General features: G+C 57.4%; 812 protein-coding genes, 9 tRNA genes, 1 other RNA gene, 6 pseudogenes and 4 riboswitches (2 of these 832 running past the window's edge). Of the genes and pseudogenes, 377 read left to right on the top strand and 451 right to left on the bottom strand.

Going from position 1 to position 922746, the window contains the following annotated elements; genetic code table 11:
• The 5 genes from aceE to YBN1229_RS09945 all read right to left on the bottom strand — a co-directional run.
• On the bottom strand, nucleotides 1-2 hold a 2-nt sliver of the coding sequence (aceE, locus tag YBN1229_RS09965; protein WP_046478196.1) for a pyruvate dehydrogenase (acetyl-transferring), homodimeric type. 2668 nt of this gene lie to the left of the window's left edge; only 2 of the gene's 2670 nt are visible here; only part of the start codon is in view: it crosses the left edge, with 2 bases visible at nucleotides 1-2; the stop codon falls past the left edge of the window.
• A gap of 214 nt (nucleotides 3-216) precedes the next feature.
• The gene (locus YBN1229_RS09960; RefSeq protein WP_046480234.1) at nucleotides 217-585 is read right to left on the bottom strand and encodes a Crp/Fnr family transcriptional regulator; all 369 of its coding nucleotides are present in this window, start codon (nucleotides 583-585) and stop codon (nucleotides 217-219) included.
• A gap of 282 nt (nucleotides 586-867) precedes the next feature.
• Nucleotides 868-1092 carry a hypothetical protein gene (locus YBN1229_RS09955; RefSeq protein ID WP_139165272.1) on the bottom strand — a complete coding sequence of 75 codons (225 nt, stop codon included), beginning with the start codon at nucleotides 1090-1092 and terminating at the stop codon, nucleotides 868-870.
• A gap of 196 nt (nucleotides 1093-1288) precedes the next feature.
• Nucleotides 1289-2455 carry an ABC transporter ATP-binding protein gene (locus YBN1229_RS09950; RefSeq protein ID WP_052743843.1) on the bottom strand — a complete coding sequence of 389 codons (1167 nt, stop codon included), beginning with the start codon at nucleotides 2453-2455 and terminating at the stop codon, nucleotides 1289-1291.
• Nucleotides 2456-2467: 12 nt separating this feature from the next.
• Entirely contained in the window at nucleotides 2468-3274 is an 807-nt protein-coding gene (locus YBN1229_RS09945; protein ID WP_046478194.1) for an ABC transporter permease, read from the bottom strand.
• A gap of 313 nt (nucleotides 3275-3587) precedes the next feature.
• On the opposite strand from YBN1229_RS09945, the gene YBN1229_RS09940 reads away from it, so the two are divergent.
• Complete coding sequence (locus YBN1229_RS09940; protein ID WP_046478193.1) at nucleotides 3588-4478, top strand: TIGR01459 family HAD-type hydrolase; 891 nt, start codon at nucleotides 3588-3590, stop codon at nucleotides 4476-4478.
• A 24-nt stretch (nucleotides 4479-4502) separates the two neighbouring features.
• Here the strand turns inward: YBN1229_RS09940 and YBN1229_RS09935 are convergent, their stop codons facing one another.
• Genes YBN1229_RS09935 through mdoH (YBN1229_RS09925) form a run of 3 tightly spaced genes read right to left on the bottom strand, consistent with a single transcriptional unit; the run spans nucleotide 4503 to nucleotide 8153 of the window.
• Nucleotides 4503-5552 (bottom strand): hypothetical protein, encoded by a 1050-nt coding sequence (locus tag YBN1229_RS09935; protein WP_052743842.1) that lies wholly within the window; start codon nucleotides 5550-5552, stop codon nucleotides 4503-4505.
• Nucleotides 5533-6282 carry an FkbM family methyltransferase gene (locus YBN1229_RS09930; protein WP_046478192.1) on the bottom strand — a complete coding sequence of 250 codons (750 nt, stop codon included), beginning with the start codon at nucleotides 6280-6282 and terminating at the stop codon, nucleotides 5533-5535. Before YBN1229_RS09930 ends, YBN1229_RS09935 begins: the two co-directional genes overlap by 20 nt.
• 17 nt (nucleotides 6283-6299) lie before the next feature.
• The gene (gene mdoH / locus YBN1229_RS09925) at nucleotides 6300-8153 is read right to left on the bottom strand and encodes a glucans biosynthesis glucosyltransferase MdoH (RefSeq protein ID WP_046478191.1); all 1854 of its coding nucleotides are present in this window, start codon (nucleotides 8151-8153) and stop codon (nucleotides 6300-6302) included.
• A gap of 60 nt (nucleotides 8154-8213) precedes the next feature.
• On the opposite strand from mdoH (YBN1229_RS09925), the gene YBN1229_RS09920 reads away from it, so the two are divergent.
• Genes YBN1229_RS09920 through YBN1229_RS09905 form a run of 4 tightly spaced genes read left to right on the top strand, consistent with a single transcriptional unit; the run spans nucleotide 8214 to nucleotide 11516 of the window.
• Nucleotides 8214-9212, top strand: coding sequence for a zinc-dependent alcohol dehydrogenase (locus YBN1229_RS09920; protein ID WP_052743841.1), 999 nt, complete (start codon nucleotides 8214-8216; stop codon nucleotides 9210-9212).
• 30 nt (nucleotides 9213-9242) lie between these two features.
• Complete coding sequence (locus tag YBN1229_RS09915; RefSeq protein ID WP_046478190.1) at nucleotides 9243-9647, top strand: 6-pyruvoyl trahydropterin synthase family protein; 405 nt, start codon at nucleotides 9243-9245, stop codon at nucleotides 9645-9647.
• On the top strand, nucleotides 9640-10686 hold the full coding sequence (locus tag YBN1229_RS09910; RefSeq protein ID WP_046478189.1) for a glycosyltransferase family 4 protein: 1047 nt from the start codon (nucleotides 9640-9642) through the stop codon (nucleotides 10684-10686). The genes YBN1229_RS09915 and YBN1229_RS09910 overlap by 8 nt, the downstream gene beginning before the upstream one ends.
• Complete coding sequence (locus YBN1229_RS09905; protein ID WP_046478188.1) at nucleotides 10683-11516, top strand: hypothetical protein; 834 nt, start codon at nucleotides 10683-10685, stop codon at nucleotides 11514-11516. Before YBN1229_RS09910 ends, YBN1229_RS09905 begins: the two co-directional genes overlap by 4 nt.
• A gap of 587 nt (nucleotides 11517-12103) precedes the next feature.
• Here YBN1229_RS09905 and YBN1229_RS09900 read toward each other — a convergent pair.
• A complete protein-coding gene (locus YBN1229_RS09900) occupies nucleotides 12104-12337 on the bottom strand; it encodes a DUF378 domain-containing protein (protein WP_046478187.1) in 234 nt (77 codons plus the stop codon).
• Between the two features lie 74 nt (nucleotides 12338-12411).
• On the bottom strand, nucleotides 12412-12885 hold the full coding sequence (locus YBN1229_RS09895; RefSeq protein WP_244465064.1) for a fasciclin domain-containing protein: 474 nt from the start codon (nucleotides 12883-12885) through the stop codon (nucleotides 12412-12414).
• A gap of 237 nt (nucleotides 12886-13122) precedes the next feature.
• Between YBN1229_RS09895 and YBN1229_RS09890 the strand changes: the two genes are divergently transcribed.
• Nucleotides 13123-13707, top strand: coding sequence for a cupin domain-containing protein (locus YBN1229_RS09890; protein ID WP_046480229.1), 585 nt, complete (start codon nucleotides 13123-13125; stop codon nucleotides 13705-13707).
• Nucleotides 13708-13776: 69 nt separating this feature from the next.
• On the opposite strand, the gene YBN1229_RS09885 is transcribed toward YBN1229_RS09890, so the two are convergent.
• From YBN1229_RS09885 to YBN1229_RS09875, 3 genes are all read right to left on the bottom strand, one after another.
• Nucleotides 13777-14289: a phosphate-starvation-inducible PsiE family protein gene (locus YBN1229_RS09885; protein WP_046478186.1), complete on the bottom strand. Its 513-nt coding sequence runs from the start codon at nucleotides 14287-14289 to the stop codon at nucleotides 13777-13779.
• Between the two features lie 129 nt (nucleotides 14290-14418).
• A complete protein-coding gene (locus tag YBN1229_RS09880; RefSeq protein WP_432264122.1) occupies nucleotides 14419-14685 on the bottom strand; it encodes an acylphosphatase in 267 nt (88 codons plus the stop codon).
• A gap of 47 nt (nucleotides 14686-14732) precedes the next feature.
• Complete coding sequence (locus YBN1229_RS09875) at nucleotides 14733-15101, bottom strand: hypothetical protein (protein ID WP_046478184.1); 369 nt, start codon at nucleotides 15099-15101, stop codon at nucleotides 14733-14735.
• Nucleotides 15102-15406: 305 nt separating this feature from the next.
• Here YBN1229_RS09875 and YBN1229_RS09870 point away from each other — a divergent pair, with 305 nt between their 5' ends.
• Nucleotides 15407-15808 carry a hypothetical protein gene (locus tag YBN1229_RS09870; protein ID WP_046478183.1) on the top strand — a complete coding sequence of 134 codons (402 nt, stop codon included), beginning with the start codon at nucleotides 15407-15409 and terminating at the stop codon, nucleotides 15806-15808.
• Between the two features lie 40 nt (nucleotides 15809-15848).
• On the opposite strand, the gene YBN1229_RS09865 is transcribed toward YBN1229_RS09870, so the two are convergent.
• Both YBN1229_RS09865 and YBN1229_RS09860 read right to left on the bottom strand, forming a co-directional pair.
• Nucleotides 15849-16340: a hypothetical protein gene (locus YBN1229_RS09865; RefSeq protein WP_046478182.1), complete on the bottom strand. Its 492-nt coding sequence runs from the start codon at nucleotides 16338-16340 to the stop codon at nucleotides 15849-15851.
• 81 nt (nucleotides 16341-16421) lie between these two features.
• Nucleotides 16422-17225: an AraC family transcriptional regulator gene (locus YBN1229_RS09860; RefSeq protein ID WP_046478181.1), complete on the bottom strand. Its 804-nt coding sequence runs from the start codon at nucleotides 17223-17225 to the stop codon at nucleotides 16422-16424.
• Between the two features lie 38 nt (nucleotides 17226-17263).
• On the opposite strand from YBN1229_RS09860, the gene YBN1229_RS09855 reads away from it, so the two are divergent.
• Nucleotides 17264-18601 carry an MFS transporter gene (locus tag YBN1229_RS09855; protein ID WP_244464891.1) on the top strand — a complete coding sequence of 446 codons (1338 nt, stop codon included), beginning with the start codon at nucleotides 17264-17266 and terminating at the stop codon, nucleotides 18599-18601.
• Between the two features lie 19 nt (nucleotides 18602-18620).
• Here YBN1229_RS09855 and YBN1229_RS09850 read toward each other — a convergent pair whose 3' ends face one another.
• Nucleotides 18621-19040: a hypothetical protein gene (locus tag YBN1229_RS09850; RefSeq protein WP_046478180.1), complete on the bottom strand. Its 420-nt coding sequence runs from the start codon at nucleotides 19038-19040 to the stop codon at nucleotides 18621-18623.
• A 229-nt stretch (nucleotides 19041-19269) separates the two neighbouring features.
• Between YBN1229_RS09850 and YBN1229_RS09845 the strand changes: the two genes are divergently transcribed.
• The gene (locus YBN1229_RS09845; protein ID WP_046478179.1) at nucleotides 19270-20193 is read left to right on the top strand and encodes a sodium:calcium antiporter; all 924 of its coding nucleotides are present in this window, start codon (nucleotides 19270-19272) and stop codon (nucleotides 20191-20193) included.
• 33 nt (nucleotides 20194-20226) lie between these two features.
• Here YBN1229_RS09845 and YBN1229_RS09840 read toward each other — a convergent pair whose 3' ends face one another.
• From YBN1229_RS09840 to YBN1229_RS09830, 3 genes are all read right to left on the bottom strand, one after another.
• Nucleotides 20227-20955 carry a hypothetical protein gene (locus YBN1229_RS09840; RefSeq protein ID WP_046478178.1) on the bottom strand — a complete coding sequence of 243 codons (729 nt, stop codon included), beginning with the start codon at nucleotides 20953-20955 and terminating at the stop codon, nucleotides 20227-20229.
• A 158-nt stretch (nucleotides 20956-21113) separates the two neighbouring features.
• A complete protein-coding gene (locus tag YBN1229_RS09835; RefSeq protein WP_052743839.1) occupies nucleotides 21114-21707 on the bottom strand; it encodes a cytochrome b in 594 nt (197 codons plus the stop codon).
• Nucleotides 21708-21755: 48 nt separating this feature from the next.
• Nucleotides 21756-22487 (bottom strand): RibD family protein, encoded by a 732-nt coding sequence (locus tag YBN1229_RS09830; RefSeq protein WP_244464890.1) that lies wholly within the window; start codon nucleotides 22485-22487, stop codon nucleotides 21756-21758.
• Between the two features lie 190 nt (nucleotides 22488-22677).
• Between YBN1229_RS09830 and YBN1229_RS09825 the strand changes: the two genes are divergently transcribed.
• Both YBN1229_RS09825 and YBN1229_RS09820 read left to right on the top strand, forming a co-directional pair.
• Nucleotides 22678-24990, top strand: a complete 2313-nt coding sequence (locus YBN1229_RS09825) for a hypothetical protein (protein ID WP_152024978.1) — start codon at nucleotides 22678-22680, stop codon at nucleotides 24988-24990.
• Nucleotides 24987-26729 carry a glucan ABC transporter ATP-binding protein/ permease gene (locus tag YBN1229_RS09820; RefSeq protein WP_046480224.1) on the top strand — a complete coding sequence of 581 codons (1743 nt, stop codon included), beginning with the start codon at nucleotides 24987-24989 and terminating at the stop codon, nucleotides 26727-26729. The genes YBN1229_RS09825 and YBN1229_RS09820 overlap by 4 nt, the downstream gene beginning before the upstream one ends.
• 81 nt (nucleotides 26730-26810) lie before the next feature.
• Here the strand turns inward: YBN1229_RS09820 and YBN1229_RS09815 are convergent, their stop codons facing one another.
• Complete coding sequence (locus tag YBN1229_RS09815; protein ID WP_046478177.1) at nucleotides 26811-27446, bottom strand: GTP cyclohydrolase II; 636 nt, start codon at nucleotides 27444-27446, stop codon at nucleotides 26811-26813.
• A gap of 380 nt (nucleotides 27447-27826) precedes the next feature.
• On the opposite strand from YBN1229_RS09815, the gene YBN1229_RS09810 reads away from it, so the two are divergent.
• The 5 genes from YBN1229_RS09810 (at nucleotide 27827) to YBN1229_RS09795 (ending at nucleotide 30794) form a co-directional block, all read left to right on the top strand.
• Nucleotides 27827-28513 (top strand): hypothetical protein, encoded by a 687-nt coding sequence (locus tag YBN1229_RS09810; protein ID WP_052743837.1) that lies wholly within the window; start codon nucleotides 27827-27829, stop codon nucleotides 28511-28513.
• Nucleotides 28402-28800: a glycosyltransferase 87 family protein gene (locus tag YBN1229_RS19355; RefSeq protein ID WP_076605308.1), complete on the top strand. Its 399-nt coding sequence runs from the start codon at nucleotides 28402-28404 to the stop codon at nucleotides 28798-28800. The genes YBN1229_RS09810 and YBN1229_RS19355 overlap by 112 nt, the downstream gene beginning before the upstream one ends.
• Nucleotides 28731-29156 carry a hypothetical protein gene (locus YBN1229_RS18965; protein WP_052743836.1) on the top strand — a complete coding sequence of 142 codons (426 nt, stop codon included), beginning with the start codon at nucleotides 28731-28733 and terminating at the stop codon, nucleotides 29154-29156. Before YBN1229_RS19355 ends, YBN1229_RS18965 begins: the two co-directional genes overlap by 70 nt.
• A gap of 88 nt (nucleotides 29157-29244) precedes the next feature.
• Complete coding sequence (locus YBN1229_RS09800) at nucleotides 29245-30252, top strand: MraY family glycosyltransferase (protein WP_052743835.1); 1008 nt, start codon at nucleotides 29245-29247, stop codon at nucleotides 30250-30252.
• A 5-nt stretch (nucleotides 30253-30257) separates the two neighbouring features.
• Nucleotides 30258-30794 (top strand): DedA family protein, encoded by a 537-nt coding sequence (locus YBN1229_RS09795; protein ID WP_046478176.1) that lies wholly within the window; start codon nucleotides 30258-30260, stop codon nucleotides 30792-30794.
• Between the two features lie 25 nt (nucleotides 30795-30819).
• Here YBN1229_RS09795 and YBN1229_RS09790 read toward each other — a convergent pair whose 3' ends face one another.
• Together YBN1229_RS09790 and YBN1229_RS09785 are read right to left on the bottom strand one after the other, a co-directional pair.
• Entirely contained in the window at nucleotides 30820-31479 is a 660-nt protein-coding gene (locus YBN1229_RS09790) for a class I SAM-dependent methyltransferase (protein WP_342027527.1), read from the bottom strand.
• 12 nt (nucleotides 31480-31491) lie between these two features.
• Entirely contained in the window at nucleotides 31492-32754 is a 1263-nt protein-coding gene (locus YBN1229_RS09785; protein WP_046478174.1) for a DUF3419 family protein, read from the bottom strand.
• Nucleotides 32755-33104: 350 nt separating this feature from the next.
• Here YBN1229_RS09785 and YBN1229_RS09780 point away from each other — a divergent pair, with 350 nt between their 5' ends.
• The 3 genes from YBN1229_RS09780 to YBN1229_RS09775 all read left to right on the top strand — a co-directional run bounded on the left by YBN1229_RS09780 (nucleotide 33105) and on the right by YBN1229_RS09775 (nucleotide 35465).
• On the top strand, nucleotides 33105-33620 hold the full coding sequence (locus YBN1229_RS09780; protein WP_052743834.1) for a DedA family protein: 516 nt from the start codon (nucleotides 33105-33107) through the stop codon (nucleotides 33618-33620).
• Between the two features lie 148 nt (nucleotides 33621-33768).
• Complete coding sequence (locus YBN1229_RS18995; protein WP_170832383.1) at nucleotides 33769-33939, top strand: hypothetical protein; 171 nt, start codon at nucleotides 33769-33771, stop codon at nucleotides 33937-33939.
• 107 nt (nucleotides 33940-34046) lie between these two features.
• The gene (locus YBN1229_RS09775; RefSeq protein ID WP_082101094.1) at nucleotides 34047-35465 is read left to right on the top strand and encodes a cytochrome P450; all 1419 of its coding nucleotides are present in this window, start codon (nucleotides 34047-34049) and stop codon (nucleotides 35463-35465) included.
• A gap of 30 nt (nucleotides 35466-35495) precedes the next feature.
• Here the strand turns inward: YBN1229_RS09775 and YBN1229_RS09770 are convergent, their stop codons facing one another.
• Nucleotides 35496-37013 carry a di-heme oxidoredictase family protein gene (locus YBN1229_RS09770; protein WP_046478173.1) on the bottom strand — a complete coding sequence of 506 codons (1518 nt, stop codon included), beginning with the start codon at nucleotides 37011-37013 and terminating at the stop codon, nucleotides 35496-35498.
• Between the two features lie 22 nt (nucleotides 37014-37035).
• The gene (locus YBN1229_RS09765) at nucleotides 37036-38325 is read right to left on the bottom strand and encodes an imelysin family protein (protein WP_244464889.1); all 1290 of its coding nucleotides are present in this window, start codon (nucleotides 38323-38325) and stop codon (nucleotides 37036-37038) included.
• A 355-nt stretch (nucleotides 38326-38680) separates the two neighbouring features.
• Here YBN1229_RS09765 and YBN1229_RS09760 point away from each other — a divergent pair, with 355 nt between their 5' ends.
• The 6 genes from YBN1229_RS09760 to YBN1229_RS09735 all read left to right on the top strand — a co-directional run bounded on the left by YBN1229_RS09760 (nucleotide 38681) and on the right by YBN1229_RS09735 (nucleotide 43216).
• Nucleotides 38681-39154 carry an RrF2 family transcriptional regulator gene (locus YBN1229_RS09760; RefSeq protein WP_052743833.1) on the top strand — a complete coding sequence of 158 codons (474 nt, stop codon included), beginning with the start codon at nucleotides 38681-38683 and terminating at the stop codon, nucleotides 39152-39154.
• Between the two features lie 258 nt (nucleotides 39155-39412).
• Complete coding sequence (locus YBN1229_RS09755) at nucleotides 39413-39949, top strand: hypothetical protein (protein WP_052743832.1); 537 nt, start codon at nucleotides 39413-39415, stop codon at nucleotides 39947-39949.
• A 13-nt stretch (nucleotides 39950-39962) separates the two neighbouring features.
• Nucleotides 39963-40310, top strand: a complete 348-nt coding sequence (locus YBN1229_RS09750) for a (2Fe-2S)-binding protein (protein WP_046478172.1) — start codon at nucleotides 39963-39965, stop codon at nucleotides 40308-40310.
• Nucleotides 40311-40477: 167 nt separating this feature from the next.
• Nucleotides 40478-40963: a bacterioferritin gene (gene bfr / locus YBN1229_RS09745; protein WP_090225985.1), complete on the top strand. Its 486-nt coding sequence runs from the start codon at nucleotides 40478-40480 to the stop codon at nucleotides 40961-40963.
• Nucleotides 40964-40998: 35 nt separating this feature from the next.
• Nucleotides 40999-42111 carry an imelysin family protein gene (locus tag YBN1229_RS09740; protein ID WP_046478170.1) on the top strand — a complete coding sequence of 371 codons (1113 nt, stop codon included), beginning with the start codon at nucleotides 40999-41001 and terminating at the stop codon, nucleotides 42109-42111.
• Complete coding sequence (locus tag YBN1229_RS09735; protein WP_046478169.1) at nucleotides 42101-43216, top strand: DUF1513 domain-containing protein; 1116 nt, start codon at nucleotides 42101-42103, stop codon at nucleotides 43214-43216. Before YBN1229_RS09740 ends, YBN1229_RS09735 begins: the two co-directional genes overlap by 11 nt.
• Nucleotides 43217-43234: 18 nt before the next feature.
• On the opposite strand, the gene YBN1229_RS09730 is transcribed toward YBN1229_RS09735, so the two are convergent.
• From YBN1229_RS09730 to YBN1229_RS09710, 4 genes are all read right to left on the bottom strand, one after another.
• The gene (locus tag YBN1229_RS09730) at nucleotides 43235-44101 is read right to left on the bottom strand and encodes a cell envelope integrity protein TolA (protein WP_052743831.1); all 867 of its coding nucleotides are present in this window, start codon (nucleotides 44099-44101) and stop codon (nucleotides 43235-43237) included.
• A gap of 469 nt (nucleotides 44102-44570) precedes the next feature.
• Nucleotides 44571-45107: a heme utilization cystosolic carrier protein HutX gene (gene hutX / locus YBN1229_RS09720; protein WP_046478167.1), complete on the bottom strand. Its 537-nt coding sequence runs from the start codon at nucleotides 45105-45107 to the stop codon at nucleotides 44571-44573.
• Between the two features lie 135 nt (nucleotides 45108-45242).
• Complete coding sequence (locus YBN1229_RS09715; RefSeq protein ID WP_046478166.1) at nucleotides 45243-45587, bottom strand: antibiotic biosynthesis monooxygenase family protein; 345 nt, start codon at nucleotides 45585-45587, stop codon at nucleotides 45243-45245.
• Between the two features lie 92 nt (nucleotides 45588-45679).
• Complete coding sequence (locus YBN1229_RS09710; protein ID WP_046478165.1) at nucleotides 45680-47782, bottom strand: TonB-dependent hemoglobin/transferrin/lactoferrin family receptor; 2103 nt, start codon at nucleotides 47780-47782, stop codon at nucleotides 45680-45682.
• 273 nt (nucleotides 47783-48055) lie between these two features.
• Here YBN1229_RS09710 and hemP point away from each other — a divergent pair, with 273 nt between their 5' ends.
• From hemP to YBN1229_RS09690, 4 genes are all read left to right on the top strand, one after another.
• Nucleotides 48056-48238 (top strand): hemin uptake protein HemP, encoded by a 183-nt coding sequence (hemP, locus tag YBN1229_RS09705; RefSeq protein WP_046478164.1) that lies wholly within the window; start codon nucleotides 48056-48058, stop codon nucleotides 48236-48238.
• Nucleotides 48239-48247: 9 nt separating this feature from the next.
• A complete protein-coding gene (locus YBN1229_RS09700) occupies nucleotides 48248-49201 on the top strand; it encodes a heme/hemin ABC transporter substrate-binding protein (RefSeq protein ID WP_046478163.1) in 954 nt (317 codons plus the stop codon).
• Between the two features lie 65 nt (nucleotides 49202-49266).
• Nucleotides 49267-50295: a FecCD family ABC transporter permease gene (locus tag YBN1229_RS09695; protein ID WP_244466765.1), complete on the top strand. Its 1029-nt coding sequence runs from the start codon at nucleotides 49267-49269 to the stop codon at nucleotides 50293-50295.
• 5 nt (nucleotides 50296-50300) lie between these two features.
• Nucleotides 50301-51098: a heme ABC transporter ATP-binding protein gene (locus YBN1229_RS09690; RefSeq protein WP_046478162.1), complete on the top strand. Its 798-nt coding sequence runs from the start codon at nucleotides 50301-50303 to the stop codon at nucleotides 51096-51098.
• 26 nt (nucleotides 51099-51124) lie between these two features.
• On the opposite strand, the gene YBN1229_RS09685 is transcribed toward YBN1229_RS09690, so the two are convergent.
• The 8 genes from YBN1229_RS09685 to YBN1229_RS09650 all read right to left on the bottom strand — a co-directional run bounded on the left by YBN1229_RS09685 (nucleotide 51125) and on the right by YBN1229_RS09650 (nucleotide 58251).
• Complete coding sequence (locus YBN1229_RS09685) at nucleotides 51125-51697, bottom strand: DUF3299 domain-containing protein (protein WP_046478161.1); 573 nt, start codon at nucleotides 51695-51697, stop codon at nucleotides 51125-51127.
• 15 nt (nucleotides 51698-51712) lie between these two features.
• Nucleotides 51713-52972, bottom strand: a complete 1260-nt coding sequence (locus YBN1229_RS09680) for an ABC transporter permease (protein WP_046478160.1) — start codon at nucleotides 52970-52972, stop codon at nucleotides 51713-51715.
• Complete coding sequence (locus tag YBN1229_RS09675; protein ID WP_046478159.1) at nucleotides 52969-53700, bottom strand: ABC transporter ATP-binding protein; 732 nt, start codon at nucleotides 53698-53700, stop codon at nucleotides 52969-52971. The genes YBN1229_RS09680 and YBN1229_RS09675 overlap by 4 nt, the downstream gene beginning before the upstream one ends.
• 42 nt (nucleotides 53701-53742) lie before the next feature.
• On the bottom strand, nucleotides 53743-54396 hold the full coding sequence (zrgA, locus tag YBN1229_RS09670; RefSeq protein WP_052743829.1) for a zinc uptake protein ZrgA: 654 nt from the start codon (nucleotides 54394-54396) through the stop codon (nucleotides 53743-53745).
• 333 nt (nucleotides 54397-54729) lie between these two features.
• Nucleotides 54730-55074, bottom strand: coding sequence for a ferredoxin FdxA (gene fdxA / locus YBN1229_RS09665; protein WP_046478158.1), 345 nt, complete (start codon nucleotides 55072-55074; stop codon nucleotides 54730-54732).
• A 120-nt stretch (nucleotides 55075-55194) separates the two neighbouring features.
• Nucleotides 55195-56364: a pyridoxal-phosphate-dependent aminotransferase family protein gene (locus tag YBN1229_RS09660; RefSeq protein WP_090226003.1), complete on the bottom strand. Its 1170-nt coding sequence runs from the start codon at nucleotides 56362-56364 to the stop codon at nucleotides 55195-55197.
• Between the two features lie 422 nt (nucleotides 56365-56786).
• Nucleotides 56787-57773, bottom strand: a complete 987-nt coding sequence (locus tag YBN1229_RS09655; RefSeq protein ID WP_046478156.1) for an NAD(P)H-dependent flavin oxidoreductase — start codon at nucleotides 57771-57773, stop codon at nucleotides 56787-56789.
• A gap of 16 nt (nucleotides 57774-57789) precedes the next feature.
• On the bottom strand, nucleotides 57790-58251 hold the full coding sequence (locus YBN1229_RS09650) for an RrF2 family transcriptional regulator (RefSeq protein ID WP_046478155.1): 462 nt from the start codon (nucleotides 58249-58251) through the stop codon (nucleotides 57790-57792).
• A gap of 95 nt (nucleotides 58252-58346) precedes the next feature.
• Between YBN1229_RS09650 and YBN1229_RS09645 the strand changes: the two genes are divergently transcribed.
• From YBN1229_RS09645 to YBN1229_RS09635, 3 genes are read left to right on the top strand one after another with little or no spacing between them, the layout of a single operon-like run.
• Entirely contained in the window at nucleotides 58347-58802 is a 456-nt protein-coding gene (locus YBN1229_RS09645) for a group III truncated hemoglobin (RefSeq protein ID WP_046478154.1), read from the top strand.
• 8 nt (nucleotides 58803-58810) lie between these two features.
• Nucleotides 58811-59419, top strand: a complete 609-nt coding sequence (locus YBN1229_RS09640; protein ID WP_046478153.1) for a 5-formyltetrahydrofolate cyclo-ligase — start codon at nucleotides 58811-58813, stop codon at nucleotides 59417-59419.
• Nucleotides 59416-59865, top strand: a complete 450-nt coding sequence (locus tag YBN1229_RS09635) for a PAS domain-containing protein (protein WP_046478152.1) — start codon at nucleotides 59416-59418, stop codon at nucleotides 59863-59865. The genes YBN1229_RS09640 and YBN1229_RS09635 overlap by 4 nt, the downstream gene beginning before the upstream one ends.
• A gap of 25 nt (nucleotides 59866-59890) precedes the next feature.
• Here YBN1229_RS09635 and YBN1229_RS09630 read toward each other — a convergent pair whose 3' ends face one another.
• The 3 genes from YBN1229_RS09630 to pxpB form a co-directional block, all read right to left on the bottom strand.
• Nucleotides 59891-60802 (bottom strand): formylglycine-generating enzyme family protein, encoded by a 912-nt coding sequence (locus tag YBN1229_RS09630; RefSeq protein ID WP_076605395.1) that lies wholly within the window; start codon nucleotides 60800-60802, stop codon nucleotides 59891-59893.
• Between the two features lie 322 nt (nucleotides 60803-61124).
• Complete coding sequence (locus YBN1229_RS09625) at nucleotides 61125-62147, bottom strand: biotin-dependent carboxyltransferase family protein (protein ID WP_046478151.1); 1023 nt, start codon at nucleotides 62145-62147, stop codon at nucleotides 61125-61127.
• On the bottom strand, nucleotides 62144-62863 hold the full coding sequence (gene pxpB / locus YBN1229_RS09620; protein ID WP_046478150.1) for a 5-oxoprolinase subunit PxpB: 720 nt from the start codon (nucleotides 62861-62863) through the stop codon (nucleotides 62144-62146). Before pxpB ends, YBN1229_RS09625 begins: the two co-directional genes overlap by 4 nt.
• A 400-nt stretch (nucleotides 62864-63263) precedes the next feature.
• Between pxpB and YBN1229_RS09615 the strand changes: the two genes are divergently transcribed.
• On the top strand, nucleotides 63264-63950 hold the full coding sequence (locus YBN1229_RS09615; protein WP_139165273.1) for a hypothetical protein: 687 nt from the start codon (nucleotides 63264-63266) through the stop codon (nucleotides 63948-63950).
• Between the two features lie 23 nt (nucleotides 63951-63973).
• Here the strand turns inward: YBN1229_RS09615 and YBN1229_RS09610 are convergent, their stop codons facing one another.
• On the bottom strand, nucleotides 63974-64708 hold the full coding sequence (locus YBN1229_RS09610) for a sulfite exporter TauE/SafE family protein (protein ID WP_046478148.1): 735 nt from the start codon (nucleotides 64706-64708) through the stop codon (nucleotides 63974-63976).
• Between the two features lie 362 nt (nucleotides 64709-65070).
• On the opposite strand from YBN1229_RS09610, the gene YBN1229_RS09605 reads away from it, so the two are divergent.
• Nucleotides 65071-67470: a bifunctional diguanylate cyclase/phosphodiesterase gene (locus YBN1229_RS09605; protein ID WP_052743827.1), complete on the top strand. Its 2400-nt coding sequence runs from the start codon at nucleotides 65071-65073 to the stop codon at nucleotides 67468-67470.
• A 146-nt stretch (nucleotides 67471-67616) separates the two neighbouring features.
• On the top strand, nucleotides 67617-67820 hold the full coding sequence (locus tag YBN1229_RS09600) for a hypothetical protein (protein WP_046478147.1): 204 nt from the start codon (nucleotides 67617-67619) through the stop codon (nucleotides 67818-67820).
• Between the two features lie 14 nt (nucleotides 67821-67834).
• On the opposite strand, the gene YBN1229_RS09595 is transcribed toward YBN1229_RS09600, so the two are convergent.
• The 12 genes from YBN1229_RS09595 to YBN1229_RS18885 form a co-directional block, all read right to left on the bottom strand.
• A complete protein-coding gene (locus tag YBN1229_RS09595; RefSeq protein WP_197540855.1) occupies nucleotides 67835-68863 on the bottom strand; it encodes an alpha/beta fold hydrolase in 1029 nt (342 codons plus the stop codon).
• Between the two features lie 26 nt (nucleotides 68864-68889).
• A complete protein-coding gene (locus tag YBN1229_RS09590; protein ID WP_046478145.1) occupies nucleotides 68890-69684 on the bottom strand; it encodes an SDR family NAD(P)-dependent oxidoreductase in 795 nt (264 codons plus the stop codon).
• A gap of 212 nt (nucleotides 69685-69896) precedes the next feature.
• On the bottom strand, nucleotides 69897-71531 hold the full coding sequence (locus YBN1229_RS09585; protein ID WP_052743826.1) for a complex I subunit 5 family protein: 1635 nt from the start codon (nucleotides 71529-71531) through the stop codon (nucleotides 69897-69899).
• The gene (locus YBN1229_RS09580; RefSeq protein WP_046478144.1) at nucleotides 71528-73042 is read right to left on the bottom strand and encodes a complex I subunit 5 family protein; all 1515 of its coding nucleotides are present in this window, start codon (nucleotides 73040-73042) and stop codon (nucleotides 71528-71530) included. The genes YBN1229_RS09585 and YBN1229_RS09580 overlap by 4 nt, the downstream gene beginning before the upstream one ends.
• A complete protein-coding gene (locus YBN1229_RS09575) occupies nucleotides 73042-73383 on the bottom strand; it encodes an NADH-quinone oxidoreductase subunit K (protein ID WP_348270686.1) in 342 nt (113 codons plus the stop codon). The genes YBN1229_RS09580 and YBN1229_RS09575 overlap by 1 nt, the downstream gene beginning before the upstream one ends.
• On the bottom strand, nucleotides 73371-74306 hold the full coding sequence (locus tag YBN1229_RS09570) for a hydrogenase subunit MbhD domain-containing protein (RefSeq protein WP_244464888.1): 936 nt from the start codon (nucleotides 74304-74306) through the stop codon (nucleotides 73371-73373). The genes YBN1229_RS09575 and YBN1229_RS09570 overlap by 13 nt, the downstream gene beginning before the upstream one ends.
• Nucleotides 74307-74308: 2 nt before the next feature.
• Nucleotides 74309-74602: a cation:proton antiporter gene (locus YBN1229_RS09565; protein WP_046478142.1), complete on the bottom strand. Its 294-nt coding sequence runs from the start codon at nucleotides 74600-74602 to the stop codon at nucleotides 74309-74311.
• Nucleotides 74586-74885, bottom strand: coding sequence for a monovalent cation/H+ antiporter complex subunit F (locus YBN1229_RS09560; protein ID WP_046478141.1), 300 nt, complete (start codon nucleotides 74883-74885; stop codon nucleotides 74586-74588). Before YBN1229_RS09560 ends, YBN1229_RS09565 begins: the two co-directional genes overlap by 17 nt.
• Nucleotides 74878-75390 (bottom strand): Na+/H+ antiporter subunit E, encoded by a 513-nt coding sequence (locus tag YBN1229_RS09555; RefSeq protein ID WP_046478140.1) that lies wholly within the window; start codon nucleotides 75388-75390, stop codon nucleotides 74878-74880. The genes YBN1229_RS09560 and YBN1229_RS09555 overlap by 8 nt, the downstream gene beginning before the upstream one ends.
• Before the next feature lie 75 nt (nucleotides 75391-75465).
• Entirely contained in the window at nucleotides 75466-78528 is a 3063-nt protein-coding gene (locus YBN1229_RS09550; RefSeq protein WP_046478139.1) for an efflux RND transporter permease subunit, read from the bottom strand.
• Entirely contained in the window at nucleotides 78525-79637 is a 1113-nt protein-coding gene (locus YBN1229_RS09545) for an efflux RND transporter periplasmic adaptor subunit (protein ID WP_046478138.1), read from the bottom strand. Before YBN1229_RS09545 ends, YBN1229_RS09550 begins: the two co-directional genes overlap by 4 nt.
• 4 nt (nucleotides 79638-79641) lie before the next feature.
• Nucleotides 79642-79881: a hypothetical protein gene (locus YBN1229_RS18885; protein WP_152024977.1), complete on the bottom strand. Its 240-nt coding sequence runs from the start codon at nucleotides 79879-79881 to the stop codon at nucleotides 79642-79644.
• 127 nt (nucleotides 79882-80008) lie between these two features.
• Here YBN1229_RS18885 and YBN1229_RS09535 point away from each other — a divergent pair, with 127 nt between their 5' ends.
• Entirely contained in the window at nucleotides 80009-81082 is a 1074-nt protein-coding gene (locus YBN1229_RS09535; RefSeq protein ID WP_046478136.1) for an AI-2E family transporter, read from the top strand.
• A gap of 26 nt (nucleotides 81083-81108) precedes the next feature.
• Here the strand turns inward: YBN1229_RS09535 and YBN1229_RS09530 are convergent, their stop codons facing one another.
• From YBN1229_RS09530 to YBN1229_RS09510, 5 genes are all read right to left on the bottom strand, one after another.
• Entirely contained in the window at nucleotides 81109-82848 is a 1740-nt protein-coding gene (locus YBN1229_RS09530) for a metallophosphoesterase family protein (protein WP_046478135.1), read from the bottom strand.
• Nucleotides 82849-83057: 209 nt separating this feature from the next.
• The gene (locus tag YBN1229_RS09525; RefSeq protein WP_052743825.1) at nucleotides 83058-84524 is read right to left on the bottom strand and encodes an ammonium transporter; all 1467 of its coding nucleotides are present in this window, start codon (nucleotides 84522-84524) and stop codon (nucleotides 83058-83060) included.
• A 59-nt stretch (nucleotides 84525-84583) separates the two neighbouring features.
• A complete protein-coding gene (locus YBN1229_RS09520) occupies nucleotides 84584-84922 on the bottom strand; it encodes a P-II family nitrogen regulator (protein ID WP_046478134.1) in 339 nt (112 codons plus the stop codon).
• Between the two features lie 292 nt (nucleotides 84923-85214).
• Entirely contained in the window at nucleotides 85215-85820 is a 606-nt protein-coding gene (locus tag YBN1229_RS09515; protein ID WP_046478133.1) for a Dps family protein, read from the bottom strand.
• 129 nt (nucleotides 85821-85949) lie between these two features.
• Nucleotides 85950-86438, bottom strand: a complete 489-nt coding sequence (locus YBN1229_RS09510) for an Hsp20/alpha crystallin family protein (RefSeq protein ID WP_046480209.1) — start codon at nucleotides 86436-86438, stop codon at nucleotides 85950-85952.
• A 341-nt stretch (nucleotides 86439-86779) separates the two neighbouring features.
• Here YBN1229_RS09510 and YBN1229_RS09505 point away from each other — a divergent pair, with 341 nt between their 5' ends.
• Nucleotides 86780-87724 carry a metallophosphoesterase family protein gene (locus tag YBN1229_RS09505; RefSeq protein ID WP_076605307.1) on the top strand — a complete coding sequence of 315 codons (945 nt, stop codon included), beginning with the start codon at nucleotides 86780-86782 and terminating at the stop codon, nucleotides 87722-87724.
• A gap of 3 nt (nucleotides 87725-87727) precedes the next feature.
• On the opposite strand, the gene YBN1229_RS09500 is transcribed toward YBN1229_RS09505, so the two are convergent.
• A complete protein-coding gene (locus YBN1229_RS09500) occupies nucleotides 87728-88597 on the bottom strand; it encodes a GntR family transcriptional regulator (protein WP_160298698.1) in 870 nt (289 codons plus the stop codon).
• A 204-nt stretch (nucleotides 88598-88801) separates the two neighbouring features.
• Between YBN1229_RS09500 and YBN1229_RS09495 the strand changes: the two genes are divergently transcribed.
• The 11 genes from YBN1229_RS09495 (at nucleotide 88802) to YBN1229_RS09440 (ending at nucleotide 104546) form a co-directional block, all read left to right on the top strand.
• Nucleotides 88802-89794, top strand: coding sequence for a TRAP transporter substrate-binding protein (locus YBN1229_RS09495; protein ID WP_046478132.1), 993 nt, complete (start codon nucleotides 88802-88804; stop codon nucleotides 89792-89794).
• Nucleotides 89795-89898: 104 nt separating this feature from the next.
• Nucleotides 89899-90396: a TRAP transporter small permease gene (locus YBN1229_RS09490; protein ID WP_052743823.1), complete on the top strand. Its 498-nt coding sequence runs from the start codon at nucleotides 89899-89901 to the stop codon at nucleotides 90394-90396.
• Nucleotides 90397-90402: 6 nt separating this feature from the next.
• Complete coding sequence (locus YBN1229_RS09485) at nucleotides 90403-91689, top strand: TRAP transporter large permease (RefSeq protein ID WP_046478131.1); 1287 nt, start codon at nucleotides 90403-90405, stop codon at nucleotides 91687-91689.
• 39 nt (nucleotides 91690-91728) lie between these two features.
• A complete protein-coding gene (locus YBN1229_RS09480) occupies nucleotides 91729-92982 on the top strand; it encodes an aconitase X (RefSeq protein WP_244464887.1) in 1254 nt (417 codons plus the stop codon).
• On the top strand, nucleotides 92979-93386 hold the full coding sequence (locus YBN1229_RS09475; protein ID WP_046478130.1) for an aconitase X swivel domain-containing protein: 408 nt from the start codon (nucleotides 92979-92981) through the stop codon (nucleotides 93384-93386). Before YBN1229_RS09480 ends, YBN1229_RS09475 begins: the two co-directional genes overlap by 4 nt.
• Nucleotides 93387-94250: 864 nt before the next feature.
• Nucleotides 94251-94937, top strand: coding sequence for a CBS domain-containing protein (locus tag YBN1229_RS09465; protein WP_046478128.1), 687 nt, complete (start codon nucleotides 94251-94253; stop codon nucleotides 94935-94937).
• A gap of 546 nt (nucleotides 94938-95483) precedes the next feature.
• The gene (gene modA / locus YBN1229_RS09460) at nucleotides 95484-96260 is read left to right on the top strand and encodes a molybdate ABC transporter substrate-binding protein (protein WP_425284133.1); all 777 of its coding nucleotides are present in this window, start codon (nucleotides 95484-95486) and stop codon (nucleotides 96258-96260) included.
• 14 nt (nucleotides 96261-96274) lie between these two features.
• The gene (gene modB / locus YBN1229_RS09455) at nucleotides 96275-96958 is read left to right on the top strand and encodes a molybdate ABC transporter permease subunit (RefSeq protein ID WP_046478127.1); all 684 of its coding nucleotides are present in this window, start codon (nucleotides 96275-96277) and stop codon (nucleotides 96956-96958) included.
• The gene (gene modC / locus YBN1229_RS09450; protein ID WP_046478126.1) at nucleotides 96955-98112 is read left to right on the top strand and encodes a molybdenum ABC transporter ATP-binding protein; all 1158 of its coding nucleotides are present in this window, start codon (nucleotides 96955-96957) and stop codon (nucleotides 98110-98112) included. Before modB ends, modC begins: the two co-directional genes overlap by 4 nt.
• Before the next feature lie 291 nt (nucleotides 98113-98403).
• Nucleotides 98404-100245: an autotransporter assembly complex protein TamA gene (locus tag YBN1229_RS09445; RefSeq protein ID WP_152024976.1), complete on the top strand. Its 1842-nt coding sequence runs from the start codon at nucleotides 98404-98406 to the stop codon at nucleotides 100243-100245.
• A complete protein-coding gene (locus YBN1229_RS09440) occupies nucleotides 100245-104546 on the top strand; it encodes a translocation/assembly module TamB domain-containing protein (RefSeq protein WP_046478124.1) in 4302 nt (1433 codons plus the stop codon). Before YBN1229_RS09445 ends, YBN1229_RS09440 begins: the two co-directional genes overlap by 1 nt.
• On the opposite strand, the gene YBN1229_RS09435 is transcribed toward YBN1229_RS09440, so the two are convergent.
• Both YBN1229_RS09435 and YBN1229_RS09430 read right to left on the bottom strand, forming a co-directional pair.
• Nucleotides 104540-105220 carry a DUF6064 family protein gene (locus tag YBN1229_RS09435; protein WP_046478123.1) on the bottom strand — a complete coding sequence of 227 codons (681 nt, stop codon included), beginning with the start codon at nucleotides 105218-105220 and terminating at the stop codon, nucleotides 104540-104542. The two genes, YBN1229_RS09440 and YBN1229_RS09435, sit on opposite strands and share 7 nt — an antisense overlap.
• 1 nt (nucleotide 105221) lies before the next feature.
• Entirely contained in the window at nucleotides 105222-106151 is a 930-nt protein-coding gene (locus tag YBN1229_RS09430; RefSeq protein WP_046478122.1) for an aldo/keto reductase, read from the bottom strand.
• A 259-nt stretch (nucleotides 106152-106410) separates the two neighbouring features.
• On the opposite strand from YBN1229_RS09430, the gene YBN1229_RS09425 reads away from it, so the two are divergent.
• Nucleotides 106411-107760, top strand: coding sequence for a hypothetical protein (locus YBN1229_RS09425; protein WP_152024975.1), 1350 nt, complete (start codon nucleotides 106411-106413; stop codon nucleotides 107758-107760).
• Here the strand turns inward: YBN1229_RS09425 and YBN1229_RS09420 are convergent.
• From YBN1229_RS09420 to YBN1229_RS09400, 5 genes are all read right to left on the bottom strand, one after another.
• Complete coding sequence (locus tag YBN1229_RS09420; protein ID WP_046478120.1) at nucleotides 107757-109130, bottom strand: polysaccharide biosynthesis/export family protein; 1374 nt, start codon at nucleotides 109128-109130, stop codon at nucleotides 107757-107759. The genes YBN1229_RS09425 and YBN1229_RS09420 overlap by 4 nt on opposite strands.
• A gap of 48 nt (nucleotides 109131-109178) precedes the next feature.
• A complete protein-coding gene (locus YBN1229_RS09415; protein ID WP_052743821.1) occupies nucleotides 109179-112574 on the bottom strand; it encodes a glycosyltransferase in 3396 nt (1131 codons plus the stop codon).
• A gap of 280 nt (nucleotides 112575-112854) precedes the next feature.
• Nucleotides 112855-114492, bottom strand: coding sequence for an ABC transporter ATP-binding protein/permease (locus tag YBN1229_RS09410; protein ID WP_052743820.1), 1638 nt, complete (start codon nucleotides 114490-114492; stop codon nucleotides 112855-112857).
• On the bottom strand, nucleotides 114489-115271 hold the full coding sequence (gene fhuF / locus YBN1229_RS09405) for a siderophore-iron reductase FhuF (protein WP_046478119.1): 783 nt from the start codon (nucleotides 115269-115271) through the stop codon (nucleotides 114489-114491). The genes YBN1229_RS09410 and fhuF overlap by 4 nt, the downstream gene beginning before the upstream one ends.
• 62 nt (nucleotides 115272-115333) lie before the next feature.
• Nucleotides 115334-117664 (bottom strand): TonB-dependent siderophore receptor, encoded by a 2331-nt coding sequence (locus YBN1229_RS09400; protein WP_052743819.1) that lies wholly within the window; start codon nucleotides 117662-117664, stop codon nucleotides 115334-115336.
• Nucleotides 117665-117775: 111 nt separating this feature from the next.
• Nucleotides 117776-117968, bottom strand: a riboswitch (cobalamin riboswitch).
• Nucleotides 117969-119070: 1102 nt separating this feature from the next.
• On the opposite strand from YBN1229_RS09400, the gene YBN1229_RS09395 reads away from it, so the two are divergent.
• The 4 genes from YBN1229_RS09395 to YBN1229_RS09375 all read left to right on the top strand — a co-directional run bounded on the left by YBN1229_RS09395 (nucleotide 119071) and on the right by YBN1229_RS09375 (nucleotide 129488).
• Entirely contained in the window at nucleotides 119071-120963 is a 1893-nt protein-coding gene (locus tag YBN1229_RS09395; protein WP_046478118.1) for an ATP-dependent nuclease, read from the top strand.
• On the top strand, nucleotides 120941-122878 hold the full coding sequence (locus tag YBN1229_RS09390) for a UvrD-helicase domain-containing protein (protein ID WP_046478117.1): 1938 nt from the start codon (nucleotides 120941-120943) through the stop codon (nucleotides 122876-122878). The genes YBN1229_RS09395 and YBN1229_RS09390 overlap by 23 nt, the downstream gene beginning before the upstream one ends.
• A 150-nt stretch (nucleotides 122879-123028) precedes the next feature.
• Complete coding sequence (locus YBN1229_RS09385) at nucleotides 123029-128251, top strand: NACHT domain-containing protein (protein ID WP_046500745.1); 5223 nt, start codon at nucleotides 123029-123031, stop codon at nucleotides 128249-128251.
• Between the two features lie 733 nt (nucleotides 128252-128984).
• Nucleotides 128985-129488, top strand: coding sequence for a hypothetical protein (locus YBN1229_RS09375; protein WP_046478115.1), 504 nt, complete (start codon nucleotides 128985-128987; stop codon nucleotides 129486-129488).
• Between the two features lie 102 nt (nucleotides 129489-129590).
• Here YBN1229_RS09375 and YBN1229_RS19350 read toward each other — a convergent pair whose 3' ends face one another.
• From YBN1229_RS19350 to YBN1229_RS09290, 17 genes are all read right to left on the bottom strand, one after another.
• Nucleotides 129591-129791, bottom strand: coding sequence for an HGGxSTG domain-containing protein (locus YBN1229_RS19350; protein ID WP_046478114.1), 201 nt, complete (start codon nucleotides 129789-129791; stop codon nucleotides 129591-129593).
• A 13-nt stretch (nucleotides 129792-129804) separates the two neighbouring features.
• Complete coding sequence (locus YBN1229_RS09365) at nucleotides 129805-130719, bottom strand: tyrosine-type recombinase/integrase (protein ID WP_052743816.1); 915 nt, start codon at nucleotides 130717-130719, stop codon at nucleotides 129805-129807.
• A gap of 93 nt (nucleotides 130720-130812) precedes the next feature.
• A complete protein-coding gene (locus YBN1229_RS09360) occupies nucleotides 130813-131127 on the bottom strand; it encodes a hypothetical protein (RefSeq protein ID WP_160298697.1) in 315 nt (104 codons plus the stop codon).
• 303 nt (nucleotides 131128-131430) lie between these two features.
• A complete protein-coding gene (locus YBN1229_RS09350) occupies nucleotides 131431-131721 on the bottom strand; it encodes a hypothetical protein (protein WP_046478111.1) in 291 nt (96 codons plus the stop codon).
• 10 nt (nucleotides 131722-131731) lie between these two features.
• Nucleotides 131732-132220, bottom strand: a complete 489-nt coding sequence (locus YBN1229_RS09345; protein ID WP_046478110.1) for a hypothetical protein — start codon at nucleotides 132218-132220, stop codon at nucleotides 131732-131734.
• 13 nt (nucleotides 132221-132233) lie between these two features.
• A complete protein-coding gene (locus tag YBN1229_RS09340) occupies nucleotides 132234-134399 on the bottom strand; it encodes a phage tail tape measure protein (RefSeq protein WP_046478109.1) in 2166 nt (721 codons plus the stop codon).
• Between the two features lie 228 nt (nucleotides 134400-134627).
• Nucleotides 134628-134867 carry a hypothetical protein gene (locus YBN1229_RS09335; protein WP_152024974.1) on the bottom strand — a complete coding sequence of 80 codons (240 nt, stop codon included), beginning with the start codon at nucleotides 134865-134867 and terminating at the stop codon, nucleotides 134628-134630.
• 116 nt (nucleotides 134868-134983) lie between these two features.
• Nucleotides 134984-135556, bottom strand: coding sequence for a hypothetical protein (locus YBN1229_RS18665; protein ID WP_152024973.1), 573 nt, complete (start codon nucleotides 135554-135556; stop codon nucleotides 134984-134986).
• A 1038-nt stretch (nucleotides 135557-136594) separates the two neighbouring features.
• Nucleotides 136595-136801 (bottom strand): hypothetical protein, encoded by a 207-nt coding sequence (locus YBN1229_RS09325; RefSeq protein WP_046478107.1) that lies wholly within the window; start codon nucleotides 136799-136801, stop codon nucleotides 136595-136597.
• 209 nt (nucleotides 136802-137010) lie between these two features.
• Complete coding sequence (locus YBN1229_RS09320) at nucleotides 137011-137331, bottom strand: hypothetical protein (protein ID WP_046478106.1); 321 nt, start codon at nucleotides 137329-137331, stop codon at nucleotides 137011-137013.
• A gap of 204 nt (nucleotides 137332-137535) precedes the next feature.
• Nucleotides 137536-137943 carry a DUF2442 domain-containing protein gene (locus tag YBN1229_RS09315; RefSeq protein WP_046478105.1) on the bottom strand — a complete coding sequence of 136 codons (408 nt, stop codon included), beginning with the start codon at nucleotides 137941-137943 and terminating at the stop codon, nucleotides 137536-137538.
• The gene (locus tag YBN1229_RS09310) at nucleotides 137936-138175 is read right to left on the bottom strand and encodes a DUF4160 domain-containing protein (RefSeq protein ID WP_046478104.1); all 240 of its coding nucleotides are present in this window, start codon (nucleotides 138173-138175) and stop codon (nucleotides 137936-137938) included. The genes YBN1229_RS09315 and YBN1229_RS09310 overlap by 8 nt, the downstream gene beginning before the upstream one ends.
• Before the next feature lie 132 nt (nucleotides 138176-138307).
• The gene (locus YBN1229_RS09305) at nucleotides 138308-138736 is read right to left on the bottom strand and encodes a hypothetical protein (RefSeq protein WP_046478103.1); all 429 of its coding nucleotides are present in this window, start codon (nucleotides 138734-138736) and stop codon (nucleotides 138308-138310) included.
• Nucleotides 138733-139002, bottom strand: a complete 270-nt coding sequence (locus YBN1229_RS09300) for a helix-turn-helix domain-containing protein (protein ID WP_046478102.1) — start codon at nucleotides 139000-139002, stop codon at nucleotides 138733-138735. Before YBN1229_RS09300 ends, YBN1229_RS09305 begins: the two co-directional genes overlap by 4 nt.
• Before the next feature lie 40 nt (nucleotides 139003-139042).
• A complete protein-coding gene (locus tag YBN1229_RS19140; RefSeq protein ID WP_244465063.1) occupies nucleotides 139043-139126 on the bottom strand; it encodes a hypothetical protein in 84 nt (27 codons plus the stop codon).
• A complete protein-coding gene (locus tag YBN1229_RS09295; RefSeq protein ID WP_052743814.1) occupies nucleotides 139119-139448 on the bottom strand; it encodes a type II toxin-antitoxin system HicB family antitoxin in 330 nt (109 codons plus the stop codon). Before YBN1229_RS09295 ends, YBN1229_RS19140 begins: the two co-directional genes overlap by 8 nt.
• Before the next feature lie 240 nt (nucleotides 139449-139688).
• Entirely contained in the window at nucleotides 139689-140072 is a 384-nt protein-coding gene (locus YBN1229_RS09290; protein ID WP_046478101.1) for a hypothetical protein, read from the bottom strand.
• Nucleotides 140073-140906: 834 nt separating this feature from the next.
• Here YBN1229_RS09290 and YBN1229_RS18880 point away from each other — a divergent pair.
• The 3 genes from YBN1229_RS18880 (at nucleotide 140907) to YBN1229_RS09275 (ending at nucleotide 143365) form a co-directional block, all read left to right on the top strand.
• The gene (locus YBN1229_RS18880; protein WP_160298696.1) at nucleotides 140907-141080 is read left to right on the top strand and encodes a hypothetical protein; all 174 of its coding nucleotides are present in this window, start codon (nucleotides 140907-140909) and stop codon (nucleotides 141078-141080) included.
• Between the two features lie 554 nt (nucleotides 141081-141634).
• Nucleotides 141635-142036 carry a hypothetical protein gene (locus YBN1229_RS09280; protein ID WP_046478099.1) on the top strand — a complete coding sequence of 134 codons (402 nt, stop codon included), beginning with the start codon at nucleotides 141635-141637 and terminating at the stop codon, nucleotides 142034-142036.
• Nucleotides 142037-142042: 6 nt separating this feature from the next.
• The gene (locus YBN1229_RS09275) at nucleotides 142043-143365 is read left to right on the top strand and encodes a relaxase/mobilization nuclease domain-containing protein (protein ID WP_046478098.1); all 1323 of its coding nucleotides are present in this window, start codon (nucleotides 142043-142045) and stop codon (nucleotides 143363-143365) included.
• Here the strand turns inward: YBN1229_RS09275 and YBN1229_RS09270 are convergent, their stop codons facing one another.
• Nucleotides 143366-144412, bottom strand: a complete 1047-nt coding sequence (locus YBN1229_RS09270; protein ID WP_046478097.1) for a hypothetical protein — start codon at nucleotides 144410-144412, stop codon at nucleotides 143366-143368.
• Between the two features lie 158 nt (nucleotides 144413-144570).
• Here YBN1229_RS09270 and YBN1229_RS09265 point away from each other — a divergent pair, with 158 nt between their 5' ends.
• Nucleotides 144571-145002, top strand: a complete 432-nt coding sequence (locus YBN1229_RS09265) for a hypothetical protein (RefSeq protein ID WP_046478096.1) — start codon at nucleotides 144571-144573, stop codon at nucleotides 145000-145002.
• Here the strand turns inward: YBN1229_RS09265 and YBN1229_RS09260 are convergent.
• The 7 genes from YBN1229_RS09260 to YBN1229_RS09230 all read right to left on the bottom strand — a co-directional run bounded on the left by YBN1229_RS09260 (nucleotide 144999) and on the right by YBN1229_RS09230 (nucleotide 148686).
• Entirely contained in the window at nucleotides 144999-145250 is a 252-nt protein-coding gene (locus YBN1229_RS09260) for a hypothetical protein (protein WP_046478095.1), read from the bottom strand. The genes YBN1229_RS09265 and YBN1229_RS09260 overlap by 4 nt on opposite strands.
• Nucleotides 145251-145288: 38 nt before the next feature.
• Entirely contained in the window at nucleotides 145289-145564 is a 276-nt protein-coding gene (locus tag YBN1229_RS09255; RefSeq protein WP_046478094.1) for a hypothetical protein, read from the bottom strand.
• The gene (locus YBN1229_RS09250) at nucleotides 145561-145872 is read right to left on the bottom strand and encodes a hypothetical protein (RefSeq protein WP_076605306.1); all 312 of its coding nucleotides are present in this window, start codon (nucleotides 145870-145872) and stop codon (nucleotides 145561-145563) included. The genes YBN1229_RS09255 and YBN1229_RS09250 overlap by 4 nt, the downstream gene beginning before the upstream one ends.
• Before the next feature lie 19 nt (nucleotides 145873-145891).
• Nucleotides 145892-147508 (bottom strand): type IV secretory system conjugative DNA transfer family protein, encoded by a 1617-nt coding sequence (locus YBN1229_RS09245; protein ID WP_046478093.1) that lies wholly within the window; start codon nucleotides 147506-147508, stop codon nucleotides 145892-145894.
• A 68-nt stretch (nucleotides 147509-147576) separates the two neighbouring features.
• Nucleotides 147577-147801: a hypothetical protein gene (locus YBN1229_RS09240; protein ID WP_046478092.1), complete on the bottom strand. Its 225-nt coding sequence runs from the start codon at nucleotides 147799-147801 to the stop codon at nucleotides 147577-147579.
• 26 nt (nucleotides 147802-147827) lie between these two features.
• Nucleotides 147828-148127, bottom strand: a complete 300-nt coding sequence (locus tag YBN1229_RS09235) for a hypothetical protein (RefSeq protein WP_046478091.1) — start codon at nucleotides 148125-148127, stop codon at nucleotides 147828-147830.
• A gap of 124 nt (nucleotides 148128-148251) precedes the next feature.
• The gene (locus tag YBN1229_RS09230) at nucleotides 148252-148686 is read right to left on the bottom strand and encodes a hypothetical protein (RefSeq protein WP_052743813.1); all 435 of its coding nucleotides are present in this window, start codon (nucleotides 148684-148686) and stop codon (nucleotides 148252-148254) included.
• Nucleotides 148687-148951: 265 nt separating this feature from the next.
• Here YBN1229_RS09230 and YBN1229_RS09225 point away from each other — a divergent pair, with 265 nt between their 5' ends.
• Nucleotides 148952-149602: a hypothetical protein gene (locus tag YBN1229_RS09225; RefSeq protein WP_046478090.1), complete on the top strand. Its 651-nt coding sequence runs from the start codon at nucleotides 148952-148954 to the stop codon at nucleotides 149600-149602.
• Here the strand turns inward: YBN1229_RS09225 and YBN1229_RS09220 are convergent.
• Nucleotides 149589-151127, bottom strand: coding sequence for a hypothetical protein (locus YBN1229_RS09220; protein WP_046478089.1), 1539 nt, complete (start codon nucleotides 151125-151127; stop codon nucleotides 149589-149591). The two genes, YBN1229_RS09225 and YBN1229_RS09220, sit on opposite strands and share 14 nt — an antisense overlap.
• A gap of 699 nt (nucleotides 151128-151826) precedes the next feature.
• Here YBN1229_RS09220 and YBN1229_RS09215 point away from each other — a divergent pair.
• A complete protein-coding gene (locus YBN1229_RS09215; protein WP_046478088.1) occupies nucleotides 151827-152333 on the top strand; it encodes an antirestriction protein ArdA in 507 nt (168 codons plus the stop codon).
• Nucleotides 152334-152693: 360 nt separating this feature from the next.
• Here YBN1229_RS09215 and YBN1229_RS09210 read toward each other — a convergent pair whose 3' ends face one another.
• Both YBN1229_RS09210 and YBN1229_RS09205 read right to left on the bottom strand, forming a co-directional pair.
• Nucleotides 152694-153152 (bottom strand): hypothetical protein, encoded by a 459-nt coding sequence (locus YBN1229_RS09210; protein ID WP_046478087.1) that lies wholly within the window; start codon nucleotides 153150-153152, stop codon nucleotides 152694-152696.
• Between the two features lie 220 nt (nucleotides 153153-153372).
• Nucleotides 153373-153795, bottom strand: a complete 423-nt coding sequence (locus YBN1229_RS09205) for a hypothetical protein (protein WP_046478086.1) — start codon at nucleotides 153793-153795, stop codon at nucleotides 153373-153375.
• Nucleotides 153796-153936: 141 nt separating this feature from the next.
• Between YBN1229_RS09205 and YBN1229_RS19075 the strand changes: the two genes are divergently transcribed.
• Complete coding sequence (locus tag YBN1229_RS19075) at nucleotides 153937-155337, top strand: ankyrin repeat domain-containing protein (protein WP_046478085.1); 1401 nt, start codon at nucleotides 153937-153939, stop codon at nucleotides 155335-155337.
• Nucleotides 155338-155399: 62 nt separating this feature from the next.
• The gene (locus YBN1229_RS09195; RefSeq protein WP_046478084.1) at nucleotides 155400-156167 is read left to right on the top strand and encodes a hypothetical protein; all 768 of its coding nucleotides are present in this window, start codon (nucleotides 155400-155402) and stop codon (nucleotides 156165-156167) included.
• Here YBN1229_RS09195 and YBN1229_RS09190 read toward each other — a convergent pair whose 3' ends face one another.
• Nucleotides 156168-156509: a hypothetical protein gene (locus tag YBN1229_RS09190; RefSeq protein ID WP_046478083.1), complete on the bottom strand. Its 342-nt coding sequence runs from the start codon at nucleotides 156507-156509 to the stop codon at nucleotides 156168-156170.
• Between the two features lie 147 nt (nucleotides 156510-156656).
• Between YBN1229_RS09190 and YBN1229_RS09185 the strand changes: the two genes are divergently transcribed.
• Nucleotides 156657-157268 (top strand): recombinase family protein, encoded by a 612-nt coding sequence (locus tag YBN1229_RS09185; protein WP_046478082.1) that lies wholly within the window; start codon nucleotides 156657-156659, stop codon nucleotides 157266-157268.
• A 252-nt stretch (nucleotides 157269-157520) separates the two neighbouring features.
• Here the strand turns inward: YBN1229_RS09185 and YBN1229_RS09180 are convergent, their stop codons facing one another.
• The 5 genes from YBN1229_RS09180 to YBN1229_RS09160 all read right to left on the bottom strand — a co-directional run bounded on the left by YBN1229_RS09180 (nucleotide 157521) and on the right by YBN1229_RS09160 (nucleotide 164966).
• Nucleotides 157521-159182: a DUF262 domain-containing protein gene (locus YBN1229_RS09180; protein WP_152024972.1), complete on the bottom strand. Its 1662-nt coding sequence runs from the start codon at nucleotides 159180-159182 to the stop codon at nucleotides 157521-157523.
• A gap of 451 nt (nucleotides 159183-159633) precedes the next feature.
• The gene (locus YBN1229_RS09175) at nucleotides 159634-160137 is read right to left on the bottom strand and encodes a nucleoside 2-deoxyribosyltransferase (RefSeq protein WP_052743812.1); all 504 of its coding nucleotides are present in this window, start codon (nucleotides 160135-160137) and stop codon (nucleotides 159634-159636) included.
• The gene (locus YBN1229_RS09170; RefSeq protein WP_082101089.1) at nucleotides 160134-161744 is read right to left on the bottom strand and encodes an SIR2 family protein; all 1611 of its coding nucleotides are present in this window, start codon (nucleotides 161742-161744) and stop codon (nucleotides 160134-160136) included. The genes YBN1229_RS09175 and YBN1229_RS09170 overlap by 4 nt, the downstream gene beginning before the upstream one ends.
• Nucleotides 161745-162959: a DUF6884 domain-containing protein gene (locus tag YBN1229_RS18540; RefSeq protein ID WP_052743811.1), complete on the bottom strand. Its 1215-nt coding sequence runs from the start codon at nucleotides 162957-162959 to the stop codon at nucleotides 161745-161747.
• Between the two features lie 246 nt (nucleotides 162960-163205).
• Nucleotides 163206-164966, bottom strand: a complete 1761-nt coding sequence (locus YBN1229_RS09160; RefSeq protein WP_046478079.1) for an ATP-binding protein — start codon at nucleotides 164964-164966, stop codon at nucleotides 163206-163208.
• A 1396-nt stretch (nucleotides 164967-166362) separates the two neighbouring features.
• Here YBN1229_RS09160 and YBN1229_RS09155 point away from each other — a divergent pair.
• Together YBN1229_RS09155 and YBN1229_RS09150 are read left to right on the top strand one after the other, a co-directional pair.
• Nucleotides 166363-167091, top strand: coding sequence for a response regulator (locus tag YBN1229_RS09155; RefSeq protein WP_046478078.1), 729 nt, complete (start codon nucleotides 166363-166365; stop codon nucleotides 167089-167091).
• A complete protein-coding gene (locus tag YBN1229_RS09150; RefSeq protein WP_046478077.1) occupies nucleotides 167088-168509 on the top strand; it encodes an ATP-binding protein in 1422 nt (473 codons plus the stop codon). The genes YBN1229_RS09155 and YBN1229_RS09150 overlap by 4 nt, the downstream gene beginning before the upstream one ends.
• Before the next feature lie 521 nt (nucleotides 168510-169030).
• On the opposite strand, the gene YBN1229_RS09145 is transcribed toward YBN1229_RS09150, so the two are convergent.
• From YBN1229_RS09145 to YBN1229_RS09125, 5 genes are all read right to left on the bottom strand, one after another.
• Complete coding sequence (locus tag YBN1229_RS09145; protein WP_046478076.1) at nucleotides 169031-172174, bottom strand: efflux RND transporter permease subunit; 3144 nt, start codon at nucleotides 172172-172174, stop codon at nucleotides 169031-169033.
• Between the two features lie 16 nt (nucleotides 172175-172190).
• Nucleotides 172191-173798 (bottom strand): efflux RND transporter periplasmic adaptor subunit, encoded by a 1608-nt coding sequence (locus tag YBN1229_RS09140; RefSeq protein WP_160298695.1) that lies wholly within the window; start codon nucleotides 173796-173798, stop codon nucleotides 172191-172193.
• Nucleotides 173799-173904: 106 nt separating this feature from the next.
• Nucleotides 173905-174150 carry a hypothetical protein gene (locus YBN1229_RS09135; protein WP_046478075.1) on the bottom strand — a complete coding sequence of 82 codons (246 nt, stop codon included), beginning with the start codon at nucleotides 174148-174150 and terminating at the stop codon, nucleotides 173905-173907.
• A gap of 19 nt (nucleotides 174151-174169) precedes the next feature.
• Nucleotides 174170-175519, bottom strand: coding sequence for a TolC family protein (locus tag YBN1229_RS09130; protein ID WP_082101087.1), 1350 nt, complete (start codon nucleotides 175517-175519; stop codon nucleotides 174170-174172).
• A 110-nt stretch (nucleotides 175520-175629) separates the two neighbouring features.
• Nucleotides 175630-176076, bottom strand: a complete 447-nt coding sequence (locus YBN1229_RS09125; RefSeq protein WP_152024970.1) for a hypothetical protein — start codon at nucleotides 176074-176076, stop codon at nucleotides 175630-175632.
• A gap of 362 nt (nucleotides 176077-176438) precedes the next feature.
• Between YBN1229_RS09125 and YBN1229_RS09120 the strand changes: the two genes are divergently transcribed.
• Entirely contained in the window at nucleotides 176439-176714 is a 276-nt protein-coding gene (locus tag YBN1229_RS09120; RefSeq protein WP_046478072.1) for a hypothetical protein, read from the top strand.
• Nucleotides 176715-176717: 3 nt separating this feature from the next.
• A complete protein-coding gene (locus YBN1229_RS19345) occupies nucleotides 176718-178289 on the top strand; it encodes a recombinase family protein (protein ID WP_076605394.1) in 1572 nt (523 codons plus the stop codon).
• Here the strand turns inward: YBN1229_RS19345 and YBN1229_RS09110 are convergent.
• The 3 genes from YBN1229_RS09110 to YBN1229_RS09100 all read right to left on the bottom strand — a co-directional run bounded on the left by YBN1229_RS09110 (nucleotide 178252) and on the right by YBN1229_RS09100 (nucleotide 179602).
• Nucleotides 178252-178327, bottom strand: a tRNA-Phe gene (locus tag YBN1229_RS09110). The two genes, YBN1229_RS19345 and YBN1229_RS09110, sit on opposite strands and share 38 nt — an antisense overlap.
• Before the next feature lie 202 nt (nucleotides 178328-178529).
• Nucleotides 178530-178745 (bottom strand): DNA gyrase inhibitor YacG, encoded by a 216-nt coding sequence (locus tag YBN1229_RS09105; RefSeq protein ID WP_046478069.1) that lies wholly within the window; start codon nucleotides 178743-178745, stop codon nucleotides 178530-178532.
• Between the two features lie 104 nt (nucleotides 178746-178849).
• Nucleotides 178850-179602 carry a Maf-like protein gene (locus YBN1229_RS09100; RefSeq protein WP_076605305.1) on the bottom strand — a complete coding sequence of 251 codons (753 nt, stop codon included), beginning with the start codon at nucleotides 179600-179602 and terminating at the stop codon, nucleotides 178850-178852.
• Nucleotides 179603-179785: 183 nt separating this feature from the next.
• Here YBN1229_RS09100 and YBN1229_RS09095 point away from each other — a divergent pair, with 183 nt between their 5' ends.
• Together YBN1229_RS09095 and YBN1229_RS09090 are read left to right on the top strand one after the other, a co-directional pair.
• A complete protein-coding gene (locus tag YBN1229_RS09095; protein WP_046478068.1) occupies nucleotides 179786-180484 on the top strand; it encodes a Crp/Fnr family transcriptional regulator in 699 nt (232 codons plus the stop codon).
• Between the two features lie 102 nt (nucleotides 180485-180586).
• On the top strand, nucleotides 180587-181924 hold the full coding sequence (locus YBN1229_RS09090; protein WP_082101086.1) for an adenylate/guanylate cyclase domain-containing protein: 1338 nt from the start codon (nucleotides 180587-180589) through the stop codon (nucleotides 181922-181924).
• On the opposite strand, the gene YBN1229_RS09085 is transcribed toward YBN1229_RS09090, so the two are convergent.
• The 5 genes from YBN1229_RS09085 to murA form a co-directional block, all read right to left on the bottom strand.
• Complete coding sequence (locus YBN1229_RS09085) at nucleotides 181921-182382, bottom strand: low molecular weight phosphatase family protein (RefSeq protein WP_046478067.1); 462 nt, start codon at nucleotides 182380-182382, stop codon at nucleotides 181921-181923. The two genes, YBN1229_RS09090 and YBN1229_RS09085, sit on opposite strands and share 4 nt — an antisense overlap.
• 4 nt (nucleotides 182383-182386) lie before the next feature.
• Nucleotides 182387-182881 (bottom strand): UPF0262 family protein, encoded by a 495-nt coding sequence (locus YBN1229_RS09080; protein WP_046478066.1) that lies wholly within the window; start codon nucleotides 182879-182881, stop codon nucleotides 182387-182389.
• A 12-nt stretch (nucleotides 182882-182893) separates the two neighbouring features.
• Nucleotides 182894-184201, bottom strand: coding sequence for a histidinol dehydrogenase (gene hisD, locus YBN1229_RS09075; protein ID WP_046478065.1), 1308 nt, complete (start codon nucleotides 184199-184201; stop codon nucleotides 182894-182896).
• A gap of 46 nt (nucleotides 184202-184247) precedes the next feature.
• Nucleotides 184248-184712, bottom strand: a complete 465-nt coding sequence (locus YBN1229_RS09070) for a DUF2948 family protein (RefSeq protein ID WP_046480190.1) — start codon at nucleotides 184710-184712, stop codon at nucleotides 184248-184250.
• Between the two features lie 198 nt (nucleotides 184713-184910).
• Nucleotides 184911-186203 (bottom strand): UDP-N-acetylglucosamine 1-carboxyvinyltransferase, encoded by a 1293-nt coding sequence (gene murA, locus YBN1229_RS09065; RefSeq protein WP_046478064.1) that lies wholly within the window; start codon nucleotides 186201-186203, stop codon nucleotides 184911-184913.
• A 558-nt stretch (nucleotides 186204-186761) separates the two neighbouring features.
• Here murA and YBN1229_RS09055 point away from each other — a divergent pair.
• Together YBN1229_RS09055 and YBN1229_RS09050 are read left to right on the top strand one after the other, a co-directional pair.
• On the top strand, nucleotides 186762-187214 hold the full coding sequence (locus tag YBN1229_RS09055; RefSeq protein ID WP_244465046.1) for a TadE/TadG family type IV pilus assembly protein: 453 nt from the start codon (nucleotides 186762-186764) through the stop codon (nucleotides 187212-187214).
• A gap of 31 nt (nucleotides 187215-187245) precedes the next feature.
• Nucleotides 187246-188895 carry a TadG family pilus assembly protein gene (locus tag YBN1229_RS09050; protein ID WP_052743809.1) on the top strand — a complete coding sequence of 550 codons (1650 nt, stop codon included), beginning with the start codon at nucleotides 187246-187248 and terminating at the stop codon, nucleotides 188893-188895.
• A 96-nt stretch (nucleotides 188896-188991) separates the two neighbouring features.
• Here YBN1229_RS09050 and YBN1229_RS09045 read toward each other — a convergent pair.
• The 5 genes from YBN1229_RS09045 to YBN1229_RS09025 form a co-directional block, all read right to left on the bottom strand.
• Nucleotides 188992-189066, bottom strand: a tRNA-Thr gene (locus YBN1229_RS09045).
• Between the two features lie 245 nt (nucleotides 189067-189311).
• A complete protein-coding gene (locus tag YBN1229_RS09040) occupies nucleotides 189312-189743 on the bottom strand; it encodes a hypothetical protein (protein ID WP_046478062.1) in 432 nt (143 codons plus the stop codon).
• Nucleotides 189706-190953, bottom strand: a complete 1248-nt coding sequence (locus YBN1229_RS09035; RefSeq protein ID WP_046478061.1) for a ParA family protein — start codon at nucleotides 190951-190953, stop codon at nucleotides 189706-189708. The genes YBN1229_RS09040 and YBN1229_RS09035 overlap by 38 nt, the downstream gene beginning before the upstream one ends.
• A gap of 160 nt (nucleotides 190954-191113) precedes the next feature.
• A complete protein-coding gene (locus YBN1229_RS09030; protein WP_046478060.1) occupies nucleotides 191114-191548 on the bottom strand; it encodes a hypothetical protein in 435 nt (144 codons plus the stop codon).
• Nucleotides 191549-191670: 122 nt separating this feature from the next.
• Nucleotides 191671-193014, bottom strand: a complete 1344-nt coding sequence (locus tag YBN1229_RS09025; RefSeq protein WP_052743808.1) for an O-antigen ligase family protein — start codon at nucleotides 193012-193014, stop codon at nucleotides 191671-191673.
• A gap of 248 nt (nucleotides 193015-193262) precedes the next feature.
• Here YBN1229_RS09025 and folE (YBN1229_RS09020) point away from each other — a divergent pair, with 248 nt between their 5' ends.
• Nucleotides 193263-193868, top strand: a complete 606-nt coding sequence (gene folE, locus YBN1229_RS09020; RefSeq protein WP_046478059.1) for a GTP cyclohydrolase I FolE — start codon at nucleotides 193263-193265, stop codon at nucleotides 193866-193868.
• Here folE (YBN1229_RS09020) and truA read toward each other — a convergent pair.
• The 13 genes from truA to YBN1229_RS08955 all read right to left on the bottom strand — a co-directional run bounded on the left by truA (nucleotide 193854) and on the right by YBN1229_RS08955 (nucleotide 206709).
• The gene (truA, locus tag YBN1229_RS09015) at nucleotides 193854-194627 is read right to left on the bottom strand and encodes a tRNA pseudouridine(38-40) synthase TruA (protein ID WP_046478058.1); all 774 of its coding nucleotides are present in this window, start codon (nucleotides 194625-194627) and stop codon (nucleotides 193854-193856) included. The genes folE (YBN1229_RS09020) and truA overlap by 15 nt on opposite strands.
• A gap of 87 nt (nucleotides 194628-194714) precedes the next feature.
• Nucleotides 194715-194999, bottom strand: coding sequence for a hypothetical protein (locus tag YBN1229_RS09010; RefSeq protein WP_046478057.1), 285 nt, complete (start codon nucleotides 194997-194999; stop codon nucleotides 194715-194717).
• 92 nt (nucleotides 195000-195091) lie between these two features.
• On the bottom strand, nucleotides 195092-196018 hold the full coding sequence (gene fmt, locus YBN1229_RS09005; protein WP_432264129.1) for a methionyl-tRNA formyltransferase: 927 nt from the start codon (nucleotides 196016-196018) through the stop codon (nucleotides 195092-195094).
• A 68-nt stretch (nucleotides 196019-196086) separates the two neighbouring features.
• Nucleotides 196087-196602 carry a peptide deformylase gene (gene def / locus YBN1229_RS09000; protein ID WP_046478056.1) on the bottom strand — a complete coding sequence of 172 codons (516 nt, stop codon included), beginning with the start codon at nucleotides 196600-196602 and terminating at the stop codon, nucleotides 196087-196089.
• 101 nt (nucleotides 196603-196703) lie between these two features.
• Nucleotides 196704-197426, bottom strand: a complete 723-nt coding sequence (locus YBN1229_RS08995; RefSeq protein ID WP_046478055.1) for a glycosyltransferase family 2 protein — start codon at nucleotides 197424-197426, stop codon at nucleotides 196704-196706.
• Between the two features lie 133 nt (nucleotides 197427-197559).
• Complete coding sequence (locus tag YBN1229_RS08990; RefSeq protein WP_244466797.1) at nucleotides 197560-198513, bottom strand: NAD-dependent epimerase/dehydratase family protein; 954 nt, start codon at nucleotides 198511-198513, stop codon at nucleotides 197560-197562.
• Nucleotides 198514-198555: 42 nt separating this feature from the next.
• Nucleotides 198556-200559: a polysaccharide biosynthesis protein gene (locus tag YBN1229_RS08985; protein WP_152024969.1), complete on the bottom strand. Its 2004-nt coding sequence runs from the start codon at nucleotides 200557-200559 to the stop codon at nucleotides 198556-198558.
• A 230-nt stretch (nucleotides 200560-200789) separates the two neighbouring features.
• Entirely contained in the window at nucleotides 200790-202256 is a 1467-nt protein-coding gene (locus YBN1229_RS08980; RefSeq protein WP_076605304.1) for an MATE family efflux transporter, read from the bottom strand.
• 86 nt (nucleotides 202257-202342) lie between these two features.
• Entirely contained in the window at nucleotides 202343-202948 is a 606-nt protein-coding gene (gene recR, locus YBN1229_RS08975; protein ID WP_046478054.1) for a recombination mediator RecR, read from the bottom strand.
• Nucleotides 202949-203136: 188 nt separating this feature from the next.
• Nucleotides 203137-204027 (bottom strand): MBL fold metallo-hydrolase, encoded by an 891-nt coding sequence (locus tag YBN1229_RS08970; RefSeq protein ID WP_046478053.1) that lies wholly within the window; start codon nucleotides 204025-204027, stop codon nucleotides 203137-203139.
• A 120-nt stretch (nucleotides 204028-204147) separates the two neighbouring features.
• Nucleotides 204148-204579 (bottom strand): DUF6691 family protein, encoded by a 432-nt coding sequence (locus tag YBN1229_RS08965; RefSeq protein ID WP_046478052.1) that lies wholly within the window; start codon nucleotides 204577-204579, stop codon nucleotides 204148-204150.
• 3 nt (nucleotides 204580-204582) lie between these two features.
• Nucleotides 204583-205011, bottom strand: a complete 429-nt coding sequence (locus YBN1229_RS08960) for a YeeE/YedE family protein (protein ID WP_046478051.1) — start codon at nucleotides 205009-205011, stop codon at nucleotides 204583-204585.
• Nucleotides 205012-205245: 234 nt separating this feature from the next.
• A complete protein-coding gene (locus tag YBN1229_RS08955; protein ID WP_052743807.1) occupies nucleotides 205246-206709 on the bottom strand; it encodes an undecaprenyl-phosphate glucose phosphotransferase in 1464 nt (487 codons plus the stop codon).
• A 349-nt stretch (nucleotides 206710-207058) separates the two neighbouring features.
• Here YBN1229_RS08955 and YBN1229_RS08950 point away from each other — a divergent pair, with 349 nt between their 5' ends.
• Nucleotides 207059-209323 carry a GumC family protein gene (locus YBN1229_RS08950; RefSeq protein WP_046478050.1) on the top strand — a complete coding sequence of 755 codons (2265 nt, stop codon included), beginning with the start codon at nucleotides 207059-207061 and terminating at the stop codon, nucleotides 209321-209323.
• Between the two features lie 36 nt (nucleotides 209324-209359).
• Complete coding sequence (locus YBN1229_RS08945) at nucleotides 209360-210502, top strand: hypothetical protein (RefSeq protein WP_046478049.1); 1143 nt, start codon at nucleotides 209360-209362, stop codon at nucleotides 210500-210502.
• Nucleotides 210503-210511: 9 nt separating this feature from the next.
• Here the strand turns inward: YBN1229_RS08945 and YBN1229_RS08940 are convergent, their stop codons facing one another.
• Nucleotides 210512-211315 carry a WecB/TagA/CpsF family glycosyltransferase gene (locus tag YBN1229_RS08940; RefSeq protein WP_197540900.1) on the bottom strand — a complete coding sequence of 268 codons (804 nt, stop codon included), beginning with the start codon at nucleotides 211313-211315 and terminating at the stop codon, nucleotides 210512-210514.
• A 211-nt stretch (nucleotides 211316-211526) separates the two neighbouring features.
• Between YBN1229_RS08940 and YBN1229_RS08935 the strand changes: the two genes are divergently transcribed.
• From YBN1229_RS08935 to YBN1229_RS08920, 4 genes are all read left to right on the top strand, one after another.
• Nucleotides 211527-212807 carry a lipopolysaccharide biosynthesis protein gene (locus tag YBN1229_RS08935; protein WP_046478048.1) on the top strand — a complete coding sequence of 427 codons (1281 nt, stop codon included), beginning with the start codon at nucleotides 211527-211529 and terminating at the stop codon, nucleotides 212805-212807.
• A gap of 344 nt (nucleotides 212808-213151) precedes the next feature.
• Nucleotides 213152-214213: a lipid II:glycine glycyltransferase FemX gene (locus YBN1229_RS08930; RefSeq protein ID WP_046478047.1), complete on the top strand. Its 1062-nt coding sequence runs from the start codon at nucleotides 213152-213154 to the stop codon at nucleotides 214211-214213.
• Between the two features lie 17 nt (nucleotides 214214-214230).
• Nucleotides 214231-215421, top strand: coding sequence for a glycosyltransferase (locus YBN1229_RS08925; protein ID WP_046478046.1), 1191 nt, complete (start codon nucleotides 214231-214233; stop codon nucleotides 215419-215421).
• Entirely contained in the window at nucleotides 215418-216386 is a 969-nt protein-coding gene (locus YBN1229_RS08920) for a polysaccharide deacetylase family protein (RefSeq protein ID WP_046478045.1), read from the top strand. The genes YBN1229_RS08925 and YBN1229_RS08920 overlap by 4 nt, the downstream gene beginning before the upstream one ends.
• Here the strand turns inward: YBN1229_RS08920 and YBN1229_RS19055 are convergent.
• The 5 genes from YBN1229_RS19055 to ffs all read right to left on the bottom strand — a co-directional run bounded on the left by YBN1229_RS19055 (nucleotide 216319) and on the right by ffs (nucleotide 222220).
• On the bottom strand, nucleotides 216319-217449 hold the full coding sequence (locus YBN1229_RS19055; protein ID WP_046478044.1) for a glycosyltransferase family 4 protein: 1131 nt from the start codon (nucleotides 217447-217449) through the stop codon (nucleotides 216319-216321). The two genes, YBN1229_RS08920 and YBN1229_RS19055, sit on opposite strands and share 68 nt — an antisense overlap.
• A gap of 141 nt (nucleotides 217450-217590) precedes the next feature.
• Entirely contained in the window at nucleotides 217591-219717 is a 2127-nt protein-coding gene (locus YBN1229_RS08910) for a right-handed parallel beta-helix repeat-containing protein (RefSeq protein ID WP_052743806.1), read from the bottom strand.
• Between the two features lie 56 nt (nucleotides 219718-219773).
• Complete coding sequence (locus tag YBN1229_RS08905) at nucleotides 219774-220094, bottom strand: YbaB/EbfC family nucleoid-associated protein (RefSeq protein WP_046478043.1); 321 nt, start codon at nucleotides 220092-220094, stop codon at nucleotides 219774-219776.
• Nucleotides 220095-220119: 25 nt separating this feature from the next.
• On the bottom strand, nucleotides 220120-222018 hold the full coding sequence (locus tag YBN1229_RS08900) for a DNA polymerase III subunit gamma/tau (protein ID WP_046478042.1): 1899 nt from the start codon (nucleotides 222016-222018) through the stop codon (nucleotides 220120-220122).
• 106 nt (nucleotides 222019-222124) lie between these two features.
• Nucleotides 222125-222220, bottom strand: an RNA gene (ffs, locus tag YBN1229_RS08895) — signal recognition particle sRNA small type.
• A gap of 238 nt (nucleotides 222221-222458) precedes the next feature.
• On the opposite strand from ffs, the gene nudC reads away from it, so the two are divergent.
• Nucleotides 222459-223397 (top strand): NAD(+) diphosphatase, encoded by a 939-nt coding sequence (nudC, locus tag YBN1229_RS08890; RefSeq protein WP_046478041.1) that lies wholly within the window; start codon nucleotides 222459-222461, stop codon nucleotides 223395-223397.
• A 55-nt stretch (nucleotides 223398-223452) separates the two neighbouring features.
• Nucleotides 223453-224079 (top strand): SCO family protein, encoded by a 627-nt coding sequence (locus tag YBN1229_RS08885; protein WP_046478040.1) that lies wholly within the window; start codon nucleotides 223453-223455, stop codon nucleotides 224077-224079.
• Nucleotides 224080-224222: 143 nt separating this feature from the next.
• Here the strand turns inward: YBN1229_RS08885 and YBN1229_RS08880 are convergent, their stop codons facing one another.
• From YBN1229_RS08880 to YBN1229_RS08870, 3 genes are read right to left on the bottom strand one after another with little or no spacing between them, the layout of a single operon-like run.
• Nucleotides 224223-224975, bottom strand: coding sequence for an SDR family oxidoreductase (locus tag YBN1229_RS08880; RefSeq protein WP_046478039.1), 753 nt, complete (start codon nucleotides 224973-224975; stop codon nucleotides 224223-224225).
• Nucleotides 224976-225014: 39 nt separating this feature from the next.
• A complete protein-coding gene (locus tag YBN1229_RS08875) occupies nucleotides 225015-225947 on the bottom strand; it encodes a prephenate dehydratase (protein WP_046478038.1) in 933 nt (310 codons plus the stop codon).
• 57 nt (nucleotides 225948-226004) lie between these two features.
• Nucleotides 226005-226772: a 3-deoxy-manno-octulosonate cytidylyltransferase gene (locus tag YBN1229_RS08870; RefSeq protein ID WP_046478037.1), complete on the bottom strand. Its 768-nt coding sequence runs from the start codon at nucleotides 226770-226772 to the stop codon at nucleotides 226005-226007.
• Between the two features lie 193 nt (nucleotides 226773-226965).
• On the opposite strand from YBN1229_RS08870, the gene YBN1229_RS08865 reads away from it, so the two are divergent.
• The 7 genes from YBN1229_RS08865 to YBN1229_RS08835 all read left to right on the top strand — a co-directional run bounded on the left by YBN1229_RS08865 (nucleotide 226966) and on the right by YBN1229_RS08835 (nucleotide 236257).
• On the top strand, nucleotides 226966-227505 hold the full coding sequence (locus YBN1229_RS08865) for a c-type cytochrome (RefSeq protein WP_046478036.1): 540 nt from the start codon (nucleotides 226966-226968) through the stop codon (nucleotides 227503-227505).
• 282 nt (nucleotides 227506-227787) lie between these two features.
• The gene (locus YBN1229_RS08860; RefSeq protein ID WP_244466796.1) at nucleotides 227788-229659 is read left to right on the top strand and encodes an extracellular solute-binding protein; all 1872 of its coding nucleotides are present in this window, start codon (nucleotides 227788-227790) and stop codon (nucleotides 229657-229659) included.
• 48 nt (nucleotides 229660-229707) lie between these two features.
• Nucleotides 229708-231564, top strand: a complete 1857-nt coding sequence (locus YBN1229_RS08855; RefSeq protein ID WP_082101082.1) for an extracellular solute-binding protein — start codon at nucleotides 229708-229710, stop codon at nucleotides 231562-231564.
• Nucleotides 231565-231599: 35 nt separating this feature from the next.
• Nucleotides 231600-232718, top strand: coding sequence for a microcin C ABC transporter permease YejB (locus tag YBN1229_RS08850; RefSeq protein ID WP_046478035.1), 1119 nt, complete (start codon nucleotides 231600-231602; stop codon nucleotides 232716-232718).
• A 69-nt stretch (nucleotides 232719-232787) separates the two neighbouring features.
• A complete protein-coding gene (locus YBN1229_RS08845) occupies nucleotides 232788-233927 on the top strand; it encodes an ABC transporter permease (protein WP_046480177.1) in 1140 nt (379 codons plus the stop codon).
• 11 nt (nucleotides 233928-233938) lie between these two features.
• Complete coding sequence (locus tag YBN1229_RS08840) at nucleotides 233939-235576, top strand: ABC transporter ATP-binding protein (RefSeq protein ID WP_046480176.1); 1638 nt, start codon at nucleotides 233939-233941, stop codon at nucleotides 235574-235576.
• A gap of 42 nt (nucleotides 235577-235618) precedes the next feature.
• Entirely contained in the window at nucleotides 235619-236257 is a 639-nt protein-coding gene (locus tag YBN1229_RS08835; RefSeq protein WP_046478034.1) for a glutathione S-transferase family protein, read from the top strand.
• Between the two features lie 4 nt (nucleotides 236258-236261).
• Here YBN1229_RS08835 and YBN1229_RS08830 read toward each other — a convergent pair whose 3' ends face one another.
• Together YBN1229_RS08830 and YBN1229_RS08825 are read right to left on the bottom strand one after the other, a co-directional pair.
• Nucleotides 236262-237188, bottom strand: coding sequence for a C40 family peptidase (locus tag YBN1229_RS08830; RefSeq protein ID WP_342027528.1), 927 nt, complete (start codon nucleotides 237186-237188; stop codon nucleotides 236262-236264).
• Nucleotides 237185-238645 (bottom strand): leucyl aminopeptidase family protein, encoded by a 1461-nt coding sequence (locus YBN1229_RS08825; protein WP_052743805.1) that lies wholly within the window; start codon nucleotides 238643-238645, stop codon nucleotides 237185-237187. The genes YBN1229_RS08830 and YBN1229_RS08825 overlap by 4 nt, the downstream gene beginning before the upstream one ends.
• Before the next feature lie 346 nt (nucleotides 238646-238991).
• On the opposite strand from YBN1229_RS08825, the gene YBN1229_RS08820 reads away from it, so the two are divergent.
• Entirely contained in the window at nucleotides 238992-239810 is an 819-nt protein-coding gene (locus YBN1229_RS08820) for a tetratricopeptide repeat protein (RefSeq protein WP_052743804.1), read from the top strand.
• Nucleotides 239811-239933: 123 nt separating this feature from the next.
• Here the strand turns inward: YBN1229_RS08820 and YBN1229_RS08815 are convergent, their stop codons facing one another.
• The 10 genes from YBN1229_RS08815 to YBN1229_RS08770 all read right to left on the bottom strand — a co-directional run bounded on the left by YBN1229_RS08815 (nucleotide 239934) and on the right by YBN1229_RS08770 (nucleotide 249195).
• Entirely contained in the window at nucleotides 239934-240911 is a 978-nt protein-coding gene (locus YBN1229_RS08815) for a type II secretion system F family protein (protein WP_046478033.1), read from the bottom strand.
• A gap of 45 nt (nucleotides 240912-240956) precedes the next feature.
• Nucleotides 240957-241952 carry a type II secretion system F family protein gene (locus tag YBN1229_RS08810; protein WP_046478032.1) on the bottom strand — a complete coding sequence of 332 codons (996 nt, stop codon included), beginning with the start codon at nucleotides 241950-241952 and terminating at the stop codon, nucleotides 240957-240959.
• Nucleotides 241945-243438: a CpaF family protein gene (locus YBN1229_RS08805; protein ID WP_046478031.1), complete on the bottom strand. Its 1494-nt coding sequence runs from the start codon at nucleotides 243436-243438 to the stop codon at nucleotides 241945-241947. Before YBN1229_RS08805 ends, YBN1229_RS08810 begins: the two co-directional genes overlap by 8 nt.
• Before the next feature lie 40 nt (nucleotides 243439-243478).
• The gene (locus YBN1229_RS08800; protein ID WP_052743803.1) at nucleotides 243479-244786 is read right to left on the bottom strand and encodes an AAA family ATPase; all 1308 of its coding nucleotides are present in this window, start codon (nucleotides 244784-244786) and stop codon (nucleotides 243479-243481) included.
• A 12-nt stretch (nucleotides 244787-244798) separates the two neighbouring features.
• Nucleotides 244799-245521, bottom strand: coding sequence for a CpaD family pilus assembly protein (locus tag YBN1229_RS08795; RefSeq protein ID WP_046478030.1), 723 nt, complete (start codon nucleotides 245519-245521; stop codon nucleotides 244799-244801).
• 22 nt (nucleotides 245522-245543) lie between these two features.
• Nucleotides 245544-247178: a type II and III secretion system protein family protein gene (locus YBN1229_RS08790; protein WP_046478029.1), complete on the bottom strand. Its 1635-nt coding sequence runs from the start codon at nucleotides 247176-247178 to the stop codon at nucleotides 245544-245546.
• Between the two features lie 40 nt (nucleotides 247179-247218).
• Nucleotides 247219-248022 (bottom strand): Flp pilus assembly protein CpaB, encoded by an 804-nt coding sequence (gene cpaB / locus YBN1229_RS08785; protein WP_046478028.1) that lies wholly within the window; start codon nucleotides 248020-248022, stop codon nucleotides 247219-247221.
• Nucleotides 248023-248177: 155 nt separating this feature from the next.
• Complete coding sequence (locus YBN1229_RS08780) at nucleotides 248178-248687, bottom strand: A24 family peptidase (RefSeq protein ID WP_046478027.1); 510 nt, start codon at nucleotides 248685-248687, stop codon at nucleotides 248178-248180.
• Nucleotides 248688-248744: 57 nt separating this feature from the next.
• The gene (locus YBN1229_RS18535) at nucleotides 248745-248915 is read right to left on the bottom strand and encodes a Flp family type IVb pilin (RefSeq protein ID WP_082101079.1); all 171 of its coding nucleotides are present in this window, start codon (nucleotides 248913-248915) and stop codon (nucleotides 248745-248747) included.
• 106 nt (nucleotides 248916-249021) lie between these two features.
• A complete protein-coding gene (locus tag YBN1229_RS08770) occupies nucleotides 249022-249195 on the bottom strand; it encodes a Flp family type IVb pilin (protein ID WP_076605303.1) in 174 nt (57 codons plus the stop codon).
• A 564-nt stretch (nucleotides 249196-249759) separates the two neighbouring features.
• Between YBN1229_RS08770 and YBN1229_RS08765 the strand changes: the two genes are divergently transcribed.
• The 3 genes from YBN1229_RS08765 to YBN1229_RS08755 all read left to right on the top strand — a co-directional run bounded on the left by YBN1229_RS08765 (nucleotide 249760) and on the right by YBN1229_RS08755 (nucleotide 251689).
• Nucleotides 249760-250266, top strand: coding sequence for a pilus assembly protein N-terminal domain-containing protein (locus tag YBN1229_RS08765; RefSeq protein ID WP_046478026.1), 507 nt, complete (start codon nucleotides 249760-249762; stop codon nucleotides 250264-250266).
• 191 nt (nucleotides 250267-250457) lie between these two features.
• Nucleotides 250458-251033 carry a TadE/TadG family type IV pilus assembly protein gene (locus YBN1229_RS08760; protein ID WP_052743802.1) on the top strand — a complete coding sequence of 192 codons (576 nt, stop codon included), beginning with the start codon at nucleotides 250458-250460 and terminating at the stop codon, nucleotides 251031-251033.
• The gene (locus YBN1229_RS08755) at nucleotides 251030-251689 is read left to right on the top strand and encodes a TadE/TadG family type IV pilus assembly protein (protein ID WP_046478025.1); all 660 of its coding nucleotides are present in this window, start codon (nucleotides 251030-251032) and stop codon (nucleotides 251687-251689) included. Before YBN1229_RS08760 ends, YBN1229_RS08755 begins: the two co-directional genes overlap by 4 nt.
• A gap of 17 nt (nucleotides 251690-251706) precedes the next feature.
• Here YBN1229_RS08755 and YBN1229_RS08750 read toward each other — a convergent pair whose 3' ends face one another.
• Nucleotides 251707-252567, bottom strand: coding sequence for a metal-dependent hydrolase (locus tag YBN1229_RS08750; RefSeq protein WP_076605302.1), 861 nt, complete (start codon nucleotides 252565-252567; stop codon nucleotides 251707-251709).
• 232 nt (nucleotides 252568-252799) lie between these two features.
• Here YBN1229_RS08750 and YBN1229_RS08745 point away from each other — a divergent pair, with 232 nt between their 5' ends.
• Nucleotides 252800-253150 (top strand): hypothetical protein, encoded by a 351-nt coding sequence (locus YBN1229_RS08745; RefSeq protein ID WP_046478024.1) that lies wholly within the window; start codon nucleotides 252800-252802, stop codon nucleotides 253148-253150.
• Between the two features lie 20 nt (nucleotides 253151-253170).
• Here the strand turns inward: YBN1229_RS08745 and YBN1229_RS08740 are convergent, their stop codons facing one another.
• The 4 genes from YBN1229_RS08740 to rimO all read right to left on the bottom strand — a co-directional run bounded on the left by YBN1229_RS08740 (nucleotide 253171) and on the right by rimO (nucleotide 260009).
• Nucleotides 253171-254115, bottom strand: a complete 945-nt coding sequence (locus tag YBN1229_RS08740; RefSeq protein WP_046478023.1) for a dynamin family protein — start codon at nucleotides 254113-254115, stop codon at nucleotides 253171-253173.
• A 6-nt stretch (nucleotides 254116-254121) separates the two neighbouring features.
• Nucleotides 254122-256392, bottom strand: a complete 2271-nt coding sequence (locus YBN1229_RS08735; RefSeq protein ID WP_052743801.1) for a dynamin family protein — start codon at nucleotides 256390-256392, stop codon at nucleotides 254122-254124.
• A 460-nt stretch (nucleotides 256393-256852) separates the two neighbouring features.
• Nucleotides 256853-258361, bottom strand: a complete 1509-nt coding sequence (locus YBN1229_RS08730; protein WP_052743800.1) for a hypothetical protein — start codon at nucleotides 258359-258361, stop codon at nucleotides 256853-256855.
• Nucleotides 258362-258680: 319 nt separating this feature from the next.
• Nucleotides 258681-260009 carry a 30S ribosomal protein S12 methylthiotransferase RimO gene (gene rimO / locus YBN1229_RS08725; protein WP_046480167.1) on the bottom strand — a complete coding sequence of 443 codons (1329 nt, stop codon included), beginning with the start codon at nucleotides 260007-260009 and terminating at the stop codon, nucleotides 258681-258683.
• Nucleotides 260010-260348: 339 nt separating this feature from the next.
• Here rimO and YBN1229_RS08720 point away from each other — a divergent pair, with 339 nt between their 5' ends.
• From YBN1229_RS08720 to YBN1229_RS08705, 4 genes are all read left to right on the top strand, one after another.
• Nucleotides 260349-260957 carry a YceI family protein gene (locus YBN1229_RS08720; protein ID WP_046478022.1) on the top strand — a complete coding sequence of 203 codons (609 nt, stop codon included), beginning with the start codon at nucleotides 260349-260351 and terminating at the stop codon, nucleotides 260955-260957.
• A gap of 13 nt (nucleotides 260958-260970) precedes the next feature.
• The gene (locus YBN1229_RS08715; RefSeq protein WP_046478021.1) at nucleotides 260971-261591 is read left to right on the top strand and encodes a cytochrome b; all 621 of its coding nucleotides are present in this window, start codon (nucleotides 260971-260973) and stop codon (nucleotides 261589-261591) included.
• Nucleotides 261588-262181 carry a YceI family protein gene (locus YBN1229_RS08710; RefSeq protein WP_046478020.1) on the top strand — a complete coding sequence of 198 codons (594 nt, stop codon included), beginning with the start codon at nucleotides 261588-261590 and terminating at the stop codon, nucleotides 262179-262181. The genes YBN1229_RS08715 and YBN1229_RS08710 overlap by 4 nt, the downstream gene beginning before the upstream one ends.
• 146 nt (nucleotides 262182-262327) lie before the next feature.
• Nucleotides 262328-262840, top strand: coding sequence for a DUF992 domain-containing protein (locus tag YBN1229_RS08705; RefSeq protein WP_052743799.1), 513 nt, complete (start codon nucleotides 262328-262330; stop codon nucleotides 262838-262840).
• Nucleotides 262841-262845: 5 nt separating this feature from the next.
• Here YBN1229_RS08705 and YBN1229_RS08700 read toward each other — a convergent pair whose 3' ends face one another.
• From YBN1229_RS08700 to YBN1229_RS08650, 11 genes are all read right to left on the bottom strand, one after another.
• The gene (locus YBN1229_RS08700) at nucleotides 262846-263532 is read right to left on the bottom strand and encodes a zinc metallopeptidase (protein WP_046478019.1); all 687 of its coding nucleotides are present in this window, start codon (nucleotides 263530-263532) and stop codon (nucleotides 262846-262848) included.
• Between the two features lie 296 nt (nucleotides 263533-263828).
• A complete protein-coding gene (locus tag YBN1229_RS08695) occupies nucleotides 263829-264425 on the bottom strand; it encodes a hypothetical protein (protein WP_046478018.1) in 597 nt (198 codons plus the stop codon).
• A 20-nt stretch (nucleotides 264426-264445) separates the two neighbouring features.
• On the bottom strand, nucleotides 264446-266638 hold the full coding sequence (locus tag YBN1229_RS08690) for a xanthine dehydrogenase family protein molybdopterin-binding subunit (RefSeq protein WP_046478017.1): 2193 nt from the start codon (nucleotides 266636-266638) through the stop codon (nucleotides 264446-264448).
• A gap of 14 nt (nucleotides 266639-266652) precedes the next feature.
• Nucleotides 266653-267114 carry a (2Fe-2S)-binding protein gene (locus tag YBN1229_RS08685; protein WP_046478016.1) on the bottom strand — a complete coding sequence of 154 codons (462 nt, stop codon included), beginning with the start codon at nucleotides 267112-267114 and terminating at the stop codon, nucleotides 266653-266655.
• A gap of 153 nt (nucleotides 267115-267267) precedes the next feature.
• The gene (locus YBN1229_RS08680; protein ID WP_046478015.1) at nucleotides 267268-268050 is read right to left on the bottom strand and encodes an ABC transporter ATP-binding protein; all 783 of its coding nucleotides are present in this window, start codon (nucleotides 268048-268050) and stop codon (nucleotides 267268-267270) included.
• Entirely contained in the window at nucleotides 268047-269051 is a 1005-nt protein-coding gene (locus tag YBN1229_RS08675) for a FecCD family ABC transporter permease (protein WP_046478014.1), read from the bottom strand. The genes YBN1229_RS08680 and YBN1229_RS08675 overlap by 4 nt, the downstream gene beginning before the upstream one ends.
• A complete protein-coding gene (locus YBN1229_RS08670; protein ID WP_046480165.1) occupies nucleotides 269048-269950 on the bottom strand; it encodes an ABC transporter substrate-binding protein in 903 nt (300 codons plus the stop codon). The genes YBN1229_RS08675 and YBN1229_RS08670 overlap by 4 nt, the downstream gene beginning before the upstream one ends.
• Before the next feature lie 16 nt (nucleotides 269951-269966).
• Complete coding sequence (locus YBN1229_RS08665; protein WP_082101078.1) at nucleotides 269967-271877, bottom strand: TonB-dependent receptor plug domain-containing protein; 1911 nt, start codon at nucleotides 271875-271877, stop codon at nucleotides 269967-269969.
• Between the two features lie 270 nt (nucleotides 271878-272147).
• Nucleotides 272148-272372: riboswitch (cobalamin riboswitch) on the bottom strand.
• Between the two features lie 177 nt (nucleotides 272373-272549).
• Nucleotides 272550-274238, bottom strand: coding sequence for a methyl-accepting chemotaxis protein (locus tag YBN1229_RS08660; RefSeq protein ID WP_046478013.1), 1689 nt, complete (start codon nucleotides 274236-274238; stop codon nucleotides 272550-272552).
• An 11-nt stretch (nucleotides 274239-274249) separates the two neighbouring features.
• Nucleotides 274250-274855 (bottom strand): hypothetical protein, encoded by a 606-nt coding sequence (locus tag YBN1229_RS08655; protein ID WP_076605301.1) that lies wholly within the window; start codon nucleotides 274853-274855, stop codon nucleotides 274250-274252.
• A gap of 472 nt (nucleotides 274856-275327) precedes the next feature.
• Nucleotides 275328-276101 carry a GntR family transcriptional regulator gene (locus YBN1229_RS08650; RefSeq protein ID WP_046478012.1) on the bottom strand — a complete coding sequence of 258 codons (774 nt, stop codon included), beginning with the start codon at nucleotides 276099-276101 and terminating at the stop codon, nucleotides 275328-275330.
• Between the two features lie 69 nt (nucleotides 276102-276170).
• Here YBN1229_RS08650 and YBN1229_RS08645 point away from each other — a divergent pair, with 69 nt between their 5' ends.
• The 8 genes from YBN1229_RS08645 to YBN1229_RS08610 all read left to right on the top strand — a co-directional run bounded on the left by YBN1229_RS08645 (nucleotide 276171) and on the right by YBN1229_RS08610 (nucleotide 283951).
• On the top strand, nucleotides 276171-276461 hold the full coding sequence (locus YBN1229_RS08645; protein ID WP_046478011.1) for a UxaA family hydrolase: 291 nt from the start codon (nucleotides 276171-276173) through the stop codon (nucleotides 276459-276461).
• 11 nt (nucleotides 276462-276472) lie between these two features.
• A complete protein-coding gene (locus YBN1229_RS08640; RefSeq protein WP_046478010.1) occupies nucleotides 276473-277654 on the top strand; it encodes a UxaA family hydrolase in 1182 nt (393 codons plus the stop codon).
• Nucleotides 277655-277834: 180 nt separating this feature from the next.
• Nucleotides 277835-278803: a tripartite tricarboxylate transporter substrate binding protein gene (locus tag YBN1229_RS08635; protein ID WP_046478009.1), complete on the top strand. Its 969-nt coding sequence runs from the start codon at nucleotides 277835-277837 to the stop codon at nucleotides 278801-278803.
• A gap of 40 nt (nucleotides 278804-278843) precedes the next feature.
• Nucleotides 278844-280352 carry a tripartite tricarboxylate transporter permease gene (locus tag YBN1229_RS08630; protein ID WP_046478008.1) on the top strand — a complete coding sequence of 503 codons (1509 nt, stop codon included), beginning with the start codon at nucleotides 278844-278846 and terminating at the stop codon, nucleotides 280350-280352.
• The gene (locus tag YBN1229_RS08625; RefSeq protein WP_046478007.1) at nucleotides 280342-280818 is read left to right on the top strand and encodes a tripartite tricarboxylate transporter TctB family protein; all 477 of its coding nucleotides are present in this window, start codon (nucleotides 280342-280344) and stop codon (nucleotides 280816-280818) included. Before YBN1229_RS08630 ends, YBN1229_RS08625 begins: the two co-directional genes overlap by 11 nt.
• A 5-nt stretch (nucleotides 280819-280823) precedes the next feature.
• Nucleotides 280824-281993: a mandelate racemase/muconate lactonizing enzyme family protein gene (locus YBN1229_RS08620; protein ID WP_046478006.1), complete on the top strand. Its 1170-nt coding sequence runs from the start codon at nucleotides 280824-280826 to the stop codon at nucleotides 281991-281993.
• Between the two features lie 3 nt (nucleotides 281994-281996).
• Nucleotides 281997-282941, top strand: a complete 945-nt coding sequence (locus tag YBN1229_RS08615) for a hydroxyacid dehydrogenase (protein WP_046478005.1) — start codon at nucleotides 281997-281999, stop codon at nucleotides 282939-282941.
• Nucleotides 282938-283951 (top strand): Ldh family oxidoreductase, encoded by a 1014-nt coding sequence (locus YBN1229_RS08610; protein WP_046478004.1) that lies wholly within the window; start codon nucleotides 282938-282940, stop codon nucleotides 283949-283951. The genes YBN1229_RS08615 and YBN1229_RS08610 overlap by 4 nt, the downstream gene beginning before the upstream one ends.
• Before the next feature lie 52 nt (nucleotides 283952-284003).
• Here YBN1229_RS08610 and YBN1229_RS08605 read toward each other — a convergent pair whose 3' ends face one another.
• Both YBN1229_RS08605 and YBN1229_RS08600 read right to left on the bottom strand, forming a co-directional pair.
• A complete protein-coding gene (locus YBN1229_RS08605; RefSeq protein WP_046478003.1) occupies nucleotides 284004-285665 on the bottom strand; it encodes a formylmethanofuran dehydrogenase subunit A in 1662 nt (553 codons plus the stop codon).
• An 18-nt stretch (nucleotides 285666-285683) separates the two neighbouring features.
• Entirely contained in the window at nucleotides 285684-286961 is a 1278-nt protein-coding gene (locus YBN1229_RS08600; RefSeq protein WP_046478002.1) for a formylmethanofuran dehydrogenase, read from the bottom strand.
• 1126 nt (nucleotides 286962-288087) lie between these two features.
• Here YBN1229_RS08600 and mdoH (YBN1229_RS08595) point away from each other — a divergent pair.
• The gene (gene mdoH / locus YBN1229_RS08595; protein ID WP_052743796.1) at nucleotides 288088-289884 is read left to right on the top strand and encodes a glucans biosynthesis glucosyltransferase MdoH; all 1797 of its coding nucleotides are present in this window, start codon (nucleotides 288088-288090) and stop codon (nucleotides 289882-289884) included.
• Between the two features lie 105 nt (nucleotides 289885-289989).
• On the opposite strand, the gene YBN1229_RS08590 is transcribed toward mdoH (YBN1229_RS08595), so the two are convergent.
• The 7 genes from YBN1229_RS08590 to YBN1229_RS08560 all read right to left on the bottom strand — a co-directional run bounded on the left by YBN1229_RS08590 (nucleotide 289990) and on the right by YBN1229_RS08560 (nucleotide 294283).
• Nucleotides 289990-290265, bottom strand: coding sequence for a hypothetical protein (locus tag YBN1229_RS08590; protein ID WP_046478001.1), 276 nt, complete (start codon nucleotides 290263-290265; stop codon nucleotides 289990-289992).
• Complete coding sequence (locus tag YBN1229_RS08585; RefSeq protein WP_046478000.1) at nucleotides 290262-290642, bottom strand: hypothetical protein; 381 nt, start codon at nucleotides 290640-290642, stop codon at nucleotides 290262-290264. The genes YBN1229_RS08590 and YBN1229_RS08585 overlap by 4 nt, the downstream gene beginning before the upstream one ends.
• A 144-nt stretch (nucleotides 290643-290786) precedes the next feature.
• Nucleotides 290787-291161: a hypothetical protein gene (locus tag YBN1229_RS08580; RefSeq protein ID WP_139165278.1), complete on the bottom strand. Its 375-nt coding sequence runs from the start codon at nucleotides 291159-291161 to the stop codon at nucleotides 290787-290789.
• 108 nt (nucleotides 291162-291269) lie between these two features.
• Nucleotides 291270-291617, bottom strand: coding sequence for a hypothetical protein (locus YBN1229_RS08575; protein ID WP_046477998.1), 348 nt, complete (start codon nucleotides 291615-291617; stop codon nucleotides 291270-291272).
• A 5-nt stretch (nucleotides 291618-291622) separates the two neighbouring features.
• Nucleotides 291623-291934, bottom strand: a complete 312-nt coding sequence (locus tag YBN1229_RS08570; protein WP_046477997.1) for a hypothetical protein — start codon at nucleotides 291932-291934, stop codon at nucleotides 291623-291625.
• 94 nt (nucleotides 291935-292028) lie between these two features.
• Nucleotides 292029-294020 carry a sodium:solute symporter family protein gene (locus tag YBN1229_RS08565; protein ID WP_046477996.1) on the bottom strand — a complete coding sequence of 664 codons (1992 nt, stop codon included), beginning with the start codon at nucleotides 294018-294020 and terminating at the stop codon, nucleotides 292029-292031.
• A gap of 11 nt (nucleotides 294021-294031) precedes the next feature.
• On the bottom strand, nucleotides 294032-294283 hold the full coding sequence (locus tag YBN1229_RS08560; protein ID WP_046477995.1) for a DUF4212 domain-containing protein: 252 nt from the start codon (nucleotides 294281-294283) through the stop codon (nucleotides 294032-294034).
• 346 nt (nucleotides 294284-294629) lie between these two features.
• Here YBN1229_RS08560 and YBN1229_RS08555 point away from each other — a divergent pair, with 346 nt between their 5' ends.
• The 5 genes from YBN1229_RS08555 to YBN1229_RS08535 all read left to right on the top strand — a co-directional run bounded on the left by YBN1229_RS08555 (nucleotide 294630) and on the right by YBN1229_RS08535 (nucleotide 298629).
• Nucleotides 294630-296762 carry a DUF294 nucleotidyltransferase-like domain-containing protein gene (locus YBN1229_RS08555; protein WP_046477994.1) on the top strand — a complete coding sequence of 711 codons (2133 nt, stop codon included), beginning with the start codon at nucleotides 294630-294632 and terminating at the stop codon, nucleotides 296760-296762.
• A gap of 111 nt (nucleotides 296763-296873) precedes the next feature.
• Nucleotides 296874-297155, top strand: coding sequence for a DUF6455 family protein (locus YBN1229_RS08550; protein WP_046477993.1), 282 nt, complete (start codon nucleotides 296874-296876; stop codon nucleotides 297153-297155).
• Nucleotides 297156-297306: 151 nt separating this feature from the next.
• A complete protein-coding gene (locus tag YBN1229_RS08545) occupies nucleotides 297307-297738 on the top strand; it encodes a host attachment protein (protein ID WP_046477992.1) in 432 nt (143 codons plus the stop codon).
• 68 nt (nucleotides 297739-297806) lie between these two features.
• Complete coding sequence (locus YBN1229_RS08540) at nucleotides 297807-298178, top strand: hypothetical protein (RefSeq protein ID WP_046477991.1); 372 nt, start codon at nucleotides 297807-297809, stop codon at nucleotides 298176-298178.
• Nucleotides 298179-298209: 31 nt separating this feature from the next.
• Nucleotides 298210-298629, top strand: a complete 420-nt coding sequence (locus tag YBN1229_RS08535; RefSeq protein WP_160298694.1) for a c-type cytochrome — start codon at nucleotides 298210-298212, stop codon at nucleotides 298627-298629.
• Nucleotides 298630-298658: 29 nt separating this feature from the next.
• Here YBN1229_RS08535 and YBN1229_RS08530 read toward each other — a convergent pair whose 3' ends face one another.
• The 4 genes from YBN1229_RS08530 to YBN1229_RS08515 all read right to left on the bottom strand — a co-directional run bounded on the left by YBN1229_RS08530 (nucleotide 298659) and on the right by YBN1229_RS08515 (nucleotide 304991).
• Nucleotides 298659-300530: a PHA/PHB synthase family protein gene (locus tag YBN1229_RS08530; protein WP_244465045.1), complete on the bottom strand. Its 1872-nt coding sequence runs from the start codon at nucleotides 300528-300530 to the stop codon at nucleotides 298659-298661.
• A gap of 61 nt (nucleotides 300531-300591) precedes the next feature.
• Nucleotides 300592-300951, bottom strand: a complete 360-nt coding sequence (locus YBN1229_RS08525; RefSeq protein WP_046480159.1) for a phasin family protein — start codon at nucleotides 300949-300951, stop codon at nucleotides 300592-300594.
• Nucleotides 300952-301244: 293 nt separating this feature from the next.
• Nucleotides 301245-303926, bottom strand: a complete 2682-nt coding sequence (locus YBN1229_RS08520) for a bifunctional acetate--CoA ligase family protein/GNAT family N-acetyltransferase (RefSeq protein ID WP_046477990.1) — start codon at nucleotides 303924-303926, stop codon at nucleotides 301245-301247.
• Between the two features lie 81 nt (nucleotides 303927-304007).
• Nucleotides 304008-304991, bottom strand: a complete 984-nt coding sequence (locus YBN1229_RS08515) for a zinc-dependent alcohol dehydrogenase family protein (protein ID WP_046477989.1) — start codon at nucleotides 304989-304991, stop codon at nucleotides 304008-304010.
• 206 nt (nucleotides 304992-305197) lie between these two features.
• Between YBN1229_RS08515 and YBN1229_RS08510 the strand changes: the two genes are divergently transcribed.
• The 5 genes from YBN1229_RS08510 (at nucleotide 305198) to YBN1229_RS08490 (ending at nucleotide 309531) form a co-directional block, all read left to right on the top strand.
• Complete coding sequence (locus YBN1229_RS08510; RefSeq protein WP_052743792.1) at nucleotides 305198-305527, top strand: HPF/RaiA family ribosome-associated protein; 330 nt, start codon at nucleotides 305198-305200, stop codon at nucleotides 305525-305527.
• Nucleotides 305528-305994: 467 nt separating this feature from the next.
• On the top strand, nucleotides 305995-306309 hold the full coding sequence (locus YBN1229_RS08505) for a hypothetical protein (RefSeq protein ID WP_046477988.1): 315 nt from the start codon (nucleotides 305995-305997) through the stop codon (nucleotides 306307-306309).
• A gap of 79 nt (nucleotides 306310-306388) precedes the next feature.
• Nucleotides 306389-306952, top strand: a complete 564-nt coding sequence (locus YBN1229_RS08500) for an HdeD family acid-resistance protein (RefSeq protein WP_046477987.1) — start codon at nucleotides 306389-306391, stop codon at nucleotides 306950-306952.
• Between the two features lie 56 nt (nucleotides 306953-307008).
• Nucleotides 307009-308073, top strand: coding sequence for a patatin-like phospholipase family protein (locus YBN1229_RS08495; RefSeq protein ID WP_046477986.1), 1065 nt, complete (start codon nucleotides 307009-307011; stop codon nucleotides 308071-308073).
• A 3-nt stretch (nucleotides 308074-308076) separates the two neighbouring features.
• Complete coding sequence (locus YBN1229_RS08490) at nucleotides 308077-309531, top strand: GntP family permease (protein ID WP_046477985.1); 1455 nt, start codon at nucleotides 308077-308079, stop codon at nucleotides 309529-309531.
• Nucleotides 309532-309570: 39 nt separating this feature from the next.
• Here YBN1229_RS08490 and YBN1229_RS08485 read toward each other — a convergent pair whose 3' ends face one another.
• Nucleotides 309571-310284, bottom strand: a complete 714-nt coding sequence (locus YBN1229_RS08485) for an MOSC domain-containing protein (protein WP_046477984.1) — start codon at nucleotides 310282-310284, stop codon at nucleotides 309571-309573.
• Between the two features lie 399 nt (nucleotides 310285-310683).
• On the opposite strand from YBN1229_RS08485, the gene bcsS reads away from it, so the two are divergent.
• The gene (bcsS, locus tag YBN1229_RS08480) at nucleotides 310684-311526 is read left to right on the top strand and encodes a cellulose biosynthesis protein BcsS (protein ID WP_046477983.1); all 843 of its coding nucleotides are present in this window, start codon (nucleotides 310684-310686) and stop codon (nucleotides 311524-311526) included.
• A gap of 96 nt (nucleotides 311527-311622) precedes the next feature.
• Here bcsS and YBN1229_RS08475 read toward each other — a convergent pair whose 3' ends face one another.
• Nucleotides 311623-311826: a hypothetical protein gene (locus YBN1229_RS08475; RefSeq protein WP_046477982.1), complete on the bottom strand. Its 204-nt coding sequence runs from the start codon at nucleotides 311824-311826 to the stop codon at nucleotides 311623-311625.
• A gap of 39 nt (nucleotides 311827-311865) precedes the next feature.
• Nucleotides 311866-312456 carry a VOC family protein gene (locus tag YBN1229_RS08470; protein ID WP_046477981.1) on the bottom strand — a complete coding sequence of 197 codons (591 nt, stop codon included), beginning with the start codon at nucleotides 312454-312456 and terminating at the stop codon, nucleotides 311866-311868.
• Between the two features lie 263 nt (nucleotides 312457-312719).
• Here YBN1229_RS08470 and YBN1229_RS08465 point away from each other — a divergent pair, with 263 nt between their 5' ends.
• Complete coding sequence (locus YBN1229_RS08465; RefSeq protein WP_046477980.1) at nucleotides 312720-313736, top strand: C45 family autoproteolytic acyltransferase/hydolase; 1017 nt, start codon at nucleotides 312720-312722, stop codon at nucleotides 313734-313736.
• The gene (locus YBN1229_RS08460; protein ID WP_046477979.1) at nucleotides 313733-314785 is read left to right on the top strand and encodes a dienelactone hydrolase family protein; all 1053 of its coding nucleotides are present in this window, start codon (nucleotides 313733-313735) and stop codon (nucleotides 314783-314785) included. Before YBN1229_RS08465 ends, YBN1229_RS08460 begins: the two co-directional genes overlap by 4 nt.
• A gap of 19 nt (nucleotides 314786-314804) precedes the next feature.
• Here YBN1229_RS08460 and YBN1229_RS08455 read toward each other — a convergent pair whose 3' ends face one another.
• On the bottom strand, nucleotides 314805-315485 hold the full coding sequence (locus tag YBN1229_RS08455; RefSeq protein ID WP_052743791.1) for a 4'-phosphopantetheinyl transferase family protein: 681 nt from the start codon (nucleotides 315483-315485) through the stop codon (nucleotides 314805-314807).
• 51 nt (nucleotides 315486-315536) lie between these two features.
• Nucleotides 315537-316859 carry a KamA family radical SAM protein gene (locus tag YBN1229_RS08450; protein WP_046477978.1) on the bottom strand — a complete coding sequence of 441 codons (1323 nt, stop codon included), beginning with the start codon at nucleotides 316857-316859 and terminating at the stop codon, nucleotides 315537-315539.
• Between the two features lie 212 nt (nucleotides 316860-317071).
• Between YBN1229_RS08450 and YBN1229_RS08445 the strand changes: the two genes are divergently transcribed.
• A complete protein-coding gene (locus YBN1229_RS08445) occupies nucleotides 317072-321202 on the top strand; it encodes a Pls/PosA family non-ribosomal peptide synthetase (RefSeq protein ID WP_197540899.1) in 4131 nt (1376 codons plus the stop codon).
• Between the two features lie 16 nt (nucleotides 321203-321218).
• Here the strand turns inward: YBN1229_RS08445 and YBN1229_RS08440 are convergent, their stop codons facing one another.
• Nucleotides 321219-322199 carry a DUF808 domain-containing protein gene (locus YBN1229_RS08440; RefSeq protein WP_046477977.1) on the bottom strand — a complete coding sequence of 327 codons (981 nt, stop codon included), beginning with the start codon at nucleotides 322197-322199 and terminating at the stop codon, nucleotides 321219-321221.
• Between the two features lie 101 nt (nucleotides 322200-322300).
• The gene (locus YBN1229_RS08435; protein WP_046477976.1) at nucleotides 322301-323236 is read right to left on the bottom strand and encodes a LysR family transcriptional regulator; all 936 of its coding nucleotides are present in this window, start codon (nucleotides 323234-323236) and stop codon (nucleotides 322301-322303) included.
• Nucleotides 323237-323499: 263 nt separating this feature from the next.
• Between YBN1229_RS08435 and YBN1229_RS08430 the strand changes: the two genes are divergently transcribed.
• The 5 genes from YBN1229_RS08430 (at nucleotide 323500) to YBN1229_RS08410 (ending at nucleotide 328701) form a co-directional block, all read left to right on the top strand.
• A complete protein-coding gene (locus YBN1229_RS08430) occupies nucleotides 323500-324519 on the top strand; it encodes a C4-dicarboxylate TRAP transporter substrate-binding protein (protein WP_052743790.1) in 1020 nt (339 codons plus the stop codon).
• An 80-nt stretch (nucleotides 324520-324599) separates the two neighbouring features.
• Nucleotides 324600-325148 carry a TRAP transporter small permease gene (locus tag YBN1229_RS08425; protein ID WP_046477974.1) on the top strand — a complete coding sequence of 183 codons (549 nt, stop codon included), beginning with the start codon at nucleotides 324600-324602 and terminating at the stop codon, nucleotides 325146-325148.
• On the top strand, nucleotides 325148-326476 hold the full coding sequence (locus tag YBN1229_RS08420; protein WP_046477973.1) for a TRAP transporter large permease: 1329 nt from the start codon (nucleotides 325148-325150) through the stop codon (nucleotides 326474-326476). The genes YBN1229_RS08425 and YBN1229_RS08420 overlap by 1 nt, the downstream gene beginning before the upstream one ends.
• Nucleotides 326477-326523: 47 nt before the next feature.
• On the top strand, nucleotides 326524-327228 hold the full coding sequence (locus tag YBN1229_RS08415; RefSeq protein WP_046477972.1) for a cyclase family protein: 705 nt from the start codon (nucleotides 326524-326526) through the stop codon (nucleotides 327226-327228).
• 69 nt (nucleotides 327229-327297) lie between these two features.
• Nucleotides 327298-328701: an amidase family protein gene (locus YBN1229_RS08410; protein ID WP_046477971.1), complete on the top strand. Its 1404-nt coding sequence runs from the start codon at nucleotides 327298-327300 to the stop codon at nucleotides 328699-328701.
• Between the two features lie 21 nt (nucleotides 328702-328722).
• Here the strand turns inward: YBN1229_RS08410 and YBN1229_RS08405 are convergent, their stop codons facing one another.
• From YBN1229_RS08405 to YBN1229_RS08385, 5 genes are all read right to left on the bottom strand, one after another.
• Nucleotides 328723-330051 carry an HlyD family type I secretion periplasmic adaptor subunit gene (locus YBN1229_RS08405; RefSeq protein ID WP_046477970.1) on the bottom strand — a complete coding sequence of 443 codons (1329 nt, stop codon included), beginning with the start codon at nucleotides 330049-330051 and terminating at the stop codon, nucleotides 328723-328725.
• Nucleotides 330052-330069: 18 nt separating this feature from the next.
• Nucleotides 330070-332067, bottom strand: a complete 1998-nt coding sequence (locus YBN1229_RS08400) for a cadherin-like domain-containing protein (protein WP_052743789.1) — start codon at nucleotides 332065-332067, stop codon at nucleotides 330070-330072.
• On the bottom strand, nucleotides 332064-333830 hold the full coding sequence (locus YBN1229_RS08395; RefSeq protein ID WP_046477969.1) for a type I secretion system permease/ATPase: 1767 nt from the start codon (nucleotides 333828-333830) through the stop codon (nucleotides 332064-332066). Before YBN1229_RS08395 ends, YBN1229_RS08400 begins: the two co-directional genes overlap by 4 nt.
• Nucleotides 333831-333911: 81 nt before the next feature.
• Nucleotides 333912-342791: a peroxidase family protein gene (locus YBN1229_RS08390; protein ID WP_046477968.1), complete on the bottom strand. Its 8880-nt coding sequence runs from the start codon at nucleotides 342789-342791 to the stop codon at nucleotides 333912-333914.
• A 459-nt stretch (nucleotides 342792-343250) separates the two neighbouring features.
• Nucleotides 343251-343922, bottom strand: a complete 672-nt coding sequence (locus tag YBN1229_RS08385; RefSeq protein WP_076605300.1) for a LuxR C-terminal-related transcriptional regulator — start codon at nucleotides 343920-343922, stop codon at nucleotides 343251-343253.
• A 455-nt stretch (nucleotides 343923-344377) separates the two neighbouring features.
• Between YBN1229_RS08385 and YBN1229_RS08380 the strand changes: the two genes are divergently transcribed.
• From YBN1229_RS08380 to YBN1229_RS08355, 6 genes are all read left to right on the top strand, one after another.
• A complete protein-coding gene (locus YBN1229_RS08380) occupies nucleotides 344378-346606 on the top strand; it encodes a TonB-dependent receptor plug domain-containing protein (RefSeq protein ID WP_160298693.1) in 2229 nt (742 codons plus the stop codon).
• 72 nt (nucleotides 346607-346678) lie between these two features.
• The gene (locus tag YBN1229_RS08375; RefSeq protein WP_244466795.1) at nucleotides 346679-347194 is read left to right on the top strand and encodes a winged helix-turn-helix domain-containing protein; all 516 of its coding nucleotides are present in this window, start codon (nucleotides 346679-346681) and stop codon (nucleotides 347192-347194) included.
• Nucleotides 347195-347254: 60 nt separating this feature from the next.
• Complete coding sequence (locus YBN1229_RS08370) at nucleotides 347255-347716, top strand: Rrf2 family transcriptional regulator (RefSeq protein WP_046477967.1); 462 nt, start codon at nucleotides 347255-347257, stop codon at nucleotides 347714-347716.
• Nucleotides 347717-348009: 293 nt separating this feature from the next.
• The gene (locus YBN1229_RS08365; protein WP_046477966.1) at nucleotides 348010-348693 is read left to right on the top strand and encodes a hydrolase; all 684 of its coding nucleotides are present in this window, start codon (nucleotides 348010-348012) and stop codon (nucleotides 348691-348693) included.
• Between the two features lie 158 nt (nucleotides 348694-348851).
• A complete protein-coding gene (locus tag YBN1229_RS08360) occupies nucleotides 348852-350717 on the top strand; it encodes an amidohydrolase (RefSeq protein WP_046477965.1) in 1866 nt (621 codons plus the stop codon).
• A 36-nt stretch (nucleotides 350718-350753) separates the two neighbouring features.
• The gene (locus YBN1229_RS08355) at nucleotides 350754-352355 is read left to right on the top strand and encodes an MFS transporter (protein ID WP_046477964.1); all 1602 of its coding nucleotides are present in this window, start codon (nucleotides 350754-350756) and stop codon (nucleotides 352353-352355) included.
• A gap of 606 nt (nucleotides 352356-352961) precedes the next feature.
• Here the strand turns inward: YBN1229_RS08355 and YBN1229_RS08345 are convergent.
• Nucleotides 352962-353666, bottom strand: a complete 705-nt coding sequence (locus YBN1229_RS08345; protein ID WP_046477962.1) for an FMN-dependent NADH-azoreductase — start codon at nucleotides 353664-353666, stop codon at nucleotides 352962-352964.
• A gap of 133 nt (nucleotides 353667-353799) precedes the next feature.
• Between YBN1229_RS08345 and YBN1229_RS08340 the strand changes: the two genes are divergently transcribed.
• The gene (locus tag YBN1229_RS08340; RefSeq protein WP_046477961.1) at nucleotides 353800-354693 is read left to right on the top strand and encodes a LysR substrate-binding domain-containing protein; all 894 of its coding nucleotides are present in this window, start codon (nucleotides 353800-353802) and stop codon (nucleotides 354691-354693) included.
• Nucleotides 354694-354779: 86 nt separating this feature from the next.
• Here the strand turns inward: YBN1229_RS08340 and YBN1229_RS08335 are convergent, their stop codons facing one another.
• From YBN1229_RS08335 to YBN1229_RS08315, 5 genes are all read right to left on the bottom strand, one after another.
• Complete coding sequence (locus tag YBN1229_RS08335) at nucleotides 354780-355721, bottom strand: SRPBCC family protein (protein WP_046477960.1); 942 nt, start codon at nucleotides 355719-355721, stop codon at nucleotides 354780-354782.
• A complete protein-coding gene (locus YBN1229_RS08330) occupies nucleotides 355718-356059 on the bottom strand; it encodes an ArsR/SmtB family transcription factor (protein WP_170832390.1) in 342 nt (113 codons plus the stop codon). The genes YBN1229_RS08335 and YBN1229_RS08330 overlap by 4 nt, the downstream gene beginning before the upstream one ends.
• Before the next feature lie 378 nt (nucleotides 356060-356437).
• Nucleotides 356438-356905 (bottom strand): hypothetical protein, encoded by a 468-nt coding sequence (locus YBN1229_RS08325; RefSeq protein WP_046477958.1) that lies wholly within the window; start codon nucleotides 356903-356905, stop codon nucleotides 356438-356440.
• Between the two features lie 59 nt (nucleotides 356906-356964).
• On the bottom strand, nucleotides 356965-357354 hold the full coding sequence (locus YBN1229_RS08320; RefSeq protein ID WP_046477957.1) for a hypothetical protein: 390 nt from the start codon (nucleotides 357352-357354) through the stop codon (nucleotides 356965-356967).
• 329 nt (nucleotides 357355-357683) lie between these two features.
• On the bottom strand, nucleotides 357684-358088 hold the full coding sequence (locus tag YBN1229_RS08315) for a MerR family transcriptional regulator (protein ID WP_046477956.1): 405 nt from the start codon (nucleotides 358086-358088) through the stop codon (nucleotides 357684-357686).
• 134 nt (nucleotides 358089-358222) lie between these two features.
• Here YBN1229_RS08315 and YBN1229_RS08310 point away from each other — a divergent pair, with 134 nt between their 5' ends.
• The 3 genes and pseudogenes from YBN1229_RS08310 to YBN1229_RS19130 all read left to right on the top strand — a co-directional run.
• Nucleotides 358223-358798, top strand: coding sequence for a cation transporter (locus YBN1229_RS08310; protein WP_152025062.1), 576 nt, complete (start codon nucleotides 358223-358225; stop codon nucleotides 358796-358798).
• Between the two features lie 438 nt (nucleotides 358799-359236).
• Nucleotides 359237-359506, top strand: coding sequence for a hypothetical protein (locus tag YBN1229_RS08305; protein WP_046477954.1), 270 nt, complete (start codon nucleotides 359237-359239; stop codon nucleotides 359504-359506).
• A pseudogene (locus YBN1229_RS19130) lies at nucleotides 359503-360501 on the top strand (recombinase family protein); the annotation flags it as partial. The gene YBN1229_RS08305 and the pseudogene YBN1229_RS19130, both read left to right, overlap by 4 nt.
• Nucleotides 360502-361042: 541 nt before the next feature.
• Here the strand turns inward: YBN1229_RS19130 and YBN1229_RS08290 are convergent.
• Nucleotides 361043-361132: transfer RNA gene (locus tag YBN1229_RS08290), tRNA-Ser, on the bottom strand.
• A gap of 240 nt (nucleotides 361133-361372) precedes the next feature.
• Between YBN1229_RS08290 and YBN1229_RS08285 the strand changes: the two genes are divergently transcribed.
• Complete coding sequence (locus tag YBN1229_RS08285; protein ID WP_046477952.1) at nucleotides 361373-361819, top strand: hypothetical protein; 447 nt, start codon at nucleotides 361373-361375, stop codon at nucleotides 361817-361819.
• Nucleotides 361820-361837: 18 nt separating this feature from the next.
• On the opposite strand, the gene YBN1229_RS08280 is transcribed toward YBN1229_RS08285, so the two are convergent.
• Nucleotides 361838-362710, bottom strand: a complete 873-nt coding sequence (locus YBN1229_RS08280; RefSeq protein ID WP_046477951.1) for a hypothetical protein — start codon at nucleotides 362708-362710, stop codon at nucleotides 361838-361840.
• Between the two features lie 189 nt (nucleotides 362711-362899).
• Here YBN1229_RS08280 and msrA point away from each other — a divergent pair, with 189 nt between their 5' ends.
• Nucleotides 362900-363562 (top strand): peptide-methionine (S)-S-oxide reductase MsrA, encoded by a 663-nt coding sequence (gene msrA, locus YBN1229_RS08275; RefSeq protein ID WP_046477950.1) that lies wholly within the window; start codon nucleotides 362900-362902, stop codon nucleotides 363560-363562.
• 31 nt (nucleotides 363563-363593) lie between these two features.
• Here msrA and mepA read toward each other — a convergent pair whose 3' ends face one another.
• Both mepA and YBN1229_RS08265 read right to left on the bottom strand, forming a co-directional pair.
• Nucleotides 363594-364655, bottom strand: a complete 1062-nt coding sequence (gene mepA, locus YBN1229_RS08270) for a penicillin-insensitive murein endopeptidase (RefSeq protein ID WP_076605298.1) — start codon at nucleotides 364653-364655, stop codon at nucleotides 363594-363596.
• Between the two features lie 92 nt (nucleotides 364656-364747).
• The gene (locus YBN1229_RS08265) at nucleotides 364748-365617 is read right to left on the bottom strand and encodes a sterol desaturase family protein (RefSeq protein ID WP_046477949.1); all 870 of its coding nucleotides are present in this window, start codon (nucleotides 365615-365617) and stop codon (nucleotides 364748-364750) included.
• Between the two features lie 93 nt (nucleotides 365618-365710).
• Between YBN1229_RS08265 and YBN1229_RS08260 the strand changes: the two genes are divergently transcribed.
• Entirely contained in the window at nucleotides 365711-366412 is a 702-nt protein-coding gene (locus tag YBN1229_RS08260; protein WP_348519230.1) for an alpha/beta hydrolase family protein, read from the top strand.
• A gap of 42 nt (nucleotides 366413-366454) precedes the next feature.
• Here YBN1229_RS08260 and YBN1229_RS08255 read toward each other — a convergent pair whose 3' ends face one another.
• On the bottom strand, nucleotides 366455-366865 hold the full coding sequence (locus YBN1229_RS08255) for a tellurite resistance TerB family protein (RefSeq protein ID WP_046477948.1): 411 nt from the start codon (nucleotides 366863-366865) through the stop codon (nucleotides 366455-366457).
• A 353-nt stretch (nucleotides 366866-367218) separates the two neighbouring features.
• On the opposite strand from YBN1229_RS08255, the gene YBN1229_RS08250 reads away from it, so the two are divergent.
• Nucleotides 367219-368835 carry a lysine--tRNA ligase gene (locus tag YBN1229_RS08250; RefSeq protein WP_046477947.1) on the top strand — a complete coding sequence of 539 codons (1617 nt, stop codon included), beginning with the start codon at nucleotides 367219-367221 and terminating at the stop codon, nucleotides 368833-368835.
• Nucleotides 368836-368864: 29 nt separating this feature from the next.
• On the opposite strand, the gene YBN1229_RS08245 is transcribed toward YBN1229_RS08250, so the two are convergent.
• Entirely contained in the window at nucleotides 368865-370784 is a 1920-nt protein-coding gene (locus YBN1229_RS08245) for a DUF262 domain-containing protein (RefSeq protein ID WP_046477946.1), read from the bottom strand.
• Nucleotides 370785-370861: 77 nt separating this feature from the next.
• The gene (locus YBN1229_RS08240; RefSeq protein ID WP_046500720.1) at nucleotides 370862-372595 is read right to left on the bottom strand and encodes a DUF262 domain-containing protein; all 1734 of its coding nucleotides are present in this window, start codon (nucleotides 372593-372595) and stop codon (nucleotides 370862-370864) included.
• Nucleotides 372596-372981: 386 nt separating this feature from the next.
• On the opposite strand from YBN1229_RS08240, the gene YBN1229_RS08235 reads away from it, so the two are divergent.
• On the top strand, nucleotides 372982-373353 hold the full coding sequence (locus YBN1229_RS08235) for a DUF952 domain-containing protein (RefSeq protein ID WP_046477944.1): 372 nt from the start codon (nucleotides 372982-372984) through the stop codon (nucleotides 373351-373353).
• Nucleotides 373350-374441, top strand: coding sequence for a quinone-dependent dihydroorotate dehydrogenase (locus YBN1229_RS08230; RefSeq protein ID WP_090226287.1), 1092 nt, complete (start codon nucleotides 373350-373352; stop codon nucleotides 374439-374441). The genes YBN1229_RS08235 and YBN1229_RS08230 overlap by 4 nt, the downstream gene beginning before the upstream one ends.
• Here YBN1229_RS08230 and YBN1229_RS08225 read toward each other — a convergent pair.
• Nucleotides 374438-375811: an MATE family efflux transporter gene (locus YBN1229_RS08225; RefSeq protein ID WP_046477943.1), complete on the bottom strand. Its 1374-nt coding sequence runs from the start codon at nucleotides 375809-375811 to the stop codon at nucleotides 374438-374440. The genes YBN1229_RS08230 and YBN1229_RS08225 overlap by 4 nt on opposite strands.
• Nucleotides 375795-376082, bottom strand: coding sequence for a DUF6460 domain-containing protein (locus tag YBN1229_RS08220; protein ID WP_046477942.1), 288 nt, complete (start codon nucleotides 376080-376082; stop codon nucleotides 375795-375797). The genes YBN1229_RS08225 and YBN1229_RS08220 overlap by 17 nt, the downstream gene beginning before the upstream one ends.
• A 147-nt stretch (nucleotides 376083-376229) precedes the next feature.
• Here YBN1229_RS08220 and YBN1229_RS08215 point away from each other — a divergent pair, with 147 nt between their 5' ends.
• Both YBN1229_RS08215 and pdeM read left to right on the top strand, forming a co-directional pair.
• Nucleotides 376230-378842 (top strand): ligase-associated DNA damage response DEXH box helicase, encoded by a 2613-nt coding sequence (locus tag YBN1229_RS08215; RefSeq protein ID WP_046477941.1) that lies wholly within the window; start codon nucleotides 376230-376232, stop codon nucleotides 378840-378842.
• Nucleotides 378843-378938: 96 nt separating this feature from the next.
• Nucleotides 378939-379667 (top strand): ligase-associated DNA damage response endonuclease PdeM, encoded by a 729-nt coding sequence (gene pdeM / locus YBN1229_RS08210; protein ID WP_046477940.1) that lies wholly within the window; start codon nucleotides 378939-378941, stop codon nucleotides 379665-379667.
• 25 nt (nucleotides 379668-379692) lie between these two features.
• Here pdeM and YBN1229_RS08205 read toward each other — a convergent pair whose 3' ends face one another.
• The 3 genes from YBN1229_RS08205 to YBN1229_RS08195 all read right to left on the bottom strand — a co-directional run bounded on the left by YBN1229_RS08205 (nucleotide 379693) and on the right by YBN1229_RS08195 (nucleotide 384742).
• On the bottom strand, nucleotides 379693-380739 hold the full coding sequence (locus YBN1229_RS08205; protein WP_082101074.1) for a TIGR02186 family protein: 1047 nt from the start codon (nucleotides 380737-380739) through the stop codon (nucleotides 379693-379695).
• Nucleotides 380739-381671, bottom strand: a complete 933-nt coding sequence (locus tag YBN1229_RS08200; RefSeq protein WP_046477939.1) for a sulfite exporter TauE/SafE family protein — start codon at nucleotides 381669-381671, stop codon at nucleotides 380739-380741. The genes YBN1229_RS08205 and YBN1229_RS08200 overlap by 1 nt, the downstream gene beginning before the upstream one ends.
• 233 nt (nucleotides 381672-381904) lie before the next feature.
• Nucleotides 381905-384742 carry an SEL1-like repeat protein gene (locus YBN1229_RS08195; RefSeq protein ID WP_160298692.1) on the bottom strand — a complete coding sequence of 946 codons (2838 nt, stop codon included), beginning with the start codon at nucleotides 384740-384742 and terminating at the stop codon, nucleotides 381905-381907.
• Between the two features lie 412 nt (nucleotides 384743-385154).
• Here YBN1229_RS08195 and YBN1229_RS08190 point away from each other — a divergent pair, with 412 nt between their 5' ends.
• Complete coding sequence (locus YBN1229_RS08190) at nucleotides 385155-385703, top strand: hypothetical protein (RefSeq protein WP_139165279.1); 549 nt, start codon at nucleotides 385155-385157, stop codon at nucleotides 385701-385703.
• Nucleotides 385704-385725: 22 nt separating this feature from the next.
• Nucleotides 385726-386196, top strand: coding sequence for a secondary thiamine-phosphate synthase enzyme YjbQ (locus tag YBN1229_RS08185; RefSeq protein WP_046477936.1), 471 nt, complete (start codon nucleotides 385726-385728; stop codon nucleotides 386194-386196).
• Here YBN1229_RS08185 and YBN1229_RS08180 read toward each other — a convergent pair.
• Both YBN1229_RS08180 and YBN1229_RS08175 read right to left on the bottom strand, forming a co-directional pair.
• The gene (locus YBN1229_RS08180; RefSeq protein WP_046477935.1) at nucleotides 386190-388022 is read right to left on the bottom strand and encodes a solute symporter family protein; all 1833 of its coding nucleotides are present in this window, start codon (nucleotides 388020-388022) and stop codon (nucleotides 386190-386192) included. The two genes, YBN1229_RS08185 and YBN1229_RS08180, sit on opposite strands and share 7 nt — an antisense overlap.
• Before the next feature lie 66 nt (nucleotides 388023-388088).
• Nucleotides 388089-388349 carry a DUF4212 domain-containing protein gene (locus YBN1229_RS08175; protein WP_046477934.1) on the bottom strand — a complete coding sequence of 87 codons (261 nt, stop codon included), beginning with the start codon at nucleotides 388347-388349 and terminating at the stop codon, nucleotides 388089-388091.
• A gap of 274 nt (nucleotides 388350-388623) precedes the next feature.
• Between YBN1229_RS08175 and YBN1229_RS08170 the strand changes: the two genes are divergently transcribed.
• Nucleotides 388624-389280 carry a response regulator gene (locus YBN1229_RS08170; protein ID WP_046480147.1) on the top strand — a complete coding sequence of 219 codons (657 nt, stop codon included), beginning with the start codon at nucleotides 388624-388626 and terminating at the stop codon, nucleotides 389278-389280.
• 23 nt (nucleotides 389281-389303) lie between these two features.
• Here YBN1229_RS08170 and YBN1229_RS08165 read toward each other — a convergent pair whose 3' ends face one another.
• On the bottom strand, nucleotides 389304-392843 hold the full coding sequence (locus YBN1229_RS08165) for a hybrid sensor histidine kinase/response regulator (RefSeq protein WP_046477933.1): 3540 nt from the start codon (nucleotides 392841-392843) through the stop codon (nucleotides 389304-389306).
• A 393-nt stretch (nucleotides 392844-393236) separates the two neighbouring features.
• On the opposite strand from YBN1229_RS08165, the gene mscL reads away from it, so the two are divergent.
• Nucleotides 393237-393641, top strand: a complete 405-nt coding sequence (mscL, locus tag YBN1229_RS08160) for a large-conductance mechanosensitive channel protein MscL (RefSeq protein WP_432264132.1) — start codon at nucleotides 393237-393239, stop codon at nucleotides 393639-393641.
• 3 nt (nucleotides 393642-393644) lie between these two features.
• Here the strand turns inward: mscL and YBN1229_RS08155 are convergent, their stop codons facing one another.
• On the bottom strand, nucleotides 393645-394646 hold the full coding sequence (locus YBN1229_RS08155; RefSeq protein WP_046477931.1) for a radical SAM protein: 1002 nt from the start codon (nucleotides 394644-394646) through the stop codon (nucleotides 393645-393647).
• A gap of 187 nt (nucleotides 394647-394833) precedes the next feature.
• Between YBN1229_RS08155 and YBN1229_RS08150 the strand changes: the two genes are divergently transcribed.
• A tRNA-Gly gene (locus YBN1229_RS08150) sits at nucleotides 394834-394908 on the top strand.
• A gap of 224 nt (nucleotides 394909-395132) precedes the next feature.
• Here YBN1229_RS08150 and YBN1229_RS08145 read toward each other — a convergent pair.
• Complete coding sequence (locus YBN1229_RS08145) at nucleotides 395133-396482, bottom strand: globin-coupled sensor protein (RefSeq protein ID WP_046477930.1); 1350 nt, start codon at nucleotides 396480-396482, stop codon at nucleotides 395133-395135.
• Between the two features lie 637 nt (nucleotides 396483-397119).
• On the opposite strand from YBN1229_RS08145, the gene exbB reads away from it, so the two are divergent.
• Genes exbB through YBN1229_RS08125 form a run of 3 tightly spaced genes read left to right on the top strand, consistent with a single transcriptional unit; the run spans nucleotide 397120 to nucleotide 399610 of the window.
• On the top strand, nucleotides 397120-398325 hold the full coding sequence (gene exbB, locus YBN1229_RS08135) for a tonB-system energizer ExbB (protein ID WP_090227323.1): 1206 nt from the start codon (nucleotides 397120-397122) through the stop codon (nucleotides 398323-398325).
• Nucleotides 398326-398328: 3 nt separating this feature from the next.
• On the top strand, nucleotides 398329-398787 hold the full coding sequence (gene exbD / locus YBN1229_RS08130; protein ID WP_046477927.1) for a TonB system transport protein ExbD: 459 nt from the start codon (nucleotides 398329-398331) through the stop codon (nucleotides 398785-398787).
• Nucleotides 398788-398791: 4 nt separating this feature from the next.
• The gene (locus tag YBN1229_RS08125; protein WP_046477926.1) at nucleotides 398792-399610 is read left to right on the top strand and encodes an energy transducer TonB; all 819 of its coding nucleotides are present in this window, start codon (nucleotides 398792-398794) and stop codon (nucleotides 399608-399610) included.
• Here the strand turns inward: YBN1229_RS08125 and YBN1229_RS08120 are convergent.
• Both YBN1229_RS08120 and YBN1229_RS08115 read right to left on the bottom strand, forming a co-directional pair.
• Nucleotides 399603-401138 (bottom strand): glycosyltransferase, encoded by a 1536-nt coding sequence (locus tag YBN1229_RS08120; RefSeq protein WP_052743788.1) that lies wholly within the window; start codon nucleotides 401136-401138, stop codon nucleotides 399603-399605. The genes YBN1229_RS08125 and YBN1229_RS08120 overlap by 8 nt on opposite strands.
• Nucleotides 401139-401348: 210 nt before the next feature.
• A complete protein-coding gene (locus YBN1229_RS08115) occupies nucleotides 401349-403376 on the bottom strand; it encodes a putative bifunctional diguanylate cyclase/phosphodiesterase (protein WP_046477925.1) in 2028 nt (675 codons plus the stop codon).
• Nucleotides 403377-403676: 300 nt separating this feature from the next.
• On the opposite strand from YBN1229_RS08115, the gene YBN1229_RS08110 reads away from it, so the two are divergent.
• The 3 genes from YBN1229_RS08110 (at nucleotide 403677) to YBN1229_RS08100 (ending at nucleotide 406563) form a co-directional block, all read left to right on the top strand.
• On the top strand, nucleotides 403677-404534 hold the full coding sequence (locus tag YBN1229_RS08110) for a transporter substrate-binding domain-containing protein (RefSeq protein WP_082101071.1): 858 nt from the start codon (nucleotides 403677-403679) through the stop codon (nucleotides 404532-404534).
• Between the two features lie 172 nt (nucleotides 404535-404706).
• The gene (locus YBN1229_RS08105; RefSeq protein ID WP_046477924.1) at nucleotides 404707-405501 is read left to right on the top strand and encodes a UDP-2,3-diacylglucosamine diphosphatase; all 795 of its coding nucleotides are present in this window, start codon (nucleotides 404707-404709) and stop codon (nucleotides 405499-405501) included.
• Nucleotides 405502-406563 (top strand): glycosyltransferase family 4 protein, encoded by a 1062-nt coding sequence (locus YBN1229_RS08100; protein ID WP_046477923.1) that lies wholly within the window; start codon nucleotides 405502-405504, stop codon nucleotides 406561-406563. It begins immediately after the preceding gene.
• Between the two features lie 28 nt (nucleotides 406564-406591).
• Here the strand turns inward: YBN1229_RS08100 and YBN1229_RS08095 are convergent, their stop codons facing one another.
• Both YBN1229_RS08095 and YBN1229_RS08090 read right to left on the bottom strand, forming a co-directional pair.
• Nucleotides 406592-407518 (bottom strand): diacylglycerol/lipid kinase family protein, encoded by a 927-nt coding sequence (locus YBN1229_RS08095; protein ID WP_046477922.1) that lies wholly within the window; start codon nucleotides 407516-407518, stop codon nucleotides 406592-406594.
• Nucleotides 407519-407534: 16 nt separating this feature from the next.
• Nucleotides 407535-409127 (bottom strand): BCCT family transporter, encoded by a 1593-nt coding sequence (locus tag YBN1229_RS08090; protein ID WP_046477921.1) that lies wholly within the window; start codon nucleotides 409125-409127, stop codon nucleotides 407535-407537.
• Nucleotides 409128-409865: 738 nt separating this feature from the next.
• Here YBN1229_RS08090 and YBN1229_RS08085 point away from each other — a divergent pair.
• Nucleotides 409866-411752, top strand: a complete 1887-nt coding sequence (locus tag YBN1229_RS08085; RefSeq protein ID WP_046477920.1) for a hypothetical protein — start codon at nucleotides 409866-409868, stop codon at nucleotides 411750-411752.
• Nucleotides 411753-411789: 37 nt separating this feature from the next.
• On the opposite strand, the gene YBN1229_RS08080 is transcribed toward YBN1229_RS08085, so the two are convergent.
• From YBN1229_RS08080 to YBN1229_RS08055, 6 genes are all read right to left on the bottom strand, one after another.
• Nucleotides 411790-412755 carry an HAD family hydrolase gene (locus YBN1229_RS08080; protein WP_082101069.1) on the bottom strand — a complete coding sequence of 322 codons (966 nt, stop codon included), beginning with the start codon at nucleotides 412753-412755 and terminating at the stop codon, nucleotides 411790-411792.
• 99 nt (nucleotides 412756-412854) lie between these two features.
• Entirely contained in the window at nucleotides 412855-413514 is a 660-nt protein-coding gene (locus YBN1229_RS08075) for a peroxiredoxin family protein (protein ID WP_046477919.1), read from the bottom strand.
• Nucleotides 413515-413659: 145 nt separating this feature from the next.
• Nucleotides 413660-414820, bottom strand: a complete 1161-nt coding sequence (locus YBN1229_RS08070) for an osmoprotectant NAGGN system M42 family peptidase (RefSeq protein WP_046477918.1) — start codon at nucleotides 414818-414820, stop codon at nucleotides 413660-413662.
• Nucleotides 414807-416549, bottom strand: a complete 1743-nt coding sequence (gene ngg / locus YBN1229_RS08065) for an N-acetylglutaminylglutamine synthetase (protein ID WP_082101245.1) — start codon at nucleotides 416547-416549, stop codon at nucleotides 414807-414809. The genes YBN1229_RS08070 and ngg overlap by 14 nt, the downstream gene beginning before the upstream one ends.
• A gap of 109 nt (nucleotides 416550-416658) precedes the next feature.
• Nucleotides 416659-418434, bottom strand: a complete 1776-nt coding sequence (locus tag YBN1229_RS08060; RefSeq protein ID WP_046477917.1) for an N-acetylglutaminylglutamine amidotransferase — start codon at nucleotides 418432-418434, stop codon at nucleotides 416659-416661.
• A gap of 231 nt (nucleotides 418435-418665) precedes the next feature.
• The gene (locus YBN1229_RS08055) at nucleotides 418666-420255 is read right to left on the bottom strand and encodes a phosphoenolpyruvate carboxykinase (RefSeq protein ID WP_046480142.1); all 1590 of its coding nucleotides are present in this window, start codon (nucleotides 420253-420255) and stop codon (nucleotides 418666-418668) included.
• A gap of 523 nt (nucleotides 420256-420778) precedes the next feature.
• Here YBN1229_RS08055 and YBN1229_RS08050 point away from each other — a divergent pair.
• From YBN1229_RS08050 to trxA, 12 genes are all read left to right on the top strand, one after another.
• Nucleotides 420779-421486: a response regulator transcription factor gene (locus YBN1229_RS08050; protein ID WP_046477916.1), complete on the top strand. Its 708-nt coding sequence runs from the start codon at nucleotides 420779-420781 to the stop codon at nucleotides 421484-421486.
• An 85-nt stretch (nucleotides 421487-421571) separates the two neighbouring features.
• Complete coding sequence (locus YBN1229_RS08045) at nucleotides 421572-423524, top strand: stimulus-sensing domain-containing protein (protein ID WP_052743786.1); 1953 nt, start codon at nucleotides 421572-421574, stop codon at nucleotides 423522-423524.
• Nucleotides 423508-423993 (top strand): HPr kinase/phosphorylase, encoded by a 486-nt coding sequence (locus tag YBN1229_RS08040; RefSeq protein ID WP_046477915.1) that lies wholly within the window; start codon nucleotides 423508-423510, stop codon nucleotides 423991-423993. Before YBN1229_RS08045 ends, YBN1229_RS08040 begins: the two co-directional genes overlap by 17 nt.
• A 156-nt stretch (nucleotides 423994-424149) precedes the next feature.
• A complete protein-coding gene (locus tag YBN1229_RS08035; RefSeq protein WP_046477914.1) occupies nucleotides 424150-424554 on the top strand; it encodes a PTS sugar transporter subunit IIA in 405 nt (134 codons plus the stop codon).
• A gap of 57 nt (nucleotides 424555-424611) precedes the next feature.
• On the top strand, nucleotides 424612-424917 hold the full coding sequence (locus tag YBN1229_RS08030) for an HPr family phosphocarrier protein (protein WP_046477913.1): 306 nt from the start codon (nucleotides 424612-424614) through the stop codon (nucleotides 424915-424917).
• Between the two features lie 313 nt (nucleotides 424918-425230).
• Complete coding sequence (gene ahcY, locus YBN1229_RS08025; RefSeq protein WP_046477912.1) at nucleotides 425231-426640, top strand: adenosylhomocysteinase; 1410 nt, start codon at nucleotides 425231-425233, stop codon at nucleotides 426638-426640.
• A gap of 236 nt (nucleotides 426641-426876) precedes the next feature.
• Entirely contained in the window at nucleotides 426877-429411 is a 2535-nt protein-coding gene (locus tag YBN1229_RS08020; RefSeq protein ID WP_046477911.1) for a sensor histidine kinase, read from the top strand.
• Between the two features lie 144 nt (nucleotides 429412-429555).
• On the top strand, nucleotides 429556-431112 hold the full coding sequence (tsaE, locus tag YBN1229_RS08015) for a tRNA (adenosine(37)-N6)-threonylcarbamoyltransferase complex ATPase subunit type 1 TsaE (protein ID WP_244465042.1): 1557 nt from the start codon (nucleotides 429556-429558) through the stop codon (nucleotides 431110-431112).
• 60 nt (nucleotides 431113-431172) lie between these two features.
• Nucleotides 431173-431901, top strand: a complete 729-nt coding sequence (locus YBN1229_RS08010) for a nucleotidyltransferase family protein (protein WP_046477909.1) — start codon at nucleotides 431173-431175, stop codon at nucleotides 431899-431901.
• A 16-nt stretch (nucleotides 431902-431917) separates the two neighbouring features.
• Nucleotides 431918-435067 carry a double-strand break repair protein AddB gene (gene addB / locus YBN1229_RS08005; RefSeq protein ID WP_046477908.1) on the top strand — a complete coding sequence of 1050 codons (3150 nt, stop codon included), beginning with the start codon at nucleotides 431918-431920 and terminating at the stop codon, nucleotides 435065-435067.
• A complete protein-coding gene (gene addA / locus YBN1229_RS08000; protein ID WP_046477907.1) occupies nucleotides 435067-438642 on the top strand; it encodes a double-strand break repair helicase AddA in 3576 nt (1191 codons plus the stop codon). The genes addB and addA overlap by 1 nt, the downstream gene beginning before the upstream one ends.
• Nucleotides 438643-438752: 110 nt before the next feature.
• On the top strand, nucleotides 438753-439079 hold the full coding sequence (gene trxA, locus YBN1229_RS07995) for a thioredoxin (RefSeq protein ID WP_046477906.1): 327 nt from the start codon (nucleotides 438753-438755) through the stop codon (nucleotides 439077-439079).
• Between the two features lie 64 nt (nucleotides 439080-439143).
• Here the strand turns inward: trxA and YBN1229_RS07990 are convergent, their stop codons facing one another.
• The 13 genes from YBN1229_RS07990 to aroA form a co-directional block, all read right to left on the bottom strand.
• Nucleotides 439144-440487, bottom strand: coding sequence for a bifunctional folylpolyglutamate synthase/dihydrofolate synthase (locus tag YBN1229_RS07990; RefSeq protein WP_046477905.1), 1344 nt, complete (start codon nucleotides 440485-440487; stop codon nucleotides 439144-439146).
• 216 nt (nucleotides 440488-440703) lie between these two features.
• Complete coding sequence (accD, locus tag YBN1229_RS07985) at nucleotides 440704-441816, bottom strand: acetyl-CoA carboxylase, carboxyltransferase subunit beta (RefSeq protein WP_046477904.1); 1113 nt, start codon at nucleotides 441814-441816, stop codon at nucleotides 440704-440706.
• A 184-nt stretch (nucleotides 441817-442000) separates the two neighbouring features.
• Nucleotides 442001-442822 (bottom strand): tryptophan synthase subunit alpha, encoded by an 822-nt coding sequence (gene trpA / locus YBN1229_RS07980; protein ID WP_046477903.1) that lies wholly within the window; start codon nucleotides 442820-442822, stop codon nucleotides 442001-442003.
• A gap of 188 nt (nucleotides 442823-443010) precedes the next feature.
• The gene (locus tag YBN1229_RS07975) at nucleotides 443011-445524 is read right to left on the bottom strand and encodes a putative bifunctional diguanylate cyclase/phosphodiesterase (RefSeq protein WP_052743785.1); all 2514 of its coding nucleotides are present in this window, start codon (nucleotides 445522-445524) and stop codon (nucleotides 443011-443013) included.
• A gap of 132 nt (nucleotides 445525-445656) precedes the next feature.
• Nucleotides 445657-446808: a TRAP transporter substrate-binding protein DctP gene (gene dctP, locus YBN1229_RS07970; protein ID WP_082101067.1), complete on the bottom strand. Its 1152-nt coding sequence runs from the start codon at nucleotides 446806-446808 to the stop codon at nucleotides 445657-445659.
• A 246-nt stretch (nucleotides 446809-447054) separates the two neighbouring features.
• Nucleotides 447055-448308 carry a tryptophan synthase subunit beta gene (gene trpB / locus YBN1229_RS07965; RefSeq protein WP_046477902.1) on the bottom strand — a complete coding sequence of 418 codons (1254 nt, stop codon included), beginning with the start codon at nucleotides 448306-448308 and terminating at the stop codon, nucleotides 447055-447057.
• A 153-nt stretch (nucleotides 448309-448461) separates the two neighbouring features.
• Entirely contained in the window at nucleotides 448462-449130 is a 669-nt protein-coding gene (locus YBN1229_RS07960; protein WP_046480138.1) for a phosphoribosylanthranilate isomerase, read from the bottom strand.
• 48 nt (nucleotides 449131-449178) lie between these two features.
• On the bottom strand, nucleotides 449179-449529 hold the full coding sequence (locus YBN1229_RS07955; protein ID WP_052743784.1) for a hypothetical protein: 351 nt from the start codon (nucleotides 449527-449529) through the stop codon (nucleotides 449179-449181).
• Between the two features lie 171 nt (nucleotides 449530-449700).
• The gene (ihfB, locus tag YBN1229_RS07950) at nucleotides 449701-449997 is read right to left on the bottom strand and encodes an integration host factor subunit beta (protein WP_046477900.1); all 297 of its coding nucleotides are present in this window, start codon (nucleotides 449995-449997) and stop codon (nucleotides 449701-449703) included.
• Nucleotides 449998-450032: 35 nt separating this feature from the next.
• Nucleotides 450033-451001: a signal peptide peptidase SppA gene (gene sppA, locus YBN1229_RS07945; RefSeq protein WP_046477899.1), complete on the bottom strand. Its 969-nt coding sequence runs from the start codon at nucleotides 450999-451001 to the stop codon at nucleotides 450033-450035.
• A gap of 246 nt (nucleotides 451002-451247) precedes the next feature.
• Entirely contained in the window at nucleotides 451248-452981 is a 1734-nt protein-coding gene (rpsA, locus tag YBN1229_RS07940; RefSeq protein ID WP_046477898.1) for a 30S ribosomal protein S1, read from the bottom strand.
• Between the two features lie 236 nt (nucleotides 452982-453217).
• Nucleotides 453218-453844 carry a (d)CMP kinase gene (gene cmk / locus YBN1229_RS07935; RefSeq protein ID WP_046477897.1) on the bottom strand — a complete coding sequence of 209 codons (627 nt, stop codon included), beginning with the start codon at nucleotides 453842-453844 and terminating at the stop codon, nucleotides 453218-453220.
• Between the two features lie 5 nt (nucleotides 453845-453849).
• Nucleotides 453850-455187 carry a 3-phosphoshikimate 1-carboxyvinyltransferase gene (gene aroA, locus YBN1229_RS07930; RefSeq protein WP_046477896.1) on the bottom strand — a complete coding sequence of 446 codons (1338 nt, stop codon included), beginning with the start codon at nucleotides 455185-455187 and terminating at the stop codon, nucleotides 453850-453852.
• Nucleotides 455188-455427: 240 nt separating this feature from the next.
• Here aroA and YBN1229_RS07925 point away from each other — a divergent pair, with 240 nt between their 5' ends.
• Together YBN1229_RS07925 and YBN1229_RS07920 are read left to right on the top strand one after the other, a co-directional pair.
• Nucleotides 455428-455850, top strand: a complete 423-nt coding sequence (locus tag YBN1229_RS07925; RefSeq protein WP_244465041.1) for a TIGR02300 family protein — start codon at nucleotides 455428-455430, stop codon at nucleotides 455848-455850.
• A gap of 198 nt (nucleotides 455851-456048) precedes the next feature.
• Nucleotides 456049-456124, top strand: a tRNA-Ala gene (locus YBN1229_RS07920).
• A gap of 37 nt (nucleotides 456125-456161) precedes the next feature.
• Here the strand turns inward: YBN1229_RS07920 and YBN1229_RS07915 are convergent.
• Nucleotides 456162-456386, bottom strand: a complete 225-nt coding sequence (locus YBN1229_RS07915) for a hypothetical protein (RefSeq protein WP_046477895.1) — start codon at nucleotides 456384-456386, stop codon at nucleotides 456162-456164.
• Between the two features lie 547 nt (nucleotides 456387-456933).
• Between YBN1229_RS07915 and YBN1229_RS07910 the strand changes: the two genes are divergently transcribed.
• Genes YBN1229_RS07910 through YBN1229_RS07900 form a run of 3 tightly spaced genes read left to right on the top strand, consistent with a single transcriptional unit; the run spans nucleotide 456934 to nucleotide 461829 of the window.
• A complete protein-coding gene (locus YBN1229_RS07910; protein ID WP_046480136.1) occupies nucleotides 456934-457938 on the top strand; it encodes an HlyD family secretion protein in 1005 nt (334 codons plus the stop codon).
• A 2-nt stretch (nucleotides 457939-457940) separates the two neighbouring features.
• Complete coding sequence (rbbA, locus tag YBN1229_RS07905; protein ID WP_046477894.1) at nucleotides 457941-460700, top strand: ribosome-associated ATPase/putative transporter RbbA; 2760 nt, start codon at nucleotides 457941-457943, stop codon at nucleotides 460698-460700.
• Nucleotides 460701-460710: 10 nt separating this feature from the next.
• Nucleotides 460711-461829, top strand: a complete 1119-nt coding sequence (locus YBN1229_RS07900; protein ID WP_244465062.1) for an ABC transporter permease — start codon at nucleotides 460711-460713, stop codon at nucleotides 461827-461829.
• Nucleotides 461830-461835: 6 nt separating this feature from the next.
• Here YBN1229_RS07900 and YBN1229_RS07895 read toward each other — a convergent pair whose 3' ends face one another.
• Complete coding sequence (locus tag YBN1229_RS07895) at nucleotides 461836-462753, bottom strand: LysR family transcriptional regulator (protein ID WP_046477892.1); 918 nt, start codon at nucleotides 462751-462753, stop codon at nucleotides 461836-461838.
• A gap of 176 nt (nucleotides 462754-462929) precedes the next feature.
• On the opposite strand from YBN1229_RS07895, the gene YBN1229_RS07890 reads away from it, so the two are divergent.
• The 3 genes from YBN1229_RS07890 to YBN1229_RS07880 all read left to right on the top strand — a co-directional run bounded on the left by YBN1229_RS07890 (nucleotide 462930) and on the right by YBN1229_RS07880 (nucleotide 467152).
• The gene (locus YBN1229_RS07890) at nucleotides 462930-463949 is read left to right on the top strand and encodes a TAXI family TRAP transporter solute-binding subunit (protein ID WP_046477891.1); all 1020 of its coding nucleotides are present in this window, start codon (nucleotides 462930-462932) and stop codon (nucleotides 463947-463949) included.
• A 159-nt stretch (nucleotides 463950-464108) separates the two neighbouring features.
• The gene (locus tag YBN1229_RS07885; RefSeq protein ID WP_046477890.1) at nucleotides 464109-466034 is read left to right on the top strand and encodes a TRAP transporter permease; all 1926 of its coding nucleotides are present in this window, start codon (nucleotides 464109-464111) and stop codon (nucleotides 466032-466034) included.
• 41 nt (nucleotides 466035-466075) lie between these two features.
• Nucleotides 466076-467152, top strand: coding sequence for a carbon-nitrogen hydrolase family protein (locus tag YBN1229_RS07880; RefSeq protein WP_076605297.1), 1077 nt, complete (start codon nucleotides 466076-466078; stop codon nucleotides 467150-467152).
• A gap of 98 nt (nucleotides 467153-467250) precedes the next feature.
• Here the strand turns inward: YBN1229_RS07880 and YBN1229_RS07875 are convergent, their stop codons facing one another.
• From YBN1229_RS07875 to YBN1229_RS07805, 15 genes are all read right to left on the bottom strand, one after another.
• Nucleotides 467251-467847, bottom strand: a complete 597-nt coding sequence (locus tag YBN1229_RS07875) for a HupE/UreJ family protein (RefSeq protein WP_046477889.1) — start codon at nucleotides 467845-467847, stop codon at nucleotides 467251-467253.
• A gap of 36 nt (nucleotides 467848-467883) precedes the next feature.
• Nucleotides 467884-468507: an urease accessory protein UreG gene (ureG, locus tag YBN1229_RS07870; protein WP_046477888.1), complete on the bottom strand. Its 624-nt coding sequence runs from the start codon at nucleotides 468505-468507 to the stop codon at nucleotides 467884-467886.
• Nucleotides 468504-469310, bottom strand: a complete 807-nt coding sequence (locus YBN1229_RS07865; RefSeq protein WP_244465040.1) for an urease accessory protein UreF — start codon at nucleotides 469308-469310, stop codon at nucleotides 468504-468506. The genes ureG and YBN1229_RS07865 overlap by 4 nt, the downstream gene beginning before the upstream one ends.
• The gene (gene ureE, locus YBN1229_RS07860) at nucleotides 469258-469746 is read right to left on the bottom strand and encodes an urease accessory protein UreE (RefSeq protein WP_046477887.1); all 489 of its coding nucleotides are present in this window, start codon (nucleotides 469744-469746) and stop codon (nucleotides 469258-469260) included. Before ureE ends, YBN1229_RS07865 begins: the two co-directional genes overlap by 53 nt.
• A gap of 7 nt (nucleotides 469747-469753) precedes the next feature.
• Nucleotides 469754-471463: an urease subunit alpha gene (gene ureC, locus YBN1229_RS07855; protein WP_046477886.1), complete on the bottom strand. Its 1710-nt coding sequence runs from the start codon at nucleotides 471461-471463 to the stop codon at nucleotides 469754-469756.
• Complete coding sequence (locus tag YBN1229_RS07850; protein WP_046477885.1) at nucleotides 471463-472089, bottom strand: urease subunit gamma; 627 nt, start codon at nucleotides 472087-472089, stop codon at nucleotides 471463-471465. Before YBN1229_RS07850 ends, ureC begins: the two co-directional genes overlap by 1 nt.
• A gap of 29 nt (nucleotides 472090-472118) precedes the next feature.
• Nucleotides 472119-472973, bottom strand: a complete 855-nt coding sequence (locus YBN1229_RS07845; RefSeq protein ID WP_052743783.1) for an urease accessory protein UreD — start codon at nucleotides 472971-472973, stop codon at nucleotides 472119-472121.
• Nucleotides 472948-473643 (bottom strand): urea ABC transporter ATP-binding subunit UrtE, encoded by a 696-nt coding sequence (urtE, locus tag YBN1229_RS07840; protein WP_046477884.1) that lies wholly within the window; start codon nucleotides 473641-473643, stop codon nucleotides 472948-472950. The genes YBN1229_RS07845 and urtE overlap by 26 nt, the downstream gene beginning before the upstream one ends.
• A 22-nt stretch (nucleotides 473644-473665) precedes the next feature.
• Nucleotides 473666-474433 carry an urea ABC transporter ATP-binding protein UrtD gene (urtD, locus tag YBN1229_RS07835; RefSeq protein ID WP_046477881.1) on the bottom strand — a complete coding sequence of 256 codons (768 nt, stop codon included), beginning with the start codon at nucleotides 474431-474433 and terminating at the stop codon, nucleotides 473666-473668.
• 12 nt (nucleotides 474434-474445) lie between these two features.
• Entirely contained in the window at nucleotides 474446-475579 is a 1134-nt protein-coding gene (gene urtC, locus YBN1229_RS07830) for an urea ABC transporter permease subunit UrtC (protein ID WP_046477878.1), read from the bottom strand.
• Nucleotides 475576-477180: an urea ABC transporter permease subunit UrtB gene (gene urtB, locus YBN1229_RS07825; RefSeq protein ID WP_052743782.1), complete on the bottom strand. Its 1605-nt coding sequence runs from the start codon at nucleotides 477178-477180 to the stop codon at nucleotides 475576-475578. Before urtB ends, urtC begins: the two co-directional genes overlap by 4 nt.
• 60 nt (nucleotides 477181-477240) lie before the next feature.
• Nucleotides 477241-478500 (bottom strand): urea ABC transporter substrate-binding protein, encoded by a 1260-nt coding sequence (gene urtA / locus YBN1229_RS07820; RefSeq protein WP_197540911.1) that lies wholly within the window; start codon nucleotides 478498-478500, stop codon nucleotides 477241-477243.
• Between the two features lie 745 nt (nucleotides 478501-479245).
• The gene (locus YBN1229_RS07815; RefSeq protein WP_046477873.1) at nucleotides 479246-481564 is read right to left on the bottom strand and encodes a xanthine dehydrogenase family protein molybdopterin-binding subunit; all 2319 of its coding nucleotides are present in this window, start codon (nucleotides 481562-481564) and stop codon (nucleotides 479246-479248) included.
• Nucleotides 481561-482052, bottom strand: a complete 492-nt coding sequence (locus YBN1229_RS07810; protein WP_432264131.1) for a (2Fe-2S)-binding protein — start codon at nucleotides 482050-482052, stop codon at nucleotides 481561-481563. The genes YBN1229_RS07815 and YBN1229_RS07810 overlap by 4 nt, the downstream gene beginning before the upstream one ends.
• Before the next feature lie 46 nt (nucleotides 482053-482098).
• Entirely contained in the window at nucleotides 482099-483070 is a 972-nt protein-coding gene (locus YBN1229_RS07805; protein WP_046480131.1) for an aldo/keto reductase, read from the bottom strand.
• Between the two features lie 169 nt (nucleotides 483071-483239).
• On the opposite strand from YBN1229_RS07805, the gene YBN1229_RS07800 reads away from it, so the two are divergent.
• The gene (locus tag YBN1229_RS07800) at nucleotides 483240-484166 is read left to right on the top strand and encodes a LysR family transcriptional regulator (protein WP_046480130.1); all 927 of its coding nucleotides are present in this window, start codon (nucleotides 483240-483242) and stop codon (nucleotides 484164-484166) included.
• 2 nt (nucleotides 484167-484168) lie between these two features.
• On the opposite strand, the gene YBN1229_RS07795 is transcribed toward YBN1229_RS07800, so the two are convergent.
• From YBN1229_RS07795 to YBN1229_RS07780, 4 genes are all read right to left on the bottom strand, one after another.
• The gene (locus tag YBN1229_RS07795; RefSeq protein WP_046477870.1) at nucleotides 484169-485257 is read right to left on the bottom strand and encodes a linear amide C-N hydrolase; all 1089 of its coding nucleotides are present in this window, start codon (nucleotides 485255-485257) and stop codon (nucleotides 484169-484171) included.
• 141 nt (nucleotides 485258-485398) lie between these two features.
• Nucleotides 485399-486463 carry an ACR3 family arsenite efflux transporter gene (arsB, locus tag YBN1229_RS07790; RefSeq protein WP_046477867.1) on the bottom strand — a complete coding sequence of 355 codons (1065 nt, stop codon included), beginning with the start codon at nucleotides 486461-486463 and terminating at the stop codon, nucleotides 485399-485401.
• Nucleotides 486464-486475: 12 nt separating this feature from the next.
• Complete coding sequence (locus YBN1229_RS07785) at nucleotides 486476-486976, bottom strand: arsenate reductase ArsC (RefSeq protein ID WP_046477866.1); 501 nt, start codon at nucleotides 486974-486976, stop codon at nucleotides 486476-486478.
• Nucleotides 486966-487325 (bottom strand): ArsR/SmtB family transcription factor, encoded by a 360-nt coding sequence (locus YBN1229_RS07780; protein WP_046477863.1) that lies wholly within the window; start codon nucleotides 487323-487325, stop codon nucleotides 486966-486968. The genes YBN1229_RS07785 and YBN1229_RS07780 overlap by 11 nt, the downstream gene beginning before the upstream one ends.
• A gap of 207 nt (nucleotides 487326-487532) precedes the next feature.
• Between YBN1229_RS07780 and YBN1229_RS07775 the strand changes: the two genes are divergently transcribed.
• The 10 genes from YBN1229_RS07775 (at nucleotide 487533) to YBN1229_RS07730 (ending at nucleotide 499232) form a co-directional block, all read left to right on the top strand.
• Complete coding sequence (locus YBN1229_RS07775) at nucleotides 487533-488339, top strand: GntR family transcriptional regulator (protein ID WP_082101066.1); 807 nt, start codon at nucleotides 487533-487535, stop codon at nucleotides 488337-488339.
• A 178-nt stretch (nucleotides 488340-488517) separates the two neighbouring features.
• Nucleotides 488518-489555: a TRAP transporter substrate-binding protein gene (locus YBN1229_RS07770; protein ID WP_046477859.1), complete on the top strand. Its 1038-nt coding sequence runs from the start codon at nucleotides 488518-488520 to the stop codon at nucleotides 489553-489555.
• A gap of 41 nt (nucleotides 489556-489596) precedes the next feature.
• Nucleotides 489597-490097, top strand: coding sequence for a TRAP transporter small permease (locus tag YBN1229_RS07765; protein WP_046477858.1), 501 nt, complete (start codon nucleotides 489597-489599; stop codon nucleotides 490095-490097).
• Nucleotides 490098-490156: 59 nt separating this feature from the next.
• Complete coding sequence (locus YBN1229_RS07760) at nucleotides 490157-491428, top strand: TRAP transporter large permease (RefSeq protein ID WP_046477856.1); 1272 nt, start codon at nucleotides 490157-490159, stop codon at nucleotides 491426-491428.
• Between the two features lie 90 nt (nucleotides 491429-491518).
• Nucleotides 491519-493840 carry a DUF3604 domain-containing protein gene (locus YBN1229_RS07755; RefSeq protein ID WP_082101065.1) on the top strand — a complete coding sequence of 774 codons (2322 nt, stop codon included), beginning with the start codon at nucleotides 491519-491521 and terminating at the stop codon, nucleotides 493838-493840.
• 122 nt (nucleotides 493841-493962) lie between these two features.
• Nucleotides 493963-494700 carry a sulfite exporter TauE/SafE family protein gene (locus YBN1229_RS07750; RefSeq protein WP_046477853.1) on the top strand — a complete coding sequence of 246 codons (738 nt, stop codon included), beginning with the start codon at nucleotides 493963-493965 and terminating at the stop codon, nucleotides 494698-494700.
• 129 nt (nucleotides 494701-494829) lie between these two features.
• Complete coding sequence (locus tag YBN1229_RS07745; RefSeq protein WP_052743781.1) at nucleotides 494830-496023, top strand: glycosyltransferase family 4 protein; 1194 nt, start codon at nucleotides 494830-494832, stop codon at nucleotides 496021-496023.
• Nucleotides 496024-496031: 8 nt separating this feature from the next.
• Entirely contained in the window at nucleotides 496032-497858 is a 1827-nt protein-coding gene (locus YBN1229_RS07740; protein ID WP_046477851.1) for an ABC-F family ATP-binding cassette domain-containing protein, read from the top strand.
• Nucleotides 497859-498350: 492 nt separating this feature from the next.
• The gene (locus tag YBN1229_RS07735) at nucleotides 498351-498785 is read left to right on the top strand and encodes an Hsp20 family protein (protein WP_046477848.1); all 435 of its coding nucleotides are present in this window, start codon (nucleotides 498351-498353) and stop codon (nucleotides 498783-498785) included.
• A 183-nt stretch (nucleotides 498786-498968) separates the two neighbouring features.
• The gene (locus YBN1229_RS07730) at nucleotides 498969-499232 is read left to right on the top strand and encodes a DUF1150 domain-containing protein (protein ID WP_046477846.1); all 264 of its coding nucleotides are present in this window, start codon (nucleotides 498969-498971) and stop codon (nucleotides 499230-499232) included.
• 74 nt (nucleotides 499233-499306) lie between these two features.
• Here the strand turns inward: YBN1229_RS07730 and YBN1229_RS07725 are convergent, their stop codons facing one another.
• Nucleotides 499307-500284, bottom strand: coding sequence for a complex I NDUFA9 subunit family protein (locus YBN1229_RS07725; protein ID WP_046477844.1), 978 nt, complete (start codon nucleotides 500282-500284; stop codon nucleotides 499307-499309).
• Between the two features lie 178 nt (nucleotides 500285-500462).
• Between YBN1229_RS07725 and YBN1229_RS07720 the strand changes: the two genes are divergently transcribed.
• Together YBN1229_RS07720 and YBN1229_RS07715 are read left to right on the top strand one after the other, a co-directional pair.
• Nucleotides 500463-500547: transfer RNA gene (locus tag YBN1229_RS07720), tRNA-Leu, on the top strand.
• A gap of 98 nt (nucleotides 500548-500645) precedes the next feature.
• Nucleotides 500646-501569 carry a hypothetical protein gene (locus YBN1229_RS07715; RefSeq protein ID WP_152024968.1) on the top strand — a complete coding sequence of 308 codons (924 nt, stop codon included), beginning with the start codon at nucleotides 500646-500648 and terminating at the stop codon, nucleotides 501567-501569.
• A gap of 237 nt (nucleotides 501570-501806) precedes the next feature.
• On the opposite strand, the gene YBN1229_RS07710 is transcribed toward YBN1229_RS07715, so the two are convergent.
• The 9 genes from YBN1229_RS07710 to YBN1229_RS19265 all read right to left on the bottom strand — a co-directional run bounded on the left by YBN1229_RS07710 (nucleotide 501807) and on the right by YBN1229_RS19265 (nucleotide 510453).
• Nucleotides 501807-502118, bottom strand: coding sequence for a hypothetical protein (locus YBN1229_RS07710; protein ID WP_152024967.1), 312 nt, complete (start codon nucleotides 502116-502118; stop codon nucleotides 501807-501809).
• Between the two features lie 369 nt (nucleotides 502119-502487).
• Nucleotides 502488-502883: a hypothetical protein gene (locus YBN1229_RS18655; RefSeq protein ID WP_152024966.1), complete on the bottom strand. Its 396-nt coding sequence runs from the start codon at nucleotides 502881-502883 to the stop codon at nucleotides 502488-502490.
• Between the two features lie 299 nt (nucleotides 502884-503182).
• Nucleotides 503183-504442: a type I restriction enzyme subunit R domain-containing protein gene (locus YBN1229_RS19050; RefSeq protein ID WP_197540897.1), complete on the bottom strand. Its 1260-nt coding sequence runs from the start codon at nucleotides 504440-504442 to the stop codon at nucleotides 503183-503185.
• 19 nt (nucleotides 504443-504461) lie between these two features.
• Nucleotides 504462-506315 carry a type I restriction endonuclease gene (locus YBN1229_RS19045; RefSeq protein ID WP_197540896.1) on the bottom strand — a complete coding sequence of 618 codons (1854 nt, stop codon included), beginning with the start codon at nucleotides 506313-506315 and terminating at the stop codon, nucleotides 504462-504464.
• Nucleotides 506312-506647, bottom strand: a complete 336-nt coding sequence (locus YBN1229_RS07695) for a hypothetical protein (RefSeq protein ID WP_046477838.1) — start codon at nucleotides 506645-506647, stop codon at nucleotides 506312-506314. Before YBN1229_RS07695 ends, YBN1229_RS19045 begins: the two co-directional genes overlap by 4 nt.
• Nucleotides 506644-507546: a GIY-YIG nuclease family protein gene (locus YBN1229_RS07690; RefSeq protein WP_046477835.1), complete on the bottom strand. Its 903-nt coding sequence runs from the start codon at nucleotides 507544-507546 to the stop codon at nucleotides 506644-506646. The genes YBN1229_RS07695 and YBN1229_RS07690 overlap by 4 nt, the downstream gene beginning before the upstream one ends.
• On the bottom strand, nucleotides 507543-508871 hold the full coding sequence (locus YBN1229_RS07685; protein WP_046477833.1) for a restriction endonuclease subunit S: 1329 nt from the start codon (nucleotides 508869-508871) through the stop codon (nucleotides 507543-507545). Before YBN1229_RS07685 ends, YBN1229_RS07690 begins: the two co-directional genes overlap by 4 nt.
• The gene (locus YBN1229_RS19270) at nucleotides 508868-509602 is read right to left on the bottom strand and encodes an N-6 DNA methylase (RefSeq protein ID WP_197540895.1); all 735 of its coding nucleotides are present in this window, start codon (nucleotides 509600-509602) and stop codon (nucleotides 508868-508870) included. Before YBN1229_RS19270 ends, YBN1229_RS07685 begins: the two co-directional genes overlap by 4 nt.
• Nucleotides 509512-510453 (bottom strand): HsdM family class I SAM-dependent methyltransferase, encoded by a 942-nt coding sequence (locus tag YBN1229_RS19265; RefSeq protein WP_197540926.1) that lies wholly within the window; start codon nucleotides 510451-510453, stop codon nucleotides 509512-509514. The genes YBN1229_RS19270 and YBN1229_RS19265 overlap by 91 nt, the downstream gene beginning before the upstream one ends.
• A 184-nt stretch (nucleotides 510454-510637) precedes the next feature.
• On the opposite strand from YBN1229_RS19265, the gene YBN1229_RS07675 reads away from it, so the two are divergent.
• Nucleotides 510638-511954 (top strand): tyrosine-type recombinase/integrase, encoded by a 1317-nt coding sequence (locus YBN1229_RS07675; RefSeq protein ID WP_046477831.1) that lies wholly within the window; start codon nucleotides 510638-510640, stop codon nucleotides 511952-511954.
• 80 nt (nucleotides 511955-512034) lie between these two features.
• Here the strand turns inward: YBN1229_RS07675 and YBN1229_RS07670 are convergent, their stop codons facing one another.
• Genes YBN1229_RS07670 through YBN1229_RS07660 form a run of 3 tightly spaced genes read right to left on the bottom strand, consistent with a single transcriptional unit; the run spans nucleotide 512035 to nucleotide 518245 of the window.
• Nucleotides 512035-515448, bottom strand: a complete 3414-nt coding sequence (locus YBN1229_RS07670; RefSeq protein ID WP_046477829.1) for a DEAD/DEAH box helicase family protein — start codon at nucleotides 515446-515448, stop codon at nucleotides 512035-512037.
• Nucleotides 515445-517343, bottom strand: coding sequence for a site-specific DNA-methyltransferase (locus YBN1229_RS07665; RefSeq protein WP_046477827.1), 1899 nt, complete (start codon nucleotides 517341-517343; stop codon nucleotides 515445-515447). Before YBN1229_RS07665 ends, YBN1229_RS07670 begins: the two co-directional genes overlap by 4 nt.
• 8 nt (nucleotides 517344-517351) lie before the next feature.
• Nucleotides 517352-518245: a helix-turn-helix transcriptional regulator gene (locus YBN1229_RS07660; RefSeq protein ID WP_046477825.1), complete on the bottom strand. Its 894-nt coding sequence runs from the start codon at nucleotides 518243-518245 to the stop codon at nucleotides 517352-517354.
• A gap of 129 nt (nucleotides 518246-518374) precedes the next feature.
• On the opposite strand from YBN1229_RS07660, the gene YBN1229_RS07655 reads away from it, so the two are divergent.
• The 4 genes from YBN1229_RS07655 (at nucleotide 518375) to YBN1229_RS07645 (ending at nucleotide 519421) form a co-directional block, all read left to right on the top strand.
• Complete coding sequence (locus YBN1229_RS07655; protein ID WP_046477823.1) at nucleotides 518375-518620, top strand: hypothetical protein; 246 nt, start codon at nucleotides 518375-518377, stop codon at nucleotides 518618-518620.
• Nucleotides 518621-518657: 37 nt separating this feature from the next.
• Complete coding sequence (locus tag YBN1229_RS18990; RefSeq protein ID WP_172655229.1) at nucleotides 518658-518795, top strand: hypothetical protein; 138 nt, start codon at nucleotides 518658-518660, stop codon at nucleotides 518793-518795.
• Between the two features lie 77 nt (nucleotides 518796-518872).
• On the top strand, nucleotides 518873-519151 hold the full coding sequence (locus YBN1229_RS07650; RefSeq protein ID WP_046477821.1) for a hypothetical protein: 279 nt from the start codon (nucleotides 518873-518875) through the stop codon (nucleotides 519149-519151).
• A 9-nt stretch (nucleotides 519152-519160) separates the two neighbouring features.
• Nucleotides 519161-519421 (top strand): hypothetical protein, encoded by a 261-nt coding sequence (locus YBN1229_RS07645; protein WP_046477819.1) that lies wholly within the window; start codon nucleotides 519161-519163, stop codon nucleotides 519419-519421.
• Nucleotides 519422-519579: 158 nt separating this feature from the next.
• Here YBN1229_RS07645 and YBN1229_RS07640 read toward each other — a convergent pair whose 3' ends face one another.
• From YBN1229_RS07640 to YBN1229_RS07625, 4 genes are all read right to left on the bottom strand, one after another.
• On the bottom strand, nucleotides 519580-520803 hold the full coding sequence (locus YBN1229_RS07640; protein WP_046477817.1) for a type II toxin-antitoxin system HipA family toxin: 1224 nt from the start codon (nucleotides 520801-520803) through the stop codon (nucleotides 519580-519582).
• Nucleotides 520803-521183 carry a helix-turn-helix domain-containing protein gene (locus tag YBN1229_RS07635; protein ID WP_046477813.1) on the bottom strand — a complete coding sequence of 127 codons (381 nt, stop codon included), beginning with the start codon at nucleotides 521181-521183 and terminating at the stop codon, nucleotides 520803-520805. The genes YBN1229_RS07640 and YBN1229_RS07635 overlap by 1 nt, the downstream gene beginning before the upstream one ends.
• Nucleotides 521184-521302: 119 nt before the next feature.
• On the bottom strand, nucleotides 521303-523042 hold the full coding sequence (locus YBN1229_RS07630) for a UvrD-helicase domain-containing protein (RefSeq protein ID WP_046477810.1): 1740 nt from the start codon (nucleotides 523040-523042) through the stop codon (nucleotides 521303-521305).
• Entirely contained in the window at nucleotides 523039-524868 is a 1830-nt protein-coding gene (locus tag YBN1229_RS07625; RefSeq protein WP_046477808.1) for an ATP-dependent nuclease, read from the bottom strand. Before YBN1229_RS07625 ends, YBN1229_RS07630 begins: the two co-directional genes overlap by 4 nt.
• Nucleotides 524869-525326: 458 nt before the next feature.
• Here YBN1229_RS07625 and YBN1229_RS07620 point away from each other — a divergent pair, with 458 nt between their 5' ends.
• The 3 genes and pseudogenes from YBN1229_RS07620 to YBN1229_RS07610 all read left to right on the top strand — a co-directional run.
• The gene (locus YBN1229_RS07620; protein ID WP_046477805.1) at nucleotides 525327-526292 is read left to right on the top strand and encodes an ArdC family protein; all 966 of its coding nucleotides are present in this window, start codon (nucleotides 525327-525329) and stop codon (nucleotides 526290-526292) included.
• Nucleotides 526289-526675, top strand: a complete 387-nt coding sequence (locus YBN1229_RS07615) for a DUF2958 domain-containing protein (protein ID WP_046477803.1) — start codon at nucleotides 526289-526291, stop codon at nucleotides 526673-526675. The genes YBN1229_RS07620 and YBN1229_RS07615 overlap by 4 nt, the downstream gene beginning before the upstream one ends.
• Nucleotides 526676-526815: 140 nt before the next feature.
• A pseudogene (locus YBN1229_RS07610) lies at nucleotides 526816-528603 on the top strand (ParB/RepB/Spo0J family partition protein); the annotation flags it as partial.
• Nucleotides 528604-528635: 32 nt separating this feature from the next.
• On the opposite strand, the pseudogene YBN1229_RS19120 reads toward YBN1229_RS07610, so the two are convergent.
• The 21 genes and pseudogenes from YBN1229_RS19120 to YBN1229_RS07500 form a co-directional block, all read right to left on the bottom strand.
• Nucleotides 528636-528965: pseudogene (locus YBN1229_RS19120) on the bottom strand (type I restriction-modification system subunit M N-terminal domain-containing protein); the annotation flags it as partial.
• A 25-nt stretch (nucleotides 528966-528990) separates the two neighbouring features.
• On the bottom strand, nucleotides 528991-529557 hold the full coding sequence (locus YBN1229_RS07600) for a recombinase family protein (RefSeq protein WP_046477800.1): 567 nt from the start codon (nucleotides 529555-529557) through the stop codon (nucleotides 528991-528993).
• Between the two features lie 189 nt (nucleotides 529558-529746).
• Nucleotides 529747-530940, bottom strand: a complete 1194-nt coding sequence (locus tag YBN1229_RS07595) for a PIN domain-containing protein (protein WP_152024965.1) — start codon at nucleotides 530938-530940, stop codon at nucleotides 529747-529749.
• A gap of 403 nt (nucleotides 530941-531343) precedes the next feature.
• On the bottom strand, nucleotides 531344-532411 hold the full coding sequence (locus tag YBN1229_RS07590) for an AAA family ATPase (RefSeq protein WP_076605296.1): 1068 nt from the start codon (nucleotides 532409-532411) through the stop codon (nucleotides 531344-531346).
• A gap of 1254 nt (nucleotides 532412-533665) precedes the next feature.
• Nucleotides 533666-534136: a methylated-DNA--[protein]-cysteine S-methyltransferase gene (locus tag YBN1229_RS07580; RefSeq protein WP_244465038.1), complete on the bottom strand. Its 471-nt coding sequence runs from the start codon at nucleotides 534134-534136 to the stop codon at nucleotides 533666-533668.
• A 118-nt stretch (nucleotides 534137-534254) separates the two neighbouring features.
• The gene (locus tag YBN1229_RS07575) at nucleotides 534255-535790 is read right to left on the bottom strand and encodes an amidase (RefSeq protein ID WP_046477791.1); all 1536 of its coding nucleotides are present in this window, start codon (nucleotides 535788-535790) and stop codon (nucleotides 534255-534257) included.
• Between the two features lie 158 nt (nucleotides 535791-535948).
• The gene (locus tag YBN1229_RS07570; protein WP_046477788.1) at nucleotides 535949-536218 is read right to left on the bottom strand and encodes a DUF2849 domain-containing protein; all 270 of its coding nucleotides are present in this window, start codon (nucleotides 536216-536218) and stop codon (nucleotides 535949-535951) included.
• A 14-nt stretch (nucleotides 536219-536232) separates the two neighbouring features.
• Nucleotides 536233-536556: a nitrate/nitrite transporter NrtS gene (nrtS, locus tag YBN1229_RS07565; protein WP_152024964.1), complete on the bottom strand. Its 324-nt coding sequence runs from the start codon at nucleotides 536554-536556 to the stop codon at nucleotides 536233-536235.
• A gap of 29 nt (nucleotides 536557-536585) precedes the next feature.
• Nucleotides 536586-537611: a TAXI family TRAP transporter solute-binding subunit gene (locus YBN1229_RS07560; protein WP_046477786.1), complete on the bottom strand. Its 1026-nt coding sequence runs from the start codon at nucleotides 537609-537611 to the stop codon at nucleotides 536586-536588.
• An 83-nt stretch (nucleotides 537612-537694) separates the two neighbouring features.
• Entirely contained in the window at nucleotides 537695-538390 is a 696-nt protein-coding gene (locus YBN1229_RS07555; RefSeq protein WP_046477784.1) for a haloacid dehalogenase type II, read from the bottom strand.
• 9 nt (nucleotides 538391-538399) lie between these two features.
• Complete coding sequence (locus YBN1229_RS07550; protein ID WP_046477781.1) at nucleotides 538400-540346, bottom strand: TRAP transporter permease; 1947 nt, start codon at nucleotides 540344-540346, stop codon at nucleotides 538400-538402.
• A gap of 138 nt (nucleotides 540347-540484) precedes the next feature.
• Nucleotides 540485-541204 (bottom strand): Crp/Fnr family transcriptional regulator, encoded by a 720-nt coding sequence (locus YBN1229_RS07545; RefSeq protein ID WP_046477780.1) that lies wholly within the window; start codon nucleotides 541202-541204, stop codon nucleotides 540485-540487.
• 204 nt (nucleotides 541205-541408) lie between these two features.
• Nucleotides 541409-541759, bottom strand: coding sequence for a copper-binding protein (locus tag YBN1229_RS07540; protein ID WP_052743777.1), 351 nt, complete (start codon nucleotides 541757-541759; stop codon nucleotides 541409-541411).
• Between the two features lie 46 nt (nucleotides 541760-541805).
• Nucleotides 541806-545015: an efflux RND transporter permease subunit gene (locus tag YBN1229_RS07535; protein ID WP_046477777.1), complete on the bottom strand. Its 3210-nt coding sequence runs from the start codon at nucleotides 545013-545015 to the stop codon at nucleotides 541806-541808.
• Between the two features lie 29 nt (nucleotides 545016-545044).
• Nucleotides 545045-546796, bottom strand: a complete 1752-nt coding sequence (locus tag YBN1229_RS07530; protein WP_052743776.1) for an efflux RND transporter periplasmic adaptor subunit — start codon at nucleotides 546794-546796, stop codon at nucleotides 545045-545047.
• 102 nt (nucleotides 546797-546898) lie between these two features.
• On the bottom strand, nucleotides 546899-547363 hold the full coding sequence (locus YBN1229_RS07525) for a hypothetical protein (RefSeq protein ID WP_046477775.1): 465 nt from the start codon (nucleotides 547361-547363) through the stop codon (nucleotides 546899-546901).
• Between the two features lie 216 nt (nucleotides 547364-547579).
• On the bottom strand, nucleotides 547580-548914 hold the full coding sequence (locus YBN1229_RS07520; RefSeq protein ID WP_082101064.1) for an ABC transporter substrate-binding protein: 1335 nt from the start codon (nucleotides 548912-548914) through the stop codon (nucleotides 547580-547582).
• 25 nt (nucleotides 548915-548939) lie between these two features.
• Nucleotides 548940-549644, bottom strand: a complete 705-nt coding sequence (locus YBN1229_RS07515; RefSeq protein ID WP_046477773.1) for an ABC transporter ATP-binding protein — start codon at nucleotides 549642-549644, stop codon at nucleotides 548940-548942.
• Nucleotides 549641-550414 (bottom strand): ABC transporter ATP-binding protein, encoded by a 774-nt coding sequence (locus tag YBN1229_RS07510; RefSeq protein ID WP_244465037.1) that lies wholly within the window; start codon nucleotides 550412-550414, stop codon nucleotides 549641-549643. Before YBN1229_RS07510 ends, YBN1229_RS07515 begins: the two co-directional genes overlap by 4 nt.
• A gap of 1 nt (nucleotide 550415) precedes the next feature.
• Nucleotides 550416-551453: a branched-chain amino acid ABC transporter permease gene (locus YBN1229_RS07505; RefSeq protein WP_046477771.1), complete on the bottom strand. Its 1038-nt coding sequence runs from the start codon at nucleotides 551451-551453 to the stop codon at nucleotides 550416-550418.
• Nucleotides 551450-552400 carry a branched-chain amino acid ABC transporter permease gene (locus YBN1229_RS07500; RefSeq protein WP_244465036.1) on the bottom strand — a complete coding sequence of 317 codons (951 nt, stop codon included), beginning with the start codon at nucleotides 552398-552400 and terminating at the stop codon, nucleotides 551450-551452. The genes YBN1229_RS07505 and YBN1229_RS07500 overlap by 4 nt, the downstream gene beginning before the upstream one ends.
• Before the next feature lie 160 nt (nucleotides 552401-552560).
• On the opposite strand from YBN1229_RS07500, the gene YBN1229_RS07495 reads away from it, so the two are divergent.
• Genes YBN1229_RS07495 through YBN1229_RS07485 form a run of 3 tightly spaced genes read left to right on the top strand, consistent with a single transcriptional unit; the run spans nucleotide 552561 to nucleotide 555172 of the window.
• A complete protein-coding gene (locus YBN1229_RS07495) occupies nucleotides 552561-553361 on the top strand; it encodes a TrmB family transcriptional regulator (protein ID WP_046477769.1) in 801 nt (266 codons plus the stop codon).
• A gap of 22 nt (nucleotides 553362-553383) precedes the next feature.
• Nucleotides 553384-554418 (top strand): carbon-nitrogen hydrolase family protein, encoded by a 1035-nt coding sequence (locus YBN1229_RS07490; RefSeq protein ID WP_046477767.1) that lies wholly within the window; start codon nucleotides 553384-553386, stop codon nucleotides 554416-554418.
• Nucleotides 554419-554437: 19 nt separating this feature from the next.
• Entirely contained in the window at nucleotides 554438-555172 is a 735-nt protein-coding gene (locus tag YBN1229_RS07485; protein WP_046477765.1) for a DJ-1/PfpI family protein, read from the top strand.
• On the opposite strand, the gene YBN1229_RS07480 is transcribed toward YBN1229_RS07485, so the two are convergent.
• The gene (locus YBN1229_RS07480; protein ID WP_152024963.1) at nucleotides 555161-555898 is read right to left on the bottom strand and encodes a hypothetical protein; all 738 of its coding nucleotides are present in this window, start codon (nucleotides 555896-555898) and stop codon (nucleotides 555161-555163) included. The two genes, YBN1229_RS07485 and YBN1229_RS07480, sit on opposite strands and share 12 nt — an antisense overlap.
• Before the next feature lie 431 nt (nucleotides 555899-556329).
• Between YBN1229_RS07480 and YBN1229_RS07475 the strand changes: the two genes are divergently transcribed.
• From YBN1229_RS07475 to ptsN, 6 genes are all read left to right on the top strand, one after another.
• A complete protein-coding gene (locus tag YBN1229_RS07475) occupies nucleotides 556330-556950 on the top strand; it encodes a ribonuclease D (protein ID WP_046477761.1) in 621 nt (206 codons plus the stop codon).
• A gap of 328 nt (nucleotides 556951-557278) precedes the next feature.
• Nucleotides 557279-559288, top strand: coding sequence for an LPS export ABC transporter periplasmic protein LptC (gene lptC, locus YBN1229_RS07470; protein WP_082101063.1), 2010 nt, complete (start codon nucleotides 557279-557281; stop codon nucleotides 559286-559288).
• Between the two features lie 211 nt (nucleotides 559289-559499).
• Nucleotides 559500-560309 (top strand): LPS export ABC transporter ATP-binding protein, encoded by an 810-nt coding sequence (lptB, locus tag YBN1229_RS07465; protein WP_046477759.1) that lies wholly within the window; start codon nucleotides 559500-559502, stop codon nucleotides 560307-560309.
• Between the two features lie 37 nt (nucleotides 560310-560346).
• Entirely contained in the window at nucleotides 560347-561879 is a 1533-nt protein-coding gene (gene rpoN, locus YBN1229_RS07460; protein ID WP_046477757.1) for an RNA polymerase factor sigma-54, read from the top strand.
• A 306-nt stretch (nucleotides 561880-562185) separates the two neighbouring features.
• Entirely contained in the window at nucleotides 562186-562812 is a 627-nt protein-coding gene (gene hpf / locus YBN1229_RS07455; protein ID WP_046477755.1) for a ribosome hibernation-promoting factor, HPF/YfiA family, read from the top strand.
• Nucleotides 562813-562918: 106 nt separating this feature from the next.
• A complete protein-coding gene (ptsN, locus tag YBN1229_RS07450; protein ID WP_046477753.1) occupies nucleotides 562919-563383 on the top strand; it encodes a PTS IIA-like nitrogen regulatory protein PtsN in 465 nt (154 codons plus the stop codon).
• Nucleotides 563384-563482: 99 nt separating this feature from the next.
• Here the strand turns inward: ptsN and YBN1229_RS07445 are convergent, their stop codons facing one another.
• Complete coding sequence (locus tag YBN1229_RS07445) at nucleotides 563483-564280, bottom strand: undecaprenyl-diphosphate phosphatase (RefSeq protein WP_046477750.1); 798 nt, start codon at nucleotides 564278-564280, stop codon at nucleotides 563483-563485.
• Between the two features lie 393 nt (nucleotides 564281-564673).
• Between YBN1229_RS07445 and YBN1229_RS07440 the strand changes: the two genes are divergently transcribed.
• From YBN1229_RS07440 to YBN1229_RS07405, 8 genes are all read left to right on the top strand, one after another.
• Nucleotides 564674-565369: a glutathione S-transferase family protein gene (locus YBN1229_RS07440; RefSeq protein ID WP_046477749.1), complete on the top strand. Its 696-nt coding sequence runs from the start codon at nucleotides 564674-564676 to the stop codon at nucleotides 565367-565369.
• Nucleotides 565362-566513 (top strand): tRNA epoxyqueuosine(34) reductase QueG, encoded by a 1152-nt coding sequence (gene queG / locus YBN1229_RS07435; protein ID WP_076605387.1) that lies wholly within the window; start codon nucleotides 565362-565364, stop codon nucleotides 566511-566513. Before YBN1229_RS07440 ends, queG begins: the two co-directional genes overlap by 8 nt.
• A complete protein-coding gene (locus tag YBN1229_RS07430) occupies nucleotides 566510-567397 on the top strand; it encodes an SDR family oxidoreductase (RefSeq protein ID WP_046477746.1) in 888 nt (295 codons plus the stop codon). Before queG ends, YBN1229_RS07430 begins: the two co-directional genes overlap by 4 nt.
• Before the next feature lie 182 nt (nucleotides 567398-567579).
• Entirely contained in the window at nucleotides 567580-569052 is a 1473-nt protein-coding gene (locus tag YBN1229_RS07425; RefSeq protein ID WP_052743774.1) for a hypothetical protein, read from the top strand.
• Nucleotides 569049-569717, top strand: coding sequence for a molybdenum cofactor guanylyltransferase MobA (mobA, locus tag YBN1229_RS07420; RefSeq protein ID WP_244465035.1), 669 nt, complete (start codon nucleotides 569049-569051; stop codon nucleotides 569715-569717). The genes YBN1229_RS07425 and mobA overlap by 4 nt, the downstream gene beginning before the upstream one ends.
• A 35-nt stretch (nucleotides 569718-569752) precedes the next feature.
• Nucleotides 569753-570328, top strand: coding sequence for a molybdopterin-guanine dinucleotide biosynthesis protein B (mobB, locus tag YBN1229_RS07415; protein ID WP_046477744.1), 576 nt, complete (start codon nucleotides 569753-569755; stop codon nucleotides 570326-570328).
• Nucleotides 570325-571206, top strand: a complete 882-nt coding sequence (locus tag YBN1229_RS07410; protein WP_046477743.1) for a hypothetical protein — start codon at nucleotides 570325-570327, stop codon at nucleotides 571204-571206. Before mobB ends, YBN1229_RS07410 begins: the two co-directional genes overlap by 4 nt.
• 37 nt (nucleotides 571207-571243) lie before the next feature.
• Complete coding sequence (locus YBN1229_RS07405) at nucleotides 571244-571552, top strand: DUF3144 domain-containing protein (protein ID WP_052743773.1); 309 nt, start codon at nucleotides 571244-571246, stop codon at nucleotides 571550-571552.
• Between the two features lie 26 nt (nucleotides 571553-571578).
• Here the strand turns inward: YBN1229_RS07405 and YBN1229_RS07400 are convergent, their stop codons facing one another.
• Nucleotides 571579-572286 carry a DUF3306 domain-containing protein gene (locus YBN1229_RS07400; RefSeq protein WP_052743772.1) on the bottom strand — a complete coding sequence of 236 codons (708 nt, stop codon included), beginning with the start codon at nucleotides 572284-572286 and terminating at the stop codon, nucleotides 571579-571581.
• Nucleotides 572283-572870: a DUF3305 domain-containing protein gene (locus tag YBN1229_RS07395; RefSeq protein ID WP_052743771.1), complete on the bottom strand. Its 588-nt coding sequence runs from the start codon at nucleotides 572868-572870 to the stop codon at nucleotides 572283-572285. The genes YBN1229_RS07400 and YBN1229_RS07395 overlap by 4 nt, the downstream gene beginning before the upstream one ends.
• Nucleotides 572871-573004: 134 nt before the next feature.
• On the opposite strand from YBN1229_RS07395, the gene YBN1229_RS07390 reads away from it, so the two are divergent.
• Nucleotides 573005-575059, top strand: coding sequence for a 4Fe-4S dicluster domain-containing protein (locus YBN1229_RS07390; protein ID WP_046477741.1), 2055 nt, complete (start codon nucleotides 573005-573007; stop codon nucleotides 575057-575059).
• Between the two features lie 136 nt (nucleotides 575060-575195).
• Nucleotides 575196-575318 carry a hypothetical protein gene (locus tag YBN1229_RS19260; RefSeq protein WP_280136729.1) on the top strand — a complete coding sequence of 41 codons (123 nt, stop codon included), beginning with the start codon at nucleotides 575196-575198 and terminating at the stop codon, nucleotides 575316-575318.
• Between the two features lie 155 nt (nucleotides 575319-575473).
• Here the strand turns inward: YBN1229_RS19260 and YBN1229_RS07385 are convergent, their stop codons facing one another.
• The 12 genes from YBN1229_RS07385 to YBN1229_RS07335 all read right to left on the bottom strand — a co-directional run bounded on the left by YBN1229_RS07385 (nucleotide 575474) and on the right by YBN1229_RS07335 (nucleotide 586021).
• Nucleotides 575474-576490: a DUF6352 family protein gene (locus tag YBN1229_RS07385; protein WP_046477739.1), complete on the bottom strand. Its 1017-nt coding sequence runs from the start codon at nucleotides 576488-576490 to the stop codon at nucleotides 575474-575476.
• Nucleotides 576480-576977 (bottom strand): DUF6505 family protein, encoded by a 498-nt coding sequence (locus YBN1229_RS07380; protein ID WP_046477737.1) that lies wholly within the window; start codon nucleotides 576975-576977, stop codon nucleotides 576480-576482. Before YBN1229_RS07380 ends, YBN1229_RS07385 begins: the two co-directional genes overlap by 11 nt.
• Nucleotides 576974-577726: a biotin/lipoate--protein ligase family protein gene (locus YBN1229_RS07375; RefSeq protein ID WP_046477735.1), complete on the bottom strand. Its 753-nt coding sequence runs from the start codon at nucleotides 577724-577726 to the stop codon at nucleotides 576974-576976. Before YBN1229_RS07375 ends, YBN1229_RS07380 begins: the two co-directional genes overlap by 4 nt.
• Before the next feature lie 44 nt (nucleotides 577727-577770).
• Nucleotides 577771-577962 carry a DUF6494 family protein gene (locus YBN1229_RS07370; protein WP_046477733.1) on the bottom strand — a complete coding sequence of 64 codons (192 nt, stop codon included), beginning with the start codon at nucleotides 577960-577962 and terminating at the stop codon, nucleotides 577771-577773.
• Between the two features lie 196 nt (nucleotides 577963-578158).
• The gene (locus YBN1229_RS19255; RefSeq protein WP_280136728.1) at nucleotides 578159-578281 is read right to left on the bottom strand and encodes a hypothetical protein; all 123 of its coding nucleotides are present in this window, start codon (nucleotides 578279-578281) and stop codon (nucleotides 578159-578161) included.
• On the bottom strand, nucleotides 578278-579843 hold the full coding sequence (locus YBN1229_RS07365) for a c-type cytochrome (RefSeq protein WP_052743770.1): 1566 nt from the start codon (nucleotides 579841-579843) through the stop codon (nucleotides 578278-578280). The genes YBN1229_RS19255 and YBN1229_RS07365 overlap by 4 nt, the downstream gene beginning before the upstream one ends.
• Nucleotides 579844-579849: 6 nt before the next feature.
• Entirely contained in the window at nucleotides 579850-581007 is a 1158-nt protein-coding gene (locus YBN1229_RS07360) for a formate dehydrogenase subunit gamma (RefSeq protein ID WP_046477730.1), read from the bottom strand.
• Nucleotides 581008-581115: 108 nt separating this feature from the next.
• The gene (locus YBN1229_RS07355; protein WP_046477728.1) at nucleotides 581116-581310 is read right to left on the bottom strand and encodes a hypothetical protein; all 195 of its coding nucleotides are present in this window, start codon (nucleotides 581308-581310) and stop codon (nucleotides 581116-581118) included.
• A gap of 243 nt (nucleotides 581311-581553) precedes the next feature.
• The gene (gene fdh3B, locus YBN1229_RS07350) at nucleotides 581554-582147 is read right to left on the bottom strand and encodes a formate dehydrogenase FDH3 subunit beta (RefSeq protein ID WP_046477725.1); all 594 of its coding nucleotides are present in this window, start codon (nucleotides 582145-582147) and stop codon (nucleotides 581554-581556) included.
• A gap of 3 nt (nucleotides 582148-582150) precedes the next feature.
• Complete coding sequence (locus tag YBN1229_RS07345; protein ID WP_046477723.1) at nucleotides 582151-585087, bottom strand: formate dehydrogenase subunit alpha; 2937 nt, start codon at nucleotides 585085-585087, stop codon at nucleotides 582151-582153.
• 75 nt (nucleotides 585088-585162) lie between these two features.
• Nucleotides 585163-585369, bottom strand: a complete 207-nt coding sequence (locus tag YBN1229_RS07340) for a twin-arginine translocation signal domain-containing protein (protein WP_046477721.1) — start codon at nucleotides 585367-585369, stop codon at nucleotides 585163-585165.
• Between the two features lie 130 nt (nucleotides 585370-585499).
• Complete coding sequence (locus YBN1229_RS07335) at nucleotides 585500-586021, bottom strand: TorD/DmsD family molecular chaperone (RefSeq protein WP_197540893.1); 522 nt, start codon at nucleotides 586019-586021, stop codon at nucleotides 585500-585502.
• A 549-nt stretch (nucleotides 586022-586570) separates the two neighbouring features.
• On the opposite strand from YBN1229_RS07335, the gene moaA reads away from it, so the two are divergent.
• Nucleotides 586571-587614, top strand: coding sequence for a GTP 3',8-cyclase MoaA (moaA, locus tag YBN1229_RS07330; protein ID WP_046477718.1), 1044 nt, complete (start codon nucleotides 586571-586573; stop codon nucleotides 587612-587614).
• 46 nt (nucleotides 587615-587660) lie between these two features.
• On the opposite strand, the gene YBN1229_RS07325 is transcribed toward moaA, so the two are convergent.
• Nucleotides 587661-588020 carry a response regulator transcription factor gene (locus tag YBN1229_RS07325; RefSeq protein ID WP_046477717.1) on the bottom strand — a complete coding sequence of 120 codons (360 nt, stop codon included), beginning with the start codon at nucleotides 588018-588020 and terminating at the stop codon, nucleotides 587661-587663.
• A gap of 64 nt (nucleotides 588021-588084) precedes the next feature.
• Nucleotides 588085-588648 (bottom strand): hypoxanthine phosphoribosyltransferase, encoded by a 564-nt coding sequence (gene hpt / locus YBN1229_RS07320; RefSeq protein WP_046477715.1) that lies wholly within the window; start codon nucleotides 588646-588648, stop codon nucleotides 588085-588087.
• A gap of 255 nt (nucleotides 588649-588903) precedes the next feature.
• Between hpt and ftsE the strand changes: the two genes are divergently transcribed.
• The 6 genes from ftsE (at nucleotide 588904) to YBN1229_RS07285 (ending at nucleotide 595582) form a co-directional block, all read left to right on the top strand.
• Entirely contained in the window at nucleotides 588904-589560 is a 657-nt protein-coding gene (gene ftsE, locus YBN1229_RS07315; RefSeq protein WP_046477713.1) for a cell division ATP-binding protein FtsE, read from the top strand.
• Nucleotides 589544-590626 (top strand): cell division protein FtsX, encoded by a 1083-nt coding sequence (locus YBN1229_RS07310; protein ID WP_052743769.1) that lies wholly within the window; start codon nucleotides 589544-589546, stop codon nucleotides 590624-590626. Before ftsE ends, YBN1229_RS07310 begins: the two co-directional genes overlap by 17 nt.
• 227 nt (nucleotides 590627-590853) lie before the next feature.
• Entirely contained in the window at nucleotides 590854-591501 is a 648-nt protein-coding gene (locus tag YBN1229_RS07300; protein ID WP_046477710.1) for a YdcF family protein, read from the top strand.
• Between the two features lie 12 nt (nucleotides 591502-591513).
• Nucleotides 591514-592281 carry a lysophospholipid acyltransferase family protein gene (locus tag YBN1229_RS07295; protein ID WP_046477708.1) on the top strand — a complete coding sequence of 256 codons (768 nt, stop codon included), beginning with the start codon at nucleotides 591514-591516 and terminating at the stop codon, nucleotides 592279-592281.
• Nucleotides 592282-592385: 104 nt separating this feature from the next.
• Nucleotides 592386-594806, top strand: a complete 2421-nt coding sequence (locus YBN1229_RS07290; RefSeq protein ID WP_046477703.1) for an adenosylcobalamin-dependent ribonucleoside-diphosphate reductase — start codon at nucleotides 592386-592388, stop codon at nucleotides 594804-594806.
• A gap of 344 nt (nucleotides 594807-595150) precedes the next feature.
• The gene (locus tag YBN1229_RS07285) at nucleotides 595151-595582 is read left to right on the top strand and encodes a hypothetical protein (RefSeq protein WP_046477700.1); all 432 of its coding nucleotides are present in this window, start codon (nucleotides 595151-595153) and stop codon (nucleotides 595580-595582) included.
• A 117-nt stretch (nucleotides 595583-595699) separates the two neighbouring features.
• On the opposite strand, the gene lepA is transcribed toward YBN1229_RS07285, so the two are convergent.
• Nucleotides 595700-597502 (bottom strand): translation elongation factor 4, encoded by a 1803-nt coding sequence (gene lepA / locus YBN1229_RS07280; RefSeq protein ID WP_046477698.1) that lies wholly within the window; start codon nucleotides 597500-597502, stop codon nucleotides 595700-595702.
• 316 nt (nucleotides 597503-597818) lie between these two features.
• Between lepA and YBN1229_RS07275 the strand changes: the two genes are divergently transcribed.
• The 4 genes from YBN1229_RS07275 (at nucleotide 597819) to YBN1229_RS07260 (ending at nucleotide 602546) form a co-directional block, all read left to right on the top strand.
• Nucleotides 597819-598343 carry a hypothetical protein gene (locus tag YBN1229_RS07275; RefSeq protein WP_046477696.1) on the top strand — a complete coding sequence of 175 codons (525 nt, stop codon included), beginning with the start codon at nucleotides 597819-597821 and terminating at the stop codon, nucleotides 598341-598343.
• A gap of 245 nt (nucleotides 598344-598588) precedes the next feature.
• Complete coding sequence (locus tag YBN1229_RS07270) at nucleotides 598589-599800, top strand: lytic murein transglycosylase (RefSeq protein ID WP_046477694.1); 1212 nt, start codon at nucleotides 598589-598591, stop codon at nucleotides 599798-599800.
• A 413-nt stretch (nucleotides 599801-600213) separates the two neighbouring features.
• Nucleotides 600214-601956 (top strand): carbamoyltransferase family protein, encoded by a 1743-nt coding sequence (locus YBN1229_RS07265; protein WP_046477692.1) that lies wholly within the window; start codon nucleotides 600214-600216, stop codon nucleotides 601954-601956.
• A 110-nt stretch (nucleotides 601957-602066) separates the two neighbouring features.
• Nucleotides 602067-602546: a copper chaperone PCu(A)C gene (locus YBN1229_RS07260; RefSeq protein ID WP_046477690.1), complete on the top strand. Its 480-nt coding sequence runs from the start codon at nucleotides 602067-602069 to the stop codon at nucleotides 602544-602546.
• A gap of 58 nt (nucleotides 602547-602604) precedes the next feature.
• On the opposite strand, the gene YBN1229_RS07255 is transcribed toward YBN1229_RS07260, so the two are convergent.
• The 7 genes from YBN1229_RS07255 to YBN1229_RS07225 form a co-directional block, all read right to left on the bottom strand.
• Complete coding sequence (locus YBN1229_RS07255) at nucleotides 602605-603933, bottom strand: NAD(P)/FAD-dependent oxidoreductase (RefSeq protein WP_046480109.1); 1329 nt, start codon at nucleotides 603931-603933, stop codon at nucleotides 602605-602607.
• A gap of 59 nt (nucleotides 603934-603992) precedes the next feature.
• On the bottom strand, nucleotides 603993-606428 hold the full coding sequence (gene pheT / locus YBN1229_RS07250) for a phenylalanine--tRNA ligase subunit beta (RefSeq protein ID WP_046477688.1): 2436 nt from the start codon (nucleotides 606426-606428) through the stop codon (nucleotides 603993-603995).
• 43 nt (nucleotides 606429-606471) lie between these two features.
• Nucleotides 606472-607080: a hypothetical protein gene (locus YBN1229_RS07245; RefSeq protein WP_139165281.1), complete on the bottom strand. Its 609-nt coding sequence runs from the start codon at nucleotides 607078-607080 to the stop codon at nucleotides 606472-606474.
• Nucleotides 607081-607154: 74 nt separating this feature from the next.
• Nucleotides 607155-608228, bottom strand: a complete 1074-nt coding sequence (gene pheS, locus YBN1229_RS07240; RefSeq protein WP_046477684.1) for a phenylalanine--tRNA ligase subunit alpha — start codon at nucleotides 608226-608228, stop codon at nucleotides 607155-607157.
• A 177-nt stretch (nucleotides 608229-608405) separates the two neighbouring features.
• Nucleotides 608406-608786 carry a 50S ribosomal protein L20 gene (gene rplT, locus YBN1229_RS07235; RefSeq protein ID WP_046477682.1) on the bottom strand — a complete coding sequence of 127 codons (381 nt, stop codon included), beginning with the start codon at nucleotides 608784-608786 and terminating at the stop codon, nucleotides 608406-608408.
• A gap of 57 nt (nucleotides 608787-608843) precedes the next feature.
• Entirely contained in the window at nucleotides 608844-609044 is a 201-nt protein-coding gene (gene rpmI, locus YBN1229_RS07230) for a 50S ribosomal protein L35 (RefSeq protein WP_046477681.1), read from the bottom strand.
• A gap of 337 nt (nucleotides 609045-609381) precedes the next feature.
• The gene (locus tag YBN1229_RS07225) at nucleotides 609382-609852 is read right to left on the bottom strand and encodes an aminoacyl-tRNA deacylase (RefSeq protein ID WP_046477679.1); all 471 of its coding nucleotides are present in this window, start codon (nucleotides 609850-609852) and stop codon (nucleotides 609382-609384) included.
• Between the two features lie 407 nt (nucleotides 609853-610259).
• Here YBN1229_RS07225 and YBN1229_RS07215 point away from each other — a divergent pair, with 407 nt between their 5' ends.
• Nucleotides 610260-610697: a CBS domain-containing protein gene (locus YBN1229_RS07215; protein WP_046477677.1), complete on the top strand. Its 438-nt coding sequence runs from the start codon at nucleotides 610260-610262 to the stop codon at nucleotides 610695-610697.
• Nucleotides 610698-610854: 157 nt separating this feature from the next.
• Here the strand turns inward: YBN1229_RS07215 and infC are convergent, their stop codons facing one another.
• On the bottom strand, nucleotides 610855-611394 hold the full coding sequence (infC, locus tag YBN1229_RS07210; protein ID WP_046477675.1) for a translation initiation factor IF-3: 540 nt from the start codon (nucleotides 611392-611394) through the stop codon (nucleotides 610855-610857).
• A gap of 166 nt (nucleotides 611395-611560) precedes the next feature.
• Nucleotides 611561-612769, bottom strand: coding sequence for a glycosyltransferase family 4 protein (locus tag YBN1229_RS07205; RefSeq protein ID WP_046477673.1), 1209 nt, complete (start codon nucleotides 612767-612769; stop codon nucleotides 611561-611563).
• Nucleotides 612770-612825: 56 nt separating this feature from the next.
• Here YBN1229_RS07205 and YBN1229_RS07200 point away from each other — a divergent pair, with 56 nt between their 5' ends.
• Both YBN1229_RS07200 and YBN1229_RS07195 read left to right on the top strand, forming a co-directional pair.
• Nucleotides 612826-613623 carry an alpha/beta hydrolase gene (locus tag YBN1229_RS07200; protein ID WP_046477671.1) on the top strand — a complete coding sequence of 266 codons (798 nt, stop codon included), beginning with the start codon at nucleotides 612826-612828 and terminating at the stop codon, nucleotides 613621-613623.
• Between the two features lie 25 nt (nucleotides 613624-613648).
• Complete coding sequence (locus tag YBN1229_RS07195; protein ID WP_046477669.1) at nucleotides 613649-614002, top strand: VOC family protein; 354 nt, start codon at nucleotides 613649-613651, stop codon at nucleotides 614000-614002.
• 3 nt (nucleotides 614003-614005) lie between these two features.
• Here the strand turns inward: YBN1229_RS07195 and YBN1229_RS07190 are convergent, their stop codons facing one another.
• Entirely contained in the window at nucleotides 614006-614800 is a 795-nt protein-coding gene (locus YBN1229_RS07190) for an aminoglycoside phosphotransferase family protein (protein WP_046480108.1), read from the bottom strand.
• A gap of 155 nt (nucleotides 614801-614955) precedes the next feature.
• Between YBN1229_RS07190 and YBN1229_RS07185 the strand changes: the two genes are divergently transcribed.
• Nucleotides 614956-615234 (top strand): hypothetical protein, encoded by a 279-nt coding sequence (locus YBN1229_RS07185; protein WP_139165282.1) that lies wholly within the window; start codon nucleotides 614956-614958, stop codon nucleotides 615232-615234.
• A gap of 97 nt (nucleotides 615235-615331) precedes the next feature.
• On the opposite strand, the gene fdhD is transcribed toward YBN1229_RS07185, so the two are convergent.
• Nucleotides 615332-616210 (bottom strand): formate dehydrogenase accessory sulfurtransferase FdhD, encoded by an 879-nt coding sequence (fdhD, locus tag YBN1229_RS07180; RefSeq protein ID WP_046480107.1) that lies wholly within the window; start codon nucleotides 616208-616210, stop codon nucleotides 615332-615334.
• A gap of 429 nt (nucleotides 616211-616639) precedes the next feature.
• Between fdhD and YBN1229_RS07175 the strand changes: the two are divergent.
• The 3 genes and pseudogenes from YBN1229_RS07175 to YBN1229_RS07170 form a co-directional block, all read left to right on the top strand.
• Nucleotides 616640-617836, top strand: a pseudogene (locus tag YBN1229_RS07175) (Mrp/NBP35 family ATP-binding protein); the annotation flags it as partial.
• A 3-nt stretch (nucleotides 617837-617839) separates the two neighbouring features.
• Nucleotides 617840-618166, top strand: coding sequence for a DUF971 domain-containing protein (locus tag YBN1229_RS19295; protein ID WP_348270700.1), 327 nt, complete (start codon nucleotides 617840-617842; stop codon nucleotides 618164-618166).
• Nucleotides 618167-618169: 3 nt separating this feature from the next.
• Nucleotides 618170-618787, top strand: a complete 618-nt coding sequence (locus YBN1229_RS07170) for a pyridoxamine 5'-phosphate oxidase family protein (protein ID WP_046477662.1) — start codon at nucleotides 618170-618172, stop codon at nucleotides 618785-618787.
• Between the two features lie 80 nt (nucleotides 618788-618867).
• Here the strand turns inward: YBN1229_RS07170 and speE are convergent, their stop codons facing one another.
• The 3 genes from speE to YBN1229_RS07155 form a co-directional block, all read right to left on the bottom strand.
• The gene (gene speE / locus YBN1229_RS07165) at nucleotides 618868-619875 is read right to left on the bottom strand and encodes a polyamine aminopropyltransferase (protein ID WP_076605294.1); all 1008 of its coding nucleotides are present in this window, start codon (nucleotides 619873-619875) and stop codon (nucleotides 618868-618870) included.
• 283 nt (nucleotides 619876-620158) lie between these two features.
• Complete coding sequence (speD, locus tag YBN1229_RS07160; RefSeq protein WP_076605293.1) at nucleotides 620159-620716, bottom strand: adenosylmethionine decarboxylase; 558 nt, start codon at nucleotides 620714-620716, stop codon at nucleotides 620159-620161.
• Between the two features lie 323 nt (nucleotides 620717-621039).
• Nucleotides 621040-623352: an AsmA family protein gene (locus YBN1229_RS07155; protein ID WP_046477660.1), complete on the bottom strand. Its 2313-nt coding sequence runs from the start codon at nucleotides 623350-623352 to the stop codon at nucleotides 621040-621042.
• 323 nt (nucleotides 623353-623675) lie between these two features.
• On the opposite strand from YBN1229_RS07155, the gene YBN1229_RS07150 reads away from it, so the two are divergent.
• The 5 genes from YBN1229_RS07150 (at nucleotide 623676) to YBN1229_RS07130 (ending at nucleotide 627916) form a co-directional block, all read left to right on the top strand.
• Nucleotides 623676-624410 (top strand): thermonuclease family protein, encoded by a 735-nt coding sequence (locus tag YBN1229_RS07150; protein ID WP_082101057.1) that lies wholly within the window; start codon nucleotides 623676-623678, stop codon nucleotides 624408-624410.
• Nucleotides 624411-624498: 88 nt separating this feature from the next.
• Nucleotides 624499-625338, top strand: coding sequence for a quinoprotein dehydrogenase-associated SoxYZ-like carrier (locus YBN1229_RS07145; protein WP_052743767.1), 840 nt, complete (start codon nucleotides 624499-624501; stop codon nucleotides 625336-625338).
• 228 nt (nucleotides 625339-625566) lie between these two features.
• Entirely contained in the window at nucleotides 625567-626274 is a 708-nt protein-coding gene (locus YBN1229_RS07140) for an ABC transporter permease (protein ID WP_046477658.1), read from the top strand.
• A complete protein-coding gene (locus YBN1229_RS07135; RefSeq protein WP_046477656.1) occupies nucleotides 626267-627037 on the top strand; it encodes an ATP-binding cassette domain-containing protein in 771 nt (256 codons plus the stop codon). The genes YBN1229_RS07140 and YBN1229_RS07135 overlap by 8 nt, the downstream gene beginning before the upstream one ends.
• Before the next feature lie 27 nt (nucleotides 627038-627064).
• Nucleotides 627065-627916: a substrate-binding domain-containing protein gene (locus YBN1229_RS07130; protein ID WP_052743766.1), complete on the top strand. Its 852-nt coding sequence runs from the start codon at nucleotides 627065-627067 to the stop codon at nucleotides 627914-627916.
• Nucleotides 627917-628011: 95 nt separating this feature from the next.
• On the opposite strand, the gene YBN1229_RS07125 is transcribed toward YBN1229_RS07130, so the two are convergent.
• Nucleotides 628012-628893 (bottom strand): helix-turn-helix transcriptional regulator, encoded by an 882-nt coding sequence (locus tag YBN1229_RS07125; RefSeq protein WP_046477653.1) that lies wholly within the window; start codon nucleotides 628891-628893, stop codon nucleotides 628012-628014.
• A 161-nt stretch (nucleotides 628894-629054) separates the two neighbouring features.
• Nucleotides 629055-630089, bottom strand: a complete 1035-nt coding sequence (locus tag YBN1229_RS07120; RefSeq protein ID WP_046477652.1) for a GlxA family transcriptional regulator — start codon at nucleotides 630087-630089, stop codon at nucleotides 629055-629057.
• Nucleotides 630090-630239: 150 nt separating this feature from the next.
• Between YBN1229_RS07120 and YBN1229_RS07110 the strand changes: the two genes are divergently transcribed.
• On the top strand, nucleotides 630240-630824 hold the full coding sequence (locus tag YBN1229_RS07110; protein ID WP_197540891.1) for an OsmC family protein: 585 nt from the start codon (nucleotides 630240-630242) through the stop codon (nucleotides 630822-630824).
• Between the two features lie 132 nt (nucleotides 630825-630956).
• The gene (locus YBN1229_RS07105) at nucleotides 630957-631937 is read left to right on the top strand and encodes an MBL fold metallo-hydrolase (protein WP_076605292.1); all 981 of its coding nucleotides are present in this window, start codon (nucleotides 630957-630959) and stop codon (nucleotides 631935-631937) included.
• Nucleotides 631938-632022: 85 nt separating this feature from the next.
• On the opposite strand, the gene YBN1229_RS07100 is transcribed toward YBN1229_RS07105, so the two are convergent.
• The 4 genes from YBN1229_RS07100 to YBN1229_RS07085 form a co-directional block, all read right to left on the bottom strand.
• The gene (locus YBN1229_RS07100) at nucleotides 632023-633219 is read right to left on the bottom strand and encodes a CaiB/BaiF CoA transferase family protein (protein ID WP_046480099.1); all 1197 of its coding nucleotides are present in this window, start codon (nucleotides 633217-633219) and stop codon (nucleotides 632023-632025) included.
• A 126-nt stretch (nucleotides 633220-633345) separates the two neighbouring features.
• Nucleotides 633346-634320, bottom strand: a complete 975-nt coding sequence (locus YBN1229_RS07095) for a Bug family tripartite tricarboxylate transporter substrate binding protein (RefSeq protein ID WP_046477649.1) — start codon at nucleotides 634318-634320, stop codon at nucleotides 633346-633348.
• A 35-nt stretch (nucleotides 634321-634355) separates the two neighbouring features.
• Nucleotides 634356-634808 carry a tripartite tricarboxylate transporter TctB family protein gene (locus YBN1229_RS07090; RefSeq protein ID WP_052743765.1) on the bottom strand — a complete coding sequence of 151 codons (453 nt, stop codon included), beginning with the start codon at nucleotides 634806-634808 and terminating at the stop codon, nucleotides 634356-634358.
• Nucleotides 634808-636316, bottom strand: a complete 1509-nt coding sequence (locus tag YBN1229_RS07085; RefSeq protein WP_046477642.1) for a tripartite tricarboxylate transporter permease — start codon at nucleotides 636314-636316, stop codon at nucleotides 634808-634810. Before YBN1229_RS07085 ends, YBN1229_RS07090 begins: the two co-directional genes overlap by 1 nt.
• Before the next feature lie 117 nt (nucleotides 636317-636433).
• Here YBN1229_RS07085 and YBN1229_RS07080 point away from each other — a divergent pair, with 117 nt between their 5' ends.
• A complete protein-coding gene (locus tag YBN1229_RS07080) occupies nucleotides 636434-637447 on the top strand; it encodes a LacI family DNA-binding transcriptional regulator (RefSeq protein ID WP_046477641.1) in 1014 nt (337 codons plus the stop codon).
• A gap of 292 nt (nucleotides 637448-637739) precedes the next feature.
• On the opposite strand, the gene YBN1229_RS07075 is transcribed toward YBN1229_RS07080, so the two are convergent.
• From YBN1229_RS07075 to YBN1229_RS07060, 3 genes are all read right to left on the bottom strand, one after another.
• On the bottom strand, nucleotides 637740-638417 hold the full coding sequence (locus YBN1229_RS07075) for a GNAT family N-acetyltransferase (RefSeq protein ID WP_052743764.1): 678 nt from the start codon (nucleotides 638415-638417) through the stop codon (nucleotides 637740-637742).
• A 185-nt stretch (nucleotides 638418-638602) separates the two neighbouring features.
• Nucleotides 638603-639358 carry an outer membrane protein gene (locus tag YBN1229_RS07070; protein ID WP_160298691.1) on the bottom strand — a complete coding sequence of 252 codons (756 nt, stop codon included), beginning with the start codon at nucleotides 639356-639358 and terminating at the stop codon, nucleotides 638603-638605.
• Between the two features lie 572 nt (nucleotides 639359-639930).
• A tRNA-Arg gene (locus YBN1229_RS07060) sits at nucleotides 639931-640007 on the bottom strand.
• A 120-nt stretch (nucleotides 640008-640127) separates the two neighbouring features.
• Here YBN1229_RS07060 and tsaA point away from each other — a divergent pair.
• The gene (gene tsaA, locus YBN1229_RS07055; protein WP_046477635.1) at nucleotides 640128-640607 is read left to right on the top strand and encodes a tRNA (N6-threonylcarbamoyladenosine(37)-N6)-methyltransferase TrmO; all 480 of its coding nucleotides are present in this window, start codon (nucleotides 640128-640130) and stop codon (nucleotides 640605-640607) included.
• Between the two features lie 39 nt (nucleotides 640608-640646).
• Here the strand turns inward: tsaA and YBN1229_RS07050 are convergent, their stop codons facing one another.
• Nucleotides 640647-641294 (bottom strand): cation transporter, encoded by a 648-nt coding sequence (locus YBN1229_RS07050; protein ID WP_046477633.1) that lies wholly within the window; start codon nucleotides 641292-641294, stop codon nucleotides 640647-640649.
• Nucleotides 641295-641536: 242 nt separating this feature from the next.
• Here YBN1229_RS07050 and YBN1229_RS07045 point away from each other — a divergent pair, with 242 nt between their 5' ends.
• The 3 genes from YBN1229_RS07045 to YBN1229_RS07035 all read left to right on the top strand — a co-directional run bounded on the left by YBN1229_RS07045 (nucleotide 641537) and on the right by YBN1229_RS07035 (nucleotide 645244).
• The gene (locus YBN1229_RS07045) at nucleotides 641537-641746 is read left to right on the top strand and encodes a hypothetical protein (RefSeq protein WP_046477631.1); all 210 of its coding nucleotides are present in this window, start codon (nucleotides 641537-641539) and stop codon (nucleotides 641744-641746) included.
• Nucleotides 641747-641873: 127 nt separating this feature from the next.
• Nucleotides 641874-644870 carry a DNA polymerase I gene (polA, locus tag YBN1229_RS07040; protein WP_082101052.1) on the top strand — a complete coding sequence of 999 codons (2997 nt, stop codon included), beginning with the start codon at nucleotides 641874-641876 and terminating at the stop codon, nucleotides 644868-644870.
• A gap of 179 nt (nucleotides 644871-645049) precedes the next feature.
• On the top strand, nucleotides 645050-645244 hold the full coding sequence (locus YBN1229_RS07035) for a hypothetical protein (protein ID WP_244465033.1): 195 nt from the start codon (nucleotides 645050-645052) through the stop codon (nucleotides 645242-645244).
• 76 nt (nucleotides 645245-645320) lie between these two features.
• Here YBN1229_RS07035 and YBN1229_RS07030 read toward each other — a convergent pair whose 3' ends face one another.
• Both YBN1229_RS07030 and YBN1229_RS07025 read right to left on the bottom strand, forming a co-directional pair.
• Nucleotides 645321-646046, bottom strand: coding sequence for a beta-ketoacyl-ACP reductase (locus tag YBN1229_RS07030; RefSeq protein WP_046477629.1), 726 nt, complete (start codon nucleotides 646044-646046; stop codon nucleotides 645321-645323).
• 103 nt (nucleotides 646047-646149) lie between these two features.
• The gene (locus tag YBN1229_RS07025) at nucleotides 646150-647340 is read right to left on the bottom strand and encodes an acetyl-CoA C-acetyltransferase (RefSeq protein WP_046477628.1); all 1191 of its coding nucleotides are present in this window, start codon (nucleotides 647338-647340) and stop codon (nucleotides 646150-646152) included.
• Between the two features lie 268 nt (nucleotides 647341-647608).
• Here YBN1229_RS07025 and phaR point away from each other — a divergent pair, with 268 nt between their 5' ends.
• Entirely contained in the window at nucleotides 647609-648259 is a 651-nt protein-coding gene (gene phaR / locus YBN1229_RS07020; protein WP_046477627.1) for a polyhydroxyalkanoate synthesis repressor PhaR, read from the top strand.
• Nucleotides 648260-648432: 173 nt separating this feature from the next.
• Here phaR and YBN1229_RS07015 read toward each other — a convergent pair whose 3' ends face one another.
• The 3 genes from YBN1229_RS07015 to mtgA form a co-directional block, all read right to left on the bottom strand.
• Nucleotides 648433-648858 carry a hypothetical protein gene (locus YBN1229_RS07015; RefSeq protein ID WP_046477626.1) on the bottom strand — a complete coding sequence of 142 codons (426 nt, stop codon included), beginning with the start codon at nucleotides 648856-648858 and terminating at the stop codon, nucleotides 648433-648435.
• 180 nt (nucleotides 648859-649038) lie between these two features.
• On the bottom strand, nucleotides 649039-649224 hold the full coding sequence (gene rpmF, locus YBN1229_RS07010) for a 50S ribosomal protein L32 (protein ID WP_046477624.1): 186 nt from the start codon (nucleotides 649222-649224) through the stop codon (nucleotides 649039-649041).
• A gap of 187 nt (nucleotides 649225-649411) precedes the next feature.
• The gene (mtgA, locus tag YBN1229_RS18645) at nucleotides 649412-650797 is read right to left on the bottom strand and encodes a monofunctional biosynthetic peptidoglycan transglycosylase (RefSeq protein WP_152024961.1); all 1386 of its coding nucleotides are present in this window, start codon (nucleotides 650795-650797) and stop codon (nucleotides 649412-649414) included.
• 113 nt (nucleotides 650798-650910) lie between these two features.
• On the opposite strand from mtgA, the gene YBN1229_RS07000 reads away from it, so the two are divergent.
• Together YBN1229_RS07000 and YBN1229_RS06995 are read left to right on the top strand one after the other, a co-directional pair.
• On the top strand, nucleotides 650911-651819 hold the full coding sequence (locus YBN1229_RS07000) for a polyprenyl synthetase family protein (protein WP_046477622.1): 909 nt from the start codon (nucleotides 650911-650913) through the stop codon (nucleotides 651817-651819).
• Between the two features lie 203 nt (nucleotides 651820-652022).
• Nucleotides 652023-652499 carry a hypothetical protein gene (locus tag YBN1229_RS06995; RefSeq protein ID WP_046477616.1) on the top strand — a complete coding sequence of 159 codons (477 nt, stop codon included), beginning with the start codon at nucleotides 652023-652025 and terminating at the stop codon, nucleotides 652497-652499.
• A 154-nt stretch (nucleotides 652500-652653) separates the two neighbouring features.
• Here YBN1229_RS06995 and YBN1229_RS06990 read toward each other — a convergent pair whose 3' ends face one another.
• The 5 genes from YBN1229_RS06990 to YBN1229_RS06970 all read right to left on the bottom strand — a co-directional run bounded on the left by YBN1229_RS06990 (nucleotide 652654) and on the right by YBN1229_RS06970 (nucleotide 657156).
• Nucleotides 652654-653235, bottom strand: a complete 582-nt coding sequence (locus tag YBN1229_RS06990) for a bactofilin family protein (RefSeq protein ID WP_046477613.1) — start codon at nucleotides 653233-653235, stop codon at nucleotides 652654-652656.
• Nucleotides 653236-653560: 325 nt separating this feature from the next.
• Nucleotides 653561-654793: a flavodoxin-dependent (E)-4-hydroxy-3-methylbut-2-enyl-diphosphate synthase gene (gene ispG / locus YBN1229_RS06985; RefSeq protein WP_046480095.1), complete on the bottom strand. Its 1233-nt coding sequence runs from the start codon at nucleotides 654791-654793 to the stop codon at nucleotides 653561-653563.
• 113 nt (nucleotides 654794-654906) lie between these two features.
• On the bottom strand, nucleotides 654907-655704 hold the full coding sequence (locus YBN1229_RS06980) for a metal ABC transporter permease (protein ID WP_046477610.1): 798 nt from the start codon (nucleotides 655702-655704) through the stop codon (nucleotides 654907-654909).
• A complete protein-coding gene (locus YBN1229_RS06975) occupies nucleotides 655701-656576 on the bottom strand; it encodes an ATP-binding cassette domain-containing protein (protein ID WP_076605291.1) in 876 nt (291 codons plus the stop codon). Before YBN1229_RS06975 ends, YBN1229_RS06980 begins: the two co-directional genes overlap by 4 nt.
• Before the next feature lie 67 nt (nucleotides 656577-656643).
• A complete protein-coding gene (locus YBN1229_RS06970) occupies nucleotides 656644-657156 on the bottom strand; it encodes a Fur family transcriptional regulator (protein WP_244466793.1) in 513 nt (170 codons plus the stop codon).
• Nucleotides 657157-657382: 226 nt separating this feature from the next.
• Here YBN1229_RS06970 and YBN1229_RS06965 point away from each other — a divergent pair, with 226 nt between their 5' ends.
• Nucleotides 657383-658549, top strand: a complete 1167-nt coding sequence (locus YBN1229_RS06965; protein ID WP_160298690.1) for a thiolase family protein — start codon at nucleotides 657383-657385, stop codon at nucleotides 658547-658549.
• A 254-nt stretch (nucleotides 658550-658803) separates the two neighbouring features.
• Nucleotides 658804-662049, top strand: coding sequence for a hypothetical protein (locus YBN1229_RS06960; RefSeq protein WP_052743762.1), 3246 nt, complete (start codon nucleotides 658804-658806; stop codon nucleotides 662047-662049).
• Between the two features lie 13 nt (nucleotides 662050-662062).
• Here YBN1229_RS06960 and YBN1229_RS06955 read toward each other — a convergent pair whose 3' ends face one another.
• Nucleotides 662063-662686: a LysE family translocator gene (locus YBN1229_RS06955; protein ID WP_197540890.1), complete on the bottom strand. Its 624-nt coding sequence runs from the start codon at nucleotides 662684-662686 to the stop codon at nucleotides 662063-662065.
• 310 nt (nucleotides 662687-662996) lie between these two features.
• Between YBN1229_RS06955 and YBN1229_RS06950 the strand changes: the two genes are divergently transcribed.
• Nucleotides 662997-664391 carry a vWA domain-containing protein gene (locus tag YBN1229_RS06950; RefSeq protein ID WP_046480091.1) on the top strand — a complete coding sequence of 465 codons (1395 nt, stop codon included), beginning with the start codon at nucleotides 662997-662999 and terminating at the stop codon, nucleotides 664389-664391.
• A gap of 189 nt (nucleotides 664392-664580) precedes the next feature.
• On the opposite strand, the gene YBN1229_RS06945 is transcribed toward YBN1229_RS06950, so the two are convergent.
• On the bottom strand, nucleotides 664581-665426 hold the full coding sequence (locus YBN1229_RS06945) for a fumarylacetoacetate hydrolase family protein (protein ID WP_046477604.1): 846 nt from the start codon (nucleotides 665424-665426) through the stop codon (nucleotides 664581-664583).
• Between the two features lie 289 nt (nucleotides 665427-665715).
• Here YBN1229_RS06945 and YBN1229_RS18525 point away from each other — a divergent pair, with 289 nt between their 5' ends.
• A complete protein-coding gene (locus tag YBN1229_RS18525; RefSeq protein ID WP_160298689.1) occupies nucleotides 665716-667953 on the top strand; it encodes an SUMF1/EgtB/PvdO family nonheme iron enzyme in 2238 nt (745 codons plus the stop codon).
• Between the two features lie 17 nt (nucleotides 667954-667970).
• On the opposite strand, the gene YBN1229_RS06930 is transcribed toward YBN1229_RS18525, so the two are convergent.
• Nucleotides 667971-668468, bottom strand: coding sequence for a DUF2244 domain-containing protein (locus tag YBN1229_RS06930; RefSeq protein WP_046477602.1), 498 nt, complete (start codon nucleotides 668466-668468; stop codon nucleotides 667971-667973).
• A 56-nt stretch (nucleotides 668469-668524) separates the two neighbouring features.
• On the opposite strand from YBN1229_RS06930, the gene nth reads away from it, so the two are divergent.
• A complete protein-coding gene (gene nth, locus YBN1229_RS06925) occupies nucleotides 668525-669295 on the top strand; it encodes an endonuclease III (RefSeq protein WP_046477601.1) in 771 nt (256 codons plus the stop codon).
• Between the two features lie 102 nt (nucleotides 669296-669397).
• On the opposite strand, the gene YBN1229_RS06920 is transcribed toward nth, so the two are convergent.
• The 5 genes from YBN1229_RS06920 to hisA form a co-directional block, all read right to left on the bottom strand.
• Nucleotides 669398-669841, bottom strand: coding sequence for a hypothetical protein (locus YBN1229_RS06920; protein WP_046477599.1), 444 nt, complete (start codon nucleotides 669839-669841; stop codon nucleotides 669398-669400).
• A 347-nt stretch (nucleotides 669842-670188) separates the two neighbouring features.
• Nucleotides 670189-670971 (bottom strand): imidazole glycerol phosphate synthase subunit HisF, encoded by a 783-nt coding sequence (gene hisF, locus YBN1229_RS06915; protein ID WP_046477597.1) that lies wholly within the window; start codon nucleotides 670969-670971, stop codon nucleotides 670189-670191.
• A 15-nt stretch (nucleotides 670972-670986) separates the two neighbouring features.
• Nucleotides 670987-671349 carry a DMT family protein gene (locus tag YBN1229_RS06910; RefSeq protein WP_172655254.1) on the bottom strand — a complete coding sequence of 121 codons (363 nt, stop codon included), beginning with the start codon at nucleotides 671347-671349 and terminating at the stop codon, nucleotides 670987-670989.
• A gap of 232 nt (nucleotides 671350-671581) precedes the next feature.
• The gene (locus YBN1229_RS06905) at nucleotides 671582-671929 is read right to left on the bottom strand and encodes a hypothetical protein (protein ID WP_046477595.1); all 348 of its coding nucleotides are present in this window, start codon (nucleotides 671927-671929) and stop codon (nucleotides 671582-671584) included.
• 123 nt (nucleotides 671930-672052) lie between these two features.
• Nucleotides 672053-672781 carry a 1-(5-phosphoribosyl)-5-[(5-phosphoribosylamino)methylideneamino]imidazole-4-carboxamide isomerase gene (gene hisA / locus YBN1229_RS06900; RefSeq protein ID WP_046477593.1) on the bottom strand — a complete coding sequence of 243 codons (729 nt, stop codon included), beginning with the start codon at nucleotides 672779-672781 and terminating at the stop codon, nucleotides 672053-672055.
• 163 nt (nucleotides 672782-672944) lie between these two features.
• Here hisA and YBN1229_RS06895 point away from each other — a divergent pair, with 163 nt between their 5' ends.
• Both YBN1229_RS06895 and YBN1229_RS06890 read left to right on the top strand, forming a co-directional pair.
• Nucleotides 672945-673262, top strand: a complete 318-nt coding sequence (locus YBN1229_RS06895) for a hypothetical protein (protein ID WP_046477590.1) — start codon at nucleotides 672945-672947, stop codon at nucleotides 673260-673262.
• Nucleotides 673263-673423: 161 nt separating this feature from the next.
• Nucleotides 673424-673822 (top strand): hypothetical protein, encoded by a 399-nt coding sequence (locus YBN1229_RS06890; RefSeq protein WP_052743759.1) that lies wholly within the window; start codon nucleotides 673424-673426, stop codon nucleotides 673820-673822.
• On the opposite strand, the gene hisH is transcribed toward YBN1229_RS06890, so the two are convergent.
• From hisH to hisB, 3 genes are read right to left on the bottom strand one after another with little or no spacing between them, the layout of a single operon-like run.
• On the bottom strand, nucleotides 673806-674459 hold the full coding sequence (gene hisH / locus YBN1229_RS06885; RefSeq protein ID WP_046477587.1) for an imidazole glycerol phosphate synthase subunit HisH: 654 nt from the start codon (nucleotides 674457-674459) through the stop codon (nucleotides 673806-673808). The genes YBN1229_RS06890 and hisH overlap by 17 nt on opposite strands.
• Before the next feature lie 8 nt (nucleotides 674460-674467).
• A complete protein-coding gene (locus YBN1229_RS06880) occupies nucleotides 674468-675073 on the bottom strand; it encodes a DUF2628 domain-containing protein (RefSeq protein WP_052743758.1) in 606 nt (201 codons plus the stop codon).
• Complete coding sequence (hisB, locus tag YBN1229_RS06875; protein WP_046477585.1) at nucleotides 675070-675678, bottom strand: imidazoleglycerol-phosphate dehydratase HisB; 609 nt, start codon at nucleotides 675676-675678, stop codon at nucleotides 675070-675072. The genes YBN1229_RS06880 and hisB overlap by 4 nt, the downstream gene beginning before the upstream one ends.
• 185 nt (nucleotides 675679-675863) lie before the next feature.
• On the opposite strand from hisB, the gene hslV reads away from it, so the two are divergent.
• From hslV to YBN1229_RS06855, 4 genes are all read left to right on the top strand, one after another.
• Nucleotides 675864-676403 (top strand): ATP-dependent protease subunit HslV, encoded by a 540-nt coding sequence (hslV, locus tag YBN1229_RS06870; RefSeq protein WP_152025058.1) that lies wholly within the window; start codon nucleotides 675864-675866, stop codon nucleotides 676401-676403.
• 34 nt (nucleotides 676404-676437) lie between these two features.
• A complete protein-coding gene (locus YBN1229_RS06865; protein WP_046477581.1) occupies nucleotides 676438-676767 on the top strand; it encodes a DMT family transporter in 330 nt (109 codons plus the stop codon).
• A 39-nt stretch (nucleotides 676768-676806) separates the two neighbouring features.
• Entirely contained in the window at nucleotides 676807-678120 is a 1314-nt protein-coding gene (gene hslU, locus YBN1229_RS06860; protein WP_046477580.1) for an ATP-dependent protease ATPase subunit HslU, read from the top strand.
• A 76-nt stretch (nucleotides 678121-678196) separates the two neighbouring features.
• Nucleotides 678197-679132, top strand: a complete 936-nt coding sequence (locus YBN1229_RS06855; RefSeq protein WP_046477578.1) for an AEC family transporter — start codon at nucleotides 678197-678199, stop codon at nucleotides 679130-679132.
• A gap of 9 nt (nucleotides 679133-679141) precedes the next feature.
• Here YBN1229_RS06855 and YBN1229_RS06850 read toward each other — a convergent pair whose 3' ends face one another.
• Entirely contained in the window at nucleotides 679142-679468 is a 327-nt protein-coding gene (locus tag YBN1229_RS06850) for a c-type cytochrome (protein WP_046477576.1), read from the bottom strand.
• 112 nt (nucleotides 679469-679580) lie between these two features.
• Between YBN1229_RS06850 and YBN1229_RS06845 the strand changes: the two genes are divergently transcribed.
• The gene (locus tag YBN1229_RS06845; protein WP_046477574.1) at nucleotides 679581-679952 is read left to right on the top strand and encodes a Crp/Fnr family transcriptional regulator; all 372 of its coding nucleotides are present in this window, start codon (nucleotides 679581-679583) and stop codon (nucleotides 679950-679952) included.
• A gap of 38 nt (nucleotides 679953-679990) precedes the next feature.
• Here YBN1229_RS06845 and YBN1229_RS06840 read toward each other — a convergent pair.
• Nucleotides 679991-680634: pseudogene (locus YBN1229_RS06840) on the bottom strand (LysE family translocator).
• A 12-nt stretch (nucleotides 680635-680646) separates the two neighbouring features.
• Nucleotides 680647-681933, bottom strand: coding sequence for a glycosyltransferase (locus YBN1229_RS06835; protein WP_046480086.1), 1287 nt, complete (start codon nucleotides 681931-681933; stop codon nucleotides 680647-680649).
• Nucleotides 681934-682237: 304 nt separating this feature from the next.
• On the opposite strand from YBN1229_RS06835, the gene YBN1229_RS06830 reads away from it, so the two are divergent.
• Together YBN1229_RS06830 and YBN1229_RS06825 are read left to right on the top strand one after the other, a co-directional pair.
• On the top strand, nucleotides 682238-683482 hold the full coding sequence (locus YBN1229_RS06830; protein ID WP_046477572.1) for an exonuclease SbcCD subunit D: 1245 nt from the start codon (nucleotides 682238-682240) through the stop codon (nucleotides 683480-683482).
• Between the two features lie 3 nt (nucleotides 683483-683485).
• Nucleotides 683486-687277 carry an AAA family ATPase gene (locus tag YBN1229_RS06825; RefSeq protein WP_046477568.1) on the top strand — a complete coding sequence of 1264 codons (3792 nt, stop codon included), beginning with the start codon at nucleotides 683486-683488 and terminating at the stop codon, nucleotides 687275-687277.
• A 9-nt stretch (nucleotides 687278-687286) separates the two neighbouring features.
• On the opposite strand, the gene YBN1229_RS06820 is transcribed toward YBN1229_RS06825, so the two are convergent.
• Together YBN1229_RS06820 and lpxD are read right to left on the bottom strand one after the other, a co-directional pair.
• Complete coding sequence (locus YBN1229_RS06820) at nucleotides 687287-689032, bottom strand: L,D-transpeptidase family protein (protein ID WP_052743756.1); 1746 nt, start codon at nucleotides 689030-689032, stop codon at nucleotides 687287-687289.
• 166 nt (nucleotides 689033-689198) lie between these two features.
• A complete protein-coding gene (gene lpxD, locus YBN1229_RS06815; RefSeq protein ID WP_046477567.1) occupies nucleotides 689199-690248 on the bottom strand; it encodes a UDP-3-O-(3-hydroxymyristoyl)glucosamine N-acyltransferase in 1050 nt (349 codons plus the stop codon).
• Nucleotides 690249-690602: 354 nt separating this feature from the next.
• Between lpxD and trhA the strand changes: the two genes are divergently transcribed.
• The 17 genes from trhA (at nucleotide 690603) to YBN1229_RS06730 (ending at nucleotide 710874) form a co-directional block, all read left to right on the top strand.
• Nucleotides 690603-691238: a PAQR family membrane homeostasis protein TrhA gene (trhA, locus tag YBN1229_RS06810; RefSeq protein WP_046477564.1), complete on the top strand. Its 636-nt coding sequence runs from the start codon at nucleotides 690603-690605 to the stop codon at nucleotides 691236-691238.
• A gap of 922 nt (nucleotides 691239-692160) precedes the next feature.
• Nucleotides 692161-692421, top strand: coding sequence for a hypothetical protein (locus YBN1229_RS06800; RefSeq protein ID WP_046477556.1), 261 nt, complete (start codon nucleotides 692161-692163; stop codon nucleotides 692419-692421).
• Between the two features lie 193 nt (nucleotides 692422-692614).
• Complete coding sequence (locus tag YBN1229_RS06795) at nucleotides 692615-692824, top strand: cold-shock protein (RefSeq protein WP_046480084.1); 210 nt, start codon at nucleotides 692615-692617, stop codon at nucleotides 692822-692824.
• A gap of 203 nt (nucleotides 692825-693027) precedes the next feature.
• Entirely contained in the window at nucleotides 693028-693633 is a 606-nt protein-coding gene (locus tag YBN1229_RS06790; protein WP_046477552.1) for an ANTAR domain-containing response regulator, read from the top strand.
• Nucleotides 693634-693641: 8 nt separating this feature from the next.
• Nucleotides 693642-694916, top strand: a complete 1275-nt coding sequence (locus YBN1229_RS06785) for a CmpA/NrtA family ABC transporter substrate-binding protein (RefSeq protein ID WP_046477549.1) — start codon at nucleotides 693642-693644, stop codon at nucleotides 694914-694916.
• Nucleotides 694917-695353: 437 nt separating this feature from the next.
• The gene (locus tag YBN1229_RS06780; RefSeq protein ID WP_046480083.1) at nucleotides 695354-696706 is read left to right on the top strand and encodes a CmpA/NrtA family ABC transporter substrate-binding protein; all 1353 of its coding nucleotides are present in this window, start codon (nucleotides 695354-695356) and stop codon (nucleotides 696704-696706) included.
• A 51-nt stretch (nucleotides 696707-696757) separates the two neighbouring features.
• On the top strand, nucleotides 696758-697849 hold the full coding sequence (locus YBN1229_RS06775; protein ID WP_046477546.1) for an ABC transporter permease: 1092 nt from the start codon (nucleotides 696758-696760) through the stop codon (nucleotides 697847-697849).
• Nucleotides 697850-697868: 19 nt separating this feature from the next.
• Nucleotides 697869-699596, top strand: coding sequence for an ABC transporter ATP-binding protein (locus tag YBN1229_RS06770; RefSeq protein WP_046477544.1), 1728 nt, complete (start codon nucleotides 697869-697871; stop codon nucleotides 699594-699596).
• Nucleotides 699593-700807, top strand: coding sequence for an NAD(P)/FAD-dependent oxidoreductase (locus tag YBN1229_RS06765; protein ID WP_052744692.1), 1215 nt, complete (start codon nucleotides 699593-699595; stop codon nucleotides 700805-700807). Before YBN1229_RS06770 ends, YBN1229_RS06765 begins: the two co-directional genes overlap by 4 nt.
• Nucleotides 700807-702585 (top strand): NirA family protein, encoded by a 1779-nt coding sequence (locus YBN1229_RS06760; protein ID WP_046477542.1) that lies wholly within the window; start codon nucleotides 700807-700809, stop codon nucleotides 702583-702585. Before YBN1229_RS06765 ends, YBN1229_RS06760 begins: the two co-directional genes overlap by 1 nt.
• Entirely contained in the window at nucleotides 702582-704210 is a 1629-nt protein-coding gene (locus YBN1229_RS06755; protein ID WP_046477540.1) for a sulfite reductase subunit alpha, read from the top strand. The genes YBN1229_RS06760 and YBN1229_RS06755 overlap by 4 nt, the downstream gene beginning before the upstream one ends.
• On the top strand, nucleotides 704210-706885 hold the full coding sequence (locus YBN1229_RS06750) for a nitrate reductase (protein WP_046477538.1): 2676 nt from the start codon (nucleotides 704210-704212) through the stop codon (nucleotides 706883-706885). Before YBN1229_RS06755 ends, YBN1229_RS06750 begins: the two co-directional genes overlap by 1 nt.
• 4 nt (nucleotides 706886-706889) lie before the next feature.
• The gene (gene cysG, locus YBN1229_RS06745; protein WP_046477536.1) at nucleotides 706890-708341 is read left to right on the top strand and encodes a siroheme synthase CysG; all 1452 of its coding nucleotides are present in this window, start codon (nucleotides 706890-706892) and stop codon (nucleotides 708339-708341) included.
• An 85-nt stretch (nucleotides 708342-708426) separates the two neighbouring features.
• Nucleotides 708427-708552, top strand: coding sequence for a hypothetical protein (locus YBN1229_RS19250; protein WP_280136727.1), 126 nt, complete (start codon nucleotides 708427-708429; stop codon nucleotides 708550-708552).
• A gap of 343 nt (nucleotides 708553-708895) precedes the next feature.
• A complete protein-coding gene (locus YBN1229_RS06740) occupies nucleotides 708896-709081 on the top strand; it encodes an RSP_7527 family protein (protein WP_046477534.1) in 186 nt (61 codons plus the stop codon).
• A 285-nt stretch (nucleotides 709082-709366) separates the two neighbouring features.
• Nucleotides 709367-710194: an SDH family Clp fold serine proteinase gene (locus YBN1229_RS06735; protein WP_046477532.1), complete on the top strand. Its 828-nt coding sequence runs from the start codon at nucleotides 709367-709369 to the stop codon at nucleotides 710192-710194.
• Nucleotides 710195-710325: 131 nt separating this feature from the next.
• The gene (locus YBN1229_RS06730) at nucleotides 710326-710874 is read left to right on the top strand and encodes a DUF1003 domain-containing protein (protein WP_046477530.1); all 549 of its coding nucleotides are present in this window, start codon (nucleotides 710326-710328) and stop codon (nucleotides 710872-710874) included.
• A gap of 80 nt (nucleotides 710875-710954) precedes the next feature.
• Here YBN1229_RS06730 and YBN1229_RS06725 read toward each other — a convergent pair whose 3' ends face one another.
• Entirely contained in the window at nucleotides 710955-711740 is a 786-nt protein-coding gene (locus tag YBN1229_RS06725; protein WP_046480081.1) for a DUF4394 domain-containing protein, read from the bottom strand.
• A 243-nt stretch (nucleotides 711741-711983) separates the two neighbouring features.
• On the opposite strand from YBN1229_RS06725, the gene YBN1229_RS06720 reads away from it, so the two are divergent.
• Both YBN1229_RS06720 and YBN1229_RS06715 read left to right on the top strand, forming a co-directional pair.
• The gene (locus YBN1229_RS06720; protein WP_046477527.1) at nucleotides 711984-712517 is read left to right on the top strand and encodes a sigma-70 family RNA polymerase sigma factor; all 534 of its coding nucleotides are present in this window, start codon (nucleotides 711984-711986) and stop codon (nucleotides 712515-712517) included.
• Complete coding sequence (locus tag YBN1229_RS06715; protein ID WP_046477524.1) at nucleotides 712514-713257, top strand: anti-sigma factor; 744 nt, start codon at nucleotides 712514-712516, stop codon at nucleotides 713255-713257. Before YBN1229_RS06720 ends, YBN1229_RS06715 begins: the two co-directional genes overlap by 4 nt.
• A gap of 130 nt (nucleotides 713258-713387) precedes the next feature.
• On the opposite strand, the gene YBN1229_RS06710 is transcribed toward YBN1229_RS06715, so the two are convergent.
• Together YBN1229_RS06710 and panE are read right to left on the bottom strand one after the other, a co-directional pair.
• Nucleotides 713388-713864: a YybH family protein gene (locus YBN1229_RS06710; RefSeq protein ID WP_052743754.1), complete on the bottom strand. Its 477-nt coding sequence runs from the start codon at nucleotides 713862-713864 to the stop codon at nucleotides 713388-713390.
• A 122-nt stretch (nucleotides 713865-713986) separates the two neighbouring features.
• Nucleotides 713987-714910: a 2-dehydropantoate 2-reductase gene (gene panE / locus YBN1229_RS06705; protein WP_046477522.1), complete on the bottom strand. Its 924-nt coding sequence runs from the start codon at nucleotides 714908-714910 to the stop codon at nucleotides 713987-713989.
• 259 nt (nucleotides 714911-715169) lie between these two features.
• Between panE and YBN1229_RS06700 the strand changes: the two genes are divergently transcribed.
• Nucleotides 715170-715625 (top strand): MaoC family dehydratase, encoded by a 456-nt coding sequence (locus tag YBN1229_RS06700; RefSeq protein WP_244465031.1) that lies wholly within the window; start codon nucleotides 715170-715172, stop codon nucleotides 715623-715625.
• On the opposite strand, the gene YBN1229_RS06695 is transcribed toward YBN1229_RS06700, so the two are convergent.
• Nucleotides 715588-716160, bottom strand: coding sequence for a TetR/AcrR family transcriptional regulator (locus tag YBN1229_RS06695; protein WP_244465030.1), 573 nt, complete (start codon nucleotides 716158-716160; stop codon nucleotides 715588-715590). The two genes, YBN1229_RS06700 and YBN1229_RS06695, sit on opposite strands and share 38 nt — an antisense overlap.
• Nucleotides 716161-716416: 256 nt before the next feature.
• Here YBN1229_RS06695 and YBN1229_RS06690 point away from each other — a divergent pair, with 256 nt between their 5' ends.
• Both YBN1229_RS06690 and YBN1229_RS06685 read left to right on the top strand, forming a co-directional pair.
• Entirely contained in the window at nucleotides 716417-717607 is a 1191-nt protein-coding gene (locus YBN1229_RS06690; protein ID WP_046477518.1) for an efflux RND transporter periplasmic adaptor subunit, read from the top strand.
• 12 nt (nucleotides 717608-717619) lie between these two features.
• On the top strand, nucleotides 717620-720787 hold the full coding sequence (locus tag YBN1229_RS06685) for an efflux RND transporter permease subunit (RefSeq protein WP_046477517.1): 3168 nt from the start codon (nucleotides 717620-717622) through the stop codon (nucleotides 720785-720787).
• Between the two features lie 230 nt (nucleotides 720788-721017).
• Here YBN1229_RS06685 and YBN1229_RS06680 read toward each other — a convergent pair whose 3' ends face one another.
• Both YBN1229_RS06680 and YBN1229_RS18960 read right to left on the bottom strand, forming a co-directional pair.
• Nucleotides 721018-721347 carry a c-type cytochrome gene (locus YBN1229_RS06680; protein ID WP_046477515.1) on the bottom strand — a complete coding sequence of 110 codons (330 nt, stop codon included), beginning with the start codon at nucleotides 721345-721347 and terminating at the stop codon, nucleotides 721018-721020.
• A 258-nt stretch (nucleotides 721348-721605) separates the two neighbouring features.
• Nucleotides 721606-721782, bottom strand: coding sequence for a hypothetical protein (locus YBN1229_RS18960; RefSeq protein ID WP_162488587.1), 177 nt, complete (start codon nucleotides 721780-721782; stop codon nucleotides 721606-721608).
• Nucleotides 721783-721819: 37 nt separating this feature from the next.
• On the opposite strand from YBN1229_RS18960, the gene YBN1229_RS06675 reads away from it, so the two are divergent.
• The 4 genes from YBN1229_RS06675 (at nucleotide 721820) to folE (YBN1229_RS06660) (ending at nucleotide 724111) form a co-directional block, all read left to right on the top strand.
• Nucleotides 721820-722509, top strand: coding sequence for an RNA polymerase sigma factor (locus YBN1229_RS06675; protein ID WP_244465029.1), 690 nt, complete (start codon nucleotides 721820-721822; stop codon nucleotides 722507-722509).
• A 133-nt stretch (nucleotides 722510-722642) separates the two neighbouring features.
• Nucleotides 722643-723128 carry a DUF4142 domain-containing protein gene (locus tag YBN1229_RS06670; RefSeq protein ID WP_425284145.1) on the top strand — a complete coding sequence of 162 codons (486 nt, stop codon included), beginning with the start codon at nucleotides 722643-722645 and terminating at the stop codon, nucleotides 723126-723128.
• Nucleotides 723129-723138: 10 nt separating this feature from the next.
• On the top strand, nucleotides 723139-723465 hold the full coding sequence (locus YBN1229_RS06665; RefSeq protein ID WP_046477513.1) for a cupredoxin domain-containing protein: 327 nt from the start codon (nucleotides 723139-723141) through the stop codon (nucleotides 723463-723465).
• A gap of 40 nt (nucleotides 723466-723505) precedes the next feature.
• Nucleotides 723506-724111 carry a GTP cyclohydrolase I FolE gene (folE, locus tag YBN1229_RS06660; RefSeq protein ID WP_046480077.1) on the top strand — a complete coding sequence of 202 codons (606 nt, stop codon included), beginning with the start codon at nucleotides 723506-723508 and terminating at the stop codon, nucleotides 724109-724111.
• A 175-nt stretch (nucleotides 724112-724286) separates the two neighbouring features.
• Here folE (YBN1229_RS06660) and YBN1229_RS06655 read toward each other — a convergent pair whose 3' ends face one another.
• Complete coding sequence (locus tag YBN1229_RS06655) at nucleotides 724287-725540, bottom strand: porin (RefSeq protein ID WP_046477511.1); 1254 nt, start codon at nucleotides 725538-725540, stop codon at nucleotides 724287-724289.
• Nucleotides 725541-725812: 272 nt separating this feature from the next.
• Here YBN1229_RS06655 and YBN1229_RS06650 point away from each other — a divergent pair, with 272 nt between their 5' ends.
• Complete coding sequence (locus tag YBN1229_RS06650; RefSeq protein WP_046477510.1) at nucleotides 725813-726493, top strand: response regulator transcription factor; 681 nt, start codon at nucleotides 725813-725815, stop codon at nucleotides 726491-726493.
• Nucleotides 726494-726530: 37 nt separating this feature from the next.
• Here YBN1229_RS06650 and YBN1229_RS06645 read toward each other — a convergent pair whose 3' ends face one another.
• A complete protein-coding gene (locus YBN1229_RS06645) occupies nucleotides 726531-726812 on the bottom strand; it encodes a PsiF family protein (protein ID WP_046477509.1) in 282 nt (93 codons plus the stop codon).
• A 206-nt stretch (nucleotides 726813-727018) separates the two neighbouring features.
• Between YBN1229_RS06645 and YBN1229_RS06640 the strand changes: the two genes are divergently transcribed.
• Complete coding sequence (locus tag YBN1229_RS06640) at nucleotides 727019-727648, top strand: DUF2076 domain-containing protein (RefSeq protein WP_046477507.1); 630 nt, start codon at nucleotides 727019-727021, stop codon at nucleotides 727646-727648.
• Between the two features lie 82 nt (nucleotides 727649-727730).
• Here the strand turns inward: YBN1229_RS06640 and YBN1229_RS06635 are convergent, their stop codons facing one another.
• On the bottom strand, nucleotides 727731-728750 hold the full coding sequence (locus YBN1229_RS06635) for a SphA family protein (RefSeq protein ID WP_046477505.1): 1020 nt from the start codon (nucleotides 728748-728750) through the stop codon (nucleotides 727731-727733).
• A gap of 622 nt (nucleotides 728751-729372) precedes the next feature.
• Between YBN1229_RS06635 and YBN1229_RS06630 the strand changes: the two are divergent.
• From YBN1229_RS06630 to YBN1229_RS06610, 5 genes and pseudogenes are all read left to right on the top strand, one after another.
• A pseudogene (locus YBN1229_RS06630) lies at nucleotides 729373-730286 on the top strand (formylglycine-generating enzyme family protein).
• Between the two features lie 135 nt (nucleotides 730287-730421).
• A complete protein-coding gene (locus tag YBN1229_RS06625; RefSeq protein ID WP_197540888.1) occupies nucleotides 730422-732854 on the top strand; it encodes an arylsulfatase in 2433 nt (810 codons plus the stop codon).
• A gap of 168 nt (nucleotides 732855-733022) precedes the next feature.
• Nucleotides 733023-734675: an arylsulfatase gene (locus YBN1229_RS06620; RefSeq protein ID WP_046477503.1), complete on the top strand. Its 1653-nt coding sequence runs from the start codon at nucleotides 733023-733025 to the stop codon at nucleotides 734673-734675.
• Nucleotides 734676-734795: 120 nt separating this feature from the next.
• Nucleotides 734796-735041 carry a DUF3302 domain-containing protein gene (locus YBN1229_RS06615; protein WP_046477501.1) on the top strand — a complete coding sequence of 82 codons (246 nt, stop codon included), beginning with the start codon at nucleotides 734796-734798 and terminating at the stop codon, nucleotides 735039-735041.
• Nucleotides 735038-735979, top strand: a complete 942-nt coding sequence (locus YBN1229_RS06610) for an HlyD family secretion protein (RefSeq protein ID WP_046477499.1) — start codon at nucleotides 735038-735040, stop codon at nucleotides 735977-735979. The genes YBN1229_RS06615 and YBN1229_RS06610 overlap by 4 nt, the downstream gene beginning before the upstream one ends.
• Here YBN1229_RS06610 and cbiB read toward each other — a convergent pair whose 3' ends face one another.
• The gene (cbiB, locus tag YBN1229_RS06605) at nucleotides 735980-736957 is read right to left on the bottom strand and encodes an adenosylcobinamide-phosphate synthase CbiB (protein ID WP_046477497.1); all 978 of its coding nucleotides are present in this window, start codon (nucleotides 736955-736957) and stop codon (nucleotides 735980-735982) included.
• A gap of 4 nt (nucleotides 736958-736961) precedes the next feature.
• Here cbiB and cobD point away from each other — a divergent pair, with 4 nt between their 5' ends.
• Nucleotides 736962-738023, top strand: coding sequence for a threonine-phosphate decarboxylase CobD (gene cobD, locus YBN1229_RS06600; protein ID WP_348270698.1), 1062 nt, complete (start codon nucleotides 736962-736964; stop codon nucleotides 738021-738023).
• Here cobD and cobS read toward each other — a convergent pair.
• Genes cobS through cobT form a run of 3 tightly spaced genes read right to left on the bottom strand, consistent with a single transcriptional unit; the run spans nucleotide 738020 to nucleotide 740408 of the window.
• Complete coding sequence (cobS, locus tag YBN1229_RS06595; protein WP_046477495.1) at nucleotides 738020-738760, bottom strand: adenosylcobinamide-GDP ribazoletransferase; 741 nt, start codon at nucleotides 738758-738760, stop codon at nucleotides 738020-738022. The two genes, cobD and cobS, sit on opposite strands and share 4 nt — an antisense overlap.
• Nucleotides 738757-739353 carry a histidine phosphatase family protein gene (locus tag YBN1229_RS06590; RefSeq protein WP_046477492.1) on the bottom strand — a complete coding sequence of 199 codons (597 nt, stop codon included), beginning with the start codon at nucleotides 739351-739353 and terminating at the stop codon, nucleotides 738757-738759. Before YBN1229_RS06590 ends, cobS begins: the two co-directional genes overlap by 4 nt.
• Nucleotides 739353-740408, bottom strand: coding sequence for a nicotinate-nucleotide--dimethylbenzimidazole phosphoribosyltransferase (gene cobT, locus YBN1229_RS06585; RefSeq protein ID WP_046477490.1), 1056 nt, complete (start codon nucleotides 740406-740408; stop codon nucleotides 739353-739355). Before cobT ends, YBN1229_RS06590 begins: the two co-directional genes overlap by 1 nt.
• A gap of 118 nt (nucleotides 740409-740526) precedes the next feature.
• On the opposite strand from cobT, the gene YBN1229_RS06580 reads away from it, so the two are divergent.
• Together YBN1229_RS06580 and cobU are read left to right on the top strand one after the other, a co-directional pair.
• Nucleotides 740527-741213 carry an adenosylcobinamide amidohydrolase gene (locus YBN1229_RS06580; RefSeq protein ID WP_046480075.1) on the top strand — a complete coding sequence of 229 codons (687 nt, stop codon included), beginning with the start codon at nucleotides 740527-740529 and terminating at the stop codon, nucleotides 741211-741213.
• Nucleotides 741214-741279: 66 nt separating this feature from the next.
• A complete protein-coding gene (cobU, locus tag YBN1229_RS06575; RefSeq protein WP_046480074.1) occupies nucleotides 741280-741804 on the top strand; it encodes a bifunctional adenosylcobinamide kinase/adenosylcobinamide-phosphate guanylyltransferase in 525 nt (174 codons plus the stop codon).
• A gap of 67 nt (nucleotides 741805-741871) precedes the next feature.
• On the opposite strand, the gene YBN1229_RS06570 is transcribed toward cobU, so the two are convergent.
• From YBN1229_RS06570 to YBN1229_RS06555, 4 genes are all read right to left on the bottom strand, one after another.
• Nucleotides 741872-743017: a transglycosylase domain-containing protein gene (locus tag YBN1229_RS06570; protein ID WP_046477488.1), complete on the bottom strand. Its 1146-nt coding sequence runs from the start codon at nucleotides 743015-743017 to the stop codon at nucleotides 741872-741874.
• The gene (locus YBN1229_RS06565) at nucleotides 743014-743295 is read right to left on the bottom strand and encodes a hypothetical protein (protein WP_046477486.1); all 282 of its coding nucleotides are present in this window, start codon (nucleotides 743293-743295) and stop codon (nucleotides 743014-743016) included. The genes YBN1229_RS06570 and YBN1229_RS06565 overlap by 4 nt, the downstream gene beginning before the upstream one ends.
• A gap of 105 nt (nucleotides 743296-743400) precedes the next feature.
• The gene (locus tag YBN1229_RS06560) at nucleotides 743401-744459 is read right to left on the bottom strand and encodes a sensor histidine kinase (protein ID WP_046477485.1); all 1059 of its coding nucleotides are present in this window, start codon (nucleotides 744457-744459) and stop codon (nucleotides 743401-743403) included.
• Nucleotides 744446-745963: an ATPase domain-containing protein gene (locus YBN1229_RS06555; protein WP_046477483.1), complete on the bottom strand. Its 1518-nt coding sequence runs from the start codon at nucleotides 745961-745963 to the stop codon at nucleotides 744446-744448. Before YBN1229_RS06555 ends, YBN1229_RS06560 begins: the two co-directional genes overlap by 14 nt.
• A gap of 347 nt (nucleotides 745964-746310) precedes the next feature.
• Here YBN1229_RS06555 and YBN1229_RS06550 point away from each other — a divergent pair, with 347 nt between their 5' ends.
• Nucleotides 746311-747132 carry a Crp/Fnr family transcriptional regulator gene (locus YBN1229_RS06550; protein WP_046477482.1) on the top strand — a complete coding sequence of 274 codons (822 nt, stop codon included), beginning with the start codon at nucleotides 746311-746313 and terminating at the stop codon, nucleotides 747130-747132.
• 17 nt (nucleotides 747133-747149) lie between these two features.
• On the opposite strand, the gene YBN1229_RS06545 is transcribed toward YBN1229_RS06550, so the two are convergent.
• On the bottom strand, nucleotides 747150-748043 hold the full coding sequence (locus tag YBN1229_RS06545; protein ID WP_046480073.1) for a LysR family transcriptional regulator: 894 nt from the start codon (nucleotides 748041-748043) through the stop codon (nucleotides 747150-747152).
• 98 nt (nucleotides 748044-748141) lie between these two features.
• Between YBN1229_RS06545 and YBN1229_RS06540 the strand changes: the two genes are divergently transcribed.
• Entirely contained in the window at nucleotides 748142-748891 is a 750-nt protein-coding gene (locus tag YBN1229_RS06540) for a sulfite exporter TauE/SafE family protein (protein ID WP_046477481.1), read from the top strand.
• A gap of 120 nt (nucleotides 748892-749011) precedes the next feature.
• Nucleotides 749012-749305, top strand: coding sequence for a GYD domain-containing protein (locus YBN1229_RS06535; protein ID WP_046480072.1), 294 nt, complete (start codon nucleotides 749012-749014; stop codon nucleotides 749303-749305).
• Between the two features lie 67 nt (nucleotides 749306-749372).
• On the opposite strand, the gene gcvP is transcribed toward YBN1229_RS06535, so the two are convergent.
• The 4 genes from gcvP to YBN1229_RS06515 form a co-directional block, all read right to left on the bottom strand.
• Nucleotides 749373-752231: an aminomethyl-transferring glycine dehydrogenase gene (gene gcvP, locus YBN1229_RS06530; RefSeq protein WP_046477479.1), complete on the bottom strand. Its 2859-nt coding sequence runs from the start codon at nucleotides 752229-752231 to the stop codon at nucleotides 749373-749375.
• Between the two features lie 11 nt (nucleotides 752232-752242).
• Nucleotides 752243-752602 (bottom strand): glycine cleavage system protein GcvH, encoded by a 360-nt coding sequence (gcvH, locus tag YBN1229_RS06525; RefSeq protein ID WP_046477477.1) that lies wholly within the window; start codon nucleotides 752600-752602, stop codon nucleotides 752243-752245.
• A gap of 28 nt (nucleotides 752603-752630) precedes the next feature.
• On the bottom strand, nucleotides 752631-753788 hold the full coding sequence (gene gcvT / locus YBN1229_RS06520) for a glycine cleavage system aminomethyltransferase GcvT (RefSeq protein ID WP_046477476.1): 1158 nt from the start codon (nucleotides 753786-753788) through the stop codon (nucleotides 752631-752633).
• A 150-nt stretch (nucleotides 753789-753938) separates the two neighbouring features.
• Nucleotides 753939-754028, bottom strand: a riboswitch (glycine riboswitch).
• Between the two features lie 134 nt (nucleotides 754029-754162).
• The gene (locus tag YBN1229_RS06515; protein ID WP_342027532.1) at nucleotides 754163-754876 is read right to left on the bottom strand and encodes a class I SAM-dependent methyltransferase; all 714 of its coding nucleotides are present in this window, start codon (nucleotides 754874-754876) and stop codon (nucleotides 754163-754165) included.
• Nucleotides 754877-755159: 283 nt separating this feature from the next.
• Between YBN1229_RS06515 and YBN1229_RS06510 the strand changes: the two genes are divergently transcribed.
• The 5 genes from YBN1229_RS06510 (at nucleotide 755160) to YBN1229_RS06490 (ending at nucleotide 758944) form a co-directional block, all read left to right on the top strand.
• Complete coding sequence (locus tag YBN1229_RS06510; protein WP_046477472.1) at nucleotides 755160-756746, top strand: ABC-F family ATP-binding cassette domain-containing protein; 1587 nt, start codon at nucleotides 755160-755162, stop codon at nucleotides 756744-756746.
• Between the two features lie 216 nt (nucleotides 756747-756962).
• Entirely contained in the window at nucleotides 756963-757577 is a 615-nt protein-coding gene (locus YBN1229_RS06505) for a TetR/AcrR family transcriptional regulator (protein ID WP_046480071.1), read from the top strand.
• A 24-nt stretch (nucleotides 757578-757601) separates the two neighbouring features.
• Nucleotides 757602-758045 (top strand): SRPBCC family protein, encoded by a 444-nt coding sequence (locus tag YBN1229_RS06500; protein WP_046477471.1) that lies wholly within the window; start codon nucleotides 757602-757604, stop codon nucleotides 758043-758045.
• Nucleotides 758046-758161: 116 nt separating this feature from the next.
• Nucleotides 758162-758398, top strand: a complete 237-nt coding sequence (locus YBN1229_RS06495) for a hypothetical protein (protein ID WP_046477469.1) — start codon at nucleotides 758162-758164, stop codon at nucleotides 758396-758398.
• 66 nt (nucleotides 758399-758464) lie between these two features.
• A complete protein-coding gene (locus YBN1229_RS06490) occupies nucleotides 758465-758944 on the top strand; it encodes a VOC family protein (protein ID WP_046477468.1) in 480 nt (159 codons plus the stop codon).
• Between the two features lie 130 nt (nucleotides 758945-759074).
• Here YBN1229_RS06490 and YBN1229_RS06485 read toward each other — a convergent pair whose 3' ends face one another.
• Together YBN1229_RS06485 and YBN1229_RS06480 are read right to left on the bottom strand one after the other, a co-directional pair.
• Nucleotides 759075-760433, bottom strand: coding sequence for an ATP-binding protein (locus YBN1229_RS06485; RefSeq protein ID WP_046477467.1), 1359 nt, complete (start codon nucleotides 760431-760433; stop codon nucleotides 759075-759077).
• The gene (locus YBN1229_RS06480) at nucleotides 760430-761092 is read right to left on the bottom strand and encodes a response regulator transcription factor (RefSeq protein ID WP_046477464.1); all 663 of its coding nucleotides are present in this window, start codon (nucleotides 761090-761092) and stop codon (nucleotides 760430-760432) included. The genes YBN1229_RS06485 and YBN1229_RS06480 overlap by 4 nt, the downstream gene beginning before the upstream one ends.
• Nucleotides 761093-761247: 155 nt before the next feature.
• Here YBN1229_RS06480 and YBN1229_RS06475 point away from each other — a divergent pair, with 155 nt between their 5' ends.
• The 4 genes from YBN1229_RS06475 to YBN1229_RS06460 are packed head-to-tail and all read left to right on the top strand — an operon-like array spanning nucleotide 761248 to nucleotide 765981.
• Complete coding sequence (locus YBN1229_RS06475; protein ID WP_046480070.1) at nucleotides 761248-762303, top strand: efflux RND transporter periplasmic adaptor subunit; 1056 nt, start codon at nucleotides 761248-761250, stop codon at nucleotides 762301-762303.
• 2 nt (nucleotides 762304-762305) lie between these two features.
• Complete coding sequence (locus YBN1229_RS06470; protein ID WP_046477462.1) at nucleotides 762306-765428, top strand: efflux RND transporter permease subunit; 3123 nt, start codon at nucleotides 762306-762308, stop codon at nucleotides 765426-765428.
• On the top strand, nucleotides 765404-765781 hold the full coding sequence (locus tag YBN1229_RS06465; protein ID WP_046477460.1) for a DUF3240 family protein: 378 nt from the start codon (nucleotides 765404-765406) through the stop codon (nucleotides 765779-765781). The genes YBN1229_RS06470 and YBN1229_RS06465 overlap by 25 nt, the downstream gene beginning before the upstream one ends.
• Nucleotides 765778-765981 carry a hypothetical protein gene (locus tag YBN1229_RS06460; RefSeq protein ID WP_046477457.1) on the top strand — a complete coding sequence of 68 codons (204 nt, stop codon included), beginning with the start codon at nucleotides 765778-765780 and terminating at the stop codon, nucleotides 765979-765981. The genes YBN1229_RS06465 and YBN1229_RS06460 overlap by 4 nt, the downstream gene beginning before the upstream one ends.
• 261 nt (nucleotides 765982-766242) lie before the next feature.
• Here YBN1229_RS06460 and YBN1229_RS06455 read toward each other — a convergent pair whose 3' ends face one another.
• The 6 genes from YBN1229_RS06455 to YBN1229_RS06425 form a co-directional block, all read right to left on the bottom strand.
• Nucleotides 766243-768771 (bottom strand): autotransporter domain-containing protein, encoded by a 2529-nt coding sequence (locus YBN1229_RS06455; protein ID WP_244465027.1) that lies wholly within the window; start codon nucleotides 768769-768771, stop codon nucleotides 766243-766245.
• Between the two features lie 145 nt (nucleotides 768772-768916).
• Entirely contained in the window at nucleotides 768917-769975 is a 1059-nt protein-coding gene (locus YBN1229_RS06450; RefSeq protein WP_052743751.1) for a helix-turn-helix domain-containing protein, read from the bottom strand.
• Between the two features lie 260 nt (nucleotides 769976-770235).
• Nucleotides 770236-770586 (bottom strand): zinc ribbon domain-containing protein YjdM, encoded by a 351-nt coding sequence (locus YBN1229_RS06445; RefSeq protein WP_046477452.1) that lies wholly within the window; start codon nucleotides 770584-770586, stop codon nucleotides 770236-770238.
• Between the two features lie 122 nt (nucleotides 770587-770708).
• Entirely contained in the window at nucleotides 770709-770921 is a 213-nt protein-coding gene (locus YBN1229_RS06440) for a DEAD/DEAH box helicase family protein (RefSeq protein ID WP_046477450.1), read from the bottom strand.
• An 836-nt stretch (nucleotides 770922-771757) separates the two neighbouring features.
• Nucleotides 771758-771949 carry a hypothetical protein gene (locus YBN1229_RS06430; protein WP_046477444.1) on the bottom strand — a complete coding sequence of 64 codons (192 nt, stop codon included), beginning with the start codon at nucleotides 771947-771949 and terminating at the stop codon, nucleotides 771758-771760.
• Between the two features lie 6 nt (nucleotides 771950-771955).
• Nucleotides 771956-772189 carry a hypothetical protein gene (locus YBN1229_RS06425; RefSeq protein WP_046477442.1) on the bottom strand — a complete coding sequence of 78 codons (234 nt, stop codon included), beginning with the start codon at nucleotides 772187-772189 and terminating at the stop codon, nucleotides 771956-771958.
• A 510-nt stretch (nucleotides 772190-772699) separates the two neighbouring features.
• On the opposite strand from YBN1229_RS06425, the gene YBN1229_RS06420 reads away from it, so the two are divergent.
• The gene (locus YBN1229_RS06420) at nucleotides 772700-773503 is read left to right on the top strand and encodes a TylF/MycF/NovP-related O-methyltransferase (RefSeq protein WP_046477441.1); all 804 of its coding nucleotides are present in this window, start codon (nucleotides 772700-772702) and stop codon (nucleotides 773501-773503) included.
• A 68-nt stretch (nucleotides 773504-773571) separates the two neighbouring features.
• Here the strand turns inward: YBN1229_RS06420 and YBN1229_RS06415 are convergent, their stop codons facing one another.
• Together YBN1229_RS06415 and YBN1229_RS06410 are read right to left on the bottom strand one after the other, a co-directional pair.
• Nucleotides 773572-774633, bottom strand: coding sequence for a UDP-glucuronic acid decarboxylase family protein (locus tag YBN1229_RS06415; RefSeq protein ID WP_082101042.1), 1062 nt, complete (start codon nucleotides 774631-774633; stop codon nucleotides 773572-773574).
• A gap of 94 nt (nucleotides 774634-774727) precedes the next feature.
• On the bottom strand, nucleotides 774728-775762 hold the full coding sequence (locus YBN1229_RS06410; protein WP_046477440.1) for a GDP-mannose 4,6-dehydratase: 1035 nt from the start codon (nucleotides 775760-775762) through the stop codon (nucleotides 774728-774730).
• 264 nt (nucleotides 775763-776026) lie between these two features.
• On the opposite strand from YBN1229_RS06410, the gene YBN1229_RS06405 reads away from it, so the two are divergent.
• The 6 genes from YBN1229_RS06405 (at nucleotide 776027) to YBN1229_RS06380 (ending at nucleotide 782364) form a co-directional block, all read left to right on the top strand.
• Nucleotides 776027-777037: an NAD-dependent epimerase/dehydratase family protein gene (locus tag YBN1229_RS06405; protein ID WP_052743750.1), complete on the top strand. Its 1011-nt coding sequence runs from the start codon at nucleotides 776027-776029 to the stop codon at nucleotides 777035-777037.
• Nucleotides 777034-778152, top strand: coding sequence for a hypothetical protein (locus YBN1229_RS06400; RefSeq protein WP_046477439.1), 1119 nt, complete (start codon nucleotides 777034-777036; stop codon nucleotides 778150-778152). The genes YBN1229_RS06405 and YBN1229_RS06400 overlap by 4 nt, the downstream gene beginning before the upstream one ends.
• Complete coding sequence (locus tag YBN1229_RS06395; RefSeq protein ID WP_046477438.1) at nucleotides 778149-779216, top strand: glycosyltransferase family protein; 1068 nt, start codon at nucleotides 778149-778151, stop codon at nucleotides 779214-779216. Before YBN1229_RS06400 ends, YBN1229_RS06395 begins: the two co-directional genes overlap by 4 nt.
• A gap of 43 nt (nucleotides 779217-779259) precedes the next feature.
• Entirely contained in the window at nucleotides 779260-780312 is a 1053-nt protein-coding gene (locus YBN1229_RS06390; protein WP_046477437.1) for a glycosyltransferase family protein, read from the top strand.
• 7 nt (nucleotides 780313-780319) lie between these two features.
• The gene (locus YBN1229_RS06385; protein ID WP_046477436.1) at nucleotides 780320-781717 is read left to right on the top strand and encodes a GH39 family glycosyl hydrolase; all 1398 of its coding nucleotides are present in this window, start codon (nucleotides 780320-780322) and stop codon (nucleotides 781715-781717) included.
• A gap of 86 nt (nucleotides 781718-781803) precedes the next feature.
• A complete protein-coding gene (locus YBN1229_RS06380) occupies nucleotides 781804-782364 on the top strand; it encodes an SPFH domain-containing protein (RefSeq protein WP_046477435.1) in 561 nt (186 codons plus the stop codon).
• Here the strand turns inward: YBN1229_RS06380 and YBN1229_RS06375 are convergent.
• The 3 genes from YBN1229_RS06375 to YBN1229_RS06365 all read right to left on the bottom strand — a co-directional run bounded on the left by YBN1229_RS06375 (nucleotide 782315) and on the right by YBN1229_RS06365 (nucleotide 784690).
• Nucleotides 782315-782773: a DUF4102 domain-containing protein gene (locus tag YBN1229_RS06375; RefSeq protein ID WP_244465059.1), complete on the bottom strand. Its 459-nt coding sequence runs from the start codon at nucleotides 782771-782773 to the stop codon at nucleotides 782315-782317. The two genes, YBN1229_RS06380 and YBN1229_RS06375, sit on opposite strands and share 50 nt — an antisense overlap.
• A gap of 253 nt (nucleotides 782774-783026) precedes the next feature.
• A tRNA-Ser gene (locus YBN1229_RS06370) sits at nucleotides 783027-783116 on the bottom strand.
• Between the two features lie 578 nt (nucleotides 783117-783694).
• The gene (locus YBN1229_RS06365; RefSeq protein WP_046477431.1) at nucleotides 783695-784690 is read right to left on the bottom strand and encodes a hypothetical protein; all 996 of its coding nucleotides are present in this window, start codon (nucleotides 784688-784690) and stop codon (nucleotides 783695-783697) included.
• A gap of 346 nt (nucleotides 784691-785036) precedes the next feature.
• Between YBN1229_RS06365 and rplU the strand changes: the two genes are divergently transcribed.
• The 4 genes from rplU (at nucleotide 785037) to obgE (ending at nucleotide 787604) form a co-directional block, all read left to right on the top strand.
• Complete coding sequence (rplU, locus tag YBN1229_RS06360) at nucleotides 785037-785351, top strand: 50S ribosomal protein L21 (protein WP_046477429.1); 315 nt, start codon at nucleotides 785037-785039, stop codon at nucleotides 785349-785351.
• 54 nt (nucleotides 785352-785405) lie between these two features.
• Nucleotides 785406-785681, top strand: a complete 276-nt coding sequence (rpmA, locus tag YBN1229_RS06355; protein ID WP_046477427.1) for a 50S ribosomal protein L27 — start codon at nucleotides 785406-785408, stop codon at nucleotides 785679-785681.
• Between the two features lie 153 nt (nucleotides 785682-785834).
• Nucleotides 785835-786422, top strand: a complete 588-nt coding sequence (locus YBN1229_RS06350) for a GNAT family N-acetyltransferase (protein WP_244465026.1) — start codon at nucleotides 785835-785837, stop codon at nucleotides 786420-786422.
• A 150-nt stretch (nucleotides 786423-786572) separates the two neighbouring features.
• The gene (gene obgE / locus YBN1229_RS06345; protein ID WP_046477426.1) at nucleotides 786573-787604 is read left to right on the top strand and encodes a GTPase ObgE; all 1032 of its coding nucleotides are present in this window, start codon (nucleotides 786573-786575) and stop codon (nucleotides 787602-787604) included.
• 157 nt (nucleotides 787605-787761) lie between these two features.
• Here obgE and YBN1229_RS06340 read toward each other — a convergent pair whose 3' ends face one another.
• The gene (locus tag YBN1229_RS06340) at nucleotides 787762-788127 is read right to left on the bottom strand and encodes a PRC-barrel domain-containing protein (RefSeq protein WP_046477424.1); all 366 of its coding nucleotides are present in this window, start codon (nucleotides 788125-788127) and stop codon (nucleotides 787762-787764) included.
• Nucleotides 788128-788304: 177 nt separating this feature from the next.
• Here YBN1229_RS06340 and proB point away from each other — a divergent pair, with 177 nt between their 5' ends.
• The 5 genes from proB to rlmH all read left to right on the top strand — a co-directional run bounded on the left by proB (nucleotide 788305) and on the right by rlmH (nucleotide 792891).
• On the top strand, nucleotides 788305-789495 hold the full coding sequence (gene proB / locus YBN1229_RS06335; RefSeq protein ID WP_046477422.1) for a glutamate 5-kinase: 1191 nt from the start codon (nucleotides 788305-788307) through the stop codon (nucleotides 789493-789495).
• Between the two features lie 187 nt (nucleotides 789496-789682).
• Nucleotides 789683-790978 carry a glutamate-5-semialdehyde dehydrogenase gene (locus tag YBN1229_RS06330; protein WP_046477421.1) on the top strand — a complete coding sequence of 432 codons (1296 nt, stop codon included), beginning with the start codon at nucleotides 789683-789685 and terminating at the stop codon, nucleotides 790976-790978.
• 1 nt (nucleotide 790979) lies between these two features.
• Entirely contained in the window at nucleotides 790980-791669 is a 690-nt protein-coding gene (locus YBN1229_RS06325; RefSeq protein WP_244465025.1) for a nicotinate-nucleotide adenylyltransferase, read from the top strand.
• A 169-nt stretch (nucleotides 791670-791838) separates the two neighbouring features.
• Nucleotides 791839-792249 carry a ribosome silencing factor gene (gene rsfS, locus YBN1229_RS06320; protein ID WP_046477419.1) on the top strand — a complete coding sequence of 137 codons (411 nt, stop codon included), beginning with the start codon at nucleotides 791839-791841 and terminating at the stop codon, nucleotides 792247-792249.
• Nucleotides 792250-792408: 159 nt separating this feature from the next.
• Nucleotides 792409-792891: a 23S rRNA (pseudouridine(1915)-N(3))-methyltransferase RlmH gene (gene rlmH / locus YBN1229_RS06315; RefSeq protein ID WP_046477416.1), complete on the top strand. Its 483-nt coding sequence runs from the start codon at nucleotides 792409-792411 to the stop codon at nucleotides 792889-792891.
• A 10-nt stretch (nucleotides 792892-792901) separates the two neighbouring features.
• On the opposite strand, the gene YBN1229_RS06310 is transcribed toward rlmH, so the two are convergent.
• From YBN1229_RS06310 to YBN1229_RS06295, 4 genes are all read right to left on the bottom strand, one after another.
• A complete protein-coding gene (locus tag YBN1229_RS06310; protein WP_244465058.1) occupies nucleotides 792902-793732 on the bottom strand; it encodes an SDR family NAD(P)-dependent oxidoreductase in 831 nt (276 codons plus the stop codon).
• The gene (locus YBN1229_RS06305) at nucleotides 793729-794691 is read right to left on the bottom strand and encodes a cobalamin-binding protein (RefSeq protein WP_046477414.1); all 963 of its coding nucleotides are present in this window, start codon (nucleotides 794689-794691) and stop codon (nucleotides 793729-793731) included. Before YBN1229_RS06305 ends, YBN1229_RS06310 begins: the two co-directional genes overlap by 4 nt.
• Before the next feature lie 89 nt (nucleotides 794692-794780).
• The gene (locus tag YBN1229_RS06300; RefSeq protein ID WP_046477413.1) at nucleotides 794781-796460 is read right to left on the bottom strand and encodes an acyl-CoA dehydrogenase family protein; all 1680 of its coding nucleotides are present in this window, start codon (nucleotides 796458-796460) and stop codon (nucleotides 794781-794783) included.
• Nucleotides 796461-796705: 245 nt separating this feature from the next.
• Entirely contained in the window at nucleotides 796706-798238 is a 1533-nt protein-coding gene (locus YBN1229_RS06295) for a hypothetical protein (RefSeq protein ID WP_052743749.1), read from the bottom strand.
• A 349-nt stretch (nucleotides 798239-798587) separates the two neighbouring features.
• Between YBN1229_RS06295 and YBN1229_RS06290 the strand changes: the two genes are divergently transcribed.
• Entirely contained in the window at nucleotides 798588-799436 is an 849-nt protein-coding gene (locus YBN1229_RS06290) for a YihY/virulence factor BrkB family protein (RefSeq protein ID WP_046477412.1), read from the top strand.
• A 90-nt stretch (nucleotides 799437-799526) separates the two neighbouring features.
• Here the strand turns inward: YBN1229_RS06290 and ccrA are convergent, their stop codons facing one another.
• A complete protein-coding gene (gene ccrA, locus YBN1229_RS06285; RefSeq protein ID WP_082101240.1) occupies nucleotides 799527-800852 on the bottom strand; it encodes a crotonyl-CoA carboxylase/reductase in 1326 nt (441 codons plus the stop codon).
• Nucleotides 800853-801156: 304 nt separating this feature from the next.
• Between ccrA and YBN1229_RS06280 the strand changes: the two genes are divergently transcribed.
• From YBN1229_RS06280 to YBN1229_RS06260, 5 genes are all read left to right on the top strand, one after another.
• Nucleotides 801157-803181, top strand: coding sequence for a protein meaA (locus YBN1229_RS06280; RefSeq protein WP_046477411.1), 2025 nt, complete (start codon nucleotides 801157-801159; stop codon nucleotides 803179-803181).
• Between the two features lie 87 nt (nucleotides 803182-803268).
• Nucleotides 803269-803355: transfer RNA gene (locus YBN1229_RS06275), tRNA-Leu, on the top strand.
• A 466-nt stretch (nucleotides 803356-803821) separates the two neighbouring features.
• The gene (locus YBN1229_RS06270) at nucleotides 803822-804364 is read left to right on the top strand and encodes a peroxiredoxin (RefSeq protein WP_046477410.1); all 543 of its coding nucleotides are present in this window, start codon (nucleotides 803822-803824) and stop codon (nucleotides 804362-804364) included.
• 487 nt (nucleotides 804365-804851) lie between these two features.
• The gene (locus YBN1229_RS06265; protein WP_052743748.1) at nucleotides 804852-805616 is read left to right on the top strand and encodes a hypothetical protein; all 765 of its coding nucleotides are present in this window, start codon (nucleotides 804852-804854) and stop codon (nucleotides 805614-805616) included.
• Complete coding sequence (locus YBN1229_RS06260) at nucleotides 805564-806157, top strand: hypothetical protein (protein ID WP_139165286.1); 594 nt, start codon at nucleotides 805564-805566, stop codon at nucleotides 806155-806157. Before YBN1229_RS06265 ends, YBN1229_RS06260 begins: the two co-directional genes overlap by 53 nt.
• 77 nt (nucleotides 806158-806234) lie before the next feature.
• On the opposite strand, the gene YBN1229_RS06255 is transcribed toward YBN1229_RS06260, so the two are convergent.
• Nucleotides 806235-808433, bottom strand: a complete 2199-nt coding sequence (locus YBN1229_RS06255; RefSeq protein WP_046477408.1) for a TonB-dependent receptor plug domain-containing protein — start codon at nucleotides 808431-808433, stop codon at nucleotides 806235-806237.
• Nucleotides 808434-808739: 306 nt separating this feature from the next.
• Here YBN1229_RS06255 and YBN1229_RS06245 point away from each other — a divergent pair, with 306 nt between their 5' ends.
• From YBN1229_RS06245 to YBN1229_RS06230, 4 genes are all read left to right on the top strand, one after another.
• A complete protein-coding gene (locus YBN1229_RS06245) occupies nucleotides 808740-810029 on the top strand; it encodes an SDR family oxidoreductase (RefSeq protein WP_046477406.1) in 1290 nt (429 codons plus the stop codon).
• On the top strand, nucleotides 810029-810502 hold the full coding sequence (locus YBN1229_RS06240; protein WP_046477405.1) for a DUF2269 family protein: 474 nt from the start codon (nucleotides 810029-810031) through the stop codon (nucleotides 810500-810502). Before YBN1229_RS06245 ends, YBN1229_RS06240 begins: the two co-directional genes overlap by 1 nt.
• 58 nt (nucleotides 810503-810560) lie before the next feature.
• A complete protein-coding gene (locus tag YBN1229_RS06235; RefSeq protein WP_046477404.1) occupies nucleotides 810561-811304 on the top strand; it encodes a type 1 glutamine amidotransferase in 744 nt (247 codons plus the stop codon).
• A gap of 166 nt (nucleotides 811305-811470) precedes the next feature.
• Entirely contained in the window at nucleotides 811471-812493 is a 1023-nt protein-coding gene (locus YBN1229_RS06230; RefSeq protein ID WP_046480060.1) for a D-alanyl-D-alanine carboxypeptidase family protein, read from the top strand.
• A gap of 42 nt (nucleotides 812494-812535) precedes the next feature.
• Here YBN1229_RS06230 and YBN1229_RS06225 read toward each other — a convergent pair whose 3' ends face one another.
• Nucleotides 812536-812871 (bottom strand): hypothetical protein, encoded by a 336-nt coding sequence (locus YBN1229_RS06225; protein WP_046477403.1) that lies wholly within the window; start codon nucleotides 812869-812871, stop codon nucleotides 812536-812538.
• Between the two features lie 279 nt (nucleotides 812872-813150).
• On the opposite strand from YBN1229_RS06225, the gene YBN1229_RS06220 reads away from it, so the two are divergent.
• Nucleotides 813151-813402: a hypothetical protein gene (locus tag YBN1229_RS06220; RefSeq protein WP_046477402.1), complete on the top strand. Its 252-nt coding sequence runs from the start codon at nucleotides 813151-813153 to the stop codon at nucleotides 813400-813402.
• 15 nt (nucleotides 813403-813417) lie between these two features.
• Nucleotides 813418-814863 carry a lipopolysaccharide biosynthesis protein gene (locus YBN1229_RS06215; protein WP_052743746.1) on the top strand — a complete coding sequence of 482 codons (1446 nt, stop codon included), beginning with the start codon at nucleotides 813418-813420 and terminating at the stop codon, nucleotides 814861-814863.
• A gap of 172 nt (nucleotides 814864-815035) precedes the next feature.
• Here the strand turns inward: YBN1229_RS06215 and YBN1229_RS06210 are convergent, their stop codons facing one another.
• Nucleotides 815036-815695: a CAP domain-containing protein gene (locus tag YBN1229_RS06210; protein ID WP_046477401.1), complete on the bottom strand. Its 660-nt coding sequence runs from the start codon at nucleotides 815693-815695 to the stop codon at nucleotides 815036-815038.
• 553 nt (nucleotides 815696-816248) lie between these two features.
• On the opposite strand from YBN1229_RS06210, the gene YBN1229_RS06200 reads away from it, so the two are divergent.
• The 10 genes from YBN1229_RS06200 (at nucleotide 816249) to YBN1229_RS06155 (ending at nucleotide 839698) form a co-directional block, all read left to right on the top strand.
• Nucleotides 816249-817379 (top strand): hypothetical protein, encoded by a 1131-nt coding sequence (locus YBN1229_RS06200; RefSeq protein ID WP_046477399.1) that lies wholly within the window; start codon nucleotides 816249-816251, stop codon nucleotides 817377-817379.
• Nucleotides 817380-817417: 38 nt separating this feature from the next.
• Nucleotides 817418-820813 (top strand): helicase HerA-like domain-containing protein, encoded by a 3396-nt coding sequence (locus YBN1229_RS06195; protein WP_046477398.1) that lies wholly within the window; start codon nucleotides 817418-817420, stop codon nucleotides 820811-820813.
• An 872-nt stretch (nucleotides 820814-821685) separates the two neighbouring features.
• Nucleotides 821686-822918 (top strand): molybdopterin molybdotransferase MoeA, encoded by a 1233-nt coding sequence (locus YBN1229_RS06190; RefSeq protein WP_197540925.1) that lies wholly within the window; start codon nucleotides 821686-821688, stop codon nucleotides 822916-822918.
• Nucleotides 822919-823072: 154 nt separating this feature from the next.
• A complete protein-coding gene (locus YBN1229_RS06185) occupies nucleotides 823073-825574 on the top strand; it encodes a transglycosylase domain-containing protein (RefSeq protein WP_046477396.1) in 2502 nt (833 codons plus the stop codon).
• A 257-nt stretch (nucleotides 825575-825831) separates the two neighbouring features.
• Nucleotides 825832-828585 (top strand): DMT family transporter, encoded by a 2754-nt coding sequence (locus tag YBN1229_RS06180; RefSeq protein ID WP_052743745.1) that lies wholly within the window; start codon nucleotides 825832-825834, stop codon nucleotides 828583-828585.
• Between the two features lie 154 nt (nucleotides 828586-828739).
• Nucleotides 828740-829354: a hypothetical protein gene (locus YBN1229_RS06175; protein ID WP_046477395.1), complete on the top strand. Its 615-nt coding sequence runs from the start codon at nucleotides 828740-828742 to the stop codon at nucleotides 829352-829354.
• A gap of 517 nt (nucleotides 829355-829871) precedes the next feature.
• Nucleotides 829872-835163 carry an alpha-2-macroglobulin family protein gene (locus tag YBN1229_RS06170; RefSeq protein ID WP_046477394.1) on the top strand — a complete coding sequence of 1764 codons (5292 nt, stop codon included), beginning with the start codon at nucleotides 829872-829874 and terminating at the stop codon, nucleotides 835161-835163.
• Between the two features lie 22 nt (nucleotides 835164-835185).
• Nucleotides 835186-837306 carry a penicillin-binding protein 1C gene (gene pbpC, locus YBN1229_RS06165; protein WP_046477393.1) on the top strand — a complete coding sequence of 707 codons (2121 nt, stop codon included), beginning with the start codon at nucleotides 835186-835188 and terminating at the stop codon, nucleotides 837304-837306.
• A 155-nt stretch (nucleotides 837307-837461) separates the two neighbouring features.
• Nucleotides 837462-838577 (top strand): extracellular catalytic domain type 2 short-chain-length polyhydroxyalkanoate depolymerase, encoded by a 1116-nt coding sequence (locus tag YBN1229_RS06160; protein WP_244465023.1) that lies wholly within the window; start codon nucleotides 837462-837464, stop codon nucleotides 838575-838577.
• A gap of 140 nt (nucleotides 838578-838717) precedes the next feature.
• Complete coding sequence (locus tag YBN1229_RS06155) at nucleotides 838718-839698, top strand: hypothetical protein (protein WP_160298688.1); 981 nt, start codon at nucleotides 838718-838720, stop codon at nucleotides 839696-839698.
• A gap of 20 nt (nucleotides 839699-839718) precedes the next feature.
• Here YBN1229_RS06155 and YBN1229_RS06150 read toward each other — a convergent pair whose 3' ends face one another.
• The 5 genes from YBN1229_RS06150 to argH form a co-directional block, all read right to left on the bottom strand.
• Nucleotides 839719-840768, bottom strand: coding sequence for a LysR family transcriptional regulator (locus YBN1229_RS06150; protein ID WP_052743743.1), 1050 nt, complete (start codon nucleotides 840766-840768; stop codon nucleotides 839719-839721).
• A 368-nt stretch (nucleotides 840769-841136) separates the two neighbouring features.
• Complete coding sequence (locus tag YBN1229_RS06145) at nucleotides 841137-843791, bottom strand: TIGR02302 family protein (RefSeq protein WP_244465022.1); 2655 nt, start codon at nucleotides 843789-843791, stop codon at nucleotides 841137-841139.
• A gap of 130 nt (nucleotides 843792-843921) precedes the next feature.
• Nucleotides 843922-845196, bottom strand: coding sequence for a diaminopimelate decarboxylase (lysA, locus tag YBN1229_RS06140; RefSeq protein ID WP_046477392.1), 1275 nt, complete (start codon nucleotides 845194-845196; stop codon nucleotides 843922-843924).
• A gap of 84 nt (nucleotides 845197-845280) precedes the next feature.
• Nucleotides 845281-845487, bottom strand: a complete 207-nt coding sequence (gene lptM / locus YBN1229_RS06135) for an LPS translocon maturation chaperone LptM (protein WP_082101239.1) — start codon at nucleotides 845485-845487, stop codon at nucleotides 845281-845283.
• A gap of 117 nt (nucleotides 845488-845604) precedes the next feature.
• Nucleotides 845605-846990 carry an argininosuccinate lyase gene (gene argH / locus YBN1229_RS06130; RefSeq protein ID WP_046477391.1) on the bottom strand — a complete coding sequence of 462 codons (1386 nt, stop codon included), beginning with the start codon at nucleotides 846988-846990 and terminating at the stop codon, nucleotides 845605-845607.
• A 72-nt stretch (nucleotides 846991-847062) separates the two neighbouring features.
• Here argH and YBN1229_RS06125 point away from each other — a divergent pair, with 72 nt between their 5' ends.
• Nucleotides 847063-847767 (top strand): TlpA family protein disulfide reductase, encoded by a 705-nt coding sequence (locus tag YBN1229_RS06125; protein ID WP_046477390.1) that lies wholly within the window; start codon nucleotides 847063-847065, stop codon nucleotides 847765-847767.
• Nucleotides 847768-847782: 15 nt separating this feature from the next.
• Here the strand turns inward: YBN1229_RS06125 and YBN1229_RS06120 are convergent, their stop codons facing one another.
• Complete coding sequence (locus YBN1229_RS06120) at nucleotides 847783-848151, bottom strand: hypothetical protein (protein ID WP_046477389.1); 369 nt, start codon at nucleotides 848149-848151, stop codon at nucleotides 847783-847785.
• A 220-nt stretch (nucleotides 848152-848371) separates the two neighbouring features.
• Here YBN1229_RS06120 and dapD point away from each other — a divergent pair, with 220 nt between their 5' ends.
• From dapD to YBN1229_RS06100, 4 genes are all read left to right on the top strand, one after another.
• Nucleotides 848372-849217 (top strand): 2,3,4,5-tetrahydropyridine-2,6-dicarboxylate N-succinyltransferase, encoded by an 846-nt coding sequence (dapD, locus tag YBN1229_RS06115; RefSeq protein WP_046477388.1) that lies wholly within the window; start codon nucleotides 848372-848374, stop codon nucleotides 849215-849217.
• A gap of 111 nt (nucleotides 849218-849328) precedes the next feature.
• The gene (locus tag YBN1229_RS06110) at nucleotides 849329-850108 is read left to right on the top strand and encodes a hypothetical protein (protein ID WP_046477387.1); all 780 of its coding nucleotides are present in this window, start codon (nucleotides 849329-849331) and stop codon (nucleotides 850106-850108) included.
• A 111-nt stretch (nucleotides 850109-850219) separates the two neighbouring features.
• Nucleotides 850220-851395: a succinyl-diaminopimelate desuccinylase gene (dapE, locus tag YBN1229_RS06105; RefSeq protein WP_046477386.1), complete on the top strand. Its 1176-nt coding sequence runs from the start codon at nucleotides 850220-850222 to the stop codon at nucleotides 851393-851395.
• An 87-nt stretch (nucleotides 851396-851482) separates the two neighbouring features.
• The gene (locus YBN1229_RS06100; RefSeq protein WP_046477385.1) at nucleotides 851483-851794 is read left to right on the top strand and encodes an ArsR/SmtB family transcription factor; all 312 of its coding nucleotides are present in this window, start codon (nucleotides 851483-851485) and stop codon (nucleotides 851792-851794) included.
• A gap of 14 nt (nucleotides 851795-851808) precedes the next feature.
• Here the strand turns inward: YBN1229_RS06100 and YBN1229_RS06095 are convergent, their stop codons facing one another.
• Nucleotides 851809-852660, bottom strand: a complete 852-nt coding sequence (locus YBN1229_RS06095; RefSeq protein WP_046477384.1) for a LysR family transcriptional regulator — start codon at nucleotides 852658-852660, stop codon at nucleotides 851809-851811.
• Between the two features lie 307 nt (nucleotides 852661-852967).
• Here YBN1229_RS06095 and YBN1229_RS06090 point away from each other — a divergent pair, with 307 nt between their 5' ends.
• Both YBN1229_RS06090 and YBN1229_RS06085 read left to right on the top strand, forming a co-directional pair.
• Entirely contained in the window at nucleotides 852968-853315 is a 348-nt protein-coding gene (locus YBN1229_RS06090; RefSeq protein ID WP_046477383.1) for a hypothetical protein, read from the top strand.
• 243 nt (nucleotides 853316-853558) lie between these two features.
• Entirely contained in the window at nucleotides 853559-854347 is a 789-nt protein-coding gene (locus tag YBN1229_RS06085) for a DUF2147 domain-containing protein (RefSeq protein WP_046477382.1), read from the top strand.
• Nucleotides 854348-854412: 65 nt separating this feature from the next.
• On the opposite strand, the gene YBN1229_RS06080 is transcribed toward YBN1229_RS06085, so the two are convergent.
• Nucleotides 854413-855513, bottom strand: a complete 1101-nt coding sequence (locus YBN1229_RS06080; protein ID WP_432264130.1) for a 2'-deoxycytidine 5'-triphosphate deaminase — start codon at nucleotides 855511-855513, stop codon at nucleotides 854413-854415.
• Between the two features lie 110 nt (nucleotides 855514-855623).
• Nucleotides 855624-855702: riboswitch (SAM riboswitch) on the top strand.
• 191 nt (nucleotides 855703-855893) lie between these two features.
• On the opposite strand from YBN1229_RS06080, the gene metZ reads away from it, so the two are divergent.
• The 3 genes from metZ to argE all read left to right on the top strand — a co-directional run bounded on the left by metZ (nucleotide 855894) and on the right by argE (nucleotide 858819).
• Nucleotides 855894-857060 (top strand): O-succinylhomoserine sulfhydrylase, encoded by a 1167-nt coding sequence (gene metZ, locus YBN1229_RS06075; RefSeq protein ID WP_082101238.1) that lies wholly within the window; start codon nucleotides 855894-855896, stop codon nucleotides 857058-857060.
• 122 nt (nucleotides 857061-857182) lie between these two features.
• Complete coding sequence (apaG, locus tag YBN1229_RS06070) at nucleotides 857183-857575, top strand: Co2+/Mg2+ efflux protein ApaG (protein ID WP_046477380.1); 393 nt, start codon at nucleotides 857183-857185, stop codon at nucleotides 857573-857575.
• An 86-nt stretch (nucleotides 857576-857661) separates the two neighbouring features.
• Nucleotides 857662-858819: an acetylornithine deacetylase gene (gene argE, locus YBN1229_RS06065; RefSeq protein ID WP_046477379.1), complete on the top strand. Its 1158-nt coding sequence runs from the start codon at nucleotides 857662-857664 to the stop codon at nucleotides 858817-858819.
• 79 nt (nucleotides 858820-858898) lie between these two features.
• Here the strand turns inward: argE and YBN1229_RS06060 are convergent, their stop codons facing one another.
• From YBN1229_RS06060 to YBN1229_RS06050, 3 genes are read right to left on the bottom strand one after another with little or no spacing between them, the layout of a single operon-like run.
• Entirely contained in the window at nucleotides 858899-859915 is a 1017-nt protein-coding gene (locus tag YBN1229_RS06060; RefSeq protein ID WP_244465020.1) for an Hsp33 family molecular chaperone, read from the bottom strand.
• 5 nt (nucleotides 859916-859920) lie between these two features.
• The gene (gene argF, locus YBN1229_RS06055; protein ID WP_046477378.1) at nucleotides 859921-860841 is read right to left on the bottom strand and encodes an ornithine carbamoyltransferase; all 921 of its coding nucleotides are present in this window, start codon (nucleotides 860839-860841) and stop codon (nucleotides 859921-859923) included.
• Between the two features lie 41 nt (nucleotides 860842-860882).
• Complete coding sequence (locus YBN1229_RS06050; protein WP_432264128.1) at nucleotides 860883-862115, bottom strand: aspartate aminotransferase family protein; 1233 nt, start codon at nucleotides 862113-862115, stop codon at nucleotides 860883-860885.
• Nucleotides 862116-862658: 543 nt separating this feature from the next.
• Between YBN1229_RS06050 and YBN1229_RS06045 the strand changes: the two genes are divergently transcribed.
• Entirely contained in the window at nucleotides 862659-863225 is a 567-nt protein-coding gene (locus tag YBN1229_RS06045) for a GcrA family cell cycle regulator (protein ID WP_046480050.1), read from the top strand.
• A 111-nt stretch (nucleotides 863226-863336) separates the two neighbouring features.
• On the opposite strand, the gene YBN1229_RS06040 is transcribed toward YBN1229_RS06045, so the two are convergent.
• From YBN1229_RS06040 to YBN1229_RS06000, 9 genes are all read right to left on the bottom strand, one after another.
• Nucleotides 863337-866540: an efflux RND transporter permease subunit gene (locus YBN1229_RS06040; protein ID WP_197540887.1), complete on the bottom strand. Its 3204-nt coding sequence runs from the start codon at nucleotides 866538-866540 to the stop codon at nucleotides 863337-863339.
• Nucleotides 866537-868033 carry an efflux RND transporter periplasmic adaptor subunit gene (locus YBN1229_RS06035; RefSeq protein ID WP_046480048.1) on the bottom strand — a complete coding sequence of 499 codons (1497 nt, stop codon included), beginning with the start codon at nucleotides 868031-868033 and terminating at the stop codon, nucleotides 866537-866539. Before YBN1229_RS06035 ends, YBN1229_RS06040 begins: the two co-directional genes overlap by 4 nt.
• Before the next feature lie 349 nt (nucleotides 868034-868382).
• Nucleotides 868383-869093 carry a phosphate regulon transcriptional regulator PhoB gene (gene phoB / locus YBN1229_RS06030; protein ID WP_046477376.1) on the bottom strand — a complete coding sequence of 237 codons (711 nt, stop codon included), beginning with the start codon at nucleotides 869091-869093 and terminating at the stop codon, nucleotides 868383-868385.
• Between the two features lie 26 nt (nucleotides 869094-869119).
• Nucleotides 869120-869863, bottom strand: a complete 744-nt coding sequence (gene phoU, locus YBN1229_RS06025; protein WP_046477375.1) for a phosphate signaling complex protein PhoU — start codon at nucleotides 869861-869863, stop codon at nucleotides 869120-869122.
• A gap of 81 nt (nucleotides 869864-869944) precedes the next feature.
• Nucleotides 869945-870724 carry a phosphate ABC transporter ATP-binding protein PstB gene (pstB, locus tag YBN1229_RS06020; protein ID WP_046480047.1) on the bottom strand — a complete coding sequence of 260 codons (780 nt, stop codon included), beginning with the start codon at nucleotides 870722-870724 and terminating at the stop codon, nucleotides 869945-869947.
• A 60-nt stretch (nucleotides 870725-870784) separates the two neighbouring features.
• Entirely contained in the window at nucleotides 870785-872038 is a 1254-nt protein-coding gene (gene pstA, locus YBN1229_RS06015) for a phosphate ABC transporter permease PstA (protein ID WP_244465056.1), read from the bottom strand.
• A gap of 62 nt (nucleotides 872039-872100) precedes the next feature.
• Nucleotides 872101-873585 (bottom strand): phosphate ABC transporter permease subunit PstC, encoded by a 1485-nt coding sequence (pstC, locus tag YBN1229_RS06010; RefSeq protein WP_046477374.1) that lies wholly within the window; start codon nucleotides 873583-873585, stop codon nucleotides 872101-872103.
• Between the two features lie 181 nt (nucleotides 873586-873766).
• Complete coding sequence (locus tag YBN1229_RS06005; RefSeq protein ID WP_046480045.1) at nucleotides 873767-874804, bottom strand: PstS family phosphate ABC transporter substrate-binding protein; 1038 nt, start codon at nucleotides 874802-874804, stop codon at nucleotides 873767-873769.
• 191 nt (nucleotides 874805-874995) lie between these two features.
• Nucleotides 874996-876237: an ATP-binding protein gene (locus tag YBN1229_RS06000; RefSeq protein WP_052743740.1), complete on the bottom strand. Its 1242-nt coding sequence runs from the start codon at nucleotides 876235-876237 to the stop codon at nucleotides 874996-874998.
• 275 nt (nucleotides 876238-876512) lie between these two features.
• On the opposite strand from YBN1229_RS06000, the gene ppk2 reads away from it, so the two are divergent.
• Complete coding sequence (ppk2, locus tag YBN1229_RS05995) at nucleotides 876513-877391, top strand: polyphosphate kinase 2 (RefSeq protein WP_046480043.1); 879 nt, start codon at nucleotides 876513-876515, stop codon at nucleotides 877389-877391.
• Here ppk2 and YBN1229_RS05990 read toward each other — a convergent pair.
• Together YBN1229_RS05990 and YBN1229_RS05985 are read right to left on the bottom strand one after the other, a co-directional pair.
• Nucleotides 877384-878247, bottom strand: coding sequence for a hypothetical protein (locus YBN1229_RS05990; RefSeq protein ID WP_046477373.1), 864 nt, complete (start codon nucleotides 878245-878247; stop codon nucleotides 877384-877386). The genes ppk2 and YBN1229_RS05990 overlap by 8 nt on opposite strands.
• Nucleotides 878244-880721, bottom strand: a complete 2478-nt coding sequence (locus tag YBN1229_RS05985; RefSeq protein WP_046477372.1) for an AAA family ATPase — start codon at nucleotides 880719-880721, stop codon at nucleotides 878244-878246. Before YBN1229_RS05985 ends, YBN1229_RS05990 begins: the two co-directional genes overlap by 4 nt.
• Nucleotides 880722-880892: 171 nt before the next feature.
• Here YBN1229_RS05985 and YBN1229_RS05980 point away from each other — a divergent pair, with 171 nt between their 5' ends.
• The gene (locus YBN1229_RS05980; protein WP_046477371.1) at nucleotides 880893-881402 is read left to right on the top strand and encodes an MmcB family DNA repair protein; all 510 of its coding nucleotides are present in this window, start codon (nucleotides 880893-880895) and stop codon (nucleotides 881400-881402) included.
• Nucleotides 881403-881412: 10 nt separating this feature from the next.
• Here the strand turns inward: YBN1229_RS05980 and YBN1229_RS05975 are convergent, their stop codons facing one another.
• On the bottom strand, nucleotides 881413-881982 hold the full coding sequence (locus YBN1229_RS05975; RefSeq protein WP_046477370.1) for an ActR/PrrA/RegA family redox response regulator transcription factor: 570 nt from the start codon (nucleotides 881980-881982) through the stop codon (nucleotides 881413-881415).
• 132 nt (nucleotides 881983-882114) lie between these two features.
• Nucleotides 882115-883485 carry an ActS/PrrB/RegB family redox-sensitive histidine kinase gene (locus YBN1229_RS05970; RefSeq protein ID WP_244465019.1) on the bottom strand — a complete coding sequence of 457 codons (1371 nt, stop codon included), beginning with the start codon at nucleotides 883483-883485 and terminating at the stop codon, nucleotides 882115-882117.
• A gap of 471 nt (nucleotides 883486-883956) precedes the next feature.
• Here YBN1229_RS05970 and YBN1229_RS05960 point away from each other — a divergent pair, with 471 nt between their 5' ends.
• Together YBN1229_RS05960 and YBN1229_RS05955 are read left to right on the top strand one after the other, a co-directional pair.
• Nucleotides 883957-885552, top strand: coding sequence for a polyhydroxyalkanoate depolymerase (locus YBN1229_RS05960; RefSeq protein WP_076605289.1), 1596 nt, complete (start codon nucleotides 883957-883959; stop codon nucleotides 885550-885552).
• A gap of 292 nt (nucleotides 885553-885844) precedes the next feature.
• Nucleotides 885845-886606: a M48 family metallopeptidase gene (locus tag YBN1229_RS05955; protein ID WP_052743739.1), complete on the top strand. Its 762-nt coding sequence runs from the start codon at nucleotides 885845-885847 to the stop codon at nucleotides 886604-886606.
• 16 nt (nucleotides 886607-886622) lie between these two features.
• On the opposite strand, the gene mbfA is transcribed toward YBN1229_RS05955, so the two are convergent.
• On the bottom strand, nucleotides 886623-887603 hold the full coding sequence (gene mbfA / locus YBN1229_RS05950) for an iron exporter MbfA (protein WP_046477368.1): 981 nt from the start codon (nucleotides 887601-887603) through the stop codon (nucleotides 886623-886625).
• 291 nt (nucleotides 887604-887894) lie between these two features.
• Between mbfA and YBN1229_RS05945 the strand changes: the two genes are divergently transcribed.
• Together YBN1229_RS05945 and YBN1229_RS05940 are read left to right on the top strand one after the other, a co-directional pair.
• Nucleotides 887895-889745, top strand: coding sequence for a PAS domain S-box protein (locus YBN1229_RS05945; protein ID WP_046477367.1), 1851 nt, complete (start codon nucleotides 887895-887897; stop codon nucleotides 889743-889745).
• Between the two features lie 192 nt (nucleotides 889746-889937).
• The gene (locus tag YBN1229_RS05940) at nucleotides 889938-890417 is read left to right on the top strand and encodes a GyrI-like domain-containing protein (protein ID WP_052743738.1); all 480 of its coding nucleotides are present in this window, start codon (nucleotides 889938-889940) and stop codon (nucleotides 890415-890417) included.
• 29 nt (nucleotides 890418-890446) lie between these two features.
• Here the strand turns inward: YBN1229_RS05940 and YBN1229_RS05935 are convergent, their stop codons facing one another.
• Complete coding sequence (locus tag YBN1229_RS05935; protein WP_046477366.1) at nucleotides 890447-890920, bottom strand: TerB family tellurite resistance protein; 474 nt, start codon at nucleotides 890918-890920, stop codon at nucleotides 890447-890449.
• A 122-nt stretch (nucleotides 890921-891042) separates the two neighbouring features.
• Between YBN1229_RS05935 and YBN1229_RS05930 the strand changes: the two genes are divergently transcribed.
• Entirely contained in the window at nucleotides 891043-891402 is a 360-nt protein-coding gene (locus YBN1229_RS05930) for a GFA family protein (RefSeq protein ID WP_046477365.1), read from the top strand.
• Between the two features lie 62 nt (nucleotides 891403-891464).
• Here the strand turns inward: YBN1229_RS05930 and gyrB are convergent, their stop codons facing one another.
• From gyrB to rpsT, 6 genes are all read right to left on the bottom strand, one after another.
• Nucleotides 891465-893909, bottom strand: coding sequence for a DNA topoisomerase (ATP-hydrolyzing) subunit B (gyrB, locus tag YBN1229_RS05925; protein WP_046477364.1), 2445 nt, complete (start codon nucleotides 893907-893909; stop codon nucleotides 891465-891467).
• Nucleotides 893910-894076: 167 nt separating this feature from the next.
• Complete coding sequence (gene recF, locus YBN1229_RS05920; RefSeq protein ID WP_046477363.1) at nucleotides 894077-895240, bottom strand: DNA replication/repair protein RecF; 1164 nt, start codon at nucleotides 895238-895240, stop codon at nucleotides 894077-894079.
• An 84-nt stretch (nucleotides 895241-895324) separates the two neighbouring features.
• Nucleotides 895325-896443, bottom strand: a complete 1119-nt coding sequence (dnaN, locus tag YBN1229_RS05915; protein WP_046477362.1) for a DNA polymerase III subunit beta — start codon at nucleotides 896441-896443, stop codon at nucleotides 895325-895327.
• 368 nt (nucleotides 896444-896811) lie between these two features.
• Complete coding sequence (dnaA, locus tag YBN1229_RS05910) at nucleotides 896812-898356, bottom strand: chromosomal replication initiator protein DnaA (protein ID WP_046477361.1); 1545 nt, start codon at nucleotides 898354-898356, stop codon at nucleotides 896812-896814.
• A 137-nt stretch (nucleotides 898357-898493) separates the two neighbouring features.
• A complete protein-coding gene (locus YBN1229_RS05905) occupies nucleotides 898494-898937 on the bottom strand; it encodes a rhodanese-like domain-containing protein (protein WP_046477360.1) in 444 nt (147 codons plus the stop codon).
• A 678-nt stretch (nucleotides 898938-899615) separates the two neighbouring features.
• Nucleotides 899616-899888 carry a 30S ribosomal protein S20 gene (gene rpsT, locus YBN1229_RS05900; RefSeq protein WP_046477359.1) on the bottom strand — a complete coding sequence of 91 codons (273 nt, stop codon included), beginning with the start codon at nucleotides 899886-899888 and terminating at the stop codon, nucleotides 899616-899618.
• Between the two features lie 313 nt (nucleotides 899889-900201).
• Between rpsT and YBN1229_RS05895 the strand changes: the two genes are divergently transcribed.
• The 3 genes from YBN1229_RS05895 to YBN1229_RS05885 all read left to right on the top strand — a co-directional run bounded on the left by YBN1229_RS05895 (nucleotide 900202) and on the right by YBN1229_RS05885 (nucleotide 903026).
• Nucleotides 900202-901584, top strand: coding sequence for an MBOAT family O-acyltransferase (locus YBN1229_RS05895; RefSeq protein WP_046477358.1), 1383 nt, complete (start codon nucleotides 900202-900204; stop codon nucleotides 901582-901584).
• Nucleotides 901585-901681: 97 nt separating this feature from the next.
• Nucleotides 901682-902302, top strand: a complete 621-nt coding sequence (locus YBN1229_RS05890; RefSeq protein ID WP_046477357.1) for a hypothetical protein — start codon at nucleotides 901682-901684, stop codon at nucleotides 902300-902302.
• Nucleotide 902303: 1 nt separating this feature from the next.
• Nucleotides 902304-903026 carry a hypothetical protein gene (locus YBN1229_RS05885; protein ID WP_052743737.1) on the top strand — a complete coding sequence of 241 codons (723 nt, stop codon included), beginning with the start codon at nucleotides 902304-902306 and terminating at the stop codon, nucleotides 903024-903026.
• 24 nt (nucleotides 903027-903050) lie between these two features.
• Here YBN1229_RS05885 and YBN1229_RS05880 read toward each other — a convergent pair whose 3' ends face one another.
• Nucleotides 903051-903824: an enoyl-CoA hydratase gene (locus YBN1229_RS05880; RefSeq protein ID WP_046477356.1), complete on the bottom strand. Its 774-nt coding sequence runs from the start codon at nucleotides 903822-903824 to the stop codon at nucleotides 903051-903053.
• Between the two features lie 41 nt (nucleotides 903825-903865).
• Nucleotides 903866-904756 (bottom strand): bifunctional DNA-formamidopyrimidine glycosylase/DNA-(apurinic or apyrimidinic site) lyase, encoded by an 891-nt coding sequence (gene mutM / locus YBN1229_RS05875; RefSeq protein WP_046477355.1) that lies wholly within the window; start codon nucleotides 904754-904756, stop codon nucleotides 903866-903868.
• Between the two features lie 126 nt (nucleotides 904757-904882).
• On the opposite strand from mutM, the gene ubiE reads away from it, so the two are divergent.
• From ubiE to ubiB, 3 genes are all read left to right on the top strand, one after another.
• Nucleotides 904883-905662: a bifunctional demethylmenaquinone methyltransferase/2-methoxy-6-polyprenyl-1,4-benzoquinol methylase UbiE gene (ubiE, locus tag YBN1229_RS05870; RefSeq protein WP_046477354.1), complete on the top strand. Its 780-nt coding sequence runs from the start codon at nucleotides 904883-904885 to the stop codon at nucleotides 905660-905662.
• A gap of 229 nt (nucleotides 905663-905891) precedes the next feature.
• Nucleotides 905892-906437 carry a hypothetical protein gene (locus YBN1229_RS05860; protein ID WP_046477352.1) on the top strand — a complete coding sequence of 182 codons (546 nt, stop codon included), beginning with the start codon at nucleotides 905892-905894 and terminating at the stop codon, nucleotides 906435-906437.
• Between the two features lie 226 nt (nucleotides 906438-906663).
• Complete coding sequence (gene ubiB, locus YBN1229_RS05855; RefSeq protein WP_046477351.1) at nucleotides 906664-908256, top strand: 2-polyprenylphenol 6-hydroxylase; 1593 nt, start codon at nucleotides 906664-906666, stop codon at nucleotides 908254-908256.
• 50 nt (nucleotides 908257-908306) lie between these two features.
• Here ubiB and YBN1229_RS05850 read toward each other — a convergent pair whose 3' ends face one another.
• Nucleotides 908307-909230 (bottom strand): DUF2189 domain-containing protein, encoded by a 924-nt coding sequence (locus tag YBN1229_RS05850; RefSeq protein ID WP_076605288.1) that lies wholly within the window; start codon nucleotides 909228-909230, stop codon nucleotides 908307-908309.
• 305 nt (nucleotides 909231-909535) lie between these two features.
• Between YBN1229_RS05850 and YBN1229_RS05845 the strand changes: the two genes are divergently transcribed.
• Nucleotides 909536-910798 carry a DUF2254 domain-containing protein gene (locus YBN1229_RS05845; protein ID WP_170832404.1) on the top strand — a complete coding sequence of 421 codons (1263 nt, stop codon included), beginning with the start codon at nucleotides 909536-909538 and terminating at the stop codon, nucleotides 910796-910798.
• A gap of 52 nt (nucleotides 910799-910850) precedes the next feature.
• On the opposite strand, the gene YBN1229_RS05840 is transcribed toward YBN1229_RS05845, so the two are convergent.
• The 3 genes from YBN1229_RS05840 to YBN1229_RS05830 form a co-directional block, all read right to left on the bottom strand.
• Complete coding sequence (locus YBN1229_RS05840) at nucleotides 910851-911882, bottom strand: DUF1775 domain-containing protein (RefSeq protein WP_082101039.1); 1032 nt, start codon at nucleotides 911880-911882, stop codon at nucleotides 910851-910853.
• On the bottom strand, nucleotides 911876-914107 hold the full coding sequence (locus YBN1229_RS05835) for a TonB-dependent receptor family protein (protein ID WP_046477350.1): 2232 nt from the start codon (nucleotides 914105-914107) through the stop codon (nucleotides 911876-911878). The genes YBN1229_RS05840 and YBN1229_RS05835 overlap by 7 nt, the downstream gene beginning before the upstream one ends.
• A 76-nt stretch (nucleotides 914108-914183) precedes the next feature.
• Nucleotides 914184-914558, bottom strand: a complete 375-nt coding sequence (locus tag YBN1229_RS05830; RefSeq protein ID WP_046477349.1) for a DUF2946 family protein — start codon at nucleotides 914556-914558, stop codon at nucleotides 914184-914186.
• A 308-nt stretch (nucleotides 914559-914866) separates the two neighbouring features.
• Here YBN1229_RS05830 and YBN1229_RS05825 point away from each other — a divergent pair, with 308 nt between their 5' ends.
• Nucleotides 914867-915256: a bactofilin family protein gene (locus YBN1229_RS05825; RefSeq protein WP_160298687.1), complete on the top strand. Its 390-nt coding sequence runs from the start codon at nucleotides 914867-914869 to the stop codon at nucleotides 915254-915256.
• A gap of 52 nt (nucleotides 915257-915308) precedes the next feature.
• The gene (locus YBN1229_RS05820; RefSeq protein ID WP_046477348.1) at nucleotides 915309-915698 is read left to right on the top strand and encodes a bactofilin family protein; all 390 of its coding nucleotides are present in this window, start codon (nucleotides 915309-915311) and stop codon (nucleotides 915696-915698) included.
• Nucleotides 915699-915882: 184 nt separating this feature from the next.
• Here YBN1229_RS05820 and YBN1229_RS05815 read toward each other — a convergent pair whose 3' ends face one another.
• Nucleotides 915883-916431 (bottom strand): formaldehyde-activating enzyme, encoded by a 549-nt coding sequence (locus tag YBN1229_RS05815; protein WP_046477347.1) that lies wholly within the window; start codon nucleotides 916429-916431, stop codon nucleotides 915883-915885.
• Between the two features lie 128 nt (nucleotides 916432-916559).
• The gene (locus YBN1229_RS05810) at nucleotides 916560-917915 is read right to left on the bottom strand and encodes an NAD(P)H-dependent oxidoreductase (RefSeq protein ID WP_046477346.1); all 1356 of its coding nucleotides are present in this window, start codon (nucleotides 917913-917915) and stop codon (nucleotides 916560-916562) included.
• A gap of 189 nt (nucleotides 917916-918104) precedes the next feature.
• Here YBN1229_RS05810 and YBN1229_RS05805 point away from each other — a divergent pair, with 189 nt between their 5' ends.
• The 4 genes from YBN1229_RS05805 (at nucleotide 918105) to YBN1229_RS05790 (ending at nucleotide 922613) form a co-directional block, all read left to right on the top strand.
• Nucleotides 918105-919097 (top strand): aldo/keto reductase, encoded by a 993-nt coding sequence (locus YBN1229_RS05805; protein WP_046477345.1) that lies wholly within the window; start codon nucleotides 918105-918107, stop codon nucleotides 919095-919097.
• Between the two features lie 136 nt (nucleotides 919098-919233).
• Nucleotides 919234-920484, top strand: coding sequence for a chromate efflux transporter (gene chrA, locus YBN1229_RS05800; protein ID WP_046477344.1), 1251 nt, complete (start codon nucleotides 919234-919236; stop codon nucleotides 920482-920484).
• A gap of 142 nt (nucleotides 920485-920626) precedes the next feature.
• Nucleotides 920627-921154 carry a hypothetical protein gene (locus tag YBN1229_RS05795; RefSeq protein ID WP_046477343.1) on the top strand — a complete coding sequence of 176 codons (528 nt, stop codon included), beginning with the start codon at nucleotides 920627-920629 and terminating at the stop codon, nucleotides 921152-921154.
• Nucleotides 921155-921275: 121 nt separating this feature from the next.
• Nucleotides 921276-922613 carry a hypothetical protein gene (locus YBN1229_RS05790; protein ID WP_046477342.1) on the top strand — a complete coding sequence of 446 codons (1338 nt, stop codon included), beginning with the start codon at nucleotides 921276-921278 and terminating at the stop codon, nucleotides 922611-922613.
• 15 nt (nucleotides 922614-922628) lie between these two features.
• On the opposite strand, the gene YBN1229_RS05785 is transcribed toward YBN1229_RS05790, so the two are convergent.
• Nucleotides 922629-922746, bottom strand: partial view of a YqaE/Pmp3 family membrane protein gene (locus YBN1229_RS05785; protein ID WP_046480033.1) — the 3' portion only. 44 nt of this gene lie beyond the right edge of the window; 118 of the gene's 162 nt are visible here — the last part of the coding sequence; the start codon falls outside the window, past its right edge — the gene reads right to left on this strand; its stop codon occupies nucleotides 922629-922631.

Below are 922746 nucleotides of genomic sequence, written 5' to 3'. Positions count from 1 at the left end.
ATTCAAATTCTCCAAACGGCAATCGGCACGAACGCGCGCCAGCACATTGCGGCTGCAGGGGCCCTCCGACATCTAACGAACGGCGGCTCGTGATGTGATCATACTATAGGCTTGTGCTGGCCTTATATACAGAGGCGGCGAGCCGGAAACATATCTTCTCGCGCAACCCTGCTGTGCAGGTCGCGTTACGGCACGTGGCGCGGTGTTGTGTAGACATTAGTGATGCCCAACCAGGTTAAGGCGGCGCAATCTCTCAGCCATCACGCGCATGACATGAAGCGCGAAATCCGGATCTTCGCGGATGATCGCGGAAAAGGCATCCTTGTCGAGAACCATGACGTCGGTTTTCTCAGACGCCAGCGCCGCGGCGCTGCGCGGTCCACCATCGACAAACGCGATCTCGCCGACGATGCCGTTTGCGCCAACTTTTTCGAGAACTTTGCCAAACGTGATGACTTCGACCCGGCCGGTGCGCACAACGTATAAGACGTTGCCGTGCTCATTCTGTAGGAAGATTTTCTCACCGGCATCGAACGAGTGGGAACGGGCTCCGAGCCGCTCCATATGATCAAAATCGAAATACATGGCGGTATTGTCCGACATGGCTGGCGATGAATGCAAGACCAGCCGATCGTGAACTTTAGTGCTGCCCCGATAACGCGGCCAGCAAAAAAGGCCGCACGTCTGGAGAGCGGAACGTGCGGCAGTTTACAGGCATGCTAAAAAATCGTTCGCGCCGGCCACTTATCCCAGCCTGCGCAACCGTAGTCGCAGATGCGGTTACCCTCATCGACCCATCTGGCGAGCGTGCTGCGCTGACTGATCAGAATCATCTTCTGACCGCCCCAACAACGCAGCACGCAACGCTCAGTGGGAGCTGCGTGAATTTCCTTCGGACGTGGATGTCTCGCCGAGAAGGCGCATGACATCGTTGATCGCCGAAACATAGCCGTAGTGCCAGTAGGCCTGCTCAGCTGTGCCGGATTCGAGATGTTTCTGATCGAACATCGTGTAGGGCGACTCGTTCTCGAGCCACTCGCTAACCTCGCCCTGGCGCTTGGCCAGGAGACGCATTACTGAACCGTTACTCATTTGACGTGCCCTGTATTTTTTTATGTCTGCTATGCTGCCTTTGTAACAGTGCCAAATTGCGATCACGCTAGCTAAGCCGTGCAAGTTTCGCTCGAATTTTATCTATCTCTCCGAAATGCCCGTAATTCGGGCTTTTTGGTATGAATTGAGGGCCAAAAAAAATTATATTGGCCGACAGAAAACTCTGGAAGTAGGCTCAAAGCCCTTTGAGTTGCCCCTGCAGGCCGGCTAAGTGCTCGCGCAAATCGGCCAACTGCATGTCCAAGCGCTGTTCCTCAGCGAGGGCTTCCCGCCGTTGGGCCTTGGTGTCGTGCAGTTTTCTGTAAACTTTCTCATCGGTCTGAGTAGCATGCGCTACTCCAGATGACGGAGGCGCAACGTCGCGGCCTCGCTCTGTCCTCTTTTTCTCAAACTGGATGACCTCCTCGAGCGCTGCGACGTAGCCTTCGGTAGACTCACGAACCGCTTGCGCCTGCATCATCGCTTTTGTTTGCAATGCACCTAACTGTTTTTGAAGTGCCAATAGCTCTTGAGTGACTTTGCTAGCTTGAGAACATCCGCCCCTAATCGCAAGCGACGGTGTCTCGCGTTGCAATGAGATGGATTGGCTGGTTTCAATGGCTTCGCTAATATCGCAAACAGCGATCTGACGACCCCGATCCAGAACCACCCCTTTCGTACACAGACCGCGCAGGGTATCGGCATTGTGCGAAACAATAAGAACGGTACGTTCACTCGATATCAGCTGTTCGATCAACTCCTTCGCTCTAGCCCGGAACGCAGTGTCTCCGGCAGAGAGTGTCTCGTCGATCATCAAAACATCCGGCGGAAGATGAAGCGCGAGGCTGAACCCAAGGCGAAGCCGCATCCCAGCCGAATAGGTTGCAACGGGTTGGTCCACCCACGCACCAATGCCAGCGAACTCCACGATTTCCTGAAACTTTGAAACCACCGTCTTGGGGAGATGCCCTTGATAGAGCGACGAATTGTAAACATTTTCCCGGCCGGTCAGGTGGGGTTGGAAGCCAGCCCCGGGTGAGAGTATGGCGGCCGACAGATCCGGCGCCACGCCGATCTCTCCTTCGTCCGGAGAAATGATGCCTGCGATGGCGCGGAGAAGACTCGATTTCCCGCTGCCGTTGTTGCCGAGAACGCCGATCGCTTCGCCGCGCTGAACTTCGAAGTTGATGTCACGCAACGCCCAGTGGCGCCGCCCCCACAAACGCGACGCGCCCCGTCCTAACGGTAACTTCACGCCCATACGCGTCACGCGTACGGCTAGGCCTTGAGCGATATCGTTTGCGCTAAGTTCGCGCGGTCTCCCGGACGTCACTTCTTCTTTCTTCGGCTTTCCCCCCCTCACGTTATTTCCCCCTCAAATCACATATTTCGGCAGCACGCGGTCATAACGGATGAGTATCCACTGACCGAACGCTAGCAGAATGAGTGAAACCGCCATCAACAAGCCGAGGAACGCGTAGTTCAATTGTTCCGGCAGCATCAGCGCCACCCGGTATTCCTGGATCAACAGCGCAAAGGGGTTCAGCAGAAATGTGGTTTGCCACTCTGTCGGAACCTGTTCGAGACTAAAGAAAGTACCGGAAACAAAAAACAGCAGCCGAAACGCGTACTGGATGGCGACCTGGACATCACGGACCAGACCGGCGGCAACAGAGACCAACGACGCACATGCGAGGCTAAACAGGAACGCGACTGCGGTTACGATAAGAACCTGCGGGGCCGAAACATCCCCGCGGCCTAAAAGCCAAAGGAGAGCGATGACAAAGGTCGTGCCAATAACAAACTTAAACGCCTCCGCCAAAACATCGCTGATAACGAAAACATACTTGGGCACATAGAGCCGCTCCGAGAGCTTGAATGCCGGACGCAAGGAGCCCGCCCCCTTTGTGATCGCCGACTGCAGGAAGCGAAAAACGAGCAGGCCGATGAGAATATTGAGTGCCATATCCTCATTGCGCATTTGGAGAATTACGGCCGTGACCACATAGAGGATCGCGGTATTGATCAACGGATCAAGAAACCACCAGAGAAACCCGAGACTGTAGTTTCTGATCTCGCTGTGAATGCGCAATGCCGTCAGATGATAGATGTAGCGCAGGCGATCCAAGCCGACGGAACGTCGTACCCTGCCCAATCGGTCATGCTCGTGCATCTTCGTCATGGGTCGCACCCTTTGGCATTATTGGTGCCCATCTCTCATGCCCGCTAAGCGAAGTGCCGGCTTTTCTCTGGAAGCGCTTCGAGAGAAACGTTGCACAGCGAAAGATCAGCATGCAGAAATTCTCGTTAACGGCTAGAGCGAAATCAACCGTTCGCGAAGTTTAGGCAGTTTAGGTCTCCACTTGCGTGGAGGTGCCTAAATGGCGCTAGTGCTGCGGCAAGGTGAAACAGGCCACGCCGCCGCGGGTGGCCTATTTAAAAGCTATCCGGGCAGGCGCTCACATTGCAGTTCTAGGAAAGGCCTTATTCCACTCATGCAAAACGGTACCGCTGCGGAGCGTGCTCCCGTCCCCGTGCTCAATCGTGCGGAAGATCTTCTCGCGCGTTATGACGTCCTCTTCTGCGACGTGTGGGGGGTCGTGCATGACGGCTTCAAGGCTTTGCCGGCGGCCGACGACGCGCTCAACAAGTTTCGCCGCGCCGGCGGCACCGTCATTCTGGTTTCCAACGCGCCCGTCCCCAATCATCAGGTTGCGGCGATGCTCGACTCCCGGAAGCTCTCGCGGACAGCATGGGACGCGATCGTATCTTCCGGTGATATCGCGCTCACACATCTGCGGGATCAGTCTTATCGGCAGGTTTATACGATTGGCCCGCGCGATCGAGACGCAGCACTGTTCGAGGCCGTACCGGCACGATTCTCATCGCTCGAAGATGCAGACGCCATTTTGTGCTCCGGCCTTGACGACGACATTCACGAGACGGCCGAAAGCTATTTGCCCATACTCGAGCAAGCCCGGGCACGGGACCTACCATTTGTGTGTGCGAATCCGGATCTCGTCGTCGATGTCGGGGGGCGGCTGTACCTATGCGCAGGTGCTATTGCTGATCTTTACGCGCACCTTGGCGGAGACGTTTACTGGGCGGGCAAACCTTACATCTCTGCCTACGGCTCAGCGCATGGCCTCGCGGAAAAGCTACGTGACGCGTCGATCGCGAAGGAGCGGATTTTAGGGATCGGCGATGCCGTGCGCACGGATTTAAAAGCCGCAGAGATTTTCGGCGTCGACGCGCTGTTTATTGCTGGCGGCATACACCGCGAAGATACCATGTCGGATGGTGTGATTTGCCGCGACCGGCTGGACGGCTTGCTTCACGGTGCGTCGCCCAGCGCCGTCGCCGCGATGCCGTTTTTAGCTTGGTAAAGCCGTCCCAAAATGCAGCGCGCGCTACTCGACGGGAGGATGCTCTCGGCGAGATATTTCGGAATGGGTGACTGACCGTTCCCAATCCTTTGGCTGCTTCGTACCGTCAGAGAACGCTTCCAACACCATATCTGGCGCAGACGTATTGTGACGCGAAAAGTCATTGCGGCCGAGCCAGACGTCTGTTGCGCTCTTCGCGCCCGAGAAGGACATGACAGGTTCTTCCAGCCAGGATTTTGCCCCCTTCTCCAGAACCGCGACGTCGGCGGCGTCATTATTGAAGCGGGTCACGTACATGGAGCGTAACGCGGCAAAGGGATGATCCGTTATCGGCTTATCGAAAGTCACATCAATGACCTGTGCGTTGTTGTCCAGACGGCTGATCTTCAACCTAGCGCTGCCGCCTCCCGAGAACTTTAGATTGAACGTCAGCGTTTCCGGGTCGAACGTCACTTCATCGAGATCTACGACCGGCCGGCCGTCTTGTTTGACCGGCCCGACGAGGAACGATGAACCATAGGCGCTCCAGCCAAGATGCTTCGGAGGCAAAGGGCGTGCTCGCCAGTATCCGTCCGGCGGATAAAGCACGAGAACCTCCTCTGAGCGCTCATTGCGGCGTACCCACACCTGGATCAGGTGAAAGCCATCATCAACCTTGTCACCAACCCGGACCGGAACCTTACGGTCCCGCCAAAAATTCGGAAACGTGTATCCGGTAATCCAAACATCAATGCCCTCATAGAGTGTCACCTTGCGTGGTGGCGGCGGCTGGCTCAACGCCTCCTCTGCAAAGTCGCACGCAGTCCAATCCGGCTGAAAGCTGTCGCTCTGCAGAGCGTTGATGTAGGCCGGATGCGCTGCTTCGATGCGGAACTGCTTCACGTCGGGCGAAGCAAAGGTCAGCGTGACGTTATCCTTTTCGGCGCATAGGACCGGCTCGCTCAGGTTCTCGACCTTTACCCCGAGCATGTCTAGCGAAGCGGCTTTAACCGCAACAGCTCCGGAGATCAGCGCGGTCGCCAGGAGGAACATAAACCTCACCGGCGCCTCGATCTTAATTTGCGAGCCTGGCATAGATGTCTCCGGAATTAACCTCGTGGGGCAATGCACGCACGTGAGCAGCCATGGTTCGCGCATCCAGCTCACGGCCCTCGCCAAACGTCAGTTGCTGCGTCTCACCTAGGGCTATGTCGTAGCGGTAAGGTCCAAGGGCCGCGAGCCGTTCCAAGCCGCGGCAAGCAACGTCACGATCGATGGTCGTGAATTCAAACGAAAGCGCGGGCACAGGCTCCGACAGTCCCGCCAGAACACGGTCCTCAAAACCTTCGACGTCAATCTTTATGAAGGCTGGGTGTCCATACCGGGCGATCAGGTGATCAAGCGTCACTGCACGAACCTCAATGACCTGATCCCATGTCTGTCCCTCCCAGCCTGCTGCTCCCTCGGCCTGGGCGAGAAAATCACCTGAGGCGGTCGAAACCGTCGGGTTCGCCGTATTGACGTGCATGCGAACGGTTCCGTCGTGGTCGGCGGCTGCGGCGGAGACAATGGTTACGTCCGGATCGCGGGCATAGATCAACCGCAGGGCGCGACCGGGGAGGGGCTGGGGTTCCAGCGCGACGACATGAGCTCCAAGGCTCCGAAAGACGCCTGTGCGGTCCCCAACATGCGCACCCACATCAAAGGCCAAGTCTCCTTCAGAGATGAACGTGGCATAGAGCTCCCGCATCGCTCGCTGGCGCTTCTGGTCCCCGTAATAAACACGCAAGGATCGGGACAAGCCATGCAGAGCGCTGGAAACCATCGACGGTGTTTGCCTTCCTAGACGGTCTCAAGTTCGCGACGAGGAGAAGCGCTTTTTCCCAACGGGAACACACTTTCCTGCTGTACCGTTGCGATCTCGGGTGGTGTGACGAGGTCTTCAGGAATAGCACACAGCCGATTGCGCTGCAGCCAAGCGCCCAATCGCGGCGACGCCGTAAACACAGCAAACGGTATCGCCAAGAGATAACCGGCCGTCAGTGGTAAACTCCACATGAGCGTCTCAGGTGAGATGACCGCCAGAGCGCCGCACACAAGAAGGCCGAATATCGTTTGCGGCCACAAATCAAGGGCGGCTGTTGTCCATGAAAGCCCATATGCATCACGCGACTGCCCGCCCCACACCACTGAACGGCCCAATAGGAGGCCAAACATGAAGACGCTGGTGCGGATCGCGGAAACTGCGCCCTGCAGAAACGAGAAGACGAGTTCCGTGGTCGCGCTGAAGGTGAAGCGAAGCGGCCCGCCGAAACTCGCGACTCCGCCCTTGGTCAACATGGCATCGACAAGCCCTGCGAGCTTTGGCGTCAAATGCATAAGCATAAATGCCAGATAGAGCGTAATCGCGAGGCCTGCGGGATAATCCGGGATCGTGCGCGCCTCTAACGCTAATGCCGGCAGCAACGCGATGATGACGGTCAATGCCGGTACACCAAGGAACATCAGGACAGCCCACAGAAGCTGAAAGCGGCTTAGGGGCAAGAGGCCGGGAAGGTTCAGCAGCTTGATGTACTGCAAATTGCCCTGGCACCAGCGCACTTCGCGCTTGGCGAAATCGAGCATCGTGGGCGGATTTTCTTCCCACGATCCGATCTCGAAAGGCAGCACTCGAACTTCATAGCCTGCCCGTCTCATCAAGGTCGCTTCGACCTGATCGTGTGACAGGACATGGCCACCGAGGGGAGGCTTACCTGGAAGCACCGGTAGCTCGCAATCGTTGTAGAAGGGATGAACGCGTACCATCGCGTTGTGCCCCCAGAAGGGACCGCAATCGGCGACCCACCAGGCTTGGCCCATGGTGTAGGAACGCATCCCATGGCGCATACCGAACTGGAAGATGCGCGCAAAGGCGCTCGATGACGGCATGCCGACCACCAGGCTCTGCAGAATGCCTAGTCGCGGATGCGCCTGCATCATACGAGCCATTTTAACGATGGCGTCGCCGGACATCAGGCTATCAGCATCAAGCGGAAGCATCAGCTCGAACTGGTCGCCCCAGCGCGCACAGAAATCGCGAACGTTTCCAGCCTTGAAGCCAACGTTATCGGCGCGACGGCGATAGACGATGCGCTCACCGTCGGGGTCGGAGGCCTGCCATTCGGCCGCAAGTTTCTCCTCAAGCTCAGCCACTTCGGTGACGTTGGTGTCGCTCAAGAGGAAATAGCTGAATGTGGCACCTTCACCGGTGGCATCCAGACTGCGCTTGATCGTCTGCAGCCGCGCAACGGCGCGTTTGGGGTCTTCGTTGCGCAACGTCATGAACACCGCCGTCTTGACGTAGAGCGGCGTCAGATCATCCGCAGCGCGCGCAAATGGGGCGACGGCGGCCATGGGAGCCTTGTGACCGTGCAGCAGCCATAAGCCGATAACCGCATTCCAGAAGCCGAGTATGGCCCAAGGCGTACCGATCATCAGGCACAGGAATACGACCAGATCGACCGTGGTCCAACCTCCCGCACTCAGCAAGAATGCGGCCGCCGCCATCATTACGGCGTATGTGACAACGTTCAGTGCCGCTACGATTGTTCTGCGGCGCTGAAGTTCAGGCATGGACTGGAGGCCACTGGGTACGCTAAGCGTCGGCTTTCCCGCGCTAAATCGCGGCTCGTTCGCCTGGTCTAACGTCTCGCTCATGATCACATCTCATTTTCGTGGCGCTGGCTCCAGGCCGCGCCAACTTCAAAGGCTCTCGATATGACGGTACGCAAATCGACTGGCAAGCGACACATTGGCCGCGCCGTTTGGTTTACCAATCCTGGCGTCGCAGAGATCCGTGTTGAAACTTTGAAAGCTCCGGCCCCGAATGAAGCGGTGGTGCGCGCGTTGTACAGCGGAATAAGCCGTGGCACGGAACGCCTCGTTCTGAATGGAGCCGTCCCTGAAAGCGAGTGGCCCCGAATGCGGGCTCCTTTTCAGTCGGGCGATTTTCCTTTCCCAGTTAAATACGGCTATTGCGCGACCGGGATCGTCGAGGACGGCCCGGAAGACCTCGTAGGTAAAACGGTTTTTTGCCTTCATCCGCACCAGGACATCTTTGTCGCACCCATCGCCGCATTGGCGGTGGTCCCGGACGATGTGCCGGCCAAGCGGGCGACGCTGGCGGCCAATATGGAAACGGCACTGAACGCCCATTGGGATGCGGCAACCGGGCCGGGGGATCGTATCGTGGTCGTGGGTGCGGGGGTTGTCGGACTGCTGGTCGCACGGATCGCGGCGCAATTGCCGCATGCTGAGGTTACCGTGATCGACATTGATCCGAGCCGGCGCGCGCTCGTTCAGGACTTTGGTGGCGATTTCGCGTTGCCTGATCAGGCCCCGCAGGACGCCGACGTCGTTTTTCACACAAGCGCGAGTTCGGAAGGACTGACGACTGCGATCAATTGCGCCGGGTTTGAAGCGCGTGTGATTGAATTGTCATGGTACGGTGCGAGTCAGCAACAGGTCTCGCTGGGCGGGGCGTTTCATAGCCGCCGTTTAACGTTGCAATCGTCGCAAGTCGGCCAAGTCTCCGCCTCTCGGCGCGCGCGCTGGTCTTATAGCCGCCGTCTCGCAACGGCCTTGAAACTTTTACGCGATCCCGTGCTTGATCAACTTGTTTACGATGAGATCGCCTTTCGCGACGCCGCCGACCTGATCCCTGCCATTCTCAACGGACCGGCGAGTAAACTCGCGCCTGTCCTCAATTATGCGTGAGCTTGAAAACCCAATAGGAGCAAATAGCCCATGTTTTCCGTTGAAGTGCGCGACCGCATCATGATCGCTCACAGCCTTCCCGACCCGTTCTTCGGTCCAGCGCAAAAAATGCACGGCGCGACATTCGTTGTCGATGTCGCCTTCTTCCGCGCTGAGCTGACGCGGCACAACGTCGTTGTCGACATTGGCGCGGCGCTGCAAGTTTTGAACGACACGCTGAAACCACTTGCCTATCAGAACCTCGACGAATTGACGCAATTTACCGGCAAGCTCACGACGACGGAGTTCCTGGCGAAGCACATTTTCGACGAGATCGCGCGGGCTGCGCGCAGCGGCGGTCTCGGCGAAGGGTCCAGCGGCCTCGCCAAGATCCGGGTAACGTTGAGTGAAACGGACCTTGCGCGGGCATCCTATGAGGGGCCTATCGGTGACTGAAACCTGCTTTGCCATTCCCGGCGATATCGACAGTCCGACGGGCGGCTATGGCTACGATCGGCGGCTCCTGACAATGCTGCCGTCGTTCGGTGTCAATGTGCGTCACCTGGAACTTCCAGGGACATATCCAGCGCCGTCCCAGGGTGATCTCGCGGCGACTGTCGATACTCTCAACTCGGCACCTCCGAATTCGACGCTTCTCATCGACGGCTTGGCATATGGAGCCATGCCGTCTTCGGTGATCGAAAAGATCAACCGGCGCATCATTGCTCTCGTCCATCACCCTTTGGCGCTCGAAACGGGTCTGTCGGAACGCCGCCGCGCGGAATTGGAAGCGAGCGAGCGCGCGGCTCTCGCCTTGGCCGACAAAGTCGTCGTCACGAGTCCGGCGACACAACGCATTCTGGAAGCCGATTATGGGGTGGCGAAGGACCGCGTGACGGTCGCCTTACCCGGCACGGATCCAGCTCTGCGGGCGACCGGCACCGGAACACCACTGCAATTGCTCTGCGTCGGGACCGTGACGCCGCGAAAGGCGTACGATGTTTTGATCGAGGCCCTGCTGCCGCTGAAGCATCTCGATTGGCGGGTGAACATCGCGGGTGCGTTGGACCGTGACCGCGAGACGGTGGCGGCGCTCAACGCGCAGATTGCCGCCGCCAAGCTGGAAGATCGCGTGAGCCTGCCCGGCGTCGTCGTTCCTGCGACCCTCGACCGCTTTTATGAGAGCACCGACCTTTTCGTTATGCCGTCTCGTTTCGAGGGATATGGCATGGCGCTCGCGGAAGCGATGGCGCGCGGGTTGCCGATCATTTGCTCGACGGGTGGCGCAGCCGCCGAAACGGTTCCCGATGGCGCAGCCCTGAAAGTGCCGCCGGGAGACGTCGCTGCACTGACGAAGGCGCTGGAGTCGGCGCTTACCGACAAACGGCTGAGGGTGCGGCTCGCCGATGCGTCGTGGGAGCATGGGCGTTCGCTGCCGACTTGGAACGAAACTGCGAGACGCGTCGCTGCGGCGATCCTGGATATTCCGACATGAGTGGTTTTTCGGCCGAGTGGCTCGGGCTGCGAGAGCCTGCCGATCACCGTGCGCGCAATCGGGAAATCGCCAGCGCGCTTTCGGCGCGGCTTGCCCAGCGCGAAGCTGTCTCGATCGTCGATATCGGCTGCGGGGCGGCCTCCAATCTCAAGGCCACCGCCCTACTTCTGCCAGACCGGCAGACATGGCGGCTTGTCGATTATGACGCCAATCTCCTGACGGCCGCACGCGAGCGGCTCATGGACTGGGCCGATGCGTCAAAGTCCGAGGACGCGCAGCTCGTCTTGGAAAAGGACGGCAAACACATCGACGTCACGTTCCATCAGTTCGACCTCAATGCCGATCTTGAAGGCGCGCTCGGGGAACATCCCGATCTGGTGACCTCAGCCGCATTTTTCGATCTGACGTCGGTCGCCTTCATGCAGCGCTTTGCTGCGGCGGTCGTCGCGCGCAAGGCAGCGTTTTATACTGTTCTGACTTATAACGGCCGACAGCGCTGGAGCCCGCACCATCCGAGCGACAACGCGATTGTTGCGGCGTTCCACCGGCATCAGATGCGGGACAAGGGTTTTGGGTCGGCTGCCGGTCCGACCTCCGCGCTTGAACTCGGCGAACAATTCCGGCTGCACGGCTATAGCGTTCTGGAGGGCGATAGCCCCTGGGACCTCGGGCCCTCGGACGCGGCGTTGATTGCTGAACTTCAGGCGGGCCACGCCGCCGCTGTGGCCGAAACCGGGGCCGTGGATGCGAAAACGCTGGAGCGTTGGGTGGGACTGAAACGCACCGGCGCCATCATCGGCCATACCGATACGCTTGCGTTGCCGGGGTAGGTTGGGGTGCGCTCAAGCTCGTTGGGAGTGACGGGCGCGTTCTGCTCCAGGCGCACGAGCTGACCTCGATCTCTTTTGGAGCCTGCGATGCTCTCACCTTGTGCGTAAAGGGAATCCAGGTGGCCGAGCGACATACCGGCACGGGGGGCTTGGCTCGTAGTCTGCTCTGGCCACCTGGTCGACGGAGGCAAGAGGCGGGGGGACCTCTCGCGTCCGACGAATGCTAATCTCTAAGGCTCATTGACGTGGATCGCGGAGCGTTCGACCGCGATCTTCATCTGCTTCAGGACTGTTCCCCTTGAAGTTTGATATCTGCAGGATGCGATATCGGGGCTTTGCCATCGCCTGAGCAAATAGCTGTGACGCAAACCGTCGTCGCGACTAAGAGCCAAGAGTGCTCGATTGAGAGAGCATACAATACAGCGGTGTGTCATACGTCAGGCACCTCGAGCTTCCAATCAGATGGGAACAGCAGACAACTCGTGAGCCGAGTTCTTGAAGGCGACAACGTCGCCAGTTCCAGCCTCATCGATACAACGAAGTTAGCCTGCTGCGGCCGAAAGGGCGGCAGCAGCGGAGATCCTTGGTCAGTTCGGCGACCGTCCGCGCATGGCGGAAACTTCGTCCGTCCTCAATGCGGTAACGAGTGGGATCAACTGCCACAGTGCGGACAATCCAACGAGGGCATAGACGAGACGCGCCAGGGACGAACCTTCACCAAAAATGGCGGCGACGAGGTTGAAGTTGAATAATCCAACGAGGCCCCAGTTCAGGGCGCCGACGATTACGAGTACCAGCGTAATCAGGTTCAACGATTTCATGCGTATCACTCCTTCGAAATGGAGCCAGGCAACCGCAAGCGTCCGCCCGGCAAGTTTTCGTTTCAGCCGGCGGCCTAGATCTTCGGCGGCATGATCACAGTGTCGATCACGTGGATTATGCCGTTCGACGCGGCGATGTCGGTCGTGATGACGTTGGCGCCGTTAATCATCACGGTGTCGCCGCTCGTCTTCACAGCAACCTTCTGGCCGTTCACCGTTTTCGCTTCGTCGAGTTTCACGACGTCTGCCGCCGTAACGGCGCCTGGCACCACGTGATAGGTGAGGATCGCCATCAGTTGTTCTTTGTTCTCAGGCGCCAGCAGAGACTCCAAGGTTCCCGCTTGCAGTTTGGCAAACGCCTCGTCTGTAGGCGCGAAGACTGTGAACGGACCTTTACCCTTCAGCGTATCGACCAGCCCGGCGGCGCCGAGCGCCTCGGTTAGTGTGGCGAATTTACCGGCGCCGACCGCCGTCTCGACGATGTCTTTCTCTATCGCGCGCGCGTCCTCTGTAGCGCGCGCGACTGGTGCGCCGAGGGCGAGGCCCATGCCCGCCACGGCGGCGATCATGACTGTCTTCAGGTGCGACTTCATAACTACCTCCTTCGACTCTTACTTCGACGGGTTGGTTATCCCGCGCACCGCCAATTGCGGCGGCCAACGAGTTTTTCATACAAAGAAAATCAATTTGAATGCGAGTCATATTTTCGTGAAATGAAATACTGTTTTACTTATAATAAAAATATGTTGGAACGATTTGAGCGAGACGAAAAAATGAGCGCAGAAATGTTGAGTGACACGCTTGCTGAAGGACTTGAGCAGTACGCCATAGGCCCCAAGATTCGAGCATTGAGGCAGAGAAAGAAGCTCGGCCTAGTGCAGCTTGGGACGCACACTGGCCTTTCGCCCGCCATGCTATCGAAGATCGAGCGTGGCCAGGTTTTTCCGACGCTACCCACCCTCTTGCGCATAGCGCTGGTGTTCGGCGTCGGGTTGGAGCATTTCTTTGCAGATAGCTCGGAGAGGCCCGTTGCAGCCATCGTGCGGGCAGGGGATCGCCTGCGTCTACCCAACCGGCCAGGCCAAAAGAACTCGGTGTATTTCTTTGAGAGCCTCGATTTTCCCGTCAAAGATCGCAAGCTGGAAGGCTACCTTGCCGAGTTTCCAGCCGGGGCAGGCCCGTCCGAGCCGCATGACCACCCCGGCGCTGAACTCGTTTACGTGCTCAAAGGCAGGCTCGTAATCACCATCGACGGCGAGGACCACACGCTCGATGCATCCGACTCCATTTATTTTGACCCATCCGCGCCCCACAGCTACCGCTGCGCCGGGCGCACGGACGCCGCAGCCGTCGTGGTGGTAACGGCTTAGGGTCAATGCGAAGTTACTTACGTCCGTACTATGTTAGCTTCCGAACGAGAGCCGGACACCACATGCCCCCTATTCCCCTTCAGGTTGTCGGCTGCGCATGGTGTGATCCTGCTGGCGGATGGCCCAATAGACGGCGCCCAGCGCAATGGTCGACGCTGACAGGGCAAACAGCAGGTCTGCGTCCGCTTCGCCGATCTCGGTCACAATGAATTTTCGAAGAACGGCCAGCAGCGCAATCAGCACCACCGCGCGGACGTGGACCACGCCGAGCCCTCGCTCCAATTGGCCAAGGATGGTGTGATTGAATTCGAGGGCGATGATGACAATCATGATCATCCCGAAAACGGCTTGAAATGCTGCGGGGTGTGACGCGTCGAGAATGCTAAAGCGCAACATGTTGTACAACGTGAGCACCAAGTTGAGCACCGCCACGAGAATGACGATGGCAACGATAATGCTGAGGACGACGACAATGATCTCCTCGAAGCGCTGATACCAATTTTGCTGGGCCCAATGCTTCCGCGTTTCGCTAAATATCCGAACTGCCATCTGCCGCCTCGCTTTGTTCGCCGTATCGGCCATACTGCGCCTCCCGGAAGATTTAATTCCCGTACGGCACGAATTGTTCAAAGCACGGATGGAGCGATCAAAACGCCAAAGTGATGGGCCGCTCCTTGCACAGATCTGGGCACCGTCAGCGGCACCCACGAGTTACTCAGTCCGGCGCACCTCGAAACCACTGTAGGCCTCACCGCTTTCTTCTCTCACGTCCACGCGGGTGACGCGCGAGGCACGCGGCCCCTCCTCGCAGGCGCGCAGCATGTCGGCCACTTGCCGGGGCGGACCGTGCAGCACGGCTTCTACCGCGCCGTCATATCGGTTTCTCACCCATCCGCTGAGGCCCAGCGTCAGGGCTCTTCTCTCGACACAAGCGCGAAAGCCCACTCCCTGCACGCGGCCCTCAATGCGAACATGCACGGTGCGGGTTTCGCTTATGGTTCACGCTCCTTGCGTTTGTCGCACCGTCACCAGCGATGCCAGCCTGGGCGGAAGGCAGGGCCACTGTAGAACCGCGATCCCTTATAAAAACTGCCGCGGCCGTTCGACCACCAGCCGGCGCCTCTGGGAGGCGCCTCGATCACGCCGTAGCTCGGATATATCGGAACGTCCCGCCGCGAGGCTCGCGCGCGATACCCCGGCCAGGGATCATCCAGGTATCGGCCTCTGTCATACGCCCTGCCAGAGCCGATCAGCGTCAGCGTCCCGGCATTGAGATCGTGTGTTGATGGTTTCCATCCGGCAGGATTGAGGGGCGATGACCACGCTGTGCCTGCTGCGGCCGCAAAATATGCGGCAACACAAACGATGGGGATGAGGAAAGCTCTTGTACCCATTGCGACGTCCTCAGTTCATAAAACATCGGAATGGAACCTTAGCACGATAGGCTCAAAGGGTCCTGCAGGTGCCGGACGACTGGTTACCAGTTCTGGATGCCCTCAAGACTGACCGAACTGGATGGCACCATACTAAGCTCGTCGGAGAGTAAAGGGCGAGTTCGGCTCTAGTCGCTAAAGCGGGCATCCGATCACCGTTAACCGAACTCATGGAGGGGTTGTAGCCAACAACAACGTAATTGCTTGGCCCTGAGCTCGAGCTTACCCTGATTAAGCCGTCCCAATTTGGATCGAGGGAGAGCACCGTGATCAGACAGGTTTTGCAGCCAAAGTTTGATGTGGCTGAACCGATCGGCTGGCTCTCAGTCGACGTTGCGAGAGTTGCTGAACGTTTCTCGCTGCAATTCGAACGGTACCATGAGTCAGGGTTGGGAGGTGGTCGTGCGTGCGTAGTTCAGACCGATTCTGGTCGTAGTTTTGGACTCGATGCACGAGACTACCACCAAGAATTACATGGGCTGCATGTCGAAGTAATCGCGGAAGGACAAGATATCATCGATTTCGGCGTCGATGCGCTTCTTGATGAATTGCTCTCCTCTCTTTCCCTGTCTCCTCAGCAAATCATAGGGCGCAACTACCATGCTTATGAGGTAGCAGTTCGGTTGGTTGAATGGCAGAAGTCAAAGTCCACAATCCATCGTGACTAGCGCATGAAAATATTCAAACGCCGAGAGTGGCGGACGGTCATTAGAACTCAGGCTTAAATCTATTTACGAACGAAACACCGTTGAACGTGTGCGTGCAGCAGGCACAGCTCGGCTGTAAGTCCTCGTTGCGCAGGTCCGGCGCGACTTTTGCGAGCTTGCCGTTCTCATCGATATATAGGCCGCTGAAATAGCTGCTTTCACCAATTCTGACGTATGGCTTTTGCTCATCTTCGTTGCGGGCGACGAGCCAGAAAATCGGCTCCTCCCGGTCAATCCGGCTTATGGCTTCGGCATGCACCGCCTGCCAATCCTCTCCGACCTTGGAGAGCAGAAACCTGAAGAGCGGTGTGTAATCGAGCCCGCGCTGCGTCCGGCCGTGCATTGAGCCTCGCGAGACCTGATCGGCCTCGTTCCGCTTTTCCTGCTTGGTGTTGCGTTCGTGGCGATAATCTCCGCCGGTGTGGTGGCGAACCCCGCGCGTGCGCGTATTCACCTTGCGGAAGAGCGGCTTCTTGCGCGGATCAATATTCATCGTCTCGCTCGACTGGCGAAGAAAGCCATCAGTCTAACGACGTTTGGGCGATCTGGCGACGGCTCGACAGACGGAACTCTGTCACGCCCCCTCCAAACCACTCACCTCCGACAGATGCTCCAAGATCCGGGTTGGGGGGTGGCCGAGGCTTTTGCGGAAGGCTGCCGTAAAGGCGCTGACGCTGGCATAGCCGCAGGCGTGGGCGACTTTGCCGACCGGCGTACCGCGGGCCAGATCTTCCAGCGCATAATGAAACCGGATGTGCTGACGCCACGCCGCAAAGCCCATGCCGAGTTCATCCTGGCTGAGGCGCGCCAGTGTCCGTTCAGATGCTCCGGCCAAATCGGCATAGCTGCCGAGGCTGCCGTGATCTCCAGGGTTCCCGAGCACGTGCTCACAGACGCGCATCAGACGTGGATCCGAAGGCATTGGAATGCTCAGGTCCAACGACCGGCCACGGCAAACCTCCTCAAGGATCAACTGGCTGAGGCATAGGCCCCGGCTACTATCGCTGTAGTCGACCGGCTCATCCAGAAGGGCGTTGATCAACTCCTTCAGGAGGGCACTCGGCGAGATGACGACGCACGCGCTCGGAAGATCCCGGTGCGCCTTCGGCTCGATGTAGAGCGTGCGCATCTCCACGGGATCACGCATCGCGACCGTATGCTCAAAGCCGCCCGGCATGTAGACGGCGCGTTGTGGAGGCACGATCCAGCTATGGGTTTGCGTGCGCACGCGCATGGTTCCCGAAGAGGCGAGAAGAAGCTGGTCTCTGCGATGACTGTGAAAGGGTGTGACCCAATCGGCGGGAAAATGCTTGCGCATGACGGCCACCGCGACGGGCAGCTCCTGGTAGTCGGCGGCATCGGTAGATCGCTGCATCATGGCAGATTGCGCAAACCCATACTGGCAAGAATTCGACAATGATTGTCATAACATCGATCATTCGCCACGGCTATGGTGCCTGCGATCATCTCGGATACGCGCATCACGTGAGAGCCATGCAGGACCGCACGCACTTCCTCTTTCTCAACGTCGGCCACTTTCTCGATCACCTGTTCATGCTCATCTTCGCGACGGTTGCCGCGCTTGTTTTGAGCCAGGAGTGGGGCCTCTCGTATGCAGAGCTGATCCCGTATGCCACGCCGGGCTTTATCGCCTTTGGCCTGTTCGCCCTGCCGGCGGGCTGGCTTGCGGACCGCTGGAGCCGCGAAGGCATGATGGCGGTGTTTTTCATCGGCGTGGGCCTCGCTGCGATCGCGACCTCACTGGCGCAGACCCCGCTTGAGATTGCCGTGGGTCTGTTTGTCGTCGGCGTGTTCGGAGCGATCTACCATCCCGTTGGGCTCGCCATGGTTGCGCGCGGCGGCAAAAGGATGGGCATGGACATCGCTATCAACGGCGTGTGGGGCAACATGGGTGTTGGCAGCGCGGCGTTGATCACCGGCTTCCTGATCGACCAAACCGGCTGGCGCGCCGCATTCTGGTTGCCGGGTGTTTTTTCCATTCTTGTCGGGCTGGCTTATTTGGGCACGTTTCGCGACAGGGTTGGCCTGAGGAATGGGGCGGTCACGTCGATGGCGAAATCGACGTCGTCCGCAGGGCGCGAGGACGCAGACTGGCGCCGGCTGCTCCTTCGCATTTCGGTCATTGTCTTCTTCACGACCGCCGTCTCCAGCATTGTCTTTCAAGGGACGACGTTTGCCCTGCCGAAGGTCTTTGAGGAACGTCTTAGCGGTATTGCAGCGTCAGCTACAGCAGTGGGTTGGCTAGCCTTTCTCGTTTTTGGCATTGCATCGTTCGCGCAGCTTGTCGTTGGCAGCTTGCTTGACCGCTATGGCGCCCGGCTGGTGTTCTCAGGCCTCGCGCTTTTGCAGATCGCCTTCTTCCTGATGATGCCGGGGCTATCGGACTGGCCGGCGCTGATCGTTGCGCTCGGGTTTATGCTGGGGGCCTTCGGGCAGATTCCGATCAACGATTATATGATCGGCAGGCTCGCGAAGTCGGAGCTTCGTGCCTCGATTTACGGTACGCGTTTTATCGTGAGTTTCAGCGTGCTGGCAGCGGTGCTTCCGCTGATCGCGTGGGTACACCACTCATGGGGTTTCGACGCGCTGTTTTATATTTTGGCCGCGTCGGCAGCCGCTATCCTGTGCGCTGTATCGCTCTTGCCGGCCAAGTTGCCCGAAGCGCCGGGCTCGCCCGCCGCACTCCCCACCAACCTGTCGGTGGCAGCGGATCAGAGTGCTAAAGCGACGTAAATCGTCTCAATTAGACGAGTTACTCGCACGGCACGGTGATGGTTACGCCAGCGGTGGCGGAGAACCGCTTGCAATTGACGCTCGTCTCTCCGGAAGCCGCGGTCTGCGTGCCGTTGTCCTCATTCGGCGCATTCGCGGGAGCCGTAGACGTTTTGGTCTCAGCCGTGTTTGTCTCTGTCTGTGCAGGCTCAGATTTGGCCGTATCGGCCTTCTTGGGGCTGGGCTTTGCCGTGACGGTGCGCTTTTGCGGACGCGCCTTCCGACGCTCGACCGATTTGTTGTAAGCGCGCTTCTGCTTGTAGGCTTTCGGCTGATAGGGCGAGGGTGTGTTCACGACCTCGGGCACGTAACTGCATGAGATACACGCCTGGGCTGCAGAAGCAAAAAGCATCGAAATGCCAAGCAAGCTCGTAGCAATCGCGAGAATTGTCCGGGTCATTGTTTGCTTCCGCCTTGTGAATTTTCCACACTCCATTCCCTGAGCTTTTATCATGGAGGGCATACAGGCAAAAGGATGTCCCCCAAGGAACATGGAGCTTTTCGTTGAACGTGCTTATCGCGCGGCACTGTCATGTCCGGTAGGAAATTCATGAGCAAAGACGCGCCTAGTTATTGACGGATTGCGCCTAGTAACCATTTTCAATGCCTAGTCATATTGGGGGGCCGCCGTGAACGACTATCTTCTACTGCTACTCGGCGTGGTTCTGGCGGGTGGGGGCGGCGAGCTCTTCGTGCGGGGCACGGTCGGTATTGCAGGCGCCTTGCGGATTTCCCCTGGGATCATCGCCGCTACGATCGCCGCGTTTGCAACATCCAGCCCCGAATTAACGGTTGCGATCAGTTCCGGGCTCAACGGCACTCCTACGATTGCACTCGGGGATGCGCTTGGCAGCAATGTGGTGAATGTTGCCTTGATCCTCGCGGCCGCCCTGCTGATCATGCCCATCCGGGTGCCCCGCGACAGCATCCGCCGCGATTTCCCAGCGGCGCTCATCGTTCCGCTCATCATCGCCGCCCTTCTTGCGGACGGAGAGCTTTCCAGAGTCGATGGCTTGCTACTGTTGGCGCTCTTTGCCGGCTGGTTCATAGCCGTACTGAACGAGGCCCGGCGGCAACGCAGCGCCGCCGCCGCAGTGCTCGGCGAACATAAACCTGTTTACGCCGTTCTCGCAGGATTAGCAGGTTTGGGGCTTCTGATCCTCGCAGGCAATCTCATCGTCGTAAGCGCGTCCGCGATCGGCGAGGCTCACGGCATCGACGCCTTCATAATTGGCGCGACAGTTGTGGCCCTCGGCACGTCCGTGCCTGAACTGGCAACAGCAATCATCGCAGGGATTAAAGGACACGAAGAGGTCGGGCTGGGAACCATCCTTGGCAGCAACATCTTCAACGGCTTGCTTGTCGTCGGCGTTGCGGCCGGCCTTTCCCCGATTAGCATTTCTGTGAGTGAAGTCGCGCCGGCCTTGATCCTTGGGTTTGCGTCGGTTGTTCTGACATATCCGCCCGCATCGGGCGTCATTGGCCGCTGGCGCGGGCTCCTTCTGCTTGGCGTCTATGCGGCGTACATCGTCGTGGTTTCTCAATGGCGCTGAGGGGGCGTGGACAGCTGAGCGTCCGCAAGGCGTTCATGTGTAAAGGTTTTCGATCGCCAGTCCTACGCCCGCGATGACCATCAAAATAATCGCGAAACTCGCGGCTTGCTTCCAGTAAGCGATGCCTGTCGCGTGCTTGATCAGCATCACGACGGGAACGAGAAAAATCAGATTGATCAGAAGAATGAAATCTCCCGTCCAAGCCGTTTCGGGGGCGACGCTGCCGAAGCTATTCAGGCACATGAGCGAACTGAAGTCTGGCGCGCAAAGACTCAGCGCCTCCGCGCCCGGCTGATTGAGGATGCCCTGTATAGCGGGATCATTGGCATTCGGATGACCGTAAATGCCAACAACCAGGAAAGCGGGCAGCAAAATGAATGGCTGCTGAAACAGGCCCGGCCCCATACTCATGGCGGCCGCCTGGAAATATTCGGAGAACTTCAGGCGGGTCCACCGCAATATCCGCATGGGCAGATACAAAAGCAGGAACATGCTTCCGGCTAATATGGGCTGGAGATACTGCCAGAAGGTATCGATGCGAGCCGGCATCACGTCCACATCGAGGTACGCGGCGGCGAACGTCTGCAGCGAAATCCACAAAGCGCAGATCGCAAGAAAGAACGTTAAGCGGTACTTGAAATCCTCTCGGTCTCCCAGATTTATCTGATGGGCCACCTTGATCGGGCGGAACGTGGTGTCGACGGCTAACTTCAAATAATCAAAGAATGGGCGCGCCTGTTCGGCAATGAACTCTGCAAACATGAAGTCCCCCAAAAGCGCATTTAAAAATCACTCCATCAATCGCGAGTCCTGGTGCCGCGGCAAGCGCGCTTAGACGTGCATCCACAATGCTGCGAGCGTTGCAGTGGAGAACACGCGATTTCATAACATCCGAGTGTGCGGGCGGGGTGTTGTACCGATCAGACTCGCCGTAACAGGCCGGGCAACATGCGCCCCAATACGTTGTCGCCGCGGATAATGTAGTGAAAGAGCGCGGCGCCGATGTGCATGGCGATCAACGTGAGAAGCGCAAAGGCACCAACCATGTGCCAGAAGAACACCGTTTCGGACATCGCTTTGTCCGGAGCCACGAGTGCCGGGATCTTGAAGCCGAATGCGTCTAGTGCCGGAAAATAAGCAACTCCCAAGTATCCGAGGACCGGCACAACCAAGAGTAGCAGATAAAGCCCCCAATGGTTAAGCTCACTCACTACGCACTGCCACCCCTCAAGGCTGGGCTCGTGGCGCGGCGCGCCGGCCGTCAGCCGGTACAACAGACGTAATATGACGACCGCCAGAATAGCCAGCCCGCCGAGCTTGTGCAGGCTGTAAAGATTGTTCGTCAGCGCGTCCCAAATGTTCAGGTCGTTGCCGCGGTAGGCCATGTAAAAGCCCACGGGTATCTGCACGGCGAGAAGTACGACGACAAGCCAGTGCAAGGTCCTGGCCGTCAGCGAGTAAATCTCGACATCACCCGACGTGGTCGCGATGGTCTCATTGCTCGGCTTATCCATCGATACCCACCTTTCAATCCATGAAGATTGGTCACACCAAGATACGGCTTATACTGCCTTTCGCATGCGCAAGTCACAATCGAAAATAACGTCACCTCCGGGCAACGGATAGACGGTTACCTGGGGGCGAATGGCGTTATCAAGCTCAGTTATAGGGCGCAATTGGAGACCAAGCTTGCCAGAGCCTATAATCATTGGCCCCACGATCAAATGCAGCCGATCGAGCACACCAGCATCAAGAAACGATGACACGGTGGTCGCCCCACCCTCGATCAAAATCCTTCTCAAGCCTAGCGCGAAGAGCGCAGCGACGATTTCTCCGGGCCGGAATGTGCCGTCCTGTCGCTCAAGGCGAATCACTTCCAGGTCATCGGCTTCAACAACCTCTGCCGAGGCCGTCACAACGATGCGCCGGGTGCCGTCGTTCGCGAGGCAGCTGAGGCCGGCCGGCATCCGTCCGTTTGGATCGATCACGACACGGGCCGGCTGTGCCTTGCCCGGGGGGAGCGCGACGCGGCGCACGTTAAGCCTTGGATCGTCCGCCAACACTGTGCCGACGCCTACAACCACGGCATCAACGGCGGCGCGCAGGCGATGCAGATGATCCAGAGCTTCCGCGTTGTTGATCCACCGACTTTCGCCGGTAACCGTTGCGATGCGCCCGTCGAGAGACTGGCCAAGCTGAGCCACAACGAACGGCCGGTCGTCGCTCGCAGCGAGGATCGGGGCGAGGGGATCACTCATCTGGCGCACACGCGGTGGAACAGCGGGGTCGCTCACCTGGCTCGGCTCCTTAATCGTGGTTCTGTTAGGTTTCTCGGTGACTTGTGTTTACCGCGCGTCGAAGTGATGCACAGCACGAGACAGCGTGATGCTATAGGAGGCATAACTGACCAGGATTGCTTGAGAGTAGCGGCCGAACGTGTCTCCTCCAAAGGCTGAAATTGCAGACCTCCGAGAGGGGGTAAAATTGCGGCACGCTGGGCTCCTTTTCCTGCTCTGCTGGTTCGTACTCGCTTGGCCGTGGTTGTCGGGACACGTCACCATTCCCTACGATGCCAAGGCGCATTTTCTACCGCAGGTGCAATTTTTTGCCCATGCCTTATGGCAAGGGGAAAGTCCATTCTGGACGCCTTTTGTGTTTTCCGGCCATCCGCAGGTCGCCGACCCTCAATCCCTGATTTTTTCTCCGCCGTTTGCGCTTCTGGCACTTTTCGATCCCGCGCCGGGTCTTTGGTCCGCCGACGTCACAACGCTCATTACAATTGCTGCGGGAGGTCTGGCGCTCGTCATATGGGCTCGCGATCAGGGGTGGGAGACGGGTGCAGCAATCTTCACTGCTCTGGCGTTTTGCTTCGGCGCGGCTATGAGCTGGCGTATTCAACATATCGGGCAGGTGGTCAGCCTGTCGATGCTGGCGATCACGTTTATGCTCCTGTCACGCGCCCTTTCTCGTGGGTCATGGCTGTGCGGTCTAGCTGCGGGAATTACCGCCAGCTTCATGGTTTTAGAGCGGGATCAGGTGGCGCTGATCAGCGTCTATTTTCTGACCGGTTACGTGGTCTGGCATTGGTTCAGCGCAGGCGTGCACCATAGCGGTCGACGGATTTCGTCGAGCCTGCCGCCGCTCATCGCTGGCAGCATCGCGGGAACTGTCCTTGTAGCAATCCCCATCCTGCTCACATGGCTCCTGGCGCAAATGTCCAATCGTCCGGAGATCGACTTTATTGGAGCAGGACGCGGCTCGCTTCACCCCGCCTTGATGGTGACCTGGCTGGGGCCTGATCTTTTCGGCGCTTCGGGCGATATGGAAGATTACTGGGGTCCGCCGAGTTTCGTTTGGCACGATACTGGGTTGTACATCGCGCAAAACATGGGCGTGCTCTACATCGGCGCGGTATCATTTTGGCTGATGCTTGCGGGACTATTCAGCGGCAGTCTTTGGCACCGCGAAATCCGTTTCTACACTATCGCGATGCTCATCATGCTCATCTATGCGCTCGGTTGGTACACGCCTGTGTTCCGGCTCATGCATATGTGGCTGCCGGGTATCGATCTTTTTCGCCGCCCCGCTGATGCTGTGTTCCTGATCGGGTTTTTAACCGCGATCCTTGCGGGACATGGCGCCAACCGCCTTTTGCGTTCTGCAACGGCGCCGTTTTCACGCGATGCGTGGCTATCGGCAGGGGTGGTCATCACATTGGGGTTTGCCTACGCCGCTTATCTCGCAACGCATTTCCATCAATGGCATGAGGCCTTGGAGCCCTTCGTGATTTCGGTGGCGTTCATCTTGTGCGCTGCTGCAGTCATCGCCCTCGTTCGGTGGCTCCAGCCCATTCGCCCACACCTTGCAGCAGCGCTTCTCGTTGCTTTTGCCGTGCTCGACCTGGGGTTTCAAAACGGGCACGGTGGCGCTGTAGGCTTACCGCCATCTACGTATGAGGTTCTCGCACACGGCAGTGTTAACGAGACCATGGTGGATCTCAAACGCCGTGTGCAAAGTGGCCAAACGGCAACGCAGCGCGATCGCGTCGAACTGATCGGTCTCGGCTTTCACTGGCCAAACGCGAGCTTGACCTATGGGTTGGAGAATACATTGGGTTACAATCCAGTCCGGCTGGCGCTTTACAGCGCAGCGACTGGTGCGGGTGATACTTCCGGAATGCACGAGCGCAAATTTTCCCCTCTTATGCCCTCTTATGCGTCGCCGCTCGCGAACCTGCTAGGGCTGCGGTACATAGCGTCCGGCGTACCGCTCGAAAAAATCGATCCTTCCGTAACCCCAGGTGCGTTTCCTCTCGTTGCACGCACAGTCGACGGATACATTTATGAGAATCCGAAAGCGCTCCCGCGGGTCCTCTTCGCGACGCGTGTTCAACAAGCGGACTTCGATAAACTCCTGAGCTGCGGCGGCATGCCCGACATCAACTATCGCAATACTGTTCTGCTTGAAGGCCCGACCACCCCATCGCTGCCCTCAAACGCGACTGGGTCGGCGGCCATTCGCGAATACCACAACAGTGAGATCGTTATCGACACAACGTCCAGCGACGGAGGCTGGCTCATTCTCAACGATGTTTGGCACCCCTGGTGGTTCGTTGAAATCGATGGAAAGCCTGCTCCGATGCTGCGGTCCAACGTTCTGTTCCGTGCGGTCGCCGTGCCAGCGGGAACGCACTCGGTACGCTTCAATTTCCGGCCGCTTCGTGGCGCTATCGAGCAGTTGACGCATGGGTCTTGGGGCCCAGGCTTCCAGCCCGTAGGGTGCGCGCCAAGCCGATGAGTCCATTCAAGATATATTGCCGTGCCCTCAGGCTTCTTGCACCGGAATGGCGCCTCGCATCGGCTCTGGCCGTGGCCAGCGTTGCCATTGCGACTGTGCAGCTTGCGGAACCCGTGTTGTTTGGTGCCGTAGTCGATGCTTTGTCCAAACAGGAGCCCGCGGCCTGGATCATCGGCTTATGGGCCCTACTTGGCCTCGGTGGGATCGCAGCCAGTGTCACCGTCGCGGTGATTGCGGACCGCCTAGCGCACCGGCGCCGATTGATCGCTCTATCCCAGGCGTTTGAGCAGGCGATCACCTTACCGCTCAGCTACCACGCCGCAAGCGGTTCCGGCACCGTTATCGGAACCGTCCAGCGCGGTTCGGACGAGTTGTTCTGGCTGTGGCTGAGTTCCTTGCGCGAACAGCTTTCGGCGCTGATCGGTATCGTGTTTCTCGTTCCGCTTGCGATTTCCATCGATTGGCGGATGGCCACCATCCTCGGTGTTCTGGCGGTGTGCTTCACGGCGCTCAATTTCTTCGTTATCTCGAAGACGTCGGGCGGCCAGATGCGGGTCGACCGCTACCACAGTAACGTCTTAGGACGTGTCGGAGACGTCATCGGCAATGTAACGATTGTGCAAAGCTACGCGCGTCTCGTGGCCGAAGCGGATGCGCTACGCGCCATGATCGGACAACTCCTCAACGAGCAATACCCGCTTCTCACTTGGTGGGGCATTCTCACGGTCTTGCAGCGGGGCGCGGCGACGATCGCCATGATCGCGATCTTCGCGATGGGGGCTTATCTCTCTTCGCGCGGAGAACTCACCGTCGGTGAAATCGTGTCTTTTGTCGCTTTCGCGAACCTTCTGATCGGCAAGCTTGACCAGCTCTCTGCGTTTGCCGTTCGGATGATACAAGCGGCCCCAAAGATCGCGGCGCTCTTTGAACTGTTGGACGAGAAATCGGCGATTGTTGAGCGTCCGGATGCCAAGCCCCTTGTCGATGTGAAGGGACACGTCGTCTTCGATGACGTTTCCCTTAAATTTCCCGGGAGCTCGCAGGGTGTCTTCGACTTAACCTTTGAGGTCAACCCGGGCCAAACAATCGCTCTCGTTGGCCCTACCGGTTCGGGAAAAACGACGACGCTGGCGCTCCTGCAACGGCTGCGCGATCCTGACCGCGGCCGTATTTTGATCGACGGCCACGACATTGGCGATGTGACGCTATCCTCCCTACGGCACTCTATTGCGGTCGTCTTCCAGGACGCGGGACTCTTCAATCGGTCGATTGGCGAGAACATCCGGATCGGCCGGCCTGGCGCGGACGATGCTGCCGTTTTCCATGCGGCGCAACTCGCCGAAGCCGAGTCGTTTATTTCGACCAAGCCTGGAGGATACGACTACGTCATTGGCGAACGGGGGGCATCGCTGTCGGGCGGTGAACGTCAGCGTATTGCCATCGCGCGGGCCATCCTGAAGGACGCCCCGATCCTCGTTCTGGATGAAGCTACCAGTGCGCTCGACGCCGAGACAGAGAGCCGTATCAAGCGGGCCATCGACACCCTCCGATCCGGGCGAACCACATTCATCATCGCCCATCGTCTCTCGACTGTAACTCAGGCGGATCAAATCCTTGTGCTCGAACATGGAAAGATCGTTGAGCGCGGATCGTATGAAGAACTCGCCAACGCCAACGGGCTTTTTGCGCGCATGGTGGCTGCCGGCGGCTTCACGGTCCCGAAGGCGACACTTGATTAGCTTTGAAAAAAATGGGCCGCGGATCACCTAATGGGAACCGCGGCCATCGCTGCCGAGCATTAGTTCTGGACCAACGGCACGCTATAGCTTGTGGGCCATGCGTACACGTTTGGTTTCAAGATAACGCTGATTATAGATGCTGGGTTCCGTCACAACCGGAATTTGTTCTGCGACCGTAATCCCCTCCTGGCGCAAGGCTTCCACCTTGGCGGGGTTGTTGGTCAGCAGCCGGATTTCGTTAAAGCCCAGATCAAAAAGGATCGCAGCCGTCAGGTCGTACTCACGCGCGTCGATCGGCTCGCCGATTTCTACGTTGGCATCAACGGTATCGAGTCCTTTATCCTGAAGTGCGTAGGCCCGGATTTTGTTGACGAGACCGATGCCCCGACCCTCGTGATAAGGCAGGTAAATCAGTACGCCGTTGGGGGTATCTACGATGGTCTCCAGCGCCGCTTGAAGCTGCTGGTAACAATCGCAGCGCAAGGAGTGGAAGATGTCGCCGGTCACGCAGCCTGAATGAACTCGAACCACCGGGATTTTCACATCTTCGCCCGGTTTCGGGCGATTGATCAGTACGAGAGCTTGATAGGTGGGATCGCAACCCTGGTAAGCGCGCGCTTCCAACTGAATTTCGCGTCCGCGAAATTCTATGGGGAGGACAGTCTGTGTAGACCAATCAACGTCCAACACTGTGGACTTGACGGCAGTGACGCTCATGCGGATCTCCAAGAGTACATCCAGGCATATGCGTCTTTCGAACACGTTAGTAATGTGTCGCAGTGCCGCATCAGCCAATGTCGATAAGGGCTAAACGCTCCAACCGCCATTTCGTTTTTTTCTTGCTCCCAAAATAGGTCCGTACCGTGACGCACCTCCTCAGGCTCCCTTTGCGTAGCACCCGCAAATTGCGACTTTTTCCGGGTCACAATACGTAATTTACGTAGAGATTCTTACGATTTGTGTCGCGCGGTGGCGAAAATCCGACGGACCACAGAGTACTGACATATGATTGTAGCAGCAGTTAGCCAATCGATTATGATCCGCTGCCAGATGAAGTTAACCGGCGCTTGTAGCCAGTCGCCACCGAATCCCGCGACGTGTGGTTTCTTCCGCCCAATGCCCTGGTCCTCGTCGCCATCGGCATCGGCATCGCGATGGTGGTGGCCCAGGGTGCTGTCAATATCGATCACCGTGATGTCGAGGGTTTTGTCCTCAACGCACTGATCCACGGGGCAATCTATCTCATCGGCGTGTGGTGGGTGCTGAGCCGACCGACATCTACGCGGGATCTCATCCTCATCCTCGTTGTCGCCTTATGTTTGCGCGGGCTCGCCATGACGGCGCTGCCCTACCTGACGACGGATGCCTTCCGCTATGTCTGGGATGGACGTATCCAATGGGAGGGCTTCAGTCCCTATGCCGCTGCACCAGCAGATTCATCGCTCGCGCATTTGCGCAACGAACAGATTTATCCGTACATCAACCAAAAGGAGGTCGCCGTAAGCCTCTATCCGCCACTGGCGGAGATGATCTTTATGGCGGCTACCGGCCTTCGCGATGGCATTGCGGGACTAAAGCTCACGATGCTTCTGTTCGAAGCCGTCACGATCATCGCCCTTCTGGGTTGGCTTAAAGCAGAGCGGCTACCTACGTCGCGCGTCTTAATCTACGCATGGCACCCGCTTCCGATTGGGAGTTTGCCAGTCAAGCTCATATCGACGCTGCCGCCACGGCTTTCCTCTCTCTTGGCATATTGGCTGCCGTGCACCGGCGCCAAGGTTTGACGGGAGCCCTCTTCGCCTGTGCCGCGATGGTCAAATACTTCCCGCTTGTCCTCCTTCCCACGCTCTTGCGACGATGGGACTGGCGATTGCCTACGGCTCTCATCGTCACTGCCGGCCTTCTTTTTATTCCGTATGCCGGCAGCGGGCACATGTTCGGATTTCTCGGAACTCACCTTGGCAATGAAGGCTATCGGGACGGCTGGGGCTTTCAGATTGTTTGGTTTTTCGCGATTTTTCGATCGCTGATCCGAGCCTGGTCGCATATCTCCTCTTCGCTGGCGGGCTGATCGGACTCCTTGCAGTCTGGGCTGTTTTTGCGCGCGGCCCGGATGAATTTCTACCCAACCGGATGGCTCTGCTCGGAGCGGCGTTCCTTTTTCTGACTTCGCCCCACTATCCCTGGTACTTCGCATTTTTGTGCGCCTTGTGCGTACGGACACCTCACCCGGCTTTGCTGGCCATGACGCCTGGATGCCTGACGCTTTACCTGCCGCGTCCTCCGGGCTGCCTCACCTGGACCGAGCCTTATGCCGTCACCTATGTTCTTCCGCTCGTTATATGGATCGGGATGGAAATTTGGCGGGCTTTTGGCGTTGCCCGAACGAACATCTGCCATCAGGGAAATAGGTCCCTAAAACTCTAGAACTTCACATTACCTTGGTGCCGTGCAGCGCATCTGGTAAGGGAGTTGCCCTCGACGTCAGCAGCAGTTCGTTTTTCCCGGGGGCCCCGTGACTGCGATTTTCACGCTCTTTCTCGCATTCATCGGCGGCGTGACGCTGACGCATTTCTACATCCAGGCGGCTGACGGCCGCGGCCCCGTCGCCCTACCCAACCACAGAACCATGCATAAAGGCCGTGTTGTGGTCGGCGGAGGCATCCCGCTTCTGGTCTCGGCACTGATCACAACCTTGATATTCTGGCCGCTCGACCCTCGGCTGGGCGCATTGATCGCCACCGGCCTGGTTCTTGCCGTCGTCTCGTTCCTCGACGACATGCAGCCTATCTCAAGACGTCTGCGGTTCGCCGTTCATCTAGGCGCCGCGGTTGCCTGCGTCGTGAGCGTTCACTACAGCGCCAGCATTTTTGGCGATATCTTGCCGTTCTGGCTGGACCGCCTCCTCGCGGTTCTCGCGCTCGTCTGGTACATCAATCTGTACAATTTTATGGACGGCATAGACGGAATCGCGAGCGTCGAAACGGCAACCGTCGCAGGCGGATACGCGATCGTGGTGATGTCGTTAGGCGATTGGAACTCCGTCTACCTCGGCCTGGCACTTGCCGTGGCTGGCGCGGCCCTCGGGTTTTTGTTCTGGAACTGGCATCCGGCTCGGATATTTCTGGGTGATGTGGGCTCTATTCCGCTGGGGCTCATCACCGGCTGGCTCATGGTCGATCTTGCGGTCAGAGTCTCTCTCGCGGCAGCGCTCATACTCCCACTCTATTTCGCGGCCGATGCCAGCCTGACGATCCTCAATCGCTTACGGAAGGGTGAGCGCATCTGGGAGCCGCACCGGAGCCATTTCTACCAGCGCTCAGCCCGTGCGGCAGGATCTCACTCCGTTGTCGTCAAATGCGTCATTGCAGCCAATTGCGTGCTCGTCGGACTTGCGGTGCTTGCCCTCACGAAGCCTTTCGTCGCATTCGCACTTGCCGTCCTGACAGTTGCCGTACTTCTGAGTTGGATGCAGTTCCTCGCTACGCGCCCCATACCTCAACAGTCCGACGAGAAAGCTTAACTACGATGGAACTTGCCAGCCTGATGGACAGCACTATTGCGTTTATCGAGGCCAATAGAGGGTGGGCTGGGCTTGTTGTTTTCATTCTGGCTTTTGGGGAGAGTCTCGCGTTCATATCGCTTGTCCTCCCGTTCTGGGCGATGCTCGTCGGTATCGGGACTCTCATCGGTGCGAGCGGGACGACAACCGATCTGATTGTGATCTGGGTCTGTGCGAGTCTTGGGGCTGCCTTCGGTGATTGGCTGTCGTATTGGCTCGGCAAGCACTTTCACGAGCCTATTGGACGTATGTGGCCGCTGTCCCGATATCCGGATTTGCTCCCGCGCGGTCACGTTTTCTTTGAAAAGTACGGAATCTGGGCGATTTTTATCGGCCGGTTCTTTGGGCCGCTGCGTGCTGCCGTGCCGCTGGTCGCTGGCATTACGGAAATGCCGATGGTGCCATTTCAGATCGCCAACTTCCTGTCGGCGTTTCTATGGGCGGGCGTGTTGCTCGCACCGGGCTCACTAGGGCTGGCGTGGCTGGTCCACGGCGGCGGATAAACTGCTTTCGGCGCGGAATGAGCGGCTAGCGTTTGATCACCACCGCCAGATGCGCGTAATCGCCAAAGAGCCGCTCGAACGTCACCGTACAGCCCTTCTCTTCGGCCACACGGCGCAACTCCGCTTCAAGCTCAGCGCGCGGCTCGACAGAGAACTTTTTCAGCCAGGCGCGCAACGCGCTCTTGAACCACCGCGGCAAACCCGTCTGTTCGCTGAAGTCTACAATGTGGAGCGAACCACCCGGCTTCAGCGCATCTATGGCTTGAGGCAGAACCTGCTGCCAGGGCGGAATCATCGATAGTGAGTAGGAAATGAAAATGCGATCAAATGCTGGGACACCAAACAATTCCTGAGCGGAAAAGTTCGTCGCATCGCCTTCAACGACCTTGATACGCTTCTCGAAGCCTGCGCGCGCGATATTCGCTTCTGCGGTTTCGAGCATCATCCGCGAAATATCGAACCCGTAGAAGTGAGCGTCGGGATAGCGCCGCGCCGCCAAGATGAGATTGCGCCCCGTCCCGCAGCCGACCTCAAGCACGCTCGCACTCGGCGGTGGCTTCAGACCGTCGAGCATCGTATCGCGACCGAACAGAAAGTACTTGCGCGATAGGTCGTAGATATAGCGCTGATAGCGATAGATGCCGTCCATATGATGGGCAGCATCCTCGTGGGGCGCGGCAGACAATGCAGCTCTCCGTCAGTTGGTCAGGACATAGCGGTGGAAGCCACCGTAGATAGACGAGCGGTCCTTGACCGTCAGGGCCCGACAGGCCTCTTCGTCGTATGAGAAGCGATTCAGGATTTCATCCGGGATCTGGCCGGGCAAGATTGTATCCTCGCCTGCGGTGCGGAAGATCACACGCGCGCCGGGTTTAGCCGTACGGGCGATTTGTGTCCAAAGCGCCGTAAGCATTTCAGATGTCATCCAGTCCTGCGCGTCCAGTAGTACGTACGCATCGCGCGAAGCTTCCGGCAGCGAGGCCAAGTGCTCGGTGAAGGATGCGTGGACCACTTCGATGTTATCGGCGCGGGCCCGCAACGTGTCGTAGTTCTCGCGCTGAAGGTACGGCGGCAATGGTCCGGAACCACCACTGGCATAGCGACGTCCGAATGCCTGCCAGGCGAAGTAGTTGTCCTGTAGATCGAATTCGCAAGCTAGGCGCTCCAAACGCTGGCGAAGAACCTCTGCCATGTGGTTCTCATTGCCCTTCAGCGCCTCATATTGCGACGGCGGAATGCCAAGACCGAACAGGGCTGACGGCTTGCTTATCAGCCAGCGAATATGCCGCTTTTCGAACAAAGGTGCGAGTTCGCGTTCAAAAATCTGGCGCTGCTCTTCGCGAGACTTCGCTTTTAGGAGAAGCCGCGGGTTTCGCCCATGCATGCGGGCAAGGAGGTGGCTGGCTCCAATAAAGGTGCCCAGCAGTCCGTGCCGATAAAGGTTTTTGCCAAAGTAGCCGACGCGGCGGCGTCCCAGGCGATCGCGCGATTCCCAATATTTACGCGTCGGCGCATCGAGATGTTCCTGCAAATAGGAGAAATAAGCGCGGACGTTTTCGGAGGCATCAGCCTCCGCAAAGAAGCGATGGAACGCGGCATAGCTCGGCAAATAGCGCGCGGCCGCCAGCTTCAGTTTGTTCAGGGCAATATGTGCTGGATTGAGGTCGATAGCGGTGATGTTGACATTCGCGGCCGTCAAGTAGCTCAAGATGTTGCAGCCACCAGAGGCTATGGCGATAACGTGCTCACCGTCCTTGAGGTTGAGCGCTTCAATGTCGACAACCGGATCTTCCCAGATTTGCGGATACACGAGGCCGGAGAATGCAAGCGTGAACAGTCGTTCCTGGACGCCTTGGCGGGATATCGCCTTGTGGCGGTGAACAGCTTGGCGCAAACGCTGATTGCGTGTGCGGGGTCGTGCGGTTTCACCTGCTTCGCCTGCGTTAGGAAGTGGGGGCATGTGTTCTCCAAGATCAAGCTTGTTCCGGCGGCGCCATTTGACGGACTGGCGGCCAATCGCCCGGCTCAATAGACATCGGGTATGACTTTAGTGCGGTCAGACCTTAAGGTCGCGCGTGTGTGTTCGGCCCGCTTGTTTGCCATCAAATTAGCGCACAACCAACAGGCAATGTGTAGCACTGAAGGTCGTAAAAAGCGTCATTCATTTACTCTACCTTAGATCCACGTTGCCGCTGAGCGTAAATTTGCCCGCTTTTGCAATGAGCTCAAACATGGTGTGCTCATCGCGGTGCCGCCATTCCCGGTCACGGTACGCCGCTGCGGCCCGACGCCGCAATCTGATTGGTCCCCATGCTCACTGAATTTGCGGATAGTGTCGTCACACTGATCAATGAGAACATCGCGCTCGTCGAGCCAATTGTTTTTGCGCTTGGTTTTGCAGAAAGCACGATGGTTGTCTCACTGCTGGTCCCGTCCTCGGCGCTGCTCGTGGCGATCGGCGGTGTGCATAGCGCAGCGGGGGGCGAATTCTGGAGCGTTGTATTAGCCGGTGGGGCAGGTGCCTTTATTGGTGACGTCATTACCTTCGCTATTGGCCGGTACTTCAAGGATGACATCAGAAAATGGTGGCCCCTTAGCCGCCATCCGGAATGGTATGCCGGTACTCGCATCTACGTTGCCCGCTGGGGTGCACCGGGCGTTATTTTCAGCAAATTCTTCGGAGTTTTGCGCCCTTTTGTGCCGGCTATCGCCGGAGCCGCAGGCATGAAATGGGCGGTATTTCTTACGGCAAGCCCGGTATCCTGCCTCCTTTGGGCAGGTGCGTTCCTGGCCCCCGGTTACGGTATCGGCCTGCTTTTCACATAAGACGGCTTATGGGATAGATGCATCCCAACGCCTTGCAGAACCCAACAAGTTCGCCTATTGCGGAGGGCTTAGTCAGATATTTCGGCAGGTACGCGCCGGGTTGCTGCAGAAACTGCCTGAAAAAAGCACCAGATAAGGAACAACGTCCATGTCGAGCCGCAGCGATCGCAATATTGAAACGCGCAAGAAAAAGAAGCGTCGTACCCTGGCGCGTCCCAAGCAGACACGCGTTCAGGGCAATACATCCGGCGTGCGCGCGCGCCTACGGAAGCAGTCCTTACTGCGTGCCGGCCGCGGCGAAGCTGCCGCCGCCCAATAACTCGTTACCTTCGCTATATTGCGAACTGTCACGTCGGTGACGGCATCTGTTCCGGCAAGGTGGTGCCTAGGGGGTCTGCAAAAGAGTAGACAGCCAGGAGAATGCCTATGCCGACGCGACTGACGCCGAACACCGACGTTCAGTTTGTGCCCGCTACCTCCGACGGTAACGGGCTTTACCCTCCTTCGATCACACCGCCCGACCAGCCACTCGGTTTTTTCGATTTTCTTCGACAGTTCATTGCCAATCCGCTCCGCGGGCTGCCGCGCCAAGTCTACGAAGAAGACCTCACCTTATATCGCCCGACGAAAAAACTAACGGTGCTCTGGGTCAGCGGCCCCGCAATTGTCGAGGAACTTCTCGTCGGGAAAGCGAATCTGCTCGTCAAATCCCCGCTGGAGAAGCAAGTATTCGCGGCGACCCTCGGTGACGGCGTGTTGACCTCGGACGGCGCGCTGTGGCGGTGGCAGCGCCGCGTTATGGCACCTCTCTTCCGACACAACGAAATTCTTTCGTACGTGCCAACCATGGCACAGGTCGCGGAAGAACAAGTCACGGAATGGCGGCGCGCCTTTGCCGGCTCTCAAGCCATAGACGAACAGATGATGACCTCAACCTTCAAGGTCATTATGCGTACCATGCTGGTGGGTGGGGATCGCTCTGAGGGCGAGGCCATCATGCGCGGTGGCTCTGAGTATCTCGCGCGCGTTTCCTGGGAGATGGCACATGCGTTGTTGCACTTACCCACATGGCTCCCACACCCGGCGTCGCGGCAAATGCGACGCGCATCACAGACGGTGCGTTCCGCGCTTTCCGACATCATAACCCGGCGGCGCCAATCTGCTGTTGAAGGCACAGACCTTCTCGCCCGACTCTTGAATGCACGCGACCCGGACGGGGGTGAGCCTATGACGCAGGATCAGCTCGTCAACAATTTGTCGACGCTGCTGGAGGCTGGCCACGAAACGACCGCGAAGGCTCTCACCTGGACATTGTATCTGCTGGCGCGTGCGCCTGAGTGGCAGCAATCCGTGCGTGATGAAGTCAATCGCATTGTTGGGCCTACGTCGATCAGAGCAGAACACATCGACAAACTGGTACTTACGACGCGTGTGCTGAAAGAAGCCATGCGGCTTTACCCACCTGTGCCGGTTGTTGCACGTCAACCTAAGGAAGCGTTTGAACTTGCCGGCACTCCCGTTCCAGCCAACGCGCAAATCGTAGTGCCGATCTTCGCCATTCACCGACATCGCAAGCTTTGGAAGGATCCGGACCGTTTCGATCCTGATCGGTTCCTGCCCGATCGCGAGACGGAAATGGCGCGCACGCAATTCATGCCTTTTGGGGCGGGTCCCCGCATCTGTATCGGCCAGAGCTTTGCGATGATCGAGGCGGTCACCCTTCTTGCAACGTTCGTGCGGGGCGCACGCTTCGACTGGGACGGCGAGCATTTGCCCGAGCCCATTTCGCGGATCACGTTGCGACCCAAAGGCGGCATGCCGCTCACCGTCACACCGATCCTGTGAGGAGTTGGGTCGCGCGCATTGCGGGCCATCTCAAAGCGAGTTTACGAACGCCAACAGCGCGTCTCGCTGATCCTTGCTCAATTGAGTGTACGCGTCTCGTGCGGCTTGCGCCTCGCCACCATGCCAGAGGATTGCCTCTTCCACGTTACGTGCCCGACCGTCATGCAGGAAATTGGTGTGGCCGCTCACGACCTCAGTCGCGCCGATGCCCCAAAGGGGAGGCGTTCGCCACTCTTGGCCGCTCGCCAAACCTTCGGGACGGCCGTCCGCCAACCCTTCACCCATGTCGTGCAAAAGCAGATCGGTGTAGGGCCATATGCGGTGGCCGCTGAGATGCGGTTGGCCGGATACCTCGCCTGTTGTGAAACTGGGGATGTGACACGCGGCACACCCCAGTTCGTGGAATTTCACCTTGCCCTCAAGCACGAGCGGTTCCGATGCATTGGGACGCCCCGGCACGGCGAGGTTCTGGGAGTAAAACACCAGAAGATCGAACAACTGATCGCCGACCTCGGGGTCGCTCGGTTTGGGCGAATTGCCATTAGGTGCATCTAGGCAGACGGCCTGAGCCGCCGTGCAATCACCAGAGGATTTCGGCACGAGTGATGTCGACAGGCCCATGTCTCCGGCAAAGGCCTCGGCACTCTGCTGAGCGACACTTGGTGTTCCGCCCTTCCACCCGAAGCGCCCAAGCCGCACATCACGATCTCGAAGCGACCATACTTCCTGCGCGCGCCCGGAGATACCATCTCCATTGGCATCGTCAGGATCGGCGTTCGCGCGAATAACCTCCTCCGGGATGGCTTCAAGGAGACCCAAACCAATCATGGGCGGCGCGATCCGCGGAGACGTCATGACATCGGGCTGCAACGGGCCGTAGGCCAGATCCGTAATTTCGTAACTCGGCTTTCGCAGCGTAACACTCGTGCCATCAGCGAACGGAACAGGCACATCTTCATAAGTGATCTTCATGTGCCCTTCGGCTGCATGCCCCTTGATAGCGATGTCCTGCAGCTGCCCGCCATAGGTGGGTTCGGCAATGACATTCACACGCCTCTCCTTGAGCAGTTGGCGCTCTTGGTCAGTTGAAGGTGAGACGGACAGGCGAAGGAACATTGAGATGGCATCGTCATCCGGCCAATTGGCGGCCGGGGGATGCCCGCGCCCATCCTTCAAGTGGCAACTCTGGCAACCCCGGGCATTGTAGAGCGGGCCAAGGCCATCCGAAGCCTTGGTCGAGGCGGGGGAAGATACCCACTCCTTACGGAATATGGCGTTACCTAACTTGAAGCGCGCCTCGCCCTCGAAGCCGATCCCGTTCGAAAAATGAGAAAACGCATTGACGTGATCCCGGGACTGTCGCGTGGTGGCTGTCCCGCCAGGAAATTCTTCACCGGGCTCAAACTTACCGATGGAAGCCTTGTCATCCACGGGGGCTGCAAGGGATGCCGCCGCCAGAACGACAGCGGCACCGGTGAGCGCGATACCAAAGGGCCAAAATCTTGATCTGCGAAGCGAGGGGATGTCGGACGTGTCGATCTTGGCCATTTCGTTTTCGCAACCCCTGCCCTTATTTCACCGACGATGGATTATCGAGGCTATCGGAGCCTTCGAACTTCGCTGCTTCCAGCTTCAGAACGGCCATGGCCCGCTCAAGCTCCCGGGCCTGTGCGATTAGCGCATCGATGGCCGCCTGCACCACGGCGTTCCCCTCCGTGTTACCCTGCCCGATCATCTGATCGTAGCGCTCGATGGTGTCACCGCGCTTTTTGAGTTCGGTCATTTTGGCCACGGTGTTCTCAATAGCCGCGCGGACGCGCTCGTCAATTTCAGGTGCGGCAGCGCGAATAAGATCAGATGCGCTTGGTCCGGACACGGTCGATCCATCGGTACGTTTATAGCTGGCCAGATAAACGTTCCGGATGCCTATAACATCGTAATAGTGCGAGTTGTGCGTGTTGTCGGAGAAGCAGTCATGCTCCTCTTCCGGATCATGGATCAGAAGGCCGAGTTTCATGCGCTCGCCCGCCAGCTCGCCGTAAGAGAGACTTCCAAGACCGATGAAGAGAGACAACAGCCCTTTCTTCTCGTCCGTCTCGGTCAACGCAGCGCGGGCAGCACCGCCTTTCGCCCACTGCTTTGCCATCCAATCGAGGTCCTCAATCAGAAGGTCGGTTACAACCCGCAGATATTCGGCCCGGCGGTCACAATTTCCGTTGGTGCAGTTCTTGAGATCGTAATCTGTGGCAGGGCGATCGCCAGCACCGGCTTCCGTTCCATTGAGGTCTTGCCCCCAAAGAAGGAACTCTATGGCGTGGTAGCCTGTCGCGACGTTGGCCTCGACGCCGCCCGCCTCTTGGAGCTTATCGCGCAAAAGCTCCTTCGTGATTTTCGACGTATCGACATCCGTCCCACCGATCTTCAGCGATTTATTGGCGATGACGTTGGCGACGTAGAGGTCGTTCTCGAAATTTTCAGTGCCGTAGAACTCGGTTTCGACATAGTCGATCAAGCCCTCATCGAGCGGCCAGGAGTTTACCCGCCCCTCCCAATCGTCCACGATGAGGTTGCCAAACCGGAAGGCTTCGGTCTGCTGGTAAGGAACTCGCGCGGCAATCCAAGCAGCCCGAGCCGTTGCCAAACTTTCAGGCGTCGGCTCCTTGAGGAGATCGTCAATCGCCTCCTTGAGGCGGTGTGCGGTCGTTACGGAGTCTGTGTATCCGGCTTCTGCGATGTTCGCGTACGTGTCCAGCACGGCTTTAACGTCGGGGTTCTCAGCTGTCTTCGCGGAATTAGCGCCGACGAGCGATGTGACCAAGAGTGCGAACGCAAATAAGAAGCTGATGCCATTCCTCGACACGAGGCTGCCTCCCCAAGAATTGAGAATCCGGATACCGCTCATTGAACTGGGCTGATTTGCTCGGACAAATCGCGATCTGATGGATAGCATCACTGACATTCGCGACAAGCTCTTGTCACGCCAAATTGTTGACTTTTTTTATAATGAAACATAAAGTTGCATGGGTAAGCAAGAATTGACGCTCGGCTTGTCGGGGAAGCAGGCGCTGTCCGCTTGGTGATCCTGAGAGTGTCCGGGGTTGATTTATGTGAGCGAGACCCCATACAGCCCGTAGAATAGGGGTTTGGGCTGCTTGCATTGTGCCCGGTCCGGTGAATAATGGGTCCTTCAACCTCTGATCCAGCAAGGTCAATCAATGCGCCTCAACAAAACTACCAATCACGCCATCCGGATATTGGTGGACTGCGCTCAGTCTGGCGATGAACTTGTCAAGGTCGCCGAGATTTCCGAGCGCCTGGACATCACGCAGCAAAACACCTTTAAGATCGTGCACTTGCTGTCCCGCGGCGGATTTGTGAAGGCCGTGCGCGGCCGCCACGGTGGCGTAAAGCTCGCGCGTCCTGCCAGTGAGATTCGCGTTGGAGAGGTCGTCGGCGTTATCGAAGCGTCCAATCTCGACGCACGCAGCGACGAGAAGCAGAGCGCGCAGGCCATTTTTGACGATGCGCTTGACGCCTTTATCAGCGTCCTCAACCAGCACACCATTGCCGATATGGCGAGCGCTCAGGCACCGCGGCCTAACGCGAGCGCCAAGAAGCCGCGAACACGCGCCGTCCGCTCCATTCCCGAAGCCTCCATACGTTCTGCGAAAGGCAGTGCGCGCTGCTGATCCGCACTCTAGGCTGCACTGATTATAGTTCATCTCAAATGTATAATCGTCATCATATAATTTGAATGGTTCTAATCTTAAGACGACTTAGATTGGAACCATTCTAACCTTTTATATCTTTGACTAGTTTGTTTGGCGCATTCTTCAATTACTGCTTGACTTCGACGCCTGATCGCATGTTTTCTTGACGACGAGCGTCGACAACATGACGCGATCCGATACTGGGGCCTTGAACCCCGTTTATTGGAGAGAGCAGGGATGACAGCGAATTTCGGACTGCCGGGCGGTGCGCTGCGAGCGCTGCCTTCAGAAGCAGGCCTTGAAGCCGGGGGCGATGGTTGGCGCGCCCCAGAACAACTTGTAGGTTTTGGTTTTCGCGGATGGATCGCCGGTTATCAGACCGGCAATATCGGCTGTTGGGAGCGGGTTTGGCAGGTTTACTCCAACGCCCTCGGCCCACGCGCTGCGAAAGTCGTCGTCGGGGAACTGTCCGTCTGGGCAAAGGCGGTTAAGGCGGGTGCGCGCCGCAAGGTTGAAGTTGGGCCCATTGAGGCCTGCAACTTCTGCCGGGATGAATGTTTGGCCATTTCAATGATCGCGGCCTCTCAACACAGGACTTGTCCTGCGATGCGCGCATGCGCATTTGCACTTATTGAGAGCTCCTTGATCGAGGAAGTCGTGCATCACAGTGATAGCTTTGCGATCACGATGCGCAGCCTTGATCAGGTGATTTCGCCAAATTGGATCGTGAATGCCAACGCACTCGTCGATCCGTGCGCGCAGCATCCCCACTGACAGGAAACCTCCCGTGCTTATCTGTTCCTGTGCGGTCATCAGTGATCAAGATATCGAGCTTGCGGTATTGGAGATCATGTCCCAACCCGGCGCCCCGCTTCCTACGCCGGGCGTCGTGTGGCGGCATTTGTCTAAAAAGATGAACTGCTGCGGCTGCGCGCCGCTCGCGGTCTCGGTTATTTATGAAAAAATGGAAAGCCTTCAGGCCAAAGGACTCATCTCTCCTTGTGCCTGTGCTCAAGCGCTGGAACGGCTCGTTCGTCTGGACCGCGCCAATAAGGCCAAGCAGCGCCGAAGCTCGACGACACGTCAGGCTCCGCCTAGCGTCGACGAAGAATTCCCGTTGCTAGCCGCTGAATAGTTCGTGCCTATTTCATATCCGCGCGTACTCAGCGTGGGACGAAATTTATAATCATTGATGTCGGGGAGAGCCGATTTGCGCCTCGACAAACACTCTCCTTTGCTCTTGAATCCGACCCCTCATCTAGAAAGTTTGTGTGCTCACGCTTGGAACGAAGGGGTAAGACGATGAAGGGCGACGCTAGCGTCATCGAAATTTTGAATGAAGCACTTAAGCTGGAGCTGGGCGCCGTCAACCAATATTGGCTGCACTATCGCCTTCTTGAGGATTGGGGCTTCGGAAAGCTCGCAAAGAAGGAGCGCGAAGAATCGATTGAAGAGATGCATCACGCAGACAAGATCATCTCTCGAATCATTTTCCTTGAGGGACATCCGAACCTGCAGCATGTCGCTCCTTTGATGATCGGGGAAAACGTCAAGGAAGTCCTCGAGTGCGATCTCCGCGGCGAATACATTGCCCGGGAACACTACATGAAGGGCCGTGAGCTGTGCCGCGACAAGGAAGACTATGTCACCATGGCGCTGTTCGAAGAGCTGCTGAAGGACGAAGAAGGTCACATCGACTTCCTCGAAACGCAGCTTGGCCTGTACGATACGATCGGCAAAGACAACTACGGCCAGTTGAATGCCGAATCGGCGGACGACGCAGAATAAATTCCGACACATCAGACTTGGGAACGGTCACTCAGATGATGAGGCGATGGGGCTTCATTATCCTTGTGTTTGTTTGGAGCAACGCGACCGCTCCATCGCCGTCACAAGCCAATCAACGTCCTGAGCTTGCGGCCATTGTGGCCGCAAGCATCGATCAACACATCATTCCCAGCTACAAAACGCTGCAATCAGCGAGTGAAAAACTCAACGCCAACATCGCCGCCTGGTGCGAGGATGGTGGCGGCGGTGCAGAAAGCCCTGCGCGTGCGACAGTTGAAGACAGTTTTCGAAAGAGCGTAAGCGCATGGGGAGGCGTGGCGTTCCTTCGCTTTGGGCCTGCTCGCAAGGACAGCCGACAACAGCATCTCGCCTTTTTCCCTGACCCGCGCGGTGTCGCTTCCCGGCAATTAAGTGCTGCTTTAAAGCGCAAAGACCCTGCCTTGCTGGAACCTGGCGCGTTGAGCCAACAGTCCGCTGCGATCCAAGGACTGCCTGCCCTTGAGGTGTTGCTTTTTCCGAAGGGGCCGGAGACGAAATCCGGGCTCGATGATTACGGATGCGGGCTTGCGATGGCTATCAGTGCCAATGTGGCTCGACTTTCCCGTGAACTCACCGAGGAGTGGACGCGCCCGGACGGCTGGCGGACACGCATGGTTGAAACGGGGCCGGATAATCCCGTGTACAAAAGTGATGCTGAGGCTGCTGGCGAACTCGTCAAAGCACTGCTGACCGGCCTCCAGATCGTCCGCGATCTTGGCTTTGAAGCTATGCTGCAGGCGGAACAGAGAGGACGTACGCGGGCAGGCCTCGCGTTTGAACGATCGGGGGTAGCGCGAGACTTCATGCTCGCTTCCATCCGCTCATGTGGGGCGTTAGCTCAGACGCTTCGCTTGGGAGATTTCGTAGCAGGCGACTCAAAAGTCGGCTGGATTAGCGGCTGGATCGGCAACGCCTTCCGAAGCCTCGCAAGTGACGCCGAAGAAATGCCGATGCCAGGATCGGCACGGCCGACACTTGGCAACACAGAGGGGCTCAACAGAGTTCGGCGCGGCAAATTCTATGCTAATGGTTTACGCCAGATCATCGGTCGGCAAATAGCGCCGACAGCAGGGCTGACATTGGGGTTCAATGAGTTAGATGGCGATTGATCGTAGAGCTTTTGTCGCCGGTACAGCAGCGATGCTGGCGCTTCCACGGCCACTGCACGCGGCGGATGGGAAAGCCTTTCATTCGGGATCGGCAGAATTTATCTCGGCCTGCAAACGTGGTGATGGCCACTACGCGCTCGCGTTCGTCACGGCCGATGGAAAAATCTTGCGCGAGATCCCACTGGACGGTCGTGGTCACGATGTGGCGCTCAGCCCCGATGGGACTCGTGGTGTCGCTTTCGCCCGGCGGCCAGGCCGATTTGCCATAGCCTTCGACCTCAAAAACGAAACGCCTCCTGTTGCCTTTGACAGCCCAGAGGATCGGCATTTTTACGGCCACGGCGTTTTCTCGCGCGATGGCCGTCTGCTGTACGTTACCGAGAACGACTTCGACGCCGGCCGCGGTGTGCTTGGTATCTATGACGTCGGCGCGAACTACCGGCGTATCGGTGAGTTCGATGCGCACGGTGTAGGACCGCACGAGGTCATCCTGCTTGAAGACGGTGTGACGCTGGCTGTCGCGAACGGAGGTATTGATACCCATCCCGCAAGCGGACGGGAAAAGCTCAATCTTTCGACGATGCAGCCATCGCTCGTTTTCATCAATAGCCGCACGGGCGATCTCGTTACCCGACAGGAAATTGATCCAGCCCTTCACAAGCTTTCGATCCGGCACATCTGTGCGGATGCCCGCGGGCGCGTGTGGTTTGGCGGACAGTGGGAAGATGCTATCGAGACGGCGCCGGAACTTGTCGGGTACACCAGCCGCGATAAACCAATCAGGTTTGTGTCGTCAGCTCAGCACATGGGTCCCGCCTTGAAAGGCTACATTGGGTCCGTATCAGCGACGAACGGCGGCGAGATTGTGAGTGTGTCGGCCCCACGCGCCGGCCGCATTCTTCATTTCGATGCCAATCGCGCAGAACTGATGGGAGAAGTTCTCCTGAAGGACGCTTGCGGGATCGCAGAGGCGTCTGACAAGACCGTCGCGATCAGCTCTGGCGAGGGCATCCTGGAAGTCGCAGCTCCGGGCAAAGAGCCACAGTCTCGGATTTCGTTTAACGATATCGCCTTTGACAACCACATGCGGCGTCTCCGCGTCTAACAGATGCAGCAAAGCTGCCTAGCGGAAATGGAACGGGACAGAGAAACGCAATTGGCTCGCGCGAGCGCCTGCTGGTGGCTGGGGAAAAGGCGAAGCGCCGCGCACGCTGGCCAGAGCTCTTTGATCAAGCGCTTTGTTTCCACTTGACCGCGACACACGCGCATAGCTCAAGCCCCCCGATGTCGTAACCCCAAAACTCACAACGGTCGTTCCGCGATGACCAGCGTTGGCCGGACTGCGCGATAGTATCCTTGAGCGTACCCGCGACGCATATCCCGCGATAGCGCCAGCGCTAGCTTGCGATTTACCGCCTCCGCCACCCGATCCCGCACCGCCTTGTCTTTCTGAGTTTCCGCGCCGTTGGGCTCGGACGACACGTTTGTCCTTTCCCTTATTCTCGTTGGTTTTCTTTTTTTCTCTTGGTCTCGGGTTCCGTTCCGGTTCGACAATCTCGTTGACATCGAGGGTCTTCGGCTCGCGGGGCTTTTCAGCTTTTGACGTTGGCTCCTTAGCATCCAACGTCTCAGCCGGCTTGAGCGCTTTGACTTCCATCACAGCTTCGGCCTCGACGGGCGCTGCCAACGGAGCCGACATTGCGACATTGACCTCAGAGGTTGCTTCTGCGACCTCGGCCGTCTCGGATGTCGGCTCAATTACCTCATGCGGGTTGGTCTCCCGGATCGACTCCAGCATTTCAATTTCAACGTCATCGGGAGCTGTGCCGACTAATCCGCCGCTTGAGTTCCGCGTTGCCGCGACGGGGCCGGCCGCAGGCGATACATCACCCGCCTGTTTAGGGTTGCGATTGAGCCCAATGAAGACGGCAGCATGCAACGCGACAGCGGCTGTTCCGGCGTAAAACCAGTGAACCTTTTTAAGTTGCATACCTAGCTCAATGGAATCCGTCTTCTGCGCACTGAGCCTCGGCTTACACGGCTCGGATTGACGGTCTCCATTCCCCGTTCAAAATATGAATAAGAGTACGTACGCGTGTTTTTACCGCAAACAACCAGACTATTGGTCGCCGCTGATGCCAGCTCCTCCGAACTCTGTGTTGATGGGGCCGCGCACCTTCAGTGCAACGGGCCCTCGCGCGGCGAAAAAAGTAATGCCACGATCCGGTTTAAAACGGCGTTCCATTCCTGCGCCGCGTTATTATCTCCGCGACAGCGACAGCAATAGGCCCTCGAATAGGCGACGGAAGCACTATCCTCACCAAACTTGCGGATCAAGAAGACTGCGGCCTTATCGATATCCAGAGGTTTGGTTGGCTGTTCGCCCAATTCCTTTCCGTGCATACGGAAGGTCATAAGTGGACAGGGTTTCTTAGACATTTCTCGCGTCTTGTCACGGCCTATTGCTCTGCGCCGGAATTCGTCACGCGTCGGCGTAGCGCTTCGAACTTCTCAGCCTGTTCCGGCAACAGATTGCGGTCCTTATCCCGCCGCACGAAGATCTTGAACATCGCTTCACCGGCTTCGTTGAAAAATTGAACGGAACGTGATTCCCGGCCCATGAAGGGGCGCGAAACGAATGCAATGCGTGCGCAATTTTCGACGCGAATATGGCCTCCGATAGGACTATCGCCATGGAGATTGTAGTAACCCCGACCAAATGTGCCTGGCGGTAGCATTCCTGCGCATTCGCACACGATATCATTGGTGTGGACAATGAAGAGAATTTCACCCCACGCTGTGATGTCTTGCATCACAGCGGTGAACTTATCTGCGCCGACAATTGTGCAACGATCTGGAGATAGATGGCGGACTACGTCGAGCGTACTTACGGCATACGACTTCGCAATCTGCTCCAGGATGCCATCTGGATTTTTAGCCAAACGCTCCGCCAACGGCAGTTCGTTGACGGAGTCTTGCGGTGCAGCTTCTGTCATTGCTCTTTTAAAATCCTGCAACGTCGTTCACCCGGGGCGCCGGGTCTTCAAAATGTTCAAGCAGGCCTACTGCCCGGAGGTGCACTCGAAAGTCCCGAGCGGGGGAGGACCATAGCACTCTCCGGGCAGCAGTCCTTATTCCGCGGCCGTCGGAGTTGCCGCGGAACCCGGTTTGACTTCCTGAATAACCTGGAAGCCTTCAAATTCTGGATGGCCCATGTAGAGCGGCTTGCTCTCTGGGGCTCGGGAATGAACTTTTCGGAACTGCTCCGACTTCGTCCACGCCTCGAAATCTTCATAGCTGCGCCAGACTGTGTGCGAGGAATAGAGAGTGTGGTCCTCGCGCTCTGGGCCCTTCAACATGTGGAACGCGATAAAGCCGGGCATTTCTTCAAGATATGTCTCGCGATTGAGCCATATGTTCTCGAAGCCCTCTTCATTGCCTTTTGCGACTTTAAAGCGGTTCATCGCGATATACATTTTCCGACGCCTCCAATTTTCGTTTGAATTTCGTGCGAGGCAGGAAAAACCTATTTTGGCTTTGCCTGCCTCGCCGACAGAGCGAACTTCCCTCAATCCGCTCCAAGTCTCATGGTCAAGCCAACGCGCGCGCTAAAACCGGGACTATTGTACTGATCTGTGTGTTGGCGATAAGTCTCATCGAACACGTTATCGATATTGAGATTCAGCGTCGCAATTTCATTGACTTCGTATTGCGCGAAAAGATCCAGGGTTTGATAGGCGTCGGCGTGCGCGGACGCAGCGGTCTCTCCTTCTACGAAGCGGTCCTGCTTACCGACGAAACGTGCCCTGGCACCAGCTGTCAGCTTTTCGTCAAAGGCCCGGAATCCGACAGTCAGGATGATCTGGTCGGCCGGAACGCTGTATAGCCCCTCGCCAGTGTCGTCGTTGGTTCCCCGGATGTGGTGAGCTGAAAGCCCCAGGAACCAGGATCTTGCGTCGTAGGCGGCTTCGAACTCCACGCCTTCCAACGTCGCGTTGCGAACGTTCTGATACTGTAGCGTGTCATCAAGGAAGACCGGCGCAGGGTTAGGTCCTTCCACGTAAACTTGGTCAATGTAATCATCGACCTTATTGCGAAAGGCAGTGAATTTAGCGCGGAATGCGTCGTCCTGCTTTAAGACACCGTTGTATTTCAAGTTCACACCACCCTCCACATTGTGCGCCACTTCGGGACGCAAATTCGGATTCGGTATGAGGTTGAAGTTTGCCGGAGGGGCATGCAGTCCACTAATCAGTGTTTCAGTGACGGCAGGCGCTCGAAACCCCTCAGCATACGTTGCGAATAGCGTAAATCCTTCGACAGGCGTTACACCTGCCGTAATTTTTGGGGACACACGATCATCTGAAAGGTTGGTCGTTCCACCTTTGATTTCATAATTGTCGTAGCGCAGAGCGCCTATGAGATCGATTCGATCAAAGAATGTCCAATGGCTTTGGATGAACGACCCGTATACTGTACGTTTTCCGCTGGGGGTCAGTTCGTCCCCACCCTCATATAAATCGTAGTTCGACACTTCGTCTCTAAACGCATCCGCGCCATACGTCAGAGCCATTCTGGCACTACCGAATTCGAAACGTGACGTGTTGAACACGTCGACACCTTCCGTATCGACAGTAAAATTACGCGAAGCCCCAGCAGGAAAAGTGTCAAAGCCAATAATAGTGAAGGGTGGAGGAACCGGTGGGAACGCGGGGTTAGGCCCAAATATGGGAACCGTCGACGAAGTCAATCTCGTCTGCTCCATATTTGTACGGTTCTTGTAGACCTTTGCGCTGAAATCCAAGAGCGGCGTGTCGGGGCGGGAGAAGGTATAGCCAAGCGTGAATTGGGTATTATCGACGTCCGTATCGCGGAGCGAGCCACCCGCCTCCGCTTGGTCTACGAACTTGGAATTAAAGTCGACAATGGTTCCAGTGATCTCATGGCCCTCAGCCGGGCGCCAGCGCGCCTTGACCATTCCAGACCCAGTTTCGTCATTGGAGCCTGGGACTACGACACCGTCACCGTCTTCATAATCCCTGTTCCAGCGGCCGTTAATCTGTCCAACGATATCGAAGTTTCCGACGCGGATCGCACCGGTGCCGCTTGCCAGCTTGCCATCGCCATTCGACGCGTAGCGGGTGCGGGATTGAATGGCCGCGTATTCGCCAGGCTTAAGAATGGAATCCGCATCAAGCAGTTCGAAGGCGACAACACCACCGATCGCGCCGGATCCGTAGATCGTCGCCGTAGGGCCGCGGGTTACCTCAACGCGCTGAAGCATTTCCGGCTCAACGTAGAATGTGCCGTTGGCGCTGTGACCACTGCGCTGGAAGTTCTGGCGTGCGCCCTCAATCAGGACGTTGACGCGGCCAAAATCTTGTAGACCTCGAATGTTGACCGCTTGGGCAGTATCGCGCGCCGTTTCCTGTGTTGCGACGCCGGGAATGGTGTTCAGAATTTTGGAAACGCTATCTGCCTGGAATTGCGTATCGAGTGTCTCTTTCGAGACGGTGCTGGCACCGGCCAGAGCATCAATGGCGCTTTCGTCGATTTTCGATACGGTCACGACGATTCCATCCAACTGAATTTCCTGCGCACGCACGACACCTGAACTCAACACTACAATTGACGCCGCACTTAGCAGCGTCGGAATTAACAGCCACACCATTCCCCAAGCCCCCCAAAAGCCGATTTACAATCTTTGTCGGATTTAGCTGGCTGGCACCTATGTTCACCGAACATTGGCAGGCGGGCTGGCCGTTTTACGCACGATGACGACTTCATCACCGTTGGCGAATGTCCCTACGCTACGTATCTTGACTTAATGCGTCAACAATTTATTCATTGGTGACGACGCGTCCACTTAGCGCGGCAAAGTTGGGCTCACCAGAACGCGCAGTCGTTCCGGCTGCCACGTGAACCAAACATCAGTGAGTTGGGGATGAACGAAGAGACTGAAAAGCCCCGCGCTGAGAACTCCGATGAGCAGCGCGCGCCAATCCAGCGCCGTCGGGTCAAGGTGACGGACATTTTATCAGATCAGCGGGAAGCGATCATAGAGCACAACGGTCAGGACTATCTGCTGCGCATCACCGCAAACGGCCGGCTTATACTAACAAAATAGGAGACTTCGATGACGGCGCGAACAACTCTTAACGGCCGGTATTCGCGGGCTATCGTGGCGACTGTCTCAGCGTTTCTGCTCGCTGCTCCAATGCTTGGCGGACAAATCCACGCCGCTGCAGACGCAAAAGACGCGAAGTCGTCCCTTGATACATCCCAGATCGTTTCAATCGGCGGGGATGTAACGGAAATCCTTTACGCGCTCGGCCGGGGTGACAAAATCGTAGCCGTCGATACGACGAGTCAGTTCCCACCTTCTGTACTGCAGGAAAAGAAGAAGGTCGGCTATATGCGCGCGCTTTCTTCTGAAGGGGTTCTAGCCCTCAATCCTTCAACCATCATCGCATCGGCCTCTGCCGGACCAGCTGAGGTTGTCCAGGCGCTCAAGTCGTCGTCGGTCCCCTACGTTGAAATTTCCGATGAGAACAGCACGGATGGCATTAATCAGAAGATTACCTCCATCGCGGCTGCCGTGTCCGCGGAGAGTGAAGGCAAGGCGCTTGTCGCGCGCATAAACGAAGACTTTGCTTCGCTGGCCAAGGATCGTGAAAAGGTCGACAAGCCCATGCGCGTCCTTTTCATTTTATCAGCACAGAACGGCCGCGCCCTCGTCGGCGGTTCCGGAACGAGCGCGGATGCGATCATTAAACTGGCAGGGGGTGAGAATGCCGCGGCGTCGGTTACGGGTTTCAAGCCGCTCGTTGATGAAGCGATCATCGAACTGGCCCCTGACGTAATCCTCATGATGCTGCGTGGTGACGGCCACGATGCGCACAAAGACATTCTCGATCTAAAGGGCGTTCGCGCAACCCCGGCCGGCAAGGCCAACCGCGTCATCGTCATGGACGGATCCTATCTGCTCGGGTTTGGTCTTCGTACGCCGGCCGCAGCGCGGGACCTCATGACGAAGCTTTATGACAAGGCCGAAGGCGGCACCGGATCTCCCCGCGTACAGGCCAATTAATGAGCGCCCCAGCTACCCCGATGGAAAGATCCGTGCCGCGCGATGCACGAACATCGACGGCACGAATGCTTATGATCTGCGCGTGGCTCTCGCTTGCCATCGTTGTCGTGCTCTCGCTCTCAATCGGCGCTACGGGAATTACTCTCGCTGCACTTCCTGATGCGATCCAGCACTGGCTTGCAGGCTCAGATGACGACGCGACTGCGGCTCGGCACAGCCTAGTGCTGCTTGAGATCCGCCTTCCTCGTACGCTTTTGGGTCTGTTCGTGGGAGCAGCACTGGCCGTTGCGGGCGCAATGATGCAGGGACTATTTCGTAATCCGCTTGCCGATCCGGGCCTGATCGGTGTGTCATCAGGCGCCGCCCTCGCTGCGGTGGCAACGATCGCTCTGGGTAACGAATTTGCGGCACCCTGGATTGGCACGTTTGGTCCCTACGCGCTCCCCATCTCCGCGTTTTTCGGTGGTGTGATCACGACCTGGATGTTGGTCGCAGTTGCCGGCCGGCATGGACAATTGATGATCGGCACCCTGCTGTTGGCCGGCATTGCAATTGGCGCTTTAGCAGGGGCCATGAGTGGGCTTATCGCCTACGTCAGCGATGATCGCGAGTTGCGCGATTTGACCTTGTGGACGCTGGGCAGTCTCTCCGGAGCGAGCTGGCCTAAGGTCATCGCTGTCACGCCCTTCGCTATCCTCATCGCCTTCGCGATTCCCAGGCTTATTCGTGGTCTCAACGGTTTTCTTCTCGGCGAAGCGGAAGCGTTTCACCTCGGAATCAACGTCGAGGCGACCAAAAAATTTGTGGTCGTCACGACCGCGGCCTGCGTCGGCGCGGCGGTCGCGGTCGCTGGCGTTATTGGGTTCATCGGGATTGTTGTGCCTCATTTCGTCCGGCTTATCGCAGGTCCCGATCATCGTATTGTTCTGCCTGCCAGCGCACTTGTCGGCGGTACGCTGATGGTGTTTGCCGATATTCTCGCGCGGATGCTCGTGCGCCCAGCCGAACTCCCCATCGGCATCGTAATGGCTGCTATCGGCGCGCCCGTCTTTTTGCATCTCGTGCTCAAACGCGGCATCGGTGGTGTGGAGTAGGCCAGATGCTCGAGTGCCGGAACGTCAGCTACGATATTAAGGGCCGTACTATCGTTGAGGAGGTCAACGTGGCTCTCGCCCCAGGTCGTCTCAACGTGGTTATCGGGCCAAACGGAGCGGGCAAATCGACCCTGTTGAAGCTGCTCACCGGCGAGCTTAAACCCAGCTTCGGGCAAATCTTGTTGGATGGCGTGGAGCTCGGCTCAATTAGCGCAGCGTCTCTTGCAGCGCGCAGGGCCGTTGTCGCGCAGTCCACGCATCTGTCGTTCCCGTTCTCAGTCATCGAGGTCGTATTGCTTGGCGCTACGGTGCCCGGCTTTGGGCAACCGTCCGCCGTCAGGCTTGTAGCTGCCTATCGCGCACTTGAAGACGTTGGCCTGTCGGGCTTTGAGGATCGGATTTATACGCAGCTGTCTGGTGGAGAACGTCAGCGGGTGCATGTAGCGCGTGCGCTATGTCAGTTGTCGTCGGCTGAAAACAACCGAACAGAAGCTCCGATTTTATTGCTGGATGAGCCCACATCAAATCTCGACCTTATGCATCAAGTGAAGGTCTTGAACGAGGTGCGCCGGCGCGTGGCACAGGGCTGGGTTGCGCTGGCGGTTCTGCATGACCTCAACTTAGCCGCCGCCTTCGCTGACACGATGATCCTGATGTCTCAAGGACGCATCACTGCGGCAGGGAATACCGACGAGGTCTTTCGCGACGACCTCCTGTCGGCGGTGTACCGCTGCCCGGTTACGACCAACGTCGTGGGGAAGACGGGTCAACGCTTCGTGCTGCCACCGACTGCCCGGATGTAGGAAACGCACGGTTTCCTCAGGGGACGTTATTCCGTACGCATGACGACGGAGTCCGCATCTATCGTGTAGCCGGCTTCGGCAAGTCCCGTAGAAGCAATCTTCGCTTCCATCTTGCCGGTGACGTAAACCGGATCGAACAAATCCGTAACTTTGAAGCCCTCTGTCGTCTTCACGTAGATGATCTGGTTGGCAGGCGGGGGAGGCACATGAATACAGGCCCCGACAAACGGAACCAGCAAAAACTCGGTGACGCTGGTTGCTTCGAAATCCAAGGGCACGACATAGCCGCCGATACGGACACGCTGACCGTCAAATTCCGTGACAAGTGCCGGTGGACCACCGCGCTGTTTGCGGGCGCGCGACATCCATTTGCCCTCGGGAATGTAAGCAGGTGGGGGAGCATCATCGGCGAGCGATTGCGTGTCGGCCGCATCATCACGCTGTCCAAAGAAGGGCTTTAGCTCCTTGGGCTTCTTCACGGCCTGGGGTGGGACTAATTGGGCCCACTTAAGATCACGCGGGGATTGCGCAGCCTGTGGCTCCGCCACTGCCATGAGCGCCAATCCGACGGCGAGTAACGCTGCCGTTAAACGTGCCATGCTCTCTAGTCCTCTTCAAATCCGAACCGTCATGCCGTCCGCGAGTGAGCGTCGATACGCCAGCATGGCGGGAACCAATCCAGCGATAAAACCCGCCAAAACAATAACAGCGAGCGTTAGCCCTTCGCTTGTCGTCGGCGGTGCGATTGACAGGTTCAAACCATACTCGCGGTCCAAGATGGGGCGCAGAATAAACAAAGCTGCGTAAAGCAACACGGTCCCTGTCGCCACACCGGCAGCCGTCAACATACCGGCTTCTGCGGCCAGCAATCCAAGAATGGTGACCGGGCGCGCGCCAGCTGCGCGCAGGATGGCCATCTCCCGGCGACGCTCATTCAGCGCGGTCAAGATCATGGTCAGCATTCCCAGTAGCGCCGTCGCGACGACCATGGCGGATACCGCGGCCAATGCTGTCTCGGCAATTGCAACAAGGCCCCAGAGTTCCTGAAGCGCGGCTCCAGGCAGAATGGCCGAGAGGGGCTCGTCGGGATATTCGTTGATCTCGCGTTGAACACGGAAGATGGCGAGCTTTGACTTCAATCCCACAAGAGCTGCGGTAATGGCCTTCGGCTTGAGATCCATCGCACGCACTTGATCTGCTGAGACGGTTTGGCCTGGAACCGGTGCACCACTCTGCCAATCAACATGAATGGCTTCGATCGCCTCAAGGCTAACGTGCACCGTACGGTCGACGGGTGTACCTGTTTTCGCGAGTATCCCAGCAACGCGGAATGGTTTGTCTTCATGCTCCAAGAACGACACCGAGCCGAGGCCGTGGCCAATCACGATTTTGTCGCCGACCTTGTATCCTAACTGGGCTGCCACGTCCGCCCCGATCACCGTGTCAAAGAGGTCTTCTCCCAGTTTGCCGCTGGCGACTTCGATGCGATTTCCTCCACGGAAGCGATAGTGTTCGTAATAGTCTTTCGTGGTGCCGAGCACGCGAAAACCGCGATGACTGTCGCCAAGGGAAATGGGCACGATCCAGGCGACATCCGGGTGGCTCGCGATGTCAGAATAGCTCTGCAAGGTGATGTTGTTGGTGGCATTGCCGATCCGGAAAACCGAATACAGCAGCAACTGCAGGCTGCCGCTGCGAGCGCCAACGATGAGCTCCGTGCCGGAAATCGTATTGGCGAAACTGTCGCGTGCGCCGTTGCGAATTTTCTCAACGCCAAGGAGTAGCATGACGCTGAAGGCGATCGCGAGAACCGTCAGCGTTGCCGTGAGCCACCGGTTTCTGAGGGACTGAAATGCGAGACGCGCGATGATCATGCCGCCTCCCGCATTGTCTGGGCGATGTCATCCAAACGCACGACACGCGAAAAGTGGGGACTCAAGCTTTCGTCGTGTGTAACCATGATGAGCGTGGAACCGGAGGCCTCGGCATTGGCGAAAAGCAATTTGAGGAAATCGGTTTGCCGGCTTCGGTCTAACGCCGACGTCGGCTCATCCGCGATGACCACCTCCGGCATGCCAATCAGCGCACGCGCCGCCGCGACGCGCTGCTGTTGACCTACACTGAGGCTCGCGGCCGACGTTCCACTGATGAGCGCCGGCTCCAGTCCAAGGTGCTCGAGGAGACGTCGCGCTTCCACTTCCGGTTTGCCGGTACGACGCACGCGCTCACGGCGACTCTTCGAGAAGTGCAGGGGTAGGAGGACGTTGTCGATCACCGACCCATATGGGAGCAAGTTGAACATCTGAAAAATTATGCCGAAGTGCTCCGAGCGAAAACGATCACGCGCCGGTCCAGACAGACGCGTGATATCCGTTCCTAAAATTTCGATGCTGCCGCGCTGCGGCGTCAGTATCCCGGCAAGCAGGCTGAGAAATGTCGACTTCCCACCTCCCGACGGCCCAATCAACATGAGGCGTTCGCCGCGCGAAACCGAGAAATTTTCTATCGTAAGGGAGAATGAATGACGCCCTGGCCACGTGAAGTGCAGCCCTGAAATCCGGACAACGTCCGGCTCGGCGGGCTGGCGCGTCGCATTGCTCAACGTCGTTCTCCTTTTTTGGAAGTCGCAAACGCTCAATTTCGCCTACATCAGACCGCTCAAGCTAACTTCCGGCTTTTCGCGTGTCGCCTGCAATGATGTTTGCCCCTTATCGGTCACGACATTCACTTTGAGGCGTTGTGCATTCTTGAACATGTCGAAATAGCCAAAAGCAATGCCGGTTAGAGCCGCAGGGGTTTCGCACTTAATATCGTATGTGGCGCGAAATTCCGCGTGGTGTGCGTGCTTGTCGTTGTGATCCGCGTGATCGTGGTCGTGTTCCTTGGCATGGGCCTCATGCTTGTGCGCATCATCATGCCCTGCGGCAGCTTCACTTGCGTGCTCATGATGGTCCTTGTGATCACCGTCTTCTTCCGTCTGGAAGGTGACTTCCGTCTCGGCGACTTTGCACCCGGCCTTCCCGCTCAGACGGAACAATGACAGTGCTTCAGATAGCTTTTCTTTTGCCGTCTTGAGTGCTGCCTTTTGGTCGTCCGTCGTGGCGTCATGCTCGAACCCTACGATATCGGCACCGGGGGCAGACAATTCCATGCTTACGCGCTGGCCTTCGACTGCGATGTTCAAGATGCCTTGTCCGTGCTCATGCGCGCCCAACTCACGGTGCTGTGCGTGCACGTTGCTCACCATTACGGCCATTGCCGATAAGATCGTGGCGCCGTAGATCGTCGAAGTGCGCATAAAGGTATTCCTCCTGGCTCAAGGCGTTTGAAGACTAAGACGAGGAATGCGACAGGGGTATGCCGGCCTTTGGAAACCCGGTGAACCTCTTCAAACCGACATCGGAAGCCAATCCGCCCACCGCTGACTTGCCTGCTTTTTCGCAGTGCTTTGCCCTGTCGCTCAACTCACAACGGATGTTATATCATCCATTTATGGAGAGACAACGCCGAAAGGGCCAAGTGTGCTTGTATGCGGGCCACTAAAGGCGACAACGAATAAGCGAAAGCCGCGATGCCCAAATAGGGGTCGCTTCGCGGCCTCACGTTTTCCGAAATTGGTAAGATTTTATCGTCAAGCTTCGACGGTTTGACCACCTTCGGGTGACAGGTCCGCCGCTTTGTCGGGCTGGCCATTCTGGGCATCAGCATCCGGCATGGGGTCTTTTTTGGCCGTGATGTTTGGCCAGACTTCGGAGTACTTCTGATTGACGTTGAGCCAGTGCTCCGTGGCGGCTGGATCGTTGTCTGGAAAGATTGCTTCAGCGGGGCACTCGGGGACACAGACGCCGCAATCTATGCACTCGTCGGGATTGATGACGAGCATGTTCTTGCCCTCGTAGAAGCAATCGACGGGACAGACCTCTACGCAATCCGTGTACTTACACTTGATGCAATTTTCGGTGACGACATAGGTCATCTGATCCTGCCTCCACGTATGGGCCGACGCGTTTGCGCACAAACCGGCCCATTAAAGATGCCCATTAGATACATCTTTTGCTAGAGGACGCACAAGAAAAAGTCTGTGCGCGTGATTGTCTCAGCCGAGATAATCCATCGCGGCGGCAACACCACCAGAACTGTGGGGAACCTTTGCGATCGCCAAAGCACGCTCGATAGCTGTCAAGCCGCCGAGCAACGTTACGTCGTTGACGGACCCAAGGTGGCCAATCCGGAAGACCTTGCCCGCGAGTTTGCCGAGGCCCATCGCCAAGGCGACATCGAAGCGCTCGTAGACAAGCTTGCGGAACGCTGTCGCGTCGTGCCCTTCCGGCATGCCTACTGCTGTGACGGCTGGTGAATAGCTTTCCGGATCGAGACACCAGACATCGAGACCCCATGCACACACGGCACGGCGCACGGCTTCCGCGTTCCGTTCATGACGCGCAAAGACGTTATCAAAGCCCTCTTCCTTGAGCATCGCGATGCTCTCGGCGAGGCCGTGGAGCAGGCCGGTGGCGGGGGTGAAGGGGAAATAGCCCTCCTTGTTCTGTGCAAGCATCTTCGTCCACGACCAGTAGTACCGCGGCATCTTCGCGGTTTCTGTGGCCGCGCGTGCGCGCTCGCTGATTGCGGTGAAGGCGAGCCCTGGCGGAAGCATAAGCCCCTTCTGTGATCCGCTTACGGAAACGTCCACGCCCCATTCATCATGCCGGTAGTCCATACCTGCAAGCGAGGAGACCGCATCGACCATGAGCAACGCGGGGTGCCCTACGGCATCCATCGCTTCCCGTACCTTGGCGATCGCGCCACGAACACCGGTCGATGTTTCATTGTGCACGACAAAGACCGCCTTGATGGCGTGCTCTTTATCCTTCGCGAGATGTTCGGCAATCTTTTGCGGGTCTGGCCCCGTTCGCCAGTCTGTCGGGATTACGTCTGGGATCAGGCCGAAATCCCTCGCCATTCCGGTCCACATCGCAGCAAAGTGGCCGCCCTCGATAGTCAGAACCCGATCACCGGGAGACAGCGTGTTTACGATTGCTGCTTCCCAAGCGCCCGTTCCTGACGAGGCATAGATGATGACTGGGTCTTTCGTGCGAAAGACAGTCTGCATCTCCTTGAGAACACTCAACCCGAGTTCCTGGAATACCGGACCTCGGTGGTCGAGAACATCACGGCACATCGCTGCCAAAATGCGTTCAGGCACGGGTGTTGGGCCGGGCAGTAACTGAATGGAACGGCCGGGATGGGGCATTAAGTTCGACATTCGCCAGAATTCCGTGTTTTGCAGTCCAGGACGTTCGGACAAGGTGGGGAGGAGGTCGAGCGGCGATTAGCGCTCGGAAAGCTTGTCATTAAGGGTGCGGAAATTTTGAGGACATGCCCCGGCCTGAAAGCGACGCACGGCGGCCAAGCCGGGGCTAGAGGCCCGCGGCGGCGGAACCTTCGGCAGGAAGCTTCAAATGGAAAGCAGCTGGACAGAACATTTTGTGAGCATGGGCGAAGTGCGGTTGCACTGTCAATGGGCGTCCTTAGGGTAATTCCGCTTCTCGTTGAAACGTGGAAACACCCTAACTCTCTGTTTAGCCGTGATTCTTGTCGGAAAACCGGTTCCCACTTTTCCGGAAGCACTCTAAGGCCGCGCTGATTTGTCAGCATGGCCCGCATCGAAGGGCCGCCTGTTAAAACTTAGGCGGCCTGACCGCCGATATGCTGCACCGCCGAAGCCAATCGAGCCTCCGCGCCTGCCACTAAATCTTGGATAATCTCTCCAGCCGTGGCGACCCGATCGATCAATCCGACGACTTCACCGACGAAGGTGTTGGCGTTATCGGGATCGTCGTTGGACCAGGCCGCTCGATAGCGGTCGGCTTCCTCTTCGGCGACCGCCATCAGTTCATCTTCGCGCCCCTGCCAACGTTCGATGAACGTGTTTTTGAGAACACGTGCTGTATAGCGGCTTGGCCATTCAAGGCGACGCGCCATATCCATGAGCTGGGAGCGTACGGTGTCATCACCACCTGCGGCAAGCGCTGCCTCGTGCATACGTGGGCCGACGTCAGCCTCGGACGATGCCCAAAGCCGGGACCCGATCAAAACACCATCGGCGCCAAGCATCAACGCAGCTGCCAAGCCACGCCCGTCGGCAATCCCGCCTGCCGCGCACAACAGGGTTTCCGGCGATCTCGCCGCGATCAGGTCCGCAACCTCGGGGACAAGGGTGAAAGTTGCTCGTAGTTGGCCGTGTCCTCCCGCTTCCGAACCCTGAGCGATCACGACATCAGCCTGGCACTCTATGGCATGTTCGGCATCGCGACGCGTCTGTACTTGGGATATCAGAAGCGCGCCCGCCTTCTTGATATGCTCGGCGAATGGCGCCGGATCTCCAAAGGACAAGCAGATCGCCTTCGGCTTGTGATCCAGCACGAGATCCAACAAGTGTGGCTGCTTTTGCAACGACCACGTTATAAAACCGCAGCCGATGCTGTTGGGCCGCACACATGCGAGCTGCTTGCGCAGCCATGCCTCGTCCCCATAACCTCCACCGATAAGCCCCAATCCACCTGCGGCGCTGACTGCAGCGGCCAACCGACCGCCCGCGGCAAATGCCATCGGCGCGGAAATGATCGGAACTTCCAAAGACAGGCTACGGGTCAACCGTGTTTCAAGCGTCATGGCGCGTCGCCCCCCGTCATCGGCGTGTCGCAGGTTCCGAAGACGATGGCAGATCACTTAACAATGCGAACAAATTCGTTGGTGTTGTCACGAGATCTGCAACGGTCCAATCATCGAGCACCCGAAAATACGCTTCGAGTGCGAGCCTGAGTACGCCTCGAAGGCGGCAGACGTTCGATATGCGGCAAACATTTTCGTCGCGGAAGCACTCGACTAATGCGAAGTCATCTTCGACGGCTTTTATCACGTCTCCGATTTTAATCTTGTCCGCCGGCCTTGCTAGGCGCAGGCCGCCGCCACGCCCACGAACTGTTTCAACGAACCCTTGTCGCCCAAGTCCATGCACGACCTTCATCAGGTGGTTTTCGGAAATTCCGTAGGCCGACGCGATCTCTTGGATCGTTGCCCGATGCTCCGGCTTCGCGCCGAGGTACATCAGAACCCGCAATGAATAGTCCGACATGACCGTTAGTCGCATGGGGAGATCCGTAAATGTTGTCGTAGAGCGATTGCTTTGGCTGGCTCACGCTATAAGATGCATCTCACATATATCTTATTGTGGACGTTAAAGCCATGCAGAAATCACCGAATCCGATGGCTCCTGGCGTTGCGGTGGGTATTACCGAGACAATGATAGAGGCACTTGTGTCGCACTTCTACGCAAGAGTGCGGCGCGATGAAATGCTCGGTCCCATCTTCAACAAGGCCATCGACGACTGGCCCGAGCATTTGCGCAAGCTTAGCGCATTTTGGTCCTCGGTCACCTTGATGAGCGGAAAGTACAAAGGGCAACCGATGGTTGTCCACACGGGCATTCCTGAAATTACAGGAGCCCACTTTGCGCGTTGGCTTGAGCTCTTCAAGAGCTCAGCGGAAATGATCTGCCCGCCAGCGGCGGCTGCATTGTTCGTGGATCGCTCCGAACGCATCGCGCAATCGCTTCAACTCGGCATAGCCATGCATCGCGGTGAAAGCGTTATACCTCCACTTCGGGCACCGTTAGCGCCTGCCTCCCAACAACCTGAGTAACAGGACCGATGATGACAACAGATCCAACTCGGGCATGGCGACGCGAAACGAGGGAACGGATTCTCGCCCAGCGCAATGCACTTTCCGTGGCTGAGCGTGAGCGACTGTCCGAGCACGTTATCGCAAATCTTGACTGTGAGTTCCGCACGCTCGATTGTCGTGTTCTCGGCCTTTATTGGCCCATCAAGTGCGAGATAGATGTCCGTCACTGGGCCAACCAGCTCTCGAAAATCTCCGGGATCAAACTCGCTTTACCGGTCGTCGTCGAGAAGAAAGCACCGCTGGAATATTGGGAGTGGGCCATGGGAGATCCGATGGTGCGCGGTGTTTGGAACATACCGGTGCCTGCAATCAAGAAACAGATAACGCCAGACGTTGTCATCTCTCCGCTCGTGGGATTCAGCGGTTCCTACCGACTGGGTTATGGTGGCGGTTTCTTTGACCGCACGCTCGCCAGCTTGAAGCCGCGACCCTACGCGATCGGTATCGGCTTTGACATGTTCGCGTGTCCAGACTTTGTCGCGCAACCACACGATATAGCCATGGACACCATAATAACGGAGACGCGTAGCACGAACGATTGCGACACCCCTCAACTAGGGCGGATCTCCTCATGACCGATCAATCGCTCGACAGCTTCGACCTCGACCACTTTTCACGTGCGCTCGTCGAAAATATTCCGGATGCGGTCCTTTATGCTGGGAAAGACGGCCGCATTGTCTATTGGAACGCTGGCGCGGAGCGCATATTCGGCTTCACTGCATCTGAAGCGTTGGGACAATCTCTCGATATTATCATTCCGGAAAACCTGCGGCAACGGCATTGGGATGGTTATGAAAAAACGGTGGCTACCGGGCATACTCGCTACGGGTCGGGTGATCTACTCTCGGTTCCCGCCTTACGGAAGGATGGTTCGCGTATTTCCGTTGAATTTTCGATGTTGCCGTACTTCGATGACCAAGGAAGAATGATCGGCATCGCTGCAATCCTGCGCGACGCTACGAAGCAATTCGAAACAGTTAAAGCTCTGAGGCGGGAGCTCGCCGCGCGATCAAAGACATGAAATAACTTGCCACCTTCAAGCAATCCTAGTCGTTCTCTGTGGAAATCGTCCGGGCCACACGGAAGCCTACGGTGTTCAACTGATCGCCCGGGTGGTAGCAGTCCCGAGCGGCTGACCGCAAATACATGGGCCGAAGGTTCCAAGCGCCGCCGCGCACGACGCGCAACAAACATTTGTCCTTTGTGCGCGCGGAACCATCGCTCGGGAGAGATTCGTAGCTATCCTCCCAGCAGTCTTCGACCCATTCTGCGACATTTCCATGCATGTCATAGATGCCGAAATCGTTCGGGGGAAACTCGCCGACTTCAGCAGTCTGGTGATTATCCCATTTACTACCACAACCGTTGCAGTTCGCCTTAGCGCGATCAACCTTCTCACCCCACGAAAAGTTCGTCTGACTTTTCGCGCGCGCCGCATATTCCCACTCCGCTTCTGTCAGCAAGCGGTACTTGTAACCGGTCTTTTCCGATAACCAAGCAGTATAGGTTTTCGCGTGATGCCAGGAGACCTCGATTACAGGGTGTTTTCCCTTACCCCAGCCGTTATCGCCGCCGGTTGCCTCTGGCGCGGCGCCATTACAGGCACCTTCAGCCACGCACTCTCCCCACTGGGCCCATGTCACTTCAAAGACGCCCACGGCAAACGGCTTTGCGATAGTTACAACTTTGCGAGGGCCTTCGTTGGCGAAGAACTCACCTAGTTCGCTGTTCAAGGCTTCTCGTTTTTTTGCGGGAGAGCCCATCGCAAAACTACCCTGAGGAACCACGACCATTTCAGGACAGGCATCCGGACAATCACGGAAGGTCACCTGTCCGATCGATGCGACAGCATCAGCCATCGAAACACCTGGGTTCGTCGTCAATATTCCGAGTTTGGTTCCAGAGCTTTCGGCAAATAAGGACACAGGGAATAGGACGAGCGAGCAAGCAACGGCCACGCCCTTCTTCCAGCAGACGGGCCCTTCACGTTTCGCACGTCGGTTCTGACATAGTGTAGAAATCATAGCAGTCTTTGAGCGGACATATCGCACATGTCTCCTGTCGCTCTTAAGCGACTCAGCATTCAGGTTCTTACACTAGTTCAAATTGACCGCCAGCAACAGGCAGCCTGTTGAAACACGGGCCCCAAACGCAATCTAAGAAAATGAAAATACCGGGGTATGTCTCAATTTTGAGTGTCCCCTGTAACGCCAAGGACTCACATGTCTCAGCACGACATTGTCTGTAAGATAAAGGAGGCTGTTCCGTCCCGTCGTGCGATTATTGCTCGGCAGCGTCAGCTAAGGCATCAACAGCATCACCAGCCAGATTCAGCCTCAACAGGAGTTTTGAATCGCTGATTGTTGCGTTTTGCGTACGAACCCGGCTTGGCAGCGCCTGCATTTCGCGACTGAACTCCCGCGCGACACGTTGTGCCTCGTCAACCGAAACCTTTTCAAAAGTGACGCCCCCGCCGATAGGAATTTGCGCGAAGCGGCCAAGATCCGCAGTGATGATCGTTGCGATTTTAGGGTAGCCGCCGGTGGTGCCTCGGTCCGCGAGCATGACCAACGGCTGACCGGCGCCTGATACCTGGATGTGCCCCATAACAATGCCATCAGAGACGATGTTATAACCCTTGGCATGTGCCAAAGCTTCGCCGTCCAAACGATAGCTCATGCGGTTTGACGTTGGAGAGACGGTCCATCTGCATCGTAGGAAACTTTCTATGGTCTCCTTGTAAAAGTAGTCGTCTTGCGGCCCAAGGACGACGCGAATCGGCGCGTGGGGCGGAGCCTCGAGCGCAATGTACTGCTCAGCGTGCGCTAGGCTCGCAGCGTGCAACGGAATGAAGTCCCCTTCACGTAACGGGCGAGGATATGGGCTTCCAAAAGACGCGCGCACCTCTACCGAGAGGCTCCCGAGTTGTGCAGGCGCATCGATCCCGCCCTCTGAGGCGAGGTAAGAAAACATACCTAAGCGCGTCGCCCCAAGGCTGACTTTGGTCCCCTCCTGAACCAAAAGTGTCGTGTTGAGTTTTGCCTCATCACCATCGATGAGAATCTTGCGGTCAGCTCCGGCAAGCGCGAGCCGAACGGGGCCTCCCACAACCGACAGAGTTGCTGGAAAGGGACCAATCTCGACTGCCGCGGATGCTGCCTTCTGGCGCAGCAAGGCATTCGCTACCGCCAACGAAAAAAGATCCATTGCTCCAGCTGGAGACAGACCGTACCGCTGCGCTCCGAACCTTCCAGCATCCTGCACGGACATGTAGCCGGGATCGATTACACGAAGACCGATCATGCGACTTCGTACTCTACGAACTGCTCACACCGGCCAGCGTATGTGTCCCATTCCTCGGCGCTAATGGCGAAGAATTGCACATGATCACCCGGCTCCAAGAGGCACATGGGCTCACGGTCACGTGCATAAACCCGAAGCGGAGTTCGGCCAATCCAGTGCCAGCCGCTCGGACCAGGGACAGATTGCACAGCGGCCTGTATGCCGCCAATCGAAACCGTGCCAGGGGGGGCGTTCTGACGTGGCTCTCGCCGTCGCGGCATTGCGATTAGAGGATCGAGACCACCCAGGTATGCGAAGCCCGGCATGAAACCGAGCATGAACACTCGATATGTCCCGGCACAATGAAAGGCGACCACTTCGTCTACAGAAAGTCCGACGTTATTGGCGATGAATTCGAGATCGATGCCATATTCTGCACCGTAGACCACTGGTATACGCCATCTACGTGTGGGTCGGTTCGACCGACGCCTCTCACCAGCGAGTGCGAGGGCGCGCGCCTTCAACTCATCGAACCCAATGACTATAGGATCGTAATGAACGAGCAGCGACCTATAGGTCGGTACTGTCTCCGTCACACCGGGAAGTCGGACCTCGGATAGCGCTACGTCCAATGCTAATACACGTGCATTCACCTCATCGTCGATGATGTCGCCGAATTCTACGGTGATTGCGGCATCGCCGCATGGCAGGACACGGGGATATTTGGGCACGCTCATCGATGGCCTTTAGCCGCACCAAGACCTTTATGCTTCAGTCATGAACCGATGTGTACATAAGTTCCTGCGGCAGCGACCGTAGTCGCTTGGCCCACGGTGTCAAGCAAGCCTGAGTTTTTCTTTATCCTATTGCTCAGCACACGTGCGGTGATTAGGATCATTGACCGACGACGCTCACTTAAGGGCGAGAAAACTCGACAATAGCTCGCATCTTACTCCATCAACATCACATAAGTGAGTGATCCAATCCCTCAATCGATAATTTAGACAAATAGCGCCTCCCAGCGCGCTCTTGCAATACACACCTCTATGGTCTTGCAATTGGGGTAACCATTGTTTACGCGTGCCAATCGATTGGGAAACACTTCTGAGCACCCTATCAAACGTAATGAGTACAATCGTGAATGCCGAAAAAATTTTAAAGACTTTCAACACGTGGTCATTCAAACGGGAACAACCGTCGAATACCGATCTTATGTTGAACTTCATCGCTCTTGCGGTGGAAAAACGTCGGCCAATACCTTTCGTTCTATATTGGGGCAAAGGTTTACGGAATCACATAACGGACTCGGAGCGAGAGTGCCTCGATTTCCTCGATCGTATGAGTCAAAGAATTTCTGCGGTTTATGCGCCAGGAGGGCGGATCCACCTGCTATTTACGGACACGCACGCTACACTGAATGGCCATGATCCGGACGCGATCGATGCATATTTTCTCGAAGTCGAAGACGCAGCCTTATCGTCATTCCAAACCTTTACAACCAGCAGACTGAGCGACGCTGTCGCAAAATTCGGACTTGAGCCGCCGATAGAAACGCCACCCGTTTCTGATGATCTTCTTATGAAACTCGAAAGAAGTGCTAGAAAGTGGTATAAGGGTGAGGCCTCCGTCCGGGAAGGCGCGGAAGAATACTATTGGCAGAATATGATCGAGCGACAAGCCGTCGAACAGGAATTTGGATCTTCTATTTTTGTTACGTTTAACGGCAGTGATGTAAGGGATCTTTTCCCTTCAAATCTACCCATTTTCTATATGTATTCAGTCCGCAAAGGGACGAGCACCAAGCCGTGGTTCATGAATTGTTAACTACCTCAGATGCCGAAATGAGTTCAACCTCGCAAAATAAACATAATCCCTATTGCGAGCAAAACCAGAAGCATCAACCTTCGGAAGAAAAGCACGGGCAGAAGATTGCGCGCGCGGTTACCCAGCGAAACTCCGACTAAAGCGGGAATTACGGCAAACAGCGAAAGAGCCAAAGTTGGAATGTCCATAAGGCCGGACAGCATAAGACCGGCTCCGAGAAAGATGGACGTAATCGTGACGGCGAGATTAATCGCCTGTATCAATCGATTTGGCTCCAGATGCAGTGCCATCATGTAAGGAAGCAGCGGCATGACCTGGGACCCCGTCAAGCCTGTGAGCAGGCCTGTGAAGAAACCAACAGGCGCGTTGAGAATGCGATCCCAAGGTTCTCTCAGCGAGAGGTTGGGTTGAGCGAGAGAGATGACCGCATACGCGACGATAACTGAGCCGAGCACCGCGATCGCAAGACGCTGATCTATGGACGATAGGAAGGCGATCCCAACAACTATACCGATTGGTGTTGCGAGGTAGAGCGGCCAGAAGCGCGCGGCAATCTCGCGAAAGTGACCTGCGTTGAGCGCGACGAACACGTTGCTCAAAATGGCCGGCATCACGATCAAAACAATCGCTGTCTGCAGACCCACCACCGGGACAAGAAACGGCAAGGCGCAAGACGAATAGCCGATCCCCGTTGTGCCTTTTACGACCCCTGCAAAGAACAACCCGAACGCGGCTACGGCCAACAAGACCGGATCCATTCCGCTTCATTCCCCCCAACGCAACCCACGTCATACGAGTTGAGACGTGATGGCGGACCTCTGCATAAAAACCGACCTCATTACAAGAGGGAGTATTTATTTCGGAGCGAGAGAGGCATTGTATTGTAGATGCTCACTTGTTCTAGTGAAGCTATACAGCGCCCCACTCGAACTTATCATCAAATCATACAAAACCCCGAATAATCGAATATATCCTGGCCGTTCGCCATGGCGTTCAACCAGACTGACGCGTTTGTAAATTCAATATTAACTATAATTCCGATAGCAACACAGTATTCACTACTTTCAAATCCTTGAGACCTACTTTTGTGAGTTGGAAGTAATTTGAACGTGGCAGTCTTATGTCTGAACAGCAAAATCCCACGGGGAGAAAGCCGGAGGAGCCGATCAATATTGGCCCTGCCGACGATCGCAGCGCGGTGAGTGCTGATCTGTCACGCCCAGACCCCTCGACATCAGGCGGAGTGGCTCGCTCGCGGAGCAAATCAAATCTCGCGAGCAATTTCGTTAAGGCAGCTTGGCGCGGGCCAACCTTTCTCGGTCTTGCAATGGTGGCTGTGATTTGGGGCGGCCTCGTCATGCGCGACTACGAGGCGTCCTCAAGCGCCTACGCAGAAACGCGAAGGATCCAGGACAACATCATCCGACTGTTCGAGGAGAACGTCCTACGCTCGATCAAGGAAGTCGACAAATCTGTGCTGTATATGCGCCGCGTGATCGAGAACAACTACAGTTCGGTCGACTTGCACAATCTTGTAGCCAGTAAAGACATCCTGAGCGACCTCATCGTGCAGGTCGCAATCATGGATGAAAACGGCATCATGCATGCTTCAAGCGCAGGGCCACAGCCAGCACCGAAGCAGGATCTGAGCGATCGCGCGCATTATCGCGCGCACGTCAATAACCTGAATGACGAGCTTTATATCAGCGCACCAGTCGTTGGACGCGTTAGTAAAAAATGGTCTGTTCAGATCACCCGGAAGTTTCTGAAGCCGGACGGCTCCTTTGGGGGCGTTGTTGTGGCCTCGCTCAACCCAGAGCACTTCACGGAATTCTATCGGTCTATCAAATTCGGAAACACGACTTTCATCTCGATCGTGGGCATGGATGGGATTGTACGTGCGAGCGGCGGGCCGGTATCAGACCTCTACGAACTCGGAGAAAACCTCTCGCATTCCGAGCTCCTTCGGAATCTGCATCAACGCAGCGCGGGAGATTTCATCGATCGCGAGGCCGGCAGGCTCGTGACCTTCCGCAAAGTTCGTGGATATCCCCTCGCTGTCACAATGAGCATCGAAGAGAATGAAATCTATGCCGACATTCGGAACGGTCGTGTGGGCAACTTCCTGCTCGGCCTCATCCTAACGCTGGGCATTGGCGTCGCTGTCGCACGAAACGTGCGTAATCAGCTCGAGGTATCGCGGCTGGCCGTTCAAGACACTCTGACAACGCTTCCCAATCGTCGTGTTTTCAGAGACGAACTCGAACGCCTTACGTCACTGTTTGGCAGATCCGACAACGGCACCGACCATTCATTCGCAATCTTTACCCTCGACGTGGATCACTTCAAGACGGTCAACGACACGTTGGGGCATCCGGTAGGTGACGCGCTTCTCATTGAAGTTGGCCACCGTATTCGCTCCGTCGTAAACGAGGCTGATCTCGTTTGCCGACTTGGCGGTGACGAATTTGCTATTCTCGTACCTTCAGTCAAAGACCGCTCCTCCGCAGAAGCGTTGGCGCAGACCTTAATCAAGGTTATCACGCAGCCCTTCGAGGTTGAGGGCCATACGATCGTTGTCACTGCTAGTGTGGGCATCGCGATTGGCTCTGAGAGCGGACTAGATCCTGACGAATTAATGATCGCATCCGACCTTGCGCTGTATGCCGCAAAGACGGGTGGTCGCCGGACATATCGCTTCTTCCACAAAGAGATGGCGGATGAGATTGAGGTGCGGCGTCGGCTCGAGTTGGAGCTTCGCAGTGTGCTGGAGCAAGACCAGCTTGAACTCCATTATCAACCGATCGTCGATCTCCGTCAGAACAAGATCTGCGGCTTCGAAGCGCTGATGCGGTGGCGCCATCCTAAGAAGGGGCTAATTCCACCGGATCAGTTCATCAGCGTTGCCGAAGAAACGGGACTAATCGTTCCGATGGGTGCCTGGGCATTGCGCGAGGCATGCAAGCAAGCGGCGCAGTGGCCAAACGATATCAAGATTGCCGTCAATCTTTCCGCTGAGCAGTTCAAAGATCCTAATCTCTTTGAGACGGTCCTTGATGCTGTTTTCGAGGCTGGCATCAGCCCGGGACGACTGGAACTCGAGATCACCGAGTCTCTGCTTTTGGATGACAGTACCGATACTTTGGCAATCCTGCACAAGCTCCGCAAAGCAGGCATTCGGACAGCAATGGATGATTTCGGAACGGGATACTCGTCGTTGGCTTACTTGATGAGTTTTCCCTTCGACAAGATCAAGATCGACCGTTCCTTTGTCTCTGAACTCAACAAGCGTCCAGAACACAACGTCATTGTCCGCGCGATCATCAAGATCGGTCGAGTGTTCAATATGACGGTGACGGGCGAGGGAGTCGAAACCGCGCAGCAGTTCAAATACTTGCGCACGCTCGGCTGTCTGGAAGCTCAGGGTTATCACATCAGCCGTCCGTTGCCAGCAGGCGAACTCGAACCGCTCTTCGCCAAATGGAACAGCAAGACATCGAGCACTTCGAGCGTCGCCTGAGAGGTCTACCTCAAGCCACGCTTCATTCAGCCCGAACGGCGCATTTTGAAAAATTAATAGTTTGGTAACCCGCAGGCGGGAAGGTTGCCTAGCGCACTTAAGCCGTCAGGCATCTGGCGGGACAATTCACGGAGTTACTCGTACCCATGTTTAGCAAAGCCTCCTTCGCGAACGAAACGGCCACAATCGATCGGCAGGGTGTGCTTGCTGCCGTCTTGGTCGCCATCGCCGTCGCTGGACTCATGTTGCTTTGGCCTATCGACCGCGAAGCAAGGCTTTCACAGCAAATTGGTTCTGAACTCTCACGTCAGGATGCTCAACGCGTCCAGACACTCATGCGCGCATTCTAATCTGATCGTGCGAGCTACTTTGCAGTCTTCGACTTTTCTTTTTGAGCTAGAATCTTTTCCAGGTTCTCGATGAGCGTCTGATTAAACTTTTCAGGCTCTTGTACCTGAGGGGAATGCCCAAGGTCGTCGAACATGACGAGCGTTGAGTTGGGTATTGCTTCTGCTGTACGCGGCCCCAGCTTTTCGTACTTGCCGAGCTCGGCCTTCACGGCTTCCGACGCACGCGCTTTCCCGATTGCTGTGTTGTCTTTGGCGCCCATGAGCAGCAACGTCGGGACCCGGATATTCGGGAACTCGTAAACAACCGGCTGATTGAAAACCATGTCGGAGGTCAGGGCCTGGTTCCACGCGACAGCTGCGCCCTCCTCGCCCTGATACATGCCTGCCAACATGTCCACCCAGCGATCGAACTCAGGCCGCCATTGCCCATCGTAGTAGGTTGTCCGCTGGTATTCCTTGATCTGAGCGTCCGTCTTTTTCAATTCGCCGGCGTAGAGTTCGTCGATTGATACGAACGGAACGCCTTTAGCTTTCCAGTCCTCAAGGCCAATGGGATTGACCGTGACGAGTGCGCTCATTTCGTCGCGGTACATAAGCGCGTAGCGGAATGCGAGCATTCCGCCCATCGAATGACCGATAATGATGGGATTGGTCACACCGATTGCCTCTAACAACCTGTGTGTATTCTTTGCAAGCTCATGGAGGCCGTACTGATATCTCTGCGGCTTTGTGGATTTGCAAAATCCCACCTGATCGGGAGCAACGACGCGGAAGCCGGCTTCGCGCAACGCGCGGATGGTGGATTCCCACGTCGCAGCACAGAAGTTCTTTCCGTGCAACAGGACGGCCGTGTGACCATTGCCGATCCCTGATGGCGCCACGTCCATGTAGGCCATGGAGAGTTCTTGCTTTTGAGATTCAAACGTAAATCGCTTGACCGGGAAGGGATACGCGAAACCCGTTAGCATTGGATCAGCGGCGGCAGGCGATACCGCTCCCAACGCCAGACATGCAAGCAGAATTTTTAGACCGCGCATTTTCATCTCTTTTATCGTTCTCTACGTCGTGATCAGGCAATCGTCTCGACGGTTCCCCCGTCAACGCGGAGGGCCGCACCGGTGGTCGCGGAGGCTTGTGGGGAAGCGGTATAGACGACCAAATTGGCAACTTCTTCGACGGTCGCCGCGCGCTGGATGATTGAGCTGGGGCGATGCTCCATTACGAATTCTGCCGCTTGCTCTTCGATAGGTTTTCCAGAGCCCGTGCCCGCCTTCTTCAGCATTTCCTCCAGCCCATCCGAAAGTGTCGGGCCCGGCAGAATCGCGTTCACCGTTACGCCCGTGCCCGCCATGCGTTTGGCAAGGCCTCTGGATAGAGAGAGGTTTGCCGTTTTCGTGAAACCGTAGTGGATCATATCGGCGGGAATATTGAGGGCGGATTCAGACGATATGAAGATCACGCGCCCCCATTTGCGGTCGGACATTCCGGGGAGATAAGCGCGTGACATGCGTACGCCTGACATCACGTTCACATCGAAGAAGCGTTGCCATTGGCTATCTGGAGTCTCGAAGAAATCCTGAGGGCCGAAGATGCCGACGTTGTTTACAAGGATGTCACACGACGGTTCTGCTGCGATGAGCTTTTCGCAACCTTCCTGCGTGCCCAGGTCGGCTGCGACTCCGCGGATCTGCGCACCTTCTCCAAGCCCGGCAAGACGTTTAACTGCTGCGTCGACAACCTCCTGTTTCCGACCATTTAGCACCACCGTAGCGCCGGCCTTCGCAAGCCCTTCGGCTATGGCGAAACCAATGCCCGCAGTAGACCCTGTGATGACCGCAGTTTTTCCGGAAAGATCAATTTTCATAAGAATACCTCGACATGCATTGGAGCCGCTTGGCAGCTGTTATTCAGCATGAGGCACGTGGGGAACGTATCGGCATCTTCAAGTGCGAAAATTCGAACCTGCACAATGCTTCTGCAAATGAGTTCACATTTTCGTGCTGCACACGGATTTATGCGTTGAGAACGGTCCCCGTCTCTCAATTCAAACGTTACACTTTGATGGCGTTTCGCTCGTTAGCGACCGACGTAGAACGAGCCGATGAGAGCTAGTGTCACGACGAGCAGTAAGCTCCCAGCTATGGACCATCGCCGCAAATACTCGTCAATGCGCTCCGTAGCATCACCCAGCGCTTTAGCGCCGCTCCAAGCCCAGCTTTGAAGTACGATTATATCTCCGGGTGGGATCATCGGAAGAATGCCTGGCGCGCGACCAAGAACTCCAAAAAGTAACACGCCGATTAATACGGGCCACGTGGCCTTCCACAGCGCATCAAATGATAACGCATCATGCGCGGACGCCTGTATCACGGCGGGATAGAGCACCCACGGTAGCGCTACGACGGCGACCGCGATCGCAAGCCAGATAAAGGATTTCTCCGCGGCCGAAGTCGTTCGCGTTTCGTGTGACCTGCTGGCTCGCAGACACCGCAGGAAGTGCAGCATTAACAGCGTACTGGCGGCAGCCGACACCATAGCAAGCATCGCTACGCCGCCATCACCCAGCGGGGATTTGATCGCGTATTTCGCGATGGCACCGCCTGTCATTGGAAAGCCGCCAAACCCCAGCGCAACTACGGCGGCAGGCAACAGCACCGTCCATTCGGTGCGATGCCTCGTCTTTTGGGCCACGCCGATCGCGAGGAAGAGGCCGCCCTTGGCGAGAATATGAAACATCGCGTAGAAGGCGGCGGCCGCTGGCGTGATGGAATTTCCTGTGGCGAGACCCATGCCGAGCACGGCTGCAATGAGCCCCATCTGGCTCACACTTGAATAGGCTAAAATTGTTCTTGGATTAGTTTGTGTGATGCCGATGAGGACGCCGTAAAACGCTGACACGAATCCGAGGGCCGTCAATGTCTCACCCCACCCCGGCAGCGGCACGCCGAATGGTAGAAAACGGATCAGGCCGATCACTCCTGCCTTCACAGTCGCGCCGCTCAGGACCGCAGCGACCGGAATAGACGCAGACGCGTAGGTCAATGGCATCCAAACGTGGAATGGGACGAGCCCGATCTTTATTCCGAAGCCGAGAACTAAAAACGCCATCGCGGGGTCACGGAGCGGTGACGTGGAAATCGCCGCCACGGCATCACGGATGAGGAAGCTGTCGTTTCGCGTCGCGACGGCTAGGAGCACGAACGCCAAGAGCAGAAAGGCTTCGCTGAGGAGGGCGAAAGACACATACACCGCGCCTGCGCGTTTTGCCGGTGGTGCTCCGTCATCGACCACCAGCCAATATGCGGACAGGCTAACGAGGGTGAAGAACAGGTAGAAGCCGACCAGATCGGCAACGATGAAGACGCCGAAGCTGCCTGTCATCGTCGCCAGCCACCAGATGGGGAACGGGTTGTCGTTCTCCCGTCCCCGGCGGGACAGTACAGCATATGCGCCCGTCGCGATCCAAAGCAGGGCAGCGGCGCCCAATAGCAATCGTCCGGGGAGGTCGAGCGACAGCACCAAGCTAAGCAAAGCTTGGGGAAGAACAACGGTTGTGCCGCTCTCCGCAAAAAGCGCAGTGAGCAGAGCGGGGATGGCAGCCAGCACCAGAAGAATCGTCGTGCGGCGATGAGATCCGGATGACAAGGCGAGGACGAGCGTCACCAGCGGGACGGCGAGCGTTGCGACAAGCAGGACTTCGCCCAGTGTCATGGCACGGTGCTCCCTAAAATTTCAGGGCGGCCAATCTGGAGAATTTCAGCCGGCTCCAACGGAAAGAAGCCAAGCAGAACCGCGCCTACCGCAAGGCTGAAGGCCACAACCTCGCGCGATAGTGACACGGGTGTGACGATCACAGGAGCATCGCTGCCCGCCGTGAACGCTCTACCTAGAACTTTGAAAATGTAACCTCCCGCCAGCAAACCACCGACGACAATCACCGCCGCCCAAATCCATTGTCCTTCTGCGACAGATGCAGAGAGCAGCAGCCACTTGGCGACGAAACCACCACTTGGTGGAACGCCGATCAGCGACAGACCCGCCAATCCAAACGTGCAGAACGTCAATGGTCGCAAGCGACCGGCACCACCCAGATCATTAATTCGATCATGACCCAGTGCGTCGGCAATCAGCCCTGCGGCCAGAAACATCGCCGCTTTGGCGAACGCGTGAGAAAACAACTGAAGCCATCCACCGGTCCAAGCCAGACTCGTCCACGATTGCTCCGCTGCCATAGCGAGTGGAAACATCAGGAAGAGGTAGCCGATCTGAGCCACGGTCGAGTACGCGACAAGAAGCTTTAGTCGCTGCTGCCGCAATGCCATGACGCTGCCGAACAGGATTGCGGCAGCGCCCAGGCTGGCGAGCAGTTGCGGACCGGCGGTATGTCCCAATCCGGGCATCGCATCGAACCACAGGCGAACGATGAGGAAGAATGAGCCTTTGACCACTAACGCCGACAGCACGGCGCTTCCCGCAGCGGGCGCGCCAGCGTGGGCTGGAGGAAGCCATAGATGCAGTGGGAAGAGCGCCGTCTTGGTCAGGAGCCCTACCGTCATCAATGCTGCTGCGATCCAGGTTACGCGTTCAGGGTGAACCCGCTGCGCCAGCAATATTATGTCCAAGGTGCCATAGGCGCCGTACAGCAACGCGGTTCCCATGAGGTAGAGCATCGACCCGAGCAGCGCGAAAAGAAGATATCGAAGTGCTGCTTTGACCGTCGCCTCTCCGCCCTTGAGGCATACGAGGGGTACAGCGGCGAAAGTCAGCAATTCCAACGCGACATAGAGATTAAACAGATCGCAGCCGAGGAAAAGGGCGTTGAGCGCACTCCAGAGCGCAAGGATAAGTGCCCAGAATACGAATGGCGCGCGCGCCTCGGGGGCTCCACTTGGCTGCGTAAACTCCACTCGTGCAAATATGGCTACGGCGCAAATAATGATGGCGGTGACAAGCATCATTGCCGCCGAAATTCCATCGGCGCGCAGTGCAATTCCAAGCGGCGGCTGCCAGCCGCCGACGATGTAGATCAGCGGTTCGCCATGGGACCAGACAACGGCGCATGTCGCTGCGGACACACCGAAGCTCGCTGGGAAAACAGCAAGGCAAATCCAATTAAGAAAACGGCCGCCGAGCGCAAGCTGAGCCAGTATCCCTACCACCGGCAAAATCAGGACTGAAACGAGCAGGAGGCCGGCGATGGAAGAAGTCTCCGCGGCCGCCATCACCTGCCGTCCTTCTCGCTGGGTTCAGCTTCGGCCTCAAGAGTGGCTGCACCCGACACCAGAACCAACCGGAGCAAGAGTGCGACGGCCAATGCAGTCGCGGAGAAGGCTACGACAATTCCCGTGATGACCATGGCTTGTGGCACCGGATCACCTCCCAAACCGGCTGCGGCACCACGCCGGGCAATCACTCCGAACATCAGAAACACGCCGGACCCGAGAATATTGATCGCTAGGATCTTGCGCAGCGGTTGCGGATTCACGATCAGGCCGAATATCCCCAAGCCTACGAGAGCTGCAGCGCAGAGCCCGAATATCGTAATCGCGTTCATGATCGCCATTCCCTCTCCGGCGGACCGACCACGTGCATCGCAAGTGTGACGCCGATGGAGAAGGTGAGCGTCGCTTCGATGGCAATGATGAGAGGCTTGGCGTAGCCCTCTGGATAGGCAAGGAAAGTCCCCGTCAGGAAAATTCCGAGTATGCCGATCGCAAGGAAGACGACCGGCCCCACGATCAAAGCCAAACGTAACGCATGCGAACTCGTGGGTGGCACCGCAGCGAGCCCAGCGATCATCACAAGTATCCACATCGCAGCAAGAACGGCTCCGCCTTGGAAAGCTCCGCCGGGCTCATCCGCACCGACCCAAAACATGTAGATGCCGATCATGATGCCGATGGGCGGGACGGTTCGCGCAAGAAAGATAAGAACACTATCGCGTTGCGGGAACGGCCGAAGGGCAGGCTTGCCTCCCCAGAGGCCGTCCGGCGCAAGCGACCAAACAGCAATCAATGCGAGGACCAGCACGACCTTTTCGAGCAGCGTATCAAGCGAGCGGTAGACGAACAGTACGCCTGCAACCGGATTGCCGAGGCCGCTTTGTCCAAGGGACTCCATCACGGACGGAGCCAATGATACTGGCACCTGTGGCGGGACCAGGACCAATCCGGCAAGGCTGGCGGTGATCAATGTGCAAAAGACGCCTGCGGCGATATTTACAGACGATCTGGACGGGGTAGGCGCAGCATCAGTTGATCGCAATCTGGCAACGGCGTTGAGCAGCAGCATGCCTGTTACGCCACTACCGATGGCCGCCTCGGTAAGGGCAACATCTACAGCGGCCAGTCGTACCCAGGCCAGCGACAGGAGCAGGCCATAGACGATGAAGATCACGATAGCGGAGAAGGTGAGCCGCGCGAACGTGCTCCAGGCTCCGACGGCGAGGATCAAGCAGACAAGCGTCACGTCAAAGACGGAAGCCATCGTCATGCCTCCTGCCCTTCGCGTCGTGTTGATCGGGCGATCAGTTGCGTCACGATCGCGCCAGAGAACTGGACCAGCAGCCACACACAGATCAGCTTCAAAGCTCCCATCACGCTTCCGGCTTGAGGCAACAGGCCAAAGACAATGAGTCCCAGTCCTACGTTGTCGACTTTGGTCAACGCATGCAGCCGCGTCAGCCCATCTGGAAAACGCAAAAACGCCAGCGCGGCGATCACGAAGAAGAAAACGCCTACTGTGACAGCGGCGATGGTGAAGACATCAAGAATCAGGGTCATCGCCGGCCTCACTCTCGGATACAGATGCTCGGAGTTCTTCGGCCGTCGATACAAAGGCGACGGATGCGAATGCGGCCAACAGAGCAAGCAGAAGCGCGACGTCGACGATTGCCGAACTGGCCATTGTCACGGAAAGCAGAAGCAGCACGGCCACGCCACCCGATCCGATGAGCTGTGCCGACATCAGACGATCGGCTTCTCCGGCCCCATACAGAATTCGGAACAGCCCCAACGCAACCATCGCAAGAACCACGGTCGCCGCCAGATAGAGAAATTCATTCATCGCGGTTCACACCTCCCGCAACTTGATGAAAGAGATGCTCTTCGATCGCGAGTTGTTCGGCCACAGGCTGTTCGACGTCCAGACAATGAACGAGGACGTCCTCGCCCCGGCCAGGCCCCGAAGGAAGTGTGCCGGGCAACAAGCTCGTCATGGTGAAGAACGCATCACGCTCAGGGCCACGTGGAAGCTTGGATTTGTACGACACGAAGCCCGGACGCAAAGGCAAGAGCGGATCAAGCGTGCGCCGGGCGACGTCAATTCCTGCGACGATCGATTGCCGGAGGAAACGCACTCCCAATTTGACTGCTTCGGAAAGACGCCACGCGCGCCGTCGCGGCGGCAGCAGTTTTAGACTTGCGACCGCTGCAATGAGTGACGCAATCACGCCAATCAACATGTCGCCCGTTGCTGCTCCGGTGATGATCAGCCAGAGAATGAAGAACAACGCAGCTCGCACACTCCCGCTTCGTAGGGTTTCACTTAGACCATCGCTCTTGTCTTGCATGACGCTTACTCACACCTCGTGGGCTTCACACGACTTGCAGCAAACTCGGACGTGGCTTCTTTCTCTCGTATCTTCTCAAACTGGATTTTCAGCGGGACCTGCCCGCGACTCGCGCCAACCGAACCACGTCACGTAGAGTGTCGGCAGGAAAACGAGCGTCAGGATCGTTGCAACCAAGAGACCGCCCATGATGGCGAACGCCATGGGGCCCCAGAACACTGTCGGTGCGATCGGGATCATGCCGAGAACAGTGGAAACGGCCGTCAGCATAATGGGCCGGAAACGGGCGCTGCTGGCATCGATCGCGGCTTGCGTTACGTCTTTGCCTTGGGCCCGCTCGGCATCGATCTGGCCGACCAGTATGACAGCGTTTTTCGTGATTATGCCCAGCAAAGCGAGAATACCCAGGATCGCAACGAAGCCCATCGGCTTGCCCGACAAGACCAAAGCCGCAACCACGCCGATTAGTCCGAGCGGTCCGACGCTCAGCACAATGAGCAACTTTTCGAAACTCCGAAGCTGGATCATCAACACCGTCAGCATGATCAACAGCATTGCCGGAATGACAGCAGCGACGGAGGCCTGTGATTTTGCGCTTTCTTCAACTGTGCCACCAACGTCGATGCTGTAAGATGGAGGAAGCGATGCGGAGAGATCCGCGATCGGCTGTGCAAGTGCTGCGACTACGGTTTCGGGCAAAACGCCTGGCGTGATATCGGACTGCACCGTGAGTGTGGGCACGCGATCGCGGCGCCAGACAAGAGGATATTCCTGAGCGTATTCGAAGGTTGCAAACTGACTTAATGGAACTGTGCTGCCGTTGGGCAGCGGCACTTGAAGCGTGCGTAGATTGTTCAATGAGACACGTTGATCTTCGGTCGCGCGCACGACGACGTCCACCAGATAGATATTGTCGCGCACCTGGGTGATCGGGATCCCCGAGACGACCGTATTCAGAGTACTGGCGAGGGATTCAGAACTTAAGCCCAGAAGACGAGCCTCATCCTGATCGATGCGAATGCGTACTTGTCTGGCTGGCTCCATCCAATCGAAGTTGACGTTGGCCGTCTGCGGATTCTTCGCAAGAACTTCTGCGAGTTGGAGTGAAACCTCGCGCACTCTGGAGACATCTGGGCCGCTGACCCGGTACTGAATTGGCCAACCGACGGGCGGCCCCAACTCAAGCGGATAAACCCGGCTTACGACGCTGGGAAAATCGTTTGCGAGAGCCTTTTCTAATTTGTCTCTGAGCCGTTCTCGCGCGGCGACATCTTTGGCGACGATCACGGACTGCGCGAAGAAGTCATTCGGTAGCTGCACATTGAGCGGAAGATAAAACCGGATCGCCCCACGGCCCACATATGTACTCCAGCGCGCGACATCCTCGTCCTTTGCGAGGAGGTCATCAAAGCGCTTGGCAACGTCTTCGCTGGCGTAGATTGAGGCGTTTTGCGGCAAGCTCAGGTCCACCAGAAGCTCAGGGCGATCGGAGGAGGGGAAGAATTGGCGAGGTATGAGCGGCAAAGCTAAGACCGCGCCGACAAAGAGCGCTGCTGTCGCCGCCAACGTGAGCCACTTCGCGCGCATAGCTTGCGTGAGAAAACTCCGGTAGGTGCGGAACACAAATCCGGGTTCTTTGTCTTGCTCAGCCTTCGGCGGCTTGAGGATCGCCACGCCCAACAGCGGAGCAAAAATGACCGCAACGAACCAAGAGGCGATCAGCGCGATCGCAACGACAGCGAAGAGCGAAAACGTGTATTCACCTGCGGAGCTCGCAGCAAAGCCAACGGGCACAAAACCAGCGATCGTTACCAGCGTTCCAGCCAGCATCGCGAACGCGTAAGTGCGATACGCAACCGCCGCCGCCTCCGTTTTGGTATCGCCCACTGCCAAACGGCTGAGCGTCGCGTCCGTCGTTGTCATCGCATCGTCGACCAACAACGCAAGGGCTATAATCAGCGCACCGAGCGAGATGCGCTGCATATCTATGTTGGCGAGGTCCATCACGGAAAACACAATGGTCAACGTCAACGGAATGGCGGTCGCGATCACAAGACCGGGGCGCACGCCAAGACTGATGAAGCTGACTGCTAGTATGATGGCGACCGCCTGCCAGAGCGAGGTCATGAATTCCGAGATAGCGCTCTCGACCGTCACTGCCTGATCCGCGACGAGCTTAGGTTCGATCCCTATCGGCAGATTAGCGGTTATCTCCGCCATGGACTTCTCTATGTTCTTGCCCAACGCAAGAATGTCGCCGCCGTCGCGCATCGCAATGGCCAGTCCGATAGCCGGTGTGCCGTTGACGCGAAACAGGGGTTGCGGCGGATCTGAGAAGCCACGGCGCACGCGTGCGATATCGCTCAGTCGGAGCATCCGCCCACCTATGGCGAAGTTGATATTGCGGACGTCCTCTTCAGTCTCGAAGGACCCGGATACGCGCAGGGAAAGCGCCTCATGGTCTGTTTGTATTGTGCCGGCGGGCTGTACGATATTTTGTGCTTGCAGCGCCGCGATCAGAGCCGAGCGATCGATCCCCAGGCTCGCCAGATCTCGCATCGAAAATTCGACGAAGATCTTCTCATCCTGTGCACCGAGGATCTCGATCTTGGAGACATCCGGCACGTGAAGAAGCCTTGAGCGAACGTCCTCGACGTAGTCGCGCAGTTCCCGATGTGTGAAGCCGTCCGCTGTGAAGCCGTAAATCGTTCCGAAGGTATCGCCGAAGTCGTCGTTGAAGCCGGGACCAACGATCCCATCGGGCAGCGTATGGCGGATGTCTCCGATGCTTTTGCGGACTTCATACCAAATGTCCGGAACTTCATCGGCTGTCGTGCTGCCTTTCAGATTGACGAAAATCGTCGTCACGCCTGCGCGTGTAAAGCTGCGTAGAAAATCGAGGTTTGGAATTTCCTGAAGTTTTCGCTCCAGACGCTCGGTGACCTGTTTGAGCGTGTCCTCAACACTTGCACCGGGCCACGCGGCCTGCACCACCATCGTCTTGATGACGAAGGTCGGATCTTCGCTGCGACCCAGGCGGTGATAGGCCAACAGACCGGCGACGATTGCGACGATCATGAAATACATCGTGAGCGAACGTTGTTTCAGTGCCCACTCTGAAAGATTGAACCCTGTCATGGCTCCAATCCAGGAACGCGTACCTTTTGACCGGGATGCAATGCCTGCACCCCGCCCGTGACGACGATGTCACCTGACACCAGCCCGTAGGCGACGGCGACTTGTGACTGGTCATAGCGAAGCACTTCGACATTGCGTATCGAAACGGTCTGGCTTTTCGGATCAACAACCCAAACCGCCGGCTGCTGATTGAAACGGGTTAGGGCAGACGCCGGGATCTCGATCATCGATACCGCTGCCGTCTGCATCGTGCCCGTCACGGTGGCACCAAGACGCATGGCCTCAGGTGGGCTCGTCAAACCGACCTTCACCTCAAATGTCCGCGTGACTGGATCGGCTTGCGGTGCAACCTCGCGCACCCTGCCCACGGCTTTGACAGAAGGGTCTTCCGTCAAGGTGACGGTGATCTCCGGATTGCTTGGCGCGGATCGGATCAATTGCGCGGGCACGTTGAAGACCGCGTCACGTCCGTCCTGGCGCGCGAGCCGAACAATCATCTGGCCCGTCTGGACAACTTCCCCCGCTCTTGGGCCGGTCGCTGTCACAACGCCTGGCGCGTCTGCCTTGAGCTCCGTAAAGCTCAGCATATCTCGTGCTTTCTTGAGTTGGGCGTCGGCCGCCTCAACTTGCGATTCCGCCGTCTGCAGTGCTTGCTGCGCTTGATCGTGATTGACGCGTGTGGTCCAGCCTTGCTTGAGGAGCGTATCCTGGCGTTCGAAGGTGTTGCGCGCTTGGGTCAACTGACCTTGTGCCGCCACTAGGTTGGCCTGGGCCGTTCGCAGAGCATTCGTCTCATTCTGAGGCTCAAGGCGCGCCACGACCTGACCAGGCTTGACGCGATCCCCTAGGTTCACGTCATTTTTCAGGAGTCTTCCTGAAATACGGAAGCCAAGCGTGACCTCGTCTTCGGCTTCAATGCGTCCCGTGAACGAGACGGGCATGCCTGTCTCACGCATCTCAACTGTGACTGTACGAACGGGACGCACTTTTGGGGTCGCGGTTTCGGCTTCCTGGCCGCATCCGGAAAGCAAAATGGTCGTAGCTAAGGCAATTAGTCCGCACGAACCCAAGCCAAGTTCTACCTTCCTGCGACGGGCGCAAGCGTTCATCAGGTCACCCTCTATTGAAACCCCGCACACGAAATTCCATCAACGCGTCTTTCCAACTCTCCATTAATACCCCAGAGAGGATGGCTGGAGAAACTTTCGAACCGCACCCGACTTGAAATCCTGCTTCATGATTAATCGCACCTAGAAACACTTCTAAAATTTCTGCTCTTATTAAATTCGGCGACGCTATCATTGACGCCATGCGGTCAAATTTCATCAACTGTCGAAACCGTTCTCCAGCCATCAAAATCTCTTGGGTATATTTCTATATTACTACAGTTTTTATTGGTGTTCCGCGCAAAAGGAATACAATTTAATTATGGCCGCGGATTAGAATAGTGAAGTTTGCCCCCAATCAACGAATCTGAGCGATGAGTTCTAATATTGACCAGCCGTCCGCGGCTCCTTCATCAACAACCCAGCCTCACTTTGGCGTTGCCACGTGGCTCATCGCAGCGATTTTGATCTTCGCCGCGCTATACTACGCCAACGCGATATTTGCGCCGGTGGTCTGCGCGTTATTTATTATCGCGCTGGTATGGCCTCTCCAGAAGCGGCTTCAGGCGACCATGCCGAAGCTTCTCGCGCTCGCAATCGTGCTCCTTGCCACGATTATCGTTTTCCTCGTTTTTGGGTCTCTCATTTCCTGGGGGTTCGGACGCGTGGGCCGATCGCTGATCGCGGAAGCCGACCGTTTTCAAGCAATTTACGAACAGACCGCCACATGGCTTGAAGGTCACGGGATCATGATTGCCGGCCTATGGGCTGAAAATCTCGATGTCCGATGGCTGATGCGTGTCTTGCAGGGGATCACAACGCACCTCAATACGACTGTTACCTTTTGGCTTGTCGTACTGATCTACCTGCTTCTCGGCCTGCTTGAAGTTGATGAATTGACGGAAAAGATCCGGCATTTAAAAAATCAGGAAGCTGCTCGCGTCCTGATAGAAGGCAGCCGTTCCATTGCCGAAAAATTCCGGCATTACATGCTAATCCGAACGGCGATGAGCATCGCGACCGGCGCTTTTGTCTGGGCTCTGGCAGCCGCGGCTGGCCTTCAGTTCGCGAAGGAGTGGGGCGTCATTGCGTTTGCCCTGAATTTCATACCGTTTATCGGCCCGTTCATCGCAACGATGTTTCCAACATTATTTGCACTGGCGCAATTCGAATGGTGGCAGTCTGCGGTCCTCGTATTTATCTGCCTCAACATTATCCAGTTTGTTATCGGCAGCTACATCGAACCTCGGGTTGCCGGTCGCGCACTCGCCATCTCGCCTTTCCTTGTCCTGTTCTCTGTCTTCTTCTGGACCTATCTGTGGGGCTTTTTTGGCGCCTTCATCGGCGTGCCGATTACAATAGCGCTGCTAACGCTATGCGCGCAGCATCCTTCCACCGTCTGGGTATCAGATCTCTTCGGCGCACCGGTTGAAACTCCCGAAGGCTGAGCGCCGCACTCACCGACAAGGCTCGATTAAGTCTTCATCCCCGGAAGTTCCACACGCTCGGGCTTTAGCAGGCTAAGCCGGCCGGCCATCCCCCTCCCGAAGCGATGGACATAGAAATGGACGGTATTGTTACCCGTCGAAGCCATGACCGCTGAAGGTGCCGATATGATCCGTACACCACCACATTCTCCGACCCAATCCATGTGCCGGTGGCCATGCATGGCGACAATCCTGCTCGCCAAAGGTTGGATCTGTCGCACAAACCAAGTGCCATTAATCAATGCGGTCCCAATTCGCTTCGAGAAATCAGTGACCGGCTCGGGGTACTCCACAATGTGATGGTGCAGGGCGACGATCCAATGCGCATGCGGGAATTGACGGGTCACAGCGGCTAGATCGCTTGCCTGTTCGGCGGACATGAAGCCAAGCGCGTTGGTGAACGAGAAATGCGTTTCGGCATTGGAGTTCAGCAGGATAACGCCCAAGCCGTCCTCGTCGTCAGGCGGGAGGACCATCGGAAAGACATCCGTCCAAATCCTCGACAGGACTGACGAATGGCGAAGCGCCCCGGAGTTAGCGAAGTCAGCGATGGACATGGCGTGGGGAGCGAGCGTCGCGGATAACGTTTGGCCAATCCGGCCCATCGCGGAATCCACCACGTGAACCTTTTCGCCTTGAACAGCGGCAATCGCCGATAAGGCTCGTATCTGGCGCAGGCGTAGCCCAGGACTTGTTGGAAGGTCGAGACGCGCCGGATTGGCGCGGTCGACAACGTTGACGTCGTGATTGCCTGGAAGCACAAGCGTGCGCGCCTCCAGTTCCGGGTATTGAGCCAGTGCCGCGAAAAACTCCGCCCATTCGGCGGAGCGACCAGCGTCGGTCATGTCACCTGTAATGAGCACATGATCAAGCGGCTCTTGAGAATGGATCTTGGCGAGTTCTTCGAGGATCTGTTCCAGTCTGTCATTGCCGCGCGGCCCAGACCGTCCGCTTTCGATCCGGAACCCAAATCGTTCCCCAACCACATGCAAATCCGAGAGATGTGCAACGCGCCATATCCGGCCCTTCTCAGGCATCTCATCGAAGGCTGGCAAGTCACGGGGTTGGGCCATGACAGCGTCGGCAATTCCCCACGCCAGCGCGCTCACCGCCAAATATGAGCCCAGCACGACGACCGTGTTGGCAAGTGCCGGGACGATGAGGCGATGTGGCGAGGTGAGGTCGGCGACGCCGCCGACCCAACGGGAAGATGGCCAGGCAAGCATAACAATCCATATGCCCAGTCCACATAGGACAATTCCAGCACCTGCGGCCGTGGTTGCGCGGAGGCGCGCCCGGCTCTCGGCGTCAGCGTCGCGCATCAGCATGTGCTCGACCAAGTGGCGGAGTCCTTCACGGCAGAGCGCATAGCCGGGCTGAACGACCAAAGAATTCAGTGACCAAAACCCTCGTTCCGCGATCCGAAAAAGAGGCCGCCAGCCGAACCAACCCAGCGCGATGACGAGCACAATCAGAAAAAGCGGCCAGATACCGTCAAGGGGCGTGATGATCTTTCGAGAAAGAAGTGCCACCCATCCGGAGGCAACGAGTGGGGCAAGGCCTAGCAGCACGCCAGGCACGACAATCAGAAGTAACCAAGCGGCAAGAAGCTTGGGTAAACTGATCTCCGCCAACAGGCTTCCCGCGATAGCAAAGAGCGAGCGACGCTTTGGACTGGATGCGTCGTCCTCGATATCACCAAGGCGCGGATCGAAGAGTGGGGGCATGAAAAATGAGCTCCTTTGCTCCCTGGAGCTGCAGGGACCCTATCGTCGGCTCGCGTCTCTTTATTTATCGCAAATGCTGGCAGAAACGTTATTGGGGAGGCGAAAATTTGCGAGAAGGGCGAAATTCCGTCCTTCCCGCAATTTGGTCCCTCACCTTGCTAATGGCATTCCCAGCGGGCTAGGCGTGCGCGCCCAATCCAGAGCCCTCGTCAGTAGTTGTATGCGCGCTCGCCGTGCTCCGAAACGTCGAGCCCTTCGCGCTCTTTATCCTGAGATGGGCGCAAGCCGACAATGAGGTCTACGATTTTGTAGAGGATCAGCGAGCCAAGGCCGGTCCACAAGACCACAAGACCTACCGCAGACAACTGCGCCATCACCTGGGCGCTCATAGAATATGCGGCCACAACGACCTCGCCAGGCTTCGCGACGTAATCACCGATACCCGTTCCGCCAAAGTCCGGATTCACCAAGATGCCAGTGAGGATCGCGCCGAGGATGCCGCCAACGGCATGGATCCCAAAAACGTCGAGGCTATCGTCGTAGCCAAGCGTGTTCTTGATCGCTGTCGAGAAGATGAAACAGACGATGCCTGCCGCGATCCCGAGCAGGATGGAGCCCATTGGTCCGGCGAAACCCGCCGCCGGCGTGACGGCAACAAGTCCGGCAACCAGACCCGACGCAGCACCCAGCAGGGAGGGCTTACCCTTCGTGATCCATTCCACGAACATCCACGACAACGCGGCGGCGGCTGGCGCGACGATGGTGTTGACCATCGCAAGGAGCGCGACGCCCGTCGCCTCCAGGTTCGAGCCGCAGTTGAAGCCAAACCAGCCGAACCACAAAAGCGCAGCACCGATCATCGTCATGGTGAGCGAATGCGGAGCCATCGTCTCCTTGCCGTAACCGGTACGCTTTCCGATCATGATGGCGCCAACGAGACCGGCAATACCCGCGTTGATGTGAACAACCGTGCCGCCAGCGAAGTCAATCGCTCCCCACTGGAAGATCTTCCCGGAGTCCGCCAGCACCGCCTCGAGTGCGGCATCGGCCTGCGCTTTCGCATCGCCTGTGGCCTGGGCTGCAGCCCGCGCCGCGTCAGCCACGGCATCTGGGCCAGCCCAATACCAGACCATGTGCGCGACGGGGAAATAGACAAACGTTACCCAGAGGACGACAAACAGGATGACTGCAGAGAACTTAACGCGTTCGGCGATTGCTCCTACGATCAGAGCCGGCGTGATACATGCGAACATCATCTGGAACGCCATGTAGACGTATTCCGGGATGACAACACCGTTGGAGAACGTGCCCGCCACCGACTCCGGGGTGACGCCTGACAGGAAGGCCTTCGAGAGCCCTCCGACCCAGTCATTCCAAACGCCGCCGCTAGTAAACGACAGACTGTATCCATAGGTGACGTAGATAAGGGCAACGATACAGACGATCGTGAAGACCTGCATCAGAACAGACAGCATGTTCTTGGTGCGGACAAGGCCACCATAAAACAATGCCAAACCCGGCACGGTCATGAGTAGGACGGCGATCGTGGAGATGAACATAAAGGCGGTGTCCCCTTTGTTCGGGGTCTCCGCAGCCCATGCCGGCTCACTCACGAGAGCGAGCGCAGCCGCACACGTTAGAGCCGGAATAATCCGGCCAAAGGAAGCGAATCGCATCTTCTAATATTCCTTAATCTTGGAATAGCGCTGGATTGGTGGGAGTCCTAAACGGGCTCTCAGAGGGCGCTGTCGTCCGTCTCTCCGGTGCGGATGCGGACGGCGTGCTCAATGCTCGACACAAAAATTTTGCCATCGCCAATCTGGCCCGTTTTCGCAGCGTCAATGATCGCTTCGACGGCCTTATCGACATCGGGAGATTGGACGACAATTTCAATTTTGAGCTTGGGTAGAAAGTCCACGGCATATTCCGCGCCGCGGTAGATTTCGGTATGGCCTTTCTGGCGGCCATAGCCTTTGACCTCTGTCACCGTCATGCCCTGAATGCCGAGGTCTGAAAGTGCAGTACGCACCTCTTCGAGCTTGAACGGCTTGATTATCGCGGACACCAATTTCATTCCGCACCACCCTTTCAGGGCCAAACGGACAATGCTCGGGGCCTACCGAATTCTCAGCCGAGAACATCAAGAATGCTTCAAGAGCGACGCACTCCATCCGACAAGAAACAAAACTTATGCCATCTCGATATAGGGCTTCTCAAGCTGTTGAAACTGGCCCAGTTTCGTCATCTTGCACGCGTAGGTGTGTAGCCACGCAGATGAATTTTTGAACAAAAAATATGCAGCTTTCATTTTTTGCATATTTTCCATTCAAAAGCTCGACTATTTCGTGTGCACACTGATGAGCAATTTACGCTCGTACGAGGGGGGTGTCCACGAGATGCTCGGCTAAAAACCAGGCTTGCAACTCGTTCGTGCGGATGAGACTGGACACGATCAGATCGTTGCTGCCGTCATCCCCCATATCCGCCAGCTTCGCGGCTGCCTCGTGCGCGTCGATCAAGATTATTTCGTGCGCCTCAAGCAATCGCGAGAGCATTGCTGGGACCTCTTCGCAGCCATCGGGAGGGCGAGGAATGTGCGTGATCTCCGCAGCATGACGAGGATCGCCGACAGCAATGCCACCGAGGGTTTGGACACGTTCAGCGATTGCGTCAATGAGTGCCGCCTGCTCACCTGCGTGCTTATCGAAAAGCAGGTGTAGCTGGTAGAAGGTGGGACCCCTCACCAACCAATGATGCTTCTTATACAGCGCGTACAGAATCGCCGTGTCGCAGAGCAGCTGGTTCAAACGCTGGCACGCGTAGCCGCGGGCATCAAAAGAGAGCCCTAACGGGAATTGCCTGACGTCCCCAAATTTTTGAATTTCCCGACCGTGTTGGTGCAGCCACGGCTGACTGCTCATTTCCCGGCGCGCATCGCCACGCTTCACGGATTTCACCATGGTCTTTGTCATCGTCGACCTCATTGGAAGCTAAGTCGGATCCGGAGGGCGCGGGAGGCAGAAAATGACGGCTTATAATGCACCGAGCGCTATGCGTTACCGCTCCTCCGGACACGAAAATTAGTTCAGATAACGGAAACGTCAGTGTTTGCTTCCCTCGATCTGAATATGGCGCACCCGCTCCTGCTCTGCATTCTTGGGCATCGTGATCGTCAGTACACCGTTTTCGACTTGCGCCTTAACTTGATCCGGGTTCACGGAATGGGGAATGCGTAACGAACGTTGGAAGCGCCCAAATGACCGTTCGACGAAATGGTAGTTTTCCTTTTCCTCTTTCTTTTCGAGCCTTTTCTCGCCGCTGATTGTCAGCATGTCATCGTCAAGCGTTACGTCGACGTCCTTTTCCGCGACGCCGGGCAATTCTGCGGTGATCATAATTTCCTTGTCGGTCTCGGAGACATTAATCTGGGGCATCAATACACCGCCGTTCTGCTCCAGATCGCCGCCTACCGACATCGGCACACCTTGGAAGACGTCCTCGAAAAGCCTATTCATGCCACGCTGGAACGACTGGAAGGGGTCGTTGCTCATCGCTCCACTACGCAAAGGCGTGAGAGAATAACGTGCCATCTCTTTCTCCTGATTGACGCAGTACATTACTGTCGCGCAACGGGCTTCCTTCGTGTCAGGAACCCGATGTGACGGCCGGAGACTCCCGTTCACATGGCCAGACAATAAAATCATGAGTGGCTAACGCAGAGTCATCCTCCGCGCGGCTGCAACGCAAATAGAGGGAAAAAGTTCCGCTTATCGGGGGTGAGCATGTGAAAGTAATACGGCTCGAAGCTCGGCGCGTGTCGCGCCAGTCTCTGCGCTAGAGCGATTCAGCTCACTGAGTGTTTCATATAATTGAACTGGCGCATGTGCAGTGACGCGCACGTTGAGCCCCGTCTCGCTGGGATTAAAACAAAATGCAAAATACGCCCCCGGAGATTAAAGCTGATGGCCCAGCTCTCATTTTTGGCGGCCCATACAGTAATTTGCAGGCTACGCGAGCCCTGCTGGCTGAAGCCAAACGCCTTAGCATTCCGGCTGAACATATCGTTTGCACGGGCGACTTGGCGGCTTATTGCGCTGAGCCTGCCGCGACGATCGCCCTTATGCGCGAGAGCGGTATCGTAGTTGTGCAAGGAAACTGCGATGAGCAGTTAGGTGAGGGCGCGGACACATGCGGCTGTGGCTTTGCTGAGGGCAGCGCCTGTGAACGCCTTTCCGACACTTGGTATTCGTATGCAAACCGTCACATAAGCACGACAGACCGGCACTGGCTTCGTGATCTGCCATACAGGATTGACTTGTTGATCGGCGGTCGCCGCCTCGCCGTAGTCCACGGCACTCCCAGCACCATCAATCAATTTATTTTCGCGACATCGCCGAGCGATCTTAAGCGCCAGGAACTGGATCTCGTCGGATGCGATGGCATTTTGGGTGGGCACTGCGGTTTGCCGTTTACAGAACTGATCGGTGGGCGGCTCTGGCATAATCCTGGCGTGATTGGCATGCCCGCCAACGACGGCACGGCGCGTGTGTGGTACAGCCTGCTTATTCCAGAGACTTCCGGGCTGCGGATCGAACACCGCGCGCTCGACTATGACCATCAGACTGCGGCTCGCATGATGGAACTGGAAAACCTACCGCAGGGCTATGCCGATGCGCTGAGTTCCGGTGTCTGGCCTAACTGCGATATTCTTCCTGTGCGCGAGAGGAGGACCCAAGGCTTCGCGTTATCACCCTCCAGCGTCGCGTGGACCAACGTTGCCGTAGGCCGCTCCCCGTCGCACCACACATCGTCAACGTTGCTGTGGCCTGACGTGTACTCCGAAACTCTCACGTCGACTGCACCGTCTAACGCTTGAATTCTAAAATTTAAAAAATTCTCCCGAGTGCGGAAGAGTGCTCGGCTTGCCCTCGATCCACAGGTCGCTGGCAGACTGCGGGATGGTTACGTCATGGACGTAAATGATCTGATCTGCATCGCCGTACACCGTCGCACGGAGCAACAACGCAGTCTCCCCTGGCTTTGTTTTGATATGCTTTGCGACGCGACGCTCAGGCTGGACTAAGCGAAGGCGTTGTGTGATCCGCCGAAACGGCGTTTCGCTCTGCATGAGCTTTTTGAGGTTTACGCCCTCAAGCTCCGCATCCGTGCGATCTAGAAATATCGGAAAGCGATCGGCGTCGACATAGAACAGACTGTGGACGTTGAACTGGTCAGCGATGTTGATCTTACGCTCAAGGCAAATCGGGCTCGTACATTCACCAAGCAACTCGTAAATGGCCGGGCCGGGTTCAACCGGCTTTCGGCTTAACAAATGCGGATAGACGGGTTGCCATTGTCCGTCGAAATCGCCAAAGCGAAAATGGAGTGGGTCCTCCAGACGGCCGCGCCAGGACTGCACCTCAGTGCCCAGAGCCTTTCGCCGACGCACGAGGCCTTGATCCACGAGCGTGGCTAAAGCCTTCTGGACAGTACCCAAGCTGTAAGGCGTCATCGTGGTGAGATCCGCCTCAGCAGGCAGGCGCTCGCCCTCCGCCAAAATGCCTTTAGCTATGGCTGAAGCCAGCACTTCTGACAGCAACTTATGCTTGGGAAGTTTAGCAGTAGCGGCCCTGTTGAGTTCACTCTGCAAAAACTTTTCAAGACGACTCCGACCACGCTTCTTGCGGCCGCTCGGTTGCTTAAAAGTCGCAGATTCCGTGTCGTCCGGCTGGCACTTCACTGTTGACATCTTTGGCCTGTGGTCATCTATCATGGGGCAAACTATACAGTTTCTCATTTGGAGCGGCTAGTGAGCGTGAACGGCCTCAGCGGAACGAACAGGCCGGAGATCTCTCATCAGCAAGAAACTCAATAAGGCGATTCCGACGTGGGCCGGTCGCGGCTCTCGCAAAGAGACGTCTTCATAAAACTATAAAGGAGGAGGAGACAAAAAATGCGTATATTTCCTTTAGCTGCCGCTGCAATCGGCCTGACATTGGCAGCTGGGCCCGCAGCTGCGGACTCATATCGCCTTTCGCTGTCCACTTGGGGCAGCCCCAAACATCCACAAGTTAGCCACTTCGTTCCTGAATTTACCAAACTCGTCGGAGAGCGTTCGGATGGACGGATTAAGTTCCGCACGTTCGAAGGCGGCGAGATGGTCAAGCAGCAGTTCGTGCCAACGGCCGTGCCTCAAGGAACCGTCGACATCTCCTTGACGACGCTGGATAATTGGTCGGGCCGCATTTCCGATGTGACGATCCTGACGACCCCTCTATGGACTCGGTCCATGAAGGACACGCTGGGGGCTTTGAAGCCGGGCCAACCGATCTTTGACTACTTCGACAAGAAACTCCGCGAACAAGGCGCGATATTGCTCTGCGCCTTTGATATCGGTCCTCCGGTTTTATCGACGAGCTTCCCGATCGAGCATCCCTCCGACCTCGCGGGCAAAAAGATCCGCGTGTACTCGAAGGGCGCTGGCCAAATGATGCAGGCACTCAAGGCCGCCCCGACGACCATGAGCGTGGGCGAAGTCTATTCGGCTCTGCAGCGCGGCACGGTTGACGGTGCTATTGGCGGTCTCCAGGGCGCTGTCGGCCTTAAGCACTTCGAAGTAACAAAGTACATGCTCGCTCCCATGGGTGCTCTGGGAACGCTGATCCACGCGTATGTCATGAACAAAGACAAGTTCGAAAGCATGCCGGAGGATTTGCAGAAGATCGTTATGGAGTCTGCCGCGGAAGCTCGGGACGCCATGCAGGGTTACATCATCGATAAGTATGGTGACTTTGTTGACCAGGTGCGCAAGCACGGCAACACCGTGACGGTGCTCGAGGCGGGGACACCAGGTTATGACGAGTGGCGCAACGCCCTTCAGGGCGTGAACGACGAAGCGCGCCGCACGTATCCCAAAGAACTCGTCGAGCTTATCGAGACGAAATAATCGTCCGATTCCACCGATGACTGTGACGGGCACCGGCGCCCATACGAGGTGTATGGCCCAGTGCCCGTCCGCGTCTACCAATCCAGGAATCAAGCAGGTCTAGCATGCGCGGACTGATCCAGGTGCTTCAACCGATGTGCCGCTTTATGTCAATTGTCTCGATAATTTTGCTCGGGCTTTTGGCTTTTCCAATTGCTTACGACGCAACGATGCGCGCTTTCGGAAAACCCACAATCTGGGTGTTCGAAACAACGCTCTATCTCTTCATCGCAGGCGGCTTTCTGGCGAATACGCTGGCCATGAGTTCGGGTGCGCACTTCCGAGTCATGATCCTCGCTCAGGCTTTCCCCTCCTTGAAGCCCGCACTCGATTGGCTCGCATTGATCCTCACTCTTCTGTTCTCGATCCTACTGATCGGAACCGGCTCATATTTCGTCTGGTATAGTTGGTCGAACGACATCCTGTCGGCCACTTTGCTCGAAGTTCCACTTTGGATTCCGCAACTTGCCATTCCAATTGGCGGCGTCGGCCTGTTCCTGCAGACGCTGATTCACATCTGTGAAGGCAAGATGCCGGAAGGCAAAGAAGTGATTATGGAGTAGCCCCCCATGGATCTTATCGACTGGGCGGGTTACATCTCGATCGCCCTTCTCTTCCTCATGATGCTCCTGGCTGTGCCCATCTTTGTTTCGATGGGCCTCGCGGCCTTTGCTGCAGCACTACTCATCGATGACTTCCAGCTTGTGGCGCGGACGTTCATCCAGACCGTGTGGCAGGGCGCTTCAATTTTCGAACTGGTTGCGTTGCCCCTGTTCATCCTCACGGGCACGATCATGCAGCAAACGGATGCCGGGCGAGACTTGTTTGCCGTGACCAAAGCATGGGCCGGCTCGATCTCGAACTCGCTCGGCGTCGCAACGATCGTCGCTTGCGGTATCTTTGCTGCGATTTCCGGTTCCAGTATCGCAACAGCCGCGACGGTTGGCTTGGTCGCTATCCCGCTTCTGCTCGAAGAAGGCTACGGGAAAACCCGTGCGGGCGGTTTTGTGGCTGGCGGGGGAACGCTCGGCATTGTGATTCCGCCGTCGATCCCGCTCATCCTCTACGGCGTACTAACCGAAACTTCTATCGGTCAGTTGTTCATTGCGGGCGTGGTTCCCGGGATCATCATGCTCACGGCATTTACGCTCGTGGTCTACTTCTCCCGCCCCCAGATCAAAGGAACGCAGGACGTTTCATGGAGCGAATGTCTTTCATTGACGTTGCGTTGCAGCGGTGTCTTGGCACTGCCCATCATTATTATCGTCGCAATTTATACTGGCATCTTCACGCCGACAGAGGTCGGCGCGCTCTCGGTAATCTACTTGTTGATCCTTGGTCTCGCTCAGCAACGACTAACGTTTGGCAAGTTCGTCGCTGCGTTGCGTACCGCCACAGCAACGACAGGCATGTTGTTCATGCTCATCGTTTTTGGTCAGTACTTCGCGCACTTCCTGACGTTCGAGCAGGTGCCACAGTCGATCGCTCACGCGATTACCGATAACGCCACTGGCGTTTGGGCGATCACGCTGATGATCCTAGCCTATCTGGTACTCGGTACGTTTTTGGAGAGCGCGGCAATGCTGCTCATCTCCATTCCGATTTTCGCACCTGTCGCTGCAGCAGCCGGCATGGATCCGCTCGTATTCGGTATCTTTGCCGTCATCGCCATGGAGATCGCGCAGATATCGCCTCCTGTCGGCGTCAATCTTTTCACCATCCATGGCATCTCGGGAATAGGTCTCTGGACGCTTGCACGCGGGGTGATCCCTTTCATCCTCATTCAGATCTGCATGCTGTACATCGTCTACTTCTTCCCCGAGATCGTCCTTTGGCTCCCCCACTCCATGAAATGAACAGCTCAATCCTGGCAATAACGAAGAAGGTGACCAGAAATGACAATGCGCCTCACGGAGCATGAGCAGGAAATGGCCGCAGGGCTCCACGGACCACCGCGCAAGTGGGCTATGGAAATGCTCATGAAGGTCGGGACCGTGTTCGACGCGGAAGACCTGGTAGAGATTTCCCAAGTCCATCTCATGGCGGACACGGAAGCCACCGGCGAAGAGGGCGTACGCTTCGTCGAATGGATCGGCACACATGAGCCTTCGCAATCCATGGTGCGCGTTCCGGCCGTAACGGATCCCCGCGGTGCCGACTTCACCGGATATAAGCGGATCAAACAGCCGGAAAAGTTCATCGAACTCGAACGGCGGGCTGACGCCGCGTTTCGTGCGCTCGGCTTTATGATGACAGACACCTGCATCAACTATCAGACGATTAATCCGCCTGTTCAGGGAGAGCACCTCGCATTCGGCGATACAGGCTCTTCGATCTATGCGAATTCCGTCTTGGGCGCGCGCACGAACTTTGAAGGCGGCCCTTCGGCACTCGCCGCGGCGCTCACAGGCCGTGTCCCGCGCTACGGTTTCCATTTGGACTCCTGCCGCCGCGGCTCGACACGGTTCGTCATCGACGTTCAGCCTAATGGCCTTAGCGACTGGGGTGCATTAGGTGGTATTATCGGCCGGCAGATGAAGTCCTATTGGGAAGTCCCTGTCATTGAGGGCGTTACCTCTGCACCTACCTCTGACGAGATCAAACACTTCGGCGCAGCGCTCGCAAGCTTTGGTTCGACACCGCTCTTCCACATGATTGGGGTGACGCCGGAAGCTCCCGATCTCGGCGCAGTCTTCGATGGTCCGGCGCCTGAACCGCGCCGCATTGGCGATAGTGACCTCGCGCAATTCTACAAAGACTTCGGCCCCAAAGACGACAAGCTCGATGTCGTGGTGTTTGCAGCACCGCAGCTATCATTGTTCGAGCTTGAGTCTCTCGCGCGGCTACTTCAGGGCCGCAAGGTTAATGACAAAGTTACGCTCATTGCCACGACATCGCCCGAGATGAAGTCTGCGGCGGACCGCATGGGCCTCACCTCCATGATTGAAGGCGCCGGCGGCATCGTTCTGCAGGGCGTGTGCTTCTATCAGATGCATGCGCGTGAGATCGGCGAAGCCAACGGCTGGCGCAATTTGCTTTCGAACTCAGCAAAGCTCGTCAACATTCTTGGCGGATACGGATATCAAACTCACCTGGCGGATATGGCCGCCTGCGTGGATGCTGCTGTTGCGGGGAGGATCGGCGCATGAGCACTCGGGTTTACAAAGGTCACGTCGGCACCGGCGCGCCCGTTACGGGCGAAGCGCTCGTAGCAAGCGACAACTTTTCGGCACGTTACGATCTGGATCTCGTTGCCGGAATTTTCTCGCGCCCAACACATGCTCTGCATGGGCAAAGTTATGTAGGCAAGATCCTGATCCTGAACGCCGCCAAGGGTGGCGTTGCGACGGCGTGGATGTTGAGAGATATGAAGGCCTGTGGCCGCGCACCGGCGGCCCTCATCCTGAACTTCGCGAATACGATCATGGTTCAGGGCGCGGCTTTCGCCGACCTGGCTCTAATCGACCGGTTCGATGTTGACATCACGACCGCTATCAAAAACGGCGAACCTGTCGCCGTAGACCCAGCCGCCGGCACGCTCACAGTCGGCTAATGGCTTCATTGTCGGGCAGGCGCGCAGACCTGAAGAGGTCTTCGGAGCCTGCCCACAATTCAGCAGGGCTAACTTATTTTTTTCAACATCACTTTCCCAAATTCATACTCTTCTTTGAAACTTGTCTTGGATGTTGCCTAAGCGCGCTGTGCCTTTTCGGAAATCGCGCCTTTAAGGCCCATAGCCTCCGTATTCACCACCAACCGACCATTTATGGCAAAATCCGAAATCGCACATGATGTTTGAGTAAAGGAGACCTCGCGATGGAGCGCCCCCCGAAAAGAAACCGGCTTACTCCCTGGTATATTGGGCTGGTTATAACTCTCGCCGCTGTTGCCTTTGTCGGCGGACGAATGTACGCGGGCGAGTGTTCTGCACCACTTTTTGTAGAGCTCGGCGTACTTCTTGTTATTCCAGCGGTCTACCTCACACTTATGTACTTGACTTTTATCAGTCAGGACTGAGCTGAAATTGTCTTAGCTTGAGAAACGAGCGGGACGCTGGCCCGGGGGGAAAGCCAGCGTCCACTTTTGCTACAGGCCCCGGGGGGTGAGGGCTCGCCGCCGAGGGTGGGCGGCTTTGGTAGCCTTCACAACTTAAAGTATTGTTGGCGGACGAGATTTGACACGCATCAAAACTTGATGCGGCATGTTGGATTCGCGCTGCCGCATGATTAGTCTCCTGCGGCATCTGCGAGTCAGGCATTCTTCTTTCTTTTTGTAATTGCTTGTTTTTCTCCTGAAGCATCCCCTTCACCACCGCGTTTCCGTCCCCCGATAATCACGCCTCCATCTTGATGCGGATCAAGGCCAGACCCACGTCTTTTGGTAGGTACTATAGGGCATATAGCGACAGGAGGACGCCATGAAAGCTGCCGATATCATGACCACGCAGGTGGTTACTGCGAATGACGAGAGCCGCATCGCGGATGTCGCCAATTTGCTCCTGCAAAACCACATCAGCGCCGTGCCTGTCGTCGACGGCTCAGGCAAGTTGGTGGGTATCGTGAGCGAGGGCGATCTCGTCCGTCGCGCCGAAATCGGCACGCAAAGCCGCCATTCCTGGTGGCTGGAGATGTTTTCGAGCCCAGAGGCTTTGGCGCGGGAATATATCAAGGAGCACGGACAGCGCGCTCGTGACATTATGACGAAGAACGTCGTTACCGTCGGCCCTGACGCATCACTTGATGTGATTGCAAACCTTCTTGAAAGCCACCGGATCAAACGAGTTCCGGTCGTCGAAAACGACAAGCTCGTCGGCATCGTCAGCCGGTCTAATCTTGTCCGCGCTCTTGCGGCGGGAGCCAAAGACCTGCTCGCTACGGGCAATCCCGATGACGCCAATATTCGCGAGCGCGTGCTCTCCGGCCTCAAATCTGAACCGTGGTGCCCCTTCATGCTCAATGTCGTCGTACACAAAGGCCAGGTCGACCTTTGGGGTATCGTCAAAAATGAAGATGAGAAGAGGGCTGCGCGCATTGCCGCGGAAGTCACGCCCGGCGTTGTTGCGGTTCAAGACAAGCTTGTGATCAGCCCGCCGAGCTACGTCTGAAACCTAACTTACTCTTCCAGCCCGTCTTCGAGTCATCCGGAGCGTCACAGATGGGCTGGAAGTGGTCTGACGCTTTTCGTTAGACTTGAGCGGTCCCCACTCTTTTTCTTACCGTTTCCAAAAATCGGTCCACGCTGACTGTGACTTCTGCGCGAGATCGTCAGGCAGGCTACTCCGGGTTCTCGGCAGGGACCGATTGCGCCGACGCCTTCGTGGCAACGAGTTTGGTCTGGCGGGGACAGATGGTCGTGTCGATGCCGTATCGACGGTAACGCTTGAGAGAGCGACCTACGCCAGCTGAGACAACGCCGCTTCTCGTTCACACTCCTTGTTAGGCATCCTCCTCCTTTGTGCCGCTGGAGCATCCTGTGATGCGACAGCTTTCTTGGGCACGTCGATGATATGACGATTGCCGATGAATTTGTCCTGCCGATAGACGGCCACACTATCAATCGATATTTCCCGTTGAAAATAAAGCTTGCACCAACGGGGCCCAGACGGATATGAGCGGTATGTCTGATTGAAAATAACGGAGGGAGACTCTCGATGCCCCAATCACCACTTCGTACGCGCATATGGTCTGCGGCCACGTGGTTCCCCGCAGTCCTGTTTGCCGTCATGCTTTCAACGGTTGCGAAGGCTGCGGACGTGAAGGTCGCAGTGGCGGCCAATTTCACCGAAGCCGCCAAGGAGATTGGGTATCTATTCGAGAAGGAGACCGGGCACAAAGCGGTCTTCAGCTTCGGCTCCACCGGTCAGCTCTACACGCAGATCACTCAGCAGGCTCCCTTTGAAGTCTTCATTGCCGCCGACCAAGCGCGTCCTGAAAAGGCGGTGAAGGAGGGCTTTGCCGTTCCGGACAGCCGCTTCACCTATGCGACCGGGAAAATCGTCCTATTCAGCAAAAACCCGGATTTTGTGAAGGGCGAAGCGACACTCAAGGACGGGAAGTTCAACAAAATTGCCATCGCCAATCCTAAAACCGCACCTTACGGCGCTGCCGCAGTCGAAGCGATGAAAGCTCTTGGTGTCTACGATGATCTTTCCGATAAGATCGTACAGGGCAATAATATCGCCCAGACGTATCAGTTCGTAGACAGCGATAACGCCGAACTCGGCTTTGTTGCGCTCTCACAGGTGGCTGCCAAGACGGAAGGATCCCGCTGGATTGTTCCAGAAGATCTGTACGCCACGATCGCGCAGGACGCCGTCCTGCTAAGAGGTGGTGAAAAGAACGAAGCAGCTGTTGCTTTCGTGAAATTCCTGAAAGGCCCCAAGGCGCTCGAAGTTAAGGAGAAATTCGGGTACGGCGCGGGTAAGTAAAGGCGCTCTAACGCATGCTCGATCTTGGGGAACTGTGGTCTCCCATCCGGCTCACGCTCGAACTCGCGGCTATCACGACGGTGATGCTGCTCATCATCGGAACACCCATCGCGTGGTGGCTTGCTCGTTCGAAGGCGCGGTGGAAGGAGGCGGTGGCGACTGTTGTCGCTATGCCGCTCGTTCTTCCGCCGACTGTGCTGGGTTTCTATCTTCTCGTTACGCTGGGGCCCAACGGCCCCGGCGGTTGGCTGGCCGGGTTGGCAGGGGGGCGGTCTCTAGCCTTTACCTTCGAGGGGTTGGTAATCGGATCGGTGATCTACTCCATGCCTTTCGTTGTTCAGCCGATCCGCAACGCGTTCGAAGCATTCGGAGAGCGGCCGCTCGAGGTTGCAGCGACCTTGAGAGCGACACCATGGGATACGTTCTGGTCGGTGGCCGTTCCGCTTGCTCGCCCCGGCTTTATGACGGGCGCCGTTTTGGGATTTGCCCACACGGTGGGGGAGTTCGGCGTGATACTTATGATCGGTGGCAATATTCCAGGAGAAACCAAAGTCCTGTCGGTCGCGATCTATGATTATGTCGAGACCTTGCAATGGACGGAGGCCCACATCCTTGCGGGGGGCATGCTGGTCTTTTCCTTCAGCGTGATCCTGACCATGATGGTGCTGGAAAAAAGGATGGGGCGGCCGGGATTGTGAACGCTGGTGAAGCTCGCATAGACGTCGCCTTCGCGGGCACGCTCGGAGCATTCTCTCTCGATGTCTCCTTCCAAGCCCCCACGAAGGGCATCACCGCGTTATTCGGACCCTCGGGGTGCGGAAAGACAAGCGTTCTGAGGTGTATGGCCGGGCTTAATCGGCTGACGGGAAAACTCACGGTCGGCGACGATGTCTGGCAAGATGACGCGACGAATACCTTCCGCAAACCCTATGACCGACCGATCGGGTATGTATTCCAGGAAGCAAGCTTATTTCCACATTTGTCCGTCCGCTCCAACCTTCTTTTCGGAGCGCGGCGCGCCTCAAAAAAAGCCGCCGCAAACGCATTGAAGTTCGACGACATTGTCGCTCTGCTTGGCATCTCGCATCTGCTTGAGCGGGCGCCATTGGCTCTTTCTGGCGGTGAACGTCAGCGCGTTGCCATCGGCCGCGCGCTTCTCTCCCAACCCCAACTTCTGCTCATGGATGAGCCGTTGGCGGCGCTGGACCGCATGACGAAGGAAGAAATCCTTCCTTACCTCGAAGCTTTGCACGAAAGCCTGCTCATCCCGATCGTGTATGTCAGTCACGATATCACGGAGGTGGAGCGCCTAGCCGATACACTCGTCCTCTTGCAAGACGGCCGCGTTGTTGCGGCTGGGCCGCTTTACACGCTTCAGTCCGATCCCGAGTTGCCTCTCCTACAAGCTCCGGAGGCATCGGTTACCATCGAGGGGCAGGTTATGCGGTTTGATGAAACCTACACCCTCACGACCTTAGCCGTTGCGGGCGGAGAATTGGTGGTGCCCGGCCATCAGGGCGCGGCCGGCGGTCTTCGGCGCCTGCGTATCAGCGCGTCAGATGTAAGTTTCACTCGAGTTATCCCGCGCGAGACGACAATTTTGAATTGCTTGCCCGCCCGCATTCTCTCGATCACAAGCCATGGTGGTGGCAACGCCGCACAAGTCAACGTCATTGCCGGACTCGGGGAGGATGGCAACGGCGCGCGTATCGTCGGCCGCATTACCCGCAAATCCAAAGAAGCCCTCGAAATGGTCGAAGGCGCGCAGGTATTCGCGCAAATCAAGAGCGTCGCGTTGATCGCTGCGAAATCTGGCAGTGCTCTGGCCGCTCCGAATTCTCCCTCTCGCTAGAATTCGGCAAGGTTGATGGCTCTTCGACCACCCCACGCAGGACAACCTTGCGCCGCTTATGCTCAACCTAAAACTTGTGGTCTGTGGATCGGTACCGCGCAGCAGGGCCTGTGCACAGTCAACAAGCTCAAAACATTGATAGAATCAGTTCCCCTTGTATAGTGGCTGTGCACAGAGTCGTTGTGCAGGTGTATTTGCGTAAAGACCTGAAAACAAACGCAAATCGGATCACTATTGTTCTCTTCCTTTTTCAGATTGACCCGCGTTTTGGGGGCAGTAGCGCTGCTGCTGATGTTGTCTACGGTTTATGCACATGCCGTGGACCTTTTTGGTGTGTCACTTATCGGTGAACAGAATGCTGTACCGGAGGGGGCGCTGGCTTATACGGCGGCCATCGGAATCGATGGAGAAGACCGCAGCCTCAAGGACAAACTCTCGCAGATTTCCCTGCTCGTAACGAACGCCAAACAAGGCGCGGCTGATACCGGCGCTCTTGCCGCACGTGCCCAGGCTGATATCGAACAGCTAACCGCAGCGCTCTACGCCGAAGCGCACTACGGCGCGAAAATTGATGTTCGCATCGCTGGCATTCCTCTCGGCACCTTCAACGCGGACGCAATCGAAGCAACACCGTCAGCTCCCATCGTTGTCCAGATAAGCATCGCGCCGGGGCCGGTTTTCCACTTTGGGCAGGTGGCTTTCACACAAACCGCCCCGACCCGCGCTCAACCTCCGACAGAGCCCGAGTTCTACAAACTTGTGCGTGGCGCGCCTGCACGGTCGGATATCATCATCACTGCAATTGACCGGCTTGCAGAAGAGTGGCGCAGGGCCGGATATCCTTTCGCCCGCGTGGCTCAGAAGGACATTCGCGCCGACCACGCCCGCGCTATGGTCGATGTCCAGGTTGCTGTTGATCCCGGCACACCGGCTGTCTACGGCTGGATTAGTGTTGTCGGTACGAAGGACATGAGTAGCGACACCATCGCAGACCAAAGCGCGCTGAGGCCCGGACAACGCTTCGACCCGAAGGATCTCAAGACAACGCGGGAGCGCTTGCGCAAGCTTGAAGCCGTCGAGAGCGTCCGCATTGTTGAGGGTGAAAACGTCGACGCAAGCGGGGGCATTCCGATCACGCTCGATGTCACCGAGCGCAAACCTCGTTTTTTTGGCGCGACCGCTTTCGTTTCCACGCTCGATGGCGCGGAAGTTGGAGCCTTCTGGGGACACAGAAACCTATTCGGCGAGGGTGAGCGACTGCGCGTGGATGGGTCAGTCTCACGGCTCGGTGCCGATTCTATTGATCAGCTCCAGTACAACGCCGGCGCTGTGTTCTCGAAGCCGGGCATTCTCGATATCGACACGGATCTCTTTCTCGAATTTCGCTTTGAGCGGGAAGCCCCCGATACGTACGACAGTTATTCCGGACGCATTAAGGGAGGGCTGTCTCGCCGGTTTGACGACCACTTGTCTGGAACGATCGCTTTGGAAGGACGTCAGGCCTACGTTGAGGATGCGTTCGGCGACCGGGACTTCACCCTTATCTCCCTGCCAACAGAGATTGATTACGATACACGCGACAACAAACTCGACCCGGCAAGCGGCGTGCACATCTTCTTACGCGGTGCACCTACGGTCGACGTGGCCGGGGGAAATGCGTTTGTCGAGAGCCGTGCCCAACTCGCCAGCTATCTTGCGCTTACCGAAGAACGCCGCGCTATTCTTGCAGGTCGGGTTGTCGTCGGCAGCGTTGCTGGCGCCTCCCTGATCGATGTCCCGGCAACGTCGCGATTTTTTGCAGGTGGCGGCGGCTCGGCTCGCGGTTACGAATATCGCAGTCTCGGACCAGAATACCGCGGCGAAGTTACTGGCGGCCTCGCGCTTGCCGAGGCTTCGGCTGAGTTGCGGCTCCGCGTGACAGAAACAATTGGGCTCGTGCCGTTCATCGACGTTGCAGCGGTTTCTTCCGAAAGCACGTTCGACTTTTCGGATCCCCTTTATGTCGGCGCGGGGATTGGACTGCGCTATTTCTCGGCTATCGGGCCGATCAGGCTCGATGCTGCCGTGCCCCTGACCGAACGCGATGACCGTCCGGGCTTTGGCCTGTATGTCGGTCTCGGGCAGGCGTTCTGATGCGCCGTGCCGCCATATGGGCCGGCCGGATCCTCGCCGGATTCATTGTTGTCGCTCTGGTGACATTTCTGACGCTGATGACCACCACGGGGCAGCGTTTTGCGCTACGCATTGCCGAATACGCCATCGCTTCGGCGGACGGCGGCGTTACTTTCGGCACGCTTGAGGGATCGCTGCTGTCGGAAGGCCGCATCGACCGTATCGGCGTTCAGGACCGGGATGGAACTTGGCTCGACGTTCGCAATGTCGAATTCTCCTGGCGCCCCTTGGCTCTGATCCACGGACGCTTGGAAATCCTCAATCTCACGGTTGGGATGGTCGATATTCAACGCACTCCGTTACCCGCGTCTCAACACTCAACCAATTCGACCTCATCGGATTCTTCGCTCGTCGCGCTTACCGCACAGCGATTAGAAATCAAGGAGATCGTGCTCCGCGAGGCTACAGATGTTCCGGCTCGCCTTCATGTGTCCGGCCGCGCAGACCTCGTTGATCTTGAGCGTGGGCTCTCTGCTCAGATCAAGATCAGACGGCTCGATGTACCCGGCGGCAAATTAGAGGCGCACTTATCCTACCGTCCCGACAAGCGCTCTCTTGATCTGGTCGCGCAGGCTTCCGAACCGGGGCGAGGGCTCGTGGCGACGCTGCTCGACATCCCTGGCGCACCACCGCTCAGCTTTGTTTTCAATGGCACTGGTTTGTTGGACGCATGGCGTGCGCAGTGGTCAATGGCGGCGACGGACCAGCCGTTTGCGGCGGGTACGGTTCAGATCGATCGAGACGGCGAACGCCATCATCTCGATGCGCGCTTTGAGGGATATCTGCAAGCTTTCGTCCCGCCAGCGCTTTCCAGCTTACTTGCCGGAAAAACTACAGGCACGATCAAGGGAGCCTGGGCCGGGATTAAGCGATTTGATGCTGAAAGTGTTCTGCTCGCGAGCGACGCGTTGCGCGTGACGGCTGCTGGTGGATTTGAACCGGACGAAGGTTATGCGTTTGGGCGTCTTGATGCGCGTGTGACGCGGGCTGACGGTCAAAACGTTCAGATCGCGCTCGGCCCGGACGCTCCGCTCTCTTTTCGTGATCTCGAAGTTCATCTCTTGCTGCCCGAGACGAAGTCAGAGCGCCGCGTCGAGACCTCGCTCATTGCCAAAGATCTGGCTGGCGATTGGGGGAGCCTTGAACGCCTGGACGTTACAGGCCAAGGCATCCAGCAACACCCGGCTGGCGAGTCCGAACTCGCGCTAGGGCGTATCGACGTACGCATAGTTCCGCAGGGCCTTCAGCCGCTCACGCCGGGTCTTTCAGATGTAATCGGCCCAACTCCAGAAGCGCAATTGACGGGCAGCTTATCCTCAACTGAAGGAAAGATTGACGGTTTACGTATCGTCACATCCGCTGGTGTTGTTCGGGGACGCGGCACGTTTAAACGAGGCATCCTGTCGGCCTCCGCTGAATTGGAGGCCCAAGATCTCTCCAAAACGTCCGCACTTGCCGGGCAACCACTTGGTGGGCAGATCACCGTACAATCCGAGATATCATTTACGCCGAGCACCGGTTCCTTTTCCGTTGCGCTCGATGCAACGGGCCAGGACCTTGCGGCCGTCAATCCAAGTTTCGCCAAGGCACTAAAAGGAACGACGCGCCTTTCAGGAAAAATCGACGGTGCGACGTCGGGCAAACTTACCATCAACCATGTGTCACTCACCGCTGCGGGTTTGAACGGCCGAGCAAGCGGCGCAATCGACGACACCAAGGTCGACGTGAATTTCGAGGCCCAGGTCGCAGATTTGTCTTCGCTCGACAACGCACTCAAAGGACAAGCGCGGCTCATCGCACAGTTGAAGGGGCCGCGAAACGGCTTCACCACGAATATCTCACTTGATGGGCAAGGGGTCACACTGCATGGACAGCCAGTGACCAGCCCGACCGCTAAGTTCGCGGGGCAGGGTTCATTTGCGGCACATGCCGGTACATTCACCATTGGTGCGCAAATTGCGAAGCGCGCTTTATCCGGGCATAGCAGGCTCGCCTTTTCGGCGGACGGTGCTACGGCTGTCGACGATTTGAGGATCTCGTTTGGGGCGATACAGGCGCAAGGCAACATCCTCACGACAGCAAGTGGCGTACCCATCGGCAAGCTGTCGGTTACCGCACCGTCACTTTCCGACCTGTCGGTGATTATGGGCAAGCCCGTTGAAGGTGGGCTTGCCGCGCACCTGGAGCTTTCTGAAAACTCCGGCACCCCCGCCGTTGTCTTGCGGGCGGAAGCTGATCGTGTCCGTTACGAGGGCATGCAGCTGCGCGGCTTCAAAGCCGTTGGTAGTGCGCAGAACTATCTGGCAGCACTGCAGGTCAATGCTGAACTCCGGCTGCAGGACCTTACGACCGATGGACTGAACGTGAGTGACGTGCGCGTTGATGCGCACAACACAGAGAACGCTTCAGTTCGTGTGACCGGAGCGGGCAACATCAATGGCGGAACCTTCCGTCTTGTCAGCGGACTTACCCAGCGCGACACGGCTTTTGATGTCGCGATTAGCGAGGCTGAGTTAAGGAAGGGCGCGCGCTCACTCCGCCTCAAGACTCCTACGCAAATCTCTATAGCTGATGGCGCAACCAAACTTCAGAAGATCGCGATCTCGGCAGGAGACGGCCTCATTGAGATCGCGGGAGGCACGGGGCCAGACGCTCTCGCTTTAGACGTTGTTCTCAAGGCTGTTCCCGCGAATATTTCCGATGCCTTCACTGAGGACCTCGAACTTGAGGGCGTCATTGACGGGAGGGTTGCTGTACGCGGCTCATCGGCTTCACCCGTCGCAGAAACGAAGCTTACTTGGCGCAATGCCTCGGCAGGCCGCAGCCGAACGCAGCACCTGCCTCCCGTTAACATCGACCTGACGGGCCGGTTTGCCGGCCAGAAGGCGAGTGGTGTCGTTACGGTTCGTGGACCCGATCACCTTCAGGTCAACGTTGATGGATCCGCCATAACCAATGACCGGGGAGAGGTTAAGGCTCAGATCACGGGCGACCTTCCACTAGCTTTAGCGAACGGTATTTTAGGAGCGCGGGCGACACGCGTTGGTGGCCGCGCAACCCTTGCGGCTGAGGTTGGTGGCACCATCGCAGCGCCAGCAATTGCAGGCTCGCTTAGTCTCGCCAACGTTACGGTGGATGATCCCGGAACGGGCCTGAAACTAACGGATACCAAGGGGATCGTCCGCTTCACCCAAAGCAAGATCTCCATAGAAAAGCTCGAAGCCACGAGCGCCAAGGGCGGCACCCTAAACGCCAACGGTAATGTTGTGATCGACGGTAGCGCTCCTGTCGACATTCAACTTGCCCTCGGCTTGTCGGGCTTCAAGTTTGACGATCGCCAGCTCATGGCTGGAGAGGTGGACGGGGCTCTGGATATTCGCGGCACGCCCTCGGCCCTCACGGCAGGCGGAACGATCTACATCAAGCGTCTCGATGTCACCGTGCCGAACCAATTACCACGTTCCGTTTCCGAACTTGAGCTGAAGCATGTCAACGCGCCCACCCATATTCAAAAGCGTGAAAAGGCGCGCTCGGGAGAGGGTAGCGAAGGCGAACCCATGCACGTGGCGCTCGACATCCGGATCGAGGCCGCAAACAGGATATTCGTTCGCGGCCGCGGGCTGGATGCGCAGCTTGGCGGCGATTTGCGATTGCAGGGAACCGCGGCCCGCCCCATGGCTGTCGGTGCGTTCGCCATGGAGCGGGGGCGCTTGGCCATTCTCGGCCGGCAGCTTGACTTCAAACGTGGCAACCTCGACTTCAACGGCTCTGTCGAGCCGCAGCTCGATATGGAGGCGTCCGGACCAGCCGGAGATGTGACGGTCATCGTTTCTGTGACGGGCGCGGCGTCCAAACCGACTTTCAAATTTTCGTCCATTCCGGAGCTTCCCGAAGACGAAGTCGTGGCGCGCTTCCTTTTCAACAAAGAACTGGCGGGCCTTTCGCCGCTGCAGCTCGCACAACTCGCAAGCGAAATCGACAAAATCGGTGGGTTATCGAGTGGCCCCAGCGTCCTCGATCAACTCAAGAGTTCGGTTGGTATTGATGTACTCGACGTTGGGACCGATCAAAATGGCGGAGCAACGGTATCGGCTGGCAGCTATGTCGACGAGAAGACCTATATCGGCGTGCGCGGGGGCACATCGATGGATTCAAGCCGCGTCGTTATCGACCATGATTTAACGAAGTCGCTTAAAGCACGCGGCGAGGTCGGCGCCGACGGGAACAGCAAGGTCGGCATTGGGTTCGAGTGGGACTACTGAGATTGGTCAGTGCTTCTCGGCAGAAAGATTGCCATGAGCGCTATGATCAAAAGTCCCGGCGCGAGAAAGAAATCTGCCCGCTCGAGGGTCCATAACGTCAGCGCTGTAAAGATACACCAAGCGGCAGGAATGACGGCTGCCAGAAACCGTAATCTACCGCTCAGCAGCGCTACGCCTCCAAGTGTTGCGACCGCTGTTGGATCCGGAGTGAGCCCGAAGACCTGCGCACCTTCGAAGCTCAAACCGAAGGCTGCCTCGAATAACGGATACAAGAAAAGGCCGCACACGAGGACGGCCAAGCCAATGCTAAAGGCCAATCTGTTCTTGCGCGGATCGACCAGACCAACCCGGTCGGTAAACGAGAGCAGGATCAACATTGCTCCCTCTAGTCCGGCCACAGGGGCGATGTACGCGCCCAGCCAATTGATTGTTTCGTAGCGTCCGAGGAAGAATATGGACGCCACTGAGATCCACGCTGCTCCGAGAATTGCAAAAGCTGCGCGTGAACCCGATAGTGTCCCACGAAGCGTCAGTGCCAAAACGGCAACGCTACCCACCAGCGCGGCAAGCTGCCAGGGCCACATATCTCGATTGAGCAAAACGAATAGCCGCTCGTAGACCTGCGGTGAGAACAGCAGGAAATCGGAGAGCGAATAGCTGGACCAATCCGCCACCTCATAGCTCCGCTACGTAATCGGTTATGGCTTTGCGCATACCCTCATCCGGCAAGCGTCCTGCTGCGGCCGCGAGGTTTTCTTGGACGTGCGGGACACGTGTGGTTGCAGGAATCGCACATGTGATCGCGGGATGAGAAATGATGAATTTCAATAGAAGCTGCGGCCACGTACCGGCATCGATCTCGGCAGCGAAGGGCGGCAACGGCTTACCGGAAAAGCGCTGGATCAGGGTTCCCCGCTGGTATGGCCTGTTCACAATCACAGCAATTCCGCGTTCGCGCGCCAGCGGCAGAATACGTTGCTCAGGTTCACGGTCGAGCACGTTATAGGTCAATTGTACGAAGTCGATATCATGATTGGCCATGATATCTTCGAGGTCCTCGTGCCGGCGGCCATGGGATGTTGTGACCCCAACGTAGCGGATTTCTCCGGACGCCTTCTTCTTTTGCAGCATGTCGAGATGCGCGCGCCAACTAAGCAGGTTGTGCACTTGCATGAGATCCATCGTTTTGAGCCCCCACAGGGCGCGCGTTTCCGCGAACTGTGATGCCCCTTCGGAGTCATAAGACGTCCAGATTTTATCCGCAGAGAAGATGGGATTTGGGAGGCTGAGTTTCTTGAGGGCGTAACCTATGGTCGCTTGGGACGAGCCATACATCGGCGACGAATCGATAAGCCGTCCCCCGCTTTCATAAAAAGCGGCGACTACGTCCGCGCATGTATCCAGAAGTACGGGATCGTTGCCGACATTGAAGGTGATCCAACTGCCAAGTCCGACCACCGGGATGTCTTCCCCTGTTGAGGGGATGGTCCTCGTAAGTGGCTTGGAAATCGGATCCGCGGACACTCGCGACGAACTCAACCCAGTGACGCTAGCTACCGCGGCCGCCCCAACACCTTGGAGGACAGTTCTGCGTCCGATCAACATCGTACCTTGCCCCCTCTCAATACTCCTATTCGCCTCATGCCCACAGGATTATGGCGATGACCTGAAATGCTTGAGCGAGCGATTGCTTGGGATATGGGCCCCAAACCTACGTTCAACAATCCCGTAATGGAGGTTTGGTGAGCGTCCCAAACCGTCCGTTTAGAAAGTCGGCAAAGATGCTCCGAGGCCACCCGTAATCCGCTATATTGCATGAATGTACGCGCGAAAGTTCCTGTGTCAGACGGTTCGGTGGCTTCCGTTGGTTGGCGCCATCTTTTTATTCGTTTCGCCCATCGCATTAGCCGAGCAGTCTGATCCCATAATTTTACACGTCGATCGCACGCCAGTTCGTGTCGGTGCGTACTCGACGTTTGCTGAGTTGCGTGAACCACTACGACAAGCCCTGATCGATTGTCACCGCAAAGAGGCCGTTCAGGAGCTTGATCGGGAGGAGAAAGGTATTTTCAGCCTTAGAACCGCTCATGCCATTCGGACGCTCGCCGCATGTCCGAACTTCAAACAACTGCAGATGTCCCGCGAAGCAGTCAAAGGCACGTTGACGGTTTCCGTTTGGAACGCCCTTCTTAAAAGCACGCCCGTGCCGAACCTCGAAGACAAGATCGAGGCTATGACGCTCACATTCGAAGCAACCGACTTCGGGCGGAAACCAGAATGGAACTTTTGCCAGGATAGCCCAAACCCGTTAGCGGTTGCGGCCTCCCCCGAAGACACATCTCTTGCGTGCCGCAACTCGACAGATCCGTGCTCGATGTTGACCTGGGGCCCCCGCGGGGCGACGGCGGGGCAGGGCCGGGAGTTGCAGTGGATCGTCGGTAATGCGACAAGGCGAAACACAAGACTGACCCAGCAAGCTTTCGGAACTGAGTTCCCAAATGTCTTACGGTTTCTAGAGCTTGTCCCCCCGCCGATTGAATCCTGCGACGGGACCTCTCCGCTCGAACACTTTATGTGCGCGGTGTGGGTCGATCCCATGCGCAGAAAGATTTGGGAGGATGGCCTAACCGAGCTCGGGCGTCATCAATCGGTTCGCGATACCTATCGTCAAGTGTACGCGCGCGAAGATTTCGATGGCTATAAGATCAAATCCTATATCGATCTCTGGAGGTCGGTCGGACTTGAGCCCACCGAGGTGGACTACGCGTTCTTTCATGATCGGGCGACGTTTATCGGCGCCCCGCCAGACAGCGCAGATATAATGCCGAGCCTTTTAAGCTGCATCGAGACGCAGGACAAAGCCGCCACCCGCAACGCTGCAACGCGCCGATGTCTCGCCCAGCTTCATCCCCATCCAACGATGCCACAGGATCGGCTTGCGAGAGACGTGGCCTTTTATATCGATGCCTTTCCCAGCGGCGCGCGATCCGCCAAAGAGGTCCGGAGTTGGAACCATCACATTCCGATAACGGCCGTTCGTACCTTTGGCCTTTCGGATACTGAGTTGGCCGATCTCGCAGGCCTCCTTACGACCGAAGCAAACGATATCGAGGCTCCCAAGTTTCACAGCGACGCATTGACTGATTTCGAGCTGGAATGCCCAGCCCGAATTCGGCAGCCGGATCGCTCACCTGCCAATACTCGCGGCGACTAGCGAACCACTCGCCCCAACATTGCGGTACCAGGGCGAGCCAGAAGCTGAACCTTCAAGAGATCTCCAGGCCTGAGTTCTGTGAGTTCACCGCCGACGATTTCGTGCGTTCCGTCAACACTCCGGCGCAGGATGGAAAATTGGGTTACCTGCTTTTCCGTGTAACTTGATACTCCTCCATCAAATAGCCCGAGAATTCGCATGCTTGCGGATGCATTGGCGCTTTCCTCGACGAGTTGATCCTCTGCCGACTGGATCTCCCGCTCTAGATTGATTTGCTCTTCCGTTTCGATCTTGGATTTTTCATTGATGGATTGCGCGCGCCGGTCTTCGATCTGAGCGATCAGCGCGTTAACCTCCGTAAGCCGTTCTTGCACGTCGCTGAATTCGCTCTTTGCCTGAAGATACTGATAGGCATTGCCAGAGCCTCGCTTGGCGAGATCCTTGAGCATATTGGCTCGTTCGAACTTGCTATCCGAGTTGGATCGGATGTGCGTGATACGTTCGCGCTGTGCGGCGAGCTCTCGTTCGGCGGACTCGATCGTGGTGTCCAAGCTCGAAAGCCGCAATTTTCGCTCTGCAACAGCCAGCTCACGGATATGTTCCACTTCGGCAACGAGCTTTTCAGCGTCGCTTCCCGCCAGCCGCACAAGTCGGTCGGAAGGCTTTGGTTTTGTTTCAGCCCGCTCAGCCCTCAACACGTCAAGTCGCGCAAGTAGTTTTCTTTGTTTCTGAAGAGAAAGTTCAAGCCTCTGATTTTCGCGCACGAGATCGTAAATGTCGGATCTGTTGCCTATGTTGATTCCGCCGGCTTGCGCGATCGCGTGAAGCACGGTCATGCCGGAAGAAAAATCGTAGGTGCCCGGCTTCGCAACACTACCCAGAATGTAAATCGGCTCATGGTTGAGTATCGTGAGGCTTACCCGTGCGTTCTTGGCGAACAGCGTTTTGTAAGCCTCCTGGAGCTGCTGCTGCGCGGCAAGGTAAGTCTTTCCAGCGATCTTCTGCGGCCCCATGATTGGGAGCATGATGTCGCCGTCCAATTGGACAGTATATTCGCCTGAAAGTTCTGTTCGTTCCACCAGGTTCAAAGAGCCTAGGTCTTGGTCGGCGGCGACGCCGCCAATCTGCTCCAAAAACAGGAGCTTCAAGTTGTCCCCGAATGAAACCTTATCTCCACTAAGTTCGACAGCATCTGACGGCGTCCCATCAATGGGCGGCCCCGCGGCTTTCGCGTAAGGGCTTGCGATGGATCCCAGAACCAGAATCGTTGTGAGTAAGGATAGCCCGCGGCTCAAGCGTGAGAAATGATCAAATCTAGCGCGCAGTGTTGAGCGAGAGCCGCAGTGCGTGCAATACTTACGTGAATACATTTGCAACTCCTGCAATCAATCAAAAACGGACACAGCTTGCGCAGGGCGTCAGGCCGGCGCTGCCGCTTCAGACATGGGGACCGGTCGGCGCGCAATTTCCTGCACGTTTCCGGTCCTCAGCAATTTACCCCATCCCACAAACTGCCCCTTTATAGCGGCGAGCAGCGTGCGAATGGCGACGGCATAAAGAAGTTGCCGATAACAGAACCGCTGAATGAATATCAGCGGAAAGAGCGACCATGCCCGCCTCTCCCCGTTGAGGCGAATGGCCAACGCCGCAAGGACGGCATCGATGCTTTGGAACACCGCCCAATAAACTGACACCTTGATCAGGCTGTCAGAAACGATCAAACCTCCAGTTAGAACCCACTCTCGTAGCCCTACGAGCAGCGTCATCACCAACAGTAAGTCCATGATTGGCGCCAAGAGCGTAAATAGGAATTGGAAGATGATAATATTTGGAATGGTGATGAATCTTACGCCGGGCGCTGAGCGGTCCTTCAATGCTCCGCGATGCTTGAAAGCCACTTGAAGCGTTCCGTACATCCAGCGAAAGCGTTGCTTCAGAAATGCCCGAACCGTCTCCGGTGCTTCCGTCATCGCCACGGCTGCGGGCTCGTAGAGAACCTTCCAACCTCTGCGTTCCAGCGCGACCGTAGCGTCAGCGTCTTCGGCAAGTGTATCGTGCGGGAACCCGCCAGCCTCGATGAGCCCCTCACGTCGCCAAGCCCCGATGGCACCAGGAACCACGCCGATGGCATTGAACCGCTCGAAAGCCCTTCGGTCGAGGTTCTGACTCGAGACATACTCCAGCGACTGGAACCGGGCCATTAACGATACCTCGTTACCGACTACGGCGCGGCCTGCTACCGCCCCGACATTGGGATCAACGAAATGGCGAACGAGCTTCTCGATAGCGCCCGGTTCGAAGATCGTGTCGGCGTCAAGTGCGATAACAATCTCAGCATTGGTCTGGCGCAGTCCGAAATTCAACGCCGCCGATTTCCCGCCGTTTTCTTTTTTGAAGACCTTGACGCGCCGCGTTTTCCAAAACATCCGGCGCACGACTTCCGCCGTTTCGTCGCTCGAGCCGTCGTCGATGACGATGATGTCGAACTTTCTCCATCTCGAGACGAGCAAAGAACGGATCGTCTTGCAGATCACCTTGTCTTCATTGAAAGCGGGAACGAGGATCGACAAGCTTTTCGGTCGCCACTTCAAGGCACGCCTATCTCTTTCGCGCACGCAATGATGAAGTGCGAAGACGATAATTACGGCCAGGCGCAAAATCCCGATCACTGCGGTAACAATCGCCAGGACCGGCATGCTCCGCACAAAAAAGGAGACCCAGCCCAGCCCTGTTCCGGTTAATTCTGCAAGGGCAACCGACATGATTCCCTTCGCATGGATGGACTGCATCACCTCGTCTCGCGAAACACCCAGAAGGTCGCTGACCAAGGCGAACTTGTAATTCCGTTTGTGAAGCTCATCGATAATCATCGGCAGCGCCGTGATCGTGCTTCGCCTACTACCGCCCGAGTCGTGCAGGAGCACGACCAGGCTTTCGTCGTCCTCCTTGCTCGCGATCTGTTTCAAGATCCGGTTTACGATTTGCTTTGACGTCGGATTGGCCCAATCATTGGGGTCCACAGTCACCCTTACATTGACGTACCCAAGCTTTGAAACAACATCGAGGACATCAAGCCCGTCCTGGTTGGTAAGCACATCGTCGATATTGTACGGGGCACGGAAAAGCGCTGTACGAATTCTCAGCTGGGATTCGATCACGTGTTGCGTGGCGTTGAGCTCAAATTCCGCTTCCGACGTGCTGCGGCCCGCAAGGTTTGGGTGTGTGAAGGTATGGTTGCCGATCTCGTGGCCCTCGGCATAGAGCCTCCACATCAGGTTTGGGTTTTGCAACGCGTTCTGCCCGATGATGAAAAACGTTGCGGGGACCTTCTTTTCCTTGAGGATATCCAGTACTTCAGGCGTATAGACGGCGTCCGGTCCGTCATCAAATGTCAGGGCGACGCGGCGTTGGTTTTTCTGGCCCCAGCTTTCGACCTTTCTGGATTTCGGAATATCGATAAGCTTTTCATCGACAATCAGATTCCGCCTGGGATCAACCGTGATGTTACGCTTCCCGGGCTTGCGTTCATCGGAGATCGAGAACACAGCTCCCTTATCGTGATCGACGACGTCATTGGCTGGTTGAGGGACTTTGATGGGATCTAGGAGCTGCTCTTTCGGCAAATTCGAGCGACCAATTACATCCCAAACGCTTGGCTCCTCGAGGCCAAGGCGCCACAGTGAAATGCCTGCCGGATGGATGGATAGCGCAACCCGCCCCTGATTATACCCCGTCACGGCATCGAGAAGCCAAACAGTGTGCTTGGTCCTTCTGCCGTCTTCAAACATAAGATGCGGGTTGAGCGAGTTGGCATCAAACAACAGTTCCGCCCCGGACCTGGCCATTAAATCCCAGGCTGTTTGAATGGATATGCTTTGAGCAATCCCGGCGTCACTCGTGTCCTTTGCGTATGCGCCAATACCGACGATCAGCTTTGTGCGATCCAGCCTCCGGATCGCGGCATGCAGCTTGGCTTCAAACCATGATTGGGGCGCGAGAGGCTGCGCTGCTGGTGTAGCGTAAGTATCCTCATAAAGGGTCAGGAGCGCATAGTCGGCAATATTTGCAAGTTCCACATCGTGTGAGGAAACATCCGCGTTCGGCAGCTGAATGATAACCTTCCCCCCGGAGGTTCGCATCTCAGCGCGAAGGTCCGAGAGAAACGATGCGATCGCGTAGTGGCTTGAGCTCGGCATTTGGCCCGGTGCGAATGTGACACCCGAAAGATCGTGCGACCTTACAAACTCGCCGATCTGTCCCACGAGCCTGCGGCGCAGATCTGCCGACGCCAGGACCGCCGCCAACTTCCGGCCGACGAACTCCTCACTGATCAGTGGAAAAATTGCGAGATGAGGCGTGGTTTGGCGCATCCATTCTCTGAGAGTCGCAATGGAGGCAGAATTGCGCAATGCAATTTTACCATCTGGTGAGACAGCTCCTAGCCAGTCAACGATGATCGCGTCGAGATGAGATGCGTTCTCCTTCAATGAGCCAATACTGCGCGAATCGCCGGACTGGACAAATGCAAATCGCAGTGCGTTTTGAGAGAGAGAAGACGCCACAAACAGCGTCGGCAGTTGGGAGGTTACGTTCAGGCCGCCCGTCGTAGCCGGAGCTTTTGCGCTTAGTACATCTTCGACGACAGCTGCCGCGTGCTCTAATGACGGTAGAACCGGACTGTGGATCAGTGCGACAAGCAAACCAATAAGCGCCATCGTGGCCGCAATGATCAGCATGCCTCCAAACAGGTTCGTTACGCGTTTCCGTCGCCCTGTCGGGTCTGTGAAGATAGGGGTCGCCTGCTCGTTCATCATTTGCCACACACCAACAAGCCCCACGGGCAAATTGTTAGTACGCTCTTTATCGATGCGAGCTTTTACATTTTATTAAGCTTAACGGAGACCTCCGTCGTCATATTGGCGGGTTGCCTGTTCGCCGCCGAGCCAAGATGGTGACAGATGGAGCAACAGCGTTTCCGCAGTTCAACCCTAGAGTTCTCCAAGGCAAGACCCGCTTACGCATCCGCATCGCGGCGCATATCCGTCATGGTCTCAGGATGACTGCTTCTCCGAATCTCAATCAGCGGGAATTCTTTTATTCAGCGTGAGACGTTTCGATGATGATCGTATCTGGCAAACGCTCGCGGACAAGGTTGCCTAGTTGACACTGAGCCGTCCATTCAAGGGCAGATGTTGCTTCATCGAGTATGAGTAGATCCGGCTTGTAGAGCAGGGCACGTGCGACGCTCAAGCGTTGGAGTTCGCCGCCGGAAAGCCGCTCCACAATCGTCTTATCGTGCAAGTTATCCACTAGAGCAGCCAACCCAACATCGCGCAGTGCCGCTTGCGCAATGTCGTCGTCAACTTCGTCACGCGTCATCGGGTAAGAGACGGCATCCTTCAATGTTCCGAGAGGCATGTATGCACGCTGTGGAAGGACCAAAGTGCGCTCTAAATTCGAGGCAACGTCTCCGCGTGCATATGGCCAGATCCCTGCAATCCCCTTCACGAGGCTCGTCTTTCCACTGCCGGACGGCCCCGCGATCTTGAATTCTTCTCCCCTTGCCAGATTTAGGCTCTCAAGCTGGCCGAGGGTGTCTCGTTCTGTTGGATCCAGCACACGCAGTTGAGCGATATGCAGACGAGGGACATCCCCCTCGCGATTCTCCGATGGTATGCAAGGCTCTATTTCCTGGGCCGTTCCGAGATCATTTTCTAGTCGGCTCAACCGTTGTGTCACGGCAATCAGCTCGCTCAATTCCTCATAGGCGGTTACGAAAAATGACAGCGCACCGCGAACTTGAGCAAACGCCGAGCCTGCCTGCATGAAGGCTCCGAATTGAATTCCCCCAGAGAAATACAATGGTGCGAGCAACAGGTATGGAATATAAAGAGAGGAATGTTTGTAGGCTTCGGTGAAAAAATTCAGCATCTTCTGGCGCGCCATGAGCGCATACCAATTTTCAGCTAGCATTTTAAATCTGCTATTGAGCTCTCCCCTTTCAGGGGCTCCTCCGTTTAGCAGTGCAATCTCTTCCGCATTATCGCGTACGCGCATCAATCCGAACCGGAAATCCCCTTCTCTTCTATCTTGTTCAAAGTTCAATGGGATCAGTCGTCGACCAATCATATGCGCCAGTAGCGTCCCGGCAGCGGAGTACAAAACCAATATCCAGACGAGAAGTCCCGGGATTACACGTTCTTCACCAAACAATGTGACAGGCACTGACTGTGATATGATCCACAATATGGTGACGAACGACCCAAGAGTGACGGTCGCGCCGACCAGACCGACGCTGATCGAAATCACATGCGATACAAACTTGTAGGTATCCTCTGCGATCCTCTGATCTGGGTTGTCTTCAGATTTTGGTTTCAATCTCGCGCGATAGAAGTTTGCATTCGCCAGCCAGAGATCAAGGAAACGTTGTGTAAGCCAGTCGCGCCAATGAATGGTCAACCATTGCGCAAAATACTTCTGATAAACGGTTGCTGTAATCAGCGCTGCGGCAATCAGAATGTAAACCCAAAACTGCCGAACGAATTCCGTCCAATTTTTGTCCTGTAGAGATTGAAAGAAATCGTTTCGCCAATAGTTCATCGCAACTTGCGCGGCGACAACGCCAAGCTGGCAGGCAATGACCGCTGCTAGCAAGATGAGCGGTACGAGTTTCCACGTTTCCAAAAAATATGAGGAGGCGTATCGCAACCCTGCGCGTGAAACCGATCTCACCCCTTCACGTCCTCCACGTCGGGCACGGAGCTACTTTCAACGCGTTCTTCTTGCTTGGGGCACGCGCAACAGAGCTTTCCGTCTGGAAGCTGAAACCTCAAGCAACATACACGGCGGCGTCTTGCGGGAACCTCGTCAAGCAACACGTATGCGACCGGTTGGAACAGGGGATTTCGCTTGCCGTTCGGAAGATTAGGTAGTTGGAGGAAGTCGCTACACTCGTCTCGGGCCGCTCCCCCGATCTGCACCCGCTCCAAATACGTCAGAAGACCTTCCACGAGAGTTCCGGCGTTGTTCCAAAGGATGCGACGGCTGACGCCGGTCCTCGCATGATAGAGTTTTACAAACGGATAGAGGTGCTTCTCGACAATCGGTAGCAGCCGGTTTCCGGGGCGTGATTGCACCGGCGCGACTTCTCCTTCGGGGATCGCAACGCTGTCGATCTTATGGTCAGGAGTAAAGGCAATCCGGAAATGCTCGAGCTCCAGCGGTGGTGTTTGATCCAGAAGAATGTTGGAGCAGATCAAGGGCGGGAGAGCGGTCGCAAAATACCATTTCGACCAAATCGAAAGAACGGCTGTGCGCGGGGTGTTCCCATACGTTTGGTTGAAACTTTCTACGATCGCATCCAACCAGCAATCGTCCAGCGCGTCCCGTACTGAACGGCTCGCTTGCTCCGAACGCCCGACGACAAGGTGAGGACGTAGGTGTTCCAGATCGCCCACGAAAATGGCGTCCAGAGATTTGCCGAACGTTTCAAGTGAATTCAATACCGTCATTGCCCGCCTCATCCTCACATACGTTCGCAGGGCGAACCTTGGACGCTCGCCCCGCGAAGAAGCTAGAAACGCATCCGAAGTGACGCGTCGACGGTACGGCCAACCCCGTAATAGCAAGAGTAGGTGGAATCGCAGTTTGTGACGTAGCGCTCGTCTGTCAGGTTCTTGGCATTGACAGCGAATTCCCAGTTCTCGAACTCTGGAGAAATCGTTCCGAGATCGTAACGCACCGTAGCGTCATAGAGCGTAAACGCGGGCACATAGAACGTATTGAGAGTATCGCCTGCCGCTTCTCCGAAAAATCGGACACCGCCTCCAATTGTCAGGCCACGGAATGCCCCTTCGAAGAACGTGTACGATCCCCATAGTGACGCCTGATGCGCTGGAACGGAGGTAAAGCTTTTACCGCCTGCCCCTTTTTGGTTTGTCTTTGTGACTTCACTGTCCAGATAGGTGTAGGCGGCAGCAAAATTCCAACCACTCTCAAGGGATGCGCGGACTTCGAGTTCCGCCCCTCGCACCGCGACTTCGCCGGTTTGCGTCGCAAACCCCGGATTCGCAAGGTCCGGCGTTCGTACGTTCTGTTGCGTGATGTCGAACACCGACGCGGTGAAGAGAGCGTTCACACCGGGTGGCATGAATTTGATCCCCACCTCGCTTTGTTCGCCCGTTGTCGGTTCAAACGGATTGCCCCCAGCATCGGACCCCGTGAGGGGAAAGAACGATTCTGAATAGCTGACAAATGGCGCAAACCCGTTCGCAAAGCGGTAGATGGCACCGAGTTGATGCGTAAACGCCTTATCTTCTTTTGGAGTGTGGATCGGGGCCCCGAAGTTGCCTGTTACGGGATCTCTCGCCAGGGTTTCTTGATTGAGCTCAGCCCAGTCATGGCGAATACCTGCGGTGACTGTCAGGCCACCGACGGAAATGGCGTCTTGAAGATACAGGCCCGCTTGCGTGAGATCCTGATAACGCTTCGAGGTAATCGGATTGGATCGCAGAGGCTGACCATAGACCGGATTGTATAGATCAAGCGAATAGAGACTTGCCCGGTTTACGCCTTGCCCCTGATAGTTCGGGATTGCCGCGTAATCGAATCCAACCAGCAATTTGTGGTCCAGTGGACCGGTCGAGAAATTACCATGCAGGCGGCTGTCAACCTGATAGGTATTGATCACGTAATCAGCGTCAAACATCTGCCGACGTGTTGACGTTGGGCCGCTCGGGCTGCCCATTCCCATAACTTCGGACAATGCGATGTCGATGTGCCGGTAGGCTGCATTTTGCTCAAACGACCAAACGTTATCGAAGCGGTGTTTGAACTCGTATCCGATCTTGAAGGATGTCTTGCTGGTGTCGTGATATCCGGGTTCACCGAGGAACAGTTCCCGCGGGATATATTGGCCGTTCGGTCCAGGAAGGATTGTGCCTTCGCGTGGCAGCGCCTGTTGCACCGTCAGACTCGGATCGTGCTGATAGCTTGAAAGCAGCGTGAAGGTCGTGTCCGCGTTCGGCCTAAAGGTAAGCGCCGGAGCGACGTAGAGGCGATCGTTTTCCGTGTAGTCGACCTCACCATCGGCCAGCCTTCCGAGAGCGGTCATACGATAGGTGAGCACACGGCCGTTTCCGATCGGACCACCGAAGTCGACCCCGGTTTGAAACTTGCTGTGAGTCCCAGCCTGTAGGACGACCTCCGTGAAAGCCTCATCGGTTGGCCGCTTGCTCGTCAGGTCCAGCAAGCCTCCGGGGCTCCCCTGTCCGTAGAGCATCGACGCGGGTCCTTTAAGGAGGTTCACGCGTTCCAAACCATAAGGTTCAATAGCCCAATTGCTATCATGCTGCTTCAGGCCATCGAGGTATTGGTAGACGAGGAAACCCCGGACGAGAGCTTGTTCTCGGGTAAGAAAATTTCCCGAGAAATAATAGCTATTCACACCGGACGTGTATTGCAGTGCCTCTAACACGCTCTGTGCGTTGCGTTCTTCAATCTCCGCTTTACTCACCGTTGAAATGGAGCGCGGCGTGTCGAGAACCGATCCTGGCGTCTTTGTTCCGACACCGCTCATCGTCGCGACGAATCCCGAGGTCCCTGGGTCGTTGCGATTTTGCGGAGGTGCAGTGTTTGAGAGACCAGAATCGTTGATCTGGTCAAAGCTTTGCGTGGGAGCTGCTGTGCTCGCGGAACTCGTCGCATTGACCGATGGAGAGGGCTGCTGAGTTTGGCTGGCAGGCGCAATAACCGTTACAGGAGGTAGCGTGGCCGACTGTGAAACCGCCTCTTGGGCGGAGGCAGTATTGTGGCTGGCGATGAGAGAAATGAAGGTGACGGTGAGCGGCGTTATCCAGCCGCAATTATCCGCTCGCTTGAGGAGCGATACTGATCCCGGAAACATTGATACCTGCGTGCATTCGTAGGTGGCACGTCAGCGCGAATTAGACCGCACACTTCCGGCTATGCCGAAAAAATGTGCCACCCTTGGAACACCCCGCCCAATGAGCTTCGCGCGTGACCACGACTGACGGCAGGTCTCCTGGCTCGCGGACTTACGCTCCATCGCCTTCCCAGGAGAAATCCCAGTGGCATTTGATGGAAAGCTAACCGCTCACAGTTGCGGGGGCAGCTCCGGCTTTGGGGTATCTCTCCCGTCCGGATTCCCATTTCATTCCTTTGAGGAAACCGTCGAGCGTTAACAGAAATTAAATATAGAGTTTAAGCAAGCGTTGGGACGAACTCGGAACAACGGATGGTAGACGCATGTGCCTCTTGGGCCACACGTAAGGCACAGGGCGTAATCGCCCCACCTCGGCGGTAATGACATCTACTCGGAAAGAGAGTGTTGGATTGATGCTGCCCCTCGGACGCTACCTCGACCGGCTCCGTCGTCCACCGGATTAACGCGGGAACACCCGCCCCGCCATGCACCAAGACAATTGGGGGGAATCATTACATGTTTGGGATGGTGCCCAGGGCCGGGGAACCTGATCCGCGCCGCATCAATGACTTAGCAGTCGGTGGGGAACCGAAATCTTCTACCCCATTACAGGCTTTTCCGATGCCTAGTTCCCCACCCAATGATGTGTGTTGGGGGAATCTCCTTCGGTCGAGGCGTTTGAGCGCCCGCTTATTACAGCAAGTCCCCGAACATTGCTGCTCCGCCAACCGATTTGATCACACTGACGTTGGTCGCTCGCTTGCCCGTGGAATGAATCTCGAGCGTTGCAATTGTCCAAGCACATGCCCCCCGGGGTTAAGTTGCACTCGCACCTCGTCACTGCGTTACCTCTCGTGTTGGCCTACGCGGTTGAAAGCGTCGACGAGATCGACCGATAAGGCGACCCTCAAGCAGGGAGCCTGACGGGAAATCGCCAATTAAGTGTGCGGCAGATCTAAGAGCTGGCGATCCCGGCAGAACTATAACAATTGAGCTAGTTCAAAAGCTTAGAGGCCAGTGGGACAGAGCATTGCGCCACTATGTTTCGGGCGATTTCGCACATTACTGTCCCAGCCCGCCGCTGAGACCACATTCCCTCGCTCCAGGTGTACCCCGAGCGGGTCCTGTTTCAGCTGATCTTATCCTTCACTTCGTGCCAGACTTCGGACACGCCTTCTAGCCACCAAAGGGCTTGGCTTTTTGTCGGGTTCGTTTTGCCAAATATGGCAGATATGGATGCAGCGGCGCATAACGGGCTCCGCGCGCAGAATTCCATGCGGAGTGGGTAGTACTCTTTCCCTTGTTCGAATATCGACTATTGTCAGCCCCATGACAATTCAACAGGTCCAAAGGACCGGCTCCTGACAATGTACCTTAAGGAACTACACGTTACGAACTTTAGGAATGTTGGCAATGGCCAACCGCTTTGCGTGCCGTTTCAGCAGGGTCTCAACCTCATCGTTGGGGAGAACGACGCCGGCAAAACCGGGCTTATTGATGCTATCCGCTATTGCCTTGGCACACGCGGCCAGTACTACGAGCGGATCACCATCAGCGATTTCTTTTGCGGCGACGGGCAGCAGTCCAAGGAGTTCTCGATCCGCTGCGTATTCGACGGCCTTACACCGGACGAAGTTGGAAATTTCGCAGAGTGGCTCACCAACATCCCCGGCGAAGACGGTCAGCCCGGCCGTAGCGAGTTGCAGGTTTCTCTAACCGCCAAGCTGCAAGCCGATGAATCAGTATATCCGGAACGCAGCACAGGCTCGGGGAAAGACGTCGACGGGAAGCTCCGCGAGTACCTGCAGGCTACTTATCTGCGGCCCCTTCGCGATGCTTCTGCAGAACTCCGTCCCGGTCGGCGAAGCAGACTGGCGCAGATTCTTCAGACCTTGCCAGAAATGAGGCCCGAGAAGGATGCCACGGTCGCTGATACCCTCGCCAAGATCATGGTCGATAGCCAGAAGAACATCTCTGACAACAAAACTATCAAGAACATCGAGAAGCGCCTCCGCGAAGAATATCTGGCAGATGCCGCGCTGACTGGTACAAGCCTGCTCCCTAAGCTCGGTATGGGCGTGAAATTCTCGTTCGAGCAGGTCATTGAACGGCTACAATTGGAGCTTCACCCCCCGAATGGGGTGAACTTGGCGGTAAACCGCGGATTGGGTCTGGACAATGTGTTGTTCATGTGTGCGGAGCTGCTTCTGCTGCAATCCGAAGCGACGGCCCAACTGCCTCTCCTCCTGGTTGAGGAACCTGAGGCCCACCTGCATCCTCAGATGCAGTCAAGCGTTATTGCCATGCTCGATAATCAGGCTACAAATCGACGCAAAGCTCAGATTCTTCTGACCACCCACAGCCCACTTCTAGCAGGCAGCGCCGATCCTCAGAATGTCATCATGATCGGCGCAGGCACAACCTTCCCGCTCAGCTCCAGCCATACGAAGCTTGAACCAGGCGACTATAAGTTCTTGCGCCGGTTCCTTGATGCAACCAAAGCCAACCTTTTCTTCGCGAAGGGCGTGGTGATGGTCGAGGGCGACGCGGAAGTTCTCCTGTTGCCGGCGCTGGCCGAAAAGATCGGCCGGCCATTCACAAAGCATGGCGTTTCCATCGTCAACGTCGGTACGGTGGGCTTCTACCGCTATGCCCGCATCTTTCAACGCCAGAAGCCTCCCGTGCTACCGGTGCCCGTTGCATGCATTACAGATCGAGATGTGCCACCTACCGCTGCCGCCTCTCTCTTGCGAGAGGGCCGCAAGACCGAGGACCAGTTTGAGCAAACAGAAATCCAAACGCACATCGCCAAGAAGACCGCAAAGGATGGAGAACCTGTCAAAACATTTGTCTCTCCCTGCTGGACATTGGAGTTTGACCTCGCTGAAGGGGGCCTCCTCGATGAGATGAACCGCGCCATCACGCGTGCCAGACACACTGGCACCAAAACCGAGGAAACCCTCGACCAGGAGGCTAAGACATTCTTCGACAGCTTGACGGGCACTGTTCGGGAAAAGGCGGTGAAGGTTTGTGAGCCTCTGTTGAAGAACGGCAGCAACCTATCCAAACCCACTGTTGCCCATGAGCTGGCTTCAATCCTTCGGAACCTCCCCGATACGCCGGAGCAAATGCGGGCGAGATTGCCCGCTTACCTTGTAGAGGCGATTGATTACGTAACGAGCCCCCTCACCGCCTCAGCTCCAGCCCCCGCCCAACAAGCCACGCAAGGCTCTTCCGATGCCCCTGCCCAGCTTGGCTGATGTGACGGAAGAAGAGATTGCGGAACTAGCAATCTCAGCCGGTGGGCTTGACCTAAGCCATCCTGTCCGACGGCAATTTCTCACCGAAATGGGCAGCAAGGATGTTCAGGCAGCACCTGGCGCAGGGAAGACGACACTTCTTGGCCTGAAACTGCGTCTGATTGGTCGGCGCTGGAATCCCGCCATGAGCGCAGTCGCGGTGGTGACCCACACCAACGTGGCGAAGCGCGAAATCCAAGACCAACTTAAGGACCACCCAGAAGCCGAGTGCCTTCTCCGCTATCCTCACTTCATCGGTACCCTTACACAGTTTGCCCACCAATTCCTGGCCTTGCCCACCTGCTCCGGTCTGGGCTTCGAAATCCAAACTATCGATACGGGTATATTCAGATCGGCAGCCATCAAGGCACTCATGGGTGCATCGAACACTCATGGCTGGTTGGCTGGTCGTTCTGGGCTTCCTATAAAAGCGCCCTATATGCAGCGCGTACGCGCCGGAGCCGAGAAGATCGCGGCAGTACTAACACTCGACGCCAACAACCCCTGGACACTTGCGCCACCTGAGAATCTTGGCACAGGCACACCAACCTACGCAGCCCTTCAGGCTGTAAAGTCGTCCCTAAACGCCAGAGGCTTGTTCAGCTATGAGGACATGATGGCGGTCGCCAACCATGCCCTACAAAACATTTCAGGGCTCTCCCAAGCGGTCGCAGGACGTTTTCCGATGCTTGTCCTCGATGAGGCTCAAGACACATCCTCCGAAGCGTTCCAAATGCTCCACGCTGTTCGTGATGCCGGTTCAGTCCTGCAGTGCATCGGTGACGTGAACCAAGCCATCCTTACGGACGGCGCTTCGCCGGCGTGGAACCTGGACAGCAGCGCCTTGGACCTCAACGAAAGCAAGAGATTTGGCCCCTCGATTGCCACTGTAGCCAGCAAGCTTGGGGTTCATCGACCCCAACAGATCGTCTCCACTAAGGAGCCAGATAGCTTGCTGTATGCAATTTTGTTCCCGGATGGTGCCGAACATCTCGTCCCGAACGAATATGCAAAGATCATCGCGAAGGATATTGGTCCAGACGGCGATTTCTGGGCTGCCGGTCACAGGCGAAACCCAAGCGAGACGGCTACGAAGAAGCAGCTCGTCATTGGCAGCTATTTTCCGAACCTTAGCCCCTCCAGCTCGGCACCGCTGGGGCCTACGTTGCATCAGGCGATTATCCAGTTCGGGTGGGGCGGCTGCGGGCTTGACGTCGTAGAAGATGCCATTCGTCAGAGTGTTCAGCATTGTTGCGATTTGACCGATGATCAGCAGAAGGTTTTCAGACAGGGTTGGCTATTAAAGGCACTGGATCGTCGCCTTCCCGACCTTGCCGCCAGCCTACGTGTATGGATTTCGACGTATCTGGGGTCCCCTCCAATAACCGAACAAGAGTGGCAGGCCGCCCAGATCGCACTGCTGGCGGCCCTAGGCCCGCTCAACCCTGCCAGTCTCAAGGTTACCACGTGCCATCAGCTCAGCATTTGCACGGATCCCTCTGCCCCGGTCGATGTCGCGAGCGACAGATCACGCGTCCTCATTAACGTCGAGGGCGCGAATATCCCGATCAATGTTGGAACAATCGCCTCCATTAAGGGGCAAACTCACGATGCCACTCTCATCCTGCAAACGGCTTTTTTTAACATGAAGCCGTTCGGCAAGTTCGCCGAAGCCCTCAAAGCAACGACTGCGAAATCGTGGGGTCCTAAGGAAAGCACCTTGTTGGCCAACTTCTACGTAGCGGCAAGCCGCCCCAGAAGATTGCTGGCGGTCGCTGCTGAGACTTCGCAGATCAGTGAAGAGCATAGAAATCTGATGACCTTGTCGGGGTGGACGATAGTAGATGTGCAAGCTCCTCCGACCGCAGCAACATGACTGCTGACCTCGATACCCGCTCAGTCTCTTTGCCGATCCAACCTGCTGTTGGGATCGCTGACGCTTCGATTTTCTGAGACTTAAGCGCATTTGTGCTCCTAGTTTATATCTCCTAGCCGGGCTATGGCTCTCAACGAATCATCTACGGTCATGGCGATGATCAGCCCCTATACCACTGGCGGTGGCGGCACTCATTTCGAGGCGCGCGTTACTGCCTACTATCTGGCGGCGACCCTCACCGACGCGCCCGCGAGAGGCGTTCCGGGCCTGCGGACTGTCGAGGTTCTCACCCAGCGCGCTGCCTTCGGTGATCCTCTCGACGACGTCATCGTCGTGGGACAACTCGCCGATGGCACACGGGCGAGACTTCATCTGCAGGTGAAAAGCGATCTAACGTTCACGGAGAATGACGAAGAGTGGGTTTCTGTCCTGCAACAAGCCTGGCAGACCTTCAAAGGTTCGTTCAACGACAGCCGAGATCGTTTGGGAGTTGCCATTGCCACGTACAGCGCACGTGCCGACAAACACTATCGAGCAGTGTTAAATTGGGCGGTCCACAGTCCAGATAGCGCCAATTTTGTCGAGCGCGTCACAAAGGAAGCATTTTCCCACCAGGACAAGAGGACCTTCGTCACTTCCGTCCGCACGGTCCTTGCCAGCTATGCGGGCCACATCATCGATGACGACACGCTGTGGCGGTTTCTTCGCTGCTTCGAGATCGTCCACTTCGATTTCTCAGCGGAGACGGGTTCACGTGATGTGGAAGGTGCAGAGGACCGCCTGCGCGGGCATCTTCCTGTCGAACAGAAGGATCAGGCTTCAAGCGTCTGGGCATATCTCGTCGCCAAAGCCGGTGAGATCATTCCCGTCGGCGGCGGCGCAACTCGCACCACCCTTGTTAGACATCTGGAGGCAGACAATTTACCGGTAGGTACGTCGAGCAGGTTTCTGAAAGATATCGAAGCGATCAATCAAGAATCGAAGCGCGCACTTTCTACCATCAAAGCAGATCTTCACGGTTTGCGGTTGCACCGGTCCGAAGCGTACGACAAGGTGCAGGCTGCCTTGTCTGCGGGTCGCTTCATACAGATTGATGGCGAGCCCGGCACCGGCAAATCTGCTCTCCTCAAGGAAATTGCCGAGGAAACTGCTCAGCTTGGCACCATCTTCGTGCTTAAAGACAGCCGGATTCAGCCGCGGGGTTGGTCGGCCCAGGCCGCATTCCTTGGAATATCCTCCGATCTGACATCGCTCTTGGTAGAGCTGGGAACCGTCGCCGAGCCCATCCTTTTCATCGATGGCATCGACAAGATCAGTGACCAAGCGACCCAACTTACCGTCAACGACTTGATTATTGCCATCGCAACCGAGCCTGCCCTCGCGCGATGGAAAGTGCTTGCCACAGTCCGCGAGCAGAATCTTCAGCATATCGCCACATGGCTCAGCCCTGACGCGTTGAAGCAGCTTCCGGTTCGAACGGTTACCGTTTCACCTTTCGGCTCCGATGATTTGCGATCCGTGACTACAAAATTTCCCCGCCTGCGGCCTCTGATGCTGGAGGCAGGAACTGTCGACGTCATTCTCAAGCGACCATTCTTTCTTGAAGCCGTGCTCAGTCTCGCTGGTCGGGATGGCACAACGTCCCTTCCTGCGACCGAAGTCGAGTTGCTGAAGCTGTGGTGGGAGCTCGGCGCGGCTGACCGCTCGGACTTCACGCCTGCGCAGACACGGCGCAGCGCTCTCCTCGAATTGGCCAGCAGACTTGCCGCCGCGCCTGATACGCCGATCTCAATTCGAGGTATCCAACCCGAACCGATAGGTGACCTGAAATCGGCGGGCATTATCCGGGACGTCCGCCTCGGCCATACGGTCGCTTTCACCCACGACATTTATGAGGAATGGGCGCTATGCCAGCTGCTGATAGGTGAGCTCGGCCCAATCAGTGCATTGCTGATGCGTCTGAAGGAACCACAGGCACTCGTTCGCCCGATACAGCTGCTCGGTTCGTTTGCGCTTGAATCCCATCCGACAGAACAGGAATGGCTGGCCATCTACGAGGACGTAAGTGATCCCGCGCTCAGGCCCGTGTGGCAGCGAGCGGTGCTGACGTCATGTCTTCGCTCGACACGCACGACAGAGATTCTGGCCAAATTGGCGAATTATCTCCACCAAGACGATGACGATCGTCTCAAGAAACTCCTTATCGCTCTTCGCACGCTAGAGGTCATACCCAATCCGATTTTTCTAGATGAACGGACGTTTCCCGATCTCGACCCCGAAGAGCGGGTTCAGTACGCAAACCACGCGGCGTTGCCCAAAATCATGACCTGGGTCAGATTTCTTGACTGGTACCTCCCCCACGCAGGCAATCCTTCGCCCACATTGATTCCCGAGTTAGTGCCTGTCTTTTCGACATGGCAATCCAGCTGCGGTGGCCAGAACATTCGCCACTGCCGCCGGATTGGTACAATTGCGCACGCTTGGCTGATGGAGTTTGAGGAAGCACGACATCCGGACAAGTTTGCAGACCGTCGCGATCCGTTCGGCGTGGATTTCCCTCATGACGTGGAAGAAAACCTTGAGAAGGACATTCGTTCGCTTGTCCTTTCATCAGCCGGTGACATTCCTCAACTCGTGCAAGGTTATCTATCGGACAAAGCCGATCACAAGCTCAGCCATATCTTTCGAGACGAAATAATCCGAAATTGTGCCGGATTGGCCCGCAGCATCCCAACGGCACTGGTCGACTACATTCTCAAGGCATTTCTGGAACATCCCCAACGCAAGAAAGATCGGTGGGGCTCGCACTCCGATATGCTAGCCGACGATCTCGGCATCTCAGATCATCATGCATTCTATCCGGCCTCCCCTCTCCAGCCGCCGTTCCTCGTGCTGTTACGCAACAACGAGGCGGAAGGGTTGAGGCTTATCCGCGCGCTCTGTAACCATTCAATCGAGGTGTGGCGTTGGGCGGAGCAGCGGCGCAGCAGAGCCAATGGTCAGCCGCTGACGCCATTACCTGTCGAAGTTGAATTCCCCTGGGGTCGGCAGAGCTTCTGGGGCGATGATCAGGTCTATTTGTGGTTCCGTGGAATATGGGGGAATAGCGCTGTCGGATCGGCGCTGATGGCCCTTGAACAGTGGGCGCTCGAACGCGTCGAGGCGGGCGATGATTTCGCTACGACGTTCCGTAAGATCCTGGAAGGAAACGAGGCCGTCGCCGCCCTCGGTTTGGCGACCAGCCTGGCCCTGGCGCATCCGGATAAGTCAATTGAGTGCACCCTACCCTTGGTGACATGTTCCCATATCTGGGTTTGGGACTTGCGTCGCGCTGTCCAGGATCAAGGTGGTCCATGTCCAAATGAAATCGGCAACTGGCATCGCGACCGGTACTATCTGACGGCAGTGCGCCAGCTGAACAGGAAGCCGCACAGATCGCGATGCATCCGCGATCTCGTCCCTCACTTTGTATTCTGGCATGATCCGGCTATCCGCGAGCGCTACGTCGAGGGCATTCGATCGTTCACTGCCCGTCTTCCCTATCAGTACGAAGAAGCCAAGCAGAATTACGCACATACCCGGGCGTTGCGCGAAGAGATGAACTGGTTCGTCGAGCAGGCGGACCCTCAGTATTGGCACGCAGAACCAACCGATGACGGCAAGATCAAAATCTGGAACGCCCCGCCATCAGCTAATGATCCGGAACGTGTGCGGCAGCTTGAAGAGCACGCGCTCCTCAATCGTTGTATGGCCTTAGCGCTCTGGGCGCACGAAAGCATCAAAGATTGCGCACTGGAAACTCGGTTCACCCTCGAGACAGCACTTGTCGAAGCAAAGCGGCTCGATGAAGATACTCTGTTCGACTGTCCGGTCGATCATTCGGAGCTTCTCGGCTTGTACCGCAAGTCCGCTGTGGCCGGAGCGGCCTGTGTCCTGGCTCGGTTCGCAAATTCCGACATGTGGAATGAAGAAACATCCGCTTGGTGCTTCGACGTTTTAAGTCGTACGAGTGCCATGCCGCCGGACGCTGACTCGATCACTTACCGTGGCTCCGCGCTATCGATGCACCCTCTCATCTTTGCCGTACATGGCTTTTCGGCATTGCTCGCAAAGGGCTATCGGTCGCGAGACTGCCAGAGCGCGCTGCTGAACTTCGCTGTTGATCCGCTTGAACAGGTCGTTCAGACCGTCGCAACCGCCTCCGACCAGTACGCATCAGACCATGCTGACTTTTACTGGATCCTGTTTCAGCTGCTTGTGAGGCATTGCATCTTCGTAACTGATGCTGCGCCGAACTACCATTCCCTCATTTGGGACGAGGCTGAGGCGAAACGTAACCTTGCTCTTGTCGAGGAAGCCGAAGCGGCCATCGATAAGGGCACTCGGCCTAACCTGCCTGAGATACCGATGCCGTGGGTGGTTCGGCCCGATGCGCCGCCTTCAGACGATAACGCGCGGGCCCGCTATGCCAGTAATGACCTCAGCTTTCATTGGACCATAGCTGAGAAGACCATCCTTGTTGCCGACTTTAAATCCATACTTCTCAATAACTATCGCCGCCGCCAATTAATGCGTCTCATCCGCCAGCTCGTGGATTTTTCAATACAGAAGGCAATGCCGCCTTTTGCGCGCACCCGCCGACACAGGCAAAGCAATGCTCCTTACGAATGGATATACAGTCTTTTCGGTTGGACCGGAAGCATCGCTGCCAGTCTCACACCTGCAGAAGTACGGGAGGCAATCTTAGGACCAATTTTTGCGGCCGACACCGAAACCGGTCTGCTTGCAATGCAGTGCTTCATGCGGTCGTTCATGATTTATGCGCTACTGCTACCCGCCGAGGTGTCGCAGGACAGTATCGAAATATGGAATGCTTCAACCGATTGGATTTTTGAACACGCAGAGGGGCGATATGGAGGAAGCTACATCGATCGCCATATTGTCAGTTGCGTTACTTCGACCCTCTTTTGCGTTCAGGGCGACTTTCAGCCCCTTATCTGCGGTCTCAAGGAGGGATCGCCGACGCTTAGGACATTCTTGCCCACCATCGAGAAGACAGTTCGTCGCTTCGGCATGAACGTCACTCTATATTTGGTCGTCTTACGCTTCATGAAGGAGGGAGGGTTTGATCTGCTGCCAGAACCTAGCCTTGATTGGCTTGCAGAAATCGTTGTCGACCGCAAGCAAGATAGGGCTTTCTGGGATGCCAATGGGCATGAAACGGTTGAGCTCCTAAAAGCGCTACTCGAAAAGAAGACTAGTGAATTGACACCCGCACACCGCACGATGATCTCGCTAATTTCCGATATCCTCGTCGACAATGGGGTTAGGGGGGCCGGCTTTCTCCAGCAGGAGCAGCTGCGTGAAAGGTAGAGCGCTTGGTTGAGAGCAACAACTCAGGCTATCAGGAAAGCCATTAACGAAGCAATTCCGATTTTTGCCCTGAGCGCGACACTTGTCTTCCGTAGGAAGCAATCTGGGCAGGCAGCCAGACCTACTGACCGCCGAGGACTAAGGCCCGCTCAGTCCACAAGGCTTCGCCGTCGGCCGAAATCCGCACGCGGAGCCACTCAAATGAGCGAGAACTTGCCTCAACCTGTACCGGTGTCCCCGCCCTGATCGCAACGCATGCCTTGGAGGCAAGCAACTGCGCACGCTCTGTTCCACAGTCTTGCTTCGCTTCGCCACAAACACGGAGAGCAACTAGCGAGTCAGTCGATCGACAGACCAAGCCATCCTTGAGGAGTTGAAGCTGGTTAGAGGTCACGGGCGCAACAGCGTCGTTTCCACTGTCCATGCTCGCGATCCCGAGCTTTTGGCTTGCTAAGAGAGCGGGACCCTCCGCGGTGCATCGAGTTGTAGGCGGCGAGCCACAGATCTTGTCGAGTCGCTTCCAACCTACGCATCGTCCGTTCGGCGCACGATAGCCCGGTCCACCTTTGCAGCCGCAGCCTTGACAGTATTCGTCAGCAGCCGCTTCGCCCCCGAACAGAAACAGAACTGCGAGAATCAACACAACACGCATACAAGAACTCGACAGACCAAAATGCTCGATGCACTGTATGTCTACGGATTATCTGACACAAGGGGCGCGGGGAGGGGGCTGATGACCGCGAAGAAAACTGAGAATCCGATTCCTGGCCTGATCGCGTTGGCCGTGATCGGCGTCATCCTCTACGGCTGCTGGCAGGGCAGCAACTCGGTGGAAGAGCGAGAGGCCGCTCTGCGGGCGAGCACTGATCCCTCAGAGATTGCCGCGCTCGTGCTCGGGGCCGATGCAAAGTCGAAGGCTACGAGACGCGGCCAATTCATCGATGTTGAGTATCAACTGAAGGCTTCATGGGATGGACCTTGGACCGCAAAATCGTTCAAGCACGATGCCGTCAAGCTCTTTCCCGTGATGTTCAACAATGTCAATGACATGGACAAGGTGCGTATTCTTGCTCGATCGGAACTCGTCGACATCCGTGGCAATACCTCGGAAGAGATCGTCGCGCGCGTGACCATCTCGCGAAAGAACAATGTAAAGATTCGATGGGACAACGTCCTCCCCAGCAACCTTCCATCTTTTGCGGATGACTACTGGGAGCATCCTGCCCTGAAAAATTAGGCTCGCCTTGGAAACTTTAAGGCCTTCAGCACTGTGCGGAGCAGGGACAAGTTGGAGGCATTTCCCCTTTCCGACGGGCCAACGCGTGCGCGCGCCCGCGCGTCATGGGGTCGCTGCCGTCGTGCTTTCTGCAGCGCGGCGCGCCTTCACGGCCAGGCGCATACGCTCGAGTCCGGCGGCCGTTCTCGGACCGGTGCTGAGGCCTCCGTGATTCCGACAGCGACCGTTCGAGAGTGCCTTGGACTCGCAAGGCGTCCCCTTCCTTGTCTCGGCTCCGCAGCGCAAATCTGCCAGTCCTGCCATGTCAGTCCTCCGACTATCGAAATATGCCTTCGTCGAGCCGCAAGCCTGATGACGAATCCGGCCGCGCGTGAAGGTAGCCGGAGGTCGTTGCGACGTTGCTGTGCCCCAATGTGCTCTGCACTTCCGCCAGCGTCGCGCCGCGGTCAAGCGCATGAGATCCGTGCGCATGTCTGAGCCAGTGCGGTGACATGGCATCGTTGATGCCAGCGCGCTTCGCCAGACGCCTGATCAGCCCGTGAACAGCTCGCTCGGTAAGGTGCCCTCCGTGGCGAGCCGGAAAGACGGGATCGTTGGCGCCCGCGTCGCCGCGCAGCGCGAGCAGATCCTCGCTGACGCGTTCCGGCAGGAGCACTTGGCGCACGGCCCCGCCCTTGCCGAGAACTGACAGCTGCGCCTTGTCGCCCTTACCGGCCAGGACGTCGGCCCAGGTCAGGGAGACTAACTCTGAGACCCGAAGGCCACCGGCGTAGGCGACCTCCAGGAGCACTCGGTCACGCGGCTTTCGTGTGGCTCTGATGAGCAACGCGACATCACACTCGGGCAAAATACGCTTCGCGAGTTCGGCACCGCGGGGCGGGCCCTTCACGCGAAGGACGGCGCCAGCGTTGAACTGCGTGTAGCCAAGCCGGTGGGCGTAGCCGAGCAGGCTCTTCACGCGAAGGACGTACTGCCTGGCCGTGCCAGAGCTGCGACCCTCAACGAGCATCGCAAGCGCCTGCCGGACATCCTCGACCTTGGCTTCGCGAAGACTAACGGGCAGCGCTTCCAGGAAGTGCAAGGCCGTCGCCTCGAAGTTTCGCTTTGAGTGCTCGGACGCGAGCCCGTCGACCCATGAGGCGACAAGCTCAAGATCGCTGCTCGCGCGGGTGCCGGCGGCCAGTGCGGTGATGGTCACGGGCTCGCTCGCTGGCGTCGTTACGAGGGCCATTTTTGCCTCCAAAATCCGCTCCAAATTATATTCTGATTATATAGGTAATCGGAATATATTGGCAGGGTTATTTTCGGAAGCCGTCGTCGGCCGTCAACGCTTGATGCTAAGCTTGCCAGCCGCGACCAACTTTAAAAGTTCCTTGCGTTCTGGAGCGGTCGCCGTGGTCAACGTCTTGTGCCAGTCGGCTAGCGAAATTTCGCTCGGTTCTTTCCCCCAAATTTGGGGCGGGATACTCTCTAAGACGCGGTGGTCGGAGAGTGCCTGGCGCAGCTTGCGGAGCTGACTGCCGCCAGCCGTCAGCTCATAGCCGTCAGCCCCGAGCTGGTAGACGTGGCGATCACGCTCGGGCACGTCCGTGAAACGTTCTATCAGCTTCGGCAAACCGGTTGGATCCGCGTGGTTCATTTCGTCTCTCCGTCTTAATCTTGAGGCGGTTGGCACTGGCCATTTTGATCAGCTCACGCCGTTCTTGGTCAGTGGCAACCGAAAGCGCGTTCCGCCAGTCAGCCAAAGCGATCTCTGCAAAGAAGTTCTTCCGCGAGCTGACGCGGCCGTCTTCGCGAAGCTGCGTGCGAACCCAATTGAGGGCCTGGCCGCCGTTTGTCAGGCGGTAAAATCCAGGCTCGAAGTATTCGTAAATCAGCCTGAACTGGGCGGGCAGATCGTAGATATCAAACGTGGTTTTTGGTAAGTTTTCACCGTGAAGCATCAGTTCTTTTCTCCATTTCTTGCTAGTCTGTTGTGCCGAATTTCTTTGCCGATCGCCTCGTGCACGAGCCAAGCTAGGTCGTGCAGATCCCAAGCATCGAATTGCTCGACGATCGTTAGTGGCAAGCCAGTCATCGCGGCAACGACTGCATAAGCGTCAAGCGGGTGCGGCCACGATCGCCACTCCGGAGCGGCGCGATCAAGGTGTGCGATCGAAGTACCGATCGTGACGGCGCGGATCATCGAGCCGTCGTCAAGCCGGACAGGGTATTGAAGGTTGAATTTGCGCATCAGCGGCACCTCAGTGGGTGCGGTGAACGTTTGCTTTGGCGAGGCCGACCATTGCCGCCTGCTCAAGCACGGCCAGTTCCTCCGTAGAGAGGTTCGACAGATCGAGCGTCTGCTTGTTGTTCGTCTCGATGGGACCGCCGTCCTTGCCAGTGACCTCGGCGGACACCACGTAGCCGCGCTTTTTACCCTTCGTTCGAAGGTAAAAAATGCTGGCGTTCAACTGGACCGTTGGGCTTTTTGAGTCCCTCATAAGCTGCAACAGTGAGGCTTCTGCAAAGTCCAACGTTTCTTCAACGATTTCATCTAGACGCGTGGCGATCTCCGGATGTTTGTCGATGTAGTCGATTACCGTTGAGTGCGAACAGCGCAGCTTACGGGCGGCTGCACATATGAGGCCGGCCGACGTCTCAAGCGCGGCGATGACCTGGGCCGGCGTGAACCTCTCAGGCCGTCCGGTCGGAGATCGCTTCTTCGTGGTCTTAGATTTTCTTGATGCCATTTTTAACCTCGCCCTATGGCATTGACATTTCAGCATCGCTCAATGCCCCTCGAACTTTCGACCCAATTGCGCTCGCCGCTGCAGCGCCGATTGCTTCGGGTGAAGCATTGCTCTGCATGACGTGGACGGAGACATTGTTGATGATGTTGGGCGGCGCCTGTTTGAACGTGACGCTAGGGCCGTTGGCTTGAACGTTAATGCCTGTCGGCGCTCCGACCTGGCCCTCGCGTTGAATCTTTCGGGCGATGGCCTCGGGCACTCCCAGGTTCCGCTCAGGCAGCGGGACCTTGATCGACGACTTGACGGGCACCGGCACGTTCTTCGTCCAAGCCGGCGCGCCGCCGAGGAACTCAGGCAGGTAATTCTGCCGCCATTTTTTGACATCGTCGACGAGGCTCAGCCGATTGCTTTCCAGCCGGTCCATCTGACCGGTGTGAGTTTCGGACCACCAGTCTATGAATCTGCTGAACTGCTCCGGCATTTTCGGCCACAAGACCTTCAGTTCGATTGGATCTTTGGCGATAGCTGCGAACCGATCCCAGTTCAAATAAACTTGCCGAACACCCTCGATCGCGAGACCTATGCCCATGGCATTTCTCAGCGCGCGGAAAGCCATTGCCGCGACACCAACGGCGCCGCCGGCTGCATAGGCGACGCGCGTGAATACGGCCAAGCGCCGAGCGCCACCGGCAAGCGCGCCGAATAGGCCGATGAGTTCGCCGGCTGCGAAAATGCTGAGAAGACGCGCCGACGGCTTCAGGATGCGCAGCAAGCCCCCCGCCGCACCGGCGACGGTCATCATGCCAAGACGCACGCCGTACAAGCTCGCACCAAGAACACCGAGCGGCATCAGGACCAACGAGAAGGCCGCAAGACCGGCGAAAAACGCCGCCGTCCACTGCAGAATGGGCGAGTCCTTCATTGACAACGACAACTTCTGGATCGTCTGTAGAATTGAGACGATCTGCGGCCGCCAAGCCATAACGATGCTGTCGCTCAAGTCGCCCAGCAAGTTTCGGGTGATCTGAAACACAGCATTGAGCGAATTGACGCGTCGAATCAGCTCGGACTGCATCGTGAGCCTGAACTCGCCGCGGACGGTTTTGAGCGCCTGCGTCATGAGTTCGGTATTGGTCAGCAAGCGAGCAAAGGCGTCGAACGACTTCATCCCTGCCAGTCGAGAGAGCAAGCCGGATTGATCTTCTTTCGACGCCTTGGAAATGCGGTCGATCAGATCGTACACCGTGCCAAACACGTCCTTCGGAAGCTGTCGCTTAATCTCTTCGGGATCCAGGCCGAGTGCGTTCAGCGCTTTCTTGGTATCCGAAGGCTGAGTCGAGAGGCGCGCCAAGAGCGTGCGCAAGCCGGTAGCCGCGACTTCCTTCGGTGTTCCCGCCGCCATTTGTGCAGCGCCAATCGCGAGGACGTCGTTAAGTCCGTCCTTGCCTCCGATTGATTTCGCCAAGCCGCCGACGCGCCGAATGAACTCCAACATCTCGTGTTCATTCGTGCTCATCGTATTGGCGAGCGTATTCATCGTGTCGCCAACTCCGGTGAACTCATTCATCGTGAGCCCAAGTGAGCTCTTGATTTTTGCGAGCTTTGTCGCGGCTTCCTCGATCGGAAGACTAAACGCGACTGAGAACGCAGCGGCTGACTTCGTGAAATCGAGAAGCTCCGAGGGCATCATCGAGACGCCGGACCTGATGCCCTCTTCAAGCACCTTGCCGATTTCGATGCGGGAGAGCGGCAACTGGCCATGCAGCGGCTTGAGTCCTTTGACAAGACGCTGATAGTCGCTCTCAGCGCCTGTCCATACCTTCCGCAGGTCGATTAGCTTCGACTCATAATCCGCCGCGTTCTTCAGCATGTGCCAAAGAGGGTACCCGGCGACCATTGCCGCTCCGCCACCACCAAGACCGAGCCCGGTGAAGCCTGCCGACAGCGCGCGCATGTTCCGCATGCTGGTTGCAAGCCGGCTGACGCTCGCATTGGCAGCGTTTGCTGCACCGGCCATGCGGTTGAGGCCAGCCATCGACCTGTTGGTGGCGGCGTTCAGGCTCGTGGATGACGCCGTAATGTTCTGCTGCATTTGGCGGTAGCTGGCAGCAATTTTTTTAGACGGCGCGGTCAATTGATCGACGAGCTTGAGCAAAATTTGAACGTTGAAACCGGACATGGGCGACTCCAATCGAAAACGGCGCCATCAGCGGCGCCGTGTTGGTCTGGGATATGTGCAGGCTCACCCTCGGCCGGTGGCTTGTTAGCCGCCACCAGCCGAGTTGCAGACACGCACACAAAAACGTTTTGGAAAGGCCACCAGCGCCCGCGAACGAGTCGCGGGTGGTGTTGGAGTCAGGAGCGGAGCGAGGCCGCTGGGGAGGCTCCTGGCGACTACTGCGGACGCTTAGGAGTCGTCCGCTTCCGATCCGCCGACCACGCTTAGGCTTGGCCTAGCGCTGCTGACGGCGAGAACGCCGTCTCTCATCGCTTCAATCATCGGGAGCTGCAGAACGAAACGCTGCGTCAGGAACGGCTTGACCGGCTTATCGCCGAAGAGCCGTTCGATCGCCTCTTCTTCAGTTCGTCCGCTGGCAACCTCTTCGTTCGTCCAGGCGACGAAGACTTCACCGGTCAGAAATTCCATCGTCGAGCACTCCAAATCGTGAAGATTCTGACCACGGAAGAACTCGAAATCAAGGTGTGATGCCAACGGCCCAGACGGAACACACAAAACAGATCCGCCTGGGCTTAAACGCGCACTCAAACACTGGCGCCATAGCGTTCGATAAGATTAAGTTTTTTGATCACGGGCTCAGGTACGAGGCAGTCTGGCGAGCCGGGTAGCGGGCCCAAATATTCGACCGGCCAGATCCCGTTGGCTCGCTCCTTGACGAACTGTTCCCAGCCTTCGGCAGGGGCATTGCGTGCCGCCTTAGCCGCTTCGGGGCTACGCCACCAATACGGCGGAGGAGGTGGCTTGCCAGATTTCTCCGGATGGTGATTTTCAGCCGAAGGCTTGCTCGCCGCGTTATCGATCAGGCGAGCCAGCAAGTCCCCCATGCCAGACCCCGTCGAAAGCAGTCGATCGATATGCAGCCGGAACCGGTCCCCGCCATCACGCGGCACAACTCGGCCCATCAGAAAATCATCGGCCGGGATTTGGCTCAACGCGAGCTTGAAATTCTCGAGCCCGCCGATGTCGGATAGGCGCTCGGCCACAAGGGACAGGCGCCGGCCCGTTCGAATGGTGCACTGGTCGAGTCCGTGCTCATCCGCGAATACATTCCATGCATCAATCGCAGCATCTGCTCCAGCCCGCTGCTCGAGGCTCAAATCAGACGTCCTCGCTCTCCGGCTGCGCCTGCTTCCGATGCTACCCGCGGGCCCGCCATTCGACGCGACAGGCGCGACGGCTGTGGCTGGGCTAAACCGCACTTCACCTTCCATCAAATCAGAAGAAGGCGAAGTCGCTCCCATTTCCCCCGCAAGCGGGGGATGAAGGGGAGGTTGTTTAGTTTTTTGAGGTGTTCCCTTGTTAGATTCTCGACCTTCGCTTGCCCCTTGCACGCCTTTCGCCTGCCCTTTTGCTTGACCTTGACCGAAGCACTGAGCCAGAAAATCATCATAATTTGAGATGGTTATTACCTGAATCAAGTTGCCCGTTCGCTTGCCCGGATTCTTTATGGCAAAAATGTGGATCATGTTTTCATGTGCAAGCTTTTTGAGGAACGTCCTAACCATCTTCGGCGACCAGTTCCACGCTTCAGCGAGATAGCTATGCGACGCCATAAGCTGCCCGCGCTCTAGCGTGATAAAAACGCCCTTATTGGAAACTCGAGTAGGCTGATATTTCGCCTCGCCAAAAAGCCACAGCCAAGCTTCCATTCTCGAGAGCGTGGGCTTTTTCGGATCGTTCGGTTTTACGACTTGACCCGCGCCGACCAAGTGATGTGAAAGCCAAGAACGGGCTAGGGGAAACCATCCGCCGCGCAAACCTTCTTTCTGCGGAAAAGGAACGACGTTATTTTCCACCCCTTCGATCGGTGAAGACGCTTGCAAATCATGTGTATTTGGCATATTTTTTACTTCTCCTCTTGGTGGTTTGGAACGTCACTGCGGGGATTGGGATTGAAATACCGCCCCTCGCCCAGGGGCGGTTTTTTATTTACGCAACTGTTTGGATATTCGACCGTCTACCAGTCGTTAGACACGCAACCAGATCGGCATCAACACGCCGATGTTGAGCGATACGATGATGAGCCACAAGCCACTATTTCTATTGCTATTTTAGCAATAGCGCGAGTTGGCCCTGAGCTTTCAATATGTTAATCTCAAACAAAGCTGCAAAGGGAATTGTGGACAACGACTCCCCTACTTCGCGAGTTCGATACCGAAGGTCTGGCGAATATGGTCAGGATGCCAGCGACGGCCCTTTGGATTGTCACTGATCCAAACGATCGGCATAGGAATTAACCCGTCTGCTAATTTTCTTTCAAATTCACGAGATGAAATATTCAGCGTTCGAATTATTTGTGATTTTTTGAGTAGCTGCAATTGCGATCCCGAGGCTTTGTTCATTGAACTCTCCTCCAAACAAAAACGCCCGGCGGATTTCTCGCCAGGCGCTTCATGGGCATGATTTCAGATTTATAATTCTGCGATCGATCGATCGTCAATGCCCCTTTTGCCTTTATCGCCCTATTTTTTATAGGGCCTGTGGATTAATCTTAATTTTCCAGCTCCAATTTCGTGTGGTTACACCCGAAACAGAAGGCGCACGCTTCTAATCACCAGAAGTAATGATGCGGCTTCTTGGCGAGCGGCCACGCTATCTCGTCTGGATCCGCACCTTTTTTAATTTCGCGTTCAAGACGCTTGGTCGCGCTTCGGTGCGGACGGGTGTGATAGATATAATCGTGCGAACGCGGCCAGCTCGAAAGCCACCGCCAGTCGCAAAGGGCATTCCAGAACTCGTCATCCTGCCAGCGCTCCAGTCCATCCCGAGGGCGTACCGGACGGCGACCCATCCGAGCGAGACGAGCAGCCTCGCTGCCACGATCGGCCTTGTGTAGATGGTAGCGGCATTTGCCGCGCTTAAAGTGTGCCATGACTTAGGCTCCATTGTTGGTACCTATGACATGACGGCCTCCATGAGTTGTTTGGTCTGGATCGCTTCTAACTGTTCGCCGATGCGGGGTAAACAGCACTCTCGGAATTGATCTGTCGAATATCGAGCGTCATCACACTGACTCTTATGTGGCGCTGCTCAGGCGTCGTGTTTCTGCCGCACTGGGGGCTTCTTGGCCTTGCCCTCAACCGTTTACTGTTTTCCGGGGCCTGCCACCCTTGCAGCCATTCTTGCGGGCCGCTGCCGCCTTCGCCGGCGATGTGGCTTGGCCAGCGTGCCGGGCCATATAGGCTTTGGTTCCGAATATCCCCGCCAGCAGACCGGGCACGGACAAGTCCACGTCGAGTTCTTCCCAATGCAGGCCATAACCTGCCCCGAGAATTTCGACGGTGGCGAGTTCCTTATCCGTTGCTGTCTCCAGACCCTGTGCCATATGCGGAGGAAACGCAAAGGTGCAACCGTTCGTGAGGTCAACAACGATCCGGCTGTTTCGCTTGTCATAGCGCGCGGCTGCCGCGCGCGGTTCCGTTTGCTGGGCTATCCGGCCACGTTCCACTGCGGCTTCGTACTCAGCGTCTGTCAGTTCAACCATGGATTTGCCTCCATCTGGCCAGAAACTGCTCCTGCTGGTCGCGGACAATCTGCATAGCGCGGCGCACATCGCTTCGTTTCATGCCTTCTGTCGACACAAGAGCCGGAGCACCATCAGGGCCGATCAGATTAATCTTGGCATGCCCGTCACCGAACACATGCACATGGGCTGGCTCATGATCGTCCGTGAAGATGATGACGCGCAGCCCGTGCGCGCGATGAATAGTGACCATATGCCATGTAACCTATCGCGATGGGTTTTTCAAGAGGACAGTGTTGCTTACGGAACATTCAATAGTAAAACCATGGCTCTACGCACCGAGCGCGCGCAACAGTGCGACCTGCTCGACCTGATGTGCTAGCGCCTATGGCGCCAACGGTTTTCTGAGCGCCGGGTCCAATTTCGGATGCTGCCAGCCGTGACCTAGATGCTCGTGCCCGAACTCGCAAACCTCCATGCCGAGTTCGTCGTGCAGCCAAGTCGAGACGAGCGCCCGGTCGCACCAGCCGCTCTCCGGCTTGATGCTCTCGAAGCAGACGAGCACCGGAATCTTCCCGTCAGCGAGCTGCAGGATCTCCTCGACCGTCCTGGCCGAGTCGAGCGGCTTCAGTATCTCGCCGTAATAACGGTCGAAATACTCCTTCGGGGTCCGACAGCTGTTGAACCAGGGGCCAGGGTTGAGCTTCAAATAACGCTTGTAACCCGCCTTCATCCCGCGCGGCACACCGCGCGAAATTCCAATGTGCAAGTGGTCTGCGGGCAACGGAGTAAACCAGCTGGAGGTCAAAATCATACTGTCCGCTCGCTTCCGAGCTTCGCGAGCATGAACGTCAGTTTCTCGAGCGAATGCGAGCGAAAACGGCCGTCCAGTATCCTTGCCATGTCACACGGGCTAAGACCTACCCGTCGAGCCGCTTCGGCCGGAGTGATGTTCTGCTCGCCGATGATCCTCGCGATGCAAATAACCAAATCGGCCTTTGCGGCGTGCTCGCTAGCATCAGGCAGGCCGATATCAGCATAGACGTTCCCAGTGCCCTTTGTGACCTTGATCCTGCTCATCGCTTTTCCTCCTTCGTGGCCTTGGCTGCAGCAGGCCCCACTAGCCGTGAGTGAACTTGTCCAAGGCAGCTGAAACAAGAAACGCCGAGCGGGTCAGGCCGCGCCGGGCGGCAGCTTCATCGATTGCCTTGAGTATGCTGGCGTCGAGAGAGATGTTGGCGCACGGGCCGGCCGCTATCGAGAAGGAGCGGGATCATCACCGTGGCCGCCCCGCCTGCAAGATCGGCTGCCACCCCGGGATCTTCAAGAAGCTGGTCCAGGATGCGCGGCTTAGGGATCGGTGTCCTGTCTGCCACCATCATGGCCGCAACTTCGCGGAAAGCGCTGGTCGCGTCAGCGATTGCAGCGTCTGGAGTTTTTCCGCCGCCGTTCATGCCGGGCACGTCGGGGATCGTTACACCCCACACATCGCCGCTACCGTCGAGAATGCCCGCGTAATAGGTCATCTTCTCTCTCCGTTAAATCCAGCGCGCAGCCTTGGCAAGGATGCGCGCTGCTCCCAGCACAAGAGAGTCGGAACCCGGCCATCGGTCAACGCCAGCAGGTCGTCGACCACCCGCTGCGGATCGAGCGGCGCCAGGATTTCCTCGACGTACCTGCGATTGAACTCCTGAACCGAGGCATAGTGGTCACGATGATGCTCCCTAAAAGCGAAGAGGCCTGCCGCAATGGCAGGCCCGTCGGCGTCAGTGCGCCGCGGCAGTGTTGTAAGGACATGTCGACAAGTAATAGTCAAAGATCTGGTCCGTGACCGCCGGTGTCTTTTGCAGATAGCGCGCGATCGAGACAACCATCCGCTTGATCGCCTCAAGCTCTCGCGTAGCTTCGTCCAAGTCCTCATTCCCGACAATTATGTCGGCGGATGCCGTGATTAGCCCCAGCTGGAAAATGACGCCTTCAAGGCTGTTCGCGCAAATGCGCGTGGCGATATCTTCAAGTTCGAGCAATCGGTCCCCCTCGGTGGAACCACCACCGCTGATTTCGATTTCGTTGACAATGCGCGTAGCCTCGACGGCTAGGGCGGCGACGTGACAAGTATTATTGTGATAAAATTCCACAGCCTTGGTCATGCTTTTCTCCATGATTGAGGTCAGGCCCGCTCAGGTGCTGGAACACCGAGGCGGGCCGCTTTCGATTGAAGGCCCGTAAACTTTAGCATTGATTTGACAGGCGACAATAAAAAATTTATTGAATTTCTATTGTTTATTTAAACAACCAGAATTTATATTTTGACAGCATTTTACTAACTTGATGACTTTCATTTCTATTCTAGAAATGTCTCATGGAAATCTTCATGTTTGAGTCAGCGCCGCTTGACTAAGCTTCTGACCTTCGGCTTCCCTGGCCAGATCTCGATTGCTAGGCTGCGGAACGCCGAGAACACGTCCGCGGACTCGCTGAGGGGCTTTCGGAATAAACTATCAAGTCGGCTTGCAGCCGCTTCAGAACGTGGACGAGGGTCACGTTCGGGCGCCAGATACACCATGCCGGCCGCGGTTGCGCCCGCTCCGGACTTAATCATTCTGCAAATCTTGAAGAGGTGCCAGCTGGGGGTGATCATCTCCGCAACGCCGGGAAGCTCTCAGTACTCTTTTCAGCGAGCGACGAGCGGCTCCTGACCAAAGGGAGCCTCCTGATTGCTCAGGGGATCGATCCATGGGTACTCAGTTCCCAGATGACCTTCATGGCCCAGAAAATGGGCATTTCAGGACAGTCCTGCCGGCTCCGAGTGGGTATCCTGCGGCATCGATTAAAAGGGTGGAGGGGCATCGTGCTGCGCGGCGGATTTTGTCTGGTCCTCTGCAAAGAATACATTGGACGGACCGCGCAACTGCCACTAGGCAGCAGCGACGTGGCGAACGCACTCAGGCGTCGATCAACACGAACCCGCAGGGGCCAAGCCCATGGCCTGCGCAACGCTTGCCGCTGAAAACGGCGCGACCACCAAACAGCTTATGTCAATCTTCGGCTGGCTCGATCCGAAACAGGCCGAACTCTACACCCGCAAGGCTGAGAGAAATCGTCTCGCCGCCAACGCGACGACGTTGCTGACACGCGCGAACGAAGATCAATCGTGAACAAAAGTTTCCCACTCGGGACTGCAGATTGCAGATTGTTGGAGATGGAGGCAAAAAAGTTAAGCAAAATCAATGGCATTTTGAGGGTATGGTGCCCTATTCAGGAGAAAAGTTGAACCAACTGCTCACGACTTTGGAGCAATGGCGCATGCTTCTGATCGACACTGAACCGGGACCGGATACTAATATGTAACAATGTTACAAATATCAGTCAATACGTCAGTGATCTGATTTTGTGCGGCGCTTCTAATTAGTGCCGCCGCAACCCGCAGACGAACCTTCGGCAGCGCATGTCACGATGGGTGTCACATCATCGGGGCCGAGGGTTTTGTGATGATCGTCGCTGACATTAATCGGACGGTGATCAGGTTGCGCACACGCGGCGCATAGCAAAATAGCTGTAAGACAAATCCAATGGGTTGCGGTCACGCCTATGGCCCTCGCCGGTTGATCTTCCGCCGGTAGTTTGCATCAGAGTTGGGTCTTGCGATGGCGGGGTTTCGGCAGCCTTCCGCCCAAGCTGAGGTGGATTAAATGGCACCCTTCGCGGCATCATGTCCGAAAAGCGCCCGAAGCCCGCAAACTCTAAAGCCCGCCGTATCCTCTCTGTCCCGCTGACGCCGGAGCAGATGGCGGATATTGCCCGGCGTGCCGGGCGTGCGCCTTTGAGCGCCTTTGCGCGTGCACAGCTTTTCCCGGCGAATGACAATCAGCCTGCCCCTTCGGTCCGAACACGCGGCGCGGCCCCTGTGCGGGATGACGCAGCAATAGCTGAAGTTCTCGCCAAGCTCGGTAAGACGGATCTCGGAGGTAGCCTGCGCGAGATGGCGCGGCTTGCGCGCCTCGGTGCGCTGCCCCTCACATCAGAAACGGAAGCTGAAATTCAGAGGGCCTGCCGCGATGTTAGGGACATCAAGACGCTGTTGATGACGGCGCTTGGCATCCGGGAAAGCTAGCCCGGCATGATCCTCAAAGCCTCACAACGCGGCGGCGGCAAACAGCTGGGCGTCCACCTGACCCGGACAGACGACAATGATCATGTCGAGCTGTATGAGATCAAAGGTTTTCTCTCAGACGATATCGTGAGCGCCCTCAAAGAAGCACACGCGGTGAGCAAGGGCACGCGGTGCAAACAGTTCCTGTTCTCGGTTTCGCTCAACCCGCCGCCTCAGGAGCAGGTCCCGATCGAGACCTTCGAGAATGCGATTGCCCGCATCGAGGAAAAGAACGGCCTTACCGGACAACCCCGCATTATCGTCTTCCATGAAAAGGAAGGGCGGCGGCACGCCCATGCCGTCTGGAGCCGGATTGATGCCGAAACTATGACGGCGAAGAACCTGCCCTTCTTTAAAGTGAAGCTGCGCGATCTATCGCGCGAGCTTTACATCGAGAACGGCTGGAAGATGCCGCGCGGCCTTATGAACAGCCGTGAGGCCGACCCGCGCAATTTTACGCTGGCTGAATGGCATCAGGCGAAGCGCGCCGGATACGATGCGCGGGACCTTAAATCTATCCTGCAGGAATGCTGGGCGGTCTCGGACTCCAAGGCCGCGTTCGTCCAAGCCCTCAAGAGCCGGGGCTTCACCCTCGCCAAGGGTGATCGGCGTGCCCATGTCGCGTTGACACCGGAAGGCGAAGTGTTTTCCGTGGCGCGCGCTACCGGAAAGAAGACAAAGGAAGTCCGAGAGCGGCTCGGTGCGCCGGACGATCTGCCGGGCATCGAGGATGCCAGAGCCCGGCTGGCGCGGGAGCTTGGCGAGAGATATTTGCGCCTGCGCCGGGAGGCGGCTCAAGAGAAGCAGCGTGATCTGACGCCGCTGGAGGCGGAGCGGCGCGCCATGGCGCAAAGCCAGCGGATCGAACGGAGCCGGTTAAAGCAAAGACAGCGAGAGCGGTGGACCTTGGAAACCCGCGCCCGCGCGGAACGCTTTGATAAGGGCGTCAAAGGGATCTGGAGCGCCATTACCGGCAGGCATGCTGAAATCCGCCGACGCAACGAACGAGAGGCTTATGCCGCGCTAGCCCGTGACCGCGCGCAGCGTCAGGCTTTGACCCAAGCCCAGATGAAAGACCGTCAGGCTTTGCAGACCCGGATCAAGACCGCGCGTGAGCGTCATGCCGCCCTGCTGAAGGACTTGCGCACCGATCAACAGCAAGTGCGCAAGATGGAACGGAGTGAGCCGTCGCAGGCTAGGCCGACCGTGGAACAACGTATTGAGCGGATGCGTAAAGGCGAACGCCCAGAGAAACGTGAGCGAAGCCGCGATAAGGACCGGGAGCGGTAATCAGGCAGCCTGCTTGAAGGCGGGTACTGCCACGCCGATGCGCTGGAATGAGCCGTTCCGGCATTCGATCCCGGCCTGCCGTGCCAGATCTTGGAAGGCAGTGTTGAACGCAGCGGGCGGCAACGGGCGGTAGCCGCGATCCAAGCACCACGCATCATAAGCTGCGGCAACGGCTTCCGCCGACAGCGCGCCGGATGAGGCCACCAATGCTTCCAGAGCAAAATCTTCGACCGATCCCAAAGGCATTTCCACCTGTGGCGAAGGGGAGTCCTTTCTGCCCCTGACATGGCCGCTCGCCAGAAACAGTCCCAGCGACGCGCCGATCTCGACTAGGAGCGCCACGGTGATGATGAGGGTGAGGTGCACGAAATCCTTTTCCTGCCCCGTCATGCGGCTTAAGAGCGATACTTGCGGGTCGCTATCCTGCCCTGCGCCGTCACGGCGTAGCTGATCGATTTTGCCATCCAGCGTGTTGATCTCATCCGCAAGGCGGTCCGCTTCCTGCGCCGCCGCCCGTTCGGCGCGCAGCATGAAGTATTCCGCGCAGAAATCCCGGCTCAGGGTTTCGGTGGCATCCGTACAGCCCTTTGTGGAAGCCCAGCGGCGGTGCTGTCGGTGGCGTTCGATCTCTTGCACGACGATATCGCCCGCCCGATGGGCAGGCAGAACCTGCCTTTGCCTTTCCGCATACTCCCGCATGTCATGCACACGTTGGTATGCACTGGAGAGATCATCACGCTTCTGAACGAGCGCGCCGCGATTATCGGCAGCAAAGCCGATAGCACTCAGGAGAGAGAAGCCTGCGAAGAAGGTGAAGGCAAGCGATCCCGATGCTGCCGCCATGGGCCGCCTTGCCTGCCAACTCCACGCGATGAAGAAGGGCAGCAAGGCTTTCAGCACATCTGCCGCCGCAGAGGCTGCGCCCAGCACCTGCCCCTCCAGCGGCGTCTTGCCGAGGGATGAGAGGAACAGGTAATTCATCGCCGCCGATACCACGCACAGAACAAGCACGGCAAAGATGCCTATGGTTGAAAAAATGCCGCGCAATGCCGCATCACCTCCCTACACAAAGGAGGACATTGGAGCATAAATCCGGTGCAGAGCTGGGAGAACAATTCACCCTATCGCGCCGCCGAAATCCCCCGGTCTATCCGGCTTGCTGCCTCAATATGAGAGACTGACAAACCAATGCAGCAGGTGAGCATATGAGCGAAAACAAAATCAGCACCGAACGAGCGTGGCAGGCATTGCACGAAGCATATCGCAGGGATGTAAAGCGCAAGGTCAACTACGAGGGGACTGACTGGTGTGAGATCACCCCGGAAGAGAAGAAGGTCTTCCACATCGCCGATATCAGCATGCCGTGGGTTGTGACGGCTTACCGCTACTACGAAGAAATTTTGGATCTAACGGACACGGACCTTCTGCCGCCCCACGTGTTGGCCCTGATCCGTAAGGACGTGGCTGAACGCTTCGGGATGGAACCCCGCATGATGTGCCATACCCAGTTCGAGAATTTCGCCAAGATCTTCGGCATCAGCCGCCGCACCGCGCACGCGTGGTTCATCAAACATGAGTTCTGGTGCGTGCGGCGCGGCATCCAAGGCTATGACGACGATGATGAATTCTTGTACTAGCGTCCCAGAGCCTCATGGTGGCTTTCGTACACATCCAGCGCGGCGGATAGCAGTTGTGCCTGACTGATACCGTCGCGCTTGGCGAGTGCCTTCAGACGTTCGGCGTCCTGTTCAAGAATGGAGAGGTTTTTCTGCACGCGCTTGCCGGTTGCGGGAGCGGGCGTGGAATTGCGTGCCGCTGCTTGCGGCTCCGGCTGGCTGAAGCGGAGGTGTTTTCGGATGGCGTCCAGCTTGGTGAATTTGGTCATGGGGCCCCCGCGATCTGATTGAAGACACCGGGGCGGTGTTACCGGCCCCGGTCGAAATCCTGTTTGGCGCGGCCTCGGCTCAGCGCGCGTGAGTGGCCGTTCTTGAAATTGTCACGAGCGGTCTTGAGACGCTCATCGATATGGCGGATGCGGCGTTCGGACTCTTGGTCGATCTGCCGCCGCACTTCGGTTGCTTCCCACCCGTTGGGAGTAAGATGCAGCTCGGCCCGCGGCTTGGGCCGAGCTGCAATGCGCTGGTCGCGTTCCGCTTTTGTGACTACGCCGGCGGCGGCACGACCGAACTCTTTGGTCATCGCTCGTAACGGGGAGCGTTATCGCGAGACTGCCGATCCTCCCTGCCGGAACGGCTCGTTTCGCTGCGGCGTTCGTCACGGCGGTCACCGCCGCGCGAGCTTTCCTTTGCCTCCTGAATGCGCTCTTGCACCGAACGGATGGTGATGCGCCCGTCTACCGGGACCGCATCGAGCTGGATGTTGTAGCCCTCGCCGTCCTTGTGGGGCCACACCGAACCGATGCGGTTGAAGTAGGATTTGTTCTCCTCACCCTCCCGCACCTGATAGGCGATGTGGGAAGGGCGTTTGCTTTCATTGTCATTACTCATGGTCTGATCTCCTTACGTGTCAGGTTGGTTTGTACCCCTCTACGTATGCCCAATCTCCATTCTGATATTGGGCGAAAGACGCAAATTCTTCCGGCGCGGCTTCGCGGATCACGCGCGCCCATTTTGAGCCGAAGCGGCCTGCGACGCGCACCTTGTCATGCGGCGGGTGATAGGGGTTCGGCAGGTAAAAGCCCGCAAACTCACGCTGCGTGAAATACGGCTTCCGATCCGCCAGTACGGCGAGCGGCTCGTTCCCGGAGATAAAGAGGATGTGCCTGTCGCCGCTAAGGGCCAGCACTTCATCCTCGGTCATCAACTTGCGCTGCTGCTTGGTTTTCATCCGTTCAAGCTTGCCGAAATGCGCGGCTTCCATCACCGCAGATGACACATCGTCGCCGATCATCGCCCGATGCGCGGCCTGCCGCTTTCGGCGGCGCGCCTCTTCTTGAAGACGCGTATCGGTATATTCGAGCGTTTCCGTGCCGAGCATGTTTGAAATCAGGCTTGCGGTCGAATAATCGCGCGCGCCCAGAAACTGGCGCATCTGCGATGATCCCTTAAACGACTCAGGACCGGTTGATCCGAAGTTATGAGAAATCTGACCGACATTCTGCCAGAACGTCCACGGCTGGATTCCGATGCCCCGACCATAGGTGTAGAGCCAGAGCAGCGTAGGGAACGTGCCAAGCTGCGCCGCCTCGTCAATCAGCATCAGCAAGCGCCGGGAGCCCGGTTGGCGAGATTTATGCAGCATGCAGGCCGTCAGGAACAGCCGCAGCGCCGAAGCACACTGGTGCAGGTATTCCGCCGGGATCATGATGAACACGACAACGGGTTGGCTGGATGCGCAGATCTCAGCCAGTGAGAATTCCGGGTCTTCCAGAGAGGCGGCAAGCACCGGATCATCGAGGAAGGACAGCGCCCCGTAAATCTCGCCCGTGATCGAGCCGAACTCGCGCGAACTTTCCTGTTGCTTGGTGATGATCTCGCCCGCCGTGCGGCGCACATCGGCAAATTGAGAGTGCGTCATCGCCTCGATCAGACCGGGCCATAACGGGCTAGCCGACTCCGCCAGATTGACCATTTCCATAAGCCGGTAAAGGTTCGCACTGCCATTGGTTTCGACGTCGAACTTGATGAATGCCTCCACCCATCCGCTGCCGCGCCGCTCAAAGTATTTTCCGTCCCCCTTGCTTTCGACTGTCAGGATTGCGTGACCCGCAAGCTTGCAGTCGGCATGGTAGGTGGGCCGCTTCGGATCAATGAAATCGAGCAGATTGCACCTGTGAGCGCGCAGTCCATGTAAGCCGTAAGGGTTCCAGCGATATGTCTTGATGCCGCGTAAAGCCAGCGCGGGTGCGAATGTTGCAGCCATCTCGCCGCGCGGATCGAGAACGATCATCGAGCGGTCTGCCACCCCGCAAAACACCGGGCCGAGCACGGTTGTAAGCTTGCCTGTGCCTGCACCGCCAAAGGTAATGAGCGGCGCATCGCCATCAAGCCGAAGTTTTCGGCGCCCCATATAGCCGATAGGCAGGCCGCGCTCTGAGAACAGGCCCGCCGCGCGCATCTGATTCTCATCGGCCCAGCCCGCGCTGCCGAAACGGTAGTGTTCGTTGAAGGATGAAGAGTGCATGGCGGCTCGCTGATGTCTGAAAAGAAAAAGGGGCCGCCATTGCTAGCGGCCCCTTACGACGGCTGAGGTTAGACGCGCTTGAAGCCGCCGACTTCGAACTCCTTGACCCACTTGTATTTGACCTTGGAGGCCAGCCAGAACAGCGCGCCTCCGATCAGGAGTTGGATGATGCCGTTGTTGCCCACGGCGAAGTGAATGAAGCTGGCTCCGGAGAAGAACAGGCCGCCTCCCACGAGCGTGCGCTTCACATACTGCAGGGGCTTGTTGATGATGACTTCAGGGGTGCGTGACATGGCGTTTGTTCCTTTCAGGTGTGGGATCAGACGAAGCGGGTAGCGAGGGCGAGACCGCCCGCCACGATGGCGGTGGCAAGCGTGGCGCGGGCAGTGAAGAAGACCAGCAAGCCCGACACGGCGAACCAGGCGAAGGATGTGAGGTCTTCGAAACCGGTGCCGTAGCGGCTAGCGGTGAAGCCCACGATCCAATCGACCGTGCGCACATAGATTTCAGGGGTAAGGAAGAAAGCCACCAGCAGGGCAAACAGGTTGGCGAGCCACTCAACCGAGCTCATAAAAACCTGCTGCCGCTTCTGGTGGTGATCGTGCGGGTTGAATTTCATTTCAGCGCTCCTTTCATGGCGGTGCGCGAAGGGCCGGGATGGCTCCACGCGCCGCGCGGCATGACTGGAAGGCTATGTGAGGCCGGGATAGAGACCGGGCCGAACTTGGGAAGATCTCCGCGCCTCACTTGGCGATGAAGCCCGCGCGCACCGGGTTGGAAATCCGGAACGCCAGATCGATCAGACGCAGGCGAGTGAGGATACGCCGCTGCGGGTTTTGCTTGGGATCGACATCATCGAAGTACATGAAGCCGGACAGCCATCGGAACGATCCGTCGTCGTTAAACGCGGCGTCGATATCCTCATCGTCCACCTCGAACGGCTTGCCGCCGGGCCATGCGATCTTGCCGCGGAAGCCGTAGATCGTATCGGCTATCCAGTTCGGGATCTCGCGGCGTGACATGCCGAGCGAACGCGTGGCGGTTGCCAGCCTTTGAAAGTGCGAGCGGCGCAGCAGCTCATCATCGCTCGCCACGATGACGGTGCGCTTGTTGTCGTTGACGGGTTTAGGGGTACAGGGTTTGCAGACATCGCGTCCGCAGCGTTGGCAGTAAGTCATTACTCAAGTCTCCTTTTCTTTTTCTTGTTGGCGGTTTCAAAAAACCGCAGCGCCCCCTCTTTATGCACACGCATAAGTAGAAGTATTTATTCCGCGCATACCGAAACAATAGTGTTTTTGTGCCGCATTCTGCAAAATCGAAGGGAAGAACGCGCACACAAATACAATCATGGATAGAATGTGAGCGAGGGTATTGAGTGATCTGAAAAAACAAAAACGCGCGGGAGTTAGCCCGCGCCGCAACCGCTATTACTCGGGCGCTAAAATGTCGGAGCACAAGTTTCTGCGTATCCTGCAGGGCTATGCCGAAGGCACGCCGATACAGGCGCTGGCACCGACCACGCATGTAAGCGGTAAGACGATTCGCGCGACGTACGCGACCTTGCGCGCGCATCTGCCGGTAGCCATCTCCACGCAACCGGAACGGTTTAGCGGCGCAGGGCTGGTGCTGAGCCATCACGAAACGCCCGCACTATTCCATGCGGCACGGCGGAGCCCGGTATTCCGGCGGCACCGCCGCCGCCATGCGCCCCGCCTGAAATGCCCGGATGAAGAACTGGAACACGTTTATGAAATCACCGTGCGGCTCCTGTGCGCGCTCGATCTGCGTGAGGTCAGCTTTCACGAAGATGGAAGCGCCGTGCGGGAGATCGTTCTACGGCTCGCCGAAGCCGTTCCGCGCCTTCATCCGCGCGCGCCGCTGCAGAAGCTGGCCGCACTTATCCCCGGCGCAAAGCCGCATGCGCATCCTGAGTTACGGCTGTATGAGGATTACAGGCGTTATCTGCTCAAGAACCCGTTGAGGACACAAGGCAGTCTGTCTCCAAACCCTCCACCCCAGTTTCATTCTAGCGTAATTAGAGGAAGCACTGACGCAGATTTTAAATTCAGGCAACCTGCTCTTATTGACATCTAAACGACCGCACCGTGCTTCCATTGTGACCGGTGCATTTTTTACCGATAGGAGAGCATGGCGTCCCTGGAGTAGGAACAGAGCTACCGCAGCCATTCCAACTATAGTCAGGAGCCAGCGATTTCCACGTTCCACCGGTAGTCGCACAGCTTCCCCCGCTCTGGCTGATCGTACCATCATCGCAGGATAGATCGCGTGATCCCGAATAACCGGAGGCGCTGTTATTCACGCTCTTGCTCTGCCCGTGCGTCATGCTCCCCGATGCGGCCTGACACGGGCCGGAGCTTGCATTCGTCCAGCGCATCGTCGTGTTCGAGCAGTTAACCGCCGCACGCGTTGTCACAGACCATGCGGTGGTAGCGCCGCCAACATCCACTGTCGCGCTGCGGGCCGTTAAGAACGCATTCGCCGACGTGAGCCGTACCGCGAGCGTCTGGCCGTTCGTGATCGTGCCGGATGTCGTCCAGCCCCCGCCATCGATAGATATCTGCGGTGATCCACTGCCGCTTACGGATACGCTTGCCCCCGTTGTCAGGCCGGAAACTGTGATCGTGTTCGAGGTCCGCAGCGTATTGAGTTGCTGGTTCGTCTGATCGGTGAAGCTGAAGGCGTTCGGCGTGCTATCGGTGCCCGTACAGCTGCCGCCGCTTTGGCTGATCGTGCCGTCATTACAGGATAGATCGCGCGTTCCCGCATAGCCAGATGCGCTGTTATTCACGCTCTTGGTCTCGCCATGGGTTATAGCCCCTGAAGTTGCTGAACATCCCGGCGACCAGTTGATCGTGGTGCTGGTGCAGTCGCTGGGTTCGGGGCCGGTGATCACGGACCAGCTATAATTTGCGCCGCCTAATATCACTGTCGCGGTTCTGGCTGTTTCGAACCCGCTGTCGGAAGTTAGGCGAAGCTGCACTGTCTGATCATTCGTTACAGTGCCACTTGTCACCCATGGTCCGCCGTCAATCGAAAGCTCCGGCGCACCATCACCGTCTATCGTCATAAACACTTCGGAATTGAAGCCAGATAGGGTGACGACATTGGACGTTATCTGCGTATCCGGCGCGGCGTCTGCCACATCAACAAAGGTGACGGCGTCCGGCTCCGCATCGATCATGCAGCTCTTCTGCATGCCTGCAATCGGCATCGGCGAACCGCCGGTCGCGGCTACATTTCCATCATCCCGATGCCAGTACTGATCCTTTGTGCCCTTCTCTATGGCTCCGAATTTCCATCCGGCAGTTGAGGCATCGAACAACAGATAGTCGGGGTGCACGGTGTGCGCGTAAGCCCAGCCGCTGCCGATATCGAACCGGTATTCGCAAGCTCCGTCAAAATCTGCCGTATCGGTCAGGTCCATATCTTCCCATGGCGAAACACCATGGCTGAGGTGGTTTTGCGATATGCCGCCCGCAGCGGAAATCCATTTCTCACCGTCGCAAAACTGCATGATCTTGTAGGCGGGATTATAAAGGAGGACGCCCTCTTCACCAGTCGGGCCAACGCAATCGGCAAATGTCTTCTGTGGGTTCACCAGAAGGCTCAAGATAAAAACTATGAAACATACTAACCTCTGCAAACGTCCCCCCGTTAAAAAAGCAAAACGGTCACCGCGAGCGAAGGCTCTTGGTGACCGGGAGTTCGAAACCGTTACACTTTGAAAACGGTGCGGCAGTCTTTAGCCGCGCACCTGTTTGCGCCCGAAGGCACAGCGCAGGCAGTGAGCCTGAACATGCACTGCCGCCTCCCGGTCCGAAGACCTGAGAAGCGACATCCATGGCGCGCTTCGCCATCGTGGGTATGAGGAAAACGCACCAATCACGGTTGATGCCAACCGCAAAGTGTAAGGGGTTTCGACACCCCGGCTGGAAATATCCCAGCTAATTCCATTATACATTTATTCCGTATACAAATAAATAGTTATCATAGCTCGCTGCGCTGAGCGCAGTGTCTGGGCGTCTCCGTCACTTCGTTCGGGCCGGGCTGTCGCGAGCCGAGCCCGCTATAGTAGAAGCGGTCTCGGCCCTTCGGGCTTCCATCCCTGACGCGGAAAGAGAAGAGCTAAGGGGTTCCGCCCCTGCCGCGCGCAAGGCATCCCCCCGTATCCCCGCTCATTTTGTTTTTGGTTCTTTGGCGCGGGGTCCCTCGTGCGGAGCCTCCTTGCGCTTGGCTCCCCGCTCTCGGCGAGGGCCAAGGGTTCATGCGAACCCCTTTTTGATAAGGCCAAACCGAGATGACCAGACTTTACGCCCAACCCTATGACATCACAGCAAGCGGATACTATTTTGATGATGCCGAAGGCTACGCCCACAAGGCAGCAGAGCTGCGCAACGCCTATGGCGAGCCCGTGGAAGAATTTGAGATCCAGTTCATTGACGGGGAGCTGCTTGACGCCGCCCTTGCGAGAGCATGGGGCCTTAGCCAGTGCAATTTCGCGCACTTTCTTGAGGCAGCGAATGACTGGGACGATGAGCAGAAGCTGCGCTTTGTCATCGCCGTTGGCGAGTGCGGATATAGCTTCGATCCGGCAACCGTTGACCCTTACGGCTTCGAAATCGATCTCTACTACGTGGACACGCTTCGCGACCTGGCAGAGGAATTTGTCGATGAGGGCCTCTACGGCGAAATCCCTCAGCACCTTGCCCGCTACATCGACTATGAAGCCATCGCCCGCGATTTGTCGGTAGACTTTGCCATCATCGAGATTGACGAGCGGAGGCTGGCCTATGCGTGCCGCTAGCCCGTCAGCTACATGACAGGCGGCCACCTGCGGCAACAAATACAAGCTAGCTTGAATCGCCGCAGGTGACCGCACGAGCTGAGAAAAATAGCACCTCAAAACTTAGGGCGATGGGACATCGCCAGTCTCTGGTACGCAATGCACGTATGGCCCAGGAATGGTGCGGCAGCGCCGAACATTTCCATCGCTATCTATTTCTTGCCATGTCGTCCGCTCTTCAAATATCCAAGCGCCTGCGGACAGAACTGCAGCAACACTTGCTGCAAACAAAAAACTCCTTTTCAAACCTACTCACCCCCGATCTTTTGCTAATGATAATTATTAGCAAAAGGAATAATCGAAGGTAAAGTTATTTTTATTTTAATTCCACCTTATGTCGATTCCACAAATATCTCCACCACAGAGAAATGTTTCAACTAGCACGTCACGCCCAGTCTTGCTTTTGTAGTAGCCTCGCATACTTTCAGGAGTTCCTTTCACATCCTTTCCGCGTATAGACGAGGCACCTACGAATTGAAGTGCTTCGTTCTTCGGATAATTAGGACCGTCAAGCGGGGCATGGTCTCGATGAGCCGTTTCTATGAATTCTGTCAGCTTTTTCGGGTTTTGTAACGGAAATTTTTTGGACCAATTTGCGTTTAATTCTTTAGGTGCGTTTCCATTAATGGCTTCCATTGTAGAGGTGGCAATACTGGTGCGAGAGAAAAAGTTTCCCATTTTGTCGTAAAGAACCATCCCAATGAACCCAACCACTAGGATTCCCGTTAATACGATTGAGTAAGTAGCGCCCCAATCATGATCGCCGCTTTGGCGTGACATCGTTCTCCCTCCGTAGGCAATGACTGATAGTGTCTGTGTCACAAAATCTTACGAAAGCATGGCACATGTAATGCGTTCGCAACCGGAGATAGCTGCTTCCGCTTGGTGGCCTGCCCATCGCGCTCATTAATACCTCTGGTCGATGTCTTCTTTACATGTTCGTTTCCCCTGCGGGAAGCACCCGGCGTTCACGGCCGGGCGCAGCATTTCTTGAAAGCGCTTATTCCGCAATGAGCCGCGCGCGCTCGGGATACGCAATACGGAAGTAAAGATCGATCAGGCGCAGCCGTTCGATCACGCGGCGCTGCGGATGCTGGCGCGGCGGCACTTCTGCAAAGCGGATGAAATCGCTCACCCAGCGGAACGAACCCTCACCGCCGAACGCATCGTCTACGTCCGGCAGATCGTAAGTCGTGCCATTGGGCCAGACGATCTTGCCTTCGAAATTGTAGATTGTATCGGCGATCAGGTTCGGCAACTCGCGGCGGGATACCTCCAGCGCAGCCGTGGCAATGGAAAGACGCTGAAAATGCGAAGGGCTCCGTAGCGCCGTATCCGAGGCTACAACAACGGTGCGGGCCGGATCGTTCGGCGCAGCCGTGCCGGGAAGCTCTTCGCGCAGCCCATCAAAATCCTTGCTCATGAGGGTGTCTCCAAAATATTTCGGGGACACTCTCAATAAGCCTGTACAGAAGGAGGCTTCCCAGCTCCCAAGGGGTTTAAAGCTGGAAACACGTTCGCTGGCCTGTGTTATGGGACCGGTTTGCCGCGAAGGGGGAGCGAGGTGACAGAGCAAACATTCAACGCCTTGCAGGCGATCCTAATCCGCGAGCGCCTGATCCTCTTTTGGGAGCTCAGGAGATCAGCTGCACGTTCGTATTCGGTGCGGCGGTTGATCGAAGATATTGCCCTTTCGGACGCCAACGAGGGTGCGCCTTACGCCTATGACGAGCGTGAAGATGAAGACGGCACACGCTTCGATGCAGGCTTTACGCTCAAACACAGCACAGTCGATAACCTCCTCTCCCGGAAAGCCTCCGCCATCTCCGATGACAACCTCATGCTCATCGGCAATTTTCTTAGCTCTGAAGGTTTCTTAAGCGCCGAGGCTCTTGCGCTCTGCGGGCGACATCCGAACCTGAAGCTGGCCCGCCAGTTTAGCGGCATCGCCCCCAGCGATGCGAGGCTTCAACGATACCGCCGCAGCTTGGAAGGCGAATACCGCGCGGCGGAGCAAGCGCAAAGCCTCTGGGTCGCCGCGCCCGGTCGCTCCAAACCCTTTGTCACGCTTCGCTTGGCTGGAAACGCGGGTCAGGAGGCCAAGGACGGAAAGCTTTTCGAGGGGCGCATCTTCCTTATGCCAACCGACATGACAATGATCGTTGAGGTCTCGCTTCCCGACAGTAACGTGGAATGCTGCCTGCACAGGATCGGCGTAGACGGCGCTACCATGATCCTTCATCACGAAGCCCGTCCGCCGATTGCACTTGACCGATTATCTCCGCAAAGCTGGCGGGCAGGAGAGCGCCTTAGCTATCAGGCCGCCACACCCCGCCAAGGCCCGATTAGCGGGCTCAGGGAAACGCGACATGTTCGCCAGCCATCGCCTTCGCTCTCACGCAGCCCTGAAGAGCAAGCCTTCGATTTTGCGCTGCTGAGCGCCGCTACGGAGGGCGATTTGCCTGCTCTCTTGCTGGCGCTGTTAAACGGCGCTGATATCAACACCCAAGATCCGGCAACGGGCGCTACAGCCACTCATATTGCCGCCGAACGAGCGGATGCCGAGATGGTCCGCTGGCTCGCCGATTCTAGTTTTGGCGATATCAAACGTCTGGGTGATCTGCTTCCGCAAACCACGCTTGATGACAGGCAGCGCGCCCGCTGGACAAAACTCTCTTATTCGCGTGATCCGTTGATACTGGACCATCAACAGTGCCTTGCCTCGGCTTGCGCACCCATCTCGACCGATGCGTCGGAGCGTAACCGCATCGCCACGGAAATCTGGCAGTTCCTGCTGAGAAGAGAGATCGAAGCGCATGCAGGAGCATTCGGAACAAACTCCACCGCATTACTAGAAATCTATCAGCCCTCCCCTCCCATGCGGGAGGCTATGCAGCGCTATGCGCCGCTTCTCCCGCCCGGCTTCTCCGATCCGATAGCTGACGACCCGGATGAGCAGGTCTAGCAATTTTGACAGAAAATATCCGTATACGGTATAATATCCATAAAACGGGGTGTGGAAGGGATTTGAGCTACGATACGCACGATCTGCGCGCAATTTTCAAAGAGGCCAAGCTTGAGCTTGAGCGCCGCGAGGACGAGCGCGATTTCGCAGCCGAAGTCTCCGGCATCAGCAACGGCAGGGCGGCCCGCTTCCTAAGCGCTGAAGACCGTGAGAAGCGCAAGGCTGAACATACGGGCGAAGGCGAACGCCGCCGCAACGAGAGTTTCACCCGCCTGCAAACCCTGCTCGCCAGCAATGCCGCCTATGCCAGACTGTACAACGACACGTTTGCCCTCTTGGGCGATGCGGAAAGCGCTACCGACCGCGCCATAGCGAAAGCGCAGGTAGCGCTGGAAGAAGCGCAGGCCCAGCTGGAACAGACGCTGTCCCGCGCCGCCCAGCTGCCGGATGGTACGCGGGTATTCCGCGATGCGCGGGGGAAAGTCTGGAACGAACGCGGAGAGCCCGTTAGCGATGCCGATGCCGCCTCCATCGAATGGCGCGGTGATGAACCCGCTTACGAGCAGTTCTTAGAAGAGCGTGAGGCTGTCACAGACAGAGCCATGCGCCTTGAGGAGCTTCAAGGCTTCCGCATTGATACGCTGGGCCGCATCCGCGACCGCATGAGCGATCAGGACAACCCGCCATCGGAACGCGAGATGGAAGGCTGGAAAGAAGAGATCGAGAACGGGATGCGGCAGCACAAGATCGAAGTGAACATGGCGACCACATCCCCGGTCCCCGACCAGAAGATGCCTTCTATTGCGAGTATCGCATCCCCGGATCTGTAGCTATTTCCGTACATAATCGAATGAGCCGCAGGCTTTTTGAAGGACGGCAATGATGACGCCTGTCGGATGATGGTCGGGAAACCGCCTCATCGCCTCCACAACGGTGGGATAGCTGGCTGATGAATTCTTGGCGGACCAGTCATCGATGCAGCGCGCCTGCTGCGGCGCGTTCCGAGCTGCGATCACGCCTGCCATCATCACTGACGATCCAATGTAGCTCTTCTGAGAGTCCACAGGGTACGTCAGGAATTTCGAACTCTTGAACGCTTCATCGGCGCTGCTGGCTTGCGCGCATACGATGGTACACAGGCTTGCTAGGGCTAGTGCTTTCCTGCTCAACATAAACGATCCTTTTTGCCGAGGTGCGATACGCGCTAGTGCTAGCGCTATCAGTTGGCGGAGTTCCGCCGGTTTGCGAGTGTCGTTCGATCATTCTCGGGCTAGTTTTTCCTCCTCTACAATAACGATCGATTTTGACGAGGTGACGTCATGACGAACCTCTTTTTGCCAAGCATCGAAATTACCGGGCGCAAGATCGGCTACGCGCGGGTTTCCACTCAGGACCAGAAGCTGCGCATGCAGCTGGACGCCCTGAAAGCCGAAAAGTGCGAGCGCATCTTCAAGGATCAGGGCGTCTCCGGAGGCAAGGCCAGCCGTCCCGGTCTGGACAAAGCCCTCAAGACCTTGAAGCGCGGTGACGCGCTGGTGGTCTTAAAGCTGGACCGGCTGGGCCGTTCGGTCCAGCACCTTTCCGACCTGCTAGTGCATTTCGGGAATGAAGGGATACATTTCCGCTCTCTGGCAGAGGGAATCAACACGGCAACGCCCGGCGGCAAGCTAGTCTATCACCTCTTTGCTGCCATGGCAGAGTTTCATCGCGACATTATCCGCGAGAATACGATGCTAGGCCTAGCCGCCGCCAAGCAGAGCGGCGCAATCCTTGGAAGACCGAGAGCGCTCGGCATTGATGCCATCCTCGAAGGCCATCGACATGTAACGCAGCTGGGTATCCCGATAGGCGAGGTTGCCGAACGGCTGGACGTCTGTCACGCCACCCTGACGCGCGGGTTCAAATGGGCAGGATTGGATCAGCCGCACTGACATCACAAACGCTCCGGTGATACGCAATTTTATTACCGGGAAGAAGAACCGGAACCATAGAAGTCAGGAATAAGGTGTTCCGCCAGATGTGTGCTGTATGACAGCACCATCTTCGCTCGGCGGTCTTTCGCCCGCCTCGGCAAGGGGGCCTTGCTGGCCCCCGTTGCATCCCCCCGGCCCGAATGTCAGAAACAATTTATCCACGGCATTCAAAATGCGGATAAACGTATTCGCCGTCGCTAGGATGGAAATTCAGAGCTTTAATATATCTCGCGCAATTTCGGTCAACTGGTCATGACGCTTCTTGATGGCGTCAGGAGTCCAATCCTCATAACTAATAAGCTGTGCGGTCAGAGGAAAAATGTTGCTATCGCTCGCTCCGAAAATCTTTTCTCTTTTCTTGTGAAAATCAAAATTGCTTGCCCTCGGATTCACCTTGGTTGACAATATTGCAAAGTTCCCGAGCATTTGGCTGAACTGTTGACGCTCTTTTGAATCTGGAAATTTCTGCCTCCAGAGGCTCCGGGGGCCAGGATTTTGTGGAAGGATATGCTCCAAGGTCACTTTGGTCGGAAAGTAGGTTGGGATTGTTTTGTCCAGAAGTTCAGCATTTAAACGCAAAAGCAGTGGTCGAATGAACCGCGACTTGTTGCCGATTGGCCTTGCGAGCTTCTCTCTAATTTTCTTTCGTTCAGCATCCGTCAAATACAGTTCACTATTTGCGCTGCTAAGGCAGTCTTTTGCGACGATACGCTGAACCACCCGTCGCATTCGGTTCGCGATGGTGTTGGAGGTTGCGCCAAGGATCAGAAGGCCCAACCCCAGAGCGTCGAGTGCCTTAAAGAAATCTACCGTAGCTTTTTCAGAAGGATTTTGCGCTAACCACAGTAGGGCGGCAGGGGTCCAATCGTCGAAAGGAAGGGCTTTGACGCACGATACAATCCGATTGAGCTCCTCATTACCTTCCGCCACGGTTAGTTCGCAGCTTTCGAGCTCATCATAGATCTCGACGAACTTCTTTAGTGTGTCGGTGAAAAGCAGAGCCTTTGAGGGATGGCTTAGGACGGAGTTCAGTCCATCTCTAAATGCCATCTGCTGAGTGGGTGGATGCACCAACGCAAGGATGGATTTGACATATGTACTAAGCTGTTCGACGCCAATTTGATCTTCTATTTGGCTCCACGCGTCGGCAAGCCGGGTACTTTGGTAGATGCTAATAACTTCTCCGCGAACAATGTCGATATCTGTAAGCGGTTGTCCCCGCGCATTAATACTACGAAAGAGTTGATAAGCGTCGAGCGTATTTGAAACGATCACGAGCACGGCATAGCAATGATTCAGTATATAGCTGGCGAAATCGGTGATAAATTTTTGGTGGGGCGTGGCGATATCGTCCTTGATCCTAGAAATTACCTCGACCAGCCGCTCCGTGGCATCAGTGTCGCCCGCGTCAGGTAGCGCGAATGAGCCACCCTGTTCCGCGATCCACCTCGTGTATTCATCACGGTCGATTTCTCGAAGCCTCACGCGCGGACAACGCGGCAAGTGTCGCGCCGCATTTTCAGGCCTCTCAATATGGTGTTGCAAGTGTTCCCTAGCATCACCCGGAGGTAGGAGATCGCGCAGCACCGCCAAGAGGGCGGAAAGTGTCACGAGCCTTTGTTGGCCGTCGACGACCTCGAAGGGCGCGTTTGGGTTCGACTGAGATACAATTAGCTGCCCGAGAAAATAATAAGCTTTGTCGGTATTTAAATCTGTCGAGTTATGGAAAGCAGTCTGCAGATCGTCTAGTAGCTGGCCTGCCTCATCGGCAGTCCATGCGAAAGGCCTTTGAAAAATTGGCATACTATAAATTCGAGAACCGGACAGCAGCTCGCCTACCGGCAACGTTTGACACTCCATCCGGATGGTCACCGGTGCCCCCTACCTCAAAACTCTATCGTACGAATTTCTACCCAACCCGCACTTACGTTATCCAGGTTTCTACGGCCGGTCAAAAGCCTTTGGCTTCCCAACTTTCTCACGTCGGCTTCTCGATCCGATCCGTTCTTCTTCTGCTAGTACAGTTTTTGAGAGCGGTTAGCCTCAGGGACGAAACCATGGTTGGGGAGGAAGAGCAGCGTCTCCTGTGCCGAGAAAGCTAACATCGAGCCTCGACCTGCCGGGAGAGTATTAGCGGGCGAACCGTTGGCAGGTTGACGTTCATTAGCAGAAGTGTCGATATTCGATCATCCAGATGAATAAATGCGACCCCAAATACTTCAACAACATCTATGGGCACTAGCGCGAGGGAGGCCTGCTTCACCAAATCCGCAAAGCTAACGACTTGTAAACTCGCGGCTCATCACGCGAAGGTGCATTCGCGTCATGGCGTCAGTGCATCTGTATCGATCCCCTCACCCGTGTCTTTCGGTATTATGGTCTCTTGGTCTAACAGGCAGCGCACCTGATCTATGAGCACATCAACCGAAGAAGCCCGGTAGTGACATGCCGACACAAGCAACGGATTGTCGCCAGTCGAAACCATGACACGATCATCGCTCTTGAAGCCTAAGCAGATCTTTCCCAACGCCCTTGCATATCCCAGCTCGAAGGCGACCCCCTCATCAACGGTTCGACCGTCCAGGACGGCAATTAGGAAGTCACATCCTTCTATGGCAGCCGTATCTTTAGCGTAGATCAGCTCTTGGCAGACAGTAACAGACCTGCCTTTGGAGACTAACTCGGTCAGTAGTTCGCCGTCACGCTGAGGCAAGAAGACATCAAGGTACGCCTCCAAACGGCGCGACAGCTTTAGATTGAATTCCCGCTCCTGCGGATTGAATAGTGGCGAAGCCAAATACGCCTTTGTGCGAGATAGCCTTTTCATTCAAACCGCTCCATTATAGCGGAGAGATTACACGCATCATATTCGCCGAGAAGGGCCTCACGAGCGACTTTTTTCGCGATGTCACCGCGGTTCATGCCGGTAGTGACGATCGCACAACTCGGTTCGTAGAGGCCTTGCAAATAGCTGGATTGATCTTCGAGATAAATTTCATCTCCAGAGCTATCTGGAAGCCGTCCGCGACCTAAATTCCTCGCTACAAGTTCACGCCCCTCGGCGGTTACGAATACGATTTGTCCCCCCTGGAGGTTTTTATCGCGTGTGACCAAGTCTTTTAATTCTTTTGTCTTTTGCATTCGCTCGAGATCGTCCTTGGAAAAGGCGTACAAATCCAACGGCGCGCGATCCATGAAGTAAAACCCGACATCGACGTTGGTCATGCGGATGTTTTTCTCTTTGAGTTCTGCATAGAGAAAGTTGCTTACTTCATTTTGCTGTTCGGCCGTCAGCTTATCAAACGAAAGAAACATCTCTTTTGGAGGTGGGCGCGTCCACTCCTCGAACGTTCCGAAACAGCGCAGCTGTTCTAGAAGTGTCGATTTGCCGGCAGCTACAGGCCCTACGATATAGTAGTGAAACCTGGACCGCCGATCTGGACAGGCGTCGTCCAGAAAGTCCCGCACGTCCCGAGACTCGCTATTCAAGAGATCCAGCAATTCAGAAATCTCCTGAGATGTCAGGAAGATCGTAATGAGGTTGTAAAGTTCGAGATTGGCTTCAAAAATATCAGTTTGGCGCGCTGGTGATATCTCATCTCCAGATTTCAGCCAATGGATCATGTAGTGATGATTGGCCGGCGCCTGATTGCGATTGCGCCTTAAGTAGTTCTTGAGCGAGTTGTCGCCAAGGGAATGACCAATAATCAGCATCGTGTTCTGCACAAAACGGAGAAACAGGTATTCTCCACTGACTTCAGGGGCTCTTGATAACGCTGCCGCGAACGAGTCCTCTGTAAAAACTAACTCCGGACTCCGCTTTTTTAACGTAACGCGGGGCAAGTAACCGTTGACATGATAGATGGTCGTAGTCTTTGGACGGTCAACCAACGGGGGATTCCAAGTTACAGTGAAGGATCTATCGCCTGTTGCAGTGGTATGGACTGCCTGATGACTCAGTGCGTCGGACAGGATGTCGTCGAAGTTAAAATTAATGACGAGCGGTACTTTACGCACTAAGTCCCTCAACCCTGAAAGGTATGGATGTTCGGCTAAGATCTTCTCCGTCGTATCTGGGACGTCCTGGTAGATTGCCGTGTGTATCGATTTGACCCACTCATGCTTGATAACCGCGTTTTTGAGATGCGGCTCAGCATCTCCCTCCCAGTCGCTGCAATGACGGTGATAAATGATTTGCCCCAGATACTCGGGGGCGAGTCCTGATGCGTGATGTTGATCCAGATCGGCCGCCAGGTCAGGAGAGCGCGTTGCAAGTCGCTTGAGTAGGGGCGTCCAAGCAGGCACGCCAGCGTCAATGGAGATACCGGCGCCTACGACCAAATTAAGACGACCGTCAGCTAATCTCTGAAAAAGATGGCTCAGGAAACGGCCGAGCCGTATTTGGCGTTCTATGGCGTTCACTAATTTCGACATTCACAATAAATCCAACGAAATCAAGTCTCTGACGGAGCCTTGGCCCTGTGGGTCATAGGCGCGTCCGACGTCCCTGAGGTTCCACAACCCAGATTCGGCAATCAAGCGCATCGGTGACGAGAGGCCCAGCCAAGCTTTGCTTGGCCTGTCGATAGGAATCAAAGACTCCGAGCACAACGCGATGAGCTGACGCTCGACAATTGCCCGCAAGCTGTGTTTGCTCGGCGTGTCGTCAATATCCAAGACCAACACCTCGAGCTTCTTGAGGTAGTCGCTCACTAGCTGCTCCATGGACACTTCGTGCGCCCTCACGTGAATGGGCGCGTCCTGACCCTCTCCCCACGAAGGAAGTGCTGCAGACGCGTTCTCCCGCTCCAGGACCGCGCGCCCCACGTGGAGCCGGAATATCGATCCTCTATGGTTCCCCGTCCCGTCCCTCAGCCCAGCGTGATTTCGCAGCCGATTTCGAAGTGTCGACTTCGAACCTTCGCTGACGGCATGCGTGCCAATCCGAACAATGCGACCTCGTCGACCGAGGAAATTGCGCTCTGATTTATCAATAAAGATATAGACGCCACGGACTGGCAGCTTCTTCATGCCCAGCTCACTGAGTGTGAACATGCCTCCTGTACGTCGGCGTTTATCAATTGCTTGATAGAGCTCGCGCATTGCCTCCACGCGTCGACTGAAGGCAAGTGCTTGCTCATGCCATTGAGCATGATGACGTGGCACGATTTTACTCAATGGGCTAACAAGTTTAGCTACGCCTTCGTATGCCTCGACGATTGGATCGGCATATTCAGCCGTGCATAGAATGCAAAGTTGTCCCCGAACTTCACTCAACTGCTGAGCGATCTTCCGCCCCCAGTCTCGACGTTCAGAGCCATCCAGGTCACTGAGGTTCATATCGTAGGGAGATATGATCTGGTCGGGCTTAAGGATGCCATGTTTAGCGGACGCAATTAGATACTCAGCCCTGAGGCTCTCCGCGATAGCCCTAGCCCTCTTGAACCGCGAAGAGGTGTAGAGTTCCGCCGCCGTCGTGCGTTTCTTTCGTTTTTGTCCGCTGCATCCGATCACCAAGGTCAGTTTTGTGCCGGCGGACGGCAACAACGCGGATCGTGGGTTGAACGTGGGAGCAATGAACAAATCTCCCTGCGCCGCCACCAAGTTTGGCGTACCTGTCCCTCGACGCGGACCAAGCAGCTGCATCATTATCCACCCCGATCGATTGGCGGGTCCCGCCCGTTCTGGGCACATCTATGCCGCGCGACGCGTGCTGATCGATTCAGGCCGCTTCACCAGACGAGCATCGGTCAGACATCCATTTAATCTTAGGACGTATGACGTCTCCGACGCACAGCCCATTGACGTATTAGTTGTGCAAATTTGCGACGGCGATCACAGTTTTGCGCCTAAGTTGCATTGTCGTCCCAGTTGCGGTTGAGCATAGAATCTCGATCAGTGTGAGGGGGCAGCATTACTCAGTAGCCACTGAACTTCATGACGGGCGCGGCTAATGATGTCAGCGTATGACCAGACCTTAAGGTTCGGCGGATCGTTCTGCGGGTTGGACTTAGCCGCGCGCCTCCCGCCAATGAGCGCGACATGGATCGGCTTGGCCGGTAACAGTTCGCGTAGCTCATCGGCATAGACTTGGGCTTGTGTTTCGTCCGCCCGGGAAACGGGATGAGTCGGCCGTTTGAACTCAATCAGCAGGTAAGCCTCGCCGGGGTCGGTATTGAGCAGTAGATCGGGACGCTTAGCAGCCCGCGTTCCCGAATATTTCTTATCGGTATATCGTTCGACGACGCCTTTCAGCGTCGCATTGGAGCTCATGAGGTGATAGGGTGCGCCAAGTATCCAAAGACTATGCTCGATCGCCTTGTGCATTTGGATTTCAATTGTCGACGGATTGACCAACAGCGCGTCAAGGTCGGACAAAAAATGCAGGCGCCCGTTCGCGCGTTCTACCATCAATGTCAGCTCGACTAGACCGAATTGATGCAGGGCCTCCGCAAAATTCGCAACGTCGCCGTGCCTAGCTTCGTCGATGTTGCGCAAAACCTGCCAGTATTCGTCCCGCTCCATTGCATCCAGTATGACCGATGCGATGGTGTCTATGCGATCCTGACGTTCGCCGTAGAACCGGGTGAGGATCTTTCCGAGCGCGGTTTCGGTAAATGCTCGGCGGTGCTCGGGAAGGTTCTGAAGACGGCGCGCAATCTCCTGCTTCAACCGTGCCTGTTGAAGATTCATCTCGCGTGTGAACACCGACTTCAGCTTGGTTGTAGTCCGCTCGGCGACCAGGTGTGCGATCTCCTCCCGCGCCTTGCTGTTTTCGACCAAAGCGCCCCAGTCCGCCGTCACGACCTGATCAAGTCCGTCCACCTCGATCTCTCCGTAGACGCGCTTACGCAGAGCATCGGGAATGTCCTGGTTTTTGTCCAGTCCGAACCACTGAGGGCGACCGACCACCTTGCCGCCGACCCGCAGCAGAAAACCCGGGTGCTTCGGCAGCTTACCTTCCGCGATGGTGAAGCGGATCTTGACCTCGCCGGCGTTAGGAAGGCTAGCGCTCGTGCTCTCCGTTTCCCCAGGCAGATCCTCAACGTCGAGTACGCGGCCATTGACGTATATTTTGATCCCACTCTCCCGGCCATATTCATAAATCAAAAGCGTCCGCAGCTTATCCGCACTTGGAAAGTTCAATGCCTGATCGAGGTTTGAGAGCGTTATGACCGTGCCATTAACCGCGTTAGATGCTTCCGTCTCAGTGAGTGGTAGCGGTACTTGTTCCAGATCATGCGAAGCATTCAGGATTGCGCCTTTGTCGACGTCTACGACGGTCCTGATGCCTTTGCAGACGCTCTCGATGCGCATGCTCCGCGCTGCAGCAAGCCCGGCGAACTTGCCAATGCCCTTTCGCCCTTTGATTCGGCGCTTGAGGTGGATGGAATATTCCCCTTTTGTCGACCGGCGGTCCCTGGCTATGTCGAGATATTCGCTCTCTATCTCATGAGGCGACATTCCGCTTCCATCGTCGGCAACGACGATCGGCTCAGCGGTCAGGGGCGCCGGTAGTGTCACCCAAATGTTTCCCGCATCTGCGTCCCACGCATTGTCGACGAGTTCCTTGAGCGCTGCTTCTGTCTGCCGGTAGGTTTCACCGAGCAGGGCGGTCAATCTAGGCGATACGGCAAAATGGACCGTGCGTCGCATTGATATGCTTCCCCGCGTCCGAATCATAATTTCTGAGCTTAAGAATACCCATTTTGTTCATTCCGGTAGATTGAGGCTCGATGCTCTGTGGAGAACCCATTGGCAATCACACAAAGCCAAGCGCACGAAGATGGCCAACTCGGTTCTGATGGACCGAGCATCCCGGCGACTGCCTTAGCAAAGCCACAGGAACCAAGAGCAATAAGTCTAAGGGCGGTGCTCACCTACAATCCGGCATCAAGCGGCGCTAATTTACCGCCAGCGACGACGAGAAGATCGCGGTCATCGAAGCGCTGTGGGTGGTGGCGCAGGACGGCCGCGCCCTCGGCCTCACGCCTAGTCAACAGCTGTGGTCAGTTTCTGACCGGAAAAAGGCAATCCCAACCCGCGTGAACTGTGGGATTCTGACGATCCGGCGAACCGGAATTTGTTCCTGAAGCTCGTCCTCTCGGACAAGCTCCTCTACCATCGGATCGGGGGCTATCGAACCGTCCAACCGCCTGTATTTTTGGGGTAATTGAGGCGCTGAACGATAACATATTCGGCAACGTCCAGCTGGGAGCTAACAAGCATCTAAGGCAAGCACCAGTCGCTTATCAGTTATGAACCCACGCCTGCATGGCCCACGCTACGGCATCGCGCACAAGCTGTCGCGTGCTCGCGGCTAAAGACGGCCAGAAGTTGAGCAGGTTCCGCAATTTCTCCAGGACGACAAACATTTTAATGGTGTAAAAATAATGAGCCGATTAATAGTTCTATCTTTTCAGCTCCATAGCAACGATCATCACGCTCGTTTCCATACACCTGCATATTAATGCCCTTAACCACGCAGGTCGCCAGATAACTTCCATAATCAAATAACATCGGCGCAGGTGCGTGAGATGCAATACATTAAAGGGATTGATGTATAACCGCAATGCTTTCACTCAGCAACAAACACCAACAATATATACAATCTGCTAAACCGCTTCTTATGTTCCAAATATCAATAATAAACGGGAACCAGAAGCCCGGGGCTTCTGGTTCCCGTTGCTTTAATCGCCTTGAAAGACGTCAGAATCGATGGGAGACGGGGTAGGTGTTGACGTATGATCGGCCTGCGCCACGGTTGCTCCCGCTAACACTGCAAACATAGCGACTACAATAAAGATCTGTTTCATGATCCGATCTCCATATTTTCTATGCTACTGCCTTCAATTTGACCAGCAGACCTATTTAAGTCCGGTCGTTGGTCACAAATTACAGATAGGTGAAATCGGACAACAATGCTCTCCAGAAACGGTAACGGCTGGTAACGAGATCCTGAGTTGTTACAGGATGTTACCATTGATCTATTTGTTCGTTGCCAACTGCCGCATACACATGCGTTTCTCACTGCATCGAGACCAATTCAGGAATGAAGAAGAGTCACTCGCACATCCTCGTGGTAGACGATGATCAGGAAATTCGCATACTTGTTGCGAGGCAACTGCGCAGACATGGCTTCGTCGTAGATGTGGCCGCCAATGGAATAGAGATGCGCAACATCCTTGGAACTGCGCGTATCGACCTCGTTGTGCTCGACCGCATCATGCCCGGCGAGGATGGTCTCACCCTCTGCCAAGAATTGAGAACAACCTCCAATATCCCCGTGATCATGCTAACGCTTCTGGGATCTGAGACGGACCGAATAGTGGGTCTGGAGATGGGAGCCGATGACTACATCCCAAAGCCATTCAACCCCCAGGAATTGATTGCCCGCATCCGGGCAGTGCTTCGGCGCGCTAACGAACTGCCGATTAACACGCCCGACTATCGCGATCGACGCCTGCGTTTTTCAGGATGGACACTTGATGGACGGGCACGACGGCTGACAGCACCAGATGGATCAATCGTCACTCTGACAGACGGAGAGTTTGACCTGCTTAAAGCTTTTGCTGAGCGCGCTGGCGTGGTGCTAAATCGCGATCAGCTCCTCGACCTGACAAGCGGCCGACAGCCAGGTCTCTTCGACCGGAGCATCGATATGCAGATTGCGCGTCTACGCCGCAAGCTTGCGGCCTATGCCGACGCGAACGAATTCATAAAAACCATTCGGCAACGGGGCTACATGTTTTCCGCGGATGTGGTGGAGGCTGATGAATGATACGGAATCTCGACACTCTTCGGGGCCGAGCCTTTATCCTTATCTTCGCACTCCTTCTAGCCTCCAACGCGGCAGCCCTTGTGCTCTACTCATACCGACACAACGACGCGATGGATGCTCTGCACGATGCGATGTTTGCCGAACAAGTGGCCATAGTGGTCCAGCTCATGGACCGATTGCCTCCGAGCCATCGCCCGGAAGTCGCGACAGCGCTAACAGGCACCATGCTAGGTGTTTCTACGGAAAACATTGAACCACTACCAACGCCAAAAGAGGAGCACGCGCGAGCTGGCCGAATAACCCGTCTGATCAACTCCTTTCTAGATCGCCCACCAAGTGACCCTATAGGAGTTCGGTTCGGCGAGAGTGACAACGATGATCTTAAAAATTCCGCGCCAGTATTTCCAGCAAGACTGAAGCTGGTTACAGAGGAGCCAATTGAACGCGTCCTGCAGAATGTTTATTTCCAAGGAAATATTAAAGTAGCGACAGAGCTTTCGGACGGGACTGGGGTGTTGATGACCGGGCGCCTCCTTGCCGTACCGCATTTTTCCTGGGCTCAAATGTCCCCCTCGCTTCTCGCGTTGACCTCTTCGGCACTCGTAATCGCATTCTGGCTTCTTGGTCGCTTCATCGCACCTTTGGTACTGCTTGAAGGAGCTGCGAGACGCCTTGCCGAAGACATCAACTCGCCCGCTTTGCGGGAAACTGGCCCTCTCGAAGTGCGGAGCGCTACGGCGGCTTTCAACGGGCTTCAAACACGCATCAAACAATTGATATCAGACCGTTCAGCAACTGCCGCAGCAATTGCGCACGACCTAGGCACGCCGGTTACCAGATTGAGATTACGCGCACACGAGATTGAAGACACCGACGTCCGAGATCACATTTTGTCCGATCTCAATCAGATGCAGCGAATGATTGCTGGGGCGCTCGATTTCACGAGATTGGACTTTGACTCCGAGAAGGCCCAAAAAGTGGATCTCGTGACACTGGTAGAGAGCGTTTCTTCTGATCTTACTGACATGGGTAGACTCGTTGATTTCCGGGCAGAAGGTCGAATTATTTTGACAACCAAGCCGACACTGCTTCGAAGGGCCATCGTGAACGTTGCGCAAAATGCATCAAGTTATGGAAAGCAGGCCAACATAAGCCTTTTGACCAAGGATCGGGACGTGACAATCGCGATCCATGATGACGGACCTGGAATGAGCCCAGCCGAATGGGATGAAGCCGTAAAGCCATTTCGGCGGCTGCAAAAAAACAGCGATGCGATCTACGGCTCAGGGCTCGGTCTTACTATAGCGCGACGAATTATGGAGGAACTTGGCGGCCGCATTGAACCTGTGCGAGATCAACGTGGCCGGTTTGGCGTTGCGATTCAAGTCCCACGTGGTGAGCAACAAATAATCAAATGAGATTAAGGCATAGGCACGGCTCTTTGCGACTGCATGGCAAAAGTACGGTGGCTGATTGGCGTCACGAAATTCGATCCTCACATTGCAATGGGTCAGGCGTTTGACTAAGTAGAGCGAATTTATTAATTCGCTTTTGACTACATACTGAACCATTTAAATTACGCTTGGTGGTTCGGCGCAGAACTACTGACGAATCCAGCCAATAAACTTCTGACATCACGTGCTTTCTGGTCACTTGTCCGGCGGGCAGTCGAAACGCGATCCTTTAGTATATCCAGCGGCACCCATCCCGATGCACTTACCAACTTCCATGTGCCTATGCGGTACGGTTGCGCTGTAGGAGGTCCGCCTCATACATGGCCCCTTTGCGCACGCACCAAATCCAACGTTTCGTGACATACCGCGTGGCCATGGGATTTCGTGGCACACTGCATCTCCCGACACAGCAAAAAATGAGATTGCCAATACTAAGCCTTTTCGCATTTGTGGACTCCTTCGCTTTCTCTCACCGCTAGAATTGTTCACGAAAGCGACCGCTCAGCGCTTGAATCATCCTCCGGTATTAGTTCTTCCAAGCGCTTGGGCACAAACCATTTGTAGACGGCGGGAATAACGAGGAGCGTCAGGATTGTGGAACTTGCCAGGCCTCCGACGACGACTGTCGCCAGGGGCTTCTGAACTTCGCTACCTGCGCCCGTTGCATAGAGCAGAGGTATCAAGCCCAACGCTGTGGTGAGTGCCGTCATGAGCACAGGGCGAACGCGCATGCATGCCCCCTTGATGCTGGCGTCGTCTATGCTTTCTCCCCCATCAACAAGTTCATTGAGGTAGGTCACCAAAACCATGCCGTTTCCGAGCGCAATGCCGAAAAGCGCAATGAAACCTACCGAAGCTGGAACCGAAAGATTTAGGTCGGCAAGCCAGAGGGCGATGATTCCACCGACGAGGGCCAGAGGAATGTTCAACATGATGAGAAGAGAGCTTCGCAAGGATCCAAAGTTCATGAACAGCAAGAGGAAGACCAGTGCCAACGTGATTGGGACCACGACCGCAAGCCGCTTATTGGCTTCCTGCTGCAGCTCGAACTGACCACCCCACTCGACGAAGTAGCCCGATGGCAGTTGAACCGTCTCGCTTATTATTTTTTGCCCGTCCGCAACGAATGATCCGATGTCCCGACCGCGAACGTTGGTCTGAACTGTAATGAAGCGCTGATTGTTTTCTCTCGTGATCTGCCGCGGTCCCACGATCTCGTCGATCGTTGCGACTTGTTCAAGTGGGACCAATGATCCTGATGGGGCGCGGATGACGAGTTCGCGGATCGCATCCGCTGTTGACCGCGCTTCTTCCGTATAGCGAACTAGAATGTCAAATCTCTTGATCCCTTCAAAGATCTGCCCTGCCTTCTCGCCGCCCACCGCAGTGCGGACCGCAGCCTGAACTTGATCAATGTTCAAACCGTAGCGGGAGATCTGCTCGCGATCGACAATGATCCTGAGTTGCGGCGTGCCTGTAACCTGATCCTTCTGGACGTCGGCAGCGCCCGGGATACTCCGGATTGCGCGCTCGATATCACCGGCCTTTTCTAGAAGCACCTCCTGGTCCGGTCCAAAAAGTTTTACGGCAAGCTCTGCCTTGGTCCCCGTCACCAGCTCGTCAACCGCGGCGGCAATCGGCTGTGTAAAGTTGAACTGCGCGCCAGGAAAATCTTCAAAGGCAGCACTCATGGCCGCGAACAATTGATCCGGCGTGCGTTTCGTCGGCCATTCTTGGGGCGGCTTCAGCCCAACAAAGGCCTCCGCGCTGTTTACAGGGTCAGCGTGTGCACCGACCTCGCCCCTGCCGACGCGGGTTACGACACGTTCGACTTCGGGAAACCGAGAGAGCAACCGTTTCTCGAAACGCGTGACGACCTCGCGTGCCTCTTCAAGGGCGATAGACGGGGCCATTGTTACGCGAACAAGGAGGTCTCCCTCGTTTAGCCTTGGGACAAATTCCGATCCCAGGCGCGGAAAAATAATCAGACCCGCCGCCAACAATCCGAAGGCGAGAAGAACTGCAAGTAAACGAGCCTTGACGAACAACGTTACAAGCGGGCGATAGGCAAAGATCAACCCGCTCACAACTCGGTCCGAGAAACTTGGGCGTTGTCCATCACCGTCGTTCTTTGGACGCTTCATCAGCATCTCCGCCATCACCGGTGCCACCACAACGGCAAAGATTAGCGAGCCGAGCATTGCGAGAGACACGGTGAAGGCTAGCGGCCGGAAGGTTTTTCCCTCGTAGCCCTGGAGTGTGAACAATGGCAAGAACACGACGATGATGATCGCGATGGCAAAGCCAATCGGCTGAATAAGCTCTGCGCATGCCCTCGCGACAAGCTGATGCTTGGACAGCGCGGGATGATCTTCGCGCAGGTATCTATCGACATTCTCGACGATGACAATCGCACCGTCGACCATCATACCGATTGCAATTGCAATTCCGCCAAGGGACATAAGGTTCGCAGATAGACCAACGGCCTGCATTACGATGAAGGCCACTGCTATGGAAAAGGGGATAGCAAGTGCTACGACAAGACTCGGTCGGAAGCCGCCCATAAAAGCCAATAGTACTATGATAACCAGTCCAACACCCTGTGCCAGGGCCTCGTTGACCGTATCCACGCTTCGAAGCACGAGCTTGGATTGATCGTAGTAGGGAACAACTTTGATTCCTGGAGGCAGGGTCTCGTTGATTTTCGCGAGCCGGTCTTTCACGTCAGCAATGACGTTAGAGGTGTTGGTGCCTATGAGTTTGAGGACGAGTCCGGCGACAGCCTCTCCCTCACCGTTCAACGTCGCGAGACCCTGGCGTACCTCGCCGCCGATCTCCACTGTGCCAACATCTCGAACTCTTACCGATATTCCGCCTGCAACTTTTAAGACAACGCTCTCGATATCTTTAATGTCCTGCGCGAGACCGACTGAGCGAACCACGAATTGTTCAAAATTCTTGACGATATATTGTGCGCCGACGTTCCCATTGTTTTGCTTCACGGCCTCGACCACGTCGGAGATATTGAGCTTGTAGCGCAACAACGCATCTGGCCGTACATTGACATGAAATTGCTTGACGTTCCCGCCGAGTGAGAGGACTTCGGTAACACCGGGAACCGTCTGCAAATTAAACTTGATAATCCAGTCTTGGATTTCTCTAATCTCTTCGCCGCTTCTTTTTCCCGTTGTGTCGTCGACAAAATAAAATAGAATCTGACCCAGACCGGTCGTAATTGGCCCCATTTCGGGATCACCAAAACCCTCTGGAATTTCATCTCGTGCAAGCTGCAATCGCTCGCCGACAAGCTGACGTGCAAAATATATGTCGGTCGTGTCTTCGAAATAGACGTTTACGACCGAGAGGCCGAAGTTCGAAATCGAACGAATTTCCTTTAATCCCGGGATCCCATTCATCGCCACTTCGACGGGATAGGTGATGTATCGTTCGACTTCTTCCGGCGCCAGTCCCTCAGTTTCCGTGAAAATCTGGACCAATGTGGGGGAAACATCAGGGAAGGCGTCAACCGGTAAGCTTCGATAACTTTGGAAGCCAGCGGCTAGAACGCCGAGCGCAACGACGCAAATTAGCAAGCGTTGACGCAATAATCCTTCGAGGAATGTTCGCATAAATCTAGTCCGCCGCTTAGTGGTTGTGTCCGTCGCCAAAGCTTTCCTTCGAGAGCTGGGACTTCATGACAAAGGCACCTTCTACGGCGATTTGTTCGCCAGGCTTTAAGCCCGACAGAACCTCGAAGAAATCACCGTTTTTATCGCCAAGCTTCACAGGGCGCGGCTTGAACTTGCCGTCTGCGAAAACAAACACAACGTCACCGTCTTCATATGTTTGGATCGCGCCCCTTGGTACGCGGACTGCGACGTCCTTTGAAGACACATCAATTTCCGCATTCACGAACATCCCCGACCGAAATTTCATTTCGTCGTTTTTCAGAACAACGCGGGCTTTTGCGGTGCGGGTGGCCTCGGATACTTCAGGCGTTATGTGTGCGATCCGACCTTCGGCGGTGATGCCTGTTTCGGTTTTGATCCGCACGGTAAGACCGGGCTTTATGATCGGGAGATCTTTGGGGTAGATGCTGATGTCAACCCATACGTCGGACAAGTCCGCGATAACAAAAGCTTCTCGATCCGTTGGTACGGCCTCGCCCAACACTAGGTGCCGATTGACCACGATGCCATCCAGAGGAGAGTGCATCGTATAGAGGGTAAAATCCATGTCGGGCTCAGCGGACACGTCCGCGAGTCTCTGATCAGAAATTCCCAGTGCATGCAGCTTTTGTTCCGCAGCTCGTAGGGCGATACGCGCCTCCGCGTGTAGTGTGCGAGCTTCGAGAAGAGATTTTTCTGAAGTGATGTTTTTGGCCTGCAGCTTTTTTTCCCGATCGAAATTGTCTTTCGCCAGGGTCTGACGCTCTACAGCGGCGAGATACGCCGCCTTCGCGTCAGCGAGTTCCCGGCTCTCAAGTACCGCAAGCTGTTGCCCCTTTTTTACGTGATGCCCTTGCGCGACGCTTGCTGATTGGACAATTCCTGAAACGCGCGGAACGACATGTGCGTATCGATCGAGATTGAACGAAACCTCAGCGGGGCGGACGATAGAAATCGGGAGCGGACCACCCGCAACAGGCTCAACCGTAACGCCGAACTCGCTCCTCTGATCGGCCGATAGTGTTACGGATTCGTCGTGACCGCCACCGCCATGCCCATGTCCATCGTCCTTGCTATTACCATGGGTATGGTCGCCATCCTTTTCTTGATCGGCTCGTTTCTCTGCTTTTGGCTCATTGCCGTGGTCGTGACCATGATTCCCAGGAGCCTCTTCGTCGCCGCTTCCGTGATTGTGGGCCTTCTCTTCAGCCTCGCCTTTGCTGCCCGAAGTCTCGTGTTTGTGATCGTGACCCTTGCTCTCCTCCGCAGGTTTCTTCGCGTGCTCGTGCCCATGGTCATCCGCGCGTCCGGGCGGATTTTTTTCTTCGCCACTGTCAGCTTGTGCGACATCGAATGTTGTCGCTCGCGCCTTTGGGAGGCGAACGGCGCGCTCGGGGGGCGCGCCGCCGCCGTGGCGGTCCCAATTCCCATTGTAGATAACGGGGACCACCGATTTAGAGGTAGGCTTGGATAGAAGTGGTGACGAGGGCAGTTCCCTCACCTCCGCCAAACTAGGTTGGGCCGCACACACACATGCTGCCACGGCCAGAAGACCCAGGCCTGAAATTGACTTACGCAGCTCCATGCGGATTTGCTCCATAACCTCTTTGACTTCTTGGATTAAAGGCAAGGCCGGCGAATATCTGGCCCCGTCGGGATTTGGTTGGACTGCCCCTCGGATTTCTCAGCCCCTACTTATGATTCCCATCCTTGTGGTCGTGTTTTTCCTCGCCCTCTTTGTGGGTGTGTCCGGCTTCATCGTGATGTGTTGCCTCCCCTTCCTTGTGGTCGTGTTCGTGATCCTTATGATCTTTTGAATTGTCGTCGTGCGCATGCGCCTCGACTGCCTTTGCGCTATCGGCTGCGAGCGTGGGGGTGGTTGAGAAGGTCAAAAAGAATGCAGTAACTCCGGCCGCTAGAATGTTTGGCAACTTCATAATTGTCTCCTTTTGAGGTTTAGATTTTCCGGCCAACAAGGCCTTCAATTCGGACCTTTGCTTTTTCGAAATCAGCCTGAGCCCGAATGAGACTTAGTTCCGCTTCAAACAGCACGCGTCGGGCGTCCAGAACTTCCAGAAGTTGGGACGCCCCAGCTTTGAAGCTGCTTTGAACTGCGCGGTAAGCTTCACGCGCGGGTGGCACGACGTCCTTTGAGAGAGTTCGTACTTCCGCAGCGGCACTGGTTAGATCGGCGTAGGCAGACAATACTGCCCGCCGCAGCGCTTCTAGCGATGTGCTTCGCTCATAGTCTGCCTTAAGCAGGCGAGATTCTGCGGCCGCTATATTTCCTGCGTTGCGATCAAAAATAGGAAGCGGTACGGAAGCACTGGCAACGATTGCCGTATTTTCCGATTCACCAAGCCGGCGAACACCAGCACCCAGCGTCAAATCTGGGATCGATTTTGCTACCTCCAGTTCGACGATGGCATTCCGCCGCGCGACTTCATCACTCCAGCGCGCCACCTCGGGATTGCGCTCTAGGTCGCTTAGTAGAGTGTCCAGTGACACAAATTGATCCACGTCTGAAAAACGGCCGGTTACCCTGCCGAAGTCAGCGCGGGATTGACCCCACATGCTAGCGAGCCGCCGTTTGGTCGGATCCAGTCTTGCGCGTTCGGCCTTGAGGCGGACGAGTGTGTTGGCGACGATCGGGCGGGTGCGCTGGATTTCAACCGGGCTCGCTTCGCCTGCATCGACGCGGGCTTTGACGTCCCGTTCCAATTCCTTGGCAATTCGGTTGGCTTCGTTCGTTTGTTCGATCGTTTCCTGGATTGCCAGGACATCGATGAATGCTTCCGCTGTTTCACGGATGACCTGAAGTCGCGCACCCTCAAACTCCCAAACAGCGACGGCACGATCTAAGTCCGCGACAGCCAGCCTCTTGAAGCGCTTGTCACCCAATTCCACGAGTTGAGATAAAGAAAGTGTGCTCTCGGCCGATTGAAAGCCGCGGACATCACCAGTCCCGCCAAAGTTCTCCAGGTCGAGTGCCAATTCTGGATTTGGTCTCACCGCCGCTTGCGCGGCCTCTCCTAACTTTGCCTCGATTTCCAACGAGGCTGATTGGAGAGCAGGACTGAAGCGAAGTGCCCGGTGAATAGCCTCTTTTAGCGTGAGTACATCGTCATAGGGAGGTGTGGATGCGGGATGCGGAGCAACAAGAACCTCTCGCGGTGGCGGTGCGTGATAGACCGCGCCGGCCACCTGGGCGGTCGTGTTGCTCTTGATCTCAGGCTTTGAACATCCGGCCACGCTAGATAGCGCAGCGCACACCAATATGTGCGTTGGCAAGAGACGGCTCTGCAACGATTTTCTCCCAGCGGCACGCCTTCAGGAACACTTTGCGCAAACCCCGGCAATTGCCGCAGCGTTAAAGACGCGCAAAGCGAACGGATCGTGTTTGACGAGAGAATTTCTTAAATGCGCAGAACCGCGACTTGGCGCAGTTTGACCGCGGGATCTTCCCTGCGAAGTACGGGCGTTACAAGCGTAACAGTTTCGCCAGCCAAATGATCTACTTGTCGGGGAAGCGTATTAAGAAACGCTAGATCGAGCGTAAATTTGCTGACGTCATCCTGAACCATCTCACAGTCGGCGCTACGTCGAGCATCTTTGAGAGATCCAGTCGGAAGTAAATCCAGATCGACGCAATCTTCACTATGCGGATCGTAAGCGTAGATATCGGATGCGCTAGCTCTTTGCTGGCTGTCTACGCTCACTTCCTCATAATGGCAGCTAGAACCACCACAGAGTTCAATGGCAGAATGACCAGAACCAGAAACACACCATACGAGCGAGCTCGCATCGGCTGCGCCGCCAGGGACCATCAGGCAAATCAATAAGATTGCCAAAATGCGTCGCATGACGGATTTGCCAACGATGTGCGCTAACCGATTCATAGTGTGGAAAGTGCCGATGATTGAATGTCTTTGTCAACCAGTTGGTCAATGGCAATAAACTTTGTCGCAGCGTGTGGCCTATTCGTTACCGCACATCAGGCTTAGCGCCCCTTTTGGACAGAGCGGTGGAGGCTCGCGTTTTCTTTAGATACAGAGCCGCTCGCTAACGCGAATGTCCACAGTCTGGATTTCGTTGCACACGATAGCTGCCTCTTCCACCCAATATTCGATCGTCGCATCGATACAGTCGCGGAGTGTGTTCAACTTCTGCGATACGCTCCGGCGCGGATTGTTTCCGTGCGGGGCAGAAAGGCTGCTGCCCGCCCATGTCCTTCGATCCCCGCGCCTATCTTTCCTATCTCGACGATTTTGACGCCAGTGATGAGGAGAAGATCGCTGTCATCGAAACGCTGTGGGTGGTGGCGCAGGGCTTGGCCGACCGCGCGCACGACCTCACGCCGGGCCAGCAACTGTGGACAGTTTCTGATCGTAAAAATGGCCATCCCAACAACGTGATGGTAGAATTAGGCTGTGTCCGGATCGCGCGCGAAAGTGCCGCGAACGACAACGCTCCATCACCGGCAAAGAAAGGAACAGCTTAAGACGTGACCGCCGCCACTCCGCTCCCCTCAACAGGCCCCAAAGCCGTTATCTACTGCCGCGTTTCAGACCCCAAACAGGTGACGCGCGGCTCCGGCCTTGGCTCGCAGGAAACCCGCTGCCGCGAATATGCCGGGTACAGGCGCTATGAGGTCGTCAAGGTCTTTGCCGATGAGGGTGTCTCCGGCGGATTGATTGACCGCCCCGGCATGCAGGCCATGCTGAGGTTTTTGCGGAAGAACAAGCGCCACCATAGCCATATCGTCATCATCGACGATATCAGCCGCCTTGCCCGTGATCTGATGGCCCATATCCAGCTGCGTGCCGCCATCGGCGAAGCGGGCGGCAAGCTGGAAAGCCCGTCCATCGAATTCGGCGAGGATTCCGACAGCAGGCTGGTCGAGAACATGCTGGCATCAGTGTCCCAGCATCAGCGCCAGAAGAACGCCGAGCAAACAAAGAACCGCATGCGCGCGCGCGCGCAGAGCGGGTATTATGTCTTCATCCCGCCACTCGGCTACCGCTACGACCGGGTATCAGGCCACGGCAAGATGCTGGTGCCGGACGAGCCTGCGGCTTCCGTCATCCGCGATATCTTTGAACGCTTTGCCGATGGGCGGCTGGAATCTCAAGCCGAGGTTGCCCGCTATCTAGAGCGCTTCCCCGACTTCCCGCTCTGGCACAAGGGCCGCATCTATCTCCAGCGCATCCGCGAAGTCTTCGAGCGGCCCATCTACGCCGGGTACATCGACATCCCGCTATGGGGCATTGTCCTGCAAAAGGGCAGGCACGAGCCGCTGGTGAGCTTTGAAACCTTCCAGAAAGTTCAGGAGCGGTTATCCGGCCCGCCCAAGGCCCCGGTGCGGAAATCCACGACCGAAGACTTCCTCCTGCGCGGCTTTACCACCTGCGGGGAGTGTGGTCATCCGATGACCGCGGCCTTCTCCAAAGGGCGCAACGCGCATTACGGCTATTACTTCTGCCAGCAGAAGGGCTGCAGCGCGTTCCGCAAAAACATCCGCAAGGAAGACGTAGAGAAAGCCTTCGACCACCTTGTCGCCCGCCTGAGGCCCGATCCGAAAGCCTTCGTGCTGATGCGCGAGCTGCTGCGCCGCGCCTTCGACGACCGGCAGGCCACCATGACCGCTCAGACCACCGGCGCACGCGCCGAACGGGCCAAGATCGAACGCCAGATGGAACGTGTCATGGAGCGGCTGATTGAAACCGACGATGCCGCACTGATGAGCGCGTTCGAAGCGCAGCTCCGCAAGCTGCAGGAGCGCAAACTGATCTTGAGCGAAAAACTTAAATCAGGGACCGCAGAGAAGAGCAGCTTCGACGAAACCTATCGAACCGCACTCAGCTTCCTCGCAAACCCGCGCGAACTGTGGGATTCTGACGATCCTGCAGACCGGAATCTATTCCTGAAGCTCGTCTTTACCGACAAGCTCCCCTACCACCGGAACGGGGGTTATCGAACCGCCCCAACTGCCTGTATTTTTAAGGCAATTGAGGGATCGAACGATAACATGTTCGGGATGGTGCCCAGGGCCGGAATCGAACCAGCGACACCGTGATTTTCAGTCACGTGCTCTACCAACTGAGCTACCTGGGCTTTCAAGAGGATAGCGCGCTCTTGATGGCCGTTTGCGGCCAGTGCGCCGTCTTGACGAGACACGTGTATTCGTTCCGCGCGAATGGAGTCAAGTGCGAAACCTATGTGACACCCACCAAAGCCCATTTTACGGACATTGTCGGCCCTGGCTGCGGCAGAAAGCCCTTCGATTTCCACACCGCATGCAAAGAGCCGCCAGGTTTCACTCGGCGTTTTCGTCGCGCGGCAGGGGGGCCGGTGGGACCTTGTCGCCGTCCTCGTCGGCATCGGCATCCCCACCAGGAATCGCATACCTGCCTGACATCCAACGCGCCAGATCAATATCGGCGCAACGACGCGAACAAAACGGACGCCAGCGCTCTTCCGTGGCAGAGCCACAAATTGGGCATTTGCGCTGACCTTTGACGCGGCTCGACATTACTTTCCTTCGGTTCTGATCAGGGTGGTTCGAGTTTTACAGGTCACACGTGCTTTTTACATACCTGCGCGCGGCCCTGTCACGGGTCATGTCCACGCGCGGGGTTACATCTCATCGCGACCTTCGGCGGCTTTCAACCATGCATAATGAATCGGAAAGCCCTCACTGGTCAGCATGCCCACAATCTCTGTCAGCGGGAGCCCGACTACGTTGGTGTAGGAGCCGATGATTTTTTGCACGAATGAGCCAGCGAGCCCCTGAATGGCGTAGCCACCGGCCTTGCCGCGCCATTCACGAGAGGCGATGTAAGCCTCGATCTCCGCCCGCGAGATGTGTTTGAAGCGCACCCGCGTATCGATAATCTTTGTGCGTACGCGATCGTCTGGCGTCAACAGGCAGACGCCCGTCAAAACGCGATGTGTGCGGCCGGAGAGTAGCTGCAGGGACGCTACAGCCTCTTCCATAAATTGTGGCTTCATCAGGATGCGGCGTCCGACGGCAACGACCGTGTCGGCGGCAAGGATGTAAGCATCGGCGATGTCGGTATCGTTGGCGATCTGATCGCGAGCTGTTTCCGCCTTGTGGCGTGCCAGGCGCAACACCAAGCCGCGCGGCATCTCACCTTTTTTCGGGGTTTCATCGATCGACGCGGGGCGTAATGCGTCGGGCGTTATCCCAACTTGTGCGAGCAACGTCATGCGCCGTGGGCTGCCACTCGCCAAAACAAGCTTAGGCCGGCCGGCATCGAGCTTGGAAGCTGCGTTCGCGCGCGCCAACTCTCGGCGGAGCGTATCGCGCCGAGGCCCGTCGGTACGGCTGATGGCTGTGAACAGGGACGTCTTAATAGATGACGACATGATCTGATATTCCCGATGAGTTCGTGCACAGCCCCTAAATGCCCGCTTTGAGCATCCACTATGGCGGGCGGAGAATGCAAAGCGGTTTACCGAAAAGCAAGTGGCATACAAATTCGTTGCCATCCGGGCTTCAGGACCAGATAAAATCAGTTCACATAAAGATCGAGCCTCCAAGGAGGAGCCATGGGCGCAAAAGGAAGCTTAACCGAGCTAATCTCCGGCACCTATCTGTTCGAGGACCTCGGCGAGGCGGCGTTAGAGGCTATCGCTCAGGAAATGCGCCCTGTGTCATTCGATTCGGGACAGCTGATCTTCACGCGTGGTGATGAAGGGCGCGATGCTTACCTCGTTTCGGAAGGACGCGTGCGGTTGTCCGTGCTCACCGCCGAGGGGCGCGAACTTTCCTTCGCGCATGCCGAGCGCGGCGCTATTTTCGGCGAAATTGCTATGGTCGACGAAGGCCCCCGATCTGCTGATGCTACCGCAGCCACAAAGGTCTCTGCGTACTCTCTGTCTCGCAGCGCGTTCCTGCGCGTTATCGAGAAGGAAGCCGCCGTAGGCGATGCCATGATGCGCTTCCTGTGCCGAAGGATTCGCGAGGCGGATCAGCAGTTGGAAGCCATTGCATTGTGTCCGATCGAGATGCGGCTGGCTCGTTTCTTCCTCGCCGCCGTCAACGCCAAGGAGGCTGACGCACTGGACAGCGACGTCGAAGTTGCATTTACGATGTCACAAAGCGAGTTGGCGTTGCTCATCGGCGCCAGCAGACCGAAGGTCAACACGGCTTTGTCCCTGCTTGAAGCCAGCGGTGCCATCAAGCGGGGCAAGAATTCGATCTTCTGTAACGTCGATGAACTAGAGAACATCGCTGGCTTGGGCTAGGAAGCTTGCGGACGCGATCGGGCAGCGTGTCGAAGGCGCATCGGCAGGAGGTGCGGCAGAACCGCCCGAGCACGACCTTGCTTTTTGCAGGCTGGGCGCACGATGGACCGGTTGAGCAATTTTCTGAAATGGGCTGGTGCCGCTCTTCGCAAAGGGTTCGGCGCAAAACGATTGGCCCGGCTCCGAAGTTCGGTGCGTTGGATCGTCGAGGCCGGGACGCAGGGCTATCCGCCCGATACTAAGCGCCGCCTCGTCGTTATGAACCTCATCGCCTACCTGATCGCGTTCTCGACGGCCGGATATGCGATCCAACACAGTTTTCTTGATTTTGAAAAATATGGGCCGGTCATTGGGCTGAACTTGGCGCTGTTGCTGACTGCTTGCCTTGTTCCATTTTCGCACCGTCTCAACGAACTTGCCGGGGCCTTCCTCATTATCGGCTCCGAGTATGTGGCCTTGTTGGCGTTCACTGCCTACCTTGGACATACATCAGGCCTGCATCTTCAATATTTCATTGCGGCGGCGGCGACGTTCGTCGTGTTCGGTGTCAAACGTTGGCGCCTCATCTTGCCGCTGGTCATCATTGCGGTCGCCCTGCACCTTTACGCATGGTTCAATTTTCCGCGCGAAGCCGCGCTGATTGATGCACCGTCTGACATTCTGGACGGTATCTACATTCAGGCCGCCGTTACAACGGGTGCTCTTATTGCGGCCGCCATCTACTATGCCTTCAGCTTGGCTGAAGCTGCCAAGGCTGAAACGGACGTTCTTTTACGGAATATCCTGCCTGATGATGTTGTCGAGCGTCTCAAGGCCAATCCGGGCACGGCTATTGCCGACAGCATTCCGGAGGCCTCCATCCTCTTCACCGACATTTCCGGCTTCGTCGCATTATCCCGTGAGCTCGGTGCTTCGCAGATCGTCTCTCTTCTCAATCGGATTGTCTCTGAATTCGATGCGCTTGCCGAAAAGCATGGCGTCGAAAAAATTAAAACGATCGGCGACGCTTACATGGTGGCGGCGGGTGTTCCGACGCCGGTCAGTGATCACTCCCAGCGGCTCGCTCGTATGGGGTTTGATATGCTGGATGTGGTCGCGCGTGTCCGAGCGGAAACCGGCTACGATCTCCAGATGCGAGTTGGTCTCGCCTCGGGGCCGGTCACAGCAGGCGTGATCGGTACCAAGAAGTTCTCATACGACATCTGGGGAGATGCGGTGAACCTCGCCGCGCGGCTTGAGAACAAAAGCCGGCCCGGAAGAATACTGATCTGCCCCACATGTCGAACGCGTCTCGAAGACGAATTCCATTTCGAAAGCCACGGTGAAATTGAGATCAAGGGCGTGGGCTTGCAAGAAACTTGGTTTCTAGTTCCCGACATGCGGAAGCGTGCAATGGAAGAGGAACCGAGAGAGACGTCAACGATCAGGGCGAAAGCTTAGACTGAAGGCAAAGTGCTTAAAGGAAAGCGCTGCTTGATGCGACGGAACAGCTGATCTCTCACCAGTCGGTAAGCCTCAAGTGTCTTTTCATGGTCGTGTGAATCGGCTGAAGCCGTTGCATCAAAGGTCGGCCAGTATTCGACATCCACGGCCATGGTGCGTGTCAATTCGAGGGCTTGGTGGTGGGCCTCCGGCGACAACGAAATAATCAAATCGAAGGATGCGTCTTCCAGGTCCGCAATGGCGCGGGGTTTGTGCTTGGTTATATCGATACCGATCTCTTGCATGACCTCGGCGGCGAATTTATCCGGCGGGCCCGCACGCACGCCCGCGGACGAAATCCGCAGACGATTGCCGGCGAGATGCTCAAGGATGCCTGCGGCTATGGGAGATCTGATAACATTGAGGCTGCACGCGAACAAAACCGATCCGGGCAGCTCGGCGACCGGTTCCGGCACACTCTCAGCCCTTCCAATGGAGCGCACAAATTAGCGTAAACAGGCGGCGTGCGGTGTCAAAGTCTACCTTGACCTTTCCTTCAAGGCGCTCCGCAAGAACGCGGCTGCCCTCATCATGCAGATTGCGGCGGCTCTGGTCGATGGCCTGAATGCGTGAAGGGGGCGCGTTGCGGATCGCTGCGTAGTAGCTATCGCACACAAGGAAGTAGTCCTTGATGATGCGCTTGAACGGCGTGAGAGAGAGGACGTGCACCACCAGATTGTGCTCCGCCTCGTTGCCAATGTTGAAATTCAGACGGTCATCAATGATCGACAGGTGCAGTCTGTAGGGACCGTTATCCACTTCAACCGGCTTGAATTCATTGCATTCAAGAATGTCAAAGATGGCCACTTCGCGCTCATGATCGACATTTGAATTGTTCCGCGCGATCGATTTTTCATCGAGCGTGATCTCGTAGAGACGCGAGGTCGAATGCGGCGAAGGGAGAAATTCAGACATGTGCCAACCCCGTCAACGCGAGCCTCCCAATCTCAATTCCACGGACCGTCTGTGGCCTTCGAGACCTTCGGAACGCGCAAGCGTCATTGCTGTTGGCCCCAGCTCTTCCAACGCTGCTGCATCGAGCTTCAGGATCGAGGTACGTTTCATGAAATCAAAGACACCCAGTCCTGAAGAAAAGCGCGCGCTGCGGGCCGTCGGTAGAACGTGATTGGAGCCCGCAACATAGTCTCCGATCACCTCGGGCGTGTGCGCACCAATGAATATCGCGCCTGCGTTGTTGATCCGCTCCGCCAGTTCGTCGGCATTGGCCGTGGCGATTTCAAGATGTTCTGCCGCGATCCGATCAGCCAACGCGGGGGCCTGGTCCAGCGATCGCAACACAATGATAGCGCCGAACACGTTCCAGCTCTCACCGGCAATATTGCCACGCGGCAGAGTTGCGAGCTGCTGGGCAACTGCGGCTTCCACCTTGTCAGCAAAAGCCGCGTCATCTGTCATCAATATGGACTGAGCGGCCGTATCGTGTTCGGCTTGAGCGAGCAAGTCAGCCGCGATCCACTCTGGATCGTTGTTCGCATCGGCAATGACGAGCACCTCGGAAGGGCCCGCGATAGAGTCTATTCCGACGACGCCAAACACCTGGCGCTTGGCCGCCGCAACATAAGCATTGCCTGGCCCGACGATTTTGACCACGGGTGCGATGGTCTTGGTTCCGTAGGCTAACGCGGCGACAGCCTGTGCTCCACCGACACGGTAGATTTCCGACACGCCTGCCATCCTCGCTGCCGCGAGCACAAGCGGATTAATTGCTCCGCGTGGCGCGGGCACCACCATCACAATACGTTTAACGCCGGCGACCTTGGCCGGAACTGCACTCATCAGCACCGAACTTGGATAGGAGGCAAGCCCGCCGGGAACGTAGAGCCCTACGGAATCAACTGCAGTCCACCGGTCACCCAGGATGACTCCCGCTGCATCCTTATATGTCCGGCTTTCGGGGAGTTGCCGACGATGATGCGCTTCAATCCGGTCATGCGCGATGCGTAATGCCTCGAGCGCATCTGGCGTCTGCGTTTCCACTGTCTCGACCGCTTGGTCGACCTCGGCTGACGTGATCTCCAGCCCGGTAGCGGTTAGGTCGATCTCATCGAAGCGGCGCGAGTAGTCGACGAGGGCAACATCGCCCTCCACACGCACATGGTCGATAATATCGCGAACCACGGCATCGACGTCAGCGGAGACCTCACGCTTTTCAGCCAACATTGAGTCGAACGCGGAAGAGAATTCCGGGTCAACATCGTTCAGTCGTTTTGCCATCTGTATTGTTCTTTTTTCTGGGGGCTCGGGCTTACGTCATATGGGTTCATCGCGTCGAACTGTCGACGCCGCCTGGATGCCTCGGTTTTTTATCTGTTTCCCAGGCCGCTCCGAGATCACGCAATTCCGCCTCGATGCACTCGACACTTAATTCGATCGCCTTGTCGCCGGAAAAATGCAGCGTGATCGTGCCGGAAGGAGCCTCACCTTCATCAAACGTTATGGCGAGCAATGACAGGACATCGTCCTTGCTTGCGCGGTCGATGTTGAGGCTACGAACGCCGGAGACACGCTGCAGACGTAGACCGGTACGGCAACGCTTATAGGTTCGAAGCAGTTTTCGCGGTTGGTTCGCAGGCTCCGACCAGTCAAAGCGGTTGAGCAATAACAAAAAGCGCTGCTGCGACGCTTCGTAGACGATGTCTCCAACGCGAACGACGGCATCTTGAAGATGAGCCGACAGGATACTCAAGTCCTCATCATCGAGCGCAATCAGTTTTAGGTCTGCCATTTTTGACGGTCTACCCAGCATAAGAGGCGGCAACGGCATAACTCCGGCCTATCGCGAGTGATAGCGAGCAGTCGAGCGAAGTGCAACAAAACGCCCCAGCTCTTATCAAAGAGTTCGCGCCCGGCGGGTGCGTTTTCGACACCACGGGTTAACGACATGAGCTCCAAGCTGCTGGTGCGAGCGCACCTTAAAGGGTACTCAGCCGGCGGAAACCCGTTCGATATTGGCGCCGCAGCGCGACAGCTTTTCTTCCAGACGTTCGAAACCGCGATCCAAATGGTAGACGCGGTTTATAACGGTTTCGCCTTCGGCCATTAGGCCTGCGATCACCAGTGACACTGAGGCCCTAAGGTCGGTCGCCATCACGGGCGCGCCTCTCAATCCAGAGACCCCAATCACAGTTGCGGTATCGCCATGCAGGCGGATATCAGCGCCGAGGCGGGCTAACTCTTGAACGTGCATGAAGCGATTCTCAAAGATCGTTTCCCGTATAACGCTGGTGCCATTGGCGCGCGTCATCAAGGCCATCATTTGCGCTTGAAGATCTGTCGGAAAGCCCGGGAACGGCTGCGTTTCAACCGTCACCGGTTCTATTCCACCGCCGTTGCGCGTCACACGCACGCCTTCGTTCGTGTCAGTGACATGGGTCCCAGTTTTCTGGAGAATGTCGAATGCCGCACTGAGATCGCTCCGCCTCGCGCCATTCAACAGAACATCGCCTCCGCAAGCCGCGACGGCCAGCGCAAATGTGCCAGTCTCGATGCGGTCGGGTAGAACAGTGTGTACGGCACCTTCCAGACTGTCGCGCCCTTGGATGCGCAATGTCGATGAGCCGATGCCCTCGATCTTGACACCCATTTTCGTCAGACACTCGGCAACATCGCCAACCTCAGGCTCGCGGGCGGCATTCTCAATCAGCGTCTCACCCTTTGCGAGGGCGGCAGCCAGCAGGACGTTGTGTGTCGCTCCGACAGAGACCTTAGAAAAGGTAACGCGGTTACCGACCAAACCCTTCGGCGCTTTAGCAATTACGTAGCCGCCGTCGATGTCGATGTCCGCGCCCAGCGCCTTGAGGCCTTCCAAGTGCAAATCGACGGGTCTCGTGCCTATTGCGCAGCCGCCAGGCAAAGAGACGTGGGCCACGCCCATGCGCGCGATCAGAGGCCCCAGAACCCAAAAACTGGCCCGCATACGGCTGACCATTTCGTAGGGCGCCGTCGTATCGACAATATCGCGTGCGGTCAGGTGAAACGTTTCGCCCAAATGCATAGCCGGGCCGGCACGTTTTCCATCAACCGCCAAATCAACACCGTGATTGCGCAGAATACGGGCAAGAAGATTGACGTCCGCGAGATTGGGTACGTTCTTCAGTGTCAAGCGGTCCGCCGTCAGGAGACTCGCAATCATCAGCGGCAGAGCCGCGTTCTTGGCGCCGGAAATCGGAATCTCGCCGTTCAGCGAGTTGCCACCTTCGATCTTAATACGATCCATCTGCCTGCCCTGTCGTGGAGTCCTATCGCGTGTTGCACGCAATAATGGTGGAGCGTGCCGTAGAGACCCGCATTGACTTCGCGGAATAGTGGTAATGGCGTTGCTGTTTGCCGGGCCCCTGTTCCCGGCGCAAAGCGAATAGTCTCAATAATCGTTAAAAGTACGGCGCGGCAAGTGGGAAGCCATCTCGCGCCGGCAGATCCTCAGCTTTCTTCCCGACGAGCCTCGGGCGTGTCCAAAGAGGGATCAACCGCCTTTGCACCCGCGCCTTTTCTAGCCCGGGCCAGCTCTTTGCGCTTTCGCAGGTTGTCGCGAAGCTGGGCTTCCAGACGTTGATTGCGCCCGTCTTTGCGACTAGCCCGATTTGTCTCATCTCCTGCCATGTCGTGCCTCGCCCCATTGTGCTCCACTCAGTGATATGCACCTGGTATGCCACCATTAAAGCTAGAGTATATCGCCAAGATTGCATCCCTACGGTTGCATTTTATTTAGAAGTTTGTGCAACACTGAGCATTAATAGATTTTGTTAGGGGACCGCTTGGTCCAGCGTGGTTCAACTTGTTCGCAAAAATTGTATCCGAGGCAACCCGAAGTTTCACATCACTGACGCGCAACAACAGCGGTGCCAGTGCCATCGAGTTTGCTCTTGTTGCCCCCGTTTTGATTGTTCTGGCCATGGGCATACTTGTCTACGGACTCTATTTTGGAACGGCACACTCAGTTCAACAACTTGCCGCTGATGCTGCAAGGGCTTCTGTCGCCGGCTTGAGCGACACGGAACGCGCGTCGATCGCCCAAACGCATATCACGACCAACGCTACCAGCTATCCTCTGATTTCTCCCGATAAGGTCACTGTCGAGGCCGGGCCACTGGAGGCGGATGCAGATCAGTTCGAGGTCACGGTTGAGTACGACGCTTCGGAGCTTCCGATTTTTGGCCTAGACCGTCTCGTGCCTGTCCCATCTCCGACAATCCGTCGAACTTCCACCATTCGACGCGGGGGGTATTGAGTTGCGTCATTGTGGTCAGAGACTCCTCGGCGTGCTGAAGAACGCGAAGGAGCAGGAGAGTGGTTCTGTTGCAATCCTCAGCGCTGTCTTCCTGATTGTATTCTTGTGGTGTGCCGCTCTCGCTGTGGATTTCGGCTCTCTCTATTTCGAACGTCGTACGGCTCAAGGTGCTGTGGATCTTGCTGCTATTGCTGCAGCACAGAACATTGCCTCGGCAGACGCTGCCGCAACAGCTACGATTGAAGCGAACAACATCAGGAACGTACAGCGCCTGGTCGTGACGCCGGGACATTACAGTGCCGATCCTTCAAAGGCCCCCGATGAGCGGTTTGTTGCAGATGTGGAGCCTTTCAACGCCGTACGTGTACAGCTCACGCAGAACGCACCACTTTATTTGGCCGGTGCTCTAACGGGGCAACGGAACATGACGATCGAGACGCAGGCCATCGCGGTTACGACCGCGCAGGCTGCCTTTTCCATAGGTTCCCGTCTGTTACGGCTCGAGGGTGGGCTGCTGAATGCCCTGTTGGAGGGCCTACTCGGCGGGAGCGTGAACCTGTCCGTCATGGACTATGAGCAACTGGTGGACGCCAACGTAAAGCTGTTCCAGTTCATGAATGCTCTGTCCACAGAGCTCGATGTCGATGGCGCCTCATATAACGATGTGCTCGCTATGGACGCCAGCGTTGGCGCTGTGCTTGAAGCCCTAACCAACGTAAGTGCCGATTCCGGACAAGGTGCGGCCGCGCATGTTCTTAGTTCCATCGGTGCCACGACTCACGCCGCAGACGCGATGGTTTCCCTCGGTGCGTTGGTTGATCTCGGCCCTTATGGCAACCTGAGTACGGGCTCATCGGCACCAGGCTTTGACCCTTCGATTAACGTCATGCAAATGGTGACGACGGCCGCTTCTCTCGCAAATGGCTCCAATCAGGTTTCCCTCAATCTCGGCGCCACAATTCCTGGGCTAACGAACGTTCAGGTCAACGTCGCGATCGGGGAACCTCAGCAGGACTCGCCCTGGCTCTCCGTGGGTGAGCGCGACGTAATTGTCCGAACAGCTCAAACTCGTATCAGACTGCTTGCAACGGTTGGCGCTGAGGGTCTCGTTTCGGTGCGCGTGCCACTTTATGCTGAGGTCGCGTATGCTGAAGGAAGACTAGACAATATCGTGTGCGGGAACGACGTTGCTCGCGACGCGCGCGTTGACATTGCCGCCCTGCCCGGGGTTGCCGAACTCTGGCTTGGCGAGGTTGACGTCAACAATCTGGACAATTTCAGCAGAACTCTGCCCGTCGAGAACGCAAACCTCGTACAAACACCCCTCGCCAAGGTCTCGGGCAAGGCGCACGCTGCGGTCACCAACACGTCAGAGACGGTCTTGAGTTTTAACTGGGCTGAGATTGAGGCTCAGGAAACCAAGTCCACGTCCACGAGAGAACCGACCACCACGCTTTTAAACTCGTTACTCCGCGATCTGGATCTAAGGGTCGAAGTTCTCGGCCTTGGAATAGGCTTGCCGGGTAATTTGGGGACCGTTGTCGCGAACCTTCTATCTGCCGCAACGCCCGCTCTCGACAGACTTCTCAGCGGCGTTCTCGACGCTCTCGGTATTTCGCTGGGTGAGGCAGATATCACAGTGCATGGCGTACGCTGTGATGGCGCGGCGCTCGTAGGCTGATGCACCACGTTCTGGAAACGCGTGTGAGCCCTCGCAGAGGCCGTAAAGCGCCAGGTGTGCGGGTAAAAAGTCTGCTCAAGCACATATCGCGGAAACTGGTGCTGCCGGAGAGATTTGAACTCTCGGCCTCTCCCTTACCAAGGGAGTGCTCTACCCCTGAGCTACGGCAGCGGATCGCCAATATCGAAGCTCCATACTGGAGCCGGCTGTAATCTTCAATGCCAATCTCGGCACTCCCTTACCAAGGGAGTGTCCGTGACCTCGACAACCCTGAATCGTGCGAGGGGCACACTACTGCCACAGGGCCCGAAAGACCGCAAGCATTTGCAGCGGTCTTCTGTGAAGGGCCAGTCTCAATGCCTTCTTGATGTGGGCCGCGACAGAATGATCAAGGACGCAATGAGAATACGTTATGCTCAGAATATCCCAGATGACGCTTCGCGTCGCCTCTGAGCGGCGAGGCCTGCGTCAAATCTCAACCGAATGTCCTTCAAGGCATCGGCTCTCTTCTTGTAAGCTCTCGTACCGCCTACAAATTGCCGAGCAATTGCGTCGATCTCCGGTAGCCTGACTTGTTTATCAGTCTGTAGTTCATCAAAAACTAGGTCAAAGCGGGATGGATCATTGTGGCTCTTCGCAAGCATATCTACGTAACGTGATACGACATCTTCGTCTATCTGCTTCGCAGTCCCAGCTTTCTTTGCTGGCCCATCACGCTTTTCAAGAAGTTTGACAAGCTGTGTAATCGAGAGCTCGTCCACTGGGCCGAGACCTTCGATGAGTTTTTCGATCTCAGATACCGTTGTCTTGTTAGCCTGTGCTTCTTTCAGTGTTTTGGCGAAGCTCAACAACAGTTTGCGTAGTTCTGAAACCTGCATCGCTAAGGATCTCCGGTTCAGTTTCGACGGGCATCCCGACACTTCTAAGGATGTGATCGCCGAGGTGTGAGAACATCTCATGTATTACGGCATTGTTCGGACTAGGGTTCGGCTCAAAAATTGCCAGATCGTCGCCCTCGATGTGAAGAAGGGCCACCTTATGCATGATCGGCAGGTGATCGAGAACGACGACGGGTTCGACATTGCCGTAGAAGTGATTGACCCGGCTTTTGTAATTCCAATGAAGCTCGTCCTGAAGATAGGATAAAGCCTTGCTTTCGCGATCATTATAACCGCTGCGTTGGGCAACTTTCGAAGGAAGAACGCCCAGCATCTTGAAGCCCAGGCCTAGCTTGTCGCGGAAATCTAAAAACATCTCCACGGAACGAAACACCGCTCGGCTGGATACGGTATCGAGGATGGTTGGCATCAGGACATGCGTCGCAGCACAAAGCGCGTTGGCGGTAGCTGCGCAGATGCGAGGTGGCGTATCAATGATGATGATATCGTAAGTATTTTGAATTTCGTCGCTTGCAAGATAGGCCTGCGTATTGAACCGGATATCGTCCTTCCTTGCTCCGGTCAGCCACTGATAGACCAAGCTACTGTCTATACGACTGAGATTTGCTTCAGCAGGATGAATGGCGCTTGTCTGAAATGACCGACCCAGACTGTGGGGCTTGGTGATCTCCGCTGGGGGCTTCTCACCTCTCAGTATCTCGTGTGCCGAAAAGGTCAGTTGATTGGGATCAGCATAGGGCACGATATCCGTGAGCGACCCTTGATAATCGAAGTCGATCAGGAGAACGCGATATCCGGACTTGTCGAAATATGCGGCCAGATTGGCGGCAATCATCGACTTGCCAACGCCGCCCTTGTAGTTCGCAACCGCGATTATCGGAATCGTATTCTTTAAGCGGTCGGCATATTTCTTATGCGCGTTCCGAGATGTGCCTTTGCTCCAGAACGCCTCGGGATCGACGAGCACTTGGTGGATCTTTTCCCGGATCGCTTTCTTACCCCAATAGTATGCATAAAATAATGCACCACAGAGGCCGACAACGATGGTGACCGCCTTAATCCAATAAAGAACTCCGGCCCCTAAATAGACATCGAGAAATAAAGCGTCCGCGACCTTTGTAATTAGCTCCAAAAAAGTCTTGAGAACCAATTCAAACACGACCCCCCCACCAAACGCATAAAACTATCAGTGGCAAGATAATTCATCTGAGGTGCGGATCAAGAACCTCTTGGCAGGTATCCACCGAGGGAAGGTTCTGACTAGGGACGCTGCGGAAGCTTCTCCAATGTTTTGAGCTAGAATCTAGAGTAGAGCAGCCCTAATCCAGCGTGATTGCTAATCCGCTCAGGTCTGCGTTCACTAGCAATCCAACCTGCCGTCCGGTCAGTTCCAGCACAGCGCCTTTCTGGTTGGTCAACACAATCGCGCGCGCGCCATGTCCGACCGCAAGGCCCGCTCCTGCGGCGCCGTAGACACCAGCAATGTCTGACGGGCGATCAATGTTTCTTACCCTGCCGCGCAGTACCGTCTTTGAGCCGCCGAACACTAGCCCGTAGTCCAGACCGCCGACCGACAGCGCGTAGCGCCTCCCGTGAAAATTGAGAGTGCCACTCCCGCCGGAGCCGCCGATAATCCATCCTGCCTTGTAGATCGTCAGTCTAACGGTTCCGCTGTCTGCGTAGCTTGCTGAGGGCAAGCTCACAAAGGCAATTATCGCGATGAGCAGTGTGCGCATGGCCCACAAGATCTTCATTGGGGACTCCTCCTCGTGTTCCAGAAATGGCGCGTGACGCGGAACGAATCGCATGTGTTTTTTCTAGTCTTGGAATGAGGAGGCAAGATGTTCTGTGCTCACTGAGCAGAACATGTCTTTGGTCACAACCGAGTAGAACCTCCCGGAGTTGTCTCTATATCTGGACCACAGACTATACGGTGGGCGATGGCGAACATAACGACAGAAAAGGCGAACATCGCCATAAACCAAACCTGCCACATACCGTAGCTCGCCAACCCCATGACCGATGCGCTCGCAAACATCGCGAATGCAGGCGCGCGTACCCTACGGTCGATTGAACGAACCGCACCCAAAACCGCCACACCGGCAACCGCCAACAGCGCAGCGCCGACAGCCCCCAATTCAAACCAAGTCTGCAGAAATACATTGTGGGCATGGCGCGATAACGTGCGCTCGATCTTTTCCCCTTCGGCATTGTTCGTCGTCGCGCGCATGCGCGGGCCGAGAATGTAGGTCATGTTGGTGCCGATGCCGATCAGCGGATCGTGTTGCAGCACCTGCTCAGCGGTGTGGTTCCATATGATGATGCGGTGTTGAGCCGAACGCTGCAGCCAAGATGCGTTGTGAAGATCGGCCTTGTGCGCGAGCATCGCAGCCGGCAGGACGAGCAGACAGCAAGCCACCCACCCTACAGCCATCAAACGGTACGTCCATGTGTGAGATATGCGTGCAAACGCGTAGCCAAACAGGCCGATCACCACCGCCAACTTCGATGTCTCATGCGTCGACAGGAAGATCACGACAATTGCCAGAGCAAGAAGGCCCAGGCTTATAGGCGTGCGCAGGCTGCGTGGCGCGGTGGCAAACGCCGTGACCGCCGCCGGCCACATAAGCAGTGAAATGGGCGCGGTGTTGCGGGTTAGATCGACCGGCGAAATCGCGATAATGCGGCCGTCCTCCCACTTGAAATGACGGAGAGGTTTGATCGACTCCGGCCCCAAGCCGATCGTATTGTAAATCCACATCTTTAGGGACTGGTCACTTAAGAGTTCGATCAAGAAATATGTTAGCCCGATCGACAACCCCATCCAGACCCCGTCCGCAAGGTGAAGCGCGTTCATTGTGCCTTCGCGCCGGATCAGCCGATACATGACAAGCGTTGCCAGCAGTATGAAGAGAGTGAGGCCGGACTTTGCCAATACGAGAGTGGGGGACTCAGCCCAAAACGCCGTGGCAGCGGCCCATAGCGCAAACGCACTCAAAGCACCGGTCAGGACGTCGCAACGTGGCAAGCCATAACGCAAATGCCCAGACAAAGCGGCAGACGTGAGCAATGCGATAAAAACGATGCCGAGCAGAAAAGGAAGCGTGCGGGCACTGACGAGTGAAACGATGACGGCGACGAGAATGACAGTCCCCAAAGCCGCACTGGGTAAGCGGTTCGCAAAGGGGCCGCGGACGGCATCGCTTTCGCTTGAATGCATGTTGCTTTCACCCTCAGTTGTCGCCCGTATGCGAGCGCCCCGCGTCATTAAGCACGTGACTGGCTCTGCGACAACGGGCTCTATACGTGACTTGCCGCGGCGCGCCGATCCGCTATTATCTGGCCTCCAAATATCGCTATGTGCACTTTATTTCGGTCACCTATGCGAGCCGTGCTGCTGAGCGCGGTGAAGTTTTTATTGGTGTGGCAAAGACGCCCGCTCATTAGTCAACGAAAGCCCCTTCGCAATTGAAAAAGAATGCCTCAGATTCACAGCCGCTACCGGCGGCTGAGCGCCCTGATCGTCGTGAAGCTGAAGACGCTATCCGTACGATTCTGCGTTGGACGGGAGAAAATCCGGAACGCGATGGCCTCATAGAAACGCCATCGCGCGTTGTGCGTGCGTTCGAGGAGTATTTCCGGGGGTACGCAGAAGACCCGGAGGCCATCCTCCAAAAGACCTTCGAGGAAATTGAAGGCTACGACGAGATGATCGCTCTGCGCGGCATCCGTTTTGAAAGCCATTGTGAGCACCACATGGCGCCGATTATCGGTCATGCCTGGGTTGGTTACATTCCCAACGGTCGCGTCGTCGGGATTTCAAAACTCGCACGGATTGTCGACGTCTATGCGAAGCGCCTCCAGATCCAGGAGAAAATGACGGCGCAGATCGCCAATGCGATCCAGACCGTTCTGGAACCGCAAGGTGTGGGTGTTGTCATCAAGGCCGAGCATCATTGCATGACAACGCGCGGCATCCACAAGCCCGGCACGGACCTCGTCACAAGCCGAATGCTCGGTGTATTCCGCGACGACCCCAAGACCCGGCAGGAATTTCTTTCAATGGTCGACTGAGCCGGGCATTGCCTCCGGCTTATCGTAGTCCACGCCCACGAGGTAGAGCCCCGTGGGCGGCGCTACCGGTCCGCATGCCGCGCGGCGGCGTGCGGCCAACGCTTCGGCGACATCGGCGCGCGTCCAGCGGCCGGCTCCGACAAGCTTCAGCGTGCCCACGAGCGAGCGCACCTGATTGTGCAGGAATGAACGCGCAGACGCCGTTATGTGCACTTCCTCCCCCACACGCGAAACGCACAGCCGATCCAACGTTTTAACAGGTGACGCTGCCTGGCAGGCGGAGGCGCGAAAGGTCGTGAAATCGTGGTGGCCAACGAGGCACTGGGCAGCGTTATGCATAGCTTCCGCATCCAACCCGACGGGTAACCACCAAACCCGGTTGCGGTCGAGTGCCGGTGGAGCCCGACGGTCCAATATTCGGTAGAGATAGTGACGCGCGGTGGCGCTAAACCGTGCATCAAATTCAGGACCGACCTCTACACATTCCAAGACTGCGATTGGATTTGGCCGAAGCAAGTGATTGAGCGCTTCGCGGATGCGGTAAGGATCTTGTTCACGCGCAAGGTCAAAGTGCGCAACTTGCCCCAGAGCATGCACGCCGGAATCCGTGCGGCCAGCCCCACGGATGCTGACGGTTTCGCCGCAGAAGGATGCTATTGCGGTTTGCAGGCTCGACTGCACAGTCTTGCCCACGGCCTGCGTCTGCCAGCCGACAAACGGCGTGCCGTCGTATTCTATCGTAATGCGGTATCGGGGCATTCAGGTCGGGCCGTATAACGGGAAGGGGCGCAATCCCTATCGCGTCGACCGCGGTTGCTCAACCCTCGTCATAAAAGACGCGTGTTCTTAGTAGTCGCTGCTACGGCGGGGATCGTTGTAAAAGCCGGGATAGTCGTACACATTCGTTTCCCCGACACCGAGCGCGAGCGGCGTTCTCCCATCCGGGTTGATGATGACGTGCCGATCAGGCGGCAGCGGCCGGAATACGCGAACGCCAGCTTCCTTGGTAACGACGGCACCATAGTAAGCACGCGGTTCGATGCGGGTCGTATGAGATTGCTGCGCCAACGCTACGGGTGCGATCAACGCAGATGCAGCCACGAGCGCGGCAATCGCAAATTTACTCGACACATCAATTCTCCCTAGCAATGCGCCTGTTATTGCTCACTAAACTACAAGCGGCATGCATTTGCCAGAGCTTCGCGGGGCATGCTTAATACACGTTACGGGAGGCGCGTGCCGGGCGGCAGACTGAAGCCGCGCAAGAACTCCGATGCGGAGCAAGGGCGCTTACCCGCCCGCTGAACCTCCAGCATCTCCACCGCGCCGTCACCGCAGCCAATCGTGAGGCCTGAACCAAGTACCTCGCCCGGAGCGCCGTTCTGGCTGACCAAGCGCGAACGCAACGCTTTCACACGTTCGCGCCGGCCTTCGCGCTCGACCTCGAACCAAGCTCCCGGAAAGGGGGATAGCCCTCTGATCTGATTGTGTATCTCAATCGCAGAACGGGCGAAATCGAGCCGCGATTCAGCCTTGTCGATCTTTGCCGCGTAGGTAATTCCGTCGTTGGACTGAGGCGCCTCGCTCAACTCCCCACGCTGGAGCGCCGCCAGTGCGCGGACCATCAGATCCGCGCCGCGTTCAGCAAGCACGTCGTGCAGTTCGCCCGCTGTCATTTCATCGCCGATCGTCACCGGTGCGCTCATGCATACTGGTCCGGTATCGAGACCTTCCTCCATGTGCATGATGGCGACGGCGGTTTCTCTGTCGCCAGCCATAATGGCCCGCTGAATCGGCGCTGCTCCGCGCCAGCGCGGTAACGCGGAGGCGTGCAGGTTGAAACAGCCGTGGCATGGGGCAGACAGAATTGCACCCGGCAGCAGAAGGCCATAAGCGACGACGATGGCGGCATCTGCTTTGAAGTCCTGGAACGTGCTTAACGCTGCGTCATCACGCAGGCTTAGCGGCGTCAGGACCGGAATGTCCCGGCCTGCGGCAAAGGCGTGTACCGGCGATGGCCGCTCATGCATCCCGCGACCAGCAGGTCTCGGAGGCTGCGAATAAGCAGCCACAACATCGTGCCCTGCCGTCAGAATTTCCGACAACGTTGGCACGGCAAAATCGGGCGTGCCCATAAAGATGATGCGCACCTTGCTGTCCCCACTTCGATGTCTGTTCGATTGTCCACGAACTCGCCTTGCGACGGCGGTCCGAGCGCTTACGAGGTCGTCACGCTACGCTGCTGCTTGCGGAAACGGCGAACGATTATGTCCCTCTTCAGCCGCGACAGGTAGTCGATGATCAATTTGCCATCAAGATGATCGAGTTCATGCTGGATCGCCGTCGCCAGCAATCCCTCAGCTTCAAGCTCCTGCTCTCTTCCATCCCGATCGATGTACTGGAGCGTCAGGGAACCCGGTCGTTCGATCTCCACATGCACATCCGGGATTGATAGGCAGCCTTCCTCATGTACGTTTGGAGTGTCGCCGAAATGGACAATCTTAGGGTTGATCAGGCAAAGCGGCGCGGGTGCGTCTTCGTCTCCGACATCAACCACCACAAGCCGCTTGGGCACGGCGACCTGGATAGCGGCCAAACCGATTCCGGGGGCGGCGTACATAGTTTCCAGCATATCGTCGGCGAGGCGACGCGTAGCATCATCGACCTGCGTAATAGGTTCAGAGACCACGCGCAGTATCGGATCCGGAATTTTTATAATTTCCAACTTTGCCATAGTAATTTGAAATACGCATTCGCCGATGCTTGGTCAATCGGCACACTGAGGGGACAATGTCGCGGTCCGTTATCTTGAGATGTATAGGGCGCGACACGTGGCTATTGCAATGGGCGCTCGGGGCATGGCTGGCGAGGGCGTGCCAAAGCCTCACGGCCTATCAAACTCAGGATTTTGACACCCGCTCTCACTGATCCCACAAGCGTTCCGGAGATCTTCGATATCCCGATGCGGCGGCGATATTGGACTGGCGCTTCTAGCGTGCGCAAACCTAGCTGTGCCGCTTTAACCTGCATTTCGACGGTCCAACCGTAGTCGCGATCCGCCATGGCCAGTCTCTCCAAGACCGAACGCTTAATCGCGCGAAATGGTCCAATATCGGTAAATCGTGCCCCCCAGATTAGTCTGATCAACCACGTCGCCAGCCAATTACCGAAAATTTGCTGAGGCGTCAGGGCTCCTAGCTCCCTACGCCCGAGCGTACGCGACCCGATGACGAGTTCTCCTTCATCCGCGATTATTGGATCAACCAAGCTCGGCATATCTTCAGGGTGATCGGAATAGTCACCGTCGAGGAAAACGATGATGTCACACGGAGGCAAGGCACCAATCCCGGCAAGACAAGCCGCACCGTAGCCAGGTTGCGGTTCTCTTATGACGCGGGCTCCGGCAGCACGGGCAACATAGGCCGTTCGATCTCGTGATCCGTTGTCCGAGACGACAATGGCGTCGACCCAGCTGGGAATAGCGGCAATGACTTTACTAACGGCCGCTTCTTCGTTGAGCGCCGGAATAACAACGCCGACAGCGTAGCCGTTACGCATTCGCATCTCCCAGCGCAGGTCCGCACAAACGCGGCTATTACTTTCGAGGCGCACTCGTGCGCGGCCGCATCGTACACGAGCCATAGACATGTAGGGTCCCGAAACGCTGCGTACACCCCATAGTGTGCTCTTTTCATTCTGCGTTTAGGCAGCTGGCTAATGCCTTTGCTGTATCGTGGCAGGGATGCCAGCCGATGCCCTGCAATTGGGCTGCATCGACGACAAGGTCCGCGTTGAGCCGCTGCCATTGGCCTGTACGCCCAGCCAGCCGGGCCAGACTCGCGAGGATTCCCGCTGGGATCGGGACCAATCCGGGGCTGCGGCTGAGGCCGCTACGCAAAGCCGCCAGGATCTCAGGCACGGTGGCCGGTTCTTCGTCCGCGACCAGGAAAACTCGCCGGCTGGCCTGCGGACTGGTCAGCACATGCCGGACTGCGGTCATGAGGCTATCTATGTGGAGGAGCGAGCGGCGTCCCGCGACGGTCTTCAACGGCAACGGGATCGGAAGGCGGGCGAGCCGGACGAGCGCGGCCATGTTCCCTTTCACGCCTGGGCCATAGACGACCACTGGCCTGAGTGCCACCCAATCCGTCCGGCTATCGGCCAGCTCTTCAGCAAGTGCTTGTTCTGCGGCGAGCTTGGAGCGGCCGTACGCATCTGTTGGATGAGGAGGCGATCTTTCCGTCAGGACACCTTCCGCGGAAGGGCCGGATTGCGCGCGCACAGAGGACATGAGCACGACCCGGTTCAGGTCTGCCTCGCGGGCAGCAATCGCGAGGGCGCGCGTGGCCTCACAATTCACAGCCATATACTGGCTTTCGGGAATTGTACTGGTCGCATGGGCGATGCCTGCGAGATGGACCACGTGGGTCACGCCGCCCAACAGGGCGTGCCAATCGTGCGGCTCCGACATGTCGGGCAACGAAACGATGTCCAAGTCTGGACGGGCCGAGATCTGAGATACGTCACGCGCAGCGGCGCGGACTTCGAAGCCATTAGCCAGAAGGCTTTCGGTCAGAAAGCGTCCAATGAAACCTGTAGCTCCGGTAATCAGAATACGCGGCGGCATGGTGTTGTCGAAATCCAAGAGCTTATCGACGACGCTATAGACGGCTCATTTGAGCCCGCCTCAATGCAGCATACGAGACAAAGGCGGCCAGGCCTTCTCCTCGCCGTCCTGATCGGCTTCAGGGGGAAGCACGGGCCCGGGCTGATATCCTTCTACCGTGCGCATCAACACTGCGCGGATGGCATCGAGATCCCGCGTCTTCATGGCTTCCTTCAAACCATCCAGCTCATGCCAGAGCTCGTTCGATGGCAACCAGGGCTCTCCGGAACGCATAATGCGAGGATGTTCCGTCCCGGTCGTATTGGCGCCGAGCAAGAGTTCTTCGTAGAGTTTCTCGCCCGGGCGCAGGCCGGTGTAGACGATCTCGATATCGCCACCAGGGTTTTCGCTACTCCTCGGATCGAGACCCGCGAGGCGGATCATAAGGCGTGCAAGGTCGTCGATCTTGACGGGGTCTCCCATATCCAGAACGAAGACTTCCCCGCCCGTCGCCATGGACCCTGCCTGGATGACCAGTTCGGCCGCTTCTCTGATCGACATGAAATAGCGGATGACATCGGGGTGGGTCACCGTCAGCGGTCCGCCCTGCTTGATCTGTTGCCGGAACCTGCGAACGACCGATCCAGAACTGTCGAGCACATTTCCGAAGCGAACCATCGTAAAGACGGTGTTGACGTCCTCGTCCATGGCATGCGCCTGCAGGACAAGCTCAGCAAGGCGCTTGGTAGCTCCCATAACATTCGTCGGACGAACCGCCTTATCGGTCGAGATCAGCACGAAGCGTTCAACGCCCAAATCCCGTGCGGCATCAGCCATAACGGCGCATCCGAACGTGTTGTTGCTGATCCCAGCAACAATATTTTGCTCCACGATAGGCACGTGCTTATAGGCCGCTGCATGGTAGATTGTCTGGATATCGTAGCTTGATATCGTGTGGCGAACGAGCCGTTCATCGAGCACGGAGCCCAGCACCGCGACCAGTTCTGTATCCTCGTATTGACCCGGGTTAGCTGCGATCGTCTCTCGAATTTCGAGCTCAATCTCGTAGAGGGCCGGTTCCGAAATATCCATGAGCACCAAGCGCTCCGGCGACTGCTCGAGAATTTGCCGGACCAATTCCGACCCGACCGACCCACCAGCCCCCGTTACCAGAATTGATTTGTCGCGAATGACGCGCGTCAACAATTGAGCATCCGGTGGTACGGGTTCACGGCCTAAGAGATCTTCGACCTCCAGAGGGCGGACATCCGTAATGCCGACTTTGCCAGACGCTATCTCATCGATCGCAGGCACGATCTTGACCACAACGGGGTAGTTTTCCAGCTTCTGGACAATCTGTCGGCGCATGCCGCGCTGCGATTCAGGAATTGCCAACAGCACTTCCTTGATGTCGCGGCGTTCAATGAAGAAGCCCACCTTCTCCGGCCGATAGACTTTGAGCCCACCGACGTACTGACCCCACATGGACGGCTCGTCGTCGATGAAACCGACGGGCTCGCGGTCGTAAACCCTGCGGCGCAGCGCAGACAGCAGCTCGACGCCCATTTGGCCCGCGCCATAGATGAGCACGAGCTTGCGATTCATATCGATTGGCAATTTTGGAATGGTAATGCCAATGCTTTGCAGGAACAGACCCGCAATCTGGCGGCTCGCACTTACCGCAAGCGCTCCCAACACGCCATAAACCAGGATAACCGTGCGTGGGATGCCGTGCTGTCCGAGCATAAATACAGCCATTGCCCAAATCAGCATCGACAGGGCTGCACACAAGAAAATGCGCAGCATGCCACGATAGCCGATGAAGCGCGTCACAAGCCTGTAAAGCCCGAAGGACCCAAAGGTGCCTATCGTGATGGCTGGCCCCAAGAAGAACAACGCCGCTGTCAGCCAATCATCGGGAACGTAAAATGTCTGGTAGCGGACCGACATCGCGGTCCAGAGGACGGCGGTCAACAGCAGGAAGTCGCTCAAGACAAGAACCACCCGCTTTGCAGAGCGTGGCAGTTCAATGAGCCACTTGCGCACGTGAGCTGTGCGCGCGTCCTCGTTACCCTTGTCCGCCAATTTCTCCCCTCTCCACCCCGTCGCGCCCCTCGCGCGGTCGTATCCAGCTATCCATTACAGGCATGATTCAGCCCTTTAGATGCCCGTTATAAATACATGGAAAGCCCGGTGCACATGTATTCAAATTCCGTAACGGAATTCCCCTGTCAGTAACGAAACCACACTCCGATATCCACACTTTGATATCATCGCAAGGGCAGGACACGAGCCGACAGCGTTGCCGGAAGGCATCATTCATCCATTCGGCGCCGAATTCTGTGGCGAATCCACCAACTTCGAGGCGCGCGGGCGAGTTTAAAGGTCCCCGATACCGGCGCTTGCGTAATGTGATCGATGAGCCGGTAAGACAAGATTACCCCGATGCAGCCGAACACGATCCCCCCACCCAAGTTGCCAGCCAGCACCCCGTAGGCCCCAGCGATCTCGCCACCGATCCAGACCAATGGAATGGTCCCGATCGTGGCACGGCCCCAATTTAGCGCCGTCGAAACTTGGGGCCGCCCGAGCGTATTGTGTATGGCGTTGGACACAAACAAGGTGCCGAGGAAGAAGAAGAGCGGCGCCAGATAGTAGCAAAATATCAAAATGAGTTCGGCGGCCTGCCCCTCGGCTTTGAATGCCTGCACGATGAATGGCGCCAGGATCGCGAGCACAATCCAGGAAAATGTCGTGAAGGCCGCCGCGACGCATAATGCCAACGTCAAGGTCTGGCGCATCCGGTCTGGTTTTTTCGCTCCGAAATTTTGTCCGATGATGGGCCCTACGTTGCCGGACAACGCGAAGATTGCGCCGAATGCGACTGGCATGATGCGCCCAATAATGGCCCAGCCCGCGACTGCGCCATCCCCAAACCCCGACATCGCGGCCGTCACGTAGGCGTTGGCGAAGGGCGTTGCGATATTTGTGGCGAGGGCTGGGACGGCGATCATGGCCAAGGGACGTGCATCCGATACCATTGCGCGCCAGCGTGGCCGGCTCATCAAGCGGTGAACGCGGATCACCCCGTAAAGGCCAATACAGAGCATCACGAGGCGCGCAATAACGCTGGCGATGGCCGCTCCCTCGATTCCGAGACCGAAGCCGAAGATCAAAACAGGGTCAAGGATGACGTTGGCCACCGCACCGTAGAGCGTCACATTCATCGAACGCCGCGCATCGCCGACTGACCTGAGGACGGCCGTCGATGCCATCGCGACGGCCAGCGGCGGCAATGCGGGCACGAGGATTTCCAGGTATCTTGTTGCCAGTTCGTGAGTTCGGCCGGTCGCCCCCAGAAGCGTCAGTAAGGTGGGGATCAAAAACCAGATGATAACGGCAAGGATGGTCGCGACAATAAAGGTCCAACAGTGGGCACTCGCCGCAACGCGACGCGCACGCACGTAGCGTCCTGCGCCTATCGCGGGCGACACGAGTGACATCGTTGCAATGAGCAAGCCGAGACCGATAGAGATCGTGAGCGCTACGATTGAGCTGCCATAGCCGATCGCAGCCACGATGGCCTGATCGTTGAGCAGGCTGAGAAAATAAATGTTTGCGAGGTCGCCGACGAAAATTGCGACAAGCCCAAGTGCTCCAGCGCCTGTCATGACTAGGATGTGGCGCAAGAGGGAGCCGCTAACGAACTTGGGTGGCTCCACCGCGACACGGCGGGGCGGCACCCGCGGATGACGGGCCACCTCAGGCGTTATGGACTCCATTCCCTCGAACCGTTTCTTTATTTTAAGCCCGGCGGCAGGGTTGGCTACCAAGCGGCTAGCCCTGCTCGTCAGGCGACGAATTTTCGTTAGATGCGGCGACGAGATTTAATAGCGGCGGCCAGCGTGCCGTCATCGAGATAGTCGAGTTCGCCGCCGATCGGGACGCCCTTCTGAATTTCAGAGACGGCGACATTGGTTGGCGCCAATCTTTCTTTTATGTAGTGCATGGTGGATTGGCCCTCCACTGTAGCGTTGAGGGCAAGGATCACCTCTTTCACTTCGCCCGACGAGGCCCGTTCCAGCAAGCGAGGAATATTCAGATTGTCGGGACCGACACCATCCAAGGGCGACAGATGCCCGCCCAAAACATGATAAACGCCGTTAATTGCCGCGGCCCGTTCCAGCGCCCACAGATCTCCGACCTCTTCGACGACGACTACGACTGATCGATCACGACGTCCGTCACGGCACAGGCTGCATGGGGAAACCGTGTCGACGTTTCCACACTCGGAGCAATGGGTGATGCGGTCAACAGCGGCGCTGAGCGCATCGGCGAGCGGCATGAGCAAATCTTCACGTCGCTTGAGCAGAGATAGCGCCGCCTTACGCGCCGATCGCGGACCTAACCCAGGCAATCGGCTCAGAAGCTGGATCATGCGTTCGATTTCCGGGCCGGCTATCGCCTTGCTCATGCCGACATATGTCCTTCTTCATCCCCGACTCTCTCTAGCAAACGCGGGACATTGGCACGCCAGCGGCGCGCTGTCACGGAGGTTGGCAATCGCCGGAGCTCTCAGGCCGTGTCCCTATAATTTTATGCCCACCACGCCGAGACGCGGTGGGCATTGATCCTAGTCTTTCTTAAAGATCGCTTCCGCGATCAAAGACCATTTAGCGGCACCTTCAGGAAGCGCTTCCCTGTCTCATCGGCCTCGGGGAGATTGCCGCCGCGCATATTGACCTGGATAGATGGGATAATGAGCTTCGGCATCGAGAGGGTCGCGTCCCGCTCGGTCCGCATCTTTATGAACTCGTCCTCCGTCACGCCATCGCGCACATGGACGTTGTCTCGGCGTTCGGCTGCGACTGTCGTTTCCCAGCGGATTTCCCGGCCGTTCGGCCCGTAATCATGGCACATGAACAGGCGCATTTCCGGCGGGAGCGCCAGAACCTTCTTAATCGAACGATAGAGTTCGCGTGCGTCGCCACCGGGGAAGTCAGCGCGCGCGGTGCCTCCATCCGGCATGAAGAGCGTGTCGCCCACGAAAGCAGCATCGCCGATGACATGCGTCATACATGCCGGGGTATGGCCAGGGGTATGCATGGCGAACGCCGTCATGGATCCGATTTTGTAAGTGTCACCATCAGTGAACAACCTGTCGAATTGGCTGCCGTCACGCTGGAACTCGGTGCCCTCGTTAAAGACCTTCCCGAAAACGTCCTGCACGACGGTGATCTTCTCACCGATCCCGATTTTGCCGCCGAGTTCCTGCTGCAGATAAGGTGCCGCCGACAGGTGATCGGCATGGACATGCGTTTCGATTAGCCACTCAACCTTGAGGTTGTGCTCCTTCACGTAAGCAATAATCTCATCGGCGGACTGATGCGACAAGCGCCCCGCCGCGTAGTCGATGTCCATCACTGAATCTATGATGGCGCAAGCATTGGAGGTGGGGTCCTTCACGACATAGCTGATCGTGTTGGTGGCTTCATCAAAGAAGCCCTTCACCTCCGGTCGGACCGACAAATCAACTGGATAATCCTTAGACATCTGTTGGCCTTCCCTTTCAGTTTTATTGTTTCGACACCGATTGGCGGTCTGATTTTTCAAAATCTGTCGCAGGAATAGAATATATTCCCTCTAGTCCACGCGCAAACGTGGTTCAGGCCTTTACGCCGGTTGCGATGTGGTGCGTAAACGGCTCAACAGCCGGGCAAGCCCCATTCCGCCTACGAGCGCCGCGACAAAGACGAATGGTTCGATGCGTCCCAGGCCCAGGGCAGGAACTACACCACCTGGGCAGTAGCCGATCAGTCCCCATCCGAGCCCGTAGATTGCCGATCCAAGGAGCAGTTGGGCGTCAACATCTTTCCGGGTTGGGACGAGGAACCGAGGCTCCACCAGGGGAGTTCCGCGCGCGAACACGAGCCGGTAGCCAATAGCCGTAGTGAGCAGCGCAGCCGCCATAACGAGTGCCAAGCTGGGATCCCAAGTCCCTGCGACGTCGAAGAAGTTCAAAACCTTGGCTGGATTGATCATCCCCGAAACCGTGATTCCCAGGCCGAAAATTACACCGGCGAACAGAGCAGCGATGATTGGCATGGCTTAGGCTCCCACAACATGCCGGGTGACGAAAACCGTGACGAGAGCTACGGCCATGAACGTTGCCGTGGCGACGATCGAACGCGGTGAGACCCGTGCGATCCCGCAGACGCCATGGCCGCTCGCACAACCGGCGCCGAAGGTAACGCCCACGCCAACGATGAGTCCCGCCACCACGGTCTTGAGCAGATCTGGCGACAGCGTGACGTCCGGGAGATGTCCCATGAAAACCGCATAAAGCGACGGCGCGACAATCATCCCGATCAGAAAGGCGGCGCGCCACGACCAGTCCGAAAACGATTGAGGAAACGCCGCTCCCGACACGATGCCGGAAATGCCGGCGATACGTCCGAGAAACCACATGAGCATCGTTGCGCCTAGGCCAATTAGGGTTCCGCCTATCAAGGCCGAAACGGGCGTAAATTCCGTCATTACTATCAAAGCCCCTTTATCATCTGACAGCCTTCAATCGTCTGTCAGCATAACCGCTCGGCCCGGTGATCGGTTCGACATCGACACATGCAACCTCGTCGACCTCAGCAACGCCCAGCGCTATTTATATTCGTTTCTTTGAATGTATTTTCAAGGGGCCGCGAGATAGATCTCGTGCCTATCCCAAGGAAGTTATGGGATTGCCGTACTTTAAGGGCCGGACGGGGCGCTGCCCTAGAATGCGTTCCGGTAAGCCCGCGGGGATATGACGGTCCGAACGAGAATGTACACATCAAACGCAATCGACCAATTCTCGATATAGTAGAGGTCATGAACGACACGATTTTTCATGTCGTTCTCCGTCTCCGTCAGCCCCCTGAACCCATTCACCTGAGCCCATCCGGTGATGCCGGGTTTAACATTTAGGCGCTGCCCGTACCGTTGAATGCGCTCTTCAAAATGGCGGTCGTGAGCCACAGCATGGGGACGTGGCCCGACCAGAGACATGTCGCCGAGCAGCACATTGATCAGCTGGGGCAGCTCATCCAGGTTCAACTTGCGCAGATACCGTCCGATCCGCGTGACGCGGCTGTCGTTGCGTTGCGCCTGGACGACGGTGTCGCCGTCATCCAACGCTGTCATGGTACGGAATTTCCAGATCAGGAATTCCTTGTGATTGTAGCCGCGACGATGCTGCCGAAAAAAAACGGGGCCGGGTGAATCCCGCTTTATCGTGAGCGCGATGATCGCGAAAACTGGAAGCAACAGGATCAATGCCAATCCCGCCACCACGACATCGAGGCTTCGCTTGAGTAACGCCTGATAGGGCTGAAGCGGAGGATTGGACAAAGCAAAGGTTGCCGCCCGGCCGTAGTGCATCGAGCGTGACCGAAGAAGACGCGCCATCGGTGCCGGCGCTGCAAGCTGCACGGCAACAGGAAGTTCGATAAACCGCTCGGAAATGCGATCGACAAGTTCGATACGCGTCCAATCGACCAAGATAATCACATCCTCTATGGCACGCTCACGCGCGGTACGGATAGCTTGCGTCAGCGTCGCGGCAAGATCCTGATCTCCGGATATGCAGTTGTCGATATTCACACATGACGTAATGGAGACGCTGGTCCCGCTGCCGTTAATCTGGCGCATAAAGGCTCGTATCGGCTCGTCCTCGCCAATTAACATCAAACGCCTGCGCCCAACGCGTCCCTGGCGGATAGCCTGACGCACTGCGTACGATGTGAAGCTCGTCACCATCGGCAAAACCATTAATCCCGTTAAGTAGAACAGGATCAACCAGCCGCGGGAATAGATCGTCGTTGTTTTCGTGAGAAAACAAAGCACAACGAGCGAAATGAAAGCGTAGTTCCAGGTGAGAAAAACATCCTTCGGACGGCGAGCACCTTCAATTAATGCGTGTAGCCGGTAATCTCCCCGAAAGATGAATGGCAGCGTGACGATAAGCGCTATGAAGAGCCCGACGGCGGTTGCGTCCAGCTGTCTGCCCCACGTCCCGTAAACCGTGCTGTGATAGATGAGGTCGGTTGTGATCGACGTCGCGAGGATCGCGAGGATCTCAACCGCGCAGGCTAGCGTACCGACAGCCAGCCCGGAGAGGCCGCTGCGTGGCTCTGCACAATCGTCTGTATCAGGAGTGCTTTCAAAGCCTTCCTGGTTCACAGAAGCGTGAATGTTCATCTGTAATTCCCGCTACGCTAACACTGCGGTGCAACACCTGAACGACCAACACGCAAACATCGCGCCAACTCCCCGCGTGCTGATTTTCAGCAGCGGTTCGCGATTGTCTTGTCAAGTTCGAGGGCCACACACACAGTGCTGAATAACACGTTACGGAATTTGATCAATTGCGACATTCCGTTTTTCTATTTTCACTTTAGAAACTTACGTTAATTTGCTCATATTTTGTGCTGTCATTGAAATGACGTCTCCACTTGGAGTTGAACAGCCTCATGTGTTCCAGAATTCCGTGCATTTGCTGGCACGGTGATTGCTTCATCAGATCTGACAATCGCGTAGCAGAACAACTGTGAGCGGCTGGGCCGTTGCCAAGTGCCGCCATCATTGGGATGGCAGCAGCGGCACTCTTGGTGAGCAAATGCGTCAGAATGAGACACGGATCTGGGATGTCGTCGTCCGCGACCCTCAAGCGGGACATAGACCGTCGAATGTAAACGCTGCGGGACCGGCAGAGTCTTTTATGAAGCTCGACCCACGCGAGTTCGTCGGTCTTGCAAAACGGCATTGGCGCATGATTGGGATGACGACGATCGGCACAGCCGTCGTCGTCACCGCCATAGCGTTGGCTCTTCCTAAATATTATGAAGCCTCGACGCGGATGCTCATCGACCCGCGGGGCCTCGACGTCATTGATAAAGGTGTTACGCCTGGTCCGGCTACGGTAGAACAGGGGTCTGCGCTCGTTGAGAGCGAGGTTCATTTTCTCAGTTCTGACAGTGTCTTATCCAAAGTCATTGCCAAGCACAATTTGGTTGACGACCCTGAATTCAATGGGACGGATGGGGGGCCATTGTCCTTCATCACCGATAGCATCGCCACCGTTCGTGCTGGCGTCGAATCTGCTCTCGGTATGGAGGCTCGCAATCCACCTGCGGAACTGATTACGCTGCAGAGCCTGCGTGAATCGATCTTCGCCATGCGGGAACCAACCAGCTACACCGTCGATATCGGCATCGCGACCAAGAGCCCGCAAAAGTCGGCCGATATCGCCAATTGGATCACCGAGGAATACCTCACGACTCGTCTTAGCACGCGGGCGACCGCGACGGCACGGGCTGGGCAATCCCTCGTCGGGCGGCTCGATGAATTGCGCAATGATGTGGAAGTTGCCGAAAGCAAAGTCGAAGACTTCAAACGCGCGTACGACATTTTCACCGCTTCCGGTCAGCTCGTTACCGAACAGCAGCTCAGTGAGCTCAATACACAATTAGGAAACGCGCGTGCGGAAACGCTGCGCGCCCGATCCCGGCTTGAGCAAATCCGCTCTCTCGCATCTGCGGGCCTCGGCCCGGACGCAACATTAGAAGCTCTAAGCTCAGAGAATATCCGGCGACTGAGAGAGCAGTATGCGACGGTCCGTCAACGCCAAGCCGCGCTCGGCAGCCAACTGCTTCCGTCGCACCCGGCCATGCGGCAAGTCAGTCAAGAGGTGGCTATCGCCAAGCGGCAGCTTGATGACGAATTAAAACGTATCGAGCAGACGGCGCAGCTTGACCTTGATCGCGCCATGGGCAACGAGCGCAAGCTGGAAATCAAGTTGGCTGAGGCCAAAAAGATCTCGTCAGAAACTAATGATCGTCTCGTAAAATTGCGCGAGTTGGAACGGGAAGCCGAGGCACGTCGCTCAGTCTACTCCGCATTCCTCTTGCGCTCGCGTGAGCTGTCTGAACAGCAGCGCGTCGACTCGTCCATGGTGACGGTCATCTCTCCAGCCGTGCCGCCGCGCCGCCACAAGGGGCTACCGCTTGCACTGGTCGGCATAGCTGGTCTTCTCACCGGCCTTGGGTTGGGCGTCGGTGCCGCGCTGTGGCGCGATATTGCGGATAAGAAGCTGCGCAGCGACACGCAGCTCGCAACCTTATCGGACGGCTGGACCGTTGCGCCATTACCCAACGCAGCCGGAGTGTTTCCGCAGGATGGTCAAACGGCTTCAACCAATGACGATGACGGAGGCCCGGATGCGGCTTCGCGCTTGCGCGATTTTGCGAGCGAGATCCGATTTGCCATCGGGCCACATCGTGGTGCTGCTGTACTCGTTACGTCCGCAGATGCGGATAAAGACGCCGGTCTTACGAAATCCGCGTTCGCGGCTAATCTGGCTGTCGCTGCCGCAGAGGATGGCGATCGCGTCCTGCTCATCGACGCCAACCCTGATACTGCCTTGCTCAGCCGAAGGCTTCAGCTCGCCGATCGGAACGGGCTCATCGAGGTAGCCGAGGGCGATCTGGCGCTTGGAAAGGCTATCAACGCGAACGCTATCGGCTCGGTCAGTGTGTTGGCTCTGGGCAAACGACCACAAGGCCTGGGCGTTGCATTGGACCCGGAAGCAATTCGTAAGGTCATTGTGGCCGCGGAAGACGACTTCGATCTCATCGTTCTGGACGGCGGCATCCTGATGCGCGAGCGGTCCTTGCGGGGCCTCGTTTCACTGGCTTCGCAGATCGTTGTCGTCGCCCGGGAAGGTCAGTCCGACAAACCCCAACTTCGGAGCGCATTTCAGGCCTTGCATAAGTGGCATGTTGAAAAAGGGCGAGCCGTGATCGTGGCAGCCTAAGTCCGCGTCGAAACTTTGGATCCAAGAACACCTTCGATGGCCAGCGTCTATCCCACCTCAGTTCACCGCAGCGAGCCGGTTCTCACCGGCTTGCTGATCGGCGTCTACCTGATCGGATATATTGGGATCTCGACTGTCGATCAGCTCACTTCGCTGCGGTACGTGATGTACCTCGTTCCCGCGATTCTGCTCGTCTCACCGCTCGTTTCTCACAACACGAGATTGCAACCTAACATCCTCGCGCTGCTGCTCTTCTATTTGGCGCTTGGCGGCATCGGTTGGATGGTGTCACCCGGGCTGTCGGATTTCTTCCTGCGGGATTACATCATCATCAGCGGTGTGCTTGTTTGCTACGCGATTGTTCCCTACGTGCGGGAACAGCATATCCGCTTCATCTTCTATGTCTCGCTGGTGCTTTTTGCGTTTCGCTACGCCACCATCGACCACGGCGGGTTCAGCCTGCACTTTCTACGGTCGGCCTCCCTGTCTCAATCGTTCGACAGCAATGAAGGGCTGATTGGCGCGATCTACGTCATCTTCTTTTTCGCCATCGGCGCGCGGATTGAGACCGTGCTGGCTTTTGCCATGTGCCTTCTCGGGGGAAAGCGCATTGGACTTGCGGCAATGCTCGTTGGCGTTCTCACGATCTGGTTCTTACTGAGAGCACCGAGTTTGAACCGACCAAAGGCACGGTTCGTCATCTTATTGCTTGCATTTGCAGGATTGAATGTGTTGTCCGTTTATCTGGTTTGGATTGTGGAGACAGTATTTCGAGCCGCGCACATTACGGTGCCCATCGAAGAGTTCATGGCCGGCCGCTACAAGATTTCTTCTGCGATCTATCATGAGATGTCTGCCCGTCCGATCCTGATGTCTCTGTTCGGCTCAGGCGCGGGTAGTGCCGATACGATCACGGTTCAGGTCACGGCAGGCGGTGTGCCGCTCACCCACAATGACTGGCTCAAAATCCTGGTCGACTACGGATCGATCGGCTCGATCGTGCTGACCATTGGCTTGGCTGCAATCTTCGCCACGTCAGCATTAGCCGCTGGATTAGGACTCGCCACCGCTGTGCTGATGATGACCGATAACGTCATGATCTATCTGTTCTATCAGATACCAGTCGCACTTATGATTGCGTTCGCGCTCTCTTGGCGGCCATCGCGCGCTTACGGGTAAGATTGAGCATCAAGTGCGGGCGCTGCCGCTGATCCACTCGCGGAGACTGGCAAATACGAAACGGGGAGCCTGAAGGAGATATCGCCGCCACAACCGACGCGGTTCACTGGCCAGGCGATGCGCCCACTCCAGTCCGGAATTTTGCATCCAGACGGGCGCGCGCTTTACACGATCCGTATGAAAGTCGAAGGCGGCACCAACGCCAACGAGGGTCTTGCCTGGAAGGTCTGGACGATGCTTCAGCATCCAGGCTTCCTGCTTGGGGCATCCCAAACCGACCCAGACGATATCAGGGGCGGCATCATTGATACGTTGCAGGGCAGCTTGCGTTTCGCCGTCCGTCAAAGGCCGGAAGGGTGGGCAGTCTGTTCCGACCACTTTCAGTCCCGGGTAACGTGTTCTCAGCTTTTCGGCGAGCACGTCCGCGACACCTTCCGCGCCGCCGTAAAAATAGTGCGTCCAACCGGTGGTTAAGGAACGCTCGCAGACAGCGAGCATAAGATCAGGACCGCACACGCGCTGCGCTTTCGCTGCTCCATAGAGACGTGAGGCCCAGACAACCGGCATGCCATCGGGAACGACCATATCGGCAGCATTGAGCGCCTCCATATGCGAGGCGGTTTCCTGGGCCCTCATGATGCTATGCACATCACTGGCGCACACGTAGCGGCTTTCCCTTCCAGCGATCCACCTGCCGATGGTATCCACCGCCTCCGACATCGTCGTTACGGCCACCGGCACACCTAGAATTAATTTGTGCGGCAAAGACTTAACGGCCACAGCTTGGGGCAGAGGCATGCGTTTGGACAGCATTCTGAGTTTCACTTACATGTTTCAAGGGTGGCATCGGGATGCGCTCGACCTCGCTCCCCTGAGGTCGGCTCCAAGAAACCAAATCTGAAACGATTTGTATCGAATGGTTCGGATCTTGCTTAAGAAGACCTGACGGGGGCCAGCCAGTCTGATCACTGTCTATTTCGACACACTTCATGGCTCCGGATTCATCTGGGCCAGATGCAGGGACATGCACCGATTGTTCGCACGTGTACGCAGCATTAACCTGTTTGATCTGATCCGCCGTAGCGAGCGGATGATCAAGGCTGTCGGCTATTCGGTAGGCGCGCAGGCGCTGTCTTCTGCGGGCAACCTCGTCGTGTCGGTGCTGTTGTTGCGGTTTCTGCCCATTGCCGAATTTGGCACGTGGGGACTGCTTTATGTGATCGGCGCTTCCAGCGCAGCGTTCACCTCGTCGATCACGGGCCTTGTGTTCCATCTGTGCGTACCGCGTTTCGCCCGCATCAAGCGCGTATACGAATGCGCTTACAATGGTCTCAACCTCATCACCGTTACCGTGGTCTCGCTGTTGTTCAGCGCGGCGACGTTCGGTTTCGTGCCAGTCAAAGAAACGATTGGCTTTTTCGCCATCCCAATTTTCGTCTTTGCACTCACCACGGTCGAGAACATCAAGCTGCAGGCGACCGCGAACAATCAGCACCAAGCCATGTTTTTCATCGAGGTTGCACGGCAGATTGTCCTCGTCGGCGCCGTCGCCTACCTCGGTTGGAGCGGACATATCGACGTCTATCTGCTTCTTCTCGTCCACGGGGTAACAGGCTTAGCTGCAAGTGGCGCACTCATGGTGTTGCTGCGATGGCGCGCGACTTTCAACCGCCTGGCTTGGGTGTGGCATACTCACTTCTTCTATGCACGGCATCTGCTGCCGTCGGTACTCATCTCCTTTTTTCATATCGACGCCGTGCAGCTTCTCGTCGCGCAAAGGTTTGGCTTGAACGCGACGGGGCACCTGCGCGCGGCAGAGCTGCCTTTCAGCACACTCAATCCCGTCAAACAGTCTCTGAATTACTTTTTGCCGCGCGCAATCTATCAACTCGAAAACGACTCCGGCATCGACCGCAGCAAACTAGTGCCGCTGTTGGCCGTTGGCGCTCTGTTGGGCACCGTTGCCGTTGCCACGACCCTTTGGCTTATCGCTCAGCCGCTCTATCCATGGCTTACCAACAAAGAATATCCGGCAGACCTCGGTTTCATGTTTGCACTGGCACACGTGGCGATGATCATTCATTCGCTGACCAGCCACTACCTCAATACGGTACGCAAATCGCGTGCGATCATGCTTCAGTCGGTCTTTGGAGGCATCGCCGCGATGAGCACCTACTTTGGGACCCAATCCTTCTTGGGTGAAATGTCAGCGCCGTTGGCTATCTTCGCAGCCTATCTCGTTATGGCGATACACGGCATCTACGAAATCCAGCGCCACGTCGCGGAACCCGTATTCCAAGCCTAGCAGCCGGACATCTGGGTGGCCGCCACTCTAGTGCCTTTGCGATTTTTCGATCTCAACTTCGTGGAGGAACACCCGTGATCGTTCGCCGTGTTCCAAATCGGGGCAGCAAGTAGTCGTTAGCTCTTAGCCAAGCTGCCCCGACGTTTACGGCGCTGGACGAATTTCTCCAGATCCCCCGAAACTACGGGTATTTGTGAGGCCACTGATTGTTCTAGGTACGCAGATCCTTAGGTCGCAAGTTAAGGCCCGGTTCTTGCTGTGCCATAGCCGCATGCGAACGCCTTTACTCTGTGGGTGTCTCGCCAAGGCTAACGCGCTAAATGGCGGAAATTTTGGGGACCCTAATGCTTAATAGACTTCGCGGGGCTGAAGATCTTCTTTCTGAGCCTGCGGTGGAAGCCGAAGTCGACGGATATCGCGCCGAGCGCGTGCTCGATGAGTACGTTTGGGAAGATTTGCTCGCCCGGCATCCGCTGCGCAGCGCCTACACTTCGTGGGGGTGGGGTGAATATAAGCGCGGCTCGGGATGGAACGTCGAGAGGTTTCGAGTTGTCGATGCGGCCGGCGTAACGCGCGCGCTGTATCAGACACAAACCCAGAAACGCTGCGGAATTCGACGGGTGCTTATTCAGGGCGGACCGTTGTTCTTCGATTGCGAGACCTACAGCAAGATCTCCAAGATCGTGGAGGTCATGCTCAAGCAGATCGATGTGCGATGGAACGTGGTCATTGGCATCAATTTCTACGGCTTTCGCACCGATGAAACGGTCATGGGGATCCTCGCCTCAGGGTTTGCGCCGATCCTCAACCGGAGGAACTTCACACTAGTGATGGATCTGTCCAAGGGGTTGGATGACGTGCGCGCTCAGCTCAATCAGACTGCACGGCGATACGTCAAACTTGGGCTGAAGAACCCAAAGCTCAGTTGCGATATCGTGCGCGGCGCGCGCGAGCGGCGCGCCGCCATAGACCGGCTTGCCGCCATGTATGACGATCTCGCCACTCGAAAGAACTTCGAGAAGGGTTTCAATACGAGCGCGTTTCGCAAGATCGTCGGGGATGACGATCGATACGTTATCGCCGAGGCACATGTCGATGGCGAAGTGGCTTCCCTTTACATTGCACATCAGGCTGCGAAACGCATGATCGGTCTGGTCGCCGCCTCCAACGAACTCGCGCGTGCGAACGAGGCAAGCTATCTCGCGATCTGGACGCTTTTCGAATACGCTTGTTCGGAGGGGCTAACCTCCTTCGACCTGTCGGGCATCGATCCCTTCGGCAACTACGGGACATTCCAGTTTAAACGGCGAATTTCCCGCAAACTCGAGCAATCCGATCCGCTTTGGCTCTACTGCAAAAATCCGGTTTTGCGTAACGCGGTCACGTTAGCGCTGACCAGATCCTGAGAGTATCGGACGCAAGCATGCGGGTGTTGATTGCCCATAACCAATACCAGCAACTCGGCGGCGAAGACATCGTCGCCGAGAACGAGTGCGCTATGCTGCGCAGGGCAGGTCATAGCGTTCAACTGGAGACGATCTCCAACGACTCTATTTCCGGGACGATGGCGAAGCTCGCGGCTGCGCGCCGCGTCAGCTATAATCCTGCTGGCCGTGAATGGATGGCAGAGAGGATTGCCACGTTTCAGCCTGACATCGTTCAGGTCCACAACGTCTTTCCCTTGCTGACACCCGCCGTATACGATGCGTGTGCGGAGGCTGGGGTGCCTGTCGTACAGACGCTCCATAATTTTCGCGTCAGTTGCGCCGGCGGATTCTTTCTTCGCGATAATAAAGTCTGCGAGAAATGTCTGGGCGGCTCACCCTATTGGGCCGTACGACATCGGTGCTATCGCGGTTCACTCCTCGGATCGCTGGCCGTCGCGCATATGATCGACAGCCACCAGCGCGCAGGGACGTGGTCGAAGAAAGTCGACCTCTATTTTGCGCTGAGCGACTTCGCCAAGAGCCGGTTCATCGCCGCGGGGCTTCCCGCAGAGCGTATTGTCGTAAAACCCAATTTCGCCATTGATCCAGGACCGGCGTCTCACGGCTCGCGGAATGGTGCGCTATTCGTCGGGCGGCTAAGCGAGGAAAAGGGTGTCCGCGATCTGGTCGCTGCTTGGGTCGGTATTGATGTTCCTCTTAGGATTTGCGGCGACGGGCCGCTGCGCGAAGAGCTGGAAACGCAGGCGAGGGGAAACATCACATTTGTCGGGCGGATCGGGTCCGATGAGGTGCGGCGGGAAATGGCACGGGCACAGTTCCTCATCATCCCGTCCATCTATTACGAGAACTTTCCGATGGTTATCGCGGAAGCCTACGCGTCTGGTCTTCCGGTTCTAGCCTCACGCATCGGCAGTCTGGCTGAGATTGTTCGACACGGCGAAACGGGTCACCTGTTTGCGCCAGGTGATCCCATCGACATGCAGACCGAGGTGCTTGCCGCGCTCTCTGCTCCTGACACCTTAGCTGGAATGGGTCAGCGGGCGCGCGAGATCTTTGAACGAGAGTATAGCGAGGCGGCGGTTTGTGATCTCATGACCTCAACTTACGCACGGCTTGTCACTGCTGCTCAGAATAAAAAGTGTAGAATTGCGGGAGTTGCTTCATGAAATCCGCGCGACGACCTGCACTGACGTGCGTGTGCTATCACGATATCGCCGCCCGCGAGAGCGCTGCGACAGCCGGACTTGGGATCACAACGACTCCCACCACCTTTGCCGAGCATCTCGATTATCTCACCTCTCGTTACAACGTCGTTGGGCTTGATGCCATCCTTGCAGGCGAACTTCCTGAACGGCCCTTATTGATTACGTTCGACGATGCTTACCGGTCGGTACTAACCAATGCCGCGCCTATGCTTGCCGAACGGAGGCTGCCGGCTGTCATGTTCGCCAATGCTAGGCCGATTCGCGATGCGTTCGTGCCACCCGAGAACATGTTGGCGTTAAGTGCCGCACAGTGGGGGATCGACGACTTGAGCCGTCTCGTTTCGAACGGGCGCTTCGAAGCTGAAACGCTCTTAGACTTGATCGGTGGCTATGCCTCGCGGCTCGCCCCTACCGAGTTGCAGGACATGAGTGCGGTGATCCTTGCAAAGCTGGGCCAAACTCAAGCGCAGCTTCATCGCGACCTCGGTCTTTTTCTTGAGCCTGACGACCTCAAACGCCTTGCGGACTTTGGCATAGAGATCGGAAACCACACGCGCTCACACGTGCGATGCAGAGCCCTCGACGCCCGTGAGCTCAACTCGGAAATTGTCAGCGCAAAAGACGAGCTGGAAGAGATGTCCGGCCGAACGGTTCGTGGTTTTTCGTTTCCGTGGGGGCACGAAGACGACGCCACCCCAGAAGCGCTCGCCGCGATCCGTTCGAGCGATCACCGAGGCATTTTCCTCGTACATGCGCGGCACAATAGCGAGCGACCCGCGAAAGACATCTGGTATCGCGTGGTCATGACCAACGAAAGTGTTCAACAACTGCCCTGGGTCCTGTCGATTAAACCAAGGCTCAGGTCGCTTGTTCAACGTTGGCGGCGAGGCCGGGAAGACGGCGCGCGAATGAAACAGCGCGCGTAAATTCCGCGAGAGACTTCTCCAAGCTGAACCAGCGCACAGCATCTTCGCGATCGCGCGAGAACCGCGCCCATCGTTCCGGCGATGAGAGGATATCGGTAGCTGCACATGCCCACGCTTCGATATCGAGCGGGCGAACGAGACCGACACCGAATGGCTCAATCAGTTCTTGAGATGAGACGGCGTGCGGCGAGCCGATAACGGGCGTTCCGCAAAGGACGGCTTCATTGGCGACCAAGCCCCACGTGTCGCCACGCGATGGAAACATCAAAAGTTTTGCGGACGCGTATGCGGCGGGCAACGCATCGGCTTGAAGATATCCATCAAATTGGGCTGTGACACCGGATCGGGTCAATCGTGATTGTAGCTCATCGCGGAGCGGGCCATCCCCGACAATCCGTACTTTGGGAGTCAGGCCCTTCCGGCGGCAGCAATCGATTACGTCTGCAAAAAAAAGCGCTCCCTTGATGTGCTCGTTAAGCGCGCCGGCAAACAGAATATCGAAGGGGCGCTCTTCATAGCTCAATTTTTCCACCGGACTGTCCCAAGCCACGACGATAGGGACGACGACAGCGCGCTCACGCGACAAGCCCCAACGCGCGAGCAGATCTACGCTGGCTTGGCTCGCACAAACACCGAATGATGCCGATGGCACCAGAAGACGCCGCATGAGGCCATGCACCCGAGAAGTCTCGCCGGGATCTGTTGCGAGTGCGCCATCGGTGGCGACGCCGTAGGGTATCCCAGTCGCACGAGCATATCCGGCGGCGAGCGCCATCGTTGGAGAGAAGCCACCCCACAGGATGCTGATGTCAGGCTTCAAACGCCGCAGCGCCGTGATCACAGACGGATTGAAGTACGCATGGCTCGTGTAGCTGGCGTGACGGCGCCATCCCGACAAAACCTCGAGCTTGTAGTGTTTCGCTTCCGGAATCTGCCAGGCGCGCTGCGGTTCGATCGCGGCGCACGCTAGGACCGTTACCTCTTCGCCTGAGGCTTCCGCATATGCCTCGTAGAGCCGATGGGTGTAAGGCGCAACTGAGCCTGTGACGATAGCAAGGGACATGGGTCCGGACGGTTCGCGTTTGAGAAAAAGGTGCTTCCTGGCAGTGCGAGGCGTGCCCAGCAGCTCACTATCCCAGGGTGATCACCGGCACACAACACTCCGCCTGTCGTCATGCTTTACAGGAAACGGGTTGTAGATCCGTTAGCGGGTTGAACCCTCATCCGCATTAATTTGCGGCAAGATGATTCCGCGATCCATCCGGTCGTAGGGAAGGCCCTGCAGTTGTGCGGCGCTCAATATATCCTCTCCGAGAATGGTTGGGATATCGCGTGCAGTCTTGAGAGCATCCAGGCGTGATTTTGCAGGGGATGACACGCCTATTTCAGACGGCGTCAACGGTTGTTGGAGGGCCTGCCCGGACTCTTCGACCTCGGGATAAATCCGGTATGGAACGCCTGAGACAAAGAGATTGCCTTCAGCGGTATTGCGCTTTGGGCGAGCGGGATCATCGCTGAGAATATCCGCCAGATGCGGATAGCGCTTCATCCAGCGTGCCGAGCTGATGGGCATCGCGGCTAGCCGTTGCCGCAACTCACGGTCCGTATTCCAGACCAGCTCGCCATTCCACGTCATGCCGCGTCCATCGATGTGCACGCCCGGCTCTGAGTTGATCATCACATTCTTGCGCGCAACGTTGTCGCGGCCACCGCCGATGAACACGGGCTGCTCGACGCGCAGGAATACGTTGCCTTCCACAGTGGTGCCGCTGGTGAAGTCGTCGAGATAAACGCCCTTGACCTCGAAGCCCTCCCCCTGACCACGGAGATCATGCAGGAAGTTATTGCGTATGATGGTGCCCCGCCCAGTCCAATCACGTCCCGTATCTATCGCACCGGCATCGGAGGTATCCGTGAGGACTGAGGTGATCTCGTTGAGTTCGATCAGGTGGTCGTTGCCGGAAAATGAGATGGCTGTGTGCGGTGCATCACAAAGGTAATTGCCGCGCGCGGTATTGCCGACGCCATCAAGCCGAATGCCTGGCCGGTACATGCGCCCCAATCGGGAAAAATCCCGAATACGACAATCGCGCACATAAAGGTTCGCAGGTGTAAGGCTCGGCCTGTCGCCGCCGCTCAGGACCACACCGCCTTCGCCAGTGCGCGCGATGTTGCAGCTCTCGATGCCGCTCTCTCTTGCGTTGTTGATGCTTGCCGCAACGCCACCCGTATCGCGGATGGTGACGTCTCGAATTGCGATGTTGGCGCCGCCTTCAATTTTGATCGCGCTTCCACGCACGCGCTCTAACGCGAGATTTTCAATCTGGATGTTTCGCGCACCGAGTATTTCAAACAGGTGCGGTGCGAGAGATATCTCAAGCGGGGGTCCTCCTTCGGGGCGCGGCCAGACTACGAGCGTTCCCGTGTCCCGATCGCGGTACCACTCTCCAGGCATGTCGAGTTCGGATAACGCGTGCGAGATGAAAATTCGAAAATCGGAGCCAAATCCGAATTGCGGAGGAGCCGCGAGTTCGAGGGCAGCGTCCGCGGGTGCTGCCCGGACAATCGGGATCGTCTGATAATTCCAGTTCCAGCGGAAGTTGCCATTGGCCCAGAGGTCCGGCTCGTCCGCCCAGGCTGAATAATTGGCGCCCTTCAATGCGAACTTTGTGCCCGATCCGTCGACAGACAGGCTGGTTGCCGGAGCAAATCCTTCATTGGGCCACCGTGCCGGGATCAGCGGACCTGCCGCGTCGAAAACCTCGAAGGGGATCAGATCCGGCAGCCGATCATGGACACGCGGGACATCGACGCGGGTGGCGCTGCGGACGAACTCCGGGAGCCGATAGGCTTGGACGGCGGCCCGGGCTTTGTCCGTCAACTTCGTGAGATGACTGGACGGCAGGCTCGTCAGCTCGAGGACAACGCTGCCGCGCAGGGTCGCGGTGCCGGAGCTTGTTCCGCGTATGATCAATGGGACCGCATCGGTGCCTCCGTCATCGGACGTAAGTTCGATTGGCTCCTTGAGCCGATGAACACCGGCGCTCAACTCGATAACGATGGAGACGGGCTCGGCAGATTGCCGCCGCAGCGTTCTCGCAAGCTTTAATGCCGATCCGAGCGTTCGGGCGGTCGGACGATGTCCGGATGAGGTGGCGGGAAGGTCAACGGCTTCCGAAAGGTCTGCCGGGACGAGGATTACAATTGCCTCGGTTTTCGCCTCACCGCCTACAAGGCTTTGTGCGAAGCTCGGATTGCTTTGGCCCACAGCAGATATCGCAAACAGGAGGGCCATCAGTATCGCGATGCGCCAAAGCGGATTTCGGCGCATCGAACGATCTAAAATTGAGACTTCGCTCGGTGACACGGTGTGCGAAGCCGTAGAGCCTAGAAAAGCTTCAAGCCTGGAGGCAACGGCAGGCCTCCAGTTACAGAGGCCATCTTCTCCTGCACTGTCGCTTCGACTTTCGATCTCGCGTCCTGGAAGGCTGCCACGATCAGATCTTCAAGGATGTCGGTCTCATCGGGCTTAGCGAGACTTGGATCAATCTTGATCCGCTGCATGTCGCCTTTGCCGTTCAAAACAACTTCCACCATGCCCGCACCGGACCGACCCTCGATCTCCATTTCGGAAAGTTCGGCCTGGACTTCCTGCATCCGGGTTTGCATCTCCCGAACTTTGCCCATCATGCCCATTAGATCTTTCATTTGAGGTTCCTTAAGTTACGTGGGGTCAACCGGTGCGCGTGCCCGTGTCGTCGTCTTCATCCGTCGCACCGTCAATTGGCCGGACTGCGGCGATCTCCGCATCGGGGAAGGCCCGCAATGCCGCTGCTACGGTCGGGTGTGCTTTAAGCCTTTCGAGTTCCGCAGCTTGCCGTTCTCGCCGCACCACGGCAACGGGTGGAGCGCCCGGCGATTTTGAAAGCGCTACCATCCAGTGATGACTGGTCCACTGGTTGAGCCGCTCGCGTAATTCGTTGGCGATTGTTGGTGGCGCACCCTGGAGCAGATGTAACTCGATGCTGTGCGTGGCTCTGTCGAATTTCACGAGACTGACGTGCTCTTCCAGGAAAACCTTGAGCTTCAGATCACGATGTTGACCTATGATATCAAGAGCTTCCTCGAACGAGCCGGGATCGGGACGCAATCCGCCGCTAACGGGCATCAGGTCCGAGGCATTTGCCGGATCATCGGTATCGAACTCGTCGGAAAAACCTTCGGCAGACTCCAGCCAGCTCTCATCGAGCCCGCCTCCTGCGAAACCTGGGTCCTCGCCCACGGACCCTTGGTCAGTGTCGCCGGTCGCGGCCGAGGGGATCGCGGGTGCTCTATCGCCATAATCTGATTGGCTCCGCGGCGCGGCTGTATCGGCTGTTGCGGGCGCCGGTGCTGCACGGCGTGCCGGCACGCTCTCTCCGCCCAGCGCCTTGATAACCTCCTCAGGCCCAGGCAGATCCGCGGTGTAAGCCATTCGGATCAGCACCATTTCGGCGGCGGCAATCGGGCTTGGCGCGCGTCCGACTTCTTCGATGCCCTTGAGAAGCATTTGCCAAGCGCGAGACAAAAGCGGCACTGAAAGTCGCTCGGCCACGCTGCCGGCACGCCGTTGTTCTTCCGCCGAAAGGGCATCGCGCGCGGCTTCTGCGCCCACCGCTTTAATCCGCGTCGCCAGATGCACAGCCTCGGAGAGATCGGTGAGCACCTGAACGGGCTCGGCCCCATCGCGGTGCAAGGCCGATAATGCGTTGATCGCATCTCCAGCGCGCCCGGCGAATAACAGATCAAGAAGGTCGAAGATCCGACCACGGTCCGCCAAGCCCAACATGGCACGGACGTCGGCCGCCTTCACCTCACCGTTGGTGAACGCTATCGCCTGGTCGAGAATCGACAGGCCATCGCGAACCGATCCCCCTGCAGCCCGAGCGATAAGCATAAGCGCCTCATCTTCGGCGCTCGCCCCCTCTTCCTTGGTGATCTTTTTGAAGTGCTGACTGAGTTGGGGTACGTCGACGCGGCGCAGATCGAACCGCTGACAACGAGAGAGCACTGTAACCGGTACTTTGCGGATTTCGGTCGTCGCGAAGATGAACTTCACATGCTCCGGGGGTTCTTCAAGCGTCTTCAACAACGCGTTGAAGGCAGCCTTCGAAAGCATGTGGACTTCGTCGATGATGTAGACTTTGTAGCGCGCGACCAGTGGCCGGTAACGGGCGCTTTCAATGATCTCGCGTACGTTGTCGATGCCGGTATTCGACGCCGCATCCATTTCAATGACGTCGGCATGCCGGCTTTCCATAATCTCCCGACAGTGGCGGCCGAACGCCGCAGGGTCGGTCGGTAACCGGACCGTTGGCTTGCTGACGCCGTCAACTTCGAAGTTGAGCGCCCGGGCGATGATGCGCGCCGTCGTGGTCTTACCAACCCCGCGGACACCGGTCAGCATATAGCCTTGCGCGATCCGGCCCTGCTCAAAAGCATTGCTCAGGGTCGCGACCATGGCATCCTGCCCAATCAGGTCGTCAAACGTCTGCGGACGGTACTTACGGGCCAACACCACGTAGGGTTTGGTCGTCGTTTCCGATGCTGGAGTGCCGTCGCTTGCCATAATGCCGGTTTTCTTTTGCGTCATCGCGCGGGAGTTTAGCCGCTGAATGATCGCGATGCACGTACCGGCGTCACGTCGCCAAAAGTCACACGTGCCCTGGCGCTTGTGGAGAACGCGACCGCAAAGGGAGATTTAAGGCTGGCGGACGACCCGCGTCCTAATCGTTAGGGCTGCTTCGTTCCCGACCTGACCCGGTTGGCGAGGGATGCGTCCGCCGCCAGCCCATCTGCTATATGACGGGTTGGGCTTCTGTATGCAAGGGTGCATCGTCCCACAAATCCAGATAAAGTGTCAGTCTACTGTGCGCCGAGCCGATTGTCTCGCGAGGGAAGCTTCGCTCTCCGTTGCAATATTGGCAACTCCCCGTTATCTCGACGATATAAGGATCGGCAAAGAATGCCAAACGGCCAACCGCGGCCGGGCTCGGCGCTCATGACGCCGTGGCCATTAGGAGGGAGACCCGGATGACCCCAACACTCGGACCTGCAACCGGACTCGACCGGGCGAGCGACAGACGCTCAGACCGCGAGTACATTGACGGGCTGCTGGGCGCCGATAATGTCCGTTTCCTCGTCATGGCCAATGGCAAGCCCGTGGTTGTGTCGGATGCGGAGCGTACAAAGGCCTCGATCCGGTGGTTTTCTGGAAAGCAAATCGCCGATATGGGGCTGGCCGTGCATGAGGCCATTTTCATGGGCACCGATCCAAAAAGCGGCGCCGGGCACTTTGCCGTTGCGACAACTGAGCACTACGCACGCAATGCTCCCGTGGCAAAGGAGCTTCTCACTCCGATCGTGGATCTACGCTCTCTCGCCGCGCAAGGCACCATGAAGCCAGAGGAGTTGTCGCTGGTTTCGCAAGCCATCTCACTTGCGAACTGGCACGATAACAACCGCTGCTGCGGACGTTGCGGCGGCTCGATGTCGAACAAGGACGGCGGCTGGAAACGGCGGTGCTGGGCCTGCAAACACGAAGTGTTTCCGCGCATGGATCCGGTGGTGATCATGGCGGTCAACGATGGCGAACGCATCGTGCTCGCTCATGAAGAGCGCTTTCCAGACAAGATGTTCTCCACCATCGCCGGCTACGTCGAACCGGGTGACGACATTGAGTACGCCGTACGGCGTGAAACCTTGGAAGAAGTCGGCTTGGACGTTACCGACGTCGAACTGGTCAGCGCGCAGCCCTGGCCTTTTCCGCATTCGCTCATGCTGGGTTGCATGGCGCGTGCACCATCCATCGACCTCAAGGTCAATACGCGTGAAGTTGCCGAAGCACGCTGGTTTACGCGGTCCGAGGCAGCGCAAATGTTGGCGGGTAAGCACCCCGACGGATTGTGGCTGCCAGGCTCGCAAACGATGGCACACCTGCTTATCTCACGGTTTGTAAACGCGACCGCATAAAGACCGCGCCGCGCTTAGACCAACCTATTTTCACCGAACGGAGATCAACAGATCGATGGCGGGCAAGTCGTCTCTTCAGAAACTCAGACTCGTGCTTTGGGGCGCCGTCGCTCTTGCGGCAATTGTGGGCGGTGCGATACTCTTAGGAGAGGCGCAGCAGGCAGTGCGTCAAGGCGCTGAGCTGCCGGGGGCCAAGCGACTTGGCGGCGACTTCACATTGACTCGGGCGAACGGAGAAACCTTCTCAAGCTCCGAGTTGAAAGGCCACCCCTATATTCTGTTTTTCGGCTTCACCCACTGCCCCGATATTTGTCCGACGACTTTGCTTGAAATTACCAAGCATCTTGAATCAATCGGATCTGCCACAAAGGATCTCAAGGTGCTGTTCGTTTCGGTTGATCCTGAGCGCGACACGCCAGAGCTGATGGCCCAGTACATGTCTTCGTTCGACCCACGGATCATCGGGTTGACCGGCACGCCCGAGCAGATCGCCAAGGTCGGAAAGCTTTATCGCGCCTTTTACGAAAAGGTACCGCAAGAGGGCGGTGACTACACGATGAACCACACGGCGACGGTCTTCCTGTTCGATGCCAATGGCGCGCTACAATCGACGCTGAGCTGGCAGGAAGACGGAGCGACGCGCGAGGCGAAGATCAAGCGCCTTGTCGGGGACAAGGCGTAAAGACATTTGCGCCCGCGGCGTAGGGTACGATCGATTTCCTAATGAGAACCCGCTGGTGCTCGATGAACGTTGGATCCCGGGGACAAGCCCCGGGATGACAGCCGCGTGTGCTGCGTCGGTACGGTTCTCTCAAACGAGCGCGTTCAGACGCAGCGGCCGCCATCGACTTCCATGGCAACTCCGGTGATGAATTCAGAGGCTGGCTCGGCGAGGAAGACCGCAGCATTGGCGATGTCTGAAGGCTTAGACATCCGGCCTAACGGGATCGTTGAAACAAATTTCGCGCGGTTCTCGGGTGTGTCCGGCACCCCCATAAACTGTTCCAGCATGCCCGTTTCGCCCATCACCGGATTGATGGCGTTCACGCGTATGTTTTTTGGGGCAAGCTCGGCCGCTAGCGACTTGGTCAGGGTAATCGCTGCACCTTTCGAACCATTGTACCAAGTGAGACCGGGCCTCGGCCGTACGCCGGCGGTTGACGCAGTGTTGATAATGACACCGCCTCCACGCCGCTCCATGTGTGGAACACTGGCTAGTGTCGAGAGGTAGATCGCTTTGACGTTGACGGCGTAGACGCGATCGAAGTCGTCTTCCGTCACATTTAGCGCGGGCTGATTTCGATGCGTAAAACCGGCGTTATTGACCATGATGTCGAGGCCACCAAAAGCGTCGACAGCGGCAGCAACCATGGCTTCGACATCTGCGCGTTGGGTGACATCCGTTCGCGTTGCGAGCGCTGATGATCCAATCGCGCGTGCAACGCTTTCAGCACCTTCTCCGTTAAGGTCAGAGACTACAACCTTACAGCCTTCCTCGGCGTAGCGTTCAGCTATAGCCCGTCCGAAGCCAGAGGCGGCTCCGGTGACGACAGCAATCTTCCCTTCAAGACGTGGCATCGCGTTTTTTCCTCCCCATCCGGATACGTCCTGCCGATGTTACCCCGGCTGATGTAGCGTCACCGGACCGTTTTGTTGTGCTACCACCTCGGCGCGATATGGGCTCGCTTTGTAGGTGCCCAGCAACTTTACCTCGCTTGAAAAGAACGACAGCTCCTCAAGCGCGAGCTGCACCATGCGATCCGCTGGATGGCCCTCAATGTCCGCGTAAAACATTGTCGCGTTGAAAGAACCTTCAAGCTGATAGCTCTCGAGCTTCGTCATATTGACGCCATTGGTGGCAAAGCCACCCAGCGCTTTATAAAGGGCGGCCGGCACATTGCGGACCCGGAAGATGAATGTCGTAACCACAGGGCTGTCTTCCGGTTCGGCATCATCGGGATCACGCGAGAGGATGACGAACCGCGTCGTGTTGTGAACCTCGTCCTCGACGTCGCTCTTCAGGATTTCGAGACCGTAGATTTCAGCAGCCAGCGTCGTGGCTATAGCTGCAAGCCCCTTCTCGGAAGACTCGGATACGATACGCGCTGACCCGGCGGTGTCCGCCTCCGGAACCGGGCGGAGCCCCAAGTTTTTCAATGTCTTGCGACACTGACCCAGCGCATGCGTGTGGCTCAGAACCTTCTCGATGTCCGACAGCTTGGCACCCGGCTTTGCCATCAACTGATGACGCACACGCAGAAAGTGCTCACCGACGATATAGAGATCCGCACCAGGTAAAAGGTGATGGATGTCGGCAACGCGTCCAGCGACCGAGTTCTCGATCGGAATCATCGCGTAAGCCGCGTCACCGTTCTTGACGCAGACCAAGGCCTCTTCAAACGTCGGGCAGGCCACGGCCTGGAAGTTTGGGAAGACTTCGCTGCAAGCAAGGTGCGAATTGGCCCCTGGCTCACCTTGGAATGCAACGCGTGCCGAGGCTGGTTTATCCTCGTTTTGCGCGGAGTGCGCAGGCTTTTCAGTTGGGGCCATGTTCAAACGTAGCTGGAAGTAGGAATAAAGACAGACTGGAGCGGGCGGCGCGAAACATTAAGACCCACGCGCCGCGATATCGGCCGCACGATTGTTCAAAAGCTGGCGTGCACGTTCCAAGTCGGCGGGAGTATCGACACCGAGCGGAACCGTGTCAACGATCGCGACATCTATGCGCATGCCATCTTCGAGGGCTCGCAATTGTTCCAAGCGTTCGCGCTGCTCTAACGGCGAAGGCCGCAGAGCCACAAAACGTTCGAGCGCCGAACGGCGATAAGCGTAGATACCAATATGATGATAGAAAGGACCCTCCCCATAGGGAGCCACCGCTCGGGTAAAATATAGTGCTCGCAGCAAGTTAGGTGATCCGACCGGCGTTGCGACCACCTTAACGACGTTGGGGTTGTCGCGTTCGGCCTCCTCGCTGATCTCGGCAGCCAGGGTCACGATGTGCGGCCCCTTGCTGCGCAACGGCGCTATACACGCGTCAACGAGGTGCGGCTCCAACGTTGGCAGATCGCCCTGCAAATTAACGATGTACTCGGCTTCGCTGTCCGGATCGACCTTGTTGATTGCCTCATACACCCGATCAGAACCTGATGCGTGATCAGCGCGCGTCATGACCGCTTCGCCGCCGACTGAGCGAATTGCGTCGCGTATCTCTTCGCTGTCGGTGGCAACAACAACGCGCCCGAGGCCCGCGGCATGAGCCCGCCGCCAGACGTGGACGATCATGGGTTCGCCAGCGATGTCAGCCATCGGTTTGCCTGGCAACCGCGAGGCCTGCATGCGAGCCGGAATTACGATCAAAGTGCTGGTGGACATAGGGCCTTTCACGGGTCACAAGGAGCAATGGTGACAAATAGTCTCGGAGACAACGCTGTTATAGGTAGGCAAGCCGTGTTGCAAGCACAGGCGGAATTCCTATAGTGACGGCCGAATCCAAAGGCTGGCTGGCGCGCCCGTCGGTCGGTCCTGACGCCGGGGCAAGGGCCTTCTACAGCAGGGTTGTTTATCGATGGACTCATTTGAGCTGAGCAAGATCGCGGGGGCCGTACTGACGGCGCTATTACTGATTTTTGGTGGCAAGACACTGATTGAGTTGAGCCAAGGACACGGCGGTGACCACGGCGAGCACGCCATTGTGGGCTATACTTTGCCCGCTCCTGCGCCTGAAGAAGCTGGTGGCGGAGCGGCTGAACCAGCTGCTCCAGCGTTCGATTTTGCCAAGGTCGCGGCAGATGCACCCGCTGGCGATGTTGCGGACGGCGAAGCGACCTTCAAGAAATGCATGTCCTGCCACTCCGCCGAAAAGGGTGGCCCCAATAAGGTTGGTCCGGACCTCTGGGGCATCGTCGGACGGCCGAAAGCGAGCCACGAAGGCTTCACTTATTCGGCTGCTTTGAAGGAAAAGGGCGGGGATTGGACGCTGGAAGATCTCGCGCATTTCCTGCACAAGCCTAAAAGTTTTGTTTCGGGAACCAAGATGGTGTTTCCGGGTGTTTCGGATGAAAAAACCCTCACCAACCTTCTGGCTTACCTGAATAGCCTGAAGTAACGATCCCAATGACGTTCGGCATCCGCCGATTGTACGTCATACGGTCTATTAATGCGGCCTCGCTGCTTTGCCAGCGGGGCCGTTCTGTTATGATTATTTTGAGACCAAAGTGCTTCTTTGAGCCTTAAACATCTGGCCAAATGTGGCGAACCTTAAGAAGACTTAACTCGCCCTCGGCGCTCTCCACCGTTACAGCAGGTGTAGATCTGTATGGACAGCCTACGGAGATACTGAGTCTCGGGGCGCATGTCGCCGAATCAAACACATGGAGCCGAAGCGCATATGACGGCCATGACCTGGATTTCGAAGTCGATTGCGATCTCAGCAGCCTTCATGGCCCTGATCTCAGGCCCTCTCTCGCTCGACGTGTCCGCTCAGGATGCTCATCACCACGCGCTGTCCCTGGTTGGCGAACCGAAATTCGGGCCAGACTTCAAGCACTTCGACTGGGCGAATCCCGATGCCCCTAAAGGTGGGACGGTGCGCCGTGCTTCCCTAGGATCCTTCGACACCCTTAATCCTTTCAGCATCAAGGGAGAGACTGCGGATGGCGTTGCCGGGCTGGTCTACGACACGCTGATGGCGACAAGTCTTGATGAGCCATCAACCGAATACGGTTTGGTCGCTGAATGGGTCTCATACCCGGAAGATTATTCTTCCGCCACATTCAAGCTGCGTGAGGGCGCGCGTTTTCATGACGGCCAGCCTATCACACCAGAGGACGTGATTTTCAGTCTGGAGGCCTTAAAAGCGGCCAATCCATTGTTCGCGCTCTACTACAAAAACGTCACGAGTGCGGAGAAGACCGGAGATCACGAGGTCACCTTCCGCTTCGATATGAAAGGCAACCGCGAGTTGCCCCAGATCCTTGGGCAGCTTTACGTGCTTCCCAAGCACTTCTGGGAAGGCAAGCAAGCGAACGGACAGCCCCGCGACATTACCAAGTCTACGCTCGAAGCTCCCTTGGGCTCCGGCCCCTATCGAATCAAATCGGTCGATGCCGGTCGTCAGGTCGCGTTCGAACGGGTCGACGACTATTGGGCCAAGGATCTGCCCGTAGCGCGCGGCCTCAATAACTTTAACGAGATCCGCTACATCTACTTCCGGGATCGCGTACCGGCCTTCGAAGCCTTTAAGGCAGGGCAGATTGATCTTTGGACGGAGTCCAGTGCCAACGCCTGGGCCACTCAGTACAACGTCGACGCTGTCAAGAACGGGCAGATCAAGAAAGAGGCTCTGCCGCACAAACGCGTCGCACCGATGCAAGCGTTCGCATTCAACCTGCGCAGAGCGCAGTTCCAAGACCCACGTGTCCGCCAAGCGTTCAATCTCGCGTTCAACTTTGAAGCGATGAACAAGTCGCTGTTCTACGAGATGTATGTTCGCGTTAGCAGCTACTTCGATAATTCGGAGCTGAAAGCGACCGGACTACCGACGGGGCGTGAGCTGGAAATTCTTGAAAAGGTTCGAGACAAGGTTCCTCCGGAAGTATTCACGCAAGAATGGAAAATGCCATCGTCACCAGACGCTACGGCCCATCGGAACCACTTGCGTGCTGCCTCTAAGCTGCTGAAGGAGGCCGGGTGGCAAACGAACGGCGGAGTTCTTACCAACGCCAAAGGCGATAAGCTCTCCGTTGAGTTCCTAATCGTCAGCCCTGACTTTGAGCGGGTGCTGCTGCCCTATATCGACGATCTGAAAAAGTTGGGTATCGATGCCCGAGTTCGTCTCGTTGACTCAACGCAGTACACGCGACGGCTTGAGGAGTTTGATTTTGACGTTGTTGTCGCGTCCTTCCCGCAGTCGCACTCTCCGGGCAATGAGCAACGTGAATATTGGGGCTCAGCTGCGGCCGATAAGAACGGTAGCCGCAATATCATTGGGATCAAGAATCCGGCCCTTGATGAGCTAATCGAGGATTTGGTTCAGGCCAAAGACCGTGAAGAGGTTGTCGCCGCGACGCGCGCGATTGATCGTGTTTTGCTGTGGAACTACTACGTTGTGCCGCAGTGGCATTACCCCTTCGACCGCGTTGCTTTCTGGGACATATTCGGACGGCCTGAGGTGCTTCCCTCCCAGTTCCCGGCTGCGACCACAAATTGGTGGGTCGATGCCGACAAGGCGAAGGCTCTGGCCTCGCAACGCGGCATGTGAAGATCGTTATCTCCAAACCAGGACACGGGCACAGGAAGAGGTGAACGGATGAGGGCAAACTGGAGGCGACCTGGGCGGCACAGCACGTGGGTAAGCTTCGCCATTCTGATCGCGGTGATTGGGACCGCGGTTGCGGAACCGGCCCGCGCCAGCGGTCCGACCCATGGACTATCCGCCTTCGACCAGCTCAAGTATCCGCCTGATTTCAAACACTTCGACTACGTCAATCCCGACGCTCCGAAGGGGGGGCGCCTTGCCATGATCGGCACGGCCGCGCGCGTCACCTTTGACAGCTTCAATGGATACATTTTGAAGGGCGATCCGGCGCAAGGGCTCGAATACCTGTTCGATAGCTTGATGGCGCGTGCCCTTGATGAACCCGACGCCGTTTATGGACTGGTGGCGAAATCCGCCGAGGTCGCCGACGATAATCTCTCGGTGGTTTTCCATCTTCGCGAAGAAGCAAAGTTCACCGATGGCTCCCCTGTCCGGGCCGAAGACGTTGTGTACTCCTTCGAAGCGCTGACCAAGCTAGGGCATCCCAGCTACCGCATCAGCCTGCGCGACGTTACGAAGGCAGAGGCTCTCGATCCGCTGACGGTCAAGTACACGTTCCAAGGCGAACTCACGCGCGATCTGCCCATGACAGTCGCGGCGCTGCCAATCTTTTCAAAGGCATACTACGAGACACAACCCTTCGACCAAACGACGCTCAAACCGCCGCTTGGCTCGGGCCCCTACAAGATCGGTCCGTTCAAGGCCGGTACATTCGTCACGTACATACGGCGCGAGGACTATTGGGCCAAAGATCTGCCCGTCAATCGCGGGCAGTACAATTTCGGTGAACTGCGCTACGAGTATTATCGCGACCGGCAAGCGGAGCTTGAATCTCTTCTCAACGGCTCTTTCGATTTACGCGAAGAGTTTACGAGCGTTAGCTGGGCAACGGCTTATGATGTTCCCGCCGTGCGAGAGGGCAAGATCATACGCATGTCGCCGGAAGACAGCCGGCCTTCCGGCACGCAGGGCTTCTTCTTCAATACGCGACGGAGCAAATTTTCCGACCCGCGAACCAGACATGCAATAGCACTGGCCTTCGATTTCGAGTGGGCCAACAACAACCTATTTTACAATCTTTACAAACGCACCACGAGTTACTTCGAGAACTCGGACATGAAGGCGTCTGGACCGCCAGGCCCAACGGAGCTCGAGCTCCTTGAACCCTACCGAGCCCAGCTTCCGCCCGAGGTGTTCCAGGAGGCTTACGTCCCACCCCTCAGTGACGGATCGGGTAAGGACCGCAAGCTTTTGCGGCAGGCCGCGGCATTGCTCGATGAAGCCGGATGGAAGCTCCAGGGTGGTGTCCGCCGTAATGCCAAGGGTGAACCGCTGGAAATTGAATTCCTGACATTCTCGGAAGCGTTTTTGCGGATCATCGGCCCTTATGCCGAAAATCTGAAACTGCTGGGGATCAACACCTCCACGCGCTTAGTGGACGGCTCGCAATATCAGCGGCGTATCGAGGACTACGATTTCGATATAACGACACAACGTCTTGTCTTGCGGCTCACGCCGGGCGTCGAAATCAAGAACTACTGGGGCTCCCAAGCCGCTGAAACCAAAGGAACGCCCAATCTCGCGGGCATAGCCAATCCGGTTGTCGATGCGATGATCGACAGAGCGCTCACCGCCAAGTCGCGGGCAGATTTGGTTGCGGCGACGCGAGCCATGGACCGGGTCATGCGCGCCAATCATTATTGGGTCCCGCACTGGTACAAGGCCGAACACAACCTAGCCTTCTGGGACAAATACTCGTGGCCCAAAATCAAACCGAAATACGATCGAGGCGTTATCGCAACGTGGTGGTATGACGCCGAGAAAGCTGCCAAGCTGCAGCGCAAATAACTCCAACCCTCATTCGAAGGACAGCATCACAGACGATGGGCGCATATCTTCTCAAACGCATCGCTCTGATCCTGCCGACGATGTTCGGGATCATGTTCATTAGCTTTGTCATCATCCAGTTCGCTCCTGGCGGGCCAGTCGAACGGGTGATTGCGCAATTGACTGGAACGGATGTGTCGATGACCTCGCGCATCTCGGGAACCGGCGGAGATGGGTTGGGTGGCGCCAGCAGCACCCAGACGGGGCACGGTTCCTCGGAAAGCGTTTCATCGAAATATCGCGGTGCGCAGGGGTTAGATCCCGAATTCGTCAAGAGCCTTGAGAAGCAGTTCGGCTTCGACAAGCCCGCGCATGAACGCTTTCTGATGATGATGTGGAACTATCTGAGGTTTGATTTCGGGAACAGCTATTTCCGCGATGTACCTGTGCTGGATCTGATTGCTGAAAAGCTACCGGTATCGATCTCGCTTGGCATCTGGATGACGCTGCTGACGTATCTGATTTCCATTCCTCTCGGCATCCGTAAGGCTGTGAAAGACGGCGAACCCTTTGACATCTGGACCTCCGGCGTTCTCGTCATCGGCTACGCCGTGCCGGGCTTTTTGGTTGCCGTTCTCCTGCTTGTTCTTTTTGCCGGTTCCTCATTCTTCCAGTGGTTCCCTTCGCGGGGGCTGTTCTCGGAAAATTGGGCTCAGCTTTCGCTGTGGGGTAAAATTCTAGACTATTTCTGGCACCTGACGCTGCCAATCATCGCGATGGCGATTGGCGCCTTCACGACGATGACGTTCCTGACCAAGAACTCGTTCCTCGATGAAATCCGAAAGCAATACGTGCTGACCGCGCGCTCGAAGGGCCTCAGCGAACATCAGGTGCTGTACCGGCATATCTTCCGCAACGCGATGCTCTTGATCATCGCTGGCTTTCCCGGCGCGTTCATTCACGCGTTCTTCTCGGGCAGCCTGCTGATCGAAACGATTTTTTCCTTGGATGGCCTCGGCCTTTTAGCTTTCGAGTCCATCGACAAACGCGACTACCCAGTGGTGTTCGCGACACTCTACATCTTCGCTTTGCTTGGATTGGTGGTGAACATCATCTCTGACTTCGTTTACACCATGGTCGACCCCCGCATCGATTTCGAAAGCCGGGAGGTATAGGCCGTGGATGCACTCAACGAAGAAGAACGCGACGTCGCAGCGGCGACACCAACGGGCGGCTCATTCGCCTTGTTCGCGCCGATCTCGCGACGGCTGAAGCCAACGCCAGTCAACATCCGTCGTTGGCAGAACTTCAAAGCCAACAAACGCGGGTATTGGAGCCTCTGGCTCTTCCTGGTCCTGTTTTTCATTTCGCTCTTCGCAGAGTTCATCGCCAACGACCGACCGATCCTCGTCAGCTACAAAGGCGAGTTGCTGGCTCCGATCTTTATCGACTATCCGGAAGAGAAGTTCGGGGGCTTCTTGGCGATCACCGACTATCGAGACCCCGTAATCATCGAAGAGATCGAAGCTCACGGCTGGATGCTGTGGCCGCCGATCCGCTATTCCTACAACACCATCAATCGGGACTATCCGCGCCGTCAGGGCCCAGACGGCCTCTGCCTCGGATACCCCGCACCTCCGCCTTGGGCGTCGCGCGCACCCTTGTGTGAGACGACGCCGGAGCAGCTCGCGCGCTTCAATAATATTTGGAATACAAACTGGCTGGGGCTCGACAACCAAGGGCGAGACGTGTTGGCGCGCGTCATATACGGCTTCCGGGTTTCAGTGCTCTTCGGGCTTATCCTCACCATCCTATCGTCCGCGATTGGCGTGGGGGCCGGCGCGGCACAAGGCTATTTCGGTGGCCGAGTCGACCTCATTTTTCAACGCATGCTGGAGATCTGGTCGTCGATCCCATCGTTGTTCGTTCTGTTGATCATCTCGTCGGTTCTAGTGCCCGGGTTCTGGACGCTTCTTGGTACATTGCTGTTGTTCCAGTGGGTGTCACTGGTGGGAGTGGTGCGTGCCGAGTTTCTGCGGGCCCGAAACTACGAATACATCACAGCCGCGCGTGCGCTTGGGCTCTCGAACGTCAGCATCATGTGGAAACACATGCTGCCCAACGCGATGGTCGCAACGCTCACGTTCCTTCCGTTCCAACTTTCCGGATCAATATCGGCGCTGACCGCGCTGGACTTCCTGGGCTTGGGACTACCACCGGGTTCTGCCTCGCTCGGGGAGCTTCTCTTGCAGGGCAAGAAGCATTTGGAAGCTCCCTGGCTGGGACTTACGGGCTTCTTTGCGCTGGCCATCATGCTGTCGCTGCTCATCTTCATCGGTGAAGCCGTGCGCGATGCCTTAGATCCTAGAAAAACCTTCAGGTAGTGGCCAACGACATGAACCACGTCGAAACCCTTGTTCAGGTCCGCCACCTCTCCGTTGCCTTCAAGTCCGGAGAGGAGACAAAGGTCGCCGTCGACCGCGTCTCCTTCAAGATTGGTAAGGGCGAGGCCGTGGCGCTCGTTGGAGAATCCGGCTCCGGTAAAACGGTGTCGGCACTGTCTATTCTTCGCCTCCTGCCTTACCCGGCAGCATCGCATCCGACGGGCGAGATCTTCTTTCGCGGCAAGAACCTGCTGGCTGCCTCCGAAGATGAAATGCATGGCATTCGTGGTGCCCGTATTTCCATCATCTTCCAAGAGCCGATGACTTCGCTCAATCCGCTGCACACGATCGAAAAGCAGGTGGGCGAAGTCCTCAAGATTCACCGTGGAATGGATGACAAAGCGGTGCGTGCCCGCGTGCTAGAGCTACTGCACAAGGTCGGGATCAACGAACCGGAAAAACGACTCAACGCTTATCCGCATCAGCTCTCGGGTGGCCAACGTCAACGCGTCATGATCGCGATGGCGTTAGCTAACGAGCCAGACCTCCTGATCGCGGACGAACCAACGACCGCCCTCGACGTTACGATTCAAGCCCAGATCCTCGAACTCCTGAAGAGCCTATCGCGGGAAATGGGTATGGCCCTGCTTCTCATCACCCACGACCTTGGGATCGTGAGGAAGATGGCCCAGCGCGTCTACGTTATGAAGTCTGGCAAGATCGTAGAAGAGGGCCCTACCGAAGCTCTGTTCAATGATCCGCAACACGCTTACACGCAGCAACTGCTCGCCGCCGAACCCAAAGGTGAACCCGCCCCATCGGACGAGCGTGCTCCGGTGGTGATAGAGACGGACAACCTCAAGGTCTGGTTTCCGATTAAGTCGGGTTTGCTCCGGCGCACCGTTGACCACGTCAAGGCTGTCGATGGGCTGTCTCTGAAACTGCGCGAAGGCCAGACGTTGGGTGTCGTGGGGGAGTCAGGGTCCGGCAAGACGACCTTGGGATTGGCGTTGCTGCGGCTCATCTCATCTGAAGGCCCGATAGCGTATATTGGCAAACGGATTGACGGGCTGAACTCTCGCCAGATGCGCCCCCTTCGTAAAGACATGCAGATTGTTTTCCAGGACCCCTACGGCTCATTATCACCGCGCCTCTCGGTGAGCCAAATCATCGAAGAAGGGCTGCTCATTCAACAGCCGAGTTTGAATTACGACCAGCGGCGCGAGCGTATCGGACAAGCCCTGGAAGAGGTCGGCCTCGATGAAAACAGCCAGGACCGCTACCCACACGAGTTTTCAGGCGGGCAGCGTCAGCGCATCGCGATTGCGCGGGCCATGGTGCTCAAACCGAAGTTCGTCATGCTCGATGAACCAACGAGCGCGTTGGACATGAGTGTGCAGGCACAGATTGTTGATCTGCTTCGAGATCTTCAGAAGCGGCGCAATCTCGCGTATCTCTTCATATCCCACGACCTTCGGGTCGTTCGGGCTTTGTGCAGTTATATCATAGTCATGCGCAACGGGAAAGTGGTGGAAGAGGGGCCGTCCGAGCGGGTCTTCAAAGAACCAAAGGAAGCTTACACCCGTGCGCTTCTCGCTGCAGCGCTCAATCTTGAAGTCGTTCACGAAGAAGCCTTGAGCGACAATTAAGCTTGCTCCGCAGTTTTCGTAGATGAGCCGCCGGAGATAACGATGGATGGGAATAGCAGTGATTTAATCCATTACCATGCCCCGCGAACCCGATCGGGGGCGATCCGTTGGCTGTTCGCAGAACTGGACGTCCCGCACGACCTCAAGCTGATGAATCTGGCCAAAGGAGACCATAAGACGCCAGAGTTCCTGGGCATCAATCCGATGGGCAAGGTGCCCACCGTGGTTCACAAGGGGGTTGTTATTACCGAGGCCCCAGCAATCTGTGCTTATCTCGCTGATGCGTTTCCGGCTGCCGGCTTAGCACCTGCTACGGATGATCCGGCACGGGGCCGCTATTTTAGAGCCCTGTTCTTCTATTCGGGTTGTGTCGAACCGGCCGCTGGGGATCGTGCGTTGAAGCGTGAGCCGGGACCTTCTAGCCAAGTCGGCTATGGCACATTTGAATCGATGATCGAGGGACTGAAAGACATTATCGGTTCAGGCCCCTACATCTTGGGCGAGCGTTTTACGGCTGCCGACGTCATGCTTGGCGCGGGTGTTGGATACCTAAGCGACTTCGGGCTGCTTCCTAAGGATCCCGTTTTGAGCAGCTACGTTGCGCGCGTTCGTGCACGGCCGAAGTATGCCCGCACCACGGCGGAAGAAGAAACGTTGTTGGCAAAGCTCGCGGCTGAGTGAGCGTTTAGGCCGTGACAGACGTCAGGCGTTTGATGGCAGTAATCTTCGAACCGCCTCTGGCTATCCGTTCCACGGCTTCAGGCAATGTTTCGACGGTGACCGCCATGTGATGCGCATTGGCATGCAGCAGCATGATGCCGTCCACCAAGATGCCGACATGGCCTGCCCAGAAAATCAGGTCGCCGCGCAGAAGACCATCAAGATCCTCCGGGACCAAAACGTTGGCACCCAGTTCCGCCTGCTGCATGTCGCTGTCGCGCGGAGCGGATATTCCTGCCGCTTCAAGGGACAATTGAACCAGTCCCGAACAATCAATTCCCAATCGCGTTCGGCCGCCCCAAAGATAAGGCGTGCCAATAAAGCGCTCGGCGACTTCGACGAAATCGCGTGAAAATGCACCTTCTTCGGCAACGTGCCGCGAAACTACGTAGCCGCCCGTTTTCAGCTTGCAGAACTGTTCGTCCATGTCGGCAATGGCGAAACCGCTATTCAGGCTGAGATGGGTCAACGGCGGTGATTTGATGTCTGGTTCGGGATAGATGAACGTGCCAAGCGCACGGACCTTGTGCGTAGGCCATTCGACGTTCTCGGACAAAGCATCGGCGCGCACATAGCCCACATAACGATCGCGCACGAGTTGCACCCACGCCCAACCATCCGCAACGTCATAGACGACGACCACTTCGCCAAACAGCGCTTCTGTGTCGACCGGCGCGTTCGGCTGCGGATGGCGCCGCACCATTACGCTGGTGTGGCGGACCTGGGCCCAGTCGCCATCGACGTAGCGCGGGGCTTGGACCAGATTGCGTATGTTGTTCGCCGCAAGATCCTCGCGATAAGCATTGCGACGAGGATCGAGCATGTTCTCACCGGATGCAGGCACCTGAGGTTCCGGCTTCACAACCAAATCGGTGGTGGTCGTCGTGCTCACGAGATCGTCTCCCGTCTAAGAGCTTCAAACACAGCACGTGCAGATTGCGGCTCGCCGCCTTTCGGTCCCAATGGTCGCGCGGAGGGCCGCCAACCATACAGATCGATATGGGCATAGCGACGGGCCCGGGAAACGAAGCGATTCAGAAACAGAGCCGCCGTGATTGCTCCGGCAAAGGGCCCATCTGAGACGTTATTCATATCGGCAACTTCGCTTTCGAGGTTGCGTTCGTAACCCGGCCAGAACGGCATGCGCCAAACAGGATCACCCAAAGCTTGCCCTTGAGCCAACACGGATTGGGCAAATCTGTCATCATTGCAGAATAATGCCGGCAAATCTGGCCCTAATGCGACACGCGCCGCGCCGGTCAAAGTCGCAAGAGAAACAGTGAGGTCCGGCGACTCTTCGTCAGCGAGACTCAAGGCATCGGCCAGGACGAGTCGCCCCTCGGCGTCCGTATTTCCGATTTCGACGGTGCGACCTGAACGGCTTGTGAGTACGTCGCTAGGGCGAAAGGCATTGCCTGCAACAGAGTTTTCGGCGGCGGGAATAAGGATGCGTAGGCGAATATTGAGTCCTGCCGACATGATCATATGGCCGATGGACAAGGCAGTCGCTGCGCCTCCCATGTCCTTCTTCATCAACAGCATACCAGCTGCCGGTTTGAGGTCGAGGCCGCCAGTATCGAAGCAGATGCCCTTGCCGACCAGGCAGATCAACGGTGTGTCGGAGCCAGCGGTGGGCGGTTGCCAGCGCAGATCGATCAACCGTGGCGCTCGTGTACTTGCACGACCAACGGCGTGGATCATCGGCAGGTTTGCGGAAAGAAGGTCATCTCCAACGGTCGTTGAAATTTCAGCTTTGTGGCGCGTGGCCAGAGCGCGTGCGGCTGCTTCCAGTTCGTCCGGGCCTAAATCGCTGGGTGGCGTATTGATCAAATCCCGCCCCAACCAAACCGCTTCGACGATCGCGCGCACCTTTTTAGCGTCCGCGCCGACCGGAATTTGCAGACGCGGTGCGGGATCAAACTCACCACCACGATAGCGCCGGTAGCGATACGCCCCCAGACCCCAGGCGATGGCCGCTAGTTCATCCGCCTCGCCGGTGCCCGCTAGCGCGTAGTCACCTGGCGGCAAACTCGCCGCAAGCTGCCCCACGAGAAGATCCGCGGGGCCACACGGCTCTCCCGGTTTGCCGCCGGCTTTTCCTGTGCCAAGTACGACGCCCGCAAGTGATCCGTTGTCCGCCGGAAGCAACGCTTGGCGCCGCACGGTGCCCTTAAAGCGCTGCGCTTCGAGCCATCGGACATGAGCCGCATTGGACGCCACTTTATCGGGTAACGCAGCATCATCGGAAGTCAGCCAAATCGGCGTTCCTGGCGTGAGCTCGGCACCTTCCGCCGAAAAAACCCCATCAACGTCAGGGATTTGCCACCCGCCAAGTTCGTTTGCGCTCATAATCGTGCTCCAGCCTTAACTCGTAGCCTCGGTATTCCGGCTTCTCTGTTTGAGCCTTTACCGCTGACCACTGCGGTTTGTTTCGTGCGCGCAGTCTTAGCACGACTCGCAATGGCAGAGGGGCATGTGGACGCGGCCATGCTCGCCCCGAGTACAATTAAGCCTTTGTTGACCGGCGTCTCAGATCCTGACGAACAAGCACAGTGATTCGCATCTGCGTGATGTTCATCAAAGGATCAAGTACATGGTGCACCCCTGGGGGCTGATCATACCTCGCCCAACCGGCTCAATTCTGTGCGCCGTTGCGGCCGGACTTTTAGTGAGCGGATGCGCTCAGAACGGTGCAATGCCAGGGGCCGATTTACTGGGTGAGGCAACGGCCTTTACACGCCCTGCGCCCAAACCTGCGCAAGATGGGGTCGTCACTGAGAAGGAACTTGCGGAAGCTACGGGCTATTGGGGCGAGCGTTACGCCAAAGCTCCCACCGATCTGGAAGTCTCGTTAAATTATGCCAAGAACTTGAAGGCGATGGGCCGCAAGCAGCAAGCCCTCGCCGTGCTGCAACAATCAGGCATGTTCCACGCCGATAGCCGGGAACTCGCCGGTGAATATGGCCGGCTCGCGCTCGATCTTGGCCAGATGAACGTCGCCGAAAAATTGCTGGCCTTCGCCGATGATCCGGCAAAACCTGATTGGCGCGTTATTTCTGCCCGGGGTACGGTGCTGGCCAAACAGGGTAAGTATGCAGAATCAATACCCTATTTCGATCGCGCTCTGACGCTCAAGCAGAATCACCCTTCACTGCTTAACAACCTTGCGCTTGCCCACGCTATGACAGGCGATGCGAATAAGGCCGAGGGGCTGTTGCGCCAAGCCGCCGATGCCGGTGCTAGCGAAGCCAAGATCCGGCAAAATCTCGCATTGGTCCTGGGCCTTCAGGGCAAATATCAAGAATCCACACAGATCGCTTCCCGCGACATGCCAGCGGATACCGCAGCAGCCGACACGGCGTATTTACGCAAGCTTACGCAGCTAGCGCCTGTAGCCCCTTCCAAAGGTGGCGATGTGCAGGTTGCCAAGGTGCAATTCAAGGGAAGCGCTCTGCCCAACGATGCGCTATCAGGCTGGAACTCGCAGGTCGTCGCGGCGGACGCGCGCCAATAGAAGTTTCTACGCTGAGCGTATTGCGCTTCAGAAACCGTATTTAACAATCCAAGCCGAAAGGTACCCGATGATTAGCAACGGGTGCCTTTCGGTTTTCCTGTTTTTGCCTAGCGAAGGCCGAACCTACTTCATTTCCATCAGCGTGATGCCCGCAGGGCCGAGAATGACGAGGAACAGAACCGGCAGGAAGAATACGATCATCGGCACCGTGAGTTTAGGTGGCAGAGACGCGGCCTTCTTCTCAGCGTCGGACATGCGCATATCGCGGTTTTCCTTCGCCATCACACGAAGCGCCTGCCCAACCGGTGTACCATAACGTTCAGCTTGGATGAGTGCGGTGCAGACGGCCTTCACACCGGGCAGCCCCGTGCGCTTACCGAGATTTTCGAAGGCCTGCCGACGTTCACCGAGATAGGACAATTCCGCGGTCGTGAGCGACAATTCCTCCGCCAACTCGAGCGACGTGGCTGAAACCTCGTTAGAAACCTTCCCGAAGGCAGCTTCAATCGACATACCGGATTGAACGCAGATCAAAAGCATGTCGAGAGCATCGGGAAAGGCAAGCTTGATCGCCTGCTGACGCTTCTGAATCATGTTCTGAACGAAGAGGTTGGGCACGTAATAGCCGATGAATCCGATGGTCAGAGCAATGAAGAACTTGACCATTGGCGGATATGACAGCTTCATCACAATGAAGATGTAAAACAGCGCGACCAGGAACAAAATGATCGGCATCGCGACGCGGAAGAACATGTAGGTCACCAGTGGTGCCTGTCCTCGTAGGCCCGCCATCTTCAATCTGGCGCGTAGCTCTTCGCTATCGAAATGCTTGCGTAAGTTGAGCTGGTCAACAATCTGTTGCATGTAAGTTTTCGGGGCCTGCCGACGCATTGCGCCGCCCTGGCGGTCCTTGCCCAGGTCGGCAATGCGCTGCGCGCGCATTTTATCCCGTTCAACTGCCATCACCTTCATGCGCTGCGACGTGCGATCGCGTGACAAGATCGGCAATGTGAGTGTCAGGACCGTTGCAAAGGCTGAGATGGCCGCAAGCGCAGTCACGATAAACTGCGGGCGCGCTACGACATCAATGAAATCCATCATGGCGAAATCAAAGTCCTTTGTCGTTCGTAGTCCGCAGGGAAAACTCTAGTATTTGAAGTTGATCATCTTGCGCATGACGAGCACGCCGCACGACATCCAGAGCAGGCCGATGATGATGAAGAAATTGCCTATCCTGGTGGTGAAAAGCGGTTGAATGTATTCGGGCGATGCGAGGTAGGTCATGATCATGACACCGGGCGGCAGACACGCAAGAACCGCAGCCGATGTCGTTGCCTCTGCCGATAGCGCCTTGACCTTCATTTTCATGCGGATGCGATCTCGCAGAACGCCCGACAGATTCCCTAGCGCTTCGGACAAGTTTCCGCCCGCCTGTTGCTGAATGCCGATAACGATCGTCAAGAAGCGAACTTCAGGGAGAGGCATGCGCTCCGCCAAACGCTCCAGGGCGTCAATTAGCGTGACACCGATACGTTGCTGCTCGACGACTTCACGAAACTCACCTGCGATTGGTTCGGGGCTCTCGCGCGCGATGATCTGAAGGCACTCGTTGAGTGGCAGACCGGACTTCATACCGCGTACAACCACATCAAGGGAGTTGGCCAATTCCGTAAGGAACTTCTGCTGACGCCGGCTTGTCATTTTGGAGACAAACCAGCGCGGGATGCCGAACAATCCGACAAACCCTGCAACTAAGGCAACGATCTGCATCAATAGGGTCATGCGGAATGACAAGATCACCGCAAGCGCACAAACCAAGCCAACGACGGCGCTTGTGATCCAATACGTCTGCGGGGTTATGTCGAGACCGGCCCGCTGCAAGCGCAGGCGGAGAGAGATCTTCTCTTTTTTCTTCTGGCGTTCGTCTAACTCCTTGAGCGTTTCGGCCACCTGTTTACGCCGGTTGGCCGCCTGCTCAGCTGCGTTGCGCACCCCAATCCTGTTGACATGGCCTTCCGCAACGGTCGCGAAACGTTTTTCCGTCTTACGGTCGCCTCCAAACATCGGATAGAGAAAGACGAACATCAACGCGGCGACGGCCACGCCACCGATCAGAGGAATTGCGAGATCCGGACTAGGCATGAGCGTCTCCCATAGGAGCCCCATGCTCATCCTTGACCTCGGAATTGGCTAGAGCTTCTGCGAGGCGATGATGCTCTCCATAGTATTCCGCGCGCTCCCAGAAGCGCGGGCGGGAAATACCCGTCGATCTGTGACGACCTGTGATTTTGCCGTTGGCGTCTTCACCCAGCACATCGTAGACGATGAGGTTTTGTAGTGTGACAACCTCGCCTTCCATGCCGAGTACCTCGGTAATATGGGTCACCTTGCGCGAACCATCGCGTTGGCGTGAGGCTTGGATGATGATATCGATCGAACCGGTGATCATCTCACGGATCGTATGAATCGGCAGCGCAAAGCCACCCATCATGATCATGGACTCCAGTCGGGAAATCGCCTCGCGCGGCGAGTTGGAGTGGAGGGTTCCCATAGAACCGTCGTGGCCGGTGTTCATCGCCTGCAGCAAATCGAACGCTTCGGGGCCGCGCACCTCGCCGACGATGATGCGCTCGGGGCGCATGCGCAGGCAGTTTTTCACGAGATCGCGCATGGTGATTTCACCCTCGCCCTCAAGGTTGGGCGGGCGCGTTTCGAGACGTACCGTGTGTGGCTGCTGGAGCTGAAGCTCTGCTGAATCTTCGCACGTAATGATGCGTTCGTCGTGATCGATGGAACCGGTTAGACAATTCAGCAACGTCGTTTTACCGGAGCCCGTGCCGCCTGAAATGAGGATGTTGCAGCGAACCCGGCCGATGATTTCCAAAATGGTTTTCGCGTCAGGAGAGATCGAACCGTATTGAACAAGCTGCTCAAGCCGCAAACGATCCTTCTTGAATTTACGAATGGTGAGTGCCGGGCCATCGATCGCCAGCGGTGGCACAATAACGTTGACGCGTGAGCCATCCGGCAGACGCGCGTCGCAGATCGGACTCGACTCATCGACGCGACGTCCGACCTGGCTGACGATGCGTTGACAGATGTTCATCAACTGCAAATTGTCCGCGAAGCGAACGTTGGTCATCTTCACCTTGCCGGCGACTTCGATATACGTCGTCGACGCGCCATTGACCATGATGTCGGCGATATCATCGCGCGCCAGGAGCGGTTCCAATGGGCCGTAACCCAGCACGTCGTTGCAGATGTCTTCGAGCAATTCCTCCTGCTCGGCGATCGACATCACGACGTTTTTGATCTGGATGATCTCGGCAACGATATCGCGGATTTCTTCTCGTGCTGCGGCTCCATCAAGCTTGGCGAGCTGGGTCAAGTCGATGGTATCGATCAGCGCGTTGAAGACCGTGGTCTTGACATCGTAGTACTCGTCGGAATGCCGGCGCTGCTTCGTTTCCATATCGACGGCTGGTGCGGCGGGCTTTGGCGCAGGTGCCACCTTTGCAGTTTGGGAAGGCGCCGCCTGGCGCGCTGGTGCATGCGGCACGGGCGACGCCGGTTGCGGCGCGATCTTGCGCTGCGTACTTGGCGTATCATGGTTCCGCTTGCCGAACATAACCGGTCGTTCTCCTTGGGATTCACGTGGCACTCAGGTCTCAGCGACCGAGCTTGAGCTTTTCCAACAGTGGGGCGAAAGGCGATTTGCGCTCGTGACGCACTTCCTGCCGGTGGGCGAGCCGCATGGCCAAATCGCGAAAGTTCTGCACGGACTTTGCCTTTGCGTTCATTTCCTCGATCATCTGACCGTTGTTCGCTGCTTGACCGAAAGTCTCGGTATCGAACTCGATTTCAGCCGTCGCGACGAGCTCCAAGGCCTGTTCGAAGTCACGCGTAGAAATCTCAGGACGCTTTGGCATCTTCGTCATATTGAGGACAAGCTGCGGCGGGCTGTCGTGACGGCGTTCGGCACGGAGCAGTTCAACGATGTTTTTAGCGTTGCGTAGATTGGCAAGGTCGGGCGAAGCGGTGATGACGACCTCGTCGGCCTGCAACAACAGACGTTTGCTCCAATCTGTCCAAGTGTGCGGTATGTCGATGGCGACGTAAGGAACGTTTTGGCGAACAACGTCGACGACCTGATCGCAGGCCTCCGCGTTCAGATTAAAATCGCGATCAAGAACCGCTGGTGCTGAGAAAATCGAAAGATGCTCGGAGCATTTCGTCAGCAGGCGATCGAGCAAAACCTCATCGAGACGTTCCGGCGTCACCAACGCATCGGCCACACCTTGCATAGGGTCCTGGTTGAAATCCAGGCCGGTGGTGCCGAACGGCAAATCCATGTCTGTGATGATGACGCTCGACTGCAGCGCTTCAGACAATGCCCACGCTGTGTTATGGCAAACGGTCGAAGATCCGACGCCGCCTTTGGCCCCAATGAACGCGTAGACGTGGCCGACGGGATCGGAGTCAGGATCATTGTAGAGATTAGAGATGCTCTCCATCACCTGTAGCGCCCCTATGGGGGCTAGCAGGTACTCGCTGACCCCGCGTTTGAGGAGTTCGCGGTACAGTATGACGTCGTTAAGCTGACCAACGATGATGACTTTTGTTCCGGCGTCACAACTATCGGCAAGATGATCGAGTTCGGCCAATAGCTGGGCGCCCTCCGCGCCCGACTCTATGATGATCAGGTTCGGGGTCGGGTTTTCCTCGAAGTGCGCAATGGCGGCGGGAATACCACCCATGTTGATCGATACGTGCGCCTTCGACAGGCGACGATCTTCTGCTGCGGTCTGGAGCGTCTCGGCAACCAACGCGCTCTCGCAGAATGCCTGGATCGAAATGCGTGGAATGGGACGCGCGCGATCCGCGAGCAGATCACGAGCGCGGTCCGCTGCATCCAACACTTCGTCGATATCCAGAGAAACGTGCGGTTGTTGCAGAGAATGGGCCTGGTTCGACATAAACGTTACGCCTCAGTTGTCACCCGTGGTGGAGATTTTTTCGTCTTCCGACTTCTTCGCGGCTGTCGTGTCGCCCTTGACGTATTTGGCCCACGTTGTATCGCGGCGTTCGGAAGAACGCGGTGTCATATTCCGCGGCCCCAGAAGGTCGGCTGGGTTAGCGACCTGGACAGCGAAATTGCGTTGGGTGGCGCAGCCAAAGTTTGGATACGGCAGGTTGGCGGGTTCGCGAGCCAGGTTCGTCGTCCAATCTCCGCATTCCGGTGCGTGTGCGACATACTGAAGATATGACAAGCGGATCGGCGGATCGCCCCTGCCCTCAACGTGGATCGCCTCGACCGAAATATCGCTGTCGGGGATCCCTTCCCGCGTAAGAATGTAGCGAATTTCCTGAACCGCATTCATAACGGCCACCTCGTTGGGTGCTCCACTCGGAGCATTTATGACGAGGCGGCTGTTACCGGCATCCGTAGCGCGAAAATGCGCATAGAAGTTCAGGACGCGCGCCCGCTGTGTTGGCGACAGGCCAGACGAGCCGCGTGGAACGCGGATGCTCATGCTCGTTGGTTCCTGCGACACCATAATTGGATGACGTTGTGCGGAATCGATCATTGCCCACCCGGCGATACGCGTGCCGGGATCGCTCGGCCGGCACCCGGCGAGCGCCAGCGTCGCCATCGCTGCGACCAACGCCACGCCGGCACCGCGGGGCATCGTGTATTTGAAAGACGTCATTGTCGTTCTCCTCGCGTGCCCACTATTCAACGATGAATCCGTAATCGCCCTTCAGTCCGCCATACGGGATCTCGGGGCCGCGGCCGTAGATACGGTTTACATGTCCAAGGAAGTTGGCCCGACGATCCGTTGCGTCGCCTAGGCCGTCCAGCGGACGTGCCAAGTCCTTCCGTGCGGTCGGACGCACCATGTAGGGCGTAACGATGACGACGAGCTCGGTTTCTTCCTTGATGAAATCGCGGCTGCGGAACAGCGTGCCGAGGACCGGCACATCCTTGAGACCGGGAAAGCCATCAATATTCTGACGGGTACTCTCCGATAACAGGCCGGCCAGTGCCAACGACCCACCCGACGGCAACTCCACCGTCGAATTCGCTTGGCGCTTCTGCAAGGCTGGGATTTGAAGCCCAGAGATTACCACAGCCCCTTGGTTGCTCAGCTCCGAAACTTCGGTTTCAATCTTGAGGCTGATGCGGCCTTCCGACAGAACCGTTGGAGTAAAGGAGACACCAACACCAAATTCCTTGAAGACGACGCTGGTCTGGCCCTGGCTATCAACGACCGGGATCGGAAATTCGCCGCCCGCCAGAAACTTCGCTGGCTCGCCGGAGATCGCGGTCAGGTTCGGCTCCGCCAATGTGCGGACCAGCCCGTTGCGTTCGAGAGCCCGCAAAGCGTGTGTGATGCGGTTACCACCAGCCGACCAGCCACCTGATACGCCATTGTTGGTGTAAGCACCGTTGATGGGACCGTTGGTAGCGTAATTACACAGCGCACCGACACCGCACGCCACATCCGGCTTACTCGGGTCCCCTTCAGTTGAGAACCCGGGAATTGGCAACCCACCAAGACCCGCAGCCACCGTCAACGGCAGCATATTTTCAGTGAGAATGTTGGTCGAAAAATTTCCGGAGTTGATCGCAGCACCGATGTTGATACCGAACTGCTTCAGCATCGAGCGCTGCACTTCCGCGACAACGACGCGCAGCATCACTTGTTCTTCACCTTCGACCTGGAGAAGGTTGATTACACCACTCTTTTCGTCGTTCTTCTGCACAAACGTCTGCGTCGTGCCCTCTACCTTCGACATCGTCGTCGTGTCGAACTGAGCCGTTACGAACTGCCTGGCGATATCGGCGGCACGTGATGCATCGGTGGGAGCCCGGACGTGCCCCGTGAGAATTACCGTCTGATTGATCATTTCCACTTTGATCGCCGAACCTGGGATCAAGCGGTTGAGCATGTCTTCAAGGCCAGCGGTTTCGCGCTCGACGAAGAGTTCCAGCGTGGCGAATTGCTCGCCGTTTGCATCAAAGAAAAATGCGTTGGACTCACCAATACGCCGTGCCAGCAAGAAGACGCGGTTGCTTGAAAGGACAACGGCGTCGACGGCCTGGGGGTTGGACACGAGTACGTCGCGAACGTCCCGGGGAAATTCAACGAGCACCGACTTGCCGAGACCAAGCCGAATATTGCGTCTTACAGGCCCCACGTCGGCATCAGAAATACTAATGACGGAGCTGTGCGCAAAACCTCCGTTCGCGTAGTCACCATTCGCTTGCACATCACCGATGGCTCCAACGACGAAGCAGGCGGCAACAAGTGCCACCAACACCGTCAGAGCTGAGCTCAAATTTTCTTTCAGCGTTACTTGCATATTCTCTCAAGGCCTTTTCACGAGCTCCCCGGTGGGGTGACTAGTTGACGCCATACGCACGTGACTTCACTCCGTAACGCAGCACTTGAACTGAGTTGGAACGGTCGCGATTGAGGGCGTTGCCCGTCAAATTTTGACCTTCCGAATTGAGATCCGCGATTGATCGCAAGGAGAGCGTGATTTCGCCCATCGAGTTGGCGAGAGCCAAAAGCTCGGCTTGCCTGGGCGTTAGCTCCAGAGTCGCAGTCGTATTGTTGCTTGCTTCCGCCGTCTTCTTGCCGGGGACCTGCTCAAGCTGCTGGCCGATTGCCAGGACGCGAACATTGCGGAAGAGGGTGTCACTGACGTGCTCATCCGTGTTGGTGCGCCCACGAACGCGCCGGATGAGGATCACGTCGACATGATCGTTAGGCAGAATCAGTCCGCCCACCGCCGTCTTCTGCTGAATGCTGGTGGAGACCGCGCGCATGCCCGCTGGCAGGATCGCTGCCAACACACCGCCCTCGCCGACTTTGATCAATTTCTTCGCGGTGATCGGCTCACCGGCAATGATCGGCATGCGGGCGACGGATCCGGAGAATTCGCTCTTCGCCTGTTTGTTGCTAATTGTGATGAGGCCTTCACGAACTCCGTCGGCGGGCCAGGCTTGCCACTCGAAGCTCTGCTCGTTCACGATGTCGCCGAGACGTATATCATTGCGCGCGACGAGCACCTGGGTGGTGTTGATCGCGACTTCCTTGGTCCTGGTCTCCGGCTCACGATTGACGATTCCGCGCATCATCATAAAGGCGGTAAGGCCGGCAACGCCCGCAATCGCAATACCAATAATCTGAGCCTTCTTCATTGCGCAGTGGATCCTCTCGGCCGACGAGCTTGAGCTCGATTCAAAGCCGACTTTGCGCCACAAACGTCAATGGAGGATTAAGCGTCGTTCTATTTCGAAGCGATCGGTATCAGCTCACCGGCCAGGGCTATGTGTCTGTAAACGCCGGGTTAACGTCAGGCGAGGATCAATGCATAGAGCTTGGTCGCGGGGAAGGCGATAAGCGTCGCCGCAGAGATGGCTATGCCGTAAGGGATGCCGCAATCGCGCTGGCGCAAGCGTGTTGCCCATACAGGAACAAGCGGTGGGAAAAGCATTTCCGGGATGCGGCGATAGAGCAGTATCGCAACGGCAAGTACGCCACCAAGGATTGTAATGTAAGCGAAGTAAGGCACTATTTGACCGATGCCCAACCACAGCGCCCCGGCTGCCATCAGCTTTGCGTCGCCCCCGCCAAAGGTGCCCGTGGCGAACAGTATGATGCCCAGAACGAGGACGGCGAAGCCAGCCGCCAAATGCATCAATGTCTCTTCCAGACTCAAGCCCGCAATCGGAGCGATAACTAGAAAGAGGGCAAACAGGACCAACGAAATACGGTTTGGGATGGTCATCGTGAACAGGTCGCTCAACGCTGCCAGAATCATGGCCGCGGGGAAAGCGAGCAACAGCAGGTACGCGAGGGACACTCCGAAAACTCCGTGTAACTCCACGCTCACCGAGCACCGGAGAACTCTATTGAAGGGTCAGCCCGGGAATGCCGCGATGACCGTTCCATACATGTCTATGAGAAGCTGACGGAGCGGCGACATAGCACCGGCAACTCCGACTGCAATAATCCCGGCAATCAAACCATATTCGATGGCCGTAGCGCCTTCGGTCGATCTGCAGAACTGCTTTAGGCACTTCAATATCATGCTGTGTCCTATTCATCGATCTGTAGATCACCGAGCCACCCGCCGCGGGGCGGATGGCTCCCATTCAACCGACGGCAGATTCGTTCTGAGAGGCTGTCGTAAATAATCAGCCTGCGGTTTTCAGCGCGTCAGAGATACGTCCGAAAATTCCGGTCAGTTCGCCTTGCAGAATATTCAGGGCACCAATGATGCCGACGCTAACGAGGGCTGCGATCAAACCGTATTCAATGGCCGTGGCGCCGGACTCGTCGTTCGCGAAGCGCGAAACAAAATTCTTCATGACTACTCTCCCAACTGTACAGATGCTCATTTCTCTATTTTGTGCCCGAACGAGGCGATGCCTGTTGCGTTCGAACTTCTGGGACATTAACCGGCGCGCTCTTAATCCCAAGTTAAAATCACAGCATATCAAATACATGAACGCCTGTTAAATAATAACACATCCAGTATTCATATTAACCAACGCTGTAATTCCATTAAAACCAACCTCAGCACAAAATCATATTCATAATCATTACATGAAAATTCTAGTTTTTTTTCGCAATTTCATCCATAATTTTTCGTTAAGCGAGGAAATAAGTAAGATCATCCACGATGGTGTTTCATGAAGCTTCAAATTAAATACATATTTCGCTCAATGGCAGCGATGTTTGCCTGATGCAATTCCAGACCGCCGCGTGGTCATGCCATCGGAAAGATCGGTCTATTCCGATCGCTCGACGATGAGCTCGATGTTCCCTCACGTCGTCATCTACGAGATGCGGTCCAACCTGAGACGCCCATTTGCTAATCCTTCACTTTTTGCGGCTCTAATCCGCGCTAGCACCGCGGAGGTTTAAAGATCATGTCACTGCCAGCATCGCCGGTTGAGAGAACGCTTCTTTTTATGGGGGCGGTGGTCGCGTTTTGCCTGGCGGCACTGATCAGCGTTCCGCATGCGGGGGCCGGTAGCGATTTGATCGTTCGCTATGATCAATCGCAACTCCTGCGGTTGCCTAGGCCTGTGAGTGAGGTGATCATTGGAAATCCGTCGATCGCAGACGTGGCCGTCCAGGGGCCGGATCTGCTTGTCGTGACCGGCAAGACCTTCGGTGTGACCAACGTCATCGCGCTGGATCAGCAACGCAACGTCATTCAAGATCAGCGTATCATCGTCCAGCGCGATGAAGCCCGAGTCGTCAATTTACATAAGGGCAGCCAACGGCAATCGTTTACCTGCTCACCCAACTGCACACCGACGATCACCATCGGCGACGACAGCGATTACTTCGAGACGATTTCAAAACATGCGAAGGATAAGATGAAATTCTCCGAGCAGAGTCTCGGAGCGAGCGCCGACAGCCTGCAGTAAGAACGCGGAGCATTGCGTTTCTTGGGGACGCTAAGCTTGAGCTTAACGCCAGAGCTGGCTTGAGCCACCGGCCATACTCTTACTTTTTTAACCAAGCGTCGTCACTGCTCGATTTTTCAAGATTTATTTCATTCTTCGCATCCACATTCAGCACCTTGAGGGGAACCTTCTAACCGAGCGAGCCCAATGTGATGCGTGGCGACAATCGTCTGCATAGGCTGTTTCGACGCCCTGCGGCGGGGCTCCAGCGATGGGGCACTGACGTCCGGGGCGCAACTGCCATTGAATTCGCGATTATTGCGGTACCGTTCTTCTTGTTCATTTTTGGCATCATCGGTACGAGCCTACACTTCTTCACCGTAAGCACGCTCGAGCAAGCCGTTGAAAGCGCCTCTCGAAAGATTCGCACCGGACAAGCTCAGACAGACGGCGTCACCCTTGCCGAATTCAAAGAGATGATTACTGATCAAGGCACGGGCCTGATAAAGTCGGGACATCTCAATCTTCACATCCAGAAATCATCCGATTGGACGGACCTTGTTCCTGTTGCGTGTCTCGACGGGCGTGGACGTCTGACGCCGCCAACCGGCAGCCCTAGTGACAGTGTCCAGGACTACGCGAGTGGGGCCGGTGAAGTCATTCTCGTTACGGCTTGCTACGAGTGGGATCTAGCGCAGCCCCTCGCGTTCTTGGGATTCGGCAACATGGCGAATGGGTCGTCGTTGATCCGTACCGCGACGACGTTCAGAACGGAGCCCTACCAATGATGCCTGGCTTTGAACGGTTTGTTTCACTGCTTGGAGGCCGCAGCGCTGCCGGGGCACCCATACGCGCTATCACGGCGCTATTCCGTAAGGCCGGCTTAAGCACCAGCGGCGCCGCGGCGGTCGAATTCGCTGTCATCGCGCCACTCTTGCTCGTGTTGCTCATGGTTGTGGTGGAAGGCAGTCGCGCAATTGAACTCGACCGGCGTTTCAACCTCGTTACGTCGATGACGGGTGACCTTGTATCGCGCGAACAGGACATGGGCTCAGACCCGGCCGCAACTGTGAAAGGAATCATGAACGTCATCGATCATGTGATGGGCGTCGGACAAGGCGATACGTTGGAAGTTGAGATTATCCCGGTCATGGGCTTTGGCACCGACGGGACCGATACACGCACTTATGCTCCGGCCTATAAACGTGAAAAAGACGGGTCCATCACAGTCTCGAAGCCTAAGTGCACACCCTACGAACTACCGCCAGGCATCGTTACTGAGGACAGCACCGCCATCGTCGTCAAGTCATCCTACCGATATATTCCGATGGCCGTTACCAAAACGGCTTTTCCGCCCATGACGTGGGAGCAAACGGCGACACACAGCCCGCGGCACGGTTGCGTCGATTTCCAAGGAAATAACTGCGCGGTAAGCTGCCAATAAGTGGCTGCGGCCGGATCTCACTCCGTTTCCGCGTTCGGCGCCTGACGGGATGGCGTGTCCGCTCCCGCGGGCATCACAGAGCCTGTAACGAGCGAATCTTTCGTAGATGGCAGTGCGTCAGAAGTACCTTCGTATCCGGCGCTTGTCAGCAGCAATGGCCCTTTGATCAGGCCGAACCATTTGTCGTGCGGCAGCATGCGTTCATGCAGTCCTGACCACATATCACGCGACGTAATGTGCTCAACGAAAGCCGACGTGGAAGGGGTTAGAAAGGCAATCATTAGCGTTGCAACAGCCAATGCAGTCGACTGCGCTGGATATCGCTTATCGACGATTTTCAATGCCGTACCGAACGAGTTCTTCAATCGATTCCCCATGAAATCGACCGAAAACATCTCATCCAGAACGAGGTGAACAATATACCCGGCCAGCATAAAGCCCGCGCCAAGCCAAGCCACTCCTTCGTGAAACCCTAACATGTAACGATAGAGAATAGCGGTCACGAAGCCCCAAAACACACCCGCCAGTATCGAGTGCCAAACGCCTCTGTGGATTGCAAAGTAGTGGAAGACGTTATGCACCCCATAGCGCACGAAAATCAGTGCGCCGAGCCAGAGTATCCAGAGTTCTGCAATTGAGTAGCGCGTCGCGCCAATAAACAACACACAGAAAGAAGCGAAAATCGCGATCCCCGAAAACAATATCCGGCTCGCTCGTGAATCTTTCAGGTCAATGTCGGGAAGCACGGACCCTGCGACCCCGGCAAGGGTGACGGCGATCAGGCTCGAATGGTCGATGACATTTGCGGCGAGCGTCAGGGTGGCAAGCGCACCCGATGCCACGGTGCCGACGGCGATATGGGTGGCATAGTTCGCCATGGGTCTCATCCTCGCGTAAAAATGCCAGCTTCTGCAATCCGTGCCGAGCGACGTCGCTCGCGCCAAACGCGCTTTGCGCCACTTCTCACTTTCGAGCAGATTCGCTTCGTTTTGGGGAGAGTGCGGACTGTTCTGTGCGTGATGGGGGCTGGATAACTCAATATGGCTGGCCCAATCGCCAAGGTAGCCTTAGATTCGCGTTGGAATAAGCTATCTGCGGAAGATAAGCCTCATGATGCTTCGCCTTGTCTCGCCTCTTGCCATCGTAGCCCTGGTAGGCATCCTGTCAGATGCGGCGCACGCCGATGCCCCTTATGTCGGCAAATGGGCCGCGGCAGACCTTTCCTGTAAGGACGAATCTATAGAACTTGAAGATCGTGCTCTGCACGGGCTGGAGAACATGTGCCGGTTCGTCAAAATCGATAGGAATGATGCGCGCCGCTACTCGGTTGACGCTACCTGCCAGGGCGAGGGACACCGAGAAGAACACCGTCGCTTTGTGATCGATGTGATAGATGCCAATGCGATCGTCATGACTTACGCAAACGGTCGGCCGATCCTGTACAGACGTTGTCCACGGTAGAACGCGCGCTACGCTTTAATCTATGCGACGCGGCGGTGAAGAGCCGTGTAATTGGCCAGTCGGCTCAAGAGAGCGTGTGCGAGTTCACATTCGCGATTGGCTTGCTGATTTGCTGAGTTCGCATCGATTTCCGGAAGCGTCTTCAGTGACATACGGGCGACGCGCCGTAGAAGTTGCTCTCCAACTCTCGCCCGGCGGTTCGAGAACCGAGAGATCAAGAAATCGAGACGTGCCTGCAGGGCCGCGATCTGTGGTGAAGCGTGCCCCGCGACTTGGAGAGGTGGGAGGACGTCTTCGGCAGCACTGACGAGCACGACCGTTGAAAACAGGTCGGCGGTCGCTTCGTTCAGGCGCTCAAGAACACGATCACATTCTTCGGCGGATAATGCGTCCGCATGCGTTGCGACGAGAACGCTAGAGCGACGGAAACGCGCCGGAAATTCCATGACCTTTCGACGTTCGGTTTCGGTCCAAGCGCGTGTCGCATTGGTGCACCAGATGAGAATGTCTGACTCATCAGCAAGGGCCGTCAGATCGCCCTTTGAAGGTGTGTCAATCAGGTCGAAGGATTTGAGCCTTGGTTCGGGCAATCCGACTTCGATCGCCTCCACATTGAAGTCTTCTAGATCGAGGACCGGATCGAGTGGATCGATCACGCGCCGATCGTCTGCTGTCAGCATGGCTACGCTAACAGAGGTTGCGTAATGCAAGCGCACGGGAATGGCCGTATTAGCTATGACGGCGGCAGGCAGTACGGAAGAGGCTATCAACCGGTTGGCAACAGACGTCTTGCCCGAATTGACCTCTCCCATAACGACCACACACGGAACACGGCGCAACGCGTCGGCCAACCGTTCCAATGCCAGGCGCGTGAAACTCAGGTCCGCTACATCACATACCGGCAACGACAATTGGCGGCGGGCTGCCTCAATCGATTGAATCGTGAGTTCAAGCCTTGCGGTCATGATTACTTACTCGCCGGTTCGGGAAGACGTGGCTGAGGCCGACCGCGCCAAGGAGGTCGCGATCTGCTCGAGTTGCCTATTCAGGGTTTCACATTGTGCCAAGCGGCTGCGTAGTCGTGCGATCTCGGAAGATTGGTGCGTCACGGTCTCTGTGTCGGCCGTGCCATCCACTGTCTTGGAGAGACTCTCGTGTGTGCGGCTTAGCTCCTGACGGCGCCGATGCAAAGCTTCGATGATGCTGTTGCAGACGCCGAAGGACCATCGCGTCATCATCGAGCTGAATGCCAGCAACTCGGTTTCGGCGCCGCTGACGAGTTCTTCGACAACGGCTTCGAATTCCGAACGGATGAGAGCTTCAACCTCAGCACCACGCTCTTCGGGCGTCGGGCGTTTTGAGAAAAAGGCGGCCCACCAGGAAACTTCGAGATCAACGGCGACGAACGTTGACAGTGAGGTCAACGTTGGCGTCGGCATCGTCAACTGGCTCCAGTCCGGCTCGCGGGGGGCACGCTCCCGTGGCGCAATCATGGACATGAGTTGACGCAGTTCTGGGGTTACGCGTGACTGCAAGTCAGAAATTCGCCGAGCGGACTTCTGAAACCCTTCGGTGAAAATTTCCGCCAAGCTCCGACGCAGCTCGATCGATTCACATTGCCACTCGCGCGGAGCACGCCCCCGGTAAAGCGTATCGATGAGTACATCGCGCTCTTCTGCGGCGTGCACGTCGACTTCGGCGAACAGACGGGAGCGCAGGTCACCGATCTCCTCAGCGACGATCTCGCCCATCTGATCTTCAATCGAACGCCCGGAGCGTTCGATGATTTCAGCGATTTCCTCAAGCTGATGCTGCTCCGCATCGATCTGGCGCATCTGCGTACCAGCACGCTCTGCCGTCGTAATCGCTGCGGAGTGCAGCCGCTCAAGATGCGTCAGCTCGCTAAGCGCGGAATTTTCGCTAGCACGTGCCAGCTCCACATAACACTGAGCTACTTGGCGCAGAACATGTGCGCAGTGGCTCGCGCCCATCATGTCGTTGATGGCGGAATAAATTGCCGGCATTCCTGAACAGACGAACTGCGCGTTCAGCAGATCGGTGCGCTGTGTTCCGTCCGCCGGAGCAGGCTTGAGCAGCTCCTCTCGCCGGATGAGACCGCGTTCGAGGAAATAGGAGAGCGACCGATGTTCAAAAGCGCGTTCGGTCGTCGGCGTGTCAGCCCGAAGCGCCGCTGTCGCCCAAAGCGCGCTGCCCGAAATGATAGGAATGTCGGAATCGGGGAATTCGCGTTCAATCCGCTTCCTCACAAACGCTGTGACATCAGCCAGATCAGCTGAAATCTCGGACAGATCATCGATGCGATTGATGAAGATGAGAATGCGCTCTTTATGCAGTCCGCGCAAAATCCGCAGCAACGCAACATCGGCTTCCGATAGCGGCTGTCGGGCCGTAAGCACGACGATGTAAAGGTCAGCGGCCTCTAGGCTGCGGCGCGTTATTTCATCGCGCAGCAGGAAGGGGTCGTTGGTGCCTGGCGTGTCGACCAACATCGCAGGAAATTCGAACGGACCGCCGTCGCAATGGATATCGGCAGAACACGTGATGTCAGAATATTTGCCGGGGAACAGGCCGCTATCATTGTCGACAGGCCCACGCGGCATATCGCCGGAACAAACATAGCCACGCATCAGACCAGCGTCGAACTCGGAGAAGCTGTGCGACTGACCGAGGAGGTTCGTGAATTCGTTACCAAGACGCTGGGCGGCGCGCTGTTTGAGCGCTACCACATGCTGACGCAGCAGATCAGGTTCGAATCCCGGAACAAGCCGTTCGGTCAATTCACGGAGAAGACCGCCGCCGTCCGCTATACGTTGCCACTCCTCTTCGGTGAAGAAGTTGAACTTGGCTGCGGGGTCACCATCCTGACGCCGGCGGAAATGCAAATTCGTAACCGCAGTCGTCCAAGGATTGACGTCTGTCGGCAGAAGCGCAGGTATCTGCGCGAATGCGTTCACAAAGGTGCTCTTGCCAGACTTGATCTGTCCGACCACTGCGATGCGGCAAACCTGCTTCTCGAGCAGCTTGGATGCTTCACTGACAAGCGTTTGACCCGCCGGTTCCACGATCGACTGCAAACGCTCTCCTGCTTCGAGAAGCTCGCGTCTCAGGCTTTCAAGGCGTTTACCGATGCCACCGTGGCGTCGCGGGTCATACATTGGAGCGTCGCTTTTCGCGTCGCCAGGAGCGGTCGCCAACTCAATCACGTGCGCGCTGTCCCCCATCGTCGATACTCCCCGCAATACTAGGTTGCCTCCCCCACTCGACGACGGCGAAGGATAGCTTTAATTGCGGCAGAAATGCATCTTGTCAAAGCGAATCATTAATCCGCGTTGCGCCGATTCGACTGCCATCAACACGAGCGGCGAACCTATGTCGGCAATCCAAATTCGCTAATAAAATTAACCGGTCCGGTTAACGGCAGAGAGAGTCCGCTCTTTTTGCATCACGGGCTCGGACCAACCGGTCGAACCCCACAGTGAGCAACGCTGGCTGCCCATCAATCTATTCTTTTTCGCTAAAGCTCTTATGCCGCAATGTCATCACGCGGAGTATTAATCGATTGCATGCGCGAGACGTTGGAAAGTGCGTCGACGGCTTGCTCGCTGGATGGGGTTTGGGAGCGGCGTAGAAGACGCACTCCTACCCCGCTCAATGGAGCTCTCACGCGCGCTTCCTCAAGCGTCAAGGCGTGGTACTGATCGCATTTAGGTGTTCTTGAGCCGTGTTCACTCCCAATTCCACGGCGCGTTCATACCAGCGCTTTGCTTCGGCGGCGTTGGGATTGGGAGCATCAGAAGAAAAGTGTCCGGCGTATTTTGGATCGTAGCTTGCACCCAGCAGCATCGCCGCAGATCCCGAACCATGACCTGCCGCTCGTTCCAACAATAGCCGCGCGCCTTGCAGACTTCCGTTGTCCAAGAAAACTTCAGCCTTGTCGATCAGATCTTGTGCGTCAGTCGCAGCGAAACTTCCATCGCCATCATCAGATCCTTCGAGGCCCACTGCGCGGCGTGCCTCTCCCGGTAATTCTACGGTCAAAATGCTACGCGTTAGGGTGTCGCCAAGCGGACCGCGCAGTTCGACATTTAGCTTCATCCGTCTTGCAAAACCGGGGGGCACAGTCAGCTTCAGGCCCGAAAGATAGCGTGCGGGAATCTGCCAAGTATCAAACAACAGCTCGATGCCATGTGAGAATTTGGTTCCGCGCTTCAATCCTGAAACGACAAGATAATAGCCCGTCAATTGGCTGGGATCCGCACCGACGGTGACCGGAAAATCGAGGGGCACACCCGGTTCAGCCTTCACGCTTGCCGGCGTTTCGAGTTTCAAGCTTTCAGGAGAGATCGGTGCCGATGGGGCAGTTGGCTGAGAGGCTCTTGGCGCGGGCGCCGACTGCAACGGCTGTGGTTCCTGCAAATTGGCAACCGGCGGTGTCTGTTCAGTTGCTTCCGGGCTGGGTGCCTGCACCTCAGGTTCGCTCTCTGTCTTGGTTTCGGGAGCAGAAGCAGCACTTTCAGGAATTGCTTCGTTTGCTGGGGCCGGGGCGGATGGCGTCAGGACGTATTCCGGAGACTTGGACGGCTCGCCCTCCGGCGCGATGCGGGCATCGCCGCTGAACCGGGCAACGTTTTGGCTCGTCGTTCCGTCATCCTGTGGAAGCTTGGATGGCGTCGTTGTGGCCTCTGGCGGCGTCGTTTGCTCAAGGGCCGCTGATGGCGCGGACGTGGGGCCCGCGCTGTCTCCACCATCCGTGTTGGATGCCGCCATATCTGTAGACTTACTGTCGAATGGCAAGCGGTCGAGGCCACCCATAAGCCACATCGTGACAGCTACGGTGGCCAAGGTTGAGACAATCGCGGCTGTGATCGCGGCTGCAACGACAGGGGCTCCAACCCTCTGACGATCCGCTGGTGCAGGTTCGCTTGGTGTTGGAACAGGTCTGGGGAATTCCGGAGCGACTGCAATTGAAGAGGCCGTCGCTCTTTGGACTATCTGGGCGGGATCTGAGACGGCCTCTCCATCCGAAAGCCCTGCTCGCCGTCTGCCAGCAGGCAATGACGAAAGATCGCGCACGCGCGAGGACGCATTTGTTCGTGTCTGCGCCCGCTCAGCCTTTTCCGCCTCGATCCGTTCAAGACGACGCAGCATGCGCTTGAGATCATCTGTACTGGACTTATCCGGCTTGTTCATACGTGCCGCCCCTCACCGTATCGGCCACGTGCGGCACAGGCCAACGCCATCCCGCGCGATCTACACTGCTAAGCATACACTCAAGGGTTGGCAAGCTCGTTCCCCCGATAATACGCTGCCCGGCAAACCGGCCGCGTGGCCTCTTCCAACCATGGCAAGATCTCGTCAATCCGTAGCGTTCGACGCAAATCGGACTGCGCTTAGCCCAGTATTGGGCGTGTCTCGCGCATTATTGTGGCTGAGGTTAAAAAAATACTCTCGACGCGTAGCGAAGAGGTCAAAAGCACTCTTGGCTCTTTACCGGATAGCGGGGCCGCAGTCAGGGGGTACGTTCCGCCCACAAATCGTACTCGTCGGCATGAGCAACACGCGCGGTTACGATATCGCCGGCAGCTACATCCGTATCACCGTTGAGAAAAACACTTCCGTCGATTTCTGGCGCATCCCACTTCGATCGGCCCAGCGCGCCTTCCTCGTCCACTTCATCGATCAGGACTTCGATCTCTTTGCCGACCTTCTTTGCCAAAAGTTTTCGGGATACTTCCTGCTGGACCGCCATAAAGCGGTGCCAACGTTCTTCCTTGACTTCATCCGGCACAGCACCAGGCAGATCATTGGCGATGGCTCCGGCGACAGGCTCATACCGGAAGCATCCTGCACGCGCGAGGCGTGCTTCACGGACCCAATCGAGCAGGAGCGAAAAATCTTCTTCCGTTTCACCGGGGAAGCCGACAATGAACGTCGAGCGTAGTGCTAGATCTGGGCACATATCTCGCCAGCGCGCGATACGCTCGAGCGTTTTCTCTTGATGTGCAGGACGGCGCATGGCCTTGAGCACCGATGGGGAGGCATGCTGGAAAGGGATGTCGAGATACGGAAGAATCAAGCCGTCCGCCATCATCGGGATTACCTCGTCGACATGCGGATAGGGATAGACGTAGTGCAGCCGGACCCAGGCTCCCAATTTTCCCAGTTCAGCGCAAAGATCATAAAAACGCGCCTTGACAGGCCTGCCTCTCAAATTGCTTTCAGCATACTTGATGTCCAGACCATAGGCTGAGGTGTCCTGGCTGATTACCAGGATCTCCTTAACCCCAGCGGCAACGAGACGCTCGGCTTCGGTCAGCACATGTGATGCGGGTCTACTCTTTAGATCGCCTCGAATGCCGGGAATGATGCAGAACGTACAGCGGTTGTTGCAGCCCTCGGAAATCTTCAAATAAGCATAGTGGCGCGGCGTCAGGCGCAATCCCTCAGGCGGCACAAGATCCAGGTAGGGATCATGCAGTGGCGGCACCGCCTCGTGCACAGCAGAAACGACAGCTTCGTATTGGTGAGGGCCGGTGATTGCGAGGACATCGGGGTACTCTGAGCGAATGCGATCCGCATCGTTCCCAAGGCAGCCTGTTACGATGACGCGGCCATTTTCATTTAAGGCTTCACCGATGGCCTCGAGGCTTTCAGCCTTAGCTGAGTCAAGGAACCCGCAGGTGTTGACCACCACTGCATCGGCCCCTTCATAATTTGGCGCGATGGCATATCCCTCAGACCGCAGTTTCGTGATGATACGCTCTGAGTCGACGAGAGCCTTCGGGCAGCCCAACGACACAAAACCAACCTTCGGTGGGTTTGCGAGCTTTTCAGGCATCGCGACAGTTTTAGCGGCAGGCGCCTCGTTCGTTGTCATAAAAATGTACCTTGGATCAACTTGTCTGGCGCGGCAGGCTGGTGCTTGCCTCACCGCTCATGTTCTTGCGGAATCCTGAGCTCGCGGCTGGACATGGCTGTAACGCAAATGCCCCGCCGATACAGCGTGACACCTCGGCACTCGGCCGAGGGGCTCGCCCGAGCCCGCGGTTGACGTTTTGCCGCTCCTTTTCCGCCTCAACAATGCGTGATTGTGGCCGATCTGGACGTTGCCCGCCGCAATTCTAAATCATGTTCACTACGTCCGATTTATCGAACTAATCCCCCTTCTGGAGGTCAGATGATCAAGTCCGCGCTCACCGCAGCAGCTCTCTCGCTTGCCGTCGTGGCTCTTATTGCGCCGGCGCACGCTCAAGTTCCAGCAGCAACGTACAAGCTCGACCCCACCCACGCCAGTGTCACGTGGAAGGTCAAACATATGGGGCTTTCAAACTATACGGCGCGGTTTACGAAAATTGACGCCACCCTTGAGTACAACCCCGACGACAAATCGAAGTCGAAAATCAGCGTGAGCATCGACCCAAAATCGATCAAGACCGACTATCCTTTCCCAGACAAGAAGGATTTCGACACCGAATTGTCGATGAGCGCGGATTGGTTCAACGCCGGCGAGTACGATTCAATCACTTTCAACTCCACCGGCGTCGAGATGACCAGCGATACAACTGCAAAGGTGACCGGCGATCTCACAATGCTCGGCATAACGAAGCCGGTCGTTCTGGATGTCTTGCTCAACGCCGCCATCGAACATCCCATGACGAAAAAGCCCGCGATCGGCTTTTCCGCGACTGGCATGGTCAAGCGTTCCGATTTCGGCATGCTCAAGTACATCCCTCTGGTCGGGGACGAGGTTCAGTTGCTGATCGAAACCGAGTTCCAGACTGAATAAAGCGAGGAACGCGATGGGTGCCGGTATGCGCGATCCCGGGCGGCAGCGATATAGTGCAGCGGCCATAGCCTTACATTGGGCGATTGCCGCTGCGATTTCGCTCCTATTGATCAGCGGTCTGTGGATGACGGACGCTATCGAGGTGCCGGATACTCGGGCCGACGCTTTTGCTGTTTATCAATGGCACAAGTCGCTCGGCCTGACTGTTCTGGTGCTTAGTTTCGCTCGTCTCGCATGGCGTTTGATAAATCCGCCCCCGGGACTTCCCGCTGAAATGGGACGGCTTGAACGGCTCGCAGCGCATACGACCCATGTCGTGTTTTACGTTCTTATGATCGGCATGCCGCTGCTCGGATGGGCCATGGTGTCGGCGAGTGTCTTTGGCCTCCCAACCATCGTGTTTGGCTTATTCGAATGGCCGCATATGCCGATGTTTGCCGAGCTTGAAAACAAGGCGCCGGTGGAAACAGCTCTTAAAAGAGCGCACAGCATCGGTGGCTATCTCATGATAGCGCTTCTCGTCCTGCACGTGTTGGCGGCTTTGAAACACCACTTTGTGGACCGCGATCACGTGCTGACGCGAATGCTGCCCTTTTTGCCGGCACGCCGCGTTCCAAACGAGGAAACTCAATGAACATTTTCAAACGCACAGCACGCGCGCTTGCGGCGTGCGTCGTTGCTGTCGCCGCAGCGCAATTTCCGGCAGCGCCCTCTTTCGCTGCACAAAACTGGGACGTCATCGACGATCAAAGCACCATCGGTTTTGCAGGCACGCACGCCGGGCGTCCGTTTACCGGAACGTTCCAATCATGGGAGGCTGATATCTCCTTTGACCCTTCAGACCTCGCATCCTCGCGGGCCGAGGTCACCGTGGATCTGGCTTCTGCTATCACTGGAGACGCCACTTACGACAAAACCTTGCCGACGACGGACTGGTTTAATGTCTCCCAGATAGCGCAGGCGAAATTCGTGACCACCGATATTTCGCAAGCGGCGGATGGACGCTCGTTCAACGCAGAAGGCTTGCTCTCCATCCGGGGCGTCGACGTCCCGGTCACCTTGACTTTCAACTTTATCGATCAAGGACAGGACGCCCGCCTTGAGGGCACTGCGTCACTGAAACGGCTCGATTTCGGGATCGGCAAGGGATCGGACGCCGATGGGGCCTGGGTGTCGCTCGATATCCCGGTTACGGTCAGCGTTATGCTGAAGCGCGCCGACTAATCTCTCGCTCTGTCTTTTCGCACCGGCACAAGGATTAGAGCTGCTGCCGTCAACCAGCCTTAGTTAGGCCGCAAATGACGAAGAGCACCACAGTGGGTTTGCGCCAACCGGCGCGACCGCTCGATAGCCCAACCGGGGAGGACAGCATGCCTGCCACGTCGACGATTTACCGTATCGCCCATGACCTGAGGAACCTGACGGCATGTGGGGTGGCAGCGCTCATTTGCAGTGCCATCGCAATCCCTGTTTCGGCGCAGCCCGCAAAGGTCGAGGTAGGAGTGCTGAATTGTCATGTCTCCGGCGGATCTGGTTTCATCTTCGGATCGACGAAACGTCTCGACTGCAGATTCCAACGTCCCGGCGCCGACGAACGTTACATCGGCAAGATCTCAAAATACGGGATTGATATCGGATCGACCACGCAGAGCACTATTGCCTGGGCCGTACTCGCCCCAACCAGCAAGGTCAATCGGGGCGCACTGTCAGGAAATTATGGTGGCGTCTCGGGAGAAGCGACCGTGGGTGTCGGCGTCGGTGCCAATGCGCTCATCGGTGGTTCGTCTCAGTCGATCGTGCTGCAACCGCTCAGCGTGCAAGCCCAACAAGGGCTCAACATCGCAGCGGGTATAGCCGCACTTGAATTGAGGCCAGCGCAGTAACTGCGTCAGAACCTCAGGACGCGGAACCATCGCATCACATCAAGGACACTCATGGCTGCCGCTGCGACATAGGTGAAGGCGGCGGCCCTTAGGATTTTACGCGCGGAGCCTAAATCTTCCTCGCGAACGTAACGTCCGGCTTTCAGGAGCGGCAACGCGCGAGAGAAACTAGCGTCGAACTCCACCGGCAGCGTTACGGCGTGCATGAGAATTGTGCTTCCGAGGATGAGCACGCCCGCCACCATCTGCATCAGCAAAAGAAACGGCGCCTTTGTCAGAATCATAACAACAGGCGCGGCCAGCATAACGATGGAGCCGATCCGTTCGACGGCTTGCGCCTGACGGGCCATCCGTGTGCGCGCAGCTAACGGGGCATATCCGGTGGCATCCTGCATCGCGTGGCCAACCTCATGAGCGGCGATGACCACAGCTGAAAGCGAGCGTCCGTTCAGACGCTGGGCCACAAGTCTTACAGTTTTCGTGGCGGGGTCGTAGTGGTCGCCATGGTTCGTGGGCTCCACCTTAACATGCGTGAGATTCATCCCATCGAGCAGATGGCGTGCAAATTCACCTCCTGTGCCGGGAAAATCGGACCGCTCATCGGAATGGGCTTCGATCACCCTTTGCACCCACAGCTGCGGCAGATAGGCAAGCGCGAAAACACCAGCGATAAGTACGAGAGCGATTACCAAGAGAGCCGTCCCCTTTGTCTGTTCAAGCGGGCCCGACCAACGGCGGGTTTCAGGCAGCTGATCTCCAGAACTTTACATTGCCGACAAGCAGCCGAAACGGCCCCTGCCTCACAGTGTATCGGGATGACTCGAAGCGAGCCAGCATGACAGGGAATGGGGATATTAAGCTATGTCAGACCAGGAGAACACGGCGTAGCCTCATCCATGGAGTTGGACGTGACGCCGGACTAAATGGCAAAACTCGTCGAAATCGCTGTCAGAGCAAGGATCAGTTGAACACATCCATCGCCGCCCCGTTAGGAAGAAGGGCACTCAGCTCCAGCCTCGATCCAGAGTGCGACCAGTTCGCCGAACTGTTTTTGTGTGCCCGGAACCGGAGCGCGGTCACCTCCAGGGTGCCAACCCCAGCCGACGAGGCTGTCTTCCGCCATATGCTTGTGGAGGGCCTTTAGATCCTTCCCGCCGTTCTGTTCCGGATCTTTGATTTGATGGCAGATCTCACCCAGCGTCTTGCCTTCCCAGGCCATGCTCTTGGGCGCGAGATGCCACGCCGGATCACCCGGCACACCCGCAGGTTCGACATTTCGCGACATGTGGCAGACCGTGCAGTACATGCCTGTAACGCCAAAGTTAGCTTCGCCGCGTTGTACGGGCGGTTCGTGCACTTTCATGGCTTCGCCTTGGAGAGGACTGTCGCCAACCGGATGGCAATTCACGCAACGAGGATGCTGCAGGACCTTGCCCATTTCCTCAAATATCGCCACGGCCCGTTCCTTAGCATTGGGAATGGCCTCGAATGTGGCTTTGTCTTTGAGCTCAGCGGCGCTTGCGCCGGCGGCCAGTATTGCTGTCGCGAATAATCCGCAAAGCGTCGGAACAGTAAACGGACGCATGTCAGACATTCTCCTGTCGCTTATGACTGCACATGGCGGGTAAACGGCAAATGTCTCACAGGTGTGCCGGTGAGTTTTCGCCACGCGTTAGCGACGGCCGGAGAAATGGGCGGCGTTCCCGGCTCACCCACCCCTGTCGGAGCTTCATCTGACTTGATGATGGTGACCTCGACGTCCGGCATCTCGTTGATGCGCAGAGAGCGATAGGTGTCGAAGTTGGTCTGAACGACACGCCCTTTGTCCAAGGTGATCTCGGCGTAGAGTGTATGCCCCAGACCGTACCCGATGCCCCCTTCCATCTGCGCACGGATCACATTGGGATTGACGGCAACACCGCAATCAACGGCGCACCAAACTTTGTGAACACGTGGAAGCTTGTCCTTTCCGACCGAGACTTCGGCGACCTGAGCGACATATGTGTTGAAAGACTTGTGCAAGGCAACGCCGCGTGCCCTGCCTTCAGGGACCGCGGCTCCCCACCCGGCCAGTTCGGCAACAGCCCGCAGCACGCCAGCATGACGGGGATTTTTCTCCCCAATAAGCTCCAGACGGCCTTCGACGGGATCTTTATTGGCCATCGCCAAGAGTTCATCGAGGAATGTCTCGACGACGTAGGCATTGTGTGTGTGACCAACGGAGCGCCACCAAAGCGGCGGGATAGCGAGTTTAGTCTGGTGCGTACTGATGCGAAGATTGCCGATTTGATATGGTATATCTTCGGAACCTTCGGCGACTGTTGGATCGATGCCATCCTTCATCTGCGCGGCGAACGGCGTACCTTCGATGATCGATTGGCCGACGATCACTTGGTCCCAAAGTGCGATGTTCCCGGCTTGGTCGACCGCGCCCTTCAATCGGTGAACGTAGAGCGGACGGTAGTATCCGGCGTGGAGATCATCCTCGCGTGTAAAGACGAGTTTTATAGGCTTTTTTCTGCCCAGCGCCTTCGCCGCTTCCGCCGCTTCCGAAGCCACATCCGCATTCGGTGTTGCGCGGCGACCAAAACTTCCACCCGCCATCATCGTGTTCAGCTTCAGTTCCTCTGGGCGACAACCGAGGATCTGAGCCGCTACCGCCTGATCGACGGTTTGCATCTGAGTGCCGGCCCACGCCTCACCACCCGACGCATCCGCCTCGATTAAAAAATCGAGGGGTTCCATTGGAGCTTGTGAGAGGAAGGGAAAGACGTACTCCGCTTGAAGCGTCTTAGCATTTTCAGGTAACGCCTTTTCCGCATCACCTTCTTTTCTCACGACGCGCCCGACCGTCGCGGCCTTCTTCTTATAGTCGGCAACGATCTCATCGGTAGATCGAGTCTCGGCCCCCGTCTCGTCCCACTCGATCTTCAACACATCTCGCGCGGTTTTTGCGGGCCAAAAGCCTTTTGCATAAACTGCGACGCCTTGCGGGATCTTCTTGACGTCAACGACGCCCTTGATCTTGCGGGCATCCGTATCGTCCACCGACTTCACCTTGGCGCCGAACAGCGGTGGCCGCGCAATGACGACCGTCAGCATATCAGGGCGCGTGGCGTCCATCGTGAATACCGCTTTACCCGTTGCTTTGTCCTGTGTGTCGAGCTTCGGCCGATCCGTGCCAATGAGTTTGAAGTCAGAGGGCGATTTCAGGCTAGGTTCAGCCGGGGGCGACCGTTTGGACGCGGCGTCCGCGAAGTCTCCGAACTTTCCTGTCTTGTTTGATACCTTGTGGGAGATGATGCCGGCTTCGATGGTGATCTCTTCCGCAGGGACCTGCCAGGTTTCAGCGGCGGCCGCGACAAGCATCGCGCGGGCGGCGGCGCCGGCCTTGCGCATTTGCTCGTAGGAATTGGCCATGGCGGTCGAACCGCCCGTGCCTTGAATGCCAAAAGCGAGATTTTTGTAAAGTGCCGTATTCGCAGGAGCCAGCTCTCCGCGCATTTGCGACCAGTCGGCATCCATCTCTTCAGCAACCAATGTCGTCAATCCCGTCAGGGGACCTTGGCCGAATTCTATATGTTTGACGAGAACGGTCACGGTGCTATCGGGTGCGACGCGCACGAACGCATTTGGTGCGAATGCAGTATCTGTAGCGCCTCCTTTGATGACGGCAGCAGCCCCCGATTGGGCGCGCGCACGCATCGGCAGGACCATTGCTAAAACCAAACCGGCGCCAGTTGCGGCGGCCCCACGCAAAACTGTTCGGCGATCGGCCTCGATCACGGATTTCAACATATTCTACGCCCTCCTCAGCCTTTGAGTTCAGCCGCAGCGTTCTTGATCGCCTGGCGAATGCGTACGTATGTGGCGCATCGGCAGATGTTCCCCGTCATGGCGCCGTCTATGTCTTCATCAGTGGGATCGGAAATGTCTCGAAGCAAGGCGACTGCGGACATGATCTGTCCGGATTGACAGTATCCGCACTGAGGGACGTCGATTTCCACCCAGGCCTTCTGAATGGCGCTTGCTTCCGGGCCTTCGACACCTTCAATCGTGGTTATATCGCTGCCGTTGATCAGTTCGACGGGCGTGACGCACGAACGCTGCGGCATACCATCAACGAATACGGTGCACGCTCCGCATTGAGCCACGCCACAGCCGAATTTGGTGCCCGTCAGTCCGAGTTCGTCGCGCAGGACCCACAATAACGGCGTATTAGGGTCGACATCGACCTCCCGCGGTTCTCCATTGACGTTGAATGTGATGGCCATGGGTCCCCTCCTTTGAGGTGGAGTTTAACTTTTGCGGAAATTGCGCCAATCCAGAGGATTGATGTGACCCTGAGCAAAAACAACCCTGACGACAACCATACAACGGAGCGAACGGTTCCATTCAGCAAGGATAGGTTTTCAGATGGTAACGGCTTAGGACGTCCTGGGAGTCAGTCGGATAGGGGCTACGATCAAACCTTGCGCGTCTTCCATTAGCATAGCCTCAACCCCATAGACGCGAGATAAATTTTCTGTGGTCACAACCTTAGACGCCGGCCCGTCCGCGACGATCTTGCCCTGTGAAATGAGGATGATGCGTTGGCACCAGCGCGCCGCCAGAGGGAGTTCATGGAGGGACGCGATGACAGTCCGTCCACTCTTCGCAATCGCCGCAAACGTCTCTACCAAGGCAATCTGATGTGCGGGATCAAGACCTGCTGCCGGCTCGTCAGCGATGATGATCGGTGTCTCTTGAGCCAACACGCGTGCCATGAGCACACGTGCCATCTCGCCGCCTGACAGCTCTGTGGCGCGGCGATGGGCAAGTGCCGTAATATCCATGCGCTCCATGGCGTCAGCAACAATTGCACCGTCGGCCATCGTCATTTTCGCGAAGGGACGGCAATGGGGAAGGCGGCCCAGAGCAACGATCTCCGTGACTGACACCGGCCAGGCAATATCACGGATCTGCGGGAGATAGGCGAGACTGCGCGCGCGGCCTTCTGCGCCTAGATCGGCGAGCGGCTTGCCGCCGAGGCGGATGGCCCCCTCATAAGGAATCTCTTGCGTGATCGTGCGTAGGAGTGTCGATTTACCCGCACCGTTAGGGCCGAGCAGGCCAACGAATTCACCACCCTCCATGTTGAGCGAAACGCGATCAAGCACTTTGCGGTCACCTAGCGTGACGGTGACATTGTCTAGGGAGAGACGGCTCATAAGAGGGTCCGCCGTGTCTTGATGATCAACCAAAGGAAGAACGGTGCGCCGACAAGTGCGGTCAATACGCCAAGCTTGAGATCGCTATCAGGAGCTATAAGGCGGACGGCGATGTCTGCGGTGAGCAGCAAGGCCGCGCCAGACAACGCGCTAGTCAAGAGCAAACGGCTTGGCCGGGAACCGACCAACGGCCGCATGAGATGTGGGACGACAAGGCCAACAAAACCGATCGCCCCGGAAACAGAAGTGGCAGCGCCCACGCTAATAGCCGTACCGAACACCACCAACGCTTGAACGCGATCAAGACGTATCCCGAGACTTTTCGCTGTCGCTTCGCCAAGGGTCAGAGCATCGAGGGACCGACCTAGGATGGCGATCATGCCCCAGCCGACAAGCATGAACGGTCCGGCAAGCCACACATGGCTCATCGAGCGATCCGCCAGGGAGCCAAGCATCCAATATACAATCTCAAGTGCCGCGAACGGATTCGGTGACAAATTGAGTGCGAGCGCCGTCATCGCACCAGCAAAACTTGTGACCGCTACACCTGCGAGGATTAAGCTTGCGGCGTCGCTCCTTCCTCCTGCCAACAAGCGCACAACCAAGACGGCCACGATGGCGGCTGATAGCGCAAGCACCGGCAAAGAGAGCGGCAGAACAATTACAAGACCGGTGTAGATCGCCAAGACGGCACCGAGGGAGGCGGACGCACTGATACCTAACAGACCCGGCTCTGCGAGCGGGTTCCGCAGATAGCCCTGAAGCGCGGCCCCCGTCAGCCCCAGACTCGCACCAACCATCACCCCCAATATGGCGCGTGGGAGGCGAATCTCGCGCATGACAAGTGTCACTGCGTCGGTAGAGCTTCCCGAAACCAGCGCTACGAGGCTATCGGTAAAGCCAATGGCGGCTGGGCCGGTCAACAACGATACTCCGAACAGGAGGATTACGAGTGCAGAGAGTATCGCGATGAGGGCTGGGTAGGGCATCGGCACGGTCATTGCCTCGTCGCACTCCGATCATGAATCGTGGTGACGGCGGCACGGGCAGCGGAAAGATCACGGATCAGATCAATCAAATGCGGTGTGGCGCAGATCCATCTGTTGGTTGCGGACATCGCTTTGGCCGAGGTCGCTTCGAGAGCACGCAGAGCCGGGTGGGCAAATACCTGCTGCGCGAGGGCTGGCGCTCCTTCCCAAGTGGTATCGGTCACGACCAAATCAGGTGCAGCCATGACGAGCTTCTCCAAGGGCAACTTAGCGGTGCCGCTTAAGCCGAATTGGACGGCTATGTTATCCAGGCCCGCGGCTTTCAGGACCTCATTGGCTAGCGTACCCACGCCAGATGTATAGCTATTGGCGTGGAACAGCGCCGCCGTTCGGCGGGGTCCCGGACGCTTTCGAAGCTGGGCGAGATCGGCATCAAACCGGGCGAGCAACTCGCGCGCTCGTTCGGGACGATGCAAAGCATCGCCCATTCGTTTGATATTGGCACGCATGTCGGAAAACGAATTTTCGAAGGGAAACTCGACAACTGGGAAACCCAGCCGCTCCAGCATCGCCACTGTGGTTCGTGTCGTCATGGCACCAACGAGTATGAGATCGGGCCGCATCAAGAAGACTTCTTCAGCCAGGCCATGGTTAGGCTTGTAGGCGCGCGCCTGCTTGGCCATCATCGACATGCTGGGATCGGAGGCCAAATTCGATACTGAGTAGAGCTGTCCCGGCGCCGCGATCATCATCGCGAGCTGGTCTGTACAGAGGTTCATGGAAATGACCCGACGAGGTGCCGTCGGGTCACGGTTATCGCTCTCAGCGGACGCTATTCCCGGGAGCGGGAAGGAAAGAGCTAGCAGCACACCGAGCGCCGCGTACCATGCGCTTAGCTGACGCAAGCGCATGGTTGCCCCCAAGCGTTCAGTCCGGCCAAAGGTCCATGCGCAAGCCGCCATAAATCGCCAGATCGGATGTGCCGTAGCCATAGGCGGTCTGATAGTCCTCGTCGAGCAGGTTTTCGCCGCGGATGTACGCTTCCATGCCAGGCCGGAATTCGTAAGACACCTTTGCATTCAGCAGCAGGTAATCATCGAGTGGCACGATGCCCAATCCGAAGATCTCATCCACGTTCTCCGTCACGTATTTCGCTGTGACATTGAGCTTAAGCTTATCCAGCGGCTGCGCATCGATGCCGAATGCAAAATTGTGACGTGGCACACGCGGTAGCGGAAGTCCATTCTCCCGCTCCGTCTCCGTAAACGTATAGGCCGCACTGATGGCCACGCGATCTGTCAGGAAGGCGCTCGCCGCAATCTCCACGCCGTTGCGATAAGTAACGCCCGGCACGTTCATATATCCGGTCGTATAGGCAATCAGGTTCTCGGTATCGAGTTCAAAATAGGTCACGCCCAGAGTGGCACGGCCATCGAAAAAGCCCTGCTCGATGCCCGCATCCCAGCTCACGCTTTCTTCCGGGTTTAGATCGGGATTAGCGCCAAATGGACCGTAGAGTTCATTCAGGCTGGGCGTGCGGAAGCCCGTTGAGTGGCTGGCACGAATTTTGGTGTCGGTCTCTGTGAAGAGATAAGCGGCCGTGAGCCGATGTGTATTGAAGTTGCCGAATTCGCTATGGTCATCAATGCGGCCGCCAAACGTGAGCGTCAAGTTGTCGATGGGTTCGACCATCAGCTGGGCGAAGGTGCCGAAGATGTTGGCCTCGTCGCGCTTTCCAGGAGCGTTAAAAGACTCCGCTCCGGTTTCCTCCCAGTCGGCGCCAGCAAGAAGCGAAAGAGACTCGTTAAAGCTGATGACGCCGTTGTACTCGGCCTTAACGCGGTCACCATTGTACCAAGTCACCGGGGCAAACACCGAGCTGCTCACATCATCGCGTTCGATCTTCATACCTTGCAGCGCGAAGGTATTTTTGAAGCGTCCTTCGAACAGCTCGATGTTGGTGCCGACCCGACCGGCGAACTGAGACGTCTTACCTTCCTCGATGGGGCTGTCGACCGGACCAGAGGCATCGTATTCGCCTTCTGCGTTAAAGGCGCGCGTTGCGAAGAAGACTGTGATGCCGTCAGCGACTTTCATTTCACCGCGGCCGGAAAATGTCAGATTATTGTAGCCGTCGTCCTCCGGCGCATTGTCCGCTGCGGAAAAGCCCTCGGTATCAATTCCCAAAAGGCTGAACGAGATATCTCCGCGATCTGTCGCATAGCCCGCGGTGGTCGCGCCGCGCCAAGTGTTGTAGGCGCCGTATTCAGCCGCAACCGATTGAGAATACCCCAGCTTCGTCGCGCGCCGCGTATCTATGGACACGACACCAGCTACGGCATCGCCACCGTAAAGCGTGCTTTGCGAACCTTTCAGGATTTCAATGCGTGCAAAATCGTCCACCAGAAGGTGCTCGAATCTTGCTGACGTCTGCGGTGCGGAGGGGTCGCTAATATCCATGCCGTCGATCAGAATTTTTACATAGTTCTGATTGGCGCCGCGCATCGTTATACCGGTGGTGGATCCCGCCGGACCATTGCGGGTGAAATTCACGCCGGGAACCGTCTCCAGGTAGTCCTGCAGAAACGGTCGCGACTGCTTTTCAAGATCCTCCTGCGTGATAAGAGAAACCGACGAACCAACAGCGGCTGCATCAGTCGGTGTACGGTTCGCGGAAAAAATGACGATTCCGGGCAGCATGATTTCGCCTTCTTGGGCGAGAGCCGCTTCACTGGCTAACGCTGGCAAAACGACTATCGCCGTAAGCGCCAACCAACTAGAACACTTGAGCGTATTGGCGCTTGTTGTTCCGCCTTTAAAACTCTTTCTCATCAACATCGTGACCACTCCGTTTCCCGCATTGGATCGGTGCGAAAAGCGGCAGAGCCAATCAATGAAATCGCGATCGAAAGTGGACTACGTCATCGGTATCCGGCTCTCGGCCGGCAACAAATATCTCGTCGTGCGTCGGTGCAATCAAAGCTCACGCCGCATTGTCGAGATTCACGCTAGTCGGACTTGCTCCGCAGAACCATTGCTCAACCCGTGCTTCTCTTCACATGGGTCGCCACAACGGACATCCGCTCCCAAGCGCGCCCCGCGCGAGGAATGGGCGACACGCCACTGGCAGGTCTCCTGGCTTGCAGCTCAGACGCATCAGGTCCTTCCTTCCCAGTTCTCCAAACACAGTGGAGAGCCCAGTGGATTGAGGATGACGCTCGCCGCTTACAGTTGCGGGGGCAGCCGCGGCTTATCGCAAATGTTTGCGAGACCGCGTTCCCTTTTCATTCAGTGGGCTTCAGCCCGCTGAACACCAATAGCGCAGGCAACAAATCAGTTGGCTGTAGGAGAGTCAATCTGCGCGAGGCCGCAACATGTGGAGTCTCGCTTCGAGACTGGCGGAAAGGGCACACGTCTGGCGTGTGGCTGGAATGTTCCCCAACGAAAAGAGGACCCGGGCCTATGGCCGGGTCCTCCCGATAGCTTCTGCCTTTTATCTCTTCGAGGGAGCTACGCTGCCGAACGGACCGTATCGAGGAAACTCGAGACTTCCGTCTTCAGATGCACCGCCTGGCGCGACAGTTCGGTCGACGAACTCAAGACCTGCGATGCAGCTGACGAAGAATCATTGGCAGCCTGATTGACACCGATAATGCTGGAGGAAACTTCTCGCGTTCCTTCCGCAGCCTGCATGACGTTGCGGGAGATTTCCGACGTCGCTGCAGCCTGCTCCTCGACCGCAGCAGCAATCGACGCCGCGATTTCGCTCAATTCGCCAATCGCATTTGTCGAGGCACTGATGGCCACCGTGGAGCCCTCCGTTGCCGTTTGGATGTTTTGGATCTGCGTGGAGATATCCGAAGTTGCCTTCGCAGTCTGTTCGGCGAGAGCCTTCACTTCCTGAGCGACGACGGCGAAGCCCTTGCCGGCCTCTCCCGCACGTGCTGCTTCGATCGTGGCGTTGAGTGCGAGCAGGTTCGTCTGCTGCGCAATTTCCTGGATCAATGTCACGACGGAACCGATTTCATGGGCCGCTTGCGACAATGTCGTAATGCGTTCCACCGTATTGTCGATCTCCTTGGCAGCGTGGCTTGCCTTGCGAGACGACGCGTCAGCCTGACGACCGATTTCCTGGACAGCGCCTGCCATCTCTTCCGTGACGCTAGCGACACTTCTGACGTTTACCGAGGCCTGCTCAGAGGCTGCGGCAACGGACGACGATTGAGCGCTTGTCTCTTCCGCAGCCGCCGCCATTGTACTTGCCGCCGATTGCAACTGAGAGGATGCACTGGCGACGAACTCGATGATGGAACCAACCTTGGTTTCAAACTCATCGGCAAGATGCATCATCGCCTTACGGTTCTCGACCTGCAGCTTCTCGCGCTCCGCAGCGGCTTCACGCTCATGTTCCTGAGAGCGGATGATGCCGTCCTTAAAGACCTTGAGCGAGGCAGCCATGCGGCCGATTTCGTCGCGATCCGTTATACCCTTCGGCTCAGCAGTCATATCGTGCTTCGCCAGACGTTCCGTCACACCAGCAAGGGATTTCAGACGCGTCGACACGCTCACGTAAACGAGTGCACCCAAGAGAACGGTACCCAGCAGAATGACGGATGCTGCGACGGCAACTGCAAGATTCAGTCGCTCTGCCGCGGCGGCAGCCCCTTTTGACGCCCCCCTCAGCATCACAGAGAGCGCCATTTCAGCTTCGTTCAATGCAGTCGAAACCTCGTCCAGGCTGGCCGTCGTGTGCGCCTGCAGTTCGATGGTATGCGCAAGATCAACGGTCATTGGGTCCCGCATGGCTTCAATCTGCGGTTTCGCCGCATCCGTTACCCACGTGTTCCACGCATCGCTAAACCGGTCTAAGGACGCACCGACACCCGCGAAGAACGTCGATGTCAAACGGCGCACGCTTTCGAGATCTGTAGAAACCTTCTTAACGTCCTTCTCGAAGTTCTTCACCTTTGCGCGGTCGCCCGTGATGAGAAAGTGACGAAGGTCGGCAACCAGCTTGTTAGAGCCATCCCGCAGCTCAGTCATCCTAGACAGTGCCGCGATGACGTCGAACGTTACTTGCGACGCTTTATCCACCTCATCTGTTTGCACCTTCACGACCGCAAACGACCCGAGGGCTACGAGCGAAAGCGCTGCAAAAGCGCCAACCATTTTTTTTGTTACTGAGATATTGTTGAGCATGGCATTGCCTATCAGAACGCTGGGGTACGGCGCCGTGAAAGCTCCGTCAGATTGATTTCCACGGTGATCGCGCCAAACGCGTCACCACTGTCTTTGTCGGCAAGCGTCATGCTGACCTGAGATGTCCAGATCTTCAGACCGTCGTCGAACTCCGGCTTGTCAATAAAGATTTCTGTCGGCCCAATGGCGAAGGTTTTTTGAAACTTCGCCTCATCGCCCTGCCAGTAGTCTGTCGTAATGGAGCTTTGGCCCACATTGAGTCCATTCACATCCATTATGAAGATCTCTTTATATAGACCAACGGACGCAGCTTGGCGTTTCAAGAGATAATTCGAAAGCGGACTCGCGATCGTTGCCGAAATCAGCGGCTTATCATCAGCCTGCGCTTCCTCGCGCCACGTTTTATCGAGCTCGTCAATCTCATCCTGCGTCAAGACACCATGGCGCTGATTTTGGGCCTCGACAGCCAGCTTGACGATGGGCTGACTTGACCAACCCTTGATCTCTTCGATCACATCCGGCGTAATCAGGCTTTCAACACGCCCCGGAAACTCCTGAGCCAATGACGAAGATGCAGCCAAGCACATGAGTGGAATAAATGCGAAATTTCTCATCATCACTCTCCCCCAATCCTTCCCTTTCCTGATCACTACAGGAATCACGATAAAAAATGACTTAATATGCATATTGAAAATAGGTAGTTACGCTTTTCTGCTCTCATTGTGGCTTAGGCAACCGAAATATTCCCTACATCCTCAACGTTCGGCCATAAGGAAAACTATTACCGGCTAAACTCCCGTAATTGCGGGCTTTTGCATCCGATTCAATTGAGGCTCGAGGTGTACGGTGCACAGCCCCACTTCAAAACGAGAGCTATTTCTCGCCGACGTATTTAATTTTGAAAATGTCCATATCTTTTTGGTGCCTATCGTTGACACCCAAGCAGAAGTCCGGGTGACATCTGCCGCAAAACATCTCTAACCACGGACAACATCAAACCATATAAGTTGCACAGACTCCCGCATGCGGACGCTTGTATGGCCTCCCGCACAATTTCGAAAAAATACCAATTTAGGTGCTTGCGACGTCTTACCTAAGGCGCACCAAATAATGCGCGCCCGAAAGCAAACAAATGCTCACGCGCCACTCGATCGGAGCCTCATTCAAAGCGTACATAGTACGATCGAGCCGGATCAAAGGAAGGCCCGGCGCAATTTCTAACGCCTTCGCTTCTCGCTCCCCCGCAGCGACGGCCGTAATCCGCTCTTCACCGTGAGAAACTGTTAAACCGTATTCTTTTTGGAAGTGATCATAGAGCGTGTTGGGAATGGTCTTTTCCTTGACGAGCCCAGGAAAAAACTGGCGTGGCAACACGATCGTTTCGTAGATCATAGGCTTACCGGCGTGGGTACGCACGCGTGAGACCCGGATGACCTCTGCGCCCACATCGAGCTTTAGCCGTTCCCGCTCTTCTTTGTTGGCACGCGCAATACTCATGCGTGTGTTTTGCGAGTCCGGCTCGATATGCCCCCCCCCATCCTCAAACAGGTTGAAGAAGCGGAAGAGCATCTTGTCCGGCGTGTGTTCCGCCACGAAGGTTCCGCGGCCCTGACGGCGCTCTACGAGATTATCGACGGCCAAGGCATTGAGCGCCTTACGCACGGTCCCCTGGCTGACACCTATCTCTCGCGCCAGTTCGAACTCGCTCGGAATGAGCTGACCTGGCCGCCATACTCCCGTTCGAATGCGATCAACAAAGATCGCCTCTACCTGAGCGTAAAGAGGCTGTGCCGCGAGCGCCGTCGTTAGTTCGGCGCCCGATGGGGAAGCTTCTTTCGAATTCGGCTTGCGGGTTGCGCTCATGTCTTATGTCTTATACAAGAGGTCGATGTGTGTGCAATTTATTTCACATAGCGAAACAGAGGACGGACAGTGGCAGAAGTTCCCCATTTCCTGGTTCACAGCCCAAAGGACAACGTTGGCGTCGTTGTCATCGAAGGGCTCAAAGCCGGCACGGACATGCTCGGCGTAATCACTGAGACGAATACGACTCTCAATCTTACCGCGCTTCATGACATTCCGATCGGTCACAAGGTCGCCCTGAACGATCTCGCAGCTGGCAGCACCGTCATCAAGTACGGCGAGGACATCGGAAAAATGGTCGGAGACGCCAGCTGTGGCGGTCACGTTCATGTTCACAACCTAAAGACCAAGCGCTGGTGAGGACCAAGGGAATGGCGTCGCAATATTCGAATCTTTCGTTCAAAGGCTATCGGCGTGACAACGGCCGCGTCGGCGTCCGTAATCACGTGGTGATTCTGCCGGTTGACGATATCTCAAATGCCGCCTGCGAAGCTGTCGGCAATAACGTCAAGGGCACGCTCGCCCTGCCGCATTCTTACGGACGGCTTCAGTTTGGCGAAGATCTGGAGCTTCATTTCCGCACTCTGATCGGCACAGGCTCCAACCCCAACGTAGCGGCCTGTGTCGTTATTGGTATCGAGCCTGGCTGGACCAAGCGGATCGTCGACGGAATCGCGAAGACAGGGAAACCCGTAGCGGGCTTCTCCATCGAGCAGAATGGTGATTTCAAGACGATCATGGACGCGTCGCGCCAAGCTAAGGAGTTTGTCCACTATGCGACAGAACTCCAACGTGAGGAGTGCGGTATTTCCGAGCTTTGGGTGTCGACGAAGTGTGGTGAAAGCGACACCACAACCGGGCTTGGCTCTTGCCCGACCGTCGGCAACATGTACGACAAACTTCTGCCAGAAGGGATCTACGGTGTCTTCGGCGAAACGTCGGAAATCACAGGTGCAGAACATATCTGCAAAGCCCGTGCAATCAATCCGGAGGTTGGCGAGCGCTGGTACAAAATGTGGAAGGCTTACCTGGATGACGTCATCGAAGCGAACAAGGTCGATGACCTGTCTGAAAGCCAGCCGACAAAGGGAAACATAGAAGGCGGCCTGAGCACGATTGAAGAGAAGGCACTCGGCAACCTTGAGAAGATCGGACGCACGAGCCGCTACATCGACATACTGAAGCCTGCTGAAGCTCCAGCTTCCGGCCCCGGCCTCTACTATATGGACACATCCTCAGCGGCGGCGGAATGCGTCACACTGATGGCGGCTGGTGGGTATGCGGTACATACGTTCCCAACGGGTCAGGGCAATGTGGTCGGCAATCCAATTGTTCCGGTCATAAAGATTTCGGCCAACCCAAGAACCGTACGGACGATGAGCGAACATATCGATGTAGACGTCTCGGGAATTCTTCGTCGTGACATGACGCTTGATGATGCAGGTGATGCGCTAATCGAAATGATCGTGCGCACGGCGAACGGGCGCAATACGGCGGCAGAAGCGCTCGGCCACCGTGAATTTGTCATGACAAAACTGTACAGAAGCGCATAGTTCACGAGCACTTTTGAGGAAACGCGGGAGAAATAAGAGCCGATACGGCCGGTTCTCCTGTCCAATAAGACTTCACCAGGTTCTGGGAAGCGAAAAAGCTCAGCAGTAATTCTTATTTGGGCTCGGCGATATCGCTTCCTAGCTTCTCCAGGTGAATAGCCAAGGGAGGACGAACTCAAAATGTTGTCTGGATCCAAATCTCTTTTCAAGACAATCGCTGCGGCGACACTGGCTCTCGGCTTTGGCACGGTAGCTAGCCAAGCTGACGACTTTCCTTCTAAACCCATCAACTACATCATTCCGTTCGGACCCGGCGGTGAATCCGATATCACCGCACGGCATCAGCAGCCGTTCTTCAAGAAGATGTTCGGCCAGGACCTGGTTATTTCCTATAAACCCGGCGGCGGTGGTGCAACGGCATGGGCCCAGCTCAATTCGATGCCGAATGACGGCTATACGATCATGGGCATCAACCTTCCGCATATCATCATCAAGCCGATGCAGAAGGATGTTGGCTTCAAGACAGAAGACCTCGCCGGCTTCTATATGTTCCACTACACGCCGGATGCCATCGTCGTCACAAATGATAGCCCGTTCAAGTCGCTCGACGACCTCATCAAGTTCGCCAAGGAAAAGCCGGGTGAGCTGACCTTCTCCGGATCGGGCAAGGGCACGGCCAATCACTTGGCACAGGTGACATTTGATAAGCTTGCCGGTGTCAAAACAACCTACGTACCGTTTAAGGGGACGGGTGCAGCGGTTCAGGCCCTGCTTGGCAATCAGGTTGTGGCAAGTTGGGGCTACACATCCGTGGGTGCCAAACATGCCGACAAGGCCCGCATGCTTGCCGTCGCCATGGAAGAGCGCCATCCCGCTTTCCCTGACGTTCCTACTTTTAAGGAACTCGGGTTCGACATCGTCTCCGGTGCCTATCGCGGAATCGCAGTACCCAAATCTACCCCACCAGAAATCCAAAAGAAGCTTTCGGATATGATTGGCAAAATCAATGCCGATCCGGAATTCCGCAAGCGCATGGAAGCTGACGGGTTCTCGCTCGTTGATGTCGGCGTCGATGGCATGGAAGCGTTTCTCGCAGAAAAGGCCAAAGGATATGCCGAAGCTGCGAAGGAAGCCGACGTTATCAAATAGCTTTTGCGTCTAGTCCAATAGCAGGCTTGAGGGGGTACTCATGGCCGCGATAGAGCACTTGCTAGCGGCGTTGAGCCCCTTCAATGTCCTGTTGGCCTTGGGAGGCGTAATAGCCGGCACAATTGTCGGCTCCCTACCAGGGCTGACCGCGACGATGGCCGTGGCGGTTCTCGTTCCCATCACATTCTCGATGGAGCCCGCTTCGGCACTTATCTTGATGGGTGCGATTTACACGGGTGCCATCTATGGCGGCGCGTATGCCGCGATACTTCTCAACACACCCGGAACACCTTCCGCCATCGCCACGACTTTCGATGGCTACCCGATGGCCAAGCGGGGCGACGGCGATCTCGCTATGACGATTGCGTGTCTCGCTTCGGTTGTCGGCGGCCTAGTCGGCGCCCTGTTCCTAATGGTGCTAGCCCCGCCGCTCGCCGGTGTGGCTTTGGCCTTTGGTCCGGTGGAATACTTCTGGCTCGCTGTCTTCGGTCTGTCGCTGATTGCTTCCCTTTCCGAGGGGAACCTGCTCAAGGCGCTTATGGGTGGTTGCCTGGGGCTTTTGCTTTCAACGGTGGGAGTCGCTGAAGTCAGCGCGGATATCCGGCTGACCTTCGGTTCCCAGGTGCTTATTGGCGGCATCGAGACTGTTTCGGCACTGATCGGGCTGTATTGTATACCGGTTTTGATTGACCTGGTCGCAACGCCAGCGCGTCATCTTAAGGTGACTCAAGAAAGCAAGGGTTTGCGTTTGCGCGAAGGCCTCGCGCTTTCCTGGAAACACAAATTCAACTTGATGCGCTCATCGATTGTCGGGACGTTCGTCGGCATCCTGCCAGGAGCTGGCGGTTCGATCGCAGGTCTTGTTGCCTATTCGGAAGCGATGCGCTCGTCGAGAAATCCCGAGAAATTCGGCAAAGGTGCACCTGAGGGCATCCAGGCTTCCGAATCCGCAAATAATGCCACTGTCGGCGGAGGTTTCATTCCGACATTGGTTCTCGGCATTCCCGGAACGCCACCTGACGCGGTTATCCTCGGTGCATTGCTGGTTCAAGGTGTGAAAGTCGGGCCCAACCTTTTCACGAGCCAAGGCTCGATCGTCTACACGTTTATATGGGGCTTGTTTCTCGCGACGATTCTCATGCTGCCGGTCGGCTTGCTGATCGGTCGCTACGCTTATCGAACGATCATTACCATTCCGAAGGCTCTGTTGGTTCCGACGGTCGCCTTCATGACGTTGATCGGGTCTTATTCCATACGGAACTCGACCTCCGACGTGGCAATCATGGTTATTCTCGGCTGCATCGGGTGGGTTCTCGGCCGGTTCGGGTTTTCCGCTTCACCGATCGTTCTCGGCCTAATCCTTGGGTCTATTGCCGAGCAAGGCTTCGTCCAAGCCTGGACCATCGGGGCGGCCACGCACAACCTTGGCGGCATATTCTTTGGCCGGCCAATTTCGATAGCAATAATCCTCTTTATCGTCCTCTCGCTGTTCGGACCTTCTCTGGTTCGATTCATTCGCGGCAAGAAGGAGCGCCCAAATGACGGCTGAGTCGCAGGCCCGAGATACCGCAACGCCCTTTATGGCTGCCGCCTTTGCCGGTCTTGCCACCCTAGTCCTGTGGGACACGACCAGCTACACCGATGCCGATTCCTTCGTTTTCCCACGGACGATTGCCATCGTGCTTATGGCGCTTTCGATCGTCCTCGCGCTGCAGTGGCTTTTCGGGTTTGGTAAAACGAATGGACAAGCCGCCTCCGGCGCCTCAACATTCCGGCGGATCGTGCTTGCCGCGGCAATGTTGGGCGGAGCACTGGCGATGCCCTATCTCGGCTTTCTGCTCGCTGGCCTCATCGCATTTGCGGTGATCCTCGTTACTGCGATGTACGATCCCTGGACGCCCTATCGCCTGGTCGTCTATCCCGTCGCCGGCGCGGTGATCGTTGGAGGTTTCTACCTTCTCTTTTCGCGCGCACTTCAAGTTCCCCTCCCCACTGGACTCTGGACAGGCTTCTAGACGCAATGAAAATCACGAATATCCGAACGGGCATCGGACCGATCGCGTCCGACATACGCAACGCGTACATTTCCTTCTCGACCATGACCATCAATCTGGTCGCGGTCGAAACAGATGTCGTTCGCGATGGCGCGCCCGTCATTGGCTACGGGTTCTCGTCGAATGGCCGCTATGCGCAAACCGGCATCATCAAGGAGCGCTTCATCCCGCGCATCCTGGAGGCGGACCCGGCGACCTATGCGGATGAAGCAAACGGAACAATTGATCCGCAAGCTGTCTGGCGTACTTTCATGTCAAACGAGAAGCCGGGTGGCCATGGAGATCGGGCTCACGCCGCCGGCGCGCTCGACATGGCCGTGTGGGACGCTACCGCGAAGATTGCCGGCAAGCCCCTCTGGCGCCTTCTGTCCGAACGGTACAACGGAGGACAGTTTGATGAGCGTGTACTCGTCTATCCGGGTGGTGGCTACTATTACCCTGGGAAAGAACTCGACGGCCTCAAGGCCGAGATGCACGGCTACCAGGAGCAAGGTTACAAGCACGTCAAGATGAAGATCGGCGGGGCCGATTTAGCTCTCGATGTGAAGCGGATCGAAGCTGTGCTTGAGGTCGTCGGCGACGGAAGCCATCTGGCTGTCGACGCCAACGGCCGGTTTGATCTCGAAACCTCCCTCGCCTACGGACGGGCAATGGAGCCCTATGGCTTGTTCTGGTATGAGGAAGCTGGCGACCCGTTGGATTACCGGCTCAATGCCGTTTTGTGCGAACACTACGCGGGCCCAATCGCCACGGGTGAAAACCTGTTCTCACATCAGGATGCGCGCAATCTTCTGCGGTACGGCGGCATGCGTCCGGATCGCGACTGGATCCAAGTCGATCCGGCGTTATCTTACGGCCTGAGCGAATATCTCCGTTTCCTCGACGTCGTAAAAGCGCATGGATGGTCGCCGCGGCGTCTCATCCCGCACGGCGGGCACCAGCTCGCGCTGAATATGGCTGCCGGACTGCAGATGGGCGGCTCGGAGAGCTACCCGGGCGTGTTCCAGCCCTATGGTGGCTTTGCCGACAAACTTCCCATCGTCGACGGCTATGCCACCCTTCCTGAAGATCCCGGCCTGGGCATCGAATTGAAACCAAAGATGTACAGCGAGATCCGCCGCCTGTTGGACTACTAAGCCATGCCAGATATCGTTATCTCCGAATTCATCGACGCCGCTCCCGTGGCAGCGTTGCGAGAAAAGTACGACGTGCTGTCCGACGAGACATTGTGGGACAAGCCTGCAGAACTTAAGGCTGCCCTAACCGACGCCGTAGCCATTATCGTGCGCAACCGCACCCGGGTGACCGCAGAGGTCATTGTGGCGGCACCCCGGCTGCGCGCGGTCGGACGCCTTGGCGTCGGGCTCGACAACATCGACCTTGCCGCCTGCCGTGCCCGCAATATCGCCGTGCTTCCCGCAACCGGTGGTAATGCCGTTTCGGTGGCGGAGTATGTGCTCTGTGCCTCCATGTTACTTTTGCGAGGGACCGCATTTTTTGGCTCGCAGCGGCTCGCAAACGGTGAGTGGCCGCGCGCAGAAATGAGCCAGGGCCAGGAAATTTCCGGTAAGGTTCTCGGCCTGATCGGCTTCGGGTCCATCGGCCAGTCAACCGGCGAGCTTGCGCGCAATGCTGGATTTGTCACGCTGGCTTATGATGACTTCGTGCCAGCGGACAGTCCCGCCTGGGCGCAAACGGAACATGTCTCGTTGGACGACCTGCTGGCGCGATCCGATGTCGTCAGTCTGCACTGCCCTTTAACGGATGACACGCGCGGCCTCATCGGAGAGCGTGAAATCAATTCCATGAAGCCCGGTGCTATTCTGATCAATACCGCGCGGGGTGGGATTGTCAGCGAAGCCGCCGTTGCTGCAGCCTTGCGGAGCGGGCATTTGGCCGGCGCGGCGCTGGATGTGTTCGAGACTGAGCCGATAGACAAGGATTCTGCTGCTGCATTCAAAGGACTTGCGAACGTCATTCTAACGCCGCATATCGCCGGCGTGACACGCGAGGCTAATATTCGCATCAGCGCTGTGACGGTCGAAAACGTTCTTAACGTCCTGAACAACAACGAGACACCATGACAACCACCCGAGTTCCAGTCGAGGAGCTGCGCGCGCTTGCCGAGCGTTGCCTCATCGCGGCCAATACCAGCGAATGGAATGCCCAATCCGTTGCCAAAGCCTTGGTGCAAGCGGACATCGACGGGCAGAAGGGACACGGCGTCGTACGCGTCGCGACTTACAGCGCCCAGTCGCGGACCGGTAAGGTCGATGGTCACGCGAAGCCGAAGATGACGCGAACGCGCCCCGGCAGTCTCATGATCGACGTCGCGAACGGCTTTGCGTTTCGCGCTTTCGAGTTGGCGACCGAGGAACTGCCCAAACTCGCGCATGAGACCGGGATCGCGGCGGCCGGCTTCGTACGCTCACATCACGCCGGTGCGCTCGGGCAAGCGGTGGAACGGCTCGCTGATGCCGGCATGATGGCGATGATGTTCGCCAATACCCCGCACGCGATGACAGCCTGGGGCGGCAAGCGCGGCGTTTTCGGAACCAACCCCATTGCCTTCGCGGCTCCGCGCGCCAACGGTGCGCCCATCATTATCGATCTGGCTCTCTCGCAAGTTGTGCGCGGCAAAATCCTCTCTGCAGCTCAACGCGGCGAGCCTATTCCTGAGGGCTGGGCCAACGATGCCGAAGGCCGCCCGACGACGGACGCCAAAGCCGCGCTTAAGGGGACTGTTCTGCCGATCGGAGGCCCGAAGGGTGCGGCTCTCGCGCTGATGGTAGAAATCCTCGCGGGCTCATTGACCGGCGCCAATCAAGCCTTCGAAGCGACCTCCCTCTTTGACGGCGAGGGCAATCCTCCCGGAATCGGGCAATTCCTCATCGCAATTGATCCGGGAGCTTTTGGAGGTCCGGCGGCTGCTCAGAAAATCGAGCTTCTTGCGAGCACGATCGAAGCCGATACAGGGACCCGCCTGCCGGGTGCAAGCCGTCGCGAGACGCGTGAAGCCGCCGCTCGCGACGGTGTCAGCATTGAAGACGGTCTTCTCGCTTCACTGAACGAAATGGCGCAACAGACCGCCTAAGACGGCGGTCTGGACTATCGTAACGACCGAACGTGTAAGCGGCGACGCGTTGCTAAACGCGCGCGCCCGTCGGCTGGATGATGATGCTGCCATGATCGCCGCCAATGATCTCTTCGTCTGACAGCTTGAAGTTCTCCATCGCCACAGTGCCGTAGCGTGAGAAGTAGTCCTTCAACGACCGCTCAATCCCCGGATCATAGTCAGGCCGCGCGACATGCGTTGCGCCTTGCGTGACGTGGACGACTTTGCCGTTGCGAACAATCAATTCGCCGTTCTTGAACACGAAGAGTGGTGTCGCGAACATGGCTTCGCGATCTGGGTTATCCTCATAGACGGTGATGTCCGCACATGCACCAACGCCAAGATGGCCGCGATCCCGCAAGCCCAGACTCCGTGCAGGCCCAGCGCGGGTCATGATCGCAATCTCGTAAAGCGTATACTCACGATCCAGCGTACTCAACGTGCTGGACGCGGCCGCATCCGGATTGATCTTCTGCATCATGTCGTTGCGGAAGCCCTTGTCCATCAACAGCCTGATAAGATGCGGGTAACACGTGAACGGTGCGCCATTCGGGTGATCTGTGGTCAAGAAGATGCGCCAGGGATCGTCGATCAAGAGGAAGGTCTCAAGGCCAATCGCCCATTGCAGAGCGTTGACGAAGCTCTTGTCGCGATAACGCATGGGAACGACACCGCAACCGGCATCGCACTCGATGTCCATGACGACCCACTTGTTGGGATGCGCGCTCTTTGTATTGCCGTACTGGCGCATGCTGTCGCCGGAGGCCGTACACGTCTGGCCGAACAAGACCTGACCGACGTCGATCGAGACGTTCTTGTGTTGGTTGACCATTTCGGCAACGCGTGCCGCACCTGAGGAAAACTTCCTGTCCCCTTCCGTGCCGTAGCTATGGAACTGGATGTGGGTCAGGTGGACGGGCAGGTCTTCCATTGCCCGGATGGTGTTGAGGGTCGTTTCGACGTTACCAGGAACGCCCAAGTTGCAGCCATGGACATGGAGGGGGTGAGCGACGCCCAGTTCCTTCAATCCGCGCGCAAGCGTGACGAGGATATCGCGTGGCGTGACGCCATAGTATGAGTTCTGTTCGTCCAGGTCTAACTTACGCTGGTTGAACTTGAACGCGCTGATCCCGCCCGGATTGACGACCTTGACAGCGATTGCCTGCGACGCGTGCATCGTCCAAGCGATGTAATCCTTGATGGCTGCGAAATCCTGCCGTCCCGCGAGCTGGCGCAAGAAAAAGTCATCGCTGCCCAGCATTGCGAACGCGCCCTTGTCGACCATCGGCGTGTCGCCCATTTCCATATGGGCCTGGCGCGCGTTGGCAGGCAGCATGGCGGGCTCAAAGCAGGCGGTGTAGCCCATTTCTGCGTACCGGTAGCCGGTCGTGAGCGTGGACGGAACCGCGTGACCGCCGCCAGCTCGTGTAATGTCGGTGTGCGCAACCTCATGACCACGATGGTCGTCGGGCAGCATCATCCGGCCGATGGTCATCTTGCCACCACCGATGTGCGTGTGGGGATCAATGGCGCCAGCCATTACGACCCTTCCACGAAGCCCGTATTCCTGATCGACGCGCGCATCTGCCGGCGGCGAAACAATCCGACCATCTTGGATATAGATGTCGCGAACTTCTCCGTCGATGCCATTAGCCGGATCGTAGACCTTCGCGTTAGCGAGCTTTATCAGCATTATTAAGCGTCCCGGAGATTAGAGTGTTGCACGCACGGCCTGTAGTACGTCAGCGACGCGCGGGAGTTCGGAGCGATGCAAATTCTGCAGCGGAAGCGAAACGACGCTGTCGACGCGGATCAAGCGCCCAACGTGATCTACACCCGGCGTACCTACCGGAATAAACACTTCGGGCTGGCGTTTCACTTGCAGTCCCGGCGTACCGAGCACTACCGTAGGGATATTAGTTTCAGGCGGGGCTAGCTGAGTGGATATGGAGGCGACCCAGACAAGCAAATCCCCCTCTCCATCGGTCACCATACGATCTACCGAATAGATCGCCGGATCGTAATCCGGCTTCCCGGTTGCATAGCTTACGCGGAGCGGGAAGCCGCTTTGCCAGCTGCACAGCGAGCTGGCCGTGGTCAGGCCCTCGTTGCCGCCGAGCGTCAGACCGCCTGAACGCGTTGTCGTGTTCAAGTCTTTGACGATTTCGCTGATCGTATGCACGGCGAGGTGGCCGTTGGCGAAATCAAACGCCGCAGGAGACCACACCAATACACTATAATGTGCGTCTCGCAGGAGTGCGGCCAACGATTCAAGATCGCTTATCGCGATCCCCGCCACGTCTTGCCCTGAAACCGGGAAATCTCGCAGGCGGGCCCGCAAGACGGACACAACATCTCCAATCTGGTCGCTCGGGCAGGGCAGTGTGATGACATCGCCGATGCGCGGCCCCACTGCGCCCGACGTATCGAGTCCCTCACCAATGAAAACTATCGTCCGTTTTTCGGGCGTGGTGTCGAACATCGACTCCGGCGGGCAAACGATCCGCTCAAAGAACCGCGGATGCATTTTTTGCACATCGGTCCCGACGATCACGATCACATCGGCCCGGTTGCGGACTTCCGTGAGCGTAGACATGATCCAGCCGGCTGATTGGAGCACGCTCAGATTGCGTTCCAGAGCTGCGCTGAGTGCATGGTCAACGGTACCCCCACTGCGATCCGCCAGCGCCATGATGGCACGCATGCCGTCCACGTCGGTCGCTGACCCACTGTAGAGCGGCTGCTTCGCGGCCCGCACCAGCTCCGACACCTTTTGGATAGCTTCGCTCAGCTCTACGTCGCGGCCGGAGATTTGTGGTTTTGCTCCGGAGACAGACCGGGCAAAACCACTGCTGGATTTCGGGCAGCCATTCTTTATGACCTTCAAGCTACCCGCATCCGAGCGAGCAACTTCCAGGTCATCGCACAGCATGCCGCAAAACGGGCAAGGCACATTGGTGAAACTCTGGGACGCAGCGTGTTCGCTCATCCATTACCTCTATCTGAGCTGGATTTCGCCGTGGCGGTCGGTCGATTAATCTTAAACCACGGGTTGCCGATTTGAGCAATCTCAGTGGATTTTCCGCATGATTTCAATCAGTTGACTGATGGAACGTAGGTTTCGCCTCTTGAATTCACTCGAACTGAGTAGATCAGCATGCGGAACTTTTTAAGGCTTTGGCGACAACCGCCGACTGTTAAGTAGTGGCCAGACCTTACTTAGCCCTTGCAGAAAGCCAAGTATGGATCTTGCTGCTTGGCCGGCGGCACTTTTAAACTGGCGAAGCATAATCTTCGTTTTGTTGTGTCGCCGTTTGTAGAAGCTAATCTGGGCCGGCGTAGTCCCTTGGCGAATACACGTTTCGACCGCCGCAATTTTTGCACAATCTCCGCAAAACGGCGATAGTTTGACATCTAAAACGATAACTAGTCACACCCCAGAAAATATAAATAAAAAACTGTCTCGCGGTCTTTTGAGATTACCCTCAAACTCGCGTCTTCTTCTTTTAATACAATAAATGAGCAGATACTTTTGCAGCGCCTGTTTCGTGTTTCGAATGGCCAGGACGGCTTGAACTCAAAAGCGTGTTTGCCGGTGCATCTCTTTCCGCCGGCGATCCCAGCAACCTTTCTATAACGGCCAAGTTGTGCAAGCTACAAGTCTCCCGCCAACACACTGTTGTTACATAATTTTTAACGAATTCTCTTCGCCACTTCCTGTCTCGCGGAAGGCCGGCGTAAACTTAGAAAGAGCGCAGGAACAGATAAGCTGACACAAAACGTATGTATCAAATGTCGCAGTGCGGAATAGTGCACATTGCTGATATTGAGCGTTTTGAAAAATTACTCGCCCGGCGATCAAAAAGGGCCTGCTACAAGCGCGCATTTTCTTTTTAGCGGTGGTGCAAATATGTCGCTGAGCGCAAAGAGCCTTTTTCTGTCATCTTTCCGTCCAAAGCGGTGGCAAAAGTTACCACCGTGATTTGCCGTCAGACTTGCCGGGCACACCGTAAACGGTCTTAGGCGCAGGCTTTTAGAGTTTCGCAATCAACTTGGCGCTGAGGCGCTTTCTGCGGCAATCATTCGTCCCGAAACACCAGCTAATCAGAGCGACAATGCAATATACTTCGGAAGACGTGCAGGTTCTGCGCGAGCGTCTCTCTGCGCGAGATACGCGATCCAACCCTCGTTGGTGGACTGTGCCGGCTCGGCGCCTCTCCATGGTCGGGCTGAACATTGCGACACTGGCTGCGTTGTTTGCCGGCGTAGCAACAGTGCTAGGCGGCGACGGCTGGACACTGGTCGATGTCCTGATCATGGCATGTGTGGTGCTCAGCGCGCCTTGGACCGTACTTGCATCATGGAATGCGATTATCGGATTGTTTCTAACTCTAGCCTACCGGGATCCGGCGAAGATTGTCGCTCCCTTCTGGTCTGACGCCTCACCTCGAGCTCCTATCAAGTCACGCTGCGCACTGCTCATGACTGTTCGCAACGAAGACCCTGATCGGGCTTTCGCTCGGCTGGAGGCCATACGGGCAAGCCTCGAACAGACGGGGCAGAGCGCGGCTTTCGATCTGTTTGTACTGTCCGATACGGACATCCCGGCGATTGCCGAGCGCGAAGAGCAGCTTTTTGCCGACAAGCGCCACCAGTTTGCCGGGCTTGGAAATGCCTACTATCGCAGACGGAGCGCCCGCACGGGTTTCAAGGCTGGGAATGTCTGGGAATTCGTTGAGACGCGCGGTAGCAACTATGACCTTATGATCCCGCTCGACGCCGACAGTCTGATGTCCGGCTCCACAATCGTGCGCATGGTCACCACGATGGAACGGCATCCTGAAATCGGCATCCTGCAAAGTCTTGTTGTTGGTGCTCCCACTGAAAGCGGATTTGCTCGGATCTTCCAGTTCGGGATGCGGCAGGGCATGCGCGCTTTCACGCTGGGAAGTGCGTGGTGGCAGCAAGATTGCGGGCCGTTCTGGGGCCACAACGCCGTTATTCGGGTCGAAGCGTTCGCCCGTCATTGCGACCTGCCGGTATTGCCAGGTCGCGCTCCGTTGGGCGGTCATCTGCTCTCTCATGACCAAGTCGAAGCGGTTCTTATGCGCCGCGGGGGTTATGAAGTGCGTGTTATTCCAGAAGAGACGGAAAGCTGGGAAGAGAACCCAGTCACAATCCTTGACTATATGCAGCGCGACCAACGCTGGTGTAATGGAAACATGCAGTACTGGCGGCTTCTCGGAATGCCGGGGCTGGCCACTGTCAGCCGCTTTCAGATAGCGCAAGCGATCGCGATGTATATCGCGCCAGTAGCCTGGATGCTGATGATGACGCTGGCGGCGGTCAAGGCCGCGACGGAAACCATGGAGACGTTCGATCCCACACTCGCGGTTGGTCTCTACGTCTCGATGTTCATTCTAAGCCTCATGCCCAAAATCGTAGGCGCCATCCAGATAGCACTGGAGCCGAACGGCGTGGCGCGGCTTGGCGGGCCTATGAGATTCGCCGCAGGGCTTCTCGTCGAGTTCCTTTTCTCTCTCTTGATGGCTCCGGTGGTTGCCTTCCGCGTTTCCATTTTCATGGTCGGATTGTTGTTTGGCGCGCGCATCTCATGGGGCGGGCAGACCCGGGATGCTTACCGGCTCAGCTGGGCAGAAGCCGCACGGGCTATGTGGCCGCAGACGTTGTTCGGCGCAGTGTTGACTGCTGTGTTCGCGCACTATGCTCCGCAGGCTTTGCCTTGGGCTGCACCAGTTCTCTGCGGCCTCCTTCTGGCGATACCATTTGCCGTCCTGACGTCCTCTCCGCAATTTGGGACCTGGATGCGACGTCACGGCATCGCACGTACGCCTGAAGAGGCACAGACAACGACGACCTATGTTAGCGGATACGCACCGCTCGCAGGCTAAAGCACTCGCACAAACATCGCGGCGGCAAGCGTGGTAACAACGCGCTTGCCGCCATTTTTTATTACCTTAGCCGAGGCAATAAGCTCCCGACGGGAGGCGGTCTTCTTACTCTTTCATGCTGGTGCGCGGCAGGATCACCGTGAGACCCCACCCGCTCAGAGCGGCAACGCCCAACCAGATGAACAGAGATGCGGCCTGTAGCGTGCCAAGCAGCCATATGCCCGGCAGCAAAGCTACAGCTGATACCAAATAACGGACAACCGTCGCCGCAGCTCTGGGCCTATGACGCGTCCGTCGTCGTTTCGAGTCCGTCAGCGCGAGGACGATAAGCCCTGCGATGGTGATCATGCCTGCGACCGCAACAATAGATTGGATGTTCACTCGGCCGGCCCCTCGCTCAGAGTACCCACTTGTTGTCCAGCCGGTTTAACCTGCCTGCGTGCGCTCTTTGACCATGCGAACCACAGTCCGCACAGGCCTGCGATCATCAGGCATAGATCGATTGCGATCACGTCCACCTTGCCTGCCGCCAGGGCTTCATTCCAACCTTGCCCGGAAAGGGTCATTCGCACGATGGGTAGGGCGAAGAGTGCGGGGCCCATGAGCCAGGCAAACAGACTACCGAGACGGCCAGGGTTAGAGATCAGGATCCCCGCTAAAATGACCACGGCGGAGACAATGACGAACGCGAGCGGTGTCCATGACACCGGATCACCAGCAGGATAGGTCGCCAAAAATGCGTAGGCTGAGCCTAACATGGCGAGCGGCAGGCCATATGCCGTTACAATGATTGCTCTGCACCTGCGACCCCGCAAACATTACTTTTTGCGTCAACATACAGTCACAAAATACGGACGACAATACTCGCTAGGATGCGGCTGCCGGTCTGTCCGGTGATATTTTTAGCGGAGGGTCAGAATGCGCCATAGTAAGGAGGCGACAAGCATGCCAGCCGCCAGCCAAGCGGCATAATGCGCGAAGCAATAAAACGCCTGTCGCCGAGCCGCTGATATTATCTGCTGCGCAATCGCCGCATGCGGACGCTCGTTAGGCTCCAGCATGAGCCAGAGTTCGGTGTTCTTGTAAGGTCTCTTGTCAGCGTACAGAGCCTTCAGCGCCAATGTCAGACATGCGATTAGGCTAAGGAAGCCACCCGCCGACAATGCAAGGTCCATCTGGTCCGACAGGCCGACAACCGTCGTCGCGAGACCCAGGAATCCAAAACCGCACGCCCGCCCCACGGAGACGCCGGCGAGATAATGAATACGCTTCAACATCTTGCTTGTCCTGAACCGACGCCAGAACAGGTAGGCTGCATTCTTGGCCAAGCTATAAGTATGTGATTTTCATTCTGAATGTACAAGCTACCCCAGCTTGCGCAGAAATCAGCCCCCAGCCGCAGCCATGAAGGCAGGTGCCGTGAGGAGGGCCGTCCCCGCTAACCAGATGCCCAGCGAAATGGACGTGCTCGACTTCTCTCCTCGAATCCGCTCGTAGATCGCAGCGGGTACGCCGGCAGTAATCAGCGTACATGCAGAGATGAAGACCGACGTCAAATAGAGAAAAGCCAACGGAGACGCCAAGAATGTCCCCGCGACGAACGGCCTAAGCAAAATTGCCACCAGATCGAACCAAGGGGAGAAATGCATCCCGTTGACGAGTGACAATGCCGCGGTGGCCACAAGAAGGACGTCCTTGCGGAGAAGCTCTTCGCGGTCTTGCAGATCGTTCATATCCGTTAGGCCCCCACCGACGCACTCATGCCCGCCGCCACGGCGGTTAGAAACCAGAACATGCGCCCGGCCATCAACCAGACAATAGCGAAGACCAGAACGAGTCCATTGGGAACGATCGCCGGCGTAATGTAGCGCACAAGCTTAAGGACCGGGTCCGTGACGCGGCGGAATACGTGAAGAACGACGGCCTTGCTATTGGAACCGAAGATGAGATCCAGAATATACCGACCGATCAAAGTGTAGATGAGGGCGGACATCACGAGATTGGGTACGTGAAACCACCAGTTCTGCAGGAAACTATCGGCCGGGGTCATGGCAGGTCCTACTATGGCGCGGAAGGGAGGCTCGGCGAACAGAAGACGGCGAGGTGCGAGACCCCGCCGTCTTCGTTAATCAAGTTGTTGCCCATCAATGAGGCAAGTTCAACGCGTCCTTATCACGGATGATGGCTTCGCCGGATGCCTGACGTGTGGCGTCGACCATATCCTGGATTCGCTGGCTGGGAGCCGGCGTGAACAAGGAGACGATCCAGATGGTCAGGAAGCCAATCGGCAGACCGAACAGAGCACAGGAAATGTTCCTCACACCCCACCAGTTGGCGATCGACTGCGCATGCTTATCAAAGGCGGCGCACTGTGCCGCATCTGAAGCACACGCGGCCTGAAGCTGCGCGAACTTTGCGATTTGATCAGGCGTCGCATTCGACAGGAAGCTCCACATCTCATAGAAGCCCGGAGCGAAGTAGCGCGTTCCGACGAGGTAGTAGAGACAGATCCCGAAACCAAAGATCATGCCAAGTACCGCTCCCGTAGTCGTGGCGCGTTTCCACCAGATTCCGAGCACGAGGGCTGGGAATATGCCGGCCGCCGCGAGCGAGAACGCCCACGCCACCATCGACAAGATGTCCGCCGGTTTCGTCGATGCCGTGTATGCCGCGAACACCGCCACGATGACCAGCAGTATGCGAGCGACCAAAAGTCGGCGGAACGTCGGCGCATTCCGATCAATCATCTTGTAGTAGATGTCGTGTGAAAGCGCGTTGGCGATGGCAAGAAGCAGACCGTCAGCTGTCGACAGCGCGGCGGCGAGACCACCGGCTGCTACGAGACCTGCGATCACATAAGGCATCCCCGCGATCTCAGGAGTCGACAGAACGATCACGTCAGGGTTGATCGTGAGATCCTGAAGCCGCAACACGCCGGGATGACCAGCGATATTACTGCAAGCGGCCTTAACCGCTTCGAGGTTCACGGCGTCCACGCCGCAGACCTTGATGAGCCCGATCGCTCCGTAGTTGAACAACCACTCACGGATACTATCCAGATCGCGGCCCACAACGTCGGAATAGACCTCAAGCTTCGCGAATGCCGCATAGGCCGGCGCCGTGAAGTACAGGAGGAAAATAAAGAACAGCGACCAAGCCACCGACTTGCGAGCCTCACGCACGGATGGTGTCGTGAAGTAGCGCATGAGGATATGCGGCAAGGATGCCGTACCGACCATCAAGCAGAAGATCAGAGCGAAGAAGTTGAGAGGATCATACGTCACAAAGGGTTTGATGTGCGGCTTCAGCGTTGCCGCGTCCGCCAGACCGCTCGAGACCATCGATTGCTCAAGTGCCGTGATATCCTGCAGGGCTTGTCCATAGGTCAGCTGAGGAATCGGGATGCCGTATTTCTGGGTCGAGAGAACAACCACGGGCAACAGGTAGGCAACGATCAAAACGATGTATTGTGCCACCTGCGTCCAGGTCACGGCCTTCATGCCGCCCAACATCGAGCAGAGCAAGATGCCCAACAGACCGACGTAAACCGCAACGGTGAAGTCCATCCCCAAGAAGCGGGATGCGATGATACCGGTCGCGTAGATCTGCGCTGTTACATAAGTAAACGAACAGCACACCAGCACGATAACGGCGAGAAACCGTGCGAAGTTGCCGCCAAAACGCTCGGCGAAGAAGTCCGGTACAGTGAAAGCGCCGAACTTGCGCAGGAATGGTGCAATCAGAATCGCGACGAGAACGTAGCCACCTGTCCATCCCAGCACGAAAGCCAAGCCATCGTAACCGAGCAAGAAGAGCGTTCCGGCCATACCGACGAATGAAGCCCCCGACATCCAGTCGGCGCCTGTCGCCATACCATTGTAGAACGCAGGAACGCGCCGACCGGCAACATAGTATTCGCCGACTTCAGCCGTACGTGAGATAATCCCGATGATAGCATAGACGGCGATCGTCAAGAACACGAAGCCGTACCCGATGAACTTATTCGGGACTCCCATCTGTTCAAGGATTGCGAGAACTACAACGAACGCAAAAAAGCCGCCCGTATAAAGTGTATATATTCGGCCTAGGTTGGAGATAAAGTCTCCACCGCCTTTGTTTGAATCGACTTGTGCCATCGACACCTCCCCTATTCCTCAGCGAAGCCTTCTTCGCGGTCGATGTTGTCCTGCAATTTCGCAAACGCGAAGAGCATGATGACGAACGCGATCAACGACCCTTGCGCGGCCATGTAGAAGCCGAGCGGGAAGCCGAGGATGACGATGGTGTTAAGTTGAATAACGAACATGTGGATGATGAAGCTGAAGAACAGCCACAACACGAACATCGTCCACATGAGCCTACTGGTTCTGCGCCAGTGTCTTGCTCCGTCCTGTTGCATGGTCGTTTCTCCCTTTATCGCGCGATCGCGCGGGATACAGGACGGATGTAAGCAGCCCGCAGCGCTATCGGCTCAGGCAAACCGCCCCAAATTGGGAGATTAATCTTCAGTAAACGCCACGCATAGAGAACTTAAGTCGTACTTCTATGCATAATTGAATAATTACCACACTTAAATAGTGTGCACCGCAATAATACCCGCATCAACTACTTCAATTACTCTATAGTAAATCTTCAGCGTCATCTAATACCATTTGCGGCAAGGTAATTTTGCAGCAAAAACGTCCAGTTCGTAATAATTTTCGGCCGTCTCAGTATTCCTCTCATCAGGAGATAATATTGCTCCCATGACCGAAACCAGTTATTGCACGCCGCTTGTCGGCTTGGACGCGGTCGTTCTTGACATTGAAGCAACAGGTCTTGATTCAACCACCGCGCGAATTGTGCAAATAGGTGCGATTAAAGTTCACGGCGGCGTGATCGACAAGTATCGATGCTTCAATCGGCTTGTCAATCCGGACATCCCGATCCCCCCGTCTTCGACGACCATTCACGGTATCGCAGATGCCGACGTCGCCACCGCTGCTCCGTTTAAAGACGTGTGGCCTGAATTACGCGATTTTATCGGGACTTCCATACTTGTCGGGCATGCTACTGCATATGATCTTGCCGTGTTGCAGCGCGAGTGCCAGCTCGCCGGAATCGAATGGCGGCCACGACACGCCCTAGACATCCGGACACTTGCGCAAATCGCTGCCCCTACTCTCGCCGGACATAGTCTCGACAGCTTATGTGCATGGCTGGATATCAAGATCGAGGGACGGCACACGGCGCTCGGCGATGCCACCGCCACAGCGAGAGCATTCTTAGCGCTACTTCCGCTGCTCCGCGCGAAAAATGTGCGGACCCTTGCCGAAGCAGAAGCCGCGACACGCCACGCCATTGAACGTGATGCTCAAGCTGCGGGCGGGCTCATGGCGACGTTTGAAGATGCTCCGACCGGAAAGGCCACCGACGAGCCTGATGACAAGGTTCAAGGTCCACTGATGCGGACCGACACTTATCCCTATCGTCACTGCGTCTACGAAGTCATGGGCATGCCACCGGTGCGCGTTTCTCCAAACGACACCATGCACGAGGTTTCCCGCACGCTCATTAATCGCAAAGTGAGCTCAGCTTTCGTAGAAATTGGCGATGGCCGGCATGGGATCGTGACGGAACGCGATATCATGCGCGCGATCGCTTCCCGCGGAGCCGACGCTCTTGCTCGACCGGTCGCTGACATTATGAATACACCGCTGCAGTCAATCTCCGACCAAGCCTTTCTCTATCGCGCGATCGCGCGCATGCAGCGGTTCGGCTTCCGTCACCTCGGCGTACGTAATGCCAATGGCGAGATCATTGGCGCTTTGACCATGCGCGATCTGCTGCGATACCGCGCCTCCTCCGCTATTGCACTTGGCGATGAAATCGACGTCGCGAATACCGTTGGCGAACTCAGTCAGGCCTGGGCCAAGTTACCTGTCATTGCGAAAGAGTTGATCGCCGAAGACGTTCGTGCCTTCACGATCGCAAATGTCATCAGTTCTGAATTGCGGGTTTTGACGCGACGCGCCTCGCAACTTGCTGAAGCACGAATGAAGGACGCTGGGCATGGTGCGCCGCCAGTTCCCTATGCCGTTCTGGTTTTAGGATCGGCAGGGCGTGGGGAAAGCCTCCTCGCGGCAGATCAAGACAACGCCATCATCTTCAACAGCGGCGAGCCTGGCGGACCTGAAGACAGATGGTTCGAAAAACTTGGAAGGCATTTATCCGATATTCTTGATGAGGTCGGCGTTCCTTACTGCAAAGGGGGCGTGATGGCACGCAATGCCGCCTGGCGCATGAGTTTCGCTGACTGGAAAGGCATGATCGAAAGCTGGGTGCGCCGGCAGCGCCCGAAAGACCTGCTTAACGTCGACATCTTCTTTGACGGCATCCCAGTTTTTGGTGATGTCGCTCTCGGTGAAGCTATATGGGAGCACGCATATGCGTGCGGATCTCAATCCACCCCCTTCATCAAATTGCTGACCGAGGCTGCTCGGATACCAGGTGGTCAGGCTTTTACGCTTTTTGGTGGCTTCAGGCGTGATGAGAAGGGTCGCGTTGATCTTAAGAAGGTCGGCTTATTTCCGATCATCACAGCCGCACGCGTTCTTTCGATCAAGTATGACGCGCGTGCGAGGAGCACCCCTGAGCGTTTTCGCAAAATTGCGGCCAAGGGCGCGGCTTCGCCTGATGCGATCGAACGTCTACTCGTCGCACACGAAACGATCATCAGATCTATTCTTGAACAGCAGATCACCGACATTGCGGATGGCGTACCGCCGGGGAACAAGGTCGCAACGGCGCGTCTGGACCGTGCGCAACGTGCTGCACTCAAAGCAGCGGTCGCTGACGTATACATAGCGACAGACCTCGTCGGTGAAGGACGCATCTAATCTGTCGCACCAAGATGAGTGCGGCATCTCGTGCATGTTTGCGTCAAGTCAACGCCGCACGAAATCGCTCTATGCCATTTCGCAGGATGAACTCAAGTTGTGGAGGATATCATGGATTGGCCGAGGTTCCGCCACGTCGAGCGGCAAGCCCGCCGTTTGAGCGACATGATCGAGAAACTCGATGTCGACACATTAAGCCTTATTCGCCTGCGTCAGGGCAATGCGTATGCGGAGGCTCGTACAAAATGTTTGCATTGCACCAACGCAGCCGAGTGTTTGGAATGGCTTGAGAATTGGCCTCACGGCGGTGAGCCCGCCGCGTTCTGCCCTATCATTTCGCTGCTGGAAAGCTGCCGTCGGTCTTCGAAGACTGCCTCGAACGCCCCCCTGTGAGACGGACCATCGCCGGCTCAGTTTGCATTTAAATAATAGGTAGAGAGAGAAGGCTTGGGTCTGGTTTGACCCAAGTCAAGGACGAGCACGCAGCATTCCGCATAGCCTCGTAGTCCGCAAGATTAACGATAAGATCTGGGTGCGGAACGTCATGAAGCGGATTAAGCGATGGATTTTAGTTGCGGGTAACGCAAGGGCCCGCATTGTTGAACGGCTCGGGACGGGGCGGAACACGCGTATTCTTGAGCCATACCGATTTGACGAAGATGTTCCACTTTGCCGGGAACTTCCTTGCGAATGCGCAGATGATCCGAATTACGATGCTGTTCCTTTGTGCCGGCGACCCTGCTCTCCGGAAACGAAGTTTGCTTGTAAGCTCGCCGACCTCCTGCAGGAGCGCTCCACGAGGGGAGACTTTGACAGGCTTTTGATTGTTGCGCCGCCTTCTATGATCGCAGATCTGCATGCCTCGTTCGACGATGGGATGCGTGTCAAGGTTATCGCTGAAGTGGCCGCAGATCTCACGCAAGCAGCCAACGTAGAGATCGTCCACCGTCTCGAAACAGAAAACCTTCTCTGCTAGTCTCGATCATCTGTTTGGAGACGCCTGCCATGCCCAGCGCGTCATAAATATTATTGTGAGGTACGCCAATGGCGCTGAAGCATGTTCGCTTGGAACTCGCCAGAGACCCAGATTTTCCCAACGGCAGTCGAGACCGTGGCTACGAGTTTGTCGCTCCGCTCGATGATAATGGACATCTCGATGCCAAAGAGTGGCGGCAGAATCGGGATCGGTGTCGCGTCAAACGCATCTGGCCCCACGAACCTTCTCCAATTGGCCATCTGGTCCATAAGCCAGGTGGTGTCTGGGCGTTCGACTACGACACAACGCGCAGTGACGATGACGAGGCAGGCTTCAAACTCGACAAACACAAGCTCGTGCCAGGAGAATATATATCGTTCCGAGAGAGCGACGGAGAAATGCGGACATTCTACGTCGTCGCTGTTTCAGATCTCGATTAATCCCTTCACATAGGCCTGATTCATGATTTCCATGACCGACGCTCATCGCGCAACTTGGATTTTGGTCGGCGTCATGCTTGCATCAGCTTGCGCTAAAATGGCTTTTGCAGCAGATGCTCCGCAAAGCCCTCCCGATATGACGCGTGGCAAAGCAATCGCAGAACGTTGGTGTGTGAGTTGCCACGTAATAGCAAGCGATAGCAACGCAACCGTCCCGGCCGGCGTGCCAACATTTCGCGCCATCGCCAATCGTAAGGGACAAACCGCCGACAATATCCGGCACGTCTTGATGATGCCTCACGTTCCTATGCCGGACATGCAGCTTACACGTGGCGAGATGGATGATCTGATCGCTTATATGGACTCTTTGCGTGATGCTAAGTCGGGACCGGCACTGCTCCCCAAGCCTCAAAAGGGTAATCAGAAGCCGGCCATTCCTTACAATACGTAAGGACGCTGGCTTCCCTACGGATCGCGATCTCAGCGTTCCAGAACATAAGTTCCAGGCGCTGGATACATAGGCTTATAAGGCACTCGACCGAGTGGCGGCGGCGTGGTGGGTTTTCCCGAGATATCGCTGAGCCAAGCCGTCCATTCCGGCCACCAGGACCCGGGCTTTCGCGGGGCGCTGGCGGCCCAAGCATCCGGGTCTGGGCTTGGCGTTGCGCGTGGGTGGCGGAGCACCTGATACGAACGACGCGGATGACCAATTTCTGAAACGATACCGGCATTGTGCCCGCCTGAGGTCAAGACGAAATCGACCTCGACATCGAGAAGATGAACGAGCTTAAACACCGAATGCCAGGGCGCCACGTGATCAGTCGTTGTGCCGACTGCGAACACCGGGACCTCAATGCATTCGAGTTGGATGGGACGCCCATCGACGCGAAAACGACCCTGCGCGAGATCATTGCCCAAGAAAAGCTTTCGTAGATAATCCGACTGCATCCGATAAGGCATGCGGGTCGCATCGGCGTTCCATGCCATAAGGTCCGTCATGTCCGGCCGATCACCCATAAGGTACTCGTGAACCATGCGGGACCAGATGAGGTCTTGCGACCTCAACATCTGGAATGCCCCGGCCATGTAGCGCTGATCGAGGTACCCCGACTGCCACATCATGTCCTCGATAAACGAAACCTGCCCTTCATCTATGAAAAGGCCAAGTTCCCCCGGCTCCTCAAAATCCACTTCCGCCGCGAAGAAGGACAAGCTGGCGAGACGAGCATCTCCATCACGCGCCATGGCTGACGCAGCAATCGACAAAAGGGTGCCGCCCAAGCAATAGCCGACGGCATGCACCTTTTCTCTGCCGGTTACTGTTTCGACCACATCGAGAGCTGCCATAACTCCCAACCTGCGATAATCGTCCATCGACATATCGCGTAGCTCGGGCCCTGGATTGCGCCAGGAAATACAGAAGACCGTGAACCCTTGCGCAACAAGATAGCGAATGAGCGAATTGTGAGGCGACAAATCGAGTATGTAATACTTCATGATCCAGGCCGGGATGATAAGGATCGGCTCCGGCCGGACTTTTTCGGTCTTCGGCTTATATTGGATGAGCTCGATAAGCTCATTCCTGAAAATGACTTCACCCGGCGTAACGGCTACGCGTTTCCCAACTTCAAAGTCTTCGGCACCCGCTGGACGCTGGCCGCTGACGGATCGGCCGATATCCTCTGTCGCATGGCCTAAGCCACGCATAAAATTAGCGCCGTGCTCTTTGACGGTCTGCTCGATAATTTCGGGGTTCGTCGCAACGAAGTTCGCAGGCGACATCATGTCGAGAAACTGCCGGCTATAGAATTCGACGAGCCGTTCGTGCCGAGCCGTCACACCATGTACGCTTGTGGTAGCATCATGCCACCAGTCCTGTCCTAACAAGAAGGACTGATGGAGCATATTGAACGGGAAGACCTGCCATCCGCGATGTTGGAAGCGCCGGTCCTGAGGTGGTGGGCAAACGCACGGCGTCGCGCCTTGACCCTGACATGTGCATTCCCACGCATAATGAAAAAGCTTCGACCAGTTTTCGACTGCTCGGACCTGAAGCTCGTATTGCTTGCCAGGCAACGTGGCCAAGTGCAAAGCCCAGTCCCACCAAGCGCCTGCCAAGCTTATAGGAGATAGGCCAAACGTCAGTGGGGCCCACGCCGCATGAAACTGCCGATCGGCTAGTCGAAAGACACTTTCCTGCTCTTGCGCTGTGCGGCTCTCAACGACGCTCTCGGATGCTGGATACGCGACAAGCCCACCTTGCCGTCGATCCTTTGCGCTCATGTCTTTAGGCAGCTGCGCATCAACTGACAGGTCCGCAACGTCACTTTCCCGTGGAACGGGCGCCCCCATTAGTCCTCCTCTGCGCACTCACCTTGCGCAAATTGGCAACCACGCCTGCCACCATATGATTTCAGGCCGCCTTCGGCGAAGACAACTCGTCGGCGAGTGCTTCGGCTTCCCTTTGGATCCGATCGGCTGTCTCGGACGCAAACTTCGAACCTATATTCGCCATCTTCCCGGCTTCGCTCGAATAATCGTTCAGGGCGTTCTGGAAGAAATCGGTGTAGATATGAACGGCGTCATCGATTTCCTTGCTAGCATTCAAATCTTCGAGCAGCTTCACATCCTGCTCATAACGATGCTTGAGGAACGCCAAAGCCTCAATCTGGTAGCTCATCATGGATTTGAACGCATGCCCCTGGAGTCGGCCAAGTGCCAGAAAAGCCTGCTGACCGAATAAGGCTGTTTGCGGCTGAGTAAAAACGTTCATTCTATTCATCATTGCTCTCTGCGGCTTCGTTCCATCTGGTCTGTCTAACACTATGTGGTCCTCCAGGTTCCCGATCTCAATCTTGGATCGGCCTCCGCCTTTCGACAATCTCGCTGTCATAAGCCTCTCTCCTCACAGGTGCATTGCACTTGCTATTCAAGAGCAACTGTTCCGTGCGACCTGGAAGCTCCCAACTCAATGTTAGAGTAGTCACCGCGGCTAACAGTTCACGTTGATCTTGATCAACGGAGAACTGCGACGCGCTGGCGCTGCCGTACACTAAAGTATTCCGCCTACTTCAGCTGGAGAGACACGATCGAGAGACCCGGATCGCCCGTATCGAGATGCGCCTGAAATCCCATCTCGTGGCACAACTTCAGCATCTTCGTATTGTCTCTCAGAACGAACCCGTCGATCCGCGAAATGCCGTCAGCCTTTGCAAAGCGGATGAGCTCTTCCAGAAGAGCGTATCCCAACCCTCGTCCTTGTTGATCCGTTCGCACAACGAGGCCGAACTCAGACATCTCCTTGTCCGGGTCCGAAGACAGACGGCCTATGCCCGCCAATTCGCCAGATGCTACGTCTATCGCGACGAAGGCAATGTCCCGCTCGTAGTCGAGTTGTGTAAGCCGCAACAGCATCTCGTTTGGAAAGTGCTTGCGCGGCGCAAGGAGCCGCAAACGTAAATCTTCTGCCGATACCTTCTCCAGGAAAGTCGGATAAAGGGCGACGTCCGCGGGCTTGATGGGACGAACATGATACCGCGTGCCGTGGAGGATCAGATCTTTCTCCCAACCTGAGGGATAAGGACGGACGGCAAGATCAGGATTGGGAGTGGGGCAATCGATATTTTCTGGATTGATCTCGATCCTCGCATCGAGAGCTACGACGCCATCGCTATCGGCAATCAGCGGGTTTATGTCCAATGAGACTATGCAGGCAAAGTCAACGATCATGCGTGAAAGCGCATTCAACGCACGGCTGATCGCCTCGCGGTTGGCTGCCGGGCGGTCGCGGTAGCCAGCCAGAAGGCGGCCGATCCGCGTACGATCTATGAGATCGCCAGCAAGGACGTCATCCAATGGAGGCAGGCCGGTCGCGGTGTCGGCGACGACCTCGACGGCTGTCCCACCGGCGCCGAACAAGATGACTGGTCCGAAGACCGGATCACGGCTCATCCCGAGCAGCAGTTCCTGCGCATTTTTACGGACAACCATGGGCTGCAAGGTGAAGCCGTCGATGGTGGCGTCGGGCCTCTCTTTTGCAACTCTCTTCACCATTTTCTCTGCAGCAGCGCGCGCAGCTGCAGCTGTATCGATGTTGAGCGCAACGCCTCCGATATCGGATTTGTGGGAAATTTGCCTCGATAGTAGCTTGACGACGATCTTGTCCGACGTTTCCAGCAGCTTCAATGCCAGCTTTTCGACGTCATCAACCGAAGGCGCCTCGACCATATCCGGTACTGGAATTTCGTAGGCTGCCAGAGCTGCTTTGGCTTCAGGCTCGGTAAGTATGCTGCGACCTTCATTGGCAACTTTCTGGAAGATCTCGAAGACGCGCTCTCGATTGACGTGCACGTCCTCGCTGCCGTGGGTCGGCACACGCATCAGCGCCTTCTGCGCTCGTGACCAGTCGCTCAAATATGAGACTGCGACAGCCGCATCGTCCGGCGTCTCGAAACTCGCCAGTCCGCTATCTTGCAGAATATGCCGCGCCGGGATGGCGGACTTACCGCCTAGCCAACACGTCAGAACCGGCTTCCCGGCAATCGTGCCGCTGCTAGCGAGTGCCCCTACCGCTTTCGCAGCATCACTCGCTGACGCCAGTCCTGTCGGACAGTTTAAAACCAACAGGGCGTCCATGTTGGCGTCCGCAGCCACGGCAGCAACAGCTTCCTTGTAACGGCCGGGGGGTGCATCACCGATAATGTCAACCGGGTTGGCGCGGGACCAGTTGGACGGCAACGCCCGATCTAGCCTTGCGATGGTCTCGGGCGAAAGTTCGGGAAGCTCTCCCTTGCAGTCGACCAGACGATCTACAGCAAGCACGCCTGCGCCGCCGCCATTCGTTACGATGCCGACCCGAGAGCGCTTCAACTGCTTGAACCGCGCTAATACCTCTGCCGCGTCAAAGAGCTCGCCTAAATCGTGCACGCGAAGAATGCCGGCCCGATTCAAGGCTGCGTCAACCGCGGCATCCCCGCCTGCCAATGCCCCCGTGTGCGTTGCGGCCGCCTTGGCCGCCTGTTCATGCCGACCCGACTTAATCGCGATGACAGGCTTTATGCGGGCTGCAGCACGGGCAGCAGACATAAACTTGCGCGGGTTGGGTATTGTCTCAAGGTACATAAGGATGGCGCGTGTTTTCCCATCCCCCGCAAGCATGTCTAGGTAATCGCCAACATCGACATCCGCCATGTCACCAAGAGAAACGATGTGTGAGAAGCCGACATTCTCGTCAGCCGCCCAATCGATAAGGGAGGTCGCGATTGCCCCGGATTGAGAGAGAAGTGCCAGTCCGCCAGGGCGCGGAAACATGTGCGCGAAGCTAGCATTCAGCTTAGCCTCTGGGACGATCAACCCCACCGTGTTCGGCCCGATAATGCGGAAAAGGAACGGCTTGGCAGCATCGAGCATCGCCTGTCGCAAACCGTTCTCGCGCGTAAGGCCAGCCGTTATCACAACGGCTGCGCGGGTACCTTTCTCACCAAGCTCGCGGATGAGACTGGGAATAGTTCCAGGCGGCGTGGCGATGACTGCAAAATCGGGAATGCTAGAAATGTCGCTCACCCGTGCATAGCAACGACGCCCTGCGACTTCATCATACTTCGGATTGACCGGCCATATTTCTCCGGCGAACCCCGCTTCAATAATATTTCGCATCAAGATGTGGCCGAGCGAGCCTTCGCGACTGGAGGCCCCCAGGACGGCAATCGACTTAGGGCGAACCGCATGTTCGAGGTTACGGATTGTCATTGAGCTTCACCTCGCCATCGTGACAACATGCTCTTTTGGAAAGAGCTTTGTTGGATCGGTGGTACCCATATCGGCCGAACATTACGGCACCAGTACCGCTGCTCCATTAAGTCGACCGGAGCGCAAATCCGCCAACGCGTCGTTGGCCGCGTCCAGGGGATAAACCGTGGTATGCGTCTTCACCCCAGCCTTGCGGGCTACAGGGAAGAACTCCCGCGCATCCTGACGCGTTAGGTTTGCCACCGATACAAGCTCGCGCTCGCCCCAGATCAAGCGGTAGCGCATTTGCGGAATGTCGCTCATGTGAATGCCACCGCACACGACCCTTCCACCTTTAGCGACCGCCGCAAGAGCGGCCGGGACGAGCGCGCCCACCGGTGCAAAAATTATCGCAGCATCGATAAGTTCCGGCGAAGGTTCATCTGAACCGCCCACCCATGTGACCCCAAGGCTTCGCGCAAACTCTTGCGATTCCGTATCTCCGGGGCGGGTGAAGGCGTACACGGCACGCCCCTGCCACAGACATATCTGAGTAATGATATGAGCCGCCGCACCAAAACCGTAGATCCCTATCATTTTGCCTTCACCGGCATGGCGCAACGACCTCCATCCAATCAAACCTGCACACAGGAGAGGTGACGTTGCTATCGGATCAGCGTTGGGATCGAGGTCAAACGCGAAGTCCGACGTGGCCACCGTATGCGTGGCAAATCCTCCGTCGCGCGTGTAACCAGTGAACAAAGGATGGTCACAGAGGTTTTCACGATCGCTCCGGCAATAACCGCACTGCCCACAAGTCTGGCCCAGCCAGGGTATGCCAACGCGGTGTCCAATTCGGTCTGCGGAAACACCCGGTCCGACGGCATCAACAATGCCGACGATCTCGTGCCCTGGCACCAACGGCAACTTTGGCTCTGACAGATCACCATCAACGATATGAAGGTCGGTCCGGCACACCGCACATGCTTCTATCTTTACACGTACTTCACCTTCGCCGGGCGTTGGATCTGGCCGCTCGACAAGTTGCAGAGGCTTGTCAAGCTTTTCGAAAATCATTGCCTTCATGCGCACACCCTGCAGTCAATTTTTCGCTGTTGACGGTCTAGGCCGTGGCCGCTTCCATACCTAAATAAATAGGACCAACACTCGTTGGCTTTGATGCAGTGCAAAGAGTTTGGAACATTTCACGGCGGGGGTTTCACTTACACAATCCATCCGTTTCCGTCGCATCCAGCTTTGACGCTGTAGGCTTCACTTCGCGAGGCAAGACTATGCAAGACCCACTCATCATCACGTTTCGGCATCTAGAGTCTTCTGAGGCGGTCGAGAACCAAGTCCGACAACGTCTCACGGATCTTCAGAAGCTCTATCCCAGGATCGTTGCCTGTGAAGTCGTGATAGAAGCTCCTCAAAAACGGAAAGTTACAGGCCGGGAGTTCAAGGTCCACCTGAAACTCTCAATTCCTGGTCCGGATATTAACGTCACAGGTGAGGCAAGTCGCGGTGAAGCCGCTGAGGATGTCAACGTAGCCGTGCGCGAGGCCTTCGAGGCTGCTGAGCGTATTCTCGTGGAGCGTAAGGAGAAATTGGCCAGACACTAACCACGGCATACCGAGTTGCAAATATGCTTCCCCGGTCATCAGGCCGGGGAAGACATCTTATTAAGGGCCTTAAATTTTCAGTGTTATTTGCGCCTCTTAAGCGGCTCTCTGTTCGGCAGCATCGAGCCTTACCATTTGCATTGACGCCTCCATGATGCTCTGCGTCTTTTGCGGCTCCCTAGCCACGTTACTCAAGCTTACGCCTCACGCGCCTTTTAATTTTTAATTCCGCCCATCATATTCCGTCGGCTGAACTATTTTTCTCCTGCCACTTTTGCAAAACGCAATGAATCAACACCTTGCAACTCCGCGCCCACCGCATGAATTTCGAAATTATCTCTATAGCTATCCATTAACTATTGCCGCGCCTCGAAAATTAATTGATACGCCAAAGCAAAATTTTCTTTTATAGTGGCACTGAGAATGGGGGGTCTCATAGCGGATTCATTCACTGCGGAGACCTAAAAATGAGACCTTATCTGACATCGGCACTTCTTATTCTCTTGGCCGGCGCAATATCCTCACCAGCGATCTCTCAGGACAATACGAAAGGTGGTCCGCCCAAGTCCATGGGCGATGAAGCCGGAAAACTGCCTGCGACCGGGACCATGAGCGAGCGTCTCCCAGAAATGGGAGCTACTCCTCGCCCCTCCCCCGAAATGGAAACCGGATCTGTCGGCCCCAAAGGCCCCGCTAAGACCATGGGCGACGAAGCCGGGAAACTTCCTGCAACCGGAAATATGAGCGGTGCGGTCCCAAAGATGACCACTCCGGAAAAATAATGGTGTTCGACGCGGTCGTGCAATCGCATGGCCGCGAACTCGATAAGGTTTTGCAACCCCAATTCCTGGAGATTAAATCATGGCGGACAAATCAATTACCTATACCGATTCTGGCGGTGCGAGTTGGTGGGGCGCTATTCTGCTCGGGGTCGTCTTTGTTATCGCCGGGCTTTTCATTCTCGGAGATTTGGCCCTTGCAACGGTTATCAGTGCTGTGCTGATCGGTATCGTTCTGCTTGTTGCTGGTATCGCGGAAATCATTCATTCCTTCTCCGCACAGCATTGGCGCGGCTTCCTGCTGAGGCTGTTGGTCGGCTTCTTGTACGCAGCCGGTGGTGTCCTACTTGTCGCCGACCCGCTGCGCGCTTCGATCGCCCTCACGCTCGTTTTCGGGATCGCGTTGATCGCTTCCGGTATCGTGCGTCTTTTCCAAGCCTTTCAATACTGGGACTGGGCCGGATGGCTTCTATTACTTTCCGGAGTCGTCGGCATCGCCGCTGGTGCAGTCATCCTCACTCAGTGGCCGATCAGTGGCCTATGGGTGCTTGGCCTCGTCGTGGGCGTGGATCTGCTCATCCATGGGTTCTGGTGGATTTCGCTTGGTTGGCGCATGCGGCATGACCATCGCGCCGTTCCAGCGTGACGTTTCCGGACTTCTGCCGAACCAGAAGGGTATGTTGGGAGTAGGGATAGCAACGGATGCCATCGGGTGGGGGCAAGACGACCAACAGATCTGGTTCCCGCCGTCGAACGACGGTGAAGCTCATTGACCTCGCGCTGCAAGGTGGGGGGTCTCATGGCGCATTTACTTGGGGCGTATTGGATAGGCTTCTCGAAGAGCCTGACCTCAAGATTGACGCCATCTCTGGCACATCGGCCGGCGCGATGAATGCTGCCGTCCTCGCCGATGGCTGGACAGACAACGGCGCGATTGGTGCACGCGCGGCTCTTGATGCCTATTGGAATCGCGTATCTCGGGCCGCCGCCTTAAGCCCCCTGCAACGAACTCCAATCGATCGGATGCTCGGGCGTTGGACGCTTGATACCTCACCAGCCTTCATCGCGATGGATTTGATGTCGCGAGTTTTCTCGCCCTACGACCTCAATCCGCAAGGGTTCAATCCACTTACCCGGATCCTGGAAGAGAGTATCGATTTTGAGAGGCTCTCCCGCGCGCCGATCAAACTGTTCGTTACGGCTACAAACGTCCGAACCGGGCGCGGCCGCATCTTCCGGAACGCGGAAATTACGCCGGAGGTCCTACTCGCCTCCGCATGTCTGCCAACACTGTTTCAATCCGTGGAAATAGACGGTGAACCCTACTGGGATGGTGGGTTTGCGGGAAATCCGACAATTACGCCCCTGGTCCGTGAAAGCGATGCGCAGGATACGATCCTCGTACAAATCAACCCTCGGGAGCGCCCGGGAACGCCCAGGACCGCAGCGGAGATTTTCAATCGACTGAATGAGGTCTCCTTCAATGCGACGCTCATGAAAGAGCTGAGGATGATCGCGCTTTTGCGTCAGGTGGCCGACCCTGGCTCGGGAGAAGGTGCGCGTTGGGCTAGTATGCGAACCCATCGGATCATGAGCGACATGATGGTGACGTTGGGTTACTCGTCAAAGCTAAACGCCGAATGGGCCTTCCTCACCATGCTGCGGGATGAAGGGCGACGTTGCGCTTCAGAATTTCTCGATGTGCACAAAAACGATATCGGGCAGAGCTCCACGGCCGATCTCGATGTTCTTTTGGCGGAGTGCTAGGTCATGGGGCTTTTCGGAATCCTGATCGCCCTGGGATTGTTGATCTGGTTTGCCTACCGGGGCTGGAGCATTCTTCTGTTGGCGCCGGCAGCGGCGCTCCTGGCAGCCGCCCTTTCAAATCAGCCGTTACTTGCTCACTGGACGCAAACGTTCATGGGCAGCGCTGCAAACTTCTTCGCGCAATTCTTTCCTCTATTTCTCCTCGGCGCGCTGTTTGGCAAGTTGATGGACGACAGCGGATCGGTCCGAGCCATTTCGCGCTTCATGACTGAGCGTCTTGGACCGAGCCACGCCATGTTGGCGGTCGTGCTTGCTGGGGCGATGGTCACGTATGGCGGCGTTAGTCTGTTTGTCGCCTTCTTTGTTCTGGCCCCCATGGCGCAGGAACTGTTTCGCGCGGCGAACATCCCACGCCGGCTGATGCCCGCAGCCATCGCGCTCGGGACATCGACCTTCACAATGTCGGCGTTGCCGGGAACACCGGCCATTCAAAATGCCATTCCGATGCCGTTCTTCGGAACAACCCCGTTTGCGGCACCTGGACTTGGAATTGTTGCCGCGCTCATCATGTTCGGGTTCGGGATGTGGTGGCTCAACCGCGTGGAGGCTTCGGCGCGAGAAGCAGGTGAGGGCTTTGGCGGCGACAATGCGAGCCCGCTTGATACAGTGGCCGACGATCAGCTTATTCGAGAACGGGCAACAACCGCGCGCGAGTTTGACCCCGCAGAGTTGCGACATGGGCAACAGAGCGACAGCCTTCCGCCGATTGGACTCGCAGTGCTGCCACTTGTTGCGGTCGTCGGCATCAACCTGCTTATGGCAATCTTTATCTTGCCGTCGCTGGATTTCTCATTCCTGGCAGAGGAGCGTTGGGGAGCAACGTCTTTGTCAGCGGTGGGTGGCGTCTGGTCTGTTGCCGTCGCACTGGCTTCCGCAACACTGATTTTGATCCTCACAAACAGGCAACGGCTGCCGGCATTGCGCGAAAGCATGGACGCAGGCGCCAACGCCGCGGTGCTGCCTGCCGTCAGTGTTGCAAGCCTGGTGGGCTTCGGCGCGGTCATTGCCGCATTGCCGGCGTTTGCGTTGGTCCGGGATTGGGTCCTCTCTATCGAGGGCGGGCCTCTTGTCTCGCTCACGGTCGCGACCAATGTTTTGGCTGCGCTCACCGGCTCCGCATCAGGTGGGCTCACGATTGCGCTGGATACGCTTGGCGAAACATACATGCAGCTTGCCCATGAACTGGGTATCAACCCGGAGCTGCTGCATCGTGTGGCGGTGATCGGCTCGGGCACTCTCGACAGCCTCCCGCACAACGGCGCCGTCGTGACCCTGCTTGCCGTGTGCGGGACCACGCACGGGGACAGCTATCGAGATATCGTCATGGTGGCGATCGTCGGCGCCATTATCGCCCTCGTCGCCGTAATCCTCCTGGGCTCGTTGTTTGGGTCCTTCTGAGCCCTTCCCGCCGCCTAGATGACGCTCAGACCGGAGACCTCAGGATGTCTCTTCTTTATCGACGCCCGTGAGCCGCTTGCTCCAGTCCTCAACCTTGGACGTCTCAAGGCGGCGTTGCATCAGGCGGCGCCAGCTTTCTGCAAGTGTTGGGATTGCGGCAAGCGCGGTCAGTTCTTCGAAGGCGAGCGTGCGCTGATAGAGAACCGAAATCGCGCGAGCGAGCGGCCATTCGGGATGTGGGCGTTCAATCAGGCAAAGCGTGTCGCCCGGCTCAATGCTCCCCTCTTCGAGAACTCGATAGTACCAGCCCGAACGCCCTGAACGTTGGACGCGCATGGCCATGTCCGCCACGCCGAAGCGCGCATTCAATTTCCAACATGGCTGCCGGCCTTGGGACACCTGTAACACCACAGCGCCCAGACGCATTGTGTCCCCCAGACAGACATCAGCTTCAGTCAATCCATAAGTGGAGATGTTTTCACCGAAGGCAGGAGGCTCATCGAGCAATGGCGAAATTTCGGGTATCTCCGCTGACCACGTCGCATAGTGATCCCGGGCGTAATGATGCAGCGCCTTCTCTGGCCCGCCATGATGCCGGGGATCAGCTTGCTCGTCGCCAACCAACCCCGTGCGGGTAACGCGCCAGGGACCGGCAACAGCTGACTTATCGATGGCACTAAGCGCCCCTGATGGCCCTAACGGCCGTGAAACCCCGGCATACATATGTTCAATGATTGCCAAGCCGGCTGTCATCCAAGCCCGTCCTTACTCGCCTTGTTTTGCTGTCATACGTGAACCGTTTGAGCCGCTCGTGTCCTGTGTCCAAACGGCCCTTAAGATGGGACCATCAGCACCATGCGTCGCGGCATCCGGCCTCAGCGCACATTCTGTTGGGTCCATTTTAACGAATCGTTTTTCGTGCTTTACTGCGCTGAAGTAAAAGCATTTTGCGATACGGTTCCGCGTTTCTTCACATCCAAATTTTTCTGTGAATCACCATTACGTCGGCTTCACGGTGGCGAACTGTACCAAATTCGCAACAATGTCTCAGGTATGCGCACCTGTTTATGTGCTGTTAACCCGCGACTCAGTTAATCCTACTAGCAATGTTTCTTGGATTTTGGCTCCGGCAAGGGGGAAGCCGTAACAGCTATGGCAATAAAGAAATCGACGATCGCTCTGGCCTCGGCATTTACTGCCGGCCTCATCGCAACCTCAGCATTCGCAGGTGACGATGGCTTTTATCAACCGTCGTACGGCGATCTGGCATACCCGATCGTCACGTTTTCCGGTGGTGAACTGACCAATGGCGCTCGCGAGGGTTACTCCGGCATCTACTATGGCTTCAATCGGGATTTAGGCCAGTCCGGCTGGATTGGCCGGATTTACGGCTCGATCGGCGATTACGATTATGACTATGGCCCTGGGCAAGGACCGTTCGGTAATGGACCCGGCTCCGTTGACGGTGACTATTGGACCGGCGACATCATGTTCGGCTATTTGTGGGTTCGTAACGGTTTCGACCTCTCGGTGCTTGTTGGTGCTGAATACTACGATCGTGAATCTGTTACGTCTGATCCCAACCCCAATTTCCGTGGTCGTGATGAGGATGATGAATTCGGGTTCAAGGTTGTTGCCGATATCGAATCCAACGACCTGAGCAATTCGCCCCTGTATTTCGCTCTCGGCGGTAGCTACTCGACAGCTTTCGACAACTATTATTCTCTTGCCCGGGTTGGCTACAGCTTCGACCGTTTCACGATTGGGCCTGAGGCTTGGGCTCTGGGCGACGATTCCGGTGATGCACAGCGCCTTGGCGGCTTCTTGAAGCTAGACTTTGAGATTGGCACTGTCGCTACCACGATCATCGGCTCTGGCGGTTACCAGTTTGCTGATGACGGATTTGCAGGTGAGTTCGGTGAAGAAGGTGGTTATGCCACCATTGAATTCCGGATGGCTCTTGGTGAACCTCGTCGCGGCCTTCCTATGAAGTGACCTAGCGACATATCCGCAAGTTCACTTGCGCCTTTACAAATAAAAAAGCCGTGGCTTACCGCCACGGCTTTTTTTAGATCCTAATCTTCTCAAAACTCAGGAATGTTCTTGGTGGCTGATTGCGTTTTGGGGAGATGCCGCCCCACGCAAAACAGTTTCGACCGACGCTTCTTCGACCTTGACCGGCTCCGTTTGCGTTCCACGAGGCCGGCACATGGCCGAATTTATCGATACTCCCTCGCGAAGCAGCCAACCGCTCGCGACGCCGCCATTCTCATTCTTGACTAAGTAGGCCTTCATTGCTTCCTCCTGAACGCGTATTTTGCTGGAGCGCTCGGTTCAGCAGTTGGGCTTTTGAGCGGGCGTCACGATGCCGAAGACGTTGCCCATCGGGTCGTTCACAACTGCGATGACATCACCGTTCTCGGTCTCCATTGGATCGCGCAGGATGGTGCCACCATTAGCCTCCACCTTCTCGATGGTCGCGTCCACGTCCTCAACTTCCATATAAGTGAACCAACCTAATCCTGTATGCGGCGCAACCGGATGATTGGCTCGCATTAGTCCGGCGACCTCCTGGTTGCCGTTCAGGAAAATAGTATAGCGATCCTCGGGAGAGCTGGGCTCCTGGGTCTGATCATCAGCATCAACGACCTTCGTATTCCAACCCATTACCTTGGAATAGAAGTCTGTCAGCTTTTCCGTTTCTGGGGCGAGCAATTCACTCCACCAGATAAAGCCTACACCGGAGCAGGAACCGCGGTTCGGTGTGGTATTTGTTGTTGCCTCGACGGCTTGCGCAGGCGCACACGCCAACACGAGCCCCGCAAAGGCCATAGACGCCACCAACTTAACGTGCTGACGAAGGTTAAGAGTCTTAAATAGACGGGCACCATTTTGGGGCGTCTGGATCATAATCGGATTCGACATACTGTCCTCTAAAGGCAGGTTTTACAATTTTGAGAGCCAATGAGGGGACAGAAGCAATTCCAATGCCAGGTGCAGAACGACGGATTTCGTGAGTTCGGTCGTTTAATAAATGCATGACCTGCCGCGGTAATAAAAAATTTACAATGTGCCCTGTGATGCCAATTGGGTTTGGTATTTTGTTTGCTCAGTAAATAATTCGTCGCTTCGCACCCAACACCTCTGCATCGAACTGCTCTCATTCCAGCACGAGACACACTGACGAAATGGCCCACCGTAACTATCACGAAATTGATGCCAACAGCCCTTCGGCCTGCGGTCGCGCGCTTGGTAAAATGTTTGGATCTATCATTAGGGGCTACCTCGCCGAATCCCGTGAAGACGAGGACTGGCAGGAGCTGTTGAATGAAGCCAAGCCGCTGCTCCAGCAAACCGCTCGTTACTTTCCCGCTTATGTCGAGGAATTGGACGCCTATGCCGATGCGGCTGGTGTTCCTCTAATCGAACTGTGGGCGATGAGCATCGAGGATGAACTTGGCGATGACGACTATGAGAAATGCACGACGGTCGTTACCAACAACGGCCGCTTAATCGCTCATAATGAAGATTGGGATCCGGATGCATCCGACGATATCTGCATCCTGAAAAAGAGATGCGGAGACACGACAACTCTAGAGCTTTATTATTATGGCTGCCCCTTAGGGGGGACGGCCTTGTCCATCAGCTCGAACGGTTATGTGCAAGCCATCAACAGCTTGGATCATACGGACTGGCAGATCGGCGTTCCTAAGCTCGTGATCGCCCGCAGAATGGCCGAAATTCGTAGTTTAGATGCAGAGCTCAACGGTGTTCTTGCTGTTCCGCGCTCTTCAGGCTTTGCTCACAATCTCGTAGGCAGCGATGGGGATGTTTGCGTTGTGGAGTGTACCGCTATGCGACACAGCGTGCGGTATCCAGACACTCCCAGCATTCATACAAATCATCTACTCTCTCCGACGCTAAGGTGTTTCCAAGACGAGACCGACGGCAAAAGTACATTCCGACGTTACGACAGCGCGTGCGATCTCGCCCGGCCGGGCATGGACATGGCCTCGATGAAAGAGCTGATGAGTGACGAAAGCCGGGGCGCCGTTTCAAGCCTGTTCAATCGCAATACCATCGCGCGAGCTATCGTCGATATAGACCAGCAAACAGCGAGTTTCTGGTTACGACGAGAGCGCAAAAAAGGCTGGATTGATTACCCGATAAATTTCCTCTGCGACAAGACAGAGTTCATCGCATGACCTTTCCACTTGCGAAGCGCATTTGGACGACAGCGAGCAGACAGCGCTTCATGTGGGGAAGCCTAGTGCTGGCTTCCATTGTCACTTTGATATTAGCTAGCTTTTTGTTGTCACGGGGCCCAGCAAAGGAGCCTTTCACGACCGAGCAAATGAGGTTTGTCACCAATGTTGTGCCGGGTACGACAAATGACGAACCCGTCGAAGTCCAAGCTACGCTCTACATTCCAAAGGCCGTAGAATTTCCCATTCCCGCGGTCGTGATCACGCCCTCGAGCAGTGGTGTCGAAGAAACGCGTGAGGTGTACTACGCGCGGGAGCTAACAAAGGTCGGTGCTGCGGTGCTTATCATCGACAGCTTCGCATCGCGCGGCCTGACGGATTCTCTTTATGACCAGAGCGTGTTGGAGCAATGGGATGTCGAAAACGACGCTATTGCTGGCCTTGCCAAACTGGTCGCAGACGAGCGTTTCATTCCGGATCGCATTGCGATTATGGGTGTATCGAAAGGCGGCACCGTCGCAATGGATACAGCCTTGACGATCCGGCGCAGATGGATGGGCGTAGACGATATCGCCTTTGCAGCACACATTGCCATTTCTCCCGACTGCACTTGGATTACGCGCAACGCGCAGACAACTGGGGCGCCCATACTATTTATGTTGGCTGAACTTGATGATCAGACGCCGGCCAAACCCTGCCTGGCAGAATCCTTGCGCATAAAGAACGCGGGAAACGAACGCATTGAAACCAAAGTGTATAAAGGAGCGCATCACGCGTGGGAGGAACTTGGCTGGTGGCCTGAACACGATCCTGAGGCCGAGAACTACTCGAAATGTCGTGTCTGGATTGAGGATGACGGCAAAATGTACTCCGCGCACACGGGTGAGCTCCTGCCCGAGGATGATTGGCACTCTTGGGCCAGAGACTCCTGCATGATCCAAGGCGTGACGTGTTGCGGTGGTTCATGGTCTCTTAAGAAACAGGCAACGGACGACATCATTGCTTTTCTGCGTCGGACGGGCGTTCTTGACGAGAAGCCTACAAGCTGACGCGGCTAGAATTGCTGGCCTAGTGAGCCTGCAAAATGCCGGACACATCTGACATCGATATCTCCAAGCTATCAGATGATGTAACCAACGCCGCGCGAAAGAATTCCGGCGCGGGCAGGTCATAAGCGAACCAATGTTCCGATCCTTGAGGCATGCTCGTATCCTCGATCTCGCGGTCCGGCGTCATCGAGGAAATCCGCTCAAGATTGGCAGAAAAACCACAGCCCGTCGCTTTGAGGTATGCCTCTTTGCGGGTCCAGATGGTGAAGAAGATTTCGCTGCGGTCAAGCCGTGGAGCGCGCTCGACGGCTGCATATTCCTCGGGACTGAAGATCTCAGCCGCCACTTCCAAATGATTGATGGATTTGTCGGCGCGCTCGATGTCGATTCCGACAGCGCCCGGAGCAATCGCGATCAAGGCACGGCCGGCCGCGTGCGATACGTTGAAATGGATTTGATCGTCTCCGACAAGGCGCGGCTTTCCGTTCACACCTGTGGTGAACGTGAAATCTCTCGGACTTCTATCTGTGTATGCGCCGAGAACCGTTCTGAGTAATGCACGGGTTTTGACGAACTCCTCTCGCACCAGAAGATGGCTGATCGAGGCAGCTCTCTGCGCTTCACTGGAGTCCAGAATCGGATAGCAGTCCTCTGCCGTTAAACGGCAGAGGTCCGCCCCGTACACACGAATTTGGGTCATGGCTCACTCCCGCGCGTTGAAAGCCGGGCGCGGGCCAGTCCTTTGGGGTTGTTACTCGGCGGCCATCACGGAAGGCTTCGCCGTGGGGAGTACCGAAGGAAGACGTGCCAAAATGGCATCGCGGCCACCTGGAGCACGCCATTCGGCACGCGCTGCGGGATCAAGCGTCCTCAGCGGATCGAAGTAGAAGTACATCCGGTTCCGATCGACCGACGGCGACCGGTAGCCCGTCGCTCCGAACTTCGAGTTCTGATACTCGAAGCTGTGGACGTCGCGCTTGCCACCGCCACCTGGGGTGTCCACGATGAACAATGGCGTGTTGAATCCGGCGGTCGCTCCGCGCACCTCACGCTCCAGCATTTGCATGTCACTTACTGGAACTCGGAAGTGCTCTGTACCCATGACCATGTCGCATGAGTAGACATAGTAAGGCTGGATGTTCACGGCGCTCAGCTTCTTGATCAGTTCGATCATTGTGCTGGGATTGTCGTTTACGCCGCGCAGGAGAACCGCCTGGTTGCGAACGTGAATGCCATCCGAAAAGAGCCGACGCATAGCCTTCTCAACCAGCGGCGTAACCTCGCGCGGATGGTTGAAGTGGGTGTGAACGAAGACGCTCTTGAATAAGGAGCGGCCACGCTGCGCCACCTCATTGATCGCTTCGTACCAAGGATCATCCGAAAGGAACTTCATCGGTTGAACGGAAACCGATTTGGTTGCGAAGCGAATACGCCTTACGTGCTCGATGTCGAGGAGCGCATGGCCGATGAGTTTGATATTCGCTGGCTTCAGGCGGGCGATGTCGCCGCCGGAAACCACAACGTCCTCAATGCTTGGGTTTGAGCGGATGTAGTTGAGGGCGGCCAACCAGCCGCTTGCACTTGTAACCGTATCTTTTTGCAACGACTCCGTCGCCTGGCCTACGGCATAGCTGCGCGTGCAGTATTGGCAATATACCGGGCAAACAGAGGTGACGAGGAACAGAACCTTGTCGGGATAACGGTGTATCAGGTTCGGAGCCGGCGATGTTTTACGCTCGTCCAGCGAGTCTACTGACGTGCATGGATGATCTTCTTCAAGCTCGGAGAGCATCGGCAAGAACTGCCGGCGAATTGGATCGCTTTCTGCATTGCGCCAGTCAATCAAGTCGAGGATGTATGGATTAAGCCGGATTGACATGCCGACCTTTTTCAAACCCTCGCGCATTTCGTTAACAAAGCTTTCCGGCGCGACATTTCCAAGCGCTGCCTCAAGCTGATCAATTCGGAAAACCGAATTCTTATCTTGCCATTTATGATCAAGAAATTCTGACTTATCAGTCGCAGCATAGAGCCCCGACGTATTCTCAAAGCCCAGGATGTCGGTGTGGGGCATGGTTCAACTCCGCCTCAAATTCGTATCAAATTTGAACAACTGGCCATACCCTGCGCAAATCACAGACCGATTCCTGGTTAAGCTCGACGCTCCTCCTCTTAGTGGTTAAAAAAGTATTTACAGATCCGTTTGCTTTTTTCTGGCTATAATCGGCACGAAGTTTGCGTTCCGACACAAGCACCAATCATTTTTTCGCGCATGTGGCGGTTTTCATGAGTTCTGTTCTTAAAGAGAATAAATGGCGTGATGCGGCACTTGCGGCCGGTGATACGCTCGCCGCTGCTGATTTTGGTATCGACGCACGGACTGAATCGCGAGAAACGCGCATTCAATCCAAATCCGACTCTCTCATGTCTCGACTGGATCAATTGTCTCGTTCCGGTCGATCATGGAAGCCAACGCGGATGGCGCCCTGCCTCCACGAAATATTCGAGCGACAGGCTGACCGCACACCCGACGCAATTGCTCTTGAATGCGGCGATAAGGCTCTGAGCTATCTCGAGCTGGAAGAGGAAGCCAATAGAATGGCGCGCTACCTGCGCGCTCTTGGTGTTACCCCCGGACGCTTTGTGGGGATTTCACTCGACCGGTCTCAGTGGCCCATTATTACGATTCTGGCTGTCCTAAAGTCAGGCGGCGCCTACGTTCCGATCGAACCTTCACTGCCAAACGACCGCATTCGCTATATCGCGGAAGCCGCAGATCTGGCGATTGTCGTGACAGAGGCTGAATACGAGGCGCGCTTGTCAGAGATCAGCGCTGGCAAAGTCGTGACCGTCGAGCAGTATCGTATGTCCGCGAGTGGCTATAGTGACACGCGCTTATCGCGTAGCGAGTCGCGCGTCCAAGCGGACGACATCTGCTACGTCTTGTTCACTTCCGGCACGACAGGGCGTCCGAAAGGCGTCGTTACGGAACATCGGAATGTCGTTCACTTCGTTGAAGCCTTCAATGAAGCGTGCAGCACGACGGCCGACGATCGCGTTTACCAGGGTTTTTCTCTGGGATTCGATGGCTCCGTGGAAGAGATGTGGATGGCATTCTCGAACGGCGCGACGCTCGTCTGCGGCGACAAGGCCACGCCGCGTTTCGGTGCGGATCTCGCGGACTACCTCAAGTCCCGGAAGATAACCTTCCTGTCGACTGTTCCCACGTTGCTGTCCACTCTGACACAGAACATTCCTTCTCTGAGACAGCTCGTTGTTAGCGGAGAGGCTTGCCCCGCTGACCTCGTGAACCGCTGGTGCCGTCCAGGCCTTACGATGCGCAACGTCTATGGCCCAACGGAAGCGACGGTCAACACGACGGCGAGCGTACTTGAGGCCGGAAAGCCGGTAACCATCGGGCGTCCGCTCCCGGGCTATAACCTGCACATTCTCGATAGCGAGATGCGGCCTGTTCCGCATGGGGAAAAGGGCGAGCTTTACGTTAGCGGCGATGGCTTATCTCGCGGTTACCTCAATCAACCGGAACTCACTGGGCGTGCCTTCATCTCGTGGGCGCCGCCGTCTGATGCCGTCTCCGATGAGCTAGCGACCTCTCAGACGCTCCGCCTCTACAAGACTGGCGATCAGGTCCGCTGGAATTCTGACGGTGAACTGGAATTCTTCGGCCGCATCGACAGTCAGGTCAAGCTGCGGGGCTTCCGTATCGAGCTGTCTGAAATCGAAGCAATTCTCGTCGAACAGTCAGAAATCACGTCGTCTGCTGTCAAAGTCTATGATGCCGATGGTGTTCAAAGCCTTGCCGCATATGTGCTGCTAACAGAAGGCGCAGGCGCCCTGGACCGGTCGCACTTGCTTGCCATTCTTCGGGATCGGCTTCCCACCTATATGGTGCCCGCCTATCTCGACGTCTTAGACAAGTTCCCGATGCTGACCAGCGGCAAGGTGGACCGTAATCGTCTGCCTGCACCAACGCGCGCGCTGGTGACAGAGGACGCTTCGACCGACGCTGAAATGTCGGAATTTGAAGAGCGCGTCGCTGCGGTCTGGGCGAAGCTTCTGAAGGTCCCCAAGGTTGGGCCTGAGCAGAACTTCTTCACAGATCTTGGCGGACACTCGTTGCTTGCCGCTCAACTCGTTACGGCGCTGCGTGCTGACTTAAGCGTAAGCGTACCGGTTCGTGACACCTATGCGCATCCGACCGTTCGGCAGTTAGCGGCCCATATTGAAAAGGTCAGCGCTCAGGCCAAGACCAAAACGGCGGCCACGGCTGCTACGGCTGTTCCAGCCAAGGCCATCGCCCCGAAGCGCCCCTGGTCAACCGTACTATTTCAAGTCCTTTATATGCTGTCGATTGTGCCGCTACTGGCTTTGCCGATCGTCTATATTCTGCCGCTCGCCATGGAGGCGTTACAGAAACGTGCCTCCGTTGTCGAACTGGCCATCACGAGCCTTGCGGTCGTCCTGGCCACCTGGCTGGCGCTGGTTGTTATCGCAATCGCCGCAAAGTGGACCATTATCGGACGGTTCCGCCCAGGTCGTTATCCTCTGTGGGGCAGCTATTACCTCCGCTGGTGGATTGTCTCTCGTCTGCAGCACCTGAGCGGGATGTCGGCTCTCAACGGTACGCCGTTAGCGCCTGTCATGTGGCGACTCATGGGTGCACGCGTTGGACGACGCTGCGTCCTCAACCCGAGCCTCATCTACGCGTGGGACTGCATCAAAATCGGAAACGACGTCAGCATCGGCGTTGACGCGCAGCTTCCTGCATTGCGAATGGAGGATGGCGAACTCGTCGTCGGCAACGTGGAGATTGGCGAACGCTGTTTCATCGGCTGCCACTCCGCTCTCGGCCTGAACGTCAAAATGGGTGCCGATTCTCGCCTCGACGATCAGTCGATGCTTCCCGACGGATCCATCGTCCCGGCTAGCGCTGCCTTTCGTGGCTCGCCAGCTCAGCAGAGCGAAGTTGCGACACCCGAGGGCGCTCCCGTCCTGTTTGGCTGGTTCCGTCTTACGACGTTCACATTGCTGCAACTCTCGTTGGGTTTCATCGTCACGCTTGTGACAGTGGCCCCCGTCGCCGTGTCAGCATGGCTCACCGCGATGTTGGTGTTGCATTACCCTGCGAATGTCGCCGCCTTGGGCTTTCTTGCGATCATACCCGCAACGATGATCTTCTTCGCTCTCTGGGTCGGGCTCTGCAAGAACCTCGTTTATCCCAATCCGAAGCCGGGCGTTTATAAAGTCTACTCAATTGCCTATCTGCAGCATTGGCTATCCAGCCTTGTGATGCAAATTGCGCAAGTTATCGGCATGCCGATTTTCACGACCCTCTATCTGCCGGCGTGGATGCGCTACCTTGGAGCACGCCTCGGAAAACATACCGAGATGTCGACGGTCTGGCGCGTCAATCCTGACATGCTGATCGCAGGTGACGGCGTATTCTTCGCCGATGGAAGCATGACGGGAAGTACGCGGACGCACCTTGGCCGTTTCGAAGTCGCGACCAACGAAATCGGCGACCGCTCCTTCCTTGGAAACAGCGCCATTTTATCGACCGGCGTGAATCTCGGCAGCGATTGCCTTCTGGGCGTCCTTTCATCATCGCCGCATACGTCGGATGCGATCCCTGACGGCACGGACTGGCTTGGTTCACCGGGTTTCCGCCTGCCGAATCGTCAGAAAGTGACGTGCTTCGATCAGCGGCTGACATATAAACCTTCGTTTTGGTTGTACTTCCAGCGTGCACTCATCGACGGCCTCCGCGTCGTTCTGCCGGGATACGTCTTTGGCGGCATCGGGATTGCGAGCCTGCTCGTGGTCGTGGCCGTCTACAATTGGTACGGCGTCTGGGGCGCATATACCGCTATTCCGGTGATGTCCTGGTTCGCGCTGATGACCTGCATCGGAACCGTCGTCGGCCTCAAATGGCTTGTGATGGGACGCTTCAAACCCGAGGTTGTCCCACTTTGGAGCCGTTATGTCTGGTGGAACGAGTTGATCAACGGCCTCTACGAAACGCTCTTGGCGCCGCTCATCACGAACTTCTTCGGTACGCCGTTCGCATCCGTACTTCTTCGGCTTATGGGCTGCAAGATCGGCCGCTACTGCTACATCGAAACGGCGCTGTTCTCAGAGTTCGATCTGGTCAACATCGGCGATCACGCGTCACTGAACGCCGGCACCGTGGTCCAGAACCATCTGTTTGAAGATCGCGTGATGAAGTCGTCAGAGCTTCACATTGGGGAAGGTTGCACAATCGGCAACATGAGCATTGTTCTCTACGACACCGTTATGGAGCCGGGTGCGGTTCTGGGGCCATTGTCGCTGCTCATGAAGGGTGAGACGATGCCCAAAGGCAGTCGGTGGCACGGCAGCCCAACGGTATCAGCTTGATTATTGCGTCCGCCTGTCACCCTTCGACAGGTGGACGCCCCTGACGAAACAGGCCTTTCCCAAATTCGATCAGCGGTGTGACCACGTAATGCGCGATAGGCATAACCGCGAAACCCACTGCGAGACCAAACAAGCCGTCCAGTGTTGCCTTCACAATCCATTCCAGCGTTACACCAGCCGCCGGCACAGTATGGCTGACGGCAGTGGCTGCGTCATGAATGATGTGTCCTATCCCGGTCCAGCCAAACACCTCGACTCCGTGAATTACGATGGAGCCGCCTACCCATAGCATTGCCGCAGTGCCAACTGTCGAGATGAACGCCATCACGCCGGGCATACTTCTCACAATTCCTCGACCAATGGCACGGGTCACCGACCAATCGCCGGTCCGGCTGAGCTTTAAACCCCAATCGTCCGCCTTCACAAGAATCGCAACCGTTCCGTAGACGAGGGCAGTAATTCCAACGGCGATGAGGGCGAGCACGGCGGCTTGCATCCAGATAGTTTCAGCTTCGACAGTCGCCAACGCAATCGTCATGATTTCCGCTGATAGGATGAAGTCGGTCTTGATCGCACCAGCGACCCGCTCGCGTTCCAGACGCGCGGCATCCAGTGTTTCGGGTTTGGGGCCGTGATCCTTCGACGGTACGAGCCAGTGTAGTATTTTTTCGGCACCCTCGAAGCAGAGATAGGCGCCACCCAACATCAGCAGCGGCGTCAACAGCCAGGGAAAGAACGCATTCAACAGCAGTGCAGCGGGCAGAAGAATAACGATCTTGTTGAAAAGAGAGCCGCGCGCAATCTTCATCACGATGGGAATTTCCCGGGCGGCGGGGAGCCCGTGCAGATACTTCGGCGTTACGGCGCCATCGTCGATCACGACGCCGGCGACTTTCGTGCCAGCCTTCGCGGCCTGGGTCGCAACGTCATCAAGTTGAGCAGCCGCCAATTTTGTGAGGGCCGCGACATCGTCGAGAAGGGCAAGCAGACCGCTCATAATTTCCGTGCTCCTCTGAGTGTTTCAGGACGAAGGACGATGCAGTTCGTAAACTTGGAAGCTGTTTGGCTTATGGCGTTCCAAGCGCTGGCGCGCAAGACCTAGGGCGCGCGGCGTGGGTGTAGCCGACCTGGCCAAATTCCATTCACGACCAATTCCGAGCAGAGGTCTATAAGCAATCGCGCCGTCGCGAGACTGGCCCGTGGCCGAACGCTATCCTGTCTCGTAGCGAGATGAAGCGTCCAGTCTATCCGCGGTTGAACGAGCGGTATCGCGGCGATCGTCCCCCGTTCAATGTGCTCTCGGACGAGGTAGGTGGGAAAGATTGTCGGATATCCCTTTTGCACCAACGATACGATGCCAGGAAACGAATCCACATCGGCTATGATCTTGAGACTGACCCCCTCGGACTTCGATATTCGATCGATTAGTCCCCGAATGCTGTGGACCTGGCTCGGCATGACGAGTTCCAACTGGTCGAGCTCATCGAGACGGATCTGCTTGCGCGACGCCAATTCATGCGAGCCTGAAACCAACAGCCTGGGCTCTTCGATTAGGATGGGCTCACTACGCAAACCCGCCATGGGTTGAATGTCGAAGAGTATTGCCATGTCGAGCCGCCCCAACTGCAGCTGCTCGACCAGCACGCCGCTCATCGCTTCAATGACATGAAGACGCACGAGCGGGTGGCGTGTGCACAATCTATGGACAAGTTCCGCCGTAATGCCGCCCGCTACAGTAGTCGGAAGGCCGAGACGGACGTCGCCGATCGGCTCCTCGATGAGGTCCTGCGCGACCGTGGTCATATCAGCTACATCATGCAGAATCGCATAGGCTTTCTGCAGAACGAACTTCCCCTCTTCTGTGACGTCCGCTCCGCGAGAATGCCGCGCAACCAATTGAACTTTAAGCTCATCTTCCAGCCTCTTTAGTGAGGCGCTCAACGCTGGCTGCGTTAGATTGAGTTTGCGCGCGGCACCCGAAAGACTCCCCGACTCCGCGATGCCGATAAGCGTCCTTAAATCTCGCAGTTCCATATGCCCCCTCTGTGCTGCACAACACAGTTGCAAGTACTGCAAATAATTATAGCATCGTTTCTTTGATATAAATATTATTTATACCTAACATATCTATTTTTCGTATTGTCAATACGCCTTTTTAATCAATAGCGTAATCAAACGATGATGGCCGATGTAATAACCGTGCCACATGCCGTTTTGTTGTGAATCTAAACAGTATACGGGGGTATCTTATGATCGCGCGGCGCGGGTTTACCGCTGTTTGCCTATCGCTACCATTAATGGCTCTATCAAGCCTTGCTCATGCTGACACGATCAGCCTGCGAATGGGCTCAGGGCACCCCATAGGCCTTCTCGCGTACACGGAGACGGCGCACAAGTGGTTCGCGCCTGAACTGAAGAAACGCATCGAAGAGCGTACAGAGCACAAAGTCAAAATCCAGGAGCTGCACGCCGGTCAAGTCGCAAAGGTGACCGAGGTTCTGGAAGCAACGCGCGATGGGCTTCTCGACATCGGCTTTATCAGCCTGATTTTTGAACCCTCGAACGGTTTCTTGCAGACGTTCTCGCTGTTTCTGCCGTTCGGCAGCCCGGACGCCGAAGTGGTGACCAAAGCGGCGCAGGCGACCTTCGCAGAGTTCCCTGAGATGAAGGACGTCTTTGAGAAGCAGCACAATCAAGTTTATCTCGGCGGGTCATGCTTGGCTAATTATGGCCTGGGCACGAACTTCGCCTGGGAAAAATTCGCGGATCTCGAAGGTCATAAAATCGCTGGCGCAGGCACCAATCTCGATTGGATCGTCAAAGCGACTCCTGTCGCCTCAAACCTCAATGAAGCGTACCAGTCCATCCAATCCGGCGTATACGAAGGCTATGTGAGCGCCTCGACATGGTGGAAAGCGTTCAAATTAAATGAGGTCGCTCCGTATTTCACAAAAGCTGATTTCGGTGCGCAGTACGTCAACGCCGTCACCATCAACAAGCAAAAGTGGGATCGCCTGCCAAAAGAAGTGCAGGATATCCTCAAAGAGATGGGTGAGGAGTGGGCCGGCGTTACGGCCGAGGTCTGCAAGCGTAACGACGCAAGTGGCCTTGAACAGCTCAAGGCGCTCAAGGTCGATGTCCGCGAAATCTCCGACGAGGCTCGCAAAGAATGGGCAACAGCGTTGAAGGACTTCCCTCAGCGCATGGCCACTGATGCGGCGTCACGCGGGCTATCAGGTGCCAAAGTCATGAACTTCTACATGACGAAGCTCGAAGAGCTCGGCCACAAGTGGCCCTACCGTTACGAAGTAAAATAATACGTTTGCGGCGTCACTGGGTTCTTCATCCACCTCGTGACGCCCACACCCTTCTTTTACATTCCAAGGAGTGACGCCAGGTGTTGCAGACCATCGACACAGTCGTCGAGCGCATCAGCGAAGCTTTGAAATATCTGGCTGCGATCCTTCTTCTTCTGATCGCGGGGCTCATTACCACTGACGTGGTGATGCGTTCTCTCCTGAATAAACCGATCATCGGCATCGCCGAAATCGTCGCGAACGGCATCGTCATCATCGCCTATCTACAGCTCAGCTATACTGTGCGTATCGGCGCGATGTTGCGCTCGGAACTACTCATAAATTGGCTGGGGCCTCGCGGGAAGATCGTACTTGAGACTGTAATCGCCATCCTCGGCATTGGTCTCTTTAGCCTGATCGCCTGGTCGTCTTATGCGCCGATGATGCGCGCCATTGCGACCAGCGAGTTCGAAGGACATGCCTCATTCCAGCTTCCGACGTGGCCCCTGCGCGTTATCATCGTCTCGTGTTCTATTTTCGCAGTCGTCAACTACGTCCTTCTCGCCGTAAAGGCTGTCCTTAAAGGCGAAACCGCACACACCTCCCATGAGGTCCCTGCAGACGAAAGCAGCAAAGTGGGAGCACACTAATGGGCGGGCCTGAATTCGCGATTGCAATCATTGCAGTCCTTCTTTTGCTGGTTATGTGCAGCGTTCCAGTGGTCCTGGCACTCGGGCTATGCAGCTTCTTCGGGCTTGCCTATCTTACCGGTAGCCTCGAGATAGCTGGTTCGCTTCTGGCCAACACGACATATGAAGCGATCCGAGACTACGTGTTCGCCGTCATTCCGCTCTTCGTGTTGATGGGTGAATTCATTTCGAGATCCGGCGCGGCGTCGGATCTCTACAATCTGGTCAACCGCGGCTTTAAGCGGTTGCCCGGCCGTCTGGCGCTCGCGACCGTTGGCGGAAACGCCGTCTTTGGTGCCGTAACGGGTGTGAGCATTGCATCGGCGGCTGCGTTTTCGCGGATCGCCTACCCGCAGATGCTTCGGCACAATTACGACAAGTCGGTTGCCCTGGGATCAATCGCGGGCAGTGCCTCTCTCGGCATGCTCATTCCACCGAGTGTCCTGCTGATTGTCTGGGGTGTGATCTCCGAGCAGTCGATCGGCCGCCTTTTCGTGGCAGGTGTCCTACCTGGCATTTTATTGGCGACCATGTTCTTCGTCTTCATTATTGGTTTCGCCATACTTCGGCCTTCCGCATTCGGCGGCGCTCACGCGAATACGGCGATCGCGGAAGATGAAAACGGCGAAAGCCGACTCAATGAAGTGTTCGGTGGCCTCGGCGTTGCGCTTCTCATTTTTGCCGTGCTCGGCGGAATTTGGTTGGGCGCCTTTACGCCAACGGAAGCTGCTGGCATCGGTGCCCTGCTTGCTCTTGTCCTCGCAGTCCTAAAAGGCGTTCCGCTTACGGGGCTAAAAGAGGCTGTGCTTGAAACCGGACGTATCTCCGCGCCGCTTCTGTTCTTGCTCATCACAGCGCAGATGTATTCCCGCCTTCTTGCACTCGGCGGAATCGTAGACTTCATCCAGACGCTGTTCCTCAGCGTCGGCGACTCTCCACTGACGATTCTCCTCATCATGGTCGCGGTCTGGTTCGTGCTGGGAATGTTCATCGATTCCGTTTCGATCATTCTGCTCACGGTTCCCATCTTCGCGCCCCTCGCGCTGAGCGCCGGGTACGATCCTATCGCGTTTGCCATTATCGGAATCGTCGCGATCGAGGCAGGCCTCCTGACACCGCCGCTCGGCCTGTGCGTCTATACAGTCAAAGGCTGCGTCAACGATCCCGATGCCACTCTCGGGCGGATATTCCAAGGCTCGATCCCCTACTGGATCATCCTCTTGATCCTGGTGTTCCTGGTCGCGGCCTTCCCCGCTCTCGCAACATGGCTGCCATCGCTCATGCAGTGAGCAGCCGCCCCCCCTTACTATCAACGCCAACTACCGGAGGTACGCCCGTGGCACGCCGAATCGTCGATCTGAGTCTGACCGTCGAAGATAATATGCCGGCTCATAAGCTATTCCAGAGCCCCATTTACTTGAAAGCCTTGTCGCACGAAGCGACTCAGTCAATGGGCCTGGGCGTGCCCGGCGACGCCATGACGTTCCAAACAAACTACATCGGAATGCTCGATCACGTCGGCACGCACGTCGACGCGTTCCTGCACGTTAATCCCAAGGGCGCGCCCATCGACGAGATGCCGCTTGACCTGTTCATGGGCAAGGCGGTTTGCTTCGACCTGCGTCACATCGGAGACCTAGAAGACATCACCGAAGCACATATGGCCGAAGCCGAGCAAAAAGCTGGTGTGAAGGTTGATGGGCACATCGTGCTTCTGTGCACGGGCTTCCATGCGCGCAACTGGGGAGATCGCAACAAGATCGTGTGGGGTAACCCCGGCCTCACAGTCGAGGCTACTCGCTGGCTCCACGACCGTGGCTCTCGCATGCACGGTGTCGAAGGCCCTTCAACGGACAAGCCTTCCGACAATATTTTCGCTCAGCACAGGCTGTGCCGCGACCTCGGCATTTCGCACTTTGAGTGGCTCGTCAATCTTGAAGAACTCGTCGGCAAAGGCGAGTTTGAATTCATCGGCCTACCGATCAAATTCAAAGGCGGATCGGGTTCTCCAGTTCGTGCAGTGGCGATCCTGGAAGAGTAATTCTTACACGCTGGGGGAGGCGGCGCGCTTCCCCCGCAAAAAATCTCAAAACACTATGGGAGAGAGCGGATGGCGACCGGGTTTGCCTTCATGGGTGTGCGCGAAATGGCGGGCCTTTTTGCCCGCAAAGAAGCCTCGCCAATTGAAGTGCTCGATGATGTCATCGGCCGGTTGTCAACGCTCGAACCCAAACTGAATATGTTTGCGTGCCTCGATCTTGAGGGCGCACGCAAACTGGCCCAAGCCTCTGAACAAAGAATGATGCGTGGCGAGCGCATCGGCATACTTGATGGCATCCCGACGTCGATCAAGGACCTGATCGCCATGCAGGGGCTTCCGCTTCGTTCCGGGTCGAAGGCCTCGGCGGATACCCCGGCCGCGCTTGACGCTCCCGTCACAGAGCGCTTGCGCAACGCAGGCGCCGTTCTCTTGGGCAAATCGACAACCAGCGAGTTTGGCTGCAAGGCTGTTGGCGACAGCCCGCTCACAGGGATAACGCGGAATCCCTGGAACCTTGAAATGACCCCCGGCGGTTCGAGTTGCGGGGCGGCTGCGGCCGTTGCCTCCGGTCTACTTCCCTATACGATTGGAACCGATGGCGGAGGATCGTTACGCATCCCTGGCGCGTTATGCGGCCTCGTTGGCTTCAAAGCGCAGTTTGCTCGCATTCCCATTTTTCCGGTTTCCGCAACACCGACGCTGGCGCACGTTGGTCCATTGACGCGGACCTGCGAAGATGCGGCGGCCGTTCTTTCGGTGATTTGCGGATATGATCGCCGTGATCCGTTCACCGTAGCCGGACCGGTGCCTGACTTTGCGCCAGGTCAGCCCGCCGGGCGGCCTCTAAGGATCGCCTGGAGCCCAACGCTCGGTTATGCGCGAGCCGATGCGGAAGTGCTTTCGCTCTGTGAAAAAGCCGCGAAATCTTTTGAAGCTCTCGGTCACCACGTGGATGTTGTCGATCACGTCATGGACGACCCTGGTGATATCTGGACGGCAGAATTCTATGCCGGCGTGGGGACACGCCTGCGTGCAACCGTTGAAACAGCACCCGAATTGATTGATCCGGCCGTTTTGGAAGTTCTCAAAGAGGCGATTTCTCAAGATATGCGGTCCTACTACGACCGCGTGTTCGCACGGTATGCATTCCGTGAAAAGATGCGTGAGTTCTTTGAGGACTACGATCTGCTTCTTTCACCGACGTTGCCGACGGCAGCGTTCCCGGTCGGGTTGAATACGCCGCCGGGGTACGAGGACAGAAGCATCGTTTCGTGGGTGTATTACACTTATCCCTTTAATCTGACGGGACAGCCTGCTGCTTCCATCCCAGCCGGGCTGACGAGTGATGGATTGCCCGTTGGACTCCAGATCGTGGCCGGGGCCCACGACGATGCCCTGCTGTTCGTGGCCGCCTCAGCCTACGAACCGACCTCGGAATTCACCGCCCAAGCGCAATGGCCCACAATTGTATAGCGTGGGAACTTCCGCCTCCGCTTACTCTTCGCGGAACGCCTTTGTGAACTGATCGGTGATGGGTTTCACGATGTAAGATAGGGCCGTGCGGTCTTCTGTCGTGATGAAGACTTCAACTGGCATGCCCGGAAGCAGCGTCTTGTCCCCGAGCTTGGCGAGTTCGTCAGGCAGCACTTCGATGTCTGCCATATAGTTGACCTCACCTGTGGCCGCATCGCGCGTCGTTGCCGGTGACACGCGTGCCACGCGGCCTTCCAATTCAGGTGTCGTGCGCTGATTGAACGTTGAGAAGCGTAGCCTTGCACGCTGCCCTTCCGCAACCTGATCGATGCTTACCGGGGAAACTTTCGCTTCTATCTTGAGTTTGGCGCCTTCCGGCACAATGGTGGCCAAAACTGCAGCCGGAGAAATCACACCACCGATTGTGTGAATGTTCAGTTCGTTGATGGTGCCGGATATCGGCGCGCGAATATCCGTACGCGCCAGGCGATCTTCAATTGCGGTACGACGTTCCTGAAGTTCGGAGATCCTGGTGTTGACCACGCTCAGTTCCCGTTGCGCCTCGGTTCTCGCGTTTTCATCGATGGCCATGATCTGAAGGCGGATTTCTCCAACCCGCGTTTTAGCTCGGGCGATGCCGGCATCAATTTCTCCGCGCTCTCCCAGCAATTTTGTCATTTCACGCTCAATCGTGTAAAGGCGCGGTGCCTCGACAAGACCTTTCTGCAGCAATTTTTTGATCTTTGTGAACTCCACTTCGACCAGTGCAAGTTCATCGCCCTTGGCTTTACGCTGCGCCTCCAGTCCTCTCACCTCTTCACCAATTTGATCGACTTGCAACGCGAGCTGCTGCTTCTGGCTATCCCGATGTGTGCGGTTTCCGGAGAATAAGTGAGTTTCGCCGCGAATAGCACCAGATGCGGTTTCGCTTTCGTGCTCCAAGCCGTCAGGAAAGTCGAGCGTAGCCAAACCATCTCTCTCTGCGCTCAGGCGCGCGCGACGCGCCGCCAGCTCCGCGAGCTGCGATCGAACGATGGAGAGTTCCGCTCGCGTCTGGGCGTCGTCAAGGCGTAGAAGTATTTGGCCAGCTTTAACAAAATCGCCTTCGCGAATAGCGATCTCGCCGACGATGCCGCCATCACGATGCTGAACCGCCTTCAAGTTGCGATCAACATTGACAGAACCTGACGCGATGATCGCGCCTGCAAGTTCGGCTGTCGCAGCCCATCCGCCCAATCCAAGAACGAGCAGCATGCTTAAGGCGGCACCTGTCACCATGCGTGTGCCAACGCGAAAAGCTTGTTCATCATCCAACCTGGACTTGCGCGCCTTGTCTGCTTTGTTGCTCACGGCAATTCCTCTGTGTTCCTATACGCCTTCGACAGTGACAAGCACTTGCAGTTCCGCGATCTCTATGGTCGTTTCCCAGACACCGTCTTTATTGAGATCAGCTTCAATTACTGTGTGGCCCAGTTCTTCGGATCGTTCATCGTGGTAGCGAAGGCGTATGCCGTCATCGTCCACCTCTTCGCCATAAACCTTCTCGAACCGGTCCTCGACTTCATCCAAGACCTCCTTGAACAAGTCATGTTTGGAGATCCGTAAGCGGTCTCCATGCTGGAAGTCAGTAATTTCGAAGGCGATTGTCATCAATGTTGACGGGGTGCTCTCTGGCGCGCTGAATTCGAACACGTCGCTCCCATCTCCGCCGGTCATGACGACACCGTTGTTTCTGCCAACGATGAAGTGATCGTCACCACCACCTGTGCGGAAATGCTCGAAGTTACTGAAGCTGTCGCTGCCGATTTCGGCCCCACTCGCCATACCGGACATGATGTTAATCGTCACCATGTCGGTGGCGCTGGAATAATCCAGCCGGTCGAAACCTTCGCCTCCGTCATAGTGGTCGTCGTCACCGTCGCTTGCCGCTACTAAGATATCATTTCCATCGCCCGCTGCGACGGTGTCGTTGCCGAAGCCATCCATAACGATATCGTTGCCGTCCCCACCATGGATATCGTCATTGCCTGCGTCACCGTCGATCCTATCGTCGCCGGAATCCCCGTGGAGCACATCGTGTCCGGCCTCGCCGAACAAGATGTCATTGTGGGCACCGCCGTACAGTGTGTCGTTTCCGGTTCCGCCGAACAGCCGGTCGTTGCCATCGCCGCCAAAGATCAGGTCATGGCCGTCGTCGCCAAACAACGCGTCGCTGCCGCCTTCGCCGAAGATGCGGTCATTGCCGGCGCCGCCTGAGACATAATCGTCGCCCAAGCCGGCAAATATGATGTCATGGCCGGTTCCTCCGTAGACGACATCATCACCGTCGCCCGCGACGATATGGTCGTTGCCGCTCCCTCCAGTGATTACGTCATTGCCCGCACCAGCGTCGATGATGTCATCGCCGCCCGCGCCATCGATCTCGTTGGCGCACTTCGTACCGAGCAACATGTCGGCATCATCGGTCCCGATGATCGGAGCCTCTTTGACCACCCAGAAATACGCAAATTGCTCAACGGCGAACTGGCCGTCACTGACCGCATACGAGACGATCACCGGACCAAGTTCAAACGTGTCCGTCTCGAACAGCCAGCCGTTCTCAAGAGGCTTCAAGGTTCCTGTTGATACCTGCAGATTCTGAACCGTCAACGGATCGTTGTCTGGATCGACGGCATTGCGCAGGAGGTCGCTGAGGCCGATTGCCAGCGTGGCGCAACTCGCGATATCCATCAGGTAGACCGGACCGCTCAAACGGGGTGCTCTGTTGGCCTGTTGCGACCCACCGTTACCGGCACCAGGACCGCTACCTGTTTCCGTATCGCTACCACCATCAGGTCCAGATGATCCGGGTGTCGAAATGGAGCCGCCCCCGCCACCTCCAATACCACTGCCTCCCGAGGCGGAGATCTTGCCACTCACATTGGGGTTGTCGTTGGCCGCTACCGGTTGGAAAATAATGGTCTTCGGCGAGAACCACTCTAGTTTCGGTGAAGGATCCATAAACTGAAATGCTGGAGACTCAGATAGCGTGAAACTTAATGGACGCGGCAAATCCAGCACCGCCAAGGACGTGCTCGATCCCACCTTCTCGGTGTTTTCTCCGGTGGGCGTGCCTGCGACCTGACCTGTCGTGGTTTGTGAGGTTGCGAGTTCCGTTTCGTCCTGCTCAGGAGGGGTGTCGGCCGGGGGATCTTCCTGCGTCTTACTCGCACTCGGGAAGATTGACTTGAGGTAGAGCCCTACGGCAGCGAGTAGCACCACGACATACGCTGGCGTCTTTGAGTTCTTGTCCATGCTCTTATGGATATAACGCTCGTGAGGATCATTCTCTTGGGGTGATGTCTTCGTACCCTTGATTTCGATCATGCCGGCACCCTTTGCGCTTGCCGCTCTAGCGGCTTTTCGACGGGCTGCGGATCGGTGTTTACGCTGCGTGGAACAAATTTCGCGACAACATCTTCCTTTCGACCGAAGGACGTCACGCGACCATTTTGAACGACAGCCACCAAATCGACGGCGGCCAAGGCACTTGGGCGATGAGCTATCACAATCACAATGCCGCCGCGCTCGCGCACGCTTCGCATCGCCAGGGTGAGTGCCGCCTCGCCTTCGCCGTCCAGATTCGAATTCGGTTCGTCGAGAATCACCAGGAATGGGTTGCCGAACAGCGCGCGCGCGAGCCCGATGCGTTGACGCTGGCCGCCCGATAGCGATGCCCCTTGCGGCCCAAGTTGGGTCTGGTAGCCATCCGGCATCCGCACAATCATCTCATGAACGCCGGCAGCACGCGCTGCTGCGACGATCTCCGAAGGATCGGCATCGGGATTCAGTCGCGAAATGTTTTCACCGATCGTGGCATCCAACAGTGCGACGTCCTGCGGCAGGTATCCGATATGACGCCCCAACGCTTCGTCATCCCACTGGGATAAATCAGCATCGTCGAGCCGAACATTCCCGCGAAGCACAGGCCAAAGTCCGGTGAGCGCCCGGGCCAGCGTCGTCTTGCCGCCACCGCTGGGGCCGATGATGCCGAGTGCGTCTCCGGCTTTGAGCTCTAAGCTAACCTCGCTGAGCAGCACGCGGCCTACCGCTGGCGCCGCCACGGTGACATTTTCGATCTTGAGCGATTTTGTTGGATCCGGCAGAGCCATCCTCGGTGCCGCTCCCGCGAGCGAAACAACCGTCTCTTTCAAACGTCCGAACGCAGCACGCGCCGCGACCACATTCTTCCAGTTTGCGATTGCCAAATCGATCGGAGCCAATGCTCTCGCAGACGCGACAGAAGCCGCAATAATCGCGCCTGCCGTCAGATCTCCATTAATGGTCAAAAGCGCGCCCAGACCGAGGACGGCGGACTGCAGAAGCATCCGCAATACCCGCGATATTGCGCTGAACGTGCCGCTGATGTCGGTGGCCCGCGTTTGCAGTTCGAGATGCTCGTCGTTCGCCTCGTTGAAGCGTGCGACCGCTCGTTTCGCGAAGCCCATAGCCTTCAGGATCTCGGCATTGCGCGCGTTGGAATCGGCTACCGCATTGCGCGCCACGACAGCCTGCTGCGTTGACTTGGTCAAGCGACGGGTGAGGATCTCAGCAAGGATCGTCAGGAGCGCCAAGACTGCAGCTCCACCAATCGTCAGGGCGCCGAGATAGGGATGCAGCATATAAACGAAGACAAGAAATACGGGCATCCAAGGCAGATCGAAGAGGGCTAGTGGTCCCTGACTTCCCAGAAAGCCGCGCACCGTATCAACGTCGCGTCCGCGTTCGAGTGCTTCGGCCGTCGAAAAGCCGAAGCGTGGCATGTCTATTGCCACCTGATGAGCGATCGGAGCGATGTTCTTGTCGAGCCGCGCACCAATCCGAACGAGGATCTGCGAACGGATGATGTCGAACATTCCCTGGAAGAGATAAAGACCGATCGCAACTGCAGATATCGCGACCAGAGTTGGAATGCTGCCGCTCGTCAACGCGCGGTCGTAGATCTGCAGCATGTAGAAAGCGCCGGTCAGGGCCAGGATGTTGATGATCCCGGACATGACGAACAGGAAAACGAGTATGCCGCGAAACCCTTGCGTGAGTTGTTCGGCCTGCTTTCTTTTATTCGCTGACTTCGCAGCCTCGGAGCGCATGGAGAACTATTCCTCGGGTTAACTGCCTATGCGAGAACTCTCCCGCGGGCTGGCTCTCGCCGAGCCCGCGGGCAACAGGCGTTACAGATTGAAGTCGCTCTCGGTGAGGTTCTGCGTTCCCTTTATGCTGATCTTGAAGTCAGAATCGGTGCCGCCGCTGGTGTTGCCTTCCACGACGGTGAATTCCTCACCGTCTCTCGTTTCATAGCTGACCAGCAATTCCCCGCTGGCACCGGTGAATGCACCGGACACGAGGGTGAACGACTGGTTGCCAGCTGAGCCACCATTGGCGTCGATTGCGCTCAGATCAATTTTGTCTCCGGGCTGGAAGCTCATAATCGTGTCGCCGTCGGCGTCACCTCCAGACAAGAAGCGGAACGTATCGGCTCCAGCTCCACCGTCCATCACGTTGGCGGCGCTGCTTGCGGTAATGACGTCGTCACCAGAACCCGTTACGACATTCTCGATGCCCCAGAGCGTATCTTGGCCGCTGTCAGCACTGAACGCGCTGCCGATACCCATGAAGCCACTGCCGAGATCGACGGTCGCGTCGGCCGAGACCGCGCTCATGTCGAGGGTGTCATTACCCGTTCCGCCCGACATCTCGTCACCGTAGTAGGTGTCGTTTCCGTCACCTGCATTTGCGACGATCCGGTCGTCACCAGCTCCCGCGAAAACGGTGTCGTTGCCAGCACCGCCCTGAATGAGGTCGCCGCCTGCACCGCCGAAGATGTGGTCGTTACCATCATCGCCGTAGAGCATATCGGCGCCCTTGCCACCGAAGATGTCATCATCGCCGATGCCGCCGAATATGACGTCCCGCCCGTCTTCGCCGCTCAGGAGGTCGTTGCCGCTATCACCTCTGATAATATCAGCGCCAGCGCCACCCGAGATAACGTCATCACCGCCGAAACCAAGCAGCGTGTCAGCGCCCGACGTACCGGTCAGGACGTCCGTACCCTCGCCACCGATGTGTGCCGTGGGAGCGGGAGTCTGCACGTCGTCGTTATCGTCAACAGTTTCGCTGTCGTCGTCATCACCGCTACCGGTGGTGTCGTCATCATTGTTGTTAGTGTCAGTACCGGTGCCATCACCCGTTCCGGTGTCGGTGCCGTTATCTTCATCATCGACTTCGAAAATGTGCTCCGGCAGGCCGGTCAGCCCCGTGTTGCGCGCGATGATGTCTGAGAACTCCTGACCATCGATGAAGGTCTCGTAGAAGTCGAAGTTGTCGAAACGATCGGTGTAGTAGAAGCGATCGCCCTCCTGCAGACGGTCAAGTTGCTCATGAATCACGACCCAGAAGGTTTGTCCGACGACACCGCCATTGATGTGCTTCTCGGCCAGCCCACCAACCCACACGTCGAGGCGATCTATTCCTTTGACAACCTTGGATCCATTCGCACCATCCAGAAGCTGGATATTCGGGTTGACCTCCTGGAAGGCCGCAACCTCCTCAGGTGACAAAACGAGATCCGGATATGCCTCCTTAAATTGCGCGATGACCACATCGCTCAGTCCGTTTCGGGCCTGGAAGTCTTCCCAGGACGTATACGGCGACAGATCACCTGCGAACCCAACCGCCTCCATGACGTATGGGTTCTGGGACATCATCAGATCCGCTCGGATCTGGTTGAGCGTACCCAGGCCAAGGTCACGGCTGCGTGCGACGTTGAAGGAGAAGAGATCGGCGTTGATGCGCACGAGGTCGTTCCGCACTGCATCGACGATGTTGAAGTCAACTTCTTCAGCGGGCTGTTGAACGATACCGCCCAGAATGGAGTCGACGCCTAACTGTTCGTAACCTGGCTGAGGCACGTAGCCTGGAGGCAATGGTCCGGCAAACACACCGCTTTCATTGCTCGGATTGAGGAACGCATCGAACAGGGCAACCTGCGTAGGTTGGCCGTTCTCATCGATGACCGTCATGGTTTGACCGATGAGTGAGTGGCCGAACCGATACGCTGCGGCAGCAAACTCGTGAGAGATGCCTGCGTCGGCCTGCGGGTTGTACCCGTCGTGTCCGTGCGATCCTGATCCTCGCATACCACCAAGCAGGGTGTCTGCGAATTCGTCAAAGACGACACGCTGATATTCCGCTTCGTTCATCATCTTGGCAGCCTGGAACACTTCTTCCGGCGTGCCTTCAAAGCCATGTGCTTCGAGATTTTCAACGTGGAAGTTGTGGTTACGAGCCCAGATCGTATGCATCGAGGTTAGGGCGAAGTTTTCGTTCGCGCGCCCATCGCCGGCGACGTAGTGATCCAGCAGATTGATGAAGGGGTTCGTGTCCAGCAGCAAGGAGTGGCCACTGCCCATGAAATTGGAGGCGATAGATGAAACGACCATCGGATCGAAGGCACCTTCTGCATTAAGCAGCGTGCCAGTGGCACCGCCTTCCAATGGATAGTCGGTATAGTAATCCCGGAAAGCTATCGATCCGTTCGGCAAGGAGTCCGAATAGAAGATAGTGTTGTTTTCCCAGTGATGCTGGATCAGCTCACGCAGGGTGGGGAGGAGATTGAACTCTGGTGCCGACGGATCTGGTCCTCCTGCGAGCAGGTGGCTACCCAAACCGCCTGAACCGTCGCCCGCGCGCAAGAATTGTCCGACGAGTTCATGTGAGCCATAGGCTTGGTTCTGATCGACGTAAGGCGACGTCTTGTTGATGTGAATTGGCACGCCGTTCTCGTCGAATCCAGCAACCGTGCCTCGCGTGAGGTCGGCCGGGTTGTCCGTGCCTGGTGCGCGCTCGGCGCCGGGGCCGCCAATCTCGATGATCCCATTCCCACCCTTCGGGATGAAGTCGAGGCCGTGATCAAAGTACTGACCGAATGCCATGAAGAAGATGTTGGCATCCTGAGCTTTCGGCAGATTGGCTTCCTGTTCACCCAGGATGTTGCTGATGGAGCGCGGATCGAGGCCATCGAAGATCGGGTTGATCGCGCGATTTCCATCGGCATCGGGATCTCCATAGCGAGCTCCGGTAAGCCGAATGAACGGCTCGTCTGCTGCGCCCCAATCGGGGTTGGCGATGTTGTTGCCATGACCCGATACGGTACGTACGCCAGGAACGGAATCGTCGTCACCAGGAATTTCTAGTCCGTTGACCAGAGCCTTAAGTCCCGCCAGGTCGCTCTCAGTGAGCGTAAAGTTGCCCTGACCCGAACCACCGGGAACGACCTGCGTGATGTTGTCATCCGAGAAGGTGATCGAATTACTGCCATTCGACATCGTCACGGTGCCGTCGCCGTTATCGACGATGTTATAGTCGGATGGATTTGCGCCCGGCGGCAGTTCGATTACATCCTGCGGACGCATCATGCCGAGGATCGTATCGTTCCCGCCGTTCGACTTGAACACAATCCGATGGGCCGAACTTAGGGTCGACATGTCGATTGTGTCATCCCCAGGCGTACCATCAATTGTGATCGTGCTGGTACTCAGGCTCGTTGGAGTAAAGTCTCCGATCGGGATGAACGTGTCGCCGCCGCCAGCTCCCGTGATGTGGATCTCTTCGATGTTGTCGAGTTCGGCGATAATCGATGCGTTATCGGTGCCGTTACGGGTGATGACAATTTCCGTGGCGGCATTAAGCCCGGTCATGCCCGCTGCCAACGCTTCAGCTCGCGAATAGATACGGAAAGTTTCCGCGGTCTGATCGCCGGTGATGTGGACTGTGTCCGTGGCCGCACCACCGTTCACGAAATCCCGGCCCTCGCCGACACGCCAAAGCGTCAGGTCGTCGCCGCCGCCGCCATTGACCGTGTCGTTGCCTGCGCCTCCAACCAGGACGTCCGCACCATTGTTACCATTCAGGGTATCGACACCACCATGTCCCAGCAGGATATCTGAGCCGCCAGTACCGCCCGTGGTCGCGCCACCGTTTGTACCGTTAAACAAGGTGTAGGTCGTGCCTGCGAAACGGAGCTGCTCAATACTGGTCAGCGTGTCCGTGCCTTCCGCACCGACGGTGTCCGTCACGGTGAGCTGGTTGGCACCGTTTAGCGAGAAGGCATAATTTTCAACGCTACCAGAATAGACAGCGACGTCCGTTCCGCCACCGCCGTTGAGCGTATCGTTACCTTCTCCACCATTGAGCGTGTCGTTTCCACCGAGACCGCTCAAAATGTCATCGCCGGCGTTGCCGTTCAACGTATCGGCGCCGCCAAGAGCACCGATATTGAACAACCCGTTCGTTCCGGTTGCGATGTCATCACCCGCCGTTCCGTTGAACGTATTCGCCAGGAAGGGCACAGCGTTCCAATTGTCACCGACGACACCGGTTGGTTCTGAGAAGACTGTTTCGAGCTCGCCTGACCCATCAGTGAAGCTGACGGCCACACGAAGGATATCGCCGACCTGACTTCCAAATCCGAGTACACCTTCATTCGGCGTGAACGACGCGCTGGTCCCTCCGAGCCCAGCAGGGATATCGACCCAGGTCGTGCCATTATCCTCGGAAACCTGCCACTGGAAGGAGAACGGGCCCAGACCATCAGGATCCTGAATGGCGCTAGTGTCCACCGTCAACGTCTGCCCTTCGGTCGGCGTGAGATCGCTGATGACTGGAACACCCGTGGCCGGCTGGCTTACCTGTACGTCCTGATCCCGGAAGCGAAGGATCTCGATGTTGCGCAAGGTATCAACACCGTCGGAAACGATGTTGGTTCCCGTTGCCGGATCGATCTCAGCCGTCACAGTGACGTGGGTGACGGTTATGCTGCCATCGTCGTTGTAGGTGATCGTGTAATTCGCCAAGTCGTCGTTGAAGACGGCGACGTCAACATCACCCTCTTGGCCGCCATCGAGAATTTCACGGACGATGTGCAATTGGTTCGGCCTGATCTCCCGTGCGATGAGCAAATCGAAGAGTGATTTGCCCTGCCAAGCCACGATCGCGAAATCATCCGTAAACGTATGTTTTAGGCTCGTCACCGTGGCGATTTCATTTTCCGCCAAGTTCTCCTGACCGTTGCCCGTGATCCTGATGCGAACGTTCAGCCACTTGTCGCCATCGAGGACGTCGTCGCCGCCGTTGCCTTCAAGAATGTCGCTACCGCCGCCGCCTAAGAGAATGTTGCCGCTGTTGAATGCGATCATCTCTTCGAGTTCTGCCGCAGTCGCGCCAGGCGGTGCTGCGTCGATTAGATTGCCAAGCAGTTCGCGCAATCCATCGATGCGGTTGACACCAGCTTGGGTCAGTTCGTCGTTGAAGAAGACCGCTTCATTCGCCGCTGTCGTGTTGCCTTCGATGCCACCCTCACCATCCGGCAGTGCGGCAACGCGATCATCACCGATCAGCGTGTCATTTCGCTCCCAACCCGACAGCGCTTCAACCTTGTCGAAGCGGTTGCGTAGGATGTCTTGCTGCTCCGTGGTGAAGATCTTGATGCGCATATCGGCGTAGCCGTCGATCTGCGAACCTTGGAAGGTCGACCAGTCGAAGCCGAACATGCCTTCGTTACGCATAACGCTTTCGCCCTGGACCATGATGTCGTCGCCGGATTCAGCGTCGAAATCCTGCTCGTCGGATCCGGCGAACATGACGTCGTGGCCAAGGATGGTCGAGTTAAAGAAGAGCTCCGAGTTGTCGCCAGCGATCGTATCGAAGCCGCCGCCGCCTTCGATCCAGTCATCGCCCTCGTTGCCCAACAGGAAGTCGACGCCATCGCCACCAACGATGAAATCGTCACCTTCACCACCGAACACTTCGGTATCGTCCACGCCGACAAAGAATACGTCCTTGCCGTCGCCACCCATAAGGATGTCCAAACCGTTCGAATTGGCGATTACGTCGTCGCCTTCATCGCCCTTGATAAAGTCTCCGGTATCGCCTTCGTCCGTGATGATGTCGTCACCGGCACCACCCATAATGAGGTCGACGCCCTGGCCACCTTCGATACGGTCATCGCCGCCGTCGCCCCAGATCGCATCGTCACCAAGGTCGCCTATGAGCGTGTCTGCATCATTGGTGCCGCCGAGCACGACGTGCTCGCCGCCAGAGAAGCGCAGATAGTTGCCAGGTGATCCATTTGGATTTTCTCGAACGACTTTGCCGAGACCGAGAGCCTCAAGCACCGGATCGTTTCCGACTGGATCGTCGCCGATCTGCATAGCCTGGTTGACTTCGAGGATGTGGTCATACTTCAGGAATGCATCGATACCGATGTGGTGGGCTACGGTGTCGTCAGCCGTACCTTTGATGCCATCAGGGCCGGGATCTTGAATGAGATCGGTATTGGCCATGATGAGCTTTGAGAATGCATTGTTCTCAAGCTCATTGAGGAAATTCAGGCCTTGGGTACGCGTCAGATAGTAGAAGCGATCGCCGTCCTGCAGGTTTTCTAGCTGTGCTTCGAAGATGGCATTGAACGTCGAACCCAGCATGCCGCCGAACAGCAGAATCCGCTCGGCGAGACCGCCGATCCAGAGATCGATGGTGTTAAGGCCCGTATTCTCGGCGCTGTATGAGCCGGTGCTATTGAGGAACGCTTTCCGATCAGCGTCAAAAGCCGCCTGCTCTGTCGGATCTGTGATTGACTGGTCGCCGAAGACAAGTTTGATCGCCGCGTCGCGGCGGCCCGCAAGACTATCTCCCGCGGAAAGAATGGTGTCATGCGTGCCGTAAGCGGCCAGGAAGTTGACCACCGAGATCGGATTCTTCAAGTTTGCGGCGAACTCTACCCAGCTCTCATATGGCTTGAGGAAGCTAGATCCTGTCGCGGCGAAGAGCTGAGCACGCGCATCGTTAAGTGTGGGAACGCCCGTATCCCTGGCACGTGCAATGTTGATAGCTGCGAGGTCGAGCGGAAGCCCAAGCAAATTGTTGCGGAGTGAACCGACGACAAATTCGTCGATCTCGTTACCGTGGACCAATGTCATGCCGCGAACAATGGCGCCTGCGGCCTCTTCGTGGCTGATGGCACCGTTCTGGTCAAATTCCACGGGATTGAGAAAGGCTTCGATCAAGCCCAGATCAGCTTCGGATTCCCACGTCGTGGGGTCCACCAGCGGCTGGCCGTTCTCATCGACGAAGATGCGCCCGACCGTATCCGTCAGCATGGAGTGGCCGAAGCGGTAAACGGTGTTGGCAAACTCCGCGAAAATGGCTGGGTTGATGTCCGTCACGCTGTTGAATACGAACGGATCAATGGCTGGTTGCACTTTACGGGCGAACTCTTCGAACACGAGATGCTGATACTGCATCTCAGTCGCGAACCGCGCCATTTGGAACAGCCGCTCGCCATCCCAATTGAGGGTTTCAGCATAGGCCGCCAACGCTGCCGGGTCCGTAGGAATCGCGTCAACTTCAGCTGGCGTGAGATCTGTCAGCAGCCACTCGTTAATGAAATCGATGTCACCCGATTCAAGAACTGTCTTCTTGTTGAGCGCTACTTGGCGGTTATGTTCCGAGTGGAATACGTGATGGACTGCGGTCAGAGCAATGTTCTCGTTTCCACGCCCATCGCCGGTGATGAAGTGGCGATCGAGAAGTTCATCATCGTAGGTTCCGGCTGGTTGGGCGTCCGTAGGTCCACTGACATCGGTGTCGCTGTCAGCGACCTTCATGCTATCCGGGATACCATCGCCGTTGCTGTCAAACATTCCGGGCGCTGCGTTGTGCGCGATATCATCGAGGAATGCGTGCGCTGTGCGTACCGGGCCCAGGCCACCGTTCACATCTGCAATGACGACGGGCTGGACGATGCCATTTATGTCAACGGTTGCGCTCGCGACGATGTCGTCTGACGTATTTGGAATGCCGTCTGCGCCAATGCCGACGATAACCTGCGGGAATCCATCTGCGCCGCGAATGAACTCACCGTAGGCGTCCGTACGCAGGAGCGGGACATTCAAGACGTCGATGTCGCTCAGAACGATCCCAAGCTTCTCTAGAGCCTGGGCCTTGACGTCGCCCCACGTGGGGAGCCCGCCATTCTCGCCGTTCAGCAAGCGGCCGGTGGCAACGGGTACTCCGTCGACGATCGCATATTCACGCAAGAAGACCTGATGCGACGCGTGCGAGGTATACGTCTGGTTCTGATCGACAAATGGCGTCGTCGTGTTGACGTGGTTGACCTCCCCGTCGGGTCCTTCGACAGGTTGAGCGCGTGTGAGCGCCATGAAGCGCAAGTGAGTGGGCAAGTCGTCGGCGGTGCCCAACACGCCGTCCGCGCCGAGCACGAGCGGATCGTCTTCGTTTAGGGGAATGAAGACCGTACCGTTGTCGCTCTTCGTGATCAGGTCGAGACCGTGATCAAAAAACTGGCCGAAGAACGTCATCCAGCCGTTGAACGATGCGGAAATACCCTCGTCGGGCGCTATGTTGGGAATCAACGAAAGATCTTCATTCGTGATCTCCCGGTGGGTCGCAGTCTCAACGATGCCGTCCACCGCCGGTACATCCAGAGTACCCGGTGCAGCCGGCTCCTTGCCGTATTTCTCGATAAATGCAGCTGTAGCCAATTCATTGTTGAACCAGGCCACGATGGCAGCCGGGTTGTTGATGCTCATGTCGACGATCAAGTTTGAGATGATCCGGGGATCTGCGTCAGCAACGTTACCCGGTTGCCCGTAATCGGTGTTCGTGACGACTGGCCCGCCCGGAGGACCAAGCGGCATTTGATCACCGTCCTGGTCATCGAGGAAGCTTCCTTCAAGCATGCGCGGCATGACCTGGTCCGCAGCACCCCAAAGTTCGCGTCCTTCAACGAGGTTGTTATAGCTGCCATCGACTGTACGCAGACCGAACGGTGTTTTCGGATCAGGTATCGCGCGCGGCGCGGCGGGGTCGCCAAGATAGACGCCATCTGGCCCGTACAGGGCTGGGTCTGTGATCACGTTGCCGTTCGCGTCGAGACGGATCTCCGTTAGGGCCGCACCATTAGAATGCGCTTCGGCGATCTTGATCTGCTTCAGGATGAATTCCAGATCATGCTGATTCAACGTGACGCCCATCTCGGTCTCCATCGGCAACGGTTGAAGCTGTCGACGATGCCGACAGCAATGCGGTCTGCAGACAGACCTGCGATCATGAGCTCCAGGATGGATGGGAAATCGATGCGCAAGTAGGGGAGAAGGTCGGACTCAATGTTCGGACTTGGGTCCAGTTTGGGGTCCGACCAAAGATCCGACTAGACATTGGACCATCGGGCGGGAACCAATCGGACTAAAGGCTGATGGGTGACCAGACCATCGTCTGAGTTTCTCTATGACAGCGTAGACCTTGCTGCGCCGAACGCCGGCACGCGTGCCGCAATTGAGATCTTAAAACGTCAAGTCGCGCCCGTACTTTGTCATGCGAGAGAATGATGGTTCCCTGCTTCCACCGTAGGCGCACGCAAACCAATAAAGGGAGGCACGGCCTCCCTTTTCATCGAGAAATAAAATTGAATAGTTTTTTGCCGTATTCCGGAATCAATTCCGGTAGGCTGTGGGGCCGTACTTATGCTCTGCAGATAAATTCTGAGCGGCTAATACGACTTCAATTCTGTTGCGAGCATTTAGCTTCTGCATCAGAATTGTCATATAATGCTTTACCGTTTTTTCGCTGATTGCGAGTTGATTTGCTATTTCTTTATTCGTTTTACCACGCAGCAACAAACGGACGATCTGCTCCTCCCGGATGCTCAGCTTGATAGCAGCTGCCGCACGCTTGCGCAGCGACGCATCGCGCAACGCGGATATCACTTGTGTCGCAAACCTTTGCGTGATGTAGGTCTCACCGCCCACGACCGCGACCAGCGCTTTGCATAGCTCTTCAGCTGTGCTTCCTTTGGAAACGAAACCACTCGCACCCAGCTCAAGCGCTCGCAATGCGTACTCGACCCCGACCAATCCCGTAAAAACGACGACTTTTGTATTTGGACATTTCCCGTGGATTTTCGACATCGCTTCATATGCGTTGCCGTCAATATTTAAGTCCAGCACGAGAACGTCCGGTTTATGCACAACGGCGCTATTCACCGCGTCGGCTGCGGAAGTTCCCCTTGCTACAACCTGAAAATCTTGAACTCGAGAAAATGCACTTATAAGGCCATCCATCATAATCGGATGACCGTCGATAAACGCCACAGAAATTTTTGACACCTCAATGCTCCACACATCCGTGTTGGAATTAACATAATACTCACAATGTTGTGAAGCGGCAAACTATCTTTTTAGCGTTTGATTAACCCAGCATCGCTCGTTGATCTCATGCGTTTCTATCTATTGACTTTATTGCCGTCCGGCTCATACGCCGGATAGATTGCTCGATGCGAACGTTCCTTTGCATAATTTTTAAGCTGATCTTCCTTGTGCTGTAGATAAACTTAGACACTCCTTCTTCAACCTCAGATGCGAGCCGGCAATCCCGACCATGGACTGGATTAACGCCGTCGCCGCCGCACTCATTCAACATATTCGATAGGATATATTGATGGACTCATTTGCGCCACGCATGGCGCAACGTGAGGCCTTTTTGCGCATTATTGTTTGACTATCTATATAGCTTAACGGCTATAACGTTGGCGTAATACTCGTTCATGTGGGAGGGAACATCAGTGATTAGAACGAGGCGTATTGCGCCCTTTGCTTGTGCTGTCATAGCGTTTGAATCTTCTGTGGTTTTTGCTCAAGACGCCGCTCCGACACCTGGTGCCGACGTGACAGCTTCCGACGCCACAGTGCTCCCACCTATAGTTGTGGTGTCCCCATCGCAGCCCCTCTCCAAGCCCGTCCGCAAGGTTGCACCCGCTCCATCCGTGGCCGATGTCGACGGAGCACCCATCGGCCCTCTGCCAGCCTCGAGCGGTTCGGGCAGAGGTGCCGTCGGTGTCTTCACACTCGGGCAGCTGGATGCCATCGGAGGCAGCACCATTACCAACGAGGCGATGTGGACCTTCAACAAAAACTCGCTCGATCAGGCCGTCAGCATTTTGCCCGGCGTTACGATGCAAAACACCGGGGGCAGCCGAAACGAGCGCGATATATCCGTGCGAGGCTTCGACCGGCTTCGCGTTCCATTATCCATCGATGGTGTGCGCATTTATCTGCCAGCCGACAATCGCCTCGACTTCAACCGCTTTCTCACGTCTGACCTTGCCGAAGTACAAGTGCAGAAAGGCTACGTGTCGGTCTTGAACGGTCCCGGCGGCATGGGCGGTGCGATCAATCTCGTCTCTCGGAAGCCGACGAAAGCCATGGAAACAGAAGCCCGCTTGGGGGCGGTGTTGAACGGCAACTCCGGTTCGCTCAATGCATGGAACAGCTACGGCTACGCCGGCACACGCCAGGACGAATACTACGCGCAAATTTCTGGGACGATTCTCGATCAGGACCACTGGAATTTGTCAGACAGATTCACGCCCATCAACCTCGCCAACGAGAATGGCGGGGACCGCGAACACTCGGATATCCGTGACTGGCGCATCAACGTCAAGGCCGGCTATACGCCGAACGCGACCGATGAGTACAGCCTCAGTTATACGTCGCAGTCCGGTGAGAAGAGTGCGCCCCTTCATGTTATTGGGCAGGAAGTGCAAGGCCCGCGTTATTGGACGTGGCCCTATTGGGACATTCAAAGCACGTCGTGGCTGTCCAAAACGCAAGTCGGTTCGGCCTCGTACGTCAAGACGAACGCCTACTACAACACCTTCAAAAACCTTCTTTCGACCTACGATGACGCGAGCTATTCATCACGAACGATGGGGCGGGCTTTCGACAGCTATTACGATGACTATGCCATCGGGGGATTTCTCGAAGCTGGCACAAACCTCATTCCAATGAACACACTCAAAGGTGCTGTTCATTTCCGCCGCGATAATCACGCTGAAGCCCAGCTCGGCCGTCCGGATCTCCCGGGCAGCGTTCGTGAGCCGTGGCATCATAACATCGAAGACACTTGGTCGTTCGCCGTCGAGAACACATTTCACGCGACCCGCCGTCTCGATATCGTTACCGGCATCAGCTACGACAAAAACGTCGTGCATAAAGCTGAGGATTTCGACAACGGCGTCATCATCCAAAACGATACTCCGAACAACGATGCCTGGAATGGCCAAGCGGCGGCCATCTATAGCTTCAGCGATACCGGCAAGGTGCACGCGTCTGTCTCTGACCGGACAAGGTTTCCAACAGTCTTCGAGCGGTTCAGCACGCGTTTTGGGTTCGCGGTTCCAAATCCGGACCTCGCCCCAGAGCGGACGATCAACTATGAAATCGGCTGGGCCGACATTTTTATCGACAAGCTCAAGCTGTCTTCGGCCATTTTCTATTCGGATCTGAAGAACTCGATTCAGCCCGTTTTCGTCGCCAGGAATGCAATCCAGAACCAAAACATAAAGGGTGAGAACTACGGTGTGGAATTCTCGTTCGATTGGGATATCCAGCCGGGTCTCAGGATCGGCGGCAACTACACATATCTCGAACGCGAGTTGGATTATATGTCGGCAGGTCCGCGTCCAGAAGGCACACCGCGTCACCAAGCATTTCTGTATTTGGCTTGGCAGGCGACGGACAAGCTAACGCTAACCCCTAGTCTCGAACTCGCCAGCGATCGCAACAGCCTGGTGACCAACTCGACGAGCACGCTCTTGGCATCAAACCCGATGCCAAACTACGTCAAAATTGGGTCGTACGCGTTGCTCAACCTGCAGGCCGAGTATGCCTTCAATGAGAATTTCACCGCGGCAATCGGCGCTACAAACCTACTCGATCAAGATTATCAACTGGCCGAAGGATTTCCGGAACCCGGTCGACAGTTTTTCGCCAACGTGAAAGCCAAGTTCTAGGGTGCTATCACGCGCGAAACCGCGCTCTTCAAGCCGGACCTCCAGACCGGCTTGAAGAGACCTTTCCCTTCCGTGATTCGACGTTGTATCCTGTATGCTATCTCGATGTTCCCGCACGGGGCGGGAACCCGTGATCGGCGCGGTACCCAGCTTTCTGATCGGCGGGTCAACGCCATCATGTGGGGAGGCTATCTCGTGCCGAAATCACTGCGACCTGCACGCTCTGGTGAAGTCTCAAAACCTGAGCTTTTCATTCGCCTTAAATTCTCAGAAGGCAGCTTTTTAGGGCCCGGCAAGGTGGAGCTCCTTGAGGGTATCGAGAAATACGGCTCGATTGTCGCCGCGGGCAAAGCCATGGGCATGTCCTACAAGCGCGCCTGGTATCTCGCCGATGAAATCAACGAGATGTTTGAGCAGCCCGTCGTCGTCAAAAAGCATGGCGGTAAAGCAGGTGGCGGCGCGGAACTGACAGATCATGGCAGGGAAATCGTTGCGCATTACAGGTCCGTGCAAAAGCTCTCAGCGGAAGCTGCGGCGACCCATATTCGCAAAATTCGCAAGGCTCTCCGAAAGGATGGGACAGCTTAAATTTGGGCCCGTTTCCGAGATCAGTCTGCAATCCGTTCGGACAGCGACATATAAAGTTACATGAAACGAGACAGCAAGCTTTCGGGCGTCCTCCACGTTCTTCTTCACATGCTCGGCTCTGATGAGCCGGCGACCTCCGAACAGCTGGCTAGGATGATGGGCACAAATCCTGTCGTCGTGCGCCGCATCATGGCCGGCCTCAGAGACCAAGGATTTGTGACGTCAGCGAAAGGCCATGGCGGGGGATGGACCGTCGCCTGCGATCCAACAAAGGTCACGCTTGCCGACATTTATAGAGCCGTGGGAGAGCCGACGCTCGTCGCGATGGGTCATCGCTCCGAAGTGCCGGCCTGTCTCGTCGAGCAGTCCGTTAATCGTGCTCTCGATAGCGCCTTCCGCGAGGTGCAAGCGGTGTTTTTAGCTCACTTGGAAGCCGTCACGCTCGCAGCTCTCTCCAAAGACTTTAACCGCAGGCTTGTTCAGCGAGGACAGACCTTGAAAGAACAGCGCCACGATTCTTGATATTTTCTAGTTGGGTTGCCCCCTGCGCTTACGGATAGCTGCGGCAGTTCCCCCTCATCTGGATGATTTTCTGAAGCTTCCTATTTTGCCTCTGCACGTGCGCAGACGTGGCGAGGTCCGCCATCCCACCGCCGCGCTCCCTATGCTGCCCTGAACCTCAAATTTATTGGTTCCATTTTGGATGCAGTTTGGTCTTTATTTTCATAATTGTCACTTCATAGGCTGCGATGTAGCTTGCCGTCATGACGAATTCACAGCCGCTCTAGCCACATCGCTCACCAGGAGAAAACCTCATGTCCAAACAGAAGCTCGAAGTGCTCACGCCGCTGAACTCGCAACTGATTTTTATCGACCAGCAGCCGCAGATGGCCTTCGGCGTTCAGAGCATCGACCGCCAAACGCTCAAAAACAATGTCGTTGCGCTCGCCAAATCGGCAAAGGTCTTCAACGTCCCGACAATCATCACGACGGTTGAGACGGAATCTTTCTCCGGCCACACCTACCCGGAGCTCCTGAGCGTCTTTCCAGAACACCCCATTCTGGAACGCACTTCGATGAATTCCTGGGATGACCAGAAGGTGCGCGATGCACTCGCCAAGAACGGTCGCAACAAGGTGATTGTTTCCGGTCTCTGGACCGAAGTCTGCAACACGACGTTCGCGCTCTCAGCGATGCATGATGCGGACTATGAGATCTACATGGTCGCTGATGCGTCCGGGGGCACCTCGCTCGATGCTCACAACTACGCCATGCAGCGAATGGTGCAGGCCGGTGTGGTTCCTGTCACCTGGCAGCAGGTCCTGCTCGAGTGGCAGCGTGATTGGGCGCACCGCGACACCTATGATGCCGTTACCGGCGTTGTGAAAGAACATTCCGGTGCTTACGGCATGGGCATCGATTACGCTTACACGATGGTGCACAAGGCTGAAGAGCGCGCGAAACATGGGCCAACACTTGCCCCCGTTCCGGCCACCTAAGCCGCGACTTTCGAAGAGCTTTTAGCCGGCGTCGCTACGGCGCCGGCCCTTCCAAAAGGATACGCGCCGTGAATATTCGCCGCCGCACTTTCGTTCGTGGCCTCGCCTCCGTGGGCGCTCTTGCCACCGTGACACCGCGAACCTCGTGGAGCCAGCCAATGACAGACGCACCCGACCTCATCTTGCGTGATGGGCGCATCACGACACTTGATCGCAACATCCCCGAAGCGCAGGCCATCGCCATCAAGGATGGGCTCGTCCAGATGGCTGGCACAACCGACGAGGTCATGCGCACAGCGGGCGTCAAGACGAAGGTGGTCAATCTCGGTGGCCGGCGCGTTATTCCGGGCTTGAACGACAGCCATACTCATCTGATCCGCGGCGGGCTCAACTTCAACATGGAATTACGCTGGGAAGGTGTTCCGTCAGTGGCCGATGCGCTGCGGCTTCTGAAGCAACAGGCCGCACGGACACCGGCACCGCAATGGGTTCGTGTGGTCGGCGGCTGGTCTGAGTTTCAATTTTCAGAACGGCGTCTGCCAACTCTGGATGAGATCAATGCGGCCGCGCCCGATACCCCGGTCTTTATTCTCCACCTTTACGGTCAGGCGCTTCTCAACAAAGCGGCGATCAACGTTCTCGGAATCAACAAGAACACCCCCAATCCTCCCGGTGGACTTATCGAGAAGGACTCGCAGGGAATCCCGACGGGCCTGCTCATCGCCAAGCCCTCAGCACTGATCCTTTATTCGACGCTGGCGCGTGGCCCCAAGCTCCCCATCGAAGATCAGATCAATTCCACCCGCCACTACATGCGCGAAATGAACCGGCTCGGCATCACGTCCGTGATTGATGCTGGCGGTGGCGGTCAGAACTATCCCGAGGACTACGATGTCATTCAACGCTTGCATGATGACGATCAGCTGACGGTACGCATCGCCTATAATCTCTTCGCGCAAAAAGCCGGTGACGAACTCAATGACTATGAACGCTGGCTTACGCTCACGAAGCCCGGCGCCGGTGATGCGATGTTGCGCATGAACGGTGCAGGTGAAAACCTCGCTTGGTCGGCCGCAGACTTTGAAAACTTCCTCGAACCGCGCCCTGACCTTGTCCCCACGATGGAAAGCGAGATCGAGCCTATTGTCGAGCTGCTTGCCACCAACAGATGGCCGTTCCGAATCCACGCCACATATGACGAGTCGATCGATCGTTTTCTTTCGGTCTTCGAACGCGTCAACGGCCGAGCCCCCTTTGAAACACGCTTTATCATTGACCACGCAGAGACCATCAGTGATCGCAATATCGATCGCATCAAAGCGTTGGGGGGCGGCATTGCGATCCAGCATCGCATGGCATTTCAGGGCGAGTATTTCGTCAACCGTTATGGCGCAGAAGCCGCGCGGAACACGCCGCCGATCTCCAAGATGCTGGCGGCTGGATTGCCGGTTGGTGCAGGTACCGATGCGACGCGTGTTGCCTCCTACGATCCGTGGGTCGCACTTTATTGGCTAACAACCGGAAAGACGCTTGGAGGCCTTCCGCTCTACGGAGAGGACAATGTTCTCGATCGTGAAACCGCCTTGCGACTGTGGACGAAGGGTTCGGCGTGGTTCTCGGGCGAGGCCGACGTCAAAGGAACGCTCGCACAGGGGCAATACGCGGACCTCGCAGTCCTCTCCGCCGACTACATGAGCGTTCCGCCTGAGGAGATCCGTCGGATCAATTCCGTGCTCACGATCGTCGGTGGCAAGGTTGTTTACGGAGAAGGCAACTACGCGGACCTGTCGCCTCCCGTACCACCGGCATCACCGTCGTGGAGCCCGGTCGGCGCGATACCAAGTCCTGCCCAACGTGCAGATGCTGGCGAGGGGACACACTTCGCTCATTCCTGCCACGACGGATGCCGTCATAGCTGCGGTGTCCACGGCCACGATCACGGCATTGCCTGGAACACGCCGATCCCGGTCGGGGACAAGAAGGCCTTTTGGGGAGCGTTGGGCTGCTCCTGCTTCGCGGTCTAGGTCGACGGTGGAACCCTCACATTCGGAGCCAACGCAATGGATGCCAAGAAAACAACTGAATCCGCGAAGGCTCCGTCGGCGTGGGCCCCGCTCGCACGACCGGCCTTTGCCGTCCTGTGGACCGCCACCATCGTGTCCAACATCGGCACCTGGATGCATGACGTGGGTGCGGGATGGTTGATGACGGACTTGTCACCGTCTCCGCTCGTAGTGGCGGCCGTGCAGGCCGCCACGACTTTGCCGGTGTTTCTCTTTGCCCTTCCGGCGGGCGCGCTTGCTGACATCGTTGACCGGCGCAAACTGCTGCTCATCGTCAACGCGATCTTAGGAGTTGTTGCCGGAATTCTCGCCTTCCTTGTGAGCTTCGGGATGGTGACCCCGACACTGCTTCTTCTCATTACGTTCATCATGGGTACGGGCGCCGCTTTCATGGCCCCGGCGTGGCAGGCCGTCGTGCCGCAGCTCGTGCCACGGCAAGAGTTGACGGCGGCAATTGCACTTAATTCCATGGGGATCAACGTCAGCCGCGCAATCGGTCCGGCGTTGGCAGGCTTTCTTATTGTGGCGTATGGCCTTGCGACACCCTTCTTTATCAATGCGCTGAGTGTCGTCGGCATCATTGCTGCGCTTTTATGGTGGCGGCAGCCGCGCATCGCTGAAAGTCAGTTGCCCCCTGAGCAAGTCGGCTCCGCGATTGTTGCCGGCCTGCGCTATGCACTCAACAGCCGGCCCGTGGCGTGGACGCTTATTCGGGCTCTGGGTTTCTTCATCTTCGCCAGTGCTTTTTGGGCGCTCATTCCTCTTATCGTACGCAACGTTTTAAAGGGCGGCCCCACTCTGTATGGCATTCTTCTCGGGTGCCTTGGCGCGGGCGCAGTCGCCGGAGCGGTCGCTCTACCAAAACTGAAAGCACGGTTCGGGCCAGACATCACGGTCGCGGCGGGATCTATCGGTACCGCTACCGTCCTCGCGATCCTCTCGTTCACCGACAATCCTATTCTTGCGGCGATCGCCTGTGGGCTCGCCGGGGTTTCGTGGATTGCCGTTCTCTCAAGTTTACAGGTCTCAGCGCAGACCGCTTTGCCCAACTGGGTGCGCGCACGCGGGCTTTCGATTTTTCTCACCGTCTTCTTTGGTGCGATGTCCGGAGGCAGTCTGATCTGGGGTAAGGTTGCAACGCTTGTCGGCATTCCCACGACCCTCCTCGTCGCGGCTGCAGGCGCGTTGCTCATGATCCCACTGACATGGCGGGCAAAACTCAACCAAGGTGAGACGCTCGACCTCACGCCATCGATGCATTGGCCTCAACCGCTCGTTTCCGACGAGGCCACACACGATCGCGGACCGGTCATGATCCAGGTGACCTACGAAATCGCGGAAAAAGATCGCGCCAACTTCATCACCCTCATGAACGAACTCTCGGCCGCACGGCGACGGGGTGGGGGATATGGCTGGACGCTCATGCAAGATGCCGCCGACCCGTCCCGGTTCGTCGAAACCTGGTGCGAGGTTTCGTGGCTCTACCATCTGCGTCACCACGAGCGCGTGACCGGCGCAGACCACGCCGTACAAGACCGCATCCTCGCACTGCATCGTGGCTCAGACCCGCCCGTCGTCACGCATTTGATCCGGGCTTAAGGAAACAACAGTGCAGCGGAAATGTCTCCCGCTGCACTATTGGGATTTGGCACATTCTGGGTACATCGCGCGTACCCCTCACATCAAAGTTTAGGCATCTTTACTGTTCGATTGAACCTTTTCTGGGGCTCACGAGTTGCTGCTGCTGCCGGGGCTCATTAAAGGAGAATTCTTGATGAGATTAACCTCCATCGCAGCCGGTATCGCGATCGCTGGTTCATTATGCGTCGGCATACCCGCTGCTCAAGCCGCAACGTTATCGCAAACACAAATACAATCAACGCAGCAAACCATGTTCGGCCCATCGCTCCTCGAAAAAGCGCAATGGGGAGGAAGCTGGCGTCGCCACTGCCGCCGGTGGCGGCGTGAATGCCGCTGGCGTTGGGGTGGCGGCTGGCGCTTTCGCCGCTGCATGGTGCGCCACGGCTGCTAAGCGGTTCGGCTAACGATGCCTGACATTGGCACGGCTGCTTCAGGCCGTGCCATCCGCGCGTGATGCGCATCTTCCACATTGCAGTCTACGGCTCGCGCAAGAGGCTAGCCAATTGTGTGTTCTGCCGACTTCCACCCAAGTGGTCAGAGCCGTAAGAATGAGCGGCTGTCGACTTACTGACAAGAATGATGGGAAACGCCTCGTTCAGACGAGGGCTTAAACGCAAAACTCGATGCCAAACGGTGAGCGATCTCGGCGGTTCGTGTTTGCGCCTCGGCAACTGAAGCGCGATGCCGGTCATCCTTGAATTCCTGGTACTCGATCGTGACGGTCTCGATCGCTTTGGACGATACGCCGAGATAATGGGCGCAGGCGGCCAGAGCCGGATCGAGCGCGTTCTTGTCAGCGCGAACACCGCCGGGAACAAAGCCAAACTCCCCGCGGGCGGACAGCACAACGAGATGTTTTCCGCTCAGGATGGGCTCAATCGGGAAGTCTCCGCGATTGAGATCAAAGGAAAAGGTCTTGCCGATCCTGGCAACCTGATCGAACCACGCTTTCAAGGATGCCGGCATCCCGTAATTATACATTGGCACACCCATCACGATAATATCGGCCGCGACGACCTCATCGATCAGTTCATCCGATATGGCGAGGTGATCGCCCATCCAGGCTTCACGCTCCTGCGGAAGCGTAAACGCGGCATGGATGAAGCGATAATCAATGAAAGGCGGCGGCGTTTGACCGACATCGCGTGAGACCACTTGCGTATGGGGAGCGACGTTGACAAACGTGCGCTCGAAAAGGGCGGTCAGCTTTCGGGTCAGCGATCGATCCTGGAGTTGCGCGCTCGCGTCGATCTTCAGCAACGTGCTCATGGGCTAGCCTCATCGGTTGGAGACGTATCTTTCTTCGTCTGATCAACGGAATAGTGTTGGCGGCCGCTATTGGCGAAGGGCGATCTCTCATGCATATGATGAATAAGATTCATGAAGAGCGGAGTAAAACGTAATGCGTCGACTGCCGCCGCTACACGCCTTGCGGGCCTTCGAGGCAGCTGCGCGGCATCAGCATTTCGGCCGAGCAGCAGAGGAACTGCACCTCGATCCGACAGCCATCAGCCATCAGGTCCGGAAGCTGGAAGATCTGCTCGGGGTTTCTCTGTTTCACAGGCGCCCCCGTCCTCTGCGGCTTACCGAAGCGGGTGCCAAACTGTTCCCGGTCCTGCGGGACGCGATGGACCGGATGGCAGCGGCAAGCGAAGAGGTCAGACAGGACACACGTCGGCCCTTGGTCATTTCGATGACGATGGCCTTCGCGGCCGAGTGGTTCACGCCTCGCCTGGCTCGGTTGAAATCGGAAACCGAGCTCGACATCACCGTTCATGCCGACAATCGCCCGGTCGATCTCCGTGCCGGAGACGTCGATCTGGCGATCCGGTCTCGGGAACAACGCGGTCTGGACGAGGCGTGGTTCCACCTGTTCGACGATCGCCTGATCGCGGTGGGAACGAAGAGCTTTCTCTCCCAGCACGGGCATCCAAACCGGCCAGAGGATTTGCTGCGGGTTCCGCTTATTCATTATCGCTGGACGTTGGATCACCGCCAATCGCTCGGATGGAAGAGGTGGTTTGCCGAAGCAGGATGCGCGCCAGGCGATCTTTCGTCGGCAGGCGATTTCAGCGAAGAAAGCGTTGCCATTCAGGCCGCCGTCTCTGGTCTTGGCGTGGCGCTGCTGTCGGAGTGTCTGGTCGCAGACCATATCGGACAGGGCGACTTGGTCCGGGTCAGTGAACACAGTCTTGCGATGCCCGCCTTCTGGGCCGTCAGGTTGAAAGACCACAGGCGCGCCAGCGAACTCGATCTGATGATTTCGCGAATGAAAGCGAGCCTTGGGTCTGACTGACCTTTAAACCTTGCTCTACCAGAACAGACGAAACGTCGAACTACGTCTACGCTATTGCTCTCTCGAGTAATCCATGAACTCGGTTGCTAAGCCGCAGCATTCCCTCGGGTTTTGATGAAGCGTTCCAGCTTACCCAGCGTTTGCAAGCCCAGTTCGACTGCGCCGAATCCCTTCGCCTGTCGAAACTCGGCCTCTGTGCTGAACACCATGCCGAGCGTCACCTTCGTCGCTCCATTCTGATCCTCGAACGAGGCCCAAGCGTCGGCGTGTTTCGGCCCGTTCTCGCCCCATAGCAGTGTATAGCCGATCCGCTCTTCAGGACGAACCTCGGTATAGAGATGGTGGTTCGGGAACACCGTGCCGTCAGGGGCGATCATATCGAACACCCATTCGCCGTCCGTTCTCAGGTCGATCCTCTTGGTGCGACAGGAAAACCCGTCCGGCCCCCACCATTGCGGCAGCGCCTCAGGATTCATCCAAGTGTTCCAGACAGTGGTTCGCGGTGCCTGGATCACGCGCTGCAGTACCATGGTTCGCTTGGCCGCTCGGGCGAGATTGTCCAGCCCCGCGTCAAGGCCCTGTCGGTAGCCCACCTCCATACCGTCAGCCAGCGAGGAAAGCTGCACCGTCACGACCAGTCGGCTGCGTTCGTCCGTGCCGGAGAAATCAGCCGTCACCAGCGCTGTCGATTGCGTCACTCCTTCAGACGAGACTACTTCGTAATTCACGCTGCGCAGCGCTGGCTGCCACTCAAGCCAGCCACACTCACAGCGGATATTCGGCTGGCCCTCGACCTTGCAGAGCGAGACTTCGCGCCCACCCACTCCGCTGTCGGCCTCCAAAAATTCCACAATGACCGAGGGCGTTGGAGCAGACCAGACCGCGCGCGCGGCTGGGGCCGTCCATGTCTGCCACAGCACCGACAATGGCGCGGCCACGTCCCGCTCGAAGGTCAGAGTTGCAAAGCGGCCCTTCGCAGGATCGCGCGCCGCGGCGAGCATCCCATCCGGATTGAAGTTCGATGTCATTCCCTGCGCTCCTTCATCGCTTTCATCGCAAACGCCTCCAGCCGGTCAAGGCGGTCTTCCCATATGGCTCTCTGTTCATCGAGCCATGTCTGAATCGGTTCCATGGCCTCGGGTACGATGGCGCAGGTGCGTACCCGCCCATCCTTGGAGGTGGCGATCAGCCCTGCCTCCTCAAGTACCGAAATGTGCCGCATCACCGTGGGCAGGCGCAGGCCGGTGGGCTCCGACAGGTCCGTGACCCGCGCAGGCCCTTCCGCAAGCCGTGTCAGGATCGATCTACGGGTCGGATCGGCCAGAGCGTGGAAGAGCAGCGAAAGTTCCGGATAATGCTTAGTCATATGGCTAACTATCATCCGCGCGGCTGTTCGCGCAAGAGAAACTTCGTCAACTTGCTAAGTGTTATTGAACTGGCGCACCCCACCCTTGAAGCAGTGGGCGCCTTCCGCGACGAGCGGAGGCGGTCTGCAGCATGTGATCGGTAATTGTAGTCGAGCGCTGTCCCCGCCTAATTGCGGGCGCGAGAACCACGTCTCGCGACACAATAGTGTCCCAGGTGCCAATTTTATGAGGCAAAGAGAAGAGCCGTCAGTTTGCGTCGGCGTCTTATGGCGGGCTTAGAGGGACTGGATTTGAACGCGCTGGCTGATGAGCTAAAGGCTTGGAACAGTCTGCTTGAACGCTGCATTTCTGTCAGCTAGGGGATCAAAAGACTAGGTCTATTGCCCCCAAATTCGCTCCAAAAGCTTTGCTAAGCCTGCGACGACCCCGCCGCCGACTATGTTCCAGAAAATCTGCCGTGAGGGACTCCCGCGTCGTTTGGCATCGTCCTCCAGCGCTTTGTGAACAGTACTAAGTTTTTTGCTGACTTGCTCGACACCCTCTTGAAGATGAGAATTGCGAGTTGCTTGCCTAAAGAGCTTATTCGCCTCATTTCTGAGTTCTTCATAAATTTCTGTTCTATAAAGTTCTTGAGGGGTAAGATTAGGTGGCGCAGCTGTATTAAAGTAAATCTCAACAAACTCACGCGGGTAATACGGATTGTTTTCGCGCGAATGTCTGTCTGCATACACATGCGCTAGCCCTATTGTAATTAACAACTTTACTTCCCCACTCGCGTCAGCATTTGGGTCGAGCTTTGACTTTTCAACTTGCGCCAGAAGCAGTTGCTCAAAAATTGTCAGCATTTTGAACTTGGTTGAAAATTTTTGCGAAGCTATAAAGAAGCCACAACCTAGTCAGACCTTCAGGATATTTCCGGGTCTAATTTATTAGTAGCTCTCTGTCCTATTGCATCATCAGCATCGGTGGCAGGAGCCTTATTATTGACCGTACCGAATACTTCTGCACGTATAGCTGCAACGTCTTCCATTGCATGCCTGACACCTATCACCGCCGCTGCACGGACGGCATCAATTTGTTCTTTGGTCGGTTCAGGCCAGTCAGAAACTATTTTTGATTCTTGCTTAGTCATATTGCTCAGTGTAGTGATGTTTTTTACTGAACGCAACATTTCTTGAGCAGTTTGAACCTGTACGGCTCTGCCAGTGGGTGAAACCACGATTTTGCCGTAGCCACCTTCGGCAGCAGCGCCTCTCAAAGGATGTCTTGGACCGTGAAGTTGCTTACCTACCATGCCTGCCTCCTCAGTCAGCGCCAGCCAAAGCCCTTAACAAATATATAGGTAGCATCGGTCGTCCACGCCAACAACGAAGGACTTGACTTCGCTTGTCGGGGTTCCTCAGCTCCGCAACTTTTATTACCGGGAGAAAGAACCGGGACGTCAGAAGGCAGAGTTAAGGCGTACCGCCAGATGTGTGCTGTATGACAGCACCATCTGGTCTCGGCGGTCTTTCGCCCGCCTCGGGAAGGGGGCCATGCTGGCCCCCGTTCCATCCCCCCGGCCCGGTGGCGCGAGGTACAAGGCAGGCTCCAACAAGTCAGAGCCATCACGCACTAGGTAACTCAACCCGGATGCGTCAGCACTTCGATAATCCGGCATTCGGCGATCCTGCCGCGCGAGCATGACCGGATCATGCCCTCGACCTCGTGCTTTAACGCCGTCAGGCGCTCAATGCGGCTGTCGATCACTTTCAGGTGGCCGCGCGCCAGCGCATCCACTCGGGCGCAGGAGCGCTGCGGCTTGTCAGCCAGCGCCAGCATTTCGCGGATTGTTTCGATCTCGAAGCCGAGTTCACGAGCATGACGGATGAAGCAAAGCCTGTCCACGCTTTGCTCGTCATAAATACGCCTGTTGCTCTCCGTTCGTGTCGGCTCCGGTAGCAGCCCGATCTCCTCGTAATAGCGGATGGTTGGCACCTTCACGCCCGCGCGTGATGAGAGCGCGCCTATCGAAATATCCTTCTTCATTTTGTTCTTGCTCCTCTAGTCACTAGAGAATGTAGGCTGGATAGCAGGAAAGGAAAGTGACGTCTGTGAGCGATAACTGCCAGACATCGGTGTGTTGCGGGAATGCGCGGTTTGACGGCTTGGACAAGCGCTACATGCGTGTGCTCTGGATTGTCATCGCGATCAATGCTCTGATGTTCGCTGTCGAAATGCTCGCCGGGCAACTGGCTGGATCGCACGCCTTGCAGGCCGATGCCCTCGATTTTTTGGGCGATACGCTTACCTACGGCATCAGTCTTGCCGTTATCGGCAAGAGCCTGTCTATCCGTTCAACGGCAGCCCTATTCAAGGGCTTGAGTCTCTCGCTGATGGGGCTTTGGGTTCTGGGATCGACAGTTTATCAGGTCCTGATTCTTTGCCTGCCGAATGCTGAAGTGATGGGCGTGATCGGATTTCTTGCCCTTGCTGCCAACCTTGCCAGCGCTCTTTTGCTGCTGCCCTACAAAGATGGCGATGCTAATGTCCGTTCTGTCTGGCTGTGTTCACGCAACGATGCCATCGGCAATGTCATGGTCATGCTGGCTGCTGTCGCCGTCTGGGCTTCAAGCTCCGCGTGGCCCGATCTCATTGTAGCAGCCATGATGGCAAGCATCTTCCTGTCATCCGCGTTTCATATCTTGCGCCAGGCTTGGCAAGAGCGCGGAGAATCTATCTCCACAAAAGAGGTGTAAGTTTCTGGGCGTCCCCCGTCTCTTCAATCCGGGGTCAGGCTCTCGTGAACCGAGCCTGCCCATGGAACGGCAATGACAGGCACGGGCAGTCTCGGCCCTTCGGGCTTCGATCCTTGACGCGGGAAGTGAAGTGAAGAGCTAAGGGGCGCTGCCCCTCGCGCGGGCAAGGCATCCAGACGTATCCCCACCTTTGGTGTGGCCCCGCGTCCGGAGCCTCCTTGCCCTTGCTACCCCCGCTCTCGCCGAGGGGCAGGGGTTCATGCGAACCCCTTTTCTTATTGCTAGTGATGCTAGTGCTAGCCCTAGTTTTTGCCTTTCGCCCATATGCCTTCTTCCCGCATGCCAGCCGGGCAGCGTGCATAGTGTTTTCATAATCGCGAACAGTGCTGTCCTAGTGCAGGACACGCTGGACTCTGCGGGGAAGGATGCGCGCGGCCCATGACATTCGATGCTAGAGCATATCTCCATCATCTTGATGGTATGGACCTCAGCGAAGCTGAGAAGATCGCGTTCATCCGCACGCTCTGGCTGATCGCGCAATGCTTCGTCGATGACGCGTACAGCGCACGTACGGATGTGGATGTTTCCTCACTCAAATCGGGCTTTGATGCCGCCAATGTGATAGACTTTCCCATCACCCCAAAAAACAGCAGCACGGTTGCAAACGATAACCAGAAGGAGCCTCGCCCGCGAAGGAAGAAAGCATGAGCGCCAACGACAACAAACACTCGCAAACTACGCGCGCCGTTATCTACGCCCGCGTTTCCAGCGCCAAGCAGGTGGAGGAGGGGCACGGCCTTGAATCCCAAGCCATGCGCTGCCGGGAATATGCGGAGCGCAAGGGCTATGAGGTTGTCGAGACTTTCTTTGACAAAGCGATCTCAGGCTCCCTGTCCGAACGCCCCGGCGTCATGGCGATGCTATCCTTCCTGAAGCACCACAGCGGCAGCGGCGAGATTGCCGTCATTATCGATGATATCAGCCGCCTTGCGCGCGATACCCGCGTCCACACCGATCTGCGCCTTGCCATCAGCTTGGCGGGCGGCAAGCTGGAAAGCCCCTCGATCACCTTCGGCGATGATTCCGATTCGATCTTTGTCGAGAACGTGCTGGCGAGCGCCAGCCAGCATCAGCGCCAGAAGAACGGCGAGCAAACCAAGAACCGCATGCGCGCCCGCGCCATGAACGGCTATTGGGTGTTTCACGCCCCTACAGGATATGAATACAAGCGGGTTGCCGGGCACGGCCTCTTGCTTGTGCGCAACGAGCCGCTCGCTTCCATCGTACAAGAAGCACTTGAGGGCTTTGCATCGGGCCGCTTCCAGACACAAGGCGAGGTCAAGCGCTTCCTCGAATCCCAGCCGGAATACCCCTGCAAGACGAAGCAGGGCACTGTCCGTTACGAAGAGGTGCTGCGCCTCCTCAGCCGCCCGCATTATGCCGGATATATCGAAGTGCCGCATTGGGGCGTCTCGCTTCGCAAGGGCCATCATGAGGGCCTGATCGACCTTCAGACGTTTGAGCGCATCCAGCAGCGCATCAAGGGCGGCGCGCGCGTCTTCACAAACAATGATATCGGCGAGGATTTCCCGCTGCGCGGCTATGCCGTGTGCGCCGAATGCGGCGGGCCGCTCACCGCTGGCTGGTCGAAGAGCAAGACCGGGAAGAAGCACCCTTATTATTTCTGCTTCACCAAGGGCTGCGCCTGCCGGGGCAAATCCATCAAGCGTGATCTGATCGAGGGGCAGTTCGGCGAAGTTCTGCAAAGCCTGCGCCCGGCAGCACAAACCGCCAGCCTGTTCAAAGAGCTGTTCTTCAAAGCGTGGGATGAGCGCGGTAGCAGAGCCGAGGACATCGCCAAGGCGCTGCGGGACGATCTCCGCAAGACCGAAAAGCAAATTGAGCAGCTCTTGGACCGGATCGTGGAATCATCCACCGCATCCGTCATCGCGGCCTATGAGCGGCGCATCGCGCAGCTGGAAAAGGACAAGCTGATTACAATCGAAAAGCTGCGCGGCAACGCCTTCCCGAAGCATGACTCTGGCGCACAGTTTGAACGCGCCTTCCGCTTCCTCGAAAACCCGCAAGAACTATGGGCTTCCGAAGCTTCCGAACACAAGAAACTGGTGCTGAAATTGACCTTCGCGGACCGCCTTGCCTACTGCCGGAAATCTGGATTTAGAACCCCGCAAACCACCTTGCCCTTCAAGGCGTTAGCAGGCGTTCAGGCAGGCAAATGCAAAATGGCGGAGGGAGAGGGATTCGAACCCTCGAGACGGTTGCCCGCCTACACGCGTTCCAGGCGTGCGCCTTCAACCACTCGGCCACCCCTCCGGACTGATCTCGCAAGAGAAGGCGCGCACTATAGCGAGATCGTGAGCGAGCGCAATACACTGATTGCCTCAATGATTTCAACGGAATTTAGAGGTTCGTCGAATCGGAATGCCCAGAGGCGACAGGGCGCAGGATGGCGAACTCTTGTGTTGAAGATAGCATTCGCCATTGTTGACCTTGCGCGCGCCGCATCTCCCCGCTAGCCAAGAGGGGACAAAACTGTCGGCAGGTGCCCGCCCAATGATGCTCATACGCCAGCTTGCTCACCTCATCTCGCGGATTTTGATGATCCCGGTGCATGTGGCGACCTACCTCGTGCGGCTCGTGGTGCGTTTCGCAACGCTACTTGTACGCCTGATCGGAAACATTGGGCGCACCGCGCTGCGATTCCTCGCCTATGTTCTGCTGCTCGTCGCCGCTATCGCCTTCGTCGCGGACGCGACTCCTGCGCTGAGCGGCATCAGCGCGTTCCGCGGAACACCATTTTCGGAGCACATTGCCGAGCTTGCACCACAATCGCTGATCGCGGCCCAGAAGGCCGTGTCGGAAGCCACCTATCCGTGGGTCTGGACCTACGGTGTAAACCTGCTTATCGGGCTTCCAACATTCCTGCTTTTCGGGCTCGCGGGAACATGGGCCGCTTATGCAGGCCGTCGACGCAAACAGATCGACGTTTACGCCAACTGAGCTTTCTCTTCTTGGAGCTTATCTGCCTGTCGAGGGTGGTGGCACGGTCGCGGGGCCAGACCAGATGCTGCCGAGCAAGGCTGCATGGCCGATATGGCTGTCATCCCGCTCAGACGCGATACCCAGGCCAACCAACAGTACCAAGCTGCCGACCATGATCGTCATCATGAGGTTATGGCGGGCATTGAGCGCTTTGATTTCTTCGGGCTCAATCGGCGCGACTTCGCGTCCCACAGCCATCAAACCAAGGAATTTCTTCATGGCCGACCGACGCACGTCGCCGCCGTCGATAATTTCCGCATCGGCTCGCGCGGCGATCTTCTCGCCGATCTCGGTGAACGGCAAGCAGGGGTCCACATTGGCTTCGTTGACATACCCGAGACGATAATAACTGCCGTCCTTCAATCGAATGCGTGCGCCCTTCATCATAACGGGGGCCAAAGTACCACCGTAGACTTCGCGTCTGATTTCGATCGCGGCGATATCTTCATAGGGGATGTCACGGAGTTCATAGCTGAACGGCGACATGAGCCCCCGCCCCTGGGGCAAGCTCAGTCGGACCGTCTTCTCGCCGAACACCACGCGCGAACGGATCGAGAAGATCAGCTCTACGAAAATTAAATACATGATTGCCGTGAACGCGACGGCAAGTATGGCGAGACCGACAGTGCCTGCCCAATGCCCTTGGGACACACGCCAGAACAGCATAGGTCCGAGACTGACGAAGAAGGGTAAAAGGAGAAGGAAGATCAACGAGAAGGAGATCGTGCGCCCAGCGCCTGCCTGGAACCTCTCTCGCCCCTCGGTCAGAGCCCCTGTGGGTTTTGGGCGTGACGCCTTGGCAGTCTCTTTCTGGGGCGCATTTTCCGCGCCGGATGTCGCCTCAACCATCACATCCCTCCTACACCGTTACCTCAAACGCCCCCTGACGACGCTGGTATGCCCCATATTTTCGGGGCATTTGCCCCGAGTTCGCGAAGTCGTGTTGTCCTACAGACTATTCTCACGCACGTTGACCTTCGCACGGTGGCCGGGCGGACTATATCATTGGAAAAGGCAATCTGAAGGTGATTTGCGATCATGTTTTCGTTCTCAAAGAAGATTGAAATGCCGCAGCCGTCGAAGGCTTTACCGGGTCGTCCCGCCCCAATCCCAACAGCCGAAACCCACTACGTGCTCGGCACGAAGCTGCAAGAGCCCTATCCTACCGACACCGAGAAGGCCTTGTTCGGCATGGGGTGCTTTTGGGGCGCAGAACGGAAATTCTGGGAACTGGGCGAAGGGATTTACGCTACGGCCGTTGGTTATGCGGGCGGATTTACGCCGAATCCGACCTACCACGAGGTCTGTACGGGCCTGACCGGGCATAACGAGGTGGTGCTCGTTGTCTATCGGCCCGAGATCATTTCCTATGAACGTCTGCTGCAGACATTCTGGGAGAGCCACGATCCAACGCAGGGGATGCAACAAGGCAACGACGTTGGCACGCAATATCGCTCCGGCATCTACGCATTCACGCCAGCGCAGCGAGACGCGGCGGACTCCTCGAAGAAAATGTACGAAGCCGCGCTAAAGGCGAAGGGATATGGGCCGATTACAACCGAGATAAAGGACGCGCCTGCGTTCTACTTCGCCGAAGCTGACCACCAGCAATACTTAGCAAAAGTTCCGCACGGATACTGCGGACTGGGTGGCACGGGCGTCAGCTGTCCGATCGGCACAGGGGTGTCGCAGGGCGCATGAACCTGCGCTTCGCGCGGGCAAAAAACGACGGTCAACGCGTGGGGGATACGGCCGCAGCCCGTGACACCGGTTTCCGTGCGGGCGCCAGAACATGTTCGATCTGGTTTTTCGGGCTACCGGCCGATGCCGCCGCGAGAACATCCTCGCAAGCGTTCGGCAGATCCGTCAGCGTGACCTCGGGCTTGGGCTTCGACGGCTTCTTGGCCTCAGTCTTCGGCTTTGGCTTTTTCGGCTGTTCCAGCCACGCCTTTGTGTCGCGATACCATTTTTCGGCATGCGCACAGCTCGTGTGGGTTGGTGGCCCTTGTCCCGTACATCCGTCTGAATTTTCCGGGCATTTGATGCGAATGTGCATATGATAATGATGCCCAGGCCAGCCTTGAATCTTTTGCAGCCAGGGCTTGTCTCCGCCTTCCGCCCGGCAGAGGGCGAGTTTTATGGCAGGGTTCACACCAATCCGCTCAACCTCGGGATAGGAAGCAGCGCGTTGGATAAGTTTCACGTGCTTGGTTGTGAATACCTTGGGATCAACGGACAAGGTATCGGCCAACATTGATACGGCTGACGTCGTTTCGCGCTCCGCCCAGCTCAGTCGCCGATCCGGCATCGGTGTCAGCCAGATATCGGCATCAAGCCCAATCTGATGGCTCGCGTGACCCGACAGCATCGGTCCGCCGCGCGGCTGTGTTAGATCGCCCACAAGGAGGCCAGGCCAGTCGTCCTCCCGCTTGGCGTCCGTCGCCAACCTTTCAATGAGCTTGATGAGATTTGGATGGCCCCAATTGCGGTTGCGTGACAGACGCATCGCCTGCCACGCCGGCCCGTCAATCGGCAAGGCCTGACCGCCCGCTAAGCAACCGCGTGAGTAAAACCCAATGGCACGTGGCTTGAGGTCAGCGGGGCGATCCTTGGAACCAAACAGCTGTTTTGCCGGTGTCGGCTTCGGCACGGCTGGTTTAGGGGCCGGAGGCACAATCACGTCTGCAACGGCCGTCTGAGCGATGGCGGCAGGCGTAAATGCAGCCGTACCTGCTGCACAGGAAACGACGATCGCACCGGCTGCAACGAGCCGTGTCAATAGAAAAGCTCGCATTTCTCAGCCCCCGTAGGCCAATTTTGAACGAGGTTAGCAAATGCTAGTCTCTGGTGCGACGAAATTGAGGCAAGCCTTTTCTGTGGTCTCGTTCAGACACGTTTCACGTTGGGATTTGGCTGATCTTTGGGTGGTTCATGTCGGCGCGCAAGTGGCTTCCAGGGTAGTCTCAGGCTCCACCATAGCCGCGTCGGATCCTCGGTTTGATACTGCGAGACACCAATGGTCATTCCTTCATGGCCGCCTTTCGGCTGTGGCACGTAAGTTCCGAACAACCGATCCCAGATCGACAAGTTGAAGCCGTAGTTGGAATCGTGTTCGCGATTCAGCACAGAGTGGTGGACTCGGTGCATGTCCGGTGTCACCAAAAACAGACGGAGAAACCCGTCAACCGAAGCGGGCAAACGTAGATTCGCATGGTTGAACATGGCGCATCCGTTGAGAATGACCTCGAATAGGATGACAGCCAGAGGCGCCGCGCCCAACGCCAGGACGCAAACGATTTTCCAAAGCATCGACAGGCCGATCTCGATGGGGTGAAATCGCAACGCCGTCGTGACATCTATGTCTCGGTCCGCGTGGTGCATGCGATGCAGGCGCCAGAACACGGGGATTTTGTGCGACATCAAGTGCTGGAACCAGATGGCCAGATCAAGCACCAGAAGGGCAATCACGATCTCAAGCCATCCCGGCAACGCAACCATGTTCAGGATGCCCCAGCCATGACTGGCCGCGAATATCGCCGCGGCAACCGCAACAAGCGGAACGGCCAAGGCTCCCATCGCGCGTACGACGAGGCTACCGAGAGCAACGATCGAGATATTGGTCAGCCAGCGCCGAGCCTTCGAGGCCACCAGCTTCCGGCGCGGCGCCCATAGCTCGCAAGCTGCCAGCACGACAAGGATCGAAATGAATGCCGAAAGGCGAAATATTGGTTCAGAAATGCCGGGAAAAACGTCCACTGGCTTTGCCTCGCTCGAATGAGTGTTGAGACTACACTGGCGCACCCCATTGCGCACATTCCCTCAAGAAGCTTTGTGAAAAGCCTTTCGGGGATGGTGCGCGTGTCACTTCGGCCAACAGGCAATACCATGATCAATCTACTGACCTGTGCCCCGGAAAAATCGAGCAAGTCTCGTTCCGCACTGCCGCATCTATTACTGGCACACGGAGCGGGGCAAGGCATGGCAAGCCCGTTCTTCGAAACGCTCACTGGCCTGCTTGTGTCGCGCGGGATCGGCGTTACCCGCTTCGAGTTTGCTTATATGGCGGCGCGCCAGCAGGATGGCAAACGACGACCGCCGCCCCGGATGCCGGTACTTCTGGATGAATACCGCGTCGCCGTAGCCACGTTGCGCGAGATCCTTGGTTCCAAGCCACACATCGTTATTGGCGGCAAGTCGATGGGTGGACGCGCCGCCAGCATGATCGCAGATGATCTTTTCACTAAGGGCGCCATCGCCGGCCTAGTGTGTCTGGGCTATCCTTTTCACCCGCCGAAGAAGCCCGACACGCTGCGCACCGCTCACCTCGTACACTTACAAACGCCCGGACTCATTGTGCAGGGCGAGCGCGATCCATTCGGGACGCGTGAGGACGTCTCAAGCTATTCCCTATCGCCGGCGATCCAGATCGCGTGGATGGGCGACGGCGATCATGACCTCTCGCCCCGAGTCAAATCCGGGTTCACGCGAACAGGCAATCTGGAGACCGCCGCCGAAGCCATACATTCGTTCCTAGCGTGCCTCAGCAAGTGAACCACGACCGGCCGGTTCACCTGTGTGCGACCAGACTAAACGTCACAGCGGCTGGTGGCGCGCAAGGGCTCCGCGTTCGATCGCGGACGTCGTTAGCTTGTCGAGATGCAGATGCTGACGGAGCAATTGCAGGAAGCGACGCTCCTCAATTACGACGTCGTCGGTTACAGCAACCTCACATGCAAGCGCATACGCCGTTTCGCGAAGATGCTCGGGGAGCGCCGAAGCGATTGTTTCGAGTGTTGCGATCAACCCATCCGGGCCTGACATTAACTTGCCGCAGGCCTGAGCGTGCTCAATCAGGCTCGTCTCGTCGAAATCGCGGAAAACTGGCAACTCCTTGACGATCCAGCCGATGCGTCTCAATTCGGGGTCCGACATAAGATTATCCACCGCCGAGGTGGTAATCATGGTGTAGATCAATGCGGCTTGGGGCGAAATTTTTTGGCTCATGGTTATCCCTCTTGTTCCCCGACGGGCTCTATGTAGCTGACCGGCTCGTTATCGCAAAGAATGTCTAAAGTTGCATGAGCTAATGCTAGATGCGTTGACGAATACGATCGCTGGCAACTAGGGTCATTCCGCTTTTCGTTGAATGACGGAATGACCCTAGTTGTTTGTTTTTATCGTGCTTCTCATCGGAAAACCGGTTTCCACTTTTCCGGAAGCACTCTAGGTTGCCGCTGACTTCGTGTTCTTTCCGGTTCCGGCGAACGTTTCGGTGGCTTAATACCCTACGTATCAGACGTCTTGCGCGACAGCCCAGCGCGCCTCTTCACCCGGACCAAAACCTACCAGAGCGAACTATGAGCATCGACATTGACCCGGATCTGCTGGCAGCCGCCAGTACCGCTAAGGCGTGGCCATTTGAAGAAGCGCGCCGCCTGATCAAACGGCTTGAGCGGAATAAGGACGGGCAAGAAAAAACGGTCATCTTCGAGACCGGCTATGGTCCCTCGGGCCTGCCGCACATCGGCACGTTCGGTGAGGTTGCACGCACGTCCATGGTGCGGCATGCTTTCAACGTGCTGACAGAGGGGCGCCGCAAGACCCGCCTGATTTGCTTTTCGGACGACATGGACGGTTTGCGGAAGGTCCCCAGCAACGTGCCGAACCAGGAGATGCTGAAAGAGTATCTGGATAAGCCGTTGTCGCGTGTGCCCGATCCATTTTCGAGTGAGCATCCAAGCTTTGCCGCGCACAATAACGCGCGGCTCAGAGCCTTTCTCGACAGCTTCGGCTTTGACTACGAATTCTACTCTGCGACCGAATGCTACACGAGCGGCATGATGGATGCGACACTGCTGCGCATGCTCGCCGCCTATGACGACGTGATGAGCATCATCCTGCCAACACTCGGGGCAGAACGTCGGGCAACGTACTCACCATTTCTGCCTGTGTGTCCTCGTACCGGAAAAGTCCTGCAGGTGCCGATGATCGCGCGCAACGTCGAAGCGGGCACAGTCACATACGTCGATCCCGAGACTGGGGAGAATGTTGAAACCAAGGTCACCGGCGGCGCGGTCAAGTGTCAGTGGAAGGCAGATTGGGCGATGCGATGGGTCGCGCTTGGCGTCGACTACGAAATGGCAGGGAAGGACCTCATCGACTCGGTCACGTTATCGTCCAAGATCGCACGCGCACTCGGTGGCACGCCGCCAGAGGGCTTCAACTACGAGCTGTTCCTGGACGAGAAGGGAGAGAAGATCTCCAAGTCCAAGGGGAATGGCCTGACGATTGATGAATGGCTTACTTACGCATCGCCAGCGAGTCTGGCGTTGTTCATGTTCCAGAAGCCGAAGACCGCAAAGCGGCTCTACTTCGATATCATTCCGAAGACAGTGGATGAGTATCTGCAGTTTCTCGCGTCCTACGAAGGACAGGACGCGAAGCAGAAACTTGAAAACCCGGTCTGGCACCTGCACGACGGGCATCCGCCAGCAGCAGAACTACCGATCAGCTTCGCGCTGTTGCTCAATCTTGTGTCCGCTTCCAATGCCGAGGATAAACAGGTGCTCTGGGGATTTATCCGGCGGCGCGCCCCCGGGGCGACGGCTGAAAACCATCCTCTACTCGACGAGCTCGCGGACTATGCGCTCACCTACTATCGAGATTTTGTTGCGCCGACCAAGCAGTTCCGAGCGGCCAACGAGCAGGAACGGCAAGCGCTCAGTGCTCTCGATGCTGCGTTGGCAGCTGCCCCTGCCGATGCCAGCGGGGCCGATTTGCAAAATCTCGTTTACGAGGCGGGCAAATCAAACGGCTACACGAAGGAAACGCTGCGCGAGTGGTTCAAGGCGATCTATGAAGTGCTGCTGGGCTCATCACAGGGACCGCGCTTCGGTTCGTTTGTCGAACTCTACGGGATCGACAACACCCGTACTCTGATCGCGAAAGGCCTCAACGGCGAACTGATCAAATAAGATTTCAGGACAATGCCGTCCCCTTTACCTCACGAATTGTCCGAGGACGGTCTTGTGGTATCGGGCCGGTCTGCAGATGTCTGGGGGTCATGTTCAGCCGTGTCATCGCCCACGGCGGTGTCTTCATCGTATTCGGCATTCGCTTGAGGTAGACGTACACGTGCCGCACGGATGCGTTGGATCGACGGGCCACGCTCGGGGAGTTCTGGGATCGGTCCGTCAATCCGCCAAATTGTTTTGAACGCCTCCATCAATCGAATATGGCGCGCTTCAAGCGTCGCCCGCGTCCAATCCTCCAGACTGCGAAACTCTTCAGTCAGATGCAGTGCATGCGCCTCCGCGTCGGGGAAATAGATGTCATGCTTGGCCCTGAAGTCATGCTGGCGCGCATCGGCATTGCGGCTTTCCTCCATCAGGAGAAGGTTCCCAATGGACCAGGCGCATGCCTGACGATTTTCCGCACCCGGAAAAGCCTGATTCCAGCCACTCGCACGCGCCAAACGTTCGCCTTTCGGCAAGACATGCTCGACGGTGTACGCAGTGTTTTCGAGCAAGCCAAGATAATGCGAAATCGGCAGACCGCTGAAATGCGCATCAAGGCGTATCAGGATGGCCTTCGACGCACCATTGGCTGCATCCTTGAGTCTCAGAGCCGCGCGCCGCAAAAGCGCGGCTTGTTGATGGTCGTCCAGCGCAAACAGACTTTCGGGATCGCGGACGCTGTCGCTGGCATGCAGTTCTGCGATAATCCGCCGGTAAGACGCGCGTCGCTCACTCTGGATGGGGCGCAGCACGGAGAGCGCCAGGGCATAACGATCGAGGGCTTTCAGAAATGCGCATAGGGCCGTCTGATCCTCCTTGAAGCGGATCAATGCCAGCATTGCGACGGGGACCCATTCGTCATCGCAGAAACGCTCCAACACGCGCAGACGGCCCAACAATTCGCCAGCCTCGCGCATTGTATTATGTCCGTCCTCACGACCCCGGGTCACAACGTAGGCGTCGGCCATCGGCTCAAAGATTGACTGCGCGAAACGCTGCGGACCTCCAGCGCGCGCGACCGCTCGGCGCAACTGCGTGATCATGCGGTCGTTAGACCATTCCTGCGCGAGCCCTAGGTGTGTAAAGAACGTCTTGCCCTGACGACGACCAGCTTTGCGCGGTTCGCGATAACGCGACATCTGAGCGATGATTGGCTGATAGCGGCGGCGTTGCTCAGCATGGAGGGGCCCAATGACTTCCGCGAGGATGACATCCTCTTCGGTAAGCGGAAGGCCGGGTTTGTTGATGCTGAGGAATATCCCGTGCGCATAGTCAATATCGTGCGTCCAGAGAGTCAGAACTCTACAGCTTTCAAATAGAAACTCGGCGATGCCTGCACGTCGCTCAGCCGACATTGGCCGGATGCGCCGAACAAAGAAGCTGCGTATTTCCTCCATATTCGATTGCGCTTCATTGCCTGGCTCGAGGACGGGGCGTCCTCGCGGGCTGCGCGTTGCGCCCGGTCTTTGAATGGCGCGGCGGAAGAACGCTGCATCAGCCTCACGCGGCGTGACGTGGAACGTATCGGTCTGCAATCGCCCGACACCCGGGAGCAATGCAATGCGCCGGTGTAGTTCAGGCTGCTCTTCAAGCGGAGCAAAGTCTCGCAGGACCGCGATCAGGATCGTGAGTGTCAGCAAACGCTGTTGGCCATCAACGACGATGCTCGTGCGCACAGACGCTTCCGGATCATCCGAGCCGACAAACAGCATGGTGCCAAGGAATAGCGGCAGCGCGGGTTGTACCTCCGCAGCATTTTCCGCAGCGGCGATGATGTCGTCGAGAAGCCGATCCGCTTGTTCCTCGCGCCAGGAATAATCGCGCTGGAAGGCGGGAATCTGAAAAGCAGAATGACCGCTCAGCAATCGGCCAATGGCCGTATCTTCTGACTTAAGCGTGTAGCTCATGCTTGGAGAATCGCAGTTCGCAGCCCCGCCATTCTGCATGGGTGCGGCGATGCATGCGATGTGTCAAGCATAACAGGTCAAAATGGGAGTTCCCAAGCTGTGAACAGTGTCGCTATCAGGCGCTCTGTGCGCGCATCAATCTCGGCAATCCGCCATTGCGCTTGCTCAGCCGCCTGGCGGGACAACGCGACGCGAGAGTTTGCCAGAACCGTCCGCTTCACGTCCCAATCCGACGAGCCCGCCTGCTGATTTTCATCGAATGTCAGCAGAGTGAGGTTTCCAAGCCTGTTCGTGTAAGCCTTCACGAATGCCCGCGAGCGAAAATCCTGATGCCACAGCCGATCCGGTGGCGGACTGAGTGGCAGGATGTGCTCTATCGTCAGCGTCTCATCGTTAGACAGCTCAACAATGTCGTCACCTAGTTCGACGCTGAGACGACGCAGCACGACGGGAGAAAATTTCTTAGCGCGGAAGCTCACGCTACGCAGAGCCTTGAGCGCCGGGTTCCGTAACCTCCCTTCAATATCCAATTCGCGCATCGCGGTCACATCGGCGACGGTATCTATCTGCCTGAGGAGGCGGATTATTCGATTTTCCTGCCGATCAGGATCGACGCCTGCCAGACGCATAACCCAGACGAGACGCTCAAGACGCCGGAAGAATAGTTCTGCCGCCGGATCATCAACGCCCCGTGTCGACATCCAATGTAACGCCGCCGGCACCCACACCTGATCATTGACCCACGACATCTTCGTAATCGCGGCAACGATTTTTGGCGCCAGGGCCTGCGCGGCCGCATTCGGCAGCCTTATCGCAGCAAGGCTACGTGCGTGCGGCAGGAACACATCTTCCATAAACGCCGCGCCTGCACGATTCAGCGCAAAGTTCCGGCAGATGTCGGTCTCCAGGGGCGCACTTGAGCGTTTGCGCATATGGAGCGTACGAACGTGACCCAGGAGCGCGTGTGTGTCAGCCGATCCAAGAATATGTTCGCATTCATCCCAAAGAACGCTGGAGCGCGTCCGATGATCGGCCGGCATGACGCCAAGCAACGATGCTTTAGCGTATGCGGTTTCATTAAATGCGAGACGCGTCTCTTCCTCGACGCGGAGCATTTCCCAGGCTTGTTCTTCGCCATCGGTCGTGGAGACAACGACATAGCACTTGCTGGCTAGAAATCTTGCCAAGTCCCGCCGCTCAGCATCCGACACATCGCCTGAAGTCAATTCCGACCTCAGATGGTCTCGGTTTTCGACAACGTTCTGTTCGGTTTCGGAGAGGCTCATGCGGTCTTCTTCGGGCTCAACGGAGGTTGAGCCAGGACATTGGACATGAGCTTCCAGAAACTCAGACAACGCAGCCTGCGGCGCAAGCCGGTACGCCGGACGCGTCATATCCGCATCAGATATCGGATCGGCGATCAGAGCCTGCAGCCATTCTTGCTCGTTAGCATCGGCTTCAAGATCGCGGAGTACTGCAAACAAGATCGTCAGAGACAAGAGCCGTTGCTGACCGTCAACCAACGCGGTGTCGGTGCCCGTTCCGCTGGTCGCCAACATCACTTTGCCGAGCATGTAGTGGCTCGCCCCTCCACGCATTGCAGCGACGACGTTGGCTAGCAGACGGCTGATATGCTGCGTCTGCCATGCATAAGCGCGCTGAAACCAAGGCAGGCGAAATGTGTAGCGGCCCGACAGCAACTCGCTTACGGCCAGCAGCTCAACGCGCACGGGAGGGTCGCTCGATGCGGATCGTGGATGGGGGAACGGGTCGCTTAAAGCATCCGCCGGACCACTCGGCGTCGAACTCATCAATTTTTCCTTTTACCGTCACGCCATACAAGTAACGCGGGCCGACAGCACCCTAAAAGGGGCACGCGACAAAACACCAAATCACAATGTCAAGGTAGACAATTCCCTAACGGCGTAGCGACGCAGGTGGAGTATTCTGCCATATCAACATCGAACGAAAGCCTCCTGGCGATTAGGTCGTCCCCGTCCGAGGCAATTTCTCCGTAAGCCGGATCCCTTAGATCGGCGAGGTTCACGGACCGTTCCGTAATGTAGCATAGTGCCCCCTTTGATGGCCCCCAAATCTTTTGTCCTGACGTCCGCGATGTGCGAGTTTGAATATCCACGAAGGATTGCGGATTGGACACATCGGAATTGTGACGCCGGCGAGAACAAGAGGCAGAGACATGCAGTCGCACGATCATCAGCAGACTGACCCGGTTTACAAGATTGTCCGAGAGGATGACTGGGCAGCGGCATGCCGCGCCGGTGTCTATCTGGGATCCGCGGACGATAAGCGCGATGGGTTCATTCATCTTTCCGCAGCCCACCAATTGTCGGGTACAGCCCGCAAGCACTTTAAGGATCAGCGTAATTTGATACTTGTGCGTTTCCAGGCCAGCGATCTCGGCACGAGATTGCGATGGGAAACGTCACGGGGCGGAGAATTGTTCCCGCATTTTTACGGCTCTCTGCCGACGGTTCTTGCGCGGGAGCAGAATGCATTGCCGCTCGATGCCGACGGCATCCCTGTTTTGCCGGAGGTCGTTGTATCATGATGGAAACTCTGTTCGGTGCCGGCCAGTCGCTTTTGCTGGCACTACCGCCTGAGGTCGCTCATGAAACGACGCTTCGGGCGTTGGAGATGGGGTGCTACCCCCGTCATGTCGCCCATGTGCATCCAAAACTGGAACAAACAGTTTGGGGAATGAAATTTCCCAACCCGTTGGGGATCGCCGCCGGATTCGACAAGGATGCCCGCGTCGTTGACGCCGTGTTGGCTATGGGCTGCGGTTTTGCGGAGGTGGGCACGGTAACTCCAAAACCACAGTCAGGAAATCCGACACCGCGATTGTTCAGGCTGCCGAGAGAAGGTGCCGTTATCAATCGCCTGGGTTTCAACAATGGCGGTCACGACGCGGCATTGAAGCGTCTGCAGCAACGGCGGGATGGCGGCATCGTTGGCGTAAACATCGGTGCCAACAAGGACACGAAGGACCGCGCCGAAGATTACGTCGCAGGAATTGAAAAATTCTATGATGTGGCGAACTATTTCACGGTCAACATCTCGTCCCCCAACACGCCGGGCTTACGCGAATTGCAGGCCCCGGCGGCTCTCGACGACCTTGTCGGGCGCGTCATGGACATGCGGGCCAAGCTCATCGCTCAAGGAAAGCCGCGACGACCGGTGATTGTAAAAATCGCGCCAGACATCGCAGAAGAAGATATCGCCGGAATTTGCGATCAGCTTGTCCGACACCATGTGGATGGCATCGCCGTCTCCAACACCACGCTCGCAAGACCTGGCATTTCCGGTGCGATCGCGCGCCAGGGCGGGGGGCTTTCGGGGCGACCTCTTTTCGACCGGTCGACGGCTATGCTCGGGCGTGTCTACGTTGCGACTGAAGGCAAAATTCCGCTTATAGGAATCGGCGGAATCGACAGCGGAGAACGGGCTCTCACCAAGATACGTGCCGGCGCCACGCTCATTCAGCTCTACACCGGATTGATATTCAACGGCCCAGGACTGATCAAAAGCATCACGCAGCGGTTGGCGCGGGCGTGCGAGGCAGCGCAGGTCAGTTCGATCCAAGGGCTTGTTGGAATAGAGGCGGAAACGTGGGCTAACCGACCACTCGACGCTTAGCTTGGGATCGCTTGACGCGCCGCACGTTCGACGGGAAACGCATCGTCGACGAGGGACCGGTAACGCGCTGCTAGCGTAATCGCGCGCGTGACGTTCAAAATGATAAGCGCCAGCCATAGCCCGTCGTTGCCGAAGGCTGGATGCAATATCGCCCAAGCCGCCATGAACACGACGAGGCTGATTAAAGCCATGTTGCGCATATCGACAGAACGCGTGGCTCCGATAAAGATGCCGTCAAGCTGAAAACAGACGACACCGACGACCGGAACGAGCGCTGCCCAGTGCAGGTAAACCCGCGCCGCCGCACGTACGTCGGGACTGATCGTCAAGAGATCAATGAGCGTTCCGCCCAAAAGCATCAGAGCCGTGCCAAGAGCCAGACTGATCAGTCCGGCCCATAGGCTCGACAGCCTGACAGCAGCGTCGAACTGAGAGCGATTGCGCGCTCCGATCGCACGACCGACCAACGATTCCGCGGCAAAAGCGAAGCCATCCAGAAAGTAGGCCATAAAGCTCACGAACTGCATGAGTACGGCGTTCGCGGCGAGGACTACGTCACCAGACGCTGCGGACTGAAAGACAAACCAGGTGAACGCCGTCAGCAAGCAAAGCGTGCGGATCATGATGTCGGTGTTGACCGCAATCGCACGACGCAAGTGTTCTGGAGCCAACACAGCGGTGAAATCCGGAAATCCGCCAATACGTGCCAATACCCGCGTCGCGATGACCAATCCGACGACAGCCGCTGCGATTTCGGCGATGACCGTGCCCAGCGCAACGCCAGCTACATTCCAGCCAAGCCCGAGTACGAACCACGCGTCGAGGATGGCGTTGAGCCCGTTCAAGAGCACCTGAAGCAACAAAGCGATACGGGCGCGACCAAGGCCGATAAACCAACCAAGTAGCGCATAGTTTGCCAGGGCAGCCGGCGCGCTCCAGATGCGGATGGCGAAATAATTGTGGGCTTCGCCCTCTACGGCCTTGGACCCCTCCACCATCAGGAACGCGAACCAGGAAAGCGGCGCCTGAAGCAGGATCAGCGCGCTGCCCGCGACCGCAGCGATTAGCAGCGCGCGGCCTAAGGCTGCGCCTACCTCGACGGAATCGCCAGCACCATCAGCCTGAGCCGTCAGCCCCGTCGTGCCCATCCGCAGGAAACCGAACGCCCAGTACAGAAAAGTAAATATCGTTGAACTGAGTGCGACAGCACCGATGTAATGGGGCGCAGGAAGCTGACCGACGACGGCCGTATCGACGAGACCTATGAGCGGGGTCGAGACGTTGGACGCGATAATCGGCAGCGCAATCGCTAATACGCTGGTATGCGTTACGTTGATCGACGCTTGCGCCGCCTTAGGGGTTGCGGTCATCTGACGAGCGCGTACCCAGGAGGCCGAACACACGCGCAATCAGCCAGATCGGCACAACGACAAGCGCACCGAGGAGCAAGTAGCCCAGGATCCAGTCGATGGCGCCGAACCCGAGGTCATAAATGTGGCGGATCAATGCGTCGAGGCGCGCGAGAAAGTTCTGTGGGGTAATGCCCATGGCCGATAGGACAATGCCTACCACGATCGACAGTACAACGAGCCGGATGATGACACTGATCGGGTTGCCCCCGAAAAGCGTATTACGGTCCATGATCTTGGTCTCACTTCTCGATAAAACGGGTGCCTTATCAGACGAACTGGCTCAACGCAGCGTCGGCTTCAGCTACCGGGCCGCCTCTAGCATACTTGTCCTGGTTAAGCGACTGCTTGGTTCTGGTCCACCGCCTTATAGTGATCAATGAACGACAAGCGGAAACCCAGCCGAGTTCTCAAGCGTTCTTCGAAGCCCCCGGCCCGCCGCGGACGAACACGCCGCGACGTCTCACTACCTCAAGTTTTTCAAACGTGGTTTAAGACACGCGGATGGACGCCCCGGCCCCATCAAGTCGCTCTACTCAAAAAGGCGCGCGCCCGTACTTCGACGCTCCTGATTGCCCCAACCGGCGCAGGCAAAACCCTGGCGGGCTTTCTGCCCAGCCTCGTCGAACTTTCCCAGCGGACACCGGAAGACGTGAAGGGTTCAGGGTTGCATACCCTTTACATCTCACCGCTCAAAGCGCTCGCCGTCGATATCGCGCGAAATCTCGGGACTCCCATTGCGGAAATGGGGCTCGACATTGTTGCTGAAACCCGCACAGGAGATACCCCAGCCAGCCGCCGCGCACGGCAGCGCAGCCGACCACCCAGCATTCTTTTGACGACACCTGAGCAAGTGGCTCTTTTGCTCGCGCACCCGGATGCTGGCTTTCTCTTTGCAGATCTGAAAACCGTCATACTGGATGAGTTGCACGCACTCTGCGGTTCCAAACGCGGGGATTTGCTCAGCCTTGATCTCGCGCGCCTGCGTTCGCTCGCTCCGGATCTTGTTGCCCTGGGGCTCTCAGCGACGGTAGCCAGGCCCAGTGAACTTAGAGCTTATCTAACGGGCCAGCATAAACCCGACGCGCGTCTAGAGCTTGCAGATCTCGTCGTCGCGGCAGGAGGCGCTGAACCGCAGATTGAAATTCTGGAACTCGAAACCCCGGTCCCCTGGTCGGGCCACACCACGCGCTATGCAATGACGGCTGTCTACGACGCGATTGCACAGCACCGGCTGACACTCGTGTTCGTCAACACGCGCATGCAGGCCGAACTCGTTTTCCAGGAACTCTGGCGGATCAACGAAGGCAACCTGCGCATCGCGCTCCACCATGGTTCGCTGGACGTCGGGCAACGGCGCAAGGTGGAAGCTGCGATGGCGGCAGGACGTCTCGATGCGGTTGTCGCGACCTCCACGCTCGATCTCGGCATCGACTGGGGCGATATTGATCTCGTTATCAACGTCGGCGCCCCCAAAGGAGCAAGTCGGCTAGCGCAGCGGATCGGACGCGCGAACCACAGGCTCGATGAACCTTCGCATGCGCTTCTGGTTCCCTCGAACCGGTTCGAGGTTCTCGAATGCCGCGCCGCGCTCGACGCCGCCCGGGCGGGGGAGCAGGATGTGGTTCTAGCGCGAACGGGAGGGCTGGATGTTCTGGCGCAGCACGTTCTGGGGATGGCCTGCCAGGCGCCCTTTGCCCCCGATGACCTCTATCGCGAAGTGCGGTCGGCATCTCCTTACAGCGGGCTCAAACGGGAGACCTTCGATCGCGTCCTCAGCTTCGTCTCCACGGGTGGCTACGCTCTGGCAGCCTACGAGCGTTTTGCAAAGTTGCGCCCAACGGGGGACGGCCGCTGGCGCATCGCCAACGGCCGTGTCGCGCAAGCCTACCGCCTCAACGTCGGCACCATCGTTGAAAGCCCACTGATTACAGTTCGCCTCGTTGGGCGCGGACGTACGCCCCGGGCTGGCAAAACCGGTCGGCCCGGCGGAGAGCGCCCCCTCATGGGCGGGCGCGTCCTCGGCGAGGTGGATGAAGACTTCATCGACCAGTTGAGCCCTGGCCAAACCTTCGTGTTCGCTGGCGAGATCGTGCGCTTTGAGGGACTGCGCGACACGGAAGCCTTCGTATCACGCGCCACCGCAACAGATGCCATGATACCCAGCTACCCTGGCGGTAAATTTCCACTTTCGACACACCTTGCGAAGCGCGTGCGTGCGATGCTTCATGATAGACGCGCGTGGGCTGACTTACCGCTTCCTGTAGCGGAATGGCTGGGCCTCCAGGATCTTCACTCCTTGATCCCCAGCCCCGATGAAGTGCTGGTCGAGACCTTTCCGCGCGGAAGCCGCCATTATCTCGTTGCCTACCCCTTCGAGGGACGACTGGCCCATCAGACGCTCGGCATGTTGCTCACACGGCGGCTCGAGCGTGCCGGTGCGCGTCCCCTTGGCTTTGTGGCGAACGACTACGGGTTAGCCGTATGGGGACTTGGCGAGCTTTCCCAAATGATTGAGGCCGGCAAGCTCAGCCTGGACCAGCTGTTTGAACAAGACATGCTCGGAGATGATCTGGAGGCGTGGCTCGCAGAATCCAGTCTCATGAAGCGCACCTTCCGCATGTGCGCCGTGATTGCCGGACTTATCGAACGACGCCATCCCGGACATAGAAAATCAGGACGACAAGTTACGATGTCGACCGATCTGATTTATGATGTTTTGCGCAAGTTCGAGCCTGGCCATGTTCTACTGGAAGCGGCATGGGCCGATGCCGCCTCAGGGCTTCTCGACATTGCGCGTCTCGGGGCTTTCCTGCAACGGGTACGCGGGCATATCGTCCATCGCTCGCTGGGGGGCGTGTCGCCGCTGTCCGTACCAATTCTTTTGGAAATCGGCCGGGAGCCTGCCGGACAAGCTGGACGGGAGGATATACTGCGCGATGCTGCGGAAGCCTTGATCCGCGAGGCGACAGAAGGACCGGCCCGCGACTAGCCCGACCTCGCGATCCTCAATATCGCTTGAATTCAGGCGGCATTGCTTGGCAGCCTAACAGTATCGCGCGGACGAACTTAGTTTTGGAGGGGGAGCATGCCTGGGGTGGCGGCACGGAATGCAAGCGCGGATGCGTTCGGGAGGCAACCGATCGTGATCGGCAGTGAGACCTTGATCGCAGACCTTTCCGGGGCACTCTACTGGCCTGCTCGCCAAATACTTATTGTCGCCGACCTTCATTTTGAGAAAGGGTCGTCCTACGCTCGGCATGGCCAATTTCTGCCGCCCTACGACACTCGCGACACCCTTCAACGTCTAGCAGCTCTCCTTAAGCGCTACAACGACGCGCGCACGCTCATCGCTCTCGGCGATAGCTTACATGACCGTTCGGCACATCAACGTTTGGCCCCTGACGATTTCGCAATGCTGCGCGAATTGCAGGCCGTGTGCGACTGGCTATGGGTGTGTGGAAACCACGACCCGGTCGTCGATATCAGCCTGGGCGGGCGGGTCACCGATATTGTGGAAATCGGCGGACTGGTGCTCCGTCACGCCCCCTCTCCAGCGCGTGATTGTTACGAAATCGCCGGACATCTGCATCCTGCCGCGAGAATTGTACAGCATGGATGCTCGATCCGCCGCCCCTGCTTTGTCGGCGACCGATCGCGGCTCGTCCTTCCAGCTTTCGGCGCGTATACGGGTGGTCTCAACGTCCTCGATCCGGCGTTTCTACCGCTGTGGACCGAAGAGGCAGGCTTTAGCGTTTGGATGCTGGGTCAGGATGGGGTTTATCCCGTTCCGGTGGCCATGCTTCGCGAAGATTGATCGCGGTGCACCCGCCGATTGCCCCCTAGTGTGCACCTCCACGCCTCCGGAAGAATGCGGAAGCCGCTAAGCCGGCCGTCACCGCGAGGAAAACCGCAAACAAGCCGTATAGAAAAGGACGGTCAAAGGCGAACGAGTGCAGGAACGCTTCCATGCCCTCACGTTGCAGCGTTACATGCGCCTCGTAATCGGCCAGAAGGCTCCCATCGCGGAACAGATAAACCTTCGTGGTCAACGGTCCGACCGGCACGTTTGCCGGAAGATCGATACTCGTCCGGAAGAGCGCTTTTCCGATAAAGGCCACGCCATAGGGCTTCTTGATAAACAGGCCGTCGTCTTTCTTCAGGCGAATGACCGCATCCCGGAATTGCTCAAGCTCTTTCTCCTTGAGCTGCGATTTTGTGGTCGGATCCGGCATCATCGGCACGTGCGTGAAGCCGATCTGCTGGGTTCGCAAAACCCGCTCATCGGCGATCTCTTCGATCGGCCGTGTCGACGCAATTGCGTAGTAGCTCGGCACTCTCTCAAACTTCACCGACTCAGTGTTGATCCAGATACCGGCGACGTTGGATTTGCGACGTGCAACGAGTGGAACCTGGGTGCCTTCGACCACCACGACCACATCGTAGATGCCTGCCTCGGCCGTCTCTTGATGCGAGTCGTCAACTGCGCCGAACACCACGATTTCCGTGCCGGAGAAGTTCGAGGTAATCGATACCGACCGAGTCGAGACGTCAGCCTCAACCGTTTCACGCCCCACCGAAGTTCCACGACGGGCTGGCGCAGTTGCCAGCGGTGGCGTCGTCGTGATGGTACCGGGCTCGGATTTGGCTTTAGGTTGCGTTTCGGGTGCAGGCTGCGGTTTGGCAGGTGCCTTCGCCGCACTCTCACTTGGAGATTTAGGTTGGGGAGCTTTTTCGCTCTTGGGCCAGCTGAACGCAATGGCGAGAACGATCAAAACCGCGGCGACGGCCAGCGCGATATTACGTACTGTAAAAATGCGGCCGACCTCGCTTGCACGGACTTCCGTCCACCAAACGCGTACGCTCTCGTTCAGCTCCCTCAACCCCATCAGTGACTCCCTCCCGTGATGCCGCTAATGGAAAATAATTCGGTCGGCATCACGACAAGATCCCAGCCCATGCGCAGACAGACAAGTATGACAAGTCCCGCGAGCAGAAAGCGGAGCTGCTCGCCTTTGAGCTTCTCACCAGCCACTGCGCCAAACTGAGCTCCTATCACGCCTCCAACCATCAAAATTAAGGCAAGGACGATATCTACGTTATAGTTCTGCGTCGTTTGAAGAACGGTTGTGGCCGCTGTAACGAATAAAATTTGAAACAACGAAGTGCCAATGACAAGCCCGGTGCGCATACGCAGCAGGTAGATCATCGCGGGCACCATGATAAACCCGCCACCGACGCCCATAATAGCACCCAGCAGCCCCACGAAGGCGCCGATCATTACGGGCGGTATGGCGCTGATGTAAAGCCGCGAGCGATGAAAGCGCATCTTCAGCGGCAGCCCGTGAATCCAATTGTGGTGGCTTCGCCTAATGGCCGTTGTGGCCTGGTTCGCACTAAATGAGCGACGGACAGCATTCAGGCTCTCGATCATCATCAAGGTGCCAATACTTCCGAGGAAGAACACGTAAGCCAGCGAAATGAACAGGTCGAACTGGCCAATCTGGCGTAGCAGCTTCACGACCTGCACACCGATGACTGCACCGACGATACCTCCCATAAGGAGGAGGAAGCCCATCTTCACGTCTACGTTATTACGGCGATATTGAGCGATCGCACCGGATACGGATGAGGCGACTGTCTGAGCAGCTCCTGTGCCAACCGCAACGGCTGACGGTATCCCGGAAAATATCAAGAGCGGTGTAATTAGGAACCCGCCGCCAACCCCAAACATCCCCGACAGGAACCCAACTGCGGCCCCCATGGCGAGAAATACGAATACGTTTACCGATAACTCGGCAATAGGCAGATAGAGATCCATTCCCGCCGATCGAGTTCGTTATTTTTGTTGAGCTAATTATGCTGGGCCGTCTGAATAAGACATCGCAACCGCGTTGGCTAGACGCATTCCCCGACTAAACGGTAGGAAGACGTGCGACCAATCGGAACAGGCAAATTTTTTGAGCACATCTTTTCGAATTTCTCGCATTAAAATTGAAGCGATGAGCGCAGCAAAAATCAGCGACGAAAATCGGCTAACCTGAATTTTCCAGGTTAACCCCCGTAGCCTACATCAGCACGTGATTTCCAATCTTCACCGGCCGCACGTGCATCATTGGCGAGACGATCCGTCGGCTTGCGGCGCCACGATTTCACCATCCCTTCAGCCACTTCCAATTGATCTGGCGAAAGTTGTGGGCGGAGTATCTCAAGACGGCGTTTCGCTTCTCCATCACCAGATTTTTCGGCTAGCGAGAAATAAAGATAGGCGAGACGCAAATCCTTTTCCGTCCCTAAGCCATTCTCATGCAAAACAGCGAGATTGTACTGACTATCAGAGAGACCACGTTCGGCCGCTTCAGAAAACCATTTGGCTGCCGTTTTGTAATCCGGCGTTCCTGTGTCCCCTCCGGTGCTCAAAACCGCTAGGTTGTGCATCGCCTTGATGTTGCCGGTCTCGGCGGCGCGCTGATACCAGATTTGGGCACGCGCCAGATCTTTCTTCATGCCGAGGCCGCGCTCATAGAACGTGCCCAAACGATATTGCGCCTGCGCGAAACCTTGCGCAGCGGAGCGCTGATACCAGCGGGCTGCTTCTTCGAAATTCTGATCGGTCCCGTTACCCTCGGCCAAACGAGCTCCGACCTCGAATTCGGCTGACGCATCGCCATTGGCTGCGGCCATCCGGAGAGACATCGGCCCAACGGTTGCCGGAGGCAGGTTCAGAGGCGTGCGCTTGACCATTCCGCCGGATGCATTTGCCGTTTGGGCTTTCGTAATCGGTGCCACGGCGGCGGTGCTCGTTCCTGAACCGGGAAAGAGCGCGGCCGGAACGGCGTGGGCGGCAGCTTCGCCAAGTTTGGTTGAGAGTTGCGCCATGGCTCGCTTTTCATCGAGCTGCGCCATCTGGTCTGGCGTCAAAGCGCGGGCCGAATTCTGGATTTTGATTCCGTGCAGGCTGGACGCGACAGGGCGGACCGGATCAGCCGCGAGACCATCATATTCAAGCGGTGCCGTTTCGAGTTCGCCCGTTTGACCCGGCACTGAAGCGGGACTTTCCAGTTCATGCTGAGCGCGATCGGTTTCCAAATCGCTCTCGTTCAGAGCTGATGCTTCTGGAGCTGAAAAAAGCGCAGACCCCGTATTCTGCTCAATGCTCACAGCTGGAGCCTTAGGGGCATCGGTTTTCGTCGCGCGCAACATCATCAGCGCACCGGCCGTGGCAAATAGAATGATAACGGCGCCGACCAGAAGCTTGCGCCGCCGACCGAACAACGCTCCGCTAGCGGCAGCCGAGGCGGGCTTCTTGCTGCGCTTTACCGCCTTGGGAGCCGCGAGTTTGGCATTCGCTTCATGCTTATCGCCATCACCGCGCTTGATGCGAGCGTTGGCCGTTTTCTGAATCTTATCGACAATGCCCGCCATCGTCGACTTCGATGCCTGTTCGCTCGCCTGCTGCCGGGCGCGCTTTGCGTCCGCGATCAGTTCCTGACGAATACGATCGACAGGACTCACGTCAGAAGGAGCTGCATCACTGAACCTGGTGTCGTCCGCGTCTTCAAACGTGTGGGGACCCGACTGGGACGGCAGACGTTCCTGGGACGCTAAGGATGCCTGCTGCATTGGCTCGTCGGTGAAGGACGAAGCTGCATGCAGCGAGTTGGCCGAATGCGATAGGTCGCTCTCCCGTTCGGGCATAGCGGCGTATGGATCCACCATGCCTGCCGCTTCGCCGTACTGTGCGTCTTCGTCGCCGTCCATAAGCTTATCGGGATAGGCGGGCAGAGGATCTTCGAATTCAGCAATTGTGTTCTGCAATTGAGCGAGCGCATCAACGCGATCAATCACGCCAATCATCGCCTGTTGCAACGTATCGAGAATCGTGACCGCCTCTTCGTCGTGACGGCGGCGCTCTTCGATCAGCAAATCAATAGACTGACGGATTTCCGCAAGCTCTTTGCTGTTGACATGACCGAGCCCCATGTCGGACAGGCGCGCGACAATGTTGTTCGCCGTCGCATCAGCAACGGCCTGGATATCAACGGGCTCGCTCGCTACCGCGCCTTCGTTGTCGAAGCGTTCATTGGCGAGACGATCCAATATGGCTTTGAGATTGCCTTCGATTGTGTCGAGCCGCGAAAGTTGGACGGTCGTGCGGTCCAAGTGATCCGCAACCGTTTCGAATTGTGCACTAGCTGGACGTAGGTGCTCGATATCAGATCGGGTCACTAGGCCTTCGAGGGCTTCGCAGATTCGAATTTCGAGATGCTCGAGCCGGCTGTCGAGATGTTCGACGGTCTTATTCTCATGCTCGTCCGCCAGCGAGCTTTCCAATTTTGCAGCGATGCCTGCAAAGCGTTCTTCCAACCAATCTCGCTTTGCGCGGTTGGTTTCGCTCGTTGTATCGCTTACCGCTGCGGGATGATTGGTTATGGCGTCACCGTGCGTAGCCGGTGCCCCGGCGAGTGCCGCGACTTCGTAGACGCGCGTCAGCGCTTCAGCCGTGGCTAGGTCCCACGGCTCGTCATCCGCCGAAGGTTCGGCAACTTTTGGGGCCACCTGTCGGTTGTCTTGCGCAAGCGGTTCGTCAAAGCCAGCGGTATCGGGCCCTGCGCCCGCAAACCGTTCGCTTAGTGCGCCAATTTCGTCCTGTATCCGGTCGATCGCCGACGAATGATCCCAGGCAGCGGGTGCGTGCGCCGCGCCTTCGGAGCCGCGCTCGTCTTTGTCTGACGGCGGAATTCGGCCTTCTGCGTCGCGCGCCTTGGCGTTCTGCGTTGCGATGAGCTTGAGGACCGCCGTCAGCTCTTCGGTCAAACCTGCTGGGTGCGTAGACGACCGGCCACCCTGCTGGTTCACAGGCGACGGGATTCGCTGTTGGCGGTTCGACATCTCACATCCATTCACTTGGCTAATCAAGAAGCGCTCGCGCGCCCGACTACTGCGGCGAATGGCCGATGGGTGCAGCCATCCTTCGATAATCTGCAAGGGGCGAGCGCGAGCCGGTCCAAAAATCGGCACAAGTTGGGAACCGTTCAGACTAAAATTCTCATCCCCCAGTAAATGTTCGGTTAAATATCGGATTAAACTTGGACATTGCTCTGGCGCACCATAAAATCGCAGCCGTTTCCGTACTCTCCGGGCGGAACGAGCGGGCATCTGCGCGAATTGCCATAAGTACGAACGCAGCCCGTGCTATCGCACCTAAAGGTGGGCATGACGGCCCACACGGCGGACCGGCTAAGGCCGTGCGTGAAAGCTCTTAGCCGCCGTTTTATTGTTGCTCTCACAAAGGAGGTTGGCCGTGCACAGAGCTATTCTTCGGGCAGGGGCCATATCCCTCGTCGCGCTTACCGCACCAGCGGTTTTCGCCCAATCGGATTCCACTCGTTACACTATGGCGCCGACAGACGACGGTTTTGTGCGCCTGGACACGGTTACGGGTGCCATGTCGCTCTGTTCAAAAGGAGATGCAGGCTGGTCCTGCAAGCCCATGGAGAACAGCGGCAAAGACCCGCAAAGCGACATCGATAAATTGAAATCGGAAAACGCTGAGCTTCGCGCAGAATTGCGGCGCCTGGAGGATGAATTCATCGACGGGAAACGCGGGCTCAGCGGCGCACCGAAGCCGGAATTTCAGCTCCCCAGCGAAGAGGAAGTCGATCAGGCCGTCGATTATCTAGAGGGCATGATCAAAAAGTTTCGGGAACGGTTCGAACACTTCGGCGACAAAACCCAACCAGACCATAGGCCCCCCAACTCTACACCCGACCCAACCCCGTCTCCAGATTCCACGCCGGCGCCGACACCTAACTCGCTCCCAGGCGCGAAGCCTGGCGGCACCCCGTTGTAAGAACAGCTTTAGAGCAGTCACGATGTTGGCCCAGGACACCGTTCGCCACCCGCTGTCGCAGGCCCACGGCCATATCGTTGTCGAAACGAATGGTGCGGGGTTTCAGGATGTGACCCGGCACCTCGCGAACTGGCTCACGGAGATCGGGGCTGAGAACGGCTTATTGACGGCCTTCATACGGCACACCTCAGCCTCGTTGACGATCCAGGAAAACGCAGATCCCAACGTGCAAGTGGATCTGCTTCGATCGCTCGATCAACTAGCACCGCAGGGGCCCCACTACGTCCATGATACCGAAGGGCCTGATGACATGCCCGCCCACATCAAATCGATGTTGACGTCGACGTCACTCGGCATTCCCGTGGTGGGCGGCAGCATGGTCCTTGGCACGTGGCAAGGACTTTACGTCATTGAGCATCGATCGCGGCCTCATAGCCGCGAGATTGCTTTACATTATCTCGGAACGTTTTTCTCGGACGCGGGTGTTCAGTGACGCTTGCGTTCTTTCTGCTTCATGATCCGCATCTCGCGATCATAAAGTAGCTCTCCGCCCGGAACACGCAGGTCCAATACAAGCTCCATCACGTGACGAGACGGTGGCGTGGTCGTAAGCGAGACGACGACCATGGCGAGAACGCTAGAGGGCAGTGCGAGGACCGCAGCCAGGGCGCTGGACACAGAAATCAGACCCGCTTCGCCCGCCAAAATAATCAACACGCCGACGGCGAAACCTGTGACGAGTCCGGCAAAGGCGCCGAACTCATTGATGCGCTTCCACCAGATCGACGCGATCAGAACCGGAAATGCGCTGGCTCCCGTTAGTGCGAGTGCCCACATCAAAAGCTTTAGAGCGTCGCTATTCGCAACAACCGCGACCACCCCGCCAAACGTCATGACCAAAGCCAACATGATGCGGCCCGCCCCAAGCCGAAAGGCATCGCCGGGCGGCTTCCAGCTGAGGCCGCTGACGATATCCTCCGACAGCAAGTTTGCCAGCGTTAGCGCTGTTGCTGTTGCGGCGGCGAATGCCGCAGCTACGATGCCCGCTGCAGCAAGATAGGCGAATACCATGGGCAAGCCGGCGGCCATAGGGAGGGCGAGAAGAATGCTGTCTCGATCGAAGTTGACGCTTGTCATGGCCAGTTGAGTGCCGCGCGTGCTGATTTCGGCAAAGCCTTCCGCACTCAACGTCCGCAACCATTCGGGCGGGCTCGCTAGCGACGTCCCGGTGACATCAAGGAGGTAGTGCCGCATGAAAACGGCAATGGTCGCGCACGTCAGCATGATGGCGCCGAAGAAGAATGTCGCCCAGCCGAGAGATTTCCGCGCTTCGTAGACACCCGGCGCTGTTGCCATGCGCGGCAACAGCCACGGCGCCGCCGCGACGCCCGCCATCGTGGTCAGGGTTGCCAGCACGAACGCCAGCGGCGATATGGCTCCGAACGGCTCCGAAAATCGTTTTGCAATCGGCTGCATCGCATCGGGCGGAAGGTTCAAGGTCAAGAACGACTGAGCGACAATTGGCAGCCCCTGGATGGCCTCTACGCGCCCCACCCCTCGGATCACCGGCCCGTGACTCAACTGGGGTAAAGGCAGGTAGCCGAGCAACACGGCGACAATGGCCACAGGTACGAACAGCGCTGCGCCGGCCACAATGGCAGTCGCGACATTGCTCCAGGTGAGCGAACGCATACCTCCCAGCACGAGCCCGATAAAAACGGCGAGTACCATTACAAGCATCGCGAGAGTTTGGCCTCCGCCCGAAAGCCACGCGACGGCCCGCGATCCCATACTCAGTTCGGCAGCAAACATCAGGAGCGTCGGAACGGCCAACAGGGCCGCCGACACAATGCGCAACATGCGGCTGTCGAAGCGTCGACCGAGGTATGTGGGAATCGTGAAGGTACCGAACTTACGGAGAAACGGCGCCAACAGCACGGCGGTAACCACAAATCCCGCGATCGCCCCGTTGATTATCCAGAGGCCATCGTACCCGATGATGAAAAGCACACCGGTCAAGCAGGCTATACCCGTTGCCCCGAACGTAGAGATCGCCAGACCAATTCCACAGTACACGGCCGGCACACGGCGTCCTGAAGCGAAATATTCCAAGGGATCGCGCGTAAAGCTGAGCAAACCGATGCCGACAACCATTGTCAGCATACCGAAGAGCAGCGCAGCTCGCGTCAATCCATCGTCGGCGCCAAGCTGCTCGAGCATCAGCAGCATCAGAACCAGAGCGGCAAAAGCGCTCGCGAAGATGGCGAAGTACGTCCCGAGGCGCGGGTTTATGAGGCGTGCGCGCGGTGTGAAGCTCATGGGCAACCCCGTGCGAAACTATAAAGTTGCTGCATCACCGCGCCGACGGCTGAATAAGGCTGCACGTCAGCTGTCCTCATGAGCGCCGTGCCAGTGGTCAATGGCGTCTTGTCGATTAACGAAGCTGGCAACAGTCACCAAAGCAATGACAACGAGCCCATGGGCTGTCAGGAAATATCCCAGTGGGAAACCAAGGAATTTGTTGTGATTGAGCCCCTCGGCGTAAAGTGGAAGCACGATGATCACGAACAGGAACGGAACCAGGCTAGCCAGCATCTGCCATTTGGTATGGCGCCAGTACGGCTTGCGTTCCTTACGTTCCATCATGGCTGTTCACCCCTCTCCCGTCTTTCAGTCATTAACCAGTCTACAGGAAAATCGAGGCAATGGACGCCCGGGGCCCGTCTATCGTGCGGCAGTCCCCACAAGATCGTTGCCTGATTTAACCCGTGCTTGCTTAAATAGCGGCATGTGTCAGATCTAAGACCAGAATGGAAACTTCAGTTTGATCAAAGGCCAAGGCTGGCGGCTAGACCAAATAGCTGACCCGCCGACGATTGGTGTTTGCTCAAAATCGCTGCAGGTAGTATTTGAAATCCGCATGTCAGCCTATAGCTTCATAATCGTTGACGATCATCCGCTGTTTCGGGGTGCGCTGCGCGAGTCGCTGAGCGCAGCCTTTAACTGTACAATCGACGAAGCGGGATCCCTCGACGAACTTAATATGCGCCTGATGCCCAATCGGGCGATCGACCTGATTTTGCTGGACCTTTCCATGCCTGGAGTTCAGGGGTTGTCCGGCCTTTTGTTCCTGAGGGCTCAATTCCCAGAGATACCGGTCGTTGTCTGTTCGGCCAGCGAAGAACCCACGACCATACGGCGCTGTATCGAGTTCGGTGCCTCGGGTTTCATTCCGAAATCACATTCGGCTGAAGCTATTCGCAAGGCCATCGGCCAAGTTTTGGGCGGTGAAATCTACATGCCCTCTGGCACAGATCTTTCCGTCGGGGCGGACGACGATACGTCAGAGCTTTCGGCGCGGCTTTCCACACTAACGCCGCAGCAGGTGCGCGTGTTGATGATGCTTGGGGAGGGACTGCTGAACAAGCAGATCGCTTATAAGCTTTCGGTGTCCGAAGCCACCATCAAGGCACACGTCTCGGCAATCCTGCAGAAACTTGGCGTGGACAGCCGCACTCAAGCAGTGATCGCGATCAACAAGATCGACGACGGTTGGCGCCAGCCGGCGACCCGATAGTTCGCCTTTCGCTCTCGGCTCTCTTACTGCGCCGCTGTTGGCGTCTGCATGAGCAGGCGAGTCATCAGTGCGCGCAGTGCCGCTGCTTTCAACGGCTTGCGCAGAATCGCGTGCCCCGCCTCGCGGACATGGCGTTCGACCTCTGCCGAGTGATCGGCAGTGATGATGACGGCTGGAATATCCACCTTCAGCTTGTCCCGCACGGCCGCGATCGCAGCCAAGCCCGTGCCAAGATCCAGATGGTAGTCGGCAAGGATCACGTCCGGCAAGGCCGGCATGGACGACGCGGCCTGAACAGATGTCGGGATGCTGGTCGCCGTGGTCACCTTGCACCCCCAACCTCCCAGCAGCGCTTCCATTCCTGCGAGGACCGCCGGCTCATTGTCGATGCACAGGACGTAACTTCCTTTAGGCGATCCCAGTTTGCGGGCTGGAACGACAGTCGTTCTCGTCTCTTTCACCGGCACCGCCAGCGGAACGACCACGGAGAACATTGACCCTTTGCCCGCTTCGGAATTCAGCTCCAACGGATGACCGAGCATCAAGCAGATGCGTTCGACGATGGACAGGCCCAACCCGAGACCATGCTCGCGGCTGCCCGCGCCCTCGATGCGCTGGAACTCGTGAAAAATCAGGCGGCGTTTGTCTTCCGGAATGCCCGGACCGGTATCGAGAACCTGCAAACTCACAACTTCACCACGCCGGCGCAGCCCCAAAACGACCTTACCCGTGCGCGTATATTTCACGGCGTTTGAAACGAGATTCTGCAGGACGCGCCGCAGCAGGCGCCGGTCGGAGCGGACCCAAACGTTGGTCGGTAAAACCGTAAACGCCAGCCCTCGCTCGCGCGCGACAGGTTCGAACTCAAGCTTAAGCTGCTCGAAGATATCGGAGAGCGGGAAATCCGTAATGTCGACATCAACGCGACGCGCGTCCATTCGCGAGATCTCGATAAGGGTGGAGAAGATTTCCTCGACAGCATTCAGGGATGCATCAACGTTCCTCACAAGTTTCATTGACTGAGGATCGATAGAGCTTTCGGACAAACTCTGGACATAGAGGCGTGCCGCGTTCAGAGGCTGCATGATGTCGTGGCTTGCTGCCGCCAGGAAGCGCGTCTTGTCGAGATTGGCCTCGTCAGCCTTGGTCTTGGCCACCGCTAGAGCTGCGTTGACGTCCAGAAGCTCGGCTGTCCGTTCGCGCACGCGCCGTTCCAGGTTTTCGTTTGCGCGCGCCAACGCAGAGGCTGCGGCGATCCGATCCGTCACGTCGGAGTATGTCGTCACGATACCGCCCTGCGGCATCGTACTCGTGCGGATCTCAACGATGCGGCGCCCGCCATCAACCTGCTCCTGGAAGGTTTCCCGGGTCACCGCCAGCCGAATGAGACGCTGGCTCACCAGATCCTTGACATTGCCTTGGCCGAAGTCTCCGCGCTCTGCCAGGACTTCCAGAACACGATCGAGGGGGATGCCGACCTGGGCAAGATCCGCGGGGAGATCCAACATCTCGCGGAATTGTCTGTTCCAGCAGATCAGACGCATATCCTTATCGAAGACGCTCAGCCCTTGGCGAACCTGGTCAATCGCGGATTGCAGCAGGTCACGGTTGTAGTGAAGCGCCTCGGAGGCATCATCAAGAAGACGCAACGCGTTCGGCCCAGTCGCATTTGCGCGCGCCAGGAGAAGCGCGAGCACAAGACGGGATGACGCCGCCCCGATGGAACTCGCAAGAAGCCGTTCGGCAAAACGCATAATCTGAATATCAGCCTTGGCCGACGGGATTAGCATCACGCCGTTTGCGGATGCATAGTCGCTAAACGAACGTACGGTACGTTCCTCTCCCAGATAGCGGGCGACCGTGGACTGGAGATCATCGATCGTGATGGGGGAGCGCCACATACGCAGCGACGGTGAAGAATGCAGCGTCGAACGAAATTGCTCGTCGCTTAGGAATTGCTGGGCCTGGATACGTTCGATCGGTGTGGGCGCGCGCACCAACGATACCATAACGTAAGCGATGATATTCGCGCCGATGCTCCACAAAACGCCGTGTGTGAGCGGTTCGAACTCCAGAAAAAACAGTGCCTGCGGACGCAGGAACGTAAACCCGAACGGGCCATTCTCAACGATGCCGTGCGAGATCAGTCCAGCCTTCGCGACCCAAGGCAATAATAAGGTATAGCCCCAGACGAGAAAGCCGATAGAGATGCCGGCGAGAGCACCGCTACTGGTCCCTTTGCCCCAGAAAAGACCTCCGAAGAAAGCGGGCGCAAGCTGGGCAATGGCGGCAAATGACACCAGACCGATGGCGGCCAGCCCCTGAGATTCTCCGAGGGCGCTAAAGACGAGGTAGGCGAGAAAAAGGACGCCAACGATCGCGACGCGGCGGATCGTCAGCAACAGCCGCGCCATGTCTCCATGCGCAACGATATCCGCAACGTGATACCTCACAAGCAGCGGAATGATGACGCCGTTCGACAACATGATCGCGAGCGCAATAGATTCGACGATGACCATCGCAGTTGCCGCCGATAGCCCGCCGATAAATGCTACCAGCGACATCCATTCCGCGCCGGCGCTCACTGGCAGCGTCAGCACATAAAAGTCAGGGTCGTTGCCCTGGGATCCGACAAACAACAATCCGGCCGCTGCCAGTGGCACTACGAAAATATTGATGAGCACAAGATAGAGCGGGAACATCCAAGCCGCGCGGCGCAATTCGGACTCGGAGTTGTTCTCGACGATCGCGACATGGAATTGGCGCGGCAGGAGCACGATACATACCGCGCTTAGCAAACCGACCGTCAACCACGTGCCGCCATGAAATGACTGCCCGAAGATCTTTGCTATTTCTTCATGCGCGGCAGCCTGAGCTAGCAGAGCTTGAGGTCCACCGGCCATCGCAAACGTGACAAAGAGACCGACCGCCAAGAACGCCGCCAGTTTCACGAGGGATTCGGTCGCAATCGCGAGGATCAAACCTTGCTGGTGTTCCGTCGCATCACCATGGCGGGTCCCGAACAAAATGGCGAATGCGGACAGCGCCACCGTGATCAGGAACGCCGTGTCGTTGAAGATAGACCGCGGCAGATCTACCGGCAGCAGCGCGTGGTTGCCGATCAGCGTTTCCATCGTTACGGCGATCGCTTTAAGTTGTAGCGCGATGTAGGGGAGTGAACCGACCACGGCAACGACCGTGACAAGCGCGGCGACGGTCTGGCTCTTGCCGTATCGCGCGGCAATGAAGTCGGCGACCGACGTGATGTTCTGACCTTTAGCGACCCGGACGATGCGCATAAGCACAGGCAGGCCGAGGGTGAACATCAGGATGGGACCGAGATACACCGGTATGAAATCGTAGCCGGTCCGCGCCGACAGGCCAACGCTGCCGAAGTACGTCCACGACGTGCAGTAGACAGCGATCGAAAGCGAATAAATAAGTGGTCGCCCGCCGCTGCCGGGCGGAGAACGCAGCAGGACGCGGTCACCGATCCAGGCGATCACGAACAAGCCGCCGACGTAAGCCAGCGCAATAACGATGAGCATCGTGGCATCAAGCATCGACGGTCGAACACTCCGAAACGAAGAATACGCCGCTGGCGAAGTGGGCATCGAGCACCGGAGCGCCCTTGCAACATGCCGATTTCGCGAGACGGAAACCTACTTTGGCCAGCCTTGAGCGGATTTGTCCATAAGCTCCGACAGGCATGGTGTCGGTCTTGAATAAGGCGCACAGGAACTAAAGTACCGGCAGCGCTATTCTATGTCCGGCAAAGACCGCCGTAAAATGGGGAAAGCCCTCTAAGTGGCGCTTGTCTGGCACATCGCACCGTTGCTGGCACGTATGGCCTACCGTATAGATTAAATTCGGTTGTTCAGAGCGCTGACCACTCAAGATTTCCGCATTCTGAATGGCCCTCAGCGATGCGGCGAAGAGGACTTTGAAAAATGGGAATTATCCAAGAATTTCGCGAATTCGCCATTAAGGGCAACATGATCGACATGGCCGTCGGCATCATCATCGGTGGCGCGTTCGGCACGATCGTAACGTCTCTGGTTAACGATATCATTATGCCCCCGATCGGGCTCCTGCTCGGCGGTGTTGATTTTTCCGATATCAAGATTCCGCTTAAAGCCGCTGAAGCTGGAAGCGAACCGGTATCCATGAACATTGGGCTGTTCATCAACAATATGATCAGTTTTCTGATCGTGGCCTTCGCGGTGTTCATGCTTGTCAAAGCCGTCAATGAGCTGCGCAAGCGTTTCGAGAAGCAGCAGGAAGCCGCCCCGGCAGCTCCGACGGCAACGGAAGCGTTGCTGGCTGAAATTCGCGACGAACTGCGTAAGAAGAGCGCGTAAAGACTACGAGCAGCTGCCACCGCCGAGCACGCAGAATTCCGCGCAATGGCGGTGGCAGAGTTTGACCGCTCCGCTGTCAAACATGCCGCCATCTGCCTTTCCGGCGTCGGCAAGAGTCGTTCCCATTTCAAACGCCGTATCATACGGCAGCAGCGTACAGGGCAACACAACGGGTGCGACGGCGCCATTGCGCTTCACCACCATCCGCGAAGACGCGCACATCATTTCGTCCGGTGACTTGCCGAGAATGGACCAGCAACGGGTAGTGATTTCGGGAACTGTGTCGCTTTCCGCCATCTCGGGAAACAACATCAACTGGCCCGCGTCATCGGCATCGATCGGCCAGCCACGCTCCTTGAACAATTGCGCGTAACCCTGACGTGCCATGTCTGCGGTTTCGTGCCAACACGTTCGCCCGGCAATCGCCGTGCGGAAGCCGGACGCGCAGAGCCAGTCCAGGCCCAAAATTGCCGGCTGCCATGTGTTCAATCCACGCTCTTCCTCATGGTGAGCTTGCGTGTAGTGATCAAGGCTGACACGCAAACACAACCTGCTGCCAAAACGCCGATGGAGATCCATCAGCCCTTCCTTGATGCGGGGACGTTGCATCGGCGTCATCGCATTGGTCAGAACCAGGACGTCGAAGCCCATTGCGAGAGCTTCGCCCAGCATCGCCAGGATTTCCGGATTCATAAACGGCTCACCGCCCGTGAAGCCAATTTCACGTGTTCCGAGTTGCTTTGCCTCGTTCAAGAAGCGCGAGACTTCTGCCGCCGTCAGATAGACCAGTGCATCGTTGGTCGGGCTCGATTCAATATAACAGTTGCGGCACGTGATGTTGCAGAGCGTGCCCGTATTGAACCAAAGCGTTTCAAGCTGCCTGAGTGCGACACGCGCGCGGGGTTCGCCGGTCGCGGTCACATCGGGATCGGTAAACTTGGCCAGTGGCTCCGTTGCCGATGGCGTAGCAAATGTCGTCGACAAATTCGGCGTCCTCGTCGTCATCCGGGCGCGTTCCCACGTTGATCTCAGGGGCTCATCTGTGGGGTACGCAGTTGGGGACAACCTATCACGCCGTTCTGCCGGAACCTAAGTCACAAAAGCATCAGGGCGAAGTGAACTGCACCCGGCTGACTTGCAACGACCTCTTTTCCAGTTCGGGCCGGCGTGCTAGATCAACGCTCTTGGCGATGCGGGCGTAGTTCAGTGGTAGAACGACAGCTTCCCAAGCTGTATGTCGGGAGTTCGATTCTCCTCGCCCGCTCCATACTTTAGTGCTCTGCGAGCATTTTTCAGCCGGTCGAAAATCAGACATAGCGCGAACGAACGGACAACGACACCAGGACGGTCCCGGAATAGTCCCGGAACGCTTTCTGGCTTCGTTATGCGTGTCTGCGAAGAGCCGCTGACGCGGATCGGAATCCGCATCACCGTGGTGACCAGCTCATCGAGGTCTGGCGCAGCTCAAGTCATTGGCGGAGTTAGTCTCCGTCAGGCTGCGCTGCGTGTTTTCGCCAAGAACCCTTCAGCGTTTTTGCGAAGTTCGTCTGCCTTGGCCCCAAGTTCGAGAACAGCATTCAGCATCTGGCTCGCTGCCATTTCCGCCGATGCCGCAGATTGGCTAAGCCCCACGGTGTTCGCGGCGACATCCGTCGTACCTTGAGCGGCTTCCTGAACGTTGCGGGCGATTTCCATCGTCGCTGCGTTCTGCTCATCGGTGGTGGACGAGATAATGGTTGCGACCTCGTCCATCGACTTGATGATGTCTCCGATCGATGCGATCGAGGTTACGGCGTCGGCCGTAGAACTCTGGATGTCCGCAATCTGCGCGCTGATCTCGCTGGTCGCTTTTGCAGTCTGGTTCGCGAGCGACTTCACCTCTTGCGCGACAACCGCGAAGCCTTTGCCAGCCTCACCAGCACGCGCGGCTTCGATGGTGGCGTTCAGCGCCAGCAGGTTTGTCTGACGTGCAATGTTGCTGATAATCTCGATGATATCACCAACCTTCTGCGACGCATGCGTGAGCTGACGCACCTTGTCCGAAGTCTGATCGGCGGTTTTGACTGCCTTGCGGCTGATCTCCGTTGAGCTTGCCACCTGCCGTCCGATCTCCTTGACCGAAGCGCTTAGTTCATCGGCCGCCATGGCAACTGTGCGGACATTGGCCGAGGCCTGCTCGGCTGCGGCGGCAACGGTGGCGGTCTGGCTGCTCGAGGTATCCGCCGCGGACGCTACCGTTTCAGCGGCGGTCCGAAGTTCGTCAGCGGTCCGGGCAACGGATTTTGCCGTTTCGACAACGGTGGAGGCGAGACTTTGGGTGTCTCGGCGGCCTGCCTCAAGATACATAGCGATCGAGAGTTCAAGGTCCAGCATTACCACCTTGAAGATCGCGGCTTCAAGCGGAGCTCTGCGTTCGGCTGGCTTGGACGCGCCGCGATAGCTGACTACCGTGGATCCCTGCGGCGTCATCCGACTCGAAAGCTCGCCCAAAAGATTAGAAACCAGAACGCTATAGCCGCCGATATGCCATTTGGGATCGAGGCCGATTTTGTGGTGGGTTTGCCCGATGCGATCCGTCGATGCCACATAGGCGTCATCGAAGCGTCCATCGAGTAGAACAGACCAATGCCGGATCTGACCCGCTTTGGCCCGTGCCGAGACATCCGAGGTCTTGAAAAATGCTGCCGTCTCAGGAAACCTACTGAGATGGGCGTAGAACGCGTCAAGAGCCGCGGGCAGCGCCCCCATAATCAACTCCTTATTCTCTCGAAGGAGCGTGGCGGTCGCGTCGTCGATCTGATTGAACGCCAAGCGCGACTTGATTGAGATGCTGCCGGTCATTGGATAGCTCGCCTGCGAATATATTTGTCCACAGGCTCTGTGGTTATCTGATTCGCGTAGAATGGCGTGCTCAATCATGCGGCAATCGGCAACGATTCTTTTAGCAGAATCAATCTCTCAGGTCGGGCTGCACTGCCATTTAGCGACTGCACGATATTTCAGATTGCCCGTCTGGGGCGTTGCCTGAAGGCCGTCATTACCGACTTCCCAATGGCCTGCGGATGGTTCGTGTTAACGTCAGAGAAGTGTCATTGAAGGGATGCGACGAGGTCCTACGGTTGAGCTTTGCGTGGCGAAACGCCGCAATTCTTGCTCCGCATCCCACATATTGTCGCGCAAAAAACCTTTCATCGTTCGAGGACACTCCCGGCTTAATTCTTGACATAAAAAATCATCATTGTAGATGTGAGGACCGGCTACGGGGGCTATACTTATACGGATGTCAATCGTGGCCACTTGAGAGCGCGCGGTGTCGCTCATGTTCGTGGCCTGCGTTCGTGACCACGTTCCCGCAGCGTGCGGTGGCCCTTCGCAACGAGACTTTGCCAACTCACGCAGCAGACTGGCGCGACACGCGCCCCCCGCGGATTCTTTCCGCCAACTCTGACCGCAAAGCAAAAGGCGGACGATGATACAGATGAGATTGAGCCGTTCTTCGATGTTTGCCGCGCGCACGTGGCCGCTTTTCGCGGCTATCTGCATTGTTGCGGCAGGCCTCGCTCCCTCGGCTTTAAGCCAAGAAGCTCCGGCTAGCACGTCTCAGACGCCCGCCAATCCCCCTGCTGTGGACTCTGCGCCAACACCACCAGTCGAGCCAAATCAGCCTGCTCCCTTAGCCGTTGAGCCGCAATCTCCGGCTGCTCCAACAATTGACAACACGCCGCCGGCGACGGCTCAGCCATCCATGTCCCCGGCTCAAGGCCTAGCCCAGCAGACCTCACCGGCACTTTCGCCCTCTGCGACGGACAGCACTATTACGGCGCCAGCCTCAGAGTCCCCGGGCGCACCTGCGAATGACGATGTTCCTCCGGCGGGGAACCAATCTGCCGGTGCAGATCAAGCTCCAATCGACGTGCCGACTGCGGTGGGTCAAAATCCAGCAACCGCTGCCGCAGCCCCGGCGAGTGAGGACGACAGGCAGGATCTTCCGCACGATCTGTCGCCGCTGAATATGTTTCTCAACGCCGACATCATCGTCAAAGGCGTGATGATCTTGCTTGCCATTGCATCCGTGCTCTCCTGGACAATCTGGTTTGCCAAACTGGCGCACCTCGGCTTCGCCTCCGGTCGCCTTCGGCGTGAAATGTCCCGCCTGCAGCGAGACGCCAGCCTCGCGGCTGCAGCCGATCGACGGCAGACGTCCTCTGATCCGCTCTCTTTAATGGTCACGGCGGCGCGCGATGAAGTTATCCGTTCTGACAATGGCCTCTTGCCAGCTGACGGCATCAAGGAGCGCGTCACATCACACCTTGCGCGTATCGAGGCAACCGCTGGTCGCGCGATGACATCCGGCACCGGCCTTCTCGCTACGATTGGTGCGACGGCTCCGTTTGTCGGCCTTTTCGGCACGGTATGGGGCATTATGAACAGCTTCATCGGCATCTCGAAAGCCCAGACCACAAACCTTGCTGTCGTTGCGCCGGGTATCGCGGAGGCGCTGCTCGCCACCGGCATCGGTCTGGTGGCCGCTATTCCAGCCGTCATTTTCTACAATCAACTTGCGCGTTCGATATCGGGCTACAAAGCGAAACTCGCAGATGGTGCTGCAATGGTGGAGCGGCTCGTATCGCGCGATCTCGATCGCCAAGCCGCGAGAACACCTTATCTGAAAGCGGGAGAGTAGGTCATGGCCGGCCGAATTCGTGACGACGACGATCTTTCGGACAACCATGAGATCAACATCACGCCGTTCATCGACGTCATGTTGGTTCTTCTCATCATCTTCATGGTTGCCGCCCCTCTGTCGACGGTCGATGTTCCCGTTGAATTGCCCGTCGCCGTCGCGAAGCCGCAGCCTCGCCCTTCCAAACCCGTCTTTCTGACTCTGCAGTCCGACACGACGCTTTCGATCGGCGAAAAGACGATTTCGCGCGACGCACTTGTGTCGACCCTGGATGACGTCACGGAGTCGAAGAGAGACACGCGGCTTTACGTACGGGCGGATAAGGATGTGCCCTACGGTGAGCTGATGAAGCTCATGAACGCGCTGCGCATCGGGGGGTACTTGAAGGTTGGGCTCGTGGGTTTGGAGTCTGCGGATACCAACGCTCTTCCGGCATCAGCTTCTCCCGCCGCGGGGCCTTAGCCGTATGTCATACACTTTCGAGTCGCGCCTTACGCGCACCAGCAGATGGGCTGTCGCTATATTCTTCGGGGTTGTGCTGCACGCGAGCGCCGCCAGTCTCGTCCTGATGCAGCCTGAGCCCCACGAAGAAGAGACCGCCGATTCCGGGCCTCTCTTGTTCGACCTTGCTCCGCTTGCTGTTGCTCCTCCCAAGGACACGAAAGCTCCCATCATCGGCCCTCGTTCTGACGCGACTCCGGAGATGATGGAGACGCAGGAAAAAGCCAAACCGACTGCTGCAGAAGAAACGCCGAAAGTCGAAAAAACTGAGCATGAACCGGAAGACCCCGACCTGAAGTTGCCGGAAAACAAACCCGAAGAAAAGGTCGAGGAAAAAGAGGAAAAGGAAGAGCCGGAGAAAGAAGTCGAGGAAGCGGAACAGGAACCCACTCCGGCAGCTAAGGCTGCGCCGGAGATGGCTCCTCCGCCAATCAAGGCTCCGCGCGCTGAGAAGGCCGCTGCCCCCACGCCCGGGCTCTCCGAAGCCGATAAAAAGACGATTGCGACTTGGCAGAAGAAAGTCGCTCACCACCTCCATCGTCATAAACGCTATCCCTCTGCTGCGAGACGGAATCGCATTGAGGGCAAGGTCATCGTGAGCTTCAGCATTGACCGCGAAGGCCGCGTCGTAGCGCACGCCGTAGTCAACGGCTCGGGCGCAAAGATTCTCGATGATGCTGCCCTCGATATTCTTGAGCGCGCGTCACCACTTCCGACGCCGCCGTCTCAGCTCGTTGGGAACGCGTTCGAATTCACCCTGCCGATCCATTATCAGGTCAAGTAACAAGGGGCGGGTTGCTGTTGGCCACAACGTTTCTCGCGTGATGCTGCGTCTTTTCCCAGTGGTGCGGGGCCGATACCAGTTCCCATAGTGCTCGATATGCGGCCCAGGAAATCAGCAGCCAATAGATCGGCACTGCTAAGACCGATATGGCAAGTTCCGGGCGGCCACGGCGTGCGACAGCGATCGCGCCCAGCGCGATCGCCGAGACATATCCGGCGAACAGGTTGAACAATCCAGCCCAATAGAGAACGTGCCACTCGTCCGAAGGAACAAGCAGATCGGAACGGCCAGAGAGCAGGCTGGCCCCTAGGACGACATAGAACCAGGGATGAACCAAGCACGAGAGGATCATTCCTCCCATGAGCACCTGCAGGCCTGCGAAACGCTTCAACCCCAGATCTCGCAGAAGGCGGGTAGGTTCACGCATGTGCACGATGTAAGTTTGCATCCAGCCCTTCAGCCAGCGCGTACGCTGGCCCAGCCAAATCCGAAAGGTTTCGGGCGCCTCCTCCCATGTCGTGGACGCCAAACCTGCGACGCGCGCACCTTGTCGCGCGAGGCGAATACCAAGGTCTGCATCTTCGGTGACATTGAAGGGATCCCAGCCGCCAGAGGTTTCCAGAATACGGCGCGGGAAATGGTTGGATGTTCCGCCGAGCGGGACTGGTAGATCGAGCCGCGCCAACGTCGGCACGATAGCGTCGAACAAAGCGGTATATTCGATCGTGAACTGTCGCGTGAAAAACGTCTCTTCCGGATTGTACGTATTGAGGCAAGCCTGAACGCAGCCGAGTTCGGGGCCGGCGGAACGAAATGCTTTGAGCGCCCGGCGCAGTTGGTCAGGTTCGGGCATATCCTCTGCATCGTAGACCACGACGTAATCGCCGCGGGCACTGGCCAGCGCGTAGTTCAGGGCGCGGGGTTTCGTGCGAGGCTGGCCTTCCGGAACTTCGACAATGCGCATGTGCGTTGGTAGTACTTGCGCCTCAAGCGCCATTCGCGTCGCGCGGTCTTCGCGTTCGACTATAAGCGAGATTTCCAGGCAATCGGTCGGATAGTCGAGCGCCGACAGGGCCTCAATCAAGGCCGGGACAACTTCCGCTTCTTTGTAGAGGGGCACCAGGATGGCATAACGCGGAAACACCTCGTCGAGCCCGGATTTTTCGTTAGGGGATTCAGGTGCAGGCGCGCGTACGCTGAGCAGGGTCGCGATCGCCAGAATACGGATGGCTACGATACAAAAGAAAGACAGCGCCATTGTCGCGAAGACAACGGTGTGCGTTACCGACGGCATCGCGACCGCGCCGATGACCAATGCTACCGTCAGCACGACAAGCGTGGCGGCTTGCCATCCCACAACACTGTAGGCAGATGACAGCTCAGGTCTTGTTCGCCGCAGATGATTGACGGCATGGTCTAGCCGTTGAAGCTCTGGTTCAGCATCAGGCCGACCTGTGTCGGTTCCACCAGGGCATTGCGACACGTCTTGGCGTATCGCCTCTGCAGAATGCTCGCGCTGCCAATCCATCGCTCATGTCATCCGTGACCAGCAAGGCCGGTCAACATTCGACGAAGCTTAAGCTACGCGAGCCCGTCGCAAGGCACCTTCGACAAAGCGACGATTATCGTAAATCAAATACGCCGTCTGAAATACAGTATGCGTCTCGTCCTCAGGGGATTAACGCATATTGCGCCAACGGTGTTGCCACGGCGCAATATACCGCATGCTCCTTCCAAACTAAGCCGTGAGAAGGTCTTCTTGCTCGGTCTCTATGGAGATGGAGGGACCTGGCCGACCAATATAGTAACCCTGAGCTGCGTCGCAGCCCTCATCCTTGAGGATCATAAACTGGCAGTTCGTTTCTATGCCTTCAGCGAGGATCGGAATTGAAAGGCTTTTTCCTAGTGCAAGGACGGCGCGAATAATCGCCTTAGATTGAGGGCTCACCTCGATATCCTGCATGAAGCAGCGATCGAGTTTTATTTTATCAAACGGGAAAGATCGCAGAGTTTCGAGAGACGAATATCCAGTTCCAAAGTCGTCCAAAGCGATCGAGACACCGAGCTCCTTGATCTTTTGCAGGATCGCGAGTGTGCGTTCCTTATTTTCGACAATGGTCGACTCCGTCAGTTCAAGCTCAAGCCTTTTGGCATCCAAGCCGCTCTCTTTAAGAGCATCCTCCACAAGCTTTGGCAGATCGCTATGGATGAACTGAACGGGAGAAAGGTTGATCGCGATCTTCAACGGCTGTGACCACTTTGCGGCGGCGGCACACGCCGTTTTCAACACCCACTCGCCCAGCTCCAGAATGAGCCCTGTTTCTTCAGCAATGGGTATGAATTCTACGGGAGGAACGGCCCCACGCACAGGATGATGCCAACGCAGAAGGGCCTCGTAGCCAATGACCTCTCCCGTCGAGATCGACGTCTGAACTTGATAATGCAGGGAAAGCTCATTCTTTTTAACGGCATCGCGAAGATCGCTCGCCAGAACCCGGCGTGCCCGCACGCGTTCGTCCATCGAGGACTCATAAAAGCAGATGTCTTCCGTCGCGCTTGCCTTGGCCCGGTACATCGCCAAGTCCGCATTGCTCAATAAATTTTCGCGGTCCCTTGCATCATCAGGATAAATCGCCACCCCGATGCTGGCACCTATCGACACCTCGAAATCGGATATCTCTATTGGTTCGAAGATGACCTTCTGAAGCCGCTCTAGAAACTCCACGAGCGTCACCGGATCTATAAACGTTTTGACGGCCGTGAACTCGTCTCCACCGACGCGAGCGACCATTTCGCCTTCTCGGAGAAGATTGGACATTCTGTCTGCGATAACTTTGAGAACTTCATCACCGGCTTGGTGACCTCTAAGGTCATTGACCTCTTTAAACCGATCAAGGTCAATCTCAAGGACCGCAACTTTCCGCTTTGCGCCTTCCGCCCGGTCGAGTTCGAATTCGAGATAATTCGTGAAGCTCGTGCGATTCGGCAGCCCCGTCAGGGGGTCATGCAAAGCCATGTGCTGCAAGCGTTGATAGCTATCATAACGGGCGCGATCGTCGATGAGATAGCTGGAGATACCAGCTCCAATAATGACCAAAGCCATGCCGGCAACAGCAAGCGCCATGGCTGTCGACGGATCGTCTGCAACTTCTACCGCTCCATTGAGGGGAGTGATTTGTAGCGCCGTCATGCCCGTAAAATGTAGACTCACGATGGCAACCACGAAAAGCGCAGCAGCTGATAAATGTCCCGTCATCGTGTCTGCGCGCAAAGCGGAGCGAGTCGCAGCGCCAGCGAAAATGATCGATAATGCAATTGAAGTGAGGAGGTAGGTTTCATCCCAGGCAACGATACCATCGATACGGTAAGCCAGCATGCCCGTATAATGCATGGCTGCGACCGCTAGTCCCACCGCACTGCCACCAATCACAGGTGCTGCACTGGTCAGGCCGCTGGTCGCGAAGGCGAACCCCAATCCAGCCCCCGTAACCGCGACAAGCAGTGAGACGACCGTCAAGACCGGCATAAACGTCACGGGGACGCCTGGATTATAGGCGAGCATTGCGATGAAATGCGTACACCAGATGGCAGCGCCTGCAGCAACGCCGGTCAGGAAGTTCCAGCCGTACCGCTGCAATCCCCCGGTGGTTGCGGCCCGGTGAAGGAGGCTCAAGGTGACGCCCACGCCGGCTAGACACACCAACGAAGCCAATCCGACGAGCCAGACATTGTGCTGGCCGACGATGCACGAGAGAACGCTATACATGTACGATAATTTCCAGGACAAAAGTTGGTATGCCTGGATAGAGAGAACCCATTAAAAACGTGTGTATTTCTCTGAAAATGCACGCTAAATCAGGATCACAAGCACGGTGTGCAGTTGTAGAGTTGTGCTGACCTCCCCCGCAGGTAGGCACCCGTTAGATAAAATCCACACAATTTTTGAGTTGTGTTGCGGAAATGGCAATACCGGCAAAGTTTGGGTTTTGCGATCCGCTGAAAGAATCTGATTTCAAGGCACTGCCTTTTGCGGCCCTGCTAAAACAACTGGAAGTTGAGAATCCAGATGAGAATAGATACGGCGATATGGTGCCAGGTCCGACCTCGGTCGCACTTGGCTGTGTTTGCGCTGTGGCTTTGCCTGAGTTTGGTTCTGCTGGGTTCATACGAAGGGACTCAGGCGCAGGAACAACCCGCTGCAGCAGAACGTGAAGCAGCGCGCCGGGTCGTGTTGCGCTTTCTCACGACCAGCGACTTTCCCCCGTTTAACTTTTATGACGAAGACGGCGTGCTAACAGGCTTTAATGTCGACTTGGCGCGCGCCATATGCCTGGATCTGGACGTTACATGCGAGATCAAGGTCGAGCCCTGGGAGAATTTGCTGCCCTCCCTCCTTCGGAAGGAAGGTGATGCAGTTATCGCCTCGCAGATGGTGACAGCTCAAGCGCTCACCAATTATGACTTCACCGACCGATACTTTCATACCCCGGGTCGCTTTGCTGGACGTCGTGATGCCACAGGGCTGGAAGCTACGCCCGAAGCTTTATCGGGGCGGAAGGTCGGTGTAGCGCAAGGCACCACGCACGAGGCGTTCATCCGGCAATTTTTCCGGGGCAGTCAGATCGTCACGTTCAAGGATGCGGATGCCGCGCGTGAGGCCCTCAAAAAGGGGGACGTCAACGCCATATTTGGTGACGCTATCAGTTTGTCCTTCTGGTTGAACGGTACCGCCTCCAACCAGTGCTGTGAATTCAAAGGAGAGGCGTTTCTCGAGCCCAAGTTCTTTGGGGATGGCGTCGCGATAGCGGTTGCGAAAGGGGATCGTCAGCTTAAGGCTGAACTCGATGACGCCTTGAAGCAGGTTCGCTCGAGCGGACGATTTGTCGAACTTGTCACACGCTATTTCCCGTTCCGTATCTATTGACACCGCAGGTTGCATGCGCACAAACGGTTCAGATACACAACTTTGCCCTACGATGATCGCCTTGCGCGGTTATCAAGCTCTAAAATGTCATACTCCTGAAACTTGAATCTTCTCATGGTGCGATCGGGGGATACACTAGTCTATCGGCCACCGGTCTGCAGGAAAGCTGAGGATGACCAGATACCGCGCAATGTTTATTTCTGATGTCCATCTCGGCACTCGAGCGTGCCAAGCTGGGCAGTTACTCGATTTTCTTCGGGAACATGACGCCGATACGATCTACCTCGTCGGCGATATTGTTGACTTCTGGCGCATCAAGCGCGGTGCAGTATGGCCTCAGTCACACAATGACGTATTGCAAAAGCTTTTACGCAAGGCACGCAAGGGCGCCCGGATTGTATTCATTCCCGGCAACCACGACGATGGCCTGCGACAGTATTGCGGACAGCGCTTCGGCGGCATTGAGATCGAGCGGCAGTTCATCCACGAAACGGCGGATGGCAAACGCTACATCGTCATGCATGGCGACGAATTCGATGTCGTGGTGCGCTATGCTAAATGGCTGGCGTTGCTCGGGGATCGCAGCTACCAGCTCGCCCTGTGGACTAATGCCCCGGTGAATTTCGTACGTCGGCGCCTAGGGCTCGAATACTGGTCCCTCTCCAACTATCTGAAATTGCGCGTTAAATCCGCTGTCAATTTCATCGGAGAATTTGAACGCAAGCTTTCAAGCGAGGCACAGCGGCGAGATGCGGACGGGGTGATATGCGGACATATTCACCATGCCGCCTCAAGAAACTTTGGCGATATCCATTATCTGAATACAGGTGATTGGGTCGAGAGTTGCACGGCGATCGGTGAAACAGAAGATGGCCGTTTCGAGCTTATTCGGTGGATGGATGTCGTACAGGCACGGACAGCCGCATCGGAAGCGAGCCTCGTGAAGGAAGACTTAAAGGCGGCGTAAATGAAGATCCTCATCGCCACCGACGCTTGGAGACCGCAAGTCAACGGTGTTGTGCGAACCTACGAGCGTCTGGCGGAGGAAGCTGCGCAGTTGGACGTCGAGCTCACGTTCTTGACGCCGGCGGAATTCCAGACATGGCCGTGCCCCACGTATCCGGAGATTCGTCTGGCTCTCCCGGGCTATGCCTACATTATCGAACGCATGAAACTGATCCGACCGGACGCTGTTCACATCGCGACCGAAGGACCGCTGGGCTGGATGACGCGCTCACACTGCATCCGGCGCGGTGTTCCCTTTACGACCAGCTTCCACACGCGGTTTCCCGACTATCTGTCCCGGCGCTTTGGCATTCCTGAGAGCTGGATCTGGTCAATCCTGCGTCGGTTTCACAATGCGGGCGCGGGTATCATGGTCGCGACGCCGAGCCTCGCAACGGAACTCGACTCACGGGGCTTTGACCGCATCATGCCCTGGACGCGGGGCGTCGATACGCATGTTTTCCGACCACGCAACGTGCGCCGCTTCGGAGAGGGGCCTGTTTTCCTTTACGTTGGGCGGGTTGCTGTCGAAAAGAATATCGAAGCGTTTTTGAGGACGGACCTACCTGGTAAAAAGGTTGTGGTTGGGTCCGGACCGCAGTTTGCAGAACTACGGGTCAAGTATCCTGACGTTACCTTTACCGGCAAACAGATCGGTGAGGATTTGGCGGAGTGCTACGCCTCGGCAGACGTCTTCGTCATGCCAAGCCAGACTGAAACCTTCGGTATCGTATTGCTGGAGGCGATGGCTTCGGGGCTGCCTGTTGCCGCTTATCCTGTCACGGGTCCGCTCGACCTTGTTCGCCAAGCGGAGACGGGATTTTTGTCAGAGGATCTAGCTGCCGCTGCTAAGGCTGCCATGTCACTGGATCGTGACATCATCAGAAAGCGCGCGCTCGACTACAGTTGGGAAGCCGCGGCTCGGCTCTTCATCGCGAACATCGAAACAGCGCTCTTTGCGCGACTGGGGCAAGGCACACCCAAGCGACGCGTTACCCTAGCGCGGCCAGCAAGTTCCGCCTGATCTTTCGTTTCTTTTTTCCCGATACGCTTCAAGCGACAACCAGACCATTTGCAAATGCAGGCGGCGCGATCAGGCGCAGACGAGGCCCTGCGGACGTCACAGTCAACGGGCTATCTGCGATCTGATCCCCATCAGCCTGTACAGCAATATCGGAGCCAGCAACGGTCAAGTGCTGGCACGGGATGATCTTGACGCTCGGCAAACGCATGTGCAGCCCAGCAGCGACTGACAGTAGCTCGAGCAAGCGTCCGCGGCGGGTTCGCGCCGCGAACAAGAGCGCTTGAAAGCCGGTTTCAGAAAGGCTGGCTTCCGGGGCAATAACGTACGTTCCGGCGTAATTGCGACCGTTGGCGACAACGAGCCATGAGGCTTCAAAGGCTTTTCCATCAACAGTTAGGGAGAACATTTTCGGCCTTTTCGCCAGCGCCTTAAGGATCGGCATGGCGTAAGCGAGTTTGCCGATACGCCGTTTGAGGCTGAGGTCGAGGCCAGCAACGATCTCGCCATCGAAGCCCGCTCCGGCCATCAGGAAGAAAGGGTCTTTGTTTGCAAGGGCTCCGGCGACGTTGACGACAGGGCCTGTCATCAAAACTTCGGCAATTTCCGTAGGCTTCTTTGGCATTGCGATTTCGTTCGCTAGAACGTTGCCTGTGCCCGTGGCGATGATGCCGATCGGTATGGTGGTATTCTCGCCAAGCGCTGTCGCCAGCGCTCTGACCGTACCATCACCCCCTGCTGCAATGACGGCATCGAACCCGTCAAGCTGGACATCACGTGCAATGGCACCAGGGGCTGTCGAGGTGGCACCCCAAAAACGCAACATGACGATCTCAGCGCCGCGCCGCTCGAGTTCGACCGCCACGCGGCGGGCCAGCGTGCGGCGTCGCACGCCCGCGACAGGATTGTGCAGCAGTAGAAAACGTTTTCTATGCGGAACGGGTTCTTGGACCGTCATGGACCGATCCTAATGATCAGACCGTCGACGCGCGTAAGAATTTGAGCTCTTGGCGCAGCCCCAGATAGACGCAGACACACATCGTGAGAAGGACAAACGCAAAGGGGAAGCCCGTTGTCACAGCCGCGGCCTGCAGCGCCCCCAATCCTCCGCCCAACAATAGGACGCTCGCGACCAGTCCTTCCAAGACAGCCCAAAAGACCCGCTGTGCTACGGGCGGATCGAGTTTCCCTCCCGCGGTGATGGTATCGATCACGAGCGATCCTGAATCGGACGAAGTGACGAAAAACATCAGCACGAGCGCGATGCCAAGAAAGGACAGGATTCCCGAGAATGGAAGCGGCTCCAACATTCTGAAAAGTGACAGCTCCGGACGCCAGTTTTCGACAGTTGCGGCGACGCCGGTGTAGCCGTCAACAGCGATCTGGTGCAGTGCCGTACCGCCAAATGTGGTCATCCAGAGTATGGAAATCAAAGTCGGTACAATCAATACGCATAGAATAAATTCTCGCACCGTCCTTCCTCGCGAAACGCGAGCGATGAACATACCGACGAACGGTGACCATGAGATCCACCACGCCCAATAGAATGTTGTCCAACCGTGAAGGAATTCTGGATTTCGTTCAAACGGGCTCGAAAGTGCAGGCAAGTACGTGAGGTAAGAAATCGTATTGGTCAGGAAGCCGATGAAGATCTCTGCCGTCGCCCCTGCCGCAATCACGAACACAAGTAGCGCCGCGGCAAGCACAATATTGATTTCCGATAGCCGCTTCACGCCGGCATCCAGGCCGGCCACGACTGACAATGTGGCGACGGAGGTGATAACCGCGATCAGCAGGACTTTCGTGAGATCCGTGTTGGGGATTCCAAAGAGATAGTTCATGCCAGCGAGAGCTTGCTCAGCACCAAATCCCAAGGATGTCGCGAGGCCGAACAATGTCGCGAAGACCGCTAGTGTATCAATAATGTGCCCTGGCCACCCCCATACGGCATCTCCAAAGAGCGGATAGAAAACCGAGCGTACGGTCAGTGGGAGTTGTCGATTGTAGCTAAAGAACGCTAGCGACAGGCCAACGATGGCGTAGATCGCCCAGGGATGCAGCCCCCAGTGATAAATCGTGGCCGCCATCGCGACGCTTTGCGCTGCCTCGATATTTTCAGGTAAGACGTTGAGCGGGGGATTTTGCGCGTGAGCGACCGGTTCGAATACACCAAAAAAGATCAGACCGATGCCCATGCCCGCCGCGAACAGCATGGCAAACCAAGCGGTTCGGGAGAAATCGGGGGTTGCGTCCGGGCCGCCAAGGCGGATGGACCCGAACGGCGAAACAATTAGATAGAGCGCAAAAAGAACGAAAACGTTGCCCGTGAAAACGAAAACCCAATCGAAGTCCGATGTAACGCGGTTGCGCAGGGTTTCGAACACGGACACGCTGAGTTCTGGAAACAGCAGCGAGAACGCAACAAACGCCACAACCACCACACCCGAGACGAAGAAAACGGGATTATGGACGTCGAATCCCATGACCTCGACGTTGTCCTGGCCCACCTCATAATCCGTGTCATAGGTGACCGTGCCAGAATCGTCTTCGGTCAGTTCTTCGCTCATGGATGCGGGGTTCTCCATCAAAAGGCTCGCCTCGCCGGCGAGGTGCGCATGACCAAGCCCGGACCATCCGTCCACATGTGATTGGGCGACGTTGGACGGGCGAGGGTGAGTCCGACCCACCTAGGATCGGACCGAAGCTAACTTTCTCGAACAAATTTCGATATCCGGTGAAGTTTTTAACAATTCAACCGAGCATGCAACCCTGCACGGCTAATTTATCTTCAATTTCTGTATGTATATTTAGTTCCCGCACATGCGATCAAATCTACGTACTCTGGATTCTCACTTCATTATCAAGTGCTCTCTTAAATAACTTTATCACCGATTATCGACCAATTCGACCATAATAACTTGCGCATTTACTTTGAACTTCTGTCTTCTTTCTGATCAGAAATACAGATGCTTCAGTCAAAATCGCACCGCAAATCCGCGTCTGTCCGCTTGCCGCTGGGTGGGGGCAGCGCCTATCACTGTCCCGTGAGATGTGCGTCTGTTCAATTTGTTGCCCAGCTATAACGCTACAGGGATTGCAGCATAAATCGGGGGGCCTCTTTTCGGGCCGTGTGTATCGATGGATCTGACACTCCAACGCCGGAGGTGCACGTGCGATGCCCGCTTTTTTCAGACGCGCAAAAACTGGACTCGCGTGACAGCTCGAGCCCCGCGCCTCACAGATTTGAGCATTTCCTTTCTTAGAACACTCGTGACTTAGCCCGTAGTTCCGGGGGGATCGTTGGTATGGCCACTATCATAACGGTGCATGGCACCTTTGCTCATTACACGACGGGCTTAGAGCATGATGCTGCGACGGCGGCAGACAGCCTGCAATGGTGGCAACCCGGCAGCACATTTGCGAAGCATGCTCAGCAGCTTGTCAGTAGTGATTCCAGCGATGTCACGTTCACACCGTTCGTCTGGAGCGGCGACAACAGTGAGTTAGCGCGGCGCGCTGCTGGCACCCGGCTGCTTAAGCAGATGAAAGAACTGGAAGATCGCCAGGAACCCTATTGTGTTATCGGACATAGCCATGGCGGATCGGTGATCGCATCAGCGCTGATGGAGAGCGCCGCGCAACGCGTGCCTCTGGAACACCTCAAGAAATGGATCACTGTTGGAACGCCGTTCGTGGAATTGCGCAAAGAGCGGCTGCTGTTCCTCCGGCTTCCCATCTTGTTGAAGGCGATCTTCATCGCCTCCCTGATGCTGCTGCTCATGTTCTCCATTTCGAGCGTGGCCGAGGTTTTCGACGGCGGGTGGGAAGACACGCTCGAGAGTCAATTACAGCGATACGGTATTTCCATGGGCTTGATGGCTCTGCCGTTTGTCGTGTTTGTCGGGATCACAAAGTATTTGGACAGGCGGCAACTTTTCTTTTATCGCCCGGGGGTCATCAAGAGGGCGCGGGAAAAGTTCAGCGAACGCTGGCTGCCACTTCTGCACCCGGACGATGAAGCGGTGCATGGGCTTAGTTCTCTGCGCACGGTGAAGTTCAACATCTTTCACAATACGTTTGCGGTGCCATTTTTCTCGCTGGCCTCGGTGTTCATTCTTCCGATCGCGTACTTTTATCTGATCGCCTCCCCGACCCACATGGTGGGGATTACCAACTTTCTGCGGGACAATGTCTACGCGACCGAAAACTTCGAGCGCACCGAAGCCGCGATGATGGATTCCCGAAGAAAAATACGAGATCTAAGACGCCAGATCCGGCAGGCACAGGACAAGTTGGATAACGCTGATACGGACCTTAGGGCCGTTCTCAATGCCCGGACTGAAATCAAGCAGTTGCGGGAGCAGCTTCGGGGTATCCGGCAGGAACTGCACCAGGACTATCCCAACCTCGTACAAGTGCAACGCACCCGACGTTTTCATCGACGCTTCCTTGAACGTGACGGAAAACCCTGCGAGGGCGGGACGCTTTGCGGTGGCGGCCATGACATACTGCTTAACAGCAGGCTGATGTATCACCTCGTCACTGACGAAGCTTCGAGTTGGCTGGTCGACGAAGAGGTTCGGGAAGGCGCGTTCGGCAACCTTATACGCTTTGCTATGCCTATCGTGTTGGTCCCGGTCGTGTTCGGTATCGTCGCGGTCTTGATGGTGCTGCTGGTGCAGTTGCTGGCGGGGTTGTTCAGCTCATTCGCCAGCCGGCGGCTCGATGACCTAACGTGGTTCGAAGTGCAGCGCTCAGCGCTTGGCAATGATGCCGAAGCCGAGATCGCCGTTGGGGCCAATGCGCACCCGTCCTGGATCGACCGTATGCCGCGGACGCTTCCCCCTGAGCTGGCCCGAAAGATAACGGAACGCAGCAACCGTGAAATGATGACTTCGCTCGGCAAGTTCCGTAACGCCATCAGCGAGTTGGCTTTTGCAGAAGGTAACGAAGGGCAAATTGCCAAGGCGCTCGACTTCCTGACCTGGCGTGAACTTATTCACACATCGTATTTCGACGTTCCGGAATTCCGTAAGTTTGTCTCGGTCACCGTTAGCCAGCTCGATGGCTTCCAACCCAACGAAGTCCTCCGCAACGATCCGGAATATGCGGCGACGCTGCGCTGGCTAAAAGAGGTTACACCTCAGCCGCCGACGACCGAGGACCTACAGACGCAGCCGGCAGCGGCCTAAGCTTGGCCGGGACTGGAGAGGGAGGCTGTGAGTGCCGTCAGGACCGTTCAATGAGACGGCTCAAGCGCCACGTTTCTTCCTGCACGCGGATGTCGGCGAGCATCCGATCAATCAACAGGCATGTTCTCTTGAACAGGTCTGAACCTCGCCGATAATCGGCCGAGGCGAAGAAGTCGATCCGCCCGGCCTTGAAGAGGTCAACGCATTTCTTGCGCGATTTCCCCGGCGGATAGACCGCGACGGCGTGACCACCATTCTTCCGCATCACGGCCATCGATGGCACGTCGGTGTCACCGTCGCCGAAGTAAATCATATTGGAAAACGGGATGGGACGGCTGTCCTCGTCCATGTGCTGATTGATGTTTTCGCCAAGATCCTCGACGCCCTTGTTGATCCGGAACAGATACTGCGTTTTGCCGGTGTCCGTGATGACGCGTTTCGGATAGGGCAGATCGTAAGCTTCGAACCAATATTCGGACGCAAATACATTGTGGAAGTTCGAATAGATCGGCGTGCCTTCTACGATCTCGGTCAAGCCTGAAGAAATCAGGTAATGACGAAGCGTGACGCCATTGCTCTCGGCGCGCAAGGAAACGTAGTCGGAGATGGCGGCGAACCATTCCGCGACGCCCTCGAAAAGTTCGACATCCTTGCCCTGCGCCACGAGATCTTCGCGATCAATCCTGACGCCAGCTGCCTTCGCCTTTTTGTAGAGCAGGTGCATGTAGGTGATCAACGGATCCGCGCCATGCTCCCGCGCCAGCCGGTTCGTCTCGGCCCAGAACTCCGCCGCATCAATTCCGATCTTAGGGAGAAACGCGTATTCCTGCATGGGGCGCGGGGAGAGCGTACCATCGAAGTCGTAGACGAGAGCGATGATCTTTTTGGAAAAGGTTGCCTTGGATGCCGATTTGGATGAAGCGCTCGGCTTGCCGCGGCGAGGCCGCTCGGGGGCTTCGCCAGCCACGTGCGAATCTATGTCGTCCTTCGCGCGTTCTGTCATTGCTCGCCCCCGCATCCGGTATCTTCAGTGAACCGCCTCCCGAAGCTCATCCGATTCGGAGGGCGGAATGAAGACGTCCTTTATCCACCTGAGCTGGCTTCAGCCCTTACAATCGGGATCATTGCAGCACTCCCCATCATGGTGATGGTGGTGCGCATGGTCGTGATGATGATGGTGGTCATGGTCGTGGCCGCAGCAATTGCCGTCATGATCATGGTGTTGATGCGGTTCCACCAGAGTGGCACGCAGCATCCGTTCGATCGCGATCGACGTCTCGCGCGGTGCGTTGGGATGTTCAATTGCCAGCCCCATGACCTCGGCAGCGATCCGGATATCGGTTGCTTCACCAAGGTACGCTCTGCGGAGGCGTCCCTGGCGGTCAAAAATCAAAATTGAGGGCGTTCCCTGCAGCTCGTAGGCCGCCATCGTTGCGGTGCGTTCCGAGCCTGGTACGTCACGATCAAGCGCAATCGGGAAGATCAGCCCCTGGTTCTGGACGAACTCCTCAAGCTTTTCGCGCGTTTGCCCCTCCTTGTTCTCAAACGGGGCATTGAGGCCGAGAACAACAGCCTGCGAAGGATCAAGGCCTTCTGCGAGTCGTTGAGCTTGCGGCAAAGCATGGCTCAGACTCCCAGGACAGTGAGTCTGAAACACGTAAAGGACAGCCACGCGCCCTTTCAGTTTTTCGAGCGTCGGTTCGTCGTCGACATTCAGCCAGCCCGCGACATCAAGTTTTGGTGGAGATTCGGGATCGAACATAGAGGCAGTGTCCTCGCCTGAGTGCTGTCGTGCCGATCACCAAGGGATGCGAGACCGGATTCTCGCTCAGGCTTGGCACGAGCAATAGTGGCAACACAAGCCCATTTTTACTGCGTATTCGCTATAAAAACGGCCGAGCTCTCGTTCAGGCTTCCTCTTCCGCCTTCTCAGGCAGTTCGATGTCCGCTTCAGCCTCTGTCATCGGCTGCGTCGTGAATCCTGCCAAGCTGCCGGTTTCGTGGGCATCACGCCTGATTTCGACTGGGCTGGACAGGTACGCGGTCACCAGTTCCGCCACGGATCGTAGCGCATTCATATGGATGCGTTCATAGCCGTGGGAGGCGTCGATGCCGAAAGTTATCAGAGCCGTTCGAACATCGTGGCCTGCTTCAAGAGCCGATGCGCTATCAGAGCGATAGTGGCGGAAAATGTCCTTCTGATAGCGGATGTCGTTTTCCTGGCAAAGCCGCACCATCTTCTTGGTGAGATGATAGTCGAAAGGTCCACTTTGATCGGCCATAGCGATTGTCACGCCGAATTCGGACGAGTTCTGGCCTGGTGCTGAGGTGCCGTTATCCACGGCCACCATCGATGCGATATCGCTCGTCAGCACAGATGCGGCCCCGATGCCGACCTCCTCGGCGATCGTAAATACCCAATGCGCATCAAGCTCGAGCTCTATCTTTTCTTCGCGCATTGCGCGCAGTGCCGCCAACATCAGAGCGACGCCAGCCTTATTGTCGAGATGACGCGAAACGATGTAGCCGTTTTCCAAAAACTCAGGTTGAGGATCAATCGCGATGATATCGCCGACCTCAATCCCAAGCTTTTCGAGCTCAGTGTCATTTCGGGATAAAGCGTCGATCCTGACCTCAACGTGCTGCCAGCCGACTGGCGCAGTATCGACTTCGTCAGCGTAGGTATGGCCCGATGCTTTCAATGGCAGGACGGTGCCGCGGTAGCTTCCCGCGTCTGAAAATATCGTAACGCGCGCACCTTCCGCGAAGCGCGCCGACCAACAGCCGATTGGCACGACCTCCAGTCGCCCATTGTCCTTAAGTTGCTTGACTTGTGCTCCGAGCGTATCGACGTGAGAAATAATGGCGCGCGCGCCATGAGGACTTTTGCCTTTCAAGGTGGCGCGAATTGCACCCCGGCGCGTCAACTCAAAGGGTACGCCAATCTCTTTGAGCTCACGACAGACCATCCTGACAATCATGTCCGTGTAGCCCGTCGGGCTAGGTATTTGCAGTAGTCTCGCGAGTGTGTCGCCTAGGTATTCCGTGTCGATGTTAAGTCTTGGCATCTGTCCCTCTGGCCAAAACCGCGCGAGCGGCGGCTGGGATTGAGTGGGGGAAAAGCAGATCAACGAAGCGTTCAGCTGTCGGCTGCGGTTCGTGGTTAGCGAGCCCCGGCCTTTCGTTCGCTTCGATAAAAGCATAGTCGGGCCGGTTCGGCGACTTCACGATAAAGTCGACGCCAACAACGGGGATGTCAATTGCACGGGCCACGCCAACGGCCGCCTCTATCAGCCTAGGATGCAATTCGTCGGTAACATCGTGAATTGTGCCACCCGTATGCAGATTAGCGGTCCGACGAACCTCAAGCTCCTGCCCCTGAGTTGGGACGTCATCCATATTGAAGCCTGCCCGACGAACCGTGCGAAATGTTTCTGCATCGAGAGGAATGCTTGACTCGCCGTGTGTCGCGGCGGCGCGGCGGCGGCTTTGCTTTTCGATCAGCTCTTCGATTGTGCATTCACCGTTCCCGACAATACGTGCCGGTCGGCGTATTGCCGCAGCGACGACTTCGAAGCCGATCACGATTATGCGCAGATCAACGCCTTCGACCATTTCTTCAATAACGATCCCGTCCGAGATCTTGCGTGCGGCGGTAATGGCGTCCTCAACTTCCTCCCGGCTGGTCAGGCCGACGGCCACGCCCCGTCCCTGTTCACCGCGGGCCGGTTTCACGACAACGGATTTGTGGTCCTTCAAGAACCCGTCCAATCGGCCGTCTTTCAGAGAGTCGCTACTGCGTTGATACATCTGTGCGGGTGTAGAAATTCCCGCCGCTTCCACAACACGACGCGTCACGGATTTGTCGTCGCAGATTTGAACCGCGACACCGCTCGTGAGATCCGACAAACTTTCGCGGCAACGAATACTGCGGCCTCCCAACGTCAAGCGGAAGAAACCGCCCTCGGCATCCGTCACTTCCACGTTGATGCCGCGCCGCATAGCCTCGTTGACGATGATTTCTGAATAGGGATTGAGCCCTTCGATATGCTCGGATCCAATGAACAGCTTTTCGTTGATCTGGTTCTTACGTTTTATGGTGAAGTAGGGGACGCGTACAAAGCCGAGCTTTTCGTACAGTGCAATAGCCTGCTCGTTGTCATGAAGTACGGACAGGTCGAGATAGTGCGCTCGTTGCGCTTGGAACTGATCAGCGAGACGACGTACTAAAGCCTCTCCGATGCGCGGGTGGCGCGCTTGGGGATCAACCGCCAAGCACCAGAGCGACGACCCACGCTCGGCGTCATTGAAGGCGCGGGAGTGGTCTACCCCAGTGATCGATCCCAGGACATCTCCGGTCACTTCATCTTCAGCAACGAAGACTGTGAGGCTTCGGCTGTCCCGCAATGACCAGAAAAATTCGGGCGGAACAGGAACCATGTGGCGCGCTGAGTAGATCGCATTAACCTGCTGCGCGTCGTGCAGGGATGTAAGCCGGCGCACGAAAAAGCCGGCATATTTGGTCGGTGGAGACTCGTAATTTGTCAGGTCCAGCCGATAGGTATGGGAGGGGTCGAGGAACAGCTCTTGTGGTGCGGTCGAAAGCACGACATGCGGGTCGGCTACGTAGGCTGCGATATCTCTCCGATCAGGGCGCTCTGCACGCATCGCCTCGGCCAGGGCACTTGGATCCTCAAAAGTCTGGCCAAACAGCAAACGCCCCCAGCCACAATCAATCAGTGCATTTTTAATGGGTTTCGCTTCTGGGGCTAAACCTGTCTCGCTCTGTTCAGAGATGGCACCGGAGGCTTCCACCCCGCTAGGAGCCTGCGCATCCTCGCGGGGGCGGTTCGAAAGTTGTATACTCTGCGCCACGACTCATTCCTTTACCTAGAATATCTTGGGTCTAAAGGTGGTGGGCCTGCAGCCACATCTCCAGTAGCGCAACCTGCCAGAGTTCGGAACCTCTGAGCGGCGTAATGTGCGCCTTTGGATCTGCAAATAGCTGGTCCAAGTAATTCTGCTGAAACAGGTTGCGTTGCTTTGCTGCGTCAGATGTCAACGCATCGCGAACCATGTCGAGATAAGGGCCATCGATGTACTTGAGCGCAGGAACGGGGAAATACCCCTTCTTGCGATCAATTACTTCTGACGGCACGACACGCCGCGCGGCCGCTTTCAAAACTCCTTTGCCACCATCCGCGAGCTTATGTTCAGGGGGAATGCGCGCGGCGAGTTCGACAAGCTCGTGATCGAGGAAGGGAACGCGAGCTTCCAAGCCCCAAGCCATCGTCATGTTGTCCACGCGCTTCACCGGATCGTCGACCAGCATCACGTTCGTATCAAGCCGTAGTGCGCGATCTACCGGAGTATCCGCACCTGGTTGGGCGAGGTGAGTGGCGACGTACTCCAAGGCCTCATCCCGGGGCGCATGCCAATCTTCATTCAAGTGGGTTTTCAGGCGCGCATAGTCGCGATCGAAGAAGACACGGGCGTAATCGCCTGCCACGTCATTGGAGTTGGCGAGGGGCGGATACCAATGGTAACCGGCGAAGACTTCGTCAGCGCCCTGTCCCGATTGCACGACCTTGATGTGCTTTGAGACCTCCTGCGATAGGAGGTAGAAGCCAACGTTATCGTAGGAAACCATTGGTTCGGACATCGCAGCGATGGTGCCCGGCAGCGCTTCCATCAAACGTTCGGACGGCACCATGATTTTATGGTGATCGGTTTCGAAACGTTTTGCGATCAAGTCCGAGTAGATGAACTCGTCGCCCTTTTCTCCGTGCGCTTCTTCGAAGCCAACCGAAAACGTCATCAGGCCGTGCTGACCAGCCTCGGCTAGAAGCGCCACGATGACGCTGGAATCGACACCACCAGACAGCAGCACGCCGACGGGGACATCAGCGACCATACGACGGCTGACCGCCTTGCGAAGCTGGTCCAGCACACGGTCGGTCCAGTCTTCCGCCGTCAAACCGGCGTCTTCAGTGTGCCGAGCAAGGAATGGCTGCCAATATCGATGCTCTGTCGACCTGCCGTCCGCTTCGATGACACGGACCGTCGCTGGCGGCAGTTTCTTGACCCCATTAATGATCGTACGCGGTGGCGGAACCACGGCGTGAAACGACATGTAGTGAGCGAGCGCGACGCGATCTATCGAGGTGTCAACGTCGCCCGCTGCGACCAACGCCGGGAGCGTCGATGCGAACCGTAATCTACCGTTAGTCTCCGAGAGATAGAGCGGCTTAATGCCGAAACGGTCGCGCGCGAGAATGACTTGGCCTGTTTCGCGATTGTGAATCGCAAAGGCGAACATGCCATTGAAGCGCTCGACGCAAGCCGGGCCCCACGCGTGGAAGGCCTTGAGGATAACCTCGGTGTCGCCGTGAGAAAAAAAGCGGTAACCGAGACCGGATAACTCCTCGCGGAGCGCGGGATAATTATAGATGCAGCCATTGAATGCGATTTCGAGTCCGAGTTCGGAATCGATCATCGGCTGCGCAGACCTTTCCGACAGATCAATAATCTTGAGCCGTCGATGGCCTAAACCAACAGAGCCGCGCACAAATTGTCCGCTGGCATCGGGACCACGGGGACGCATGACGTCTGTCATGCGCGCGAGCGCAGACGGATCTGCGGATCCGCCTGAGTAATGAATTTCGCCGCAGATTCCGCACATCGTGTGCGTCTGACCTCATTTGTTAAGTTGTTAGCTAGGTTCGAGAACGTAGCACGTTATGGGCAGGCCCGCAAAATTTGTGGCGCAACGCATCATAAAAACGCGCACGCCACCTGCATTCCGAAGTCCCTTCGAAGACTCGAACAACGCGCAAACGCGCAATTGGTTCAATTCTGAAGTGGACTTGGAACGCAGGTGGCGAAAGTGCTTAAAATCTCTTTCGTTATAGGCTCATTCCGCGGCCCGGACGGCGGACAGCACAGGCCCGGCAGCCAAGACATCTTGGTCGACGTAGTCAGTGAAGGCCGCAAAGTTCTTGTTGAACATCTCAACAAGCTGCGCAGCCGTAGCATCGTAAAGCGACGGATCTGACCAAGTCTGGCGTGGGTTGAGAATACTCGGATCCACGCCCTCCAATTCGGTCGGAACCATAAAGCCAAATACGGGATCTGCCCGCATCGGACTATTCGCCAACGCACCTGACAACGCGGCATTCAGCAGCGTGCGCGTTGCTTTAATCGGCATACGCTTGCCATCACCGAACTTGCCACCGGTCCAACCGGTGTTAACGAGCCAACACGCGACACCGTGCTCAGCAATAAGCTTGCGCAGCAAGTTGCCGTAGACCGAGGGGTGACGGGGCATAAAGGGCGCACCAAAGCACGTCGAGAACGTTGCTTGGGGTTCGCTGCCCATGCCACGCTCCGTCCCGGCAACCTTCGCGGTGTAACCAGATAAGAAATGGTACATCGCCTGGGCGGGATTTAGCTTGGCGATTGGCGGCATAACGCCAAATGCATCGGCCGTCAGCATAACGACGGACTTAGGATGGCCGGCGCGGCCAGTCTCGCTCGCGTTGGAAATGGCTTCCAGCGGATAAGCAGAGCGCGCGTTCTGGGTAAGGCTGCCGTCCTCGAAGTCCGGCATCCGATCTTCGTCGAGAACAACGTTCTCGAGAACCGTCGCAAAGCGGTTGGACGCCGCGAAGATTTCCGGTTCTGCTTCGGCCGAAAGATGCAACGTCTTAGCGTAGCAGCCGCCCTCAAAGTTGAAGATGCCGTCCGGAGACCAGGCATGCTCGTCATCGCCCAACAGCGTCCGGCTGGGATCTGCCGATAGCGTCGTCTTCCCGGTTCCAGATAGCCCAAAGAACACGGCAGAACCGCCGTCGTTTCCGACGTTCGCCGAGCAGTGCATCGGCATAACGCCTTTGGACGGCAGCAGATAGTTCAGGAAGGAGAATACGCTCTTCTTGGTTTCACCTGCATACCCCGTACCGCCCACGAGAACCATTCGACGGGTGAAATCGCACGCAATCACCGTCTCCGACCGCGTGCCGTGGATTTGCGGATCAGCACGGAAGCCCGGGAAATTAACAACGGTGAACTGCGGATCAAATCCTTCCAGCTGCGCCTTCAGAGGGCGGCGCAAAAGGTGTCGGATAAAGAGTGCGTGCCAGGCCAATTCCGTAACGATGCGGGTTGGCAATTGATAGGTTGGATCAGCCCCAGCGAAAAGGTCCTGAACGAACAGCTCTTTCCCGCTGGCGTAAGCTTGGAAGTCCGCCAGAAGACGATCGAATTGCTCAGGCGTAATCGCTTTGGAATTCTCCCACCAGATCTGAGATTGGGTTTCGTCATCAGAAACGATGTACTTGTCATTGGCCGATCGGCCTGTGTGCTGCCCTGTCTGGACCGCAAAGGCGCCCGTGGCCGCAAGCGCGCCCTCGTTCCGGCGCACAGCGTGTTCGACAAGCTCTGCCGCCGAATTGTTGGTGCGTCCCTTACCTTCTGAACTCAGGGCGAACTTCAAAGTTTTCATGGACATTCTCGCATCTTCGATTGCTCCCTGGCGGAGAAACCGGCTACCGATGCAAAAGCACGCAAAAAATTGCGTGTTGCCAAAAGGTACGCTCCGGCAGCCGTGGGTGCAAGATTGAGGCACTTTCATAGCTGCCAAGGGAAGGCATACTTTAGTCTTTCAACGGACGGGGCAGGCCTAGGCAGGCTAGGCCGAGGCGCGCAACAAACACCGATGCCAGTATATCTCGGCACATCGCAATAAAACTGTTGATCAAACACCCACGCCCATGCAAAGCACCTTGACTGTTACCTTCAGGAGCCTTGTGTTCAGGATTGATCAAGCGGGACAGCTCCGGACGCTCCCATGACTTCGTCGAGCGAATTTCGGTACGGCACCTCGCCTCACTCGGTGAAATAGCCATTCAGATTATGTTCAGACGCCAGCGCGCACTTTTCCGCTTGCCACAATTCACACAACATAGCGCCATACAGCGCCTCAGGCAGGGATCGCCGACTCACTCGGTTACAGGCGAGAAACAAAGATGAAAGAAAAGAGCACGATTGCGTTGGTTGACGATGAGCGCAACATCCTCAGTTCGCTTCGGATGGCGCTTGAAGCCGAAGGCTATAAGGTCCGAACCTATAACGACGGGGTCTCGGCGCTGGAGGCCCTCAGTGAAGATCCAGCCGATCTTGGCATCTTCGACATCAAGATGCCGCGCATGGATGGGATGGAATTGCTGCGCCGCGTGCGACAGCAGTCGGACATGCCCGTTATCTTCCTGACCTCAAAGGATGAAGAAATCGATGAATTGTTCGGCCTCAAGATGGGTGCCGACGACTACATCGCCAAACCCTTCTCACAACGCCTCGTTGTCGAGCGCGTTAAAGCGGTTCTGCGCCGCTTTGGTGTCAAAGACGGTCAACAGACGCCGACGGAAGCCGCGAAAGTCCTGGAACGGGGCAAGCTGAAGCTCGATCCGGAACGTCATACTTGTCATTGGGATAACCGGTCTGTCACGCTGACCGTTACGGAATTCCTTATCCTTCAGGCGCTTGCCGCACGACCCGGCGTCGTGAAAACACGAGACGCCTTGATGGATGCGGCATATGATGATCAAGTCTACGTCGACGATCGGACCATCGACAGCCACATCAAGCGCTTGCGCAAGAAGTTCAAGCAGGTGGACGAAGAGTTCGATGTGATTGAGACGCTTTACGGCGTGGGGTATCGCTTCAAAGAAGCCTGAGACCGAACCGCCATAAAGGGGGTATGAGGGACCGCGGTGGTAAGTATGTTCGCTTCATCGGTTCCTCCATTAATTTGGAGACGAAATGGCGTTCGGGGGCGACCGCGAGGCTTCAGGTAACTGGCTCATGGGCGTTCGTGATAGCGTCCAGCGCCACGTTATGTCGCTGCCCGATCTTGCTCGTCCCGCGCTCGAAAACCTACCAGAACGTTCCGGCTTAAACACGATCCCGGTTCCAGGACGAGTTAAAAGCTTCTTTGCTGCATTCCGGAAAGGTGGCCCGGTTCGCCGAGCGCTTGTCGACTGGTTCAATCGCCAGCCGCTCGTCCGCTTCATCTCGGCGTCGCTCTTGCGACGGATCATGGTGTCGAACCTGCTTGGCTTCGTCATCCTGTTCGGCGGCATGGTGTACCTTAGCTTCAACAGCGGCTGGCTTATCAATGCCAAGCGAGAGGCTTTGCGCATCCAAGGGCAGATCATCGCTGCGGCTATAGCGGGGGAAGCCAAGATCGAACGGGGCATGATCGTCGTCGACCCCGATCGTTTGCCAACGGACAAGAATGCACGGATACCCTTCCGCGACGACGGTTTCGCCGCTCTCGAATTATCCATCAGTCCGGAAAAAGTCGCTCCCATCTTTCGTCGCCTGACGCAGCCCACCAGTACACGCGCGCGCATTTATGATCGCAGCGGCAATCTCGTCGTCGATACAGATGACCTTCTAAAGCCGGGCCAGATCAAACGCCTCGCCGTCCAGGAGACAACCGAAACCGAGGCTGAGCGCCCGACGACTAAAGACTTCTGGACGCGGCTGCAGCATTGGCTGATCGATAAAGAAGTACAGGTTTACAAAGAAATCGGCTCAGCCAACGGCAAGTACTATCCGGAGGTGCGTCAGGCATTGCAGGGCGATGACGCCGCGATGCTCCTGCTGAATGCGAAGGGACAACAGATTGTCTCCATCGCCGTGCCGATCCAGCGCATGAACACGGTATTGGGGGTCTTGCTGTTGTCTTCGCCGCCAGGCGAGGTCGATAAGATCCTCAGCGATTGGCGTGATGGGCTCTGGCCCCTGGCGGGTATTGCCCTGGTTGCCAGCATCTTGACCGGCTTCATGCTCGCCCGCACCGTTGCAGGTCCGATGAAACGGTTGTCGGAATCCGCCGAGCACGTCAGCCGCGATATTAAAGCACGACAGTCCTTGCCAGCCTTCACAGGGCGTAAAGACGAAGTCGGGCAAATGGCCTCAGCATTCGGGGCAATGACCGAGTCTCTTTATCGGCGCATTGAATCCAGCGAAAAGTTTGCGGCAGATGTCGCGCACGAGCTCAAAAACCCTCTAACCGCCGCAAGTTCGACAGCGCAGGCGCTCACGTACGCCAAAACCGATGAACAGCGCGATATGTTGGTTGAGCAGATCCAAGGTGAACTCACGCGCCTCAGCCGACTCATAACCGACGTTTCGCGTGCGTCTCGGCTTGATGCGGAACTCGCTTTGCAGTCGCAGGAGCCGGTCGATCTGTCGGAGATCCTGAGTCAGGTTCTCTCCATCTTCCAAGACAAAGCCGAGAAATACGACTGCAAGCTGAAATTTATCCTGGATGATCCAGAAGCGCGGGGTCTTATCGTCAATGGCAACGCCGGTCGGCTCGCACAGGTCTTTACCAACCTGGTCGACAATGCGATCTCCTTTTCACCTTCTGGTGGCAGCGTGGTCGTTAAGGCCATTGCGATGGGAGGCCAGATAGAAATCCGGGTCGAAGACGACGGTTGCGGCATAGAAGAAGACAAGCTGGAAACAATCTTCTCAAGGTTTTACACTTACCGGCCGACAGAGCATTCGAGCCGTGGCAGCAATTCCGGCCTCGGATTGAGCATCTCGCGCGAAATCATCATGGCGCACAGCGGAACGATCTCAGCCGAGAACCGCCCCTCTGCCGATCCCAATGCCGGACCGCTCGGCTCCCGATTCACCGTGCGGCTACCTACTCAGGAGCCACCCGCGCGCGGAGGCAAGACCAGTGGCCGGCGGGCTTAATGTCATTCACGGGACCGCTATCGCTCTTGACGGTCTAGCCGCACTGATTTGCGGGCCATCAGGCTCAGGCAAATCAGATCTGGCACTACGTTGCCTCATGCAGGGACCGAACTCGCTGGTAAAGGGTGACGTCCGTCTCGTGGCGGACGACTATGCCGTAGTCCAGGTCGTTAACGGCACGGTAATCCTGAGCGCGCCTGAGACAATACGCGACCAACTTGAGGTGCGCGGGCACGGCATTGTGACGGTCCCAGCTCTTGATAATGCCGAGCTTGTGCTCATCGTTGAACTTGTGTCGGCGGATCAGGTCGAACGCCTGCCGGATCCAAGGCCGCGGCGCGAAATCGCCGGAATATCGCTCCCGCTGCTGCAGATCTCCGGATTTGAAGCTTCGGCGGCATGCAAGGTACTGCTAGAATTAGCACAATTTGGCTGCGCGAACGGCAAAAAGGATGATCTCGTACTTTGACTCTTGCGCTTGCTGCAAACCCTTGCCACTTTGGCGGCCCCGCACCGGGCCATGGGACTGATTCGTGCAGTTTCGCTTCACGACAGCCCGCGATTACAACACCGGCCTGACGAAAGGTCGGCGATTGGAAACGGACAGGATATCGGTACAAGTGCGATGATTGGACTTGTTATCGTGACCCACGGTCGCCTCGCTGCGGAATTTCGCTCTGCGCTTGAGCACGTCGTTGGTCCTCAGCAACAACTTGAGACGGTCTCTATTGGTCCTGACGATGATATGGCGCAGCGACGCCGGGAAATCATCGACGCAGTCAAGGCGACCAACAGCGGCAATGGCGTCGTCATTCTTACTGATATGTTCGGGGGAACGCCGTCTAACTTGGCTATTTCAGTGATGGATGAAGTCGATACCGAGGTCATTGCGGGTATCAATCTGCCCATTCTGATCAGGCTCGCGACAGTGCGCTCGGAAATGGAGCTTAAAGAAGCTGTGATCGTTGCGCGGGATGCCGGCCGCAAATACATCAAGATCGCAAGCCAGGAATTGTCTGGTGAGTCCTAAATTCGTGCATAGTCCCGCCCTCACTTTTTCTGAATTGCGGGACGATCTGATCTGACCATGCCTGAAATTATCGATAGCAAACATCCTGAAGCCGTCGTCACAATCCGCAACCGCAAGGGGCTCCACGCACGCGCTTCCGCCCAATTCGTGAAATGCGCTGAGCGCTTCAAGGCAAACGTCACGGTAACCCGCGACGGTGTGAGTGTTGGCGGCACGTCAATCATGGGCTTGATGATGCTCGCCGCCGGACCCGGCGTAACGCTCCATATGAGCGCGCAAGGGGCAGAAGGCCCAGAGGCCATCGAGGCCTTGGTCGCACTCGTTGAGGCCGGTTTCGGCGAAGATATGTGCGAAGAGATTTAAGACTAGGCAGCGCTGAGCCGCCTTCATTTGCTAGCTTCCCCACCGATTTTAGTTCGTTAGGCGCTCCCATACGCGCCCCAAGCGTGCTCTCCGCGTTTGACGCTTGAAAAGAGAGACATAAAGACTTGTTTATATGTTATTGCGATTTTTGCGAGGCCTCGATATAAGGGCGGGGAGTGGCGCGTCGCACGCAGTCAGATGGATTTCTGCCGGCGCGACGCCTCGGTGTGCTCGGTTTATGGAGCGCGCCCTTCTAAGGCTGGCCGCCTTTTTGTGCCGGCCGGCCAATCACCGCTGAAAAAGGAATTTGTGTATGACCAATGCCATCGACTATGCCATCAAGGATATCTCGCTTGCAGATTTCGGACGTAAAGAGATCCGCATCGCAGAGTCCGAAATGCCGGGTTTGATGGCGACCCGTGAGGAGTTTGGCGCTTCCAAGCCGCTCGCTGGCGCGCGCATCGCCGGTTCCTTGCATATGACCATCCAGACAGCTGTGCTGATCGAGACGCTCACAGCGCTCGGAGCCGACGTTCGCTGGGCCTCCTGCAACATCTATTCGACACAAGATCACGCAGCTGCAGCGATTGCTGCTGCCGGCATTCCCGTATTCGCCATCAAGGGTGAAAGCCTTACCGACTACTGGGAGTACACCCGCAAGATCCTCGAATGGTCTGACGGTGGCACGCCCAACCTCATCCTGGACGATGGCGGCGATGCCACGATGCTCGTTCACCTCGGTCTGCGCGCTGAGCAGGGCGACACGGCCTTCCTCGAGAAGCCAGGTTCGGAAGAAGAAGAAATTCTCTTTGCGCTCATCAAGCGCACGCTCGGCGAAAAGCCAGGCTGGTTCGCTGAACTCGCCAAGAATATCAAGGGTGTGTCGGAAGAAACGACGACGGGCGTCAACCGGCTTTATCAGCTCGCTAAACAGGGCAAGTTGCTGTTCCCTGCTATCAACGTCAACGACAGCGTCACGAAGTCCAAGTTCGACAACCTGTATGGCTGCCGTGAATCGCTCGTCGACGGTATCCGTCGCGGCACCGACGTCATGATGGCTGGCAAGATTGCCATGGTCGCAGGCTTCGGCGACGTCGGCAAAGGTTCTGCGGCTTCCCTGCGTAACGCCGGCTGCCGGGTTATGGTCTCTGAGATCGACCCCATCTGCGCGCTTCAGGCCGCCATGGAAGGCTACGAAGTCGTCACGATGGAAGAAGCCGCACCACAGGCCGACATCTTCTGCACCGCGACCGGCAACAAGGACGTCATCACCATTGACCACATGCGGGCGATGAAGGATCGCGCAATTGTCTGCAACATCGGTCACTTCGACAACGAGATCCAAGTCGCAGGCCTAAAGAACTTCAAGTGGGACAACATCAAGCCGCAGGTCGACGAAATCGAGTTCCCTGACGGCAAGCGGATCATCCTTCTTTCCGAGGGCCGCCTCGTGAACCTGGGCAACGCCATGGGTCACCCCTCGTTCGTCATGTCAGCATCCTTCACCAACCAGACGCTGGCTCAGATGGAACTGTGGGCTCATCGTGATGGTGGCCGATATGAAAAGCAGGTCTACACTCTGCCGAAGCTTCTTGATGAGAAGGTCGCCAAGTTGCATCTCGAAAAGATCGGCGTGAAGCTCTCAAAGCTCTCGGATGAGCAGGCCTCCTATATCGGTGTGAAATCGGAAGGGCCGTTCAAGCCTGAGCACTACCGCTACTAAGCGTTGTACAGGGGAATCCTGCAGCTTAGCCACAGGTCAAACTTTAAAAAGCGCCGCAACGACCTTGCGGCGCTTTTTCGTGCATAATTTGCCATGTATACGTCTCGTTAACCTATAGTCAGGTCCTTCTCGACACTCCATAATTTTGTCCGATTCGGCGCAGTCCACGCGGGGTGGGAGGCTGCCTTCGACCTAGTCTCAAACTAGGCCAACGAATTCGGCTGATTTGGAACGCGATGTCTTCACCGGTAAATGTCAGGGAGACCAACGCGCGAGCGGAACTTGTCGTGCTGCTGGTAGCTAGCCTAGCCAGCGCAGTGATGATTACTGCCGGCGTCGTTTACGGCGGCAGTATGCTGTTTGCCGAATCGAGCCTTTCGATGTTCCTGACGGCTGCCGTGTTCTTAGGCGCTGCGGGCGGATCGATTCTGGCTCTTTGGCGGATTCTCACGACGACCCGGCACGCCCTTGGTCGCGCTCGTGAAGAATCAGAAAGGCTTAAAAAGCAACTGGGCGTCGCAGAAGCCGTGATTGGCGGCGAGCCTCAGATTCTCGTTCTATGGGACGAAGGGCTGCAACCTACGGTCGTTAGCAACACGCTGCGTGGTATTCGCGGTCTTCCGCACGACAATGTGCAGCTTCTCGGCTTTGGGTCTTGGCTGGAGCGCGGATCAGCCGAAAAGTTGCGGCTCTCCGTCGATAAGCTGCTGCGTCTTGGCCGTCCCTTCAACATGATCATCAGGACGTCCGTGGGCGGCCATTTGGAAGCCGACGGACGCGCATCCTCGGGCCGCGCTGTGCTACGGCTGCGGGATATCGCCGGATACAAGCGCGATATCTCACGCATCATTGACGGCCACGAAGGCCTAGCCCGCGATATCCGCTCAAGTCGCGCGCTGATCAACGCGCTCCCGTTTCCGGTTTGGCTCATGGATGCTGCAGGTCGGATCATTTGGGTCAACGCTGCCTATGTTGAGGCCGTGGAAGCAACGAGCAACGACGAAGTTATCGACCGGCAGATCGAGCTGCTTGAATTGCGTCAACGCGATACCGTCGCCCGCGCGGTGCGCGCCACGCCGACCTTCCGCCGCCAGCTTAACCTCATCACGCGAGGTGATCGGCGCATCCACGAGGTGATCGTTCACAAGCTCGACGATGCCTCTGCCGCCGCAGCCATCGATTTGACGGCATTGGCAACCTCGGACAGCGCACCCGGATCGCAAAGTGCAACGTTCGACCGTATTCTTGATCGCGTTTCTTCGGCAATTGCGGTGTTTGATTCCGAAAGCAGGCTGGTGTTCTTCAACCTCGCTTATCGCAACCTTTGGGAATTCGATGAGACGTGGCTGAAAACGGCACCGAAGGACACTGATATACTGGACCGGCTTCGTGAGCTGGGACGTCTTCCGGAAGTCGTGAATTATCCTGAATGGCGGGCCAGCGTGCTCGCCATGCACAGTACAGGCGGTGAACGCGAGGATTGGTGGCATCTACCGGACGGGCGGGTGCTTCACGTCGTCAGCGAGCAGCGTCAGGACGGCGGTATGACCCAGCTGCTCGTCGACGAAACCGAACGGCTTGCCTTGGAAAGCCGCTTCAATGAGCTCATCGGCGTACAGAGCGAAACGATCGACAGCCTAAAAGAGGGTGTCGCGGTGTTTGCGACTGATGGCCGTCTCAAACTGTTCAACTCAGCTTTCGCCAGCGTTTGGCAGTTGTCGCGCGAGAAGCTCGATAGCAGTCCGCATATCGATGACATTATTGCCGATGCACGCGCGCTCTATCAGGACACGCACGTTTGGCAGCAGCTCAAGCTTGCGATTACTGCACTGAGCGATGAACGGCTTCCCATCGATGGCCAGATGGTGCGCGTCGATAATTCCGTGATTGATTATGCGACGATGCCGCTACCGGACGGCGCGACGCTGATCACGTTTACCGATGTGACCTATTCCAAGCGCTACGAACGGGCGCTCGTTGAGCGGAACGAAGCGCTTGTCGCTGCCGATCGTCTCAAGAGCCAGTTCATCGGCCGCGTCTCGTACGAGTTGCGCACACCTTTGACCAACATCATCGGCTTTACGGAGTTGCTCGGCACCACGCTCTTTGGCGACTTGACGCCCAAGCAGCGCGAGTACGTTGGCGATATCTCCATGTCGTCGAAAACTCTGCTGAACATCATCGACGGTATTTTAGACCTCGCAACGATCGATGCGGGATCCTTGGAACTGAAGCTTGAAGAAGTCGACGTGCGCGAGCTGATCGACGCTGCGGCGTTGGGCGTGCACGAGCGCGCAGTGCGTTCCAACCTGATCCTCGATATTGCAATCGCAGACGACGCCAAGACGTTCGTGGCCGACAAGGCACGCGTGCGCCAGGTGCTCTACAATCTTCTGTCCAATGCCGTCGGCTTCTCTCCCGACGGCGGGACCGTTCTGATCGGTTGCTGGCGAGAAAACGGAACAATGGTGTTTCAGGTCGAGGACAACGGTGTCGGCATCCCCGAGGACGCTCTAGAGCGGGTGTTCGAGCCGTTTGAGAGCAACAGCTGGGGTTCCAAGCATCGTGGCGCTGGCTTGGGGCTGGCAGTCGTCAAGAACCTCGTTGAGCTTCATGGCGGCGAGATCTCCCTCGAGTCGGCGCCTGGAGAGGGAACTCGCGTGACCGTACGGCTGCCGGAACATGGTGTTGGCAGCCTGCAGCAGGATCTCGAAATCGACCCGCTGGCGGAGGCACGCGCGGCTGTTGAAGCGAGAAAAAGGCAACGCTAAGGACGCTTTAATCGGATTTTCCATCAGGCCGAATTAATACTACCGCGGTCCCGCCTGATTTTTGCGCCGGTCTTTGGGTCACATTGGCCAGCCTTCGGGCTTTTTTGCTCAACGACCTTTGTGCTGTGCCTCATGGAAACTTGCTTGTCTGAAACTCAATCCTTGCCTGACCTCAGCGAACCGCAACTGCTGCGTTTGGCGCAGGAACTGGGCTTTTTGCTGCGCCCGGGAGACACGATTTGCCTCCATGGCGATCTCGGAGCCGGAAAAACCACGTTCGCACGGGCCCTGATCCGCTCAGTGGCCAATGACGATGATCTCGACATTCCGAGCCCCACTTTCACCCTCGTGCAAAACTACGAAACCGCACGGCTCGGCATTGCACATTTCGACCTCTACCGGCTCGGTGCGCCTGAGGAGATCGATGAGCTGGGACTTGAGCACGCGCTCACACATGGCGCGGCCCTGATCGAGTGGCCAGAGCGTGCCAAGGATGCTTTACCTGCAGACCGGCTCGACATTTTCCTCAACGACGGTGCCGTCGTCAGTGACTGCGAAACGCGTTCTCTCCGCTTGGAAGGCCACGGGAGTTGGGAGACGCGCGTTTTACGCCTCGTCGCCCTCCACAGGGTCGTGCGGGAAGCTGGTTTCGTCGACGACGATGTTCGCCTCACCCCGATCACCGGCGATGCTTCCGCGCGGCACTATGCAAGGCTTACGTCCATCACGGGTGATAAGCGGGCGTTGGTTATGGATTGGCCGCGCCAGCCGGACGGGCCGCCAATCCGTGACCAGCTGGCTTATAGTCAGATTGCACATTTGGCCGAAGGCACGATGCCGTTCGTTGCCATCGCGGAGGCGCTACGCGCAGCCAATTTCAGCGCACCGCAGATCTTTGCGCGCGATCTCGACAACGGATTTCTCGTGCTGGAAGACCTTGGGGAGCATGAGTTCAAACATGCTATGATGGAGGGGAGCAGTCAGGAGGAGTTGTGGCGTGCCGCGACAGACGTGCTGATTGCTTTACGTGGCGTCCCCATCCCAACCAAGCTTTCCGCTACCGCCGATAAGGCCCATGTCCTGCCCCCGTTCGACACGGGTGTTCTGGACATCGAAACGGAATTGCTTCTCGACTGGTATTGGCCCGCTATTCGCGGGACAGAGGTCCCACCTGACATACGCAAATCCTATCAGGCTGCATGGTCTGAGATTTTCGATACGCTCTCGCGTGAGCCCCACCGGTGGGTGTTGCGTGACTTCCATTCACCTAATCTAATCTGGCTGGCAGATCGCCCCGGCGTGCAGCGTGTCGGGCTCATTGACTTTCAGGACGCGCTGGCGGGGCCAGCGGCCTATGATCTGGTCTCTCTTCTGCAAGATGCACGTATCCACGTCGATGAGGCTATCGAAGCGCGTTTGCTGACACACTACCTCGCGAAAGTTCAGCAGTCGGAGCCCGGTTTTGATCCCGACGCTTTTCGGTTCACCTATGCCGCGCTCGGCGCGCAGCGAAACACCAAGATCCTGGGAATATTCGCGCGGCTCGCGAAGCGCGACGGCAAACTCCGTTATCTGGCTCACATTCCCCGCGTCTGGCGTTATTTAACCCGAGACTTGGCCCATCCCGAACTTGCGGCGCTGGCGCAATGGTATGATGCGGCCTTCCCACCTAATATCCGTGAGAAAATTCCAGCCTTTTGAAACTTAGGTTAGACACCCTCGTTCGCACCATTTCTCAGCATTCATGACCCGAGTTCTGACATGACGTCAAAAGTTTCGACTGCAATGGTCTTGGCCGCTGGCCTTGGCCAACGCATGCGCCCCCTTACGGATTCAATTCCGAAACCGATGGTGAAGTTGGCAGGGCGACCGTTGATCGATCATGTTTTGGATCGGCTCCACGAGGCGGGAGTCGAGCGTGCGATCGTCAATGTGCATTATTGCGCCGATGTCCTCGAAAACCATCTTAGTCACCGCACAACGCCTAAAATTATCATTTCCAATGAGCGCCATGGTCTCCTTGATACCGGTGGGGGCATCGTCAGGGCTCTGCCGCTGATTGGGAACGAGCCCTTTCTTATCCACAATTCAGATTCTACCTGGATCGAAGGTGTCGGCCGGAACCTAGACAGGCTCATCAAAGCCTGGGACCCTGAGCGCATGGATAGCTTATTGCTTGTGGCGCTGGCTTCGCATTCTCTAGGCTATCATGGATTTGGGGACTTCTCGATGTCACCGGACGGGCTGTTGGAGCGCCGTCCTGAACGTGATGTCTCACCCTTTGTATTCACAGGCGTATCCATCGCTCACCCGCGTTTATTTGAAGGCGCACCAGAAGGGTCGTTTTCCCTAAATAAGCTTTGGGACGCGTCAATTGCGCGGGGCCGCCTTTACGGCCTTCGCCTCGACGGTTGGTGGATGCATGTTGGGACACCCGACGCACTGAACGACGCCGAAGCGTGGATCGAGGATGCGGCGAAGCGGGTTTAAAAAATGAGGGGTGGGGATGTCCGATGGGGTGGTCAAGCCGGGAGCAGTTTATACGGTCCCCGCGGCGGCTAGTTTTCTTGATGTTCTCGCGCAAGCGGTTCTGAATGGCGACCTGCCACACGTTCACGGACCGAAACCCGATCCCCTAGATCTTACGGCTCTTACCATTCTGGTTCCAACCCGTAGAGCCGAACGCGCCATCGGCGAAGCCTTTATGCGGGCAGGACAGGCGCGCGCGCTTTTGCTACCTCGAATTCAGCCTGTTTCTCAGGGTGATGACGACGGAGCGCTGTTCTCGGATTTGGCCGTCGGAGCGAACCCGGACGAACTGGAAATCCCCCCCGCCATCGCCGAGATGGAACGGGTTCTGCTGCTGACGCAGCTCGTGCAGAAATGGTCGGCTGCGATGCGCCAGCCCGGCAGCGATCCCACCGGCGAACTCGCATTCGGGATGGTGCCATCAGCCGGGGCCCGAACACCGGCGCAAGCCGCCAACATGGCGCGCGACCTCGCAAATCTCATGGACCTTGTGGAGCGCGAAGGGTGCTCCCTCGATGGCATTGCGGACTTGGTGCCTGACACCTTCTCCGAGCACTGGCAGAAATCTCTCGATTTCCTCAAGATCATCACGGAATACTGGCCGGCGATCCTGGCTGCACGTGGCCGTCTTTCTCCAAAGGATCGCGAGAACCAACTGATTTTGTCGCAAGCACGCCGCCTTACCGACTTGCCACCAGCCGATCCCGTCATCGTTGCGGGTGTGACCGGTTCCATTCCGGCAACGATTGAGCTCATGCGCGCGGTCCTGCAATTGCCGCAGGGTGCTATCGTCCTGCCTGCGCTTGATCTTGGATTGGATGATGCAAGCTGGAATGTCATCCCCGAGCACCCTGAGCACCCGCAGTTCGCACTGCGAAAGCTTCTGGATGGCTTGGGTCTCAATCGCTCGGACGTGCGTCAACTGCCGGGTTCCGAACTAACGCCCGGCCTCGCGATGCGTGAAACGCTTATCAGCGAGTCCATGCGACCGACAGCAACCACAGGTGCCTGGCATCATTGGGTTGCGACGGCTGATCGGACGGACGTGGCTGAGGCCCTATCGGGTGTCAGCCTCGTTGAAGCACCGGCCGCGCAGGACGAGGCCGAAGCCATCGCGCTGATCATGCGCCATGCTCTCGAAACGCCGAACCAAACGGCGGCACTTATCACTCCTGATCGGTTGCTGGCACGACGCGTTGCTATTCGACTTGAAGCGTGGGGTATCCGGGTCGACGACAGTGCGGGCCGCCCCTTCGCGAAGACTGCGGCCGGTGCATTTCTCGAATTGGTTATCAATTGCCTTGCCCGCAATTTCGCACCTCCGGAAACCATGGCGCTGCTCAAGCACCCGCTGGCACGCCTTGGTTTGAGTGCTCGAGAAGTCCGCTTTGCGGCACACGCGCTGGAGCATGCGGTATTTCGAAAGCTCTATCTTGGCGATGGCATCCCCGGGATTGAAGCCGCACTCACAAAGGCGCGCATTGAAGCAGCAAGCGGCGAAGCGCCCCGGACCGCACAGCGACTTTGGGATGAGGACTGGGAGCGTGCAAGAGACCTTGTGGCACGCCTGACCGAAGCGTTCGCTCCGCTCACGGCTACGGCCGCCATGGAGGGGGAGCTCCCGCTTACCGATCTAGCAGAAGCGCACCTAAAGTGTGCCCTCGCCCTAACGCGCCTGCCGGAAGAAGAACGTTTGGAAGCTCCTGGCGAACCTCTCTTTGCCGGCGAAGCCGGACAGACGGCTGCGCTATTCTTCGAAAAACTTCTGGCGAGCGGTGACGACGCGCCGGACGTTAAAGCGACCGACTATCCAGACCTCTACCGCAGTCTCATTCTTGGGCTCAATGTCGTCGCCAAGGTACCTCCGCATCCGCGGCTTTCAATCTGGGGGCCTCTGGAGGCGCGCCTTCTCAGAGTCGACGTGACGATCCTTGCTTCGCTCAATGACGGGACGTGGCCGGATGCCGCCGATCCGGGACCTTGGCTTAACCGGCCCATGCGCGCGGCTCTCGGCCTGCCTCAGCCTGAGGAAGCCATTGGCCGGGCGGCGCACGACTTTACGTCTTTCCTTGCGGCCCCAAAGGTCATCATGACGCGTGCGCGCAAGGTGGACGGCGTGCCAAGTGTGCCCTCGCGCTGGCTCCTGCGACTCAAGGCTCTTGTCGCTGGGTTGGGACTGAACGATGCGCTGGAGCCGAACGAGCCTTGGCTTGCCTGGGCGCGCCTGCGTGATTTCGCGCCTCCGCGTGCTCCCGCGCAACCGCCGCGCCCAACGCCGCCCGTTGAGGCTCGCCCACGGAAGATCAGCGTGTCAGGCGTCGAGCGCTGGATCGCCAATCCCTATGCGATCTACGCACGGCATGTTCTGCGCTTGGAGCCGCTGCAGCTCCTCGGCGCCGAACCGGATGCGGCATTGCGTGGCGCCATTATCCACGAAGCGATGTCCCGTTTCGCCAAGACTTATCCGGTTCGTCTGCCAGATGACACAGCGCGCGAACTCTTCCGCATCGCAAACGACGTGATGCGAGAACACGCAAGCCATCCGAGGATCGCGGCTTTCTGGTTGCCACGTTTCGAACGGTTTGCGACGTGGTTTGCCGAAACGGAGCCACAGCGACGCGACGGCCTGCAAAAGACGCTCGCTGAGATCGGCGGTGAACTCTCATTTGAAAGCGCCGGTGGGTCATTCAAGCTGACCGCCCGCGCCGACCGTCTCGATATCACCAACGCCGGCGTCGCCATTACCGACTACAAGACCGGCGCACCGCCTAACGACAGAGCGGTGTTAGACAACACGCGACCGCAGCTCCCGCTCGAGGCGGCTATCGCACTGGAAGGGGGATTTGTCGGCGTGTCCGAACAGAACGTCTCTCTGCTTCGCTATATTCGTGCGTCAGGCGGTGAGCCGCCGGGGGAAGAGCGCATCATCAAAACCGACGACCTGCCGAAGCTCGCGGAAGGTGCTCTTGAGGGTCTCAAGCGGCTGGTGGCTGCTTATGACAATCCAACGATGGCTTACGCTGCTGTTCGGCGCGGGGCCTTCTCTTATGACTATGACGATTATGCGCATCTCGCCCGCGTGGCTGAGTGGGCGCAGTTCGGTGAAGCGGACGGGGAGGCTGCGTAATGTTGTCAAACGTCGTCGCCGAACTCGAAAGCACGTCTCGGCGTCAAAGTCAGGCGTCCGATCCCAGCGTATCCGCGTGGGTCAGCGCTAATGCCGGCACGGGCAAGACGCACGTCTTGACCATGCGGACGTTGCGATTGCTGCTTGCAGGCACGGCCCCTGAACGCATCCTCTGCCTCACTTACACGAAGGCGGCCGCGGCAGAGATGTCGACACGTGTCTTCGACAGACTGTCGGAGTGGGTGACGGCGACGGGCAGTGATCTTGATGCCAGTCTTAAAAAGCTTCTGGGACGTACGCCGACCGACGAGGAAAGAGCGCGTGCACGCACCCTGTTCACGCGGGCTATCGAGACACCCGGCGGGCTCAAGGTCCAGACGATCCACGCGTTCTGCGAGCGCCTGTTGCAACGCTTTCCGTTGGAGGCTGGCGTCCCGCCGGGCTTCTCGACACTGGATGATGACCTTGGCCGCTTGCTGAAACGCGAAGCCATCGACGGCACCTTGCGGGAAGCCGTGAAGCATAACGATCGTCGCATCGGGCAAGCGCTTAAGACCGCAATCGCATATGCTGCCGAAGACCGGTTCGACAAAGTCCTAAGCGAAGCGATTGCCGCACGTGACTGGCTGCTGGCTGCTATCGATCGTACAAGCCGAATGGACGCTGGAGACGCGGAAGCCGCATTCGCAGCGGCAGATCTCGACCTACGGACTGCTATAGGCGTCAGGCGAAAGGGACGTGTCAGCGATATCGAGAAGGATATGGCTGAGGTCCTGAGTTCGGGCACACTAGGCCGCATCGTCGAAGTCTGGTCACAAGGCAAATCGACCGACGTAAAGATTGCGGAAGCCTTGGCTCAGGCTAAGGGGGCGAAAGATATCCGTGGGACGTTGGGCGGCTTTCAACGTGCGTTTTTGACGTCGACGGGGGGCCCCCGTGCGCGCATTGCGACGAAGGCCATCCAGGATACCGAGCCCGGTTTATGCGATCAGCTCACAGACGCTCGCGATAAGTTTGCGAAGCTCGATACGGAGCGCAAGGGGCTCGCGTGTGTTGAAGCAACGGTCGCCCTCATGGTTCTAGCAAGCGACGTCCTACAGCGTTACAGCGATGCCAAAGCACGGCGCGCGGCGCTTGACTTCGACGATCTCATCGAAAAGACCGCCCGTCTTCTTGGCGAAGGGAGCGGTGGTGCAGCCGACTGGGTTCTTTACAAACTCGATGGCGGTATCGATCACATCCTGGTGGATGAATCGCAGGACACCAGCCCGGCGCAGTGGAACGTGGTCGAGACGCTCGCGCGGGAGTTTTACTCAGGAGAAGGGGCGCGGGAGGACGTGCGGACGCTTTTCGCGGTGGGTGATGAAAAGCAATCCATCTACAGCTTCCAAGGCGCGGCGCCGGAAATGTTCGCGCAGAAGGGCAAACAATTTTCCGACATGTCCAAGACCGCAGGTCAGACTTGGCACAGCGTCGAACTTGATCTGTCGTTTCGTACCGTAGAACCTATTCTCAACGCGGTGGATCGGGTGTTCGCCAATCCGGGCCGGACGCCGGGCCTGGGATCAATAGGCGCGGAGATCCGTCATGCCGCGGCGCGCGTTGGCCACGGCGGCCTCGTCGAAATCTGGCCGACCGAGACACCAGAAGATGCTGACACGACCGACGCGTGGATACCGCTGGGTGAGAAGGCTGCGGTCGCGCCTGCCGACAAACTCGCGAGCCGCATCGCACGAACGATCAAGAGCTGGCTTGAGTCGGGGGAACGCTTAGTCTCGCAGGATCGGCCCATTACTCCTGGCGATATCCTTATTCTCGTCTCTAAGAGACGGCCCTTTGCCGCGCCCATGGTGGCCGCGCTCAAAGCTCTCGGCATCCCTGTGGCGGGTGCCGACCGCATGGAGCTTAATGATCAGCTTGCCGTTCAGGATCTCGTAGCGCTCGGCGATTTTGTCACCTTGCCGGACAATGATCTCGCGCTCGCCAACGTCCTTAAAAGTCCAATGTTCGGTCTTGATGACGATGATCTCTTCGATCTCGCATATAAGCGGTCCGGCTCGTTGTGGAGATCTTTGATCGAAGCGCAGGGACGCGATGCGCGCTATCTGGAAGCGGCCAGCCTTCTCAAGGGTTGGCGGCAACGCGCTGACTTCCAACCGCCGTTCGAGTTTTTTGCGCAGGTGCTTGATCGAGATGGCATGCGCCGGCGATTGCTCGCACGGTTGGGCACCGAAGCGGCCGACCCTCTCGACGAGTTTCTCAATCTCGCGATCAGTTATGACGATGACGCCGCTCCTTCCCTTACCGGCTTTCTGACCTGGCTGCGGAGCGGGCAACGCCAGGTCAAACGAGACATGGAGCAGGGGAGCAACGAGGTGCGTGTGATGACGGTGCACGCCTCAAAAGGGCTCGAAGCTCCGATCGTGTTCCTCGCGGACACGTGTCGTGGCGCTGCTTCCGGGCCTGACAAGGAACCTCTGATCACAATATCTCCCTCCCAGAAGGCGCCACCGTTACGCGCGTGGCGCATTAAGGGCGCCAGTCAAATCGAGGCCGTCCAATCTGCGAGGACAGCCAAGGCAAGAGCCGATTTGGAAGAGCAGAATAGGCTTCTTTACGTCGCAATGACGCGGGCGCGAGACCGTCTCTACATCGCGGGTTTTGAGGGCAAGAACGGGCGTCACGATAACTGCTGGTACGATATCATCTGTGATGGGCTCGCGGAGCTAAGTGACGAGTTCAACGATGCCGAAGGGCGTCTTATTCGGCGCGTGTCGTCATCTCAGGCAGCTCCGGTTGAGAAAGCGAAGACAGAAAGCTCCGGGGCCGTAGCAAATGTCCCGATGCCCGAATGGGCGCACCGTGCCCCCGCTCGCGATGCTGTCGTCAGCCTGCCCCTGGCACCCTCAAAACTCACCCCCTATGATGTCGACGAGGCTGGCGATCCAGAGCCGGGAAAGCCAGCCGTATCTCTGGACGAGGTGCCCGATGATCCTCCAACGCCAACGCCACTCATTGCGCAGCCGGATTACCGGTTCTTGCGAGGTACGCTGACGCATGCGCTCTTAGAGCATCTCCCCCTGGTGCCGGAATACAGACGACCGGAAATGGCGGAGCGCTATCTCACTTTGCGTGGGGCAGATTTGCCGCCTAGCGTGCAAAACAGCATCATTTCAGAGACGCTGGCCATTTTGAATGATGCACGCTTTGCACCGTTGTTCGGCCCCCGCAGCCGGGCAGAAGTCGCGATTGCGGCAGATATTCCGCGCCCCGATGGCAAGGGCCCAACGTTGCGACTGACGGGCAAGATCGATAGGCTCGCGGAGGTTGGCGACGATCTTATGATCGTCGACTACAAGTCCAACCGGACGGCTCCCGACGATGTCACGGACGTGGCTGAAACCTATCTTTTGCAGCTTGCTGCCTACCGTCTGGCGCTCACATCTATTTATCCTGGAAAAAAGCTTAGGGTGGCCCTCCTGTGGACATTCGGCCCGCGCATCCTCGAGATTCCGGACGCTCAGGTTGCACAGGCTGAATTACGACTTTGGGAACTGTCTGCGACCTCATCTTGACGCCTCAGGGCCAGACACCTACTTATCGACGAACTGAAGTCTTGCGTCTTTTCTGGCGCCGTGGGGGCGTGTCCTACGCCCGCGCAATAATCCAACTGGAGAATCGATACATGGCCGTGACCGTTTCCGACACCACGTTCGACGAGGTTGTTCTGAAGTCCGATAAGCCGGTACTCGTCGACTTCTTCGCCGAATGGTGCGGCCCTTGCAAGGCAATGGCACCCGCGCTTGAGCAGGTCGCCGAAGCCCTGAAGGACAGCGTTACCGTGGTAAAGGTTGACGTCGACCAAAGCCCCGGCATCACGCAGAAGTACGGCATTCGCGCCATGCCGACACTGATGTTGTTCCGGGGTGGAGAAGTTGCGGCGCAGCACGTTGGGGCGCTTACGCAGCGCGCTTCTCTCGAGAAGTGGCTGAACGCGTCAATCGCCGCGTAAGTTACATCCGGCGTTACCTTGAAAAGGCCGCGTACGATAAGTGCGCGGCTTTTTCATTCGAGGATTAGTTTGATTGGGCTTCGACGCCCTCCTGCAAGGCCAGAACTTGGCCCGCAAGATACAAGGATCCACAAATCAACACGCGTTTGGGACCGGGATGCAGGCGCTCGATGGTTGCGAGCGCGGCAGGGACAGAGCTTTGCTCTTCCGCCGAGATCCCCGCAGAACGTGCTGATTCGGCAACGGCCTGAGGCGTATGCGGTGCCTCATGGGCGCCGGGAATAGGAACCGAGTAAATCTGGCGCGCAAGGCCGCGGAAATTCGCGACGAAGCCGGTCACGTCCTTCAAACCCATCATTCCCAATACGAGATAGAGTGGGCGTGGACTGCGCTCCTCCAGATCGGCCAAGGCCTGAGCGATCATTGCCCCAGCAGCTGGATTATGTCCTCCATCCAGCCAGAGTTCCGATCCTCTGTGCAGCATATCCGGGAGCGGACCATCATGGAGCCGTTGCATGCGGGCCGGCCAGACGGCGTTCATCACCCCCTGTTCGATCGCTTCCTCTGACAGCGCGAAGCGCGGCATTTCCAGCGCGGCTGTCACGGCCGTCGCGGCATTGACGATCTGGTGCGGGCCGATCAGGCTCGGCATCTGCAGGTCCAAAAGCTGTTCATGACGCTGCACCACCAGCCGGCCACGCTGTTCGTAGGCATCGAAATCACGTCCCCACGCGATCATCCGGCTGCCTACACGCTCGGCCGTTTCCCCAATTGCGGACAGAGCCTCGTCGGGCTGCATGGAGACGACAACCGGAACACCTGGTTTGATAATACCTGCCTTTTCGGTCGCGATCTGAGCCAGCGTGTCGCCCAGCTTGTCAGCGTGATCCAGCGAAATCGGCGTGATGACAGAGATTTCGGGTTTGGCGATCACATTGGTGGCGTCGAGCCGACCGCCAAGGCCTACTTCCAAAAGGAGAACGTCCGCTGGATTCTCAGCATATGCGAGGAACGCAGCAGCGGTCGTGATCTCAAATTGCGTGATGTCATCGCCATTGTTGACGGCCTGTGTCCGGCTCAGAACGTCCACGAGATCGGCTTCAGAGATCGCCTGCGCCGGTTCACCAGAACGCCCAGCCAACGTGATGCGCTCATGGAACCGAACAAGGTGCGGTGACGTGTAGACGTGAGCGCGCAGGCCCGCTGCCTCGAAGATGGACCTCAGAAACGCCGTCGTAGATCCCTTGCCGTTGGTGCCGGCAACATGGACGACGGGAGGCAATCGCTTGTGGGGATCTCCGAGCTTGGCCAAAAGGCGTTCAATCCGCCCCAAGGACAGATCGATCAGTTTTGGGTGCAGAGACTTCAACTCGGCAAGGAGTTGCGTGCTTCTGGAGTTCTCGCTCATCTGGTGCCCACGCCGGTTTTCTTGCGCGCTGGAGTTTCCGAGCTGCGGCTGAACCGCCTTGTTATGACTTTCGTCCTGTGGCCTTCTCAAGGTGAGATCGCACTTTCACCTGCCACATCTATATGCGCTCGCATAGTGAAATAGTGCCAATCGAAAAAATCTATTTGTGAGAAGGCTAGGCTTGTCCCCGCGATGCGACGATGAGCATTCCCTCTATCAAGCGTCCGATTTCGGAGGCTGAGCCTGTGTTTGCTCGGCTGCTTTCTCGGACTTTTGCGCCTTGGTGCCCGTACGTTTCGGCTCGAAACGCTCAGCCTCCGTCACCGGTTCGGCTTCGACCACACTCTCGGCTTCATTTTGGGAAGCGGCAGGATCCTCAATGCGCTCATTAGGCGCTACAGCGTCAGCCTTGGCATATGCTTTCCCATTCATACGCTTAGGGGCAGCTGGGGCTTTCTCTCGCTCTGCCTTGTCCAAGGCGGGCTTCATCAGGAGCCTGCAAACGCGGGCGATGGTTGCTCGCAATTTGTGACGATGCACGACCATGTCGATCATGCCATGCTCAAGTAGATATTCGGAGCGTTGGAAGCCTTCCGGAAGCTGTTCGCGGATCGTTTGCTGGATCACGCGCGGCCCAGCGAAGCAAATCAATGCGCCCGGCTCAGCAATATGAACGTCGCCCAGCATCGCATAGGACGCGGTTACACCCCCTGTCGTGGGGTCGGTCAGGACGACTATGTAAGGCAGTTTGGCGTCTCGCAGCGCCTGAACGGCAATGGTCGTGCGCGGCATTTGCATCAACGACATGATGCCTTCCTGCATGCGCGCGCCACCCGATGCTGCGAACAGAATGAAGGGCGTTTTTCGCTCTACGGCACGCAACATACCGGCGATGATGGCCTCACCAGCTGCCATGCCGAGAGAGCCTGCCATGAATCGGAAATCTTGTGCAGCGGCCACAACATTCTGGCCGTCGAGCAGGCCTTCGCCGACGACAACAGCATCATCCAACTCCGTCGCGGACTTGGCATCCCGCAAACGGTCCGGGTAGCGTCGGCCATCACGGAATTTGAGCGGATCAGTCGCCGCACCGGGAACCGGCACTTTTTCATAAACGCCCGCGTCGAATAGCATTTTCATGCGATCGACGGCGCTCACACGCTCATGATAGTCCGACCCAGGAAAGACGAACTGATTGGCTTCCAGATCCTTATGGAACACCATGTTCCCCGTTACCGGGCATGTGCGCCACAGGTTGTCCGGCACCTCGCGCTTCGTGGTTAAGAAGCTGCGGATTTTGGGGCGGACGACGTTGTTAATCCAGTTCACGCTAAACGGCTCCTCGCTTATTGGAGCATATGGGTTGACGGTCTTTCAAATCCTAGCACGGCTTTATCCTGACTCTTAGCCGATCCCTCTAGATAAGGTAACGCAAGTGCGACATCGTCGCCTGGCCGGTTTACGGCCTCTAGGTCACAAGCTGCAATATATTGCCAGATTGTCGCGACCAAACTCAGTTACGCAGAGCCGCGCTTAGATCCCTCACAAGATTCAAGACGGCTGGTACCGTCCCGTCAGTTGCTCCACCCTTATCGTCAAGGCTCTGCGCGATGGCCGTGACAAGTGCTGAACCGACCACGACGGCATCGGCCCCCTTCGCCAAGGCTTTGGCTTGTTCGCCCGTGCGAACTCCGAAGCCCACCGCAACCGGCAATTTCGTTGAAGCTTTAATGCGCGCTACCTGTGCGTGCACTTCATCAACAACTGGCGCGGCGGCGCCGGTAATGCCGGTAATGGACACATAATAGACGAAACCTGATGTATTGGCGAGGACCGCGGGCAAACGGTGTTCATCTGTGGTGGGGGTCGCCAGACGGATGAAGTTCAGTCCCCGCTGGATGGCCGGCAGACAAAGCTCTTCGTCAGCTTCGGGTGGAACATCGACGACAATCAGTCCATCCACGCCAGCGGCCTTCGCGTCATCGAGGAAGCTTTCCGCAGGATAGACGTAAATAGGGTTGTAGTATCCCATCAAAACGATTGGCGTATCGGCATCCTGCTTGCGGAAGTCTGCGACCAATTCAAGCGTCTTCTTCATGGTCTGGCCAGATTTCAGTGCACGTAGTGAAGAGGCCTGAATTGCAGGGCCATCGGCCATTGGGTCAGAAAATGGCATACCCAACTCGATGATGTCAGCACCTGCTTCAGGAAGACCTGACAGGATGCGACGTGCGGTTTCCAGGTCGGGATCGCCTGCGCTTACGAAGGTTACGAGTGCTGCTCGGCCTTCCTGATTCAGCGCTGCAAAGCGTTTGTCGATGCGTGTTTCGGTCATGTTTCGTGTATATCAATTATGGCGGGACGATACTGCGGGATTGCAGCGGCGCGGCGTCGATTTGCGGGAAAAGCAACCCGAAATTCGGGGGCATGCGGCCAATTCGCGACCGTCGTTTCCCTCCCTTAGCACTCCCGGAAGGTTAGTGGTAGAAAGAAGTGCGCGGACCGTACCTCCGGCCACAAATCTCAGGCCGAACGTAGCTCACTGTGCTTCAGAGACGCGACGCGCGCAGCTTCCATTTGTCCGTTCATCGCACCTAGCCGACCGTGAAACGTATTCACGAAATCATCGCGCAGCCACGTTTCGAGCTGCAGCGCGTCCATCGGCTGCGCAAAGAGATATCCTTGGCCTCCGACGCACTCGTTCATACGCAGAAATTCCGCCTGCTCGCAGGTCTCAATTCCTTCAGCAATAACGGAGAGATTTAGCTGCCGCGCCATCGCAATGATGGATGTCACAATCGCCACGCTGTTGGAGTCAGAGGGCAAGTTATGCACGAAAGAACGGTCAATCTTGAGATTTTGGAACGGCAGCTTCGATAGATACAACAACGAAGAATAGCCCGTACCAAAATCATCGATCGAAACCGAGGTGCCTAACGCATTGAGCTCGCCCAACGTCTTCTCGACAACATCGAAGTCGTCAATGAGCATTGTCTCAGTAATCTCAAGTTCCAGCGCGCAAGGCTTCAAGTCTGTTTGCTCAAGTATGTTTTTTATTTTTTCGACAAACAGCGGGTCCTTAAATTGCCTCGCAGCGACGTTTACGGCGATTTTGACGTTGGTCAGCCCGCCCTGCCGCCAACGCGCAGCTTGCGTGCAGGCCTGGCGCAGCAAACGTTCTCCAAGCTCAATGATAATCGGCGAAGTTTCGGCGATCGGAATGAATTTATTCGGCGGCACCTGGCCTAAAACCGGATGCTCCCAACGCGCCAGTGCTTCAAGGCCAATCAGTGCGCCGCTCTTGAGGTCGATCTGTGGCTGATAGACCAACGAGAATTCGTCCTTCTGGATACCGAGAGCCGCGTCTCGTTCCAGAATTTGTTTTTCGCGGATCAACTCGTGCAATTCTTCGTCATATATTTCACACGTCGCGCGACCGGATTGCTTCGCTTGATACAGCGCATGATCTGCCTTGATGAAAAGCTCATCCGAGTCGGATGCGTGCTGAGGGAAGCAGCTCACGCCAATACTCGAAGAGGTGGCGATGCTCTTGCCATCGATATACATCGGGAGCCGAACGGCCTCCGCGATACGATCGGAGACCTCAGCGATTTCACGCACATCCGAGACCTTCCGGAATACGATCGCTAATTCGTCGCCGCCCAGCCGGCCGACGATGTCATCCTCGCGCACGCATGCAGCAATTCTCCGCGCCGCCTCGCGAATTACGGAGTCCCCGACAGGATGCCCATAGGTGTCGTTGATCGTCTTGAACTTATCGATGTCGAGGATCGCGAGCGCCATGGTTCCATTGGCGATTCGCGCTTCACTCACATACTGCTGGAGACGCGCCTGAAGTTTTCGGCGGTTGGGGAGCCCCGTGAGGGTATCGTAATGTGCTAGATGCGCGATACGCGCCTGAAAACGGCGTTGCTCCACGGCGATCCCAACGAGATGCGATATCGTCCGAAAGAATTCGAGTTCGGCATCGGTCGGTTCACGCGGCTCGCGGTAGTAAAGGGCAATTGTGCCCAGAACCTCATCGTCGGAAGAGATTACCGGCAGCGACCAACATGCGCGAAGGCCGGTTCGCGCCACGAGGTCACGGATACCGGCCCAATACGGATGAGTTAACACATCCGATACGATCACAAGTTCTCGCGTGTAAGCAGCGGTTCCGCATGACCCCACGCCGTGCCCGATCTGAACTCCGTTAATTGAGTTCCTAAAAAACTCGGGAAGGCTGGGGGAGACACCGTCCTTAAAGCGGGTGCCGGATTCATCCAGTAGCAAGATGGAGCAGACGGTATCCGGCTTCAATCGCTCAACAGATTGGACGAGTGTCAGAAGCACCTGCTTGAGCGGCATTCCTGTCGCAAGCTGCTCAAGTACGACGCTCCGGCTATTTTGGAGATCTTCAGCCCATTGCCTATTTCGGATGTTGCGCCACACGAGCGCGCCGCAAAACGTACTAATCAACGTTACGAAACCCAAGAGCCCGAGGAAGGCGAACATGCTGCGCCGTTCGAGTTCCACAGCACGTTCGGTTAGGTCAATTTTGACGTTGACGGCCCCTTTGTAACCCGCGGTGCTTTCGATGGGAACGTAGGCCTCAGCGACAAGGCGGGGCCTGGATTCGCCACCCTCGTATTCAATGAGTTCGGTGTAGCTCTTGTCATTACGGATGGCGGCTTGCACGTGATCCGTTGGAATGCTCAGGCGGAAATCTCCTGACCATGAGGAGAATGCAACCGCACCGCGTTCATCGAGGATTTGATAATTGAGGACATTGCCGGTTGCCGTCGCAAAATCAAACGTCATCCGGTCTTCGTTGGTGATGAGGCCCGCCGATAGGAGGCCATCCAGCCCTCGAAGATTATTCTCCAGGTATTGCGCCCAGTGTACAGCCGTATACCGCCCCTCCTTCTTGAGGATGAAATGACGGGCTTTGCCCAGCGCAACCCAGCTTGCTGCGACTGCCGCGACAATCACAATCAACGTAGACAGGAGTAGTTTGGCGTCTTGGCTCAACCTCATGGCGTGCAGCCTACGGTCAAATTATTATTTATTTCCTTGATCCCAAAATCCAATACACTTGTACCGATGCATGAACATCTCAAAGGAAACTTTCAATGAGCCACTTTTATTGAAATTCGATTAAATTTCACATTAGCTGTAATTCAGGCGCAGGCCTTTGATCATGTCTGGGGTTACATATCCGAGGCTATTAGACATCATATAATCCAATTGAATTTTGAATATGTGCGCCGCTTTCGGCCCCTTATTGGCCCAGGCAAACCATCGAGGTATCGCGAGTCTCGTAAACCTCTCGACATCCTCCTGGCCAAGCCGATTGATTGTCGACCCCGCTTCTGCAAATTTTTTCCACGCCGCGACATCAGCCGCCTGGATCGTTGCGTGATGGAAGTCCGAATAGCAGCGCAGCTCTGACTCGATGAATTTCTTCAAATGGTCAGGCAGCTCATTCCAGCGCTTCATGCTCACAGTGAGATCCATAAGGTCCACCGACTGGTAGATTGATGGGTAACCGGGTGGCCCCATGGATATGTATTTCGTCACATCCTGCAGGCCCAGCGCGTAGTTGACGGAAGGTCCGACGTAGTCCGCTGCGTCGATGACGCCGGAACGCAGCGCTTCAACGATCTCGCTACCCGGTATCATTGTCGTTGCAGCTCCCGCCGCCTGAAATACCTCGGCTACAATGCCACCGGGCATGCGTATCTTGCGACCGCGGAAATCATCAATCGATCTGATGGGTACCCGGGAGTGGATGATGTTGGGGCCATGTTGGATGGGCCCGACATAAAACATCCCGTGCTCGGCGAAGGCTTCGCGGGCCAGTTCCAGCCCTCCAAGCCCATAGAAGAAGACATCCCACTCGTTAGCGTGTCGCATGGCCAACGGGTACGAACAGAGAAAGACAGCCGTCGGCATGCGCCCAGCCCAATAGAGCGTGAACGAGTTCATCGCATCCAAAGTGCCGTCCCTGAGTGCGTCGAAGAGCTGGAAGCCGCCGACGAGTTCTTCCGCCGCAAAGGGATGGAATGCAAGCTCACCGCCCGTCTTTTCGACGATGCCGTTACACCAGTCCTCGAAGATCTGAAGACCGATGCCGGCCGGCCATGACGTCTGGACCCGCCACGTGGTGCCAACTTCTCTACCTGAAACCACCGCGGGGGCCTTGATGTTGGCAACCCTATCTTGCTTGGCTCCGCGAGAACTCGATCCGCCAACAAACCCGGCTACGGAGGCTGTCGCCAATCCGACGGCGGAACCGGCTAAGAACGTTCGTCGTTTCATGGGCACCACTCAACGCCAAAACTTAAAATACAATATTTAGAAATTCATTTTTATAAATTTTTACCGACTGCTATTCGGAAACCAATAATCAAATCCGCCAATTTTCCTCCCTATTGCGGGGAATAAACAATCAGATACTCAAAAAATATTAAGCTCGAGTTGCATTTTCAGCACCCCGAGCTCAATTTTTTGCATCAAGGATCGTGTCTTCGAATCTTTTTAGCGAATGCCTTTCTGAGGCAAGGTTCAGATGTCCATGCCGAGATGGCCAGCGACAGTGAAAACATCCTTATCGCCGCGTCCGCACATATTCATGACCAATAGATCATTTTGAGGAAGCGTCGGCGCAAGCTTGGCCACGTGTGCAAGGGCATGCGATGGCTCCAAAGCCGGAATGATGCCTTCCAGACGCGTGCAAAGCTGGAATGCATCCAACGCCTCCTTGTCCGTTACCGAGACGTATTTGACCCGCCCTGTATCCTTCAGCCAAGAATGCTCTGGCCCCACTCCGGGATAATCGAGTCCGGCAGAGATTGAGTGCCCTTCGAGAATCTGGCCGTCGCCGTCCTGCAAGAGATACGTGCGGTTGCCATGAAGTACGCCAGGGCGCCCTCCATTCATCGAAGCAGCATGGCCATTCGACACCTCAAGACCGTATCCTCCGGCTTCGACGCCATAAATCTTGACGCCTTCATCATCCAGGAATGGATGGAACAGGCCAATGGCATTGGAGCCGCCGCCAATACAAGCGACAAGCGTATCCGGCAGACGACCTTCTGCTGCCATCATCTGCTCGCGCACCTCGCGGCCGATGATGGATTGAAAGTCGCGAACCATTGCCGGGTAGGGATGCGGTCCTGCTGCGGTACCAATGATGTAGTAGGTATCATGGACGTTGGTGACCCAATCGCGCAACGCCTCGTTCATCGCGTCCTTCAGAGTGCCGGCACCGCTGGTCACGGGGTTCACCTTCGCCCCCAGCATGTGCATACGCACGACGTTAGGCTTTTGCCGTTCGACGTCGGTCTTGCCCATGTAGACTTCACAAGGCAGGCCGAAACGCGCACAGACGGTTGCGACCGCGACGCCGTGCTGGCCAGCGCCCGTCTCAGCGATGATGCGGGTTTTGCCCATGCGTTTGGCCAAAAGGATCTGGCCAAGGCAATTATTGATTTTATGGGACCCTGTGTGGTTCAGCTCATCGCGCTTGAAGTAAATTTTCGCGCCCTTGTCGCCGCCTGCGACACCGCGCAAATGCTCGGTCAATCGTTCGGCAAAGTACAGCGGGCTGGGACGGCCGCCGTAATAGGTCATCAAGTAGGTAAGCTCTTCCGCGAATGCCGGGTCTGCTTTGGCAGCGTTATACGCGTTCTCCAGCTCCAGGATTAGCGGCATCAAGGTTTCGGCTACAAAGCGACCGCCGAAGAGACCAAAGTGTCCGCGCTCGTCTGGACCGGTCACGTAGCTATTGAGTTTGTTAGGCTGGTTGGTGGTCGCCATATCGTTGGTATACGCTCCTTGTTGGTCGTGCCTGCCGTCGCAGTTCACACTGCCGGTGCCGGCGATGGGTAGCCTATTCCCGGCGACGCTCCAAGCGAACCTCTCCGTTCGCTTTTTCATCATGCCGGCCGACAGATCTTCCCGATGGCCTCGCTATCTTGCCGCGACGCTAGTCGATTTTGCCGTTTCAAGGAACCGCACAATACGTTGCGGGTCTTTGATGCCTGGCGCCTTTTCGACGCCGGAGGACACATCAACGATCGCGGCTCCGGTCAGGCGGATTGCTTCGCGGACGTTTTCAGCGTTCAACCCGCCGGCTAACGCGAAGTCAAATCGGCGCGAAACTCCGTCCAGAATTTTCCAGTCGAAACTGAGGCCGTTGCCACCTGGCAGGGCATCGCCTGCATCCGGGGGCGGAGCAGCATCGAACAATATCAAGTCGGCGCGACCAGGCCGCCGATAGGGCTCTGCCTTTTCCGCATCGCCTGGAGCTTTGATGCCGATGGCTTTCATGATGGCTGTATCGCCACGCGCCCGTAACTTGGCGACGCGTTCAGGGCTTTCATGCCCGTGCAGCTGTATAAGATCGGGGGCCACTTCTGCACACACCCGATCAAACAGCTCATCATCCGGGTCAACAAGCAAAACAACCGAGCGCGCACGATTCCGCGCCGTATTCGCGAGCGCCTTCGCACCGGCGATATCTACGTGGCGTGGACTTTTCGGAAAAATCACGAAACCAACGAAGTCCGCACCAGCGGCAATCGCAGCTTCGAGGGCTTCCTGCGTGGTCAAGCCGCAGATTTTTACTTTTGGTTGCATTGGCTTAGGTCCATGCCATCCGTTGAGATAACGGACGCCGAGGAACACTTATCGCGAATTGGCAATAAGCTGTCGGCTGCCACCGGTTGCATCGGCATCGCGTTCACGGGTCAGCCGGTCGGCTTCAGCCTGCCAGCGTCGCGCTTCTTGGGTTCGCACGCGCGCTGCGTGACGCCAGTGGCCTTGTCCGAACCATACAGCCAGACCGCCCGCGATGATACCCAACGCCAGGACACCGAAGAGATAGGCATAAAAGGGAAGCACTAGAGATAGTGCCGGAGTGTCTGGTCGAAATGGATCGAGCACGAGACGCACATCATGGCGGTTAGCCACGGCTAGTGCAATCAAGACCAGCGCCATTGGGAAGGCGATTACGATCGTAAATATTCGTTGCAGCACGGTCAGCGCCCCGGATAACTACCAGCGCCCCCGGATCATAATTCGGAGTGCCCTGGCCGTTGTAGATTCCCATAACGGCCCACATCCTGCGAACCGACACAGAAGTGAACCTTCCTTTGCGGTAATCTATACGACTTTTTTTCCGGCGACGGCAGCCCGCGTGAGAGAAGGTTAGTGACCCTTTTTCTTTGGCACATTAAGGCGGTCACGCAGCTCTTTGCCAGTCTTGAAGAACGGAACGAATTTTTCCTCGACTGGTACAGGCTCTCCAGTACGTGGGTTCCGGCCTTCACGTGCCGGACGGTGCTTGACGGTGAACGCGCCAAAGCCACGCAGTTCGACCCGGTCCCCGCGTGCCAGAGCATCAACGATTTCATCGAAAATCACGTTCACGATGCGCTCGACATCGCGATGATAGAGATGAGGGTTTGCAGCGGAAATCCGCTGGATCAGTTCGGACTTTATCACCGGCTGCCTCCCATGAGGAAAGTTGTTGTAATTATTCAATTTTTGGCAGGTTGCCAAACAGAAACAAGACCGTCAAGACTTAGTGAAGAAAGGTTTCCGTCACGGCTGGCGAATTGGGTCAGTCCCGCCACGCCCGCACCGACCAATCCGGCCGCCAAATTAGAGAGAGAAGCGGACAGCCCCCAACCCGAGTCGTCTTTCACTTTCCAGTCGACGACTTCAACATTCGCCGGAACGCCGCGTTTCTCTTTCAGCCAGCGAACCGCCTCGTCTTCTCCGCCGATCTCATCAACGAGTTTGTAATCTTGAGCCTGACGCCCCGAAAAGATGCGGCCTTCCTTCAATCCTGGCACCTCTGCAGCGGTAATACCGCGCCTGGCTTCGACAAGAGACAAGAACCACTTAAAGCCGTCATCGATCATCTCGGCCGTGACGTTGAGAGCTTCCTGATCCGCTACCTTAAAGGGAGAGGGCTCAGCCTTCAGCGCACCGCTCTTGACCTCGTTCATCTTCACGCCGATCTTGCCCAGGAGTTCGGTCACCTCAGGCCACTGCATCAGGACGCCGACGGACCCCGTGATCGTATTGCCGCGGGAAACGATGTGATCGGTTGCCAACCCAACGATGTAGCCTGCAGACGCGGCAACTGTACCGAATTGGGCCACAACTGGCTTTTTTTCGGCCACGTCGCGCAAGGCCGTGTAAAGCGCTTCTCCGCCAGTAGTCGTCCCACCAGGGCTGTTCACGAACAGCAAGACGCCGGCGACATGGTCGGCTTTAGCGATTTCGCGTAGCAATTGAAGCTGGCGGCGATCCTCGAGGATTGTGCCAACTATGGAAACCCGTGCAATTTGGGGCTTATTCAAGAAGCCCGATAGGCTCTTGTCGCTCATAAGTAGCGCGCCGACTGCCAGCAATAGGGCGAGTACGGCCAGAATACGCCAGGAAGCCATCTTGCGGCGCAAACGGCGGCGATCAAGGACGACTTCGGTCTCAACGCTCATTGATAGACTCCGGTGCGCACGTGTCGCCCGCTAGGTGGACTTACGCGCTGTTTCTGATTGCCTTTCACGTTAGGCAAGTATCGGGCCGTCTTCAATAATCGTTATTCGGGTCACTGAAACCGGAATCTTACAATTAAGGCGCACGATAGGCTAGCCCTATCGTGCGCCTTCCAAAGTTGTCTTGCGAACTTTATTCACATCACAGAACGGCGGTTTAAGACACCCCGACGTTCATGCATTGTGCGTTCAGTCCTGCTCTTCCTCGTCGGAGTCGTCGTCGCTCTGGCTCTTCTTGATCGCAGCGCCCAAGATGTCGCCGAGTGATGCGCCTGAATCGGACGAACCGTACTGAGCAACAGCCTTCTTCTCTTCGGCGATCTCCAGCGCTTTGATGGAAACGTTGATCCGGCGCGCCGCCTTGTCGAGGCTGATAACGGCAGCATCAAGCTTGTCGCCTACGCTGAAACGCTCAGGGCGCTGTTCGGAGCGGTCACGCGACAAGTCCGAACGCTTGATGAACGTGGTCAGGTCGGTATCGGCCAGCTTGACTTCGATGCCGTTCTCCTGAACGCCGATCACTTCGCAGGTTACGATCTCGCTCTTCTTGAATCCGCCAATGGTTTCGGCCGGATCGCCGCCCAACTGCTTGATACCGAGCGAAATGCGTTCTTTCTGGCTGTCAACATCGAGAACCACAGCCCTGACATTGTCGCCCTTCTTGAAGTCCTTGATGGCTTCGTCGCCAGCGCGGTTCCAGTCGAGGTCGGAGAGGTGGACCATACCGTCGACACCACCTTCGAGACCGATGAACAGACCGAATTCTGTGATGTTGCGGATCGGGCCTTCGACTTCCGTACCGCGCGGGTGCTGAGCCAGGAAGACTTCCCAAGGATTATCTTGCGTCTGCTTGAGACCCAGCGAGATACGACGCTTGTTGGAATCGACCTCAAGGATTTGAACTTCCACTTCCTGGCTCGTGGAAACGATCTTGCCTGGATGGATGTTCTTCTTGGTCCAGCTCATTTCGGAGACGTGGATCAAGCCCTCAACACCTGGCTCCAACTCAACAAAGGCACCGTAATCGGCAATGTTCGTTACGGTTCCGGTGAAGCGACCGCCGACGGGGTACTTGGCTTCGATGCCTTCCCACGGATCGGACAGCAACTGCTTCATGCCGAGGCTGATGCGCTGCGTTTCCGGATTAATGCGGATGATCTGCACCTTCACGGTATCGCCGACGTTGAGGATCTCGGAAGGATGGTTGACGCGGCGCCAAGCCATGTCGGTGACGTGAAGGAGACCATCGATACCACCGAGGTCGATGAACGCACCGTAGTCGGTGATGTTCTTGACCAGACCGTCGATAACCTGACCTTCTTCCAGGCGGGCGACGATGTCGGCGCGCTGTTCGGCGCGCGTTTCTTCGAGAACGGAGCGGCGCGACACGACGATGTTGCCACGGCGACGGTCCATTTTAAGAATTTGGAAAGGCTGTTGCTGGTGCATCAGCGGGCCAATGTCGCGGACGGGGCGAATGTCGACCTGACTGCCCGGCAGGAAGGCCACGGCACCATCGAGGTCGACCGTGAAGCCGCCCTTGACCTTGTTGAAGATGACGCCCGTCACCTTTTCGCCAGCCTCGAACTGTTTTTCAAGACGGTTCCAGCTTTCCTCGCGGCGGGCCTTCTCGCGGGACAGAACTGCTTCACCGAGCGCATTTTCGATGCGCTCAAGGTAGACTTCGACCTCATCGCCGATCTTGATTTCGGAACTGCCGCTGGTGGAGAACTCGCGCAGAGGAACGCGGCCTTCCATCTTCAGACCAACGTCAATTACGGCTAGATCCTTCTCGATGCCGACCACCTTACCCGTGACGACGGCACCTTCATAAATGTCGTCCTTGGCTAGGCTTTCGGCCAGAAGGGCGGCAAACTCGTCCTGAGTGGGGTTAAGATCTTTTGAAAATTCGGTTTGCGACATACGCAGTTGCGCTCCTGAGTAATAGGGGTTTGATGCCGCCCCGTAGATAAAATCCGGGTCGTGGCATCGGTTGCTTTAGTCAATGATCCCAACGGATTAATGCTGGCCCAGCGGGAGCGTTCCCGCCGCCGCAACAAGCACGTCCGGCTCGATCATACGATTGGTGAATTTTGTTGCCGCCGCGATGAGTATCGCACCCTGCCAATAAGATTTGGGGCGTACGTCTTGCATACACCCTATTGGCCGATCTTCCTCTTGATCAATCCGACGGCGGCGTCGAATGCCGTTTCTATATCCATTTCGGTGGTATCGAGCAAGTCCGCGTCTTCGGCGCGGCGCATCGGGGCCGCTCCGCGCCCAGCATCGCGCGCATCGCGCGCGCGGATTAACTCCAGCATTTTCTCCATATCCGGGCTCTCGCCCGCCGCCTCATACTCGCGGAACCGGCGCTTGGCACGTTCTTCGACAGACGCGGTGACGAAGATCTTGGCGTCCGCATCCGGGCATACCACGGTGCCTATGTCCCGTCCATCAAGTATGGCCCCCGGCAGCCGGTTCGCAAAACTGCGTTGATATTCCAGCAGCGCTGCCCGAACTTCGGGGATTTTCGCGACAATTGAAGCTGCCTCGCCGATACCGGGGGCGCGCAGCCCTGCATCGTCCAGCCGCACCGGGTCCAACGAACAGGCTAGCGTGGTAACTGCGCGCGTATCGTTAAGATCGTGGCCGAGCTCCAGACAATCGCGGGCGACAGCGCGATAAAGAAGGCCCGTATCAAGATAGTGGTAACCGAAATAGGCGGCGAGACGCCGGGCAAGAGTTCCTTTTCCCGATGCCGCTGGCCCGTCTATCGCGATGATCATAACGGTCACTCCGCAACCGCGTCGAACCGCGCTCCCAGCTTCTCTAAAAGACCAATGAACTCCGGGAAACTGGTGGCGATCATGGATGTATCGTCCACCTTGACCGGCTTTTCGGACGCGAAGCCCATGACCAGGAACGCCATTGCGATACGGTGATCGAGATGCGTGGCGACCACCCCGCCCCCTGAAACGCGGTCCGACCCAACCACGATCAAAGCATCTCCTTCAACGCGCGCGTTAACGCCGTTGACTTCAAGGCCCGCCGCAGTTGCCGCCAACCGGTCGCTTTCCTTGACCTTCAACTCGGCCAAGCCTTCCATGACGGTCTCGCCCTCAGCGAAAGCTGCCACCACGGCCAGGATAGGATATTCGTCAATCATAGACGGAGCACGTTCCGGCGGCACCCGAACGCCCTTCAGCGCGGAATGGCGCACACGGATGTCGGCAATCTGTTCGCCACCCTCCTCACGCTTATTCGCGTACGTGAGGTCGGCCCCCATTTCCTGGAGGGTCTTGTAGAAGCCAATGCGTGTATCGTTGATAAGGACGCCTTCGATCGTGACGTCTGATCCCGGCACCAAAACCGCAGCGGCGGCGAGAAAGGCTGCTGAAGAGGGATCAGCTGGCACCGCAACCTCGCGGCCCTGCATCTGCTGACCGCCCGTTACTGAGATCCGCGTTTTCCCGTCGCCCCCGGCCGCTGTTGTAATTTCGGCTCCGAAGAAGCGGAGCATGCGCTCCGTATGGTCGCGGGTCGGTTCGGTCTCTATGACCGTCGTCGTGCCTGTCGCCTGCAAGCCCGCGATTAGAACCGCAGATTTGACTTGCGCGGAGGGAACGGGGAGTTCGTATTCAATCGGTACGAGATCGACGGTACCGCGCAATTTGAGTGGCAGCGTCTCGCGATCCTTGTTCTCGACCTGGAGCCCCATTTGCTTGAGTGGGTTCAGGACGCGGCTCATGGGACGACGGGAAAGAGACTCGTCCCCAATCATTTCGACGCTAACCGCCTGGCCGGCGACGACGCCCATGGCCAAACGTGCTCCAGTTCCCGAATTGCCGAAATCGAGCGGAACATCAGGCTGCTGGAACCCACCGAGCCCGCGGCCCTGCACCTGCCATACGTCCTTTGTCTTAGTTGCAGGCGCGCCCAATGCGCTGACGACCTTGGCCGTGTTGAGCACATCTTCCGACTCGAGCAATCCCGTGATCCGTGTCGTTCCCAGGCTGAGCGCACCGAAGAGCAGCGCACGATGGGAAATCGATTTGTCGCCGGGAACAGTGAGTTGGCCGGACAATGGTCCGGATCGAGTAGACGAAAGCGGCTTCGGAACGTAAGACATCGGCTTGGCACCGGTTATGCTGGGATTGCCGGGATTGGGGACGCAGCAGCCCGGGCTCTATAATCGGGAAGCGCGCAAATCTTGGCGTCTTAGAGCAAGCCGGCCATGCTCATGTCAATCGGCGTTGCTCAGGGATCTTTTTTCACCCCTGAACGCGAACGGATCGCCCTTTTGCGTTCGCATCTATATTAGAGAACTTTCGCTGTCACCGAAGGTTAGTTTTGACAGAGCGACGGTGGTATGGCAGAGGGCACGCTCTTTTTCCAGACGACAAAGGCACAACACCCCATGGCCAAGGACGCGCGCGGGATAAAACGCACCTGCCAGAGCAGCGAATGCGGTTCCCGATTTTATGATCTCAATCGCGATCCGATCGTTTGTCCGATTTGCGGCACGATCTACGAAATCGCGCATGCCCCTCCGGGCGCGGTGATCGACAAAGTCGACGAAGCGTCTGCACGTAAGACCAAGAAGTCCGAGTTCGCCAGCGCCGATGGTGAAGCGGATGAGAAGGACGAGGAGGAAGATCTCGTCGATGTCGAAGCCGACGATGATCTCGCCGATGCCGACGATGATACTTTCCTTGAAGATGAGGAAACCGACGGCGGTGATGTCTCCAATATTATTGGCGGCGCCCACGATGGGGACGAGGACGAAACCTAAGCCTGCGACGTGGCTAGGCGGGGCCAGAAACCACCCAGGGCGAGGCGCGGAAAAACCGCTCTTGCCCTGGAAAGTGCAAGGCATTCAATTTTGGCTTGATGTTTACGTCGGCTCGCCCTATTGAACGCCCTCTAAACGGAGACTCGGTCATCTAGCTCCGTTTGGCTTACTTGTAAGAGTACATTCCCAATACCGGTCGGGGCCGTAGCTCAGTTGGGAGAGCGCTACAATGGCATTGTAGAGGTCAGGGGTTCGATTCCCCTCGGCTCCACCAGATTTGAAATTGCTTAGTCACCCCAAGCCCTTTCCTTTCAGAATGAACGTTCCGGATCGATGAGCAGAGGGCTGGCGCTCGTCGCGCGCACCTCATGCTCAAACATCTGGTGTAATGCTACTTTCAGGCTTGCGATCACGGCGATGGCTTGTGCGATATCGGCGTTACGTTCAGCGATTTTAGCAATCTCAGCCGCTCGCTCGGGTGGAAGTTCCCCGTCAACGTAGGCGTTCAGTTCCTGTCTGACTGGAAGAGCGGCCATCACTGCTTCCACGCTAGCCCCGCGAGCGTGAGCAACGCAGCAGCCAGATAGGCGCCTGCCGCGATCCGAAGAATAGGCCGTCCGATGTGATTACCGGGCAGTTTCAGAATACGACTTCCCTCAAAGGGAGCCACGTCTTTGCATTGGAGACAGAAGTCCGGATGGGTCCCGATTCCAGCAATGAGCGATGGACCGTCCAGGTAGCCTCTTCCTTTACAAACTGAGCACTTTCGCCTTTGAGGGCTCATCGTCAGCTCAACTCCCGGCATTCTCCCGCAGATGCATAGAAGCTCCGCCACCCCATTCGATATATCCTGTTGGATATTACGATGTCCAGAATTTATCCCTAAAACATCGGGATCTCCTATTTAGTCAGATCGCTTTGACGCTATAACGGACCGAGAATATCCGTCTACGTTACTGCGTGAGCCGACTAAGACACCGCATACGCCTTTTGACAGGTCGATTGCGTCTCCCCTTGCGATATAGACTATGCTGCGTTTCCGCGATGTCAGGCTATTTATTGCTGGATAGCTACGAGGAGCCGATGAGCTTCAACATTAAAGTTTTGGCTGCTGTGCTCGGGCTCGCCGGGCTATTTGGATATCTTGTGTTCTTCCATGGCGGGAGTAATCAACTGCCGTCCGGCATCGTCTCCGGAAATGGACGGATCGAAGCTGTCCAGGTCGATATTTCCACGAAAATACCAGGACGCGTGGAAAGCATTCAGGCGCAAGAGGGAGACCTCGTAAAGCCCGGGGATGTCCTCGCAAAGATCGACGACTCACAACTTCAGGCTCAGCTCGCGCGATCGGAAGCTGATATTGCAAGCGCTCAAAGCCAAGTCGCTCAGGCTGAAGCGCAAATCACCCAAGCGAAGGCGCAGCTCCAACTTGCAGAGACGGAGCTCGGCCGCACCAGCCGACTGCTGGAGCAAGGGCATGCAAGCCAGGAGGCCTACGACACGCGCAAAAATACGCGCGACGTTGCGCAAGCCAATCTTACAGCGGCCCAAGCAACGCTCGTCTCCAAACAGCGTGGAGTTGACGCTGCAGTGGCCGTCAAGAAAGAGGTGAAAACGCAGATTGATGACTGCGTCCTCGTCGCGCCAACGCTTGGCCGCGTGCTCTATCGGCTTGCCGAACCAGGGGAAGTTATGGCGGCGGGCGGCAAGGTGCTGACACTTGTAAATCTCGCCGACGTTTACATGGAGATCTTTATTCCGGCGGAGGACGCCTATCGGCTCTCTATCGGTTCGGAGGCCCGTATCATCGTTGATGGCACCGACTTCGCGGTTCCTGCGAAGGTCACCTTCGTATCGCCCGAAGCGCAATTCACACCGAAGCAGGTTGAGACGTCCAGCGAGCGCGAAAAACTCATGTTTCGAGTTAAGGTGCGCATCCCGCCGGAGCTCATCGAAGAGCATATTAATGTCGTGAAAACGGGCATTCGTGGCGTTGCATATGTCCGGCCCGGGATTAATCCGCCGCCGTGGCCCGCTTGGCTTGAAAAGCGCTTTGTGCCCCCCGAACCAAAGGTCAGCGGATCGTAATCATGGACACTGGGCCTGAGCTCGTGGCCCGGGCGCGGGCTTTATCGCACCGTTACAAAAAGACGTTGGCGCTCGATAACATGGATATTGACGTGCCGGCAGGAGCTACCGTGGGTCTTATCGGTCCAGACGGGGTCGGCAAGTCGACGCTGATGGGACTGATTGCCGGCGCGCGGAAATTACAGCTAGGTGATCTGGACGTGCTCAGCGGCAACATGGCTGAGGCTGCCCACCGCAACGCCGTTTGCCCCCGTATTGCGTACATGCCCCAAGGCCTGGGAAAGAACCTTTATGGCGATCTTTCCATTGCGGAGAACCTTCATTTCTTTGGAAGGCTTTTTGACTTGTCGGCGGCAGAGCGCAAAGCACGCATTGACCGGGTCACGCGTGCGACCGGACTGCATCCCTTTCTTGACCGTGCAGCTAGTAAGCTTTCGGGCGGGATGAAACAGAAGCTCGGGCTGTGTTGCGCGCTGATCCATGAGCCCGACTTTCTGATCCTCGATGAGCCAACGACGGGCGTCGACCCCTTGTCGCGCCGTCAATTCTGGGAACTCATTGCTTCCATCAAGGCGGAGCGAACCAGCATGAGTTTGCTGGTTTCGACGGCCTATATGGACGAAGCAGAGGCTTTCGACTGGCTTATTGCCATCAACGATGGGCGCGAGATCGGCTCCGGCACCCCCCAACAGCTCATGGAGAGAACCGGCAGCGATAATTTGGAAGGCGCTTACGTCGGTCTTCTTCCGGAATCGCTTAACCGGGAAACGGGCAAGATCGTCATTCCACCGCGGACTGTGGACGATGGTGAACCGGCAATTCGCGCTGAGGGTCTTACGCGAAAATTTGGCAACTTCGTCGCCGTAGACAACGTGGATTTCACTATTTTCCGTGGTGAGATCTTTGGCTTTCTCGGCTCAAATGGCTGCGGAAAGACCACGACCATGAAAATGCTGACGGGGTTGCTTCCTCCGAGTTCGGGGACGGCCTTCATGTTCGGCGAACCCATGGACGCAAGCAGTCTCAGCATGCGCAAACGCGTGGGGTACATGTCGCAATCGTTCTCGCTCTATGGCGAATTGACCGTGCGCCAGAACCTCGACCTCCATGCTCGGCTTTTTCATCTCGGTACGGAGAAGGCGAACGCACGGATCAGCGACCTCGTTTCCCGCTTCGGCCTGGCCGAGCATATCGACGACTTGGCGGGCGGTCTTCCCCTTGGCCTTCGTCAGCGGCTATCACTTGCGGTTGCTGTGCTCCACGAGCCCGAACTTCTTATTCTCGACGAGCCAACCTCAGGCGTTGACCCGATCGCACGCGACGAATTCTGGAAATTCCTAATTGATCTGTCCCGGAAGGACAATGTCACGATTTTCATCTCCACTCACTTCATGAACGAAGCGATGCGGTGCGATCGCATCTCGCTCATGCATGCGGGCAAAGTCCTTGCTGTGGGTACGCCGCAAGAACTCATCGATATGCGCGGCGCGTCTTCCCTGGAAGATGCATTTATCAGTTACATGGAAGGCGCACTTCGCGAAGGAGCAACGGAGGAAAGCGTGGCTTCCGAGAAGGTGCAAGATACTTCTCTTCCTGTTATTGAGCCTCAAGGCACGGAACAATCAGCATCCCATCATTCACTCAGCCTCGGCCGGCTCTTTGCTTACAGTCTGCGCGAAACTAAGGAGGTTTTGCGCGATCCCGTGCGGCTGGCGTTTGCTTTCATCGGCAGCACCATTCTTCTTTTCATATTCAGCTATGGCATCACGACCGACGTCGATCGCGTGACGTTTGCTGTATTGGACCACGACCGAAGCCCCGAAAGCCGCGCCTACATCGAGGAATTTCGGGGATCGCGCTACTTTCGCGAAGCTAAGCCTTTGCGAAACATTCAGGACCTAGAGGCCCGGCTCACAGGCAACGCCATCTCCCTTGCGCTCGAAATCCCCCCGCAGTTCGGACGCAACCTGAAGCGAGGCAGCCGACCAAAGGTGTCCGCATGGATCGATGGCGCCAATACGATTCGCGCGTCAACAATGTCCGGCTACGTCAGCAGCGTGAATGACCTTTTCATCAAGCAAAGGATCAATGAGACGGGAATGGCCACTGCCGCCTTACCTGCGGAAATTGAGATGCGCTATTTGTACAATCCCACGTTCGAGAGCATTTACGCGATAGCCCCCGCGGTGCCGGCGATGCTGCTCATTCTGTTTCCTGCAATTCTCATGGCCGTTAGCGTGGTGCGAGAGAAAGAGATCGGCACAATCACAAATTTCTATGTGACACCCACATCGCGGCTGGAATTCCTGCTCGGCAAGCAACTTCCCTATATCGGGCTTGCGATGGCGAACTTTCTCATCATGACGTTTGTTGTGATCTTCATCTTCAATGTGCCACTCCACGGCAGCTTTTTCGCTCTAGCCGCCGGCGCGCTCATCTATGCCGCTGCAGCGACTGGCTACGGTTTGCTCATTGCAACATTCACCTCAAGCCAAGTGGCGGCTGTGTTTGCTGCGGCAATCCTCACCATGATGCCGACGATGCAGTTTTCAGGTTTTCTGCAGCCGGTCTCCTCTCTCGAAGGTGGCGCGCGGATCATGGGCACGCTTTGGCCTACCACGTACTACATGCACATGAGTGTCGGCGCCTTCACGAAGGGCCTGGGGTGGCATGAACTTCTGCCGGACATCCTGACACTCACTTTGTTCGTTCCCGTGTTCCTTGCGATCGCGGTCGTCGGCCTCCGCAAGCAGGAGAAGTGACCGCGTGCAGATGCTCTCCAACATTTTCTGGCTTGGGACGAAGGAGATACGCAGTCTTATGCGTGACGTCCTCATGATCGTACTAATCGTGTGGGCGCTTGGCCCGAGCATCATCGAACGGGCGCGCGGCTTTAAAGAGCCCGTCAACAACGCGAGTGTGGCCATCGTCGACGAAGATCACTCCGCACTTTCCCGCAAGTTGCGCAACGCAATCACGCCTCCCTATTTCCAGACGCCGAAGATCATTTCCGCCGCCGAGATCGATAGAGGCATGGACGAGAGCCTCTATACCTTCGTGATTGTCATCCCACCAAGATTTGAGGCCGACATTGCGAAAGGATTGGAGCCTGAACTCCAACTCAACATCGACGCGACCGCTGTTATGCAGGCAGCGACCGGTGCGTCGTATCTCTATGCAATCCTTCTTCAGGAAATTGCGAACTTCGCACAACGCTCCGATGCCGCGAGCATATCAATGATCGACCTTGTGTCTCGGCGGGCATTCAACCCCAACGGTGAGCAGATCTGGTTTCAGTCCGTCGTCGCGCTCCTCGACCAACTCTCGATTCTCACGATCGCACTCGTGGGGGCTGCCCTGTTACGCGAACGAGAACATGGCACCATTGAACACCTGCTCGTCATGCCGCTTACGGCTTTCGAAATCGCAATGGCAAAGGTTCTCGCCAACGGCTTGGTGATCCTGATCGCCTTTGCCATTTCGATGGCCGTTGTTGTCGAGTACATCCTTGGCGTGCCGATCGCTGGCTCTCGCGCGCTGCTTTTGCTCGGGACGACGATCTATCTGTTTTCCGCCGCGGCGATCGGCATATTCCTCGGCACTGTCGCGCGCACCATGGCGCAATTCTCACTCCTGCTGCTGATGACCGTCATGCCGATGATGATGCTGTCAGGCGGCGTGACGCCCATCGAGAGCCAGCCCGAGTGGCTGCAGCCTTTGACGTTGCTTCTACCTTCGCGGCACTACATGGCCTATGCGCAGGCCATCATATTTCGCGGGGCAGGCTTCGAAACAGTCTGGCCTCAGTTTCTGGCCGTCGTCATCTTGGGTTCAGCATTCCTGGGCACCAGCCTCTTGCTGTTCCGACGTTCCATCGCCGCAAGTCGATGAGAATGATCAGTGGACGGGGCTACCTGACGGAGCGGAGAAATAATCGCTAATATGCTCGGTGAAGGCCTGGGCTAGTCGTCTCTGACGCAGGCGCTGAGGCGTAAGAATGACGACCTGCAACGGCTTCGGCGATCCCGTGATTGGCCGCGTGACAATCGCGCAGCCGTCGTAGGTGATAGGCGTTTTCGGCTCCAAATTCAGGATCGACACCCCAAGACCATTTCCGACGAGACTGCGGACCGTTTCGAAGGATCGCGTCCTATGTCGAATATTCGGGCTCAAACCTTTGGCCGTGAAGAGCGAGAGAAAATAGTCACGCGTGTGCGGCAGATCCATCAAAACGAACGGGCGTTCCGACAGAGCTTCCATGGTCACTGTCTTGCGACGCGTCAGCGGGTCGTTCTCTGCCAGAATGGCCATGGCGGGTCGCTGCGCAACGATCGTTGCGTCGAGACCTGACGGCAGATCGAGATCGAATGTCAATGCCAGCTCGACCCTTCCACTCGTCAGAGCTGAGAAAATGTCCTGCTGATCGATGTCCTGAAACAGGATGTCGACGTTGGGATACTTTTCTCCGAAGGATCGTATGAGCTGGCCAAGATAGGTGGCGCCCAAATTGATGAAACAGGCGATCGAAAGTTCGCCTCGCATCTCGACGTTTACGGCGCCGGTGGCCGCCCTGAATTGTTCTACGCGCTCTATGAGCTCCCGTGCGGCGCGCAAAACTTCCGAGCCTTGCGGCGTCAGCATGACGCCCCGTGATGGCCGCCTGACAAGGAGCTGCATGTCCAGGTCAGCTTCAAGCTGGGCTATGGCAGCTGACACACTCGGCTGGGAGATGTTCAGCTTGGTGGCGGCGCTCGTGACGCTGCCGCATTCCGCCGTCGCAACGAAATAGCGAAGGAAGCGAATGGAGACATCCATAGCTTTTTCCTATCCACTAGAACGTAAAACAATATTTACCCAATTGACCACGAACAGGTAGTCTAATTCAAGACTTGTCTTGCTTGTTGCTGTGCACAACTGGCGAGCAATTGACTTATAAATTAGGCGTTACCGCTTTTTTCGAGTTGAACTGAAATCATCTTAAGGAAAAGCTTATGAATAGAATCTCGGTATGCTCGGCAATCGCTGCTGCTTTTTCCTTTATGACTGTAGCTACCGCTCAAGCTGACCCCGCAAAGGTTGATATACTTGTGTCTCCAGCAGGTTCGGGCCCGTATTTGGCCTGGGCGACCATGCAAAATTATGCACCGGACTATTCAAAAGCTATCCAACCGATTGCGGTCGAGACGCCAGGATTCACTTATAACGTCCGCTTTCTTGCGTCCTCTCCCGAGCTTTGGAAGAACACGCTCATCGGTTCCGGCGAAGTGGTCGAATGGGCAGCAGCCAACGGCGTAAAGCCATTTTTTCCAGAACCGCTCAAGGTTGTTGAAGATTTCCGCGTCATTGGCGTCATGAGCCAAAGCACAAACGTGTTCGTCACACTGGACGACAAGATCAAGACGATCGATGACATGGCTGGCAAACGTGTCGCCGTAGGTCTCCTGACGCAAAATGAGTGGGGCATGCATCAGCGGATGCTGCTCGACGCCTGGGGGATCACACCCAAGCTTCGTTCGTTCGATGCCTTGGGGCCGGGCCAGAATATAGATGCGATGCTCGATGGACGTTCCGACATCGGTACGCTCGTCGTGCACTCGAGCTTGAATTTCGGATCAAACCTCGAAGCGGCTCCGTTCAAGACGTTGGAGAGCGCTGGCCGGCCATGGCATTACATCAACATTCCCGCAGAAAAGATTGAGGAATACAATTCTTCAAAGGGAGCTCCGTTCGCCATTCGCAAAGTTCCAGCGAAAACGTTATCGGGCCAGACTGGCGAGTTCACCAGCTTTGGAAACTACACACTCCTGACAGCGCACAAATCGTTTCCCGACGATCTCGCATATGAAATGGCCAAGCTTTGGATTTCTTCCGGTCCGAGCCTCGGCAAATATAGCGCCATCGCCAAAATCTGGGACCCGGAGACGATTTCAATCATGGCTCGGACATCTCCGGAACGCATCCATCCTGGTGCCATGCGGGCATACGTCGAGGCCGGCTTGGTCAAGAAGTGAGACCGAGCTCCCTGGACTTGGATCATCTCTCTTAGAAGTTCTTCGTCATGCGATGCGCCTGTTTGCTCGGGTCTACGCCTATCAGGCGCATCGCGTTCCGCAGAGCCGTTGAAGAGCTTTTTCTTTCACAGTCGTGCCCTTCAGAACGAGGCCTTCACAATGTCGCAATCAGAAAGCCATACCGCAAGGAAAGTGCCGATCGATTTCGCCATTGCCGTGTTCGGATCGGTCTTCGTCCTCTACCAAATGATCACCGTATGGTGGAGCGTCCACGGCGCTATGCAGCACTACATGTCGCATCTCGTCGGCGTGCTGGTTCTGGCTGCTTTTATGATTGCGCGGCGCGGCCTCCATTCTGAGTCAGGACAGATCAACTGGGCCGATGTTCTATCTGGGATCGTCTGCGGGATTTTTGCCGTCAGCGCCGGCAGCTACCTCTATCTCAACGCTGAGATGCTCGAAATCATGCAACCCTTCGTCGGCGCCGTGCCGCTCGTTATGGGAAGCCTGCTGATCGTCGCCGTTCTACTCGCTGCTTGGAGATGGTGGGGTGCCATCATTGCGCTCGTCTGTTTGTTGGCGTCGCTCTATTTCCTGGCTGGTCACCTGTTGCCTAGTCCATTTGGAATTCAGCGCCAGCCGCTTAACGTCGTCATCACGTTCCTGTCCGGTATCGGGGGGCCGCGCGGCGTCCTGACGTACATGCCATTATCCGCAGACATGATCTTTCTTCTGCTGATCTATGGCGGGCTACTTCACGGCACACGTGTCATAGACATGTTCGCTGAAATCGGCACCGCATTCGGCAACCTACTGCGGGGCGGGGTGGCGTTTTCAGCGATCGTGGCGAGCGCGTTGATCGGAATGGTCACGGGGCAGGCGGTAAGTAACATCGCGTTGTCCGGCGTCATGACGATACCGACGATGGCGCGCAACGGCTTCACGAAGGAAGAAGCTGGCTCCGTTGAGGTTCTTGCATCGACCGGCAGTCAGTTGCTGCCCCCCATCATGGGTCTGGGTGCGTTTCTCATGGCGGTGAACCTCGGCGTTTCCTACGTTGATATCGTCATCGCCGGCTTCATTCCCGGGTTGCTTTACATGGCTGCCGTCGCCATCGGCGTCTATGCCATGGTGGGTCAGTGCGAACGACCCAAAACGGATCGGATGGCCGTGAACTGGGACATGGTGTGGTGGACCCTGCCTGCGTTCGCACTCTCATTTCTCACGCTCATTGTCCTGCTCGTCTTGCGCTATTCGCCTGCGCTCGCCGGGTTCTGGGCGTGTGTCATCGTTGTTGGCTTTTCACTACTCCGGCCGAAGCGTTTCCGCCCGAACCTATCCGAGATTTTCTCCGGTGGCCTTACAGGACTGGCAACAGCCGTTCAACTCGCGGTCGTTCTTTCGGCCATCGGCCTCGCGGTCCAATCGTTGAGCACCACGGGGCTCGGCGTTTCGGCGGGCCGCCTCGTTACGCTCTATTCAGATGGCTCTCTATTCCTATCCCTGATGATAGGGATGGTGGTTTGCTTGATCATCGGTATGGGGCTGCCCACACCCGCCGCCTACGCTCTCATCGCGATTGTCGTGGTGCCAGGTCTCATCGATGCCGGCCTGTCGCCGCTGGTTGCGAATATGTATGGATTCTACTTCGCGATCTTTTCCTCTCTCACGCCACCGGTCGCCGTTGGCATACTCGTGGCCGTGAGAATTTCCGGCGGGTCGTTTGCTGGCACGGTCAAAGAGTCGATCAAGCTCGGAGGCATATGTGTGCTCGTGCCCTTCCTCTTTGTGTCCTTGCCGACCATGCTCGATCCCGAACAGATCCGAGCTGAAGCCGTCGTCGCAATTTTCTCTTATCTGGCTGCCACGGCGATGTTGGCCGGCGCGATCTACGGGGATCTCGGATATTCGCTGAGCCGAATCGAACGCGCGATTTTCGTCATCTGTGGACCGGCGCTCTTCCTTGCTTACCTCATCACGCATCTAATGCCGATCGGGCTCGGATGCATCGCAGTCCTCATCTTCTGGATTGCCTATCGCCGCCGCTTGGCCAGCTCCGAACGCACGGCCGTCGAAACAGGCTGACACCTGTAGCATCGCGCGCCTCATTCAATATGGAGACATCAATGAATTCCCACGTCCTCAACGGCAGGTCGGCTACTTCGGTCAAGGTGGCCGCAGCGAACGTGGCTTCCGTCATGTTCGATCCTGAAGCAGGGGTCGCGAAGGCCTGTAAGTTCATCGCGGAAGCAGGATCGCGCGGAGTTGAGCTCCTCGTCTTCCCGGAAAGCTTCATTCCCGGCTTTCCGATCTGGAACGCTTTCCTTCGCCCTATTGATGGCCACGCGCTTTTTCGTCGGTTTGCGGCCTCCTCGCTGGAAGTCGATGGGCCTGCTATCGCCGCCATAGCAGCTTCTGCCGCCAAGCACGGCGTGGCCGTCTCGCTCGGCTTCTCCGAGGTAGCCAACTACAGTGCCGGTTGTTTGTGGAACAGCACGGTCCTGATCAATCGCGACGGCAACATCGTCAACCACCACCGTAAACTCGTGCCTACGTTCTATGAAAAGCTGACCTGGAATCGCGGCGATGGTGCTGGTCTCAAGGTCGTCGATATGGGGTTCGGCAAGGTTGGCGGCTTGATCTGCGGCGAGAACGGCAATCCACTCGCTCGGTATGTGCTGATGGCGCAAGGTGAGCAGATCCATTGCGCCAACTATCCAACCGTTTGGCCGTTCCGTGACGATCCAGCCGCGCCACCGTATGACTTGCGCGAAGCCATTCGCATCCGTGCTGCTGCCCACTGTTTCGAGGCTAAGGTCTACACTATTGTCTCGGCAGGCGTTCTCGATGACGCCACAGTGACAGGGATTTGCGGGGAGGACGGGCAATCCGCCGATCTCCTTCGGCGGTCGTCTCGGCCAGCATCCATGATTGTCACCCCCGCCGGGACATCGCTCGCTGAATCTCGCGACGACGAAGAGGGGCTCGTCGTCGCCGACCTTGACATGTCGCATCTCACGGAGCTCAAGCAACATCACGACATGGCGGGCTACTATAATAGGCTCGATGTCTTTTCTGTTTCCTTGAACCAGACCCGTCAGGCTCCGTTGTTGACAACGCAAGATACGCGGCGACCTCGGGAAACGGCTGAGCCTACGACATCGGAGGATGACTTGATTGTCGGACGATCTGCGCAAGCGTGAGAACGCCGTCTATCCTGCCAATGTTCAAAGATAACAAGACGGCCGGGCTGCAAGATGCAGAATCCGGCCGCTCTCATTCTGTGCCAATCTGTTGCTCCCTATGACAGGAGGACTAAACCAACAACGGTCATGGCTCCACCCATAGCCCGGCCTGCCAATACGCGCGATGCGGATGGCAATTTGTGAAACGCCAGTCCAATACCGACGCCGAATACATGCAATAGCGCGGTTGCGAGAACGAACCCGCCGACATAGGTCATGGCATCGTTGCCCGGAGGAAGCTCAGCCCCGTGGGCGTACCCATGAAACACGGCAAAGACACCGATCAATGCCATGGCGATCGCAACTGGCAACCGCACGTCAAAGGCCAGCAGCACGCCGATAGCAATTACCGAAGCAACGATGCCCAGTTCAACGAATGGCAGCCCAATTCCGTTGAAGCCCAAGACACCTCCGGCAACCATCATTGACACGAAAGCCAATGGCACCAACCACAGCGCCCGGCCACCAAGCTGTGCCGCAAACAGTCCCACGCCGACCATCGCAAGTAGATGATCCAGCCCATTGAACGGATGCATGAAGCCGTGCGCGAATCCATCATGGACGCCGGTGCCGACATGAGCCAATGCCGGAACCGTGGTTGCGAGCAATCCGGCAAATCCCAGCACGACGATCCTGTTCACGTGACTTTTCATCTCTTCACCCCTTGTAGCAATTCCCACCTTAAGTCTTCACGCGTGAGGCAGACCGCCCGCGCGCGCAATAAATGCCGCGACGTCATTGACGCCTTTGCCGTCGCGTATGTTGGTGAACACAAACGGACGTTCGCCGCGCTGCTTTTTGGCGTCGCGATCCATCACTTTGAGATCGGCGCCAACGTGTGGTGCCAGATCGATTTTGTTGATGACGAGCAAGTCGGACCTCGTAATGCCTGGACCGCCCTTGCGGGGAATCTTCTCACCTTGGGCAACGTCGATGACGTAAATCGTGAGGTCAGCCAATTCGGGTGAAAACGTCGCCGCGAGATTGTCGCCACCGGATTCGATCAACACGAGATCCGCGTTCGGGAACTTCGCGTACATCTCGGCAATCGCCGAAAGGTTCAACGAGCAGTCCTCACGGATGGCGGTATGCGGACAGCCGCCGGTCTCGACCCCCATGATCCGTTCCGCCGGGAGCGCTGCTGCGCGTGTCAGGATGAGGGCGTCTTCCTTGGTGTAGATGTCATTGGTGATCGCGATGATATCGAGACGATCACGGAATGTTTTGCAGAGCGCTTCCATGAGCGCCGTTTTGCCCGATCCGACAGGGCCGCCTATGCCGACGCGCAAAGGACCGTTTGTCGTTTGTGTCATGAGCGGAAAAGCCTCGTGTATTGTGTTTCGTGCTTGATAGCGGCGATATCGGAGTGAAACGCGGCACCGCCCAGATCGTCGAGAGTTGCGACTTCCGCTTCAGCAGCAAGCCTGCGCGCGGACGGCATCAATGAAGCTATTGCGCGTTGACCGTCGCTTTGCCCGATGACACTCAATCGTATCGCGGCAGACACGAGATTCTGCACAAGGGCTAGAGCAAAGGCCTCCAAAAGCGGATGACGCTCAATCGCATGTCCCGCGCCACCTATCGCGAGTGCAACGGGATAAGCAATCTCTTCCGTTCTCAATGCCTCAAGAGCCCAGGCGATCTTCGGCGTCATCCATGCTGTTTTCAAAGCTGTGACGAACGCCGTACCTTGTGCCGACGTTTCCAAATGGCGCTCTCGGCACCCAGAAAGCGCCACCGCCAGTTCTGCAGCCTCTCGCAATCCTGCTGCATCCGTCGCGCGAACGGATGACCACGCGCAACTCGCCAAAATGACGTCATTGCGAAGCGATCCATGGGTCAACAGTGCGCCAATCCACGCCCTCGTGGTTTCCAGATCGCGTACCGTCCCTTGATGTACGGCCCATTCCATCCCGTGACTGAATGCGAAACTGCCCACCGGGAAGGACGGAGACAGCCATGCAAAGAGGGGCAACGCCGAATGGCCTTGCGACGTCTCCGCCGCAGGCACGTTAATGGAAGCATCCTCCCACCGGGTGGGCCATGGACCGGCCTCTGTCCGCTCACGCCTGCTGATCGCCGTGGCCCTCATCGTGATGATGATGGTGGTGACCATGCGCACCACCCGCATAAGCACCGCTCTCAGGATCGAAGGGTGCCTCTACTTGAGTGACGGTCGCACCGAGGCCGCGCACCATGTCCTCTATGACGTGATCCTGCCGTATGATCAGACGGCCTGGTGCAAGCATCACCGGCAAGTGACGGTTGCCGAGGTGCCATGCGATGCGCACGAGCGCATCCGCAGATGGTGCGGCGATCTCGGCCAACGGCTCGGGTGCCGCGTTGACGCGAACGCGCCTGCCATCATCAAGGATCAGTGCGTCGCCTCCGCGAAGGCGCTCGGCCTTTGGAAGATCAAGCAGAAACTCGAGTCCAGCAGCTCCCATCAATGTCATACGCCGGCGATGGCGCTGGTCGAAATCCAGTGTCACCTCATCATCGACCGGCTCGTGGTCCGCGCCTTGGCTTTCATGTCGAATTGCCCGGATCATAGTTCCCTCAGAATAAGAAGTAACGCTGCGCCATCGGCAGCTCCTTGGCGGGTTCACACACAAGCAATTCGCCATCTGCAGTTACGCGGTACGTTTCGGCATCTATCTCTATGTGTGGAGTCGCGCCGTTGTGGATCATGCATTCTTTGGAAATTCCACCGCGGACGTTTTCGACGGCCACGAGTTGTTTCTCAACGCCCAGTTCTCCCGCCATGCCTCGATGGAGTGCCGCTTTGGAGACGAACGTCAACGCGCTTTTGGCGAGGGATTTTCCATAGGAGGCGAACATTGGCCGGTAGTGCACAGGCTGCGGCGTCGGGATCGACGCATTGGGATCTCCCATCGCGGCAGCTGCTATCGACCCTCCTTTAATCACCATGTCCGGTTTCACGCCGAAGAACGCAGGCGTCCAGAGGACGAGATCGGCAAGCTTCCCAATCTCTATGGAACCAACATATCGCGACACGCCATGCGCGATTGCCGGATTGATCGTGTATTTGGCGACGTAGCGTTTGGCACGCACGTTGTCGTTGCCATTTTCTCCGGGCAACTGGCCACGCTGTCGTTTCATTTTGTCGGCCGTTTGCCACGTGCGCATGACGACCTCGCCGACGCGACCCATGGCCTGGCTATCGGACGACATCATCGACAGCGCGCCGAGATCATGAAGTATGTCTTCGGCGGCGATCGTCTCCTTGCGGATGCGGCTTTCGGCGAAAGCGAGATCTTCGGGAATTGCACTGTCGAGATGGTGGCACACCATCAGCATATCGAGATGCTCGTCGAGTGTATTGACGGTGAACGGCCGGGTTGGGTTGGTTGAGGATGGCAGAACGTTTTTCAGTCCCGCTACCTTCATGATGTCCGGTGCGTGCCCGCCACCGGCGCCTTCCGTATGGAACGCGTGAATGGTGCGGCCTTTGAAGGCCGCTATCGTATCCTCGACGAAGCCGCTCTCGTTGAGCGTATCAGAGTGGATCATGACTTGAACGTCGTGGTCATCCGCGACGGTCAAACAGCAGTCTATGGCTGCCGGTGTCGTGCCCCAGTCTTCGTGCAGTTTCAGAGCGCAAGCGCCAGCCTCAACCTGTTCTACGAGACCTCCGGGCAGTGACGCGTTACCCTTCCCGGCAAATCCGAGATTCATCGGGAAGGCGTCGGCTGCCTGAATCATGCGGCTGATGTGCCAAGGTCCAGGCGTACACGTCGTTGCATTCGTGCCGGTGGCAGGCCCCGTGCCGCCCCCGAGCATCGACGTGACGCCTGACATCAAGGCTTCTTCGATCTGCTGTGGGCAAATGAAGTGGATGTGCGCGTCGAAACCGCCAGCCGTCAGGATCTTACCTTCGCCGGCGATGACCTCTGTGCCGGGACCGATGACGATCTTAACGCCGGGTTGGATATCCGGGTTTCCGGCTTTGCCAATCGCATCAATCAAACCGTCCTTCAAGCCGACGTCGGCTTTGACGATGCCCCAGTGATCGATGATGAGCGCGTTGGTGATGACCGTATCGACGGCGCCGTCGCTTCGCGTTCGCTGCGACTGGCCCATACCATCGCGAATGACTTTGCCGCCGCCGAATTTGACCTCGTCGCCGTAGATGGTGAAATCCTGTTCGACTTCTACGAAAAGTGCGGTGTCGGCCAGACGCACCTTGTCGCCTGTCGTTGGGCCAAACATGTCGGCATAGGCGCTGCGGGACATACGGGTTGCCATCAAAGTTTCCCCATCACCGATTGACGGAATCCGTAGACTTCGCGTCCGCCCGCAAACGGCACCAGCGAAACTTCACGCGATTGCCCCGGCTCGAACCTCACGGCAGTGCCCGCGGCGATGTTCAACCGCATCCCTCGCGCCTGTTCCCGATCAAATTCAAGCGCGGGGTTTGTTTCATAGAAATGGTAGTGGCTGCCGACCTGGATCGGCCGATCGCCGGTGTTCGCGACGGTCAGCGTAATTGTTGGAGCATCCTTGTTGAGCTCGATCTCGCCGTCGGGTGTCACGATCTCGCCAGGCACGACGGATGGGGCCTTCTTCATGCCACGTATTGGATCATGGACCGTGACGAGCTTGGTGCCATCGGGAAATGTCGCTTCGACCTGGACGTCATGGATCATCTCCGCAATGCCATCCATGACCTGGTCCGCTGACAAAACCCGCGCGCCAAGTTGCATCAACTCCGCTACTGTGCGGCCATCCCTTGCGCCTTCGACAACCGTGTCGGTGATGAGCGCGATAGCCTCAGGATGGTTCAGTTTCACGCCTCGCTCCAAACGACGGCGCGCCACCATCGCTGCCATTGCGACCAGCAGCTTGTCCTTTTCTCTCGGCGTCAGATTCATTGCGCTTCCAGATTACCTGTTTCCACCCGTCAGCACGCCCACACCCGTGGCGGCTTTGTACGCATCAATCTTGAAATGAATTGTGCCGCATCCTGGCGAAGGTCGTGCGGATCTCGCGCTGAAAAGCGGGCCACCAACATTCGGTTCCACGCGCTCGCCCCACAATAGGATCCGGCGTTGCGTAGCAGTTCCCGCGCATGGTTCAAACGTGCCTCAGCGTCGGGCGCTACGAGGAGAAACGTCGCCACGGCACGTGCGCCATCCCCGACAGCCTTATGCGCCAGCGTTTCAAACATATTCCCATCGAGGTGCGTGTCCTCGGCAAAGACAAGCTTGTCTCCGCGCCGTACGCGCCAGCGATCGCGAAAAATACCCAGCCCCATTTGCTCGTGACGTGCGACGCGCCCGAACACGGTCATTTCAAACAACATGGCCGATGCACACTCCGTCATGTTCACGGTAAGTGTGCGTGACAATGCTGCGCCATCAAACAGGATCGTTTCCTGTGGCATCCATGTGAAACGCGACTTCGTTCCCAAACTGATAGCGACATCTACTGACGCCGCGATCTCTTCGGCGCGATAAATCTTTTCAGCGGATTGCGTCGTAATTCTCAGGCGTGTATGGGCGCCCGCGGCGGCGGTAATGCGCGCGGTGTCTCCGCCGGTCATACCACCTGCGGTGTTGATTAGAACGCCCTCGCAGACCGCTTCGGCGTTTGGAAGCTTGAGGCGCAGGCCACCGGTCTCAAAGCAATCCGCGAGCCGCGTCGCGTGACCAACACGGGTGAATTGAGCCTGTACTTCGCTGTGGGCGCGCACATAAGACGGAACATCAATTCCGTCTTTCGCGGGCGCGCTAAACTGAGACGCGCTGCCGAACATCGGGAGATTGTAGCTCCTCTTTACCGCCCGACATGACGATAGCTCCGCGTTCCATTACCGCAAAGCGATCCGCAAGTTCGCAGGCGAAATCAAAATATTGCTCAACGAGAACGATCGCCATTTCTCCCTTGTTGCGCAGATAGGCGATGGCGCGGCCGATGTCCTTGATCACCGACGGCTGAATACCTTCGGTCGGTTCATCAAGCACCAGAAGACGTGGTTTGGTCACGAGGGCGCGACCTATGGCGAGCTGCTGCTGCTGGCCACCCGACAGATCACCGCCGCGACGGTGGAGCATCGATTTGAGCACTGGAAACAACTCGAAGATTTCATCTGAGATCTTACGTTCGCCGCGGCTCAAAGGAGCAAAACCCGTTTCGAGATTTTCGCGCACCGTCAGCAGCGGGAAGATCTCACGGCCTTGGGGCACGACGGCGATGCCACGTCGGCAGCGTTCGTAGGAAGGTAACGTGGAGATGTCCTTATCTTCCCACATGATCTTACCGGATTGAATGGGATGCTGGCCTACGATGGCGCGCAAGAGAGACGTCTTGCCGACGCCGTTGCGGCCAAGCACGCACATGACCTCGCCCGTATTTGCCGTGATGCTGACATTTCGAAGAGCTTTCGCTGCTCCGTATGACAGATCGATATCTTCAACGCTCAGCATCGCGCGCCTCTTCCTTCGTTGATCATCGACCCAGATAGACTTCGATGACACGTTCGTCCGACGTCACCTGATCGAGGCGGCCTTCCGCGAGAACAGACCCTTCGTGCAGCACCGTTACCTTCACATCGAGGGCGCGCACGAAATCCATGTCGTGCTCAACGACGACAACGGAGTGATCCTTCGCGATGTCGCGCAACAGATCGGCCGTTTGTGCCGTCTCCGCATCGGTCATGCCAGCAACCGGCTCGTCAACCAGCAGCAGCTTCGGGTCCTGCCCGAGAAGCATTCCGATTTCGAGCCATTGCTTCTGGCCATGCGAGAGGGCACCTGCCATGCGCGAGCGATGCGCCGTCAATTTCGTGATCTCAAGAATTTCGTCGATACGCTCGCGATGGGCTTCCGTCGTACGCCAGAAGAGGTTTGGCCAAACGCCACGGTCTGCCTTCAACGATAGCAGCAGATTGTCCTCGACTGTGTGCTGCTCGAAAACCGTCGGCTTTTGGAATTTGCGTCCGATGCCCAGATTCGCGATCGAGGTCTCGTCGAGTTGGGTGAGGTCCACGTTCCCATCGTTGTATAAAACGTCGCCTTCGTCCGGTCTGGTCTTGCCTGTGATGATGTCCATCATCGTGGTCTTACCGGCACCATTGGGTCCTATGATCGCGCGCATCTCACCGTGATCAATCGTGAGCGATAAGTTGTTGATGGCGCGAAAGCCCTCGAAGCTCACGCTGACACCGCTTAGGTACAGCAAAGCGCGCGTGATCTTGTTTCCAGAAACTTGATCCACAGATCGCCCTTCCTATTCTGCCGGCTCCGGCTTCAACTGGGCTTCGTCCGCCGGTGCGCGTTTCGCGGGAATCCATCGACGCCAATCAACCGAAGCCAGCGTCCCAACGATACCTTTCGGCAGGAAGACGGTGACAAGTATGAAGATCCCACCCAGCGCAAACAGCCAGTAGGGCGCCAGAAAACCTGTCGTGAAGATCGTCTTGAAATAGTTGATCAGGACCGCCCCCAGCGCGGCGCCTGTAAGCGTGCCGCGCCCACCGGCGCCAACCCAGATGACCATCTCGATCGAATTCGCCGGATGAAACTCGCCGGGATTGATGATGCCGACCTGCGGCACATAAAGGGCACCCGCGACACCGGCCATCATGGCAGCAAGCGTGAAGACGAACGTCTTATAGGCCTCGACACGATAGCCGATGAAGCGTGTGCGGCTTTCGGCGTCGCGGATTGCGACGAGCACTTTTCCAAGCTTGGACTCCACGACCGCTTTGGCAATCAGGTAGCCGGCCATCAGCGCGATGGCTGTTGTGGAAAAGAGAGCCGCTCGTGTTTCCGGAGCCTGCACCGAGTAGCCGGCAATGGTGCTGAAGTCCGTCAGTCCGTTGTTGCCGCCAAATCCCATGTCGTTACGGAAGAATGAGAGCCACAAGGCGTAGGTCAGGAGCTGCGTGATGATCGAGAGATAGACACCGGTTACGCGAGAGCGGAACGCAAAGTAGCCGAAGACAAACGCGAGGATGCCCGGGACGAAGAGGACCATAAGGAGGGCGAACGAGAGATGGTCAAAGCCCCACCAGTACCACGGGAGGTCCTTCCAATTCAGGAAGACCATGAAGTCCGGCGGCGCACCGCCACTGGTCTGCAGCTTCAGGTACATACCCATCGCATACCCGCCAAGCGCGAAAAACGCACCATGGCCGAGCGAGAGAATGCCGCAATAACCCCAGATCAGATCGAGGGATAAGGCAAGGAGCGCGAAGCTTAAGTATTTGCCGAAGACGACGACCGTCGACGTGGAGACGTGGAAAAACGAATCCTCCGGAACAGCCAAATGAAGGACCGGGACCATGACGGCAAGGATTGCCAGGATGCCTAGGAAGATCGTCCCGCCAACGTTGTTTTCAAATATCGCCCGTGAGATCATTGCTCTATCGCTCTCCCTTTTAGCGCGAAGAGCCCACGCGGCCGCTTCTGAATGAATAGGATGATGAGGACGAGCAGCAGAATCTTGCCCAAGACTGCGCCGGCAAACGGCTCGAGAAACTTGTTGGCGATGCCGAGAGACATTGCGCCGATCAGAGTGCCCCAGAGGTTGCCGACGCCGCCAAAGATCACGACGAGGAAGCTATCGATGATGTAGCTCTGGCCGAGGTTCGGCGAGACGTTGTCAATTTGGGAGAGAGCAACCCCTGCCAAGCCTGCGATGCCCGAACCCAGACCAAATGTCAGCGCATCGACGCGTCCCGTCCGAATTCCCATCGAGCCCGCCATGCGTCTGTTCTGCGTGACCGCGCGCATCTGAAGTCCCATGCTGGTGTAGCGCAGGGCAAGAAGAAGTCCCGTAAAGATCAACGCGGCAAAGATGAAGATCCAGAGTCGGTTCCATGTGATGGACAGCTGTCCGATTTCAAAAGCGCCCGACATGAAATCCGGAGCGCCTACCTCTCGGTTGGTTGGCCCGAAGATCGTACGCACGGTCTGCTGGAGGATCAGGCTGATACCCCATGTGGCCAGGAGCGTATCGAGGGGGCGTCCGTAGAGGAAGCGGATCACACCGCGCTCAATGGCGACGCCGACAACGCCCGCAACAACGAATGCAAGAGGAACAGCAATCGCCAGGGAATAATTAAAAAGCTCTGGCGCGGAGGACCGGATGAACTCTTGAACGACAAATGTCGTGTAGGCCCCGATCATCACCATTTCGCCGTGGGCCATATTGATGACGCCCATGACGCCGAAGGTGATGGCCAGACCAATCGCGGCGAGCAGCAAGACAGAACCCAGCGAAAGCCCGTACCAAAGATTTTGCGCTGTTTCCCAGAGCGCGAGCTTCGTCTCGACCGATGCCTCAGCACTGGCGGCTGCTTTCTTTACAGCCTCTGATGCCGTGTCCGGTACTGCGCGTATCAGCCCGAGGGACTCTTGATCGCCACGTGCTTCCAGCGATTTTATTGCATCAATAACTTCGGCGTCGGGGTGACCCGTCGTTGTTACGATGATCGCGGCTTTTGCCTCGGTGAGCATCTTCGCAATTTCAGCGTTTTGCTCCTTCGCGAGCGCCGCGTTGACTGATTGCAAATTCTTTACATCGCGCGTTTTGAAAACGCTCGCCGCCGCATCACGGCGTTTGCCCGGATCATCGGCAAGTAACGATAGGCCACCCATGGCCGCGTCAACGAGGCCGCGCAGTTTATTGTTCAGCCGGACCGCCTTCAGATCGTCTGGCGGAGAAGTGGTCGCGTCCCCCGTTCGTGCATCGACATAGGCGCCGGAATCTTCTTTCCAGGCAACGACGTTTTGCGACTTGCTGTAGAACAAACGACGTGAAGAAGCTGCATCAAGAATTTTGTACGCTTGAGGATGGCCGGAGGCCGCTATTTCCTCGATAGCTCTCTCGGTTTCTGAAAACGAATTCGCAGACAGCCGCTGTAAGCCTGTTTCGAAACTGTCGGCTTCCTGCGCTAACGCGTGACCGGCAGCCAAGCTCAAGCAAAGCATTAGAAGAAAGAAGAAGGTTTCCCGCATCGCACCGCTTTCTATTGGAAGGCCACCGAGTGAGTTTTAACGCACCCGGTGGCTCCGAATTTATTGCGTGAGACACGCCTTCTTCACGGTGTCGTATTGGCCGCATTTCAGCTCAACCCAGTCCGACTCCAGGTTTTTGGAACCGTCGAGGAAGTCGGACCATGCATCACCCGGCACGAGATCTTCCGTTTCCCAGACGACATCGAATTGTCCGTCAGAACGAACTTCTCCGATCATCACCGGCTTGGTGATGTGATGGTTCGGCAGCATCTTGGACACACCACCGGTGAGGTTGGGCGTTTCAACGCCTACGATGGCGTCGATTACGTTGTCAGGATCGGTCGTGCCTGCTTTCTCGACGGCCTTCACCCACATGTTGAAGCCGATGACGTGAGCTTCCATCGGGTCGTTGCTGACGCGCTTCGGATTTTTCGTGAAGGCTTGCCACTTCTCGATGAACTCTTTGTTTTCCGGCGTGTCGACGGACATGAAGTAGTTCCAAGCCGCAAGGTGGCCGACAAGGTTCGTCGTATCGACACCAGCCAACTCCTCTTCACCGACCGAGAAAGCGACGACGGGAATGTCGGTTGCGGAAATGCCCTGGTTGGCGAGTTCCTTATAGAAGGGAACGTTGGCATCGCCGTTGATCGTCGAGACGACAGCCGTCTTCTTGCCAGCGGAGCCAAACTTCTTGATGTCCGACACGATCGTCTGCCAATCGGAATGACCGAACGGCGTGTAGTTGATCATGATGTCTTCCTTCGCCACACCTTTGGCGAGGAGGTATGCCTCCAGAATCTTGTTGGTCGTGCGCGGATAGACGTAGTCTGTTCCGGCGAGCACCCAGCGCTTCACTGAGCCGCCCTCTTCGCTCATCAGATAATCAACGGCGGGAATTGCCTGCTGGTTCGGAGCCGCACCCGTATAGAAGACGTTACGTTCGCTCTCTTCACCCTCGTACTGCACGGGATAGAAGAGGATAGAGTTGAGTTCCTTGAAAACCGGAAGGACAGACTTTCTGGATACCGATGTCCAGCAACCGAAGACGGCCGCGACTTTGTTTCCAGCAATGAGTTCACGTGCCTTTTCGGCGAAGAGCGGCCAGTTCGATGCGGGATCAACGACAACCGGCTCGAGCTTCTTTCCGAGCAAACCACCCTTTTTGTTCTGCTCTTCGATCAACATCAGCATGACGTCTTTCAAGGTCGTTTCGCTGATGGCCATCGTGCCCGAGAGCGAATGCAAAATGCCGACCTTGATCGTCTCTTCGGCTGTTGCGTGGTGAGCTGCCGACGCGACGATCGGCAACGCAATACTCATAAGACGCACGAACTTTCGTAACGTATGGAAAACCATAAAGCTTCCTCCAGACACGGCTGACTTTCATTCTCGGCGGAATTGTTCCGTTTGCAGAACGAGCTTCCACTCTTTCTCGAGTCGCTACGCGACCCTCAGCGCCACCCTCCAACGGCGCCGAAAATCGATCGTCTCAAGTTCGGATTTTTCATTCGCTTCTAGCCCCTCGTTCCGATCTAGTTCCGACCGAAATTCCCTCATTTGCCGTCTTCCTGAGCAGAACCCCGAGGCCATTCGAATGGCCTCCAGCTCGATTGAACAATTTCGCTCACAACGGGTCTGGAGGCCTTCCCTGAAAATGCGGCAACATACGGATAAATCAGAACTTTTCGTCTGCCGACGATGCGGACCAATAAATTCTCAGCAACATGCGTGCCAGGACCGCGGAGGTGATTTTTTCACGATAAAAATCAGCGGGTTGCCAGATATTATTCGCGCTGCTTCAGCGCTCGTTGAAAACCCATTGCTGCTTAACTGCTAGGCGTTGTGCTGAATAATTAATCCAGCACCTTCGGCCCCCGATCGTCAGGGTAGCGAGGCCGGTCGGCTCACCCGCACATCGCGATCATGGATTGCTGATGCGATCTGGTACGGCGCATTTGTGTGCTTCGAAACGTGAGAGGCCGCCGGTGACGGCACCAGCGGCCTCTTTATACGAGTACAATCGGAAAGCTTCCTGCCAGCCGCGTTATAGCGGCGCTGTTTCCCCTTAGCTTGCCATTTGATCCCGGATCGGCAGCTCACGCAGGCGCTTTCCGGTCGCTGCGAATACCGCGTTGACCAAGGCGGGAGCTATTGGAGGCACACCCGGTTCGCCAACACCACCTAATGGCTCTTCGTATGTCTCGTCAGGTGCAACAAGATGCACGTGAATTTCGCGCGGCGCCGCATCGATCCGTGTCAGCTCAAAGCCGTCAAAGTTGGTCTGCTCAACCTGCCCGTCACGGAATGTGATGTTGCTGACCGTCGCGAGACTGACGCCCTGGATGACGGCGCCTTCCATTTGAGAGCGTATCCGTTCCGGGTTGATCTGAGGTCCACAATCGACGGCAATGTCGACACGTGGGATCGTTATCCGCCCACCACCGTCGACCTCTGCTGCTACGACCGCAGCCGTGTAGGTCACAAAGCTACGGTGTGCCGCAATGCCCAGTCCCCGCCCCTTCGGCAACTCGCGCCCCCACTTCGACGCTTGGGCCACGACCTCCGTGACGCGACGTAATCTGCCAGTATCTATTGCATAGGTTTCAGGGTGTTCACCGTAGTTCCACCACGGATCATCCGTCTTTAATTCGGGCAACTTGAGCGTGATCCGTCGCGGCGGGCCGATGAGCTCGAGCAAGTAATCCTTTGGATCACGTCCCGCGGCAGTCGCCAATTCAGCCACAAAGGACTGGATCGCGAATGCATGAGGGACATTGGTCACCGAACGGAACCAGCCGATCCTCGTATGCGCCTCAGCCTCTCCATTCTCAACGCGAAGGTTTGGTACGTCGAGAGGAACATCGACCAAGCCCATGCCGAGCTCAAATGGGGCTTCATACTTTACGCCCGGCTTGAAGATCGACGTAATACTTGGAGCGACGCTGCGATGAAGCCAGGCGACCGGCTTACCATCGGCGTCTAGCCCAGCCTCCAGGTGCTCTACGGCCGTCGTATTGAGGTAATCGTGCATGAGGTCGTCCTCACGCGTCCAGGTGACTTTGACGGGACGCCCGTCCACCGCCTTCGAGAGAAGTGCGGCTTCCAAAGCGAAATCCGGCTTGGACTTGCGGCCGAAGCCACCGCCCAGGAGGGTGACGTTCACGGTAACGTCCTCATAGGCAATGCCCAGAAGCTTTACGAGACGATCGCGTGCCGCTTGCGGGTCCTGCAAGGGCCCCCACACTTCGCATTTCCCATCCACGATGCGCGCGACCGCTGCCGGCGGCTCTATCGTGCCGTGCGCGTGGTGAGGGATGTAGTAGTCCGCAGTAATGCGCTTAGCCGCCGTCTTCATCGCGGCATCAACGTCGCCATAGCTGCGAACGACTTTGCCCGGCTTTTGTGCCGTTGCTCGCATGTCCGCGTGATAGATATCGGTGGAATACGATGCGTTGGGACCGTGGTCCCATGTTATGTCCAGCTTGTCTCGCCCCTGTATTGCCGCCCAGGTGTTTGAGGCAATGACGGCAATGCCGCCGAGCGGCTGGAATTCTGAAGGTGGCGGCGGCGATTCAAGTTCGACAACCTTGACGACTCCGGGCACTTTAAGGGCCTCAGTGGCATCGAATTTTGCGACTTTGCCACCGTATACGGGCGGCCGAACAATCACGGCATAGAGCATGTCGTCGAACCGGGTATCGATGCCGTATTTCGCGCGCCCTGTCGTGATGTCGAAGTTGTCGACCAACCCGATCTTGCCTTTCCCAATATACCGGAACTGAGACGGCTTCTTGAGGCTGATCTTCTCGCGGGGAGGAACGGACATCTCTGCTGCGGACTTAGCCAACGCACCGTAGCCGAGCTTGCGGCCGGTCGCTTTGTGAATCACTTCATGGTTCACCGCTTCGACTTCGTCGACGGGGACATTCCAGGTTTTCGCCGCAGCTTCCTCCAACATGCGACGCGCGGCAGCTCCCATCCGTCGCGCCGGTTGGAAGTGATGGCGCATACTGCGCGAACCATCGGTATTCTGGTTGCCATACGTTGGCTCATCGCCCGGGGCTTGCACGATCTTCACGCGGGACCAATCCGCGTCCAGTTCGTCGGCCATCACCATGGGCAGACTCGTGCGGATGCCCTGACCCATCTCCGAACGATGGCAGATGATGCTCACCGTCCCATCTTCGGCAACGCTGAGGAAGACAAGCGGATCTTCCTTGAGACCGTGTGGCATCGCATCGCCACCGTACGTTTGCCCGTCAGCCCCAAAAGACGGCTTCAAGCCGGCCGCAAGGACAAACACGCCAGCACCCAAGCCCAACGTGAACGCGCGACGACTGACGTTCGTGATGTCTGATAGGACGTCATTGGCTACTGTAGTCATCGTGCATCTCCCAGCTTGGAAGCGGCAAGTTTGATGGCGGCGCGAATGCGTGGATAGGTGCCACACCGGCAGATGTTCCCGCTCATAGCGGCATCAATGTCATCGTCCGTCGGCTGTGGCGTATCCTTCAGAAGCGATGCTGCCTGCATGATCTGACCACACTGGCAATAGCCGCACTGAGCGACGTTCAACTCTCGCCATGCGACCTGAACGGGGTGCATACCCTCGGGATCCAGGCCTTCGATTGTCGTGACTTGCTTTCCGGCCGCATCGGCCAACGTGGTCTGACAGGAGCGAACAGCCGTCCCATCCAGATGCACCGTGCACGCCCCGCAAAGCGCTGCGCCGCATCCGAATTTCGTACCTGTCATGCCTGCGATATCGCGCAGAAACCACAGGAGAGGCATTTCGGGATCACCGTCGAACTGCATCTCTTTGCCGTTTACTGTGACTGTCGTCATCCGAGGTTCCTGCTCATAAAGTGCGATGTTGTTCGTCGCCGCCGGTAAGCGGCAGCATGTCGACCAAGCGCCATCACATCGGCCCAGCCGGACCGCTTCCTGCTTTTGTCTTTCCGATCGCCTTCGCGATTGTTTTCATGTCGTCGCGGCTCAATTCGAGTCGGGCTGCGTCCAACCAGCCATCAACTTGTGCCGGGTTCCGGGCGCCGACGATGGCGCCAGTGACCCCACGCCAACCCAGCGTCCAAGCCACGGCAACAGCTGCAGTGGTTGTGCCCTTCTCGGCCGCCATCGCCCCGAATGCATCGGCGAGCCTGAGGTTGCGTTGCAGTTGCTCGCCAGAGAACTCGCTGTTTCGGGAACGCCAGTCGTCCGCAGGCAGTGCTGCCGCACGTTCCGCGGAGAACGAACCCGTCAATAGGCCTGACTGCATCGGGCTGTAGACAATGACGCCTGTTTCATGAGCCGCGCACCAAGGTAGTTCCCCTTTGGCAGCCTCGCGCCGGATTGCGGAGAACGGCGGCTGCAGCGTATCGACATGGCCAATACGTTCTGCGGCTTCCAATTGTGCCGTGCCATGGTTGGATAATCCCGCCGCGCGGATCTTCCCTTCCTTTTTCAGATCCAGCAGCGTTTCCCAATAAACTTCCAAAGGCGTGCCGTCGTTAGCCGGCCAGTGCATCTGGTAAAGATCAATGCGCTCGACATTGAGCCGGCGCAGGGAGAACTCGACTTCGCGGCGAATACTGTCGGGTGCTCCCACGCGACGTGGCGGAGCAAGCCGATCAGCCTCATCCCAGACAAGCCCGCATTTGGTGAAAACGTACGGTCGCCGATTTTCAGGAATTTCGGCCAACGCCTCGCGGACGATTTCTTCGGAATGGCCAAGCCCATAGATGGCTGCCGTATCAACCCAGTTGATCCCGACATCGACGGCATGACGGATTGCGGCGACCGATTCCTTGTCGTCTTGCTTGCCCCACCCAACGGCCCAATCAGGACCGCCAATCGCCCACGCTCCGAAGCCAACGCGGGTAATCTCCATATCCGTCCGCCCGAGTCTGCGCGTCGGAAGCGCAGTCGTTGCGTGTGGACGGGATGCGCTCTGACCCACGGGGAACCTCCATCATGTTGCAGTGCGTATATGGAAGCGCCATACTGATCTTTCTAATAGAATTTTGAGATCAAATTATTCTGAATTAGAGATGGTGAGCATGGATCTCCGTCAGCTTGAACATTTTGTGGCCGCGGCCGAAGAACAGCACTTCACGCGGGCTGCGCGCCGCATGAACATCGTGCAATCCGGCCTCTCCGCCTCTATTCGCGGGCTTGAAGAGGGGCTCAGCACGAAGCTCTTCTTTCGCAATACCCGACAAGTAGAGCTGACCGCTGCTGGCCAGGTTCTTTATGAAAAGGCCAAGGTCATTCTTGCTGCAGCGCAAGATGCACGGGAGGCAGTCGCGGCGATCAACGGTCTCCAGCGCGGCGTTCTTGCGATCGGCACGGTGCAAAGCTTGAGCGCCTTCATTGATCTTCCGGAACTGTTGGGCCGCTTTCATGCGCAGCATCCTTCCATCGAGATCAAATTATGTCAGAGCGGCATGGGCACCCTGATGGAAAAACTACAGGACGGCCGCGTTGACCTTGCATTTATGCCTCTCGTCGAACCTCCCAAAGGCATCACGACGGAGTTGATCACTTGTGAAGCTCTCGTTATCGCGTGTCCTCCGTCGCATCCTCTGGCCGAACGCCGTGACGTTTCACTTCACGAGCTCGCACGAGAACCGTTCGTCGACTTTCAGGTCGACTGGGGAACGCGTCGCCTCATAGACCGTACGTTCGCAGAAGCCGGCGTTTTACGGCAGACTGCGTTCGAGGTTAGTGATCTTCAGGTCATGCTGGAACTTGTTTCGCGCGGCCTCGGCGTCGCCCTGCTGCCGGAACCCATCGCGATCGCGTCTGCTGCGGAAGCCAGTGGCATCAGCATCGGCTACGCGGAACTGAAAGAGCCCGAAATCTGCTGGGAACTGGTCGTCGCTTTTGCCGGCAATCTGCACATCCGCGCGCCCAAAAATCCGGCGGCGCAGGCTTTTCTCGACTTGATGAGTGAAGCTCGAAACGCGGCTGAGACGACCGTCTAGCATTACGGCAGTCCAAGAAACTCAAACGGTTTTGCCGCCTTGAACTCGCTCGTCGCATTTCCCGAATACGTGCGATCCTGGTTCGCGCCGAGATCAAGTTTGCGAACCGAATTTGGGGCGGAAAAATCGATCTGGTTCAGCTCAACCCAGAACGTGTTCGGCGTTAAAGCGGATTCAAAAAAGTAGAGTTTACGCTTGTGATCTACGACAGTGCGCCAGCGCGTTGAGGAAATGTTGGGCTCCTCGGGCGTGTTTAGGCCGTAGGGCACAGACGCATTCCGAATGACACTGAACACGCTCGCAACCGCGCGATTGGGCTCCTGCTCCTGCGGGACGGCCTTGATGTAAAACGAAGCACGCGCGAAGCGATCGGCCGCTCTGTTGGTCCCGGGGAGCATAACCGTACCGCCGATCTGCTTCCAGTATGCGTTCAAGGCCAGCTGCTGTTCGAATATCGGTGAATTGGTCATCACCTGATATTCTCTTCCGTGATGGATAACCTGCTTTCCCTGAATGTATTCGATAATTGCGCTATCACCGCTCGCATCCGACAACGACAGGTGCAAGGTCGTCAGCCGGGTTTCGCCGGGGACGTTCGCCGTGACGATCGTGAAGGGTTCTTTCCTCAATGCGTCGACCGCCTCTTGGACCGTCGCAAAATTGTCGAGCACGTATTGAGCCCACGCGGCGATTGTCAAGCCAGGCTTTGATTTGTCGCGCGTCGGATATTCGGACTCAACGAGCCAAAGGACGTTGGCAGCCAGCCCTTCCTCGTTGACACCATCCGTAGTGGACACATCATAGCCGGAGGCAATGACGCTTCCGTATTTTGACGTCCACTTGATCGAGTTAGGACCAGCGTTTCCCGTACGCTCCATACCGCGTGGAAAAATCCAGAGGTTGGTCCCAACATCATTCTTCCAATCCATGGACCGAGCTGTAATGACCTGTCCGTTTGCACCCAAATATACGGCGCGGGTGCAAGCTTCCGCAGTGGAGGAGGTGATCAACAGAGGCGCCAGAATGAGTGCCAATGCGGGATATAATTTGCGGTCGGCGCTGCGACGCAAGACGGATTGTTGGAACCTCATACCTGCCACCTATGAATTGTTTAGCCCCGTCGTTGAGACGCAGAGCGGGACTATTTCATCGGTGCTGAATGACAACCACTTCAACGTGGCGGCATGGCTAACAATTTCAGTTTAGTTTAAGATCTCTCTTTCCGGCAGGTATCATAGTTCTTGCCGCGTCGGGCGCGCATCGGCCGCCGGATTCAGATCGCGTTCGTACCAGTTTTTCGTTCCGTTCACGATGTAGACCACGGACAGCATCACCGGCACTTCGATCAAAACGCCGACGACTGTCGCAAGTGCCGCGCCCGAGTTGACCCCGAAGAGACTAATCGCTGCAGCTACGGCCAACTCAAAGAAGTTGCTGGCTCCGATCAGAGCGGAGGGACCGGCAACGCAATGCTTCTCGCCCACGAAGCGATTCAGCAAATAGGCCAAACCGGAATTCAAGTAGACTTGGAAAAGAATAGGCACCGCCAACAGCGCAATGACCAACGGCTGCTCCAGAATCTGTTTGCCCTGGAAGCCAAACAAGAGCACTAGCGTCGCTAGGAGAGAAATCAGCGATGTCGGCTGCAGCGCAGAAAGTAAACCTGCGAGAGCCGGCTCGCCTCCACGCGCCAAGACCAATCTTCGTAAGACTTGCGCAATCAGTACCGGGACCAGAATGTAGAGCACCACCGACAAAACCAAGGTGTTCCACGGAATGGTGATTGCTGAGAGGCCCAACAGCAGTCCAACGATCGGCGCAAATGCGAACACCATGATGGTGTCGTTGAGTGCGACCTGAGACAACGTGAAGTGCGGTTCCCCTTTCGTCAAATTGCTCCACACAAATACCATGGCCGTGCACGGCGCGGCCGCCAGTAGAATGAGCCCGGCGAGGTAAGATGTTATCTGATCTTCTGGCAGATAGGGCCGGAAGAGATAGCCTATAAAGAGCCATCCCAACGCAGCCATCGAGAACGGCTTGATCGCCCAATTGACCAGGAGCGTCACACCGATGCCGCGCCAGTGCTCTTTCACGTGTCCAAGCGCAGCGAAGTCGATCTTGATGAGCATCGGAATGATCATCAGCCAAATGAGCACGGCAATAGGCAGGTTGACCTGCGCCACCTCAACCGCAGCAATCGACTGGAACGCTTCGGGCATGACATGGCCCAGAGCGATGCCGACCACCATGCACAACGCAACCCAAAGAGACAGGTATCGTTCGAAAGAGTTCATGAGCCCTACAGTCTATAATTTGATTTTACCGATTTCCCGAAGTTGCTCTTTGAGCGTCTCGCTATCGAGCTTTTCAAACGGCAAAGCGATGAACTTCCGGATGCGATCGCTCATGATCTGCAAAGTCTCAGAAAACGCACGGCGTTGGGCCGCAGGTGCGCCTTCGACGCGCGACGGATCGGCTATTCCCCAATGCGCACTCACCGGATGACCCGGCCATACTGGACAAACCTCGTCGGCAGCGGCATCGCAAACGGTGAATATGAAATCGAACTGCGGAGCCCCTGGCTGGGCAAACTCATCCCAGGATTTGGAACGCAAAGCGTCTACGTCATGGCCAAGTTCTCCGAGGAGATCTATCGCGTAGGGATGGATGCGTCCGCTTGGCTGGCTGCCGGCGCTGTATCCAAAGAATCTGCCCTGCCCCAACCGGTTCATTGCGCTTTCTGCGAGGATTGAACGGGCGGAATTATGCGTGCACAAGAACAGCACATTGTAGTTCTTACCAGGCACGCCGTCTCTCCTTCGGCGAACAGCTTTTTTTGATTTCGTTGATGATGGGCGTGCAAATTTCCGGACTGCCGCCACAACAATCCTTAAGCATAAACACCGTCAAAGCCCGCAAGCCTTCGAGAGAGGCCCGATAGACTATCGACCGGCTATGCCGCTCGGACTTGACAAGTCCCGCACGTGAAAGATGCGCCAAGTGCGTGGACATCGTGTTTTGCGGAACATCCAGAAGACGTGAAATCTCTCCAGCAGGAAGCCCTTCAGGCTCATGCCGAACGAGCAGGCGAAAGGCGTCCAACCGTGTCGGTTGAGCAAGCGCGGCGAGGGCGAGCAGAGCATCACTTTTATCCATATATCGAGATATCCAGAAATGTAGCCATCCGTCAATCCCAATCTGTCACCAGATCGCGGAAACCAGCTGTGGCCGGATTTTCTAGCGCGCAAGCCTGATTTTTTGGCGTTGTGTAGAAATTATGCCCATCTCCTATATAGGAGTTGACGCCATTCTCTGGGGCATTAATCTCAATATGCAGCAAGTCCACCATAGGACATCGTGTTGATGCGGGTCCCGAGAATGAACGCACAGGACGACAACAGGGGACCTTCGGAACCCAAGGAATCCGCGAAGTCGAAGCATCGGTTGATCGCGGAGCAACTCCTCAGCGAGATCGAATCCGGGCGCTGGAAGCCCGGCGGTCAGCTTCCGTCCGAAGAGCAACTTGCCAAGGAAGCCAAGGCGAGCCTTGGCACCGTTCAGCGTGCTCTCCGCAATCTCGTCGACATGGGTGTTGTTGAACGCCACCAAGGGCGGGGGACTTTCGTATCCGGCGCACGCGCACCGGAGCGCCATCTGCGCCATTTCCGTTTCAAGGCCGACGGCGGGGAACAACTCCTGCCTGTCTATTTCACCATTCTTGACGCTGAAGAGACTCAGGAGAGCGGGCCTTGGCGGGATTTCCTCCAGGCCAAAGAGGACCGGTTCATCCGCATCCGGCGGCTCGCATCAATCAACAAGGAATTCGACGCTTTTAGCGAGGTCTACCTGCCGGCAGACCGCTTCGGGCAGCTCGCGCGTATGAAGCGGGTAAACCTCGACGGTGTCTCTATCCGCGACATGCTCGCCGAGCGCTTCAACGCGCCTACACTCAACTCGCGTCAAACAATGCTCTGTCAGGCCCTTCCTCCGCGCGTAACGCGCATTATCGGAGTGCCTGCTGGGCAATACGGAATTGTCTGGACGATCTGCGGGATGACTTACCGCGACGTGCCCATCACATGGCAACGCATCTTCCTGCCTCCAAGCGATCGAATGTTGGAGATCGCAAGCGGAGCACCATACGAGGGGGCCAGCAAGAGTGGGGGCTAGCTTCTACAAAATAGCGTTTTTTATTTCTTCTTCCCGAAGGTCTCGACGGTCGCAGACAGCTCGGAAACTCGGGGGATTGAGCACGGGCCAAAAACAAGCGCAGACGGACAAAGTCTGCCAGAGCATTCGCCGGTTTGAGCCGGAACCCTTTTCAAGTTTGAGCATAGGAGAAGAAGATATGACGACACCCAATCCACTGCGGCTCGCACGCAAATTCGCCCGATATAGCGCTGCCTTGGTGGGCGCCGTCGGTATGGCGTCGATGTCCTTCCTGCCTGCGTCCGCACAAGACATGCCGGAGCTTAGCTTGAAATTCGGGCATCCCTACAACGAGGCTCACCCTCTGTCTCGCGGTGCACAGAAGTTCGCCGATATCGTGAAGGAAAAGAGCGGCGGCAAGATCACTGTCACTGTCTACCCCAACAGCACCATTGGTTCGTCGCGCGATCTCGTTGAAAGTCTCCAGATTGGCGGCGTTGTTGATTTCGCACTGGTGCCCACGACCAATGTCGCCAGCTTCTATGCTCCGCTCGACATCTTCTATCTGCCATTCATTTTCCGTGATCGTGAGCACGCCTATGCCGTTGCTGACGGTCCTGTCGGCAAGAAGCTCTATGAAGACATGTTGAAAAAGACCGGCATTCGTACACTCGCGATGTATGAAAGCGGCTTCCGTACCATCACGACGCGCAACACAAAAGTCGAGAAGCCGGACGACATGAAGGGCGTCAAGTTCCGCGTGGTGAACAACCCGCTGAACGTTGCGACCTTCAAGGCACTCGGCGCCAATCCGACACCTATGGCGCTCTCAGAAGTCTTTACCGGGCTTCAGCAGGGCACCATCGACGGTCAAGACAACCCCGTTGGCAACGTGAAGGCCTTCGGCTTCGACAAGGTGCAGAAGTTCATCACTCTGTCCAACCACCAGTGGGCCGGCATCATGTTCCTCGCCGACGACAAGATGTGGCAGAAGCAGCCTGAAGCCGTTCAGAAGCTCTTCCAGGATGCCGCGCTAGACACGCAGGCTTGGGAACGCGAAACGCTCAACGAAGAAGAGGCAAAATATCTTTCCGAAATGGAAGCTGGCGGCATGACCGTGACCCGCCTGACGCCCGAACAGACCAAAGCCTTCCAGGCCGCGATGAAAAAGGTCTGGGACGAGTACCGTGGCAAGCTCGGCAGTGAGCTGATCTCGAGCGTTGTCGAAACCAAGTGAGAAAGGATGGGCCGCCAGGAACGACTACCGGAGAAATCATCATGAAAATCGTCCAGAAAATCCTAGACTTTTCCGAGCATATCCTGGCGGCCATTTGTGTCGTCTGCTTCGCCGCGATGTTTGTGCTTGGCGTCGCTACGGTGTTCTTTCGCTTCGTCGTGGAGAGCTCTTTGGCTTTCCCCGACGAACTCATACGCTATCTGTTCGTGTGGGTGATGTTCTTAGGATCAGCTGTTGCGCTTCGGCGCAACTCCCACGCTGCAATCGGAATCTTCATTGATCAACTTCCCGATGGGGCCAAGCGTGTCGCGCTCCTCTTCGCATCATTGGCCAGCGCGCTCTTCTTCACCATCCTTGTCGTAAAGGGCGGAGAACTTACCCTCCGGGTGATGCCGCAAATCTCACCTGCGCTCGAGGTTTCGATGGCTTGGGTGTATGCGGCGGTGCCGGTCGGTGCAGCCTTCATGCTGATCTATGTCGTGGAGCTTTTCGTACGGCAACTCACGGCCCCAGCTTCCGAACTCGTCTCGAGCGGAAGCTGAGCTCTTAGACGCACTTCTTTCAGACCTGCGCCGAAAGCGGCCTACGAGGGACCTCCGACATGACGACCGCTACAATTTTTATCACACTCATCGCTTTGATGATGATCCGAACGCCGATCGCTGTTGCACTCGGGCTGGCAAGCATCGCAGGTCTCGCGTTGAGCGGCATCAGCTTCGAGATTGTTGCCCAGCGCATGTTCTCGACGAACAATTCATTTCCACTGCTCGCTATCCCGTTCTTCATTCTTGCCGGTGAGATCATGTCGACAGGCGGTATGTCGCGCCGCCTCGTGGATTTCGCGGGATCTCTCGTCGGTCATTTCCGCGGAGGCTTGGGCGCAGTCGCCATTCTCGGCTCCAGCTTCTTCGCTGCGCTCTCGGGCTCTAATGCTGCGACCGTAGCCGCCATTGGCAGTGTCATGAACGGACCAATGGCGGAGAAGGGATATGACCCGCAGTACACCGCGGCCACAATCGCCGCCGCCGGCGTCACGGGCATGATTATTCCGCCGAGCATTCTGCTCATCCTTTACGGAGTCGTTACTGGCGTTTCGATTGCGGATCTATTCCTCGCTGGAATTCTTCCGGGCGTCCTGATCTGCGTCAGCATGCTGTTCCTTAACTGGTTCCTCTCTGCTCGGGAGAAAGTTGAGAAAGCGGAGTTTCAAGGTGCTGGCGAGATCGTCCGAACGTTCAAAGCGGCGTTTTGGCCGCTCCTCATGCCGGTCATCATTCTCTCGGGCATCTATGGCGGTATCTTCACGCCAACCGAAGCTGCGGTCGTGGCCGTACTTTACGGGCTGATCGTTGGCTGGGCTTACGGCGAGCTCTCGCTGAACTCGCTTTATAAGGCGTTCTTCAAGGCGGTGATATCGTCTGCCATCGTGATGTTCATCATGAACGCGGCCGGCGTCTTCGCCTGGTTGATTACCATCAACCAGATTCCGCAAAGCATCTCTGCGTATCTCGCGGCAACTGCCGGCAATCAGATTTTCTACATTCTATTCGTCAACGTCTTCTTGCTGCTCGTGGGCTGCATGATGAACGCCGCCGCGGCCATCGTTATATTCACGTCGATCCTCTACCCGGCGGCGATGAGCTTCGGCATCGACCCCATCGTGTTTGGTGTGATCATGGCGGTGAATCTGAGCATCGGCACTGTCACACCGCCGCTTGGCGTCGATCTGTTCATTGCTTCCGCCATCACGAAAGTCTCGGTGGAACGGATCGTCGTTTCGATCTGGCCTTACATCTTGGTGCTGATCATCGACCTCCTTTTGATCTCCTATTGCCCGCCGCTCTCCACGTTCCTGGTGAACGTCTTCAAGTGAGGTCGCGCTAGACCGATCCACAAGGAAACTGGCGCGCTGATGCAAAAAACGGCGCGCCCAAATCTACTGATAAGAAGGACTGGAAGATCCATGACAAGTACAAACGCCGACGTGACCTCGAACCGTCCGTGGGAGGAAATGGACAGCGGTGTTATCCGGCGTGCGATCGCCGACAATCAACTCGGGCACGCCGAGATCTCACCGTCAGGCCGTTTCGAAGCCGGTTCCTATGCATCGTTCACGCTGACCTACACTGCCGGCGTGTTCGGCGTCGATGATTCCGGAAGCCTCCGCGTCTGCTTCCGTTTCGCTTCGGACCAAAGTAACCCGCAGTTCGACGACCCTAAAGGCCCTAACTACTGCACGGTCGAAGCCTCCAACGGCGCCGTACTCCAGGTGCGGTGGGATCCGAAGGCCAACGTGCGCCCCTGGGATCGTACGTTATGGATCAAGGTCGTGAAGGGATACCTCAAGGAGGGCGATCGCATTGTGATCCGCTTTGGCGTGACGGATCATGGCGGTCCCGGCATGCGGCTTCAGACCTTCTGTGAGCAGACGTTCGAATTCCGCGTACTGGTCGACCCGATCGCAACCTTCAACTTTCAGACGCTTCCAGATCAGCCAATGATCTCGATCGTTCCGGGCGCGCCGGAACGCTATGTCGCCGTACTGCCGACGCGGCGGCGCCCCGGCGAGCGTTTCGCTTTGAAAGTGAAGGGCGAAGACAAGTGGGGTAACCCCTCAGATCAGTGCGACGCCGCGCTTACGTTGGAGGCACGCGGCGCCATCGACGGTCTTCCAAAGACGCTCGAAATGAAACCCGGTCGTTTTGCCTTCGAGTTGGACGGACTTTCTGTTGCTAAACCGGGGGAAGTTTCCGTCCTCGTTCGCGATGTTTCCGGCGCAGTCGTTGCGGAGACCAATCCGCTCATCATCGAGGATACGAAGCTCGTCCATTTCTGGGCTGATCTGCACGGACAGTCGGAAGAAACGATCGGCACGGGCAGCGCGCGCGAATACTTCGCCTTTGCCCGCGACCGCGCGTTCGTCGATGCCTGCGGCCACCAGGGCAACGATTTCCAGATTACCGACGAATTTTGGGCAGAACTCAATCGTATCACAGCCGAGTTCGACGAACCCGGCCGCTTTATTGCCCTGCCCGGATACGAATGGTCGGGAAACACTTCGCTTGGTGGCGACCGTAACGTCTATTTTCCTGTCGAAGACCGTATCATCCGCCGATCCTCGCATGCTTTGATCGAAGACCAAGCGACGGCCAAATACGACTGCACGACCGCAGGCAAACTGTTTGAAGCTTTTGCTGAAGCTGGTGAATTCGACGTCGTTTGCTTTGCGCACTGCGGCGGGCGTTACGCTGATATCAAGGTCGCGCATGACGGACGTTTCGAACGGTCGGTCGAAGTTCACTCATCATGGGGCACGTTCGAGTGGCTGCTGCATGATGCGTTGGACTTAGGCTACCGAGTCGGTGTTGTGACAAACTCGGATGGACACAAGGGGCGCCCGGGCGCAAGCTATCCTGGTGCTGGAAAGTTCGGCGCTATCGGTGGACTTTCCTGCTATCTGATGGAAGAGCTCTCGCGGTCTGCACTGCTTGATTGCCTGAGAAAGCGCCACCACTACGGCACGACCGGTGGTCCGGGCGGCCGTATGATCATCGACCTCAAAGCGCGCTTCAGCGCAGCGGGAACGCTCTATCATGACGATCCGAAGCTCGGACCGGCGGAAGGCCACTCTGCGACCGAAGCTCTGATGGGCGACATCGTACACTTGCCGGATGGCACGTTTAACCTCGATGTGTCGGTCGCTTCGAACTCGCCTATCGAGAGAATCGACATCTTCAACGGCCGCGAACTTGTAGAGACGTTGCGTCCCTATAGCGAAGCCGATCTCGGCGCCCGTGTCCGGGTGCTTTGGGAAGGCGCCGAATATCGCGGGCGTTTCCGGGAAGTGATCTGGGATGGAAGCGCACGATTTAACGACAACGGGATCGTGGAAGCGCGCCCCGTGAACTTCCTGAACCGGGACAAGAAACTGGAGCAGGACGGCACAGACGGGCTGACGTGGAAGGCGCTGACGACGGGTAACTTCGGCGGCTTCGATGTGACGCTGAATGATGCGAAGGCAGGCGTTCTTGAGTTGAAGACACCGCTTGTCTCGTTCGAACTGCCGGTGGCTGACATCGGAATGGAAGACCGTGTTTACGACGCGTCGGGACAATTGCCACGCTTCGTCAAGGTCTTCCGCTTGCCGGAAGACAACCCACACCGCAGCTTCCGCTTTAATCGCGATGTTCCACTGCATGCGAACGGCGACAACGCCATCTACATCCGCGTTACACAAGAGGATGGCACGCGTGCATGGACCAGCCCGGTCTATGTTTATAGATAAGGGCCGAAGTGCCCCCACGTCCGCGCGCGGCTCGGAAGGTCGCGCGCGGATTCACGTGTGAGCACCAATAAAAACTTGGCGTCTGAGCGACCAATAAGGGCCGCTTACCAGGAGTTGCCCTATTGGGATTAGAATCCTTTGTTGTCATTCTGGTCGCAGGGGCCCTCGCCGGGGGGTTCGTCAACGGGCTTGCCGGCTTCGGGACCGGCATCACTGCAATGGGCATTTGGCTCTATGCGGTCTCACCAACCGTCGCGGCGACACTGGTCATCGTGTGCTCTCTGGTTGCTCAACTTCAAACTCTTCCCAAAATTCGTCACGCCATCGAGTTGAAGCGTGTTGTCCCTTTTATCGTGCCCGGCCTGATCGGCGTGCCCCTTGGCACCGCACTCCTTGCGTCGATCGATGTCAGAACATTCAAGCTTGGCATTGGATGCTTGCTGCTATTGTACGCCACGCACTCCCTTCTTCACCGGTCTCGGAGCCCCGTCGCGTGGGGTGGTCGCCTAGCTGATGGCGCTGTTGGTCTCGGAGGTGGAATTTTGGGCGGGCTGGCTGGGCTGTCAGGTCCACTGCCGACGATATGGGCTGATGTCCGAGGCTGGACGAAGGACCAAAGACGAAGTGTGTTCCAAGTCTTCAATATCACCATATGCAGCGCCGCTCTGGCGTCGCATTTTGCTGCCGGGCTCGTGACAAAGGAACTTGGCATCGCCGTAGCTGCCGCTCTGCCGGGAACATTCGCCGGTGCGTTCCTCGGGTCTGCCTTGTATGCCCGCGTCAACGATAAGCGTTTCAAAGAGATCATTTTGGCATTGCTGGGCGTGTCCGGGATCATTCTGGTTTGGACAAATATCTAAGACGCCCCTTCGCTTTGATATCCGCTTGTTCTTGTCCACCTGGAACCTGGTGGCGGCATCGCAGCGCGGGCGCTGCACAGGCCCAAATATCTGATATAGGTCGCCCCGAGTGTGAGAAACGCTCGGAGAATGGCAATCGGGGATGACCTAAATTTGATGCAACGGCATCGTAACGACCAGCACAGCGGCAAGATCCTCCTGCTTATCAGCGAGGATTGGTTCGCGCTTTCTCATTTCAAGCCGCTGATTGCGACCTTGAGAGAGTTTGCCAACGAGGTCGTGATTGCGACCCGATCCTCCGGGCGCTTCGATGAACTCGAGGCGCTTGGCGCCCGTGTTGTGCCGTTCGACTTCCGTCGTTCCTCGCTGTCTCCCCTTCGTCAGGCCGGAACGGTGCGGAGCCTCGCGCAGCTCATTGCGCAAGAGCAGCCTGACGTCGTCCATGTGGTCGCGATGCAGCCCATGGTGCTATCCGCCCTTGCCCTGAGAATGGCTCCACGGTGTCGCGTCGTTATGCACCTTACAGGGCTTGGCTTTCTCGGAATTTCCGAAGGCATGGCTGCTCGGGTTATTCGACCGGCGGCATTTGCCGCACTCGGCGGTATTCTCGGCCGGCCCGACACGTGGCTCCTAGCGGAAAACCCCGATGACCGCGCCTACCTCACGAACAACGGCATAAAGATTGGAACGCGCTCGACCGTGTTGGGCGGAGCGGGCATAGATATTGAAGCTTACCCCGCTCTTCCTCCTCCAACTTCGACAGTTGCATCAACGGCTTTTGTGGGCCGGATTATCCGTTCCAAAGGACTGGAAACACTCGCCGAAGCGGCTCGTATCTTGCGCCATGACGGAACAAAGATCACGTTGAAGCTTTACGGCAAGATTGATCATGACAATCCTGATGCCATCTCAGAGGCGCAGGTCGCGCAGTGGCAACGCGAGGGGCTCCTTGTTTGGCACGGCCATGTCTCGGACGTTCGCGACGTCTGGGCCGATACTGATATATGCGTTCTGCCGGCGATCACGCGGGAAGGTATGCCGCGGGCAGTTCTAGAGGCCGCAGCGTGCTCTCGGCCTTTGATCGTCACCGACGTTCCCGGCTGCCGGCACTTCGTTCGCAACGCGGTGGAAGGCTATGTCGTCCCCGCAGGCGATGCACAGGCTTTGGCAACGGCTTTGGCCCGGCTCGTGCGCGAGCCTAATTTGCGCGTGGAGATGGGCAAGGCAGCGCGGGAGCGCGTCTTGTCCGGCTTCACACTGGAACACGTGCAGGAAGGCATTCGCAGTGCCTACAGCGCGCTTCTCGCTCAGCACAACGCATAATTTTACACATGGCAAATCCACCTCTTCTCACACTCAAAGATATCCATCTGACGTTTGGTGGAACTCCACTGATCGAAGGCGCAGAACTCAGCGTTGCCGCAGGGGACCGGCTCTGTCTCGTTGGGCGCAACGGATCGGGTAAATCAACCTTGCTGAAGATCGCTGCCGGCCAGATCGAACCTGATTCCGGAACCCGTTTTGCACATCCAGGAGCGGTGATCCGTTATCTACCGCAGGAAGCTGACTTCTCTGGCTTCAAAACAACCAGTGACTACGTCGCAGCGGGATTGAGCCCGACGGATGATCCGTATCGTGGTCAGGTCATGCTTTCTGAACTCGGGCTTTCGGGTGAGGAAGACCCCGCGCAACTTTCCGGTGGCGAAGCGCGACGGACGGCACTTGCGCGCGTCTTGGCGCCAAGACCTGACGTTCTTCTGCTTGATGAGCCCACAAACCATCTCGATCTCCCTGCCATTGAGTGGCTCGAAGCCGAACTCAAGACGACGAAAGCGGCGCTCGTCCTGATCAGCCACGACCGGCGGTTTCTAGAGAACCTATCCCGGTCGACTATCTGGCTCGATCGGGGAATTGCGCGTCGGCTCGATCAAGGTTTTGCAAGTTTTGAAGCATGGCGTGATCAACTTCTCGAACAGGAGGAGACCGAGCGACATAAGCTCGATCGCAAAATCGTTCGAGAAGAGCAATGGATGCATGGGGGTGTTACAGGGCGCCGCAAGCGTAACGTCCGCCGCGTCGCGGAACTCCGCGCAATGCGAAATGAGCGCAGCGAATTCCGCCGCGCACAAGGCAATGTGGTTCTGGAGGCCTCGGAGAGTCAGCTGTCGGGCAAGCTCGTCATCGAGGCAAAGAACCTGACGAAGTCATATGGTGGCAACCCGGTCGTCCAGGACTTTTCATTGCGTGTGCTGAGAGGGGATCGGATCGGCTTCGTAGGACCGAACGGCGCGGGCAAAACGACTTTGATTCGCATGCTTACGGGCGAGCTCACGCCAGACAGTGGCGATCTTCGCCTCGGCACCAATTTGGAACTGGTCATGCTTGATCAGAAGCGCGACGACCTCGACCCCAACGCCACCGTCGCCCATGCTCTGACCGGCGGACGTGGCGACCAAGTCATCATCAACGGCAAAGCTCGGCATGTTGCGAGCTATATGAAGGATTTCCTTTTCCTGCCGGAGCAGGCGCGCTCCCCCCTATATGTGCTCTCGGGTGGCGAACGTGGACGATTGATGCTGGCACGTGCATTGGCGAAGCCCTCCAACCTTCTCGTGCTGGACGAGCCGACAAACGATCTCGATCTTGAGACTCTCGATCTGTTGCAGGAACTGCTCGCGGATTATCCGGGCACAATCCTGCTCGTCAGCCATGATCGCGATTTTTTGGATCGCGTGGTCACCAGCGTTATCGTTCCAGAGGGAGAAGGCCGTTGGCGGGAATATCCGGGCGGCTATTCGGATATGATCGCGCAATGCCGTGGGGCAATGGATATTGCGCCTGACAAAGGCATGCCTGCACCCGAGCGGCGAGAAAAATCATCAGTCTCTGAGAAGAGTGGTAACGAACGGGGTGCGGCACAACGCAAGCTGTCCTTCAAGGAAAAGCACGCGCTGGAGAAGCTTCCCGGCCAAATCGATGCGCTACAGGGTGAGATCCAGGGCCTTCATGCGCGCATCGCTGATGCCAATTTTTACGCGAAGGATCCCGGCGGCTTTACGCAGGCAAGCGAGCGGCTGGCCGCAGCCGAACGCCAACTCGCCCAGCTTGAGGAAGAATGGCTGGAACTGGAAATGAAGCGAGAGGAACTGGAAGGCTGACTCGCGAGGCCGCCTGAGGCGTGGACAAGCGGCCTCGCGGGTTTTCCGTTTTTACGCACCCTGCTTCCAAACCGCCGTAGACCGGCAGCGATTGCATACACGGTTTCCGGACCAGGCACTGACAAACTCCTCATGGCATACGAGGCAATGCCTGACCTTTTCACCTGGTGCCAACGTCGTCGTCTGCTGCTGCTTTTTCTTTCTCATTTCTCTTGTGTTCCTTCTCTTGCATGAACATATAAGGAACATAGGTTGATTATTCAAGTTAACTCCCCTTCAGGACGCCGCTCAGTGCAGGGCGGCTATGCGCATGCGGAGTTCAGTAGATCTGCTTGAACTCACCCTGCTGCCCCCCATATGTTTGCTTAAAGATGCTTTTCGGGTGGCTTTAGAGAAGCACTCAAGAGGCATGGAGGCCCAACTGTAAGGGCTCCAAGGAAGGGCCGGTTTTTTCCGGAAAAAAGTCGCTTAATACAAGGACTTGATTCAAAGATGACACGCATGGGTATGCTCTCCCACCCGCTTTTGCTTGGGTTTGAAGAGATCGAACGTCTGGTCGACAGAGCCGGTAAGGGTGCCGATGGCGGCTACCCGCCTTACAACATCGAACGCGTGGCAGTGAGAGATAACGGCAGCGCTGAGCTGCTTCGCATCACGCTCGCGGTTGCGGGTTTCACGAGCGACCAGCTTGAGATCACTCTAGAGGACAACCAGCTTACCATTCGCGGCCGTCAACAGGACGACCAAGCCCGCGACTATCTTTATCGCGGCATTGCTGCCCGGCAGTTTCAACGCACCTTCGTCCTGGCCGAAGGGATCGAAGTGAAGAATGCCAACTTGGTGAACGGTCTCCTCTCAATAGATCTGGTCAGGCTAGAGCCGGAAAAAACGATCCGAAAGATCGATATCGGCAACGGAAAGCCTTAGGCCCGACCGTTAAGATCAAGAGTAGAGCAAGCAAGTAGCGTGGCCTGATCACGCGAATCGCGCAATCATGTAGGCTATTGGCGTCGAGCGGTTGGATACGCGCTCCAGTCCCGCCGCGGTAGTCGGGCATGATGGCCTTGGAGCCATGGTGATTTGGCAAAGGCGGATGAAGGGAGTTGCGTCATGACTGAACATCGGGACCAACTGAAGAAATCTATGACTACCAGTGAGTTCGCAGAACTCGGTGGTGGCGAGGTGGCGTACATTAAAACGCTCACCTCAGATCAAGCTCACAAGATGTTTCCCGCGATCGAGGGGTTGCCTGAGGGTATTAATCTCTATGCCCTGCACGCGGCAGATGGCACGCCGCTGGCCCTTACCGATTCGATGCAGGCTGCGCTTGGCCATGCACTTGGAGACGAACTGGAGATTGCCAGCCTTCACTAAGGTGCAATCTCGCAACAATTGAGAAACTTTCCAGGCCCCGACCCTATGTCGGGGCCTTTCGGTTTTTGGCCGCCTCAACCGCGATAGTGAGCGAACTGCCCCTTTGGATTGAAGCGCTCGAGATAGGTGGGAACGATGATGCCCGCCGCGTGGATGTTCTCCACGCCCAGACTTTCAATCGTGCGCTGCTCGTTTTCTGCCGCCTCGCTTACAACGTTGTCGACTTGCAGTAGCCGAACCTGGTCGAGCGTCAAAGGCCGAACCTGATTTGGTAGCGGCCAAGTTGCGACTGCCATGAGTTTGGCGAGCCAGAAAGGCAGGTTCAGATAGCGGCGGCGGCGGCCTGACCAATGCTGGGCGTGATCGAGAATTTGGCGAAACGTAAACACGTCAGGACCGCCAAGCTCATGCACCTCACCTGGGGCTCCGGCGCCCTCAACGGCGTTCGCAATCGCCGTACCGAGATCACCGACGAAAATCGGCTGGAAGCGCGTCCGCCCACCGCCGATCAACGGCAGAAACGGCGAAATTCGTGCCATGCCCGCGAAGCGATTGAAGAACTCGTCTTCGGCTCCAAAGAGAACCGATGGCCGCAAGATGATTGCGCTCGGGAACTCCTCCAACACTGCCTGTTCGCCAGCGGCTTTCGTTCGCGCATACTGCGAGGGCGATTTGGCATTAGCCCCCAACGCTGAGACATGGATCAAACGGCGCACGCCCGCTTCACGCGCCGCCCGGGCGACGGCACGCGCCCCCTCAACATGCACGGCGGAGAACGTCTGGCGGCCGGTCGGCGACAGTATGCCGACACAGTTGACAACTGCCTCAGCACCTTCGATCGCCGGGGCGATCGATTGGGGATAACGCAGGTTCGATTGGACTGCGTGAATTTGCCCGACAACGCCCATCGGTTGTAGATGCCCAGTCAAGTCCGGACGGCGGCAGGCTGCCCGAATACGCCATCCGCGCTCAGCGCATTGACGCGTTGCATAGCGGCCGACAAAGCCAGAACCGCCAAAGATCGTGACCAAGCCACCGTGGAGAAGCTGCATCGTCTGATCCCGCTCGTGATAGTTTGATTGCTGTGTTTATCTTATACTTGATGTCGTGGCGAACTCCGAACTCGTGGCTTTACACGACGTCGCGACAACCGGAAAGCCTGCGAAAGGTCACGTACCAATTGACAACGGCCGCGGCGCCAACTAACTCATGCGCCCTGACCCACCCAATGCCCAGGTGGCGGAATTGGTAGACGCACTAGTTTCAGGTACTAGCGGGTAACACCGTGGAGGTTCGAGTCCTCTCCTGGGCACCATCACTTTCCTAAGTGCTTATAGCGCCATAAGAAATTGACATCATTGAGAAATCGGTCGCCCCACTGCTACACAGGGGTGCTACACAATGGTGCTGCTAATGGCCCGGCCAACAAAGCGTTCAAGATCATCCAATCGTCAGTTCAGAAAGCGTGTTCCCGCCGACGTGCTCAACGTCGCTCGCGGACAACGAATATCGTTCTCGTTGCCTAAGACGCACCTTGATGACGAGCGCATCCTCGTGTCTGCCACGGTAGGCAACGAAATTTCCTTTTCACTTCGCACGGGAGACATATCTCTGGCGAAGCTCCGACACAGCGCGGCGCTGGAGCAGTTTGAACGCGCTTGTGCTGCGTATCGCAATGGCCCCCGCCGTCTCTCGAACCAAGACCGCCACGCGCTCGCTGGCGTCCTCTATCGTGATCTTGCGGCTGCCTTTGAAGATGAGCCGGTCAGTGCGGAGTGGTGGCGGATTGTTCAGGGTGTCACCGAGGATGCGGCAAACGTTCCAATGCCGACACTTACGCGGTCAATCGAAGGCCGCAAGCCGCTCACTATCGCGGGGCCTAATGAAAACCGCTTGCAACTGCTTGAACGACACGTCGGCCCCTTCCTTGACGCGATACTCGTTCGCGAAGGTGTCATTGCTGACGACGGACAGCGTCTCGAACTTCTCGAAGCCTTTGCAAAGGCTCTCATCGATGTCGCTAAAAAGCTCAAGAGGAACGCGGAAGGCGACTACAGTCCCGATGCTTGCGCTCATCGCTTTCCCAAATGGGATAACAACAGCCCAAAGCCGTCTCAATCCTTAGCTTCGCTAACCTTTGACGACTTGTTGGCACGTTGGGAGAAAGAAAGCGAGAAGGCTGCAAGTTCCAAAGTTTCGTTTAGAGCCAGCGTCGCTGCCCTCGCAGCACACCTTGGCCACAAGGATGCGCGGCAAGTTACAAGGGCCGATGTGATCGCCTGGAAGGACGCCCTTATCGACAAAGGATTGTCGGCGAAGACCATCAACGATAGCTAGCTCGCCAGCATCCGCACACTGTATAACGTCGCCAAGCGAAACGATCTGATAGAGGCAAACCCCGTTGAGAGGGTTCGCGTCCTTCAGAAGAAAAAGGCCGGGCAGGGTAGGCTTCCTTATAGCGATGATGAGGTCGCAGCCATACTCGCTCTTGCTGACGCTGAAACCGTCCCACACTTACATTGGATACCGTGGCTGCTTGCCCTCACCGGAGCTCGTGTTGGGGAGATCGCTCAACTATGGGGGCAGCACGTCGAATCCATCGAAGGGATTCACGTCATACACATCACGCCAACCGCTGACGGCGGCACTCTCAAAACAGCCAGTTCTGAGCGCAAGGTTCCCCTTCATTCTGCCCTCATCGAACGCGGCTTCCTCGACTTTGCCGCCACTCGCAGCGGCGGCCCACTGTTTTACGGCGGCAACAAAGCGAAGCCCCGCCCCCGAAAGCCCAATGCGTCGGGCCACGCCTCCGACGGTCCCATCAATCGCGTTCGCGAATGGATACGCTCTAATGGATTCAACGAACCCCGCAAGGCTCCTAATCACGCCTTCCGTCACTGGTTCAAGACCAAGTGCGCTGATCTAGATATTTCAAACAGTGTCGCCGATGCGATCCAAGGGCATTCTGACCAAAGCGCTGCCGCTGGCTATCGCAAGATCAGTCTCAACAAAATGGCGGAGGCTATCGATAAGATTCCGGTGCCAACGGGGAAGCAGACAACCGGCGACGCGTAATCTCCGTCCACAGCTTCTATCCCGTGTTGAACCAAGCAACGGGATGGGGGATCAATCAGCGTGGCGCGGATGGCGGGAAACCGCTCCCACGCAAAGGGGACATTGAAAACGCTAAGCTTTTTCGCTCGCTAGACCGCACCTTTGTAGCGGTCTTTGTAGTGGCTTGGCAAGGCATCTAGCCTATTGTTGATCGATTATCTCCGCCTGAGTGACCGTCAATTGCCACCGTCGTAGATATGCCCCGTGTGCACTCTCAAGAAGTGCAGGATTGGCGTGTAGCAGATCGACGAAGGTCCGGACGCCGCCATCCCAGTCCGCAAGCAGAGCCCTTGGCATGATCTTCCAACCAAGACTGTCCAGCGTATAGCGGCTCCGAACTTGGTTTCGTGCCATGCTTGTCGTTATCCAGTTGTCTTCTGTCTCTGTGCCGCCGACTGCCACCGGGTCGATGTGTTCCAGGCTTGCCGTATGGGACCAGTACGCCTCATGCGTTTCGTCAGACTTCCAGTTGGGGTGCACGGGAAAGGTCGTCGGCCAAAGCGCTGAGAGAACTCTCAAGTATGCTGGGAGCAGCATAAGGTCGCCGGTATAACGACAGCGAAAGCCGTCAGCTTTAAACACGCGGAGCCTTCGAAGGTCATTTATGGTTCGGCCCGTTCGGATAGCCCCAGAATGGGGCCAGCCCTCGTGAAGCACCCGCTCACCCTCTTCAGTATCTCGCTGCAGGACCTTCTGCCCTGCCCCGATCAACAATCTCGCAAGATCGTTATGACTCGAAGCGTTCCCCACTCGATCCCCCGACATGACGATCCAAAGGCAAGCCCTCTTCACATTTTCGGTGTTAACCGTCTGTACCAAACACGATCAGCATCACTTTACAAAGCATCTCCCGCTGCTTCCTGACAGCCTCCCTTTTTCCGCAGAAGTTCATAGAGCTGCCCCGGCCCTAACAGCACATCTTTCAGACCTTGCTGCACCCTCTTGGAGCTGAGCGCCTGATTGCTCATGGTCGTATGGGCGTCCAGCGCGTCCATGATCGCGTCTAGGATAGCCTTTGGCAGATCGGGAGAGCTGGAGAACTGTTCCTTGCTGTTGTTGGCCGCCTGTTGAGCCAGCGTCTCGCTTTCCAGCAGCTTTCCCTTGATGACGTTGTTGACGTAGACGAGCTGGTCATCGTCCGTCACGTCACCCTGGAACAGGTCGTTCAACTTGGCCACGATCTCCGCGAGGAGCGCCTTTTCCTTCTCCTGAACCGAGCCGGAGCCGGTTTCTGTAATCGGCGGCAGCTTTTCACTCTCGCCGTTCACAACCAGAGGCGTCTTGCCCTTGCTGTAGAGTCTGTGATGGGTGAGGACGATCTTGGATACGTCCACACCTTCGCGCTGCCGTCCGAAGTCCAGAAGGGGAATGAGGCGACGGTAAAAGATACTTCGAGCCTCAATGGCCGTGTTGCCATAGTCGAAGATCTGTGAAAGGAAGCTATAGAGACGCAGAAACGCGCCCATGTCGTTCTTGAACAGCAACAAGGCGTTCATCTCGTCCTGAGCGTCCTTGGTAGCTTTCTCGTCCTTCGCCTCTGTAGCGTTCTGCCATCGTAGCTGAGCGCCTTTGTAGGATTTGAGCAGCCGATCTGCGACAGGATGGATGGCGGCTATTAGGTCCCCTTGCTTCGCCTTCTCATCCAGCTCCACCTTCACGACGCGCTCAACCTCAAACTCGTCATAGTGGCCAGTGGCGTCTAGCTTCGCCCTCAGGTCGAATACGAGGTTCGGATCTGTAACGTCGGCCAACTCCGCCGTCTGGTAGTAGGTTCGGAAAGCAGTTAGGATCTCGTCCGAGCTGTTCACGAAATCGAGGACGTAGGTCGTATCCTTACCTGGATAAGCGCGGTTGAGGCGGGACAAAGTTTGCACGGCCTGGATACCCGCCAGTCTTCGGTCCACGTACATGCCGCAGAGCAGCGGCTGATCGAACCCTGTCTGAAACTTGTTCGCAACAAGCAGGATGTGATGCTCGGGCAGCTTGAAGGCTTCCCGAATCTCCCGGCCATTAAGATTAGGGTTCAGCTCTTTGCTCGTCTCCTTGAATGGATCAGGGCCACTTTCAGGATCATTGACCTCGCCTGAGAAGGCCACCAGTGTGCCGAGCGAGTAGTCATTCTCTTTTGATGTATTTCTGGATGGCGAGCTGCCAACGGACCGCCTCCTTGCGGCTTCCAAGCACCACCATGGCCTTGGCCTTGCCGTCGAGTAGCGGCTGCACGGTCGAGCGGAAATGCTCAACGACGACCTGCACCTTCTGGCTGATGTTGTAGTCGTGGAGCCGTACCCAACGCATGAGGCTCTTCATCGCCGCGCCGCGCTCGACCTCCTTCTCGTCCACCTCCCTACCGTCTTGGGCTAGTTTGAAGGCGAGGCCATAGGGCGTGTAGTTCTGCAAGACGTCGAGGATAAAGCCCTCCTCGATGGCCTGGCGCATCGAGTACACGTGAAACGGCTCTGGCAGGTTCTTATCGCTGGCGGGCTGTGCAGGGTCGGGACGACGACCGAACAGCTCTAGGGTCTTGCCCTTGGGTGTCGCGGTAAAGGCCACGTAGGTGATGCCGTTGTCAGCAGCCCGCGCTGCCATCTGTGCCGCGAGCACGTCCTCGCTGCTGACGCCGCCGCCATCATCCAGGTCGGCGATCTCTTGTTCCGAGAGAACTTGTTTAAGCTTGGCGGCAGTCTCGCCGGCCTGACTTGAATGGGCCTCGTCGGCTATGACGGCGAACTTCTTGCCCTTGGTCGCGGCGAGCTGCCGAACCTGCTCAAGTGCAAAAGGAAAGGTCTGGATCGTACAAACGACGATCTTCTTGCCACACGCCAAAGCCTCGGCCAGCTTGGCGCTCTTAGCGCCGTTCTCGCTGGTGATGGTTTCGACCACCCCGGTCGTGCGCTCGAAACTGAAGATCGCTTCCTGCAGCTGAGTGTCGATGACCGTCCGATCCGACACCACGATGACGCTGTCGAATATCTTGTCGTCTTGATCGTTGTGCAAGTCCGCGAACAGATGAGCCGTCCACGCGATGGAATTGGTCTTGCCCGAACCGGCCGAGTGCTGGATCAAAAACTTGCTCCCAGCGCCTTCGGTCAGGACCGCATCGCGCAGCTTGCGCGTCGCATCGAGCTGATGGAAGCGAGGAAAGATAAGCCCCGAAATTTGGCCCTTGGTGTTCTTCTGGGCGACCATGTAACGGCCAAGAACCTCCAGCCAGCTATCGCGCTGCCAGATCTCCTCCCAGAGGTAAGCCGTGGGGTGCCCCTTCGGATTGTTCGGATTACCTTTGCCTTCCTCGTTGCCCTTGTTGAACGGCAGGAAGCGGGTGTCTGGTCCCTGCAGCCTTGTCGTCATCATCACTTCGGCATTGCTGACCGCGAAGTGGACGAGGGCTCCGGTCGGGAACGTCAGAAGGGGCTCGGCGGCTTGGCCCTTTGGGCTTGGGCGACGGTCGAACCTGTACTGGTCAACGGCGTCCTGAACGCTCTGGGTGAAGTCCGTTTTGAGTTCGACGGTAGCGACCGGAAGGCCATTGAGGAATAGGACGAGGTCGAGACAGTTCTCGTTCGCGATGGAGTAATGCACCTGCCGCACAACGCGCAGCCGATTGGCCTTGTATCGCGCCAGGATCTCCTCGTTAAGGCCGAAAGCCGGCTTGAACTCGGCGAGCTTGAGCGGCACCCGAAGGCCGATCATCTCTACGCCACGGCGTAGGACCTCCAGTGTGCCACGCTCATCGAGCTGTTTGCGGATACGGTCCAGGAGGACGCCTTCAGCGGCAGCCCCGTGGTTCTTCTTGAGGGTCTCCCACGCGATAGGCTGCGAGGCTTCGATCCATGCAACGACGTCGGCCGGGAGCAATGCGCGAGCGCGGTCGTAGTCTTTCCCGTCGCCTTCCGCGTAGAGCCAGCCATTGGCAGCGAGATACTCGCAGACTTCGGTCTCGAAGCTGATTTCCTTGTGAAGGCTCATCGTTGTGCACTCCAGGGCAAGGTATGGCCAAGGGCGTTGCCTTCCACGAGCCATGCCGGAGGGTTCTTGAAGCTGATGTTGCGAAGGGCGTAGGCGAGGAGCGCAACGCCTTGCTCGTGGCTCGCCACTTTGCGCGGCATGAAGTACTCGACGAAAGATGCGGTACGGGGACCTACCACAGAACCCATGAGGCAATAGCGCCCGAGACCATCCCAAACGACGTCAAACTCCACGCCATCAATCTCGAAGCGGTACCCGGAAGAGGTTTGTACGAAGCCCAAGTCGTTGAGCACGTTGGCCAGTTCAACCGTGACTTCTGCACTCCCAGTCATGCCGCTTCACCTGACGATAGCTGCAGCTGGGCAGCTTCCCACTCCTTGTAGGACATCGACCCATCGGCAAGGTACCAAGCCGTCGTGCCGTTGGTAGATCGTCCGCTGACCACGGCGGCTGCAGCACTCGGGCTAGAAAAAGCATAATTCTCGGTGAATACGCAGTGATCACCCTGCTCGCGCAACACGCCGCTCCTTCGTAGCTCCTCGTAAAGTGACGTGTAAGTGCTGGATACCCCTTCCCATCGGATGCGAGCGAGCGAGCCAGCCAACACGATGAACTCACCGTCGCGAAGGACGGCTGTTGCGTTCAGGCCATGCCTCTTGCTGGCGAGTTTGAACTCTGGCGTAGTGCCTGATCTCGTTGACGATGATGCCTCTGCGGGCCGGGTGTTTCGCATGAACATGTCTACGCGGAGAGCCGGGAGTACCATGAATAGGTAATCGAGAAACGCCTCCATATTTGACTTCGCGGCCTCAGAAAGCCCCGGCTTTGCTGGGTTGGTCCCATTGCCAAGAGCGACACGTCCGACGTCCCGGGCTACCTCGATAAGGCGGGCCTCCAAATATTTCACGTGCGCCTTATGGAGATTGTTGGCGGTTGACGTAATCAGCACCGCAGTTGTCCACCAATCCTTGCGCGTGTCGTGATTGCGTATTCGGTCGGAGATGTCCTCGCCTTCACCGATATAGGCGCGTGGTTCCCCATCCTGCTCGCCAATCAGGATGTAAACTCCAGTATGCCGCGCCTCTTTGCGCGAAAGCGCCGCCCCAATACGCGTTCGGGGCGTCATCAGAATGTGACCGGTCCAATTAAAGACTTCCGCCGTGAGCATCCCGTCCGGCTTGCCCTCAATGAAATAGAGTTCAAGGGAACGGCCCTCGACGGTCGCAGTCATGCCGCTACCCCTTCCGCCTCTGCCATCTCCCGCACGTCGATCTTGCCTGTAACGGCGGCGGAGATCAGGGCGGACCGGCGCTCAGTTAGCAGCTCCACAGCGTTGCGGGCTTGAGTCAACAAGTCGGCGAGACGCTGCGTTTCGTTATCAAGCCAATCACATATTGAAAGTTGCTCTCCAGGAGGCGGAAGTAGCATGGGAAACTTTCGCAGCATCTCCAGGGTGATTTCCTTGAACGTCGCACCTTTAGAGATTCTGAAAAATTCACCGGATGCGCCGTGACTGCGAAGAAAATAAAGAACAAAGCGAGCTGAAACATCTTTCGCGGGGCTAAACTTAGCAGTTCCCTGAGTAAGGTTGGCTCCATCGAGATATGGGGGAACCATTAGCGCTTTCCCAACGGTGGCCCGGATAGCAATTACCAGGTCTCCCGTCCGCACTCGTGAGCGAGCATATGCCTCGTCAATCTCCGGACTTGTGCGGAGATATCCATCGATTGGCAATTCGTCGCCGGACATATCGGACGTCCTGATGTATGGGACGCCTCCATCAACATCCGGCCCGGCCTGAACAATGCCGTAAGTGATCGTCGTTTCCGGCCGAGCCAGTCGAGCCAACCTGGTCACCTCCCAATGCTCCGGCACCTCACCTAGCCATTCGACGCCTGAGTCCTTCATTCGGATATTGGGATCGAGGCCCTTGGTGACCGCGCGGGAGATTACGGCCTGACGCTTCTCCTTGAGCAGCTCGATCAGCAGCTTCTGCTCCTCTACCAGTGCATCGATCTTGCCGGTTTCTCGGTCTAGGAAGGTGGAAATCGCAGCTTGTTCTTGCGGGCTAGGCAACAAGATTGGCAGACGTCTGAGGTCCGCAAATTTCATCGACTGCCGAAGACCGCCTCCCATCGAGTAGAAGACCTTCGATACGTCGTACGCCCGAAGCAAGTAATGCAGGTAGCCTGGCGAGACGCCCTGAGGGCATACGGCCAGATACGCTGACGTAATTATTCCTCGTTCTTGGACCAATGCCGTTCGCAAACTGCGCTTGTCGTTCTGAAGGTCCGTGAGGCGAAACACGATATCGCCCGGGTGAACCACCTGATAGGTTTCAAACGACCCCGGCAGCAAGCCATCATTCGACGACATGTTTTTGCGAATAATTCTCCCATAACTCAGCGAAAGAAGATTGTCCTCCACCAACCCGGCGTTGGATTCATCTCTCTCCCGAACAACACCAAGCAACGGCAGGATTTGCCAATGTGAGGGGACGGGACCGACCCAAGGCAATCCACTTTCTTGGTACTGGATATATCTGTGTGCCGTCACGCCGACAGCTCCCCGATTATCGTGAGAATGCGGCCAGTCACCTGCTTCAACTCGGCGTCGATCACTTCCAGCGGGCGCGGCGGCTCGAAGACGTAGAAATGGCGATTGAAGGGGATCTCATAACCGACCTTGGTCTTCTCATGGTCAATCCAAGCGTCCGGCGCGTGAGGCTTCACTTCGCGCTCGAAGTACACCTCTACGTCCTCGCCGAGAGGAACGTTCTCTGTATCCCGCAACGAGCTATCAGGCTGCGGCTGGCCCTTGTTCTTGCCGCGCTCGATAAGGACGGGCTTGCCGTCCTCGCCCTGGAGCGGGCGCTCGACGGTGATGGTGCGATAACCGAACACCTCGTTGGGGAAGATGCGCGAGAGTGGCGCGAGCTTCACCTTGCCGCCCACTGGTGCTGACGGTACACGCTCGCCATTCAGCACGACTTCGCGGCCGACGTCTTTGCCGTTGGAGTCGAAGAGCGTCGCGAGCTGCGCCTCCTGAAAGCTGCCAAACAGTTTCGTAATGGCGGTAATGTCTCCCGCGCCCATCTCCTTGCGCTTTGCCCCTAGGCTCTTGCGCATCTTCTGCCAGAAGCTCGAACCGTCGATCAGCTGCACTTTGCCCTTGCGCTGAACCGGCTTTCGGTTCGTCAGCACCCAGACGTAGGTGGCGATGCCCGTATTGTAGAACATGTCCGTTGGCAGAGCGATGATCGCCTCCAGCAGATCGTTCTCCAGCACGTAGCGGCGGATTTCACTTTCGCCGCTGCCAGCCCCCCCGTGAATAGCGGCGATCCATTGAGGACGATGGCGAAGCGGCTCCCGCCATCGGCAGCTGAGCGCATCTTTGAAATCAGGTGCAGTAGGAACAGCAGCGAACCATCTGACACTCGGGGAAGGCCAGGACCGAACCTGCCAGAGAAGCCGCGATCCTTGTGCTCGTCGCGAATGGCTTTCTCGACCTTCTTCCACTCCACCCCAAACGGCGGATTGGAAAGCATGTAATCGAACTTCGCGCCAGGATGGCCATCGTCCGACAGCGTGTTGCCGAAGACGATGTTGCTGACGTCTTGCCCCTTGATCAGCATATCCGCCTTGCAGATGGCGTAGCTTTGAGGGGTTAGCTCCTGCCCGTGCATTACGAGCCGCGCACTATCGTTATGTTCCTCAAGGTACTCATCGGCTACCGACAACATGCCCCCAGTGCCCGCTGTAGGGTCATAGATGGTTCGCACTACGCCAGGTTTCGACAGAACGTCGTCATCCTCGACGAACAGCAAGTTGACCATCAGCCGGACGACCTCGCGAGGGGTGAAGAACTCACCCGCGGTCTGATTGGATAGTTCCGCGAAACGGCGGATCAGCTCCTCGAAGATGAGGCCCATTTGATGATTCTTGACCCTATCTGGGTGCAAGTCGATCCCAGCGAACTTCTCAGTGACTTGATAAAGAAGCTTGGCCTTGGTCAGCCTGTCGATCTGGGCGGCAAAGTCGAAGCGCTCGAAGATGTCCCGAACGTCCGGGGAGAACGCCTGGATATAGGCGAATAGGTTTTGGGCGATGTTATCCTGATCACCCATCAGCTTCTGCATGTCGAGCTGGTCTAAGGACCTATCCGAATTGCACGATAGAGCACGCCAGAGTACGATAACCACCTGAAATTTATTGATTTTCAGGATCGAAGCTCCGAAGTCTCTATCCGTGAATACGCCTTGATTTCCGCCCGCGTGCTTGCGTGGTGCTTACTCGAAATCGGGGCTTCCGAGGGACGGGAGCATGACCAAACTAACCAAACGGATTGTAGAGGCCGTCGAGCCGCAGAGCAAAGGTCACGTCCTCTGGGACGACGACTTGCCTGGCTTCGGTCTGCGTGTCTACCCCTCGGGAAAGCGGAGCTACATCGTCCAGTACCGGTCCCGTGGCCGCTCGCGTCGCTACACGATCGGCCTTCATGGCGTCTGGACACCCGAGACTGCGCGCCGCGAAGCCAAGGCCCTGCTCGGACAGGTCGCCCATGGCGGCGATCCTGCTGAGGAACGCGAGGAAGACCGCAAGGCGCTGACCATCAAGCAACTGTGCGAGCAGTACATCGCCGACATGGAAGCCGGCCTCATCCTGGGGAAAGGCGGCCGGCCGAAGAAGGACACCACCATCGCCACCGATGTCGGGCGTATCCGTAGGCACATCATCCCCCTTCTCGGGACGCGACGCGTGCGGGACATCACCAAGCCTGACATGAACAACCTGATGAAGGACATCATCGCCGGCAAGACACGCGTGACCATGAAGACCGAAAAGCTCCGCGGCAAGGCCATCGTTCGCGGCGGCCGCGGCACCGCGATCCGGACGATGGGTCTGCTTGGCGGCATCTTCTCATACGCAGTCGAAGCTGGGGTGATCGAGCACAATCCTACGCACGGCCTTCGCAAGCCGAAATACCAGGTTCGCGACCGCCGGCTAAGCGAAGCTGAGTACCGTATTTTGGGAGACATCCTTCGTCAGGCCCAGCGAAGCGACCGCTACAGGATACATGCCGAGATCCTCAGGCTGATTACGCTGACCGGCTGCCGGCGCGGGGAAATCGTCAACCTCAAATGGAGCGAGGTCGATCTTGAGGGGAGCTGTCTGCGGCTGGTCGATAGCAAGGAAGGCTCCTCGGTTCGCCCGGTCGGGCTTCCCGTCGTAGAGTATCTGGAGGCGCAACGGCCTCAGAGAACCGGCACCTACGTCTTTCCCGGTCAGGGCGAGGATAACGCGATTGGAAACTTCCCCCAGAGCTGGAAGAAGCTCTTCTCGGACAGCCCTCTTTGGGACGTGACGCCCCATGTCCTGCGGCACAGTTTCGCGAGCATCGCCAACGACCTGGGCTTCACCGAGATCACGATCGCAGCGTTGATTGGCCACGCCAAGGGATCAGTCACGAGCAAATACGTCCATACGCTGGATTCCACACTGATCATGGCTGCGGATACGGTTTCCGGCTATGTGAAAGCCCTGCTCGAAGGCGTTGAGTTCAGGCGCAGCACCTACACCCTGGATCGCCAGTCCCGGCAGAGTGCGATCGAACTGATGCTCGTCGATGCTGCTAGGTAAGCATATTCGGCCATTGGCGAGCAGAAGCTGGCTTCCAAAGCCAACGCGCTATAGACGACCCGCTTCGCTGGCCCCTTCGACTAACGCGAAGCGACTATCGACAACGCAACTATCCATGATTTCAGGTTTTGTTCTGCGAGTTTCGCGTCTCTCAGTTCTTTTTGGCTGTGGGCGACGTACGTGTTCCGAAACTCATTTACCGCCGAAATCTTCTCAAAGAGCGCCCGTGATCCTTCAAACCGGAATGTCGTGTTCACTTCTTTGAACACGCCATCAATCTTGGTTGTGTCATTGAGCGCAAAATCGAGGCATGACCGGAGCAGGCCGATGACTGAATGCGGATTGCCATAGACGAGGCCACGCTTCAGATTTTTCGCCATATTGTTCAAGTGACCGAGCTTGCCCTTCTCCATGCTCGGCATATAGGGCTCGAACCAGTCGCGCTGCTCAACCGCTGTTGCAGGCATCGAAGATTGGAGGCGGGTTACGATCATCGCCTTACACGCTTCATCGAAAGACCCAAGCAGGGCTTGGAATACCGGTGCAAAATTCGGTGCTTCGGTTTTTTTCTCAAAGAATCTATACAGCTCCAAGGCATCCGCCGCCGCCTTCCTCGCACGTACCGGCAAGCTGTCGAATACTTCCTTGCCGTAAAATTCCTCAGCGTCATTGTCGGGTCGAGGTCCAAACAGCGGAAGTTCAGGCTGTGTAGTGGCCTCGCTGAGAAGATTTTGAAGCGCCGGGGCACACGCTCGTGCAAGGTCGGCAAACTTGTTCCCTGTCAGTCGCTCCATGACATTCTGAGGTGTGAAGATGTAGTGCCATTTCACCGCCCCTTTGGATGCAGCTTTGCACCATTCGATTGCAGCAGCGGCCTTTCTGGGGACATCGCTGTCCTGCCGTCCCTTGGTTTCAACAACCGCATATTCATCTGTATCCATCCGCACAAAGAAGTCCGGGCGATAAAATGCAAGGCGCTGATCGGCGGTCAGATAGTCGATGCGCAAGGCTTGCGGACCAGCATTCTTCGCGAAGGCCGTAACGTCAGAGCAGTTGTCGAGGAATGAGGTCATCGCTACTTCAAGAGACTGATCGCATGGGACCAGATTGAAAAGCGTGTGCTTTGCCCTCTCGACCGGCTTCCGTTCCGAAAGGGTGGCTTGATAGGGCTTCCAGTTTCGCAACTGCATGCCTAGACCGTCAGCGCGGCGCTTTTCGGTTTTCACAGTTCTGGCGCGGATCAGCGGAATGAATGTCGCCCGAATGTGTTCGCGCACATCTTGATCGGCCAGCCTGCTTTTCAAACGATCGTCGGTCAGCGCCACCTTCTCATTGAACAGGATTTCCGAGAGGAACGTCCCGAGCAGCGGGGCCAAGACCTTGTGTGTCGATTGAACCTTGCAGGCAGCTTCAAGTTCCCGAACATAAAAGGAAATTGCCGTGAGGCCGTTGTGTAGAAGCGGAAGATTGATGTTCATCACCTCAATCACTTCATCTGTGATTAGGTGACGCCCCTCATACTTCACGTCCACTGCTCCCTTGTTACCAAGGGGGAGCGGTGAGTATTTCTCGAAAGCTGCCTTCACGTCTTGAATGGTGAGGCCTTCAAGTTTGGGCTGAATCTCGTGCGCCGCCGAAAGGGCTGGCAGCATGATGTCCAAAGCAGTCAGATCTTTGGTTTCATCAGGGAAGATAGTGACCGTAGTTGCTGGCACTTTCTCAGTGTCCAGCACCTCAATCGGCAAACCTTCCTGCTCAAGCTCTTGCTCGTAGAGGCTAGAGAACGCTGGGTGCTCCACAACGGTCACAAGCTCGTTGGCCTGACCCGGTGGCGTCATGCGCCGTAAGCCTCGGCCAAGGGTCTGTTCCGGCAGGATATTGGCCTTCGAGCTATAGGGGCGCAGCGGGACGATGGTGGTAACGTTGCGAACGTCCCAACCCTCCCGCAACATCAGCACGGAAACAATGCAGCGATAAGGGCTATCCGACCTGTCCAACTCGCGGCTGCTGCGACGAATGGCTTTCAAATCTTCGTCGCTGATGTCTTTTTCGCTCTCTTCGAAGACCTCAATCGTTTGGCCTCCAATATTGCGCTTCTTCACCTTCCCTTTGAGATTGGTGTGAAGGTTGATCGTTTTGCCGTTCAGTTCGGAAAAGAGGCTATCGGCGTTTAGCCTGTCGGTGATCTGGTTCGCGGCCTCTGTATCGGTGCACATGACGAAAAGCAGAGGCTTCTTTCCGCTCTTCTCCCACTCGGCTCGACTGCGCTTCCAGCGTTCATACCCAAGCCGAAGGTGGGCCTCGTACTGGTAAGCGGCGTCGTCATGCGCTTGCTCGACTAGCTCTTTGGTGCGCCCAATGATCGGCGTCTTCACGATCCCCGCGTCAACAGCCTCGCCAAGCGGAGTGTCGCAAACAACATGAGGGAAGATACGCCCCTTGTTGTCCTTGGGGGTTGCGGAGAAATCAAGCTGAGCAACAAGACCGTTGCCTGAACGCTTACGAACAGTCTCATGCAGCCAACGGATGGCTTCGCTCCAAGCCGAACCGGGGTCCCAGACGTGATGGGCCTCGTCATTGAAGACCATGAGACGCGGGTGTGACGTGATGCGATCACGCAGTTCCGCGCCCGTATCCAGAGCTTTAGATTTGGAAACCGCTGGTCCTGCCCAATCATAGGTTTCTGCCTCGGAACGGCTTCCTTTTCGCGGCTCAAAAAGACGGTGAATATTGGTGAGGTAGAGAACCCCACCAGTGCTTGCGCCGCTTGCCTCGTCCTGCAAAACGACCGAGAAATTCCAGTCGCCGCGCCATTCCGGTGGAATGAGCGGATCGGTCATGAATATGTCTGGTCCGCCGCCTTCCGGCCTGAAATCCTCTTTCAGACGCTCAAAGACCGTAAGGTTCGGGGCGATGATGACGAAATGTTTCGCCATCTCCGAGCCGCTTTCACGCAAGGCGTGGAAATAGCTCCAGACAACGGCGAGGCTCATACATTTGGTTTTGCCTGCGCCCGTGGCCAGCTTGAAGGCATAGCGCGCCCACTCGTCATCTTCAGGTTTGATGCCAAGCGCTTCGGTTTCCGCATTCGGCCCGCCATACTCGAAAATGAGAGAGGAGAGCGACGTCAGTCCGCGAATTTCTATGAGATAAATAAAAGTCTCAATGGCTTCGCGCTGGCAGAAATAATAGCGAAAATCGAACTCCTCGCCGTTGCCACCAATCAGCCGATGGGGGCGCTCGAACCAATATCCCAGCAACTCGCGGGTAGTGTCGCTAGCCCCAAAATAATTCAGCTCGCGCCATTCCTTGACGGCAGCGCGGAGCGGATTCACCATCCTGATTGGCGATTGGCGTCGATAGGTCTTTGTTTCTGGCGGCTGTCCCTTCTTGGCGCGCACCCGGTGTTTGTTCGGTTCTTCCCAAGGTGCAAAAAGCGGGTCGAGCGCTGCGGCGTTGATCGAAATGCTGTTGTCTGCGGCGGTCTCGGTCATACTTCGATCTCCACAGTTATGCTGGTATCGCAACCGAACACGTCTACCACCTTGACGCAGGCCGTGTGTTTTCCGGGCTTGTCATAGGCAAATTCGGCATCGCTTACGGTTTTTAGCGAGCGATCTTTCCTCGTGCGGTAATCTTGCCAATGATGGTTGAATGGCTTGTCCGGTCCCCAATCGAAATCGATGGCCCAGAAATCAATAAAGTCAAAGCCGCTGTTCATCGCGCGCTCCTGAAGGGCCTCAAGCTCCTTGGAAGGTACTTCGGTCAAACTAGGCAGGAAATTTGTCAGCTTGATTTCGACAGTGTTTCCCTTCGGCCCCTTGTGGACTACAGGCTGAGCTTCAAGCAGAGCGACTTCAAAGAATGGCGGCACCTCGGTGCGGTTCTTTTCCATGATTTCGCGGGGGATGCGGTGCAACCTGACCTTGACACCCAGTTCGGTTTCGATCCCGGCGATGGCTTGCCGGATGTCCATTTCGAAGTCCCAAGCAAGGCAATGCACTTGCTTTCCGCCAGCAGCTTTTGCCGCCAATGCAACGGCCTTGGCTTCGTCCCGAGTAAAAATGCTGTCGATGCCGTCTACATGGATATAAGCAGTGGCTTTCCGCCCGTGGATTAGCGGCGACGGCGCATTGGATATCGGTTCCGCACGAAAAAAACCCAAAACAATATTTCGATGCTCGTCCTCTGCATCCCGTAGTGCCTCTTGCTGCCACCATTGGCGCTCATACCGCCCGAGGTTAAAAACGTCGAAGGAGCGATAGGGCTTGCCTGCCTCGTGCAATTGGCGCTGCACTCCGATCAATCGCTTGCGCGCGGTGTGAATGGAATAACGGCCGAGGTCTGATCCAATCCAGCGTCTGCCGAGTTGTTCTGCCACCGCCAGAGTCGTACCCGACCCACAAAAGAAGTCCGCAACGAGATCATTCTCTTCAGTTGTCGCAGAAATTATGCGTCCGAGCAGCGTTTCTGGCTTCTGCGTTGCGTATCCCAGATTCTCTGTCTTATCGGCAGGCTGCAACATCGAAAGATACCAGACGCTATCGACACCGCGACTATCGCTCTCTGTGTAAATAACTTTCCCGTCTGCTCCCTTCGCGTTGACGATTTTCCCTTTTTCTTTATCCCAGACTCTTTTGATCTGCTTGGTCGTTCCGTCTCGCTCCTCTCTTTGAGGGAAGTATTTGTGCTTACTTCCATTCTTATACCAGAATATGGTGTCATGGTTTTGCGCGAAATGGCCCACATTCCCCTGCATCTTGTTGTAGTAATGCCAGACAATTTCGTTCACAAAGCGATCGCGGCCAAACACTACGTCCAGTAACATTCGGATCATGTGCGACATATGCCAGTCGCAATGCACAAAGATTGAACCTGTTTCTGAAAGGAGCGAACGCATCAGCGTCAGGCGTTCATAGAGCATTTGAAGATAGCTATCCGCTCCTTTTCCCCACATGTCTCGATAAGCTACAAGCTCAATGAGAGATTGATCTTTTTCGGTCATTTGCGAGCCGTCGCCTATGGCTACGTCCATAGTAAAGTCGGCACCAACATCGAATGGTGGATCAATATAGATTAGATCAACTTTGCCTTGATACTCCTGATGCAGAGAGGCCAGGACCAGTTTGTTGTCGCCCCATATCAACTGATTTCGAAAATCGTCTCTGTAAGCCGTCGAAGCATCAAAGAGCGATTTTTGAGCCGTAGCCTGTGATCTTGGTAAATCAAGGGTCTCAATTCTCTGAAGCGGCATTGAATGTGCCGCCACATCTACCTCTCTACGGTTGCCAAACTCGTCATATTTGCCTTCCCAAATGAGCTCGGAGCGCATTTGTGAAAGAGGATGCGGATTGCTTGGGCCATAGCCGTTCTTGGGTTTGTCGGACATTGGCAAACTCACTCTTTGGGTAGCGCATCGGCGCGGGCTTGGGCCGCCCGAACCGAATCGGGGTCTGCCATTACGATATGTTGTTGTTGGGGGCTTTTCTCATGTTCTTTGTAGTCTAGCCCTAGATAATGCTTGCGGAAGTAGAACAGCAGCGCGAGGCGCATGGGGATTTCGAACTCGCCGTCCTTCATTCCATAGTCTGATGCAATGGCTTTCTGCTGTTCCTCCGAAAGCTTTGGATGCGGCTTCAGTTTCAGATGATAGATTTCATGCCAAGCGCTATCCTTGTCTGCCAGTTTTCCGGGTTCTGCTGTATTTCGCAGGCCCGAAATTCGGGGAAGAAGGAAGTCCCGGTAGGCATGCCGATCGTGGCAATAGGCTCGCGCGTGCCAGCGCATTCCGTCGAAGCAGAAGGCGTGTGGCGTAATCCGTCGCCACTGCGGCTTTGGTTTTTCGCTGTTGAGCGACTGGTAGCGGATTTCCACGGATTGCTCCGTGCGTATGACATTCAAAAGCTTTCGAAGCATCGAGGGATCGATGGCGCGACGCGGCTGTGGGATCGTCGCAAAACCTACTGGTTGTGACACCCAAGAGTCAGTGGCAGTAAACGGGGACGGGTCCGTCGCAACCATCTGCATCAGATAATGGTTCGCATCCGGTACCAGATATTTCGGCTTGAAGTCGTCGCTCGCATAGTACCGCTTTAGACTCTTGTCGTAGAGCATATTGCCCGGCGCGACCTCTTGATAATGACTCAGGTCGTTAGACGCCTGCGGAACCGACACGCCGAAAAAGCCCCTGATATCGGCGCGATTGACGCCGCCTTCCCAGAACAGCCTGAATTCAATGAACTCCAGCCTCTGCTCTATGCCCCATCGCAGGCCGGGTGCAGATGCCTTCATGTCCATCTCCTTCAAATGAGAATAAAAACTATTCGGACCTTGACGCGATCCAATTATCAGAATAGTTACTATACCCATCGACGAGTCGCGGTCAATAGGGCCGGGGCAACGGATTAGGGGAATGAGCAAATGGTGAAGGTCGAATTCAAGCTGAACGGGCGGTCGGTCCGTCCGAGCGACATCGCAAACCAGTTGGAAAAGGCGATGCTCAATCAGGTTCAGGAAGGGATCAAGAAGAGGCTGAAGAGCGTGCGTGATCCCGAAACTGGCGCAGCGCCTACCGTCACTGTGACGGGCCGCTCGCTGGATAACCTCTCTTTCGAGGTTTCCGGGTCTCCGGCTCTGATCGAAGAGGCCAAGCGCCGTCTCGAGTAGGTGGCGGCAAAATCCCAAGGAAAGGAGGTGATTCAAAATGGCAAAGTCAAACAAGGAAGTGACGAGCGCGAAGGCTGCTTCAGCAGCTTCGAAAGTGCTCCGCAACCCGAAGTCCAGCCCAGCTGCAAAGTCGGCAGCGGCGTCGGCCCTCACCCAGCGTCCGAACAAGAAGTAGGACGTGGATAAGGCAATGTGGGGCCGGGTTTGCCCGGCTCCTTCTTTTAGCAATCGGCGGCTCAAGGAGGCCCGAAAATGATCTACGCAATCAACTACGACCTGAAGCGTCCGGGTCAGAACTATGAGGCGCTGTACGAGGCAATCAAGAGCTGTGGCGCTTGGTGGCATTTCCTCGATTCAACGTGGCTGGTGGATACCAATTTGTCGGCCAAGGGGGTCTGGGACCGTCTCGCCCCGCACGTTGACAAGAATGACCTCGTTCTTGTGATCGGTGTCACCCGCGAGTACCAGGGTTGGCTCCCTCAAGAAGCTTGGGATTGGTTGAACAGCCGTTCCTCGAAAATGGCAGCATAGGAGGCAGCTATGCGTGTGCAAGGTGCGGTGATCCGCGAACAGGGGCAGACCTTCGCTGTGGTCGTGGTGAAGCCCCATGTCGTCCAGAATCGGGCTGAAGCTGCCAGTGCTATCAGCAGCTTCATGCCGATCTTCGGTGGCGTTCCCGTTGTTCTAATGGCGCAAGACAGCCGGGGGCGGGCCACCTACTACGGTCGCCCGGACATTTCTCGGTTTATGGCTTCGGTGCCGCTTCGGGCTATCCCTTGGCGCGAATACTCGATCAGCTAGAGGCCGCAGATTCGGAGCATTCCCGTCGAGAACCAGTCGCCACGATTCTGAACACCAAGGCAGCCAAGCTGCTATTGGCCCGCTTTCTCGATGCTGCGGTTTATCGTGTTTCGCAAGAATGACTGGCTCGCGTTTTAGTCTGGGTATGCGCGGGACACTCAAGTCGCCAGCGCACGCCTGCTTTCTTCATGCTCGAAGGCATCCGCGTAGCTCTGCACATCCGTCGCGGAGCAGCCTTCATCGCGTAATGCTTGTTTCCAACTGTTCGTGATCGTCTCGGCCATCCTAAATGCCTGCCGCCTAGCGTCGGATGATGTGAGTTCAAAGAACTCGCATGCCTCCAGTGCGATATCGAGGGATGCGTCGAACGACCCGCCCTGCATGATGCCGGTTTCCAGCACTCTGTGTCGTGACGGTGAGGGATTGATGTCGAAGGCCGGGGATAGCCGCCACCGATCTCCGCCGGCATAGATGAAGCCGTGGTTCTTCAGATGGTCGTCCTTGTTGGAAACGAGGATCGTGAAGACGATCCGTCGCCAGAGTTCGTGCAGATCGTCGGAGGGCTTGCTCGAAATCTGGCGGATCACGTCGGCGATGTCCGTGTAGAACCCACCTTCGTCGCTGTCCCAGTCGAGCGCGGTTCGCGCTGAAATAAACGGGATCCGCGTGTTACCGCGGCGATCGAACCGTCGGATCAACGCGATCGGGCTGTCGCTATCGCGCATCTCGAGTTTTGCTTCGGCGACCCGCAAGCCGCATTTGGCCGCCAGCTTCAGCGTCGCGACCTCCACACGTTCGACCGGCTTGGTGTCCTGGGCGGACGTGAACTTGGCGATCCACAGATGCCCGTCGCCCTCGACGTTGGCCTTCGGACGGGCACCGCCGAGCGATCCGGCGACACCGGCCAGATCGCGGGCTTCTTCCTCTGCGCCGCCGGGATCGCGTTCGAAGCGGTGTGCAAGCGCTCGCAGGCGGTCGAGTTCGACCAGTCGCGGGATTGGCGGGGTCAGGTCGGACAGAGGTTCCATGTCGTCTCCGAGAAAACGCAACGCGCCCTGCCGGGTTCGGTCGTCGGACAGAACCAAATAGTCGAACTCGCTGAGACCGCCGCCGAGGGCTTTGGTCATGAGCGCGCGTCCCCAGGAATCCGGCGCGGAATCGGAAAAACATCCGGGCAGCGCCGAACGGCGGTCACCGCGGCCCGCGCTGAAATGGCCGCCCTCGCGCAGAGGCAGGCCGGGAGAGAGCGCGAAGCGGTCGGGCGCCGCTAGCCACTCGGGGGCATACTCAAATTGCGAATGCTGGCGGCGGCCGTCGGTCTCGAACCGCAACCGCCCGATAATCCGCTTGCCTTCGCCAAGGGCGACGATCGCTTCGGGCATCAGAAACCGACCCCTTCATCATCGTCGCTATCCGGAAGAGCGGTCTTTTCGGCTGATCCAGCGGTCTTGGCCCCTCGCTTCCGGTCGATCCGCTTGGGCAGTGCCTCTCTGTCGAGCAGCAGTCCGGTATCGTCGGACCCCGGATCGAGGAACTCCGAAATCCGTCCGATCTCGCCGAGCACCAGGCAGGCCATCGCCAGCGTGCCAATACTGACGCCATCGTCCCCCTTCTCTAGGCGGCTGATGGTACTCTCGGACACACCGACCCGTTCGGCGAAACCCTGCACGGAGATGCGCCGCTTCAAACGGGCCGTCTTGATGTTCGCGCCCAGAGCCTCAAGGGCTCGCCGCGCGTTCAGGGAACTTACCTTAGCCGCCATATCTGATGTCCATTTAGCATTTAATCGTCAAATATGACGGCTAGCAGAGCGTTCGAGTAAATGCAACTGCTGGGCGCGGGAGGGATACGGATCTGATCGGTCGGTAGAGAAACGGGTGTTCAGTCTTCGAAAAGGACATCCAGCGTGGCATTCTTCGTTGCCGACAGGACATAGGCGAAATGCCGAGCCCTCGTCAGCGAGACCTGCAGCAGTCTCCGTGTTTCCATGTAGGGCGGTTCCTGATCTCTTCCCCGAAATGTCCTGTGCTGGTCCTCGACAAGAAGGACGGCATCGTATTCCCGGCCCTTGAGCTGATGCATCGTCATGACGCTAATGCTCGAGACTTCGCGATGGCTGTCCGTCATCTGATCTAGAAGGATCGCATTGTCCAACGCGGCTTCGGCGCCAGCGTAGGTTCCAGCCTCCTTCCACAATTCCGCCAGTTGATCCTCGATTGCCGAGCCACGCCTCAGCAGTCGGAGATAACGAGCATGATCTCCTGTACGTTTCAATTCGTCCGCGTCAGCCCGCTCCAGGGCTCGGCGGACCAGGAGCCAGTCGTCGGTCGGTGAGCCTGAAAATCCGGCGGCGTCGATCGCATCAAATGCGGCCGTCAGCGCGGTGACGCATTTTGTGCTCGGCACCTTTCCGTGGCGACACTTCTCCGCCCAACCCAACAAGCGATCGGATGTCTTGATCGCCGTCTTCTTTCCAGAGGACCGGAAAACGGCACTGATCCGTTCCAGCGCTCCGGCCAGCCTTTCATCTCGCGGGTTTTGCTGCGAAGCCAGCAGATAGGCAATCACCCGCGATGCAAGGGTGATCTGCATCTGATCGAACATCACATCATGCGGAACGGGCCCGTGCTCCTTCACGCCCAGCGTGAGTTTTTGTGCCAACGCATCCGAGATCAGCCGCACCATCGTCCGGCTGCGAGCAGCCACCGCCACCGTGATGTCGCGATGTCCCGTTCTCTTCACGGTCTCGTTCCACGTCTTGATGAGCCCGGCGCGAAGGCCAATCGCAAACTGGCCAGGCCGAAATCGCTTGAATGCAATGTCATCGGGCAGCACAAGATGGACGTCTGGAGACAAGAGACCGCGGGCGTATCCGGCAATGCCCGTTGCCGGGCTGCGATTGTTCTCGTTCTGAAAATCATAGGTATCCGCGCCCAACGTTTCCGCAAACTCATTCAGACGTTTGGGGCTGACACCCTTGCGCCAGGCGTAGATCCGCTGCTCGGTATCACCGAGAGCGATGATCTCGGAGTTCTTCGACAATGCCCGAACCAGTCTCCATTGATCCTCATCGGTATCCTGGAACTCATCGACCAGGATCAACGGATGCGCCGAGCAAAAACAATCGCGAACGACCGCAGACCTTTCAAGAATATCAGCGGCGCGCGGCGCAAACTGGTCGTAGGTGGCGCGGCCATCTTCCTGAAACAGCCGATCTTCCTCGGCGAGCCACTCGTCATCTTCCAGCCCTGCTCGAATGACCGCGGCGTCCTGCGCCGCGACGATCCCAAGCGTTCGCTGTGATGACAGCAGATAGCCATGAGACTGCAGGATGTCCCATGCGAATGAATGGTAGGTCTTTATTTCCACCTGGCGGCCGACGTCGCGCGTCAGGACGCTCCCCGCACTTTCCAGAATGCGCCGGATCGCAGCATTGGAAAAGCTGAGAAAGAGGACCGACTGTGCCGGCTGCAGGCGCTCGAGGACCATGCGTCTGGCCTTCAGGAGAGCGATGGTCGTCTTGCCAGACCCGGGACCGCCCAACACCAGCATGTGACCCGCATCACCCAGAATGGCACGGCGTTTATCGCAGAGGTCGAAGCGGTCTTCCGGGTTTGTCATGTCTCGTCGTCGGGCGCTTCTGGATCACCATCATCGTCGTCATCATCATCGCCTTCACCGGCGGAAAGCTCGTTGGGAAGATCCTCGCTGATGCGCTCCAAGGCTTCGACGACGATGGCCGGCAAATCCGCTTCCGTACAAAGTTCGACCAGCCGCTGCGCGTAGCCGGCACCCTTCCGGGACTTGAGCACCCTCTTGCAGAGTGCCTGTACGGCTTCGTCATCCGCATCGGGGTCGTACTCGAACAGGCTCGCGTTCTTCGCGTTGTACGGATAGTCGTCCCAGTCCGAAGCTTCGATGAGGAATGTGCGGATGACGTCGACCGTTATCTCGTCGGCAAGCAGATACTCGATCCCCGTCTGCTCCAACTCCCAGGCCGCATCGAAGACCTCGACTATCTCCTCGCTGATCGCTTCATTCTTCTGTCGGTCGTAGAAGGCGTAGGTCTTCAGGCCCAAGCCAGAGAAGAACTCGCCGTACCGCAACAGCCCGCCATCCCCCTCGCACTGCACCACCGTGACGCCCGACAGATCGAGCGGCGTGTACGTACCCTCAGCACTGTGCTCTTCGAGAATGGCGGAAGCGGAGTAGATCGCTTCGCCGTCGGAAACGCCCTCGACGCAGAGCACGCCATTGCCGAGCATGGCTTCGGCGAGGACGCGGCGAAGATTTCCCCTATAGGCCTTGGCCTTGATGCCAGTGACTTCGATCCGGCGGCCTGCGACCTTCCCGCCACTGCCCCTCTCCAGGAGGATGACGTTTTCCGGGTCGTATTGCTCAAGCACGAACGGGGAATGGGTCGTGAGGATCGACTGATCCATTTCCCTTTGAAGGAATTGGACAATGCGGCGCTGCGTATGCGGAGGGATCGCGATCTCCGGTTCCTCCATCGCGAATATCACGTTGGACTTGAGGTCCGCGATGAACGTCAGGAGCGAGAACACCATGGAATTGATGACGCCCGACCCCAGACGCCAATACGGAACAGGAATGTTCGAGCGCTCCGAGGAACCGAACAGCGTAATCGAGCGACGCAGGCTCTCTCGTGTCAACGCGGACGGATACAGGCGGAAGGTACGATCATCATCGGAAAGACCCACGAACCGACGCACGCGCCTGTCGACTTCGTCCAGGATCGCTCTGAGCTGGGGTATGGCGTCAATCGCTGGATCCAGATCCTCCATTGCCCCAAGCGTCTGCTCCCACATGGCGGAGCGATCATCGTCCTTGAGCTTCAAGATGATGTCGAGCAGGGAGCCGCGTTCCAGGCTGAGCGCTCTGGAGCCGGTCCTCAGCGCGCGAAGATAGATGAACCCGAACTGACGTTTTGCGGGACGCGTGACCTTGGCGCGTCGGGTTTCGTCGTCCGGCGGCGGACTGGCGAAGTAGGTCTCCGCACGGAACTCGTCCTCCTCAATGTCGTATGCGCCCTCGAACCTGATCCGAAGCGCTGGCACGACGTCGTCGGCCTCGACATCTTCCGGCGTTGCTGTCTCATCCAGCAGCGTGTTCGTGGTCGTGTTCCAGTATTCGCGGTGGGTTCGGAACTTGGTAAGCACGTCAGCGGTAAGATCGGTCAATACCACTTCCAATTCGATGACGATGGGATCACCATCGTCATCGAGGTAGCGGCGCTCGAAGAAGTCATGCTCGTCGATAGGTGATGCCCGCGACAAGCGATCCGGACCGAGCAGCAGATCCAGGGCTTCGCACATCGTCGATTTCCCGACGCTGTTCCCGCCAATGATGACCGTGTGACCCGGGAAGATCACCTCACCGTCGGCGACGCTTCGGAAGTTCGACAGTCTCAGTCGGCGGATTCTCATTATCCGTTTCCCCCCACTCCCGCATTCCAAGGTTCCGCAAGGCACGGGTTCCGTGCGTCTCAAGGAGGTCCAGGACTCGTGCTGAGATCGAGCTGGACCACCGATATTTGTTCTCTCACCTTGCCATCCACCGTGTGAGGTTATGTATCACACAAACAAAATACAAACCGGACTTCCGGCTGACTGAAGACCTCGACAAGTTTCGTGATGAAACCTCTGCACTTGTCGGCAAAAGCATAGCAAAGGTCACAGCAAGTCGAGGCATGGCACGACGTGATCCGAGCACCAAGCCAAGGAGGGGAAGGCCTTCCCCTGCGGCCGAGCCTGTAGTCTCGCCCGACCCCTTCTAGCGGGGGTTCCCCCGCAACACCCCCTTTAGAGTGAGAGTACGGACGGGTTTTCCGTGACGGGATGAGGACCGGAGGAGAGGCCTCCGGCGCCCGTCGCGGAGTCCCGCGATGTCCAGACTGAACCGCAAATCCGGCGCCAGGCGCGACCGGTCCAATCTCTATGCTGAGATCACCGACAAGATCATCACCGAGCTGGAGGCCGGGCGCGTGCCCTGGGTTCAGCCATGGGGTACGGCGGCGGCGAAAGCGCCCCTTGGCCTTCCGAAGAACGCCTCCACCGATCGTCGGTATTCCGGCATCAACGTCTTGCTGCTCTGGGGAGCCGTCATCGAACGCGGCTTTTCCGGCCAGAGCTGGCTGACCTTCCGTCAGGCGCTGTCGCTCGGCGGCAATGTCCGCAAGGGTGAACGCGGCACTACCGTCGTCTATGCCGACCGCTTCGTGCCGGAGGACGAAAAGCGCCGTGCGCGCGAGACCGGCGAGGACGCGCAGGCAATCCCGTTCCTGAAGCGCTTCACCGTCTTCAACACCGATCAGTGCGAAAACCTGCCCGAGGATGTGACGACCGCAGCGCCGCCGGTGCCGAAGGGTTTGATAGAACCGCGCGTCGAAGCCCTGATCGAAGCCTCCGGCATCGACTTCCACATCGGCGGCAACCGAGCCTTCTATGTGCCGGCGCATGACTATGTGCAGGTGCCGCCGCCGCAGGCCTATTTCGAGCCGATAAACTGGCATCGCACGGCACTCCACGAACTCGGTCACGCCAGCGGTGCGCCCCACCGGCTTAACCGTGATCTCTCCGGCTCCTTCGGATCGAAGAAATACGCCTTCGAAGAACTCATCGCCGAGATCAACGCCGCCTTCTGCTGCGCCTCGCTCGGCATCGAGCCAACGGTCCGGCATGCCGATTACGTCGGATCCTGGCTGGAGGTGCTGCGCGAGGACGATCGCGCCATCGTCCGCGCCGCAAGCCAGGCGAGCAAGGCCGCCGACTGGCTTCTGGCCTTCCTGCCTGAAGACGAGCAGCGGCGGTGCGATGAGGAAGAACTCTCTCTCGAAAGGAGGGTGGCATGATCCTCCTGACCGACGATCAGCGCGATCTCTTGCTCGCCAATGGTCGACAGCGCGATGTCGATCACGTGCCGGTGGTCAAGTTCTTCAATCCGCTGGGCGAAGGCGTCTGGCTCGCGACCGAGCTCGACGCGGACGGCGATACGCTCTTCGGCCTCGCCGATATCGGCTATCCCGAGATGGGCTGTTTCTCGCTCGAGGAACTGACCTCCATCCGCCTGCCGTTCGGCATGGGGATCGAGCGCGACCTCCTCTTCACCGGCGATTTCCCGATCTCGGTCTGGGCGCAAGCCGCCCGCGAGGCCGGGAGCATCCGCGCGGCCGAACGCATCCTCTATCGCACGGCGCAGCCTCGTCGCGATGGCAGTGACGCCCTTCCGTCCTGACATCCGCAAAGGCGGGGATGCGCCTCTCCGCAACTCCGGCAGACGGCGCCGTCCTCAGAGGAAGAGGGCGGCGCTTCGCTTCGTGACGGGTTGGAGGCTGAGAGAGAGGCTCTCGGCCGCCCGTCGCGGAGTAAATCCCCATGGCTACTGCTGCAAAGAAGATCGCCCTGTCGTCCTCACGCGACATCCCCTTCAACAAGCTTGTGCTCAGCCAGTCGAACGTCCGGCGCGTCAAGGCCGGCGTTTCGATCGAGGAGCTGGCGGCGGACATAGCCCGGCGCGGGCTGCTGCAAGGGCTGAGCGTGCGGGCCGTTGTCGACGAAACCGGCGCCGAGACCGACATGTTCGAAATCCCCGCCGGCGGCCGCCGCTATCGCGCCCTCGAACTCTTGGTGAAGCAGAAGCGCCTCGCCAAGACGGCGCCGGTGCCCTGCGTGATCCGCGAGGGCGGCATCGCCGAGGAGGACTCGCTGGCCGAGAACGTCCAGCGCGCGCCGCTGCATCCGCTCGACCAGTTCCGCGCCTTCCTCGCGCTTCGCGAAAAGGGCCAGTCCGAGGAGGAGATCGCCGCCGCTTTCTTCGTCTCGGTCAACGTGGTCAAGCAGCGGCTGAAGCTCGCGTCGGTGTCGCCGGCTCTGCTCGACGCCTATGCCGAGGACGGCATGACGCTCGACCAGCTCATGGCCTTCACCGTTTCGGGCGACCACGAGCGCCAGGAACAGGTGTTCGAGCGTCTGAAGGCGTCTTACGACAAGCAGCCCTACGTCATCCGCCGCATGCTGACCGAGGGCGCGGTGCGCGCGTCCGACAAGCGCGCCGAGTTCATCGGCGTCGATGCCTACATCGAGGCCGGCGGCACCATGCTTCGCGACCTGTTCCAGGGCGACGACGGCGGATGGCTCCAGGACGTGGCGCTGGTCGACGAGATGGTCGCGACCAAGCTGAAGGTAGAATCCGAGGCGATCGCTGCGGAAGGCTGGAAGTGGATCGAGGTCGCACCGGACTTCGCCTACGGCCATACTTTCGGCCTTCGTCAGCTACGCGGCGAGCCCGTGCCGCTCACGGCCGAGGAGCAATCCACGCACGACGCCCTGCAGGCCGAATACGATCGGCTGCTCGCGGAGAACGAAGACGCCGACGAGCTGCCGGACGATGTCGATGAACGGCTCGGCGAGCTGGAGACGGCGCTCGAGGCCATCGCGGAGCGGCCAATGTCGTTCGATCCCGACGAGATCGGCCAGGCCGGCGCGTTCGTGAGCATCGCGCCCGATGGGCGGCTGCGCGTCGAGCGCGGCTATGTTCGCCTGGAGGACGATCGCGGCCAGGGCCCTGGCGTCGTCGCCGCCAATGACGGCGAGGGGGATCCTGAGACCGAGGCTGAAACCTCCGCGTCGGAGCCCGAGGACGAAGGGCTGTCGCCAATCTCCGACCGGCTGATGACGGAGCTGACCGCTCATCGCACGCTCGGCTTGCGGCACGCGCTCGGCGAGCAGCCGCAGATCGCCTTCCACGCGGCGCTCCACGCGCTGACGCTCAAGGCCTTCTATCACTATGGCTCGGACAGTTGCCTGGAGCTCGACCTGAAAAGCGTCGGCTTCGGTACCCAGGCGCCGGGGCTGAACGACAGCGCCTCGGCCGAGGCGATCCGCGTCCGGCACGAGACCTGGGCGAAGGCGCTGCCGAAGGAGTCCGCCGACCTCTGGGACGCGCTCCAGGAGTGGGACGGCGACAGCCAGGCGATGCTTTTCGCCCATGTCGTCAGCCTGTCGGTCAACGCCATGCACGAGGCCTGGAACCGGCGGCCGCGCGCGCTCGCCCACGCAGACCGGCTGGCGCAAGCTGTCGAGCTCGACATGGCTGCGGCGGGATGGCGGCCGACGATGGATACGTTCCTCGGCCGCGTCACCAAGGCCCGCATTCGGAGGGCAGAGGTGTTGTAGAAGGGTTGCTTACACTTCCGCCGGACGAACGGCTCTGGGTTCACGCCAGCGGCACTCTTTGCGGCAAACTCCTTCAGCACTGCCTCCTTGGTCGGCGCGAGCACACAGTCCAGCCGCCGCAAGACGGTGAATGGCAGGATCACTTTGCCGTAGTCTGCCTGCCCATAGTCGCCGCGAAGCAGGTCCGCCACGGACCAGATGAAGGATGAGATGGTTTGCTGGTTCAACGTGTGTCCCCCGAAATCCGTGCCGAGACTAAATCCGACAGGGTAGCTTTTGGCAACCTTGCAGGGGCGGCATCGGCGCTCCGGTCCCCAAAAACACAGAGTCTCGCCCGGTTGCCCTAGCATTTCTCCCGATGTTGAAAGAGGACTGCTATACCGCTTCGGCGAGCTTAAGCGCGTTGTAAACGCTGGACCGCTTGAGCCCGACTTGGTTTGCTATCTCAGGAACGCTCAGCCCTTCGTCGCGAAGCCTCTTGACCAACTTGGCGGTCTGTTCCGTCACCTTAGGCTTCCGACCAAACTTAACCCCACGCTTCTGAGCGTCTTCGATCCCTGCCGCTTGGCGCTCTCGAATCAATTCACGCTCCAGTTCGGCTACTCCCGCCAACACCGTCAGCATGAACCTGCCGTACTTGTCGCCTGTATTGAGCTGCGGCTGGTCGAGGAAGCGCACGGATACCCCCTTCTCGGTAAGGCCGTGCAAGAGGTTAAAGAGGTGGCGCGAGCTTCTGGCGATCCGGTCAGCCTTCGTGACGATCAGCGTGTCGCCTTCTCTGACGTACTCAAGACAGGCTTTCAGCCTGGGCCTGTCGGCATCGGCACCGGAATGCTTTTCCTCGAAAATCTTCTCTGCTCCCGCCGCACGAACAGCTTCGCGCTGCGCACTCAGGTTCTGTCCCGTCGAGCTAACTCGGATGTATGCAACGAACTTTCCCATGACGTCTCGTCCAAATTTATCTAGATGTTCATGGACTGATATTTATGGACGAGTTTTTGGATGTCAACTGAATAATCCAAAAAAGTACACAATTATGAACACAGCTAGTCGAAGGAACACTAGCCTGCTACGCCGTTCCAGAACTACGTAGCGCAACTACTGCAGGCACCGCGTACAATGGGAGTCCCTCTATTCATCACTTCCCTCTAAATCACTGAAATTCAACATGCCGTCATCGTATCGCAAGAGGAACGGAAACCTTTGGCGAAACACATTCATGCTTGCTTCTAATGCTGCCTTTTCATTTAGCAATGCAAACATATCTTCGTTTGCCCTAGAGACCTTGTCCTCATCGCCTCGCTCTAAATAGCGCTTTCGAGCATGATTTTTACCAACTATCCTTTGTTGGGTTCTCTTCATGGTTTCTTGGAGAGACCGATAATCCTTGAGGACGAGATGTTCATGCAAAGCTCGCTGAACTGAATCGCTGGCGTTTCTCGGCATTTCGCTTTCAGATTCGTCCTCAACGTCCTGCACAGCTTCGACGACAGTTTCCTCCAAACCAAATTCCGCCAGGAACTCAGAAAAGCGAAGCAGGTGAACGTTCTGGCCTGTAGCAGCTCTGTACTCCTCTACCAGCTCATAACGCGGGAAAAGAGCACCGCCATTTGAATGCGTCCACCAATCCGTCTTTTGGTCCATCGTGACGAACACTAAATCCTTGTTGCGTTCGCGTCCCACCTGCAAAAGAGTCTTCCAGATTATGAGGTCTCCGATACCCCCATCAGGCTTCGATGCATCCTTATATCCCGGCGGAATATGATTGTCGGAGCGGAACTTCCCCTCTTTCACTATGGCGTTCCTAGTCTCTGACGCTAACTCTACAATCGTGCCAGGAAGCACTCGCCGGTAAACATCCCAAACTGGATCGGTCGTGCTCCAACCTCGGATGGTGTCAGCTACTTTCCGCAACGAGGCCAGGAGCTCTTTCTGCTTGTCTTCAATCTGCTCAGATATTTTGAGAGATTTTTCGTAGTCGGGTAAGTTCCGTAGAAATGCATATTTGGTGCCCATTGGACTGGACTGACGACTCATTTGGTCGTGAACCGTCTTCAGAAGTTCACCTATTTTGGCATTTCTATTCCTTGCAAACTCCCTCGTAACTTGGGCAGGAATTACAAGCCTTCCTTCCCGAGCCAATCGGTCGTACGTGTCCGCAATCTGCGTTAATGGATGCTCGCTTAATCCGTAGGGCGCTAAGAGAACATTTGTGTCGAGAGCAACCAAGCAGTCAGTCTTAGAGTCGCCAATTGGCTTATGACTTGCCGCAAAAATCGCATTAGCGTCTGGAAAACAGGTTGTAAGAGGAGACTCTTCTGACACCACCCAGCCCCATATGTTGTGGAGAAGATTATCCGCATTCGTACCGTGAAGCCTGGATGGATCGCAATACCGGCCAACCGGCATTTTTCTCCACTTGAGTAAGCTCTCTATTTTTCCACCGCTACACCGGAGCAAACCACTAGGATTGGGGCATGGCAGCTTTGGGCGAAGCATGAACACGCTAAAATGTTGAGCAAATAGACCGGCACGGGGGGTATTCACGCCTAGGGGAGGTAATCGAAATCCGACTTCGGGCAACCGCACCAAAACATTTGAGACCCGGTGCTAAGCGCATAATTCACCGGGTCTCGTCGGATAGACTTATCGTCAACTCGTCAGACAGTTCACCGCACCTCTGCGCTCGTCAGTTGCGACAACCATCCGTCGTAGTAGTCCGTGCGGGTTAGAAGGGGAGGTCCGCCTCTTCATCGGCATCCTCCTGCGCTTGTTGCAGCGCCGCTTTTATCGCATCCCGCGTCGTCACCCCCGCCGCATATGCCTTGCTCAGCATCCGGGTAACGTCCACGGGAGTTGTTCCCAGCGCCGCCGCCGCATCTTTCTGGGTCGTGAACTCTCCGCCCAGGATACGCTGCACCAGCTGTAGGACTTCGGGGCTAACGACCGTGTCAAAGTGCCATTGGTTATCGGAAAAGGCGACATCGAATGTTTTGTTCGCGTCCTCAGAGAGCATCCGTAGCTTGACGAAGTCCAGAATGAACGCGGCCCCGACCTTGTCAAAGGACGGGCTTTTGTTTGGCCTGAGCCGAACGAGCGAATCAAACATCACCGGGATTTTTGAAGACCCATGATAGGTCTCGCCGCCCTTGTTTGCATGATGCACGACAAGAACAGCCGCGCCTGTGCTTCTGATCCGCTGTAGGAGCTTTAAAAAGGGGTCCCAAGCCTCTGACGCGTTGTTGTCATCCACGGTAGCCAGGGTGCTCAGATTATCGAGCACGACCAGATCGGGTCGCACATCCCGCACGATCTGCACTATGCCTTCGATGTCGTCAGGATCGCCAAAGTCGGGCATTGTTCCATCTTCGGGCTGATCGTGGCGGGCATAAAGAAGGACGTTCTGCTCTATCGCGTCCCTGTCGCCGCTTGCGGCTGCCTCGACAATGGAGTGAAAGCGACTCTTGAGGTCCGCCGCGTCCATCTCACCGTCGATGTACAGCACCTTTCGAGGCTCTGGTGCCGACCAGTGCCCATAGGTACCGCCGCTCGCCACGGCAGCGGTAACACCCATAGCAAACCAGCTTTTGCCTATGCCAGTTGGAGCGAAGACCATCGAGAAGCCGCGCTCTAAGAGCCACGGTCCGCAAAGACTTCGTCGGGGTTCGATTGTGTCGTCGCTTAGCAGATCGCCTAGAGACCTAATGCGCGGGCTTCGCGGTGTTACCGTCTGCCGCTGCTGCTTGTTATTTGTAGGGGTAGTCTTGGTTGAAGATGTATTTGAAGGTTGGGTCATAAACTCTGGTTAGGGGTTATGCGGCTTCTTGAATGAGTGAAATTTGCTTGAAATCCACCACTCAGAACCTCATCTTAACATGTTGCTTTTGCTGTGTTTTTCAAGTTTCGCTTCCTATAAGAGAATGAAATTTGAAATCTTTGTCTTAGGGAGAAGGGTGAACCTTCCCTTCGACTTTCTATCTAGTGGGGGCAGTATTTCCCTCAGAGCGAATGCCAAGATAGCTCGCTTCCGCTCAATGACTGTTGAGGGGACGAACGGCTCCTGAGAGCTGCTTACCTAAGGGGGGCAGTAATTCGCTCAGAAGGATCGTGAAGGCTCTGCGCCGAAGATGGCTATGCCGCTTCCTGGAAGCGTTCGCGAACGACAGCCGACAGCACGATCTTTCCGAAAGGGTGCATTAATTGCCGCCGGTCATCCGAATAGGGGCATTAATTGCCTCGCCACACGGAGAGCGAGATAACCAAGCCGTCTATAAGCAGCGGTTGGCCTAATAACACTTCCTTCTTATCCCCTCGTAACATCCGGGGGATCGTTCACCTCTCTTGAAACTGGCCCACAGGAGTGCTACACATCGCGTCTAAGCGATCAGATTTTATCTTGATTATTCAATGTCTTGTGACGCGATCTTGTCAGTCCTCTCCTGGGCACCAGCACTTTCTTCAGGGTCTGCAACGCCGTACGATTTTAGCATCATTGAGAAATCGGTCGCCCCACTGCTACACAATGGTGCTGCTAATGGCCCGGCCAACGAGCGTTCAGGCCCATCCAGTTATCAGTTCAGAAAGCGTGTTCCAGCTGCCGTTTGAAGATCAATCGGAGCCCGCGCATTGCTCTACTGCCTCCGTCTTCAAAGAGTAGCGACGATCCTATACTCGCGCCTGTCACTCTCAACGATGAGGTACACTGGAGAGACCGCGGTAGGGATCTTGCGGAGGGCTCGGCGTAGCACGCTGTCCGCCCAACAGGGAATGACCTCAAGCGGCTTCGGATAGAACGGCTTCGGTCAACAAGCTCGACCAGCTGCTCGGCTCGATCACCACGTTACGGGCAAAATTTCAGCCCTGCCCCTTCGCGCCCATCTCGCCTTGAACGGCAAGCGAACTCCAAATTCTATCGACGCCTGAGGTCTTTTGATCGTTTGGCTGACGCGCCTAACAGCCTCGGTCAGCCAGATGACTCGTGATTTCGGGCGTTCGGCGACGAGCCGCAACGAGATCAAACTCGCCGCAGCACAAGCCAGCATCCCTGAGTTCAAATTAAGAACCGGTAGCCCTCGAGAGCGAGAAGGAATCTCTTTGCATCGAGACCGCCCGCAAAGCCGGTCAATGAGCCGTCGGAGCCGATGGCTCTATGGCACGGCGTAATGATCGACACAGGATTTTTGCCGATGGCTGCACCGACAGCGCGCGACGCTTTGGGACTGCCAATAATTTTCGCGAGGTCCGCGTATGTTTGTGTTTCTCCGAATGGGATACCTTGAAGTGCACCCCAAACTTTTTTCTGAAAATCAGTACCAACCAGATCGAGCGGAACGGAAAACGCTGTCCGTTTCCCGTTAAAATATTCGGTCAGCTCAGTCTCTGCTTGTAACAGGAGTGGATGATCAACACGCCGGGACAGCTCTCCAAGCTTGACCCGATTAGGATCGTCGTTCTCCCAAAGGACCGCAGCCAAGCCATCATCGCGTGCGACCAGCTTGAGCTGTCCGACAGGCGAACCCATAATCTTGTAAGCGCAGCCCATGTTTCACAAACGTGTTGGAGGTGGGGAAGGCGCTTGGTGTCGCCTTCCCCCAAAGTATACCGCTAGCTAAGCGTCAACGGGTCGATAAAAATTCCACTCAAGCTTCAAAGAAGATAGGCGGGCGACGCTTGTGAAACGCAGTGGCATCCTCGAACGCTGCAGCCATCCGGAGCAACAGCGCTTCCTGGAAGTGATTGCCGACGAGCTGCATGCCAATAGGAAGCCCCTCCGGCGAGAAACCGCAAGGAATGGCGACCGACGGCAGAGCTGTGTAGCTGAAGGGGATCGTGAACTGGCGTCCACGTCCAAAGTCCTTAGCCGCGGCTTTGAGCAGCGGTGCGGTTGTCGGTAGGGAAGGCGTCAGAAATGCATCGACAGATCGGAAGGCTTCTTTGACTTCCGCGATCACGAAGGGACGCTCGCGAATCCGGCTTTCGTATTGCTCGGCCGTAACCTTTGATCCCTTCGCGATGTTGTCGGTGACGATCGGCCCGAAGAGCCGTTCCGCGTCCGGTGTGGAGCGAAACTGATCGCCAAGGATCTGATTGAACTCATAGAGAAGGATTTCGCTGAAGAGTTTTGCGTAATCGAGTTGCCCCTCCAGAGGCTTGACCTTGATAGGCACGATTTCGGCGCCTAGGTCCTTGAACGTCTTCTCTGCCTCCTTGACTGCAGCAGCGACCGGTTCGTCGATGTCCGCATAGGTATAGTTGTCAACGATACCGATACGCAGGCCCTTCACGCCATCCTTCAATGCCGCCGTGTAGCTGACCCGAGGCTGCGCGAGCGCCGAGTTCTTGTCTTCAGGATCGAAGCCCACCATTGCGTCCATGAATATCGCGAGGTCGCGCACATTACGCGCAAGTGGCCCCGTCGTGTCGAGGCTGTGCGAGCGCGGATAGAGCCCCTTCAGGCTGACCAGCCCGAACGTTGGCCGGATACCCGCTATGCCAACCCAAGAGGCTGGCACGCGGATCGATCCGCCGGTATCGGTGCCAGGTCCGCCAAGGCAGAGATTGGCGGCGATGGCGGCACCGGTTCCACTGGAGGAACCACCCGGCGAACGATCAAGATCCCAAGGGTTGTGAGCATCGCCGAATGTTGTGTTCGTTCCTGAAACGCCTGCCGCGAAGGCGTTCATGTTCGTCTTTCCAAGGAGGATGCAACCGGCTTCCTTCAATTTGCGAACGACAGTGGCGTCAGACGTCGACTGGCGATCCTTAAATGCCTCGGACCCGACCGTTGTCTTGGTCCCCTCGACATCCATGAGATCCTTGATGACAATCGGAATGCCGTGCAGTGGCCCGCGGTCTTTGCCATTCTTAAGTTCTTCATCGCGTTCCGCGGCAGTGCGGAGCGCTTCCTCCTTCAGGACCGAGATGAACGCGTTCAACTGCGGCTCAAGTTTTTCGATGCCGCTAAGGTAGGCTTCTGTGAGCTGCTTCGATGTCAGAGAGCCGGAACGGAAGCGTTTTCCAGCCTCAACCACCGAGTTCGGAAGACCTTCATTCCCGGCTGATGCACCCGCAAGCGCTCGCGTGCTCGTTCCTGCAACCGCAAGGATGCCAGCCGCAGCAGTCGCCCCGGCAAGCACGTCTCTCCGATTTAGGCCCTTGTTTTTATTAGCGTCCATAAGGAACGTTTCCTCCTGCCATTTTTTTATGCAGTATTACTCTTGCAGTTATTGAGACAATGTGTCCAGTTTTTTGATGGCAAAACCGTGGATGGCGGAACATGCGTTCGCATCAACGTTTTCCGCCACCCAGCATTATGGATAGCCACACTCTGAGCTTATTGTGCGGAGCCAAGGAGTATCCGTATGCGCTCGCGGATAAACGGCGCCACAATGGGGCGGCCGTCGACCACGTCGACATTGAGCGCATAGACATTGTCGACAATCTGCGCGTCACAGTCCTTCTGCGCGGCTTCTTTTATTTTGAGGAGATCGGCTCGGTTCCGGGCCAGCGCGGCTTCACGTATGTCGCGCACCCAATCGCCCGTCCCTGCGTAGTACACGACGTATCGGGAACCGGTTGGTCTGGAAAAAATGATGCTTGTCATGAACAGATAACCACCTAGCCCAGGTCTTCGTGCGACATAGTCACGTCACGAAGGCGACCCTCGCACTGAACGTCACCCTGCGCGGCGTAAGCACCTAACGTGGCGGAAAAAAATGGGACGCAGAACGTGAGGATCAGTTTGCCCCATTCTACCTCTGCGTTGCCTGCAATAGCGTCCCCTTGATTGATGAGGTTGAGAACTGTCCCAACCGCTGTAGCGATGAGAAGAGACCGCTTCACCACATGCCAGGAGAAGGCCGAACGAAGTGCCGATCCGTAAGCCGCCGGACGACTGGGAGCACCACGTTTACCTCTCTCCGTTTCAACATCCCACGCCATGCGAAGCAAATCCCTCCCGCTTCCATCGCCTATCGCACTGCCGTTTCCATGAGGCCGAGCTCACGGAACGCACGAAGCGACCCGGGATGAAAAGCGTCTGGATTTTCGGAAGCGCCATAGGCGAGCGTCGCGGGCGTCCATGCCTTCGTGAACGCGTTATACTGGGCGATCTTGTCGTAGTTCTTGACCATCACCCGGATCAGTTCCGCTGCGAGTTCCTCTGGAAAGGAAACATGCGCTTCCAGCAATAGCAGGTCCCCAAAAGTAACGAGGGGATCGGGTTGATTTGGCAGAACATTGGGTTCGTATTTAACGATGCGGAAGGGTGCGCCGGTTTTCTTATTGTACTCTTCCGTCATCTCAGCCGGCACCTGTACATAGCGCCAGTCTCGGTTCGACGCTTCGATCTGCCGGTGCGGACCGCTGACCACGGTATGCTTGCCATCCGCGCTGGTTACACCGAACAGCGTTCCGACGTCCGTCCGTCCATCGAGTAGAGCTTCGATATTCGGGCTCGTACCGAGCGTATCCAAGCTCGTGAGCTTGGGCGTCAGCTTCCATCCGTCGAGTAGCATGCGTTGGTGCATGCCCCATTCGTTTTGCGTGAGAAGTCCGATTCCGACCCGACGTCCGACGAAATCCGAAGGGGTGCGAATCTCCGGATTGAGCGTGACCCACACATTGTAGGAAAGGCCCAGCACCGCAACGATACGGAAGTCTTCAGCGTGGGGAAGCGGCTTCAGGTAGAAGGGCGCCAACCCTGTCTTCGCTGCCCAATCCAGAACGCTACCGGACCCAAACAGCGTATCCTTGTGACGATTAGGTTGTGTCGCCATTGCCTTGACGTTGAAATTGAAGCCGGACGTCTCTTCCACTTTGAGACGCAGGGTCTTTGAAAATTGCTCCATGTGGGTCTGGATAGCGGCGAAGGCGTTGTAGGGGCCTGAGCCACTGGGGGACGTCATAATTCGGACTGTTTGTTGAGCGGTCGCCGGAGCGGCGACAAGCAAAAGCGCAGCCGCAGAGAGTAGCGTCCGCAGGGTCACCTGTTTCATAACGTCTTCCTCCCAAATTGATTTTTGATTGTTTGGTCGTGCGTAAGCAGGCGCCCGGTAAAGCCGGGCACCTGCATTTGGGGTTAAGCTACCTTTCTGGATTCCTGGGCGAGCGTGTCAGCCAGTTCCTGGAGGTTCGCGGTGATGTAGGTCGGCTGTACGCCGATCTGCAGCATGGGCTGACGGGCTCTATTGGTCCAAGCGCAGCGCAGGCCCTGACGCATGGCTCCAACCACTTCCCAGAAGTGGCCCGTGACCCACAGAATGTCTTCCTTGGCGCATCCGGCACGCTCAATTCCAAGTTGGAAAACCCTTGGTGAAGGCTTGAACGCGCGGGCCTCCTCGCCGGAGCTTATGATCTCATCGATGTAGTCGATCGTTCCCGCGAAGCGACTGTGATCTTCGATCATCTTCTTGGTCGGGTTGGCGACGATCTTGACCGTCAGGCCCTGCTCCTTGAACGACTTGAGGGCGCTAATGACATCCGGGTAGGCCCGCAGCCGGTGATACTCGCCGTTGATCTCTTTGATCGTCGCGCAGCTGAGCTTTACGCCCTGATGTTCCAGGGCCCAGCGGAGACAAGCTTCCGTAAGGTCTGGGTGGGGGACGAAGTTGTCGGCCAGGGTCGTGTAGAACATCGCCCATTTCTGTTGGAAGCGCCAATCGGCAGCGATCCGATGGGCCAAGTGGGATTCTTGGACGTACTGTTCGATGACATCGGCGATCGAGTAGTTATCGACGAGGGTACCCCAGGTATCGAAGAGAAGTGTCTTAGTCATATTAGTCTCCTATGGTTTGAGTGAACTGGGTTTGGAAATCGAGTAGGGGCCGAGAGCGACCGGCGACGAACCGACCTCTTTGCGGCGCTGTTCCTGCCAGGTACGGAGGATCAGAACGATCGCAGCAGCGATGACGATGGCTGCGACGAGAACCCACTGAGTCGCCAGGTAGGCGCAGTGCAGCGCGGGGCCGAGGAGCAGAGCCAGACGCTCGATCCGACGCAACGGCCGTCCCATGACCCCATAAATCGCGGCGCCCCACATCAGGATTGCTGCCATCAGTGACAGGCAGGCAAACGTGGCTCTCAGCCCGACATCGGGGAATGCCAGGATCGAGGGGAAGACGACGAACGTGTAGGGGATCAGGATCGCGACAAGCGACATACGGGCTGCTTCACGTACGGTGGCGTAGAACCCGGCTCCCGAAATCCGGGTCGCCGCCAGAACGCCGACGGCGACCGGCGGTGTAACAGCGGAGAAGATCGCGAAGTAGAACCCGAAGAAGTGCGCGGCCATTGCCGGGACGCCGAGATCAATCAAGAACGGGATCATCACGATGGCGATCAGCGCATAGGCTGCGGGCGTCGGAAGGCCGAGTCCGATAAGCATGGATAAGACCATGCCAAGAAGCAGTCCGAGCGCCACGTTATCGCCCGCCGCGACCATGATCGTGCGGCCCAACTCGAAGCCCGCCCCGGTCGTGATCAGGACCTGCACCAGAATACCGATGCCTGCCATGATCAGACCAAGCTGGAGAGCGGAAATCGTACCGTAAGTCGCGCCAGCCCAAAGCTCTGTCCAACTGGGGCGATACTGCGCCGGCCGCAGGAAAGAGAGCGTAAGCAAGAGCCCGAGCGCCCAGAACGCTGCATAACCAGCCGAATAGCGCAGGTAGAGAAGGGTAACGAGCACGCCGAACGAAATCAGGAATGACGGCAGCGTCCACAAGATCCCTGCGACATCGACCGGCTCGTTGGAGCGCTCGAGGCCTGGTGTGGCTTCCGCCAGGAAATAGGCCGCGATGAAGACCGTCAGAACGAACAAGAACGCGGGTATGATCGCAGCTGCAGCGACTTCGACGTAAGGAACACCAAGATTGACGGCGATTAGAAATCCGCCCAAGCCCATGATGGGTGGAATGAGCTGACTGCCGAGCGACGAGACAACTTCAACTGCACCCGCCGCGGCCCCGCTTAGCCCTCGTTGCTTCATCGAGGTGATCGTGACCGGGCCTGACAAGGCGACATTGGCGACTGCTTGTCCCGTGACCATGCCGATAGCCGAACTGGCCAGGATACTCGAATAGCAAATCCCGCCGCGGCTTACGCTGAGGAGCAGCTTCCCGACCTCGTTGAACATGTCGAGAATACGCGTTCCCTTCAGCAGTCCACCGAAGAGGATGATCAGGAACAACGTATCGGCGGAAACGGGAATCCCCCAGAGCACGCCACGCGCGCCGCCCATGCCAGCGAGGTAGCTCATGATGACGTCGCTACTGGGGGATTCGTAGTTGAACGCACCAGGTAGCAGATCCCCGAATGCGAAATAGAGCGTGGACAGGAATATCAAACCTGCCAGGACACTGCCCCAGACGAGATAGACCAACACAATAACGGCTGCGAGTACGCAAAAGCCGGCAATGAAGTCCGTCTGGGTGATGAAGGGCTGGCGCAGTTCTAACTCGCCAACGATCAGGTGAAGATAGGCGGTGGCCGCCAAGCCAACGATAAGGACAGCGATGAGCGGCCATCGCCCCAAGCGTGCTTTGGGGGAAGCGTCGGAAGCTGACCACTCCGTCAGGAGCGATAGCCCCACGACTGCGAGCACCAGTCCGAGATGGAAGTAGTAAAATTCGAGGGCGCCATGGATTGGATATATAATAATAGCAAGTTGATATGCTATTGCCAGGGCTATGGTCGCGTCTCGAAGCAGTCGAATAGACGTATAGCCGAGCACGGTTACTCGCTCCTCTTTGCGTTTCCTCTATGCGCTCATTTCGGCGCTTATGTTTTGGCAAAGAAAAGCTAGCAGATGGCGCGGTATGCTCCTGTCAATTGGATGACAGCTGCATGAATTCGTCGAAAAAGAAACGCGCTAGAGGCAGGGGCCGTCGTCGGCCTCGATGAGGTCTTGCAGACCTTCGATATCGATCACGATGATGTGCCGATCCTGAATATCGATCAGTCCCACGCGCCGGAAATCCTGGAGTCCCCGGTTTGTCCATTGACGTGACGACCCAATGAGCGTCGCGATATCGCCTTGGTTCACCCAGTAACGGATGAGAGTGCCTTGACCGCATTGCTCGCCGTAGGATTCACACAGGAGCAATAGCAACCGCGCGAGCCGCTCTCGGACGTTTTCAGTGCCGAGTAGCTGATACAGGATCGATACCCAACGCAGCTTTGCTGTCAGGCTGCGATGAAACCACCAGAGAACTTCCGGATGGGCCCGCGCCACACTCCCTGCCCTTTCACCGCTGATCGACAATAGTCGCGTGCGGCTGAGGGTTTTTCCTGACCAGACGTGCCCCGCCCTCTCGAATAGGTCCGGCCCACCGACAAGATCTCCTGCGCTCCAATAGGACAGCGTCGATTCTTTCCCAGATGGGGAGACGTAGTAGACCCGCACGAGCCCATCTAGGATCAAGGAGGTATGGGTATGGGTAGATTCCTGCTCGAATAGCTGACTTCCTGCAGGGAGGATGCGCAGTTCTCCGGCGCGGAATAGCGCTTCCCGAGCCTCAACGCTCAGGTCAGGCAGAACCGCAATGTCCTGGGGATCGATCGAAATGGTTTTCTCGTCACGATCCAACATTTGGGGTTTGCAATTCCAGTTGCTGACAAAGCCTAGGCGTTCCTAATCTAGTGAGAAATCGCCTTTGAGGGGAGCCCCCTTGTAAAGAGCTTCTCCAGCTCCGTAGTTTTCTCAAGCGGGCTTCTTGATCGCCCGTAACATAGGATGACTGTTCGGCCTAAAGAAAGCGTCCAGACACCTGGCGCGTCCAGACGCTTGTTGGCGCTACTTCGCGGGCAGAATCTCGATTACGCGGTATTGCTTGTCCCGGCCGAGCTTTACTTTGAAATCGACCTTGTCTCCCGCTTTGATGCCGCCGAGTTCCACATGCTTGGTTACAGGTAGGTCCATCGTCATGGTCGGCCAGCCTACGTCCGGCATCGGTTCGTGAGTCAAGTTGATGATGCCTTTGTCAGCATCAACCGAATTGATAACACCAACGCCAGAAGCTTCCGTGCCCGGCTTCACCTCCATTTGACCATGGCCGGAATGATCCATTTTCATGTCTTGCGATGCGACAGGGCTCGTACTGATGAAGAGGCCCAGTACCGCAGCGGAAACGAACGTTCTAACCATTTAAACTTCCTCCTTTTGGATTGAGACGAGCTGGAAATCCGCCGTGTTATTCAGCGGGATGTGCGAGAGGACGGACCTCAGCGCTATCGCGCTGAACGTCGTTGGGTTTCGTGTTGAAACGCCGCCCCTCCCAAATGAGATAGACGACGGGTATGACGAACATCGTGAGGAGCGTGGTGGAGGCCATGCCGCCGAGCATGGGCAACGCGATGCGCCGCATAACGTCGGCGCCCAGTCCCTCAGTGAAAAAGATCGGCGCGAGACCTGCCACGATTGTGAGGACCGTCATTAGTTTGGGGCGCACACGCATGGCGGCACCGGCAATGACCGCGTCCTGAAGTTCAGCGAAGCTTTTCGGTGGGCGCTCGCGCATCTGCTGATCAATGTACAGCAACATCACAACGGCTGTTTCGACCGCGATCCCGCCAAGCGCGATGAACCCGACGGCAACGGCGACCGAGAAATTATAGCCTGCGAGATAAACGGCCCAGAGGCCGCCGATCAGCCCGAACGGCAACGACAGCATGATGATGAGCGTCCGGTCGAGCTTACCGAAGTGCAGCATCAGCAGGACGAAGATAATGAGCACCACAGCCGGGATCGCGATCGTCAGCCGTTCACGCGCCTCCTGCATTTGCTCAAACTGACCGGACCAGGATATCGCATAGCCGGGCGGCAGATCGATCGAACCCGCAATGATGCTTTGAGCTTCCGCTACGTATCCGCCGATATCGCGATCCGCGATGTCGACAAAGACCCAGCCAGTCAATCGCGCATTCTCGGAGCGGATGAGCGGCGGGCCGTCGACGTACGCAATTTCAGCGAGTTCCGCGAGTGGAATGTGATGTCCAGCAGGTGTGGGCACGAGAATGTCGCCAATCTGCTCAGTCGTCTCGCGGAACGGGCGATCGTAGCGAAGGATAATGTCGTAGCGTTCACGTCCTTGGACACTTTCGGCGAGCTTCATCCCGCCCAGCGCCGTCTGGATAACGGATTGGAAGACGGCAAGATCAATATTACGGCGGGCGAGTTCTCGTCGGTCCGGCCGGATCTCAAGGTACTTTCCACCCTGCACGCGATCAGCAAATGCGGAGCGCGTGCCCGGCACATCCTTGACGGCACTCTCAATTGCCAAGGCGAGACGCTCAATCGTCTGCAGATTGTCGCCTGAGATTTTGATGCCAATCGGTGTACGAATCCCGGTTGAGATCATGTCCATCCGGATCTTGATCGGGTATCCCCAGGAATTGACGAGGCCGGGAAGTTTCGTCCGTTGATCAAGCTCAGCGATAAGATCGTTCTTCGTCAGGCCCGGCCGCCATTCGTCCTGTGGTTTGAGCTTGATCCAGGTCTCGATCATGGAGATCGGCGCTGGATCTGTTGCCGTGTCGGCGCGGCCGAGTTTTCCGAAAACACGCTCCACTTCAGGAACCGTTTTGATCAATCGGTTGGTCTGAGCCAGCACCTCCTTCGCCTTTGTGATTGAAACGCCAGGAAGCGTCGTCGGCATATAAAGCAACTCACCCTCATAGAGCGCGGGCATGAACTCGCTGCCTGTGTTCCAGATCGGATACGCAATCGACACCGTGGCCGCCAACGTAAGCAGGATCACAAGCCAGCGTGCTTTGAGTGCAATCGACAAGAGCGGCCGATAGGCTGAAACGAACACCCAGTTCAGCGGATTACGCATCTCGGGAAGGAGGCGCCCGCGCACGAGCCACAACATCAACACTGGGACCAGCGTCACGGAGAGGAACGCGGCAAAAGCCATGGCATAAGTCTTGGTGTAGGCGAGGGGTGCAAAGAGACGATAGCTTTGCCCCGTGAGTGCGAAGACAGGCAGGAAGGATACGGTGATGATCAGAAGTGAGAAGAACAGCCCCGGCCCCACTTCCTTTGCCGCCAGAACGAGAGCGTCTCTGCGTTCTCGCGCAGATGTCTCTTGAGGGAGTGCCGACAGTTTCCGGTGGGCGTTTTCCACCATGACGATAGACGCATCAACCATCGCACCTATGGCGATCGCGATACCCCCAAGTGACATGATGTTCGCTGTGATGCCCTGCTCTGCCATGACGATGAATGCAGCAAGTACACCGAGCGGCAGCGTGATGATCGCGACGAACGCCGAGCGGACGTGAAGCAGGAACAGGAAGCAGACGATTGCGACGACGATGCCCTCTTCGACCAACTTCGTCGTCAGGTATTTCACGGCACCTTGGATGAGCGGTGCGCGGTCGTAGACCGTGACAATCTCCACGCCTTTTGGAAGGCCGGCCTGAAGGGTGGCCAACTTCTTCTTTACCCCCTCAATCACGTCGAGGGCGTTTTCACCTGAGCGCATGACGATGATACCGCTGACGACTTCTCCGTCACCGCCAAGCTCAACAACACCACGTCGAAGTTCCGGACCTTCCACCACGTTGGCGATATCAGACAGAAGAACCGGCGTGCCCCTTGCCGAATAAACGACCACGTCCTTCAACTGATCGAGGTTCTGGATGTAGCCCGTCGAACGAATGATCAGCTCAGTTTCCGCCTGCTCGATCACCCGGCCGCCAACCTCACTGGATGCAGCTTTAACCGCCTCCCGAATGCGGGAAAGAGGCACGTCGTAAGCACGGAGCCGGTTGGGGTCGACAAGGACTTGGTATTCCTTCACAAACCCGCCGACGGACGCCACTTCCGATACGCCAGGGACCGTCGCCAATTCGTACTTCAAGAACCAATCCTGAAGTGTGCGCAACTGCGCCAGGTCGCGCGTGCCGGTGTGGTCAACAAGCGCATATTGAAAGATCCAGCCGACGCCAGTCGCGTCGGGCCCGAGTTGTGGATTGGCGTTTTCCGGGAGCGATCCTTGAACCGACGATAAGGCTTCGATGACGCGGGAGCGCGCCCAGTACTGGTCCACATCGTCTTCAAAAATGACGTAGACAAAACTTGTTCCGAACAGCGAGAAGCCACGTACGGCCTTGGTGCGCGGCAGTCCGAGCAGTGTTGTTGAGAGTGGGTATGTAACGAGATCCTCAACGATTTGAGGCGACTGGCCGGCAAACTCCGTGCGAATAATGACTTGCGTATCGGTGAGGTCGGGGATTGCATCGAGCGGCGATTTCTCTATTGCAAGCCATCCCATGATGATGAGCGCCAATGCCCCCACCAGAACGAGGAGTTGGTTATTGACGGACCAATCAATGACCCGCGCGACCGCAGACTCCGTCGGATCATGGCCTGTAAAATCGTCAGGTCGCGTGGTCATTGCTGCGCCTCCATTTCGCGTCGACGCGATCAATGCTGATGACCCGGCATGGTCTTGGGTTTGGTGGACGGCATTTCTTCCGCAGCGGCATTCGCCGATGCCGCTCCCTCTTCAGGTGCAGGCTGAGAGTAGGAAATCATTGACGATGAACCTTTGCCGTAAGGGTTCAACTCGCGCCCTTCGAGTTGAAGCCACATGCGGGCAGATCCGTCGTCTTTCCAGAGCGCGATCTTCTTTTCGCGATAATGGTCCGGCGCCCCTTCGCGTATCCAGGGCGCAACAGCGTCGACAAGCGTTGCGAGCGCCGCTTTCACCTCGCTGTCTGTTTTGGCTGCCTGCGCATCGCGGATCGCCTTCACGGCATCTTCCATAACGAAGGCGAGCCTCGTGTGCTGGAAAGCTGGCCACAGAAGCGTCTTCACTTCGATCGCTGGATCTAGAAACTTCGGCTCAACCTGGTAGCCATCCGTTAGCGTCTCATGGAGATAGAGCGCGGCATCGACAAAATGATCGACCATCGCAAATTGCGCTGAATCGAGCTTGAGTAGGGACAGTGGCAGTTGCAGCCGCTCAAGTTTCCGGAAACTTTCACGCAGGGCACTTTCGGAATCGATGAGGAATTGCCCTGATACGACGATATCGTCGCCGGCTTCGATCTCGCCGCCGATCTCCGTCCAACGTCCCGAAATGAGCCCCGTCGTCACGGTGCGCGGTTCAAATCGTCCTCCGCCAAGGGACGCTACGACATATCGTGCACCGCCACTCTTCAGAATGGCCTCCGACGGAACCGCGAGCCGCTGCTCAGTTCCAACTTCAAAGGCGACATCGGCATAGGCTCCCGGCCGTAACTGCCCGTCCTTGTTATCAAGAACGAGGCGCACCTGCCCTGTCCGGGTCGCTGGATCAATCGTCGGGTAGACGTACTCGACTTTGGCGAAAACTTCGCGCCCCGGAATGTTGGGAAAGGTCACGCGCGCTGGAATGCCAGGCTCGATAAAGGAGAGGTCTTTCTCCGACACGCTGACCATTAGCCAGACCTGCGAATAATCCTGAATTCTGGTGAGTATCGTGCCGCGCTTCACGTAACTTCCTGGGCGCAAATCGATCATTGTCACCGTGCCGTCACGGTCGGCATAAAAGGGCACAAACTCCATCACCTCGCGGCTGTGTCTGAGTTCGGCGATGGTGCGCTTCTGCATGCCGAACGCTTTAAGGCGGGTCTCTACAGATTGGATCCGCGTGCGGCTTTGGCCGCTCAGGGCTTCGAGATAGTCTCGCTGAGATACGATGAACTCCGGTGCGTACAGCGTAAACAGAAGGTCGCCTTTCCTCACGGCATCGCCGATGGCCCGGATGCGCAGATCCTCTATCCAGGCCTCGGTACGCGCAGACATTTCCGTTTGCAGCCGTTCATTCTCGGAGATGCGGCCGAAGCTCCGGACGATTCGTCCGAAGCTCGTTTGCTCGGCCTTCGCTATCCGGACACCCATGGTTTGAAGTGTCTCTGGAGCCACCACGATCGCCGTCCGCTGCTGACCTTCGGAAGCCGCTTCGGCTGCACCATCACTTTCAAGTTTGACCAGATCCATGCCGCAGATAGGACAAGCACCGAATTCGGACGCGATGTAGTGGGGGTGCATCGGGCACGTCCATTTGACGTCACCCTTCTTTGCGTCCGACGGTTGGCTACCCGGGGTTTCCGTCGCGTACGTTGGTAAGCCGCTGGAGAGCGGGAGCAACATGACCAGAAAGGCTGCGATCACAAGCCGATGGTATTTCATGAGAAATTCCTTGAAGAGGGTCCTGCCCCAGGCGTGCAAACGCCAAGGCTCGACCGCCCCATCGCTTCATCGAGGGCGGCGCAATGAACTCTTCAAAGGTTCTTAAATTCGCAGGCGGGCGTTGAACGCGACAAGCCGCTCGGTGCCGGTTCTTGTGAGGCCGCCGAAGTTTGGCGGACCGGCAGGCCAGTAAGCGTTGATCTGGCATCCGTCCGCGCACACTGCCTGGATGCGTAACGGATGGACTGCGACCACTTTCCAGTCCAGTCGCGGTTCGGTGTCAGATATTTTAGGGACGAGTTTGTCCGAGATCCGGTCGAGGCATGTCGCTACGCAGTCTGCCTCATTATCGGATTGGTGGTGGGAAACCTCCTGCACCACGTAGCTATGATCGTGTAGGCCAGCCGATCCCGCGTGGGCGTGATGGATCGTTTCAGCGGTGGTCGCCGCGTTGTGCGCTGTGTGGTCGGCGTGCGCGGTCACCGCCGGGAACAGCCCAGCGATGGCATTCATCCAAATCAGGATGGCACAGCACACGCATCCCAGGATTTTTTTGCGTCCGCGCATCGTTGCAAGACTAGTCCGTTTCACCGGGCGCTAGTTGATCCAGACTGTGGCGTGCGGTCAAGCCTCAAAGTATGATGCGTCATTACGAAATGGTGATCGGGACGTCGTTGGGATGAGGAAGTCCTTTTTCCGGTTTCGACAAGCGACTTCAAGCTCATCCGAATATAGGGACAGCGCGGACCAAGGCAGTCCGCGCCTGCTGTCTGCGGCGCGAAATCAGAGTTCCTGCTTGGAGAAGTCGTAGCGCGGGGTCAGCATGGAAGCCATGTCTTCCTTAGCAACTGTCTTCTTGACGTGGAATTCGTCGTTTTCGATGCGGCTGATGTAGCAGTCGATCATGCCGCTATGGTCCTCCTTACGGAGTGTCTTGGCGCCCTGCGGAAAGCCGAGCGAGTTCGCCATCTGGAGGCCTTCAAGGGCTTCGATAACACCCTGGTCATCGCTCTTCTGCTTCCAGCCGCTCCCTTCAATCGCTTGCTTCAGCGCGAAGAGATTTTCCCAGCTCTGCCATGAGTGGCTCTTGGCATTGACTTTGTCAGAACCTTCTTCGCGCGCGTTTACGCCGTCGATGCCAATCTTCTTGATGAACTCCTTATGGAATTCATCGTCCTTGTACTTCAGCATGCGCGGGAAGTTCTCGACAATATAAACACCCTCAGCGGCGCCCTTCAGATCCGCTGGCGCAATCGCCTCGATGGTGCCCGAGACGGAGTACATCTTCATCGTCTTCTCAAGACCCATGGACTTAGCCTGCGTGTAGAAGGCGACCGAGAGCGCACCGAAGAACACCGAGAAGAGCACTTCCGTGTCTTCGGGGATGCGCGCAAGATAAGGAACCAGATCCTTGGCATCGAGCGGGACGTAGATCGGCTCATGGACTTTGCCGCCGAGCTTCTCGATGACGGCTTTGTGCTCTTTGTAGTGGCTATGACCCCAGGCATAATCCGGCGAGATGATCGTCCATGTCTTGCCGAGGTTCTCATAAGCCCACGGCGCACCGGCCGCAGCTAGACCATACGTGTCCGTCCCGGTACGGAAGCTGTAGCGCGTCCCCTTCTCGCCGGTCGCCTCGGTCGCCTCGCCCGTTGAGAAGTAGACTGTCTTCATTTCACTTGCGACGGGAATCGACGCGAGCATCACGCCGGAATGCACAGAGCCGGTGATGAACGACGCGCGGCTACGCTGAATGAGCGAACGCAGCTTGCGTGCACCGGCAGCAGGATTGGATTCCGTATCCTCGGTCACAAGCTCAAGCTTGCGGCCGGCGATACCGCCTGCCTCGTTGATCACCTTCGTCGCGGCGAGCGCGCACTTGTTGTGCCAGTAGCCCCATGACGCAAAGCCGCCCGTCAGTTCGCAGTGATGCCCGATCACGATCGGCCCGCTCGCCTGGGCGAACGCCGACATGTCGCGGCCGAGGCTGATATAGGCACCGGCAGCCGTCCCGCCGGCTAGCGCGACTTGCAGAAAACTGCGACGTGTCACGCCGCTTGTGGTGCCTTTGTCGGAAGCAGTCTTCTTGGGGCGGACCTTCGGGGGGTGCTTAGTCATAACTGAAGACTCCTTCCTGATGAACCTAGAGAGAAACGCCAAGGTAGCGGTGGATAGTCGAAGGATCGGCACGCAACGCGGCCGGCGTCGCTTCGTGTACGATGGTGCCGCGCTCCATGAGATAGACGCGGTTGGCAAGGCGCAGCGCCGTACGCAGGTTCTGTTCAACAAGCAGCACGGAGATACCGCGCTTTGCGATCTCATCGATCTCGTGACGGATCTGGGAGACGAGCTTAGGCATGATGCCTTCCGTCGGCTCATCAAGCATAATGAGAGAGGGTTTCATGACGAGGCAGCGCGCGAGCGCAAGCATCTGTTGCTCCCCGCCGGAGAGTGTGCCAGCCGGCTGAGAAAGACGTTCTTCGAGGCGGGGAAAGCGGCGGAATACGTCAGCAATGATTTCCGGATCTGGAGTACCGGTCAGGCCGAGTGTGAGATTTTCCTTCACCGTGAGCAGCGGGAACATGCCGCGCCCTTGGGGAACATACCCGAGACCAAGCGCGGCCAGTTTATGGGGCGCGACGCTTTCGAGATTGCCCCCGTTGTAGCTGGCGGTACCGCCGGTGCGTTTCAAAAGGCCAAGAATTGCGCGAAGTGTCGAGGTCTTGCCGACGCCATTGCGCCCGAGCAGCGCTACGGTCTCGCCGGGTTCGACTCTGAGACTGACGCCGCGCAGTACCGGAACCTTGCCAATGTTGGCTTTGAGATCATCAATCGCGAGCGCCGTCATAGGTCCTCCTCCTCCGGCGCGCCGAGGTAGGCTTCCTGAACATCGGGCGAATTGCAAATTTCATCGGGCGTCCCACGGGCGAGTAGACCGCCCTGCGCCATGACGATGATTTCGTCCGCGATGGCGAATACGACCTCCATGTCGTGCTCGATGAGCACGATATCGACAGTTCGCGCGATGTTGCGGATGGTGGCGACGGTCTCTTCGGTCTCTCGCGGGCCCATCCCGCAAACCGGCTCGTCGAGTAGGAGGAGCCGCGGCTCGTTGGCGAGGGCCAGGGCGATCTCAAGAAGCGCGATATCACCATATGAGAGCGTCGAGGCACATGTCTGCAAATGCGCCGAAAGACCGACCTGCGCAGCGAGCTCTTCGACGCGGCGATTGACGGCGACGTAGGAGGAGGCGGGCCGGAACGGTGAAGCGAGGCCCTCATGAACCATGACCGCCGTGCGTATGTTTTCCGCGACGGTGAGGCCAGAAAACACGCTTTTGATTTGAAGCGTGCGCGAGACACCGCGACGCACGATCTGATGCGGTTTGAGCCCCGTGATCTCCCGGCCGTGCACGCGTACGCGGCCAGCGTCTGGTCTGATCTCGCCGGTTATGAGATTGAAGAGCGTGGTCTTGCCAGCACCATTCGGCCCGATAATCGCGTTCAAACGCCCCGCTGGCAGCTCGAAGCTCACGTTATCGACGGCAACGAGTCCGCCGAACCGCCGGGTCAATCCTGCTACGCTCAAGGCGACGATGTCTTCTCCCCCACTGCGCAAGTCAGCCCCCCAACTTGGTGTCCGCGGCCGGCTTTGACAGGCCCGGATTGGAAGTTGGCGTCTCGGCGCGTTTGTTACGCCCGATCACCTTCATGAAGTCGCTCCAAGCACCAGCGAGACCGCGCGGCGCAAACATGACAACGAGAACAGTGATGGCCCCGACGACAAACAGGTAATGCTCCCAGACGGTGGAGATGAGCTCCCGGAATATGATCAGCAAACCGGTGCCGAACAGGGGACCGAGCAGGCTTCCAGCACCGCCAACGATCGCCCAGACCACGGCCTCACCCGAGACGTGGTAGAACATGTACGATGCCGACGCATAGCGCCCGAAGAAGGCGAAGAGCGCGCCAGAAGCGCCGGCGAGTCCACCGGCGAGAACGAATGCGAGATAGCGCGTCAGGTAGACATTGATTCCGACGAGCGCGGCACGCCGGTCGTTCTCACGCACAGCCATGAAGCGCACCCCCAACGGGCTGCGGACAATGAGGCCAAAAAGCCCGTAGCAAGCAGCGACGACGAGCAGGATCGTGTAGTACTGGACGGACTGGTCGGCGAGGGAGAGTTCCAGGTCGCCGAAGGAAAAGACTTTGGGCGTGCTGAACGAAATACCATCATCGCCACCCGTGATCGGCTTCGCGCTCATGGCCGCAAAGTACAGGATGAGCGAAAAGACCACGGTGATAATTGCAAAGTAGTGCCAGGTCAGGCGCACGGCGACGCTACCTGCTATGGCGGCCGTGAGCATTGCAGCAACGATGCCGACGGCAAGTCCGCCCCAGAAGTCAGCACCCCAATGAATAACTGACAACGCAGCTCCATACATGCCGACGCCGAAGAAAAGCGCTTGTCCGAAAGAGAGTAGGCCGACGTACCCGAGCAGAAGATTTACACTCGCGGCGAGCAGCGACCAGATCAGGATCTCGGCAATAATGTCGATCCAAAACGGGCTGACGAACATCGGCATAACGACGGGAACAGCCAACAAGAGGCCGGCGAAGACCACGAGCGCAACACGAGAGATATTTGTTGCTGTCATCGCGTCGCCCCTGAAAAGAGCCCGTTGGGTCGAACGAGCAGCACCACGCTCATGAACGCGAGCGAAATAATTCTAGCGATCGTCGGATCGGTGACGCTTGTGACCAGTCCTTCCAGAACCGCAAGCAATACGGCAGCGGCGACGGTGCCCTGCAAATTGCCCAGTCCGCCGATGATCACCGCCATGAAGCAGAACGGTAGGATGTCGACACCCGTGCGGAATTCGACGGTCGTGATGGGCGCTGCGATCACCCCGCCCAGAAACGCCATAGCCGTGCCCAGACCGAACGTTATGGCGCAGATGCGCGCAACAGGCACACCGAGCGCCGTCGCCGTCTCCGGATCATGACGCACGGCGCGGATCCAAGTGCCGAGCTTCGTGCGCGTAAGAAAAGCGAAGAATGCGATCAGGCACAGTGCGGCGAATGCCGCGGCAAACAGACGGTAGACATCGTAATCGATGCCGAACAGCGGAAGGGTGCCTTCGATCGGCGCCTCCATCCGCCGCGGCTGCGCTCCGTAGATCGCACGCACACCCTCCTGAAGCATCATCGAGAGGCCGAACGTCGTGACGATAGTGAGCGAGGCCTGGCGGATCGTCGGTCGGATAACCAGGCGCTCAAGCACGATGCCGACAGCAAAGCCAATAATCGGCACAAGTAAGAGGGCAATCCAGTACGAGCCGCTCGCCACCGTCAGCGTGAGCGCCGCCACGGTGCCCAGCATGAAGAAGTCGCCATGCGCAACGTTGATGATGTCGAGAAGCCCAAAGATGATGGAGAGGCCAAGCGCAATCAGCGCAATAATCAACCCCCAAACTAGGCCGTTCACGGCAAGTGCCAGCACGAGTTCGATAACAGAAACTCCCCCGACCGATCGCAGCGCGCCGCGAACAATTAACAGAGGCTTTGCAGCCAGATGCCGATAAAATTCAACACGAATTGACACTCAATGCAACACGAGTTTTTGCTGATAATAACGGCATTACGAGCGAATTTTTGAGGCAATTATCGAATTGCTGTCAATCTTATTCGACAGTTCATACTAGGTTGTGGCATGGTGTTCCCGGCCCAAAAAAGCGGGCCTTGCGATACGGAAAAATCTCACGATGGCTATTGATCGCGTTTTGATGGACATAGGTCTGCACGAGACGGAAGTGCGCTTTTATCTGGCGGCGCTCGAACTCGGGCAGGCGCCCATGCGCGACATCGCGCGCAAGGCCGGGATCAGTCGTACGAATGCCTATGACGTCTTCTCACGCCTGCTGGCGCAGCGGCTCGTCAACGAGATTCCACAGTCGACAGATCGTTCGATGCTGATCATGGCGGAGTCACCGGAGCGCGTGCTGGAGATTGTCGATGAGCGCCGGAAAAAGCTCGACGCGGTGATGCCGGAATTACTCTCATTACACAATCGCACGCCAGCCAAACCCAAGGTGCGCTATTTCCAGGGGCCGGATGGCATAAAGGCCGTGCTTGACGAGACACTGACGTGCCGCAGCAAGGTGCTTCTTGGCATACTCTCTATGAGCGATCTCTATGAGGTGCCGGGACGCGAGTGGATGGACGACAACGTCCGTCGCCGCATCGAAGCCGGCGTTACCCTGCGGGTTGTGCGCTCGCCGACGAAAGACTTGCATCCCTTCTGGGCGGACAATCCAGCCGACCTGCGTATTGTGCGCTACGCTCCAGATGATTTCACTTTCTCGATGACGACGTACATCTACGACGACAAAGTGGCGCTCATCTCCTCACGCAAGGAGAACTTCGCCATGACCATCGAGAGCGCCGAGTTCGCTGCCATGCAGACGGGCCTTTTCGAAACGCTCTGGGCGGCGAGCCGCCCAACGGCAGCGGCGGGAAAGCGATCCGGCCGCGGCAAGATCATCGACCTTCAACGAAAGAAATAACTTAACCAACTGGGACACGCGTATGCCACTAAGTTACCCGCGCTTTAAGGCTGCTGCCTGCCACATCGCGCCCGTCTTCCTCGACAGTACGGCCACTGTGGAGAAGGGGATTTCCTATATCAGCGAGGCGGCCCGTAACGGCGCGTCACTGGTTGCGTTTCCCGAGAGCTTTATCCCGGGATTTCCGGTGTGGGCTGCGCTGCGCCCGCCGATCGAGAACCATGACTTCTTTCGTGCGCTCGCCACTCAGTCCATACGGCGAGACGGCCCTGAGATCGCGCGGCTCGCGGCGGCGGCGCGCGATCACGGCGTATACGTCTCCGTCGGCATCAGTGAGGGCACGGATGCAAGCGTCGGCTGCCTGTGGAACGCGAACCTGTTGATTGGTCCTGATGGCAGCATCCTTAATCACCATCGCAAGCTTGTTCCCACGTTCTATGAGAAGCTGGTCTGGGCGAACGGCGATGCTCGAGGCCTGCGGGTTATCCCGACTGACATTGGCCGCATCGGCATGCTGATTTGCGGTGAGAACACAAATCCGCTCTCGCGCTACGCGCTCATGGCTGAAGGTGAGCAGGTTCATATTTCGACTTACCCGCCGGTGTGGCCGACACGCCCACCAACCGACAATGGCGCATATGATCTGCGCCGCGCTATCGAAATCCGGGCGGGCGCGCACGCTTTTGAGGCGAAAGTCTTCAATATCGTCTCATCAGCCTTTGCCGACGAGGCATTGATCGCAGCGGTCTCTAAGGAGGACAAGCGAATCCGCGAGATTATCGAACGGTCTCCGAAGAGCGTGTCCATGTGCCTTGATCCCACGGGCTCGGTCATCAGTTCCGTGCTCAGTGACGAGGAAGGCATCGTTTATGCCGACATCGATACGGCGCTCTCCGTCGAGCCGAAGCAATTTCACGACGTCGTCGGTTATTACAATCGCTTCGACATCTTCGATCTCGAGATTGATCGCTCTCCGCGCGAGCCCGCGAGATACATTGAGGTAGCGTCCCCTTCGCTCGCCGCTGAGGGTGACGAACCGACCTCAGAAAGAGCGTAGTTAGGGTAAGGGAAATGTCATGGATGACACCAAGCACCAGATTGGCCTCATTCTCTTTCCGCAACTGACGCAACTCGACCTAACGGGTCCCTTCGAAGTGCTGGCGCGGCTTCCCGACGCCCAGGTGCATCTCATCTGGAAGGACCTAGATCCGGTCCTGAGCGATGTCGGCCTGCGGATCTTACCGACCACGACATTCACGGACTGTCCGGATCTCGATGTGATCTGCATTCCTGGCGGTCCAGGAATGAATGACCTGCTTAATGATGAGGAAGTACTTGCGTTCGTGCGCCGTCAAGGAGCCAATGCGCGCTTTGTCACCTCAGTATGCACCGGTGCGTTAGTACTGGGAGCCGCTGGTCTTCTTCAGGGCTACAAGGCAGCGACGCACTGGGCATCCATGCATTTTCTTGAGTCGTTCGGTGCCACGCCAGTCAACACGCGCGTCTGCATCGATCGCAACCGCATAACGGGCGGTGGAGTTACCGCAGGCATTGATTTTGGATTGCTCCTGGCGGAAGCGCTTTCCGACCGCATGACCGCCGAAAAGATTCAACTCTATATGGAGTACAACCCGGAGCCGCCCTTCACTGCAGGCTCCCCAGACACAGCCCCGCCTGCCGTCGTTAGTGAGTTCCGTAGCTACGCCGAGGGCATGCTGAAGCGAAGGGGCGAGGCGGTCGCGCAGGCCGCGCAACGCCTTAAGGAGACTACATCGGAGCAGGCTTCGTTCAAGCAACCTCTACCGAGGTAGGTTCATGGCGTCTGGTGCTTTCTGAGACATCACCCAGCCTTCTTCCCAAGAGCCGAGAACTAATACATCGCCGCGAAGCGAATATGCCAGATCGCTCGGACAGGCCAACTCAATCTCATGGCATTTCGCAAGGCTTGGCCACGCGTAGAACACGACCACATTGTCCTGAACAGATCCGATAAGCTGACCATCGGCCGACCATCCAATTGCGTGTCCCGTACCACCGCTCTGAATGGCAACCGTTTCCTCACACGCACCGTCGCTTAGCTGAAATACAGAGAGATTTTCAGGTGGCGCACCGTGAACGACTGCTAATAATGATCCGTCAGGCGAAAGGGACGACGTGCGCGAGAAAGCTACGCGCTCGGGCAGCACTCGAAATTCTCCAGAGCGGAACGGCCATGACCAAAGGGAGAAATAGTCGGGCGCCGGCGGCGCATCGTCTGATATCGCCTTGCAAGCGTGTACGATAACCCACATCTTCCCGTCCGCAGATCGGTGGATGCTCTGGATCATCTCATCGGGAAAATCCTGCGCAAACTCGGTACACCCCGATTTCGCAGTTCTTACCATCAGACGTCCATTCCAAGTGGCGTCCACGATGTATTCACCGCAAGTCGAATAGCGAAGGTTCGATCCCTCGCCATCTGTCATATTATTAAAATCGACAAGACGTCTTCCCGACTTCACGTCGGCGACGATGATGTGTCCTGATGAACCTTTCACAGCCAAGGTGCTCCCGTCCGGAGAGAAGACTGTGCAAGCAGGATCGGCGAGCGGGGAGGCTCGCCATATCTTTGATCTCGTCCGCAAATCCCACATGGACACATCTCGCCCGACCGTCGAAAGTCGTTGTCCATCTGGCGAAATGGCGACGGCGTAGCTTGTGCCAATCTTCCAAGGCTTCATCTGACGTCCGTTTTTAACGAAACGGTTTGGGTGGAGCAGGATTGAATGGCTCTTGATGCGTTGAGCTCACGCTTAACTGCGGAGTACTGCCTAAGCCATTGAAACTGTATATCATGGGTGATACATACGTGGCCGTTGCGCGAAATTTTCTTCGATAATCAAGAGCTTGCCACCCCATACCCCTCGTTCCTTCGTTAGAAGGACGTTTGATCTGGGATGTGCAGTGCGAAGCATGGCGGGGTGGCGGTATGGCTGACAGCAAAATCAAACTGCATAAAGGCGATCTGCCTGCGGGTGTGACTTTCGGCTCAAGCGTTGCGATCGATACCGAAACTCTCGGTCTCAACCCTCATCGCGACCGCCTCTGCGTGGTACAGCTCTCGGCGGGCGACGGCACCGCGCATCTTGTCCAGTTTGACGGCAAGGATTATTCGGCACCACACCTCAAGGCGCTGCTCGCGGACCAGGACGTCCTCAAAATCTTTCATTTCGCGCGCTTCGATGTCGCCGTGCTTGCCAAATATCTCGGCGTGGTGGTGACGCCCATCTACTGCACCAAAATCGCATCCAAGCTCGTGCGGACATATACGGATCGCCATGGGCTCAAGGACATCACCTCAGAACTTCTCGGCGTTGAATTGTCTAAACAGCAGCAGAGTTCAGATTGGGGAGCTCCAACCCTCACGCAGCAACAGATGGCCTATGCGGCCTCCGACGTGCTGCACCTGCATGCGTTAAAGTCGCGACTTGACGAGATGCTCGCACGGGAAGGGCGCACGCACTTCGCGTCGGCCGCCTTCGGCTTCCTTCCTATCCGGGCGCAGCTCGACCTCGCTGGTTATGGGGAGATGGACATCTTCTCACATTGACGCTCGCTCGCGGCGTAAAGTTGCAACACCCTCCTGGCAACGCAGCGCGTTAAGCACAATTTTGAGTAAAACTACCTAATCAGGCGCCTTACGTCCTTCGATCAGTCCCAATATCACCCCAATTCATTGACACTTTCGCGCAGCTGGCTGGCGGAATGCCGGCTGGATCCTGGCGCATGTCAGGGCGCTCTTCACCCTCGGTGTTTGGGTTTCTTCTGTGGCGCCCAGGTTGCGTCGGGGAAATCGATGATGCCGAAGATTGATTTTCTTTGCCCGTACCCCACGTAAGCGCGCGGACCCGTCCTAAGCTCTAGCGGCCTCTTAGCGAATGTCACTCGACCACCCCTTCGACGCGACTACCAAGCCCCGGCGCCGATCGGAACGTCCGGTCACGGGACCGGTGGATAGCAGCCGGCAGTTTGCGCGTGCACGTCGTCACACTTGGATGGTGCGCACGCTGCGTGTGATGTTGCCTGTGGTCACCGTTGCCGTCGTTGGGTTGTACGTAGCCTCAGCCATGACGTCTCTCGATCTCGTCGAGAAACTGGCACAGCTGCCCGTGCCAACGATAACCGCCGAAAACGTGACGATGGATAATCCACGTTACGAGGGTTTCACAAAAGACGGCGGGTCCTATGTCGTACAAGCCCGCACCGCTCGACAAGACTTCAAGCAGACTGAGCTGATCCACCTCAACGAAATTTCCGGCGAAATGCTCAGCGCCAAGAAGGTGAAAACAGAGCTGACCGCCGCTCGCGGCATCTTCCACACCAAGACCAACGAATTGAACCTCCTTGACGGCATCAAGATCAACTCGACCGATGGCATGGCAGCTCAATTGAAGAGTGCCAGCATTTTCGCGAAACGCGGCGTCATTCTCAGCAAAGAGCGCTCCGTTGTGAACGTTCGCCAAGGTGAGATTTCTGCGGACCGTCTCATGATTTGGCAGAAGAAGCGCAAGGTCACGTTTGTCGACAACGTCAAGACACGCCTCACGCCGCAACCGGGCGAAGAGAAAGCCGCCTCTCCTCAGAAGGAAGGCTCCTCCGCTCTGATAGGAAGCTCCAACGGTCCCGTAGATATCACGTCAAACATACTGAGGGTCGAGGATCTCAAGAACACTGCGAGCTTCGTTGGAGACGTTCAAGCCGTGCAGGGCGACCAGGCCCTGCACAGTCAGCGGCTCGACGTCTTCTATCAAAGCAACGACGCAGACAGCGGCTCGGCTCCGTCTGCCAGCGATGCTGCGACCTCGGCGCAAGTCACCCGAATGGTGTCTGAAACACCGATTGTCATCACACGCGGCGACAGCGAAAGGATTACGGCGGAGCGTCTGGATGTGGACGCGATCAATGAGGTCGCTTTGCTGACAGGCAACGTCGAAATGGTGTCCGGTCTCACGCGCAGCGCACGCAGCGATGCGGCCCAGATCAATGCGCAAAACGATACGGCTCTGCTTACCGGCAATGTTATTGTCACCCAGGGCGAAAATCAGATCAAAGGCGAACGGCTTTTGATCGACCGGAAGCACGGCACAAGTCATCTGACGAGCCCTGCTCAAACGGCTGGCACGAAAGACGGCCGCATCTTTGCCAAGCTCCAACGGCAGGCGGACCCGGCGAAACCAAAAGCAGCCGCAGCACCGGAGGCTGAAAAGAACGCGGTTTCCGGCCTCACTGCCGTCACCTTCAAGACCGACCCGGACGCACCAATCGCTCTGGAGGCCGATGAACTGACCGTCAACGATGCCGTAAAGACGGCGGAGTTTCGCGGCAACGTGCACGCCGTCCAAGGTGGCTTTTCAATCCGAACTGCGAAACTGATCGCGCACTACTCGGGGAACGGCGGCCTGCTCGACCCAGCCTCGAACGACAAGACCGGCGGCGACCAAGGATCGAACACTCAACTCACAAGGATATCCGCGCGAGGCAAAGTGCTCGTTGCTTCGTCGGGCGGACAGAGCGCGACGGGAGACTGGGCCGAGTTCGACGTGGCTGGGAACAGCGTGACACTCGGTGGCGATGTGGTTCTCACCCAGGGGAAGAATATTGTTCGCGGTACCCGCTTGAAGATCGATATGACGAGCGGCAATAGCATTATCGAGACCGCACCGGAAGCTGCAGGCGCGGGGTGGGCCTCCACAATGAAGCCCGATGGTGGATCCGCGGCGTCAGTCCCGATTCCCGGCGGGGTTGGAGCGCGCGGCGGAAGACCCAGCGCCGTATTTTATCCAACTCAGTTCAAACAATCCGGCAAAAACGGCGGCACCTCAAAACGCGAGAGTGGCTCGAGCCCGTCGTCAAGCAGCTGGGGCGCGACGACTGCTCCAGGCAATTAGCACTCTCGACGCGTCATCGTCGTGAGTGCGAAAACGTTGTGACTTGTCGAAGCGACCAATCGGCTGCATTCGATATGAGTCAAAAATACTGGTGGGCTAGCGGGAAGCACAGCCTTGGGAATGAGGATGAGCGTTGGTTAGGTTTTTGCCATTTGGATCGCGCACGGGGAACGATGCCCCTCTGCCGCACTCGCGGGCGGATCGTGCAAACATGCGCGATCACCGAAACGGCGCCGTCCGCGGTACGCGTGCTAACAGCGCTGAGCACTATCCTGCCCCTATCGTCGGTGCATCTGGCTGGCTGACGGTAACTGACGTCAAAAAAACCTATAAAAAGCGACCCGTCGTTAAGGGTGTCAGCCTCAACGTTCGACGTGGAGAATCCATCGGCCTGCTAGGCCCGAACGGTGCGGGCAAGACGACCGTCTTCTACATGATCACCGGCCTCGTCCCGGCAGACTCCGGTCAAATAACTATCGACGGGAAGGATGTTACACGCCTGCCGATGTACCGGCGTGCACGTCTCGGCATCGGCTATTTGCCCCAGGAAGCATCGATCTTCCGTGGGCTGTCTGTTGAAGACAACATTATGGCCGTTCTGGAAATCGTCGAGCCGAACCGGAAGAAACGCCATGAACAGCTCGATCAGCTTCTCGACGAATTCAACATTACCCGCTTGCGGAAATCGCCCTCCGTCGCCCTGTCAGGTGGTGAACGCCGGCGCTGCGAAATCGCCAGAGCACTAGCCTCGCGACCGTCGTTCATGCTACTCGACGAGCCGTTTGCTGGTGTGGACCCGAAGGCGGTCAGCGACATTCAGGAATTGGTGCGGCACTTGACGCAGCGCGGTATCGGCGTTCTCATCACGGATCATAACGTTCGTGAAACTTTAAGCCTCGTCGAGCGAGCTTATGTCATTCACGAGGGTCAAGTTCTGACAGAGGGTAACCCTCAAGAAATCATAACGAACGAAGACGTCCGTCGCCATTATCTCGGGGATATGTTCGTTAATGGGCGTTGAGTATACCCAACCTCGGAACGCATTCGAAGGTTAGGGCATGGCGCTGACGGCCAAATTAGAGCTGAGACAAGGCCAGCAGCTGGTGATGACACCCCAGCTGCAGCAGGCCATTAAGCTCTTGCAGCTGTCTAATCTTGAACTCGAACAGTATGTTGACGGCGAACTGGAGCGCAATCCGCTGCTTGAGCGCGAAGAGGGCGCTTCTGGGGACGCGAACGGTGAAAGCCCCGGAAGTGATGGCGATCAGGTTAACGGCGCCAGTCTCGACGATGATTGGCTCGACCTCGATAAACCTCGCTCCGACCCTGATGGGACGTTCGACACCGACCTCGACAACGTTTATCCGGACGCCTCAGCAGCCGACGTCAGTCAGGACATGTTCGGTTCCGGTTGGGCCGGGCTCAAAGGTCGTGGGCCAGGTAGCATGTCGGATGACGATGCCAACATTGAAGCGTTCGTCTCCAGCAGTATTTCACTGAAAGACCATCTCAGCCAGCAGTTGCCGCTCGCACTTACCGAGCCAGCGCATCGGATCATTGGCCAATATCTCATCGATCTTGTCGATGATGCCGGGTACCTCAACGCGGATCTCGATGAGTTGTCCGAAAAACTTGGCGCGCCCGAATCTATGGTCGAAGAGGTTCTCGAGGCGTTGCAGAAATTCGATCCTCCCGGTGTTTTTGCGCGTTCACTCGGTGAGTGTCTGGAGCTGCAGCTTAAAGAGCTCAACCGCTACGATCCTCAGATCGCCGCCTTGCTCGATAACCTTGGGCTAGTGGCAACGCACGATTTTGCCAAGCTCAAGCGCGTCGTGGGCGTCGATATGGACGAACTCACGGATATGATAACTGAGATCAAGGGGTTAAATCCAAAACCCGGTCTCATGTTTGGGTCTGTCCAGGTTCAACCTGTCGTTCCAGATGTGCTCGTTCGATCGGCAGCCGACGGGAGCTGGCTTGTTGAGCTCAACTCCGACACCCTCCCGCGTGTGCTCGTCAATAGAAGTTACTATGCGCGGGTCGCAAAAGCGGCCTCTACGGGTGATGACAAGGAATATCTCAGCGACTGCCTACAAACGGCAAACTGGCTTGTGAAGAGCTTGGATCAGCGCGCTCGCACCATTCTCAAGGTGGCACAGGAGATCGTCCGCCAGCAGGACGGCTTTTTCACCTACGGTGTTCAATATCTGCGCCCCCTCAATCTCAAAACCGTCGCTGAAGCGATCTCGATGCATGAATCGACGGTGTCGCGCGTTACGTCCAACAAGTATATGGCGACGTCACGCGGCATCTTCGAGCTCAAGTATTTCTTTACCTCCTCCATCTCAGCTGCCGACGACGGAGAGGCACATTCGTCCGAAGCCGTTCGCTTCCGGATCAAGCAATTGATCGATGGCGAAACGTCAAACCTGATCTTATCTGACGATAAAATCGTGGATCTGCTGCGCAGTGACGGCATCGACATCGCCCGGCGCACCGTCGCCAAATACCGGGAAGCGATGCGAATCCCTTCGTCGGTGCAGCGGCGGCGTGAAAAAAGGCTGAGCGGAGTTACCGCACGTGCGACGTGACGTCGCGAATTCCAGAATATATTCATATTTTTCAATACGGTATTGATATTTTGTATCTTTCTAGGACCGCCTAGATCGGATTAATCAAAAGCAATTTTCTTTTAATGTTGCATTGCAAAAAAGCGAACCGTCCTCCACATTGACACGTTTTGATGGTGGCTCTACCGTCACTTCTGTTCTGCTTAAATCAGAGTAGACCTAGGGAAGACGTTAGGGGATATTGGTCAGTTCATAACTTCGAACCGAAGGGCAGATGTCTTCGGCCGAACGGCTGGGGTTGTCTAAAGAAAAGTCGAAGGCGACAGAATGATACTGCAAGTCACCGGCAAAAACGTCGATGCAGGGGATGCATTCCAGACCTATATCTACGATAAGATAGCGTCCGTTTTGGACAAGTATATAGGACCTGAGTTTTCTGGGCATGTTCGTCTGGAGAAGGAAAAAAGCCACTTTCGGACGGATTGCTCGATACGCTTGCGCACAGGTTTGATTGTTGAAGCCCATGGAACCGGGGCAGATGCTTATGCCAGCGCAGACATGGCCGTGGATCGTTTGGATAAGCGCGTACGGCGCTACAAACGTCGCTTGAAAGATCATCATCAGCGTCGGAATGATGGCAACGGTGCGTTGCCAGCTGAAGTCATGGCGCGAGATTACGTACTGCAGGTTACCGACGAAGAAGCCATTTCGGCTGTGGACGCCGATCACCCGGTTATCATCGCGGAAAACCAGCGCGGCATACGAGAGTTAACAGTGAGTGACGCCGTTATGCATTTGGACCTCGCTGAAAGTCCCTTCTTCATTTTCCGAAATGCGGGAAATGGCCAACTGAATGTTGTTTACCGACGTCCCGATGGAAATGTCGGCTGGGTCGACCCAAGTACGGACTCATCGAAACAGTCCTTAAACGGGACCGGACACGCTCTCCGATAAGTTGTCGGAGTGTATAAACCAGTGAGTTAACAGCCTTTGGCCTTAGAGCGGCACGATTTGTGCTTAAAGGTTCAACGGACGTCATATGACACGGTGGGATAGAACCATGGATCTGGGTGATCTACTCGCGCCGAACGGGATTATTCCTGATTTGGCGGCAAAGAGTAAAAAGCAGGCTTTGCAAGAGCTTGCTGCACGCGCCGCAGATGTGACCGGCCTTGAGGCACGGGACATTTTTGACACGCTGTTGCAGCGTGAACGTTTAGGCTCCACCGGCCTCGGCCGCGGAATCGCAATCCCGCACGTCAAATTCCGGGCGCTCAATGAGATCGTGGCGTTATTCGCTCGGCTCCCCGAGCCAATCCCCTTCGATTCTCATGACGACGAGCCCGTCGACCTCATCTTCTTGCTGCTGGCCCCGGAGCATGCCAGCGGAGATCATTTGAAGGCCCTGGCTCGCATTTCTCGGCTTGTGCGCGAACCCACCATGCTGGAGCGCCTGCGGCACGCCAAAGATGCAGCCGCCATCCGCGAAATCCTGACGACACCGGCCGCGTCACACGCAGCCTGAAAGAAAGTCTAGGCTTAAGACTTCGTCCGCAGCCAAGAGGATGGCGCGGAGACATAGGCGACAAACCTGAGATTTGTCGCCTTTTTGGTGGCCAGCCTTTTAACCGAGTACGAGAAGAGCGCCGAGGCCCAGGCCGCCCACAATCAGCCGCCACCACCCAAACAGCGCATAGCCATGGCGGCTTACAAAAGCCAAGAGATATCGCACAACGAAGACGGCCGAGATGAACGCCGTCACGAAACCTATTGCGATGCTCGTTACATCTGCGGTGTCGATGACAGACCAATTCTTATAGAGGTCGTAGGCAAAGGCGCCTGCCATCGTTGGCATGGCAAGGAAGAACGAAAATTCGGCAGCTGATCGCTTGTCCGTGCCCATTAAAAGAGCTCCGACGATCGTCGCTCCGGACCGCGATACGCCGGGGACCATGGCCAGGCATTGGAACAAGCCGATTTTCAAGGCCAGTGACGGTGGAAAGTCCATGACGTCGTGATAGCGCGGCTCCAGATCCAACCGATCGACGTACAAAAGAATTATTCCACCAATAATCAGCATCACGCAGATCAGCATCGGGCTCTCAAACAGAACGCCTTTGATGATTGAATGCGCTGAGGCCCCGATCACAGCGGCGGGCAGAAAAGCAATCAGGATACCCAATACAAAGCGCTGTGTTTTCCGATCGCGCGGCAAGTCATAGAGAATTTGCAGAATGCGCGCGAAGTAAACGCTGAGGATGGCCAGGATTGCGCCAAGTTGAATGAGCACTTCAAAGGTTTTGCCCGGTGAATCAAAGCCAATGAAATGCCCGACAAGCAGAATGTGTCCCGTGGATGAGACCGGAATGAATTCGGTCAGCCCCTCGATCAACCCGAGCAGGACCACTTGCCATGTGGACATGATCACGAACTCCAGTTATGGCGCCGAAGAGGTCTCTGCTGATGGGGTGCCCATCCGCTGGCTATTCACCTTACAAAGATGCTCTTGGAGCCGGGCCCTTAAGAGCACATCCGTACGGATCGGAACTCCAGCAGGGAAGAATGTGGGGATCTTTCGTCGTCTTCAGGGCAATGACCACGAGCTGGGCGGCTTCTGCAAGACAAATGGCAGAGAGATGAACAGGAAGCTTTCTAGGCTGCCGCACCTTGGCCACACTGGCATTCGTTCGCGAGATGCGGTACCGCCAACTGCTTGTCCTTGATGCAATCAAGGCTCCAGAATTTGAAGGAAGCGAACCGACGCGGAGGAGAAGCTCTGTGAATTTCCTGCCACGGCGAGATGTAGGCGAACACTATGCATAGGCTCTGGCACTTCAGGCTTTGCCCGTTGTCCCGTTCCATTCGTATTACGCTGGCGGAACTCGGCCTCCAAGTTGAGGTCGTGGAAGAACAGCCGTGGGATGTAAGCGATGATCTGTTACAGCTAAACCCGGCCGGCGAGCTTCCCGTATTGGAAATCGATGCAGGCCCGGTGTTGTGCGGCACGTATGCGATTTCAGAGTACATCGCAGAAGAACTGAAGCGGCATCCTGTAGATGGGCTCGAAGTTCCCCTCTTTCCCGGCAACCGTGAAGAACGCGCCGAAGTCCGGCGGCTTGTCGACTGGTTCCATGGGAAGTTCAATCGCGAGGTAACCAAAGAGCTCCTCTTTGAGAAGGTCTATGCGCGCCTTAAAGGTAACCCGTCATCAGGACCCGACGCCGATATCGTGCGGGCAATTCGCGGTAATCTGCGTTATCATCTAAGTTATATCAGCTATCTCGCCCACGGGCGGCGCTGGCTTGCCGGCGAAGATTTGTCGTTTGCCGACATAGCCGCAGCTGCGCATTTGTCCTCCGTCGACTACCTCGGTGAAGTCGCTTGGGACGAGTTTCCGCAAGCCAAGGAGTGGTATGCGCGTGTCAAATCGCGACCGGCATTTCGAGCGATCCTCAGCGACCGCGTCCCCGGCGCTGCTCCCCCCGCGCACTACACAGACCTCGATTTCTAAGCAAACTGACGTTGCGCCTGCCGAAGCGGTCGCTCTGAAGGAGGCGGTTAGCAAGCGAGCACGTGAGCTTGGTTTCGACGCGTTCGGCGTAAGCCGTCCCGACGCTATCGCTCTCGCCGGAGCGCGACTTGAGACCTATGTTGCGGCGGGACACCACGGCGACATGGCATGGATGGAAACGACGCTTGAACGTCGCCGCGACCCCAAAGCCCTCATGCCCAACGCACGCTCCGTCATTGCTGTGGCCATGAGCTATGCGCCCGACACAAATCCTATGGAGGCGCTCTCCCAGACATCCCGCGGACTTATCTCAGTTTATGCCAAGGGCCGTGACTACCACGATGTCCTTAAGGGGCGCTTGAAACAACTCGCGGGCTATCTGGCCTCGCGCAGCGGGGAAGACGTGAAAGTCTTTGTCGACACTGCGCCGCTCATGGAGAAGCCTTTGGCTGCGGCTGGCGGTATTGGCTGGCAAGGCAAACACACCAATCTCGTATCGCGCGAACATGGCTCGTGGCTTTTTCTAGGGGCGATTTTAACAGCTGCGGAGCTCCCCCCCGACACGGCTGGTCGCGACAATTGCGGACGCTGCCAACGCTGCCTCGATGTGTGTCCGACAGCAGCCTTTCCAGCTCCCTACCAACTCGACGCGCGGCGATGCCTTGCCTACTTAAGCATCGAGTCGAAGGCGCATATCCCAGTTGAGTTTCGCAAGCCGATGGGCAACCGCGTCTACGGATGCGACGACTGCTTGGCGGTATGCCCATGGAATAAATTCGCCTCGGCGGCACGGGAGGCAAAGTTCGCCGCGCGCGTTGAAACAGACAATCCACCCATTGCGGAATTGATCGCGATTGATGACCGCGCATTTCGCGAGAGGTTTGCGGGCACGCCTGTAAAACGGACGGGGCGTGACCGGATCGTGCGCAACGCCCTTATCGCAGCCGGCAATTCCCAAGACCGGACGATGATCCCGCTTGTCGAGGAACGCTTAAAAGACGAATCAGAACTCGTGCGTGCGATGGCCGTCTGGGCTTTGTCTCAGCTTGCAGATCCCGATCACTTTGCCGATCTACGCAAAGCGTATTTGCCGCGAGAAGCTGATCCTGATGTCCGAAACGAGTGGGAGGCACAATCCGCATGAAACACCTCGTCTGTCTTGGCATGGGTTTTTCGGCCAGCACGCTTGCCCACGAGATGGCGCGCGAAGGCTGGAAGATCAGCGGGACGGCGCGAAGTGCCGAAAAGGTGGCCGCACTGATAGCACGCGGCTGGCACGGTGAGATCTTCGATGCTGAGCGGGGTGGGGACGTTCTGCGCGCAGAGCCAGCAGGTGCATTTAGCGACGTCACGCATCTCCTCATTTCAATTCCGCCCGGTGAGACCGGGGACGGCATCCTCCATCATCACGCTGAGGACATCGCGCGGTTCAAACATCTCGAATGGATCGGGTATCTCTCGACCATCGGCGTCTATGGCAATCATGACGGTGATTGGGTCGATGAAACGACGCCCCCGGCACCGTTGTCGCGTAGATCAAAACTGCGGGTCGAAGCCGAACATGCCTGGGAAAAGTTCGCACGCGCCAAACCCTGGCGTTTGCAGATTTTCCGACTCGCCGGGATCTACGGTCCCGGTCGCAGTGCAATCGACCAGATTGAGGCAGGCAAGGCCCGGCGTATCATCAAGAAGGATCAGGTCTTCAACCGGATCCATGTCGGTGATATCGCCACAATTGTTAAAGCCGGAATGACTGGCGCTGGCAGTCACGTCGTCTACAACGTCGCCGATGACGAACCGGGGCCACCACAAGACGTCGTCGCCTACGCTGCAGAATTGCTGGGCGTACAACCGCCACCGGAAGTTCCCTTTGAAGACGCAGAGCTTTCGCCAATGGCGCGGAGTTTCTATGACGAGCGCAAACGCGTGCGCAACGGCCGGGTCAAGAATGATCTGGGTATCCATCTCTCCTACCCCAATTATCGGACAGGTCTCGAAGCCGTTCTTGCTGCGCGCCGATACAAGTGAACTTGTTCAGGCGCCGTTCAATCAGAGAACGTGATAATGCCGAAATCGAGGCCTATTTTCACCGTCATCCAGGCTAGGCCATGGCCGAGGTGTTGAGCTCCGGAATTATTGCGTCGGAGTTCAGGAGGCTGTCAGGCTTGCTGGGTGAGAGATGCCGGACATGCAGGATTGGTTTTAAAACGATGTCGTTTATTGCTGAGCGAATTTTCAATGGAGCGGCGCTGGCCGCATGTGTGAGTGCTGCTCTGACATTCGGGTTCCCGGTACAGGCCGAGGATGCAGCACACACCATCGCCAACAAGTTCGCAGAAGACACCGCATCCAATGAGGAGCACGCGAAACAAAAAGAGCTTCAGCGCACGATGGCGGAACTCAAAAAGAAAGCTGATGAGGCCCGTGCGCGCGCGAACGCCCAACGCCAAGCAGAAGAGACTGAAAGCCGCCGCCTGTACGAGCAGGAGTTACTAGAGCGGGCGCGCGAAGAATCGGAAGCGACCCGGCGGGCGGCAGCTGAAGAAGGCGCTCAGGCCAAAGCACGCGCGGAAGCACAGGCTAAGGCCAAGGCTGACGAAGTCGCCCGTGTCGCTCAGGAGAAAGCCGCGCGTGAACAGAAGCGCGCCGCAGAAGTCGAGGCTGCGCGCCGCGCAAAGGAAATCGCCCAAGCCAAAGCGCGTGCGGAGGCTGAGGCGAAAGCCAAGGCTGACGAAGTTGCCCGCGTCGCTCTGGAGAAAGCTGCGCGTGAACAGAAGCGCGCCGCAGAAGTCGAGGCTGCGCACCGCGCAAAGGAAGTCGCCCAAGCCAAAGCGCGTGCGGAGACTGAGGCGAAAGCCAAGGCTGACGAAGTTGCCCGCGTCGCTCTGGAGAAAGCTACCCGTGAAACGAAGCGCGCCACACAGGCGGAAGCGGACCGTCGGATCCGCGAAGCTGCGCGATGGGCAGCCGAGGCAACAGCAAAAGAGGCAGAAGCTGAACTGGCCGCACGCGAGCCAATCCACGCCAATCATAGCAGCGACCGCGAGGCGCAAGAGTTAGCAGAGCGGCTTCGAGAGGCGCGACACAAGTACAGCGCTCTCGGCGGGCCTACCGTTCAGTCGGTACCGGCCAGGGCCAAGCCGGTGACGGTGACACCTGCCGCAATCAGAATGGAAACCAAACCGTCTAAGCCAACCGCGCGCGCCGAGCAGCATGTCACCATCTTGCTGATCATGGATGTTGGCAAAAGAGGCTGGCGACGTCTCAGCAAAACGGCTGATCCAATGCTCTGCTTGCATGAGCATTGTTTCTTGAGCCGTGGATCGGATTTGCCCGCCGAAAAGCTCTCTCGGCATGCCGCCTTTGGCCCGACCGTGGCGCTCGTCAAACGGGGCGTTTCGTGCCGTTCTTCACCATCGTGCATTTTCCGGGATATTGATTTGGAAACTGCTGAGGCGATCCTGCAACCAGTCGATCTGCGGGTCCTGCGTCACGATCGTCGGGAAACCCAATTGATCCGAGCCGACAAAACGTGCGATCTGATCCGAGGCGAACTAGTCTGCGGGCATACGGTCGGCACCACCGACTGGCGCGCGTGGATCGTACCCGAGAGCGTCGCCAAGCGAGCCGGGCCGGCCGCGCTGGAAATGGCGCTCGAATCTGGGTTGGAGGGTTTGGATTGAACGAACCTGCGCAAAGCGCGGTAAAATACGCTGGTATTACACAATCAGTGACGGGCGTGCTGCTTGCTGGCGGCCAGTCCCGACGCATGGGGGGCGGTGACAAGGGTTTGCTGGAGTTGGCGGGCAAGCCGATGCTCGCCCACGTCCTGGCGCGTCTTGAGGGTCAGGTTGACCGCGTCGTCATTAACGCCAACGGCGATCCCGGCCGTTTCGACGCCTTTAACCTTCCCGTATTCGCCGACACAATCGAAGGACATGTCGGGCCTTTGGCCGGCGTCCTCGCGGGGATGCGTTGGGCTGCGGCCAACGTCGGTGGCGACGGATACATCGTCACCGCTTCGACCGATGCGCCACTCATACCCGCCGACTTGGTTACCCAGCTCGCAGCGAAACTGCGAGATGATCCTGATGCCGCCATTGCTCTAGCCGCCTCAGGTGGAAACCTGCACCCCGTCATTGGTCTCTGGCCGGTTGCACTGGCTGATGATCTCGAACAGTCGCTCCGGGACGGCGTCCGCAAGGTGCTGCACTGGACGGATCAACATGGTACGGTCATTGTAGATTTTGCATATTTCCGCATTGGAGAACGCGAAATCGATCCATTCTTCAACGCCAACACGCCCGATGAACTAGACGAAGCCCGCTTGATTTTGGGTGAGCTCTGAGACGCATCGTGCGAATTCAAGATGACCACCACGCCATGCTGCGCGCACCAAACGGAACACCGATCATCGGAATTGTCGGCTGGAAGAAGTCGGGGAAGACAACCTTGACCGTTCGTCTCGTCGAGGAATTCGTGAAGCGCGGTCTAAAGCTGGCGACAGTTAAACACGCGCATCACGCATTCGATGTCGACAATGGAGAAACGGATTCGGCGCGTCACCGTCGTGCCGGTGCCTCGCAAGTTGCCGTTGTTTCTGGGCGACGCTGGGCCATGGTGACAGAACTCCGCGGCGCGCCGGAGCCCAACTTCGAGGAAATCATCGCGGCTCTGGAGCCAGCCGACCTCATCATTGTCGAAGGCTACAAATCAGCTCCTATCGCAAAGATCGAAGCGCGGCGTGTCAAATCCCTGACAACGAAGCCCCTCGCCGACGATGATCCGCTCGTTATCGGGATCGCTACCGATCATGCGATCGATGGCAAGGGGTTGCCCGTCTTTGATCTCGACGATATCGAAGCGATTGCCGACTTGATTGAACGGATACTCGGCCCACTGCCGAGGCAGGCCAACAGCGAAAGCTCCGCCGGAGCGCAGATGCAGGACCCTGAATGAACGGGCATATTTCTCTGAGATCTCTCGCCGCTTCCATCTTCTCGGTTGTTACATTTGCCTGCGGATCGGCGCTGGCTCAGAATCCTGCAGCGCCCGCAGCGCTTGATCCCGGAGGACCTGCAATTGCGCTAATCTCTACCGGCGTCGATTATACCGATCCTGCGATCGCTTCACGTTTGGCACGCGATGGCGAGGGCGAACCCATCGCGTGGGACTTCGTCGACAACGATCTCAAACCCTTTGCAGCTCCCTCCGACCGTACCGACGATGGGACCCGACTCGCGAAGCTGATCCTAGCGACCGATGATAAGGCGCGCCTCATCGTTGTGCGCGTAACGCGAAACGAGCCAGACTCTCTGGCGAAGGCCGTAATGTTCATCGCGCGCACGCCGGCAACCGTTGCCGTTGTCGGGACATTTCCGCAGAAACAGGATGGATGGGATCGCTTCGGTGGAGCAGCCAGCGCTGCGGCGAAAAATGTGCTGTTCTTTGTCCCCGCCGGGATGCCGGATGAAGCGCTCGGCGGCCAGGCTTATCCCGTTGGGCTCAATCTAGAGAATATCCTGACCGTGGCTCCGCTGACGCCCAGTTCCGCAGAAAATGATACGGCGGAAGGCGCGGCCCCGGCCGATGTCTGGGTCAAGACGCGCGAAACGCAGGTCAACGACCAACCCGTTGTCGTACCGTCAGACGGATTGCAGGCGGCTGCGCTTCTTGGCGGCTATACGACCTGTGTGCTTCGCGGTCGCGAATTTACTCAGGTCGCCGCTGCGAAGGCGGCCCTCCAGGAGTTCGCATCATCGGTTGGAGATAACGGCCCGAAGAACGTGTACGATACCGTTTGCGAACAAAACAACGAGCCCAAGCCATCACCGTAAGAAAGCCGTATAGATGGCCAGCCGCGGAGGAAGCGTGATGGACGAAGACAATATGAATCGCAAAGAGCGTCGCGCTGCACGTAAAGCCGGTCATCTCGACAGCGCCGCTTTTCTCAAGGTCGCCGACAAGTTCATCGATCTCGCCAACCGTGAAAATGCGCGCGTCAAGGCTACTGACCTGCACAATGCGTTCCTCTATGCAGCCGCGCGTTATAACGCCTTCGTCGCTAATACGGTCCTCGAAGTCGAGAACCATGAGGAATTTGTCCAGACCATGGTGAAGCAGTACGCCGAAATGCTACGGCAGAATCTGGCCGATCCAAACCTCGCAGCAAAGCCAGAGTGACCTTCCTTCGTACCGCGTAGGCACGATTACGATTTTTGCGACGGAGGTAACGCGGTGCTTTCGGTGTCCGCAGTCTCGTCAGCGGCCTCAGCTTCCGCTTCTTCCGCCTTCAACGCCGCTGCGCAAGCCGCCCCTGATGTGGCCGCTGTATCAGACCAGTCGTCCTGGGAGGTTTTTGAGGCGACTGCTTCCTCTGCCCCTTGCTTAGCCTCGGGATCAACCGCCGTAACTTCCGTCTCTTCGACAGGCTTGCCCAACGCCTCCCACTCCGCCACCTCTTCGTCCGAGAGGAACCCTCGGCCAAACCGATAAGCCGTCTTCATCATCCCCTTTGGCAGACAAACGGCGGCATCAGTATAGTCCTCGCAGTAGTCATCAAGACCATCCATATTCGCGAGGACAGGGTTGGAGACCCACAATTTGCGAAGCGCGGTATTGCGAACGTCATCCGGGACGTCGGCTTCCATGAATTGCTCGTAGTCGGAATCGTAGCCGAGCGAGTCGAAATCGAATTTCGAGAAGTCCCGGACTTCCGGCTTTTGTGCCTCTGCTTCCCCGCGGACCTCACCCTCTGAGGGGGCAGCTGAAGTCTGCTGGTCAATTTCGGAAGCAGGGGATTTACGTCCGGCCTCGGCCTCAGAGATATCAGCATCTACCTGAGCTTCGCCGGTCCTGTCCGCCTGCTTTAATCGTGACCAGCGTCCGAGAAAGCCCTCGATCCGTTCCTGGCTCATTCGTTTTCCGTCTTTCCTTGCTTGGCACCCTTTGCACCATTCACCTTGCCCATCATGGCACGCCGCTCGCTCAAAGCGAATATCGGCTCTTGTCCAAAGAGATGCTTTTCCGGCTCAAGGTGCGGCTCACGTCGACGTTTCTTGAACGTCTCTTCAACGTGGTGCTTATCAATGAAATCCCGGATGATGAAGACCAACCGCTCCGGCATCGCCACGCAGTCTACGGAATCGAGCCCCATGCTCGCATGCGGTTGCGCCTCGAAAGGCGAGGCCGTGACCAAGTGAACGTCCAGCGGGTGTTCGCTTCCGGATTCTGGATCTTCCCGCGTCACCACGTACACAGACGGTTCGCCGTTGGCCAGGTTTACGCAGTAGGCGGTCGTTTCCTTCCGATGTAATTCAAGTGGAAGGGTCGCAGCGTGGTAATGCACCACATCATCCGTACGACGAAGCTCGCGCCAATCGTCAATTGACGGCGCGTCGAGAAATACGCTGATCGGGCGCCAACGATATTCCTGCCATGGATGCGAAATGCGCTCTCGCGCGATCACAACCCCTAGGGGAATGGAGACCGCAAGGCTCATTTATTCGACAGCTCCCTACGCTCCTAGACAAAAGAAATTGTATATTGCCAATTGAACCTTCCGCAAGTGCACTTTACAGCAGTTAAGGTCATAATTGCTGCTCCTTGCCACATAACATACGGCGGTGCCCCCATATGACGCAAAAAACCAACGATTCCAAGCTGCTGGTCTGCAACTGCCAGCGCTCGATGGACATCGATGCGGCAGGCTTGAGCAAGGCTTTGGGGTTCTCGGATAAAATAGTGGTTCACCAGGAACTGTGCCGCTCCGGAATTTCCGCATTCGAATCCGGTCTCGCCAGTGGGGCCCCCCTCCATGTTGCATGCACGCAGGAAGCACCCCTTTTTCTCGAAATCGCATCCGAACATGAATCCGAAGCGGAATTGCGATTTATAAATATTCGGGAAACGGCTGGGTGGTCGGAAGCAAAAAGTTCTGTCATGCCGAAAATGGCAGCGCTACTTGCCGATGCCAGCTACGAACCAGAGCCGGCGACAACGCTCACCCTTGAATCCAAGGGTATGTGCCTCGTTTACGGTTCCGGACAGGCGGCACTTGATACGGCTGCCAGTCTCGAAGGCCGGCTATCGGTTACCGTTCTCTTGAGCGATGCTGATGATGCGATACCACCGAACGTCGTTGCCCAACCGATTTACAAGGGCAAGATCCGGGCGGCACGAGGTGCGTTGGGCCGTTTTGAAGTGGTCGTCGATGGTTATGCGCCGGTGCTGCCGTCTTCGCGTGGCTCGCTTGAGTTTGCGATGCCGCGAGACGGAGCTTCCGCAAAGTGTGATCTGATCCTAGACATATCCGGAGGGCACCCACTCTTTACAGGTCACGGACGCCGCGACGGCTACATCAGTGCAGATCCGAACAACCCAGGTGCTGTCGCACGCGCGATGTTTGAAATTTCGGATCTGGTCGGCGAATTTGAAAAGCCGCGCTACATTGCGTACGACGCCAGTATCTGTGCGCATGCCCGCTCCGGCAAGGTCGGCTGCTCCAATTGCTTGGACGTCTGCCCACTGGGAGCAATTTCTCCGAACGGTGACAGCGTTTTGATCGATCCAGCCGTATGTGGCGGCTGTGGCAACTGTGCGGCTGCGTGTCCGACCGGTGCCGCGAGCTACGCGGTTCCACGGCGCGGTGATCTCGTGAACCGCCTTGGGATCATTCTCGACACCTATATCGGCGCCGGGGGAACGCATCCCAGGATCATGTTTCATGATGAGAAACACGGGACTGAATTGATTGGCGCCATAGCCCGCTTCGGTCGTGGCTTGCCGGCCAATGTAATACCGGTTCGTGTCAATTCCACACTCATGATCGGACACGATACGATTGCGGCTGCGTTGGCGCTCGGCGCCGATCAGGTCGCCATTCTTTGTTCACCTGAGCATCCAGAGGAATTGGAAACACTCCGTGCGCAGTGCCAGCTGGCTCGCACGATTGTTTCGGCACTCGGCTACGAGGGCGACCGTATCGTTATGATCGACGAGCATGATCCCGACTCGCTCGAGAATAGCTTGCATGACCAGACCGAGCTTACCGCGATGACGCGGAATGCTTTCTCGGCACTCGGTAGCAAACGCGAAGTCGCCCGCATCGCGCTCACCAAGCTTCACGAAAGGGCACCGACACCAACCCAGCTCGTGGCGCTTCCAGAAGGCGCTCCATATGGCCGCATCGTGGTGGATGTTAGCGGCTGTACGCTCTGTCTGTCGTGCGTGGGTGCATGCCCCGCCAATGCCCTCGGTGATAATCCGGAACGTCCGGAACTCAGCTTCACCGAAGCTGCGTGCGTGCAATGCGGCGTCTGCGTTGCCACATGCCCGGAAAAGGTCATTTCACTCGAGCCGCGTTATGACTTCTCGCCGCAAGCCCTAACCCCGACGGTGGTCAAATTCGAGGAACCGTTCAATTGCATTCGCTGCGGAACCCCCTTCGGCGCCCGTTCTTCTGTTGAGCGGGTTGTCGAGCGCTTGAAAGGGCACTCGATGTTCCGCGATGCTGGGCAACTTGACCTCATCCAGATGTGCGATACGTGCCGCATCGAAACCCTCGCCAACTCCGGGAATGATCCGTTTGCCGGAGGTGAACGGCCACGAGTTCGCACAACGGACGATTATCTATCAGCCGAGGCTGAGGCGGCACGGACCGGCAAAGCGCCAGAAGACTTCCTTAATTAGCCCCGCGGGCCTCATCAGATACGGCTCAATTGCACGCCCTCTCACGTCCGCTCAACAGGCCGTGAGAGGGCCTTTCCATTGGCGCTTGACGTGTGCATTTAAGGCAAGATGAGAAATCGCCTCGGAGACAAGTCAGATGGCTTCCAAACTGCTTATCTTGTCTGCTGGGTTGCTGCTGATCGCTGGCGTTATTGCCGCAATCGATCCGGAGCGCGGAAACAACCTGCCGCAAACGCGGCTCGTCGGCAATGCATGGTGAGGCGAAGCCCAACACAGGAAACATGAGAAACGACGTCGGCCTTCTCTCCCCCTCCCCCCCCCCCGAGCCGGCGTCCAACGGGTAGAGGTCTCAGTGAGCAGCACCAACTGGGACCTCTCCCCGATCCCTTGATCAGAGATTTCTTACGTCGAAGATCAGACGGAGGTGAGAAGGGGTAAATTCGTGATCAGATTCTGCGGCTTCATCTTGACCCGATCTTGAGCGGTCTGAGCCAATGCCAGATAAATGGGTCGCCCCTTCACGCGCTCGATAACCAAGCGCTCGTCCGGTATTTTCATCCGGAACAAACCGATCAGGCGTGTCATACTGTCGGCCGGAGGCGCATTTCCCTCATAGAGCGCATTGAGAATCTCCGTAGCCTCGCGGTCTAGGCCGATATGCCAACGCCAATCGCTATCCTCGATACGCGGACGCGGTTCGACTGTGACTTCGATACGGACAAGGTGGTTCAACCACCCTTCGATCACACGGGCGAACGCATCCAACGCTGGCTGTTCAAAGCGAAAATCGACGACGGTATCGAAACGGTCGGATCGGCCCCAGTAGATGTCCTTATTGTCCTCGCTCAGAACGTCGAGCGTGACACTCTTCATCTGAGTGCCCGTTTCAGCCAAAAGCTGCCCGAGACCCGTGTCCGTGCCAGTGCGCGCATGCATGTCGACGATCTCTTCATCGGCCAGCATTAAACGGCCATCGTCAGTCGAGACTGATTGTTCGCGGAAAAAAATCTCCGCAGCACGCAGTCGGATCGGATCACGCACATCCTTCAAGATATTGCGCAGAATGAGATGCACCATCTGATCGACGAAGACGGGCGGGACGACCGGCGTGGGATGGCGCATCAACGCGAGGTAAGCCCCCTCGATCGTGCGCGCACTCTTCAGCAGGTCACGATAAGCGAGAACGACAGCATAGTTCTCCGCTGCATCACGATCGGCGAGAGTCGCAAGACGCGCATCGGAAACGACCAGGAAGGGATCTTCCATAAGCTCGTCGTGGAGCTTGACCTCCTCGGCGCAGCTTTCATCAATCGGATGAATCTCGGGGCGCGTCAGATAGGCCCGAATGAAATCTGGTGTGACTTCCAACCAGCCTTCTTCACCTACGTTCAGCAGGTGCATTCCGGCTGATTTCCAAAAATCACGTTTCATCAGGCTCAACTTTCCAGACACGGGCGTGCAAAGGTTTGTCCGTCGGCGGGCGAATGGTGCGGAACTCTTCTTTTATGGCTCCGTCGGCATCCAGAACGCGACGCACAGTGAATACCGTGTTTATCGGCGCATCCTGTACGAGGTCGGTTATGAAAAACAGTTCTCCGCGTGCCGCTGGAAGCGCCGCTTCGATGTCGGGCGCACCGTATCGGGTAACGAAATGCTGCGCGAGCCGATACTCAGCTTCATCATAGTCCGAGCTTTGCGCCTGGGCTACGACCGCGAATGTGGAACGGCCAAAACTTGTCAGACCGAGGAAGCCATTCGCGAAAGCCTGGCGAAGCTTCCCGGCAATCGCACTTTTGTCGAGATCAGCGAACTCAAACGCTCCCGAGATCGCCCATTCGTCTGGTTCGGCGGCTTTTTCGAACACGTGCGCATCACTCATGTCGAAGTTGATGGTACGCAGCAGTTTGTGGCCGCTCATCCTGTTAAATCCATCCCAGCTGCCGGTGCGCCCGCTTCGCTTTCAAGCGCTATTGTCTTGCCGTCAGCGAGCCGAACAAGCAATTGCATCTCATCTGACATACCTAATGCGCGCCCGCGAACCAGCCGGCCGCCAATACTAAAAGCGGCTTCGTGTTCATAGCCCTCGACGCGGCCGATGAACGGACCCGCGACAGCTTTGAAACCGTCATCCTGCCAAACCTGCAACCACGAAAGCATATGCGCACTCAAGGAACGCAGAATCTGGGTACGATCGACATCCCCGCCCCCTTCATCAAAGACTGATGTCAGTTGCTCTGCTTCTCCTGGTTCACGGTCTATGTGTGGGCTTGCGACCTGAATGCTCGCGCCGACGACCAGCCAATCGGGAACATCATCCGGACCAGATTGCGCGAGCGCGAATTTCACTTGTCCGACAAATGCACCGTTGAGCAGGATGCTATTGGGCCAGCGCAGGTGGACTGCAGTCTTCGGCGGCATCAGTGTGCCGAGGCTGTCTGCAATGGCCGAAAAAAACAGCGGCTTGATCTGTAATGCCACACGGCGCGAAACCTCTGGCTCCAAAATTAAAGCCATTTCGGCCCGTTGCGTACTTCTCGCCCAAACGATGTCCGCCGCGCCAAGCTCGCCACTAGCGGCGCGACGGCAGGCTGTCTCGAATGCTTCGGCCGGTGCCTTGATGGCATGGCCCGTCAAGATCGGGGGAAATTCTGGATCCGGCAAATGCATGTCTCTTCTCGCGCGGTGGGACGTGCTCCGGATAAGGCCATCGATCAGCCTAGATCGATCTCACCCTCAACAACGTGATTGAGATCGGTATTCTCCGAAGTCAAAACAACACGAACCTTCAACTTGCCACTTGTCAATCCGCGCTCGCGAACGAGCGCTTCGATCTCGTGTTGTGACGTTACGCCAACCTGCTTGAGGAACTTGCGCATCGATAGGTTGAACTTTTCTTCGTCCATTTCACATCCTCTTATACGTAGAGATCGGGACTTGTCTCTCATTTGCATGATTGAGACACTGCGCCTTATCGGCACGCGGGAACGACGGGCTTTCTCGCGTATGATGTCTTTGACATCATCTCGATGGCCTGCTGCGCAGTGACGATACGCGGGGTCAGGCATTTGTCCGGTCCGCGCACCTCCAAGATAATCAGCCTCACAAACGAACGTTGCGATCCGCGTAGGCATCCGATGAGGAGACGCGTGTGTAATTCAACGTCACTGCGGCCGCAGCTGTAATGACCGCAAGGATAACGAGGCTCGAAAGAAATGCCTTCATGGCTTGTCTACTCCCAATTCGTTTGCTGGCGCACTCGGCTTCTTCGGATCGCTATTTTTCTCGTCAAGCTTATCCGATCCGCCGGGGCGGGTCGCTTCTTTAAGATATGAAATTAGATCATCGCGCTGTTCAGGGTCGGTCATCTTCTGCAGCGGCATTTTTGAGCCCGGCGTGAAGACATCCGGTCCGAGTTCAAAAAGCTTGGAGACGGTTTCCTCGGTCCAGATGATGTCGAGGTCCTTCAAGGGCTCCGAGTACGGGTATCCCGGGAGCGCTGCGATCTTTCTCCCAAATATGCCGTAGAGCGTTGGACCAGCGCGATTTTTGCCATCAGGTTTCAGCGTGTGGCAGACGCTGCATTTCCGCGCGAATTGAATACGGCCGCGGGCAAGAGGATCGTCGCTGGCTTCGCTCAACTGAAACCGCCGCGGATAGGGACTGTCGATGGGCTCGAAGGGTTGACGCGGCGTGATCTGCCAAGCCGTCACAAAATCATCCAGACCGCCCAGATATATTCTCTTTCCATCGGACGCGAAATCCATGGCCCAGATTGGACCGTAGGGATTTTGATATTCCTCGATCAACGTAAAATCCGCTGAGCGATAGACCCGGACAGTGCCGTCAGCGCCCCCCGTCGCCAAAAGGCCGGGCTTGTCTGTCGCAGCAAGAGACAGGATCGGGCGTTCGGAGCTCTTTAATTCTGCAACGACTTCCCCTGTGCGCGCCGATACGACGCCAGCGGTGCCGTTCAGACCGCCAAAGGCCAGATTCTCAGTGCCGGGAAGACGCGCGAGAACATTGATCCCCCAGCCCAGCCTGTAGATGGGACGCTGGTACGCGCCGTCCGTGACCTTGAAAAGGCGGATCTCGCCATCATAGCCAGCCGTATAGACGTCTGCGCCGTTCGCGGAGAATTCGACATCGTTGACTGGCCCGCGATGCCCCTCGAGCACGGGGCCGGGCACGAGCCGCTCCAGATCCCAAAGCCGGGCCGTATGGTCCCAACTCGCCGTCGCCGCCCAGCGGCCACCCGGCGAGACTGCAAGCCCCACGATTTTTCCCTTGTGACCGGAAAAGCGATGCAACGCCTTACCGTTTTCAAGGTCCCACAGGACGAGCACACCGTCGTCGCCCGCAGCGAGCGCCTTTTTGCCCTCTTCTCCTACGAAGGCAACGGCATTGACGGCACCGTCGTGTTCGTCGAACCGCCGTCCCTCGTCAACCTTCTCGCCGGAGACATCCCACAGCATCATCGCGTAGTCGAAGCTACCCGTCAGGACGCGTTCATGCGCTCGGTCGACGCTTATGGCTTTGACGGGACCGCCATGTCCGACCAGATTGCCATGCGCGGATCGGCGTTCCGATGCATCTGGCAACCCTTTTGGAGCCGGAGCCTGCATAGCCTTCGCGGAGGATGTACCTGTCGCGGGAGAGTCGGCGGCCCCGCCCGTTGCGACGGCCGGTCCTGCCAACGTTCCCAGCGCCACCAGCATCCAAACGGCCGACCAAATGGCCAGCCGTTTGCTGCGCAGGACGCGCGCTTGCAGGCTATTGTGCCTCATAGCCGGCTACTCGGCGGGTACTGGCTGACCTGACGGACGGTGCGCTTTTCCGGCTGCCAGTTCCTCTTCCGCCCAAACGCTGTGGTGTTCCTTGGCCCAATTTGTATCCACCTGTCCGGTTCCCATGGCATCGAACGCACCCTCCATGCCAAGCGTTCCGATATAGATGTGGGCGAAGATCACGCAGATCAGGAACAGCGCCATGATCGCGTGCCACAACGAGGCCAATTGCTGCTCCTCATTAGCGGTCAACTGCGTCGGCAAATCGAAGCCGATCATGTTCAAAGCCGCAAACGTCTTTGAGAACATCGGCATGTCGAACGGGAACATCAACGAGAGGCCCGAAAGTGTAATTGATATGCCGCTCAACATGATGAGCCAGAAGAGAATTTTCTGACCTGCATTGAACTTGCGGGCCGGTGGATGCACGCCGCGCGAGAACATACCGCCGCCCTTGGCCAGCCAAATGAAGTCTTCCTTGCTTGGGAAGTTATGGCGCAACCAGAGGACGAACGTGATTAGGAGGCCGGCCATGAAGGCGAAGGCGACATAGTTGTGCAGCCACTTGGCGACGATCGACATGCTTGCGAACGCTTCTTTACCCATGACAGGGATCAGTACGTAGCGCCCGTACAGCACGTTCAGGCCGGTCAACGCCAGAATGATAAATGACGTCGCTAGAAGCCAATGGCCTGTACGCTCGAGATAGTTGAAGCGCTCGATCGTGGCACCCGACTTGCCATGTTCGATACGGATACGGCCACGGATGAGGAAAAACAGCGCCAGAAGGCCCAGGATTCCGGCCATCGCGTAGGCACCATAAGTGGGCAACGGGCCATTACGTACGGCACGCCAAGTTTCGCCAGAGGAATCGACCAGCACGCCGGCCTTCTTGTCCATGATCGAGACCTGACCCTGAACGCCCTGGCGTAGTTTCGTCCAAAGCTCGATGTCGTAGCTTCCACCTTTTTCAGGAACGACCATAGGAGCTGTGGCGCCACCGTTTACTGCTCCGGCCGGCGGGCGCACGTTGGGATTGCCCGAGGAGGATTGGGCAAAAGCCGGTTGCGCGGCCACGATGAATAGTGCCAGCAGAGCGATCAGCGCATTCCACAATGCCCAACGCTCAGCCCCACGCTCCCCGTTATTTTTCAACTCAGCCATGGCTGTCTCCCTAGAGCCTTCTCCACCTATTCCTCAGACCAAGCTGCGCAGCCGCTGAATTATTCTTGTTCTCGCAGCCGGCTGTTGGCCTGCGCTCCTTCACACCCCTCAATTTCCCCGTAGGTTCTGAGCACGTGCCCGCAGTTCTTCGACCTGCTGCTTGCTCAGCTTCTCATCCTTCTTGCCGGCATAAACGCCAGGCGTGTGCATGAGGGGGCGGTTCTGCTCCGCCTCGCGGCACGCAGTTAGCGACAGCGCGAGCCCTGCCGCAATAAATGGTGCCAAATACGTCGCCGACTTCATTGCCGAATTCCCCCACGCTCAATGTCGTTCATGATGGGTCATACCGATCGGCTGCGAGCGATATTGGGCTTTCCATAGATCGCTCTGCTTCATGATCGCGCAAGCGTTCAGGAATTTCCATAGTTGTGTGCGCGGGCGGCCAGATCAAAAAGTATGATCCCGTAATGTTTCTGGTTTCGGGCACGAAACGGGGCGGCTTATGCCGCCCCGATCGTTACTTCGATGCTGTCGGATGGGCACGACCTATCCTTGAGGACCAGGATAAGCCTTACCCCAACCCCAGGCGCCGGAACCGAACCCGCGGGCCACGACACGTTCGCGATAAATATCGGAGACGATATCGCCATCACCTGCGAGCAGCGCTTTGGTCGAACACATCTCTGCGCAGAGCGGCAGCTTGCCTTCGGCGAGACGGTTGCGGCCGTACTTCTTGAACTCGATGTCCGAATTCGCCTTCTCCGGCCCACCTGCGCAGAACGTGCACTTGTCCATCTTGCCGCGTGATCCGAAGTTAGACGCCTGAGGATATTGGGGCGCACCGAACGGGCACGCGTAGAAGCAATAGCCGCAGCCGATGCACAGGTCCTTGTTATGCAGAACGACGCCTTCGTCGGTCTGGTAGAAGCAGTCGACGGGGCAGACGGCCATGCACGGTGCATCAGAGCAGTGCATGCACGCGACCGAAATCGACCGCTCACCCGGTTTGCCGTCGTTGATTGTGACGACACGCCGACGGTTTACGCCCCACGGCACCTCATGCTCGTTTTTACAGGCGGTGACGCAAGCGTTGCACTCAATGCAGCGTTCGGCGTCGCAGAGAAACTTCATACGTGCCATGGATCAGGCCCTCCAGATCTTGCAGAGCGTGGTCTTTGATTCCTGCATCTGCGTGACGGCGTCATAGCCGTAGGTTTGCGCTGTATTGCTGGCTTCACCCAATACGTAGGGATCTGCACCCGGAGGATACTTCGACCTGAGGTCTTCACCCTGGAAGTGACCACCGAAGTGGAAGGGCATGAAGGCGACGCCAGACCCGACCCTTTCGGTGACCAAAGCCATAACCTTGACCTTGCCCTTTTCAGGGCCCTCCACCCAAACAGTCTCGCCGTCCTTGATGCCGAGATTGTTGGCATCCTTGGGATTGATTTCGACGAACATGTTTTGCTGGAGCTCGGCCAACCACGGGTTCGAACGGGTCTCGTCGCCGCCGCCCTCGTACTCGACGAGGCGCCCTGAGGTGAGGACGATCGGATAGCTGTCGTAGAGCTTTTCCTCCATCGCCTTCTTCTGGATGGTCTCAAACAGGACCGGTAGGCGATGCAGCTTACGATCCGTGAACGTTGGATAAGAGGCGACAAGATCTGGCCGCGGTGAATACAGTGGCTCGCGGTGAAGCGGAACAGGGTCGGGGAAGGTCCAAACCACTGTGCGGGCCTTAGCGTTCCCGAACGGCGCCAAGCCGTGCTTGATGGCAACGCGCTGGAGGCCACCGGACATATCCACCTTCCAGTTGACCTTGCCCATAGCTTCCGGATCGCTGCTTCCGGCCACCTTTTCGATGGCAGCTCTTTCCTCTGCCGTCAGGTCACCTGCCCAGCCGAGCTTGTCGATCATGGCATAGGTAATCTCCGGATACCCATCCTTGATCTCCGAGCCTTCGGGGTAGGATTCGACTGCAAGCAAGTTATCGGCGTCGGGGTTCCCCTTCGCCCACTTCTCTGGCGCAGCAACACCGAACCGGGCGCGGAAGCAGAGGCCACCTTCGGCAACCGGCTTCGAGGTGTCATAGAGCACCGGCGTGCCAGGATGCTTCAGCTCGGCGGTGCCCCAGCATGGCCATGGCAGACCGTAGTAATCGCCGTCGCATGGGCCACCATTGGCCTTCAACGTTCGTTTGTCGAAGGTGTGCTGGTTGGCCATGTGCAGCTTCAGGCGGTCGGGGCTCTGTCCCGTGTAGCCGATCGTCCACATGCCTTTGTTGAACTCGAGAGTCGTGTCTTCGACATTCGGCTCGTTGTTTTCGACTTTGATGTTTTTGAACATCTCTTTGTCGAATGCGAACTTCTTGGCGAAGAGATACATGATCTCGTGATCGACCTTGGATTCGAAGAGTGGCTCAAAAACCTTTTCGCGCCATTGCAGCGAGCGGTTTGACGCGGTCACGGAACCCGACGTTTCAAGCTGCGTGGCTGCCGGCAGGACATAAACGTTGTCGCTGCGGCCATGCATCACTGCTGTTACCGTCGGATAGGGGTCAACTACGACGAGGAGATCAAGCTTCTCCATCGCTTTCTTCATATCCGGCCCGCGCGTTTGCGAGTTGGGAGCATGACCCCAGAAAACCATCGCACGGACCTTGTCGCGTTGCTCGATGTTCTCCTTATCTTCGAGTACACCGTCGAACCACCGGCTGACGGGGATACCCTTGGCCTCCATCATCTCCTTATTTTCGAAACGTGAGAGGAGGTAGTTGTAATCGGTATCCCAGACTCGGGCCCAGTGTTTCCAGGATCCTGTCGCCAGACCGTAGTAGCCCGGCAAGCTGTCCATCAGCACGCCGAAGTCGGTTGCACCTTGCACGTTATCGTGGCCGCGGAAGATGTTGGCGCCACCGCCTTCGACACCGATGTTGCCCAGCGCCAGCTGGAGCACGCAGTAAGCGCGTGTGTTGTCGTTGCCGTTCGCGTGTTGTGTACTGCCCATACACCAGACCAACGTGCCGGGTTTGTTTGTGGCGAGTGTCCGCGCGACGCGATGCAACTGCGAGCCGGGAACGCCGGTCACCTTTTCGGTTTCTTCCGGGGTCCACTTCTTCACTTCTTCGCGAACGGAATCCATGCCCCAGACGCGTTTGCGGATGTACTCCTTATCTTCCCAGCCATTTTCGAAGATATGATACAGGATACCCCAGATCAGAGCGACGTCGGTCCCTGGGCGGAAACGTACATATTCCGTTGCGTGTGCCGCGGTGCGGGTAAAGCGCGGGTCGCAGACGATTAACGGCGCATTGTTCTGTTCCTTGGCCTTCAAGATGTGCTGCATCGCGACGGGATGCGCTTCGGCGGCGTTACTGCCGATGAAGAACATCGCCTTCGAATTCAACATATCGTTGTAGGAGTTGGTCATCGCGCCATAGCCCCAGGTGTTGGCAACACCTGCGACCGTGGTCGAGTGGCAGATGCGCGCCTGGTGGTCGACGTTGTTCGTGCCCCAATAGGCCGCGAACTTGCGCATCAAGTAAGCTTGCTCGTTAGAATGTTTCGCGGAACCCAGCCAGTAGACAGAATCTGGACCCGACTCTTCACGGATCTTCATCATCTGATCACCGATCTCGTCGATCGCCTGATCCCATGTGATCCGCTTCCACTTTCCGCCTTCCAACTTCATTGGATACTTCAAGCGTCGTTCGCCGTGAGCATGCTCACGTATCGACGCGCCTTTGGCGCAGTGCGAGCCGAGGTTGAACGGGCTGTCCCAACCGGGCTCCTGCCCGATCCAAACACCATTTGAGACTTCAGCAATTACCGTGCAGCCCACCGAGCAGTGGGTGCAAACAGATTTACGCGTTTCAAGTTTGCCGGCTGCTTTTGGAGCAGCCGCGTGCGCGCGCTGAACGCGCCCTCCGACAAACGAAGTCGCGGCCGCAACGCCCCCAACGGCAAGTCCAGAATTGCGGAGGAAGGACCGACGGTCGATCGCGCCACCGGGAACGGCATCACGCAGCACCGCCGTAATACCTTGGCGAGGCGTTACACCGGAAACCTTTTTCCTGAGCATATCTCTTCTCCCATGAGCGGAAGCCCGCGCGTTCGCGATAGGGTTCGCGCGACGCGTGCTCCCGAGCTCAATTCATCACATGAATTTTGCGAGTTCGTAGTAGCGCTTTACGTGTTCGCTCTCACGGTAGGTCTGGCCGGGCTTTGGTTCAGCCTCGACCTCAGCTGCCAGTGCTGGACTTGCCGCAGCCACTGCTGCCGCGCCACCACCGACCACGCTCGCGCCGGCAAGTTTAAGAAAACTACGCCGGTCGGCTGCCGCGGCCTTCTTGTCATTTTGCATCGTCCGCTCCTCCTTTTGCCCGGTCCGACAACCGGGCCTCCTTCGTGCATTGCGTGCCTCTCGACGCCCAGAGGCATCAGGGTTGAAGCTGCAGAGACACTGGTCAGCTTCGGCCTTAGGAAAAAGCGCGTTAGACGTACTCAAACGCGCGTTTTTCAATCTCCATAAACTCGACGCCTATGCGGCCCAGGGCGGCATAGAACGAAGACTGATCTGTCTCAGAGAGATCCTTGAAGAAATATGGTGCCCAAGACGCCACATGAGTTTCGAAGAATTTCCGCTGGCGCTCCAAGTCGACTGGACCTACGAGCGATCCGTCGACGAGACCTGCCATAATTTCGAGGACACTCGCGATATGGTCCTCCGGCTCCTTGACCGACGGATCGCGCTCGATGCCGAGCGCAGCCATATCCAGACGCAGTCTGGCAAGTGGCTTTTCATGTAGAAAGCCGGTCAAATAGTAGGAGGCGAATGGAACCAGTACGCCGCGACCAAGACCGATAAACAAGTCGTGGAAGTCGTCATCGGCAGCGACTTCATCCGTCGCAGCAGCCGCCTTAGCAAACTTTGATATTGCCTGACCTAATGGGCTCTCGTCGCCAGTCAGTTGTGCTGCGTGCTGAAGTTCTGATTTCTTGACTGTTTGCGTCAAGTATGCACATATGAGCCGGTACAGATCGGCTCGCAGGTCCTCCTCGGATCTGTGTGCGAAATCTTGTTGCCTATCCCTGGGCAGCGGTTTCGCGACCAACGCGACCCCTCCCTTGCGCCTGCATTAGGTGTGTGAACAATTCCGCTTCAGACTGCGACGAAATATGCCGATCTGCAAGGCAGATTCATTGGTATGCCAGGAACCAAAGCACTGATTTTTCAAAGCTATCTCGCATCACAGCATGCATAAATTATGCTCTGTTTGCTGTTTTTTACGTCGTATTCTAAGGTCTGGTAAATTTATCAATTGAACGCGCAAATTTGCATTTTCACATTGCTGCAGCGCATTCATGCTGAGGCTTGCACTTGCGGCGTGCACCGATAGGCTGAGGTACGGTCGCCTAAACGGTGCGCAGACCCTGCTTCTGACATTCTGCGCTGACCATATAGCAAACGGCCAATTGGATCGCCGATCGTGCTCGCTGGATGCGTTCAATCTAGGATCAAAATCATGCGCCGGATCGGCAAGTAGGGAAAGAAATATCTCAAGATGGCTGCCGAAAGTCACAATCAGCATGTGCCCGCGCTTGAAAAAACTGCGCCGATGATCGACCCCTTCGGTCGTCACGTCTCCTACTTGCGCGTCTCGGTTACAGACCGTTGCGACTTCCGATGTGTCTATTGCATGTCGGAGCATATGACGTTTTTGCCGAAGAAGGATTTGCTGACGCTCGAAGAACTCGACCGGCTGTGCTCCGCATTTGTATCGAAGGGTGTCCGCAAGCTTCGGATCACAGGTGGCGAACCCTTGGTCCGTAAGAACATCATGTGGTTGTTTCGAGCTTTGTCACGCCATCTGGACGCAGGCGACCTCGAAGAATTGACCCTGACAACCAACGGTAGCCAGCTCGCTAAATTCGCGACTGAGCTTTATGACTGCGGCGTGCGCCGGATCAACGTTTCACTCGATACGCTGAGCCCGGACAAGTTCAAGGCCATCACCCGCTGGGGGGACTTAGAAACGGTCTTGAAAGGTATCACCGCCGCGGAACGCGCCGGGATCAAGATCAAGATCAATGCGGTCGCCCTGAAAGGCGTCAACGACGAAGAGATCGACGATCTGATGCGGTTCGCGCATGGCCGTGGTGCCGACCTCACGCTCATCGAAACGATGCCAATGGGCGATATCGAAGGCGATCGCACGGACCAATACTTGCCGCTTTCACTCGTACGCGCTCAGCTCATGGACCGCTGGACGATGCATGACATCCCCTACAAGACTGGCGGCCCGGCTCGCTACGTGGCTGTCGAGGAAACCGGTGGGCGGCTCGGTTTTATCACTCCGATGACGCACAATTTTTGCGAAAGCTGCAACCGCGTACGTCTGACCTGCACGGGCACGCTCTATATGTGCTTAGGACAGGACGACGCGGCAGATCTTCGCGCGCCGCTACGGGCCAGCGATGACAATGACGTCCTCAGCGCAGCTATCGACGAAGCCATCGCGCGCAAACCGAAGGGGCATGATTTCATTATCGACCGGCGCACAAAACGCCCAGCCGTATCACGTCATATGAGCGTGACCGGCGGCTAGAAATGGATGGGCCGGGAGCGGGTTTGGCTTTGCGCGGCTCAATCTATCAGCTTAAGAGCCGCTGGACGGCAGCACGCATATCCTCAAGCGCAAACGGTTTGAGTAAAAACTCGTAACGTGCGTTGCTCAATCCGTTAACGCGTTCCAATTCTGCGTGATGCGCCGACATCAAGAGGATCGGCATATCGGCTGCGAAAGTAGCAGCACGCTGGCATAATGTGATCCCGTCCAAGCCAGGCATATCAACATCCGCGATCAGCAATGCGAAGGTCGCACCGGGCGCTGTAAGTTGTTCGAGCGCTACGTTGCCATCCTCAGCTACCGATACATCGTGGCCATCACCCTGAAGCGCGTGCTTTAAAAAATTTAGCGTCGCGGTGTCGTCGTCGGCCAACAGGATCTGCATCTTCGGACACCTCAGGACGCTAATATTTACCATATGGGATAGGGCACCAGGGCGCGCGCCAGCTTCATCCACCTGCCATCCTGGCGACATAGGGAAGTTCACGGTAGCGATGCGCTAGATCCATACCGTAGCCGACGACAAATTCGTTGGGACACTGGAAAGCGCGAAAATCGACCTCGAGTTGCACCGCCCTGGGAATGAGCTTTTCCAACAGAACACAGGTCAGAATATTGCGCGCGGCGCGCGCACTCATCAGGTCTTTCGCGAACGCCAGCGTGCGACCGGAATCCAGGACGTCGTCGACAATCAGAACATTGCGTCCGCGAACGTCCAATTCTACGTCACGCAGGATGTCAACGGTGCCCGATGAAACCTTGCTCTTGCGATAGCTCGACAGGGTTATGAAATCGACTTCCGGCTCAATGCCGACGGCGTTCAAAGCGCGGATCAGGTCAGCCGCAAAAACGAAACTGCCTTTCAAAACCGCGACGACGATTAGATTTTCAAGCTTGCGCGCGGCAATTTCCACCGCAAGCGACTGAAGGCGGGTTGCAATTTGGTCAGAGGTGAAGACAACCTCGAGATTGGTGGCCGTCTGGTTTTTGGTCGCGGACGTGGGTTGGCTCATTTTCTCGTTGCCTTGTCTTCAGAAACTGTGGTCTGGGCTGTTGCACAGACCTGCGGTTCGCTTCTATCCAGTCTCTAGGTATCGACGGAATATGATAGTCACGCAATTGCGTACACAATGGGGGCCCACATTAACACTTGCGTACACGAGGTGGCCACATTCCTCCTTGATTGAACGCTAGCCTAGTCTGGCGCGCCTTGCGCCAAGCCTTTTCAATGCACGCAACCTTCTTGCAGAACTGACTGAGCACAGCACGTGATCCGACTGAACAATGTTGCTTTGCGCTATGATCGTGGACCAGACATCCTGACGGACGTCAATTTTCACCTGCGTCCAGGTTCGTTCCACTTCCTCACTGGTCCTTCCGGCGCCGGGAAGTCTTCCCTATTGCGGCTCCTGTTCATGTCCATCCATCCGACGCGGGGTCAAATTCATCTTTTCGGCCAGGATGTCAGTAAGATTACGACAGCCAAGCGCGCGCAACATCGGCGCCGCATCGGCATCGTGTTTCAGGATTTTCGTCTGCTCGATCACTTGACCACCTGGGAAAATATCGCACTTCCTTTGCGCGTCGTCGGCAAACGGATCGACGATTATCGCGAGGACGTGACGGATCTTTTGCAATGGGTCGGGCTCGGCGATCGCATGCATGCCTATCCCTCGATTCTGTCGGGCGGTGAAAAGCAGCGTGCCGCTATTGCCCGCGCCGTCATCGGCAAGCCGGAACTGCTTCTGGCCGACGAACCGACGGGTAACGTCGACCCGCAGATGGCCCGCCGGCTTCTGCGGCTGTTTATCGAACTCAACCGGCTTGGGACATCGGTCGTGATTGCAACGCACGACCATCAACTCATGCGCCAGTTCAAGGCGCCAAGATTGGAATTGCACGACGGTCATGTCAGGATCGTTTGACACCACAGGAGGCCGACCGGCTCGTCGGCGGTTCTCGGACTCTGACGCGCTGGATGATGTCGTGACAGGTCCGCCCACACGGACGGCGCGGCCACGCCTCATACCACAGCGACGCCGCGAACCGTCCGGCGGTCCGTCGCGCAGTATCCGGATCGATAAGAACGGCGGCCAGGGTGCTGTCGTACCCGCCGGGTCGGTGACGGGTAGCTCACTCAATCTCGTTATTACGATCATGTGCTTCCTTGCGTGCCTGACAGCAGGTGCCGTTTACATGATCAATCAATCTGCGGATGCATGGCTGCGTGATGTCGCCAGCGAAGTTACCGTTCAGGTAGAGCCCCGCGAGGGCAGCGACATCAACAAGGTCGTGGATGACGTGGCTGCTTATCTACGTGCTCAGCAGGGTATCGCAGCCGCCACGGTATTGAGCCTTGATAACGCAACACATTTGCTTGAGCCCTGGCTTGGAAAGTCCGACGCACTGGAATCCCTGCCCGTGCCAAGGCTCATCGCTGTCGAACTGAATCGCGGCGCTCCACCCAACTTTGAAGCCCTATCGCGCGAACTCCAGACGCGGTTCACAGGCGTCACACTCGACGACCATCGCCAGTGGCAGACACAGATCCGGACGGTGACTCGCTCTCTGGCTCTTGGCGGGATCGCCATCCTGCTTCTTGTTGCCGCCGCCACGACAGCGATCATTGTCTCAGCAACGCGCAGCGCCATGGCTTCAAACAGGGAGATTGTCGAAGTTCTTCACTTTGTTGGCGCTACCGACGGCTTTATCGCGCGTGAGTTTGAAAAGCACTTCCTTCGTCTGGGCATTCGTGCCGGCGTCGTTGGCGCCGGGTGCGCCATGCTCGTGTTTTTGCTGATGCCCATCGTGACGCTGCTCTTGGGCGGCGGCTCCATGACCATGGTGGAACTCAACCGGCTGATCGGCACCGGCACGCTCGATGCTGCTGGTTACGTTCTGTTAGGCATCGTCATCGTCGTGATTGCCGCGCTTTGCATGCTGACGTCACGTTTCGGGGTCTATCGCATTCTCAACAGCCGCAACGATTAGTAACGCCGGAGCGCGCGTGCTTGCCGCAACACTGCCAGCTTCGTATTCTGGCACTCAGAAGCGTGGCGGGACGGGGCGGTTGCAGGCTCGGCACGTTTCGGGGGATAAGGGGCGACGCCCAAGAGCGAAGTCAATGAACCGAATGGACCCGGGTCTTCAGACGACCGGGCCCGATTGTTGTTTGGCATCATCACTGGGCGCTTTCGATTTGCAGGTGGCCTGACAGAATGACCCGCGGGTTGAAATGGCTAATCGGGTTGTTTGCGATGAGCGCGGGGCTCGTCGTGTTCGGCTTCGTGTTGTTTGCCAGCATCGTGATGCGCGACCCGGAGCCAGACAATCAAAAGGCCGATGCCATCGTGGTGCTGACTGGCGGTGAATCCCGCATTCGCGAAGCGGCGAAGCTATTGCGCCAAGGCCGGGCCGGCCGTCTGCTGATCACCGGCGTCAATCCTAAGACGGGCAGCCGCGACATCGGCCGACTGAGCGGACTGACCGAGGAGGAACTCGACTGTTGCGTCGATCTTGGCTACGAGGCGCTCAATACCAAGGGCAACGCCGAAGAAACTGCAGGCTGGACGCGCGCGCGCGGATACACTTCGCTGATCATAGTGACAGCCAGCTATCACATGCCACGCAGCCTGCTTGAGTTGTCGCGCGAACTTCCGAATGTCACGTTGCTGGCGCACCGAGTCATGCCGAAAAGCTTGCAGCAGAACGAGTGGTGGCTTAACCCGCGTACCGCGCGCGTCCTGCTTTCCGAATACGTCAAATTAATCCCGGCCGCGATGCGCCTTGCGGTTACACGTGTCCTTTCAGGATGGGAGGATGGCTCTGTCGCTCAGAGCCAGCCTGAAACTCCCGCCAAAATCTAAACCGGTTCTCTCATGTTCCGATCGATCCTGTTTACCGGGGTGTTCTACCTGAACACTGCTGTGTTCCTCATTCTGGGCTCACCGCTGCTCTTCGGCCCGCGCCGATGGGCGATGATGGGCCTGAAAGCGCATGCGCGCGCTTCCCTCTGGTGGATGCGGGTGATTGTCGGAACCAAGCTCGAAGTGCGGGGGCTCGAACGCCTGCCGTCCGGGCCTGTCCTTGTTTGCGCCAAGCATCAATCTGCGTGGGATACCTTCGCGCTGATCCCATTGTTTCGCGACCCCGCGATGGTAATGAAGGCGGAACTCGGCAATATCCCACTTTACGGGTGGTTTTCCCGCAAGTTCGAACACGTCCTCATACAGCGCGAGCGCGGCCCGGCGGCATTACGCCAGATGATCCGGGATGCCAAAGCCCGCGCCGAAGAGGGGCGGGAGATCGTTATTTTTCCCGAAGGAACACGTCGCGCACCGGGAGCTGCGCCTGACTACAAGCCGGGGGCTCTGGCACTTTACGACGGCCTGGACCTTCCTTGTGTTCCCTTGGCGCTCAACTCCGGCCTGTACTGGCCCCGCCGCTCTATGATCCGGTATCCCGGCACAATCATTGTGGAGATTTTAGACCCTATTCCGCCGGGCCTCCCACGCTCCGAGTTTCGTCAACGGCTTATCTCCGACATTGAAACAGCATCGGAGCGGCTGATGGCTGAAGCGGCTGAAAGCGCTACGCCCCGCCTATCCCAAATCCAACCACAGCAGAAACAAAATAAGAATATTTAGAGAACATTTATTGACGCGCGTACAGAGCGACCTTATTTTAACGGGAGTTCTCGCGCGGCTGTTTCGGTCGCACGCTATATGAGTTGGACCGACAGTAAAAACCGATGCCTCACGCCAAGACACCGGGTTTTTTTGCAGCAATCGCCGAAGCGATCTGGAACGGCAAATACCGTCTGATAGATGCGGACGGCGCAGCGGTCGACAAATCGCTCGCCGATACCTTTGCGCGGGTAGCTCGCGCGGCAGCGTCCGTCGAAAAGGGCGGTGCGCAGCAGCGCCAACGCTGGGAGAAGCGCTACTTTGAGGCGCTCGCCGACTTCGGCTTTCTGCCAGCTGGACGCATCCTCGCGGGTGCAGGATCGCAACGCGAGGTCACGCTTTTCAACTGCTTTGTCATGGGCACGGTGCCCGACGATCTCAGGGGCATCTTTGATAGCGTCAGAGATGGTGCGCTCACCATGCAAATGGGTGGCGGCATCGGCGTCGATTTCTCAACGCTCCGACCCAAGGGGGCGCTTGTCAAAAGCATCGGCGCAGACGCCTCAGGTCCGGTGAGTTTTATGGAAGTCTGGGACGCCATGTGCCGGACGATCATGTCAGCTGGGGCCCGTCGCGGCGCAATGATGGCAACGCTGCGTGATGATCACCCCGACATCGAAGACTTTATCGAAGCAAAGTCCACAGCTGGGCGCCTGACAAACTTCAATTTGTCGGTTCTGGTCAGTGACAAACTCATGCAGGCTGTCGCTGACGATGCAGAGTGGGATCTGGTTTTTGACGGGAAGGTTTACCGACGCCTACCGGCGCGGGACCTGTGGCAGCGCATTATGCGCGCCACGTACACTCAAGCCGAACCGGGCGTCATTTTCATTGATCGCGTCAACGCACGGAACAACCTTTCCTATTGCGAGACGATCCGGGCGACGAACCCTTGCGGTGAGCAGCCGCTGCCGCCATTCGGCGCATGCCTGCTTGGCTCTTTGAACCTGACGCAGTTCATCCGCGATCCGTTCACGGCAGACGCCCATCTCGACATCGATAGTCTGCAAGAACGCGTTGCTGTCGCGGTGCGCTTCCTCGACAACATGATCGATGTTACCCGCTATCCCCTGACCGCCCAAAAGCAGGAGGCGAAGGCGAAGCGGCGCATGGGCCTTGGCGTTACTGGGCTTGCCGACGCGCTGATCATGTGCCGAGAGACCTACGGCAGTACGCGCGCCCTGAAACTGGCCGAAAGCTGGCTGCGGACCATCGAGGTTACGGCCTATCGCACGAGCGTTAATTTGGCCCGAGAACGCGGATCGTTTCCACTTTGCGATGCGAAGGCGCTCCTACAAAGCCCCAACATCATCGGGCTCCCTGACGATATCAAACGCGGGATTGAAGCTCACGGCCTACGGAATGGCTGCCTGACATCGGTGGCACCAACCGGTACGATTTCATTGCTCGCTGGGAACGTTTCGAGCGGCATCGAGCCGGTGTTCGATTTTATCTACCAGCGCAATGTGCTTGACCGGCATGGCGGGACCCGCAGCGAAACCATCGAAGACTACGCCCACGCTGTCTTCCGGCGCCAATTCGGCGAGGATGTAGGGCTTCCGGACTATTTCGTACGTGCCGACCAGTTGACTCCGAGAGCACATCTGGAAATGCAGGCTGCCATCCAGCGCCATGTCGACAGCTCTATCTCAAAAACCATCAATTGCCCCGCGGAGATGACGTTCGAAGCCTTCAGCGATGTTTATTCGATAGCCTATGAGCTGGGGCTTAAGGGTTGCACGACATACCGGCCCAGCGCATTGCGTGGTGCCGTTTTGAGCCGCAGCGTGGAACAGTCACCGCCAGCACCAACCGAGACCGAAGTCAGCGGGTCGACTGCCAGGACCGGGGCACCACAGGCCCCGGTCAAGGCCGCCGCAGTCCATTACATGGCCAAACCCCTCGAACGCGAGCCAGCGCTTCAGGGCTATACTTATAAGTTGAAATGGCCGGGCAGCGACCACGCGCTCTATGTGACGATCAACGACATCGTTCGAGATGGGCGCCGTCGGCCGTTCGAGATCTTCATCAATTCGAAAAACCTGGAACACTACGCCTGGATGGTGGCACTGACCCGGATGATCAGTGCTGTTTTCCGGAGAGGTGGCGACGTATCTTTTGTGGCGGAAGAACTTACCGCCATCTTCGATCCCCAGGGCGGCCGCTGGATCGGCGGGCGCTACGTGCCTAGCCTCATCGCAGCTATTGGCGAGATCATAGAGGAACACATGCGCCGTATCGACTTTATGCCGGGCGATCAGGAGCAACATTCGCTGGGGCTGGCTCAGTTGATGAATGCCGGGTCAGAAGGTCCAACGGGCACTGATATGGCGACACCAACGTCGCGCTCGGAGATGGGCGATGCCCCCTCCGGCTTCTCAGCCCATCAAACTCCCGCTCAATGCCCGCGGTGCGGCTCGGCCCAATACGTCCGCTTGGAAGGTTGCTGGGAATGTCAGCGGTGCGGCTTTTCCCGTTGTGATTGAGTGCAGTAACACAACAGCTCAAACACCCGAATTCTTTAACAATTCTTTTTCATCTTACGTGGAACCGGTTTACCCGGTCGCTGGTTTGACACTCGTACACTTGTTGCGGGAAATCGGCACAAGCAAAATTCTCGCCGGATGGCATCGACAAGTCCGTCCATGGAGTTTTTTCGTGCAAGTTACGCTAAGAACAAGCTATTTGGTTTGCGCAGATAACGTGATGTTTACCGATTGTTGAAAAGAGTAGGCACTAGCCTTATTTCAGCGCGATAATCAAACTAAACTTGTTATTGTTGCGCTACCCTTGGTGTCGTTGTGACCGCGTGGTCCGAGGATGTATTGTAATGAGTGCGCGCATTATCGAGCTGGCTGAAGTCCGCGCAAAACGCGCTGGACGTCGCTCGCGCCCCGCGAAGGTTGCTCCCCAACCTGTCGCCCATTGCGAAAATTTCTATTTCTGGCGCGGCGCCTCAGGCAGCCGGTATGTTCATTCGATCTATTCCCTGATCGAATGCCCAGAACTTCCGAAGACAAACTACTTGCTCGTAAAGCGCGACGAGATTAGCGGGCAGCGCACGGTGCTTGGCGTTGGTCTTGCCACCCACCACGCACCATCTCTCAACCTCGCGGAAATTCGCCAGAGGGGCGCTCTTCTCGGGGCTAATGAAGTCCATGTGCACATGCTCGCCGGTTCGCTGAAGCAGGCGAAACTCATTGAATTCGATCTGCGCGCGTCCCTTTACGGGCTCGATACAGCGACAATGGTTCACCACTGAGATCTTAGCGCGAACATCTGCCTTATGAACCTCGGTATCTGCCTTACGATACCGAGGTTGTTTTATATTCAGATATTTTGAGCATTTAGCCGTTTCTAGACACGGATGCTCACGGCGTCAGTTTTCGTCCATCTTTAGAGCGGCAATGAAAGCTTCCTGCGGAATCTCGACTTTGCCGAACTGGCGCATTTTCTTCTTACCGGCCTTTTGCTTCTCAAGGAGCTTGCGCTTGCGCGTGATGTCGCCGCCATAACATTTGGCAATAACGTCTTTGCGCAAAGCGCGGATCGTTTCTCTCGCGATAATCCTGCCGCCAATCGCCGCCTGCACGGGGATCTGGAACATATGTGGCGGAATGAGATCCTTAAGCTTTTCGCACATGACGCGGCCGCGGCTCTCGGCCCGTGAGCGATGGACGATAATCGAAAGCGCGTCGACCGGCTCGGCGTTGACCAGGATCGACATTTTGACGAGGTCGCCCTCTTCATAGCCGATCATTTGATAGTCAAACGACGCATACCCCTTGCTGACAGACTTTAAGCGATCATAGAAATCGAAAACGACCTCGTTCAGTGGCAGTTCGTATACCAGCATGGCCCGCGAGCCGGCATATGTCAGGTTCTTCTGGCGGCCTCGCCGGTCCTGGCAAAGTTTCAAAACCGAACCGAGGTACTCGTCCGGCACCATGATGGTGGCGCTGATCCAGGGCTCCTCCAACCGGTCGATGCGGACGGGGTCCGGCATGTCCGCTGGATTATGCATCTCGATCATGGTCCCGTCGGTCATATGGATCTGATAGACAACGGACGGAGCTGTGGTGATGAGATCGAGGTTAAACTCTCGTTCCAATCGCTCGGTAATGATCTCCAGGTGGAGCAAGCCGAGAAAACCGCAACGGAACCCAAACCCCAATGCCGCGGAACTTTCCGCCTCGAATGAGAAGCTGGCATCGTTAAGGCGCAGGCGCCCCATGGCGTCGCGCAGATCTTCAAAATCAGCAGCGTCAACTGGAAACAGACCACAAAACACCACCGGCTGCGCCGGCTTGAAGCCAGGCAATGGCTCGGCGCACGGGCGTTTGTCGTCGGTGATCGTGTCACCAACTCGGGTATCCGCGACCTCCTTGATCGCTGCGGTGAAGAAGCCGATCTCGCCCGGACCGAGCTGGTCTAACATTTCCTGCTTCGGTCGGAAGACGCCGACACGCTCGATCGGATGCACGGCGCCCGTCGACATTAGACGGATCTTCTGTCCCTTCTTCATCGTGCCTTCAATGACGCGGACCAACACGATGACGCCGAGATAAGCATCGTACCAGCTGTCAACCAGCATCGCCTTCAGAGGCTTCGTCGCATCGCCTTCAGGAGCCGGCAAGCGTTCGACAACCGCCGCTAGCACGGCCTCGACATTCACACCGGTCTTGGCGGAGATGGGGATCGCATCAGAGGCGTCCAGTCCAATCACATCCTCGATCTGCTCCTTAACCCGATCGACGTCGGCTGCAGGCAGGTCGACCTTGTTGAGGACAGGCAGAATCTCAAGGTCGTTGTCGAGCGCGGTATAAACGTTGGCAAGCGTTTGTGCCTCAACACCTTGAGATGCATCGACGACCAGAATAGCGCCTTCGCAGGCCGCCAATGAACGCGAGACCTCGTAAGCGAAGTCCACGTGGCCTGGCGTGTCCATCAGGTTCAACTGATAGGTTTTGCCGTCGGTATGCTTGTAATCAAGGCGCACTGTTTGAGCCTTGATTGTGATGCCGCGTTCACGCTCGATGTCCATCGAGTCGAGAATTTGCTCTTTCATCTCGCGCGTGGTCAGGCCGCCGGTCAACTGAATCAGCCGATCGGACAACGTGGACTTGCCGTGGTCAATGTGAGCGATGATCGAGAAGTTTCGGATCAACGATGTATCTGTCATGGCGGCTCATTAGCACCGGCTTCGTGGCGGTGCCAAGCAGATTGGAAGCCGCATCCAAGGCCACATATCCATTTTTTTCCGTGCCTCTTGCCCTTGTCGAACGCGAGATGCGGTCTACCGAATGGTTAATATTGGTGGCCGGAGGCAGATCTGAAGGCCTGAAATCTTTCAGAACGTGCAAGTTTGCGGGTGACCCCGACAGTTGGGGCTCGCGTTTCTACCTCTGGCACGCTACGGTTTGGTTCGTTTCTTAGACTGATTTCCGGCGGAGAGAACTCATCCCCCAGAGTTTTCTGGCCGAGCCAAGGAGCCCCACATGGCAAGCTCATCTAAATCCAAGAACCATGCTCTGACTGAGGAGGCCCGGGAAGCGGCAAAGGCTGCATTCGATGCCCTTGCGCAATGGCGCGATGATATGGCGGCGGCCAACGAGCGTTATTCGACAAAGGTGTTCGATCAAATGGCCCAAGCGACACGGGCGATGGGCTGGCCGGACAACGTTATCGAAACAACTCGCATGCAGATGCAAAACGCATCTCAAATGCAGCTCCAGATGATGGATCAGGTGATGGAGGCTTGGTCGGAGCAGCTTAATTCTCCGACAGCTGCCATGCCGACCCCTACAGATTTCATGGAGCAACTTCAACGGATGCAGGCTGGCGCTATGAACGCCGGCACGTCGGGCTTGGGCTTCGGCAACATGCCAGGAACCGGTGGGTTCGAAGGTATGGCGATGGCTCCGTTCCAGATGTGGATGCAGGCTGCCGAAATGTGGCAGCGGAATATGGCTTCCGCGATGTCGATGTGGACCGGCGGCGCCTCTGACAAACGCAACCGCTGAGTGACTGCCGGTTTCTTGTCCGAGTGATCTTTGCATCCGCCCATGAAGGCGGATGCTTTTGATCGTTCCCCGCCTCGGGGCAGCTTACCGACCTGCCCGATTAATACCCAAAAACGAGGTTACCTGCCTACACGAAGGCCCACGTGCTCGCACGTGTAGGCACTCGGTGGACTTGACTGATCTTGAGCGATCAGGCGAGGTGCCGCCGCCCACATTTTGCAATCATATAGACGGGGAGAGTTCATATGCGATATCAGCGCTCGTTGGCCGGAGTTGCTTTGGGGTTGCTGTGTGCCGCGGCCCTGCCGGTCGGGTCGCTGGAGGCAAGTTGCACAAACCGGGGCAGCTTCTCGTCTTGGATGAAAGAATTTCGACAAGAAGCCGCACAGAACGGCGTTTCCCAACGCACGATTTCGCGGGCTCTGGATGGTGTGTCCCTTGATGAACGCATTATCAAGCGCGACCGCCGGCAAGGGTTCTTCTCTCAATCTTTCAATGATTTCTCCAAGAAGCTCGCAACAAACCACAGATTACAAGCCGGTCGGAAGAAGATCGCCGCGAACCGAAAAACATTCGAACGCGCGGAAGCTACCTACGGCGTACCAGCGGAAGTAATCACCGCATTCTGGGCGCTGGAGAGCGATTTTGGCGTGGGCATGGGTGATTATCCAGTCCTACAGGCGCTCGCGACGCTGGCTTATGACTGCCGACGGCACGAACTTTTCCGCGCGGAGTTGCTCTCCGCCCTGAAGATCATCGACCGTGGTGATCTGGATCCCGGTGAGATGATCGGGTCTTGGGCGGGCGAACTCGGTCAGACGCAGTTTCTTCCGACGCACTACCTCAATCACGCCGTCGATTTCGATGGCGACGGACATGCCAACTTGTTCAAGAGTGATGCGGACATCATCGGATCGACGGCAGCGTACATGAAGCATCTCGGCTGGCGACCTAATGAGCCCTGGCTGCAGGAGGTCGTCGTTGCTCGTGATCTGCCGTGGCAAGAGGCTGATCTTGCTATTAAGCATCCTAGATCAAAGTGGGCTGGCTGGGGCGTGAAGCTGGCAAATGGAAAAGCGCTGCCCAACGACAATCTGCCTGCTTCGCTCCTGCTCCCGATGGGGCGGACCGGACCAGCTTTCCTCGCGTATAATAATTTCGATATCTACCTAGAGTGGAACCAATCGCTCAACTACGCCACCACCGCGGCCTATTTGGCGACGCGCATTGGCGGCGCGGATCCAATGAAAGGACAGGATCGCAATATACCTTCTCTTTCAGGTCAGGAAATGAAAGCCCTGCAAAGCAGCCTGACGGACCGCGGTTATGATGTCGGTAAAATCGACGGCATTCTCGGAGCCAAGACGCGCGCAGCGGTGAAAGAAATGCAGTTGAAGTTCAACCTGCCCGCCGATAGCTACCCAACGATCGATCTTTTGAGACAATTGGGGGGCTAAGCACCGCATTTTCGAGGGGTAAACGAAAGTATCATCGTTAACCCCTCGCCGCTGCCGTTATTCAAATATCGACCAAGAAAACTGGTGAGCTACATTTTAGCGCAGGTTCTGAGACTTCAACGAAAAAGTCGTTCCAGACCTACTGTCTACGCCTTATTCCCGCAATATTTCATCTCATCTTTAGCTAGATCTAAATTCTGAAACCTATTGGCATGGTTGAAAAAAGGTTTCGTTTAGGCAATTAAGCAGCGGCTGGCTTGCATTCCCCCGGTACGCCAGTCGAATTCCCAGCAAGTTACTTCTAGCTGGCGCCTTGCGGCGCATCCGCAGGCGAAATGTGAGGGCTCGTCTCGCTGAACCATATCGCGGAACGTGCTGATTGGGGCGTTGAATAATAGTTGGGATGATTACGTGTGCATATACTCGGAATAACTACAGAAACGCATGATACCGGCGTGGCGATCCTGCGCGACGGGATGCCTCTCGTTGTTTACGAGGAAGAGCGCTTCAATCGAGAGAAACACACCAAGCGCTTCCCGCAACAGGCGCTGGCTGCAGCGTTTGACGGTTACGGGCTCAAGCTCTCCGACATCGACGTCATTACCGTTCCGTGGAATATGAATTCCTATCGGCGCACGATCGGACGCATTCTTACGCGTAAGCTCCCTCATAGCCTCAATCTGCTTTGGCCTGAAGCGCGTAAGACAACAGCGCTCGGCGCTGCGAACATGCCGCTCCGGCTCAAAACAGCGCTCGGACGGCGCTACGGTTTCCAGAATTTGCCACGGCTCGTGCAGATCAATCACCATAACGCTCACGCTGCCGTATTTTTCGTTTCGCCTTTCGAAGAAGCCACCATTCTCATTATGGATGGCTACGGTGACGAATCCGCGACCAGCGCCTATGCCGGCAAAGGTAACCGTATCGAAAAGCTATGGCAGGACGATTTCTTCGATTCCCTCGGCATGCTCTATTCGTGCGTCACGGAGCATCTCGGTTTCAAGGTATTCGAAGAAGGCACAGTCATGGCCCTGGCGGCTTGTGGCGGTCCTACATATCTCGATAAGTTCCGGGATGTCGTGCGCTTGCTCGACGGTGGGCGGATCGCGATCAACCGCGACTACATCGGCTATGATACGCATGGCTTCATGCGGCCGTTTGCGGAAAAGTTCGTCGGCTTGTTTGGACCAGCGCGCCGTCGCGAAGATCCATTAACGGACCATCACCGCGATCTCGCGTTTGCTCTGCAGGCGGTCGTGGAAGAAGCCATCATCCACATCGTGCGGGAGCTCTCGCGGCGGCATCCGTCGCGCAATCTGGTGTTGTCGGGCGGTGTCGCTTTGAACTGCGTCGCGAATGCTCGGATTCTGCGCGACACTGATTATGAAAACGTTTGGGTGCCACCCATCGCTTCGGATTCGGGCGTTTGCCTGGGTTCCACGCTCTACTATCACCATCAAACCCTCGGCCATCGCCGGGAGTATACGATGAACCATCCGTTCTTCGGCATCCAGTTCACTGACGATCAGATCATTGAAGCCCTTAATGCTGCGGGACTACCTTATAAGCGCCTCAGCGAGTCGGACTTGCTCCGCACGGTCGCGCAAGATCTCGCCGCCAGCCGGATCGTCGGCTGGTTCCAGGGGCGCGCAGAAATCGGCCCGCGCGCACTCGGCAATCGCTCGATCTTGTCAGACGCGCGCAGCCTGAAGATCAAGGATCTGATCAACGCGCGCATCAAACACCGCGAGGCGTTCCGGCCATTTGCTCCGGCAGTGCTCGTCGAGAAGGTCAGCGAATACTTCGAGTTCGATCAGGCTGACCCGTTCATGACGATGGCACCGCGACTCCGCCCGAACAAGGTCGATGTTATTCCAGCTGCGGCACACGTCGATGGCACGGGACGGCTCCAGACCGTAGAACGGACGGCTAACCCCCGCTACTACGCGCTCATTGAACAGTATGCGAAGTTGACGGGCGTTCCGGTCGTTCTAAATACCAGTTTCAATCGTCAAGAGCCGATTGTGAACACGCCGAAAGAAGCCATCTCTTGTTACCTCCGAACGGAAATGGACGTTCTCGTTCTTGGGGACTTCTATATTACCGAACGCCCGGCGCAGGCGATGGAGAAGGCACAACTGGCTTTTGCCGCTTGATGTGAACGCCGTTTCTACCTGGAGGCACGCGGGATCTTGAATGCCCGAGTGCCTCCAGTGTTGTTGCGGTCCAATGCAACGGGGCACGAGACTTTCAACAGGAGCCTTCGATGAAAAAACTCCGATTGCTTGCGATCGCTACGCTGGCGGCTTCCGCCCTGGCCGGTATCGCGGTTGCCCATGACTACGAGGCCGGCGCGTTGAAGATCGACCATCCTTGGGCGCGACCGTCGATCGGTGAAACCAAAAACAGCGCAGCGTATTTCAAGATCGAGAACACGGGTAAGGCTGCAGACCGGTTGGTATCGGCAAAAGCCGACATCGCGGAACGCACGGAACTGCATGAAAGCGTTGACGAAGGCGGCGTCGCGAAGATGCTGCCGCTTAAGGACGGCATTCCCGTTCCCGCCGATGGCGAAGCCGAACTCAAACCGCTCGGCATGCACGTCATGCTCATGGGGTTGAAATCAAAACTCGAAGAGGGCCAATCGTTTCCGATGACCCTCACGTTCGAGAAACAGGGCGATGTTCAGGTCGAGGTCAAGATTGAGGCTGGCGCCTCCGGCCACAATCATTCGCACCACCACTGATCCCTAAGAAGCACGGGATCAGCAGCTCGCATTCACTGACAACGGCCATTTGTCGTTGTCAGTGAAGTTTCACCTCGGGTTCGGTACGCCGTGTGATGGTGCGCGACAGCGTATCGAGCATGACCTTCCAGGGGCCGTGCAGTGCCCACTGATGCATCTTGTATAGCGAGCGATACATCACCTTGGCGAAGAACCCCTCGATCCACATGCTGCGGCCAGAAACAAATCCCATCAGGCTGCCGACGGTCGAATATTCACCTAGAGAGACTAGTGAACCGAAGTCCTGATATTTGAAGGGACGCAGAGGTTCGCCCTTCATTTGCCTCTGGATCTGACGCAAGACGTGCGAGGCTTCCTGGTGCGCCGCCTGCGCGCGCGGTGGGATCGGCGTTGTCTTTCCTTCCGGCACGAGATACGCGGCATCGCCAATGACGAAAATGTCGTCATCCCGCGTCGTCTGAAGGGTTGGCTTGACCACGAGTTGGTTTGAGCGGCTGACTTCAAGGCCATCGAGATCTGCCAACACGTTCGGGCCTTTCACGCCTGCTGCCCAGACGACAAGCGCCGACGGAATGAACTCGCCTGTCTGCAGCAACACGCCTTTTTCGCTAACGGAGGTCACCCTCGCGTTCGCGCGGACTTCCACCCCGAGCTTTTCGAGGATCTTCGTCGTCGCCGACGATAAGCGCTCCGGCAACGCCGGCAGAATGCGCGGTGCCGCCTCGATCAAAGTGATCTTGATGTCCTTTTCCGGGTCAATGCGATCCATGCCAAAGGCGACGACACCACGCGCAGTGTGATGAAGCTCGGCAGCAAGTTCCGTCCCGGTAGCGCCAGCGCCGATGATCGCGACATGGAGCTGGCCCGGCTCAACGGGGCCCGGCTGCGCGTTGGCGCGGAAACACGCGTTGACGAGACGCCGGTTAAAGCGCACCGCCTGCTCCTTGGTGTCGAGCATGATGGCGTGCTCCGCCACACCTTCGGTTCCGAAGTCATTCGACACGGAGCCGATGGCGATCACAAGCGTATCGTAGCCGAAGCCACGGGCTGGCGTGATCTGGCGGCCGTCTTCATCATACGTGGCGCTGCAGTAAACCAGCTTCTTCTCGCGATCGAGGCCGGTCAGCTCACCGTAGCGGTAGCGGAAGCCGTGCCAGTGCGCGTGCGCGAGGTAATCGAGTTCGTGGCGTGAAATGTCCATGCTGCCAGCGGCGATCTCGTGCAGCAGTGGTTTCCATACGTGGGTTCGCGCACGATCTAGCAACGTAATGTCAGCCCGGCCACGCTTGCCGAGTTTGCGGCCTAACCCCGTGACGAGTTCGAGGCCGCCCGCACCACCGCCAACAACGACGATGCGGTGCTTGTCGGAGGGGCCCGGCACGATCATAGGTTCGGTTGGATCACCGGAGGTGGCGATTGCCGTCTCGTTCATCGATACCTTCCCCTCTAGCCGCGGATCTCTCCGCCCGTTGCCTTTCCGACCGCCGCGATAACCTTTTCGGCGACCACTTCGATTTCCTTATCCGTAAGCGTTGCATCCATCGGCTGAAGTGTCACCTCGATTGCGAGAGACTTCTTACCTTCTGCCGCTAGATTTCCACCTTCGAAGACATCGAATACGTTGACGCTCGTTATCAGCTTCTTATCGGCACCTTGCGCAGCGCGTACCACATCTCCCGCAGCAACGTCTGCGTTAAGTACGAACGCGAAATCGCGCCGTACGGGCATCAGATCAGCCGTCGCCAGGGGCGGACGCGTCAGGCCCGAGCGCTTCTTTTCCGGTGGCAGGCGATCGAGGAATAACTCGAAGGCCGCCAGAGGCGCTTCAACATCGAGCCCCTTGAGCAGGCCCGGATGAAGCTCACCGAAGTGGGCAAGCACGACCTTTGGTCCCAACCGGAATACACCTGAACGGCCAGGGTGATACCACGCGGGCGCGTCCCGCGTGACCTGCACCTTTGTGACGTCCAACCCGAGGTTTGCAAGGACAGAGGCGACATCTTCCTTAGCGTCGAACACACCAGCTGGCTTTGCCGCGCCGTCCCAGTGCCGTCCTCCGCCGATCAGTCGTGCCGTTCCCGAGCGCACGCCTGCCGCAATAAGCATCTGTTCATCAGGCTTAGGTCCGGCATAGGCCTGGCCCAACTCAAAGAGCGCCAGATCGGGATTGCCGCGATTGCGGTTGCGCTGCGCAGCAGCAAGCAACCCGGGAAGCAAGCTTGGGCGCATGACCGACATCTCGACCGAAATCGGATTGGCCAATGTCAGCGTTTCATCACCGCCGCCGAAGGCTTCGGCCTCTTCCTTCGTGATGAAGGACCAGGTTATGGCCTCTGTGAGCCCACGGCCAGCGAGCGTGCGCCGTGTGCGGCGGACGCGAGACTGGTTGCTGGTCAATACCGGGCGAGCAACGCCGTGCATGCGCGGAAGCGGTGTCGACGGCACGGTATCGATACCGGCGATGCGGACAACCTCTTCGACGAGATCTGCGGGACCGAAGATGTCAGGACGCCAGGACGGGACTTTTACGGTCAGCTTGCCGCCCTTGCCCGAGACCTCGCAGCCTAGCGCATCCAAGATCGCTTTGATCGCAGCATCGGAGAGCTCCAACCCTGTCAACTTAGCAACGCGCGCTGTCTCGAACTGAATCTTAACGTCGGGTTCCGGCGGCTTTCCTGCCACGTTGGCACGTGACGGAGTACCGCCTGCCAATTTGAGGATCATGTCGGTTGCCAGGTCGAGGCCGGGCAGGACGGACGCGGGGTCGACACCCCGCTCGAAGCGATAGCGCGCATCTGTTACGAGACCGGTCTTGCGGCCCGTCGCGGCTGTCCGCAAGGGATCGAACCACGCGCTTTCAATCAGCACGTTTTGCGTCGCTTCGGTGCAGCCGGTATCTTCGCCACCCATAATGCCACCCAAACCTAACGGCCCCTTGTCGTCGGCAATCACGCACATGGTGTCATCAACCACATAGGTCTTCCCGTCCAGACCGAGGAAGCTCTCGCCCTCGCGGCCGAGACGGGCGCGAACACCGCCTGTCAGTTTATCGGCATCGTAGACGTGCAATGGCCGACCGCGATCGTATGAGATGTAGTTGGTGACATCGACCAAGGCATTGATCGGACGCAAGCCGACCGACTTCAGCCGGTTTTGCAGCCACTGAGGCGACGGGCCATTGCTGACGCCGCGCACGTAGCGACCGGCGAATACCGGGCAGGCATCTGCGTCGGCCTCAGAGAACTCGAGATCGATTGCGACGGGGCAATCATAATCACCCTCGACGCCCCCCAGCTTGGGCTCAGGCTTGAGCTCGCCTAATCCAGCGGCAGCCAGATCGCGCGCAATCCCGCGAACGCCGGTGCAGTCAGGCCGGTTCGGCGTTAAACCAACCTCGATAACCGGATCGTCCAGGCCCAGCGCCGCGACATAAGCTGTTCCGACTTGACCCGCGAATTCCTCGCTCACCTCGATGATGCCTTCGCTATCGTCGGATAGCTCCATCTCGGCTGCGGAGCACATCATGCCATTGGACACGACACCGCGGACGGGCCGTTTCTCCAACGTAATGCCCGAGCCCGGCACGTAAGTTCCGATGGGCGCAAACACGCCGAGCATGCCAGCGCGCGCGTTGGGCGCGCCGCAAACGACCTCAAGAGGTGGCTTGCCAGGTTCGGTTTCAACTTGCAGCACTTGCAGGCGATCCGCATCGGGGTGCGGCTTTGCTTCAAGCACCTTGGCAATGCGGAAGGCACCGAGCTGTTCGCCCAGATTCTCAATGCCATCAACCTCCAGGCCGATTGCCGAGAGTGTCGTGGAAATCTGATCCAGCGATGCGTCTGTCTCAAGATGATCTTTGAGCCAGGAGAGCGTGAACTTCATGCCGGTTGCCTTTCCCAGTCACCACTTGGTGTCATAGCACTTTTCAGTTGTCTTCGCTTTCTTTCCGGCCGCCCAAGCGCTCGCGCAGCCTCAACCGAAAGCCATGACGTTTCGATCTTTCCCGCGGCTGTCGCACCTCTCCGTACAGTGTCCTGCGTACGCGGCGCATCCGTGCCCAGATCCATACGAAGGACAGCGCGATGCGAATGAGCGTCAAGCCGTAGTAAATTCGGAAAACGAAGCAATAAATTACGAACCATTGGTTGGAGCGATCCATGAGTATCGGTGTTACCGATATCTCGAAGTGCTCCATGATGTCGAAGAAACCGCCCCGCAAGACAAGGTCGAGGCCAAACAGCGCCGCGCCAATCGGACCTGCCGAAATCGGATTGTTGTCGCTGTCGACAAAAAGGCCGATTCCATCGGACTGCAGAAACAGGCAGCTGACGACGAACAGAATGTAGAAGACGAGCATCGAGATGCCCATCGACCGGTAGTAGATGAGCACGTGACGCAACGTGTCGCCGCTGAATCCGTACTGGATCCAATCGTCGAGATCGCGATGCTTGGTGTCGTGAAAAAACCACGTCAGGATCGCCATGACGATCATGGCGATAGACAAAGCTATCGCCATGATGACGGACGCGGACATATTTATCAGCGCCGGCATCATCCAAACCTAACGACATTGTTGTGTCGTGGCGGATCGGTGGTCCAGAGCCTGTCTCACGACGACAGGCCACCGGCGAGCGTCGGTACGTCCAGCATGGAAAATCCATAATGGCGCAGCCAGCGCAGATCCGCTGAGAAGAATGCACGCAGGTCGGGGATGCCGTATTTCAGCATCGCCATGCGATCGATGCCCATGCCGAAGGCGAACCCTTGGTAGCGTTGCGGATCCAGACCGCAGTTCACCAGCACGTTGGGATGGACCATGCCGCAGCCACCGATTTCAAGCCATTGACCCGGCTTGCCGATCGCTTCCGCACCGATATCGATCTCGGCGGACGGCTCCGTGAACGGGAAGTGAGACGCGCGCAAACGCATCTTTACCTCATCGACCTCGAAGAAGGCTTTGCACATTTCTTCGAGCACCCATTTGAGATGCCCCATGTGGGTCGACTCGTCGATCACCAGCGCTTCGATCTGGTGGAACATCGGTGTGTGTGTCTGGTCGCTGTCGCAACGATAAACGCGGCCCGGAGCAATGATCCGGATCGGTGGTTTTTGCGACAGCATCGTGCGGATCTGGACCGGGCTCGTATGGGTGCGCAGCACCAGACGCTCGCCGTTAGAGTCGGGATGGAAATAGAACGTGTCGTGTTCCTGCCGAGCCGGGTGCTCCTGCGGAATATTCAGCTTTGTGAAGTTGTAGTCATCACTCTCGATATCAGGACCTTCGGCGATCGCGAAGCCCATATCGGCGAAGATCTCCGCCAGCTCATCCATAACATGGCTGACAGGGTGGATGCGCCCTTCCGAGACCGGACCGGGGCGGACAGGAAGTGTGATGTCCGCCTGCTCCGACGCGAGCCGTGCTTCCAACGCAGCGCTTTCAAGGATCGTCTTGTGGCTATCCAGAGCCTCGCTCACGCGCGTTTTTACGGCATTAACGGCCGCGCCGAACGTCTTGCGTTCTTCGGCAGGTAGCGAGCCCAACCGCTTCATCACGGCGGATACGCGCCCGCTCTTGCCAAGCGCGGAGACGCGCACCTGCTCGAGCGCCCCGAGATCTTTCGCGGCGGCAATTTCGCTCAAGAGCTCCGATTGCAGCTCTTCGAGATCAATGGTTTCAGCCATGACTGATGTCCCTTAGTCCACGCATTCGCCAACATCAGGTGGGCGAGGCGGCCTTACCACGGACCGACGCCCTCTCCTTAGAAGCGTTCCGTCGCGGCGACCACTCCTCCGGCCAAGCCCAAAAATGCGGCTTGACCCTCGGTACGGAGTCTAACGGACTATCGCAGGTCGCTCGCCTTAGGCAGCTCGTGCGTTGGCAACCGCAGCCGAAGCCTGGTCTACCAGCGCCTTGAAGGCTGCCGCGTCCTTTACGGCGAGATCGGCCAACACCTTGCGGTCGATCTCGATTCCAGCCTTGTTCAGGCCGTCGATAAATCGACCGTATGTCAGCTCGTTGGCGCTTGCCTCACGGACTGCCGCGTTAATACGCTGGATCCAGAGCGCCCGGAAGGTACGCTTCTTCCTCTTGCGATCGCGATATTGATACTGCAGGGCGCGTTCGACAGCCTGCTTCGCAATACGGATCGTGTTCTTGCGCCGGCCGCGATAGCCTTTGGCTGCATTGAGAACTTTTTTGTGTTTGGCGTGGGCGGTAACGCCGCGCTTAACGCGTGCCATGGTCGTGCTCCACTAAGAAGTGTTCAAGTATTCGGGATAGAATCTCTGAGATCTAGCTCAGCGATTGTACGGCATGTACTTCTTGACGATTTTTTCGTCAGCTTCGCACAGCACCATGGTTCCACGCGCATTGCGGATGAACTTCGCATGACGCTTGATCATGCCGTGGCGCTTACCGGCGGCGGCAACTTTGACCTTGCCAGTCCCTGTGAACTTGAAGCGCTTCTTGGCGCTCGACTTCGTCTTCAACTTGGGCATTTTGCTTCTCCTGGTTCACTCACGGACTGTCCCGCGCCTTTTGGAGACGCTGGCCCTCGTTGTAGACAGCACACACAAAAAGCGTGGCCACGCTCTCGACCCAACGGGCCAAGATTGTCTTGGGAGGGGCGCTTTGCCTGGACGACAAGCCCATGAGTTAATTTTTGCAAAGCATTTTGAACCGCCACGGCATGCCCCGCCGGGCGGCTCAGAAGCGCGCGTTATACAGGCCGTTGACCGTTATGGCAATGGGGTCGGCGCATCCCGTTGAAGGATACGGAACCGATAAACCCATCGCCCAGAAAACGGTTAATGCATCTATGTCCTCGCCCACGTATCAGGCATGTTCGGCGATGCTGGCCTGCGGGGCTTGGTTCAGCAATTGGCGGAATTGCTCTCCCGACAGATGTATCAAGCTGCAGTGGTCACCGCCCTCGAAGTAAACATCGTCAACCTGACCCAAGCGCTCATCGACGATGGCATCCAGCCCATAGGCAGGCGCGACCGCGGGAATAGCTCCAAGATCGCAGTCCGGGAAGAGGACTTCGATTTCATCCTCAGTCGAAAGGCAGATGGGCCCGTCGATCAGTTCTCCCACAGCATCGAGGCGGACCTTGCATGAGGCGGGAATGACAGCAGCCACAAAACCACCTTCTCGGCTTAAAATGACCGCTTTGGCTAGACGATCTCCCGGGACGTGGCTCGCTTCTGCAATCTGCGATGAAGTCATTTTGCGATCATGGGTCAGCACATCGTACTTGATATGCTTGTCGTCTAGATATTGCTGAAGAGTCAATGAGATAGCCATGGTTTCCTCCTGACAAACGGCAGTTGTCGCGCAAATCGCGGCTCAGCCGACCGGAGCGGGAAACACATTAACTCTAGAGCAGGCCTCTACCTATGAACCTCACGTGCCGAACTGCTTCGGGGGCGGGAGGCATGAACGACGTTAAGCTCAGGCCTGCCTGGCTCGGTCGTACGCCGCACACACAGATGTTTATAAATCTAGCCACCGGGGGCGTTTCCAACAAGATCTTCCGATTAAATCGGAAAAGCGCCAACGCGCTCTGGACGGCGGCAACCGACGTCACCATAATATTTAATCGCTGCTCGAGGGATGGTCCGGCTTAACAGGCTGGGCTGGTTCTAGAGGAAAAGGGGTGAGACTGAGAAAGCCGATGTGGGGGGGAAAATACCTCAACGAAAGGCACTCAAATGATTGTCGCTGACCTGTTGCAGGACAAAAAATATCGCATCCTAATGATCGCTCCGACCGAGCCGATTACATCCTTGGCCAGGCGTCTTTTTGATGCGCACGTCGGCTGTATGATCGTGAGCCGAAGCGGGCGGACCATAGATGGCATTATTTCCGAGCGGGATGTGGTGCGTGGGCTCGCCGAAAACGCCGGAAGGATCGACAAGCTTACCGTCGCCGATCTTATGACCAAGTCCGTCATTACCTGCTCGCCAAACGATGACGTGTCCAGCGTTGCCAAGACTATGACCCAGCGCCGTATCCGACATGTTCCGGTTGTTCAGGACGGGGATAAACTTGTCGGCGTGATAAGTATCGGCGACGTTCTCAAGAGCCGGATGGGCGAATTGGAACTGCAGGCAAACGTGCTGCGCGACTACACAATCGCGTTGCGCTAAGTCCTTGTTGATCGTGCTTCCTATGGGAAACCGCTTTCCGGAAGCACTCTAGAAGCGGCAAGGCCGGCCCAAAAGGCCGGCCTCGTTTCGGTGTTCAATTCGTGAACGTTCGGGTTCTTCCTATCGCGCAAAAAGCGCGCGATCCGGAAACCCGACGTTAGCGCGGCGCCAAAACCATAACCATTTGGCGGCCTTCGAGGCGTGGTTCGCTCTCGACCTTTGCAATCTCTTCCAGCTCACCCTTGACCCGCTGAAGTACAGCCATACCAAGTTGCTGGTGCGCCATTTCGCGACCACGGAAGCGCAGGGTAACCTTCACCTTATCGCCGTCGTCGAAGAAACGTTTGATGGCCCGCATCTTGACGTCGTAGTCGTGCTCATCAATCGCAGGACGCATCTTGATCTCCTTGATCTCGACGGTCTTCTGCTTTTTGCGTGCTTCGGCGGCTTTTTTCTGCTGCTCGAACTTGAACTTGCCGTAGTCCATGATCTTGCAGACCGGCGGCTGAGCATCCGGAGAAATCTCAACGAGATCCAGGCCGGCGTTATTGGCGCGATCTTGCGCCTCGAGGCGGTTTACCACCCCGACATTTTCTCCGTTCTCATCAATCAAACGGACTTCTCTGACCCTAATGGCGTCGTTGATTTTCGGGCCTGTATCTTCGCGCTGGGGCGCTGCTCGGTGTGGGCGGCGGATGGCTGGTCTCCCTTGGATGCCTCAAAAAAATTCCTGTGCCAATTAACGGCCTGGGGCGCTCACTTAAACCCAATGAAGGCGATCGTCACCCGGCAATAGCACAAGCGATCGAAGAATCGATAACAAGTGTCTCCAAGTCAAGCGCTGAAAATCATGGATGGGGAACTCATGAACGACTTGTTTCGGACCAAGTATCAACCATCCCCTTGTTCAGCAGTTCGTCATAAACAGCCAGCGTCAATCGTTTCATGGCTTTAAGTGAAAAAGATGCGATGACATGCGCGCGGGCCCGCTCACCCATTTCCCGCCGTGCGTCGGGGCTCAACCCCAGGGCTTCGGCAATTGCCTGAGCAAGGGCGGAAACATCTCCCGGGGGGACAAGCCACCCAGTCGCTTGCCCCGGCGATACGTCAGGGCCTCCCTTAACCGTTTCGGGCGGCGCCCCGATGGAGGTGGCGATTACTGGACATCCCATGACTTGCGCTTCCGTAGCCGTCCGCCCGAAAGCTTCCGGTTCAACGGATGCGACGATCGCCAGAAGAGATGTCGCCAGCGCTGCGGGCATATCGCTAACGTGACCGACCATACGGACACGCCCAGTCAGGCCCGCCGCCGCAATCTGAGCCTGAAGCGCGTCCCGATAAGCCGCGCGGCCCTGATGATCCCCGGCCAAGATGATGACGGCATCGCCCAGGCGCTCTTCATCAGCGAGCCGCCGGACAGCTTCGATTACGACATCCTGACCCTTCCAGCTCGTGAGGCGGGCCGCCTGGAGAATAACGGGCACATCCGGGCCAATACCCCACGCCTTGCGCAACTCCGTTACGCGTTCCGGGGCGACAGCGGCGGGGTCAAAGCGCGCTGCCTCGACACCACGATGAATCACACGGAGCTTTTCAGAAGGCGTCCGGTAGCGGCTCGCAACCAACCCCGCCGTATAATGCGAATTGGCTATAATCAGATCCGAGCGCGCCATCACCGAGTTGTAGAGCTTCTTGAGACGCCCCTTTTCACCATACGCGCCATGATAGGTGGTCACGAATGGAATGCCTGTTCGGCGCGCCGCGATCAGAGCACTCCACGCCGGAGCCCGGGAACGCGCGTGAATCAGATCGACGTTCTCGCGTTTTATGATTCGCGCGATCTCATAGCCGTTACGAGCAATGCGTACCGGATTCTTCGTGGCTGCGGGAAACAGCATCAATTCGCCCCCCACGCGCGCCAGGTCTTCGGCGAGGCGTCCGCCCTGAGACAGTACCAAGGCTCGGCCACCCGCTTCGACAATTGCCTGGGCAATCTCGACGGTTGAAAGCTCGGCACCGCCGGTGTCGAGTTCAGGGATGATTTGAAGTATGGTCGGGCGGGTCGCGGCCAAAGGGTCGCCTTCTCGTGTTACGGCAAGACATTCAGACTTTAAGGACGTTCAATAGGATGAGCTCAGGCGAACCGCAATTCCTCGATGTGGGTGATGGAAGCAAACGGCGGAAAATCGCCTATCTGACAATCCCGCCTCCGTCCGCCAACGGGCTTGGGCTGGTGTGGATGATCGGTCTCAAGTCCGACATGGTGAGCACCAAGGCGACGGCACTCGCGGAGTGGGCACCCGCCAACGGCTTCGGCCTGACACGGTTCGAGTACTCCGGGCATGGTTCGTCGTCCGGTGAATTCACCGAAGCCACCATTGGCGACTGGCTCGAAGAGTCTCGAGACGTCTTCACCAAAGTCACGCATGGCCGCCAGATTCTTATCGGCTCGTCGACGGGTGGCCACTTAGCGCTCTTGCTTCTGCGCGACCTGATGCGTCGTGACCCCGCAGCAGCGGATCGTATCGCCGCAATCGTTCTTATCGCACCAGCCTGGGATCTCACGGAAGAGTTGATGTGGAAGAAGCTTCCTGCGGAGGCTCAGCGCGAAATCATGGAGAAAGGCGTGACGTATCGGCCTTCCGAATACGGTGATCCTTATCCGATCACGCAGAAGTTCATCGAGGAAGGACGCAATCATCTGTTCAAGGGAGAACCCTTTGACCCAGGGCGGCCTGTCGTCATCCTGCAGGGATTGCTCGACCCAGACGTGCCAGCTGCTCATTCCCGTAAGCTCGTCGAATTCATCCAAAGCGGATGGGCAGAGCTGACCGAAGTCCCTGATGGCGAGCACCGCATGTCACGGCCACAGGATCTCGAGCTTCTGTATCAAACAATCAAGCGGGTAGCCGACAAGGTCAGCTAAGCAGATCCATGAGGAGCGCACACCTATGACACGATCGGATAACGATAGCCGTATCGACTACATTGAATTCGGCGTCACCGACATTGCGCGCTCGAAAACATTCTACGGCGATGCGTTTGGATGGACGTTCACCGACTACGGTCCGACCTATTGTGAATTTTCCGATGGCCGCATGACCGGCGGGTTCACCACAGCAACAAAGCCAACCCCAGGCGGTCCGCTCGTCGTTCTTTATGGAGACGATCTCGTTGCCATGCAGGATCGCGTCGAAGCGGCAGGTGGGCGGATCGTCAAACCGGCTTTCGATTTTCCGGGCGGCCAACGTTTTCATTTCACTGACCCTGACGGCTACGAACTCGCCGTTTGGACGAAGCGCTGATCGTTAGCGGTCGAGTTTGGCAGCGGCCAGTTCAGCGATTGCTAATTGAAGCTTCGGATCCTCGCCGTCGAATAGGAACCACACAGCCGAAAGCCCTGCCCAAGCCAATATCCATTGCAGCAAGCGTTGGGGGGCAAGTCCAGCTGCCGCGCTGACGACGCAGACTTGCAGCTCTAGACGACCTGGCGCGAGCGCAACGCCAGCATTTGGATTGCAAAAGAGGTTGGCGTAATCGAAACCGCGTTCTCCAAGTAATCCCTTGGGGTCGATCACGAGCCAGCCCCGCGAACCGAAATCGAGGATGTTGTCGTGGTGAATGTCGCCGTGAAGCACGCGAATGTCTTGTGGCTCTGCGAGCAAGGCGCGCGCCGTATCGGCGGATCGTCGCAAAATCCCTCCATGTGTTGTGGCTCCGGTTTCGAGTTCGCGAAACCACTGTGAAAGCGGCACAAGTTCCGGCGGTGGCTTGTTGCGAGGCGTATGCAGTTTTGCGACGACACGACAAATTATTCGGCTAGCTTCGTCATCGCGTCCCGAGCACGCAAATTCGATTAGAGAGCTGCTGCCTTCCGCACGCTCTAAGAGAATCGCTTCTCCATCATGAGCCAGTACGCGTGCCGCACCCTGACCTTCCCACCATTTCATGAGGCGGCCACCGAACCTCTCCTCCGCCTTGACGGCGACCTTCAACATCGCAGCGCTTCCTCGATGTCGGACCGGCAGGAGATGACCACTGCGCGTGCGGAGGGGATTGCCGTCCGGCGTCAACGCCCAAGCCGTCAGGTAGTGCGCAAATATGGAGCGATCAGCACCCGTTATCTGTCTGGTCTCGCTCGATGAATTCAGCATGAACAAGTCCTTCCAAATTGGTTCAGCCACGCCATGCGATCTGTTCAGTCATGCAAGCAATTGCAGAACGGATCAACAAACTGAAACGGGTAAGGATAAGCAACATGCTTGGTAAGACTCTGATCGCAGCAGCGATGTTCACCGTAGTAGCTGCAGGCACCGCGACAACGGCTTCGGCTCATTCTGGCGGCTACAAGCGCGTCGTTACGGTTCAGCAGTGCATCGGCAGCGGCAAGTATCTCGTCCGCAAAAACCGCCATACGGGGCGTGTCTATTCGAAGACCCGCATCGGTCGCTGCTTCACCAAGCGGCATCACGCCCATGGTCACTGGAAAAAGAAGCGCGTCGCGAAGCGCATCTTCCGCAGGGCCTTCAATAACTAGTTCAAGACCTCGTTCCTCGTCCCCTAGCGCCAACGGGTGCCGGATTAATCCGGCACCCGCTTGGTTTTTTGGCATTGTCGTCGCGTTGGTGGACTGGTCAGTCGGCCATGTTCATGCTGCCCTTGCGGCTATGTTTGCGATCTTCTTCATCCATTGTCGTCGTATCGGCATCGAAGACGACACGCTCCGCTCCGGACAGGCACACGAAACGTTTGCCACGCGCGCGGCCGATCAGCGTCAGACCTGACTGACGCGCCAACTCCACGCCCCAGGCCGTGAAGCCTGAACGGGACACGAGAATCGGTACACGCATCTTCACGCATTTGATGACCATTTCGGAGGTCAACCGGCCGGTGGTGTAGAAGATCTTGTTTCCGGGCTCGACGGAATTGAGGAACATGTAGCCCGCAATCTTATCGATGGCGTTGTGGCGACCGACGTCCTCCATATAGACCAGGGGCCGATCCTCTTCACACAGCACGCAACCATGAATGGCACCGGCCTTCAGGTAGAGGCTCGGCTCCGTATTGATCTTTCGTGTTAGCTGATAAAGCCATGTCGTGGTGATGCGCGCGTCGGCGGGGAGTTCGATGCCTTCCAGTTCGTCCATTAAGTCGCCGAAGACAGTCCCCTGAGCGCAACCGGACGTCTGCACCTTCTTTTTCAACTTGTCTTCGTAATTCGTTTCACGTGCCGTGCGGACAACAATGGTTTGAATATCGTCGTCGTAGTCGATCCCGGTAATCTCATCGTCTGGTCGCAGCATGCCCTGGTTCAGCAGAAAGCCGATTGCCAGCAAATCCGGATGATCGCCGATGGTCATCATCGTCACGATTTCGCGAGCGTTGAGAAACAACGTCAGAGGCCGTTCCGCCACCACATCGGTGGTTACAGAGCGACCTTCATGATCGATGCCGGTGACAGGGACCGACAGACGTGGATCGTCAGGAGTCGGTCGAACCTGGAATTCCTTCACGTTGGCGGCCTCCTTGGACCTGTTTTTTGACCAGCCATGTCGTCGCGGTCTGGATCTCTCGACAATGGGGGTTCGTCCGCTGCGGGTAAAGGGCCTGCAGAAGTGAGGACCGAATTCTGCGGTCCTTGGACAGGCGTTGTACCTTGGTTTTCAATCCCATAGCCGGGTGTATGGGCGCAGCTTTCGTTGATGCGCCACAAATATTTCGATTGCCTGGCCCAATTCGTAAAGAGCATCCGACTATTGCCTTGCAATCCTTATTGCAATTCTCTTTGCCAAGCCCCGTGACTTTACCGCGATCGTCTGCCAGTATCGACGTATCTCATACTCGCGCGTCGACCATCTGTGCCGCCGAGGCGGACAGTTAAGATCCGCTTGGCGCCGCTCAACGGAGCAGGCCGCACCGCAATCCCAGGGAGAGGAATTTGGATGTCGGTTGACAAGGACCGGGTTCTCAAAGTGCTTAAGCGGGTTAAAGGCCCGGACCTCGAAAAGAACATTGTCGATCTCGGATTGGTGTCGGAAATCCTGATCAAGGATGACCGAGTGTATTTTTCCATTACCGTTCCGGCCGAACGCGCTGAGGAGCTCGAACCGTTACGGGAAGCCGCCGAGAAGATCGTCAAGGACGTCGAGGGCGTTAAAGGTGTCACAGCGGTTTTGACCGCCGAGGCGAACACTAAGAGTGCGCCGACTGCCAACGGAGCACCGCCGCCGCAATCGGGCAGCAACGTTCACGAACATCCGCGTGTAGCGGAAGCCCGTCAGCGTATGGCCGGCAATGCACCTCCGGCAGGTCCGCAAGCTGGAGCAGGTGGCGGGACAAGAGGCGCGGGTTTGCCCGGCGTGAAGCACCTCATTGCCGTAGCTTCCGGAAAGGGGGGCGTCGGCAAATCGACGACCACCGTCAACCTCGCGCTCGGCCTCCAGTCCCTCGGACTGAAGGTGGGCATTCTCGACGCAGATATCTTCGGCCCCTCACAACCACGCCTGCTCGGCCTTACGGGACGTCCCTCCGTTGCGCACGGCAATACGCTGAAGGCGATGGAAGGTTATGGCCTCAAGGTCATGTCCATGGGTTTCCTCGTCGATGAGGGCACCCCGATTATCTGGCGTGGCCCCATGGTGGTTTCGGCGCTCAACCAGATGCTGCGCGATGTGGCCTGGGGCGAACTTGACGTGATCGTTATCGACATGCCGCCTGGCACGGGCGACGTGCAGCTTTCGATGGCGCAACAGGTGCCGTTGTCAGGGGCGATTATCGTCTCGACGCCGCAGGACTTGGCTCTTATCGACGCCCGCAAAGGGCTCAACATGTTCCGCAAAGTGGACGTGCCCGTGCTCGGCATCATCGAGAACATGAGCACCTTCATCTGCCCGAAATGCGGGGAAGAAAGCCATATCTTCGGTCATGGCGGCGCAGAGGAAGAAGCCTCAAAGCTCGGGTTGCCGTTCCTCGGTGGCATCCCTCTGCACATGGATATCCGCGCTAAATCAGATTCAGGCCAGCCGATCACGGCGACGAGCCCGGAGAGCGCACATGCGCAGATCTACCGAGATATCGCCGCCAAAACCTGGTCAGAGCTCGAAGCCACTCACGGCAACCGTCTCAACCCTCCCAAGCTCGACATCGCTGATGGCGGCGCGGCGCTCAATGTCACGTTCGATGACCGCGCTGCGTACACATTGAGTGCGGAAATGCTGCGCGTCATGAGCCCTTCGGCTGAGGTGCAGGGACATTCGCCGGATCAGCGCGTGACGGTTGGCGGCAAAAAGAATGTGAAGATCACAAAGCTCGAGCCCGTCGGCAACTACGCGACGCGGATCACCTTCGACGACGGGCACGACACAGGTCTATTCACTTGGTCCTATTTCGATTTGCTCGGACGCGAGAAAGATGCGCGGTGGGCAGAGTATCTGTCAGAACTGGAACAGAAAGGCCTGAAAAGAGGATAGACGTTGACGGGCGATTACAAAATCAGATCTCTCGAAGAGCTGACGCAAATCTATGGTTCACCGCGCCGTGTTTCCCTCATCAAAGAGGTCAACCGGATTACGCCCGAATACCGTGCCTGGATTGAAGCTTCTCCCTTTGCCGTTCTTGCCAGCTCCGGGGCGACTGGGCTTGATTGCTCGCCCCGGGGAGATGCGCCAGGCTTCGTGCAGATCGCAGATGACAAAACGTTGCTGATGCCGGATAGGCCGGGCAACAATCGCATCGACACACTGCGCAACGTAATTGAGGATCCGCGGGTCGCGCTGCTCTTCGTTGTTCCCGGTCTCAATGCGTGCGTGCGCGTCAACGGACGCGCAGAAATTTCAATCGACCCGGATCTACTGGCGCGCTTTTCAATCGATGGAAAACTTCCACGTACTGTGCTGATCGTTGCCGTAGACTCAGTTTACTTTCAGTGTGCTCGGGCTTTGACACGTGCGAAGTTGTGGGATGCGGCGGGTCATCAGGACGCGTCAGCCCTCCCCACAGCGGGCCAAATTCTCGCCGGTGTAGAGACCGGCTTCGATGACACAGCCTACGATGCCGAGCTTCCGGATCGAATCCAAAAAACTCTCTATTAGGGGTCTCGCCTAAGGTTGACACGCCCACCGCCTGATATCGTGGTGGTCGGCTAGATCATGCAGCCGACCCCCGTCGAATATCATGCTTGCGAGTCGGATTTCGCGCGCGTGGGCTTTGCCGCAGGCTTCTTCTCAGCGGGCTTCTTTTTGGTTTTTCTTGCCAGCTTCGTGGGTGCCGGAGCGGGGGTGCTTGCGTATGCACTATCGTCGCCGGCTTTTGCCGCCGCAATTGCTTCGGTGACCACCGCCTCCGCATAAGCGGGCAACGCAAACGCCGCTGAATGCACCGCAGGCGTCCAGTACTTCAGGTCAGAAATACCACGCTTGCGCACGCGCTTTGCCAGAACTTTCTGCTCCAGGTTGAGGATCGACTTGTCGTCGGTCGCAAAATTGAGCGCGAAGGGGCCGCCGAAATAGCAAGGCTGGGTGCACATATATGGTGCCACCCGCTTGAAGAGCGATGCAAACACGCGCGTCGTTCCCGCGAGATGGTCCGGGAACAAGAACGGCAGACCATTCTGCGTAACGAGAACGCCGCCTTTGGCGAGCGCGCGCTTGCAATCGGCGAAGAACTCGCGTGTGTGAAGCACGGCCGATGGCCCTATCGGCTCGGAGGAGTCTACGATGATAGCATCGAACTTCTCTTCCGTTTTGGCGACGTATTCGAGGCCGTCGGCGATCACGACATCGGCGCGCGGGTCATCGAACGCCGCACCCGGAATCTCGGGATAGTGTTCGAGGGCCGTATCGATAACGGTGCGATCGATCTCGACCATGGTGGCCTTGTCGACGCAATCGTGCTTGAGCACCTCGCGCAGAACACCACCATCTCCGCCACCGACCACGAGGACATTCTTGGGCTTTTCGAGCGCCATCAGCGGCACGTGCGCCATCATTTCATGGTACACAAACTCATCCGAGGTCGTGAGCTGGCAGACGCCGTCCAGCATCAGCACCGTGCCCCAGGTCTCGTTACGGAAGATTACGAGATGCTGATGCTCGGTCTTGACCTCATGTAACACTTCCGACGCCTCAAGCGCGACGCGCCAGTGGGGGTGGAAGGTTTCCTCAATCCAGCGGGTACTCATCTTTTTGGCTCTCCGGTGCTGACGATCAGCGATCAGAATCTGGCGGCGTTAAACTGCGTTCACATGATAGTACGATGACAGTCGCAGTGGACTAGGGTCTTTCCGATCGTCACTGAAAGACGGAAAGCACCTGGCTTTCTGCTTGGTCGTGCTTCTGATCGACAAACCGGTTCCCACTTTTCCGGAAACGAGCAGGAGCACCGCACAGTCACCTGCACGGTTTCAAAATGAAAGTGGCCGGTGCGTACACCGGCCACCCCGCTCGTCAAAAATCTGTTGCAGCTTAGGCGGCTTGCTTTGCCGTCACCTTCATAAGGCGGACGGGTGCCTTGCGCGAAGCGGCTGTCTGCCACTTCATCTCTTCCAGCTCCTCGCCGCGAAGATGCTCTTTCACGACAACATCTTCAGCGTGGAAAGCCTTGCGAAGCACATCGATCGCGAGATGCGGTTTCGCCTCGCCACACATGAAGACGTCGAGAGCAGCGTAATCCGCCTCGGGCCAACTGTGGATCGAAATGTGGCTCTCTGAGAGAACCGCCACACCACTGACACCGCCATTCGGCGTGAAGTGGTGAAGATGAATGTGCAACAACGTAGCACCAGCAACTTCAACACAACGCTTCAGCGTCTGCTCTACATACTTGAGATCATCAAGCCGCCGGGCGCCAAATAGATCAATGATCAAATGGGTACCAGCGAAGCGAACGCCGTCACGCTCGATGAAGAAATCTTTTCTTTCATCCTGCGCTACGGGCGCAATTTCATTCAGATCTTCCTTTTGGGCGGTGCTTGAACGAGTCAAGTCCATCCCCAATTGGAAGAGGGTGTCGTCATAGGCCATCGGACCCTCCCCAACCAGTAGATAGATGTGACCCGTCCGCTCCTTACCTTAGGGGTTGTTTTGATACCTTTGGGGCAGGTGGACGAACGGAAGTCGGCTTTATGTCTGGATCGCCCCCTGCATGCAAGAAAAATTCGAGGTCGCGGAGAAAAAAAATTCTCGTGTTTCCTCTTGCTTAAACAATAGGTTCACGAGAGGCGTTCCGGCTACTTTCGGACGTGCCAGCACACAAGGCGCTCTAATGGCCAACCCGACGCGTTCATATGGTCCCGCGGTCCCCCGAATCAATCCCTGCCCTAAAATTCGGGGGTCAATGTCGACATCTACTGACCTCCGAACAACCCGTTCAGTAGCTTTTTGGTGTCGATCTTCTTCTTGCCGGTCTCATCTTCGGTGACGAAGCCGTCGATGATTTCCTGCGCGCTCTTGCCCTTAAACTGCTCTCCAACCTTCTTGATTGCATCAGCGGCTTTATCGGGATCCTTCAGGACATCGCCGAGATCGGGCGTGTAATTCAAGTTGTCGAAGGGACCGTGGACGCGCACCGGGACCTCAATACCGGCAAGTCCTGTCTGGCCGCCTTGTCCCGTCAGGTTAGCGACCAATTTGGGCCGAAGCGTAAAATCGACTTCGCGCGATGGCAGCATGATTTTGCCTGCTCCCGTCAGACGCAGTAGCGGGCTCGCCATATTCAGGTCGTCGCTCTCGGCGACGCCGGCTTTGATCTTAAATGTTGCAGAGAGATTGCTGAAATCGGTTTTCTGAGTCGGGACGCGATTGAAGTCCGACACCCGACCCTGGGTTAATCCACGGATCGCCTGAGCCAAATTAAATCCGACAAGCGCACCGTCCGTAAATCGGAAATCCGCAGTCCCGGACAGCCCTTCAACGATCTCACGTTCACTGCCGCCCTGACTTGCAAGGGCAAGTGAGAGGTTTCCGCGTCCTGCCAGCCAATCGATATCTGCGGCATCCGTCAGCAAGGGCTGGCCTGAAACACCATCGGCGACGATGTTGGCATTGAAACCTAGCGTCGGGTTTGCCGCATTCAGCGTGATGACGCCGCGCGCAGTGCCCTCATAAAGAACGGCCTCCTGCAGATCGGCTTGCATCGTCCCATCCTGGAGTGCGACGGCCAGCTGTGAGCGTCCCGCCTTGAGGCCCTGGAAAAGAAGACGATCGACGCTCAGCGCCAGATCAGCGTCGGCTGCGGACAACAATGTGAGGTCGATCGGCTCGCTACTCCACCCCTTGCGCTTTGTGTAGCCTTTGACCCGTGGCCCCGGCTCGCGAAGCAGATCCTCTATGGACTGCGGCGAGTTCCCCTTTGTTGTTTGCGTGGATGCGGGGCGGACTTTGATAGCGCTAGGTGACTGCGGACTGCCGATGTACTTGTTGAGGTCGAGTTCAGCGAGTTTCAAATTCGCCTTGATGTGCGGACGCCCGGGCCGCTTCGTCACAACAATATCGCCTGCAATCTCGGAACCATCGAGAGTCGACTTGGAATTCAGTAAAGAGATGCTGTTGCCGGCAACCTTGAGCCGCCCTTGAAGACTCAGTGGACCATAGCCAGAGGATTGCGGTAGGGCCGTGCCGAGCCAAGCCGCAAGCTCCCGCAGCGACTTAGCTTCCAAAATCGTGGCACCATCCAGCGCGAGAGCATCGGAGAAAGCGATCGAACCGTCGTAGCCCGCCAGCACCGTGGCAGCCTCAACGGTAGCTTTTAGATCAGCGGGTGCATCCCGCAGGATTGCATCAAGCGACGCCAATGTCGCTGTCGTCGCAACTTTCTCACCTTTCCAGGCAAAATCACCCCGCAGCTGAAGCGGATCGGCAAGGGACGTCAGACCCAAAGCGACATTGATCTGCTCGACCTGATCGCGCGCGCCTGTACGCGCGTCAGCGAAGTGGATCGTGCCGTTGTCTATGCGCACCTCGCCAAGTTCGATCTCGGACATCGATATCGGCGCCGCTTCCGAAGGGGACGCACCAGTTAAAAACCCTCGTGCACTGTCGGGAACAAGCGAAGGGGCGTCAGAGGTCGTTCTGGTGGACGCTTGAGCCAACCGCACAGGACGCAATCGCTCTTGTGAGGCAAACTCCCAGGACTTGGCTCCATTCTCATCCACGCGCAGAGCAAAGACGGGATTGGTCAATACCAGTGTATCAACCGCGATTTTTCCCGACAGCAGAGGGAGCAGTTTCACCCGGACATCGAGGCTGTCCATCGTGACCAACGGTTCGCCGCCCATTTGTGGCGGGGCACCGAGGCTAACGTCACCAAGTGATACGCCAAGCGCCGGGAATATTTTAAATGATGCCGGACCGGCAATCGTCAGATCACGCCCGGTCTTCTGTTTGACCTGCGCCACCAGTTGACTGCGGATCAAGTCCGTTGGCGGTGCAATAACGACAAACGCGAGTCCTGCCGCGATCACAGCCACGACTGCGACGAGGACAAAAACGAGAATGGTGCCGAAGCCGCCGGATGACCGCTGATGTGCCCGGCGCTGGCGTTGCGGCGATCTGCGCGATGGACCGGCGCCCGGCGCCGGTGGGCGGCGTCGCGTTTGGCCATCCTGCTCATAACTCGGCCGATAATCCTGGAAACTCGGGGGCGGGTTTCGGTTGGTCATGGTCGGCCTCGGATTTCCCTTAGATGGGTGCTTGATCGTGCAAACGCGGGCGCGGGATACCATCATGGTAGGACCGGACTATGTCACGGTCCCGCTCTATCCCGCAAAAACTAGGGGTTAAGAACCCACCGGCGCGTCAGAGCCCGCTTCGTATCACAACGGATCGGACACGGCCCTAAGCAATACTCCCTACGCAACTGTTAATTGCACACATACCTCCAGCCTCTCTCGCGAAAGAGCGCGCAAAAAACTGATTCAATTATGTCATTTTATAATCCATCCTTCGCCGTAAAACTGACCCACGAATCAAGCAATTTCAACCTATGGGTGAAATTGTTCTTCTTCGTCGCGCAACTTTGCGGGTGGCGTTTGCGCTCGCTTGCGCACTGATCGCGTGTCTCACTCTGCAGATTTTGCCTGCGAAATTGAAAGCGCGTGTCTCCGGAACGGAAGCGATCTCTGGCGCCGCGCGAATCATCGACGGCGACACGATCGAAATCAAAGGCGAACGCATTCGTCTTAACGGCATAGACGCGCCGGAAACCAGTCAATCCTGCCCTAGCCGCTGGCTTGGCAGCTGGCGCTGCGGAGATGCCGCTGGCCATCAACTTCGCAAGATCATACAGATGCGCACGGTTACGTGTGAGGGGCATGAACGAGACAGCTATGGCCGTCTCATTGGAACCTGTTTTGTGGAAGGGCGGGACATCAACGCCGAGATGGTGCGCGCGGGTTATGCCTGGGCCTTTACCAAGTACTCGGACGTCTATGCTGGAGAACAGCGCGAAGCCGAGGCGGCAAAGGTCGGAATCTGGACGGCTGATAAGCCCGTCAAACCGGCCTGGGACTATCGAAAACAACGCTGGCAAAGCGCACAGCAAACCGCGCCGGCCGGCTGCGCAATCAAGGGCAACATCTCACACGCGGGCCATATCTATCACCTTCCGTGGAGCCCTTGGTACGACAGGGTAAGCATCGACACAGGACGCGGCGAACGCTGGTTCTGCAATGAGGCAGAGGCCATCGCGGCGGGATGGCGTGCTGCGCGGTTCGAATAGCTCTTTCGTGGACGTTGACAAATTATCCGCACTCCACGACTCTCCGCACACATGCAGAAAATTGCAAGGATGCGGCAGGGATTGGATCATGGCTAGCAGCGCGCACTTGGCAGGATGGCAGGGACGTTCCGTGTGGACCAGCGCTTGGGGCTTGACTGTCGCGTGTTTGCTTATGCCAGCCGCCGCACTCGCCGGACCGACGTGGGATGGCCTAAAGCCAGATGTATTTGGCGATCGCGCGATCCTCGATGGCCGTGAGGTTGTTGAACTTTCCGCACCGACGCGACCTGACGACCAAAGCGCGGTGCCTGTTGCGGTCAATGCCCGCTTCCAGGACGGCCGGACGATCAAATCCGTCAGCATTATTGTCGATGAAAACCCCTCGCCGGTGGCAGCCGTCTTCACCATTGGAGGACAACGGCCCCATGTTCGACTCGCTGCCAATTTCCGCTTTAATGCCGAGACGGATGTCCGTGCCGTAATCGAAGCGAGCGACGGGCAGCTCTATATGGTGGAACGCCATGTAAAATTTGCAGGGGGGCAGGCGTCTTGTTCGGCCCCGCCGCAAGGTGACCCAGAGGAAATCCGGGCCACCATGGGACAGATGAAGCTCGCCAACGCTTCAGCTCCCGCAGCGATGAGCCAGATCGAGGCCAAGGCGCGCCTCGACATCTCGCATCCGAACCACACCGGCATGGTCTTGGATCAGATCTCGCTGCTCTACATCCCGTTGCGCATCGTCAGCCAGGTCGATGTGCGGCAGGGCGATGAACTCGTGTTCTCCATGGCTGGCTCCATGACGCTTTCTCAGAATCCGTCAATCGATTTCGATTATCGCGTGAATGGGGCGCATGCGTTGGACGTCACGATCAGCGATAGCGACGGAGTAAGCTGGCAACAGAGCTTCCCGGTCGGTCACGCGAGCTAAGCGCGGTCTCGTTTGATGACGGAGGCTTGACCGCTTTTCCGCCGGCGCCCCAAAACTGCATATTTCTGCAATATTTCCCGATTCTTGACGCGATCCGGTTTTTCTTTTTCGGGGCGCCCCTATCGTGGCAGGCAAACGCCTGCAAGGTAGGCAATCCTGCTTGATACGCCTCTTTATTTCATGCAAAGTTCCAGTCGAAATGGCAACTTTGCAATAAAGAGATTAATTTTGCAGGATTTTGCAGAAGCGTTTCGGCTAGCATTCACACTCGTGCTATCCGGAGATCCAGACCTTCTGGAAATTATCGGTCTGTCGCTGCGCGTCAGTCTCTCGGCGATGCTGATTTCCTGCGCCTTCGGACTCGCGATCGGGGCGACCGTAGCTGTACTGCGGTTTCCGGGGCGGGGCGCGGTAATCGTCCTCATGAATTCGCTCATGGGCTTGCCGCCAGTCGTCGTCGGCCTTGTGGTGTATCTCATGCTGTCGAACGCTGGACCGCTTGGCTTCTTGCAGCTTCTCTACACACCCACGGCCATGATTATCGCGCAGTCGGTCCTCATCACGCCGATCATCGCAGCGCTCTCCCGACAGGTTCTTGAAGACCTCTATTCTGAGTACGCCGAACAGTTCCGTTCCCTTTGCGTGCCAACGCATACCGCCATTGGGGCGTTGTTGTGGGATGCCCGCTACAGCCTCCTGACAGTGGCCCTTGCCGGCTTCGGGCGCGCCGTCGCCGAAGTCGGCGCGGTTATTATCGTGGGCGGCAACATCGCTCATCTTACCCGGGTGATGACCACGGCGATTGCCCTGGAAACCTCGAAAGGTGATCTTGCCCTCGCAATGGCACTCGGCATGGTGCTGCTAACGATCGCCATCCTTGTCAACGCCTCGGTCATGGCCTTGCGCTCAACGGCTGCGAGGCATGCCTATGCTTGATGCGGTGGACCGGACAACCGCGGGGGAACGGATCATTGCGTCAAAGGCCGCACCGCGCGGCTTGTTGCCGATGGAGGCTCGCGGCCTGACGCTGGCGATTAGCGGCAAACGGTTGGTCGATGCCGTCGATCTCGATCTGAACGCCAACTCCATCACAATGATCATGGGGCCGAACGGCGCCGGCAAAAGTCTACTCATCCGGCTTCTGCATGGAATGATCACGCCGACCTCCGGCTCCATAACGTGGTCCGGCGAACAGCTGAATGAAGGCATGCGGCGACGCCAGGCTATGGTTTTCCAAAGGCCCGTGCTTTTGCGACGCTCCGTGGCTGCAAACGTCGACTTTGTGCTGAGTTTGCGCGGCCCCACCGACAAGGCCAAACGCGACCACATTCTCGAGCATGTCGGGTTACTGGAGCACGCGAAGCAACCTGCCCGACTGCTGTCGGGCGGAGAGCAGCAACGGTTGGCCCTCGCTCGTGCTCTGGCGCTTGAACCCGACGTTCTGTTTCTCGACGAGCCGACAGCAAGTCTTGATCCAGCTTCAGTTCTGCGGATTGAGCAAATTGTGTCGAGTGCACACGCGAGCGGCACAAAAATCATCTTCATCACCCACGATTTCGGACAGGCCAAGAGGCTCGCGGGCGACATTGTCCTTATGCATCGCGGTGGTGTGCTTGAGCACACGCCAGCTGAGAAGTTCTTCGAAAAACCCCAGACCGCCAAGGGAGTCGATTTCCTGGCGGGCCGCATCGTCCTTTAAATCAATCAACGTTAGGGAGACGTCCTCATGACCACAACAAAAGCGGGTATGCGCTTCGCAATGGCCCTTGTCCTCGCAGCAGGTATTTCAGTACCAGCTGTCGCCGACGATGCATCGATCATCGTGCAGTCAACGACCTCGACAGCGAACTCCGGTCTTTATGACTATATGCTGCCAATCTTCGAGAAGAAGACGGGCATCAAGGTCAACGTCGTCGCTGTTGGGACGGGCCAAGCGATCAAGAACGCACAGAACTGCGACGGCGACGTGCTGCTCGTTCACGCCAAATCAGCCGAAGAAAAATTCGTTGCCGACGGCTTCGGCTTGAAGCGCAGTGACGTCATGTACAATGACTTCATCATCGTCGGGCCGCCTTCCGATCCAGCCAAAATCAAAGGTGACAAATCAGCGGGCGACGCCTTGAAGAAGATTGCGGGGGCCAAAGCCAACTTCGCCTCGCGCGGTGACAACTCCGGTACGCACAAAGCGGAGATCAAGCTTTGGAAGGCCGCAGGCGTCGACATCAAAGATTCGAGTGGTCAGTGGTATCGGGAAACGGGCTCCGGTATGGGCGCGACACTGAACACCGCTGTAGGAATGGGCGCATATGCCCTGACGGATCGCGGCACCTGGATCAGCTTCAAGAACAAAGGCGATTTCGAAATTCTCGTTGAAGGCGACAAGTCGCTATTCAACCAGTATGGCATCATGCTCGTGAACCCAGAAAAGTGCCCGAACGTGAAGGCAAAGGCCGGCCAGTCCTTCATCGATTGGGTCCTGTCGGCTGACGGGCAGAACACGATCCGCTCATTCCAGCTCGATGGCAAGCAGCTGTTCTTCCCTAACGCTGAAGCCGAACCCATGCAAAAGGCTGGCTAAGCCACATCGCGGCGAGCACTGATCTCTCAATCCAAAAAGCCTGGAGTTCCCTCGCGGAGCTCCAGGCTTTTTCTATTTGCTTCTATTCGGGCCGATCAGGCGCTCAAACCATTAAAGTGGACGCGGCCAAAACCGCTTACGTCATAGCCTGCGTAATCGGCGGCACACTCGGTGAAGGTTGATGATCGGCAAAACGCAAGCAACTTCTGCATCGGCGGTTCGAACCAAGCGCGACGGTCGACAAGAAGATCGTAGCGCTCGTTACAAATCGGTACGAAGTCGAGGCGATACTTGGCAGCCAGGGCTTCCAAACCAAACGCAGCGTCGGCCTTGCCCTCAAGAACGGCGACGGCCGCATCAGTTTCCGACCGCGCAGCGGGGATGAATTGGACGTCGGTGTCGGATAGCCCGTTCTCGGCCATCACGTGCTCCAAAAGGATCTGGCTGCCGGCCTCAGGCTGACGCGGAACGACTCGGTGTCCCTTGAGGTCTCCAATCGTTGCGAACTTTTCCGCCTGTCCTTTGGCAACGATCAAGCCACGACGACGCCAAGCCCATTCCACAAGGATGCAGCTGGCAAGACCAAGGCGCGCATTGACTATCGGAACATTCCAGTCGCCGGTCGCCGCGTCGATAAGGTGAATACCCGCTGCAATGCCCTGGCGGCTGCAAAACCGCTCCAAGCCATCGCTGCTGCCATCAAAAAACGTCGCGATACCACAGCGGGACTCGAGCAATGCCCAGTCCAGTAACGGATCATGACTTCCAAGGAACACGTTCGGGCGTTGGCCAGCGGCTCCGAGAGCCCCGGCGTCCGTATTATTGGACAGCCAGGCATCCACCCCGTCGCGCGGGAACAGCAATTTGCCTGTTGCGCGCGTGCATGGAATGCCACCCGACGCGGCAAGGTCGTAAACCTTGCGCTCCTTCAAGCGCAGCAAATCGGCGACTTCTTTCGTGGTCAGGTATCTGTGCATCGAAGCTCTCGAACCAATAGCGTGGTAGATTATGCAGTGGTGCGCCGGAACTTGCAAAGCTGAACGCTGCCGACTTTGGTTTTGTGTTGGCGATGCGTTACCCATGCCGAATGGACATTGCTGGTGTTCAAGCTCCTGAAACTCAGGTGGAGCGCGTTTGGTTAATCCGCTGCAGCGTTAGCCGCATGCGCCACCGGCTGGAACATTTGCCGGTACTGACCCGGCGTCAGCCCCGTGCACCTTTTGAACAGTCGCCGAAAGAACGCAGCGTTCTCGTATCCAACTGCGGAGGCAACATCTTCGGACGGGCCGCGTTCGGTTTCGAGCAATCGTTTGGCGTCTTCAATTCTCAGGTTCTGGACATAACGCATGAGGGTGGCGCCCGTGGCAGTTTTGAAGCGCCTCTTTAAGCTCCGTTCGGGAATCCCACATGCTGCCACCGCTCCTGAAACTGCATTCGCTTCGCGGAAATGACGGGCGAGCCAGTCTTCGGCGCGGCGTACGGCTGAATCCGCGTGTGGCTGGCGGCGCATGAGGCTCGCATAGGGAAGCTGTCCTTCGCAGTGCCATTTCAACAGATAGACCTTCGCTATCCGCATTGCTTCTCCCGGGCTGCAATGACGAGAAATGATATGAATGGCGAGATCGTGCCACGACGTGGCACCGCCTGCCGTAACGATGCGTCCTGACGGGTCGGCGAAAACGAGATTGGGATCGGGTTTGAACCGAACGCGTGGGAAACTTCTGCGGAACAGATCCTCATAGCCCCAGTGCGACGTCGCCTCACGACCTTCAAGCAAACCGCTCGCCGCGAGCAGAACGGAACCCGAGCAGGCCGAATAGATCGTGCTGCCATCGTGATAACGCTGCACGAGCCATTCCTTTAACTCCCGGTAGCGATCGCTAAGGTCGTCAGTTGGGGCGAGCCAAAGTTCGGGCAGTATTATCAGCTCGGCTGTGGCGGCGGTCGCCAAGTCTAGATCGGGACTGACTGGAATGGCATTGCCGCAGCAGAAGGGCTTTCGGTTCAGCGAAACAATTCTAGGGCGTATCAACGTACCGCCTTCCCCTTCTCCAACCAATTCCTGCCAGAGCGTTCCCGTGGCTGAAAGCACGTCGACGATCCCATAGAGCGCGGACCCGGCCGTCTCCGGCAAAGCTATTATGAATGCTTCGATCGGCTCAGGCTGCTCCACGTTTCATCCGCGTTCGTGGCATGAAAAGATCGCTTTTGGCGAAACTCGATCTGATGTCGCGACGGTGTCAAGCGCAATGTTTCAGGATCAGCGCTGCCCTCCTTCCAGTGAGCTGCGCGATTTGTGATCCAGATGCAAAGGAGCATGACCATGGAACAGCATGCGATGATCGCCGAGGAAGCATTACTCATCAACGGATTGGACGTTACGGCCGCCCGGAACACTATTGCAGCCATCCAGGCGGACAAATCTTTGGCACGGTTTCAATTTCGTGCGCGCAACACGTGGATTAGCGGCGGCGAGAACCGCTCGACGATCCGAGATTTTTATGGAGTAGGGCGGGAGGACGATTCACGTACTATGACGTTCGAATTCACCAACGGAGAGCCGGCCGTTCTACTCGGTGACAACGAGGGGGCAAACCCGGTTGAGTTCCTGCTGCATGCCCTCGCCGGTTGCGTCACGACGACTTTCGTTTTGCATGCGATGGCGCGCGGCATCCACATCCGCGACCTTTCGACGGAGCTTGCAGGCGATATCGATCTCCAAGGCCTGCTAGGGATCGATGAAAGTGTGCCGCCGGGCTACGAGCAGATTCGCATCCGCATGCACGTCGAAGCTGATTGCTCTGAGAAGGATCTGGAAGACCTCATGACCTATGCCCAACAGCATTCACCGGTTTGCAATACCGTCTGCCGACCGGTGCCTGTGGTCATTGAACGGGCCAAGGGTTGAGTGCCCTTCGGAAAAACTGCTCCCAGATGAAACCAGCGACGCGCTACTCAATAGCGCGTCGGCGTTTGCGCATTGAGTTGAGCATTCCCAAATGGCCGACGAGGAATTATTGGTCTTTGGAGTATCGCTTTCATGAAAAGAGGATCACTTCACGTCACGCGTCGCGCCCTTTCGCTCGGCATGGCATCTGCAGCTCTGTGCACTCTGGGTTGGGAGCAGACCGGCGCCTTTGCCGCCGCGCCTATGCTCGGCGTTAAACGGCCAAAGATCTACCGTTTCAAACTCGGCGCGTTCGAGATCACGAATATTCTGGACGGTGTCCTGCAGCGCTCGGGTCCGCACCCCATTTTCGGACATGACCAGCCCGTGCAAGTCGTCCAGGAGTTCGCGCGGGCCAACCAGCTTCCCGACACGACGCTAGAGAACCCCTACATCGTTACGCTCGTGAACACCGGCAACGACCTTGTGCTGTTCGACACGGGGAACGGTGGCGCGCGCGGCAGCGATGTCGGCATGCTCGCTGAGCTCTTGCCTCAAGCGGGTTATAAGCCGGAACAGGTGGACATCGTTGTCATAACGCATGGGCATCCCGACCATATCGGCGGGTTGATGTCAGCCGGTCGCCCGACCTTCCCGAACGCGCGCTACGTTTTTGGCCAAGTCGAGTTCGACTACTGGAAGGCCGGTAAAGATGTCCCCGAAGCCCGCCAGAAGAACCGCGAGCTTTTTCTCAAGGTTGCTGTACCCATTGCGGATAAGGCCACGTTCATCGCTCCAGGCCAAAACGTCGTCTCAGGCGTTACCGCCGTCGATGCCTTCGGGCATTCGCCGGGGATGCTAGCGTACAACATTGAAAGCGAGGGGCGACGCCTCTTGCTTTGGGCCGACGTCACCAACCACTACGTGATGTCTCTCATGAAACCCGAGTGGCACGTTTCTTTTGACCACTCCAAAGAGGATGCCGTTGCTACACGCAGGCGTATCCTCGATATGGTCGCGACCGATGCTATCCCGGCCATTGGCTATCACATGCCGTTCCCAGCCGTTGGCTTCGTGGAGAAGACGACTGAAGGCTATCGCTGGGTACCAGCCAGCTATCAGTTCAATTTGTGAGTGCTTGCCCTGGTCTCGCGGCGCACGCAGGACGATACAAATCCGCCGTCGCGAACAGCGACGGCGGATTACGCACGTACCAAAATCAGGAAGACTGCGGTGCCAGTTGTTGTGACCGCTGTGTCTCTATTTCGTGCAGCAGCGCGTCGCGATCGCCGTTGAGCGCTGGTGGACCACGACGAATCCGGAAATCCTGCCCGGACATGGCGACCGGCGGTCCGAAGGTTTTGATCTCTCGTCCCGACGGCAGGCTGATCGTTTCGATCCATCCCATCGCGTCGACCTGAGGATCTGCGAGCGCGGCCCCATAATCATTGATCGGCGCCGACGGGACACCAGCGTTAGAGAAACGCGTCAACCATGTCTCAGCGGTATCGGCAGCAAACTTCTCCTCGAGAAGTTCTTTGAGTGCTTCCTGGTTCTTAGCGCGATCCGTCGTGGTGGTGAAACGCGGATCGCTTTTCAGTTCCGGAAGATTGGTTACGTCACAGACCATTTCCCAAAGGCGGTCGTTGCCCGCTGCGATAACGAAAAATCCGTCTTGCGCGCGGAATGCCTGATAAGGGGCATTTCTCGGATGGGCTGAACCAAGTTTCTTGGGAGCCTTGCCATTCGCGAAATACTCACTGGTCTGAAGCGCCGCAATGCCAAGTGAGCAGCCCAGCATCGACGCATCGATATGGCACCCCTGGCCGGTTTCGCGTGCCGCCAGCAATGCCGTGGAAATATTGTAGGCTGCGTAGAGGCCCGTGGCGAAGTCAGCAATCGGCACACCGCACTTTACGGGCTCGCCACCTTCATGGCCAGTGACGCTCATGATGCCCGCGATCGCCTGCATCGTAACGTCGAAAGCGCCCTGCGAAGCGCGCGGCCCCGTCTGCCCGAATGCGGAAATCGAGCAATAAATGAGGCGCGGATTAATCTTGGCAGCCGTATCGTAATCCAATCCCAACCGTTTCATTACGCCGGGGCGGCTGTTCTCGACCAACACATCGGCGCCTCGGATAAGGTCCAAGGCAACGTTCAGATCGTCTTCGTTCTTCAGGTCCAGCGCTATGGAGCGCTTGTTCCGGTTAATCGAAGCAAAGTTATCGCTGTAGCCGTCTACGATGGGCGGCCACGCCCGCATTGCATCTCCACTCGGCGGCTCGATCTTGATTACGTCCGCCCCCATGTCAGCCATCAGCATACCGCAGAAGGGTCCAGCCGCGATCTGGCAGATCTCAATCACGCGAATGCCGCTCAACGGCAATTGTCCCTTTTGCTCTCGGCTGTTCGTCATTTGTTGGTCCTGTCTGGATGTGCCGGAGTCGGCGAAGTGCACAAAGATCCGCATCGCCCGATGGCCCAGGGCGATCTCGCGGATACCCGCTGGCGACCGGGCGGTCGCCAGCGGAGAGTTTTTGTATCAAAGGCCGGCGAGAAGTTCCTTCAGCGTCTCCTGACGCTGCTTCCACATCTCCTGAACCTCTTCGCGGTTCATCACTTCCAAGGCCGCGCCGCCAGCTTCCATTTTGTCTTTGACGTTTGGATCCTGGAACATCTTGTAGACGCGGTCGGCGAGGAACTTGATGTGCTCTTCCGACGTCCCCTTGCGGACCATGATGCCGCGGTACTGAACGGAGGAGTTGTCGACGTCGAGACCCAGTTCCTTCATCGTCGGAACGTCAGGAAGGAAGGGACTGCGCTTCAGATGGGCGATCGCGAGAATCTTCACGTTGCCGGCTTTCTGCGCCCGGTAGGCATCGGAGACGTTGTTGACGCCGCCCATAACTTCACCGGCAAGCACTGACTTCAGAGCGCCGACTGCACCCGCGGAATTTGGAATGTATGCGAGCTTGACGTCTGCTGCCTTCTGGATCTGGAGGGCAGCGATATGATGGCCGACATAGAGACCTGCACCGGAGAACGTGAACTTGCCCGGGTTCTCCTTGGCGTAGTCCAGCACTTCCTGCATCGTGTTGAATTTGCTGTCCTTGGACACTACGAAGACGGCCGGATCCGCACCCCAATTCGCGATCGGCTCGAAGTCGTCAGCAGAGTAGCTCACGCCACCTTCGATCGACTGAGCAATGAAATGAGGAACGTTGTACGTGCCGAGCGCATAACCGTCCGTGCCGGCCTCTTTCTTGAACCAGTTAAAGGCGACACGACCGCCGGCACCCGGCTTGTTGATGATTGCCATCGGCTGGCCGAGATAATCTTCCTTGATCGCATTCATAGTCGCAATGCGAGCCTGGAAATCGGTTGCCCCACCAGGACCGTAGGCAACCATCAGCGTCATCGGCCGATCAGGATATTTCGTGTCAGCTGAAACACTTCCGGCCATGGCCAGCGTGCACACTGCTGGCAAAGCGAGCAACTTTAGCGCCCTTCCGAGCATAGATCGTCTCCTCTCTACAATTCTTGCAAACGTTTTCAGATAATTAGCCCGTTGGGCGTAAAGACCTTCAGCGCGATGCCAAAGATCAGGTACATCGCCGCGGTGAAGGCTGCGGAGATGATGAGACGTTTCACCCATGTCATAACTTGCAGGTGTGACGCCCCGTCGTAGACGGTCAGGACCGCCAGAACTGCCACCGCGCTGGCCGAATAGAAGCCAAGTGTGCGCAGCAGCAAAAAGATATAGACCAGCACGATCAGCAAACCGGGCCCAATGGCCTTCATCATTTCAGCAGACAGGCCATCGCCGGATTGAGACAAGCCGAGCAATGCGCGGCCAAGCGACCACAGAGAAAGGGCCACAAACACTGTCGAAATGATGCGCGGAAAAAGGTAGGCAGCAGCCGGCTCCTGCGTGTAGCTAAGCCAGCAAACCCACACGCCAACAAAGGTGACAATTGCCGTAGGAAGGACTCGTTGAAGTTGCATCAGGCCGCTACCTCCTTCGTGGACTTCCGGCGTTGCTTCATCTCCATGACCAGCGTGTAACCCACCGAAACAACGATGATTGCAATCAGCACCAGGTTCAAAGTTCCCGTCAGGAAGTAGGCCATGCGCCCAACTGTGGCGTCAGCAATCATCGAACCTTGAATGAAGTTCGTTTCCGCGATTGGCCCCAGGATCAGCCCGAGCACCAGAGGCGCCGCCGTAAATCCGTATCGCTCGAGGAAGAACATCGCGATACCCAGCAAGACCATGACGTAAACGTCGTCCATTGAGCTCTGGATTGAGTAGGATCCGAAGACCGCGAGAACCAAGACGATAGCCGCCATAACCGGTCTTGGAACCATGGCGACGCGCGCAGCTACGCCGGCGATATAAAGGCCGAAGATGAGCATCAGGAACTGGCCAACCAACATCGAGTTGATGAAGGTCCAAGCGACCTCTGGGTAATTATTGAAAAGATCGCTACCCGGGAAAATGCCGTGGATCAGCAAGCCTCCAAGCAGAACCGCCGCAGTAGGACTGCCAGGAATTGAGAGTGTAAGGAGCGGCACCAACGAAGGTCCGACCATCGCGTTGTTGGCTGCCTCAGCGGAAATGATCCCCTCAGAATGTCCCGTCCCAAACTTTTCAGGTTCACGAGAAAAACGGCGAGATTGATCATAGGCGACGAGACCAGCGATCTGCCCCCCGATACCTGGAATGATACCGACGATACTGCCCACAATCGTCCCGACCGCTAGCGCCCTCGTGCGCGACAGAACTTCGCGAACCGCCTTCATTATCGGATGCGGAGCAACCTTTATGACCTCGCTGCTGCCGCCGGCTCCCTGCATCGCAAACATCGTGAGAACCTGGGGAATGGCAAACAGCCCCACCAGCGCAGCGATAATGTTGATGCCGCCACTCAATGACTCGTGGAAAATGAACCGCTGCGCGCCCATGACGTCATCGAAGCCAATGGTGCCAAGCCAAATGCCGATGCATCCGGACAGCAATCCCTTGACGACAGACTTGGAGTCCAGCGTCGCGATCATCGTGACACCAAGGATCGCAAGCCAAAACAGGTGCGAGGGACCAAAAGCCAGCGCCCATTTCATCAACACCGGCGACAGGAAGATGAGGAGGAACACACCTATAACGCCGCCAATTAGTGAAGAGATAAACGAGATCTGTAGAGCTTTTCGCCCCTCGCCCTTTTGCGCCATCGCGTAGCCATCAAGGGTCGTCGCGATATTGGACGGCGCACCAGGAATCTTGAGAAGGATGGCGCTGATGGCGCCCCCAGCAACAGTCGAAGTGTAGGCTGCCCCAAGCAGGATGAGCCCCTGCGCGGGCTGAAGATGGAATGTGAAGGGGATCAGCAGTGCGACTGCCAACGTCGGCGATAGACCGGGCGTCGCACCCAGAATCAGACCGCCGATTGTACCACCGACCAACAGCAGAAAAGACACAGGCTCAAAGACATTGCCCAGATAGTGAACAAATTCCATCTTCCCTCCCTTTGGACGCTTAACGCCTCTTATCGAGCGGAGGGTAATGAATGAAAACTATATTGCAAACGTTTTCATAAGACGCTATAATTCAACAAAAATACTAAGGAATTTCAGATGGATAAGGCTAGCATCATTTCCGTTGCAAACGTTGCAGGCGTTTCACCGTCTACCGTTTCGAGAGTATTTAACCATCCTCATCTGGTACGCAGCTCAACGCGGAAAGCCGTCGAACAAGCGGTTCAAGATCTTGGCTATATCCGCAACCGTGCGGCCCATGCGATGCATGGCAAGCGCAGCGGAACCATCGCCCTCGTGGTCCCGACAGTTGACAACACGATCTTCTCGGAACTGATCCAGGCTTTCAGCGACGCGGTGGACGCAGAAGGCTTCACGATCCTGATCGCATCACACAGCTATAACCTCGAACTTGAGCATAGCCATTTGCGCAAATTGCTTGAGTATCGCGTGGACGGAATCGCCCTTGTCGGCTTCGATCATCACGACGCAACCTACAAACTCATTGCACAGCAGAAAATACCGGCCATCGCCATCTGGACGTACGATGAAAGCTCTCGGCTACCCTGCGTCGGGGCTGATAACCGCCATGCCGGTGCAGTGGCAGCCCGGCACCTCTGCGAGCTCGGGCATCGCGACATCGGTCTCATCTTCGCAGAGACCTTAGACAATGACCGCGCGCGGTACCGCATAGGGGGTGTGCTGGAGGTGTTTTCAGAGTACGGAGTCCGCCAACGTGATATGTGGAGCGCAACCTCACCGTATGTTCTCGATATCGCAAAGCGCGTTTGCCTCGACGTGCTTTCCGCGCGGCCCCGCCCGACTGCACTCCTCTGCGGCAATGACGTTATCGCCCACGCTGCAATCTATGCTGCACAACGCGCCGGTCTCCACATCCCTGACGACATCTCCATTATGGGTATCGGGGACTATGCAGCCTCATCGGCTATCGAGCCTGGATTGAGCACCGTCCGCATTCCCGCAAACCGAATTGGGTCAGTCGCCGGAAGATTGCTCACGGCACATATCGCCGATCCGGATAGCACGCCGCTCGTCCATAATCAGTTCGATACCGAACTCGTTCTTCGAGCTTCCACCAAAGCGATTGGCTGACGTCTTGTCGGCAACGTTGCACCTCCCCGAGCCTGCAATTCTCAGCTGAACCTTGATCTGGTGGTGGACGCCGCCTCGCCGGTATGGGCTTGTGCCTATGTGTTCGAGGATCAGGTACGACAACATTTCGCCCTCGACCAACCTGATCCGCATACTGGACGAGCGGTCGCCTCCCCTTGCCCTTCCCAGCGCCTGATCCAAGAGACGTTTAGCACCTCGTCCTCCAGCCTGGGTCCTGGCGGCAATTAGGGCCGCGTAGATCGCACCACCGCGGCACATTTTGTCTGCGAACCTAGATCGTCGAGTTTCCGCCGAAAGTTTTCGCGAGTAGCACCCACGAACTTCCGTCGTTCTGCCAACCTTCCTTGATCATCTGCCGGCGTGCTTTCTCGACGTAGCCATGGCGTTCGTACAATCGACGTGCTGATGGGTTGGCGTCCGATACAATTACGCTCATGCCACTTCTAAGGCTCTGTTTACCGCAGGTGTCGGCGAAATCGAGGAGCGCAGACCCGAGACCTTGATTTCGGTACTCTGGCATCACCGCCAGGACATTCACGTACCACGTATCCGGGGCAAGGTTCTCCAACTGCTGCAGGGGAACAAACATCGCTGGCATGTCGTCAGGAATCGGTTCTGGCGCCGAGCTGATTTCATAGCCGATCAGGCATCCGGCCGGTCGCCAGTTCACCTCAGCGACCGTGGCGTTGCGATAGGAGAAACTACCGTCGTCGCGCCGCGCGCGTTCAAGGCCAACATCCCACGCCGATTGACCCGACATGGCCAATTGCTCCCAGAGGTAGCGAGGAAGCCCCTCGCCTGCGTAGTTGACCAATTTGGCCAGCACGTCCGCGTCTTCTCGTTTGCCCGGCCTAAGTTTCAGATCCATCAGCATGACCTCCCGCTCCGTCGCAACGCGGCGCATTGCGACGGAGCGGGAGCCGATGTGCAATCTGCCAAAATTCGTCATAAGCGCTCCCAAATGTTTGTACAGGGCGCTCATACGGCAGATATCCGAGAGTTTCTGTTCCGAGTGTAACGCGTGAAAAATGCGAGTGTTTGATATTGCGGGAGCCGTCGGGCCCATCTCAGAAATTGAGTGAATTCTGAGGAGGCCCAGGAGCCTCATTCCGTCGTATGTCCGGCGGACGGCCGTCAGTTGAGATAGAAGCTCACGCCAAACATTGCGACCGTTTCATCGAGATCAACATTCACGGTTGATCCGAGCAGATCCAAGCTCTCGGTTTCGAACTCGTAATGCAGCACCTGCGCAAACACGCCGATGGCAGGGGTCACCAAAACTTCTGCTCCTGCGCCCAGCACAAAGCCAGTCAGGATCGCATTATCGGAGCCCGCTGACGTCGTTGTTTGCGAAGGCGAAATGGTCGTGACAGTGGTGGATTGTGAAGCGTTTGCCTCAAGCCGGGCAAACGCTATGCCGCCGGTGGCGTAGAGGAGGACGTTGGGGGCAGCGAGGACGCCGACTTTGCCGCGAACACTGGCCTTCCATTCGAGATCCAGCCCAACCGCAGTTTGGCTCTCGACCGTTGTTTCCTCAAGGCAGCCGTCACCGCAGACATCTACAATCGCCATGGCGGACTGGGAGGTTGACGCATGCGCGCTGCCGTCGAGCCAGTTGAAATCGGTCACGAGGCCTAAGACGAGGCCGCCTTGTTGAATGAAGTTGCCGCCGCCCTGAATCCCACCGATCGCTCCCCCGAAATCACCGAGGTTGCTGAAAGCTCCGGGCGGATTGCTGGAAACGTCGATATTGTCCCAACTGTATCCGAGTTGGCCGCCGATATAGGGCTTCGTCCAGTCAGGCTCCTGAGCTGTCGCGTTAGCTGACAGCACGAGAGTGCCGAGAATAAAAGCGGCATTTGCGATCCAAAACTGACGCAAAACTGACACTGCAAACACACCGGGTACGCACGAAACTGAATATTCCCAACTGCTTAGCTTATATCCCGAAGGTGCTCGTCGGTGGTTGCCATAATGCAACGGAACCTGCTGGTCTGCTGAGCCTAAGCTCGCTTCAGGTGTTCACCTTCGACCCATATCGTGCGAAGCACGCCATCATCCCCCGTGAACTCAAGCTCAATCCAGCCGATATCATTGATACCCATGACCTTTAGGGTGGTTCCTATCTGCGATTCAATCGCTCGCACATCTCTGTAAGCGAGGTCTGTCGTCAAAAATGCGGGTAGGCTAACAAGAATAACAAAGTCTCCATTGGTTACCTTGCACCCATCTTTGTCCCGTGTCGCACTCCCCAAGCGCTTCCTCCCAGGCTACTTTCGAAACTGAAAGTTGCGCAACAACCACAGCGAACATGCAACGCGTGCCGCACGTAATAAATTCAGCCCGCAAATCACAGTAAGAGTACGGATTGTTACGGCAGGAAGGTGCTTCGTCCTGGTAGCCCGTCGGTAACCCGAGCCCAGCGCCTATAAAATTGGTCAGAAAATTAGCCAAAGAATTCATGGCGCACCCGGCAGGAGTCGAACCTGCGACCTTCGGAATCGGAATCCGACACTCTATCCAGCTGAGCTACGGGTGCTTGAAGGCACGTAGATAGCCTATCCGGACCGCGTGCGCAATTGAGCAGATGCCGGTAAATAGTCTCCAGCCGAAATCGGGTTGGCCCGGACGGGCCAAAAAGCGCAGGAGACAAGCGTCAATGCCAGAATTCAAGCCGCTGCGGCCGGGTGAATTGAAAATCGAACTGCCGCCCGAAATCGATGCCGGACTGCAGTTCATCGGGGTGATCCGGACCCCGTGGCCCACACCATCGGACTGCCCGAAGAACTCCGCGGAACGGAAAGATGTGGAGGCAAAAATTGAAGTGTCGCCGCTGTTCGCGCCCGGCCTGAAAGATATTGCGCTGTTCGACCATCTCATTGCGCTTTATTGGCTTGACCAGTCACGACGTGATCTGATCGTCCAATCGCCGAGCCATCTCGATGCCCCGCGTGGCGTTTTCGCGCTTCGATCGCCTGTACGACCCAACCCTATCGGGTTGTCCGTCATCGAACTTGTTGATGTCGCGGACAACGTTTTGACCATCCGCAATATCGATTGCGCCGACGGGACGCCTCTTCTCGATCTCAAACCCTACTTCTCGACGACGGACAGCTATCCAGACGCACAGCGACCCTAACGGGCATGTTGTATAGAGCGTTAATTTTACGCGAGGCGACTAGCTCGCCGCTTGCGCCGGTGTCAGTTCCGGTTGGCGCAACTCTGTTCGCGCCTGCCGGATGATCTGCCATCCGCCACTGGCGCCAAGTGCCGCCATGATTGTTGCGACGATCAGATCTGGCCATGCCGTGCCGGTCCCGAAAACACCTGCAGCGGCAGCCAGAACGGCGATGTTGCCAATCGCGTCGTTGCGCGAACAGATCCAGACCGACCGCATGTTCGCATCCCCGGTCCGAAAGCGGTAAAGCATCATCGCCACGCCCGCGTTGGCAAGGAGCGCGAGAACGGCGACAACTCCCATGGTACCGGCTTCAGGTAACGTCCCCGCATATGAGTGCCATGCGGTGGAGGCCAGCACGGCGGTGCTCAGTACCGCGAGCGACCACCCCTTGACCAGCGCAGCACGTGCTCGCCACGCGAGTGCCATGCCCGCGACCCAGAGACTGATCGCGTAGTTGGCGGAATCTCCCAGGAAATCGATGGCATCAGCTTGGAGTGAGGCCGAGCCGGCTGCGACGCCGGCCACGATCTCTGCGAGGAACATACCGGCGTTGACAGCAAGCGCTATCCAAAGTGCCTGCCGCCACTGCGGACTATTGTTTGGATTGCTGGACGAGCAGGTATCGTGTTGGCAGCAGCCGACCATATCGTCACCTTGTCAAATTCGGCCCACGATTCAAATGAACCCTGTCATCATTATAGGGTCAACACATGGCGGCTATCGATCGGAGACATCGTCAGAATCGACTGAGGGCTGCGGATCAGTTGCCAACAGGATGTTCACAGACCGTCCACTGTTGCCATCTAACATCTTCATGCAGCAAGCCTTTTTGCGTCACACTTGGCTTATCGCGACTGTTACGCGACAGCTAAGGGAGCACGACGACGATGATGGAGTTCCGCTCTGTCCAAGGTAGCCTGATCGAGGCTGAAGCTGCCCGCAACCGGGCACGTGAAACGCGCATGCGCCGCGCGCTTCAACGTATCCTGACTGCGGCCGAAGGTGTGCCGGGCTATGCCCCGATGAATTGGTCCGATGTCGCCGAAGTGGCGCGCGAAGCCCTGGACGCCGACCGCCCGGCTGGATCAAACCGCTAATCCGGCGTCTTCTCCAGAGCGATTCGCGGCCAGCGAGGGGCCGCGAAACAGGGTCCAACGATTTGACGCAAGAGTTTAGCGGACTGCAGGTGACCGGGGCTTCGGTTTCAGCCTATAGTCCCGGCCCATGAGCACATCCAAAATAGCAGACTCCATCACCACGACGTGTACGGTGCCGGAAGGCGAGCCGGTGCCCGTCATCAAGGGCAGCCACGTCTATCTGGTCGATGGCTCCGGATATATTTTCAGAGCTTTTCACGCTTTGCCGCCGTTGACGCGTCCCTCGGACGGGTTGCCGGTCGGAGCGGTCCACGGTTTTTGTCAAATGCTGTGGAAGCTGCTCGCCGACAGCAAGGCGTCGGAGGCTCCGACCCACATCGCGGTGGTGTTCGACCATTCCGCCAAGACGTTTCGCAACGATATTTATGCCGACTACAAGGCCAACCGGCCGCCACCGCCGGAAGAGCTGATCCCGCAATTTCCGCTTATCCGAACGGCGGTGCAGGCCTTCAATGTCGCTTGCATCGAACAGGAAGGCTACGAGGCGGACGACCTGATCGCGACATTCGGACGGCAAGCGCTCGACGCAGGTGCCGACGTTACGATTATCTCGTCCGATAAGGATCTGATGCAGCTCGTCAGACCCGGCCTGGTCATGATTGATGGCATGAAAAACAAGCGCATCGGTCCGGACGAGGTGCGCGAAAAATTCGGCGTTCCGCCCGACAAAGTCGTCGACGTGCAAGCGCTTGCAGGGGATTCCGTCGACAACGTTCCGGGGGTGCCGGGAATCGGTGTTAAGACGGCGGCCGAACTGATCAATACGTTTGGCGATCTCGATGCCTTGTTGGAACGTGCAGGAGAGATCAAACAGCCAAAGCGGCGTGAACGGCTCACCGAGTTTGCCGATCAGGCCAGGGTCAGCCGCGATCTCGTTCGGCTCGACGCTAATGTTCCCGTCAACGTCAAGCTGGAAGCCCTTGGTGTTCGCGATCCTGAGGCGGGATCCCTGCTCGGCTTCCTCCAGGAGATGGAATTTAACACGCTGACGCGGCGCATCGCAGAGAAGCTCGGTGCGGAGCCACCGCCCGCTTTGAAGGTTTCCGTGGGCGTGACGGTCGCGAAAGTGAAGACCGTTACTGTGGTCGACGACACATCGCGTGCTGCGTCGTCTCCAGGTGGGGCGGGCACACCTGGCGCCTCGGTTGCGCATGGAAATCTGCTCGCGACAGAGCCCGCGATCGACAGGACTAAATATGAGACGGTGACGACGACGGAACAGTTGTCCGACTGGATCACACGCGCCTATGAAACCGGCCATTTCGCCTTCGATACGGAGACCACGGGGCTCGACGCCATGCAGGTGGATCTCGTTGGCCTTTCGATCGCCACCGAACCAGGTGCGGCCTGTTACGTGCCGCTGGGTCACGTCGCGGCGGGCGGTGGGCTCGATTTTGGTGGTGAGAGCGACCTCGTGCAAATGCCCATACGCGAGGCGCTCGACCTGCTCAAACCCCTGCTCGAAGACCCCAGCATTCTGAAGATCGGGCAGAACCTAAAGTACGACTGCCTCGTCATGCAGCGTTACGGCATTCGGTTGAACAGCTTCGACGATACGATGCTGATCTCCTATGCCCTCGACGGCGGCCGCGGCGGCCACGGCATGGACGAACTGGCCATGCGCCATCTCGGCCATAGCTGCGTGCCATTCTCAAAAGTAATTGAGACGGCGCCAGGCGGAAAAAAGGCGACGAAAACGTTTGCAGCGGTGCCGATCGACAAAGCGACAGAGTACGCCGCGGAAGACGCTGAGGTGACGCTGCGGCTGTGGCATAAGCTGAAGCCACGTCTCGTCGCCGAACGCATGACCAGTGTTTACGAAACGCTGGAGAGACCTCTCGTGCGCATCATCACCGACATGGAATGTTCTGGGATCAAGGTCGACCGAACGATCCTCTCGCGTTTGTCCGGCACGTTCCAGCAGCGGATCGCGGCTCTAGAGGCTGAGGTCCACGAATTGGCGGGGGATACGTTCAATCTCGGGTCCCCGCGGCAGCTCGGCGTTCTGCTGTTCGACAAACTGAAGTTGCCAGGCGGGAAGAAAACGAAAAACGGACAGTGGGAAACGCGCGCAAGCCTGCTGGATGATCTCGCGAACAACGAGGACCTTCCTGAAGATGCTCGTCGTCTAGTCCTGACAATGCTGGAGTGGCGGCAGCTCTCAAAGCTACGATCGACTTATACGGACGCCTTGCCGAATTACATTCATCCCGAAAGCGGTCGCATTCATACGTCGTATGCCATGGCGTCGACGACGACTGGGCGCCTGGCTTCGTCGGATCCCAACCTCCAGAACATTCCGATTCGGACGAAAGAAGGACGTGAAATCCGTACTGCCTTCATTTCATCGGAGGGGGCTAAGCTCATTTCGGCAGACTATTCGCAGATCGAGTTGCGGGTTCTCGCGCATATTGCGGATATCGCTCAGTTGAAGCAGGCGTTCGCAGACGGCCTCGACATTCACGCGATGACTGCGTCCGAGATGTTCGGGGTGCCTGTGGAAGGCATGCCCGGCGAAGTGCGGCGGCGCGCCAAAGCGATCAACTTCGGGATCATCTATGGGATTTCGGCGTTCGGGCTCGCCAATCAGCTCGGAATTTCACGCGAAGAAGCCGGTCAATACATTAAAACCTACTTCGAGCGCTTCCCCGGCATTCGCGACTACATGGATCAGACCAAGAAGTTCGCCCACGAGAATGGCTACGTGACCACGATCTTTGGCCGTCATGTCCATTATCCCGAGATCAATACGCGTAATCCGTCCATGCGTGGCTTCTTGGAACGTGCGGCGATCAACGCGCCGATACAGGGCTCGGCCGCCGATATCATCCGGCGCGCCATGGTGCGCATGCCCGCGGCACTCGAAAACGCGAACCTGCGTTCCGCACGCATGCTCCTGCAGGTCCACGACGAATTGATCTTCGAGGTTGCCGATGCGGACGTCGATCGCACAATCGAAACCGTGCGCTCTGTGATGGAGGGTGCAGCGGAACCGGCGGTCAGGCTTAGCGTGCCAATCCATGTCGACGCGAAGGCTGCAGACAACTGGGAAGCGGCGCATTGAGCAACGCTTCACGGGCTGCCGAACCAAATTGATGGGATTGCCGTTGTCCGTATTCGACTGTTTGAGAGGTGAGGCGGTTAGTCTCCCTCGCGGCTCCGGCACGTTGAAGATGCACTACCGGGCTGTTTGATCTACTCTCGGGTGCCACTTCGGCGATGCTTTTGATCGAGAGGTGCCCTGTGACCCAGAAATTCACTGTCGGCCTCAAACTTGAGGGGAAAGCGAACCACGTTGTCGTTGAGGCGGAAGATGCGCTCGTCGCCGCCCTTAAGGCGAAGATTGTTCATCCCGAAGCGATGATCACCTATTCCCGGAGAAGCAATCAACGGGGCGATAAGCGCAACCCTCCCGAAGAGCGCATCGCACATCCGTGAGATCCGAGGCCGCCTTCAAAAAAAGAGGGAGCCCTGAGGCTCCCTCCAACGTGGATTCTCGATCGAGAAAAAACGATCAGACCATGTACTGGCCACCGTTGGCCGAGATCGTCGAACCGGTGATGAAACCAGCATCTTCGGAGGCCAGGAATACTACGATACGTGCGATTTCTTCAGGCTCACCCAATCGGCCGACAGGAATGTACGGCAGGATGTTCTTTTCAAGTACCGCAGGGTCGATGGCGCGCACCATCTCAGTGCCGATGTAGCCCGGGCAGATCGCATTGACGGTGATGCCCTTGAATGCACCTTCCTGTGCGAGCGCTTTCGTAAACCCGAGATCGCCGGCCTTCGAGGCTGAGTAGTTCACCTGGCCCATCTGGCCCTTCTGGCCATTGATCGACGAGATATTGATGATGCGGCCAAACTTGCGATCACGCATGCCTTCCCAGACGGGCCGGGTCATATTGAACAAGCCGTTGAGGTTGGTGCCGATGACCGCGTCCCACTGCTCACGTGTCATCTTGTGGAACATGCCGTCACGCGTAATGCCGGCATTGTTGACGAGGACATCCACAGGACCGACCTCGGCCTCAACGCGCTTGATGCCTTCGGCGCACGCGTCAAAGTCGGCAACCGACCACTTGAAAACCGGAATACCAGTTGCCGCCTTGAATTTCTCAGCTGCCTCATCATTGCCGGCGTAGTTGGCGGCAACACGATATCCGGCTTCTTTGAGTGCAACAGAAACGGCGTGACCGATACCGCGCGTACCACCTGTAACGACGGCTACCCTTGCCATGTTTTCTTCCTCTTCCTAGTTGTAAACGCTTATGTTTTTCAAACTGAAAAATGCCGGAGGGCAAAGCTGCGCCTCCGGAATCCTAAAGTAATTGCGTGAACCCTCAATCGCGGGCGACGCAAAGAGCGATGCCCATACCGCCACCGATGCACAGGGTTGCCAGGCCTTTGCGCGCATCACGACGACGCATTTCGAACAGCAGCGTATTGAGAATGCGGCAGCCCGAAGCTCCGATGGGATGGCCGATAGCAATAGCGCCGCCGTTGACGTTGACCTTGGAAAGGTCCCAGCCGAGTCCCTTGTTGACCGCGCAAGCCTGCGCCGCGAAGGCTTCATTGGCCTCAATAAGATCGAGGTCATCCGCTGACCAGCCAGCCTTTTCGAGTGCTTTCTTGGCTGCTGGGATCGGGCCGGTACCCATGACGGACGGATCGACGCCGGCCGTTGCCCATGACACGATGCGCGCCAATGGGGTCAAGCCACGACGCTTGGCTTCAGCCGCCGTCATCAGCAGTGCAACCGCCGCACCGTCGTTGATGCCGGATGCGTTAGCGGCCGTTACGGTGCCTTCCTTAGGATCAAAAGCCGGACGCAGCTTCGCAATCGATTCCGCAGTGACGCCTTCCTTGATGTACTCGTCCTGATCGACGACCACCTCGGCCTTGCGCGTCTTGACCGTCACCGGTGCAATTTCATCCTTGAACTTACCGGCTTTGCGGGCTGCTTCCGCCTTGTTCTGAGACGCAGCTGCGAAGGCGTCTTGCTCTTCGCGAGTAATCTGAAACTGGCGGGCAACGTTTTCAGCGGTCGTTCCCATGTGATAGCCGTTAAAGGCGTCCCACAGGCCATCGCGGATCATGGTGTCGATCATCTTGGCGTCGCCCATCTTCACACCGTCGCGCAGATGCATGCAGTGGGGCGACATGCTCATGTTTTCCTGGCCACCGGCGACAACAATGGAAGCCGACCCAGTCATGATCTGCTGAGCGCCGAGCGCCACGGCGCGCAGACCGGAGCCGCAGACCTGGTTCATACCCCAAGCGGTTGTTTCAATCGGGAGACCCGCCGCGATGGACGCCTGACGGGCTGGATTTTGACCGGCACCGGCCGTCAAAACCTGACCGAGAATAACCTCGGAGACCTCGTTGGGTTGAACGCCAGCCCGCTCCAACGCCGCCGTAATGGCGACTTTTCCGAGTTCGTGGGCTGGAACCGCCGCTAACGAGCCATTGAACGAACCGACGGGCGTGCGTGCCGCGCTAGCAATTACGATCGTCTCATTATCTTGGCTCATGTAGCGTCTCCTTCGCCGGGTCTATGCCGGCCGCTTAATGATAAATTTAATCGGATCGGGGCGTGATGACCAAGCGTCGTAACACGATTGGCTGGAAACCCGTTCTAGCGGTGATAGCAGTTAGTCGATCACGACGGCAATCGGGACTAACGAGGGTCAATTGTCTCAGTATGCCTAATCAATCAGCACAAACGGCTTTCAAGAGCACCGGCTGCTATGTTACTTTCATGCAGCGCACAACAATGCAGGACATCGGGATTTTTCGAATATGCTGAACAAACCTGAAGCGTCCGGCGAGAAGCGTGAAACCGTCGTCATCAAGAAGTACGCCAACCGCCGCCTCTACAATACCGAAACGAGCACCTACGTAACGCTCGACGATCTGGCGGCCATGGTGCGCTCCGATCGCGATTTCGTTGTCTACGACGCTAAAACCGGCGATGAACTAACCCATTCTGTTTTAACGCAAATCATTGTCGACCAGGAAAGCAAGGGACAGACGCTGCTGCCTATTCCGTTCCTCAGGCAGTTGATCCGCTTCTACGATGACAGTATTGCGCGGATGGTGCCCACCTACCTGCAATTTAGTCTTGAGGCACTGGTGAAGGAACAAGAGCGCTTCCGCAGTCAGTTCGCAACGGCCTTCGGCAATCCTTCCGCTGCGTTCGAGGCATACCAAGAGCAAGCTCGGCGCAACATGGCAATTTTTGAGCAGGCCATGTCGATGTGGACGCCTTTTTCACCGAAAGGTGCGGACGCGGCCCAAAGCACCCCACAGCCCGGCTCAGAGACGGAGTCCTCGGAAAGTGGATCCGCGTCAGCAACAAATAGCGCTTCTCTCGACGATATTGCCGAGCTGAAGTCTCAGTTGGCGGCGATGCAGCAGAAAATCGAGAAACTCTCCCGCGACCAGGACTGAGTTCACGCTGAACAGGTGGCGGATATCCCCCACGCTGGCCCCCGTTACTCAGACGGTTCCTACCGTGAGCCGAACGCCTTTGCAGAATTCATAACGCTTCAAGATAAAAAAAGACGCGCCAACGAGATGTTGGCGCGTCGATGTTCGGTTCGCTTAAAGGACGACCGTCGTCACTAGTGGTCTAAGCCACCAAAGCCAATATCCCTGCGCGCCACACGAATTCCTATTGTGTATCCAGCGACCACGTCGATCAGGGTTGCAACCATGATCAGGAAGAACACGCTGGTGAAGGCCGCATCCACGAGCAGAAACTCGATAAGGCACGCGATGAACACCACCATCGATAATCCGTGATCGAGCAACGACGCCGTCGACGTGTATGTCGCCTTCAAGATCTCAGCGAAGAGCATCAGCATGGTGACGAGCAAAATAAGATCGCCCCAGTTGAAGCTCCACACCCGTTCGCCACCGCGGAAGGACGGCAACTGGAAGATTTCTTGACGCAGAACGTCGTCAGGCGCCGCGCTGCCGCCTAGCAACACAACGATATTATAGAAAATAAAGGCGAAAACGATTAGCGGCAGGGACCGGATCGACATCTACTACATCTCCCGTGATAGCCCGAGGCAGGCTGGAATAGCATCAGTACATGACAGCTGAACGTTTCACGTGGCAATCAGGTCCATGCCCCGCAGAACGTCCTGGCCAAGCTCATATCAGCTCGGCCGCGACTCGATAGTGGTCAGACGATCATGGGGAAATTGCGTAGCGTCAATCTATCAGACGTCAGATTGGGGGGCCAAGATCTGACGACCACGGTATTTTCCGCTCTTCAGGTCGATGTGATGCGGACGGCGACGCTCACCCGATTCCTTGTCTTCAACATAGGTCGGGGCGCTGAGCGAATCGTGCGAACGGCGGGTGCCGCGCTTCGTCCGCGATACTTTCTTTGTTGGAACTGCCATTTCTCGACTCCAAAGTGCATATGACCCGCTGGCGTCGGAGGTGTGCCCCAGACCGCTAACAGGCTTGATTGTCTATAACTTTTCACGCGGGCGGCCGCTCAGCATGGCGACTTCCCCCGATCATTTGCCGGGCTATATACGCGTAAAATCGCGGAAACGCCAGTCCCTTCGGGGCCTTTGCCCGACACTACCGAGCTTCGGTGACGCAGGCATCCGCATTGGACATGGTGCGCATACGAGCAATAATCGTGGATGCCATTTTATTCATCAGGCGGCTCGGAGAGCCAGGCTTGCGTCTGATCGGGCTTGGCAACGAGACCGCCAAGAGTGCGGCCTGGCGGGTTGTGAGTTTCTCTGCCGACCTATCGAAATGACGACGCGCTGCTGCTTCGGCACCGAATATACCGGGTCCCCATTCGACAATATTCAGGTAAATCTCGGCAATACGCGCCTTCGACCACAGCGCATCTATCGTCAGCGTCAACGGGACTTCAAGTGCTTTGCGGACATAGCTCTGCTGCGGCCACAGGAACATGTTCTTAGCAAGTTGCATGGTCATTGTGGAGGCGCCACGCGGTGTACCACCGTTCGCACGCCGAATGGCCGCCAGAATCTCTCTCGGGTCGATGCCCCAATGGCGGCAGAAACGCCCGTCCTCCGACACGATCACCGCATGCACGAGTTTGGGGGAAATTTTGTTGAGCGGAACCCAGCGCTGATCGATGTCGACGTCTTGCGCTGCGCGGATCAGCATTAGGGCGGAGGTGGGTGGATTGACGAAGCCAAGCACCGCGACCAGGACCACCATCGCCACATACCATGCAACCAGTGCGAGCATCATATACCGAGCCACACGACCAATTATTCGCGTTATCTTGCGACGTTTCGTCGGTTCGGTGCGTGTCTCTCGTTGCAGTTGAGACGGAACTGGTGCGTCCATCGCGCCAGCGGTCGGACCTGCATAATAGGATCGGCTCATCGGCGCGGCCGAACGTTGGAATGCCTGTGCCTCTAACTGAGCACTTATCTCGGCCGCCGGTTCGGGGCCGGTTTCGACGTTGGCGGCGCTGGCCGGAAGGACAGGTTCGGAGCTTACTGGAGCAGTATCGACTTCGGTAGCCGGCGCCTCCTGGACTTGTCCCTCTCCTGTGTTTTCAACTGGTTCCGCGGGGAGAACCGGCTCGGGCTCCGATACAGCCTCTCCTTCTGACTGGCCTTGCGACAGCGGCTCGCTTCCCACCTCGCACGGTTCTTCGTCTGCTCCCTGTCTACCCAACGGCAGAGGAGCAGCGGGGACTGATGGAAGCAGTTCTCGGGCCGGTTCGGATATCCTCGCTGGGGGAAGGCCCCTGTCCCCGCTTACCGCAGGATCGGACCCATCTGTTTCGGCAACGCGCTCCGGTGATACCTGTGCGACTTCCGTGGCTGCCAGCACCAAACGCGCCAGGATATCGCGGCGCGCGGCCTCATGCGGCATCGGCGGCTGTTCGGAGGTCGACGTTTCCTTTACAGGTTCGTTCGTCATCTCCGGGCCAGCGCGATCAACGCAGACTGTCAGCTTTCGGTCGTGCATACGGCCTTGACACTCGGCTGCTTTGGGTTCCCGTCTGTGTCGGGCGCGGCCGGTGACCTGCCCACCCCTGGGTTATCCCCCGCCCTCGTCGACAGCTCAAGAGTACCTCTTCCATGAATTTTGCAGAGAAGCTTCGCCACAACGGCCAATTGGTCGAGAGTAAACTTGAGGAATTGCTCAACGACGTTAATAGAACTGGCGCACCGGAACGCCTAGTCGCGGCGATGCGCCACGGGATGCTCGGGGGCGGAAAACGGCTGCGCCCCTTCCTTGTCATCGAAAGCGCTGCCCTGTTTGATGTGCCTTCAGAACGCACGCTGGCGTGCGCGGTAGCTGTCGAGCTTGTTCATGGCTACAGCCTGATACACGACGATCTTCCAGCCATGGACGATGATCAGCTCCGGCGAGGCAAACCCACTGTGTGGGCGGCTTTTGACGAATGGACGGCCATTTTAGCGGGGGACGCTCTGCAGGCCCTTGCGTTCCAGGTTCTGGCAGATACCGCTATATCCGGCAATTGCGACGGGCTCAGCGCGATAACGTTGACGCGCGAACTCGCCGCTGCGTCGGGCGCGGCTGGAATGGTCGGCGGCCAAGCGATTGACCTTGAATCTGAAAAGCTCTCTATCCCGGCGACACCCAACGTCGATCACGTCACGAACCTGCAGGCAATGAAGACCGGACGACTCATTCGGTTTTCATGCGAGGCAGGCGCAGTTCTGGCTGGCCATACGGGCCCTGAACGTGCGGCCCTGCGCCAGTTCGGGGAGCATCTGGGCGTCGCGTTCCAGATCGCAGACGACCTTCTGGATGCGGAAGGAGACGCTGAGCGCGTCGGCAAGGCTGTTGCCAAAGACACAGAGGCCGGCAAGGCGACGCTCGTCTCCCTTATGGGTATCGACGCAGCGCGGGAGGCTCTCACCAGGGCTCTTAACCAGGCCAAAGCGGAGCTTAAAATGTTTGGTAAGCGGGCAGAAACCCTCATTGCAGCCGCGGAATTCGTTGCCAGCCGCGACCATTGACATGCATACGCACCAAAGCCTGTTTTCGGGCTCGCTCGCTTGTTGTACCTCCCCGTCGATACAGCTATTTCACGGGCGTTAACCTTTCGACCTAACCAATCTCAAAGGCGACCCATGCCGCCAGGCTTGAAAACGGTTAAATGGTGGCAGCGGCGTGTGCTGAGAACCGGTCCGCGCCAGAGACTGGAAAGAGGAAACTATAGATGCTGAAGACCTTCGTTCGTGCGGCCGTCGTGACCGCCGCACTTGTGGCTATTCCCGCTGCTTCGCAGGCTGGTTCGCGTGGCGACGGTGCGCGCGAATGCCGTATCTGCAAGATGTTCTCTCACTCGCGCGAACGCGTTGCGCACGTCCGCACCGAGCGCGCAGCTCGTCCGCTGTTTACGCGTGACATGTTCAAGCTTCCGCCGCGCGATCCGCTGTTCAAGCTCGCCCCTCGCGCTGAGCGTGTTTCGCACGTTCGCACTGAGCGCGTCCGCCGCCCGCTGTTCACGCGTGACATGTTCAAGCTTCCGCCGCGCGATCCGCTGTTCAAGCTTGCTCCTCGCGAAGAGCGTGTTTCGCATGTTCGCGCTGAGCGTCCCGCACGTCCGCTGTTCACGCGCACGGAACGTGCTCCGCGTGCAAGCCTTTTCAATCGTGCACCCCGCGCGGCGCACGTTCGCGGCGACCGTCGCTAAGAGTTACTACTGCCACCTTGAAAGCCCCGGCTCGAGCCGGGGCTTTTTTTTGTCGCCGCGACGGCATGACCAAAAAAATAAGGCCAGCGCATTTGCTGGCCTCATTGCATTCTCTATCAGGCTGAAAGCAGTTCTATTCGCTTGAGCGAGAGGATCAGGCGACGGCAGCGCTCTTGTCTGTGTCGCTCTTGCTCGCAGCTGCAGGCTTGGAGCCCGACTTCTTCATTTTCTCAGCGACTTCCTGCAAAGCAGCGGATTGGCTTTCGGTGGACGCCAGTTCGTTAACGGGGTCGTCAGAACGTCGCGACATACCAACGAACTCCGCTCCTTCTTCCACGCACAGGGCGCGATGGAATACTTCGCTATCGACACGCGCGGATTTCTCGATGCGCACGCGATTAGCGCGAATAACCCCGCGTGCAGCGCCACGGACGACAACTTCATCCGCAACGACGAGACCTTCAACCTCGGCCTGTTGACCGACGATCAAAAGTTTGCAGCGCACATCGCCATGAATCTTGCCGTTGACGAGTACGTCACCGTCGGTCTGCAGATTGCCCGTGATCGAAAGCCATTCGTCGATCACCGAACTGGTGGACTTTCCCTTGTCGATTCTGTTCAACGTCTGCTCCTTACCAGCCGATTGAGATTCTGGTGCAGAGGCCCCCGTGTGCCCCTCCGTCACATCAGCGTGAAATTGGTTTGCTTCTTCGCCTGAGCTTCTTGAGAACAACATGCTGTTTCATCCCTTATTCGAGGTTTGGGCAGATGCGCATCATCGGGATGCGGTTCGCATGGCTCGCCCTGCTTAAACGTCCAGGATCGCTAAAGCTCCGTTGCGCCGCTTACAGCGTCGCTCAAGCAGCATGTGTATGAATTGTTGATTCGCCTCTGAATGGCGACTTCAATTTATTGGATTTCAACGGGAGTGTGCCCACAGGGACGCAATTTTAGATGGCAAAACAGTGGGCTCCGCACGCGGAAGATCACGAGGGATCGTTGCGCTCCATAGCGCTTCGAATTAGCCACCAAGAGTACAAGGTATGCTCGTCGGGCCGGCGTTAGCCCGCTTTACGGTTCGCAGCGCCGAAGCGGCGTTCGATATAGTCTTCAAGGATATTTTTGAACTCTTCCGCGATGTTGGGACCGCGCAACACCAGGGCCTTTTTGCCATCGATGAAGACGGGTGCGGAGGGCTGCTCGCCGGTGCCGGGCAATGAAATGCCGATATCAGCGTGTTTGGATTCACCAGGGCCATTCACGATGCAGCCCATGACGGCGAGGTTCAACGTCTCGACACCGGGATAGCGGGTCTTCCACTCTGGCATGCGGTCCCGGATCATATCCTGGACATCGCGCGCCAACTCCTGGAACACCGTCGACGTCGTACGACCACAGCCGGGGCAGGCCGCAACGATCGGCACGAACGATCGCAAACCCATCGTCTGCAATAACTCTTGTGCGGCGCGCACCTCCAACGTGCGGTCACCGCCCGGTTCCGGTGTCAATGAGAAGCGGATCGTATCGCCGATTCCACTTTGAAGCAGCACACCCATCGCGGCCGACGAAGCGACTATGCCTTTGGAACCCATCCCGGCTTCCGTGAGGCCAACGTGCAGAGCGTATTGGCACCTTTCAGCCAACATCGTGTAGACGCTGATGAGATCCTGTACAGCAGACACCTTCGCGGAGATCACGATGTGTTCGGGCTTCATGCCGAGTTCCTCGGCGCGGGCTGCTGAAAGCAGCGCAGACTGCACGATGGCCTCGTGCATCACCGCGCGCGCATCTTTCGGCGTGGGACTGTTGGCGTTCTCATCCATCAAACGCGTGAGAAGCTGCTGATCGAGAGAACCCCAATTGACGCCGATGCGGACCGGTTTGGCGTAGCGCAGCGCCAACTCGATGATGGCCGAGAACTGACGGTCCTTCTTGTCCTTAAAGCCAACATTGCCGGGATTTATGCGGTATTTTGCCAACGCCTCGGCACACGCCGGATTTTCAGAAAGCAGCGTATGACCGTTGTAATGAAAGTCACCAACCAGCGGGACTTGGCAGCCCTGTGCGCGCAGCTGGTCGCGGATATGCGGTAAAGCCTTGGCGGCTTCGTCCCGGTCGACCGTAACCCGGACGAGCTCAGAACCGGCGCGTGCTAACGCAGCGACCTGCGCGACCGTGGCAGCGATATCGGCCGTATCCGTATTCGTCATCGATTGCACGACGACGGGGGCGTTGCCTCCGACGATGACACCATCGATGTTTACAGCTGCACTTAGGCGGCGTGATGCCGTCATGTTAAATCCTTCGCGCCCAAACTTCGCTTCGCGCAAAGCCTTCTTCAGCTTCGGCGCAGTACTCAAATCGGCAATCCCGGCCAATTGTCAACGTTAGCAGTCAAAGCGGTGCTTCAACCGTTGTCGCGTGCGCCGACCCAGAACAAGGAAGTCGCAGCAGCCAGAGCCATCGCCAGCACAATGGACGGACCTCCGGGAAGGTCCCAAGTCCACGATCCGTATAGCCCCGCGACAACGGCCGCAACCGCGATCGCTAAAGCAATGACCACCATTCGTTCAGGAGTTGTCGCGAATGGTCGGGCGGCGACCGCTGGAACGATTAGAAAAGCGACCGCCAGCAGAATGCCGACGAACTTAATCGCCATCGCGACGGCAAGCGCCATCAAGATTATGAAGGCCGCACGTATTCGTTGACGCGGAACGCCCTCGGCAGCGGCGAGCTCGGCGTGAACCGCGATACGCAACAAGGGCTGCCATAACCAGACCAATGCGCCAAGCACCAAGACGGCTGTTCCAGCCAGCCAGTACAGATCGCTCGGCACCACCGCATAAATGTCTCCAAAGAGATAGCTGCGCAAATCGACCGAAGGTCCCGAGAGTGCGCCTGTCGCGATGATACCGAGAGACAACGCGCCGTGGTGCAGAAGTCCGAGAACGGAATCGATCGGGACAACGCGCTGACGACTTAATGCCAGAACGAAAACTGCCGCAGCAAGCGCAACCAGCAACACGCTGAGCGTCAAATCAACTTGAAATGCGAGGGAGAGTGCGACCCCCATGAGACCGGCATGTGCGATCGCCTCACCGAAATAGGCCATGCGATTCCACACAACCAAGCACCCTAGAGGGGCGGCTAAAACGGCAAGGCCGACTGAGGCAAGAAACGCGTTTAGTAGAAACGGCTCAATCACTTTGCGACGTCCTCATCGCGAGGGTGCGCCTTGTGTGGCGTGTCAGCTGCGCCACCTGATGAATCCGAAGCAGGTTCTATGGAGCGTCCGGACAAGTCGTGGGCGTGATCGTGGTGATGTTCGTAAACAGCAAACGCCGGAGCAAGGCGTCGCCCGAACAATCGCTCGTACTCAGGATGCCGGGCAACGGTCGTGGGCACACCTGAGCAGCAGATATGACGATTAAGGCAGAGCACTCGATCACTGGAGCCCATCACGACGTGCAAATCATGGCTGACCATCAAGACAGCGAACCCACGTTCATCGCGCAGCTTGCCGATCAGCGCATAAAGTTCCGCCTCACCCAGGTAGTCGACGCCACGAACGGGCTCATCGAGCACCAGAAGCTGCGGGTTTCTTAACAGGCCGCGAGCGAGCAATACGCGTTGCAGCTCACCGCCGGACAATAACGATAGCTGCCGCTGAGCCAGACCGTCTGCCCCTACCTCGGACAAAGCCTCCGTGATGACGGAAGAGTGCACGCGCGGAGCAAGCCCCAATTCCAAAAAGCGGCCAACCGTTATGGGGAGCGCCCTATCGATATCAAAACGTTGCGGCACGTACCCGACCGAAAGGCCGGGGCGGCGGTTCACGCTGCCGCGATCGGGCTTATCCAGACCCAACAGGAGACGCACGAGCGTTGTCTTGCCAGCGCCATTGGGACCGATCAGCGTGATAGCTTCGCCAGCAACGATATCCAGCGTGACGTCGGAAAGGATCGTCCGGCTACCGCGAGAATAGAATAAACCTTCCGCGCTCAGCAGAGCGTCGGGGCGAAGAACGATCGGCGGATGATCGTGATGCGCATCGCAAGACGACGATGGCTGATGCATGAGCTAGCTCGACGGACTGAGGGCGCGATGTTTGAACGAACGGCATCGGGGCGCGCCCTGCCCAGCATCACCCTTTGTTGGACTTACACTCGCTGCAAAGACCCGAAACTTCGACAAACTTTACTTTCGGTTCAAAGCCAGCAGTTTCAGCCAATTCCTTTATCGCATCAAAAATTGGCTGGGCGGAAACCTCGGTAACTGTGCCGCAGTTCTCGCAGGCTAAAAAGATCGGACGACCTTTACCGCCATGCTCATGGCGACGGCAAGCGAAGTAAGCATTTTTGCTTTCAAGGCGGTGGATCACGCCCGCATCCATCAAGGCATCGATGGACCGGTAAACGGAAATCGGTGCGAGCCGGGTCCCCTTCTGGGCCAGTCGCTCGAGAATGTCGTAAGCGCCAATGGACCCGCGTGTTGAGGCGATCTCCGTAAACACCTGTTCGCGGAGGTCTGTGAAACGTAGATTTTTTGAGTCGAACGCCTCGCGGGCATGCTCAAGCGTCTTGTTCAGTCTAGCGAGTTCGTTCGGCTCTAAAGTCAACTCCACTGAATTTTCAGTCGATTTTGTCATGTGGTTCATTGCCTGTTTCCTGCCCCAAACCGCACAATACAATAAACTTAGTTCAAATCTATTACCTGATGCAGGCCGCGCCTACTATGCACAGTCCGTAATCCCTCCGCATCGCCTTACTTTGGTAAACTTTCCTCTATTTTCATGAGCGCACTTCGGCGGCCTCCCGCATTTTACAGCAGAGGCAAGTCGCTCTTTCTCAATTCACATAGCGATGGTCGGGTCATTAGCCAATATGCCCAGCTCGGGACATTCTTATATCATTTCAGCGAAACGTACGGCGTTGGGGCGTGTCGGCGGGTTGCATCGCTCCCGTCGTATTGAGGCCCTCGTGGCTCCGGTCGTTGCTGCGGTGCTCGAAGATAGCGGACTTGAGGCCGCGGCGGTTGACGAAGTCATCCTCGGCAACACGATGCAGGGCGGAAATCCGGCAAGGCTCATTGGCCTAGCTGCCGGACTACCAGAGACAGCTTCCGCCATTACCGTTGACCGGCAGTGCGCCTCCGGCCTCGATGCCATCGTTGCAGGCTGCCGTGCTATCGAAACCGGTGAAGCCGAGGTCGTGATCGCGGGAGGGGCCGAATCCATCTCCACGGCTCCATGGCGCATCGCTAAGCCGAAGAGCCTTTATCAAACGCCACATTTTATTGGCTTGGAGGCCGCGAGCGAAGAAACAGGGGAGGACGCCCAGCTTTTTGAAGCGTCCGAGGTTTTGTCCCAGCGCCTGAACATCAGCCGCGATCAGCAGGACCAATGGGCGCTGCGGTCCCACCTGAAGGCAAACGCGGCACAGGACAAGCGGACGTTTGTCGGAGAGATCGTGCCGTTGCGTGGCAATGCTGAGGAGGCCCGTGACCAGAGCGCCGGCGTTGATCCGTCTCTGGACGAACTTACTGCACTTCCTCCGTTTCTTCCGCCCACAGGTACCCTTACACCGGGCAACACCAGCGCCATGCATGACGGCGCCGCCATCGTCGCAATCGTATCCGAGGCGGTCTGGCAGAAGCTCGGCAAGCCCCCGGCCTTACGATTTGTGGCGAGCGTCTCGCAGGGGGTCGTCCACGGGAATGAGGCCGGAGCGCCAATGGAGGCGATGAAGAAGCTCTATGGCCGCCTCGAAGGTTTCAATTCGAAAGACATCGGCCTTGTTGAGCTGAACGAAAACTCTGCTGCGCAGGCGATCGCTTTTTCATCTTCACTCGGCCTCGAAGATGATCTCGTCAATCCGGACGGTGGAGCGATCGTGCGGGGAAATCCCTTGGCGGCAGCTGGTGCTGTTCTCGTCGTACGGTTGTTCACCCGCATGGTGCGTCAACGCGACGATAAAAAACCAAATTTGGGAATTGCGGCGCTAGGTGCGATCGGCGGGATCGGCGTGGCCGCTTTGTTCGAAGCAATTTGAGCGACAGGCTCTCGGCATAAAGTCGGGGCACATGTGGATGGGTCCGCGAACAATTATTCAAAATTAGGCCCCGGCGCCGGTCCATTGCCGCCGCATTCGTCGCTTTATCGCCAGGATCGGCAGCAAATATCCCCAAATTGATTTGTTTGTGTACGCGGCTCTCAGCGGATCGGAGCGCAGCATCCCTATCGCCCGACACTGCTTCCGGATAAAGCCGTGTCAGCAAGCGGGGACGAGCTGAAACGGATTTGGTGATGGAAAATCTGAGCCCAGACGCAATCACCGGGTGGTTGCAGCCGCTGAAAGATGCGATCGGCCCGGCTTGGCCGACGCTGCTCGCTCTGATGAGCGCCTTTCTGCTTTTTTGGCTTACGCAGGGTTTCTGGAAGCGCATGTGGGCCGCGCTCGAAGCCAACATCCTTTCCAATTGGCGGCTGGCGCTGCTTGGTTTAGCCGCGTTCGCTTTGTCTATGGCCTCTGGCTGGACAACGTGGGACGGCATGCGCAATTTCACGCGCGAACCGCTTCTGTCCGGCTTGATCACCTTCGGCATACAGGGCGTTATGCTGATCGCCGCCTGGCTGATCGGTGAATCGTTTGCAACAGGTATGCATAGCCGCTCGCGGAACCGGGTCTACGGTCTCACTGGCGTCATCGTGGGTATGCTTGCTGGCTTCGGCATTGTCGGCGGTGTCATCGCGCTGGCGTCAACCGGCGGCCTCCCCCTCACCACCAACCATATCTTGTTCGCGGGCGTCGGGTTGGCGCTCATCCTGCTTCTTGCGATCCTGCAGGGCGATCTCGTTCGACCCTACTTCCAGGGCGCGAAGGTGATCGTCCGAAACGCCGTTCTTTGGGTCATGTTTCTGGCCTGCATGGGGACCTCTGTCTTCTTCGCCTTCGACTCGCGGTTCACCGCGATCTTTCCGCAAGAGGAACGGACGCGCGCATCCGTGCTGCGGGCGCAGAATCAGGTTGCCGGAATTGTCGCCGATATCGGACGTACGCTTTCTGCGCGGCAGCAAACCGAAACTGAAACGCTCTTTCGATCCGAGGGCTGGGGCGCTTATGAGAACCAGCTCGACGAGCTCGCCGGAAAAGCCCAGGGCTCGCAATCTGCCATCGAAGCTTACTTCGTCGAACAAATGGAAGCGCGCCGCCGCACCATAGCCGAACAGCAGGAGCGTCGCGCCTCGGCGGAAAGCCAACAAGCCGGACTGCAAGGCAAGAACGTTCAGCTGAATGAGGAGCTCTCACAGCTGCAAGCGGAACGTCCCGGCGCCATGACGGCTGTGATTGAACAGCAGCAAGTCGTCTCGGAAATCGAGCGGCGTATGGATGAGCAGCGGGCCAAGGTCCTCGCTGAAGAGAAGGGCGTAGAAGGCTCTGGCAAAGCCGGTCGCGGTCAGATGTGGCGTGCCGAGAAAGCCGCGCTTGACCGCGTCGCTGCCGAGCTGCAGGTGGCCAACGAACGCCTGCGCGGCCCCCAAAAGCGCGTCAGCGAGATCGATAAACGCATCGCTTCTATCAAGTCGGAGCTGTCGCAAATCGAAGGCACCCTTGCACAACTCAAGGGGGAAGCAGCCACCGCGGAACGACGCATCTCCGCGGCCGAACGCACAACCGGCGTGGAAGAGTCCGCGCTGAATGTCGATCCAGCGCACGTACTTCCTGCATTTGAGCGCGCCAAGGCTGCCTTCCGCCGCCAGCCGACTTTGGAACGTCTCACTGATCTTCAGCAGCAATGTGCGCAGTTGCTCGGTGCCATGGCGGCCACGCCAGCCACACGCGAAAGCATTCGAACGGTCGACTGCGATCCCAAACGGGCAACGGATGCCGCTTCCGCACTGTTTACCCTCAACGCTGGCGCCAAGGTCTTCGCGCAGAACTGCGTTGGCGGCGAAAAGCTCGAACGGCATTCGACAACGGATCAGTTGTTCGACTTCGCGCGCGGCTGTCTCGCGGATTCCGGGCTGCCCAGCGAAACCACCGATCAATTGCGCAAGCGGATCAATTTCGCCGAACTCAACCGGGACGACAAAGCGCACAACTTCGTCGTGAGCTGGAATGCGTTCCAGGACGGCAACCGGCTCGCCTATCTGGCGCTTGCCAATGCGATCGCGATCGATCTCCTGGTTCTGATGACCGGGTTGTTTGGTGCCAATGCGCTGCGCTCACCTTTGCAGGATGTGCCGAGCTACAAGCCACGTTCGGCCAAGCAGCTTGAGGCGATCATTGAAAATGCACTCGCACCCGATGCCTATGAGACGGCGCATGCGGTGATTGAGGCCATGCAGCCAATCACGCCCGTCGATGGGTTTACGCAAGAAGTCATACTCTCGGACAATGAGACAGGTGACAGGGCCAGCGTTCGCAAAGTTCTGAACGCCGGGGCGACAATCGGGGCGGTGGCACAAGATCCGATGGAACCGCGCCGTTATCTGGTGCGTCCGGAACTCTTCGAGTTCCTGTCGATCGTGGCACGCAAGCAGTATGAAAGTAGCGAAGAGCATCGGCGTCTGGCAGAGCTTAAGCAGCTGGTCACGGTTGCGTTGCAGCCTCATGTTGGTGATCACGCGGCAATCGTGTTGCACAACCTTCAACCGATCAATGAACGCGACGGATTTTCCTCCGAGGTTCTCTTTAAAGAAATTAGCCCCTCGCATCACCCCATCGTGCGGCGGGCGCTCAACGCTGCAGCGACCTTGCGCTACGTGATGCAAGATGTCCGTTCGGGCGAACGCGACCGCTATTACGTTCACAAGGACCTCTACAAGACGATCGCCAAAATCTCATCTGCGAACCCCATTACGGCAACTTGGCAAAGTGGTCATCCGCTGCTGATAGGAGGCAAGGATGAAGTGCGGGAAGGCGGCGTGCTGAACGCCGCCCCGGCAAGTGTGCCGCAGGATCTCCCGACATATCTGACGTATGCCGATAATGCGCGCGACAAGAAATCCGCAGAGAGTGATGATCTATCGCCTGAACAAGCCGAGAAATTGCGCTCGTACTATGAGAGCCGGCTGCTAAAGGCGCTCGGCCTGACGGATGTCGTCATCAAAGAACGTCTGGGAACAGAAGGCGTGCGCGAGGCGGCGATCGACGCTTGGAAAGCGCTCAAGCGTAATGCCGATCGTAACCAGCGGCTGCACGAGTTGATGGGTGAATACCAGAACCAGCATAATTTGGCGCTGAGTGAAGAATATTCCCGTCTCCGCAGCGAGATCGACGGAAACGGCCAACGCGCTGATATTCTCGATCGTGCTGACCGGGACGTGAACGAACTTTTCCCGATCCTCATGCTGTTCCCAGAAACCGGCCTCATCTCCTACATCATCGCCGAATTGGAAACCGCTTATGCCAATGGCTTGACCGTCGACGAGCAAGAGCTTCTCGATCGCTTGCGCGACGTTCAGCAGGTCATGGCGGATCTCGATCTCAGCGAAGTCGAGGCGTGGCAAATGGTCGAGGAAGCTCTGATCAGCGTGGACGAGCGCTAGGAGGTTTTTATTGCTACGGCTTGAGGATTAGGTAGACGCCGGCGGCGATCATGATACCGGCTGCGGCCTTGTTCAGGAGCCCGCTTGCCCCAGCTCCCAAAAGCAATCCGGCACGGTCCGCCAAATATGCGTAGCCGAGCTTCACTCCTCCCACAGAAACGACTGTGATGGCGATAATGATCGCCAGATCGACACCCGTGATTTTCGAGAGATTCAGAAAAGCCGGAAGAAAGCCTAGGTAGAAGAGCACGACCTTTTGGTCGGCCAACGTGAGAAGCAGGCCACTCATAAAGCTCGACAGAAGCGAGGATCCGTCCTCGTGCCTTTCGCCCGTGACGCGTCCCGTCGAACGCCATAGGCTGATACCCAACCAGAGCACATATGCGCCGCCGACATATTTGATCAGATAGGCAGCGCTTCCCAGCGTTTCGGTGAGAAGCGCAAGGCCGAAGATCGCCAACATGATATAGATCACGTCACCCGCAACGATGCCGAGCGTGACGAAGACGCCGTGAAGAAAACCGGCCGACGCCGCCCGCGCGGTTACCGTCATGACGCTCACGCTCGGAACAACCGCAAGAACAACCATGGACCCGAGCAAAGCGATAGCGCTGCCAAGCGTCATACTGATCTGCACCGGGCAAATTTCCTCGTGACTTTTCTTTTCTGAGTTCGCGGGACTCTGAATGGACTCCACGTTTTGTGAGCGGCGTCACTATGATCGCCGAGAGACTTTCACACAAGACGGTGCGACGGCCTCCTGGTTCTCAGACCCATCTTCGTTCTCGTGTGTGCCGACAATTCGTGTGCCTCCAAGGTCACAGATGCACGCGAACTTTTTCCTGCCGCCATTGATCCAGGTTTTGCCCAATGCCTTGCCCGTTTCCGCCGAAACGATGCGGCATCTTGTCGTGATTGTTTTAATTATCAGCGAGGAGACGTCCGACATGTCCGTACTGGACACTTTTCAGGCGGCTGCGAAAGCAGCGGCCCTGGTCCTGGGGCTTAGCCTTTTCGCCCTTTTCATTGGATTGTTTTTGGCGATCCGGACGCCTGCTTTCGCCGCAGAAGTCAACGTTACGGCGGATCTCGGTCAATCGGTGCTGCCCACCCAGGGCGGCAAAGTTTATTTGCGGCTCAGCTTAAAGCCCGTCGAAACGGAGGTCCGAGAGTCACGCCCCCCGGTCAACGTCGCGCTTGTGCTCGATCGGTCGGGATCAATGCGTGGTAAGCGCCTCGAGGCTGCCAAAGAGGCGACGGAAATGGCGCTGAGCCGTTTGGGCAGGGACGATATTGTGGCCCTCATCGCCTACAATCATAACGTCGATATTTTGCAAGCTGCCGAACGGCTGACCTCACATCAAGACTTGCAGCAGGCTGTAAACCGATTGCGTGCAGACGGGACGACAGCGCTTTTTGCCGGTGTCGTCGAAGGCGGCCGCCAAGTTGAAAAAGAGCTTTCCGAGCGACGTATCAATCGCGTGATCCTGATGTCCGACGGGCAGGCCAACGTCGGTCCGTCGAGCCCAGGCGAACTTGCAAAGCTTGGCCAGAAGCTCGGCGGCAAAGGGATTTCCGTAACGACGATCGGATTGGGCCTCGGCTACAATGAGGACCTGATGCAAAGGCTCGCGCTGGCGAGCGACGGCAACCACGCATTTGCTGAAACGCCGAGCGACCTCGTGAAGATCTTCAACTCCGAATTTGGCGATGCGCTGTCCATTGCCGCACAGGATATCGAAATCATTATCGAATGCCGTAAGGGCTTCCGTCCCAGACGTATTCTCGGCAGAACCGCCGATATCGAAGGCAATCGTATCAAGCTCAAACTCAATCAACTGACAGGCGGTCACGAACGCTATCTCGTGGTTGAACTGGAGGCCGACGCCAATACGCGTGCAGAACCGGACGATGTTGCGCAGGTCTCGGTGAATTATATCGATCTCGATGCCGGTTCGCGACGCGATGCGAAGGCCGATGTCAGCGTCAGCTTTTCGACCGATCAAAAAGCGCAGGAAGACAGCATCGATAAAGCTGTCATGAGTCAGGTCGCGGCTCAGATCGCAACGGAGACCTCCGAACGAGCGGTGGAATTACGCGACAAAGGTGACGTGAAGGCCGCTCGCAAGTTGCTACAGGACAACGCGGCTTACCTCGCAAAGTCGCGCGCGCAATACGGTAGCGGCCCAGGGGCAGCTTCCGCTTCGATCGTCGGTACGCTCAACCAACTCGAAGCGCAAAATTCGGAGGCGGCCAGCAATCTTGATGGCGATGAATGGAGCAAAACGCGAAAGACAATGCGTTACGAGCAGCATAAGGCCAAACGGCAGCAGTCCTACTAGGGGCTCTGTTGACCGTGCTTCCTATCGGAAGACCGGTGCCCACTTTTCCGGAAGCACTCAAACGCGCCGGCAGTGCCGACAATGGTCGTGCGCAGGTGCCCAGCCCTCTGACCCCAAGGGCCCGAGACCGGCGCGTTTATCGGCCCGCCCCCGTTGCATCTCCGGGGCGGGCCGTCTGCTGTCTCGACATCACAGCTTGAAGGGCACGACTCTCTGGCATTGTTCTCCGAGGCCATCGATCCCGAGGCGAATAACGTCACCGGCTTGTAGCCACTTCGGCTCTTTCATGCCCAGCGCAACGCCTGGCGGCGTTCCGGTCGTGACGACGTCCCCCGCCTCCAGCACCATGAATTGTGTGACGTACGAGAGCATGTAGGGCACGTCGAAGATCATCGTTGCGGTTGAGCCGGTCTGACGGCGCTCGCCGTTGACATCGAGCCAAAGGCCGAGATTCGCCACGTCGACTTCGTCCGGGGTTACCAACCACGGCCCGAGGGGGCCAAATGTCTCGCAGCACTTGCCTTTCGCCCATTGACCGGAGCGCTCGAGCTGAAAGTGGCGCTCGGAGACGTCATTGCAGATGCAGAAACCGGCGATATACCGCATCGCATCCGCCTTCTCGACGTAACGGGCACGCTGTCCAATGACAAAGGCGAGTTCGACCTCCCAATCCATCTTCTGCACATTGCGAGGCTGCATAACGTCGTCGTTGGGACCGATAATGCAGTTGGCCAACTTGTTGAAGACCACGGGCTCGCTAGGAATGTGCAAGCCTGCTTCGGCCGCATGGTCGGCGTAGTTCAGACCAATACCGATGAAATTGCGGACATCGCCGACCGGCGGACCAATCCGCGCGTCATCAGGAGCCATCGGCAGGCTCTGGCGGTCCAGTCCAGCAATATGCGCCAAACGTTCGGGGGATAACCCGTCCCTGGCGAAATCCGCGGTGTGGCCGCTCAGATCGCGGATACGTCCCTCATCGTCAAGAATACCAGGCTTTTCGGCGCCCGGTGCGCCAAAGCGAACCAACCGCATGTGCGTTTCTGTCTCCCTTTGCGTGGGGCCGGCGACCACCGGCTAGATTACGCCGCGTCGGACAATGCCGCGTTTGCGGACAAAGGGCAAAGACAAGCGTAGCCAAACCCACTCATCTTTTGGCGAACCGGCGGAGACATCAAATGGACGCAGATGATCTCAGCCAATTTAACCCACACCAATTTCAGGCATGTGGACTTGTCCAGGTCGCCGTCTTTCGCAGAATTACGAATCGCAGTTTGAGTTGTCATCAGAGTGGGAATTACACAAACAGACGGATGGTATGGCGATGGCAGGTTCGCAGGCGGCCCGAGGCGGAAAGCGTTGCGCGCTCGTGATCGGAAATTCGGAGTATCAGCGCACGGCGCCTCTCGCCAATGCCGCCAATGATGCCGTCGAGGTCAGCCGCGCGCTAAAGCGCATGGGCTGGGACGTCAGTGTCCGGCAAAATCTGAACCGTGGCGCCATGGAAGACGCTCTGGATGCCTTTCGCGTTAAGATGGAGGGCTGCGCCGCGGCCCTTTTCTACTTTGCGGGTCATGGCACCAATATTTGGGGGCAAAACTATTTGCTTCCCGTGGATGCACGGATTGAATTTGAAGATCATGTGCATCGGCGTTCGTTCTTCCTCGGTAACATCCTTGAGGGCATGGTCGATCGCGCCGGTGTCTCCGTCGCACTCATTGACGCCTGTCAGGAAAACCCTTTTCAACGTAGCGCAACGCGATCGCTCAATACGGACTATCGGTCTGGTGGGCGTAGCGGCTCGGGACTTGCCTACATCAAAGCTCCGCAGGGCGCGTTTGTGGCGTTCGCCGCCAGCCCGGGCGAGCTTGCATATGACACGCCCGGCAAACATAGTCCGTTCACAAGCGCACTGCTTGAGAGCCTCGCGGACGACGAAGGCGAGATCACCGACGTTTTCACGCACGTCCAGGATCGGGTCTTTGCAGCAACGAGCGGCGCGCAACGTCCCTGGATGCATTCCGATCTCCCGGGTCCGTTTTATATGTCTTCCCTGGGCGAAGGCCCTCGGGCTTCAGCGCCCGTTGCACGTAGCGATAGTAATCGGCCGTCCGTCACCGTTGGAGGGCACGCGGTCGCGGCAAAGCTACGCGTAACGCCTGCAGCGACGCGCGTCACGCCGACGCCGCAGCCTTCCTCGCAGCCGCAACGGCAAGCCCAGGACACCGCGTCACCCCGTTCCCCTGAGAGGGTGAAGACGGCGACCGCCCCTGTGAGCAGCGAACGGCCTGCTGACACTCCGGCGCCCGCGCCTATATCCGTACCGGCGCACGCACCGATCGGACCGACGCTTCCAGCAGGCACTCAGCTCAGCATCAACAATATCGGTGAAATGGCCGGGCAACTTGCATTGGCACTCGGTGCAGCAGAATGGGAACGGCTGCGCAACACCCGCGACATCGCGCTGCTTACAAGATTTGCTGAGCACTTCCCTGGCTACTATGGAGAGCTAGCGCGTGATCGGGCGCACCAATTGTCGTCAGAGGCTCGCGAGCATTCGAATTGGCTTTGGGCGAGCCAGCGTGACAGCGTTGAAGCCTATCAGCGCTTCCTCGCAGTTTGGCCGCACGGGCGGTACTCGTCCATTGCTCACGGGCGACTACAGGAACTCGACGAGGGTCAAAAGCAGGTTCACCGTCAGACCAAAGCACGAGCGGAAGGTGATGCGCAGGACATCAAGCTGCGCTCCGAAGGTTTGGCGCAGGTCGATGTGACTGTCGACGACGGCGTCAAAACGGAACTCCTCAAAATCGGGCACGTCTTCCGGGACAGCGATATCGCGCCAGAGCTTGTTATCGTGCCGGGTGGCACGTTCACGATGGGCTCAGGAGAAGAAAAGGCGCACCCGTCAGAGCTGCCCGAACATCGCGTTGTCATTCCGCGGGCGCTGGCTGTTGGCCTCTATCCCATCACCTTCGAGGAATGGGATGCGGCCTACGATGCGGGCGGCGTTTTGCATCAGCCGTCGGACAAACGTTGGGGACGCGGACGGCGGCCCGTGATCAACGTGTCTTGGATGGATGCGCAGTCTTATGTCGAGTGGCTTAGCGAAGAAACGGGACACACGTACCGGCTGCTTACCGAGGCCGAATGGGAATACTGCTGCAGGGCCGGCACGACAACGACTTATGCAACGGGCTCCTATCTAGGCCGCAAAGCCGCTCACTGCTCATTCGACCATTGGGGGTGCGCGGGCAAAACTGTTGAAGTTGGCCAATTCGACGACAACCGTTTGGGTCTTTTCGACATGCATGGCAACGTCGCGGAATGGGTGCAGGATACCTGGACGGATACCTACAGCGATGCGCCTGGCGACGGGTCCGCCTTCGCCGGGGACCGGCAAAGTCCGAAGGTCGTCCGTGGGGGGGGATGGCCAGATGTTCCGCGGTCACTTCGCTCATCAAGCCGGAATCGCCTAAAGGCGTCCACGCGCAATGACCACACAGGCTTCCGTGTGGCCCGGGTCCTCACAGCGAAGACCCGCTCAGATAACGCGAAATAAAGAAGAGGAACCGTCGCTCACGCCGGACGCACAGTGCGTGCCGTCAACAAGGCATCATGTAATGCGACGGCGAAATCCTTGCGTTCATCGTCTGTCAGGAAACTGCCGAAGACGATCTCGTTGCCGTGGGAGGACAATGACAGGCTTGTACGGCCGTCATGTTCCTCAAGAAGGTTGACTCGGACCCAGTAGGTATTGAAGTCAAAGATCTCACGGCGTCCTTTGGGGTCGACACGTGTCAGCACAAGCTGACGCGGATCTAGGTCAACCATCTCGTATTCTCGGCCGGCGCGATAGTTGAGTTTGAAAGCGAAGTAGATCAACAAGGCGTCGAGGCCGAAAAAGCCGACAACGGGCCACGCCCCCATGAAGGCGAAGACTAAACCTAACGAAAAACTCGTAATCCCGATCAGCGTCATCAATATAAGGAAACCGGTCGGGCTAAGCGACCGATAGGGGAAGAGCACAGCTTTGAACGTCCCCGGCTCTTGCTTTTTCGATGTTGCTTCGGTCATCAGTGTCTCATCCGCGCCTAAGCGCTCATCCTCAAGGACCTGCCCCAGGAGTCCCTATGAAAGCCGATATGCCGGGCGATGCCAAGCCCGCTCCCCGACGGGCCGTAACGCAGAAAGCCCAAGCGGAACGTAAAAGTTCCCGCAAGGCTGGCAAAAGCGCGAAGCGCTCGAAGAGCAGCGTAAAACTTCTGTCGCCGGACGCCATCAAACAAGTCTTTGAACGTTTTCACGAGATTACCCCCGAGCCAAAAGGTGAGCTGGAGCATTCCAATCCCTTCACGCTTCTGGTCGCTGTCGTGCTTTCCGCACAGGCCACGGATGCTGGCGTCAACAAAGCCACGCGTAGCCTGTTCAAGATCGCCGATACGCCAGAGAAAATGTTGGCTCTGGGAGAGGACCGGGTGCGTGAAGCGATCAAAACCATCGGACTTTATCGCAACAAAGCCCGAAACGTCATCGCTCTTAGCCAGAAGTTGATTGACGAATTCGGCGGCGAGGTGCCGCAGGACCGCGATGCACTGGAGACACTCCCTGGCGTGGGGCGCAAGACGGCCAATGTCGTGATGAACGTCGCTTTCGGGGCTGCGACCATGGCGGTTGACACCCACGTCTATCGCGTCGCGCGCCGCATCGGGTTATCGGCCGGGACGACGCCTCTGGCTGTCGAAGACGACCTGTTGCGCGTTGTGCCTAAGGAATACGGCGTCGCAGCCCATCATTGGCTGATCCTGCATGGGCGCTATCTCTGCAAGGCTCGCAAGCCGGAATGCTGGCGCTGCCCCATCAGCGATCTGTGTCTCTTTGAGGATAAGACACCGGCTCCCTAGGTCTTTATTCGGCTCGTACTCCCCGCTGGGGCATGAAAACGAAAAACGCCGGCTCGGTTGAGCCGGCGTTGATGGTTCGTCAGTCCATTCGGACGCAAATTCTTAGTACCAGATGACGGCTAAGAGATCGCGGCCTTCGCGGCTCATCAGCAGATCATCACAAGTGACCGTACGGCGGTCCTGGCTCGCGGCGCGGAAACGCGCTTTGACAAGTCGGGTCCACTCGATCCGGTCCATGCCGCGAATCTTGATGCGATCGTAACGATCGAAGGCAGCCGGGCTGATGCGATTACCCACTTCCGGATACTGAAGCGTCCAGTTACCGTTGGTGTCGAGGGTCTTGAAAGCTTTCTTGCCCGCGCGCTTGGCTTCAAAAATGTTCAGCCGTCCGTCGCGATCGCGATCGTGCTTCGCGATAATCGAGCATGCAATTTCGCGCCGATCGTCAAAGGTGGGCTCGCTGGCGACCGCGGCCGGAGAAACTGTGGCGACCGTCGCAGCAACGGCGCAGCATGCGCTGAGGGCGATGGATAGCTTTCTGATCATTTGTTGCCTCGCTTGAACTAATTTTTACTGCACTCAATTCGTTAATTCCGAGCGCGAGCTTTCCTATACCAAGTAACCTAATCAGATTGTGTTTTTGCCGTGCTGCATCCTGACGCAGTGCACGGATTCTCGGCAAACACGCATTTCCTTTCGATGACAATCCTGTGATCGAACACGGCTCTTAAGCTAGGTTGATTGCACGCGATGTGCCCCCGCGTTGTGTCAACTCACAACGCGCGTATTGGATCCCAGAATGCGCAGCGCGGCACTCGGTTGGGGCCCCAAGAGGCCGTGCTTAGCTGCACGTTGGATCCCGGCAATAAATGCCGGGATGACGTGGAGAGCGTTCAAATCCCGTCGAGGCGCATGGCGAGGCCGGCATCGGCCATGTGACGCTTCGCTTCGCCGACGGAATATGTTCCGAAGTGGAAAATCGAAGCTGCAAGCACGGCGCTCGCGTGTCCGTCGCGCACGCCGTCGACCAGATGCTCCAAGGTGCCCACCCCTCCCGAAGCGATCACAGGCACACTGACGGCATCGGCCACCGCGCGGGTGAGCCCGATATCAAATCCGGCCTTTGTGCCGTCGCGGTCCATGGAGGTGAGCAGGATTTCGCCGGCGCCCAGATCGACCACTTCGCGGGCAAAGACGATGGCATCGATGCCGGTGGGTTTACGGCCTCCGTGAGTGAAAATTTGCCAGCGCGGGGGCTCGTCGGGACTGCTGACCTTCTTGGCATCAATGGCGACGACGATGCACTGCGCGCCGAACTTTTCGGACCCCTCTTTGACGAACTGGCGGTTGGTCACGGCTGCGGTGTTTATTGAAACTTTGTCAGCGCCGGCTTCCAGCAAACGGCGGATGTCCTCCACCGTTCGCACGCCGCCGCCCACCGTGAGCGGCATGAAGCAGCGCTCAGCCGTACGCTCGACAATGTCGAAAATCGTGTCGCGGTTCTCGTGGCTTGCGGTGATGTCGAGAAAGCAAAGCTCATCGGCGCCCGCCTCATCATAAGCGGCTGCGGCTTCGACGGGATCGCCCGCATCGACGAGATCGACGAAATTGACGCCTTTGACGACACGGCCAGCATGGACGTCAAGGCAAGGGATAATGCGCGTTTTCAAGGTCATGGAGCTGGGCATACCTCAACGGATCGGGCCGTGGAACACAAAAAAGGCGCCAGCGATGATGAGGCCAAAGCCGATGGCGTGGTTGATGGTCAGCGGTTCTTTTAAAAACCAGATCGAGAAGCCCGCGAAAACAGTGAGCGTGATGACTTCCTGGATCGTCTTCAATTCAGCGGCCGAATAGACTTCGTGGCCAATCCGGTTGGCGGGCACCGCGAAGCAATATTCGAAAAACGCTATGCCCCAGCTTGCAATCACAACGAGCCACAGCGGCCAGCTCTTATAGTTGAGGTGGCCGTACCAGGCGAACGTCATGAAGATATTGGAGATTGTCAGGAGCAGGATCGGCGCAACGCTGGCCGGAATGGCAATGCTGGACATGGGTGCCCCAGGAGAGATGAAGACGGATGCCGCGACGGCTTGCCTTGGCGTCAGCGCCGCGGCGGCGTCATTCTTTACGATTTCGGGAGGTGGTTGTCGCCTGATCAGCGCGGCCTTGCCGGGGTTGGCTCGAATTTCTAACCAGCGAGGACCGTTAGTGCCGCGTTTGCTCTGGCCTTTCGGCGATGATGCGCTCAACCGCATCCGCTAAGATCGCCTCAAACTCTTCGATCTACTCTTGGGTAGCTCCGAGATCGGCCAAGTACGGCACCGACAACGCAAAGCCCCGCAGGTACTCTCGAAGCTGCTGTTCAAAGGTCCCTCGAACAAAGACATCATAGTCGAGCTGAGGCGCACAGTCATACAAACGCTCCTTCTTCCGCAGCTTCGAGCGCTCAGGATAACGCGCTCGCGTGATTTCAGGCATGGCGATTGGTACGTAGCGTATTGTTACCGGCAGTGCCGAGAGACTAGGCGAAGCAGCAACGGCGTTTTTTAGATAAACCTCCACAGCGGACCACACACGGCGAAGCCCTTCGGAGGCATCCACGAACACTTCTGCTGAATACTGGAAAATCACTCTGCCCCAACCTCTTCGCTTCATTGATGCGATACGATCGGCCAGTCCGCGGGCAGATGTCTAATGCGATTGCACTTAACAATCAGCCTCCAGCTCATTGTGCGCGCCGCCCGGCGTTCTAGATCACGCCGCCTTCAGAAGCGCCAAGGCTTCGGCCGGGTCGATGCGGCCGTCGTAGAGAGCGCGGCCGGTGATGGCGCCGGCAAGCATGGCGTATTCCGGCTGGAGCAGGGCCCGCACATCTTCAATGGACGCCAGACCGCCGGACGCGATTACGGGGATCGTCGTGGAACGGGCAAGCTCGGCCGTCGCGGGCAGGTTGAGGCCCTTCAGCACGCCGTCGCGTTCGATGTCGGTGTAGATGATCGCCGCCACACCGGCATCTTCAAAGCGGGATGCCAATTCGATGGCGGTCAATTCTGACGTCTCCGCCCAGCCTTCAACGGCGACCTTGCCGCCCTTGGCGTCGATCCCTACGGCGATGCGGCCCGGGAACGCGCGACACGCTTCGCGGACCAGGTCGGGATTGCGCACCGCAATCGTTCCGAGGATCACTCGCTTGATCCCCTTTTCCAGCCAGGCCTCGATGGTGGCCATATCGCGGATGCCGCCACCGAGCTGGGCCGGGATGGTCAAAGCGGCCAGGATGGCGTCCACTGCGGGCGCGTTGACCGGCTTGCCCGCGAAGGCGCCGTTCAGATCGACGATATGCAGCCACTCAAACCCCTGATCCTGGAAGCTGCGGGCTTGCGCCGCGGGATCGTCATTGAAGACGGTCGCGTCGTCCATTTCGCCAAGCTTGAGCCGCACGCATTGGCCGTCTTTCAGGTCGATGGCAGGAAACAGGATCACCGGGATTCGCCTTCGCTATTCGGGAGATTGGAGTGTCTTGAGTTGGCGCCACGATATGCAGCGTCCGTCATTGAATTGCTATTTTGTTCTTCTTTATTCATGATCGAAGTCAGCAACTCTGAGCGCTTCTTACCAGTCTTTCGTTCATCCGCAAGTTCGAGTCATGTCCACCCTGCTTGAGTCTCGCGTCAGTTCGTTCCCGCTAGCCCCTAAGGGGCCGCTTAGCGAAGCCGATGCTGTCGACATCTGGATTGCGCGCTGGCTGAGAGTTCGGCGCGTGGATATTCTGCGCCGCTATGACTGCGACCCGCGACGGCTTTACGAGATCTGGGAGGGGAGGCGCTTTCCGGCCAGCCGCGAGCGGGCGCGCAAGGTCTTCGCAGAGCGCTATCCCGAACTCATCGACCGCGTCGACTTCGGCAATCACCGGTCCATTCCGCGCTCGAACAACCATCCCGCGCAGCTGGGTTTGTTTGAGTGACTGCGTGCCTCTCAGCGTGCTTGAGAACGTTGAGAACAAATCCTGAACTTTCTCTGGACGAGGTCCGCGATTCATGAGATGTTCTTTTTACGTTCTTCGAACACGGAACATCTCTCAGTATCGCGTAAAAGCCCAACCCCCGCCCCCGAAGGAAGCCCGCGATGCGCACTTATCTGATCTCCTACGACCTCGCCAACCCGAACGCTAAGAAGCACGCTCTCGCTGAAATTATCATGGGTCTCGGTGTGCGGTGGGCGCGTCCGCTGGAGCAGATCTGGTATTTGACGACGGACGATTCGCAGGAAGACATCGAAGCTCGGTTGAGCTGGCTGCTCGGCGACGAAGACGGCCTTCTGATCCAAGCGGTTGAAGATCCCGCCGTGCTGACCAACACCTCGATCCGCTGGTTTCGCCGCCGTGGCGCCGCTGCTGCAGTGACAGCCGAAGGGACCGGCGCCAATGTGGTCGCCTTCTCGCAGCGTGATGCAGAGGCTGACGCGATCGTCGAAGGTTTTGGCGGTGCCGAGGAAACGCTCGCTGATTTCAGGGCCGCCAGCTGAGGAAGTTGGCCAGCAATTTCAGGCCCAGCGTCTGGCTCTTTTCCGGATGGAATTGCGTGCCGACGATATTGTCCCTGCCAACAATAGCCGTGACCGGCCCCCCGTAGTCGGTCTCGGCGACCACATCATCAGGCCGCTCCGGGACCAGATGATAGGAGTGCACGAAATAGGCGTGCAAACCGTTCGGGCCCGTTTCGATATCTTTCAGCAGCGGATGCGGACGCAGCACGTTCAGCGTATTCCAGCCCATATGTGGAATCTTGAGCGCGGGGGCTGACGGCTCCAACGCGCGCACCTCTCCCGGAATCCAGTCGAAGCCTTCCGTCACGCCGAACTCCAGACCGCGCGTTGCAAGCAACTGCATACCAACGCAGATGCCGAGGAAGGGCTTACCCTCTGAAATAACGGCCTTTTCGAGCGCTTCGCGCATACCCGGAACGGCGGTGAGGCCCTTCATGCAATCAGCGAAGGCACCCACACCGGGCAGGACGATACGGTCTGCAGCGGCGACGTCGTCGGGTTTGGCCGTGACTTGCACACGGAATTCTGACCCGCTTTCGCGCGCGGCACGTTCCAGGGCCTTCCCGGCAGAGTGCAGGTTGCCGGACCCATAGTCGATAATGACAGCGTTTTGCATTCGGTGAATCAGTTTCTACGGCCGAACAGCCGCCAACGGCGGTCCTGGCTATCGTCTTGCTGCGGGGGCACCATCATGGGGAGCGGCGGTGGTTCGACAGCGGCTGCGCCCAGATCGTGTGCCGCAGGCGAAAGAGGCGCCATCGCAGGAACGCTCCCGACCGTGGCCGGCTGTACACGCTGCGCCGATTGTGCGGGTAGCCAGTTCTCAAAGAAGCGACGCTCGCAATCGGCGGTTGTGCGGCCGACGACGGTACCGACGAACTGCCAGCCACGCCGCTCCAACGTCCAACGCCGCAGCGAATCCCCTTCCAACGCAATGAGGAAGTTCAAAGCCAAGCCGGTCAAAGTTGCCCAGATGTGAGGGACCTTGAGCAATTCCAGCACCGCACCGATCCCGAAAGCGATGACGACATAAATCGCCAAAACGATCCACATACGGTTCAAAAGGAGCCAGATCGGGCCGAGGAGTAGCGCAGCAAAACTGAAACCGTCTTTGGTGAACACCAGCCGTTCCGCCCGCTCGATGGAGGCGGCGGGGGGATTGGGCGGTTCGTGTACGGTGAAAGCCAACACGCGCGAAGACTCTCCCAAACGCCACAACGATAGAATCATGCGGTCAGCGTTCCCTTCGTTGAGGGGACGCGGCCTTCCTGGCGCGGATCAAGAGTGATTGCCTGCCGCAAAGCCCGCGCCAGCCCTTTGTAACAGGTCTCGGCGATATGATGGTTATTATCGCCGTAAAGGTTCTCAACGTGGCATGTGATGCCTGCGTTCTGCGCAAACGCCTGGAACCACTCGCGGAAGAGCTCGGTGTCCATCTCGCCGAGCTTGTCGCGGGTGAAATTCACCTTCCAAACCAAAAAGGGACGGCCAGACACGTCGACGGCAACGCGGGTCAACGCCTCGTCCATCGGCAGGTGGACGTCGGCGTAGCGGGTGATGCCCTTCTTATCGCCCAGAGCTTCGGCAAAGGCCTGGCCTAGAACGATACCGCTGTCTTCGGCGGTGTGGTGGTAGTCGATGTGAAGATCGCCCTTGGCGCGCAGGGTGATATCGATCAGCGAATGCCGCGCGAGTTGCTCGATCATGTGATCGAGAAAACCAACACCTGTCACAATGTCATAGGCCCCCGAACCATCGAGGTTAATGGTCGCGGTGATCTCGGTTTCTTTGGTATTGCGCGAGATTGTCGCCTGGCGCCTGGTCTTTGCAGTCACGGAAAAGGCCCCTCTTCAGCGGCTCATTGCATCGGGTTTGTGAAGCGTTTATCAGCTTGTGGCCACCTCTTCTAGGCCACAGCTGGGGCAGCCTTACTTAGCCTGCCACTTGAAACTCCCCGTCAGTTTCCCCTAATCGCGTTAAACTTCTCATGAACGATCAGCCGAAAGATCCTCCCAGCACCATGTCGTGGCATGCAACAACTATCCTTACGGTTCGTAAGGATGGCCGAGTCGTCGTCGCCGGCGACGGTCAGGTCAGCCTTGGACAGACCATTATCAAGGCCAACGCGCGCAAAGTGCGGCGGCTTGGCAAAGGCGATGTCATCGGCGGTTTCGCCGGTGCAACCGCCGACGCGTTTACCTTGTTCGAACGTCTCGAAGCCAAACTCGAGCAATATCCGGGCCAGCTTATGCGGGCGTGCGTGGAGCTCGCGAAGGATTGGCGTACCGACCGCTATCTCCGGCGGTTAGAGGCGATGATGATCGTTGCCGATAAGGAAACGACTCTGGTGCTCACGGGAACCGGTGATGTGCTTGAACCGGAAAAGCATGTGATGGGCATCGGCTCAGGCGGCAATTATGCGTTGTGCGCAGCACGCGCGCTTCTGGATCAGCCGCTCGATGCAGAAACCATATGCCGCCGAAGCATGGCGATCGCGTCTGAGGTCTGCGTCTATACAAACGACAACGTTGTGGTCGAGAGCCTCGAATCCAGCGTTTAGAGGCATTCGTCTTCACACGAGGAGTAAACAAGCCATGGCTTGGCTGTTTCTAATGGCGGCGGGCGCCTGTGAAATCGTAGCAACGACTCTGTTTCGCTACACTGACGGAATGACCCGGTTGTGGCCGACACTCGGCTTCATCGGCATCGGCCTCGTAAGTCTTTATCTTTTGCAACGGTCGATCTCGGGCACCGAGTCCATTCCGCTTGGCACCGCGTATGCGGTGTGGACCGGCATCGGGGCAGCGGGAACGGCATTGATCGGCGCAGCCTTTTACGACGAGCCAACCGGTACGGTAAGGCTGGCGCTGCTTGGCGTGCTCGTTTTTTCGATCATCGGATTAAAGCTGGCCTCAACTCACTGACGGCCTGGCTCACACCTTTCAGGAGTAACATCCCACGCGATGACAAACTTCTCTCCCCGCGAAATCGTCTCTGAACTCGATCGCTATATTGTCGGGCAAAACGATGCAAAACGCGCTGTCGCTATTGCACTCCGGAACCGCTGGCGGCGTCAGCAGCTCATCGGCGAGTTAAAGGACGAAGTGCTGCCAAAGAATATCTTGATGATCGGTCCAACCGGCGTGGGTAAAACCGAAATTTCTCGGCGTTTGGCACGTCTCGCGGGCGCTCCCTTCCTGAAGGTTGAAGCGACCAAGTTCACAGAAGTCGGCTACGTCGGCCGCGACGTAGAGAGCATAGTCCGGGATCTGGTCGAAGTCGGCATCGCTTTGGTGCGCGAAGTCAAACGCAAGGAAGTGCGGGCAAAAGCTGACAAGTTGGCAGAAGAGCGCGTGCTGGATGCCCTCGTCGGTCCAGGTGCGCAATCCTCCACTCGCGAAGCTTTTCGGCGGCGGCTGCGCAACAACGAACTCAATGACAAAGAAATCGAAATCGAAGTGACCGACACCTCAGGCGGCCTTCCGATGTTCGAGATCCCGGGTCAGCCTGGAAGTTCGATCGGGGCCATAAATATCGGCGACATGCTGGGCAAGGCCTTCGGAGGGCGCACCAAGAAACGGCGCGTGATGGTGGCGGACAGCTATGACATTCTTGTCGCCGAGGAAAGCGATCGTCTTCTCGATACAGAGGAGATCACGCAGGAAGCGATCCGAGCGGTCGAGGACAATGGGATCGTGTTTCTCGATGAGATCGATAAAATCTGCTCGCGCAGCGATGGCGGCCGTGGAAGCGCGGATGTCAGCCGCGAAGGCGTACAGCGCGACCTCTTACCACTGATTGAAGGCACGACGGTCGCAACCAAGCATGGTCCGGTGAAGACAGACCATATCCTGTTTATCGCGTCAGGCGCTTTTCACGTCGCCAAGCCCTCTGACCTGTTGCCCGAGTTGCAGGGACGTCTTCCTATCCGCGTAGAGTTGACGGCCCTCACCCGCGACGACATGCGGCGCATCCTCACGGAGCCGGAGGCGAGCCTCATCAAGCAATACGTGGCGCTCATGGCGACGGAGGACTTGACGCTCGTCTTTACCGACGACGCCATAGACGCGCTGGCAGACACTGCGGTGGCCGTCAATTCGTCCGTGGAAAATATCGGGGCCCGGCGTTTGCAAACCGTGATGGAGCGCGTGCTGGACAACATTTCCTTCGAGGCTTCGGATCGACCGGGTGAAACCATTACGGTTGACGCGAGCTACGTTGAAAAGCACGTGGGGGAACTCGCGAAAGATTCCGACCTTTCAAAATTTATCCTCTAAAGTACGGGTACGGCCAATCGGGGCGGGCTGGTAGCCTTCCTGCCATTGACGCAAACGCAGAGGTTACGCCCGCCTCATGGAACCCATATTCAACGTTCTATTTCCGGTGTTCGCCATTGTCGCGGCCGGATATTTCAGCGGATATTTCAAGCTGCTTGGCCCCGATAGCAGCGAAGCGCTCAATCGCTTCGTTTACTGGGTCGCGCTGCCGGTGTTCCTGTTCCACGCCATGGCGAAAGTGGATCTCGCCGTTCTGTTCAACGGCGCTTTCCTGGCCGCATACATCATTGGGCTGCTCTTGATTTGGGCCCTCGCGCTTGTCGTTGCGCGCGTTTTCTTCGGCCGCGGTCTGGCTGAAGGCGGCATGCATGGAATGAACTGCGTTTACGGCAACACCGGCTACATGGGGATACCGCTCGCCATCACGGCTTATGGCGAGGCCGCGGCCCTTCCCGCCATTCTCGCCACCGTTATCAATACCGCGGTCGTCATTGGGATCGCGGCAACCCTTATCGAAATCGGCCAGAAGGACGACAGAGGCGCGATCGTCCGGGACGTCTTCGTGGCACTGTTTAAAAATCCGCTGTTCGTGGCTCCGGTTCTCGGCGGCCTCTGGGCCACGACCGGCGTCGCCATGGCGGAGCCTGTCGAAGCTTTCACACGCATCCTCGGCGCGGCAGCCGGTCCTTGTGCGTTGTTCTCTATCGGATTGTTTCTTGTGGGCCGTCCGATGAGCGAGGGCCTCGGCGAAGTGTCTTCAATGACGGCTATGAAGCTGCTGCTTCAGCCCGTTCTCACCGCAGCCCTGATCTTTTTCTTCTTCCCGATGGATCAGCTCTGGACAAACGTCGCCGTTCTGATGGCGGCTTTGCCGACGGGGTCTGGCAGTTTCGTGATGGCCCAAGCTTACGGGATTTACGTGGCGCGGACATCGTCCGTCATTCTCATCAGCACGCTTTTGTCCGTTCTGACGCTCGCCATCTTCTTTTTGATCTTTCCGCCGACTGCATGAGTCTGAAGATCACTTCTTCAGCGTTTCCAGATAGCTGAGAAGGTCGCCAATCTCATGCGGCTGGAGCACGAATTCCGGCATAGCAGGATGGCCGACATTGATACCTTCCGCCAGGGCCTCGGCCAGAACTTCAGTATCCGGCCATTTCTCTACAAGCGCGCGGAAGGGTGGTGCCGGTTCGAAGGGGCTATCTCCTTGAGGTCCGACAGCATGGCATCGGGAACACAGGCGCTCAGCCAGCTGCCTGCCTTTCGTGACGTCCTCATCTTCAGCAGCCCAAGCTTGCGAAGCCGTCAACATCACAACTACTGCAACGACGTATTTGATAGCTCTCATAATCGTCTCGTCTGCTTCCGATTAAGTGTAGGGACTGCACTCGTAACGGAGTCGGAAGACACTCACCAGTTCCGACGCTATTCTCAACTCGGTAATGGCATACGAGGGTAGCATGACCGACGTACCATTCGATTTCGGATTTTTTGAGAAGTTCCTTATCCCGCTCAAGCGCTTTCGTGCGGGCGAGAAAATCTTTCAAGAAGGCGAGGCCGGACAGGCAATGTATGTCGTGCTCGAAGGGAAGGTCGACATCACGCTTGGACAAACAGTACTGGAGACCGTTGGGCTGCACGGCATATTCGGCGAGATGGCCTTAATTGAACACGCCCTCCGCAGCGCCGATGCCATCGCGAAGGCTGCTACCGAAGTCGCGGTCATCGATACGAACGCATTCGTAAAGCTGGTGAGCAACAATCCTCACTTCTCGCTCTACGTGATGCGGCAAATGGCGAGCCGTGTACGGCGCATGAATACGCGATTGTGAGGCTTAGCGAAGCTATCGGCTCTCGCAGGCTTGTGGGGTCAGGTCCTCAACAGCGCCAGCTTTACTCCAAAGCCTACGAACACCACTCCAGTGACCGCCTTCAGCCAGCGGCGGATTGAGCCGCGACGTGCCAACCCAGCCATACGCGCAAAGAGCACAATCATCGAAGAGAACCAGACAACATTTAATGCGGCATGGATGGTGACCAGAAGAAGCGTCACGTCCACGACCGAACTCGGCGTTAGCCCATTCGCCGCCGAAATGAACTGCGGGAATGCCGCAAGATAGAACATCGCAACTTTAGGATTAAGCGCGTTCGTCAGAAAGCCTTCAGCAAAGGCAGTCCACATCGCGCGCCTTCTGCTGGCGTCTGTGACAGGCACCGGCAGCAGGCCGCGCCAGGCATCTCGCAGCGCTCTCAAGCCCAGCCAGATCAGATAGGCCGCTCCGAGCATCTTCAAGGTCCAGAAGCCTCGGCGGAGCGTACGAGAATTATGGAGATGCCGAGAATTGACAGAGCCCCATGCACATAGAAGGCCGCCACGAACCCCGCCACGTTAGCGAATCCGGCGCTGCGTCCGGAAGACGGGACAGTCTTAGCGATCAAGAGACCGTTGGGTCCCGGAGACATAACGAGCAAGGCGGCAACCACCGCAAAGCTTGCGATTTCCATCCACCCCATCTGAACTCCCTCTTAACTCGCATGGGGACGACCGGCCCCAACAACAAATCCGTTCACAACGGCTGCTGCTGCATCCGCGCCTCCTTCGGCGCGGATGGCTTCACCCAGTTTTGCGGCGCGCGCGACCGTCCCGGGCTTCAGAGACTCGCCGATGGCTCGGGAGAGATCGGCCACATTCAAGCTCTTTTGCGGCAGAGGCGGCGGCCCTGCGCCCAAGGCATTCACGCGGCGGCCCCAGTAGGGCTGGTCTACACCAAGCGGGCAGATGACGGTCGGGCGCCCCCAGCGCAAACCCTCATGGGTCGTACCGGCGCCGCCGTGATGAACGACCGCCGCGCAGCGCTGGAACAGCCAATCATGCGGGGCAACATCGAGGAAAAGCACGTCGTTGGCTGAGCCGGCCAAGGGCTTTAGTCCACCCCACCCCGTTGCGAGTATGCCGCGTTGGCCCGCCTGCCTGAGCGCTTCAATGACCATACCGGTTTGGGATTGAGCATCCGCTGCCGGCATGCTGCCGAAGCCGACATAGACAGGCGGTGGACCGGTCGCCAGAAAACGGTGCAGATCTTCCGCGGGCTCCCAGTCCGTATTGGGTTCGAAAAACCAATAGCCTGTGATGTGTTCTCGGGCTGTCCAATCCCTGGGGCGATTGACGATTATAGAACTATACCCGTGCAGCCGCGGGACCGTTCGGCCCTCCGGATCGTGGCCGCCGAAGAATGTGCCGCGGCTCGTGCTGTTGGCGCGTGCCGGCATTTCCTTTCGCCAACGGCCTTCCATATTGCGCTGCGCCCAAAACGTTAGCCGCTCGATAAAATGGTGCGAGAGCTTGTTACCGAACGCACCAAGGTTCGTGAATGGCAGGAACGGATTGGGAAACTCGCTCGTCGCCACATAACTGGGCTGTAAGGTTGTGGGGATGGCGACCGCGCCCAGCGCTGCTGCTATGTCCTGTGCGATGAAACCCTTGGGATGGTAGATGATGACATCCGGACGGACTTCGCGCGAGAGTTCCCACATTTCCCGGAATTGCTCGCAAACGACATCCTTGAAAGCCCGCATGGCGCGGAATTTTCCGGACATCGAGCGAAAGGCCGCCTGCGCTTCAGGCGTATCGATGAGTTCGCGATAATTGATGCTCAATGGCGCTGCGGTGAGGCCATGCGCGGCAATCATGTCGTCGAAACCCTGGCCGGTCGACAAACAAACTTGGTGTCCGCCACGACGCAGAGCCGTGCCCAACGCCACGTACGGCTGCACATCTCCACGAGATCCGAATGTAAAGATCAGGATGTTCATTGCCACGGCCGCTTGAGGTTGCTGCGACTCCACAGCCTCATATACGCGTGATTAGGCCGAACTGGGATTAAAACCTGTGCGTAGGCTTCCTGAATAGTTGCATCAGCTTGGTGTATCTGCGCCTTAGGAGGCGTGCGCTCGTGTGAACCCTGAAATCATCGGCTTAGGCAAAGACAGTTGGGAAGAACAGGAGTGAGGGGCTTGATTTAGCGCCAATTTTTCGTCATGTTTCTGTTTTGTTCTCTCCTTGAATCGCTTGCTGCAGAGACGGGGGCTTTCGTCGGACGTAGCTTCAAGAGGGCTTATGCGGATCATTCACACAGCTGACTGGCACATCGGGCAGACGCTGCGAGGGTATGCACGCGATCATGAGCATCGCGCCGTGCTCGACGAGCTTGTCGGGATCGTCACCGAACGTGAGGTCGATGCGCTGATCATCGCCGGCGACGTGTTCGATAGTCAGAACCCTTCCGGCGAAGCACAGCGGCTGTTTTATGAGACCCTCGTTAAGTTGCATCAAGCACGGCCGAGCCTGCGCATCGTCGTGACCGCAGGAAATCACGACGCGGCAGGCCGATTGGAAGCACCGCGCGTCCTCCTTGGCGGGATTGGCGTGCACGTTGTCGGCAACGTTCGACGCATCAACGGGCTGATTGACATCGCGCGGCATGTGGTACCGCTACCTTCGACGACCCGCGAGATCGCGGCGCATGTGCTCGCTGTCTCCTATCCGACGCCGGCATGCCTTCCGACGTTGCCTCGCCAAAAAGAGGAAGACGGCTCGTCCATCGTACGTGCGACCCAGGCTCTCTATGAAGACTTGATGGATGCGGCGCGGCCGATAACGCGCGGATTGCCCCTGGTTATGACCGGGCATCTTCATGTGGCGGGTGGCACCGAATCCGAAGGCGCGGAACGACGCATTCTGGTCGGCGGACAGCATGCCGTAGCCCCAGATATATTTCCGGCGGATGCCTGTTATGTCGCGCTCGGGCATTTGCATAAGCCGCAAACCTTCAAAGGCGATCGCGTGCGCTACAGTGGCTCGCTCATTCCGCTTTCTGCCACCGAGCAACCCTATCGCCACGGCGTTACGCTTTTGACGCTCGGTGATCGCGGTGTGACGTCAATCGAGCATATAGAACTGACGCGCCCCGTTCCGTTTTTGCGCTTGCCGGAAAAGGGAGACATCCGGCTCGACGACCTCGGCGATCATTTTAAGGCCCTTGATCTGGACCCGGACCTTCCCATCAATCAACGTCCGTTCGTGCATGTGCGGCTGAACCACGAAGGTTTGAGCGCTGGTTTCCGCGCTGAAGCAGATCGGGTTGCCGAGAGCTTTCCTGTGCGGCTCGTCGATCTCAAGGTCAGCCCGCGTCCTGACGCCCCGACGGACACTGTTGCGAGCGGCCCCATCGTGCGCCTTTCAGAACGGGCTCCTGAAGATTTGTTTGTCACTGCGTTTCAGCGGACCCACGGAGGAGAGCCCGACGCGTCCCATCGCGATGTCTTCCATCGTGCGCTCGCCAATGCGAATGCGGAGGTTTGAACCATGCGTATTCTGGCCATCCGCGGCGCGAACCTCGCCAGCCTTGCAGACGAGTTCGAGATTGACCTTAGGGCAGAGCCACTCGCGAGCGCAGGTCTCTTTGCGATCACCGGTGATACCGGGGCCGGCAAATCGACGATCCTCGATGCGCTGTGTCTGGCGCTCTATGGGCAGTTTCCGCGTGTCGCGATCGACAAACTCGAGTCCGTCAGGGATCCCAGCGGCAGAGACATAACCGCGAAAGATGCACGCGCGATCCTCCGTCGCGGCGCCGCCCAAGGTTATGCCGAGGTCGATTTTCTTGGACAGGATGGCAAGCAATACCGCGCGCGATGGGAAGTCCGACGCGCACGTGGAAAAGCGGATGGCAATCTGCAGAACGCCGAACGCAGGCTTGATTCCCTCGAAGACGGCAGCTCGATTGCGACGGGGCAGAAGGACGTTTCCCAAGCCGTCGAGGCGTGTACCGAACTCACGTTTGCGCAGTTCCGGCGCACGGTTCTGCTTGCGCAGGGTGAGTTCGACGCGTTCCTGCTCGCTGCCGAAAACGAGCGCGCGGAGCTTCTCGAGAAAATTACCGGGACCGAGATTTACGGGCGAATCTCGGAACAGGTGAACTCCGGCACGAAAGAAAGGGCCAACGAAACGAAGGCTCTCGAACAAAGACGTGCCGACATCGGCTTGATGGAAGAGGACGTACGCACAAAGCTGGAAAGCGAACTCGCGGAACGTAGCGCTTTAAGCGAGAGCCAAAGTGTCCAACTGAAGGACCTCACCGAGCGTCTAAAGCATGCTGAGCGGCTGAAGGATGCGCGCGCACAAGCGTACAACGCCGAAACCGGACTTGCCGCAGCGAAACAGCGTTTGGACGAAGCCCGGGACGATATTGCGCGGCTCGAACGCCTCGATGCGGCCGAACCATTGCGAGCTAAGGCCGAAGCGGAGCGGTTGTCCGAACGCAAGTTGGCCGAGGCTCGGCGTCACGCCGAACTTTGCGAAGTGGCGGTACGGCAATCTGAGCAAAATGCAGCATCTGCTGCGCGCACACTCAAAGAGGCGTCCGAAGCCTCCACAAAGGCTGATGCAGACGTCGAAAAATTCACACCTCTTTGGCGTGAAGCCGAGCAAGCTGATAGCCAAATCGCTAACGCTGCAAGCGAGCTTGAAGCTGCGCAGGCGGCGGTCGCGCAGGCCCAACGGCAGGCCGATGCCTGCGCTTCGGATCACGAGAAGATCGAGGTTCAGCGTTCAGGGCTCAACGAGCAACTTGCGCAGACGCTGAATGAGCTGGAGACGCGTTCGACCCATGCGTTGCTGGCGGACCGGCTGGAAGATATCACGTCACGTATTGATGACCGCGCCGAACTCCGGCGGCGGGAAGCCGTTGCAAAAAAAGAGCTGTTTTCGGCTACAGAGGAAGATGCGCGCCTGCAGCCCTTGATTGCGGCGGCGGAGGAGGAAGTCGCGGCATACGCCAGCCGACGCAGCCAGATTTCCGCTCAATTGAATGAGCTGCGCGAGGCTCTGTCCCAGATCGATGAGACGTCTCTCTCCGAACACGATGCGCGGCTGCGCGATGGACTCGAACTTCTCCGGCAAGCCAGAGAAATCGCGCGCCAACACAGCGATGCGGCGGCGACGGTTTCTGAGGCGGACGTGCTGCGGTTGGCGCAAGAAAAGGCGCTCGCAGAAGCCTCTGACATGATCCGACAGGCGCAAGCACAACATGCCGACTGGCTGGCCCGGCGCAGCGAGGTCAGCGGCCTGTTCGAGTTGGCCGAGAAAACCCAATCGCAGCACGCAGTAGCCTTGCGGAGCGCCCTCATTACCGGGCAGCCCTGTCCCGTTTGTGGCGGCCTGGACCACCCCTATTCCGAACTCGGTCATCCCGAAGGTGAGATGGTGGCTCAGATGCGTGCGCGGCGTGCTGAGCTCGATCAAGCCATCGCCGCGACAGCCAAAGATATAACCACCTGGCAAGGCGCGGAGGAGCGCGCGCGCGCTCAGTGTGAGGTCGCAGCGCGACGTGGTGAAGACGCAACGGCCAGATGCTTAGACGCGCAGAACAAGTTCGAAGCGCTGGCTCCTCAACTGAGCCAGTTTTGCGTGGCCGAGAACCTGCCGCTTCCAATCGGTCCCGGAATCGATGCAAAGGCGGCATCGGCGCTCGACGGTTTGAAAGCTGATGCTGAAGCCATCCAACGCGGTCTACGAGAGCCCCTCGCGCAGGCGGTTTCTTTGCGTGGTGAGGCTGATGCTTTGCAGAAAACGCTTGATGAGATCTCAGAAGATTCAGAAAGAGTTGCCGCTCAAATCCAGAAAGACAGAGATGCTAAGGCCAGCGTTCGGGCAAAGTGCGGACAGCTGGAAACGCAACTTGCAAGTCTGGCCGAACAACTCGCGTCAATCGCTCGGGAACTCACTCCCTATCTTAGCACTGCCGGCTTGGCGCTAGACGATCTCGACCGCGATTCCTTAGCTGCACAGCAGCACGTCGCAGACCTTGCGACCTCATACGCCAAGCTCCGGGATGCGCGCGCATCTCTTGACGCTGAGCAGCAGAAGCTTGAGATGTCGCAAAGGGAAATCCACCTAGGATGGGAGAAGGCCAAGGCGTCTCTCGGCTCCTCGCTGCTTGCGCAATCACAACGTGAACAGCGGCTCCAAGAAGCCAAGACAGCGCGCGCGTCGATGCTTGGCGGAGAAGCCACCGACACGCATCGGGCACGTTTCACCCAAGCTGCGAAAGAAGCGCAAGTGGCTCTCTCGGCGGCTCAGGCAGCACATTCAGAAGCAGACAAGAAGCTTGAGCTCAGTAAGGCTCTTCTGGACGGAGCGCTCAGGGCTATTGATGCATCCGTGCAAGACTTCGCGACGGCACAGGAGGTCTTCGCCAACGCCATTTCCGTCGCCGCTATGAATCGGGACGAAATCTATGCCTTACTCGCCATCCCACAGGAGGAACGCGAGCTTTTGCGCAGCCAGATCAATGCCCTCCAAACCAAACTCACCGAAGCAACGATTGCGCTTACCCATCGCCGCCAGGAAGTGGAGCGCCTCCAAGGCGAACGGGAAGAAGAGACGGACCTTGTTGCACTCACAGAAGCTGTGACAACGCTCAACGCTGAAATCGAAGACATCCGCAACCGCGTCGCAGCCATACAGGCTGAGCTTAAGCAAGATAACCAAGCGCGCGCCAGTGCAGCAGATATTGGTCGCCAGCTGGAAGCTGCACGCGAGGAATTGGAGATCTGGCGGCGCGTCGATGATGCAATCGGATCCGCCGACGGCAACAAATTCCGTCGCTTCGCGCAGGGGGTGACGCTCGATCAGCTCGTGCAGCTGGCCAATGTACAGATCAGTGAGCTCAACCCGCGGTATCAGCTGGCGCGCGCCACCACATCGGATCTCGCGCTCCATGTGATTGATCGCGATATGGGTGATGAAGTTCGCTCGCTGCGTTCGCTGTCAGGCGGTGAGCGCTTTCTTGTTTCGCTTGGCCTCGCGCTCGCTCTGTCAGGGCTTGAAGGACGGCAATCGTTCGTCGATACGCTTTTCATCGATGAAGGCTTTGGAGCGCTCGATGCAGAAACGCTCGACATGGCCATCGATGCTTTGGAAACGTTGCAAGGTCATGGCCGGAAGGTCGGTGTGATCACGCACGTCGCCGCGATGGTTGACCGTATCGCTGTGCAAATCCGCGTCGAGAAACGTGGCGGTGGGCGAGGTGTCGTGCGCGTCGTCGACGCGGGTTTCAACGACGCCAGCGCCTTTGCGGTTTTCGCCGAAGCCTGATGGCATGCCTCAATACGGCGATGGTTTTCCAAACAGGGCGAGGTGGAGCTTAGCGTCGCGCTGGTAGATGTCCGGCCTGAAATGAACTGCCCCATCCTCATCGCGCCATGCCGTCGAGTACGTGATGTGGACATCCAGTGGCTGCTTTAGACTGACGACGGTGCGGTCCTGTTTGGCAACGACTTCGTCGATTTTTTGGCGGCTCCACCCTGGCGCCTGAGCGAGGACTTGCTCTGCCATATCCAAAGGACGCGCGAGCCGTATGCATCCATGGCTGCGCGCACGGTCGGCCGAGGAAAAGAGCCCCCGCGCCGGGGTGTCATGCATGTAGACGTTGAACTGGTTGGGAAACATGAATTTGACGCGCCCCAACGCATTTCCGTTGCCCGGCTTTTGCCTCAAGCGAAACGGAAAATTGCTGGCGCTATACTTCTTCCAATCAATGGACATGACGCTTGTAGGTGTGTCCCCGACCATGACTTCGAAGCCTTTGCCGGCAACGGCGGCGGGCTGACTTTGTAATTTGGGGAGTTCCTCATTCACCGCGATTGAGTGCGGTACATTCCAGTATGGATTGATTTCGACGTAGGTCATTCGCTCACTGAAGACCGGCGTCTGATGATAAGGTTTGCCAACGACGACCCGCATCCGATCCTGCTTTTGACCGTTGCGTATGTGGACTAATTCGTATCCGGCAATGTTGACCATCACATAGTGGTCGCCGAGATTTTCGGGCATCCAACGCCACCGCTCCATCGACAGCTTTATCTGACGGATGCGCTGTTCAACAGGGATGTTGAGCTGAAACAACGTCTGCTTGCCCACAATCCCGTCAGGGTCGAGGCCGTGCGTCGCCTGGAACCGCTTTACCGCTGCCAGTAAAGCGTCGTCGTAAAGGGTTTCTGCGCCGGGCGGGGCGGCTGTCACCGCCGGATCTACGGCGCCGAGACGCGCGCGCAGTACCGTGACTTGAGGAGCGGTCATGCCGGGTTTCAGCACCTCTCCATGCTGCACGAACGGCCATCCCCCAGCCTTCTCAATCTCGCGATAGTGTTTCAGCGCGCGCTTCAATCCAGCATATCCGGGTACCTGGGGCTGCCAGACTTCGATGAACTTCTGCATGCTGCCGAGTTCGGCTATCCAGCGCAGGGCGGCAACCCGATCAATAGATTTGCTCTGCCAATAGAGTTTTGAATCTACTTTCGTCGGCAAGAAGCGGCCAACTTTGATGTCGGACGCAAACTTCAAGAAGAACGCGGAATAGTAGAGCTCAATGCTCGCTGCATGGGTGAGATCAGCTGCGACAGCGAACGTAAAGCGATCCCTCTGCGGTAATTGCTGGAGCGGTTCTATGGGGTAGTCGGAAACACCCAACCCCTCGTCCTCAGCGTGACGCATCGCATTAATCAGGTCGTCCCGCATCGCAGGATTGCGCCACCAAATTGGAGCTGCAGCTTCAGTCACATAATAGGCTAGCAGCGCATCTTTGCGCTGGCGTACAGGTAAGGGTACGCCCTCTTCCTTTCTGAGCAGGGCTTCGACTGCTTCAGAGAATGTTTCAGGGGTTGGGTAAGTGATTTCACCGTCTGGAAGTTGCCGGACTTCCGTTGCGGGCACAGGTTGGGGCGGTACTGGACTGGTGGGCTCCGGTGCAGCGACGGCGAATGGGACCAGACCGCACCATATGGTCAGACCGAGAGCAAGGACCAACGACAACAATGCTGGCCTATTGGGAGCAATCTCGTCCTTCGACATTCAATTTGTAGGGCAACCGTGCAAGCCCCCTCCCCTACCCACCAGCAGATGTTGGCACCAGAGCGGCACCGAAACTTTATGTCACAATAAAGATATTTGAACTTCGAAATATGGCATCCGTAGTCGCGTTGAATAACCTTTGGTTTTCGCGGACCCGTGGAGAAGGTTACTTTTCCTCCGGTTTGAAACCCTTCTGCGACAGGCGCCTGATGGCGGCGATTTCGCGTGCCCATTCCTTGAAAGGCCGCGCCGGTGTACCGCCCATGCGTGCGCCGGGGGGGACGTTGTCCTTAACATGTGCCATGCCAGCGATCTGCGCGCCGTCGCCAATCTTGACGTGCCCGACCACACCAGAATGTCCGCCCATTACGACGAAGTCACCCAACTGTGCCGAACCGGCAATGCCGGATTGCGCCACGATAACGCAATGACGGCCTATGACGACGTTATGACCGATCTGCACGAGATTATCGATCTTCGTCCCCTCACCAATTACCGTATTCATTAGTGAGCCTCGGTCGATCGTTGTATTGGCGCCGATCTCGACATCATCACCAATAACGACACAACCAATCTGCGGAACCTTGATGTGCCCCTGGGCGCTCATCGCAAAACCAAATCCATCCTGACCAATTCGAACACCCGGATGGACGATAACGCGATCGCCTATGATGGCATGGCCGATCGAGGCGCACGCGCCGATCTGGCAATCGCTTCCGATTCTAACGCGTTCCCCAATGACAGCCCCACTGGCGATCGTAGTGCCGGCACCGATCGATGCGCCGGCGCCAACGACGGCTCCCTGTTCGATCTCGACATCGTTACAAAGGGCGGCCGTGGGATGCACATAGCCTGCTACACCTTCCGCTGGCGGAGCCACACGCTTGGGCCGCAGAGACCCCGGATAAAACATCGCCAGCGCTTTTGCGAAGGACCGATATGGCGCCCGGGTTATGAACGCCACGGTTCCAATTGGGACTTGGTCAGCAGCACTCGACACGACCAAGCATGCCGCGGCCTTTGTCGAGGCCAACTGCGATGCATACTTGCGATTGTCTAGAAACGTGAGATCGTCGGGACCGGCATCCTGCAGCGAACGCACATCACTTATCATGCGCGTTGCGTCCCCTGGATTAGCCAGGTCAGCCTCCACACAATCCGCGATGGAACGCAATGAAAATGGGCCGGCGCGCTCGAAAAAGCCGGGATGTTGCATACCGTGTCTTTCGTTTGGACGGATGGCGACGCGTGCACAGGAGCAGTTCCGTCGCCTCTCCCCCTACACAGTGCAACTTTTCAATTACCTTACTATGCCGCTGATGTCGTGGCACTTCAGCGAGACAAGCATCAATCGCGGTTAACAGCCGGTGGAGACGTTTTGGGGCCTCTCCGAGTTGCCCGTCAGTAGGTCGGATCTAGAGATATAACTAGGGGAAAGTGACCCTACTAAGCCTCTGCGTATAGCCATAAACCGAAGCGGTGCCACTTTGGTTTATGCCGCGGCGGATAAGAAACCATTGCGTGCGACACCGCTTGGGAGATCGCCGCGTGCCATGTATATATTTGCGCTATGTATCCGAATTACACACCCGGCGAGCGCTTCGCCGATGCTTGCATCCACGTCGTTGGTGTACTAGCCGGACTTATCGCGGTCACGGTAATGCTGGTCATCGCCATTCCGACACTGGATACGTCGACCACCGTGTCGGTCGCCGTTTACGGCCTCGCGATGATGGGCATGTTCGGATGCTCAGCCGCCTATCACATGATCCCTATTCCGAGTTGGAAGTCGATCTTAAGGCGTCTGGATCAGGCGGCAATTTTCGTAAAGATTGCTGGGACGTACACGCCCTTCGCGCTTATCAAAATCGGGGGCGCCTGGGGTTACAGTGTTTTTGGGGTCGTCTGGATTGCGGCTCTTGCGGGTGCGACGGCGAAGTTGGTGATGACATCTAACTGGGACAACGTCTCGGTTGTTTTGTATGTCGCTCTCGGATGGGCGGGCATCTTTATCTTACACCCGTTGATTAACTCCGTTTCGCTAACCACGCTTATATTACTGGGAGCCGGTGGCATCCTTTATACCGCCGGCGTCGTCTTTCATCTTTGGGATAGCCTACCCTACCAGAACGCGATCTGGCACTTATTTGTCCTCGCTGGAACTGCTTGTCATTTTGCAGCCGTCACTACGGCGGTTTTCGAATAACCGCTTTAAAGTGTTACTGTTCAACGTTTTATCACTTTTATTTCGTCCATAATTGTCAGTATTCCAGGTTCAACGCGATATTTGGTGTTTTTGTCAGGCTGTTTCTTTTCGTGCCAGATAGCACTCAGCGTGCGATCCAACATTTCCAGTGTTTCAGAACTAAATCCGGGGGGCCGTTCGATAAATGGGCACATTGCTCTCGTCCTTGGATAACAGGCGGGAGCACTCAGCCACTCTCAGTCGCTCGGAGCCTGCACTGCAACTGACCGGCGATGGCCTGACCATGATCTGCCGCCGACACTGAGTCTATGCAATTCGCAGTGATGTCGAATACGCGTAATCGCCTATGACATCGCAACGTTAGATTTAATTGTGTGGACCTATAGAGCCGAAGAGCGTACTAGTTGCGTAGTCAATATCGTGGTGCTCCGCTATTGCCGCCTCGCTACTCGCCAGATTGGTCAGTTTTTCACAAAAGTTGAAAATCCGTACGACTGATCCTTCTCCGTGATCACCAGGACATCAGAAGAACGTTTGTGCGTTTTTTTTCGCGCGAATGTTCCTAGGAACTGGGAGCGCGAAAATGAGACAACAACACAAATTTAAGGTCGGCCAGACAGTAAACTTCAGACCTGGACGATCAAATATGGCGATCACGTCGCGAGAATATAAAATCATTAGGTTGCTGCCCGCTGTAGGTGGTCAGCCCCAGTACCGCATAAAAAGTACGGGGGAACCCTTCGAGCGGGTCGCACAGGAAAATAACCTTTCCTAAGCGCAAACATCTTGTCCTTATCATTTCGTTCGGCGTCAATTTGCGCTTCTGTAAGGAAGCTAAGTAGATCAAGTTATCGAGCTTTTGAAACAAGATATTCGGGTAGATGGGGGTGAAATTCCATCCTCGAATATCCATATATCTTCAATGACCCCCTTTGATTACACAGAGCCTGCGGAAGTATTCGCCAGCCGGATTGGTGCCGCACGGCATGCATCTGTCATCTACCGGCGCTTCGATTCGGCCGCGGCCGCCATCCAGTATGCTGTAGAAGAACTGTCGCCGGATTTTGCGACCGGTACATTTCTGGAGGCTGGCGATCTTCGCCTCTGCTACGCTGAGATCAAATCACTCTACGAGGATGCGGCTTTCCCGCTGCCCCGCGACGGTCCCGTGGCAGGGCCGTGACTATTATCGATGGGCCCTCTTGTGCTCTCAATCGATCCGGTCTATCTGTATATATCGAGACTTTGGCCGGACCATTGGGCCGTTCCGCTGTGGCGAAGCCCGGCGCGCGATCGAACTCCTTCCAAAAAATCGACGCAATGAGCTTGCAGTCATGTGGCAGCAGCTCTCTTACTTGCCTTTCAAAGGAACTACCATGACTAACGGTACTGTTAAATTTTATAATGATCAAAAGGGCTATGGATTCATTCAGCCCGATGATGGCAGCAAGGACGTATTCGTCCATGCAACAGCTTTGGAGCGCGCTGGCATCCGTATTCTCGTTGAAGGCCAGAAGGTCGCCTTTGATACCCAGCCTGACAGCCGCACTGGCAAAATTGCAGTCAGCAATATCGAAGCGTTTTGAGATCACTGGTTGAGAAACCAGAATCTTGATGAGAACCGCCTGGTCGTCCGGGCGGTTCTTTTATTTTGTGAGGCCTCACGCACACGGCAGCTCTCGAAGTGCCCTATCAAACGCTCGAAATCTGTCATCGAGTGTCTTGCGCCACGGCGCTTCACGAGCGACATTGCCGCGCGCGTGCAGCAGAACCGCTTTGAGCATTCAACTTGCCTCAATCTCGTGACGATACCGAGCTGAAAATTCTCGTCATCGACGAGAACCCTTTGCGCAGAGCAATCATCGAGGAAGGCCTGCGTGAGGCAGGCCAGCACGAGATCAAACTCGTTTCCGACATGAATGGGCTCGTGGAGAAGATCTACTCTTTCGACCCTGATGTGCTGCTGATCGACCTCGAAAATCCGAGCCGGGACGTTCTCGAGCAAATGTTCCAGGTCTCTCGGCTAGTCCGGCGACCAATAGCGATGTTCGTCGACAAAAGCGATGGACCAACCATTGACGCTGCGATCGATGCCGGCGTGTCCGCTTATATCGTCGATGGTTTACGCAAAGAACGCGTCCGGCCAATTCTCGAGACGACAATTTCTCGCTTTCGCGCATTTGACAGGTTGCGCTCCGAGCTGGAGGAGACGAGGAGCGCATTGAAGGAGCGTAAGATCATCGAGAAAGCGAAAGGCATCTTGATGAAGACGCGAGGTCTCGAAGAAGAGGCCGCCTACGCAGCTTTGCGGAGGCAAGCCATGTCGACAGGCAACCGGATTGCCGACGTCGCGGCCGCCCTGATTAGCACCTATAACCTCCTGAACGACAAATAGAGGCGCCGATGCCCGAACACGTACGCAACGAAATCCATGCAGGCTTTATTCCGCTGATCGATTGCGCACCGTTGGTCATCGCTGCCGAACAAGGGTTCGACGCGCAATTTGGATTTCAGCTCCGCCTTTATCGCGAGGTTTCCTGGGCCAACATCCGCGACAAAATCGACGTCGGCGCCTACGACTGCGCACACATGCTGGCTCCGATGCCAATCGCTACCGCTCTCGGGCTTGGACGAACCACCGCGCCAATCATCGTTCCGATGGCTCTCAATCTGAATGGCAACGCCATTACGGTTTCAGCAGCAATATTCGAGGAAATGCTGGCCGCCGATCCAGAGGCGACCCGTGCCGGCGGGATGAACGCCGTTCAAGCCTTGAAGCGCGTTGTCGACGCACACGCCAAGTCCGGAATGGCTCCTTTGACACTTGGAATGGTGTTTCCGTTTTCATCGCATAATTACGACATGCGATACTGGTTGGCCGCCGGCGGCATAGATCCCGATAACGATGTCAATCTGATTGTCATCCCGCCGCCTCTGACGGCTGAGAACCTCCGCAGCGGCCGTATCGATGGTTTCTGCGCGGGCGAGCCTTGGAACAGTGTCGCGGTCTCGCAAGGTGCCGGGCGCATTGTCGCGACGAAGAGCCAACTCTGGTCTCGCAGTCCGGAAAAGGTGCTCGGCGTTCGCGCCGCATGGGCCGAGCAGAATCCACAGCTCCTGGACGCCCTCATCAAGGCCATAATCAAAGCCGGTCAATGGCTGGAAGATCCCCGCAACTGTGACCAAGCTGCGGACATTTTGTCAAAGCCGCAATGGGTCGGAACAACGCGCGACATTATTCGAAACGTCTTGTCTGGAACTCTCGAACGCGGCGGACGCCTGGCCGTGAATAAAGACCCGGAACTTGTTCTGTTTCACAGCCATGCCGCAAATTTCCCATGGCGCTCGCACGCTCTTTGGATCCTGTCGCAGATGATCCGCTGGGGGCAGGTGCGTGAACCGTTCGATCTCAACGCCGTGGTCGAAGAAGTCTATCGCCCCGAATATTATCGCAAAGCCGCAGCAGCCCTCGGCATCTCAGTACCTCATGAGAATATGAAGCGTGAAGGTGATTACGCCGTCACCGAAACAGCATCTTCAGCTGCCAAACGCGGTCAAAGCTTTTTCGGGTCTGACCACTTCGATCCGCTTCATGTGCTGAACTATCTCGAGCAGCAAAAGATACGATCGCCGTCGATCGACCTGACCCGCTTCAAGGGTCTCAACGCTTCACACTGATCATCGACCCGTTGCCGATCATTTTGTCATTCGCTCATTGCAATGCACAAAAAGGCAGCATCGATACCGCTTTTTGCCGGTCAGCCACTTTCACTCAACACATTGTTTTTATTTAAATTCCTTCAACATCTCTCATTGGCACAACTTTTGTAATGTCCTTTCGCGAAAGCGTGAAGGAGCGTCTCCTCACGTAGACATTGCGGTCCAATGAAGGTTCGCAGGAGGCAGCGCCGCCACCAGAGGAAGGTTCCGGATCATCCGGATCCCCACTTTGATGCGGCGCTTTTTTTGTCTGCGGTCGTCGGCCGAATGTCTTCAACGGCTCGCTGATCCGCAGGAACTGAAGGGACGATGGAATGACCAAAATCGCGGGCTGCGCCAGAGCGACACGTGTCTCTCACTTTCCCCTGTTGCTTATCGGGTCGGGCTTACTGCTTATGGCCGCGCTGACCTGGAGCATCATTTCCGCGACGAGTTCGAAGGCGGAGATGCTCGATGTCGAGAAGGACGAACTGAAGTTCGGCTTCATCAAGCTCACAGACATGGCCCCGCTGGCGATTGCCAAGGAAAAAGGCTTCTTCGAAGACGAGGGTCTGTTCGTAACGCTTGAACCGCAGGCCAACTGGAAAGTTCTGCTCGATCGCGTCATCACGGGTGAACTCGATGGCGCGCACATGCTTGCCGGTCAACCGCTAGCCGCAACCATCGGCTTCGGCACCAAGGCCCACGTCATTACACCGTTTTCAATGGATCTGAACGGTAACGGCATCACCGTCTCCAACGAAGTCTGGGAGATGATGAAGCCCCATATTCCGACAGGCGCCGACGGCAAACCTGAGCACCCAATCCAGGCCTCGGCACTGAAGAAGGTCGTCGACAAATTCAAGGCAGAAGGAAAGCCCTTCAAGATGGGCATGGTGTTTCCCGTCTCGACGCATAACTACGAGCTTCGCTATTGGCTCGCCTCGGGCGGACTCAATCCCGGCTACTACTCGAAGGACAACGTTTCCGGTCAGATCATGGCTGATGTTCTGCTGTCGGTGACACCTCCGCCGCAGATGCCAGCCACGCTCGAAGCTGGAACGATCAACGGCTACTGCGTGGGTGAGCCCTGGAACCAGCAAGCCGTGTTCAAGGGTATCGGCGTCCCCGTGATCACGGACTACGAGATCTGGAAAGATAATCCCGAAAAGGTGTTCGGCATCACCAAGGAATTCGCCGACAAATACCCCAATACGACGCTGGCCATCACCAAAGCGCTGATCCGCGCCGGACAGTGGCTCGATGAGAACAACAACGCCAACCGACAGGAGGCCGTCGAAATCCTGGCACGTTCCGAATACGTCGGAGCGGACGCCGAAGTCATCGCCAACTCCATGACCGGCACCTTTGAGTACGAGAAGGGTGACAAGCGCGATGTCCCCGACTTCAACGTCTTCTTCCGTTATTTCGCGACCTATCCCTACTACTCGGACGCCGTTTGGTATCTCACGCAGATGCGGCGATGGGGCCAGATCGCCGATGCCAAGTCAGACGAGTGGTACGACACCACGGCCAAGAGCGTCTACCGGCCAGATATCTACCTCAAAGCCGCGGAGATGCTCGTTGCTGACGGATTGGCGAAGAAAGCGGACTTCCCCTTCGACACCGACGGCTATCGGCCTCCCCAGACCGAGTTCATCGACGGCATCCCCTTCGATGGCAAGAAACCCAACGCATACATCGACAACCTGCCGATCGGTTTGAAAAGCAAGGAAACCGTAACCGGCAACAAGGTCGCAACCCAGTGACGCCACGGCCGGGAACGGCCGCGATGAGGGCTGACACAGAGAGGTATCATTATGAGCATTGCGGCCGATTTTTCCGGTTCTGAACAAACCGACGCCGCCAGGGCTGAGCGCAAAGCACGGATCGCTCAGCGTATCGCCCGTACCGATAGAATCCTAAACCTTCTCGCTCTTGGGTGGATCACACCCATCCTGAAGATGATGGCTGGTGAAAATCCGAAAACGGAACTCGCAGCGCTGTGGCGAATGCTAGGCGTTCCTTTAACGGCGATCATCATATTCCTCTCCGCATGGGCTTACCTAGCACCACAGGTCAAAACGTCCCTTGGTGCCGTTCCCGGCCCGGCGCAGGTCTGGGAGCAAGCCGGCAACCTTCTTGCCGATCACTATCGTGCACGAGAGAAAGAAGCTGCGTTCTATCAACGACAGGATGAGCGGAACGCCAAGTGGATCGCACAGGGCCAGCCGGACAGCGTGAAGTACCGCACCTATACCGGCGCGCCGACCTACGTTGACCAGATCTCGACGTCACTGCAGACCGTGTTCCTTGGATTTCTGATCGCGACGGTCGTTGCAGTTCCCCTCGGCATTGTCTGCGGCCTTTCGCCGACGATGAATGCGGCTTTCAATCCGCTCATTCAGATCTTCAAGCCCGTCTCTCCGCTGGCTTGGCTGCCTATCGTCACCATGATCGTGTCCGCCGTCTACGTCAGCGACGACCCCTGGTTTGCAAAATCCTTCTTGATCTCTGCGATTACGGTGACGCTGTGTTCGCTGTGGCCGACGCTGATCAATACGGCTGTCGGCGTCTCATCCATCGACAAGGACCTCATGAACGTAGGACGCGTCTTGAACCTCAGCTGGTTCACGACCGTGCGCAAGCTCGTCCTTCCGTCAGCTCTGCCGCTTATCTTCACGGGCCTCCGGCTGTCGCTTGGCGTGGGCTGGATGGTGCTGATCGCAGCTGAAATGCTGGCGCAAAACCCGGGGCTTGGGAAGTTCGTCTGGGACGAATTCCAGAACGGGTCTTCCTCGTCGCTGGCGAAGATCATGGTGGCCGTATTCACGATCGGGCTCATCGGCTTCCTGCTCGACCGCATCATGCTGGCGCTGCAGTCGCTCACCACCTATCAGGCAACGCGCTGATCCGCCGGAGACTTTGAACATGGCATTTCTCGAACTCAAGGGCGTATCGAAGAGCTACGGTACGGGCGCGGCACGAAGCAACGTCCTAACCGACATCAATCTCGAGGTGGCAGAAGGCGAGTTTATTGCGATCCTGGGGTTCTCAGGCTCGGGTAAAACCACGCTGCTTTCAGCTATTGCTGGGTTGGTCACGCCTGACACAGGAACGGTCACCCTGAAGGGCAAAGCGATCACGGGTCCCGGTCCCGAGCGCGGGGTCGTGTTCCAAAGCTACTCGTTGATGCCGTGGCTAACGGTCGAAGGAAACATCGAACTCGCTGTCAACGCTGTGTTCTCCAGGGAAGGCAAGGAAGAGCGCGCGGAACGCGTCACGAAAGCGATCGCGATGGTTGGCCTATCGCATGCCCGCGACCGGCGTCCGGAAGAGCTTTCAGGCGGCATGCGTCAGCGTGTTTCGGTCGCGCGGGCTCTCGCCATGAGCCCGGAAATCCTGCTTCTCGACGAGCCGCTTTCGGCCCTTGATGCGCTCACCCGCGCCAAGCTTCAGAATGAGATTGAGCAGATCTGGCGGCACGAGAAGAAAACCGTCGTGCTGATTACAAATGACGTCGATGAAGCGCTGCTTCTCGCCGATCGAGTTATTCCGCTCACGCCTGGTCCGGGCGCTACGCTCGGGCCATCGTTCGAGGTCGATCTCGAAAGACCGCGCAACCGGACCGCGCTCAACCATGACACGACCTACAAAAAATTGCGTGCCGATATCACCAAGACGCTGATTGCGTCCGGCATCAATCGCGGTTCTCAAGGTCGCGGCGTCGGGCAGGACAAGTTGCCGGCTATTGCGCCCATCTCCTGGATGAAGACGCTGCCAAAAGCTTATCGCGACGCCGCCAAGCCGCGGGCGCCCGACCGCTACCTCGAATTCTTCGAACTGCGCAAAGTTTATCCCACGCCCAAGGGGCCTCTGACCGTTGTTGAAGATTTCAACCTGATTATGCGCAAGGGCGAATTCATTTCGCTCATCGGCCACTCGGGTTGCGGGAAATCAACTGTTCTGTCGATGACTGCGGGGCTCAACAGCATAACGTCGGGCGGCATTGTTCTCGATGGCCAGGAGGTGACGGGAGCCGGGCCGGACCGTGCCGTTGTGTTTCAGGCGCCCTCACTGATGCCCTGGCTAACGGCACGCGAGAATGTCGCTCTCGGCGTCGATCGTGTTTATCCGCATGCCAGAAAGAACGAACGCGCCGATATCGTCGACTACTACCTGACCCGTGTCGGCCTCGGCGATGCCATGGACAAGCGTGCCGCGGACATGTCGAACGGTATGCGGCAACGCGTCGGTATTGCGCGGGCCTTTTCTCTGTCGCCCAAGCTCCTGTTGCTTGATGAGCCCTTCGGCATGCTGGACAGCCTGACTCGCTGGGAGCTTCAGGAAGTCCTGATGGACGTGTGGAAGCGCACGCAAGTGACGGCAATCTGCGTGACGCATGATGTCGATGAGGCCATTTTGCTGGCCGACCGCGTCATCATGATGACGAATGGGCCGCACGCCACCATCGGCCGGATGGTCGAGATCGATATCCCACGCCCGCGCACGCGCCAGGAGTTGCTCCGGCATCCGCGCTACTACGAGTACCGCGAATCCATCCTCAACTTTCTTGAAGAATTCGAACACGGTGCGACACCGGCACCCGACGCTCAGGGCAAATCCAAACCCGACAAGTCTTTGGAGGATGCTGCGTGAGAAAGCGAATTGCTGTCGTCGGAAACGGAATGGCCGGCTTGAGGTTTGTCGAAGAGCTGGTCGCAGCTGCACCAGGCCAGTTCGATATCACAGTGATCGGCGCAGAACCTCAGCCTGCCTACAATCGGGTCTTACTTTCTCCGCTGCTCGCGGGCGAGATCGGCTTAGAGGACGTATCGCTGAAGCCTGCCGATTGGTACGCGGCCCATGGCGTGACGCTGCTCACCGGCGCGCCAGTCACGGTGCTTGATACGTATAATCGGTCAATTATCGTCGAGAATGCCGATGGCGGCATGGAGATTTATTTCGATGCCTGCGTACTTGCGACGGGATCCAACCCAATCCGACTGACACTGCCGGGGGACACGCTCGACGGCGTGCTCACGTTCCGCACGACGGCTGATGTCGACGCGATGAGCCAGTTTGCCCAAATCGGTCAGCCTGCGGTTGTCATCGGAGGCGGGTTACTCGGCATCGAAGCCGCCTATGGTCTGGCGCGCGCAGGTATTCCAGTGACCCTGGTCCACATCATGGACCGGTTGATGGAACGTCAGCTTGATCCGGAAGGTGCTCTCTATTTGAAAGGTGCGCTGGAAGCGAAGGGCATTCGCGTCATTCTCGGTGCTCAGACAAAAGAAATACTCGGCGAGACACGCGTCGAAAGCGTCATCCTGAGCGACGGGCAGAAGATCGACTGCGGTCTCGTGGTCATGGCAGTGGGCGTTCAGGCCAATACGAAATTGGCTGTGAGCGCTGGACTTGTCATTGGCCGTGGCATCATCGTCGATGAGGGCCTTCAGACAACCGCACCGAACATCTTTGCGATCGGCGAATGCGCTGAGTATCGCGGCATCTGTCACGGGTTGGTCGAACCGGCCTACGAACAGGCAAAGGTTCTTGCCGATTGTTTCGCGGGGCGCACCTCTGCCTATGGCGGCTCCGTTCCGGCAGCGAACCTGAAGGTTTCCGGTGTTCCCGTTTTTTCCGTGGGCAATTTCTCTGGCGATGACGCCGAGGTTTTGGTCACGCGCGATGCAGGGCTTGAGACGTATCGCAAGCTTTGCGTTCGCGAAGGCCAGTTAGTTGGTGCCGTGCTCGTCGGCGATACGACGGATGCACTTTGGTATCTCGACCTCATTCGATCCGGCGCGGACATAACGGCGTTCCGGGATTCGCTCGCGTTTGGCCGTGCCTATGCGGAGGCTGCGTGATGAGCGCTCAAGATTTCAGCGACGAACAGAAACGGTATCTGGAAGGCTTTGTCTCAGGGATTCAAACCTCGCGTGCCGCAGCGGGCTTGAAGCCCCTGGCAGGAGTTGGCGGGGGAGGCGCTGCGAGTGGGCCGGACGCCGAGCACCTCGAAGCCATGGCGCGCTTCGAACGCGATGGCAAAAAGCTCGTCAATGAAGAGAAGGCGAAGCGCGACGAGCATCCCTTCGATGCCTACAAACGCTTGAAGCGGGAGGCCCTTGGCGGCGCATTTCCAAAGGGTGTCGACAATTTCCGTTGGCGCTTTCACGGCCTCTACTATGTGGCGCCTGCACAGGACTCGTTCATGTGCAGGATGCGCATTCCCAATGGCATTCTCAACCACTGGCAATTCTCTGCGGTGGCCGATCTCGCTGAGCGTTTCGGCGGCGGCTATACGCACGTTACGACACGCGCCAATTTGCAGATTAGGGAGATCGCCGCGGAGAACGGCCCGCCGCTCATCGAGGGACTGGCCGAAATCGGGCTGACGCCGAAGGGCTCCGGTGCCGATAACATTCGTAACGTGACTGGCTCACCGACCGCCGGAATCGATCCGCAGGAACTGATCGATTCACGGCCTTACGCGAAAGCGTGGCACCACCACATCCTCAACGATCGCTCGCTCTACGGGTTGCCGAGAAAGTTCAACGTTGCGTTTGACGGTGGTGGCGCCGTTCCGGTGCTTGAAGATACAAACGACATTTCGTTCACCGCTATTAGGGTCAAAGGTAACACCGAGACGGAAGGCGGCGTGTGGTTTCGCCTGGGACTTGGCGGCATAACCGGGCATCGCGATTTCGCCCGGCCTACCGGAGTCTTCGTCAAGCCGTCTGATGCGGTCGCAGTTGCCGATGCCATCGTACGTGTCTTCATCGCCAATGGCGATCGTACCAACCGGCAAAAAGCGCGAATGAAATACGTGCTCGACGAATGGGGGTTCGACAAATTCCTCACCGCTGTCGAAGAACAGCTTGGCAGCCCTTTGCAACGCTTTACGGACGATGAAGTCAGCCAGCCCAACGGCCAGGATCGGCAGGCACACATTGGTGTTCACCCGCAAAGCCAACCCGGTCTCGTGTGGATCGGCGTGGCGCTGCCGGTCGGCCGTCTCTCTTGTGATCAAATGCGGACTCTGGCTGATATTTCCCGCGAGTTCGGGGATGGCGATATTCGTCTCACCGTTTGGCAGAACCTCCTGATCTCTAGTGTTTCGGCAGATCGGGCAGAGGAGCTCGAAGCTCGGCTGCAGTCTATCGGGCTGACATCAAAGGCGTCGAGCATCCGCGCGGGCTTGGTCGCCTGCACGGGGAACACAGGTTGCAAGTTCGCCGCGTCCAATACCAAGGACACTGCGTTAGCGATTGCCGATTGGGTGGAGCCGAGGCTCTCTCTCGATCAACCCATCAACATTCATTTGACGGGCTGCCACCACTCCTGCGCCCAGCATTACATCGGCGACATCGGGCTTATCGCGTGCCGCGTTCCAATTCCCGATAGCGACGACACAGAAGAGGGATTCCACATACTGGTCGGCGGCGGATTTGGTGCCGACGCGGCCATCGCGCGTGAGCTCTTCAATGATGTTCGCATCGCGGACTGTCCAGAGACCGTCGGGCGCATTCTCGCGGCTTACATGGCCAACCGCGCGGGCACGGAAGAAAGCTTCGCTGAGTTCTCCCGCCGTCACGAGATCGACACCCTGAAGACGATGGCGGAAGCCGCCGGAGGCCTATCATGAGCATTCAGGAGCGCACCGACGCGTACCAGCCCGGCCAAGTTCCGGTGATACCGGAAACGGCTCCATTCAATCCAGATCAGCGCGCGTGGCTCAATGGCTTCTTTGCCGGCCTGCTTTCACTTGATGCAGCGGGGGCTGCGGCCGTTCAATTCGAGGGCGGACTACCTGGAGGCGCGACGCCGGCTGCTGGCGACGGCGATGATGGCGCCGATCCGTGGCACGACCCTTCCATGGCGATCGACGAGCGGATGACACTTGCCGATGGACGGCCGCTACGACGTAAACTTTACGCAGCAATGGCACAGCAGGACTGTGGCCAGTGCGGCTATCTTTGCGAGAGCTACGCTGAAAAGGTTGCGGTCGGCGAAGAAGCGCGTCTCAATCTCTGCGTACCCGGCGGCAAAGAAACCAGCCGCATGTTGAAGCGCCTCATGGAAGAGGCGCCAGCAGCCCCAATTTCGGAACCTAAATTCGATGTTGCGGTGACCACGGCACCGGCTGTCGATCTCGTGCCCGGATATTCCCGCGAAGCTCCCGTCACCGCAATCTTCAGGGGCACTCGTTGCATTACGGGCGCGACCTCGACGAAAGATACCCGCCACGTTGTCTTCGATCTTACGGATTCTGGCATCGCGTACGAGCCGGGTGACAGCTTTGGCGTCTACGCGACGAATGATCCGGCGCTTGCCGATGCGGTTCTAGCGGCAATGAATGCCCCCGCTGATTTTCCCATCGGCGATAAGACACTGCGGCAGAGCCTCATTGAAGACTATGATCTCGGCACCGCGCCAGACATGCTCTTTGAGTTGGCGAGCTACATGGTCGGAGGCGACCGGCGCCGCAAGGCGAAAGCGCTCGCGAAAGGCGATGATCCTGACGGCGATGCCGCCACGTTTGACGTCCTCAAAGCCGTTGAATCCCTAGGCCCTATGCATCCAGATCCGGAAGCGTTTCTGGAATGCTTGGAGCCATTACATCCGCGCCTTTATTCCATCTCGTCTTCTCCACTGGCTACGCCCGGCGAACTTCACCTGACAGTCGATACGGTTCGTTATGAGATCGACGGACGACAGCGCGTCGGCGTTGCTTCAACTTTTCTGGCCGACCGGATCGCACCCGGTACACCGCTCAAAGTCTATGTGCAGAAGACGCATGGCTTCGGGCTTCCAGAGGATCCGAACGTTCCCGTTATCATGGTCGGTCCCGGCACGGGCATTGCGCCGTTCCGTTCGTTTCTCTGGCATCGCCACGCGAGTAAAGCACCCGGCCGTTCCTGGCTCTTTTTCGGACATCAGCACGAAGCTTCCGAGTTTTTCTATCGTGATGAACTCGATGCATTCCTCGCGACCGGAGTCCTCTCAAAACTGTCAACGGCTTGGTCTCGCGACGGGACCGAGAAGGTCTACGTTCAAGACCGCATGCGGGAGAACGCGGCGGAGGTGTGGGCGTGGCTGGGAGAGGGCGCCCACTTCTATGTGTGCGGCGACGCTAAGCGCATGGCTAAAGACGTCGAGACCGCCCTCATCGACATCGCTGGCAGCCAGGGCGGAAAGTCAGCAGAAGAAGCCAAGGAATTCGTCGTCAATCTGAAGGCCACTGGCCGCTATCAGGCGGATGTCTACTGATGGAGAACACCGAGACTGGCAAAGCGGTGCGCACGACCTGTCCCTACTGCGGGGTCGGATGTGGGGTTATTGCGACACCGGACGGCAATGGCGGGGCGACCATCGCGGGAGACACCGAGCATCCGGCAAACTTCGGCCGATTGTGCTCCAAAGGCTCTGCGTTGGGTGAAACGCTGGCGCTGGAGACCCGTCTGCTTCATCCCGAGATCGACGGGCAAAGGGTTACATGGGATGCAGCGCTCGACCATGTCTCGTCCAGGATTTCTGACATCAAGGAAGAACATGGGCCGGGCTCGATCGCATTCTATCTATCCGGTCAATTGCTGACAGAGGACTATTACGTCGCCAACAAGCTGGCGAAGGGTTTTATCGGCACGCCGCACGTCGACACGAATTCCCGCTTGTGCATGTCATCATCCGTGGCCGGGCACAAACGTGCTTTTGGCGCCGACATCGTTCCGCAGTGCTACGACGACCTGGAACTTGCCGACCTCATTGTCCTCGTGGGCTCAAACGCGGCTTGGTGCCACCCAATTCTCTATCAACGCATTCAGGTGGCGCGTGCCGAGCGTGGTGTCCGTGTCGTCGTCATAGATCCACGACGTACGGCGACTTGCGAAGGCGCAGACCTGCATCTTCCCATCGAGCCCGGCAAAGACTCTGTTCTGTGGAATGGTCTGCTCGTGCACTTGGCTGATAAAGGTCTCGTCGACTGGCGATTCATCGGCGACCACACTGAAGGATTTCCAGAAGCGCTCGCAGAAGCGCGAGGGCAGGCCGGCAGCATCGCCTCCATCGCGATCGAAACGGGGCTCAACGGTATCGATATCGAGACGTTTTTCTCGTGGTGGAGCGAAGCCCCGAAGGTCGTGAGCTGCTACAGCCAAGGCGTCAACCAATCTGCGCAGGGCACCGACAAGGTCAACGCGATCATCAATTGCCATCTCGCGACAGGTCGTATTGGTAAGATCGGTTCCGGGCCGTTGTCATTAACGGGGCAGCCTAATGCGATGGGCGGACGCGAGGTCGGCGGCCTTGCGAACATGCTTGCTGCTCACATGGGGTTCAGCCCCGCTGATCGCTCACGCGTCTCACGCTTTTGGCAGGCGCCAAATCTGATCACCGACGAAGGCCTCAAGGCCGTGCAGATGTTTGATGCGATCGCGGACGGGCGCATCAAGGCACTGTGGGTGATGGGGACAAACCCTGCGGTCAGCCTTCCGCAAGCCGATTACGTCCGCGCGGCTTTGTGCAAGCTCGAGCTCTTTGTCGTGTCCGAAAATGTTGTCAGCAATGACACCGCTGCTGAAGCGGGTGTGCGGCTCCCCGCCGCCGCCTGGGGTGAAAAAGATGGCACCGTTACCAACTCTGAACGGCGCATTTCGCGGCAGCGCAAATTTCTTCCTTTGGCTGGAGAGGCCCGACCGGATTGGTGGATCCTTTCCGAAGTCGCGAAAAGATTAGGCTACGAACGCTACTTCGCGTTCGAGTCCGTCTCCGACATCTTCCGCGAGCACGCCTCGCTATCGCATTTTGAAAACGGTGGCACGCGCCCGTTTGACCTCGGTGTCCTGACCGACCTTTCTCCAGCCTCTTACGACCAGCTTGCGCCCGTCCAATGGCCCATTTCTCAACCGGGAGCATCGGGAACGGAGCGGCTGTTCGGCGAAGGTGGGTTTGCAACCCCCAACGGCCGTGCGCGGTTCGTTACAGTCCGCATGCCCAAGCTTGCCGCAGAGGTGAACGAAGCGTGGCCCTTCGTACTCAACACGGGTCGTGTCCGCGATCAGTGGCATACGATGACACGGACCGGGCTATCACCGCGTCTCTGGAGACATATCAGCGAACCGTTCGTAGAAGTTCATCCGAGCGACGCGGAAACCATGGGGCTCGTCCAAGGTCAGCTTGCCGAAGTCGAAACTGCTTCGGGCAAGGCTGTGTTACGCACCCTTATCAACGAGGGGCAAGCGCCTGGGTCGATCTTCGCACCCATTCACTGGTCCGGGCAGAACAGTTCGGCCGGACGGATCGGAGCCTTGGTGCATCCATTTACTGACCCCGTCTCAGGGCAACCGGAAGCCAAGGCAACGCCGGCTCGGATTTCACCACTCGGGGTGGCGTACTACGGCGTCGTCCTGTCGCGTGTCGTTCCGCAAATTGATGATTTGGCTTACTGGGCTCGCAGCGCGACATCTTTTGGCTGGACCACCCATATCGCTCTTCGCGAAGGTCCAACAGATTGGGGCGCCTGGTCGAAGACATTTATGCCAGACGGCGAGCAGGTCAGCTTCGAAGATCCTTCCTCGAATCTTTTCCGTGTTGCCACCTTGAACAGCGGCCGCCTCGAAGCCGTCGCCTACTTTGCCTCCAAGCCGGAATTGCCGTCGCTGGCCTGGTTGGCGTCCATCTTCGAACGTACAGACTTGACGGCTAACGACCGACGCTCCGTACTCGCGGGCCGTCCCATCGAGGGTTTGGCTGACGAGGGAGATATCATTTGTGTCTGCTTCCAAGTTGGCGCGCACCGTATCCGCGAAGCAATTCGCTCGGGCTGCAATTCGGTCGAAGATATTGGATGCGCTTTGCGTGCGGGTACCAACTGTGGCTCCTGCGTCCCCGAGCTGCGCCGCCTTCTCTCCGACGCGACCTCCGTGTCTTTAGACGCTGCGGAGTAAACCGATGTCCCACGTCCCTCCGAAATCGACTCGCCCCTCGCGGCTGACGCCACTGGCTGCCCTGCCTGTTTTCATGTCTTTAAGCGGCGCGCGCGCCATCGTCGCCGGTGAGGGTGAGGCCGCAGTATGGAAGGCGGAAATGTTGGCGGCTGCCGGTGCTGATGTAGAGGTGTATGCCCCTGCGCCGTGCGAGGAACTCAATGCAATGGCTGCAAAGCCCCCTGCGGGAAGCGTCGTCGTCGTTCGCCGCGAATGGTGTCCGGCCGACCTTGTGCGATCAAAGATCGCTATCGGCAGCCTGGAAGGCGCAGAGGCGAAGGCCTTCGTGGCAGCTGCCCGCGCACAGGGTGTCCCAGTCAACATCATCGACGCCCCGCACCTTTCCGATTTCAGCTTCGGGACCATCGTCAATCGTGCCCCCGTGACGATTGCCATCGGCACGGACGGCACAGCGCCAGTTCTAGCTCAGGCTATCCGGACTAAGATCGAGGCATTGCTTCATCCTTGTCTCGGGGCGTGGGCCGAAGCAGGCCGCGGCTTGCGCGAGCACATAAAGTCGCGCTTGCCGATGGGGGCGGCACGGCGCGCGTTGTGGCAGCGTTTCGCAGTCACTGCCTTAACAGCGCGCGCCGCGCCGGGCACTGGCGAGGTTGAAGAACTCCTGGCAAAGAGCCCGCCGACTCGCCGCGGACTCGTTACTCTTGTTGGTGCGGGCCCGGGAGATCCGGAGCTTCTGACCCTTAAGGGCATGCGAGCCCTTCAGTCGGCGGACATCATCCTTTACGACCGGCTCGTCAGCCCAGAAATTCTGGAACTCGCTCGTCGTGAAGCACGGCGCATGCTGGTCGGCAAAGCTGGCGGTGGAGATCATTGCAGCCAGCAGGATATCAATGCGCTGATGGTTCGTCTGGCCCAGAGCGGCAAGCAGGTCGTGCGCCTCAAGGGCGGAGATCCGATGGTCTTCGGGCGGGCTGCGGAAGAACTCGACGCGTGCCGCAGGGCTGGTGTTTCGGTCGAGGTGGTGCCGGGTATCACCGCTGCGCTCGGTGCCGCCGCGGCACTTCAGATGCCTCTCACCGATCGCGCCCACACGGGACGCGTGCAATTCGCCACCGGACATTCTCAGGCGGGCTCAGTTCCCGATCATGATTGGGCAACGTTTGCGGATCCATCCGTCACAAACGTCTTCTACATGGGAGCTCGCAAGTTCGGTGAAATTCTACCGCACTTGATTGGCGCAGGCCTCAGCCCGCAAACCGCCGCGGCTGCAATCACGGCGGCAACGACGCCACGGCAACGCTCCGTGCACTGCGCGATCCACGAACTTCCGGAACGTCTTGCTGAGTTCGACACTTCGCAACCATGCCTTATTCTCGTCGGTGGGAGTATGGCGCGGAGTGCAGAGGCCGTTTCAAGCAGGCTTAGCGACCTCGATCATTTGGCGTGCGGCCGTTAGCTCGTTTCACAGATCCGTTATACGGGGTGGAACTTTCTGGTTGCTCACACATTTAAAGTCTCAGGTTACGCAGGGACTTTAGGAAATGATCACGAGCACATTTATCGCCATCATCGGCGCGTTGCTGACCGGCGCGCTTGCTGCGGTTTGCCTCACCCTTATCGATCTTCGTCCATCGCGCAAAGAAACTGCGCGACGGGAACGCTTCTAAAATAGCTCCTGTCTGGGTAGGGCTTATCATTCCCACCGTTCCACGCCAGTATTGAAGAGTGGGCGAGCGAGGTTACTCAGACGACATTCCCATGTTTGCGGCCGGTGATTTCGCCGGCCGTTTTCTTTTTGGGGAACTGTGATTGTCATTAAACGTCGTTCGGTTATGCGATGACCGCATAGCACCCCGGGTGATTTTGCATTGCAGCATTCCCAATACTTTGAAATCAAATAGAATATCGGAATAGCCGTGTTTCACCGCGTTCGCATAGGCGATCTTTTTGTTCGCACTTGCGAAGGACACTCCCTATGTTACGGCCAACACGAACTAAGGGGTGAAAACCATGAGCAAATATTCTGAAATCAAATTGGATGATCCTCCCACCGCTCAGCAGATCGACGCACTCGTTCGTTGGGCTCGCCGGGAGCGTTCCGTCGAGGTACGCCGGCTCTTCAAACAGTCAGGTAAGTGGCTCGCCTCACGGTTCTCTGGCTTGGCGTCTCACGGCACACCTCGCCAGGTTCACTAAAGGCATCTCTTAGCCTTTCTCTTCTTGGAGGAGGCTGGGCCATCGACCTCAGATCCTTAGGGATGTCCGTCGAGCGCCCAGCCTCCTCTTTGTCGTTTTAGGACCTTCAAACGATCGCAGGATTGCAGGCCGCTCCTCCACTCAACGGGAATTTTACTATGTCGCTGAGAAATGCCGATATCCGACATCTCTTCGTTGCCGAGGCGCCGACGCTCTGATCTGGTAGAATATACTTCGCTCTCATTGCTACGCGCGGGTACGCTTCCGCATCTTCCGAGGTCTACCATGAACTTTGACCTGTCCTCTCTGTTCTGGGTCTTTCTAGCAGTCATGGTTCTGCAGCCTCTGCTCATGGCAGCATGGCTGACCCAGAAGCGAGCGCAGGCCATACGTGCTATCGAGAAAGAGCGCGGCACGCGGGTCATCACGATGATCCACCGCCAAGAGAAGCGAAGCTTCTTCGGCGTTTCCGTTTCCCGACACATCGATTTGGAAGACGCGCAGACCATCATCGCCGCCATCATGGAAACGCCCGATGACGTTCCGATTGATCTGGTTCTGCATACCCCCGGTGGTCTTGTCCTCGCGGCCATGCAAATTGCGCGAGCTGTTGAAGCGCACCCGGCAAAGGTTACGGTCTATGTCCCTGTTTACGCTATGTCCGGCGGAACGCTGATCGCGTTGGCCGCCGATGAAATCGTGATGGGCGAGTTCTCGATGCTCGGCCCAATCGATCCGCAAATCTTCGGATTGCCGGCTGCAGGTATCGTGAAGGCGCGCGATATGAAGCCCGTCGCGCGTGTCATGGACCTCACGCTGGTCCTTGCCGAGGTCAGCGAGAAGGCGATCGCCCAGGTCAAACAGGGTGCTGTCGAATTGCTTACGCCACGTCTTGATCACGCGTCAGCGGAAGCGCTCGCCGACAAGCTGGCTGGCGGTCATTGGACGCACGACTACGCGCTGACGGCGCGCGAAGCCAGCGCCCTTGGTTTGCCTGTGAAAGTCGGCATGCCGATCGAGATCATGGAGCTGATGAAATACTACCCGCAGCCGGTTCAGCAATCAGGCGTGGAGTTTCTTCCCGTCGACATCCCGCGACCGCGGCGCAGCTAGGGGTGCTGTTCCTTGGAACGTGAGTCCCAAGGTTTGCGTCGGGGGATCTTACCTGATGCCGAGGGATCTGCTTCCATGGACCATCGCAATTCTTGCTGAACGTATAAGTTCAGAAGACTGGAGGATGTGGCGTGGACGCTCATGTACGAGAGTTAGCCCAGAGGCTCATGAAGACTGGGTTTGATGACCTTGATGAACGCGATCGCCGCGTCATTCGCAGAATTGCCGAGCGCGTCCACATCACCAAGAACATCAATAGGGAGTTTGGCGATACGCGCACATTTGGACAGCGTCTCGCGGATCAAGTAGCGGAATTCGGGGGCTCGTGGCTTTTTATCATTATCAGCCTAGTCTTCTTAGCGTTCTGGACGTTTGGAAACACGCTGGCCCTCGGGTCACACGCCTTCGATCCTTACCCCTACATTTTTCTGAATCTGCTTCTCTCGATGCTCGCAGCTTTGCAGGCGCCGATCATCATGATGTCTCAGAACAGGCAAGCGGCGAAAGATCGGCTGGCCGCAGCCAACGACTACGAGGTCAACCTCAAAGCCGAACTTGAAATCATGGGGCTACACGAGAAACTCGATGATATCCGGACGGCTCAACTCAAAGAGCTCCTGAAAACGCAAGAGGAGCAGATCGCCATCCTGGCGCGCATGGTTGCGAAGCTTGACGCATGACGTTTTGGTCGGGTTGCCTGCCGCCGGCGGTGGGAGGCCGGAGGTTTGTCCACTCGCCGACGGCAGCCCCGCTGCACCTCTTATGATGCTGGGAGAACGGTGACGTCGCGAATTGCGCCGTCTACACCTGAGATTTCACCGACCTTGGTGGCCTTACCGCTATCGAGCGCAACCGTATAAAGCGTGTTGTCGGCAACCAGCCAAGCGGTGTTTGTGCCGTCCGCCGTGGTATGGACGTCGAACGCGTATGTTTTCGCGGCGTCGATGCCGAGCTTGCCGATAGCTTTCAGCGTGCCATCGTTTGGCTTAGTCTGCTGAATAAGGGCCACAATCGTCGCATCGATGTCGTACATCTTGGTCGTTTCCGGCTTACCGTGGGAGTTCGTGTAGGCGGCGGCGACGATGGCAGGCTTCTCGCCGGCATGCATATCATCGGACTCGAATGCCAAGTTGCCGTCTTTTACGGTCTTGCCGGTTTCGACATCCGCCCGGAGGTTCGTTCCATCCGTGCCCATGAAACGCAATTTGTCGGCCTTGGGGTTGAAGTCGACGATCGCTTCTGTGCCCTCCGGGATCATGGCTGAAAGCTTTGCACCTTTGGTCGCCTTGCCGGTCTCCGTATCGATCGTGAGCACATCGCCATCCGAATTGATGGCGTAAAGCATTTTGTTCGATGGCCGCACATCGATACCCAGAAGCTTCCCGACACCTTCCACTTTCATGGTTTTGGTGGCCGCCGGCTTGCTCCCGTCAATCATAACAAGGGTATTATCCCCGACGAGACCGACAGCCATCTGGGCGTGTGCCGCCGTCGCTGTCACGGCAACGCTTAGACTTGCGGCAAACAAAGCTTTCGCAAACTTCATGTTGTAACTCCCTGGTGATTCCAAAAATTGCGCGGTGCCGGCAGGCGATGGACGGTGCCACTTTTCGCAAGGGGGATATGCGAATTCGCCGCCGGCATATGTGGAACACGCCAGGGAGTCCGCTTGGATGCAGGGGCTGTAAAATAATTTTGCTTCGGTGAGAGATTGCATCCAAACTGCATGTCTCGGTGTAGTCATACCGAGATCAGCTCTTAGGAATTGAAGCGCGAGAAGGCGTAAGGAATGTTCGATTACGTCGAAGCTCTCGACGCCTGTTCCAGGGGTGACCGAGAGGCGTTGAAACGGCTCTATGACGTGGAGGCGGCTCGTCTCGTGAGCGTGGCGCAACGCATCGTGCGCCGCCGAGAGCTGGCCGAGGATATCGTGCACGACGCTTTCGTACAGATTTGGACGAAAGCGGGAAGCTTCGATCCCGAACTCGGATCGGCACGTGGTTGGATCTATACGATTGTTCGCAATCGGGCGCTCAATGCTGTCCGCGACGGCGGCCGGATTGACCTGATGGACCCCGCTACGCTTGCTGCCTTCACGGACCGGAGCGCCGTCATTGACGACGCTTTCGTGCAGCTGGACTCAAGCAGCCGATTGCGGCGCTGCCTTGAGGGAATGGAGCAAGAAAAGCGCGATAGCGTGCTTTTATCTTACGTCGCGGGATGTTCTCACGGCGAAATAGCCGGCGTCCTTGGTGTGCCTCTCGGCACAGCAAAGTCGTGGGTAAGGCGCGGGCTGACGGCGCTGAAGGACTGCATGTCATGACCAATTCAGCCAATGGATCATACGATATCGATGTTCTCGCGGGCGAATTCGTCCTCGGTGTGATGGACGACGGCGAGCGGCGTGAATTCGAGGCGCGCATAGCGACCGACCCTACCGTTCGCGCTGCAGTCGCGGCCGCACGAATGCGTTTTCTCGAACTTGATCTCGCGGCTCCCGAAGCACCCGTGTCCCCGTCGCTCTGGGACCGAATTGTTCAGACGATCGATAGCGGAGAGGACAACGTCGTGGGGCTCAAAGAGGCCCGGGCGCGACGGAAGCCAGCTGAGGTCTCCGCTCTGTCGCGTCAATCGCGGTCATCATTCTGGAAAGGTTTCGCGGCCGCAGGTGTCGCTGCGTGTTTGATCGCGGTCGCCGCATGGCAATTCATGGCACCCATGCAGCCGAAGCTGATTGTCGTATTGCTCGACTCAAAAGCGCAACCAGTTTCCATTGTCGAAGCGTTAGATAATCAGCGTATCCGCATCCTGCCCCTCGGGCCGATAGACATCCCGTCCGGCAAAACGCTTGAGGTCTGGACGCTTCCAGATAAGGACACTGGCCCCGTTTCAATGGGACTGCTGAACCGTCTGGGAGACGTTGTTCTGAAGGGGCCAGCGCTTCCCGAACCAAAAGCAGATCAGCTCTATGAGATCACCATTGAGCCTGAAGGTGGATCTCCAACCGGCAAACCCACCGGGCCAATTGTCGGCAAAGGTTTCGCACGGGTTCCGCACATTTGAGGTGCCGACAACGCTGTTTCCATTTTAGATTGACGGAAAAGAAAATACGCGCCCGACTTGCGAGCGCGTATCTTGTTCGATGGAGAGACGCTTATGCGACGTCTCTTATGATCGGCTATTGCGGGCCCTGTTAGTTGAAAATATGGACCTGCATCTTCCATGTTCCGTCATTCTGTTTTTCGTGAACCGTTACGATAGAGCCCTCAGCGGCTTTGCGCTTGCCGCCTTCGTCGGCCGGGCCCATCGCCTGCCAACGGCCAGTTTGAACACGCAAGTTTCCCGACTCAGTCACTTTAAGCGTTTCAATTTTGTGATCGGTATAGCCCGCACCAATGACGCCCGCGAAGAACTTTTCAATTCCTTCCGCGCCGTTGACTGGGGATTGTCCGGGGGGAAGCACCTGAGCGTCTTCGGCGTAAAGCTTCGCGACGGCCGCGGCGTCTCCGCTATTAAAGGCCGCGTCCCACTTCGAGTTTCCAGCTTTGATCATAGAAGACAGATCGTCTGCAAACGTTGATCCTGAGAACGCCAGGCCAGCGACTAGCGCGACGGCGAAAGCCCCGCGACGGAGAGCGGACGAGCCCAGCGTCATCGTTGAGTTGATCATTATTGCGTTCCCTTTGCTCGTTTCATCATGATCCGAATGATGTCGTCCGGATCGGCCTTCTGCCGCACACAACGTGCCTTGGCGATCTGATTGCTAGATGCCATGCCGATCCACGCGGCTATCTAGTATCCGTGTCGTGCCTCGTAGGCTTTGAGATGGCAATAGATGACGCGCAGAACCGGGCTATCGAGACCCGCGGCATCAGCGCGCGCCAACAAGTCGCCTATGATCTGATCGGCTTCGATGCGCGATCCATGCTCGATGTCGCGGAACATGGATGCTGTCATCGGCGAGCCCTTCTCTGTAACGAGAGCGCGCGTAGCCTCTAACGCCGCTGGGCGTGGTTCGTAGCCCGCCGCCTTCGCGACACTACGGCATTCCTCAACAAGGCTTAGTGCAAACTCTGCACCGCCCGGCGCCGCGTTGATTTCACCCACCGAGGCGCGCATTAGGCATGTGCTGCCGGCAAGTGAAGCCAGGATCACCCACTTCTCCCACATCTCCAGCATGATCTTGCTGCTGGCACGAACAGCGAAGCCCGCATCGCTGAGCGTGGCAGTGATCTCTTCAACGCGTTTCGTCGTATTGCCGTCGACTTCGCCGAAGGTGAGATGGTTCTTGGTATTGAGATGATGGATGGTTCCGACTTCATCGAGCGTCGTCGAAATCACGCACTGACCACCGAGGACGGCACCCTGACCGAAACGTTCCTGCAAAACCGAAATGTGCCGCATTCCATTGAGCAACGGGAGGATCGCTGATTGCGGGCCGACACCGGCTGAGAACCCAGAAATGGCGGATTCGAGGTCATAAGCTTTGCAGCTCAGAATGATGAGATCGAACGGCTCGTTCAGCTCTTGCGACTGCACCATCGGCGGCACACCCAACGCAGCATCGCCTAGCGGGCTCTTAATGTTCAGACCTGTTTCCTTCAAAGCGGCAGCACGTCCGGGGCGCACCAGAAACGTGACGTCGCGCCCCGCTTCTAGCAATTTGCCTCCGAAGTAGCCGCCGACAGCGCCCGCTCCAACGATCAGAATGCGCATGATCAGTTCCTCTCCTCGCACACACAGGTCTTATTAAGCGCTCGGCCCGTTGCTTGGCGAACCGGCAATATCCTTTGCTATCCCCTTACGCATGTGAGCTATGCATTGCCATGCGTTACTTCGTACACACCTTGCTATTACGGTGTGCGGGCATGCGGCAAATGTCGGGGTTTTGGCGCCATCTCTCAGGTCCTAGATATTGCCCCGCATATCAGGCACGCCGTTCTTCTGACGACGTGTGACACGGGAGTTCGCAATTTTGGATCAAGACCACCGCCTTTATTTCGAGGACATTTCTGTCGGCCAGAAATTCTCAACGGGTTCTCACTCATTAGATGAAGCTCAGATCATCTCCTTCGCCAAGCAATTTGATCCGCAGCCGTTTCACGTCGATCCAGACGCCGCGCAAGATTCGTTGTTCAAAGGGCTGGCGGCAAGCGGGTGGCATACGGCGGCGATCACAATGCGTCTTCTTGTCGAAAGCGGAATTCCTCTCGCAGGGGGCATGATCGGATCGGAAGCGAACGTCAAATGGCCAAGACCGACGCGCGCCGGCGACGTTCTTACAGCCCATGGCGAAGTTGTTGATGTGCGCCCCTCGAAATCGCGCCCGGATCGCGGTTGGATCTCAATCCGCACGGAAACGCGCAATCAACACGGAGATGTGCTTCAGATCTTCACTTCGATGATGGTGGTGCCACGCCGGAAGTCGTGATGGTGGTGCGCGGCGCGCTTGCGAGCAAAGCTCGCAGCGTCGCCACGACGCGCGTTGCCGGACCACCGCGACCGCCACACTGAATGTTGATCCGGGCCCCCTCAAACACCAAAAACACCTCGTCGGCCAAAACCTCTGGCGCTGAATACCCGGCCTGTCTGAACAGATTAACGAGGTGATCGCGTTTGCGGGCTTTATAAGCCTCGATAATGGAACGCCCCTCGTGAACTGGCGGCAACTCAACGGCGGCATTGGCCAGCGCGCAGCCGCGTTCATCCATGCTGCTCACGATTTGTTCAACGTACGCCAGCCAACCTTCCAGCTGCTTATTCGCATCATCAGCATATTCCGTCGCCAAGGCGTCCCACACGGCGTCGCCTTCGCTTGAAAGGCTTCTCAGATACTCTGCGATGACGTGGTCCTTCGACTTGAAGTGCCTGTAAAACGTCATTTTATTCGTTTCAGCCGCTTCCACGATCGCATCGACGCTGACGGCATTAATGCCTAGTCGGTAAAATAGGTCACGGACAGCCAAGATGATCCGTTCCCGCGGAGGTGGACGTGTGGCTTCGGCACTCGATCTCGAAATGTTCAGCTCTAGACCTATTGCATCTTGAAAATGTTACGGTTAAGTAACCTGCCGCAGCAGGTGTTACTAGTCAGTACCGCTTAACATGAGTCCTTCGTCTTAGACACCCCGTTTTCTCGCACTGCAACAAATAGCTGTCGCTGGAGCTGCCGGGGAACGCGCTAAATTTAGTGATCGAATTTTTTTGTTTCTGGAGAATCCCATGTCGGTTGGAAACTTGGGGCGCGTCCTCGTCGCATTCTCAGCTCTCGGTTCCCTTCTCGCAGCATGCGGTGACAGTGGGCTGAAAGCGCAAGGGAAGTCGTCTCCGCCACCGCCGCCTCAGGTGACCGTCTCTAAGCCTCTCAAGAAGCTCGTCGCCGATCACGACGAGTATGTCGGGCGGTTTGTGGCTGTCGATTTTGTCGAAATCCGTGCGCGGGTCTCCGGCTATCTGGACGCTATCCATTTCGAGGACGGGCAGATTGTCCGGAAGGGCGATCCACTGTTCACCATCGATCCGCGAACCTTCCAAGCGGTTCTTGATCAGCAACGCGCGTCGTTAGTGCAGGCGGAGGCCAATCTGGAATTCGCAAAGTCCAACCTGAAGCGCGCCAAGAGACTCGTTGAAGGAACGACGATTACGCAGCAGACGCTGGACGAGCGGATCCAAGGCGAGCGTGCCGCGGAAGCAACCGTGGTGGCGCAGAAAGCCGCTATTCGTCAAGCGGAACTGGACCTCGAATTCACCAACCTGAAATCCCCGGTTTCCGGTCGTATCGGTGACCGGCGGGTGTCCGTTGGCAATCTCGTCAGTGGCGGTACGTCCGGCAATACGACGCTGCTGGCCACGATCGCGTCAGTTGATCCGATCCGCTTCGAATTCACGCTCGATGAGGCGTCGTATCTTCGCTATCTGCGGCACGCGGAAAAGGGCTCTGATCCGAAGAGCCGCGAATTAAACTTCGGCGTGCGGCTTAAGCTGATCGACGAAGACAACTATACACACGAAGGCACGATGAACTTCGTGGACAATGTCATTGAACGCTCGTCTGGCACTATCCGGGCCCGCGCAGACTTTCCCAATCCCGATGGCAAACTGACGCCAGGCATGTTCGGCCGCATTGAATTGGCAGCGCGTGAACCTGCGGAAGCTTTGCTGGTGCCGGATACCTCTATCGGTACGGAGCAAGTCCGCAAATACGTCATGGCGGTCGACAAGGAGAATGTCGCACATCCCAAGTACGTGAAGCTTGGCGCGCTGATCGACGACATGAGAGTGATTACAGAGGGCCTGTCCCCCGAAGATCGGGTCATCGTCAAAGGGCTGATGCGTGTACGCCCAGGCTCCAAGGTTACACCGCAAGAGGCATCGCAAGCTTCTGCCTCCGCACAGGACGCAACCGTAAACTAACAGGCCCTTCGCATGCGGCTTTCACACTTCTTCATCGAACGACCGATCTTTGCATCGGTCGTTTCGATTGTTTTCATCATTCTTGGTGCTGTTTCGGTCGGGCGTCTGCCCATCGCACAATATCCAGAAATCGCGCCGCCGGTCATTACCGTGACTGGTCAGTATCCCGGTGCCAGTGCAGAAGTGGTGGCTTCGACGGTCGTCGCGCCTCTTGAGCAGCAGATCAATGGCGTCGAACACATGCTGTACGTGTCGTCAAACTCGACGGCCGACGGCAAGTTCACGATCTCTGTGACGTTCGATCTAGGCACGGATCTAGATACGGCTCAGGTTCAAGTGCAAAACCGTGTAGCCACGGCGACTCCACGTCTTCCTTCCGACGTGCGAAACATTGGCGTGACCGTCAACAAGGCCTCGCCCGACTTGATGATGGTGATCCACCTCTACTCACCTGATCAGTCGCGTGATGGTCTCTTCATCTCTAATTATGCGAGCATCAGCATTACCGATGTGCTGAGCCGCATTCAAGGCGTCGGGTCCGTTGTGGTCTTCGGCGGCCGCGACTACTCGATGCGCGTCTGGCTTGACCCTGACCGTCTTCAGACTTTGGCGCTGACGGCCGGCGACGTGATTTCGGCATTGCAACGGCAGAACGTGCAGGTCGCGGCGGGTGTCCTGAACCAGCCGCCGATCAAAGAGCAACAAGCCTTCCAGATCTCGGTGCAGACGCTCGGCCGTCTCGCGGACCCCGAGGCATTCGGAAATATTGTCGTCAAGCAGAGTGAAGACGCGGTTGTGCGCGTGAAGGATGTCGCCCGCGTTGAACTGGCGGCGCTCGACTACGGCGTGAACTCGTATCTCGATTCTGATCCGGCAGTCGGTCTCGGTATTTTCCAGCGGCCTGGCTCAAACGCGCTCGAGACATCTGAAACGCTCATCGCGACGATGGACGAGTTGGCGAAAAGTTTTCCGCCCGGCCTGAAACACACCATCATCTATAACCCGACCGAATTCATTCAGCAGTCCGTCGACGCCGTCGTCATGACGATCATCGAAGCGGTGATCCTCGTTGTGCTCGTCGTGGTGCTGTTCCTACAGACTTGGCGGGCTGCCATCATCCCGATTGTGGCTATCCCAATCTCGCTGATCGGCACGTTCTTTTTCATGGATCTGTTCGGCTTCTCGCTGAATAACCTATCGCTGTTCGGTCTAGTTCTGGCCATCGGCATCGTCGTCGATGACGCCATCGTCGTGGTCGAGAACGTTGAACGCAATATGGCCGCAGGCATGAGCCCGCGCGAAGCCTCCCATAAAACCATGGATGAAGTCGGCACAGCGCTTGTTGCTATTGCGCTCGTGCTCTCGGCCGTGTTTGTGCCATCCGCCTTCATCACAGGTATCTCTGGGCAATTCTACCGACAGTTCGCGCTGACCATTGCGGGCGCGACGATCATCTCCCTGGTCGTCTCTCTAACGCTATCGCCTGCCCTTTGCGCGATGCTTTTGAAGCCGCACGCGCATAATGCGCGGCCGCCATTCTTTATGTGGCCGGTGCATGCATTCTTCCGCCTGTTCAACTGGAGCTTCGACAAGCTGTCGTCGGGTTATGCGTGGATGGTCGGCCGGTTTGTACGGATGTCGGCTCTCATGCTGATCGTTTACGCGGGTGTAATCGCGTTCGGCCTCAACGAATTCCGACAGGCGCCTGTGGGCTTCATTCCACAGGTCGATGCTGGCTATCTGATCACCGTCACCCAGTTGCCGCCTGCAGCCTCGCTGGCACGTACGGACGCCGTCAACCGGAGGGCTGCCGAACTTGCCCTCGAGGTGCCTGGCGTGGCGCATGCGGTGAACATCGTTGGCTTCTCCGGCGCGACGCGCACGAACGCCTCCAACGCTGGGGCCGTATTCGTTACCTTAGAACCGTTTGAAGAACGCGCTAAGGATCCAAACAAATCGGCAGCAGCAATCCAAGCGGCACTATTTCAGAAGTTCTCGGTCATACAAGAAGCCATGGTTCTTGTGGTGCAGCCGCCGCCTGTGCGCGGTATCGGTAATGCGGGTGGCTTCCGCATGATGATCCAGGATCGTGGTGGGAACGGGCCTGCTGCGCTCCAAGGAGTCGTCGGGAACATGATGGTCAAAGCTGCACAGACACCCGGTCTGCAGCAAGTGTTCTCTTTGTTCGAGACATCGACACCGCAACTTTATCTCAATATCGACCGGACCAAGGCGCAACTACTCGGCGTCAACGTCTCTGACGTTTTCAGCTCGCTTCAGGCCTATCTGGGCTCGGCGTACGTCAATGACTTCAACCTTCTCGGTCGCACCTTCCGCGTGACGGCACAAGCCGACAGCTCGTACCGCCTCAGCCCCGAGGACGTTTTGAAGATCCGTGTGCGTAACGACAGGGGCGACACCGTTCCGCTGGGGTCTTTCACCACCGTTTCCGACATCTCGGGGCCGTCACGTGTGCCGCGATATAATCTGTTCCCAGCGGCGGAGCTCGATGGATCGGCGGCTCCGGGGTATTCGCAAGGGCAAGCGCTCGACATCATGGCGAAACTAGCGGCCGAAACGCTACCTCCGGGCTTCAGCTATGAATGGACGGATCTCGCCTACCAGCAGATCAAGGCCGGTGACACTGCCGTATTCGCGTTCGCGCTTGGCGTTGTGTTTGTCTTCCTTGTGTTGGCCGCTCAGTTCGAGAGCCTGACACTTCCGCTCGCCGTCATCCTTATCGTGCCCATGAGTCTTATCGCCTCGATCGTAGGTGTCGTCATGCGTGGGCAGGACAACAACATTCTCACTCAGGTCGGTTTTATCGTGTTGATCGGTCTGGCGGCCAAGAACGCGATTCTCATCGTCGAATTCGCCGCTCAGCTGGAACAACGAGGCGAAGATCGCTTTACGGCCGCGAAGGAAGCGGCACGACTGCGCATGCGTCCGATCGTCATGACCTCGCTCGCGTTCATCCTCGGTGTGGTTCCGTTGGTGTGGGCCACCGGTGCCGGTGCGGAGCTCCGGCAGGCGCTCGGTACGGCCGTCTTCTCCGGAATGATCGGCGTAACCGTGTTTGGCCTGATTTTCACACCAGTCTTCTATGTCGTCTGCCGGTGGCTGGGCAAAGCTGCGCAACGCAAAAAAACAGCGGAAGAGAATCCCGTCGCTGCAGAATAAAGAAAGCTTCCGGATTCATCCGGAAGCTCTCTTTCGCAGACTGTGATGAAGGGGAGGCCGACCCCCTATAAGATCTCCCCCGGCGCCAGCCTCCCGACAGGGCTCACCTGCCCGGCCTCACGTTCAGGATTGCCTATTTTCGTGTTTATATCAAACGAGTAAGCCTTTTGGCTCTCATAAGATGTTCTGATACCCGCGTGGGTTGCTGATATTCTCTTTGCTGATAGCGCTCAGGGCCGTGAAGACCGAAGGCTCATGATATAAGCGACCACGTCATTACGGTCCTTCTCGGGCAATACAAAGTTGGGCATCTTTTTATGCGACGTCTGCAATGCCACAACCAAAGCGCGACCTGTCATACCTGACATATTCGCAATTTCCGGGAAGCCCGGCGCCTCAAAATCAGGAACAATCTTGCTATGCCGCTCGACCTCGTGGCACTCGGCGCAATTCGCTCTCACATACTGTAGTCCGGCTTTGGCATCTCCTGGCTCTTCAGCCGATGCGGATACGAGTGAGACCATTGAACAAACGACAAAACCCACCACTAAGCGATGCATGACGATCCTTCCGTCTTTCACTGGCAATGAGATTGGGCTGCCTATTCACCTAATTAATTGTCTCTTGCGGAGGTGTTTTCTTCCTGCGCGGCGCGGATTGCAATCCTGCTCCCATTTTCCATAGAAAAATATGGGCAATCTGGGCTCGCTGTTCACAATACAGCTGTTCTAACACGGAATCTGCGCTCAGAACACGCGGACTGAAAAAGGTCTCCGCAAAACAATTCAATTCAGCGCGTCTCTTGCCGCGCAAAAACTCTAGTTTTTAAAGTGCGCCGTCGCGAGCAGCGGTAAAAAGCGCAAAAAGCGAGTGCGCGACATTTCATTGTCGTCAACTCGCACATGCTTTGCATCCAGCTTGAACACGCGGCCGATGATCATACGATTGCGAATTTGCTGTCCAAGCGGGAACCTATCCAAACCGTTTGCATCCAATCATTTATATCCATTCGAATACACCGGAGGTTTCAGGGTGGCTCTGACGCAAGTTGAGACGTACGACGGATCTACGGAATCTGAACTCATCCAACGCGCCGTGCAGAAGGATGAGGCTGCCGTTCGCGCAATAATTCAAGCTAACAACCGTCGTCTTTACCGAGTTGCAAGAAGCATCGTGGGCGATGATGGCGAAGCTGAGGATGTCCTGCAGGAAAGCTATCTACGCGCATTCTCCCGGCTCGCCAATTTCCGGGGAGATTCGAGCCTTGCCACTTGGCTCACACGGATCGTTCTCAATGAAGCTTTGCAGCGGCTACGACGTCGGACCGCGCCTACTGTCGCCGACGTCACCCAATCACGCGGCCCGATCGCGCAAGTCCTTCCGTTCCCGCACTCTGGAACGAATCCCGCTGACCCCGAACGTATCACAGCCCAAAGGGAGCTTTGCGTATTGCTGGAGCGCGCTGTCGATACGCTGCCGGTCGATTTTCGTTCCGTTCTCGTTGCTCGTGTTATTGAGGATATGAGCATAGAAGAAACTGCCGAGTTTTTGGGACTCCGGCCTGAAACGGTGAAAACCCGTTTGCATCGCGCCAGGAGAATGCTCAAAGCGGCTCTCGCCGATCATATCGGTCCGCTTTTCAGTGACATCTTTCCCTTCGCCGGCAAGCGCTGTGAGCGTGTCATGGCGAGGGTCGTCGCGAAACTAAATCTTACCTCCTGATTGTTGGGAACCTCCGCTGCGCGCTGACATCCAATTCAGTGTGAAGAAGGAGTGGCCGTTCGCGGCCCGACAACACGGAGGTCATTATAAGATGCATGAGTCTCTATCGGGCGGCGTGGCCGCCGCCATCCTGATGGCAACGGCAACGGTATCCGCTTCTGCTGCAGACAAGCCGTCTGATGCCCAGATCGCCCATATCGCCTACGTCGCAGGCGATATCGATGTGAAGGCTGCAAAGCTGGCTTTAAAAAAATCCAAGAATGAATCCGTGCGCGCTTTCGCCGACAACATGGTGCGCGATCATACGGCTGTGAACGAAAAAGCCTTGGCGCTGGTCAAGAAGCTCAACGTTACACCTGAAGACAACGAGACGAGCAAAAGCCTCGTCAAGCAAGCTGAACAGAAGCGGGCCGAACTCTCAAAACTCTCAGGCGCAGCCTTCGACAGAGCTTACGTCGATAACGAGGTCACGTTCCACGGAACGGTCAACGGCGCGCTCGAAACGACACTCATTCCCTCCGCCAGCAATGCTGAACTCAAGAGCCTGCTACGGACGGGGCTCAAGGTTTTCTTGGGCCATAAACATCATGCTGAGCAGCTCGCCGATAAGCTCAATTAGCAGGTCTAGGATGCGGGTCATCATACATGGTTGGGCAGTAGTCATTCTGCTGCAAATCGCGGGCGCCGGAATGGCGCTCGCAGGCCAGCTCGTCCAAGTCAAAATCAGCAACCTTGCCTTTCAACCTGCCGAAATCAGCGTTCAGGTTGGCGACACAGTCGAGTGGGCCAATGACGACTTCATTGAGCATACCGCCACTGCAAACAATGGCGGTTGGGATGTCATCCTAGGTGTTGGGCACGTCGGGCGGGTTCAATTCGATCAACCAGGCACATTCGACTATTTCTGCGCCTATCACCCCAACATGACTGGCTCGATTCACGTCTCGGCCAACTAGTCAGAAACCCCTTAAAATCAGGAGCATAATCGTGGATGCACTGGTGCACCCTTTTGCCGACTGTTCTCGATTGCCAACCTCACGCGAAACCGAGAGAGCTGCGGCCGAAACGGCGTTTCGAGCCATTATTCGCTGGGCTGGTGATGATCCTGATCGGCCCGGCCTGATCGAAACCCCTGCACGTCTGGCGCGTGCGTTCGAGCAATACTTTGCAGGCTACTCTCAGGATCCGGGACAGATCCTGCAAAAAACGTTCAAAGAAATAGATGGATACGATGAAATGATTGTGTTGCGTGGCATACGGTTTGAGAGCCACTGCGAACACCATTTGGCTCCGATCGTCGGCAAAGCTTGGGTAGCCTATGTGCCCGAAGGCCGCGTCGTTGGCATCAGCAAGCTCGCGAGAGTCGTAGACGCCTACGCGCGGCGTCTGCAGATTCAGGAAAGAATGACGGTGCAGATCGCCAATACGATCAGCGAGGTCCTTCAACCCCGAGGCGTCGGCGTCATTATCAAGGCGACGCATCATTGCATGACAACGCGGGGAGTACACAAGCCGGACTCAGACTTGATCACCAGCCGGATGCTCGGCTGTTTCCGAGACAATTCACGTCTCCGACAAGAATTTGTCGCACTCGTCGATTGACGGAGAACAAGAAGCCTCTCTCTTGCCGTCACAAGACGCACTTTCTGTCTGCGGCCAGCGGAGAGTTTTTCTCCTGCAGAATCGAAGGAAAAGCTAGTCCGTATTACCGGACCAGCTTTTCCCACTAGGCTTCAGTATGGCTCGGGGGAACCAAGTAGTTGCCTAGAACCTGATCTTAGAACTTGATGCGTGCACCAGCCGTCACGACGTCAAGATCATCGAACGAGTTGGCGGGATCATTGTCGTCAACTTCGACGTGACGGTAGCCGAGGTAGAGTTCCATTGCCGCCGCATCGATCTTCTGCACGATACCTGCGCCGATGATTTCAGCTTCCGACGTCAGGCCGAGCGTGCCGCGGAAGTTGTCGTTCTCGTGCAGCTGGTATTCGCCATAGAGCGCTGTCTTACCGAGCGAGAAGAACTTCTGCGAGATACCAGCGCGGACACCCCACCAGGTGTTCTCTTCGTTGGCAGCACCCAAAGTTTCGATGTTGTCGAACTCACGACGCGCAGCGCCGGCAGTGACGAACAAGCCGGTTGGCGTGTGAATAAGAGATGCCGAACCGGTTACGATCTCTGCTTCCTGACACTCGCCGCCTTGCGCAGGAGATTCGCAAACGTTGTCGTTGCTGAGGCTACCCGTGCCGTCCGTGAACTGGCCATACGCAACAGCAGCAGCAAACTTGAACGCTCCTGCTTCCGTAGCGTAGCGCAGGGCGACGTCCCAAGCATCATCTTCGCCCCAGGCTGCCGACGCAACAAAGCCACCAATGGTCGGCGTATCATAGCGTACGCGATTGCCGCGGTTGTATTCGTAGCTGCCGCCACGTGTGTAGTCGTCGTAATCGCCCTGACCGCCGGCCGACATGATCGAGCGCGGGTCGATCTTTTCGCCGAACTTGAGGTCGTCGAACTGAGCGATGACGTTCGTGCCGGAGAGGTCTACGTGCGAAGCGCCGTCAGAAGCGAAGCTGCCCTGACCGACGGCTACCTGACCGTATGTCTTCGATTTCAGATACCATTCGGCTTTACGCAGGTTGATCTGCTGTGGGCCGTCGTCGTTGTTTTCATCAACTTCGTTAGAAGCTGCAAACTGCGTCTCGATTTCAATCTTGAAGCCAGCAGACCAATCCGGCGAGATCTTCGCTTTACCCTTGAAGCCAAAGCGCGTCGAAGAAATGTCGTTGTCGACAACGTAGGCGTTGCTTTCCTTACCGTTGTCCCAGAACATCACGGCCGTATTGACTTGGCCGTAGATCTCGAGGCTGACCTTGCGGTTGCCCTTGCGTGCGGTCGTAGCTTCAAGCTCAGAAACACGCTCTTCAAGATCTGCGCAGCAGTCACCGCCCAAATCGGCAGCGAACGCATTCGACGTTACAGCAGCGGTGCTCAGCAACAGCGCCGCGCCAAATACACGAAAACTCATCATATCCCCCAGAGTGAAGACTTCATTCCCGACGGAAACCGCCGCGTCCGACGAAGCGCCGCTAAAGACACGTCGGCGCGACCTCGAGGGGGACCATAGTTTTCGAAGCTCGCAATTCGCTGTCAGTTACGTGGCAAACAAAACACAACGGAGTTTCAAGAAAGATACACAAAAGTGTTTCATAAGTGCTTGTAGCGACGTCCTAAACGGCGCGGCCTTCTGCTGCCCTTCGCGCTTCCCTAACATAGTCATGATGCGGACAATCACTCTCAGCGATGCGTATTCTTCATATTCAGGATTTCGGTCCGCTGGCTTTCCAAACAGCTGCGTTACTGAAGACGATGGTTGTCTCTGTCGATTCCGTTGGCTCTATCGCCTGTGCCGCGGATGCTCTGGAAGCCAACAAGTACGATCTCACAATCTGGGATGTCGATGCCGTCTCTCCAGAAGCCATAGACAAACTTCCGGACTTACGCGCACGCTCTCCTAAAACCCAGGTTCTCATCTGCGGAAGCAATGAAACGATCCAGATCGTTGTGGCTGCCATAGAGAAGGGTGCTGATGACTTTATTCTACGCCCTGTGCGTCCCGATGAATTGCGCATTCGAATTCAACAGGCATCTGCGCGCGCGCCAGATCTATCCAATGGAAGAGAGTCTTCTGAATTTGGTCCGCTTCGCATTGATATCACGCAGGGTGACGTATCCGTGGACGGAGTACCGCTCAATCTTACGCCGCGCGAACGCAGCGTTCTTCACGTCCTCATGAGAGCTCGAGGAAATGTCGTCAGCAAGGATCAAATTGCAGCGCGTGTATTTTCGCTGAATGAAGATGCCGGCCCACAATCCATCGAAACATATGTTCACCGCCTCAGGCGGAAGGTTGACCATCCCGCCTTTACGATCGAGACACTTCGAGGTCTCGGCTATCGGCTCACGGCAACAAACAAAGCGTAACGGCTCGCAGCTTGCCACGAACCGTCACGCGGCAAGCTCACTGGGTCGATGTTGGATGCTGCTTCATGCAGTCTCTGCGGAAATCCTGACGCGCTTTGCCATGCAGGCCTTTAGCGTCTGCTTTCTTTGAGCAAGTAATGGAAGCCTCACTGCGCTCCTTTTTGACCATTGCAGTCTTTGAACCGTTCTTGGTCGGGCTCGTTGCAGACGATGACTTAGAGTCTGTACCGCTCGCGGCGTGGGCATGACCTGACAAAGCGATAGGCGTGCCAACGGCGACCAGCAGAGCGAGCGCTGCAGACGCGAACAACGTTTTCATGGGAAACCTCGAAATATCGAAGATGCTACATGCCACGGCTCATGGCCGCGGCAACGAGCAAACGTGGACCACGGGCAAAAGTTGCCTATACTTTTTCGTGAAGTCATCGCGCAGCGCGGTGCAGACGAACGAGCACTTCCACGGCGGCACTTGCCTTGAACCCTAGGCTCCCCACATGTGATCTGTGAATTTTGGGAGGTTTACCAATGAAAGCCGAAGAGCGTGATCTCATCTTGGGTCTTTTCGATCGTATCGCCGCGACGTCGCCCCAGGAAAACGACCGTGAAGCGGAGCAGTTGATACGCGACGAAATAGCTCGCAACCCCAACGCCGCTTATGTTCTGGTCCAGAGCGTCCTCGTCCAGGAGGAAGCGCTGAAACGTGCCGATGAGCGCATTAAGCAACTCGAAAACGCGCGCGTTCAAGCAACGGCCGAAGCCAGTTCGCGCAGCTTTCTCGGAACCGCCCCACCCCTTGACGGTGGCTCAGTACCCACCGCGGGGAGACGCCAATCTATTGACGCTGATCGCGTTCGCGCGGGCTCAGATGATGCGCGACGTCAAAGCTCCGGCTGGTCATCGGGAAGCTTTTTGAGCAACGCCCTCTCGACCGCGGGTGGCGTGGCCGGCGGCATGCTTCTGGCTGATAGCATCCGAGGCCTTTTTGGCGGCAGCAGTGACAGTGGAGGCCTGTTCGGCAAGCCTGCAGAAGCCAGCACGCCAACGACTGGGAGCAATAACGAACACGATAACAAGATGGCCGCCGACGACGCGATCCAGGATGCCGATTATGATTCGGAATATGACTGGGACGACGGAGACGCGTTCGACATCTAATTCGTCCAATATGGTAGCATCACGGGACGGCGGGCCCTTGGGGGGGGATGGGAGATCGCCCGCCGTCTCGCGCGCGGCGCAACTATTGCCCGCGGGGAACCGATAGCGGCATGGATATATTGATCATGCCCATGTTTCCTTCCAATCGGTTTTTTGCGTCAAATTCGTGCAACCACTCGACTTGCGTGCTGACAGGAATTTTTCCGACGGTGAAGCTATACGTGAGGATGGGGCCAAGTGCTGTGACCCTGCCTTCAAACGGACCAAACCTGGCCCCCGAACCACTATCGCCGGTTAATTGCTGGTAATGATATCCAGCAAGCCCAAAAGTAAATGTCTTTGAAAAGTGTTGGATTAAAGCCCACTCAACATGAAATTCCGTACCCGTTTTATAGTCGGTATCTGGGTTTTCGCCATTAAACGTGAAGCCGGCGGCAACAGACACTTCGTGGCCCAGCTTGGGATCGAGCCACGTTATAGCACCGGTCGTATCTAGCCCCCAGCGATTGAATGATATGTTGGATATGCTGTCACTCTCCCACGGCCCAATCGGGACGTTAAGGAGCGCTCCCACGGTCCAATGCCAGTTGCCTTCATGCCAGCCGATCAGCGCGTTGAGAACCGGGTCTCCAAATTTCGTCGTGCTGTCGTCAATCTCCAAACTGCGATTGGCATTAATGACGGTGCCGTTCGGAAGTGTCACTTGAGCAAAAGCGTCGATTCCAACGTCCACAGATTTGTGGCCGACGGGGGCCATAATGCCGAAGCCGACGTTGCCGCCAAATACCTTTTCAGGTGCAATCCAAAGAGCGACGGGCAAGTTAATATAGGCGTTGGCGTCAACCGTCACGTCTGCTTGAGCGGCGAGAAGCGCGCCTGTCTCTCTAAGGGCGATACCACGGGCTGCCGCCCCGCTGGCGTCGCCAGAGTAAAGATAGTTCATGTCGATCATATACGTACCGGGCGGAGGAACGAACCCCGCCATCGCCGTCTTGCTGCCGAGGAGGTAAAAGCCCGTAGCATTCTCTGCGGCCAAAACATCCTGGCATGCGGCCGTTATTCCCAGCCCCAGTACGGCCAGAGATAGCGCTCCCCTTCGCATTAACTTTTGCTCCCCGATCTTATTCGGCGTTGTGGCCCAATGCGCGCAGTTCGATTGATCGCGTTAAAACTTGCAAACTTACAGACGTTCACTTCCCGCAGGCCACGTATTGGCCAAGGAAGGAAAAACTGAGTCCTTAAGATGTTTACTCAAATAATCTGCACGCATACAAAAGCGGCCATCCGCCACCGAACAGTGAGAAACATAATACCCCAAATTTAATCTTTTTATTGTGCCTCCTTGGCAATATCCACCGCATATTTAACCGAATTAATCTCCAATAATTTCCAGTCTGAGCCTTATTCGGACGACAGAAAGCTCATTGACTTCCACTGCCTTACGCCTGATAGTTCATGCATTGCGATAAAGCAGACGGGACCTGGCAGCTACCCTATCCAGTTGAGTCTGGAGAACGGAAAATGCGTGTGTTTTGGTGGTCATGCCGTCCGGCCGATACATTTAATTTCGGTCAATTTCGAAAACTCTATTTCATTACGCGCAGGCGATTTGAGCTACGCGAGCATTTCTCCGATTGCGCGGAGTTACCATCATGACAGTGGCAACTCGTGGCAGCGGAATTTCGGTTCAAAATCCAACACTGAACAGATCGCGCACCGCAGGCATGAAGCTCGTCCCCGGCGGCACCTTCGCTATGGGATCAAACGACCACTATCCCGAAGAGGCACCGGTCCACCGCGTTACCGTTGATGCATTCTGGATAGATGAAACCCCGGTTACGAATCGCCAATTCCGAAAGTTCGTCGAAGCCACAAACTACGTCACGGTTGCTGAAAAGGCCCCGAAGACTATCCAGGTGCCCTTCCTCACATGCTCAAGCCTGGTTCCCTCGTATTCCGCCCCCCGCGCGAACGCGTCGATCTGCGAGACTGGGGGCAATGGTGGGAATTCAGGTTCGGAGCCGATTGGCGCCATCCCTACGGACGAGGAAGTTGGATCAAGGGCCGGGATGACCATCCCGTCGTGCACGTGGCCTATCAGGATGCGGAAGCGTACGCCGCGTGGGTGGGAAAAACGCTCCCCACGGAAGCGGAATGGGAGTTCGCGGCACGCGGCGGCCTGGATGGCGCTGAGTTTGCCTGGGGCGATGAGCTCAATCCCTCTGGGCGGCAAATGGCCAATACCTGGCAAGGGGAATTTCCGCACGAGAACCTTAAACTTGATGGCTATGAGCGCACGTCTCCCGTCAAATCGTACCCACCAAATGGATATGGCCTGTACGACATGATTGGAAACGTTTGGGAGTGGACCACTGATTGGTTTGCCCCAAAACATCCAGAAGACGCGCCAAAGGCTTGCTGTATTCCTGAAAATCCGCGCGGCCCTTCACGCGATCAAAGCTTCGATCCGTGCCAGCCACACATCAACATTCCTCGGAAAGTTCTCAAAGGAGGCTCGCATCTTTGTGCGCCAAATTATTGTCGCCGCTACCGGCCTGCGGCACGCCATCCGGAGCCCGTCGACACGTCGACGAGTCACGTCGGATTTCGCTGCGTGATCCGCGATCAAGGGGACTAAGGACGTTGGGGAAAAGGGTGAGGAATAGAAACTCGGAGGTTATTTAAGATGGTTACCCAAAAGCGCTCTCACCCCGCAAGTTCCGAAAACCGAGACCCTTTACAAACTACCGGCATAAACAGGCGCGGTCTCCTATTGGGCGGTTCCCTTATCGCAGCGTCTGCCGTCGCGACGACTGCATTCCCCAACGCGGGTTATGCCGAGTTGAAGGAATACCCTCCAGGAACCACCTTCCCGGGCCGTATAGGGCGCACGATCGATGAGTCACAGCCCGCGTGGCCGGCGCCCATCGTTGCCAAGCCCGGCTCTCCCAACGTTCTTTTTATCGTCCTAGATGATACCGGCTTTGGCCAACTCGGTTGTTACGGGTCGCCGATCAATACGCCGAACATCAACAGGCTCGCAGAGGGTGGCCTGCTTTACACAAACATGCACACGACAGCGCTGTGCTCTCCCACTCGGTCGTGCATCCTGACAGGTCGCAACCATCACTCCAATGCCATGGCGTGCATTACTGAGGGTTCGACGGGATACCCAGGGTCCAATGGGCTCATTCCCTTCGAGAACGGCTTTCTTTCTGAGATGCTCGTCGGGCAAGGCTACAGCACATTTGCAGTCGGCAAATGGCACCTGACGCCTGCTGAGCAGATCAGTGCCGCCGGACCTTACAATCGATGGCCACTGGGTCGTGGCTTCGAACGCTACTATGGCTTTCTGAGTGGTGATACGAGCCAGTACTATCCAGATCTCGTCTACGACAACCGGCAAGTCGAACCACCTAAGACACCCGAAGAGGGCTACCACCTCACGCCCGACCTCGTGGACAAGGCCATAGGATTTATCGCGGATACCAAGCAACTCGCCCCCGAGAAACCATTCTTCCTTTACCTCGCGACCGGTGCTCAGCACGCGCCACATCAGGTGCCGAAGGAGTGGGCCGACAAGTACAAAGGAAAGTTCGACGACGGCTGGGATGCCTATCGAGAGAAGGTTTTCGCCAAGCAAAAGGAACTTGGCGTCATTCCGCAGAACACGGTGTTGTCCCGTCACGATCCCGATGTTCAGGACTGGGGGCAGCTTCCCGCTGACGAGCGCAAACTATACGCACGCATGATGGAGGTGTTCGCGGGTTTCCTTGAACACACGGATCACCATATCGGCCGTCTCGTAGACTTTCTAGAGCAGATGGGCGAACTCGATAACACGCTGATCATGCTTATCTCTGACAACGGTGCGAGCGCCGAAGGCGGGCCCCACGGCTCAGTCAACGAGAACAAGTTTTTTAATAACGTGCCCGACGATCTGCAGCAGAATTTGCAGGCGCTCGACGAACTCGGCGGTCCCAAATATTTCAATCACTACGCTTGGGGTTGGACCTTTGCCGGCGACACGCCGTTCAAGCGATGGAAGCGTGAGACTTTTCGCGGCGGCGTCTCAGATGCATTCCTCGTGCACTGGCCAAAAGGCATCGAACCCAAAGGGGGAGTGCGCACGCAGTTTGCACATGCGATCGACATGGTGCCTACGGTTTTGGAAGCCTTGGAGATCTCGCCTCCAAAAGACATCCGCGGCGTCACACAATCCCCAATCGAAGGGGTGAGCTTCGCGCATACGTTTAACGACGCTGCAGCAGCATCGAAGCACGACACGCAATATTTCGAGATGTTCGCTCACCGCGCTATCTACCATGACGGCTGGCGCGCGGTCTGTCCGTTCCCCGGAGACTCATTTGCGGAGGCCAAGGCGTCTTTTGGCGAACTGACGCTTACCGAAGACAAGCTACGGGAATTGGATGCCAAGGGCTGGGAACTTTATAATCTCACCGAAGATCCGGCAGAGACGAACAATCTTGCTGAAACACATCGCGCCAAACTCATCGAGATGATTGCCCTTTGGTACGTCGAGGCGGGCCGGTATGATGTGCTTCCGCTCGACAGCCGAGGCACTGCACGTTTTGCAGATCCGCGACCGCAACTCACAAAAGAACGCGATACCTACGTCTATTACCCTGGCACGCAAAGCGTGCCCGAAAACGTCGCCGTCAAGGTCCTAAACCGTGCGCACACTATTAGTGCCGACGTGGACGTTCCCTCCGAAGGCGCTGAAGGTGTGCTCATCTGCCATGGCGGCAATACCGGTGGATACACGCTGTTCGTGAAGGACGGAAAACTTCACTACGTCCACAATTATGTCAGTGCGGAAGAATTCGACATTGCGTCAACCGAAAGCATTCCGACCGGTAAACTCACGCTCCGTTACGAATTCGAGCCGACAGGCAAACCAGACCTTGCACACGGCAAAGGTACCCCGGGAAAAGGCCGCCTTTTCGCCAACGAGACACTCATCGGCCAAGGCGAGTTACCTGTCACCATTCCGCTCCTTATTGGCCTTGGCGGCGGCCTCTCGGTGGGCCGCAATCCGGGATCTCCCGTTTCCGAGCTCTATACGCCGCCCTTCGCATTCACCGGCAAGATTTTCAAAGTCACCGTCGATGTCTCAGGAAAGTCGACCCAAAGCGCAGAGGAGCAGCACAAAGCGGCAGCGATGGCTGCGATGAAGCGACAATAGAAGATCTGAAAGGCTTCGACCTTTCAGGCAAATGACTAAACTTTTCAGGCCCGAACTTTGATCGCGAAGCAGCGGTCTTTTAGCGCGAAGCCGCCTCTAGAGATAACAGGAGCAAACTGGAACGGGGAACGAGGGGATGAGAGCCAATGACATAGCGAGGATTTCACAATGCAAGACGTTGAGGACCACGATAATCAAGCGGCGACTGATTCATTCACCCCTAACCGCAGGAATGTCTTGCTGACGGGAGCTTCGCTCATTGCGTTGGCAGCAGTGAACGGGTCGCAACAAGACGCAAAAGCACAAGCCGCGCCGGAATCCGCTCCTACCGCAGACGATAGCAAGCCGAATATTCTTATTATTTGGGGTGACGACATCGGCATGTGGAACATCAGCCACAACAATCGCGGCATGATGGGCTACACGACTCCCAACATCGACCGGATCGCCAAGGAAGGCGTTAGCTTCACCGACTATTACGGGCAGCAGAGTTGTACAGCTGGTCGCGCCGCTTTCATCGGCGGCAACGTGCCGGTGCGTACTGGAATGACGAAAGTTGGCTTACCTGGCGCAAAGGAAGGTTGGCAGAAAACGGATGTCACCTTCGCCACCGTTTTGAAGAGCCTCGGGTACTCCACCGGCCAGTTCGGCAAGAACCATCAAGGTGACCGCGACGAACACCTGCCAACTATGCACGGCTTCGACGAATTCTTCGGCAACCTCTATCACCTCAACGCCGAGGAGGAGCCAGAGAACGAGGACTATCCGAAAGACCCTGAATTCCGGAAGAAGTTCGGCCCACGCGGAGTGATCCATTCATGGGCAAACCCGGATGGAACGCAGAAGGTAGAAGACACGGGGCCCCTCGACAAAAAGCGCATGGAAACCGTCGACGATGAGACCGTCGCCGCTGCTAAGGACTTCATCCAACGCCAGCACAACGACGGCAAACCTTGGTGCACATGGTGGAACGGAACCCGTATGCACTTCCGTACACACGTAAGGCAGGAGCATCGGGGAATTTCAGGTCCCGACGGCGACGAATACCATGACGGCATGGTCGAGCACGATGGGCACGTTGGTGAGCTATTGCAGCTGATCGACGAACTTGGCGTGGCCGACAACACGATCGTGTTCTACTCGACCGACAACGGACCGCATTTCAATACATGGCCTGATGCGGCGATTACGATATTTCGAAGTGAGAAGAATTCGAACTGGGAAGGCGCTTACCGGGTGCCGGCGTTCGTACGTTGGCCCGGAAAATTTCCAAGCGGCGTCACTCTGAACGGAATCGTCTCGCATGAAGACTGGCTCCCAACCTTCGCTGCGGCGGCAGGGGATCCAGTTATAAAAGAAAAGCTCTTACAAGGTGTCGAACTCAATGGTCGTTCCTACAGGAACTACATCGACGGCTACGACATGCTGGGATACCTCTCCGGAGAGGTCGAGGAGTCTCCGCGCAAAGAGTTCATGTACGTCAACGACGACGGTCAAGTAGTCGCGATACGGTATGATGCGTGGAAAACCGTTTTCTTGGAGAACCGCGGGCAGGCCTTCGGTGTGTGGCGTGAGCCGTTCACGGAGCTTCGCGTTCCGCTGCTGTTCAATCTGCGCCGAGATCCATTCGAACGCGCGCAGCACAACGCGAACATATACAATGACTGGTTCCTCGACCGGGCATTCGTTCTCGTGCCGCTGCAAGGTCTCGCCGCCAAATTCCTACAGACCATGAAGGACTATCCCCCAAGCCAGACACCGGGATCCTTCAATCTCACAAAAATCGAAGCTCAACTGAAAGAGAATATGGGCGCAAGGTGACGTCCCTTTACGGGCTGCGCAAGTATCTCGCGCAGCTCGTACCACCACGCGTCTTGAATATGACGCCGACAATATTCGTCAGAGAAGAAGCGTCCTACTTCGAAATTCCGGAGGGAATATATGCATTTCATTGATATATTCGCCATTTTCATTCTAATCATCTTACTCAGCACATTGATCGCTATCTTTGTCGCTTTGGGAATGGCGCCGGGGTATATCGCGAAGAAGCGCAATCATCCGTGGGCAGAAGGTGTCGCAGTGGCGGGTTGGGTTACTCTGATCTGTGGTTTTGTTTTCTGGCCACTCGCCCTCGTCTGGGCCTTTGTCGACGCCCCCGCACCCTATAAGCGGGAGGCTGCTCGATGATCATATTTCTCGTTCTCGTCTACCTTCTCATTCTTTTCATACTGGTCAAGATCAAGATCATTCCGTTCAATCTGTTCTGGAAACTTTCTCCGATCCTCGTATTTGTCCTGCTCAATATTCTCCTCTTCATTCCTATGGGCTGGGCCGCACCCTCGGGCCCGCTTCTCGTCAGACGGCATTCAGTTCCAATTGTACCAGACGTAGCCGGAGAAGTTATCGAAGTTCCCGTCGAGGCCAATGTTCCGCTAAAGGCGAACGACGTCCTTTTTCGCATCGATCCTGTCCCGTTTCAGACGCAGGTCGACTCACTCGATGCACAACTCAAGTTTGCTCAGCTCCGTTACGAACAAATGGCCGAGCTGCATAGCCGGGATACCGGAAGGCTGTTCGATGTCCAGCAGCGTGAGGCTGAAGTCAAACAGCTCCGGGCACAACTCGAAGCGGCGAAATGGAACCTCGATAAGACGGTCGTCCGCGCGCCCGCCAATGGCTACGTGACGAATATCGCGCTTCGTAAAGGGGCGCGCGTCGCATCCCTACCGCTCTCTCCCGCGATGGCGTTTATCGATACATCTGAGACGCTCATCGGCGTAGAGATCAAACAAATCAGTGCGCGGTTCGTTGAACCTGGGCAGCGCGTCGAAGCGACCTTCAAGTTCTTTCCAGGGAAGATCTTTAAAGGTCGCGTGGAATCTGTACTCCAGGCGATCGCTTCTGGTCAGACCCAAATATCGGGGCAAGCCATTGCCCCCCCGAAGGTATTTTCTGATCCCTTCGTCGTGCTGATTAAACTTGATGATGCGAAGTCAGCACAACGCTTGCCGGCAGGCACCGCTGGCGATGCGGCAATCTTCACTGAGCGTCTCAAGCCCACGCATGTGATACGACGCGTGATGCTTCGGATGACGGCGATCATGAACTACATCAACCCGTTCTAGCTAAATCCAGACGTTCATAGCAATCGCGAGAACCGCAATAGCAACGGCCTGTATCACGCACGCGATGCGATAGACTTGCAATGCGCGCCGGATATCGACCGCGTTGGCCTCAGCACGTCCCTGTCCCATCCAATGATCAGGGACTGTCAGGCCATCATATATCCTCGGTCCCGCAAGTTTGAGGCCGAGCGCACCGGCCATTGCCGCTTCAGGCCAACCCGCGTTCGGCGATCGGTGCTGGCCCGCATCGCGGGCGATTGCCTGTAACGCATCGCGTCCGTTCATCTGCGGAAGAAGAAACGCAGCAGCGGCGATCAGCAAGCCGGACAAACGCGATGCTGGTAAGTTGACAATGTCGTCCAGACGGGCTGCGGCCCAACCGAACGCCAAGTAGCGATCGCTCTTATGTCCGATCATGCTGTCAGCGGTATTGATGGTCTTGTATGCAGCTACCCCAGGCAGCCCGGCGATAAGGAGCCAGAAGGTCGGGGCAACAATGCCATCGGAAAAATTCTCAGACAGGCTCTCAATGGCGGCTCGACTGACGGCATGCTCATCAAGCGACGTCGTATCGCGCCCAACGATCATCGCAACAGCTCTGCGGCCGGATTCTATGCCCTCACTTTCGAGCGCATCGGCAACAGCTTCGACGTGCTGATACAGGCTGCGTTGCGCGATAAAGGCACTGGCGACGATACCGACAATGACGACATTCAGGGGATGCGGTAAAAGCCGGTCAGCAATGAGCACACATGCGAGGCTCGCAATCAATGTTGCTGATAGGCACACAACGAGTGCCATTAGCCCGTTGAAGCGCCTTTGTTCGAATGAATATTGCGTCCCATTCCAGACGCTCTCGCACCATGTTATCAGTCGGCCGATCCAACTGACAGGGTGCCCCAACGCGCGATACAGCCATTGCGGGTAGCCGCAGGCTGCTTCGAATAACAATGCGATCAGCGTGAGAGGAGCGTACACGGGTTTGCAGTTCAATAGCTTGGCACAGCCGACAGGTGCTACCACGATGGCGACGCAGCCGGAACATCTATTGCACGGCGGGAACCTCGACGCGGCGCGTCAACGTTTTCCTTCCGCGCCAGAGCCGTGGATTGACCTGTCGACGGGCATTAATCCTTTTCCTTATTCGGTTCCACCGTTGGCCCCGGAGATATGGTCGCGATTGCCGCAGCGCTCTCATGAGTTGGCGTTGCGCGAAGCTGCTGCCCGGAGCTATGGCGCGCAGAACCAGGACATGGTCGTCCCGGCCTCAGGCACGCAAGCCCTCATACAGATTCTGCCACGGCTTATTGCTCGCTCGCAGATCGCTATTCTCAGTCCGACTTACAGTGAGCACGCCAAGGCTTGGCGGCACGAGGGCCATTACGTTGTTGAAGTTCCCGACCTGACGACCATCGCGAGTGCCCGCGTGGCCATCGTCGTCAATCCCAACAATCCTACCGGCCAAGTCATACCTACAGAACGATTGCGGGGGGTGGCCGCCGAGCTGCAGTCCCGAGATGGGCTGCTTGTGGTCGACGAGGCGTTCGCCGATGTCATGGCGCCAGACGTAAGTCTTATTCCTGATCTTCCGCCCGCAACGATCGTACTTCGCTCCTTCGGCAAGATGTATGGGCTTGCCGGATTGCGCCTCGGATTTGCGATTACGCACGAAGACCTTGCTTCACAGCTGCGCGATTATTTTGGACCGTGGGCGGTATCCGGTCCGGCTTTGTCGATCGGCGCAGCAGCCCTTGCCGATATCGCGTGGCGCGAGAAAGCCGTGACGCGGCTGCAGAACGCTCAGCGCAGGCTCGATGCACTTCTGGAAACCTGCGGTGGCTGCTCGGTTATCGGCGGAACGCCTCTCTTTCGCCTCGCCACGCATTCGCGTGCGGCGCAAGTGGCCGACACATTGGCGCAGCACGGCATCCTTGTGCGCCAGTTCTCCTACGCGCCAACGTGGCTGCGCTTTGGCTTGCCGGGACCGGAAGAATCTTGGCGGCGGCTGGAGCAGGCGCTTCGCGCGATTGGCACCAACATCTAGCCTGCGAGGATGACGGCAGCCACGACAACTGCCAACAGCAAGAGCGTCTCCGTCACTTCGACGCTCGCACCGAGACAATCGCCCGTGATGCCCCTTAGACGGACGCGCCAATAGACGGCGATCAACGGGATGATGAGCAGGGCCGCCAACAATGCGGGAGCCAGCCAGACGCTCAAAAGCGCCAAGATGCCCCCTTGGACAACGACAACGGGTCGGTTGATCTGCCAAGAGAAGCGCTCTCCTGATCCGCTTGCCAGAGGCGGCACGTAGAGGCTCCACACTTGTGTGCCCCATCGCGCCCACGCAGGAACAAGGACGAGCGCCGCCAGCGTGTGCCATCCTTCGGAAAGTTGAGCCAAAAGCACCAACTTAGCGATGAGCAGCAAAACGATTGCTATGACGCCAAAGGATCCGACATGGGGATCGCGCAGCACTTCCAGAAAACGCTCAGGAGAACGATGCGCCGCGCCCAGCGCATCGGCCACATCGCCGAGCCCGTCAATATGCAGACCGCCTGTCACCCATACCCACAGCACGAGCGCTACGAGCGCCCCAAGCCAGGGTGAAATGAAATATCCCGCCCAAAAGCCTGCGGCGACAATGGCCCCGATAATTGCCCCAACCACGGCAAACCACCCTGCCGAACGGGATAGATCCGCCGGATTGAATTCCGCGGTTTGCGGCGCTGGAAGTCTCGTCAGAAATTGAAGGGCGTAGCCGAATGTCTGCAAATTCATGGCTGCACGATCTCGATAATCTCGCCCCAAAATTTCCCGTCTACACGGCCGAAGCGCAAGGTGATGCGGGTCCCGTAGTCAATCTTATGTGCCCAAACACGATCTAGGGGAATATCGCAAGCGAGGGAGAGAGCCGCGCGCATTGGCCCGGCATGGGTGACGATGAGCGCGTTGCCCTCGTCTGGTGCCTCCAGAAGTCTGCCAAGTGCAAGAGCGATGCGATCGCTCAGCGTCGTCCAGTTTTCTCCACCAGGCGGCCCCGAGGCGTTTGGATCACGATAAAAGGCATCTAACGCCTGTGCGATCTCAGCATCCTTCCGGAGCTCCGCGACCGGCTTCCCATCCCATGCGCCAAAATCGAGTTCCGCCCAGTCTTTATCGCGGCGTGTCTGCACGTTGCGCGCGTTCGCAAGCTGTTCGGCCGGTTCGCGGGCACGTTTCAGTGGCGATGTCAGGATTATACAGTACTCACGATTTCTGGTCTGCTTCTCGAACTGCTGCCAACCCAGTTCCGACAAGACTGCGTCGGTGCGGCCCAGCAGCACCCCTTTTCTTTCTGTTTCGCCGTGACGGAGCAGATCGATCTGGCGCATCAGCCACGCCCCGACACGTTCGCTTCGTCAAACGTTGCCATGCCGGCGTGCAGGGCACAGACAAGTTTCACGATAGGGAGCGCCAAAGCAGCGCCAGAGCCCTCCCCGAGCCGCAGCTTCAGATCGAGTAGCGGTTCGGCATCTAACGCTTCGAGAACCTGCTGATGACCCTGTTCATAGGAGCGATGCGAATAAACGAGCCACTCCTTGCACGATGGATTGATCCGCACAGCCAGAAGCGCTGCGACGGAAACGATAAAGCCATCGATCAGAACCGGGACACGCGATTGAGCGGAGCTGATAATCGCACCCGTCAGAGCCGCAATTTCCAAACCACCGACACACGCCAGAGTTTCGAGCGGAGATTTTTCCGTCCCTCCCAGTCCATGCAGCTTCAACGCGGCGTTGATCATGCGTGCCTTGTGCTCGACGCCCTTATTGTCGAGGCCGGTGCCACGCCCCACGAGATCATCCGGGGACTTTGAAAGAAGCGCAGAAGCGACAGCGGCTGCCGACGTCGTATTGCCTATGCCCATCTCGCCCAGGATGAGTAGATCGGCGCCAACGGCTGCACGCTGCACGGCTCTCCGCCCCGCTGCCATTGCGAACTGGGCTTCCTCGATCGTCATTGCGGGCTCGGTCGAGAAGTCCCGCGTTCCAGCGCATTGCTTGTCTCTCACAACACCGGGGATCTCCGTTGTTGCCAGCGTTCCGACATCGACGACCTCAAGAGGCGCTCTGAGTTCACGCGCAAGAACGGATATCGCCGCGCCGCCTGTTGCGAAGTTGTGAAGCATCTGAACCGTTACGGCCGAAGGATAGGCTGAGACGCCGTGCAGAGTTATGCCATGATCGCCCGCAAACAGAATGATGCGCGCGTCGTCGACCTTCGGGCGCTCAGTCTCCTGAAGCGCGGCAAGCCGCACTGCAAGCCGCTCAAGAATGCCAAGCGAGCCGGGAGGTTTCGTCAATGAATTCTGGCGGTTCTCGGCTGCTGCGGCATGTTCTTGAGAAGGGAGGGGACAGGAGAGGGTTGTCCAATCGTCGCTTTTCACTCTTTACCCTTTGATCTTGGAAATTGGCGGTGCAGGTTGAATGTCCTTGACCGCTTGTCAAGCGCAGCCGCGTGCTCGAAAGCAACACATTAATTTCACTGCCCTGAGGCCCATTCCTGTGACACTTCCTTTTTCGGTGAGTTGCCTTCGCCCGTTTCTGGTGGCGAAGTTCTTCGAACCTCAACGCATGCTGAGCTGGTCTCTCACGCACCCGGGCGCACGGGTGGCGCAGTGCGTTGCCTGGATCGAGGTGTGTAACACGGATCTGCCGCAAGATACCGACGCCGCCTCGTACATTTCCCGACGCATGGCAGAGGCCAATCTGTCAGACGCAGTCACGCTAGTGACCTCTCGCGATATTCGCCGTCATCACGTCTCACAATCGATCATCGAGGACGATACCGCCACCTGTCTCACAACAGCGGGACTTTCAAACGGCGAACGCGTCGGCCGGCGTATTTCCACCCCTGTGCCGTTGGCTGGCACGATCAATACGCTTCTGCATGTGTCGCGGCCGCTTCCAGAGGGGGCTTTCCTCGAAACGATGTCCGTTGTGACGCAGGCGCGCACGACTGCGATACTTGAGGCCGATGTTCAGCGCGATGGCGTCACCTTAACGGGAACGGGGACCGACTGCATTGTCGTCGCAGCACCAATAAACGGTACGGTCGCACAATTCGCGGGCCTGCACACTGCCCTCGGTGAAGCGGTTGGCGCAGCGGTGTACCAGGCGACGCGGGACGGCGTTGAAACATGGCAGCGCGATCGGGAAACTTCTTTCGCGCACCGCACCGCTCGTGCTTAAGCGGTTGCCGCGCACACTCCGGTCCTGATATTGGGCGCACTGAACTTCACCGACGAATTCGAAAAGATGCCTTCAGAACCTAACAACCACGTCACGCTTGTGCTTGGCGGCGCGCGATCCGGCAAAAGCAAAAAAGCGGAAAGCCTCGTGATGGCTCTTCCCCCACCGTGGATCTATGTTGCAACGGCCCAAGCCTTCGACGACGAGATGCGGGAGCGTCTCGAGGCTCATAAAGAGCGTCGGGATGATCGTTGGGCGACCGTGGAAGAGCCGCTCGACTTAGCGCAAGCTGTTCGCGACAACTGCGCGGATGATGGCGCACTGCTTGTTGATTGCCTTACGCTCTGGCTCAGCAACGTCATGCTGGCAGGTCGCTCGGTGGAATGGGAGAGCGACGCCCTGTTGGCTGCGATTAAAGAAGCTCGTGGAACGCTGGTCATCGTTTCCAACGAAGTCGGGCTCGGTATCGTGCCGGACAATAAGCTCGCTCGAGAGTTTCGAGATGCGCAGGGGCTGCTCAATCAACGCGTCGCAGAGATTGCTGACAACGTTATCCTTATGGCAGCCGGCTTACCGCTTACTTTGAAATAGCCTTTGGATTGTTCACATGGGAAGCGGCTAGCGCTTCCCATTGCAATTCCGCGTCTGTGCTCTCGCGTTAGTTTCCGATCAACGGTTCCGCTCGTGCAAAGTGCGCCGCCGATACCGTTATCAGTCCGTCTTCGGCCATACGATCGAGGACCCAATCGCGGCGTTCCTTCGCGCGCTCATGATTGGTTGGGACATCGAGCCGGTAGTTGTTCGGTGCCTTTGGAAGGGCGGCGAGATAGGCCGCTTCCGCGACACTAAGACCAGCGGGGTCCTTGCCAAAATACTGCTCGGCAGCCGCAGCGATCCCATAAGCATGACCGCCGAAGTAGATCTGGTTGAGGTAGAGTTCCAGTATCCGGTCTTTATCCAACGCATCCTCGATACGGCTAGCAAGGATGATTTCCTTCACTTTGCGCGAGATCGATGGGGGCTGCCCCGTAAGCAGAATATTTTTGGCGAGCTGCTGTGTGATCGTGGCGGCACCGGAGGGCTTGCGGCCACTTCCCAAATCTCCGACGTTCTGGAAGGTGGCGCGAACAATCGCGGACACACTGAAGCCGGAGTGGCCATAATAGTCCTGATCTTCAGCGGCGAGGAACGCCTTTACGACGTGTTTCGGGATCGATGTCAGCGGGATGAAGCGACGGTACTCAGCCAACCGACCGCTATCATCGTAACGCACGATATTCGGCGGCGTGTAATTGGCAATATCAGCTGTGCTTGGCAGCTGTCGACCGAAACTCCAGAAAACACCGCCAACGGTGAAGGCACCGAGCATGAGGACAAGCCCAAGGGCCGCCACACCGCGGACAACCGTTCGCTTCATGCCTCCCGCGATCGCATAGGGTGCTGAAAGCGGTTTGGTCGGCATGTTCCACGCCTTGGAGAGTTTCGCGATCATCTCCGCAGAAAGGTGTCGACGCCGGTTCAGGATTTCGGAGGCCCGAGAGCGGGAGCCCAGGACTTGCGCCAAGTCCGCCTGCGTGCGCCCCTGAGCCTGCATCGCGAATGTCAAAAACTCAATCGGATCGGGCGGCTCTACGGGATACGATTTACGCTCGTAATCGGCGACAAGAACACAGAGCACTTCAAGACGGTCTCCGTCCTCCGAGCCGGCCGGAGCGTCAAAGAGCCGGTCAATTTCAGCGAGAGCGGCGCGATGGTCTGCTTCAGATTTAATCGGCCTGATGGTTTGAATCGCGGACTTCGTCATCTCTTTCGAGTCTCCTTCATCGCCGAAACAGACGTGATGCGAACCACGCCGAGCTGATAGTTGATGTTGAGCACGACGCGACAGCCTGCATCACGCAACTCCAGAACTGTCTGAGTGCCTTCATCGGCGCCGACGAGAGCACCGCATTCACGGGCAAGACCATCAGGGTTCGTCCACACTGCTTGCTGCAGCAGAACATTGAGCGCGCGCAATGCCGGCCTCGCTCGCGGATTCTTATCCGCGTAGTCCGTCAAAACTGATGCACCCACTATCGTCATGCCATAGCTAAGCTCCCAAACATGGGAACATACTATGCGCAAGTTTAAGGAATTCCAAGTACGAAATCTGGGAAAGTTAGAGGCGATTGCCGAAGCGGAAGCACTTCATGCCGCGGGGTGCAGTGTTGGTTCCGCGGATCTGGATTTCTCGGTCAGAGGAATATTCATCCGGCAATGAAGTCCTTCTCGCTCGTAGGCGATCTCAATCTCCGCACCGCACTGTGCAGCAAGAACCCGATGTAGCAGCGTTGACCCGAAGCCTTTGCGACGTGGTTGCTTGACCGGTGGCCCCCCGCGTTCGGTCCAACTAATCGAGAGTTTGCGCCCCGGGTTGACGTTTGCGACCCTCCACAGAACCTCTATGCTTCCATCAGGCGCAGATAAAGCGCCGTACTTTGCAGCATTTGTCGTTAGCTCATGCACAGCCATACCGATCGGCACGGCGAGGTCAGCTGATAGTTCCACCTGGGGACCGTCAAGTACGATCCGTTGCTTTGCAGCATTATCATAGTGGCCTAATTCGTTCCTCAGAAGTTCGATTAGCGACGCCGTCTGCCAATAGTCTTCGGTCAGCAGATTGTGCGTGCGGCCAAGCGAGACGATCCGCTCAACGAAGGAATGATGAAAATCATCAATGGATCGCGCAGTGCGGGCCGTTGCTCCGAGCAATCCCTGCACCGTGGCGAGAGTATTCTTGACCCGATGATGCAATTCGCGAATTAGCAGTTCCTGGCGTTCGTGTGTCTGTTCGCGTTCTTGCAAATGCGCTTCGACTTCGCGTTGCCGGTGACGTGCTCGCACCGCCGATTTGACGGCGTTGACTAAAACAGTCGGGTGGAACGGACGCTCCAGCACCGTCACGTTTCCCAGCAACTCAATGAGATGCTCGACCGGTGTATCCCCACGAAAGGTAAGTAGAACGAAAGGGAGGTCCGACCATGCCGACTGACGCACTATCCAATCCGCAAGTGCTGCGCGATCAGCGTTTAAAAGCGCCTCCTCCGTGACGACCGCGCAAGAGGCCCCGTCCAGCTTTGCGACAAGATCACTAAGTTCGGAGCACACTTCGGATTCAATGGCAACTTCACGTAGGATAGCCGACGCGACTGAACCGTCTCGCCCGGTCGGGGCAAGTAGCAGCACAGGCGCGTCATAGCTCTCCATTGTATTCCACCTCACGATCATCAAGGAGCGTGGCGGATTCGCCATCGAACGTCGGCACGCCCGTCAGCACACCCCGGAATTTTTCCAGAGGCAGACCAACGCGCAAGCCCCGATGATCGATCCTAAATTCCCTGATCGTATCTTCGTGAGATCCGGTCCGCCTTTTCAACACCGACAAGGCCCGCCGAATGCGACCATTCGCTTCAAAGAACCGCAGCATCACTACAGAGTCGCTCAAGTACGTGAGGTCCACCGGTGACACCATTTGTCCGACCATGCCGTGCTGCGAGAGAATTAGGATTGTAACGACACCCTGCTGATTCAGGTATGTCAGCAGCTCGTGCATCTGCAGAACAACGAACGGCTGCTCCGGCATCGCGTTCAAGTAGCCCGTCAAGCTGTCAATCACGACGAGGCGTGTACCGCGTTCCTCAACCGCCGCTCTTACGCGGCCGGAAAACTCTCCCGGCGAGACATCGGCTGGATCAATCTGCTCAATCTTCAATCGGCCAGTGTCAATGTGGGGGCTAAGGTCGTATCCAACGCCCTTAGCCCTTTGCAGTAGAATTCCTGTGGTCTCATCGAAACTGATGATCAAAGCGGGCTCGCCACGCTGCAATGATTCCCACAGGTGGCTTAGGGCTAAGGTGGATTTTCCCGCACCGGAGGGGCCCACAATCAGCGTGCTCGTACCGCGAGTCAGGCCGCCCCCAAGTATTTTGTCCAAACCAGCAACGCCGCTTGGGATCACATCAAGTTCGAAGTTTCGATGATGATGAGCAGCCTTGAGACGCGGGAATATCCGTAGACCGCCACGTTCAATGATCAGGTCGTGGTAGCCACCGCGGAAGGCCGTTCCGCGCATCTTCGTAACGGTAACCCTGCGCCGCTCAGAACCGTAAGCCGGTACGACCTGATCAAGACGTATTACTGCGTGACTTATAGAATGCAGGTTGAGGTCATCATGATCCGACGTGAGGTCGTCAAGCATAAGGACAGTGGCATCGTTCAGCAGGAAGTAGCTCTTCAGGGCGAGCACCTGCCGCCGATACCGCAATGAGCCTTGAGACAGTAGTCGTATTTCGGAAAGTGAATCGAAAACAACGCGCGTGGGTTTTACTCGTTCGATTTCCGCCATCGCCATGCGGACTGTTTCACCTAGCTCAAGGTCGGAGGAATAGACGAGACTTTGCTGCTGTTTCGGATCGAAGCTCAACTCCGGAGGAACGAGTTCGAATATCTCGATGCCATCGAGCGACCAGCCATGACGAGACGCTACAGATAGGAGTTCCCGACGGCTTTCTGAAAGTGTGATGTAGAGGCAGGTCTCACCGAGCTCCCGTCCCTCCAATAGAAACTGAAGGCCTAACGTCGTTTTGCCGGAACCCGGCCGTCCCTCAATGAGATGTGCCCTGTTCGTGGCATAACCGCCCACTAAAATTTCATCGAGACCTGGAACACCAGTTGGGATTGGCGCTGCATCAGTACGCAAGGGTGCTGTCATTCAATAACCTTATCTGGCGAAAGAAGTCTTTCGCTTGAATTGGAGCGCCCATCGAACATCGCCGCGTTCGCTCCGTTTGTGGGGCACGGCCGAGGGGCTCTCGCGAACGAGATAGCGCGAATGCCCGTCGATCCCTTGTGATCGTGTTGCCCGCTTTATTTCAGCGGTCCGTGCACAAGCTTGCGCGTTGCGACACTGGCTCGTTATCGACCCCTAAATTCCTCGTCTAGCGGCGCGTAATCGCGGCACTGTAAACAGAGCTTCAGTAGTTTGTCTGTCCACTTGTGAACACTTTGGGGGGGATCGGCGTTTAGCCCGCGTTGTTAATTGCTAAGCGGGGTATCCGTGTGGATCATTCTGTAACGACGGGGGCTTCTGAACCCTACGCCATTCGAAATAATCTTTTGCGCTCTTTGAAGCGTGATGACCTTATGCTTTTAGAGCCTTTTCTTCAGGAAATGCATGGAGAAACCGGCGCGATACTAGCCGAGCCTGGCGACCCCGTGCAGTATGCCTATTTCCCTTGTGGTCCGGCGTTGGCCTCTTTTGTCATCGTCATGGATGATGGCCGCGCTGTCGAAACAGCCTTGATCGGGCGAGAGGGCGCCGTTGGCGGAATAGTAAGTCAGGGCCGGCTGCCCGCTTATGCTCGCGCAATCGTACAATTTCCAGGACCGTTCCTGCGTATATCCATCGGTGATCTGGAATACGCAAAGGCAAGGTCACTGACGCTTCGCTACTTGTTTGCGAGATATGCTGATTGTCTCTTGGCCCAGGTCTTCCAATCAGTCGCGTGCAATGCCGCTCATTCTATTGAGCAACGAACGGTGAAGTGGCTGCTCGCTGCTATTGACCGCACTGGAGACCACCAGGTTCCTCTTACCCAGGAGCAGCTCGCAGGCATGCTCGGAGTTGGGCGGAGCTACGTGAGCCGCGTCATGCAGTCGCTCAGGGCTAGTGGACTTCTTGAAACGCGACGCGGCAGCGTTTGCATTCGGGACGCTGAACGTTTGGCATCCTTATCATGCGGCTGCAATGATGCTCTCAAGCGCCATTTTGACCTCGTACTCGCTGGTGTTTATCCCACCTGCATTGAGAGTACGGCACAGAGACTTGCCATGGCCAATGACGTAAACGGCTCAAACGGTGCGACGGGCGCGCATTTGTAGCTTTGCTCCGCTCCTGCTCACGCCCGGTTCCCAGTTCCAAGATGTCTCATAAGAGCTCGCGCCACCGGTGTCAGCTCCGTTTCCGAGCGAAAACATAACGACAACTGTCGAGTCGCCCAGGCGTCCTCCAGACGGATCGCCACGATGCCCATTGCTCGGCGGCATCGCCGGGCGGCTGCTTCCGGCATGATCGCCAATCCGACATCGTTCGACACCATTCGGCACATGCCTTCGAACGTTCGGACACGGACACGAAACTTCAGTTTCTGTGCCATGCGCGCGACTTGAAGCTCGATATGAGCTTGCAGAGCGCTATCGGCTGACAGGCCTACAAACTTGTATTTGAGCACACTGGAAAATGCGACGCGCTTGAACGCAGTCAATGGATGACCTCGCGGTGCGACAATCACCAGACGATCAATCGCAAAAGGCTCAAGTTGTAAAACGCCGGGATCGACAGCATCGGAAACGATGCCTAGCTCCGCCAGCCCCCCGGTCACAGCCTGAACGATGTCCGAACTCTGTCGCTCCCTCAGATCCACATCAATCCGAGGATGCGCTGCTAGCCAAGGCCCAAGCCTCTCCGGCAAGAATTCAGCAATCGCCGCGGTATTGGCCAGGAGCCGGATCGTCGCTTTTGCACCCTTGGAAAATTCTCCAAGCTCGCCTTGCATATGATCGACTTGGCGCAGGATCAAACGGGCATGGTGAGCAAGCGCCTCTCCGGCTTCCGTCGGCGTCACGCCTCGTCGTCCCCGTTCAAGGAGCATTACACCGCTTGCCTCTTCCATGCCGCGTAGACGCTCGCTCGCGGAGGGCAACGACAAGTTCGCCCCGGCAGCACCGTGGGTGATGCTGCCGGCTTCGATAACCGTAAGAAACAAGCGGAGGTCTGTTATGTCGAAGCGCATACGGCGCATATTACAAGACCTATAGCCTTCGGCACAGCCTAAGTCTGTCTCTGGATCATCCGCATTGCCTGACGTCATCGGGACCGTCCAGATGAGGCATGGCAGAATTCTCGACCTCGCTCTTCAGCCCCATCGCCCTTACGTTCTTCCTTGCCGGTCTCGTCAAGGGTGTCACCGGCATGGGGCTTCCAACCGTCGCGATGGGAATCCTCGGCGCTTTCATGCCGCCCGTCGCGGCAGCTTCGCTCCTGATCGTGCCGTCGGCTGTCACCAACGTTTGGCAACTTTTGATGGGACCTAGCTTCTGGGCCCTCCTCAATCGACTCAAGTTTATGATGGCTGGGATCGTGGTCGGGACCGTGTCAGGGGCGTTCTTTATTGCCAGCGGCGATATGGCGGTCACCAGCGCCGCACTCGGTGCGGCGCTGGTGATTTACGCGCTCTATAGCTTGATCGCTCGCCAGCTCCGTGTGCCAGATGCTTCAGAAAAATGGCTTTCTCCGCTTATTGGCCTGACGACGGGTGTCGTCACAGGCGGTACGGGTGTCTTCGTCATTCCTGCCGTGCCTTACCTTCAGGGTCTCGACCTGAAACGGGATGACCTGGTGCAAGCGCTGGGCCTCTCCTTCACCGTATCAACCATCGCGCTCGCAATCGGGTTAGGTTTGCAAGGTGCTTTGCAAGTGTCGGATCTGGGTATGTCAACGCTCACCATTGCTCCAGCGCTCGTTGGCATGTGGACCGGGCAATTGATCCGCCAGAGGATCAGCGCAGCGGCGTTTCGCCGATGGTTCCTTCTTGGCCTCGTGGTCCTTGGCACGGAACTGATGAGTAGAGGGCTCATTTGAAATCAGCTCGAAAATATACGCTGCGCGCCAAGCCATATGATATTGTGCAGAGATGTTCCGCCTAAGCGCGCGGAAGCAAAAGAGGCAAGACGGGCCGGGGACCAAGTGATGGAGTTTCCGATGGCCAAATATGTTGTGCTTGCGAACTTTACAGACAAAGGCATCAAGGACGTTAAAGAAACGGTGCAACGCGCTGAAGCCTTCAAGAAGATGGCCTCAAAGGTCGGCGCGTCCGTTTTAGATATGTACTGGACCTTAGGGTCTCATGACGTCGTCGCCATTTGCGAAGCCCCCGACGACGAGTCGGTGACCGCTCTTTCGCTCAGCGTGACATCGCGCGGCAATGTTCGCTCAGAAACGCTTCGCGCCTTCTCTTTCGATGAGATGAAGAAAATTCTCGATCAGATCGTGTGAACGCATGACCGCGCAGAAAGAGCACCGCCAACGTCCCACAACGCTGACGGTGCTTTAGCTCTCGATTTTACTCGCCGACCTCAGCCTTTACATAGGTTTCGATTGGCGGACACGCGCACATGAGATGACGATCTCCGTAGACGTTGTCGACCCGGTTCACCGATGGCCAGTATTTGTCGACGCGGAACGCCCCTGTTGGGAAGCAGGCTGCTTCACGCGAATACGGCCTATCCCACGTACCGATAAGGTCCTCGACGGTGTGTGGCGCATTTTTCAAAGCGTTGTTCTGCTTGTCTGCCTTGCCATCTTCGATCGCACGCACCTCTTCACGAATGGCGAGCATCGCATCGCAGAACCTGTCGAGCTCTGCTTTCGTTTCTGACTCGGTCGGCTCGACCATAAGTGTTCCGGCGACGGGCCAACTCATGGTCGGGGGATGGAAGCCGCAATCGATGAGCCGCTTGGCGATGTCGTCGACTGTCACTCCAGCGCTTTCGGCAAGCGGGCGCGTATCAATAATGCACTCGTGGGCAACGCGTCCCTGCCCGCCCGTATAAAGAATACGGAAAGCACCTTCGAGACGTTTCGCGATATAGTTCGCGCTGAGAATCGCCACGCGTGTCGCCTGCGTGAGGCCCGCGCCGCCCATCATCAGACAATAGCTCCACGAAATCGGCAGGATTGACGTGGATCCGTAGGGCGCCGCCGATACGGTCATGGCGTTGCCACCGGTTTCGGGATGGCCCGGCAAAAATGGTGCCAGGTGCGCTTTGACGCCAATCGGCCCCATGCCTGGCCCCCCTCCTCCGTGGGGAATACAGAACGTTTTGTGCAGATTGAGGTGACTAACGTCCGATCCAATATCCCCCGGCCGTGCAAGTCCGACAAGCGCATTCAGGTTGGCGCCATCCAAATAGACTTGTCCGCCGTGCTCGTGCGTGATGGCGCAGATATCCTTAACCGTTTCCTCGAACACCCCGTGCGTCGACGGATAGGTGATCATCGCGACAGCGAGGTTTTTTGAGTTCGCCTCTGCCTTGGCGCGGAAGTCGGCAAGATCGATGTTTCCTTTGGCATCCGTTGCAACGACGACAACTTTAAAGCCACACATCGAAGCCGATGCCGGATTGGTGCCGTGCGCTGATGCCGGGATAAGGCAGATGTTCCTATGCCCCTCGCCGCGGCTCTTATGATAGGCACGGATCGTCAGTAGACCGGCATACTCGCCTTGAGCACCCGAATTGGGTTGAAGCGAGAAGGCATCGTAGCCCGTAATCTGACACAGCTTATCGGACAGGTCCTCGAGCAATTCCGCATATCCAAGTGCCTGATCCGAGGGCGCGAAGGGATGGACCTCCGCAAACTCGGGCCATGTTATCGGCAGCATCTCTGCGGTCGCATTGAGCTTCATGGTGCATGAGCCCAATGGAATCATCGCCCGATCCAACGCAAGGTCACGATCGGCGAGGCGACGCATGTAGCGCGTCATTTCGCTTTCTGCCCGGTTCATGTGGAAGACGGGGTGCGTGAGATAATCAGACTGACGAATGAGATCCTTCGGCAGGCGGTACTCGGGATACGCATCAGTGTAGGCCAGATCGTAGCCACCGAATGCACGCCAAACCGCTTCGAGCGTTTCCGGGCGCGTCCGCTCATCGATGGTGATGCCAATGCGATCCTGCCCGACCTTTCTCACGTTCACGCCGTTATCAACGGCGTTCTTCATGATAAGACCCTGATAGGGTCCGACCTCGACGGTTATCGTGTCGAAGTAGGCTTCAGGCGCGATCTTGAAGCCCAACGACTCCAAGCCGTCAGCCAATCGGGCTGCTTTACGATGCACACGCTCGGCAATTCCCTTCAATCCCTTCGGACCATGAAACACCGCGTACATCGACGCAATCACGGCTGGCAGAACCTGTGCCGTGCAGATGTTCGACGTCGCGCTTTCACGGCGGATGTGCTGTTCGCGCGTCTGTAAAGACAAGCGATAAGCGCGATTTCCGCGCGCATCGACTGAAACCCCAACGAGACGGCCGGGTAAAGAACGTTTGTAGGCGTCCTTGACTGCAATGTAAGCCGCGTGCGGTCCGCCATATCCCATCGGCATGCCGAAGCGCTGCATGGAGCCGACAACAATGTCCGCGCCCATCTCGCCCGGAGGTTTTAGAAGTGTGAGCGCCAGTGGATCAGCCGCTACGGCTGCCAGGGCTTTAGCTTCATGCAATCGTTCGATGACGGCGGAGAAGTCGTGAAAAGCTCCGCAGACACCGGGGTACTGAAACAATGCGCCGAAGACTTCGGTTGGCTCGAGATCCTTGAACGGATTGCCAACTATGATCTGCCAGCCCAATGGCTCGGCCCTTGTCTTCAACACGGCGATGGTCTGAGGCAAGCATTCCTCGTCGACGAAAAAGCTCGACGCCTTCGACTTCGTGATGCGATGCGCGAGTGCCATCGCCTCCGCTGCAGCGGTGGCCTCGTCAAGAAGAGACGCGTTGGCAACGTCTAGCCCCGTGAGATCGGAGACCATCGTTTGAAAGTTCAGCAGCGCCTCGAGGCGCCCCTGGCTTATCTCCGGCTGATAGGGCGTGTAGGCGGTGTACCAAGCGGGATTTTCCAGGATGTTGCGCTGTATCGCGGGCGGCATGATCGTGCCGTGGTATCCCTGGCCTATGAGCGAGGTCAGCACCTGATTTTTGTCGGCCGTCTCGCGCATACGATCCAACGCACCTCGCTCAGAGAGAGGCTTACCGAAATCGAGGGGTTCGGCTTGACGAATGCCTTTCGGAACGGTCTCTTCGATCAGCTGATCAAGGCTTTTCACCCCGACAACTTTCAGCATCTCCTCCATCTCTTCGGGGGAGGGGCCGATGTGCCGGCGATTGGCAAAATCGTAGGGCTCGTAACTTTTGGAAGCGGTCATGGAATATCCCGTTAGCCGACGAGTGCCTTATAGGCTGCCTCGTCCATGAGGCTTTCTAGTGCGTTCATGTCGGCGAGTTTCAACTTGAAAAGCCAACCTGCGTTTTGCGGATCTGAGCTCACGATCGACGGATCGTTTGCGACGGCTTCGTTGACCTCGACGATTTCACCGTCGAGAGGCGCGTAGACATCTGACGCAGCCTTGACGGATTCGACGACGGCAACGTCGTCGCCCTTGGCAAGCTTTGTTCCGATTTCCGGCAGCTGAACAAAGACCAAATCTCCCAGCTGGGTTGTAGCGTGCTCCGTAATTCCGACGGTCGCGACATCACCTTCGAGCTTCAGCCACTCGTGGTCTTCTGTGAATTTCATTAGGGCATCCTCCTGGCGCAGAAACGGATCAGCTACGTTTGTAACGAGGTACTATGAATGGAAGTTCGGTTACGTTTACCGGGAGCCGCTTCCCCCGGACTTCCGCGAACACTTTTGTGCCGGGCGTGCCGAACGAGCCTGGCAGATATCCCATGGCAATGGGGGCATCAACGCTCGGGCCAAATCCGCCGGATGTGACAAGGCCAATTGACTCAGACGCCTCTAGACTCTCGAACAGCGGAGCACCGGTACGCACGGGTGCGCGGCCTTCCGGACGTAGTCCAACACGACGGCGCTCTGTACCCTTTTCAAGTTGCTCCAAGATCGTATCGGCGCCGGGATACCCTCCCGCGCGCACACCGCCAATTCGGCGGGATTTTTGGATCGCCCAGACAAGATCGGCCTCAACCGGCGTAGTCTCCGTATCGATATCGGAGCCGCAAAGGCACATGCCCGCCTCAAGCCGCAACGAGTCGCGCGCGCCTAATCCGATCGGTTCTACGTCAGGTTCCCCAAGCAACGCTTCCGCAATCGGCCGTGCTGCCTCGATCGGTGTCGAAATTTCGAAGCCATCTTCTCCGGTGTAACCCGAGCGCGTAACAATGCAGGCCGCGCCGTTGATCTGGACCTCACGTACGTCCATGAAGCGCATCCCGGCGCAATCGGGTGCAAGCCGTGTCAGTATGGCTTCAGCCCTTGGCCCTTGCAGCGCCATCAGCGCGCGATCAAGGCGCTCGATGTCGCAATCGTCGGAGAGCTCCGCCCTTAAAAGCGCCTCATCGGCTTCCTTGCTGGCCGCATTCACCACCAACAACAGATGATCACCACGATTGGCGACCATCATATCATCAATGATGCCGCCGTTAGCGTTGGTGAAGAACGCGTAACGCTGCCGACCTGGCGCCAGCCCCAAGATATCGACAGGCACCAGCCTCTCCAGTGCCCGTGCCGCATCGGCAACGTCACCGGACTTCGGTCGCAAAACGATTTGTCCCATGTGCGAGACATCGAACAATCCTGCTGCCGCGCGCGTGTGAAGGTGTTCCTTGAGGACACCCAACGCGAACTGGACAGGCATCTCGTAGCCAGCGAACGGCACCATGCGTGCACCGTGCTCCAAATGAAGCTCGTACAGCGGCGTTCTCTTCAGGGGGGCGCTTGATGTAGTTGGGGTTGTGGCGCTCAAGGCAGAGGCTCCATAGGCTCGTTGACACGCACGGCAGTGCGCTGATGCGAGCCCCCTCTGTCATAAGACCTGAAAGATTTAGCACCGTAACCCTAGGGTGCTTTTCCTCGTCGGTGGACCGGATTGTACCCGATCGCTTTCCAGAGTTTTAGAAGCCTTGCGGTCCTTGGTGCCTGAGAGTTTCCGGGGCGGTTGCTCCTTCGGCGCCGGGATAAACCCGATCTCTTCCGCAAAACAGTAGGCCAGACTATCGAGGTGACATCCTGCGAAGTCAATCCTACCAAGGTCGACGCGGCCACAGAGCTGCTAGCAACGGGGAGCCACGCTGACCGCTGGAGAAAGGTGCGAGACATATCACTTGCGCCGGCGCGGCGTTAGGCTTTGGGTTTCTCCCATTCCATAACAACGAACCAGGGAACACGTCGACAGCGATCGGCTATTTCCGGATCGCCCCCCACGGGGGCTGGCTCTTCGAATGCGCGTAGGATCAAGCCCTCGGCGAGCAGAAGCCGCATATAGCTGCTCATAGGCCGATGCCAATTCCGGATGCGGATGTCACGCAACTCAACCCATTCAGCGCGTTCTTCCAAATAATGATCGATGCAGAATTGGAGCTCGCCGTTGGAATCTCGCGACCACCCACCATTCTTACCCGCGGTGCTGAAACTGGTGAGGTTGGCTATCAAAAGCGTTCCGCCCGGCCTAAGCACGCGCCCCATCTCGGCTATCGCTTTAGCCACGTCGGGAATGTCAATCAACGTCAGATAGCTAATAACGAGATCGAATGTATTGTTCGGAAATGCGAGTGCCTCGGCACGGCCGATGCGATAATCGCCCTGCGGATCACGTTGCCAAGCCGCCTCCACCAAGGCTTCTGTGGGGTCGATACCCACGACTTTTATTCCGTGGGCCCGCAACATTCTACAAAAGCGTCCCTCTCCACATCCGACATCCAACGCACTTTGGAAGTTCCTTTCCCGAACCCTTTCAATCATTGGTCCATCAAGTACAAACTCACGGCTGAAGTCGCCGCGATCGCCCATACTCGTAATCCACGCCGGTGCTGACTCTCGCCAACCGTCGGACATTCGAATCTCCATCTAATCCAGGGATGTCTTGCCAAGGCTTGGCCGTATCCTCAAGGAGGAATCGTATGGCGCGAGCGAGGCGAGGTGTGCATCTGCCGCAAACTCAAAGGATCAGGAGTAGTCGTGCAGTTCTCCTATCGATGATCCCCCCGCTCTTGAATAGCTGCAGCGGCTCGCTTACTTTCACGGGGCTCCTAACCAACGTCAAACAGGATGTGTGTAGCAATGGATTTCAACCCGACAGCAATGCCAATTCGCTCTGTCGTCGGGGAAATTCATAACCATGCCTGCATCAATCACTCTTTCCAATCTTTCCTGGTCCACGCCGGATAACTCTCCGCTTTTTTCCGACCTCACATTGAGCTTCGGTCCCGAGCGTACCGGGCTTGTTGGCCGGAACGGCATCGGAAAGACGACCCTATTCCGGATCATCGCCGGTCTGCTCTCGCCTCAGTCAGGCAACCTCGTGATCAATGGCACGTTTGGCATTTTGCGTCAGACGGTACAGGTGTGCGCAACCGAAACAGTTGCTGACCTCTTCGGCATTCGGGATGCGCTTGCGCTTCTTCGACGTGCTGAGGCCGGTGGGGCGACCATCGAAGAGCTCGAAGATGCTGATTGGACGTTAGAGGCGCGCGTTGCGTCCGCTCTCGACCGCGTCGACCTCGTTGCTTCTCTCGATACGCCGTTATCAACTCTCTCTGGCGGACAACGCACCCGCGTGGGCCTTGCCGCACTTCTTTTCGCCGAACCGGACTTTCTGCTCTTGGATGAACCGACCAACAACCTTGATCGTGATGGCCGCGAGGCGGTCTTGGCCTTTCTTTCAACTTGGCGTGTGGGTGCCATTGTCATCAGCCATGATCGTGAACTGCTTGAAACGATGGACGCGATTGTCGAGCTCACCTCGCTGGGCGCAAAACGCTACGGGGGCAACTGGAGTCAGTACCGCGCGCGTAAAGCCCGAGAGCTTGCGGCGGCGCACCGTGAACTTGACGACGCTGAAAACCGTCTGTCGGACATTGCACGCAGGACTCAAACGATAGCGGAGCGAAAAGCACGCAAGGACGGTGTTGGGCGAAAGACCGCGGCCAAGGGCGGAATGCCCCGGATCATTCTGGGCCGATTGCAGGACAGAAGCGAGAGTACGAGCGGCCGCAATGCCCGGCTGGCTGAGGACAAGCGCGCTGAGGCCATGGACGCTGCAGCATCTGCCCGCAAGCAGATCGAAATCCTCCAACCTCTTTCGGTTGACATTGCTCCGACGCATCTGCCTGCCAATAAGACGGTGTTGGAGATCGTATCTGCTGATGCCCGCTACGATACTGACCGGCCTGTCCTTCAGGATATGACATACGCAGTCGTTGGACCGGAACGCATCGCCATCACTGGACCGAACGGTTCGGGCAAATCGACGTTCCTCGCAATGGTGACGGGGCAGTTGCAACCGTGGCGCGGCGCCGTGAACGTCACGACCGATTTCGCAATGCTCGATCAGCGCGTGAGTCTCCTCGACCCTTCGATGTCGATCCGGGACAACTTTCTGCGCCTCAATCCCGGCACCGATGAGAACATCTGCCGCGCCGTACTTGCTCGTTTTCGATTTCGCGCGGATGCAGCACTTCAGGCTGTCGCGAACCTCAGTGGCGGACAAATACTCCGCGCTGGTCTCGCCTGCGTTCTTGGCGCCCCCCAGCCGCCGTCACTTCTCATTCTCGATGAGCCGACAAACCATCTCGATATCGACTCCATCGAATCTGTCGAAGCAGGCTTGCGCGCCTACGACGGCGCGCTTCTGGTTGTCAGTCACGATGAAGCATTTCTGGAAGGTATCCGCATTACGCGGCGCCTAGAATTGTCCGCTTTATAGCGGGGCGGGTTACCGGCACTTCGCCGCGCTGACAAACTCATTGGATACCTCGCACCACAAGACCACCATGTTAAATACCGTCGCGTTTGGGTCGGGCGGGACATCTACGATAAATCCGTCAGACCATCTCAGTATTCTAACTCAGCGCTAACCCTTCCTTGACTCCATACCAACTAGTAGGTATACACAAACCGATCAGTTGGTATGGTAACGGAAATGGCCCAACAAGATTCAAGAACCAAGCTTCTCAATGCGACGCTGAAGATCGTGCGCTCGAAGGGCTATACGGCGACCAGGATCGAAGACATCTGCGCCGAAGCCGGTGTCACCAAGGGCAGCTTCTTCCATCACTTCAAAAGCAAAGATGACCTGGCGCTCGCCGCGGTTGCCCATTGGGACGCAATGACCGGCGGACTTTTCGCGCAGGCGAAATATCACGACCACGCCGATCCGCTCGACCGCCTGCTCGCCTATGTCGATTTCCGCAAGGAACTTCTCGCTGGAGATCTGCCAGATTTCACCTGCTTCGCCGGCATGATCACTCAGGAAGCCTATCAGACGCGTCCGGACATCGTAGAGGCTTGCGCGCGCAATATCAGCGGCCATGCCAAGACGCTCGAAGCCGACATCGGTGAAGCGATGAAGAAATACGGCGTCCGCGGCGATTGGACCACTGAAAGCCTCGCTCTGCACATGCAGGCGGTGATCCAGGGGTCGTTCGTCCTCGCCAAAGCAAAGGGCGGAGCAGCAGTCGCCGCCGACAGCATCGGCCATCTTCGCCGGTATCTGGAACTCCTGTTCAGATCAGACACATCCAAACGTACATCTTGAACTCGAAACGGCAGGAGAGTTGTCATGCCTAACACCGTCCGCTTGCATCGCGTCATCGCTGCCAAGCCAGAAAAGGTCTATCGGGCGTTTCTTGAACCGGATGCGATCGCCAGTTGGCTCCCACCCTTTGGGTTCACCTGTACCGTCCATGCATTGGACGCCAAGGTGGGTGGCAGCCACAGAATGTCGTTCCGGAACTTCACGACTGGTGAGAGCCATTCCTTCGGCGGCGATTATCTCGAACTCATCCCAAATGAGCGGCTGGTCTACACGGACAAATTCGACGATCCCAATTTGCCCAGCGAGATGAAAGTCACTGTCACGCTCAGCGCCGTATCGGTCGGCACGGAAATGACTGTCGTACAGGAGGGGCTCCCAGACACGATCCCGGTCGAGGGTTGTTATCTCGGCTGGCAGGAATGTCTCCAAAAGCTGGCAAACCTTGTCGAACCCGAAATCACTCAGTAGCGCCGGTATCTCATCTGACAATTATTCGACGTGAGCAGCTTTGACTGGCGCACTGACTTCGGCTCGGCGAGGGCAAAACCGTGAGAGCGTTCAACGGATGCGAAGGAGTTGTGATCATGGAGCCCTGTGACAAGGAGAAGAGCGCTCACTTTGATTACTCCCGGCTAAGCCGATCTTTTCTCGCTCTCTCGAAGCCGGCGCAGCGGGCGTTGATCAACAACGGTATTTTTAAGCCCCACGATCTTGCAAGGTGGAGCCGCGCGGACATCGCCAAACTCCATGGCATCGGACCAACCGCCCTTCCCAAGTTGGATGAAATCCTCCGTGCGGAAGATCTCAAATTCGACGAGTAACTCTTCTGGCATCGCCGGGCTCGGGCTGAGCCCATCCTACAAACTCACAAGCGGAACGTATTCATCATGAAATCGATCACGCCCAACCTCTGGTTCGACAATAATGCCGAAGAGGCCGCCGAATTCTACACCCGCCTTTTTCCCAATAGCAGGATCGAGAAGGTCCTTCACTCACCAGCCGACAATCCCTCCGTGAAGAAGGCTGACGTGATCACCGTCGACTTCACGTTAAACGGGCAACGCTTCGTCGGTATCAACGGTGGCCCCGCATTCAAATTTACGGAAGCCGTATCGTTCTCGATCGACTGCGAAGACCAAGCAGAAGTTGACCGCTACTGGGGTGCGCTTACCGCCGATGGCGGCAGCGAAAGCATGTGCGGGTGGTGCAAAGACCGGTTCGGCTTATCCTGGCAGGTGGTGCCCCGACGGCTCATTGAGCTTCTAAGCAGCGATGATACCGAGGCTAACAAGCGTGCGATGGAGGCGATGCTCAAGATGAAAAAGATCGACATCGCTACACTGGAAGCCGCCGCGAAAGGCAGCTAGACAATCCCTCAAAATCCGCATGACAGACATACGATCGCCTCGCGGGCCGTAGAAATGAACCGGCGTTAGCCGTAGGCCCGCGATCTGCTACGATGGTCTCACGGATGTCTAAACTGATATAGGTTGTGCCCTAGCACGCATCCTGCAGCCGCGGGAGTTCAAGGATCGCAGCAAGGCCACCCAACTTCGAGGGGTGCAAGCTGATATCGCCGCCGTAGAGCCGAGCAAGATCGCGCACGATCGCAAGCCCCAGTCCGCCGCCGGGTTTCTGGCTATCCCATCTTTGTCCGATGTCGAAAACAATGTCATAGGCCTCCGGGGGAAGCCCTGGACCATCATCCTCGACGATGATCTGCAACAGGTCCGAAGGTGAGCCCGGAGCCACAGAGATTCTGACCTTTTCCTTAGCGTGCTTACACGCATTATCGACGAGGTTGGCGAGCATTTCGTTCAGATCCTGAGGGTCGCACGCGACCTTCGCAGGGTCCGCAATATCATTGTCGATATTGAGCATGCGATCCCGGTAAAGGCGTGAAAGTGCACTTGTTACCTCGCTCGCGGCCTTGGCAACCGAAGCGACTGTGCCTGGGACCGCGCGCATGGCGACAGCGCGGGCGCGGGTGATCTGGAAGTTGATCTGCGTCTGCATCCTGCTGCATTGCTCAAAAATCGTCTTGGAGGATTGTTCCAGGCCCTGCTCCGCAATTTTGTGCGCTTCATCGGTCAATATTGCGAGCGGCGTTTTCAATCCGTGCGCTAGGTTCCCGGCCTGGGTGCGCGCACGCTGGATCAAGTCCGAGCTTGACGCCAGCAATGTGTTGAGATCATCAGCCAGGGGCTGAACTTCAGGCGGGAACTGCCCAGAAAGGCGTTTTTCCTGACCGGATCGAACGCGCATCAAAGCTTCGCGCATTCCGGCAAAGGGCCGCATGGCAAAAGTAATCAGCACCGCGGCGGCCAGCGCCATTGTCAGACCTAGGAGGCCCAACGCTAATATGAGCATGTTGTTGAAACTCGCCAGCACCGTTTCTAGGTGGCGCCGATCCGTGCCGATGATGTACCGGACGGGTGGACCATCGGGAGCGGTCCATTTGGAACGCTCTGCGACAATCAAGCTGCCTGTCGGGCCATCAATTTCGTGGGTGTGGACCCCGGCATCAGCAGCGTCGTCGACTGGTGTTTTTAAAATTCCACCCTTCAGCGATTCCGAGCGAGCAAGCACGTGATCGTTACGCTGCACTTCCCAGTAAAACCCCGAGCTGTCCACATCATAGCGCGGGTCGCTCAGCTGACGCTCGACTTTCGCCTGTCCGCCCTTACCGACATTAACAAGCCGCTGCAGTTCGTCGAGATGAACATAAAGCTCATCGTAGAATTGCTGGGTGACATGCTCGCGGAAAATTGCCGAGAGTGCGAAACCGGCGGAAAGCATACCTACGACAATCCATAAGACAGCAGCGCCGATCAGCCTGTTTTTCAGCGACATCATTTACGCTCGTCCATTCTGTAACCCATGCCACGAACGGTTTTGATGATGTCTGCTCCGAGCTTACGCCGCAGCCGGCTGACATAAACCTCGATCGTGTTTGACTCCCGGCTTTCATCCAGCGTGTAGAGATGTTCGGTCAGTTCGGCCTGCGGTATGATGCGCCCGAGCCGGTGCATGAAATAGTTGAGCATTCGCAATTCTCGCGCCGTCATATCCACTGGCTTGCCATCAAGGGTGACGCGTCCGTTGGCGGTATCGAGAGAAACGTTTCCGTTCGTAAAGACAGGTGTAGCAAGCCCGGAATTCCGCCTGATGAGCGCCTTCAATCGCGCATCGACTTCTGGGATATGGAAAGGCTTGGTGATGTAATCGTCGGCCCCGGCGTTCAGGCCTTCAACCTTCTCTGACCACATCCCCCTGGCCGTCAACACAAGGACGGGCAGCTGGACCCCATCCGCGCGCCAGCGACGCAAGACCTCAAGACCCTCCATTCCGGGAAGACCAAGATCGAGGATTACTGCGTCAAAGTTTTCGTCCTTGCCGATCACATAGGCGTCGGGACCGTTGTCAGCGTGGTCGACGACATATCCAAGCGCTTCGAGGCCTGAGACCAGTCGCTCGGAGATCTCTTGGTCGTCCTCAATCAGGAAAATCCGCATGCCAGTTCCTTGGTTTGCCGGTGCTTATAGGTCGCCAAGCTGAAAATGAGCTGAACACCGACGTCGCAGGAAATGCGCAATTCAGGTGGCTTTCAGGTTCGCATGGCATGCGCTTCCCCGAGATTGGTTTTCGTTCGCCTCAGGAGGCTCCGCAAATGCTGCGCGCGCTGCTTTGTTCCACGGTCACTTCAATACTGGCTTTAGGCCCGGCGTTTGCTGCTGGAGAGCAGAGTATCGCCGTTAGCCCGAAGCAGGTCGAGAACCTCGAAATTAAGCTTGCCGAAACTAAGCCGGCGACAAGCGAGGCACTTGCGCTGCTGCCGGCCACCGTCGTGTCGGCCATGAACCAGCACATTGCAGCAACAGCGCCGTTCTCAGGAACTGTCGTTCAAAACCACGTTCTTCCAGGACAGTACGTCAAGAAAGGGGATGCACTCGCCACGCTGGCGAGCCGAGAGCTCCTTGAGACGTTAAGCCAAATTGCTCAATCCGAAGCTGAGCTGCAGATGGCCAGAGCCATAGCCGAGCGCAAACGCACGCTAGCAGACAAACAAATTTATAGTCCGACGATGGCGGCGGAAGCTGAAGCCCATGTCGCCAAAATCGCCGCCGTTCTTGAGCAAAACCGTAAAGCTGTCTCGATGGGTGGCATCAAGCTTGGCGCCCCAGGTCAATATACGATCGTGGCGGCGAACGATGGCCGCGTCGACGAGGTTTCCGCACTGCCCGGCGCCGCGGTCGAAGCGAACGCACCGGTTGCCACACTTGTTCTCGGCGACGAAATTTGGATCGAGGCTCAGGTCTCAGCGGATCTCGTGACCAAGATCCGCCCTGGCGACAAAGTTCAGGTGGTCGACGGCCCCATCGGCGTCGTCGTCTCCATTGGCGGTAGTCTCGATAAGCTCACGCGGTCTGCAAAGCTATTGGCGCGACTGCCGACGGACGCCCGCCTTCTACGGGGTGAGATGGTGACGATCAGTGTCATGCGGGAGGCCACGATGGGTAGCCTCGAGGTCCCAGCTTCGGCGGTCAGTTGGATCAATGACCACCATGCCGTCTTCGTACGTCAAAACAGTGGGTTCAGGCTGGCACCCGTCTCTGTAAACGGCCGCTCACAATCCTCCGCAACTGTGACCGGTGATTTGACTGCAGGTGAGATGGTTGCCGCAAGCGGTCTTCCGCAGCTTCAATTCATTCTTGAGGGCAACTGACCATGCTGCGGAGATTAATCGAATTCTCCCTGACGCAACGCGTCTTCATGCTGCTTGCCGCCCTGCTGCTTGCGGGGGCGGGAACCTACGCCTTCCTAAACATCTCAATCGATGCGTTCCCGAACATCGCCCCGGTTCAGGTCAAGATGATCATGAAGGCGCCGGGGATGACGCCGGAAGAAGTCGAGACGCGGGTAATCGCGCCCATTGAAATGGACCTGCTTGGCATTCCTCGTCAGACCATTCTGCGCTCCCTGGCGAAATACGCGGTTGCCGACATCACCCTCGACTTCGAAGACGGCACCGACATCTACTGGGCGCGCCAGCAGGTTGCAGAGCGGCTTGCCGGCATACGCGGCGATCTTCCGGCCAGTGTTACCGGCGGGCTGGCACCTGTCTCGACGCCGCTGTCTGACGTGTTCATGTTCACGATCGAAGGTGGAGGTTTATCGCTCGAAGAACGGCGCAGCCTTCTTGACTGGACAATTCGTCCCGCACTTCGAACCATTCCGGGTGTCGCTGACGTCAACGCGCTCGGTGGAATGGTGCGCACCTTCGAAGTGGTACCCGACAGTGCGGCTCTCGCGGCTTCGGGTCTAGGCGTCTCGGACCTCATTACCGCAATTGCGGAAGCCAACCGTAACGACGGATCCGGGCGATTAAGCGAGGGCGAAAAGGCGCTTGTCGTCCGTGCTGAAGGCGCGATCAAGAAGCCTGAAGATCTCGAGCAGATCGTTATTAAAAACTACGACGGTCGCGTCCTGCGGCTGCGCGACGTTGCGTCCGTTCGCATCGGCAGCCTTACCCGCTATGGCGCTGTAACCAAGGACGGTAAGGGCGAAGCTGTTGAGGGCCTCGTCTTGTCGCTGCGTGGTGCCGACGCAAGCTCGATCGTTGAAGCTGTGCGCAGACGGCTGGCAGAACTCGAACCGGGGCTTCCGAAGGGTGTCAAGGTTGCGGTGTTTTACGACCGTTCCGACCTGATCCAGCGGGCTGTCGGAACTGTCAGCAGAGCACTGCTCGAAGCAACCGTTCTGGTGGTGGTTTTGCTCCTTGCCTTCCTCGGCAATCTTCGGGCGGCACTGGTCGTGGCCATCACGCTTCCCTTCGCAGCGCTTTCCACCTTCGTCATCATGTACGGCTTGGGGATGTCGGCAAACCTAATGAGCCTTGGCGGACTTGCGATCGCAATCGGGCTTATTGTCGATGCTGCCGTTGTGGTCGTCGAGAACACCGTCGAGAGGCTGCATCATGAAGGCGACCAGGTACGAATTCCGCTCCTGCATCAAGTCTACCGCGCAGCGAGTGAAGTTGCTGTGCCGGTGGCTTCCGGCATCGTGATCATCTGCTTGGTATTTCTGCCGCTGTTGTCGTTGCAGGGACTGGAAGGCAAGCTATTTGCTCCGGTTGCACTAACAATCATCTTTGCATTGAGCGCTTCTCTCGTCTTGTCGCTGACCCTCATTCCCGTCCTGTCCTCGTTCTTTTTAAAACCGGGCCAGCATAGCGAGCCGTTGCTGATGCGATTGCTGACCAGAGGTTATCGGGTTCTCCTGAGAGGCGGCCTGCGATTTCCATTGCCGCTTTATTTGTTCGCAGCTGGCGGCATGGCAGCCTTGGTTATTGCCTATAGCGCGATTGGCAAAACCTTCATGCCAACCATGGATGAAGGTTCGATCATCATGCAGCTCACAAAGCTGCCATCGGTCAATCTCCAGAGCAGCATCGAAACCGATCTCATCATTCAGCGCCGATTGATGGCCGCCATTCCGGAAGTTGAACAGGTGATTGCCCGTGTTGGCTCAGACGAACTTGGCCTCGACCCGATGGGGCCGAATGAAACCGATACGTTCCTCGTTCTGAGGCCAAAGACGGAGTGGCGCGTTCCAGACAAGGACTGGCTGCTCAATCAGATGCGCCAGGCGATGGTTGATATTCCAGGCGTCGAGTTCGCATTCACCCAGCCGATCGAGATGCGCACGGCGGAAATGCTGACTGGGGCGCGGGGAGATTTGGCCGTCAAAATTTTTGGTCCCGACCTCAAAGTGCTCTCGGAACTGGCGGGCAAGATCCAGGCCGCGATCGAGACGGTCAGCGGCGCTGCAGAAGTCTCAACGGTCGCTAACGACACCGTCGACTATCTGCAGATCAACGTCGACCGATTGAACTCCGGGCGCACTGGTTTGTCGGTTACCGAGATCCAGGACGAACTTCGCGCCCTGCTCGAAGGTGCCAAGGCTGGGATCGTCGCTGAGCCGGGTCGGCGTACGGATATCTTGATCCGGGGCGGGCCCGCTGTTCGCGAAACGCCACAGCTTTTTGCAAATAGCCAGCTCGCGGCAGGCGATGGCGGCCTTGTCCGAGTCGGTGACGTTGCCCGCATAGAGAGAACTGCCGGGCCTGTCAAAATCGACCGGGAAAATGCTTCGCGCTTTGCACTCGTGCAGGCCTATGTCACGGGGCGCGATCTCGTCGGATTTGTCGAAGATGCTCAGCAAGCAGTCGCCCAAAAAGTTACTCTACCATCGGGCTACCGTCTGGTATGGGGCGGGCAATTCGAGAACCAGCAGCGCGCTGCGACGCGGCTCGCTATCGTCGTTCCACTTGCGCTGCTTCTCATCTTTGGCATGCTTTTCGCGACATTGCGTTCCTTACGTCAAGCACTGCTGATCCTTGCCAACATTCCTTTCGCTCTCGTCGGCGGCATGCTCGCCTTGTGGGCATTTGGCGGCTACCTGTCGGTACCGGCCTCTGTCGGCTTCATCGCGCTGCTTGGCATCGCTGTTCTGAATGGGCTGGTCCTGGTCAGTCATTTCAACCAACTTATCGCTGAAGGTCTACCGCTTGATCGTGTTGTGTTCGAGGGGGCGGTCCGGCGACTTCGACCGGTATTGATGACCGCCAGCATTGCGGCATTCGGCCTTGTCCCCTTGCTGTTCGCCAGCGGTCCAGGTTCCGAGATTCAGAAGCCCTTGGCGATCGTCGTTATCGGCGGGCTCGTCACATCGACAGCGCTCACCCTTTTCCTGCTTCCCATTTTATTCCGTCGCTTCGGCGTCGCCGGCAAAGGCGATGTCCAGGCTGCGGAAGAGGAGTTCGTATGGACCAACCCGCTTGCAAGCTAATGCTGGTTTTTCCCGAGAATATTGGGGACCGCGTCGTCGAACTTCTGCAAGCCTCCGACCCGCCCATTACCGGGTTTACCACGTGGGCCGCAGATGGGCACGGACACGATTTCGACTCTTCTGAAATGAGGGAACGCGTACGCGGTCGCGTCAGGCGTCAACTGCTCGCCGCTGTGATGACGTTACCTCGCGCGAAGGACTTGCTCGAAGAAATCAGACAGCGCATCCCAGTGCGTCATGTGACGTACTGGATCGAACCGGTTCTGGGTTTTGGAACGCTGGCCCCAAGGACTATCGACACGCAGGCGCTGGATCCCACGACACAACTCTGTTCTGAAGAGTCTGCCAGATGATGGATTGGTTCACTGTTGGGTCCGTGCTGTCCTTCCTCTTTACGCTTGCCGTAGCCGCTGGCGGCTTCGCCATTGCGGTCTGGGCTTCACGTAAAGCGAACGTCCAATCCGAACATATTGCCCGCCTTGTGCACCCGTCTCAAACCAAGACTTCGTCAGCCTCAACCACCGCACCACCTCGAAAGCTCTCACAGCAATGAACCTGCCAAAGAAGGCTCAATAGCTGCCGGGGGGGGCAAACTCGTCAGCGCCTTAGTCCACTTAAGGCGTTTCAGCACAGCCAGCTCCGGTCCAAGAAAATCAAGAAAATCGGCGCTGTCATTGGCAACCTTGTTCACGCGTGTGCCAAGCGGTCACATCAGATGGTGAAGAGTGGAGGAACAAGTCCGAACTTAAATCCGCATAGCGCTTGGTGAGACGGAACGCCCGAGCAGATTGTCAGGCGCGCGGCTTTGCCATTCTCAGAATTTCACCGCGAGGCTTGCCTTGATGCCATGGTCCTGGGCGTCCGAAGCAATCTGGCCAGTATAGGATACGCCGAAGGTCGCCTCGGATGTCAGGTTGAGGTCAAGCCCTGCCTCAACAACGGCACTGTTTCTGGCGATCGGAACGCCAGTGATGGTGAAGGCGTCCCCTGCCGAGAAGGCATGCGTGCTCTCGGGGGCCGTATCACCGAATGCATGCTGCCATCCGATCATGCCGCGCACGGTGGCGTCGACCGTGCCGAGCGCGAAATTGTTTTCTCCCCGCAAGCCGAGCGTCATGAACGTCACGTCAGTCGTGCCGCTCTCGACGGACAGCCCCGCCGCGCCGCCATCTTCGGTGAAGTCCTCGGTACGCAGGCTCACATGAGCGAGATTGACGAAGGGCTCCAGGCGCATTCCGATTACCAGGTTCATGCCATAGCCGAGTTCTCCGAACGCCTGAAAGGTGCCGGCATTGTAATCGGCCGAAAGGCTATCGGTGAGGCCCGCAATGGAGACAGTGCGATTGGTCTCGATATCGTGCCAAGTATAGGCCCCGCCTGCCCTGAAAGCCACATTGCTCCATTCGGTGCCGCCATAAAGGCCGACATGGTAGTTGGGGCTCGATCCCGACGAAGTGCGGTCCTGCACGTCAAAGCTCGACTGGCTGTAGCCGGCCAGAACGCCGATACGCCAATCGCCAACAAGACCGTCGGCGCCGATCAGCAGGCCGCCCAACGAGCGGTCGAGGCTCGCGGCATTGCCGTCGCTGTCGGTTGAGCCCCAGGACCCGAAGCCGTGCGACCAGAACACCGGCCCGGCATAGTCGGCGGCGACGAGAACTGGCGCATGCCCCGAGCCATAGGCCAGCACCGGGGCGTAGGACGCTCCTGCCGTTGCGAACGCCGCACGGATTCGATCGTTGGCAGCGTTACGCAGGAACCGGCTATCCTCGATCAGGGCCGTTTGCGCTGAGGCGAAGATCTCGCCCGACAGCGCGTCGAAGCTGGCGCGAATGAGATCTGTGTCGTTGGCCAGTTGGGCAATCGCGTCATAGACGCGATGACCGGCGCCGAAACCGATGCTCTCAATTCCTTTGGCCGTGGCGATCTGGTTGTGGGTGAGCGCGAACGCAGCAAAATCTTGACTATTGCGGACAAGCACAAGATCGACCGTGTCGGCGATATAATCATAGATCAGATCGGGATTGAGAAAGGCGAAGTCTGAGGTGACGCTCTCAAACACGCCGACCAGCTCTACGGCTGACAGGATCGTGTAGGTCGAGTCCAGATCGTAATTGCCGTTAGCACCGATATGGGCAACGCTGCCGCCGTTGAGCGTCGCCTTGCCGGTCACTTTGACAAGATCGCTTTCCGTGCCTTGGGGGTTCACTTCCACGGCAAAGCGAGAGCCTGCCATAAAGGTGAGATCGCCATCCACAGTCAGTGTACCAATGGAATTACCCTGCGCTAGCGTGCCGCCATCTTCCACGATCGTACTGCCGACAATGCCTGGGCCGCCAAGCATTGCTCCGGAATCGATCGTGAGCTGGGAGGAAGTGGCAATTGATCCAACAACGATCAAGGTACCTTCGGAAACAGTGGTTTCGCCAGTATAGGTACTCTCCCCGGCTAGCGTCAGTGTGCCGCCGCCCAGCTTGGTAAGGCCACCAGCTCCCTGTAAATCCGTGCCGATACCAATGTCGAACCCATCTGTATCGAAGATCGCTCCCCCCGCTCCAAACGTCACGTCACCGGCGCCGAAATTACGCAGAAAATCGGCCTCATCGGACGTCGCGCGCAATATGCCGCCATCGAACGAAAGCACCCCGGAGCCCAGTCCCTTCTCGACAACGCGGGTAGCCAGAACACCATTGTTATCGAGCGCAATCATACCCGATGCGCCGGGTGCATCGGAACCAAGATAGGTTGCCCCAGCGGTCACCGCCCCACCATCCCAAATTGTCAGCGCGCCCTGAGCGCGCCGCCCCACAAAAAGATCGCCGGCAATATTCCATTGCGAACCGTTGTCTTCGACCGTTACGCTGCCTGCTCCTCCACCGTTTGCGATCGCGGCCCACTCTCCAACGTTTACGACACCGCCCTTCTCGATGGTGAGCGTGCCCGCGCCCTCATTGCCGACGCGGAAAAATCCGGCCCCTGCCCATGTGGAGGCGTTTCCATCGGCGCCCGTTCCCGACACGGTGACGATGCCGTTCGAGCTAGAGCGGTAACCGACCGCGCTAAATGCGCTGGACACTTGGCCGCCATTCTTGATGGTGAGCTCGCCGGCGCCAAGGTCGCCGACATAGAGGAGATGGCCGGTGTCCCAAGGACTGGGCCGAGTGCCGCTCGTCGTTCCGGTGGGGTCGTCGCCATCGATAATTTCATGCCCGTTGATAATGACGATCTGCGCCTGAACCGGGCTAGCGGCGCTTAGTGCCAGCGCCGAACCGCCGGCCAGAAATGCCCAAGGCAATCTCCCGCGTGCAATCGCAGAACACTTCGATCGTATTCTGGTCTTCAATGTCCAAGCTCCTCGCGGCGCGGCCGTTGAACGGCCGACACCCTTCAGCCCGGGACAGGGACCGGGCAAAGTTTCGGAGTTTGCACTATAAATTCATTGAAAAATAAGCGGTAATCAGCGTGTCTCAAATGCATAATCGAGCAGTCTATTCTCTCGATTTCTGACCGGTATCACCGTCGGCGGAGCTACTCTGGCTCTCACGCAGCTCACTCGGGGAGAGGCCGAATCGATGCCGGAAGGCACGATTGACATTCGGCGTGTCGAACAACCCGCAGCGCTCTGCCAGTACCGAGATCGGCACCAACTGGTCGGGGCTTTCGAGTAAGGCTTTGAGTTTCTGAAGCCGCAGTTCACGTATCTGACCATTGACGGTCAGATGGTAGGTGGCAAACAGGCGATAAAGACTGGCCCGCGAACAGCCGATGGCACGGGCGATTTCCTCCGCGCCCAGTGTCTTCTTCCCCAGGTTGAGCCGGATATAGCGTTGCGCGGCTGCGAACAAACCCTCATTGCGGCTGCCTCGATCGCCATAGGCCGAGGTGAAGGCGGTTTCGATGGTGGTGATGGCGAAAGCTTCCGAGGCATCGAGCAGCCCGAGTTGTTCCATCGGATTGAGCGCGGTGGCCTTTTTGGGAAACTGTGCCAAATGCGCGCCAAGTAGACCGGAGAGCCGTGAGCTATTGAGCGCCTTGCCGATCAAGGCCGGATCGGGGATCGATCCGGTGAAGATCGACGCAAGCAATGGCCGGGAAAGATCGATCTGTATCATGCTGTGTCGACCACAGAACTGGACTTTTCCTGGACGGGCGGCATCGAACAGATAAAACTCGCCCGGGCCTGCTACGGCATCTGCTCCATGCTCGTGTGAGCCTTCGATACGGCCATCCAGGACATAGAGCAGGGCGAGTTCTTCGCCGCCATCCGCCCTGATCTGGCCGCGCGTTCTGATCCCCTCGTAGCCATCGGCCTCGACATGGTGCATTTCGCCCGACAGCGTTGCGAGCGAAGTGACCGAGGCCACGAAATCGCGCTGTTGCGCAGCGTTCGGCCGGGGGACTTCGAGATTATAGATGACAGATTTGAGCCAGTAATTGTAGCGCTCGCGCTCAGGCGCATCGATCGAGGAGACTGTCTGGAAGACATGCGCGCGCGGTCGCCCTTTCGAAAACTGATAGAATTGCTGTCGCCGCGTCAAATCATCCATGCGGGAAGTATAAGGTGAGGGCCGCCTAGGGCAAGGAGCCACAGACCTTTGTCCATTAACTCGGCCTGAAAACGCACAGGCGAATTCTATAGAGGCAACTTATCCCGAGCGGGCCTCAGTTCCGTATCATGCGCGAGCGGATGCGGGAAGCAGGCGATGTGGCGGAGGATGTCGACATCAACATCATCGAACGCGGCGAACGCAGCTTCGTCAGCAATCGGCTCAAACTATCTGTTAGGTTCTGACGCCGGACGGGCTCGCTAGTCCGCGACCTTTTTCACGAACGCGGATTTCAACCCCATCTGGCCGATCCCTGGTATTTTGCAGTCGATGTCGTGGTCACCGCCAACAAGGCGAATGTTTTTCACCTTGGTGCCAACCTTGACCACATTCGACGAGCCCTTGATCTTCAGATCCTTGACGACCATCACGGTATCGCCATCCGTTAGCACGGCGCCACTAGCGTCACGGACAACCGCTTCTTCCGTCGCCTCCTCTTCATGCGCTTCCGCGCCCGACCACTCGTGCGCGCACTCGGGACAAATGAACAGTCCTCGGTCTTCGTATGCGTACGGTGATTGGCATTTCACGCAATGGATGGTGTCGGTCATGTCGGATTCACTTGTCCTGCTGGATAGAGGCAGTCGTATTACTCGCGCGTTGGCGGTACCGCGCCGAATACGCTCTCGGATACCCGGCTGGCAAGGCATTTACAAACCTTTGGACGATCGATTTAAGGTCGGCGGGTATTCGTCACCACCGCGCTCAAGGCGCTTGAGATCATTGCCCGCGTTTGGTCGACGAGGGTGTTCCTGTCAGGGAGGAAAATCGTCCGTTTCGCGGATGCCAGCTTCCTCAAACGCCAGATGATTTGGACCGTCGTGTACGTCTCGCCCGTTCCGGACAGACCTTTTATTAGAGACCGTCGAGATAAGATGCCCGGCATTGGCGGCCGCGAGCGCGCGACCGCTGACAACCTCAAAGGTCGGGTTTCGTGTAGTCGCCGAGCTTCGAGCCGCAGAATTGCCAAATGTGCTTAAAGGCCGCTTGACTCCCCCGCGCGCCGAGCCTGCTGTTTTCGAAACGCTTGCGCGCGATCATGACGGCAACCGCTATGCGGGACCTCGCCTTGGCAATAGCTTCGAGCACAGGAAACACATGATCACCGCCGGCCACGACGCGAACGCATCATTCCCACAGCGTAGGACCAGCCCGCGTCCGCCTGACATGGTAGCGGCCAGCCCCACATGGTTGGTGCCGAAGTCGTCGCGTTCAATATTTGCCTCCCAACGGGCGGCTGCGGGCTGTGGCAGCAGCGTCAATCCCGCAATGAGGAGTACTGCAAAACCCCTTCGGACCGTGCGACGTGACACACCTTCCTTCCTCGGACTATTCCTATACGGACTAGTCTGAACCAGATTGGTACCGAGTGCACGCATTTCGTCAGAGGCTTCGCCTGTCAGATGGAGATCAAGATGTCAGAGCAGCAGTTTATGGCCGTCGATGTATTCGTCGACTGGAAAGACGAGGGTGTGTACGCCGTCAGCCATACGTTGGGGGCACCTGGATGAAGGCGCCATATTGTCGGGGGCTAATGATCTTTCGCGGGCAATCGCGAACTTGGTTGAACGCGGCTGAAGCGCCGGCTGACAATCTCCATCCTTTGATGCAGCTCGCAAGTTGCAGGGCAGCTGCCTGAACCGAACCGGACATATCAACCTGTCACCTTGACTTCCCAGCTTGGCCCACAGGCGCCTTACGCGGCTCTCACAAGCTTTAGGGTCAGGTTCGGTCGCCCGACGCTTCGGCTTCGGCAATGTGTTCCTTGGCCTTGAGGATCTCTTCCTTGAGTTGATGTGTCTTATCGGGCTCGGCCTCAAGGCTCTCGAGGAACTCGCGCCATTCGCTGATCGATGCAAAGTGCGATGGTGGATCGATGAAGCTAAATTTTCGCGGCGGGTTAAGTGACGACATTAGCGATCACCTCGGATTTGCTTTTGGTCGTCGAAACATGATGCTGTCCGGTTCATCACCCCGCATACGATCGCCCAACAGCGAGTTGTCTTCTCGAAGGTCGACGAGAAGCTGCAAATCTAGCTTTGAGGTGAGCAATGCCGCGTGGAATTCTGGAGAAGCCGGGAGCACTTCTAGCTCCGCTATGTAGTACTTCAAACTGTCTTCGGTCTCAAATTTAGGTCGCTTTGGTAACGCCATCGGTGCACGTCCTGACCAATCGTGTCGACGAACACATATAGTCTATCTTAGCCTATCTGGATCCTTGCCGGGGCAATCCTTGGTGGCTTTTAGTTTGAATTGCGGTCGATAATTCAGGCCTCTCACCATTGGATGCCATCCGGCAACAACCGACATCGAGTGAACCCCACGCGACGCGAATGACCCACAGCCGACATCATGATCCGCGCGACCACCCGACTGGTAACTTCTGCTGTGCCGAGAAAGCGGACATTGCAACCAGGAACAAGCTTCTCAATGGGTCGCCGAAAGAATGCATCACCTTATCGACTCTCTGCTGACGTCAAACTAAATATCTTGAGCGTTGCACGTCACCGATAAGACGCAAGCGAACCTCTGCCGAACACCGAGTTCATAGAAGGGAGCAGAGTTGCAAGACTGCACGTGCAAACGGCGTCTATCGATTTCTATAGGTCCTGATCTAGCGCCATAGTAGTAATGAAGGGTGATCTGCGGACAGGTGCGTGTGAGATGGATAGGTCGGATCAGCTAGAGAACATTGATGGTGAATATTTAGCCAGCGAGATTTCCAGGCTTCGCGCGGCCTACCTCGACCTAATGTGCGACAGCCTCGTCGGGCGCCTCAATCGCGATCCCGCGATACAGCCGCACATCGGAGGCTACGATGAGAACCACCGCCTCAACGGATGGGATTGGCCATCGGTAGCCCCCTCAATGATCGGTGCGCGGCGCATGCGCCATCTGAGGGCCGAGTGCGAACGCGTCATCTCCGGTGGCGTCGCGGGAGATTTCCTCGAGGCAGGCGTATGGCGCGGCGGCGCGGCCATGATGATGAGAGCGGCGCTAAAGGCCTACGGCGTCACCGACCGGCGCGTTATTGCAGCCGACACGTTTGACGGTCAGCCTCTCGATACGGACCCTGAGGATTCCGCCGCTTTCCTACGTGAAGAACCCGTCTTCGCCGTGCCGCTTTACGAGGTGAGGGCCACCTTCGAGCGCTATGGGCTTCTCGACCGGCAAGTGGTTTTTCTGGAAGGGCCGTTCGCCGAGACGCTTGCGAACGCGCCGGTCGAGAGGCTTGCGATCCTGCGGCTTGATGGTGACACCTTCTCAAGCGCCCGCGATACGCTGGCAGCTCTCTACGATAAGCTTTCCCCCGGAGGGAGCGTCATCCTCGATGATTACTACCTGTTCGAAGACAACCGGCGTGCGGTCGATATTTTTCGGGCCGAGCGAGAAATCGTTGATCCGATCGTGGGGATCGATGACTACGGTGGCTACTGGGTAAAGGAGAGGCGCAGTACAGCCTGTTGATGGTCGCGCGGGCGGTATCGTGTTGTGTGAGGGACAGAAAAGATCCGGCAGCGTCGACGATAGGCTCGCTACTCCCCTAATGGCGCGGTTTCCTCCACGGTGCCCGGATCCTCGATGATGCCACCTGCATAGCAATCACGATTGACCAGTGTGGCGGCCGTGCGTGCTGGTTCAAGGGGTGCGCCGTACTTGAGCAGGGACTCAAAATAGGTGATCGTGCGTACGAGGCCGTCGCGCAAACCGACTTCCGGTCGCCAGCCGAGGGCCGAAGATGCCAGCGAAATGTCCGGCCGACGTTGGCGCGGATCGTCTGCCGGCAGAGGGCGGAAAACCATCTTGGATGACGACCCTGTCAAGTCGATCACGAGTTTGGCGAGTTCGCGGACGGTGAATTCGCCCGGGTTCCCGAGATTGACGGGTCCCATTAAATCGGGCGGGCTTCCCATGAGGGCAACCAGCCCCGTCACCAAGTCGTCCACATAGCAGAATGAGCGCGTTTGAGCGCCTTCACCGTAGACCGTGATTGGCGCGCCGCGTAACGCCTGCACGATGAAGTTCGATACAACGCGGCCGTCGTTCGGCTGCATCCTGGGACCGTATGTATTGAAGATGCGCGCAACCTTGATTTCAGTCCCGTACTGGCGCTGGAAGTCAAAGAACAGTGTCTCGGCACAGCGCTTGCCCTCGTCGTAGCAGGCGCGTGGTCCGATCGGATTGACATTCCCGTGGTAGGTCTCGTGCTGTGGGTGCTCAAGCGGATCGCCGTAGACTTCGGATGTCGAGGCTTGGAGAACGCGACTGCGTGTGCGGTTTGCTAACTCCAGAACGTTGAATGCGCCGAACACGCTTGTTTTCGTCGTTCGGACGGGATCATCTTGATAGTGCTGAGGGGAAGCGGGACAGGCGAGGTTGAAGATCTCATCGGCATCGAGGTTGAGTGGAGCAGCGATGTCGTGCTCAACAAGCTCGAAGCTGGAGTGATCGTTCAAATGATCTACATTGGCGCGCCGGCCAGTATGAAAGTTGTCAACGCAGATCGCGACGTGACCCGCTGCAAGCAACCGGTCGCACAGGTGGGATCCGAGAAAACCTGCACCGCCCGTCACGACCACACGCTTGCGACCACCCATACTGTCACCTAGCCTTTCTTCCAGCAGCTCCAACGTCGGTCAATATTGCCGGAGCTTTCCTGAATTGCAGATGTACGGACAATATCGAGTGCCCTCAGACCGCCTCAACAAACAGATCTCGCACCTCGTCGACCCAGTCGATCAGCCCTGTAACACCTTTCTCGACGCCGATTTCCGGTTTCCAGCCCAACTCCGCCTCCAGCTTTCGGATATCGCTCACATACGCGCGCTGATCGCCTGGCCGCCAGTCCTGCCACTTTAGCGGGATCGTCTTGCCGAGCCGCCGCTCCAGCATTGCGATCAGATCGAGCAAAGAGAGGACGTGATCCGGCCCGCCGCCAACGTTGAAGGCCTGTCCCGCGATGCGGTCCGGCGCCTGTATGGCGGCCTCGTAGGCGCGTAATAGGTCTTCGACATGAAGTACGTCGCGAACCTGGCGGCCATCGCCGTAAATGGTGATGTTGCGCCCCAGCCGCGCCGCGATGGTGAACCATGCAATCCAGCCCTGATCCTCGACGCCGAACTGCCGTGTTCCGTAGATGCAGGACTGTCTGAATGAAGTTGCGGGGATGTTATAAATGCGCGCGAAATCGAGAGTGTACTGATCAGCTGCTCCTTTCGAGCAACCGTAGGGTGAGAGAAAGTCGAGAGGTTCGCTTTCGGAAATGCCGTGCGGTCTGTCGGTGTAGCCGTAGCGTTCACCTTTCAGTTCGGTTACCGCTGATGTGATCTTGCCATAGACCTTGTTGGTCGAGGCGAAGATGACGACCGCTTCAGGGTTAAACCGGCGAATGGCGTCAAGCACATTGAAGGTGCCAAGCGCATTCGCCATGAAGTCGGCTCTCGGATCGACAACGGACGTTGTGACCGCCACCTGAGCAGCGAGGTGAATGACGGCATCGTAGCGCTTCTCGGAGACAACACGGTCGATTGCAGCGCGGTCGCAAACATCGGCGTGTTCGAAATCAAACGACGTGCCGTCGCGTAGCCATTCAAGGTTTTGTTCGGTGCCTGTGCGTGACAGGTTATCGAGGACCGTGACACTCCAGTTACGGCCACTGAAATAACGGGCGGCATTGCAGCCGACGAAACCGGCTCCCCCCGTGATCAACACACTCTTTGTGCCCATACCCAGTTCCTGTCGCAACGGTCACAGCCGACTGAACGGTCGATCGGGCACGTTTTCGTGCCGGCAGGAGAACCAGCTAGATCCCCTTATCTCTATAACGGACAACAAATTTTCGGCATCGCCAAGTAAAAAAAGTTGCCGTCGGATCAAAATTTTGCCTTGCGGCTCTCTCCTAACACGCGGGATAGTCCGCAGGCGGGGGAGCTTGCCAGGCCCGTCGACGGCGGCAGGAGTCGAAGATCATCGCGTTCGGAAGGTTCTGATTTGAAGATCATCGTCACCGGAGGGGCTGGCTTCATCGGCACCCACCTCACGCGTCGGCTCGTCGGTCATGGCCACGACGTTATCATTATTGACAACGAGTCCAATTCGAGCCGCGCCAGCGTTCCTGCCGGGGCACGGTTCGTCTTCGGAGACGTCACCAAACCTGAAGAGCTGGAGCCGGTCTTCTCGCAAGGCGCCGATGCCGTCTGTCATCTTGCAGGACAGGTGTCGATCATACGCGCATTCGACAATCCGATTGGCGATCTGCGTACCAATACAGAGGGTACGATCAACGTGGTTCGCGTCTGTCTCGCACATAGGGTACCGCGGCTGATTTACGCCAGTTCAATGACAGCTTACGGCGACACCGATGTGGTCCCGACGCCGGAGAGCGAGCCCTGCCGCCCCGACTCCTATTATGGGATTACGAAGTTCGCTGCGGAGCGCTACGTGCACGCAACCGCCGAACGGCCTGACCTTGAGTGCCCGCTTGCTGTCACCTCGCTGAGGATGTTTTCGGTGTTCGGCCCCGGACAGGCCTGGGACAATCCCTATCAGGGGGTGTTGGGTATCTTCCTTGGACGGATTCAGCGTGGCGAGCCGATCACCATCTTCGGCGACGGAGAGCAGACCCGTGACTTCGTGTTCATCGACGACGTCATCGACGGCTGGTTGGGGGCGCTTGAGAATACGGACTCGACGGCGGGACGGATCATCAATCTGGGGAGCGGCCGGCCGCATTCGATTAACGAACTCGCCGCGAAGGTCCTGGCCGCACACGGCATTCCCGAGGGCGAATACGATGTGCGCTATGCACCGACGCGCCCCGGAGAGCAGCGCCGCGTCCAAGCTGATATCAGCCTCGCACGCGAGTTGTTCGGCTGGCAGCCGAAAACGAGTTTCGAGGAGGGGCTGCTTGAAACAATGCAGTGGGCCGGCGGGACAGGTCCGGGCGAGGACGCGAATGGTCTAACAGCTCAGGCGGAAACCACGATCGGGGAGCGAACATGAAAATTGTACTCGTCGGAGCGCACGACGCCTGGACGCGCAGCACCGCGACGGTTCACCGTTATGTTGCCTGGGGCCGAAAACTCGGCCACCAGATTGCGGTCTACGGACGACCAAACCCAGAGTTGCCGCAACTTCCGGCAACGCTCGATACCTCTGACGCCGATCTCGTCGTGTTCCTTGTTCAGGTGCCCCATGACATTCCGGGAATGCCCGGGATCGCCCGGATGATGGACCGGATTCCACGTGAGAAGCGGATTGCGCTCGACCTGTGGGGGCGCTTCAACGAGACAGTCCGTATTGATCACGATTTCAATCACCTTGAGAAGTTCGACGGTCATCCCGATTGGGAGTGGAAGCAGGCGATGACGGCGTTGGGCGGCACCATCCTCCAGCCGACTCTCAAACCCCGGCGCGCCGACGTGGGGTCATTCCTATTCCATGGTTTCGATCCCAAGGCGGTCGACAAGCCTTTCGATAGTGCCAAAGAAGCAGCGGAAGCGTGGCTGGCAGGAGACCGTGGCGCGAGACCTTACGGTGTCGTCTATGTCGGCAGCAATTGGCAACGCTGGAGCCAGGTGAAACCTTTCCTTGAGGGATACAGGCGATCGGCTGAACGCGTCGGACAGATGTGTCTTGCGGGTTGGGATTGGGCAGAACGCCCCGGCTGGGCACGCGATATGGGCATTGCTGGCGTTGACACCGATCCAGATCTTCTCGCCGATCTTAGGGTCGAAGTGCGAATGGGCATTCGTTTCGACCGCATCGTGCCCCTCTTGGGTCAAGGGCTGTTTGCCCCGGTGATCCACCGGCCTTTGTTTAAAGAGCTAGCCCTTGTCACGAACCGAACGTTTGAAACGTTCGAGGCCGATTGCGTGCCGGTACTGATGTTGGATCGAAACTTCGTCGAGGTGATCTACGGACCGGCGGCGTTGCGTCTGGTGCCGGGCGAGGACGTGGGGGCACATCTCGAAAGTCTTCTTGACGATCCAGAAGGGGCCTGGGAGGCGGTACTCGAAACGCGTGCGTATCTCGCGCAGCATCATTCAATCGACGGACGCCTAAGGCAGTTGGAGGAACTCGCGTCGGCTGACGTACCGGCTAAGGCGGCCTCATGAAAATACTTTTCGTGATGAAGCATCGCGGCAAGGCCGGCAGCACGCACGCTGTTTCAAACTACATGCGGCTTGCTCCGCATTTCGGGCACGAAGTTGCGATCTTCGGAACGCCGATTTGGTACATCCCGGAGCTAAAGTTCTCGATGGACATCGAAGACTTCGACCGGGTCGTTTACCTGTTCGAGACGGATCTTTACCGTATCCTGCCGGTGCATCAGGCGATCATGCTGAATACCTTCTCGCGCGATCGACGGCTGATCATTGACACCGATGGTATGTATCACGAGCTCATCCAGCTCGATGGCTACGACTTCAACCATGCGAATGAGGCCGACCGGAAGGCATGGATCGCCTACATGGACTCACTCGGCGACACAGTCGTGCACACACTGATGGACGAGTCGCGATTTCCAAAGGCGAAGGCGCTACCGTTCTTCGGCTACGATCCGGCACTTGAGGTCGACGCTGCATCCACTCCGGGCAAAGTATGGGATATTCTTCATGTCGGGCACAATTGGTGGCGCTGGCGTGAGGTGGAGCGCGAGCTATTGCCGGCGTTCCACAAGATCCGCGATCGCGTAGGGCGGATCGGTTTTCTGGGGCTGTGGTGGGACGAGCCCCCGGATGAGGGACCTGATGCCGGCCCCTCCGATGCGTTCCTTGCCGATCCTTATGCTTTCAAGCGACTGAGGATCGAGAGCCCACCGGCGGTCAATTATAACGACGTCATCAAGACGATGAGTTCCGCGCGTATCAACATCATGACGCAACGTCCCCTGTTGCGTCATCTCAAGCATCTCACGCTCAAGTACTTCGAAATCTTCTGTGCCGATACGATTCCACTTTTGATGCTCGACGAAGACCATGCCGAGGAGGTCTATGGACCGGCTGCACGCGAGTTGACATTGCCGGGGCGGGCCGCGGAAAAAATTGTCGATGTGCTCGAGAATGAAGACAAATATCGGGACATCGTCGCGGACGTGCGCACCCATCTGAAAATCCACCACGCCTACGAGGCGCGTGCGCGCGAGCTATTTGAAACTCTCGAGTCTCTCCCCGCATGATTCACCTGCTGCAGCTGACGCGCGCGAACCTGGACCACCGCCCATGAAAATCGTCTTCGTCTACTGGGGCTATGAAAATGCCGGGTCGATGCTCGACCTTCGAGGATATGCGAGGGCGGCAAAGGCAGCCGGGCACGAGGTGATTGTCTACGGTCCACCGGAATGGGCGTTTGCCCTCGACTATTCGAAGGACCTCTCCAACGCTGATGCCGTTGTCTTTGTCGTCGAATGGACGACGGACCTGCAATTTGGCGACAATGTCGACTGGGTCAGACTCCTCACCGCGGTACCGCGGGAGCGGCGCATCATCATCGATTGCGACGGCCACTACAACGAGCCGATATGGTTTATGGGCGACTACAACCATCGCTCGATGGAGGCAAGCGCGGAATGGATCGAGTTTTGCGACAGCTTGACCGACAAAATCTTCCAGCCGACCTACCGCCCGCGCCGCAAGAACGTACGCTCGTTCCTGTTTCACATTTATGACCCCGCCTGGGAGTCGCCAATTCGAACGGATAAGAAGCCGTTCGATATGATCTACGTCGGCCACACAAAGCATCGCTGGCGCGGCATGTTGCAGGTATTCAAGGCGATCGCGAAGGTGCGGGACAAAGTCGGTCGCGTCGGGCTTGTCGGCGAAGGCTGGGGTGACATCATTGATTGGATGGAGCACGGCGAAGCCAAGCTCAAGCACTACGTCGATCGCGAGTACATGAAGACTCATCGCTTCGAGGGACTGCCCGCTGTGCCGTTCAACGAGGTCGCCACGACCATTGAGAAGGGGGTATTCAATCCCGTTGTTTACCGGCCGTTATTCGAGCAACTCGGCTTCGTAACGTGCCGCACGTTTGAAACGCCGGCTTCGGGCACGATCCCGTTGTTTCTGTTGAACCACGAGTACGTGGTCGAGGTCTTCGGCGAACGTGCAACGGAGCTGATGATCCGGGGTGAAGAGGACAGTGAGAAGATCCTCGACGTTCTGGAGCGACCACAGCACTACGCAGAAATCGTCATGGACATTCGCAAGGAATTTCGCGAGCGCCACAGTCCGGAGGCCCGTCTTCGTGAACTCATTGGTTACATCGAGGATTAGCGCGTCGATGGCAGGGAAGGCCACAGCATCCGGGAGCAACGCGGCGGTGGAGGCCGATGCGCGTGCGGTTCCACCGGGCTGGCAGGTTAGCCGTCTGCGTTATGGGTTCAATGAGATCGACGGTTGGCCCGGGTTCGCATTCAGCGACAATCGCTCCGAAATTCAGCGCCGTCTCTCGTTGATGAATACCGAGATCATCCGCCTGTTCGTGTTTGACAAGCCGGTGCCCGATCCCTTCAAGCGATGGGACTTTTTTGCAGCTGTCGTCGATGCCGTGCTCGCCTGCGGTGCAAAACCGATGATCACGTTCGCAAAATTTGAACCTCCCCACCACGATCCGGTGCGCATCGAACGGTTCGTCAAGCGCGCCACCGAAATTGTCTGGAACTGTCTTGAGCAGTGGGGCGGAGAAGAGGTCAAAGACTGGTATTGGTGCGTCTGGAATGAACCCAACAACCCCGACGTCGGAGGCAATCTCTCCTACCGCGATTATCTGACGATCTACCGCGCCATTTCCGAGCCGGTCGTTGAGCTTTTGGCACCCCACACCAAGACCGCACGGGTAAACATCGGCGGCCCCTCTATCGACGGTACGCAGCGTGCGTATTGGCTCGACTGGATCGCACAATTGCTCGACGACATCGACGATGACCACCTCGCGTTTGTGAATTGGCACATGTACAGCGACTGGCGTCCTGCCGCGCCAGTCGAAACCGTCAAGGTCAAGCTTGTTGATGATCCAGCCTCACCCAACGGGCCTGTCTTCGAATCCCTGGTCATGGCGCGTACGCCCCAGTATGAGGCCCGCGCCCGATCCGTCGCGCGGTTGATTGGTGAGCGTGACATCCTCAATTTCTGCGGCGAACTCAACACGATCGCGCATCACGAGCATGAGTTTACCGGTGGGCTCAACCGCAATATTTTTGGAGCGGCCTATTACGCTTCCGCGATTTTGAACCTGATGCGCGGCAGCGCCGATCTCGAGATGCGTTGGACGGCGACGTCAAAGCATTGGTTCGGACGTGACGACGCCTACGGGCTCCTGACCAACGATGGCGTGCCGACTCCACCAGCTCTTGCCAAGCAGATCATCGCCCAGCATGTCAGACGGGGCGACCTGATCCACTTTCCGAGTCAGGACCCGGAGCTTTGCGGTATCGATGCCGTTGTCGCCCAAGGCGAAAATGGCCGGACGAGCGTGGTCCTCGTCAATACACATCCCACGACCCGGCGGATTGAGTTGCCCCGAATAGGCGGGGGCGCTGAACGTTGCCACGATGGATTACGATTGGATGCTGCGACAGGCGGACGAGTGACCCGCGTGCAAGCAGCGGACACGATCACGATTGAGGGCTATGGTCTCGCCATTCTGAGTGAGGATGCAAGCCGTACGATCATCGACTGATCGAATGAATGAGACTGCAGTTATTGACAGGCTGCTGACCGGTTCCATGCCGGGCAGGGCGAATTGGAAACCTACGGAGTAGACGCGTGGAGCGGGCATTCGGTTGGATTGGCGAGATTTTCCAAACCCTCATGAAGTTGTTTCCTTGGCTCGTGATTGTGCCGGCGACACATGAGGGAGTCGCTTTCGTTTGGGGCAGGCATATTCGGAGATGGAAGCCGGGGCTGCACTGGTACTGGCCGGTTGCAACTCAGTACAAGACGATCGCCGTCGTGCGCCAGACGCAGCTGATCCAGTCCAAAGTCGTCATGACAAAGGATATGCAGACGGTCATCGCAGGCGCGCTGGTGACGTATTACATCGACGACGTGATCGCCGCGCTGGCCCAGATCGCCGACCTCGCCTCCGACGTCATGGAGCGATCACAGGGCGCCATCTACGAGGTCATCAGCAAGCACACTTTGGAAGAGATCCAGGCGGATCGGCAAGCCTTCAAGGATAAACTTACCGAACGCTGCTGCGAGGCACTCGATGGCTACGGGGTTAAGATCATCCAGGTACAGTTGACCGAGTTTGCCCCAGCCCGGGCACTCGCCATCAACACACGAGGCGCCATAGGCCAATACGCCATGTGGACAGGATTCTGAACGACACTAGCGGCTCGGCTGTCACGATGGGCGCTGCTCCGGCCCAGATAGTGACACCCTCTGCGATGCACGAATGATATCTCTGCTTTGGGTGAGGGAGAAACTTTCGCAAGTAACGACGATGATGCGCCGCAAACCTGACATTCGAGCGAGCGTGGCGCCGGTTTCCGAGATACTCAAGGGCGATAGTCTTGAAGGTAGAATCTGCGGAAACCTTCTCAGCAAGCCTTTGACGCCTCCTCTGAACGCTTGGGTACAAGCCCCCCTCAGCCAGGAGTCGTTTGGCCGCGTCGCGGCCCTCTCGGGCTTTCTGTAGGGAAACTGTCGGATAACTGCCAAGTGCAAAGGTCTTTTGCTTGCCGGCGAAGCGATAGGCTAAGCGCCACAGCCGAGAGCCGTTGGTTTGCACCAACAAATGAAGCCCGCCGCCGTCCGAGAGCTTATAGGCCTATTCGCGTGGCTTGGCCGCGCGAATAGCAGTATCGGTAAGCGGCATCTGCCCCCTTGGTGTTGGTACTTCCGAAGCACCTACCAACAAAGATACCACCTATTTTTCTGAATGCCAGCGACCGCTCGTGAATTCCTGTGAACGGATAATGCCGGTATTTTCAGGCGTTATCGCCTCTGAAATGAACCCTGATGAACGTCCGTGAACTAGGTTCTGGCGGAGAGGGAGGGATTCGAACCCTCGATACCCTTGCGGGTATGCCGGTTTTCGAGACCGGTGCTTTCAACCACTCAGCCACCTCTCCGTACCGAATATGTATGACGGGAAAAATTGGCTCCGCCTACCCCCAAGGCCGCAGGCCCAAAATACCCGCGACCGCAGTCCCGCCGACGCAAAAAAACGATCCGGCAGGACGCGAGCTTGTAGCGTCTTGATCGCAGCGATGCAAGGGGGCGTATCCGATTGATGACACGCCTCAAACCGCTCGGCTTTGGACATAAGCACTAAGAATTCCGAAAGCGTCTGATGCGCACCTGCCCTTGCACAAGTCTTTGAAAATTGCGCGATTCGCAGTGCGTACATCGTTTCAAGGGACCCCGGCCAGCCCCTTGAAAACAAAACGAACACTGCTATCTTTGAATTGAGATTCAACAACGGGAAGGAGGTGATCCGATGTTAAGTGAGATCTTCGGACTGACGCGGTGGTCTGGGTTTGCGGGCACAGTGTCGGAGCAGCCTCCGGTTCTAAGCTAGCTGACCAGGATTTCTATCCGGACCGGCGTTTTCAGCCAGTCTCACGGAGGGGTCGCGGACACGCGGCCCCTTTCGCGTTTCTGGAGTTTGCCATGCGCTTCGTGTTGCACATCCAGGATATTGGTCTCATCACAGGGATAGTTGCAGAGGCATGGTCGCCGCGGCTTGCGCTTCATAGCCTTGGGCGATGAGACGCCCCTCAGTTGCATCAGCTTGCATCACCAGACGCGTCCGATCATTGAGCATCGGAGCAGCGAGCCAGCCAAAATCCGGCTTCAGATCTGCTGGAATTCGCGCCATCTGGCAGGCTCGGCCGGCGCTGTCCGTGCCGCGCGCGGTACCGTGCCAGCCAGCCGCTTGCCAATGGTTCGCCGCGATCTGGTCTCCCGTGTGCACACGGGCCTCTGTTTCAGTGCGCTCAATGATTGCGACCTCACGCGGCCCCAGACCGGAAAGCGCAAAAATGCCGGGAGATGCGATGGGGCGCTCCACTAACATCCGCTTTGCTTCGGTAAAGTCTTCCGCCGTTTCGAACACGTCGCGCAACACGTGTGCCGGCGTTGGATGGGGCATAAGCCAGACGCGTGCGCGATTGGCCGCCCAATCGACCGGGTAAAGTCCCACGGGCCGCCGCATGGGGGCCTGGTTGAGCGCTGCAGCAAAGCGTCCCTTGGCGACAGCCTGCAACACGCCGGTATAGCCGGGCCATGTCAGCGTGAGGAACGGCCCAGCAGCAGCCTCGACCTTTGCCGCGATGATGTGAGCGCCAAGCCCCGGCGTGCGCCAATCGAGCACACGGATGAGGCGGGCGCTGGCATTGTCCGGTGAGGGACACACGCGGACCGTGCAGCCCCATTCATAGTTGACCGACAAAAAGTAGGCCCCAGGCCTTCCGAGACGCACGGCGATGCGGTCAACCTCGGCCAAGTCATCGGCCTCTCGGCGCGCAATCCAACGACGCGATATCGAGTCCAGAACCTGCAGGACGCGATCGGGAGTCCGGCGCGTTGCCACATCAAGTAACGCGTGCGCCCTTTCTTCCTGACGGATAAGGGTCTCCCAGGGGAAGTCGGCCCCAACCTCGATAACCGGTATTTCAGGCAAGTCAGCCTCAGTTACGCGCATGTTTCCGCCTTCACTCCGACCCAGTTGGCCCACCCCTCGAGCATGTTCCCATCACTTGGCCGCTGTTATGTCCGCTAACGGCCTATGAGCCTCGAAATTGCCGGTCGTTATCGTTGACAAATGAGCACTCTTCTCTCATAAGACGTCGGTTCGCGGAGGGCATTAGCCTATCCGCGCAAGAGGCGCTGCCCGAGGCCCTCGCCAGCGATTTTTTTTCTCTGGCCCGCTTATGCGAATTAAGTCCGCCAAATTTGCCTGATAATTCAAGGCAATACGGTGGCGCCACAGGGCGCGGAAACCCAGCCGGACGCGGAAGCTGCCGGCGAAGAGATAAAGGCTTAATTCAATGTACGCAGTCATTAAGACGGGCGGCAAGCAATACCGTGTCGCTCAAAACGATATCCTGACTGTCGAAAAACTTTCTGGCGAAGCCGGAGCCACGATCGAATTTGACGAGGTTCTGATGGTCGGCGAAGGCGAAAGCGTCAAGGTCGGCGCGCCGCTGGTTGCAGGCGCAAAGGTTACCGCAGAACTGGTCGAGCAAACGCGCGGCCCTAAGGTCATCGCCTTCAAGAAGCGTCGGCGGAAGAATTCCCGGCGGAAGCGCGGTCATCGGCAGGACCTGTCGCTTATCCGTATCACCGGCATCACCGCCGCCTGATTGAACTACGCCCGCGCCCGATGCAGGGCGACAGACTAAGGAAGGACTTGAGCAATGGCACAAAAGAAAGCCGGCGGCTCGACGAAGAACGGTCGTGACTCGGAATCGAAACGCCTTGGCGTGAAGCGCTATGGCGGCGAGCAGGTTATCCCTGGCAACATCATTATCCGCCAGCGCGGCACCAAGTGGCATCCAGGCACCGGCGTCGGCATGGGCACGGATCATACGATCTTTGCCGTTGTCGAAGGTGCCGTTGAATTCCGCACGCGCGGCAATGGCCGAACCTATGTTTCGGTCAAGCCCAGCGAGGGTGTGGCCGCGGCGGAATGATGCGGCGTGCGAAAGCGGTCCGATCACATACGGTAAAATTCGAATAACCCAACAGGAGGCGCACCGCGTGCCTCCTGTTTTTATATTTTCAAGGATCTTGTTGAACGATCGGCGGCACGAACAGGCGCGCGGATCAATGAATACGAGAAGATCATGGTCGGTCGCTTGTGGCATTTGGTGATGAAGAGGATGCAGGGCAGTGAGATCAGGACCCGGCGCTTACGACTTCGGGAACTGACGCAAGCTGACGCACGGCGCATCGCCGAGATTGGCGCGGATTGGGATATCGCCAGCATGACCTCGCGCATGCCTTATCCCTACAGCGAGGCCGCAGCCGATCAATGGATCAACGGCATTCACGACAAGGAAGTCGTACGCGGCATCGCGCTCGATGGTCAGCTCATCGGAGTAACCGGATACCTACCGGACGAAGACGGACAGAGCGCTGAAATTGGGTACTGGCTCGGCAAATCCTACTGGGGCCAGGGCTATGCGACGGAAGCAGCTGCGGCTTTGATTGCTTATTGCTTTCGCCGCGAACGCTTTTCGCATGTTACGTGTGGACACTATATAGACAATCCAGCATCTGAACGGGTGATCGCCAAACTGGGCTTCACGCCGATCGGCCGCAACAGGTGCTGGTGCGAGGCGCGGAATGCAGAAGTCGACGCTTTGCGCTATGAACTCAAGCGGCCACAGACTGCGTGGCTGCGTTTCCAAGGACCATCGCGCGCCGCGTGAACGTCGGTCGTTGCCAGAATTGGCCAATGATGACACGGCCGTACTACACGGTGCCTAACTCGTCAGGATGGATCGCATTAGCTGACGGCGGCGCTGGACGCCTCCCCTTCTTCGCGATTCCTCGAAGCTCTAATTTTCAAAGACTCGACCATGAAATTCCTCGATCAGGCAAAAATCTATATTCAATCCGGTAAGGGCGGCGACGGGAGCATCTCGTTTCGCCGTGAAAAATTTATCGAATACGGCGGCCCGGATGGCGGCGACGGCGGACGCGGAGGCGATGTGTGGGTTGAGTGCGTCGAAAACCTCAACACGCTTATCGACTATCGGTATCAGCAGCACTTCAAGGCTCGCAACGGTACACCCGGTATGGGCCGGAACCGTTCCGGTCCTGCGGGAGATGACTGCGTCATCAAGGTTCCGCCCGGTACCGAGGTTCTCAGCGAGGACCAAGAGACGCTTATCGCTGACCTTCAAACGCCAGGCCAGCGCGCGCTGATCGCGCGAGGCGGCAATGGCGGTTTCGGTAATGCACACTTCAAGAGCCCGACCAACCAAGCTCCCCGCCACGCCAATCCAGGCCAGCCGGGACAGGAAATGACAATCTGGCTGCGCATGAAGCTTATTGCGGATGCGGGGCTCGTGGGCCTTCCCAATGCAGGAAAGTCAACGTTTCTAGCAGCTGTCTCCGCAGCCAAGCCCAAGATCGGTGCCTACCCGTTTACAACGCTTCATCCTAACCTCGGCGTCGTGCGCGCAGGTGACTTCGATTTTGTGCTTGCCGATATTCCAGGGCTGATTGAAGGCGCAAGTGAAGGTGCCGGATTGGGAACGCGTTTTCTCGGCCATGTCGAACGCACGAGCGTCATATTGCATCTTATCGATGCGACGCAGGAAGATGTCGCGACCGCATACGAAACGGTGCGCGGCGAACTCGAAGCGTACGGTGCGGACCTAGATGAAAAAGAAGAAATCATCGCACTGACGAAAATCGATGCGATTGGGGACGATGAGCTGAAGGAACGATCGCACGCCTTGGAGGCGGCTTGCGGAAAGCTACCACTCTTGCTTTCTGCCGTGTCTGGGAGCGGTGTTAAAGAAGCACTGTTCGCGCTGGCTCGCGTGATCGAACGATCTCGAGATGAAAATTCCAACGTGCCGGCAGAGCCGTGGCGCCCTTAGATTTAGCAATCCGATAGAGAGCGGCTGGCTCTATCCGAGCCAGCCGAAGAGGTTCAGCAGAATGATTATCGAGATCGGGACCCCGAGCAGATAAAGGATAACGCTGCGCATTTGCTTTCTCTTTCTTATTTTTGGCTCATGCTCTCAACGAACGGCGTTAGTGCCAATCGGTTTTCACGCGGTAATAATCGTAAGCCTCTTTACGGGCTTGCATACCGTCATCCGCGATCAAGTCTTCCATGTCGTAGACCGGCGCTTTTTCCAAAACCTCGCGCGTTAGCGGCACGACATAGCCCCCCTTGTCTTCCTGGAAATCCAGCAGCGCCCACGGAACAGCGTGATATTTCTCACCGATACCAAGAAATCCGCCGAAGCTAATCACGGCGAACATGATGCGTGGGGATAGTTTATCCAGGACAATATCCTCAATAGTCCCAATCTTTTCTCCACCTGTATTGTAGACATTAGTCCCAACAACACGCGAAGACTTTATTGCAATGGTATGCCCAGAAGGTGTTGGCATAATTTTTCTCCTCAGACGCACATCTAACCTTTGCTCCATAACCACTAGACATGGCATTATGTTCCATCGATCGCAGGCGGGTTGCGCCCCTCTGCTCACGTGTTTCCTTCAGCGCTCTGCCCAAAATGATGAAACTCTGCTATGGGCGGTGCCTGCACCAACGATAAGAAATAGACGATGTCCCTGCCCAGCGAAGCTGAACTCCCTGCCGTAAAAGCACGCCAAGAATGGCGTGACGCCCGACGCATCGTGGTCAAGATCGGCTCGGCGTTGTTGACCAATCAGCAGACCGGCCGGCTCAAGGCCGAGTGGCTCGCTTCTCTGATCGAGGACATTGCCGCGCTCAGAGGCGAAGGGCGCGATGTTGTCCTTGTCTCCTCCGGCGCCATTGCGTTGGGACGGCACGCATTGAAACTGCCTAAAGGCTCTCTGGAGCTTGAAGAGAGCCAAGCGGCGGCGGCCGTTGGGCAGATCTCACTCGCGCATGCCTACCAGGAGCTCGCCAACAGTCACGGTCTGACCGCGGCGCAGATCTTATTGACGCTCGGAGATACGGAAGAACGACGACGCTATCTCAATGCGCGCAATACGCTGCAGACGTTATTGCAGCTCGGCGCTGTGCCGGTCGTCAACGAGAATGACACTGTCGCCACCAACGAGATTCGATACGGTGACAACGATCGTCTTTCCGCGCGTGTCGCCTCGATGGTCTCGGCAGATTGCTTGGTTCTGTTGTCGGATGTCGACGGATTGTACACTGCGCCACCCGGCTCGAGTTCCGAAGCGCGTCGGCTCGACATCGTCACGGAGATCACACGCGAGATTGAAGCCATGGCAGGCGACGCCGGGACCGAACTTTCCAAGGGTGGGATGAAGACCAAAATTGAGGCCGCGAAGATCGCCCGCGCAGCCGGCTGTCACCTGGTCATCGCCTCTGGCAAAGAGGATCATCCATTGCGGCAACTGAGCGAGGGAGGTCCGTGCACGTGGTTCCTGGCTCCTTCCGACCCGGTGACGGCAAAGAAGCGTTGGATATCCGGGCAACTCGAAGCCAGAGGCGAAGTCGTGATCGACGCGGGTGCGGAACGCGCGTTGATGAAGGGCAAGAGCCTACTGCCAGCTGGTGTTGTAAGGGTCGTCGGAGATTTTGACCGCGGCGACTGCGTCATTATCCGCTCTGAGGATGGCCACGAACTGGGCCGGGGCCTCATCGCTTACGCCCGCGGGGATGCCGAGCGCATCATTGGCAAGAAGACAAGTGAAATCACGGCGATCTTAGGCTATCTCGGTCGTGACGAACTTTTGCATCGCGACGACATGTCGTTACATCGCTCCGCAACAAAACCATCCGGCTCCAACCCATTGTGAGCGCAGCGGGCCTGCCCATGTTAGGCTTTTGCTGCCGCACTCACCCGACAGCCCCGTCCACGGCTTCAAAAAGTCTTGACCAAAATATTGGGAATGTCGGCTCAGAAACTTTATACGGCCAAGAGAACTTAATAAGCTTCCCGCTCAGCCTCATCTCGCTGGATGCGACAACAACGGAAACAATGCGATGACGGCAGCCGTTCATGCCCTAATCAACGACAACAAGATCGAAGCCGCGATGTTGGAGATCGGTCAAGCTGCGCGGCGCGCGGCGGCCGAGCTTGCCGTTGCCGAGCCGGGGCAGAAGGACCAAGCGTTGCGCGTTGCCGCTCAGGAGCTGCGTCACCATACAAGCGGGATCATCGAAGCCAACCGCCGCGACCTTGAAGCCGCTGAAGAAGCCGGCAAGAGCGGTGCCTATCTTGATCGGCTTATGCTCGATCCTGACCGTATAGAAGCCATCGCATCTGGTCTTGAGACCATTGCCGCGCTTGAAGATCCTGTCGGAAAAACAATCGCAGAATGGCAGCGCCCGAATGGGCTGGATATCTCGCGCGTGCGCACGCCAATCGGCGTTATCGGCATTATCTACGAAAGCCGCCCAAACGTTACCGCCGACGCCGGTGCGCTGAGTCTGAAATCCGGCAATGCCGCCATTTTACGCGGCGGGTCAGATAGCCATCATTCAAGCGTAGCGATCCTCACCTGTCTTACGCATGGTCTGCGTAGTGCAGGCTTGCCGGCCGATGCTATCCAGCTCGTGCCGACCACGGATCGTGAAGCCGTTGGACATATGTTGAAAGGGCTTGGCGGAACGCTTGACCTGATCGTTCCGCGCGGCGGTAAGAGCCTCGTCGCGCGCGTCCAAGAAGAGGCGCGTGTTCCGGTTTTCGCGCATTTGGAAGGGATCTGCCACACCTACGTCGATCGCGGAGCAGACATCGACATGGCCGTTGAGATCATCCTCAATGCCAAGCTGCGGCGTACGGGCGTGTGCGGCGCCACCGAAACACTTCTTGTCGATCGGAACGCCGATGACGATTACTTATCGCCTCTCGTGAAAGCACTGTTGGACGCCGGGTGCGAGGTTCGCGGTGATGCTGCCGCGCAAGCGGCGGACGAACGCGTCGTGGCGGCGACGGACGAGGATTGGGGGCAGGAGTTTCTCGATTCCATCATCGCAGTCAAAACCGTTGATGGGGTGGATGGCGCGATTGCACACATTGCTCGCTATAGCTCGCAACACACAGATAGCATCATCACAGAGTGTCACGGAACGGCGGAACGTTTCTTGAAACGCGTTGATTCCGCGATCGTTATGCACAACGCCTCGACGCAGTTCGCGGATGGCGGCGAGTTCGGCATGGGCGCGGAGATCGGCATCGCCACCGGGCGCATGCATGCGCGCGGGCCGGTCGGCGTCGAGCAGCTCACGACGTTCAAGTACGTTGTGCGCGGCAGCGGCCAAACGAGACCGAAGTAACGTGGCGCATAAATCTCAGCCGCACAGCTTTGGATCGATCGGGGTCCGAACACCTCTGGTCGTACCAGGCCAGCGCATCGGCGTCATGGGCGGATCGTTCAATCCTCCGCATGAAGGTCATCTCATTGTTGCGCGAACAGCATTGAAGCGGCTCCAGCTCGATTGGCTCTGGTGGCTTGTGACGCCAGGCAATCCGCTCAAGACGCACGATGATCTTGCGCCGCTTAACGCACGAATGTCAGCAATCCGTGCCATGACATCCGATCCGCGGATGGTGCTCACGAGCTTCGAGGATCAATTAGCTACGCCCTACACAGCAGCGACGCTGGCGTTTCTCAAACTACGCTACGCGAGCGCGCGCTTCGTTTGGATCATGGGGGCGGATAATCTCGCCACGTTTCACCGTTGGCAGAGATGGCGCGACGTTGCGACGGCCATGCCGTTTGCAGTGGTCGATCGACCGGGATGGCGCCTTCGCGCATTAGCCTCCCCAGCGGCACGCATTCTCGAAAAATACCGTATCGATGAGGCCCATGCTTCGGAACTGCCGCTGTGCCAGCCTCCGGCCTGGACTTTCTTAACCACGCGGCTCAGCCCCCTGTCTTCGACCGAATTACGGTCTCGTAGACTCGCAATTGTTGCAGAAAAGCCTCGACCAGACATTGAAACTGTAAAAATAGCAGCAATATAAATCGCGCATAGGTGTTGATCCGTATCGCAGGTCAAGTCTATTCTTGATGAGTGCAACGGCACTTGTTCTACTTCGACGCAATTGAGCGATGGACAAATGCCGGCGATGCCGGATCCATTGCTTGGAACGAACCCAATTGGTTCGATGACGAGAGGACGACCACTACAAGATGCGAACTGCGCATGAAGCGGCCAACAATGGCAAGCTTCCTTCCGAGGTTCCGCCCGAACGGCACACCTCGGCTTCACTGCTGAAGCAGATCGTCCACTGGCTGGACGAAGCAAAGGCAGAGGACATCGTCACCATCGATCTCGCTGGCAAGACGTCCATCGGGGACTACATGGTGATCGCGTCCGGCGGTACCGACCGACACGTTGGTGCCATCGCCGACATGCTCCAGGAAAAGATGAAATCAGCCGGCGAAGGCCGTGTGCGTGTCGAGGGGTTAGAGACCTGTGACTGGGTCCTGATCGACACGGGTGATATCATCGTCCACGTTTTCCGTCCTGAGGTTCGTGATTTCTACAACCTCGAGAAAATGTGGTCTGTCGAACGTCCGGGCGAAGCGATCTCCCACTGATCGCTTCAGGTCCCTGGCGCGTTCTCACGCATTGCTAGCCGCCATCCGCGGGATGGCGGTGTGGGTTCTGTTATCCGCCGAACCACTTTTGCTAGACTGATTTAAAAGCTGCCGACATGTTGGCTGCGCGTCATCGCATTCTCCGACCCAAGGCTTCTCATGCGCCTGTCGATTGTTGCCATCGGCCGCCTCAAGGACGGGCCCGAACGTCAACTCATGGCGCGCTATGCCACGCTCCTCGACGGTCTTGGCCGCGGTTGCGGCATAGGTCCGTTGACAGTTACAGAGCTTCCCGAGGCGCGGGGCGGCGATGTTGCCAAGCGAACTTCTGACGAAGCGCAACGCCTTCTGAAAGCCGCGGGAGCGGCCGATGTGATCGTACTGCTCGATGAACGCGGGAAAGCGATATCGAGCCTGCAGCTTGCACAATCGATTCGGGAAGATCGCGACGGGGGCGTTAAATCGATTGCATTCCTGATTGGCGGGGCTGATGGCCACGGTGACGAAGCCAAAGCTGCCGCACATCGACGCTTATCTCTGTCGACGTTGACGCTTCCGCACGGACTGGCACGCATCGTACTTACAGAACAGCTTTATCGCGCCGCGAGCATTGTCGCCGGACACCCCTATCACCGCGAATAACATTGTTTCGTCAGTTGTTGCGCAGGACGCGATCCAGCAAAATGGTCGGCAAGGCGCGACGCAAGACGTTTGCGATGTATGTCGGCGTGGTCACAAAGTATCTCGCCTTGGGACGTGACGCCTCGACCGCATGCACGAGCTTCGCCGCAACCGCCTCGGGCTCAAGCTTGAAGGTCTGCTTCCCGCCAGCCTCCATTTCTTCTAGGCGACGCCTGTAATCCTCCGCGTAGGGAGACCGATCGATATCGATCGAGGCCTTAAAACGGCGCAGTGCGGTTTCGACGAAGCGCGTCCGTATCGGGCCCGGCTCTATAAGCGAGACATGAATACCTGAATCTTTGAGCTCAAGACGCAACGCGTCGGTGAGCCCTTCCAATGCGAATTTTGATGCGCAGTAGGCGCCGCGATACGGCGCTGCGACGAGTCCTAGCACCGACGAACACTGCACAATGCGTCCACGGCCACGTGCACGCATGTGAGGAAGGATGGTGCGCGTCAGTTCGTGAGTTCCAAACAGGTTCACCTCGAACTGCTCACGCAGCAGCGCGGCGGGTAAATCTTCAACGGCGCCTACTTGTCCAAAAGCGGCGTTATTGAAAAGCGCATACAGATCGCCCCCGGTCATATCCATGGCCTGTCTAGCGCAGGTCTGAACAGATCCCTCGTCCCCAAGTTCCAAGGGAATGGGTTCCAAGCCGTGGTCCTGTTTCAGGCGGTCGAGATCGGCTCGTTGTCGCGCGGTGGCGAGCACGCGCCAACCGCGCGCTTTGAGCACCAGCGCGCTCGCCAAGCCAATGCCGGAAGAGCAGCCGGTTATCAGTATCGATCGTTGCGTCATTATTGCTTTACGCCATGAGCTGAGGCGACTTCTGCGTTGTGACGCACGAACGACCGATCCCGATGTCCGTAGGCGCAAATGTCGGAATGAAGGATCTCGGCCACTATCTCCGTGCTTTCGACAAGACGGGGGCCGGGACGGTTGAAGTACGCATTGCCATCGGCCACGAAAACACGCCCTTCGCGAACGGCACGCAATCCTTTCCAAACCTCGTTGTCTTCAAGGACAGCCATTTCACGCAGGGTCGTTGGAACGTCGTAACCGCAGGGCGAAACGAGAATTATGTCGGGATCGGCATCGGCCGCATCGGACCACGCGATCCATGGCGAGTTCGCACCGTGCTCGCCAAAGAGATTGATCCCTCCGGCTGCTTCGATCAGTTCGGGCATCCAGTGGCCACCCGACATCGGCGGATCAATCCATTCGATATACGCGAGCGTTGGACGCTGGCGTCTCGCGACGACGGATGAGACCTCGGCGATGCGTTGCATCATGCTGGCCACCAACGTCGCGCCAACGTCTGCGCATCCGAGTGCTGCCGCGACTTTGCGAATGTCCGCGTAGATGTCCGCCATCGTATGCGGGCGGAGCGACAAGATCTGGGGTTTACTGCCAATCCAGGTACATACAGCGCGCTCAACATCGGCCAACGACACCGCACACACTTCGCACTGATCCTGGGTGAGGATCACATCGGGGTCCAAAGTTTGCAGTGCGTCGGCATCCACCTCGTAGACGGCAAGACCCTGCTCGACGAGGTTGCGAACGGCGTTATCGATTTGGCGGCTTGAGCCCTCGACCTTAAATTTTGGCCGTGTCACCGCGGGAAGGTTTTGAACGGTGGGCGGCCAATCGCACTCGTGCGATCGCGCGACATGCAAATGCCCCATGCCCAGCGCGTGTACGATTTCGGTCGTGCTTGCGATCAGGGAAACAACGCGAGGCCGCTCATGATCGTGCATCGCTCACTCCGATGATCGGTGCGCATGTCTCGACGGACGATCGGTGCCGCACAAGACTGCAGCACCGGATCTGTGCGTTTGAAGTTTTGTTAGTTTGCCCCTTCCAGGAGGCGGCGCGCAATGACCTGTGCCTGAATTTCGGCAGCGCCTTCGAAAATGTTCAGGATGCGGGCATCACACAGGACGCGAGAAATCGGATACTCGAGCGCGAAACCGTTGCCCCCGTGGATTTGCAGCGCGTTATCGGCTGCAGCCCACGCAACACGTGCACCGAGCAGCTTGGCCATGCCGGCCTCGAGATCGCAGCGGTGTCCCTGGTCCTTCTCACGCGCGGCGAAGTAGGTGAGCTGACGCGCGACCATGACCTCAACGGCCATCATGACGATCTTATTGGCCACGCGCGGGAATGAGTAGATCGGCTTGCCGAACTGATTGCGTTCCAGCGCATAGCGAAGGCCGAGATCCATCGCCGACTGAGCGACGCCGACTGCGCGTGCTGCGGTCTGAATGCGTGCTCCTTCGAAAGTGTTCATGAGCTGTTTGAAGCCCTGGCCTTCGACGCCGCCCAGGAGTTGGCTCTCCGGTACCGCGAAATCGTCGAAGGAGATGTCGTACTCCTTCATGCCGCGATAGCCGAGAACCTCAATCTCACCGCCGGTCATGCCGTCCGCAGGGAATGGATTGTCGTCCGATCCGCGTGGCTTCTCCACAAGAAGCATCGAGAGGCCCCTGTAGCCTTTCTCATCGGGATTTGTGCGGACGAGAAGGGTCATAAGGTCTGCGCGTACCGGATGCGTGATCCACGTCTTCTGTCCGGTGACCTTGTATGTGTCGCCGTTTTTCACTGCACGCGTTCTCAAGGACGCGAGATCAGAGCCGGTGTTGGGCTCGGTGAACACGGCGGTCGGAAGGATTTCGCCGGAAGCGATCTTGGGCAGATATTCCTGCTTCTGAGCGTCCGTCCCATTGTGCAGGATAAGTTCACCAGCAATCTCAGAGCGCGTGCCGAGCGAGCCGACGCCGATGTAGCCACGAGACAGTTCTTCAGAGACCACGCACATGGCCTCCTTGCCGAGGCCCAAGCCGCCCAGCTCTTCAGGGATGGTCAGGCCGAAGACACCCAATTCTGACAGCTTCGTGATGAGATCCAGCGGAATGTACTCGTTGTTGAGGTGCCATTCGTGCGCATGTGGGACGACTTCGGCTTCCGAGAAGCGGCGCATCTGCTCGTGCATCTCAACAAGAAGTTCATCGAGCCCGGAATCGCCGAACGTCGTCGCGCCCTGCTGATCCGCGATCAAAGTGGCGAGGCGGGATTTCACCTGCTCGCTGGAGCCGACAGCAACGAGGTCCGCGACCGCATCTTCAAAGGCACGGATTTCGTCGCGCGCGACGCCCAAGGCTTCCGGCCGGATGATCTCCACCTGGCTCATGGGAATACCGCCGGCGATTTGCGCGCAGTATTCGCTCAGCGCCGCGACCAGCAGCAGCTTCTCCATCTCGCCGTAGCGGCCTTCGCCGTTCAGCCGCTCCGCCCAGGCTGTCATCTGGCGCAGCCCTTCGACGGTGGTTGCGAGCCACGCCAGGCCATGAGCGACGTGCTGGGCGGCGTCGACGCCGCCAACCTCTTCAACGCGAGCCCGGACGCCTGTTTTGGCGAGGGTCAGGATGTGTTCGGCCTTGCCGACTGCATCACGCGCGCGCCCAAACAGGGTGTCCGGGTCGGCCGCCAAAAGGTCGGACACAGGCGAGAGCTCTGCAGTGGTCATAGGCGATCATCCCCTTCTTGAATTTTTAAAATTTGGCAATTGGCTCCGCGCCGCTCCTCATTCAGGAGTGGCGAGCCCGCGCGAGAACACGCATAAAGCCGTGCTTCGCTGCATAGCAGCATAAGCAGCCCACGTTCCGTGGCAAACGTCTTTTGCCATACGGGTTGGCATACAGGGGGCGTCGAACTGTCCCATGTGGCAGCTGGAGACGATCAAGGAGTGCCGTGGTCTTAAGGCATGCCAGATCAGCGGCGTTGCAAAACCCGCAGAAGCCGGGATAGTGCCGGCGCTGGCGTGTCTACCGCTGACTGCAATCGGCTAGCGGCATGCTGGACGGGCCCTACACCTGGAAACGGCGGCGAACGCGGCACGATCTCAACCGCGGCCTCTTCTATCGGTTCCCAATCTGATGGATTGCGCAGGAGCGGACCATCGGCGTGCGCCCATCGTTTGGCGGGTCGTTCTGTTGGCATTCTGCGTACACGCGGGGCCGGTTGCGCACGCGAAATGATGCTGACACCCTCGTCAGTGTCCTCCTCGTATGCCTCATAGTCTTGACGCGGATATTGATCTGCCAATTCCGCGAAATACTCAGGCAATGGCGGCGGCTGGATGTGCTCGATTTCGGCCGGTTGAAGATGCGCCGTGGATGCAGACGCGAGCGGCGGTGGCTGAGGGAGGGGTGGGGGCGTTACCTCGGAAACCACCGGATTCGCTGGTGTTGATTGAGCGGAGCCATCGGCCGGGAACTGAACAGGCGGCGGAGCAGGGTGCAGGGACGCGGTTTCTCCCGCTTTCACCCGTCGGGCATAGGCTGTAGCACAGCCTGTCGCCAAAACGGCCGCCTGTTCGATCCACTGTTCACGCGAGATGCGATTGCCGAGGCCAAAGCGCACGCTGACCATCGCAACCTGATCCACCGTGAAGTGGGCAATGTCCGAGAATTTGAGTATTCCCAATGAATTCAGGTTGGTCGCCACTTTATCGTCAATGAACGCAATGTGGCGCAGGTCATCGCCCGTTTCGTCAACGATGGGCAGAAACGCTGGAGGTGCGCTCGGCACGGGCGCGTCTGGTTGAAATGTCTCTGCCTCCTCCGCGCTGGTTAGTTCGACCGGAGAGGGAATATTGGGCAGCGGCAGCGCTTTCGCTTGGCAAACCAAGCGCGCTAAAGCGTCGTCAATTCTATCAACCGGCTGAGGGGCTGCGGTTGTATGGAGGTGCGCTTTTGAAAGCGGTTTGGCGATTGCACGGCCATTCCTTATCGCCAGAAGCGCCGCCTGCTCGATCCAATTCTGGCGGGAGATCGTGTTGCCCAGATTGAGGGCCTCCGCGACGGTGGCGACATCGTCCGCGCTCCAGGCCGCGATCTTCTCATAGGCCGTGGCCCCTAAAGCCGTCAGGTGCGTGGCAATGCCCGGTGTGATGCCGCGGATCCGCGTGAGGTCATCCGGTTCGATCACAGGAAGATCAAAGCTGGGCTGGAAAGGCTCGTCGGCGGCAGAACGATCAGCCCGGGCGGTGTCCGCCTGCAATAGATCTAAGGCTTCGAGAATGCGCGCACGTGCCAGGAATAAGGAGTTGCCCTTGAGTGAGTTGCATACACCTTCCGGCAAACCCGCTTCCGCGGCGCCATCCAGTTTCGCCGTCATGTTGCGGCCGGTACGCTTTTCAAAATCCCTTAGAGCCTGCCAGTCGGAATCGGCCGACAACAACTCTTCAAGGTTTGCAAGGTCACGCGCCAACGCTCCGCGCGCTTGGGCAAGATCTGAAGACATCGTTACTCAACTCCAAGGCCTACCCAATCGAACGATCTGGCGACGCGGCGTTTCGACCGGGCATTCCATGAACGATGAACAAACGCGTCAAACTCGTCCGGCAGATGTACCACAACCTATAATCAGTCTTTGGCACCAATGCCTTCCGTCATTGAGTTTAAACACTGACAGAGTTAAGCGTCTATTACGGCAATGCTACGGCGCAGGCCTTTGCATTACTTTATTTGCGTCAGTATAGGCCCGGCGGCTGCGTGATGGTCATTTTTCGACCATCACCGAATGGTTTGCCGCGAGAAATTCGGTAGCTTCGACGGTTCGAATTGATGACGAGATAGACGTTAGAAACGAGATGCAGCAGCACCAGCCATTCCTCAAAGCAATCTACGAGCTCTACGAGCACTCCGGCTTCTCGATGGCTGGCGCGGTGGCGTTTTCGTTCGTCGTATCTCTGTTTCCATTTTGCATCTTCTTAACCGGGCTTGCCGGTTTGATCGGCAGCCCGGAACTCGCGGGCAAGGCCGTCACGCAACTCTTTCAGGTTCTGCCACGAGACGTTGCCCAGGCCCTAGCTCCGCAGGTGGTTTCAATCATGAGCTCAACCCGGATCGACTTGCTCACCGTCGGTGGCGGTATCGCGCTGTTCTTCGCCACCAGCGCAATTGAAACGCTACGTGCAGCTCTGAACGGCGCCTACCGTGTACGCGAGACTCTCACCTATCCACTGTGCTTGCTGCGCAGCATGCTTTTCGTGCTGATCCTGGCGCTTTCGATGCTTGTTCTGACCTGGGCCGTTATCGTAGGCCCTGCCGTTGCTGCGCGGTTCGAGCCGTCTTGGGTGAAATCGCTGCTCGACTCGACCTGGTTGGCGGTGGGTTTTCGCTATGGGCTTGCGGCTATCGTCATCGCGACGCAATTGTTGGCGCTGCATTTGTGGCTTGTTGCCGGAGAGCGCAGTCTTGCCGATGTCCTACCCGGCATCTTGTTATCGACGCTGCTTTGGATCGGCGCCGGCGCGATGTACTCGTATTATTTGGAGTTCAGCGACTACAGCCGGTTTTATGCCGGGCTCTCGCAATTGATGGTGGCGATGATCTTTTTCCAGGTCACCGCAGTCATCATTATTCTCGGCGCAGAGCTAAACCGCGGGCTGATCGAGCTACGGAAGCTCTCGGCGAACGGCGAAACGATCACGTCTTAAAATAGTTTAATGAATAATACCGCAAAGGGCTAAAACCCTCAGCCCTTCACGGTGGCGTAGCGGCCAGAGCCGGCCGCTACTTTCAACTCGTCAACCGAAACGCGATTTTCCGGCTTCGATGACGTCTTCGAGCGTGCGCAGCCCCGTTGTCGGCGCCGACACGAGAACCGCCATGTTGCCTGGCTTATGCTCATTCCGGTACATGCGCATGTGCGCCTTCGGAATCTGAAGCCACGGGAAGACCTCAGACATGCTGGGGTCGACGCGACGCTCAATCACCAATCGGTTCGCCTGAGACGCCTGTTTCAGGTTTGCGAAGTGCGAACCCTGGACGCGCTTTTGATGCATCCACAAATAGCGGGCATCCATAGTCAGGTTATAGCCCGTCGTACCAGCACAGATGACGACCATGCCGCCGCGCTTTACGACGAAGACGGAGACCGGGAAGGTCGCTTCGCCGGGGTGCTCGAAGACGGTGTCGACGTTATTGCCCTTGCCGGTGATATCCCAGATGGCCTTACCGAAGTTGCGAACTTCCTTGAACCATTCAGCATATTCGGGGCTGTTGACCTTTGGCAGCTGGCCCCAACAGTTGAAGTTCTTGCGGTTGATGACACCTTTGGCGCCGTGTTGCATAACGAAATCACGCTTGTCGTCCTCAGAGACGATGCCAATGGCATTAGCCCCCGCGGTCGCGCAGAGCTGAACCGCCATCGAACCCAGGCCGCCAGAGGCCCCCCAGATCAGAACGTTATCGCCTGGCCGCGTGATATGCGGACGGTGGCCGAAGAGCATGCGATAGGCAGTGGCGAGAACCAGCGTGTAGCAGGCACTTTCTTCCCAAGTCAGATGCTTGGGACGCGGCAAAAGCTGCCGATCCTGGACGCGGGCGAACTGAGCAAACGAGCCATCTGGCGTTTCGTAACCCCAAATGCGCTGGGAAGGCGAAAACATCGGATCGCCGCCATTGCACTCCTCGTCGTCACCGTCATCCTGGTTGCAATGAATGACGACTTCGTCGCCGACTTTCCAGCGGGTAACCTTCGAGCCGACGGCCCACACGATGCCCGAGGCATCGGAACCGGCGATGTGGTAAGGGTTCTTGTGGACATCGAACATCGAGACCGGCGTGCCGAGCGAAGCCCAGACACCATTGTAATTCACGCCGGCGGCCATGACGAGAATGAGCACATCATGGCTATCAAGTTCCCATGTCGGAACTACTTCGACCTGCATCGCAACGTCCGGCGTACCCTCGCGGTCGCGGCGGATGCACCAGGCATACATCTCCTTCGGCACATGACCGAGCGGCGGGATCTCGCCAACTTCATAAAGGTCTTTCTTGGCCGCTAAGATCGCAGGTGCCCCAGTATTGGTTCCCTTGTTATTGTTTTCTGCGGCGCCTTGAGCTGACATGTCGATCTTTTCTCCTTGTGCTGTCATCCGCTGCACTTGTTGTTAATGTGCGTTGCAACATATGGGCGCATAATTCAGCGTGGCTGGCAAGAGCCGGGTGCCTCCGTTTTCAGCAACGATTTAGCCTTCCTAATTGAGCAAAGAGCTTCAGCCCACAGTTTTTTTAGTCGCTGAAATCTGGCATATTGAACACCATTAACCCGCAATGCTCGATGTGCGAAATGACATCTTCCGCATTGCAGCACAAAGCGATTATCGTGTAGCGGGCAATAGAAAATGCAATCAACTTAGAAGAGTCGATGGGATGGGCGAGAAGCTTAAGGACACCACAGGCAAGCAGTCCGGTGACGCTGCGACGGGCAAGGTTCCGCGCGACCGGCCGTGGATTTTCAGAACGTATGCCGGCCATTCGACGGCCGCGAAGTCTAACGAGCTGTATCGTAAAAATCTTTCGAAGGGGCAGACCGGCCTCTCGATCGCGTTCGACCTGCCGACACAGACTGGCTACGACAGCGACCACGAACTCGCCCGCGGCGAAGTCGGCAAGGTTGGTGTTCCCGTCAGCCACATCGGTGACATGCGATCTCTGCTCGACGGTATTCCGCTCGATCAGATGAATACGTCGATGACGATCAACGCGACGGCCGCTTGGCTCCTGTCACTTTATGTCGCGGTCGCCGATGAGCAGGGTGCGCCCCGCACATCGCTGACAGGCACGATCCAGAACGACATCATCAAGGAATATCTCTCGCGTGGCACGTATGTATTCCCGCCGGAGCCTTCCCTGCGCCTGATCAAGGACACCATCGTATTCTCTTACGCGCAGGTTCCGAAGTGGAACCCCACGAACGTCTGTTCCTACCATCTGCAAGAAGCGGGAGCGACGCCGGTCCAGGAACTCGCGTATGCACTGGCCACCGCCATCGCCGTGCTCGATACTGTGAAAGCGTCCGGTGAGGTTCCGGCAGACGATTTCGCTACCGTTGTTGGCCGTGTGTCGTTCTTTGTGAACGCTGGGCTGCGCTTCGTCACCGAGATCAGCAAGATGCGGGCGTTCACGGAACTGTGGTACGAAATCACAGAGAAGCGTTATGGCGTAAAAGATGAGAAGTTCCGGCGCTTCCGCTACGGCGTGCAGGTCAATTCGCTCGGACTTACCGAGCCCCAGCCGGAAAACAATGTTTATCGCATCCTGATTGAAATGCTCGCCGTGACGCTCTCCAAAAACGCACGGGCACGCGCCGTTCAGCTCCCTGCCTGGAACGAGGCGCTTGGTCTGCCACGCCCTTGGGATCAACAGTGGTCGCTGAGAATGCAGCAGATCCTGGCTTACGAGACCGATCTGCTGGAATACGGCGACATCTTCGATGGATCGACTGAGATCGCGCGCAAGGTTGCCGAGCTGAAAGACGAAGCCCGCGCCGAACTGGAAACGATCGAAAAGATGGGCGGCGCGGTCGACGCAATTGACTACATGAAGCGCCGTCTGGTTGAGAGTAATACTGAGCGTCTGCGCGGCATCGAAACGGGCGAACAGATCGTCGTCGGCGTCAATCGCTGGACGGAAACCGAACCGTCGCCACTGTCGGCCGGAGAAGGCGCCATTCAGGTTATTGATCCTGCCGTGGAAGCACAGCAGGTCGAGCGTCTTAAGGCTTGGCGTGCTAACCGGGACGGCAAAGCGGTCAAAGCCGCACTTGCTGAACTTGAAGCTGCCGCACGCGAAGGCCGCAACGTCATGGAACCTTCCATCGCCTGTGCTAAAGCGGGTGTCACGACGGGCGAGTGGGGTGGTTTATTGCGCACCATCTTCGGCGAATACCGTGCTCCAACGGGCGTTGCCCAAGCCGGGCCTCAGGGAGAACGCTCGGGTCTGGAAGACGTGCGCTCGCAAGTTGAAATGGCATCGGAAAAGCTCGACCGCCGGCTCAAGTTCCTTGTCGGGAAGCCCGGTCTCGATGGCCACTCTAACGGCGCTGAACAGATTGCGGTTCGCGCGCGCGACTGCGGCATGGAAGTTGTCTACGAAGGCATCCGGCTTACCCCGGCGCAGATCGTTCGGGCGGCGCTCGACGAGAGTGTTCACGTCGTGGGTTTGTCGATCCTGTCCGGATCGCATGTGCCGCTTGTCAAAGAAGTCATGGATCGTATGCGCGCAGAAGGTCTGGACGACATTCCCGTTGTCGTAGGCGGCATCATCCCTCCGGAAGACGCAAAGGCACTGAAGGCTATGGGCGTTGCGGCTGTCTATACCCCGAAGGACTTTCAGCTCAACGACATCATGGCCGATATCGTCAAGCTTGTGATGGGCGTCGCGAAAGCGGCATGATAAGAAGTTGCACATAGCGCGATCGTTTCGTTGACGGACCGGTCGCGCTGAGTATTATGCGCGCCTTCCCGGCCCGCTAGCCGGTGTGCCTCTGTGGCGGAATTGGTAGACGCGACAGACTCAAAATCTGTTGTCCGCAAGGACGTGCCCGTTCGAGTCGGGCCAGGGGCACCATGACTTTCCCTCGCGACGGTCTCTCATAGTCTTGCTGAATGTTTAGCAAGACGCCCCCTTCTAATGTCACATCGCTTTCTAGGGCAAATCTCGCGCAATCCGGCAGCAGAACTTCGGCGCAGAGTCCCGCACGTGCATCATAACGCCGCAATCGCGATCATTGGCGTTTCTTTCGCCATTCATTACAATGGCTTGCGTCATACTATTGTGGCGGGGAGCCCTAGCAATACGATCCGACGTATCACCGTTCGGCGCCAACGGCTTTGACTGTCGATACGCAAAGGACGACATCGGGTCGTCGACCTTCGTAAACCCTCGTTACATTGACTGCACTGCGACCCACCACGTCCAAAATGGTGCGCGTCGAAAGCTACTTACGGGTGAAGTGTGCTCGCAAAATTACTGCAGTAGCCATGGTCGATTGGCCCAAGGACGACTGTAGCCAAGATTAAAAAAGGACCATCCGATGATCGTGAAAAAAGTTCCAGACGTTACGTTCCAAACCCGCGTCCGCGACGAATCCGTTGGTGGACCCAACCCGTTCCGCTGGGAACAGAAGACGACGGCCGACTATTTCGGTGGCAAGCGCGTGATTCTGTTTTCTCTGCCGGGTGCTTTCACTCCGACATGCTCCACGTACCAGCTTCCGAACTTTGAAAAGATGTATGAGGAGTTCAAGTCGCTGGGCATCGATGAGATCTATTGCATCTCCGTCAACGATGCGTTCGTTATGAATGCTTGGGGCAAGGCGCAAGGCGTCAACAACGTTAAGCTCATCCCAGACGGCTCGGGTGAGTTTACGCGCAAGATGGGCATGCTCGTTGCCAAGAATAACCTCGGCTTCGGGATGCGCTCTTGGCGCTATGCAGCCGTCGTGAACAATGGCGTCATCGAGCAGTGGTTCGAAGAAGAGGGCTTCTCGGACAACTGTGAGACTGATCCCTACGGCGCATCATCTCCGGAAAATATTCTTGAGGCGCTCAAGGCAGCTCAATCCAAGGCAGCCTAATATATAGAACTTGCGGACGCCCCCTTCCGAAGCGTGGAGGGGGCGTCTGTCGTTTGTAGCTCGGTTATTTCAATGCAGGGCTAAGGGCGGTCCAGCTCATTGAGCCGCTCACGCGGCGGGTAGCGTTCGAATGCGCCCGCAATTTCGTATCTTTTAGCGATGATCTGCTCGCCTTTTTTGGCGACAGAAATTGCCTCTGCGCTCCGACCCATCGGGCGAGCCTCGCCTTCGCAAAACATGCGACGCTATAACCTAGCGCCACGCAAATTGCTTCCCTACCACGTTTCCTTCTCGGTTCTCCCCACTCGTGGACGGGGTTGGCTTTGCGCGAAAAAATCAGCCTCGCTCAACCCGGACTGAGGTCATCGCCTATCGTGTGGTGGAAACTCGAAATTTGACACAAACGGGAGCGGCAAACTCTTCGTACACCTCCCTGCTAGACGAAAAATATCGACTTTCTGAAACTCATGCATAAGAATTACCCTGAATGCGTATCGGATCGGGGTGGCTCATGCGCGTCTTGTTGGGGATCGATGACACGGATAATCTCGAGAGCCGGGGGACCGGTTATCGAGCGCGCCAACTCGGGCTACGGCTCGCGGGTGAAGGGCTTGCACAAGTCCGCGGCATCTCACGCCATCAGCTCTTCGTGCATCCTGATATTCGCTACACCTCACACAACAGCGCGCTATGTCTCGACCTTACGTGGGGCGGTCGTCCCCTATCTGAGCTTGCAGAGCTTTGCCGTTCGTTTTTGCGCGCTGAATCGGCGCCAGGGTCAGACGCTGCATTCTGCATCGCGCCCTTCGACGAAATTCCCGACGATGTGGTGACATACGGAAAGAGAGCAAAAAACACCGTCTTAAATCAAGACATGGCCCGTGAGCTCGCGCGGCGAACAGACATCCACCTTGAAGGCGTTACGGGTGATGAAGGCGGCGTGATCGGGGCGCTCGCTTGCGTTGGGCTGCGCAAAGGCGGGCATGATGGACGCTTCGTCTGGGTCGCCGGAGTTCGCGAACTGACGGGCGTGGCTACCGTCGCCTATCTGCTCGGTTCAACCGGCATCGACATCATCCGAACGCCTGACGACGAAATCTTAGCGGCCGATGCGCGCGTGCTCGTTGATCCTTGGCCGCGCCCGGTCCTGCTGGACGATAAGGCCGTATTGCTAATCGAGAAAATAATGGAGGGAGCTCATGGCGACCACGATTGGAAAATCGTCCCCAAAGAGATTATCAAACAGTATTGAGGCCTCCGGGCCGCTGACGTTGCCGCGTCTGATGTTCTTGCTGCTGCTCGGCGCGCTCATTGTCGTGTTGCATGAAACCTTTCGGTTTCCTCTGAACCTGCCTGGACGGCACGGCATCGAAGCGATGGGGCTGTTGGTGTTTGGCCGGCTGATCTGCACATACAGATGGTCTGCAACGATTGTCGCCTTCTCGGCTGCCACCACCGCTTTCGCCTTTGGATCATCCGGTCACGACGGATGGTCAGGGCCGATTTTAGACCTTGCTCCGGGTGTTTTCGTCGACCTCGTCGTGATGGCAATTCCGGCTTTGCGGGATCGGCTGGTCTTAGCTCTTCCAGTTTTCGTGGCCCTTGCGTTTGCTACAAAGCCGCTCATGCGCTTTGCGGGGGCGGAATGGCTCGGCATGCACTTCGGGTCTTTGCGGCACGGCGTGCTCTATCCGATTTCGACCCACTTGATGTTCGGATTTGCCGGAGCTTTGGTCGCCGTCTTAATGTGGCTCGCATGGGCGCGCGTCAGTCATAACCAACGGGACAGCTAGATCCCACTCGTTGTAGTCAAAAGAAAAAGCCCTCTGCTGAACTTCCTGCAGAGGGCTTTTTCATTTTAAGGGGCTGCTTAGAGCTTCGTTCTCAAGCCGACATAGAATGTACGGCCCAGTTCCGGGTAGCCGAAGGAGTGCTCGTAGTTCTCATCGAGAAGGTTTTCCACCTTGCCGTAGATTTCGAACCGGCCATCCGCGATTTCCTGAGCCACGCCGAGATTGATGACGTGATAGTTGTCAAGTTCGAGAACGTCCGCGGGAACGATGCTATCGCGCGTGAGAGCCTTGCTGCCGGCAATATAGAGGTAGTCCGCCGAAAGGCTGAGCCCCGTATCGAAACGATAGAGAGCCGAGAACGTCAATTTGTGCTCAGGTCGATTGTGAAGTTCCTTTGTCGTGGCGCCGGGCGAAAGATTTTCTGAGTCAAGGTACGTGTAGCCTGAGACGAGTTCGAGCCCCGGAATACCTGCATAGTGAGCAGTCGCTTCAATGCCTCTGAAACGAAGCTCGGCAATGTTCTCAAAGCGATTGTTGTTGTTCTCAATGAAGTTCTCGGCATCTGTCTGGAACACACCGAAGCTCAGGAACGCATTCGCGAACGGAATTTGCTGTTCAATCGCAGCTTCGTAGTTCTGTGTGATTTCGGTTTGCAGATCCTCATTGCCGCGATCCACGTCATAGAGGTCGCGCAGCGTTGGAAACCTGATCTTGCGGGCAATCGATCCACGCAGAGCCGTTGTTTCGGTCAACGCGTAGCGCGTACCAAGCAGATACGTGTAGTCGCCGTCGGTTTCACCCGAGCGCTGTTGCGCTGCGTAACCACCGCCAACGACGAAGGACAGCCTGTCGGTTAACGCAAGCTCTTGCTCGAGGGCTGCTGAATAGACCTGCAGGTCGTGATCTTCGTCGAGGGGATTAACGGTGACGCCGGCTCCACCGCCGCCGCCACCACCTCCACCTCCACCTCCACCTCCTCCTCCGCCGCCGCCGCCGCCGCCGCCGCCGCCGCCGGAAGATTCAACGGAGAAGCCCGTCGAACGCCAAGACTCATTGCGCGCCTCCAACGCGAGAGTGAGGAGGTTTTCCCCAAAACGATACGCTGTCTGAACCCCGCCACCTGCAATGGTGGTCGTCGCGTCTTCGCTGAAGGCTCTGGCCTTTGCCTGGGTATTAAACCCGGCATCGTCGTAGTTGTTGGTGAGTTCGCGGAGCTGGTTGATGTAGGCCGTCGGGCGAATGGTCAGCCCGTTGCCGAGGTTGACGAGCCCAGACGTTTGTGCGCTGAAATTATCGTAGTCGTCGACGCGTTCGAACCGTGTCCTATTCGCAAAACGGCCCAGCCCCGTACTGCCCTGCAGTTGCGTGTTTGGCGGTTTGCCATATTCGCCGCCGCGGTAGTTGAGGCTGACACCCCATTGGACGTTATCCGATGGCTTCCAGACAAAGTTACCGTAAAGGGCGCGATCTTCGCGGTCGCTGTTCACCCGGCGATCGGTTGTTTGCAGGCTCGTGAAATCGAAGTCGTCAGAAAGATGAAAAGCCTTCTGGTCATAGGCCGATGCTGAGATAAATGCCTGGAAGGAGTCTGACCCATAGCTCGACGTCGCGCGGGCATGTTTCTCGTGACCGAAGCCCGCTCCGATGTCGGTCGTGGCATGCAGGCCTGGCGCGGCGCTCTTTGTGATGATGTCGATAACGGCCGCGTTGCCGCCGGGACCGTATAAGACTGAACTGCCGCCGCGCGTTATCTTGATGCGCGCGATGTTTTCTACGGGAATGGACCTTGGGTCGAACTGACCGTCGAAGGTTGAGTTCAGCGGCACGCCGTCAATCAGCAACAAAACATTTCGCGTGCGGAGACCGCGCACATCGATGCGGGGGACACCATCGCCACCGTTGCGGACGTAGAGGCCCGGGACCAAGCTGATGGCCTGATCCAGAGTCTGCGCATTGGAGCGTTTGATTTCCTCAGCCGTGACTTCCTGGACCGTAGTCACCTGCTCGACGACTCGATCAGATTGCGTGCGGCGAAAGCCCGTTTGGCCGATTTGCTCTGTGCTGCTTGCCGTGGCGGGAGCGGGAGCGGCTGGGAACGAACCTTGGTCGGGCTGGGCGGAAGCGGCGGTAGAAGAGCCAGAAGAACTCGCCGCCGCTGGGGCCGTCGGCTTGCTGATTATGATCGCGGGGAGTTCGTATTGCTCTTGGGCAACTGCCGGGGACAGGACACAAACATTAGCCGCGAGCGTTGCGACAGTTACGCCGTACTTACGCATGGTACGCACTACCCTTATTTTTTATGTAATTTTCGACATGATATGCAGTGCCCCTATGACGCCGCAATCGTGCATTGGCGGAATGCTGTATAGTGTTGCTTTGCTCCCACACATTTTCATCATAACGGAATTCATGCAGCTTATTGGCACGTTGCGCCGAGCGTTGGCCGCCAACCGATGCGTCTCCGCAATCCTGTTCGTGATCGCGTTGCATTTCTTCCGGATAGAACAGCGAGCGATTAGGTTTGACGTTTTAGATCGCCGCTTAGACTTCTATCGACGGGCCGCGATATCTCAGGGGGGCATATGAGGGTTCTCGTTACCGGTGCAGCGGGCCTGATCGGTTCTGGAATTTGTGCCCGCTTGGCAGCGGACGGACACGAGGTCACCGCGCTTGTCCGGCCGGGAACCAAGATTGTTCCGGCCAGTGCCCAACAGCATCGCGAGTTGAACGTCGCAAAAGCGATCACGCCGGAGGATTGGCTGGAGCCGCTGGCTGGTATCGATGCCATCGTCAACTGCGCGGGCGTCCTACAAGACAGTATCCGCGACAGCACGCACGATGTTCACGTCACCGGTGCGATTGCGATGTTCGCTGCGTGCGAAAGACTTGGACTCCGCAAGGTCATCCAGATTTCAGCGATCGGCGCCGACCGCCAGCAAGTGTCGGCCTTCTCGGAAAGTAAAATGACCGGCGACCGAGCGTTGATGGATCGCGACCTTGACTGGGTGGTCTTGCGGCCCTCCGTCGTATTGGGGCGGCAAGTGTATGGCGCCAGCGCGCTGATGCGCGGTCTCGCATCTTTGCCGTTGCTACCTCTGATGCCGCAAACCGGCGCGCTACAATCCGTTCAACTGGAAGACGTGGCCGCTACCGTATCATTCTTTCTCGATCCCTCTGCGCCGTCTCGCGTGGAACTGGATCTTGTTGGTCCGGAGCGGCAATCGCTTGAAGACGTCGTGGGCTTATATCGGAAATGGCTCGGATGGCCACCGGCGCGAACCATCGCGTTACCCGACTGGACGATGACACCGCTTTATTGGCTGGGCGATCTTGCCGGTTGGCTTGGGTGGCGGCCTCCCCTGCGCACAACCGCTCGGCGCGAGTTGGCGCGCGGCGTCGCGGGTGAAGCGCACGCGTGGAGTGACCTGACGGGCATCAAGCCAGCGTCCCTCCCCGCCGCTCTCGCGAAGTATCCGTCGACGGTGCAGGAACGCTGGTTCGCACGGCTCTATCTTCCACGCGTGGCTGTACTCGTTGCGTTGGCAATGTTTTGGGTTGCAACAGGCCTCATAACGCTGACTACGGGTTTCGCTGCTTCCGTGGAAACAATGTCCCGAGCCGGTGCAGGAGCGCTCGCCGAGGTCGGTGCAATTGCGGGAGCTCTCGCCGATATCTGCGTAGGACTTGCCATTGTCTATCGTCCAACGGCGCGACGCGGGCTCTATGCGGCAATGGGACTGGCTGCGGTCTATCTCGTAACAGGAACGGTCCTACTGCCGGACTTATGGAGCGATCCGCTCGGGCCGTTCGTGAAAGTCGTGCCGATCTTCGTGCTGCACTGGGTCGCGCTCGCGATCCTAGAGGAGCGTTGATGGATTACTTTCTCCTGAAGTTCCTGCACATCATCGGTGCTGCCGTACTTCTCGGAACGGGCGCGGGGATCGCGTTCTTCATGCTCGCCGCACATCGCACCGGCAACGCCGCGACCATTGCTGCGGTCGCGCGTATCGTCGTCATCGCGGATTTTGTGTTCACAGCAACGGCTGTCGTTGCACAGCCTATCAGCGGCGCTGCGCTCGCGTGGCAGGCGGGGTACTCACTCTTGGAAGGATGGATTGTCGTATCCTTGCTCCTGTATGTGGTGACGGGTGCTTTCTGGCTGCCTGTCGTCTGGATGCAGATCGAGATGCGCGACCTCGCCTGTGCTGCGGCCTTGCGTAGTGAAGAATTGCCATCGCGTTATCACGCGCTGTTTCGGCTATGGTTCATTTTCGGGTTTCCAGCCTTCGGTGCGGTGCTGACAATCCTGTGGCTGATGATCTCGAGACCCGCGATCGTTTGGTAGTTTCCGCCATTTGGTTGGAGCCAATGTTGCGGCGATGGAGACGAGTAAGTGAGGGAAAATGCGTATCTTGGTGTTTCAACATCTCGCTGTGGAGCACACGGGAGTCCTCGGTGACTTCTGGCGTCAAGCCGGACACGAGGAGCATGTCGTTGAACTCGGCGAAGGAGAAACGATCCCGGCGCTTGAAGACTTCGATCTCTTGACCGTCATGGGGGGCCCCATGGATGTCTGGCAGGAAGACGCCCATCCCTGGCTCGTTCCTGAGAAGGCTGCAATCCGCCGTTGGGTCCGTGATATGGGGCGCCCTTACCTCGGCATCTGTCTTGGTCATCAGCTTCTCGCCGATGCACTTGGCGGTGAGGTCTCGTTGATGAAAGCATCCGAAGTCGGTCTTGCCACAGTCGCCCTTACCGAGGCGGGGCGTGCCGATCCTGCTCTGGCTGGCGTTCCGCCTGAGCTTGAAACCTTCCAATGGCACAGCGCAGAGGTCTCGAAGTTGCCGGCGGGGTGCGAAGTCCTTGCCGCCAATGCAGCATGCCCGACGCAAGCGATCCGATGGGGCAAATGGGCTTACGGCTTTCAGTACCACATGGAAATAACCGGCAGCACCGTCAGCGACTGGGAACAAATTCCGGAATATAAAGCTAGTCTTAATGAGGCTCTCGGACCTGAGAAGGCCGCCCGCCTCTCGACTGACGTTGAAGCACAACTTCGGGGCCTTCACCGGACGGCGCGGCTGTTGAGCGATAATCTCTTGTCGTTAATCGCCTCAGCTCGGCCAACAGCGTCAGAAAAAGCCTGAGTTTTGGGGCCGCACGGAAGGTTTGCGTCCGTTTTGAAGTGCGGCTTCATGTCCACAAGGGTAAAAGTGTTCGCCGCGCACGCATTGCCCGGCCTTTGGAACCTGTGTTACTTCCGATTTTATGGGAACACTCTTGCGACGTCTGGCAAGCTCTGGGATTTCGATTATGCGCTATCTCATCGCGGCATTGGTGCCGTTCGTCAGTGCAGCGCTGATGAACGAGACGGCGGCGGCCGGCCCTGCTCTGCTGTTTGAAGCCAGCACCGGCAAAATTCTCTATTCCGAGAGCATGGATAACCAGTGGCATCCGGCATCACTGACGAAGATTATGACGGCCTATCTCGTCTTCGAGGATCTCAAGGCTGGTAAAATCAAGCTCGACACTAAGATCACCTGTACCGAGCGCGCTTATCAGGAGCCTCCCAGCAAGGTTGGTCTTCCCGTTGGCGCTGAACTAACGATCGACACTGCGCTTAAATCTCTCATCGTCAAATCCGCCAATGACGTTGCGGTGATGCTCGCTGAAGAGCTCGGGCCTACGTACGATCAATTCATCAATCGCATGAACACAACGGCCAAGCGGCTCGGCATGACGCGGACGCATTTCAACAATCCGAATGGACTGCCTGATGATGCGCAGGTCACCACGGCGCGGGACTTAGCTAAGCTCTCGCGCGCCATTGTCACAGAGTTCCCGGAATATTCGGCTTATTGGTCGATGTCGGCCTTTCAGCTCGGCAAGCAACGGCTCGGGTCGCACAACGGGCTGCTCAACACCTTTGAAGGCGCGGATGGCTTGAAGACCGGCTTCATCTGCGACTCCGGCTTCAATGTCGTGGCGAGTGCGACGCGTGACGGGCGCAAATTAATGGCCGTTGTTCTAGGTGAGCCTTCTGGAAAGGACCGCACGATCCGCGCGGCCAGTCTCCTGGAGCACGGCTTTCGCCACTACGGCTGGAAAGAACTTTTCAACACCACAAGCATCGACAATATGCCTATCGCCGCAGACGCGGAGGGGGTGCACAGCGTGCGTCACACCGTGACGGCCTGGACGTGTGGCAACCGTGCGCAGGCGAGGAAGCTTCGGGCTGCGAAGGTCAAAGTCAAGCAGGCCAGGGCGGCACAGAGGGCTAAACCCGTGCAGGCCTCCGTTCCTCCTCCCGCAAAAGCTGCATCCGTCGCCAATTGAGAAGAACTTACTGGTTGCCGAAACAGAGACGGGATTTGCTCTTCAGACAATAAGATCCAACGGGCCTTCCTCATAGGGACAACCGGGCGCCGGGAACTCCCATGGCTGGTCGGAGCGGCCTGCCTCACTGCCACCGTTGGGGCCGGCTAAGCCGCTGTCAGCATCGGGGCTGACTTTTGTGGATGGAGCAGGGTCATCTTTCTTTGCGGACGGCGGCACGTCGACCGATTGAACCGTAACGATCTGTGTTATCGCCTTTGCATCCGCCGCTAGAGCGGGACTTGCCACAATACTGATCTGCACGGCTGCAACCACCGCACAAATGACGTGCCCTGCTCTTACTCTGTTCAAGACACTGGCCACGCTTTCGCCCTCCATACGGCGCCTCCTCACGAGGGTACGCCCGGCTCTACATGTCAAGTTGTAAAGCTCACTGCATGCGCCGTCCAACGCTGTCTGCGCAGCAAAGCAATCCAATCGTAATCTTAGCACGCTAAACAGGTGAACACGCATTCGTTAGGCGGCGGGCACTTCTTTGAATCATCACATCAAAATATGTCATCGCGCGTACTACGCTCAATTCACGGTACGCCGCGATCCTTTGGCTCCGAACTTGCTTTTTCATTGCTCAGAGCAGCAAACGGAAAGAAGCACAGGATGGAGACCAACTGGAAATCAGGCGAAGCTGCCGACGAGTCGGCATGCGAACATGAATGCATGGCGGCCACTCTTGAAGCCCAGCACGGCATCTATGCCGCTGAAGTCGCAGACTTTTTCTCCAGCCTCCACCATCGGCAAGGAAATGCCGTTCGGGCTTGGGCATGGGCTGGAGTCGCCAACCTTGTCCGGCGTCGGGCGAGGGAACGTACGGGGCAGGATATCCAAACAACGGCCCTGCTCGCGTCCTAATTCGAGACACCTTGTATGACTTCACGTGACACACAGTCAGCGGCACTCGCCGCTGACGGCAAGCTTGTTGGCACGGCCAATACGATCTCGCACAGGCATCCGGTCGCCGCTATCGTGGCGCGTGGTAAATCATTCGTTGCGAGCGTTGCCTCTGGTACGGATGAGCGTGCGCGTTCTCAACGCAACGCTGTGACCGCTTTTGCGATCCGTGTCATCAGCGCGGGCCTGCTTTATATCACACAGATCCTGCTCGCCCGCTGGATGGGCGGGTACGAGTACGGCATCTACGTGTTCGTGTGGACGTGGGTTCTCGTGCTTGGCGGACTATCGCCGCTCGGACTCAATATGGTCGTCATACGAATGGTGCCTGAATATCGCGAGACCGGTGATTTGGCGCGACTACGCGGCCTCACGCACGGCTGCAGTCTTTTCGTACTCACGGTCGGAAGTACCGTGGCCCTCGTGGGTATCGCCGGGCTCTGGCTCTTACAGGATTTCGTCGCCAGCTACTATTTGCTTCCTGGCTATCTGGCCCTGATCTGCGTGCCTCTTTACGCGCTCGGCGATCTTCAGGATGGGCTTGGCCGTGGCCGCGGCTGGATGAGTTCAGCGTTGGTCCCGCCCTACATCATCCGCCCGCTGATGCTGCTCATCGCAATGGTCGTAGCGCATGATATCGGGCTTGAGATGTCTGCCGCGACCGCGGCAGGTGCTGCCATTCTCGCGACCTGGTTTTCCGCAATCCTTCAAACCGTGCTGATCGGGCGGCGCGTTGCCGCTGAGATCCCGGCCGACCATTCTGCTCCCAGAGCGTATGACTTCCGGCGCTGGCTAAAGACCTCCGCGCCTCTTTTTGTGATCGCAGCCTGCGAGTTGATGCTTCAGAACGCTGACGTACTTATCGTCTCGACGTATCTGAGCCCGACGGAGGTTGGAATTTATTTTGCCGCCGCCAAGACCATGAGCTTGATCATGTTCGTTCACTACGCGGTGGGCAGCGCGGTCGCGAACCAGTTTTCAGCCCTTAATGCACGCGGTGATCGATCCGCGCTTGTTGCTTGCGCCCGCGATGCCGTGCATTGGACCTTCTGGCCTTCACTTGCCGCTGCTGGCGTCATCCTGGCGCTTGGACACCCGCTCTTGTGGCTGTTCGGGCCGCAGTTCACGAGCGGTTTTCCTGTGATGCTTATCCTCGTCGTCGGCTTTCTCTTCCGCTCGGCCCTGGGACCAGCGGAGTTTCTTCTCAATATGCTGGGGGAGCAGACGCGTTGTGCGGCTGCGATGGTGGTGACCGCAGCGTTCAGTGTCGGGCTCAATCTGATCCTGGTGCCACGCTATGGATTGATAGGCGCGGCCATCGGAACGTCTACCTCGCTCGTCCTTCTGTCTGTGTTGCAATACATGATCGTCCGCAAACGGCTTGGATTGGATATTGCCATCTGGCGTCTGGGGACGCGTTAGCGGAATTGGCCGGACGCCGAGCGCGCACGACGCGGCTACGACTTGGGAAACAAAGCCAATCCCCAATCCGCAACTTGGGGGAAAGTTGCCGTTTTCTCAAAGGTGGAGTTTGGCTTTTGTGTTGGGCAGACCGACCCACAGGGCGCCAGATGCGCGCCCTATCCGACCGAAATCACATGGACGCGCCGATGACCAACGTCCAGAAGGACTTGAATTCCGTGCGCGGATCTTGAACGAGGGCCACGCCTGCGTGGCGCGCATCGGCCAGCAGAAGATTCTTATTGTGGCCTGCGCTTTCCTTCCAGCCGCGTAGAACTTCGTCAAACGTCGACTGGCCCGTGCCGACATTCTCGGCCGCCAAGCTCGCCTTGTACCCTGCCCGCTTAACGCGATCCCAGGGGTTCGAACCGTCGGAACCAAAGTGCGAAATGCGGTCCCACTTCGCGAGATCGCGCGCATGAGCCTTAGCAGCTGCTGTTAATTGTGCGTTGAGCTTCAGCGGCTTTAGGCCTTTGTCAGCGCGATACTGATTGATAAGCGCCAGCGCTTTTGCTGGATCCAGGCTCGTGTGGGAATAATCCCGGTCAGCAAGAGCGCCTTTCGGTGCCGTTTCATAGGAACCAGGCGGCATGCGGTCATCGTGTGCGGCGACCTGCGTGCCCGGCGCGGGACGGCCCGTCGCTGATTTGCCGCCAAGGCCTAAGGACGGCGACATGGGTGTGAGGGAGGAAGTGTCGCCGGTATCGGCGAAACTCGTAGACACGGCGCTAGGGCCGATGCCGCAGCTAGCGGTCAGCACGCTCACAAGAACCAGTACTGCTACTCGAACCATCTATCTAACTCCCGCATTGGTACGCGCGGTGACACCCGCCAACCATTGCAGCTAGCTGTTAACGCCGCGTTAACGCTAATAATTTCAAATAGAAGGGAATCTAATTCAGGTTCTATGCAACGTTTACTGTCGTTACCCGCACCGTTACCGGCTCCACCTTGGCGAGCAGCTCAATACACGTGCGATCAAATCCCCTCTCGGCAGCGTATTTACCCGTAACAAGTTGTCGCGAATTGGGCGAAGAGCGGGCAAAAGGCCGACGAAGCTAAGCACTGAACCCGTGATAACTCGCGTTAACTTCCTGGGTACCGCGCATAAAATAGGATCAACCTATTTCGGTGCCGTACCCCAGCCATCTGGCCCTACAGGAAAGATGCACAGCTCAACAATAAACAGGGCATGCAACCCAGGGGGGTTGGAACAGCCGCGTCAATCGACGACAATGCAGGCGAATCGTCCGGTGATTCGCGCGTCCGGCCCGATCCGATTGCGCCTGAACTGCCCTCGAAGCAGTCGCGAAAAAAGCTTGAGGAGTCGACGGGGATCCGCGCGAATGACAGCTGCCAGCAGCACATTTCGCAATAGCGACAAGAACGCACCGGCGGTGCCGTTCAAGCGCGCACTCATGCTCGTGCGGATTGCCTGCAGCGGTGGCGCAACCCGCGCGGAAATTATGCGCGACCTCGGGCCAATCTTCACACATAAGCTTTCTCCTGGCGAATGGCGGCAGCTCGTTACAGACGCCAATGCTGAACTCCTCGCGCAAGGTCTTGCCGTGCAGTCGCGCGGGCGAATGACGGTAAGCTCGATCGGTCGCGAGGCCGCAGACACCTTCCTCGGGCGCAAAGGATCGACATCGGGCTCGTGGCAGGACGTTCGCGACGGGCGGCTGGTCGCCAAAGCGCTTGGGCTAGATGACCTCGGTCCCAAGCGCATCAAGGAGTTGCAGCGACCAGATGGCCTTCGTGCCTTGATTATCCAGAAGGCTTTCGGTTTGCCGCTCAATGGCTCTCAAACCGTAAGCAAACTGCGTGCTCAGTTGGCGGTCGTGGCGCTGGAACGCGCTTTCGGAAACAAGATCAAGACAGGGCTCGGCGCAGGCTCTGGTTTTTCGGCGCAAGCGGGGCGCATGCTCGCAGGTCAACTTTCGATACGTCCCCGCGACTTCGGCTCTGATGCCAAGCTCGTCGCGGCGCTGGCGGCAGAGGCCGTTGACGCGCGCCAAACCGACTTAGAATCACTGCGCGGCGCGATTTTACGCCGTCTCGCGCAGTCTGCCCTGAGCGAACGCGTAGACACCGACGTGCCCGCGCCGGTATTGCGACAGGCGGCAAATGATGCCGGATTGCCTGGCGCGGCGATGCCCGCAAACAGGCGCCCTGATCCGGCAAGCTTTGCGCGCCACGTTCAGATCGCAGCGCAGGGATGTGCAGAAGGCTGGTCGGGGAACCGTAAGGCCCTCATCATGCGGGTTTGGAACGCAATAGCCGCACAACATCCCGAGTGGGGGCTATCTGAAATCGAGTTTAAATGCATGCTTGGGGAAGCCCATCGGGCGGGGCACCTTGCTCTCGCCAGCGCGGACCTTAAAGACAAGCGCAATGCCGACGAGCTCAATGCCTCTGCCGTAACCTACAAAAATACGGTCTGGCATCTTGTCCGCGTCGAAGACGTGGACTCGTGACAGCGACGCAAATTGGCCATTCAAGGAATCATTGTTTGATGCAGCAGCGGGCGCAAGAAGCTATCGCACCGGACCGGATGGCCGAGGCTTTCGAGCATTCGATCACCTGGGAAGACGATATCTGGCGGGCTGACCCAGTCGATGTCGAACAGGTGCACGCGAAAGCGCGCAAAAAGTTCGCCGACGTCATCGAGGCTGTCACGAAGGACGGCACCGCGCAGGCGCGTATCCTTTTGTTTCACGGACAATCTGGCGCCGGTAAAACGCACTTGATCCGCGCGCTACGTACGAGCGCACACCGGCAACAGAAGGCGTACTTCGGCTACGCCCAGATGACGCCGGACGTGAGCAACTACGCCGACTACTTTCTGCGCCGGCTGATTCATTCACTGGAAAAGTCCTATAACCCGGATGAAAGTAGCGATAGCGGACTGACACGCCTGACGGATCGCTTGCTGGCGACATGTACGTCGTTGGCCCAAACCGACCTCACAGCGCTGCGCGAAAAAGATCTGGACAGCGCGGACCTTGCACGGCTCGTCCTGAAACTTTCTGACGAAATCGTTGCTTCACCGGAATTCAATGCGGAAGAGCCGGACGTCAATATCGTTCGCGCATTGCTTTATTTGCAGCGACGTGACCCGCGCATCGATCAGCGCGTTCGCCAATATCTCTACGGCCGACAATTGACGCCCCTCGCTCACGAAGCGGTCGCGGCCCTTGACCCGAACGAGGGAGAGGGGCGCGCCTTCGAGATTATCGCGGCGCTCGGTCAGCTTATGAAGATCGTCGACGATGCGGCGCTCGTCTTCTGCATCGATCAGGTCGAAGATTTGATCAACTTCCCGGATCCGGAAGTGCGCTTCCAAAAGGCGATCGGCGATCTCATGCAGATCACGAACCGGGTCGGCAGCGCCATCATCATCATTTCATGTCTCGATGATTTCTATGACCGCGTGCGTGAGCCGTTGGCGCAATCCTTTAGGGATCGTATCGAGAAGTCTGGCCCTGTCGCGCTTTATGAAAGCCGCTCGGCGGAAGAAGCGCGACTCATCATCGCCAAGCGGCTCGAGCATCAAGCCGAAACCCAGGGGGGTGGCCTTTCGTTTCCAGATGCGAGCGCATTTTTTGGCCCCTCTTTCTTCGAGGAGTTCGCCGGGCTTTCGACGCGGCGTTTGCTAGAGCATGCACAGAATCGGTTGAGCGCTCAGACAAATGACGGGGACTCCGCGGAAGAAGTGGAGGAGCGCGAAACCACAAGCTTCATCTCCACCCTTGCGGAAGCTCTCGGCTTTGGCTCCGGACCGGCCGAGCGCGCACCTCATCCATTTTCGAAGATCGACTATCGCGAGATCTGGGAGCGCTTCCAAAGCCAATCCGAAGCCGAGATCCCGTCCGACGATGGCGAGATGATGGATGCGATGGTCGCGGCGCTTCAATTGGCACGCGAAGAGTGGGGTGGCGCAATCACGCTTAATGTCGAGCGTGTCGAAGTGGCTGACGATCTCCCGGCCATTGATCTTTCGCTGCGGCATGCGTCAGGATTGGAATCTGAAACTCGAGTCTTCTTGTGCAACCGGCCGACGCAAGGTGGCGGCCTGAAGCGACAGCTCGACAAGGTGCTTGGCGCGATGCACGCGAAGACATGCTTCATGCTGCGCGCCTCGGACTTCCCTCCGAACAAGAAGAACCAAACTGCCCAGGCGTTCCGCAAATTCCGGGATGCGGGCGGCCGGTCGATTCTGGTTCCCATCCCCGAATGGGAGCGCATGATCATGGTCCGCGAGTTTTATGCGCACCATCGCGCAGATCCTGGCTTCACGAAATGGTTTGAAAACGCGAAGCTCCTGTCAAATCTGATCGCAGTCATTCAGCTTTTGCGTCTCGACCTTCTCGGTCGCCCGTTGCCAGCTACGACTGGCGGCGTGAAGGCACGCACCAAGCCTAACCTGCGCGCGGTGACGTCAAATGAGCCCGCACTGATCGATGGCTATGAGAGTGTTACCGAGCCTGAGGCTCTTGCGCTCGCCGGTGGCAGCGAAGCACCTTGGGGGCCGGCCGAGAGCCTCGACGCGCCGCCAGTCCCGGCCAATGATGACGATCTGCCGATGTCGCAGATTCTCGACGAAAACGGCTTTGAGACAGGAAGTATCTATTCAGGCCGCGAACTTACGGCACAAGGCAGGCCGATTACACTTAATCTCAATGTGATGAAGCGCCACTCGGCGGTGCTCGGCGGTTCGGGCTCCGGTAAAACGACTCTCGCGCTCACGCTGATCGAGCAGCTTCTGCTACGCGGCATCCCCGCTGTATTGATCGACCGGAAGGGTGACCTTTGTTCTTATGCGAACCCAGATGTCTGGCGCTCTTTGGTTGATGAATGCACAGAACGACAATCGGACCGTGAAAAGCTTGCGGATGCGATTGACGTCGCGGTTTACACACCGGGGCGTGCGTCTGGCCGGCCGATCTCGATCACGCTTCTCCCCAACGGGATCAGCGAACTTCCCGAACATGAGCAACAGTTGCTCGCGAACCTATCGTCCGCGGCGCTTGGCGAGATGCTGCACCTGAAGAACTCGGCAACTCACCAGAAGCAGTCCGGGACGCTTTCGGTTGCACTTAAAATTCTCGGCAGCCGGTCCGCTAAAGAAGTGACGCTAAGCGATCTCATTTCGCTGCTCGAAGAAGAAGATCCAGAATTAACGGATCTGACGCAGCGTATGGATCCGTCCGGCAAGATCCGCCGCGATCTCGTAGCTCAGCTCGATAGCCTCCGCCATCGCAACTCCTCGCTGTTTGACGGAGGCGGCGAGCCGATGAGTATGGAGTCCTTCCTTGGTCTGGGTGCGTTCGCGCGGCCTAACCGCACGCGCCTGTCGATCATCTATACTGGCTTCCTGGGCGACAACGAGAACATCCTGTTCTGGGTTTCGCAGTTCTTGTCGGAAGCGCTACGTTTTTGCCAGCGCAACCCGAACGACGAACTGCAGGCTGTCGTGATGTTCGACGAAGCCGACCTGTATATCCCTGCCAACGCAAAGCCGGCGACCGCCGAGCCACTGCAGAGCCTTTTGAAACGCGCCCGTTCGGCCGGTCTCGGCTTGATGCTCGCAACTCAGTCACCGGGCGACCTTGACTACAAGAGCCGCGATCAGATCACGAGTTGGTTCATCGGTCGCGTTCGCGAAGATACGGCCCTTCGCAAACTCAAAGCCGCTTTCCAGAGCGAAAGTGGGCTTGATCCCGCTGCCGTTCTTCCTGGTCAAACGGTGGGCGAATTCCACCTCGTTCAGGAAGGGCTTGTACGCCCGATGAAGGCTCAACGATCGCTTATCACCGCCGAACAGGTCCCCTTCGACCGCATCGAACAGCTGTCGCGGGAAACGAAGGGGTTGGACGAGGGGCAGCTGCGTCTATTCGACGTGAAGTAAACCCTTCACAGATCGCATCATGATGGGGGGCGATGCAGCCTCCCGCATGTTCTTGCTAATGCTCATCACGGAGAAAAATCTGTGTTTCGGGCTTTCGCAAGCGCGAAGGTGACGATGTAAATTTGCAACAAAACGGCCAAACTGGTGAAAATTTCGGCTGAGCTGCCTCGTTTTCCCACAGCCTCAAAGATAGTCCATGGCGCGTCCGTTGTTGCGCCGCAGCACTAGACCAAGCCCATGATTTGCAAGTAGATTAGGATCTGCTGTTTTCGGTGACACTTTTAGCCGTGACGCTTTTTTCCCCAAGTTGTGCAGTTGCACAGCTCGATGTGTCGCATGGGCAAGAAAGTTCGTGTCAAGATAAAGCTTCCGCGATAACATGATTATGCGGTGTGCAAAGTAATGCGTAGGGCAGATGAGGGGTCGGACTGTCCGCTGCAAGCTTTGGCTAGCGCGTTTTGTAAGCGGGGTTTGTTATGATGGCTGCCAAATCTTTTTTTGTTGTGGTGCTTGTCACCTTAGCTGGACCAGCGATCGGGATCGGACTGTTCGTCCTGCTAAACACTTTGTAACGGGGTTAGCCTCGGACGCAAGTGGCAATCTTATCGCCTGTCGATATGTCATGCGAACGACGGTCTGATCTGACGCCATAGCGGTGCGTTAGATCTTGCCCACGACGTGGGGGCGTGTACGATGACTGTATGGTATGACCATCTGGTTCATCGTGTTGGCGCTGCGCTTGAATTCAAGTCGTGGCAATCTGGGACGTAGCTGCGCCAACCTTCTTCAACCCTCTTGAAACACACGCGAGCGTGACACCCCTCATGTCACAACGGCCTATCGACGACTGCTTCCGCCCCCTTGAACCTCGAATGAAGCACGACAAAGCCATTGCGCTTCTCAAAGAGCGCATTGTGCCCGTCGTAGACACCGAGGAAGTTAATCTCACGACTGCTGGCGGACGCGTTCTTGCGAGGAATGCCGTCGCGAGTTTCGAAATACCCGCGCACACGAATGCAGCCGTTGATGGCTATGCTTTCGCGTTTTCCGATTACGACGCGGAGAAAGGCGTCGATCTGCCCGTGGTAGGTCGAGCCGCCGCAGGACGTCCGTTTGAGGACACAGTGAAATCCGGTACCGCGGTGCGCATTTTGACCGGTGCTGTGCTTCCCGGCGGCGTCGACACAATTGCGATGCAGGAAGATGTCTTACGCACCGAAGCTGATGTCATACGGGTTCGAATCCCCGGCGGTCTCAAAGCAGGAGCGAATGTTCGCCGCGCTGGCGAAGATGTAAAGACCAGCGAGACGCTGTTCGAGGCCGGCCACATTTTGAGACCGCAAGATTTGGCCGCACTCGCCTCAGCCGGCATTGCGGCCCCTCTCTGCTTTAAGCGCCTTCGCCTCGGGATTGTTTCCACGGGTGACGAGGTTATTGCTGTCGGGAGCCGTGCGCTCGACCATGGCGAAGTTTATGATGCCAATTCGCCGATGTTGTCTGAACTCACGCGTCTCGCGGGTACAGAGACCGAATACCTTGGTATCTGGCCGGACAAGCCCGAAGAGGTCGAACAGCGGCTGAAAGCAGCAGCCGAACGTTTCGACGTCATCCTCACGACCGGTGGCGCCAGCCGCGGGGAGGAAGATCATATATCCCGCGTACTTGAGCGTTTGGGCACACGACATTTCTGGCAGCTCGACGTCAAGCCTGGCCGTCCCATGATGTTCGGCCAGATTGGAAACACGGTTGTCGTCGGGCTCCCGGGCAATCCCGTCGCCGTTTTCGTGTGCTTCCTGATGTACGTGTTTCCTTTGTTGCGGAAGCTGAGCGGTGCTCAATGGTTCGAGCCTCACCGTATACGTCTTCCCGCTGACTTCGAGGTTGCCAAACGCAAAATCGGACGCCGCGAATTCTGGCGGGGCATGATGGTGCCATCCGACACTGGCCTTCGCGCAGGTAAATTCAAGCGCGACGGATCTGGGCTCATCTCGGGATTGCGGGCGGCCGACGGCATCATCGAAGTTGCAGAGGACGTGCCACACGTTCAGCCCGGCGACATGGTTCAGTTTATTCCTTTTTCCGAGTACGGCATTCCCTCCCGGTGATTGCGTTTCGCGTTTCAGCGCGCCCGAGTAAGGCCTCAACCTCATTCTCTCAAACGCTCAGACGTCGTGCGGTCGCCACAAAGAGCGCCTAAACGCGCAATGAGACGTGCGGCGTTTTCATTTCGCCACGCGCCCGTTGGCGAGCCATTTTTCAATGATCACTATCGCGAAATTGCTGATGCTGCTTCTCGAGCTGGCGGTAGCGCTGCCGGTGAGGATGGTGCGTTTCGCAACGGACTGGATCTTCTTCAATCCACGGATTGGTCCGTTGCGTTATGTGGCATGGGCCGCGTTTGCGTATCTCTTTTTCGCGCTCACCCTTGTTTACATCATCGCGCCGATCCGCGGCTATGCGGGCCAAGCGTATCTGTCCGAAAGGCTGCGCTACGATGCCGAACGTTGGCTCGCGACTGCGATCTACGATGCGGAAGGCAATTTTGTTGGCACGTTTGATCCCCGCCTCGACAGCCGACAAGACGTGAACTGGACGGGCCAAGCCATCGAGGTCGGGCACTACGTCGCCAATCCGGATCACAAATCTATACCGGTCCGCGATGTACCAGAGAACTACTGGAAGTGCCTCACCTATCACGAGGATCGCTACATCGGTACGCCGCTCAATCCTTTCGGCATCGACCTTCTGGGTGTGCTCAAGATCCCCTATTCGACGATCCGACGCTCCATCGCGCTCAAGCGCCTTAGCCTCGGCGTAGGCGGTTCGACGTTGCCGATGCAGCTGGCCCGCGTGATCTACAAAACCCCACCGCATCTGAAGGAAAGCACCGGTGAGAAGATCCGGCGAAAGCTCGCGGAATGGTGGCTGGCGCCCGTCATCTACTTCGAACTGACGCGGGATGGCGATGAAACCGCGCTGAAACAATGGGCTGCCAATCATCTTTGGCTGGCCCAGCGCACCGGTGGCCAGTCCCTCCACGGTGTCGAGGTTGCAAGCCAGATCGTTTTCGGGAAGGAAGCGAAAGATCTTTCGGTTGCTGAACAGTTCATTTTGGCTTCGGCAGTCAACAAGCCGATCATCCTGCTGGAAGGCAGCGAACGACTGAACGCCGTGCGGCTTGATCGCTGGCGCTATATCGCGGAAGTCCGCGCCCGCACCTGCGCAGAAGCCTTGATAGACGACCCGGCCGAGCAGGCGCGCGTCGTTTTCGATCTCGTTGGCCTCGCGGGTGGGCCGCCCGATCCGCAGGTCAAACCTAAGCTGGAGGCGGCACTAGAACTCAACGCGCCCGACCGTGCCGCGCGGGCGCGGGCAAACCCCGTTATTCGCGCCAATACGCTGATGCCATCAGCGCGGTTCGGTATTCGCGAAGAGATGAAACAGATCTATGGCTTCGACTGGCGTAACCACGTACGAGGGGTGACGACCACGTTTGATGCAGCTGAAAATCTGGCGTTTCACGGCAAAATCGAACAGACGCTCATGCGGCTAAACCACAAGTGGGGCAACCGGCTCAACCCCAATTACACGTTGGACCCGCAAAAGACCGGACCCGATCTCAAGATCCCTGACGTTACCGTTGTCGCCGCGGATGCTGCCGGGAATATCGTGCGGTACTACGAGAGTGGGGAAACAGCAGCCTATTTCGGATCACCGTTTGCGCGCGATACGGAAAACGGGTCTTACGTCGTCAGCCGCGAAGGCCGCATGCTGGCCTCCACCGGCAAGGTTCTGGCCGCAATTGCAATCGCAAACGAAGGCAAGGATGGGGCGGATTCGTTGTACCTCGATACGAACGCTCCGGCTCGTGGCCTAGAAACCTGCAGTCATCATGGAAATCTGAGACGTGGCCGGCAGGCGCGCGTCGTATTTGCCTGTTCTCTCAACGAGCCGCTTATGATCCGCACGGCGCAGATTGGGCAGGCGCGGGTTAAAAAACTCATCGACGCGTTCGGTTTCAACATGCCGCCTACTGATGTGAGCGGGGCGGGGACACCTCCATCAACCGCAGTTGTCCTAGGGCAGATTGCGGGGTCGCCACGGCGCGTGCATCAGATGTCCGGCGTCGTCCTGGCTTCGCTCTTAGGCCGAGACCGTGCTGGAGTTCGGCCCCCGTCTCTCATTAGAGATTACGACTACACCAACATCGCAGAGGACCAGTCGGAAACGAGCCGCCCTAAAGGCATTATCGTCCCCCGCGACGTGATCGCGCGTGACGCCCGACCCCTTCTCAAATCGCTCCTCGAAGCACCGCTTTGCTATGAATCCAATAGGACGTCCCATGGAACGCTCAAGAGCCTTAATGCATGGTGCGCTTCCCGCCGCAACGGCCTGCGTTTGCATTTTGCGAAGACCGGCACGCAGGTCTCGGAAGACCCCAACGCGACGGTTGATGGCTGGGTAACGGGCGGATTGCAGTTCGACAATGGCGCTGCGTACTCCTACGTCGTACTCGTTGGAACTGGGACTGCCTCCGAGCCGTGGGCACGGTCGCTTCATTCCTCCCAGATCGCTGCTCCATTGGTCGCGACATTACTTGGTGACCTGGAAGCACACGCGCGCCAACATCCACAATCGCATTTGCTCCCGGCATCAAATCGGACGCTCGACAGAAGGCCGGTCACAGAGCCGAAACTGTCAAGCCACGCTCCGCAACCGATGAGCGAAGCCGAACGTCAGCGCGTGTTCAATCTGAACTAACGTGCAAGCCGCACTCGGCACTTGGCGTTCACGTTATTGACAGTTGCATTTTGACGTCACATTCGCGCCGCGCTCAAGCCTAAAACCCTCCGTACTCCTTGTAACCGATCACGCACGCCAGGAAGGCCGGGCGCACACGATATTTCGAGGCAACACGCCGCGTACAAGGCATCGCGGAACGGCTGCGGCGGGAATCCGGCGCTGTTTCCGAAAAACGAGAACGTGCCTATCGCGACAGAGTTTGACAGGTCTATCCGATGGCGTTTTCAGATGACGCGCGGCGGCAGCAGGATTTGGCTCGTCCGCAGCATGGCCGCTTCAGTACGAGTGACGGCGACTGGGTCGACCCAGACGATACGCCACGTGATTGGAAGAAAGTAATTCTGGTTATCGGGCTCGGCGCGTTGTCGTGGGTGGCGACGTATGTCGGCATGCTCGAACTCATTGAGTCGAACCTCGGTTCGCTGCCAATCGGGCACCGCATTATCATTGGCTTTTCGGTCGCTATGCTGATGACGATGATCATCTGGCTGCTTGACCAGATTTTCAGCCCAATCAATACCTCAACCAAGATCGTCTACATTGCCGGCTACCTGTTCTTGAGCCTTATCTCGATCGGCTTCGGCTTTGGCTTCTACTGGAAAGTTTTGGAAAGTCGTCAGGAGTCGACGCGATCGGCAGAAGCTGCGGTCGCGCAAGTTCAAAACTCGTTGCACGCTGGCTCAACGCGCCTGGAACAACTCAACGCGACGCTCGTGCAATTGACCGAACTTTCCTCTGCGAAGGCGATCGAGGAGAGGGAGAAGGGCACGACGTGTCCCAATAGCCGCCCCGGCGACGGCCCCCGCCGTAAGCTGCGCGATGATGATGCGCAGCGTTTCCTCTTTGCATCTGAATTCGTCAAAGGCCGCATTGCGACGGTCAAAGCGGAGCTATCGTCATTGGATGGCGATCTCGCGAAGGTGGTGAAAGGCGATCCCTCAACGATCGATGCCGAGACAGGAACGCGCAATGATTTTCTAAACGGCCTCAACCGGAGGCTCGATATGACCGTGACGGGTTTCAACGCGTTCCGGGGCGATCCTCAGCTGCGCCAAATCCGTGCTGATCTCGATGACCGAGCCGGAAAGACGATATTTCCAACGTCGAGTGGAGGCACCTTCACTTGCCCCGATCCACAGCTACAGACAGCATTGCGTGGTGTGGTTCGTGCCATCGATCAGTTGCCGCAACTTACCAAGCCGCGCATTGCGGCCGTTGAAGGTTCGGAGGCCACCATCGAAGCGTTTCGCCGTCTGACCGCAACGCTTCAAGGCGCACTCGTTCTTGACCTGCCGCCCTCCGCTGAAGAGCTACGGGAGTTGCAGAAGAAAGCGGTGCAATCCGTTTCGGAAGCGAGCACCAACGGGCAAGCCCCACCTGGCGCTCGCATTTCGGCAGGCCTTTCGCCGCGTGATTACATTCCGCTCGCAATCGCTGCGTTCGTCGACCTCTGCCTCTTGCTCGTCTCCATGGGGCGTCCGATGAACCGGCTCAATAATCTGGTACCGATCATGCGTGAGGCCGAGCGCGGTCCCATGATCAAGATCTTGTCGCGCTTCAATGAGATCCATCGCGACCCAGAAATCCGGCAGAACTTCGAGGTCTTCCGGCATGTCGTGTTTGATATGTATGGCGCGTACTATGTCGCCGTGCCGCTTGACGCACCTTACAAACCACATGAGCGCAACGGCGCAAATGGGTTCGGCTTCGGTGCGAGCGATGCGCAGGACCTCCAGCATGAAGCTCACTTGCTGGCAAACCTGTTTTCCGGTTTCGAGCAGCAGCGCATTTTCTCGCGCGTCTACAATCCGTTTTTGTCGACCCGTGCGATCCAGCGCAAGCTTTGGCGGCAAGGCAGCAAATTTGCCGGTTGTCATGCATTTCGCGTCTATCGTTTCCGGGACGGTGCCTGGTCGGACATGATCCTTCAGGCGGTCATGGGCGCTGCGCGGCGCGTGGAAGAGGAGAAGCGTCGCAGACAGAGATTGGAAGACGAAGCCGCAGTACAGCGCGGTCCGGAATTAGCGATGGGCACCTCTGAGCAAAAAGCTGAAAACTGCCGAACACGTGAGCCGCAAGACAGGAAGGACCGCTGGCCGCATCTCGATATACCGGCGCCGGATCTGCGCGATAGCGGCGCTGAACGCGCGAAGGCGTATGCTATTTCCGGTCGACGTAAGACGCGCAAGGCCAATGGCCATTTCAACGGCCACCGTATTCCAGTCGCCTCTGCCGAACTGAATGGCAGTGCCACCGAATACGCGAACGGTTCAGGTCTGGCGGCAAACGGGAACGGCCACGCGGCAAAGATTGCGAACGGGGCCGCACGTAGCGGCGCGCGCATCAACGCCGATGCAGAGCGCGAAGCCACTTTGCGTTCTGCCTTCGGCCGCTATGCCGCAACCGCCGCCTTTGAACTCAACAACAATGACGCGTTCTATGCGGACCTGGAAAATACCCTCGACGAACAACCCGAAACTCATTCGAACAAACAGGATGTCAGGGTAGAGACCGAGACCATCCGCACCACTGCTGACGACGAGGCCATGGAAAAGCGAAACGCTGCCGATGTTCTTCCTTTCAAACCACCGGCGTCCGCGTCCAACGACACCATCAAACAAGCCGCCACTTCGCTCGTGGAGAAAGTCCGTGAGGTCATGCCGTCGGAGGCGCGCGAGACGACCGTTACGATGACGCGTGAAACGGCGACGTTCAGCATCCCCGTAACCGAAGCGCGTTTGCCGATTATGTCCGCCGAGCGCGTTCCGCACGATTCGGTCGAAACTGAAATCTCTGAAGAGACGGTTGTTTCGCTCGTCCCACCTCCGCTGCCTTCATCCGCGCAACAAATTGTAACGGATGTAGCGGTCGTGGAGGACGCAAACACTGAGACTCAAGACGATGATGAAGCCCGACTTGTCACGCTCGTCAGCCGACTTCGGCCCGCTCCGGGGGGAGAAGTGCTTTGAATACGCTTGATATGCGCGAAGCGTGCCTCATTCGATGCAATCCGCAACGGTTGCTTAACCGTCTTCAGCGATTAATGGGCTTCAGAACTTCGGGGCCTGCCGAACCCTATCAACCGGCAGACCGGACATCGCACTGAATAAAGGAAAAGCTTCTATGCGCGCCAAGTCTCCATCGGGTTGCCAGGTCGTCAAGAAAGATCAGAAGTGCGCAGTCCTAAGAGCCTTTGTATTGCGCAGCCTAGAGTCGCGCCGACTGAGTGGCGCCGACTGCAGCTCTATCTGCCTCGTTGCGCGTTCCCTCGAGAGCCCGGCTGCACGCGTATTGGCCTCATTGGCCGACGAGATCGCGGCACTTCGCATTAACGTTCGCGCTGTCATCACGGCCATCGACAGCAACGAATTCGGCGGCGACAGCACTGTTAAACTTTGCGCTCCGTTTACCGCTGAAAGTACCCGCGTCGTGCATGATGCCCGACTGTATGATGCCCACGAACAGCTCATCCTCGACGATGCTACGACATGGGTCGGCGATTGCATGCGGCGCGAGCCTTCAAAAACCGATGCCTTCGAACGCTTCGCGGAGAACTGCGCCGTTTCGACGAAGTGGAGCCAGCAGGCCTTCAATAGCCTATGGCGTGCCGGCCAACCCGCAAAGTTTGACGCGACGCCGAACGTTGGTATCGCCGCGATGACAGACGCACTTAAGGCCATTGCTGTACCCGGCCAAAGCGTCAAGGAAGTTCTGCTGAACTCCGCTACGCGCCACTAACCTTAGTGAGACAGTGGATTGCCGCTGCAGCGCAACGCTGCGGTGGCGAGGCCGCCGGAGAAGGGATGGAACCACGCACGTGGCGCCGAGCGCCGATTCATGGCGTGATCTTTCTTGCGCAGATGCGCACGTCCCGTTGGACCCTGGCGTTTAAATAGGCCGGATCAAGGTCTTTGGCGCATCTGCGTCCAGCCCACGTCCGCCCGGCGGCCTCTCTATTTTCCAGAAACAAGCCCTCCCTTCTCACGGAAGGGCAGCGCCGCATTTTTACGCCAGCGTAGTCGCGGTATCTTGCCAATATTCCTCGCGTGTTCTTGCGATCGATCCACGTCGCGCATCACAATGGCACCGGTTGGAAAATTCACGCAAATCCCGGCAACACCGGATAAGTCAGTTTACTGTCAAGCTTCGGCCATGCGGGTCTGATGGGCTTCAACTTCGCACGGCTTGGTGATCTAGTCGTGCAGGATCGCAAATTGTGATTGTGCTCCCTGGCTTTATTTCGAGGTTGCCCCCCATGCACTCATTTTCGCCGAGGCGTTTTGTCGAGGCCGCGTTGCTGCTAGCGACGGTTACGGCCGCATTCCTAATCACCTTTCTTCCAGCTGCCGCTCAGGAGGCGAAGTTCGCTCATCAGCAGTTGGAGGAGGATGCGAAGCGCTACGAGTCCTATCTCGTAGAAAACTGGGCGGACAGAAACGCGAATATCAAAACACTGTTGGCGAAGGGCGGACAGGACCTCGGAAAGGATCCACGCGCAGCATCTCGCTCGTTTGCCGCAGCGGCCGGCAGCGCGCGAAGCAACAGCGCAGCTTGGCTTGGACTCGCGCGTTCATTAATCGCCATCAATCCCAATCAGCTCAATGGTTCGGAGCGCTACGATATTCCGGTCAACGCCTCCGGCGCCGCATATCGCGCCTATCAACATGCCAGCGGAAATGCGCAGAAGGCGGAAGCGCTGAGCGTACTTGCTGACACTTTGCAACGCCGCGAATTCTGGCGGCCGGCACTGGAGGCCTTGAAGGTCAGTCTCGCGCTTGCGGACAACCCAAAGGTGCGCGCAACCTATGACAAGCTGCACAGCGCGCACGGCTTCCGCATGACGGACTACTCGACACAGACGGAAACGAATTCGCCTCGTCTCTGCCTGCAGTTTTCCGAAAGCCTAGCGCGTGGTCCGGTCGAGTTCGCAGACTTTATTTCTGTCAACGGCAAGGACGCACAGGCCGTGACGCCGGAAGGCAGCCAATTGTGCATCGAGGGGCTTGCACACGGTCAGCGCTACGAAGTGCAGCTGCGTGCGGGGCTTCCCTCAGAGATTGGAGAGACGCTCGAAAAGACGATCGAAATCGCAGCGTATCTGCCGGATCGCAAACCGACTGTGCGCTTCACGGGACGTGCCTATGTTCTCCCGGCGCGCGGTCAGCAGGGTATCCCCGTTGTCTCCGTCAACACCGACACCGTTCAGGTGGAGGTTTTCCGATTCGGCGACCGTGCTCTGGCTGGCGCTGTGATCAACGGCGACCTGCAAAGGCAGCTTTCGAGCTGGGATCTCGAAACGATCAAGTCGCAATCGGGCGAAAGCGTTTACACCGGGAATCTGACCGTCAAGCGCGACCTCAACAAGGAAGTTACAACGGCCTTCCCGGTCAATGAAGCCATCGGCACGCTTAAGCCCGGTGCCTATGTCATGACGGCACAGGCGGCAACGCCAACCTCGGACTATCAGAATACTATCGCCACGCAGTGGTTCATCGTGTCCGACCTCGGACTGACGGCGTTTTCAGGCCGCGATGGAGTGCATGCCTTTGTTCGCTCACTGAGCGAGGCACACGCGGTCAGAGAAGTCGAAGTCCGGTTGATCGCGCGCAACAACGAGGTGCTCGCCACCGCCAAGACCGATGCGAATGGCTATGTGAAGTTCGACGGCGCGCTTGCACGCGGAGAAGGCGGCCTGCAGCCGGCTATCCTGGTCGCGCAGAATGGACTGTCCGACTATGCCTTCCTCGATATGACGACGGCGGCATTTGATCTTTCGGATCGCGGCGTCAAGGGTCGGGAGCCATCCGGCCCCATCGACGCATTCGTCTATACGGAACGTGGTGTCTACCGCCCCGGTGAAGACGTACACGTCGCTGCGCTTGTGCGAGACGACGAGGGCAAATCTTCCAACCTTCCTGTCACGCTGATCGTGACGCGGCCGGACGGTGTCGAACATCAGAGGCTCACGCTCGTCGATGAAGGTTCCGGCGGTCGCGCTGCATTGCTTCCGTTGTCGCACGGCGCGATGACGGGTACTTGGCGTGCGCAAGTCCATGTCGACCCGAAGGCCGCCCCGATCGCGCAGGCCGCGTTCCTGGTCGAAGATTTCGTCCCTGAACGACTGGACATGACGCTCAGTCCAAAGTCCGCTTCGATCGGCGTCAACGATCCGGCAACGATTGCAGTCACCGGACGGTACCTCTATGGGCCGCCTGCTGCGGGTCTCAAAATGGAAGGCGATGTCATTGTCAGAACCTCCAGCTCAGGCGTGCCGGGCTATTCCGGATATCGCTTTGGCCAGTCTGATGAAGAGATTACGCCGGTACGCGAGTCCCTGAACGAAATTGCCACGACCTCGCAGAAGGGCGAAGCCGACCTCAGCATTTCCCTGCCGAAGGTCGTGAAGACGGCAAAACCTCTGGAAGCCAAGGTCCTCGTGCGGCTTGCCGAACCCGGCGGACGCACGATCGAACGGCAGGTTACGTTGCCGGTCGATCTCGGATTGGAGCGCATCGGCATCAAGCCGTTGTTTAACGGAGACCGGCTCGGAGAAAGCGAAACGGCGCAATTTGACGTGCTCATGCTTGGAACCGACGGCAAGCCTGAAGCTGCTTCGGGGCTCGTATGGCAACTCAATAAGCTGGAAACGAACTGGCAATGGTATAGCCGCGGCGGTTATTGGACGTTCGAACCCGTGACATTGACGCGCAAAGTCGCGGACGGAAAACTTGAAGTGGCTGCCGAAAAGCCGAGCCGGCTTGAGATGCCGGTCAAGTACGGCCGCTATGTCCTCGAAGTTCAATCCGCCGGTTCGGCCGAGGTCGTAAGTTCCGTCGCCTTCACGGCCGGCTGGTATTCCGGAAGCGACCGGCCTGACAGTCCTGAACAGCTCGACATCGCACTGGACAAGGAAACCTATCAACCCGGCGATACAGCAAAGCTCAGGATCGCGGCAAAGCAGGGCGGCAAGGCCTTGGTCGCAGTCCTCGGCAACCGTCTTTATGCGATGCAGGAAGTTGATGTGCCCACAGGCGGCGGCGATGTCAGCATACCGGTTGGCGACAACTGGGGGCCCGGCGCCTACGTCACGGCCATTCTTTACCGGCCGATGGACGAAGCTCTCAAGCGCATGCCACAGCGGTCTCTTGGGTTGCAGTGGCTTGCTCTGGATCAGACCAAGCGCACGCTCAATATCGCGCTCAACGCTCCGGACAAGATTGAATCCGGCGCGACACTGCGTGTCCCCATTAAGGTGTCAGGATTTCCCGCGGGAGAGACCGCGCGCCTGACTTTGGCGGCTGTCGACGTCGGCATCCTCAATCTCACGAACTACAAAGCGCCTAAGCCGCAAACGTGGTTCTATGCACAAACGCAGCTTGGCCACGACATCCGGGACTACTATGGGCGGTTGATCGACGGCATGCGGGCGGAGCGTGGCACGCTGCGTTCGGGCGGCGATGCGGATGCCGGCATGCAGATGCAGGGCAGTCCCCCGGTTGAAGCCACTGTCGCAAAGTTCTCCGGCATTGTGGAAGTCTCCAGCGATGGTTCAGCGGAAGTAGAATTCGACCTTCCTGAGTTCAACGGCAGCGTTCGTCTCATGGCCGTCGCGTGGAGTGACAGCAGCGTCGGTTCGGCGACGATGGATGTAATTGTACGTGATCCAGTGGCCCTGACCGTGGCAGGCCCGCGTTTCTTGACACTCGGCGACAAGGCCCAGCTCGCTCTGGACGTCCACAACGTCGAGGGACCGGAGGCCACCTATGTCGTAAACGTTGCGCATGAGGTGACGGCCGGTGCCCAGGTTTCTCTTATTCAACGCGATGTGGCGTTGAAGACCGAGGAACGGCGAAGCGAAAGGTTGTCGCTTGAGCCAAAGTCCGTGGGACTCCAGACCTACCATGTGAACATCACAGGGCCCGACGGTATCGACGTGGCCAGAACTCTGACGTTCGACGTTAAGGCCCCTGCAGGTGATATCAAACGGACTACGATCGCCAGCATCAAGGCCAACGGCGGAAGCCTTTCTCTATCGGCCGACTTGCTACACGATCTCATTCCCGATCGTAGCGAGATCAACCTCTCGGTTGGCCCCGCAGCCCGGTTCGACGTCCCCGGCCTTTTGGTACAGCTTGACCGGTATCCCTATGGGTGCGCCGAGCAAACGGTGAGCCGCGCATTGCCGCTGGTCTATGCCAGTGCAGTGGCCCAGCGCAGCGGCGTGAAGATCGAAGCAGATCTTTCCGACCGGGTGCAGAAGGCTATCGACCGCGTGTTTGAAATGCAGGACGCTTCAGGCGCGTTCGGCGCATGGGGACCGGGCAACACGAACATGTGGCTGACGAGCTTCGTCACAGACTTCCTGACGCGCGCCAAGGAGGCCGGACACAAAGTCCGCGAACCTGGCTTCACACAGGCCCTCGATCGCCTCCAAAACTTCATCGCCTATGCGCAAGACTTTGAAACAGGTGGTGAAGATCGTGCCTATGCGCTCTACGTGCTGGCGCGGAACGCCCGCGCACCTATCGGTGAACTGCGCTACTACGTCGATACGCGCCTCGACCGGTTCTCAACACCGCTCGCCAAAGCGCAGCTCGGCGCAGCCCTCGCGATGATGGGGGACAAGGAACGCAGCGGCATTGCCTTTAAAGCGGCGTATGCAGACCTAACCGGGTCGGAGGCGCAGGTGATTTCACTGCGCGATGACTATGGCTCGCGGTTGCGGGATGGGGCAGCACTCGTCGCGCTGTCTGCGGAAACAGGTATGGAGAATGAGCGTATCCCACACCTGATCGACGTCGTCGCGTCGGGCTACACCAACAGGCGGTATACCTCGACACAAGAACAGGCTTGGTTGCTTCTTGCGGTGAAAGCCCTCGGCGACGAGTCCGCTTCGGCTTCGCTGACGATCGGGGGCACTGCTCACAGCGGTCCTCTTGCACGCAAGCTGACGGCGGAAGAACTCAACACGGGATCTTTCAAGGTCACAAACGAGAGCGACGCTGATCTTGATGCCGTGATGTCGGTCGTCGGCGCATCGCTCAACGCGGAACCGGCCGTCAGCAACGGGTTCTCCATCGAACGCAGCTACTTCAAACTTGACGGAACCGCAGTCGATCTTGCCAGCGCCAACGGTGGCGAAGCATCCATCGCTCAGAATGAGCGTCTGGTCGCGGTGGTGAAGATGACGGCCGACAATGCCGGCGGACGAGTTCTTGTTGTCGATCGCCTGCCAGCAGGTTTCGAGGTCGAGAACCCCCGGCTTGTCGCGTCGGGTAATCTTTCGAGCCTGAGCTGGTTGAAAAGCGACATCTCGCCAGAACACACCGAGTTCCGGGATGACCGCGTCGTCGCCGCCTTTAACCTCTTCGGACAGAGCCGCAGCGATGTGAAAGCTGCTGGGACGACAGCTACAGTTGCCTACATCGTCCGCGCTGTGACGCCGGGAGAGTTCGTTCACCCGGCCGCAACCGTCGAGGACATGTACGTCCCTGAACGGCATGCGCGGACGGAAGCAGGCACCTTGACCGTGACCTCAAAGAACTAAGTGAGAGCCTGAGGATACGTCTATGAGCCGGGCTCGACCCTTCCTAAAGATCGCGGCAGCAGGAGCTGCCGCGATCATCCTTGCCGGACTTTCCGCCGTGGCGGCATTCGAGATCGCGATTGCTCGGCTCGATCCACCGCCGCTTCAGGTTGCCGATCAACTCTCGGTCACGGTGCTTGACCGGGAAGATCGACTGCTTCGCGCGTTCACCACTGAAGATCACCGCTGGCGTCTCCCCATCACACATACCCAGGTGGACCAGCGTTATCTGAAACTTCTGTTCGCCTTCGAGGACCGTCGGTTCTGGACGCATGGCGGTGTCGATATGTATGCCGCCGGGCGGGCTGCGTTACAGCTCGTCCACAATCAACGGATTGTGTCCGGGGCTTCAACGCTCACCATGCAAGTCGCGCGACTTCTCGACCGACGTCATGAACGCACCGCCGCGGGAAAGTTCTCGCAAATCCTGCGCGCGGTTCAGCTAGAGCGTCAGCTCAGCAAAGGGCAAATCCTCGACATCTATCTAAGGTTGGCCCCCTTCGGCGGAAACATCGAGGGTGTGCGTGCGGCTTCCCTCGCCTATTTCGGACGTGAGCCAAATCGCCTGTCGCTGTCGCAAGCTGCGCTGCTCGTGGCGCTTCCACAATCGCCGGAGACGCGACGGCCTGACCGGAACTGGAAGGCGGCACGCATTGCACGAAACCGGGTGCTTCAACGCGGCGTCGCGGCTGGCGTCATTTCGCGTGCGGAAGCCGAATACGCCATGGCCGATGTGGTGCCGCACTTGCGTCGTTCGTTTCCTATGCTGGCGCCGCATCTGGCTGAAGCCGAACTGGTCGCTCATCCGGATCGCACCGTTCATCATCTGACCATTGACCGAAACGTCCAGGCCGCTCTTCAGACGTTGGCCACGCAGCACGCAGGCGCGCTCGGCCCTAAACTTTCAACGGCCGTGATTGCCGTAGATCACACAACGGGTGAGATCCTCGCACAGGTCGGGTCAGCGGGTTACTTCGACGGTGAGCGATTTGGTGCGGTCGACATGACGCGCGCTATCCGATCACCAGGATCGACACTGAAGCCGCTCGTTTACGGTCTCGGGTTCGAGGCCGGACTCGCGCATCCTGAGACGTTGATTGAGGACCGTCCCACGCGGTTCGGTTCCTACCGGCCAGAAAACTTCGACGATTCATACCATGGCACCGTCACGATTCGGGAAGCGCTAGGGCACTCCCTCAACGTACCGGCTGTCGCGATGCTCGATGCTGTGGGACCTGATCGGCTCGTCGGCCGTCTTAAAAGGTTCGGACTCACCCCGGTTCTGCCTGATGACGCGCACCCAAGCCTCGCTATTGCCCTCGGCGGCCTCGGACTGACGCTTGAGGATCTGGCGGGTCTTTATACGGGGTTGGCCAACGGTGGCCGTTACGTCGCGCTCACCCATTTGCGCGGAGACGCACAACAGCGCCACCTCACCGGCGCCGTCGCAGATGATGGAAAGCGCCGCCTCATGTCACCAGTGGCGGCATGGTATGTGGGGGACATCCTCAAAGATGCGCCGCCGCCGGCCAATACGCGCGGCGGACGTATCGCCTATAAAACGGGGACGTCTTATGGCTACCGTGACGCGTTGGCGATTGGCTATGACGGCCGCTATGTCATCGCGGTCTGGGTTGGACGACCTGATGCGACCTCAACGCCGGGCTTGACCGGACGCACAGCCGCGGCACCCATCCTTTTTGATGCCTTCTCACGTCTGGAAGAACAGCGCGTGCCGCTCGCTCCAGCACCTGCCGGCGTACTCAGGGTTTCGGGCGCCGAGTTGCCGCCTCCCCTAAAGCGTTTCGGTCGCGAAGCGACAGAAGCCAGCTCAGGGGGATTCCTGCAGCAGCCCGTCGTTATCGCGTTTCCACCCGACCGCTCCGAACTCGAAGTCGGAGCAGGTCAACAGCCCGCTGAGCCTCTACTTCTGAAAGCGGAGGGCGGCCAATTGCCGCTCACCTGGCTTGTGGATGGACGCCCTCTGGATTCTTCGCCACACCGGCGCGAGGTCCTGTGGCAGCCTAATGGTCCTGGTTTCGCAAAGGTTTCCGTGATTGACGCGGAGGGTCGTGTCGATCGTGTCACGGTCCGCTTACAATAAAACCCTAAATCCTACCCCACGCCATGCCTGCCGCTCTGATCGGCTCGGTGTGGCACTGCTTGGTCAGCGGGCTTATTGTCACGATAAATCCCGCCCGCGATAGACGCGTAGAAAAAATTCATGCGTGGGCAGGCGGAATAGCAGGCGGGGGAACGATGAGCGTACTCTTAAATCTGTGGGCTCGGTGGTGGATGATGGCGGTCGGGATAATGCTTCTCGGCCTACTCTTCCTGGCCGGGCCAATGGGTTGGGATGCGCCAAGTCGCAAACCTGCAGCGTTGCCTGCCTTAGCGGCGCAACTTCATGGTACAACCGTGTCCGGGATATCATCCGGCGCCTATATGGCGGGACAGTTTCAGCTCGCCCACGCGGATATTGTCAGTGGGGCCGGCATTATAGCCGGCGGGCCCTATGCTTGTGCTGAAAGTGCCTTCGCAGGCGTTGTACCCGATAGCGGAACCGTTTTTCTAAATGCTTCCCGCGCAGTGAATGGCTGCATGCTCAATGCGCTCGCTATGTGGGGCATCCCTGATCCGGCTCTTCTTGCCGGCAAGGCGCGCACCTTCTCTAACGAAAACAAAATCGGCGCGATTGCAGACGTCACAACGGATCGCCTCTACCTCTTTTCAGGCCAGGAGGACACAGTGGTGAAGCCGCCCATCGTAGCGGCTGCGGTGGCCTTCTATCGAAATCTTGGCGTTCCTGACGGGAACATTCTTTATGTCAGTGATGTGCCTGCGGGGCATGCGTTCGTCACTACCGATTCCGGCGGCGAATGTTCGGTGTCGCGCTCTCCGTACATCACGGATTGCGACTACGACCAAGCCGGGGTCATGCTCAAACAGCTTCTCGGTCAGCTGGCCCCGCCGCAGGAGCAGCTTGCAGGTCGGTTCCTCGAATTCGATCAGGACCCCTTTACCGAGAATATTTATGATCATGGTATGGGGCCATCCGGTGTCGTGTTCATTCCGGACTCGTGCCGCGACGAGGCCGGATGCCGGTTGCATGTCGCTTTTCACGGCTGCCTGCAAAATAGAGCTGCTGTCGGCGATGCCTTCATAAAGGAGAGCGGCCTTGCACGTTGGGCCGCGTCCAACCGGCTTATCGTTCTGTTTCCTGAAGTCAGTACCGGTGCGCTTAATCCCCAGGGCTGTTGGGATTGGTGGGGCTATACCGGTCGTCAATACCTGACCCGGGATGCCGCCCAGATCCGTGCTGTTCGAGCCATGCTAGACCGGCTGGCCGGGCCTGCAGCAAGTGCGTCTTTGTAGTTGACGCAGATCAATGCGACGAACGGCGTGGTTACGGTTTTGTGCCCACGGGCACTAGAAGAAGACAACCGTCATCTGCCGGCCATTTCTCTGGCATCGTCGTGGCGTGACGGATGGGCTCGATTTGGGGGATACACGCTTTGCCGAATACCTACCGCCTTTCCGAGTTGGTGTGGCCTCGGCCTGCGGCCCCCAGCGCAGCAAGCGGCTGGTTTGAGACGGGGTCACGCGCTCTGGCGATCCTGGCTCTCGCGGTATGGGTCGGCGCGGGTGTCTGGCAATCAGATGCGGGCGAACCTGAGCGCGTCGCAAGCGATACTCCGCAAGCTGCCACGCCAAAGACCAAAAGCTCCGCACCGACAGCGGAATACATGGTCGCCGCCTATGGCGGGATGCCATACACCTACGACAGTCAGGTAAATCTCAAGAAAGCTGGCCAGCACGACTTCAGCGCCGAGCCTGTCGCATGGCGCGGCGAACCGTTCATCGACCCGATCTACTACGGTGTTCGCGTGCTGCGTTGGTTCGGCGAAGGGCGGACGGGCACCATGCTGGACTTCACGCACTCGAAGACAATCGCGGAACTCCAGAACGATGCAAAATTCAAAGGGCTTCTGAACGGTAGCCAAGCACCAGAAGTCGCGAAATTGAACGACGTCTTCAAGCGGCTGGAGTTCAGCCACGGCCACAACATGTTGACGCTGAATGGCCTGCTTCGGCTGGCGAACTTGCACCCGCGTCTGTCGCCCTACGTCGGCCTCGGCGCCGGTATCAATCTGCCGCACACTGAAATTCAGTTGCAGTCAGACAAGCGCCGCACCTACGAATATCAGTTCACAGGTCCCGTGGTTCAGGCACTCGTCGGACTCGAATTCCGGCTGCCGAGGATGAGCTATTTTCTAGAGTATAAGTTCTCATTCGCGAGCTATGACGTGCCTCTGACGGGGCTTGATGGCACTAAGATCGGGTTGTTTGCAGATCTATACCGGCAAGCCATGCGGTGGTTCTCAGGCGAAGAGCCGGCGCAGGGCCGCTTAACAACTGAGCTTGCCAGCCATCAGGTCATCGGTGGCCTCGGCGTACGGTTCGCGGTGCGGCCTGCCGCAGCAGCTACCCCTTAAATGGTGTCACTCATGACATATTACGCGCGCTTCGCAGTCTTTTTCCGGGGACGCGGGGCGCGCTTGCGTGCGGGCGCTGGCGTTTTGGAACGGGTCGGCTGAGGGGCAGCGGCCTGCTGGTTTTCCTTTGCCGACCGAATGCGCCCGCCGTCGCCAGATACGGGGACGTCCTTGCACTGATGATCCTCATCGACGGCGGCACGCGTCCAGGCCGCGAAGAAATCGACGAACGAACGTAAACGCGGCAGCATGTGACGGTTCCGCGGATAGACTGCCCAAACGGCACTGTCTCCGGTCGTATCGTAATCCTCAAGCACCGTCCTGAGGCGACCGTCCGCGAGAGCCGAGCGAACGCGCCCGCTCGATACGCGGATCAGCCCATGTCCATCGAGGGCAGCTCGCATCAGGAGGCGATCGTCGTTCGTGCGCAACCTTCCTGTGACACGCACACTACGCTGTGCATTGCGCCGGGCGAACGGCCATGCCCAGTCTTCACCGTGAACCAGACAACAGTGGCGCTCCAGCTCGTTGGGTGTCTTTGGCACGCCATGCTTATCGAGGTAAACTTGTGAGGCTGCGATAACATGCGGGTTGGTCGCCAAACGTTTCGCGATCAAAGCGCTGTCAGCAAGGACTCCCGTCTTGATCGCAACGTCGAAGCCCTCTTCCTGGAGGCTGACGTTGCGGTCCGTTAATTCAGCGTGGATTTCTATTTCTGGGTGCTGGCGCATGAAGGACGAAATACCTTCGCCGACTTCGCGGCCGCCTATGTGCACGGGCGCGCTGATCTTCAGCTTTCCTCGCGGACTTTTGACGTTGCCGTCGACGCTCGCACGGGCCAGCTCAAGCTCCGCCAGGATGCGATCGACATGCTCTAAAAAGAGAGCACCTTCTTCTGTGATCCGGATTGAGCGTGTCGTGCGATCGAAAAGACGAACGCTGAGTTCATCTTCGAGAGCCTGTAGCCGCTTCGAGATTGTGCCCGGCGTGAGCGACATCTCTGTGCCCACCGCAGAAAGATTCTGCATCGCCGCAACGCGCGTAAAGATGCGCAGATCCTGAATGTCCATCAGCCTTCCCCGCCGACCTATGCCCCAAGGTCAGGCGCGGTGCCCGAAAACGAGTCCCGTTGTAACGCAGCGGTATCGCTGCGCATCGATTGGCTGACGGCCACGTGCCGCGTGCCAATAACCGACGTCATGAGAATCATCACTCCCGTGCACCACCATCGGCGGACGCTCCCTGCGCCGCCGCACCTCATTGTCCTGGTCTCCCCTTTTTTGGTTCTAATGGTGATGGCTGGGATGGGCAAACGTCGATCCGTTCACTGCTGCTCAAGAATTGTGAAGCATGTCGCGATCGCCACAGGCGGTTTTGAAGCTCTTGACAGGAGCTTCAGAACCAGCCTGCGATCTGAGAATCAATATGCTTGCTTTGATCAGAAGCGCTGGAGCAATCGCTCGATATAATCGAGCTCAGAAGGTGGGCGTTGGGCTTCACCCAAACGGCGGCGTAATTCTTCAAGAATTTGCCGTGCCCGCTGCATGTCGATCTCGTCAGGCACTTTTACAGACGTCCCCTGATCGGGACCCTGCGAACGTTGCGGCCGTCCCAGAGGGTCACGCGGTGCATCGCCATTCTGGCCGTAGCGCTGCGGCATATTCTGCATCATCTGCCGCGCCATCTCCTGCGCGCCCTGCCGCATCTGATCTAGCGCACGCGCCTGCTCCTGAGTAGCTCCGGCATAGTCCCCATTCTTCAGGGATTCTTCTGCGGCCTCCATGGCTTCGCGCGCACTGTCGAATTGATTGGGTGTTCCGCCCATACCACGCTCCTGCATGTCGCGCTGAAGCTGGCTTAATCGGTTGCGAAGCTCGGTCTGCCGGTCGCCGAGCTGCCCTGGTTGACCCTGCTGACCGGGCTGGCCTTGTCCCATCTGGCCCTGTTCGCCTTGAGGGCCGCGCCGCTGGCCTTGTTGGCGGCCACCTTGGCCCATTTGCCCCTGTTGACCGCGCTGCCCGTTTTCGCCCTCGCGCCGTTGTTCGCCAAATGTGTCATCCATGAGCCGTTGCTGCTGGCCGACGATGTCACCCAGCTCGCTCATCATTTCCATCATTTGCTTGTTGGCTTCGCCCTGAGCCTGCGAATTTTGACCCGACTGCAGGCGGTCAAGCAAATCGCGTAGTTCACTCAGCATCTGCTGAGCCTGATCGCGCGAACCAGACTTAGCCATTTCCTCGATCTGCTTCATCATGCGCTCGAGGTCCTGCTGGGTCAGCATCTGGTTCTGCTGATCCGTGCCCTGTTGGGTCGGATTGTTTTGGGCATCTTTCTGAAGCTGCTGGAGATATTCGTTGAGTGCCTGACGCAACTCCTGCATTGCCTGCTGAATTTCCTCGTCGGAACTGCCATCCTGAAGCGCTTGAGACAGCTTGTCCTGCGCTTCGCGCAGGCGCCGTTCCGCATCGCTCAAGTCTCCATCTTCGATGCGCAGAGCGACGTCCCAGAGCTGATCAATCACGCTGTCCAGTCCCGGGCGTGTGTCGTCGCGCTTCAGGCGATAATACGCGGTGCGCAATCCGAGATAGACCTGAACGTCATCGATGAAGCCTTCGGGCTCCAAGGTCAACGCACTGAGCGCACGCTCTACGGACACCCGATGCCGCGAATCTTCGACCAATTTGCGACGCTGCTCGATGACAGCGCGTGCCAAAGGGTTGCGGAAAATGCGCTGCGGCAACACCATCTCGATGGGCTTGGCTTCGCCAAGTTGCCCGGCAACATCAGTTGCCTGCAACGTCATGATCACGCGCAGGCCGGCCCAAGGATGTGATCCGAGCTCAAGATGCGTGATCGCTTCGCCTTCCTTAGCATTCGCCCGCGGCAAACGCAGATCAAGTTCGGGCGGACGCTGCAGAGGCAGACGCGGGCCGGTCAAAGTTTCCGGGCGAGCCCACGCCGTTGCGGGATCTTCTTCAGACTGCGGGGCGCGCACGACCTTGGCCCGGGCAGACGCCACGCCGTAGTCATCGGAAATTTTATAGGCCAACTTCATAGAGCCGCGCGGCGTCGCTTTCGGCTCTTCGGTCAATGCGATCTCGGGAGGTTGATCGGCAATGACCGCAAAGGTCCATGCCGCAGTTTCACTGCCATCGATCAATAAGCGCACGCGGGCGGGTTGCGTCAGCTCATGGCGCAGCTCCACAACGTTGGCAATGGTCCGGCCGGGCGCTTCGACGTTGTCGGCCTTGACGAGGATCGGCTGCTCATCTTCCGACTGGATCTCCAGGCTTATCGCCCCGAGATCAACGCCGCTGGCGCGGACGATCAATTGACTATTGTCTGGAATTTCCAAAAGCCCGGGGCGGTTCGCGTCGGCTTGCTGTTGCGGAGATTTTCCGCCATCGGCAAGCATAATGGGCGGCTTCGACGTGTAGGCCGGTGGCGTGATCCACGCGTCTACGCGTGCCTGAAGCACGGATGCTTCCGAGCGGAAGCGAAACGCACTTTGCAGTCTGTCTGAAAATTCGCTGCCCACCAGCGCCGTTGCAGCCACGACGCCAAACAACAAGAGAATGCGCAACGCCCAAGGGTCCTGCCGGGGGGTATCGGGGTGAGGCGGCGCAACGCGCAACTTTTCGAGCGCATTTGCCAAGCGCTTGCGGTGCGCCTGCCAGATCGCGAGCGTTGTGGCATTTGTTTCGCCCGCTGTGAGCGTATCTTCGTAGGACGTGGCGGGTCTGTGGGGAACCGTGGATTCAAGATCCAAACGCCGGATCGCGGCATCGCGTGTCGGCCATGGCGTACGGACGGCCCAGCCTATCGCAGCAACAAGCGCAACCGCGCTCAGCGCCAATACGATGAGATGAGCAGTGCTCCCCAAAAGCGGCCAAAGACCTAACAGGGAAGCGATGATGAACACGGCTACGACAGCCGCAATCATCCAAAGACGCGGCCAAAGCCGTTCAAAGAACAACGCCCACCGGCTACGACGGATTTTGCGCTCCAGCATCACGTTGATGCTGTTCTGCGTCGGATGGGTCGTCGCGGGTCCTGTTCCAGCCCCTTGCTGAGAACGAATTCCATCTGTCATGCGGCCAGCCTATCATGGCAAACGATCAGCGCATCCGGCAAATACGCTTGCGGATGTCACAATCTATTGCATGTAATAGAGGCGAGGCGCAGGCACCAGAGGCTTCTTTTCACGCATTTCCCGTAGCTCTTCAGCCTTTCGACAGCCAGGGCGGAAGCGTGTCCATCGCAATCAAGTCATCATATGTCGGCCGGCTCCGGATCACAGCATACGCATCTCCTGAGACCATAACCTCAGGGATCAGCAATCTAGAGTTGTAGGTCGATGACATCACGGCACCGTACGCACCGGCGCTCATAACGGCGATCAGATCGTCCGGCTGCAAGAGCGGTAATTTGCGATCTTCGGCCAGAAAGTCGCCGGTTTCGCATACCGGGCCAACGACATCCTGCATGACAGCGGGATTCTGGGCGCGCGCTTCAAGGACCGGCCAGATATCGTGATACGCCTCGTAAAGCGTCGGCCGGATCAAATCGTTCATCGCGCCATCTACGATCGTGAAGGTCTTGTCAGATCCTTCCTTGACGTAGATTACGCGCGTTACGAGCACACCAGCGTTGCCGACAATCATTCGTCCCGGCTCAAGAACGACCTTCAGACCAAGATCTCCGAGAGCCTCCCGCACGACGCGCGCATATTCGTCGGGATGGGGTGGTGTATCGTTCGTCCCGCGGTAGGGGATTCCGAGACCGCCCCCAATATCCAGGTGGCGCAGATTATGCCCCGCGGCGCGCAGCATGACGACGAGTTCATGCATGCGGGCGAACGCCGCTCGAAATGGCGCTAAATCGGTGATCTGGCTGCCGATATGCATGTGTACGCCGGTGATCTCGATGCCCGGCAGTTTTGCGGCCTTGGCGTAAAGTTCGGGTGCCGCAGCAAAAGGCACGCCGAATTTGTTCTCGGCCTTGCCCGTAGAAATCTTAGCGTGAGTTCCAGCGTCTACGTCCGGGTTTACGCGGATCGCTACGGGGGCTCGCAGCCCCATTTCCGCAGCGACATCGCTTAGAGCCGACAACTCCGGTTCACTTTCGACGTTGAACCCGAGAATGCCCTCCGAGAGCGCGTAGGCCATTTCGGACCGCGTCTTTCCGACTCCGGCGAAAATGATTTTACTTGCGGGGACACCTGCTGCCCGCGCCCGCCGCAATTCGCCTTCAGACACGACATCCATGCCCGCACCGAGGCGCGCCATCGTGGCCAGGACAGCTTGGTTGGAGTTCGCCTTGACCGCGTAGCAAATCAACGCGTTCTGACCATCAAAGGCCTGGGACAGAACCTCGTAGTGGCGCGTCAACGTCGCGGTCGAATAGCAATAGAAAGGCGTGCCAACGGCTTCCGCGATATCGACGAGGCTGACGCCTTCGGCGGTGAGGACGCCGTCCCTATAGGCAAAATGATGCATGGTGAATTTTATCGCAGATCAGGCCGGTTTTTGGAATGTGAGCCAGTGCGATCTGACACCGGACCCGGCCCCCGGTGAGCGATCCTAGCGCAACAGACCGTCGAGAATGAAGGGCCGATGCTCCTTTTCCGGTGCAGCGGAGTTCTTGCCCGGATCCTGGGCTTCGGGTGAGGTTGCGGTGCCGGCCGCCTTAGCTTCCGCAGGCGCCTCTAGCGAGCCGCGTATGCCGCATCCCGCAACAGCTAACGAAACAGCTGCAAGCAGGAGGCCTTTTCGAAACGCGCTCAACATGTTGACGCTGTCCCTCATTTGCCGTTCAGCCTTGATGCCCGCCGCTTCCCCAATGCCCACGAAACGGCAAGGCATGCCAAAGCATAGCTTGGGAAGCCATGCCCATGTTGGGCTTTTCTAGCCCGAGTTGGCTTCCGTTTCCAACCTCGCGACCCAATCCGCAGCTGTTTTTGCTACGTTCTGTGGCGCAGTTCCACCATAACTGGAGCGGCTTTTCACCGAATTTTCCACGCTGAGCACCGAAAACACAGCTTTCGTGATGCGGTTTTCCACCGCCTGCATCTCGTCGAGCGTGAGGTTTTCCAACGCTACGCCACGGCGTTCAGCAGTGGCCACAATCGCCCCTGTGACGTGGTGCGCTTGCCGGAAGGGCAGATTGAGTTCGCGGACAAGCCAATCGGCCAGATCGGTCGCAGTGGAATAACCCGCCCCGGCAGCCGCATGCATTGTCGCCGGGACTGGCTCCATATCCTCGACCATGCCAGCCATTGCCGCGACGACGAGGCGGAAGCTGTCAAGCGCGTCGAAGGTGACTTCCTTGTCTTCCTGCATGTCCTTTGAGTAAGCGAGCGGCAGCCCCTTCATCACCATTGCCAGGCTTTGCAGAGCGGCAGCGATACGACCGACCTTCGCGCGGCAAAGCTCAGCGGCGTCCGGATTCCGCTTCTGCGGCATGATTGACGAGCCCGTCGTGAAACGGTCGCTCAGTTTGATGAAGCCGAACTGCGGCGTTGACCAGATCACGATTTCCTCAGCGAAGCGCGACAGGTGCAACGCGCAGATCGTGGCCGCGGAGAGCGTCTCAAGGGCGAAATCGCGGTCGGAAACACTATCGAGCGAATTCGCCGTCGGCCGATCGAAGCCTAGCGTCTCTGCCGTCGCGTGACGGTTGATCGGGAACGAGGTGCCGGCAAGCGCAGCGGCGCCGAGCGGACATTCATTCAAACGTTTGCGAGCGTCAGCAAAGCGACCCCGGTCGCGCGCCAACATCTCGACATACGCCAGCAAATGATGGCCAAAGGTGACGGGCTGGGCGGGCTGCAAATGCGTGAAACCGGGCATGATGGTGCCTGCGTGTGCTGCGGCCTTCGTCGCCAATGCATGCTGGAGATTACGCAGAGCCACGTCGAAGGCATCAATGCAGGCCCGAATGTAGAGGCGGAAATCCGTCGCAACCTGATCGTTGCGCGAGCGCGCCGTGTGAAGGCGCCCCGCAGGCTCTCCAATCATCTCCTTCAGGCGCGACTCTATGTTCATGTGAACATCTTCCAGCGCGCGAGAATATTCGAACTCGCCACGCTCGATCTCACCGAGAATGCGATCAAGCCCCTCGCTGATGGCTTTCGCATCCTCAGCACCGATGATGCCTTGCGCCGCCAACATGGCGGCATGTGCCTTGGATCCGGCAATATCCTCAAAGGCCATGCGCTTGTCGAACTCAATGGAGACGTTGATGTCCTCCATGATCTCAGAGGGTGACATCTGGAAGCGGCCACCCCACATGCGGTTGGCGTTAGTATCGGTCACGGTTTAGCTCCGGCTAGAAAAGCGGATGAGACAAGAAGACTGAGGACCATGAGCAAAGATAGTACGACTGCGGTGAAACGAACATCACCAGCCAGCTACCTTTGGATTGCGGCGATCGCAGCCGTCATCGGGTTTGCGGCGGTATACTGGACGATGGCACCGTCTGACAACGGCGAGGGCATCGCCAATTCTCCGACGGCCGCCGAGGCAAAGCCTATGGCGGCTCCGACAAAGACGGGCGAGACGGCCGCTCCAACCCCAAATGCCATGCCTAATGAGGGAGGAAAACTCAATTCCGGGCACATGGCGGCCTTTATTTTCAAGCCGGAGCCTGAAACGCTCGGGGATGTCTCGTTCAAGGACGGCACTGGCCAGTCGGTAACCCTGGCTGATTTTAAGGGCAAAACTATCCTTCTCAATCTGTGGGCGACTTGGTGTGCACCGTGCCGGGAAGAGATGCCGGCGCTCGATCGTCTGCAAAATCAACTGGGTAGTGATAAGTTCGAGGTCGTGGCTTTGAGCGTTGATCGCGGAGGCGCGGAGAAATCCCAGCAGTTTCTCGACAAAATCAACGTTCAGAGTTTGACCCTCTACGTGGACGAGAAGGCTGGATCTTCGTCTGTTCTGAAGGTTATCGGCATGCCGACGACCTTGCTCATTGACGCGGACGGCCGCGAGATTGGACGGCTTGTCGGCCCGGCGGAGTGGGACAGTGCTGACGCCGTGCGCCTCATCAAGGCGCACCTACCCTAGCGGCCGGCGCTAAGGTTACGCAGCGAATGCCCGAAAAATGCGGGTTATCATCCAAAAAGCCAGCCGAATGAGCGCCCCAACAGCGAGCCCAATGAGCAATAGAAGGATGGATTTAGGCCCTAGCTCACCGAGTAGCGTCGCATAAGCGGCATTCGCTGAATCTGGGAAAAACGTCTCGAACTGGGTGCTGAAGACATCAAGAACCTGTCTCGCTTCTCGCACGAGATATCCAAACAGTTCGGTGTTGTAGATGGCCAAGTAGATATAGGCCAACATAGCTGCGACAAGTTCGATGACGAGCAATACAGCGAAGCCCGCAATCGCCATGATTGTCGTCACGATTCCCAGAAAGAAACTCGCGGTCAGCGATCGATCCTGACTCATGGCTAATGATCCTTATGCTCTCTTGGGTCGTAATTTCTTCGGCTTGACGCCCGCTAGCACGGCGGACCGTCAACAATAAGACGGCAACTGAGCGCTTGAGCCGTTAGGACTGATCACGTCTGCCCGCAGGAACAACGGGACCGGCGATTGACACCTTCGCGGCTTCCCGCCACAACGCGTTTCACTCAAGTGACTCTTAAGAATAACGAGGGAGCGCGCAATGTCGCACGACGACTTGCAGAAGACGATTGAGGCCGCATTCGAGGCCCGCGACGACGTTACACCCCAAACCGTGGGCCCCGTGCGGGAAGCCGTCGAGGAAGCGCTCAATCTGCTCGACAGCGGAAAAGCCCGTGTTGCCGAGCCGACTCCGGGCGGAGATTGGCAGGTCAACCAGTGGCTCAAGAAAGCTGTCCTATTGTCATTCCGTCTCAATGACATGACGACAATTTCTGGCGGTCCTGGCGGCGCTGCCTGGTGGGATAAGGTTCCATCCAAATTCGCCGGGATGACCGAAGCCGATTTCAAGAAGGCCGGCTTCCGTGCCGTGCCCAACTGTATCGTGCGCCGGTCCGCGTATATCGCTCCGGGCGTCGTTCTGATGCCTTCGTTCGTAAATCTCGGCGCTTATGTTGCCAGCGGTACGATGGTAGACACCTGGGCAACGGTCGGCAGTTGCGCGCAAATCGGCCGGAATTGCCATATCTCGGGTGGCGCCGGAATCGGTGGCGTACTCGAGCCGTTGCAAGCCGGCCCCGTGATTATCGAAGACAATTGCTTTATCGGCGCACGTGCCGAAGTCGCGGAAGGTGTTGTCGTCGGTGAGGGATCGGTGTTGTCCATGGGCGTCTATCTCGGCGCTTCGACAAAAATCGTCGACCGGGCAACGGGTGAAGTTTTCATGGGCCGCGTCCCCCCATACTCCGTCGTCGTCTCGGGTACTATGCCAGGCAAGCCTCTTCCGGATGGCTCGCCTGGACCTGGGCTTTATTGCGCCGTGATCGTGAAACGCGTGGACGAGAAAACACGCTCGAAGACGTCGATCAACGAGCTTTTGCGCGACTAACCTGCATTCCGGTGCGCGTGTTTTACGACATGCGCGCCGGACATGATCCGACCTCGTCGCCAGCGCATTTACGGCGAATAAGCGCCGTGATCGCATGCCATCCACGACGCCATGCCATACAGAACGCTGGACCCAGACAAAATTATCGAGACAGTTGCGACGCTTGATCGTCGCATTAGTGAACGTTTTCCTGGCTGCGGACTGCGTAAGGTCTGTTCAGAGCTTCTCGATATCGCCAAGACCAGCCAGAAAAAGGCCGCAGCGGTTTCCGAGCCCAATCTGCCGCTACGCTTTGGTATCGCCCTCGTCCTGGGCCTCGGTGTGGCCTTGCTCATCTATGTCGGTTCGATCATCGAACTCAAACACGGAGACGAAAACCTGTTCGGCGTGTTGGAGGGCATCGATGCCGCGGTCAATACACTGGTTGTTATGGGCGCGGGCGTATTCTTCTTATCGACGCTTGAAGGGCGTTGGCACAGGCAAAAAGCGCTCGATGATCTCCACGAATTGCGGTCCATCGTGCATGTTATCGACATGCACCAATTGACTAAAGATCCCGGCAGGGTTTCGACGGTCGGCACTGCAACGCCCTCGTCGCCGCAACGGGTGATGACACCATTCGAACTCGTTCGCTACCTCGACTACTGCTCCGAGATGCTGTCTCTCGCCGCCAAAATTGCCGCGCTTTATGCGCAGGGCACGCGAGATCCCATCGTTATCGAAACGGCCAGCGATCTGGGCCAGACAACGTCCTATCTCTCCAGCAAAATCTGGCAGAAGATTACCCTTGTGCAGGCGCAGATCGACAGCCCAGCTGCGGGGCCCTCAGCTCTTTCCGAAGGCGTGACGCAACTGGATGGCGCGACGACTGTCTCAACTCCGGCGACTTGACGGCTAAGACCGCAGGTGGGAATCGATCTAAACGCATCGTCGTACCCGTTCAGCCGTGTCATTGCCTCTCGAGGCCAATGGCTCCCTCCGTCGCCATAGAGGCTTGCTTGCATGTCCGCCGATCTGCCGACTGACGTTACCCGTCTTACTCAGGCGTTGATCCGTTGCCCGAGCGTAACCCCGGCTGAGGGCGGTGCGCTGACGCTATTGGAGAACGTTCTCACCGAACTTGGATTCGTCTGCCACCGTCTCACGTTTTCGGAGCCCGGCACGCCGGATATTGAAAACCTCTATGCACGGATCGGAAGCAGCGGACCGAACCTCTGCTTTGCCGGGCACACGGATGTCGTACCTCCCGGCGAAGAAGATGCCTGGAGCGTTCCACCCTTTGCAGGCGAAATTCGTGACGGCATTCTTTTCGGTCGCGGCGCCGTCGACATGAAGGGTGCAATCGCCTGCTTCGTTTCTGCGGCGGCGGCCTACCTTGCGCAATCGGACACCCAACGTCGGGGGGCCATTTCGCTCCTCATCACGGGAGACGAAGAAGGACCGGCGATCAACGGCACGGTCAAAGTGCTCGACTGGCTCAAGCAGCAGGGCGAGCAGATCGATGCCTGCATCGTCGGGGAGCCGTCCAATCCGCGCCGCATTGGCGATGAGATCAAAGTCGGACGGCGTGGATCACTCAATGGCGAAATCATTGTCAACGGCCGGCAAGGACACAGCGCTTATCCTGCGTTGGCCGACAATCCCGTTCCCAAGCTCGCGCGCATCATCGACCGGCTGTCGGTGCTTCCGCTCGACGAAGGCAGTGAGCGGTTTGAGCGCTCCAATCTCGAGGTCACCATCATTTCGGTCCCCAATACCGTGACGAACGTCATACCGGGGCAGGCGCGCGCGGCCTTCAATGTGCGTTTCAACGACAATTGGACACGCGAACGTCTGGAAGACGCTATTCGTAGCTGTTGCGAAGCAAGCGCGGCAGAGGTCGAGGCCGATATGCGGCTTACGTTCTCCTTTTCAGGCGACGCCTTCTGCACTGAGCCGGGACCGTTACTCGACACGCTGGTTGCAGCGGTTCGCGACGTCAGTGGGGTAACGCCTGCGCTTACTACCGGCGGCGGTACGTCCGATGCGCGCTTCATCAAGAACGCGTGCCCAGTGATCGAATTCGGCCTCGTCAACGCCACGATCCACAAAGTCGACGAGCACGTTCCGGTCAGCGACCTCTCGGCTCTTACCGCCATCTACACGCGCTTCTTGGAGCGATTTTTCGCGGCCGCCTAACCGCTTTCACCCAACTCCCTATTGGACGGTCTTGTTCGGCTCTTTGGGATCATTGAACAATCGCCCGTTAGGTCGCATATTGTCGTCATGCAACGACCGTTCATACATCCGTCCATTGCGGACGTCAGATTAGAGAATGTTCTTTACGCGCTGGCTGATCCCGCGCGTCTAGCGATCGTGCGCACGCTCGCGAACGGTGGATGTCCAATGAACTGTTCCACTGCAGCACCGGCACAGCTTCCGAAGTCGACGCAGTCGCATCACTATCAAGTGCTGCGGGAAGCGGGTCTGATTACGTCGGAGCGGCGCGGGACCGAAGTCGTCAATGTTCTGCGACGGAGCGACATTGACCAGAGGTTTCCGGGTCTTCTCACGGCCGTGCTGAGCTCATCCTCCTAATTCACCCGCTCGCCTCATTCCGACAGCTCATCGGAGATACGCCGCAGCCCTGCCAGAAATTCTGGATAAGCATCTGTGTTGTGATCTTCCGGGTATACTGCGTAGACGGGGTACACGAAGCGGCGGGCGCGCTCGACGAGCTTTAGGCGCTCGTCTTCCAGATAACTTTGGACCAGACGCCTCGGAAAATATCCCGACGCTTCGGTATCAAAGAGGTAGCTTAAGGCAACCGCGCCAAGATCAAAGTGCAGACTGGTGTGCGTCTGATTCGGGTACGTGTCGGCATGATCTGCCGCAAATTCGGGCCCCCAATTGACGAACACGTAGCCTTTACGGCGGCTCCGTGCCGACGACGTGGAGCTCGTTACGAGCACAAGTTCATCGTCGAAAATGTGCTCGACGATCAAACCCGGACGCGACTCTGCGCGGTAAACGACGGCAAGATCCAACGAGCCTTCGAGAAGTTGCTCGATAAGCGCGCGTGACGTTCCCATTCTTGCCGTTACCGCAATATCGCCGCGCGCACCGCGCAGCCACGCCACCCATTTGAGCAGATACCCTTCCCACAGACTGATCTGACCACCGACAGCCAGATGATCCGTGTGATGGTCGGCGAGCGCGACCTCAAGCTGAGCGTGGTTCCATACGCGCAAGAGCGCGCTGGCGTGACGCTGGAATTGCTCTCCGGCCGGGGTCAGACGCGTGCCGCTCTTGGCGCGCTCAAACAGAGTTCGAGCGAGTGCCTCCTCCAGCGCCTTGACCCGCATAGACACCGTAGACTGAGTTACGCACAGCTTTTCGGCTGCGTCCTTGAAACTTCCCGCCTCCACGATAGCCAGAAATGTTTTCGCGAGCGTGATGTCCATGCGGCCCAAAAAAGGGTTATGGCGTGAATAGGCAGGTTCTTAGTTCAAAGATCTTCATTCAAACATTCACATTAATTCGTTTGTACGAATTTACCAACTCACTCATATCTCGAATGTGTTGAGTAGAAATCGCACTCAAAACAGCAAACCTTGGAACCTATTGAGATGAAAAAAACTCAATCAAGCAAACCCGCCGCAAAAAAAGCAGCCCCTGCAGCAGCCGCTGCAGCTCCGCCGGCAAAGGCCGCTAAGGCTGCGAAAAAGCCGGCAGCCAAGCGGGCTAAGTAAGACGACCTCGGAGATCTGCATGACCGCGTTGAAACTGGTGCTGGGTACAGTCGCCGCAAGCGCATTTTGGCTTTCCGCGGCGCAAGCCACGACGATCATCAACCGCGACCCTTCGGCGCACAACCTGCGCATCGTCGAAGGGGATCAGGAGCGTGTCGTCACGGCTGAACCTTCTCAGCAGCTGGATGAATTGTGCTCGTCTTCGTGCAGCCTGTTCTTTGATGATGACCCGGATGCCTACGAAATTGCCGCAGGCGACATCGTGTCAATCGAGGACGGCGAGCTCTACTACGAGGAGCCTTCCGCTCTGCCTGAAGCGCCTAGTATGCCTGCCGACGCCAATAATTATGGCCCGGCAAATCAATAGCTTATAGCGCTGCAAGCCGGTTTCAGCAGGTTTTTACAAATAAGGGCGGCACCCCGGGCGGTGCCGCCCTTTCCTGTTATCGTGTGATCATTTAAGGGCTCGGCTTGCCACACCATGTGATGAAACCCATATGGGCGCCGGGCGTTCGCCATATTCTTAGGTTGCATGTTCCCCAGAGAACAGCACTGCGACGGCTAATGCTTCAGCTTATGCCGCGAAACAGGACAGAGAAGGGCGTAGATCATGCGATCTTATCTAACTACTGCCGGCGCATTCATCCTTGCAGCAATGACGCTGCCAAGCATCGCGCAGGCGGCGACAGACCCATCCGGTGTCTGGCTCGACGACAAGGGCCGCGGTGCGATTGAAATTAAACCGTGTGGCGACGACTACTGCGGCTACGTGGTTTGGGTCAAAGACACGAACGACACGCGCGGTTGCGGCAAGCAGATCATTGGCAATGTCAGCGCCACGGGTTCAGGCATTTGGGACAACGGCTGGATTTACAGTCCCGAGCGTAAAAAGAAATACAGCGTCGAACTGAAATTGCTCAGCGATAATCAGCTTCGCGTGAAAGGGTATGCGGGTACGAAGTTCTTTTCCAAGACCATGGTTTGGACGAAGGCTCCGGACACTCTCACTCGTTGCGACGATGCCGTGTATGCCAAAAAGACGGAGCCTGCCGCTGAATCGGCTCCGGCGCTGCAACCTGCGACACCGCCCGACGTAACATCAGACGCTCCGCCTGCGACGACAGCAGCCAAACCTGACGCTGCCTCGCCGTCCGCCGCGGACACTGCAGAAGCACCAGTGACTGAGCCGCAAAAGGATACCGGAGACGCGGCCTCCCCCCCGGCACAGAAACCTGCTGCTCCCCAGAAAAAAGAAATGGCGAACGCAGCCCCACCTCCCGATGTGGAAGACGGCCCGAGCTTGGGTGACCTGCCGATCGACAAATATTTCAACAAGACCGCGGACGGACGCTGCAAACTCGATCTGCCGTGGGTCAAGCTCGACTTTGCGTGTGATTGATCAGGCTTTGAGTCTCGAAAGTTTTGGCGGCTGGTCCTCTGGGGCCAGCCGTTTTCTTTGTCTGTTCAGCGAAAGTGCTTGGAAAGCTTCAAGCCTTGGGCCTGATAGTTCGATCCCAAATCGCGACCATAGAGTAGGCGGGGAATCTCTGTCAGGCGTTCGTATATGAGGCGCCCGACGATCTGACCGTCTTCGAGGATGAAGGGGACCTTGTGGCTTCTGACTTCGAGCACAACCCGCGAGCCCTCACCGCCAGCTGGCGCATGACCGAAGCCAGGGTCCATGAAGCCTGCATAGTGCACGCGAAATTCGCCGACGAGCGGGTTGAAGGGCATCATTTCGGCCGCGTGTGTCGGGGGGACATGAACTGCTTCTTTCGAGGCCAATATGTAGAATTGATCGGGATCGAGTATGAGCCGTCGTTGCTTGCCGACGTTGATCGGCTCCCAATACTCCGCAATGGCGCAGGAGCCCGGCGCATCCACGTCAACCAGACCGGAATGGCGCTTCGCGCGATAGCCGATAAGGCCCGTTTCAGATCCGGTCAGATCAACGGAAAGCGCAATACCGCCGGAGATATCGGGATTCGCCGTGTTGACGAGTCGTTCGCGTTCATGGAGGGCGGCCAACTCGGCATCGGTATCCTGCGGCATGCCGCGACGGAACCGAATCTGAGTCAAGCGGCTGCCCGTGCGCGCGAGGATCGGGAACGTCTGAGGGCAGATTTCCGCATAGAGCGGGCCTTGGTATCCAGCAGGGATCTGATCGAAGGCCGTCACACGATCGGCAATTACGCGTGTGAAGACATCAAGACGTCCGGTCGAACTTTTTGGATTGGCCGATGCCGACAAAGTCTCAGGTAGGTTTAAACTTTCCAGCAGCGGGACGACGTAGACGCATCCGGTTTCCAACACGGCGCCTTGGCTGAGGTCTACTTCGTGAAGTTTGAGGTCCGCAAGACGCGCTTCTACGGATACTGCTCGCCCCGGCAGGAAGCTTGCACGGACGCGATAGGCCTTCGGGCCCAAACGCAGATCAAGGCTCGCCGGCTGGATTTGGCCATCAATCAGCGGCTCAGCCACAGAGATAGCGCCTTCCGCCAGCAGTTTTTCTATTGCCTGCACGGGCAGTACGCCCGCAGGCTCTATGCCGCTCTGCGCGTTCACGTCTTTATCCTCGATCCGGGCTGGATTGCTCACGTCGCGCCCTCCTTCGATCTCAGTGCCATAGAACACGTGATGCTTGACGCCAAGCGGCAATCGGCGCTAATCCCCGTTCCTACTACCGTGGTGATTTGGCCGGCCGGCTTGCAGCCACGTAAAAACAACTTGCTAAAAGGCCGCGCGCATTTCTGGTGCAGTCCCCCGTTATCAAGCGCCCGGCCCACTTAGTTGCGACGCTCAGCGGGCCCGTTACGTCCGCTCATTGGGCGGTCCATGGCGATTTCTGCGCGCGATTGCGGTGCAGAGCTTGACTGATGTGAAGGGAGAAGCGCGTGACCAATACGAAATCGATCGATCCAGAAGCTGATTGCGAAGACTTTGCCATGGCGACGCGGCTGGTGCATGGCGGAACGCTCCGTTCTCAATTCAACGAGACATCGGAAGCCCTGTTTTTAACGCAGGGGTACGTTTACGACAGTGCCGAGCAGGCAGAGCGTCGCTTCAAGAACGAAGAACCGGGCTATCAGTACAGCCGCTTTTCTAATCCGACCGTGACGATGTTTGAAGAGCGGATGCGGCTTCTGGAAGGCGCTGAAGAATCCCGGGCTACGGCCACGGGTATGGCCGCGGTTACGTCCGCGCTTCTTTGCTACCTTAAGGCCGGGGATCACGTGGTGGCGTCGGCAGCAATGTTCGGCTCCTGCCGCTACGTCGTGGAGGATCTTTGTCCACGCTTCGGGATCTCAGCCACTCTGGTCGACGGATCGAACGTTGATGCCTGGGAAGAAGCCGTTCGGCCGAATACCAAGCTGTTCTTCTTTGAAACGCCGGCAAACCCAACTCTTGCCCTAGTCGATATCGCTGCGGTTTCGGCCATCGCGAAGCGGATTGGCGCCGTCACGGTCGTCGACAACGTTTTCGCAACTCCAATGCTGCAGCGGCCGATTGAACATGGCGCCGACGTTGTCGTCTATTCGGCGACAAAGCACATCGACGGTCAGGGCCGCTGCCTCGGCGGTGTCGTTCTCGGCTCAAAGGAGTATATCAACGACCATCTGCACACCTTCATCCGCCAGACGGGCCCATCGATCAGCCCGTTCAACGCCTGGGTTATGCTGAAAAGCCTCGAAACGCTCGCGCTTCGCGTTCGGGCGCAGTGCGACACCGCGGCGCGGCTCGCAGATCATCTGGTCGGACTCTCCGGCGTTCAGCGGGTGCTCTACCCGACGCGGGCCGACTTCCCGCAGGCCGAGGTTGCTAAAAAGCAAATGAAGGGCGGCGGGCAGGTCGTTCCGGTCTATCTGGATGGCGGCAAGGAGGCTGCCTTCAAATTCCTCAACGGCCTGAAAATCATAAAGATCTCCAATAATCTTGGGGATGCCAAGAGCCTCGTTACGCACCCCGCGACCACAACCCACCAGCGGCTTACGCCTGACGCTCGGGCCGAGTTGGGGATCACAGATGGTATGGTGCGGCTCTCGATCGGGCTTGAAGATCCAGATGACTTGGCTGCTGACCTCGAACGGGCTGTGCGCGCGGCACGAAGCTAAAACGCGCATCGGGTTTCCGATGCCGGTGTTGACCGGAAGGCAAGGGTGGCGGACAATCGCCTCTCGGGCAAGCGGGGCGCCGTCCGGTCACACGATCGCGTCACATGGAAAACAGCACTAACATGTATGAGAAAGTCACTCGCGGCATTCGGATTCGCGTCGAGCCAGCGTTCGTCCAAGACCAGTCTTCGCCTGATGAGGGTTATTTCTTCTGGGCCTATACCGTTGAAATAACCAACGAGAGTGAACACCGCGTGCAGCTTCGTTCGCGGTTCTGGCAAATTACGGACGCGCGCGGCGTCACCGAAGAGGTGCGCGGGCCGGGCGTTGTCGGCCAAACGCCCGTTATCGGGCCCGGCGAAACCTTCACCTACACATCTGGATGTCCGCTCGGAACGCCTTCGGGCATCATGGTGGGCAGCTATCAAATGGCCGATCAGGATGGCATCTTGTTCGACGTTGCTATCCCAGCCTTTTCGCTCGACTGCCCCTACGAGACTCACTCGGTGAACTGAGCGCGCCCGGGGTTTGCTGAACTGCGCAATGCCCCTGCCGACGCTCGTCCTTACTTGATCAACTATACGCGAGAAACAACGCGCTCATGCCCGGCCCAACATATTCGGCAAAGGAGCTGCTTGATCGGCTCATCAGCTTCGACACCACCAGCCATAAGACGAACCTGCCCCTGATACGCTTTGTCGAAGATTATCTGGCTCAGCATGGGCTGGCGAGCTCGCTCACCTTTAATGAGGAGCGCGACAAGGCAAACCTCTACGCGACGATTGGGCCGCAGGACATTGGCGGGATTGGTCTTTCGGGGCACACCGACGTCGTTCCGGTAGCCGGCCAGAATTGGGACACCGATCCGTTCCGGATGACAGAGCGTGACGGCCGCATCTATGGACGCGGCACGACGGACATGAAGGGGTTTCTTGCGTGTGTGCTGGCGGCTGTTCCGATGCTGCAAAGCCAGCGCCTCAGCAAACCGGTCCATATCCTGTTTTCCTACGATGAGGAAATCGGGTGCACAGGCGTCCGTCCAATGATTGCTCGTTTGGGCAATGATCTCATCAAACCTGAAATGGTCATCGTCGGCGAACCAACGGGAATGCGTGTTGTAACCGCGCACAAAGGTCCGGTGAGATGGGACGTGGACGTGCACGGCCGGGCTGTCCATTCCAGCATGGCCCCATTGGGCGTCAACGCGATTTCCTATGCCGGCCGACTTTTGGGAGAACTCGCGGCGATTGAAGAGCATCTCGCAAACACCAGTCGGGACACGCGTTTCGATCCTCCTTATTCCACATTGCAGGTTACGCTGATCAAGGGCGGTACTGCTACGAACATCGTGCCCGTCTCATGCAATTTTGGGTTCGAAGTGCGCGCGCTTCCCGGATTGCACACGAATGCCATCGAACAACGCGTCAAGGACTACGCCAGCCGCCTGCTTGCGCCAATGCACGCTGTTGCCAAAGAAGCCGGGATCAGTATCCAGCAAACCAACTGTGTTCCGCCGTTTGCAGTCGATGCCGATTCACCGGTGGTGTCATTGGCGCTGGAATTAGCCGAGAGCAACCATACCCACGCGGTTTCCTATGCGACGGAAGCTGGTCTGTTCCAAGATGCAGGCACGCCATCCGTTGTTTGCGGTCCCGGCGATATCGCGCAGGCGCACACTGCGAACGAATGGATCGAAGCCAGCGAGCTTGACCGGTGTATGGAATTTTTGGGGCGGCTCGCTGATCGGCTATCGGCCTAAGATTCCCGCCTGCCGCACAATAGTGCAGACGCACAGCCGGGTCCCTTAATCGCGAAGGTCAACTGAGGACGAACCCGCTTTAGCCGATTTCACCCGGCTCGAAGCGATAGGTTGTGCTGCAGAATTCGCAGGTTACAGAAATTGCTCCGTCAGGCTCGCGCATCTCATCAAGTTGAGCGCCCTCAAACCTACGCAGGAAGGACTCGACGCGTTCGCGCGAGCAGCGGCACCGTTCCTCGATCGCGTGGGCGTCGTGAACCCGCACACCCTCCTCGTGGAAGAGCCGGTACAATAGCCGATCGGGCGCCAACATCGGGTCGATTAACTCATGATCTTCGACGGTAGCTGCCAAAATGCGTGTGCGCTGCCAGCCGTCATCATCGTCATCTTCGAGCGGTAGTGCCTCTCCATAGGGCTCGGCTTCGCTCTCACTGAAGTTCTCATCCAGGCCCTGGCCGCCCTCTCGCGCGAGATTTTGCAGAAGTAGGCCGCCCGCCCGCCAATGCCAATCATCGGCACCTTCGTTCTCGCCCGGGACATAAACACGAGCAACGGCCAGCCGCAGGAACGTCGGCAGCTGTTCAGACTGACGGAAGTAGGTGAGCGCGGCATCGGTCAGCGGCTGACCCTCCAGCGCAACGATCCCCTGGTATCTATCCATGTCACCGCCAGGGTCAATCGTCATAGCGAGATGGCCCGTGCCATAGAGGGCCTCTGGATCAACGACACCATTGCCGTTTGAAATCTCCGCAGTGCGCTCTGCATCGAAACTGGCGTAACCGCGTAAATGTCCGGGCGTATCGTAGTTCACGACGAGCAATCCGAGAGCTCCATCGCTCTTCGTTTGCAGGATCAGTCGTCCTTCGATCTTCAATCCCGTTCCCAAAAGCGCCGTCAGCGCCAAAGCCTCACCAAGCGCCTGTCCGACAGCCGCGGGATAGCTGTGACGTTGCAGAATACGGTCTACGCTCTTGCCCAGGCGCACAAGCCGCCCGGCTACGCCGGAACGGACGGTCCGAAACGGGATGACCAGATCATCTGGGATTGCCGATCCGTTAATCCCGGCGATGCGCTCTGCATCCTGCCCAGCAGCCAATCCCTCTATCCTCCAAGACACCAGGCCAGAATGGCCTTTTGCGCGTGCAATCGATTTTCGGCCTCGTCAAAGACCACTGAACGAGGTCCTTCGAGGACCTCTTCAGTGACTTCATGCCCGCGATACGCCGGCAAGCAGTGCATGAATATCGCGTCGCTTGCTGATTTGCTCATCAATGCGTCGTCCACCACGTATGGCGCCAACAGCGTTTTGCGACGCGGCGCATCGCTCTGGCCCATTGAAACCCAGGTATCCGTCACGACGCAATCGACGCCGTCGACAGCCTCCTCTGCGCTATCTGTGATCAGAACACGGCCCTTCTCGCGCTTGACCCAGGCGGTGACATCAGGATCGGGCCGCAGCTCTTCGGGACACGCAATGCGCAGCTCGAAATCGAACTTCACAGCTGCATGCATCCAGGAGGCCGCGACGTTGTTTCCGTCACCCACCCACGCTACAGACCGCCCCTTCAACGGGCCCTTGGCCTCTTCGAATGTCATCAGATCCGCCATGACCTGACAGGGATGGCTACGGTCGGTCAGACCATTGATCACGGGAACGGTTGCGTAACGCGTCAGCTCCATCACGGTGTCATGACTGTTCGCGCGGATCATGATGGCGTCGATGTATCGCGACAAAACACGCGCCGTATCCGCGATCGTTTCCCCGCGCCCCAACTGCAGGTCCGTGTGGTTGAGCGCGATTGTCTGCCCGCCGAGCTGACGCATGGCGACATCGAATGAGACACGTGTGCGCGTCGAGGGCTTTTCGAAGATCATGACGAGCACGTCGTCTTCAATGCCGGCCGGACGCAATTTGTCTGGAACACGCTTACCGGCGCGCTTCATAGCGTGGGCGGAATCGAGGATCGTGCGCAGAATAGCTGCGTCGATGTTATCTAGATCAATAAAATTGCGAACGGCCATGGCTCGGAGTCGATCTCCAAGTGCGGAAAAGATTAGGGTTGCTAGCGGGCAGGTACAGTAAGCTTCGAAAGGGCACGGGCTATGCGAGCTGTGCCTTCTACGATGTCGTCTTCGCTGATGTTCAACGGTGGGAGAATCCGAACGACGTTGTCGCTCGCGGTGATTAGAAGAAGGTGCTCAGCGAGCGCCGCCTTGACGCAATCGGCTACGGGAACATCGGGATTGAGCTTCAGGCCCATCAACAAGCCTTCGCCCCGAACCTCTAGAACCAGGTCAGAAAAGCGGTCTTTGATTTCAGCGAGGGATTGACGCAAGCGCGCGGCCTTGCGGGACACCTCTTCCAAGAACCCAGGTTCCAAGACAACGTCCAAGACGGCGTTGCCGACAGCCATTGCCAGAGGATTGCCCCCGAATGTGGACCCATGGGATCCTGCGGTCATGCCTGATGCCGCCTTTTCGGTGGCCAGGATCGCGCCAAGCGGAAAGCCGCCGCCGATCCCTTTGGCTATGGCCATAATATCGGGCTCTATGCCTGCGTGCTCGTGGGCAAACAGCCGCCCGGTACGCCCAACACCCGTTTGCACCTCATCAAAAATCAAAAGCAGACCGTGCTCGTCACAGAGCGCCCGCATCAGCTGCAGGTCTTCTGCCGGGACCACTCTGACGCCGCCTTCTCCCATGACCGGCTCGACCATGATGGCGGCCGTCTCGGGACCGATAGCCGCTAGCGCTTCGGGCTCCGATACGGGTATGTTGTCGAAGCCGTCTGCTGCGATGCCGCAACCTTCCAGATATTTCGGATTGGCTGCTGCGGCCAACGCCGTCAGCGTGCGGCCGTGGAAGGCGCCTTCAAAGGTAATGACCCGCCAGCGTTCCGGATGCCCATTAACATAGTGGTAGCGGCGGGCAGCCTTGATCGCGCCCTCGCACGCTTCAGTGCCGGAATTGCAGAAAAAGACCCTGTCGGCGAAGGTCGTCGCACACAAACGCTGCGCCAACCGTTCCTGACCGGGGCTCCGGTAGAGATTAGACGTGTGCCAGAGCTGCGTTGCCTGCTCGGTCAGGGCCTCGACAAGATGAGGGTGCGCATGCCCCAGCACGTTGACAGCAACGCCGGAACCGAAGTCGAGATAGCGCTCGCCGTCAGCGGCAAACAGCCAAGCCCCTTCGCCGCGCACAAAGGCAACATCCTGGCGCGCATAGGTGGACATTAATACCGGGGAGTTTTGGCTATTCGCTCCTGCTGCCGGCGCAGCTGTCAGGGGCTCAGTCATGCGAACTGATCCCTCCTGTACCAAATAAAAATGGCCGCCTTTGCCGGCGGCCCACGGAAGCCCATGAGATAAGCGGCATATTAGCACCTGTCAACGCAGACCGTTATGGCTCCGCGTACTTTCCGGGGTTAGCTCTATAGCAGTGTTCGGTGCTCGCCAAAACACTGCCGTACGAATCATTTGTGTTGCGAAGACGCCACGTGGCGTTGTCAACGGGTGTCTTACCCGAACCTCAATGCTTGTAGCGCGAAATCTGGATGTTGTACTGTGAAGGGGTCCGGGCACGAGATGTCGCTGAGTTGGCGACGCCACAGAGTTTTCGTCCCGCACGCGTTTGGTGGCTGAGTAGCGCCCCTTTTGTTTCGCGTGAGTTTGTCAAGCGTACTTCCAAGTAGCGTTCGTAATCCGATTGCGTCGGCATGAGTTCCGCTCATTGCGCGCCTTATAGCGCGTTTTCGAGCGCCATTTCGGCCGGTCGGTCTTTTTCCGCGCCCCCTTCGGGTGGAGCGCGATTGTGATGTGATTCTCAAGGGAGCGACAAGCATGGCCTGGACCGACGAAAGAGTTGAGCTTCTTAAGAGGCTCTGGTCGGAGGGGTTGAGCGCAAGCCAGATCGCCGGACGTCTCGGCGGCGTAACGCGCAACGCAGTCATCGGCAAAGTGCATCGGCTGGGATTGTCCGGTCGGGCAACGACTTCGCGGATAAAGTCGCACCGCCCGCGACCCCGCCTGGCAAACGCTGCCAAGCGGCAGACCCGTCCGGCCCGTTTTCCGACCAATGGCAATCCTGCTGTCCGTGCACTTTATTCTCCGGACGCCGAGCCATTCACCCCAACCGTCGAAGAACTTGTAATTCCGATGGCTGAACGCAAAAGCATCCAGACACTGACTGGATCGTGCTGCCGTTGGCCAATCGGCGATCCGCAAACGGCTGAGTTCCATTTCTGCGGGAAGGATAAAGTTCCTGGTCTTCCGTACTGCGAACACCACGCCCGGCGTGCGTTCCAGCCGCCGCAACCGCGGCGTCGCGAGCGCGAGCAGGTCGAAACAGTTCGTGTTGCCTTGGCGCGCAATGAAGCCCGCAATGAAACGGAAACGACTGACGCCTGATTTTGTTTAGAGGGAATTTTGCCAGCACCTCTCAGTGGGCGCTAGGCAGCGGGGGAAGGTTGGTTGCCTACGGGCAACCAACCTTTTTTATTCAAGGATCGGCCGCATCGCTCAGCTGGCGACCCGCGCCAAGCGTGCTCCGCTGCGCGCCCGGCGGCGAACCTTTGCATAGCGCCGGAAGCTCTTGAGGCTCATGCCGATATCATGCTGTATCGCCAGCATGGACGGCGTGACGAGCAGCACGAGCAACATGCCGAAGCCAAGCCCATAGCCGAGTGACAGCACCGTCGGCTTCAAGAACAAGGCTTGCCGGCTTGTTTCAAACGCCAGCGGAGCCAAACCGCCAACAGTTGTTGCCGTTGTCAGGAAGATCGCCCGCAAGCGGTCGCACGTGCCGTCGACGATTGCACTCGTCATGTCCTGGCGCGTGGCACGCTCATCAACAGTCGTTACGAGTACGATGGAGTCATTGATGATGATACCCGCCATCCCGATCAAGCCAACGACCGAAAACATGCTCATCGGGACATCGTGCAGCCAGTGCCCCCAAATCGCGCCAATAAGGCCGAACGGAATAACGAGCATTATGGTAGCGGGACGTGTCCAGGACCCGTTCACCCAGGCCAACACGGCGTAAACTCCCACCATCGCCAGGAGGAAACCGGTCAAAGCCTCGGTGAAGAACTCTCCCTCCTGCTCGGCTAGCCCTCCCATGGACCACTCCACACCGAACTGGCCCGCGATCCCGGGAAGGATTTCATCCCGCAAAGCTCTCATGACTTCTTCCGCGGCGACGGCATCATCAGGGAGATCACCGGAGACGGTTACGCGACGCAAACCGTTCTCGCGGCGGATTGATGAGAAGCCATGCAATTCCGTGATCGTGGCGATCTCATTGATCGGAGCAAAACCGCCATCGGGGATGGGCAAAAAGGCTTGATGCAAGAAATCTCGGCCTGTGTCGGCGTCGGACAGCCGAACCCTGGCTATAATCTCGCGCGATCCGCGTGCCAGCGTGACGGCCTCGATACCGTCGAGGCGTTCGCGCAATGCCCGGGCCACCGTCTCTGTGGTGAAGCCCAATGCTTCGCCTTTCGGCGTCAAGGTCACGACGAGTTCTGGCTTATCATATGCCAGATCGTCTTCGACGCCGGTGGCTGCAGGGAATCTCGCGAGGCTGGCCTTCAGCGCTTCTGCGGCTGATTTCAAGACGTTTTCATCAGATCCAGCGAGAAGGACGCTGATGTCATCGCCGCCCGGCCCGGATCGGTCCCCGCGTAAAGCGAGTGTCTCCAAGAATGGTGTCGGGCGGACTTCCGCTTCCCAGTCGGCAATAAACTGAGCGGCGGAATAAGGACGCAGATCCGGATCAATCAGCTCGATATCGTAGCCGGCCAACTGATCGGGTTCCTTCGTGTCCGCCCCCTTCAAGCCGCGCCCGGTATTCCCGCCGAGTTTAGCGAGCGCCATTTTCACGGGAGCCGTGCCGTACTCCTTCTCATAGCGGTCATTCACCGCCTTCAACGCTCGGTCCAGTTCGGCAATCATCGCCCGGGTGTCGGCGCGGGTGGCCCCTTCCGTCATCGCGAGGTTGGCGCGCACGGTCGGGCGCTCCGGCGATGAGAAAAAGCGCCAGGTCACTGTACGATCCATCAGCGCCGTCACCGAGAAAGCCAGCAGAAGGACGGCAGCGGCGACGACGGGATAACGCAACGTCATCACGATACGCATCAATGGCCGGAATACGCGTTCGAGAAACCATGCAAAGCCCCGGTTTACGTATTCGCTCGGCAGGTCGATGAAAGAGCGCTGACCTGTATGCATCAAGGCGTGCCGCATGTGAGCTGGCAGGATCAGGAACGACTCCATCAGGCTTGCCAGCAGAACGACCGCAACGGTGAACGGCATATCCGAGAGCATGCGGCCAAAGCGTCCCCCGATCAGGGAGAGCACACCGAAAGCGATGACGGTCGTGATCGCAGCTGAGAACACCGGCGCGAGCATGCGTTCTGCCGCCGTTGTGGCAGCCACCGCAGGCGAGAGCCCCTTACGTGCGAGGTGGTCGGAGTGCTCGCCGATAATGATGGCGTCGTCGACAACGATGCCGAGGCAGATGATCAACGCAAACAGCGAGATCATGTTGAAGGTGAAGCCGAAGGCGTACATCAGGCCCACGGTTGCCGCCATCGCGACGGGGATGCCCGCGGCCACCCACACCGCCGTGCGGGCGTTGAGGAACAGGAATAGCAATACGACAACGATGGCCAGGCCGGTGATGCCGTTGTCAATCAGCAGGTCAAGACGGTCGATGATTTGTTGCGCCCGCGGATGTGCGAGGAAGACCTTTACGCCCTCCGGAAGCGTCGGTTGAAATTCTGCGATCGCGGCTTCCACTTGACGCTGCATGCGGATGGCATCGCCGTTGGCATCGCGACTGATGTCCAGCACCACGGCAGGGACACCCTGGTGATACATGGCGATTTCGCGATCAAGACCTTCTTCGATAATGTTCGCAATGTCGGCAACGCGGAGTTTCGTGCCATCGGGCAACGACCGCACCGCGACGGCGCCGACCGCAGAGGCCGTCAATTCCTGTGCGGCTGTGCGTATCCGTGCAGCACCTTTGTGGATTTCTCCAACGGGCTGCGTCCCGGTCTCAGATTTGATGGCGTTCGCAACCGTTTGAAGGGTGATGCCATAACGCTCGAGCGCTTCCGGGCGAACGTCGATACGGATTTCAGGGTCCGATATCCCGTCGATCTCCGTGTTGGTAATTCCCAGTTGGAACAATCGCGTCTTGAGCTGTTCGGCGTAACGCTCAAGCAATCCGATGCCAACGTCGCCAGAAATTACGACGTCGGTGACCGTGTCATGCCAACGCTTGCGCTTGATGACCGGTTCTTCGGCGTCTTCAGGCAGGTCGCGCACTTCGTCGACAGCCGCTTTCACCTCGTCCATGGCGGTTGCCATGTCCCAACCGGGCTGGAATTCGAGCGTGAATGATGCTGCGCCTTCTCGCGCGACGGCCTTTGCAGTTTTGACGCCTTCAATGGCCCGCAATTTCGGCTCGACGCGCGCGACAATCGCGTCATCCATTTCCTTGGGACCGACGCCGCGCCAAACGATGCTTACGGTCGCGGTCTCAATGGCGATATCGGGGAAGAACTGCGCACGGATACGGAGCCCAGCCACGACGCCACAGACAACAATAAGCGTCAGGAGAAGGTTCGCCGCTGTGCGGTGCCGTACGAAGTATCCAATAAAGCCGGTGTTGCTCATGCCGCCGCGATCGTGAGGTGCATTGTGCGCGCTCATGAGCGGCTCTCCCGACGCTGGAGTTGCCGCTGCAGGCGATCAACCAGGTCCTTCGGCGCGGTGGCGTTGGACAGTGCCTCAATTGTTTCCTTGCGACGCTGTTCCGACATGCGCGTGGAGCTGCGGACATGCTTGATCAGGGCGACGCGTTGCTCTTCGCTCAGTGCGACCAGGTTGTCGGGCTGAGGTAGGGCCGCGATCGGATCTGAGCTGCCGTCCTTCGGTTGCCGTCTTGGTGGCTTCACTTTGATGCCGGGACCAAGATAGGGCATGCGTGTGATCACGTAGCTCTTATCCGCTGGAAAGCCGCTGATGATGAGACCGTCCGATTGACGGCGTTTAATGTCGACCTTGACCTCTGCGAGGCGATCACCCTCGATAATAAGCATGCGCCCATCTTCAGTGGCAGCGGAGTGAGGAACCAGAGCAACGTTCTGTAGCCTTGGCTCAAAAACCTCGACGGTGACGAAGTCACCTGGACGCAACGCCGACAATGCGACGCCCTTCAAGCGCGCGAACACAGTCCTCCCGCCCTGATTGATGTCAACGACGGCAGCAGGCCGATCGAGAACGCCCTCAACTTCGACCGTATAGCCTTGCAGATCCAGACGTGCCTTGATGGGCTGGCGGAGGATCCTATCTGGCGCGTTCGGATCAATTAAGCGCGCAAATTCGCTGTTGCGCACGCGGAAAGAAACCTCCAGAGCGGTGGGATCAATAAGGTCGGCTAGCTTTTCGTTTTGCGAGACGCGGCGGCCGAGGGTGGCTGCGACCGATGTCAAACGGCCGGCAAAGGGTGCGCGGTAGCTTGTGTCACGCAGCGCGCGTTCGGCATCCTTCAATGCGATGCCAGCGCGCTCGAGGTTCTTTTGTGCGCGATCATTGAGAGCTTCACCCGCTACGATTGCCTGCGTCTTCGCCGCGAGCGACTGTTCAGCGGATGAGACCGCCATTGTCGACTCGTCCAGCGTGGCGGCTGTTACGATATCTTTCTTATGGAGTTGCTGCTTGCGCTCTAAATCCGCTTTCCGAACGTCAAGTTGAGTGCGGGCGAGATTTTCGTCGGCTCGCAGGTAGCTTAAAGCGGCCTCGGCTTCGGCGAGTTCGGAGCGCGCCTGCATAAGGGCAGCCTCGGCGTCGGTGACGCGCCGTTGCGCCGTATCGGGGTCAATGTGGAACAACAATTCACCTGCCTCGACTGCGCGACCGTCGCGGAAATTGTCAGCGATCTCAGTGATTGGCCCGGACGCAGCGGCCCGGATTTCCAGCGTCTCCCACGCGTGAATCTGGCCGTATGCAGTAATGACTGGCGTTAAATCTTGCGCTTCGAATTGACCGCCTTGCACGGAAAACTCGCGCTCTCGGGCTTGCATTTTGCGGCCTGACTTCTCGGCCGTCATCACTGAATGCACACGCCACCCCGCGACCCCCAATAGTCCCAAGGTAACGGCGACGATCATAAGCCCCGAAATTGCGCGGGTTATCAGCCGCATTTCCTTCCCCTCCATCACTTTCGCTCTGCTTAACGTCAGAGGTATGGTGATTTCCGTCGCTGGCGCAGAATTTCCGACTTATGACCAGCGTCCCGAACGAACAAAAAGTGCGCTTCATGGTTACCGGCGACGATCATGGAGGAGAAAAATGGCAGAGATCGACTGAACCCGCATGCAATATGGTGTTCATTGGGCATTCAGGCGGAAAAGAAGCTTGCTGATTGCCGCTAATAAACGGCTTTAGACGCCGGGCGCACCTGCCCTGGGCATTGAAATTAAAAAGCAATCAATAATGTGCCACACGGGAGCCCGCATCATCCTGATGCTGGTCCCGCGTTGCAATCTTTCGTCAAAAGTGAAACTGGCGATTGGTTGTGCGCTCACCGAACACGTATCCAGCGCCGCGCACCGTGCGAATAGGGTCGCGCTCTTTGCCGCGGATTAACGCTTTGCGCAATCTTCCGATGTGGACGTCAACGGTCCGCTCATCGACGAAGGCGTTGCGCCCCCAGACGCCATCCAGCAATTGCGAACGGGAGAGGACGCGCCCGGGACTTTCCATAAGAAATTCGAGGAGGCGAAATTCCGTCGGCCCCAAGCGAACTTCCCGAAGACCGCGAGACACCTTGTGGGCGGCACGGTCGAGTTCGACCTCGGCTACGCGGAGAACCTCGGCCGTCCGTTCCGGTGCAGCCCGCCGCAGAATGGCCTTCACGCGTGCCATCAGTTCAGGAAGCGAGAAGGGCTTGACCACGTAGTCGTCGGCGCCGGTAGAGAGACCACGAATGCGGTCAGCTTCCTCGCCGCGCGCGGTCAGCATGACGATGGGGACGTTACGCGTCTCGGCTTTGGACCGCATCCGACGGCACAACTCAATGCCTGACACTGACGGTAGCATCCAATCCAGAACCATGAGATCGGGCAGTTCCTCAGAGACCATAATCTCTGCTTCCTCACCGGTTTCGGCGTGGCTGACCCGATAGCCCTCGGCTTCCAAATTGTAACGGAGGAGTTCAGCAAGCGGAAGTTCGTCTTCTATGATCAAGACCTTAGCTGACATGATCCAATTTTCCGGTCATTGAGCGATTAGGTATGCGACCCGTTTACTGCACCCTGACTCGTGATCAGCGTCGTACTGGTGTCGTCACTCTTCGGCCTATCGTCGGATATGGCCTCGCCGCTGACCAAGAATTGGATGGTCTCAGCGATATTGGTTGTGTGATCTCCAACGCGCTCAATGTTCTTAGCGCCAAACAGAAGATGCGTGGAAATCCCGATGTTGCGCGGATCCTCCATCATGTAGGTGAGGAGTTCTCGGAACAAAGAGTTGTAGACAGCATCGAGTTTCTCATCATCGCGCCAGACCGCAAGCGCGCGCTCAGCATCGCGCTCCGCGTAGGCATCGAGAACGTCGTTAAGCTGGCTGAGCGCGAGTTCCACCATATGACGCAGCCCCGTGATCAACGGCTTGGGATGGGGCTGACTGGCGATGGCGTGCGCGCGCTTTGCAATGTTCTTCCCGAGATCGCCAATGCGTTCGAGATCGCTCGCGATACGCATGGCCCCGAGGATATGGCGGAGTTCCCCAGCGCTCGGTTGACGCCGGGAGATCATCGCGACGACTTTCGCCTCGATGCCCCGCTCGAGGGCGTCGATCTGCCGATCGGTTTCGACCACCTTCTCGGCGAGATGCGGGTCACGCCGCTCCAACGCATCGAAGGCAAGGCCGAGGACGTGCTCAGCCAAGCCACCCATCTGGGCTATCGATTTGTCGAGGAGGGCAAGCTCCTCTTCGTAAGATTTCACGGTTTGCGATGAATCGCCGACCATGATCGCTCTTCTCCTTTTGGCAAACCACCCCCCTGGGGTCTCGCCGCCAATATCGCGGGTCAGTTCCCGGCCAGTTTAGGCTTAGCCGAAGCGTCCCATGATATAATCCTGAGTCCGCTTGTCCTGCGGGTTTTCAAAGATCTGCTCTGTATCGCCCACTTCCACGAGATAACCGATGTGGAAGAACGCCGTCTTCTGCGAGACGCGACGCGCCTGCTGCATGGAGTGCGTCACGATTACGATCGTGTAGTTCTGGCGCAGTTCATGGATCAGTTCTTCAACCTTCGCTGTTGCGATCGGGTCGAGTGCCGAACAGGGTTCGTCCATGAGGATAACGTCTGGGGTCGTGGCGATGGCGCGAGCAATGCAGAGACGCTGCTGCTGGCCGCCCGAGAGACCCGTACCGGGCTCATGGACGCGATCTTTGACTTCTTTCCAGAGACCCGCCTTTTCAAGGCTCGTTTCAACGATCTCTTCGAGGTGGGTTTTGTCGCGAACGAGGCCGTGAATGCGCGGCCCATACGCAATGTTGTCGAAGATCGACTTGGGGAATGGATTCGGTTTCTGGAAGACCATGCCAACGCGGGCGCGCAACTCCACGACGTCGAGATCGCGATCGTAGATGTCCTGCTCATCGAGTTCGATCTTACCAGTTACCCGGCAGATCGGGATCGTGTCGTTCATGCGGTTTAAGCAGCGCAGGAACGTTGACTTACCGCAGCCCGAGGGGCCAATCAGCGCCGTCACGGAGTTGCGCGGAACGTCGAGGTTTACATCAAACAGAGCCTGCTTGGCACCGTAGAAAACGCAAACATCACGCGCCGTGACCTTTGGAGCTTCGCCGTTGGCGACGCCGCTCATAGGTGCGGTTTCCGCCGTTGCGCTGGTTGCAATCTGTTCCATATCAGCCGCCAATCTCAATTACCATTTCCGTTCGAATTTGCGCCGCAGGTAGACGGCCGCTGCGTTCATCACGAAGAGGAACATCAGCAGGACAATCGTCGCGCCCATCGTTCGCTCGACGAACCCGCGCTCGGCGGAACTCGCCCACATGTAAATCTGCACCGGCAAAGCCGTCGCCGGGTCCAAGGGCGTTGTCGGATAGTCGACAACGAACGCCACGAGGCCGATCATCAGAAGCGGTGCAGTCTCACCAAGCGCTTGAACAAGACCGATGATGGTTCCCGTTAGAATACCGGGAAGCGCCAACGGCAGTACGTGGTGGAACAAGGTCTGCATCTTCGACGCGCCAACACCTAGCGCAGCCTCCCGGATCGATGGCGGCACAGCGCGAATAGCGGCGCGCGTCGCAATGATCACGGTCGGCAGTGTCATGAGCGATAGCACGAGACCTCCGACCAGGGAAGCTGATCGTGGCAGGCCCATAAAGTTAATAAAAACCGCCAATCCGAGCAGGCCAAACACGATGGACGGGACCGCAGCGAGGTTGTTGATATTAACCTCGATGATGTCGGTAAACGTGTTCTTTGGCGCGAATTCTTCCAGGTAGGCTGCGGCCGCTACACCGATGGGAACCGCAACGAGTGCCACAATCAGCATCATGAAGAATGAGCCGATAAGCGCGACGGCGAGGCCGGCGGTTTCCGGCTGGCTAGATGCGCCATAAGTGAAGAGGCCTGTATTGAACTGCTTCTCCAGGCGCCCTTCGGCTATAAGCTTGTCGATCCACGCCAACTGCTTGTTGTTGAGCTGGCGACGCTCCTCGGGGGTGTTGCGATCGATCGAGCCCTTGATAAGGGCATCCACCTCACCGTTGGCGAGAACCCAGACGGGCACGGTCTGACCGATCACGCTGCGATCCGATTCGATCTTGCTGCGGATCTGCACATCAACGCCGCGAGACAGCAGACCGCGCAAATCTCGCTTCTCTGGGCGTGTGGGACTTTCCAGACCGAGCGTACTCTGAAGGGCGTCGCGCGCCATCTTCGTGTAGTCGGCTACACGGATCGACTGTTCAGTAATTTGGCCATCTGCGTCCTGAAAGTCCGCCTCGTTGAGCGCGACATCCAGCTTAATGTTCGTTTGCAGGAATGCCGTCCAGCCTTGAGAGATAATCGAGTAGAAGAGCACCACGAGAAAGAAGAGCGCTATGCCCAAAGCACCGAGCCCGTATGCCTTGAACCGCCATTCCGCTGCGTAGCGGCGCTTGAGCATAGCCGGATCATTGAGCTTACGACCGTCGGCGGCCGCGTGCAGGGTATCCTGTGTCGTCGCCATTATTCGTACTGCTCCCGATATTTGCGCACGATATAGAGCGCGTAGACGTTAAGGGCGAGCGTGATCACGAACAACGTCAGGCCGAGTGCGAACGCAACCAGCGTTTGCGGGCTGTTGAACTCAAGGTCACCGGTCAACTGACTGACGATCTTGACGGTGATTGTGGTCACCGACTCGAACGGGTTGAGCGTGAGGTTCGCCGCGATACCAGCGGCAAGCACGACGATCATCGTCTCGCCGATGGCGCGGGACGCCGCCAAGAGGACCGCACCCACAATACCTGGCAAAGCAGCAGGCAGGACGACCTTGCGGATCGTTTCCGATTTCGTCGCGCCAAGGCCGTATGATCCTTCGCGCAGCGACTGTGGCACTGCGGAAATAATATCGTCGGACAGCGACGAGACGAAGGGGATGATCATGATCCCCATCACGATGCCCGCCGTCAGCACACTCGAAGCGGCAATATCCAGACCCACCATGGCGCCTGTGTCGCGTAGGAACGGTCCGAACGTGATCAATGCGAACAGGCCATAGACGATGGTGGGGATGCCAGCGAGGATCTCAAGCAGCGGTTTGGCAAAGCCACGGGACTTCGGTCCGGCGTATTCCGACATGTAGATCGCCGAATACAGCCCAATGGGAACCGCCACGGCCAGAGCCACAAAGGAGATGAAGAGCGTGCCCCACAGCAAGGGCAGAAGGCCGAATTGACCGCTGGCACCACCTTCGCGACCTGCGGACGTAAAGCGTGGGTCCCAGACAGTTCCGAAGAAGAAGTCGAAAGTGGGGACAGATTGGAAGAAGTGGATCGTTTCAAAGAGCACCGAGAACACGATCCCAACAGTCGTCAGAATCGCGACCGTCGAGGCTCCGATAAGGGCCGCGAGAACCACCCTTTCAACTGTGTTTCGGGCCCGCAGGCGTGGCCTAATTTGCGTGAAGCCGTAGACAAATCCAGCCAATGCGGCGAGTGCGGCGAGGCCAGTGATCAACCAGCTGCTCGTATGTCTGTAGATGACCTCGTCGTAGGCCGCAGAGATTATGTAGGGTTCAGGCTCCGCCCCCAGAATCACGCCTTTTTCCTGCAGTAGGCGTTGCGCCTCTAACATGGGCGTAAACCCGAGGCGGGCATTTTCTATGGTTTTGAATTCACTCTGAGACAGTTTTGGCAGGCCTTCGGCGACGGAATTAATGCGGCCCAATGTCAGCGACATCAGTGCATCGTTCTCTACCCCGGTAGCGTGCGCCGGCAATGAGGTCTCGACCAAGTGGCGGATGACTGGCTGCTCTGCGGCAGCCCATATGATCGTTAAGAAAAGTGCGGGAAGAACGGTCCAGATCGCAAGGTAGGAACCATAATAGCCGGTCCGCGAATGCAATTTCGCGACATCACCGCCTGTAGAAGCGCGGCACCGGACGATACCGACGATGTAAGCAAGGGCTGCTGCTATCAGCAATCCGAGTAGGATCATCGAGGTAGACACACGACCCCCTGTGCAAAATATGCCTTCGCCATCGTTTTCACTTTTCCCATTCGGGTCTCTTACCCGGGTCAACCCGGGCCGCGACTTAACCAGCCAGCGACCCGGATCGAAATGCCATGTCAGACATCGCCAGAGGCGGGGCCAAGCTACTCAGGGCAGCCCTGCCCCACCTCCCGGCGAATTACATGATCTCTTCTGACTTGACGGCCTTCTGCAGCTCATCAAGTTCATTCTTCGGCATTGGAACGAGACCGTACTCAGCGAGCGGGCCGTCAGGACCGATCATCTTCGTGGACGTGAAGAATTCGACGTATTCCTTGAGACCAGGGATCGTGCCGATGTGCGCTTTCTTGACGTAGAAGAAGAGCGGGCGCGAAACCGGATACTTGCCGGTCGAGATCGTCTCAACGTTTGGCTCAATGCCGCTCATCGTAGCGACCTTCAGCTTGTCGGTGTTGTTCTCGTAGAACGACAGACCGAACACGCCAACGCCGGTCGGGTTCGACTGAAGACGTGCGAGCGTTTCGGTATAGTCACCGTCGATGTCGACCGTGCCGCCATCCTTACGGACCTTGAAGCAAGCTTTCTCAGCTGCCTTTTTGGCCTTCTTCTCGTCGTCGCCAGCGGCAGCCTTGTGCAGGTCGTAAGCGCCAGAAGCCTTGCAGCCTTCTTCCATAACTTTCACTTCGAAGACTTCGCGCGTGCCGTGCTTTTCGCCTGGAATGTAAGCAACGATGTCCCAATCAGGGAGCTTTGCGTTGACCTGCTTCCACTTCTTGTTCGGGTTGTCTACGAGCTTGCCGTCAACGGGAATCTTGTCAGCAAGAGCCAGATAAACGTCCTTAGGCTCAAGCGCCCAGGCGTCGCCCTTCGCGTCCGTCGCGAAAACGATGCCGTCATAACCGAAGCGGATTTCCATGATGTCCTTAACGCCAGCTTCGGCGCAGGCCTTCACTTCGGCGTCTTTGATCTTGCGCGAAGCGTTCGCGATGTCGATCGTCTTCTCGCCAAGGCCCTGGCAGAACTGCTTGAGACCAGCTGAGGAACCACCGGATTCGACAACCGGCGTCTTGAATTTGTCGTAGGTCTTGCCGAATTGCTCGGCAACGATGTTCGCATAAGGCAGAACCGTCGACGAACCCGCAATCTGAACCTGGTCGCGTGCCGAAGCCGCATTGGCAAACGCGAATGAGCCAGCGACAGCAACTGCTGCTGTCATGGCGAAGAACTTATTGTTCACGCTGATCTCCCTGAGTATCCGGGGTAACTGCGGAACCGGCGAACCGCCGATCTCGCCCAGCGCCCTCTGCGCCGGCAGGGCGAGTCGTACTCCAGGGGTACTTAGGTTTTATGACAGCATAAATAGTTGTTTTATTTTGCGTTTTTCAGGCACTTGAAAACCCGATGTTTTCAAGTTTCTTGCGGACCTAGTTCATTAAAGATCACCGTGAAGGTCGAACCCTCACCAACGTTGGAAGCGATGCGCAATTGGCCACGGTGGCGAAGCACAATATTCTTAACAATTGCAAGGCCTAAGCCGGTCCCGCCTTTTTCCCGGCTCGACGTGACGTTCGCCCGGTAGAAGCGTTCGGTTAGACGCGGCAGGTGTTCGGGCGCGATTCCCACGCCGTTGTCAGCCACATCTACTTTGAGGCGTGCCGCACGGTTGCCTTGGCTTTTTTCACGCGTAACGGACACCCGCACATATCCACCTTCGCGGCCGTATCTGACACCATTCTGGACAAGATTTTGAAGGACTTGAACAATTTCGTCTCTTTCGCCCTGTATGCGGGCGGGACCTTCGAGCTTGTTCAGCTCAATGGTTATTTTTTGGGGCGTCGCCAAAGGTTCGAATGTTTGCACGATGTAGGTCGCGACTTCGTTGAGGTCGACAACATCCTTGGGAGGCAAGTGCAAGCGCATCTCAATGCGGCTCAGCGACAGCAGATCATCTATCAAGCGCGTCATGCGCTGCGCTTGCTTCCACATGATGCCGAGGAAGCGCTCCCGCGCCTTAGCATCGTCGCGTGCAGCTCCTTGAAGGGTCTCGACGTACCCGAGCAATGACGCGAGAGGTGTGCGCAATTCATGGCTCGCGTTGGCAACAAAATCGACGCGCATTTGCTCGATCTTGTCCTGTTGCGTCAGATCCCGAAACGTTACGAGCAATGCTGGCAAAGTCGGGTCGCGGCTGGCGCGCGACAGTACCGAGACGGTTGCCTGGATGCGGCGATTTACCGGAACACGATCTACGAGATGCACAACGACAGGCTCTGGACTGGCCGTCGGCGCATTGCCGTATTCGCCGACCGCGTCCATCAATTCGGGATTGCGACAGACTTGCGACAGGGCGAGACCATCGCGCGTCCTTGGAAACAAGTCCGTCATTAGTGCATTGTGGTGAACGATGATGTTGTCCGCGTCCAGTGCGAGAGCGGCAACGGGCAGCGCATCGATGACTGCGCGCCAGGACTGGTAGTTTCCTGAGTCGTTTGAGGTTTCTTCTTCCCCGCTTTCGAGACTTTTCGGTGCGGGCGGGAAAATAGCTGCTGCGAAAGCTATGCCCTCCAAACCGGTGCCGGTCGACAAGATGCACCATAGGGTGGCCACAACGGTAGCCAGCAATAGTGCAAGATTACGTGGCGACAGCATTTTTTAAACTTTCGTTGGGTCGCAAACCGTTAACCCGCTCTCGCGGTTGGCTTGTATTTCGATATCGTTTCATCTCATTCCAAGACATAGTTCAACTTTGGATGGCTTAAAGTCCTAGCTAACCTCGTTTCCAATCAAGGTCTTGGCCGCGAACACAGACCGAAGCGACCATTGTGAAGTACCAACATGACAGGCGAACGTCGGATTACAGAAGTGGTAAACTTAAGATGACAGGAAAAAAGATCGTCGCGCGAGCCAAGACTGGAAAAGATGAAATGAATAAACCGGCGGTGGCGATCGATATCGAACAACCCAACCTTCCGGACGGCTTTAACGAGATCGCACTCAAGTCCGGCGGATATCCTTACGACACGCCGCTTAAACGCAAAGTCTACGACGCTGAACTCGACGCGTTGCATTATGAGTTGGTCAAACTGCAAACGCACGTCCGAAAAACAGGGATGCGGCTCGTCATTGTCTTCGAAGGGCGTGACACAGCGGGCAAGGGCGGCTGCATTCGGCGATTTACGCGGCACCTCAATCCTCGGCACGCCCGGGTCGTCGCTTTGTCAAAACCGAATGAGACAGAACGTGGTCAATGGTATTTTCAGCGCTACGCCAAACACATGCCAACGCGTGGCGACATCGTACTGTTCGACCGCTCCTGGTACAATCGCGCCGGCGTTGAGCGCGTCATGGGGTTTTGCACAGAAGACGAACTCGCCGATTTCTTACGGGAAGCTCCGCAGTTCGAAGGCATGCTCGTGCGCGACGGTATATGTCTTCACAAGATTTTTTTAACGATCGGGCGGGAAATGCAGCTGAAGCGTTTCCATGAACGGCGGCATAATCCGCTCAAACAATGGAAGTTGAGCGATATGGACAAGGCCGCGGTCAATCTCTGGGACGAATATACAGAAGCGAAAGACGAGATGTTTCGCTTTACCCATATCAACATGGCACCATGGACCGTTGTCCGATCCAACGATCAGCGCCGCGCGCGGCTAGAGGTAATCCGCTATGTCCTCTCGCGGCATGACTACGAGGATAAGGACGCCAAGGCGATCGGGACCGTTGATCCGCTCATCGTGGGAAGCGACACCAGCTTCCTGCATGGCAGCTCAAAAGATGCGCTGAAAACGAAAACTACCTGATGCAGAAAACGGGACAGCGCAGGACGGACGTGAGCGATCTGCAATCTTCGTAAGGCAGGACCGACCCGCCGTGCTTCGCGATGAGGAAACTCGCGGACATGGCACCTACGCGTCCCGCGATGGAAGAAGCCGGAGCGCTCGTCGTATCATTCAACATAATGCTGCAGCGTTTATTGTCGGCAACCAGCAACCGCGCCTGGGCCTCTAGCCAATGAAGCTCATCGTCTCCAGCGGTGGTCAGCAGGAGCTTGATCTCAGCCCCCGTGATAGCCGCGAGGCGTTCGGCCGTCCGCAGCATTGTAGACATCCGGTCTTCGTCTTCGACGGTGACAACGATGGGGCCCTTTGAAAGGCGCGCTCTGCGGGGCACGGTCACAACGCCCGTCGCATCCTGGACGGCGTCGAGGATGCGACCGATCTTTTCGCTGCCAGAGCCATCCATAGGTTCCGGCAGAACAACCACATTCCAGGGACCTAAGGCGGCACAACAGCGAACGAGTGCTGCAATGTCGTCATCGCGTACTGTCTGAACCCGCGCCTCAACGCCCGCAACAGTCGCTGCCTTGGTTATGTGGCGGCGCTCTGCCTCGTAGAGAGCGCGATGTTGACGCTGCAGATCGCCAGCATCCAGCCCATGGACAGCCCCATCGGCCAGGGCAATCTCATGCGCGAATGTGTGACCGGCGAGCGCTAAAATCTGCCGGTTTTCGACGAGCAAGCCTTCAAGTTCGGAGCGGTAAGCCTTGGCGATGTGTAAGGCTACCTTAAGGGCGGCATCGTTTGCCGCCGGGCTGTAGCCACAGTGAAGGACGACGCGACCTCGCGCTTCCCCCGCCTCGGCGACGTGCACGATCATGGCCGGGGCTCCGTCTCAACCGGCGGTACGGCAAATTGTGATTTAGTGCGTTGATTGAGCTGCTGAAGCTGATCGTCGATGTGCCGGTAGGCGTCCCCCTCAGCGAACCCACCGTCGGTTTCGCGATATCCTGCCGAAAGTCCCGTTATGGTTGCAACGCATTCAGTGACGGTCGCAGCAGGCCAAACAGCAAACGTACCGGCTTCGACAGCATCGACGATGTCCTTACGCAACATCAGGCCGGAGAGATTGGCTTTAGGGATCACCACACCCGCATCACTGTTGAAACCGGCTGCGCGGCAGACGTCAAAGAACTCCTCGATTGCGGTGCTCACGTCGCCCGTCGGTCGGACGTGTCCAGATGGGTCGAAGGTTCCAGCTATGGCTATCGACGACGACAGGGTCCATTCGCCAATTGCCGCGAGAACGGCAACCAATTCCGCACAACTCTCTTCCTCGCAGCTGGCACTCTCACCATCAATGAGAGCGGAAAGCGCGATGCGATGCCGGTGGCCGAACTCGGACGCCAGGTATGCGATCACTTTGCCAGCCTCGCGCGTGCCCGATACACCGGTGAGGACTTTGACGTCGAGCGTGTCTGCTCGTGCGAAAGCGGGAAGGACCCGGGCTGAAACGCGCTGGAGCCGCGGCCCCGCGCCATCGGACTTAAGCCCCACGACGCTTCCAATGGCTGCTGGCTCAGGAAATGAGGCTGTCTTCCTCGCGCTCCCGCTGGAGGAGCCCTGAGCCGCACGGGCCTCAACAATATCGTCACGACTGATAAGCTTGCGTGACGCGGCCGCTCTTCGCGCGTTCGCGTGGTGTAGAATGCTGGCGAAATCGCGCACGCACAACGACAATAGACCCGCATCGCGCGCGTTGCGCGAGGACAACTCAATCAATTCCGCGACTGCGCCGGGTTCCAGTGGTTCAACGGCCTCGCGTCCAATCAGCCCGGCTATCGTGCGGGCCATTGCACGCTCCGTTTCGGGGGTCCGCTCGACAACGTCCGCGAACGCCACGCGCACGTTGAATAGCTCCGCAAAGCGCGGATCGACGGACAGGATCTGTGCGAGATGCTCGGCATCGCTCAGCAGCACAACTTTGACGTCGAGCGGGATAGCGGGCGCTAATGTTGAGGAAGAGGAGCCATCGCCCGCCAGAGCCGAACAAACCGCCCCTGCCTGTAACGCGGCCAACAGCCCCGGCCAGGCTTGGCCTGATGCCGTCAAGGCGCGCGCGTCGAGCAACAGAAACCCGCCGTTCGCATAGTGCAACGCACCGGGTACGAGGAGCATATGCGGGGCTAAAGTCCCGCTCGCTATTTCGCTGCCAAACAAGCTCGTGGCGTTCGGCGCCGGCTCCTGGACTACGGGCGCGGCATTCGCGTCAGACGCCCAACTTACGAAAACATTTACGCGGTAGCGGTCGAAGCGGGCTTCATCGATTGAGTTCGACAGATCCGCGTCGAGAATATCCGTGAGATCGATCGTCGGCAAAAAGTGGTTCGCATTGGCGACGACATCCGCTTCGACTCCAGAAAAAAACTCCAAAACCTCCGGATGCTCAGCAAATAGCTCACGCGGTTCGGAAAGCGCAGCCCGAACAATACTGGCTATCACCTCCCGATTGAGCTTCGTCAAACGCGCGCGGCGTTGACGATCTATTTGCGGTGCTTTTTCCAGAAGCTCTGCGAGGTCCGCTTCGAGCGCCGTGATGTGGGCGCGCACATCCGCCTGCATCGTCGGTGGCATATTGGAGAAGGTTTCCTGCAGCACCACACTGCCATCATGCGCCGGGGCGACGGCGTAACCCATGGGCGTGCGCAAAAGAGCGATGCTGTGTGAGTCGGCGGTTCGTGCCAGGGCTTCAAGACCTGCCTGGTGTCTCGCCTGAAATTCTGCATCGATGGCACGCCAGCGGGCCTGATAGCTGTCGCCACGCAATGCTGAAAGAATGGCGCTGCCCATTTCGCTCATGGCGTCATTTACTGAGGTTGCGAGCACGGAGCCAAGGCCAGCAGGCAATTGCAGTGCTGTTGGCGCCTGCCCGTCAGCGAAATTCGCAACATAGACCCAATCAGACGGCGGCGGGCGCTTGGCAGCTATGGTTTGAATCTGGGCCCGGATTGCGGCAACGTCCGCAAGGCTCTCGGCGCCGGTGACAACAATATTGTGGCCTCGCGTTTTGATGCTGGCCCCGATGGCGATAGCCTGAAGTGCCTGGTCCTGCCCCAGCAGCCCCACTGGGGGTTCCAACTCAGATGTTGTCTTGAAACCTAACGTTTGCGGATTGGTCGTTCGGCGCAGATCCGCTGCTGACGCGGTGGCGGGCCGGATCGCGGGTAAGCGGTGGACGGACGCGATTTGTGAACGTTGCTCAGATCTTTCCTGCGGGGCGGGGGGTGGCGCCGGCGGCGGTGTCGCGGCCTCTACGACCTTAAGCTTGTCTTTTCTCTCGCGTTTAAAGAACATGCGTTTTGTTCCAGCCCTCGTACGTCCCGCAGCTTTCGTCCTAGCGGCAGCGTGTTCCCGTGGTCTTCTGGGACACGACGCAGCCGCGCCTCACGCGTTTTGAATAGGCGCAGCCCAAAGCGGAGCTGCGCAAATTGATGAAGTCCGTTTGCACTTGGGGATGGCGTCTAAATGACAATTGCGGCGAGACACCCATTTTCGCCAAAAAGCGAACCACCGTGTGATGGGCGTCAATCGCCTGCGGCGGCTGATATCCAGCGTGGGACCATTCGCGCTTTGCGTGCAAGCGGACTCTCCGCGGTTACTGAATTGCCACTTGCGAATGGTCGTAGGGCCGATGTCGTGGGCGTTTCCGACAAGGGGCAGATCTGGATCGTCGAGATCAAATCCTGCCTCAATGATTTTCGGACCGACCAGAAGTGGCAAAGCTACTGGGATTATTGCGACCGCTTATGGTTCGCCGTGGGACGCGATTTTCCTGTGGATGTGCTGCCGGAGGAAGCCGGTCTGATCATCGCCGACCGGTTCGGCGGCGAGATCGTCCGCGAAAGTCTCACGCAAACGCTGTCCGGCGCCAGGCGCAAAGCGATGATGCTGCGGTTCGCGAGAACCGCAGCTGAACGACTATCCGTTCTGGCAGATCCCGATCTCGTATCGCGCGCAGACGCAGCCCGCAGCTAACTTTCCAGCCTTACTTGGGCGCGCGTTTCGCGAGAATACGCTGGAGCGTACGGCGGTGCATGTTCAGTCGGCGTGCCGTTTCCGAGACATTGCGATTGCAAAGCTCATAAACCCGCTGGATATGCTCCCAGCGCACGCGGTCTGCTGACATTGGATTTTCTGGTGGCGGCGCCTGGGTGTTGGCGGGGGCGAGCAACGCGTCTGTTACTTCATCAGCATCAGCGGGCTTCGCCAGATAATCTACAGCACCAAGCTTCACGGCCGTAACGGCCGTCGCGATGTTTCCATAACCGGTCAACACGATGGCGCGTGCATCAGGGCGTAGACGCGCTAACTCAGCAATGACATCAAGCCCGTTACCGTCATCGAGCCGCATATCAACGACAGCGAACGCTGGGCTCGATTGGCGGATCAGATCGATACCTTCCGAAACGGAATGCCCCGTCCGGACATTGAAACCGCGGCCTTCCATGGCGCGGGCCAGACGCTGTAAGAACGCCTTGTCATCATCAACGATGACCAACGACACGTCCTCCGGCAGTTCGTCCTGGCGAAACGACAGATCCTCGTTCACGGTCACTGGCTTTCAGTCCTTCTCATCAGCGGTACTATAACGCAGTTTCGTGCGCGACCAAATCCCGGCCTACAAATATGGTGTCCGCCATTCTTGTTCATGGTTTCAATGCAGATAAACAGCTATCGTCACGTAATTTCAAGAGCTTGATTGCGCCCAAGTTGCTGGGGCTACAAAAAACGACCTCGGCCATGTTATCCTAACAATAGCTCCAGCTCCCTTGTCAGCCGTGCGATTTCCGCACTCCACAGTCGCACCAGAGCGTTCGAGCAGCGTTTTGGCAATGAAAAAGCCCAATCCCAATCCATAGGTTTTGCTACTCCGGCGGGCGGCGTTTTGGCTCTTTGTCGTGAGATAGGGGTCGCCCAGCGCGTTCAAGAGTTCGGGCGGGAAGCCGGGTCCGTCGTCAGAAATTTCAAGGACGACGTGGTCGGCATCCCAACTGGCCGTGACATCAACCCGCGAAGCAGCAAAATCGACAGCATTTTCAATAATATTGCGTACACCATAAAGAACGCCGGGTTGTCGTGCCCCAACGGGCTGTTTGGCAACGGCGTCGTCTTCAACTGCCTCCATCGGGCTCGCAATAATACGTAGCTGCTTGCCGAATTCGAGATAGGGCGAGGCCGCCTCGTCGACCAATTCGCGGACCGACTGGGTTTCGTGCATGGGGTCGGAGGCGCTGGGTTTACGCGTCAATGTCTGCAGAATCTCACGGCAACGCGCCGCCTGCGAGCGCAGCAGGGCAATGTCCTCAGCGTGAGGGTGATCAGGCCCGAACTCGCGTTCGAGTTCCTTCGTCACAAGCACGATCGTGGATAGAGGTGTTCCCAACTCATGGGCCGCGGCAGCCGCAAGCCCATCGAGGGCATGCAGTTTTTGCTCACTCGCGAGCACCAATTCGGTCGCGGCAAGAGCTGCCGACATCTCACGCCCTTCCTTCGCCAGGCGGCGCACATAGAGCGCGATGAACGTCATCCCGGCCCCCATGGCAGTGAAGATGCCAAATTTGTAGAGAACCGGAAGTTCGAACTTGAGGTTTTGATACCAGGGCAGCGGCCAGTAATCGTAGGTCAGCCAATAGGTTGCGAGCAGCGCAATCAGCCCCAGAAAAATCGTGAAGCGAGTCGGTAGCGTGGCCGCCGAAACGGTTACAGGGGCCACGATCAAGACCACGAAAGGATTGCCAATTCCACCTGTGAAATACAGGAGAGCGCTGAGCTGCAGGATGTCATAGGTCAGCAGCGCCGCAGCGACCGGAGGGGAAAGTCGATGGCTGCCGGGAAGCCGGATAGACAAGAAAACATTGAGCCATGCCGACAGAGCGATCAATGTCAGACAATGCGCGAGCGGCACCGGAAACTTCAGCCCGAAAGCAACGACCAGGATCGCTAAGAGCTGGCCGACGACCGCAATCCAACGCAGCCGAACGATCGTGGCCAAACGGACCTGACCATCGGAAATTTGTGCGAGTTTAAAGAGTTCACGCGGCTGGGCTTCTCTCAGCACCCGAGCTACTCCTAGCTTTTCCTTGCTGACCAAATTGGGAATCGGGGGAGCGGTTGCGCGGCAAGCCCTCGCTCATCCTAATTTGGCTATACCGCGTCGCCGCATCTCACGCCAGCAACCTAGAAGAAATGGGCTCAACGGCGAACCTTCTTTCAAATATCAAAGTGTCTCTCGGGAGACAGACAGCAGCCAAGGTTGCCACCAAACTGGATCCTAGCCAGATTGCATTCGCGCTTTATTGCGGATGAGACGTTCGGCTTTCGGCAAACATGCCGTCGACTATCTCACGACCGAGAGCTTTGCTGACATCGCGATAACGCTTCCGGAGAGAAGCGAATCACTTCACGCTGCAAGATGGGAACGTGGCGTCAAAACGACAGGATGACGCACAGTCCACTGACCAAATCATTTTTGTCCACCGTATGAACTGTTGCGTCGCGTCAATGAACGCATGCAAGGGAGAAACAGCACGTGCTCTATCATTGGTACGAGCTGGGCCACGCAGCTGTGAAGCCCGCAAGGGCTGCAGCAGATTCCTATCGAATGTTTTTCAACAATCCGTTCAACCCGCTCTCGCATACAGCCGTTGGGCGGCACGCTGCTGCGGCTTGCGAGGTGTTTGAACGCACAACGCGGCGCTATCACAAGCCTGCGTTTGACATCCCCACCACCCGAATCGGTGAACGAGAGATTGCCGTTCACGAACAGGTGGTCTGGCAGAAGCCCTTCTGTCGCCTTTTGCATTTTGCGCGCGATTTACCATCCGAAGTTTGCGCGCGCGATCCGCGTATTCTCGTGGTCGCGCCCATGTCAGGGCACTACGCGACCCTTCTGCGGGGCACCATCGAAGAGCTGCTCCCGAATCACGAGGTCTTCATCACCGACTGGACGAATGCGCGCGACGTTCCTGTAAGTGCCGGGCGCTTCGATCTCGATGACTACATCGACTACTTGATTGAGATGCTGCACCACCTGAATGGTGATGCGCATCTTCTCGCCATCTGCCAACCGAGCGTTCCGGCTCTCGCCGCCACGGCCATTATGGAAGCTGAGGATGATCCTTGCGCTCCACGCTCGCTCATCCTTGCCGGTGGCCCCATCGATACGCGTATCAGTCCGACAGCGGTGAACCAACTCGCTCAGGAACGCGGCACGGACTGGTTCCGTAGCAACGTCATCGAAACCGTACCTTGGCCGAGCGCCGGCTTTGGACGCGCTGTCTATCCTGGTTTTCTCCAGCTCACCGGGTTCATGACGATGAACCTCGACCGGCACGTTAGCGCGCACAACGATTTGTTCCATCATCTCGTAACCGGGGATGGCAACTCAGCGGCAAAGCACCGGGCGTTCTATGACGAGTATCTCGCGGTGATGGACCTCACCGCGGAATTCTATTTGCAGACAATCGATGCCGTCTTCGTGCGGCACTCGCTGGCCAAGGGCCAGATGCGCCATCGTGGCCGCCCCATCGACACGAACAAGATTCGCTCAGTTGGCCTGATGACGATCGAGGGCGAGAAAGACGACATTACCGGTCTTGGACAATGCCGCGCCGCGCACAATCTCACGCCGTCGCTCGGTAGTGACCGGAAGTTTCATTTGGAAGTGCCTGAGGTTGGGCACTACGGTATCTTCAACGGTTCACGTTTCCGCTCGGATGTTGCGCCGCGAATCGCGCAGTTCGTGCGTTGTCATGATCCACGTTCGCGACACATCACCACAATGCCTGTCGATTGGCGCAAAGCTGCTGCGAAAGCGCAGCGCCACAATTCGCTGGAGATTTCGTCCGTAGCATTCACGTTCGCGCCGGCGAACGATCTCGCTCCGGATCCTATGGCTAACCGCTTACGCCGGAGCTTCCGGCCCGAGTATGCCGACGATTCCGAGCCCTCCGAGATAAGCAATGCGTATCTCGAGCCGCTTCGTTTGTGGGGGCTGCTTGGGCGCCTCATGATCGACGGCTGGTTTGGTCCTCCCGGGAAGACTGCAATAGAGAACCATGAGGACTTGGATACACACATCTCCGATTCAGCCGCCCAACATCATCGCACAGGTCGCCTCTCTTGAATCTTCCTATAATTCAATTTGCTACCGGAACACGCTCACACTTTAGATCACATTGCGCAGGCACAAACTCGTGGCGCGCAAGGCACATGCCTTGAGGCGCACTTGCAACACCGTTTCAGTTGCGTTTTGCCGATCGACTTTTCCTGCTGGTCTATTGCGGATTGAAGCTGATACGACTCGCTTGCTCGGCGCGTAGCGTTCGTGGGGGAGAACAAGGGTCAAACATATCCTGGCCCAAGTGTCGTGCCCACAAGACTGCCGTCCATCCATTAGTCTCATCGGGGGTTTGCCCATGCGGCGGAGACATGATTCCGCATCGCTGTCGCTTGATGACGCTCAGTTCGAAAATCTTGGCGCACGTGTTGAAGTACGACGCCATCCGCAAGCACGTCGCCTGACGCTGCGGGTGAGTCGAACACAGCGCGCGGTTATCGTAACGCTGCCGTCGCAATGCGAAATCAACGAGGCGAATTCATTTGTCGAACGGCATATCGATTGGGTTCGGGAACGTTTGGGCAGCATCCCCGAACCCGTGCCGTTGGTGAACCGTGCGCTGATGCCGTTGCGTGGCATTCCGCATCGGGTCGTTTTCTGCGGGCGTCGTACGGGCACCGGGTTGGTGACCCCAGTGGAGGGACCGGACTATCGCGAACTCCACGTCTCCGGTCCCTTAGAGCAAGCACCGAAGCGCTTCCGGCAATGGCTCTTCGACGAAGCCCGGCGCGACCTCGACAAGAGCGTCATCATTCACGCCAAACGTCTGGGGCTGAAGCCAAAACGCATCGCTGTTCGCGATCAGAAGAGCCGATGGGGCTCCTGCTCTTCAACGGGCTCGCTTTCGTTTTCCTGGCGTCTCATCATGGCGCCGCCGTTCGTCCTCGATTACGTTGCAGCTCATGAAGTTGCCCACCTGCGCGAGATGAATCACGGCCCTCGCTTTTGGAAGCTTGTCGCGCAGTCTATGCCGCGCATGGATGAAGCAAAGAATTGGCTACAGGTCTACGGCATGGATCTTCACCGATATGGTGCCGAACCCGACGACCTTAGAACCTAAGTCTTCTACCGCTTCGCTAGGCACTGCCGATTAGAATTCCGGCCGAGAACACCAAAGCGCCGCCGAGCACCACCTGGAACGCGGCACGCAAAAACGGTGTCTCCATATAGCGGTTCTGAATCCACGCGATTGCCCACAGCTCGACGAACACAACGACAGCTGCGATGCCAGTCGCCGTCCAGAAATGCGGGATCAGATATGGCAAGGCATGGCCCAATCCGCCGACGGCAGTCATGACGCCCGAGGCGATGCCCCTTTTTACGGGCGAGCCCCGGCCCGAGATCTCTCCATCATCTGAAGCGGCTTCGGTGAAGCCCATAGAGATACCGGCACCGACCGAGGCCGCTAGCCCCACAATGAATGTCGTCCAGGTATCGTGTGTGGCAAACGCCGTGGCAAAAATAGGTGCGAGCGTTGATACGGAACCATCCATCAGGCCGGCCAAGCCAGGCTGAACCCAGGTCAAGACGAACTGGCGATGCGCTTCGTTGTCCTCCTTTGCGCGCGCTTCTTCGTCCAGATATTTGTGCTCAAGGCGGCAAGCGAGTTTTTCATGGCTCGCCTCCGCTGCCGCCAGATCCCCAAGCAGCTTACGTGTATCCGCATCCTTTACGTGCCTGAGCGCAGCCAAGTAGAAATTGTGCGCATCGATCTCCATGTTGCTCACTTCCTGCCGGATGCGATCAATCCCAAGATTCTCGACAAGCCACACAGGACGGCGCGCGTAGTAGCCAGCGACATGCTCGCGGCGGACGAGTGGAATCGTGTCCCCGAAGCGGGCCTTGAAGCGTTCGATCAAACGCTTGCGGTGGACGTCTTCCTCAGCCGCCATGCCCTCAAAAATTGCAGTGGTATCCGGAAAATCCACGTGCAGCCGTTCCGCATAAGTCCGGTAAATCTGCGCATCGTCTTCCTCAGACGAGATGGCCAGGGCGAGAATCTCCTTCTCGGAAAGATCCGAAAAGTGCCGCCGACCAACGGTGAATCTTGAAAACATTCGTCCTCGCCCCATCCTTATTTTAGAACCGTTCTAATAATGCCGGCATTGGGTACGTGGGGCAAGGCTCAATATTCTGCCTATTCAGTCTGGAGGCGATCTTTCGGCCTCATTTCCTTTTTGTCGGCGCAAAATGCGTCTCCCGCGACGTGAGGAAGCGTGAGGGCGGAGATTAGTAGCGGTTCTTCAGTTTCTCCGTTAGTGTCTTCAACGCACACATTCTTTTTGCGTGGCGTTTCGTGTTCACTTGCAAAAGAATGAAGCCGATCCGTAAGAGGGGTGTTTCGCGTAATGCTTCATCCATCCTCCCTCCCGGCGGTACAGAAGCCCGGCAATCTGAGAACCGTTATTGACGGTCTGGATTGGTCGAAGACGCGTGTGGGCGCCAGACACGGCTGGCCTGCCAGTCTCAAGGCTGCCGTGGATCTCATCCTTCCATCTCCCGTGCCTATGGTGATCCTATGGGGTGAAGATGGCACGATGATCTACAATGATGGCTATGCCGCAATCGCCAGACATCGACACCCTGAAGTGCTCGGCAAAACAGTCCTCGAGAACTTCCCGGAAATAGCTGACTTCCATCGCTACATTCTCGACGAGGTTTTGAGCGGAGCAAGTCTATCTTTTCACGACAAGCATTTCGTGATTGAGACCCACCACTCTCCTAGAGATTTCTGGTTCGACCTCGACTTCAGTCCTATCGCCGACGAAACTGGAAAACCGGGCGGCGTTCTTGCCGTCGTTGTCGACACGTCACCGCGCGTTCGGGCTCAACGCGCACATGAAGAGAGTGACGCACGGCTACGAATGCTTGCAGACAATATCGCCCAGTTCGCATGGACGGCGGACGAAACCGGTAACGTCTTCTGGTTCAACAAACGGTGGTATGAATACACTGGGACAGAGCCGGATGAGGTGGAAGGCTGCGGTTGGCATAAACTCCTGCATCCCGATGATGTCGATCACGTCGTTAAGACGGTTTCTCATTGCTTCGCATCTGGAGAAGCGTGGGAGGACACCTTTCAACTGCGCGGTCGCGATGGCCAATACCGGTGGTTCCTGTCGCGCGCTATGCCGATCCATGATGATGATGGCAGAATTATACAGTGGTTCGGCACCAACACCGACATCACCAAGGAGCGCGAAGCCGCGGCCACCAATGCGCAGCTTGCGACGATCGTCTCGACATCTGCCGATGCCATCATGTCACTCTCACCTGAGGGGGCTATCCTCTCCTGGAATCCTGGCGCGGAACGGCTTCTCGGTTATGGGGCCGAGGAGATCATCGGACGCTCAGAGGCCATCCTGTACCCCAACGGCAGCGAGTCTGAATTTCGCAACCTCTATCTCCAGCTTAAGCAGGGAAAGAGCGTACACCGCGACAGTGTTCGCCGTCATAAGGATGGGACCTCGGTTGACGTCGCGGTGAGTGCCGCGCCTATTCAGCGGCCAGACGGTCGCATCTTCGGTTATTCGGCGGTTCTCCAGGATATCACAGAGCGTAAGCGCGCAGACGCACGTATGCGGCTTGTGACCCGGGAGCTCTCTCACCGAACAAAGAATCTCCTTGCTGTGATTGTCTCCATGGTTCGGCAGACGGCGCGGATGTGCACGGATGTCGAGGCCTATCAAGACGAGTTGGTGCAGCGCCTTCACGCTATGTCGGCGTCACATGACTTACTTGTCGCAGAGGATTGGGCCGGTGCCTCTTTGCGCGAACTGATCGACGCGGTCCTGAAACCTTTCGGAGGTGGTTTCGTTAAAGTCGTGCAAGTTGACGCGCCGAACGCATATCTCAATGCCCATGCCATTCAACATATCGCTCTGGCACTACATGAACTCGCGACCAATGCGGTCAAGTATGGCGCGATGTCCGTTCCAACGGGCCGCGTCCACATCGGCTGGTACTTCGAGGATGACAAAGACCAGCGGCGTTTGAAGTTCACATGGCGCGAGCATGGGGGACCTCCGGTCAAGCGACCGCAGCGCACTGGCTTTGGTCACGTGGTCGTCGCACGCGTTGTTGGACGAGCACTTGAAGCTGATGTCAGCTATGAATTCGCGGAAACCGGTATTATTTGGTCGATTTCAATTCCGACCGATTTCGTCATCACAGAGGGTACTATCCGGCGCGCGGGATGAACGGGCCGCCAACCATCCGTGGTTTGATTTTCCGTTCCCGTGCGAGCTTTTCTCGAAAGAGTGCTTCGCTGCAGAGATATTCCATATTTTGCCCAACATTGGTACTCAATGAGCATGCGCCGCATTCATTCGAAGTTGCCGCGAGAGCTCTAGTGGTCCGTGGCTACGGTCCGTATCGGAGCGGAGTGCTTTATGAGTTACGTCATAGAAGTCGTTACCCTTGAGGCCCAACCAGCTCTTTCCGTTCGCTTCAGGGCGCGACCGGAGGACCTTGGCCGCAAATTTCTTGAATTGCTCCCGCAGGTTCTCGACGTCACAGAATCTCAAAACGGCGAGATGGCCGGCGCGCCTTTTGCGCGCTATCTGGACGTGGCAGGGCCTGAACTCGAGGTTGAAGTCGGGCTCCCGCTGACGACCACGCTTGAGGGCAACGGCCAGGTCCTGAGCAAACCTTTGCCAGGTGGCCCGGCTGTGATGACCTGGCACATTGGGCATTATGAAGAATTGGGTAAGGCGCACGCCGCGCTTGCTGAATGGGTCTCAACCAACCAGCGTGAGGTGGCCGGAGGGCCTTGGGAAATCTATTTCAGCGATCCCAGTGATGACGATGACCCAAAAGGTTGGCGCACACAGGTCGTGCTGCCTCTCATCCCAGAAATCAAGGCTACATAAGCAGGAGCACAGGCCGCCACGGCATGAGCCTACTCGTTGGCTTTGCGGAGTTTTGATTGCGCGAGAACATCCTGCCGTAAGGCGACGGCGTCATGACCCTCAACATCGAGAAGCTGCGCCATAACGGAAACGAGATTACGCTCCTCAGGTCCGATCGTGCCGTCGGCGTTGGCCATCTCCCAGAGTAACCGCACTACGCGCAGACGTCCCTCGCGGTCCATGCTCTTGTGGATCACGCGTGTGAATCTATGCAAATCGACTGCGTTCTCCTGCTGCGCCGTTGCCGTTTCGATGACGGCGTCCACGTCCGAGCCGGAAAGATCGAAGCTGTTGGACAGAATCTCGCGTATTTTTTTGTCTTCAATCCTGCATTGTTCGCCATCCACCTTGGCACAGTGCACGAGAAGGGCCGCGCAGGCGACGTTGAGTTCTCTTTCGTCGAGCTGTTCTACGGTCTGATTCCCGATCAAGCCGTTCAAGAAGTTTTCGATACTGGCAATCATTGTACCTCGATTCATGGCGCAGTAAGAACGCAGCGGCATAGCTCAGGTAAGTTCTAACCAGGTATGAAGCAAGCCCGGTTCAAACGACGAGCCGCCAAAATTAGAGACGCGGAGGAGCTGGAATGACGGAATTGAAAACACTGACCGGTGGCTGCCACTGTGGTGTGGTACGCTTTGAAGCCGAAGCCGATCCCAATCAGGCAATGGAATGCAATTGCTCCCACTGCCAGAGAAAGGGATTCATCCTGACGTTCACTCCGGCTGAAAAATTCCATCTACTCTCGGGCGCAGACAAGCTCACCGAATACCGTTTCAACAAACGTGCGATCGCGCATCGCTTCTGCTCGGTGTGCGGTGTTCAACCCTTCGGCATGGGAACCGGCCCAGACGGTACAGAAACAGCCGCGATCAATCTGCGTTGCATCGACGACATCGATATCGCCACGCTCTCGCCGCAGAAGGTCGACGGGAAAAGCTACTGACGCGTGCAAAAAGCGAGGCCCCGTCAAAGGAGCCCCGCTTTTGGATACGTGTGTCAGAAGCTTTAAACGTCGAGATTGCCGACCAGTAGCGCGTTTTCCTGAATAAACGCGCGACGCGGTTCGACCACATCCCCCATCAGCTTCGAGAAGATCTCATCGGCCTCATCCAATTCGCCGATCTTCACCTGAAGCAGTGTGCGTGTTTCGCGATCCAGCGTCGTCTCCGCGAGCTGGTCGGCGTTCATTTCGCCAAGACCTTTGTACCGCTGCATCGAGATGCCCTTGCGCCCGCTTTCAAAGACCGCTTCGAGCAGATCGCGTGGTCCGAAAATGTCGATCGTACCGGACTTGCGACGCAGTTTGGCCGGTGCAGAATAGACTTCGCGCAATTGCGCATAGTGTTCGTTCAGCCTCCGGGCATCGAGCGAGCGTAGCAGCCCCATGTCGAGGGCGTGCGCCTCGGTCACGCCGCGAACTTCCCGCGTCACTAGATATCCGTCATCGGTGAAACTGCCTTCCCAGCCCTTTTCCGTCTCGTCGGCCAGCGTATCGAGACGGCGCGCCAGCTCGTTTGCGATCTCAGCGGCTCGGGCAGGGTCGTCCAGCAAAGCAGGATCGAAGGCACCAGCAATCGTCGCTTGCTCGACCACGAATCGGGCATAGCGTGAATGCAGATCATCTAGGCATTTTGCGGTCCGACGCGCCTCTTCGACAATGGCGCGCAGGTCTGCTCCAGCCCGTTCATTGCTGGAACCGTCGATGAGTACCGTTTCTTCGAGACCATTGTTGATCAGGTAATCTTCAAGACCGCGATGATCCTTCAGATATGTCTCCGACTTGCCGCGCATCACTTTGTAAAGGGGGGGCTGGGCAATGTAGAGATGCCCTCTCTCAATAAGCTCTGGCATTTGACGATAGAAGAACGTCAACAAGAGCGTGCGGATGTGCGCGCCATCGACGTCGGCGTCCGTCATGATGATGATCTTGTGATAGCGCAGCTTGTCGAGGTTGAACTCCTCGCGGCCGATGCCGGTCCCCATTGCTGTGATCAGCGTACCGATTTCTTGCGATGACAGCATCTTGTCAAAGCGCGCGCGCTCAACGTTGAGGATCTTACCTCGGATTGGCAGCACGGCCTGATATTCGCGATTCCGCGCTTGTTTTGCGGAACCACCAGCCGAGTCACCCTCGACGATGAACATCTCGGTGTTTGCCGCGTTGCGATCCTGACATTCGGCGAGCTTGCCCGGCAAATTCGCCATGTCCAAAGCGCCTTTCCGGCGAGTCAGTTCGCGCGCTTTTCGGGCGGCTTCACGTGCCGCTGCAGCCTCGGCGACTTTCGAAACGATACTCCGAGCTTCCTTGGGATGCTCTTCAAACCATGTAGCGAGTTCTTCCGACACGGCGCTTTCTACGATCGGACGCACTTCGGAGGAAACCAGCTTATCCTTCGTTTGGCTTGAGAACTTTGGATCGGGCACCTTGACGGACAAGATGCAGGTCAACCCTTCGCGCGCGTCGTCGCCGGTCATGGAGACGCGCTCTTTCTTCGCGATTCCGCTTTCTTCGGCATAGCGGTTGACGACGCGTGTCAGTGCGCCGCGGAAGCCCGCAAGGTGGGTGCCGCCATCACGTTGCGGAATGTTGTTCGTGAAGCAGAGTACGTTCTCGTGGTAGCTCTCGTTCCACCACAGCGCGGCGTCCACCGTAACACCGTCGCGCTCCGCCCGGATCATGATAGGCTCGGGTAGGAGCGCCGTCTTGCTGCGATCCAGATATTTGACGAACGCGCTGGTCCCGCCTTCGTACATCAGCTCAACGCGGCGAACATCCGCATGGCGCCGGTCTTCCAGAACAATCTTAGCACCGGAGTTGAGGAAGGCCAGCTCGCGCAGGCGATGCTCAAGCGTGTTGAAGTCAAACTCGACCTTCGTGAACGTATTCGGGGAAGGCAAAAACGAGACTTCAGTCCCCTGTTCACCGTTCGCATCACCCACGATTTCCAGCGGCGCTACAGGAACACCATCATTGAACTCGATGAAGTGTTCTTTACCGTTGCGCCACACGCGACATCTCAGCCACGTCGATAGAGCGTTGACGACAGACACGCCAACACCGTGGAGACCGCCGGACACCTTGTAGGAATTCTGGTCGAACTTGCCGCCCGCATGCAGCTCTGTGAAAACGATCTCGACGGCAGAGCGCTTCGGCTCGTGATCATCGTCGTCCTTGATGCCGACTGGAATCCCGCGCCCGTCGTCCCGTACGGTCGCAGATCCATCCGCATTCAAAGTAACGTTGCACATAGAGGCGTGCCCAGCGAGCACCTCGTCGACAGCGTTGTCGACAGCCTCGTAAATCATGTGGTGCAAGCCGGAGCCGTCATCAGTATCACCGATGTACATTCCCGGACGCTTGCGAACAGCCTCCAACCCCTTCAACATCTTGATGGAATCGGCGCCGTAGTCTTCAGCAATAGGGGTGTTTTCGGCGGGCATCGAGCTCATGCCGTGACAGTCCTTGAAATTGTTTCATCTTGTAGCCGGCACCCTAGCACATCGGCGCGCAAAAGTTGCGAAAATCGAGGGAGGGCAGCACAATATTAAGATAGTTTAAAATTCAATTTTTTCAATGTCTTGCATACTCTTCTGCGTAATGCTGTCGCCATAGAGATTCAGGCGTGTACCGAATGCAATCCGGCATCCGCGACTCGCAACATTGTCGCCTGCCCCGATAGTGCAGAAAATGCGCTGAGATCAGTACCCGTCATCCACGCCTGAGCCCCCAATCTCAGGATCTCAGAGAACAATCCGGCACGTCGCCTATCGTCGAGATGGGCCGTGATTTCGTCGAGCAGAAGCAGCGGTGCGGAGCCCGAATGGCGCATCGCTATCAATTCGGCTTCGGCCATAACCAAACCGATCAGCAGGGCTTTCTGTTCTCCGGTAGAGCTAAGGCGCGCCGGCATGTTCTTGGGCCCGTGAGAGACAATGAGATCCGAGCGGTGCGGGCCTTCGAGGGTACGTCCTGCGGCACGGTCGCGTTCACGCATGCTCGCGAGGCGTCGAGCATAGCTATCCTCGACATCGACGGCCGGAGCAGAGGCGAGTGCCGATTCCAAACTGCCTTCGAGTTCGATGCCACTCCAGGGAAAGGGCGAGTCGGGATCGCGTAGACGTCGCGCGGCGATGACATCGCACAGTCTGCGTACGGTCGATATCCGTGCAGCCGCGATGGCGGTGCCCGCTTCGGCCATGATGATTTCCACTCCCTCGAGCCTGGCATTGTCGCGGACACCGTCCGCCAACAGCCGATTGCGGCTCTGGGTGGCGCGCTCGAAGCGCCCTGCAAGGGAGCGAAAGCCGGGGTCGAAGCACAACACCAGACGGTCCAGAAAGCGACGGCGTTCCGAAGCCGGACCTGTAAACAGTCCGTCCATGGCAGGTGTGAGCCAAACGATCTCGACAAAGTCAGCTAGAGCGCCCGAGCCTCCCGCGGGCTCACCGTCAATGCGCACAACACGCCCCGTACCCGCACGCTGGCCCGCAGCGGCTGACGGGCTGAAACCAGTGCCGATCTCGGCCCGGCCGCTTCGGGAATTCACTCGCGCTGCGACAGCCCAGCCACCATTTGCGCCGGCCCGGAGCAAGTCAGGATAGGGCGCGCGCCGCAAGCCTTGGCCCGGCGCGAGCAAGGAAATGGCTTCCAGGATATTGGTCTTGCCCGAACCATTCAAACCGAACAGCACAATCGGTCCAGGCCCCGTCTCGATCACGACGTGGGCATAGTTGCGAAAATCGGTGAGCGAGAGCCGCTCGAGGGACAAGCTTGGAGCCATGCCTATCTCATCTGCGCTTCAGTAACGCATCCGGCACGCATAGCGTGCGGCCAGACGTAACGCAGATTTTCAACAACGGCGATCCTAGACGCGCATCGGCATGACGACGTAAAGCGCGCTGCCGTCGCTACTGTCGCGGACCATGGCTGGCGAGCCCGGGTCCGACAGCATGAAGCGCGCCTGATCGCCCTCTAGCTGGCCAGCGATGTCCAGCAAATAGCGCGCATTGAAACCGATCTCCAGGGCGCTAGCACCATAGTCGACGCCGATCTCTTCCGTGGCGCTACCGCCTTCTGGATTGTTGACCGACAGCACCAGCTTGTTGCCATCGACGTTGAGCTTCACGGCACGGCCGCGCTCACTGGCGATCGTTGACACGCGGTCGACGGCACTCATGAAATCGGAGTTGGAGACTGTTAGCTCTTTATCGTTGGCCTGCGGAATGACGCGTGCGTAATCCGGGAACGTGCCATCGATCAACTTTGAGGTCAGCGTGACCGTGCCGATCTCGAAACGCACCTTCGTGTCGCTCACGCTTACGGTTACCGAGCCTGCCGAAGCTTCCAGGAGACGGTGCAATTCATTGACCGTCTTCCTCGGGATGATGACGCCCGGCATGCCTTCGGCCCCGGAAGGCAGTGGCAGATCTACCTGCGCGAGGCGGTGACCATCGGTCGCGACCGCGCGTAGCATGGCCCCATCATCGCGTGTAGCCATGTGCAGGTAGATGCCGTTGAGATAGTACCGCGTTTCTTCCGTCGAAATGGCGAACCGGGTCTTCTCAATCAGCCGTTTCAGGTCCGCGGATGACATCTCAAACGTATGCGGCAGGGGCCCAACGGCAATGTCTGGGAAATCCTCGGCCGGCAACAACTGAAGAGCGAACCGCGAGTGACCGGCTGTCAACGTCAAGCGTTCACGCTCCGCTTCGCGCTGTAATTCGACCTGCGCGCCATCGGGAAGCTTTCGCACGATGTCGTGCAGCATATGAGCCGGCACCGTCAAAGTACCCGGTGTTTCCACAGATGCGGGTGCCTCCTCGATCACTTCGCGTTCGAGGTCAGTGGCTTTGAACGAGATGGTCGAGTCTGATGCCTTTAGCAGGACGTTGGACAAAATAGGAATAGTCGTCCGGCGCTCGACGACGCTGGTCACGTGGCCCAGGGCGCGAAGCAACTCGCCCCGCTCGATTACTAGCCGCATGGCTGATCCTCGAATCTTCTTTGTTTCAAAACCAGCCTCTCGAAAAAGACCGTAGGCCGTTTGAGAGATCACCGCGAGAAGTGGTGCATCCTGCTCGTAAAATTACTGCCTTTGTTCGGAAGGGATTCGCGCGGATCGACACTTTGATCTGATAAGCGATGTTTTTTCAAGTGGTGCCTGTGCCGTGCCGGCCCCACTCCCTTTCCAATTTTCACCTTCTAGAGGACATTAGAGGGCCCTTGGGGGCCTCCAATAAGCAAATAGCAGAAGGGTGGTGCCTCGGCACCACCCTCCCCCCGCTTAGGCCGGACGTGCATTGTGCCCTCTTCACGCCAAGCCCAAAAACGTTCTCGACGCGTCACCCTGTCTTAGTGACTGAGCAGTTTCTTCAACTCCTCAATCTCGTCGCGCAGCCGCGGATTGTCAGACAATTGCCCCTCAATTTTGCGGATTGCATGCAAAACAGTGGTGTGATCGCGGTTGCCGAAGCGGCGACCGATTTCAGGCAGCGAACGCTGCGTCAGCTGCTTTGCCAAGTACATGCCGATCTGGCGCGGCCACACAACGGAGCGATGCCGCCGTTGCGAGAGCAAATCGCCCTTCGAAACACCAAAGTGTCGCGAGATGATCCGCAGGATATCTTCAATCTTGATGCGGCGTGGCTCGATGCCCTGAACAAGATCGCGGATCACCGTTTCGGCAATATCCATCGTGATCTGCGTGCGCATGTACTGCCAATTCGCGAACAGACGTATGACCGCACCTTCCAGCTCGCGGCCATTATCGGTGAGCCGCTCGGCGAGTAACCGCAGAACTTCAGGGGCGAGAACGAAAGTTGGGTCGACCGCCTGTTTTTCCGCCAGGCGCATTTCGAGCACTTTCAGGCGAAGTTCATAGTCCAGCGAGCCGAGTTCGGTCACGAGTCCGCGTGCCAACCGCGAACGCATGCGCTCGTTCAGACGCTCAATGTGCGCGGGCGGACGCGCCGATGCGACAACCACCTGCTTACCGCCATCCAACAGTGCATTGATAATATGCTCGAACTCCTGCTCCGTCTGAGCGCCATGCATAAATTCGAGGTCGTCGATGAGCAGAATATCTACCTGCCGGAACTTTTCCTTGAAGGCCAGCGGATCTTCACTGCGCAGCGCTTCGACGAAGCGGTAGCGGAAGCCTTCCGCCGTCAAGTACAGGACTTGAGCGTCAGGCTTACGGCGCTTTACTTCCCAGGCGGTCGCGTGAAGCAGGTGCGATTTGCCGAGGCCGACAGGTGCATGGATAAACAATGGGTTAAACCCGGGGCTTACACCGGAAACAGCTTCGGCAACACGTGTTGCTGCCGCGTGCGCAATGCGATTGGATGCGCCAACCACGAACGTGTCGAACGTATAGCGCGGATCAAGTGGTGACCCCTCGAAGCCACCGACGCGTGTCGGCTGCGTGGGAGGCACAAAAACTGGTGCCGCTGCATGATGGTTCGTCGCGGCCGAAGCAACCGGATGCGCTTCATAGCTTTGCGCTTGAGGCGCATCCTGCTGCGCTGGTGTGCGCGACCGACCGGCGCCGCCCGGCTGACGCAATACGACTTCGACGCGCTCAGCGCCCTTAAATTCTGCCTGGCAGCACGCCAGCAAATCTTCGCTGTAGTGCGATTGAATCCAGTTGCGAAGGAACTTCACTGGTACTGAGACCTGTACCGTGCCGTCGTCATACGAGTCGAATTCAAGCGCATTGAACCAGCTCGTATAGACTTCGTCCCCCAACCGCGCGCGCAGCATAGCCCGCGCCTTCTGCCCCGCAGTGCCGCGGACCGCTGACGCCGCAGGTTTCACCGACGTCATAGTGGCCCCTTGAGGATTAGCCACATGACGCGCCGAAATGATCTCGAACTCGTCCTTCCGCACCGTCTGCATTTTCGTAGTCCCCGCTTTACTTAGTTAAATCAGTTACTTTTGCCCTCAGTCTCCGCAGTCTCAGACAAAGCTTTCCCGCTGCTTCCAGCCCTCGCGGAAGCCCGTTTTGCTTATCTGATCTTGCGGAAGGGTGCGCGTTAGCCTTGCACCCACGGGAGCCCAGCCGCTTTCCATCCGGCCTGGGTTCCCCTGTGCCGATGCGCATCGAGAGGTCCCTCGAAGCCATCGGCCACATTGCGGCAGCGCTGGTATCCCTGCGCCGCCATTACTTCAGCCGCATGGCGGCTGCGACTGCCCGATCGGCAGATGAAGAGAAGCTCCGCATCCTTGCCGATCCCGGCCGAACTCAAAAACTCGGAAAGCCGTTCGGAAAATGCGGCATCAACCTGGTTCTCCGGAAAGGATTGCCATTCGATCCGCACGACCTGCTTGCCGAGATTCGACAAATCAGGTAGCCCCACAAATGCCCATTCTGCTCGCGTCCGCACATCGATCAGAATGGTGTCCGCTTCGGAGGACAGGCGCGCCCACGCCTCTTCAACCGAAACTTCCTCTATGTGGATGGAATCACAAGACCCCACTTGCCCCTCCACGCTATGTACTCAGTGCCGCTTGCCCTCTCCGACCGCGTACACTCAACAGTTCTCAAGTATTTGACAAAATTTCCCCGCTGCGCACCGAGCTAATTCAGGCGCAAAAGTGAGCTTTGCCAAATTTAGACGACCCAGCGTGGCCCAGAGTACTTACTCTTCTGCACTGGATACACGACACGTCTTTACGCTGGACTGTTAACAAGACCGCGCTGCCGAACGGCGACGCCCTAACGCCTACTGATACGCGGTGGCGCTGGTGAGGGATATTAATAGGACGTTAACCACAGCGGTGGCAAGCATCGTTTTTCTATGGTTGCGTACACATTTTATTTCAAGAGTGCCGTTTCGGCGGGCCGATCACACCCCTTTTCCAGCAGTGGCCGACTGTGCAAAAGCCTACTGAATCCACAGGCCTGCGGCCGTTCATTCACAGCCATCAGATACAAAAACGGCGCCTCGAAACGAAGCGCCGCAGGAGAGTAGATTTTACTTGATGAGCTGACCGCCAGCCCCGAGTCGGGTGGCCGCCGTAGTGGCGATGGAATAGTCGGGAGGGGCGTATTTTCCGTTACTTAGTGACACTCAGAAAACCATCTAGCGAGCCCACTCCGAAATTGATTTGTGGCGAACATGTCACAGCCAGTTCGGGAGCGAAGTTGTCACCGTTTACGCTGGTGCCGACATTCCTTTAACGCGCTGCGTAAGACGGGAGATCTTCCGCGAACCCGTGTTTTTATGAACGATGCCCTTCTGTGCGGCGCGCGCAATCAGGGGTGCAGCAGCACCGAGCGCTTCAAAAGCCTTATCCTGATCACCTGCGGCGATCGCTTCCTCGACCCGACGAATCTCGGTACGCATGTGCGAGCGGCGCGACTTGTTGACGGCGGTGCGCGTGGTGATCTTACGGACGGCTTTTTTTGCCGATTTGGTGTTGGCCATTGAAGTTACGTTCCTTTTTTCGATGCCACATCTCGCCGGCACTGCCTAAATTGGCATTCCGTTTCGCCGATAAAACGAGAGGGCGCAATAGATGAACCGCCCGGAGAACGGACTCCAGGCGGCTGTTGGCTGGGGCCCTTATAGAGCGGGGCGATTCCGCGGTCAACGGCGTTGCATGCGGTCCCATTCGGCTTACTGCGACAAAGACGCCGAAGTTTATTCCATCCTTGAGGGTCGGACGTTTTCCCGCCAATTGCTTAGGGCACCTTCATTTTGAATGGCCTTCTAAACCGCATTCTGCAGGGATCACCCGATGCTTTTTCAAAGCCAGGAGTTTCTCCTCGGGTTGCTCCCTTGCGTCCTCGCGGTCTGGTACGGACTCGCGCGGGCGGGCAGCGTGGTGGGACGCGAATGGGCGCTTATTGCTCTTTCACTCGTATTTTACGGATGGTGGGACGTCCGGTTCGTGCCCCTTCTGTTGGCGCAAACGATTCTGTCCTGGGTCGTGGCGGTTATATTCATTGCCACCGGCCGGCGGGCGCGTTGGCTGATCTGGCTGGCTATCGCAGCCAATCTCGCCATTCTCGGCTTCTTTAAATACTGGACATTCTTTGCGGAAAGCGTGCTGGTCGGCGTCGGCATCGAGGTGCCGCCGGTTACAATACTTCTGCCTATCGGCATCAGCTTTTTCACGTTCGAGATTATCTCATACCTTGCGGACGTAAGCTGGCATCAAGCCCCGCGCTATCCGTTACGGCGCTTTATCGTCTTTGTATCCTTGTTTCCGCGGCTCATCGCGGGGCCCATCGTCCGGCATCATGAGATTATTCCGCAGCTTGATCTCGATCCGTTGCGAACCGGCGTTGGCGAACGTCTCGCGAAGGGCGCGACGCTGCTTACGATCGGCCTCGCGAAGAAGGTGTTTCTGGCCGACAGCCTCGCCCCCATCGCTGATCGGGCCTTTACGCAGGCCTCCTCCGGCATTCCTGACGTGGCGACAGCGTGGAGTGGCGCCTTGGCGTTTTCATTCCAGCTGTTTCTGGATTTCTCTGCCTATTCGGAGATGGCAATCGGAATCGCGCTGATGCTCGGTCTGACATTGCCCGAGAATTTCCGTGCACCCTATGCAGCCGTCGATCTGCGCGATTTCTGGCGACGATGGCATATGACGCTGTCCCGCTACCTCCGTGACTACGTTTACATCCCTTTGGGGGGCAGCAAACACGGGGTAGGTAGCTACCTTGCCGCAACGATGCTCACCATGGGTCTGTGCGGACTTTGGCACGGCGCGGGATGGACGTTCATCGCTTGGGGTTTCATGCACGGGGTCGGGCTGGTCGTCTGCCGGGCGTGGGGGCAATACGGCGTGCGTCTGCCGTTTTTGTTGTCCTGGGCCATAACGATGGCCTTCGTCGTCATCGGATGGGTTCTGTTTCGCGCTCCGGACTTTTCCACCGCGGCATCCATGCTAGCGGGTATGGCGGGCGCGGGCGGCGGCGCGGGTCAGTTGGAGGGGCTTGGGTTGCTTGCACTCGCAGCGGCCCTATCCACGTTCGGTCCAACGAGCTATGACGTGGTGTCGCAGCGCTTGCGGCCAAATCCGATTTTGGCCGTGGTGACGGCGTTGGTCGCGATAGCTGTCGTCCTTGAAGTGGGCAAAGGGCAGCCGCAGACGTTTATCTATTTCCAGTTTTGACGCGCCTAAGCGGCTGAGGTAGGGAACGGGGCGCGAAATATAGCTTTATCGGCTCGTCCGGGCCGATATGCGCGGAGCGAGACGACGGGGGAAGCAAATGGCATGGGCGATCTGGATCGTCGCACTGACGATTGGACTGGCGGCCATTCTTTGGAGCGCAGCCAACGTCGCGCCTGAGATGCACACGCTGGCCTGCGCGCTGGTGGCGGCGTCTGTTGCGGCAACTGCGATCCTCGACAACCGGAGCCTTTATCGGCGCGCCGCAACGAAGCATCGGATTGCCGCATCGACCGCGACCTATATGGGGCTGGTCTGGACGTGGGGCGCAATCGGGCTTTTCACCACTTACACTCCTATGCTGGACATTCTGCGCTGGAAGGAATGGCTTGTGTTCACGCTGGCCTTCGCAGGCGTAGCCGTCCTCTGCCTAGGATTTGCGTGGGTTATCGCCAGCGACGAAAAACGCGACAGCGGCGAACAGACCATGTTGAACCTCGCCCAGTACCTATCCGTTGGGCAATTGGTAGGAATGGGCATTGCTGCCCTCGGGCTTATCATCGATGGAAAATTCCCCGTCACGGTGAAGAAACAGATCGAATGGCAAGACTGGGCCGCGAACAATATCTTCTTTTTCGGTGCCTTGGCTCTTGCTGCAATCACTGCCAATGCGCTCTATATGACCCGCAAGCAGAGCAAGCAGGAGACTGTCACGAGTTAACTTGGGCAAGGCGCAGAGCGGCAATCTTCTGCGCGCCAACGCCGCGCAGTCCGTCTCCAGGGCTGCTGTTGAAGGAAACACGATGTCACTGCAGCCGCTTATTCCCGGTCTCGTCGTGGTGATGGTCGCCTCGATCGCAATGTTAGTATGGGCTGTCGGCGAGAGCGCCCGGGACCTGGCACTTATCGCGTCGCTCGCGTTCCCTGCGGCGGCAGTCCTGGTCGGGCTTATCGTCAACCGGCGCCTCCCCAAAGGCCTGCCGATCGACGAAACTCATGAAACCATATTTGCTTCGCGGCGAAATGCGCGGCTCATGGCGATGATTTACGCCTGGGGCGCAGCTGCGATCTTTGCCACCTACTCGCTCACGCAACTGTGGTGGTGGCATAGCTGGCAATACGGGTCTGCAATGGCCTTCATCGCCTGTTGCCTGCTTATTTATGTGAACCGCATGGAGAACCTCGATAGCCCCTTAGTGCGGCCGCGTATGCTCGACGCGGCAGCGACGCTTGCGCTCATCCAAGCGGGGGCGATTGTTGCCGGGCTCACCTTTCTCATAGCATCGGGGAAGCTCGGCAGCACCAAGCCGGACTGGCCCGCGAACTACGTCTTTGTTGGCGGCGGTCTCGGGCTCATGCTGGTTTCACTTATTGCGGCACGCACACACCGTAAACTCCGCCATCTTACCGAACGTTCTGCCCAGGTGTCTCCGAGGGCGCATTAACGAGAAGCGCCTCGCATTTGCAGCTCATCGATTTTTGAAGTTCGGTTTGCGCTTCTCAGAAAACGCTTCCATGCCTTCCTTCTGATCTTCCGTCGCAAACATAGAATGGAACACGCGTCGCTCGAAGAGGATCCCTTCGGACAGAGTCGTCTCGTAGGCGCGATTGACGGTTTCCTTCGTCATCATTACTGCGGGCAATGACAGCGATGCGATCTTGCTTGCAACCTTTTCCGCCTCCGTCAACAGATCCGCCGCAGGCACGACCCGACTGACAAGACCGGAGCGCTCCGCTTCCTCAGCATCCATCATGCGGCCAGTCAGGCACATCTCCATGGCTTTCGATTTGCCAACGAAGCGCGTCAGCCGCTGCGTGCCACCAATCCCCGGCATGATGCCCAGCGTGATTTCAGGCTGTCCGAACTTGGCTGTGTCCGCAGCCAGGATGAAATCGCATTGCATCGCAAGTTCGCAGCCGCCTCCGAGGCAGTAACCGGCGACAGCCGCGATGACGGGCTTGCGGCATCGGGCGGCAACATCCCAATTGGCTGCGAAGTCCTCTCGGTAGACGTCCATGAAGGATTTCGGCGCCATCTCTTTGATGTCGGCCCCAGCAGCGAACGCTTTTTCCGATCCGGTAATGACGATCGCGCCGATCGCGTCGTCGCGATCATAGCCCGTCAATGCTTCGGCCAGCTCACCGACCAGCTGCGTGTTCAGTGCGTTCAGCGCGTCAGGCCGGCTCAGCGTGATGATCGCCACGCGTCCCTTGGTTTCGCAGAGGATCGTCTCATAGGCCATGATCTTTCTCCGGTCGTCTCTGGTCTTTGTTGGTCGCACCGTTAGCGCTGGCAGGATGGGCAATAGAATGTCGAGCGCCCAGCCTGGACGATACGGCGAACGGTGCCTCCACAGCCAGTCCGGCTACAAGGCTCGCCTTCGCGGCCATAGACCGCAAAGGTGTGCTGGAAATATCCGAGTTCTCCAGAAGCTTGCCGGTAATCACGCAGTGAGGACCCGCCCGCAGCTATGGCATCATTGAGAACACTCACGATGGCCGGGACCAAGCGTTCGGCGCGCGCCGTTGGAGCGGCCTTCTTGGTCGCCAAGCTCGACGCGACGCGTAACGGTGACAACTTCGCGCGATACAACGCCTCGCACACGTAAATATTGCCAAGACCCGCAACGTTGCGCTGATCCATCAGGAAGGCCTTGAGATCCGTGGTGCGGCCCGTGGCGCGGGCGGCGAGGTGGCCAGCATGCAGCGCGTTGCTCAACGGCTCAGGACCCATCGCGGCAAAGAGCGCATGCGTGTCCAACGCGTTCGCCTCGATCAACAACATGAAGCCGAAGCGACGGGCGTCGTTATAGGTCACGGTTGTTCCGCGATCGGTGTGGAAGACGACATGATCGTGTTTCGCGGCTGGGGTTACCTCATGAGTAAAAACGCCGGGACGGCTGCCATTGCCGTCCATTGCACCAGGTACAATGGTAAACCTGCCGCTCATGCCGAGATGCATGACGAGGCTTTCATCACCTTCCAGATCCGCTATCAGATATTTCGCGCGACGGCGTAGCGCCTCAACACGGCGTCCGGATAGGCGTTCGGCGAACCTATCGGGAAGCGGGAAGCGCAAATCCGGCCGCCGCTGCTCGACTTGCACGAGCCGCCTCCCCACCAACTCCGGCTCCAGGCCGCGTCTTACGGTTTCAACTTCGGGTAATTCCGGCAACGGGCACTCCTGATTCAACGCCCTCAAGCATCGTGATAAGCGTTTTGGCGCAATGGCGTAGCATCGCTCGCAATAGTTGGCTATCACAGGTGGGAGATACGAGATTTGATGGAGACGTGCGGGCCCATGATCGATGAGCGCACAGGCGAACCGGGCGATGCCCAAACCAGCTTTGGCTTTCGCAACGTGGCGGAAGGCGAACGGCAGGGGCTTGTCAACGAGGTGTTTGCGAAGGTCGCCCAGCGCTACGACCTGATGAACGACCTCATGTCCGGCGGTCTGCACCGACTCTGGAAAGACGATTTGATCGGGTGGCTGGCCCCGCCGCGATCGGGCCGCGCTTTCCGGCTGCTCGATGTCGCCGGCGGGACCGGAGACGTTGCGTTACGCTTTGCACGTGCGACGGACACCGATGGAACTGCCGTTATATGCGATATCTCGCCGGAGATGCTCGACGTCGGACGTCACCGCGTTGCAGATGCTGGATTGGACGGGCGCATCGAACTGGTTGAAGGCAATGCGGAGGCGTTACCTTTCCCTGACCGGGCGTTTGACGCCTACACGATCGCTTTTGGCATCCGCAACGTCACCCACATTGATCAGGCGCTGCGTGAAGCCTATCGTGTCTTAAAGCCTGGCGGACGGTTCCTGTGCCTGGAATTTTCCGAATGCCGCATTCCGCTTCTCGACCGCGTCTATGATTTCCATTCTTTCGAGGTCATCCCGCGCCTGGGCAAACTGACGGCAGGAGACGCACAACCCTACGAGTACCTCGTCGAGTCAATCCGCAAATTCCCGAAGCAGGAGCGTTTCGCCGATATGATCCGCGCTGCGGGCTTTTCCCAGGTGAAATATCGGAATCTGTCCGGCGGCATCGCCGCGATGCATTCCGGTTGGCGGATCTAAGGTTGCATCAGCTTTTTGTCAGGCCTGATCTATCTCCTCCGGTGTCCCGTCACCAGCTGAACCAGCATTAACCAGGAATATTGCGAAAATTCCTCGCGGCCTGTTCTTCAGGGAACAGCCGATTTTCCGCGTGTGCGCCATGTTGGGTCTCAAGAACGCAGGGCGCCTTTGAACCTTTTGCCAGCCCAGCGCGACAACAGAGACAGACACCGGCTCAGGAGATACCACCATGTTGCGCTCACTCATCGCACTGACCCTTTCCCTCGCTGTCGCGACTGCAGCTTTCACCCCCAAGGCGCAGGCTGGCGGCAAAGGACTGGCTATCGGCATCGGCGTTGGCATGTTGCTGAGCCATGGCATGCATCAACAGCAACGCCATCACGCGGAACAGCGCCGCCGGGCCGCAGCTTATGAACGCGCCAGGGCTCGCGAGCGGGCTGCTGCGGAACGTCGCGCCGAACAACGCCGGATCGCGGCCCAGCGCAAGGCAGAGGCTCGTCGTTTGGCCGCCCGCAAGGCAGCAGCAGAACAGAAGATCGCTCAGCAGCAGGCCGAAGAAGAGGCGGAAGAGATTGCTGCTATCGATCCGCCGCTACCGGTTCAGAAGGTTGTCGCGCAGGCGGATGCCTCCGATGTCGTGACGGGTTCCACGGTTACCGCCACCCCGGCAGTCATCGAGACGAACACCTCTACAGTTGCTGCTGCTCCAGAACTCGGCTGCAAGAAGTTCATCCCCTCGGCAAATCTGACCATCAGTGTCGTCTGTGAGGATTGATCCAGGGCAGCTGAACATTTTAACTGACTTAACGCCCTGGCGGTTAACCACCAGGGCGTTTTGACGTGCTAGAAGGCCGACAACCCCGTGGGCCGAGCCAACGTTGACCCATTATGCTCACAAGTGGTTGTCCGCGGGTCTTGACCAGGGCGGACTAACCAGCAATCTGCGCGGAAAGTTTACACACTTTCCACCGTCACAATTCACCCAGGAGACATCATCCCCCATGGCCGGCGCCCTGATGAACGTTCTGCGTCTCGCGCGCGCAGGCGTCGTGCTCGCGCAGTACGGCGTGCGGTTCGTGCCGCCTGGAATGAAGGTCCCGGCACCCTTGCTGATCGCGCGCGCGTTGACGGTCCCGATCCGGGCCGTGACATGGCCATTTCGTGCACGGCAGCCGAAATCAGCGCGTATCACGGAAGCGCTCGCATCACTTGGGCCGTCCTATATAAAGCTGGGCCAGTTTCTCGCCACGCGCGCCGATGTCATCGGACCGGAACTGGCGAGTGATCTCTCGCAGCTTCAGGACAAGCTTCCCCCCTTTCCCATGCGCGAAAGTCGTCGTGCCGTAGAGGAGGCGCTTGGCGGAAGGCTTGAAGATCACTTCAGTACGTTCGGACCTCCAGTCGCGGCAGCGTCTATCGCGCAAGTTCACAAAGCAACCGTTGCCGACGCGGCGGGGCCGCGCGATGTCGCCGTTAAGATCCTACGTCCTAGCGTGGAGCGCCGCTTCAAGGCTGACCTCGACAGCTATTACTTCGCCGCACGACAGATCGAGCGGTTTCATCCGCCTTCTCGTCGTTTGCGGCCAGTTGCCGTCGTTGACACGCTGAAGCGTACCACCGAGCTGGAAATGGACTTGAGGCTGGAAGCGGCCGCCATTTCCGAAATGGCGGAGAATATCACCGACGATAAAGGCTTTCGCGTTCCTTCCGTGGACTGGAAGCGGACGTCCAAACGGGTCATGACGCTTGAGTGGATCGATGGGATCCCGATCGCGGATCATGCGCGGCTCAAGGCGGCTGGTCATGATCTGAAATCGCTTGGTCTTATTACCCTGCGATCGTTCCTGCGCCACGCCATGCGCGACGGCTTTTTCCATGCCGACATGCATCAGGGCAATCTGCTCGTCGACAAGAGCGGCGATGTTGTTGCGGTGGACTTCGGCATCATGGGACGTCTTGGCGCCATGGAGCGACGGTTCCTCGCCGAGATTCTGCACGGGCTGATTACGCGCGACTATCGCCGCGTCGCAGCCATTCACTTTGAAGCCGGTTATGTTCCACAGCATCATTCGGTGGAAGTTTTCGCCCAAGCCATGCGCGCAATAGGAGAACCCATTCACGGTCGGACGGCGGAAGAGATTTCCATGGCCGATTTGTTGGGTCAGCTCTTTGCCTACACGGAAGTGTTCGACATGGAGACCCGACCGGAACTCATCCTGCTGCAAAAAAGCATGGTGATTGTTGAGGGCGTTGCGCGGTCGCTCGACCCTGGGCTCAACATGTGGACGGCAGCCGAACCTGTGGCACGCGATTGGATGCAGAGCAATCTCGGTGTCATTGGTCAGATCAAGGACGTGGGGGAAGGCGCTTCGACACTTGGCAAAGTGTTAGCGGATGCGCCGCAGTTCATGCTCCGCGCGCAGGGTACGCTGAAATCGCTCGATCAAATGACGCGTGATGGATTGCGGCTCGACGAAACGACAATCCGCCGCCTTGCGCGCGAGGAAGCGCGTGCGTCCTGGTCGGGACGCGCCGCGCTTTGGATCGGTGCACTGAGCCTCGCCGCGATTGCGGCCCTTCACTTGTGGGGCTGATCGCGAACTGAAAAAATCAGTTTCAGACCTACCCAAGCTCTATCCTTGACTTACACCTTCGTGTCTTCATCCCTATCGGATGAAGGCACAAAGAGTGACGCTGGGAACTCCGCCGCATAGCGGCGCCACTTCGGACGCGGATGATATTCCGGCCGACGGCTATGATCCGGCTCCACGACCCTGCGATACAAGTGCCAGGTTGAATGCCCCAGCACCGGCACGACAATCGCCAATCCCATGAAAAATGGGATCGCGCCTAGGATCAGTGCTGCAATGACGATCAATCCCCACAGCGCCATCGTGAATGGATTTTTGAGGACCGCCTTCATGGAAGTCGCGAGTGCCGTCGGCAACCCGACATGGCGGTCGAGCAGCAAAGGAAAAGAAACGACGCTCAGCATCAGGGCCAGAACCGCAAACACAAGACCGATCGCATTGCCGACAATGATGACGTTATGCCCTTCCTTGGTCGTTAGGAGATCTCGCAGGAAAGCAGAGAATGAAACGGGCTCGACGTAACCAAAGCTCGCAACAAAGACCGCGCCCGCCAAGGAAATCCAAACAACCACCAGTGCCAACATGAGCAGTCCGAGACCGACGATTGCTGGGAACGATGGGGAGTGCGCAAAGTCCATGACGTGCCGCCAAGACGTATCGCGACCCATCTCACGGCGACGGCTGAGCTCGTATAAGCCTATGGCCGCGAAGGGGCCGATGAACGCGACGCCGGCCGCAATAGGGTAGAGAAGCGGTATCATTTCGTATGCGAACACGGCCCGCCCTAGGACAAGACCGACAATTGGATAGATGAGACACAGAAACACGACATGCGTGGGCATCGCCCAGAAATCGTCTATGCCCTTGGATATCGCATAGCTTAGATCCGACGGCGAAATGGAGCGGACGACCGGTGCTGCCCCACGTGGCTCGGCGGTTGTGATGATGTCGTAATGTCCGGAATGACTTTGAGCCATAATTTCTCCTCCTGAACTTCATCGTTCAAGGGATCACGGCTCTCACGCGCGCTGGCATCCGAATTGGCGGCGGCCAAAACAAGCCGCGATCAAGTTACTGGTCCTAGTCTGACCCTTTCTCTGAGTTTAGCCAAGTCCCCTTTGGCTCACGAATTCGAGCGCTCGGAAAATGCGGTTAACCGATTGAGTGCACTTGTTTCAGGGAACCATGGGGCGAAATGAATGGTTCGCCTAACACCACTCAATAGTCTTGATGCAGAGAGTCGGCTTCAAGACCCTTAACTCACCCCAGGAGGACTTCTTGAATGATCGCCCGCTGGCAATGGCTCCTTCTGCAGCTCAAGCGCAAGCTCTGGGTCCGTGTCAGCCTATTCTGCATCGCGGCGCTCCTAACAGCCATGGCTGGTGTTGTTTTCGAAAGCTACCTTCCTGAGGACGGCGCCTTCGAGTTCGGTTCCAAGTCGATCGACAGCATCTTGACGATCCTTGCATCAAGCATGCTCGCTGTGACCACGTTTTCGCTTACGACAATGGTGTCGGCTTACGCCGCTGCGACAAGTAATGCGACTCCGCGCGCGACGAAACTCCTTATCGATGATCCGACCACGCAAAATGCCCTGGGAACGTTCATCGGCTCTTTCCTGTATAGCCTCGTTGGGATTATCGCCCTGAGCGCCGACGCCTACGGCGATCGGGGGCGGCTGATCCTGTTCCTCGTGACGATTGGCGTCATCGCGTTGATCATCATCACGCTACTCCGGTGGATCGACTATCTGGCGCGGCTGGGTCGCGTGGGCGAAACGACGGATCGCGTCGAGCGCGCAACTCTCGACGCCGTGAAGTTACGGATTGCGCATCCCTTTCTCGGCGGCCATGCACTTCGCGATCCCGAGAACGAGATTCCGAAGGAGGCCAGACCAACGTTTGCAGAGCGGATCGGATACATACAGCATGTCGACATTCGCGCGATTTCCGACTGTGCCCAGAAACATGAGGGGAAGGTCTACATCACAGCGCTTCCCGGCGCCTTTGCCGACCCTGTCCGTCCGCTCTTTCGTTCCGTCGGCATCGACGATGAAGACGCGCTTGAATCGATCCGCATCGCATTCACGATCGATGACGAGCGTTCGTTTGACCAGGATCCCAGATTCGGACTTTGTGTTCTCTCGGAGATCGCATCAAGGGCCCTATCTCCCGCTTTGAACGACCCCGGCACCGCGATCGATGTCATTGGCCGTTGCGTCCGCGTATTGAACGCATGGGCCCCTGGAGAAGCGGACGATGCTGAGACCGACGCTCCTTGCCCCGGTGTGTGGGTCCCGCCAATCCAGACAGCCGAAATGTTCGACGATGTCTTCACCCCGATCGCACGGGACGGTGCCGGGAATGTCGAGGTGCAAGTGCGGCTTCAAAAAGCGTTCGCCGCGCTCGCTGCCCTGGGTGATGAGGCATTCAGGTCGTCGGCACAGCGTCATTCCCGTTACGCGCTCACACGCGCAGAAGCTGCTCTTCACATGGATTACGAAAAAGATCTTCTGCAGAAGTTGGCCGCCGAGGTCGGCGCTTAGAGCCGTGCGATCCGGAGCGACGGTGTCGCAAATGTCGCTCCGGACGCTTCCATCAATGATGGTGGGCGTGGCCGGAGCCGGATTTCGCCTCGCCGATAGGAGATACGTCGAATTCGACCGTGACCTTCCCTGCGTTCTTGAAGTGCAGTTCGATCGGCAGCTTCTTGTCAGAGGTAATCGGCTCGCTCAATCCCATGAGCATCAGGTGAAAGCTCCCAGGTTTAAGTTCCACCGCCTCCTTCGCGGGCAGATCCAGGCCATTCGCCAGTTTACGCATTCTAGCGATACCGTCCTTTTCGCTGGACTCGTGGACCTCCACACGTTCGGCGGAAGCGGCGTTCGCCCCCAATAAGGTGTCCGGCGTGCCGCCCATGTTGCGGATTTTAAGATAACCAACACCGACGGAAGCGCCGGGAGGCGTGGTGCGCGACCACGGTTTCTCTATGATCAGATCACCCACTTTGATTTCGGAGGCATCGGCGGCTTGGCCATGGGCATGGCTGCCGTGACCGCCTTCGTGAGCAACGAGATTGAGCGCGGGCGCCGGTGCCTTGAGATCATGAGGATCCTGGCCTGATGCTGGAATTTCCGCCCATTTCAATTCGCCTTTTTCACATTCCTGCGTCACCGGGAAATAGATCGCCGTATCCGCTGGCAATTCTCCAGCAACGAACGATGAAAGGATGAACTCGTCATAGTGCTCGTCGGCCAGAGGGCCGCCGGTCCATGTCACGGTGCGTACGCCCTCCGACAGCATACTGCCGTGGTAGAACTTGTAGGACTTCTCGTAGGGACCGCGCTCGATGGTAAGGGTCCAACCCGGTTTGGGCATCGGCTTGACGCCGATCACTCCCTCGGGAATTTGGACGATGACCTTTTGGGTGGGGGAGCCGGAGCATCCGTGCGGCACCTTGAATACCGCCTTATACGACGCGCCGACGGTTGCTTGCTTCTGCTCGAGACCAACGTGGGCGGATACCGTGGCGGGAGCGATCGTCGCGATGGTCATCCCCGCGGCAGCCAAAGTCATTCGTATTGTCATCTTCTGCATTCTCCTTGGTTGTCTCAACTGACCGATCACCATTTCACCTGCACACCGGCGTAGATGGCGCGACCGTTGCCAGGCTCGAAAAGCGCGCTCGATGCATCAGCACGCGTCGCGATACTGGTGCTGGCGATGTACGTTTCGTCTGTGAGATTGCGGCCTTCGATGTAGGCCGAGATCGGGCCGCCATCGTCGAAACCGATCTTGGCCCCTAAGAGCGCGTAAGCCTTCGTTTCCAACGAGTTTGCGCTGTCGGCATAGTAGGCTTCCGGGACCCATTCGACGTTGGGTCCGACGTAGAACCCGCTGGGGTGCTGGTAGAGCAGTTCGGCACGCACGAAGTGACGGGGCGCGCCGGGAAGCTCGTTGTTTCCGAAGACGGGATCGTCATCGAAGCGGAAGTCGTTGAAGGTGTAGGCGGCGTTCAGCCACAACCTGTCACGGTGCACGAATGCACTCTTGAGTAGCGCTGCACCGCCGCCCAATTCGACACCCTGATGGATCGTCTTATCGAGATTGACCTGGGTGCATGATCCGGTATTTCCCGTCTCAAGACATTGAAACTCGTTGTCGATGTTCATGCGGTAGATCGCGAAGTCCCACCTGTAGTCCTCGCGCCTCCCGCGCGTCCCGATCTCGAAGGTCGTCGCGCGTTGGGCTTCGATGTTTGAGGCCGCGGCTGACGTGAAGCTATTTTCTCCGAAGGATGGTGCCTCGGCGCTCCGCGAGACGTTGGCAAAAAATTGCCAGCCAGGATCGACATCCCAAAGGATTCCGACCTTGGGGCTGAGAAGATCATAGGTTCGCACACCTGAGTCATCCGGATTTGCGTCTGGGACGCCCCAAGACGGAGGATCAGAGAAGAAGCGATCGCGACGCTCGCGCTTGGCATGGAGATATTGCAGCCCCGTGACCAGACCAACGTCCGGCAGGGCGTAGAAGGTATTCTCCACGTAGGTTGAGACGTTGAAGCTTTCATCCAGCGAACTCGACAGCAGGGCGCCCTTTTGTCCGCCGATATTCGCGAATTGCTTGTTGTCCAGCTCGCCGCCGTGAATGTTGACACCAAAAATGAAGCGGTTGGCATGACCACCAATCTCGCGCGCATCAACAGCTCGCACGAAGCCACCTGCGTCCTGATATGCATAGTCGAGCCACTGATAGATCGGATGATCGAGTTTGCGATCGACGTAAAAGGCGCCGAACTCCACCGTGGTGTTGTCGTCGAGCCGTACCGACGTCTTATTGGCAAGGCGAACCGTTTCAATGTTGCGCTGATAGTCCTGCAAGATGTTGTTGGCTGCGGCTGCCTTCGGATCGCTCAGCGCGGCAGTTCGCGTGACACTGCCCGGAATACGCTGCTCGACGTCGTTGGCATTTAAATAGAAGCGCGTTTCAACGTTGCTCGACAGGCGATACCCAACATTGGCGGAGCCCCTGACACTCTCTCCGTCGCTATGCTCTCGGTAGCCGTCCTGCTCCTGCCAAGTGCCTGTGATGAAATAGTCGGCTGCCCCATAGACGCCGCCGGAACCGGTCGCGAATTTGCGGAAACCGAAGCTGCCGACATCGACCCGCGCACCGAACCGGTCTGCGTCATATCCCGTCGGCATCACAAAATTGATTGCGCCGCCGAGCGAGTTGGCACCGAAACGCAGCGCGTTAGCCCCCTTGAAGACCTCGATATAGCGGTAGGCTGTCGGGTCGATTTCTTGAAAATCACCGTAGCCGTCGGCGGTGTTGATGGGAATTCCATCCATGTACAGCTGCACGCCGCGCAGGTGGAAATTTCGTGAGAGGCCAGAACCGCGGATGGAGAGGCGTGTGTCGTCACCCCACTTCGGTTGCACGAACACGCCGGGCACGTAGTCGAGCGCATCCTTGATCGTGGCGGACGGCGTCGAGGCCTTGTAGGCCTTGTCAGAGACGACCTCCACAGCGCCGGGCGTCCGCTGAATCTCCGCAGTGGCTTCTACCGTGTTCGGTACGGTCAGACTGCCGGAGCGCTGTCCAACAGTCAGCGCCAGCGGCATATTGGACAAACTGACGTCCGCAGGCTCTGACGCTGGTGACGCAGCAGATACCGCTTGGTTTGATTGTGCCGGCTTCGTAGCCAGGGATGCTGGTTTAGGCTCCACCTGCTCGACAACGATGGGCGGTAGATCGATATTGTCGGGTTTCGTCGTGGATTGTGCGTTGGTCTCGGCCGTCGACAAGCCAAGGAATACCGCAGCCGTCGCGGCTGCGTGCACGGAACATCGCATGGGTTACATACCTCAGAGAAATCGCTGAATGGTCCGGGCACGGTAGGGCGCCCGAGCTCTAGGCCTTGTCAGGTCTTCAGGCAATTTGCTGAGGTGGACCGCGGGCCGTCGGCGCATAGATGCGCGGATGGCGGGGGAAGACGGCTACGGTGCGTGGCTCGCGAGGTGCAAAGCCGACGCTGGGCGGTGGCGGTGGGAGCTCGGCCGCGAGCGCAAACGGGATGCCCGCGCCCGCGTAACAGAACGGGCAAATGCGCGGCTTATGCTGATCGTCGTGAGAAGATTGGCCATCATTCTCATTAATGGCGATCTGCATGGGGCCGTGCTCCGTGCAGAGCACAACCTCGTAGCCCGCTTCGGCAGGGACACCGGAAATGACGGTCGTTGGGACGAAAAGGAAGGCGACAACAAGACGGAGCGCCATCGCAAATAATGCGACGGCAGATACCATCTTGCGATGTCTCCTACGTGTCACGGAAGCGGGCCCCACTCATCCGACTACCCAATATATCCGTTCTTTATGCTGGAGACGCAACACCAGCCGACCCGCCGAACTGCGACCGATCCGCTCGCTCGTATCAATCGTGACATCCAAAGTGCCTTACGCTAACGTCCCGGTCGGGAGGGTTTGGAGGAGAACCCATGTTAGCGTCGCATCAATCGTCACATTCGCAGGAACCACCTCAGACTGCACCTTTGTTGCCGACAATGAACACCTCGAAGCGCTCTGGTTTTGATGCTTCGAATATTTCCGGGCCCATGTCCGTGATTGGAAGTGATCTCGCCATTCTGGGCGGTGAGCTGCGTATCATTTCACAGGGGAACCTTACCGTAGACGGCGTCGTCGAGGGTGATGTCATGGGGGCCAATGTAATCATCGGTGAACATGCCGAGGTGAAGGGCCTAATCCATGGCGGCACGGTCGTCGTGCATGGCCGTGTGACGGGCACGATCCAGGGCGTTAACGTCCTCTTGCAGCCGAGCGCACGGGTCGACGCAGATATTCACCATCATCGGCTCAAATTGGTGTTGGGCGCGGAATTCGAGGGAAGTTCGCGCAGTTACGACGAACACACCAATCTTCTACCCAACCTTGAACAGGCCGCAAAAGATCGGCAAAACCCCGTACAAGAAACTCAAACGATCTGATTGGCCGGCGGTGGGCGCGTGCGCGCAAAGCTGGCGACGTACATGAGCCCCTATGTTCAAGTCCAATTCTTCCGGCGTTGCTAACAAAATGCATGGCAGCGTCACACCTCTCGGCAGTCACGTCAGTATCGACGGGGATGTCGAAATCGCAGGAGACGTCACGTTGACGGGCCGCATTGCCGGCTCGCTGCGTTGTCGTGCGCTCGTCGTTGAACCTGATGGAGAACTGCAGGGCTTCGCCGTTTGCGACAGTATCGTCATTTTCGGAACTGTGATCGGGCAGATCTACGCCAACACGATCACGTTGAAAGGTGGGTGCACGGTGGAAGGGGAGGCCTACCACCAACAGCTCATCTTAGAAAACGATGCGTACTTCGAGGGCAAGTCCCGGCGCCATGAAGACCCGAAAAGTCTCGCCGACTTTGAAGACGACCCGCGCTAATCTCTCGTGATCGCCGTCGGAACACGGCTGCCGATGGGAAAAGAAACAGCCCGGCCGCATTTTTGAATGCTGCGACCGGGCCGTTTGTTCTTATCGAAAAACTGCTTCACTTTTCCGGAAGCACCAGCCCTTTGTTTAGTCGTGCTTCTTATTGGAAAACCGGTTCCCACTTTTCCGGAGCACTCTAGATCTCTCCCTTGAGACCCTTCTCGAAGTATTTGTGGATGATCTTGTCCTGGTTCTCGAGGAGCCAGTCGATCGAGGGACCGAACGTCATGGCCTTGTGAATGGCCTGTGCGGTCGCCTTGCGATGAATATCGAACAGGATTTTGTGGTCGAGATCGTCGATCTCTATGACCGAGGGGTTGAGCCAGACCGAAACGATAATACCGAGATCGTTGGCCTTTTCTTTCGGGATATCCCCAGACCGGACGCTATCGAGCACGCCCATCGCCGTCGCGTATTGGACCGTACCCATCAGGATGTTGGTATAGCGCTCGTTGTCGACGGTGACCTTCGATACGCAGATCGTCGGTGGCCGGACCATGACATCGGTATTGAGAAGCGCCAGAACGCGGGAGTGGCCAACGACCTGATCACCCAGAAGGTTCGCGAACGCCGTCCCGAAGGGGCCGTCCATTTCGCCAATGGCAACTTCAGGTTCAGCGGCTGTGCCAGGAGGGCCGCCTGCGACCAAGCTTTCGCCCACGCGCAAGACAATGCGGTCACTCATGTAGATTTTCCCTTATTGATTTTTCGGTCGAGGCGCACGGGGTCGCCTCAGCGATCGGCCGAACAATAGCCGCGCTCTATATGACCGGGAGAGCGGAGATAGGCAAATCCGCAGCGTCGGAGCTGGAGCTAGGATACCGTCGCGTTCGGAGCGAACACGCGTTCCATCTCTCGCCTGGTCCGGACGGCCGCGTCGGTTTCATCGACTTTGACGTCCTGCCAACGGAGGGCTTTGCCTTCGGAGACCGGAACCGCCAACTTCGCGCCCTTGGCTAAGCCAAGAGGGAAAAACCCTTCGCTCAAGCTCACGTCAGCGGGCGTTTGACGTCCCCAGACCGTGAATCCGCCTTCGCCATCGAGAATCTCGCCAGCGGCCAAATCGCGTTTCGCGACGGCGACCACGTCCGAATTGAATACGATGGGGGTGCCTGTGGGCTCTTTGCGAAGAACGACGTTCGCGACGGAAATGCCGAGTTCGAGGCCGATCATATGTGTTGGTCGGTACAGAGACGCGAAGTCGCCGCTGCTATCAACGAGACAGTTGTATTCGCGCAGGCATTGACGGGAATAAGCGCTATCTGACGTGATCACCACGAAGGTGCCCATGGCGAGATGGTGCGGGACGTCGCTGCCGTCGCGGTTCAAAGAGGATGTGACTTCCGTCACGCCGATACGTTCCAGTGAGCCGCCTTGCGCCCTGGGCTTCAAAACTTCGGCCAACTCAAACCGTGACGCCGGCGGGAAGCGCAATCCGCCCGACTGAGGGAGCAAATCGCAAGCGTTGCAGACCGCGGTCATCTCTACGGCCGACTTCGTCCCATCCAGGAAAGAGTTGAACATCTGCGCATTGATATGGCTGCGGTCTTCGATCGGTAGGTATTGGATCAGAACATCCCAGACCGTATCCGGCGTCAGGCTGTGATAACTCGGAAGATAGCGCGTGCCTTTGCCGGCGGCGACGACTTCGAACCCGCAGGTTCTCGCCCAATCTACCTGTTCGCAGATCAGGGCGGGCTGATCTCCCCACGCCAGAGAATAAATCAAGCCAGCACGACGGGCGCGATCAGCCAAGAGCGGTCCTGCGAGGGCGTCGGCCTCGACATTGACCATGACAAGATCTTTGCCCTGCGTAACGGCTTTCGTCGCTGTTGCGATCCCAACGGCTGGATCTCCCGTCGCCTCAACGATCACGTCAAAGGCGGGATGCTCGATGAGTTCGTCGGGATTGTCGGTCAGGTAAGTCTGGCCAGAGGCTAGGGCGTCATCAATACTTGTGGTTGTAAGGCGCTCTCCGGGATATCCCGCGGCCGCATATCTCTGGCGTGCACGTGTGACAGAAAGGTCAGCAATTCCCAATATATGCACGCCCGGAGTCAGACGCGCCTGCGCCAGATACATCGTGCCGAACTTGCCTGCACCGATGAGCGCGACACGAATGGGTCGGCCTTCATCCGCGCGGGCCCGCAACATTGCCGAAAGGTTCATGTGTCCCCTTCCTCCTTCTTGTCGCGCGATACGCGCGGGCGATGGACCTCGTCATCTATTAGATATCATTGATGATTGATGACGACAGGACAAATGCTGCTTGTTGCGCGAACCGTTTTGCTGTGGCTAGCCTACCGGGAATAACATTCAAAAAACGATCGTGCGCCGTGGGGGCGGAAGGAGAGAAGTATGGAGCAACGTCGGCTCGGCAGGTTGGGATCGCGCGTTTCGGCGGTCGGGCTGGGGTGCATGAACATCGGTGGCAGCTACGGCGCTGCTGATGAAACCGAAACCATGCGTCTGTTCGGGCGTGCGGTCGATCTCGGGATCAATCACTTCGACACAGCCGATATCTACGGAATGGGCACGTCCGAAGAAATGATCGGCAAGTTCCTCAAGCGGGAACGGCCACGTATTGCGCTGGCCAGCAAAGGCGGTGTGCGCTACGTGCGCGCGACGGGCGAACGATTTATCGACAACAGCCCCGCCTATCTGCGCCAAGCTATTGATAATTCGCTGATGCGTCTCGGGCGCGATCACATTGAGCTCTATTACGTGCATCGCCGCGAGGAAAATCGTCCGATTGAGGAGGCGATCGAGGCGATGGCACAGCTTAAACGGGAGGGAAAGATCGGGGCGATTGGTCTTTCCGAAGTCTCACCAAGCACGTTGCGGCGCGCGCACGAGATTCACCCCATCGCTGCGGTTCAAAGCGAATATTCCTTATGGACCCGTTTGCCCGAACGCGGGATGCTCGAGACCTGCCGGGAGCTGGGCATTTCGTTCGTAGCCTTTAGCCCTCTTGGGCGCGGGATGCTGACCGGAAACCTGCCGGATCCTTCCTCGTTCAGCCCCCGCGACATCCGCAACAAGAACCCCAGATTTGCCCCCGGGAACTACGAGAAAAACGCCGCCGCGATCGCAAAGTTTAAGGCTGCAGCGGACGCTATGGATCGGACGCCGGCAGAACTCGCAATCGCCTGGGTTCTGGCACAGGGTGATAATGTTATTACCATTCCGGGCACACGCTACGAACGTCATCTCGAGGGCTTGGTCGCGGGTGGCCAACTGCGGCTAACGGAAGCTCAGCTGCGCGACATCGAAGCCGCTTTCCCGGAGGGTTTCCCTTGGGGCGAACGCTATGCACCTCAGCAATCGTTAGGCGTCGAAAGCTACGATTAGCCACTCGCTCAGCGCCGCAAACCTTCACGCAGGCGTTTTACTCTTCTGACATTGTAAGCGACATCCACCATCGGCTATCAAAGCGCTCTTGCAGCGGTGGACAACCGCCGAGCTTAGCGAAAAAGGCATAAGAATAATGACGCTAGCGACCGAGGGAGCTGAAGACAGCAAACGACGCTCATCCGTGTGGGTCATTTTCCTGATTTTCACCCGGCTTGGACTGACCTCTTTCGGAGGTCCTATCGCGCATTTGGGATATTTCCGCGAGGAGTTCATTGCCCGCCGGCGCTGGATGAGCGAAGCCGAGTACGCCGACATGGTGGCTCTGGCGCAGTTTCTGCCGGGTCCGGCGTCCAGTCAGGTTGGCTTTGCAATTGGCGTCTTGCGGGGCGGCTTTCTTGGGGGACTTGCCGCGTGGGCGGGTTTCACACTGCCGTCGGTTTTCCTGCTCATCGCGTTCGCTTATGGCGCCGCTGGCTTTGACAGTCCGCTCGCAGCCAGCGTGCTGCACGGGCTGAAGATTGTTGCGGTCGCGGTCGTTGCTCAGGCTGTTTGGGGCATGGCCCGTTCGCTTTGTCCTGACCGAGAACGCGCTACAATCGCCGTTCTCGCCGTTCTGATCATCGCGTTTGTTGGCGGGTCGCTTGGACAAATCTCCGCAATCGTTCTTGGGGGGCTGATTGGCCTTTTGATTGCGAACCGGTTGCCCGACGCGACGTCAGCTACGAGCGCAGCCTCTTCCCATACGCACTTGGCCATGCCTCTCTCGAGAGGTGCCGGCGCGGCCCTCTTGCTTACGGCTATTGCTCTTCTCGGCGCGCTGCCGCTGCTGCATCATCTCAATATCGGTGGGCAGGAGATTGCCCTGTTCGACGCTTTCTACCGCGCAGGCGCTTTAGTGTTTGGTGGTGGTCACGTTGTATTACCGCTCCTCCAAGACTCTGTTGTTGATGCCGGTTGGGTCACACCGGATGCTTTTATGGCGGGATATGGTGCAACCCAGGCTGTTCCCGGCCCTCTCTTCACCTTCGCGGCTTACCTCGGGTTTGTTTCTGGTCCGGAGCCTCACGGCTGGTCGGGCGCAGCGATCGCGCTCGCTGCGGTGTTTCTTCCGGGTTTATTGCTCATGATGGGTGCGCTTCCCTATTGGGACACTTTGCGGCGCTTCAAGTCGGCGCGGGCTGCCATGGCCGGGATCAACGCAGCTGTCGTCGGCGTCCTCGGGGCTGCGCTTTATGATCCCGTCTGGACCAGCGCCATCCTCAACCTCAAGGACTTCACGCTTGCCGTCATCGCTTTTGTCCTACTGATGGCATGGAAAGCGCCCGCTTGGATGGTGGTCGTTGGCACCGCTCTCGGAGCTGTAGTTTTTGCGCAGATTCCATAAGGCGTTATGGGGTGTACCGATAAAGTTAATGCCCCATTAACCCTACAAACCCTAGGATCGCGTCGCCCATCGCGACGTGGCCGCAAGGGGAGAGCTATCAATCCCTCAACCGGACGATGCCACGTTCCGGCAAGTCGCGCGAATGATCCTAAACATGTTCAACGAGGACTTTCTCGACACGCACAGCGAGTTGAAAAAGGAACTCGAAGACATGATCGGCTTCAGATTAAACGGGATTTCCGTTTTGGATCTGTTACGCGCCGTCGTCGAACCCGACAGTAAGCTTGCGGAGAAAATCGAGAATGCACTGGCCGACGGTCTGGCCGGCATGGAAGGCAGCAAGGTCTCACAGCGACTGGAGCGTGCGGAACAAGGTCCTCAGACGGTTGAAGCTGCTATCGCGGACGCATTGAATACGTCACCCATCGATGAGGTCGACCCGGAGACAATGGCCGAAGATCAACAAGCCATCGAGAACGCGAAGGTTCACGCCAAGCTCGAGGGTGTCCTCGATATGCAGGACCGCGCGCAGGAAGGTTCAAAAACCGAACGTACAGGGCATGAGGATGACGCGTGGGATATCGACAGCCTGACGCCGCGGGCGTATGCCGATGTTGCGGACACTTCTGAAGACGAGGAAGACGAACTGTCGCCCACGACAACCATTTGATATCAAAGAAATTTCTCGTTGATCCGCTCCGCTATCGTTCGATCGTTCGGGCTCGCTGACAAGCCTCTCCCAATTCCTGTTCAGTCGGCTAGACTTTAGCCGGCTGGGGACGGAGGGGATTATGTTTAAGAGATTGTTTCGTCAGCGTTCGGAGGCATTAGACAACCTTCCAGCCGATGGCCCCATCGTCATAACGGTGCATGGAACCAACGATGCCGATGTTCGCGACGACGGTATGCGCTGGTGGCAGCAAGGGTCGCGTTTCACAACTCGTCTTGTGGAGAAGCTCGGGGAGCTGGGCTTTTCCGGTGCACATATTCTCCCAGTGCATTGGTCCGGCGCGAATTCCGACCACGATCGCCTCATCGCCGCAGAGGAATTGTCTCGCGTTCTCACAAGCCTTGAACGCTCGGGTCGTCCGCACGCGGTGATTGGCCACAGCCACGGTGGCAATGTCGTCATGGAAGCGCTCGCATTGCGCCGACGTCGCCAACCCCTCAGTAGCGTCATCACCTTTGGAACACCGTTTTTTGTAAGACGACTCAAGCCTATAGCAGCTTTGATCGCCATCTTTCAGGTGCTGCTCGGTCTTGTGGTTGCGCCTGTCATGGCGTGGTTTCTTGCGAGCTCTTTCACCTCCGGCACGAACAAGATTGTCGAGGCCGTCATTTTGTTTGGAGGGCTGATCATCTTTTCGCTGTGGAGTTTGCGTCGTGGGTTTCTTGAACTCAGCCGCGCCGGATGGACCCGACGACATTCGGCGCACGCGATCCATCCCCAAAATTGGCTCGTCGTTCATAGCCCTCGTGACGAAGCGATGCGGCTACTTGAAGCGGCCGCGGACATATCTCCCGACTACGTCACCGTAGCCTCAGCGATTCGCTCCATTTCGCGCTTGTCCACGGTCGTAGGGGTGGCAGCCGTCATCATTTTTTTCGGTGCCACTTGGAGTTATTTTCTCGAACCCATCATCACCAAGGCCAACGCAGGCGAATTCGGAATCGGGATGGCCGCAGATCTGACGTTCTTGCTCATCGTACCCGTAATTTTCAGTGTGATCGTTTTCGTCATCCGCCTGGTTGCCCGACTGGGCGGTGGATGGCTTTATGCTTCAGTTCTCAACTTCTTGATCCACGGCAGTCTGATGGGAGCCGCTTATGGCGGCGATGCGCGCTTCAGACTGACGCATGTCGTCCGGACACCACCCTATGTGTCCCGCGCGGAAGAAAGCCGAATCGATGCGACGAATCTTGGCGGCATCGACGAGACCGCGATTTTGAATTCCGCGCAGGACCTCTACCAAACACTCATCGCACAGGATGGCGCCGAAGTTGGATTTGGAGATCCGGACAAACTTTGGAAGCGTCTCAGCGATGCGCTTTACCACAATGCCTACATGCGCGATGAGAACGTGATCGCGAACACCGCCGATCATATCGCATCGCGGTGGAGCCGGTGACTTTTCACCGCACCACTAACGCCGGACAATAATCCAGACCGCGTGAATCATTCCGGGAAGATAGCCCAGTATTGTCAGCAGGACGTTGATCCAAAACTGCAGGCCGAAACCGACTTCGAGAAATACTGCGACG

Origin of the sequence: Candidatus Filomicrobium marinum, from assembly GCF_000981545.1 — a bacterium.
GTDB classification, from domain to species: domain Bacteria; phylum Pseudomonadota; class Alphaproteobacteria; order Rhizobiales; family Hyphomicrobiaceae; genus Filomicrobium; species Filomicrobium insigne.
This window is presented reverse-complemented; position numbering and strand designations above follow the sequence as displayed.

Bases quoted from the DNA above. Each gene is read 5' to 3' on its own strand.
- recR (WP_046478054.1), bottom strand. From the start codon at position 202,948: ATGAGCAAGGCGATAGCCGGCCCGGAAATCGAACGCATGATCCAGCTT.
- YBN1229_RS07915 (WP_046477895.1), bottom strand. From the start codon at position 456,386: ATGGCCGCTCTTCCAGTCAGACAGGAACTGAACGCCTACGTTGACGGG.
- YBN1229_RS07745 (WP_052743781.1), top strand. From the start codon at position 494,830: ATGGCAATCGGGGATGACCTAAATTTGATGCAACGGCATCGTAACGAC.
- hslV (WP_152025058.1), top strand. From the start codon at position 675,864: ATGTCGTGGCATGCAACAACTATCCTTACGGTTCGTAAGGATGGCCGA.
- YBN1229_RS06770 (WP_046477544.1), top strand. From the start codon at position 697,869: ATGGCATTTCTCGAACTCAAGGGCGTATCGAAGAGCTACGGTACGGGC.
- YBN1229_RS06420 (WP_046477441.1), top strand. From the start codon at position 772,700: ATGGATAGGTCGGATCAGCTAGAGAACATTGATGGTGAATATTTAGCC.
- YBN1229_RS07490 (WP_046477767.1), top strand. From the start codon at position 553,384: ATGCCACTAAGTTACCCGCGCTTTAAGGCTGCTGCCTGCCACATCGCG.
- YBN1229_RS07195 (WP_046477669.1), top strand. From the start codon at position 613,649: ATGACACGATCGGATAACGATAGCCGTATCGACTACATTGAATTCGGC.
- YBN1229_RS08750 (WP_076605302.1), bottom strand. From the start codon at position 252,567: ATGGCGAACTATGCCACCCATATCGCCGTCGGCACCGTGGCATCGGGT.
- truA (WP_046478058.1), bottom strand. From the start codon at position 194,627: ATGCCCCGATACCGCATTACGATAGAATACGACGGCACGCCGTTTGTC.
- YBN1229_RS06005 (WP_046480045.1), bottom strand. From the start codon at position 874,804: ATGACAGCAGCAGTTGCTGTCGCTGGCTCATTCGCGTTTGCCAATGCG.
- YBN1229_RS09640 (WP_046478153.1), top strand. From the start codon at position 58,811: ATGATGACAACAGATCCAACTCGGGCATGGCGACGCGAAACGAGGGAA.
- YBN1229_RS09595 (WP_197540855.1), bottom strand. From the start codon at position 68,863: ATGAAAATGCGCGGTCTAAAAATTCTGCTTGCATGTCTGGCGTTGGGA.
- YBN1229_RS09685 (WP_046478161.1), bottom strand. From the start codon at position 51,697: ATGGCACGTTTAACGGCAGCGTTACTCGCCGTCGGATTGGCGCTCATG.
- YBN1229_RS09525 (WP_052743825.1), bottom strand. From the start codon at position 84,524: ATGCGATTCGCTTCCTTTGGCCGGATTATTCCGGCTCTAACGTGTGCG.
- YBN1229_RS06040 (WP_197540887.1), bottom strand. From the start codon at position 866,540: ATGAGCGCGCACAATGCACCTCACGATCGCGGCGGCATGAGCAACACC.
- YBN1229_RS06295 (WP_052743749.1), bottom strand. From the start codon at position 798,238: ATGTCTTCAGATCTTGCCCAAGCGCGCGGAGCGTTGGCGCGTGACCTT.
- YBN1229_RS09860 (WP_046478181.1), bottom strand. From the start codon at position 17,225: ATGATGCAGCGATCTACCGATGCCGCCGACTACCAGGAGCTGCCCGTC.
- YBN1229_RS08410 (WP_046477971.1), top strand. From the start codon at position 327,298: ATGGCGACCGGGTTTGCCTTCATGGGTGTGCGCGAAATGGCGGGCCTT.
- YBN1229_RS08600 (WP_046478002.1), bottom strand. From the start codon at position 286,961: ATGAGCGAACACGCTGCGTCCCAGAGTTTCACCAATGTGCCTTGCCCG.
- YBN1229_RS06720 (WP_046477527.1), top strand. From the start codon at position 711,984: ATGTTCGATTACGTCGAAGCTCTCGACGCCTGTTCCAGGGGTGACCGA.
- YBN1229_RS07925 (WP_244465041.1), top strand. From the start codon at position 455,428: ATGGCAGAGGGCACGCTCTTTTTCCAGACGACAAAGGCACAACACCCC.
- YBN1229_RS08400 (WP_052743789.1), bottom strand. From the start codon at position 332,067: ATGATCGAAATCAAGGGTACGAAGACATCACCCCAAGAGAATGATCCT.
- rpmA (WP_046477427.1), top strand. From the start codon at position 785,406: ATGGCACAAAAGAAAGCCGGCGGCTCGACGAAGAACGGTCGTGACTCG.
- YBN1229_RS18990 (WP_172655229.1), top strand. From the start codon at position 518,658: ATGGCAAAGTCAAACAAGGAAGTGACGAGCGCGAAGGCTGCTTCAGCA.
- YBN1229_RS08535 (WP_160298694.1), top strand. From the start codon at position 298,210: ATGACCGACGCTCATCGCGCAACTTGGATTTTGGTCGGCGTCATGCTT.
- metZ (WP_082101238.1), top strand. From the start codon at position 855,894: ATGGCGACGCGGCTGGTGCATGGCGGAACGCTCCGTTCTCAATTCAAC.
- YBN1229_RS06855 (WP_046477578.1), top strand. From the start codon at position 678,197: ATGGAACCCATATTCAACGTTCTATTTCCGGTGTTCGCCATTGTCGCG.
- modA (WP_425284133.1), top strand. From the start codon at position 95,484: ATGCCCCAATCACCACTTCGTACGCGCATATGGTCTGCGGCCACGTGG.
- dnaA (WP_046477361.1), bottom strand. From the start codon at position 898,356: ATGCAGACGGTGCGGAAGGACGAGTTCGAGATCATTTCGGCGCGTCAT.
- YBN1229_RS08285 (WP_046477952.1), top strand. From the start codon at position 361,373: ATGATGCTCATACGCCAGCTTGCTCACCTCATCTCGCGGATTTTGATG.
- gyrB (WP_046477364.1), bottom strand. From the start codon at position 893,909: ATGAGCTCGATGCCCGCCGAAAACACCCCTATTGCTGAAGACTACGGC.
- YBN1229_RS08970 (WP_046478053.1), bottom strand. From the start codon at position 204,027: ATGTCTAAGGATTATCCAGTTGATTTGTCGGTCCGACCGGAGGTGAAG.
- YBN1229_RS05985 (WP_046477372.1), bottom strand. From the start codon at position 880,721: ATGTTCTTTAAACGCGAGAGAAAAGACAAGCTTAAGGTCGTAGAGGCC.
- YBN1229_RS07090 (WP_052743765.1), bottom strand. From the start codon at position 634,808: ATGCAACTTCAACGAGTCCTTCCTACGGCAATTGTCACCTTTGTTGGC.
- YBN1229_RS07515 (WP_046477773.1), bottom strand. From the start codon at position 549,644: ATGACGGCGCTCGCGATTGATGATCTCAAAGCCAACATTGGCAAGGTT.
- YBN1229_RS08860 (WP_244466796.1), top strand. From the start codon at position 227,788: ATGACGGCCATGACCTGGATTTCGAAGTCGATTGCGATCTCAGCAGCC.
- YBN1229_RS18885 (WP_152024977.1), bottom strand. From the start codon at position 79,881: ATGGCTGGAGAACGGTTTCGACAGTTGATGAAATTTGACCGCATGGCG.
- hisH (WP_046477587.1), bottom strand. From the start codon at position 674,459: ATGCAAAACGCTGTCATTATCGACTATGGGTCCGGCAACCTGCACTCT.
- YBN1229_RS08995 (WP_046478055.1), bottom strand. From the start codon at position 197,426: ATGCGTAACGGCTACGCTGTCGGCGTTGTTATTCCGGCGCTCAACGAA.
- YBN1229_RS06390 (WP_046477437.1), top strand. From the start codon at position 779,260: ATGAAAATCGTCTTCGTCTACTGGGGCTATGAAAATGCCGGGTCGATG.
- cysG (WP_046477536.1), top strand. From the start codon at position 706,890: ATGTCCCACGTCCCTCCGAAATCGACTCGCCCCTCGCGGCTGACGCCA.
- YBN1229_RS07275 (WP_046477696.1), top strand. From the start codon at position 597,819: ATGGCAAGCTCATCTAAATCCAAGAACCATGCTCTGACTGAGGAGGCC.
- YBN1229_RS08505 (WP_046477988.1), top strand. From the start codon at position 305,995: ATGAGACCTTATCTGACATCGGCACTTCTTATTCTCTTGGCCGGCGCA.
- YBN1229_RS08680 (WP_046478015.1), bottom strand. From the start codon at position 268,050: ATGAGCCGTCTCTCCCTAGACAATGTCACCGTCACGCTAGGTGACCGC.
- YBN1229_RS08420 (WP_046477973.1), top strand. From the start codon at position 325,148: ATGGGCGGGCCTGAATTCGCGATTGCAATCATTGCAGTCCTTCTTTTG.
- nth (WP_046477601.1), top strand. From the start codon at position 668,525: ATGAAAGCCGATATGCCGGGCGATGCCAAGCCCGCTCCCCGACGGGCC.
- modB (WP_046478127.1), top strand. From the start codon at position 96,275: ATGCTCGATCTTGGGGAACTGTGGTCTCCCATCCGGCTCACGCTCGAA.
- YBN1229_RS08450 (WP_046477978.1), bottom strand. From the start codon at position 316,859: ATGCCCCACACCGACATCCTGGGCTTTGAGAATACGTCGGGGCTCTAT.
- YBN1229_RS07485 (WP_046477765.1), top strand. From the start codon at position 554,438: ATGGATGACACCAAGCACCAGATTGGCCTCATTCTCTTTCCGCAACTG.
- YBN1229_RS08685 (WP_046478016.1), bottom strand. From the start codon at position 267,114: ATGGCCATCACATTCAACGTCAATGGAGAACCGCGGGAGGTCGATGTC.
- YBN1229_RS08710 (WP_046478020.1), top strand. From the start codon at position 261,588: ATGAACATTTTCAAACGCACAGCACGCGCGCTTGCGGCGTGCGTCGTT.
- YBN1229_RS06515 (WP_342027532.1), bottom strand. From the start codon at position 754,876: ATGTCCGACGGTTGGCGAGAGTCAGCACCGGCGTGGATTACGAGTATG.
- YBN1229_RS08580 (WP_139165278.1), bottom strand. From the start codon at position 291,161: ATGTTGAAGCGTATTCATTATCTCGCCGGCGTCTCCGTGGGGCGGGCG.
- YBN1229_RS07340 (WP_046477721.1), bottom strand. From the start codon at position 585,369: ATGCAAAATGACAAGAAGGCCGCGGCAGCCGACCGGCGTAGTTTTCTT.
- YBN1229_RS06035 (WP_046480048.1), bottom strand. From the start codon at position 868,033: ATGCGGCTGATAACCCGCGCAATTTCGGGGCTTATGATCGTCGCCGTT.
- YBN1229_RS06430 (WP_046477444.1), bottom strand. From the start codon at position 771,949: ATGTCGTCACTTAACCCGCCGCGAAAATTTAGCTTCATCGATCCACCA.
- YBN1229_RS08115 (WP_046477925.1), bottom strand. From the start codon at position 403,376: ATGTATAGCGTTCTCTCGTGCATCGTCGGCCAGCACAATGTCTGGCTC.
- urtE (WP_046477884.1), bottom strand. From the start codon at position 473,643: ATGCTGAGCGTTGAAGATATCGATCTGTCATACGGAGCAGCGAAAGCT.
- YBN1229_RS05860 (WP_046477352.1), top strand. From the start codon at position 905,892: ATGTTGCGCTCACTCATCGCACTGACCCTTTCCCTCGCTGTCGCGACT.
- YBN1229_RS07770 (WP_046477859.1), top strand. From the start codon at position 488,518: ATGACGACACCCAATCCACTGCGGCTCGCACGCAAATTCGCCCGATAT.
- YBN1229_RS08235 (WP_046477944.1), top strand. From the start codon at position 372,982: ATGCAGTCGCACGATCATCAGCAGACTGACCCGGTTTACAAGATTGTC.
- YBN1229_RS07400 (WP_052743772.1), bottom strand. From the start codon at position 572,286: ATGAGCCAGGAACGGATCGAGGGCTTTCTCGGACGCTGGTCACGATTA.
- YBN1229_RS07370 (WP_046477733.1), bottom strand. From the start codon at position 577,962: ATGGACGAAGAAAAGTTCAACCTATCGATGCGCAAGTTCCTCAAGCAG.
- YBN1229_RS09610 (WP_046478148.1), bottom strand. From the start codon at position 64,708: ATGGATCCGGTCTTGTTGGCCGTAGCCGCGTTCGGGTTGTTCTTTGCA.
- YBN1229_RS08215 (WP_046477941.1), top strand. From the start codon at position 376,230: ATGAACGACAAGCGGAAACCCAGCCGAGTTCTCAAGCGTTCTTCGAAG.
- YBN1229_RS09895 (WP_244465064.1), bottom strand. From the start codon at position 12,885: ATGGGCCTCGCCCTCGGCGCACCAGTCGCGCGCGCTACAGAGGACGCG.
- YBN1229_RS07355 (WP_046477728.1), bottom strand. From the start codon at position 581,310: ATGAAGTCGGCGACGTATTTGGCACCATTTATTGCGGCAGGGCTCGCG.
- YBN1229_RS07135 (WP_046477656.1), top strand. From the start codon at position 626,267: ATGCTTGATGCGGTGGACCGGACAACCGCGGGGGAACGGATCATTGCG.
- rplT (WP_046477682.1), bottom strand. From the start codon at position 608,786: ATGGCACGCGTTAAGCGCGGCGTTACCGCCCACGCCAAACACAAAAAA.
- YBN1229_RS09815 (WP_046478177.1), bottom strand. From the start codon at position 27,446: ATGAGCGTCACTGCCGTCAAGTCCACAGTGTTGGACGTTGATTGGTCT.
- YBN1229_RS08365 (WP_046477966.1), top strand. From the start codon at position 348,010: ATGTCCAAACAGAAGCTCGAAGTGCTCACGCCGCTGAACTCGCAACTG.
- YBN1229_RS07900 (WP_244465062.1), top strand. From the start codon at position 460,711: ATGCTCTCCAACATTTTCTGGCTTGGGACGAAGGAGATACGCAGTCTT.
- YBN1229_RS09315 (WP_046478105.1), bottom strand. From the start codon at position 137,943: ATGGTTGAACTGACAGACGCTGAGTACGAAGCCGCAGTGGAACGTGGC.
- hisD (WP_046478065.1), bottom strand. From the start codon at position 184,201: ATGGCAAAACGACTGAACGATGTTGACCCGGAATTCTCTTCCGCGTTC.
- YBN1229_RS09375 (WP_046478115.1), top strand. From the start codon at position 128,985: ATGACCGCGAAGAAAACTGAGAATCCGATTCCTGGCCTGATCGCGTTG.
- YBN1229_RS08230 (WP_090226287.1), top strand. From the start codon at position 373,350: ATGATGGAAACTCTGTTCGGTGCCGGCCAGTCGCTTTTGCTGGCACTA.
- YBN1229_RS08360 (WP_046477965.1), top strand. From the start codon at position 348,852: ATGACAGACGCACCCGACCTCATCTTGCGTGATGGGCGCATCACGACA.
- YBN1229_RS06615 (WP_046477501.1), top strand. From the start codon at position 734,796: ATGCATTTCATTGATATATTCGCCATTTTCATTCTAATCATCTTACTC.
- YBN1229_RS05890 (WP_046477357.1), top strand. From the start codon at position 901,682: ATGGCATGGGCGATCTGGATCGTCGCACTGACGATTGGACTGGCGGCC.
- YBN1229_RS07270 (WP_046477694.1), top strand. From the start codon at position 598,589: ATGCGATATCAGCGCTCGTTGGCCGGAGTTGCTTTGGGGTTGCTGTGT.
- YBN1229_RS07290 (WP_046477703.1), top strand. From the start codon at position 592,386: ATGCCTCACGCCAAGACACCGGGTTTTTTTGCAGCAATCGCCGAAGCG.
- YBN1229_RS07890 (WP_046477891.1), top strand. From the start codon at position 462,930: ATGAATAGAATCTCGGTATGCTCGGCAATCGCTGCTGCTTTTTCCTTT.
- dnaN (WP_046477362.1), bottom strand. From the start codon at position 896,443: ATGCGGCTAGTAATCGAGCGGGGCGAGTTGCTTCGCGCCCTGGGCCAC.
- YBN1229_RS08980 (WP_076605304.1), bottom strand. From the start codon at position 202,256: ATGGAGTCCATAACGCCTGAGGTGGCCCGTCATCCGCGGGTGCCGCCC.
- YBN1229_RS07300 (WP_046477710.1), top strand. From the start codon at position 590,854: ATGACCCGCGGGTTGAAATGGCTAATCGGGTTGTTTGCGATGAGCGCG.
- YBN1229_RS06835 (WP_046480086.1), bottom strand. From the start codon at position 681,933: ATGAACATCCTGATCTTTACATTCGGATCTCGTGGAGATGTGCAGCCG.
- YBN1229_RS08635 (WP_046478009.1), top strand. From the start codon at position 277,835: ATGTTGTCTGGATCCAAATCTCTTTTCAAGACAATCGCTGCGGCGACA.
- YBN1229_RS09655 (WP_046478156.1), bottom strand. From the start codon at position 57,773: ATGACGCTTGAAACACGGTTGACCCGTAGCCTGTCTTTGGAAGTTCCG.
- phoU (WP_046477375.1), bottom strand. From the start codon at position 869,863: ATGGTCGGCGATTCATCGCAAACCGTGAAATCTTACGAAGAGGAGCTT.
- YBN1229_RS09260 (WP_046478095.1), bottom strand. From the start codon at position 145,250: ATGACCAAATTCACCAAGCTGGACGCCATCCGAAAACACCTCCGCTTC.
- YBN1229_RS09395 (WP_046478118.1), top strand. From the start codon at position 119,071: ATGTACCTTAAGGAACTACACGTTACGAACTTTAGGAATGTTGGCAAT.
- lepA (WP_046477698.1), bottom strand. From the start codon at position 597,502: ATGACAGATACATCGTTGATCCGAAACTTCTCGATCATCGCTCACATT.
- YBN1229_RS07975 (WP_052743785.1), bottom strand. From the start codon at position 445,524: ATGAGGTTGAGCCAAGACGCCAAACTACTCCTGTCTACGTTGATTGTG.
- YBN1229_RS09185 (WP_046478082.1), top strand. From the start codon at position 156,657: ATGACGAACCTCTTTTTGCCAAGCATCGAAATTACCGGGCGCAAGATC.
- YBN1229_RS08745 (WP_046478024.1), top strand. From the start codon at position 252,800: ATGATGCTTCGCCTTGTCTCGCCTCTTGCCATCGTAGCCCTGGTAGGC.
- YBN1229_RS09700 (WP_046478163.1), top strand. From the start codon at position 48,248: ATGACGGCGCGAACAACTCTTAACGGCCGGTATTCGCGGGCTATCGTG.
- YBN1229_RS08355 (WP_046477964.1), top strand. From the start codon at position 350,754: ATGGATGCCAAGAAAACAACTGAATCCGCGAAGGCTCCGTCGGCGTGG.
- YBN1229_RS08820 (WP_052743804.1), top strand. From the start codon at position 238,992: ATGCCAGGGGCCGATTTACTGGGTGAGGCAACGGCCTTTACACGCCCT.
- YBN1229_RS08825 (WP_052743805.1), bottom strand. From the start codon at position 238,645: ATGAGCGCAAACGAACTTGGCGGGTGGCAAATCCCTGACGTTGATGGG.
- YBN1229_RS06505 (WP_046480071.1), top strand. From the start codon at position 756,963: ATGGCCCAACAAGATTCAAGAACCAAGCTTCTCAATGCGACGCTGAAG.
- YBN1229_RS19260 (WP_280136729.1), top strand. From the start codon at position 575,196: ATGGCTTCCAAACTGCTTATCTTGTCTGCTGGGTTGCTGCTGATCGCT.
- YBN1229_RS09190 (WP_046478083.1), bottom strand. From the start codon at position 156,509: ATGTTGAGCAGGAAAGCACTAGCCCTAGCAAGCCTGTGTACCATCGTA.
- YBN1229_RS06845 (WP_046477574.1), top strand. From the start codon at position 679,581: ATGACCGACGTACCATTCGATTTCGGATTTTTTGAGAAGTTCCTTATC.
- ptsN (WP_046477753.1), top strand. From the start codon at position 562,919: ATGGATCTGGGTGATCTACTCGCGCCGAACGGGATTATTCCTGATTTG.
- YBN1229_RS08570 (WP_046477997.1), bottom strand. From the start codon at position 291,934: ATGACCCCGGCCGATAGTTTCCTGCAGAACTGGTGGTTTCACGTACCC.
- YBN1229_RS05810 (WP_046477346.1), bottom strand. From the start codon at position 917,915: ATGAACCTTTCGGCAATGTTGCGGGCCCGCGCGGATGAAGGCCGACCC.
- YBN1229_RS08585 (WP_046478000.1), bottom strand. From the start codon at position 290,642: ATGTTAGGCTCAGCCTACGCATTTTTGGCGACCTATCCTGCTGGTGAT.
- trxA (WP_046477906.1), top strand. From the start codon at position 438,753: ATGGCCGTGACCGTTTCCGACACCACGTTCGACGAGGTTGTTCTGAAG.
- YBN1229_RS06185 (WP_046477396.1), top strand. From the start codon at position 823,073: ATGATCACTATCGCGAAATTGCTGATGCTGCTTCTCGAGCTGGCGGTA.
- YBN1229_RS07730 (WP_046477846.1), top strand. From the start codon at position 498,969: ATGACTGAACATCGGGACCAACTGAAGAAATCTATGACTACCAGTGAG.
- mdoH (WP_052743796.1), top strand. From the start codon at position 288,088: ATGCAATATACTTCGGAAGACGTGCAGGTTCTGCGCGAGCGTCTCTCT.
- arsB (WP_046477867.1), bottom strand. From the start codon at position 486,463: ATGAACTCTTTCGAACGATACCTGTCTCTTTGGGTTGCGTTGTGCATG.
- YBN1229_RS09140 (WP_160298695.1), bottom strand. From the start codon at position 173,798: ATGGAGCTGCGTAAGTCAATTTCAGGCCTGGGTCTTCTGGCCGTGGCA.
- argH (WP_046477391.1), bottom strand. From the start codon at position 846,990: ATGTGGGGTGGCCGCTTCCAGATGTCACCCTCTGAGATCATGGAGGAC.
- YBN1229_RS06825 (WP_046477568.1), top strand. From the start codon at position 683,486: ATGCGTATTCTGGCCATCCGCGGCGCGAACCTCGCCAGCCTTGCAGAC.
- YBN1229_RS06450 (WP_052743751.1), bottom strand. From the start codon at position 769,975: ATGGATGATTTGACGCGGCGACAGCAATTCTATCAGTTTTCGAAAGGG.
- YBN1229_RS09695 (WP_244466765.1), top strand. From the start codon at position 49,267: ATGCTTATGATCTGCGCGTGGCTCTCGCTTGCCATCGTTGTCGTGCTC.
- YBN1229_RS19055 (WP_046478044.1), bottom strand. From the start codon at position 217,449: ATGTCCCTTGCTATCGTCACAGGCTCAGTTGCGCCTTACACCCATCGG.
- hpt (WP_046477715.1), bottom strand. From the start codon at position 588,648: ATGAGCCAACCCACGTCCGCGACCAAAAACCAGACGGCCACCAATCTC.
- YBN1229_RS06640 (WP_046477507.1), top strand. From the start codon at position 727,019: ATGAAAGCCGAAGAGCGTGATCTCATCTTGGGTCTTTTCGATCGTATC.
- YBN1229_RS06150 (WP_052743743.1), bottom strand. From the start codon at position 840,768: ATGGACATTCAGGATCTGCGCATCTTTACGCGCGTTGCGGCGATGCAG.
- YBN1229_RS09030 (WP_046478060.1), bottom strand. From the start codon at position 191,548: ATGAAGATCTTGTGGGCCATGCGCACACTGCTCATCGCGATAATTGCC.
- pheS (WP_046477684.1), bottom strand. From the start codon at position 608,228: ATGGCTGAAACCATTGATCTCGAAGAGCTGCAATCGGAGCTCTTGAGC.
- mobB (WP_046477744.1), top strand. From the start codon at position 569,753: ATGCTGCGCGCACCAAACGGAACACCGATCATCGGAATTGTCGGCTGG.
- rimO (WP_046480167.1), bottom strand. From the start codon at position 260,009: ATGCCTGAAAAGCTCGCAAACCCACCGAAGGTTGGTTTTGTGTCGTTG.
- YBN1229_RS06560 (WP_046477485.1), bottom strand. From the start codon at position 744,459: ATGGAGAGCTATGACGCGCCTGTGCTGCTACTTGCCCCGACCGGGCGA.
- pbpC (WP_046477393.1), top strand. From the start codon at position 835,186: ATGAGCCGGGCTCGACCCTTCCTAAAGATCGCGGCAGCAGGAGCTGCC.
- YBN1229_RS19045 (WP_197540896.1), bottom strand. From the start codon at position 506,315: ATGAGCCTTCACAAGGAAATCAGCTTCGAGACCGAAGTCTGCGAGTAT.
- YBN1229_RS09310 (WP_046478104.1), bottom strand. From the start codon at position 138,175: ATGGTCACTATTCATCGCGCGCACGGGCTGCGCGTCATCATCTTCACG.
- YBN1229_RS09090 (WP_082101086.1), top strand. From the start codon at position 180,587: ATGGACCGGTTGAGCAATTTTCTGAAATGGGCTGGTGCCGCTCTTCGC.
- YBN1229_RS07690 (WP_046477835.1), bottom strand. From the start codon at position 507,546: ATGACTGCGACCGTCGAGGGCCGTTCCCTTGAACTCTATTTCATTGAG.
- YBN1229_RS06780 (WP_046480083.1), top strand. From the start codon at position 695,354: ATGGCCGCGCTGACCTGGAGCATCATTTCCGCGACGAGTTCGAAGGCG.
- YBN1229_RS09350 (WP_046478111.1), bottom strand. From the start codon at position 131,721: ATGCGCAAATTCAACCTTCAATACCCTGTCCGGCTTGACGACGGCTCG.
- YBN1229_RS07445 (WP_046477750.1), bottom strand. From the start codon at position 564,280: ATGTCCACATGGCAAGTGGTCCTGCTCGGGTTGATCGAGGGGCTGACC.
- YBN1229_RS08050 (WP_046477916.1), top strand. From the start codon at position 420,779: ATGAAAGAAAAGAGCACGATTGCGTTGGTTGACGATGAGCGCAACATC.
- YBN1229_RS08965 (WP_046478052.1), bottom strand. From the start codon at position 204,579: ATGCCAATCATCGCTGCTCTGTTCGCCGGTGTAATTTTCGGCCTGGGA.
- YBN1229_RS07815 (WP_046477873.1), bottom strand. From the start codon at position 481,564: ATGACTACAGTAGCCAATGACGTCCTATCAGACATCACGAACGTCAGT.
- YBN1229_RS08395 (WP_046477969.1), bottom strand. From the start codon at position 333,830: ATGCGCTCCGAGGCTGCGAAGTCAGCGAATAAAAGAAAGCAGGCCGAA.
- YBN1229_RS08925 (WP_046478046.1), top strand. From the start codon at position 214,231: ATGCGGGTGTTGATTGCCCATAACCAATACCAGCAACTCGGCGGCGAA.
- YBN1229_RS05940 (WP_052743738.1), top strand. From the start codon at position 889,938: ATGAGTTACGTCATAGAAGTCGTTACCCTTGAGGCCCAACCAGCTCTT.
- YBN1229_RS09785 (WP_046478174.1), bottom strand. From the start codon at position 32,754: ATGCCCCCACTTCCTAACGCAGGCGAAGCAGGTGAAACCGCACGACCC.
- rsfS (WP_046477419.1), top strand. From the start codon at position 791,839: ATGCGAACTGCGCATGAAGCGGCCAACAATGGCAAGCTTCCTTCCGAG.
- YBN1229_RS07215 (WP_046477677.1), top strand. From the start codon at position 610,260: ATGATTGTCGCTGACCTGTTGCAGGACAAAAAATATCGCATCCTAATG.
- YBN1229_RS08875 (WP_046478038.1), bottom strand. From the start codon at position 225,947: ATGGCCCCAACTGAAAAGCCTGCGCACTCCGCGCAAAACGAGGATAAA.
- YBN1229_RS06365 (WP_046477431.1), bottom strand. From the start codon at position 784,690: ATGCGCGTAACTGAGGCTGACTTGCCTGAAATACCGGTTATCGAGGTT.
- YBN1229_RS07440 (WP_046477749.1), top strand. From the start codon at position 564,674: ATGCATAGGCTCTGGCACTTCAGGCTTTGCCCGTTGTCCCGTTCCATT.
- YBN1229_RS08905 (WP_046478043.1), bottom strand. From the start codon at position 220,094: ATGAAAGATCTAATGGGCATGATGGGCAAAGTTCGGGAGATGCAAACC.
- YBN1229_RS06400 (WP_046477439.1), top strand. From the start codon at position 777,034: ATGAAAATTGTACTCGTCGGAGCGCACGACGCCTGGACGCGCAGCACC.
- YBN1229_RS06755 (WP_046477540.1), top strand. From the start codon at position 702,582: ATGAGCATTCAGGAGCGCACCGACGCGTACCAGCCCGGCCAAGTTCCG.
- YBN1229_RS06245 (WP_046477406.1), top strand. From the start codon at position 808,740: ATGAGGGTTCTCGTTACCGGTGCAGCGGGCCTGATCGGTTCTGGAATT.
- YBN1229_RS09960 (WP_046480234.1), bottom strand. From the start codon at position 585: ATGTATTTCGATTTTGATCATATGGAGCGGCTCGGAGCCCGTTCCCAC.
- YBN1229_RS06735 (WP_046477532.1), top strand. From the start codon at position 709,367: ATGAACTTTGACCTGTCCTCTCTGTTCTGGGTCTTTCTAGCAGTCATG.
- YBN1229_RS07260 (WP_046477690.1), top strand. From the start codon at position 602,067: ATGAAAAAACTCCGATTGCTTGCGATCGCTACGCTGGCGGCTTCCGCC.
- YBN1229_RS08145 (WP_046477930.1), bottom strand. From the start codon at position 396,482: ATGACCGGCAGCATCTCAATCAAGTCGCGCTTGGCGTTCAATCAGATC.
- YBN1229_RS08120 (WP_052743788.1), bottom strand. From the start codon at position 401,138: ATGGATTGGCAGCGCGAGCATTCTGCAGAGGCGATACGCCAAGACGTG.
- YBN1229_RS06445 (WP_046477452.1), bottom strand. From the start codon at position 770,586: ATGACCGACACCATCCATTGCGTGAAATGCCAATCACCGTACGCATAC.
- YBN1229_RS07805 (WP_046480131.1), bottom strand. From the start codon at position 483,070: ATGGAGATTACCCGCGTTGGCTTCGGAGCGTGGGCGATTGGCGGTCCT.
- YBN1229_RS08900 (WP_046478042.1), bottom strand. From the start codon at position 222,018: ATGACGCAAAAGAAAACCGGCATTATGGCAAGCGACGGCACTCCAGCA.
- YBN1229_RS07735 (WP_046477848.1), top strand. From the start codon at position 498,351: ATGACACGCATGGGTATGCTCTCCCACCCGCTTTTGCTTGGGTTTGAA.
- YBN1229_RS09520 (WP_046478134.1), bottom strand. From the start codon at position 84,922: ATGAAATTGGTGTCCGCGATAATCAAGCCGTTCAAGCTCGAAGAGGTG.
- YBN1229_RS08105 (WP_046477924.1), top strand. From the start codon at position 404,707: ATGACCAGATACCGCGCAATGTTTATTTCTGATGTCCATCTCGGCACT.
- YBN1229_RS07755 (WP_082101065.1), top strand. From the start codon at position 491,519: ATGACAAGTACAAACGCCGACGTGACCTCGAACCGTCCGTGGGAGGAA.
- YBN1229_RS07360 (WP_046477730.1), bottom strand. From the start codon at position 581,007: ATGGCTGAGTTGAAAAATAACGGGGAGCGTGGGGCTGAGCGTTGGGCA.
- YBN1229_RS09550 (WP_046478139.1), bottom strand. From the start codon at position 78,528: ATGACAGGGTTCAATCTTTCAGAGTGGGCACTGAAACAACGTTCGCTC.
- cmk (WP_046477897.1), bottom strand. From the start codon at position 453,844: ATGATCATCGCGATAGACGGGCCAGCGGCATCGGGAAAAGGAACTCTT.
- YBN1229_RS07150 (WP_082101057.1), top strand. From the start codon at position 623,676: ATGGGTGAAATTGTTCTTCTTCGTCGCGCAACTTTGCGGGTGGCGTTT.
- YBN1229_RS06750 (WP_046477538.1), top strand. From the start codon at position 704,210: ATGGAGAACACCGAGACTGGCAAAGCGGTGCGCACGACCTGTCCCTAC.
- YBN1229_RS08650 (WP_046478012.1), bottom strand. From the start codon at position 276,101: ATGAGCGCAACCCGCAAGCCGAATTCGAAAGAAGCTTCCCCATCGGGC.
- YBN1229_RS09265 (WP_046478096.1), top strand. From the start codon at position 144,571: ATGAGCGAAAACAAAATCAGCACCGAACGAGCGTGGCAGGCATTGCAC.
- cpaB (WP_046478028.1), bottom strand. From the start codon at position 248,022: ATGAAGAAGGCTCAGATTATTGGTATTGCGATTGCGGGCGTTGCCGGC.
- YBN1229_RS07110 (WP_197540891.1), top strand. From the start codon at position 630,240: ATGGAACAGCATGCGATGATCGCCGAGGAAGCATTACTCATCAACGGA.
- zrgA (WP_052743829.1), bottom strand. From the start codon at position 54,396: ATGCGCACTTCGACGATCTACGGCGCCACGATCTTATCGGCAATGGCC.
- YBN1229_RS08170 (WP_046480147.1), top strand. From the start codon at position 388,624: ATGTCAGCCTATAGCTTCATAATCGTTGACGATCATCCGCTGTTTCGG.
- YBN1229_RS06395 (WP_046477438.1), top strand. From the start codon at position 778,149: ATGAAAATACTTTTCGTGATGAAGCATCGCGGCAAGGCCGGCAGCACG.
- YBN1229_RS07495 (WP_046477769.1), top strand. From the start codon at position 552,561: ATGGCTATTGATCGCGTTTTGATGGACATAGGTCTGCACGAGACGGAA.
- YBN1229_RS06540 (WP_046477481.1), top strand. From the start codon at position 748,142: ATGGCAGAATTCTCGACCTCGCTCTTCAGCCCCATCGCCCTTACGTTC.
- YBN1229_RS08850 (WP_046478035.1), top strand. From the start codon at position 231,600: ATGGGCGCATATCTTCTCAAACGCATCGCTCTGATCCTGCCGACGATG.
- YBN1229_RS05830 (WP_046477349.1), bottom strand. From the start codon at position 914,558: ATGGTATCTGCCGTCGCATTATTTGCGATGGCGCTCCGTCTTGTTGTC.
- pdeM (WP_046477940.1), top strand. From the start codon at position 378,939: ATGCCTGGGGTGGCGGCACGGAATGCAAGCGCGGATGCGTTCGGGAGG.
- YBN1229_RS08620 (WP_046478006.1), top strand. From the start codon at position 280,824: ATGAAAATCACGAATATCCGAACGGGCATCGGACCGATCGCGTCCGAC.
- pstA (WP_244465056.1), bottom strand. From the start codon at position 872,038: ATGCTCAAGCGCCGCTACGCAGCGGAATGGCGGTTCAAGGCATACGGG.
- YBN1229_RS08080 (WP_082101069.1), bottom strand. From the start codon at position 412,755: ATGACAGAACGCGCGAAGGACGACATAGATTCGCACGTGGCTGGCGAA.
- mepA (WP_076605298.1), bottom strand. From the start codon at position 364,655: ATGCGAGCTTTTCTATTGACACGGCTCGTTGCAGCCGGTGCGATCGTC.
- YBN1229_RS06710 (WP_052743754.1), bottom strand. From the start codon at position 713,864: ATGATCAACTCAACGATGACGCTGGGCTCGTCCGCTCTCCGTCGCGGG.
- YBN1229_RS06895 (WP_046477590.1), top strand. From the start codon at position 672,945: ATGTCCACCCTGCTTGAGTCTCGCGTCAGTTCGTTCCCGCTAGCCCCT.
- YBN1229_RS08500 (WP_046477987.1), top strand. From the start codon at position 306,389: ATGGCGGACAAATCAATTACCTATACCGATTCTGGCGGTGCGAGTTGG.
- YBN1229_RS06975 (WP_076605291.1), bottom strand. From the start codon at position 656,576: ATGCATCAGCCATCGTCGTCTTGCGATGCGCATCACGATCATCCGCCG.
- YBN1229_RS07050 (WP_046477633.1), bottom strand. From the start codon at position 641,294: ATGGTCGGCTGCTGCCAACACGATACCTGCTCGTCCAGCAATCCAAAC.
- YBN1229_RS07600 (WP_046477800.1), bottom strand. From the start codon at position 529,557: ATGGGAAAGTTCGTTGCATACATCCGAGTTAGCTCGACGGGACAGAAC.
- YBN1229_RS07395 (WP_052743771.1), bottom strand. From the start codon at position 572,870: ATGAGCCTTGCGGTCTCCATTCCCCTAGGGGTTGTGATCGCGCGAGAG.
- YBN1229_RS09230 (WP_052743813.1), bottom strand. From the start codon at position 148,686: ATGACTTACTGCCAACGCTGCGGACGCGATGTCTGCAAACCCTGTACC.
- YBN1229_RS06645 (WP_046477509.1), bottom strand. From the start codon at position 726,812: ATGAAAACGTTGTTCGCGTCTGCAGCGCTCGCTCTGCTGGTCGCCGTT.
- YBN1229_RS08690 (WP_046478017.1), bottom strand. From the start codon at position 266,638: ATGTTGAAATCCGTGATCGAGGCCGATCGCCGAACAGTTTTGCGTGGG.
- YBN1229_RS06685 (WP_046477517.1), top strand. From the start codon at position 717,620: ATGCGGCTTTCACACTTCTTCATCGAACGACCGATCTTTGCATCGGTC.
- cobU (WP_046480074.1), top strand. From the start codon at position 741,280: ATGCCTTCAGAACCTAACAACCACGTCACGCTTGTGCTTGGCGGCGCG.
- YBN1229_RS07880 (WP_076605297.1), top strand. From the start codon at position 466,076: ATGAATTCCCACGTCCTCAACGGCAGGTCGGCTACTTCGGTCAAGGTG.
- YBN1229_RS09440 (WP_046478124.1), top strand. From the start codon at position 100,245: ATGCGCCGTGCCGCCATATGGGCCGGCCGGATCCTCGCCGGATTCATT.
- YBN1229_RS07200 (WP_046477671.1), top strand. From the start codon at position 612,826: ATGAGCTCAGGCGAACCGCAATTCCTCGATGTGGGTGATGGAAGCAAA.
- YBN1229_RS07080 (WP_046477641.1), top strand. From the start codon at position 636,434: ATGGATAAGGCTAGCATCATTTCCGTTGCAAACGTTGCAGGCGTTTCA.
- YBN1229_RS05935 (WP_046477366.1), bottom strand. From the start codon at position 890,920: ATGATTGCCAGTATCGAAAACTTCTTGAACGGCTTGATCGGGAATCAG.
- ppk2 (WP_046480043.1), top strand. From the start codon at position 876,513: ATGAATAAACCGGCGGTGGCGATCGATATCGAACAACCCAACCTTCCG.
- YBN1229_RS09025 (WP_052743808.1), bottom strand. From the start codon at position 193,014: ATGCATTCAAGCGAAAGCGATGCCGTCCGCGGCCCCTTTGCGAACCGC.
- ureE (WP_046477887.1), bottom strand. From the start codon at position 469,746: ATGATCCGGGCAATTCGACATGAAAGCCAAGGCGCGGACCACGAGCCG.
- YBN1229_RS09555 (WP_046478140.1), bottom strand. From the start codon at position 75,390: ATGCAAGACAAGAGCGATGGTCTAAGTGAAACCCTACGAAGCGGGAGT.
- YBN1229_RS09135 (WP_046478075.1), bottom strand. From the start codon at position 174,150: ATGAAGTTGCCAAACATTCTAGCGGCCGGAGTTACTGCATTCTTTTTG.
- polA (WP_082101052.1), top strand. From the start codon at position 641,874: ATGAGCACATCCAAAATAGCAGACTCCATCACCACGACGTGTACGGTG.
- YBN1229_RS06305 (WP_046477414.1), bottom strand. From the start codon at position 794,691: ATGCACGATCATGAGCGGCCTCGCGTTGTTTCCCTGATCGCAAGCACG.
- YBN1229_RS08495 (WP_046477986.1), top strand. From the start codon at position 307,009: ATGCCATCGGGTGGGGGCAAGACGACCAACAGATCTGGTTCCCGCCGT.
- YBN1229_RS07325 (WP_046477717.1), bottom strand. From the start codon at position 588,020: ATGCAGATCCTGTTGGCCGACGACGACACCGCGACGCTAAATTTTTTA.
- YBN1229_RS05895 (WP_046477358.1), top strand. From the start codon at position 900,202: ATGCTTTTTCAAAGCCAGGAGTTTCTCCTCGGGTTGCTCCCTTGCGTC.
- YBN1229_RS08255 (WP_046477948.1), bottom strand. From the start codon at position 366,865: ATGAGCCAAAAAATTTCGCCCCAAGCCGCATTGATCTACACCATGATT.
- lptC (WP_082101063.1), top strand. From the start codon at position 557,279: ATGTCACTCGACCACCCCTTCGACGCGACTACCAAGCCCCGGCGCCGA.
- YBN1229_RS08930 (WP_046478047.1), top strand. From the start codon at position 213,152: ATGCTTAATAGACTTCGCGGGGCTGAAGATCTTCTTTCTGAGCCTGCG.
- lptB (WP_046477759.1), top strand. From the start codon at position 559,500: ATGCGCGATCACCGAAACGGCGCCGTCCGCGGTACGCGTGCTAACAGC.
- YBN1229_RS06775 (WP_046477546.1), top strand. From the start codon at position 696,758: ATGAGCATTGCGGCCGATTTTTCCGGTTCTGAACAAACCGACGCCGCC.
- YBN1229_RS08520 (WP_046477990.1), bottom strand. From the start codon at position 303,926: ATGACAATCCGTAACCTCGAACATGCGGTTCGCCCTAAGTCGATTGCC.
- YBN1229_RS09465 (WP_046478128.1), top strand. From the start codon at position 94,251: ATGAAAGCTGCCGATATCATGACCACGCAGGTGGTTACTGCGAATGAC.
- YBN1229_RS08175 (WP_046477934.1), bottom strand. From the start codon at position 388,349: ATGATGGAACGTAAGGAACGCAAGCCGTACTGGCGCCATACCAAATGG.
- YBN1229_RS09490 (WP_052743823.1), top strand. From the start codon at position 89,899: ATGCGCGGACTGATCCAGGTGCTTCAACCGATGTGCCGCTTTATGTCA.
- YBN1229_RS08280 (WP_046477951.1), bottom strand. From the start codon at position 362,710: ATGGTTGAGGCGACATCCGGCGCGGAAAATGCGCCCCAGAAAGAGACT.
- YBN1229_RS08870 (WP_046478037.1), bottom strand. From the start codon at position 226,772: ATGTCCACCAGCACTTTGATCGTAATTCCGGCTCGCATGCAGGCCTCG.
- YBN1229_RS07895 (WP_046477892.1), bottom strand. From the start codon at position 462,753: ATGGATGTCTCCATTCGCTTCCTTCGCTATTTCGTTGCGACGGCGGAA.
- YBN1229_RS08605 (WP_046478003.1), bottom strand. From the start codon at position 285,665: ATGCTGATAAAGCTCGCTAACGCGAAGGTCTACGATCCGGCTAATGGC.
- YBN1229_RS09710 (WP_046478165.1), bottom strand. From the start codon at position 47,782: ATGGTGTGGCTGTTAATTCCGACGCTGCTAAGTGCGGCGTCAATTGTA.
- YBN1229_RS07000 (WP_046477622.1), top strand. From the start codon at position 650,911: ATGAATTTTGCAGAGAAGCTTCGCCACAACGGCCAATTGGTCGAGAGT.
- trpA (WP_046477903.1), bottom strand. From the start codon at position 442,822: ATGACCGAAACACGCATCGACAAACGCTTTGCAGCGCTGAATCAGGAA.
- YBN1229_RS07540 (WP_052743777.1), bottom strand. From the start codon at position 541,759: ATGGTTAGAACGTTCGTTTCCGCTGCGGTACTGGGCCTCTTCATCAGT.
- YBN1229_RS09300 (WP_046478102.1), bottom strand. From the start codon at position 139,002: ATGAGCAGGATCAAGGTCACAAAGGGCACTGGGAACGTCTATGCTGAT.
- YBN1229_RS08320 (WP_046477957.1), bottom strand. From the start codon at position 357,354: ATGGTAGGTAAGCAACTTCACGGTCCAAGACATCCTTTGAGAGGCGCT.
- YBN1229_RS08335 (WP_046477960.1), bottom strand. From the start codon at position 355,721: ATGACATCGAACTTCAATCCGGATGGGATGCTCGCCGCGGCGCGCGAT.
- YBN1229_RS06170 (WP_046477394.1), top strand. From the start codon at position 829,872: ATGCACTCATTTTCGCCGAGGCGTTTTGTCGAGGCCGCGTTGCTGCTA.
- YBN1229_RS08515 (WP_046477989.1), bottom strand. From the start codon at position 304,991: ATGAAGGCAATGATTTTCGAAAAGCTTGACAAGCCTCTGCAACTTGTC.
- YBN1229_RS07015 (WP_046477626.1), bottom strand. From the start codon at position 648,858: ATGTCGATCCGGTCCCTGCCGCTAATCGTTTTCGCCTTTATTTTCTAT.
- YBN1229_RS09245 (WP_046478093.1), bottom strand. From the start codon at position 147,508: ATGCACTCTTCATCCTTCAACGAACACTACCGTTTCGGCAGCGCGGGC.
- YBN1229_RS06655 (WP_046477511.1), bottom strand. From the start codon at position 725,540: ATGATGAGTTTTCGTGTATTTGGCGCGGCGCTGTTGCTGAGCACCGCT.
- YBN1229_RS06175 (WP_046477395.1), top strand. From the start codon at position 828,740: ATGCGCGCCAAGTCTCCATCGGGTTGCCAGGTCGTCAAGAAAGATCAG.
- YBN1229_RS07780 (WP_046477863.1), bottom strand. From the start codon at position 487,325: ATGGATAAAAGTGATGCTCTGCTCGCCCTCGCCGCGCTTGCTCAACCG.
- YBN1229_RS07640 (WP_046477817.1), bottom strand. From the start codon at position 520,803: ATGCCCGAAGCGATCGTCGCCCTTGGCGAAGGCAAGCGGATTATCGGG.
- YBN1229_RS06495 (WP_046477469.1), top strand. From the start codon at position 758,162: ATGGAGCCCTGTGACAAGGAGAAGAGCGCTCACTTTGATTACTCCCGG.
- YBN1229_RS19350 (WP_046478114.1), bottom strand. From the start codon at position 129,791: ATGGCAGGACTGGCAGATTTGCGCTGCGGAGCCGAGACAAGGAAGGGG.
- YBN1229_RS09590 (WP_046478145.1), bottom strand. From the start codon at position 69,684: ATGAAAATTGATCTTTCCGGAAAAACTGCGGTCATCACAGGGTCTACT.
- YBN1229_RS06095 (WP_046477384.1), bottom strand. From the start codon at position 852,660: ATGGACATCACGCTCGCGAAAACATTTCTGGCTATCGTGGAGGCGGGA.
- YBN1229_RS06425 (WP_046477442.1), bottom strand. From the start codon at position 772,189: ATGGCGTTACCAAAGCGACCTAAATTTGAGACCGAAGACAGTTTGAAG.
- YBN1229_RS08625 (WP_046478007.1), top strand. From the start codon at position 280,342: ATGACGGCTGAGTCGCAGGCCCGAGATACCGCAACGCCCTTTATGGCT.
- YBN1229_RS09250 (WP_076605306.1), bottom strand. From the start codon at position 145,872: ATGAGTAATGACAATGAAAGCAAACGCCCTTCCCACATCGCCTATCAG.
- YBN1229_RS09905 (WP_046478188.1), top strand. From the start codon at position 10,683: ATGAGTGGTTTTTCGGCCGAGTGGCTCGGGCTGCGAGAGCCTGCCGAT.
- YBN1229_RS07545 (WP_046477780.1), bottom strand. From the start codon at position 541,204: ATGTTGGATCGTGACGAGAAAACCATTTCGATCGATCCCCAGGACATT.
- bcsS (WP_046477983.1), top strand. From the start codon at position 310,684: ATGGCAATAAAGAAATCGACGATCGCTCTGGCCTCGGCATTTACTGCC.
- YBN1229_RS08805 (WP_046478031.1), bottom strand. From the start codon at position 243,438: ATGTTCGGCAAGCGGAACCATGATACGCCAAGTACGCAGCGCAAGATC.
- YBN1229_RS08815 (WP_046478033.1), bottom strand. From the start codon at position 240,911: ATGATGGATTTCATTGATGTCGTAGCGCGCCCGCAGTTTATCGTGACT.
- YBN1229_RS05845 (WP_170832404.1), top strand. From the start codon at position 909,536: ATGATCGCCCGCTGGCAATGGCTCCTTCTGCAGCTCAAGCGCAAGCTC.
- YBN1229_RS18535 (WP_082101079.1), bottom strand. From the start codon at position 248,915: ATGATATTGAAGTGCCTAAAGCAGTTCTGCAGATCGACCGAAGGCGCT.
- YBN1229_RS08715 (WP_046478021.1), top strand. From the start codon at position 260,971: ATGGGTGCCGGTATGCGCGATCCCGGGCGGCAGCGATATAGTGCAGCG.
- YBN1229_RS08560 (WP_046477995.1), bottom strand. From the start codon at position 294,283: ATGCAACAGGACGGAGCAAGACACTGGCGCAGAACCAGTAGGCTCATG.
- YBN1229_RS07650 (WP_046477821.1), top strand. From the start codon at position 518,873: ATGATCTACGCAATCAACTACGACCTGAAGCGTCCGGGTCAGAACTAT.
- panE (WP_046477522.1), bottom strand. From the start codon at position 714,910: ATGCGCATTCTGATCGTTGGAGCGGGCGCTGTCGGCGGCTACTTCGGA.
- YBN1229_RS07425 (WP_052743774.1), top strand. From the start codon at position 567,580: ATGTCGTTTATTGCTGAGCGAATTTTCAATGGAGCGGCGCTGGCCGCA.
- YBN1229_RS07725 (WP_046477844.1), bottom strand. From the start codon at position 500,284: ATGCAGCTTCTCCACGGTGGCTTGGTCACGATCTTTGGCGGTTCTGGC.
- YBN1229_RS08475 (WP_046477982.1), bottom strand. From the start codon at position 311,826: ATGAAGGCCTACTTAGTCAAGAATGAGAATGGCGGCGTCGCGAGCGGT.
- YBN1229_RS08075 (WP_046477919.1), bottom strand. From the start codon at position 413,514: ATGTTCGATCCCGAATCTCCACCAAAACTTGATGTCGCGGGCTGGCTG.
- YBN1229_RS08655 (WP_076605301.1), bottom strand. From the start codon at position 274,855: ATGATGAGAAATTTCGCATTTATTCCACTCATGTGCTTGGCTGCATCT.
- YBN1229_RS08240 (WP_046500720.1), bottom strand. From the start codon at position 372,595: ATGAGTTCGACGCCGAGTGGTCCGGCGGATGCTTTAAGCGACCCGTTC.
- YBN1229_RS07085 (WP_046477642.1), bottom strand. From the start codon at position 636,316: ATGGAATTTGTTCACTATCTGGGCAATGTCTTTGAGCCTGTGTCTTTT.
- YBN1229_RS07560 (WP_046477786.1), bottom strand. From the start codon at position 537,611: ATGAAACAGGTGACCCTGCGGACGCTACTCTCTGCGGCTGCGCTTTTG.
- YBN1229_RS06795 (WP_046480084.1), top strand. From the start codon at position 692,615: ATGACTAACGGTACTGTTAAATTTTATAATGATCAAAAGGGCTATGGA.
- phoB (WP_046477376.1), bottom strand. From the start codon at position 869,093: ATGTCAGCTAAGGTCTTGATCATAGAAGACGAACTTCCGCTTGCTGAA.
- ureG (WP_046477888.1), bottom strand. From the start codon at position 468,507: ATGACACAAACGACAAACGGTCCTTTGCGCGTCGGCATAGGCGGCCCT.
- YBN1229_RS08575 (WP_046477998.1), bottom strand. From the start codon at position 291,617: ATGAACGATCTGCAAGACCGCGAAGAGCTTCTCCGCAAGGACGTCCTT.
- YBN1229_RS08095 (WP_046477922.1), bottom strand. From the start codon at position 407,518: ATGACGGTCCAAGAACCCGTTCCGCATAGAAAACGTTTTCTACTGCTG.
- YBN1229_RS08390 (WP_046477968.1), bottom strand. From the start codon at position 342,791: ATGGGCGTCACGTTGAATCAGCATGATCTGGAATTCATCCTGAAGCAG.
- YBN1229_RS09735 (WP_046478169.1), top strand. From the start codon at position 42,101: ATGGCGATTGATCGTAGAGCTTTTGTCGCCGGTACAGCAGCGATGCTG.
- rplU (WP_046477429.1), top strand. From the start codon at position 785,037: ATGTACGCAGTCATTAAGACGGGCGGCAAGCAATACCGTGTCGCTCAA.
- YBN1229_RS08100 (WP_046477923.1), top strand. From the start codon at position 405,502: ATGAAGATCCTCATCGCCACCGACGCTTGGAGACCGCAAGTCAACGGT.
- YBN1229_RS09780 (WP_052743834.1), top strand. From the start codon at position 33,105: ATGCTCACTGAATTTGCGGATAGTGTCGTCACACTGATCAATGAGAAC.
- YBN1229_RS09420 (WP_046478120.1), bottom strand. From the start codon at position 109,130: ATGTATTCACGTAAGTATTGCACGCACTGCGGCTCTCGCTCAACACTG.
- YBN1229_RS08525 (WP_046480159.1), bottom strand. From the start codon at position 300,951: ATGAACGTTTTTACTCAGCCGCAAACAGCCTTATTCGGTCAGCAGGCT.
- YBN1229_RS09145 (WP_046478076.1), bottom strand. From the start codon at position 172,174: ATGCGAACATTCCTCGAAGGATTATTGCGTCAACGCTTGCTAATTTGC.
- YBN1229_RS09400 (WP_052743819.1), bottom strand. From the start codon at position 117,664: ATGTTTCCGGGATCAGTATCGCTCCTCAAGCGAGCGGATAATTGCGGC.
- mdoH (WP_046478191.1), bottom strand. From the start codon at position 8,153: ATGAGCGAGACGTTAGACCAGGCGAACGAGCCGCGATTTAGCGCGGGA.
- YBN1229_RS08615 (WP_046478005.1), top strand. From the start codon at position 281,997: ATGCCAGATATCGTTATCTCCGAATTCATCGACGCCGCTCCCGTGGCA.
- YBN1229_RS05955 (WP_052743739.1), top strand. From the start codon at position 885,845: ATGCGGCGGAGACATGATTCCGCATCGCTGTCGCTTGATGACGCTCAG.
- YBN1229_RS09240 (WP_046478092.1), bottom strand. From the start codon at position 147,801: ATGTCACGCACCCCTGAAGTCATCATCAACAAGCCCCTGCAGTATGTG.
- YBN1229_RS09795 (WP_046478176.1), top strand. From the start codon at position 30,258: ATGGAACTTGCCAGCCTGATGGACAGCACTATTGCGTTTATCGAGGCC.
- addB (WP_046477908.1), top strand. From the start codon at position 431,918: ATGTCCGATGGGGTGGTCAAGCCGGGAGCAGTTTATACGGTCCCCGCG.
- YBN1229_RS06460 (WP_046477457.1), top strand. From the start codon at position 765,778: ATGATGGATTGGTTCACTGTTGGGTCCGTGCTGTCCTTCCTCTTTACG.
- speE (WP_076605294.1), bottom strand. From the start codon at position 619,875: ATGAGTACCCGCTGGATTGAGGAAACCTTCCACCCCCACTGGCGCGTC.
- YBN1229_RS09945 (WP_046478194.1), bottom strand. From the start codon at position 3,274: ATGACGAAGATGCACGAGCATGACCGATTGGGCAGGGTACGACGTTCC.
- YBN1229_RS08955 (WP_052743807.1), bottom strand. From the start codon at position 206,709: ATGAACATTCACGCTTCTGTGAACCAGGAAGGCTTTGAAAGCACTCCT.
- YBN1229_RS09340 (WP_046478109.1), bottom strand. From the start codon at position 134,399: ATGTCCGGTTTCAACGTTCAAATTTTGCTCAAGCTCGTCGATCAATTG.
- YBN1229_RS06565 (WP_046477486.1), bottom strand. From the start codon at position 743,295: ATGACGATAGTGGGTGCATCAGTTTTGACGGACTACGCGGATAAGAAT.
- YBN1229_RS07245 (WP_139165281.1), bottom strand. From the start codon at position 607,080: ATGTCCGCGTCCGTCATCATGGCGATAGCTTTGTCTATCGCCATGATC.
- YBN1229_RS07875 (WP_046477889.1), bottom strand. From the start codon at position 467,847: ATGAAAAGTCACGTGAACAGGATCGTCGTGCTGGGATTTGCCGGATTG.
- hpf (WP_046477755.1), top strand. From the start codon at position 562,186: ATGATACTGCAAGTCACCGGCAAAAACGTCGATGCAGGGGATGCATTC.
- YBN1229_RS09480 (WP_244464887.1), top strand. From the start codon at position 91,729: ATGACAATGCGCCTCACGGAGCATGAGCAGGAAATGGCCGCAGGGCTC.
- YBN1229_RS08460 (WP_046477979.1), top strand. From the start codon at position 313,733: ATGACCTTTCCACTTGCGAAGCGCATTTGGACGACAGCGAGCAGACAG.
- YBN1229_RS08035 (WP_046477914.1), top strand. From the start codon at position 424,150: ATGATTGGACTTGTTATCGTGACCCACGGTCGCCTCGCTGCGGAATTT.
- YBN1229_RS08920 (WP_046478045.1), top strand. From the start codon at position 215,418: ATGAAATCCGCGCGACGACCTGCACTGACGTGCGTGTGCTATCACGAT.
- dapE (WP_046477386.1), top strand. From the start codon at position 850,220: ATGTCCGCCGATCTGCCGACTGACGTTACCCGTCTTACTCAGGCGTTG.
- YBN1229_RS09415 (WP_052743821.1), bottom strand. From the start codon at position 112,574: ATGATGAACGAGCAGGCGACCCCTATCTTCACAGACCCGACAGGGCGA.
- YBN1229_RS08960 (WP_046478051.1), bottom strand. From the start codon at position 205,011: ATGACGGAATTTACGCCCGTTTCGGCCTTGATAGGCGGAACCCTAATT.
- pxpB (WP_046478150.1), bottom strand. From the start codon at position 62,863: ATGAGCGTGCCCAAATATCCCCGTGTCCTGCCATGCGGCGATGCCGCA.
- YBN1229_RS06545 (WP_046480073.1), bottom strand. From the start codon at position 748,043: ATGCGCTTCGACATAACAGACCTCCGCTTGTTTCTTACGGTTATCGAA.
- YBN1229_RS06865 (WP_046477581.1), top strand. From the start codon at position 676,438: ATGGCTTGGCTGTTTCTAATGGCGGCGGGCGCCTGTGAAATCGTAGCA.
- YBN1229_RS06650 (WP_046477510.1), top strand. From the start codon at position 725,813: ATGCGTATTCTTCATATTCAGGATTTCGGTCCGCTGGCTTTCCAAACA.
- rbbA (WP_046477894.1), top strand. From the start codon at position 457,941: ATGGACACTGGGCCTGAGCTCGTGGCCCGGGCGCGGGCTTTATCGCAC.
- YBN1229_RS06440 (WP_046477450.1), bottom strand. From the start codon at position 770,921: ATGCCGGGCATCTTATCTCGACGGTCTCTAATAAAAGGTCTGTCCGGA.
- YBN1229_RS09515 (WP_046478133.1), bottom strand. From the start codon at position 85,820: ATGACAAAGACCATGGTGAAATCCGTGAAGCGTGGCGATGCGCGCCGG.
- YBN1229_RS09080 (WP_046478066.1), bottom strand. From the start codon at position 182,881: ATGTCTGAATTTCTCCCTTCGCCGCATTCGACCTCGCGTCTCTACGAG.
- YBN1229_RS06260 (WP_139165286.1), top strand. From the start codon at position 805,564: ATGGCGACCACGATTGGAAAATCGTCCCCAAAGAGATTATCAAACAGT.
- YBN1229_RS06300 (WP_046477413.1), bottom strand. From the start codon at position 796,460: ATGACCACTGCAGAGCTCTCGCCTGTGTCCGACCTTTTGGCGGCCGAC.
- YBN1229_RS09660 (WP_090226003.1), bottom strand. From the start codon at position 56,364: ATGTCGAACTTAATGCCCCATCCCGGCCGTTCCATTCAGTTACTGCCC.
- YBN1229_RS07475 (WP_046477761.1), top strand. From the start codon at position 556,330: ATGGCTGACAGCAAAATCAAACTGCATAAAGGCGATCTGCCTGCGGGT.
- YBN1229_RS09625 (WP_046478151.1), bottom strand. From the start codon at position 62,147: ATGATCGGTCTTCGTGTAATCGATCCCGGCTACATGTCCGTGCAGGAT.
- YBN1229_RS07675 (WP_046477831.1), top strand. From the start codon at position 510,638: ATGACCAAACTAACCAAACGGATTGTAGAGGCCGTCGAGCCGCAGAGC.
- YBN1229_RS08020 (WP_046477911.1), top strand. From the start codon at position 426,877: ATGTCTTCACCGGTAAATGTCAGGGAGACCAACGCGCGAGCGGAACTT.
- YBN1229_RS08030 (WP_046477913.1), top strand. From the start codon at position 424,612: ATGCCTGAAATTATCGATAGCAAACATCCTGAAGCCGTCGTCACAATC.
- YBN1229_RS05825 (WP_160298687.1), top strand. From the start codon at position 914,867: ATGTCCGTGATTGGAAGTGATCTCGCCATTCTGGGCGGTGAGCTGCGT.
- hutX (WP_046478167.1), bottom strand. From the start codon at position 45,107: ATGACAGAAGCTGCACCGCAAGACTCCGTCAACGAACTGCCGTTGGCG.
- YBN1229_RS06830 (WP_046477572.1), top strand. From the start codon at position 682,238: ATGCGGATCATTCACACAGCTGACTGGCACATCGGGCAGACGCTGCGA.
- mtgA (WP_152024961.1), bottom strand. From the start codon at position 650,797: ATGCACGACCGAAAGCTGACAGTCTGCGTTGATCGCGCTGGCCCGGAG.
- YBN1229_RS08730 (WP_052743800.1), bottom strand. From the start codon at position 258,361: ATGAACAAGCCGGATAAGTCCAGTACAGATGATCTCAAGCGCATGCTG.
- YBN1229_RS09635 (WP_046478152.1), top strand. From the start codon at position 59,416: ATGACCGATCAATCGCTCGACAGCTTCGACCTCGACCACTTTTCACGT.
- YBN1229_RS09205 (WP_046478086.1), bottom strand. From the start codon at position 153,795: ATGAGCAAGGATTTTGATGGGCTGCGCGAAGAGCTTCCCGGCACGGCT.
- YBN1229_RS07670 (WP_046477829.1), bottom strand. From the start codon at position 515,448: ATGACCGAGACCGCCGCAGACAACAGCATTTCGATCAACGCCGCAGCG.
- YBN1229_RS09820 (WP_046480224.1), top strand. From the start codon at position 24,987: ATGAGTCCATTCAAGATATATTGCCGTGCCCTCAGGCTTCTTGCACCG.
- YBN1229_RS06620 (WP_046477503.1), top strand. From the start codon at position 733,023: ATGCAAGACGTTGAGGACCACGATAATCAAGCGGCGACTGATTCATTC.
- YBN1229_RS09360 (WP_160298697.1), bottom strand. From the start codon at position 131,127: ATGAACCACGCGGATCCAACCGGTTTGCCGAAGCTGATAGAACGTTTC.
- YBN1229_RS06490 (WP_046477468.1), top strand. From the start codon at position 758,465: ATGAAATCGATCACGCCCAACCTCTGGTTCGACAATAATGCCGAAGAG.
- YBN1229_RS09935 (WP_052743842.1), bottom strand. From the start codon at position 5,552: ATGCCAGGCTCGCAAATTAAGATCGAGGCGCCGGTGAGGTTTATGTTC.
- YBN1229_RS06215 (WP_052743746.1), top strand. From the start codon at position 813,418: ATGACTTCACGTGACACACAGTCAGCGGCACTCGCCGCTGACGGCAAG.
- YBN1229_RS08720 (WP_046478022.1), top strand. From the start codon at position 260,349: ATGATCAAGTCCGCGCTCACCGCAGCAGCTCTCTCGCTTGCCGTCGTG.
- YBN1229_RS08935 (WP_046478048.1), top strand. From the start codon at position 211,527: ATGCACCGATTGTTCGCACGTGTACGCAGCATTAACCTGTTTGATCTG.
- YBN1229_RS09840 (WP_046478178.1), bottom strand. From the start codon at position 20,955: ATGTTTGCAGAGTTCATTGCCGAACAGGCGCGCCCATTCTTTGATTAT.
- YBN1229_RS06085 (WP_046477382.1), top strand. From the start codon at position 853,559: ATGCGATCTTATCTAACTACTGCCGGCGCATTCATCCTTGCAGCAATG.
- YBN1229_RS06570 (WP_046477488.1), bottom strand. From the start codon at position 743,017: ATGACGAAGTCCGCGATTCAAACCATCAGGCCGATTAAATCTGAAGCA.
- YBN1229_RS08755 (WP_046478025.1), top strand. From the start codon at position 251,030: ATGATGCCTGGCTTTGAACGGTTTGTTTCACTGCTTGGAGGCCGCAGC.
- YBN1229_RS06485 (WP_046477467.1), bottom strand. From the start codon at position 760,433: ATGATGTCGCTGAAAAACAGGCTGATCGGCGCTGCTGTCTTATGGATT.
- YBN1229_RS09580 (WP_046478144.1), bottom strand. From the start codon at position 73,042: ATGGCGGCCGCGGAGACTTCTTCCATCGCCGGCCTCCTGCTCGTTTCA.
- YBN1229_RS08630 (WP_046478008.1), top strand. From the start codon at position 278,844: ATGGCCGCGATAGAGCACTTGCTAGCGGCGTTGAGCCCCTTCAATGTC.
- YBN1229_RS08855 (WP_082101082.1), top strand. From the start codon at position 229,708: ATGAGGGCAAACTGGAGGCGACCTGGGCGGCACAGCACGTGGGTAAGC.
- YBN1229_RS08435 (WP_046477976.1), bottom strand. From the start codon at position 323,236: ATGGAACTGCGAGATTTAAGGACGCTTATCGGCATCGCGGAGTCGGGG.
- YBN1229_RS06535 (WP_046480072.1), top strand. From the start codon at position 749,012: ATGGCCAAATATGTTGTGCTTGCGAACTTTACAGACAAAGGCATCAAG.
- YBN1229_RS07285 (WP_046477700.1), top strand. From the start codon at position 595,151: ATGAGTGCGCGCATTATCGAGCTGGCTGAAGTCCGCGCAAAACGCGCT.
- YBN1229_RS09485 (WP_046478131.1), top strand. From the start codon at position 90,403: ATGGATCTTATCGACTGGGCGGGTTACATCTCGATCGCCCTTCTCTTC.
- YBN1229_RS06945 (WP_046477604.1), bottom strand. From the start codon at position 665,426: ATGCGGTTGGTTCGCTTTGGCGCACCGGGCGCCGAAAAGCCTGGTATT.
- YBN1229_RS06785 (WP_046477549.1), top strand. From the start codon at position 693,642: ATGCCCGAACACGTACGCAACGAAATCCATGCAGGCTTTATTCCGCTG.
- YBN1229_RS09275 (WP_046478098.1), top strand. From the start codon at position 142,043: ATGATCCTCAAAGCCTCACAACGCGGCGGCGGCAAACAGCTGGGCGTC.
- YBN1229_RS09740 (WP_046478170.1), top strand. From the start codon at position 40,999: ATGATGAGGCGATGGGGCTTCATTATCCTTGTGTTTGTTTGGAGCAAC.
- YBN1229_RS09125 (WP_152024970.1), bottom strand. From the start codon at position 176,076: ATGCGACGCATTTTGGCAATCTTATTGATTTGCCTGATGGTCCCTGGC.
- YBN1229_RS06415 (WP_082101042.1), bottom strand. From the start codon at position 774,633: ATGGGTGGTCGCAAGCGTGTGGTCGTGACGGGCGGTGCAGGTTTTCTC.
- proB (WP_046477422.1), top strand. From the start codon at position 788,305: ATGTCCCTGCCCAGCGAAGCTGAACTCCCTGCCGTAAAAGCACGCCAA.
- rpsA (WP_046477898.1), bottom strand. From the start codon at position 452,981: ATGTCGCAAACCGAATTTTCAAAAGATCTTAACCCCACTCAGGACGAG.
- YBN1229_RS08340 (WP_046477961.1), top strand. From the start codon at position 353,800: ATGCGTCGACTGCCGCCGCTACACGCCTTGCGGGCCTTCGAGGCAGCT.
- YBN1229_RS06230 (WP_046480060.1), top strand. From the start codon at position 811,471: ATGCGCTATCTCATCGCGGCATTGGTGCCGTTCGTCAGTGCAGCGCTG.
- YBN1229_RS09565 (WP_046478142.1), bottom strand. From the start codon at position 74,602: ATGACCCTGATTCTTGATGTCTTCACCATCGCCGCTGTCACAGTAGGC.
- YBN1229_RS08880 (WP_046478039.1), bottom strand. From the start codon at position 224,975: ATGCCACGTCTTGAAGGGAAGATTGCTGTCGTCACCGGAGCCGCCTCT.
- YBN1229_RS09940 (WP_046478193.1), top strand. From the start codon at position 3,588: ATGCAAAACGGTACCGCTGCGGAGCGTGCTCCCGTCCCCGTGCTCAAT.
- recF (WP_046477363.1), bottom strand. From the start codon at position 895,240: ATGGCTCCAAGCTTGTCCCTCGAGCGGCTCTCGCTCACCGATTTTCGC.
- YBN1229_RS09510 (WP_046480209.1), bottom strand. From the start codon at position 86,438: ATGGCACGTTATTCTCTCACGCCTTTGCGTAGTGGAGCGATGAGCAAC.
- YBN1229_RS07255 (WP_046480109.1), bottom strand. From the start codon at position 603,933: ATGATCGTGCCGGGCCCCTCCGACAAGCACCGCATCGTCGTTGTTGGC.
- YBN1229_RS06220 (WP_046477402.1), top strand. From the start codon at position 813,151: ATGGAGACCAACTGGAAATCAGGCGAAGCTGCCGACGAGTCGGCATGC.
- YBN1229_RS09560 (WP_046478141.1), bottom strand. From the start codon at position 74,885: ATGAATGAATTTCTCTATCTGGCGGCGACCGTGGTTCTTGCGATGGTT.
- YBN1229_RS08865 (WP_046478036.1), top strand. From the start codon at position 226,966: ATGGACTCATTTGAGCTGAGCAAGATCGCGGGGGCCGTACTGACGGCG.
- YBN1229_RS06145 (WP_244465022.1), bottom strand. From the start codon at position 843,791: ATGACAGATGGAATTCGTTCTCAGCAAGGGGCTGGAACAGGACCCGCG.
- YBN1229_RS08195 (WP_160298692.1), bottom strand. From the start codon at position 384,742: ATGTCGAACCGCCAACAGCGAATCCCGTCGCCTGTGAACCAGCAGGGT.
- YBN1229_RS08260 (WP_348519230.1), top strand. From the start codon at position 365,711: ATGGTGCGCGTGTCACTTCGGCCAACAGGCAATACCATGATCAATCTA.
- YBN1229_RS06270 (WP_046477410.1), top strand. From the start codon at position 803,822: ATGATCGTGAAAAAAGTTCCAGACGTTACGTTCCAAACCCGCGTCCGC.
- YBN1229_RS08550 (WP_046477993.1), top strand. From the start codon at position 296,874: ATGGATTGGCCGAGGTTCCGCCACGTCGAGCGGCAAGCCCGCCGTTTG.
- YBN1229_RS06350 (WP_244465026.1), top strand. From the start codon at position 785,835: ATGGTCGGTCGCTTGTGGCATTTGGTGATGAAGAGGATGCAGGGCAGT.
- YBN1229_RS07910 (WP_046480136.1), top strand. From the start codon at position 456,934: ATGAGCTTCAACATTAAAGTTTTGGCTGCTGTGCTCGGGCTCGCCGGG.
- YBN1229_RS06190 (WP_197540925.1), top strand. From the start codon at position 821,686: ATGAAGCACGACAAAGCCATTGCGCTTCTCAAAGAGCGCATTGTGCCC.
- YBN1229_RS07660 (WP_046477825.1), bottom strand. From the start codon at position 518,245: ATGAAGGCATCTGCACCCGGCCTGCGATGGGGCATAGAGCAGAGGCTG.
- YBN1229_RS07345 (WP_046477723.1), bottom strand. From the start codon at position 585,087: ATGCTCAGGAAAAAGGTTTCCGGTGTAACGCCTCGCCAAGGTATTACG.
- YBN1229_RS09320 (WP_046478106.1), bottom strand. From the start codon at position 137,331: ATGGCACACTTTAAGCGCGGCAAATGCCGCTACCATCTACACAAGGCC.
- YBN1229_RS07590 (WP_076605296.1), bottom strand. From the start codon at position 532,411: ATGACCCAACCTTCAAATACATCTTCAACCAAGACTACCCCTACAAAT.
- YBN1229_RS09210 (WP_046478087.1), bottom strand. From the start codon at position 153,152: ATGTCACGCCAAAGCGGCGATCATGATTGGGGCGCTACTTACTCAATC.
- YBN1229_RS08010 (WP_046477909.1), top strand. From the start codon at position 431,173: ATGACGTCAAAAGTTTCGACTGCAATGGTCTTGGCCGCTGGCCTTGGC.
- bfr (WP_090225985.1), top strand. From the start codon at position 40,478: ATGAAGGGCGACGCTAGCGTCATCGAAATTTTGAATGAAGCACTTAAG.
- YBN1229_RS07310 (WP_052743769.1), top strand. From the start codon at position 589,544: ATGTCAGGATCGTTTGACACCACAGGAGGCCGACCGGCTCGTCGGCGG.
- pheT (WP_046477688.1), bottom strand. From the start codon at position 606,428: ATGAAGTTCACGCTCTCCTGGCTCAAAGATCATCTTGAGACAGACGCA.
- YBN1229_RS08110 (WP_082101071.1), top strand. From the start codon at position 403,677: ATGAGAATAGATACGGCGATATGGTGCCAGGTCCGACCTCGGTCGCAC.
- YBN1229_RS08540 (WP_046477991.1), top strand. From the start codon at position 297,807: ATGGCGCTGAAGCATGTTCGCTTGGAACTCGCCAGAGACCCAGATTTT.
- hisF (WP_046477597.1), bottom strand. From the start codon at position 670,971: ATGACCTTGAAAACGCGCATTATCCCTTGCCTTGACGTCCATGCTGGC.
- YBN1229_RS07715 (WP_152024968.1), top strand. From the start codon at position 500,646: ATGGCCCGGCCAACAAAGCGTTCAAGATCATCCAATCGTCAGTTCAGA.
- YBN1229_RS09650 (WP_046478155.1), bottom strand. From the start codon at position 58,251: ATGCGACTAACGGTCATGTCGGACTATTCATTGCGGGTTCTGATGTAC.
- YBN1229_RS09570 (WP_244464888.1), bottom strand. From the start codon at position 74,306: ATGGCTTCCGTCTTTGACGTGACGCTTGTCTGCTTGATCCTCGCCGTC.
- YBN1229_RS06590 (WP_046477492.1), bottom strand. From the start codon at position 739,353: ATGCGCCAGATCGATCTGCTCCGTCACGGCGAAACAGAAAGAAAAGGG.
- YBN1229_RS06410 (WP_046477440.1), bottom strand. From the start codon at position 775,762: ATGGGCACAAAGAGTGTGTTGATCACGGGGGGAGCCGGTTTCGTCGGC.
- YBN1229_RS07405 (WP_052743773.1), top strand. From the start codon at position 571,244: ATGGACGAAGACAATATGAATCGCAAAGAGCGTCGCGCTGCACGTAAA.
- YBN1229_RS08430 (WP_052743790.1), top strand. From the start codon at position 323,500: ATGGCTCTATCAAGCCTTGCTCATGCTGACACGATCAGCCTGCGAATG.
- YBN1229_RS09505 (WP_076605307.1), top strand. From the start codon at position 86,780: ATGCAAAATACGCCCCCGGAGATTAAAGCTGATGGCCCAGCTCTCATT.
- YBN1229_RS08045 (WP_052743786.1), top strand. From the start codon at position 421,572: ATGGCGTTCGGGGGCGACCGCGAGGCTTCAGGTAACTGGCTCATGGGC.
- YBN1229_RS07375 (WP_046477735.1), bottom strand. From the start codon at position 577,726: ATGCATTTGCCGGATCCAGAATTTCCCCCGATCTTGACGGGCCATGCC.
- YBN1229_RS06880 (WP_052743758.1), bottom strand. From the start codon at position 675,073: ATGATTCTATCGTTGTGGCGTTTGGGAGAGTCTTCGCGCGTGTTGGCT.
- YBN1229_RS08760 (WP_052743802.1), top strand. From the start codon at position 250,458: ATGCGTGGCGACAATCGTCTGCATAGGCTGTTTCGACGCCCTGCGGCG.
- YBN1229_RS09160 (WP_046478079.1), bottom strand. From the start codon at position 164,966: ATGCGACGCACGGTCCATTTTGCCGTATCGCCTAGATTGACCGCCCTG.
- hslU (WP_046477580.1), top strand. From the start codon at position 676,807: ATGACAAACTTCTCTCCCCGCGAAATCGTCTCTGAACTCGATCGCTAT.
- YBN1229_RS06110 (WP_046477387.1), top strand. From the start codon at position 849,329: ATGCCATACAGAACGCTGGACCCAGACAAAATTATCGAGACAGTTGCG.
- YBN1229_RS06635 (WP_046477505.1), bottom strand. From the start codon at position 728,750: ATGCGAAGGGGAGCGCTATCTCTGGCCGTACTGGGGCTGGGAATAACG.
- YBN1229_RS08510 (WP_052743792.1), top strand. From the start codon at position 305,198: ATGCAAGACCCACTCATCATCACGTTTCGGCATCTAGAGTCTTCTGAG.
- lpxD (WP_046477567.1), bottom strand. From the start codon at position 690,248: ATGCAACATCCCGGCTTTTTCGAGCGCGCCGGCCCATTTTCATTGCGT.
- YBN1229_RS08765 (WP_046478026.1), top strand. From the start codon at position 249,760: ATGTCACTGCCAGCATCGCCGGTTGAGAGAACGCTTCTTTTTATGGGG.
- fdxA (WP_046478158.1), bottom strand. From the start codon at position 55,074: ATGACCTATGTCGTCACCGAAAATTGCATCAAGTGTAAGTACACGGAT.
- YBN1229_RS06740 (WP_046477534.1), top strand. From the start codon at position 708,896: ATGAGCAAATATTCTGAAATCAAATTGGATGATCCTCCCACCGCTCAG.
- exbB (WP_090227323.1), top strand. From the start codon at position 397,120: ATGAGATTGAGCCGTTCTTCGATGTTTGCCGCGCGCACGTGGCCGCTT.
- YBN1229_RS06210 (WP_046477401.1), bottom strand. From the start codon at position 815,695: ATGGTTCGAGTAGCAGTACTGGTTCTTGTGAGCGTGCTGACCGCTAGC.
- YBN1229_RS07570 (WP_046477788.1), bottom strand. From the start codon at position 536,218: ATGACAAGCATCATTTTTTCCAGACCAACCGGTTCCCGATACGTCGTG.
- YBN1229_RS07030 (WP_046477629.1), bottom strand. From the start codon at position 646,046: ATGGCAAGGGTAGCCGTCGTTACAGGTGGTACGCGCGGTATCGGTCAC.
- YBN1229_RS07645 (WP_046477819.1), top strand. From the start codon at position 519,161: ATGCGTGTGCAAGGTGCGGTGATCCGCGAACAGGGGCAGACCTTCGCT.
- YBN1229_RS09585 (WP_052743826.1), bottom strand. From the start codon at position 71,531: ATGACACTGGGCGAAGTCCTGCTTGTCGCAACGCTCGCCGTCCCGCTG.
- chrA (WP_046477344.1), top strand. From the start codon at position 919,234: ATGACGCTAGCGACCGAGGGAGCTGAAGACAGCAAACGACGCTCATCC.
- YBN1229_RS08545 (WP_046477992.1), top strand. From the start codon at position 297,307: ATGAAGCGGATTAAGCGATGGATTTTAGTTGCGGGTAACGCAAGGGCC.
- YBN1229_RS07655 (WP_046477823.1), top strand. From the start codon at position 518,375: ATGGTGAAGGTCGAATTCAAGCTGAACGGGCGGTCGGTCCGTCCGAGC.
- YBN1229_RS06760 (WP_046477542.1), top strand. From the start codon at position 700,807: ATGAGCGCTCAAGATTTCAGCGACGAACAGAAACGGTATCTGGAAGGC.
- YBN1229_RS08055 (WP_046480142.1), bottom strand. From the start codon at position 420,255: ATGAAAACTTTGAAGTTCGCCCTGAGTTCAGAAGGTAAGGGACGCACC.
- apaG (WP_046477380.1), top strand. From the start codon at position 857,183: ATGTATGAGAAAGTCACTCGCGGCATTCGGATTCGCGTCGAGCCAGCG.
- YBN1229_RS06670 (WP_425284145.1), top strand. From the start codon at position 722,643: ATGGCAACGGCAACGGTATCCGCTTCTGCTGCAGACAAGCCGTCTGAT.
- YBN1229_RS06120 (WP_046477389.1), bottom strand. From the start codon at position 848,151: ATGAGTCAGGATCGATCGCTGACCGCGAGTTTCTTTCTGGGAATCGTG.
- YBN1229_RS09680 (WP_046478160.1), bottom strand. From the start codon at position 52,972: ATGATCATCGCGCGTCTCGCATTTCAGTCCCTCAGAAACCGGTGGCTC.
- YBN1229_RS09930 (WP_046478192.1), bottom strand. From the start codon at position 6,282: ATGGTTTCCAGCGCTCTGCATGGCTTGTCCCGATCCTTGCGTGTTTAT.
- YBN1229_RS08455 (WP_052743791.1), bottom strand. From the start codon at position 315,485: ATGACCCAAATTCGTGTGTACGGGGCGGACCTCTGCCGTTTAACGGCA.
- YBN1229_RS07740 (WP_046477851.1), top strand. From the start codon at position 496,032: ATGGCAAATCCACCTCTTCTCACACTCAAAGATATCCATCTGACGTTT.
- YBN1229_RS09120 (WP_046478072.1), top strand. From the start codon at position 176,439: ATGTCCTTCGATCCCCGCGCCTATCTTTCCTATCTCGACGATTTTGAC.
- YBN1229_RS07615 (WP_046477803.1), top strand. From the start codon at position 526,289: ATGATCCTCCTGACCGACGATCAGCGCGATCTCTTGCTCGCCAATGGT.
- YBN1229_RS09365 (WP_052743816.1), bottom strand. From the start codon at position 130,719: ATGGCCCTCGTAACGACGCCAGCGAGCGAGCCCGTGACCATCACCGCA.
- speD (WP_076605293.1), bottom strand. From the start codon at position 620,716: ATGGCCTATGACGACACCCTCTTCCAATTGGGGATGGACTTGACTCGT.
- YBN1229_RS09175 (WP_052743812.1), bottom strand. From the start codon at position 160,137: ATGAAAAGGCTATCTCGCACAAAGGCGTATTTGGCTTCGCCACTATTC.
- ureC (WP_046477886.1), bottom strand. From the start codon at position 471,463: ATGGCAACCCGTATGTCCCGCAGCGCCTATGCCGACATGTTTGGCCCA.
- YBN1229_RS06725 (WP_046480081.1), bottom strand. From the start codon at position 711,740: ATGAAGTTTGCGAAAGCTTTGTTTGCCGCAAGTCTAAGCGTTGCCGTG.
- YBN1229_RS08305 (WP_046477954.1), top strand. From the start codon at position 359,237: ATGACATTCGATGCTAGAGCATATCTCCATCATCTTGATGGTATGGAC.
- YBN1229_RS09865 (WP_046478182.1), bottom strand. From the start codon at position 16,340: ATGAATATTGATCCGCGCAAGAAGCCGCTCTTCCGCAAGGTGAATACG.
- urtB (WP_052743782.1), bottom strand. From the start codon at position 477,180: ATGCGGGAAACCTTCTTCTTTCTTCTAATGCTTTGCTTGAGCTTGGCT.
- YBN1229_RS05840 (WP_082101039.1), bottom strand. From the start codon at position 911,882: ATGGTGATCGGTCAGTTGAGACAACCAAGGAGAATGCAGAAGATGACA.
- YBN1229_RS08735 (WP_052743801.1), bottom strand. From the start codon at position 256,392: ATGGGGGACAGCGCGCACGTGATTGAGTTGGCGACCGCTCCTGGCGAC.
- YBN1229_RS08665 (WP_082101078.1), bottom strand. From the start codon at position 271,877: ATGTTGATGAGAAAGAGTTTTAAAGGCGGAACAACAAGCGCCAATACG.
- rpmI (WP_046477681.1), bottom strand. From the start codon at position 609,044: ATGCCCAAGTTGAAGACGAAGTCGAGCGCCAAGAAGCGCTTCAAGTTC.
- YBN1229_RS08070 (WP_046477918.1), bottom strand. From the start codon at position 414,820: ATGCCAAGACTTAACATCGACACGGAATACCTAGGCGACACACTCGCG.
- ccrA (WP_082101240.1), bottom strand. From the start codon at position 800,852: ATGTCAGCTCAAGGCGCCGCAGAAAACAATAACAAGGGAACCAATACT.
- YBN1229_RS09835 (WP_052743839.1), bottom strand. From the start codon at position 21,707: ATGGATAAGCCGAGCAATGAGACCATCGCGACCACGTCGGGTGATGTC.
- YBN1229_RS07075 (WP_052743764.1), bottom strand. From the start codon at position 638,417: ATGACGAATTTTGGCAGATTGCACATCGGCTCCCGCTCCGTCGCAATG.
- YBN1229_RS06100 (WP_046477385.1), top strand. From the start codon at position 851,483: ATGCAACGACCGTTCATACATCCGTCCATTGCGGACGTCAGATTAGAG.
- YBN1229_RS08310 (WP_152025062.1), top strand. From the start codon at position 358,223: ATGCGTGTGCTCTGGATTGTCATCGCGATCAATGCTCTGATGTTCGCT.
- YBN1229_RS07665 (WP_046477827.1), bottom strand. From the start codon at position 517,343: ATGTCCGACAAACCCAAGAACGGCTATGGCCCAAGCAATCCGCATCCT.
- ahcY (WP_046477912.1), top strand. From the start codon at position 425,231: ATGACCAATGCCATCGACTATGCCATCAAGGATATCTCGCTTGCAGAT.
- YBN1229_RS09875 (WP_046478184.1), bottom strand. From the start codon at position 15,101: ATGGGTACAAGAGCTTTCCTCATCCCCATCGTTTGTGTTGCCGCATAT.
- YBN1229_RS07385 (WP_046477739.1), bottom strand. From the start codon at position 576,490: ATGAAACGTGATTTTTGGAAATCAGCCGGAATGCACCTGCTGAACGTA.
- ubiB (WP_046477351.1), top strand. From the start codon at position 906,664: ATGGCCGGCGCCCTGATGAACGTTCTGCGTCTCGCGCGCGCAGGCGTC.
- YBN1229_RS06910 (WP_172655254.1), bottom strand. From the start codon at position 671,349: ATGTCCAGCATTGCCATTCCGGCCAGCGTTGCGCCGATCCTGCTCCTG.
- YBN1229_RS08245 (WP_046477946.1), bottom strand. From the start codon at position 370,784: ATGAGCTACACGCTTAAGTCAGAAGATACGGCCATTGGCCGATTGCTG.
- YBN1229_RS09100 (WP_076605305.1), bottom strand. From the start codon at position 179,602: ATGTCGTCATCTATTAAGACGTCCCTGTTCACAGCCATCAGCCGTACC.
- YBN1229_RS06610 (WP_046477499.1), top strand. From the start codon at position 735,038: ATGATCATATTTCTCGTTCTCGTCTACCTTCTCATTCTTTTCATACTG.
- YBN1229_RS06800 (WP_046477556.1), top strand. From the start codon at position 692,161: ATGACCCCCTTTGATTACACAGAGCCTGCGGAAGTATTCGCCAGCCGG.
- urtC (WP_046477878.1), bottom strand. From the start codon at position 475,579: ATGATCTCACGGGCGATATTTGAAAACAACGTTGGCGGGACGATCTTC.
- YBN1229_RS07630 (WP_046477810.1), bottom strand. From the start codon at position 523,042: ATGACAAACCCGGAAGACCGCTTCGACCTCTGCGATAAACGCCGTGCC.
- YBN1229_RS06475 (WP_046480070.1), top strand. From the start codon at position 761,248: ATGCTGCGCGCGCTGCTTTGTTCCACGGTCACTTCAATACTGGCTTTA.
- YBN1229_RS08810 (WP_046478032.1), bottom strand. From the start codon at position 241,952: ATGCCTAGTCCGGATCTCGCAATTCCTCTGATCGGTGGCGTGGCCGTC.
- YBN1229_RS08325 (WP_046477958.1), bottom strand. From the start codon at position 356,905: ATGCTGACAATTTTTGAGCAACTGCTTCTGGCGCAAGTTGAAAAGTCA.
- YBN1229_RS09290 (WP_046478101.1), bottom strand. From the start codon at position 140,072: ATGACCAAGGCTGTGGAATTTTATCACAATAATACTTGTCACGTCGCC.
- YBN1229_RS06340 (WP_046477424.1), bottom strand. From the start codon at position 788,127: ATGCCAACACCTTCTGGGCATACCATTGCAATAAAGTCTTCGCGTGTT.
- YBN1229_RS09305 (WP_046478103.1), bottom strand. From the start codon at position 138,736: ATGATTTTGACCTCCAGCTGGTTTACTCCGTTGCCCGCAGACCACTTG.
- YBN1229_RS09545 (WP_046478138.1), bottom strand. From the start codon at position 79,637: ATGAACGCTTGCGCCCGTCGCAGGAAGGTAGAACTTGGCTTGGGTTCG.
- obgE (WP_046477426.1), top strand. From the start codon at position 786,573: ATGAAATTCCTCGATCAGGCAAAAATCTATATTCAATCCGGTAAGGGC.
- YBN1229_RS05945 (WP_046477367.1), top strand. From the start codon at position 887,895: ATGCTTCATCCATCCTCCCTCCCGGCGGTACAGAAGCCCGGCAATCTG.
- YBN1229_RS09920 (WP_052743841.1), top strand. From the start codon at position 8,214: ATGACGGTACGCAAATCGACTGGCAAGCGACACATTGGCCGCGCCGTT.
- YBN1229_RS07865 (WP_244465040.1), bottom strand. From the start codon at position 469,310: ATGGTCACCACCATCATCATCACGATGAGGGCCACGGCGATCAGCAGG.
- YBN1229_RS08200 (WP_046477939.1), bottom strand. From the start codon at position 381,671: ATGGATCTCTATCTGCCTATTGCCGAGTTATCGGTAAACGTATTCGTA.
- YBN1229_RS18880 (WP_160298696.1), top strand. From the start codon at position 140,907: ATGGCCTGCGCAACGCTTGCCGCTGAAAACGGCGCGACCACCAAACAG.
- YBN1229_RS06960 (WP_052743762.1), top strand. From the start codon at position 658,804: ATGGAAAATCTGAGCCCAGACGCAATCACCGGGTGGTTGCAGCCGCTG.
- YBN1229_RS06690 (WP_046477518.1), top strand. From the start codon at position 716,417: ATGTCGGTTGGAAACTTGGGGCGCGTCCTCGTCGCATTCTCAGCTCTC.
- YBN1229_RS07625 (WP_046477808.1), bottom strand. From the start codon at position 524,868: ATGAGAATCCGCCGACTGAGACTGTCGAACTTCCGAAGCGTCGCCGAC.
- YBN1229_RS09770 (WP_046478173.1), bottom strand. From the start codon at position 37,013: ATGGCCAAGATCGACACGTCCGACATCCCCTCGCTTCGCAGATCAAGA.
- YBN1229_RS08530 (WP_244465045.1), bottom strand. From the start codon at position 300,530: ATGGGGGCGCCCGTTCCACGGGAAAGTGACGTTGCGGACCTGTCAGTT.
- rpmF (WP_046477624.1), bottom strand. From the start codon at position 649,224: ATGGCAGTTCCAACAAAGAAAGTATCGCGGACGAAGCGCGGCACCCGC.
- YBN1229_RS18995 (WP_170832383.1), top strand. From the start codon at position 33,769: ATGTCGAGCCGCAGCGATCGCAATATTGAAACGCGCAAGAAAAAGAAG.
- YBN1229_RS06465 (WP_046477460.1), top strand. From the start codon at position 765,404: ATGGACCAACCCGCTTGCAAGCTAATGCTGGTTTTTCCCGAGAATATT.
- YBN1229_RS08225 (WP_046477943.1), bottom strand. From the start codon at position 375,811: ATGACCGCAACCCCTAAGGCGGCGCAAGCGTCGATCAACGTAACGCAT.
- gcvH (WP_046477477.1), bottom strand. From the start codon at position 752,602: ATGAAATTCACAGAAGACCACGAGTGGCTGAAGCTCGAAGGTGATGTC.
- YBN1229_RS08155 (WP_046477931.1), bottom strand. From the start codon at position 394,646: ATGACGACGAGGACGCCGAATTTGTCGACGACATTTGCTACGCCATCG.
- YBN1229_RS05795 (WP_046477343.1), top strand. From the start codon at position 920,627: ATGATCCTAAACATGTTCAACGAGGACTTTCTCGACACGCACAGCGAG.
- YBN1229_RS07525 (WP_046477775.1), bottom strand. From the start codon at position 547,363: ATGCGCGGACGCAAAAAAATCCTGGGATGCGTGTGCTGTGCCATCCTG.
- YBN1229_RS08705 (WP_052743799.1), top strand. From the start codon at position 262,328: ATGCCTGCCACGTCGACGATTTACCGTATCGCCCATGACCTGAGGAAC.
- mbfA (WP_046477368.1), bottom strand. From the start codon at position 887,603: ATGTTTTCAAGATTCACCGTTGGTCGGCGGCACTTTTCGGATCTTTCC.
- ispG (WP_046480095.1), bottom strand. From the start codon at position 654,793: ATGACGGCATCACGCCGCCTAAGTGCAGCTGTAAACATCGATGGTGTC.
- YBN1229_RS06480 (WP_046477464.1), bottom strand. From the start codon at position 761,092: ATGCGGATTTTCCTGATTGAGGACGACCAAGAGATCTCCGAGCGACTG.
- YBN1229_RS09095 (WP_046478068.1), top strand. From the start codon at position 179,786: ATGGGCGCAAAAGGAAGCTTAACCGAGCTAATCTCCGGCACCTATCTG.
- YBN1229_RS05990 (WP_046477373.1), bottom strand. From the start codon at position 878,247: ATGATCGTGCACGTCGCCGAGGCGGGGGAAGCGCGAGGTCGCGTCGTC.
- YBN1229_RS08910 (WP_052743806.1), bottom strand. From the start codon at position 219,717: ATGCGCCGAAATCCGCTTTGGCGCATCGCGATACTGATGGCCCTCCTG.
- YBN1229_RS06195 (WP_046477398.1), top strand. From the start codon at position 817,418: ATGCAGCAGCGGGCGCAAGAAGCTATCGCACCGGACCGGATGGCCGAG.
- YBN1229_RS09475 (WP_046478130.1), top strand. From the start codon at position 92,979: ATGAGCACTCGGGTTTACAAAGGTCACGTCGGCACCGGCGCGCCCGTT.
- YBN1229_RS09715 (WP_046478166.1), bottom strand. From the start codon at position 45,587: ATGTATATCGCGATGAACCGCTTTAAAGTCGCAAAAGGCAATGAAGAG.
- YBN1229_RS06180 (WP_052743745.1), top strand. From the start codon at position 825,832: ATGGCGTTTTCAGATGACGCGCGGCGGCAGCAGGATTTGGCTCGTCCG.
- YBN1229_RS06995 (WP_046477616.1), top strand. From the start codon at position 652,023: ATGCTGAAGACCTTCGTTCGTGCGGCCGTCGTGACCGCCGCACTTGTG.
- YBN1229_RS08470 (WP_046477981.1), bottom strand. From the start codon at position 312,456: ATGTCGAATCCGATTATGATCCAGACGCCCCAAAATGGTGCCCGTCTA.
- YBN1229_RS08090 (WP_046477921.1), bottom strand. From the start codon at position 409,127: ATGAGCGAAGAACTGACCGAAGACGATTCTGGCACGGTCACCTATGAC.
- YBN1229_RS06555 (WP_046477483.1), bottom strand. From the start codon at position 745,963: ATGACAGCACCCTTGCGTACTGATGCAGCGCCAATCCCAACTGGTGTT.
- YBN1229_RS06470 (WP_046477462.1), top strand. From the start codon at position 762,306: ATGCTGCGGAGATTAATCGAATTCTCCCTGACGCAACGCGTCTTCATG.
- YBN1229_RS05880 (WP_046477356.1), bottom strand. From the start codon at position 903,824: ATGGCCTATGAGACGATCCTCTGCGAAACCAAGGGACGCGTGGCGATC.
- YBN1229_RS18655 (WP_152024966.1), bottom strand. From the start codon at position 502,883: ATGCTGCTCCCAGCATACTTGAGAGTTCTCTCAGCGCTTTGGCCGACG.
- YBN1229_RS08940 (WP_197540900.1), bottom strand. From the start codon at position 211,315: ATGCTGTCCAAACGCATGCCTCTGCCCCAAGCTGTGGCCGTTAAGTCT.
- YBN1229_RS06045 (WP_046480050.1), top strand. From the start codon at position 862,659: ATGGCCTGGACCGACGAAAGAGTTGAGCTTCTTAAGAGGCTCTGGTCG.
- YBN1229_RS08085 (WP_046477920.1), top strand. From the start codon at position 409,866: ATGGCCACTATCATAACGGTGCATGGCACCTTTGCTCATTACACGACG.
- aroA (WP_046477896.1), bottom strand. From the start codon at position 455,187: ATGTCTTACGTTCCGAAGCCGCTTTCGTCTACTCGATCCGGACCATTG.
- YBN1229_RS08440 (WP_046477977.1), bottom strand. From the start codon at position 322,199: ATGAGCGGTCTGCTTGCCCTTCTCGACGATGTCGCGGCCCTCACAAAA.
- msrA (WP_046477950.1), top strand. From the start codon at position 362,900: ATGTTTTCGTTCTCAAAGAAGATTGAAATGCCGCAGCCGTCGAAGGCT.
- YBN1229_RS06200 (WP_046477399.1), top strand. From the start codon at position 816,249: ATGACAGCTGCCAGCAGCACATTTCGCAATAGCGACAAGAACGCACCG.
- YBN1229_RS09170 (WP_082101089.1), bottom strand. From the start codon at position 161,744: ATGTCGAAATTAGTGAACGCCATAGAACGCCAAATACGGCTCGGCCGT.
- cobS (WP_046477495.1), bottom strand. From the start codon at position 738,760: ATGAATTTGCAGACATTCGGCTACGCCCTTCAATTTCTGACGAGACTT.
- YBN1229_RS06890 (WP_052743759.1), top strand. From the start codon at position 673,424: ATGCGCACTTATCTGATCTCCTACGACCTCGCCAACCCGAACGCTAAG.
- trhA (WP_046477564.1), top strand. From the start codon at position 690,603: ATGTATCCGAATTACACACCCGGCGAGCGCTTCGCCGATGCTTGCATC.
- hemP (WP_046478164.1), top strand. From the start codon at position 48,056: ATGAACGAAGAGACTGAAAAGCCCCGCGCTGAGAACTCCGATGAGCAG.
- YBN1229_RS06050 (WP_432264128.1), bottom strand. From the start codon at position 862,115: ATGACTGAGCCCCTGACAGCTGCGCCGGCAGCAGGAGCGAATAGCCAA.
- YBN1229_RS07990 (WP_046477905.1), bottom strand. From the start codon at position 440,487: ATGAGCGAGAACTCCAGAAGCACGCAACTCCTTGCCGAGTTGAAGTCT.
- YBN1229_RS08315 (WP_046477956.1), bottom strand. From the start codon at position 358,088: ATGAAGAAGGATATTTCGATAGGCGCGCTCTCATCACGCGCGGGCGTG.
- YBN1229_RS07580 (WP_244465038.1), bottom strand. From the start codon at position 534,136: ATGGGTTCGCCTGTCGGACAGCTCAAGCTGGTCGCACGCGATGATGGC.
- YBN1229_RS07105 (WP_076605292.1), top strand. From the start codon at position 630,957: ATGAAAAGAGGATCACTTCACGTCACGCGTCGCGCCCTTTCGCTCGGC.
- YBN1229_RS08370 (WP_046477967.1), top strand. From the start codon at position 347,255: ATGAAACGAGACAGCAAGCTTTCGGGCGTCCTCCACGTTCTTCTTCAC.
- YBN1229_RS08345 (WP_046477962.1), bottom strand. From the start codon at position 353,666: ATGAGCACGTTGCTGAAGATCGACGCGAGCGCGCAACTCCAGGATCGA.
- tsaA (WP_046477635.1), top strand. From the start codon at position 640,128: ATGCCAGAATTCAAGCCGCTGCGGCCGGGTGAATTGAAAATCGAACTG.
- YBN1229_RS05930 (WP_046477365.1), top strand. From the start codon at position 891,043: ATGACGGAATTGAAAACACTGACCGGTGGCTGCCACTGTGGTGTGGTA.
- YBN1229_RS08330 (WP_170832390.1), bottom strand. From the start codon at position 356,059: ATGACTAAGCATTATCCGGAACTTTCGCTGCTCTTCCACGCTCTGGCC.
- YBN1229_RS07225 (WP_046477679.1), bottom strand. From the start codon at position 609,852: ATGGCTATCTCATTGACTCTTCAGCAATATCTAGACGACAAGCATATC.
- YBN1229_RS07800 (WP_046480130.1), top strand. From the start codon at position 483,240: ATGGATCTCCGTCAGCTTGAACATTTTGTGGCCGCGGCCGAAGAACAG.
- YBN1229_RS07635 (WP_046477813.1), bottom strand. From the start codon at position 521,183: ATGGCGGCTAAGGTAAGTTCCCTGAACGCGCGGCGAGCCCTTGAGGCT.
- YBN1229_RS09255 (WP_046478094.1), bottom strand. From the start codon at position 145,564: ATGACCAAAGAGTTCGGTCGTGCCGCCGCCGGCGTAGTCACAAAAGCG.
- YBN1229_RS08565 (WP_046477996.1), bottom strand. From the start codon at position 294,020: ATGGCACAAGTCGATTCAAACAAAGGCGGTGGAGACTTTATCTCCAAC.
- YBN1229_RS09445 (WP_152024976.1), top strand. From the start codon at position 98,404: ATGTTGTCTACGGTTTATGCACATGCCGTGGACCTTTTTGGTGTGTCA.
- YBN1229_RS08220 (WP_046477942.1), bottom strand. From the start codon at position 376,082: ATGGACCGTAATACGCTTTTCGGGGGCAACCCGATCAGTGTCATCATC.
- YBN1229_RS06385 (WP_046477436.1), top strand. From the start codon at position 780,320: ATGGCAGGGAAGGCCACAGCATCCGGGAGCAACGCGGCGGTGGAGGCC.
- YBN1229_RS08250 (WP_046477947.1), top strand. From the start codon at position 367,219: ATGAGCATCGACATTGACCCGGATCTGCTGGCAGCCGCCAGTACCGCT.
- YBN1229_RS06280 (WP_046477411.1), top strand. From the start codon at position 801,157: ATGGGCGAGAAGCTTAAGGACACCACAGGCAAGCAGTCCGGTGACGCT.
- YBN1229_RS08465 (WP_046477980.1), top strand. From the start codon at position 312,720: ATGGCCCACCGTAACTATCACGAAATTGATGCCAACAGCCCTTCGGCC.
- YBN1229_RS09855 (WP_244464891.1), top strand. From the start codon at position 17,264: ATGATTGTCATAACATCGATCATTCGCCACGGCTATGGTGCCTGCGAT.
- YBN1229_RS06715 (WP_046477524.1), top strand. From the start codon at position 712,514: ATGACCAATTCAGCCAATGGATCATACGATATCGATGTTCTCGCGGGC.
- YBN1229_RS08610 (WP_046478004.1), top strand. From the start codon at position 282,938: ATGACAACCACCCGAGTTCCAGTCGAGGAGCTGCGCGCGCTTGCCGAG.
- YBN1229_RS09345 (WP_046478110.1), bottom strand. From the start codon at position 132,220: ATGGCATCAAGAAAATCTAAGACCACGAAGAAGCGATCTCCGACCGGA.
- YBN1229_RS06930 (WP_046477602.1), bottom strand. From the start codon at position 668,468: ATGACCGAAGCAACATCGAAAAAGCAAGAGCCGGGGACGTTCAAAGCT.
- YBN1229_RS08180 (WP_046477935.1), bottom strand. From the start codon at position 388,022: ATGAGCTTCACACCGCGCGCACGCCTCATAAACCCGCGCCTCGGGACG.
- YBN1229_RS09535 (WP_046478136.1), top strand. From the start codon at position 80,009: ATGAGTTCTAATATTGACCAGCCGTCCGCGGCTCCTTCATCAACAACC.
- YBN1229_RS09900 (WP_046478187.1), bottom strand. From the start codon at position 12,337: ATGAAATCGTTGAACCTGATTACGCTGGTACTCGTAATCGTCGGCGCC.
- YBN1229_RS06240 (WP_046477405.1), top strand. From the start codon at position 810,029: ATGGATTACTTTCTCCTGAAGTTCCTGCACATCATCGGTGCTGCCGTA.
- YBN1229_RS05850 (WP_076605288.1), bottom strand. From the start codon at position 909,230: ATGGCTCAAAGTCATTCCGGACATTACGACATCATCACAACCGCCGAG.
- YBN1229_RS06820 (WP_052743756.1), bottom strand. From the start codon at position 689,032: ATGTCGAAGGACGAGATTGCTCCCAATAGGCCAGCATTGTTGTCGTTG.
- YBN1229_RS08125 (WP_046477926.1), top strand. From the start codon at position 398,792: ATGTCATACACTTTCGAGTCGCGCCTTACGCGCACCAGCAGATGGGCT.
- YBN1229_RS08795 (WP_046478030.1), bottom strand. From the start codon at position 245,521: ATGACGTCTTTCAAATACACGATGCCCCGCGGTGCCGGCGTGGCGTTG.
- YBN1229_RS07845 (WP_052743783.1), bottom strand. From the start codon at position 472,973: ATGTTCGGCAGCGCGTCTCAGTTTAGCGCGCCCGCGAAAGACGGAATT.
- fdh3B (WP_046477725.1), bottom strand. From the start codon at position 582,147: ATGGCACGTATGAAGTTTCTCTGCGACGCCGAACGCTGCATTGAGTGC.
- argF (WP_046477378.1), bottom strand. From the start codon at position 860,841: ATGGCCGTTCGCAATTTTATTGATCTAGATAACATCGACGCAGCTATT.
- YBN1229_RS07535 (WP_046477777.1), bottom strand. From the start codon at position 545,015: ATGACCACGCGACCTGACGATTTTACAGGCCATGATCCGACGGAGTCT.
- YBN1229_RS09150 (WP_046478077.1), top strand. From the start codon at position 167,088: ATGATACGGAATCTCGACACTCTTCGGGGCCGAGCCTTTATCCTTATC.
- YBN1229_RS19355 (WP_076605308.1), top strand. From the start codon at position 28,402: ATGGCACCCGCTTCCGATTGGGAGTTTGCCAGTCAAGCTCATATCGAC.
- YBN1229_RS06235 (WP_046477404.1), top strand. From the start codon at position 810,561: ATGCGTATCTTGGTGTTTCAACATCTCGCTGTGGAGCACACGGGAGTC.
- fhuF (WP_046478119.1), bottom strand. From the start codon at position 115,271: ATGACGGTATTGAATTCACTTGAAACGTTCGGCAAATCTCTGGACGCC.
- YBN1229_RS07045 (WP_046477631.1), top strand. From the start codon at position 641,537: ATGATGGAGTTCCGCTCTGTCCAAGGTAGCCTGATCGAGGCTGAAGCT.
- YBN1229_RS08675 (WP_046478014.1), bottom strand. From the start codon at position 269,051: ATGACCGTGCCGATGCCCTACCCAGCCCTCATCGCGATACTCTCTGCA.
- YBN1229_RS09890 (WP_046480229.1), top strand. From the start codon at position 13,123: ATGTTGAGTGACACGCTTGCTGAAGGACTTGAGCAGTACGCCATAGGC.
- YBN1229_RS07760 (WP_046477856.1), top strand. From the start codon at position 490,157: ATGACGACCGCTACAATTTTTATCACACTCATCGCTTTGATGATGATC.
- YBN1229_RS09645 (WP_046478154.1), top strand. From the start codon at position 58,347: ATGCAGAAATCACCGAATCCGATGGCTCCTGGCGTTGCGGTGGGTATT.
- YBN1229_RS09335 (WP_152024974.1), bottom strand. From the start codon at position 134,867: ATGGAATTTCTGACCGGTGAAGTCTTCGTCGCCTGGACGAACGAAGAG.
- YBN1229_RS08640 (WP_046478010.1), top strand. From the start codon at position 276,473: ATGGCGTCGCAATATTCGAATCTTTCGTTCAAAGGCTATCGGCGTGAC.
- YBN1229_RS08835 (WP_046478034.1), top strand. From the start codon at position 235,619: ATGGATGGGAATAGCAGTGATTTAATCCATTACCATGCCCCGCGAACC.
- YBN1229_RS07410 (WP_046477743.1), top strand. From the start codon at position 570,325: ATGAACGGGCATATTTCTCTGAGATCTCTCGCCGCTTCCATCTTCTCG.
- YBN1229_RS08660 (WP_046478013.1), bottom strand. From the start codon at position 274,238: ATGCTCAACAATATCTCAGTAACAAAAAAAATGGTTGGCGCTTTTGCA.
- murA (WP_046478064.1), bottom strand. From the start codon at position 186,203: ATGGATCGTATTAAGATCGAAGGTGGCAACTCGCTGAACGGCGAGATT.
- YBN1229_RS08740 (WP_046478023.1), bottom strand. From the start codon at position 254,115: ATGACCGCAAGGCTTGAACTCACGATTCAATCGATTGAGGCAGCCCGC.
- YBN1229_RS09575 (WP_348270686.1), bottom strand. From the start codon at position 73,383: ATGGCGATCATGAACGCGATTACGATATTCGGGCTCTGCGCTGCAGCT.
- YBN1229_RS07025 (WP_046477628.1), bottom strand. From the start codon at position 647,340: ATGAGCCAAGATAATGAGACGATCGTAATTGCTAGCGCGGCACGCACG.
- YBN1229_RS06970 (WP_244466793.1), bottom strand. From the start codon at position 657,156: ATGAACCACATGACAAAATCGACTGAAAATTCAGTGGAGTTGACTTTA.
- lysA (WP_046477392.1), bottom strand. From the start codon at position 845,196: ATGCATCATTTTGCCTATAGGGACGGCGTCCTCACCGCCGAAGGCGTC.
- YBN1229_RS18525 (WP_160298689.1), top strand. From the start codon at position 665,716: ATGGCAGGTTCGCAGGCGGCCCGAGGCGGAAAGCGTTGCGCGCTCGTG.
- dctP (WP_082101067.1), bottom strand. From the start codon at position 446,808: ATGAAACGACGAACGTTCTTAGCCGGTTCCGCCGTCGGATTGGCGACA.
- moaA (WP_046477718.1), top strand. From the start codon at position 586,571: ATGGCTGCCGAAAGTCACAATCAGCATGTGCCCGCGCTTGAAAAAACT.
- YBN1229_RS06125 (WP_046477390.1), top strand. From the start codon at position 847,063: ATGAGCAAAGATAGTACGACTGCGGTGAAACGAACATCACCAGCCAGC.
- YBN1229_RS09385 (WP_046500745.1), top strand. From the start codon at position 123,029: ATGGCGATGATCAGCCCCTATACCACTGGCGGTGGCGGCACTCATTTC.
- YBN1229_RS07145 (WP_052743767.1), top strand. From the start codon at position 624,499: ATGGCTAGCAGCGCGCACTTGGCAGGATGGCAGGGACGTTCCGTGTGG.
- YBN1229_RS07095 (WP_046477649.1), bottom strand. From the start codon at position 634,320: ATGCTCGGAAGGGCGCTAAAGTTGCTCGCTTTGCCAGCAGTGTGCACG.
- YBN1229_RS08060 (WP_046477917.1), bottom strand. From the start codon at position 418,434: ATGTGCGGAATCTGCGGCGAAATTCATTACTCAGGCGGATCCGCAGAT.
- YBN1229_RS08490 (WP_046477985.1), top strand. From the start codon at position 308,077: ATGGGGCTTTTCGGAATCCTGATCGCCCTGGGATTGTTGATCTGGTTT.
- YBN1229_RS18540 (WP_052743811.1), bottom strand. From the start codon at position 162,959: ATGATGCAGCTGCTTGGTCCGCGTCGAGGGACAGGTACGCCAAACTTG.
- YBN1229_RS06330 (WP_046477421.1), top strand. From the start codon at position 789,683: ATGACGGCAGCCGTTCATGCCCTAATCAACGACAACAAGATCGAAGCC.
- YBN1229_RS07555 (WP_046477784.1), bottom strand. From the start codon at position 538,390: ATGACTAAGACACTTCTCTTCGATACCTGGGGTACCCTCGTCGATAAC.
- YBN1229_RS09915 (WP_046478190.1), top strand. From the start codon at position 9,243: ATGTTTTCCGTTGAAGTGCGCGACCGCATCATGATCGCTCACAGCCTT.
- YBN1229_RS09850 (WP_046478180.1), bottom strand. From the start codon at position 19,040: ATGACCCGGACAATTCTCGCGATTGCTACGAGCTTGCTTGGCATTTCG.
- YBN1229_RS06965 (WP_160298690.1), top strand. From the start codon at position 657,383: ATGCCCAGCTCGGGACATTCTTATATCATTTCAGCGAAACGTACGGCG.
- YBN1229_RS09495 (WP_046478132.1), top strand. From the start codon at position 88,802: ATGCGTATATTTCCTTTAGCTGCCGCTGCAATCGGCCTGACATTGGCA.
- YBN1229_RS09600 (WP_046478147.1), top strand. From the start codon at position 67,617: ATGTTTAGCAAAGCCTCCTTCGCGAACGAAACGGCCACAATCGATCGG.
- YBN1229_RS09760 (WP_052743833.1), top strand. From the start codon at position 38,681: ATGCGCCTCAACAAAACTACCAATCACGCCATCCGGATATTGGTGGAC.
- YBN1229_RS05790 (WP_046477342.1), top strand. From the start codon at position 921,276: ATGTTTAAGAGATTGTTTCGTCAGCGTTCGGAGGCATTAGACAACCTT.
- YBN1229_RS07530 (WP_052743776.1), bottom strand. From the start codon at position 546,796: ATGAAATACCATCGGCTTGTGATCGCAGCCTTTCTGGTCATGTTGCTC.
- YBN1229_RS07155 (WP_046477660.1), bottom strand. From the start codon at position 623,352: ATGACCAACCGAAACCCGCCCCCGAGTTTCCAGGATTATCGGCCGAGT.
- YBN1229_RS05805 (WP_046477345.1), top strand. From the start codon at position 918,105: ATGGAGCAACGTCGGCTCGGCAGGTTGGGATCGCGCGTTTCGGCGGTC.
- YBN1229_RS07390 (WP_046477741.1), top strand. From the start codon at position 573,005: ATGACGCAAAAAACCAACGATTCCAAGCTGCTGGTCTGCAACTGCCAG.
- YBN1229_RS06225 (WP_046477403.1), bottom strand. From the start codon at position 812,871: ATGGAGGGCGAAAGCGTGGCCAGTGTCTTGAACAGAGTAAGAGCAGGG.
- YBN1229_RS07100 (WP_046480099.1), bottom strand. From the start codon at position 633,219: ATGACGAACAGCCGAGAGCAAAAGGGACAATTGCCGTTGAGCGGCATT.
- trpB (WP_046477902.1), bottom strand. From the start codon at position 448,308: ATGGCGACCACCAACCAGCCTAACAAACTCAATAGCTACGTGACCGGT.
- YBN1229_RS09530 (WP_046478135.1), bottom strand. From the start codon at position 82,848: ATGCCCCCACTCTTCGATCCGCGCCTTGGTGATATCGAGGACGACGCA.
- YBN1229_RS08885 (WP_046478040.1), top strand. From the start codon at position 223,453: ATGGCGGGCAAGTCGTCTCTTCAGAAACTCAGACTCGTGCTTTGGGGC.
- YBN1229_RS06160 (WP_244465023.1), top strand. From the start codon at position 837,462: ATGAGCGTACTCTTAAATCTGTGGGCTCGGTGGTGGATGATGGCGGTC.
- YBN1229_RS07765 (WP_046477858.1), top strand. From the start codon at position 489,597: ATGAAAATCGTCCAGAAAATCCTAGACTTTTCCGAGCATATCCTGGCG.
- rlmH (WP_046477416.1), top strand. From the start codon at position 792,409: ATGCGCCTGTCGATTGTTGCCATCGGCCGCCTCAAGGACGGGCCCGAA.
- YBN1229_RS09390 (WP_046478117.1), top strand. From the start codon at position 120,941: ATGCCCCTGCCCAGCTTGGCTGATGTGACGGAAGAAGAGATTGCGGAA.
- YBN1229_RS06990 (WP_046477613.1), bottom strand. From the start codon at position 653,235: ATGTTGTTCTCAAGAAGCTCAGGCGAAGAAGCAAACCAATTTCACGCT.
- YBN1229_RS08800 (WP_052743803.1), bottom strand. From the start codon at position 244,786: ATGTCGAACCAGGCCCATTCTCTGCAACAACCGCACGTTTCTCTGGAT.
- YBN1229_RS06500 (WP_046477471.1), top strand. From the start codon at position 757,602: ATGCCTAACACCGTCCGCTTGCATCGCGTCATCGCTGCCAAGCCAGAA.
- YBN1229_RS08185 (WP_046477936.1), top strand. From the start codon at position 385,726: ATGTTGGCCCAGGACACCGTTCGCCACCCGCTGTCGCAGGCCCACGGC.
- def (WP_046478056.1), bottom strand. From the start codon at position 196,602: ATGGCAAAGTTGGAAATTATAAAAATTCCGGATCCGATACTGCGCGTG.
- YBN1229_RS09295 (WP_052743814.1), bottom strand. From the start codon at position 139,448: ATGACCTATTACGCGGGCATTCTCGACGGTAGCGGCGATGTGTGGGGT.
- rpsT (WP_046477359.1), bottom strand. From the start codon at position 899,888: ATGGCCAACACCAAATCGGCAAAAAAAGCCGTCCGTAAGATCACCACG.
- YBN1229_RS06850 (WP_046477576.1), bottom strand. From the start codon at position 679,468: ATGAGAGCTATCAAATACGTCGTTGCAGTAGTTGTGATGTTGACGGCT.
- YBN1229_RS07885 (WP_046477890.1), top strand. From the start codon at position 464,109: ATGTCGCAATCAGAAAGCCATACCGCAAGGAAAGTGCCGATCGATTTC.
- YBN1229_RS08670 (WP_046480165.1), bottom strand. From the start codon at position 269,950: ATGCGCTTGCGTCAGCTAAGCGCATGGTACGCGGCGCTCGGTGTGCTG.
- lptM (WP_082101239.1), bottom strand. From the start codon at position 845,487: ATGTTGAGCGCGTTTCGAAAAGGCCTCCTGCTTGCAGCTGTTTCGTTA.
- YBN1229_RS06290 (WP_046477412.1), top strand. From the start codon at position 798,588: ATGCAGCAGCACCAGCCATTCCTCAAAGCAATCTACGAGCTCTACGAG.
- YBN1229_RS09755 (WP_052743832.1), top strand. From the start codon at position 39,413: ATGACAGCGAATTTCGGACTGCCGGGCGGTGCGCTGCGAGCGCTGCCT.
- rpoN (WP_046477757.1), top strand. From the start codon at position 560,347: ATGGCGCTGACGGCCAAATTAGAGCTGAGACAAGGCCAGCAGCTGGTG.
- YBN1229_RS08165 (WP_046477933.1), bottom strand. From the start codon at position 392,843: ATGCTTGATGCCACGATGCTCATCGTTATTGCGCTGGCTTACGTCGGC.
- YBN1229_RS06920 (WP_046477599.1), bottom strand. From the start codon at position 669,841: ATGATCAGAAAGCTATCCATCGCCCTCAGCGCATGCTGCGCCGTTGCT.
- YBN1229_RS05820 (WP_046477348.1), top strand. From the start codon at position 915,309: ATGTTCAAGTCCAATTCTTCCGGCGTTGCTAACAAAATGCATGGCAGC.
- YBN1229_RS06265 (WP_052743748.1), top strand. From the start codon at position 804,852: ATGCGTATCGGATCGGGGTGGCTCATGCGCGTCTTGTTGGGGATCGAT.
- YBN1229_RS08790 (WP_046478029.1), bottom strand. From the start codon at position 247,178: ATGCAAGTAACGCTGAAAGAAAATTTGAGCTCAGCTCTGACGGTGTTG.
- YBN1229_RS19250 (WP_280136727.1), top strand. From the start codon at position 708,427: ATGATCACGAGCACATTTATCGCCATCATCGGCGCGTTGCTGACCGGC.
- YBN1229_RS07295 (WP_046477708.1), top strand. From the start codon at position 591,514: ATGTTCCGATCGATCCTGTTTACCGGGGTGTTCTACCTGAACACTGCT.
- YBN1229_RS19255 (WP_280136728.1), bottom strand. From the start codon at position 578,281: ATGAAGGCATTTCTTTCGAGCCTCGTTATCCTTGCGGTCATTACAGCT.
- YBN1229_RS07365 (WP_052743770.1), bottom strand. From the start codon at position 579,843: ATGAGGCACAATAGCCTGCAAGCGCGCGTCCTGCGCAGCAAACGGCTG.
- YBN1229_RS09885 (WP_046478186.1), bottom strand. From the start codon at position 14,289: ATGGCCGATACGGCGAACAAAGCGAGGCGGCAGATGGCAGTTCGGATA.
- YBN1229_RS08205 (WP_082101074.1), bottom strand. From the start codon at position 380,739: ATGGGGTTGAGGGAGCTGAACGAGAGCGTACGCGTTTGGTGGACGGAA.
- YBN1229_RS09070 (WP_046480190.1), bottom strand. From the start codon at position 184,712: ATGGCAGACCTAAAACTGATTGCGCTCGATGATGAGGACTTGAGTATC.
- YBN1229_RS07430 (WP_046477746.1), top strand. From the start codon at position 566,510: ATGAAACACCTCGTCTGTCTTGGCATGGGTTTTTCGGCCAGCACGCTT.
- YBN1229_RS06510 (WP_046477472.1), top strand. From the start codon at position 755,160: ATGCCTGCATCAATCACTCTTTCCAATCTTTCCTGGTCCACGCCGGAT.
- YBN1229_RS08770 (WP_076605303.1), bottom strand. From the start codon at position 249,195: ATGAAGAATTTTGTTTCGCGCTTCGCGAACGACGAGTCCGGCGCCACG.
- YBN1229_RS06255 (WP_046477408.1), bottom strand. From the start codon at position 808,433: ATGCGTAAGTACGGCGTAACTGTCGCAACGCTCGCGGCTAATGTTTGT.
- YBN1229_RS19265 (WP_197540926.1), bottom strand. From the start codon at position 510,453: ATGCAGAAGCTGATGGGTGATCAGGATAACATCGCCCAAAACCTATTC.
- YBN1229_RS09605 (WP_052743827.1), top strand. From the start codon at position 65,071: ATGTCTGAACAGCAAAATCCCACGGGGAGAAAGCCGGAGGAGCCGATC.
- YBN1229_RS08945 (WP_046478049.1), top strand. From the start codon at position 209,360: ATGGCCAGCGTCTATCCCACCTCAGTTCACCGCAGCGAGCCGGTTCTC.
- YBN1229_RS09155 (WP_046478078.1), top strand. From the start codon at position 166,363: ATGAAGAAGAGTCACTCGCACATCCTCGTGGTAGACGATGATCAGGAA.
- YBN1229_RS06950 (WP_046480091.1), top strand. From the start codon at position 662,997: ATGTCCGTACTGGACACTTTTCAGGCGGCTGCGAAAGCAGCGGCCCTG.
- YBN1229_RS07960 (WP_046480138.1), bottom strand. From the start codon at position 449,130: ATGCAACCAAAAGTAAAAATCTGCGGCTTGACCACGCAGGAAGCCCTC.
- YBN1229_RS07575 (WP_046477791.1), bottom strand. From the start codon at position 535,790: ATGGACGCTAATAAAAACAAGGGCCTAAATCGGAGAGACGTGCTTGCC.
- argE (WP_046477379.1), top strand. From the start codon at position 857,662: ATGCCCGGCCCAACATATTCGGCAAAGGAGCTGCTTGATCGGCTCATC.
- pstB (WP_046480047.1), bottom strand. From the start codon at position 870,724: ATGAGCGGCGTCGCCAACGGCGAAGCTCCAAAGGTCACGGCGCGTGAT.
- YBN1229_RS07505 (WP_046477771.1), bottom strand. From the start codon at position 551,453: ATGACAGCAACAAATATCTCTCGTGTTGCGCTCGTGGTCTTCGCCGGC.
- YBN1229_RS09325 (WP_046478107.1), bottom strand. From the start codon at position 136,801: ATGAACAAAGCCTCGGGATCGCAATTGCAGCTACTCAAAAAATCACAA.
- YBN1229_RS07185 (WP_139165282.1), top strand. From the start codon at position 614,956: ATGCTTGGTAAGACTCTGATCGCAGCAGCGATGTTCACCGTAGTAGCT.
- urtA (WP_197540911.1), bottom strand. From the start codon at position 478,500: ATGAGTATTGCGTTGCCGATCGTCGCGTCGGCAGCTCACCACGCAACA.
- YBN1229_RS09775 (WP_082101094.1), top strand. From the start codon at position 34,047: ATGCCGACGCGACTGACGCCGAACACCGACGTTCAGTTTGTGCCCGCT.
- YBN1229_RS08695 (WP_046478018.1), bottom strand. From the start codon at position 264,425: ATGCGTCCGTTTACTGTTCCGACGCTTTGCGGATTATTCGCGACAGCA.
- YBN1229_RS09730 (WP_052743831.1), bottom strand. From the start codon at position 44,101: ATGCAACTTAAAAAGGTTCACTGGTTTTACGCCGGAACAGCCGCTGTC.
- YBN1229_RS09690 (WP_046478162.1), top strand. From the start codon at position 50,301: ATGCTCGAGTGCCGGAACGTCAGCTACGATATTAAGGGCCGTACTATC.
- YBN1229_RS07795 (WP_046477870.1), bottom strand. From the start codon at position 485,257: ATGAGGTTCCAACAATCCGTCTTGCGTCGCAGCGCCGACCGCAAATTA.
- sppA (WP_046477899.1), bottom strand. From the start codon at position 451,001: ATGAGCGTTGAGACCGAAGTCGTCCTTGATCGCCGCCGTTTGCGCCGC.
- YBN1229_RS07850 (WP_046477885.1), bottom strand. From the start codon at position 472,089: ATGAATCTGACGCCGAGAGAAAAGGACAAGCTGCTGGTCGCAATGGCA.
- YBN1229_RS09215 (WP_046478088.1), top strand. From the start codon at position 151,827: ATGACCAGACTTTACGCCCAACCCTATGACATCACAGCAAGCGGATAC.
- dapD (WP_046477388.1), top strand. From the start codon at position 848,372: ATGTCGCACGACGACTTGCAGAAGACGATTGAGGCCGCATTCGAGGCC.
- YBN1229_RS06090 (WP_046477383.1), top strand. From the start codon at position 852,968: ATGACCGCGTTGAAACTGGTGCTGGGTACAGTCGCCGCAAGCGCATTT.
- YBN1229_RS09430 (WP_046478122.1), bottom strand. From the start codon at position 106,151: ATGTTGATCGGACGCAGAACTGTCCTCCAAGGTGTTGGGGCGGCCGCG.
- YBN1229_RS07380 (WP_046477737.1), bottom strand. From the start codon at position 576,977: ATGAGCGGCCACAAACTGCTGCGTACCATCAACTTCGACATGAGTGAT.
- YBN1229_RS05835 (WP_046477350.1), bottom strand. From the start codon at position 914,107: ATGCGATGTTCCGTGCACGCAGCCGCGACGGCTGCGGTATTCCTTGGC.
- YBN1229_RS09105 (WP_046478069.1), bottom strand. From the start codon at position 178,745: ATGTCGAGCCGCGTCAAAGGTCAGCGCAAATGCCCAATTTGTGGCTCT.
- phaR (WP_046477627.1), top strand. From the start codon at position 647,609: ATGCTGAACAAACCTGAAGCGTCCGGCGAGAAGCGTGAAACCGTCGTC.
- YBN1229_RS08555 (WP_046477994.1), top strand. From the start codon at position 294,630: ATGACCGAAACCAGTTATTGCACGCCGCTTGTCGGCTTGGACGCGGTC.
- YBN1229_RS07620 (WP_046477805.1), top strand. From the start codon at position 525,327: ATGTCCAGACTGAACCGCAAATCCGGCGCCAGGCGCGACCGGTCCAAT.
- gcvP (WP_046477479.1), bottom strand. From the start codon at position 752,231: ATGACCGCTTCCAAAAGTTACGAGCCCTACGATTTTGCCAATCGCCGG.
- YBN1229_RS09225 (WP_046478090.1), top strand. From the start codon at position 148,952: ATGTCGGAGCACAAGTTTCTGCGTATCCTGCAGGGCTATGCCGAAGGC.
- YBN1229_RS08485 (WP_046477984.1), bottom strand. From the start codon at position 310,284: ATGACAGCCGGCTTGGCAATCATTGAACATATGTATGCCGGGGTTTCA.
- YBN1229_RS09955 (WP_139165272.1), bottom strand. From the start codon at position 1,092: ATGAGTAACGGTTCAGTAATGCGTCTCCTGGCCAAGCGCCAGGGCGAG.
- YBN1229_RS08840 (WP_046480176.1), top strand. From the start codon at position 233,939: ATGAACCACGTCGAAACCCTTGTTCAGGTCCGCCACCTCTCCGTTGCC.
- YBN1229_RS08445 (WP_197540899.1), top strand. From the start codon at position 317,072: ATGAGTTCTGTTCTTAAAGAGAATAAATGGCGTGATGCGGCACTTGCG.
- YBN1229_RS07695 (WP_046477838.1), bottom strand. From the start codon at position 506,647: ATGACTGGGAGTGCAGAAGTCACGGTTGAACTGGCCAACGTGCTCAAC.
- YBN1229_RS09500 (WP_160298698.1), bottom strand. From the start codon at position 88,597: ATGTCAACAGTGAAGTGCCAGCCGGACGACACGGAATCTGCGACTTTT.
- nrtS (WP_152024964.1), bottom strand. From the start codon at position 536,556: ATGGCGTGGGATGTTGAAACGGAGAGAGGTAAACGTGGTGCTCCCAGT.
- YBN1229_RS05980 (WP_046477371.1), top strand. From the start codon at position 880,893: ATGACAATTGCGGCGAGACACCCATTTTCGCCAAAAAGCGAACCACCG.
- YBN1229_RS07520 (WP_082101064.1), bottom strand. From the start codon at position 548,914: ATGACTAAGCACCCCCCGAAGGTCCGCCCCAAGAAGACTGCTTCCGAC.
- YBN1229_RS07130 (WP_052743766.1), top strand. From the start codon at position 627,065: ATGACCACAACAAAAGCGGGTATGCGCTTCGCAATGGCCCTTGTCCTC.
- exbD (WP_046477927.1), top strand. From the start codon at position 398,329: ATGGCCGGCCGAATTCGTGACGACGACGATCTTTCGGACAACCATGAG.
- YBN1229_RS09235 (WP_046478091.1), bottom strand. From the start codon at position 148,127: ATGAAATTCAACCCGCACGATCACCACCAGAAGCGGCAGCAGGTTTTT.
- YBN1229_RS06000 (WP_052743740.1), bottom strand. From the start codon at position 876,237: ATGCTGTCGCCACGTAATCTTGCACTATTGCTGGCTACCGTTGTGGCC.
- addA (WP_046477907.1), top strand. From the start codon at position 435,067: ATGTTGTCAAACGTCGTCGCCGAACTCGAAAGCACGTCTCGGCGTCAA.
- YBN1229_RS07125 (WP_046477653.1), bottom strand. From the start codon at position 628,893: ATGCACAGATACCTGACCACGAAAGAAGTCGCCGATTTGCTGCGCTTG.
- YBN1229_RS05815 (WP_046477347.1), bottom strand. From the start codon at position 916,431: ATGAGTGACCGCATTGTCTTGCGCGTGGGCGAAAGCTTGGTCGCAGGC.
- YBN1229_RS06665 (WP_046477513.1), top strand. From the start codon at position 723,139: ATGCGGGTCATCATACATGGTTGGGCAGTAGTCATTCTGCTGCAAATC.
- ubiE (WP_046477354.1), top strand. From the start codon at position 904,883: ATGATCGATGAGCGCACAGGCGAACCGGGCGATGCCCAAACCAGCTTT.
- YBN1229_RS06680 (WP_046477515.1), bottom strand. From the start codon at position 721,347: ATGCATCGCTTAGTGGTGGGTTTTGTCGTTTGTTCAATGGTCTCACTC.
- nudC (WP_046478041.1), top strand. From the start codon at position 222,459: ATGACCCCAACACTCGGACCTGCAACCGGACTCGACCGGGCGAGCGAC.
- YBN1229_RS09280 (WP_046478099.1), top strand. From the start codon at position 141,635: ATGTCCGAAAAGCGCCCGAAGCCCGCAAACTCTAAAGCCCGCCGTATC.
- YBN1229_RS07775 (WP_082101066.1), top strand. From the start codon at position 487,533: ATGCGGGTCCCGAGAATGAACGCACAGGACGACAACAGGGGACCTTCG.